This is a genomic window from Streptosporangium sp. 'caverna' (assembly GCF_003203775.1).
Taxonomy (GTDB): Bacteria; Actinomycetota; Actinomycetes; order Streptosporangiales; family Streptosporangiaceae; genus Streptosporangium; species Streptosporangium subroseum.
On sequence record NZ_CP029711.1, the window covers coordinates 3984982 to 4907727 of the forward strand.

793 protein-coding genes, 10 pseudogenes and 2 riboswitches (3 of these 805 running past the window's edge) are annotated in these 922746 nt (G+C 69.0%); of the genes and pseudogenes, 410 read left to right on the forward strand and 393 right to left on the reverse strand.

Annotated elements, in window-relative coordinates:
- The 5 genes in view from DKM19_RS17595 to DKM19_RS17615 are tightly spaced (at most 12 nt apart) and all read left to right on the forward strand, a layout consistent with a single transcriptional unit that may run on beyond the window.
- Positions 1–223 carry the 3' end of a DnaJ C-terminal domain-containing protein gene (locus tag DKM19_RS17595; RefSeq protein WP_110696629.1) on the forward strand. 713 nt of this gene lie to the left of the window's left edge, so the window shows 223 of its 936 coding nt (coding positions 714–936); the start codon falls outside the window, past its left edge; it ends in the stop codon at positions 221–223.
- Positions 223–534 carry a chaperone modulator CbpM gene (locus tag DKM19_RS17600; RefSeq protein ID WP_110696630.1) on the forward strand — a complete coding sequence of 104 codons (312 nt, stop codon included), beginning with the start codon at positions 223–225 and terminating at the stop codon, positions 532–534. The genes DKM19_RS17595 and DKM19_RS17600 overlap by 1 nt, the downstream gene beginning before the upstream one ends.
- Positions 525–3131 carry an ATP-dependent chaperone ClpB gene (clpB, locus tag DKM19_RS17605; protein ID WP_110696631.1) on the forward strand — a complete coding sequence of 869 codons (2607 nt, stop codon included), beginning with the start codon at positions 525–527 and terminating at the stop codon, positions 3129–3131. Before DKM19_RS17600 ends, clpB begins: the two co-directional genes overlap by 10 nt.
- Positions 3132–3143: 12 nt before the next feature.
- On the forward strand, positions 3144–3602 hold the full coding sequence (trxA, locus tag DKM19_RS17610; RefSeq protein ID WP_110696632.1) for a thioredoxin: 459 nt from the start codon (positions 3144–3146) through the stop codon (positions 3600–3602).
- Position 3603: 1 nt separating this feature from the next.
- Positions 3604–5226: an FAD-dependent oxidoreductase gene (locus DKM19_RS17615; protein WP_110696633.1), complete on the forward strand. Its 1623-nt coding sequence runs from the start codon at positions 3604–3606 to the stop codon at positions 5224–5226.
- Here the strand turns inward: DKM19_RS17615 and DKM19_RS17620 are convergent.
- The 3 genes from DKM19_RS17620 to DKM19_RS17630 all read right to left on the reverse strand — a co-directional run bounded on the left by DKM19_RS17620 (position 5211) and on the right by DKM19_RS17630 (position 10184).
- Positions 5211–7493 carry an AAA family ATPase gene (locus tag DKM19_RS17620; RefSeq protein ID WP_110696634.1) on the reverse strand — a complete coding sequence of 761 codons (2283 nt, stop codon included), beginning with the start codon at positions 7491–7493 and terminating at the stop codon, positions 5211–5213. The two genes, DKM19_RS17615 and DKM19_RS17620, sit on opposite strands and share 16 nt — an antisense overlap.
- A gap of 420 nt (positions 7494–7913) precedes the next feature.
- A complete protein-coding gene (locus tag DKM19_RS17625) occupies positions 7914–8915 on the reverse strand; it encodes an NAD(P)-dependent alcohol dehydrogenase (RefSeq protein WP_110696635.1) in 1002 nt (333 codons plus the stop codon).
- Positions 8916–9443: 528 nt separating this feature from the next.
- Positions 9444–10184, reverse strand: a complete 741-nt coding sequence (locus tag DKM19_RS17630; RefSeq protein ID WP_110696636.1) for a GntR family transcriptional regulator — start codon at positions 10182–10184, stop codon at positions 9444–9446.
- Between the two features lie 297 nt (positions 10185–10481).
- On the opposite strand from DKM19_RS17630, the gene DKM19_RS17635 reads away from it, so the two are divergent.
- A complete protein-coding gene (locus DKM19_RS17635) occupies positions 10482–11804 on the forward strand; it encodes a lanthionine synthetase LanC family protein (protein ID WP_110696637.1) in 1323 nt (440 codons plus the stop codon).
- A 365-nt stretch (positions 11805–12169) separates the two neighbouring features.
- Positions 12170–13060 carry a hypothetical protein gene (locus tag DKM19_RS17640; RefSeq protein ID WP_239514299.1) on the forward strand — a complete coding sequence of 297 codons (891 nt, stop codon included), beginning with the start codon at positions 12170–12172 and terminating at the stop codon, positions 13058–13060.
- Between the two features lie 162 nt (positions 13061–13222).
- On the opposite strand, the gene DKM19_RS17645 is transcribed toward DKM19_RS17640, so the two are convergent.
- Positions 13223–14203 (reverse strand): sulfotransferase, encoded by a 981-nt coding sequence (locus DKM19_RS17645; protein WP_239514300.1) that lies wholly within the window; start codon positions 14201–14203, stop codon positions 13223–13225.
- A gap of 476 nt (positions 14204–14679) precedes the next feature.
- Here DKM19_RS17645 and DKM19_RS17650 point away from each other — a divergent pair, with 476 nt between their 5' ends.
- The 7 genes from DKM19_RS17650 (at position 14680) to DKM19_RS50680 (ending at position 20184) form a co-directional block, all read left to right on the forward strand.
- Positions 14680–15672 carry a sugar ABC transporter substrate-binding protein gene (locus DKM19_RS17650; protein WP_110696639.1) on the forward strand — a complete coding sequence of 331 codons (993 nt, stop codon included), beginning with the start codon at positions 14680–14682 and terminating at the stop codon, positions 15670–15672.
- Positions 15669–16697 carry an ABC transporter permease gene (locus tag DKM19_RS17655; RefSeq protein ID WP_110696640.1) on the forward strand — a complete coding sequence of 343 codons (1029 nt, stop codon included), beginning with the start codon at positions 15669–15671 and terminating at the stop codon, positions 16695–16697. Before DKM19_RS17650 ends, DKM19_RS17655 begins: the two co-directional genes overlap by 4 nt.
- A complete protein-coding gene (locus tag DKM19_RS17660; protein WP_110696641.1) occupies positions 16694–17515 on the forward strand; it encodes an ATP-binding cassette domain-containing protein in 822 nt (273 codons plus the stop codon). The genes DKM19_RS17655 and DKM19_RS17660 overlap by 4 nt, the downstream gene beginning before the upstream one ends.
- 104 nt (positions 17516–17619) lie before the next feature.
- Positions 17620–18474 carry a helix-turn-helix transcriptional regulator gene (locus DKM19_RS17665; protein WP_110696642.1) on the forward strand — a complete coding sequence of 285 codons (855 nt, stop codon included), beginning with the start codon at positions 17620–17622 and terminating at the stop codon, positions 18472–18474.
- Between the two features lie 47 nt (positions 18475–18521).
- Entirely contained in the window at positions 18522–18896 is a 375-nt protein-coding gene (locus DKM19_RS17670; RefSeq protein WP_110696643.1) for a hypothetical protein, read from the forward strand.
- Positions 18880–19152, forward strand: coding sequence for a hypothetical protein (locus tag DKM19_RS17675; RefSeq protein WP_089209636.1), 273 nt, complete (start codon positions 18880–18882; stop codon positions 19150–19152). The genes DKM19_RS17670 and DKM19_RS17675 overlap by 17 nt, the downstream gene beginning before the upstream one ends.
- A gap of 666 nt (positions 19153–19818) precedes the next feature.
- Entirely contained in the window at positions 19819–20184 is a 366-nt protein-coding gene (locus DKM19_RS50680; RefSeq protein ID WP_204358836.1) for a hypothetical protein, read from the forward strand.
- A gap of 227 nt (positions 20185–20411) precedes the next feature.
- Here the strand turns inward: DKM19_RS50680 and DKM19_RS17690 are convergent, their stop codons facing one another.
- The gene (locus tag DKM19_RS17690; RefSeq protein ID WP_110696645.1) at positions 20412–20729 is read right to left on the reverse strand and encodes a hypothetical protein; all 318 of its coding nucleotides are present in this window, start codon (positions 20727–20729) and stop codon (positions 20412–20414) included.
- 99 nt (positions 20730–20828) lie between these two features.
- On the reverse strand, positions 20829–21305 hold the full coding sequence (locus DKM19_RS17695; protein WP_110696646.1) for a lamin tail domain-containing protein: 477 nt from the start codon (positions 21303–21305) through the stop codon (positions 20829–20831).
- Between the two features lie 365 nt (positions 21306–21670).
- Here DKM19_RS17695 and DKM19_RS17700 point away from each other — a divergent pair, with 365 nt between their 5' ends.
- Both DKM19_RS17700 and DKM19_RS17705 read left to right on the forward strand, forming a co-directional pair.
- Positions 21671–22240 (forward strand): TetR/AcrR family transcriptional regulator, encoded by a 570-nt coding sequence (locus DKM19_RS17700; RefSeq protein WP_110696647.1) that lies wholly within the window; start codon positions 21671–21673, stop codon positions 22238–22240.
- 92 nt (positions 22241–22332) lie between these two features.
- Entirely contained in the window at positions 22333–23517 is a 1185-nt protein-coding gene (locus DKM19_RS17705; protein WP_110696648.1) for a GDSL-type esterase/lipase family protein, read from the forward strand.
- Between the two features lie 176 nt (positions 23518–23693).
- On the opposite strand, the gene DKM19_RS51730 is transcribed toward DKM19_RS17705, so the two are convergent.
- The 3 genes and pseudogenes from DKM19_RS51730 to DKM19_RS17715 all read right to left on the reverse strand — a co-directional run bounded on the left by DKM19_RS51730 (position 23694) and on the right by DKM19_RS17715 (position 25336).
- Complete coding sequence (locus DKM19_RS51730; RefSeq protein ID WP_239514301.1) at positions 23694–23960, reverse strand: zinc-binding dehydrogenase; 267 nt, start codon at positions 23958–23960, stop codon at positions 23694–23696.
- Positions 23961–24093: 133 nt separating this feature from the next.
- A pseudogene (locus DKM19_RS51735) lies at positions 24094–24576 on the reverse strand (NADPH:quinone reductase); the annotation flags it as partial.
- 247 nt (positions 24577–24823) lie between these two features.
- Positions 24824–25336 (reverse strand): TetR/AcrR family transcriptional regulator, encoded by a 513-nt coding sequence (locus DKM19_RS17715; RefSeq protein WP_239514302.1) that lies wholly within the window; start codon positions 25334–25336, stop codon positions 24824–24826.
- Positions 25337–25744: 408 nt separating this feature from the next.
- On the opposite strand from DKM19_RS17715, the gene DKM19_RS17720 reads away from it, so the two are divergent.
- Entirely contained in the window at positions 25745–26623 is an 879-nt protein-coding gene (locus DKM19_RS17720) for a helix-turn-helix transcriptional regulator (RefSeq protein ID WP_110696650.1), read from the forward strand.
- Between the two features lie 244 nt (positions 26624–26867).
- Here DKM19_RS17720 and DKM19_RS17725 read toward each other — a convergent pair whose 3' ends face one another.
- A complete protein-coding gene (locus DKM19_RS17725; protein WP_110696651.1) occupies positions 26868–27167 on the reverse strand; it encodes a hypothetical protein in 300 nt (99 codons plus the stop codon).
- 365 nt (positions 27168–27532) lie between these two features.
- Complete coding sequence (locus DKM19_RS17730; RefSeq protein ID WP_110696652.1) at positions 27533–28126, reverse strand: hypothetical protein; 594 nt, start codon at positions 28124–28126, stop codon at positions 27533–27535.
- 989 nt (positions 28127–29115) lie between these two features.
- Between DKM19_RS17730 and DKM19_RS17735 the strand changes: the two genes are divergently transcribed.
- Complete coding sequence (locus DKM19_RS17735; RefSeq protein ID WP_204358837.1) at positions 29116–30432, forward strand: peptide ligase PGM1-related protein; 1317 nt, start codon at positions 29116–29118, stop codon at positions 30430–30432.
- 823 nt (positions 30433–31255) lie between these two features.
- Positions 31256–32965 (forward strand): cellulose binding domain-containing protein, encoded by a 1710-nt coding sequence (locus DKM19_RS17740; protein ID WP_162641554.1) that lies wholly within the window; start codon positions 31256–31258, stop codon positions 32963–32965.
- Positions 32966–33205: 240 nt separating this feature from the next.
- Here the strand turns inward: DKM19_RS17740 and DKM19_RS17745 are convergent, their stop codons facing one another.
- Genes DKM19_RS17745 through DKM19_RS17755 form a run of 4 tightly spaced genes read right to left on the reverse strand, consistent with a single transcriptional unit; the run spans position 33206 to position 35265 of the window.
- Positions 33206–33415: a hypothetical protein gene (locus DKM19_RS17745; RefSeq protein ID WP_239514303.1), complete on the reverse strand. Its 210-nt coding sequence runs from the start codon at positions 33413–33415 to the stop codon at positions 33206–33208.
- A complete protein-coding gene (locus DKM19_RS49510) occupies positions 33412–33708 on the reverse strand; it encodes a hypothetical protein (protein WP_162641144.1) in 297 nt (98 codons plus the stop codon). Before DKM19_RS49510 ends, DKM19_RS17745 begins: the two co-directional genes overlap by 4 nt.
- A 33-nt stretch (positions 33709–33741) precedes the next feature.
- Positions 33742–34668: a GlxA family transcriptional regulator gene (locus tag DKM19_RS17750; RefSeq protein WP_110696655.1), complete on the reverse strand. Its 927-nt coding sequence runs from the start codon at positions 34666–34668 to the stop codon at positions 33742–33744.
- 12 nt (positions 34669–34680) lie between these two features.
- Positions 34681–35265 carry a cysteine hydrolase family protein gene (locus DKM19_RS17755; protein ID WP_110696656.1) on the reverse strand — a complete coding sequence of 195 codons (585 nt, stop codon included), beginning with the start codon at positions 35263–35265 and terminating at the stop codon, positions 34681–34683.
- Between the two features lie 418 nt (positions 35266–35683).
- Here DKM19_RS17755 and DKM19_RS17760 point away from each other — a divergent pair, with 418 nt between their 5' ends.
- Positions 35684–36103 (forward strand): HIT family protein, encoded by a 420-nt coding sequence (locus tag DKM19_RS17760; protein WP_110696657.1) that lies wholly within the window; start codon positions 35684–35686, stop codon positions 36101–36103.
- A 96-nt stretch (positions 36104–36199) separates the two neighbouring features.
- Here DKM19_RS17760 and DKM19_RS17765 read toward each other — a convergent pair whose 3' ends face one another.
- Positions 36200–36949: a carbonic anhydrase gene (locus DKM19_RS17765; protein WP_204358838.1), complete on the reverse strand. Its 750-nt coding sequence runs from the start codon at positions 36947–36949 to the stop codon at positions 36200–36202.
- A 440-nt stretch (positions 36950–37389) separates the two neighbouring features.
- Between DKM19_RS17765 and DKM19_RS17770 the strand changes: the two genes are divergently transcribed.
- On the forward strand, positions 37390–38280 hold the full coding sequence (locus DKM19_RS17770; protein ID WP_162641555.1) for an RDD family protein: 891 nt from the start codon (positions 37390–37392) through the stop codon (positions 38278–38280).
- Between the two features lie 115 nt (positions 38281–38395).
- On the opposite strand, the gene DKM19_RS17775 is transcribed toward DKM19_RS17770, so the two are convergent.
- The gene (locus tag DKM19_RS17775) at positions 38396–38941 is read right to left on the reverse strand and encodes an SMI1/KNR4 family protein (RefSeq protein WP_110696660.1); all 546 of its coding nucleotides are present in this window, start codon (positions 38939–38941) and stop codon (positions 38396–38398) included.
- A 429-nt stretch (positions 38942–39370) separates the two neighbouring features.
- On the opposite strand from DKM19_RS17775, the gene DKM19_RS17780 reads away from it, so the two are divergent.
- The gene (locus tag DKM19_RS17780; RefSeq protein ID WP_204358839.1) at positions 39371–39757 is read left to right on the forward strand and encodes a hypothetical protein; all 387 of its coding nucleotides are present in this window, start codon (positions 39371–39373) and stop codon (positions 39755–39757) included.
- 221 nt (positions 39758–39978) lie between these two features.
- On the opposite strand, the gene DKM19_RS17785 is transcribed toward DKM19_RS17780, so the two are convergent.
- Positions 39979–40536: a GNAT family N-acetyltransferase gene (locus DKM19_RS17785; protein WP_110696662.1), complete on the reverse strand. Its 558-nt coding sequence runs from the start codon at positions 40534–40536 to the stop codon at positions 39979–39981.
- A 478-nt stretch (positions 40537–41014) separates the two neighbouring features.
- Positions 41015–41794, reverse strand: a complete 780-nt coding sequence (locus tag DKM19_RS17795) for a phosphotransferase (protein ID WP_239514304.1) — start codon at positions 41792–41794, stop codon at positions 41015–41017.
- A 514-nt stretch (positions 41795–42308) separates the two neighbouring features.
- On the opposite strand from DKM19_RS17795, the gene DKM19_RS17800 reads away from it, so the two are divergent.
- Positions 42309–42950 (forward strand): GNAT family N-acetyltransferase, encoded by a 642-nt coding sequence (locus tag DKM19_RS17800; protein WP_162641556.1) that lies wholly within the window; start codon positions 42309–42311, stop codon positions 42948–42950.
- Between the two features lie 68 nt (positions 42951–43018).
- On the opposite strand, the gene DKM19_RS17805 is transcribed toward DKM19_RS17800, so the two are convergent.
- The 4 genes from DKM19_RS17805 to DKM19_RS17820 all read right to left on the reverse strand — a co-directional run bounded on the left by DKM19_RS17805 (position 43019) and on the right by DKM19_RS17820 (position 45772).
- Positions 43019–44383 (reverse strand): tyrosine-type recombinase/integrase, encoded by a 1365-nt coding sequence (locus DKM19_RS17805; protein ID WP_110696665.1) that lies wholly within the window; start codon positions 44381–44383, stop codon positions 43019–43021.
- On the reverse strand, positions 44380–44577 hold the full coding sequence (locus DKM19_RS17810; RefSeq protein WP_110696666.1) for an AlpA family transcriptional regulator: 198 nt from the start codon (positions 44575–44577) through the stop codon (positions 44380–44382). Before DKM19_RS17810 ends, DKM19_RS17805 begins: the two co-directional genes overlap by 4 nt.
- Positions 44578–45026: 449 nt before the next feature.
- Positions 45027–45350 (reverse strand): hypothetical protein, encoded by a 324-nt coding sequence (locus tag DKM19_RS17815; RefSeq protein ID WP_110696667.1) that lies wholly within the window; start codon positions 45348–45350, stop codon positions 45027–45029.
- Complete coding sequence (locus DKM19_RS17820) at positions 45347–45772, reverse strand: plasmid replication, integration and excision activator (RefSeq protein ID WP_110696668.1); 426 nt, start codon at positions 45770–45772, stop codon at positions 45347–45349. The genes DKM19_RS17815 and DKM19_RS17820 overlap by 4 nt, the downstream gene beginning before the upstream one ends.
- A 148-nt stretch (positions 45773–45920) precedes the next feature.
- On the opposite strand from DKM19_RS17820, the gene DKM19_RS17825 reads away from it, so the two are divergent.
- The gene (locus DKM19_RS17825) at positions 45921–46433 is read left to right on the forward strand and encodes a DUF4265 domain-containing protein (protein ID WP_204358840.1); all 513 of its coding nucleotides are present in this window, start codon (positions 45921–45923) and stop codon (positions 46431–46433) included.
- Here the strand turns inward: DKM19_RS17825 and DKM19_RS17830 are convergent, their stop codons facing one another.
- Both DKM19_RS17830 and DKM19_RS17835 read right to left on the reverse strand, forming a co-directional pair.
- Positions 46434–47150, reverse strand: a complete 717-nt coding sequence (locus DKM19_RS17830; protein WP_110696669.1) for a GntR family transcriptional regulator — start codon at positions 47148–47150, stop codon at positions 46434–46436.
- A gap of 391 nt (positions 47151–47541) precedes the next feature.
- Positions 47542–47886 (reverse strand): hypothetical protein, encoded by a 345-nt coding sequence (locus DKM19_RS17835; RefSeq protein WP_239514305.1) that lies wholly within the window; start codon positions 47884–47886, stop codon positions 47542–47544.
- Between the two features lie 270 nt (positions 47887–48156).
- Between DKM19_RS17835 and DKM19_RS17840 the strand changes: the two genes are divergently transcribed.
- Positions 48157–49122, forward strand: coding sequence for an XRE family transcriptional regulator (locus DKM19_RS17840; RefSeq protein WP_239514306.1), 966 nt, complete (start codon positions 48157–48159; stop codon positions 49120–49122).
- 92 nt (positions 49123–49214) lie between these two features.
- On the opposite strand, the gene DKM19_RS17845 is transcribed toward DKM19_RS17840, so the two are convergent.
- The 3 genes from DKM19_RS17845 to DKM19_RS17855 all read right to left on the reverse strand — a co-directional run bounded on the left by DKM19_RS17845 (position 49215) and on the right by DKM19_RS17855 (position 51968).
- Entirely contained in the window at positions 49215–49700 is a 486-nt protein-coding gene (locus DKM19_RS17845; protein ID WP_239514307.1) for an NUDIX hydrolase, read from the reverse strand.
- A gap of 341 nt (positions 49701–50041) precedes the next feature.
- Entirely contained in the window at positions 50042–51079 is a 1038-nt protein-coding gene (locus tag DKM19_RS17850) for a helix-turn-helix domain-containing protein (RefSeq protein WP_162641557.1), read from the reverse strand.
- A 352-nt stretch (positions 51080–51431) separates the two neighbouring features.
- Entirely contained in the window at positions 51432–51968 is a 537-nt protein-coding gene (locus DKM19_RS17855) for a GNAT family N-acetyltransferase (RefSeq protein ID WP_110696672.1), read from the reverse strand.
- A 417-nt stretch (positions 51969–52385) separates the two neighbouring features.
- Here DKM19_RS17855 and DKM19_RS17860 point away from each other — a divergent pair, with 417 nt between their 5' ends.
- The 3 genes from DKM19_RS17860 to DKM19_RS17865 all read left to right on the forward strand — a co-directional run bounded on the left by DKM19_RS17860 (position 52386) and on the right by DKM19_RS17865 (position 54838).
- Positions 52386–53321, forward strand: a complete 936-nt coding sequence (locus DKM19_RS17860) for a ParA family protein (protein ID WP_110696673.1) — start codon at positions 52386–52388, stop codon at positions 53319–53321.
- Positions 53322–53323: 2 nt separating this feature from the next.
- Complete coding sequence (locus tag DKM19_RS49515) at positions 53324–53722, forward strand: hypothetical protein (protein WP_162641558.1); 399 nt, start codon at positions 53324–53326, stop codon at positions 53720–53722.
- Positions 53723–54202: 480 nt separating this feature from the next.
- A complete protein-coding gene (locus tag DKM19_RS17865) occupies positions 54203–54838 on the forward strand; it encodes a DUF6461 domain-containing protein (protein WP_369990545.1) in 636 nt (211 codons plus the stop codon).
- 861 nt (positions 54839–55699) lie between these two features.
- Here DKM19_RS17865 and DKM19_RS17875 read toward each other — a convergent pair.
- Positions 55700–56815 (reverse strand): HAMP domain-containing sensor histidine kinase, encoded by a 1116-nt coding sequence (locus DKM19_RS17875; protein ID WP_110696676.1) that lies wholly within the window; start codon positions 56813–56815, stop codon positions 55700–55702.
- Positions 56812–57474 carry a response regulator transcription factor gene (locus DKM19_RS17880; RefSeq protein ID WP_110696677.1) on the reverse strand — a complete coding sequence of 221 codons (663 nt, stop codon included), beginning with the start codon at positions 57472–57474 and terminating at the stop codon, positions 56812–56814. Before DKM19_RS17880 ends, DKM19_RS17875 begins: the two co-directional genes overlap by 4 nt.
- Positions 57475–57637: 163 nt before the next feature.
- Here DKM19_RS17880 and DKM19_RS17885 point away from each other — a divergent pair, with 163 nt between their 5' ends.
- The 3 genes from DKM19_RS17885 to DKM19_RS17905 all read left to right on the forward strand — a co-directional run bounded on the left by DKM19_RS17885 (position 57638) and on the right by DKM19_RS17905 (position 62206).
- Entirely contained in the window at positions 57638–59092 is a 1455-nt protein-coding gene (locus DKM19_RS17885) for a hypothetical protein (protein WP_110696678.1), read from the forward strand.
- 419 nt (positions 59093–59511) lie between these two features.
- The gene (locus tag DKM19_RS17890; RefSeq protein WP_110696679.1) at positions 59512–59934 is read left to right on the forward strand and encodes a hypothetical protein; all 423 of its coding nucleotides are present in this window, start codon (positions 59512–59514) and stop codon (positions 59932–59934) included.
- 1015 nt (positions 59935–60949) lie between these two features.
- Positions 60950–62206: a mannosyltransferase family protein gene (locus DKM19_RS17905; protein ID WP_110696680.1), complete on the forward strand. Its 1257-nt coding sequence runs from the start codon at positions 60950–60952 to the stop codon at positions 62204–62206.
- Positions 62207–62286: 80 nt separating this feature from the next.
- Here DKM19_RS17905 and DKM19_RS17910 read toward each other — a convergent pair whose 3' ends face one another.
- Together DKM19_RS17910 and DKM19_RS17915 are read right to left on the reverse strand one after the other, a co-directional pair.
- Positions 62287–62442, reverse strand: a complete 156-nt coding sequence (locus DKM19_RS17910) for a hypothetical protein (protein ID WP_239514308.1) — start codon at positions 62440–62442, stop codon at positions 62287–62289.
- 213 nt (positions 62443–62655) lie between these two features.
- A complete protein-coding gene (locus DKM19_RS17915; protein WP_162641560.1) occupies positions 62656–62847 on the reverse strand; it encodes a hypothetical protein in 192 nt (63 codons plus the stop codon).
- A gap of 375 nt (positions 62848–63222) precedes the next feature.
- Here DKM19_RS17915 and DKM19_RS17925 point away from each other — a divergent pair, with 375 nt between their 5' ends.
- Positions 63223–63591, forward strand: coding sequence for a hypothetical protein (locus DKM19_RS17925; protein ID WP_162641561.1), 369 nt, complete (start codon positions 63223–63225; stop codon positions 63589–63591).
- A gap of 44 nt (positions 63592–63635) precedes the next feature.
- On the opposite strand, the gene DKM19_RS17930 is transcribed toward DKM19_RS17925, so the two are convergent.
- On the reverse strand, positions 63636–64352 hold the full coding sequence (locus DKM19_RS17930; RefSeq protein WP_162641562.1) for a hypothetical protein: 717 nt from the start codon (positions 64350–64352) through the stop codon (positions 63636–63638).
- A gap of 249 nt (positions 64353–64601) precedes the next feature.
- Here DKM19_RS17930 and DKM19_RS17935 point away from each other — a divergent pair, with 249 nt between their 5' ends.
- Entirely contained in the window at positions 64602–65159 is a 558-nt protein-coding gene (locus DKM19_RS17935; protein WP_110696685.1) for a DUF6461 domain-containing protein, read from the forward strand.
- Between the two features lie 238 nt (positions 65160–65397).
- Here the strand turns inward: DKM19_RS17935 and DKM19_RS17940 are convergent, their stop codons facing one another.
- The 5 genes from DKM19_RS17940 to DKM19_RS49520 form a co-directional block, all read right to left on the reverse strand.
- On the reverse strand, positions 65398–65979 hold the full coding sequence (locus tag DKM19_RS17940; RefSeq protein WP_110696686.1) for a DUF6461 domain-containing protein: 582 nt from the start codon (positions 65977–65979) through the stop codon (positions 65398–65400).
- A gap of 195 nt (positions 65980–66174) precedes the next feature.
- Positions 66175–66813, reverse strand: coding sequence for an SMI1/KNR4 family protein (locus tag DKM19_RS17945; protein ID WP_110696687.1), 639 nt, complete (start codon positions 66811–66813; stop codon positions 66175–66177).
- Positions 66814–67061: 248 nt separating this feature from the next.
- Positions 67062–67706: a DUF6461 domain-containing protein gene (locus tag DKM19_RS17950; protein ID WP_162641563.1), complete on the reverse strand. Its 645-nt coding sequence runs from the start codon at positions 67704–67706 to the stop codon at positions 67062–67064.
- A 1186-nt stretch (positions 67707–68892) separates the two neighbouring features.
- Complete coding sequence (locus DKM19_RS17960) at positions 68893–69189, reverse strand: hypothetical protein (protein ID WP_110696690.1); 297 nt, start codon at positions 69187–69189, stop codon at positions 68893–68895.
- A gap of 213 nt (positions 69190–69402) precedes the next feature.
- Positions 69403–69954 (reverse strand): hypothetical protein, encoded by a 552-nt coding sequence (locus tag DKM19_RS49520; protein WP_162641564.1) that lies wholly within the window; start codon positions 69952–69954, stop codon positions 69403–69405.
- Between the two features lie 519 nt (positions 69955–70473).
- Here DKM19_RS49520 and DKM19_RS17965 point away from each other — a divergent pair.
- Positions 70474–70839, forward strand: a complete 366-nt coding sequence (locus DKM19_RS17965; RefSeq protein WP_110705784.1) for an Mth938-like domain-containing protein — start codon at positions 70474–70476, stop codon at positions 70837–70839.
- An 89-nt stretch (positions 70840–70928) separates the two neighbouring features.
- On the opposite strand, the gene DKM19_RS51745 is transcribed toward DKM19_RS17965, so the two are convergent.
- On the reverse strand, positions 70929–71270 hold the full coding sequence (locus DKM19_RS51745; RefSeq protein WP_369989202.1) for a DUF6461 domain-containing protein: 342 nt from the start codon (positions 71268–71270) through the stop codon (positions 70929–70931).
- A 419-nt stretch (positions 71271–71689) separates the two neighbouring features.
- Between DKM19_RS51745 and DKM19_RS17975 the strand changes: the two genes are divergently transcribed.
- The gene (locus DKM19_RS17975) at positions 71690–72211 is read left to right on the forward strand and encodes a GyrI-like domain-containing protein (RefSeq protein ID WP_162641565.1); all 522 of its coding nucleotides are present in this window, start codon (positions 71690–71692) and stop codon (positions 72209–72211) included.
- A 208-nt stretch (positions 72212–72419) separates the two neighbouring features.
- Entirely contained in the window at positions 72420–72917 is a 498-nt protein-coding gene (locus DKM19_RS17980) for a hypothetical protein (RefSeq protein WP_204358843.1), read from the forward strand.
- A gap of 65 nt (positions 72918–72982) precedes the next feature.
- On the opposite strand, the gene DKM19_RS17985 is transcribed toward DKM19_RS17980, so the two are convergent.
- On the reverse strand, positions 72983–73744 hold the full coding sequence (locus DKM19_RS17985) for a thioesterase II family protein (RefSeq protein WP_110705785.1): 762 nt from the start codon (positions 73742–73744) through the stop codon (positions 72983–72985).
- Between the two features lie 135 nt (positions 73745–73879).
- On the opposite strand from DKM19_RS17985, the gene DKM19_RS52955 reads away from it, so the two are divergent.
- Both DKM19_RS52955 and DKM19_RS17995 read left to right on the forward strand, forming a co-directional pair.
- Complete coding sequence (locus DKM19_RS52955; protein ID WP_369990549.1) at positions 73880–74131, forward strand: acyl carrier protein; 252 nt, start codon at positions 73880–73882, stop codon at positions 74129–74131.
- A complete protein-coding gene (locus DKM19_RS17995; RefSeq protein WP_162641145.1) occupies positions 74028–74696 on the forward strand; it encodes a hypothetical protein in 669 nt (222 codons plus the stop codon). The genes DKM19_RS52955 and DKM19_RS17995 overlap by 104 nt, the downstream gene beginning before the upstream one ends.
- Here the strand turns inward: DKM19_RS17995 and DKM19_RS18000 are convergent.
- Entirely contained in the window at positions 74693–75358 is a 666-nt protein-coding gene (locus DKM19_RS18000) for a DUF4097 family beta strand repeat-containing protein (protein ID WP_110696696.1), read from the reverse strand. The genes DKM19_RS17995 and DKM19_RS18000 overlap by 4 nt on opposite strands.
- A 221-nt stretch (positions 75359–75579) precedes the next feature.
- Here DKM19_RS18000 and DKM19_RS18005 point away from each other — a divergent pair.
- The 3 genes and pseudogenes from DKM19_RS18005 to DKM19_RS18020 form a co-directional block, all read left to right on the forward strand.
- Positions 75580–75750 (forward strand): annotated as a pseudogene (locus tag DKM19_RS18005) (helix-turn-helix domain-containing protein); the annotation flags it as partial.
- Positions 75751–76564: 814 nt separating this feature from the next.
- Positions 76565–76867 (forward strand): hypothetical protein, encoded by a 303-nt coding sequence (locus tag DKM19_RS18015; RefSeq protein WP_110696697.1) that lies wholly within the window; start codon positions 76565–76567, stop codon positions 76865–76867.
- 129 nt (positions 76868–76996) lie between these two features.
- Positions 76997–77536, forward strand: a complete 540-nt coding sequence (locus tag DKM19_RS18020) for a DUF1697 domain-containing protein (protein ID WP_110696698.1) — start codon at positions 76997–76999, stop codon at positions 77534–77536.
- A gap of 121 nt (positions 77537–77657) precedes the next feature.
- Here the strand turns inward: DKM19_RS18020 and lgt are convergent, their stop codons facing one another.
- Positions 77658–78488 carry a prolipoprotein diacylglyceryl transferase gene (gene lgt / locus DKM19_RS18025; RefSeq protein ID WP_110696699.1) on the reverse strand — a complete coding sequence of 277 codons (831 nt, stop codon included), beginning with the start codon at positions 78486–78488 and terminating at the stop codon, positions 77658–77660.
- 94 nt (positions 78489–78582) lie between these two features.
- Here lgt and DKM19_RS18030 point away from each other — a divergent pair, with 94 nt between their 5' ends.
- From DKM19_RS18030 to DKM19_RS18065, 8 genes are all read left to right on the forward strand, one after another.
- Positions 78583–79740, forward strand: a complete 1158-nt coding sequence (locus tag DKM19_RS18030; protein WP_162641567.1) for a sensor histidine kinase — start codon at positions 78583–78585, stop codon at positions 79738–79740.
- Entirely contained in the window at positions 79737–80369 is a 633-nt protein-coding gene (locus DKM19_RS18035; RefSeq protein WP_110696701.1) for a response regulator transcription factor, read from the forward strand. Before DKM19_RS18030 ends, DKM19_RS18035 begins: the two co-directional genes overlap by 4 nt.
- A gap of 134 nt (positions 80370–80503) precedes the next feature.
- Complete coding sequence (locus DKM19_RS18040) at positions 80504–81142, forward strand: cadmium resistance transporter (protein WP_204359100.1); 639 nt, start codon at positions 80504–80506, stop codon at positions 81140–81142.
- A gap of 278 nt (positions 81143–81420) precedes the next feature.
- Complete coding sequence (locus DKM19_RS18045) at positions 81421–82947, forward strand: polysaccharide lyase family 1 protein (protein ID WP_369990556.1); 1527 nt, start codon at positions 81421–81423, stop codon at positions 82945–82947.
- 250 nt (positions 82948–83197) lie between these two features.
- On the forward strand, positions 83198–84505 hold the full coding sequence (locus tag DKM19_RS18050; RefSeq protein WP_110705786.1) for an MFS transporter: 1308 nt from the start codon (positions 83198–83200) through the stop codon (positions 84503–84505).
- Positions 84502–85674, forward strand: coding sequence for a hypothetical protein (locus DKM19_RS18055; RefSeq protein ID WP_110696704.1), 1173 nt, complete (start codon positions 84502–84504; stop codon positions 85672–85674). The genes DKM19_RS18050 and DKM19_RS18055 overlap by 4 nt, the downstream gene beginning before the upstream one ends.
- On the forward strand, positions 85671–86726 hold the full coding sequence (locus DKM19_RS18060) for a DUF917 domain-containing protein (RefSeq protein ID WP_110696705.1): 1056 nt from the start codon (positions 85671–85673) through the stop codon (positions 86724–86726). The genes DKM19_RS18055 and DKM19_RS18060 overlap by 4 nt, the downstream gene beginning before the upstream one ends.
- A gap of 85 nt (positions 86727–86811) precedes the next feature.
- The gene (locus DKM19_RS18065; protein WP_110696706.1) at positions 86812–88356 is read left to right on the forward strand and encodes a CdaR family transcriptional regulator; all 1545 of its coding nucleotides are present in this window, start codon (positions 86812–86814) and stop codon (positions 88354–88356) included.
- A gap of 47 nt (positions 88357–88403) precedes the next feature.
- Here DKM19_RS18065 and DKM19_RS18070 read toward each other — a convergent pair whose 3' ends face one another.
- Positions 88404–90434 carry a hydantoinase/oxoprolinase family protein gene (locus DKM19_RS18070; RefSeq protein WP_110696707.1) on the reverse strand — a complete coding sequence of 677 codons (2031 nt, stop codon included), beginning with the start codon at positions 90432–90434 and terminating at the stop codon, positions 88404–88406.
- Between the two features lie 218 nt (positions 90435–90652).
- On the opposite strand from DKM19_RS18070, the gene DKM19_RS18075 reads away from it, so the two are divergent.
- The 4 genes from DKM19_RS18075 (at position 90653) to DKM19_RS18090 (ending at position 93987) form a co-directional block, all read left to right on the forward strand.
- Positions 90653–91282, forward strand: coding sequence for a YigZ family protein (locus DKM19_RS18075; protein ID WP_110696708.1), 630 nt, complete (start codon positions 90653–90655; stop codon positions 91280–91282).
- 307 nt (positions 91283–91589) lie between these two features.
- A complete protein-coding gene (locus DKM19_RS18080; protein ID WP_110696709.1) occupies positions 91590–92231 on the forward strand; it encodes a DedA family protein in 642 nt (213 codons plus the stop codon).
- Complete coding sequence (locus DKM19_RS18085; RefSeq protein WP_110696710.1) at positions 92228–93352, forward strand: sensor histidine kinase; 1125 nt, start codon at positions 92228–92230, stop codon at positions 93350–93352. The genes DKM19_RS18080 and DKM19_RS18085 overlap by 4 nt, the downstream gene beginning before the upstream one ends.
- Positions 93343–93987, forward strand: coding sequence for a response regulator transcription factor (locus DKM19_RS18090; protein WP_162641568.1), 645 nt, complete (start codon positions 93343–93345; stop codon positions 93985–93987). The genes DKM19_RS18085 and DKM19_RS18090 overlap by 10 nt, the downstream gene beginning before the upstream one ends.
- A 234-nt stretch (positions 93988–94221) precedes the next feature.
- Here DKM19_RS18090 and DKM19_RS18095 read toward each other — a convergent pair whose 3' ends face one another.
- The gene (locus DKM19_RS18095; protein ID WP_110696711.1) at positions 94222–94779 is read right to left on the reverse strand and encodes a GNAT family N-acetyltransferase; all 558 of its coding nucleotides are present in this window, start codon (positions 94777–94779) and stop codon (positions 94222–94224) included.
- Between the two features lie 567 nt (positions 94780–95346).
- On the reverse strand, positions 95347–96576 hold the full coding sequence (locus tag DKM19_RS18100; protein WP_239514309.1) for an isochorismate synthase MenF: 1230 nt from the start codon (positions 96574–96576) through the stop codon (positions 95347–95349).
- Between the two features lie 216 nt (positions 96577–96792).
- Between DKM19_RS18100 and DKM19_RS18105 the strand changes: the two genes are divergently transcribed.
- Complete coding sequence (locus DKM19_RS18105; protein ID WP_239514310.1) at positions 96793–97644, forward strand: GDSL-type esterase/lipase family protein; 852 nt, start codon at positions 96793–96795, stop codon at positions 97642–97644.
- Between the two features lie 248 nt (positions 97645–97892).
- Here DKM19_RS18105 and DKM19_RS18110 read toward each other — a convergent pair whose 3' ends face one another.
- The 5 genes from DKM19_RS18110 to DKM19_RS18130 all read right to left on the reverse strand — a co-directional run bounded on the left by DKM19_RS18110 (position 97893) and on the right by DKM19_RS18130 (position 102007).
- Positions 97893–98498, reverse strand: coding sequence for a DNA-binding response regulator (locus DKM19_RS18110; RefSeq protein ID WP_110696714.1), 606 nt, complete (start codon positions 98496–98498; stop codon positions 97893–97895).
- A complete protein-coding gene (locus DKM19_RS18115) occupies positions 98495–99685 on the reverse strand; it encodes a sensor histidine kinase (protein ID WP_110696715.1) in 1191 nt (396 codons plus the stop codon). Before DKM19_RS18115 ends, DKM19_RS18110 begins: the two co-directional genes overlap by 4 nt.
- Before the next feature lie 240 nt (positions 99686–99925).
- Positions 99926–100249: a hypothetical protein gene (locus DKM19_RS18120; protein ID WP_110696716.1), complete on the reverse strand. Its 324-nt coding sequence runs from the start codon at positions 100247–100249 to the stop codon at positions 99926–99928.
- 304 nt (positions 100250–100553) lie between these two features.
- Positions 100554–100955 (reverse strand): peptidase inhibitor family I36 protein, encoded by a 402-nt coding sequence (locus DKM19_RS18125; RefSeq protein WP_204358845.1) that lies wholly within the window; start codon positions 100953–100955, stop codon positions 100554–100556.
- Between the two features lie 305 nt (positions 100956–101260).
- Positions 101261–102007: an alpha/beta fold hydrolase gene (locus DKM19_RS18130; RefSeq protein ID WP_110696717.1), complete on the reverse strand. Its 747-nt coding sequence runs from the start codon at positions 102005–102007 to the stop codon at positions 101261–101263.
- 81 nt (positions 102008–102088) lie between these two features.
- On the opposite strand from DKM19_RS18130, the gene DKM19_RS18135 reads away from it, so the two are divergent.
- The 4 genes from DKM19_RS18135 (at position 102089) to DKM19_RS18150 (ending at position 105647) form a co-directional block, all read left to right on the forward strand.
- Entirely contained in the window at positions 102089–103045 is a 957-nt protein-coding gene (locus DKM19_RS18135; RefSeq protein ID WP_110696718.1) for a YafY family protein, read from the forward strand.
- A 182-nt stretch (positions 103046–103227) separates the two neighbouring features.
- Positions 103228–104046 (forward strand): SAM-dependent methyltransferase, encoded by an 819-nt coding sequence (locus DKM19_RS18140; RefSeq protein WP_110696719.1) that lies wholly within the window; start codon positions 103228–103230, stop codon positions 104044–104046.
- Between the two features lie 143 nt (positions 104047–104189).
- A complete protein-coding gene (locus tag DKM19_RS18145; RefSeq protein ID WP_110696720.1) occupies positions 104190–104828 on the forward strand; it encodes an HD domain-containing protein in 639 nt (212 codons plus the stop codon).
- A gap of 222 nt (positions 104829–105050) precedes the next feature.
- Positions 105051–105647 carry an HD domain-containing protein gene (locus DKM19_RS18150; protein WP_110696721.1) on the forward strand — a complete coding sequence of 199 codons (597 nt, stop codon included), beginning with the start codon at positions 105051–105053 and terminating at the stop codon, positions 105645–105647.
- 72 nt (positions 105648–105719) lie between these two features.
- On the opposite strand, the gene DKM19_RS51750 is transcribed toward DKM19_RS18150, so the two are convergent.
- From DKM19_RS51750 to DKM19_RS18170, 3 genes are all read right to left on the reverse strand, one after another.
- Entirely contained in the window at positions 105720–109214 is a 3495-nt protein-coding gene (locus DKM19_RS51750) for a S41 family peptidase (RefSeq protein WP_239514311.1), read from the reverse strand.
- Between the two features lie 121 nt (positions 109215–109335).
- A complete protein-coding gene (locus DKM19_RS18165; protein ID WP_110696722.1) occupies positions 109336–110190 on the reverse strand; it encodes a helix-turn-helix transcriptional regulator in 855 nt (284 codons plus the stop codon).
- 310 nt (positions 110191–110500) lie between these two features.
- The gene (locus DKM19_RS18170) at positions 110501–111214 is read right to left on the reverse strand and encodes an SDR family oxidoreductase (protein WP_110696723.1); all 714 of its coding nucleotides are present in this window, start codon (positions 111212–111214) and stop codon (positions 110501–110503) included.
- 172 nt (positions 111215–111386) lie between these two features.
- Between DKM19_RS18170 and DKM19_RS18175 the strand changes: the two genes are divergently transcribed.
- Positions 111387–112013: a TetR/AcrR family transcriptional regulator gene (locus DKM19_RS18175; RefSeq protein WP_110696724.1), complete on the forward strand. Its 627-nt coding sequence runs from the start codon at positions 111387–111389 to the stop codon at positions 112011–112013.
- Between the two features lie 37 nt (positions 112014–112050).
- Here the strand turns inward: DKM19_RS18175 and DKM19_RS18180 are convergent, their stop codons facing one another.
- From DKM19_RS18180 to DKM19_RS18195, 4 genes are all read right to left on the reverse strand, one after another.
- The gene (locus DKM19_RS18180; protein ID WP_110696725.1) at positions 112051–112797 is read right to left on the reverse strand and encodes a VOC family protein; all 747 of its coding nucleotides are present in this window, start codon (positions 112795–112797) and stop codon (positions 112051–112053) included.
- 57 nt (positions 112798–112854) lie between these two features.
- A complete protein-coding gene (locus DKM19_RS18185) occupies positions 112855–113529 on the reverse strand; it encodes a hypothetical protein (protein ID WP_110696726.1) in 675 nt (224 codons plus the stop codon).
- A 277-nt stretch (positions 113530–113806) separates the two neighbouring features.
- Positions 113807–114715: an SDR family oxidoreductase gene (locus DKM19_RS18190; RefSeq protein ID WP_110696727.1), complete on the reverse strand. Its 909-nt coding sequence runs from the start codon at positions 114713–114715 to the stop codon at positions 113807–113809.
- A gap of 39 nt (positions 114716–114754) precedes the next feature.
- Positions 114755–116008, reverse strand: coding sequence for an MFS transporter (locus tag DKM19_RS18195; RefSeq protein ID WP_204358846.1), 1254 nt, complete (start codon positions 116006–116008; stop codon positions 114755–114757).
- Positions 116009–116087: 79 nt separating this feature from the next.
- Here DKM19_RS18195 and DKM19_RS18200 point away from each other — a divergent pair, with 79 nt between their 5' ends.
- Positions 116088–116975: a LysR family transcriptional regulator gene (locus tag DKM19_RS18200; protein WP_110696728.1), complete on the forward strand. Its 888-nt coding sequence runs from the start codon at positions 116088–116090 to the stop codon at positions 116973–116975.
- Between the two features lie 75 nt (positions 116976–117050).
- Here the strand turns inward: DKM19_RS18200 and DKM19_RS18205 are convergent, their stop codons facing one another.
- Positions 117051–117176, reverse strand: coding sequence for a hypothetical protein (locus DKM19_RS18205; RefSeq protein WP_204358847.1), 126 nt, complete (start codon positions 117174–117176; stop codon positions 117051–117053).
- Between the two features lie 89 nt (positions 117177–117265).
- Entirely contained in the window at positions 117266–117418 is a 153-nt protein-coding gene (locus DKM19_RS49525) for a hypothetical protein (protein WP_162641569.1), read from the reverse strand.
- Positions 117419–117678: 260 nt separating this feature from the next.
- Here DKM19_RS49525 and DKM19_RS18210 point away from each other — a divergent pair, with 260 nt between their 5' ends.
- The gene (locus DKM19_RS18210) at positions 117679–118692 is read left to right on the forward strand and encodes an aldo/keto reductase (protein WP_110696730.1); all 1014 of its coding nucleotides are present in this window, start codon (positions 117679–117681) and stop codon (positions 118690–118692) included.
- A gap of 46 nt (positions 118693–118738) precedes the next feature.
- On the opposite strand, the gene DKM19_RS18215 is transcribed toward DKM19_RS18210, so the two are convergent.
- Positions 118739–119635 (reverse strand): alpha/beta hydrolase, encoded by an 897-nt coding sequence (locus DKM19_RS18215; protein WP_110696731.1) that lies wholly within the window; start codon positions 119633–119635, stop codon positions 118739–118741.
- A 97-nt stretch (positions 119636–119732) separates the two neighbouring features.
- On the opposite strand from DKM19_RS18215, the gene DKM19_RS18220 reads away from it, so the two are divergent.
- Complete coding sequence (locus tag DKM19_RS18220) at positions 119733–120578, forward strand: TetR/AcrR family transcriptional regulator C-terminal domain-containing protein (protein WP_110696732.1); 846 nt, start codon at positions 119733–119735, stop codon at positions 120576–120578.
- A gap of 307 nt (positions 120579–120885) precedes the next feature.
- Complete coding sequence (locus tag DKM19_RS52960; protein WP_204358848.1) at positions 120886–121167, forward strand: PASTA domain-containing protein; 282 nt, start codon at positions 120886–120888, stop codon at positions 121165–121167.
- 111 nt (positions 121168–121278) lie between these two features.
- On the opposite strand, the gene DKM19_RS18230 is transcribed toward DKM19_RS52960, so the two are convergent.
- Positions 121279–122166 (reverse strand): alpha/beta fold hydrolase, encoded by an 888-nt coding sequence (locus tag DKM19_RS18230; RefSeq protein ID WP_162641570.1) that lies wholly within the window; start codon positions 122164–122166, stop codon positions 121279–121281.
- Between the two features lie 51 nt (positions 122167–122217).
- On the opposite strand from DKM19_RS18230, the gene DKM19_RS18235 reads away from it, so the two are divergent.
- Entirely contained in the window at positions 122218–122829 is a 612-nt protein-coding gene (locus tag DKM19_RS18235) for a TetR/AcrR family transcriptional regulator (protein ID WP_110696734.1), read from the forward strand.
- Between the two features lie 180 nt (positions 122830–123009).
- Here the strand turns inward: DKM19_RS18235 and DKM19_RS18240 are convergent, their stop codons facing one another.
- From DKM19_RS18240 to DKM19_RS18260, 5 genes are all read right to left on the reverse strand, one after another.
- Positions 123010–123942: a ribokinase gene (locus DKM19_RS18240; RefSeq protein WP_110696735.1), complete on the reverse strand. Its 933-nt coding sequence runs from the start codon at positions 123940–123942 to the stop codon at positions 123010–123012.
- A gap of 88 nt (positions 123943–124030) precedes the next feature.
- Positions 124031–124897, reverse strand: a complete 867-nt coding sequence (locus tag DKM19_RS18245; protein ID WP_110696736.1) for an aldehyde dehydrogenase — start codon at positions 124895–124897, stop codon at positions 124031–124033.
- 48 nt (positions 124898–124945) lie between these two features.
- Positions 124946–126373, reverse strand: a complete 1428-nt coding sequence (locus DKM19_RS18250; protein WP_110696737.1) for an aldehyde dehydrogenase family protein — start codon at positions 126371–126373, stop codon at positions 124946–124948.
- Between the two features lie 11 nt (positions 126374–126384).
- Positions 126385–127326, reverse strand: a complete 942-nt coding sequence (deoC, locus tag DKM19_RS18255) for a deoxyribose-phosphate aldolase (RefSeq protein ID WP_110696738.1) — start codon at positions 127324–127326, stop codon at positions 126385–126387.
- Entirely contained in the window at positions 127323–128372 is a 1050-nt protein-coding gene (locus DKM19_RS18260) for a LacI family DNA-binding transcriptional regulator (protein WP_162641572.1), read from the reverse strand. The genes deoC and DKM19_RS18260 overlap by 4 nt, the downstream gene beginning before the upstream one ends.
- A 640-nt stretch (positions 128373–129012) precedes the next feature.
- On the opposite strand from DKM19_RS18260, the gene DKM19_RS18265 reads away from it, so the two are divergent.
- From DKM19_RS18265 to DKM19_RS18285, 5 genes are all read left to right on the forward strand, one after another.
- Positions 129013–130059, forward strand: a complete 1047-nt coding sequence (locus DKM19_RS18265) for an ABC transporter substrate-binding protein (RefSeq protein WP_110696740.1) — start codon at positions 129013–129015, stop codon at positions 130057–130059.
- A gap of 91 nt (positions 130060–130150) precedes the next feature.
- Positions 130151–130687, forward strand: coding sequence for a hypothetical protein (locus tag DKM19_RS18270; RefSeq protein WP_204358849.1), 537 nt, complete (start codon positions 130151–130153; stop codon positions 130685–130687).
- On the forward strand, positions 130684–131538 hold the full coding sequence (locus DKM19_RS18275) for an ABC transporter ATP-binding protein (RefSeq protein WP_239514312.1): 855 nt from the start codon (positions 130684–130686) through the stop codon (positions 131536–131538). Before DKM19_RS18270 ends, DKM19_RS18275 begins: the two co-directional genes overlap by 4 nt.
- Positions 131535–133151, forward strand: coding sequence for an ABC transporter permease (locus DKM19_RS18280; protein ID WP_162641574.1), 1617 nt, complete (start codon positions 131535–131537; stop codon positions 133149–133151). The genes DKM19_RS18275 and DKM19_RS18280 overlap by 4 nt, the downstream gene beginning before the upstream one ends.
- Before the next feature lie 180 nt (positions 133152–133331).
- Positions 133332–133934 (forward strand): nucleoside deaminase, encoded by a 603-nt coding sequence (locus DKM19_RS18285; protein ID WP_110696748.1) that lies wholly within the window; start codon positions 133332–133334, stop codon positions 133932–133934.
- A gap of 13 nt (positions 133935–133947) precedes the next feature.
- Here the strand turns inward: DKM19_RS18285 and DKM19_RS18290 are convergent, their stop codons facing one another.
- Positions 133948–134448, reverse strand: coding sequence for a hypothetical protein (locus DKM19_RS18290; RefSeq protein ID WP_162641575.1), 501 nt, complete (start codon positions 134446–134448; stop codon positions 133948–133950).
- Positions 134449–134724: 276 nt separating this feature from the next.
- Between DKM19_RS18290 and DKM19_RS49530 the strand changes: the two genes are divergently transcribed.
- The 3 genes from DKM19_RS49530 (at position 134725) to DKM19_RS18300 (ending at position 136977) form a co-directional block, all read left to right on the forward strand.
- The gene (locus DKM19_RS49530) at positions 134725–135015 is read left to right on the forward strand and encodes a hypothetical protein (RefSeq protein ID WP_162641577.1); all 291 of its coding nucleotides are present in this window, start codon (positions 134725–134727) and stop codon (positions 135013–135015) included.
- A gap of 757 nt (positions 135016–135772) precedes the next feature.
- A complete protein-coding gene (locus DKM19_RS18295) occupies positions 135773–136591 on the forward strand; it encodes an FHA domain-containing protein (RefSeq protein ID WP_162641578.1) in 819 nt (272 codons plus the stop codon).
- 14 nt (positions 136592–136605) lie between these two features.
- On the forward strand, positions 136606–136977 hold the full coding sequence (locus tag DKM19_RS18300) for a hypothetical protein (protein WP_110696754.1): 372 nt from the start codon (positions 136606–136608) through the stop codon (positions 136975–136977).
- Between the two features lie 294 nt (positions 136978–137271).
- On the opposite strand, the gene DKM19_RS18305 is transcribed toward DKM19_RS18300, so the two are convergent.
- A complete protein-coding gene (locus DKM19_RS18305) occupies positions 137272–137676 on the reverse strand; it encodes a DUF4265 domain-containing protein (protein WP_110696756.1) in 405 nt (134 codons plus the stop codon).
- A 316-nt stretch (positions 137677–137992) separates the two neighbouring features.
- Between DKM19_RS18305 and DKM19_RS52965 the strand changes: the two genes are divergently transcribed.
- The 6 genes from DKM19_RS52965 to DKM19_RS18330 all read left to right on the forward strand — a co-directional run bounded on the left by DKM19_RS52965 (position 137993) and on the right by DKM19_RS18330 (position 142954).
- Complete coding sequence (locus DKM19_RS52965) at positions 137993–138055, forward strand: putative leader peptide (protein WP_369990559.1); 63 nt, start codon at positions 137993–137995, stop codon at positions 138053–138055.
- 141 nt (positions 138056–138196) lie between these two features.
- Entirely contained in the window at positions 138197–139486 is a 1290-nt protein-coding gene (locus tag DKM19_RS18310; RefSeq protein WP_239514313.1) for a dicarboxylate/amino acid:cation symporter, read from the forward strand.
- Positions 139487–139818: 332 nt separating this feature from the next.
- Positions 139819–140646 carry an ABC transporter ATP-binding protein gene (locus DKM19_RS18315; protein WP_110696760.1) on the forward strand — a complete coding sequence of 276 codons (828 nt, stop codon included), beginning with the start codon at positions 139819–139821 and terminating at the stop codon, positions 140644–140646.
- On the forward strand, positions 140643–141635 hold the full coding sequence (locus tag DKM19_RS18320; protein WP_110696762.1) for an aliphatic sulfonate ABC transporter substrate-binding protein: 993 nt from the start codon (positions 140643–140645) through the stop codon (positions 141633–141635). The genes DKM19_RS18315 and DKM19_RS18320 overlap by 4 nt, the downstream gene beginning before the upstream one ends.
- Positions 141632–142450, forward strand: coding sequence for an ABC transporter permease (locus tag DKM19_RS18325; RefSeq protein ID WP_110696764.1), 819 nt, complete (start codon positions 141632–141634; stop codon positions 142448–142450). The genes DKM19_RS18320 and DKM19_RS18325 overlap by 4 nt, the downstream gene beginning before the upstream one ends.
- Positions 142451–142666: 216 nt before the next feature.
- Positions 142667–142954 carry a DUF3040 domain-containing protein gene (locus DKM19_RS18330; protein WP_089212620.1) on the forward strand — a complete coding sequence of 96 codons (288 nt, stop codon included), beginning with the start codon at positions 142667–142669 and terminating at the stop codon, positions 142952–142954.
- A gap of 120 nt (positions 142955–143074) precedes the next feature.
- On the opposite strand, the gene DKM19_RS18335 is transcribed toward DKM19_RS18330, so the two are convergent.
- From DKM19_RS18335 to DKM19_RS18350, 4 genes are all read right to left on the reverse strand, one after another.
- Entirely contained in the window at positions 143075–144706 is a 1632-nt protein-coding gene (locus tag DKM19_RS18335; RefSeq protein ID WP_110696766.1) for a penicillin-binding transpeptidase domain-containing protein, read from the reverse strand.
- A gap of 75 nt (positions 144707–144781) precedes the next feature.
- A complete protein-coding gene (locus tag DKM19_RS18340; RefSeq protein ID WP_110696768.1) occupies positions 144782–145432 on the reverse strand; it encodes a 1-acyl-sn-glycerol-3-phosphate acyltransferase in 651 nt (216 codons plus the stop codon).
- A 363-nt stretch (positions 145433–145795) separates the two neighbouring features.
- The gene (locus DKM19_RS18345; protein WP_204358850.1) at positions 145796–146434 is read right to left on the reverse strand and encodes a CoA pyrophosphatase; all 639 of its coding nucleotides are present in this window, start codon (positions 146432–146434) and stop codon (positions 145796–145798) included.
- Between the two features lie 64 nt (positions 146435–146498).
- Positions 146499–147365 carry an oxidoreductase gene (locus tag DKM19_RS18350; RefSeq protein ID WP_110696772.1) on the reverse strand — a complete coding sequence of 289 codons (867 nt, stop codon included), beginning with the start codon at positions 147363–147365 and terminating at the stop codon, positions 146499–146501.
- A 122-nt stretch (positions 147366–147487) separates the two neighbouring features.
- Between DKM19_RS18350 and DKM19_RS18355 the strand changes: the two genes are divergently transcribed.
- The 6 genes from DKM19_RS18355 to DKM19_RS18380 all read left to right on the forward strand — a co-directional run bounded on the left by DKM19_RS18355 (position 147488) and on the right by DKM19_RS18380 (position 151977).
- Positions 147488–148408: a LysR family transcriptional regulator gene (locus DKM19_RS18355; protein ID WP_110696774.1), complete on the forward strand. Its 921-nt coding sequence runs from the start codon at positions 147488–147490 to the stop codon at positions 148406–148408.
- A 258-nt stretch (positions 148409–148666) separates the two neighbouring features.
- On the forward strand, positions 148667–149515 hold the full coding sequence (locus tag DKM19_RS18360; RefSeq protein ID WP_110696776.1) for a hypothetical protein: 849 nt from the start codon (positions 148667–148669) through the stop codon (positions 149513–149515).
- Positions 149516–149599: 84 nt separating this feature from the next.
- Positions 149600–149941, forward strand: a complete 342-nt coding sequence (locus DKM19_RS18365; RefSeq protein WP_110696778.1) for a PP2C family protein-serine/threonine phosphatase — start codon at positions 149600–149602, stop codon at positions 149939–149941.
- Between the two features lie 200 nt (positions 149942–150141).
- Positions 150142–150414: a GlsB/YeaQ/YmgE family stress response membrane protein gene (locus DKM19_RS18370; protein ID WP_110696780.1), complete on the forward strand. Its 273-nt coding sequence runs from the start codon at positions 150142–150144 to the stop codon at positions 150412–150414.
- A 341-nt stretch (positions 150415–150755) separates the two neighbouring features.
- Positions 150756–151112 carry a PRC-barrel domain-containing protein gene (locus DKM19_RS18375; RefSeq protein WP_110696782.1) on the forward strand — a complete coding sequence of 119 codons (357 nt, stop codon included), beginning with the start codon at positions 150756–150758 and terminating at the stop codon, positions 151110–151112.
- 463 nt (positions 151113–151575) lie between these two features.
- Entirely contained in the window at positions 151576–151977 is a 402-nt protein-coding gene (locus DKM19_RS18380; RefSeq protein WP_110696784.1) for an ATP-binding protein, read from the forward strand.
- Positions 151978–152264: 287 nt separating this feature from the next.
- Here the strand turns inward: DKM19_RS18380 and DKM19_RS18385 are convergent, their stop codons facing one another.
- The gene (locus DKM19_RS18385; protein WP_110696786.1) at positions 152265–153206 is read right to left on the reverse strand and encodes an alpha/beta fold hydrolase; all 942 of its coding nucleotides are present in this window, start codon (positions 153204–153206) and stop codon (positions 152265–152267) included.
- A 103-nt stretch (positions 153207–153309) separates the two neighbouring features.
- Positions 153310–153792, reverse strand: coding sequence for a metallophosphoesterase family protein (locus DKM19_RS18390; protein WP_110696788.1), 483 nt, complete (start codon positions 153790–153792; stop codon positions 153310–153312).
- 344 nt (positions 153793–154136) lie between these two features.
- On the opposite strand from DKM19_RS18390, the gene DKM19_RS18395 reads away from it, so the two are divergent.
- Positions 154137–155612 carry a DUF1996 domain-containing protein gene (locus tag DKM19_RS18395; RefSeq protein WP_110696789.1) on the forward strand — a complete coding sequence of 492 codons (1476 nt, stop codon included), beginning with the start codon at positions 154137–154139 and terminating at the stop codon, positions 155610–155612.
- Positions 155613–155730: 118 nt separating this feature from the next.
- Here DKM19_RS18395 and DKM19_RS51755 read toward each other — a convergent pair whose 3' ends face one another.
- Positions 155731–156741, reverse strand: a complete 1011-nt coding sequence (locus DKM19_RS51755; protein WP_110696791.1) for a hypothetical protein — start codon at positions 156739–156741, stop codon at positions 155731–155733.
- Positions 156742–156971: 230 nt separating this feature from the next.
- Here DKM19_RS51755 and DKM19_RS18405 point away from each other — a divergent pair, with 230 nt between their 5' ends.
- From DKM19_RS18405 to DKM19_RS18425, 5 genes are read left to right on the forward strand one after another with little or no spacing between them, the layout of a single operon-like run.
- The gene (locus tag DKM19_RS18405) at positions 156972–158003 is read left to right on the forward strand and encodes a LacI family DNA-binding transcriptional regulator (protein WP_239514315.1); all 1032 of its coding nucleotides are present in this window, start codon (positions 156972–156974) and stop codon (positions 158001–158003) included.
- A gap of 26 nt (positions 158004–158029) precedes the next feature.
- Positions 158030–159637: an FAD-dependent oxidoreductase gene (locus DKM19_RS18410; RefSeq protein ID WP_239514316.1), complete on the forward strand. Its 1608-nt coding sequence runs from the start codon at positions 158030–158032 to the stop codon at positions 159635–159637.
- Between the two features lie 37 nt (positions 159638–159674).
- Entirely contained in the window at positions 159675–160958 is a 1284-nt protein-coding gene (locus DKM19_RS18415; RefSeq protein ID WP_110696795.1) for a sugar ABC transporter substrate-binding protein, read from the forward strand.
- Between the two features lies 1 nt (position 160959).
- Positions 160960–161934, forward strand: coding sequence for a carbohydrate ABC transporter permease (locus DKM19_RS18420; protein ID WP_204358852.1), 975 nt, complete (start codon positions 160960–160962; stop codon positions 161932–161934).
- Positions 161924–162766 (forward strand): carbohydrate ABC transporter permease, encoded by an 843-nt coding sequence (locus DKM19_RS18425; RefSeq protein WP_110696797.1) that lies wholly within the window; start codon positions 161924–161926, stop codon positions 162764–162766. The genes DKM19_RS18420 and DKM19_RS18425 overlap by 11 nt, the downstream gene beginning before the upstream one ends.
- A gap of 66 nt (positions 162767–162832) precedes the next feature.
- Here the strand turns inward: DKM19_RS18425 and DKM19_RS18430 are convergent, their stop codons facing one another.
- Together DKM19_RS18430 and DKM19_RS18435 are read right to left on the reverse strand one after the other, a co-directional pair.
- Positions 162833–163624, reverse strand: a complete 792-nt coding sequence (locus tag DKM19_RS18430; RefSeq protein WP_110696798.1) for an SDR family NAD(P)-dependent oxidoreductase — start codon at positions 163622–163624, stop codon at positions 162833–162835.
- Positions 163625–163762: 138 nt separating this feature from the next.
- Positions 163763–164776 carry a zinc-binding dehydrogenase gene (locus DKM19_RS18435; RefSeq protein ID WP_110696800.1) on the reverse strand — a complete coding sequence of 338 codons (1014 nt, stop codon included), beginning with the start codon at positions 164774–164776 and terminating at the stop codon, positions 163763–163765.
- 135 nt (positions 164777–164911) lie between these two features.
- On the opposite strand from DKM19_RS18435, the gene DKM19_RS18440 reads away from it, so the two are divergent.
- On the forward strand, positions 164912–166627 hold the full coding sequence (locus DKM19_RS18440) for an IlvD/Edd family dehydratase (protein ID WP_110696801.1): 1716 nt from the start codon (positions 164912–164914) through the stop codon (positions 166625–166627).
- A 26-nt stretch (positions 166628–166653) separates the two neighbouring features.
- Here DKM19_RS18440 and DKM19_RS18445 read toward each other — a convergent pair whose 3' ends face one another.
- The 4 genes from DKM19_RS18445 to DKM19_RS18460 all read right to left on the reverse strand — a co-directional run bounded on the left by DKM19_RS18445 (position 166654) and on the right by DKM19_RS18460 (position 173634).
- Positions 166654–168240 carry a rhamnulokinase family protein gene (locus tag DKM19_RS18445; RefSeq protein WP_110696803.1) on the reverse strand — a complete coding sequence of 529 codons (1587 nt, stop codon included), beginning with the start codon at positions 168238–168240 and terminating at the stop codon, positions 166654–166656.
- A gap of 256 nt (positions 168241–168496) precedes the next feature.
- Complete coding sequence (locus tag DKM19_RS18450) at positions 168497–170899, reverse strand: M4 family metallopeptidase (protein WP_110696805.1); 2403 nt, start codon at positions 170897–170899, stop codon at positions 168497–168499.
- A gap of 1171 nt (positions 170900–172070) precedes the next feature.
- Positions 172071–172754, reverse strand: a complete 684-nt coding sequence (locus DKM19_RS18455; RefSeq protein ID WP_110696807.1) for an HAD family hydrolase — start codon at positions 172752–172754, stop codon at positions 172071–172073.
- A 232-nt stretch (positions 172755–172986) separates the two neighbouring features.
- Positions 172987–173634 (reverse strand): helix-turn-helix domain-containing protein, encoded by a 648-nt coding sequence (locus DKM19_RS18460; protein ID WP_110696808.1) that lies wholly within the window; start codon positions 173632–173634, stop codon positions 172987–172989.
- A gap of 159 nt (positions 173635–173793) precedes the next feature.
- On the opposite strand from DKM19_RS18460, the gene DKM19_RS18465 reads away from it, so the two are divergent.
- Entirely contained in the window at positions 173794–175062 is a 1269-nt protein-coding gene (locus DKM19_RS18465; protein WP_162641581.1) for an MFS transporter, read from the forward strand.
- A 51-nt stretch (positions 175063–175113) separates the two neighbouring features.
- Positions 175114–175818 carry an SDR family oxidoreductase gene (locus DKM19_RS18470; protein WP_110696813.1) on the forward strand — a complete coding sequence of 235 codons (705 nt, stop codon included), beginning with the start codon at positions 175114–175116 and terminating at the stop codon, positions 175816–175818.
- 98 nt (positions 175819–175916) lie between these two features.
- On the opposite strand, the gene DKM19_RS18475 is transcribed toward DKM19_RS18470, so the two are convergent.
- The gene (locus DKM19_RS18475; protein ID WP_110696816.1) at positions 175917–176612 is read right to left on the reverse strand and encodes a TetR/AcrR family transcriptional regulator; all 696 of its coding nucleotides are present in this window, start codon (positions 176610–176612) and stop codon (positions 175917–175919) included.
- A gap of 200 nt (positions 176613–176812) precedes the next feature.
- Between DKM19_RS18475 and DKM19_RS18480 the strand changes: the two genes are divergently transcribed.
- Complete coding sequence (locus DKM19_RS18480; RefSeq protein ID WP_110696818.1) at positions 176813–177628, forward strand: isocitrate lyase/phosphoenolpyruvate mutase family protein; 816 nt, start codon at positions 176813–176815, stop codon at positions 177626–177628.
- Positions 177629–178950: 1322 nt separating this feature from the next.
- Here DKM19_RS18480 and DKM19_RS18495 read toward each other — a convergent pair.
- The gene (locus DKM19_RS18495) at positions 178951–179955 is read right to left on the reverse strand and encodes a peptidase (protein ID WP_204358854.1); all 1005 of its coding nucleotides are present in this window, start codon (positions 179953–179955) and stop codon (positions 178951–178953) included.
- Positions 179956–179973: 18 nt separating this feature from the next.
- Complete coding sequence (locus tag DKM19_RS18500; protein WP_110696824.1) at positions 179974–180501, reverse strand: hypothetical protein; 528 nt, start codon at positions 180499–180501, stop codon at positions 179974–179976.
- 379 nt (positions 180502–180880) lie between these two features.
- Between DKM19_RS18500 and DKM19_RS18505 the strand changes: the two genes are divergently transcribed.
- From DKM19_RS18505 to DKM19_RS18535, 7 genes are all read left to right on the forward strand, one after another.
- Positions 180881–182389 (forward strand): sugar ABC transporter ATP-binding protein, encoded by a 1509-nt coding sequence (locus DKM19_RS18505; RefSeq protein ID WP_110696826.1) that lies wholly within the window; start codon positions 180881–180883, stop codon positions 182387–182389.
- A complete protein-coding gene (locus DKM19_RS18510; RefSeq protein ID WP_110696828.1) occupies positions 182386–183426 on the forward strand; it encodes an ABC transporter permease in 1041 nt (346 codons plus the stop codon). The genes DKM19_RS18505 and DKM19_RS18510 overlap by 4 nt, the downstream gene beginning before the upstream one ends.
- Positions 183419–184465, forward strand: a complete 1047-nt coding sequence (locus DKM19_RS18515; RefSeq protein ID WP_110696830.1) for an ABC transporter permease — start codon at positions 183419–183421, stop codon at positions 184463–184465. The genes DKM19_RS18510 and DKM19_RS18515 overlap by 8 nt, the downstream gene beginning before the upstream one ends.
- Before the next feature lie 47 nt (positions 184466–184512).
- Positions 184513–185604, forward strand: coding sequence for a rhamnose ABC transporter substrate-binding protein (gene rhaS, locus DKM19_RS18520; RefSeq protein ID WP_110696832.1), 1092 nt, complete (start codon positions 184513–184515; stop codon positions 185602–185604).
- 80 nt (positions 185605–185684) lie between these two features.
- Positions 185685–186002, forward strand: a complete 318-nt coding sequence (locus tag DKM19_RS18525; RefSeq protein ID WP_110696834.1) for an L-rhamnose mutarotase — start codon at positions 185685–185687, stop codon at positions 186000–186002.
- Positions 186003–186010: 8 nt separating this feature from the next.
- Entirely contained in the window at positions 186011–187162 is a 1152-nt protein-coding gene (gene rhaI / locus DKM19_RS18530) for an L-rhamnose isomerase (protein ID WP_110696836.1), read from the forward strand.
- A gap of 124 nt (positions 187163–187286) precedes the next feature.
- On the forward strand, positions 187287–188732 hold the full coding sequence (locus DKM19_RS18535; protein ID WP_110696837.1) for an L-fucose/L-arabinose isomerase family protein: 1446 nt from the start codon (positions 187287–187289) through the stop codon (positions 188730–188732).
- A gap of 365 nt (positions 188733–189097) precedes the next feature.
- Here DKM19_RS18535 and DKM19_RS18545 read toward each other — a convergent pair whose 3' ends face one another.
- Complete coding sequence (locus DKM19_RS18545; RefSeq protein WP_110696839.1) at positions 189098–190081, reverse strand: aldo/keto reductase; 984 nt, start codon at positions 190079–190081, stop codon at positions 189098–189100.
- 4 nt (positions 190082–190085) lie between these two features.
- A complete protein-coding gene (locus DKM19_RS18550; protein ID WP_204358855.1) occupies positions 190086–190808 on the reverse strand; it encodes a TetR/AcrR family transcriptional regulator in 723 nt (240 codons plus the stop codon).
- A 428-nt stretch (positions 190809–191236) separates the two neighbouring features.
- On the opposite strand from DKM19_RS18550, the gene DKM19_RS18555 reads away from it, so the two are divergent.
- On the forward strand, positions 191237–192160 hold the full coding sequence (locus tag DKM19_RS18555) for an SDR family oxidoreductase (RefSeq protein ID WP_110696844.1): 924 nt from the start codon (positions 191237–191239) through the stop codon (positions 192158–192160).
- A 128-nt stretch (positions 192161–192288) separates the two neighbouring features.
- Here DKM19_RS18555 and DKM19_RS18560 read toward each other — a convergent pair whose 3' ends face one another.
- From DKM19_RS18560 to DKM19_RS49535, 3 genes are all read right to left on the reverse strand, one after another.
- Positions 192289–192891 carry a response regulator transcription factor gene (locus tag DKM19_RS18560; protein ID WP_110696846.1) on the reverse strand — a complete coding sequence of 201 codons (603 nt, stop codon included), beginning with the start codon at positions 192889–192891 and terminating at the stop codon, positions 192289–192291.
- Positions 192892–192909: 18 nt separating this feature from the next.
- A complete protein-coding gene (locus DKM19_RS18565) occupies positions 192910–193974 on the reverse strand; it encodes a sensor histidine kinase (RefSeq protein WP_110696847.1) in 1065 nt (354 codons plus the stop codon).
- A gap of 170 nt (positions 193975–194144) precedes the next feature.
- Complete coding sequence (locus tag DKM19_RS49535; protein ID WP_162641583.1) at positions 194145–194282, reverse strand: hypothetical protein; 138 nt, start codon at positions 194280–194282, stop codon at positions 194145–194147.
- Between the two features lie 161 nt (positions 194283–194443).
- On the opposite strand from DKM19_RS49535, the gene DKM19_RS18570 reads away from it, so the two are divergent.
- Positions 194444–195328, forward strand: a complete 885-nt coding sequence (locus DKM19_RS18570; RefSeq protein ID WP_110696849.1) for an ABC transporter ATP-binding protein — start codon at positions 194444–194446, stop codon at positions 195326–195328.
- Between the two features lie 52 nt (positions 195329–195380).
- Positions 195381–196100, forward strand: coding sequence for an ABC transporter permease (locus DKM19_RS18575; protein WP_110696851.1), 720 nt, complete (start codon positions 195381–195383; stop codon positions 196098–196100).
- Positions 196101–196264: 164 nt separating this feature from the next.
- Here the strand turns inward: DKM19_RS18575 and DKM19_RS18580 are convergent, their stop codons facing one another.
- Positions 196265–196912: a TetR/AcrR family transcriptional regulator gene (locus DKM19_RS18580; protein WP_110696853.1), complete on the reverse strand. Its 648-nt coding sequence runs from the start codon at positions 196910–196912 to the stop codon at positions 196265–196267.
- 125 nt (positions 196913–197037) lie between these two features.
- Positions 197038–197649 (reverse strand): SDR family NAD(P)-dependent oxidoreductase, encoded by a 612-nt coding sequence (locus tag DKM19_RS18585; protein WP_162641585.1) that lies wholly within the window; start codon positions 197647–197649, stop codon positions 197038–197040.
- 491 nt (positions 197650–198140) lie between these two features.
- On the opposite strand from DKM19_RS18585, the gene DKM19_RS18590 reads away from it, so the two are divergent.
- Positions 198141–199046, forward strand: coding sequence for a helix-turn-helix transcriptional regulator (locus tag DKM19_RS18590; RefSeq protein ID WP_110705793.1), 906 nt, complete (start codon positions 198141–198143; stop codon positions 199044–199046).
- A gap of 74 nt (positions 199047–199120) precedes the next feature.
- On the opposite strand, the gene DKM19_RS18595 is transcribed toward DKM19_RS18590, so the two are convergent.
- Positions 199121–199654 (reverse strand): VOC family protein, encoded by a 534-nt coding sequence (locus tag DKM19_RS18595; protein ID WP_110696857.1) that lies wholly within the window; start codon positions 199652–199654, stop codon positions 199121–199123.
- A 221-nt stretch (positions 199655–199875) separates the two neighbouring features.
- On the opposite strand from DKM19_RS18595, the gene DKM19_RS18600 reads away from it, so the two are divergent.
- The 4 genes from DKM19_RS18600 (at position 199876) to DKM19_RS18615 (ending at position 204131) form a co-directional block, all read left to right on the forward strand.
- Positions 199876–201096, forward strand: coding sequence for a Tm-1-like ATP-binding domain-containing protein (locus DKM19_RS18600; protein WP_110696858.1), 1221 nt, complete (start codon positions 199876–199878; stop codon positions 201094–201096).
- 91 nt (positions 201097–201187) lie between these two features.
- Positions 201188–202009: a phosphoenolpyruvate hydrolase family protein gene (locus DKM19_RS18605; RefSeq protein WP_110696860.1), complete on the forward strand. Its 822-nt coding sequence runs from the start codon at positions 201188–201190 to the stop codon at positions 202007–202009.
- Between the two features lie 54 nt (positions 202010–202063).
- The gene (locus DKM19_RS18610; RefSeq protein WP_204358856.1) at positions 202064–202471 is read left to right on the forward strand and encodes a cupin domain-containing protein; all 408 of its coding nucleotides are present in this window, start codon (positions 202064–202066) and stop codon (positions 202469–202471) included.
- A gap of 145 nt (positions 202472–202616) precedes the next feature.
- Positions 202617–204131, forward strand: coding sequence for a carotenoid oxygenase family protein (locus DKM19_RS18615; RefSeq protein WP_110696862.1), 1515 nt, complete (start codon positions 202617–202619; stop codon positions 204129–204131).
- A 308-nt stretch (positions 204132–204439) separates the two neighbouring features.
- Here DKM19_RS18615 and DKM19_RS18620 read toward each other — a convergent pair whose 3' ends face one another.
- Positions 204440–205324, reverse strand: coding sequence for an MBL fold metallo-hydrolase (locus DKM19_RS18620; protein WP_110696864.1), 885 nt, complete (start codon positions 205322–205324; stop codon positions 204440–204442).
- Between the two features lie 388 nt (positions 205325–205712).
- Positions 205713–206912, reverse strand: a complete 1200-nt coding sequence (locus DKM19_RS18625) for an MFS transporter (protein ID WP_110696866.1) — start codon at positions 206910–206912, stop codon at positions 205713–205715.
- Between the two features lie 164 nt (positions 206913–207076).
- Between DKM19_RS18625 and DKM19_RS18630 the strand changes: the two genes are divergently transcribed.
- Together DKM19_RS18630 and DKM19_RS18635 are read left to right on the forward strand one after the other, a co-directional pair.
- Positions 207077–207529 (forward strand): MarR family winged helix-turn-helix transcriptional regulator, encoded by a 453-nt coding sequence (locus tag DKM19_RS18630; RefSeq protein WP_110696868.1) that lies wholly within the window; start codon positions 207077–207079, stop codon positions 207527–207529.
- Positions 207530–208120: 591 nt separating this feature from the next.
- Positions 208121–211000, forward strand: coding sequence for a M20/M25/M40 family metallo-hydrolase (locus DKM19_RS18635; RefSeq protein ID WP_162641586.1), 2880 nt, complete (start codon positions 208121–208123; stop codon positions 210998–211000).
- A 186-nt stretch (positions 211001–211186) separates the two neighbouring features.
- On the opposite strand, the gene DKM19_RS18640 is transcribed toward DKM19_RS18635, so the two are convergent.
- Together DKM19_RS18640 and DKM19_RS18645 are read right to left on the reverse strand one after the other, a co-directional pair.
- A complete protein-coding gene (locus tag DKM19_RS18640) occupies positions 211187–213313 on the reverse strand; it encodes a prolyl oligopeptidase family serine peptidase (RefSeq protein WP_110696871.1) in 2127 nt (708 codons plus the stop codon).
- A gap of 606 nt (positions 213314–213919) precedes the next feature.
- The gene (locus DKM19_RS18645; RefSeq protein ID WP_110696874.1) at positions 213920–214903 is read right to left on the reverse strand and encodes a helix-turn-helix domain-containing protein; all 984 of its coding nucleotides are present in this window, start codon (positions 214901–214903) and stop codon (positions 213920–213922) included.
- Between the two features lie 173 nt (positions 214904–215076).
- On the opposite strand from DKM19_RS18645, the gene DKM19_RS18650 reads away from it, so the two are divergent.
- Positions 215077–218532, forward strand: a complete 3456-nt coding sequence (locus DKM19_RS18650) for a S8 family serine peptidase (protein ID WP_110696876.1) — start codon at positions 215077–215079, stop codon at positions 218530–218532.
- A 155-nt stretch (positions 218533–218687) separates the two neighbouring features.
- Here the strand turns inward: DKM19_RS18650 and DKM19_RS18655 are convergent, their stop codons facing one another.
- From DKM19_RS18655 to DKM19_RS18685, 7 genes are all read right to left on the reverse strand, one after another.
- Positions 218688–220196 (reverse strand): sulfatase, encoded by a 1509-nt coding sequence (locus DKM19_RS18655; RefSeq protein ID WP_110696879.1) that lies wholly within the window; start codon positions 220194–220196, stop codon positions 218688–218690.
- Positions 220197–220592: 396 nt separating this feature from the next.
- A complete protein-coding gene (locus DKM19_RS18660; protein ID WP_110696881.1) occupies positions 220593–221909 on the reverse strand; it encodes a hypothetical protein in 1317 nt (438 codons plus the stop codon).
- A gap of 9 nt (positions 221910–221918) precedes the next feature.
- A complete protein-coding gene (locus DKM19_RS18665; RefSeq protein WP_110696883.1) occupies positions 221919–222293 on the reverse strand; it encodes a hypothetical protein in 375 nt (124 codons plus the stop codon).
- 34 nt (positions 222294–222327) lie between these two features.
- Positions 222328–223212, reverse strand: coding sequence for a copper resistance protein CopC (locus DKM19_RS18670; protein WP_162641589.1), 885 nt, complete (start codon positions 223210–223212; stop codon positions 222328–222330).
- Positions 223213–223586: 374 nt separating this feature from the next.
- Positions 223587–225509 carry a Xaa-Pro dipeptidyl-peptidase gene (locus DKM19_RS18675; RefSeq protein ID WP_110696886.1) on the reverse strand — a complete coding sequence of 641 codons (1923 nt, stop codon included), beginning with the start codon at positions 225507–225509 and terminating at the stop codon, positions 223587–223589.
- Positions 225510–225871: 362 nt separating this feature from the next.
- The gene (locus DKM19_RS18680; protein WP_110696888.1) at positions 225872–227494 is read right to left on the reverse strand and encodes a cyclic nucleotide-binding domain-containing thioredoxin-disulfide reductase; all 1623 of its coding nucleotides are present in this window, start codon (positions 227492–227494) and stop codon (positions 225872–225874) included.
- A gap of 93 nt (positions 227495–227587) precedes the next feature.
- Positions 227588–228385, reverse strand: coding sequence for an alpha/beta fold hydrolase (locus tag DKM19_RS18685; RefSeq protein ID WP_204358857.1), 798 nt, complete (start codon positions 228383–228385; stop codon positions 227588–227590).
- Between the two features lie 126 nt (positions 228386–228511).
- Between DKM19_RS18685 and DKM19_RS18690 the strand changes: the two genes are divergently transcribed.
- Positions 228512–228727, forward strand: a complete 216-nt coding sequence (locus DKM19_RS18690; protein WP_110696892.1) for a 2TM domain-containing protein — start codon at positions 228512–228514, stop codon at positions 228725–228727.
- A gap of 113 nt (positions 228728–228840) precedes the next feature.
- Positions 228841–229347, forward strand: coding sequence for a monooxygenase family protein (locus DKM19_RS18695; protein ID WP_110696894.1), 507 nt, complete (start codon positions 228841–228843; stop codon positions 229345–229347).
- Positions 229348–229749: 402 nt separating this feature from the next.
- Here the strand turns inward: DKM19_RS18695 and DKM19_RS18700 are convergent, their stop codons facing one another.
- Positions 229750–231270 (reverse strand): N-acetylmuramoyl-L-alanine amidase, encoded by a 1521-nt coding sequence (locus DKM19_RS18700; protein WP_110696896.1) that lies wholly within the window; start codon positions 231268–231270, stop codon positions 229750–229752.
- Between the two features lie 313 nt (positions 231271–231583).
- On the opposite strand from DKM19_RS18700, the gene DKM19_RS18705 reads away from it, so the two are divergent.
- Complete coding sequence (locus tag DKM19_RS18705; RefSeq protein WP_110696898.1) at positions 231584–234448, forward strand: AfsR/SARP family transcriptional regulator; 2865 nt, start codon at positions 231584–231586, stop codon at positions 234446–234448.
- Between the two features lie 163 nt (positions 234449–234611).
- Here the strand turns inward: DKM19_RS18705 and DKM19_RS18710 are convergent, their stop codons facing one another.
- The 6 genes from DKM19_RS18710 to DKM19_RS18735 form a co-directional block, all read right to left on the reverse strand.
- Positions 234612–235256: a DUF1345 domain-containing protein gene (locus tag DKM19_RS18710; RefSeq protein WP_162641590.1), complete on the reverse strand. Its 645-nt coding sequence runs from the start codon at positions 235254–235256 to the stop codon at positions 234612–234614.
- Positions 235257–235380: 124 nt separating this feature from the next.
- Positions 235381–236436, reverse strand: coding sequence for a lytic polysaccharide monooxygenase (locus DKM19_RS52970; RefSeq protein ID WP_204358859.1), 1056 nt, complete (start codon positions 236434–236436; stop codon positions 235381–235383).
- Between the two features lie 126 nt (positions 236437–236562).
- Positions 236563–237126: a TetR/AcrR family transcriptional regulator gene (locus tag DKM19_RS18720; protein WP_110696902.1), complete on the reverse strand. Its 564-nt coding sequence runs from the start codon at positions 237124–237126 to the stop codon at positions 236563–236565.
- 34 nt (positions 237127–237160) lie between these two features.
- Positions 237161–238660, reverse strand: a complete 1500-nt coding sequence (locus DKM19_RS18725; RefSeq protein ID WP_110696904.1) for an MFS transporter — start codon at positions 238658–238660, stop codon at positions 237161–237163.
- A 182-nt stretch (positions 238661–238842) separates the two neighbouring features.
- Positions 238843–239673, reverse strand: coding sequence for an endonuclease/exonuclease/phosphatase family protein (locus tag DKM19_RS18730; RefSeq protein ID WP_110696906.1), 831 nt, complete (start codon positions 239671–239673; stop codon positions 238843–238845).
- Between the two features lie 205 nt (positions 239674–239878).
- Positions 239879–240361 carry a DUF2867 domain-containing protein gene (locus DKM19_RS18735; protein WP_110696908.1) on the reverse strand — a complete coding sequence of 161 codons (483 nt, stop codon included), beginning with the start codon at positions 240359–240361 and terminating at the stop codon, positions 239879–239881.
- Positions 240362–240472: 111 nt separating this feature from the next.
- Here DKM19_RS18735 and DKM19_RS18740 point away from each other — a divergent pair, with 111 nt between their 5' ends.
- The 7 genes from DKM19_RS18740 to DKM19_RS18770 all read left to right on the forward strand — a co-directional run bounded on the left by DKM19_RS18740 (position 240473) and on the right by DKM19_RS18770 (position 248036).
- Positions 240473–241045 (forward strand): TetR/AcrR family transcriptional regulator, encoded by a 573-nt coding sequence (locus DKM19_RS18740; protein WP_110696910.1) that lies wholly within the window; start codon positions 240473–240475, stop codon positions 241043–241045.
- Positions 241046–241156: 111 nt separating this feature from the next.
- Positions 241157–241612: a S26 family signal peptidase gene (locus DKM19_RS18745; protein WP_239514317.1), complete on the forward strand. Its 456-nt coding sequence runs from the start codon at positions 241157–241159 to the stop codon at positions 241610–241612.
- A gap of 35 nt (positions 241613–241647) precedes the next feature.
- Positions 241648–244653: a BTAD domain-containing putative transcriptional regulator gene (locus DKM19_RS18750; protein ID WP_162641591.1), complete on the forward strand. Its 3006-nt coding sequence runs from the start codon at positions 241648–241650 to the stop codon at positions 244651–244653.
- A gap of 79 nt (positions 244654–244732) precedes the next feature.
- A complete protein-coding gene (locus DKM19_RS18755; protein ID WP_110696914.1) occupies positions 244733–244927 on the forward strand; it encodes a hypothetical protein in 195 nt (64 codons plus the stop codon).
- A 70-nt stretch (positions 244928–244997) separates the two neighbouring features.
- Positions 244998–245582 carry a MauE/DoxX family redox-associated membrane protein gene (locus tag DKM19_RS18760; RefSeq protein WP_110696916.1) on the forward strand — a complete coding sequence of 195 codons (585 nt, stop codon included), beginning with the start codon at positions 244998–245000 and terminating at the stop codon, positions 245580–245582.
- Between the two features lie 43 nt (positions 245583–245625).
- Positions 245626–246141: a hypothetical protein gene (locus DKM19_RS18765; protein ID WP_110696917.1), complete on the forward strand. Its 516-nt coding sequence runs from the start codon at positions 245626–245628 to the stop codon at positions 246139–246141.
- 71 nt (positions 246142–246212) lie between these two features.
- Positions 246213–248036, forward strand: a complete 1824-nt coding sequence (locus tag DKM19_RS18770) for an ABC transporter ATP-binding protein (RefSeq protein WP_239514318.1) — start codon at positions 246213–246215, stop codon at positions 248034–248036.
- Between the two features lie 31 nt (positions 248037–248067).
- On the opposite strand, the gene DKM19_RS18775 is transcribed toward DKM19_RS18770, so the two are convergent.
- On the reverse strand, positions 248068–249081 hold the full coding sequence (locus DKM19_RS18775; protein ID WP_110705797.1) for a LacI family DNA-binding transcriptional regulator: 1014 nt from the start codon (positions 249079–249081) through the stop codon (positions 248068–248070).
- A gap of 540 nt (positions 249082–249621) precedes the next feature.
- Between DKM19_RS18775 and DKM19_RS18780 the strand changes: the two genes are divergently transcribed.
- The 5 genes from DKM19_RS18780 to DKM19_RS18800 all read left to right on the forward strand — a co-directional run bounded on the left by DKM19_RS18780 (position 249622) and on the right by DKM19_RS18800 (position 255543).
- The gene (locus DKM19_RS18780; protein ID WP_110696922.1) at positions 249622–251061 is read left to right on the forward strand and encodes a glycoside hydrolase family 5 protein; all 1440 of its coding nucleotides are present in this window, start codon (positions 249622–249624) and stop codon (positions 251059–251061) included.
- A 279-nt stretch (positions 251062–251340) separates the two neighbouring features.
- Entirely contained in the window at positions 251341–252630 is a 1290-nt protein-coding gene (locus DKM19_RS18785; protein WP_239514319.1) for an extracellular solute-binding protein, read from the forward strand.
- 42 nt (positions 252631–252672) lie between these two features.
- A complete protein-coding gene (locus DKM19_RS18790) occupies positions 252673–253701 on the forward strand; it encodes a carbohydrate ABC transporter permease (RefSeq protein WP_110696926.1) in 1029 nt (342 codons plus the stop codon).
- Positions 253698–254564, forward strand: coding sequence for a carbohydrate ABC transporter permease (locus tag DKM19_RS18795; RefSeq protein WP_110696928.1), 867 nt, complete (start codon positions 253698–253700; stop codon positions 254562–254564). Before DKM19_RS18790 ends, DKM19_RS18795 begins: the two co-directional genes overlap by 4 nt.
- 166 nt (positions 254565–254730) lie before the next feature.
- On the forward strand, positions 254731–255543 hold the full coding sequence (locus tag DKM19_RS18800; RefSeq protein ID WP_110696930.1) for a hypothetical protein: 813 nt from the start codon (positions 254731–254733) through the stop codon (positions 255541–255543).
- Positions 255544–255650: 107 nt separating this feature from the next.
- Here the strand turns inward: DKM19_RS18800 and DKM19_RS18805 are convergent, their stop codons facing one another.
- Positions 255651–257795, reverse strand: coding sequence for a tetratricopeptide repeat protein (locus DKM19_RS18805; protein ID WP_110696932.1), 2145 nt, complete (start codon positions 257793–257795; stop codon positions 255651–255653).
- Between the two features lie 147 nt (positions 257796–257942).
- Entirely contained in the window at positions 257943–259070 is a 1128-nt protein-coding gene (locus tag DKM19_RS18810) for a YihY/virulence factor BrkB family protein (RefSeq protein ID WP_110696934.1), read from the reverse strand.
- Positions 259071–259179: 109 nt separating this feature from the next.
- Here DKM19_RS18810 and DKM19_RS18815 point away from each other — a divergent pair, with 109 nt between their 5' ends.
- From DKM19_RS18815 to DKM19_RS18830, 4 genes are all read left to right on the forward strand, one after another.
- Positions 259180–259725, forward strand: coding sequence for a bacterioferritin (locus DKM19_RS18815; protein ID WP_110696936.1), 546 nt, complete (start codon positions 259180–259182; stop codon positions 259723–259725).
- 394 nt (positions 259726–260119) lie between these two features.
- Positions 260120–260845, forward strand: coding sequence for an alpha/beta hydrolase (locus DKM19_RS18820; RefSeq protein WP_162641592.1), 726 nt, complete (start codon positions 260120–260122; stop codon positions 260843–260845).
- Between the two features lie 97 nt (positions 260846–260942).
- The gene (locus DKM19_RS18825; RefSeq protein ID WP_110696940.1) at positions 260943–261572 is read left to right on the forward strand and encodes a TetR/AcrR family transcriptional regulator; all 630 of its coding nucleotides are present in this window, start codon (positions 260943–260945) and stop codon (positions 261570–261572) included.
- Positions 261573–261626: 54 nt separating this feature from the next.
- On the forward strand, positions 261627–262409 hold the full coding sequence (locus DKM19_RS18830) for an SDR family NAD(P)-dependent oxidoreductase (protein WP_110696942.1): 783 nt from the start codon (positions 261627–261629) through the stop codon (positions 262407–262409).
- Between the two features lie 271 nt (positions 262410–262680).
- On the opposite strand, the gene DKM19_RS18835 is transcribed toward DKM19_RS18830, so the two are convergent.
- The 3 genes from DKM19_RS18835 to DKM19_RS18845 all read right to left on the reverse strand — a co-directional run bounded on the left by DKM19_RS18835 (position 262681) and on the right by DKM19_RS18845 (position 267222).
- On the reverse strand, positions 262681–263778 hold the full coding sequence (locus DKM19_RS18835) for a cellulose binding domain-containing protein (protein WP_110696944.1): 1098 nt from the start codon (positions 263776–263778) through the stop codon (positions 262681–262683).
- 522 nt (positions 263779–264300) lie between these two features.
- Positions 264301–265944, reverse strand: coding sequence for a hypothetical protein (locus tag DKM19_RS18840; protein WP_110696946.1), 1644 nt, complete (start codon positions 265942–265944; stop codon positions 264301–264303).
- A 129-nt stretch (positions 265945–266073) separates the two neighbouring features.
- On the reverse strand, positions 266074–267222 hold the full coding sequence (locus tag DKM19_RS18845) for a serine hydrolase (protein ID WP_110696948.1): 1149 nt from the start codon (positions 267220–267222) through the stop codon (positions 266074–266076).
- Between the two features lie 177 nt (positions 267223–267399).
- Between DKM19_RS18845 and DKM19_RS18850 the strand changes: the two genes are divergently transcribed.
- Positions 267400–268014 (forward strand): TetR/AcrR family transcriptional regulator, encoded by a 615-nt coding sequence (locus DKM19_RS18850; RefSeq protein ID WP_110696950.1) that lies wholly within the window; start codon positions 267400–267402, stop codon positions 268012–268014.
- 41 nt (positions 268015–268055) lie between these two features.
- On the opposite strand, the gene DKM19_RS18855 is transcribed toward DKM19_RS18850, so the two are convergent.
- From DKM19_RS18855 to DKM19_RS18875, 4 genes are all read right to left on the reverse strand, one after another.
- On the reverse strand, positions 268056–269201 hold the full coding sequence (locus DKM19_RS18855) for an L-dopachrome tautomerase-related protein (protein ID WP_110696952.1): 1146 nt from the start codon (positions 269199–269201) through the stop codon (positions 268056–268058).
- Between the two features lie 657 nt (positions 269202–269858).
- A complete protein-coding gene (locus DKM19_RS18865) occupies positions 269859–271154 on the reverse strand; it encodes an FAD-dependent monooxygenase (RefSeq protein ID WP_110696954.1) in 1296 nt (431 codons plus the stop codon).
- A gap of 52 nt (positions 271155–271206) precedes the next feature.
- Positions 271207–274467 (reverse strand): BTAD domain-containing putative transcriptional regulator, encoded by a 3261-nt coding sequence (locus DKM19_RS18870; RefSeq protein ID WP_110696956.1) that lies wholly within the window; start codon positions 274465–274467, stop codon positions 271207–271209.
- Positions 274468–274506: 39 nt separating this feature from the next.
- Complete coding sequence (locus DKM19_RS18875; RefSeq protein WP_110705798.1) at positions 274507–274908, reverse strand: Lsr2 family protein; 402 nt, start codon at positions 274906–274908, stop codon at positions 274507–274509.
- 636 nt (positions 274909–275544) lie between these two features.
- Between DKM19_RS18875 and DKM19_RS18880 the strand changes: the two genes are divergently transcribed.
- Positions 275545–276213 carry an L-ribulose-5-phosphate 4-epimerase gene (locus DKM19_RS18880; protein ID WP_110696958.1) on the forward strand — a complete coding sequence of 223 codons (669 nt, stop codon included), beginning with the start codon at positions 275545–275547 and terminating at the stop codon, positions 276211–276213.
- Positions 276210–277715 (forward strand): L-arabinose isomerase, encoded by a 1506-nt coding sequence (gene araA / locus DKM19_RS18885; protein ID WP_110696960.1) that lies wholly within the window; start codon positions 276210–276212, stop codon positions 277713–277715. The genes DKM19_RS18880 and araA (DKM19_RS18885) overlap by 4 nt, the downstream gene beginning before the upstream one ends.
- A 390-nt stretch (positions 277716–278105) precedes the next feature.
- On the opposite strand, the gene DKM19_RS18890 is transcribed toward araA (DKM19_RS18885), so the two are convergent.
- Positions 278106–278747 carry a TetR/AcrR family transcriptional regulator gene (locus DKM19_RS18890; RefSeq protein WP_239514320.1) on the reverse strand — a complete coding sequence of 214 codons (642 nt, stop codon included), beginning with the start codon at positions 278745–278747 and terminating at the stop codon, positions 278106–278108.
- 93 nt (positions 278748–278840) lie between these two features.
- Here DKM19_RS18890 and DKM19_RS18895 point away from each other — a divergent pair, with 93 nt between their 5' ends.
- Together DKM19_RS18895 and DKM19_RS18900 are read left to right on the forward strand one after the other, a co-directional pair.
- The gene (locus DKM19_RS18895) at positions 278841–279962 is read left to right on the forward strand and encodes an FAD-dependent monooxygenase (RefSeq protein ID WP_110705799.1); all 1122 of its coding nucleotides are present in this window, start codon (positions 278841–278843) and stop codon (positions 279960–279962) included.
- A 262-nt stretch (positions 279963–280224) separates the two neighbouring features.
- Positions 280225–281094, forward strand: a complete 870-nt coding sequence (locus DKM19_RS18900) for an LLM class F420-dependent oxidoreductase (protein ID WP_110696964.1) — start codon at positions 280225–280227, stop codon at positions 281092–281094.
- Here the strand turns inward: DKM19_RS18900 and DKM19_RS18905 are convergent.
- Positions 281091–281828, reverse strand: coding sequence for an MBL fold metallo-hydrolase (locus tag DKM19_RS18905; protein ID WP_239514321.1), 738 nt, complete (start codon positions 281826–281828; stop codon positions 281091–281093). The two genes, DKM19_RS18900 and DKM19_RS18905, sit on opposite strands and share 4 nt — an antisense overlap.
- A 200-nt stretch (positions 281829–282028) precedes the next feature.
- Between DKM19_RS18905 and DKM19_RS18910 the strand changes: the two genes are divergently transcribed.
- The 10 genes from DKM19_RS18910 (at position 282029) to DKM19_RS18955 (ending at position 293889) form a co-directional block, all read left to right on the forward strand.
- Positions 282029–283243, forward strand: coding sequence for a phosphotransferase (locus tag DKM19_RS18910; protein ID WP_162641593.1), 1215 nt, complete (start codon positions 282029–282031; stop codon positions 283241–283243).
- A gap of 387 nt (positions 283244–283630) precedes the next feature.
- Positions 283631–285442, forward strand: coding sequence for an ABC transporter substrate-binding protein (locus DKM19_RS18915; RefSeq protein WP_110696970.1), 1812 nt, complete (start codon positions 283631–283633; stop codon positions 285440–285442).
- On the forward strand, positions 285439–286482 hold the full coding sequence (locus tag DKM19_RS18920; protein ID WP_110696972.1) for an ABC transporter permease: 1044 nt from the start codon (positions 285439–285441) through the stop codon (positions 286480–286482). The genes DKM19_RS18915 and DKM19_RS18920 overlap by 4 nt, the downstream gene beginning before the upstream one ends.
- Before the next feature lie 76 nt (positions 286483–286558).
- Positions 286559–287488 (forward strand): ABC transporter permease, encoded by a 930-nt coding sequence (locus tag DKM19_RS18925; RefSeq protein ID WP_110696976.1) that lies wholly within the window; start codon positions 286559–286561, stop codon positions 287486–287488.
- Between the two features lie 237 nt (positions 287489–287725).
- Complete coding sequence (locus DKM19_RS18930) at positions 287726–288766, forward strand: ABC transporter ATP-binding protein (RefSeq protein WP_239514322.1); 1041 nt, start codon at positions 287726–287728, stop codon at positions 288764–288766.
- Positions 288763–289773: an ABC transporter ATP-binding protein gene (locus DKM19_RS18935; RefSeq protein ID WP_110696978.1), complete on the forward strand. Its 1011-nt coding sequence runs from the start codon at positions 288763–288765 to the stop codon at positions 289771–289773. The genes DKM19_RS18930 and DKM19_RS18935 overlap by 4 nt, the downstream gene beginning before the upstream one ends.
- Positions 289770–290765 (forward strand): GNAT family N-acetyltransferase, encoded by a 996-nt coding sequence (locus DKM19_RS18940; RefSeq protein WP_239514323.1) that lies wholly within the window; start codon positions 289770–289772, stop codon positions 290763–290765. The genes DKM19_RS18935 and DKM19_RS18940 overlap by 4 nt, the downstream gene beginning before the upstream one ends.
- Positions 290766–290877: 112 nt before the next feature.
- Positions 290878–291795 carry an N-acetylmuramic acid 6-phosphate etherase gene (gene murQ / locus DKM19_RS18945; protein ID WP_110696981.1) on the forward strand — a complete coding sequence of 306 codons (918 nt, stop codon included), beginning with the start codon at positions 290878–290880 and terminating at the stop codon, positions 291793–291795.
- Positions 291788–292864: a serine hydrolase gene (locus DKM19_RS18950; protein WP_239514324.1), complete on the forward strand. Its 1077-nt coding sequence runs from the start codon at positions 291788–291790 to the stop codon at positions 292862–292864. The genes murQ and DKM19_RS18950 overlap by 8 nt, the downstream gene beginning before the upstream one ends.
- Positions 292865–293181: 317 nt before the next feature.
- On the forward strand, positions 293182–293889 hold the full coding sequence (locus DKM19_RS18955; protein WP_110696986.1) for a VOC family protein: 708 nt from the start codon (positions 293182–293184) through the stop codon (positions 293887–293889).
- A gap of 171 nt (positions 293890–294060) precedes the next feature.
- Here the strand turns inward: DKM19_RS18955 and DKM19_RS18960 are convergent, their stop codons facing one another.
- Positions 294061–295401, reverse strand: a complete 1341-nt coding sequence (locus DKM19_RS18960; RefSeq protein ID WP_110696988.1) for a lysine N(6)-hydroxylase/L-ornithine N(5)-oxygenase family protein — start codon at positions 295399–295401, stop codon at positions 294061–294063.
- Between the two features lie 85 nt (positions 295402–295486).
- Here DKM19_RS18960 and DKM19_RS18965 point away from each other — a divergent pair, with 85 nt between their 5' ends.
- The 3 genes from DKM19_RS18965 to DKM19_RS18975 all read left to right on the forward strand — a co-directional run bounded on the left by DKM19_RS18965 (position 295487) and on the right by DKM19_RS18975 (position 298582).
- Entirely contained in the window at positions 295487–296431 is a 945-nt protein-coding gene (locus DKM19_RS18965) for a methionyl-tRNA formyltransferase (RefSeq protein ID WP_110696990.1), read from the forward strand.
- Between the two features lie 317 nt (positions 296432–296748).
- A complete protein-coding gene (locus DKM19_RS18970; protein ID WP_110696992.1) occupies positions 296749–297264 on the forward strand; it encodes a MarR family winged helix-turn-helix transcriptional regulator in 516 nt (171 codons plus the stop codon).
- Positions 297265–297418: 154 nt separating this feature from the next.
- A complete protein-coding gene (locus tag DKM19_RS18975; protein WP_110696994.1) occupies positions 297419–298582 on the forward strand; it encodes an epoxide hydrolase family protein in 1164 nt (387 codons plus the stop codon).
- A gap of 275 nt (positions 298583–298857) precedes the next feature.
- On the opposite strand, the gene DKM19_RS18985 is transcribed toward DKM19_RS18975, so the two are convergent.
- The 3 genes from DKM19_RS18985 to DKM19_RS18995 are packed head-to-tail and all read right to left on the reverse strand — an operon-like array spanning position 298858 to position 301986.
- Positions 298858–299694, reverse strand: a complete 837-nt coding sequence (locus DKM19_RS18985) for an ABC transporter ATP-binding protein (RefSeq protein WP_110696998.1) — start codon at positions 299692–299694, stop codon at positions 298858–298860.
- 4 nt (positions 299695–299698) lie between these two features.
- Positions 299699–300958 carry an iron chelate uptake ABC transporter family permease subunit gene (locus tag DKM19_RS18990; protein ID WP_239514325.1) on the reverse strand — a complete coding sequence of 420 codons (1260 nt, stop codon included), beginning with the start codon at positions 300956–300958 and terminating at the stop codon, positions 299699–299701.
- 2 nt (positions 300959–300960) lie between these two features.
- Entirely contained in the window at positions 300961–301986 is a 1026-nt protein-coding gene (locus tag DKM19_RS18995) for an iron ABC transporter permease (protein ID WP_204358860.1), read from the reverse strand.
- Between the two features lie 174 nt (positions 301987–302160).
- On the opposite strand from DKM19_RS18995, the gene DKM19_RS52745 reads away from it, so the two are divergent.
- The 3 genes from DKM19_RS52745 (at position 302161) to DKM19_RS19010 (ending at position 327676) form a co-directional block, all read left to right on the forward strand.
- Complete coding sequence (locus tag DKM19_RS52745) at positions 302161–325995, forward strand: non-ribosomal peptide synthase/polyketide synthase (protein ID WP_305000314.1); 23835 nt, start codon at positions 302161–302163, stop codon at positions 325993–325995.
- A gap of 74 nt (positions 325996–326069) precedes the next feature.
- Positions 326070–326276 (forward strand): MbtH family protein, encoded by a 207-nt coding sequence (locus DKM19_RS19005; RefSeq protein ID WP_110697000.1) that lies wholly within the window; start codon positions 326070–326072, stop codon positions 326274–326276.
- Between the two features lie 359 nt (positions 326277–326635).
- Positions 326636–327676 carry a cupin domain-containing protein gene (locus DKM19_RS19010; RefSeq protein WP_110697002.1) on the forward strand — a complete coding sequence of 347 codons (1041 nt, stop codon included), beginning with the start codon at positions 326636–326638 and terminating at the stop codon, positions 327674–327676.
- Between the two features lie 127 nt (positions 327677–327803).
- On the opposite strand, the gene DKM19_RS19015 is transcribed toward DKM19_RS19010, so the two are convergent.
- Positions 327804–328436, reverse strand: a complete 633-nt coding sequence (locus DKM19_RS19015; RefSeq protein WP_110697003.1) for a TetR/AcrR family transcriptional regulator — start codon at positions 328434–328436, stop codon at positions 327804–327806.
- Positions 328437–328501: 65 nt separating this feature from the next.
- On the opposite strand from DKM19_RS19015, the gene DKM19_RS19020 reads away from it, so the two are divergent.
- The 4 genes from DKM19_RS19020 to DKM19_RS19035 all read left to right on the forward strand — a co-directional run bounded on the left by DKM19_RS19020 (position 328502) and on the right by DKM19_RS19035 (position 333684).
- Positions 328502–329137 carry a hypothetical protein gene (locus DKM19_RS19020; protein WP_204358861.1) on the forward strand — a complete coding sequence of 212 codons (636 nt, stop codon included), beginning with the start codon at positions 328502–328504 and terminating at the stop codon, positions 329135–329137.
- Positions 329138–329507: 370 nt separating this feature from the next.
- Complete coding sequence (locus DKM19_RS19025; RefSeq protein WP_110697005.1) at positions 329508–331238, forward strand: L-aspartate oxidase; 1731 nt, start codon at positions 329508–329510, stop codon at positions 331236–331238.
- A gap of 320 nt (positions 331239–331558) precedes the next feature.
- Positions 331559–331798 carry a hypothetical protein gene (locus DKM19_RS19030; RefSeq protein ID WP_110697007.1) on the forward strand — a complete coding sequence of 80 codons (240 nt, stop codon included), beginning with the start codon at positions 331559–331561 and terminating at the stop codon, positions 331796–331798.
- An 89-nt stretch (positions 331799–331887) separates the two neighbouring features.
- On the forward strand, positions 331888–333684 hold the full coding sequence (locus DKM19_RS19035; RefSeq protein ID WP_110697009.1) for a ferritin-like domain-containing protein: 1797 nt from the start codon (positions 331888–331890) through the stop codon (positions 333682–333684).
- A 119-nt stretch (positions 333685–333803) separates the two neighbouring features.
- Here the strand turns inward: DKM19_RS19035 and DKM19_RS19040 are convergent, their stop codons facing one another.
- From DKM19_RS19040 to DKM19_RS19065, 6 genes are all read right to left on the reverse strand, one after another.
- Positions 333804–334880 carry an iron-siderophore ABC transporter substrate-binding protein gene (locus DKM19_RS19040; protein ID WP_110697011.1) on the reverse strand — a complete coding sequence of 359 codons (1077 nt, stop codon included), beginning with the start codon at positions 334878–334880 and terminating at the stop codon, positions 333804–333806.
- Positions 334881–335125: 245 nt separating this feature from the next.
- Positions 335126–337114 carry an ABC transporter ATP-binding protein gene (locus DKM19_RS19045; protein WP_110705804.1) on the reverse strand — a complete coding sequence of 663 codons (1989 nt, stop codon included), beginning with the start codon at positions 337112–337114 and terminating at the stop codon, positions 335126–335128.
- A gap of 56 nt (positions 337115–337170) precedes the next feature.
- On the reverse strand, positions 337171–338865 hold the full coding sequence (locus DKM19_RS19050) for an ABC transporter ATP-binding protein (protein ID WP_110697013.1): 1695 nt from the start codon (positions 338863–338865) through the stop codon (positions 337171–337173).
- Positions 338866–339160: 295 nt separating this feature from the next.
- Positions 339161–340456, reverse strand: a complete 1296-nt coding sequence (locus tag DKM19_RS19055; protein WP_110697015.1) for a M23 family metallopeptidase — start codon at positions 340454–340456, stop codon at positions 339161–339163.
- A gap of 157 nt (positions 340457–340613) precedes the next feature.
- Positions 340614–341975 carry a hypothetical protein gene (locus DKM19_RS19060; RefSeq protein WP_204358862.1) on the reverse strand — a complete coding sequence of 454 codons (1362 nt, stop codon included), beginning with the start codon at positions 341973–341975 and terminating at the stop codon, positions 340614–340616.
- A gap of 56 nt (positions 341976–342031) precedes the next feature.
- The gene (locus tag DKM19_RS19065; RefSeq protein WP_110697017.1) at positions 342032–343396 is read right to left on the reverse strand and encodes a CHAP domain-containing protein; all 1365 of its coding nucleotides are present in this window, start codon (positions 343394–343396) and stop codon (positions 342032–342034) included.
- A gap of 377 nt (positions 343397–343773) precedes the next feature.
- Between DKM19_RS19065 and DKM19_RS19070 the strand changes: the two genes are divergently transcribed.
- Together DKM19_RS19070 and DKM19_RS19075 are read left to right on the forward strand one after the other, a co-directional pair.
- Entirely contained in the window at positions 343774–346782 is a 3009-nt protein-coding gene (locus tag DKM19_RS19070; protein WP_110697019.1) for a BTAD domain-containing putative transcriptional regulator, read from the forward strand.
- A 99-nt stretch (positions 346783–346881) separates the two neighbouring features.
- Positions 346882–347547, forward strand: coding sequence for a M15 family metallopeptidase (locus tag DKM19_RS19075; RefSeq protein ID WP_110697021.1), 666 nt, complete (start codon positions 346882–346884; stop codon positions 347545–347547).
- 66 nt (positions 347548–347613) lie between these two features.
- Here DKM19_RS19075 and DKM19_RS19080 read toward each other — a convergent pair whose 3' ends face one another.
- Positions 347614–351687, reverse strand: a complete 4074-nt coding sequence (locus tag DKM19_RS19080) for a discoidin domain-containing protein (protein ID WP_110697028.1) — start codon at positions 351685–351687, stop codon at positions 347614–347616.
- 303 nt (positions 351688–351990) lie between these two features.
- On the reverse strand, positions 351991–352875 hold the full coding sequence (locus DKM19_RS19085) for an SMP-30/gluconolactonase/LRE family protein (RefSeq protein ID WP_110697030.1): 885 nt from the start codon (positions 352873–352875) through the stop codon (positions 351991–351993).
- A 67-nt stretch (positions 352876–352942) separates the two neighbouring features.
- Here DKM19_RS19085 and DKM19_RS19090 point away from each other — a divergent pair, with 67 nt between their 5' ends.
- The 3 genes from DKM19_RS19090 (at position 352943) to DKM19_RS19100 (ending at position 354864) form a co-directional block, all read left to right on the forward strand.
- The gene (locus DKM19_RS19090) at positions 352943–353380 is read left to right on the forward strand and encodes an Lrp/AsnC family transcriptional regulator (protein WP_110697032.1); all 438 of its coding nucleotides are present in this window, start codon (positions 352943–352945) and stop codon (positions 353378–353380) included.
- A gap of 124 nt (positions 353381–353504) precedes the next feature.
- Complete coding sequence (locus DKM19_RS19095; protein WP_110697034.1) at positions 353505–354086, forward strand: TetR/AcrR family transcriptional regulator; 582 nt, start codon at positions 353505–353507, stop codon at positions 354084–354086.
- A 76-nt stretch (positions 354087–354162) separates the two neighbouring features.
- A complete protein-coding gene (locus tag DKM19_RS19100) occupies positions 354163–354864 on the forward strand; it encodes a M23 family metallopeptidase (protein WP_110697036.1) in 702 nt (233 codons plus the stop codon).
- A 171-nt stretch (positions 354865–355035) separates the two neighbouring features.
- Here the strand turns inward: DKM19_RS19100 and DKM19_RS19105 are convergent, their stop codons facing one another.
- Positions 355036–355998, reverse strand: a complete 963-nt coding sequence (locus DKM19_RS19105) for a TIGR03619 family F420-dependent LLM class oxidoreductase (protein ID WP_110697038.1) — start codon at positions 355996–355998, stop codon at positions 355036–355038.
- Between the two features lie 215 nt (positions 355999–356213).
- On the opposite strand from DKM19_RS19105, the gene DKM19_RS19110 reads away from it, so the two are divergent.
- The gene (locus DKM19_RS19110; protein WP_204358863.1) at positions 356214–356807 is read left to right on the forward strand and encodes an XRE family transcriptional regulator; all 594 of its coding nucleotides are present in this window, start codon (positions 356214–356216) and stop codon (positions 356805–356807) included.
- Positions 356808–356997: 190 nt separating this feature from the next.
- Here DKM19_RS19110 and DKM19_RS19115 read toward each other — a convergent pair whose 3' ends face one another.
- On the reverse strand, positions 356998–358479 hold the full coding sequence (locus DKM19_RS19115; RefSeq protein WP_110697042.1) for a UDP-N-acetylmuramoyl-L-alanyl-D-glutamate--2,6-diaminopimelate ligase: 1482 nt from the start codon (positions 358477–358479) through the stop codon (positions 356998–357000).
- Positions 358480–358877: 398 nt separating this feature from the next.
- On the opposite strand from DKM19_RS19115, the gene DKM19_RS49540 reads away from it, so the two are divergent.
- The 9 genes from DKM19_RS49540 (at position 358878) to DKM19_RS19160 (ending at position 368052) form a co-directional block, all read left to right on the forward strand.
- Positions 358878–359480: a hypothetical protein gene (locus tag DKM19_RS49540; RefSeq protein ID WP_162641594.1), complete on the forward strand. Its 603-nt coding sequence runs from the start codon at positions 358878–358880 to the stop codon at positions 359478–359480.
- Positions 359481–359785: 305 nt separating this feature from the next.
- Positions 359786–361048: an ArgE/DapE family deacylase gene (locus tag DKM19_RS19125; RefSeq protein WP_110697046.1), complete on the forward strand. Its 1263-nt coding sequence runs from the start codon at positions 359786–359788 to the stop codon at positions 361046–361048.
- On the forward strand, positions 361045–361836 hold the full coding sequence (locus DKM19_RS19130) for a FadR/GntR family transcriptional regulator (RefSeq protein WP_110697048.1): 792 nt from the start codon (positions 361045–361047) through the stop codon (positions 361834–361836). The genes DKM19_RS19125 and DKM19_RS19130 overlap by 4 nt, the downstream gene beginning before the upstream one ends.
- Entirely contained in the window at positions 361833–362792 is a 960-nt protein-coding gene (locus DKM19_RS19135) for an ABC transporter permease (RefSeq protein ID WP_110697051.1), read from the forward strand. Before DKM19_RS19130 ends, DKM19_RS19135 begins: the two co-directional genes overlap by 4 nt.
- A 2-nt stretch (positions 362793–362794) precedes the next feature.
- Positions 362795–363649, forward strand: a complete 855-nt coding sequence (locus DKM19_RS19140) for an ABC transporter permease (RefSeq protein ID WP_110697053.1) — start codon at positions 362795–362797, stop codon at positions 363647–363649.
- Entirely contained in the window at positions 363646–364629 is a 984-nt protein-coding gene (locus DKM19_RS19145) for an ABC transporter ATP-binding protein (protein WP_110697054.1), read from the forward strand. The genes DKM19_RS19140 and DKM19_RS19145 overlap by 4 nt, the downstream gene beginning before the upstream one ends.
- The gene (locus DKM19_RS19150; RefSeq protein ID WP_089208324.1) at positions 364626–365624 is read left to right on the forward strand and encodes an ABC transporter ATP-binding protein; all 999 of its coding nucleotides are present in this window, start codon (positions 364626–364628) and stop codon (positions 365622–365624) included. The genes DKM19_RS19145 and DKM19_RS19150 overlap by 4 nt, the downstream gene beginning before the upstream one ends.
- Before the next feature lie 12 nt (positions 365625–365636).
- On the forward strand, positions 365637–366437 hold the full coding sequence (locus DKM19_RS19155; protein ID WP_110697055.1) for an alpha/beta fold hydrolase: 801 nt from the start codon (positions 365637–365639) through the stop codon (positions 366435–366437).
- 13 nt (positions 366438–366450) lie between these two features.
- Positions 366451–368052 carry an ABC transporter substrate-binding protein gene (locus DKM19_RS19160; RefSeq protein WP_110697056.1) on the forward strand — a complete coding sequence of 534 codons (1602 nt, stop codon included), beginning with the start codon at positions 366451–366453 and terminating at the stop codon, positions 368050–368052.
- A gap of 105 nt (positions 368053–368157) precedes the next feature.
- Here DKM19_RS19160 and DKM19_RS19165 read toward each other — a convergent pair whose 3' ends face one another.
- The 3 genes from DKM19_RS19165 to DKM19_RS19175 all read right to left on the reverse strand — a co-directional run bounded on the left by DKM19_RS19165 (position 368158) and on the right by DKM19_RS19175 (position 370756).
- Positions 368158–369066: an SDR family oxidoreductase gene (locus DKM19_RS19165; RefSeq protein WP_110697057.1), complete on the reverse strand. Its 909-nt coding sequence runs from the start codon at positions 369064–369066 to the stop codon at positions 368158–368160.
- Complete coding sequence (locus tag DKM19_RS19170) at positions 369063–369671, reverse strand: TetR/AcrR family transcriptional regulator (RefSeq protein ID WP_110697058.1); 609 nt, start codon at positions 369669–369671, stop codon at positions 369063–369065. The genes DKM19_RS19165 and DKM19_RS19170 overlap by 4 nt, the downstream gene beginning before the upstream one ends.
- Positions 369672–369913: 242 nt before the next feature.
- Complete coding sequence (locus DKM19_RS19175; RefSeq protein ID WP_110697059.1) at positions 369914–370756, reverse strand: LysR family transcriptional regulator; 843 nt, start codon at positions 370754–370756, stop codon at positions 369914–369916.
- A gap of 72 nt (positions 370757–370828) precedes the next feature.
- Between DKM19_RS19175 and DKM19_RS19180 the strand changes: the two genes are divergently transcribed.
- Entirely contained in the window at positions 370829–372049 is a 1221-nt protein-coding gene (locus DKM19_RS19180; RefSeq protein ID WP_110697060.1) for an MFS transporter, read from the forward strand.
- A gap of 55 nt (positions 372050–372104) precedes the next feature.
- On the opposite strand, the gene DKM19_RS19185 is transcribed toward DKM19_RS19180, so the two are convergent.
- From DKM19_RS19185 to DKM19_RS19200, 4 genes are all read right to left on the reverse strand, one after another.
- On the reverse strand, positions 372105–372386 hold the full coding sequence (locus DKM19_RS19185; RefSeq protein ID WP_204358864.1) for a helix-hairpin-helix domain-containing protein: 282 nt from the start codon (positions 372384–372386) through the stop codon (positions 372105–372107).
- A gap of 288 nt (positions 372387–372674) precedes the next feature.
- Positions 372675–373817 carry an iron uptake system protein EfeO gene (efeO, locus tag DKM19_RS19190; protein WP_110697061.1) on the reverse strand — a complete coding sequence of 381 codons (1143 nt, stop codon included), beginning with the start codon at positions 373815–373817 and terminating at the stop codon, positions 372675–372677.
- Between the two features lie 7 nt (positions 373818–373824).
- Positions 373825–374658 carry an iron uptake transporter permease EfeU gene (efeU, locus tag DKM19_RS19195; RefSeq protein WP_110705807.1) on the reverse strand — a complete coding sequence of 278 codons (834 nt, stop codon included), beginning with the start codon at positions 374656–374658 and terminating at the stop codon, positions 373825–373827.
- 215 nt (positions 374659–374873) lie between these two features.
- Positions 374874–376160: an endonuclease Q family protein gene (locus tag DKM19_RS19200; RefSeq protein WP_110705808.1), complete on the reverse strand. Its 1287-nt coding sequence runs from the start codon at positions 376158–376160 to the stop codon at positions 374874–374876.
- Between the two features lie 1795 nt (positions 376161–377955).
- On the opposite strand from DKM19_RS19200, the gene DKM19_RS19205 reads away from it, so the two are divergent.
- Positions 377956–379767 carry a M14 family metallopeptidase gene (locus DKM19_RS19205; protein WP_204358866.1) on the forward strand — a complete coding sequence of 604 codons (1812 nt, stop codon included), beginning with the start codon at positions 377956–377958 and terminating at the stop codon, positions 379765–379767.
- Between the two features lie 218 nt (positions 379768–379985).
- On the opposite strand, the gene DKM19_RS19210 is transcribed toward DKM19_RS19205, so the two are convergent.
- The 6 genes from DKM19_RS19210 to DKM19_RS19235 all read right to left on the reverse strand — a co-directional run bounded on the left by DKM19_RS19210 (position 379986) and on the right by DKM19_RS19235 (position 387937).
- Positions 379986–380789 (reverse strand): HpcH/HpaI aldolase/citrate lyase family protein, encoded by an 804-nt coding sequence (locus tag DKM19_RS19210; protein WP_110697062.1) that lies wholly within the window; start codon positions 380787–380789, stop codon positions 379986–379988.
- Complete coding sequence (gene hpaH / locus DKM19_RS19215) at positions 380774–381559, reverse strand: 2-oxo-hept-4-ene-1,7-dioate hydratase (RefSeq protein ID WP_110697063.1); 786 nt, start codon at positions 381557–381559, stop codon at positions 380774–380776. Before hpaH ends, DKM19_RS19210 begins: the two co-directional genes overlap by 16 nt.
- A 161-nt stretch (positions 381560–381720) precedes the next feature.
- The gene (gene hpaD / locus DKM19_RS19220) at positions 381721–382881 is read right to left on the reverse strand and encodes a 3,4-dihydroxyphenylacetate 2,3-dioxygenase (RefSeq protein WP_110705810.1); all 1161 of its coding nucleotides are present in this window, start codon (positions 382879–382881) and stop codon (positions 381721–381723) included.
- A 94-nt stretch (positions 382882–382975) separates the two neighbouring features.
- A complete protein-coding gene (hpaE, locus tag DKM19_RS19225) occupies positions 382976–384484 on the reverse strand; it encodes a 5-carboxymethyl-2-hydroxymuconate semialdehyde dehydrogenase (protein ID WP_110697064.1) in 1509 nt (502 codons plus the stop codon).
- Between the two features lie 84 nt (positions 384485–384568).
- Positions 384569–386104, reverse strand: a complete 1536-nt coding sequence (locus DKM19_RS19230) for a fumarylacetoacetate hydrolase family protein (protein ID WP_110697065.1) — start codon at positions 386102–386104, stop codon at positions 384569–384571.
- A gap of 138 nt (positions 386105–386242) precedes the next feature.
- Positions 386243–387937 (reverse strand): FAD-dependent monooxygenase, encoded by a 1695-nt coding sequence (locus DKM19_RS19235; protein WP_110697066.1) that lies wholly within the window; start codon positions 387935–387937, stop codon positions 386243–386245.
- Positions 387938–388380: 443 nt separating this feature from the next.
- Here DKM19_RS19235 and DKM19_RS19240 point away from each other — a divergent pair, with 443 nt between their 5' ends.
- The 3 genes from DKM19_RS19240 (at position 388381) to DKM19_RS19250 (ending at position 391971) form a co-directional block, all read left to right on the forward strand.
- Entirely contained in the window at positions 388381–389337 is a 957-nt protein-coding gene (locus tag DKM19_RS19240; protein WP_110697067.1) for a LysR family transcriptional regulator, read from the forward strand.
- A gap of 206 nt (positions 389338–389543) precedes the next feature.
- Positions 389544–390614, forward strand: coding sequence for a histidinol-phosphate transaminase (gene hisC, locus DKM19_RS19245; protein ID WP_110697068.1), 1071 nt, complete (start codon positions 389544–389546; stop codon positions 390612–390614).
- 100 nt (positions 390615–390714) lie between these two features.
- Positions 390715–391971 carry an MFS transporter gene (locus DKM19_RS19250; RefSeq protein ID WP_204358867.1) on the forward strand — a complete coding sequence of 419 codons (1257 nt, stop codon included), beginning with the start codon at positions 390715–390717 and terminating at the stop codon, positions 391969–391971.
- 96 nt (positions 391972–392067) lie between these two features.
- On the opposite strand, the pseudogene DKM19_RS52975 reads toward DKM19_RS19250, so the two are convergent.
- Positions 392068–392511, reverse strand: a pseudogene (locus DKM19_RS52975) (hypothetical protein); the annotation flags it as partial.
- Positions 392512–392675: 164 nt separating this feature from the next.
- On the opposite strand from DKM19_RS52975, the gene DKM19_RS19260 reads away from it, so the two are divergent.
- The gene (locus tag DKM19_RS19260) at positions 392676–394286 is read left to right on the forward strand and encodes a thiamine pyrophosphate-binding protein (protein ID WP_110697071.1); all 1611 of its coding nucleotides are present in this window, start codon (positions 392676–392678) and stop codon (positions 394284–394286) included.
- 77 nt (positions 394287–394363) lie between these two features.
- Positions 394364–395812, forward strand: coding sequence for an aldehyde dehydrogenase family protein (locus DKM19_RS19265; protein ID WP_162641600.1), 1449 nt, complete (start codon positions 394364–394366; stop codon positions 395810–395812).
- Between the two features lie 607 nt (positions 395813–396419).
- On the opposite strand, the gene DKM19_RS19270 is transcribed toward DKM19_RS19265, so the two are convergent.
- Positions 396420–397172 (reverse strand): methyltransferase domain-containing protein, encoded by a 753-nt coding sequence (locus DKM19_RS19270; protein WP_369989333.1) that lies wholly within the window; start codon positions 397170–397172, stop codon positions 396420–396422.
- 401 nt (positions 397173–397573) lie between these two features.
- On the opposite strand from DKM19_RS19270, the gene DKM19_RS19275 reads away from it, so the two are divergent.
- The 4 genes from DKM19_RS19275 (at position 397574) to DKM19_RS19290 (ending at position 401595) form a co-directional block, all read left to right on the forward strand.
- Positions 397574–398131 carry a hypothetical protein gene (locus DKM19_RS19275; RefSeq protein ID WP_239514326.1) on the forward strand — a complete coding sequence of 186 codons (558 nt, stop codon included), beginning with the start codon at positions 397574–397576 and terminating at the stop codon, positions 398129–398131.
- Between the two features lie 859 nt (positions 398132–398990).
- Positions 398991–399743, forward strand: coding sequence for a multicopper oxidase domain-containing protein (locus DKM19_RS19280; protein WP_204358868.1), 753 nt, complete (start codon positions 398991–398993; stop codon positions 399741–399743).
- A 1-nt stretch (position 399744) separates the two neighbouring features.
- Positions 399745–400920 carry a ZIP family metal transporter gene (locus tag DKM19_RS19285; RefSeq protein WP_110697075.1) on the forward strand — a complete coding sequence of 392 codons (1176 nt, stop codon included), beginning with the start codon at positions 399745–399747 and terminating at the stop codon, positions 400918–400920.
- A gap of 426 nt (positions 400921–401346) precedes the next feature.
- The gene (locus DKM19_RS19290) at positions 401347–401595 is read left to right on the forward strand and encodes a hypothetical protein (RefSeq protein WP_110697076.1); all 249 of its coding nucleotides are present in this window, start codon (positions 401347–401349) and stop codon (positions 401593–401595) included.
- A 202-nt stretch (positions 401596–401797) separates the two neighbouring features.
- Here the strand turns inward: DKM19_RS19290 and DKM19_RS19300 are convergent, their stop codons facing one another.
- Entirely contained in the window at positions 401798–402547 is a 750-nt protein-coding gene (locus DKM19_RS19300; protein ID WP_369989337.1) for a glyoxalase, read from the reverse strand.
- 355 nt (positions 402548–402902) lie between these two features.
- Between DKM19_RS19300 and DKM19_RS19305 the strand changes: the two genes are divergently transcribed.
- The 4 genes from DKM19_RS19305 to DKM19_RS19320 all read left to right on the forward strand — a co-directional run bounded on the left by DKM19_RS19305 (position 402903) and on the right by DKM19_RS19320 (position 408094).
- Positions 402903–404396: an LVIVD repeat-containing protein gene (locus DKM19_RS19305; RefSeq protein WP_162641602.1), complete on the forward strand. Its 1494-nt coding sequence runs from the start codon at positions 402903–402905 to the stop codon at positions 404394–404396.
- A 180-nt stretch (positions 404397–404576) separates the two neighbouring features.
- The gene (locus tag DKM19_RS19310) at positions 404577–406460 is read left to right on the forward strand and encodes a copper resistance CopC/CopD family protein (RefSeq protein ID WP_162641603.1); all 1884 of its coding nucleotides are present in this window, start codon (positions 404577–404579) and stop codon (positions 406458–406460) included.
- Between the two features lie 16 nt (positions 406461–406476).
- Positions 406477–407238 (forward strand): hypothetical protein, encoded by a 762-nt coding sequence (locus tag DKM19_RS19315; protein WP_110697083.1) that lies wholly within the window; start codon positions 406477–406479, stop codon positions 407236–407238.
- Positions 407239–407302: 64 nt separating this feature from the next.
- Complete coding sequence (locus DKM19_RS19320; protein WP_162641605.1) at positions 407303–408094, forward strand: YcnI family protein; 792 nt, start codon at positions 407303–407305, stop codon at positions 408092–408094.
- A gap of 121 nt (positions 408095–408215) precedes the next feature.
- Here the strand turns inward: DKM19_RS19320 and DKM19_RS19325 are convergent, their stop codons facing one another.
- Positions 408216–408629 carry an Rrf2 family transcriptional regulator gene (locus DKM19_RS19325; protein WP_110697087.1) on the reverse strand — a complete coding sequence of 138 codons (414 nt, stop codon included), beginning with the start codon at positions 408627–408629 and terminating at the stop codon, positions 408216–408218.
- Here DKM19_RS19325 and DKM19_RS19330 point away from each other — a divergent pair.
- Positions 408628–408972, forward strand: coding sequence for a hypothetical protein (locus DKM19_RS19330; protein ID WP_110697089.1), 345 nt, complete (start codon positions 408628–408630; stop codon positions 408970–408972). The genes DKM19_RS19325 and DKM19_RS19330 overlap by 2 nt on opposite strands.
- A 24-nt stretch (positions 408973–408996) precedes the next feature.
- Here DKM19_RS19330 and DKM19_RS19335 read toward each other — a convergent pair whose 3' ends face one another.
- Positions 408997–409929, reverse strand: a complete 933-nt coding sequence (locus DKM19_RS19335) for an SDR family NAD(P)-dependent oxidoreductase (RefSeq protein WP_110697091.1) — start codon at positions 409927–409929, stop codon at positions 408997–408999.
- Positions 409930–410010: 81 nt separating this feature from the next.
- Between DKM19_RS19335 and DKM19_RS19340 the strand changes: the two genes are divergently transcribed.
- Entirely contained in the window at positions 410011–410595 is a 585-nt protein-coding gene (locus tag DKM19_RS19340) for a TetR/AcrR family transcriptional regulator (protein ID WP_239514327.1), read from the forward strand.
- A gap of 168 nt (positions 410596–410763) precedes the next feature.
- On the opposite strand, the gene DKM19_RS19345 is transcribed toward DKM19_RS19340, so the two are convergent.
- The 4 genes from DKM19_RS19345 to DKM19_RS19360 all read right to left on the reverse strand — a co-directional run bounded on the left by DKM19_RS19345 (position 410764) and on the right by DKM19_RS19360 (position 414421).
- The gene (locus tag DKM19_RS19345) at positions 410764–412038 is read right to left on the reverse strand and encodes a glycosyltransferase (protein ID WP_110697094.1); all 1275 of its coding nucleotides are present in this window, start codon (positions 412036–412038) and stop codon (positions 410764–410766) included.
- 94 nt (positions 412039–412132) lie between these two features.
- The gene (locus tag DKM19_RS19350) at positions 412133–412588 is read right to left on the reverse strand and encodes a GbsR/MarR family transcriptional regulator (RefSeq protein WP_110697096.1); all 456 of its coding nucleotides are present in this window, start codon (positions 412586–412588) and stop codon (positions 412133–412135) included.
- 343 nt (positions 412589–412931) lie between these two features.
- On the reverse strand, positions 412932–413525 hold the full coding sequence (locus tag DKM19_RS19355; RefSeq protein WP_110697098.1) for an RDD family protein: 594 nt from the start codon (positions 413523–413525) through the stop codon (positions 412932–412934).
- Positions 413526–413617: 92 nt separating this feature from the next.
- Positions 413618–414421, reverse strand: coding sequence for a thioesterase family protein (locus DKM19_RS19360; RefSeq protein ID WP_110697100.1), 804 nt, complete (start codon positions 414419–414421; stop codon positions 413618–413620).
- A 115-nt stretch (positions 414422–414536) separates the two neighbouring features.
- Here DKM19_RS19360 and DKM19_RS19365 point away from each other — a divergent pair, with 115 nt between their 5' ends.
- Positions 414537–415487 carry an RNA polymerase sigma-70 factor gene (locus tag DKM19_RS19365; RefSeq protein WP_239514328.1) on the forward strand — a complete coding sequence of 317 codons (951 nt, stop codon included), beginning with the start codon at positions 414537–414539 and terminating at the stop codon, positions 415485–415487.
- On the opposite strand, the gene DKM19_RS19370 is transcribed toward DKM19_RS19365, so the two are convergent.
- Both DKM19_RS19370 and DKM19_RS52525 read right to left on the reverse strand, forming a co-directional pair.
- Positions 415484–416731 carry a low temperature requirement protein A gene (locus DKM19_RS19370; RefSeq protein WP_239514329.1) on the reverse strand — a complete coding sequence of 416 codons (1248 nt, stop codon included), beginning with the start codon at positions 416729–416731 and terminating at the stop codon, positions 415484–415486. The two genes, DKM19_RS19365 and DKM19_RS19370, sit on opposite strands and share 4 nt — an antisense overlap.
- Entirely contained in the window at positions 416728–416856 is a 129-nt protein-coding gene (locus DKM19_RS52525) for a hypothetical protein (RefSeq protein WP_255415532.1), read from the reverse strand. Before DKM19_RS52525 ends, DKM19_RS19370 begins: the two co-directional genes overlap by 4 nt.
- A 352-nt stretch (positions 416857–417208) precedes the next feature.
- Here DKM19_RS52525 and DKM19_RS19375 point away from each other — a divergent pair, with 352 nt between their 5' ends.
- Positions 417209–417964, forward strand: a complete 756-nt coding sequence (locus tag DKM19_RS19375; protein WP_110697102.1) for an SDR family oxidoreductase — start codon at positions 417209–417211, stop codon at positions 417962–417964.
- A gap of 62 nt (positions 417965–418026) precedes the next feature.
- Positions 418027–418860 (forward strand): cell wall metabolism sensor histidine kinase WalK, encoded by an 834-nt coding sequence (locus DKM19_RS19380; RefSeq protein WP_162641606.1) that lies wholly within the window; start codon positions 418027–418029, stop codon positions 418858–418860.
- 209 nt (positions 418861–419069) lie between these two features.
- Here the strand turns inward: DKM19_RS19380 and DKM19_RS19385 are convergent, their stop codons facing one another.
- Positions 419070–421928 carry a BTAD domain-containing putative transcriptional regulator gene (locus DKM19_RS19385; RefSeq protein WP_162641608.1) on the reverse strand — a complete coding sequence of 953 codons (2859 nt, stop codon included), beginning with the start codon at positions 421926–421928 and terminating at the stop codon, positions 419070–419072.
- Positions 421929–422213: 285 nt separating this feature from the next.
- Between DKM19_RS19385 and DKM19_RS19390 the strand changes: the two genes are divergently transcribed.
- A complete protein-coding gene (locus tag DKM19_RS19390) occupies positions 422214–422528 on the forward strand; it encodes a hypothetical protein (RefSeq protein ID WP_162641614.1) in 315 nt (104 codons plus the stop codon).
- Between the two features lie 117 nt (positions 422529–422645).
- Here the strand turns inward: DKM19_RS19390 and DKM19_RS19395 are convergent, their stop codons facing one another.
- The 3 genes from DKM19_RS19395 to DKM19_RS52980 all read right to left on the reverse strand — a co-directional run bounded on the left by DKM19_RS19395 (position 422646) and on the right by DKM19_RS52980 (position 426046).
- The gene (locus DKM19_RS19395; protein WP_110697110.1) at positions 422646–423665 is read right to left on the reverse strand and encodes a phosphotransferase; all 1020 of its coding nucleotides are present in this window, start codon (positions 423663–423665) and stop codon (positions 422646–422648) included.
- A 215-nt stretch (positions 423666–423880) separates the two neighbouring features.
- Complete coding sequence (locus tag DKM19_RS49550; RefSeq protein WP_162641616.1) at positions 423881–425089, reverse strand: hypothetical protein; 1209 nt, start codon at positions 425087–425089, stop codon at positions 423881–423883.
- A 633-nt stretch (positions 425090–425722) separates the two neighbouring features.
- Complete coding sequence (locus DKM19_RS52980) at positions 425723–426046, reverse strand: glycohydrolase toxin TNT-related protein (RefSeq protein WP_110697112.1); 324 nt, start codon at positions 426044–426046, stop codon at positions 425723–425725.
- A 106-nt stretch (positions 426047–426152) separates the two neighbouring features.
- Here DKM19_RS52980 and DKM19_RS19405 point away from each other — a divergent pair, with 106 nt between their 5' ends.
- A complete protein-coding gene (locus DKM19_RS19405) occupies positions 426153–426926 on the forward strand; it encodes a hypothetical protein (RefSeq protein WP_162641617.1) in 774 nt (257 codons plus the stop codon).
- Here the strand turns inward: DKM19_RS19405 and DKM19_RS19410 are convergent.
- Positions 426836–427552 carry a class I SAM-dependent methyltransferase gene (locus DKM19_RS19410; RefSeq protein WP_239514331.1) on the reverse strand — a complete coding sequence of 239 codons (717 nt, stop codon included), beginning with the start codon at positions 427550–427552 and terminating at the stop codon, positions 426836–426838. The two genes, DKM19_RS19405 and DKM19_RS19410, sit on opposite strands and share 91 nt — an antisense overlap.
- 324 nt (positions 427553–427876) lie before the next feature.
- Between DKM19_RS19410 and DKM19_RS19415 the strand changes: the two genes are divergently transcribed.
- The 4 genes from DKM19_RS19415 (at position 427877) to DKM19_RS19430 (ending at position 431329) form a co-directional block, all read left to right on the forward strand.
- Complete coding sequence (locus DKM19_RS19415; RefSeq protein WP_239514332.1) at positions 427877–428674, forward strand: helix-turn-helix domain-containing protein; 798 nt, start codon at positions 427877–427879, stop codon at positions 428672–428674.
- Between the two features lie 38 nt (positions 428675–428712).
- Positions 428713–429750 carry a zinc-dependent alcohol dehydrogenase family protein gene (locus DKM19_RS19420; protein WP_110697118.1) on the forward strand — a complete coding sequence of 346 codons (1038 nt, stop codon included), beginning with the start codon at positions 428713–428715 and terminating at the stop codon, positions 429748–429750.
- A gap of 71 nt (positions 429751–429821) precedes the next feature.
- Positions 429822–430274, forward strand: coding sequence for a GNAT family N-acetyltransferase (locus DKM19_RS19425; protein WP_110697120.1), 453 nt, complete (start codon positions 429822–429824; stop codon positions 430272–430274).
- A gap of 257 nt (positions 430275–430531) precedes the next feature.
- Positions 430532–431329, forward strand: a complete 798-nt coding sequence (locus DKM19_RS19430) for an alpha/beta hydrolase (RefSeq protein WP_204358869.1) — start codon at positions 430532–430534, stop codon at positions 431327–431329.
- A gap of 16 nt (positions 431330–431345) precedes the next feature.
- Here DKM19_RS19430 and DKM19_RS19435 read toward each other — a convergent pair whose 3' ends face one another.
- The 3 genes from DKM19_RS19435 to DKM19_RS19445 all read right to left on the reverse strand — a co-directional run bounded on the left by DKM19_RS19435 (position 431346) and on the right by DKM19_RS19445 (position 434033).
- Positions 431346–432251 carry an NmrA family NAD(P)-binding protein gene (locus DKM19_RS19435; RefSeq protein WP_110697124.1) on the reverse strand — a complete coding sequence of 302 codons (906 nt, stop codon included), beginning with the start codon at positions 432249–432251 and terminating at the stop codon, positions 431346–431348.
- Positions 432252–432368: 117 nt separating this feature from the next.
- Positions 432369–433268, reverse strand: coding sequence for a haloalkane dehalogenase (locus DKM19_RS19440; protein WP_110697126.1), 900 nt, complete (start codon positions 433266–433268; stop codon positions 432369–432371).
- A gap of 27 nt (positions 433269–433295) precedes the next feature.
- Entirely contained in the window at positions 433296–434033 is a 738-nt protein-coding gene (locus DKM19_RS19445; RefSeq protein ID WP_110697128.1) for a hypothetical protein, read from the reverse strand.
- Between the two features lie 521 nt (positions 434034–434554).
- On the opposite strand from DKM19_RS19445, the gene DKM19_RS19450 reads away from it, so the two are divergent.
- On the forward strand, positions 434555–435679 hold the full coding sequence (locus DKM19_RS19450) for a zinc-binding dehydrogenase (protein WP_110697130.1): 1125 nt from the start codon (positions 434555–434557) through the stop codon (positions 435677–435679).
- Between the two features lie 139 nt (positions 435680–435818).
- Here the strand turns inward: DKM19_RS19450 and DKM19_RS19455 are convergent, their stop codons facing one another.
- Positions 435819–436367, reverse strand: coding sequence for a helix-turn-helix domain-containing protein (locus tag DKM19_RS19455; RefSeq protein ID WP_110697132.1), 549 nt, complete (start codon positions 436365–436367; stop codon positions 435819–435821).
- A 110-nt stretch (positions 436368–436477) separates the two neighbouring features.
- On the opposite strand from DKM19_RS19455, the gene DKM19_RS19460 reads away from it, so the two are divergent.
- The 5 genes and pseudogenes from DKM19_RS19460 to DKM19_RS51795 all read left to right on the forward strand — a co-directional run.
- Positions 436478–436780: a putative quinol monooxygenase gene (locus tag DKM19_RS19460; RefSeq protein ID WP_110697134.1), complete on the forward strand. Its 303-nt coding sequence runs from the start codon at positions 436478–436480 to the stop codon at positions 436778–436780.
- Positions 436781–436967: 187 nt separating this feature from the next.
- Positions 436968–437726 (forward strand): SDR family oxidoreductase, encoded by a 759-nt coding sequence (locus tag DKM19_RS19465; RefSeq protein WP_204358870.1) that lies wholly within the window; start codon positions 436968–436970, stop codon positions 437724–437726.
- 228 nt (positions 437727–437954) lie between these two features.
- Complete coding sequence (locus DKM19_RS19470; protein WP_110697138.1) at positions 437955–438653, forward strand: GNAT family N-acetyltransferase; 699 nt, start codon at positions 437955–437957, stop codon at positions 438651–438653.
- A gap of 102 nt (positions 438654–438755) precedes the next feature.
- Positions 438756–439757, forward strand: a complete 1002-nt coding sequence (locus DKM19_RS19475) for an NmrA family NAD(P)-binding protein (protein WP_110697140.1) — start codon at positions 438756–438758, stop codon at positions 439755–439757.
- 126 nt (positions 439758–439883) lie between these two features.
- Positions 439884–440141, forward strand: a pseudogene (locus DKM19_RS51795) (transposase); the annotation flags it as partial.
- Between the two features lie 210 nt (positions 440142–440351).
- Here the strand turns inward: DKM19_RS51795 and DKM19_RS19485 are convergent.
- Positions 440352–441305 carry a LysR family transcriptional regulator gene (locus DKM19_RS19485; RefSeq protein WP_204358872.1) on the reverse strand — a complete coding sequence of 318 codons (954 nt, stop codon included), beginning with the start codon at positions 441303–441305 and terminating at the stop codon, positions 440352–440354.
- Between the two features lie 328 nt (positions 441306–441633).
- Here DKM19_RS19485 and DKM19_RS19490 point away from each other — a divergent pair, with 328 nt between their 5' ends.
- Complete coding sequence (locus DKM19_RS19490) at positions 441634–443913, forward strand: M64 family metallopeptidase (RefSeq protein ID WP_239514333.1); 2280 nt, start codon at positions 441634–441636, stop codon at positions 443911–443913.
- 204 nt (positions 443914–444117) lie between these two features.
- Here the strand turns inward: DKM19_RS19490 and DKM19_RS19495 are convergent, their stop codons facing one another.
- Both DKM19_RS19495 and DKM19_RS19500 read right to left on the reverse strand, forming a co-directional pair.
- The gene (locus DKM19_RS19495; protein ID WP_110697145.1) at positions 444118–444564 is read right to left on the reverse strand and encodes a GNAT family N-acetyltransferase; all 447 of its coding nucleotides are present in this window, start codon (positions 444562–444564) and stop codon (positions 444118–444120) included.
- Positions 444565–444901: 337 nt separating this feature from the next.
- Positions 444902–445345 (reverse strand): helix-turn-helix domain-containing protein, encoded by a 444-nt coding sequence (locus DKM19_RS19500; protein ID WP_110697147.1) that lies wholly within the window; start codon positions 445343–445345, stop codon positions 444902–444904.
- Positions 445346–445478: 133 nt separating this feature from the next.
- Here DKM19_RS19500 and DKM19_RS19505 point away from each other — a divergent pair, with 133 nt between their 5' ends.
- Entirely contained in the window at positions 445479–446351 is an 873-nt protein-coding gene (locus tag DKM19_RS19505; RefSeq protein WP_110697149.1) for an aldo/keto reductase family oxidoreductase, read from the forward strand.
- 198 nt (positions 446352–446549) lie between these two features.
- Here the strand turns inward: DKM19_RS19505 and DKM19_RS19510 are convergent, their stop codons facing one another.
- Together DKM19_RS19510 and DKM19_RS19515 are read right to left on the reverse strand one after the other, a co-directional pair.
- Positions 446550–447482 carry a MurR/RpiR family transcriptional regulator gene (locus DKM19_RS19510; protein WP_089210359.1) on the reverse strand — a complete coding sequence of 311 codons (933 nt, stop codon included), beginning with the start codon at positions 447480–447482 and terminating at the stop codon, positions 446550–446552.
- 26 nt (positions 447483–447508) lie between these two features.
- A complete protein-coding gene (locus DKM19_RS19515; RefSeq protein WP_110697151.1) occupies positions 447509–448993 on the reverse strand; it encodes a glycoside hydrolase family 3 protein in 1485 nt (494 codons plus the stop codon).
- A 201-nt stretch (positions 448994–449194) separates the two neighbouring features.
- Between DKM19_RS19515 and DKM19_RS19520 the strand changes: the two genes are divergently transcribed.
- Positions 449195–450769 carry a glycoside hydrolase family 10 protein gene (locus DKM19_RS19520; RefSeq protein WP_110697153.1) on the forward strand — a complete coding sequence of 525 codons (1575 nt, stop codon included), beginning with the start codon at positions 449195–449197 and terminating at the stop codon, positions 450767–450769.
- Positions 450770–450891: 122 nt separating this feature from the next.
- Complete coding sequence (locus tag DKM19_RS19525; protein ID WP_110697155.1) at positions 450892–452028, forward strand: anhydro-N-acetylmuramic acid kinase; 1137 nt, start codon at positions 450892–450894, stop codon at positions 452026–452028.
- Between the two features lie 19 nt (positions 452029–452047).
- Here the strand turns inward: DKM19_RS19525 and DKM19_RS19530 are convergent, their stop codons facing one another.
- Entirely contained in the window at positions 452048–453097 is a 1050-nt protein-coding gene (locus DKM19_RS19530; protein WP_110697157.1) for a slipin family protein, read from the reverse strand.
- A gap of 506 nt (positions 453098–453603) precedes the next feature.
- The gene (locus DKM19_RS19535) at positions 453604–454656 is read right to left on the reverse strand and encodes a LacI family DNA-binding transcriptional regulator (RefSeq protein ID WP_089210354.1); all 1053 of its coding nucleotides are present in this window, start codon (positions 454654–454656) and stop codon (positions 453604–453606) included.
- Positions 454657–455384: 728 nt separating this feature from the next.
- On the opposite strand from DKM19_RS19535, the gene DKM19_RS19540 reads away from it, so the two are divergent.
- The 5 genes from DKM19_RS19540 (at position 455385) to DKM19_RS19560 (ending at position 459708) form a co-directional block, all read left to right on the forward strand.
- Positions 455385–456062 carry a hypothetical protein gene (locus tag DKM19_RS19540; protein WP_110697159.1) on the forward strand — a complete coding sequence of 226 codons (678 nt, stop codon included), beginning with the start codon at positions 455385–455387 and terminating at the stop codon, positions 456060–456062.
- 413 nt (positions 456063–456475) lie between these two features.
- Positions 456476–457033, forward strand: coding sequence for an NADPH-dependent FMN reductase (locus DKM19_RS19545; protein WP_162641619.1), 558 nt, complete (start codon positions 456476–456478; stop codon positions 457031–457033).
- Between the two features lie 41 nt (positions 457034–457074).
- Positions 457075–457968, forward strand: a complete 894-nt coding sequence (locus tag DKM19_RS19550) for an LLM class F420-dependent oxidoreductase (RefSeq protein ID WP_110697163.1) — start codon at positions 457075–457077, stop codon at positions 457966–457968.
- A 62-nt stretch (positions 457969–458030) separates the two neighbouring features.
- Complete coding sequence (locus tag DKM19_RS19555; RefSeq protein ID WP_110697165.1) at positions 458031–458537, forward strand: hypothetical protein; 507 nt, start codon at positions 458031–458033, stop codon at positions 458535–458537.
- A 298-nt stretch (positions 458538–458835) separates the two neighbouring features.
- The gene (locus DKM19_RS19560) at positions 458836–459708 is read left to right on the forward strand and encodes a diacylglycerol kinase family protein (RefSeq protein WP_110697167.1); all 873 of its coding nucleotides are present in this window, start codon (positions 458836–458838) and stop codon (positions 459706–459708) included.
- 91 nt (positions 459709–459799) lie between these two features.
- On the opposite strand, the gene DKM19_RS19565 is transcribed toward DKM19_RS19560, so the two are convergent.
- The 3 genes from DKM19_RS19565 to pgm form a co-directional block, all read right to left on the reverse strand.
- The gene (locus tag DKM19_RS19565) at positions 459800–460732 is read right to left on the reverse strand and encodes an NADP-dependent oxidoreductase (protein ID WP_239514334.1); all 933 of its coding nucleotides are present in this window, start codon (positions 460730–460732) and stop codon (positions 459800–459802) included.
- A gap of 186 nt (positions 460733–460918) precedes the next feature.
- Entirely contained in the window at positions 460919–462148 is a 1230-nt protein-coding gene (locus DKM19_RS19570; RefSeq protein WP_110697169.1) for an amidohydrolase family protein, read from the reverse strand.
- A gap of 322 nt (positions 462149–462470) precedes the next feature.
- Positions 462471–464108 carry a phosphoglucomutase (alpha-D-glucose-1,6-bisphosphate-dependent) gene (pgm, locus tag DKM19_RS19575; RefSeq protein ID WP_110697171.1) on the reverse strand — a complete coding sequence of 546 codons (1638 nt, stop codon included), beginning with the start codon at positions 464106–464108 and terminating at the stop codon, positions 462471–462473.
- Positions 464109–464547: 439 nt separating this feature from the next.
- Between pgm and DKM19_RS19580 the strand changes: the two genes are divergently transcribed.
- From DKM19_RS19580 to DKM19_RS19595, 4 genes are all read left to right on the forward strand, one after another.
- A complete protein-coding gene (locus DKM19_RS19580; protein ID WP_204358873.1) occupies positions 464548–465492 on the forward strand; it encodes an ROK family protein in 945 nt (314 codons plus the stop codon).
- A gap of 59 nt (positions 465493–465551) precedes the next feature.
- Entirely contained in the window at positions 465552–466301 is a 750-nt protein-coding gene (locus tag DKM19_RS19585) for a sugar phosphate isomerase/epimerase (protein ID WP_110697173.1), read from the forward strand.
- The gene (locus DKM19_RS19590; protein ID WP_110697175.1) at positions 466298–467398 is read left to right on the forward strand and encodes a Gfo/Idh/MocA family protein; all 1101 of its coding nucleotides are present in this window, start codon (positions 466298–466300) and stop codon (positions 467396–467398) included. Before DKM19_RS19585 ends, DKM19_RS19590 begins: the two co-directional genes overlap by 4 nt.
- 126 nt (positions 467399–467524) lie before the next feature.
- Positions 467525–468238 (forward strand): VC0807 family protein, encoded by a 714-nt coding sequence (locus tag DKM19_RS19595; protein WP_110697177.1) that lies wholly within the window; start codon positions 467525–467527, stop codon positions 468236–468238.
- Between the two features lie 56 nt (positions 468239–468294).
- Here DKM19_RS19595 and DKM19_RS19600 read toward each other — a convergent pair whose 3' ends face one another.
- On the reverse strand, positions 468295–468477 hold the full coding sequence (locus DKM19_RS19600; RefSeq protein ID WP_089210340.1) for a hypothetical protein: 183 nt from the start codon (positions 468475–468477) through the stop codon (positions 468295–468297).
- 17 nt (positions 468478–468494) lie between these two features.
- Between DKM19_RS19600 and DKM19_RS19605 the strand changes: the two genes are divergently transcribed.
- Entirely contained in the window at positions 468495–469130 is a 636-nt protein-coding gene (locus DKM19_RS19605; protein WP_110697179.1) for a hypothetical protein, read from the forward strand.
- Positions 469131–469279: 149 nt separating this feature from the next.
- Positions 469280–470518 carry an NAD(P)/FAD-dependent oxidoreductase gene (locus DKM19_RS19610; RefSeq protein ID WP_110705819.1) on the forward strand — a complete coding sequence of 413 codons (1239 nt, stop codon included), beginning with the start codon at positions 469280–469282 and terminating at the stop codon, positions 470516–470518.
- A 71-nt stretch (positions 470519–470589) separates the two neighbouring features.
- Here DKM19_RS19610 and DKM19_RS19615 read toward each other — a convergent pair whose 3' ends face one another.
- Positions 470590–471051 (reverse strand): PPOX class F420-dependent oxidoreductase, encoded by a 462-nt coding sequence (locus tag DKM19_RS19615; RefSeq protein WP_110697181.1) that lies wholly within the window; start codon positions 471049–471051, stop codon positions 470590–470592.
- Positions 471052–471237: 186 nt separating this feature from the next.
- Between DKM19_RS19615 and DKM19_RS19620 the strand changes: the two genes are divergently transcribed.
- A complete protein-coding gene (locus DKM19_RS19620) occupies positions 471238–471936 on the forward strand; it encodes a fasciclin domain-containing protein (RefSeq protein ID WP_110697183.1) in 699 nt (232 codons plus the stop codon).
- 126 nt (positions 471937–472062) lie between these two features.
- Positions 472063–473700: an ATP-dependent DNA helicase RecQ gene (locus DKM19_RS19625; RefSeq protein WP_110697185.1), complete on the forward strand. Its 1638-nt coding sequence runs from the start codon at positions 472063–472065 to the stop codon at positions 473698–473700.
- On the opposite strand, the gene DKM19_RS19630 is transcribed toward DKM19_RS19625, so the two are convergent.
- From DKM19_RS19630 to DKM19_RS19640, 3 genes are all read right to left on the reverse strand, one after another.
- Complete coding sequence (locus tag DKM19_RS19630) at positions 473697–474515, reverse strand: SAM-dependent methyltransferase (RefSeq protein WP_110697187.1); 819 nt, start codon at positions 474513–474515, stop codon at positions 473697–473699. The genes DKM19_RS19625 and DKM19_RS19630 overlap by 4 nt on opposite strands.
- A gap of 59 nt (positions 474516–474574) precedes the next feature.
- Entirely contained in the window at positions 474575–475441 is an 867-nt protein-coding gene (locus DKM19_RS19635; protein WP_162641620.1) for an SAM-dependent methyltransferase, read from the reverse strand.
- A gap of 108 nt (positions 475442–475549) precedes the next feature.
- A complete protein-coding gene (locus DKM19_RS19640; RefSeq protein ID WP_162641621.1) occupies positions 475550–476053 on the reverse strand; it encodes an ATP-binding protein in 504 nt (167 codons plus the stop codon).
- Positions 476054–476285: 232 nt separating this feature from the next.
- Here DKM19_RS19640 and DKM19_RS19645 point away from each other — a divergent pair, with 232 nt between their 5' ends.
- The 3 genes from DKM19_RS19645 (at position 476286) to DKM19_RS19655 (ending at position 479078) form a co-directional block, all read left to right on the forward strand.
- On the forward strand, positions 476286–476522 hold the full coding sequence (locus DKM19_RS19645) for a DUF397 domain-containing protein (RefSeq protein ID WP_110697193.1): 237 nt from the start codon (positions 476286–476288) through the stop codon (positions 476520–476522).
- Between the two features lie 117 nt (positions 476523–476639).
- Positions 476640–477545 carry a helix-turn-helix transcriptional regulator gene (locus DKM19_RS19650; protein ID WP_110697195.1) on the forward strand — a complete coding sequence of 302 codons (906 nt, stop codon included), beginning with the start codon at positions 476640–476642 and terminating at the stop codon, positions 477543–477545.
- A 60-nt stretch (positions 477546–477605) separates the two neighbouring features.
- Entirely contained in the window at positions 477606–479078 is a 1473-nt protein-coding gene (locus tag DKM19_RS19655; RefSeq protein WP_110697197.1) for an SDR family oxidoreductase, read from the forward strand.
- 13 nt (positions 479079–479091) lie between these two features.
- On the opposite strand, the gene DKM19_RS19660 is transcribed toward DKM19_RS19655, so the two are convergent.
- Together DKM19_RS19660 and DKM19_RS19670 are read right to left on the reverse strand one after the other, a co-directional pair.
- Complete coding sequence (locus DKM19_RS19660) at positions 479092–479637, reverse strand: DUF6886 family protein (RefSeq protein ID WP_110697199.1); 546 nt, start codon at positions 479635–479637, stop codon at positions 479092–479094.
- Between the two features lie 608 nt (positions 479638–480245).
- Positions 480246–480788, reverse strand: coding sequence for a TetR/AcrR family transcriptional regulator (locus tag DKM19_RS19670; RefSeq protein ID WP_162641623.1), 543 nt, complete (start codon positions 480786–480788; stop codon positions 480246–480248).
- A gap of 84 nt (positions 480789–480872) precedes the next feature.
- On the opposite strand from DKM19_RS19670, the gene DKM19_RS19675 reads away from it, so the two are divergent.
- Entirely contained in the window at positions 480873–483386 is a 2514-nt protein-coding gene (locus DKM19_RS19675) for a molybdopterin-dependent oxidoreductase (RefSeq protein WP_110697204.1), read from the forward strand.
- Positions 483387–483503: 117 nt separating this feature from the next.
- Complete coding sequence (locus DKM19_RS19680; protein WP_110697206.1) at positions 483504–484424, forward strand: xanthine dehydrogenase family protein subunit M; 921 nt, start codon at positions 483504–483506, stop codon at positions 484422–484424.
- A 31-nt stretch (positions 484425–484455) separates the two neighbouring features.
- Here DKM19_RS19680 and DKM19_RS19685 read toward each other — a convergent pair whose 3' ends face one another.
- On the reverse strand, positions 484456–485871 hold the full coding sequence (locus DKM19_RS19685) for an FAD-dependent oxidoreductase (RefSeq protein WP_110697208.1): 1416 nt from the start codon (positions 485869–485871) through the stop codon (positions 484456–484458).
- 73 nt (positions 485872–485944) lie between these two features.
- Between DKM19_RS19685 and DKM19_RS19690 the strand changes: the two genes are divergently transcribed.
- Positions 485945–486862, forward strand: a complete 918-nt coding sequence (locus DKM19_RS19690; protein WP_110697210.1) for an AraC family transcriptional regulator — start codon at positions 485945–485947, stop codon at positions 486860–486862.
- Positions 486863–486904: 42 nt separating this feature from the next.
- On the opposite strand, the pseudogene DKM19_RS19695 reads toward DKM19_RS19690, so the two are convergent.
- Positions 486905–487054, reverse strand: a pseudogene (locus tag DKM19_RS19695) (aldo/keto reductase); the annotation flags it as partial.
- A 59-nt stretch (positions 487055–487113) separates the two neighbouring features.
- Between DKM19_RS19695 and mug the strand changes: the two are divergent.
- Both mug and DKM19_RS19705 read left to right on the forward strand, forming a co-directional pair.
- A complete protein-coding gene (gene mug, locus DKM19_RS19700; RefSeq protein ID WP_369989362.1) occupies positions 487114–487704 on the forward strand; it encodes a G/U mismatch-specific DNA glycosylase in 591 nt (196 codons plus the stop codon).
- A 301-nt stretch (positions 487705–488005) separates the two neighbouring features.
- Positions 488006–488533 carry a YetF domain-containing protein gene (locus DKM19_RS19705; RefSeq protein ID WP_204358874.1) on the forward strand — a complete coding sequence of 176 codons (528 nt, stop codon included), beginning with the start codon at positions 488006–488008 and terminating at the stop codon, positions 488531–488533.
- Between the two features lie 86 nt (positions 488534–488619).
- Here DKM19_RS19705 and DKM19_RS19710 read toward each other — a convergent pair whose 3' ends face one another.
- The 4 genes from DKM19_RS19710 to DKM19_RS49560 form a co-directional block, all read right to left on the reverse strand.
- Positions 488620–489309 (reverse strand): response regulator transcription factor, encoded by a 690-nt coding sequence (locus DKM19_RS19710; RefSeq protein ID WP_204358875.1) that lies wholly within the window; start codon positions 489307–489309, stop codon positions 488620–488622.
- Positions 489306–490451, reverse strand: a complete 1146-nt coding sequence (locus DKM19_RS19715) for a sensor histidine kinase (protein ID WP_204358876.1) — start codon at positions 490449–490451, stop codon at positions 489306–489308. Before DKM19_RS19715 ends, DKM19_RS19710 begins: the two co-directional genes overlap by 4 nt.
- A 169-nt stretch (positions 490452–490620) precedes the next feature.
- Positions 490621–491559 (reverse strand): cyclase family protein, encoded by a 939-nt coding sequence (locus DKM19_RS19720; protein ID WP_110697214.1) that lies wholly within the window; start codon positions 491557–491559, stop codon positions 490621–490623.
- A gap of 179 nt (positions 491560–491738) precedes the next feature.
- Positions 491739–492116 (reverse strand): STAS domain-containing protein, encoded by a 378-nt coding sequence (locus tag DKM19_RS49560; protein ID WP_162641624.1) that lies wholly within the window; start codon positions 492114–492116, stop codon positions 491739–491741.
- 276 nt (positions 492117–492392) lie between these two features.
- On the opposite strand from DKM19_RS49560, the gene DKM19_RS19730 reads away from it, so the two are divergent.
- From DKM19_RS19730 to DKM19_RS19755, 6 genes are all read left to right on the forward strand, one after another.
- Complete coding sequence (locus tag DKM19_RS19730; protein WP_110697218.1) at positions 492393–493730, forward strand: PP2C family protein-serine/threonine phosphatase; 1338 nt, start codon at positions 492393–492395, stop codon at positions 493728–493730.
- Between the two features lie 249 nt (positions 493731–493979).
- On the forward strand, positions 493980–494885 hold the full coding sequence (locus DKM19_RS19735; RefSeq protein ID WP_110697220.1) for an ABC transporter ATP-binding protein: 906 nt from the start codon (positions 493980–493982) through the stop codon (positions 494883–494885).
- Complete coding sequence (locus DKM19_RS19740; protein ID WP_239514335.1) at positions 494882–495739, forward strand: ABC transporter permease; 858 nt, start codon at positions 494882–494884, stop codon at positions 495737–495739. The genes DKM19_RS19735 and DKM19_RS19740 overlap by 4 nt, the downstream gene beginning before the upstream one ends.
- Positions 495740–495831: 92 nt before the next feature.
- Positions 495832–496602 carry an ABC transporter permease subunit gene (locus tag DKM19_RS19745; RefSeq protein ID WP_110705824.1) on the forward strand — a complete coding sequence of 257 codons (771 nt, stop codon included), beginning with the start codon at positions 495832–495834 and terminating at the stop codon, positions 496600–496602.
- 134 nt (positions 496603–496736) lie between these two features.
- Entirely contained in the window at positions 496737–497474 is a 738-nt protein-coding gene (locus DKM19_RS19750; protein WP_110697222.1) for a hypothetical protein, read from the forward strand.
- A gap of 144 nt (positions 497475–497618) precedes the next feature.
- Positions 497619–498575: a carbohydrate kinase family protein gene (locus DKM19_RS19755; protein ID WP_110697224.1), complete on the forward strand. Its 957-nt coding sequence runs from the start codon at positions 497619–497621 to the stop codon at positions 498573–498575.
- A 53-nt stretch (positions 498576–498628) separates the two neighbouring features.
- On the opposite strand, the gene DKM19_RS19760 is transcribed toward DKM19_RS19755, so the two are convergent.
- Positions 498629–499087, reverse strand: coding sequence for a hypothetical protein (locus tag DKM19_RS19760; protein WP_110697226.1), 459 nt, complete (start codon positions 499085–499087; stop codon positions 498629–498631).
- 197 nt (positions 499088–499284) lie between these two features.
- Complete coding sequence (locus tag DKM19_RS19765) at positions 499285–500289, reverse strand: helix-turn-helix domain-containing protein (RefSeq protein WP_110697228.1); 1005 nt, start codon at positions 500287–500289, stop codon at positions 499285–499287.
- A gap of 71 nt (positions 500290–500360) precedes the next feature.
- Between DKM19_RS19765 and DKM19_RS19770 the strand changes: the two genes are divergently transcribed.
- The 5 genes from DKM19_RS19770 to DKM19_RS19790 all read left to right on the forward strand — a co-directional run bounded on the left by DKM19_RS19770 (position 500361) and on the right by DKM19_RS19790 (position 505039).
- On the forward strand, positions 500361–500819 hold the full coding sequence (locus DKM19_RS19770; protein ID WP_204358877.1) for a rhodanese-like domain-containing protein: 459 nt from the start codon (positions 500361–500363) through the stop codon (positions 500817–500819).
- A 397-nt stretch (positions 500820–501216) separates the two neighbouring features.
- On the forward strand, positions 501217–502200 hold the full coding sequence (locus DKM19_RS19775; protein ID WP_110697232.1) for an ABC transporter substrate-binding protein: 984 nt from the start codon (positions 501217–501219) through the stop codon (positions 502198–502200).
- On the forward strand, positions 502197–502985 hold the full coding sequence (locus DKM19_RS19780; RefSeq protein ID WP_110697234.1) for an ABC transporter permease: 789 nt from the start codon (positions 502197–502199) through the stop codon (positions 502983–502985). Before DKM19_RS19775 ends, DKM19_RS19780 begins: the two co-directional genes overlap by 4 nt.
- Positions 502982–503776 carry an ABC transporter permease gene (locus tag DKM19_RS19785; RefSeq protein WP_239514336.1) on the forward strand — a complete coding sequence of 265 codons (795 nt, stop codon included), beginning with the start codon at positions 502982–502984 and terminating at the stop codon, positions 503774–503776. The genes DKM19_RS19780 and DKM19_RS19785 overlap by 4 nt, the downstream gene beginning before the upstream one ends.
- A 258-nt stretch (positions 503777–504034) precedes the next feature.
- Positions 504035–505039, forward strand: coding sequence for a methyltransferase (locus DKM19_RS19790; RefSeq protein WP_110697235.1), 1005 nt, complete (start codon positions 504035–504037; stop codon positions 505037–505039).
- A 503-nt stretch (positions 505040–505542) separates the two neighbouring features.
- Here DKM19_RS19790 and DKM19_RS19795 read toward each other — a convergent pair.
- The 5 genes from DKM19_RS19795 to DKM19_RS19815 form a co-directional block, all read right to left on the reverse strand.
- On the reverse strand, positions 505543–506385 hold the full coding sequence (locus DKM19_RS19795) for a hypothetical protein (protein ID WP_110697237.1): 843 nt from the start codon (positions 506383–506385) through the stop codon (positions 505543–505545).
- A complete protein-coding gene (locus tag DKM19_RS19800; RefSeq protein ID WP_110697239.1) occupies positions 506385–507182 on the reverse strand; it encodes a MerR family transcriptional regulator in 798 nt (265 codons plus the stop codon). Before DKM19_RS19800 ends, DKM19_RS19795 begins: the two co-directional genes overlap by 1 nt.
- A 148-nt stretch (positions 507183–507330) precedes the next feature.
- Positions 507331–507954 carry a DUF1707 domain-containing protein gene (locus tag DKM19_RS19805; protein ID WP_110697241.1) on the reverse strand — a complete coding sequence of 208 codons (624 nt, stop codon included), beginning with the start codon at positions 507952–507954 and terminating at the stop codon, positions 507331–507333.
- Positions 507955–508149: 195 nt separating this feature from the next.
- Positions 508150–509442, reverse strand: a complete 1293-nt coding sequence (locus DKM19_RS19810; RefSeq protein WP_239514337.1) for a serine hydrolase — start codon at positions 509440–509442, stop codon at positions 508150–508152.
- Positions 509443–509647: 205 nt separating this feature from the next.
- Complete coding sequence (locus DKM19_RS19815) at positions 509648–510121, reverse strand: low molecular weight protein-tyrosine-phosphatase (protein ID WP_110697243.1); 474 nt, start codon at positions 510119–510121, stop codon at positions 509648–509650.
- A gap of 117 nt (positions 510122–510238) precedes the next feature.
- Between DKM19_RS19815 and DKM19_RS19820 the strand changes: the two genes are divergently transcribed.
- The 3 genes from DKM19_RS19820 to cobM all read left to right on the forward strand — a co-directional run bounded on the left by DKM19_RS19820 (position 510239) and on the right by cobM (position 513011).
- Positions 510239–510628 carry a pyridoxamine 5'-phosphate oxidase family protein gene (locus tag DKM19_RS19820; protein ID WP_239514338.1) on the forward strand — a complete coding sequence of 130 codons (390 nt, stop codon included), beginning with the start codon at positions 510239–510241 and terminating at the stop codon, positions 510626–510628.
- Positions 510621–511994 (forward strand): precorrin-6y C5,15-methyltransferase (decarboxylating) subunit CbiE, encoded by a 1374-nt coding sequence (cbiE, locus tag DKM19_RS19825; RefSeq protein ID WP_110697247.1) that lies wholly within the window; start codon positions 510621–510623, stop codon positions 511992–511994. Before DKM19_RS19820 ends, cbiE begins: the two co-directional genes overlap by 8 nt.
- A 273-nt stretch (positions 511995–512267) precedes the next feature.
- Complete coding sequence (cobM, locus tag DKM19_RS19830) at positions 512268–513011, forward strand: precorrin-4 C(11)-methyltransferase (RefSeq protein WP_110697249.1); 744 nt, start codon at positions 512268–512270, stop codon at positions 513009–513011.
- Between the two features lie 161 nt (positions 513012–513172).
- Here the strand turns inward: cobM and DKM19_RS19835 are convergent, their stop codons facing one another.
- Positions 513173–514246, reverse strand: coding sequence for a cobalt-precorrin-5B (C(1))-methyltransferase (locus DKM19_RS19835; RefSeq protein ID WP_110697251.1), 1074 nt, complete (start codon positions 514244–514246; stop codon positions 513173–513175).
- 263 nt (positions 514247–514509) lie between these two features.
- On the opposite strand from DKM19_RS19835, the gene DKM19_RS19840 reads away from it, so the two are divergent.
- Entirely contained in the window at positions 514510–515274 is a 765-nt protein-coding gene (locus DKM19_RS19840) for a cobalt-precorrin-6A reductase (RefSeq protein WP_110697253.1), read from the forward strand.
- Here the strand turns inward: DKM19_RS19840 and DKM19_RS19845 are convergent.
- From DKM19_RS19845 to DKM19_RS19855, 3 genes are all read right to left on the reverse strand, one after another.
- Positions 515262–516788, reverse strand: a complete 1527-nt coding sequence (locus tag DKM19_RS19845; protein WP_110697255.1) for a precorrin-2 C(20)-methyltransferase — start codon at positions 516786–516788, stop codon at positions 515262–515264. The genes DKM19_RS19840 and DKM19_RS19845 overlap by 13 nt on opposite strands.
- Positions 516785–517411 (reverse strand): precorrin-8X methylmutase, encoded by a 627-nt coding sequence (locus tag DKM19_RS19850; RefSeq protein ID WP_110697257.1) that lies wholly within the window; start codon positions 517409–517411, stop codon positions 516785–516787. The genes DKM19_RS19845 and DKM19_RS19850 overlap by 4 nt, the downstream gene beginning before the upstream one ends.
- Positions 517408–519120 carry a precorrin-3B synthase gene (locus tag DKM19_RS19855; RefSeq protein ID WP_369989377.1) on the reverse strand — a complete coding sequence of 571 codons (1713 nt, stop codon included), beginning with the start codon at positions 519118–519120 and terminating at the stop codon, positions 517408–517410. The genes DKM19_RS19850 and DKM19_RS19855 overlap by 4 nt, the downstream gene beginning before the upstream one ends.
- Positions 519083–519285, forward strand: a riboswitch (cobalamin riboswitch). Its footprint overlaps the gene before it by 38 nt.
- 195 nt (positions 519286–519480) lie before the next feature.
- Here DKM19_RS19855 and cobN point away from each other — a divergent pair.
- Both cobN and DKM19_RS19865 read left to right on the forward strand, forming a co-directional pair.
- Positions 519481–523110 (forward strand): cobaltochelatase subunit CobN, encoded by a 3630-nt coding sequence (gene cobN / locus DKM19_RS19860; protein WP_110697259.1) that lies wholly within the window; start codon positions 519481–519483, stop codon positions 523108–523110.
- A gap of 303 nt (positions 523111–523413) precedes the next feature.
- Positions 523414–524844 carry a serine hydrolase gene (locus DKM19_RS19865; RefSeq protein ID WP_204358880.1) on the forward strand — a complete coding sequence of 477 codons (1431 nt, stop codon included), beginning with the start codon at positions 523414–523416 and terminating at the stop codon, positions 524842–524844.
- 153 nt (positions 524845–524997) lie between these two features.
- Here the strand turns inward: DKM19_RS19865 and DKM19_RS19870 are convergent, their stop codons facing one another.
- Both DKM19_RS19870 and DKM19_RS19875 read right to left on the reverse strand, forming a co-directional pair.
- Positions 524998–526086 (reverse strand): CU044_5270 family protein, encoded by a 1089-nt coding sequence (locus DKM19_RS19870; RefSeq protein ID WP_239514340.1) that lies wholly within the window; start codon positions 526084–526086, stop codon positions 524998–525000.
- Positions 526079–526747, reverse strand: coding sequence for an RNA polymerase sigma factor (locus DKM19_RS19875; protein ID WP_110697265.1), 669 nt, complete (start codon positions 526745–526747; stop codon positions 526079–526081). Before DKM19_RS19875 ends, DKM19_RS19870 begins: the two co-directional genes overlap by 8 nt.
- A 150-nt stretch (positions 526748–526897) precedes the next feature.
- Between DKM19_RS19875 and DKM19_RS19880 the strand changes: the two genes are divergently transcribed.
- A complete protein-coding gene (locus tag DKM19_RS19880) occupies positions 526898–527272 on the forward strand; it encodes a hypothetical protein (protein ID WP_110697267.1) in 375 nt (124 codons plus the stop codon).
- 61 nt (positions 527273–527333) lie between these two features.
- On the opposite strand, the gene DKM19_RS49565 is transcribed toward DKM19_RS19880, so the two are convergent.
- A complete protein-coding gene (locus tag DKM19_RS49565; protein ID WP_162641146.1) occupies positions 527334–527744 on the reverse strand; it encodes a hypothetical protein in 411 nt (136 codons plus the stop codon).
- Between the two features lie 351 nt (positions 527745–528095).
- Here DKM19_RS49565 and DKM19_RS19890 point away from each other — a divergent pair, with 351 nt between their 5' ends.
- On the forward strand, positions 528096–528653 hold the full coding sequence (locus tag DKM19_RS19890; RefSeq protein WP_110697269.1) for a dihydrofolate reductase family protein: 558 nt from the start codon (positions 528096–528098) through the stop codon (positions 528651–528653).
- 259 nt (positions 528654–528912) lie between these two features.
- Here DKM19_RS19890 and DKM19_RS19895 read toward each other — a convergent pair whose 3' ends face one another.
- Positions 528913–529428: a DUF1772 domain-containing protein gene (locus DKM19_RS19895; RefSeq protein ID WP_204358881.1), complete on the reverse strand. Its 516-nt coding sequence runs from the start codon at positions 529426–529428 to the stop codon at positions 528913–528915.
- 124 nt (positions 529429–529552) lie between these two features.
- Positions 529553–530395 carry an NAD(P)H-binding protein gene (locus DKM19_RS19900; RefSeq protein ID WP_204358882.1) on the reverse strand — a complete coding sequence of 281 codons (843 nt, stop codon included), beginning with the start codon at positions 530393–530395 and terminating at the stop codon, positions 529553–529555.
- An 81-nt stretch (positions 530396–530476) separates the two neighbouring features.
- Between DKM19_RS19900 and DKM19_RS19905 the strand changes: the two genes are divergently transcribed.
- The gene (locus tag DKM19_RS19905) at positions 530477–531418 is read left to right on the forward strand and encodes an AraC family transcriptional regulator (RefSeq protein ID WP_110697273.1); all 942 of its coding nucleotides are present in this window, start codon (positions 530477–530479) and stop codon (positions 531416–531418) included.
- Between the two features lie 137 nt (positions 531419–531555).
- Here the strand turns inward: DKM19_RS19905 and DKM19_RS19910 are convergent, their stop codons facing one another.
- From DKM19_RS19910 to DKM19_RS19920, 3 genes are all read right to left on the reverse strand, one after another.
- The gene (locus DKM19_RS19910) at positions 531556–532494 is read right to left on the reverse strand and encodes a siderophore-interacting protein (RefSeq protein WP_110705829.1); all 939 of its coding nucleotides are present in this window, start codon (positions 532492–532494) and stop codon (positions 531556–531558) included.
- Positions 532495–532550: 56 nt separating this feature from the next.
- Positions 532551–533246, reverse strand: a complete 696-nt coding sequence (locus tag DKM19_RS19915) for a CHAP domain-containing protein (RefSeq protein ID WP_162641625.1) — start codon at positions 533244–533246, stop codon at positions 532551–532553.
- A gap of 299 nt (positions 533247–533545) precedes the next feature.
- A complete protein-coding gene (locus tag DKM19_RS19920) occupies positions 533546–533998 on the reverse strand; it encodes an SDR family NAD(P)-dependent oxidoreductase (RefSeq protein ID WP_239514341.1) in 453 nt (150 codons plus the stop codon).
- Between the two features lie 19 nt (positions 533999–534017).
- Here DKM19_RS19920 and DKM19_RS51800 point away from each other — a divergent pair, with 19 nt between their 5' ends.
- From DKM19_RS51800 to DKM19_RS19980, 11 genes are all read left to right on the forward strand, one after another.
- The gene (locus tag DKM19_RS51800; RefSeq protein WP_239514342.1) at positions 534018–534467 is read left to right on the forward strand and encodes a hypothetical protein; all 450 of its coding nucleotides are present in this window, start codon (positions 534018–534020) and stop codon (positions 534465–534467) included.
- A gap of 448 nt (positions 534468–534915) precedes the next feature.
- Positions 534916–535308: a hypothetical protein gene (locus tag DKM19_RS19935; RefSeq protein ID WP_110697282.1), complete on the forward strand. Its 393-nt coding sequence runs from the start codon at positions 534916–534918 to the stop codon at positions 535306–535308.
- The gene (locus tag DKM19_RS19940) at positions 535308–535757 is read left to right on the forward strand and encodes a nitroreductase/quinone reductase family protein (RefSeq protein ID WP_110697284.1); all 450 of its coding nucleotides are present in this window, start codon (positions 535308–535310) and stop codon (positions 535755–535757) included. Before DKM19_RS19935 ends, DKM19_RS19940 begins: the two co-directional genes overlap by 1 nt.
- Positions 535754–536392, forward strand: a complete 639-nt coding sequence (locus tag DKM19_RS19945; protein ID WP_110697286.1) for a TetR/AcrR family transcriptional regulator — start codon at positions 535754–535756, stop codon at positions 536390–536392. The genes DKM19_RS19940 and DKM19_RS19945 overlap by 4 nt, the downstream gene beginning before the upstream one ends.
- Positions 536389–536829, forward strand: coding sequence for a DUF1772 domain-containing protein (locus tag DKM19_RS19950; protein ID WP_204358883.1), 441 nt, complete (start codon positions 536389–536391; stop codon positions 536827–536829). The genes DKM19_RS19945 and DKM19_RS19950 overlap by 4 nt, the downstream gene beginning before the upstream one ends.
- Before the next feature lie 97 nt (positions 536830–536926).
- Complete coding sequence (locus tag DKM19_RS19955) at positions 536927–537604, forward strand: hypothetical protein (RefSeq protein ID WP_204358884.1); 678 nt, start codon at positions 536927–536929, stop codon at positions 537602–537604.
- A 387-nt stretch (positions 537605–537991) separates the two neighbouring features.
- Entirely contained in the window at positions 537992–539863 is a 1872-nt protein-coding gene (locus DKM19_RS19960; RefSeq protein WP_110697288.1) for a DUF305 domain-containing protein, read from the forward strand.
- A 115-nt stretch (positions 539864–539978) separates the two neighbouring features.
- Positions 539979–540608, forward strand: a complete 630-nt coding sequence (locus DKM19_RS19965; protein WP_110697290.1) for a transporter — start codon at positions 539979–539981, stop codon at positions 540606–540608.
- On the forward strand, positions 540605–540907 hold the full coding sequence (locus tag DKM19_RS19970; RefSeq protein ID WP_089209182.1) for a transcriptional regulator: 303 nt from the start codon (positions 540605–540607) through the stop codon (positions 540905–540907). The genes DKM19_RS19965 and DKM19_RS19970 overlap by 4 nt, the downstream gene beginning before the upstream one ends.
- 25 nt (positions 540908–540932) lie before the next feature.
- Entirely contained in the window at positions 540933–541835 is a 903-nt protein-coding gene (locus DKM19_RS19975) for an ABC transporter ATP-binding protein (RefSeq protein ID WP_110697292.1), read from the forward strand.
- A gap of 32 nt (positions 541836–541867) precedes the next feature.
- The gene (locus DKM19_RS19980) at positions 541868–542608 is read left to right on the forward strand and encodes an ABC transporter permease (protein ID WP_110697294.1); all 741 of its coding nucleotides are present in this window, start codon (positions 541868–541870) and stop codon (positions 542606–542608) included.
- Between the two features lie 220 nt (positions 542609–542828).
- Here the strand turns inward: DKM19_RS19980 and DKM19_RS19985 are convergent, their stop codons facing one another.
- The gene (locus tag DKM19_RS19985) at positions 542829–543299 is read right to left on the reverse strand and encodes a helix-turn-helix domain-containing protein (RefSeq protein WP_110697295.1); all 471 of its coding nucleotides are present in this window, start codon (positions 543297–543299) and stop codon (positions 542829–542831) included.
- Positions 543300–543473: 174 nt separating this feature from the next.
- On the opposite strand from DKM19_RS19985, the gene DKM19_RS19990 reads away from it, so the two are divergent.
- Positions 543474–544694, forward strand: coding sequence for an MFS transporter (locus tag DKM19_RS19990; RefSeq protein WP_204358885.1), 1221 nt, complete (start codon positions 543474–543476; stop codon positions 544692–544694).
- Between the two features lie 78 nt (positions 544695–544772).
- Here the strand turns inward: DKM19_RS19990 and DKM19_RS19995 are convergent, their stop codons facing one another.
- Positions 544773–545225, reverse strand: a complete 453-nt coding sequence (locus DKM19_RS19995; protein ID WP_110697297.1) for a hypothetical protein — start codon at positions 545223–545225, stop codon at positions 544773–544775.
- An 86-nt stretch (positions 545226–545311) separates the two neighbouring features.
- On the opposite strand from DKM19_RS19995, the gene DKM19_RS20000 reads away from it, so the two are divergent.
- The 7 genes from DKM19_RS20000 to DKM19_RS20030 all read left to right on the forward strand — a co-directional run bounded on the left by DKM19_RS20000 (position 545312) and on the right by DKM19_RS20030 (position 553064).
- Positions 545312–545998: a response regulator transcription factor gene (locus DKM19_RS20000; protein ID WP_110697299.1), complete on the forward strand. Its 687-nt coding sequence runs from the start codon at positions 545312–545314 to the stop codon at positions 545996–545998.
- A complete protein-coding gene (locus DKM19_RS20005) occupies positions 545995–547269 on the forward strand; it encodes a HAMP domain-containing sensor histidine kinase (RefSeq protein WP_110697301.1) in 1275 nt (424 codons plus the stop codon). Before DKM19_RS20000 ends, DKM19_RS20005 begins: the two co-directional genes overlap by 4 nt.
- Positions 547270–547326: 57 nt before the next feature.
- The gene (locus DKM19_RS20010) at positions 547327–547716 is read left to right on the forward strand and encodes a PepSY domain-containing protein (RefSeq protein WP_110697303.1); all 390 of its coding nucleotides are present in this window, start codon (positions 547327–547329) and stop codon (positions 547714–547716) included.
- A 340-nt stretch (positions 547717–548056) separates the two neighbouring features.
- Positions 548057–548902, forward strand: coding sequence for a GNAT family N-acetyltransferase (locus tag DKM19_RS20015; RefSeq protein WP_110697305.1), 846 nt, complete (start codon positions 548057–548059; stop codon positions 548900–548902).
- A 131-nt stretch (positions 548903–549033) separates the two neighbouring features.
- Positions 549034–551334, forward strand: coding sequence for a phosphoketolase (locus DKM19_RS20020; RefSeq protein ID WP_110697307.1), 2301 nt, complete (start codon positions 549034–549036; stop codon positions 551332–551334).
- Positions 551335–551556: 222 nt separating this feature from the next.
- Complete coding sequence (locus DKM19_RS20025; RefSeq protein ID WP_110697309.1) at positions 551557–552510, forward strand: LLM class F420-dependent oxidoreductase; 954 nt, start codon at positions 551557–551559, stop codon at positions 552508–552510.
- A gap of 80 nt (positions 552511–552590) precedes the next feature.
- Positions 552591–553064 carry a hemerythrin domain-containing protein gene (locus tag DKM19_RS20030; protein ID WP_110697311.1) on the forward strand — a complete coding sequence of 158 codons (474 nt, stop codon included), beginning with the start codon at positions 552591–552593 and terminating at the stop codon, positions 553062–553064.
- 167 nt (positions 553065–553231) lie between these two features.
- Here the strand turns inward: DKM19_RS20030 and DKM19_RS20035 are convergent, their stop codons facing one another.
- From DKM19_RS20035 to DKM19_RS20045, 3 genes are all read right to left on the reverse strand, one after another.
- Positions 553232–553519: a Fe-S cluster assembly protein HesB gene (locus DKM19_RS20035; protein WP_110697313.1), complete on the reverse strand. Its 288-nt coding sequence runs from the start codon at positions 553517–553519 to the stop codon at positions 553232–553234.
- 168 nt (positions 553520–553687) lie between these two features.
- On the reverse strand, positions 553688–555064 hold the full coding sequence (locus DKM19_RS20040; protein ID WP_110697315.1) for an FAD-dependent oxidoreductase: 1377 nt from the start codon (positions 555062–555064) through the stop codon (positions 553688–553690).
- Between the two features lie 256 nt (positions 555065–555320).
- A complete protein-coding gene (locus DKM19_RS20045; RefSeq protein ID WP_204358886.1) occupies positions 555321–555863 on the reverse strand; it encodes a TetR family transcriptional regulator in 543 nt (180 codons plus the stop codon).
- A gap of 370 nt (positions 555864–556233) precedes the next feature.
- Between DKM19_RS20045 and DKM19_RS20050 the strand changes: the two genes are divergently transcribed.
- The 8 genes from DKM19_RS20050 to DKM19_RS20090 all read left to right on the forward strand — a co-directional run bounded on the left by DKM19_RS20050 (position 556234) and on the right by DKM19_RS20090 (position 567558).
- Entirely contained in the window at positions 556234–557145 is a 912-nt protein-coding gene (locus tag DKM19_RS20050; RefSeq protein ID WP_110697318.1) for an SDR family oxidoreductase, read from the forward strand.
- 640 nt (positions 557146–557785) lie between these two features.
- Positions 557786–558808, forward strand: a complete 1023-nt coding sequence (locus DKM19_RS20060; protein WP_110697322.1) for a LacI family DNA-binding transcriptional regulator — start codon at positions 557786–557788, stop codon at positions 558806–558808.
- Between the two features lie 880 nt (positions 558809–559688).
- The gene (locus tag DKM19_RS20065) at positions 559689–561095 is read left to right on the forward strand and encodes an extracellular solute-binding protein (protein ID WP_110697324.1); all 1407 of its coding nucleotides are present in this window, start codon (positions 559689–559691) and stop codon (positions 561093–561095) included.
- Positions 561096–561173: 78 nt separating this feature from the next.
- Positions 561174–562097: a carbohydrate ABC transporter permease gene (locus DKM19_RS20070; RefSeq protein ID WP_110697326.1), complete on the forward strand. Its 924-nt coding sequence runs from the start codon at positions 561174–561176 to the stop codon at positions 562095–562097.
- 10 nt (positions 562098–562107) lie between these two features.
- Complete coding sequence (locus tag DKM19_RS20075; protein WP_239514343.1) at positions 562108–563091, forward strand: carbohydrate ABC transporter permease; 984 nt, start codon at positions 562108–562110, stop codon at positions 563089–563091.
- Positions 563092–563130: 39 nt separating this feature from the next.
- Positions 563131–564669 carry a glycoside hydrolase family 13 protein gene (locus DKM19_RS20080; RefSeq protein ID WP_110697328.1) on the forward strand — a complete coding sequence of 513 codons (1539 nt, stop codon included), beginning with the start codon at positions 563131–563133 and terminating at the stop codon, positions 564667–564669.
- A 198-nt stretch (positions 564670–564867) separates the two neighbouring features.
- Positions 564868–565629, forward strand: coding sequence for a TSUP family transporter (locus tag DKM19_RS20085; RefSeq protein ID WP_369990567.1), 762 nt, complete (start codon positions 564868–564870; stop codon positions 565627–565629).
- Between the two features lie 324 nt (positions 565630–565953).
- The gene (locus DKM19_RS20090) at positions 565954–567558 is read left to right on the forward strand and encodes an alpha/beta hydrolase domain-containing protein (RefSeq protein WP_162641626.1); all 1605 of its coding nucleotides are present in this window, start codon (positions 565954–565956) and stop codon (positions 567556–567558) included.
- Positions 567559–567816: 258 nt separating this feature from the next.
- On the opposite strand, the gene DKM19_RS20095 is transcribed toward DKM19_RS20090, so the two are convergent.
- The 3 genes from DKM19_RS20095 to DKM19_RS20105 form a co-directional block, all read right to left on the reverse strand.
- Positions 567817–569280 (reverse strand): MFS transporter, encoded by a 1464-nt coding sequence (locus tag DKM19_RS20095; RefSeq protein WP_204358887.1) that lies wholly within the window; start codon positions 569278–569280, stop codon positions 567817–567819.
- Between the two features lie 300 nt (positions 569281–569580).
- On the reverse strand, positions 569581–570750 hold the full coding sequence (locus tag DKM19_RS20100) for an MFS transporter (protein WP_110697334.1): 1170 nt from the start codon (positions 570748–570750) through the stop codon (positions 569581–569583).
- A gap of 60 nt (positions 570751–570810) precedes the next feature.
- Positions 570811–571569 (reverse strand): DeoR/GlpR family DNA-binding transcription regulator, encoded by a 759-nt coding sequence (locus DKM19_RS20105; RefSeq protein ID WP_089209205.1) that lies wholly within the window; start codon positions 571567–571569, stop codon positions 570811–570813.
- A gap of 57 nt (positions 571570–571626) precedes the next feature.
- Between DKM19_RS20105 and DKM19_RS20110 the strand changes: the two genes are divergently transcribed.
- Complete coding sequence (locus DKM19_RS20110) at positions 571627–572610, forward strand: YafY family protein (protein ID WP_110705835.1); 984 nt, start codon at positions 571627–571629, stop codon at positions 572608–572610.
- Positions 572611–572806: 196 nt separating this feature from the next.
- Here DKM19_RS20110 and DKM19_RS20115 read toward each other — a convergent pair whose 3' ends face one another.
- The gene (locus DKM19_RS20115) at positions 572807–573838 is read right to left on the reverse strand and encodes a medium chain dehydrogenase/reductase family protein (protein WP_110697336.1); all 1032 of its coding nucleotides are present in this window, start codon (positions 573836–573838) and stop codon (positions 572807–572809) included.
- 152 nt (positions 573839–573990) lie between these two features.
- Between DKM19_RS20115 and DKM19_RS20120 the strand changes: the two genes are divergently transcribed.
- Complete coding sequence (locus DKM19_RS20120) at positions 573991–574638, forward strand: TetR/AcrR family transcriptional regulator (protein ID WP_110697338.1); 648 nt, start codon at positions 573991–573993, stop codon at positions 574636–574638.
- 100 nt (positions 574639–574738) lie between these two features.
- Here the strand turns inward: DKM19_RS20120 and DKM19_RS20125 are convergent, their stop codons facing one another.
- On the reverse strand, positions 574739–575509 hold the full coding sequence (locus DKM19_RS20125) for an anti-sigma factor domain-containing protein (RefSeq protein ID WP_110697340.1): 771 nt from the start codon (positions 575507–575509) through the stop codon (positions 574739–574741).
- Positions 575506–576105, reverse strand: coding sequence for an ECF RNA polymerase sigma factor SigK (gene sigK, locus DKM19_RS20130; RefSeq protein ID WP_110697342.1), 600 nt, complete (start codon positions 576103–576105; stop codon positions 575506–575508). The genes DKM19_RS20125 and sigK overlap by 4 nt, the downstream gene beginning before the upstream one ends.
- Positions 576106–576409: 304 nt before the next feature.
- Here sigK and DKM19_RS20135 point away from each other — a divergent pair, with 304 nt between their 5' ends.
- From DKM19_RS20135 to DKM19_RS49570, 3 genes are read left to right on the forward strand one after another with little or no spacing between them, the layout of a single operon-like run.
- The gene (locus DKM19_RS20135; protein ID WP_110697344.1) at positions 576410–577792 is read left to right on the forward strand and encodes a DUF4331 domain-containing protein; all 1383 of its coding nucleotides are present in this window, start codon (positions 576410–576412) and stop codon (positions 577790–577792) included.
- Positions 577793–577851: 59 nt separating this feature from the next.
- Positions 577852–579147 carry a hypothetical protein gene (locus DKM19_RS20140; RefSeq protein WP_162641627.1) on the forward strand — a complete coding sequence of 432 codons (1296 nt, stop codon included), beginning with the start codon at positions 577852–577854 and terminating at the stop codon, positions 579145–579147.
- Positions 579144–581162: a high frequency lysogenization protein HflD gene (locus tag DKM19_RS49570; RefSeq protein WP_162641628.1), complete on the forward strand. Its 2019-nt coding sequence runs from the start codon at positions 579144–579146 to the stop codon at positions 581160–581162. Before DKM19_RS20140 ends, DKM19_RS49570 begins: the two co-directional genes overlap by 4 nt.
- A gap of 331 nt (positions 581163–581493) precedes the next feature.
- On the opposite strand, the gene DKM19_RS20150 is transcribed toward DKM19_RS49570, so the two are convergent.
- The gene (locus DKM19_RS20150) at positions 581494–582456 is read right to left on the reverse strand and encodes a YafY family protein (protein ID WP_110697348.1); all 963 of its coding nucleotides are present in this window, start codon (positions 582454–582456) and stop codon (positions 581494–581496) included.
- 95 nt (positions 582457–582551) lie between these two features.
- On the opposite strand from DKM19_RS20150, the gene DKM19_RS20155 reads away from it, so the two are divergent.
- Positions 582552–583178 (forward strand): TIGR03086 family metal-binding protein, encoded by a 627-nt coding sequence (locus DKM19_RS20155; protein WP_110697350.1) that lies wholly within the window; start codon positions 582552–582554, stop codon positions 583176–583178.
- A 411-nt stretch (positions 583179–583589) separates the two neighbouring features.
- Here the strand turns inward: DKM19_RS20155 and DKM19_RS20160 are convergent, their stop codons facing one another.
- The gene (locus DKM19_RS20160; protein ID WP_110697352.1) at positions 583590–584033 is read right to left on the reverse strand and encodes a MarR family winged helix-turn-helix transcriptional regulator; all 444 of its coding nucleotides are present in this window, start codon (positions 584031–584033) and stop codon (positions 583590–583592) included.
- Positions 584034–584142: 109 nt separating this feature from the next.
- On the opposite strand from DKM19_RS20160, the gene DKM19_RS20165 reads away from it, so the two are divergent.
- Positions 584143–585072, forward strand: coding sequence for a zinc-binding dehydrogenase (locus tag DKM19_RS20165; RefSeq protein ID WP_110697354.1), 930 nt, complete (start codon positions 584143–584145; stop codon positions 585070–585072).
- 157 nt (positions 585073–585229) lie between these two features.
- On the opposite strand, the gene hemE is transcribed toward DKM19_RS20165, so the two are convergent.
- The 4 genes from hemE to DKM19_RS20190 all read right to left on the reverse strand — a co-directional run bounded on the left by hemE (position 585230) and on the right by DKM19_RS20190 (position 589056).
- Positions 585230–586405 (reverse strand): uroporphyrinogen decarboxylase, encoded by a 1176-nt coding sequence (hemE, locus tag DKM19_RS20175; RefSeq protein WP_369989397.1) that lies wholly within the window; start codon positions 586403–586405, stop codon positions 585230–585232.
- A gap of 82 nt (positions 586406–586487) precedes the next feature.
- Positions 586488–587102 carry an NAD(P)-dependent oxidoreductase gene (locus DKM19_RS20180; protein WP_162641629.1) on the reverse strand — a complete coding sequence of 205 codons (615 nt, stop codon included), beginning with the start codon at positions 587100–587102 and terminating at the stop codon, positions 586488–586490.
- 98 nt (positions 587103–587200) lie between these two features.
- Positions 587201–588673 (reverse strand): multicopper oxidase family protein, encoded by a 1473-nt coding sequence (locus DKM19_RS20185; protein ID WP_110697358.1) that lies wholly within the window; start codon positions 588671–588673, stop codon positions 587201–587203.
- Positions 588670–589056, reverse strand: a complete 387-nt coding sequence (locus DKM19_RS20190) for a hypothetical protein (RefSeq protein ID WP_110697360.1) — start codon at positions 589054–589056, stop codon at positions 588670–588672. Before DKM19_RS20190 ends, DKM19_RS20185 begins: the two co-directional genes overlap by 4 nt.
- Before the next feature lie 429 nt (positions 589057–589485).
- Between DKM19_RS20190 and DKM19_RS20195 the strand changes: the two genes are divergently transcribed.
- The 3 genes from DKM19_RS20195 (at position 589486) to cynS (ending at position 593190) form a co-directional block, all read left to right on the forward strand.
- Positions 589486–590874, forward strand: coding sequence for a serine hydrolase (locus DKM19_RS20195; protein ID WP_110697362.1), 1389 nt, complete (start codon positions 589486–589488; stop codon positions 590872–590874).
- 349 nt (positions 590875–591223) lie between these two features.
- Positions 591224–592708 (forward strand): FAD/NAD(P)-binding protein, encoded by a 1485-nt coding sequence (locus tag DKM19_RS20200; protein ID WP_162641630.1) that lies wholly within the window; start codon positions 591224–591226, stop codon positions 592706–592708.
- 38 nt (positions 592709–592746) lie between these two features.
- The gene (gene cynS, locus DKM19_RS20205) at positions 592747–593190 is read left to right on the forward strand and encodes a cyanase (RefSeq protein ID WP_110705838.1); all 444 of its coding nucleotides are present in this window, start codon (positions 592747–592749) and stop codon (positions 593188–593190) included.
- A 60-nt stretch (positions 593191–593250) separates the two neighbouring features.
- Here cynS and DKM19_RS20210 read toward each other — a convergent pair whose 3' ends face one another.
- Both DKM19_RS20210 and DKM19_RS20215 read right to left on the reverse strand, forming a co-directional pair.
- Positions 593251–593565 carry a GNAT family N-acetyltransferase gene (locus tag DKM19_RS20210; protein WP_110705839.1) on the reverse strand — a complete coding sequence of 105 codons (315 nt, stop codon included), beginning with the start codon at positions 593563–593565 and terminating at the stop codon, positions 593251–593253.
- A 134-nt stretch (positions 593566–593699) separates the two neighbouring features.
- On the reverse strand, positions 593700–594158 hold the full coding sequence (locus DKM19_RS20215) for a nuclear transport factor 2 family protein (RefSeq protein WP_110697366.1): 459 nt from the start codon (positions 594156–594158) through the stop codon (positions 593700–593702).
- 125 nt (positions 594159–594283) lie between these two features.
- Here DKM19_RS20215 and DKM19_RS20220 point away from each other — a divergent pair, with 125 nt between their 5' ends.
- Positions 594284–594865 (forward strand): TetR/AcrR family transcriptional regulator, encoded by a 582-nt coding sequence (locus tag DKM19_RS20220; RefSeq protein ID WP_110697368.1) that lies wholly within the window; start codon positions 594284–594286, stop codon positions 594863–594865.
- Between the two features lie 42 nt (positions 594866–594907).
- On the opposite strand, the gene DKM19_RS20225 is transcribed toward DKM19_RS20220, so the two are convergent.
- Positions 594908–595918 carry an alcohol dehydrogenase catalytic domain-containing protein gene (locus tag DKM19_RS20225; RefSeq protein ID WP_110697370.1) on the reverse strand — a complete coding sequence of 337 codons (1011 nt, stop codon included), beginning with the start codon at positions 595916–595918 and terminating at the stop codon, positions 594908–594910.
- A gap of 345 nt (positions 595919–596263) precedes the next feature.
- Here DKM19_RS20225 and DKM19_RS20230 point away from each other — a divergent pair, with 345 nt between their 5' ends.
- Together DKM19_RS20230 and DKM19_RS20235 are read left to right on the forward strand one after the other, a co-directional pair.
- Positions 596264–597220 carry a helix-turn-helix domain-containing protein gene (locus DKM19_RS20230; RefSeq protein ID WP_110697372.1) on the forward strand — a complete coding sequence of 319 codons (957 nt, stop codon included), beginning with the start codon at positions 596264–596266 and terminating at the stop codon, positions 597218–597220.
- A 595-nt stretch (positions 597221–597815) separates the two neighbouring features.
- Positions 597816–598154, forward strand: coding sequence for a hypothetical protein (locus DKM19_RS20235; RefSeq protein WP_110697374.1), 339 nt, complete (start codon positions 597816–597818; stop codon positions 598152–598154).
- A 463-nt stretch (positions 598155–598617) separates the two neighbouring features.
- Here DKM19_RS20235 and DKM19_RS20240 read toward each other — a convergent pair whose 3' ends face one another.
- Positions 598618–599121 (reverse strand): XdhC family protein, encoded by a 504-nt coding sequence (locus DKM19_RS20240; RefSeq protein WP_110697376.1) that lies wholly within the window; start codon positions 599119–599121, stop codon positions 598618–598620.
- Positions 599122–599330: 209 nt separating this feature from the next.
- Here DKM19_RS20240 and DKM19_RS20245 point away from each other — a divergent pair, with 209 nt between their 5' ends.
- Positions 599331–599957, forward strand: a complete 627-nt coding sequence (locus tag DKM19_RS20245) for a DNA starvation/stationary phase protection protein (RefSeq protein ID WP_204358890.1) — start codon at positions 599331–599333, stop codon at positions 599955–599957.
- Positions 599958–600072: 115 nt separating this feature from the next.
- On the opposite strand, the gene DKM19_RS52530 is transcribed toward DKM19_RS20245, so the two are convergent.
- On the reverse strand, positions 600073–600207 hold the full coding sequence (locus DKM19_RS52530) for a hypothetical protein (protein WP_255415533.1): 135 nt from the start codon (positions 600205–600207) through the stop codon (positions 600073–600075).
- Between the two features lie 153 nt (positions 600208–600360).
- Here DKM19_RS52530 and DKM19_RS20250 point away from each other — a divergent pair, with 153 nt between their 5' ends.
- Both DKM19_RS20250 and DKM19_RS20255 read left to right on the forward strand, forming a co-directional pair.
- Positions 600361–601533 carry an NAD(P)/FAD-dependent oxidoreductase gene (locus DKM19_RS20250; RefSeq protein ID WP_110697380.1) on the forward strand — a complete coding sequence of 391 codons (1173 nt, stop codon included), beginning with the start codon at positions 600361–600363 and terminating at the stop codon, positions 601531–601533.
- A gap of 111 nt (positions 601534–601644) precedes the next feature.
- On the forward strand, positions 601645–602922 hold the full coding sequence (locus DKM19_RS20255) for a VCBS repeat-containing protein (RefSeq protein ID WP_110697382.1): 1278 nt from the start codon (positions 601645–601647) through the stop codon (positions 602920–602922).
- Between the two features lie 328 nt (positions 602923–603250).
- Here DKM19_RS20255 and DKM19_RS20260 read toward each other — a convergent pair whose 3' ends face one another.
- Positions 603251–604561 (reverse strand): FAD-binding oxidoreductase, encoded by a 1311-nt coding sequence (locus DKM19_RS20260; RefSeq protein ID WP_110697384.1) that lies wholly within the window; start codon positions 604559–604561, stop codon positions 603251–603253.
- Between the two features lie 165 nt (positions 604562–604726).
- Complete coding sequence (locus DKM19_RS20265) at positions 604727–605236, reverse strand: nuclear transport factor 2 family protein (RefSeq protein ID WP_110697386.1); 510 nt, start codon at positions 605234–605236, stop codon at positions 604727–604729.
- A gap of 125 nt (positions 605237–605361) precedes the next feature.
- Between DKM19_RS20265 and DKM19_RS20270 the strand changes: the two genes are divergently transcribed.
- Positions 605362–606258: a LysR family transcriptional regulator gene (locus tag DKM19_RS20270; protein WP_110697388.1), complete on the forward strand. Its 897-nt coding sequence runs from the start codon at positions 605362–605364 to the stop codon at positions 606256–606258.
- A 1006-nt stretch (positions 606259–607264) separates the two neighbouring features.
- Here the strand turns inward: DKM19_RS20270 and DKM19_RS20280 are convergent.
- The 3 genes from DKM19_RS20280 to DKM19_RS20290 all read right to left on the reverse strand — a co-directional run bounded on the left by DKM19_RS20280 (position 607265) and on the right by DKM19_RS20290 (position 611227).
- Positions 607265–608773 (reverse strand): S1 family peptidase, encoded by a 1509-nt coding sequence (locus DKM19_RS20280; RefSeq protein ID WP_110697392.1) that lies wholly within the window; start codon positions 608771–608773, stop codon positions 607265–607267.
- A gap of 261 nt (positions 608774–609034) precedes the next feature.
- Positions 609035–610327, reverse strand: coding sequence for an MFS transporter (locus DKM19_RS20285; protein ID WP_110697394.1), 1293 nt, complete (start codon positions 610325–610327; stop codon positions 609035–609037).
- A 393-nt stretch (positions 610328–610720) separates the two neighbouring features.
- Positions 610721–611227 (reverse strand): pyridoxamine 5'-phosphate oxidase family protein, encoded by a 507-nt coding sequence (locus tag DKM19_RS20290; RefSeq protein WP_239514345.1) that lies wholly within the window; start codon positions 611225–611227, stop codon positions 610721–610723.
- Positions 611228–611420: 193 nt separating this feature from the next.
- Between DKM19_RS20290 and DKM19_RS20295 the strand changes: the two genes are divergently transcribed.
- Positions 611421–611594: a hypothetical protein gene (locus DKM19_RS20295; protein WP_204358891.1), complete on the forward strand. Its 174-nt coding sequence runs from the start codon at positions 611421–611423 to the stop codon at positions 611592–611594.
- 254 nt (positions 611595–611848) lie between these two features.
- Here the strand turns inward: DKM19_RS20295 and DKM19_RS20300 are convergent, their stop codons facing one another.
- Entirely contained in the window at positions 611849–613252 is a 1404-nt protein-coding gene (locus tag DKM19_RS20300; RefSeq protein WP_110697396.1) for an FAD-binding oxidoreductase, read from the reverse strand.
- Positions 613253–613549: 297 nt separating this feature from the next.
- Between DKM19_RS20300 and DKM19_RS20305 the strand changes: the two genes are divergently transcribed.
- Positions 613550–613765 carry a hypothetical protein gene (locus DKM19_RS20305; RefSeq protein WP_204358892.1) on the forward strand — a complete coding sequence of 72 codons (216 nt, stop codon included), beginning with the start codon at positions 613550–613552 and terminating at the stop codon, positions 613763–613765.
- Positions 613766–613865: 100 nt separating this feature from the next.
- The gene (locus DKM19_RS20310; protein WP_110697398.1) at positions 613866–614741 is read left to right on the forward strand and encodes a polysaccharide deacetylase family protein; all 876 of its coding nucleotides are present in this window, start codon (positions 613866–613868) and stop codon (positions 614739–614741) included.
- A gap of 200 nt (positions 614742–614941) precedes the next feature.
- Here DKM19_RS20310 and DKM19_RS20315 read toward each other — a convergent pair whose 3' ends face one another.
- A complete protein-coding gene (locus DKM19_RS20315) occupies positions 614942–615769 on the reverse strand; it encodes a class I SAM-dependent methyltransferase (protein WP_110697400.1) in 828 nt (275 codons plus the stop codon).
- A gap of 72 nt (positions 615770–615841) precedes the next feature.
- On the opposite strand from DKM19_RS20315, the gene DKM19_RS20320 reads away from it, so the two are divergent.
- A complete protein-coding gene (locus DKM19_RS20320; RefSeq protein ID WP_110697402.1) occupies positions 615842–616444 on the forward strand; it encodes a TetR/AcrR family transcriptional regulator in 603 nt (200 codons plus the stop codon).
- Positions 616445–616870: 426 nt separating this feature from the next.
- Here the strand turns inward: DKM19_RS20320 and DKM19_RS20325 are convergent, their stop codons facing one another.
- Positions 616871–617413 (reverse strand): SDR family NAD(P)-dependent oxidoreductase, encoded by a 543-nt coding sequence (locus DKM19_RS20325; RefSeq protein WP_369989413.1) that lies wholly within the window; start codon positions 617411–617413, stop codon positions 616871–616873.
- Here DKM19_RS20325 and DKM19_RS20330 point away from each other — a divergent pair.
- The 3 genes from DKM19_RS20330 to DKM19_RS20340 all read left to right on the forward strand — a co-directional run bounded on the left by DKM19_RS20330 (position 617348) and on the right by DKM19_RS20340 (position 620084).
- Positions 617348–617968: a helix-turn-helix domain-containing protein gene (locus tag DKM19_RS20330; RefSeq protein ID WP_204358893.1), complete on the forward strand. Its 621-nt coding sequence runs from the start codon at positions 617348–617350 to the stop codon at positions 617966–617968. The genes DKM19_RS20325 and DKM19_RS20330 overlap by 66 nt on opposite strands.
- A 293-nt stretch (positions 617969–618261) precedes the next feature.
- The gene (locus DKM19_RS20335) at positions 618262–619329 is read left to right on the forward strand and encodes an amidohydrolase family protein (protein WP_239514346.1); all 1068 of its coding nucleotides are present in this window, start codon (positions 618262–618264) and stop codon (positions 619327–619329) included.
- 59 nt (positions 619330–619388) lie between these two features.
- Positions 619389–620084: a FadR/GntR family transcriptional regulator gene (locus DKM19_RS20340; RefSeq protein WP_110697408.1), complete on the forward strand. Its 696-nt coding sequence runs from the start codon at positions 619389–619391 to the stop codon at positions 620082–620084.
- Positions 620085–620261: 177 nt separating this feature from the next.
- Here the strand turns inward: DKM19_RS20340 and DKM19_RS20345 are convergent, their stop codons facing one another.
- The 13 genes from DKM19_RS20345 to DKM19_RS20405 all read right to left on the reverse strand — a co-directional run bounded on the left by DKM19_RS20345 (position 620262) and on the right by DKM19_RS20405 (position 632706).
- Entirely contained in the window at positions 620262–621149 is an 888-nt protein-coding gene (locus DKM19_RS20345) for an MBL fold metallo-hydrolase (RefSeq protein WP_110697410.1), read from the reverse strand.
- 111 nt (positions 621150–621260) lie between these two features.
- Positions 621261–622469, reverse strand: a complete 1209-nt coding sequence (locus DKM19_RS20350; RefSeq protein WP_110697412.1) for an ABC transporter substrate-binding protein — start codon at positions 622467–622469, stop codon at positions 621261–621263.
- A gap of 149 nt (positions 622470–622618) precedes the next feature.
- Complete coding sequence (locus tag DKM19_RS20355; RefSeq protein ID WP_110697414.1) at positions 622619–624514, reverse strand: ATP-binding cassette domain-containing protein; 1896 nt, start codon at positions 624512–624514, stop codon at positions 622619–622621.
- On the reverse strand, positions 624502–625374 hold the full coding sequence (locus DKM19_RS20360; RefSeq protein WP_110697416.1) for a branched-chain amino acid ABC transporter permease: 873 nt from the start codon (positions 625372–625374) through the stop codon (positions 624502–624504). The genes DKM19_RS20355 and DKM19_RS20360 overlap by 13 nt, the downstream gene beginning before the upstream one ends.
- Positions 625375–625376: 2 nt before the next feature.
- Positions 625377–626120, reverse strand: a complete 744-nt coding sequence (locus DKM19_RS20365; RefSeq protein WP_204358894.1) for an ABC transporter ATP-binding protein — start codon at positions 626118–626120, stop codon at positions 625377–625379.
- A 26-nt stretch (positions 626121–626146) separates the two neighbouring features.
- Entirely contained in the window at positions 626147–626668 is a 522-nt protein-coding gene (locus DKM19_RS20370; RefSeq protein ID WP_110697418.1) for a 3-hydroxybutyryl-CoA dehydratase, read from the reverse strand.
- Positions 626669–626727: 59 nt separating this feature from the next.
- On the reverse strand, positions 626728–627144 hold the full coding sequence (locus DKM19_RS20375; protein WP_110697420.1) for a RidA family protein: 417 nt from the start codon (positions 627142–627144) through the stop codon (positions 626728–626730).
- Positions 627145–627315: 171 nt separating this feature from the next.
- The gene (locus DKM19_RS20380; RefSeq protein WP_110697422.1) at positions 627316–628767 is read right to left on the reverse strand and encodes an aldehyde dehydrogenase; all 1452 of its coding nucleotides are present in this window, start codon (positions 628765–628767) and stop codon (positions 627316–627318) included.
- Positions 628760–628960 (reverse strand): 2-hydroxymuconate tautomerase, encoded by a 201-nt coding sequence (locus DKM19_RS20385; protein ID WP_110697424.1) that lies wholly within the window; start codon positions 628958–628960, stop codon positions 628760–628762. The genes DKM19_RS20380 and DKM19_RS20385 overlap by 8 nt, the downstream gene beginning before the upstream one ends.
- Complete coding sequence (locus DKM19_RS20390; RefSeq protein WP_110697426.1) at positions 628960–629745, reverse strand: 2-keto-4-pentenoate hydratase; 786 nt, start codon at positions 629743–629745, stop codon at positions 628960–628962. Before DKM19_RS20390 ends, DKM19_RS20385 begins: the two co-directional genes overlap by 1 nt.
- Positions 629742–630782: a 4-hydroxy-2-oxovalerate aldolase gene (dmpG, locus tag DKM19_RS20395; RefSeq protein WP_110697428.1), complete on the reverse strand. Its 1041-nt coding sequence runs from the start codon at positions 630780–630782 to the stop codon at positions 629742–629744. The genes DKM19_RS20390 and dmpG overlap by 4 nt, the downstream gene beginning before the upstream one ends.
- Entirely contained in the window at positions 630779–631714 is a 936-nt protein-coding gene (locus DKM19_RS20400; RefSeq protein ID WP_110697430.1) for an acetaldehyde dehydrogenase (acetylating), read from the reverse strand. Before DKM19_RS20400 ends, dmpG begins: the two co-directional genes overlap by 4 nt.
- Positions 631711–632706 (reverse strand): 2-keto-4-pentenoate hydratase, encoded by a 996-nt coding sequence (locus tag DKM19_RS20405; protein WP_239514347.1) that lies wholly within the window; start codon positions 632704–632706, stop codon positions 631711–631713. The genes DKM19_RS20400 and DKM19_RS20405 overlap by 4 nt, the downstream gene beginning before the upstream one ends.
- Positions 632707–633160: 454 nt before the next feature.
- Between DKM19_RS20405 and DKM19_RS20410 the strand changes: the two genes are divergently transcribed.
- Together DKM19_RS20410 and DKM19_RS20415 are read left to right on the forward strand one after the other, a co-directional pair.
- Positions 633161–634687 (forward strand): amidase, encoded by a 1527-nt coding sequence (locus DKM19_RS20410; protein WP_204358895.1) that lies wholly within the window; start codon positions 633161–633163, stop codon positions 634685–634687.
- A 149-nt stretch (positions 634688–634836) separates the two neighbouring features.
- On the forward strand, positions 634837–635334 hold the full coding sequence (locus tag DKM19_RS20415; RefSeq protein WP_162641631.1) for a VOC family protein: 498 nt from the start codon (positions 634837–634839) through the stop codon (positions 635332–635334).
- Positions 635335–635388: 54 nt separating this feature from the next.
- Here the strand turns inward: DKM19_RS20415 and DKM19_RS20420 are convergent, their stop codons facing one another.
- The 4 genes from DKM19_RS20420 to DKM19_RS49575 form a co-directional block, all read right to left on the reverse strand.
- Entirely contained in the window at positions 635389–636636 is a 1248-nt protein-coding gene (locus tag DKM19_RS20420) for a cytochrome P450 (protein WP_110697435.1), read from the reverse strand.
- Between the two features lie 10 nt (positions 636637–636646).
- On the reverse strand, positions 636647–638290 hold the full coding sequence (locus DKM19_RS20425) for an FAD-dependent oxidoreductase (protein ID WP_110697437.1): 1644 nt from the start codon (positions 638288–638290) through the stop codon (positions 636647–636649).
- A 272-nt stretch (positions 638291–638562) separates the two neighbouring features.
- Positions 638563–639129 (reverse strand): MarR family winged helix-turn-helix transcriptional regulator, encoded by a 567-nt coding sequence (locus DKM19_RS20430; protein WP_110697439.1) that lies wholly within the window; start codon positions 639127–639129, stop codon positions 638563–638565.
- Positions 639126–639755: an NAD(P)-dependent oxidoreductase gene (locus tag DKM19_RS49575; RefSeq protein WP_162641632.1), complete on the reverse strand. Its 630-nt coding sequence runs from the start codon at positions 639753–639755 to the stop codon at positions 639126–639128. The genes DKM19_RS20430 and DKM19_RS49575 overlap by 4 nt, the downstream gene beginning before the upstream one ends.
- Before the next feature lie 297 nt (positions 639756–640052).
- On the opposite strand from DKM19_RS49575, the gene DKM19_RS20440 reads away from it, so the two are divergent.
- The gene (locus tag DKM19_RS20440) at positions 640053–640874 is read left to right on the forward strand and encodes an SDR family oxidoreductase (protein ID WP_162641633.1); all 822 of its coding nucleotides are present in this window, start codon (positions 640053–640055) and stop codon (positions 640872–640874) included.
- Between the two features lie 179 nt (positions 640875–641053).
- On the opposite strand, the gene DKM19_RS52535 is transcribed toward DKM19_RS20440, so the two are convergent.
- The 4 genes from DKM19_RS52535 to DKM19_RS20455 form a co-directional block, all read right to left on the reverse strand.
- Positions 641054–641182, reverse strand: coding sequence for a hypothetical protein (locus tag DKM19_RS52535; protein ID WP_255415534.1), 129 nt, complete (start codon positions 641180–641182; stop codon positions 641054–641056).
- 70 nt (positions 641183–641252) lie between these two features.
- Positions 641253–644981, reverse strand: a complete 3729-nt coding sequence (locus DKM19_RS20445) for a S8 family serine peptidase (RefSeq protein ID WP_204358896.1) — start codon at positions 644979–644981, stop codon at positions 641253–641255.
- 295 nt (positions 644982–645276) lie between these two features.
- Positions 645277–646362, reverse strand: coding sequence for a hypothetical protein (locus DKM19_RS20450; protein ID WP_110697456.1), 1086 nt, complete (start codon positions 646360–646362; stop codon positions 645277–645279).
- The gene (locus DKM19_RS20455; RefSeq protein WP_162641634.1) at positions 646359–646745 is read right to left on the reverse strand and encodes a hypothetical protein; all 387 of its coding nucleotides are present in this window, start codon (positions 646743–646745) and stop codon (positions 646359–646361) included. Before DKM19_RS20455 ends, DKM19_RS20450 begins: the two co-directional genes overlap by 4 nt.
- A gap of 364 nt (positions 646746–647109) precedes the next feature.
- Here DKM19_RS20455 and DKM19_RS20460 point away from each other — a divergent pair, with 364 nt between their 5' ends.
- Positions 647110–647298, forward strand: a complete 189-nt coding sequence (locus DKM19_RS20460) for a hypothetical protein (RefSeq protein WP_110697460.1) — start codon at positions 647110–647112, stop codon at positions 647296–647298.
- 19 nt (positions 647299–647317) lie between these two features.
- Here DKM19_RS20460 and DKM19_RS20465 read toward each other — a convergent pair whose 3' ends face one another.
- The 3 genes from DKM19_RS20465 to DKM19_RS20475 form a co-directional block, all read right to left on the reverse strand.
- Entirely contained in the window at positions 647318–648478 is a 1161-nt protein-coding gene (locus tag DKM19_RS20465) for a glycosyltransferase 87 family protein (RefSeq protein ID WP_162641635.1), read from the reverse strand.
- A 439-nt stretch (positions 648479–648917) separates the two neighbouring features.
- On the reverse strand, positions 648918–649892 hold the full coding sequence (locus tag DKM19_RS20470) for a hypothetical protein (protein WP_110697464.1): 975 nt from the start codon (positions 649890–649892) through the stop codon (positions 648918–648920).
- Between the two features lies 1 nt (position 649893).
- Positions 649894–650033, reverse strand: a riboswitch (cyclic di-AMP (ydaO/yuaA leader).
- Between the two features lie 364 nt (positions 650034–650397).
- Positions 650398–651006, reverse strand: coding sequence for a helix-turn-helix domain-containing protein (locus DKM19_RS20475; RefSeq protein WP_110697466.1), 609 nt, complete (start codon positions 651004–651006; stop codon positions 650398–650400).
- A 182-nt stretch (positions 651007–651188) separates the two neighbouring features.
- Between DKM19_RS20475 and DKM19_RS20480 the strand changes: the two genes are divergently transcribed.
- The 4 genes from DKM19_RS20480 to DKM19_RS20490 all read left to right on the forward strand — a co-directional run bounded on the left by DKM19_RS20480 (position 651189) and on the right by DKM19_RS20490 (position 654596).
- Positions 651189–652574, forward strand: coding sequence for an MFS transporter (locus DKM19_RS20480; protein WP_162641636.1), 1386 nt, complete (start codon positions 651189–651191; stop codon positions 652572–652574).
- Positions 652575–652708: 134 nt separating this feature from the next.
- Positions 652709–653446, forward strand: a complete 738-nt coding sequence (locus DKM19_RS20485; RefSeq protein WP_110697470.1) for an SDR family NAD(P)-dependent oxidoreductase — start codon at positions 652709–652711, stop codon at positions 653444–653446.
- Positions 653447–653502: 56 nt separating this feature from the next.
- Complete coding sequence (locus DKM19_RS49580; protein WP_162641637.1) at positions 653503–653664, forward strand: hypothetical protein; 162 nt, start codon at positions 653503–653505, stop codon at positions 653662–653664.
- Between the two features lie 191 nt (positions 653665–653855).
- Positions 653856–654596, forward strand: a complete 741-nt coding sequence (locus DKM19_RS20490) for an SGNH/GDSL hydrolase family protein (RefSeq protein ID WP_110697472.1) — start codon at positions 653856–653858, stop codon at positions 654594–654596.
- 112 nt (positions 654597–654708) lie between these two features.
- Here the strand turns inward: DKM19_RS20490 and DKM19_RS20495 are convergent, their stop codons facing one another.
- The 3 genes from DKM19_RS20495 to DKM19_RS20505 are packed head-to-tail and all read right to left on the reverse strand — an operon-like array spanning position 654709 to position 657076.
- The gene (locus DKM19_RS20495; RefSeq protein ID WP_110705846.1) at positions 654709–655950 is read right to left on the reverse strand and encodes an RNA polymerase sigma factor; all 1242 of its coding nucleotides are present in this window, start codon (positions 655948–655950) and stop codon (positions 654709–654711) included.
- A gap of 53 nt (positions 655951–656003) precedes the next feature.
- Positions 656004–656375: a YciI family protein gene (locus tag DKM19_RS20500; RefSeq protein WP_110697474.1), complete on the reverse strand. Its 372-nt coding sequence runs from the start codon at positions 656373–656375 to the stop codon at positions 656004–656006.
- A gap of 41 nt (positions 656376–656416) precedes the next feature.
- On the reverse strand, positions 656417–657076 hold the full coding sequence (locus DKM19_RS20505) for a DUF998 domain-containing protein (RefSeq protein ID WP_110697476.1): 660 nt from the start codon (positions 657074–657076) through the stop codon (positions 656417–656419).
- 162 nt (positions 657077–657238) lie between these two features.
- Between DKM19_RS20505 and DKM19_RS20510 the strand changes: the two genes are divergently transcribed.
- Positions 657239–657673, forward strand: a complete 435-nt coding sequence (locus tag DKM19_RS20510; RefSeq protein ID WP_110697478.1) for a hypothetical protein — start codon at positions 657239–657241, stop codon at positions 657671–657673.
- Between the two features lie 294 nt (positions 657674–657967).
- Here DKM19_RS20510 and DKM19_RS20515 read toward each other — a convergent pair whose 3' ends face one another.
- From DKM19_RS20515 to DKM19_RS20525, 3 genes are all read right to left on the reverse strand, one after another.
- Entirely contained in the window at positions 657968–659545 is a 1578-nt protein-coding gene (locus DKM19_RS20515; RefSeq protein WP_110697479.1) for an MDR family MFS transporter, read from the reverse strand.
- Positions 659546–659656: 111 nt separating this feature from the next.
- Complete coding sequence (locus DKM19_RS20520) at positions 659657–660262, reverse strand: TetR family transcriptional regulator (RefSeq protein ID WP_110705847.1); 606 nt, start codon at positions 660260–660262, stop codon at positions 659657–659659.
- A 226-nt stretch (positions 660263–660488) separates the two neighbouring features.
- A complete protein-coding gene (locus DKM19_RS20525; protein WP_110697481.1) occupies positions 660489–661121 on the reverse strand; it encodes a TetR/AcrR family transcriptional regulator C-terminal domain-containing protein in 633 nt (210 codons plus the stop codon).
- Between the two features lie 136 nt (positions 661122–661257).
- On the opposite strand from DKM19_RS20525, the gene DKM19_RS20530 reads away from it, so the two are divergent.
- Positions 661258–661500 carry a hypothetical protein gene (locus DKM19_RS20530; RefSeq protein ID WP_110697483.1) on the forward strand — a complete coding sequence of 81 codons (243 nt, stop codon included), beginning with the start codon at positions 661258–661260 and terminating at the stop codon, positions 661498–661500.
- Complete coding sequence (locus tag DKM19_RS20535) at positions 661500–662459, forward strand: zinc-binding alcohol dehydrogenase family protein (protein WP_110697485.1); 960 nt, start codon at positions 661500–661502, stop codon at positions 662457–662459. The genes DKM19_RS20530 and DKM19_RS20535 overlap by 1 nt, the downstream gene beginning before the upstream one ends.
- A gap of 120 nt (positions 662460–662579) precedes the next feature.
- On the opposite strand, the gene DKM19_RS20540 is transcribed toward DKM19_RS20535, so the two are convergent.
- The 9 genes and pseudogenes from DKM19_RS20540 to DKM19_RS20580 all read right to left on the reverse strand — a co-directional run.
- Positions 662580–663302: a hypothetical protein gene (locus tag DKM19_RS20540; RefSeq protein ID WP_110697487.1), complete on the reverse strand. Its 723-nt coding sequence runs from the start codon at positions 663300–663302 to the stop codon at positions 662580–662582.
- Positions 663303–663526: 224 nt separating this feature from the next.
- The gene (locus DKM19_RS20545) at positions 663527–664042 is read right to left on the reverse strand and encodes a CGNR zinc finger domain-containing protein (RefSeq protein ID WP_110697489.1); all 516 of its coding nucleotides are present in this window, start codon (positions 664040–664042) and stop codon (positions 663527–663529) included.
- An 83-nt stretch (positions 664043–664125) separates the two neighbouring features.
- Entirely contained in the window at positions 664126–666162 is a 2037-nt protein-coding gene (locus DKM19_RS20550; RefSeq protein ID WP_239514348.1) for a beta-galactosidase, read from the reverse strand.
- A 277-nt stretch (positions 666163–666439) separates the two neighbouring features.
- Complete coding sequence (locus DKM19_RS20555) at positions 666440–668584, reverse strand: alpha-glucuronidase (protein WP_239514349.1); 2145 nt, start codon at positions 668582–668584, stop codon at positions 666440–666442.
- A gap of 61 nt (positions 668585–668645) precedes the next feature.
- The gene (locus DKM19_RS20560) at positions 668646–669332 is read right to left on the reverse strand and encodes a DUF624 domain-containing protein (protein WP_110697495.1); all 687 of its coding nucleotides are present in this window, start codon (positions 669330–669332) and stop codon (positions 668646–668648) included.
- Between the two features lie 91 nt (positions 669333–669423).
- A complete protein-coding gene (locus DKM19_RS20565) occupies positions 669424–671073 on the reverse strand; it encodes an extracellular solute-binding protein (protein WP_110697497.1) in 1650 nt (549 codons plus the stop codon).
- 52 nt (positions 671074–671125) lie between these two features.
- Complete coding sequence (locus tag DKM19_RS20570) at positions 671126–671998, reverse strand: carbohydrate ABC transporter permease (protein WP_239514350.1); 873 nt, start codon at positions 671996–671998, stop codon at positions 671126–671128.
- Positions 671995–672987, reverse strand: coding sequence for a sugar ABC transporter permease (locus tag DKM19_RS20575; RefSeq protein WP_110697501.1), 993 nt, complete (start codon positions 672985–672987; stop codon positions 671995–671997). Before DKM19_RS20575 ends, DKM19_RS20570 begins: the two co-directional genes overlap by 4 nt.
- 447 nt (positions 672988–673434) lie before the next feature.
- Positions 673435–673830 (reverse strand): annotated as a pseudogene (locus tag DKM19_RS20580) (non-reducing end alpha-L-arabinofuranosidase family hydrolase); the annotation flags it as partial.
- Positions 673831–674434: 604 nt separating this feature from the next.
- Between DKM19_RS20580 and DKM19_RS20585 the strand changes: the two are divergent.
- Positions 674435–675568, forward strand: coding sequence for a ricin-type beta-trefoil lectin domain protein (locus DKM19_RS20585; RefSeq protein WP_110697503.1), 1134 nt, complete (start codon positions 674435–674437; stop codon positions 675566–675568).
- A gap of 244 nt (positions 675569–675812) precedes the next feature.
- Positions 675813–677981 carry a ricin-type beta-trefoil lectin domain protein gene (locus tag DKM19_RS20590; RefSeq protein WP_162641638.1) on the forward strand — a complete coding sequence of 723 codons (2169 nt, stop codon included), beginning with the start codon at positions 675813–675815 and terminating at the stop codon, positions 677979–677981.
- Positions 677982–678243: 262 nt separating this feature from the next.
- Here the strand turns inward: DKM19_RS20590 and DKM19_RS20595 are convergent, their stop codons facing one another.
- From DKM19_RS20595 to DKM19_RS20620, 6 genes are all read right to left on the reverse strand, one after another.
- Complete coding sequence (locus tag DKM19_RS20595) at positions 678244–679290, reverse strand: LacI family DNA-binding transcriptional regulator (RefSeq protein ID WP_110697507.1); 1047 nt, start codon at positions 679288–679290, stop codon at positions 678244–678246.
- 273 nt (positions 679291–679563) lie between these two features.
- Entirely contained in the window at positions 679564–680316 is a 753-nt protein-coding gene (locus tag DKM19_RS20600; RefSeq protein WP_110697509.1) for a maleylpyruvate isomerase family mycothiol-dependent enzyme, read from the reverse strand.
- A gap of 122 nt (positions 680317–680438) precedes the next feature.
- Positions 680439–682103, reverse strand: a complete 1665-nt coding sequence (locus DKM19_RS20605) for an amylo-alpha-1,6-glucosidase (protein ID WP_110697511.1) — start codon at positions 682101–682103, stop codon at positions 680439–680441.
- A 25-nt stretch (positions 682104–682128) separates the two neighbouring features.
- The gene (locus tag DKM19_RS20610) at positions 682129–682935 is read right to left on the reverse strand and encodes a carbohydrate ABC transporter permease (RefSeq protein WP_239514352.1); all 807 of its coding nucleotides are present in this window, start codon (positions 682933–682935) and stop codon (positions 682129–682131) included.
- Positions 682932–683885, reverse strand: a complete 954-nt coding sequence (locus DKM19_RS20615; RefSeq protein WP_204358897.1) for a carbohydrate ABC transporter permease — start codon at positions 683883–683885, stop codon at positions 682932–682934. The genes DKM19_RS20610 and DKM19_RS20615 overlap by 4 nt, the downstream gene beginning before the upstream one ends.
- Before the next feature lie 10 nt (positions 683886–683895).
- On the reverse strand, positions 683896–685149 hold the full coding sequence (locus DKM19_RS20620; RefSeq protein ID WP_110697515.1) for an extracellular solute-binding protein: 1254 nt from the start codon (positions 685147–685149) through the stop codon (positions 683896–683898).
- Positions 685150–685290: 141 nt separating this feature from the next.
- Here DKM19_RS20620 and DKM19_RS20625 point away from each other — a divergent pair, with 141 nt between their 5' ends.
- A complete protein-coding gene (locus DKM19_RS20625; protein WP_110697517.1) occupies positions 685291–686301 on the forward strand; it encodes a LacI family DNA-binding transcriptional regulator in 1011 nt (336 codons plus the stop codon).
- A gap of 185 nt (positions 686302–686486) precedes the next feature.
- The gene (locus DKM19_RS20630; protein ID WP_110697519.1) at positions 686487–688310 is read left to right on the forward strand and encodes an RICIN domain-containing protein; all 1824 of its coding nucleotides are present in this window, start codon (positions 686487–686489) and stop codon (positions 688308–688310) included.
- A gap of 119 nt (positions 688311–688429) precedes the next feature.
- Here the strand turns inward: DKM19_RS20630 and DKM19_RS20635 are convergent, their stop codons facing one another.
- The 11 genes from DKM19_RS20635 to DKM19_RS20690 form a co-directional block, all read right to left on the reverse strand.
- Positions 688430–690076, reverse strand: a complete 1647-nt coding sequence (locus tag DKM19_RS20635) for a ricin-type beta-trefoil lectin domain protein (protein ID WP_110697521.1) — start codon at positions 690074–690076, stop codon at positions 688430–688432.
- Positions 690077–690097: 21 nt separating this feature from the next.
- Positions 690098–690283, reverse strand: coding sequence for a hypothetical protein (locus tag DKM19_RS20640; RefSeq protein ID WP_110697523.1), 186 nt, complete (start codon positions 690281–690283; stop codon positions 690098–690100).
- Positions 690284–690296: 13 nt separating this feature from the next.
- Positions 690297–692132 (reverse strand): family 43 glycosylhydrolase, encoded by a 1836-nt coding sequence (locus DKM19_RS20645; RefSeq protein ID WP_239514353.1) that lies wholly within the window; start codon positions 692130–692132, stop codon positions 690297–690299.
- Positions 692133–692477: 345 nt separating this feature from the next.
- Positions 692478–693902: a non-reducing end alpha-L-arabinofuranosidase family hydrolase gene (locus DKM19_RS20650; RefSeq protein WP_239514461.1), complete on the reverse strand. Its 1425-nt coding sequence runs from the start codon at positions 693900–693902 to the stop codon at positions 692478–692480.
- A gap of 59 nt (positions 693903–693961) precedes the next feature.
- Positions 693962–694213 (reverse strand): RICIN domain-containing protein, encoded by a 252-nt coding sequence (locus DKM19_RS20655; protein ID WP_162641639.1) that lies wholly within the window; start codon positions 694211–694213, stop codon positions 693962–693964.
- A gap of 561 nt (positions 694214–694774) precedes the next feature.
- The gene (locus DKM19_RS20665; RefSeq protein ID WP_110697531.1) at positions 694775–697630 is read right to left on the reverse strand and encodes a glycoside hydrolase N-terminal domain-containing protein; all 2856 of its coding nucleotides are present in this window, start codon (positions 697628–697630) and stop codon (positions 694775–694777) included.
- 76 nt (positions 697631–697706) lie between these two features.
- On the reverse strand, positions 697707–698729 hold the full coding sequence (locus DKM19_RS20670; protein WP_110697533.1) for an ABC transporter permease: 1023 nt from the start codon (positions 698727–698729) through the stop codon (positions 697707–697709).
- Positions 698722–700239, reverse strand: a complete 1518-nt coding sequence (locus DKM19_RS20675; protein WP_110697535.1) for a sugar ABC transporter ATP-binding protein — start codon at positions 700237–700239, stop codon at positions 698722–698724. The genes DKM19_RS20670 and DKM19_RS20675 overlap by 8 nt, the downstream gene beginning before the upstream one ends.
- A complete protein-coding gene (locus DKM19_RS20680) occupies positions 700229–701296 on the reverse strand; it encodes a sugar ABC transporter substrate-binding protein (protein WP_110697537.1) in 1068 nt (355 codons plus the stop codon). Before DKM19_RS20680 ends, DKM19_RS20675 begins: the two co-directional genes overlap by 11 nt.
- On the reverse strand, positions 701293–702057 hold the full coding sequence (locus DKM19_RS20685; protein WP_110705850.1) for an SDR family NAD(P)-dependent oxidoreductase: 765 nt from the start codon (positions 702055–702057) through the stop codon (positions 701293–701295). Before DKM19_RS20685 ends, DKM19_RS20680 begins: the two co-directional genes overlap by 4 nt.
- Positions 702057–703382 (reverse strand): enolase C-terminal domain-like protein, encoded by a 1326-nt coding sequence (locus tag DKM19_RS20690; protein ID WP_239514354.1) that lies wholly within the window; start codon positions 703380–703382, stop codon positions 702057–702059. The genes DKM19_RS20685 and DKM19_RS20690 overlap by 1 nt, the downstream gene beginning before the upstream one ends.
- Before the next feature lie 308 nt (positions 703383–703690).
- Here DKM19_RS20690 and DKM19_RS20695 point away from each other — a divergent pair, with 308 nt between their 5' ends.
- From DKM19_RS20695 to larE, 5 genes are read left to right on the forward strand one after another with little or no spacing between them, the layout of a single operon-like run.
- Positions 703691–704470 carry a FadR/GntR family transcriptional regulator gene (locus DKM19_RS20695; protein WP_110697539.1) on the forward strand — a complete coding sequence of 260 codons (780 nt, stop codon included), beginning with the start codon at positions 703691–703693 and terminating at the stop codon, positions 704468–704470.
- Positions 704467–705747 (forward strand): nickel-dependent lactate racemase, encoded by a 1281-nt coding sequence (larA, locus tag DKM19_RS20700; RefSeq protein WP_110697541.1) that lies wholly within the window; start codon positions 704467–704469, stop codon positions 705745–705747. Before DKM19_RS20695 ends, larA begins: the two co-directional genes overlap by 4 nt.
- A complete protein-coding gene (gene larB, locus DKM19_RS20705) occupies positions 705744–706514 on the forward strand; it encodes a nickel pincer cofactor biosynthesis protein LarB (RefSeq protein WP_110697543.1) in 771 nt (256 codons plus the stop codon). The genes larA and larB overlap by 4 nt, the downstream gene beginning before the upstream one ends.
- A complete protein-coding gene (larC, locus tag DKM19_RS20710) occupies positions 706511–707665 on the forward strand; it encodes a nickel pincer cofactor biosynthesis protein LarC (protein WP_110697545.1) in 1155 nt (384 codons plus the stop codon). Before larB ends, larC begins: the two co-directional genes overlap by 4 nt.
- An 11-nt stretch (positions 707666–707676) precedes the next feature.
- Positions 707677–708504 carry an ATP-dependent sacrificial sulfur transferase LarE gene (gene larE / locus DKM19_RS20715; protein ID WP_110697547.1) on the forward strand — a complete coding sequence of 276 codons (828 nt, stop codon included), beginning with the start codon at positions 707677–707679 and terminating at the stop codon, positions 708502–708504.
- A gap of 148 nt (positions 708505–708652) precedes the next feature.
- Here the strand turns inward: larE and DKM19_RS20720 are convergent, their stop codons facing one another.
- From DKM19_RS20720 to DKM19_RS20740, 5 genes are all read right to left on the reverse strand, one after another.
- A complete protein-coding gene (locus tag DKM19_RS20720; RefSeq protein WP_162641641.1) occupies positions 708653–711013 on the reverse strand; it encodes an NEW3 domain-containing protein in 2361 nt (786 codons plus the stop codon).
- 87 nt (positions 711014–711100) lie between these two features.
- Complete coding sequence (locus tag DKM19_RS20725; RefSeq protein WP_204358898.1) at positions 711101–712294, reverse strand: mandelate racemase/muconate lactonizing enzyme family protein; 1194 nt, start codon at positions 712292–712294, stop codon at positions 711101–711103.
- 25 nt (positions 712295–712319) lie between these two features.
- Positions 712320–713147, reverse strand: a complete 828-nt coding sequence (locus DKM19_RS20730; protein ID WP_110697550.1) for a carbohydrate ABC transporter permease — start codon at positions 713145–713147, stop codon at positions 712320–712322.
- The gene (locus DKM19_RS20735; protein WP_110697551.1) at positions 713147–714010 is read right to left on the reverse strand and encodes a carbohydrate ABC transporter permease; all 864 of its coding nucleotides are present in this window, start codon (positions 714008–714010) and stop codon (positions 713147–713149) included. Before DKM19_RS20735 ends, DKM19_RS20730 begins: the two co-directional genes overlap by 1 nt.
- A gap of 127 nt (positions 714011–714137) precedes the next feature.
- Entirely contained in the window at positions 714138–715295 is a 1158-nt protein-coding gene (locus tag DKM19_RS20740; RefSeq protein ID WP_204358899.1) for an ABC transporter substrate-binding protein, read from the reverse strand.
- 257 nt (positions 715296–715552) lie between these two features.
- Here DKM19_RS20740 and DKM19_RS20745 point away from each other — a divergent pair, with 257 nt between their 5' ends.
- Both DKM19_RS20745 and DKM19_RS20750 read left to right on the forward strand, forming a co-directional pair.
- A complete protein-coding gene (locus DKM19_RS20745) occupies positions 715553–716323 on the forward strand; it encodes a FadR/GntR family transcriptional regulator (RefSeq protein WP_110697555.1) in 771 nt (256 codons plus the stop codon).
- Between the two features lie 114 nt (positions 716324–716437).
- Entirely contained in the window at positions 716438–717286 is an 849-nt protein-coding gene (locus tag DKM19_RS20750) for a fumarylacetoacetate hydrolase family protein (RefSeq protein WP_110697557.1), read from the forward strand.
- A gap of 54 nt (positions 717287–717340) precedes the next feature.
- Here DKM19_RS20750 and DKM19_RS20755 read toward each other — a convergent pair whose 3' ends face one another.
- The 3 genes from DKM19_RS20755 to DKM19_RS20765 all read right to left on the reverse strand — a co-directional run bounded on the left by DKM19_RS20755 (position 717341) and on the right by DKM19_RS20765 (position 721963).
- A complete protein-coding gene (locus tag DKM19_RS20755; protein WP_110697559.1) occupies positions 717341–717724 on the reverse strand; it encodes a hypothetical protein in 384 nt (127 codons plus the stop codon).
- A 200-nt stretch (positions 717725–717924) separates the two neighbouring features.
- A complete protein-coding gene (locus DKM19_RS51805; RefSeq protein WP_110697561.1) occupies positions 717925–720309 on the reverse strand; it encodes a ricin-type beta-trefoil lectin domain protein in 2385 nt (794 codons plus the stop codon).
- Between the two features lie 298 nt (positions 720310–720607).
- On the reverse strand, positions 720608–721963 hold the full coding sequence (locus tag DKM19_RS20765; RefSeq protein WP_110697563.1) for a lectin: 1356 nt from the start codon (positions 721961–721963) through the stop codon (positions 720608–720610).
- 880 nt (positions 721964–722843) lie between these two features.
- Here DKM19_RS20765 and DKM19_RS20770 point away from each other — a divergent pair.
- Positions 722844–723587 carry a FadR/GntR family transcriptional regulator gene (locus tag DKM19_RS20770; protein WP_162641642.1) on the forward strand — a complete coding sequence of 248 codons (744 nt, stop codon included), beginning with the start codon at positions 722844–722846 and terminating at the stop codon, positions 723585–723587.
- A 417-nt stretch (positions 723588–724004) separates the two neighbouring features.
- Here the strand turns inward: DKM19_RS20770 and DKM19_RS20775 are convergent, their stop codons facing one another.
- Complete coding sequence (locus DKM19_RS20775; RefSeq protein WP_110697565.1) at positions 724005–725534, reverse strand: endo-1,4-beta-xylanase; 1530 nt, start codon at positions 725532–725534, stop codon at positions 724005–724007.
- An 836-nt stretch (positions 725535–726370) separates the two neighbouring features.
- On the opposite strand from DKM19_RS20775, the gene DKM19_RS20780 reads away from it, so the two are divergent.
- The 8 genes from DKM19_RS20780 (at position 726371) to araA (DKM19_RS20810) (ending at position 735367) form a co-directional block, all read left to right on the forward strand.
- Positions 726371–727507 (forward strand): ricin-type beta-trefoil lectin domain protein, encoded by a 1137-nt coding sequence (locus tag DKM19_RS20780; RefSeq protein WP_110697567.1) that lies wholly within the window; start codon positions 726371–726373, stop codon positions 727505–727507.
- 87 nt (positions 727508–727594) lie between these two features.
- Positions 727595–727717, forward strand: coding sequence for a hypothetical protein (locus DKM19_RS52540; RefSeq protein WP_255415536.1), 123 nt, complete (start codon positions 727595–727597; stop codon positions 727715–727717).
- A gap of 928 nt (positions 727718–728645) precedes the next feature.
- A complete protein-coding gene (locus DKM19_RS51810; protein ID WP_239514355.1) occupies positions 728646–728960 on the forward strand; it encodes a LacI family DNA-binding transcriptional regulator in 315 nt (104 codons plus the stop codon).
- A gap of 241 nt (positions 728961–729201) precedes the next feature.
- Positions 729202–730194, forward strand: a complete 993-nt coding sequence (locus tag DKM19_RS20790) for an ABC transporter substrate-binding protein (protein ID WP_110697569.1) — start codon at positions 729202–729204, stop codon at positions 730192–730194.
- A gap of 61 nt (positions 730195–730255) precedes the next feature.
- Positions 730256–731767 carry a sugar ABC transporter ATP-binding protein gene (locus DKM19_RS20795; protein WP_110697571.1) on the forward strand — a complete coding sequence of 504 codons (1512 nt, stop codon included), beginning with the start codon at positions 730256–730258 and terminating at the stop codon, positions 731765–731767.
- Positions 731764–732819, forward strand: coding sequence for an ABC transporter permease (locus tag DKM19_RS20800; RefSeq protein ID WP_110697573.1), 1056 nt, complete (start codon positions 731764–731766; stop codon positions 732817–732819). Before DKM19_RS20795 ends, DKM19_RS20800 begins: the two co-directional genes overlap by 4 nt.
- Entirely contained in the window at positions 732816–733796 is a 981-nt protein-coding gene (yjfF, locus tag DKM19_RS20805; RefSeq protein ID WP_110697575.1) for a galactofuranose ABC transporter, permease protein YjfF, read from the forward strand. Before DKM19_RS20800 ends, yjfF begins: the two co-directional genes overlap by 4 nt.
- An 89-nt stretch (positions 733797–733885) precedes the next feature.
- On the forward strand, positions 733886–735367 hold the full coding sequence (gene araA / locus DKM19_RS20810; RefSeq protein ID WP_110697577.1) for an L-arabinose isomerase: 1482 nt from the start codon (positions 733886–733888) through the stop codon (positions 735365–735367).
- Positions 735368–735618: 251 nt separating this feature from the next.
- Here the strand turns inward: araA (DKM19_RS20810) and DKM19_RS20815 are convergent, their stop codons facing one another.
- On the reverse strand, positions 735619–737064 hold the full coding sequence (locus DKM19_RS20815; protein ID WP_204358900.1) for a lectin: 1446 nt from the start codon (positions 737062–737064) through the stop codon (positions 735619–735621).
- 1194 nt (positions 737065–738258) lie between these two features.
- On the opposite strand from DKM19_RS20815, the gene DKM19_RS20820 reads away from it, so the two are divergent.
- Both DKM19_RS20820 and DKM19_RS20825 read left to right on the forward strand, forming a co-directional pair.
- Complete coding sequence (locus tag DKM19_RS20820; protein WP_110697581.1) at positions 738259–741117, forward strand: PQQ-dependent sugar dehydrogenase; 2859 nt, start codon at positions 738259–738261, stop codon at positions 741115–741117.
- A gap of 119 nt (positions 741118–741236) precedes the next feature.
- A complete protein-coding gene (locus DKM19_RS20825; RefSeq protein ID WP_110697583.1) occupies positions 741237–743039 on the forward strand; it encodes a lectin in 1803 nt (600 codons plus the stop codon).
- 254 nt (positions 743040–743293) lie between these two features.
- Here DKM19_RS20825 and DKM19_RS20830 read toward each other — a convergent pair whose 3' ends face one another.
- The 4 genes from DKM19_RS20830 to DKM19_RS20845 form a co-directional block, all read right to left on the reverse strand.
- Complete coding sequence (locus DKM19_RS20830; RefSeq protein ID WP_162641643.1) at positions 743294–743845, reverse strand: hypothetical protein; 552 nt, start codon at positions 743843–743845, stop codon at positions 743294–743296.
- 172 nt (positions 743846–744017) lie between these two features.
- Positions 744018–749753, reverse strand: a complete 5736-nt coding sequence (locus DKM19_RS52750; RefSeq protein WP_204358901.1) for a ThuA domain-containing protein — start codon at positions 749751–749753, stop codon at positions 744018–744020.
- A gap of 214 nt (positions 749754–749967) precedes the next feature.
- Positions 749968–751257 (reverse strand): ROK family transcriptional regulator, encoded by a 1290-nt coding sequence (locus tag DKM19_RS20840; RefSeq protein WP_239514356.1) that lies wholly within the window; start codon positions 751255–751257, stop codon positions 749968–749970.
- Positions 751258–751816: 559 nt separating this feature from the next.
- Positions 751817–754231, reverse strand: coding sequence for a hypothetical protein (locus DKM19_RS20845; protein WP_162641644.1), 2415 nt, complete (start codon positions 754229–754231; stop codon positions 751817–751819).
- Positions 754232–754785: 554 nt separating this feature from the next.
- On the opposite strand from DKM19_RS20845, the gene DKM19_RS20850 reads away from it, so the two are divergent.
- Positions 754786–755871 carry an ABC transporter substrate-binding protein gene (locus DKM19_RS20850; protein ID WP_239514357.1) on the forward strand — a complete coding sequence of 362 codons (1086 nt, stop codon included), beginning with the start codon at positions 754786–754788 and terminating at the stop codon, positions 755869–755871.
- Positions 755872–755938: 67 nt separating this feature from the next.
- Here the strand turns inward: DKM19_RS20850 and DKM19_RS20855 are convergent, their stop codons facing one another.
- Both DKM19_RS20855 and DKM19_RS20860 read right to left on the reverse strand, forming a co-directional pair.
- Positions 755939–756898, reverse strand: coding sequence for an alpha/beta hydrolase family protein (locus DKM19_RS20855; protein ID WP_110697591.1), 960 nt, complete (start codon positions 756896–756898; stop codon positions 755939–755941).
- Between the two features lie 250 nt (positions 756899–757148).
- The gene (locus tag DKM19_RS20860) at positions 757149–757448 is read right to left on the reverse strand and encodes a hypothetical protein (RefSeq protein WP_162641645.1); all 300 of its coding nucleotides are present in this window, start codon (positions 757446–757448) and stop codon (positions 757149–757151) included.
- Between the two features lie 158 nt (positions 757449–757606).
- Between DKM19_RS20860 and DKM19_RS20865 the strand changes: the two genes are divergently transcribed.
- Entirely contained in the window at positions 757607–758620 is a 1014-nt protein-coding gene (locus DKM19_RS20865; RefSeq protein ID WP_110697595.1) for an aldo/keto reductase, read from the forward strand.
- A 277-nt stretch (positions 758621–758897) separates the two neighbouring features.
- Positions 758898–760577 carry a metallophosphoesterase gene (locus DKM19_RS20870; RefSeq protein ID WP_110697597.1) on the forward strand — a complete coding sequence of 560 codons (1680 nt, stop codon included), beginning with the start codon at positions 758898–758900 and terminating at the stop codon, positions 760575–760577.
- Positions 760578–760828: 251 nt separating this feature from the next.
- Here the strand turns inward: DKM19_RS20870 and DKM19_RS20880 are convergent, their stop codons facing one another.
- Positions 760829–761212, reverse strand: a complete 384-nt coding sequence (locus DKM19_RS20880) for a helix-turn-helix domain-containing protein (protein ID WP_110697601.1) — start codon at positions 761210–761212, stop codon at positions 760829–760831.
- Between the two features lie 115 nt (positions 761213–761327).
- On the opposite strand from DKM19_RS20880, the gene DKM19_RS20885 reads away from it, so the two are divergent.
- Both DKM19_RS20885 and DKM19_RS20890 read left to right on the forward strand, forming a co-directional pair.
- Entirely contained in the window at positions 761328–761996 is a 669-nt protein-coding gene (locus DKM19_RS20885) for an NADPH-dependent F420 reductase (RefSeq protein WP_369990578.1), read from the forward strand.
- Positions 761997–762150: 154 nt separating this feature from the next.
- Positions 762151–763345 (forward strand): annotated as a pseudogene (locus DKM19_RS20890) (IS701 family transposase).
- A gap of 59 nt (positions 763346–763404) precedes the next feature.
- Here DKM19_RS20890 and DKM19_RS20895 read toward each other — a convergent pair.
- Positions 763405–764064, reverse strand: a complete 660-nt coding sequence (locus tag DKM19_RS20895; RefSeq protein WP_204358902.1) for a TetR/AcrR family transcriptional regulator — start codon at positions 764062–764064, stop codon at positions 763405–763407.
- A gap of 92 nt (positions 764065–764156) precedes the next feature.
- On the opposite strand from DKM19_RS20895, the gene DKM19_RS20900 reads away from it, so the two are divergent.
- On the forward strand, positions 764157–764957 hold the full coding sequence (locus DKM19_RS20900) for an SDR family NAD(P)-dependent oxidoreductase (protein WP_110697605.1): 801 nt from the start codon (positions 764157–764159) through the stop codon (positions 764955–764957).
- 138 nt (positions 764958–765095) lie between these two features.
- Here DKM19_RS20900 and DKM19_RS20905 read toward each other — a convergent pair whose 3' ends face one another.
- Positions 765096–767441 carry an ATP-binding domain-containing protein gene (locus DKM19_RS20905; RefSeq protein ID WP_110697606.1) on the reverse strand — a complete coding sequence of 782 codons (2346 nt, stop codon included), beginning with the start codon at positions 767439–767441 and terminating at the stop codon, positions 765096–765098.
- Between the two features lie 658 nt (positions 767442–768099).
- On the opposite strand from DKM19_RS20905, the gene DKM19_RS20910 reads away from it, so the two are divergent.
- Together DKM19_RS20910 and DKM19_RS20915 are read left to right on the forward strand one after the other, a co-directional pair.
- The gene (locus DKM19_RS20910; protein ID WP_110697608.1) at positions 768100–768948 is read left to right on the forward strand and encodes an oxidoreductase; all 849 of its coding nucleotides are present in this window, start codon (positions 768100–768102) and stop codon (positions 768946–768948) included.
- Complete coding sequence (locus tag DKM19_RS20915) at positions 768948–769562, forward strand: TetR/AcrR family transcriptional regulator (protein ID WP_110697610.1); 615 nt, start codon at positions 768948–768950, stop codon at positions 769560–769562. The genes DKM19_RS20910 and DKM19_RS20915 overlap by 1 nt, the downstream gene beginning before the upstream one ends.
- A gap of 77 nt (positions 769563–769639) precedes the next feature.
- Here the strand turns inward: DKM19_RS20915 and DKM19_RS20920 are convergent, their stop codons facing one another.
- Positions 769640–770659, reverse strand: coding sequence for a DUF4331 family protein (locus DKM19_RS20920; RefSeq protein ID WP_110697612.1), 1020 nt, complete (start codon positions 770657–770659; stop codon positions 769640–769642).
- Positions 770660–771330: 671 nt separating this feature from the next.
- On the opposite strand from DKM19_RS20920, the gene DKM19_RS20930 reads away from it, so the two are divergent.
- The 4 genes from DKM19_RS20930 to DKM19_RS20945 all read left to right on the forward strand — a co-directional run bounded on the left by DKM19_RS20930 (position 771331) and on the right by DKM19_RS20945 (position 776700).
- Positions 771331–771897 (forward strand): hypothetical protein, encoded by a 567-nt coding sequence (locus DKM19_RS20930; protein ID WP_204358903.1) that lies wholly within the window; start codon positions 771331–771333, stop codon positions 771895–771897.
- Entirely contained in the window at positions 771894–772754 is an 861-nt protein-coding gene (locus tag DKM19_RS20935) for a potassium-transporting ATPase subunit C (protein ID WP_110697616.1), read from the forward strand. Before DKM19_RS20930 ends, DKM19_RS20935 begins: the two co-directional genes overlap by 4 nt.
- Before the next feature lie 2 nt (positions 772755–772756).
- Positions 772757–774409: a potassium-transporting ATPase subunit KdpA gene (kdpA, locus tag DKM19_RS20940; RefSeq protein ID WP_110697618.1), complete on the forward strand. Its 1653-nt coding sequence runs from the start codon at positions 772757–772759 to the stop codon at positions 774407–774409.
- Positions 774410–774807: 398 nt separating this feature from the next.
- Entirely contained in the window at positions 774808–776700 is a 1893-nt protein-coding gene (locus DKM19_RS20945; RefSeq protein WP_204358904.1) for an amino acid transporter, read from the forward strand.
- A 178-nt stretch (positions 776701–776878) separates the two neighbouring features.
- On the opposite strand, the gene DKM19_RS20950 is transcribed toward DKM19_RS20945, so the two are convergent.
- Positions 776879–778054, reverse strand: coding sequence for a sugar phosphate isomerase/epimerase (locus tag DKM19_RS20950; RefSeq protein WP_204358905.1), 1176 nt, complete (start codon positions 778052–778054; stop codon positions 776879–776881).
- Positions 778055–778318: 264 nt separating this feature from the next.
- On the opposite strand from DKM19_RS20950, the pseudogene DKM19_RS51830 reads away from it, so the two are divergent.
- A pseudogene (locus DKM19_RS51830) lies at positions 778319–778562 on the forward strand (IS5/IS1182 family transposase); the annotation flags it as partial.
- Positions 778563–778617: 55 nt separating this feature from the next.
- Here the strand turns inward: DKM19_RS51830 and DKM19_RS20960 are convergent.
- The gene (locus DKM19_RS20960) at positions 778618–779079 is read right to left on the reverse strand and encodes an Rrf2 family transcriptional regulator (RefSeq protein ID WP_239514358.1); all 462 of its coding nucleotides are present in this window, start codon (positions 779077–779079) and stop codon (positions 778618–778620) included.
- 97 nt (positions 779080–779176) lie between these two features.
- Here DKM19_RS20960 and DKM19_RS20965 point away from each other — a divergent pair, with 97 nt between their 5' ends.
- Positions 779177–779929, forward strand: coding sequence for an SDR family oxidoreductase (locus tag DKM19_RS20965; RefSeq protein WP_369989469.1), 753 nt, complete (start codon positions 779177–779179; stop codon positions 779927–779929).
- A 75-nt stretch (positions 779930–780004) separates the two neighbouring features.
- On the opposite strand, the gene DKM19_RS20970 is transcribed toward DKM19_RS20965, so the two are convergent.
- The gene (locus tag DKM19_RS20970) at positions 780005–780670 is read right to left on the reverse strand and encodes a TetR/AcrR family transcriptional regulator (protein ID WP_110697626.1); all 666 of its coding nucleotides are present in this window, start codon (positions 780668–780670) and stop codon (positions 780005–780007) included.
- 109 nt (positions 780671–780779) lie between these two features.
- Between DKM19_RS20970 and DKM19_RS20975 the strand changes: the two genes are divergently transcribed.
- The 4 genes from DKM19_RS20975 (at position 780780) to DKM19_RS20985 (ending at position 783781) form a co-directional block, all read left to right on the forward strand.
- Positions 780780–781727 carry an SDR family NAD(P)-dependent oxidoreductase gene (locus DKM19_RS20975; protein WP_110697628.1) on the forward strand — a complete coding sequence of 316 codons (948 nt, stop codon included), beginning with the start codon at positions 780780–780782 and terminating at the stop codon, positions 781725–781727.
- 236 nt (positions 781728–781963) lie between these two features.
- The gene (locus DKM19_RS49585; protein ID WP_162641148.1) at positions 781964–782830 is read left to right on the forward strand and encodes a hypothetical protein; all 867 of its coding nucleotides are present in this window, start codon (positions 781964–781966) and stop codon (positions 782828–782830) included.
- Between the two features lie 65 nt (positions 782831–782895).
- Entirely contained in the window at positions 782896–783081 is a 186-nt protein-coding gene (locus tag DKM19_RS50745; protein ID WP_204358906.1) for a hypothetical protein, read from the forward strand.
- The gene (locus DKM19_RS20985) at positions 783068–783781 is read left to right on the forward strand and encodes a 2-phosphosulfolactate phosphatase (RefSeq protein ID WP_204358907.1); all 714 of its coding nucleotides are present in this window, start codon (positions 783068–783070) and stop codon (positions 783779–783781) included. The genes DKM19_RS50745 and DKM19_RS20985 overlap by 14 nt, the downstream gene beginning before the upstream one ends.
- A gap of 121 nt (positions 783782–783902) precedes the next feature.
- On the opposite strand, the gene DKM19_RS20990 is transcribed toward DKM19_RS20985, so the two are convergent.
- The 5 genes from DKM19_RS20990 to DKM19_RS21010 form a co-directional block, all read right to left on the reverse strand.
- Complete coding sequence (locus DKM19_RS20990) at positions 783903–784508, reverse strand: short chain dehydrogenase (RefSeq protein WP_110697630.1); 606 nt, start codon at positions 784506–784508, stop codon at positions 783903–783905.
- The gene (locus DKM19_RS20995) at positions 784505–785395 is read right to left on the reverse strand and encodes a helix-turn-helix transcriptional regulator (protein WP_110697631.1); all 891 of its coding nucleotides are present in this window, start codon (positions 785393–785395) and stop codon (positions 784505–784507) included. The genes DKM19_RS20990 and DKM19_RS20995 overlap by 4 nt, the downstream gene beginning before the upstream one ends.
- 82 nt (positions 785396–785477) lie before the next feature.
- Entirely contained in the window at positions 785478–786704 is a 1227-nt protein-coding gene (locus DKM19_RS21000) for an MFS transporter (RefSeq protein WP_110697633.1), read from the reverse strand.
- Between the two features lie 126 nt (positions 786705–786830).
- Positions 786831–787580, reverse strand: coding sequence for a DNA-3-methyladenine glycosylase (locus tag DKM19_RS21005; RefSeq protein WP_110697635.1), 750 nt, complete (start codon positions 787578–787580; stop codon positions 786831–786833).
- A complete protein-coding gene (locus tag DKM19_RS21010; RefSeq protein ID WP_162641646.1) occupies positions 787577–787870 on the reverse strand; it encodes a putative quinol monooxygenase in 294 nt (97 codons plus the stop codon). The genes DKM19_RS21005 and DKM19_RS21010 overlap by 4 nt, the downstream gene beginning before the upstream one ends.
- A gap of 353 nt (positions 787871–788223) precedes the next feature.
- Between DKM19_RS21010 and DKM19_RS52545 the strand changes: the two genes are divergently transcribed.
- The 5 genes from DKM19_RS52545 to DKM19_RS21030 all read left to right on the forward strand — a co-directional run bounded on the left by DKM19_RS52545 (position 788224) and on the right by DKM19_RS21030 (position 790794).
- Positions 788224–788352 (forward strand): hypothetical protein, encoded by a 129-nt coding sequence (locus DKM19_RS52545; RefSeq protein WP_255415537.1) that lies wholly within the window; start codon positions 788224–788226, stop codon positions 788350–788352.
- 140 nt (positions 788353–788492) lie between these two features.
- Positions 788493–788984, forward strand: a complete 492-nt coding sequence (locus DKM19_RS21015) for an SRPBCC family protein (RefSeq protein ID WP_110697639.1) — start codon at positions 788493–788495, stop codon at positions 788982–788984.
- A gap of 5 nt (positions 788985–788989) precedes the next feature.
- Positions 788990–789328 (forward strand): helix-turn-helix transcriptional regulator, encoded by a 339-nt coding sequence (locus DKM19_RS21020; protein ID WP_110705859.1) that lies wholly within the window; start codon positions 788990–788992, stop codon positions 789326–789328.
- 432 nt (positions 789329–789760) lie between these two features.
- Positions 789761–790237: a hypothetical protein gene (locus DKM19_RS21025; protein WP_162641647.1), complete on the forward strand. Its 477-nt coding sequence runs from the start codon at positions 789761–789763 to the stop codon at positions 790235–790237.
- Positions 790238–790257: 20 nt separating this feature from the next.
- Entirely contained in the window at positions 790258–790794 is a 537-nt protein-coding gene (locus DKM19_RS21030; protein WP_162641648.1) for a hypothetical protein, read from the forward strand.
- A gap of 158 nt (positions 790795–790952) precedes the next feature.
- Here DKM19_RS21030 and rox read toward each other — a convergent pair whose 3' ends face one another.
- Positions 790953–792377, reverse strand: coding sequence for a rifampin monooxygenase (rox, locus tag DKM19_RS21035; RefSeq protein WP_204359120.1), 1425 nt, complete (start codon positions 792375–792377; stop codon positions 790953–790955).
- A gap of 476 nt (positions 792378–792853) precedes the next feature.
- Between rox and DKM19_RS21040 the strand changes: the two genes are divergently transcribed.
- Complete coding sequence (locus tag DKM19_RS21040; RefSeq protein ID WP_162641649.1) at positions 792854–793411, forward strand: TetR/AcrR family transcriptional regulator; 558 nt, start codon at positions 792854–792856, stop codon at positions 793409–793411.
- Between the two features lie 101 nt (positions 793412–793512).
- Positions 793513–797169: a multifunctional oxoglutarate decarboxylase/oxoglutarate dehydrogenase thiamine pyrophosphate-binding subunit/dihydrolipoyllysine-residue succinyltransferase subunit gene (locus DKM19_RS21045; RefSeq protein WP_110697649.1), complete on the forward strand. Its 3657-nt coding sequence runs from the start codon at positions 793513–793515 to the stop codon at positions 797167–797169.
- 40 nt (positions 797170–797209) lie between these two features.
- On the opposite strand, the gene DKM19_RS21050 is transcribed toward DKM19_RS21045, so the two are convergent.
- A complete protein-coding gene (locus DKM19_RS21050; protein ID WP_110697651.1) occupies positions 797210–797806 on the reverse strand; it encodes a TetR/AcrR family transcriptional regulator in 597 nt (198 codons plus the stop codon).
- Between the two features lie 196 nt (positions 797807–798002).
- On the opposite strand from DKM19_RS21050, the gene DKM19_RS21055 reads away from it, so the two are divergent.
- On the forward strand, positions 798003–799211 hold the full coding sequence (locus DKM19_RS21055; protein WP_204358909.1) for an MFS transporter: 1209 nt from the start codon (positions 798003–798005) through the stop codon (positions 799209–799211).
- The gene (gene dxs / locus DKM19_RS21060; RefSeq protein ID WP_110697656.1) at positions 799208–801226 is read left to right on the forward strand and encodes a 1-deoxy-D-xylulose-5-phosphate synthase; all 2019 of its coding nucleotides are present in this window, start codon (positions 799208–799210) and stop codon (positions 801224–801226) included. Before DKM19_RS21055 ends, dxs begins: the two co-directional genes overlap by 4 nt.
- Here dxs and DKM19_RS21065 read toward each other — a convergent pair.
- The gene (locus DKM19_RS21065; RefSeq protein WP_110697658.1) at positions 801208–801624 is read right to left on the reverse strand and encodes an SRPBCC domain-containing protein; all 417 of its coding nucleotides are present in this window, start codon (positions 801622–801624) and stop codon (positions 801208–801210) included. The genes dxs and DKM19_RS21065 overlap by 19 nt on opposite strands.
- 108 nt (positions 801625–801732) lie before the next feature.
- Between DKM19_RS21065 and DKM19_RS21070 the strand changes: the two genes are divergently transcribed.
- The gene (locus tag DKM19_RS21070; protein ID WP_204358910.1) at positions 801733–802182 is read left to right on the forward strand and encodes a MarR family winged helix-turn-helix transcriptional regulator; all 450 of its coding nucleotides are present in this window, start codon (positions 801733–801735) and stop codon (positions 802180–802182) included.
- Between the two features lie 145 nt (positions 802183–802327).
- Here the strand turns inward: DKM19_RS21070 and DKM19_RS21075 are convergent, their stop codons facing one another.
- Positions 802328–803251, reverse strand: coding sequence for a LysR family transcriptional regulator (locus DKM19_RS21075; RefSeq protein WP_110697660.1), 924 nt, complete (start codon positions 803249–803251; stop codon positions 802328–802330).
- Positions 803252–803496: 245 nt separating this feature from the next.
- Between DKM19_RS21075 and DKM19_RS21080 the strand changes: the two genes are divergently transcribed.
- Both DKM19_RS21080 and DKM19_RS21085 read left to right on the forward strand, forming a co-directional pair.
- On the forward strand, positions 803497–804204 hold the full coding sequence (locus tag DKM19_RS21080) for an alpha/beta hydrolase (protein ID WP_110697662.1): 708 nt from the start codon (positions 803497–803499) through the stop codon (positions 804202–804204).
- A 143-nt stretch (positions 804205–804347) separates the two neighbouring features.
- Complete coding sequence (locus tag DKM19_RS21085; RefSeq protein WP_239514359.1) at positions 804348–805196, forward strand: class I SAM-dependent methyltransferase; 849 nt, start codon at positions 804348–804350, stop codon at positions 805194–805196.
- Between the two features lie 24 nt (positions 805197–805220).
- Here DKM19_RS21085 and DKM19_RS21090 read toward each other — a convergent pair whose 3' ends face one another.
- Entirely contained in the window at positions 805221–806459 is a 1239-nt protein-coding gene (locus tag DKM19_RS21090; protein WP_110697664.1) for an MFS transporter, read from the reverse strand.
- Positions 806460–806533: 74 nt separating this feature from the next.
- On the opposite strand from DKM19_RS21090, the gene DKM19_RS21095 reads away from it, so the two are divergent.
- Positions 806534–807496, forward strand: coding sequence for a LysR family transcriptional regulator (locus DKM19_RS21095; protein WP_110697666.1), 963 nt, complete (start codon positions 806534–806536; stop codon positions 807494–807496).
- Between the two features lie 183 nt (positions 807497–807679).
- On the forward strand, positions 807680–808681 hold the full coding sequence (locus DKM19_RS21100; protein WP_110697668.1) for a serine hydrolase: 1002 nt from the start codon (positions 807680–807682) through the stop codon (positions 808679–808681).
- Between the two features lie 212 nt (positions 808682–808893).
- On the opposite strand, the gene DKM19_RS52755 is transcribed toward DKM19_RS21100, so the two are convergent.
- The gene (locus DKM19_RS52755) at positions 808894–810240 is read right to left on the reverse strand and encodes a LuxR C-terminal-related transcriptional regulator (RefSeq protein WP_305000318.1); all 1347 of its coding nucleotides are present in this window, start codon (positions 810238–810240) and stop codon (positions 808894–808896) included.
- A 147-nt stretch (positions 810241–810387) separates the two neighbouring features.
- Here DKM19_RS52755 and DKM19_RS21110 point away from each other — a divergent pair, with 147 nt between their 5' ends.
- Complete coding sequence (locus DKM19_RS21110; protein ID WP_110697671.1) at positions 810388–811302, forward strand: NADP-dependent oxidoreductase; 915 nt, start codon at positions 810388–810390, stop codon at positions 811300–811302.
- A gap of 227 nt (positions 811303–811529) precedes the next feature.
- Positions 811530–812063 carry a YceI family protein gene (locus DKM19_RS21115; protein WP_110697673.1) on the forward strand — a complete coding sequence of 178 codons (534 nt, stop codon included), beginning with the start codon at positions 811530–811532 and terminating at the stop codon, positions 812061–812063.
- 403 nt (positions 812064–812466) lie between these two features.
- On the opposite strand, the gene DKM19_RS21120 is transcribed toward DKM19_RS21115, so the two are convergent.
- The 5 genes from DKM19_RS21120 to DKM19_RS21140 form a co-directional block, all read right to left on the reverse strand.
- On the reverse strand, positions 812467–813636 hold the full coding sequence (locus tag DKM19_RS21120; RefSeq protein WP_110697675.1) for an MFS transporter: 1170 nt from the start codon (positions 813634–813636) through the stop codon (positions 812467–812469).
- Positions 813637–813753: 117 nt separating this feature from the next.
- On the reverse strand, positions 813754–814251 hold the full coding sequence (locus tag DKM19_RS21125) for an aldo/keto reductase (RefSeq protein ID WP_369990586.1): 498 nt from the start codon (positions 814249–814251) through the stop codon (positions 813754–813756).
- 172 nt (positions 814252–814423) lie between these two features.
- Positions 814424–815461, reverse strand: a complete 1038-nt coding sequence (locus DKM19_RS21130) for an alcohol dehydrogenase catalytic domain-containing protein (protein ID WP_110697677.1) — start codon at positions 815459–815461, stop codon at positions 814424–814426.
- A 267-nt stretch (positions 815462–815728) separates the two neighbouring features.
- On the reverse strand, positions 815729–816502 hold the full coding sequence (locus DKM19_RS21135) for an SDR family NAD(P)-dependent oxidoreductase (RefSeq protein WP_110697679.1): 774 nt from the start codon (positions 816500–816502) through the stop codon (positions 815729–815731).
- A 39-nt stretch (positions 816503–816541) separates the two neighbouring features.
- Positions 816542–817030 (reverse strand): MarR family winged helix-turn-helix transcriptional regulator, encoded by a 489-nt coding sequence (locus DKM19_RS21140; RefSeq protein WP_110697681.1) that lies wholly within the window; start codon positions 817028–817030, stop codon positions 816542–816544.
- A gap of 115 nt (positions 817031–817145) precedes the next feature.
- On the opposite strand from DKM19_RS21140, the gene DKM19_RS21145 reads away from it, so the two are divergent.
- The 3 genes from DKM19_RS21145 (at position 817146) to DKM19_RS21155 (ending at position 822709) form a co-directional block, all read left to right on the forward strand.
- Entirely contained in the window at positions 817146–820370 is a 3225-nt protein-coding gene (locus tag DKM19_RS21145; RefSeq protein WP_110697683.1) for an efflux RND transporter permease subunit, read from the forward strand.
- 143 nt (positions 820371–820513) lie between these two features.
- On the forward strand, positions 820514–821944 hold the full coding sequence (gene purB, locus DKM19_RS21150; RefSeq protein ID WP_110697685.1) for an adenylosuccinate lyase: 1431 nt from the start codon (positions 820514–820516) through the stop codon (positions 821942–821944).
- Between the two features lie 30 nt (positions 821945–821974).
- Positions 821975–822709 (forward strand): GNAT family N-acetyltransferase, encoded by a 735-nt coding sequence (locus DKM19_RS21155; RefSeq protein WP_204358911.1) that lies wholly within the window; start codon positions 821975–821977, stop codon positions 822707–822709.
- 153 nt (positions 822710–822862) lie between these two features.
- On the opposite strand, the gene DKM19_RS21160 is transcribed toward DKM19_RS21155, so the two are convergent.
- The 3 genes from DKM19_RS21160 to DKM19_RS21170 all read right to left on the reverse strand — a co-directional run bounded on the left by DKM19_RS21160 (position 822863) and on the right by DKM19_RS21170 (position 825110).
- The gene (locus DKM19_RS21160) at positions 822863–823684 is read right to left on the reverse strand and encodes an alpha/beta fold hydrolase (RefSeq protein ID WP_110697689.1); all 822 of its coding nucleotides are present in this window, start codon (positions 823682–823684) and stop codon (positions 822863–822865) included.
- Positions 823685–823704: 20 nt separating this feature from the next.
- Positions 823705–824274 carry a DJ-1/PfpI family protein gene (locus tag DKM19_RS21165; RefSeq protein ID WP_110697691.1) on the reverse strand — a complete coding sequence of 190 codons (570 nt, stop codon included), beginning with the start codon at positions 824272–824274 and terminating at the stop codon, positions 823705–823707.
- A 92-nt stretch (positions 824275–824366) separates the two neighbouring features.
- A complete protein-coding gene (locus DKM19_RS21170) occupies positions 824367–825110 on the reverse strand; it encodes a GntR family transcriptional regulator (protein WP_110697693.1) in 744 nt (247 codons plus the stop codon).
- A gap of 391 nt (positions 825111–825501) precedes the next feature.
- Here DKM19_RS21170 and DKM19_RS21175 point away from each other — a divergent pair, with 391 nt between their 5' ends.
- From DKM19_RS21175 to DKM19_RS21210, 9 genes are all read left to right on the forward strand, one after another.
- On the forward strand, positions 825502–826926 hold the full coding sequence (locus DKM19_RS21175) for an extracellular solute-binding protein (protein WP_110697695.1): 1425 nt from the start codon (positions 825502–825504) through the stop codon (positions 826924–826926).
- Complete coding sequence (locus DKM19_RS21180; RefSeq protein WP_110697697.1) at positions 826923–827873, forward strand: carbohydrate ABC transporter permease; 951 nt, start codon at positions 826923–826925, stop codon at positions 827871–827873. Before DKM19_RS21175 ends, DKM19_RS21180 begins: the two co-directional genes overlap by 4 nt.
- Positions 827873–828784 (forward strand): carbohydrate ABC transporter permease, encoded by a 912-nt coding sequence (locus tag DKM19_RS21185; RefSeq protein WP_110697699.1) that lies wholly within the window; start codon positions 827873–827875, stop codon positions 828782–828784. Before DKM19_RS21180 ends, DKM19_RS21185 begins: the two co-directional genes overlap by 1 nt.
- The gene (locus DKM19_RS21190; protein WP_110697701.1) at positions 828784–829851 is read left to right on the forward strand and encodes an ABC transporter ATP-binding protein; all 1068 of its coding nucleotides are present in this window, start codon (positions 828784–828786) and stop codon (positions 829849–829851) included. Before DKM19_RS21185 ends, DKM19_RS21190 begins: the two co-directional genes overlap by 1 nt.
- Positions 829851–830927: an ABC transporter ATP-binding protein gene (locus tag DKM19_RS21195; RefSeq protein ID WP_110697703.1), complete on the forward strand. Its 1077-nt coding sequence runs from the start codon at positions 829851–829853 to the stop codon at positions 830925–830927. The genes DKM19_RS21190 and DKM19_RS21195 overlap by 1 nt, the downstream gene beginning before the upstream one ends.
- A 35-nt stretch (positions 830928–830962) precedes the next feature.
- Positions 830963–831127 (forward strand): FAD-linked oxidase C-terminal domain-containing protein, encoded by a 165-nt coding sequence (locus DKM19_RS49590; RefSeq protein ID WP_162641650.1) that lies wholly within the window; start codon positions 830963–830965, stop codon positions 831125–831127.
- A gap of 76 nt (positions 831128–831203) precedes the next feature.
- Positions 831204–832664 carry an NAD-dependent succinate-semialdehyde dehydrogenase gene (locus DKM19_RS21200; RefSeq protein ID WP_110697705.1) on the forward strand — a complete coding sequence of 487 codons (1461 nt, stop codon included), beginning with the start codon at positions 831204–831206 and terminating at the stop codon, positions 832662–832664.
- Positions 832661–832927 (forward strand): hypothetical protein, encoded by a 267-nt coding sequence (locus DKM19_RS21205; protein ID WP_110697707.1) that lies wholly within the window; start codon positions 832661–832663, stop codon positions 832925–832927. Before DKM19_RS21200 ends, DKM19_RS21205 begins: the two co-directional genes overlap by 4 nt.
- 1 nt (position 832928) lies before the next feature.
- A complete protein-coding gene (locus tag DKM19_RS21210) occupies positions 832929–834167 on the forward strand; it encodes an iron-containing alcohol dehydrogenase (protein WP_110697709.1) in 1239 nt (412 codons plus the stop codon).
- An 8-nt stretch (positions 834168–834175) separates the two neighbouring features.
- Here the strand turns inward: DKM19_RS21210 and DKM19_RS21215 are convergent, their stop codons facing one another.
- A complete protein-coding gene (locus DKM19_RS21215) occupies positions 834176–834388 on the reverse strand; it encodes a hypothetical protein (RefSeq protein ID WP_204358912.1) in 213 nt (70 codons plus the stop codon).
- A 304-nt stretch (positions 834389–834692) separates the two neighbouring features.
- On the opposite strand from DKM19_RS21215, the gene DKM19_RS21220 reads away from it, so the two are divergent.
- Positions 834693–835742 (forward strand): DUF4037 domain-containing protein, encoded by a 1050-nt coding sequence (locus DKM19_RS21220; RefSeq protein ID WP_110697711.1) that lies wholly within the window; start codon positions 834693–834695, stop codon positions 835740–835742.
- A gap of 43 nt (positions 835743–835785) precedes the next feature.
- Here the strand turns inward: DKM19_RS21220 and DKM19_RS21225 are convergent, their stop codons facing one another.
- The 3 genes from DKM19_RS21225 to DKM19_RS21235 form a co-directional block, all read right to left on the reverse strand.
- Positions 835786–836055 (reverse strand): hypothetical protein, encoded by a 270-nt coding sequence (locus DKM19_RS21225; RefSeq protein ID WP_110697713.1) that lies wholly within the window; start codon positions 836053–836055, stop codon positions 835786–835788.
- Positions 836056–836353: 298 nt separating this feature from the next.
- A complete protein-coding gene (locus tag DKM19_RS21230) occupies positions 836354–836659 on the reverse strand; it encodes a DUF3817 domain-containing protein (RefSeq protein ID WP_110697715.1) in 306 nt (101 codons plus the stop codon).
- 175 nt (positions 836660–836834) lie between these two features.
- Entirely contained in the window at positions 836835–837212 is a 378-nt protein-coding gene (locus DKM19_RS21235) for a MerR family transcriptional regulator (RefSeq protein ID WP_110697717.1), read from the reverse strand.
- A 104-nt stretch (positions 837213–837316) separates the two neighbouring features.
- Here DKM19_RS21235 and DKM19_RS21240 point away from each other — a divergent pair, with 104 nt between their 5' ends.
- Complete coding sequence (locus DKM19_RS21240) at positions 837317–838213, forward strand: NAD(P)-dependent oxidoreductase (RefSeq protein ID WP_110697719.1); 897 nt, start codon at positions 837317–837319, stop codon at positions 838211–838213.
- A 121-nt stretch (positions 838214–838334) separates the two neighbouring features.
- Here the strand turns inward: DKM19_RS21240 and DKM19_RS21245 are convergent, their stop codons facing one another.
- Positions 838335–838685 (reverse strand): helix-turn-helix transcriptional regulator, encoded by a 351-nt coding sequence (locus tag DKM19_RS21245; RefSeq protein WP_110697721.1) that lies wholly within the window; start codon positions 838683–838685, stop codon positions 838335–838337.
- A 91-nt stretch (positions 838686–838776) separates the two neighbouring features.
- Between DKM19_RS21245 and DKM19_RS21250 the strand changes: the two genes are divergently transcribed.
- Positions 838777–839775, forward strand: a complete 999-nt coding sequence (locus DKM19_RS21250) for a zinc-dependent alcohol dehydrogenase family protein (RefSeq protein WP_110697723.1) — start codon at positions 838777–838779, stop codon at positions 839773–839775.
- A 271-nt stretch (positions 839776–840046) separates the two neighbouring features.
- On the opposite strand, the gene DKM19_RS21255 is transcribed toward DKM19_RS21250, so the two are convergent.
- Together DKM19_RS21255 and DKM19_RS21260 are read right to left on the reverse strand one after the other, a co-directional pair.
- Positions 840047–840337, reverse strand: a complete 291-nt coding sequence (locus DKM19_RS21255; RefSeq protein ID WP_110697725.1) for a recombinase family protein — start codon at positions 840335–840337, stop codon at positions 840047–840049.
- Between the two features lie 72 nt (positions 840338–840409).
- Positions 840410–841381, reverse strand: a complete 972-nt coding sequence (locus DKM19_RS21260) for an SDR family NAD(P)-dependent oxidoreductase (protein WP_110697727.1) — start codon at positions 841379–841381, stop codon at positions 840410–840412.
- A 63-nt stretch (positions 841382–841444) separates the two neighbouring features.
- Between DKM19_RS21260 and DKM19_RS21265 the strand changes: the two genes are divergently transcribed.
- Complete coding sequence (locus DKM19_RS21265; protein ID WP_110697729.1) at positions 841445–842017, forward strand: TetR/AcrR family transcriptional regulator; 573 nt, start codon at positions 841445–841447, stop codon at positions 842015–842017.
- Between the two features lie 677 nt (positions 842018–842694).
- Complete coding sequence (locus DKM19_RS21270) at positions 842695–844587, forward strand: ABC transporter ATP-binding protein (protein ID WP_110697731.1); 1893 nt, start codon at positions 842695–842697, stop codon at positions 844585–844587.
- Between the two features lie 316 nt (positions 844588–844903).
- Here the strand turns inward: DKM19_RS21270 and DKM19_RS21275 are convergent, their stop codons facing one another.
- The 6 genes from DKM19_RS21275 to DKM19_RS21300 form a co-directional block, all read right to left on the reverse strand.
- A complete protein-coding gene (locus tag DKM19_RS21275) occupies positions 844904–845896 on the reverse strand; it encodes an alpha/beta hydrolase (protein ID WP_110705863.1) in 993 nt (330 codons plus the stop codon).
- A 72-nt stretch (positions 845897–845968) separates the two neighbouring features.
- Positions 845969–848650 (reverse strand): LuxR family transcriptional regulator, encoded by a 2682-nt coding sequence (locus DKM19_RS21280; protein WP_162641651.1) that lies wholly within the window; start codon positions 848648–848650, stop codon positions 845969–845971.
- 368 nt (positions 848651–849018) lie between these two features.
- Positions 849019–849735: an alpha/beta fold hydrolase gene (locus DKM19_RS21285; protein ID WP_110697735.1), complete on the reverse strand. Its 717-nt coding sequence runs from the start codon at positions 849733–849735 to the stop codon at positions 849019–849021.
- A gap of 25 nt (positions 849736–849760) precedes the next feature.
- Positions 849761–850717: an alpha/beta hydrolase gene (locus DKM19_RS21290; protein ID WP_110697737.1), complete on the reverse strand. Its 957-nt coding sequence runs from the start codon at positions 850715–850717 to the stop codon at positions 849761–849763.
- A gap of 282 nt (positions 850718–850999) precedes the next feature.
- Positions 851000–852088 (reverse strand): tyrosine-type recombinase/integrase, encoded by a 1089-nt coding sequence (locus DKM19_RS21295; RefSeq protein WP_110697739.1) that lies wholly within the window; start codon positions 852086–852088, stop codon positions 851000–851002.
- Positions 852089–852259: 171 nt separating this feature from the next.
- Complete coding sequence (locus DKM19_RS21300) at positions 852260–853195, reverse strand: AraC family transcriptional regulator (RefSeq protein ID WP_239514361.1); 936 nt, start codon at positions 853193–853195, stop codon at positions 852260–852262.
- 400 nt (positions 853196–853595) lie between these two features.
- Here DKM19_RS21300 and DKM19_RS21310 point away from each other — a divergent pair, with 400 nt between their 5' ends.
- Positions 853596–856055, forward strand: coding sequence for a CehA/McbA family metallohydrolase (locus DKM19_RS21310; RefSeq protein ID WP_162641652.1), 2460 nt, complete (start codon positions 853596–853598; stop codon positions 856053–856055).
- 211 nt (positions 856056–856266) lie between these two features.
- Here DKM19_RS21310 and DKM19_RS21315 read toward each other — a convergent pair whose 3' ends face one another.
- From DKM19_RS21315 to DKM19_RS21335, 5 genes are all read right to left on the reverse strand, one after another.
- Positions 856267–856734, reverse strand: a complete 468-nt coding sequence (locus tag DKM19_RS21315) for an SRPBCC family protein (RefSeq protein WP_110705865.1) — start codon at positions 856732–856734, stop codon at positions 856267–856269.
- A gap of 254 nt (positions 856735–856988) precedes the next feature.
- A complete protein-coding gene (locus DKM19_RS21320) occupies positions 856989–857450 on the reverse strand; it encodes a hypothetical protein (RefSeq protein ID WP_110697745.1) in 462 nt (153 codons plus the stop codon).
- A 1388-nt stretch (positions 857451–858838) separates the two neighbouring features.
- Positions 858839–859309 carry a nitroreductase family deazaflavin-dependent oxidoreductase gene (locus DKM19_RS21325; protein WP_110697747.1) on the reverse strand — a complete coding sequence of 157 codons (471 nt, stop codon included), beginning with the start codon at positions 859307–859309 and terminating at the stop codon, positions 858839–858841.
- An 86-nt stretch (positions 859310–859395) separates the two neighbouring features.
- On the reverse strand, positions 859396–859863 hold the full coding sequence (locus DKM19_RS21330; protein WP_110697749.1) for a hemerythrin domain-containing protein: 468 nt from the start codon (positions 859861–859863) through the stop codon (positions 859396–859398).
- A 500-nt stretch (positions 859864–860363) separates the two neighbouring features.
- Positions 860364–861347, reverse strand: a complete 984-nt coding sequence (locus tag DKM19_RS21335; RefSeq protein ID WP_110697751.1) for an aldo/keto reductase — start codon at positions 861345–861347, stop codon at positions 860364–860366.
- 147 nt (positions 861348–861494) lie between these two features.
- Here DKM19_RS21335 and DKM19_RS21340 point away from each other — a divergent pair, with 147 nt between their 5' ends.
- From DKM19_RS21340 to DKM19_RS21350, 3 genes are all read left to right on the forward strand, one after another.
- Positions 861495–861734 carry a hypothetical protein gene (locus DKM19_RS21340; protein WP_089211749.1) on the forward strand — a complete coding sequence of 80 codons (240 nt, stop codon included), beginning with the start codon at positions 861495–861497 and terminating at the stop codon, positions 861732–861734.
- Positions 861731–862171 carry a hypothetical protein gene (locus tag DKM19_RS21345; protein WP_110697753.1) on the forward strand — a complete coding sequence of 147 codons (441 nt, stop codon included), beginning with the start codon at positions 861731–861733 and terminating at the stop codon, positions 862169–862171. The genes DKM19_RS21340 and DKM19_RS21345 overlap by 4 nt, the downstream gene beginning before the upstream one ends.
- A 213-nt stretch (positions 862172–862384) precedes the next feature.
- Positions 862385–863395, forward strand: a complete 1011-nt coding sequence (locus DKM19_RS21350) for a tyrosine-type recombinase/integrase (protein ID WP_110697755.1) — start codon at positions 862385–862387, stop codon at positions 863393–863395.
- A 12-nt stretch (positions 863396–863407) separates the two neighbouring features.
- Here the strand turns inward: DKM19_RS21350 and DKM19_RS21355 are convergent, their stop codons facing one another.
- Positions 863408–864448 (reverse strand): LacI family DNA-binding transcriptional regulator, encoded by a 1041-nt coding sequence (locus DKM19_RS21355; RefSeq protein ID WP_239514362.1) that lies wholly within the window; start codon positions 864446–864448, stop codon positions 863408–863410.
- 355 nt (positions 864449–864803) lie between these two features.
- Positions 864804–865352: an NUDIX hydrolase gene (locus DKM19_RS21360; RefSeq protein ID WP_110697757.1), complete on the reverse strand. Its 549-nt coding sequence runs from the start codon at positions 865350–865352 to the stop codon at positions 864804–864806.
- A gap of 244 nt (positions 865353–865596) precedes the next feature.
- Here DKM19_RS21360 and DKM19_RS21365 point away from each other — a divergent pair, with 244 nt between their 5' ends.
- The 3 genes from DKM19_RS21365 to DKM19_RS21375 are packed head-to-tail and all read left to right on the forward strand — an operon-like array spanning position 865597 to position 868082.
- Entirely contained in the window at positions 865597–866517 is a 921-nt protein-coding gene (locus tag DKM19_RS21365; RefSeq protein WP_110697759.1) for an ABC transporter ATP-binding protein, read from the forward strand.
- Entirely contained in the window at positions 866517–867275 is a 759-nt protein-coding gene (locus tag DKM19_RS21370) for an ABC transporter permease (protein WP_110697761.1), read from the forward strand. The genes DKM19_RS21365 and DKM19_RS21370 overlap by 1 nt, the downstream gene beginning before the upstream one ends.
- Positions 867276–867278: 3 nt before the next feature.
- Positions 867279–868082 (forward strand): ABC transporter permease, encoded by an 804-nt coding sequence (locus DKM19_RS21375; protein ID WP_110697763.1) that lies wholly within the window; start codon positions 867279–867281, stop codon positions 868080–868082.
- A 140-nt stretch (positions 868083–868222) separates the two neighbouring features.
- Here DKM19_RS21375 and DKM19_RS49595 read toward each other — a convergent pair whose 3' ends face one another.
- The 5 genes from DKM19_RS49595 to DKM19_RS21395 all read right to left on the reverse strand — a co-directional run bounded on the left by DKM19_RS49595 (position 868223) and on the right by DKM19_RS21395 (position 871728).
- Positions 868223–868441: a hypothetical protein gene (locus DKM19_RS49595; protein ID WP_162641653.1), complete on the reverse strand. Its 219-nt coding sequence runs from the start codon at positions 868439–868441 to the stop codon at positions 868223–868225.
- 284 nt (positions 868442–868725) lie between these two features.
- Positions 868726–869766, reverse strand: a complete 1041-nt coding sequence (locus DKM19_RS21380; protein WP_110697765.1) for a helix-turn-helix domain-containing protein — start codon at positions 869764–869766, stop codon at positions 868726–868728.
- 350 nt (positions 869767–870116) lie between these two features.
- On the reverse strand, positions 870117–870434 hold the full coding sequence (locus DKM19_RS21385) for a DUF952 domain-containing protein (RefSeq protein ID WP_110697767.1): 318 nt from the start codon (positions 870432–870434) through the stop codon (positions 870117–870119).
- 177 nt (positions 870435–870611) lie between these two features.
- Entirely contained in the window at positions 870612–871211 is a 600-nt protein-coding gene (locus DKM19_RS21390) for a GNAT family N-acetyltransferase (RefSeq protein ID WP_369989522.1), read from the reverse strand.
- A gap of 190 nt (positions 871212–871401) precedes the next feature.
- Positions 871402–871728, reverse strand: a complete 327-nt coding sequence (locus DKM19_RS21395; RefSeq protein ID WP_110697769.1) for a multidrug efflux SMR transporter — start codon at positions 871726–871728, stop codon at positions 871402–871404.
- Positions 871729–871916: 188 nt separating this feature from the next.
- Between DKM19_RS21395 and DKM19_RS21400 the strand changes: the two genes are divergently transcribed.
- The gene (locus DKM19_RS21400) at positions 871917–872879 is read left to right on the forward strand and encodes a radical SAM protein (protein WP_110697771.1); all 963 of its coding nucleotides are present in this window, start codon (positions 871917–871919) and stop codon (positions 872877–872879) included.
- A gap of 75 nt (positions 872880–872954) precedes the next feature.
- On the opposite strand, the gene DKM19_RS21405 is transcribed toward DKM19_RS21400, so the two are convergent.
- The 4 genes from DKM19_RS21405 to DKM19_RS21425 all read right to left on the reverse strand — a co-directional run bounded on the left by DKM19_RS21405 (position 872955) and on the right by DKM19_RS21425 (position 878703).
- Entirely contained in the window at positions 872955–873956 is a 1002-nt protein-coding gene (locus DKM19_RS21405) for an Ig-like domain-containing protein (RefSeq protein ID WP_239514363.1), read from the reverse strand.
- A 602-nt stretch (positions 873957–874558) separates the two neighbouring features.
- On the reverse strand, positions 874559–875617 hold the full coding sequence (locus DKM19_RS21415; protein ID WP_162641654.1) for a hypothetical protein: 1059 nt from the start codon (positions 875615–875617) through the stop codon (positions 874559–874561).
- Positions 875618–875941: 324 nt separating this feature from the next.
- The gene (locus DKM19_RS21420) at positions 875942–878158 is read right to left on the reverse strand and encodes an ATP-dependent RecD-like DNA helicase (protein ID WP_110697779.1); all 2217 of its coding nucleotides are present in this window, start codon (positions 878156–878158) and stop codon (positions 875942–875944) included.
- Positions 878159–878229: 71 nt separating this feature from the next.
- Positions 878230–878703, reverse strand: coding sequence for a GNAT family N-acetyltransferase (locus tag DKM19_RS21425; protein ID WP_110697781.1), 474 nt, complete (start codon positions 878701–878703; stop codon positions 878230–878232).
- 376 nt (positions 878704–879079) lie between these two features.
- Between DKM19_RS21425 and DKM19_RS21430 the strand changes: the two genes are divergently transcribed.
- Both DKM19_RS21430 and DKM19_RS21435 read left to right on the forward strand, forming a co-directional pair.
- Positions 879080–879502, forward strand: coding sequence for a hypothetical protein (locus DKM19_RS21430; protein ID WP_162641655.1), 423 nt, complete (start codon positions 879080–879082; stop codon positions 879500–879502).
- 149 nt (positions 879503–879651) lie between these two features.
- Positions 879652–879993: a VOC family protein gene (locus tag DKM19_RS21435; RefSeq protein WP_110697785.1), complete on the forward strand. Its 342-nt coding sequence runs from the start codon at positions 879652–879654 to the stop codon at positions 879991–879993.
- 24 nt (positions 879994–880017) lie between these two features.
- On the opposite strand, the gene DKM19_RS21440 is transcribed toward DKM19_RS21435, so the two are convergent.
- Complete coding sequence (locus DKM19_RS21440; RefSeq protein ID WP_204358914.1) at positions 880018–880698, reverse strand: methyltransferase; 681 nt, start codon at positions 880696–880698, stop codon at positions 880018–880020.
- 224 nt (positions 880699–880922) lie between these two features.
- Between DKM19_RS21440 and DKM19_RS21445 the strand changes: the two genes are divergently transcribed.
- Complete coding sequence (locus tag DKM19_RS21445) at positions 880923–882473, forward strand: hypothetical protein (protein WP_162641656.1); 1551 nt, start codon at positions 880923–880925, stop codon at positions 882471–882473.
- A gap of 278 nt (positions 882474–882751) precedes the next feature.
- On the opposite strand, the gene DKM19_RS21450 is transcribed toward DKM19_RS21445, so the two are convergent.
- Positions 882752–885010, reverse strand: coding sequence for a cellulose binding domain-containing protein (locus DKM19_RS21450; RefSeq protein ID WP_110697789.1), 2259 nt, complete (start codon positions 885008–885010; stop codon positions 882752–882754).
- A 413-nt stretch (positions 885011–885423) separates the two neighbouring features.
- Between DKM19_RS21450 and DKM19_RS21455 the strand changes: the two genes are divergently transcribed.
- From DKM19_RS21455 to DKM19_RS21470, 4 genes are all read left to right on the forward strand, one after another.
- Complete coding sequence (locus DKM19_RS21455; RefSeq protein ID WP_239514364.1) at positions 885424–886821, forward strand: FAD-binding oxidoreductase; 1398 nt, start codon at positions 885424–885426, stop codon at positions 886819–886821.
- 125 nt (positions 886822–886946) lie between these two features.
- Positions 886947–887471, forward strand: a complete 525-nt coding sequence (locus tag DKM19_RS21460; RefSeq protein ID WP_239514365.1) for a GNAT family N-acetyltransferase — start codon at positions 886947–886949, stop codon at positions 887469–887471.
- Between the two features lie 103 nt (positions 887472–887574).
- Positions 887575–888312 (forward strand): sulfite exporter TauE/SafE family protein, encoded by a 738-nt coding sequence (locus DKM19_RS21465; protein ID WP_110697793.1) that lies wholly within the window; start codon positions 887575–887577, stop codon positions 888310–888312.
- A 145-nt stretch (positions 888313–888457) separates the two neighbouring features.
- Entirely contained in the window at positions 888458–889813 is a 1356-nt protein-coding gene (locus tag DKM19_RS21470; protein WP_110697795.1) for a serine hydrolase, read from the forward strand.
- 242 nt (positions 889814–890055) lie between these two features.
- On the opposite strand, the gene msrA is transcribed toward DKM19_RS21470, so the two are convergent.
- Positions 890056–890577, reverse strand: a complete 522-nt coding sequence (gene msrA, locus DKM19_RS21475) for a peptide-methionine (S)-S-oxide reductase MsrA (RefSeq protein WP_110697797.1) — start codon at positions 890575–890577, stop codon at positions 890056–890058.
- Positions 890578–891061: 484 nt separating this feature from the next.
- Between msrA and DKM19_RS21480 the strand changes: the two genes are divergently transcribed.
- Complete coding sequence (locus DKM19_RS21480) at positions 891062–892084, forward strand: Dyp-type peroxidase (RefSeq protein ID WP_110697799.1); 1023 nt, start codon at positions 891062–891064, stop codon at positions 892082–892084.
- Positions 892081–892890: a family 1 encapsulin nanocompartment shell protein gene (locus DKM19_RS21485; protein WP_110697801.1), complete on the forward strand. Its 810-nt coding sequence runs from the start codon at positions 892081–892083 to the stop codon at positions 892888–892890. Before DKM19_RS21480 ends, DKM19_RS21485 begins: the two co-directional genes overlap by 4 nt.
- Positions 892891–893022: 132 nt before the next feature.
- Here the strand turns inward: DKM19_RS21485 and DKM19_RS21490 are convergent, their stop codons facing one another.
- On the reverse strand, positions 893023–893919 hold the full coding sequence (locus DKM19_RS21490) for a helix-turn-helix transcriptional regulator (protein WP_110697803.1): 897 nt from the start codon (positions 893917–893919) through the stop codon (positions 893023–893025).
- An 81-nt stretch (positions 893920–894000) separates the two neighbouring features.
- Between DKM19_RS21490 and DKM19_RS21495 the strand changes: the two genes are divergently transcribed.
- Positions 894001–894993 (forward strand): aldo/keto reductase, encoded by a 993-nt coding sequence (locus DKM19_RS21495; protein WP_110697805.1) that lies wholly within the window; start codon positions 894001–894003, stop codon positions 894991–894993.
- 36 nt (positions 894994–895029) lie between these two features.
- Here the strand turns inward: DKM19_RS21495 and DKM19_RS21500 are convergent, their stop codons facing one another.
- The 5 genes from DKM19_RS21500 to DKM19_RS21520 form a co-directional block, all read right to left on the reverse strand.
- Positions 895030–895758, reverse strand: a complete 729-nt coding sequence (locus DKM19_RS21500; RefSeq protein ID WP_110697807.1) for an MOSC domain-containing protein — start codon at positions 895756–895758, stop codon at positions 895030–895032.
- An 87-nt stretch (positions 895759–895845) separates the two neighbouring features.
- Positions 895846–896757 carry a MerR family transcriptional regulator gene (locus tag DKM19_RS21505; protein ID WP_110705870.1) on the reverse strand — a complete coding sequence of 304 codons (912 nt, stop codon included), beginning with the start codon at positions 896755–896757 and terminating at the stop codon, positions 895846–895848.
- A gap of 146 nt (positions 896758–896903) precedes the next feature.
- Entirely contained in the window at positions 896904–897707 is an 804-nt protein-coding gene (locus tag DKM19_RS21510) for an ABC transporter permease (RefSeq protein WP_110697809.1), read from the reverse strand.
- Positions 897704–898675, reverse strand: coding sequence for an ATP-binding cassette domain-containing protein (locus tag DKM19_RS21515; protein ID WP_110697811.1), 972 nt, complete (start codon positions 898673–898675; stop codon positions 897704–897706). Before DKM19_RS21515 ends, DKM19_RS21510 begins: the two co-directional genes overlap by 4 nt.
- Positions 898676–898784: 109 nt before the next feature.
- The gene (locus tag DKM19_RS21520; protein WP_110697813.1) at positions 898785–899330 is read right to left on the reverse strand and encodes an EXLDI protein; all 546 of its coding nucleotides are present in this window, start codon (positions 899328–899330) and stop codon (positions 898785–898787) included.
- Between the two features lie 272 nt (positions 899331–899602).
- Here DKM19_RS21520 and DKM19_RS50755 point away from each other — a divergent pair, with 272 nt between their 5' ends.
- A complete protein-coding gene (locus DKM19_RS50755; RefSeq protein ID WP_239514466.1) occupies positions 899603–901072 on the forward strand; it encodes a GNAT family N-acetyltransferase in 1470 nt (489 codons plus the stop codon).
- A gap of 21 nt (positions 901073–901093) precedes the next feature.
- Here DKM19_RS50755 and DKM19_RS21535 read toward each other — a convergent pair whose 3' ends face one another.
- Both DKM19_RS21535 and DKM19_RS21540 read right to left on the reverse strand, forming a co-directional pair.
- Complete coding sequence (locus tag DKM19_RS21535) at positions 901094–902194, reverse strand: ABC transporter permease (RefSeq protein ID WP_239514367.1); 1101 nt, start codon at positions 902192–902194, stop codon at positions 901094–901096.
- A gap of 128 nt (positions 902195–902322) precedes the next feature.
- Entirely contained in the window at positions 902323–903243 is a 921-nt protein-coding gene (locus tag DKM19_RS21540; RefSeq protein WP_110705872.1) for an SDR family NAD(P)-dependent oxidoreductase, read from the reverse strand.
- A 102-nt stretch (positions 903244–903345) separates the two neighbouring features.
- Here DKM19_RS21540 and DKM19_RS21545 point away from each other — a divergent pair, with 102 nt between their 5' ends.
- Positions 903346–904206, forward strand: coding sequence for a helix-turn-helix domain-containing protein (locus DKM19_RS21545; protein ID WP_110697815.1), 861 nt, complete (start codon positions 903346–903348; stop codon positions 904204–904206).
- Here DKM19_RS21545 and DKM19_RS21550 read toward each other — a convergent pair.
- Positions 904203–905252 (reverse strand): trans-acting enoyl reductase family protein, encoded by a 1050-nt coding sequence (locus DKM19_RS21550; RefSeq protein WP_110697817.1) that lies wholly within the window; start codon positions 905250–905252, stop codon positions 904203–904205. The two genes, DKM19_RS21545 and DKM19_RS21550, sit on opposite strands and share 4 nt — an antisense overlap.
- 80 nt (positions 905253–905332) lie before the next feature.
- Here DKM19_RS21550 and DKM19_RS21555 point away from each other — a divergent pair, with 80 nt between their 5' ends.
- Positions 905333–906298, forward strand: a complete 966-nt coding sequence (locus DKM19_RS21555; RefSeq protein WP_239514368.1) for a helix-turn-helix domain-containing protein — start codon at positions 905333–905335, stop codon at positions 906296–906298.
- A gap of 39 nt (positions 906299–906337) precedes the next feature.
- Here the strand turns inward: DKM19_RS21555 and DKM19_RS21560 are convergent, their stop codons facing one another.
- Both DKM19_RS21560 and DKM19_RS21565 read right to left on the reverse strand, forming a co-directional pair.
- On the reverse strand, positions 906338–907537 hold the full coding sequence (locus DKM19_RS21560) for a hypothetical protein (protein WP_110697821.1): 1200 nt from the start codon (positions 907535–907537) through the stop codon (positions 906338–906340).
- A gap of 778 nt (positions 907538–908315) precedes the next feature.
- Positions 908316–909551 (reverse strand): hypothetical protein, encoded by a 1236-nt coding sequence (locus tag DKM19_RS21565; RefSeq protein ID WP_162641657.1) that lies wholly within the window; start codon positions 909549–909551, stop codon positions 908316–908318.
- 999 nt (positions 909552–910550) lie between these two features.
- Between DKM19_RS21565 and DKM19_RS51840 the strand changes: the two are divergent.
- A pseudogene (locus tag DKM19_RS51840) lies at positions 910551–911069 on the forward strand (IS5 family transposase); the annotation flags it as partial.
- Between the two features lie 130 nt (positions 911070–911199).
- Here DKM19_RS51840 and DKM19_RS50760 read toward each other — a convergent pair.
- From DKM19_RS50760 to DKM19_RS21585, 4 genes are all read right to left on the reverse strand, one after another.
- Positions 911200–911913 carry a group II intron maturase-specific domain-containing protein gene (locus DKM19_RS50760; protein ID WP_204358916.1) on the reverse strand — a complete coding sequence of 238 codons (714 nt, stop codon included), beginning with the start codon at positions 911911–911913 and terminating at the stop codon, positions 911200–911202.
- Entirely contained in the window at positions 911846–912601 is a 756-nt protein-coding gene (locus DKM19_RS52550) for a reverse transcriptase domain-containing protein (protein WP_204358917.1), read from the reverse strand. Before DKM19_RS52550 ends, DKM19_RS50760 begins: the two co-directional genes overlap by 68 nt.
- Positions 912602–913373: 772 nt before the next feature.
- Positions 913374–914474, reverse strand: a complete 1101-nt coding sequence (locus DKM19_RS21580; RefSeq protein ID WP_110697827.1) for a Gfo/Idh/MocA family protein — start codon at positions 914472–914474, stop codon at positions 913374–913376.
- Positions 914471–915907, reverse strand: a complete 1437-nt coding sequence (locus tag DKM19_RS21585; RefSeq protein ID WP_110697829.1) for an MFS transporter — start codon at positions 915905–915907, stop codon at positions 914471–914473. The genes DKM19_RS21580 and DKM19_RS21585 overlap by 4 nt, the downstream gene beginning before the upstream one ends.
- A gap of 120 nt (positions 915908–916027) precedes the next feature.
- Here DKM19_RS21585 and DKM19_RS21590 point away from each other — a divergent pair, with 120 nt between their 5' ends.
- A complete protein-coding gene (locus tag DKM19_RS21590) occupies positions 916028–916639 on the forward strand; it encodes a TetR/AcrR family transcriptional regulator (RefSeq protein WP_110697831.1) in 612 nt (203 codons plus the stop codon).
- Positions 916640–917175: 536 nt separating this feature from the next.
- Positions 917176–917391: a hypothetical protein gene (locus DKM19_RS21600; RefSeq protein WP_110697833.1), complete on the forward strand. Its 216-nt coding sequence runs from the start codon at positions 917176–917178 to the stop codon at positions 917389–917391.
- An 84-nt stretch (positions 917392–917475) separates the two neighbouring features.
- Here DKM19_RS21600 and DKM19_RS21605 read toward each other — a convergent pair whose 3' ends face one another.
- Together DKM19_RS21605 and DKM19_RS21610 are read right to left on the reverse strand one after the other, a co-directional pair.
- Complete coding sequence (locus DKM19_RS21605; RefSeq protein ID WP_110697835.1) at positions 917476–918786, reverse strand: FAD-binding oxidoreductase; 1311 nt, start codon at positions 918784–918786, stop codon at positions 917476–917478.
- The gene (locus DKM19_RS21610; protein ID WP_110697837.1) at positions 918783–919682 is read right to left on the reverse strand and encodes an LLM class flavin-dependent oxidoreductase; all 900 of its coding nucleotides are present in this window, start codon (positions 919680–919682) and stop codon (positions 918783–918785) included. Before DKM19_RS21610 ends, DKM19_RS21605 begins: the two co-directional genes overlap by 4 nt.
- 65 nt (positions 919683–919747) lie before the next feature.
- On the opposite strand from DKM19_RS21610, the gene DKM19_RS21615 reads away from it, so the two are divergent.
- Positions 919748–920101 carry a helix-turn-helix domain-containing protein gene (locus DKM19_RS21615; RefSeq protein ID WP_204358918.1) on the forward strand — a complete coding sequence of 118 codons (354 nt, stop codon included), beginning with the start codon at positions 919748–919750 and terminating at the stop codon, positions 920099–920101.
- Positions 920102–920140: 39 nt separating this feature from the next.
- Here DKM19_RS21615 and DKM19_RS49600 read toward each other — a convergent pair whose 3' ends face one another.
- The 4 genes and pseudogenes from DKM19_RS49600 to DKM19_RS21625 form a co-directional block, all read right to left on the reverse strand.
- Positions 920141–920290 (reverse strand): hypothetical protein, encoded by a 150-nt coding sequence (locus DKM19_RS49600; RefSeq protein ID WP_162641659.1) that lies wholly within the window; start codon positions 920288–920290, stop codon positions 920141–920143.
- Between the two features lie 247 nt (positions 920291–920537).
- Positions 920538–920807 carry a Zn-ribbon domain-containing OB-fold protein gene (locus DKM19_RS21620; protein ID WP_369990593.1) on the reverse strand — a complete coding sequence of 90 codons (270 nt, stop codon included), beginning with the start codon at positions 920805–920807 and terminating at the stop codon, positions 920538–920540.
- 9 nt (positions 920808–920816) lie between these two features.
- Positions 920817–920897: pseudogene (locus DKM19_RS52985) on the reverse strand (zinc ribbon domain-containing protein); the annotation flags it as partial.
- A gap of 75 nt (positions 920898–920972) precedes the next feature.
- Positions 920973–921377 carry a hypothetical protein gene (locus DKM19_RS21625; RefSeq protein WP_204358920.1) on the reverse strand — a complete coding sequence of 135 codons (405 nt, stop codon included), beginning with the start codon at positions 921375–921377 and terminating at the stop codon, positions 920973–920975.
- Between the two features lie 152 nt (positions 921378–921529).
- Here DKM19_RS21625 and DKM19_RS21630 point away from each other — a divergent pair, with 152 nt between their 5' ends.
- Positions 921530–922746, forward strand: partial view of a cytochrome P450 gene (locus DKM19_RS21630; RefSeq protein WP_110697839.1) — the 5' portion only. Its footprint extends 16 nt past the window's final position; the window shows 1217 of its 1233 coding nt (coding positions 1–1217); it begins with the start codon at positions 921530–921532; its stop codon lies off the right edge, out of view.
- Positions 922741–922746, forward strand: partial view of a MarR family winged helix-turn-helix transcriptional regulator gene (locus tag DKM19_RS21635; protein WP_110697841.1) — the start only. It continues 474 nt past the right edge of the window; the window shows 6 of its 480 coding nt (coding positions 1–6); it begins with the start codon at positions 922741–922743; the stop codon falls past the right edge of the window. Before DKM19_RS21630 ends, DKM19_RS21635 begins: the two co-directional genes overlap by 22 nt.

Consider the following 922746-nt stretch of genomic DNA (forward strand, 5'->3'; position numbering starts at 1 on the left):
GGTCGAGACCCCGGAGGGCGAGGCCAAGGTCAAGGTGCCCGCGGGCACGTCCGGCGGCCGGCGGCTGCGGCTGCGCGGCCGGGGGATGCCAGGCGCCCGGGGCAAGCCGGGCGACCTGTACGCCGAGGTGCGGATCATGGTTCCGCCACAGCTGTCGGAGGAGGAGCGGCGCCTGTTCGAGCAGCTCGCCGCGGTCTCGACATTCGATCCGAGGAGGCGGTGATGACCTACTCCCTCATCAGGCCCGACCGTCTGGACCTGGAGGCGTTCGCCAGGGCCACCGGCACGCATCCGGAGCTGGTGCGCCGCCTCGTCGTCCTCGGCGTGCTCGAAGCGCGGCGCGACGCCGCCGGACGTCTCTGGTTCCCGCTGCCCGAGCTGCAGGTCATGGCGCGGGTCCAGCGCCTGCGCGCGGGGTTCTCCCTCAACTACGCCTCCCTCGGTCTCGTGGTCCACCTGCTGGACCGCATCGCCGAACTGGAGGCGGCACTGCGCGACCGTTCCCGACCCACAGGAGGCTCGTCGTGGACCTGAACCAGCTGACGCAGAAGTCGCAGGAGGCGTTACACGACGCGCAGACCAAGGCACTTCGCTTCGGCCACACCGAGGTCGACGGTGAGCAGCTGCTGCTGGCGTTGATCGACCAGCCGGAGGGGCTGATCCCCCGGCTGATGCTCGCCGCCGACGCCGACCCCAACCGGCTCAGGGAGGAGCTGGAGGCCGAGCTGAACCGCAGGCCCCGGGTCAGCGGTCCCGGCGCCGAGCCCGGCCAGGTCTATGTGACGCAGCGGTTGTCGCGCCTGCTGGAGGCGGCCAAGCGTGAGGCCGACAGGCTCAAGGACGAGTATGTCTCGGTCGAGCATCTGCTCATCGCCCTGCTTGAGGAGGGGAACGAGACCGCCGCCGGACGGCTGCTGCACCAGCAGGGTCTGACCAGGGACAGCTTCCTCAAGGCGCTCACCGCGGTCCGGGGCAACCAGCGGGTGACGTCGGCGATGCCCGAGGTCGCCTACGAGGCGCTGGAGAAGTACGGGCGCGATCTGGTGGCCGACGCGGTGGCGGGCAAGCTCGACCCGGTCATCGGCCGCGACGCCGAGATCCGCCGCGTCATCCAGATCCTGTCCCGCAAGACCAAGAACAACCCCGTCCTGGTCGGCGATCCCGGAGTGGGCAAGACCGCCATCGTGGAGGGCCTCGCCCAGCGGATCGGCAACGGGGACGTGCCCGAGGGGCTCAAGGGCAAGACGGTCTTCAGCCTCGACATGGGCGCGCTCGTGGCCGGCGCCAAGTACCGCGGTGAGTTCGAGGAACGGCTGAAGGCAGTGCTGGGCGAGGTCAAGGCCGCCGAGGGGCGGATCCTGCTCTTCGTCGACGAGATGCACACGGTGGTGGGCGCCGGCGCGGCGGAGGGCGCCATGGACGCGGGCAACATGCTCAAGCCCATGCTCGCCCGCGGCGAGCTGCACATGATCGGGGCGACGACCCTCGGGGAGTATCGCAAGCACATCGAGAAGGACGCCGCCCTGGAGCGCCGCTTCCAGCCGGTGATGATCGACGAGCCCTCGGTCGAGGACGCCGTGTCGATCCTGCGAGGCCTGCGCGAGCGACTGGAGGTCTTCCACGGGGTGAAGATCCAGGACAGCGCCCTGGTGGCCGCCGTCGTGCTGAGCCACCGCTACATCTCCGACAGGTTCCTTCCCGACAAGGCCATCGACCTGGTGGACGAGGCCTGCGCGATGCTCCGTACGGAGATCGACTCCATGCCCGCCGAGCTCGACGAGCTCACCCGCCGGGTGATGCGGCTGGAGATCGAGGAGACCGCGCTCGCCAAGGAGGAGGACGCCGCGAGCGCGGCCCGCCTGGAGGAGCTGCGCAGGGAGCTCTCCGACCTGCGCGCCGAGGCCGATGCCATGCGCGCGCAGTGGGAGGCCGAACGGCACGCGCTGCGCACGGTCCAGGCTCTGCGCGTGGAGCTCGAGCAGGTGCGGGCCGAGGCCGAGCGGGCCGAGCGCGACTACGACCTCAACCGCGCGGCCGAGCTGCGGCACGGCAGGCTGCCCGAGCTCGAACGGCGGCTGCAGATCGAGGAGGAACGCCTGCTCAGCAAGCAGGGCGTCGCACGCCTGCTGCGCGAGGTCGTCACCGACGACGAGATCTCGATGATCGTCTCCAGATGGACGGGCATCCCGGTGAGCCGCCTGCAGGAGGGGGAGCGGGAGAAGCTGCTGCGCCTCGACGAGATCCTGCACGAGCGGGTGGTCGGCCAGGACGAGGCGGTGCAGCTGGTGGCCGACGCGGTCATCCGGGCCCGCTCCGGCATCAAGGACCCGCGCCGCCCGATCGGATCGTTCATCTTCCTGGGGCCGACGGGGGTCGGCAAGACCGAGCTGGCCAAGGCCCTCGCGGAGGCGTTGTTCGACACCGAGGACAACATGATCCGCATCGACATGAGCGAATATCAGGAGCGGCACACCGTCAGCCGCCTCGTCGGCGCGCCTCCGGGTTACGTCGGATACGAGGAGGGCGGCCAGCTGACCGAGGCCGTACGGCGCAAGCCGTACTCCGTCGTGCTGTTCGACGAGGTGGAGAAGGCGCACTCCGACGTCTTCAACACGCTGCTGCAGGTGCTGGACGACGGGCGGCTCACCGACGCGCAGGGCAGGACCGTCGACTTCCGCAACACCGTCCTGATCATGACCTCCAACATCGGCTCCGTGTACCTCCTCGAAGGCGTCACGCCGGGCGGCGAGATCAAGCAGGACGCCAAGCAGCAGGTCATGGCGGAGCTGCGCTCCCGCTTCCGTCCGGAGTTCCTCAACCGGGTGGACGACATCGTGATCTTCAAGCCGCTCACCCCCGACGAGATCGAGCGCATCGTCGGCCTCATGCTCGGCGAGCTGCGCGCCCGGCTCGACCAGCGGGGGATCCGGCTGGAGATCACCGAGGACGCGCTCAGATACATCGCCGAGCGGGGGTACGACCCCGTGTACGGCGCCCGTCCGCTGCGCCGGTTCATCGCCAGGGAGGTCGAGACCCGCATCGGACGTGCGCTGATCACCGGGGAGGCGCAGGAGGGCGCCGTGATCCGGGTCGGCCTCGCCGAGGGAGAGCTCGCCGTCACCTACGAATGAGGAGGACCGGCCATGTCATCGCGCATCGTGCAGTGCGGGAACTGCGGGAAGAAGAACCGCGTGCCCGCGATCGCGGCGGGCGTTCCGCACTGCGGCTCCTGTCATCGGTCGCTGCCGTGGATCGCCGAGGCCGGTGACGACGACTTCGCCGAGGTGGTCGAAGGCTCGACGACCCCGGTGATCGTCGACTTCTGGGCGACGTGGTGCGGGCCCTGCCGGATGGTCAGCCCCGCCCTCGACCAGGTGACCCAGGACTTCGCCGGCAGGGTGAAGCTCGTCAAGGTGGACATCGACCGGGCGCCGAAGCTCTCCGACCGCTTCACGATCCGCGCGGTGCCGTACCTCATGGTCGTGAGCGGCGGGCGCGTCGTGGCCGAGCGGGCGGGCGCCGCGCCGGTCACCGAACTGCGCGCCTGGGTGGAGGGCGCGCTCGCCTCGGCGGGTGCGGCGGCAGGCAGGAAGGACGGCTGAGATGGACGCGTTCGCGGAGACGCCCGACCATCACGGGGCCTTTCCCCGGTTGAGCGACGGGCAGATCGACAGGCTCGCACCCTACGGAACCCGCCGGCCCACCCGGGTGGGCGACGTCCTGGTCAGGCAGGGCGAGGTCTGCCCGGAATTTTTTGTCATCCTGACGGGGAAGGTGGCCGGCGTCGACGACGAGCAGGTCACCTGGGTGCACGGGCCCGGGCGCTTCCTCGGTGAGCTGGGGCTGCTCACGGGCCTGAAGTCGTTCTTGACGTCGGTCGTCTGCGAGGCGGGTGAGGTCCTGGCGGTTCCGACCTGGCGCCTGCGGGAGATCGTCGCCCATGACTGCGAGCTGGGAGACCTGATCCTGCGGGCCTACATGGTCCGCCGCTCGTTGCTGATCGTCCAGGGGAGGGGGCTGAGGATCATCGGCTCCCGCTACTCGCCCGGCACCCGGAGGTTGCGCGAGTTCGCCGCCAGAAACCGGTTGCCGCACCGGTGGATCGATCTGGAGGAGGACGGGGACGCGGAGGCGCTGATCCGCAACCTCGGCATCACGTCGGATCAGACCCCGATCGTGATCGTGGGCGGGACCCGGGTTCTGCGCAATCCCGGCAACGCCGAGCTGGCGCGCGCCGTCGGCCTGCCCGCACCGGCCATGCCGGAGAGCGTCGTCGATCTTGTCATCGTGGGAGCGGGCCCGGCGGGCCTGGCGGCCGCGGTGTACGGGGCGTCGGAGGGTCTGAGCACGGTGGTGCTCGACGCGGTCGCGCTCGGCGGCCAGGCGGGCACCTCCTCGTGCATCGAGAACTATCTCGGCTTCCCCACGGGCATCTCCGGCGCCGAACTCACCGAACGGGCCGTCATCCAGGCCAGGAAGTTCGGCGCGTCCCTCGGCGTCCCGGCCGAGGCCGCCTCGCTGGAGCAGCGGGACGGCCACTACACCATCGGTCTCGGCGAGGGGCGGCCGGTCCACGGCCGGACGGTGATCATCGCCACCGGGGCGCGCTACCGCAGGCTCGACGTGCCGGACCTGGAGGACTTCGAGGGCAACGGCGTGTACTACGCCGCGACCCTGGCCGAGGCCGGATTCTGCAAGGGTGACCCGGTCGTGGTGGTGGGCGGCGGGAACTCGGCCGGCCAGGCGACGATCTTCCTGTCCGAGCACGCCGCCTCGGTGCGCCTGCTCGTCCGCGAGGAGAGCCTCGGGCAGAACATGTCGCATTATCTCACCGACCGGATCGAGAACAACCCCCGGGTGGAGGTGATGCTCCACACCGAGGTGCGCAAGCTCGTCGGCACCGATGGCCTGGAGGCCGTCATCGCCGAGGACAACCAGACCGGGGCGCGGACGCGCCTGCACACCCGGGCCATGTTCGTGCTCATCGGCGCCGATCCGTGCACGGCCTGGCTCGCCCCCTCCCTCGCCCTCGACGACAAGGGATTCGTCCTCACCGGTTTCGACGACAGCCTGCCCCTGGAGACCAGCCTGCCGGGCGTCTTCGCGGTGGGCGACGTCAGAAGCCAGTCGGTCAAACGGGTCGCCTCGGCCGTGGGTGAGGGCGCGATGGCGGTCCGGCTGGTGCACGAGCACGTCACACGCGTGGTGCCTCAGCCGGTCGGATGAACGCTCTCCTCTCCGGAGCGCCTGGCCAGCTCGACCCGCGAGCGGATGTTCAGCTTGCGGAAGACCTGGCGCAGGTGGAAGGCGACGGTGTGCTCGCTGATGAACATCTGCTCGGCGGTCTGCCGGTTCGTCAGCCCCTGGGCGACCAGATCGCAGACCGCGTGCTCGGTACCGGTCAGGCTGTCCCATCCCGACACGGGGTGATCGGTCCTGACCCAGTGACGGCGGCGCTCGCCCAGCGCCCGCAGCCTGCCCCGCACCCGTGCCGCGTCACGGGTGGCCTCCGCGGTCCCGTAACAGGTGAGCGCGTCGTTGAGACTGTCGACGACCAGGTCGCGGGAGCCGCCGTCCGCGCTGAACAGCACGCCGAGATCCTCCGCCGCCGAGGCCCTGGCCCACGGGTCGGTATGCTCGGCCGCGGCCCGGCCCAGCGCGTCGGGGTCGTGGTCGCGCAGGCCCCGCGCGTGGCAGGCGGCCACCGAGGGTCCGGGCAGGGAGGGATTGCGCCAGGCGATGCCCTCCGCCGCGTCGACGACGGCGTCGGCCCGCCGCGGGTCGCCGGTCGCCATCGCCACCCGTACCAGCCACGCCGCGGCGGCGGGCTCACCGGTCAGCGCGCCGGTGTGCCTGGGCAGCGCGTCGTAGATGAGGCCGAGCGATCCCATCGCGGCCGCGGCTCCGTCGAGCGCCTCGCTGATCCGCCCGGCCGTCAGCTCCGAGTGGAGCCGCGTGCACGGCGGCACGCCCCGCGCCGACCTGGCCGGATCCCTCTCCAGGTATCTGGCGGCGCCGGGAAGATCGCCCGCTCGCAGTGACGCCGTGCCGAGCACCGAGACGGCCGAGGAGGCGAGGGCCGGGGCGTCCAGGACACTCGCGGCGACCAGGCCGGCCTCGGCCTGCTCGATCGCGCCGCCCGGCCGGCCCGCGGCGAGGGCCAGGCGGGCGCGGAGGACGGAGATCTCGGCGGCCCACAGAGGTTGTCCATCCGCCTCCGCCTCGGCGCTCTCCGTCATCGCCTCCGCCTCGTCGAGCAGCCAGAGGTCGGTCAGCATCCTCGCCAGGACGGTCCACGGCCGTGGATGGCATCCGCCGGCCGGTAGTTCCACGGCTTCGCGGGCCAGGTCGAGGCCGCGGGAGAGCCTGCCCTCGTCCCAGGCGAGCAGCGACAGGGCCACCAGCGCCTCGGCCGTGGCATCGTCGGTGTGCCGGTGTACGGGGGCCGGACGGATGGGCGGGTTGCGCTCGATCTGGTGGTGCAACGCCTGCCGTACCGGCACGGGCACCTTCTCGACGACCGACCGCCAGAGCAACTCGTGCCGGAACGCCAGCTCGTCGGAGGTGGCGACGAGCACGCCCGCCGCCAGCGCCTCCTCAAGCGCGGGAAGCAGCGCGGTCGGAGTCTCGCCGAGCAGTTCGGCCGCGTACGTCGGCGAGAACGAGCGCCCGAGCACCGCGGTGGCCTCCAGCAGGTGCCGGGTCTTGGTGCCGAGCTCGTCCAGGCGTCGCCGTACGGCGGTGTGGACGCGCCCCGGCAGCGCGGCCCCGGTCAGCCGGGCGACGCCGTCTTCGACGCGGACGCGCTCCTCCTCGCGTAGCCCCCTGAGGAGTTCGGCGAGAAGGAGCGGGTTGCCGCCGGCCTGGGTGGCCAGCACGGCCAGTTCCTCCCCGGCGGGCACGCCCAGGGCGTCGGTGGACATCTCGGCCACCGCGTCGTCGTCGAGCGGTTGCAGGAGGATCCGGACGGCTCCCTCCTCTTCCAGCAGGTCGAACAGCCGGTCGGCGTCGTCGTGGCCCGAGGCGGTACGGCGGGTCAGGAGCCAGGCCACGGGACGGGACGCCAGCTGCGAGGGCAGGGTCCGCAGGGCCATGAGCGTGGCCGGATCGGCCCACTGGAGATCGTCCAGGGTGACGAGCAGCGGCCCGGAGCCGGTTCTCTCCTCCAGCGAGGTCTGAACCTGTTCGGCCAGCCACAGCAGCAGACCGGACCCCTCGGGAAAGGGGAAGGCGTGCCTGGCGACGGTGATGGGCGCCGGTGACTCCTCCAGGGCGGACAGCAGCGGTCCCAGCGGCATCAGCCGTCCCAGCTGGTCGGCCCGTCCGGCGGCCACCGCGACTCCTCGCGCGGACGCGACGCTCGCGGCTTCGAGGAGAAGAAGGCTTTTCCCTATCCCCGGCTCGCCCTCGACGAGCATGACGTTCTGGCTCGCGCCCGCGACGGTTCTCAGCAGTTTGAGGACCGCCGACCACTCACGCCTCCGGCCGCGCATCGCCCTGTCCCGGATCTGAGGTCATGGCCAAGCTTCCTCCTCGGTGATCCTAGATGTCACGTTCCCGGAAGATGGAGCGGTGCACGGAATGACCCCGCACTTCAGAGCTATTTTCTCTGGGTTTGACCTGGGCGGCCCGATCGTGGTGCCGGGTTTGCCGTACCGGGACCGTCCCGCCGGCGAAGGGCTCGTACGGTCACCCGCAATCGGTTCCGGCAGCGCGCGCCGACGATCATGATGTGGAGCCGGGCCTGATCCACCGACGGCCACCGCAGCGGCACGGAGGCGCTCTCCGGCCGCACCGCCTGCGGTGTGCGGGTCGGCCCTGCGTGACCGGCAGCCGGACCTCTGCCTCGACCGACGCCCCGCGTCATCGGCGCCGCGATCCCGGGCTCTGGCCTGGAGCGTCGGCGATGGATCTCATGTTCCGATCACGACCTTGCCGACATGCTGCTTGGCGGCGAAGTGCGTGTAGGCGTCCTTCGCCTCGTCGAACGGGAACACGCTGCCGATGACCGGGCGCAACGTGTGGTGCGCGATCGCCCGGTTCATCGCCTCGAAGCTCGCGCGGCTGCCGACGTAGAGTCGCCGGATGGTGGCGGGCGCACCCAGCGCCGGCGCGTCGAGGGTGCCGGCCCCGAGGGCGGCGACCAATGCGAGGTGCGCGTCGGCTCCGCAACTGGCCAGCGATCTGGGCAGCGTGTCGAGCCCACCGGTCTCGACCACGTGGTCGACGCCGCGACCGTCCGTCGCGTCGCGCACCGCGCGCTCCCAGTCGGGAGACCGGGAGGAGTTCACGACCACGCTCGCGCCGTGTCGCTTGAGCAACTCGGCTTTCGACTCGCTCGAGGTGACCGCGATGACGCGCGCGCCGAACAGCGTGGCGAACTGCAGCGCGAACAGCGCCACACCCCCGGATCCGATCGTGAGCACGGTCTCCGACGGCAGCACCGGCCGGAGACCCGTGAGCGCGGACCAGGCCATTACCCCGGCACAGGGCAGCGTCGACGCCTCCTCGTACGAGAGGTGCGCCGGGATCGTGACCAGTGCTTCCTGGTCGGCGACCGCGAACTCGGCCAGCATGCCGTCGCGGGTGCAGCCGAACTGCTCGGCTGCCATCTCGACGGCGAAGCGGCCGTCCCGCCAGCGCGGGAAGTAGGTGGCGGCGACACGGTCGCCGACAGCGACGCGGGTCACCCCCTCGCCGACGGCCACTACCTCGCCGGCGCCGTCGCTCACCGGCACGACTCCGGCCGTGCCCGGGACCGGATACCGCCTGTGCATGATGAGCAGATCCCGGTAGTTCAGCGACCGGGCGTGAATCCGTACAACGGCCTCGCCGGGGCCGGGCTGCGGCATCTCACGGTCTCGAAGGACGAGACCGTCGAGGCTTTCGAACCGGTCGAGCTGATAGGCCCGCATCGTGTCCTCTTTCTGTTCGTCGGGAGTCCCTGTCACCGGTGCTTGATGACGCGAGACCGCATCGCCTGGCCGAGACATCCGCCTGCATCGCCCGAGCACGCGGAGGCGATCCCGCCGCCATCCGGTCCGACCCGGGTCATGGAGCCCCGTGCCGGTCCTGCGCCCCGCCGGGCGTTTCCTCCTGCGGTGGCACGCCGAAGCGGATGTCGTCGTCCATGCGTCACACCTTGCAGGCCGCCGGTGAACAGCGACAATTCCCCGCGGGGAATGGCCCGGCACGGACGGCGGGCGCCACGTCCAAGGGCATGGCTCCGCGAATCGTGAACGCCGGTCAGACCTGTCGCCTGGTCGAAGCGGGCTCACGACAGAGGCGAGAACGAGGCCGGGAGCAGTTCGGCGAGGCGCCGTACTGCTTTCTCGTCGCGCACGAGCGGCACCCCTGCCTGCCGCTCGTGGGTTCGAGCCGGTCGGGGCCCGGCGCTCCGAGGCGGAGCCGGTCGGCGCCCGGCAGTCGTGTGTTCGAGCCGGTCAGCGCTCGATGAGCGTGACCTCCAGGGAGTAGTGCGAGGCCCGGTAGACGTGTGAGCCGTACTCCACGGCCCTGCCCTGATCGTCGTAGGTGGTGCGGAGCAGGGTGAGCAGCGGCGCGCCGCGCCGCTCGTCGAGCAGTCTGGCCTCGGCCGCGGTGGCCGCGCGCGCTCCGATGCGCTGGTTCGCCACGCGCATTCGCACCCCGGCCGCGCGCAGCAGCTCGTAGAGCCCGCGTTCTGAGAGGTTCTCGGCGGTCAGCGTGGCGAGGCCGAGGGGCAGCCAGTTGTGCAGCAGCGCCAGCGGCTCGCCGGAGGCATAGCGGATCCGCTCCAGGCGCAGCATCTCCGTGCCGATCGTGACCCCGAGGATCGCGGCGACGTCCTCCTGGACCGGCGCGCGCTCCAGGGACAGCACCCGGGTGGCCGGCTCCTGGCCGGCCCTGCGCAGGTCGTCGTAGAGGCTGGTGAGCTCCACCGAGCGCTTGACCTGGCCGTGCACCACCTGGGTTCCGACGCCTCGCTTGCGCACCAGCAGGCCCTTGTCGACGAGATACTGGATCGCCTGGCGCACGGTCGGCCGGGACAGGCCGAGCCGGTCGGCGAGCAGGATCTCGTTGTCCAGCCGGGAGCCGGGGATCAGGTCGCCACGCCGGATGGCCTCGGAGATCTGCTCCGCCACCTGGAAGTACAGGGGGATCGGGCTGGACCGGTCGAGGTCGATGGCGAGCTCCGCTGTCATTCGCCCTCCCCGTACATACGCTCCGTGATCAGGCTAGCGGACATCAGAATGTCATGACAAATAGCCGCTTCTGCGTACGGCGACACGCCCAAGTGGGCGGAGGCCGCCCGCGGCAGTAGGGTCGTTTCATGCGATGTGGCCGGAGGCGGTCGAGCGTGGCCTGCCGGGGGCGGGCAGCGGGTATAACCGGGAGAGTGACGCCGTGCGACGCGGCGAGTATCCTGAGTATCAGAATTACCCATTGATCCTGTAGGAAATGCGGGTAAGGTAATGGTCTCGCCACACGAAGGAGCCGCCATGAGCCCGGAACCGGGGGCCGAGAACCCGCTGGCCACCGCGGTCAGGGCCGCGCGCTGGATCCGGTCGGCGGCCGTGGACGACGAGCGTGGCCGGCACTGGCGAGCCAACCCCGACCCGCGAGGCCGGGCCGCCATGCCCGACCATCCGCTGTCGCTGTACTCCGGGGCGGCGGGGATCGTCCTGTTCTTCCTCGAGCTCGCCGCCGCCACCGGAGACGAGAGCTATCTCGTCGATGCGAGGGCCGGAGCCCGATACCTGGCCGCCACCTGGCGCGAGCAGGCCGATCTCTCCCTCCACCACGGCCTGGCCGGAGTGATGTTCGTGCTCGCCGAGGCCGGATGGGCCACCGGCGACGACTCCTTCGAGATCGAGGCCGGGGCCGTCGCCGACCAGATCGTGCGCAGCGCGCGCCCGATCGACGGAGGCCTGGGCTGGACCGGCGATCCCGCCCAGCGCGGCGACGGCGGGATCATCCTCGGTCTCCTGCACGCCGGGGGCATCCTGGGGGTGCCCGCCTACCAGGAGATCGCCGTCGAGGCCGGCGCCCGTATCGCCACGCTCGTCGTGCCCGGCCACCGCTTCGGCGAGGGCGCCTGCGCGGACCTGCCGCTGGACGCCGTCACGCCGGGCTTCCTGTCCGGCACGGCCGGCACCGCCTTCCTGCTCGCCCGCCTGTACGGCGTGACCGGGGAGAGCCACTTCCTGAGCGCCGCCAGGAGAGGGGCCGACTTCGTCCGGGCGGTCAGCACCGTGACCGAACGGTGCGCGATGATCCCGCACCACATCCCGCAGGGCCGTGACCTGCACTATCTGGGCTTCTGCTCGGGCTCCGCCGGGGTCGCGAGGATGTTCTACGAGCTGCATCGGGTGGCGGGCGACGCCGCCGACTTCGACTGGGTCGAGCGGCTGGCCAGGGGGATCGCCGTCAGCGGTGTTCCCGCCCGCCAGACGAACGGCTACTGGAACGCGGCCTGCCAGTGCTGCGGCGCGGCCGGGCTGCTGGAGCTGTTCGTCGGCCTCTGGGCGGCGACCGGCAGCCAGACGCATCTGGAGCTCGCCCAGGCCCTGGGGGCGAATTTGATCGGACGCGCCGCGGGCCACGATGAGCAGGGCTCCCGCTGGTACCAGGCCTATCGGCGGCTGCGGCCCTGGGAGGTCACCGCCGACACCGGCTACATGGTCGGCGCGGCCGGGATCGGGGCCGCGCTCCTTCACCTGGACGCCACCACGCGCCCGGCGGAGGCACGGCGGCTCATCCTGCCGCCCGACAACCCCTTCCCTGCCATCCCCGTGCCCAGCGCGACGCTCCGCCGTTCCTGAGGATCGTGCGACCATGCCGCGGGAGAGCAGAGATCACCCTCACAGGGGACACGGGAGACGCAGGGGACGCGGGGGGCACAGTGTAACCGCCGCCGATTCCCGCTTCGAGGCACCCCTCACCAGGAGGTACCGTCAAACATCGGGTCCTTCCCCGGGCTCGTCCCCCCGCACCTGCCCCTCGACATCAAATTCGGCATGCCGGATCGTGCCACTCCTCCTCAAGGATGGGCGGCAGCCGCCGACGACTCTCGTGCGGAGGCTCTGAGGCGATCAGCCCTAATCGATCGTCAAAGGGTGACCAAACTCGTGACCATGATTGGTGATTCTCTGTGAGTGATGCGCAAGCTTTGCCTACCGTCGGTGCCGTGACTATCGAGGACTTCCTTCCCGACCCCGAGCGTTCGGTGGTCGCGATCGAGCCGGCCGAGTCGGCCGCAGGCCACTGGGCGGGTGCCCCGAGCGCGGTGGCGAGCGACGGGCTGATCTATCTCGCGTACCGGCTGCGCCGGCCCATCGGGGAGGGACGCGGTTACGCCGTCGTCGTCGCCCGGTCCTCCGACGGCGTGCGGTTCGAGACGCTGGTCACGATCGGCAGGCAGGAGATGGACACCGAGTCGCTGGAGCGACCCACCCTGATCCGTACTCCGGAGGGTCGCTGGCGGCTCTATCTGAGCTGCGCCACCTACGGCACCAAGCACTGGCGCGTGGAGGTGCTGGAGGCCGACGACCCGTCCGGTTTCGACCCCGGGCACCGCCAGACCGTGCTGCCCGGCGACCCGAAGACGGGCGTCAAGGACCCGGTGATCGTACGGCAGGGCGGAATGTGGCACCTGTGGGCCTCCTGCCATCCGCTGGCCGAGCCCGATGAGGCCGACCAGATGGTGAGCGACTACGCCACCAGCGCCGACGGGCTCGAATGGATCTGGCAGGGCACGGCGCTCAGCGGCCGTCCCGGCCTCTGGGACGCCCGGGGCGCGCGGATCGCCGCGGTCCGCTTTCTGGAGGGGCAGGTGCTGGCCTTCTACGACGGCCGAGCCACCGCGGCGGAGAACTACGAGGAGAAGACCGGCGTGGCCGTCGGGGTCGACCCGGCCGTGCTGACCCCGGTCGGCGTCGTGCCCGCCGCCGCCTCACCGCACGCGGGTGGCGGCCTGCGCTACCTGGACATCGTGGACCTGCCGGAGGGCGGGCGGCGGCTCTACTACGAGTACACCCGCGCCGACGGGGCGCACGACCTCCGTACCGAGCTGCGCTGACGCAGAGCGCGGGGCTTCCCCGCGCTCTGCGTCAGCCATGGGCGAGCGGCCTTTCCCGCGCTCCATACCGGGCCGCGCTGACTGGCGCGCGCGGGCTTTCCCGCACCGCGGCACGCCGTACGACCCCCGGCCCCGCCGGCGGGGCCGGGGGGAAACTCCGCGTCACGTCTGCGGGCGGCCGTTCCGGGCCTGGCGCTGGCCGGCGGGGCGGACGCCCACCAGGCCGCCGGACCGCTCACGGGGACGCAGCCAGTCGCTGAAGTCCTCGCCGGTCACCTTCTGCAGCAGTGCCACGTCCTTGGCGAAGTAGCCGATCAGCTGCTCCCGCTGATCCCAGGTCAGGGGCTGGCGGGAGCGCGCCCGCTGTTGCAGCCGCTGTTCCAGCGGATCGGTCAGCGCCCCGCTCACCCGCGCCGGCAGGAACCGGCCGACCGCCGATCCGACGCGCAGCGCCCTGGACAGCACGCGGTGCCCGCGTGTCGGCTCCGGGTGCGCGGTCACGTTCTCACGGGGAACCTCGGTGATGACGCCGGTCTCGACCCCGAGGAAGCGGCAGATCCGGTCCAGGGTCTCGGCGGGCCGGTCCACCAGGTCCCGATAGCGGTAGACCAGAACCTGCTCGCGGGGGAACAGGGTGAACAGGTGCGCCAGCTGCTCGCCGTACCTGCCGAGCCCGCGGTAGTGCCAGAACGGCGCCCAGCCCGCCTCGATCCGCCGCTGCTCCTCCTCGCAGGCCCTCAGGATGTCGCCGATCGGCTCCAGCCCGGCCGACCACAGGTGTGTCCAGTTGGAGTGGGCCCGCTCCACCGGGTCACGCAGCACCACGATGAGCCTGGCGTCGGGGATCGCGGCGCGGATGCGCCGCTGCGCGGCCAGGTCGTAGAGGTAGAGCGGGGTGGATTCGCCGGTCAGCGTGCCCGGCGGGGCGGCGTCGAAGAGGGCCTCGTAGTCCTCTCGCCGCCAGATGTGCTCGCGGTATGTCTGGACGTCGCCGGGACCGCCGCGGGTCGGGGGCGGGCCGTCGGTCAGGAAGAACTTCGGTTCCTTCACCGGTGACAGGAAGAGTCCCGGATGCCGGGCCAGCGCCGCGTGCAGCGCGGTGGTCCCAGACTTTGGGGCACCAATCGTAAGGAAATCCGGCATGGGCATCTTATTACCCCTAATTCCTACTGATATTATGGTAAATATAATCCTTTTTGGGGCGAAGGCAAGGGGCCGACGGCAGAGAGAATCGCCGCATGGCGGGGGACCCGCTGGTCGTGAGGAGAGTTTGAGTCGTCGGCGTCGACGCTCAGGTCAAGGAAGCCGGCTACCTCGTTTCAGTTGACGGACGTGACATTGGTGTCCTTCCGGGGAGCCGTAGCCGCAAGGGTGACGTCATCGTCAGAAACCAGGATACCTTCATCGCATTTCGCGTCCGGTTGCCCGTCGGGCGCCATTGCCCTACCCATCTCGGCGCCGTCAATGCGTACGCCCGGAGATGCCGTCAATGCGCCCGCCCAGAGATAACGCCGCATTTATAAGTCTTAATGTCACGACAAATTATTGACATGCAGGTAATGCGTTGGTTACAAACCAGGGGCGGGGGGATCCGGCGAGGCGACGCACGGAGGTTACCGATGAAGTGGACAACAGGGCTGGTCGTGGCGGCCATGCTGGGGTTCTCCGCCCTGACCGGCTGCTCGAGTGGCTCGGGCGGGCAGGACGGCGGGGCGTCGGCGGGTGCGGCGACGGCCCCGGCCCCGGCGGCCGGGGGCGGCACCTTCGCCGTCATCACTCACGCGGGCTCGGGAGACGCCTTCTGGGACGTGGTCAAGAACGGCGCCGAGGCCGCCGGCAGGCAGTACGGGGCCACGGTGAGTTACCAGGGTGACGGGGATCCCGCCCGGCAGTCCCAGCTCATCGACCAGGCCGTGAGCCAGAAGGTCGACGGCATCGTGGTCTCCATGGCCAATCCGGACGCGCTGAAGGAGGCGGTCGGAAAGGCCGTCGCCGCCAAGATCCCGGTGATCACCATCAACTCCGGCGGTGACAGGTCCCGCGAGTTCGGCGCGATCACCCACGTCGGGCAGTCCGAGGACGTGGCGGGGCGCGGCGCGGGGGAGAAGCTCAAGGCCGAGGGGGTCACCAAGCTGCTCTGCGTGATCCACGAGGCCGGGAACGTGGGCCTCGACCAGCGGTGCAACGGCGCGACCGAAGGACTGGGCGCGGCGGTCGAGCGGCTCCAGGTGGACGTGGGCAACCTCGCCGACGCCACCTCCAAGATCAAGGCCAGGCTCCAGTCGGACACCTCCGTCAACGGCGTGCTCACCCTCAACCCGGCCGTGGCGGTGGCCGCCCGTGACGCGATCGCCGACGGCGGCTCCAAGGCCAAGCTCGGTACCTTCGACCTGTCGGCCGACGTGGTCACCGCCATCAAGGACGACGAGATCCTGTTCGCGGTGGACCAGCAGCAGTACCTCCAGGGCTGGCTGCCGATCACCTTCCTGACCCTCTACAAGAACAACCTCAACACCGTCGGCGGCGGCCTGCCGGTCAACACCGGACCCGGGTTCGTCACCAAGGACAACGCCGAGCAGGTCGCCAAGCTGGCCGAGAGCGGCACGCGGTGACGGTGGCGGACGAGCGGCTCGCCCGGACCGGGGTGGCCCGGCGGCTGCTGATCCGGCCGGAGCTCGGCGCGGTGGTCGGTGCCGTCGTGGTCTTCGGGTTCTTCGCGAGCCAGTCGGCCACGTTCCGTTCGATCGAGGGCGTGGCCAACTGGCTGGACCCGGCCTCCACACTCGGGATCATGGCGGTGGCGATCGCGCTGCTGATGATCGGCGGGGAGTTCGACCTGTCGGCCGGGGTGCTCACGGGTACCACCGGCCTCATCATGGTCATCCTCGCCACCCGGTACGGCCTTCCGATCTGGGCGGCGATGCTCGTCGCCCTCGTCGTCGCCCTGCTGATCGGGTTCGTGAACGGGCTGATCGTGGTCCGCACCAAGCTGCCGAGCTTCATCGTCACGCTCGGCACGTTCCTGATGCTCCAGGGCGTCAACCTGGGCGTCACCAAGGCTCTCACCGGGACCGTGCAGGTCAGCGGTCTGCGCAAGGCCGAGGGGTACGAGGAGGCGCGGGCCCTGCTCGCCGGGACGATCCCGGTCGGCGGGACCGACTTCCGGGTGGCCATCCTGTGGTGGGTAGGCGTCGCCGCCCTGGCCACCTGGGTGCTCACCCGGACCAGAGCCGGAAACTGGATCTTCGCGGTGGGTGGCGACGACCAGGCCGCCCGCGCCGTCGGGGTCCCCGCCGAACGGACGAAGATCGCACTGTTCATGACCACCGCCGTGGCCGCCTGGCTGGTCGGCTCGATCATGGCGCTGCGCTTCACCTCGGTGCAGGCCAACTCCGGCATCGGCCAGGAGTTCATCTACATCATCGCGGCGGTGATCGGCGGCTGCCTGCTGACCGGCGGGTACGGCTCCGCGATCGGGGCGGCCCTCGGCGCCGTGATCTTCGGCATGGCGGACAAGGGCATCGTCTTCGCCGGCTGGGACGCCGACTGGTTCAAGTTCTTCCTGGGCGCGATGCTGCTGCTGGCCACCCTCGCCAACCGGTTCGTCCGCCGCTACGCGGAGGAGGTGAGACATTGACCGCGACCGATGAGAAGACCCCGGCGGGCGCCGCCTCCGCCCTGCTGGAGGTCCGTGCCGCGGGCAAGACGTTCGGCGGTGTGATCGCGCTGCGGGACGTCTCGATGCGGGTGTGCGCCGGGGAGGTGACCTGCGTTCTCGGTGACAACGGAGCGGGCAAGTCCACGCTGATCAAGATCCTCTCGGGCATGCACGCCCCCGACTCCGGTGAGTATCTCGTGGACGGCGCCCCCGCCGCCTTCACCAGCCCCCGGGACGCCCTCGACCGGGGCATCGCCACCCTCTACCAGGATCTGGCGATGATCCCGCTGATGTCGGTCTGGCGGAACTTCTTCCTCGGCTCCGAGCCGAGGCTCGGCTGGGGTCCGTTCCGCCGCTTCGACGTGGCCAGGGCCAAGCGCGTGGTCCGCGAGGAACTGCGCTCCATGGGGATCGACATCCGCGACGTCGACCAGCCCGTGGGAACCCTGTCCGGCGGTGAGCGCCAGTCGGTGGCCATCGCCCGCGCGGTCCATTTCGGTGCTCGCGTGCTCATCCTGGACGAGCCCACCTCCGCCCTGGGCGTCAAGCAGGCCGGGGTCGTCCTGCGTTACATCGCCCAGGCCCGTGACCGGGGCCTGGGCGTCGTCTTCATCACCCACAACCCGCACCACGCCTACCCGATCGGCGACCGGTTCCTGCTGCTCAACCGGGGCGCCAGCCTCGGTGAGTACGGCAAGGCCGACATCACCCGCGAGGAGCTGACCTCGCTGATGGCGGGCGGAGCCGAGCTGGAGCAGCTCGCCCACGAGCTGAGCCGGGGAGATCCCACCGGCTGAAAAGATAGATCCTCGCAATGATTCGCAACATTATGCAATTAGGGGCAAAAGCTGGCGTACCGTCATCAAAAGATATTGACCTGCCGATGACGAGGTGATGGCAGATGGCGACCTCCACAGCCCGAATCAACGAGGCCAAAGGCATCCTCGCCGCACGGCTCCGTGCGATCCGCGCCGACGCCGGCCTGACCGGCCGGGCGCTGGCCAGTAAGACCGGCATGGACCACACGAAGATTTCCAAGATTGAGAATGCCGTCCAGATGCCGAACCAGGCCGACATCAAGATGTGGTGCGGGGCGTGCGAGGCCGAGGAGCAGGTGGTCGATCTCATCGCGGCCGCGCAGAACATCGAGGCCATGTACACCGAGTGGCGCCGGCTGGAGGAGACCGGGCTCCGCCACGTGCAGTCGTCGTTCCTGCCGCTGTACGAGAAGACCCGTCAGTTCCGCGTCTGGCAGCACTCGGCCGTCCCCGGCCTGATCCAGACGCCGGACTACGTGCGCGCGCACCTGCGGGCCATCATCGACTTCCGGGGCATCCCCGACGACATCGACGCCGCGGTGACCGCCCGGCTGAAGCAGCAGGAGATCCTGCGGAGCGGCAGCAGGCGGTTCGCGTTCATCATCGGCGAGCAGGCCCTCCGGACCCCGGTGGTCGATCCGGGGCCGATGACCGTCCAGCTGGGCCGGCTCGCCGAGCTGACGTCCGGTGTCGCCAACGTCAGCTTCGGCATCGTCCCCTCGGCCTCGCGGCCGCTGATCATGCCGCCGGAGAACTTCTGGATCTACGACGACGACCGCGTCCGCGTCGACACCGTCCCCGGCCAGATCCAGCACAAGGCGCCCAGCGACATCGCGGTGTATGAAAAGGCGTTCGAGACGTTGAGCGGTGCCGCGGTATACGGAGAAGAGGCTCGTCATCTGCTGGAAACCGCTGCCAACAAATTCCACGCAACATGACGCAACACTGTTGAGGGGGGCATTATCTGGTATTTAGCGTAGTTTGTGTGCCCCCCCACTTTTTTCATAACGGCCCCTCCCGAGACGAGATCATTCGAGTCGCCGAAGCACTGCAGGGTGAGCTGGCCCTGCGGAACATCCCGGCGGACGTGCACGAGGTCATCCAAGGCCAGGCGCTGATCTCCGTGTACTACGGGCTCGTGGCCCACACGAACGGCCGGTTCATCTGGTGGATCAGCCCGGAACCCAGTCGCGGCGGCGGCATTCTGCGCACCTACGCCAGGAGCCCGGCGAGGGCCGCCGCCAGGCTCGCGATCCACTACGAAATCGTGCAGTCCCGCCCTTTGGCCGAACTGACCGAACCGGCGCACAGCCGGTCACCCGCGGACCTCGTCGTGGCCCGGCATGCGCTCCGAGTATGACGCCGCGAAGATCGAAGCCGCCGCCCAGGTGCAGGCCGGCGCGTACGGATGGCTGGTGATGTGGAGACAGTGGCGGCGCTGTTTCACCGCCTGGGAGTGCCGCGACCCTCAGCAGGTCCGGATCATCGAGGCCCCCACGGTCGCCGAGCTGTGCGACCGCATGCAAGAAGTCGAACTGGAGCTCTGGCAGGCTTCCCCTTCCCTGCCCGCGTCATGGTCGCTCCCGTGTGACCTGCCGCTGAGGTCTGCCAGGTAAAACGCCGTGGCCCCGGGACAGATCATCGATCTCCGGGGGACGCACTCAAGGGAGACGTAACGTCTCCCGGGGCCATGGCCACCAACCGGCGGTTCGCGAACTTCGCGGGCCCCGGTTTTTCCGCGTCCGCCTCCAGAACGGGCCCCTGGTACTTACGGACCTGCAGCCGGTGCGTTTCGATGCCCAAGCACCATCACCTTCGATCTTGACCGGGAACGTTCCATCTGGGGAGAACCGACCCGAGGCTGAGTTTCGAGCGTTTCGAGAGCCGCTTACGCGCACGTGCGTGAGGGGCGTGGAGATCGCCGAGCTCATCCGGTAGTCCTCGTTGCCGGCCCACTCGGTTCAGGTGGCCGTACGCCGCGGACCTCGACACCCCGAACCCCAGGCCGCACAGGCGCGCGCAGTGTAAGTCGGGGCACCGTCCGGCGCGCGATGCGGCACCTCGGCGAGCTGGGGTGGACGGTGACCGTGCGGGGCCGCGGGACGTTCGTCGCCGAGCGGGAGAACCGGCCGGTCAAGCAAGGGGCGCCCCAGATCGGAGAGACACGTCCGGGTACTGCCCAAGCTTGAAATTGCTCACTCTAAGTAGTCATATAGAGCGTGCAGTGACGGAAAGGGTGATCCCCGGTAGGCGGACGCCCCTGCTCAAAGGAGAGAACCACGATGAACCGCACTACGATCGCCGCCGGCCTCATCGCCTTCGGCGCCATCCTGGCCGTGCCCGCACTGGCCGCCGGCCCGGCCCAGGCAGCAGAGACCTCGTCCCATCCCATCGGCGGGTTCGGCGGGTTCGGCGGCGGCTACTACGGCGGCGGATTCCGCGGCGGCTACTACGGCGGCGGGTTCGGTGGCGTCTACGGCGGCCGGTTCGGCGGCCTCTATGGCGGCGGCCTTTACGGCGGCGGCATCTACGGCGCCGGTATCTACGGTGCCGGCTGTATGCCGGCCGTGTACGCGGCCTCTCCCTGTGGTGGCCTCTACGGCGGCGGCCTCTACGGCGGTGGCGTCTACGGCGGCTGCGGCTACTAGGACGGCGGGTTCGGCGGGGGTTTCCGGCAGATCACGGCCAAGGCCTGATGGAGAGACGGCGAGGCCCCCGCCGGGGAAGAGGCGGGGGCCTATCGCGCCATAACGGGGCCCAGTCCCTCTCGCCGAGATCGGGCACCGCAAACGTGAGACGCCACACAGTGCACAAAGGTTGACAAGTGCACTAAAACGGGCAAGTGGTGTGTTCTGGCGCCCCACCCTTTATCCGGTCAAGGCTGCGTACCGGACCGTTGGCGCTTGTTGAAACCGTGCAGCAGGGTGTCGACGAGGCGGGTGGCCAGGGCGTCGGCGTCCTGGTCTTCGTCCGGTCCCGTCGCCGCCTCGTGGATGAGCGCATAGTAGACGCGGCGCGCCCAGTCGAGGTCGGCGTTCGCGCAGAGCAGGCCCGCGTCGCGCGCCCTGCGGAACATCTCGTCGCACCCTTCTCGGACCTCGGCGTGCACACGCGCGACCTCGGGATCGACCGAAGCGGTCCGGCTCATCGCGTAGCCCCGGTCAATCTTGACGCGGAACACGTTCGCGATCACCTGGTGAAGCGTGACCAGGGCCGGAGCCGTGGTCGTGTAGGCGGACTCGACGGCCTCGGCGAACCGCCGCGTGGCCCACGGGGTTGGGTGACAGGTCGCCTACAAGCAGCTCTTGTAGGCGACCCGGGAGCTGTTGTACGAGCAGGAGTCGATGAGCTTGCCGGACACGTTCCTCACGTACGCCGTGTCCGCGCTCTGGTTCCAGATGTAAGCGAAGGTCCCCCCGCTCCTGCCCCAGTAGCGGACGGTGGAGGTGTTCGTACCCTTGCCGGTCCGCACCGTGACCGTCTTCCCCGCGCCGAGGGTGAACGCGCCGAACGTGTAGACGTGATCCGCCGCGGACGTCTTGTCGCGGAGGGTCCAGCCCTTGAGGCTGACCGCTTTCCGGGTCGTGTTCTTGATCTGCGCGTACTCGCCGTTCAGGCTGCTGTTCGCGCCGTTGTCCGGCGATCCGGGCGAGTTGTAGTAGACCTTCACGAGCTGGATCGCCGGAATCGCGGCGGCCTGCGCCGGTGCAACGGGGACGAACACCACGGCCAGAGCGGCAGCGGACAGGGCCAGGGGGAGAGCACGCACCTTTGAATCCTCAAGCTGGAAGAGATGGGGCGGTGGTGAGACGGCCGGCCTACGGCACAGGTTGGCCACGAGCGTCGTTCTGCCAGCACACCGTGACATAGCGACGTCCTTCACCCGATAGAGGGTGAGGGCCTTACCGCACCCGGGAGCGCCTGGGATCTCGCCGGCCGGGGTGGTCCAGAGGTCGTTCCAGGGCCGATCGGCCAGGTCACGCGGGACGGACAGGCGCTTCACCTTGCCCTTGGTGCGATTCGCGAACGCGGCACGGATCTCTTGCCCAGTCGACAACTTCCTAAAATGCGTGCTAGTTTACCTAAAGGTATTAGGCAAATGCATAATCGATGCTGCCAAATGAGGGGGAGGGCATGGCACGTGTAGGACTGACGACGGAACGCCTGACCCGGGCCGGGGCGGAGCTGGCCGACGAGGTCGGCTTCGACCAGGTGACCGTCTCGGTGCTCGCCAGGCGGTTCGATGTGAAGGTCGCGAGTCTGTACTCGCACCTGAAGAACTCCCAGGACCTCAAGACCAAGATCGCCCTGTTCGCCCTGGAGGAACTCGCCGACCGGGTCGCCGCCGCCCTGGCCGGGCGGGCCGGCAAGGACGCTCTGGCCGCCTTCGCCAACGTCTACCGCGACTACGCCCGGGAGCATCCCGGCCGCTACGCCGCAGCCCAGCTGAGGCTGACCCCGGAGGCGGCGGCCGCCAGCGCCGGCGGCAGACACGCACAGATGACGCGGGCGATCCTGCGCGGCTACGACCTGACGGAACCGGACCAGACGCACGCGGTCCGGCTGCTGGGCAGCGTCTTCCACGGCTACGTCAGCCTGGAGATGGGGGGAGGGTTCAGCCACAGCGCCCCTGACACGCAGGAAACCTGGTCACGGGTCCTGGACGCCCTCGACGCCCTGCTGCGTAACTGGCCCGCGCCCTGACCCAGGACCCCCACGCCGGCCGGACGCCGCCGACCGCGCGGCGCATCGGCGAATCCGAACAATCCGAAAACTTCGATCAACAGGATGAGACCATGCACACCAAGCCCGACTGGATCAGCGCACCCGCCATCGCGGACCTCCTGCACGGCGCCCTCGACCTGCAGCACACCGCGCACGGTGTGCTGCCGCACCGGCTGCCCGCCCGTGCCCGCGCCCAGTGCGCCGACGGGCAACTCGCCATGGCGGAGGCCCAGCCCTCCGGTGTACGACTGGTCTTCCGTACCCGGGCCACCGTCGTCGAACTGGACACGCTGCCCACCAAACGGGTCTACGTCGGTGCCCCGCCCCGCCCGGACGGCGTGTACGACCTGCTCGTCGACGGCCGCCTGGCCGGCCAGGCCGGCGTGACCGGGGGCAACACCCTGACCATCGACATGACCACGGGGACCACCGAGTACCAGCCCGGCGCGGCCGGCACCCTCCGCTTCACCGGCCTGCCCGACCGTGTGAAGGACGTCGAGATCTGGCTGCCGCACAACGAGACCGCCGAACTCATCGCCCTGCGCGCCGACGCACCCATCGAGCCCGCACCGGACCGGGGCCGCAGGGTGTGGCTGCACCACGGCAGTTCGATCAGCCAGGGCTCCGACGCCGCAAGCCCCACCACCACCTGGCCCGCACTCGCCGCCTCCCTCGGCGACGTGGAACTGATCAACCTGGGCCTGAGCGGCAGCGCCCTGCTCGACCCGTTCACCGCCCGCGCTCTGCGCGACACCCCCGCCGACCTGATCAGCCTCAAGATCGGCATCAACCTGGTCAACACCGACCTGATGCGCCTGCGCGCCTTCACCCCGGCCGTCCACGGTTTCCTTGACACCATCCGCGAAGGCCACCCCACCACACCGCTGCTGGTCGCCTCGCCCATCTACTGCCCCATCCACGAAGACACACCCGGCCCCAGCGCCCCGGACTTCACCAACCTCAACGCCGGGCGACTGCGGTTCCGGGCCACGGGCGACCCGGCGGAGCGCGCGAGCGGGAAACTGACCCTGGCCGTCATCCGGGACGAGCTGGCCCGGATCGTGGAGCAACGGGCGGCCGAGGATCCGAACCTGCACTACCTCGACGGCCTCGACCTCTACGGTGAGGCCGACTCCGCCGAACTGCCGCTGCCCGACGAACTCCACCCCGACGCCGCCACCCACCGCCGCATCGGCGAACGCTTCGCCAAGCTCGCCTTCACCGCCAACGGTCCCTTCGCAGATCACAGCTCCTGAAACCGGTTCCTGTCACGCCACCCGTGAACGGCGAGACAGAACCCGGTGGCCCATGGCTTCACCCCCGAGACCGCCTTGGGCCGGCGGATGCACGGCTGAGCTGAAGATCACGATGTGCGGAAACCGCGGCCGGCGGACCACCCCGTCGTCCCCGTCGTCCCCGTCGGGCCCGGCGTTCACGGCAACAGGATCACTTTGCCGTTGAGCGTGCGGGATTCGGCGAGGGTCGGCGCCGCGGCCACCTCGTCGAGGGGGAAGCGCGCGGCGATGTTGGCCTTCAGGGTCCCGTCGGCGAGCAGGGTGAACACCTGCCCCAGGTCTTCTTCGAGGTGCTTGCGGAAGCGGGCCGGTCGCACCTTGTGGCCTGCCCACAGATCGTAGAACGTCGCACGGTGCCCGTTCGGCAGTGCGTTCCACAGCAGCACCCGGCCGAGGGCTTTCATGAACGGCAGCACCAGGCCGCCGGTGTCGCTGACCCCCGCGATGATGGCGTAACAGACCAGGGCCCCGCGCGGCCGCCAGCAGCCCGTAGGAGACGCGCGTCATGGGCCCGCCGATGTTGTCGAACACCGCGTCCACACCCCGGGGGGACAGCTCCCGGACGCGGTCGGCGAGGTTCGGGTCGTTGTAGTCGACGGGCTCGACGCCGGCCGCCCTGAGCGCATCGTGGTGGCGGGGGGACGCTGCTCCGATGACCCGGATTCCAGCGTGCTGTGCCAGTTGGATGAGGATTCCGCCCACGCCGCCGTTGGCGCCGTGCACGAGGATGGTCTGACCGGATTTGACGCGCGCCGCCCGGTGCAGCATCTGCCACGCGGTCACTCCGTTGACCACGACGGTCTCCGCGTCGGCCGGATCGACGCCGACCGGTACGACGACGCTGTCACGTGCCTCGACCACCACGTGACTGGCCCAGCCGCCGGTCTTCGTCAGCGTCGCGACCCGTGCGCCGATGAGCGAGACGTCCCCCTGGGGGCCGACCTGGAGGACCGTGCCGACCAGGTCGTATCCCGGGACGAAGGGGAACTTCGGCTGTCCGAAGTAACGGCCGCGGCGCATCGCCTGCTCGGCGTAGGAGATGCCTGTCGCCTCGACGGCGAGGAGGAGCCGGCCCGGCCCGGGGGCGCTCAGCGGCCCGGTTTCGATGATCAGGCCATCGGGCTCCACGAGGCCGGGCAGAACGACTCTCTGGCCGAGGTGGGTGTAGGGGATGCGCTGGTGTTCATGAGTGGCTCCGCTTGGGAAGTTACTGACTGATCAGTCACATCTGCGGGCCGAAAAACGGCCGCCGCGAGCCGGCGGTGCGTCAGTGGCTGATTCCGGCACTCACGGTGCGCGCCCAGCTTTCGTCGACGGCCCCGAGGTCGGCCTGGACGATGAGGTGGCAGAGCTGGCCGTAGGCCATGAAACGTTGCACCGCGGCCGGGTCCGCGCCGGACACCCTCGAGACGGCCTGCACGACCCTCGCGACCCCGCGGCGGACGGCGTCCCGGATCTCCGGGACGTCGCAGGCGCTCTGCGCGTGCACCTGCAACATGATCAGGTTTCGATCGCGGATCAGCTCCACGTACGCGGCCGACATCGCGGCGAGCACGTCGTCGGGGGCGGCGGACCCCGCGGCCTCACCGCCCTTGACGAGCGTGGCGGTGACCTGGTCGTAGCAGTGGTCGACCGTGGCGACGAACAGGCCGAGCTTGCCGGGGAACAGGCGGAACACGTAGGCGGGCGACACCCTCGCCGCCTCGGCGACCTCGGAGACGGGGGTGGCGTGGTAGCCGGCGTGCGCGAACGCCGCCACGGCACGGGACACGATCTTCACGCGCTGGTCCTCGGCGGTGGATCGTGGCGAACCGGCCGTTGGGCGAGCCGAGCTTGGTGACATGTGACTGATTGAGCACTCACAATATTGGGCTGTCAAGCCGCGGGTTCGGTGCACGGGCTTGGGGGCGTCTGATGGTTCGGCGTGGCAGGGCCATCCGGCCACGTTGCCCGCGCGCAGATACACCGTCATGGACGGGCCACGAGACCCGGTGATCAGGTGGAGCTTGAGCGACTCGGAACCGGGCGAACGGCTCCTCAAGGCGTAACAGGTCGGGGCCCGAGCGTGTGATCACCCGCAGAGGTACGGAGCGGGAGAGCGGGCTCGGCCGGGTTCGGTGACTAGGACGGCCGATCCTGGTAGTGGCGCGTCCACCTCGATAATCAATCGGTGACATAACGTGACAATATGGACGGCCATAATCTCCTCGGTGAGTTCCTACGTGCTCGGCGCCAGGTCACCACCCCAGAACAGGTGGGGCTGCTGCGCTCCGGTTACTGCCGGACCCCGGGACTGCGCCGGGAAGAAGTGGCGAGGCTGGCCGGGGTCAGCACCGACTACTACATCCGCCTGGAACAGGGACGCGAACGCCACCCGTCCGATCGGGTGCTCGACGCCCTGGTGCGGGCGCTGGATCTCTGCCCCGAGGCCACGACGCACCTGTACGAACTCGCCCACCCCGGGTCGCGGCAGCGCGGAACGACCATCCGGTCGGAGCAGGTGAATCCGGACCTGATCCGGCTGATGCACGGCTGGTCGCACACCCCGGCGATGGTGATCAGCCGCTGGATGGACGTACTGGCCATGAACCCGCTGAGCGTCGCCCTCCACAGTGACCTTGGATCCATGGACAACCTGCTCCGGCTGGCCTTCCTGAATCCCGCCGCGCGCGAGTTCCATCGGGACTGGGAGAAGGTCGCCCGCTCCCGGGTCGCCCACCTGCGCGCTTTCGCGGGAGCAGACCTCGACGATCCGCGCCTGACCGAGCTGGTTGGTGAACTTTCGCGCGAAAGCACGGACTTCCGCCGGATGTGGGCCCGCCACGACGTATCCGAGGTGACCCGGCAGACCAAGCCCCTCCGCCACCGTGAGGTCGGCGACTTGACCCTTACCTGCGAGATGTTCAACGCCGTCGGCGCCTCCGGCCTGCAGCTGGTCATCTTGCATGCCGAGCCCGGCAGTCCCTCCGAGCATGCTCTGACCAAACTGGGCAGCCTCGCCGTCACGACGGCCCTCCGCCCGGGTCCGCGCCACCGGCCCCGAGAAGCCTCAGGCCCCGCGAAGTAGGGGAGGCGCCTGTCCGGCCTTCGACGAGTAGCGGGGCGTAGCAGGGTCCGGTCCGCTCCGAAGGCGGCCAGGGGCTGATCTCCGAGTCCGGCGAGCAGGCGTTGGACGCTGGGCGGGATGTGCGTGGAGAGACGTCCGGATACGGGCGGCTTCCTGCTCGCCTGACCGCGCCGGCCTCGCACAACCGGACGGGCGTCTCGACACTCATGGGTCACCCGTACAGGGTGCCCGGGGTCACCCGGGATTAGGGCGGCTCCGCCTCTTCGCCTGCGATCGCGGTCAGGTCGATCGCCGCGAGCGTGAAGACGTTCCCCATCGCGAGCGGGTCGTGGCCGGTGGAAGCGAGCTGCCTGACGGCGGCGGCGACGAAGAACAGGACTCGGCCGATCTCCACCTCGTTGATGTCCGGCAGGGCGGTGCGGGCGAGGTCGGCGATCTCGACGGCGGTCGCACGGTCCGCGTCGAGCGCCGGGCCGGCTGCGCGGATCGCGGCGAGGACGACGGCAAGCTCCTCGCGCTCTCTGGGGGTCAGGCGGCTTGCCATCGGCCGGTTCTCCTCTGCGTGGGGGATAGGTCCAGTGTGGTCCCCGCGTTGAGTCGCCCCAACCCCTTGATGGGTCAGAAGGAGCTGATGCCGGCGTGAGCGATCCGAGGGCCCGAGCACGTAGTGGAGGGCCGTCGCGCCGACCCGTGCGGGGGGATGGTTCTCGGGGTCGGCCCGGATGTGGGAGGACCAGATCGAACCCCCCATCCGCCTTCCGGATGGGGGGCCAGATCGAGCTGCCCGGCCGGCGCCGGCCGGGAGACGATCTCGGTGAACGTACCCCCGACATCCATCTGGAGGAACCGGATCCGCGGGCGAGCCTGATCTGTCATGCCATCGCCTGTCGAGGGAAGTCGAGCAGAAGGCTAACTGCCCCACCTGAGGAGCCAGACCTGCCCGTCCGCGCCATAGCGGTTCTCCTGCCACGGGTCCGTTCGGGTGGCGCACGCCCCCGTGGAGGGGTCATATGAAGTGCAGAAATTCCATCCCTCTATGACATCCCAGGCGTTCCAGCCCACTCCGTAATTGGTGCCGCTCGTGCAACCCTCATATACGTAGTTGGGCGCCGAGTTTCCGGCACAGCTTGTCGAGGTGTGGGTGATGCTGACACCGTCGCCGCACCATGTGTGGTGGGCGACTCCCGCATGGGCGGCCGAATCGTAGGTCTCCAGAGACCAGCAGCCCGACGCGAGGCTTCTGTTACTGCTCTTGGAGTTTTCCTGGGTGGGGTCGGGAGGGCTCGCGGCGGATTTGGCCTGGGTGCCGTCGACCAGGGTGGGAGCGGTCTCCTTCTGGCGGGACATGTCGATGTAGTTGTCCAGCCCCCTGTCCCGGATCTCGACGGCTGTCAGAGCCCTGACCTTGGGCTTCGGGGGCGGTTCCGCCGCTCGGGGCTGAGGCGCGGGAGCGGTGGCCGGGGTGTTCGGCGGGGCGGGAGAGAACCCCCCGAGGCTGAACACGGCGGCCGCTGCGAAAGCGAAGCCGATAGCGGTTCGAGCGAATCTTCGCTTCGATGACATATGGCGTGCTCCTATGCATATTTTCGCGCCACGGTGGGATTTGTTGGTGTTTCTTTCTGTGACGCGACCTTGATGGCACAGGAAATATATAGACCGCCCTTTCGTGAGGCGAAGGATTTGTTTTCCGGAAGGGTAAACGAAAATTTCCTCGTTTCGGCGGTCAAGAATGTTGTGCGTCTTCGAAGTCCGTGATTCGGAACTCTCCGGCGTTTTTACGGTTTCCGTGCCGATCCGGTGGGTTGAGGGGGCGGGGCGCGTCATGCGGCGGGCCCGCCCGTCAGTGCGCGCGACCTCGTCCGAGGAGCGGTCCCTCGACCGTCGGCCCGTCCGGCCGCACGACGGGTGGGACCGCGAACGAAGCCGCCGGGCGCGCCCTTCGCGACGACCGCGAGCAGAGCCCCGGCAGCCAGGAACGCGAGGCGATGACATCGCGAATGGCTGTCGAAGGCGAGCCGCGAGACATCCTGGCATCAGAGCCGATGAGGCCTGCCAGTTTCTCGTATATGAGATCCACAAAAAGCGGAGATAAACATTCAATTTAAGAAAATTTACCAATTTGGCAATCAGCTGAGGATTGATCTACTTTTCAACATTTGCTAGACTTTGCGTTTGTGTGTCAACCCTGCAAGGTAAGTCCAACTTGTCTGGAAATGTCGACTTGCCTCGGATAGGAACGGTTCGTATTTCGCGATGGCCCGCGGCGTCAAAGGGGTGGCGCCGCTGGAGAAGCCGAGGTCTTCATGACACAGGGTGACGCGCATGAGCTACAGGCCTTCGACCGGTTGCAGCGGCGGCTCTGGCCCCTGTATTCGGCCGTCGGGAGTCAAGGACCGCGGGTTGTCGTCGTGGTGCCCAGCGTGAGCCTGGACGGTGACGAACTGCGGAAGATTCCGGGCATGATCCACTATGAGGAGCGGCTCCTCTTCACCATGCAGTTGCTCCGCGATCCGGATACGCGGGTCATCTATGTGACCAACAGGCGGCTTCACCCGACGGTCATCGAGTACGCACTCGACACCGTCACCTCTCTGCCCAATTCCCATGCCCGTCGCCGTCTCACCTTTCTGGACTGTGCCGATGGTGATCCGGTGCCCCTTTCCCAGAAGGTTCTGGGCCGGCCGGACCTGGTCGAGCAGATCCGGCGGGAAGTCTCGGGCTCGTCCCAGGCCTGCCTGGTGACCTACAGCAGTGGGTCACCCGAGCGCACGCTGGCTGTGCGCCTGGGGATACCTCTTTACGCGTGCGATCCGGCCCTGTCGTACCTGGGTTCCAAGAGCGGAGCGCGACGGTTCTTCCGGGCGGCCGGCGTCCCGGTCCTGGAAGGGTACGAGGACCTGAGAGACGAAGGCGACCTGATACAGGCGCTGGCCGAGCTGAAGTCCGCCCACCCGGAAGTGCGCGGCGCCGTCATCAAGTTGAACGACAGCTTCGCCGGTGGCGGGAACGGGCTCTTCTCCTTCGACGGCGCCCCCGATGCCGGCCTGGGGGACTGGGTCAAGCGAGAGCTTCCGCAACGTGTCGTGTTCGGGACGGGCACGGACACCTGGGAAAGCTATATGGCCAAGTGGCAGGAGATGGGCGGGATCGTAGAACGTCATGTCGATGCCGCGGAGACTCGGTCTCCGGCCGCACAGCTCGACATCACCCCGACGGGCGAGGTGCGCGTTCTGACGACCCACGACCAGATACTCGGCGGGACCGTGAAGCAGGTCTTCGTCGCCTCGGCTTTTCCCGCTCACCCGTCGTATCGGATGGATATCCAGGCACTCGCCTTACGAGCGGGGAAAGCCCTTGCCGACAGGTCCGCTCTTGGACTGCTCAGCATCGACTTCGTGTCGGAGCGAACCCCTGCCGGTTGGAGTCACTACGCGCTCGAAACGAATCTGCGCGTCGGCGGCGGAACGACGCCCTATTTTCATCTGCACGGCCTGGTCGAGGGTCGCTACAGCCGTGATTCGGCCGAGTATCTCACTCCCGATGGCGAACCTCGGTGCTACTACGCGAGTGACAGGCTGCAACGCGACAAGTATCGGATGTTCGGCCCCGACGATGTCATCGACATCGCTCTCCGGCATGGGTTGGGCTACAGCAGCGCCACCAGGTGCGGCGCGATCTTCTACATGCTCGGAGGAATCGAGCACACGGGGAAGGTCGGGATCATAGCCATTCACGGGACCCCTGAACGTGCCCGCCGGACCTATGACGGCGTCGTCGCGGCCCTGGACGCCGAGGCCCTATCCCGATGATCCGAGGCGGCACGTCACCGGGCGCCGGCCGTGGCCGAGTCCCGCTTCTCCCGGCAGGCCGGACCCGCCGACACCCCGATCGCCGGCGCACAGGTGATGCGTAGTCTCATCAGAGCGGATCCCCGCCGGAAGAGTTCGATGTCTCACACCATGCTCGATATCGGTCCGGCGAATCCATTGGAATAATCGCCGAGGTTTCCCTGAAATTCAGGGTGATTCATATCGCATGGTCGGTGAGATAAGCCCGTATCAGATGATCTTGCCTGGTCTGAGGCGTCTCAGGCCGGGATTTTTCTTTGTGGAATTACATGTTTCCCGTTGGGAGAGATGGAAAAACCCGCACCTGACGTCGAACGGGGATGGGTGGGGGGCTGTTCGGCCGGATGTCGCTCAACGTTTGCTGTGCCATGATGCTCTTCGCCGGCCGTCGCGATAAATTCGTGCGCAGATCTACTCGAACCGGCCATTGTCTGTGGCGATCGGCGAAAAGTGCTCGTCATGAAACGGGCGCGTCGATCCCCGGCTGGATCGCGTGCGCGGGATACAACAAGGTCATGGCTCCGACCTGGTGTTCCAGCTAATCGACTCTCCGATTTCTGTCATGTGATCGGTGTCATATGGGTGAAATGCAGGCGTTTAATAACAGTCTATTCATGGAAGCTCGAAACGGTGGGATCGAAAGATGAACCTAATGAATAGATCGGTTATATGCGCGGCTATTGCCGCGGTGGCCATCGGAGGGGCTGTCACACCGGCGACCGCGGCGAACCCAGAACCGGCCGCCGCAACCCCGGAACCGGCCGCAGCGAACCCAGGATCGGCCGTGGCGAGCCCGGGACCGCTCGTGGCGAGCCCGGAGCCGGCCGTGTTTCCCGACCCGCTGAGCGCCGTCGCCACGATCAAGGACTGGGGCGCCACTTTCGACGGCGAGATCAAGCTCACCAACACGGGGGAGGAGGACATCAACGAATGGACCGTGATGTTCGCCCTGTCGGAAGGCGTCACGATCACGAACATGTGGGGTGACGGGAAGAGAGATGTGAACGGGGGCACGGTGACCGTCACCCCCGTAGGTGACTGGGCCAGAACGATTGCGAAGGGTGCTTCCCGTACCGCCTCCTTCACCGGCATCGGGAAGATCGAACGCCTGCTCAGCTGCACCGCGAACGGCATGCCCTGCACGGGCGACGTCGGCGCCGGTGAAGAGGTCCGGCCCCCCGCACCACCCCAGCCCGGAGAGACCTGGGTGTCCAACCCGAATTTGAAGATCACGCAGAACGCACAGGAACCGAGCGACTACTACCAGGTCGTCTACACCGCGAAGAACGAGGGGACGAACGCCCTCAGGGACTGGGGCTTCGCGGTCGGTCCGGAGGAGGGGACCGTCGCCGACGACGCCTGGGGCGACGGCGAGCTGGTCAACAAGGACGCCCAGGTCGACGACGGTTACGCGCTCATGACCAATCCGGCGTGGGACAAGGACTTCGCCCCGGGCGCCACGAAGACGGTCACGGTCGGATACAAGGTCACCTCGACCGGCAAGCCGATCCCGGCCAGGCCGGGTATCGATGCCCGGACCTTCGCCATGCCGTTCGTCGACGCCGCCGGAGGGCCCACCCCGAACCTGGCGGATATCTCCACCAAGACGGGCATCAAGCAGTTCAACCTCGGCTTCATCACGGCGGCCAAGGGGACCGACTGCCGTGGGGCCTGGACCGGTACGGAGGCGTTGGACGCGCGGGGAAACCATCTGGTCCCGCAGATCAACAAGCTTCGGGACGAGGGCGGGGACGTGGTCCTCTCGTTCGGCGGCGAGAACGGGAAGGAGCTCGCCCAAGTATGCGAGGAAGACGCCCTGGCCACGGAGTATCGGGAGATCCTCGACCGGTACAAGGCCACCAAGGTCGACTTCGACATCGAAGGCGGCGCGCAGCGGGACCGTCCGTCCCTGGGGCGCCGGGCCCGCGCGATCAAGGAGATCCAGGACGAGTACACCGCCGCGGGCAAGCACCTGTCGGTCTCCCTCACCCTCCCGGTTCTGCCGACCGGTCTGACCGCTGACGGCCTGGGCGTACTCCACGCGATGAAGAATGCCGCCGTCCGCCTCGACGTCGTCAACATCATGGCCATGATGTTCGGTGAGGCCGCCGCCGACAGCACCAGGTACGGCGATTACGTCATCCAGGGCGCCAACGGTCTCCACGCGCAGCTCGAAGCCGAATATCCGAGAAAATCGGCCGCCGCGCTCTGGCGGATGATAGGGGTGACGCCCAACCTCGGCAACAACGCCGATCAGAAGGACAGCATGGGCAGGAAGGCCTTCTTCACACCGGCCCACGCCAACCAGGTGGCGGAGTTCGCCAGGAGCAACGGCATCGGAATGCTCTCCATGTGGTCGACCGGCCGGGACGTCTCCTGCCCCGGCAGCGCCGACACCTTCGGCCCGAACTGCAGCGGTGTCACTCAGGAGCCCTGGGACTTTTCCAAGATCTTCGCCACCTACACCGGGCGGTGGGAGCCGGGCATGAAATAACGAGCGCCAACCGACCGCTGCGACGGTGAGGGCATCGTGAGGCGAGAAGGCTCCCCGATACCCTCACCCATGTTCGACGTCATTCGGCGACTTTGCCGGTGCGGGGACCGTTGGGAACGGGCTTTTCGAGAGTCGCGCCCGACGGTGAGCTGATCACCGCCACGAAGAACGGCCTCGGCTGAGCGTTCCTGCCGGGGCGGCACTCCCGCTCCGGCCGGGCACTCCGGTGTCACGGCGGGTTCAGCGGACCAGCTCGTCGTGTTCGGCGAGGCGCAGTCTCTCCTCGGCGGTCTGCTCGACGCGGTTCATCGTGAACCGCAGGATCGGCGGGGCCATGAGCGAGGTCACGATGGCGACGAGGATGATGATCGTGTAGGTCTCGTCGTTGAGCACGCCGAGCCGCAGCCCCACCATCGCGACGATGACCTCGACGACCCCGCGCGCGTTCATACCCGCCCCCAGGGCAAGGGCCTCCCAGCCATCGCGAAGACGGTGACGTCCACGTTGTTGGCGAGCAGCGAGGCGGGCAGCAGATATCCCGTGGCGATGCCGAACCCCAGCGGTATGACGAACCCCGCGATGCCGATCTTCGCCGCGGTGGCGCCGCGGCGCCGTACCAGTTTGAAGTCCAGCTGGATGCCGGTGAGGCCGACCAGCAACAGCACGCCGATGTAAACCGTCGACACCGCGACCTGGCATCGGCCGTAAACGCATATGGCGTGGACCCGAAGAAGGACGTTCACGCCTGTCCCGCCTGCTTGGCTGATGGTCCGCTGTCACCGTCGTACCGGTGACCGGGGTTTTCCAGCCTGTTCGCGGGCGCGCAGGCGACGGAGCATCCGGGCGTCTTCGAAGCCGATCTCCCGGGCGGCCGCCTCGGTCGTCGAGCCCTGCCCGATGAGGTGCTCGGCCCTTTCCAGACGGAGCGCGGTCTGGTAGCCCAACGGCGTCGTTCCGGTCGCGGTCCGAAACAGCCGGGTCACGGTCCGTTCGCTGCATCCCACCGTCTCGGCGAGCAGGCCGAGTGGCAGGCGCTCGGTGAAGCGTGCGTCGATCAGATCCTGGATGCGGTGCACGGTCTCGTCGACGTGTGAGCGGTGCCGGAACATCACGCTGACCTGATGGGCCTGTCCGTTGCGGTGAGCGTAGACGACCATGGTCCGGGCGACCTGCCCGGCGGCGCGCGGCCCGTGTCGAGTGCGCAGAAGATGCAGGGCCACGTCGATGCCGCTGGCCACCCCCGCGGAGGTGACGACCCGGTCGTCCGCGACGTAGAGCACGTCGCGGACGACCACCGCCTCCGGATACAGGCGGGACAGTTCGTCCTGGACCGTGTGATGAGTGGTGCAGCGTCGGCCGTTGAGCAACCCGGCCCGGCCGAGCGCGTCGACGCCCGCGCATACGCCGGCGACCGTGCCACCGGCCGCGTGGTGGCCGCGCAGCCGGTCGATGGTCGCAGTGCTCACCGCGCGTGTCGGTCCACGCCAGCCCGGCACGATGACAAAATCGTCGGTGCCGAGGTCCGGCCACGCGTCATCGGCCCGAAGCGGCAGGCCCTGCACGGTGGCGACGTCCTTCTCCTCCGAGACGTAGGAGATGGTGTGGCCGTAGCCGAGATCGGCCGCCGTGGAGAAGACCTGAGCGGGTCCGGCCACGTCGAGCAGGTGCACCTGGGGAATGAGCAGGAAGACGACGCGTGACATGGTCCGATGAGCCTACTCGCCGGTCAACTCGTCGACCGTGCGGATGGCGGCGAACCGCCCCGCCAGCGCGTACTCCGTCCGCGCGATGATTTCAGCCACTCCCAGGGTCCGAGGGTCGTCACGGAGCTGTGGAAGCGTCTGACCGGCCGGAGCGTCGCGGTGGGGGATAGGGGTGGTCGCGGTGGCGTCAACGGCGAAGGTGACGTCGAAGCCCAGATCGGAGGCGACCCGGGTCGTGGTCTCGCAGCACTGCTCGGTCCGGATGCCGCACACGGTGAGTTCCCGGATGCCGCGGCGTGTGAGCATCTGGTGGAGGTTGGTGGTGGTGAAGGCGTTGTGCGCCGTCTTGGTGATCAACGGTTCGTCCGGGTGAGGAAAGAGCCCTTCCATGAGACGAACGTGTCCGAGAGCCGGATCGAACACCGTGCCGGAGCCCGGACGCGAGCCGAGAACCCATACGACAAGCTCGTTGTGAGCTCGCGCCGAAGAGACCAGACGGTTGACCTGCCCGACGATGTCCGGCTCCGAGACGAGCTCCCACTCCGGAAGCCGGCGGAAGGACTCCTGAACGTCGATGACGACGAGTGCTCTGTTCACTCGTCCAGGATGTGGTGATTCGATGGTGGATTGAAGGCACAGGACGGTCGAGCCGCGGACCGATCCGGTCACACCGGTGCGTTGCTTTCGCGAGCCGGGAGCGTCTCACGAACACGAGCCGGTGCTCGGCACGAGGATTCGCTCAGTACCTCGCCGCGGTGCCGACGATCGCGGCCTGAGAGGTGAGGAAGCATGAGTTCGGTCGCCAGGCACATCACCGGTCAGACCATCCACGTCAATGGCGGCGCCTTCACGACGCGGTAGCGACACCGGCCTGCCCCGACCGGTGCTCGTCCCTGGCCGACCTGCCCGTCGAACGGCTCGGCCGCATGCGCTTGACCGGCCACATTGGCACCTACGAGACTGCCGGTGATCCACGAATTCCCGGACGGCGAAATCCTGCGGCCAAGGACCGAACGTGAACAACTCCGCCCACTGCGTGTTCTGCGGGATCGCTGACGGAAGCGAACCTTCGGAGACCATCTACGAAGACGACCACTCGATCGCCTTTCTCAACATCGCCCAGGCGACCAGGGGGCACACGCTCGTCGTGCCGCGAAAACACCGAAACGACCTCTCGGACATCGAAGTCGATGAGGCGTCAGCAGTCATGCGTGCCACCGTCCAGGTGTCCAGAAAACTCACCCGCGCACTTCAGGCACCGGGGATCAATCTCTGGCACGCCAGCGGCAAGAGCGCGTGGCAGAGCGTTTTCCACTTCCACATTCACGTTGTCCCGCGCTACACCGGCACCGACCTCACACCGCCCTGGAGCGAGGTCGAGCTTCCCCTCGAATCACTGCATGACCTGGCAGCTCAGATCCGCCGGTTCTCCTGACCCGTCGCGGTCCGAAGCCGCTCCAGGCGCGTACCCGGTCATCCTCCGTGCGAGGTGCCGGGAGGCCGAGACCACCGGGTCCGAAATGTTGCAGGCTCAGGCGGGGGCGCCGTTCAGGATTTCGACCCGACCCGTGTCCAGGGAGTAGTAGGCGCTGACCACCGCCAGGTCTCTTTTGTTCACCAACGGCGCGAGGTCCTGATTGCCACGCAGGGCATCCGCGGTCAGCTTCACCTGGGCTTTCGCCATCGTCTCGACGGGGTCGGCACCGCCGTCCTTCGCGGCCTGCTCGTATGCCGGGCGCAGAGCCTGCACGATCGCCTGCAGGTTGCCCGGCAGCGGCTTGCCTTTCCGCAGAGACTTGTACGCGGCGGCTACCGCGCCGCGCCGCTGGTGACCGAGTACGACGATCAGCGGAGTCTCGCTGGTCATCGGCCCGTACTCGACGGATCCGGTGACTATCGGTCCCACGGCCAGCCCGCCGGTACGCATCACGTACAGATCACCCAGCCCGGTGTCGAAGACGAGCTCGGGCGGGACCCGGGAGTCGATGCACGACAACACCACTCCGTAGGGTTGCTGCTTGCTGGCCAGCAGCTCCCGGCGTGTGGGATCGCGGTCAGGATGTTCAAGTGCGCCGGTCACCCAGCGACTGTTGCCCTTCATCAGCCGTTCGTAAGCGGCCTTTGGCGAGTCTGGAAACGGTCCCGTGGTAGGTGCGGTAGATGCGGGCACCGCCTTGCTCACCACGTCGGCCGCCGAGCAACCGGCAAGCTGCGCCCCCGCAAGGGACACGGCACCTGCCAGCAGCGTTCGCCGCCCCGGACCGTCAGCTGGAACGCTCATGACCTGAATCCTTCCCACCCCGGGCCAGGCCCCGGCAATGGAAACGTATGGCGAGGATTTAGGAATCGTCCGCCATGGCCTGCGGTCTCAAGGGCGCTCGACGGCGTGTGAACCGCCCAGGGGCTGATGAGGCCTCCGTCCGAGGTGCCTCGAACCTTCCAGACAGCAAGTGCGTATGTGCGAGGGCCACCGGCTGAACCGCCGGAACCTGGCGATGAATGAAACGCCTCTCCACCGACCCCGGTCGGTCATCGGCGCGTACTGACCCAAGATCGCTAAAGTGTGCCCCAGCCTGCGAAAGGACCGTTTTGCCGAACTTCCCCCCGTTGTCGAGACCGGCATTATTGACCTGGACGGTGGCCACGGCCGTCGCCGCCTTCCCGACCTGGGAGGAGTGGAGTTTTCGGCTTCACCCCGGTCCGGTCAGGATGTACGCATGCATGGGTTCCAGGTGGTCGGAGACATCACCGCTGGGCCCCCTGCGCGGCGATCTCGACGGGATCATGCAGAACGTGGAGGCATGGGCCGTCCCCGCGCTGCTGGTGCTGGGGGGATTTCTCGCCTGCCTAGGTCGCAGGAATCCACGGAGCGTGGGACGGCGAACGGCAGGTGTTCTCGTTCTGATCGCGGTCATCAAGCCGGCCACCCCCCTCTACTCCTCGGCGGAGGAGTGCGGCGGCCCGATCCCCATCCTCAGTACCGAGTGGTTCGCCACGGTGATGAGCAGCTGGGGAAGCACCCAGCTCTGCCTCCTGGGCGCCGCCGCGCTCGTCCTGCTCGTCACCCGGATGATGAGCGATGCCACCTCGAGCCGGCCGGAGGCCGCCTCGTCGACCGGTGTGACCTGGCGCCGGCCGGTGGCGCTACTGATCGACTACGCGGTCGTCATCGTGGTCCTTGACTTCGTCGTCTCACCCATCCTGCGGCTGACCGGCGTCGACGAGTTCTTGTCCTCCATCTATCTGGACTTCGGGCTCTTGAACGAGGCGACGCTCTCGCTGGACAACGTAGATCTCGGACGGCTGCTCGTCTTGTTCGTTGTGTTTCTGTACTTCTGGGCGCAGCACAGTCTGTGGGGCCAGACACCGGGCAAGCGCCTGCTGCGCATCCACCTCATCTCCACGCGGACGGCGGTACGGCCGACGGTGGGAAGGACGGCCCTCCGCACGATGGTCTTCCCGTTCCTGGCCTTCGTGCCGGTCGCCGGGCCCGTCTTTCTCATCGTGGATGGGGTGTGGGCGCTTCTCGACCCCGAAGGCCGGGCGCTTCACGATCGATGGGCGAACACCGACGTCACCCGGAAGGTCTCGCACGTCCAAGCCCAGACGTAGCGGAACCGATCCTGGACGAGACCGAGGCGGCACCCGAAGCTCTAGGCCGGAGCACCGTGAGGGTCGATGAGAGCCGTCTACTTTTGTCCGTGAGGCCAGGTCGAATCGGACCAGGTCACTCCCTCTCGGATAGCCGTTGCCGAGCCATCTTCCACGGCTGTATCTCGCTGTCTTCGCCGGCGTCCTCCTCATACCAGCCGGTCTCCGAGAGCCAGACCTCCAGCCAGCCGGCCAGACTCTCGGAGTCGAGGTACCAGGCACGGTGCCAGTCGCCATCGATCCCGTTCGGTTCGAAGACCAGCACGGTTCCCTCGGGGCTCCGGCAGTCCACGGCGGCGTACATGCCGCATCCCCAGTCCAGGATCGGAAGGACACCCGCCGGCCAATGCACTTCACCGCCGGACTCCGACATCGAACGTTCCTCACGGTAGACGTTCGCCGCGGTGCGCCCTTCTCCCCAGAGCGGGAAGAGCCGGTAGTCAGGGCCGAAGCCTCCGTTGGCCACCTCGCAGTAGAGCCGTGCGAGTGTGGAGGGAAGTCCGAAACCCAAGACGCTCTCCGTCTGCGCCACCTCTTCCGTCGTCGCAGGAGGAGGCAACGGCTCTCCGGGAGCACTCGCCTTCACGGACACTCGCCGGAGAAGATCATCAATGTCTGTCATGGCGATGATCCTGCCATCCGCCCACGACAGATCTGCCGGTGATCGAGGGGCCTCGGGGTTGCATTCCCGGTTGCGATACAGGGGCGTTCGGAGCCGTTCAGGATGGACCGCGCATGCCCTCTGACCTGCATTGAACTGTCCGGTCGGGACCGAGGACGTGGGCGGGAGATGGTAGAGCCCGTAGGCGCACTGTGCGATCAGGGCACGTGACTTCATGGTCACACGCGAAACGTCGAGAACCAACGAGACACCCAACGCCAGGTCGTCAGGGTGATCGACGATACAGTCCAGGTCGCGAGTACGGCCTCCCACTTCCTGCGCAACAAGCGCGCGAGTGGCAGGAGTACCACCGCCAGGTCTCCGTGATGACCTCCTGGGCCCAGCCCGTCGACGTGGACTCGATCATCCAGCGCAGGGCAAGATATCCGCGTGACCACGGTCGTTCATCTCGAAACCGCCGTCGACCTCGACGAGCGGGCTGACAGCGACCCGCGCCGGGTATCGGTGTCGGCGACGCTCTCGGCCGTCCTCGACAACGGTCGCCGGATCACGCTGCTCGACGACCGGGGCTGGGGCAGCACCGGACTATGGGAGACGACGGCGGTCGGCGAGATCGAGGACACCGCTCGGACCGTGGTCGGCCCGGACGAGCCGGCCGAAGGTCAGACCCACGAGGAGGTGGCGGCCGCACACTGGACGCACCTGGTCGCCGTTCTGGGAGAGCGTGGCGTGGCAGCGGATTCGGACGCGCTGCGGAGGCTCCCGCACGCCGTCGTACTCAGCGACCGCCTGCGTAGCCGGGTCGCGACAGCCTGACCGGCTGCGTGCTCTGCTTGAACGCGACCTCCAGGCGGGCTCCCCAGATTCGTTCCAGGCCATGAGACGCCGGAAGTCAACAGGAGACGCTGAGAGCCGTACTGCCTGCTCAGTGAGGTGATCTCAGCAGGAGTTCGCCAGTGTGGTGTCCACCCACGTTCGCCGGGTTCGACGGCGCGCCGCTTCAAAGACGAACCCGGATTGGGGCCGGCCCAACCCCTCTATCCGGAGATGTTCGTCCCCGCTGTGGCCGAGTTCGTTGATGGGGACAGCCGGTAGTGGACCTCTTCCACCGGCGGCAGAGGAGCCGAGTGGCGCTGGACGCGGCCGGACGAGACGAAACCGAAACGCTCATAGAAGTGCCGGGCCTGGGCGTTGCCGGCCGCGACCCACAGGCCGATCTCCTCGTGGCCGTCGGCACGGAGCCGCTCCACCGCGGCTGTCATGAGCGCGTAGCCCAGACCGTCCGCCTGCGCCTCGGGCAGTACGTAGAGGGCGAAGACCTCGCCGCCGCCGATCCGCTCGTCGCGGCAACGGCCGAAGTTGACGAACCCGGCGATCCTGCCGCCGATCTCCCCCACCAGAAGCGGCGTACGCCCCTCGGCCAGGGCGCCTGCGAGCCCCTCCTCCATGCCTGCCACCGCGTCCGGTTCGACCTTGAGCGCGTCGAGATAGTCATCGGGCATGATCCCGCGATAGGCGGTCTTCCACGTGGCCACGCGCACGTACTCTCTTGCTTCGACATCCTCGGGCACGCCCGGACGGATCTTGTGCGTCATGCCTGTATGGTGCCTGATCGCCCGGCTGCAATCATCCGAATTTGGTACCAGGATCCAGCAGTCGGAGGACGGAGAACCCGAGGCGGACACCGTCCACGGCGGACCTCGCCAGTAGTGCGCCGGCCGTGAACGTTGGCCGGGTTGGATCACGCTGCTCGCGGCGTGGGTCGGCCCCAGCGTTGCTGTCGTTCGCTGCGGATGCGGGCGCGTTCACGGCGTTGCGCGGTGAGCGACGGTGCTGGATCGCAACCAGAACGGGAACATGACCTGCACGGACACGGACACCTTGCTCGCCCGACCGTCCCGTCTGCCGTCGACGCGCCCACAGGGGAAGCGGACCATGAGCCGACATCGTCACTCAGAACGCGGTGCTCTTGGCCGACGCTTATGAGGTTGCGCCGATGAGTACAAGATCGCCGGTCTGAGGACCGAGGCTCATCGGCTCCCTTTCCCGGTCCTGCCCTGGAGAGGAGCCCGGTCAGTGAAGCTCTTCGCGATGCCGCTCCACCCACGCGTGGGCGGCCTTGATCTCCTCGACCGCGCCCGAGGCACGCAGCCCTGCCATCGCCGAATCCCCGGCCTCGGCCGCCTGGTCGATGCCCCGCCAGCAGCGCTCCTGCCACCACAACACCGTCTCGACCAGAGGAGAGCGGTCGGCCAGGCCGTACCCGTCGCAGATCACTGTGGAGCGCCGGCCCACCTCAGCCGGGTCACTGCCTTCCCACCATCCGGCGTACTGCCAGCACAACCGAGCCACATCGTGGATCCGTTCACCGGGCGAGGCAAGGTCCCAGTCGATGAACGCGACCGGCCGCAGCCCCTGCCCAAGGTCGCGATAGACGATGTTGCCCGGCCACAGGTCGTTGTGGCAGACCACCTCGCTATCCCCGGCAAGAGCCGTACCGGTGGTCAGGTCATGCAGCTCCCGGGTCAGCTCACCGGCTCGGGCAAGACTGGCATCGCCGCTGACCGCCTCGGGTTGACCGCCCGCCCAGTCCCAGGCGACATGCCCGTCCAGAAAGGTCAGAATCTGCCGCCCCTGCCGGTCCGATCCCAGGAACCGGGGTGCGCCCGCCCATCCAGTCCGCTCCAGGAAGAGCAGCAGGTCGCGGACGAACTCCGGGTCGCCGTAGAAACCCCGGCCGGCCGGACGGCGGACGGTGTCCCCGACTCGGACCGCGCCCGTGACCTGGCCGCCCCGCAACACCTGCTCCTGCATGCCCGCCATGTGCTGATCAGGTTGTGTCTGTTCGCCCATGGCTGTCAGTCTGCCGTTCTCGTCAACCCGAATCTCAGCTTGGTGTTCGTGGCCACCGTTGCGTCGACCAACCACCTGAGCACCACCATTGAAATGACCATGACAGTTGTGTGGCCAGCCGAGGCACGGACAATTTCTCTTCGTCATAGGAGGGGATCACAGCGTCGAAGGTGGCCGAGCCCCTTCGCCGATTCCGTAGATCCGGAACTTGATGAACACTTCAAGATGCGTTCGGGGAATCGGGCCACCTTGGCGGGTGCGGGGAGGCGTGCAACGATCAAGGTCGCCGTCGACGCGGAGGGAAACGTTATCGCAGGTCGACGACCGTGAGCCGCTGAGAACGGGAATGGCCTGTAAAACCGTCGGCTCAGCCTACGCAGGTTCAAGTCCCGCACCTGCCACACCAGCTTTTCCCAGCTCAGAGCCCCGCAAGGGGCTCTTTTGCTTTTCCGGGACATGCAGCCAAACGCAGCTCCAAGCAGGCGCATGTCACCACTCCACCAATATGCGTGCAATGATCTTGGCCGTGTTTTCCCAGGTGATCCGGGCTTTCTGGCGCCGTGTCAGCCAACGTCTGACCCCTCAGCTTGCAGGCGTTGCCTTGGTGGCGATGACCGCTCAAGACGGGCATGCTGATCAAGTGATGGACGCTGTCGTAACGTGCACTGTTCGAACCGCCCGTCCAGGGGACCTGCCGGCGGTCCTGCAGATATACGCCGCCGAACGGGACCCCAACGACGACTCTCCCCGCGCAGTCTCGGATCTTGAACAGCAGACCTGGACACGAATGATGCGATCCGACGATCTCACCGTCTACCTCGCTGAGATCAACGATCAGGTAGTCGGGACGGCAACGCTGATGACGATGCCGAACCTGACCTACAACTGTGCCTCCACCGCATTTGTCGAAGCAGTCGTGGTTGCCATCGATCATCGCCGCACAGGCATAGCCACCGCGATTATGCGCCGACTCCTCAGTGACGCTCGATCTGCAGGGTGCAACAAGGTCCAACTCCTGTCCCACAAGCGCCATGCCGCCGATGGAGCCCATCGCCTCTACACCTCGCTGGGCTTCGAGCCGGAAGCGGAAGGATTCCGGCTCTATCTCCGGCAGGTTCCCGCCGCCGTTCGAGCCGCCCAGGTGACACAGCACTGAGAACCGATTCCCTGGAACGCAGAAGGACCCCGGAGCGCTTCCGGGGTCCTGGTCGTACGGCAGGCAGGTCATACGGTCAGCGCGTCACCGATTCGCTGGTTGGCCACCTCCTTCTGCCCGTCGAGGCACTTGGCGTAGACCCGCAAGAGGACGTCCACGCTGTGTCCGGCCCGCTCTGCCACATCGGGAGCCGAGACGCCCGCGTTGAGCCACAGAGACACCGCCGCATGCCTCAGGTCGTACGGTCTGCGCGCGAGAGGCGATGCCACCTGAGCGGGTGTGAAAGCCAGCTTCCGAGCTTCTTGCCAGACCTCGGTGTAGGCCGTCGAGCCGATCACTCCGCCGCGCTCGCTACGGAACAGACGCCCGTCTTCCCCGGTCCCGTACTCGTCGATGTGTTGCCGAAGGATCTTGACGAGTTCGGGCGGGATCGGGACCGGGCGCACGTCGTCACGACCACGATGCTTGAGCCCGCGTTCTTCGTGTGTGCTCCCGCTGTCCGTCCAGTGGGTGTTGACCTCTGGCCGGGAGACATCGACGGTCAGCCGTCCCCAGCCCCTGAGCGGTAGGTGACAGTCCTGGAGCCGCAGACTGACCACCTCGGCCGGACGCAGCGCCGCGTAGTACATACAGGCGAACAACGGCATGAGCCGCCGGCCCCGGCCACGTACACCCACGTAGGTGACCATGGTCAGGAGTTCCTGAGCCTGCCGCGGATTGACAGCGACACGGGGATCCACGGTCTCGGTGACCTTGGGCGGCTTCCACTTGACCTTGTGCAGAGGATTGGCGTCCAACTCCTCCAGCTCCACCGCGTACTCCAGGACGGCATGGAAGACGGCCCGCTTGCGAGCGATCGTGTTCGGGGCCGCGGCCTTGCCGTCGAGGCGGAGGGCGAGCGCGTCGAGTGCCAGCCGTACCGTCTTAGCGTCGTTCAGGGCGGCCAGGTCGAGGGATGCGGATCGAAGCCAGCGGACCGCCTGCGTCATCTCCGGCGAAGCTTCGGGCCGCTTGCTCTGCGGGAGGAGGAGATGCTTCCGGAGAGCTGCCCGCAGGGTCGCGGCGTCGGGACGGCCGGGATGTTCCTTGGTCAGGGCCGGAAGGACAGTGGAGAGCGCGTCGGACATGCTGTCCCGGCTCTTGGCCGCCGCGTGTGGCCACTTCATCTCGATGAAGGCCGCAACGAATTCAAGGATGTTCTGGGCATCCTTGGCCTTGATCATCGACAGGGGGAACCCGCTCTCGATATCGAACGCCTCACCGCGCTTGGCCGCCTGCCGCAGGTCCGACAGGAAGCTCTCGGCCAGAGCCTTGGTGCGGTAGGTCTTCGAAGAGCGCTTCCGGGCGACCGACCAGCGCACAACGTGTGAAGGCGTCTTGCTGGACTTGTTCCGGCTGATCTCGAAGAACTTGACGTCGTAGGAGGTGTTCACGCCGCCTCCCGGAGGGTTTCCAGCCAGGCCTCGAACTCGCTGCGGTAGAGGCGGATCTCGTCGTTGGGGAATCGCAGGCCGCGGGGGAATTTGCCGATCTCGCGCCAGCGGTAGAGGGTCCGGACGGATACACCGCCGAGCCTGTCGAGGATCTCGGGGACGGTCATGAGCTTGTCGTCGTCTTTCTTCTTCATGCCGCCTCCCTGGTTGACGAAGAATCCGGGGTGGGCAGGCCAGCAGCCGCCAGCCGACCAGCCGGGCGAACGAGGCCCGATCGACTAGTGCCCAGGCGGTGAGGCCGAGCAGCACCAGGGCGACGAGGCCGAGGCCCCATTGCCAGCCGGACAGCCAGGCCAGCGCACAGGGAACGGCGACGATGGTCGAGGCGATCGGGTAGCGCCAGAGCAGCCGCACCACACCGGCCAGCAGCCGCCAGGCGAAGATGATGAGGGTGACGATCGCCGGGGTCCGGAGAACGGCCGGACGGAAGACCACGGCGGTATCGGGGGTAGTGGAGACGAGGTGTTGCGCCTCGTCGCCAGGCAGTTTCTTGAACATTAGGCTTGAGCCCTCTCTTGATTCGCGTCTGGGGAGAACCGAGGGGCCGCCGGAAGTTGCACCTTCTGGCGGCCCCGCTTACCTCTCAGGCCGCCGAGTCCTGGTTGAGGCCGGGAAGCATGGGAGCGATTGACCGTTCGGCGAGCAGGTGCTCGCAGTCGGTCAGGTAGCGTGCGGCGGCGCTTGCGATGTCCTGGGCGAGGGTCACGTCCTGCTGGGTGACCGGACCGCTGCCCATGGTGGAGATCGACACCCGAGCCTCCGGGGAGGACAGGCTCAGAAATGGTCGCTTTCGCTCCGCCCCGAGCACCATGACCGACAGGTGAGGGGTGTTGAAGGAGACGCTGAGCCGGGCGCCGTGTTCGTCGATCGAGGCCGAGGCCAGGGTGTAGGGCCGGTGCTCACTCATGCGGCCACCTCTTTGCCGGCCGCCGCCTGCCGGGCCGGAGCCGCGGTGCGGGGAGCGCGCATCGCCCGTGCCCGGATGGACCAGGCCAGTCGGCCGGTGTTCTGGCCGACGTAGGCGGTGACGGTCATGGCGTCGAACTCCACGGGCACGAACGGCAGGCCCGGCAGCGCCGCCGGGGGAACCGGCTGCACCGGGGACAGAATCTTGACCGAGACCGTTTTCTGCCCGGCCTTGACGGTCGGATCGGCGTCCATCACCGCGACCTGCCAGATGAGTTCCCCGGTGTTCTTGTCCTTGGCGTAGACGGTGCGTCCGTTGTTGGAGGCGTCGAAATCCTTGACCTGCTCGACTTCGCCGACGATGTAGCAGCCGTGCGGGAAGACCTGCTCGAAGCTGATCGGAATGGGGCCTTGGATGGCCATGACGATGGTCCTTTCACTCTGGAAAACCGATGTTCAGTCGTCCACTTGTCCGATCGAGTTGAGAATAGTTTTTCTAACTCGTCCGTACAAGTGATTGAGCTAGAGAAGGCTTGGCTGGGCGTTGGGCGCTCAAGGCGGATGCACGATCATGTCGGTCATGGCCTCTATGACTTCACCGGAGCACGACATCACCGAAAACAGCAAGATCAAGATCTGGTTCCGGTTCGTGCCGCGAGAGGGCTGGCTTCCCTACAGCACCGAGGGGCTCTGGGCCACACGGCTCAGTGAGGACACCGCCCGCCTAGAGAACGCCCCCTTCCTGCAAGACGGGGTGGCCGAGGGGGAGGTCACGCGATTCACTACCGATGCCGACGGTCTCCACTGGGCTAAGGAACTCGTTGAGGCATCGGGAAACTGCACCATTCGGATCCTGCCCGTTCCCAGTGGTCCGCTCGGGCCAAGTGCCCAGGCCGTGCACGAACGGTTGGCGCCGTTCGGCCTGGGTGGAGAGGTCTTCAGCGAGGACTTACCTCTGGTTGCCGTCACCGTGCCGGCCGACGCAGAGCTTGGCCAGATAAAGGCGCTCCTGATCCGCGGCCAGGAAGACGGCTGGTGGCACTTCGAGGCCTCCTGCGTCACCGATGCCTGGCGCAACGCCTAGTCAGCCCACCGGGTAGACATCCTGGAGTTCGTGAAGATCACCAGGCAGCGCCGAGCTGATCACCAGGAGCACCGCCCCGGCAGCGTCGTACACAGTGGCCAGCACCCCGAGAACGGGCTTGGGAGAGCCGAGGAGTTCGGCCTCGTCCTTCGTCGGATTGCGCGCGGTCAGCCGCTCGGTGATGTGATCGAAGCGCAGGTGCTTGACCGCCCGGAGGTGCTGGCGGATCCCGTGCCGCAGCGGTTCAGGCTTGTCTAGGTCAGTGCCAAGCGCGATCTCCAGCGGGAACCACAAGGTCTCCACCGCAGACAGCCGGCCGCCCTGCTTGGCCACCCGCCGACGGGCGATCACCGGTGTCCGCTCCTGCACCCCCAGAAGCCGGGCGATGTGCCGGGGAGCCGGAAGGCGGCGCACATCGATGACACTCTCGGCGTCCTCGGCCTGCTCGGCCACGGCCAGGCCCGGCCGGACACGGTCGGGTGAGCTTTCCGGGCGGCCCTTCACAAACGAGCCGCGCCCGTGTTCACGCTCGATCCAGCCCTGCATGGCCAAGGTCTGCAGCGCCCGAACCACGGTGGTGCGGCCCACCCCGAACTCCCGCACCAGCTGCGTCTCGGACGGCAACATGGTGCCCGGAGAGTACTCGCCAGCCTCGATGCGCTGCTGAATCGCCGTCATCACCTGGGCGTACTTCGGTGGCGCGAAGTCCATGCTCATCTCAACCGCCCGATCAGTCTTCCACTTGTCTGCATAAGCACAGTACCGGCTGAGCAGCCACCTGTCAGGACCTCCACCAGCGCGAGGAACGGCTATCTCACCGCGCCGGACAGCAAACCCGCCCACATGATCCGCGCCTGCGCACACGACCACGCCTCACTCCGCGAAATGATCGTCTTTCCCTCGCCGGTGTTTGTCCGCTGAATAAAGGACAGGCCCGCCGACTCACACAATTCGTAAGAGACAACCCGGTGCTCATGACAGGTCCAGGCCACCACACGAATCCGTTCGAAACGGCAGAACGTATACCAAGTTAACGGCGAGTACGTATTCATCAATGCGGGCAGATGCGGAGCCGAACACGACGCACCCCAGACGCCCGCCTGGCCATTCACGAGGTGACGCGCTTAAAGCGCACCGACCCCGCCGGGTCCATGGTCGCCCGGAAGATCACCCGCCGGGACCAGTCGTCCGGCACGGTGCCGAAGTCGTAGACCCGGTGCGTGATGCGCCCCCAGGCCACCCCGTTCGGCGCCATCCGAAGGAGGTTCGTGCGCAGCGTGTCCATCACCGTGGCCTGGCCCGAACTGATCCCGCACGGCCCGAGATCATCGATTCCAGCGGTGGCGAACACCTCCCACTCGAACATCTCGACGACCTGCTGCGTGCCCTCGCAGTACAGGCAGTCCTCTCGCGCCGAGCTCCATGTGCAGGCCCATGGCCGCCACACATCCACGACGGGTGACGATCTTCCAGCCGCGCCCGTCGCATTCGTCGCACTTAACTGGTGTTGTCATGCCGAAAAGAATGTCTACATGAACTTTCCGGCCCTATCCCACGCAGGTATACCGCCGAGAATATAGAGTCTCGCTCTACAGCGATGTGCCACCTCGGGGACCAATGACCGGAGGGCGGAATGCACGGAAACGCTTTCAACCCGATCGAGATTCCGGCATGGGTTTGGGATCGCGACGAAAGCAGGGAAATCCTCAAGAATCGTGACGTAGTGCGGCTCTTCAACCTGGCAGTCAAGTACAGCGGGGCCAGTCAGACCCGCCTGAGCACCGCCACCGGAATAGCCCAGGGCCACGTGAGCCTGATTATCCGAGGGCGCCGTCAGGTCACCGACCTGGAGGTCTACGAGTGGATCGCCACCGGTCTCGGCCTGCCCGACCACGCCCGCATGCTCTTCGGCCTGGCCCCCGTCGACCTCGCCTCCCCCACCGGCGACCACGACGACAACCACCAGGAGCAGGCTGACGAGCTGACGGCCCGGATCGAAGCCGCCGCCGCCATCGACCCCGTCATGGTCATGATCCTCAGCACCGACACCAACAACCTGCGGCTGCTGGATCGCCGACTCGGCGGAGTCGCCATCGCCGACAAGATGCGCGCCCAGATCACCCAGGTAGAACGCGCCCACCAGCATGCCGTACGGCCCGGCATCCGCACTCAGCTCGCGCACGTCCTGGCCGAGACCTCATCGCTGGCCGGATGGCAGGCCATCAACACCGGCGCGCTCAACGACGCATGGGATCACTACGAGCACGCCAAAGCCGCCGCCCGCGAAGCCGACGACCCCGCGATCCTCGGCGACGAGACCACCTGCCGCGCGGCTCTCGACCAGGCCGCCGCACTCCTGTCCGAAGGCGATGCCGACCCCGACATGCCGTATCTGTCCGTCAACACTCACCATCTCGGCCGCTGGCGGGGTGCCTGCCTGGTGCGGTTTGGCGATCCCGGCACCGTCGAGGACCTACGCTCCGCGCTGGCTGGGATGGACGGCACCTACAACCGCGCCGAATCCGGGGTCCGCTGCGACCTGGGCCACGCCCTCCTTGTCCGAGGAGAGCCCGAGGCCGCCCAACCCCACATCCAGCGCGCGCAGCACCTCGCCACCATGACCGGGTCCCGCCGACAGCGTCGGCGTATCGAGGAACTCGCCCGAGCGGTTAAGCGCTCGCTCCATTGAGCCGCTCACGGGCCGCGTAAAGACCGATCCAGGGTTCCCGAGGTCCAGATGTCACCGCGGGCGATCATCCCCGTTATCTCCGCCATCGGCACTCACTCGATGAGGTCTGCCTCGATCTCCCCGGTCGGCGCCCCCACGAACTCAGCACCCCGCACCAGGAACAGGCTGTGCTCGGAGTCGACCATGCCGGCCATCGGCTGGTAGGTGATCAGATGCTCGATCTCCTTGGGCCGATACCCCGTCTCCTCCTCTACCTCCCGAGCCGCCGTTGTGATCGCGTCCTCGCCTGCGTCGACCAGGCCGCCGGGCAGCTCCCAGCCCCACCGGTCGGACAGAAACCGGTGCCGCCACATCATCAGCACCCGGTTTTGCTCATCGACCACCACGGCGATCGCCGCCCAATCCAGATGCACCGCGTGATGCTCGAACCGCTCCCCATCGGAGATCTCGACGTCAACGAGCCCCAACCGGATCCACCGGTCGTCATAGATCAGCCATTCGCCGTGCACGATCCACCGCGACCGCTCTTCGTTGGTAGCCACACAGCGAAGTTGCAGCCCAACAACCCCGACGTACACGGGCATCGTGACAGACAGTGCCATCAAGCGAGACGGGACAGGTGCCACAGAGGGTCTAATCCCACCTGATGCTTGATGGCCGGCTTAGGGTCGTGCATCGATTCCTCGTCGTCCGTGACCGTAGGCCGAAGGGGGAGCCGCTACGTCCGCTCATGCCGATGAGAGTGCGTTCCACCACTCGGATCTCCGTACTGAGCTCGCCTTGGCCTCCGCTATCCGAGGTGCTCACCTTGCCTTAAGCGTCGGGTGCGGAGGGGTTCGCTGCGTCTCGCCTGGGGGGAGAACACGTGGAAGGTCGCTGCTGCGGCTCGCTGCCGGCGCTGCACTGGTCGGTGGCGCCGTTACTTGTCTTCGCCGGCTCCGTAGAGGCTGGAACCCTCTCGCAGACCGTGGATGAACCCGGCGACTGCCGCTCGTTCGCGGGCGGGCATCGACATCAGCGCATTGAAGATCCATCCGACGTCGGGGGAGGAACCTCCCTGAGGCTTCGCCCTCATCAGTTCGGCCGGGAAGGGCCGTGTCGCGGGCTCAGGGCACGCGAAGGTGGCCATCATCTCCAGAGACTCGTCCGAAACCTGTGCCTGCAGCTTGATGTTGACCACTGCGAGGTAGCCGTCGAAAGGCTCACGGAGGCCGATCTCGGCTTTATAGCTAACCTTCCATGAATTGCCCAGCATGCGCGTCAGGATCCCGCAGATCGCGTCGGCGAGGGCGAACAGGGCCGCCGAAGGCGCGTAATAGTCGTCGTTCGGAGTCCACTTCGTCTTGGCGGCGGTTTCGGCGCGGTGAAGGTCGAGTGAGGCGTCCAAACCCGGCCTCAGCTCGCGCCACCACTGCTTGACCACGCGCTCTTCGGCTTCGCTCTCCAGTGCGACCATCCCCTGCATCGCCCACCAGAGATCGAGCAGCGCATCCTCGTCGAGTTCCAGGGCGGCGGCGTAGCCCCGGACAATCGCCTCGGTTTTGGGTGGGCGGTTGCCGCTCTCGGCCATGGAGACGGCGGCCACGGAGAGCTTGGGGCCGAAGGAGCTGGCGACATCGGCCTGGTTCTTCGACAGGTGCTTGCGTACGGCCTGCAGCACGCGGCCGAACGCCACCGCCGAACCCGATCCGGATTTCACGGCAACACGCCTTCCTTGTGGACTGTGTTGCTGATATTTTTTCACAGGCAACACGGGGAAGCCCGAAAACTGTAACACGAGGCGTCGCTCGATCCGTGAATCCGACGCAGCCACCCCGCACAAGAGAGGAAAGTCCCGATGGGCCGCCAGGACTCGAACAAGCGCCGAACCGTTGACAGGATTGAGCAGGCGGGCCAGGACTACAGGCGATACGTGAACGTGGCTTTGGTGGTGATCGGCGGCGTCAAGGACGTTCATGCGGCGGTGTCTTCGCTCGTCGCGGAGTGGAAGCGGCATAACCGGCGTTAGGCTAAAGCCGGTTAGTTTGGTTGGGTCACCGTGATGCGCTGGCGGGCCTCTGTGGTGGCGATCGCCGATGCGCCCGGGCGGCTGGCTGCTGCGGCAGCATCAGCAGTGCGATGCACTGATCTGCCGCAAGTCGCACCCTCGGCCCCATTGCGGATTGATCATGTCAACCATCAACCGAGGCCGCAGTATCAAGCATCAGCCGAGATGGGACATTGGACGTGCAGGGACAGCTGGTGTCCACACTTCGGGGTGAACCCCCGTCGCTGCTCGGAGCTGCCCTCAGGGCCAAACATCGGGTGTGTCAGAGCCGTCTCGTGGTGAACAGGGTGGTCCCGTAGACCGCGTCCACTTCCTTCCGCTCGGTCTCGGTGAACCCGACCTTGGCCAGCACACGGCGAGAAGCCGTGTTCCACTCCCAGACCGTGGCCCACAGACGTTCGTACCCGGACGATCTCGCCCAGTCCAGAACCGCCAACGAGGCCTCGGTCGCGTATCCCTGACGCCAGACTCGGCGTAGCAGCTCGAACGCCAGTTCCGGTTCCCCTTCCGCTCCTCGTCCGCCGTCGACCAGCCCGCAGTAGCCGATGACGTCACGAGTGGCCTTCCGCTCGACCGTCAGCAACCCGATCGACGATGGCTGGTTGGTACGGATCGAATCCTCGAGCTCCGCGACCGTGGGGTGTCCATCCGCGTCGATTCGGCGGTGGGGCGGCACTCGTGGATCACGTTCGGTCCACAGTTCACGCTGGACGACAGCGTCGGCTACCCGCCAAGGTCTGAGCAGCAGGCGACCCGTCTCAAGTACAACCTCGCGGCCCGGCGTCACTCCAGCTGCCATGACAGCAACTCTCGCACGGGCGAACTCACTGTCATGCCGCGGAGCGTGAGGATCGCCTGGTTCGGAACAGTTTTAAGCCTGTCAAGCGTCTGGTGGGACTGCAGTGTCAAGCACGTCCCGGGACACGACAGACAGGTGTCACAGAACATTGCCGAATTATTCTTGTGTAGATCAAGGGCGGCGCTGCGCGCCGCCATGCGGCCCGAGCTTGCGGCCCGCACGCTGCGCGTGCGGCCTGGGGCCGTTCTCGCGCACGGTCCGCCACTCGGGCCGCTGCGATGGCTACGACATGAGGCTCGAAAGCCCGCAAAACACGCAAAACGACTTCAAAACATTGAATTCCTGGCACAGCCCACCGTAACGTGATAGGAATCATCCACGCGCCTGAAGCGATTCCATGGGGAAAGGAAGAAATGAATGCCTGTTGTTTCAGTCATTAACTATAAGGGTGGCGTAGGAAAAACCACCGTTACCGCCAACCTAGGCGCAGAGCTAGCATGCCGGGGCTACAAGGTCCTGATAATCGATCTAGACCCTCAGGCGAGCCTAACCTTTTCATTCGTTTCCGCCGACTATTGGTCCCGAGAGCTTAAAAGCGAGCGCACCATTAAGCGATGGTACGACTCTTTTAGCAGCGGAAACCCGCTCCAACTATCCGAACTGGTCATCAAGCCAGCCAGAGTTGCCAATAGGCTCAATGACTTTCCCAACAAAGGGGAACTTGATATTGTTCCATCTCATCTCGGCCTAATTAATGTCGACCTAGAGCTAGCGACAGAACTAGGAGGGGCAACGCTAACACAATCGAAGTTAAACTATCTCAAGGTCCATCGTCGACTAGCAGATGGCCTCGCAGCTAATGACCTTTCTAGCTACGATCTCATCTTAATTGACTGTCCTCCAAACTTTAACGTTGTCACAAAAACAGCAATCGCCGCGAGCAACTACATACTCATCCCGGCGAAGCCTGATTACTTGTCTACACTGGGAATCGACTACCTTCACAGATCGTTAAGGGAACTAGTTAAAGACTATAACGAATACGTCAAACTTGGAAAAAACGAGGAAGTCGACTCGACCATAGACCCGCAAATTCTTGGCGTGGTATTCACCATGACTCAACTCTATGCAGATCAGCCCATATCAGCCCAACGTCCCTTCATGGACCAAACCAAACGACTAGGTGTACCTGTTTTCGAAGCATTTTTAAGGGAGAACAAGAGCGTTCACGCTGACGCCCCAATCCAAGGCATTCCCGTCGTGCTTAAGAGTGGCACATCCTCGTCCAATGTCGTCAAAGAATTAGAAGAGTTCACCAGCGAATTTATCGAGCGCATCCAGGTTTTGAGGTAAAAATGGGAGACGAAGCTCGATACGTAGCGATAATACTCCAACAAGTGGCTCGGCTGATTAAGGGCTTGCCCTCCGAGGATTTAGAGGATCTCGCCAAGGGGCGCAAGAAGATAATTATCGAAGAGCGTACGAAGCGATCAAAATCAATAACATCAGGACAGATTGAAGCAAGCGACCTAGAGCAGATTCGAGAAGCTCTATCCGAGTTCGGCGAAAGAGATTCGGGAAAGGAGTATCTCAATAGACTGGATTTAAGCAAGGCCAATCTCCAAGAATTGGCCTATTTTATGGATTTGCCGATTCCCAAAAGTGATACTATTGACAGCATTAAGGACCGAATCATTGAATCCACTATTGGATACAAACTCCGGTCTCAGGCAATCCGAGGCGATGATGCTTAAATCATTTCCAATCAAGGAAATTCAAGCTCCGGTACGATCAGCGCCTGGGCGATCTTGCTCAATCGGTGTTCATACTGAACCGCCTCATAAAAGTAGCCCCAGCCAGTTGAAGGAACGGCCTGACGATCGCCTGATTGTGTTTCGCCGCCGTACGGGGCCGGGGGCGATCGAAGGGCCGGGGCTGAGGATCGAAGCCCTGGCCCACCGAGCAACCGGGCACAGGTAGAGATCGCCAAGGGTTGCAGTTTGGGTTGCAGTTCGCCCCCGTCCAACCCAGTCCCAAGAAGATGGCCCAAGCCCACGGGCCCACATGGAACGCCCTGGAACGATCACGCCCCTAGCTGCTGATGCGGTTTGGGTCTGCGGCCCATCCGTTGTGTGTGGCAACGGCTTCCAAGGCTCCTCGCTGTGCGTTGTTCTGTCGTACTCGTCTGGAAAGATCTCGAGCCCACAGACCCGATGGCGACGGAGCTTCAAGACATGAGTGATAGATGGTCCGAGGCCTCCGACGTGTATCGCTACTACCAGCGCCTCCTAGAGGGGAACTGGATGAGCGAGGCCCTCTGCTGGACGGTCGTCGTTCCCCACGACGGGAGACCGATGACACTTACCGAGATCGGAGACCGGGTAAGCGGCGGCACTGGCTACCAGGCTTACGAGACAGCCTCCTTCGAGGACGAGGAGGAGTACCTCGTTTCCTCCGAGGACTCCGATTGGGCGATGCTGGTGGAGCACTCAGGTCCGCTAACCGCGCTGCTCGAATACAACGGGTTCCGAGGGGTTCATGATCCGGTGCTTCCGCGGTTGAGTGTCGGCGGACGGGCGTACAGCGCCTTCTGGAACGTCAATGCCAACAACCGGATCAGCTGTGCCGTCGATGGAGAGATGGTTCTGTCGTTCGACACCATGTTCGTCGAAGACTGGATCCAGGAGCCGGGACTGACGCGATGGCCCGAGTTGCGGGCCATGGTGCCCTACTTTGATTGGCAGAACGGGCAGAGCTGGCGGGCGGCGATGCTGGCGGCGATTGAGCTGGCCACCGGGGCACGGTTGACCGAAGGATGGACCGAGGAAGAGCGGTCATATCTGACCTCGCAAGAGGCGACGACGGGCTGATCGAATTGGAACGCAGTCCTCTTGAAACCGCTGGCATCACGCGGACGTGATGGTGAGGGCATGGAGGGTACTGATGGCGCCGAGGACAGTGTGGATCGCATCAACGAGTGGCTGGGCGCGTAGCGGCTCAACCAGTCCTATGCGCAGGATCGCGATCGGGGTGAGGCCCGGCGAATCTGGGCGCGGGTTGCTTTCGCCGCCCTCGATGGTGCCGAGCAGGCCGGCTACCCCACGAGGACCGCGGATGCAGGCCGTTTTCACCTTCGGGCGTTGCTGATCGTTGATCTCACCCCCGATGATGACCCGCTATGGAGTCCGGACCAGCTCGCCTCAGACGTCTTGGAGGCTCTGCCTCTTGGTTTGGAGTAGGCGAGAGCTTGTGTGACCGATTGGCGCATGCGTCCTCGACACGAGATCTTGGCCCTGCGCACGTGCAAGAACCTTCTCGGCCCGATGGAGTTGATCGCGGGTCGACTGGCGACAGGGCCGGTAGGAACTCAGATTGATCGATGGCTGGACCTTCGAGCCCACCTGCCGTGACGTGCAATATGCGTGCAATGATCATGGGAATGAGAGCGGTGCAAAGGTGACGCGCCGCAGGTCACGAGCACTGTCACGCCAGGAAAGGTCACGTCCTGTAAAACCGTCGGCTCAGCCTACGCAGGTTCAAGTCCCGCACCTGCCACACCAGCTTTTCCCAGCTCAGAGCCCCGTAGGGGGCTCTTTTGCTTTTCCGGGGTATGCAGCCAAATGCCGCGCTTGGCGGCCTCATGTCGGTGGTCGCGTAATATGCGCGTAATGATCTTGAGGCCGTTTTCCCAGGTCGCGCCAGGCTTTCCCTCGCGCAGTCGTCCCCTGACGTCAGGGATGGTTCGGATGAGATCCATGCGCGAACTGCACGGTGATGGACAAGCCACCTTCGGGGCGTGCGCTGGTGGTGAGGGTGGCGTGGTGAGCGTGCGTGACGGCATTGACGATGGCGAGGCCGAGGCCGTAACCGTCGCGGCGGCCGTGACGTTCAGGCGCCAGTTTCTGGAAAGGTTGAAAGAGACGCTGGATCTGGTCATCGGGGATGACTGGCCCGCTGTTGGTGACCGTAAGGGCCACCTGCGCGCCGGAGGTCTGCGTGGTGACCTTTACGTGCCCGTCTTCGTGGTTGTGGCGGATGGCGTTGTCGATGAGGTTGGCGACGAGGCTTTCGATCAGTCTCGGGTCCCCGGTCGTCACTGCGGGCGTTAGGTGTTCGGTTAGGCCGATGCCTTTCTGCGTTGCTTGGTCGCGGCGGGAGGCGAGCACTCCTTCGACGACGTGGGCGAGGTCGAGGGTGTCCCAGCGGGTGACGCCGCGCTCGCTGGTGGCCAGAGCGAGCAGCGCTTGGACGAGCCGCTCCTGGTGTTCGCCAAGAGCGAGGGCCTCCTGGCAGGCCGAGCGCAGGGTGTCGGTGTTGGCATCGGGGTCGGCAAGGGCGACCTCCAGGAGGGTGCGCAGGCCGGCGAGAGGGGTGCGCAGCTCGTGGGAGGCGTTGGCGACGAAGTGGCGGCGGGCGTCGAAGGAGGCCTCAAGGCGGGCGAACAGGTCGTCGAGGGTGTGGCCGAGCTCGGTCAGCTCGTCCGTGGGTTCGCCGAGGTCAAGGCGCTGGTGGAGGTTTCCGGCGGAGATGATTTTGGCGGTGGCGGTGATGGCACGCAGCGGGTGCAGGAACCGGCCGGCGACGAACCAGCCGAGAGCCAGGGCAATGGGAATCAGAAGAACCAGGGCGACGGCGGATCCGGTGAGGAGTTGGGGCAGGCTGATCCCGGGCCCGGGTTCGGTGATCGCGCTCGATGAGGGGTGGCCTTTGGGGGTGGCCGCGTGGATGCTGGCGAGCGGGACGGCGACGAAGACGACCACGAAGACCCCGGCGGCGTAGATGCCCGCCGCGTAGGCGAGCGCGAGCCGCATCTGCAGGGACCTGCTGGTGAGCGTCTGGGGGGTCATGACGGTCCGATGCGGTAGCCGCCTTCGCGGATGGTCTCGATTACGGGCGGGTCGCCGAGCTTGGCTCGTAACCGGTGCATGGTGTGCTTGACGGCGCTGCTGAAGGGGTCGGCGGCCTCGTCCCAGACGCGTTCGAGCAGTTTCTCGGCGGAGATGACCAGGCCGGGTACGGCGAGCAGGCATTCGAGCAGGGCGAACTCCCTGGGGCTCAGCTCAAGGCGCCGGCCGGCACGGAACGCGATACGGCGGGCCGGATCGAGGGTGATGTCCCCGCATGCCAGGGTGGGCGGTAGCGGCGGGGTGGCACGGCGGGCCAGGGCACGGACGCGGGCGACCAGTTCGGCGAACGCGAACGGCTTGGGCAGGTAGTCGTCGGCGCCGAGGCTGAGCCCGTCGACGCGGTCCTCGATCGTGCCGGAGGCGGTGAGCATCAGTACACGGGTCTCACAGCGGCCGTGGGCGAGTCGCCGGCAGATCTCGTCCCCGTGGACGCCGGGCAGGTCGCGGTCGAGGATCACCACGTCGTAGCGGGTGGCGGCCAGGCGGTCGAGGGCGGCGGTTCCATCCAGGACGACGTCGACGGCCATGCCCTCGCGGCGCAGCCCGGTTCCGATGGAGCGGGCGAGGACCTCGAAGTCCTCGACGACGAGGACCCTCACCGCCACTCACCGCCGGTCGTCGTGCGGGCGGGGCGGTCGAACCGGCCGCCAGGTCGAGGTGCCATGGATCAACGATGTCAGATCCCAGGTTCCAGCTGGGTCGCAGCCGCTGCGACGCGGCTGGAACCTGGTGCCGCGTACAACCGTCGGCATGAATCCACTCATGCCTTACCGATTCCCCCAGTTGCTGCACGAGGAGTGGACCAGGTTCCGCACCGCGCGCGGCTGGGTGCTCACCATGGCGGCCTCCGTGCTGGTCACCGTGTCGCTCGGACTGCTGATCGCCGGGGGTGCCCGCAGCGTTTGCGACACCAGCGAGGGCGCGGGCCCCTGCCCCGCGCCCTTGCTGGGGCCCGATGGCACGGCGGTGAGCGACAAGTACTACTTCGTGCACCAGCCGCTCAAGGGGAACGGCAGCATCACCGCCCGCGTGTCGGACATGACCGGGCAGATGCGGCAGCCGGACGCCGTACCGGGGGTGCGTAACGTCAAGGAGGGGGTGGTGCCCTGGGCGAAGGCCGGGCTCCTCGTCAGGCAAAGCCTCACGCAAGGCACGCCGTACGCCGCCGTCATGATCACCGGAAGCCATGGCGTGAGGATGCAACGCAACTTCACCCACGACGTGGCCGGCGGCCCTGTGCAGGGGCCCCTGTGGCTGCGGCTGACCAGGTTGGGCGACACGCTCACCGGCTACGAGTCAAGCGACGGCAAGACGTGGATCGAGGTCAGCACGGTCGAGCTGACCGGACTGCCGGAGACGGTCGAGATCGGGCTGTTCACCACCTCGCCAGGCGCCTTGTGGGAGATGGCGGAAGCCTTCGCCCAGGCCACCGCCACCTTCGACCAGATCACGCTGCAGGGCGCGAACGGTTCGTGGCGGCGCGACGACGTCGGCGTCAAAATGGAAGAGGACGGCAAGACCCCGCATCACCCGGGCGGGGTCGTCGAGTCCGGCGACAAGCTCCTCATCACCGGGGGCGGGGACATCGGGCCCGCCACGGTGGACGGCGGTCTGCGCGCTGACCTCATGCTGATCGGCGGAGGAGCAGGGCTGATTCCGGTGCTCGTGGTGGCGGTCACGTTTTTCACGGCGGATCACCGGCGCGGGCTGACCAGGACCGACCTGGCGGCCAAGGCCGTGGTGATCGGCGCGGTCGCGTTCGTGACGGGGCTGGTGACCTCGGCGGTCGTGGTCCCCGTCGGCCTGGCGATGTTGCGCGCCAACCAAAACCCGATTCAGCCGATCACCCTGGGTACCGAGCTGCGGGTGATCGTCGGCTACGCGGCACTGACCGCGGCCGCCGCCGTACTGGCTCTGGGCCTGGCCGTGCTGGTCAGGCGGGGCATCGTCGCCATCGGGCTGGCCATCGCGCTGGTCGTCGTGCCCTACCTGCTGGCGACCGCGGGTCTGGTGCCATGGCTGCTGATGATCACCCCTGCCGCCGGGTTCGCGATCACGCAGAGCGTCCCTACGTTCGCACATGTGGACGTGGTCCTGTCACTGCTCGGGGGCTATTACCCGCTCCCGCCATGGGCAGGTTTGACCGTGACCTGCGGATATGCCGCCCTCGTCCTCGGGGTGGCGATAGCCGTACACCGCAGGAAAGTGCCACGTTAGGTTCCGCTCACTCAAAGGTGCAGAACCCGCTCGGCGCGTTCGGCGGCAGCCCCCCGGGGTACGGCTCAGACAATGCCGGAAATATGTCCGAACCTCGAGGTCCGCCGAACCGCCTTTGGGCCCTTACGCCGACAATGCAAGAACTTCGGGCATCCGCACAGGCTCGGGGTCGAGGAGCAAGAGGACAGCCATTAGCGGTACGGGCTGTTCGAGCAGGTTAGGGCGGTGCCCGTTGAGTCGGCTTTCAGCTCGACCACGGCGAGATACCGCGATCTTGCATGTTTCCGCAGGTCGCGGTGACCATCTGTACCATGATCTATCTCACCGCCAATGGCTGTCCCGTCGTTCCAAACGCCATTACGGACATATGGTCGTCGGTGAGCTTGCGGAGCCACTGACTTTGCCTCGAAGATCGTCAGATGGACATCTTGCCCAAAGTCGACGCCCTGCTCGTGGTGCGTACCGACTTCTCTGACCGGGAACGATGGCAGGCCGTACGCGACTCACTCGGCGACATCGACAAGGACGGCTGGGCAAAGGAGTTCTCGGACCATGTGAAGGTCGTCGAGGGCCCTGCCTATCAGGGCCTCACCTCGCAGCAACTCCTCACCCTGCTCCCGGACGGCTACGGGGACCCGCTCCTCGTCATCGCCGACAAGGTCACCATCGATTCGCAGGAGATGCCGTTCCTGGTCATCGAGCTGGCATCCGAATGGGAGATGCGCGTCATCTCCTCCGAGCTCCCCTCGATTCACGCCAACCTCTCCATCGGCAACATGGACTTCGGCGAGTTCGCCGAGAACGCCGATGCGGACGGCGTCTTCCGCGGGTTCCACAGCTGAACCGCTACGCCGCCGAGAAGCACGGAACGTCACCAGTAGGACCTAGGGAGCGACAACTCGCGACAGTTGAATACGCGACTCCACCAGTATCGACCCCGGTGCCCCGGGACCCTGGTTGTACGGAGTATGTCTCATACGGTCAGCGCGTTACTGATCCGCTGGTTGGCGATCTCTTTATGCCCGTCGAGGCACTTGGCGTAGACCCGCAGCAGGACATCCACGCCATCGCCTGCTCGTTCGGCCACGTCGGGGGCGGAGACGCCCACGTTGAGCCAGAGGGAGGCCGCCGCGTGCCTCAGGTCGTACGGCCTGCGCGCGAGGGGAGACGCGACCTGAGCGGAGTAAGGGCGAGCGCCCGAGCCCTCCTGTCAGATCTCGGACGGTGGGCGTGTGGGAGCGCTGGAGGCCGGCGAACCGGTCGGCCCGCTCCTGCATGACCGCCACAGCCGCCTCCAGTAGGTCGGCGCAGTCGGCTGGAGCGGCGGCGTAGCGGTCTTTGAACAGGTCCCGGCCGAAGGACAGCTCCATCCTTTGGGATCCAGTGCCCACACCTGGACCAGGCCCGCGCGGACAGCGGGTAGCAGGCCGCGGATCGCCGACCAGATGATCGAACCCTTGCCCGCCCCGGTGGCCCCGGCGAGGAGAACGTGGGTGCCGTGGACTTTGAGTAGCCACGGTTCGCCGTCCTCGCGCTGGCCGACCTCCACCGGCCCCACCGATGCCTCTTCGGGGATCGGCACCGCGGGTAACGGTGTGGCGAGGGGATCGTGGCGGGGGAAGGCGAGCAGCAGCCGACCAGGGGATGGCCCTGCATCTGCGGTACGAGGGCGTGACATCCCCCTTCCACGGCGGGCACGGCGGCTAGCACCGCGTGGAAGTTTCACGGCGGGGCGGGGCGTCCCGCCACCGGGCGGAAGTGGTCTTCGCAGGAGACGAGCGGGGACGGGCCGGCACGGAAGGATCATGCCGCGGGCAACCGGTTGCCCGGATTTTGCGGCTATATAAGGATTCTCGCATGACTGATCGCGCGCCCGCCGGGCCGGTGGAGATCACGGAGCCGGAACCGGCCGACGCGGAACCCGGCGCACGTCCCGGCGAGACGACCGGCGAAACTTCCAGCCAGACGACCGGCGAGTCAACCGGTGAGGCGGCCGGGCGGCGGTGGGTGCCCAGGTTCCTGACCGACCCCGGCGACCGGCTGGCCCTGCTCCTCTGGGCGCTGTCGCACGTCGGTGTGCTGATCTACGCCTACCTGGCCGGCCCTGGCCGGACCACCGACCCCTTCCTCAACCGGTTCACCCGCTGGGACGCCGAGAACTTCATCGCCATCGCCCAGTTCGGCTACGACGGCCCCCCGGGCATGCAGGACGCCGGGAAGCTGCCGGCGTTCTTCCCCGGCATGGCGATGCTGATCAAGGTGATGCGGCCGGTCGTCGAGGACGGCCGGCTGGCCACGATGATCATCTCGCTGGTGGCCAGCGCGGTGCTCGCGGTGGCGCTGTCGCGGCTCGCCGAGACGTACGCGGCAGGCAGCGGCCGGTACGCGGTGGCGGCGCTGTTCCTCAGCCCGTTCGCCGTGTTCCTGTACACCGGCTACTCGGAGGCGCTGTTCCTCGCCCTGGCCGTCTCGGCGTGGCTGCTCGCCAGGAACGGCCGCTGGGAGGACGCCGCGCTGTGCGCCACCGGAGCCGCCACGGTGCGCATCTCCGGCCTGTTCCTGGCCTTCGGGCTGCTCGTCATGTTCCTGGTGGCGGAGAACGGCCGCAAACGCCCGGGCGGGTGGCGCCTGCTGCCCTGGCTCGCGCTCCCCGGTGTGCCGTTCGTGCTGTACAGCGTCTACCAGTGGACCCGCACCGGCGACTGGCTGGCCTACAACTCGGTGCAGGACCGGTTCTGGGGCCGGCACGCCGTCTGGCCGTGGGAGGCGCTCGCCAACACCTGGAGCATGTCCGACGACGTCGCCTCGCTCACCACGTCCTACTACGAGGAGATCATCTCGGCCGCGGTGCTGCTGGTGCTGGCCGGCTGCCTCGCGGTACGGCGCAAGTGGCCGGAGCTCGCGTACATCACCCCCCAGGTGCTGTCCTTCCTCACCCTGTCGTCGTTCTACATGTCGATCGGCCGGGGGTCGCTGACCTGGTTCCCCCTGTGGATCGCCATCGGCGTCGCGGGGGTGCGAAGACCCTGGGTGTGGCTGGTGAGCATGGCCATCATGATCCCGGTCATGGCGATCAACACCGGGAACTTCACCACCGGGGCGTGGATCGGCTGACACCGCCCGCGCCCGGCACTCCGCCCGCGCCCGGCGGTCCACCGGCGGGCGTCAGGGCGGGCGCGGGGCGGCGGGTGCCGTCAGGGCCAGGAGGAGTCCTGCTCGGGGTCGCCACCGTCGGACAGCAGCCGGACGTCCGCCTCGACCATCATGGCGACGAGCTCCTCGAACCCCACCGTCGACTCCCAGCCGAGTTGCACCCTCGACTTCTTCGGGTCGGCGCACAGCAGGTCCACCTCCGCCGAGCTCGGCCAGACGGGTCAGGGTGTGGTTGGACGGTGGAATCGAGGCACGGTAAGACAGCAACGAGGCTCCCGGTTGGGGCATCGGATCTTGGTCGACTGCTGTCTTATCGGGAGCCTCCTCTCAGTCGCCACCGTTCTGCGTCAACCCACCGCGACCAGGGCCGTCAGGTTGGAAAGAGCTCACTGAGTTCCGTCTGGCGAGGCTTAACGGCAGATGACCTGCACTCCGGCCTCGATCAGCTCGGTGACCTCGTCGACATCGATCTGCGCGTGCTTATCGGAGAACAACCGCATGGTGTACTCCTGCAGGGTGTAGGGCGAGTCCCCCATCCCGTTGATGATTTTGTCGCAGACCGCACGGCCGCGCCGGACCGCCCTCTCCTCATCGACCACCAAGCCCGGATCCATTGCCTTCAGTGCGGCCAGATAGCCGACCTAAGAGACGGCGTACATCTTCGGCAGTGGCACCCGGGCGGCTCCTGTGCGGGTCGGCCACACGATCGCCGTATCCGACGGGACGACCACCGGGGGAGGCTCCGAACCTATTACCAGCTCGTTGTATTCCATAGTGACGCGGCCCGTAGTGAAACTACCGAGAGCGAGGACCACCGCACCGAATATGACAATCCCGGCCGCCATCGCCAGCACCGCAACCAGGACCAGACGCCTGGTAGGGGAGCGTCGTGGCGGGTTCGTGGGCGGCTGTGGAGGCAGGGAACGCATGATCGGTAATCGTATGGCGGCCGCAGGCGTTTCCGGGTCGGGGTAGCCGTGATCGGGTTGTCCCTGTGCAATGACGAGGCCGAGGTCATCGCTCCCCGAGTTCGCAGAGCCCTCACCTCCGGCAAGCGGGAGCTTCGCTGCCAGGGGTTGACCGCCGTGTCACACATGGTCCGCCGTACCGGTGAGATCGATGACGTGACGCTGGAAACCCTCCGGCCGCTTCTACGCGACCCCGACCCCACGGTTCGCGAACATGCGGGCAGCATCGTCGCCGATGTGTGGATCTTCGTCCCGCATCCCCGTCTACCGGGTTGGCTGAGCAGGCGACAGGGGCTACAGAGCGTCAAATGGTGGTTCGTGATGCGATGGACGGGCGTCAGCATGAGGTGGACGGACATCGGCCGGCGCTTCCGCTGAACCTGTAAAGGTAGGGGAAACGCGCGGGGCCATACATAGGCTGCTTACGTGGAGGAGGGTGTGGTTCGCACAGGGATCAGCCGGGCAGCTCGTTTCGCCGGGGAAGGCTGCAGCTTCATCACGAGTCGGTAGAGCCCTCGCAGCTGAGGGGGGTTTTCCTGCTGGTACTCCAGGGCGCGACGGACCATCTCCCTTCCACAGGCCTCGGTAACCCAGCGATCCAGCGTATATACCTGCGCTCTCATCGTGATCGGTATGACGATCACGATGAGAAGTGTCAGAGACACCGCCCCCGCTAGAACGGGTGAGCCAACCAGAAAGAACAGCAGAATCGCCATCAGGCCGGCCGCAGCGCCAATGCCGTACTTAATCCGAGCCGGTACACCCTCCTTGCGAAGGCGTCTGTGGTCAGACGCCGCGACGGCCCACGCGAGATCCGCGTCCTGCGCATGCTCCGGCAGGGTGTCGAAGGTGGCTCCGATGACGATCAGCGAGTCCTTGCCGCGTCTCTTCAGCGTGCAGTCCGTTCCTTGGGGCGGTTCACCGTAGGCCACGTCAGGTGGGCTAACACCAAGTCGCCGGGACAACTCCTCAACACGGGGGCGCACCTTATCGATATCCATTCGGCTATCTTCGTGGGCAAAGATCACGTTGTAGTCGCAATCGACGCGATGAGAACACCGAGGAGTAGGGCTCGGCCGTGTCGGCACCTCGGCTGTTTTCCAGAGCTTGCCGTGCTCCAGAAGGCCAACTGCGTTCATTTCGAATACCTCCGGCCGCACATATGCAAGAAGGCCCCTGAACAGGCATTACGCCATCAGGGGCCTTTTTCGTTGTGGTGCGGCCCGTCATTGGCTGGGATAGGGGCCTGCTCATCCCGTCCGCCATCGACCTGGAGTAAGCCGAGCAGGCCACGAGCCGGGGCGGATGTATGGAGTTGACCTTGCCTTCGTAGCTGTCGGACCCGCCTGCGATGATCCCTGCGGTTATCGAATTACGGGAGGTACGCGGTGAGCGATGCAACGGCGGCGGATTACGCCTGGCTCTGCGACGCATGGACCGATGGTGTCGGCACCACGGTTCTTTACATCACCTTCGTACGGGACCTGCCCCCCGAAGATGCCCTGAGACGGATCAAGGTCACTCCGGGCATCTCTGGAGAGTCCGGCGTCGCGGCCTACGCAGCCGAGGGCGGAACCGTCCTGGCCGAGAGCGGATGGGCGACCAGGTACAGCAGCAACATGGCCGAGCCACTGTCTTTGGGGACGGCCGTGGCCACCGTGTTCGCCGATCTCAACGGCGCGGACTTCACTTACAAGGTCAACGATCAGCTGATCACCACGTTCAGCCTGTACAGCTACCGCTTTAGGGAGGGTAAGGATCCCGATCGGCTCCTTGCCGATGTCCGTGACCTGGGCCTGTACCCCGACGACGACGGATTCAGCGAAGATCCCATCCCCAGCGCTCTGGCTCTCGCCTCCCGAGCCACTGGCGTACACCTCTCCCGCGCCCGCTACGCCAGGCCCACCTTGACCGGCTCAACCGATCATCTGCACACCACTTGGTGAGCCCAGCGAACCACCAGAAATCACCGATCGGACCTGCCAGTTGCAATCTCCGTTGCCGTTCCAAGCCGTTCAGGATGGACCATCTGAATTGCATTGAACTATTCGGAACGGCTCATGGCCGATCTTTTAATCCGCGGTTTTTAAGTTCGAGCCGTGTTGCAGCGCGGGCAGATTCCGGGCAGCGGAATGTGGTGCCAGCCTCTCCAGGCCGGCCGTCGGACGTGGCATCGTGGACGGATCAGCCAACGATGCCACTCATGAGCGGTCCTTTGACGATCTCCGGGGTCAGCACCACGCCGGTCAACCGGGCTGCGAGGAGAAGCGCTCCGGACGCGGACGACGGTGCCTCAGCACCGGTTCCGGGTACGTCGTCGGGATCAAGGCCCGCCTGCCTCATCAGGTCGTTGAGCCGATCGGGATCACTCCCGTACCGCCATTGGGGAATCTTGGGATTGAAGTGCGTGACCAACTCCCCGTTCACCGCGTAGACGAAGTCGTCGGAGGCGTAGTCGTGCCGCAGCACCACCACGGCCACGGTCCCGGCCGAGAGGGCCTGTGCCTTGTCGGCTTCCGTGCACGTCCACCCGCTCTCCTCGATGAGCACCGTCCAGTCGCCCACTCGCCCCGCGAGCACCGTCTCAGGAAAGAGGCCATCGTCTATCAACTCGTCATAGGTGAGTGGCCGGATGCTCTCCCGGTCGGCACCCAGCCGGCGAAGCGCCTGCACCTCGCCGACTTCACGCACGAAGGTCAGACACCACAGATCGCCCAGCTCGTCGTCTTCGGCCAGCCAGGCAACATCGGCGTGGGTGAACGCCATCCGCGACACCTCATCTGTTGATCGTCGTGCCATTAGCGTGCCATTAAGGGGGGTGACGAGGGGGCAACCACGGTCACTCACGACCGGCCCGAAGCTCAGTTCAGCCGTCCAGCAAGGCCGTGATCCATACGATTCCCAAGCTGACAGCGCGGGTTCGATTCCCGTCACCGCTCCATCTTCCTTAAGGACAAGCGGTCAGCCAAGACCTACTGGCGCCGGAACGAGTGGCTCACCGTTCAGCGAACGGCAGTCTTCACCCAGGTCCCACCACAGTTGCCCGTCGGAGGTCAGGTAAGGGTACATCCCGCGGATATCGCCTCCGAGGTACAGGGCCTCAGAGACGTCGCCCAGGTACGCGGTCAGGCTCGGCCACGAATCGGAGAAGTCTCCACCGCCACCATGGCCTGCCCAACCGAGCCGACCGTAATCGGGTCCCGGACGCAGATCGATGATGTGGGCGTTGCCGTCAGCACTCTCCGCCCAGGGGACCCACAGGGGATGCCACCAGGGCTCGTTCTCCCAGGGTGGCGTCACAAAACCATCATTTTCCAAGGCAGTCTCCATGCAGATCTGCCAGTGCTCCGTGATACCCGACGCGGAGAGCGGTGACGGCTCCGGCAACAAGCTGGTCCAACCGCTGAGCCCGTCATGGCACTTCAACGACTCACTCAGCTCGCCGGGGAGCCACATGCCCAGCACCTGCTCCGCAGACGCCAACGCTTCTGCGGTCACCGGAGGATTGAGCATCGCCAAAGTGGCCGGCGCATGCGCCGCCAGCCAGTCGTCAATTCGGCGCCACGACGACGACACCGAAGGCAAGGTGCCCTCACTCATGGGCTCATACTGGCCTACACCTCGGACACGGCAGAACACTCTCCGACGTACCGCTAGATCACGTGCCAGATGCGTGCCAGAACAGGCGGGGAATCACGGTCACTCACGGGGAATCACGGTCACTCGAACCACCCTGACCTGCACCCCCGTTTTCCCAGCTCAGGAAAGCAAGGTCAGTAGATGATTCCCAAGCTGACAGCACGGGTTCGATCCCGTCATCAGCGCTCAGCATGAAGTGCCGTACAAGCTCATCCTGTTCGGTCGCGCCATGGTGCGACTGGGTCACTGGGCATGCGCGTGGTAATCCGGGCTCCTAGCATCGGCCAGGTGAAATCGGCCTCGCTCACCAGAAAGCCACTGATCCGGCTGGCCAGGGCGAGAGAAGCCGCGATGTCATCCTTGATGAACTCGTCTTCGAACGTATGGTCGGGATCCAGCCCGAGATCGGCCATGTCGAGGGTGACACGGTCAGGGTCGGTTCCCCAGCGCTCCTGCGGGAACGTCGGGTCGAATCCGGTGATGACCTGACCGTCAACGGCATAGGAGAAACGGTCGTGCGCGTAATCGTGTCGGCAGACCGCGATGACCTCACCGCCGTCGCGGGACAACTCCCGCTGAACCTCCTGGCGGACGCCTTCCCAGCCGGAGTCCTCGTAAGCCACGGTCCAGCCGGCCAACTGCTTCACCCCGACGATGTCGCTCCAACCTTCGGTCTCTTGCCAGCGCGCCATGACCTCATCATGGGAGAACTCTCTAATGTCCAGAGAGTGACGGCTGAAGCGTTCGAGCGTCTGGTGGCCGCTGAGTCCCTTCACAAACGTGATCGTGTAGATCTCGCTGAGCGGGCCGAGCCCGTTCTGCCAGAAATAATCTGATGGCATGAACTTCCGCATCGCAGGCTCCTCGTAGGACGACTCAGAGATCATGCCAGCTGATGGCGACATTCTGGGGGCTCCAGCGTTGTGGGAGGGCCGGAGCGCCGCCGGGCCATTAGAGATCATCGATCAGGCCTGCCAGTTGCAATCTCCGTTGCAGTTCCAAGCCGTTCCAGGCGGTTCAGGATGGACCGCTTATGCGCTCCGAACTGCATTGAACTATCCGGAACAGCCCAAGGACGATCTTTTAATCCGTAGATTCAGGGTTCATTCCTCACCCTGGCTCACCAAGGAACGTGCCAGGATCGATCCACCGATGCCAACCGAACTGCCGCAGCCGACAGCAGCGTAAGCCGGCACCCTGCATACACGCTAAAGACAGGTTGACTCGGCGAGCGTCGCTGCTTTGCCTTCCTCGAAGTCAGCTACCGCTTGGGGAGCTCGGTCGAAGTAGTCGTTCCAGAAGCCGACACGGTGCCAACTTGAAGGCGCCGCGCGAAGCATGCCGTCTTCAAGTGTCATCGTCCAGCACGTGGGAATCCGCGGATCTACGGTCTCGAACATTGAGGGATCCCAGAGAGTGCCAGGACTCTCGTCGTCATCACCGATGATACGAACGTAGTAAACCTCCGCGTCCGAGTACACCTCCAGGACGACGTACTGGCCGCCCACATGCACACCCGGATAGGCATCTATGGGTTCGCCGTCTGGGCCGGTGATTTGGACGCAGCGTACGATCACCGGCCGATGGTATCGGCGCTCCTTCCACCGCCGCCATGCATTACTGACGGCGGGGGTGAAGCAGTACGCCTCCGCCAGGTCGGGAAACGGTCGCGGGTGAACCAGGTGTAGTCGGCAGCGGTCGCGGTCATGCGGTCATACCTCCGGGAGCGACCGGCACAATGATCACGTCTGTGCACTCATGGGAGCCAACCTGGGAGCCAACGGGTCGTATGGTCTCGGGCCGAACTGGACTGATATGAACAGGCGGATCGTGTGCGATCTGCGCGGCGAACTGGTCTGAACACTCTTGGACGTCATTTGGGGATCTACCGATCAGAAGGTCAGGCTGTGCCACTCGCATGCCAGTACGGACGGGCAACCAGGGGAAATCACGAGGACTCACGGAGAGCGCATCACCCGCTCTGACCTGGAGCGCCGCACGTCAGCGGATCGCGTACCGAAGTCTTCCAAACTGGGGTTTCTAATCCCCGATGAACCAGAGTTGGCGATGGTGTACACGCCCCAGCACGAGTTCACATAATGCCTTGAGATCTGATCGAGTGGACGAGTTCAATGGATGATCATTGGGCAGGTGGTCCAGTTCCTCGACGAGGGTGCGAACCTGCAAGCTGTTGAACATCGTGTCGTCATAAGGATCAATGTGTCCGAGCATGGGGAAAGCGCTACGGTCCAGGGCCTCGATGGTTGACGCGTAGATGCCTTGCTTACCGCGAGCGACGATGATGCCGGTGTATTCCTGTACTCGATAGCCGATCACCAGATCAGGATCTCATTGGGGTCTGAGAGCAGTGCTCGACGGCGTGATGTCCACCTTTGACGCCCTGGCCCCGGTCCGTTCCCCGTAGGGGGACGACGACAGACGGGAAGGCCTTGGGGGATGGCGCCAGCTAGAGCCAGAGAGTCACAGGCAAAGATAAAAGACTCCTAACCTGCGAAAGTCCAAGATCACAAAACTTCAAAACACTACACGTCAAGAATCTGCAGAGCCTGCGGCAGCTTCATCCCGAAGCCATAGCTTTGCTAATGTCGGCCACCATTCTGGATGCTTTGTGACTAGACGCCGCATCGCAGGAGAGTTCTCCCTTAGGTTCATCGAATGGTCTCGAAACGCCGCAGGCTTTAGAACCCCAGGAAGCATAATATTGATATCTAGTCCATAATCCAAGCAATCGGCAAATCCTCTAGACAAAGCTTCTACCTGAACACGAATTACCTCATCATCGACCACATCAACGGATTCATAGAAGTACTTTGCCAGATAGGGCTTCTCAATAAATTCTTTCTCGATATTTTGAAGGCGCTCAAGGTAGCTATAAACAGCCCCTAGCGCCCCTATTCCGTTGCTTATTTTTGTCTGCTTAACCAACTCGTGCGTTTGCCATGCACTAGTCAAAAGAGCCGAAATAACACCAATGGAACTTAGAAGCGCGGCTATCGCCGTTATGATTGACATGTTCGTTAAACGCAAGGCGACGAGAAAAAAGTTCCCCGACTCCAGGAAATCACTAACGAATATCACCACATGGCTATACCTTTGATGCTGATCAACAACCTTTGATTAAGATCAGAAAGCAGAACGGCCAATCGATTCCGGATCGCCATGGACCGTGATCATGTGTTGATCGACGCGCGAGGCGAAGACGAGTGGACGGAAGGCGACTGCTACCCGATCAGCGCCGATGTCTAGCCGAAGGTGAGTGCAATCCTGGATTGCGGCCCGCCAGCGGCTGGGCTCACCTACTTCATCGAACTGTTCGCAACGGGTTGAAGTTCAGAAATAGGTCTCACGCCGCCCGATGGTAAGGCCAGCGCTGTGATCGTCGTGCCATTAGCGTGCCATTAAGGGGGGTGACGAGGGGGCAACCACGGTCACTCACGACCGGCCCGAAGCTCAGTTCAGCCGTCCAGCAAGGCCGTGATCCATACGATTCCCAAGCTGACAGCGCGGATTCGGAGCCCCGTCGCCGTCGTTCAAGGCCTCCGTGCAGGCCAGAGCCAGGAAGGCTCGCGCAAGTGCACCTACGGGGCTAGTCTCCCGGCTATGAAGCGATCTCCACTGATCACTCACATTTCTTGGGGCCGCATGGTCGTCGAGGGGGTGGGTGAAGGAAAGGACTTCAAGCTGTACCCGGGCGGTGGCCGAGCCTGGGACTGGAACGAGACGGGTACGCGTCACACTCCAGGCATCCAGCCCGCCGACGTTACCGAGCTGCTCGACCACGGCAGCGAGGTGGTCGTCCTCTCCCGAGGGATGGACCTGGTCCTTCAGACGTGCCCGGAGACTCTGGACATGCTGAAGCAGAAGGGCATCGAGGTCTTCGTAGAAGAGACGAGGGTCGCGGTTCAGCGCTACAACGCATTGGCTGAGACGACCGCGGTGGGGGGCCTGTTCCATTCGACATGTTGACCCGCGCAAGCTACAGGCAATGATCAGGGCAGCACGAGTCGTGTGGATGTGCCCGTTCCGTGCCCGTCAGCGCGGTGAATTGAGGAGAGTCACGGTGACTCGCGGGTAGGCTTCACCCGCTCTGAGGTGCGGCGGAGCTCAACCGTCTCGCCTGCCGTACTCGAGGCACTTCCCAAACTGACAGCGCGGATGTGATGCTCGGAGCAAAGTGAGTTCGTCGCCGGGTTGCCTACCTCGATCAGCTCCTCAAGCGTCATACTGGGGAATCCCTCGGTTCGGGCACCGAGTCGCACCGCTGGTTCCTCGGATGTCAGGCCGCGGATGAGGGTGAAGCAGTATGCCTCCGCCAGGCCCGGCAAACGCTCATCGAACCAGGTGTAGTCGGCAGCAGTCGCAGTCATGCTTCCAGGGGCGGCCGACACAATGGTCATCCCCGTGCTTTCTCGGGAGCCAACGGGCCGTACGGCCCCGGATCGAGCTGAACTGATCTGAACAATCGGACCGTCGACGACCTGCACGGCGAACTGGCCTGAACGTTCCTGGACATCGTTCGGGGATTTTCGGATCAGAAGGTCAGGCCGTTGGTTCTGTACGGCTCTTCTGAGTTCTGGTCCACCAAGTGCGATTGATCTTGGAACGGGGCGTGAGCCGGCAACCAGGATTTGTCTTCGCCCATGGTCGTAGCCGGATAGGCAGGTTCCCGGCACGGGGCCTATACCCTGTTCGTTTCCAGTAACCCGATGGTGTTCCGAGCGGACATTGGGCCGGGTGTTGATCGGATAAAATCGCTGACCGCCTGCGGATCGGCCGTGCCGGCGACCGGGTAGCTGCGCGCCACATGGAGGCAGGGGTGGAAATCTTCGAGGGGCCCGCGATCGTATTCAGCCCCGAACGGCATTGTCTCGGCATCCGGACCATCACACCGTTTCGCGGCATGTTCGCAGTCCGGGACGTGCTGATGGACGAGCTCTACACGTGGCTCGGCGACCGGGACATCGACTTCGGCCACACCTTCTTCCGCCTGCATGTCATCGACATGGCCGGCCCGATGGACGTCGAGGTCGGCGTTGTCACGGAAAAGCCATTCGAAGGTGACACCCGGGTGCGCGCCGGTGTCCTGCCCGCGGGCAAATACGCCAGCCTCACATACGCCAACCACGGTCGCCGCGCGAACCGCACGCTGGTCGAATGGGTCAGAAGCAACAACCTGACGTTCGACAGCCGGGAGGAAACGGCGGGCGACTACTTTGCCTGCCGTTACGAGGCTTACCTCACCGATCCGCGGTCCGAGCGGATGAAGACCCGATGGCGCATCGAGCTCAGCATCCGCCTGGCCGACGAGGCCTCAGCTGACTCACCTGGTCGACCCTGATCCTGCCGTCCGTTGGTTGCCACTGAGCTGCATATCAGAGGGCTCGATGGTGCAGATCAGGGCCTATGGGCGGCTGTAAACGAGAGTCTCTTGTAAAACCGCCGACGGTTCATCCCTGTGTCCGTCGCGTTCCCGATGGGCGGAAAACGAGGGGAGCGGCGGGGGTCACGGGAAAGACGATCAAGTGTCTTCGCCGTACGGTGCTTGCGTGGGAAATACGTTTGGTGGCGGTGACGGTCGTCTTTACATGTCGAATGGGAGCACCGAAGTCTTTGTTGAGGTGCTGATGCTCGCGGTGTCCGCTTCCGCGAGCCGGGAGTGGGAATTTCGGTTCGCCGCATTGATCGCGGCGCAGGACCAGGACATCTTCGGCCGGGGAACCGTGGGTTTCGACCTGAAGGACCTTGACTGGGGAGACACCCCCGCCGAGCACGCCATGAACAAGGATTTCGTGCTGGGTACCGTCGACCTGGCGCTCAGTCGCCACCGCTGGGACGAACTCGGCTACGATCCGCCCTTCGCCCAGGACTACCTGCGGCGGTTTCGTCGGATGGTCGAGGCGTTCGATCTGTCTACAGCCGTTCCACGATCGCGTGGGTTCCCAGCCACCGAGGATGTAGTTGCCGTCTCTTGCGTGCGCCACCGTGTCCTTTCCCCGCTGTCTTACTACAAGGCATGTGTCTTCTGCGGGCGTGACCATGAGTAAAGCCGAACCCAGCCAGCCGGGTGTGTCTGGGCGCCTGGCCGGAAAGTCGGGGTGAGGCCGGTGGGTCAGCGTGCGGGGTGGGTGAGGATCACTCGGTCGAGGTCCTCCTGGACCGCCTGGAGAACCTCGGGACGCGGTCCCTTGAGGTAGAAGTGGTCACCGCCGAACACCCGCTGGGTGAAGCCGCCGGCCGTGGCGTTCCGCCAGGCGGCGATCTCGTCCGGGTCGACCTCGGGATCGGCGTCGCCGCACAGCGCCGACACCGGGCACGACAGCTCCGGGCCGGGCAGCGGCGTGTGCCGTTCGTTCAGCTCGAAGTCGGCCCGCAGGCCCGGCAGGAACAGCTTCAGGAGGTTGCGCCGGCCCATCACCTCCGTGGGGGTGCCGTTCAGCTTGCCCAGCTCGGCCATCAGCTGCTCGTCCGGCAGGTCGGAGAAAAGGCGGCGCCGGGTGGGCAGGTGCGGGGCCCTGCGGCCGGAGACGAAAAGAATGATCGGACCGCCGGAAGGGCCTGCGGAGAATTTCCGCGCCATTCCCCATGCGACCGCGGCGCCCATGCTGTGACCGAAGAACGCGAACGGCCGATCGACGTGTTCTCGCAATGCCTCGTACAGCGGGCCGACCAGCTGCTCCATCCGGTTGAACGGCATCTCGCGAATTCTCGACTCGCGTCCCGGCAGGAGCACCGGGCATACGTCCACCTCGGATGAGAGCAGTTTGTCCCACCCCCGGAACAACGCCGATCCACCGCCCGCGTGCGCGAAACAGAACAGCCTGACGACGGCGTCCGCCCTGTCCGCTCCCCCCACGATCCAATCGCCGGCCAAGGTCGTCCTCCTCCGCATCAGGGTGAGATCCAAGGTAACGCGATCTCCTACGTCCGCCTGCTCAGTCTTGAGCAGGCATCGGCTTTCCCCGTCATCAGCCTCGCAACGACGGACGAAAACGACGTGGGGATGGACATGGAGCTGAACGAGCGCGTGACCGAGACGGTCATCCGGCTGCCGGCCGACGTGTTGCCCGGCGGCATGGACCTGACTCCCCAGTCGTCCCTGCGGGAGCACGGGCTTGATTCGATCTCCGCGGTCCGGGTGTGGTTCGAGCTCCAGCGTGAGTTCTCCCTGGACCTTCCCGTCGAGAAGCTGGGTGTGCGCCAATCCGGCGCAGCTCGCCGCGTGTGTCATCGAGGAGCTGGACGGTGCGCCACACGGTGAGCCGCGTGAAGGCCACTCCCAGCCCGTTGTCTCCGCCGATCCCGCCGGCCGTCACGAGCCCTTTCCGCTCACGCCCATCCAGCAGGCCTACCTTCTGGGCAAGGAGAGGGACCTCGGCCCCGACGCGGTGGGCCGTCACCTGTACCGCGAGTTCGAGGTGGACGATCTCGATCCGGATCGGCTCCGGACGGCCTGGGGCCGCGTGGTGGAACACCATGACGTCCTGCGCCTGATCGTCACCGCGGACGGGCGCCAGCAGGTGCGTGAACGAGCGCCGTCATGGGACATGCCCGTCCACGACATGCCGGTATGCGACATGCCCGCCCAGGACCAGGCCGTCCACGGTCGGGCCGTTCACAATGGGCCCGCTCACGATGACCGGGCAGACGGGGTTCGAGAGCGCCTGTCGCGACGATGTTGCGAGGCGGGGGAGTGGCCGCTGTTCGCGATCGAGGTGTCACGTCCGGCCTCCGGACCGAGCACGGTCCACCTCAGCCTCGACGCGATCCTGACCCACGGCCACGGCCTGGACCTGCTACTGCGCGACTGGTGGCACGGGGATTAGAGGCTGCGGGCGGTGATGTCGCCGTGGGAGGTGGTGGCGCGGATGTCGAGCTCGACACCGCCGTTGTTCTTCAGGGCGTTGCTGATCCGGCCAAAGGAGGTACCGGCATCCAGCGCGGCCGAGACGCCCGCGGCGGCGGTGACCGAGATGTCACCGGACTGGGTGCGCAACACCACCGTGCCGCGCACCGCCTCGGTGATCCGGATGTCGCCGCGTGCGGTGCTGACCTCGGCGGAGCCGCCGAGCCGGCCGATCTCCACGTCGCCGTCGACCGCGGTCAGGCGGACGCTGGCGGCTTCGTCGATTTTGATCTGGTGGTAGGCGCCGTCGAAGGTGACCTCGCCCAGCCGGCCCACGCTGCGCAGTTCGCAGGCGGCGGTGGTGGCCTCCAGGTGGGAGCCGGTGGGCAGCTGGACGGTGATCTGGATGGATCCGGAGGGGCCGAAGAGCTGGTTTTTGGGCTGGGGGGTGTGGATCCGCAGCACGCCGTCGGTGTGGGTGACGGTGGTCTGCTCGGCGGCCTGGACGTCGCGGGTTTTGGCGGGGTTGGTGGGCAGGATCTCGACGGTGGTGTCGGGGCGGTCGGCGGCGATGAGCTGGAGGCGTCCGGCGGGGAGGTCGATGACGGTGGTGATCGGGGTGGGGGTGGCGAACTTCTGCATGATGCGCTCCTGTGCCTCGTTGTTTCTGACAATGGAAACGCTACGTTGCATTCCATTCCAAGGCAACATGTTCGTTGCGGATAATCGATATATTTGCAGGTGAAAGCGAGAAAATCGTTGCGATGCGTTGAAAGGAATGCAACAGTCGCTCTTGTGAACGTTGCAATGGATTGAAGGTGAACGCTACAGCGCGGGCGTCACCGAGCGCGAAGGAGGCCGCGATGCCGGGAGGCAGGCGCACCCGGCGGGACCGCCGGCAGATCGCCCTGGGGCCGGCCGACGGCCTTGCCTACGCGGAGATCGCCCGAGGTCTGGATCGCCCCACCTCCACGATCACGCGTGAGGTGATGCGCAACGGCGGCCCCACCGCCTACCGCGCCGACGGTTGTGATGTCCGACGTCGGCAGAGCGCGCCGGTCAAAGGAGGACGCCGTCGTCGTCGAGCGCGTCTTCGACCGGTCGACGTACTGCGCTACCTTGCGGCGGGGGCAATGTTCGGGAGAACACCCCAGCGGCACCCCATCCCTTCTAACATGAGCGCCATGGGGTGTCGGTAAGACTGAGCGTCACCATGTAGACGCGATCACGACTCCCTACGGAGCGGCTAGAGTCCTCACCATGACAAATACGCCGATCACCCGTGAAAACGACTGGGTCGCCATCGGTGAAGTGCCGGTCGCCGCTGAGAAGGCCCGTGAGACCCACCGCACCGGTAAGCCGACGTTCGCCACTCCTGCGTTGATGCCCCCCAAGAAGATGCGGTGCGATCAGTGCGGGGCTGCGTGGACTGGCCACGGCCCGGAATGCGCCTCCCCGGACACCGCCGTCGAGTAGGTCGTCATCACCCAAGAGTCGCCGCATGCAAACCCACAGCGATCCCGTCCATGCCGAGTGGGCCCGGCGGTTCGGGCTGTGGGTCTTCTCCCGAACATGTCCCCGGCCGCGAAGTAGCGCAGTGTGATTTCCATGACGCTGCGCATCTGAGGGTGCCGCTGGTCGGCCCCTCCAAGACACCGGGTCGCGTCCTTCCTGTCGGCCTCACCATCGGCGGACGCGGCCCGGTAGTGCTTGCGGCCACCGTCGCGGGCGATCTCCCGGGAGATCGTCGACGATGCCCGGCCCAACCGCCTGGACGGCGGCCGCGCATGCTCTGCCAGGCGCGTGGCATCGCGTTTTCCCTGTGCTCAGTGTTGAGCAGACCGGCCCGTGGCGCTCGTGGATGCCGACAGCAATCTCGAAGGCGAGCGTGACCGCCTGCACAAGAAGACGCTCCTGGTCGGGCCCAGTCTCACCAAGCTGTCCGAGCGACACGGCTTCGAGCTCGCCGGCCGTACGATCGCCGCGCAGGGCCGCACGATGCGCTTCGAGGACGGGAGCCAGACCGAGGCGGACGCCGTGGTGTGGGCGACGGGATTCCGGTCCGACTACAACTGGATCAAGACGCCGGTCTTCGACGACCAGGGCACACCGGTGCCGGAGCGCGGGGTGACCGGGGCATCCGGGCTTTAATTCCTCGGCCTGCAGTGTCAGTACTCCTACGGTTCCGCGTTGATCTGGTGGGTAAAGGAGGACGCGTCGTACATCGTGGACCACCTGCGCAGCGCATCCCGCCAGGACACATGGAAGGCGTGAGTGAGCATGTCGAAACAGGTCGCACTGCTTCGGGGCATCAACGTCGGCGGTCGCAACAAGGTCGGCATGGCCCCGTTGCGCGAGTTGCTGGAGGGCTTCGGATACGACGAGGTCCGTACGCACCTGCAGAGCGGCAACGTCGTGTTCAGCACCGCGGAGAAGCCGGAGCGGGCGGCGAAGAGGATCGCCGAAGGGGTGTCGGAGCAGTTCGGCGTCCAGGTGCCGGTCCTCACCCGCAGCCGAGCCGATCTGCAGAAGATCGTCAAGGCTCACCCGCTCAGCGGCATCGCGTCGGATCCGGCGCGACTGCTCGTCACCTTCCTGTCGGCGGCGCCCAAGGCGAAGCTGGTGAAGGAGGTGGACCCGGCCTCCTACACGCCGGATGTGTTCCGCTTCGAGGGCGGACGCGAGATCTACGTGTGGTGCCCGAACGGCGTGCACAAGACCAAGCTCGGCCACGCCTTCTGGGAGAAGCGTCTGGGCGTCACCGCGACGGCGCGTAACTGGCGGACCGTCGAGAGGCTCCTGGAGATGGCCGGCGAGTGAGACCCGGACCTGAAACAGTCGGAGTCGAGCCCGATCGGCGTGCCGATCCCCGACCTGCGGCTGCATCTGCCGCTTCGGGAAACGGCGCGTCGCCGTCATCGTGCCGATCGACCTCGTCCCGTCACGCAGGTCCATGGGGAAGCCCGCCGCCTGGTGGATCCGCCGGAGCGACCTTTCGCGTGGCGGTGAGGTATGTGACCGCGGCCGTGAAGACGAGCAGGGCTGTCCAGTCGTTGAGGCGCAGACCGAGGATGTGGTGGGCGGGGTCGACGCGGAGCCACTCGATCCAGGCGCGACCGGCGGCGTAGGCGGCGACGTAGAGCGCGAATACCCGGCCACGGTCGAGCCGGAACCGCCGTTCGGCCCAGATGACGAACCCGGCCACGCCCAGGTTCCACAGCGACTCGTAGAGGAAGGTCGGATGGTAGGTGGCAGTGGATTCCATGCCGGGTGGCCGATGGGCGGGGTCGATTTCCAGCGCCCAGGGCAGGGTCGTCGGCCTGCCGTACAGCTCCTGGTTGAACCAGTTGCCCCAGCGGGCGATCGCCTGCCCGAGCGCGAGCCCGGGCGCGACGGCGTCGGCGAAGTCGCGCAGCGCGATGCCGCTCCGGCGGCAGGCCGCCCACGCGCCCACCGCGCCGCCCGCGACGGCGCCCCAGATGCTGATCCCGCCCTCCCAGATCGCGAACGCGCGCAGCGGGTCGTCGCCGGGGCCGAAGTACTGCTGCCAGTCGGTGGCCACGTGGTAGAGCCGGGCCCCGACCAGGCCGAACGGCACGGCCCAGACGGCGATGTCCCCGACCGCGCCGGGATCGCCGCCGCGAGCGACCCAGCGGCGCCGGGTCACCCAGACGCCGACGAGGACGGCGAGCAGCATCAGCAGGGAGTAGGCGCGGATCGGGAGCGGGCCGAGGTGCCAGACGGCTTGGGTCGGACTGGGGATGACGGTCACGCCGTCGAGTCTGGTTCCGGTACGGCGGCGCCCGCATCGAGCGGAATGCTGATTACGCGATCAGTCGACTGGTTGATGCCGAACGGACGGGTGGTTGATTATCGTCGGCGGTGTGGAGTCCTGGGAGCGGTCGCAGCGCCGGTGGCAGCATGCCTTCTTCGCCTCATGGCTGGTGCTGACCTCGGCCGGCCCCCTGCAGGAGGCGGGCCAGGTGCTCCCGGTCGTGCTGGTGGCCGGGCTGGCCGCCTGGTACGCGGTGTGGTTCGTGCTGGGCACGCCGCCCGCGGACGGCGTGCCCGCGCCGTACATGCTCGGCGGTGGGTTGCTCTGGCTGGGGCTGTTCGCCATCGACTCCTCCTTCCTGGTGGTCGCGCTGAGCGTGCTCGTGCCGTACTGCATGGACGCCGTGCGGGTCGGGCTGGTCGCGGTGGTGTCGTGTGCCGGGGGCTGGCTGTGGCATCGTTTTCACCTGACCGGATCGATCACCTGGGCCGAGATCGCCATCGCCGCGTTGATCGCGATCAGCGCGGCCACCGCGGTCGGATACTTCGGCTCGGTGTCCCGGCAGAGCGCCGAGCGCAAGCGGCTCCTCGACCGGCTGCAGGTCGAGCAGGAGGCGCGGGCGGCGGCCGAACGGCAGGCGGGCGTGGCGGCCGAGCGGCAGCGGCTGGCCCGCGACATCCACGACAGCCTGACCCAGGGGTTCGCCAGCGTGGCGATGTTGCTGGAGGCGGCCCAGGCGACCCTGCCGGACAACAGGCACCTGACCCAGGCGCTGCGGGCGGCACGGGAGAATTTGGCCGAAAGCCGCCGGGTGGTGAGAGCGCTGCGCCCCGGCCGGCTCGACGAGTGCGGCCTACCGGAAGCCCTGCAGTGGCTGTCCGGCCGGCTGTCGGATGAGACCGGCATCCACGCGCACACCGTGATCACCGGCAAGCTCCGGCCGCTCGAAGCCCAGGTTCAGGCGGAGCTGCTGCGCGTGGCGCAGGAGGCGGTCGCCAACGTTCGCCGCCATGCCCGCGCCGGGCAGGTCACGCTGACCCTGTCGTATATGGAGGACCTGGTCGTGCTCGATGTCCACGACGACGGCGACGGTTTCGATCCCGGGCGGGCCGCCTTCGGACACGGCCTTTCGATCATGCGGGAGAGGATGGAGCAGCTCGGCGGCACGCTGCTCGTGGAAAGCGCCCCGGGCGCGGGCGCCACAGTGGCGGCCAGCCTTCCAGTGGTGGCGCTGAGCGGGGCGCGATGACCGTCCGGGTCCTGATCGCCGACGACCATCCGGTGGTCCGCGACGGCATCCGGGCGATGCTGGGCACCCAAGACGATCTGGAGGTGGTCGGCGAAGCGGTCTCCGGCGCGGACGCGGTGCGGCTGGTGCGCGACCTGCGGCCCGACGTCACCCTGATGGACCTGCAACTGCCCGAGATCGACGGCGCGACGGCGATCAGCCGGATCCGCGAACACGACCCGGGCGCCAGGGTGATCGTCTTGACCACCTACGACACCGATGGCGACATCTCACGCGCCATCGACGCGGGAGCCATCGGCTACCTGCTCAAGGACACCGGCCGTGAGCAGCTGTTCGACGCGATCCGGGCGGCGGCGCGAGGGGAGAGCGCCCTGTCGCCGGCGATCGCGACCCGAGTGTTGTCGTGGGCGCGCGCCGATGCCCCCGACGCCCTCAGCGGCCGGGAGGTCGAGGTCCTCGGCGCGGTCGCGCAGGGGATGAGCAACAAGGCGATCGCCGCCCACCTGTGCATCAGCGAGGCCACGGTCAAGACCCACCTGCTGCACATCTTCGCCAAGCTTGGCGTGGACGACCGCACCGCCGCGGTGACGGTCGCCGCTTCCCGCGGCATCATCCGGCTGGGCGGTTAGCCGCTTCGGCTGAGATCAGCGGTGAGCCGGCCGCGCAGCCGTGCAGATGCGGGCCGATGACTCCGGCCGAGATCGTTCTGAGTCACCGGATCATCGAGGGTGAGCCGGAGCCTCCTCTCATGTCGCCTGGCACTATGGATGGCCCCCCGATCGAGAGAAGACCACCACCCGTGAACCCCGGAGTCATCGGACAGGCGGCCGGCCTGTTCGCCGTCACCAACATCGACGACATCGTGATCCTGGCGCTGTTCTTCGCCCAGGGCGCAGGGCACCGCGGCTCGACCGTGCGGATCATGGGCGGTCAGTATCTCGGCTTCGCCGCCATCCTGGTCGTGGCCGTCGCCGCCGCGTTCGGTGCGACGTTCCTCCCCGAGGCCGCCATCCCCTACCTCGGGTTGCTCCCGCTCGCCCTCGGCCTCAAGGCAGCCTGGCAGGCGTGGAAGAACCACCGCGACGAGGACGACGACGAGGAGGCGGAGGTGAAGCCAGGCGGGCCGGGTCTGCTGGCGGTCGCCGCGGTCACCTTCGCCAACGGCGGCGACAACATCGGCGTCTACGTGCCGGTCTTCGCCACCGCGGGCATCGGCGGGATGAGCGTGTACGTCGTGGTCTTCCTGATCCTGGTCGCCCTGTGGTGCCTGGCCGGACGGTTCTTCGCCACCCGCCCGGTCATCGCCAAGGCCCTCAGCCGCTGGGGTCACATCCTGCTGCCCGTGGTTCTGATCGCCATCGGCGCGCTCATCCTCGTCGAAGGCGGCGCCTTCGGCTTGTGAGCGGGCGCGGGCGGGCCCCGGGCGATCACCTCGTCGCCCGGGGCCCGCCCGCTGTCAGAGATCGATCCCCTACCGGGTCGTCGGGCGGCAAATGAAAGTTTCACGGTGCGTTGACACTGGGAAAGCGCTTTCCTATGGTGAGGGCTGTCCGCTGACACGGACGCGTTCACTCATGTGAGCGGTGCGCACTCGCTGGGGGGAATCCGGAACGCAGGTCACCCAGGCCTGCCGGACCAGCAAGGAGCTCGGCTGTGAAGAGCAGACTCGACAGAAGGGCCGTGGCCGTCGCCATCGCCGGCGCGGTCGCCGTGTCCGGATGGGCACTCGGCACCTCCGCCGCGGCGGTCGGCAGCGCCACCGGTTACGCGACCGCCAACGGCGGGACCACCGGCGGCGCGGGCGGGCAGACGGTGCGGGCCACCACGGGGACCGCGATCCATGCGGCCCTGTGCGGCCGGGCGAGCAGCAGCACCCCGATCACCATCGAGGTCGAGGGGACCATCAACCACGGCAACACCACCAAGGTGTCGGGCTCAAGTTGCAACACCGCCGCCGGCGTGATCGAACTCAAGCAGATCAGCAACGTCACGATCATCGGGGTCGGCAACGGTGCCGTCTTCGACCAGCTGGGCATCCACATCCGCGACTCCAGCAACATCATCATCCAGAACGTGACCGTACGGAACGTCAAGAAGTCGGGCTCGCCCACCTCCAACGGCGGTGACGCCATCGGCATGGAGAGCACCGTCCGCAACGTCTGGGTCGACCATGCCACCCTGGAGGCCTCGGGCGGAGAGGCGGAGGGGTTCGACGGCCTCTTCGACATGAAGGACAACGTCCAGTACGTGACCCTGTCCTACAGCACCCTGCGCAACTCCGGCCGCGGCGGGCTCATCGGGTCCAGTGAGAGCGACCGCTCGAACGGCTTCATCACCTTCCACCACAACCTGTACGAGAACATCGACTCCCGCACGCCCCTGCTGCGTGGTGGCATAGCCCACATCTACAACAACTCCTACGTGAGCCTCCACGAGTCCGGCATCAACTCCCGGGCCGGGGCCCGCGCCAAGGTGGAGAACAACTACTTCAAGGATTCCAAGGACGTCCTGGGCACCTTCTACACCAGCGAGGCCGGTTACTGGCAGGTCGGCGGCAACATCTTCGACAACGTGACCTGGTCTGCCCCCGGCAGCGACAACGCCCCCGCCGGACCCAACCCGCAGTCCAACACCACCGTCGGCATCCCGTACTCCTACAGCCTCGACGGGGCGAGCTGCGTGCCGGACATCGTCCGCCAGACGGCGGGCGCCAACAAGGGACTGCGGGTGTCGAACGGCAGCTGCTCGCCGCAGACGCCGACGCCGACCCCGACGGTGACCCCCCCGACCCCGACGCCCACTCCCACCCCCACTCCCACTCCCACGGTCACCCCTTCGCCGGGCGGGACCAACCTCAGCATCGGGGCCGGCTCCGACGGCTCCAGCAAGGCCGACGGGACGAGCTACGGCAACGTGCGCGACGGCAACCTGAGCACCTACTGGTCGCCGGCCGGCTCGACCGGTGACATCTCGATCAAGTGGAGCTCCGCCAAGACGGTGGCCAGGGTCGTCATCCGTGAGGTGTCGGGCTCCGCGGGCATCGGGTCCTGGCAGGTCGTCAACGGCGGCACCGGCGCCGTCCTGAAATCCGGCAGCGGGGCGGGCACCGTCACCTTCGCGGCGACCTCGCTGAGCAAGATCACCTTCAAGATCACCGGATCGACCGGTGCGCCGAAGATTGCCGAGTTCGAGACCTACGCCGGATAGCGGACCGATCCCACCGCCTGCCACCGATCACCCGGAACGGAGGGCGGGGCCGTCAGATCGACGGCCCCGCCCTTCGGCGTCATGCGGGGCGCCTCGGCGCACGCCGGTTGATCGGGCGAGGAGAAGCCACTTGACCTGTGGTTATCCTGAATGGCGGGACATCTTGGGACGGGCCACCTAGCAGAGGCCCGAGGGAGGAGGCTGGGCCTGTGGCGCCGCAATGCCTCACGCCTGTTTCCCGGAGATCGCCGTGATCGCGACCGAAGTCCGGAGACTGCCGATCGGCGCCGCCTTCGACCGGATGCCGTTCACCCGCAGGCACGTCCTGATCGCGCTGGCGCTGTTCGTCGCGTTTGTCATTGAATCCTGGGAGCAGGTCGCTCTCATCTACGTCGCCGGAGACTTCAGGACGGCCTTCGGGATCGACGAGGGCGGGATCGGGATGGTGCTGTCGGCCGTCGCGCTCGGCATGATCCCCGGCACCCTGATCTGGGGCCCGCTCTCGGACCGGATAGGCCGCCGGCCCACCTGCTTCTGGTCCCTGATCGCCTACGGGGTGATCGCGCTCGCCTCGGCGTTCGCGCCGGACATGGCGACGCTGATGGCGCTGCGGGTGGCCTCCGGGTTCGCCCTGGCCGGCGTCTACACCGTCACCTTCCCCTATTTCCTGGAACTGCTGCCCACCAGGAGCCGGGGCAGGGCGGCGGTCTACCTGTCGATCGGCTGGCCGATCGGGGTGCTCGCCGCCATCGCGGCCTCGGTGACCCTGGGCAGCCTGGGCTGGCACGTGGTCACGATCGCCAGCGCGCTGGCCGGACTCTGGGCGTTCGTGATCCGGGCCTGGGTGCCCGAGTCGCCCTACTGGCTGGCCGCGCGAGACCGTCAGGACGAGGCAGGGGCGGTGCTGCGGGAGCTGGGCAGCCCCGACGCCGACGCGGTTTTCACCGTCGGCGTCAAGCGGATGGGCCACCCCCTGGACCTGCTCCGCGGGAGGCTGCGCCCGATCACCCTGCTGATGCTGCTGCTGAACTTCGCCTTCAACTGGGGCTACTGGGGCCTGCAGACCTGGCTGCCCACGCTCCTGCGGGAGAGGGGCCTGAGCCTGGACGCGAGCCTCGGCTTCGCCGCGCTCAGCGCGCTCGTGGCGATTCCCGGATATGTCAGCGCGTCGCTGCTGACCGGCCGGTTCGGCCGCAAGAAGATCTTCCTGGTCTACGTGGTGGCCGCGGCGCTCGGCGGGTTCTACTTCGCCACGGCGTCCACGACGGTCGGCCTGTACGCCGGCAACTTCATCCTGTCGTTCTTCAGCCTGGGCGCCTGGGGCGTGTGGAACACCTGGAACGGCGAGTTCTACCCGACCGCGCTACGCGGCACCGGCTACTCCTGGGCGACCGCCGCCCAGCTCGTCTCCACCACCGCCGCTCCCGCCGCCGTGGGCATGCTGCTCTCAAACGCCACCGGATTCACCACGACCATACTGGTGATCAACGCGTTCATGGTGCTCACCGCCCTGCTGGCCGTCCCGCTGCCGGAGACAGAGGGGCGCGTTCTGGAATGATCATCGGTGTTGATCTCGGACGACATGCGACGGTGACGGTGGCCGTCCATGGTGACGTCCTGACCGAGGTGCAGGTGACGGCCGGGACCGTACCGGTCGTGACGTATCCGGACGGGATGCGACGGGCGCCGTCGACGACGCCCAGGGGCGCGGCGGTGGCGGTGGACCTGGACGGCGTACGGCGGGCGCCGGTGGCGGTGATCCGGGTCGCGAGTCCCTGCCCTCCGGGGCTCGGCCCGCTGGTCGGCTGGCCCGAGGACTCGGGGGTGGGGACGGTGGTGCGGGGCGGGCACAGCCTCACCGGGCGGCCGATCACCGAGCTGGACACCGATGCGGTGGCCCGATTCGCGGCGGAGTGCGGCCTGACGGACTTCGCGGTGACCGCGACCGGGTCGCCCATCCTGCCCCACCACGAGCTGGCCGTCGCCGAGATCATCGCGGACGAGGTGCCCGGGGCGCGGATCACCCTGTCGTACGAGTTCGGCCGGGCCGGGCTGCGGGAGCGGGAGAACAGCGCGATCCTGAACGCGGCGCTCGGCCCGCATGCGGCCAGGATCGCCGATCGGGTGGCCCATGACCTGCCGGGAGCCTCCGTGTTTTTCGCCAGGAGCGGGGCGGGACTGGTCTCCGCGCACTACTTCCGCCGCTATCCGCTGATCTGTTATCTGGGCGCCTTCACCTGCGCGCTGCGCGGCGGTGCGGCGCTGGCCGGACGGGACGACACCGCGGTCCAGGAGCGGGGGGCCGTGGTGCGCACCGGCCTCGTGACCGGGGGAATGCCCAGGATCGGCGACCGGCGCGACACGCTCGTCCCGCTGAACGTGCGGCTGCCGCTGATCGTGTCGGCGTCGGAGGGGGTGGCGGTGGGGCACTACGCCCGGCAGGCGGGTCCGGGCTGGCAGGTGCCGGAGCAGGCCGAGCTGGCGGTGGCCTACGGTGCGGCGCTGGCCAGACCCACGGTCGACGTGGAGCGGATCGTGCAGGCCAGGGGCCGCGCCGAGCTCGACCGCGCGCTCGACGTCGCCCGGGACGAGGCGCTGACCCGCGCGGTGAGCGCCGGGGCCGCCCCGGGCTCCGCCCGCGTCACCGACACGATCGTCAACCCGCTGTCCTACCTGCCCGACGGCCTCTTCCGGGTCGTGGTCACGGCGGAGGGGTCGATCCTGTGAGCCCCACCGTCGAAGGGACGCACCCGAAGATCGACTCGATGTCGCTCGACGCCTTCGCCGCCGGGTCACAGCTCTTTGCCACCGGCGCGGCCGAGCTCTCCTTCCACCTCACGCTCGACTGGGCCAGGTCGGTGCTCGGGGACGGGGTGCGGGTGAGCCGCGCCGCCGATCTGCCGCCTCAGACGATCTGCGCCGCGATCTGTCTTGTCGGCTCCAGTACGGCGCTCGGCGAGCGCCTGCCCGGAGGGAACGAGCCCGTGCGGGTGATCCGCTGGCTGGAGCGCAGGCTCGGCCAGAAGATCGGCGCCATAGTGGCGCTCAACCTCGACGCGGAGAGCGCGCTGCTCCCAGTGATCACCGCGGCGCTGCTGGGGGTGCCGCTGGTGGACGGGGACGGCAGCGGGAGGGTCTTCCCGCTGATCAAGCAGAGCACCTACACCCTGGGCGGGGTCAGCGCCACGCCGCTCGTGATGGCCGGTCCCGCCGATGACGTGGTGGTGCTGGACACCGCGCCGGACCGGGTGGAGGAGCTGATCCGCCCGCTGGTCCTGGCCCTGGGTGGCTGGACGGTGACCGCCTGCTATCCGATGACCGCCGAGGTGCTGGCACGCGTCCTGGTCCCCGGAACGGTCAGCCGCCTGATGGAGGCGGGAGTGCCGGGAGCGCCGCGCTCCATCGCCGCGCCGTACGGCGTGCGGACCCTGTGCAGGGGCCGGATCGCCGCGGTGGAGAGCAGCACCGGGCACGGCATGGATCTGACGCTGCCGTCGCTGCCGTCGAGCATCGTGGTCGAGGAACGCGAGGGGCTCGGCAGGCTCATCCGCCTGGAGGCGCACAATGAGATCGTGTTCGCCCTGGCAGACGGGGCGATGGCGGCCATGGCTCCCGACCAGATCTGCATGATCTCGACGGTGGACGGCATGGCGGTCGACGTCGACAAGGTGGCCCCGGGACTGGAGGTGGAGGTCATGGTGGTGAGAGCGGCGCCGGTGTGGCACACCGAGGAGGGCATCGCGCTGGGCGGACCGCAGGCGTTCGGGGTGCCGCTGTGACGGCGGGCATCCCCGGAGTGAGAGGGCCGGGGGGTGCCGCTGTGACGGCGGGCGGGCCCGGGGTGAGAGGACCGGGGGAGGAGCCGTGATCGAGTCGCGGGGGCGGCGGGACTGGGAGGTCCCGGTCACGGTGGCCGAGCTGGTCAACGGGGGACCGCTGGCCGGGGCCCGGATGTGGGGCACGGGGGAGAACCCGGTGCGCCAGGTCCGGATCATCGACGATCTGGCGACGTTTGGTTCGGTGCCGCCCCACACGGCGGTGGTGCTGGTCGGCCAGGCCGCCAGCGGCGGCTGGGCGGTGGAGATGGCCATGCGCAGAGCCTGGGAGCAGGCCGCCGCCTGCGTCATCGCGTCGTCGGCCGGAATGAGCGCCGGATCCGGCGCGGGGCTGGCCGAGCGGCTCGGCGTGACGTTGATCTTCGTGGATGAGGATCCGCTGGTGACGGCCGTGCGGGTGGCATCGGCGGCGGCCCGCCCCGAGGCGGCCAGGACCCAGCTCGTGGCCCGCTGCGCGACCAGACTGGCCGAGGCGGGGCCCTCTGCCCGGCGGGTGCTCGGCGTGCTCAACTCCGAACTGCAGGGGAACGCGGTGGCCCTGCTGGACCCGTGGGGTTCGCACCTGGCGGGCCGCCGGGCTCAGGGGCCCTCGCTCGCGGAGGTGGACATCCCCGACGCGAGCGGCGGCACGCTGGCGATCCTCGTGGCCCACGGCTCCTTCCAGTCTCCCGGCTGGCCGTCGGTGGTGAACGCCGTTCTGGCGCTGGCGGTCACCCCGCTGATCGCGTGGGCGGCCATCGAGCGGCTCGCCGCCGAGCGGGATGTCGCCCTGCAGTCGGCCCTCGCCACCCGGCTGCTCACCCTCGCCTCGTCGCGGACGCCGCCCTACGGGCGGATCGGGGACGGCGGGGAAGGGACGGCGTCGCAGGGGGCTGTGCCCGGAACGCCGCCGGAAGCGGATCTGGAGGCGAGCGGGGACGGAACGCTCGCGCGGGCGGTCGCCCTCCGCTGGCCGGTCGGCGGCCCGCTCACCGCCTACGCCGTCCGGCCCCACGACGCCGACCTGGACGACCTGCAGATGATCGGATCGGTCATCGCCGCGACCGTGGGACCCGGACCCGTGCTGCGCCGGGAGGAGAGCTGGGCGGGATGGTCGGCGCTGCCCCCCGACCGGCTCGCCATCCGCCTGGCCGAGTGCCTCGCCGCCCTGCCGATGCCCTGCGCGGCGGGGGTCGGCGCTCAGGTGCCCGATCTCGGCACCATGGACGAGTCGCTGCTCGGAGCGGAGGCCGCCGCGTTCGTCTCCCCGGCCGGCGTGGTCGCGCGGGCCGACCGGATGGGCCCGGCCAAGCTGCTGGCCGCCCTGCCGGGTGGCGTCCTGCGCGCCCCGGCCCAGATGATCCTGGGCCCGCTGCTGAGCGTGGACCGCGACGGGACGCTGCTGGAGACCCTCACCGCCGTCCTGGACGAGGGCGGGGCCTCCCGCGCCGCCGAGCGTCTCGGCGTCCACCGCAACACCGTCACCACCCGCCTGGAGCGGATCCGCGCCGCGGGCTTCGACGTGGACGACCCGGGGACCCGGCTGGCTCTTCACCTGGCGGCCCACGTCCTCCGGTCCCGGCCCGTCCTGTAGATCCACATCGGGTGAACCAACGCGGATCAACGGAGCCGGCCCGGTCGTCATTTTCGGTCGCACACCTTGATGATCAGGAATCCGTTGTCGTCCACCGAGGCCAGGCAGCCGGGGGGGATCACCGTGGTCGCGGTCTCCTCGACCACGATCGCCGGACCGGCGAGCTCGCCGCGCAGGCCGCTGCGGCGCAGCACCGGGGTGGGGTGCACCTCACCGTCGAAGACCACATCCCGTACGACCCGCGCCTCGTCGCACGGCTCGGAGTCGAGGACGGCGGAGACGCCCCGGGGGAAGGTGCCGAAGCCGGTGCCGCGCAGCATCACGAACTCCACCGGCACCTCGGGGGCCGTGTAGCCGTACCGCCGGGTGTACTCCTCGGCGTGACGGGCCGTGATCCGCTCGAGGAAACCGGGGACGCAGGGCTCGTCCGCGCTGTCCAAGGGGATGGTCAGCGCGTGGTCCTGGCCCTCGTAGCGCATGTCCACCGCGACCTCGACGCACATCCGGGAGGCCTCCACGCCCTGGCCGGTCAGCGCGTCGAGGGTCCGGGCCTCCAGCTCCAGGAGCCGGGCCGACATGTCGGCGCAGCTCAGATCCTCGCCCGCGCGGAAGTAGGGGTGGGTGAGGTCGCGGCGGACATCGGCCTCCAGCATGCCCCAGGCGGAGAACGCGCCGGGGAACCGGGGGACGATCACCTCGGAGATGCCGAGCTCGCGGGCGATGAAGACCGCGTGCATCGCGCCCGCGCCGCCGAAGGCGACCAGCGCGAAGTCGCGCGGCTCGACGCCGCGTTCGACGGTGAGGGTCCGGATGGCCTGGGCCATCTTGGCGTTGGCCACGCTGCAGATGCCCTCGGCGATCTGGCGTGTCTCCAGGCGGAGCTCGCGCGCCAGGTTGCAGATCGCCGTACTGGCCGCCCGGGCGTTCAGGGACATCAGCCCGCCCGCGAACCAGGCGGGATCCATCCGGCCGAGCACGACGTTGGCGTCGGTGACGGTCGGCTGGATGCCGCCCTGGCCGTAGCAGGCGGGGCCGGGCACGGCGCCCGCCGACTCGGGGCCGACCCGCAGGGTCCCGGCCTCGGCGTAGGCGATGGAGCCGCCGCCCGCGCCGATCGTGTGGAGGTTCACGATCGGCATCAGCACGGGGAATCCCTCGACGCGGGCCTCGGCACTGATGTCGGGACGCCCGCCGACCACGAGGGAGACATCGAAGGAGGTGCCGCCCATGTCCATGCAGATGGCGTTCTCGCGGCCCAGGAGCCAGGTCGCCGCGACGCCGCCCATGGCGCCGCCCACCGGGCCCGACAGCAGGGTCTGCAGGGGCCGCCGCATCGCGTAGTCGGCGGTGACCAGGCCGCCGGAGGACTGCATGACGTGCACGGGGACGGTCAGGCCGCACTCGGCGGACCGTTCCTCGACCCTGCCCAGGTAGTTGCGGACCGTGGGACCCGTGTAGGCCTCCAGCACCGCGGAGGAGGTCCGCTCGGCCTCGCGCCATTCGCGGGCGACCTCGTGGGACAGGACGACGAGGGTGTCCTCGCCCAGCTCCTCGGTGAGGATCTCCCTCACGCGGGTCTCGTGGGCCGGGTTGACGTGGCTGAACAGCAGGCAGACAGCGATCGCGTCGAAGCGCTCGCTCCTGACCCTCCGGGCGGCCGCGCGGACGGCGTCCTCGTCCAGAGGTATGAGTTCCTCGCCACAGGTGCTCAGCTGCCCGGCGATCTCCATGACGTCCGACCTGGGCACCAGAGGCTCGGGTTTACGGCAGCGCTCGACCGCCTCGGCTCCGTTGCCCCGGGCGATCTGGTAGACGTCCCTGATCCCCTGGCTGCTCAGCAGCAACGTCCGCCCGCCCTTGCGCTCCAGCAGCGCGTTGAGACCCTGGGTGGTGCCGTGGACGAAGTGAGAGATCCCGGACAGGTCATCCACGACCTGCCCGAGCGCGGAGAACACACCCTCGACCAGGTCGCCGGGAGTGCTCGGGACCTTGGAGGCCACTACGGCCCCGGTCCTTTCGTCATAGCGGACCACGTCGGTGAAGGTACCGCCGATGTCCATGGCGACTCGGTAACTCATGCCCTGGACCGTACGCGCAGCGCCCCACCGAGCCCTTGTGCGAGGTGCATGGTGCGGCGTGGCCCACCCGGGCGTTCCGCCCGTGCCGCCCGGGACCGGTTGGGGGCCCAAGGAACGGCCGGCCGGGTGGAGATGGGCTAAGGCGCAGGTCAGGAGGGTTTTTTCTCCGCGCGACCTTTGAGTGGAAGGCCGTCAGGACAGGCCGATAACCTGTGCAAATGGCTGTGCCGTACCTAACACCGGAAGACATCACCGAGCATGAGACCGAGATCAAACGGTCGCGATTCGTCTGCACCCTGGCGCCGGTGTCCTCCGAGGAGGAGGCGCGCGCCTTCGTCGCCGAGTGCAAGGGGCTCTACGCCGATGCCAGCCACAACTGCTCCGCCTACGTGATCGGCGGGGACCGGCTGGTCCAGCGGGCCGACGACGACGGGGAGCCCGGCGGCACGGCGGGAACCCCGATGCTGGAGACGCTGCTGCGCCGGGGGCTCGGCGACGTGGTGGCGGTGGTGACGCGTTACTTCGGAGGGGTGAAACTCGGCGCCGGAGGCCTGATCCGGGCGTACGGCTCATCGGTCGGCAAGGCCCTGGACCTCGCACCCCTGGTCGAGATGGTGCCCGCGAAGGCCATGACGGTGACCGTGGACCACGTCCAGGCGGGGCGGCTGGAGAACGATCTGCACGCCTCGCGGTACGAGGTCAGGGAGGTCGTCTACGGCGCCGAGGTCGGCTTCCGCGTCGCGGTGCGTGAGTCGGATCTGCCTGTCTTCCCCAGCTGGATCGCCACGCTGACCGCCGGCCGCGCGGTGGTCGAGCCCGGCGAGACGCTCTATCTCCGGAGAGCTTGACCCTTCGGGAGGGACCGATCCGTGCCCGGCCGTGCCCGTCGATCGTTCGAGCCCCGGATCCGGTGCCGGTGAGCGGGGACGGACCGCGTGTCCTGCCCCGGCGACGGGTATACGGGATTCCGCGTACGGCCCGGCCGGGTGCCACCTGATGGTTTCCTCCTGCTCCGGTGGGTACTGGGGTTTTCCACACTCCGGCCACTGGGGTGCGTCCGCGGCAGACGTGATGAGATCCTCATTCGCGCTATAAGCGGATCTACGTAGCCTTGTGTCCATGAGTTCACTGACTGCCGATGGAATCGCTTTGCATATGAGTGCACCCCCCACCGACGGGATCGCCGGATGGGCGATCAACCTCATGGAGACCCTCGGGGCGCCCGGAGCGGGATTGGCCATCGCGCTGGAGAACCTGTTCCCGCCCCTGCCGAGCGAGGTGATCCTCCCGCTGGCCGGGTTCACCGCGAGCAAGGGGAGCATGAGCCTGTTCGACGCGGTGCTCTGGACCACCCTGGGGTCGGTGATCGGCGCACTGGTGCTCTACGGGCTGGGAGCGCTGCTGGGCCGGGACCGGGTGGTGGCCATCGCCGCGAAGCTACCGCTGGTCAAGGTCTCCGACATCGAGAAGACCGAGGCCTGGTTCGCCAAACACGGCAGGAAAACCGTCTTCTTCGGCCGCATGATCCCCATCTTCCGGAGCCTCATCTCGATCCCGGCCGGGGTCGAGCGCATGCCGATCATGACGTTCACCCTCCTCACCACGCTGGGCAGCCTCATCTGGAACACGGCCTTCGTGATGGCCGGATACCTGCTCGGGGAGAACTGGTCGCTGGTCGAGAACTACATGGGGATCGTGTCCAAGGTCGTACTGGGCATCGTCGTGCTCGCCGTGGTGGCCTTCGTGGCAATACGGTTGAGGGACCAGCGCAAGGGGAAGCACCACGCGCGGTCGTGAACGTCGCGATCAGGGCCTGCCGGGCGCTGGCCGGACACGCGCTCGGGGTTCCTGCGGCCCTGGTCGAGCTGGCCTTCCTGATCCTCGCGGGCCCCTTCCTGCTCGTTCCCCGGGCGCGGCCGCGCGTGCTGGCCGGGGCCGTACGGCTGGCGGACGCCGAGGTCGTACGGCTGAGGCTGTTCGGCGGGGTGGAGGTGTCCGGCTACGACGGGCGGCGGGCGCTGCGCTACCTGGCGAGGCGCTGGCCGATCGGCGTGCTGGGCGGCCTGGTGCTCGGGCTCCTGGTCGCCGGGGCTGGCGCCGGAGTTCTGCTCGTCTGGCAGTGGGGCCGGGGCAGGCCGTTCGACGACATGGAGCCGACCGTGCTCCTGGTGCTCTACGCCTTGGTCGGTGGACTGGTCCTGCTCTTTCTGGAGATCATGGGATTCATCGGGCTCGTGGCCCTGGAGCGGCAGGTCGCCCGGCAGACACTCGGGCCGAGCTCCACCGAGCTGCTCGAACACCGCATCACCGAGCTGGCCGAGACCCGCGCGGGCATCGTGGCGGCCGTCGACCAGGAGCGCAGGCGCATCGAACGCGATCTCCATGACGGCGTGCAGCAGCGACTGGTCGCGCTGGCCATGCTGATCGGCCGCGCGCGCAGGGGTCGCTCGCCGGAACTCCTCGGCGAGCTGCTCCGCCAGGCCCACGACGAGGCACAGGAGGCGCTGGGCGACCTGCGGGACGTGGCCTGGCGGGTCTACCCGACCGGCCTGGACTCCCTCGGCCTCAGGGACGCCCTCGCCACCGTCGCGGAACGGGCCGGGGTTCCGGTAACGGTCCGTTACGACCTGGGGGAGCGTCCCGCCACACAGGTGGAGACCGCGGTCTACTTCGTGGTCTGCGAGGCCGTCACGAACGCCGCCAAGCACGCGGGGGCCCGCGCGGTCACCGTTGAGATCCTCAAGGAAGGCGCAGTGATCATTGTGCGGACACGGGACGACGGGTGCGGGGGCGCCGACCCCGCGGGCGGCGGTCTGTCCGGCCTGGCCCGCAGGGTGGCCGCCCTGGACGGCCGGTTCCGGGTGGACAGCCCGACCGGCGGGCCCACCACGATCACCGCGGAGCTCCCGTGCGGGTGATTCTGGCGGAGGATTCCACGCTGCTGCGCGAGGGGCTGATCCGGCTGCTGGTCGAGGAGGGGCACGAGGTCCCGGCCGCGGTCGGCGACGGCGAGGCGCTGCTCGACGCGGTGGCCGAGCACCGGCCCGACATCGTGGTCGCCGACGTCCGGATGCCGCCGACCCACACCGACGAGGGACTGCGGGCGGCACTGGAGATCCGGCGCCGCTGGCCGGGAACGCGCGTGCTGGTCCTGTCGCAGTATGTCGAGAAGCACTACGCCACCGAGCTGATGAGCGGCGACGTGGACGGGGTGGGCTATCTGCTCAAGGACCGGGTGGCCCAGGTCGCCGACTTCCTCGACGCGCTCGACCGGGTCGGCGCCGGGGGAGCGGCCTTCGACCCCGAGGTGGTGCGGCAGCTCCTCGCCCGCACCACCCACGTCGACCCGCTGAGCCGCCTCACCCCCCGGGAGCGCGACGTGCTCGACCACATGGCGCAGGGCTGCACCAACGCCTCCGTGGCCGAGCGGCTCCACGTCTCCCAGAGCGCCGTCGAGAAGCACGTCAACGCCATCTTCGACAAACTCGAGCTCCTGCACGTCACCGGCTACAGCCGGCGGGTCCTGGCCGTGCTGCGCTACCTCGGCTCCTGAGGGCTCCCGGCGGGCGGTTCCCAACCGAAAGCCTCCGGCTGACGGTGTTCGACTGAGAGCTTCCGGTCGGCGGTTGGTGACGGTTCCGACTGAGAGCTTCCGGCTGACGGTTCGTGACGGCTTCCAGCAGACGAACCGCCGGCCGGAAGCTTCCGGCCGGCGGTTCTGACAGCTTCCGATCGGCGGCTTCCGACGATGGTTCCGACAGCTCCGAGGTCTTCGGGGTCTTCGAGGTCAGAGCTTGAGCGTGTCGGCCTCTTCGGCGGCGGTGAGGTCGCTGGGCCAGAGCCGGTAGACGTTGAGATGGGTCTCGTAATACTTGTCCGTCTCGCCCACCCACTGCATGCCGATGCGCTTGGCCGTGCCGGCGCCGCGCTCGTTGTTCACCCGGACGACCGCGACGAGCTCGTGGGCGCCGATGGAGAACGCCCACCCGGCCAGGGCCCGGGCGGCCTCGGTGGCGTAGCCGTTCCCCCAGGAGCCGGGAGCGAGCTGCCAGCCGATCTCGATGTCCTCCTCGTCCGGCGGCAGGTATCTCAGGGAGAGACCGCCGATGACCTGTTGGTCGGAGGTGCGGACGATCGCCCAGCGGCCCAGCGGGGGGATCAGGGCGTCGCGGAGACCCAGCCACGACTCCAGCGTGGTCCGCATCGCCTGTTCGTCATTGATCTGTGTCATCGCCGGGGACAGCCACCGGGTGACCTCTGGCGCGCCGTAGACGGTCAGGGCCTCGGTGGCGTCGTCGGGACTCCAGTCGCGCACCGTGAGGCGGGCGGTGGTCAGTAAGGCCATGATCTTCCTCTCCCTGGCAAGCGGGCCGGCTGCGCGGCGATGAAAGAAAGAACGTCGAGCAGAAGAAAGTTTTGATTTTCTTGCGGGAAATGTCCGATGTCTTGCCCTTGCGAGGGTACGCCCATGTGCCGGACGACCAACAGCCGCGGGTAGGGATTCGGGCATTTGCCCCGGTCGGCGCGGTCCTTGCGAAGGTCGGCCTTCCGGGGCATGCCGCGACTGCCACATCACGGGAAGGCCGGCCTTCAGGACGACCACGTCTACGCGAAGGCCGGCCCGGGGCGTGCCGTGTCACCGACCATTCAGGGCGGATGCCCCGTCTTTTAGGGCGGGGAGGAGGCACTTCTTGGGTTTTCTCGTGGTGTGCAGGTCGAGGTCGGTAGGGTCGGGGTGTTCCGCGATAGCCAAGTGGGGCATGTTTTTGTTTGAGCGCGGCGGGGCGTGCCGTGTCTGCGCGGGGAGGCTTCGGGGTTGCCCGGGCCGATGAACCGCGAACCGACAGACCTGGTTGTAAGGCCGGGCGCTGGAATCCCCGGTTTCCAAAGCCGGGGAGGACGTCAAGCGAGGTCAGCCTTCCAGGGCGTACTGCATCACGCGGAGTTTGGCCTGGGCCTCGGCGAGCTCGGAGGCCGGATCGGAGTCGCCCATGATGCCGCAGCCGGCGAACAGCCGGGCCCGGGGACCCTCGATCTGGGCGCAGCGCAGCGCGATGCCCCACTCACCGTCGCCCCGGGCGTCGATCCAGCCGACCGGACCGGCGTAACCGGCGCGGTCCATGCCCTCCAGCTCGCGGATGACGTCGAGCGCGGCCTCGGTGGGCGTGCCGCCGACGGCGGCGGTCGGGTGCATGGCCGCCACCACGTCCAGGACCGAGGCCCCGGCGGAGAGCCGCCCGGTCACGGGGCTGGCCAGATGCTGGACGTTCGGCAGCATCAGCAGCTCGGGCTCCTCGGGGATCTTCAGCTCGGAGCAGAGCGGGCTCAGCGCGTCGCGCACCGACTCCACCGCGCAGGTGTGCTCGTAGCGGTCCTTCGCCGAGGCGAACAGGGCCGCGCCGCGCGCCATGTCGTCGGCCCGGCTGGTGCCTCTGGGGGTCGTGCCGGCCAGGACCAGGGACTCGATCATCTCCCCGGTGCGCCGTACGAGCAGCTCGGGGGTGGCGCCGATCAGGCCGGCGCAGGAGAAGGTGTAGCAGTCGGGGTAGCGGCGGGCCAGGCGGGTCAGCAGCAGGCGGACGTCGATCGTCCGCTCCGCGGTGGCGGTCAGGTCGCGGGCGAGCACGGTCTTCTCCAGGCGGCCCGACCTGATCCGCCGGACGGCCCGGGCCACGGCGTGCTCCCACTCGGGGGCGGTCAGGCTGCCGTCGCCGTAACGGATCCTGCCGGGGTCGCGGAGCGGGGTGACCAGGTCGAGCCGTTCTTCGCCGATGGTGGTCAGCCAGGCGCGGCCGTCGCGGCGGGCGAGGATCGTCTGGGGCACCACGAGGACGGAGCCGCGGGACTCCGGGTCGAAGGTGAATGAGCCGAAGGCGACGGGTCCCGAGCCGGGGGTCCGTACGTCGTCGTCGACGCTGGCCTCACCGAAGATGGTCGACAGCCAGTCGCGAGCCCAGTCGAAGCGCCCGGGACCCGGCGGCACGGTCACACGTGCGGCCTCGCCCCAGGCGACCAGCCCCTCACCATGCCTGATCCAGGCATAAGGGGCGGTTTCGGGCAGTTGGGCGAACAGGTCGCCGGGGTCGCCGACGAGGGTGGTTCTCACCACGAGGGGACGGGTCAATCCGAGCGCAACACTCACCTCCGCCACCCTACGCGGGAAACTGAACGTGTTCGACGATGGCCCCTGAACCAGCACAGCCGCCACGTTCTGTCAAGAAAACCAAGGCACTCGGTCAATAGAGCGCACGGCGCTGTCCTGCGGTGATACATCCGAAGCAGACGTGATCTCTCAGCCGGAGGTGCCATGCTTCGCAGGACTGTGACCGCATTCACAGGCGCCACGTTCCGTAGGACTGTGACCGTTTTCACAGGGGTGACGGCGCTCACGGCCACCTTGGCGACCCCCGTCGGGAGCACCACGGCCCAGCCGTGGCGGCCGGTGATCATGGCGGCGCTCGGAGACTCGATCAGCGCCGGATTCAACGCCTGCGGCTGGTACGTCCCCTGCCCCTCGCGCTCCTGGTCGACGGGTGACCACTCGTTCGTCCAGAGCCACTACCTGAAGCTGCGGAGCCTGGACCAGACGATCTCCGGTCACAACCTGAACTTCGCCGTCCCCGGAGCGACCAGCGCCGATCTCGCCGGACAGGTCGCGAAGGCTGTCGCCCGCGGCGCGGACTACGTGACGATCCTGATCGGCGCCCAGGACGCCTGCATGTCCGAAGAGCGCCTGATGACCCCCGTGAACGTCTACGAGAGGCGGATGTACGAGGCCCTGTCGCTGTTCCGGACCGGGCGGCCCGGCGGCAAGGTGTTCGTGGCGAGCATCCCCGACGTCAAGCGGCTGTGGCGGGTCGGCAAGAACGACGTGGTAGCGCGCGGGTTCTGGGCCGTCGGGCGCATCTGCCCCACCATGCTGGCCAAACCCGCCTCGACGTCCGCCGCCGACCGGGCGCGCCGCGATCGCGTGCAGGGCAGGGTCGCCGCCTACAACGCCGCCCTCGCCAGGGTCTGCGCCGCGTACGGCCCGGCCTGCAGGTCCGACGGCAACGCCGTGTTCAACCAGTCGTTCACGCTGGGCCACCTCAGCAAATGGGACTACTTCCACCCCAACGAGGCGGGCCAGAAGCTGATCGCGCAGAAGACCTTCGAGGCGACCCGCGGATGGATCACGCAGGACAACCGGCAACCGCTCCTCATCCCCTGACCGCCCGATCACCTCTCTGACCACCCGCGCGACTTTCTGACCGCACACGATTTCCTGACCGCCCGAGCGCCTCGCCGACCACGGGCGATCCCCTGACCGCCCGTGCACTCTCTGAGTGCAGGCGATTCCCTGACCTTTTGGACGATTCCCGGACCGCCCAAAAGGTCAGGGAATCGCTCGGACCGCCCAGACCGCCCGGACGGTCAGGGAATCCGTCCGGACCGTCCGGGCGGTCTGGGCGGTCCGGCTCAGAGCCAGCCGTTGTGCCGGGCGGTGCGGGCGGCCTCGATGCGGTTGCGGGTGCCGGTCTTGCCGATCGCGGCGGACAGGTAGTTGCGCACGGTGCTCTCCGACAGGTGCAGCCGCGAGGAGACGTCGGCGATCGTGGCGCCGTCGGCCGCCGCGACCAGCACGTCCCGCTCGCGATCGGTCAGCGGGTTGGCGCCGGTGCTCAGCGCGGCGGCGGCCAGTGCGGGATCGATCACCTTCTCGCCCGCCAGGACCCGGCGGATCGCGGCGGCCAGCTCTTCCACCGGCCCGTCCTTGACCAGGAACCCGGCGGCACCCGCCTCCATCGCCCGGCGCAGGTAACCCGGCCGGCCGAACGTGGTGAGCATCAGCACCCGGCAGCCGGGCAGCCGGTCGCGCAGCTCGGCGGCGGCGTCCAGGCCACTGATCCCGGGCATCTCGATGTCCAGCAGCGCGACGTCGGGACGGGCCTCCAGCGCCGCGGGCACGACCTCGTCTCCCGCGCCGACCGTGGCGACGATCTCGAGGTCGTCCTCCAGGTCGAGAAGCAGGGCGAGCGCGCCGCGCATCATGCCCTGATCCTCGGCCAGCAGCACTCTGATCATGGGATCGTCATCCTCAGCAGGAAGCCGTCGCCCTCACGTGTCTCCAGCGTCCCGCCCAGGGCCACGGCCCGCTCGGCCAGGCCGCGCAGGCCGTTGCCGAAGGCGCTCCCACCGGACCCCCGGCCGTCGTCGCGAATCTCCAGCACGGTTCCCTTCAGACTGATCTCGCAGGTGCGGGCGCCGCTGTGGCGGACGACGTTGGTCACCCCTTCCCGTACGGCCCAGCCCAGCAGGGCGTCGACCTCCGGTGCGGGCCGTACGCCGGGAACGGTCACCGCGGCGGTGATGCCCGCGTCGGCCAGGGCGGTGCGCGCGGACGCCAGCTCGGCGGCCAGTCCATGGCCGCGATAGCCGGTGACCGCGCCCCTGACCCCGGTCAGCGCCTCCCTGCCGATGGCCTCGATGTCGGCCGCCTGCCGTGCCGTCGCCTCCGCGTCATGAGGGGCCAGACGCCGTACGGCCTCCGCCTTGACCACCATCACCGACAAGGTGTGCCCGAGAAGGTCGTGCAGGTCCCTGGAGAACCGCAGCCGTTCCTCGGCCACCGCGGCGTGGGCCAGCTGCTCGCGGGTCTCCTGGAGCTCGGCTATCACGGAGAACAGCTTCAGGACGATGCTGACCACCAGGCCGCCCGCGACCGTTCCCCAGACGGCCAGGGAGATGTTCTGCCAGCTCGATCCGTTCCGCCACATCGCCGCGGCCAGCACGACCGTCAGCACGGTGAGAACGGCGTAGACCGCTCTGCCCCGGAGCACGACCCCGCAGGCGATGGTCATCAGCGGTGCGAGATGGAACCAGTGCTCCGCGAACCCCGCCAGCATCAGGAAGGTCACCAGCACGAGCGCGGCCAGCGCTCCGGCCGCCGTGCGGGGCCGGCCGCGGAAGGACAGGGCGATGGAGAGCAGGTAGAGGACGACGAAGAGAGCCAGGCAGAGGAGGGCGGGGCCCGCCGGGCGGACCGCTCCCTCGACGAGGTCACTAGCGGGCGGATAGGCGAGCAGCAGCCAGGGGTAGAACGCGAACTCGCCGAGGTCCCCGGGCGCCCCTGCGGCGCCGAGACCCCTGGACGTCCTGGCCGCGCCGGGACCTCCGGAGGCCCTTCTCGCGTCGGGGTTCCCGGATCTTCCCGTCACGCCGGGGTCCCCGGGGCTCCTCACCACCTCGGGATCCTCGGGCTTCCTCGTCACCGGACCATCACTACCACGCGACGCGTCCCGCCCGGCGGTAATCGCCGGGCGGTCACCGTCCGCCCGGCGGATCGTTACCGTCCTCCAGCGAGCCGATCGACACCCACGGTATTTCGATCATGGTCATCCGTAAGGCGCCTGCGTGGAGAAGGCCCGGGACGGCCGCCGGAGGGGAAGATGTCCACGGGTGGTCCGGGCAGACGCTCGGCGTGCCGATCGCCGGGGCGGGAGCGGTGAGGTTCAGCGCAGCCTTCTGCAGGACTGACCCATGACCATGCCGAGCTTGCTGGGGAACTGGACCGAGGCGCACTTGTAGACGGGGGAGCGCTTGGAGCTGAAACCGATGACGTTCGCCGTGCCACGAGGATTGACCGTGCAGGCGCTCCCCTTGACCACGGGCTCGAGGCGGTCGACGGTGAATCCCGGTCCGGGGACCGGTCCGCTGGCACATTTGTAATGGGCCGGTGGGATGTCGGCGTGGGCGGCAGGCGTGAGGGCGAATGGGATGGCGATCGCGGCGGCTGCGGTGGCCGTGGCCAGAGCGGCGCGGTATATACGGGACATAAGGGGCTCCTCTGTCTTGGCGCTGGGCCCCGGCACGTGGTGTGACATGGGCCGGTGGCGTGTGTCCCCGGCATCGGCACGCCATCTGTCCCCGGCACGTGCTGGTGCGTGGGGAGTCGCGATGGCGTCCGACCAGGCCATATCACTTTAAGCACATGAATAACTACAATGTGCGACGACGCTCTTGTGTTCGTCCGCGACGATGGACAATCCTGACCGGCCGCGGCCCCCGTGGCGCGGCGAAGGTCACCGGTCGCCCTCCGATCGGGCGGGGGGTGCCCACCCGATCAGGCTGCCGGCTCGATCAGCAGGTGGGACCCACGGCGTCGATCCTCTTGCCGAAGTTGGTGTCGTAGGCCTTGGCGTAGTCGCCGGGATTCACGGGGCGCTTCTCCTGTGGGTCCCAGTCGATGAAGCAGCCGGAGGCGTTCGCTTTGAACGAGTAGACGTGGTCGTGCAGGTTGGACGGCATGTCGCGGTAGCCGCTCCCGGGTGTCCAGCGCCAGGGGGTGCCCGAGTAGTTTCTGTCGTGCCAGAAGCAGATCTCGCCGTTCCCGCAGTTCTCGTCCGCGCGCTGCAGCGCCGCGGACCGCTCGGCGGAGGAGCCTGGCTCCGCCGCCTGTGCCGGAGCGCTGAACCCCGCGCACAGGAGCCCGATGACGGCCGCCGCCGCTGCGACGCGTGTCCTCTGAATGTTTGCTCTCACTGTGACCCCTCGAATCCGTTCGCTGTCGTTCCTGACCGGTCCTCCGTCATCCTAGTAACTCTTCGTAGTCATGTCATTACAAAATGATGAACTGCTCGTGGGTGACGCTCGACGCAACCGGACGGCAGGTGCCGCGCAGACGGGGGATCCTTGCCCGTCTCCAGGGATGAAGTAGTGCAGGCCGGGCGGAGGGTTCCCGCACGTCTCCAGGGATGAGACGCACCCGGCGCAACGGAACCGCAGGCGCCGGACCGGGAGGGAGGGCGGACGAACCGCCCTCCCTCCCGGCATTCGACCGCCGGAGTTCAGCCCGATAGCGCGGCGAGAGCGGCCGCGGTCTCCGCGGGCTTGGAGAACATCGGCCAATGGCCGGTAGGTACCGCGTCGAAACTCCACTCCGGCTCGGCGAGCGCCGCGAAGAAAGGATGGCCGGAGGCGATCATGGCGTGGACCTGTTCCAGCGGGAACGAGCACGTTATGAGCGTTTTAGGCAGCTTGTCCGCGCCGCCGGTGAGGGCCAGCGGCTGGGTCATGGTGCCGTACGGCTGGGGCGTCGCGCGGGAGGCGAACCACTCGCGCTCGGCCTCGCCCAGACCCTCCAGGCTGGCCCCGGCCCGCTCCTGCTCCTCCCAGGAGATGAGCGGGTAGGCCTGCCCATCGCCCCGCTCGGCGACCCGCTTCTCGATGAAGGCCTGCCAATCGGGCTCGTTGAAGTCCATCTGGGTCATGCCGTCGGCCGGTGGGCCGCTGTCGACGTAGACCACCCGGGCGACGCGCTCGGGGATCCGGTCGGCCGCCCCCGTGACCGGGGCCCCCGCTCCGCTGTGGCCGACGAGGATCACCTCGTGCAGGTCCGCGAAGACGATGACGTTGACGATGTCCTGGATGTGGGTCTCCAGGTCGACGCCGGGCCCGGCCAGGTGTACCCGGTCGCCGAGTCCGGTGAGGGTCACCGCGTGGACGTCGTGGCCGGCCTCGCGCAGTGGCCGGGCGACCTTCTCCCAGGCCCACGCGCCGAGCCAGAAGCCGGGGACCAGGACATATGTGCTCATTTTTCGATCTCTCCTTCGTCGCTTGGCTTTACTTTAAAATCGAATCCGGACAGAACCCGCCCTGATTTTTAAGGAGTTTTGATGACCGTCACCCGGGTGCTCGCGCTGCTGGAGTTGCTGCAGGCCGCCCCCGGCCTGACCGGTCCGGAGCTCGCCACCCGGCTGGAGGTCGACGAGCGGACGGTGCGCCGCTACGCGGTGAGGTTGTCGGAGATCGGGGTGCCGGTGGAGGCCGAGCGGGGCCGCTACGGCGGCTACCGTCTCCTGCCCGGCTACAAGCTGCCGCCGCTCATGCTCACCGACGACGAGGCCACGGCCGTGGTGCTGGGGCTGATGGCCGGGCGGCGGACCGGGCTGGCGGTGGGGGAGGCGGCGACCGAGAGTGCGCTGGCCAAGATCCAGCGGGTGCTCCCGGGGCCGCTGCGCGAGCGCGTCGACGCGGTGTCGGCGACGCTGGGCCACACCGGGGCCGTGACGCGGGCGAGCGCGCCGCAGGCCGGGCCGCTGCTCGCGCTCGCCGACGCCGCCCGGAGCCGGGTCACCGTACGGCTGGCCTACCGGTCCTGGCGCGGAGACGCCTCCGAGCGTGACCTGGACCCCTACGGCCTCGTCTTCCACGCCGGGCGCTGGTATGTCGCCGGGCTCGACCATGACAGCGGGGAGGTACGGACCTTCCGGGTCGATCGGGTGGCGAGTGCCGCGCGCACCGATCGGGCGTTCGCCGCCCCCGAGGGCTTCGACCCGGTGGCGCACGTGGTCGGGTCGTTGTCGGCGGTGCCGTACCGGCATGAGGTGAAGGTGCTGCTGACCGTCACCCTGGAGGAGGCGGCGAGGCGGGTTCCGGCCTCGGCGGCGAGGCTGGCCGAGACCCCCGACGGGGTGCTGCTGACCACCAGGGCCGAGCGACTGGACGGGATGGCACAGATGCTGGCCGGCCTCGGCTGGCCGTTCACCGTGATCACCCCGGACGAACTACGCGAGGAGGTCAGGGCCCTGGCCGCCCGGCTCGTGGAATCCGCCGCCGGCACCCCGCCCTGACCCGGGAGGGATCGTGTCAGCGGCCGGCCGGCGGGTCGAGGAGCTTGGTTTCGATCGCGGGGACGCCGAGAGCTTCCTTCTCGGGGCCGTAGATGCGGCAGATGAGGAAATCCCAGCCTGGAATATGGGCAAAGTGTATGATCCTTTGCGTTCCCCATGATCGTTACATATGGAGTCTGAACATGACTGATGGGCCGTACAACCCGCGCGCAGGGTCAGCGTCCGAGATCCGGTTCGACGTACCGCACGCGGCGCGGATCTGGAATTACTGGATGGGCGGCAAGGACAACTACGCGGTGGACCGTGCGGCCGGGGATGCGGTCGCCGAGGTATATCCGGATATCATCACGATGGCCAAGGAGTCGCGTCAGTTCCTTATCCGTGCGGTGAGCTTCCTGGCCGGCGAGGTCGGGATGCATCAGTTCCTCGACATCGGCACGGGGCTGCCCACGATGCAGAACACCCATGAGATCGCTCAGCGGTTCGTGCCCGAGTCCCGCATCGTCTATGTCGACAACGACCCGCTGGTGCTGGCTCACGCCCGTGCGCTGCTGGTCAACACCACCCCCGAGGGGGTGACCACCTATGTGGACGCCGACCTGCACGACCCGGATGTGATCATCGCCGATGCCCGCAACGTGCTGGACTTCACCAAGCCGATCGTGGTCATGTTCATGGGCGTGCTCGGCTACGTCGCCGACTTCGACGAACTGCGTTCCATCATTGCGCGGGTGATGGCCGCGGTCCCCTCCGGTAGCTACCTGGTGGCATGGGACAGCTCCGACACCGGCGAGGCCATCAAGGAGGGGGGCGAGAAGCTCGCGGAAACCGGAGCCGTCCCCTACAACCTGCGCAGTCTGGAGCAGCTCGGCCAGTACTTCGAGGGACTGGAGATGGTGGACCCCGGGCTGGCGCCGATCACTCTTTGGCGGGCAGGCGCCACCGATGCCGGTGACGCCGAGCCGATTGACTCGTATGGCGCGGTGGCGCGCAAGCCGTGATCCGGGACCATCGGTCCGTAGTTTTCAGGTGCGGTGTTCGCCGCCGGAACCATCAGTGCCGTTTGTTTTTATATGCCATGTCTTGCGGGATTCCTGCCCGGGTTTCGTCTGGCCGAAGCCGTGGCTCCGGGAAGTATGACGCTATGACCGAAACCATCGCCGGGGTGACCATTCCCGACAGCCCGCTCGCGACCGAGGCGACCGCACTTCTGCGCGAGGCCGGAACGACGCTGCTGCTCAACCATTCGCTGCGCTCGTTTCTCTTCGGCTCGGTCCAGGGCCGCATTCGAGGTCAGAGCTGGGATCCCGAACTGCTGTACGTCGGAGCGATCTTCCACGACCTGGGCCTTACCGAGAAGTACCGGAGCGCCGGCGAGCGCTTCGAGGTCGACGGCGCCAACGCGGCCTCGGCGTTCCTGCACGAGCACGGCGCTCCCGAGGACAGCGTCGGCGCCGTGTGGGACGCCGTCGCCCTGCACACCACCTCCGGGATCCCTCCCTACAAGCGGCCGGAGATCTCCTTGCTGCAGTCGGGGGTCGTGCTGGACGTGCTCGGTTTCGGGGTCGACGAGATTCCCGGCGAGGCGGTCAGCGAAATCACCGCCGCCTATCCGCGGGACGGCTTCAAGGAGGGCATGCTCCATGCCTTCGTCGAAGGCATCAAGCACAAACCGCAGACGGCGTTCGGCAACTACAAGGCCGACGTGCTGGAGGACCAACTGCCCGGGTACGTACGGCCCAGCTTCGTCGACTACGTCCGCCACTCTCCCCTGGAGGGCTGAGACTCCCTGACAGGCAGGCCTCGGTATCTACGTTCATGAATCCTGCGTGAGCCGCCCGGCGAACTCCGGCGCGGATCCGGGCCGCGGGCGGATGCCGGCGAGGTAGGCCGGCACGAACGACGCCCGCACTCGAGATCGGAGATGCTCACGCCGGCTCGGCCGTCGGCATGATCTACCTTCTATGGGTCGAGGGCCGTTCTCCTACGGGGGCAAGCTGGGCCTATGAGGCTCGCCGACATCGTGGTTCCCGACACTGCCGCCACCCGCGGCGCGCTGGAGGTCGCCACCGCCTATTTCTCGGCCGCCGTGCTGAACCACTCCGTGCGGTCCTACCTGTTGGGAGCGGCCTACGGAGCGATGAACGACATCGCCTTCGACGCCGAGCTGTTGTATGTCACATCAATGCTGCACGACATCGGCATGGTCAAGGCGTTCGACAGCCACACCCTGCCGTTCGAGGAGGCCGGCGGCCATGTCGCGTGGGTCTTCGGCGCCGGCGCGGGGTGGCCGGTCGAGCGGCGCGTGCGCGCGTCGGAGGTGATCGTGCGGCACATGTGGAACAAAATGGATGTGGCGCAGGATCCCGAAGGGAACCTGCTGGATCTGGGCGCCGGGCTGGACATCGCCGGACGGAGGCTGGGCGACATCCCCGCCCGGTTACTGGCCGAGGCGACGGAGCGCTACCCGCGGCTGGGGCTCAGCGAGGAGTTCGCCGCGTGCTTCAGGGATCAGGCGGAGCGGAAGCCGGACAGCCTGGGAGCCGCGTTCGTCCACGCGGGTGTCGCCGAGCGCATCGAGGCCAACCCGCTGGACCGCTGACGGCCATATTCGGGTCCCTGCTGTGAGGGGAGAGCATCGACGTGCTGCTCGCCGGCCCGGTAGGTCGGGCCGTCAGAGGGGAAACGACCGGGGAGGCAGGGGCGGCACGGGGAGCCGGGGGCGGGCGGCGGGGTTGGGCGTGTGCGGCGGGTGCGTGAGCAGGCGTTCCAGGGCGACCTCGATCGCCTTGTCGAGCTGGGTGTCGACGCCCCTGGCGTAGTCCTCAGGGGTGATGTCGACTTCGATGTCCGGGTCGGTGCCGTAGTTCTCCACCCGCCAGCCCACGTCGTCGAAGGCGAAGGAGAACTCCGGCTGGGTGGTGACCGTGCCGTCGGCCAGCTGGTGCCGGGGCCAGATGCCGATCACACCGCCCCAGGTGCGCTTGCCGATGAGCGGGCCGAGGCCGAGCACCTTGAAGGTGTGGCTGAAGATGTCGCCGTCCGAGCCCGCCCACTCGTTGGTGATCGCGACCATCGGGCCGCGCGGCGACTCGTCGGGGTAGGGCTCGGGCACGCCCCAGCGAGGGAAGTCGTAGCCGAGGCGTCGCCGGGAGAGTTTCTCCAGCAGCAGGGCGGACACGTGGCCGCCGCCGTTGAAGCGGACGTCCACCACCAGGCCCTCACGGTCATACTCGGTGAGGAAGCCGCGGTGGAACTCGGCGTATCCCTCCGGCCCCATGTCGGGGATGTGCAGGTAGCCGATCCGGCCGCCGCTGAGCTCGTGGCAGCGGGCCCGGTTGGCGTCCACCCAGTCGCGGTAGCGGCCCGGCTGCTCGTCGCCGATGGCCCTCACGGTGACGGTCCGCCTGTCCTGCCCGCGCCTGATCGTGAGCTGGACCTCCTGGTCGGCCTGGTTGACCAGCCGCTCGTCCGGACCGGCGTCCGGGCCGACGGGCTGGCCGTTGACGGCCAGCACCACGTCGCCCGGCCGTACGTCCACCCCGAGCCGGTTGAGCGGTGAGGTCGCCTCGGGGTCCCAGCGGTCGCCGTTGACGATCCCGGCGATCCGGTAGAGGCCGTCCTCGAAGGACCAGTCGACGCCGAGCTTTCCCTGCCGGTAGTGCGGCCGGGATCGGTAGGCGCCGCCGCTCTCGTAGGCGTGGGAGGTGCCGAGCTCGCCGAGGAGCTCCCAGAGCAGGTCGGAGAACTCCCCGCGGGTGGTGACCCGGTCCACCAGCGGCAGGTAGCGCCGGTAGACGCCCTCCCAGTCGATCCCGGCCATGTCCTCGCTCCAGAAGTTCTCCCGCTGCAGCCGCCAGGCCTCACGGAACATCTGCCGCCACTCGGCCTCCGGGCGGATGGACACCTTGACCCGGTGCATGTCGACCCATCCGCTCGTACGGCCCGGCGAGTCGTCCTCCTCGGGCGTCTCACCCGCCTTGATCACCCGCAGACGCTTGCCCGCCTGGTAGAGCAGGGTGGCGCCGTCGCGGCCGAGCTGGAACTCCGACACGTCCCCTACCAGGGTCTCCTGCTTCTGCTTGGCGAATTCGTAGACGTGCAGCGTGCCGTCGGAGGAGTCGGCGTAGTCGTCGCCGAGGCTGCCCTCGACGGGGAAGGCGAGGTAGACGGCCTTGCCCTTGATCCCGGCGATGCGGTCGTAGCGGCCCTCGGGGACGGGGAAGGCGACGATCCGGTTCTCGATGCCCTCCAGGTCGATGACGATCTCGGTCTCCTCGTCGCCGTCGTCATCGCCGTCGTCGTCATCGTCGTCGTCCTTGAGCGGCCGGGGTTCGGGGACGAAGGGGGAGCCGACGTCGGCGCGGAGCGCGATGGCGTAGGGGCGGGAACCGAGGGGGAAGCCCAGGTCGAACTGGAGCTCGTCGTAGACCGGGTTGAAGACGCGCTGGCCGATGAAATAGAGGTAGTCGCCGCCTGGGTCGAAGGCGGGGCGGGCGTCCCACAGCACCGGGCGGGTGGCGAAGAACGTCTCGCCGGTCTCGACCCGGCACAGTTTGATGGCCGTGGTCTGCGCGGTGTCGCGGCAGGTGTAGGCGAGCCAGCGGCCGTCGGGGGACCAGGCGAGATCCTCGATGGCGCCGAACCTGCTGGAGTCGATCACGATGCTTCTGCTGCGATCGGCGTCCTGCGTGGGGCCGGCGTTCTCCGCGGAGTTGGTGTCCAGCGCGAGGCCGGCATCCTGGGCGGAACCGGCGTTTCGCGTGAGGCCGGTGTCCTGGGCGGGGCCGGCGTTTCGCGTGAGGCCGGTGTCGTGAGCGGGGCCGGCGTTCTGGGCGGGACCGGCGTTCTGCGTGGGGTAGGTGTGCTGTACGGGGCCGGCGTTCTGCGTGGGGTAGGTGCTCTGCGTGGGGCCGGCGCCGTTCGCGGGAGCGGTGTCCGGTGGGGGATCGGCGCTCTTTGCGGAGGCGTCCTCGGTCTGGCCGTCTTCCCCGGTGAGATCGACCATGATCAACTCATTGCGGTGGTTGGCGATCGCGACCCTGTCGGCCTTGGGGGAGACCTCCAGTGCGGTGACACGTCCGGTGTTGAGGTGGCCGAGCCGGATGGGCTCGGCGCTGCCGTCGGCGGTGAGCACGACCAGCACCTCGCGATCGCCGTCGTCGCTGGCCGCCGCGATGAGTCGTTCGCCGTCGTTCAGCCAGTTCAGCAGGCGGTAGCGGACGCCGTACAGCGCGCCGTGCTGGCGCACCGGACCCTCCCAGGCGGCGAAGGAGAACGCCTTGCCCCGGGTGGTGATGGCCAGGCCGCTGCCGTCGGGGTTGAGCGTGGCGCTGTCGAGGAAGTCCTCGGCCGGGGCGAAGCGGCGGTTGCGCTGGGTGCGCGAGCTGCGCAACCGCACCTCGATCGGGCGGGACTCGCCGTCCTCCACCAGGTGGAGCTCGGCTCCGGCGTGGTAGACCAGCCTGTTGCCGTCGCCGGACAGGTTGCGGGCGTAGTAGTCGGCGTGATCGGAGTGCCTGCGCAGGTCGCCGCCGTCAGCCGTGCAGGAGTAGATGTTGCCGACGCCCTCGTGGTCGGAGACGAAGTAGACGCGATCCCCGCACCAGCAGGGCGAGGCGAGGTTTCCGGGCAGGGTGATCAGCCGCTGGAACCGTTCGGTGCCGTCGAGCTGGATCCACAGATCGCCCACGGTGCCGCCCCGGTAGCGCTTCCAGCGTGCGGGATCGGCGGTGTTGCGGCCGAGCACGATCTGCGGGCCGTAGGAGATGGTGTTGGCCGGGCCGTACGGCAGGCGCTCGGGGAAGCCGTCCGGCTGAACCCGGTGCAGCCATTTCTGCCCGTCGATGGGCTGGCACTCGTCGCTGGCGTACACGATGGCGCCGCCGGGGTCCCAGCCCGTGACGGTGGAGCGCGCTCCGTGGTAGGTGACCCGCCGGGCCGATCCACCGTCGGCGGGCATCACGTAGACCTCTTCCGGTCCCTCCTCGCGGCCGACGAAGGCGAGTTGGTCACCGCGTGGGGAAAACCGGGGGTATCCCGCCTCGGCCACCCCGGCGGTCAGCCTGAAGGCCCTTCCACCGGTGGTGGGCACCATCCATAGATCGTCTTCGGCGGCGAAGACGACCGCATCGCCGAAAATCGTCGGAAATCGAAGGTAGGCGGGCATCGTGTCGCTCCATGATCGGGCGGCCGGGATTCACTCCGGTCACCCGATCATGATTTCACGCCCGTGATGACCGGAAGCACCCGTCCTCCGAGGTAGCCCTGTCCGGCCCCCGGCGGGGGGCCTACCGGGTGTCGGTCGGCACCTCGAAGTCCTGTATCCCGAGGACGGAGAGCAGCTGCAGCTGCTGCGCCCCCTCGCTGCCCACGGGAGCGGTGAAGATGAGCAGGCGCTGCGCCTCGTTCTCCGCCACGAGGATCTGGCAGTCGAGCTCGACGATGCCGAGCAGGGGGTGGGCGATCCTCTTGTGATCGCTCCTGCGGACGGCGACCTTGTGCGCGTCCCACAGCGTCGCGAACTCCTCGCTGGCCGAGCGGAGATCGGAGACCAGGGCGTCCGCCCTGAAGTCCCGGCCCCGGCGTCCGACCGCGGAGCGGAGGTCGGCGACCTGCACCCGGCTGTGGTGGTCATGGTCGGCGGGCGGGTAGATCTCCCTGGCCGAGGGGTCGGTGAACCACCGCCAGATGAAACTGCGCTCCGGGCCGGTGAAGTGAGTGTGGTCTCCCAGCAGGGCGATCGCGAGGCGGTTCTGGCTGAAGATCTCGCCGAGGTCGGAGATCACCTGGGCCGGGGTGTCGTCGAGCCGGTCCAGGATCCGGAGCAATCCCGGGCTGACGTGCTCGGACGGGGTGTGGCGGGGCGGGGCGGTGTGACCGGCGAGGCGGAATAGGTGGTCGCGCTCATCGGTCGTCAGCCGGAGCGCGTGGGCGAGCGCGGTCAGGATCTGCGGGGACGGCTGCGTGCTGCGCTGCTGTTCCAGCCGGTTGTAGTAGTCGGTCGACATCTGCGCGAGCGCCGAGACCTCCTCCCGGCGCAGGCCGGTCGCCCGCCTGCGCAGCCCCTTGGGCAACCCGACGTCACCGGGTTGCAGGGCCTCCCTGCGGCGGCGCAGGAAGTCCGCCAGCTGCTCCTTGTCCATAGGTGCAGTGTGGCCCACGATCGTGCCGACGATCCAGGGAGCGTGAATCCCTGGTTAGCGGGTGCGAGCCCCGCCCGCCCCACCTTCCATGACCACTGGAAAGCCTCTCCGACCTGGGTGTTCGTGGTCAGAGACGCTTTTGTCGTGTCCGGCTGCCTACGGCTGTCAGCGGTCCGTGGCGGTTGGTCGTGCCGAACACGTGCCGACGTTTCGATGAAGATCGTCGGTAACGGCTTCAGACGAGGTCATGTAGAACTCCGGAGCTGCAGTGCTTGCTGTCAGCGCCTGATTCCACGGGCGGAACCGCTCGTCAGGGGCGGGCGTGAACACCCATGCCCCCGGAGACGACGAGGTTGTCGCCGGTGATGTAGCCGGCGGCGTCCGAGGCGAGGAAGGCCACGGCTTTGGCGATATCGGCGGGAGCGCCGGCGCGGCCGAGCGGGACGTCCCGAGCCCAGGAGTCGATCATTTCCTGGGAGACCCCCATCTTGCCGTAGGCAGGGGTGTTGATCAGTCCTGGGCTGACGGCGTTGACGCGGATGCGGCGGGGGGCGAGTTCGAGCGCGAGGGACCGCATGAGGGGCACCAGAGCGCCCTTGGCGGCTGTCATGGCGGCTCCGAGCCCTTCGCCGGCGCCCACGGTGAAGACGACCGAGGCACCCTCGTTGAGGAGCGGGAGCGCCTTTTGCAGGGTGAAGAAGGCGCCCTTGACGTTGACGTCGAACAGGGCGTCGAAGGCGGCTTCGTCGGTTGACTCGATCGGGCCTGGCCGGGAGATGCCCGCGTTGAGGAAGAGCAGGTCGAGGGAGCCGAATCGCCGGCGTGCCTGCTCCATTGCATGGTCAATGTCCGGCAGGGATCGTGCGTCGGCCCGGACGACCGTGACGTCTTCGGGAAGTCCGGCGCCGGCGGGGTTGCTGACGCCGGTGACCATGACGCGGTAGCCGCGGGAGTGGAGCAGTTCGGCGGTCGCCTTGCCGATGCCGCTGGTTCCACCGGTGATCAAAGCTGCAGGTGCGGACATGATGCGTTCCTTTCCGTGCTTCTGGGAGGTAGGGGGATCGGTCGGCGGCCACGGTCCGCAGGACGGCGGGCCGTACCGCGACGGTCATCTTTTGACAGCGTATGCCTTCTTGGCAGTTACTGCCAAATTGCGTGTGAGTGCCACTCTGGCAGTGCTGGGTTAACCTGGGCACATGAAGCAGGAGGCCGAGACGGTGGGGGGTGCACCGGCCACGCTGTGGGACCGGACACGGCAACTGGCCTCCCGAGAGATCCTTGAGACGGCTCTGCGCCTGTTCACCGAGCAGGGCTACGACGAGACGACCATCGCCCAGATCGCCCGAGAGGCCGGTGTCTCCCAGCGCACCCTCTTCCGCTACTTCGGCACCAAGGAGGACCTGCTCGGCGGCAACCAGGACCGGTTCGGGCAGGTCCTGACAGACACGATCAGCGAACTGCCGGCCGAAGTCGGTGTCTGGGAGGCCCTGCGCACAGGGGCTGCCGCCGTACTGGCCTTGCATGACAGCCGCGAACAGGCCCTGGAGCGGTTCCGCCTCCTGCACAACACCGCCTCGCTGCGTGCCGGTTGGCTCGAAAAGCAACTGCGGTTCCAGGAGGACCTGCTGCCGCTCGTCGAGGCACGTATGGACGCCGCCACCGGCGGCGTGGGCGCGAAGGCCCGCGCGGTGATGAAGGCCCGCGCGGTGATCGCGACGGCGCTCGCATGCCTGGATGCCGCATCGATGGCGTGGGTCGACAACGACGGCAGGGGCGACATCATGGACCTGTACGACGAGTGCCTGGCTGCAGTGCGTGGCTAACCAGCCCGGAACTCGCGAAACTCCTTGAGGCTCCGCGTCAGGGCGAGGTGAGGACGCAGAACTCGTGGCCCTCCGGGTCGGCCAGAACCGTCCACGGAACGTCGCCCTGGCCGAGGTCGAGGTCGGTGGCGCCGAGGGCTCGCAGCCGGGCCACCTCCGCCGCTCTGTCGTCACCGGGGTAGGGCAGCAGGTCAAGATGGACGCGGTCTGGCACGGTCTTCACGCCGGGCGTGCGGAGGAACTCGAGATACGGACCGACACCCTTGGCGGAGCGCAACGCTGCATGATCGTCGGTCACCTCGTGCAGGGTCCAGTCGATCGCCTCGCCCCAGAACCGGGCCATGGCCCGCGGGTCGGCGCAGTCGACCACCACCGCGGCGATCGGCCCGGTGTCCCGGTATACCTCCCGAGGCTCCAGCACGCAGAACTCGTTGCCCTCCGGGTCGGCCAGGACCGTCCACGGCACGTCGCCCTGGCCCACATCGACGGGCGTCGCGCCGAGAGCCCGGAGGCGCGCGACCAACTCCGCCTGATGGGCCGCTGAGGTGGTGGCGAGATCGAGGTGCACACGGTTCTTGGTTGTCGTCTTGGGTTCCGGGACGGTGACGACGTCGACGCAGACGGCGACCGGATCCGGCCAGACGAAGCCGCCGACGGGTCCAACGTAGGTGGTCGCGCCGGGTACCCCGCCGGAAACACTCCAGCCGAGCGCCTCCGCCCAGAACCGGCCGACCGCCGAGTCATCAAGAGCCTTGATGTTCACCTGAACAGGTCGCAGTGCCATGCCGGCGATCCTATGCACCCGCTCCGCAACGACATCCGCATTGGAAGGCGCCGGCTATCACGAACCGGCGGGGCATCGGGTGTAGGGAACATCGCCCAGGTCGGGGAAACCGCGCAGGTCGGAGATGGTCGTGTGACCCTCCTGCGTGTAGGTGAGGGTAAAGAGGACCGGAATCGGCGCTGGGCAGGGGATAAGCACGTCGAACGTGATCGTCAGCCAGGTGACGGCGCCGGGCGGGAGTGAGTGCGGGGTCGCAGCGTCCACGGACGACAACTGGCCGCAACTGCCCCATGCGCTCGCCGTTGCTCGCAGCCCGTTCAACGGCAGGACCGTTTCGACCCGACGTAGCGTCGCGGTGGTGGCCGATTGGTTGACGATCTCGACGCCCAGCTGCAATCGGTCTCCGAGCTGGGCCGAACACTGGTTACCGGTCCGGGTCACCGACTGCTCGGCCGGCGGTGCCACCGAACCGGTTGTCGACGCGTGCGGGCCTGGGGCGGCGGTACGGGCTTGGGTTTCGGCGCGTCGGGTGCCGGCGAGATAGCCGGCGATGGCTCCGACGACGAGCGCCGCAACGACGAGGCCGGCGATGCCCCGTTTCTGCGACCATGGCAGAGGCGGCCTACGCGGCCCCGTCTCGATTATGTCCATCTCGTCCTCGCGAGATTGCGACCAGTTGGTGATGGCACTGACCTCCGGTCTGGTTGGCCCATCGGCATCGATGCCCTTCATGCACCGAACATAAGCCGGACGGCGCGGGCCCCGAGCGAGAGGCGTCTGGGAACGAGAACAGACACGACCTTCGAGATCATGAGGTTCTCGACGCCTATGATCACCAGAGAAGACCGTGCCCGTCCCCTCATCATCGCCGATCAGTGCTGTCCTTGGCCAACCGGCCGAGCACGGGCCGGTGACCGCCCCCACCGCCGAATGCCTCAGTCTGCCGGAATGTTTCCAGCGCCTTCCTGACCCCCGCGACCCGCGCGGCGTGCGACATGCGCCGGCGTCGTTACCGGCCGGTGCCGCGGCTGCCATGCTGGCCGGCGCGCGGGGTGAATGCTGCGGCATGGTCGCGGACGAAGTCAGCGATGTCGCGCGGGGGGTGGCCGAGAAGGCCGGCGACCGTGTCGGTGGCGAAGTCGCCCCAGCCGGAGGCATACGCCCGCGCGTACTCCTCGAGCATGTCGACGATCCATTCCGCGACGCCGTGGCCGAGCAGAATCTTGCGCTTGGCGTCGTCGCCGACCGGCAGGTACGTGACGGACCTGCCGAGAGCGAGCCCCAACCGGTCGGCGACCTCGTCGAACGTCAGTGAGCGCGGGCCGGTGAGAGTGTAGGTCCGGCCGTGATGACTGTCGGGGTCGTCGAGGAGCACGCGGGCGGCGCACTCTGCGACGTCGCGTACGTCGATCATATTGATCCGCGCTGAGGCCGTGTTCAGCGAGAACGTGCCGGTGGCGGAGACGTCGCCGGCCTCGTTGAGCAGATTCTGCATGAACCAGAGCGGGCGCAGGATCGTCCAGCGCATGCCGGACCGTTCGACCTCCCGGTCGGACAGCGCGTGCAGCCTGCCGCTGCGGGTCGGCGCGTCGTGTGCCGCGCCGACGGCGGACAGGCGCACGATCCGCTCCACACCGGCTTGGCGGGCGGCCCACACGGCGTTCATGTTGTTCTCCGGAGCGCGCGGGCCGTTCGGGGTGAGCAGCCACATATCCCGTACGCCCTCGAAGGCGGGGGGCAGCGACCGGGCGTCGTCGAGGTTGCCGACGAAGACCTCGGCGCCCAACTCCCGGAGCCCAGCGGCGCCGGACGGGTCGCGGACGAGAGCGCGAAGGTTCACTTCGGCTCCTCGCATCGCGTTCATCAGTGCGGTGGACACGGTTCCCGTGGCTCCGGTGATCAGGATGGTGTGCGACACGCTCGTACTCCCTTGACGTGATGGGTTCGGTTTCTTGGATCAGTTGGCCGAGGCGGCCACTGCCTGGTCATGGCCTTGACGAACCGGAGGCTCCCCGGCCGTCCGGTCGATGGTGATGCGCTCCAGGACCCAGAGCACGGCGGTCCCGGCCGAGAAGACGCCGCCCAGGACGCACACGCCGATCCAGCCGCCGTGCACCCAGATCATCGAGGTCAGCGCGGAGCCCACCGCGCCGCCGGCGAAGAAGGAGGTCGTGAAGGCGGAGTTGATCCGGTTGCGGGCCTCGGGCCGAAGCCCGTAGATGACGTGCTGGTTGCTGTTGAGCACCAGCTTGTGCGCCAGATCGAGCGCGATCACGCCGACGAGCAGCCAGACCAGCGAGCGTGCCCCGGCGGCGGTCGCCAGCCAGGACACCGCCAGCAGGACCGTCCCGACGCCGGTCACGATCTGTACGTGCCCGCGGTCGGCCAGCCGCCCTGCCACCGAGGCGCTCAGCACACCCGCGGCGCCGACCAGGCCGAACAGGCCGATGGTCGACTCCGACCAGCCGTACGGCGGCTGCAGCAGCAGGAAGGTCAGCGCCGTCCACAGCACGCTGAACGAAGCCATGCTCAAGGCGCCGATACCCGCCCGCCACCGCAGCAGCGGCTCGTACCGGAACATCGCCACCGTCGAACGCAGCAGGCCAGGATAGGACAGGCGTACGCCGTCGGCGCCGAGCCGGGGCAGGAAGGCACGCAGCAGCACGGCCATCAGCGCCATCAGGACCGCGTTCACCCAGTAGACCGTCTGCCAGCCGCCCAGCTCCGACAGCACTCCGGACGCGGTGCGCGCCAGCAACGCGCCGAACAGCAGCCCGGTCATCACCGTGCCGACCACCCGGCCACGCTCTGCCGGGGCCGTCAGCGTCACCGCGAACGGCACCACGACCTGCGCTCCCACCGAGGTCAGCGCGGTCAGGGCCGTACTTGCCAAGAGCACCGTGCCGTTCGCCGCAGTGGCCGACACCAGGAGGAACAGCGCGGTCAGCGCGTAGAGCGACACGGCGAGCCGCCGCCGCTCCACCAGGTCGCCGAGCGGCACCAGCAGGATCAGTCCCAGTGCGTATCCGCCCTGCGCGGCGGTCACCGTCAGCGCCGCCAGCGAGGGGCCGATCCCCAGTTCCCGGCTGATCAGGTCGAGCAGCGGCTGCGTGAAGTAGTTGCCCGCGACCGCCAGCCCGGTCGCCACGGACATGAGCAGGAGCAGCCCGCGCGACATGCCGCGATCCGGGGGAAAACTCATCGCTGTCATGCGCCAACCTTGGGCGATGGACGATTGATGAGTCCAACGCATGTTTGTCATCGGGTCAATCGTGGATCACGATTGATCTATGGAATTCCAGCAGATGCGCTACGTCGTCGCCGTCGCAGAGACGAGTAACTTCACCCGCGCCGCCGAGCAGTGCCTGGTCGTCCAGTCGGCGCTGAGCCATCAGATCGCCAGGCTGGAGCGCGAGCTGGGCGCCAAGCTGTTCGAGCGCACCAGCCGCCGCGTCCGGCTGACCCCGGCCGGCGAGGCGTTTCTCCCCGCGGCCCGCCAGGCTCTGGAGGCCGCCGAGCGAGCCCGCGCCGAGGTGGCGGCCGCCGCCGGCGAGATCCGCGGCCGGCTCGCCATCGGCGCCATCTCCACCGTCGCGGCGGTCGACCTCCCTGTTGTGCTGAAGCAGTTCCGCCTGCGGCACAGGGAGGTCCGGATCAGCCTCCGCACCAGCCCAAGCGAGGAGCTGATCGAACGGGTGCGGCAGGGCACGCTGGACGTCGCCTTCCTGGGGCTTCCCCTGGGCGTGCGCCCCCAGGGCGTCCGCGGCCGCGAGCTGGCACGCGATAACCTCGTCGCCGTGGTGGCGCCCGACCACCCGCTGGCGGGCCAGGAAGACGTGGACCTTCACCGGCTGGCGGACGAACCCTTCGTCGACTTCCCCGCGGGCACCGCCGGGCGAGCCCATTCGGACGCCGCCTTCGCGGCGGCCGGCGTGCGGCGCGAGGTCGCCTTCGAGGTGACGGCCGCCGACATGATGGCTCGCCTGATCCGGCAGGGTCTGGGGATCGGGATGCTACCCGCCGCCTTCGTGCCCGAGCTCCCCGACCTGCCCGTCGTCCGGCTTCGCGACGCCCCGGCCCGCGTAGAGCACCTCATCTGGAGTCGCTTCCGGCCCTCACCCGCTGCCGCGGCCTTCCTGTCCACGCCGGGCATCGCGGCACCTTCGGCCGATGAGTGAGGCGAACCCGGACACCCAACGGTCAGCACGGCAAACTCAACGATCTTTACCTGTCCCGACCTGCGGGAAACGGTGCTAACTGTCGACGATCACGCCTCCGATCGCTGTGCGGCCGGCCGGGGTGGCGACGAGCTCGACCGTGATGGTGTCGCGCAGGTGCGCTCCGAGGACGTCGGCGACGGCGTCGGTGACGGTTCGCACGAGCTTGGCAACGAGGTCGCCGCTGTCGGGACGGGCGAACGCCGCCTCGCGGATACCGAATACGATCGCGGGCGGGGCCTAAACCGGAGCTAGCCGGGGAGGAACTGCAGCCCTTCACCCCACAGCATCGCCGGCACCCGCCACGCGCCCGCGCCGAGCATGGCGCCCAGCAGGATCGTCACCACGACCAGCCTCGCCAAGGCGTGCCAGGAAAACCAGGCGGGGTGCTGGGGGGCCGTCATGAATTCATCCTTGGTCGCCGATGCCCGACTGGTCCAGGGACGTTACCGAGTCGTTTGGATGCCCCGGAACCCGTTAATTTGATCAAGGTGGTTGGGCTGGGCTGATTCCGTGAGCATGAGGGCAAAATCGCGGTGAGGGGGAGCGTGAATCCCTCGGTGGGGAGTCCCTGGATAGGGAGTCTCTTCTACCGGATCGGTAGGGGCGGCATGTTGGGGACGTGGCGCCGGCTGGTCGGCGCTCGGAACGACGAGGAAGAACAATGCAGACTCGCGCACTCGGCAGGACCGGCCCCACCGTCTCCGTGATCGGTCTCGGTGCCATGGGGATGTCCGACCTGTACGGCCCGGCGGACGAGGCCGAGGGCATCGCCACGATCCACGCCGCCATCGACGCCGGGGTGAACCTGATCGACACGGCCGACTTTTACGGTTCCGGCCACAACGAGCTCCTCATCCACCGGGCGCTCCAGGAGCGCTCCCGCGAGGACGTCGTGATCAGCGTCAAGTTCGGCTCACAGCGCGACCCGGCCGGAGGGTGGGCCCATGCCGGCGCCGACGTCAGCCCGGCGGCGGTCAAGGACCGCCTGGCGTACACCCTGCGACGGCTGGGAACCGACTACGTCGACATCTACCGTCCGAGCAGGGTCAACCCGGAGATCCCCGTCGAGGACACCGTCGGCGCGATCAAGGAGATGATCGAGGCCGGATACGTCCGTCACATCGGCCTGTCCGAGGTGGGAGCCGACACCATCCGCCGGGCGGCCTCCGTGCACCCGATCAGCGACCTGCAGATCGAGTATTCGCTGCTGTCACGCGATATGGAGGACACCATCCTGCCCACGACCCGCGAGCTGGGCATCGGCATCACCGCCTACGGCGTGCTCTCGCGCGGACTGCTGTCCGGCCACTGGAGCTCCGGACGCGAGCTTGCGGCCCACGACTTCCGTGCCACCCTCGCCCCCCGTTTCAAGGGGGAGAACCTGGAGGCCAACCTCAGGCTCGTGGACGCTCTCCGCGACGTCGCCGGCGACCTGGGCATCACGGTCGCCCAGGTCGCCATCGCGTGGGTCGCCTCCCGTGGCGACGACATCGTTCCGCTGGTCGGCGCCCGTCGGCGCGAGCGGCTGGCCGAGTCCCTCGGTGCGGCCGAGGTCATGCTGGACGCGGACGACCTCGCCCGGATCGAGAAGGCGATCCCGGCCGGAGCCGCCTCCGGCGGCCGCTACGCCGACTTCCTGCTCCAGGGCATGGACAGCGAGAGGTGGTCCCCGTAGCGGCCTCGCCCCGGTCCGGATGAATGCCCGCCGTGAGACCGGCTGGTCAGCGGCCGGTCTGGGAGAGGAGCCACGGCCGCAGGATCGGCAGCACGTGGGTGGGCTGCATGGCCTGCGTGTGGTCGAGCCCGTCGAGGACGTGTACGTCCCAGCCGAGGGATTCCAGTTCGGTGCGATGGTCGATGATCGGACCTGCCAGGCTGATGTGGACGTCGCCCCAGCGCTCGCCGTAGGAGATCTCGTCCGCCGAGCCGACGAAGCAGAGGCGAGGGCAGGTGATCCGTGGTTGGGCGGTTCGGTCGTCGAAGTCCTGCAGCGACCGGTAGAGGGTGGCGAACTGGCGGGTCTGCGGTTCGGTCAGCGTGACCTCGACGGTCGACCAGTCGAAGTCGCCGGCCTCCTGGTCGCCCCACGCCTGGTTGTCGGCCGCCTGGCCACCCCACGTCTGGTCGCCGGCCGCCTTCGGGGTGCTCGCGGCCGCGACCGCCATCTCGTGGGTGGCCATGGTGACCTTCAGCATCCCCGCGTACGGTCCGTCCATGGGCGGGAAACCACCCATGACCAGTGCCGACAGGCGGTCGGTGCGGATGGCGAGCTGGAGCCCGCTGAGGGCCAGCCAGGAGTAGCCGTAGTAGGCGAACCGGTCGGCGCCGACGGCGTCGGCGACCGACAGCAGGTCGGCGGTGATGGTGGCAGGCGTCAGGGTGTCGGCTCTGGGCGTGGACATGAGGTGGCCCTCGTAGTCGAACGCGACAACCTGGAACGCGTCGCTGAGACCCTCGATGAGGGAACGGCCCAGTGCGGGGTCCATGCCCCACTTGCGCATCCCGTCGGCCTGCGCTCCTTCGGCCGGTCGCGGGTTGACCGGGAGCAGCACGGTGGGGCCGGTGCCGTGCACCTCGACGTGGATCGAGCTTCCGTCGTGCAGTTTCGCTTCGAGCATCGGATCTCCGGTCTTGGTCGTCAGGAGTTCGGTAACTCCATATGCCATAAACTGATGTGAGAAAAAGATAACACCTTATGGCATAAGGAGTTCGATTTTGAGCGTCTTCGCAGGTCAGGGCGATGCGGCCCGGTCAATGGCCCTGTTGTGGGGCGGGCCGGCCGCGCCGGGGCATCAGGCTGAGGGCCTGCGGAAGCCTCCGGGGCCCAAGCGCGCCCTGAGCGTCGACGTGATCGTGGAGGCGGCGATCGCGGCAGCCGACGCGGACCCCATGGCCGGGGTCTCGCTGCGCGCGGTGGCCGAGCGGCTCGGCTGCACCTCCATGGCGCTGTACACCTACGTGCCCGGCAAGGGGGAGCTCCTGGACCTGATGTACGACCGGGCGCACGCCGAACTGTCCACCGGGCACGATCCGAGCCAGGGATGGCGGGCGGCGGCGACCTCGTGGGCCGGGGAGCTCAGGTCGTTCTACCTGCGGCATCCGTGGGTGCTACAGGTGTCCTACGCCCGTCCCGTGCTGGGTCCCCACGAACAGGCCGTCATGGAGACGCTGGCGGGCATCGTCTTCCGGACGGGGCTGCCCACGGCGACCCTGCGCGGCATCGTGTCCGCGCTGTTCCACTTCGTACGCGGCAACGCCCAGACGGCCGCCGAGTCACGGCTCGCCGCGACCGCGACCGGCATGTCCGACCAGGAGTGGTGGACCAGCCGGTCCGCCCTGCTGGAGCGCCTCGCCCCCGACTTCGCCGAGCGTTTCCCCATGTCGATCCGGCTCTCGACACCGGAGCCGGTCCCCGCCCGTCATGACGAGTCCGCGCCTCATGGAGAACAACAGGCCGACGAGGCCACGCCGTACATGGAACACCAGACCGACGAGGCCTTCGCCATCGGGCTGGCCGTCCTCCTCGAAGGAGTCGACGCCACGTCGCCTGTGATTGAGTGACGAATCGCGCGACAACGACCAAGGGCGCCCGTGAACAGTGGAGGATCCCATTGGGACGAGCACGGCTCTGAAACTGATCAGACTGGCTCTCGAAGTGCTTTGAGAGCAAGAAGTCGCAGGCGGGTCACGTTCGTCGGTTCGATGGGCGTGCTGCACGGCGCAGCTCGGAGAAGCACGGATGCCCGTGCCAGGGTGGCACGGAATTGGCCTTGCATCGGGGCCGGGAAGTCAGCGGCATCGCTTGCACCCGCTGGCGTATTCTGGTGGAGGGTGAGCTGATCTGGATCTTTCTGAGAGCAATATCGCCGTGCCGGACTTCTACGGCATGCAGGCGTTGAACGCCTGGCTTGCCGGTCATGATGTCGGTCTGTTCGTCCAAGGGCCCGACCCTGACAGCCCCGAGCCCTTGATGCATGGCATTGTCGTGGCGCAGGACCCGGTTCCGGGTACCCGGGTAGGTCGTTGGGCTACGGTCACCGTGTGGGTTCGTAACGAGCCCGGTGATCCAGGGGGCGTCCGCGAACCTCTCCGTCCGATTCCACCGACGAGAGCCTTGAGCGCTGAGCTCCCAGAAAACAGCACCGATTGAGGATTCGCGTACGGCAACGGCGTCTCACGCGACCGTGCGGGGACGGCTCGCGTCTTCCGTCAGGCGAGTCTCGCGCAGCGGAGTCGTGTCGACACCGGCTTTCTCGTCCGCTTAGCGGCGGGCAATGCGGGCGGCGTGTTCCAGGATTCGTGGGTTGACCAGGTCGGGTACGTCGAGCGCGATCGAGTGCCCGGTGCCGGGCACCAGTTCGACCTCGGCGGCGGGCATCACCCGGGCGAGGCGCTGGGAGACCGCGGCCGAGTCGTGCATGGTGCTGTGTGCGCCGAACAGCATGAGAGTCGGTGTGGTGATCGTGGCCAGTTCCTCGTCCGTGAGCGGCTCCATGGGCGGGAGCGCCTGCTCGAAGAGATAGGTGCCGGCGATCGCGGCCATGATGTCGTCGGGCCGGTTGATCGAGTCGCTGTGCAGCCGGCGGGCCAGGTGCCGCCGTATCGAGGGGCGGCAGTGCAGGCCGATCCCGCAGGCGAGTGCCCAGGCGTGGTGCCGCAGTGTGGCGCGGCGGAACGCGGCCGGGTCGAGCAGCGTCATGCCGGTCACCCGTTCCGGGATGCGGATCGCCGCCAGCAGCGCCTGCCAGCCGCCGTAGGAGAAGCCCACCAGGTAGACGGCGGGTGATCCGATCCCGTCGAGGATCTGCGCGAGCCAGGACGTCAGGTCGTCGGTGCCCTCCAGCGGCCGGGTCTGTACGCTGCGCCCGGCTCCGCCGATGGGGTCGACGAGGTACACCGGGTGCGCGGCGCCGATCGGTCCGCTGCTGTGGATCCAGCCCAGCGTGTTGCCGCCCATGCCCGGCAGGAACACCACCGGCACGCCCTCTGCGGCGCCGGTCCGGTAGAGGCGGGTGGTGCCGTAGGAGGTGGCGACGTCCAGTGGCTTCAGCGGCACCGGCCAGTCGCGGATCGCCGCGTCGTAGCCGGTGAGGAACTGCTTCTGGGCCTTGTCGTTGCGGAAGCGGCCGATCCGGGGGCGATCTGCCATGGTGCGCTCCTTTCGACGGATACCTAGATGATACACATGTATCATAAAAATATGCCGAAGCGAGTGGACCACGAAGAGCGCCGCAGTCAGATCGCCGAGGCGGTCGTCCGGATCGCCGCCTCGCGCGGACTGCACACGGCCAGCATGCGTGAGGTCGCCGCCGAGGCCGGCGTTTCCCTGCGGCTGGTGCAGTACTACTTCCACACCAAGGAAGAACTGCTGCGGGGGACGCTCAAGCACCTGGGCGGGCAGATCGTCCAGCTGGTGACGCGGGGCGTGGCGGCCCTCGGCGAGCCCGCGACGCCGCGCACGTTCCTGTACGGCACACTGACCGCCCTGATACCCGTCGACGACGAGAGCCGTCGCATCATGCTGGCCTACGCCGCGCACTACACGCTCACCCTCACCCAACCCGAGTTGGCCCCCGATGGGCTGGCCTACGCCAATGCGCTGCAGGATCATGTCGCCGGGCAGATCCGGCAGGCCCAGAAGGCCGGCCAGATATCGGCGGAAGAGGATCCGGGCACCGCGGCGGCCATCGTCCTGGCCCTGGTCACCGGTCTGCAGTCGAGCGTGCTGGCCGGGCAGCGCGACGGCCGCTCAGCCGTGACCCTGCTCACCGCCCACCTCGACCGCCTGTTCTCCAGGCGTGAGGCGTCATGACCCCCGGCGCACTTGTCTGTATCACCGCTCGATATCACCGCCGAGATTCCCGGGATCGAGGCGTACGGGGATAGGCAGACCGGATCGGTCGCAACGAGCCGGTCGGTGTGCCCGACTTCAGAGATCACGCGAGCCGACTGGCAATTGAGGTTCCGTCGTCGCTCCTCATCGGGCGGCTCCTTACACGATGGCGTGCAGGTTGATCAGTTCGTCCACCGCCTCCCGGCCGGGAAGCGATGGGCTGGCGCCGGGCCGGGTGGTCGCCAGGGCTCCGGCCGCCATCCCCCGGCGGATGGCCGTGGCGGTGTCAAGGCCGCCGGCGAGGGCCGCACCCAGGGAGCCGGTGAAGGCGTCACCCGCGGCGGTGGTGTCCACCGGATTGACGGGGTAGGCGGGGAAGTGCCGTGTCTGCTCCGGGGTGACCGAGAGAGCGCCGGCCGCGCCAAGCGTGATGATCGCATGCCGTACACCCCGATCGAGAAACCAGGCCGCGGCCCGCTCGGCGGATTCGAGGTCGACGACCTCCACGCCGGTCAGAGCGGTGGCCTCGCTCTCGTTGGGTGTGACAACGGCGACGTACGGCCAGACGCGGTCGGGCAGCGATTGCGCGGGCGCCGGGTCGAGCACGACTGTCAGGCCGGCGTGCGCGCCCGCCTCCGCGGCGTGACAGGCGACCTCGGTGCGGATCTCAAGTTGGAGGAGAAGCACGCTCGCCCTGTCACGGAGGGCACGGATGCTCTCGTCCACCATGTCGATGCTCAGGTCGGAGTTGGCGAGGGGCGTGATGACGATGTCGTTCTCGCCCGACGCGTCGACTCTGATGTGCGCGACGCCCGTACGGTTGTCGACGGCGCGAATCTCCGTCGAAGCCACCCCGTGGGAGTGCAGCCCCGCCAACACGATCTCGCTGAACGGGTCTCTGCCGACGCAGCCGACCAGCCAGGTGGGGGCTCCCCCACGGGCGGCGGCGACCGCCTGGTTCGCGCCCTTCCCGCCCAGGACCAAAGTGACGTCGTCGCCGAGAATCGTCTCTCCCCGGCGGGGCAGCCGGCGGCTGAACGCTGTGACATCCGCGGTGATGCTCCCGACGACGAGGACACCTTTCGGGTTCATCTCGGTCCTCCTAATTCAAGCTGTTTCAGGCATTGCCAACTGAGGTCGCGGCGTACAGCCGTGGACGGGGGGAGGGGACGCGCCGGGCTCAGATCCCGATCGGATGCCAGACCGTCTTGGTTTCCAGGAACGCCGTCATCCGGCCGGTGCCCGGGTCGGTGATCCAGTCGGTTTTCCCGGAGGCGGGGCGTAGGACGCGTTTGAGGTTCTCGGAGGCGTCCTGCTCGCAGGAAACGGCTAATTCGAGCTCCGCGCCGGTGAGGTCGATGGCGTTGACGTCCATGTGGCCCGCCAGCCATGGCGCGATCTCCGCGGCCGAGCCGGTGAGGATGTTGACCACACCACCGGGCAGGTCCGACGTGGCCAGCACCTCGGCCAGCGTGATCGACGGCAGCGGCGCCCGTTCCGACGCGACCACCACGCACGTGTTGCCCGTGACGATCACCGGAGCGATCACGCTGACCAGTCCGAGCAGCGGGTCGGCCTCGGGGGCCACCACGGCGACCACGCCGGTGGGTTCGGTGCTGGACAGGTTGAAGTACGGCCCGGCCACCGGGTTGGCCGATCCACGGATCGCGCCGATCTTGTCCGACCAGCCCGCGTACCACACGAGCCGGTCCACGGCCGCGTCCACCAGCTCGCCGGCCCTGCGCACGCCGACGCCGTCGGCGTCGACGAGCTCGGCCACGAACTGGCTGCGGCGCCCCTCCAGCACCTCCGCGACGCGATAGAGGATCTGACCGCGGTTGTACGCGGTCGCGGCCGACCAGCCGGGAAAGGCCTTCCGTGCGGCGGCCACCGCCTCTCGGGCGTCCTTCCGGGAGGCCTTGGACGCGTTCGCCAGGAACTCACCCTTCGAGGAGCTCACGACATATGACCTTCCGCTCTCGGATCGCGGAAACGCGCCACCGATGAACAGCTTGTACGTCTTGCGCACGACCACGCGCTCACTCATTGCCGCATCGCCTTCCCGCGTTCTTCTGGTACGTAAGCTTTCCGGGGATCACACATCCAGATACGCCTCCAGACCCTGGCGTCCACCCTCGCGACCGTAGCCGGACTCCTTGTAGCCGCCGAAGGGCGACGTGGGGTCGAACTTGTTGAACGTGTTGGACCAGACGACGCCGGCCCGGAGCCGGGACGCCGTCCACAGCATCAGCGAGCCCTTCTCGGTCCAGACGCCGGCCGACAGCCCGTACGGCGTGTTGTTGGCCTTCTCGACCGCCTCCGCAGGAGTACGGAACGTCAGCACGGACAGCACCGGGCCGAAGATCTCCTCCCTGGCGATGCGGTGCGACTGGGCGACCCCGGTGAAGATGGTGGGCGGGAACCAGAACCCCTTGTCGGGGATTGAGCACGCCGGCGACCACCGCTCGGCCCCCTCGGCCTCGCCCGCCTCCGACAGCTCCCGGATCCTGGCGAGCTGGGCGGCCGAGTTGATCGCACCGATGTCGGTGTTCTTGTCCAGCGGGTCACCGAGCCTCAGGGTGGACAGCCGCCGCTTGAGCGCCTCCAGCAGTTCGTCGGCGACGGACTCCTGGACCAGCAGACGCGAGCCCGCGCAGCACACGTGACCCTGGTTGAAGAAGATGCCGTTGACGATGCCCTCGACGGCCTGGTCCAGCGCCGCGTCCTCGAAGACGATGTTGGCGGCCTTGCCGCCGAGTTCCAGCGTGACCTTCTTGCGCGATCCGGCGACCGACCGGGCGATCTGGCGGCCGACCTCGGTGGAGCCGGTGAAGGCCACCTTGTCGACGTCGGGATGGCGGACGAGCGCGCCGCCCGTCTCCCCGGCCCCCGTCACGATGTTCACGACGCCGGGAGGCAGGTCGGCCTGCCGGCAGATCTCCGCGAAGGCCAGCGCTGTCAGCGGCGTGGTCTCGGCGGGCTTGAGGACGACCGTGTTTCCGCAGGCCAGCGCGGGCGCGATCTTCCACGCCAGCATGAGCAGCGGGAAGTTCCACGGGATGACCTGCCCCGCCACGCCCAGCGGCCGGGGGGAGGGGCCGAACCCTGCGTGGGAGAGCTTGTCCGCCCATCCGGCGTAGTAGAAGAAGTGGGCCGCGACCAGCGGCAGGTCCACGTCACGCGACTCGCGGATCGGCTTGCCGTTGTCGAGGGACTCCAGGACGGCGAGCTCACGGGCCCGCTCCTGGATGATCCGGGCGATCCGGAAGATGTACTTGGCCCGCTCGGATCCGGGCATGGCCGACCACACGGTGAACGCCTTGCGCGCGGCCTGGACCGCCCGGTCGACATCCGCCTCGCTCGCCACGGCGACCTCGGCGAGCACCTCCTCGCTGGCCGGGTTGACCGTCTTCTCGCGGCCCTCACCGAGGGGCTCGACCCACTCGCCGTTGATGAACAGGCCGTACGACGGCTTGATGTCGACGATTGCCCGCGACTCCGGCGCGGGTGCGTACTCGAACATGGATGGCCGCCTTAGTCCAGGGTGAAGTAGTCGGGTCCGGCGTACCGGCCGGTGGCCATCTTCTGGCGCTGCATGAGCAGGTCGTTGACGAGCGAGGAGGCCCCGAGCCTGAACCAGTCGGGATCGAGCCAGTCCGGGCCCGCGGTCTCGTTGACCAGCACCAGATACTTGATCGCGTCCTTGGTCGTCCTGATGCCGCCCGCGGGCTTGACACCGACCTTCCTGCCCGCCGTACGGAGGAAGTCGCGGACCGCCTCCAGCATGACGAGCGTGACCGGCAGGGTCGCGGCCGGCGACACCTTTCCCGTCGAGGTCTTGATGAAGTCGGCGCCCGCGATCATCGCGAGCCAGGACGCCCTGCGCACGTTGTCGTACGTCGAGAGTTCGCCGGTCTCCAGAATGACCTTCAGGTGTGCGCTGCCGCAGGCGGCCTTGACCGCCGCGATCTGCTCGAAGACCTTGAGGTAGTCCCCCGCGAGGAACGCGCCACGGTCGATCACCATGTCGATCTCGGACGCGCCGTCGGCGACCGCGAGCGCGGTGTCGGCGACCTTGACCTCCAGCGACGACCGGCCGCTCGGGAACGCCGTGGCGACCGAGGCGACCTTCACCCCCGAGGCGCCCAGAGCCTGTACGGCCGTCGCCACCAGGTCGGGGTAGACGCAGACCGCCGCCACCGAGGGGACGGAGGAGTCGGTCGGGTCGGGGCGAACCGCCTTGGCGCACATCGCCTTCACCTTGCCCGGGGTGTCCGCGCCCTCGAGCGTCGTGAGGTCCACCATCCGGATGGCGAGGTCGATGGCCTGCTTCTTGGACGTGGTCTTGATCGATCGCGTGCCCAACATCGCAGCCCGGGCGTCCGCGCCCACCCGGTCCACACCGGGTAGGCCATGCAGGAACGTCCGCAGCGTCGAGTTGGAAGCGGCGACCTCCGCGAGCGGAGCGGTGGTCATCGTTGTCGGCCCTTTCCGGTTCGACCCGCGCCTGCTGCGATACGCGGCTTGCGCGGTGGCGCTGTCGAGGCCCGCTCGATCAGCTTGGTGTCCAGGACGATGCGCCGGGCACCGTCGTTTGCGTACTGGTCCTCGAAGCGGCGCAACAGCAACCGCATGGCGAGCGCTCCCTGCTCGACCATCGGCCGGTCGATGACGGTCAGCGGCGGCCGCAGCAACGAGCCCGTGTCAAGGTCGTCGAACCCGATGAGACTTATCTCGCCGGGAATGTCCGTACGCAGGTCGTGCAAGGCCTTGAGCGCGCCCAGCGTCATGAGGTTGTTCGCGCTGAAGACGGCGGTAGGCGGTTCGGGCAGCGACAGCAGGGACAGGGCGAGCTGGTAGCCGCTCTCCTCCCGGAAGTCGCCGACCAAATCGTGTTCGGGAGGGATCTCGACGCCCGCGGCGGTGAGGGCCTGCACGAAACCCTCGCGGCGGCACCGTCCGGGAGTGGTGTCCTGGCTCCCGCTGATCGCGGCGATCCGGGTGTGGCCGAGACCGAGCAGGTGCTCGCCTGCCTGCCGGCCGCCCTTGACGTTGTTGACCAGGACGGCGTCGAAGTGCTCTCCGCCCAGCAGGTCGCGATCGACGAAGACCAGTGGGACGCCGGCGTCCCGGACATACATCGGGGTCTGGTCCTGCTCGGTGGCCGGGGCAAGGATGATGCCGTCCACCCGGCGAATCATCTCCGCGAGCACGGCATCCTCCCGCTCACTGCTCTCGTCCGTGTTGGCCAGCTGGATGCGGTAGTCGGTGTGGCGGGTAACGGATTCCATTCCCTTGACGACCGCGGCGAAGTAGGGGTTCGTGATGTCGGGGACGACCACGCCGATGGTGTGCGTCCGGCCTGACTGCAGGGACTGGGCCGTGGCACTCGGCCAGTAGTCCAGCTCATCCACAGCTGCCTGGATCGCCTCCGCCGAACGCACCCGTTGACCACGCAGGAACCGCGAGACCGTCGCGGGAGAGACCCCGGCGCGGGCGGCCACATCGTGGATGGTGGCCAACAGGACCTCCTCTGATCTACTGAAACCGTTCTCAGAGAATGGTGTCAGCATCCACGCAACCCGCGTCAACGGAGGTCCCCGACATGTGGCCGATTCGAAACCTTCCGGCTCGCCGCCCAGTTCAACGGCAACGCGATCACCCGATCATAGGATGATTTCTACCGAGAATGACGATTAGTGAAATCGATGCCAGTTACGGGCTCCGCGCCTCGTATGGAAGCCGTAGGGTCACGAATTTGTGTCGCTGTGTTCAGTTCTGTCGCCACCCCCTTGACAGCCGCTCGACATCGCAGCGATCGTCTTACCAGCAACTACGCGGACAATCGGCCATTTTTGGTGCGGCGTACCTGCCAGAGGAGTATCGGTGATCGGTCCTGAACAACGGCGCGGACGTTGGCGTCTGTCCAACGCCCGAGGGACACCGTTTTCAGGCTGACGCCATCGCGACGATAGGTCTCGTCGCCCATCGCCGTGCCCGCCTGGTGGCGGGCTCGCTCCCCGTTTAGTGGTACCGCTCTCAGGTGTCCAAGAACGGTTGCACGCCCCCGGCCGCCCTGGCCAAGCCGGCGCTTCCCTACCGGCCGGCGTGAGTCACCATTCTCCGTCAGGCCGTTTTGCTACCCCCAGAAAGGCTCCTTCCATGCCTGCGCCCCTTTCTCGTCGCGCCTTCCTGTCCGGCGTCGGAGGCATGTCGCTTCTCGCCGCCGGTGTGGCGCTGAGCGCCTGCTCGTCCTCCGCCTCCACCACCGCCTCCGCCTCCGGCCTGGCCACAGTGAACTTCCAGCTCGGATGGTTGGCCAATGTCGAGAACATGGGCCTGTTCATGGCGGACCACGCCGGCTACTTCCGCGACGAGCGGCTCGACGTCACGCTGACGCCGGGTGGTCCTTCCGTCGTCGTCGAACCGCTCCTGGTCAGTGGCAAGGCGCTGGTCGGGCTCGACTCCGTCGACACCATCGCCAAAGCACGTAACGAGGGTGCCGCCCTCAAGATCGTCGCCGCGACCATGCAGACCAATCCGACGGCGATCATGTCCCTCGCCTCGGCTCCCGTGCGAACGCTGAAGGATCTGGTCGGCAAGCGGCTCGGTGTCCAGCAGAGCGGTGTGGAAATCGTCAACACCGTGTTCAAGGCGAATGGCATCGATCCTGCCAGCGTGACCATCGTGCCGATGCAGTTCGACCCGGCGCCCCTGGTGGCCGGGGACTGCGACGCGTTCATGTCGCTGCTGGTGAACCAGCCGATCCAGCTGGACCTCCAGGGTGTGAAGACCACGACGTTCACGCTCGCCGAGTACGGCTACAACGTCTGGGCGGACGTGCTGCTCGTCAGCGAGCAGACGCTCGCGGACAAGGCCAAGCGCGAGTTGATCGTCAAGATCGTCCGGGCCTCGGTACGCGGCTGGCAGGACGCGCTCGGCGACACCGACGCCGCGGCCAAGATCGTCGTGGAGAAGTACGGCAAGAGCCTCAATCTCGACCTGAAGTCCCAGCAGAAGACCGCCGCGGCGTTCCGGTCCGTCATCGAAGCCGGGGACGCCAAGACGAACGGCCTGCTCACGATGAGCGACCAGGGGATCGCGGCCAACATCGCCACCCTGAACTCGCTCGGTATCAAGGCGACCGCCGACGAGCTGTTCGACACAAGCGTCCTCAGCGAGGTCTACGCGGGCAAGACCCGCCTCTGACGTCCCCTTTCCAGTTACCCCTCCATACCAACAGGAGCCCACCGCAGTGCCTGTCACGCACACCGAAGATCCTTGGACACGTGTCAACAGCGTGCGGGGATTTCCCGCCGACGAGCTGATCTCCACCCTCCAGAAGTCGGTACGCCGCGGCCTGCTGGAGAACGCCCTGCTCGTCGCTCGTGAGATGTACGAGAGCAGCGGCGATCTGGAGGAGGTGATGTGGTCACGCCTCCTCGTCATGTCATGCGAGGACACCGGAACCGGCACGTTCACCGAACCCGTGGTCCTCGATTGCCTCTATCGCATGCACCAGCACCTTCCCCGAGGCACCGGCGACAGATGGCTGTTCGCGGTGCACGCCATACGCTTCCTGGTCAGCCGTACGAAGGACCGTACGACCGACGAACTGGCGCTGTGGGCCACCCACATGCTGGGCAGCGGAGAGCGCCTCCCCGAGATCCCCGACTACGCCCTCGACATGCACACCCGCCGCGGGCAGGAGATGGGCCGCGACGTCTCGCACTTCCTGGGGGAGGGTTCGAAGGTGGAGAACGAGCTCCCAGGCCGCGACGCCTCCTACCGTGACCAGTTGCTCGCCATCCTGGCGGCGGGAAAGTGGGACGCGTGACAGCCCGCCCGCACGCGGCCCCTTCGCACGCCGCCGACCCACCGGGCACCGTAGGCCTGGCCGCGACCACGCTCAGCAGGACCTTCAGCGTGGGGACGGCCGAAGTCGCCGCGCTTCGCGACATCGACCTGCACACGAGACACGGCGAGTTCACCGCCTTGCTGGGTCCCTCCGGATGCGGCAAATCCACCCTGCTGCGGATCTTCGCCGGCTTGGAGCAGCCATCTTCCGGCGCCGCGCACGTCCACGGCCGTTCCCCCGACGACCTGCGGCGTGAGCATCGCATCGGGGTGGCCTTCCAGGACGCCGCCCTGCTGCCATGGCGCAGCGTCGAGGCCAACATCGCACTGCCCTTCGAGGTGGCGGGCCGGCCGGTGAGCCGGACGGCGGTGGCCGACCTGGTGCGCCTCACCGGACTCACCGGCTTCGAAAAGGCCCGGCCCGCCCAGTTGTCCGGCGGCATGCGCCAGCGAGTGGCGCTCGCGCGGACCCTCGCCGGCGAGCCGGAGGTCATGTTGCTGGACGAACCGTTCGGCGCATTGGATGAGATGACCCGCCAGCGGCTCAACCTGGAGCTGCAGCGGATCTGGCTGGAGCGTGCGACGACGACCCTCCTCGTCACTCACTCCATCAGCGAGGCGGTGTTCCTTGCCGACACCGTGGTGGTGATGGGCGCCCGTCCGGGACGAATCATCGACGCGGTACGGATCGACCTGCCACGACCGCGCGATGTCGGAGTCACACGCTCACCCGAGTTCCATGCGCTCTGCGACACTCTCAGCGAGCTGCTCTTCGGACAGAGCGACGACGGTGACTCCAGCCGGATCGGCCCATCCGAGGACCTGACGTGAGCTCATTCATGGCGACCCGGCGTGGCCTGATCGCGGCCCGCAGCGGTGCCCGATCGCCGGTGGCCGTGGCACTCGGCGTGGCGGGCCTGCTCCTGATCTGGGTGATACTCGCGCAGATCTTCGCCGACCTCCGGGTCGTTCCCCAGCCGTGGGCAGTACTGCAGGCGATGTGGGACGACCGGAACATCTACTCCGGCAACATTTCCACCACGCTGTCCGAGGCGGCCATCGGCTTCTTCTGGGGCAACGTTCTCGCCGTCGCGCTCGCCGGCGTCTTCGTCCAGGTCCCGGCGGTGGAGCGGTTGCTGCTGCGCATCGCCGTCGCGAGCTACTGCGTGCCGCTCGTCGCGATCGCGCCCATCCTCGTCGTCGTCCTGCCCGACAACGCCCCCAAGGAGGCACTGGCCGGGCTGTCGGTCTTCTTCACCACCTTGACGGCCGCCGTGCTCGGATTGCGCTCCGCCGATCGGAGCGCGCTGGACCTCATCCACTCCCTTGGCGGGGGCTCCTTCTTCATCCTGCGCAAGCTTCGCCTCCTTTCCGCGTTGCCCAGCCTGTTCGCAGGACTCAAGATCGCTGCGCCCGCGGCGCTGCTCGGCGCGATCATCGGGGAGTACCTGGGCTCCAGCAGCGGACTCGGCGTAATGCTGGTGCAGGCGCAATCGTCGTTCCAGGTGGCACGCACCTGGGCGGTGGCACTCGTCATCTCCGCCCTGGCGGGCCTGGGCTACGCACTGGTCGCGATCATCGCTCGGTGGCTCACCCCCTGGGCCGGCCGGGACGTGAGCGTGGGGGTGGGCGCGGCATCCGGAGTGGCAGGCGACGGACGGGCGCGGTCCCTGCTCGTCGGCACGGCTGGACTGGTCGGCTCCATCCTCCTGATCGTGGTCGGCTGGTATGCGGTCATCCGGGGTTTCGCCCTCGACCCATACTTCGCGAAGACGCCGGCGGACGTCGCGACCTATCTGTTCGCCGGCGAGGACGCGGCGGAGCATCGGCAACGTCTGCTGGCCGCGTTGGGCACGACGCTGCTTGACGCGGGCGTCGGCTATGTCGTGGGACTGATCGCCGCATCGCTCGCCGCCGCGGTCCTGGTGGCGTTCCGCCGCGTCGAACAGATCGTCCTGCCGCTCGCCATCGTGCTGAGGTCCATTCCCCTGCTCGCCCTGACCCCCCTGCTCGCCCTCGTCTTCGGACGCGGGCTACTGGGCGTCACGATCGTCGTCGCCGTGATCACCTTCTTCGCCACCCTCGTAACGGTCAGCCAGGGACTGCGGGCAGCCCCCGTCCTCGCCTGCGAGGTCATCACGTCGCTGGGCGGCGGGCAGTTGACGGTCACCAGGAAAGTACGGCTGCTCTACGCGCTCCCCTCGCTGTTCGCGTCCGCGCGGATCGCGATCCCCGGCGCGATCGCCGGCGCGACTCTCGCGGAGTGGCTTGCCAGCGGCAAGGGACTGGGCAGCCTGCTGGTCTCGGACTACACCGCCTCCCGCTTCGCGGGGCTCTGGTCCGGATCGGTGGTGATCGTTGTTGTGTCCGTGGCTCTCTACGGCCTCGTCACCGCCCTGGAACGTCCGGTTGTCGCGCGTTACGCGCCACAACAAGTGAAGTGAGGAGATCCTTCGCATCCATGCATCCTCCGCAGCAGAGCTGTCGACGTCGGCGGCCCCTGCCGACACCAGCGGCGCGAGGAGTCAGGACGCAGCGGCGGTGACGGGCGCCGTTGCCTACCGCCGGGGCCTGCGCGACCTCGGCCTCAGCCACTTTTTCACCGCCTGACCTCGGGAGCCACCATGGACACCGCAGCCCTTGCCACCGCCTTCGGAGCACGTCTCCCCGGCTGGGTCACCGCCGAGCTCGGCGGCGTCCCGGAGATCCTCCCGACCGACGACGACCGCATCCGCCTGACCAACCGGCTCGCCGAGCGTAACCACCGCGAGAACACCGGCGGCCCCTTCGCCGCCCTGGTCGTGGAGTCCGCCACCGGACGCCTGATCTCGGCCGGTGTCAACGTCGTCCTGGCCTCCGGATTGTCGTCGACCCACGCCGAGGTCACCGCTCTGTCCCTCGCCCAGACCCGGCTCGGCGCCTGGGATCTGGGCGGCCCGGACCTGCCCGACCTGGAGCTCGTCGTCAACTGGCGGCCCTGCGTCATGTGCTACGGCGCCACCATGTGGTCCGGCGTCCGCCGTCTGCTCATCGCGGGCGACGGCCCGGAGCTGGAGAAGCTGACGGGCTTCGACGAGGGCCCGATGGCCTCCGACTGGGCCCCCCAGTTCGCCGCCCGCGGCATCGAAGTCGTCCTCAGCCCGCTGCGCGAGGAGGCCGTCGAGGTGTTCCGCGCCTACGGGGAACGCGACGACGCCGTCGTCTACAACGCCCGCGGCACCTCTTAGCTGAGCCCGTTTCTCAGCGGGCGCCAGAGAGATGGGCGGCGATCTCCGCGATCGCCGCCGCCCGGGAATCGAGCGTGGCCAGGGTCGGCTGGTCGCGGTGGACGGTGAACAGGATGGAGTTGCGGCTCTCCCACGGCGGTAGGCGTCTGGCGAGCATCGCCTTGCGCAGCCTCGAACTGAGGACGCCACGCGGCACGCCATCGTCGCGCGACTTGAGGAGAAAGGCCCGGTCGAAGGCGGCGTCGCCGGTTCCGGGTCCACGCACCCGGCGGAGCAACCCGCCTATTCTGGTGCGGCGGACCACGGCGACGTCGGGCATTCTCCCAGGAAGGACGATGAAATAGCGAGTCTCGTCATAGCGGGTGGTGCTGCTGTCGCTCTCCCATTTGCCGTCGCGATAGGTGGAGCTCGACGTGGTCTCCTGCCACTGGTGCCAGGTCATCCACACCATGGACCGCCCGACCCGCTTCTCCAGCATGCAGCGCATGCGCGTGGACTGCGCCACCTCGTCCATCGGCGATCCGAAGATTCTCCGATCGAGGGTTTCCCGCCAGCCTCGCTGATGAGCGCTGTCAATAAACTTCGCGAACTTGCGGCGTTCGGCTGCAGAGAGAACCGCAGCGAGGAGCATCATGACGGCGAACACGCATACGATGACGATGACGACGGCGAATATTCCCACCGCACCCTCCCGCTCGCGAGAAGGAACAACGACACACGATCATTGCCGTACGCGAGCGATCCCGCTCGCGTACAGTGACTGTCATTAGCGTTGCAAAAAGATAGCGCAATGTCGACAGAGTTCATTGACATTTTCCCAATGATTTTTTGCATGCTCGAAATGAGTAAGAATGGGCGTATTTTTCATGATCTTGCCGATTCGGCTGAGGCGGAACGTGATGCGCTGAAGGACTCGCCGGTGCTGGGTGAGCATGGTGAGCCGCATTCGCACAGGCGGCGCAGCGGTCGCAGCGGGGCGTTACGTGTTCGGGGGTCGATGTCGAGTTCACGGCCGTCGGCAGGTTGCCCGGTCGAGGGTGAGCGGGCTATGGCCTGCGCCTTCGTAGCCGGAGTTCACTAGGGTCGACAGCCGTTTGGTGAAAGGTCGAATTGTCGCCGGGCCCTGTATTCGAGTGACGGTGATGTCGTGGATGGAGCAGGGCAGGCCGATCCGTCACCACGGGCTGGCGGCGGACGAGGTGCGGCACGCGCTTCCGGCAGCGTCCCCACGGCTCCTCAACCGGCTGGGGAAGGGTGAAGTGCTCACGAACCTCGGCTAACGAACCTCGCCGAAGAAGACCTCACGATGCGAATGGCGGCCTGATCGAGAGCGGAAGGTCGATTGACCGCCCCATATCCGAGGAGGCCGTGCTCGTCGGCGAACCCCGCAGCACATACCCGGAACGCCTCGTCCAAACTCGCAAGTATGTTATCCAGCTCGAAAGGCGAGGGTCACCGTACGGAATCCGCCCTATGGGGGAGGCTCCTGGACCTGGGGCGCCCGCGTTGGGAGACGGATTGCGCATTCGGGAACGGGGACGGTTGATCTGCGTCTGTGACCATTGCGATCTGACGGCCTGCTCGATCATTTTGAGAATGCGCCGCGCTTAATAAGACACTCCCTAGGCGTCCGCTCGAAAGATGATCAAATAACGAAGTCGTCACGGCCGGAAGTGCGGGAAGTGGCCCGGCAAACGCCTGGTATCCCAGCTTGAAGACATTTCTCGGGGAAATGATCAATCCTGGCGATTTTCATCAAGAAACCCTAGTTTAAATACTGGCGGAGCTCATCCGATCAGTGCACGATGTATATGCCACCGTTTCAAAGGAGGCGTGGCATGCCGACATCATCGGATGACCCACGGCTGGTTGTCATCCACCCGCCGGAGTTAGCGGGAACGGTGCTTCGGCTGAGCCGTGAACGCCAGTCGCTGGGCCGTGGGCGGACTGCCGATCTGCAACTGGATGACCCTCACCTCAGTTCTTTCCACGCGTCGCTGAGCCATACGGCCGGTCAAACCAGCGTTGAGGATTTAGGGTCGCGTAACGGCACAACGGTCAATGGCGACCCGGTGCGACGACCGCGGGTCCTGCGTGATGGCGATGTGCTCCAGTTCGGCGTCCTCCGAGCTCGTTACGAGGAGCCCGGAGGGACTGCCGCATCGCCGGCCGTTCGCCATGGCGAAGAGCGGCTGGTCCGTTTTGACGTCGAGCGGCAGGCGGGTGGCCACATAAACAATGTGGGCCGTGACCAGCACAACCACTACGTCCAGCAACGGGACAGCTTCCTACGGGAGGTCGCGGCGGCTCGCACCCGTTCCCTGCGGTTGATCTGGCTGAGCCTGGCGCTGATATTCGGCGGATGCTTGGTCTACCTCTGGGGGAGCTACAGCGCCTTCAGCAGCGTCGGCAGTGGTGTCAGCGACATTTTCAAATACATCGAGAGCTCAGGGGCCGGCAAGCCACCGTCCCTGAGCAATCTGGTCGGGGAGCAGAGCTTCGCGCTTTCGGTCGCGCTGATCGGTTACACCGTCGCGGCGGGCGGCATCATGCTCTTCTTGGTTGCGTTGATCATGCACGTCATCGCTGTGGCACGTGGCAGGAAAGTGGACAGTGACCCGCGACACACCTGGAATGCACCCGTTCGGCGCGGATGAGTCGGAGGACGGAATTGACTTTCAACATCGGCAATCAGCAAGCCGTCAACATCAACAACGTGGGCGGCGACCAGACCGTCCAAGGTGGTCAGCAAGGCACTTTTCTCGCAGGCGAACCCGGTGACTGGGCCGAGTCGCTCGTCACTCGGCTCCAGGCTCTTGGCCTGCGGGTTGAAGCGGCCGAAGCGGAAGCCGTACAGACCGAACTGGCTCGCTCGCAACCCGACCGTCAGGGCATCGCCACCCGTCTGATCCGGCTGACCGATGCTCTGAATTCGGCGGGAGCGATCGCCCAGGCGGGAGAGTCGCTGCGAGGGCCCCTGATGGCTCTGGCGAGCTGGCTGGGGGCGCTCGGAGCGCCTGTCATGCGCATGCTCACGGGTTGAGCGCTGTGTGGCATCCGCCATGCCGGACCCGGCTGTTCGTCGACGGCTGGACGCGTCGGCCGCTTTTGGCTACCAGGCGCAGAGGCCTGCGAACGAGCAATGCGCATGTCGATTAGGACAAGTACCATCAGCCCAACAACCAGCTCAGCCGTCCCACCTGCCGTACTCGATGCACTTTCCAAGCTGACGGTGCGGGTTCGATTCCCATGATCCGCTCCAATCTCCAAGAGCGGCGCCACCCACCTGTTGTCCGAGTGTGTGGTCGAAGAACTCCTAACAGAATGATTCGCGATCTCAGGAGTCGATCTCCCAGAAGAGCGCACCTATCTCTTCCGGCCCGGTAAGGATCTTTACCAGGGGATCTGGGGCAGTACCTGGAGGGAGATCGACAGCGAGGTAGGTGCTCTGTAACCACTCGTGAGCCAGACCGGAAGTCGCTACTTCGCCATGGAGGAGATCGTGGAGCTGGTCACGGTGAGGGTGCTGCCGGACCAAGGCGACCCGCAAAGTGTGGTGGCCTGACTTCTTAACCACGGCCGCCACCAGGTGTCGGTCGTCGATGGTCACGACGTCGTGATGGCAGATGCCGTGGGTGAAGAACGGCAGACATGTGATCTCGAACCTGTCCGAGGTCAGCTGGCGGATCCACAGCTGTTCGCGCCAGCCGTCCATGCGTTCGGAGAGATCCGCGTGGATCATGTAGTTGCTGAGGTCGCGGCCGATCGGGTTGTCGTGCGTGATGATGGTGATGACGCGCCTTTCGGGTGAGAGCTACCGGGTCAGCTTCGAGCTTCGGGCAGGCTCGGTAACGGTAGCCGTCGACAGATGAGCGAATCACGTCGCCCGCCGCATCACCCGCCCGCCATCCCTGGCCATCGACCCTGGGCGCCCAGCCTCTTGATACCTATATTTCAGGTGGGGAAAGTCTAAATTTGCGACATAGATCACTCTTGTGATCGGAATATTGTCCTATTCGCTGCGGTTTACTGGTCCCGTGAGGTTTTCCGTCCTGTATGTGTGGCTTGTTGAGCGGCTGCACATCGATCTCTGTCGCCTGACCGGCTCCCTCTGTAGCTGATCGCGCTCTGACGAGCGCTCGATCCCCTCGGCCCTCACCCACCCCCCTTTTGGCATGCCCTTTTCCGGCATGCCCTCTTTCGGACTCGCCCCCCTTTCGCATGCCCTCTCAGGCATGCCGTCTTTCGGAGCCTTCCCCATCGTGAAGAGATTCTCTTTCTCCCTGCAACTGCTGTTGGGCCTGGTCGTGGGCGTGGCCCTCGGCTTCGCCGCCCGCATCTGGGACCTCGCCTGGCTGGCCACCACCCTCACCGAAGTCGGAAAAATCTTCGTCCAGCTGCTCAAGCTGGCAGTGCCGCCGCTGGTGTTCACCGCCATGGTGATCAGCGTCGCCAACCTCCGCAACGTCAACGGCGCGGCCAGGCTGGCGGGCAAGACGCTGTTCTGGTTCCTGTCCACCGCGCTGATCGCCGTCATCGTCGGCATCGGCCTCGGTCTGATCATCAACCCCGGCCAGGGCGTCACCCTGAGCACGGCGGGCGCGAAGGCGCCCGAGAACGTCGGCACCTGGGTCGACTTCCTCACCGGCATCATCCCGACGAACATCGTCACGGCGTTCACCGAGCTCAACGTCCTCCAGATCGTCTTCCTGGGGATCGTCCTCGGCGCGGCGGCCATCGCGCTCGGCGAGAAGGCCGAGCCGTTCCTCGACTTCAGCCGCTCGATCCTCGAACTGGTCCAGAAGGCGCTCTGGTGGGTCATCCGCCTGGCCCCCATCGGGACCGCCGGCCTGATCGGCAAGTCGGTCGCCACGTACGGATGGGACCTGCTCGCGCCGCTGGCCAAGTTCACCCTCGGCGTCTACGTCGGCTGCTTCATCGTCCTGCTGGCCGTCTACCCGACGCTGCTTGCGCTGGTCGGCAAGGTCAACCCGATCACGTTCTTCCGCAACGCGTGGCCCGCGATCGAGCTGGCCTTCGTCTCCCGCTCCTCGGTCGGCACGCTGCCGCTGACGCAGAAGGTCACGATCGAGCGGCTGGGCGTCGACCGCGACTACGCCTCCTTCGCCGTGCCGTTCGGCGCGACCACCAAGATGGACGGCTGCGCCTCGATCTACCCGGCGCTGGCGGCGATCTTCGTGGCGCAGGTGTTCGACATCCCGCTGGGAGTCGGCGAGTACCTGCTGATCGCGTTCGTCTCCGTGGTCGGCTCGGCCGCGACGGCCGGTCTGACCGGCGCGACCGTCATGCTCACCCTGACGCTGAGCACGCTGGGTCTGCCGCTCGAGGGCGTCGGCCTGCTGCTGGCCATCGACCCGATCCTCGACATGATCCGCACCGCGACCAACGTCGCGGGACAGATCGTGGTGCCGGTCCTTGTCGCCCGCAGCGAGGGCCGTCTCGACGAGGCGGTGCTCAACGCTTCCCCGCAGCCGCTCGACGAGGCTCCGGTGAGCACGCCGCGTCCCGTGGGCGAACCGGCGCTCGCATAACGTTCGCACCCGAATGAGAGGACGGGGCGGCCCGCGCGGGCCGCCCCGTCCTCTCGTGTTCCAGGAGGCGTTTCACCAGGCCGGACCGTCTGAACTCCGGTCCATTCGCACAACCCCGATCTGTGAAATTCCGGAGTGCGCGCATGGCCTGCCTGCGCCGCCGGGTCCCACCGCCTCGGCGCGGCGGCCGCCGAGATCCACCGGCAGTTCGCTGCGGGGGCGGCCAGGAGACTCCAAAGGTGTCGGTCACAACATCCTCCGCCTCGCCGGCCCCGGTCAATATGACCATTTACCCTATTAATTAGGTAGGTTTTATGTGGTAGAAAGATCCAATGGGATCTTCCTTGAGCGCGGCCGCGGAGGCCGGGCCCGCGAGTGTGGTTCTGCGGGGGGTCGGCCGGACGTTCGACGCCCGGGCGGGCGCCGCCGGCCACGTCGTTCTCCGCGATCTCGAACTCGAGATCGCCCCCGGTGAGATCGTGGCGATCCTCGGGCCTTCCGGGTGCGGCAAGTCGACCTTGCTCCGGCTCGTCGCGGGTCTCGACGAGCCCACCCGCGGTGACGTGGTCGTCGACGGCAGGAAGGTGCGCGGCATCGAGGAACGGTGCGCCGTCGTCTTCCAGGAGCCGAGACTGCTTCCCTGGCTGGATCTGGTGGGCAACGTCGCCCTCGGGCTGCCGAGGGGCACGTCCCGCGCGAGTGGCCGCGAGGCCGTACGCCGCTGGCTGGAGGTCGTGGGCCTCGACCGTTTCCATCGGCACCGGCCACGGCAGATCTCCGGAGGAATGGCCCAGCGAACCGCGCTGGCCCGCGCCCTCGCCCGGCGTCCGGGCGTGCTGCTGCTCGACGAGCCGTTCGCCGCGCTCGACGCCCTCACCCGGCTGCGGATGCAGGACCTCCTGGTCGACGTCCAGCGGCGCTCGAACACCACGGTCCTGCTCGTCACCCACGACGTCGACGAGGCGCTGCACCTCGCCGATCGGGTGCTCCTCCTCGGCGGGGAGGAGCCTCGCGAGGGCGCGACGGTCCTGACCGTGCTCGACGTCCCCTATCCCCGTCCCCGAGACCGCGGTCACCCCGAACTCGCCGCCCTGCGCGCCGACCTTCTGGACCGCCTCGGCGTTCCTCGTCCCACCCCCTTCAAGGAGACCCCGCGATGATTCGCCGCCGAGCCCTTCTCGTCTCCGTCCTGCTCACGACCCTGGCGACGGGGTGTGCGTCCGGAGAGGCCGACACCGCCCCGGCCGCCGCAGGGGCGCTGCGGCTCGACTACGCCTACTACAACCCGCTCAGCCTTGTCGTCCGCAAGCAGGGCTGGCTGGAACAGGAGCTTGCCGCCAAGGGGACCAAGGTCACCTGGGTTCTGTCGGCGGGGAGCAACAAGGCCAACGAGAACCTGCGCGCCGAGACGATCGACGTCGGCTCCACGGCCGGAGCGGCCGCACTCCAGGCGCGGGCCAACGGCACCGCCATCAAGGCGATCGAGGTGTACAGCCGGCCCGAGTGGGCGGCGCTCGTGGTGGCCAAGACGTCCTCCATCACCGGCATCGCCGGGATCAAGGGCAAGAAGGTGGCGGCCACCAAGGGGACCGACCCGTACTTCTTCCTGCTCCAGTCACTGCACGAGGCCAAGCTGACCGGGGCCGACGTCGAGGTCGTCAACCTGCAGCACGCGGACGGGAAGACCGCGCTGGAACGGGGCGACGTGGATGCCTGGGCCGGGCTCGACCCGCTCATGGCGCAGAGCCAGATCGACGCCGGGTCGAAGCTGATCTATCGGAATCCGGCGTTCACGTCGTACGGCTTCCTCAACGCCCGCGAGGCCTTCATCAAGGACCACCCGGATCTCGTGCAGTCCGTCGTCAACGCCTACGAGAAGGCCCGCGCGTGGATCGGCGCGCATCCGGACGAGACCGTGACACTGCTGGCGGAGGAGGCCAAGCTGTCACCCGAGATCGCCAGGCTCGTGCTGACGGAGCGCACCAAGACGGAGATCAGCCCGGTGCCGGGGCCCGAGCAGCGCGCGGTGCTCGAACGCATCCTGCCGATCCTGGTGGAGGAGAACCAGGTGCGCTCGGCCGACGAGGCCCGGGCCGCGCTCGACTCGCTGTTCGACCCCGCCTTCGCGGAGAAGGCACACGCGTCATGACCGCCGGCACCGAGCGGAAGCCGGTGATCGCGACACCGGAGCGGGTGCGTGAGAAGCCGGGGTTCCCCCGTCTCGGCGGAGTCGCCCTCGGGGTGCTCGTGCCCCTGGCGGTGCTCGCCGGGTGGCAGCTCGCCACCGCCGCGGAGGTTTTCACGCCGAGCCAGCTGCCGCAGCCGCTGAGCGTGCTGTCGGCGCTGGGCGAGCTGGTACGGCGGGGAGAGCTGTGGCAGCACATCGCGATCAGCGTCCAGCGGGTGCTCATCGGATTCGGCGCCGGGGCGGTGGCCGGGCTGGCCGGTGGCGTGCTCGTCGGCCTGTACCGGCCGGTCCGAGGCCTGCTGGCGCCCAGCATCGCCGCGCTGCGCGCGGTCCCCTCCCTGGCCTGGGTCCCGCTGCTGGTGCTCTGGCTGGGAATCGGGGAGGGGCCGAAGATCGTCCTGGTGGCGATCGGCGCGTTCTTTCCCGTCTACACCACCGTGTCCTCCGCGCTCGCCCACGTCGACCCCCACCTGGTGGAGGCCGGGCGGGCCTACGGCCTGCGCGGCCTGGAGCTGCTCACCCGGATCCAGCTGCCCAGCGCCGCGCCCGCGGTCTTCGCCGGGCTCCGGCTCGGCCTCGCGCAGGGCTGGTTGTTCCTGGTCGCCGCCGAGCTCATCGCGTCGTCGAAGGGCCTCGGCTTCCTGCTGATCGACAGCCAGAACACGGGGCGTACCGACATCCTCCTGCTCGCCATCCTGCTGCTCGCGCTCTTCGGCAAGACCGCCGACGCCGTGCTGGGTCTGGTCGAGCGCCGAGCCGTACGAAACAGGTTCTGAGGAAGATTCGCGGTCTGGAATGTCTAGATCGTCGAGAACGCTGGGAACCGCCCAACACCTCCTTTGTCGCCTCTCCGGATCTACGGCTGGGACATGATCCCCTGCTCGTATTGCGTGGGAGAAAAGAAGAAGTAAATCAAGGCCCTCGGAACGGATAATGATCTTCATGATTGGGCAGAACGTCGGCACACGCCTTGCTTTCCCGGGAGGTGCGGCATGGCCTGGTCGCAAGACGAGGAGCGGATGCTGCTGCAGATCGAGCGTCACCTGATAGATGAGGACCCGCGGCTGGTCGCGCGGCTGGAGTCGTTCAACGAACGCGTCCAGCGCAAAGAGGGCGGCCGCCGTAAGCGCGATGCCAAAAACAAGGGGGAGCGGCGGTCCGTCAGACGCCCCCGCCGATCGACGATCATCATCATGTTCAGCTGGCTGCTGATCGCGACACTGATCGCCATGCTCCTCGTCATGGCCCTGCGCCACGAGGCGGCAGCCCTTCCGCTGTGACGGGGCGGCCCTCCGGGTAGGGCACGTCCGGGTAGTGGAGAGCGCCGCCATGGCGGTCCGCCGACCCTCACGGACGGACGCCGAGGGTCCACGGGCGGACGCCGGGGGCCGGCGAGAGGATCAGCCCAGGGCGCGCAGGAAGTCGGCGGCCACCGGAGCGGCGACCGTTCCGCCGCCCTCGCCCTCCTCGACGATCACCGCGAAGGCCAGGTCACCGCGGAAGCCGATGAACCAGGCGTGGGTCTTCAGATCGTCCTGCGGGCCGTACTCCGCGGTGCCGGTCTTGCCCCGGGTGCCGGACGGCAGGCCCGCGTCCTTGGCGGTGCCCATGGTGACCACCGCGGACATCATCTGGCCGATCTTGGACTTGACCCCCTCGGGGAGCTCCTGAGGCTCGGTCTTCTGCTTGATGGAGGGGACGAGGGTCGGCGGGCGCCAGGTGCCGTCGGCCAGCGCGGCGGCGGCCGAGGCCATCAGCAACGGGCTGACGGTGATGCGGCCCTGTCCGAAGGACGCCGCGGCCAGCTCGGCGTCGCTCTGCGGCTTGGGGAAGCTGCCCTTCGTCGCCGGCACGCCGATGTTGAGCGGTTTGTTGAAGCCGAACAGCTCCGCGGTGTCCGTCAGCTTGTCGGCGCTCAGCTTCTCCTGGGCCAGGGGGGCGAAGGTGGTGTTGCAGGAGTAGGCGAAGGCGTCGGAGAGGGACACCGAGCCGTACTCGCCGTGGTGGGAGTTGCGGATCGGCAGGCCGCCCACCTTGACGTCCTTGGGGCAGGTGACCCGCTCGCCCGGAGTCATCCCCCCGGCCAGCAGCCCGATGGCGGTGATCGCCTTGAAGGTCGAGCCGGGAGGGTAGTTGCCGTCCAGGGCCCGGTTGAAGCCGCCCTGGTTGTTCACCACCGCGAGGATCTCGCCGGAGGAGGGCCTGATCGCGACCATCGAGGCGGTCTGCTTCAGGTCGCGGACCGCACCGGCGGCCGCCTGCTGGACCCGCATGTCCAGCGTGGTCTCCAGGGCCTCGCCGGCCTCCCCCTCGATCTTGTCGAGGGTTTTCACGGTCTTCTTGTCCGCGCCGACGAGGTCGATTTCGGTGGCGGGCGTGCCGGCCAGGCGCTGCTGGAAGGTCTGCTGCAACCCGCCCCTGCCGATCGCGTCACCCGTCTTGTAGGAGGAGCCCAGGCTCTTGACGTCCTTGGCCGTGGCCTTGTCCAGGTAGCCGACGAGCTGCTGCACCGAGCCGCCCACGTCGCCGCCGTCGATGCGGTCGCCACCGGCATCGGTGATCTTCGCGCGCTCCGGCCACTTGGTCTTCAGTGCGAAGGCGGTGGCGTCGGTCAGGTCGGGGTGTACGGCCGAGGGGGACCACTTGACCCGCCAGTTACGGTCGACGACCGCCAGATCGATGGTGCCGGAGTAGCTCCACTCGCCGATGTCCTTCAGCTTCAGCGTGGTGGTGTAGCCGGCCTGCCCCGTGCCGTCACCGGTCTCACGGACCGCGTCGAGCTTCACGACGGTGCCCTCGACCCCCAGAGCCTTGCGCATGTTCTCGTACGTCTTGTCGAACGCGGGGGAGGCCGCGCCGAGCTCGGCGCGCATGGCGGCCAGATCACCCTTCTGCCACGCCTGGGTGAACCGCTGAGCGGTCTCCTGGGGGGTGCCCCTGGTGTGCAGATACCACCACGCGCCCCCGCCGGCGGCCCCCGCCACCAGCACAACGGTTATCGACGCGATCGCTATTGTCTTGCCACGCGGCATTTGAACTACCCCCAGTTCTCCAAGCCCGAAGTGCCGCAGCCTAGCGTGGTCAATGCGACATATGCTGACAAAGGGTTATTTGTCCTTGTTCCGGCTTGGCGTGTAGGAGGCCACGTACTCCTGCCCGGACAGCTCCGCGATCGCCGCCATGATCTCGTCGGTCACGCTGCGACGGTCGCGTGCGCTCTTCTCCGAGCCGGTGAACGTCATGGGTTTGCCGATCTGCACCTTCACCCTGCCGAACCTGGGCACCGAGGCGCCGATCGGCAGCACCTTGTCGGTGCCGCTCATCGCCACCGGGATCACCGGCGCGCCGGTGGCGAGGGCCAGCCAGGAGACCCCGACCTTGCCGCGGTAGAGGCGGCCGTCGGGGGAGCGGGTGCCCTCGGGATAGATGCCGAACAGCTCGCCGTCCCTGAGCACCTGCGCGGCCGTGTCCAGCATGTCCTGGGCGGCGGTCGGGCTCTGCCGGTCGATGCTGATCTGGCCGGTGGCCCGCATCCACATCGCGGTGGCGGGGTTGCCGGTGAAGTACTCGGATTTGGCGACGAAGCGCACCTGGCGCGAGAGCACCAGAGGCAGGAAGGTCGAGTCGACGATCGACAGGTGGTTGGAGGCCAGGATGGCCGGGCCCGACCTCGGCACATGCTCTTCCCCGGTGACCGTGGTCGGCCACAGCAGGTGCAGGACGGGGCCGCCGAAAGTCTTGGTCAGGCGATAGAGCACAGGCTCTCCTCATGAGACGGGTTCACAACACTGGGTGGTGCCCCGGTAGCCGGTTGGTGTACGCACCCGCGCAAGCGAGGACTCTACCTTTTTAGCCCTTCTCCCAAGCCGTGGGCCTCTTCCAGGGCGAACCTAGAGATTTTTCAAGGCGAACCCAGAAAAACGAGACGCCCCGTGAGCGAAGACGCTCACGGGGCGGGACGTTTTGGTGCCGATGTGGCGGTCGCCTCCTCGGCGAGAGGCACAACACGGCTCCAGCCGAACGGTATTCCGTGAAGGCGGTAATTTGCGGCCCGGGGGACACAAACCACATCGGCACGATCACTGTAACGGACATCCGCGGGTGGTTATTCCGTTTCACGGTCAGCGGCGTGTCCAGTGGGGCTGGGCGACGCCCGCCACCCGCAGGTCACGACCCTTGAGAGCCACCTCGGCAAATTGCCACAAGATGGCCCCGGTGGGCGCGTGGATCACGATCGAGGGGCCGAGCGGCATCTGCAGCAGACTCCGCCCCTCCTCGTCGATCCGCCAGCGCGGCACCCCCGGCGCCAGGAACCGCTCCAGCGGCACCCGGTGGATGGAGGCCACCTCGTACGGGTCCCTGCGAGGCCGCTGCCGCCCGCCGAACGCCACCACCGGAGTGATCACGAATCCGGAGTCGGTGACGAAGTCGTCCAGCAGCCCGGCCACCTCCACGCCCCGGACCGAGGCCTCCTCGTCCAGCTCCCGCAGCGCCGCCGTCAGGGCGTCCTCGCCCTCGTCCAGCCGCCCCCCGGGCAGTGCCCACTGCCCGGCGTTACGGCCGTGCGCGGCCCGCCTGATCACGATCGTGTACGGCCGGCCCTCCTCGTCCTCCAGCACGCACACGGTGACCGCGGCATGTCGCAGGCCGTCGGCCAGCGGAAGGGCGCCCCGCCGCCGGAAGGCGGCCAGGTTCGCGACGATGCGGGGACGGAGCTCGTCGAACGGGGGTAACGCGGGCAACGGGGATGACGGAGCCATGCCGGCCACGATCGCACACGCGTCCGCGGCCCCGGAAACGGGACCGCACGGTGGCCGAGGCGGGTCAGTCGTCGAAGTCGGTGCCGCGACCGACCCGCTCCCAGGCCAGCGTCTCCGTGCGGGAGGCGTCGAGGTGGGCGAGGACCGCGTCGACGGCGTCGTTGCCCAGGGGCAGCCGCAGAGGGGTCTTCTCGGCCTCCAGTGCGGCGAGGATGGCCTCGGCGGCCCTGGCGGGGTCGCCGGGCTGCTTGCCGTCGGTGCTCGGGAGCGCGGTGCGGACGGAGCCGACCGTCTCCTCATAGGCGGGAATGGCCGCGGACTGCCGCAGGGCGCCGTCACCGGCGAAGCCGGTCCGGAACGCGCCGGGTTCGACGATCAGCACCTTGATCCCGAACGGGGCGACCTCGGCCGCGAGCGCCTCGGACAGGCCTTCCAGGGCGAACTTGGTCGCCGAGTAGGCGCCGACACCCGCGAAGGAGAACCGTCCGCCCATGCTGCTCATCTGCACGACCGCCCCGGAGCCCTGGCGTCGCATGTGCGGCAGCACCGCGCGGGTGAGCGCGGCGGGACCGAAGAAGTGCAGCTCCATCAGGTCGCGCAGTTCGCGGTCCACGGTCTCCTCGACCGCGCCGACCAGACCGAGGCCGGCGTTGTTGACCAGGACGTCGATCCGCCCGTACCAGAGGATCACCTCGGCGACGACCGCGGCGATCCGCGCGCCGTCGGTCACGTCCAGCCGCGCCGTGACCGCTCGGTCCGGGTGCGCCGCGACCAGATCGTCAAGGGCCTCCGGCCTGCGCGCGGTGGCCACCACGGTGTCGCCGGCGGCCAGGGCCGCCTCGGCGATCGACCGGCCGAAGCCCGAGGACGCACCGGTGATCAGCCAGACCCTGCCGGTCGCCTCGCGGGTGGGGATGTGCTCGGTGCTCATTCTCAAATCTCCTCATCGGGGTGACGCCTCATCGGGTGACGCCTTCAGTTATGCCAGTGGCCGATCCGTACCGTCCAAGACAGAAGGTCACCGACTCCATAAAGAGGACTTATGATCCCTGGATGGAGCTGCGCCAGCTGCGCTATCTCGTCGCGATCGCCGACGAGGGGAACCTCGGACGGGCCGCGGAACTGCTGTACGTGAGCCAGCCCGCCCTCTCGTACGCCCTCAAGAACCTGGAGTCCGAGTTCGGCGTGCGACTGTTCGACCGGCATGCCGGGGGCGTCACCGAGACGGCGGCCGGGCGCGACGTCGTGGCCGAGGCCCGCCGCACGCTGAGCCAGGCCGGCCGGGTGACGGCCGCCGCCGAACGGCACCGGCGTGGCGAGACCGGGGTGCTGCGCGTGGGCTTCGAGGCCAGCGGTGCCGGCGAGCTCACCACCCGGGCGCGGGCCGAGTTCGCCCGCCGCCATCCCGGCGTACGGGTCGAGCCGAAGCGGTTCGACTGGGGGCAGGAGGTGAGCGCGCTGCGCGACGGCAGGGTGGACGTCGCCTTCGTCTGGCTGCCCGCCGACCTCACGGGCCTGCACGCTGAGATCGTGCACACCGAACCCCGGATCGTCGGCCTGCCGTCCGGCCACCCGCTCGCCGGTCGCGAGGGCGTCTCCGTGCTCGAGGTCAACGACGAGCCCCTGATGTGGACCGAGCGGGCGCCACGGATCTGGGTGGACTGGTGGGCGGTCAACCCCAGACCGGACGGATCGAGCCCCCGGTGGGGACCGACCAACGACAACGTCGAGGAGATGCTGGAGCAGGTGGCCGAAGGCACCGCCATCTGCTTCGCGCCCACCAGCATGGCCCAGTACTACGCCCGCCCCGACCTGTCCTGGGTCCCCCTCACGGATGTCGAACCACTCCGGGTCGCCCTCGCCTGGGTCGACGGCACGGACAACGGCCTCGTGCGAGGGTTCGCCCACGTCGTGCGCGAGCTCGCCTCCGGTGAACCAGCCCCCGCGGTCCCGTCCACCAAGATCCTTCGCTGAGGCTCCGACCAGTGTTTCCGTCGCTTTGCGGCGATTGCCACCGGGACCCCTCAGAACGAGCGAGAGGGCTTGATACACCCCGCCCGGGTCGTGGCATCGCCGAGGCGGCTATCGACGGCTGAGCACCACGGAGGAGCACGCCCTAGAGCAATCGCGGATGTATCCGATATGGAATAGGCCTCGACGCGTCCGAAGACTGCAATTGGGGTATGTGGGTGGGATTGACGGCAATAGGCGAAGATCGACATATTTGCCGTCATGTATGACGGGGAGCATGTTCATGGAGCCGATGAGCTGTCGTTCGGTTCAGGGCGGGAGCCCTGGTTGCGCGGGTGGGCGCTGACGCATCGGCGGCTGATCGCGATCTCGGCGGTGATGGCCGTCGTGCTGGCCGGGGGCGGTGCGGCCGGCTGGTATTTGTATCGGCAGTCGCTGCTGCCGTCACCTCCGCCGACCGACCTGGCGTTTTCGCCGTCGATCAACCTCACCGTAGCGCTCTGCCCACCGCAGATTGCGGACTGTCCCGAAACGGCGCGCGATGACGCGGTGCGGGCCGTCCAGGCAGTGTCCGAAATCAGCGAGTTCACGGTGGTGAGCGCGGAGGAGGTCAAGGCCGACTACCAGGCCGCCACCATCTTGCGAACGGGGGAACCGGGGCAGGCGGCGGGCGCGATCTGGGGGACGTATATCAACGCCACGCTGCGCAGCCCGGAAGCGTTCGCTGCGGTCAAGCGGCAACTCGAAGGCAAGCCCGGCATCGCCCGCGTGAATCAGGCATGGCCCAAGGTCTGGCAAGGCAGGGCCGACCTCGGCGTCGTCTTGTGCTCCCTCGGGTCTGTGGCGCCCTGCACCGGCGCCGCGACTGCGGCGCAGCGAGATGCCGTGGTGGCACGCCTGCGCGAGCAGGACGGCGTGGCGGAGGTCTTCCTGCAGGACCAGGCTTTCGGGCTGCGGCTGCTGCAGCGCTTCAGCCCGGATCAGTACGTCACCCTGCAGGACGTGGCCGAAGAAATCTATGTGCGTTTCGACGACCACGCCAAGGCCAGGCAGGTGGGACAGACGCTCCTGGGCCTGCCAGGCGTCATGAGGGCATATCTCGTTCTATGACAGAGCTCCGCACCTCACTCAGAACCAGCACATCGTGGACGTGGCCGCCGGTCCTCGGGGTCTGAGGAACGCCATCCCTCAGCCTTGCTGCGCCGCGCCGATGGGCAGGTGGAAGAGCTGCGCTCGAAGGGAGCGATTCTGGGGGTCTTCCCCGACGCGGGTCTGGGCTCGACGCGCTTCACCCTGCACCCGGGGGATGCGCTGCCGCTCCACACCGACGGCGTCACCGAAGCCCACCCATCACAAAGCGCCGCCGACCCGTTCGGTGAGGACCGCCCGGCCGACCTGCCGACCACCTGCCGCGACCTGGACGCCGCGCAGATCGTGCAGCGCATCAGCGGCGCCGTGCTGGACTTCTGCCACCACAACACGGCCGACGACATCGCCCTGCTCATACTGCGCGTCCCACCCGCGCCCCGGCACTGACGACCCTCCGCTCACCTGCCACCGTCATCTGAACGGGCCACGGCCACGAGCCATGAGCTCACCGCAGCCGTGTGCATGGTCAGGGCTCACGTGCCCGCACCATGCTCAATCCCGGCTACCACCCTTGATCGTATTGTGATGTGTGGTGCCTGCGGGTCCGGGCAGAGGGCGGCCAGCCAAGCAAACAGAGAGTGTGGGACATGACAGTCACCGGCATCATCACCGCCATCGTCATCGGAGCCATCATCGGCGCCCTGGGCCGGCTGGTCGTGCCAGGCCGCCAGGGCATCCCGATCTGGCTGACCATCGTGATCGGCATCGTCGCCGCCCTCATCGGCACCGCCATCGCCAGTACCTTCGGCGTCGCCAGCACCGGCGGAATCGACTGGATCGAACTCCTGCTGCAGGTCATCGTCGCCGCCGTCGGCGTGATCGCAACGGTGAACCTGTACGGCAGGCGCAGCGTCCGATAAACACCATCATCAGCGCCGGCGCTGATGAGCCTGCGGTGCCCGTGATGGCCTCGCCCTGACAGTCAGGGCGAGGCCATCGGCTTTTCACCGCCGAAAGCTCCTCACCTAATGTGTTCCAGGCCTGACGCACCGGTAATCCGGCTGACAAGCAGCCCGACTGCCTACCTCATCCCATGTCCGTGGACGACTGCCTGCGCCCGGCCTTCCCTCTCGGCGCTGATCTCACGGTGACCGTGCAGCGGTGGCCACCGTTCGCGTTCTGGCCCGCCGCATTTGTTTACCGCGAGCGCGGCGGGTAGGGCGATGAGTACCCCACCATCACTGAAGAAAAGAGTCTGGCCATGACGGAGAACATGTGGAACTACCGTCCCGAGACGCACAGCGGCGACCAGACCCTGGACCTGGTCGGGTTCGACGTCGAGGCCACCGACGGCAAGATCGGTTCGGTGGACGAGGAGAGCAACGCGGTGGGCGACAGCTACGTCGTCGTCGACACGGGTTTCTGGATTTTCGGCAAGAAGGTCGTGCTGCCCGCCGGTACGGTGACCCGGATCGACCCGCAGGAGCGCAAGGTCTACATCTCCCGCACCAAGGAAGAGATCAAGAACGCCCCGGAGTTCGACGAGGCGACCTACAAGGAGCCCGACTACCGTAACAAGCTCGGCGGCTACTACGGCCCCGGCGCCGGCACCTTGTAATCATTGGTCGGCGATGGGCTCTTCCTGCGAAGGAGGGGCCCATTTCACGTTGGGCGGCCTTCTCGCTGCTCATCGTCGTGAGCTTCTCCCGGGCCGCAGAACCGGGCCCCCGGATTTGCCGTCGTCGCGACGCACCCCGCCCGCACACGCCGCCAGAGGCGGTGAGCATCGACCTCTCGGCTCCGCTGGCCACCCTGACAGATCGGTCCACTTATTCGCCGTGCACACCACCCGCGCCGACGCCTTGGCCGTACTGCGTGACCAGCCGAGCGCCTCATAACTCCCCGCCCGGACCGCATCCGCAACATGGCAATAGGAGCGCTCCCGCCCTGGGCCGATGATTGAGCAGCTCAGGGCGGGTAGTGACCGGTTGCGTAGTTCATCGGCAACCATCCTGATTCTGGTAGGCGAGTCGGTAGCCCCCCGGTGAGATCCAGAAACGGCACTCACACGAGAGGCATATGTGAACAGCGAACAGCGAACGTATTGGCCGATCAACACCAACCTCGGTGTTCTGCGGCAGCGCATTCATCGTTATGCGACCCGGGTGGGATTGACCGGCATGCGGCGCGAGGATCTGCTGTTGGCCGTCCACGAGGCGGCGATCAACGTGCTGGAACACGGCGGCGGCAGCGGCACCGTGACCCTCTGGCACAACAAGCGGAACCTGACCGTCAACATCGTCGACATCGCCGGCCGGCTCACCCCTCACGATGTTCACCGCCGGCTCCCCTTCCCGCGCGTCCAGCGGGGCTTCGGACTGTGGCTGATCGGCCAGTTATGCGATGAGTTCACCATCCACCAAGAACGCGGGCGATCCCACGTCCGGCTCCGGATGCGCCTGCACCCCATCCCCGCTCTGTAAACGGGTGCCGCCCCGACGCCTTCCGTTCTCCATGCCACGCCGACCGTACCGGCGCTGGGATCACTGGCCGGGAGCCGGGCGCGCATTACCGTGATTGAGCCCCGTAGTACTGCATCACCTCGGCGGTCACCGCCAGCGTGCGCGCCCCGTCGAGCCGGTCCGTGAGCTCTCCTCAACGGCCGTGATGCTGAGCGTGCGTTCTGGCGCGCCGCGACGTCGATCAGGTCAAGCCGGGCCCCGTCGCATCGTCGGGTCACCGCCTAGCGACCTTTGAAACACCAAGAAGACTACCCGTCATGATCATTTTCATTGCCAGCGGCTGTCCACCGGTTCCTCAACCCGGTGGCCGCGCGATAGGGCGACCGGAGTGGCATCAGGAAAGACGCGAGCACATCCAGGAGCGCTTCGGGATTGTCCTCCTGCACACTGTGTCCCGCGTCTATTTCGCATCCCCGGACATCGGCGGCCCAGGTCTGCCAGGGCGCGACCGGGTCGCCGTCATACAGCTCCGGCAGGTCGTCGTGCCTGCCCCAGACCACGAGCACCGGACAGGTGATCTTCTTTCCGGCGGCCTTGTCGGCAGCGTCGTCGCGCCGATCTACGGTTAGTCCCGCGCGGTAGTCCTCGCACATGGCGTGAACGGTCTGCGGGTCACGTCGCGCGGCGCGGTAGTCCTCGAACGCCTCGTCCGCCACGCGGTCGGACTTGTCGCCGTACCACCCATCCGGGTCGCAATTGATCACGTGTTCCGCCGGTTTCTTCGTCTGCCCGAGGAAGAACCAGTGCCACCACAGCCGGGCGAAGATCTCCCCAGCGCGGTCGAGCACCTCGCCGATCGGGGGGCCGCCGATATTCACGAAAGCCCGCACCAACTCCGGATGGTCCATCGTCAGCCGGAAGGCGGCGTACGACCCGCGATCGTGTCCGACGACCGCGAACTCGCGATGGCCCAAAGCGCGCATGAGAGCCACGACGTCGCCCGCCATCGTGCGCTTCGACATCTGTGCGTGCTCCGGCTCATCAGCCGGAACGGTCGAGCGGCCGTAACCGCGCAGGTCGGGACAGATGACGGTGAAGTGCTCGGCGAGTGCGGGAGCCACCTTGTGCCAGGTCATGTGGGTATGCGGATGGCCGTGCAGGAGCACGACCGCCGGACCTGATCCGCCGTGGCGCACACGCAGCGTCACCGGCCCGATGTCGATGAAGTCGAGAGCGAAGCCGTTGAACATCCAGCGCAGCTTCCCCCTGTCACCGCGCCCCAAACGTGAGGGCGGCCCTGGCGCCGGCCGGCTGACGAGCTTGATCAGTCATGGGCGAACGCGGCCGGGACGGTCAGGTGACCGCGACGATCCTGGCGTCGAGGAGGCGGCCGTTCTCTATCCGCAGCAGGCCCAGGGTGCCGTGGGGCTGGCGGCGGCGGTCGGTGGGGGAGCCCGGGTTGAAGATGCGCAGGCCGTTCTCGCTGTGGTCGAGCGGGATGTGGGAGTGTCCGAAGACCACCAGATCGGCAGTGGGGAACCGGCGCCGCATCCGGGCGGGCCGCCCCTGCGCCGCACCGCTGTCGTGGATCATCGCCACGCGCAGCCCGCCGAGATCCAGCTCCAGGGTCTCGGGCGCGACCACGTCGGGCCCGTCGTTGTTGCCCTTGACCACGTGGACCGGCGCGTAGGCGGCGAGCTCGTCCAGCACTCCGGCGACGCAGACGTCACCCGCGTGCAGGATCACGTCGGCGTCCCGGAGATGCTCGGCCACACGCGGCGGACAGGACTTCCACCGCCGAGGGGCGTGGGTGTCGGCCAGCGCCACAACCTTCATGTTCACAGCGTCGCATGCCCGCCCGGGTCCGGGCGTTCGGGATCGCCTCGATCGGCCCGTTCGTTCCGGGCATCGCACTCCGCCCCTGCCGGCCGTCGGTTCCGCCGCCGCCGGCAGGCGACAGAATCTGGACGATTCTTCCCAAAATTCGCAAATAGGGAGAGCGGTGCCGGTCTTCTGGTCAGGGGATGGGCCGGGCGCAGGACGGATGACAAAACATTTCAAACTTCTCCGAAGTTTCTGTTATCCACTCGCGGCCTGCGGGTCTCCTATGTAACGGCGCGTGCGAGCGCCGCCAGACGTCCCCTGCACGACTTCCCAACAGGACAAGGACTTCATTCACTATGAGCACAACCGCTTCGCGCGGCATCCGAGCCGGACGGGCGTCCGTCGTACGTCAGGTCCGCCGCCTGTCGCTGGCCGGTGTTCTCGTCGGCCTCCTGGGCGCCTCCGTGGTGAGTGTCACCTCCCCGGCCGCCGCGGCCGAGGTGCCCCTTTCGCAGGGCCGTAACGCCATCGTCTCCTCGGCGGAGCGCGGCGACCTGTCGGCCGCGGCCGCGGTCGACGGCAAGACCGGCACCCGCTGGTCCAGCAAGTTCAGCGACCCGCAGTGGCTCGCGGTCGACCTCGGCAAGTCCACCGCCATCAAGAAGATCGTCATCAACTGGGAGAACGCCCACGCCACGGCGTTCCAGATCCAGACCGCCGCCGGTAGTGACGGCCCCTGGAAGACGGTGTACAGCACCACGGCGGGCAAGGGCGGCGTCCAGACCATCAACGTGTCGGCCACCGGCCGCTACGTGCGGCTGTACGCGACCAAGCGGTCCGGCCAGTACGGCGTCTCGCTGTGGGAGTTCCAGGTCTTCGGCACCGGCACCGGCTCGACCGATCCCGAGCCGAGTGCGACCCCCAAGCCCAGCGTGACCCCGACCAAGCCCGTCCCCAGCGCGACCCCGACCACTACCGCGCCTGCCGCCGGCTGGGTGCCGGTGAACCAGGCCGCATGGAAGAAGGCCCTGGACACATACAACAAGGTCGCGCCCGAAGCGGTGCCCGCGGGAATCGTGCGCGTCCCCGAGTTCCACACCAACTGCACGGTGGCCAACGAGGCCAAGGACGACCCGATCGTGCTGCCCGGCCTGCCTGGCGCCTCCCACATGCACACCTTCTTCGGCCCGAAGGTGACGGCGAACACCACGACGGAGGACCTGCTCAAGAGCACCACGACCTGTGACGCTCTTGGGGACAACAGCGCCTACTGGGCACCGACCCTGCTGAAGAACGGCAAGCCGGTCCCGATGAAGAACTTCCGCGTGTACTACGGCTCCCGGCTCAAGGACCCGGCGGAGGTCGTGCCGTTCCCGCCGGGCCTGCGCGTGGTGCAGGGCGACGCGAAGCGGCAGGTGGCGACGCCGAAGGGTGCCTCCGGCCAGTTCTGGTGCGCCGGCAGCGCGGAGACCGGCCGTAGCGCCGACGGCAACTGGCCCGTCTGCGCACCGGGCGGCAACCTGATCTACCAGCTGACGTTCCAGGACTGCTGGGACGGCAAGAACATCGACTCGCCCGACCACAAGTCGCACATGGGACCGGCCAAGAACGGCACGTGCTCCGGCGACTACCCGGTCGCGGTCCCCAACCTCTCGTTCATGCTCGGCTACGACTCCCTCGGCGGTGACGGCCTGGCGCTGGCGTCGGGCATGGCGTCCTCGATTCACGGGGACTTCATGAACGCGTGGAAGCCGGAGAACCTGGGCGCGCTCGTGAAGGTCTGCATCAACGCGAAGGCCAAGTGCGGCACCACGCCGGGCTGGAAGAAGTGACCGATCCCGGTCGCTAGTTTCACATGACACGCCGTGCCGGTGATCCCGCGTTTCGCGGGGCCACCGGCACGGCTCGTGTAAGGGCACCCCGGACCGACCTGGGCGGGAAGCGCCGGTCCTATACGGCGCGGGCGAGGGCGATACGGGTGGATCCGCGCTGGCCGGCCTCGTAGAACATGTACTCCACGCCACCGTCGGTGCCGAAGGAGGGCGCGGCGCTGCGGCCGCTGTCGGGCGCGCCGGCCATGGCCCGGTGGAAGACCCCGAGGTGGATCTCCCGGTCGAAGGCGTTGCCCACCTCGGTGATGAACATGTTTCCGCTGCTGCCGTGATAGACGACGTAGGCGGTGCCGTTGCGCTTGAGCAGGGCGGGCGCGGCGACGTCGGTCTGCTGGTCGGGGCCCGGCGACACCAGCGGGGTCGGATCGAACTGCCACTTCTTGCCGTCGGACGACCATCCCCAAAAGATCTTGCGGCTGCCCGAGGTGACTCCCATGAAGACCATGACGTATTTGTTGCCCAGCCCCGGGACCGCGTGCTCGAAGACCCGCGCGTAGGAGGTCTCCGTCGACCCCGGGATCACGCCGGTGTGCAGCACCGTGCCGTGGTAGGTGAAGTGGACGCCGTCGGTCGACCAGGCCATCCGGGTGGTGGTGTTCTCGCCGTGGAAGTAGAGGTAGAACTGCCGGTTCGCGGCGTTCCAGATCACGTGCGGCGATGAGACGTGTGTGACCGAGTAGTGCGGTGACCAGACCCTGGGGACGATCGGGTTGTTCGGGTATTCGGTGAACGGGCCGCCGAGCGAGTTGCCGTAGGCCAGGCAGATGCCGCCGGGCGCGTCGTGCGGGGCGTAGTAGAGGTGGTACCGCCCCAGCCCATTGGTGATCTTGTCGTACATCCCGCGTACGCACGGGAAGATCAGCTCCTTGGTCGGGTTGTAGCGCAGGTTCGCGGCGTCCAGGGGCATGCCGACGTACTGGTACGCGGGGAAGCCGGCGGGCCCCGCGGCCGCCCTGGCCGAAGCGCCCCGAGAGGTTGCCAGGCCCAGCCCTCCGGCGATGCCGGCTCCTGCCGCCACGCCCATCAGGCGGCGGCGGGTCAGGGCGTGGGGCGGGATGGAGTTCTCCATGGAAGCCTCCTGGCTCACTCTTACGGGGGGTGACGATGCGCACTTCTCGCCGGAAGACCGAGACTGAACCGGGGAATGCAGGGCGTCAAGATGCTAATGCGAATTATCACGGGAAGAACCTCGAAGCGACGGTCCTGGTTCTGGGGTCTTGACAGGGCTCGGCGGTTGCTTGCAGGATGACGTCCCAACGCCGCTAATGCGCATTATCAGCAGATGGGACGCTACACACCGTGACGGTTCCCGGTCGCCGCCTCACCCAGCAGGACATCGCCCGCATGGCGGGAGTCAGCCAGACGACGGTGTCGCTGGTCCTCAACAACCGGACCGACGCCGACGTGCGCATCGCTCCGGAGACACGCGAGCGCGTGCTGCGGGCGATCAGGGAGACCGGGTACGTCGCCGACCCGGTCGCCCGGAGGCTCGCCGACCGGCGCAATCGCATTCTCGGCGTCTTCACCTACGAGGCGGTCTTCCCGACCGCGAGCGCCGACTTCTACCACCCCTTCCTGCTCGGCATCGAGGAGTGCGCGGAGGAGGTGGGGTGTGACCTGCTGCTGTTCACCAGCGCCAGGGCCGCCGGCACGCGGCGGCGGATCTTCAACGAGGACAGCCGGGTACGGCTGGCCGACGGGTGCGTGCTTCTCGGGCGCGCCGTCGACCGTGACGACCTGGCCCGGCTGCTCGCGGAGGGCATCCCGTTCGTCTCCGTCGGCCGCCGCGACGACGCCGGAGCACCCGTGCCGTACGTGGGCGCCGACTACCCGCCGGCGGTGCGCGCCCTGGTCGACCGCGCCGCGGGGCTCGGGCACCGGAGGCTGGCCTACGTCGGCACCGGGGCAGGAGCCGAGTCCCCGGCCGACCGCATGCGCGGGTTCCGCGAGGCCGTGGCCGCCGTCGGCGCCGACGGCCTGCACGTGCCGGTTGCGGGCAGGACCCCCGACGACCTCCTCGACGAGCTGGCGGCCGAGAGGGTCACCGCCGCCTTCGTCGAGGAACCGGCCGACGCCGTGGCGATCGTCCACGCGGCCCGCGAGCGAGGGCTCATGATCCCCGAGGATCTGTCGATCCTCGGCCTGGGCGCTCCGACGCGTCCCGTTCACGTCGACATCGACTTCACCGGGTTCCGCATCCCCCGGCGCGAGATGGGCCGCAGGGCCGTCGAGCTGCTGATGGAGGTGCTGGAGGGCGGAGGCGAGACACCGCAGGAGCTGTTGCCCTGCGAGCTGGTTGACGGCTCCACGCTCGCACCGGTCAGAAGCTGATCGAAATGACAGGAGAGAACCTTCACGTGGTTGAGATATCGGCTGACGCAGTGGTCGTGGGCGGTGGGCTGGGCGGTGTCGCCGCGGCCCTGGCGCTGTTGCGGGCCGGGCGCACGGTGATCCTGACCGAGGAGTACGACTGGCTGGGCGGCCAGCTGACCAGCCAGGCCGTGCCCCCGGACGAGCACTCCTGGGTGGAGCGGTTCGGCGTCACGGCGAGTTACCGGGCTCTGCGCGACGGCATCCGCCGGTACTACCGGGCCAACTACCCGCTGACCGAGCGGTCCCGGGCCTGGCGGGAGCTGAACCCGGGCGCCGGGCACGTCAGCCGCCTCTGCCACGAGCCGCGCGTCGCGGTCGCGGTGATCGAGGAGATGCTCGCGCCCTACCGGGGCTCGGGGCGGCTGCGCGTGCTCCAGCCGTACCGGCCGACCGGCGCGGACGTCGACGGTGACCGGGTGCGGGCGGTCCACCTGGAGCACAGGGACGGGGGCGGCGAGGTCACGGTGTGCGCGCCGTACGTGCTGGACGCCACCGAGACCGGCGAGCTGCTGCCGATGACCGGGACCGAGTACGTCACGGGGTTCGAGTCGCAGGCCGACACCGGCGAGCCGAGCGCGCCGCCGGAGGCCCAGCCCCTGAACATGCAGGCCGTCTCGGTGTGCTTCGCGATCGACCACGTCGACGGGGACCACACGATCGACAAGCCGGACGCCTACGCGTTCTGGCGGGAGTACCAGCCGGACTTCTGGGGCGACCGGCTGCTGTCCTGGCGCTGCCCGCATCCCCGGACCCTGGAGATCGTGGAACGCTCCTTCACCCCCAACCCGGACGACGACCCGCTGCTCGTCGAGGCCGACCAGCGGCTCAACCCCGGCGACGCCAACCTGTGGACGTTCCGCCGGATCGCCGCCCGCCGCAACTTCGTCGACGGCGCCTACGCCAGCGACATCACGCTGGTGAACTGGCCGATGATCGACTATCTGGAGAGCCCGGTCATCGACGTGCCGGACGCCGACCGGCACCTGGCGGCGGCCCGCGAGCTGTCGCGATCCGTCCTGTACTGGATGCAGACCGAGGCGCCCCGGCAGGACGGCGGGACCGGCTTCCCCGGCCTGCGGCTGCGCGGGGACGTGACCGGAGGCGGCGCCGACGGCCTGGCCCAGGCCCCCTACATCCGCGAGTCACGCCGGATCCGCGCCCTGTACACCGTGGCCGAGCAGGACCTGTCGCTCGCGGTGCGCGGCGACAAGGGAGCGGTGAGCTACGCAGACTCGGTGGGCGTGGGGATGTACCGCATCGACCTGCACCCCTCCACCGGAGGCGACAACTACATCGACGTGGCCAGCTCGCCGTTCGAGATCCCCCTGGGCGCGCTCATCCCGCAGCGCGTCGGCAACCTGCTGCCGGCGTCCAAGAACATCGGCACCACGCACATCACGAACGGGGCCTACCGCCTGCACCCGGTCGAGTGGAACATCGGCGAGGCCGCCGGGGCCCTCGCCGCGTTCTGCCTGGACAACGCCACGACCCCGGCTGCCGTACGCGAGGACGAGAAGCTCCTCGAGGACTTCCAGCGGAGGCTCGTCCGCGACGGCGTCGAACTGCGCTGGCCGCAGGTGACGGGCTACTGACAACGACCGTCGGGGATTCTCAGCAAGGAGATCGACCATGAAACGAATCGGAAAGCTGGCGGCCGTCGCACTGGCGGGACTGCTGACCATGACGGCGTGCGGGGGTGCGACCGAGGCCGCGCCCGCCAAGCAGGGCCCGCAGCCGCTGCGGATGACGATCTGGACCTCGAACGAGGCCCACCTGAAGCTGTTCAACGAGATCGCCGCCGAATACAGAAAGTCGCATCCGGACGTCGGTGAGATCACGTTCGATCCCATCCCGTTCGAGAGCTACACCACCACCCTGACCACTCAGATCGCCGGTGGCAACGCCCCCGACCTGGCCTGGATCCTGGAGAGCTCCGCCCCCGACTTCGTCTCGTCCGGCGCCCTGGCCCCGCTGGACGACACGCTGCGCGCGGCCGGGGGCTACGGCTTCGACGACCTCACCCCCTCGGCCACCAAGCTGTGGCAGTCGGAGGGCAAGCTGTACGCCTACCCGTTCTCGACCTCGCCGTTCGGCGTGTTCGTCAACACCGATCTCCTCAAGAAGGCCGGCCAGAAGACCCCGGCCGAGCTGATCAAGGACGGGAAGTGGACCTGGGAGACGGTGGCCGCCCAGAACGCCGCGGTCGCCGCCAAGACCGGCAAGGCGGGAATGGTCGTCCGCGACTTCGACTACAAGAACTGGGACAACCTCGCCTCGGTGTGGGGCGGCTGGGGCGCCCAGGCCTGGAGCGAGGACGGGAAGACCTGCGGGTTCGACAGCCCTGAGATGGTCGAGGCGATGACGTTCCTGCATAAGTCGATCTTCACCGACAAGGCCTTTCCCGGCCCCGGCACCACGGCGGACTTCTTCGCGGGCGACTCGGCGATGACCATCACCCAGATCTCCCGGGCCTCCCTCCTGCAGGACGCGACGTTCGGCTGGGACCTCGTCCCGCTGCCCGCCGGTCCCAAGGGCGAGTATTCGGTGATCGGCCAGGCCGGTCTCGGCGTGTTCAAGAAGTCCGCGAACGCGAAGGCGGCGACCGACTTCCTGGCCTTCTTCACCAGCCCCGCCAACTCCGCCAAGCTCGCCGCCTACTTCCCGCCGCCCCGGGCCTCCCAGCTCACCGCCGACACCATGGCCAAGACCAACCCGCTGCTCAAGCCCGGCCAGCTGCAGGAGGTCGTGATCGGCGGCATCGAGAAGGGCGTGGTGAAGCCCAACCACATCGGCCAGGCGGAGCTCTCGCAGACCGTCCGGGCGGCGCTGGACCCGCTCTGGCAGCCCGGCGCCGACGTCAAGGCCGTGCTGGGCGGCGTGTGCGCGAAGATCCAGCCGATGCTGGGCGCGTGACGTGGCCTCGCCCCAGCTGAAGCTCAAGGTGGCCGGCCGATCGGAGGCCGGGCCGGCCACCGCCGGCAGCGGGCACGCGGGGGGCGGTCGCCCCTTCTGGACCATGCGCCGCCGTGACAACCTGGCCGGATATCTGCTCGTCGCCCCCCAACTCCTCGGCAGCGTGCTGTTCGTGCTCCTGCCGCTCGGACTCGTGCTCTGGTACAGCCTGCATGAGTGGAACGTGCTGGCCGGCACCTTCGAGTTCGTCGGCGGGGAGAACTACGACAAGCTGATCGCCGACCCGAACCTGCGCGGGGTGCTGGCGAGCACCGCGCTCTTCTCCGTCGGCCTGGTCGTGCTGAACCTCGCCCTGGCCCTCGTCCTGGCGGTCCTGCTCAACCAGCGGCTGCGCGGGACCACGTTCTTCCGGACGCTGTTCTTCTCACCCGTCGTGGTCTCGCTGGTCGCCTGGACGATCGTGTGGCAGTTCCTGCTCCAGGCCGACGGCGGTCTCAACGGCCTGCTCGGCGCCGCCGGGATCACCGGGCCGAACTGGCTGCGCGGCGAGGGCACGGCGATGCTGTCGGTGATCGTCGTTCAGGTGCTCAAGAACGTCGGGCTCAACATGGTGCTGTTCCTCGCCGCGCTCCAGGGCGTGCCGAAGCAGCTCTACGAGGCCGCCCAGCTGGACGGGGCCGGAGCGTGGACCCGGTTCCGCAGGATCACCGTACCGATGATCAGCCCGACCATCCTGCTCACCTCGATCATCACCGTCGTGGGGTCGTTGCAGGTGTTCGCGCAGATCGCGGTGCTCACCCAGGGCGGTCCCGGGACGTCGACGACGGTCCTCGTCTACTACCTGTACCAGCAGGCCTTCCAGTTCCATCACTTCGGTTACGGCGCGACGCTGTCGGTCCTGCTGTTCGCGATCGTGGCGTTGCTCACCCTCGTGCAGTGGCGGATGCGCAGGAAGTGGGTCTTCCATGAGGCATGAGATTCCGGTGCGGCGCAGGACGCTCCTGTACGGCCTGCTGTGCGTCCTGTGCGTGCCCTTCGTCTTCCCCACCTGGTGGATGGTCACCTCGTCGCTGAAGCCGGTACGCGAGATCTTCGCCTTCCCGCCGACGCTTCTCCCCTCCAGCTGGGACTTCTCGGCCTACGGGCAGGTGTTCAAGCTGCAGCCGTTCGGTGCCCAGTACCTCAACAGCCTCTACATCGCCCTGATCGTCACGGTCGGCACGATGGCGGTGGCGGCCATGGCCGGATACGCCTTCGCGCGCATCCGGTTCCTCGGGCAGAACGTGCTTTTTGTCGTCGTGCTGCTCGGGCTGCTCATCCCGAGCGAGGTCACGATCGTCCCGCTGTTCCAGATGTTCCACGCCGCCGGGCTCACCGACACCCACTGGCCGCTGATCCTGGTGCCGATCCTGGGTGCGCCGAGCGTGCTGGCGACCTTCATCATGAGGCAGTTCTTCGTCAGCCTGCCCGGCGAGCTGGAGGAGGCCGCCCGCGTCGACGGGCTCGGCGTGTTCGGCACGTTCTACCGGGTCGCCCTGCCCCTGGCCCGTCCCGCCCTCGGCGCGGTTGCGATCTTCACCTTCCTGCACAGCTGGAACCTCTACCTCGAGCCCATCGTCTACCTGTCCTCGCCGGAGAAGTTCACCCTGCCCCAGGCGCTGACCCAGTTCGTGGACGCCTACGGGGGGCCGATGTGGAACGTCCAGCTCGCCGCGGCCTCGATGACGGCTCTGCCGGTCCTGGTGGTGTTCGTCCTGGCGCAGCGGCAGTTCATCGAGGGTCTGGCCCACACCGGGTTGAAGGGCTGAGGTGACGCCGTCGTACGGCCCGGCGGGGCCGTACCGTGTCCCGAGACGTCCCGTGCCGGCGGCCGGTCAGGGGACGATGGTGGGCACCAGGCCGCCGTCGACCCGTAGCGCGGCGCCGGTGGTGGCCGAGGCGGCGTCCGAGCCGACGTAGTGGACCAGACTGGCGATCTCCTCGGGCCGGATCAACCGCTGCAGGAGCGAGCCGGGGCGCTCCTCGGCCATGAAACGCCGTTCGGCCTCCTCGAACGGGACGTCCGCCCCGACGCGATCGGCGATGAACGTCGCGACGCCCGGGGTGAGCGTGGGCCCCGCGAGGATGGCGTTGACGGTGACGCCGGTGCCGGCGACCTCCTGCGCCAGGCCGCGCGACACCGAGAGCTGCGCGGTCTTGGTGACCCCGTAGTGCACCATCTCGCTGGGGGTCATCAGCGAGGACTCGCTGCTGATGAAGATCACGCGGCCCCAGCCGCTCTTCACCATCAGCGGGGTGTAGCGGCGGGCGAGGCGCACTCCGCTGAGGACGTTCACCTCGAAGTAGCGTCGCCACTCCTCATCGGTGATCTCGAAGAGCGGGACGGCGCCGAAGATGCCGAGATTGTTCACCAGCACGTCCACGTGCGGCACGGCGTCGAACATGATCTGTGCGCCTTCCGCGGTTCCCAGATCGGCCGCCACGGGGATCAGCCCGTCGTGACCGGTGGCGGAGCGGATCCGCTCGACCGCGGCCTCGGTCCGCTCCCGGTCCCGGCCGTTGATCACGACCGTCGCGCCGTCCCGGGCGAAGGCGGTGGCGATGGCCTCGCCGATGCCGGAGGTCGAGCCGCTGACCAGCACGTTTCGCTTGTCTGTTTTTGTCATGAACCGTTGCCTTCCCCGCCTGCGGTGCTCGACACCACCTGCCTGGCCTCCGCCCTTCACCGTGGGCATCGGTCTCGGCACCGACCGTGCTCACCCGTGAAGGCCAGGTGACCGAGCGGCCGCCCGCGTATGAGGCGGTCAGATGCGGGGGTCGACGTGGATCTTGGGTCCAGGGCCGGAACCGGCGGGGCGCGACCCCGCGAGGACCTCGCCCACCTCGTCGAGCCCGACGGTGGCCGCCACGAGCGGTCGCGGGTCCACCGATCCGGAGGCGTAGTGCTCGATCGTGCCGGCGAGCCTGGGGGAGGCGCTCAGGACCCCGACGGCCGTGACGTCCTTGAGCACCATCGTGCGGGTGTCGACGGCGCTGGGGCCGCCCGCGAGGCCGATGTAGACCACCCGTTTTCCCGGTTCCACCAGATCGAGGGCCAGCGCCGGCAGACCGGGGGCGTTGGAGGCGTCGATGACGGCGTCGAACGGCAGCGGGGGAAGCCGGTCCGCGGTCCAGGCGCCGTGCACCCCGAGCGTGCGGGCGAAGTCCAGAGATCGCTGGGACAGGCCCATGATGTGGACCTCCGCGCCGTGGGCGAGGGCGAACCGGGCGGCGAGCAGGCCGATCGTGCCCGGTCCGAGCACCAGCACCCTGGCTCCCGCCTCCAGCGCCGCCCCCCGTACGGCCCGCAGGGCGTTGCCGCCCGGCTCGACCAGGGCCCCGGCCGTCGCGTCGACCGTGTCCGGCAGCGCGTGCAGCGCCGTGGCCGGGACCACCAGCCGCTCGGCCAGGGCGCCGGGCCACCCGCCGCGGATGCCGATCTCGAAGCGGTCCTCGCACACGTGCTGCAGCCCGTTCAGACAGCGGCGGCACCGGCCGCAGCCGAGCATGGTGTCGCCGGTGGCGCGCCGGCCGATCCAGGCCTCGTCGACGCCGTCGCCGACGGCGGAGACGGTCCCGCACCACTCGTGCCCGAGGCGCATCGGGTATTCGGCGTGTCCCTGGTGGAGGTAGGCCATCTCGCCGGTGAAGAATTCGACGTCGGTGCCGCACACTCCGGCTCGCTCGACGTCGACCACGACCTGTCCCGCCGCCGCGACCGGAGGTTCGATGTCCTCCACCGCGAACCGGCGGGGCCCGGTGACGACGAAAGCTCTCACGCGTGGGGCCTTCCCGTCTGAAATCCGGACGTTAGACTACCGTTCCGGAAGTGGTCTTATACGTCTAAAGGGGATCAAAGCTCTATATAGGGCAAAAATCTGGTGGTGGGGGCGAATGGTGGGGGCGAAGATCTGATGGCGGAGCAGCGCAGCTCTCAGTGGTACGGGGGAACCGACCGAAACGCCTACATCCACCGGGCCTGGATGAGGCGGGGGCTACCGGAGCACGCCTTCGACGGCCGCCCTCACATCGCGATCGCCAACACCGCCTCCGATCTGACCCCCTGCAACTCCCACCTCAACGAGGTCGCCGAGAGCGTCAAGCAGGGAATCTGGGAGGCCGGGGGCGTCCCGATGAACCTTCCGGTCGTCTCCCTGGGAGAGACCCTGGTCAGGCCGACCGCGATGCTGTGGCGCAACATGGCCGCGATGGCGACCGAGGAGATGCTGCGGGCCAACCCCGTCGACGGCGTGGTCCTGCTGGGCGGCTGCGACAAGACCATCCCGTCCCTGCTGATGGCCGCGGCCTCCGTCGACCTGCCCGCCGTGGTGATGCCCGGCGGCCCCATGCTGACCGGAACCTTCCGGGGCGTGGCACTGGGCTGCGGCACGGATGTGTGGAGGCTCAGCGAGGAGGTCCGCGCGGGCACGCTGTCGGAGAAGGCGTTCATGCGGTCGGAATCGTCGATGATCCGCAGCCGGGGGCACTGCAACACCATGGGCACCGCCTCGACCATGGCCTGCGTCGCCGAGGCGCTCGGCGTCATCGTCCCCGGCGTCGCCGGCATCCCCGCCCCCGACAGCCGCCTGCTCCAGAGCGCCCATGAGACCGGCCGGCTGGTCGTCGAGCTCGTCGAGCAGGGGCGCCGCCCGAGCAACCTGCTGAGCAGGGGCTCGTTCCTCAACGCGATCGTGGCGCTGGCGGCGATCGGCGGCTCGACCAACGCGGTGGTGCACCTGCTGGCCATCGCGGGACGGCTCGGCATCGAGCTCTCGCTCGACGACTTCGACCGCACCGGCGCCGCGGTGCCGCTCCTGGCCGACCTGCAGCCCGCGGGCCGGCACCTGATGGAGGACTTCCACCGTGCGGGCGGGCTGCAGGCCGTACTGCGCGAGGTCCGTGACCTGCTGGACCCCGACGCGCTGACCGTGACCGGCAGGCCGCTGGTCGAATACCTGGACGAGGCGCAGATCTGGGACAAGACCGTCATCCGCCCGCGCGACGAGCCGTTGCAGATCGCCGCGGGCATCGCCGTGCTGTACGGCAATCTCGCGCCGGGCGGCGCGGTCATCAAGCCCGCCGCGGCCTCGCCCGAGCTGATGAGCCACCGCGGCAGGGCCCTCGTCTTCGACAGCGTCGAGGACATGCACGCCCGGATCGACGACCCCGGCCTCGACGTGGACGCCTCCTCGGTGCTCGTGCTGCGCGGCTGCGGCCCCAGGGGCTACCCGGGGATGCCGGAGGTGGCGAACATGCCGTTGCCGGCCAAGCTCCTGGAGCTGGGGGTGCGGGACATGGTACGCATCTGCGACGGCCGCATGAGCGGCACCGCGTACGGGACGGTGGTCCTGCACGTGGCGCCCGAGGCGGCGGCGGGCGGCCCGCTGGGGCTGGTCGAGACCGGCGACCCCGTCATCCTGGACGTCGAGGCCAGGCGCCTGGAGCTCGACATCCCGCAGCGGGACCTGGAGCAGCGCAAGCCCTCGGCCGCGATGCGGGCGGGCTTCGCCGCGCCCGCCCGGGGATGGGAGCGCCTCTACGTCGATCACGTGATGCAGGCCAACCAGGGCGCCGACCTCGACTTCCTCGTCGGCTCCAGCGGGCACCGGGTCTCCCGCGAATCCCACTGACGGCTCCCGTCGACGGCGGTGCGTCCCTACGATTCCCCGAGATGAGAGCGCTCGCCGACGACGGCGCGTTCGTGCGATGAGGGCTCTCGCCGATGGTGGCGCGTTCCCGCGGCCACCCCGTCCGCGCGCGTGCCCACCGTGGGCGCGGCCTTGCTCCAGAACCTGCTGATACCGGTCAGCTGCCGGAACCGGGAGTAGGCGATCTCGTACGGCTCGCGACCGTCGTCGGGGACGAACAGGCGGGGCCGGAACGAGCGACGGGCGACCTCGCGCAACTCGGTGAGGGAGCCGATGCGGCCGTCGGCCATGACCTGGATCAGCAGGTTGCCGATCCCGACCGCCTCCACCGGCCCCGCGAGCACGGGACGCCCGCCGAAGTCGGCCGTGAGCCGGCAGAGCGTGTCGCTGGAGGCCCCGCCTCCCACGAGGTGTACGGCCTCCACCCGGCGGTCGCTGAGGAACTCCGCCTGCTCCAGGGCCCACCGGTGGGAGCACGCCAGGCTCTCCAGGACGCAGCGCACCGTCTGGGCGCGGTTCGCGGGCGGGGACTGGCCGGTCGAGAGGCAGAAGGCCGCGATCCTGGCCGGCATGTCCCCGGGCTGGAGGAACCCCGGATGGTCGGGGTCGATCAGGGGCCCGAAGGGGGGCGCGGCGGCGGCCTCGGAGACCAGATCCGCGTACGAGATCCGCGCGCCCCAGACCCTGCGGCACTCCTGGAGCAGCCAGAGGCCGTTGAGGTTGCGCATGAACCGCACGGTCCCCATGACGCCGCCCTCGTTGGTGAAGCCCGCGAGCCTGGCGTCCCTGGTCGTGATCGGCCTGTCGATCTCCAGCCCGGCCAGCGACCACGTACCGCACGAGATGTAGCCGACCGAGCCGGAGGAGACGGGAAGCGCCGCCACCGCCGAGGCGGTGTCATGACCCGCCACGGCGACGACGGTGATGCCATCGGGACCGCCGGCCCCGCCGGGGCCCTCACCGCGCAGCGGTCCGGCGACCGTGCCGGGCTCGACGATCGGATGGGCGAAGAGGCGGCGGGGGAGGCCGAGGCGGGCGATGAGGCCGCTGGACCACCGGCCGGTCCTGGCGTCCAGCAGCTGGCTCGTGCTCGCGATCGTCCGCTCGGTGAGCGTCTCGCCGCTCAGCCAGAGCGTGAACAGATCGGGCAGCATGGCCAGGTGGTCGGCCGCCTCCAGCAGCGGGGACCCGGCGTGTGCCAGCAGCTGGCAGGCCGTGTTGGTCGGCATGGGCTGGACGCCGGTCACCTCGTAGTGCTCCTGGGAGGAGACGAGGCCCATCAGGCCCGAGGCGTAGGGGTCACGGTGGTGGCGGGGGTTGGCCAGAAGCCGTCTGCCGCGGTCGAGGAGGGCGAAGTCGTTGCCCCAGGCGTTCACGCCGACGCTCGTGACCCGGCTCCGGGAGGCGGCCAGCGCGATTCCCCTGCGGGTCTCCGCCAGGAGGCTGAGGACGTCCCAGTGCAGATCGTCAAGAATGCGGACCGGACGGTTGGCGAAACGGTGCACTTCCCTGACCGAGAGGCGTTCACCATCGAATTCGCCGGTCAGCACCCGGCCGCTTTCAGCTCCGAGATCCACGGCCACATAGGCGGGCACCGTCCAAGCCTAGCCTGAAATCCCACTCCGAAATGGGTTATATATGGAAGATTCTGATGGTTCTTGCCGCGCTGTCGGTTCGAACGGCTCGGCTCGGTGAATACCATGCATCAGATAAAATGGCGAATATCAAGTTGTGATGGACCGAATTGATATATGGCGTGCGAGATGCCGCGTATGGTCTTCGCCTTACAGGCGGCGGACATGACGCGGCCCCGGCGCCTGTAAGGAGCCGGGGCCGCGAAGGGAATGGAAATCAGGACCTGGTGATCGTCACATTGTCGACCCCGGCCTCGATGAGGCTGGCAGGCAGGGTGTCGGCGGTCTCGATCAGGATCCGGACGGTCTGACCCGCGTAGCTCGACAGGTTGACCGTCGCGGTCTGCCAGGCTCCGACGCGGTTGGAGGCCGCGCCCAGCTGCTGGAAGACCTGGGTGTTGGTGGTGCCGGACAGCACGCGAACCCGGAAGTAGTCGGCGCTGGAGGCGTTGTTGAGGTGGGCGAGATACCAGGACAGGCTGAGCGTCAGCGTCCCGGTGGGCAGTGTGATCTCCGGTGACCTGATGCTGGTCAGCCCGCCGTCGACGTCGTAGTCACCCGCGGCGGTGCCGGCCAGGCGGCCGGTCACCAGGTCGTTGGTCCCGCTGACGGTGGTGCCGATCTGGAGGGCCGTTCCCGCGGAGGTGGTCGCCGCGGGGTCGCCGCGCTCCCACACGCCGGAGGTGGCGGTGTCGGTGCCGCTCGCGTTCGTGGTCCAGCCGAGGCTGGTCTCGAACGTGTCGCTGAAGACGACGTTGCCCGCCGCGCCGACGGTGAGCGTGAACGTGGCCGTTCTGTCGACGCTGGCCCCGTCACCGGTGACGGTCACGGTGTAGGAGCCGGAGGCGGTGCCCGCCGGGACCGAGATCGTCAGAGTGGAGGAGCCGCCCGAGGTCACCGACGAGGGGCTGAAGGAGGCGGTCGCGCCCGAGGGCAGGCCGGTCGCCGAGAACGACACGCTCTGCGCGCTTCCCCCGGTGGTCTGCGTGCCGACCGTCGCGGTGGCCTGCTGGCCGGGCTGCACGTTGGCCGAGGTCGGGTTGAGCGTCAGGGCGAAGTCGTTGACCGTCGTCCCACACGAGGCGGGCTCGCCCGAGGCGGCGGGAACGCTCACCGCGGTCCAGGCGGCCTTGGTCGCGTTGAACTCGGTGCAGGAGCCGGGGAACAGCTGGATCGCGGCTTCCAGTGAAGCCCTGCGGACGAGTTGGTGGGTCCAGGTCGTGGTCTTGCGCTGCAGCGCGCCCATGAAGATCTGGCCGGCCTTCTGGATGCCGATCCCGGTGAGGCTGGAGCCGTTGCAGGTGGGGCTGACCGGCTGACCGTTGGTCGGGTTGGTGCCCTGGGAGAGCAGATAGAACCAGTGGTTCTGCACGCCCGCGCCGCGGTGCACCTCAAGGCTGGGCACCGAGGAGGAGTAGCAGTCGGGGTGACCGGAGACCTGCGACGGCCGGTGCATGTAACGGATCGGCCCGTTGCCGGACAGGTTGACCTCCTCGCCCACGCTCAGGTCCGGCGGGTCGTACTGGGCCGGCTGGTTGGCGTAGAACTCGGTCAGCGCGCCGAAGATGTCACCGGTGGACTCGTTGAGCCCGCCCTTCTCGGTGCTGCCGCCCGAGCCGCCGGGCGTGGTCTGGAAGATGGCGTGGCCGAACTCGTGGGCCACCACGTCCATCGGGGTCGCCTGCCGCTGGTTGTCGGCTGAGTGACCGAAACTGGTGTAGCTGCCGTTCCAGAAGGCGTTGGCGTCGTTGAGCCCGACCCTGATGGGGAAGCCGCCGCCGGTGCCGTTGATGCCGTTACGGCCGAGCCACGCGCTCAGCATGTCCCATTCCTTGCCCACCGCGTAGAGCGCGTCCACGCAGGCGGTCTCAAGGTTGGTGCCCGTGGCGTTGCCCCAGCTGTCGTCGGGGCCGGTGTAGGTGGTGCCGGTCTGGCCGCCGCAGCGGACGCCCGAGCGGGCGGGGTCGGCCATGGAGTAGGTCGAGCCGGACAGGGTGGTGCCGATGGTGACCGGGCCGTTGTAGTAGCCGGCGCCTTGGCCGTCCTTGACCTCGTCCCACTTCTCGGCGACCTCACCGGTCTGGGCGTCGACGAAGACGTGGAGCTTGCTCTCGCGGCCCTGGGCCGTGCCGTTCACGACGACCTCGTAGGCGAGCCGTCCCGAGCCCTGGGCCATCACCGACAGCTTCGGAGCGGAGGCCGCGGTGACCTCGGCGCTCTCGGCCTTGGCGATCTCCGCGGCCTTGTCCGCCGACACCGTCGGGGTGACGCCGACGTTCAGCGTCTCGTTCTGGGCGATCGAGGTGCTCAGCACCCCGCCGCTGGGATTGGTGACGACGACGAAGTCGCCGCCGTAGACCGGCAGGCCGGAGTAGGTGCGGCTGTAGGAGACGTAGTTGAGCCCTCCCTTGCCCGGGATGGAGCCCTGGCGGAGGAACTGATCCCTGGCCGATGCCCTGAGGATGGCCGGGTGGGCTTCGACCAGGCGGTCGGCGGACTGGGCGGGGGTGTCGGGAGGAGCTAGGGCGGTCAGCCCGGCTGCTCCAGCCGATGCGGTGGACAGTGCCACGACCACACTGGTCGTCGCGGCCACTAGCGCAAACGCAACAGAGCGTTTCACGCGGTACTCCTTCTGCCGGGCGACGGGACCACGAACTCTTTTGGAGGACAGTCGTGGCCCGTCGAACCTTCTGGACGCGAGACCTCGCCGTGAAATCCGTGAACGCCGCGCGCTGGCGCTAGCGGAAATTGGGGCGGCGAGGCTCGCCGGTACTGGTGGGACTGATCCGCATTTGACTCCATCTATCCCTGCACGTCAATATTTTGGTAAACAATATTAAATTCACTGTTTGGTAATTAGTTGAGTGATTTACCTGATGTGCCTGATCAGTGCCCTTATGGCCGCTTTAGGACAAGAGGCGCATCATCGGCTCGGGGGACTGGGCAGACACCGGCCCGAGGCCTTCGCGCCGGCCGCCCCTGGGTGCCGGGCCCCGAGGTCGGCCGTTCCCGAGTGCCGGGACCCGAGGCCGGACGGCCCGGCGAATCATCCGGATGGCCCACCCCGGCGTATTCGATCGCAGCGACCCGTGCCGTCCATCCGTGGCGGCGAGAGGGGCCGGACGTCTTCGCTGCCTGAAATTTTCTTTTAATACATCTGCAGGTATTGAAACTTGCAACCATTGCGCGATTGGGTTCGTGGGTGCCCCCACGCCCCTCGCCCCGCATGGCGGCCATGGCCGTTGACGGTGCCTTGGGCGTAGGTGACGCCGACGCCGCGCTGCAGGATGGTGCCACAGCGCCGGCCGGTACTGGAGCGGACCGACGCACCTACGAGTGCCTCCCGAGGGCCGGTGATGCCTACGAGATTGCCGCTGCCGTCGTCTACTGACGGCGGCCTGGGCGTCGAGGTAACGTTCAGCGCGACCCAGGCGAAGTCACCGTTCGGAAGGGTCGACGCATGGAAGATGCCGAGGTCGTTCCGTTTGATGTCAGTGAGCAGCCACCGGTCATCGCGCGTTCCGTAACCGTATGTGGTCATCTGGTCAAGGAGAGTGTCCGGTGTGGGCTGGAACGGTTGTCGGGCCGGGGACAGCGATGCAGGCAAATGGCGGAAGGTTCTACGCGTATCGCTCTCCGTCACGTGCCCTGTCGCGCGGCGGGTGTGGACCAACCGCGACGGTCACCTGCTGGATGAGTGGATCCGCCGCCGCCACCGCAGGAGACTCGCCCCACCTGGCATCCTTCGTTTCAAAGACGGGGCGATGCTCAACGGGAGGCTCCCCTCGCCCTCAGAAGTGATCCTGCAGCTCGGAGAACTTCCGCAGCCGCAGCACTCCCTCGTCGTCGGGGTCGAGCTCGCTGTGCTCGAGCACCCAGGTGTTGTCGTTCGGGATGAAGACGGCGTTCATGCCCGCCTGCCGGGCGGGGAGGATGTCGGATTTCGGCGAGTTGCCGATCATCCAGGTCGTCTCGGGCGTCAGCTTGTGGTCCTGCGTGAGCCGCCGGTAGGTGTCGACGTCCTTCTCCGCCACGATGTGGATGCTGCGGAAATGGTGCGCGAGCCCGGAGATGTCCAGTTTGCGCTGCTGCTCGTCCGTGTCGCCCTTGGTGAGCAGGAGCAGGTCGTGCCGGCTGCCGAGGTCGGTGAGCGTTTCGGCGACGCCAGGGACCAGCTCCATGCGACTCTCCAGGAGAGCCGCCGCCAGCTCGTTGATGTGGCGGAGCTCCTCCGTGGTCGCCGGCCGCTCGCGCAACCGCTCGAGGCACTCGCCGAGACTGCGCAGGAACACCTTGCTGCCGTATCCGTGTGCGACTGCGTTCGCCGCCTCGATGTCGTTGAGGATGGCGCGGATCTCGGCCCTGTCGAGGGTCGGATGCTCCAGCCAGTACAGGAAGTCGTCGATGACGCGCTCGAAGAGGACGTTGTTTTCCCACAGCGTGTCGTCGGCGTCGAAGATAAGCACCTGTCCCATGAGCCTCACGCCGGCACCTCCGAGAGTGCGCTGTCGATGGCATTCGCGGCGGATCGCCACACGGCTCCGTGCCCCAGGCGGCCATGCGGCTCAACCTGGGCGAGGGCTGTCAGGTCCACGCCCCTCCTAATATTCTTGTCGGCTCGCGGAGATTACCAAGTACGGCCGCGAGCCTTACCCCCGGGGGAGGGTGGTCACGCGCCGCCGAACGGCGGGCGCCACACAGTCTGCTTCAGACTGGCTGAGGGATGGCGAACACGCGCAGGAAGGTGTCCAGCAGTTCGCGGCGGCCGGACAGTTCGACCAACCCGCACTTGGCCGCTTGCATGAGTTCCCGGTAGGAGGGCAACTCGTCCGGCTGGAAGGTGATCACGAGATCGGGTTCGGCTGGAGCCGGACCCACGCCGGCTTCGAGCTTGCCGTCGGTGACCACGAGGTGCAGCACCAGGTCAGGTGCGCGGATCTCCCAGCACGCGCTCAGAGCGGCCGCGGCTTCGGCGTCGAACACTCCCCGCAGATTCATGATCACTGACTCGGATGTGACGATCTCGCCCGGCCGCGGCTCGTCCATGTGGAGGGCTCCCCAGCGCCCGAGGGCGAAGATGGCCGGTTCGAGTTCGTGGCCGAGGGGGGTCAGCGCATAGAGGACGCCGCGCTGCGGCGCCGGCGCGATGCGGCGTTCGATGGTGCCTGAGTGCTCGAGTTCCTTGAGCCGGGTGGAGAGCACGTTCGTGGGAATGCCGGGCAGCCCGTCGAGCAGGTCGGTGTAGCGGTGCGGCCGCACGGCGAGGTTGCGCACGATCAACAACGCCCATCGTTCACCTATGAGCTCCAGTGCCCGAGCCAGGCCGCAGTACTGCCCGTAATCACGACGCTTCATGCGTCAACCATAGCAAACTTCTTCATTCGTAGTTTGATGCACTGAAACCTGTTTACTTGCAATAACGAAGTTTGTTCGTTTATGGTCGCTGCCATGACCGAACGGACCCGGGCGACCGTCGACCTCCTCAACGGCGTCAACCTCTGACCTGGTGGTTCTGTGAACAGTTCAAACGAGGGCGGGGTGCTTTCCGCCGCCGACCGGCGAGCGCGAACCTCGTCCGCGCGCCGGCCGTACCTGCCGCGCGCCGTCGGCTTCGTCGGTATCTCGGCGGCGATGGTGGCGATCCTCGTCGCGGCGGGCGCACCGACGCCGCTCCTGCCGATCTACCAGAAGAACTGGGGCCTCGCGCCGTGGGAACTGACCCTCGCGTTCGGCGTCTACGCCATCGCGCTCTTGATCGCGATCCTCGTGATCGGATCGCTGTCCGACCACATCGGCCGACGCCCGCTCATGATCGCAGCGCTCGCGGTCGAGCTGGCGGCGATGCTGGTGTTCCTGTTCGCGCCCTCGATCGGCTGGCTCATCGCCGCCCGCATCGTCCAAGGAGTCGCCACCGGGGCGGCCTCCAGTGCGCTCAGCGCCGCCGTCGTGGAGCTCGCTCCCGAGCGTCACAAAAAGCTCGGCGCCCTGATGACCAGTATGGCGCCCCTGGCGGGCCTGGGCATCGGATCGCTCTTCGCGGGCATCCTCGCCCAGTTCGTCTCCGACCCCGCGTTCACGGTCTGGCTCGTTCTCGTCGTGGTCATGGCCATCGGAACCGTCTTCACCGTGTTCACCCCGGAGACCTCATCTCGCAAGCCGGGCGCGTTGGCGTCGCTGGTCCCGCGCGTCTCGGTGCCGCCCCAGGTACGCGCTCTGTTCGCATCGACCCTGCCCGGGACGATCAGCGCGTTCATGACGATGGCGTTGTTCCTGGGGCTGGTCCCCATCGTGCTGGGCGCCGTATTCGCGGTGACAAGCCCAATCGTCGGCGCTTTGGCCGCGTTCGTCACCTTCGCTGCCGGAACCGTGGCATCGGCACTCACGACCGGCGTGCGACCTCACCACTTGAGGCTTCTCGGAGCCGGTGCGATGACGCTCGGCGCGATCTTGTTCATCGGGAGTGTCGCCGCCGGAGCGCTGCCTCTGCTGTGGGCTGCCGCTGTGTTCAGCGGGGCGGGGCTCGGCGCGTCATTCTCGGGCACCATGCGAGGGCTCGTGCCCGAGGTGAAAGCCCACGACCGCGGGGGGCTATTCGCCGCGATCTACCTCGTGGCCTATCTCGCCATGGGTATCTCCGCGATCGTCGCGGGCCAGTTCGTCGGGAGCGTCGGCGTGACGTCCATGGCAGTCGGCTTCGGGATCGTCATCGCGATCGTGGCCATGACCGGTGCGCTCGTCACCGGCACGCACTCCGCGCGGCGCCGAAAGGCCCACGCGGCATAGCCGATCTTCTCATCTCAACAGATCCATCCTGAAGGAAAGAGGAACAAGAAGATGACATCGCTCAACAACGCCACCGTCCTCATCACGGGCGCCAACGGCGGAATCGGTAGCGCACTCGTCAAGGCCGCCCTGGAACGAGGCGCCGGCCGCGTCTACGCCGCCGCGCGAAACCCCAAGGAATGGGACGACAAGCACGTCGTGCCGCTGCGGATGGACCTGACCGACCCCGCCTCGATCGAGCGGGCCGCGGGCGAGGCCGGCGACACCACCATCTTGGTGAACAACGCAGCCATCTTCCCCCGAGGCGACCTGCTGAGCGCCCCGTTGGAAGACATCACGGCGACCATCGAGACGAACCTGACCGGACCGATCCGCCTCACCCGCGCCCTCGCCCCTGCCCTCCGCTCGGCCAAGGGTGCGCTCGTCAACGTGGGTTCCGTCCTCAGCTGGTTCGCCGTCGGCAAGGCCCACAGCGTCTCCAAGGCCGGCCTGTGGATGGCGACGAACGCCCTCCGGCTCGAATTCGCTTCGGACGGAGTGCAGGTGCTCGGCGTCTACTTCGGCCCGACCGACACGCCGATGCAGGCGGGCAACGACGCGGCCGACATGCACCAGCCGTCCGTCGTCGTCGCGTCGGTGTTCGACGCGCTGGAGGCGGGCGAGCACGAGGTACTCGTCGACGAGATGACCAAGGGCGTGCACGCCGCGCTCTCCCAGCCCGTCACCGCCCTGTACCCGGCTCTCGCATCGCGATAGCCAAGCAGCAGCCCGGTGTGGTCGTGAACTCACGGTGATCACACCGGGCACCGGATGGAGCCCTTCTCGAGTCCGGTAAGTTCAGTCGCAGAGAGTGATCAGTGCCTGCCCCCGGTGATTCTCCGGGTGCGGGGGCCATTTGCCTGTTTCGAAGGGGTCATGCGGGAGGTCGGCGCCTGCGGCGCCTCGAAGGACTGCACATGATCGATGGCGGCGGTCAGAGCGTCACGCAGCGGGGTGATGTCGCGGGCGATCTGAGCGAGCAGCATGCCCCCCTGCATGGCGGCCAGCAGCAGGTTCGCCAGCCGCTCGGGGTCGGCGTCGCCGCGAAGCCGGCCGTGTTCGCGCATGCGATCGAGGCCGGCGCGCAGAACGTCTTTCCAGCGGTCGAAGTCGGCGGCGAGCTGGTCGCGGACATCGAGATCGGCCTTGACGATCTCGGCCGCGAGCGAACCCAGCGTGCAGCCCTCCTGGCACACCCGCTCATGGGAGAGGTAGAACGCGGCCCACTCCCGCAGGGCGTCGATGGTGTCGAACCCCGCGAAGCTGGATCCGGCGTGCAGGGTGAGGATTCTTTGCGTCTGCCACTCGATCACCGCGAGCACGAGACTTTCCTTGTCCGGGAAGTAGTGCGTGAGCTGTGATCCACTGACGCCCGATGCCTTGCGCAGCAGCTCGTTGCTCGTGCCGTGCACGCCATGGGTGTAGATCAACTCCGCCGCGTGCTCGACGATGCGCGCCCTGGCCGCGAGCCCCTTGGCCGTGAACTTCGCATCGGCCCCTTTAACGCCCATGACACAGAGCGTACTCCAGGATTGGGTTTGACAGCCCAATCTGCGTCCGGTTTACTGGGCTGCGTAGCCCAAAAACTAGAAGTTCATATTTCTGACCTGCGTAAATGCTGAGCGAGACCGACGGGCGGGCCGTCGGGTGGACCGTCGGACGGATACGGCGACGGTCAGCACGACACCATCCATCTCGAGAGGATAGAGCCATGTCTGGTACCACCTCGCGCGAGCGCTACGAAGCCTTCGCCGCCCTGCACGAGCAGAACAACGTCTTCGTCATGCCCAACGCCTTCGACGGACTGTCGGCCGCGGTGTTCGCCGAAGCGGGCTTCAAGGCCGTCGCCACCTCTTCGGCCGCCTTCGCCGCCACCCTCGGCCGCCTTGACGGTCGTCACGCGATCAGCCGCGACGAGCATCTCGCACACGCACAACTGCTCAGCCGGGCAAGCAGGCTTCCCGTCAACGGTGACTTCGAGGACGGTTACGGCGACACCCCTGACGACGTCGCCGCCACCGTTGAGGCCGCCATCGCCGCGGGCCTGTCCGGCATCGGCATCGAGGACACCTCCGCCGACCCCGACCACCCCATCCGTGACTTCGACGAGGCCGTGGAGCGCATCCGCCGCGCCGCCACCGCGGCCCGGGGACAGATCGTGCTGACCGGCCGCACCGACAACTTCATCCAGGGCCGGCCGGACCTCGACGACACCATCCGCCGCCTGACCGCCTTCGCCGAGGCCGGCGCGGATGTGCTGTTCGCCCCCTACCTGCCCGACCTGGACGCCGTCGCCACCGTCGTCAAGGCGGTCGCGCCCAAGCCCGTCAACGTACTCCTGGGATGGTCGTCGGGCGATTTCACCCTCGATGACATCCAGCGGGCCGGTGCCCGCCGCATCAGCTTGGGTGTCGATCCCTACCTGCACAGCCTGAGCGCCCTGCGCACGGCCGCCGGCAAGCTCGCCGGAGGCGACCTCGCCGCCCTCCCCACCACGATGGGCTTGGAGCTGCTCCACGCGCTGTAGTCCGACTCGACGGGCGAGTCGCCCACCCCGCTCCCGAGGGGGTCTCGGCTCGTCCGTCGAGAAGTCCGTACGACGCGGCAGGCGTTTCGAAGAGCAGGCCGCAGCGACGCCGCACCTGCCGCACATGGCGGTTTTCGTTCATCGAGAGAACGCGGCGGAGCGGGACGCGCGCCGTGGCCGGGCCGACGGAAATCGGAGATGAAAGGCATCATGACCTCCCCGAAGAACGACCCCACCTCCGGCGACGGGCCCGCGCCGATGCGATGGGACCACCGGCGCAGGGACGTCCTTTCGGTGCGGACCGTGTCGACCACGCGTGAGGCGCCCAACTGCCGGGCGATGCCGGGGAAGGCGGCGGCGAACGCGCCCAGCGCGCCGTGGGACGAGGACGCTCTCGCCCGCGGACATGGTGATGGCGCGGGTGAGAGCGACGTGGGCCATGATCGTGTTGGGGACGACGGCGACCGCGAAGGCGGGATCGATGTCGTACCCCTGGGTCGACACGACCCGCGCCTGGTCGCTGAGATGCACCGACTCCGACCCTCGCGGCGCTGTACGAGGAGGTGCCGGCCTGGGGCCACGTCGCGCTCGACTTCGCCCCACGGCTCGACCACCTGTTCAAGGCGTGCGCGATCGGACTCGCCGCGCCGATCATCCCGGCCGACGCGAGCTAAGGAATCACTTGTCTAGGCCCTCCTGGTGACGTTCCATGTTTTTCGGCGGCGTAGCGGTTCGGCTGTGGAACCCGTGGAAGACGCCGTCCGCATCGGCGCTCTCGGCGAACTCGCCGAAGTCCATGGTGGCGATGGAGAGGATGGCGTGAATCCCGGGGAGTTCAGAGGGGATGACGCGCGTCTCTCACGTGAATTCCAGCTCGATGACCAGGAACGGCATCTCCTGCGAATCGACGGTGACCCTGTCGGCGATGACGAAGAGCGGGTCTTTATAGCCGTCCGGGATCAGGGCGAGGAGCTGCTGCGAACGTTGCCCGAGGCGGCACCAGCGCGAGGCTGTCGCGGTCGGTGGTCAGGCTGCGACAAGGCACTGTACGCGGCGTATCCGCTCTCGCTACCGCAAGGTGCCCTGTCCGGCTCGCAGGATGGCGCGGCGCGCGGCCTTCCACCTGCTCCTGATGCTGGAGGCCACGGGCAAGAACCACCCGTCCACCAGGCTCCCTCAGAGCAAGCTCATCACGTACTTCCCGAGCACGAAGAAGGAGCGCGAGCACGTTCGGCGCGGGCGACGGCCTGAGCTGACGGCCCGCCGGGCGGATCACCGGCGGGGTCCTTTGCGGTACGGCGGGGCCGTACCGCAAAGGATCGTCACGGCCCCGCTTGGGCGACGCGACGACCGCGCCTGAGCAGGGCGACGGTCAGCCCGGTCGCGGTCAGGACCAGACCTGCCGTGATCGCCACCGGAAGGAGATCCGCCTCCGTCGGCACCGCCGCCGCCAGACCGGCGGAGGACGGGAAGCGGATGGTCGCCTGGGCGACGCGTTTCACCAGCCCGCTCTGCAGGCGGATCCGTGCCTTCCACGGTCCGTCGGGCACCTGGTCGCTGAGAGGCACGGTGGCGGTGCCGATGCCGCCGGGAGGGAGGGTCGTGCCGAGCTGGACGTCGAACGGCCCCGCGCTCATGCCCCCCGGGCCCTCGGAGAGCCGCAGGTCACCGGTCAGGTCGAGGGCACGGCCCCCCGTGTTGTGCACCTGGGCGAGGACCATCGGCTTGCCGTCGGCCGTCCGCTGGGTCGTCAGCGTGTCGATGGTGAAGTCCGTCGGCGGTGCGCCACCGGGGCCGACCGAGAGGTAGATCCGGACGCCGACACGGTTCACCTCGTTGACGCCGCCGGGCGGCGCGATCGTGGTCACCTCGGCCCACACCACGGCGTAGCGCTCCCCGGCGGAGGCCTTGTCCGGAACGGTGACGGCCACGGTGGCCATGGAGCTGCTGTGCGGCGCCAGGGTCAGCTCGCGAGGGGCTACCGAGGTCCAGGTGGACAGCTCATTGGAGATGTGGCCGTCGGCGAACGTGAACTTCCCGTTGCTGATCGACGCCGCGGCCGGATAGACGGCCACCCGCAGGCGGTCGTCGGTCGTGTTGGACACCTCGATCCGCCGGTCGATGACCATGCCCGGCTTGAGGTGGTCGACGATATAACGCCGGGCCCGTGGGTCGGCCCGGGTCACGATGGGCACGTCGACCAGCCGGATCCCGATGCCGTCGGGTGAGGGCCGTCCGGCTGCCTGAGCGGATGCCTGCGATGTACTGATGGCCGGGGCGAGCGCGACGGCCACCAGTAGCGCAAGAGAGGTGAGATGGCGGAACACGATTTTCGATGATCCCGGCTAGGCCACCGAGTGGGTGATCGTGCCGGTATAGACGCCGGTGACGACCGCGGCCGGCAGGTTCACGGTGATCGTCGGGTTCCAGGTGGCGGAGTTGTTTCCGATGCCCGCGGCGAGGGAGAAGGCGGTGCGCGGTGAGGCGAGGCTGCCGGGAAGACCGGGTGTGAAGACTCCGAGGCCGGTCGTGCTGGTCGGCAGTCCCGCGGAATAGTTGACGGCCGAGTTCGGGATGGTCTCGGCCGGTGTCGCGCCGCCGGTGGTGAAGGACGTGGAGCTGACGGTGACGGTCCACGAGGCGACCAGGGCACCGCGGGCGTCCGTCACCGTGACGGGTCCCAGCTGGCCCGAGATGCTGGCCGCGCCCGCCGCCGCGCTGCCCAGGTTCGCGGTCGGCGGCACGGTGATCGCGAGAGCCCCGGCCGTGATGGTGAATGTGACGATGGTGTCGCCGGTGGTGTCTGCGACGGCGGGCAGGGCGAGGGCCGTGGCAAGGGCGGCCGCGGCCATGACGAACAGTGGACTACGCATAGTGGATCCCAAAGCCGGAGTGACGAGAGCGTTCGAAAACGAGCTTCTCCACGCGAAGTGGATCAAGCCTTCAGAAGCTAACACGCTCTGTTTGCGATCATTTACGCTTCGTGATCGCATTGAGGTCAAAAGTCTCGCCAACTTCGCCTTTGGCGTTCCGTGCCTCGTCCCGGCCGGGGTGATTAAAACGTAATAAGCGGAAGTTCGCTCGCGCGGCTCGGCGTGCGCGGGCAAGCCGGCCTGGAGGGATGTCGCGGTGAGAGCGGCGGAGGTCGTGTAACGCTAAGGAAACGGCATGTTCATGCTCCATTGACACCCGTCGGAGCTTGGTTCTACTGTCCACCACAACCCGTTAAATCGTTTTTGGCAGGAGCTGCTGGTGGGAGAAACCGGGCCAGAGCAGCCCACTCTGGCGCTATCACATGTCAGCAAGGCCTTCGGCGCGGTGCGGGCCCTACGAGACGTCTCGCTGGAGCTCTTCGCCGGTGAGGCCCACGCTCTCGCCGGAGAGAACGGCGCCGGAAAGTCGACGCTGGTCAAGACGTTGGCCGGGGTGCACCGTCCCGACAGCGGCCAGGTGCTGCTGGACGGCGAGCCCGTGGTCTTCCACGGACCGGCCGACGCCCAGCAGGCCGGCGTCGCCGTCATCTACCAGGAACCGACGCTCTTCCCCGACCTGTCGGTCGCCGAGAACATCTTCATGGGCAGGCAGCCCCGGGGCGGTCTGGGCCGCATCGATCGCAGGACCATGAACGCCGAGGCCGACAAGCTGTTCGAGCGGCTCGGCGTCGGGCTCGACCCGCAGCGGCCCGCCCGCGGCCTGTCCATCGCCGACCAGCAACTCGTCGAGATCGCCAAGGCCCTGTCCCGGAGCGCGCGGGTGCTCATCATGGACGAGCCCACCGCGGCCCTGTCGGGCAACGAGGTGGCACGGCTGTTCAACGTGGTCAAGGCACTGCGGGAGCAGGGCTGCGCGGTCCTGTTCATCTCCCACCGGCTGGATGAGATCTTCGAGCTCTGCCAGCGGGTCACGACTCTCCGCGACGGCGCCTGGATCGCCGGCGAGCCCGTTGAGGGCCTGACGCACGAGGACCTGATCCGGCGCATGGTCGGCCGTGACCTGGACGCGCTCTACCCCAAGCAGGAGACCGTGGCGGGCGAGGTCGCCCTGAAGGTGGACCGGCTGACCAGGGAGGGCGTCTTCGCCGACGTCTCCTTCGAGGTACGGCGGGGCGAGATCGTGGCACTGGCCGGTCTGGTCGGCGCCGGTCGCAGCGAGGTCGCGCGGGCGATCTTCGGAATCGACCGGTTCGACGCCGGATCGGTGACGGTCGGCGGCACCCGGCTGCCCGCCGCCTCCCCGACGGCCGCCATGGCGGCGGGGCTGGCCCTGGTGCCGGAGGACCGGCGCCAGCAGGGGCTGGTCATGGAGCTGTCGATCGAGCGCAACATCGGGCTGGCGGGACTGCGGGATCTCAGGAAGGGCCCCCTGATCTCGCGTGCCGCCGAGCGCGACCGGGCCAGGGACTGGGCCGTACGGCTGCAGCTGAAGTTCGGCCGGCTCACCGACGGGGTGGGCGTGCTGTCGGGCGGCAACCAGCAGAAGGTCGTGCTGGCCAAGTGGCTGGCGACGGACCCCTCGGTGCTGATCGTCGACGAGCCCACCCGGGGCATCGACGTCGGCACGAAGGCCGAGGTGCACCGGTTGCTCTCCGAGCTCGCCGCCCAGGGGATCGCCGTACTGATGATCTCCTCCGACCTGCCCGAGGTGCTGGGCATGGCCGACCGGGTGCTCGTCATGCACGAGGGGCGGATCGCCGCCGAGATCCCCCGCGCCGATGCCACCGAGGAGAGCGTCATGTCCGCAGCGACCGGGAGGGCCGCATGAGCACGGTGACAACCACGCCACCGGCCCCGGCGGCGGGACGCAGCGCCCGCAACCTGGTCGACATGGTCTTCCGGGCACGGGAGCTGAGCCTGGTCGCGGCCCTGGTGGTTTTGGTCGGCGTGACCGCGGTGGCCAATCCCAACTTCCTGTCCGGCCAGGGCGTCAAGGACATCCTGCTCAACACCTCGATCCTCGCGCTGCTGGCCGTGGGCCAGTCGGCGGTGGTCATGACACGGAACATCGACCTGTCCGTCGGCTCGGTCGTCGGCCTGGTCGCCTTCACCACCGGCGACTTCCTGTCCGCCGACCACAGCAGGGGCATCGTCTCCGTGGTGATCCTGGGCATCGCGATCGGCGCCGCCTGCGGGCTGATCAACGGCCTGCTGGTCAGCTTCTGCCGGGTGCCCGCCCTCGTGGTGACCCTCGGCACGCTCTACGTCATCCAGGGCATCGACTACTACCTCGCGCACGGACGGCAGATCAACGCGGTCGACCTGCCGCCCGGCCTGCTCGACCTGGGCAACGGCAGCGTGCTCGGCGTGCCGTACCTGCCGCTGATCACCGTTCTCATCATGCTGGCCATGGGCTTCTACCTGCGGTCCTATCCGTCGGGCCGGGAGTTCTACGCCATCGGCTCCAGCCCCGAGGCCGCGCTGCTCGCGGGGATCCCGGTACGGCGGCGCGTCCTGGCCGCCTACCTGCTCAGCGGAGCGCTCGCCGGTCTCGGCGGCGTGCTCTGGCTGGCCAGGTTCGGCACGGTCGTCGCCGACTCGGCGAACGGCTGGGAGCTTCTGGTCGTGAGCGCCGTCGTCGTCGGAGGGGTGGCCATCACCGGCGGCGTGGGAAGCGTCTACGGGGCGACGCTCGGCGCCCTGCTCCTCACGACGATCGGCAGCGCCCTGGTGGTGCTGCGCGTCAACCCGTTCTGGCAGCAGGCCGTCACCGGCGCGCTACTGCTCCTGGCGATCAGCGTCGACCGGGTGCTGGCGCTGCGCGTCGCCCGGCTGCTGCGAAGGAGGAACGTCCGCCGTGTCTGAAACAACGTCCGAGGCCGCGCCGGCCCGGAAGGCGTCTCCGGGGCCGGCCGCCCCCGGCCCCGGAACCTCCAGGCGGGGCGTCGGCCACCTTCTCCGCTGGGACGTGCTCGTCACCGCCCTGCTGCTGGTGGTCTTCCTCGGGGGCTCGCTCACCTCCCCGAGCTTCGCGAGCGCGGGCAACCTGTCGTTCGCGCTCGGAGACCTCGGCGAGATCGCGCTGATCGCCCTGGCGATGACGATGCTCGTCGTCGCCGCCGAGGTGGACCTGTCGGTCGCCTCGGTGCTGGGCCTGTCCAGCGCGCTGGTGGGCTCGCTGTGGGACGCCGGCTGGGCGATCGAGACGATCATCCCGCTGGTGATCGTGGTCGGGGCGGTGTGCGGCCTGGTCAACGGACTCCTGGTGACCAGGCTGGGACTGCCCTCCCTCGCGGTCACCATCGGGACGATGGCGCTCTACCGGGGGCTCGCCTACGTCGTGCTCGGGGACAGGGCCATCGCCGAGTTCCCCCAGCAGTACGCCTCCCTCGCGGTGGACGACGTGCCCGGCACCCCGATCCCGTATCCGGTGGCACTGTTCGTCGTGCTGGCCGTGGTGACCGCGATCGTCCTGCACTCCACCGGTTTCGGCCGGTCCCTGTTCGCCATCGGCTCGCAGGAGGAGGCCGCCTTCTTCGCCGGGATCCGGGTCAAGCGGATCAAGCTCGTGCTGTTCGTGCTCTCCGGCACGATCGCCGCCTTCGCCGGTGTCATCTTCACCCTCCGGTACGGCAGCGCCCGCGCCGACAACGGCGTCGGCATCGAACTGGCGGTCATCGCCGCGGTGCTGATCGGCGGTGTCGACTTCGACGGAGGCAAGGGCACCCTCGGCGGCGTGATCGCCGGAGTGCTGCTCATCGGCCTCCTGCGCAACCTGCTCATGCTCAACGACGTGACGACCGAGATCCAGTCGGTCGTCACCGGTCTGCTTCTCATCGTCTCGGTGCTCACTCCGCGCCTCGCTGCCGTCATACGGCAGCGGCGCCGATTGCCGGCCTCGTGAAGCCCGTCAGCGAAAACTCATCAAGCAAGATCGGCAAGAGAGGAACAATGGTGACAAAAGCCCCCCGGCGGATGGCCTCCGCCGTCGTCGCCGCGAGCCTGCTCGTCCTGGGCCTGGCGGCCTGCGGCGGGACCACCAAGGACTCAGCGGCCTCCGCGCCTCCCGCGGCGGCACCCTCGTCCTCGGCTCCCGCCAAGGCCGACCCGAACGCGCCGATCAAGGAGGGCCTGAAGATCGCCTTCCTGCCCAAGCAGATCAACAACCCGTACGAGACGATCGTCGACAAGGCGGGCATCGAGGCGGCCGCGGAGTACAAGGGTGAGGCCAAGGAGGTCGGCCCGTCCGACGCTTCCGCCTCCTCGCAGGTCTCCTACATCAACACGCTGACCCAGCAGGGCCACGACGCCATCCTGATCGCGGCCAACGACGCCAACGCGGTGTGCGGCCCGCTCCAGCAGGCCAGGGCCAAGGGCATCAAGATCGTTGCCTACGACTCGGACGCCTCCAAGGACTGCCGGGACCTCTTCATCAACCAGGCCAACTCCGAGGAGATCGGCCGCAGCCAGGTCAAGCTGCTCGCCGACATGATCGATCACAAGGGCGAGATCGCGATCCTCTCCGCGACGGCCAACGCGACGAACCAGAACACCTGGATCGAGTTCATGAAGGACGAGCTCACCAAGCCCGAGTACAAGGACATGAAGCTGGTCAAGGTCGCCTACGGCGACGACGACGACCAGAAGTCCTTCCAGGAGACCCAGGGACTGCTCCAGGCCTACCCGGACCTGAAGGGCATCATCTCGCCGACCACCGTCGGCATCTCCGCCGGAGCCCGCTACATCTCCGGCTCCAAGTACAAGGGCAAGGTCGTCCTGACGGGCCTCGGCACGCCCAACCAGATGCGCCAGTTCGTCAAGGACAAGACCGTCCAGAAGTTCGCGCTGTGGAACCCGAAGGACCTCGGCTACCTCGCCTCCTACGCCGCCGCCGCGCTGGCCTCCGGCCAGATCACCGGCGCCGAGGGAGAGGTGCTCAAGGCGGGCAAGCTCGGCGAGCGGACCATCGGCAAGGACGGTGAGATCATCCTCGGCCCGCCGTTCACCTTCGACGCGGCCAACATCGACCAGTTCGACTTCTGAGAATTCTCAAGAAGCACCTCCTGCGGCTCGCGCCCACCGGCACGGGCAGGCGCGAGCCGCAGGGTGGGGGAAGGCGTTTCATGCAGCGTGTCTGCTTCCTGCTGAAGGTGCGGCCCGACCGCCTGGACGAATATCGCGAGCGTCACCGGGCGGTGTGGCCCGAGATGCAGGACGCCCTGCGGGCCACCGGCTGGCACAACTACTCGCTGTTTCTGCGCGAGGACGGGCTCCTCGTCGGCTACCTGGAGACCGAGGACTTCGACGCGGCCCGCGACGGCATGGCGGCGACCGAGGTCAACGCGCGGTGGCAGGCCGAGATGGCGCCGTTCTTCGAAGACCTCGACGGCAGGCCGGACGAGGGGTTCGTGACCCTCGTCGAGGCCTTCCATCTGGATTAGGGATTTTTATGATCAAGGACTTGCTGCGGCGGCAGCACATCGAGACCCCCTCCTGGGCGTTCGGTAACTCCGGCACCCGATTCAAGGTGTTCGCCCAGGCCGGAGTGCCCCGCGACCCGTTTGAAAAACTCGCCGACGCGGCGCAGGTGCACCGCTTCACCGGGGTGGCACCCACGGTGGCGCTGCACATCCCGTGGGACCGGGTGGCCGACTACGGCGCGCTGGCCGCCCGGGCGGCGGAGCTGGGAGTGGGCATCGGGGCGATCAACTCCAACGTGTTCCAAGATGACGCCTACATGCTGGGCAGCGTGACCAACCCGGACCCGAAGGTGCGGGCGCGGGCGATCGATCATCTGCTGGAGTGCGTGGACATCATGGATGCCACCGGCTCATCAACGTTGAAGCTGTGGTTTTCCGATGGCACCAACTATCCGGGCCAAGACGACATCCGCGCCCGCCAGGATCGTTTGGCGGTGGCGCTGGAGCGGGTGTATGCCCGGCTGGGCGAGGGCCAGCGGTTTTTGCTGGAGTACAAGTTGTTTGAGCCGGCGTTTTATGTCAGTGATGTGCCGGATTGGGGCACCGCGTATGCGCACTGCCTGCGGTTGGGCGAGCGGGCGCAGGTGGTGGTGGATACCGGTCATCATGCGCCGGGCACGAACATCGAGTTCATCGTGGCGTTTTTGCTGCGGGAGGGCAAGCTGGGCGGGTTTGACTTCAACTCGCGGTTTTATGCCGATGACGATCTGATGGTGGGGGCGGCGGATCCGTTTCAGTTGTTTCGGATCATGTTCGAGGTGATCGGCGGGGGTGGGTTGGAGGCGGAGGCGAATGTGGCGTTCATGTTGGATCAGTGTCACAACATCGAGCCGAAGATCGCGGGGCAGATTCGGTCGGTGATGAATGTGCAGGAGGCCACGGCGAAGGCGTTGCTGGTGGATCGGGGGGCGTTGTCGGTGGCGCAGGCGGCGGGGGATGTGCTGGGGGCCAATGCGGTGGTGATGGATGCCTATAACACCGATGTGCGGCCGTTGCTGGGGCAGGTGCGGGCGGAGATGGGGTTGGATCCCGATCCGATGGCGGCCTATGCCCGGTCGGGGTATTTCGAGAGGGTTCGGGATGAGCGGGTCGGCGGCGCCCCCGCCGGCTGGGGCGCCTGATGAGCGCGCCCGCAGAGGCGAGGCCCGCAGAGACGAAGTCTGCAGAGGCGAGGCCCGCAGAGATGGAACCCACGGAGACGGGACCCGCGGAGACGAGGCCCGCAGGGACGAGAGAGGACAGCAGATGACCACCGCCCTTAACCGGATCGACGCCCCCCGGACCAAGGTGGGGCTGGTCGCGGGAGGCCTCGGAGCCTACTGGCCGCAGTTCCCGGATCTGCTGCCGCAGCTCCGGCGCTCCTCCGAACGGGTGTCGGAGCGGATGCGCGAGCTCGGTTGCGACGTCGTCGACGTCGGGTTCATCTCCGACGCCCAGGAGGGCGCCGTGGCGGCGGAGAAGCTCCGCGCGGCCGGCTGTGACATCATCGTCGGCTTCCTGACGACCTACATGACCGCGACCATGCTGCTCCCCGTCGCGCAGCGCAGCGGCGCGCCGGTGCTGCTGATCAACCTGCAGCCGACCGAGTCGATGGACCACGAGACCTTCGACACCGGCCAGTGGCTGGCCTACTGCGGCGCCTGCCCGCTGCCGGAGATGGCCAACACCTTCATCAGAGCCGGCATCCCCTTCCGGTCGGTGTCGGGATACCTGGAGGACGAGCGGGCCTGGGCCAAGATCGGACGCTGGGTCAAGGCGGCCGGGGTGCGCGCCACCCTCCGGCGGGGACGGCACGGCCTGATGGGCCACCTCTACCCCGGCATGCTGGACGTGGCCACGGACCTGACCCTGATCCCGGTCAACCTCGGCGGCCACGTCGAGGTGCTGGAGTTCGACGACCTCCGCGTACGGGTGGAGAAGGTGACCGACGCCGAGGTCAAGGAGCGCACCGACCTCGCCAGGGAGGTCTTCGAGCTGGCCGACACGGTCAACGACGACGACTTCTCCTGGGCCGCCCGCGTCTCGGTCGGCCTGGACCGGCTCGTCGACGACTTCGCCCTCGACAGCCTGGCCTACTATCACCGGGGCCTGGACGGTGAGATCCACGAGCGCCTCGGCGCCGGCATGATCCTCGGCGCGTCCCTGCTGACCGCCAGGGGGATACCCGCTGCGGGAGAGTACGAGCTGCGCACCTCCCTGGCCATGCTCATCATGGACCGGCTCGGCGCCGGAGGCTCCTTCACCGAGTTCCAGGCCCTGGACTTCCTGCGGGGGCACGTCGAGATGGGCCACGACGGGCCCGCCCACCTCGCGATCAGCTCGCAGCGGCCGCTGCTCCGCGGGCTGGGCGTCTACCACGGCAAGCGCGGCTGGGGCGTGTCGGTCGAGTTCGACGTCACGCACGGCCCGGTGACCGCCCTCGGCCTGCTGCAGAAGCGGGACGGGAAGTTCGCCTTTGTCGTCTCCGAGGGGAAGACGGTGGACGGCCCGCACCTGCGGATCGGCAACACCACCTCGCGGGTGGACTTCGGGTGCGACCCCGGCGAGTGGACCGACGCCTGGAGCGCGACCGGCATCTCCCACCACTGGGCCCTGGGCACCGGCCACCGCGCCGCCGAACTGCGCGCCGTGGCCGACCTGCTCGGCATCGAGATGATCGAGGTGAATCCGGCGAATCAGCCGGCGATATAGCTGATCGAACGGACTTCGTATCCGGCGTATTTTGAGCCGCGAGGGAGGTGCATCAGCAGGGCACCTCCCTCGTATGGTGAGCGGGATCAGGGGGTGGTCAGCCGGCCAGCGGTACCCGCAGCTTCTCACGATGGGCTCGGTTCACGGCCATCAGCCCGTCGAGTGCGTCGCGGGTGCGGATGAGGTCGATGATGTGTGCGGAGAGCCGGTCGCGACGCCGGTGGCGACCACGACGGCCTGGGACACCACCCGGTGATCGACGCCGGCCCTGCAGTACGGTAGATCCACCAAAAAGCTCGGCGCTCGGTGCGGTGCGCTCGCCGAGCCGGCCGGTGGTTCGGTGACGTCTGCCCTGTACGAGGATTTCAGTCAGTCGAAGGCCGTACGCCGGCGCGCACCAAGGCGGCCGTCATGAGAGCCGGCATTTTGCTCAACGTCGCTGACTCTTCGTTCTCGACCGCGGTCAGTGCGGCGACCTCGTCGTCGGTCAGTTGGGTCGCGACCTCGGCGGCCCCGATGTTGTCGCGCAGGTGCGCGAGCGACTTGGTGCCCGGAATCGGGACCATGACCGGCGAGCGGCGCAGCAGCCATGCCAGGGCCACAGTCGAGGTGGAGGCTCCGAGCCGCCGAGCAGGCCTCGTGAGCGTCTCGAGTTCGCCGAGGTAACCGAACGCGAGCGGCCAGAACGGCACGAATGCGATGCCTTGCCGCTCGCAGGACTGCAGCACTTCGATTCCGCTGCGATCGACCAGGTTGAAGCGGTTCTGGACAGCCGCGATGGGCGTGACCTGCTGGGCGCGCTCAAGCATCTCGGGAGAGGCGCCGGACAGCCCGATATGGCGGATCTTGCCCTCGTCGCGGAGCTGGACCAGGGCACCGAGCGCCTCCTCAAGGGGGACGTCCTCGGGTGGCGCATCATCGCCCGGAGCCTGGCTGTCTCCCCGCAAACGCAGGTAGGTGAGCGTACTGACATCGGTGCGCATGTCGAGCAGCGCGTCCTCCACCTGGGCCCGCAACGTCTCCGGCCGCTGGTCCAGCGTCCAGCCACCGGCTGGGTCGCGCCATGCCCCGACCTTGTTCCCGATCACGACGTCGTCGGCGAAGGGGCTGAGCGCGCGCCCGATGATCTGGTTGACGGTACGCGGGCCGTAAGCGTTGGCGGTGTCGAAGAACCGGACCCCTTGGTCCACGGCGCCGCGCAGCACCTCGATCGCGCCGGTCACGTCGTCGGGCAGCCCGATCACTCCGGGGCCCGCCAACTGCATGGCGCCGTACCCCAGGCGGGGAACGCGGTCCTGGCCTCCTACCAGGTGATCGGCGATGAACTTCTCATTGGTGGTGTTGGACATCTCCTCAGTCCTTTCGTCGTGCGACTTGTCGGGATGTCGCCGGTGCGACGCCGCCGTCGTCGCCAGGCACCGGTTCAGAGTGCTCGGCGAGCGTGCGCAACCACTGGCGCAGTAGCGCCTCCTCGGCATCGGTGAACAGCCCCGTCGCGGAGTTGAGCCGGGCGAGCAGCGACTGGACAGCCTGGTTGGCGTCGTCGCTTTCGGGCTGGACCCCTACGAGCTGGGACAGCAGCGCGGACCGCATCGTTCGTGCCACCGGGCCGGTGGCGGACCCGCCGCAGTGGCTCAGCTGCATAACGCAGCCGACGGCCATCGCCGTCGTCACGGCCATCGCCTCGTCAACATCCATCAGGAGGAGCCCGGCATCCGCAAGATGCTCCAGACCGCGGCGCAACTCGGCTTCCGCGGTCTGCGCGGCGCGCGAGCGCCGCCCGTCGGCCCGGCCGTACATGACCGTGTAAAGGACGGGATTCTCTACGCCGAAGCCGATGTGCATGTCCCAACCGGCCCCGAAGTCGACGATCCAGTCGCCTGTACGGGGGAGGGCGTGCTTCTGCTCCAGATAGGTGGTGAAGGCTTCTTCGACAACTGCCTCGATCAGGCCGCCCTTGTCCCCGAAGTGGTGGTAGAGCGTCGGTGCGGCCACGCCCGCCGCCTCGTATAGCTCGCGTGTAGTGGGCTCACGCTCGGGGTGCTCGGCAAGCAGCGTGCGCGCAGCCTCGAGCAAGCTCTCTCGTCCTGATTTCATCTATACCTACGATACACGGCCTCCCTGAAAAGATATACCGACGATATAGAAGAGGCCTCCGGTGGACATGATGAGCGAGGTTGATCCCGCCCGGTGGACTGCTCGTCGCCTCCGTGCCTTCCAGCCGGACCAGTCGTGGCAGCATCGGGCGTGGGCGTGCTACGACTACTCCACGCCGGAGGTGTGGTTCGCCGCCACGTGGATCGGCAACGCCATGGGTAAGGGGCGGTTGTTCGCGCCGGCGCCCGCCGCAAGGACGGCACGGTCAGGCCGCCGCTTGATTCCCATCGGGCCTACGAGGTGGTCGTGTCCATCACCGGCCGGTGCCTCCGGAGGGGGGCGTTGACATCAGCCCCGATCTTCGACACGCTCCTATTTAGAACTTTATTCTAAAATTGGGAGGTCGTATGAGCGGCATCGTGTCGGGGCGGGTGGTCATCGTCACCGGGGCGGCCCGGGGCATCGGGCGCGGCCACGCCCTGGAGTTCGCCCGGCAGGGCGCCAGGGTCGTCGTCAACGACCTCGGCGCGAAGGTGGACGGCACGGGCTCGTCGGAGGGACCCGCGGGAGAGGTCGTCGACGAGATCCGGGCGATGGGCGGGGAGGCCATCGCCAACGGCGAGGACGTCTCCGACTTCGACGGCGCCGGGCGGCTCGTCCAGGCGGCGATCGACCACTACGGCGAGCTGGACGTCCTGGTCAACAACGCCGGCATCCTGCGCGACCGGATGCTGGTGAACATGACGATCGACGAGTGGGACGCGGTGATCCGGGTCCATCTGCGCGGCACCTTCGCCCCGATGCGGCACGCCGCCGCCTACTGGCGCGAACGGTTCAAGAGCGGGGTGGACGTCGACGCGCGCATCATCAACACCACCTCCTCCTCGGGCATCTACGGCAATCCGGGGCAGGGCAACTACGGCGCGGCCAAGGCGGGCATCGCCTCGCTCACCGTCATCGCCTCCCAGGAGCTGGCCAGGTACGGCGTGACCGTCAACGCGCTCGCCCCCACCGCCCTCACCCGGATGACCGAGAACCTGATGTCCGGCAGGCCCCGGCCCGTCTCCACCGACTTCAACGCCTTCCAGGCCGACAACGTGGCACCGCTGGCCGTCTGGCTGGCCAGCGAGGAGGCCAGGGAGATCACCGGCAGGGTCTTCAACGTCAGGGGCGGTGTGATCAGCGTGGCGGAGGGCTGGCAGGCGGGACCTGAGGTCGACAAGGGATCCCGCTGGGATCCCGCCGAGCTCGGCCAGGTGATCCCCGACCTGGTCGGGAAGGCGGCGCCCAACGCGCTGCAGAACGGCAGGCGGCCGTCGCAGGCCACGTGAGGGCCGCTGCGACGCTCTGATCGAAACGGTCCGGCCCACGTTCCAGAAGGAGGACGCGGCGGCCGCTGTCACCCATGGCTCTGGGCAATGCGGGCAGCCAATCGGCCTTCTGTGATCGCCTTCGGCGCTCACAGCCAGTCGTGTTCACGCGCGTACCGCGCCGCTTCGTGCCGGGTCCGGGTCTGGGTCTTCTGCATCGCGTTCGAGAGGTAGTTGCGCACCGTGCCTTCCGCCAGGTGGAGCCGGGCGGCGATGTCGGCGGCCGAGTAGCCTTCGCCGGTCGCTCGCAGCACGTCGAGCTCGCGGTCGGTGAGCGGGCAGTCGTCGACGACGGCGAGGGCGGAGACATCGGGGTCGATCCATCGCCTGCCCTCGTGCAGAGTCGCGATGACCGAGACGATGTGTGCCGGTTCCGCGGACTTGCTGACGAAGCCCTGGACACCGAGCTTCAGTGCCTTGCGCAGCACCCCGGGCCTGGCATGGCGGGTCAGCATGAGGATCACCTGCTCCGGCCGCACCCGGCGGATCTCCGCCACGGCACCGAGGCCGTCCATACCGGGCATCTCCAGGTCGATGACGAGCACGTCGGGCTGGTGTCGCAGCGTGGCCTGGACGGCGGCCTCCCCGTCTTCCGCTTCGGCGAGCACGGTGATCTCGCCCTCGAGGGGGAGCAGCGCCGCCAGTGCTTTGCGCAGGAGTGCCTCGTCGTCGGCGAGTACCACGGTGGTCATCAGTCGTCCTTCCCCGCTTCAGCGGGCCGCGTCCGAGCGACCGTGCGGGAATGCCGCGGCCGTGAGGAAACGCCCGTCCTTCTGCTCCACCGTCAGCTCGCCCCCGTTGCCCGCCACTCGTTCCCTGAGCGTGGCGAGCCCCCGCAGTTCGGGCAGCGGAGCCTCCCGCGCGCCGTCGTTGACGATGGCGATGCCCGACTCCGACAGGGTGATGCGCACCTGCCCGGCCTGCGCGTGCCGCAGGATGTTGGTCGTCGTCTCTCGCAGGACCTGGCCGAGCAGCTCGCCCACGTGCGCGTCGACCTCGGCCTCACGGTCGACGCGTACGCGGATGCCTGCGGCCTCGAAGAGGTTCTTCGCGTTCTCCAGCTCCGCGGACAGGTTGAGCCGCCGTTGCGCGTAGGCGAGCTCCTTGGTCTGGTTGATGGTGTCGCTGACCAGGGTGTGCACCTCGCGCAGTTCCTGCTCCACCCGTTCGGCGTCGCTGTGCAGCAGCCTCTGGGCCAGCGTGATCTTCAGCTTCACCACGTGCAGCGTGTGGCCCTGGATATCGTGCAGATCGCTGGCGAAACGCATGCGCTCTCGGATGACGGCCAGCTCGGCTTCGCGTTCTCGTGCCTCCTCCAGCTCCGCCACGAGGCCGTAGAACCTCTGGTTGGGGAACATGAGGCCGGTCAGCACCGCGGTGACGCCCGCGGGGACGATGACGTACGCGATCAGCACGCCGGACAGGTGTTCCTCTGTCACCAACAGCCGCGCCGCGCCTGTCGCGGCGACGTAGGCGGTCACCCCCAGCGCCGCCCATCCTCGATGGCGCGGTAACTGAGGGATGGTCAGGGGACCCACGATCGAGATGCCGTAGAACGCCGTGTCATTGCCCGTCACCAGCACGCCGAGGGCCCATACGGCCGCGGTGACGATCAGGCAGGGGAGTGCGACACGGGAGAGGTCGCGCGCCGCCCACCATACGAAGGCCACCAGGGCCGCGACCACGCCCAGAGCCAGGACCACGGCCTGCCACCAGGTCCGGGCGTCCGTCACCACCAGCAGCGCCCCCACGGTGGCGAGCAGCGGGAGGAACATGACGAGGTTGAGTCTGCGCAGCCGTCCCCGTGCCGTCTCGGTGTGCCCGGACCTCGCGTGCGACCCTGCCCGAGCAGGCCCCGTCGGTCCTCGCCCGGCCGGGGAGTCGTCAGGCCGGGCGGCGGGAGCACCGGAACGCTCGCCACGGTGAGGGCCGCCGTCCACATCGGTCACCGGCTGTGCTCCGGCCACGGCTCCACGCCACCGGGCAGGAGATCGGCACCGGGGTGGTGGAGGAACGCCGCGCAGACCATGAGGCGGACGGCCATGTTGACCGTCGGCGGAGTGCGCGGGGCTTCGGTGTCCATGGGTGGCTCTCCGGGATCGAATAGCAGAGTTTTTCAGTATTCTTCCGGCTTCATGGTGGCGCCAGTGACGCTGCGTCATGTCTTTCCGCGAGAAATGTCATGGCGAGGTCATGACATGGTCGCACTGCCCGGTGAGCACTGCGGCTGCTGAGATCGACGGCATGTCCTCGACACCGGTTATCGACGTTGAACGTCTGAACCTCACCTACGGCGACTTCCACGCCGTGAAAGACCTGTCCTTCCAGGTGGAGCGCGGGGAGCTCTACGCGCTGCTCGGCACGAACGGGGCGGGTAAGACCTCGACCCTGGAGACCGTCGAAGGCCACCGCACCGCCGCCTCGGGCACCGTGCGGGTCTTCGGGAAGAGCCCGCGCGACCGGCGCGCCGTGCGGCCCAGGATGGGCATCATGCTGCAGGAGAGCGGATTCTCGCCGGACCTGACGGTGAGGGAGTCAGTCCGGCTGATCGGAAAACTCACCCAGCGCACCGACCAGGTCGAACGCGTGCTCGGCATCGTCGACCTCACCCGCAAGGCCGCCACCAAGGTGTCCCAGCTCTCCGGCGGTGAGAAACGGCGCCTGGACTTCGCCACCGCCGTGTACGGAGCGCCCGAGCTGATCTTCCTGGACGAGCCCACCACCGGTCTGGACATCCAGTCCCGAGACGATCTGTGGGGCGCCGTGGACAGGCTGCGCGAAGACGGCTCCACCGTCGTGCTCACCACGCACTACCTGGAAGAGGCGCAGCAGCGCGCCGACCGCATCGGCCTCATGCACAAGGGCGCCTTCTACCGGGAGGGGACCGTCTCCGAGCTGACGCGGATGCTGCCGGCCGCCATCCGCTTCCTTCTCGCGGACCCCGTCCCCGCGCTACCGCTGCAGGCCACGCGCGAGGGCGGCGGGAAGGTCCTCATCGAGACCTTCGACCTGCAAAAGGACCTGTTCACCTTGCTTCGCTGGGCGCAGGACCACGCGGTGGAACTGCAGGAACTCCAAGCCGGACCGACCCGGCTCGACGACGTCTTCCGCGCCCTGGGCAGCGACTAGACCCGCTCCCGGAACTCTCCCCAGAACACTCCCAATAAAAAGGACCTTCGCCATGTTCCCGATCGCTCTCAGTGAGCTGGTCCAGCTCTTCCGGAACCGGCTGGTTCTGGTCACCAGCCTCATCATGCCCGCGGCGGTCAGCGCGGTCTTCGTCTACCAGCACGAAGGCTTCGCGGCCCTGGGCAGCCTCGGATACATCGCGGCGGTGGTCATGTTCACCGTCGGGGCGTTCGGGCTCTACACCACCACGGTCACCACCCTGGCCTCACGCCGGCAGAACCTCTTCCTCAAGCGGCTGCGCTCCACCGCGGTCGGCGACACCGCCATCCTGGCCGGGCTGCTTCTCCCGATCACCGTCATCTCGCTGGTCCAGGTGGCCGTGATCATGACCGTGTTCGCCGTGGTCACCGGCGAGCCGGACAACGTCCTCCTCCTGGCGGCGGCCGTCCTCTCAATGGTGATCATGATGCTCGGCCTGGGGCTGGCCACCGCGGGAGTGACGAACTCCCCCGAGCACGCCCAGGTGACCACGCTGCCCGTCAGCCTCGGCACCATCGCCGTGGTCAGCTGGGTGGGAATCTCCGGCACCGAGGAGCTCACCCTGCTCAAACGACTGCTTCCGGGCGGCTCGGCCACCGAACTGGTCCTCAACGCCTGGAACGGCGGCGCCTCTCTCGCGGACTCCCTGATCCTCCTGGCGCCCACCCTGAGCTGGGTCGTTGTCGCCCTCGCGCTGGCCTCCCGGATCTTCCGCTGGGAGCCGCGCCGATGACGACACCCGGCGCCGGGCATCCACGGGCGCCGATGCGGACGGCGTCTTCCGCCCCTGCGTAGGGCCTGTTCGAGCTCTACCGCGGCATCCGAGGCGATCCGTCGTCGGACATGTTCGGCTGCCGGTCCGATGGCTCTCCCGCGCGGCCATGGGGCTGGGGCGATCTAGAGTGAAGGGGCGTTGAGAAGCGGGTCACGGGGCGGGTGGGGGAGGTCGCGGAGCGGGTCCAGGCGGCGGATGAGCTCGATCGCCGCCTCGGTGATCTGCTCGGCGTCCTCCCTGCTGTCGGAGGTGGCGACCTCACGGCCCGCCTCGCCGATGACCGTCGTCAGGACGGCGACGGTCAGGCGGTCGAGGGGGGAGACTCCGGCCCCCAGCAGGATCGCGTTCTGCCCGACCCACGTGCGGCCCCGGGTGCGGCGCATCAGCTCGAACCCCGGTGGCGCGTCGCCGTCCATGAACAGCCGGGCCAGGTCCCGGCGCTCCCACGCACCCTCAAGGAAGGCGCGGGCGCCGGCGATGAACAGCTCGAGGGGGTCCTGGACGCCCGACTGGCGGGCCCTGGACACGGCCCCGGCCGCGTTCTCCTCGTACTCGCTCTGGTGGTTCTCCCACAGGGCGAGGAACAGCTCGGTCTTGCCCCCGAAGTGATGGTAGAGACTGCCGATGCTCAGGCCCGCGCGTTCGACGACGTCGGCTACCCCCGCGTCGGCGAAGCCATGCTCGGTGAAGACCTCTCGGGCGGCCTGGAGCATGCTCCTGCGGGTCTGCGCCGTACGGCTCCACTCCCAGGCGCCGGGCTTGCGTGTCATCGCATCCTCTCGGGGTGGGGCGTTGTCCCAGTCGCCCTAAGAGTAGACGCATGATTCTAGAATTCTGTTTTAGATGGGCTTTCGACGGATGGACCGCTCAACTTTTGGGAAAAACTTTCCGGTTTTTATGATCGGAGCTTTCTGCGGAGTTCGCCGACCCTGACGAGGGTGAACTCGTAGGCGTCACGGCCGAATGACAGCCGGGACGGCGGGTTGTCGGCGTCGGCGGCTCTGATGATCGTCATGGCCACGCGCTGGGGGTCGTCGCACTCCTCGCGGACGGCCGGCCGCCGTACGTCCATCGGGGGCGCGCAGTCGGCGATCTCGTCCGCCGGCGCGGCCGCCTGCGAACAGCAGATCTTGCCGATGTAGAACTCGCTGGGCTCGATGAGCAGGGCCTTGTCCGGCAACCCGAAGACATTCGGCTCCGCTCCGAGGAGGATCGGGTCGTCGGCGCTCTGTTCGACCGCGGCGAAACAGCCGATGCCGGAGTTGTTGACCAGCACATCGATGTCGCCGAAGGTCTCCACGATCCGGTCGATCGTGGAGATCACCTCCTCGTGGTCGGTGACGTCGAGCTTCAGTGCCAGCGCGCGCCGACCGCCTTCCTGCGCGATGTCGACGACTTGCTCGGGGTCACGGGCGGCGACGACGACTCTGTGGCCGTGAGCCAGCACGGCCTGGGCGAGTTGGCGGCCGAAACCGGTGGAGCAGCCGGTGATGAACCAGGTTTTCACTGCGTTCTCCCTGTTGGATGTTCTCCTGATCGATCGCGCTGGACGCCGCTGATCCGGGGTGTCCGGCGGTTGTCGTCGCCATGGGCATACGACGGCCTCGGACCACTGGCGACCGGTGGTCAGGGTGGCGGCGAGCCCGTCCATGAGCACGAGGCCGCCGGCGACGATCCCGATCAGGCGCGGTCAACGCCCGCTCAGCTCAGACAGGTTCGACCGCCATCGGTGATGCCGGCCAGAGATCCGGGCCCGGCTTCAGGCACGTCGGGAGGGTGAGTGCCGGGTGGTCCCATGAGATGGTCACGGCCCGCGTGGGGTTACGCATCGTTTTGTGGAGAACAACCGTTGTGACCAGCCCATATACCTAGTAACGCCGGTTCTGGCGTCCTGCGAAGTCCGGGTGGGAGCCCAGTTCGACCTAGGAGGTCAACGCCTAGGAGCGAAACACCCCCCCGGGCGAACCGGACGAGAGAGCGGCGGGGCACCATGGAATGATGACCCGAAACGCTGAACTCGGGGAGTTCCTGCGTAACCGGCGGGCTCAGATCAAGCCCGAGTCGGTCGGGCTGCCCGCGACCTCGCCGTATCGGCGGGTTCCCGGCCTGCGTCGGGAGGAGCTGGCGCAGCTGGCAGGGGTGAGCGCCGACTACTACACCCGTCTGGAACAGGGCCGGAGCATCACTCCGTCCGAATCCGTGCTGGACGCCGTGGCCACGGCGTTGCGGCTGAACTACGTCGAGCGGGATCATTTGTTCGATCTGGCTCGGCCGAGGACCGCGTGCGACCGTCGGCAGATGGCCGAGGGACAGCGCGTCCGCAGCGGCATCTACCAGCTCATGAATGCTCTGTCGGGGCAACCCGCATTCGTTCTGGACCGCCGGATGGACGTGCTGGCCTGCAACGGTATGGGGCGGGTGTTGCTGACCGACTTCGACGCCCTGCCGCCCGAGCACCGCAACCTGGTGCGCTGGATCATCCTGGACGTGTCCGCGCGTGTGCTGTATCGCGACTGGGACGACGTCGCTCGCCAGCTCGTTGGCATCCTGCGGTTGTGCGCGGGACGTCACCCCCGTGACAGCCGTATCGTCGAAGTGGTGGGTGAGCTGAGGGCGAAGAGCGAGGACTTCCGCCGCCTGTGGGCCGATCACCACGTCGTCGAGCGCGCCTTCGGCACCAAACGATTCCATCACCCCCTTGTCGGGGACATGGAGCTCGACTACGAAGTGCTGTTGACGGCCATCGACCCTGAGCAGGTGCTGCTCATCTACACCGCCAACCCCGGCTCTCCCTCGCAGGAGGCCATGAACCTGCTGGCGAGCTGGGCCGTACCGGCTCAAACGCCCCTGGACGCGGCCGGTACGGCGGCCGCCGACGAGGCCAGGCCCCACCAGAGCGGCTGAGCCGGCGCCTCGGGCCGGCTCGGAAACAGCGCGGGCGGGAAGTGCCGGGCCTGCGGTGCCGTTCAGGGCACGGATCAGGCGGGGCTGGGGATTCCGTTGCCCCGGCGGCCCCTGCCCGCCAGGACGGCGTCGAGGGAGGGGTCGGGTTCGGCGTCACGCGGGCCGGGCTGGGCGAGCTGGATCAGTACGCCGTGAGCCTCCTTGGGGTGCAGGAACACCTCGCGCCACCTCTGGTCGCCGAGGTTGAGGCCGTGCAGGCGGTAGCCGCGCTCGGTGAGGAGGGACACCGCCAGGTCGATGTCGTCCACGTGGAAGTTGAGGTGGTGCACGCCGCCCCGGCCGCGGGTGAGCTCGAAGAAGCTGTCGAAGAAGGTGGATCCGGCGAGCGGCTCCATCAGCTCGATCTTGCTGCCGCCCGGATAGGTGAGCTGCATGACACGGTAGCCGCCGAGCGGGACGTCGCCGCCGCCCCGGAAGGTGCCACCCAGCAGGTCATGGTAGATCGGCAGGAGATCCCTGATCCGCGGTGCCGCGACGGCGGTGTGGTCGAAGACGGCACCGAGCTCCCGAAGGTTCGGGAGTCCTGGGAGTTCCGGTGAGACGTGCACGTGGGCTCCTTGCGCTCCGGACCGGTGAACCGGCCAATCCTAGAATGACATTCTAGGAGCATTGGGGCCTCATCTGGATTGCGCGGCGACGAATCGTGGATTGCGCGGGAACGAATCGCGAGTTCAGCTTTTCGCCTGTGTCCGGTACACCGGGTTCCCGAAGCCGATCAACGCGGTTAACGTGACGAGACAGGACTTCGAGCAGAGGGGCGTGGCGTGAGATGCCGACGATCTGCCTGATAGGGACGCTGGACACGAAGGGACAGGAGTACGCCTGGCTCCGTGAGCGCCTGCGCGACCTCGGCTGCGAGGTCGTTCTGGTCGACGCGGGGGTGGGTGAGCCGCGGGTGGCGGCCGACATCGACAACGGCCGGGTCGCCAGGGCCGGGGGAGCCGACATCGAGGCGCTGCGCGCGGCCGGCGACCGGGGCGCGGCCGTCACGGCGATGGGGGAGGGCGCCGCGGCGATCCTGGCCGAGCTGTACGCCGAGGGCCGCCTTGACGCCGTACTCGCGGTGGGCGGCAGCGGCGGGTCCTCGATCGCGGGCCGAGCCGTCAGGGACCTGCCGATCGGGCTGCCCAAGGTCATCGTGTCGACCATGGCCTCCGGCGACGTCTCCCCCTACGTGGGTGCCAAGGACGTGACGCTGATGTACAGCGTCGTCGACATCGCGGGCATCAACCGGGTCTCCGGGCGCATCCTCGGCAACGCCGCGGCCGCAGTGGCGGGCATGGCGCACGTCGCGGTCCCGGTCGACGTCGACGACCGTCCGCTCGTCGCCGCGTCGATGTTCGGCGTGACCACGCCCGGGGTCGACGCCGCCAGGGAACGTCTGGAGGAGCTCGGATACGAGGTCCTCGTCTTCCACGCCACCGGATCCGGCGGACAGGCGCTGGAGGCGCTGGTCGGCAGCGGGCTGATCGCGGGGGTGCTCGACCTCACCACCACCGAGCTGGCCGACGACCTGGTCGGCGGCGTGCTGTCGGCGGGTCCCGGGCGGCTGACCGCGGCGGGCGCGAGCGGCGTGCCCCAGGTGGTCGCCCCCGGAGCGCTGGACATGGTCAACTTCGGTCCCAGGGACACGGTGCCCGAGCGTTTCGAGGGACGGCTGTTCCACATCCACAATCCGACCGTGACACTGATGCGCACCACGGAGGAGGAGATGGCCGAACTCGGTCACCGGGTGGCGGGGAAGCTGCGCGGCGCGATCGGTCCGACCACGCTCTTCCTCCCGCGCGGAGGAGTCTCCGCCCTGGACTCCCCGGGGCTCGCGTTCCACGACCCGAAGGCCGACCAGGCTTGCTTCGAGGCCGTGTGCGAGGGCCTGCGAGGCTCCGCCGTCCGGATAGAGGAGCTCGACCTGCACGTCAACGACCTCGACTTCGGCCGTGCGATGGCCGACCGGCTGCACCTGATGATCTCCTCCGGAGGCGCGGGATGAATCGTCCGGGCATGCCCGCCCAGCATGGCCGGGCGAACCGTGCATACGGCCCTATCCAGCCACGCCGGACGATTACCTCAGGAGGCGCCCGATGAATCGCGACGACGTTCTTGCCAGGCTCCGCCGTACCGTCGCCGAGGGCAGGCCGGTCATCGGGGCGGGCGCCGGCACCGGGCTGTCCGCCAAGTGCGCCGAGGCCGGCGGCGTGGATCTGATCATCATCTACAACTCGGGCCGCTACCGGATGGCGGGCCGCGGCTCGCTCGCCGGGATGCTGCCGTACGGCGACGCCAACCAGATCGTCGTCGAGATGGCGGGGGAGGTGCTTCCCGTCGTCCGCGACACCCCGGTCCTCGCCGGGGTGTGCGGCACCGACCCGTTCCGGCTGATGCCCAGGTTCCTCGACCAGCTGGCCGATATGGGCTTCGCCGGCGTGCAGAACTTCCCGACCGTCGGCCTGTACGACGGGGTCTTCCGCCAGAACCTGGAGGAGACCGGCATGGGCTACGACCTGGAGGTCGAGATGGTACGGCTCGCGCACGAGCGCGACCTGGTCACCGCGCCCTACGTCTTCGACCCCGGTCAGGCGCGGGCCATGGCGGAGGCGGGCGCCGACGTCCTGGTCCCGCACGTCGGGCTGACCACCGCGGGCAGCATCGGCGCTGGTACCGCCCTGACCCTGGACGAGGCCGTCGAACGGGTCCAGGCGATGCGCGACGCCGCGGTGGCCGTCCGGCCCGACATCCTCGTCCTCTGCCACGGCGGCCCGATCGCCGAGCCGCCGGACGCGAGTTACGTCCTGGAGCACACCGAGGGGGTCGTGGGATTCTTCGGGGCGTCGTCGGTCGAGCGGCTGCCGACGGAGCGCGCGATCACCGAGCAGGTCAGGGCCTTCAAGTCGCTGAAGTTCTAGATCACCGATCCTCCGCCCCCGGAGATCCGAACCGTGAAGCTCTGAGGAGATGTCGTGCATGTGAGCCCGGACGCCGTACCCACGATGGCCCTCGACTGGGGGTTCATCAAATGGTTCGTCACCCCGTCCACCGTCGAGGGAGCGGGCAGCACCTTCGGCGAGGTCATCGTCAACCCGGGCCGAGGGCACGCCCGGCACAACCACCCGGACGCGGAGGAGATCCTCTACGTGATCTCCGGTGAGGCCGTGCAGACGGTCGCCGACGGCGAGCCGTTCACGATCAGGGAAGGCGACACCGTGCACATCCCCGCGGGCGCCTACCACTCGACCTTCAACGCGACCTGGCGCCCGCTGCGCCTGATCGTCACCTACACCCCCGGCGGTGAGGAGAAGGCGCTGGAGGGCGCACCCGACCTGCGCGTGCACGAGGCCGGCACCGTGGCGGAGTGGCGCCAGGCCTGATCGCCCTTGTTGGCGGGCACGCGGGGGATCAGAATGGGGGAGACGATCGCCGGGTTCCTCGTCGGGGCCGAACGACCGGGTCCGGCTCAACCATCCGAGGGGACCGGACGACCGGGTTCGGCGCGGCCATCTGAGGAGAAGAACATTGGACGTCGAAGTCGTCGGACGCGTGCTGTCGACCCTGCCGCAGGACGACGACCACCCCTACCGCACCGGGCCGTGGCGGCCGCAGACCACCGAGTGGCGCGCCGAGGACCTGGAGGTGGTCGAGGGAGAGATACCGGCCGACCTCGACGGGGTCTACCTGCGCAACACCGAGAACCCGGTGCACCCCGCGCTCGAGCGCTACCACCCCTTCGACGGCGACGGCATGGTCCACGTCGTCGGCTTCCGGGACGGCAAGGCCTTCTACCGCAACCGTTTCATCCGCACCGACGGGCTGCTCGCCGAGCGGGAGGCGGGGAAACCGCTCTGGGCCGGGATCGCCGAGCGACCTGCCTCCTCGCCGCGCCAGGACGGCTGGGGCGCCCGGGGCCGGATGAAGGACGCCTCCAGCACCGACGTCGTGGTTCACGCGGGCGTCGCGCTCACCAGCTTCTACCAGTGCGGCGACCTCTACCGGCTGGATCCGCTGACCCTGGACACGCTGGGCAAGGCGGAGTGGGGCGGGGCCTTCCCCTACGACTGCGGGGTCTCGGCGCACACGAAGACCGACCCGCGCACCGGCGAGCTTCTCTTCTTCAACTACGGCACCGACGAGCCCTACATGCACTACGGGGTCGTCGGCGCCGACGACCGGCTCAGCCACTACGTGGAGGTCCCGCTCCCGGGGCCGCGGCTGCCGCACGACATGGCCTTCACCGAGAACTACGCCATCCTCAACGACTGCCCCATGTTCTGGGATCCGGAGCTGATGACAAAGGGCCTGTACGCGGCGCGGTTCCACCCCGAGCTGCCGACCAGGCTGGCCGTCGTCCCCCGTCGCGGCGGCCGGCCGATCCAGTGGTTCGAGGCCGATGCCACCTACGTCCTGCACTGGGTCAACGCCTACGAGGAGGGCGACGAGATCGTCCTGGACGGGTTCTTCCAGGATTGCCCCGAGCCCAAGGACACCGGTGAGGGCGGCCTGTACCGGCGGATGTTCCGCTTCCTGGCGCTCGACCGCATGCAGACCCGGCTGCACCGCTGGCGGCTGAACCTGGTGACGGGGCGGTGCACGGAGGAGCGGCTGACCGACTCGATCACCGAGTTCGGCGTGCTCAACAACGCCTACGGCGGCCGCCGCCACCGCTACACCTACGCCGCGACCGGGCTGGAGGGGTGGTTCCTGTTCGACGGGCTGGTCCGCCACGACCTGCTCACCGGGACCGAGGAGCGTTTCGGGCTGCCCGCGGGCGTGTACGGCAGCGAGCCCGCGATGGCGCCGCGAGTGGGATCCTCCGCCGAGGACGACGGTTACCTCGTCACGCTGACCACCGACATGAACGACGATCGTTCCGAGTGCCTGATCTTCGACGCGGCCAGGGTGGCCGACGGTCCGCTGGCGAGGCTCAGGCTTCCCGAGCGCATCTCCAGCGGCACCCACGCCACCTGGGCGGCGGGCGAGTCGATTCCCGGCTGGCGCGACGCCGAGTCACCCGCCCACGCTCTACGGCTTTGACATCCTTCTCTGCCTGAAGGGCAGGGGATTCCAACGGCGACCACCCCACAAGGAGTCCTGAGCGGGCGAGGGCTGCAGCCGGTAGCGCGACACACCGGGCAACCTATCGAGCCCCACCGACAAAAACCGGGAGACCACCAGGTTCGATCGTTCCACGCTTTTTCCTGAAGGACGGGTCCTCCACACTGTAAGTACTCGGTGACGCGGTGCCTGGCCGGGTGCGAGGAGGCACCCGGCGTTGTGCACGGCGTTCGGAGCCGCCCCGAGCCGGTACGCGGCTCGCCACCACGTCCAGCACCTCGTCTCGGTCATGCGCGATAGGGCTGCCAGGCGAGCCCATCGGCGCGGGGGTCGACCCGGCCGAAGATGACGTCGGCGAAGTGGACACCGAACCCGATGGTGCGGGGCTCCGCCATTTCGGCGATGAGGCGGCGCCGGGAGTCCTCCGACTGCTTCGGATCGTAGTCGGGCGCGGCGGACCATTCGGGGTGGTCGATCTGGATCGGTGAGTGCATGGCGTCACCGAACGCGATCAGCCGCAGGTCGCCCGAGCCGATGACGTAGGCGGTGTGACCGGGTGTGTGCCCGGGGGTGGGCATGACGTGCACGCCCGGGAAGATCTCCTCCCCCTCTCCGACCGTACGGACACGGGGTCCGAGGACGTCGAGGGCGTTCGGGGAGATGTGAGCCTTGATGAGGTGGCGTCCGGACCATTCCGGCTCGGCCACCAGGTAGTCGGCATCGGGGAAGGCGAGCCGGTCGGTGCCGGGTACGGGCTGCCAGGCCCAGCCGATGTGATCGGTGTGAAGGTGGGTGATGGCGACGGCCTCGACGTCCTCGGGCCGGCGGCCGAGCGCGGTCAGGTTGTCCAGAAGGTCGCCGCCGTGGATGGCGCCCAGCGGACGGCCCGCCTCGGCGGGAAGCGAGCAGGGCCCGAACCCGGCGTCTATCAGCAGGGACCGGCCGTCGTGCTCCACCAGGAGCCCGCCGATGCTCGCGACCATGTTTCCGGTGGCGTCGAGATACTCCGGATGGGCGGCCCAGACCTCGTCGGTGGTGTCCGGCAGCCACCGCGGCGTGAGCTGGGCGGCGCCGTCCGGCACGTACGTCACCGTCGTGTCGCCCATCTGGATCGACCGGACCGGCGAGGTGCGCCGCAGCCGCTCATCAAGACCCGATATCGACTTCGCCATTCTCCGTATCCGTTCTCTTCGTGCCCGGGACGGAACCAGGCCGCTCCGACCCTCTTCGTGCCCGGGACGGAACCAGGTCGCCCCGTCCCTCTTCATGTCCGGGACGGAAGCGGGCCGTCTCCGGCCATCGCGGGCTCGCTCACCGCGAGATCGGCACCCATCGCGGGCGGGACGCCCGCCGGTGCTTCGGCCGGAAAGGCGACGAAGGCGGCCGGCGACCGTGCCCCGGTGGCGGACGCCGGTTCGACGATCCGGCAACCGGGCCCGGGAGTCGCTCGATACGGCCTTGCATGCCCCGTATCGAAACCCTCACACCGATATGAAGGTCAAATGAATGAGGCGTGAGTCATCCGGCGTACCGGGAGGCGGCAGAACGCACCCGGGGACGTCAGGCCGTGCTCCCGGCGGGCTCGCGGGCGGGGGCCTGCTGGGTGGGACGGGTGGCGAGCCTGATCGCGACCACGAACACCGCCAGACCGGCGAGCGTCAGGGCGGCGCCGGCCCAGATCGTCGAGGCGTATCCGAGGCCGGCGGCGATGGTCAGGCCGCCGAGCCAGGCGCCCAGGGCGTTGCCGATGTTGAAGGCGGCGATGTTCGCGCCGGAGGCCAGGGTCTCGGCCCGCCCGGCGTAGTGCATGATCCGCATTTGCAGCCCCGGTACGGTGGCGAACCCGAAGCCTCCCATCAGCACCAGGGAGATGATGGTCATGACCTGGCTGTGCGCGGTGAGGGCGAACACGACCAGTACGGCGGTGAGCGCGAGCAGCACGATGATCAGGGTGCCGGACAGGGACCTGTCGGCGGTCTTGCCGCCGATGAGGTTTCCGGCGAACTGGCCGGCGCCGAAGAGGATCAGCAGCCACGGCACGGTGCTGGTGGCGAACCCGCTGACCTCGGTCAGGGTGTAGGCGATGTAGGTGAAGGCGCCGAACATGCCGCCGAAACCGAGGACCGTGACGGCCAGGGAGAACCAGACCTGCGGATGGGCGAAGGCCGCCACCTCGCCGCGCAGTCCCGCACCCGCCGTCCGGCCGCCGGTGGAGACGCGCTTCGGGATCAGGGTCACCATGCCGATCAGGGCGACGACACCGATGACGGTGATCGCCCAGAACGTGGATCGCCAGCCCAGCTGCTGGCCGAGGAGGGTGCCGAACGGCACTCCCAGGACGTTGGCGGTGGTCAGACCGGCGAACATCATCGCGATGGCGCCCGCACGTTTGGCCGGGGCGACCATGTCGGCGGCGACCACGGATCCGATGCCGAAGAACGCGCCGTGGGAGAGCGCGGCGACGATGCGGCCGGTCATCATGACCGCGTAGCCGGGGGCCAGCGCGGACAGCAGGTTGCCGATGATGAACAGCACCATCAGCCCGATCAGCACGTGCTTGCGGTTGAATCGCGTCACGGCGGCGGTGAGGCCGATGGCGCCGACCGCGACGCTGAGCGCGTAGCCGGAGATGAGCCATCCCGCGACCGACTCGGTGACGCCGAAGTCGGCGGCCACCTCGGGCAGCAGACCCATGATCACGAACTCGGTGAGTCCGATGCCGAAGCCCCCGATGGCGAGGGCGAGCAGTCCGAGCGGCATGCCTTTCTGTCCTTCCGATTTTTGCGACCGAAGTTATACGGCGTCTGCAACTAGCAGCGCCCGCAGGAAAGATACTTGCACGCGCGTTTTATTTCAAACGCCGCTAAACTGTGTACAGGTGATGACAGGCGGGGGTCGGGGACCGCGGGCGAAGGAGAGGGATCATGGGTATCGCGGACGACGCGGTACAGATCCGCGCGCAGGGCTGGCGAACGCTGGCCGCGCTGCACGGACTGATCGACACCGCACTGGAGAGGGCGCTGCAGGCCGGGCACGACCTCTCGGTGGTCGAATACACGGTTCTGGAGGCGTTGTCGCGCCAGGACGGCTGGCACATGCGCATGCAGCAGCTGGCCCGGGCCGCGGCACTGTCCGGCAGCGCCACCACGCGGCTGGTCAACCGGCTCGAAGACCGGGGGCTGCTGACCCGGGTCCTCTGCCAGGACGATCGGCGCGGCATCTACACCGAGCTCACCGACAAGGGCTGGGAGCTGCTGACCAGGGCCCGTCCGACCTACGACGACGTCCTCGCCGGAGCCCTGGCCGAGGCGGAGCGGACCCCGGAGCTCGCCCCCCTGGTCGACGCCCTGCACCGCCTGCCCGCGGTCACGGGGTAAGCGGCCGTCCGGGGTGCGAGGACCCCGTGAAGCGGCACCCGCGCCGTACCCGTGACGCCCGCGCGCACCACACCTGAAATGTCTCGTCCAGGTCGAGGAGACGGCAACCCACCCTGATCGGGTCGTCAGGCCGGACGTGCGTGGCGAGGGTGCGGCGCGGTCCCGTCACCGCCCGCGCAAAGCAGGACGGCGCCCGGAGATCCCGTGCGGGTGCCCGGTCGCCGGCAGCGTGGAGAGATGGTGAACCGGTTCCCGGGGAACGTCGAGCGTGGCTCGACAGGTGATCGCGCGGGGTTTTCTGGCTGAAGAAGACCCGTGGTGAGACCTCTTCCACCGAAAGCTCCACGTCTGTTCCACCGGCATCGCGATCCATCCCGGTCTCTGTCGCAGTACCACTCTGGCGACATCAAATCCCAACTGTCCGGATTGATCCTGCTGAGATCACCTCATTGACAAGCCGGGAAGCGCCTGAAAGGGTCTCGCGTACAACGAAGATCATCCGATGTTTTTTGGGTCTGACCATTCAGGGAGATCACGGTGAGGCGGAAGAAGCCTCTTGCACTGACACTCGGCATCTCATTGCTCCTGTCCATGGGTGCAGCGGCTAACGCGTCCGCGACCGGCTTCGGCGAGAAGCGCTTCCAGCCGGGCGTCACCTACGATCTGTCGGTGACCGACGCCGAGCGCGGCGCGATCCACGCGGAAGTCGAGGCGTTGGCTGGACGCGTCAACAGCGCGCGGGCGGGGGACGGCACCTACGACCCGCTCAGTCTGATCGGGGCGATGCTGGACGGGTCGAGCTACGACTCCATCTCCCGAGGCGGCACGGCCGCGACGGCGTACCCCTTCCCGGTCAGCAACACCGAAGCCAACCAGAACGAGTACGACCGCAAGGTCGCCAAGCTCGCCTGGGTGGTCAAGCTGGCCACCGACCTGGGTTTCCCGGTGGTCGTCCAACGCCAGCCCGACAAGTACGTCTACGCGGAGATCGGTGACCCGGACGCCCCGGAGATGGTCATGGCGTTGAGCCACCTCGACTCGCCGACGGCTTCCGTTTCGCCGGCCCAGCTGGCGCGCTGGCGGGACGCCGACGGCAACCTCGGCACTCCTGGTGCGTACCACTCGCCCTATGTCCAGGACGGCTGGGTCTACGGGGCGGGCATGCAGGACGACAGCGGCCCGACGCTGGCGACGCTGCTCGCGGCCAAGGCGCTGCTCGAGGCGGGGCTGCCCCTCGACCGACGCATCCGCATCGTCATGGGAATCTACGAAGACGGCGGTCCCGGCACGCCCTCGACGACGAACACCGCCACCTTCCAGCCCATCCCGTACAACTCGAACCCGAGCTTCTACGACAACTGGGCCTACAAGAACCTCAACCGGGAGGAGGTCCCGATCGCGGCCTACACCTCCGACTCGCGGTTCCCGGTCATCGTCGGCAACTCCGGATCGGTGACCCCCTCGGTGTCGATGAGCTTGTCCGCAGACAGCACCAAGGCCTTCCGGCTGACGGACGCCACAGCCGGCGTCACCCTGCGTAAAGGCGACCCGACGCTCAAGGACATCGCCTACGGCAGCACCACGCAGATCGCCTCCCGGGCAACCTTCACCCTCGACGTGGCGGGGACCCGCTCCACCGAGCGCCACCGACTCGTAGCGGCGATCACCGCCGCCGCGACCGCGAAGGGTTGGCTCCCGGCTGCTCACCGCACCACCCCCAAGGTGCAGACCACGATCACCGGCGACTCGCTCACGCTGGAGATCAACACCGATGTGGCGATGGAGATGCCGACCCCGCAGTATGGCAAGAACGCCGTCGTGTGGGGGATGTTCCTTCTCTCCAAGGGACTCGGCGCACTGAGAATCACGGCCGCCGACATGCAATTGAAGAAGGCCGCCGACGGCATCGCCGACCTGTTCTTCCGCGACGGTGTCGAAGGCGAAGCCTATATCGGCAAGTACATGGGCATCCCGGCGAGCCTGTTGCGCAACCCGAGCAACGGCACCCCGAACCTGACCTTCGCCCTCATGGGAGGCATCAATTCGGAGACCCCGACGAGCCTTTACACGGACGCCTCCGGCAGCCTCAGCATGCCGATGTACGTGCGCAGCATGCACGTCACCGCGGCCGACTCCAGCCAGGCGACGACGGCGGTCACGGCCGCCTTCCAGGCGAAGGGGTTCACCATCGACAACCTCGGCTCGCCCGTCGGCGCCGGGTTGTACGTCACTCACGACAACCCGCTGACGGCTCTTCAGTTCGGGAGCTACCAAGCCTCGGTCAACCGCAACCCGAAGGAGTTCGCGGATCCGTATTCCCTCAGGAACGTGGTCTATCCGCAGGGCACGACCGGCGGCACCCTGGCCAGCAGCTTCCGCAACAAGATGACCGCCTTCGGCGCGGTGATCCCGGGTAACGAGCGCTGGTGGCACACGGCCAACGAGCGGATGAAGGTCGACTCTGCGGTGCAGATGACCAAGATCATGGCCGATGGCATGCTGGAGATGGCCCGGTACTCCGGGCCCGCCGGTGCCAAGTTCATGTGGGCGGGCATCCCGGGGCTGAACTCCGACCGGGCGGACCTCGACCTGCTCGACGTCACGATCGGAACCTACAAGGACGCGTCGGCCGCTGTCGGCAGGAGTCGGTTGGGCACCCAGGCCCTGCTCGGCGCCACCTCGTTCAACATCCCGATGTGGAACGGGCGCGGCAACTCGGCTCCGACGGCCTCGGCTTTCGCACTGGGGCACGCCCCGGGAGGGGTCTACCTGCCCCTGACCGACACCGAGTACCTGAACACCACGTACGTGTCGCCGATGCGCTTGGAGTTCAAGGTGGAGCGCCCCGGCTACATGTCGGACGCGGCTTGGGCGAAGTTCGTGGCCGGCGGCTACGGCGACTTCCGGTTCAACATCCTCGTCGGCGACACGGTTGTGCCGCTGGCCGTTCCTGCGGGGCAGAGTGCGGACAAGTACTTCTCCTCGCGCATCTCGGCCAACAACCCCGACGCCATCTACCTGTCGGTCAACCTCGCGATCACCGATGCCCCGTACACCGGGGTGCAGGCCACCCTCGCGGATTCCAAGACGGACCTGTACACGGTCAATCCGACGTACTTGGCCTCAAACCCAGATCCGTTCCCCGGGCGCGGAGCCATCGAACAGCGGGGCTTCTTCCTGTTCGGTGATGGGCACAAGAACGCGGAGTTCTCTTCGCCCGACGCGGTCTACGTGACAGTCGACAACGCGGTCATCGATGCCAAGCCGTCGGCGGTGGTGAAGAAGTCGAAGGGCAACAAGAACGAGTTGACCATCACGGTGAAGCAGACCCACATCGACGGTGGCAAGTCTCCTGTGACGGCCACGTTCACCATCGACAACAACGCTGCCGGCACTTACACCGTCGGCGATTACAAGGTGTACGTCGCAACCAAGGGCAACACCCAGGTGCGGTCGATCTTCATCGTGTGACGCGTGTGAACCGGAGGTTCGGCGCGCGCACGAGAGGGCATGCGCGATGGCAGGATGCCTCGGCTCGGGGTTTGCGGCCGCCGGGGTGCGAGGCACACTGACAACGGAGTGGAGCCATTGAGGTGATCTCAGCAGGGTCGATCCGGACCCGCTGAGATCACCTCAATTTTTACGGTCAGGCCGTTCTCAGTGTGGTTCTACGACGGTCTCGTGAAGGCGCGTGGTCATCTTTCTCGGTGAAAGACCGGCGTATTTTCCGGCAAAGGCCAAGATATCCGCGGTCAGGTCGCGTTCTTTGCTCGCGGGGGAGGCGGCGTGGGCGGTGTCGGGTTCTCGACGCATGAGGATCGGTCGGTCACCGCTGGTGGCGTGCTGGAGGGCCGCACACATTTTGGTGACGTGCGCCTCTCCGGTCTGCAGATCGGTTACCGCGCCGGTGAGGAGGAACGCAGGATAAGGGACTCCGGGTGTGATGTTGTGGTAGGGGGAGTATGCGAGTAGCCATTGGAGCTGTTCGGGCTGGGAGGCGGTACCGAATTCGTCCGTCCAGGTGCATCCCAGGCCGAAGCGTTCGTAGCGCACCATGTCGCATAGCGGGCCTTCGGCGATAACCGCGGCGTACAGGTCCGGTCGCTGCGTGGCGGCGGCTGTGACCAGGAGTCCGCCGGCGGATTGGCCGAAGCTCACCAGTTGGTCGCGGGTGGTCAGACCGGTGTTGATGAGCCAGGTCGCGGCGTCGTTGAAGTCGCTGATCGCGCGGTGCTTGTGTGGTCCACGGCCGGCGTCGTGCCAGTGTTGGCCTTCTTCGCCGCCTCCTCGCACACAGGCGACCGCGTAGGTGCCGCCGGCGCTGACCCATGCGGCTGCCGTGGGGAAGAACCAGGGTCGCATCGGCATGCCGAAGCTGCCGTAGCCGTAAAGGAGGGTGGGGCGGGGACCCGGATGCTCTTCGGCCGGGGTGAACAGGAACAGCGTGATCTCGGTGCCGTCGCCGGCGAGATAGCGAACGCTGCGGCTGCGAATCTCTGGAGTATGCCCGGCTGTCGTGGCGCCGGTTTCCTGTTCCGCCTGCCCCGTGGTGGCGTCGTAACGATAGATGGTGGGGGGCGTGGTCGTGTCGCAGTAGCTGAACCATGCGTGATGTCCGTGCGGGGTGTTTGTGCGCAGGGATGACACGACCCCCGTGCCGGGAAGAGGCAGATCGGTGAGCGGCCGGCCACTGGCCAGGTCGTGCGGTGTCAGGGTGGAGATGCCGTGGCGGGCGCGTGCCACCAGCAGGAGGGGCCGCGGAAGTGCCGGGTCGTCCAGGACCACACACTCGTCCAAGGGAGCCTGGGGATCCTCGGCCACCAGCTCGCGCCATGCGGCCGGATCGGTATCGTGCCGGTCCGCCACGCAGATGCGGCCGCACGGGGCCTGGTAGTCGGTGACCAGCAGCAGATTGCCGTCCGCGAGGAAGCGTGGGAGAACACGGGCCCGTATGGTGTGTCCGTCCACGATCTTGATGAAATGCGGGGCTTCCGGATCGATGAGCTCGGCCACGTACACATCGTTGTGTGAGGCGGGCCCGACCATCGCAGTGATCGCCAGATAACGGCCGTCGACGCTGACCGTGAGGCCGTAGTAGTGGTCCGGGGCATCGTCGCCGCCGAGCACCACCGCGTCGGTCCGCCAGGGCGAGCCGATCCGATGCAGCCTCACTCGCCGCTGCAGACGCATGTCGCCGGGGGCCAGCTCCTCATCGGGAACACGGCTGACGTAGTAGAACGCGTCCCCTCCCGGCAGCCAGGCGAGCGAGGTGTTACGGGCGCGTGGCAACGGCCCGTCCACCACTTCGCCGGTACGGACGTCCAGCACCATGATGTCGCTGCCGGGCTGCTCGGCGACCTCCATCTGGACGGCCACACGTTCGCCTTCGCGCGATGGCCACCAGGCGTACAACCCGGTACGGCCGGACGGATCGATCTCCACCGGATCGACCAGCACCCGCCTGTCTCCCTCTGCGTCGACGACGAGCAGGCGCCGTTGCTCATCCCCGCGAAGCTGCTCGGCAAGGAACATGACCGAACCACGCACCGTCGGAGGCTCCGACACGCCGAAGGATGACACCTGATCCATCAGAGAAGCCCACGATTGCTTCTCACACCATCCGGCGCGATACGCGCGGAAGAGACGATCCTGGGCGGCGGCCCAGTCCTGCACGCGCGCGTCGTTGCCGTCTTCCAGCCAACGGTAGGGGTCGGAAACCGGGAATTCGAACAAGTCCTCCATTACATCGCTGCGCTGAGCGGCAGGGTAAAAAAATCGCGCCATAAATGCCCCCGATGCATTGCCCCACCTGACACAGGTCGAGGCACTGCGGCCTATTCGCACCGCAGTACCTCGGCTAAATCAGCTATGACTCGCCGCGAAGAATGTCCGCCTGCCAGCCGCGTACGGCTCCAACTCGGGCAGCTGGAGTGAGCTCACGATACGGTAGGTATCCGTTCATATCTGCCTCCAGGATCTGTCGATTCGCCCGAAATGGGCGATTACGACAACAAATGTCCCCGCGCCCGCGATCGATAAACACGGGCGTCGCTCTCGGCGGCGAGCGCCAACCCTCCCGGATCCTCGGCACATGCGGATCGGAAAGCCGACCGAGCATATCGGCCATCATCCTGCCAAATTTTTGTGCAAGAGAATAAGGCATCCCAGAATTCCATATGAAGATTGATCCCGCGTAAAAACCATTCGGATCCTTTCGAGATGGACTTCAGGGCCGACGGAGCTCTCACATGGTGAGGCCGAGAGCGATCAACGGGTTGCCGAAGTCGTCGCGGGCCCGCAGGTTCCCCCGGCGATGTCGGCGATGTCGGCGATGTCGGTCAGCCGCAGCGCGCCGATCGCGTAACCGCGCATGATCGCCGGGATCGCAGGTCAGATCCAGCCGCGCCGGGTGGCCTCCATGGCGATCTGGAACCGGGTCTGCGCCCCGACCCGGTCCATCAGCTTGGTGACGTGTCTCTGCACGGTCCGCTCGCTCCACCCCAGGGCGCGGCTGGCCGCCTTGTCGGTCGCTCCCGAGGCCAGCAGCGTCAGCAGCCTCGACTCCTCCTCCGACAGTTCCTCCGTGCCGGAGTCGTCCACGCCGGGTGCGGTCAGCCGGACCGGGACGCTGCGCGCCCACACCGCCTCGAAGAGGGCGACCAGCGCGTCCAGAAGCGGTGAGGGATGGATCAGGTACGACGCCGTGACCGCGTCGTCGCCGAGCCGGAGCAGGGGGATGATGGCCATCCGGTCATCGGAGATCGCCAGCTTCATCGGCAGCTGGGCGGCGATCCTGGCCTGCTCCCCATGCTGCATTCCGGCCGTGACGTCGTCCAGCCAGCCGGGGAGCTCGATGGCGCTCTTGTCGTAGATGACCCGGTACTTCACACCCCGCTTCAGCAGGGCGAGCTCGACGTGGTTCGGCTCCGTGTGCGCCTCCGGGGCGGCGTAGGGCGGGCAGTCGAACCCGCGGACCTGAGCCCGGGTGTTCTGCTGCATCTGCAGCCAGTGGTGGTTGACCTCGTCACGTCCCGAGACCACCTCGATCAGCTCACCCGGATGAGCGAACCGGGTGCCCGCGCGATACATCTTCATCAACGTCCGGACATGCGAGCGGACATCGTGCAGCGCGGCTTCGCGCTCGCGCAGGATGGCCTCCAGCCCGCTGTCCGGCGAGACGGCGACGTAGCGGATGGGACGCCCCGTCGAGCGGGTGGCCAGGCCGAGCTCGACGAGTGACCGCAACGTCCGTCTGGCGGTCGCCGCCGGAAGATGACAGTCTCGGACGAGCTCGGACATCGTCGCCTGCGTTCTGCGGACGAGAGCGTCATACACCGCCTCGTCCTGCTGGCTCAGTCCGATCACTTCAAGCACGCCTGCCTCCTTACGGCCACGGCGATCGTCCGGCAGCGGGAACGGTGGCCGAACCGGGCTGTCGCATTCCTGTCACCTGGCAGGAACTCGCCGTCCACTTAGCTTGTCAGTCGACAACGGCGGATGCCAGCGTTCATGCGCACTACGCGCGCATATGAACGAAGGAGCCCCCTATGTCGCTGTCCGCCCATAGATCTCGCGGGCAACGCCTGTTACTTGCCACGCTGTTCGTTCTCGGATCGCTCACCGCGATCCTGCCCGCGAATCCGGCCATGGCGAAGGCACCCCCGGAGGAACCCGCCCAGCGAGGGAAGATCGCCTCTGAGCTGATCAATCGGATGAAGACCGCCAGGGCGGGTGCCGACGACCGCGTCGAGGCGGTCGTCGTCCTGGACGCTCGCCCGGACCTGGCGTCGGCGACGTCCTCGCCGAGCGTGGCGCGGACCACCCTGGCCGAGACGGCCCGGTACGCGCAGACGCCTGTCGTCCAGTTGGTCGAGTCCCGCGGGGACCAGGTGGTCAATACCTTCTGGCTCAAGAACATGGTGCTCGTCCGAGTCAAGCCCGCCACCATGGACGCGCTGGCGGCACTCCCCATGGTCGACCGGGTCATTCCCAACTTCGAGCTCAAGGCCCCGCCCACGCCTCCCGCGTCGCCCGCCGCCTCGCTGCGGGCCGCGAAAGCCGGCGCGTCGACCTGGGGCGTCGAGAAGATCGGCGCCGACCGGGTGCAGAAGGAGCGCGGGCTCACCGGCGACGGCGTGCGCGTGGCGATCCTCGACACCGGTATCGACATCAGCCACCCCGACCTCACCGGGAAGCTCGTCACCGACGACGCGTCGGATCCGTCCCACCCCGGCGGCTGGATCGAGTTCTCGGCGGAGGGGAAGCCGGTCTTCTCCTCGCCGCACGACAGCGCCTTCCACGGCACGCACGTGGCGGGCACGGTCGCCGGTGGTAACGCGTCGGGCACGCAGATCGGCGTGGCGCCCGGCGCCAAGCTGATGGCCGGCCTGGTCATCCCAGGCGGCAGTGGATCCATCGCCCAGATCATCGCCGGCATGCAGTGGGCGGTGGCGCCGTACGCGGCCGACGGCAGCCCTGCGGGCAAGCCCGCCAACGTCGTCAGCATGTCGCTGGGCGGCGAGGGTTACACCGACGAGCTGATCGAGCCTGTCCGCAACCTCCGCCTGGCCGGCGTCTTTCCCGCCTTCGCCATCGGCAACGACTGCCTTCCCGGAGAGTCGAGCAGCCCCGGCAACGTGTACGAGGCCGTGGCCGTCGGCGCCACGAACCCCGATGACAGCGTGCCGGACTTCTCCTGCGGCGGTGTCGTCACCAGGAAGGACTGGTTCGACGCGCCCGCCGAGTGGCCCGACTCCTACGTCGTCCCGGACGTCTCGGCGCCGGGTACGGAGATCCTCTCGTCCATGCCCGGCGGCGAGTACGGGACGTTGGACGGCACCTCGATGGCGACCCCGCACGTCTCCGGCACGGTCGCGCTGATGCTGCAGGCCCGTCCCGATCTCAGCGTCGACGAGGCCCTGACCATCCTCGAAGGCACGTCGTTCTTCGACAAGCGCTACGGCGAGCGTCCCAACACCCGCTACGGCGCCGGCCGGATCGACGCGTACGCCGCCGTCGCCGAGGCGGCGCTGAAGAGCGGCATCCGGGGCACCGTCACCGACGACAAGACCCGTAAGCCGCTCGCCGGCGCGACCGTTACCCTGACGTCCACCGGCCGTACCTTCCAGACCGACGAGCAGGGCCGGTTCGAGATACGGATCGGCGCCGGCACGTACGACCTCAAGCTGTCCCGGTTCGGCTACCGGAGTGAGTCGGCCCGCGTCCGCGTCACGGCCGACCGCTTCTCCGACGTACGGCTCACGTCGGAGCGGACCCGCTGGGGCAGGCTCTCCGGAAAGGTGACGTACGGCCCGACCGGCTCGACGGTGCCGGGCGCGACGGTCACGGTGCTGGGCGTGCCCGACCGCCTCACGGCCACGACCGACATCAACGGCAGGTACGCGATCGACGACGTGCCCGAGGGCGCCTACCAGGTGGTCGCGTCGGCCGTCGGCGTGTCGACCTCGGACCCTCAGCAGGTCTCCGTACACGGGAAGAAGACGAACGGGAAGGCCGATTTCGCCCTCCCGCGGCCGTCGCCGACCAAGCGCGTCTCGCTGGCCGCCGACGGAGCGCAGGGCGACGACGACGCCTGGTGGCCGAGGCTCAGCGCGGACGGCAGCCTCGTGGCGTGGGCCAGCCCGGCGTCCAACCTCGTCCCGGACGACACCAACAACGACGTCGACGTCTTCGTGACCGACAGGCGCACCGGGGCGATCGAGCGGGTGTCGGTGGCCTCCGACGGCACCCAGGCCGATGCCTTCTCGCTGCTCCCGGACATCAGCGCCGACGGCCGCTATGTCGGATTCAGCAGCGGGGCCACCAACCTGGTGCCCGGGGACACCAACGAGCAGACCGACACGTTCGTCCGTGATCGGCAGACAGGGAAGACCGAGCGCATCTCGTTGGCCTCCGACGGCACCCAGGGGAACGGCCTGTCCACGCAGCCGCTGTTCAGCGTCGACAGCCGCTTCGCCGTCTTCCAGAGCGACGCCACCAACCTGGTGCCCGGGGACACCAACGGCAGGAGCGACGTCTTCGTCCGCGACCGGAGCACCGGGAAGACCGAGCGCGTCTCGGTCGCGTCGGGCGCCGTCCAGGCGGACGGGAGCTCGCGCGACCCTGCCATCAGCGCCGACGGCCGCTTCGTCGCGTTCGACAGCGATGGCACCAACCTTGTCCCGGGTGACACCAACGGGCATGTCGACGTCTTCGTCCGGGACCGTCAGACCGGGACCACGGAGATGGTTCCCGCGCCGGAGGGGACGGAGGGCGGCACGCCGTCGATCAGCGCCGACGGGCGGATGGTGGTGTACCTGACGAGCGGCGGGCCGATGGGCTTCCAGGTCTTCAGCTACGACCGGCAGACCCGTACGACCGCGCTGGTCTCCGCGGGGCTCGACGGAGGCATCGGCGACAACGCGTCCTACGGCCCGTCGATCGGCGCCGACGGGCGGACGGCGGTGTTCTACAGCTACGCGGGCAACCTCGCCGCCGGCGACACCAACGGGCAGCTGGACGTGTTCGTGCGCGATATGAAGGCCGGCACCACGGTGCGGGTCTCCACGGGCACGAAGGGCGCGGAGGGCAACGGCACGAGCGAATTGCCGACGATCAGCGACGACGGGCGGTACGTCGCCTTCCAGAGCACCTCCGGAAACCTCGTGGATGACGACACCAACCGGCGCTCCGACATCTTCGTTCACGACCGGACCCCCGGTCCCGAGCCTCGCTTCGTCCTGGCCGACCTCGCCATCAGCCCCTCGGACGCCCGCCCCGGCCGCCCGGTGCAGGTCACCGCGTGGGTCAAGAACGTAGGAGAGAAGGCCGGCTCGTACGACGCCGCCCTGCGGGTTAACGGCGGGGTCGAACGGCGGCAGACCGTCCAGATCCGCGCCGACAAGGCGGTACGGCTCTCGTTCGACGTGCGCCGGAGCGCCTCGGGCACGTACACCGTGGACCTGGGCCCGCTCACCGGGCGGTTCACGGTGAGCGGCCGCTGAGGGGCCACGGTGACATGCCACGGTTTCGGCGGGGTGGTTCGGTGAGTCCTCGGACGACCTTCGGGAAATCGCCGCCGACGCCGTGACCGAAGGCCGGTCGCCTGCCCGCCCCGCTGGGCGGGCAGGCGACCGGAGCGGCGCCGGTCAGGGGCCGGTCAGGGTTTCGGCCCGGGCACCGGTGTCCACTGCCGGCACACGTCGCCGGCACACGTCCGCAGGGTCGCGAGCCGGTCGGCCAGTGCCCGCCGCGTGGGAGCGTAGCGCGGGTCGTTGTGCACGCTCACGAGCTCGTACGGATCCTGCTGCAGGTCGTACAGCTCCCGTTCGCCGGTCGAGTGCTCGACGTACTTCCACCGTGGAGCCCGCAGACCGGCGTACCACCTGCCGCTCTGCTTGGGGCCGGTCTCGATCACGATGCCACGGGCCGTCGACGCGGTGTCGACGGCGATCGGCAGGAGAGAGCGGCCATCGACGGTCACTCCGGCGGTCGCGCCCGCGGCGTCGAGAATCGTCGGCGCGAGGTCGACGTTGGCCGCGATCGTGCTGACATGTTTGCCCGCGGGCAGGCCGGGCCCTCTGATGATCAGAGGCACCCGGATCGACTCCTCGTAGGGAACCGTCTTGCCGCTCTGAATCCGGTGCTCGCCCTGCATCCAGCCGTTGTCCGAGGTGAACACGATGAGCGTGCCGGCCAGCTCGCCGGACGCCCGTAGCGCTGCCACGATGTCGGCGACCGCGTCGTCCACGGCGAGGAGCGCCTCCAGACGACCCTTGAGCCGCACGTTCTCGATCCGGTCCTCGTTCGCGGGGGTGATCCGGGGTCTGTCGCGAATGGCCGCGGGCTTGTCGGAGACGTCCGCCTCGTCGTAGCTGGGAGGCTTGGGCAGCGTCACGCCTTCCAGGTCGCCACGGTGCCGGGGCGCGGGTCGGGGGTTGCGCTGGGACAGGTCCGATCCGGCGGCGGCCCCCTCGCCGTGAGGCGCCAGCGGTGCGAAGGACAGGAAGAACGGTTCGACGGCCGGCGCCTTCCGCTCGATGTAGGCGACGGCTTTGCGGGCGTAGACGTCGGTCTGGTACAGCGCGGGATCCTCCACGCCGGCCGCGCCGTAGGTGTGCAGGGTGCCGTTCTCGTTGAGCGTGTAGTTCCACATGCGGTAGGTGCTCGGGTCCACCGAGCCGTACCATTCGGCCCAGCCGGGCGGGATCTCCGTGGGACGCTGGCGGCCGTAGCCGTTGAGGAACTTGCCGATGTGGGCGGTGGCGTAACCTGCCCGGCGCAGCCAGACCGGCAGGGTCTCCGCGGCGGGAAGCTTCTCGTATCCGCCGTCCGGCAGCTTGTTGCCCAGCACGCCGTGGTTGTGCGCGTACTGCCCGGTGAGGAAGGTGGTACGCGACGGGCAGCACAGCGAGTAGGACACCACGCTGTTGTCGAAGGTGGTTCCCGGGGTGGCGAGCAGCGACCGCACGTTGGGCAGATACTGCAGGGCGGACGCGTTCATGTCGTCGACCATGATGACGACCACGTTGGGTTTGGCCGGGGCCGAAGCCGGAGCCGAAGCTGAAACCGGGGCCGCGGCGGGTGCGGCGCCGGTCACGGTCAGCGCGGCGACACCGGCCAGGGCGAGCAGGGTCGTGAGCGGGCGTCGGTGCGGGCGTGCGGGCATGCGGCTCCTTCGGGAGGGCGGAGGGCATCGGGCATCGTGAGCCTGCGAGAACGGGACCGTTCGATGTGGCTCGTGAGGAGGGCGGCGTCAGGCGCCGGAACGCCGGTGCGCTCAGCCGGTGGGACAGCGGGTGGCACCGGCGCGCATCAGATCAACGTGCAACCGTCTCGCCAGAACGATCTCGGTCGGCATACAAAAAGCTAAGCATCTCCGGCCGATGCTAACAATACCTATTTAACAGGTAGATTTACTCTGTTTTATGGTCTTCGGTAAGAAGGTGCGAGGGCGGCCTCGAAAAGGCTGCCGCCGGCGGGCGGTGCGCCGCAGGTCCGTGCGACCGTCCGTTCATGAGCCCGGGCGATGTCCCCGTCCTGTCGAGGACTTCCGCTCCGTGGTTCAGCCGGCGAAGAGGAGGAGCAGGCCCGTCACGGTGTAGGCCACCATCAGCACCAGAAGGGGGATCTGCCCGAGGACGGCGGTCCGGCGCGGGAACAGGACCAGCGCGCGGTCGTGGGCGAGCACGGTGCCGAGCACGTGACCGATGACGATGACCGTCACCTGGAGTACGGCGATTCCGGCGGGGGTGGTGCCGGCTGCGTGGACGGTCCACCCGGCGGTGCCCAGCCAGTTGGCGCCGGTGTCCAGCGGATCGGAGAGCAGGGCGAGGGTCCGCTGTCCCTCGAGAAGGAAGAGCGAGTAGTAGTGGGCGATCACGTACCCGACGGCGATCGGCACGATCGTGTGGGCGAGCTCGCCCGCCGTCGTGCCGGGCTCCGCCGCGCCCCATCGGCCGGCCAGCGCGGTCGCGCCGCGGTACGCCGCGAGTACCAGGCCGATGACGACGACCAGGCCCGCCGTCCCCACGACCGGTGCCGGCAGCAGACTCTCCTGCACGAAGCGCACCCAGACCGGGGCGTTGGAGAGGCTGTCGTACATGGTGGATCCGAGGAGCACCACCACCAGCACCGTCAGCCCGGGCGCCGGGCGGAGCCCGGACATCCCGTCGAGTGAGTTACGCCAGGCCACGACGCCGTCGTCGCGTCTCTCCACCGGGGAGAGCCTGCCGACGAGGGAGCTGTAGACCTCGAACGCGTCCGCGTGGCCGAACCACCGCGATCCGAAGACCACCGCTCCCGCGAGCATGAGCAGGGCGTACGCCGCGAGCCAGATCGTGATGACGGGCAGGGTGGCCCGCTCGGGAGCGACGAGTTCCAGCCACACGAAGGCGAGGAGGCCGACCGCGGCGGGCCAGTGGCCGAGACCCTGCGGCAGCGGCCGAAGCCCGAGGCGGGGGTCACGTCCGAGCCCCTTACAGGCCAGCAGGTGCAGTGTCCGCAACGGGTTGAGGCCGCGCCACACCGGGCCGAACAGCAGCGACAGCGGCACCAGGCCGACCCAGAACAGGACGTAGAACACGCCCGCCGTGGGATTCTCGGCCCGGTCGGGACCGAAGATCAGACCCACGCAGAAGTACGCCGCGGCGACGAGCCCGGCGAGCCGCCAGAACCACGGCCACACCGGTGAGGACACGGCCCGCTGGACCACGGCGGGCAACGAGCCGCCGCGACGGAGGTCACCGCCCAGCCGCGGCTCGGTCCACAGCGCGCCGAGCGCCACGAACGACACCAGCAGTGCGAGGATCGCGCCGACCAGCGCGGCCGCGAGCGGGATCGGCAGATCCTGGCGACCGCCGATACCGTGAGCCAGTAGCATCCCGCGGGCCTAGCTCACCACGAGCTGGCACAGTTGCAGGCCCGTCTCATGGGTCTCGACCTCGAACAGCCCGTCCTGGTCCGCGACGAACTCGATCGTCGCCGGCGTGCCGGGCTTCAGGTCCGCCGCCTTGTCGTAGCCGTGCACGTGCGCCACGTCGGTCACGTCACCGGTCACCGTGATCCGCACCGTCTGGCCCTTGGCCACCTCGACCCGTCCCGGTGGCGGCGTCACCGTCTTGCCGGCGATGGTCACCGCGATCTCCTTGACCGTCGAGGCGCCGGGAGCGGCGCTCGACGAGCCACAGGCCGAGGCCATCAGCAGCGTCATACCGAGCGCCAGGACGGCGAGCAACGGGCGGAATCGGGCATGGGGGAACGTCATGGTTGTTCTCCTGGGGGGCGGTGGGTACGGCGGATCAACGTCGCTTGGAAGCCTTGTTGCGCGGTGCCGGGCGCGATGCGGTCGTGCGCCGGGCTGGCGGCGTTTTCGACGCATTCGTCGTCTTCGCCGTTTTCGCCCGCGGCCCGGTGGGAGCTCGCCGGGCCGCACCCTGGGAAGACGGCCGCCGCGCCGCCCGGACAACCATGATGCCCACACCGGCGACGAGGACCGCGGGCAGCAGCCACACCATCACGCCGGTGCCCGAGTCGGCCGACGCCGGCGGGGGAGTGGCCGGCGGCGCGGGCTGGGGTCCGGCCTGGGGGACGGAGGCGGACGGCGACGCGCTCTGAGGTGTGGCGTTCCCGAACGCCCTGGTCGGGGTGGGACCACCCTGACCGAGCGCGGCGAGCAGGGCGGGGTCGGGCTGGTCGGTGGGGGCCTCCCAGCCCTTGGGCGGTCCCGAGGTCTTGCCCGTGTACGTGAACCGGACCTCGCCCTGGACCTCTTCCCCGTCCGAGGCGACCGACTGGTAGCGCACGACGTACAGGCCCTTCTCGGGCCAGTGGGCGACCGGGATCTTCGCGGGGAACCCGGTGTGGAAGAGGTTGGGTTCCCAGACGCCGTTGATGAGCGTGTATTCCTGCACCGGCTCGTCGAGGCGCTTGGGCTGACCGTGCGACCAGCGCCGATCGACCCGGACACCGCTGGGCGCGGTGATCGTGAAGTACGCGTTCGGGGCGGGCTTCTCGGTGAAGTAGAGCGAGAGCGACTCCATCGGCGCGGACACCGTGCTGTCCTTGGCCGGGGTCGACAGCACGAGCTGGCCGTGCGCGGACGCGGGCGCCGCGAGGCCGGCCAACGCGATACCGCCGACAATGACCAGCACGAGCAACCGGTCCAGCCACCGACCCAACGCCATCTCTGCTCTCCGTGCGGTACGGCCCACCGGCCAAAAAACTAACCACGGAAGAATCCGGTCGGTGGGGACCAAGTCCCGTTGAGAGTAGCGACTTTTGCTTGTTTTGAACAGAACTAAGCGCCTGTGTCCCGTTATGGGGAGCGCTTTCCGGCTTATCTCGCCGTAGATTTGCCGCCGTCGCGGGAAAGGCCCGTATTCGCGGAGTCCCGCGCGCATGGAGTCCAGCGTGTGCGCAGTCTCGCATACGGGGGTGAGGCCATCGTTGTGAGCCTCGCCGCGCCGATCCGGGGAAGGCGTGAGCCCAGCGCCTGGGCTGGGCTCACGCCTTCGCGAGGTCGTGCGGGTCAATCGTCGTGCGGGTCAGCCGTTCCGGATCAGAAGAACTCGTTCTCCTCCGGCACCGGCAGGTTCAGCTGCTGCGGACCCTGCCACCTGGCCGTGTCCTTCGGCACGTCACGGCTGGTGAGAAGGGTGAGCGCCAGCGGGATCTGGACCCTGCTCTGGGACAGGTCGATGGTGACGTTCGCACCGGTGGCGGGCTCACCGCTGTAGGTCGAGTCGGTACCGGCGACCACGAGGCCCAGCCTGTGGCCCTTCTTGAAGATGTACTCCTGCGGCAGGGTCTCCCACTTGACCTGGCCGTACGTCCCCGGCGTGAGCGGTGAGGACGTGCTGAGCGACTGGCGGTTCTGCACGTCGATCCAGCCGCGGGCGACGATCTCCAGCGGGCGGGTCGCCAGATTGGTGACGGTCTTCTTGTAGCAGGCGTCGTCGGCGGCCGTGCTCTCGCCGTGGCAGCTCTCCTCGTCGAGAGTGGTGACGCCCTGGTTGCGCCGCCAGTCGACCCGGGTGTCCTCGCCGAAGTCGACGAGGAGCGCGGTCAGGTTCGAGGTGGGCTTGTCGAGCGCGACGCGCAGGTCGACCACGGGCGTGCCGGACAGGCGCAGGTCCAGCGGCAGCGCGCCGGTGGTGAAGGACGCCCTCCCCGGCTTGACCGTACCGACGTCGGCCACCATCGCGTCCTCGGACTGACGGACGTCGGTGAACGTGGCGGTCTGTCCCTTCCTGGCGGGGACGAGGCCGAACGAGCCGTCGGCCGCGGGGCGGAAGGGGATCTTCAGGGCGAGCGGTGCCGGCCAGTCGCGCTGGGTGATCCAGCTGTTGAGGCTGGTCTGCACGTCGGCGCGGGGCTCGCGCATGATCTCGTTCTTCACGCCGAGCAGCCAGTAGTCGAACCAGCCGTGCAGCGTGTCGACCCAGAGGTCGCGGCGTCCCTCGAAGTCGAAGGGGTCCACGTGCTGGTACTGCCCGACCCAGATCTTGCGGGGCACGTTCCTGTCGGCCAGGGCCTGCCACCACTTGGAGAAGTTGTCGGGCTTGACGTTGAGGTCGTTGACCGTGTGTACGGCGAAGACGCTGGCGTGCACCTTGGAGACGTCGGCCAGCGAGCCGGAGATGTAGTCACGCTCGGCCCAGAAGGCGTTGTAGTTGCCGGTGTCGTCGCCGTCCTCGGTGTCCATGCGCGCCCGTACGGCGGCGCACTTGGCATCGGGGTCGGTGTCGACGGTGTTTCCCAGCCGCGACATGTAGTTGAAGTTGTAGACCACGCCGTTGGAGCGCTGGTACTTGTACCAGGAACTGATCGCCGAGATCGGGACGATCGTCTCCAGCCCCTTCACGCCGGTCGCCGCGACGGCGTTGGCCAGCGTGCCGTCGTAGGACTTGCCGATCATCGCGGACTTGCCGGTGGTCCAGTCCGCGACCGCGGGCGTGCCGTCCTCGTGGTAGGCGGTGGCGCGGCCGTTCAGCCAGTCGATGACGGCCTTGCCACCCAGCACGTCGGCCGGTCCGCCGACGTCGGGGCAGCCCTCGGACTTGGTGGTGCCGAGCATGTCGACGTTGAGGACCGCGTAACCACGCGGTACGAAGTAGTTGTCATAGAACAGAGGGAATTTCGTGATATTTCCGTCTGCGTCGTAGACCTTCCGCTCGGCCTCGTTGCCACGACCGGAGTTGTCGTAGTACGGGCTCTCGTCGATGATCACCGGCACCTTGAGCTTGGGGCTCGACTCCTTGGGCCTGATGATGTCGACGCGGACCCGGTCCAGCTTCCCGTCGGAGTCACTGTCGACGGTCGACTCGACGTAGACGTGCTCGCGGACGGCGTCGGCATAGGAGAAGACCGGCTGGGTCCGCCCTTGCTTGACGGTGATGGAGGGTGCGGTGCTCGCGTGAGCCGGGGTGGCGCCCGCCGCGACAACGGCGAAGGCGATGAGGACTGCTCGTAACTTTGGCAAGCGGAGCCTCCAGAGTAGCTAGGGAAACATCCGTAATATTCACGAGTGTCCGTATCGCCGACAAGATCCTTTATGCGTTCGACATCACCCTGGTCCTGGTATGTGACATAGCGCTGGATCCCCGGCCCCGCCGGGGATCCCCGGCGCGGCCGGGGATCCCCGGCGCGGCCGGGGTCGTGTTCGCGCCGCGCACATCGGCAGGGGGTACGGAGGCACAGGCCTACGGCGTCCGGCGCGCCATGATCGCGATTGGGTCGTCTGTCTCAGGTTCCGGTGTCGGCGCTCTGCCGGCCGTCCGGTGCCCCGGGTCGGCTCCTCGAGTATCGACGGAGGCGAAGCCGCGGTGGCGACCGATCTGCGCGTCAGCCGCCGGCGAGTACCGCGTGGACGGAGGAGACCGCGCTCGCGCCGTCGCCGACGGCGGTGGCCACGCGTTTCGTCGAGCCCGAGCGGAGGTCGCCGACCGCGAAGACCCGGGGTGCGCTCGTCTGGAACGGAAGGGGTGTGCCGGACGATCCGGCGGGCAGCCGGCTGTCCGTGAGGACGAAGCCGTCGTCGGCCTTGGCCACGTCGGCAAGCCAGCCCGACACCGGGTCGGCGCCGACGAAGCAGAACAGTGCGTGGCAGGCCAGCCGGTCGTGCCGCCCGTCCGACCTCTCGACGACGATCGAGGTGAGAGTGTCGTCGCCGGCCAGCTCGCGGACCGTGCTGCCGGTGTGGACCTGGATCCGGGAGTGCGCACGGATTCGGTCGGTCAGGTAGGACGACATCCGAGTTCCGAGGTAGTGGCCGCGGATGATCAAATCCACCGTCGCGCCGCGGGCGGCGAGGGACAGGGCCGCCTGCCCGGCCGAGTTGGCGCCCCCGACGACCGTCACCGGCTGATTCTCACAACCTCGGACGTCCAGCTCGGTCGCCGCGTACCGGATGCAGCCGGCCTGCTCGAACGTCGCCCAGCGGGGGATGTCGAGACGCCGGTAGCGCGCCCCGGTAGCGGCGATCACCGCGCGGCACGGAATGCGCACGCCGTCCTCCAGCAGGACGACCGGCCGTCGATCGTCGGAGAGATCGAGGCCTGCCACCGCACAGGGCGAGTGGATCCGCACGCCGAACTTGAGCGCCTGGACCATCGCCAGACGGGTCAGGTCCGCGCCGCTGACCCCCTGGGGGAAGCCCAGGTAGTTCTCGATGCGTGCGCTCTTGGCGGCCTGGCCGCCGAGCCCGCTCTGGTCCAGGAGCACGGTGAGGAGGCCCTCGGACGCCCCGTACACGGCGGCGGCCAGACCCGCCGGGCCGGCGCCCACCACGACGAGATCGACCGGACGCCCGTCGGCCCGGTAGGTGAGGCCGAGTGCCTGCGCGACCGTTCCGGGCGTCGCGCGCCGCAGCACCGAACCGTGGACGATCGCCGCCGGAAGGTCGTCCACGGTGAGCCCGGCCGATGTCATCAGCGAGAGCCCGGGGTGCGAGGTCGCACTGCGCCAGGAGTGCGGCACGAGCATCTGCGTCACGTAGGTGCGCAGCTCGAGGGTCTCCGCGGTGTCCGGCCGGCCGATGATCTCCAGGGCGCTGCCGGCGGCCGAGCGGATGACCTCGCGCCGTTCCCGGAACGCCGCGAGCAACAGGTCGGCGATGTCGTCCTGTTCGGCGAGGACCCGGCGCAAATTCACCGCCCCGATGCGGACGACCGTGCCGGCGGACACCACCCGGGCGGTCAGGTAGACGTGCTGGCCGGTCAGCAGGTTGAGCTCGCCGAGGAAGTCTCCGGGACCCCCCTGGTAGACCAGCCGCTCCGGCTCGATCGCCGTCGCGTCCCGGACGATGTCCACCGTCGCCGTCATGAGCAGGAAGAAGTCGTAGAAGTCGTCGCCGGAGGCGTACAGATCCCGGCCGGTCTCGGCGTGCTCCACCTCGCCGTACTCGGCGAGCCGGTGGAACTGCTCGTCGTCCAGGACCGGTCCGCGCTGCGCCGCACCGTCGTTCACGTGGTTCCTCCGTCACACCGGGCCAGAATGGATCTTCCGCTGCAACACCGGTCGAGCGGAGCTCGGATGGGAAGCGGGAGCGGCGATCGGAGATCAGGGGCGAGCGGCGCGCCTGATCAGGTCGGCGGTCACGGCGGGCTGCGAGATCATCGCGACGTGTGAGGCGCCGACCTCGCGGACCTGAGACCCGGCCCGCTGCGCCATGAACCGCTGCGCCGCGGCGGGGAGTACCTGGTCGTTCCGGGCGATGAGGTAGTGGGAGGGAATGGTCTTCCACGCCGGGGCGCCGGACGGCTCCCCGAGCGTGCGCGTGTCGGCGGGCCGCTGACTCGCCTGCATCAGGTCGGTGGTCGTCTTCGGCACGTCGCCGGCGAAAACGCCGCGGAAGAACTCCTTCTTGATGTATCCGTCGACGAGGCTCTCGCCGTAGGGACGGAAGTCCAGCGCCGCCTCGCTGAGCTTGCTTCCCGGAAACTTCGTCTGCAGGCCCAGCAGCGACTCACCCTCGTCGGGGGCGAACGCGGCCACGTAGACCAGCGCTCTCACATTCGGGTTGCCGACCGCGGCGTTCGTGACGACGATCCCGCCGTAGGAATGCGCGGCGAGCACGATCGGGCCTTTGAGTGTGGCGAGGACACTGGCCAGGTAGGCGGAGTCGGAGGCCACGCCGCGCAGCGGGTTGGCCGGGGCGATGACCGGATAGCCCTCGCGGATGAGCCGGGCGGCGACGTCGTTCCAGCCGGAGGCGTCGGCGAACGCGCCGTGCACAAGGACCACGGTGGGTTTGGGCTCGGCTTCCGGCCGGGGGCGTGCCTGCGCCTCGGTCGTTCCCAGCAGGGCACTGGTCGCGACCGCGGCGGATCCGGCCAGCACCGCTCTACGAGTCGTCATCAATGTCAACCTTTCAACTTATGGCGTTCGCACCTCGATTGCGGGTTCAATGTAGAACCCAGGCACTTGACGATCACTGAACGAGCGGTTCCCTCATCGTCAAGTACGCCGATTTAGCCTGCGGGAATGAGATCGCCGAAAAGCGAAGGCGCCACGGAATGGGGCCTGCGCGCCCACTTGATCTTTTACGTCCTGGCCAATCTGGCCCAGGTCGTGGTGTGGCGGGTCTACGACCCGGAACACTTCTTCTGGCCCCTGTGGTCCATCGTCTTCTGGGGCATCGGGCTGGCCTTCCACGCCTGGGCGGTCTACTCGCCGCCCACATCGAATGCCAGGCGATAAGGCGCTTCCACGCTCGCCATGGCCTCCATGAAAGCGACGACACGCCCCCGCCGGCACATGACCTGCCTCCCACACACCAGCCCATGCGTAACCCGAGCCGTAAGGAGCGTTGGATGCCAACTCGAGTGAACCGGCAGACCGTCGACCTGTCCGCCTACCCCGACCTCATCGTCATGTACCTCGGCATGCGGGTGAACCGGCTGTACGGGGTCCGGACCTTCTTCGGCTTCGGCCGGAAGATCGGTGAGTCGGTCGCGGGCAAGCCGGACGGGCTGCTGCTGCACGAGCCCATCTACTATTCGTTCTTCCCGATGAACATGGGGATGCGCCAGTACTGGCGGGATCTGCCCTCGCTGCTCGCCTTTGCCCGGTCCGAACCGCATCGGCAGTGGTGGCTGGACTTCCTGCGGGACTCGGGCGGCACCGGTTTCTGGCACGAGACGTACTCGGTCAGGGGTGGCATGGAGGCCGTCTACGACGACGTGCCCAAGCCGCTCGGGTTCGGACGGTTCGCCGGGATCCAGCGCGCCCGTGGACCCATGTTCGGTTCCGCGGCCCGCCTGCGACGCTCCGACGACGGCAGCCCGGTCCTGAGCGAGACGGACCTCTACGAGTCCTAGCCGCGCGCGGGCCATCGCCGACGACCACAGGCGGATGTCCGCCCGGTGGCACGACGCGGGATGGTCGCGGTTCGCGACCGTGCCGGAATGCGGGGCGACGCGGTATGGCAGATACTTCGGCGAGATCGACCGCCGGTTCCCCTCATCGAAGCTGTGCTCGGCGTGCGGCACCGTCGCCACCTCGATGCCGTCGAACGTCCGGTCGCGGATGCGGGGGCATCCACGACCGGACCGTCAACGCTGCGATCGGTATCCTCGCCGCCGGGCAGGCGGAGAGGCCGAACGGCCGTGGAGCGCGGGTAAGACCGGGGCTCATTCCGGCACCGCGCGAAGGAGCGGTGACCCGCCCGAAGCCGCCTGCGCGGCAGACGGGAACCTCCGTCCTTCAGGACGGAGCGGATGTCACTCGGACACGCAGTATTCGAAGGGGCTGTTGTAGGTGGAGGAGCCGATCTTGCCTCCCCACTTGACGCACTTGTCGAGTGCGTAGGCGCGGACGGGGCCCGCGTAGTGGGCGACGTTGCCCGACTGGGTGACCCTCTTCTTCCCCTGCACCTCGAGGTAGGCGGTGGCGGCGGTGGCCGTGCCGAGGGACGTGGCCTTCATGGTGGCCACGCAGTTGTTGTCGTTGGCGGTGTTGTAGAGCAGGTAGACGGTGCCGGCGGAGCCCAGGGCCGCGCTGTCGACCATCTTGTAGCCGCTGCCGCAGACCTTCTGCGCGGTGTACGGGTTGCCGCCGCCGGTGACGTACTGCATGTATCGGGTCCAGTCCCACTTGGGCCCCGGGTCGGTGTGGTCGGCCCCGGGGACCTGGTGGTGCCCCACGATGTGGGTGCGGTCCTTGGGGATGCCGTACCGGTCGGCGATGCTGCGGGTCAGCGCGGCCGACGCGCGATACATCGGGTCGGTGAACCAGGAGGCGTTGTTGACGAAGCCCTCGTGCTCGATGCCGACCGACCGGCTGTTGTAGTTTCCGGCGTGCCAGGCCCGGTCCTTCTCGCGGACCATCTGGGTGACGGCGCCGTCGGAGGAACGGACGACGTAGTGGGCCGAGACCTGGGCGGCGGGGTTCTGGAACCAGGAGATCGTGCCCGCGTAGGAGCCCTGGGCCACGTGGATGACGATCCGGTCGATCTTGGCGCTGGACGGGCGCTTGGCGACGGTGTAGTTGGAGGACTTGGCCGCCACCCAGCGGGCCGACGGGAAGTCCACGGCCGCGGCCGCCATGGTCCCGTCCAGATCACGTGCCGCGGAGTAGGCGCCACGGTCGAGTTGCAGCATCCGCGACATCACGATCACGGTCTCACCGCTCGGGGTGACGGCGTGCACGCCCCCGGCCATCAGGTCGTAGACGGTGTCGGCGTACAACCGGGCCACCTCGGAGGTCGAGGCGTTGCCGTACTTGGCCACCGCCGCGTACCACTTCCCGGGATCCTTGCGGGCGGTGGCGTCCAGCCCGAGCTCGTCGGCGTAGGCGCGCAGCACCGCCGCGCCGCCCGCGATGTTGGCGGCGTCGCCGGTCTTCAATGTCGCGACCGGCTGTTTTGTCAGCGTCGCCGCGCGTTCCAGGGTGCGAACGCTGGGATTGCTGACCAGGTGCATGACCCCGTAGCCGCCACTCGCGCTGGGCGAGCCGCCGTGGCCGTCGAGATGGGTCTCGGCGTATCCGAGCGCGACCAGCAGGTCGCGGGGCACCTCGTAGGTCGCGGCGGCGCGGGTGAAGGCCTCGGCCAGGGGGCCCGCCGGGGCGGCGGTCCCGACCGGAGGGGTCGCCGGGGCGGCGGTCCTGGCCGGGGGAGTCGCCGGGGCGGTGCTCGTGGGCGGAGGAGTCGCCGGGGCTGTGCTCGCGGGCGGTCCCGTCAGGTTCGCAAGGGGGATGAGCGAGCCTGCCAGCAGCACGGCTAGACGGCGGAGTCGGGGCATTGAGGGTTCTCCTAGGAGGTGGGGTTCATTGCAGGGGCCGCCTCCGTCGTCGGCCGACGACGGAGGCGGCCCTCGTTGGTGTCAGTCGCGGTGCTCGAAGGCCGCGGTTTCGGCGGGCAAGCCCTTGACCGGCACCGTGCACTGTCTGTTGGATCTCTCCGAAGAGCTCTTACGGGAGTTAAGGCTGGGGTGGTTAAGGCTGGAGATAAGTCGCACATGGGACATCCAAAGTCGATACAAAGATCTATAAGGGTCAAATGACATAACCCGCATGAATGGTTGCAACGCCTCCTCGGGAGGAGTAAGCGCGGTCATGGTGGTTGATCAGCCCACATTCAGCCTGCTCGGTCCGCTGGACGTCCGGGTCTCGGGACGCCCTCTCCACCTCGGGGGCACCAAGCCCCGCATCCTGCTGGCCACCCTGCTGCTCGACGCGAACCAGGTGGTCACCGCGGACTTCCTCCTCGAGGTGCTCTGGCCACGACACCGTCCCCGGTCCGCCCACGCGAACCTCCGCACCTACGTGAGCTCGCTGCGCGGCGGTCTCAGGGCCGCGGGCGTCGATATCCGGGCGCATCCGCACGGTTACGCGATCGAGGTGCCGGTCGAGCAGCTCGACGTGCTGCTCTTCGAGGACCTGATCGCCGGAGCGCGGGCGGCGGGACGTACGGAGGAGGCCTTCGATCGGTTGTGCCGGGCTCTCGCGCTGTGGCGTGGCACCCCGCTGGCGGACCTGCCGAACAGCGTGCTCTGGGAGCGCCGCCTGCGGTCGCTCACGGAAGTACGGCTCGGCGCCGCCGAAGAGCTGATCGACCTGAGAATGGCCCGGGGCCAGTACGCCGGTGCGATCGGCGAGCTACGCGGGCTGCTGGCCGAACACCCCTTCCGGGAGGATCTCGCGCAACGCCTGATGCTCGCCCTGCACCGCGGCGGACGGCAGGCCGAGGCGCTTCACACCTATACCGTGCTCAGGCAGCGGCTGGTCGCCGAGCTCGGCGTCGAACCCGGCGCGGAACTGCGCCGGACGCACGCGGTCGTCCTGGCGGAGGAGCCGCCGCCGTCCGCCGCCCTTCACACCCCCCATCAGCTTCCCGCGGACGTTCCGGACTTCACCGGCCGGGCCGACGCGGTCGCCGCGCTCAAACAGGCGCTCTCGCCCCGGGAACGGCCGCCGGACGGGCCGCCCTCGATCGTCGTGGTGGCGGGGCCGCCGGGAGTGGGCAAGTCGGCGCTGGCCGTGCACTGCGCGCATGCCGTACGGGCCGACTATCCCGGCGGGCAGCTCTACCTGAACCTCGGCGGCACCGCCCGCGAGCCGGCCGACCCCGGAGAGTTGCTGGCCCAGGCGTTGCGGGCACTGGGAGCCGGCGAGAACGGCCTGCCGCACACCGTGCACGAACGATCCGCGCTGTACAGGTCCCTGCTGGCCGAGCGCCCGATGCTCGTGCTCCTCGACGACGCCGCCGGTGCCGCGCAGGTGCGCCCGCTGCTGCCGGGCAGCGGTTGCGCGGTGCTCGTGACGAGCCGGCGGCGGCTCACGGAGCTCCCCGGTGCGGTGCGCCTGGAGCTGGACGTGCTGCCCCGGGAAGAGGCGGAGGAGTTTCTCGGCAGGATCGTGGGCGTCGAGCGGCTGGCCGGGGATAGAGAGGCCGCCGCGGCGATCGTGCGCCACTGCGACTACCTGCCGCTGGCCGTCAGGATCGCCGGAGCGCGGCTGGCCGGAAGGCCGGACTGGTCGCCGCGCGTGCTGCGGCAGCGGCTGGACGACGAGTCGGGCAGGCTGGGCGAGCTGTGCGCGGGAGATCTGGGGGTGCGGGTCAGCTTCGACCGGAGCTACCGGCTGCTGCCCGCCGACGCCGCCCTGACCTTCCGCGTGCTCGGTCTCCTCGGTCCGGACTCCCTCCCCGGCTGGGTGGTCGACGCGGTGCTGGACCGGCACAGGGCCGACGACGTGATGGACATCCTGGTCGACGCGAACCTGTTGCGGCTCGCCGGGACCGACCCGATCGGCCAGTCCCGCTTCCGGCTGCACGACCTGCTCCGCTGCGCGGCCAGGGAGAAGGCCGGCGGTGAACCCGAACGGCATGCGCTCACCAGGGTGCTCGGAGCGTGGATGGCCATCGCCGAGAACGCCACGGCGCGGCTGCCGACCACGGTCTTCGGCATGACGTCGGAGAAGGCCGTCCGCTGGAATCTGGCGGGCGACACCGTCGGGCGGCTGACCGCCGACCCGCTGTCGTGGTTCGACATCGAGCACGACACGCTGGTGGGCGCCGTACGCCTGGCCGCCGACGCGGGACTGGCCCAGGCGGCCTGGGGCCTCGCCGCGGCCTTCGTCCCCTACTTCGACCTGCGATGCCACTTCGACGCGTGGCAGCACACGCACCGGATCGCCCTGGCCGCCGCCCGTCTCGCCGAGGACCTCGACGGCGAGGCGGCCATGCTTCGCGGCCTGGCTCAGGTCTGCCTCTACCAGGACCGTTACGCCGAGTCGGCGAGGATGTTCCGGCGATCTCGCGCGATCTTCCGCGAGCTGGGCGACACGCGGGGCGAGGCGACCTCGATCTGCGGGCTGGGGGCGGTGAACCAGTTCTGCGGTGGGTATCCGGTGGCCCTCGAATATTTCCGCAAGGCCCTCGCGATGTTCCTCGCCATAGGCGATCAGGGCGGCGAGGCGTACGCGCGGCAGGCGATCGGGCGGGTCTGCCTGGAGTCGGGGGACCCGGCCCAGGCCTCGAAGTGGCTCGGCCAGGCGCTCCGCCTGGCCAGGGAGCTGGGCGACCCCCACCGGGAGGGGGCGGTGTCCATGCAGTTCGGGCGGCTGCACGATCTGGCCGCCGACGCGGACCAGGCGATGCGCTTCCAGGGGCACGCGCTGGACATCTTCGAGAGCCTCGGAGACCGTCACTGCGGGGCCTACGCCATGCGGGGCCTGGGCAGGCTCCAGATGGTCCGCGGTGACAGGTCGGACGCCTCCGCCCAGCTGGAGCGATCTCTGACGATCTTCCAGCAGCTCGGCGACCGGAGCGGGGAGGCCGCCGCGATCCAGACGCTCGGCGAGCTGCACCGATCCGCCGGCCGCGCCCACCTGGCCAGGGACTGCCTGCGCCACGCCCGCATGCTACGGCGCGAGCTGCGCGGAGGCGCCGACCTCGCGGTGAGACCCACGACCGGCTGAATGAGTAAGTCCTCAGTTGTCGGGAGGGTGGAACCGGCGAAGGGCGCTTCCGGCGGCGGCGCTACCGCTACACCGTATCGGTCCGGGCCGGTGGGGCGTCCATGTGGCGCAGAGCACCGTCAGCCACGCTGTCGCCCTGCCGGACGCGCGACTGACGGCTCCTTCACGAGCCCGCGATGTAGGAGGTCACGATCGTGATGGCGACGGCGAGAATGAGGGTGTTAAAGATGAACGCGAATATGCCGTGTGCGAGGACCTGGCCCCGCATCCGGCTCTGGGTTACCGTGACGTCGGTGGTGCCGAACGTCGTGCCGACCGAGACGGCGAAGTAGAGGAAGTCGACCAGTCCGGGCTCGTCGTCGCCTGGGAACGTTATCCCGCCTGTCTCGGCGTACGTACGCAGGTATGCGATGACGAAGCCGATCTGCAGGGTCAGCCAGGAGGTGACCACCGCCAGGGCGCAGACCGTGAGCACCAGGATCGGCGAGGTGCCGAAGTCCCGGGCCTGCGGCATCGCCCAGACGGTCGCGAGCAGAGCGAAGAAGGCGGCACTCTGGGCGAGCTGCTCCGGCTTCAGGACCAAGCCGCTGCCGCGGAACTCCCGTCTGCCCGGCGCGAGCGCTATCGCCCGCAGGGTCGACGGTTCGCGTCCACGGAGAGTGAACCAGGTGAGCAGCAGGTAGACCACCGCGAAGATGTCCCAAGCGGCAAGGGATTGCACCAGCCTGCCGCCCGGAACCAGCAGGCAGAGGAACACCGGCGGCACGGCCAGGAGCTGTCGAGACGACTCGCGATACCACCAGCGCATGATCAACACTCTAGTGGAGCCCTGACGGGTACGGCCCCGCCGTCCGGCGCATTCCGGGCGTTGCCCGCAGCATGCGCGCCGGCCCGCCGGAACGGCCGGCGGGCGGGCGCGGATCATCAGATGATCAGGTGGAGCGGCAGGTCACCGCGGGCGCGGTGCCGGGTGTGCCGGAAACGAGGAGGCCGAACGTCGTCGCGGCCCCGGCGCCGAGCGAGCCGTTGTACGCGACGTTGCGGGCCGTCACGGCGGATCCGCTGCTCGTCACCGTCGCATTCCACGACGAGTTGATCGTCTGCCCGCCGGCGAACGTCCAGGTGACCGTCCAGCCGGAGATCGCGGCCGAGCCGGCGGCGACGCTGACCTCGGCCTGGAAGCCGCCGCCCCACGAGGACGCGACCCGGTAGGTGGCCGAGCAGCCCTGGCCGGGGCTGGGCGTGGGAGTCGGGGTCGGGGTCGGCGTGGGAGTGGGAGTGGGCGTCGGTGTGGGGGTCGGAGTCGGCGTGGGGGTGGGTGAGGGGTTCGAGCCCGTGAAGTTCACGTCACTGCAGAAGTAGTACGACTGGTCCAGGTGACTGGCCTGCCAGACCGTGTACACGATGTGGTGGCCGGAGCGGCCCGGGGCGTTCACCTCGACGGGAGTCGTGGCGCCCGTGGGAACGCGGCCCGTCTGGCCGACCAGTTCCAGATCGCTCCAGCGCAGAGGCTGCGTCTTGGGGTTGAAGCCCTGTTTGGTCGCGTACACGCGAATGTAGTCCGCGCCGTGCAGGGCCTGGTCGAGGAGGTTCAGCGTGAAGCGGGCGGGTTTGTCGACCGTCTTCCACGCCCCGGGGACGTCCATCGCCGCGTAGCGGCCGTCCCAGGTGTTGCCGGCGCTGCAGAGTTGTCCGTCGGGGATGGCCGCCTGGTGGTTGCCGGCCACGCCTTCGCGGTACAGGCCGTTCCAGTTCCACATGGCCTGCGGATCGTCCTGCCAGGCCTGCCAGCACATGGGGTCCTGGGTGGCCATCTGCGGGTTCTGGAAGTCACTGCCCCAGCGCTGCCAGCAGCCGTAGTTGCGGGATGGGGGGTCGCTCACCGAACCGTGCGCCTGCGCGGGCACGACCAGCGCGGTGATGAGCAGCAACATGGCGCCTGCGGCCGCGAGCGAACTTCGGAGCAAGGTGCGGGGGAGCGTCTGCACGGGTCTCCTCCTGGGATTCAGGGTGCTTCGGGGCCCCCACCATCTCCGAACCACCGGTCGGTAACAACGGTGACGCACGGTCGAGGGCGGGTGAGCTGGGCGTTCGCCGTCAGGAGGATGAAAGGTTCACATTTCGTGGCCCTTGACCCCGAGGAGATCCTGGAGGAGGGACAGGAGTTCGGAGGTGGTCGCTCCGGCGAGGTGCTCGAAGGCTCCGGCGTGACGGCTGAGGATGACGCCGATGAAGGCGGCGACGAGCAGCTCGGCGCGGAGATCCGCCTGCTCGTCGCCTTCGCGGGCCAGGCGCTCGCGCAGCGGTGTGACCATGCGGCGCTGGAGTTCCGCGCGGGCGGCGGCCTGGGCCTCGGCGTCGCCGTAGGGCCGGATGCCGGCCTGGATGACCGGGCCGGGACCATGGCGGTCCATACGGTCGAGCAGCGTGGTCAGCCGATCGGGGTCGAGAAGGTCGGCGGGCCTGTCCGCCTCGGCGCGGAGGACCGCGATGAAGAGCTGAGCCTTCCCGCCGAAGTATCGGGCGATCATCGTGGGGTCGACGCCGGCGCGTTCGCCGATCTCACGGGCCGAGGTCCGGTCGAACCCGCGATCGGCGAACAGTTCGCCCGCCGCGCTCAACAGCCGGTCGCGGCTGGCCGCCGAGTCGCGGCGCCGAGGAGTCGTTTCCTTGGTCATGAGCCCATCCTCGTGCCTGGTGACGCGTCGTCGTTCACGTTGGGCACCGTGCGGACGATGCTCTTGATCTGTCGGGGCCGGCCCCCGTCTCCTCTTCCCGGACGGCGTGCACGGGCTCCTCCGGGACGGAGTGTGCGGACGTACGGGTTCGCAGGCGAGGCAGCACGAGGGTCACGGCGGCGGTGAGGACCCAGACACCGCAGGAGATGAGCCCGGCGACCGTGTAACCGTCCCCCTCGGGGAGGGCCCGGCCGGGCGCGGTGTGGGCTTGGAGCACCACGGCGCTCAGCGCGCTGCCGACGGCGAAACCGATGTAGCGGAGCACCTGGTTGAAGCTCAGGGCGCTTCCGGTCTCGTGGGCGGGCACCGAACCGACGATGAACCCGGGAAGAACGGCGAGGATGCAGCCGACCCCGAGCCCGGCGATCCCCATGATGACGATGATCTCCCACAGGTTGCCGCGCGCGTAGGTGAACATCAGCATGCTGAGCACCATCACTCCCGATCCGATGGGCGGTACGGCACCGGCCGAGACACGCCGGACCAGGGCGGGCGCGATTTTTGAGGCGGCGAGGCTGGCGGCGGAGAACGGCAGCAGGACCAGCCCGGCCACGGTGGTGGAGGCGCCGAGCCCGTAGCCGCTGCTGAGCGGTGTCTGGACGAACCTCGTCATCAGTGAGACCAGAAGGTAGAACCCGACCCCGGTCAGCAGCACGGTCACGTCCGCGGTGAACACCGTCCGCAGGCGCAACAACCGCACCTCGACGAGCGGATGCGTACGGCGCAGCTCCAGCAGGACCCAGCCGGCGAGCCCGGCGAGTGACAGGACGCCGACGACGACCAGTCGGGCAGAGGCCCACCCCCAGCTCCCGCCCTCGCTGATGGCGAGCAGCAGACCGGCCAGCGCCGCGCCCAGCAGGACCGCGCCGGAGGCGTCGAGGCGCCGGTGCGGGTGGTGAGCCGAGGACGGGATCACGAGCGTCGCGACGACAAAGGCCAGGGCGCTCACCGCCGCGCCGAACCAGAACGCCGCGTGCAGACCGCCGTACTGGGCGATCAGCCCGGTGATCGGATAGCCGAGGCCGATTCCGGCGGCGGTGGTGATCGACAGCGTCGCCACCGCCGGACGGGCCCGTTCCACCGGGAGCGCGTCGCGGGCCACGGCCATGCTCAGCGGGATGAGCCCGAGGCCGACCCCCTGAAGGCCGCGTCCCGTCAGGAGAGAGGCGAACCCCAGCGGAAGAGCCGCCAGCACTCCGCCGACGGTGACGATCCCGAGGCCGGTCAGGATCACCGCCCGGCGGTGCGGCCCGTCGCCGAGACGGCCCATCAGCGGTGTGGCCACCGCGCTGACCAGGAACGAGATGGTCAGAGACCACTGCGCGTCGCTCAGGGAGACGTTGTTGGCGGCGGCGACCGCCGGGATGAGCGGCGCCCCCAGACTGCTGATGACGGCGACCACCATCCCGACGAACACCAAGCTCGGGACGAGAATGCGCCCGGACGCCGCCCGGACCCGGTGGTGCCTGATCATGTCTGTCCCTCTAAGTCTACGGCTGATGTCTACGTACGATGACACACCTCACTTCGCAGGTCAAAACACATACAAATGCTGACATTTCGGACAGAATTGGATTCTCGGCCGCGCTCAACGGTCCGGGTAAGGGCATGATCGAGCGCCGGCCCGGTGGAGGGGGGGGACGGCACGAGTCGTGATCACTCGTGGTCGGCCCGCGTGGCCAGGTCGGCGAGCACGGCGGCATGGTCGGAGGGCCACACGCCGTCGACGGGCCGGTCACCTGCGCGGCGTACGGAGCGGATGTGGCCGAGGCCGCCGGGGCCGGGCGGGCCGACGTGAATGTAGTCGATGCGTCCGGGCGGCTCGTGGATCTGCGCGGCATGGGGATTGGCGGGATCCCAGGTGGCCGCAGGCGCAGCCGGGTCGGCGTACTCCCAGGCGTCCAGCAGGACCTGGCCGGGGACGGCGGGGGCGGTCCTGTACCCGCCCAGCAGCCGCATCTCGTCGGAGTCGGGCAGGGCGTTGTAGTCGCCGGTGACCACGACCGGGAAGGCGGTGCCGTCCTGGTGGGCGGCGATGAAACGGGCCAAGGCCGTGACCTGGGCGCAACGGACCGCGGATTCGTGCGGAGCGGAGTTGAGGTGTGTGGTGAAGAACGCGACCGGCCGCGTGGGGGCGTCCACGAGGGTGTGCAGGGCCTGGTGGCCGTCGTCGCGGCCGCCCGCGGCGGGCAGTCGCAGCGTGGCGCTGTCGATGATCGGCCACCGGCTGAGGACGGCGTCGCCGACGTCGGCCGTCGTGTCGCCGAGGCGGTCGTGCCAGCGGCCGGGCCGATCGGAGGCCGTCCAGGCCCAGTGCATGCCAAGCCGGTCGGCGAGCCATCCGGCCAGGTTCTCCTGGCCTTCGGCCCAGACCTCCTGCAGCCCGATGAGATCGCAGTCGAGCTCTCCCAAGGTTGCCGCGATCGCCTGCCGCCGTGCCTGCCAGGGGCCGAACCGCCACCACACGTTCCAGGTCAGTACTCGCATCACCCGGTCACCCGCTTGCCGTCCACCCGCCGGCGCCGGCGAGCCGAGGGCGAGTGGTACGCATGGTGAGAGAACGCCACACGGCAAGGGTGGCGGCCAGGGGCCGGCCCGTCCGCCACGGCGCGGAAAGTCCTTCTCGCTCCTGTCGCCACGCCTGCCTCGGCGGCCCGCTGAACGATTCGATCTTCGCGTCGGTGAAGGCGGCTCATTCCGTGAACTGTGCGATCTTCGCCGCGGCGTCGCGGAGCACCCCGGGTACCAGCCGGCGATGGATGGCGGACAAGGGAGGCCACACGCCATGGCCCAGACGCCGGTCATAGCGCAGGAAGGTCCCCAGCGACACTCGCCCATCGGTTGCCTGTACGAGAAGATTGCCGGTCAGAAACCAGGAGGCGGCCTCGAGCCGGATCCAGTCTTCGCCACGTTCGCCGATCCGCCATCCGGCCACGGTGTCCGGCGATCGTCCTCGGCTGAGTCGGAGGCCGAGGAGACCGCGCCAGATCAGCTGCTCCGCGGCGGTGGGGACGTGGCCGAACATCGCCCGAGCCCACTGCTCCGGTGTCGCGTCCGCGTTCGTGGAGAGGGTGAAGCGGTCGGCGTAGTCGATGTCAGGCAACGAGCTGAGCGCTCGGACGGATTCGGGGATGTTGCGCGTCCCCACGGCACTGTCAATGAAGCCGATGGTCATCTCGCTGTCTCCGTTCATGTGTACGCCCCCGTATAAACTGAGGCTAGCCCGTTTGTACGGAGGCGTATATACGGGGGCGTATAAACGGTGGAGAAGTGAGGTGGACATATCGTGGGCGCAACTCGCACACCGCGTGACAGGTGGATCGAGGAGGGGCTGCGGGCATTGGCTGCCGACGGCCCGGATGCCGTCCGCGTCGAGACGCTGGCGAAGAGGCTCGGTGTCACGAAAGGCGGGTTCTACGGGTTTTTCGCCGACCGAGACGCGCTGCTGAAGGCGATGCTGGACGCCTGGGAGCGGGAGAGCACCGACGAGGTGCTCGAACGCATCGAGCGCGAGGGCGGCGACCCGAGGGCCAAAATCCGACGCGCGGGCGTGCTCACCTTCTCCAGCGACCGCCTGCTGCCCATCGACCTCGCGATCCGGGACTGGGCCCGGCGCGACGAGGCGGTCGCCGAGCGTCTGCGACGGGTGGACAACCGGCGCATGGGACTGCTGCGTGAGATGATCGGCACCTTCTGCTCCGATGCCGACGAGGTCGAGGCCCGCAGCATGCTCGCCTTCTGCCTGGCGATCGGCGAGCACTTCCTCGCCGCTGACCACGGCGACCGCACCCGAGCCCAGGTCCTTTCCCGCGCCGCCGACCTGCTGCTCAACCGCCCCCGCAAAGACCGTAGCCACTGACCACCCCGGCCGGACGGCCCACCGGGACCGTTTGACAGATGTCACGTCAATGGAGATCGTTTCCCGGGAGTGGACCAACCCTCGGACCTGTGGCGGAAGGGTGCGGCGAAGTTGATCTTTCGTGGGCTGCTTGCCGGTGTTCTCGTGCTGGTCGTGGGAGCCCTCTGGGCCCGCAGGCGCTATGTGGTGATCACCGTTGAGGGGACGAGCATGGCGCCGACGCTGGCCGACGGTGACCGCGTCCTGGTGCGGCGGCGTCGGATCGACCGGCTGAGCCGGGGCGATGTCGTCGTGCTCGAACCCCCTCTCGATCCCGGCGGTCGATACGCGCCCGGACCCGCCGCCGCGGACGGCGGGCGCTGGAACATCAAAAGGGTCGCCGCGCTCCCCGGTGACCCGGTTCCGCTGGGGATCGCCGCCGGTGACGGCGTGTCACGTGTCCCCTCCGGGATGCTGGTGGTCCTCGGGGACAACAGGGACAGCGTCGACTCCCGGCAGCGGGGATTCTTTCCCGCCGACCGGCTGCTGGGCGTCGCGCTGCGGCAACTGGGCGGGCCGGCACTGTAGCCATGGGCGAAGGGGCAGGTGAGGAAGGCAAGACGGTGAGGTTTCGACTCCTCGGCCCGCTGCTGGTCCAGGCCGGTGACTCCCCCGTACGGATCGCGGCACCGAAGCAGCGCACGGTTCTCGCCCTGCTGCTCGCACGCGCCGGCCACATCGTGCCGGTCCGGTCGCTGGTGGCGGAGGTGTGGGACGAGCGACCCCCTCGCTCCGCGGTGGCGAACCTGCGCACCTATCTCATGCAGTTGCGCAAGCTGCTGCCCCCCGCCGACGACCCGGCCGCCGAGCGACTGGTCACCCTGGACGCCGGCTATCTGCTGCGGATCGAGCCGGCCGAGTCCGACCTGTTCGCCTTCGAGGCGCTGTCCGCACGCGGTCGCCAGGCGCTGGCCCGGGGGGACCTCGACACGGCGCGGGACGCCTACACCCGGGCGCTGGCGCTGTGGCGAGGGACGGCGGCCGAGGACGTGCCCACGGGGCCGGCCCTGCGCGAGGTGGTCGCCCGTCTCACCGACCAGTATCTGAGCGCGGTGGAGGAGCACACCGAGATCCAGCTCGCGCAGGGCAGGCCCATGGCGACGATCGGGCGGCTGCGCGAGCTGATCGGGCAGCATCCCCTTCGGGAGCGGTTGCACGGCCAGCTCATGGTGGCCCTGTACCGGTGCGGCGACGTGGTCGGCGCGCTGGACGTGTTCGGCGCGGCCCGCCGGGTCCTGGCCGAGGAGCTCGGACTCGACCCCGGCCCCGAGCTGTGCCGCCTGCACCAGGCGGTCCTGCGCCGGGACGAGGATCTGATGTCGCCGGTGAGGACACGGGCCGGTGAGGACGCCGCGAATGTGCGGGCCGGTGAGGACGCCACGGCTGTGCGGGCCGGTGAGGACACCGCGGCTGTGCGGGCCGGTGACGAACGTCTCCGCCCGCGCCAGCTTCCCCGGGAGCCCGTGGCGTTCGTGGGCCGGTCGGCCGAGCTCACCCGGATGCTCACCGTGCTGTGCGACGGCTCGGAGCCGGGCGCCGGGCCGCGCGTGCTGGCGCTGCACGGCCTGGGCGGGGTCGGCAAGTCGGCGCTGGCGCTGCGGGCGGCGTATGCGGTGATCGACCGCTACTCCGACGGTCAGCTCTACGTCGACCTGCAGGGGTCGAGCCCTGGCCTGTTGCCCCTGCGTCCCGCCGAGGTGCTCGGCCGTTTCCTGAGGGCGCTGGGAGTGCCTCACGGGGAGGTGCCCGCGGCACCGGCGGAGGCGGCCACCCACTACCAGTCGCTACTGGCCGGCCGGCGGGTCCTGGTCGTCCTCGACAACGCCGTCGACGCGGCCCAGGTGGCTCCGTTGCTGCCGGCGGCCGGCGGCTGCGCGGCGCTGGTCACCAGCCGGGCGGCGCTGACCACCATGGACGCCGCGCCGGTCGCCGTCGACGTGTTCGACGAGGCGGACTCGGTGCGGATGCTCACGCTGCTGGCGGGCCGGGCCAGAGTGGACGCCGAGGCCGAGACGGCGGCCGACATCGCGCGCTGGTGCGGCTACCATCCGCTGGCGCTGCGCATCGCCGGCGCCCGTCTCGCCGGTCGTCCCGACTGGTCGCTCACCCGGTTCGGCGAGCGCCTGCGCGACCAGCGGCGACGGCTGGACGAGCTGCGGGCGGCGGACCTGGGCGTCCGATCCTGTTTCGAGGTCGGCTACGCGGCGCTGACGACCGGCTCGGGCCGGGCCACCGACGCCGCCGCACGCGCCTTCCGGCTGTTCGGCGTGCTCGCCGTGCCCGAGGTCAGCGTCGGGCACGTCGCCGCGCTCCTCGACGCCGGCCTGGACGTGGCCGAGGAGGCACTCGATGAGCTGACGGAGGCCCGTCTGATCGAGCCGGTCGGCGACGGGCGGTTCCGCATGCACGACCTGCTGAGGCTGTTCGCGGCGGAGCTGGCCGTCATTCACGACCCGCCGGTCGAGCGCGCGCAGGCCGTCCGGCGCGCGCTCGACCGTTACCTCGATCTCTGCCACCAGGTGAACGATCTGCTCCAGCCACACCTGGGATCCGGCGACGGACACCGGCCGAGCCGGCGGGACACCGGGGTGGCTCTGCACAGCCCCGCCGAGGCGGCGCGGTGGTTCGAAACCGAGATACCGTGCCTGATCGCGGCCGCCGTCCAGGCCGCGGCGGGGGAGCCGGCGGTCGCGTCCTTCGTCACCGATCTGACGCCGCTGGTCAGGGCCCTGGCGACCAAGTTCGGCCACTGGCGGGAGTACGAGACCGTCGCACGGCTCGCCATCGAGGTGGCGCGGAGAGGGGGCGACCGTTCCACGGAGGCGGCGGCGCTCACGATGCTGGGGCTGGTGGAGTGGAGAACCGGCCGGCTCGACGCGGCCCGCGACCGCCTGCACCGCGCGCTGGAACTCCGGCGCGACCTGGGCGACCGGGCGGCCGAGGGGCTCGCGCTGCACAACCTCGGCTGGCTGAGCATGCGCAACGGCGACCTCGATGACGCCCTCGGCGAGATCACCGCGGGCCTGCGGCTGCTCGAAGCGCATGAGTCCAGCCGGGTCGGGATGGTCATGCACAACCTGGGCGAGGTCCTGCTGCGGCTCGGCCGGTTCACCGAGGCGGCGGACTGCCTCCAGCGGTGCCTGGGCATCCGGAGATCGAACGGCGACTCGTTCGGGGAGAGCATCACCCTGGCCGCGCTCGGCCGCGCCTACTGCCTGCTCGACCGCCGGGACGAGGCGCTGGCCACGCTCGGGGAAGCGGTGCGCCACTGCCGCGAGACCGGTAACCGGGAGGATGAGTGGGAGGCGCTGCTCAGCAGGTCGGAGATGTGGCTGAGACGGGGCGACCCGGCCGCCGCCGTCGCCGACCTGGCCCGCGTGCTGGAACTGACGGTCCAGGCCGGCGAGCTCTACGGCCAGGCCGCCGCCACCCGCCAGCTCGCCAGGGCCCGCGCCGCGCTGGGGGACCCCGCAGCGGCGGAGGATTCCCGCCGGGCCGGGGAGCTCTTCGCGTCGCCCGCCCTGCAGCCCGATCCGGTGCTGGAGAGGCTGCTCACCGCTCGGATGTAGCTCCGCTGTATCGGTGGCTGTATGCCCTCAAAATAGCGTTTTGGTCAGACCACATCGCTCTACGGAGGAGTGAAGTCACATGACCGGTGTTCTGGGAATGCTTGGCGACCGGGTGCTGGCGAGGCTGGTGCCGAAGGCGACCGCCAAGGCCGACACCAGCTACTACGCGCACTGCTACTGCAGGGAGCGGAGCAAGTTCAGGAAGCTCTGCTTCGTCGTCGGAGGCACGACCGGCTGCGGAGCCTGCACCGCGTACGCCCTATGCGGTAGCTAGGTGTGACACCGGGCCTGGTAGCGGCTTCGCAGCCAGGCCCGGGCACGGGTGAATGATTCGGCTCGGGCGTGTGCGCGTGCGGGTCTCGTGCGGCGGGACGGTCAAGATGGTCTATCTGATGCTCACGTGCCGGGTGTTGCTGGCCGGGGTCTTTGCGACCGCGCTGGTGGGCAAGGTCCGCGGGCGGGCGGCTCTGGACGAGTTCGTGGCCTCGATCGTGGCGCTCGGCGTGCTTCCGCGACCGGTGTCCGTGGTGGCCGCGTATGCCGTGCTGACCGCGGAGGCCGCGGTGATCCTGCTGCTGGCGCTGCCGTCCGCCCTGTTCCTGGGCTTCGCGGCGGCGACGGTGCTGCTCGCCGTCCTGACCGCCGGCATCTCGGCCGCCATGCGGCGAGGGCGGCGCGCGCCGTGCAGGTGCTTCGGCGCCTCCGCCACTCCGCTCGGCCGGACGCACGTGGTGCGCAATCTCATCCTGATGGCGGTGGGCTGCATCGGTCTCGCGGCCGAGGTCGCGGCCAGGACGACGCCGGCCGGATCTGCGGCGCATCCGGCCGGTGTCGCCCTGGCCGTGGCCACCGCCGCCGTGGGCGTCCTGCTCGTGGTGCGTCTCGACGACCTGACGAGCCTGTTCACCGCCTCCGTATCGCCGCGCTGACGCGAGGGAGCGCGGGCCCGAAGTCCTGAAGTGAGGTTGTCCGATGACTTTCCTGATCGTCGCCGTCGTGCTGGTCGGCGCGCTCTGCATGTTCAACCTTCTGCTCACGTTCGCGGTGCTCCGTCGCCTGCGCGAGCACACCACCGAGCTGGAACGCCTCGCCGGACAGGAGCAGTTCGCCCCGTACGATCCGAGTGTCCTGGTCGGACGCGCGCTGCCCGGGGCCGGGGCGGACGATGCCGACCGGCCACGGCTCGTGGCGTTCTTCGACGTCGACTGCAGTACGTGCCACGAGCGCGCGCCGCAGTTCGTCGCCGCGGCCCGCGACCACGCCGGCGCCGCCCTGGCGGTCATCACCGGTGACGGCCGGAAGGTCGACGACCTCGCCGGCCTGGTCGGAGGCGTGTCGAAGGTCGTCACGGCGGAAGGCGCGGACAGCATGGTGAGGGCGCTCGGCATCGAGGCCTTCCCGACGTTCCTGCGGGTCGGGCCGGACGGCACCGTCGTGGACGCGCAGACGGAACTGGAGATGCTCGCCGGAACGGCCCCGGTGGCGTGACGGCGTCTCCTATTTCTGACGCGGAGCCGAGTGGGGGCCGGCTCCGGCGTCTGTCGCGGCAGGCCGGGGCGGTGGTGTCGCTGTGCTGGCGCGCCGGTCCCGGCCTGGCGCTGTCCCAGCTGGCGGTCACCGTCGTCGGCGGCACGCTGCCCATGGGCGCCGTGTGGATGACGAAGCTTCTCATCGACGAGCTGGCATCCGGGGCTCCGGGCGGGGTGCTGCTGCCGGTCGGTGGCCTCACCGTCATAGGGCTGGCCTCCGGGGTGCTGCCGCATCTCACCGCGTACCAGCAGGCCGAGTCGGAGCGCAGGCTGGACCGCCTGATGCAGGACCGGCTGTACACGGCGGTGAACCGGTTCCAGGGGCTGTCACGTTTTGAGAATCCAGCGTTCCTGGACAGGCTGCGCATGGCGACCCACGCGACGGGGGGTGCGCTGGCGCCTCTCACCTCGGGGCTGTTCGACGTCGGGCGCAACGCCATCACCCTGGCGGGTCTCCTGGTCACCCTGGCCGTGCTGAGCCCGCTCATGGCGGGACTGGTGGCGCTGGCCGCGATCCCCGCCCTGGTCGCGCGGATGGCACTGGAGAAGCGGCGGATGAGGATGTTCGCCGACCAGTCGGCGACGGCCCGGCGGCAGCTCTTCTACTCCTCCCTCATCACCGACGTGCAGGCCGCGAAGGAGGTCCGGCTCTTCGGGCTGGGTGACTTCCTCAAGGCGCGGATGTTCGGGGAGCTGTCCGCGATCCAGGCCGGTGAGCGGCGGCTGGACCGGCGGGAGGCGCTCACGCAGTCGCTGCTCGCGACGCTCTCCGCGGTGGTCAGCGGAGCGGGCCTGGCATGGGCGGTCTACGCCGCCGTGAACGGCCGGCTGACCCTCGGCGACGTGACCGCCTTCGCCGCCGCCGTGGCGGGGACGCAGGGCGCGCTGATCGCGATGGTGGAGAACGCGGCCAACGCCCGCCAGGCGCTGTCGCTGTTCGACCAGCACGAGCAGGTGACCTCGCTACCCGACGACCTGCCGCCGCCGCGCCGCTCCGTGACGGAGACGGAGACGGAGACGGTGACGGCCGTCGCGCTGCCCGCGCTCCGGCGGGGCATCGAGGTGCGCGACGTGTGGTTCCGCTACGACGAGGATCACCCGTGGGTGCTGAGGGGCGTCGACCTGACGATTCCCCACGGTGCGTCGGTCGCGCTGGTGGGACTCAACGGAGCCGGCAAGAGCACCCTGATCAAACTGCTGTGCCGGTTCTACGACCCGTGTCGCGGGACGATCCTCTGGGACGGCGTGGACATCCGCGAGGTGCCGCCGGCCGAGCTGCGCGACCGGATGGGCGTGCTCTTCCAGGACTACATGAGCTATGACCTGACCGCGGCGGAGAACATCGGGGTGGGCGAGATCGGGGTCCTGGCCGACCGCGCCCGGATCCAGGCGGCCGCCGAGATGGCGGACGCCCACGAGATCGTCCAGGCGCTGCCCCGAGGTTATGACACGATGCTCAGCCGGATCTTCTTCGGGCCCGAGGAGGACGATCCGCAGGCGGGAGTGGTGCTCTCGGGAGGCCAGTGGCAGCGTCTGGCCCTGGCCCGTGCCATGCTGCGCGAGCACCGCGACCTGCTCATCCTCGACGAACCCAGCTCGGGCCTGGACGCGCGGGCCGAATACGAGGTGCACCGGCGGCTGCGCGAGCATCGCGCCGGCCGTACCAGCCTGCTCGTGTCGCATCGGCTCGGCGCGGTCCGTGACGCGGACCTGATCGTCGTGCTCGACGAAGGCCGGATCGTCGAGCGGGGGACGCACGACGATCTCACGGCGGCGGGCGGGGGATACGCCGGGTTGTTCGAGATCCAGGCCAGGGGTTACCGAGAGGACGCCGACGTCCGGCGGTCGCCCTGACAGGACGGCGAAGCCACCGGTCGGGGCGGCGTCAGCCTGGCGGAGGACCCGAGCTCTCGCGGACCACGAGGTCGGTCGACAGCTCGACCCTGCGGGGCTCGGGGGTCTCGCCGCGGGAGATGCCCAGCGCCATGCGGGTGGCGAGGAAGGCCATCTCCTCCAGGGGCTGGCGGACCGTGGTGAGCGGCGGCCAGGCGGATTTGGACAGGGGCAGATCGTCGAAGCCGACGACGCTCAGGTCGTCGGGCACGCGGAGCCCGCGCTGCCTCGCGGCCTCGAAGACGCCGAAGGCCTGCATGTCGCAGCCCGCGAAGATGGCGGTGGGACGGTCGGGGAGTGAGAGCAGGGCGTGGCCGTGGTCGTGGCCCGATCCGACGAGGAAGTCGCCGTTCAGGATCAGCGACGGATCGACCTCGACCCCCGCGGTCTCCAGCGCGGCCCGGTAACCGTCTATGCGGGCGCGGCTGCACAGCATGTCGGGCGGTCCGCCGATCATGCCGATCCGGCGGTGGCCGAGTTCCAGGAGATGGCGGGTGGCGGTCAGGCCGCCCTGCCAGTTGGTGGCGCCCACGGAGGCCACGTCGGGGGCGGGCTCGCCATCGGGGTCGATGACCACGAAGGGGATCGAGCGGGCGTTGAGCTGGCCGTACTGCTGGGTGGAGAGCCGGGAGCTGACGATGATCACGCCGTCGGTGCGGCGGGCGGCCAGGCGTTCGAGCCAGTCGCGGCCGGGGCCGGCGTGGGTGTGCAGTACGGAGATCACGATGCTGGCCTCCGCCTCCCTGGCCGCGCTCTCGGCACCGCGGATGAGCTCCATCGCCCACGGGCTCTCCAGCTCGGCGAAGATCAGGTCGATCATGCCCACGGGGCCGTCCGCGCTCGCGGTGCGGCGGATGTAGCCGTGTTCGTGGAGCAGTTGCTCGACCCGCTTGCGGGTCTGGGGCGAGACCTCGGATCTACCGTTGATCACTTTGGAGACCGTGGGAGAGGAGACGCCCGCCTCCTCGGCGATGTGGGCGATCGTCACCCGGCGCTTACCTGACATGCCACGCAGCATATCCGAAAACTTTCGGAGTGTCGCTCGGTGGCTCGCCGCGGAGCACATCCCCTCGTGAGGGCTTCCCTCTCCGGGGTGCAGAAAACTGGAGGGCAATCTATGCCCTCTTCGATCATTGAAACTTTTTGTGATCTTATGAAAGATTCGGGCTGTCATACATAAAGAGGTTGGCCGCGTATGACGGTCAGATCCCGTCCGCACCCCTCCGATGCTTCAGTCTGCCCGATGGGGATTCCCGGGTCCACCGGAGAAGGGGCGGCCGCCGTTTCCGGTCCGGGTACGTGGGGCGGCCTTCGGGCGAACATGAAACTTTCACAGGAACCCCGGGCGGCCCGCGCGGTCGATGTCGTCCCGTAAGGGCCGTTGTCATGGTCCGGCAGTCGCCACCTCACGCCTATTGACGTGGGGTGGAAGACCTATCTAATGTCACGGGCACGAAACATTCGGATTGAGTCCGAAACATTTTTAGCCGTTCGGCGAGCCGTGCTCTCCAGCAGGCGGTTCCCGGCAAGTGGCTGAGGAGATTTGATGCCTGACAACCAGACACCCCTGCGCGTGAACGGATCCCGGCTCGTCGATTCCTCGGGAGATCCGGTGCGGCTGCGCGGGGTGGGCCTCGGGGGCTGGATGAACATGGAGAACTTCATCACCGGCCACCCCGCCAACGAGTCGTCGATGCGCACCGCCGTGGGCGACGTGCTCGGGGAGGAGCGTGCCGCGTTCTTCTTCGACCGGCTGCTGACCTCGTTCTTCGGTCCACAGGACGCCGCTCTGCTCGGCGCGATGGGGGTCAACTGCGTCCGGATCCCGGTGAACTACCGGCACTTCGAGTCCGACGACCGGCCGATGGAGATGCGGGAGGAGGGGTTCCGCCACCTGGACCGGGTCATCGGGCTGCTGGGCGCGCACGGGATCTACAGCGTGATCGACCTGCACGCCCTGCCCGGTTCGCAGAACCAGCACTGGCACTCCGACAACCCCACCCATGTGGCGGCGTTCTGGCAGCACCGGCACTTCCAGGACCGGGTCGTGCACCTGTGGGAGTTCATGGCCGACCGCTACAGGGACAACCCGTGGGTGGCCGGGTACAACCCGGTGAACGAGCCGGGCGACGTGGCCGGCCGGGTCGTCGGGCCGTTCTACGACCGATTGGTCAAGGCGGTCCGCGCCGTCGACCCCGCGCACGTGCTCTTCCTCGACGGCAACACCTACTCCACCGACTTCACGATCTTCCGCGAGGTCTACGAGAACACCGTCTTCGTCTGCCACGACTACGCGCTCGCCGGATTCGCGCACGGCGGGCCGTACCCCGGTTACACCCGCGGGGAGTGGGTCGACCGCGAGCACCTGGAGCGGGCCTTCGACAAGAGGACCCTCTTCCAGCGGGAGACCGGCACGCCGCTGTGGGTGGGGGAGTTCGGGCCCGTCTACACCGGGGACCCGGAGATCGACGCCCAGCGCTACCAGATCCTCCGCGACCAGCTCGCCATCTACGACGCCCACGACGCCGGATGGTCGCTCTGGACCTACAAGGACGTCGGCCTGCAGGGGGTGGTGCACGCCGACCCGGCGGGGCCGTACCTGAGCCGCTTCGGCGCCTTCATCGACAAGAAGCACCGCCTCGGCGCCGACCGGTGGGGCTCGACGATGGAGGAGACGGCCGACGACCTCGCGCCCCTGCACCGGCTGATGGACACCGAGGCCCCCTCCTGGAATCCGTACCCGTGGGGGGCGCGCTACCAGGTCGACGACCTGATCCGGCACATCCTCATCGCGCAGGCGCTCGTCCCCGAGTACGCGGAGCTCTTCCGCGGCCTGTCCGAGGAGGAGCTGGCCGCGCTCGCCGACTCCTTCGCGCTGGCCGGTTGCGTACGGCGGGAGCCGCTGGTCGAACTGCTGACCGCCAGTCTCGCGGGGCAGGCGGGGCAGGTAGGACAGGCGGAACACAGCCCCGGGGCGGCCTCGTGAACGCTCCGCGCAACCGCCTCGTAACAGCTCGACAACGGCCGTTGATCCCGCTGTAAAGCCGCTGTAATCTCACGGCACCAGCAGAAACTATCGGACAATAGGCGAAAGTTTCCAAGCCGGATCTGAGCGGCGATGATCCGTTAGTCAGGCTCCGCGAAGTGAGAGAGCGAGCATCACACGCGTCCGCTCCCGCACCCGGCCGGACGGCCGGAGGCCGACCGGCGCCAATGAGGGTTACCGGAACACCGTGGACATCTCCATCGAAAGGAAGGGATCATCGTGATCTCGTTAGGTCGACGGAGCGTGGCGCTGCTGGCAGCCGCCTCGCTGCTCCTGGGGGGCTGCGCAAGCGAGGGCGGAGGCGGCGACACCGGAAAGGCCGCCTCCAAGACGATCGAGTGGTGGCACATCCAGAACATCGAACCGATGCTGCCCGTGTGGCAGGCGATGGCCACCGAGTACCAGAAGGCGCACCCCGGCATCACCATCAAGGTCACGCCTCTGGAGAACGAGGCGTACAAGGCCAAGCTGACCACGCTCACCCAGTCGGGGTCGATCCCTGACATCTTCAACACCTGGGGCGGTGGCGTGCTGCAGCAGCAGATCGAGGCGGGGCTGGCCAAGGACATCACCGCCGACATCGCCCCCTGGGCCGACACGCTCACGCCGGCCTCCGTGCAGCCCTACCAGTTCGACGGCAAGACCTACGCGGTGCCGTTCGACGTCGGCATGGTGGGCTTCTGGTACAACAAGGCGCTGTTCGCCAAGGCGGGTGTCTCCGAGCCGCCGACCACGTGGACCGGATTCCTCGACACCGTCAAGAAGCTCAAGGCGGCGGGGATCACCCCGATCGCCCTCGGCGGCAAGGACAAGTGGCCGGGCCACTACTACTGGGCCTATCTCGCCATGCGCGTGGCGGGCCTGCCGGCGCTCAAGCAGGCGGGCGCCGACGCCACCTTCACCGCACCCGAGTTCGTCCAGGCCGGCGAGCGTCTCAAGGAGCTCGTCGACCTCGACCCGTTCCAGAAGGGCTTCCTCGGCGCCGGGTACGGCACGCCCGACGGGCAGGCCGCGCTGATGGGCAGCGGGAAGGCCGCCATGGAACTGATGGGTCAGTGGGCGCCGACGGTCCAGCGCGACTCGTCGGGCACCCCCGACGGCATCGGCGACGACCTGGCATTCTTCCCCTTCCCCGCGGTCGAGGGCGGCAAGGGCGACGCGACGGACGCCTTCGGAGGCGGCGGCGGGTTCGCCGTCGGCAAGGACGCGCCGCCCGAGGCGATCGACTTCCTGAAGTTCATCTCCAACCTCGACAACCAGCGCAGGGCGGTGGCGACGGGGGCGTTCCTTCCGGTCGTCAAGGGAGCGGAGGACGCCATCAAGGACGCGAAGCTCGCCTCGGTGTCCGCGACCCTCGGGAAGGCGGCCGGATTCCAGCTCTATCTCGACCAGGCCTACGCGCCCGCCGTCGGACAGCAGGTGAACGACAGCGTGGCCGAGCTCATCGCCGGGACGCTGGGAGCCAAGGAGGTCACCGAGGCCATCACCGAGACGGCGAAGAACGAGTGACGAGAAACCCGGCGGAGAACGAGTAGAGGACGAGCGCGAACGATGAGTGCACCGAAAGGCGTGTCCGAGCTTTCCGTCCCGGCCGATGAGCGGCCGAAAGACGCGGCGGCGTCCCGCGCGGCCACGAAGGAGGCGGGCACGCCCGATCGGGGCCGGCGGCGCGAGCGGCGTCGCGGCTGGGTGACGATCACACTGTTCCTGCTCCCGGCGATGGTGCTGTTCTTCCTGCTGGTCCTCGTGCCGATCGTCATCGCGATCTACACCAGCCTGTTCAAGTGGAACGGCCTGGGCGGCCCGCCGACCAACTTCGTGGGGCTGGACAACTTCGTCCGGCTGTTCGAGGACAAGATCTTCCTCGGCGACCTGCAACGCGGCCTGATCCTGATCGTCCTCTCCCTGGTGATCCAGCTGCCGCTGGCCCTCGCCATCGCGATGCTGCTCAACCAGCGGATGCGCGGCCGGGCGCTGTACCGGGTCGTGTTCTTCGTGCCATACGTCCTCTCCGAGGTCATCACCGGCGTCCTGTTCACGATGGTCTTCTCGCCCACCCGGGGCCTGGCGAACCACGTCCTGGACCTGGTCGGGCTGGGCAATCTGGCGACGACCTGGCTCGCGGACCCGTCGATGGTCCTGTACTCGCTGTTCCTCGTCATGACCTGGAAGTACTTCGGCTTCCACATGATCCTTTATCTGGCGGGGCGGCAGGGCATCCCCAGGGAGCTGACCGAGGCGGCCGAGATCGACGGGGCCGGCGGCTGGAAGGCGTTCTGGTACATCACCCTGCCGCTGCTCGGGCCGACGATCCGCATCAGCGCCTTCCTGGCCGTCATCGGGGCGGTCCAGCTGTTCGACCTGGTGTGGGTGCTCACCGAGGGAGGGCCCATCCACGGCTCCGAGACCATGGCCGTGACGATGTTCCAGCAGGGCTTCAAGCGCTACCAGGTCGGCTACGCCAATGCGATCAGTGTGGCGATGTTCCTCATCAGCCTCGTCTTCGCGCTGGCTTACCAGCGATACGTCCTGCGCCGTGACACCGAAGGAGCGATCACCGTTATGCGAGACCAGCGATGACCGGGCGGAGCGCTCGCGCGACGGCGCCCGGCCGGCGGCCGGGCGCGCGGCTCCGGACCCTCCTCCTGCACGCGACCGTCATCGTGCTCGGGGCGTTCATCGTCGTGCCGATCGTCTACGGAGTGCTCGGCGGCTTCAAGGACAACGCCCAACTGGCGACCAGCCCCTTCGGGCTGCCCTCACCGTGGGTCTTCTCGAACTACGCCGACCTCTTGGCCTCCGCGTCCTTCTGGCGTCCGCTCGGCAACAGCGTGCTCATCGGGGTGGCCACGACGCTCCTCGTCGTCGTCGTCTCGGCGCTGGCGGCGTTCGTCTTCGCCCGGTTCGCCTTCAGGGGAAGGGAGCTGATCTTCACGCTCTTCTCCGTCGGGCTGATGTTCCCCTTCGCGGTGGCGATCCTGCCCCTGTTCATCCTGCTGCGGACCTTCGGCCTGCTGGACAACCCCCTCGGCGTGATCCTGCCCCAGGCCGCCTTCGGCCTGCCGGTGACGATCATCGTCCTGCGCACCTTCTTCAGGAACATCCCGAGGGAGATCGAGGAGGCGGCGACGCTCGACGGGTGCACCGCCTACGGGTTCTTCTGGCGGATCCTCCTGCCGATGGCCCGGCCGGCGCTCGCCACGGTGTCCGTGCTCGCGATCGTGGCCAGCTGGAACAACTTCATGCTGCCGCTGGTCGTCTTCAACGACCCCAACTGGTGGACCATCCCGGTCGGGCTCCAGCAGTTCCAGGGCCAGTACTCCACCGACACGGCGCGCGTCCTGGCCTACGTCGTCCTCGCGATGCTGCCCGCCCTCGGGTTCTACTCCATAGCCGAGAAGCACCTCATCGGCGGCCTCACGGCCGGGGCGACGAAGGGCTGACCTGCCCGCCCTACCCAGGGACCTGGCCTGCTTCCCTCCGGCCCCATCTCTGGAGACGGCGAAGGACCGACCTGCCGGCCTCCCTCAGGGGTAGTTCTTTATTTGCCACAAGTTAGAGGGGATTATTTATATATAGTTTTGTACAGTCCGCGAGGGGAGAGCCGGCATGGCAGGGGATGAGATCGCATGGCTGCGTGCCCGGCGGGCGGAGATGACCGGCACCGATCGTGAGCCCGAATGGCGCCGGGACCTCGTTGACGCGATCCTGCGGCGGTGCACGGGCGACGACGTCCCCGGTGGCGTGAGCCGGGCGGATCTCGACGAGGCGGCCGACCATGCGGGCTGGCTCCTCGCCCATGACTGCGGCCAGTGGTCCTTCTCCCTGGTGGGCCGGGCGCACGAGGTGCGCTGGGAGGCCTTCGGCGATCCCGCCGACCGGGACGTCGCCATCACCATGCTCTCCGAGGCCGACGACCTCCGTTCGGAGAACGCCTGGTTCAGCGCGGCCGATCACGCGGCCCTCGGCGAACTGCTGCTGAGCCGGCACGCGGACCGCGGAGTGCCCTACGACCTGGATCTCGCGATCGACCGGCTGCGGGCCGCCCTCGACGGGTGCGACGACGACGAGCGGGCCGCCCTGTATCTGCGCTACCGGCTCGGCACGGCGCTGGCCCTGCGCGCCGGCCGCCGGAGCACCGCTGGCACCGACCGTCGTGACGCCGCGAACCTGCTCGCGCGGGCACTTCCGCATCTCCCCGAGGGCGATCCGGCCACGCAGGAGACCGCGCTCACCCTGGGAAGGCTTCTCCAGGGGATGGAGGTCGACGACGGCGGTGCCGGCGACCGCGACGAGACCGTCGAATGGACCCGCCGGGTGCTCGGCGAGCACGGACTCGCCATCCTGCGGGCATACTCCGCCGAGCCGGTCGTTTGGACCGTTCCAGAGGATCCGCTCCATCCGTCGGGAGAATCCCAGTGACCGGTTTTCAGCCCCGCTGACCTGCTCCCGGATGCGGTGGCGACCAGGAGCTCCGGGTTGTGACGGGCATGCTCAGCCGTCTTCCCGAAGAGGGTCCTTCAGCATGCTCAGCCGTTCTCCCAGAGGCGGTCCTCCGGCGTGATCGGAGGTGACCCTCCCACGCGGATCGCCACGGATCTCGCCGCGGCCAGGAGGGGATATCCGTCGCCCAGGGGCGCGCGGCCGTGAGCCAGTGGGCGACGGTCGAGCAGCGGCGCGAGCAGCGAGGAGACCTCTTCCACCCGGCCCGCGCCCACCCGCAGGAGCGCGAGGTCCAGCCGTCCGGCCAGGACGAGGGGATGGCAGGCGTCCAAGGACTCACCGCCCATCGACAGGAGCGCGGCGCTCGCGGCCTCCGCCTCGCCGTCGCGCCCCAGCGCGTGCGCGGTCCTGGCGGTCAGGAGCAACCTCTCCGCCTGGCCGGGGAAGTCGTCACCGTGGTCGCGTTCGTCCTTCGCGAGGGCCGCGAGCGTCCGCGCGGCGGCGGGCGCGTCGCCGAGGGCCAGCTGGGCGGCGGCCTGGGCGCGTCGTACCGCCCGGTCGGGGGGCAGCGCCCGAAGGCCGGCGAGTGCCTGGGCCGGCTCTCCTGCCGCGGTGAGCGCCAGGCAGCGGACCAGCGACGCCTCGGCGTGGAGCCGCGGGGAGACCTGTCGCGCGAACCACTCGCCGGTGACGGCGACATCGGTGAGCAGCCGTACGGCCTGCGCGGGGAACCCCGCCGCCAGCTCGATCTCCGCCAGGCGCACGGTGTCGTACTGGGGCCAGTAGCCCTCTGGAGTCAGCTGCTGCGCGCGGAGCCGGAGCGCCTCGGTCAGGTGGTGCCGCGCCTGCGCCGGGTGGCCCGCGGCGAGCAGGGCCTCGGCGAACGTCACCCTGGCCGAGGCCGTGTTGACGCTGTCCCGGCCGAGACGTTCTTCCCGATCGGCCAGCACCGCCTCGGCGAGGGTCACGCCGGTGACCGTCCGCCCCGCCCTGGAGGCGGCCCTGGCCATCGCCTGCCGGGTGAGGGTGAGGCGCCGCCAGGCCGGGGCGGTTCCCGTCGCGGGGATGTCCCCGGCCTGCTCGGCGTACAGGTCTTCGAGCCTGCGCAACCCCTCACTCGGACGGCCGGTCTCCACCAGCACCTCGGCCAGGTTGTGCTCGGCCCGCGAACCGCAGGACTTCGCGTCGGCGGGCACGGGAAGCTCGCCCGCGACCCGCAGGGAGTGCTCGAAGCAGGCTCTCGCGGCCGGTAGGTCACCCAGGCGCAGCCACGCGAGGCCCTGCCTGCCGGTCACGTCGCACAGGGCCCGCAACTCGGAGGGATCGTCGGCCAGCAGACCCGCGAGCTCCCCGCCGACCTCCGCCGCCCGCGCGAGCAGGGGGCTGTCCAGCAGGACCTGGAGGACCACGTCGAGGGCGCGAGTCCGGGCACGGCCGTCGGCTCCGATCCGTCGGGCGAGCTCGGCGGCCTGCTCGGCCGTGCGCAGCCGTTCGGCCCATTCTCCGGCGAGCGGGACGAGGTCGCGGGCGAACCAGTGCGCTCCGAGCGCTGCCGCCTGATGGTCGGCCGGGCCCTCGGGATCGTCGACCATCGAGCGGAAGGCCAGCTCCGACAGGCGCTCGGCGCTCGCCCCGGCCCAGCCGTCTGGGGGAACGCCGACCGTGAGCGCGGCGCGTTCCAGCCGGGGAGCCAGGTAGCGCGCGTACGCGGTGACGCGGCCGTCCCACCCGGCGGCGGCCGTGGCGCCGTAGACCTCCGTCATCTCCCACACCGGCTGGCTCTGTCCCGCGGACAGGCGTTTCTCCGACGTCGAGATGTCCCCGATCCCCAGGCGCACCTGGTTGAGCATGAAGCGCTCCACCTGGTGGAAGCGGGCCACCCTGCGCAGCGCCCCGGTGACCAGGTTCTGGGCGTCGAGCAGGGAGCGCGGCGGCTCGCCACCGTCGGCGGTGCCGGTTCCGTCGGTGGCGTCGACGGTGGCAGCGGGTCCGGCGTCGTCGGCGGTGAACTCGTCGAAGGCGTGCTTGACCGCCAGGGCCACGAGCACGCGCCGGCTCCTGACCTCGTTGTACAGCCAGACGGCGCTGCGTCCCCTGTCGCGTTCGCCGCCCCGTGGCAGCCGTACGCGCTCCGCGACGTCCTCGGCTCTCACCTGGTGGTAGCCCCCGTGGCGGAAGGCGTCGGCCGAAGCCGCCGCGATGGCGGCGAGCCTGCGTTCCTGCGCCGACACCTTTTCACCCCTCTGATTCACGGCATATGAATATATTTCACTATGGTTTTGCGCAGCCTAGGGGGAGGAGTTGGCTATCGCAAGGGATGTTCGGCTCACGCTTTCGCGGAGGTGTCAGGCGGGGCGGCGTCACGAGCCGCCCCGCCGTCAGGCGGCCGGCGGCCTGTTCTTCGAGCCCGGCCGGCGGGACCGGAGTCCCGGCAGTTTCCGTACGGCCGAGACGACCGCGGTGCCCGAGGCGCTCGCCGTCAGCTTCCGCACGCCCGCGATGACCGCGCTGCCCGCGGCTCCCACCAGTGGTTCCCGCTCCTCCTCGGCGGTGGGGCCGGTGTCCGGCAGGACCGGTCCGGCGCCTCCGGCACGGCGCGCCTCCAGCTGCGCGGCGAAGGCCAGACCGAGGAAGAGCGCCATCGAGCTCAGAAACGACCACAGCAGAAGCGCCACGACCGCGGTGAGCGGGCCGTAGGTGGCGCCGAAGGTGCCGCTGCTCTCGATGTAGAAGGCCAGCAGCAGGGTGAAGACCGTCCACAGGGCGATGGAGACCAGGGCTCCGAACGCCAGCCAGGTATGGCCCGGCTGCCTTCGCCGGGGCGCGGCGCGGAACAGCACCGAGGCGGACATCAGCGCGAGGAGGAACCCGAGCGGCCAGCGCACCAGGGTGTACGCCCCCATGGCCCCGTCACCCCACCCGTAGACCTGGGCGAGGGCTCGCCCGATCGCTCCACCGCCGACCATCAAGACAAAGCCGACGGTCATGAAGGCGCCCGCGGACACCGCCATCAGCAGGGCCCTGCCGTATTTGCGATGGAACGGGCGATCGCGCTCGACACCGTAGATGCGGTTCGCCCCGCGTTCCACCTGGGCCATGGAGCTGGTCAGTGAGACCAGCGCGGTGATCAGGCCGAGCCACAGGGCGACGGCGCCCCCGGTGTGTCCCGCCTGCCGGTGGCTGTCGGCGAGCACGTCCCTGACCGCCTCGACCCCCGCCCCCGGTGCGATCCGGCTCAGGGTCAGCTCCAGCACCTGGCCGAGCTGCCGCTGGTTGAGCATCGAGCTCAGCCCGACCAGTGCGATGGCGCCGGGGATGATCGATAAGCAGATCTGGAAGGCCAGCGCTCGTGAGTTGGTCAGGCCGTCGCCGTACCTGAATCGTGCGAAGGAGTCACGGACGAGACGCCAGCGGCCGTACTCGCGCAGGGTGTCCCACGCATGGTCGGCCGAGAGCTCATCACCGTTCATGCCCCGTGTCTGCGGGACTTTCGTTGCGGTTCCCATGTCAGGGACCTGACTACCCGAAAAGCGACACCACGAACAAGGGAAATCCCTTCCTGCCCTGTGTCAAAGAACACTGGATGTATCCGAAATTCGGGGTAGGGGGAGGGGCATGGCTGAATTCCTGACAGATATCAAGGAGATCCGGGCACGAGCTCGGGAGGAGATCGAGAAGGGGCCGATCACGTCCGCCTACGGCGGAGATCTCCCCCGGGTGATCCAGGTGTGCAACGAGGCGCTGGCCACCGAGCTGGTCTGCGTGCTCCGGTACAAGCGTCACTACTACACCGCCTCCGGGATCCACGCCGGGGCGGTGGCCGCGGAGTTCCTGGAGCACGCGGCCGAGGAGCAGGAGCACGCCGATCGGATCGCCCAGCGCATCGTGCAGCTCGGCGGTGAGCCGGACTTCAACCCGGACACCCTGACCGCCCGCTCGCACGCGCAGTACGACGACAGCCTCGACCTGATCGAGATGGTCAAGGAGGATCTGATCGCCGAGAGGATCGCCATCGCCTCCTACACCGAGATCGTGAAATGGCTCGGCGACGACGACGTGACAACCAGGCGCATCTTCGAGGACCTGCTCGCCCAGGAGGAGGAGCACGCCGACGATCTCAAGTCCCTGCTGGAGAGACTCCCCGGCGCTCTCAAGAGCTGAGTCCGACGGCCGCCCGTACGGCGAGGTGAAGCCGTACGGGCGTTGACTTACACGGTGTCTCCATCCACCTCCACGACCCGCACCTTGTCGCACCGGCGAGGTCGGCAGGGGCACATCCGCGTCGCTTCCACCGCCAGGCCGTGCTGTCCGGCGCCGGGCAGCCGACCATACAAGGTGTATGGACATATTGTATGGTCGGTACTGCGCACCTGGTCGAGACCTGTCATGACCTCGGGGTGTGCGGCGAGGGGAGGAGTGTCCATGCTGACCGGTCGCGTCACGTGGGTTGAGCTCGAGGGGAGCCTGCTGCGGCACGGCTCCTTCCCCATGCCTTTCTTGTGATCGCGTAGAGCAATCACGTTTCCGCAAGCATGCATGCTGAAAGGGGATTTCCTTGCGAGGAATTGAGAGCCGGGCCACGTTCCTACTCGTGCACGGAGGCCATCACGGACCATGGAGTTGGGAGAGACTGCAGGGCGTACTGGAGAATGAAGGCTGGGCGAGTCACACGGTTGGCCTGCCCAGCGCTGTCAAGGAGAAGCCTGCTTCCGAACCGCTCCCCGGCTTGTACGACGATGCCCAGGTCATTCGAAAAGCACTTGACGACATTACCGGGCCGGTGATCGTCGTGGCTCATTCGTACGGTGGCGTCCCGGCCACTGAGGCCATCGCCGGGGCGTCCAACGTCGTGCACATTGTTTACGTCGCGGCTTACATGCTGGACGTCGGGGAGGGAATGTTCCAGACACACGGAGTTCCCGTTCCGGAGTCTTTGGCGGGATTGCGGCCCGCGGAGAACCCTGATCTCAATCTACCCGCCGCCTTCTATGACGGCGATGTGACGAACCCGGAGACCGCCGAGGCGATTTCCCGCCTGGTTCCACAGACTGTGCGGGCCGACTTCGAGACGGTGACGCGGGCCGGCTGGCGCACCGTGCCGAACAGTTACGTCATTCCGGATCGAGACATATCTATCACCGGAACCATCGCGGAAAAAATGGCCGAACGCGCGGACGCCGTTTACCGCTGTCCCGGACATCATGCGCCATTCTATTCGAACCCGAAGGAATTTTCAGATATACTTATCGATATCGCCGCGCAGGTAAGCGCGGTCAAGTAGACACCGACGCCGGCCGACGCGGACACCGCGTGTGCCTACGCACAACAGGCGCGGGTCTGCCGGGAGATGCTCCTTCGCCGACCTTTAGTATGTGGTCATGGCTTCCACGACCCGTAACCGTAGAGACGACAGCGAGCAACCGACCGCTACTGAGGTGCAATTACTGGCTGCGGTGGAGCGGCTCCTGAAGACGGGGCACGTTTTCACGGAAATCAGCGTGCGGCAGATCATCGAAGAAGCAGGCGTATCACGTGCCTCCTTTTATACCCACTTCCGGGACAAGGCCCAACTGCTGCTCCGGCTTTCGGACAGCTTGCGGAGCCGTTTGCTGGAAATGGCCAGGGAATGGAACCCCGGTGCGGGAGAGGACGGCGCGGACAGGTATGCGAAATTCTTCGTCGAGGTGATCGCGATACACCGGGAAAATTTCGCCATATTGTCCGCCCTCAGAGAGCTCGCCTCCTATGATCCAACCGTAAGAGGGTTCTACACCGCCGACCTCGAAGGATTCGACGAGGCTGTTCATAAGACGCTTGTCGCCGAACAGGAAGCAGGCAGAACTCCTTCCGACCTGGACGCGGTCGCGTCCAGCCGCGTGATCGTCTGGGGTGGTTCGCAGGCAATCGCTCGTCACATCAGCGTGGACGACGGAAGCGGCGACGCGGCCTTGGCGCGCGAGCTTGGAAAAATCTGGTGGTACGGCGCCTATCGCCGTCCTGGCGAATGAAAGCCGAAATTCCGCGCTCTGTGGAGTGCGAATACTTTCATAAGGAGATACACAATGAGTAGAGAAGACGTGGGCCTTCCGGCGCGTCCGCTGGACGACCGTACCGCGATCGTCACCGGTGGTGGACGCGGTGTCGGAGCCGGTATCGCGGCGCTCCTGGCCCGTGCCGGTGCGCGGGTGGCGCTGGTCGGCCGGTCGGAGGATTCGTTGCGAACAGTGGCCGGGCGACTGCCGAAGGACACGGAAGTGATCGTTGCCGACCTGTCGCAGCCCGATGCCCCCGCAGCGGTCATGGACACCGCGATCCGGCGACTCGGCCGTGTGAACGTGCTCGTGAACAACGCCGGCGGTGAGAACTTCACGGCCAGTCACGAACTGACCGCGCAGGAGGCTGATGAGCTCTGGGCACTGAACGGGCGCGCTCCGCTGCTTCTGGGCGGAAAGGCCGCCGCGCACATGGCGTCGATCGGCGGCGGCAGCATCGTCAACATCTCGTCGGTCATCGGCAGCGAGCGCAGCATCGCCAACCAGAGCCTGTACGCGGCGACAAAGGGCGGGGTCGACGCCATCACCCGCTCCTTGGCCGCCGAATGGGGACACAAGGGCGTGAGAGTCAACGCCGTCCGTCCGGCGGTCACCCGCTCGGACATGTCGGCCGCGATCTTCGCGGATCCCGCGATTGAGAGATCCCTGAGCGCCCAGTACGCGCTGGGACGTCTGGGCGAGCCCGAGGACATCGCTCAGGCTGTGCTCTTCTTCGCGACTGCGGCAAGCTCCTACGTCACAGGGCAGACATTGAGCGTCGACGGAGGGTGGATCTCCACCCTGGTGCACTGACACGCTGTGGCTTCGGGCGTGTGCCCAAGGCCAGTGCATCGGCACACAATCCACTGGACGTCCTGTCGGGTAGGGCCATGCGAATTCCTGGCCGGCTCGACGTCGCGCCGGCCAGGAACGGTTCATCCGCCTTCTCGATGAACAGTCACTCCTGGAGGCCTCATGACAGGCCTTGGGGACCAAGGGGATACAGGGACGACACCGGTCCCGCCGTCCCGGAGGGGGAGCAAGGTCCTCCCGGCCCCGGAGCACCGGTGCGCATACTGGATTCCTAGCCAGTCGTGCAGGACACCTGCGGGTCGGGGGAGCCGGTCCCGGAGGAGATGAAGCCGAAGGTGGCGCTCGCCCCCGAGGCCAGGGAGCCGTTCCACGCGGCGTTCCGCGCGGTCACGGCCGCTCCCGTCTGGGTGAGCGTCGCATTCCACGCCTGGCTGATCTGCCGGCCGGTGAAGGTCCAGCTCGTCGTCCAGCCGGTGATCGGGGCGGTGCTCGCGTTCTTGACGGTCACCTCGCCCTGGAAGCCGCCCGACCACTGGTTGGTGGTCTTGTAGACGGCCGTGCAGCCGCCCGCCGGGGGCGGGACGGTCGGAGTCGGGGTGGGCGTGACGGTCGGAGTGGGGGTAGGAGTGACGGGCGGTACGGTCGGGCCGCCGTCGAGCAGGGCGGTCAGCGCGGGGAACCAGCGGTCGGCCATCTTCTGGTCGCCCGACGCGTTGGGGTGCACGCCGTCGTAGGTGTCGGTCGCGGTGCTGAAGCCCGTCCACTGGTCGACCACCACGACGGGCGACCGCGCCGTGGTCTTGGTCGCCGCCCAGCCCGGGATCGCCGCGTTGAGCGCGGAGGTCCGCTGCCCGCACTCGGCGCAGGTGGAGGGATTCATGGGGATTATCTGGGCGACCAGGATCTTCGTGTCGGGGTTGCTCGCCCGCATCTGGTCCACCAGCTTGCCGTAGGCGGACAGGATGGTCGCGGTCGGACGGTTGCTCCAGACGTCGTTGGTGCCGAAATGCATCATCACGATGTCGGGCCGGGTCGCCGAGAGCCAGCCGGGAAGCTGGTTCTGGTCGGCGACGCCGGTGACCAGTGCCCCGCCATGACCCTCGTTCTCCCCGTCGTAGGCGATGCCGCAGCCCTGGGGTGGGAGCGTCCCGACGAAGTCGACGTTGGTGTGGCCGGTGTTCGCGAGCCTGCTCCAGAGGAGAGCCCGCCAGCATCCGGGCGAACCGGTGATGGAGTCTCCGAGCGCCATGATCCGGGTGGCCGCGGCCTGCGCCGGCACCGCCGTACCCGCTAGAAGGAATCCGAGGGTCGCGGCCATCGCCACCAGAACCGTCAGAACCGATGTGCTTCCGTGCGTCATGCGCCGCATCGTCCGCTCCTGCCGTAGTCGGCTCGATGCTAGGCAGCCCTTCCGCGGGGCGGGAAGCCACCGGCCCGTGGAGAGGAGGCTGACCTGCGGCGATGGTACGGCGGGAGTGTAACTTTCAGTTACCGGACGTTCGCGTGAGTTATTCCACATCGGCTAAAACGGGCAATATCGCTCTTGCTCAACTCTCCTTCGCCCCGATCGCTTCTTCGCGTCCAGCATCCGCTGTCCTGTCCGAAGTGGGTTGCCGACACTCAGGCAGGCAGGTGCGAGGCGCGGTCGCCCTGGTCCGTGAGCTGCTCACGCGACTGGTGGCCTACCGGGGCGGAGACTGGGTCGTGCCCGGTTGTCCGTGTCGTACGTCAGCGTTGGCGGGCGTGCTGACCAGGTGGAATGCGGCTTTCCTCGGGCTGACCAGATAACGATCGTGGCGGTCGACAGGTGCCTGGCGGGCTCGTTCAACGTCGGTGGTGCGATGAGGGGCTGAGGCCGTGCCCGGCCCGATGGCCGGGCACGACCGTCAGGTCACTCGACCACGATCTGATAGGTGGCCTTGGCCGGCCCGGCCAAGGCATCCCCTGACGACAACGCGAGGTAGCTGTACCTGCCGGCGATGGCGGGCGTGTCGGTGAACGTGTACGTGCCGTCGTCGTTCACGCTCACCGGCGGCAGCTTGACGCTTCCACCGCTGCCGTTTTCGACGTACACGCTGCGCTGCACGGTGAGCGTGCTCCCCGGCGAGGGCGGCCTGTCACCCGCCCTCAGCACGCCGGTCAGCTCCATGGCCGTGCCGACGACGCCTGACTGCGGCCCGTCCATGGTGAGGGTGGATCTGTACCTGACCGTCACGGTGACGGAGGCGTTGCTTCGGCGGTAGTGGTCGTCGCCGTCCCAGAACACCAGGTAGGTCATCTCACCGGTTTCCGGCGGCGTGTCCTCGAAGGTGAACGTGCCGTTCTTCTGCGTCGTCACGCCGGCGATCGGCTCTTTTATCCCGTAGATCGAGCGCCGGGTCACCGTGAGCGGCTTGAGCCCGAGCGGCTTGCCGTCGGCGCGGATGAGCTTCCCCTCGACGGTGAGCGGCGAGCCGGCATACGAGCGCGCCGGGGCCGTCACCGTCAGATTGGACGCCGGCAGCGCGACGCCCGTCACCCGCCACAGCAGCAGCCGGTTCGCGGAGTTCCGCAGCAGCGCGAAGACGTCCGAGCCGGAGAAGGCGACGCCATCCTGGAGCAGTTCGGCGTCCGGCTGGTCGGCCGAGAACATCGCCACGCCGGTCGCGGCGTCGTAGAGCGTGAGGTCGGTGCTGCCCCACTGGCGTCCCGCGGCGACGTAGGCACCGCCGGAGCCGATCGCCACGGCCGACGGATACCCGTCCCAGCCGTCGCCGTAGGTGCCGAGCCTCGTCAGGGTCGTGGTGTCGTACCTGGCGAAGTGGCCGGGGGCGTCGGCCGCCGCGACCAAGGTGGAGCCGTCGGAGGTCAGAGCGAGGTCACTCAGGTAGTCGATGCGCCACCTCCGGCCATCGATCGTGCCGCGCAGCTCCGGGGTGCCGTCGCCGACGTCGTAGACCAGCAGGTCGGCATGGTGCGTGCCGGTCTCGCCGACCACGAGCGTGTCGCCGGCGGCCGCGAGCACGGGAGCGCTCAGGTGCTCGCCCCCGACCGCCATCGGCGTCGGCGCCGGTGTGGCCGCGCTCAGATCCAGGCCGACGACGCCGCCGGGGCCGTTGTCGCACCCGTGCCCCACCCACAGCCGCTCGCCCAGCAATGCCAGGGTGGACGGGCAGGGGTGGGCTGACAGGTCGATCCGCCGGGTGACGGCGAGGCTCGCGGTGTCGATCTCGGCCACCTCGTTCGAGCCGGCCAGCGCCGCGTACAGGCGGGTGTTGTCCGCGTTCATGGCCAGCTCGCGGATGCCGGGCAGGCCGGTGACGACGCCGCCGGTGAGGTTTCCGCCGGTGTCGGCCATGATGATCCGGTCGTCGGCGGAGACGAACACCCGGCCGCCGCCGACGACCAGGTCGGCGGTGTAGGAGTCGAAGGTCACCCCGAGGTCGGTCGTGGTGTCGGCCGCCGAGGCGGCGGGGGCCGCGACGGTGAGCAGGCCGGTGATCAGGCCGGCGGTGGCGCAGTGAGCGGCTAATCGGCGAACCGATGGGTGGCGCAAGAAGTCCTCCTGCAGAGATGGGAACGTACGTTCTAATAACGTCTTATGGGTGCTCCCACGTCAAGATCGGCCGATCGTGCGACACCAAACCGTGATCAAGTACGTCCCCGCCCGAGCGTCCCGTGCGGCTCATCCGCCGGTCAGGCACTCCCGTACCGCCGCGATGAGCCGGCCGGCCCGCGCGTCGCCATGGCCGATCATCCGGTTGGCGACGTAACCGAAGCCCACCCCGAACTCGTCGTCCCCGAAGGCGAACTGGCCGCCCGCGCCGTCGTTGCCGAAGCTGCGCCGGCCGAGCATGGGCCGGAACCGGGGCGCGTCGAGCAGGAAACCCGACCCCCACCGGGCGCCCAGGTCCGGGAACCCCGACCACGAGACCCCGGACGACAGCTCCCGCACCGCGTCGGTGACGGTGTCCGGTGTGAGCAGCCGTGCCGAGCCGTTGACCCCGGTCACGGCCGCGGCGTACAACGCGGCCAGGCCGCTCGCCGATGAGACCGCGCCCGCCCCGGGAAGCTCGGCGCCGAGCAGCGCGGGATCGTTCCAGCCGTGAGGCTCCTCCAGACCGGGGAAGGCGAGCGCGCCGTTCATCGTCACCATGCGCATGATCAGCGATTCGGGGTCGGGCGTCGCGGGCCGCCCTCCGGCCTCGACGAGCCGGGCCAGGTGTCCGACCTCGTCCTGCGGCAGGCCGATCCAGGTCCTCAGTCCGAGTTCGTCACCGATGGCCTTGCGGAAGTAGGGGCCCGGAGTGAGCCCGGTGATCCGCCGGATCACCTCGCCGATGAGGAAGCCGAAGACATGCCCGTGGTACTCGTGATCGCGGCCCGGCTCCCACAGCGGCTCCTGCTCCTCAATCGCGCGGACCACCGGGGTCCACTCGACGATCTCCTCGAAGCTGAGGACGCGGTCCAGGACGGGGAGCCCGGCGCGGTGTCCGAGCACCATGCGCGGCGTGATCGTCTCCTTGCCGGCCCGCGCGAACTCCGGCCAGTACCGGCCTACCGGAGCGTCGAGATCCAGCCGTCCCTCCTGCGCGAGGAGGTGGGCGCAGATGCTGACGAGACCCTTGGCGCAGGAGAAGACCGGGACGACCGTGTCCTCGTCCCACGGCCGGCCACTGCGTTCGTCCGCGATCCCGCCCCACAGGTCCACGACCTTGCGTCCGCCGACGAACACGGTGACGGCCGCGCCGAGTTCACCGTACTCGGCGAAGTTACGGGAGAATGCGTCCGCGACCGCTCCGAACCGTTCGTCGGCCCATCCGATGTTTTCCACTGTGTCTCTTCTTTCTCATCGCGGGTTGCCGGCAGTTTCGGGCAGGGCTCTCCTACGCGCACACGTATGAGGGCCCGGAGAGCTCCTGCTCACTCACCGCTCTCCTGGCGCGGAACGCTACAGTTCCTAGGCATATTAAGCAAATGCCTAGGGGTCCTAGGAATATGGAGATGGCGGATGGCTCGTGCGGGACTGACGGCGGAGCGGGTGACGGAGGCGGCCGCGGAGCTGGCGGACGCCGTCGGGTTCGAGAACATCACGGTGTCCGCGCTGGCGCGGAGCTTCGGGGTCAAGGACGCGAGCCTGTACTCGCACGTCCGCAACCTTCAGGACCTGCGGGAACGCGTCGCGCTGCTGTCGGCGGGCGAGCTCGCCGACCACATCGCCGCGGCGGTCGCAGGCCGGGCCGGGAAGGACGCCATGGTCGCGTTCGCCAACGCGTACCGGGAGTACGCGCTGGCCCACCCCGGCCGCTACGCGGCGACCCAGATCCAGCTGGAACCCGCCGCCCTCGCCGCCCTCGCCAAGAAGTCCACCGCCTACGCCCGCAATGTCGAGCTCACCCATGCGATGCTGCGCGCGTACCGGCTGACCGAGCCGGACCTGACCGACGCGGGCCGCCTGCTGCGCAGCGCCTTCCACGGCTACATCACCCTCGAGGCCAACGGCGGATTCAGCCACTCCCGCGACGTGCAGACGTCCTGGGAACGGGCCCTCGACGCCCTCCACCTCCTGCTGGAGCAGTGGCCCTCGGAATCCGCGCGTCGCGCGGCGGAGGAAGAGGGGACATGACGTCCGAACGGACGTCGACCTCGACGGTCCGCGGGCGTGGACTACGGGCTCGGTGAGCCGCCCGGCCCTGTCCGCGCCGCTCCATGATCATTGGGTGCCGGTCGCACGCCGATCCGCATCTTGTAGATGTGGACCGGGAACCGCACGCGGGACGTGCCGCCCTGGAACGGGGCGATGCGGTTGAGCTGGGCGACGGGGATCCACAGGAACCCCTCCGTGTCGATCCACATCGCATCGGCCCATTCGAGCCGCGGATCCTGGATCAGCGTGGTGACCCGCCGGTCTGGTGTGATCTTGAGGATGCGGAGCCTGTTCACGTCGCTGAGATAGATGTTCCCCTCGGCGTCGATGGCGGTGCCGCCCGTGGACGGCGTGTCCACCCAGCTCTCGACATGGCGGGACAGCTCGGCCGCCGGCACGGACGGATCGTCCAGCAGGCGTGTCTCCACGCGGTAGAGCGGGCCGGAGGCCGGCTGGAAGTAGAGGTGTCTCCCATCCGGGGAGACCTCCAGCTGGTCGGCGTGGATCCGCACCTGCTTGCCCCCGGGACCCACCATGATCTTGCCCTCGGCGTACATCGGCCGTTCGTCGGTCGTGGAACGATCGTTGTCGAGGACGCGGCGCGCCCCGCCGCTGCGCAGGTCGAGCACGATGAGGCCGGGCATTCCCGCGTCCGTGACGTAGGCGGTCCGCCCGTTGAAGCGGATGTCGTCGATGGCGCTCCCGCCGGAGGTGACGCTCCCGAGCGGATAGACACGCGTGACCTTGCCGGTCCCCACGTCGATCACCACGATCTTCGCGCCGCCCGGGACCGGGGCGTCGCCGAAGCCGGGCGTACCGGTGTCGACCACCCAGAGGTTGCCGTCCGGGCCGATGCGCATGGCGTTGGAGCGTACGAACGCCTGGCCGGCGTCGTGCCCGGGCGCCCAGTCGTTCCACGCGGCGTCGGGGTAGGGCCGCATGGAGCCGTCCGGGAGGGCCTCCGCCACGCGCGGGCCGGGAGTGCCGTCCAGATGCGGGAAGCCGACGAAGATCCTCCCGTCGGGGGTGGTGGTGACCGCGTTCCAGACCTGGTCCGCCCGCAGTACCGAAACCAGCCGGTTGTCGGCGGTGTCAGTGGCGCCGGTGGTCCCGGCGAGCGCCCCCTGTATCAGCGCCACGAGAAGGAGACATCCCCAAAATCGCATGATCGCCTCCTTGGGAGGTGAGTGCGCAGGCCTTCGCTCCCGCACATGTGATCACTCGTGTTCGCCCTTCCAACGCTAGCAACGCCCCAGCTCACAGCCTTGCCGGGGGCTGCGGGCAGGCCTCGCGCCCCGGTCGGGCGTGACGTGATCGAGTGGGGAGGGTGGGCGTCACACACCCAGGAACGCGTTACCCACGGTGAAACCTGTCCTGGTTGAAAGGGCTCGCGTAGCCGACGATGGATCCACGGCCACCGCCGTCAAGCATCGCAAGCCCGTCGATCACCGACCGCCACCGTCCACCTCGAAGCTCGCCGATCACCGACCACTCCGCCCCACGGACACCACGAGAGGAATCACGCTGATGTATGTACACACCTACGACATCAACGATTTGAAGGCGCTGTTCGTGGCCTTCGACGTCCTGTTCACGGTGCTGATGTTCGGTGGCGTCGGCGCGTTGCTCCGTCATTCGTATCCGAACGGACCGCGTGGCATCCGCCGGTCGTCCGAGGAGAACCTGCTCTTCAAGAAGTTCGCCAACGGCAAGATCGACGATGACGAGTACCGGCGGCGCAGGGAAGCCCTCCGCAACTCCGCCGACGCCGCCCACTGCGCGGTGATCGACTCGTGGGGTGTGCCCGGGAACCACCTCGACGGTCAGTCGCCGTTGGGGACGGGAACGGTCTTCGGCTGCGGAGGACTCGCCGTTCGCGCCGTGGCTCGCTCGTCGGAGAGCCGGGCCGTGGCGCACGCTCCAGGCTCCCCGTCGCGGGTTTCGGCGTCGTCGAAGGACCTGACGAGCGACGTGTAGTCCTTGAGCTCGATGTCCGTGGCGAACCTGTCGGTCAGCCTCAGCATCGCCCTCAGCAGGAACCCGCGCTTGAACATCCAGTTGCGCATCCTGATCCGCCCCCGCGTCGACGGGGCGAGGAAGGGGCCGGCGCTGCCCTGCCCGGCCACCCTGGCATAGCCGCGGAACGCCTCGTCGTACTTCTGGAACGCCACCCGATGGTCGCCGTCGGCCGCCGCCAGTTCCCCGGCCAGCACGTACGCGCCCACGATGGCCAGCCCGGTGCCGAAGCCGCCCAGGGTGTTGCCGTAGGCGGCGTCGCCGAGCAGCACCACCCGGCCCCTGGCGTAGCGGTCGATCCTGACCCGGCTGAGCGAGTCGAGATAGAGCCCGCGCGCGTCCGGCACACCGGCCATGAGCTGGGGGATCAGCCAGCCCGCGCCCCGGTAGGCGTCGGCCAGGATCCGCTTCTGCTGATCGACGTCGTATCGGTCGTAGTCCAGCTGCTCGGAGGCGAAGACAAAAAACGCGGGCGCCTTGGGACCGCCGAACGACGCCAGCCTGCCCGGCTCGTTGTACATCACGCTGTCGAAGCCGAGGTCGAGGTCGAGGTCGAGGTCGGCCAGGGCGTAGTGGTAACCGAGGAAGTGCACGTACTCCGACTCGGGGCCGAAGGCCAGCCGCCGCACGTTGGAGTGGATGCCGTCCGCTCCCACCACGAGGTCGAAGGTGCGCGGTGCGCCGTGCTCGAAGGTGACGTGCACGCCGCCGGCCGTCTCGGTCAGCGAGGTGATGGAGTCGCCGAAGACGTACTCACACCTTTCCGCGGTCCTCTCGTACAGCAGGGCGGCGAGGTCGCCTCGGAGGATCTCGATCTCCCCGCCGGAGAACTCACCCGGTATGACCGTCAGCCGCCTGCCGTTCGCGTCGACGATGACCTGGTCGGTCCCGCCGGTCTGGCGCCGGCGTACCTCCTCCAGGATTCCCATGCGATCCAGCACGGTGCGGTGGGTGACGCCCTTGAAATCGACGGCCTGGCCGCCGGCGCGGAGCCCGGGGGCCTTCTCGACGACGGTGACGGTGTGGCCGTAACGGTTCAGCCAGTAGGCGAGCGCGGGACCGGCGATGCTCGCGCCGGAGATGAGGACCGTGATGTTCTTCATGGCCACGAGCTTCGCGAGGGTCGTTGACAGTTCACCGCCTACCGGCTGACACTCACGCGCCCTCGCCGCCGAGCACTGTCAGCGCCTCCTCGCGGCGCATCGCGGCTCCCCGGGCGAACGCCGACGCGAACGCCTCCGCGCCGATGAGATCCCGGGCGTCCGCGGCGATCCGGGCGACGTCGCGGTCACCGGCGACGGTCGTCCCGCGCAGTGCCACCGCCACACCGAGCAGCAGCGAAGCCCGCAGGCCCATGTCCGCCCGCGGATCCGCGTCCGGCGACAGGCTCGTGCCCGCCCGCAGGCCCGTGTCCGACGGCAGTCTCATACCTGCCTGCGGATCCGTGTCCGACGGCAGGCTCGTGCCCGCCCGCGGATCCGTGTCCGGCGACAGGCCCATTCCCGGCTGCGGGTCCGTGTCCGATGACAGGCCCGTGCCCGCCATCAGGGCGGCTCCGGCCTGGCCCTCGGCGGCGTCGGCGAGGTCTGCCGTCAGCGGTGATCTCCGCGCGGTGGCCAGCGCCTCGCGATGACGCAGCCGGGCCTCGGCCATCTCGCCCTCGGCCTCGGCCAGCCGGGCCAGCGCGGTGAGCACCCGCGCCCGCGTCCCCTCGGCGCCGAAGGCCCCGGTCTCCGAGGCCCGCAGGGCCGCCTCGAACCGGGGGCGGGCCCCGGCGGGGTCGCCTTCGAGCCGCGCGATCTCCCCCAGCCCCAGATCGACCGGGGCGGGCGTGCCCGGTTGGCCCGCCTTACGGGCGAGTTCTCCGGCGAGACGATAGCCGGCGGCAGCGGCGGCGAGATCGCCCTCACGCACCAGCCCCTCGGCCCGGCGTCCCAGCACGTCCGCGCTCTCCTCCAGGGCGCCGAGCTCCTCGAGCAGCTCCAGCGCCTCCGCCCACAGCTCCCGGGCGCGTGCCCACTCCCCGCGCCAGCTCGCGATCATGGCCAGCGAGTCGAGCCCCTGCGCCGTTCCCCAGCGCTCTCCCAGGGAACGGAAGCGAGCCAGCACCTCCCGGAGCTCTCGCTCGGCCATGGCCGGCTCACCGTTGAGCAACGCCAGCAGGGCCAGGCTCAACCTTCCCAGAGCCACGTTCCATGGATCGGCGCCGAGCAGCCGCTCCGTCTCGGGGCCCATCGGCCCCGACGGTCCGGCGACCATGCCCCACAGGGCGGCGGTGAAGGGGTGCCGAAGCGGCCGGTCCAATGACCGCATGATCGCCTTGGCCCGTGCCCAGTGTTCGGGCAGTGCTCGTGGTACGGCATGCGCCACACACACGACGTACTCCTCCTCCAGCCCCGGGACGGGCCGGACGATCGCCCCGAGAAGCTCGGCGGCCGCCTCCCCGGCCTGACTGCGCCGCCCGCTCAGCCACCAGTACGCCGCCAGCGCGGCGATCAGCCGCAGCGCCGTCTCCCGGTCGTTCGGTACGGCCCAGCGCAGCGCGGCCATCAGGTTGCCGTGCTCGGCGGAGAGCCGGGCCAGCCACCGGAGCTGTTCGGACCGGCGAAGGTGGGGATCGGCGCGCTGCGCCAGATCGAGGAAGTATCGGGCGTGGACGCCGGCCAGGCGCTCGCGCTCTCCGGTCTCGGCCGACCGTTCCGCACAGAACAGCATGATCGTATTGATCATCCGGTATCGGCCGCCGTCCATCTCGATCAGCGACTTGTCCACCAGGTCGGCCAGCAGCCCTGCGGCTCCCTCCACCTCGCAGACCGCCTCGACCGCTTCGGAGGAGGCGCTTCCCGCGAACACGGCGAACCGCCTGGCGAGCGTCTGCTCCTCCGGCGTGAGGAGGTCCCAGCTCCACTCCACCACCGCGTGCAGGGTCCTGTGCCGGGCCGCCGCCGTACGGTCACCGCGCGACAGCAGCCGGAACCGGTCGTCCTCGGCCAGGCGCGTGGCGATCTCCTCGACGGTGAACGACCGCAGCCGCGCCGCCGCCAGCTCGATGGCCAGGGGCAGCCCGTCCAGTGCCGAGCAGATCCGCGTGACCGCCTCGACGTTGGCCTGCCGTACCTCGAATCCCTGCCGTACGGCCGCCGCCCGGTCGGCGAACAGCCGCACGGCCGGATAGGCCAGCGCGTCGGACGCCGGCGAGCCCCGCGGCGGGATGGGGAGCGGGGCCAGCGACACCAGCGTCTCGCCGGTGATGCCGAGGGGCTCGCGACCGGTGGCCAGGATGCTCAGCTTCGGACACGCGCTCAGCAGGCCGCGGGCCAGCGTGGCCGCGGCGACGATCACGTGCTCGCAGTTGTCGAGGATGAGCAGCAGTTCCTGCTCGGCGAGCGCCGACACCAGGCGTTGCGCGAGGTCGGGTGGTGACTGCAACGACTGCAACGAGATCTCGCGCAGCCCGAGCGCGCCGAGCACCGCCTGGGGCACCTGGTCGCCGCCGTCGAGCGGGGAGAGATCGACGAAGCACACCTCACGTCGCGTACGCCCGGCCGCCTCGATCGCCAGCCGGGTCTTGCCGGTGCCGCCGGGCCCGGTGATCGTGATCAGCCGGGAGTCACGCAGCGCGTCGATCCGCTCGAGCTCCCGCTCGCGGCCCACGAAGCTGGTGAGCTGCGCCGCGAGCCGCTGTCGCGGTGCCGGCCGCTCGGCGCGCAGGACGGACAGGTGGACCGCGGCGAGCTCGGGCGAGGGGTCGGCGCCGAGTTCTTCGGCGAGCCGCCGCCGGACCTCCTCGAACACCGCCGACGCCTCGGCCTGCCGCCCCGTCGCCTGCAGGGCGCGCATCAACTGGCCGCTGAGCCGTTCCCGCAACGGATGCGCGGCCACCAGCCGCTGCAGCTCGGCCACCGAACAGCCCTCGGGAAGGGCGAGTTCCGCCTCGACGAGATCTTCCGTCGCCGTCAGCCGGAGCTCCTCCAGCCAGGCCACCTGGGCCTGCCGGAAAGGCAGATCGGCCAGGGCGGACCCCCGCCACAGATCGAGCGCCTCCCGCAGCAGCCCCGCGGCGGCGGCGGGACGGCCCGCGGAGACCAGCCGCCGCCCTTCGCGGGCGAGCCGCTCGAACCGGTGGACGTCGACGTCGTCGGGATCGATCGCGAGCCGGTATCCGGTCCCGTGAAACTCGATCAGCTCCGCACTCAGGGCGCGACGCAGGCGGGCCACCTGGGCCTGCACCGCGTTGACGGCACCGCCGGGGGGCGCGTCGCCGTACTGGCCGTCGATCAGCTGATCCACGCCGACCACGCGGCCCGCGTTCAGCAGCAGGATCACCAGAAGGGCGCGCGGCCGGGGCCCGCCCACGACGATCGTCTCACCGGCAGGGGAGCGGACCTCCAACGGCCCGAGGATGCCGAACTGCATGGCGTTGATTGTCCCGCATGCCGACGGCCGCCCTCGAACTCAGACCTCGTGCTGTGCGCCCGGCGTTCCCGGCGCGTCCTGCTCCTCCGGCGTCGCGTCGGGGTGGGCGGCGATGAACTTGTCGACGATCTCGTCCGTGATCTTTCCGCGAGGGGAGACCTCCAGCCCCTGTTCGCGCGCCCAGTCGCGAACGTCGGTGTTGGTGTAGCCGCGCAGCCGGGGCGCGGTGTCGACGGCCTTCCTGGAGCGGGTGGCCTGCTTGACCTCGCGAGACCTCTCCAGGATCCTCTCGACGAAGGCGAGTGCGTCGCAGAGTCTCTGCTGGTTGCCGTCTGACAGGTCGATGGCGAAGGTCCTGTCGAGCAACGGGAATTCCCGGCGTATCACGTCGGATCCCTCGGAATTATCGAGGTCGTCCACCAGGATCACCTTCTGTGCCATCTGCCGTCCTTCCCAATGAATCTTGGTCGCTGTCGCCCGTGGCATCCTGCCGCCCCCGGCCGGATCGATCATGCTCTTGGCTCATTGTTTGTCGATTTGTTTGTCGATCCACGAGGTTTTCCCGGCTCTGCCGGGCCGGACGGATCCGTGCCGCCGGCCGTCGGGACCACCGTGCGTGGGTGGGTCGACGCAGGCGACGGGCTGTGCTTCCCGGGGGGTTCCCCGGGAAAATCCCCCGCGGATCCCCCGGTGGTTTCCTCGGAGGAGGGTGTCCACATAACAGGAGCGGGGTTGACGCGGTGAGTGTTAGCGCTATCACTGGACGGGGTCAAGTAGCCCCTCCTTTTTAACAGGAAAAATGCGGTTCCCTGGGAGAGCGGGGTCTGGGCTTGACACCTAACCCTGTTATCGCAAACACTCAGAGGCCCCAGTGTGCGCGACCCCCGGACCGCCGGATCGGAGATCGTTGTCCGAGAGGACCCCGGAGTCCGCTCACGTAGTCGTTCCTCAGCAGAAAGGCGCTTGTCCCTGAAGGAAAGGGGCTTGCCTCCATGGGATCTTTCCGCGCCGGATCGACCCATGTCATGGCCGTTAACGCAATCACAAGCAAGCGATAGGTTAGTGAGCGAGGAGACGATGACCGTACCCCTTACCCGGCTCCGTGAGGAACTCGCGGAGCACCACCGGCAGCTGGTCGCCTCCGAGCTGGTCGTGTGGACCGCGGGCAACGTTTCCGCGCGAGTCCCCGGCGAGGAGCTGATGCTCATCAAGCCGAGCGGCCTGCCGTACGAGGAGCTGACGCCGGAGTCGATGGTCCTGTGCGACCTGTACGGCGAACCCGTGGACGGCGGGTTGAAGCCGTCGAGCGACGTTTTTGCACACGCCTATGTCTACCGGAACATGCCGCAGGTCAACGGCGTGGTGCACACACACTCGACCTATGCGACCGCGTGGGCGGCACGCGGCGAGGCCATTCCGTGCGTGCTGACGGCGATGGCCGACGAGTTCGGCGGGGAGATCCCGATCGGCCCGTTCGCGCTGATCGGCGGCGACGACATCGGCAGGGGCATCGTCGAGACCCTCTCGGGTCATCGCTCGCCCGCCGTGCTGATGCGCAGCCACGGCGTGTTCACCATCGGCGCTTCGGCCAAGGCCGCGGTCAAGGCAGCGGTGATGTGCGAGGACGTGGCACGGACCGTGCACATCACCCGGCAGATCGGCGAACCCGTCAAGATAGCGCCGGCCGACGTCGACAAGCTTTACGACCGTTACCAGAACGTCTATGGGCAAGGAGCCGACAGGTGAAGTCCCTCGAAGAGCGCGAGATCTGGTTCCTCACGGGAAGCCAGGCACTCTACGGCGATGACACTCTGCGCCAGGTCGCTGAGCAGTCGCGGCAGATCGCCGACGCCCTGAACGACGCCTCCGGCGTACCCATCCGCGTGGTGTGGCAGCCGGTGCTCACCGACGCCGAGTCGATCCGGCGGATCTGCCTCGACGCGAACACCTCGGACGCGTGCGCCGGCGTGATCGCGTGGATGCACACGTTCTCGCCGGCGAAGATGTGGATCGCCGGGCTCGACGCGCTGCGGACCCCTCTGCTGCACCTGCACACGCAGGCCAACGTGACGCTGCCGTGGAGCTCCATCGACATGGACTTCATGAACCTCAACCAGGCGGCGCACGGCGACCGGGAGTTCGGCTACATCCAGTCGCGGCTCGGGGTGGCTCGCAAGACCGTCGCCGGGCACGTGAGCGACCCCTCGGTGGCGGAGCGGATCGGCGCGTGGGCGCGGGCGGCGGCCGGGCGCGCGGAGCTGAGCTCGCTGCGGCTGGCCCGGTTCGGCGACAACATGCGCGACGTCGCGGTCACCGAGGGCGACAAGGTGGAGGCCCAGCGGCGGTTCGGCGTGTCGGTCAACACCTACGGCGTCAACGACCTGGTGGCGGCCGTCGACGACGTCGCCGAGGCCGAGGTGACCACGCTGGTCGGCGAATACGCGGACACCTATCGGGTCGTCCCGGAACTGCGCTCCGGCGGGGACCGGCACGACTCGCTGCGCTACGCCGCGCGGATCGAGCTCGGCCTGCGGCACTTCCTCGTCTCCGGCGGCTTCGGCGCGTTCACCACGAACTTCGAGGACCTCGGCGGGCTGCGGCAGCTTCCCGGTCTGGCCGTGCAGCGGCTGATGGCCGACGGCTACGGCTTCGGCGGCGAGGGTGACTGGAAGACCTCCGTACTGCTGCGCACGCTGAAGGTGATGGCCGGCGGATTGGGCGGCGGGACGTCCTTCATGGAGGACTACACCTACAACCTGGAGCCGGGGCAGGAGCGCATTCTCGGCGCCCACATGCTCGAGGTGTGCCCGTCCATCGCCGAGGGCGTGCCCTCGTGCGAGATTCACGCGCTGGGCATCGGCGGCCGAGAGGACCCGGTCAGGCTCGTCTTCGACGCCGAGCCCGGTCCCGCGGTGGTCGTGGGCATGGCCGACATGGGGGACCGCTTCCGGCTGGTCGCCAACGAGATCGAGGTGGTCGCCCCCACCGAGCCGCTGCCGAACCTCCCGGTGGCCCGTGCGGTGTGGAAGCCGCTGCCCAACCTGCGCACCTCCACGGAGGCGTGGCTGACGGCCGGAGGCCCGCATCACACGGTGCTCTCCTCCGCCGTCGGCGTGGAGGAGCTCGCCGACCTCGCCGACATGGTCGGCGTCGAACTCCTTGTCATCGACGCGGATACCAAGATCCGGGAGTTCACCAAGGAGATCCGCTGGAACCAGGCCTACTACCGCCTGGCCCAGGGCTTCTGAGAGCCTCGCCACAACCGGGGCGGGAGTTCTTCGGGGGAACGGTGACGGCCCGGCCGTCCTCCCGGGGCACGGGAACTCCGAACAGACGGCGGTCGCGGTTCGCGGCCGCCGTCGGTGCGTCCATGACCGGTCTCCACGGTCCGCTCGCCGGACCGGCGCCCGATGCGGCGGAACCCACCGGGAGCGCGCCGGTTCGATCTCTGGGCGACACACCGTACATTGACGTGCTCGGCGGTGACGACCTGTGTCGTTCACGGCTTGATTCACGGTGAGGTGTGGACCTTGCCCTTGGGTGAAGGCCCAGCATCGTGGTGCCCCGGTTCTGGCGCTACACCGCCCCAGCGGCAGACCACCGATGAGGCCCGGCGGACGCTGTCACTCGTGGACGGCTCAGGCCGTACCGTGCGGAGGGCGAGGCTCGGCCGCGTGAGCCGACGCCCGCAGCCATGGGGTGAGCGCGACGTCGGTCGCCCGGCGGACGGCCGCCTGCACCGCGGCGGGGTCTCCGAGCCGCTCGGGGTCGTCGAGCAGCACCTGTAGCGCGCCCGTGACCGCGCCGACGAACGCCCCGGTCAGCGCCGCCGCGCTCACCTCGTCGAGCCGCTCGGGGAACGCCGCGGCCAGATGTCCGGCGATCTCGCGCTGCGCGTCGAGCTGGATCTGCAGAGAACGCCCGCGTACCACCGGCACGGTCCGTATCAACCGCAGCCGCAGCGCGGCGAGCCGGCCCGCCAGGTCGTCGTTGTCGTCGCCGACCTTGTGCAGCGCGCGCAGCAGCACCTCGGCCGGTCCGTCGTCCGGGCCGCGTGACGTGATGGCCTCGATCGCCGCCTGCACCCGCGCGTCGCTCTCCGGGAACAGCAGCTCCTCCTTGCTGGCGAAGTAGCCGAAGAAGGTGCGCGTGCCGATGTCGGCCGCGGCGGCGATGTCGGCGATGGTCGTCTCGTCGTAGCCGTTGCGCTCGAACAGCTCTGTCGCGGCGTCGACGAGGGTCTGGCGGGTGCGGGCCCGCTTGCGATCGCGAAGAGACACGCGGCCCAGCATACGGCACTCGACGCAGACGGGAATCCGATGCTAATTGGCACTCATTGCAAAGTGGCATCGAGTGCGATTATGGTGTGGGGCATGTCCCCTCGAAGCGTGCTGATCTCCGGCGGCGGCATCGCCGGCCTGACCCTGTCCTACTGGTTGGCCCATCACGGGTTCCACCCCACCGTCGTGGAGCGATCGCGGGGCCTGCGCTCCAGCGGCAGCCCCGTCGACGTGCGCGGCCCTGCCCTGCCCGTGGCCGAGGAAATGGGCATCATGCCCGGCCTGCGCGACGTCGCCACCCAGGCGACCACGATGAGCGTCGTCAACGCCGCCGGACGGCAGGTCGCCCGCATGGCCATGCCCGCCACCAGCAGCGCCGCCGGCAACCGGGAGGTCGAGCTCCCGCGCGGTGACCTGGCCGCCGTCCTCTACCGGGCCGCCCGCGACGACGCCGAGTTCCTGTTCGACGACACGATCGTCACGATGCGGCAGGACGAGCACGGCGTCGACGTCACGTTCGACCGCTCAGCGCCTCGCCGCTTCGACCTGGTGGTCGGCGCCGACGGGCTCCACTCCACGGTGCGGCGGCTGGCGTTCGGCCCGGAGCCCGGCTTCGTGCGGCACATGGGCGTCTACGTCGCGACCATGCCCCTCGACGGCCCGGTCGACCACCCGCACGACGTGCTCATGTACAACACTCCCGGCAGACTGGTCTCCATCCACCCGTCACGGGGCCGGGCCCTGGCCGCCTTCATCTTCCGCGGCCCGGCGATCACCGACTTCGACCACCGCGACACCGAGCAGCACCGGCGGATCGTCACCAAGGCCTACGCGGGCGCCGGCTGGCGAGTGCCGCAACTGCTCGAGCGGCTCCAGAGAACCGAGGACCTGTACTTCGACTCGGTCAGCCAGGTGCGTCTGCCGACCTGGGCGCAGGGCCGCGTCGCGCTGCTCGGCGACGCGGCGTCGTGCGTGTCGCTGTTCGGCGACGGCTCCAGCCTCGCCATGGCCGGTGCCCACACCCTCGCCAAGGCCCTCGCCACGCAAACGGCCGACCCCGCGGGGGCGTTCCGCCGTTATGAGACCGAGCACCGCACCCTGGTCGGCCCGAAGCAGCGCAACATCGGCCGGGCCGTAGCGCTGCTCATCCCCAGGACACGGCTCGGAATCGCCGCCCGCAACATCGCCGCCCGGGTCTGGCTCAGCCGGCGCTGACACCCCGCGCCACCGGTCGACATCGCGGTGAACACGCTTCAGCGCCGCGGCCGGGTGGCGGTCCGAACGGATCCGGCCGTCGGCCGGCCACGCCGGCGCACCTCACTCCGAATCGCCTCACGTGAGACGGAAGCCACCCCGCGGCGTTCCAGATGTAGATCTTTCTCCCCAAACCGGCGGTCAGGGCGTCGGGTGCGGTTGAGCGGTGTCATGTACGGAATGATGATCGATGAGTTCGTCTGACCGTTGACGGGAGCCATGAATGCAGATCGGTGTTGTCTTTCCCCAGACCGAGATCGGCGGGGACGTGGGCGCGGTGCGTGCCTACGCGCAAGGGGTGGAGGAGCTCGGCTTCCGGCACCTGATGGCCTACGACCACATTCTCGGCGCCGATCCGGCGGTCCACCAGGACTGGCAGGGTGTCTACGACGTGCAGGACACGTTCCACGAACCGATGGTCCTCTTCGGATACCTTGCCGCGTTGACCTCGCTGGAGCTTGTCACCGCGATCATCATCCTGCCTCAGCGGCAGACGGTCCTGGTGGCCAAGCAGGCGGCGGAGGTCGACCTGCTCAGTGAAGGCCGGTTGCGGCTGGGCGTGGGGCTGGGATGGAACGCGGTCGAGTACGAAGCCCTCGGCCAGGACTTCACCACCCGGGGCAAGCGCGTCGAGGAACAGATCGAGTTGATGCGCCGGTTGTGGACCGAGCAGTCGATCACCTTCGACGGCACCTATGACCGGGTGACCGGAGCGGGGCTGGCGCCCCTGCCCGTGCAGCGGCCGATCCCCGTCTGGTTCGGTGCGCAGTCGCCCGTGGCGTACCGCCGTGCCGGACGGCTGGCCGACGGCTGGTTCCCGCAGATGCCTCCGGGCCCGAAGCTGGATGAGGCCAAGGCGATGGTCGAGGAGGCCGCCGTGCAGGCGGGACGCGACCCTTCCGTGCTCGGCATGGAAGGCCGGGCCAGCTGGACGGGCAGCGCGGAGGAGCTGGACGACCTGGCCCGCCGGTGGCGGGAGGCCGGTGCCACTCACCTCGCCGTCAACACCATGAAGGCGGGACTGCGCACGGTCGACGAGCACCTGGCCGCGCTGGCGACCGCGGCCGAGACCCTCGAACTGCGGAAAGGTTAGTTCCGTCCGAGCGTGACGGTAAGTCCTTCCTCGGCCGCCAGCACCTCACCGCCGAACTCCTTCCGTGCGGCGGCCACGGAGGCGGCCCGGTCGTTGCCCGGCCAGAAGTGGGTGAGCATCAGCCGATGGGCGCCTGCGCGGCGGGCCCAGTGGCCGGCCTCCGTGGAGGCCAGCAGATTACGGGTGGGGCGGTCGGTCTCGCCGTCGCGATCGGTGGCCTCGACGATGAACAGATCGGCATCGCGGCCGAGCTCGGCGAGCGCGGGGGACGGGCCGGTGTCGCCGGTGTAGGCCAGGGCGACCCCGTCGGCCTCTACCCGGATGCCGGCGTTGGGCACATGGTGCGGCAGCGACAGACCGGTGAGGGCGAACGGCCCCACCCGGTGGCTGCCGGGCAGCGGATGTACGTCGAAGACCGCGTGGAGGTCGGCATCGGGCTCCAGGCCGCTGAGCCGGTCGAGCACGCCCGGCGGGCAGTACAACGGCAGCCGCGGCCCACCGGGGTCGCCGTAAAACCGCATCCGAAACAGTCCGTGCAGGTCGATGCAGTGGTCGGGGTGCTCGTGGGTGACGACGACGGCGTCCACCGCGCCGTCCGGCCAGTGCGCGAGCAGCCGCGGCAACGTGGCATAGCCCAGATCGAGCAGCAGGCGATATCCGTCCCAGTCCACCGCGAATCCGCTGCAGGCACGGCCCGGCTCGGGAAACGCACCACAACTGCCGAGAACGGTCACCTGTCGCATCCATGCAGGATGTCAGTTTCCAGGCGGTCATGGATGGTTCGGGGAAAGGGCCCCTGTAGACGGTTGACCATCTCGGTCGGCCGCCACTGATTCCGAAACTCGGGGTGGTTGATAGCTCCCTAATCAGGCATACTCCGCATGAAGCAAGATCCATTGCTAGATCCGCGGCCTATGACCAAGGAGATCGGCCATTGGACACCGGTGCACGTACTGACAGTCCAGGGCTGGTGGTGGCCAAGGGAATCCTGCGGTACGGCGGCCACGCTCTCCGGGAACAGCTCACCCGCCGGCGGGCGACCCGCCTGACGGACGTGCCGGTGCGGACGCGGGAGGTCACCCGCGAATGGCTGACCGCTGTCCTGTGCGGTGAGCACGTCGGCGCGGCGGTGGAGTCCTACGGGCTGGAAGACGTGAGCAACGGCACGTCGAGCCGCTGGCGGGCCACGGTCACCTACAACGACGCCGGTCGCGACGCGGGCCTGCCCACGGCGCTCTTCGCCAAGACGAGCCGGAGCTGGACCCAGCGCCTCCTACTGGGGATGGCCGACGTGCTCACGGGTGAGCCGGGGTTCTACACGCACCTCCGGCCCCGCTTGGAGATCGAGGCGCCTCACGGATATCACGGGGCGGTCGATCCGGCGTCGGGGCGCTCGATCGCGCTGATGGAGGACATCGTCGCCACTAGGGGCGCGACCTTCTGCACCCCGCAGACCCCGATCTCCCTGGAGGAGATGAAGGGTCTGCTCGCCGACATGGCGGTCTGGCACGGACGCTACTGGAACGACGTCGAGTTGGATCACCATTCGTTCCTGCGGAAGACGCCGGAGACCTTCATCGGCAATCTTGCCAAGTTCGCCGGGCTGGAGAAGCGCGGCATGGTCGGCGTTCAGCGCGCCAAGGCCGTGATTCCCGACGCCGTCCTCCCCCTCTACGAGGACCTCTATCGAGCGCTCTGGCGATCGCTGGAGTTGGCGGGCCAGGGGCCCCTGACCCTCCTGCACGGCGACTCGCACATCGGCAACGTCTACAAGACCCGATCCGGCCGGCTGGGATTCGGCGACTGGCAGGTCGTCATGCGCGGCAGCTGGGCCTACGACGTGTCGTACATCATCGCGACCGGGCTGGCCGTGGAGGACCGGCGTGCCTGGGAGCGAGACCTGCTGGCCTTCTACCTGGAACGGCTCGGCGCGGCCGGAGGCGCGGCGCCGGACTTCGAGGCCGCCTGGCTCGCCTACCGCCGGCAGATGCTCTGGTCCTACTTCGGGTGGCTGCTCTCCATCGGACGCAGCGCGATCCAGCCGAAGTTCCAGCCCGACGCGATCAGTCTCGGCATCCTCGAACGCGCGTCGAACGCCATCCTGGACCTGGACACACTCGGTGCGGTCAACAGCTCGAAGCCCGCATAGATCCGTCGCCGAACCGCCCGCACGACCTCTCGTCCCGCGCCCGGTACGCCGCCGCGCCGCCCCGGTTCGAGCGAGCGCCGGGTCCGGGGGGCCTGGACGCTGCCCGTTCCGTGTCCACGTGCCGCGATCCGGGGGCCGGAACGTAAAAATTAGAGAATGCGGATATTGGCCGACGGACGGAATGGGGACGGGCACCGCCGTCCGCACCGTGGCCCCGATCCCCTTGCAGGGCGGGAGTTCCGTGAGGCCGCGCGTCGGCGGACGGCATATGAAGGAAAGTTTCATAAGAATCGCCGACTTTGGAATTTATTGACTCAGGCCGCCGAGTGAACGTAGTGTCCGGACAACCCCGACGTCCTGACCTCGTAAGACTCCCCGGAGTAGTTGATGAAGCGACTAGCAGTGGTAGCGGTGTTGCTCGCCCTCACCTCCGCCACCGCGTGTGGCGGCGGAGGAGGCGGCTCAACCGCGGATAGAAACGGTCTCTACACGACGATCGACGCTCTCAAGCCGGGCCTCGACGCGAACGCGCCGATCAACCCGTACAACCCCAAGGGCAACGCGTTCCTGGGCTACAACGCCCAGTGGCTCGGGTGGACCAAGAACAATCTGACCGACTCGAACCAGTTCTACCCGGGTGTCGCGGAGAGCTGGAAGATCGCTCCCCACCAGTCCTCGATCACCATCAAGCTCCGTCCGAACGGCAAGTGGTCCGACGGCCGGCCGATCACCGCCGAGGACGTGAAGTTCTCCATCGGCCTGGCCTACACCCAGGGCGGCACCGCCTACGCGCTCGACCCCTCGGCGGCCGGCACGGCCTCCGACATCAAGATCGTGGACGACCATACGATCAAGATCACCCAGTCGGCGAAGAACCCGAGCAACTCCTTCGTCCAGGGCGTGATGGAGACCTTCATCGTCCCGGAGCACGTCTGGGCCGGAGCGCTGCCCGCCGACTTCTGGGCCAAGCTGAAGCTCGCGCAGAGCGCCGCCCCCGGGGCCGACGCGGCGCGTGCCGAGATCACCAGCCTGGCCGACAAGGTCATCGCCTTCGCCCCGCCCAAGGACGTCTCCGCCGGGCCGTTCACGCTGGCGCGGATGAACCCCGGCGAGGCGCTGCTGGTCAAGAACCCGTACTTCTACAACGCCGCCAAGGTCGCCCCCGACAAGGTGAAGATCCTCAACTACACCGGCAACGAGCAGATCTGGAACTACCTGATCTCCGGGCAGCTGGACAACGCGCCGTTCACCGCGCTCCCCGCCGACGTCATGGAGCGCATCGTCCAGACCTCGGGCAACGGCGTCGTCCAGGGATACTCGCCGGTCGGCAACGCGCTGGCGTTCAACCAGTCCAAGAAGCCCTACGACAACGTGCACGTCCGCCGGGCGCTGGCCTACCTGATCGACCGCAAGCAGGTCACGAAGGTCGCCTCGCCGGAGGGCGGCGTCGCCGCGCTGACCACCTCCGGCATGCACCAGAAGGCCGCCGAAGCCTGGCTCGGCGACAAGTTCGCCGCGCTCAACCCCTACAAGGTCGACCCCGCCCAGGCCGCGAAGGAGCTCGAGGCCGCGGGCATGAGGAAGATCGACGGCAAGTGGACGATGCCGGACGGCACCCCCTGGAAGCTGACCATCAACGTGCCCGCGTCGTTCTCCGACTGGGTCGCCGGGGCGAAGGCCGTCACCAGCCAGCTCAACGACGCCGGGATCGACGCCCAGGTCGTCACCACCGCCGACTATCCGCTCTACCTGCAGGAGATCGCCGCGGGTAAGTACGACATCGGATTCTGGCTGGTCGCGCTCGGGCCCTCGCCGTACAACATCTTCCAGCGCCTGTACGGCGCGTCGAACGGCTGGCAGCTCTTCGGCGGCAGGCTCAAGCACGTGGCGCCGGGCAAGGAGGGCAACTGGATGGGCGGACCGGAGACCATCGAGGTCAAGGGCGTCGGCAAGGTCGACCCCGGCGAGCTGGCGGTCAAACTGAACTCGGCCCCCGAGCCGGAGCAGAAGAAGATCATCGGGATTCTCGCCGAGGCCGCGAACCAGGACCTGCCGGTGATCCAGATGTGGGACTACGTCAACACCCAGTTCGTCAACACCACCCGCTTCACCGGCTTCCCGCCGAACAACAGCGACGCGCTGCGGCTCACCTCCGGCGTCTGGCTCCAGCTCGGACTGATCAAGAGGAAGCAGGCATGACGGCCATCGGAGCCCGGCGTCTTCCCGGGGTGAACAACGTCGTACGGCGGCTGGCGGGCCACCTGGTCCGTGGATTCGTCATGATCCTGGTGGTCACCACGATCAGTTTCGTGATCATCAGGCACATCCCCGGCGACCCCCTGCTCGCCCGCTACGAGAGCCTGGTCGAGAAGGGCATGTCGCCGGAGCAGGCCCAGCGGGCCACGGCCGCGCTGTACGGCTTCATGCCGCGCGGAACCCTGTGGGAGCAGTACATCGACTACATGAGGGGACTGTTCCACCTCAACCTGGGGCAGTCGCTGAGCACACCCGGCGTGCAGGTCACGACGCTGCTCGCCTCGGCGGTCGCGTGGACGATCGTCCCGGTCCTGGTCGGCACCCTGCTGAGCTTCGTGGTCGGCATCACCGTCGGCGTCTACGCGGCGATGAAGCGGTCGGGCAAGCTCGGCGACGTCCTGGCCCTCTCTGGCTCGCTCCTGCACGGCCTGCCGCAGTACGTCCTCGCGCTGCTGATAGCCGCGATCTTCACGACCCTGCTGCCGATCTTCCCCTCCGGCGGCACGGCGGACATCCTGTTCGACCCCGGCTTCAACGCCGGCTACATCGGCTCGTTGATCCAGCACGCCGCGCTGCCGATCGTGACCTACGCGCTGGCCAGCTACGGAGGCTGGATCCTGGCGATGAAGTCGAGCGTGGTCACGGTGCTCGGCGACGACTTCATCCTCGCCGCCGAACTGCGCGGCCTCAAGCGTGGGATCATCTTCCGCTACGTGGCCCGCAACGCGATCCTGCCGCTGTTCACCATCCTCGCGCTCTCGCTGGGCATGCTCTTCGGCGGTGCGATCTTCATCGAGCGGATCTTCAACTATCCGGGACTGGGGCTGCTGCTGATCAACAGCATCACCAGCCGTGACTACGCGCTGATGGGCGGTGCCTTCCTGCTGATCACCGTGGCGATCGTCATCGCCAACATCGTGGCAGACATGCTGTACACCGCGATCGATCCGCGCGTGCGGAGCGGAGGGGGGACCACCTCATGACCTGGAGACGCGACGGAGGCCACGGCGTTGTGATCCCGGCGAGCCCGATGGCCACGCGACCGGCGGAGGGGATCGCATGACCGCGCCGACCATCATCCCGGGAGCCCCGGGCGGCACGCGCACGAGTGGCGGCGCCCGCGCGACCCTGCGGCGAAACTTCTGGCGCGGTGTCTGGCGGGTGCTGCGGCGCAAGCCCAGCCGGATGCTGGGCGTGATCATCCTGGCCGTGTTCGCGGTCATGGGCGCCTTCGGACCGCTGTTCTATCCCGCGCAGCTGCCGCGCGACAACAACGCGCTCTACGCGGCGCCAAGTCTGATCCACCCCTTCGGCACCGACTTCGAGGGCACCGACGTGCTCGCCCTGGTGATCACCGGAGCGCGGTACGTCCTGCTGACCGGCCTGATCACCGCGGTCATCGCGATCGTGCTCGGCACCGGCGTCGGGCTGTTCGCCGGGTTCAGGCGAGGGCGCTGGGACAGCCTGCTCATGCGGATCACCGACATGAACCTGGCGATCCCGGGTCTGCCGCTGCTGCTGGTCCTGTCGACCGTGTGGAAGTTCACCAGCGCGTTCGAGATGGGGCTGGTGCTCGGCCTCCTCGGCTGGGGCGGGGTGGCACGTTCCGTACGGGCCCAGACCCTGTCCCTGCGCGAGCGCGGGTTCATCGAGGCGGCCAGGGGGCTGGGCCTGTCCACGAAGCACATCATCGGCAGGGAACTGCTGCCCAGCATGGCCCCCTTCATCGCGATGAACATGCTCATCGCGGTGACCGGCGCGGTATACGCGCAGGTGGGACTGTTCTTCCTGGGTGTGCTGCCCTTCGAGGCCAACAACTGGGGCGTGATGCTCAACCTCGCGGTGTTCGGGGGCGGCGCGCTGACGACCACCGCCGCGCTGCCGTACCTGCTGGCGCCGTTGCTGGCGATCCTGCTGCTCACCCTGGGCATCGTGCTCGTCGTCGACGCGATGGACGAGATCTTCAATCCCCGGCTGAGGGAGGAGTGACGGATGTTCCTGTTCCCCGCCAAGAAGGCACCGGCTCCTGAAAGGGAGGCGTCCCCTCCCGAGAGGACGTCGTTCCCCGAGCAGTCCGAGCGGCCCGGAAGACCCGAGGAACTCGGAGGACCCGAGCGGTCCGGGAGACCTGCGGAGCCCGGAGGACCCGAGCGGTCCGGGAGACCCGCGGAGGTCTCATCCCCCGGAAGACCGGAGAAGGCGTTCCCCGGGAAGAAGGCGCCGGGAGTGCGCGTCAGCGGCCTCTCCGTCGTCTACCGGACCCCGGCGGGAGAGCTCCCCGCCGTACGCGGAATCGACCTGGAGCTCGTTCCCGGGACGATCACCGGAGTGGTCGGCGAGTCCGGCTCCGGGAAGTCCACCCTGGCGCTGTCGCTGCTCAACGCCGTCCAGCCGCCCGGCAGGATCAGCGCGGGCAGCGTGGAGATCGACGGTCTCGGCGACGTCGTGCGGCTGGGAGGAGACGCGCTGCGCAAGGCGAGGGGCCGGCACATCGGATACGTCTTCCAGGCCGCCCAGAACTCTCTCAACCCCCTCAAGACGGTCGGCAAGCAGCTCCTCGACCTCGGGCGCTCGCACGAGGTCGAGGACCTGCGCGAGCTGGTCAGGGACGCCAAGGAACTGCTCGGCCGGATGGGAATGGACGGCGCCCGCGTGCTCGACTCCCACCAGCACGAGCTGTCGGGCGGGATGCGCCAGCGCGTGGGCATCATGCTCGCGCTGGTCCTCAACGCGCACCTCGTCGTGCTGGACGAGCCCACCACCGCGCTCGACATGATCACCCAGGCCACGATCCTGCGGATCATCCGCGAGGTGCACGAGGAGCGCGGGCTCACCACGCTCGTCATCACCCACGACCTCGGCGTGGTGGCCGAGGTCGCCGACCGGCTGGCCGTCATGTACGGCGGGCGGGTGGTCGAGCAGGGGCCGACCATGGAGGTGCTCGGCGCGCCCCGCCACCCCTACACCCAGGGACTGATCCGGGCCATCCCGCGCCTCGTGGGCGACATCGGCGAGGCCCGGGCACTGCCCGGCCGCCCGCCGACGCTTGGGACGATCCCGGCGCGGGGATGCGTCTTCAGGGAGCGCTGCCATCTGCGGATGGCCGTCTGCGAGACGGAGGAACCGCCCGCGATCTCCCGGGGGGAGTGGATCGTGGCGTGCCACGCGGTCGCGGCGGAGGCCGAGGCGGAAGGCGGAAGGCGGCGGGTCGCGGCGGGGACACAGGGAAGCGCGAAGGCGCACGGAGCGAAGGGGGAGCAGGGGTGATCACTGGGCAGGGCATCACGAAGACCTTCAGGCAGCGGGGCAGCGTCCTCGCCGGGCGGGAGGTCAAGGCACTGCGCGGGGTCGACTTCGCCATCAAGAAGGGCGGCGCGGCGTCGTTCATCGGTGAGTCCGGCAGCGGCAAGACGACGCTGGGGCGGATCATCGCCGGGCTGGAGAGCCACGACGCCGGGGAGATCACCATCGACGGCACTCCCATGTCGTCACTGCGTCCGAAGCAGCGGCAGCCGTACTTCCGCCGGATCCAGCTCATCCACCAGGACCCGTACTCGGCGCTGAACCCGACCCGCACGGTCCACCAGACGCTGAACGCGCCTCTCGACCTGCGGGCCAAGGGGACCGGCCGTTCGCGGTCGTGGGTGGAGGGACGGGCGGAGGAGCTGCTGGAACTGGTCGGGCTCGACCCCGGCTACGTTCTGCCGCGCTACCCCCACCAGCTCTCCGGCGGCATGCGCCAGCGGGTGGTCATCGCCCGCGCGCTCACCGTCGACCCGGAGATGCTCGTCGCCGACGAGGCCGTCTCCATGATCGACGTATCGCTGCGGCTGGGCATCCTGGCGTTGCTCAAGGACCTGCGCGAGCGGCTCGGCGTGAGCGTGCTGTTCATCACCCACGACGTGGCCACCGCCCGCTACATCGGCGAGGACGGCGAGCTGTACGTCATCTACCGCGGGCAGGTCGTCGAACGGGGCCATGTGGAGACGATCATCTCCGACCCCGTCCACCCCTACACGCAGTCGCTGCTGTCGGCCATTCCCGTACTGCGCGGCCTGGAGCAGCCGGGCGAGGAGCCGGTGGTGCCGACCGAGGCACTCGACGAGGGCAACCACGACGCGGGCTGCCTGTTCGCGCGGCGCTGCCCGTTCCGCACCGGCCGCTGCGAATCGGAGCGCCCGGTGCTCGGCCACGCCGAGGGCACGTCCCAGGAACACGCCTGCTTCCACCCCCGGCGCCGAAGCGTCGTCGCCATGCCGGCGGGCCGGGCATGAACCCCGTGGGGGACGTCTACGATCCCGTCATGCGGGCCGCCGGAGCGGATGTCCACGACCTCGCCTCGCCGGTCGCCGGCGAGGGCGGCCGGGCCGTCGCGGGGAGGAAGGGCGCGTTCACGCCCGCCGAGGGGATTCGCGAGGCCGCGGCCGCCGACGCGGCGGCGCTCGGCGAGCTCGCCTCCTCGGCGCTCACCCTGGACGCCGAGGAGGCGCCGCACCTGGTGGCCCGGCTCTCGGCGCCACCGCCCGGACGCCGCTGGACGGCGCTGGTGACCGACGACCTCAAGGGCGTGGTGTTCGCCTCGCTGTCGGCAAAGGACCGGTCCATCGGGCACATCGACCTGCTCGCCACACATCCGGACGTCCGGGGCAGGGGCCTCGGGCGGGCGCTGGTCGTCGCGGCCGAGGGCTGGCTGCGCGGCGAGGGCGCGGTCGAGGCCCGGTTCGCCGGCAATCCGCCCTGCTACGCCTGGCCGGGCATCGACGTGCGCTACACCGTGGCGGCCTGCCTGACCGAGAGCCTCGGGTACGAGCGTTACCACGTCGCCTGGAACATGACCGCCGACCTGACCTCCCCTCTGACGACGTACGCCGATCTCGTACGGCTCGCACGGGAGGACGTCACCGTGCACGCGGCCGGTCCCGCGGACCGCGCCGCCGTGCTCGCCTTCGTCCGGGAGCACTGGAACGAGAACTGGGCGTGGGAGGTGGGGCAGGCGACAGGCTGCCACTACGCCGCCAGGGAGGGGGAGATCCTCGGCTTCGCCGCGTGGGGTGCCAGGCCCGCCTGGTTCGGCCCGATGGGCACCGCCCCCGCCGCGCGGGGCCTCGGCATCGGCCGGGTGCTGCTGCGACTCTGTCTCGCCGAGCAGCAGACCGCGGGTATGGCGAGCGCGCAGATCGGCTGGGTGGGACCGCTGGGTTTCTACTCCCGAGCCGTCGGGGCACGCGCCGAACGGGTCTTCTGGCTCTACCGCCGTGACCTGTGATGGCGGCCGGACCCGCCGAGGTGTTCGATTCGACACGGTGGGCGGGGCTTCACTACTAGAAGATAATCTACTTAATAGAAGTGTGATATGAAAATTAGCGACATGAGACGACATGATTGATTCACTCGCAGCTCTGTCCACGGAACAGAGCGATCCGCGCTACAGCCAGATCGACCGGCTCTCGACCGAGCAGGTCGCCCGGTTGATGAACGCCGCCGACATCACGGTGCCCGCGGCGGTGGCCCTGGTGATCCCGGAGATCTCGGCCACGGTCGACGCCGTCGTCACCCGGATGAAGGCGGGGGGACGCCTGTTCTACGTGGGCGCCGGGACGTCGGGCCGGCTGGCCGTACTGGACGCCTCCGAATGCCCGCCGACCTTCGGCACCGACCCGGAGCTGGTGCAGGGCATCATCGCGGGCGGCCAGCCCGCGCTGACCCGCTCGGTCGAGGGCGCGGAGGACGACGACGCCGGGGGAGCCGCCGCGATCGCGGAGCGGGGCGTGAGCGCGCTCGACTCGGTGGTGGGCGTCTCCGCCAGCGGCCGGGCGCCGTTCGTCCTCGGGGCGCTCGCCGAGGCGGGCCGCCGCGGAGCCCTGACCGCGGGACTGTCGTGCAACGCCGGAACCCCGCTCTCCGAGGCGGCGATGCACCCGATCGAGGTGATCGTCGGACCGGAGGTGGTGACCGGCTCGACCAGGCTCAAGGCCGGGACCGCACAGAAGCTGGTCCTCAACATGATCTCCACGATCGTGATGGTCAGGCTGGGCAGGACCTACGGGAACACCATGATCGAGGTGTCGGCGATGAACTCCAAGCTCGCCGACCGGGCCGCCCGGATGGTCGGCGACATCACCGGTGCCGGACTCTCCGTCACCCGCCCCGCGCTGGAGGCGGCCGGCTGGAACGTGAAGATCGCGGTGCTGATGATCGAGTACGGACTCGGCGCCGATGACGCCCGAGCCCTGCTGGAGAGCCACGGAGACCGTCTGGAGGCGGCGCTGGAGGCGGAGAAGGCGCAAGGTGCCTGAACCCTCCTCCGTGCTCGGCGGGATCCTGGCGGCGGCGGTGCCGCGCGTGTGCTCGGCCGCGGTCGCCGTGATCGCCGTGGACGGGACCACGGTGGCCGCCGCCGCGGTGGGGGAGACCGTACGGTACGCGGCGGTCTCGGAGGAGCTGGCGGACGACCGCCCTCCGGTCCGCCGTGACTCGATCTTCGACCTGGCGTCGATCACCAAGCTCTTCACGACGGCCGTCATCCTGTCGCTGACCGAGGAGGGCCGCCTCGACCTGGACGAACCCGTCGCCACCTGGCTGCCCGCCGGCTACGCCGGCGCCCCGGAGGTCACCCTGCGGCACCTGCTCACCCACACCGCGGGCCTGCCGCCCGGGCGCAGGGCCCACGAGGAGATCCCCGGAGACGGTCCCGAGGTCCATGCCTCACGGATGGACCGGATCCTGTCGACGCGGGCGCTCCACCCGGTGGGCGAGCGCTACCTCTACTCGGACGTCGGACTGATCACGGCGGGACGGGTGGCCGAGATCGCCGGGGGAGCGTCCCTGGACGCGCTGCTGCGCGCCCGGGTCACCGGCCCGCTGGGCCTGCCGGACACCGGATACCTGCCCGCCGCACCCCTGCGCTCCCGGGCCGTCGCCACCGAGGACAAGCCCGAACGCCCGGGCCCCGGATGCGTGCGGGGAGAGGTCCACGACGAGACCGCGTACGGCCTGGGCGGGGTCGCCGGGCACGCCGGCGTCTTCTCCACGGCCGACGACCTGGTGCGTTTCACCGAGGTGATACGCACCGGGGGAGCCCCGATCCTGAGCCCGGACACGACCGCCGAGATGACCCGCGACCAGGGCGTCAGGGGTGCGGACTTCCGCCACGGCCTGGGGGTGCGCATCGGCGACCCGGCCATCGTCGGCCCGCTGACCGACGCCTACGGCCACTCCGGCTTCACCGGAACCTCGCTCGTCGTCGACCCCGTACGGGCCCTCACGGTCGTCCTGCTGACCAACAACGTCCACCCGCTCCGCGGCCGCGCGGGCATCCGCGACCTCCGCCACGCCGTCGCCGCCGAGGCCCTGCGCCTGTCCTGAACGTCCTGCCGGACCATGGGCCCCGTCCCCCGTCTCCTGCGGGCCCTCCCGCAGGAGACGGGGCGGCCGTCAGATGAGGCCGCTGACAGTGCTCGCCCTCAAGGTTCCGCTACTTCGAGTCATCCTCAGGGAACCAGGTGAAAAGTCCGAAGAACATCGTTCCTCCTCTCGTGTCAGCCCCCGATCGGCCGGCGGCGTCGCGCCTGCCGATCGGGGGTGGCTTGTTTGTCGTGATCTAGAGGGTCGGCAGCTCGGCAGTGTGACATCGGCCCGCTGGAGAAATCGCGCGCCCGGCTTCGCGCTGAGATCATGTCGAGATGACACAGAATCCGGATACCGGCAGGAGACTGAGCCGACAGGAGATCTCCGACGCCGTCGGCGATCTGGGGTGGCGCTACATCCTGGGGGCCGTGTGCGCGTCGGTGCCCGTGGCGTCGCTGGCGCGGTCGGCGGACGTCGCCGCGCGCGTGGTGGCCACGGCCGGCGACGACGGCGAGGGAAGCGTGCGGTTGGACGTCCGTCGGGACCGGGTGGCCCTCACGCTGCAGTCGTTCGCCGTCGGCCGGGTGACACCGTTCGAGATCGAGCTCGCCGGTCGGATCTCCGCGATGGTGGGCGAGCTCGGGCTGCGTACCGACCCCGAGGTCGATGCTCAGGGGCCGCGGTCGGTTCAGATCCTTGAGATCGGGATCGACGCGCTCGACATCGCCGCCATTCGCCCCTTCTGGAAAGCGGTGCTGGGTTACGACGACGAGGCCGGCGCGTCGGGGGACGAGGACCCGCTCGTCGATCCCGTCGGCCAGGGGCCCGCGATCTGGTTTCAGCAGATGGACGCGCCGCGGCCGCAGCGCAACCGGATCCACTTCGACGTCTCGGTCCCGCACGACGAGGCGCCCCATCGCATCGAGGCCGCGCTGGCGGCGGGCGGGGTGTTGCTGTCCGACACCGCGGCGCCCGCCTTCTGGGTGCTGGCGGACGCCGAGGGCAACGAGGCGTGCGTGACGACGTGGCAGGGAAGGGACTGACCCCGCCAAAAGCCCGCCCCGCGGTCTGAAAGGCCGGGCCCCCGGTGACCGGGTCATGGCACGGGCCGTTCTCAGGGAGCAGGGGTGAGGACTCACGTGCCTCCCAGCGTGGGCTGGGAGGCCTCGGGTCTCCGCGTGCGAGGACGGCGTGCCGTCCCGTTATGCGAAGGTTCAGGCGGGAATGTCGGCCAGCGCGGACGCGCGGTTGGCGAGAAGGGAGTCGCGGATCTCGCCGGCGCGGATGGCGGTGGTGGACAGGAGGGTGGAGGTGATGCCGTGGGTGTGCTCGGTGCCGCCCTGAAGATAGACGCCGGCGGTGACCTCGGGGGTGAGCTCGACGCGGTGGTCGCGGCCGACGCGGACGGCGTCCTCCTCGTCGCGCAGGCAGAGCTTGGCCGCGTCGCCGAGGATGACGCCGATGTCGGAGGAGCGATAGCCGGTGGCGTGGACGAGGATGTCCACGGCGAGGACCTTCCGCTCACCGGTGGGCAGGAACTCCACGGTGACGTCCAGGCGGTCGTCCAGGGCGCGTACGTCCCGGATGCGGGAGACGTTGAGAATGCGCAGGCGCTGCCGGCCCTGGACCTTCTCGCGGTAGGTGGTCGAGTACAGGGACTGGATGAGGTCCATGTCGACCACCGAGTAGTTGGTGCTGCGGTGGTAGTCGAAGAAGGACTGCTTCACCCCGGGAGGGGCGTTGAAGTAGAGGTCGACCGCCTCGGGATCGAAGATCCGGTTGGCGAAGGGGCTGTCGTCGGCGGGGGTGTAGCCGTACTTGGCGTGGACCGCGCAGACCTCGGTCTCCGTGAGGGTGCGGTGCAGGTAGTCGACCGCCTCGGCGGCGCTCTGCCCGGCGCCGAGCACGACGGCGCGGCGCACCGGGATGCCTGCGGCGACCAGCTCGGCGACGCGCGGGACCAGCTGACTGGTGTGCCAGACCCGGTCGGAGAGAACGGTGTCCGGCGGCAGGTGGGGTTCCAGACCGGTGGCCACGGAGATGTTGCGCGCCCGGCGCAGGACCGTGCGGGCGGGGTCGCCGGGGTCGCGGCTGATCACGTCGAACCAGCGGATCTCGCCGTCCTCCGTCATCACCGGCTCCACGGCCAGAACCTCGGCGGAGTATGCGACCAGGTGCTTCACCCGGGCGGCGGCCCACTCGAAGTAGTCGTGGAACTCCACCCGTAGCGGGAAGAGGGTCTTCTGGTTGAGGAAATCCACCAGCCTGCCGCGCTCCTGCAGGTAACACAGGAAGCTGAAGTCACTCGACGGGTCGCGCATGGTGACCAGGTCCTTCAGGAAGGGCACCTGCATCGTCGCGTCGTCGATGAGCATTCCCCGGTGCCAGCCGAAGTGCGGCTGCCTCTCCAGGAACCCGGCCCGGAGCCGCTCCGCGGCCGGAACCCTTGCGTTGTGCTCCTCAACGGCTATGGCCAGCGCCAGATTCGAGGGTCCGAAACCGACCCCCAGGACGTCGTAGATGCTGTCCGGACCACTGTGCAGTGTGTCGTCCACCGCGGCATCGCCTCCCTATGCGCGCCACATCTTAGATAAGGTTAGCCTTGCCTTGCAAGAATGCATATCGAGGAGAGGATCCACCATGCGGGTCGTCATGTTCGGCTACCAGACCTGGGGTCATCGCACGCTGCAGGCTCTGCTGGACTCCGACCACGAGGTGGTCCTCGTTGTCACCCACCCCAAGAGCGACCACGTCTACGAGAAGATCTGGGACGACTCGGTCGCGGAGCTCGCCGAGAAGCACGGTGTCCCTGTGCTGCTGCGCTCCCGGCCCGACGACGCGCTGCTCCGCGCGCTCCACGACGCGGCGCCGGACATCATCGTCGCCAACAACTGGCGGACCTGGCTGCCGCCGGAGATCTTCGACATTCCTCCGCACGGCACGCTCAACATCCACGATTCGCTGCTGCCCGCGTACGCGGGCTTCTCGCCGCTGATCTGGGCTCTGATCAACGGGGAGAAGGAGGTCGGCGTCACCGCTCACCGTATGAACGCCGAGCTGGACGCGGGTGACATCGTGATACAGCGGGCCGTGCCGGTGGGGCCGGGCGACACCGTGACCGACCTGTTCCACAGGACGGTCGACCTGATCGAGCCGATCGTGCAGGAGTCGCTCGACCTGATCGCCTCCGGCAGGGCGCAGTGGATTCCGCAGGACCGCAGCAAGGCGAGTTTCTTCCACAAGCGGTCCATCGAGGACAGCCGCATCGACTGGAACTGGTCGGCGGAGGACCTGGAGCGGCTGGTGCGCGCCCAGTCGGACCCGTATCCCAACGCGTTCACCTACTACCGCGGGGAGCGGATCCGGATCGTGTCGGCTGAGGTGTCGCAGGCCCGCTACGGCGGCACCCCGGGGCGCGTCTTCATCCGGGAGGGGGACGGCGTGGTCGTCGTCACCGGACTGAACGCCCGGAGCGGGCAGTGGCCCGGACTGGTCGTCAAGCGGGTGCGCACCGAGGACGGCACGGAGCACGCGGCCGTCGACTACTTCCAGACCATGGGCGGTTATCTCACCCCCCGGCCGTGAGCGTGGTGTCCGATGTTGCGCTCCGCATCGGGGGAGGATCGGTCCGGATTTTGGCGGTGGAAACCTTGGCGAGTTGCCACCAGGAGGTCCGGCCCGTTTCCAGGGCGGCGACGAAGGAATACCCGTCACACGACCCGAGACGCTCATGAAGCGATCCCGGGCCGGACGTTAGGGAACAAGCTAAGCCCCTCACCGCTCCGTCTCGCGTCCCGCCCGCTCCCTGGTGATCTTGCGAGCGGTGGCGATGCGTTGCCGGGCGAGTTCGGTCCAGAAGGGTTCGCCGTGTTGGTATATACTTGTTGGTATATGCTGCAGGAATGACAACTGATCACAATCTGCCCAGCGGGGTCGATATCGCGATGCTGCTGCGGCGGGCGCAGTTGCGCAAGCAGCTGGCCTGCGAAGCCGCGCTCGCTCAGGTTGGACTGACGTTGCCGCAGTGGGGCATGCTGCACGCCATCGCGATCGAGCCTGATTCCTCGACCCACGCGCTGGCACTGTTCATCGGGCAGTCCGATCAGTCCGCGGGCGCGGTGGTCGCCCGCCTCGAACAGCGAGGGTTGCTCGAACGCAGGCCCGGCGCGGGTAAGGCAATTCTGCACAGGATCACGCCGGACGGCGACGAACTCGTGCGACGCTGCAACGCCATTGTCGAGGACGTGATGTCTCGTCTGCTCGCCGGCCTCACCGATCAGACTCTTCGGACACTGCGAGCCTCGTTGCTGTCGATTGCGGAGGCCGCCCTCCCGGCGTCAACCAGGTCGGACGCCGGGAGTGCGGCCTCCGATGATCTCAGCGGGCTGTCCGGGATCCGCTCCGCCACACGTCCCTGATCGACAGGGTGTCGGCGATCCTGCTGGTGGGATCGCCGTCGACCAGCAGCGGATCGACGCTGCTGACCCTGGTCACCCACGAGCGACAAGCCCGCGACCGGGGCCGGCGGTCCAGCCTCGCGCGGTGCCAAACGACAGAATTAGTGAGGTAGTTATGCCGGAATCCGCGTTCCTTCCTGAGCCGTTCACCGTCCAGGCCTCCCCCGAGGCGCTCGCGGACCTGCGCGCCCGGCTGCGGGCCACGCGCTGGCCAGACGCACCCGAGGACGTCGGCTGGTCACTCGGCACGGACCTCGCCTACCTCCGCGACCTGGTCGCCTACTGGGCCGACGGCTTCGACTGGGCGGCCCAGGAGAAGGCGCTGTCCGAGTTCCCGCGCTTCCGCGCCCGGCTCGACGGGCTTGGCATTCACTACGTGCACGCCCGGGCCGTCAACCCGGTCGGCCCGGTGCTGCCGCTGGTGCTCTGCCACGGCTGGCCGGACTCGTTCTGGCGCTACACAAAGGTCATTCCGCTGCTGACCGACCCCGGGGCGCACGGCGGCGACCCCGCCGACGCGTTCGACGTGGTCGTGCCCGACATGCCCGGCTACGGATACTCCGACCGCCCTACCGGCCCGCCGCTCGACTCGATCGCCGTCGCGGGTCTGTGGGCCCGACTGCTGGACGGCCTCGGCTACCAGCGGTTCGGCGCCGTCGGCGGGGACATCGGCAGCGGCGTGAGCAACTTCCTCGCGCTGAACTACCCCGAACGGGTCACCGCCGTCCACCGCATGGACGCGGGGGTGCCGGTCTACTCGGGGGACCCCGCCGACCTGACGCCCGAGGAGCGCGCCTGGATGACGGACATGGCGGCATGGGGCGCGGCCGAGGGCGCCTACACGGCGATGCACCGCACCAAGCCACAGACCGCGGCAGTCGGGCTCACCGACTCCCCGGCAGGGCTTGCCGCGTGGATCGTCGAGAAGATGCGGGGGTGGAGCGACTGCGGCGGTGACATCTCGCGGTCCTTCACGATGGACGAGGTCCTCACCAACGTCACGATCTACTGGCTCACCGAGACCATCGGCTCGTCGATGCGGATGTATCGCGCGAACGGCGAGATCCCGGCCGCGCAGCAAGCCCGCCGGGTCAAGGTCCCCTCCGGCTTCACCCTGTTCCCCGGCAACATCAGCCGGGCACCGCGGACGTGGCTGGAGCGCTCCACCAACCTCGTGCGGTTCACGGAGGCCCCGCGCGGCGGGCACTTCGCGCCGCTCGAAGAGCCCGAGTTCTACGCGGAGGAACTGCGCGCCTTCTTCCGCCCCTACCGGGCCTGATTCCGCTGGTTGGGGTTCCAGTAGTCTCGGCGAAATCTCCAACGGATATGTAGGTCAGGGTCCCTTCCAGGGTTCGCCATGGAAGACCCTTCGCCGAAGCTCTCACCAGCATTTCCGTTTTTTGCGGCGGTTACTACCGGGACCCCACGACCTGCCGAGGCGGACTCGATCAGCTTGAACGCCATCGCGACATCGGCGGCTCGTGAGCCGGATCCCTCGGTGACCCGCTGCCGGAACCCGACGGTGGCGAAAACGGCCGGTCGTGAGGACGGTGCTCAGCCGGCCGTCCCGGCGACCGCCTGTACGTCGGAGACGTCGTGGTGGCGGCCCATCGGGATGATCAACGGTGTGCCGCTGACCGGGTCCGTCGCGATCTGGCAACGCAGGTTGAAGATCTCCTCCACGGACCGGGCGGTGATGACATCGGCCGGGGCACCCTCGGCGACGATGCGGCCGGACTTCATGGCGATGACGTGGTCGGCGTACCGGCAGGCCTGGTTGAGGTCGTGGAGAACCATCACGATCGTACGGTTCTCACGCCGGTTGAGGTCCGTGACCAGGTCCAGGACGTCGATCTGGTGGGCCAGGTCGAGATACGTCGTCGGCTCGTCCAGCAGAAGCACCGGCGTTCCCTGGGCGACGGCCATGGCGATCCAGGCACGCTGGCGCTGCCCGCCGGACAGCTCGTCGACCGCGCGGTTCGCGAGGTCGGTCATGCCGGTGGCGGCCAGTGCGCCGTGGACGGCCTGCTCGTCGGCCTTCGACCACTGCCGCCACCAGGTCTGATGTGGCGAACGGCCGCGGTTGACCAGATCGATGACGGTCAGCCCCTCCGGGGCCACCGGCCCCTGCGGCAGGATGCCGAGACGCCGGGCCAGTTCCCTGGTCGGGATGGACTGCAGGGCGCGGCCGTCGAGCTGGACGCTTCCCTGACGTGGGGTGAGAAGCCGGGCCAGGGCCCGCAGCAGCGTGGACTTGCCGCAGGCGTTGGCGCCGACGATGGCGGTGATGCGACCCGGCGGGACGACCAGGTCGAGATTCTCCACGACCAGCCGGTTGTCGTACGCCAGAGAAAGGCCGCTCGCCCGCAGGTCCGGGTCGATGGTCGACATGCGTTCAGCCTCCTGAGCCCGCGCGGTTGGCGCGGATGAGCAGCCAGAGTAGGACCGGCGCCCCGAGGACGCCGGTGACGATCCCGACGGGCAGTTCCGTGCCGGAGATCAGCGTGCGCGCGATGAGATCGCTGGCGAGGACGACCAGGCCCCCGGCCAGTCCCGAGGCGATCGGGGGCGGCCAGGCGGTGCGGGCCAGCCGCTGGGCGATCTGCGGTGCGGCGAGTGCCACGAAGGCGATCGGGCCGGCCGCCGCGGTGCCGAAGGCGACGAGCCCGACGCCCGTGAGCAGCAGGGCGAGACGGACAGGCTGCACGGGGGTGCCGAGGCCGGCGGCGACGTCGTCGCCCAGCTGGAGCGTGCGCATCAGACGGCTCAGCATGAGCGCCGCCGGCACCAGCACCACCATGACGACGGTGAGCGGGACCACCTGGTCCCAGGTGCGGCCGTTGAGGTTGCCGACCAGCCAGCCGAGTGCGGCCTGCGCCTGGAACTGCCCGCCCCTGGCCACCAGGTAGTCGGTGGCGCTGGTGCAGATCCACGACACCCCGATGCCGACCAGGACGATCCGGTAGCCGGTGGTACCGCGCTTCCAGGCCAGCACGTAGACGAGCAGGGCGGTGGCCAGCGCGCCGATCAGCCCGAACGTCTGGGTGCCGAGGCCGCCGCTCCAGCCGAACACGATGCCGGCGACGACGGCGGTGCCGGCGCCCTCGGTGATGCCGATCATGTCCGGGCTGGCCAGCGGGTTGCGCGTCATGGTCTGGAACAGCGCACCGGAGATGCCGAAGGCGACGCCGACCAGCAGGCCGACCACGGCGCGCGGCAGCCGCAGCTCCCGGACGACCAGCAGGGTGCCGGGGTCGCCGGAGCCGATCAGCGCCTTCATGACTCCGATCAGGCTGATCGGGTAGTCGCCGGTCGAGACACCCCAGCAGAGGATCAGGAAGGTGGCGACGGCGAGCGCCGCGCACACCGCGATCAGCCGGGGTCGCAGGATCCCGGAGACGGGCGGCGCGGCCAGGCGGAAGGTCCGATGGGAAGGCGCGGGGGCCGTTCCGCCGGAGCGGCGCCGGGCCTTCCCGAGATTCCAGAAGCCGCGGGGACGGTCATCAGAACGGCCATCGGCAGGGGCATTGAGGTGGGCGTCGGGCGGGGTGTCGGGACGTGTGTCGGCCGGGCCATCGGGACGGATGTCGGCCGAGGCGCCGAGGTGGGCGTCGGACGGGGTGTCGGGACGGGCGTTGGGAGACTGGCGAACCATGCTCACACCTCCGCGAGTCGGCGCCGGCGGACCATGGCGATGAAGAACGGGCCGCCGATCAGGGCGACGAGGATCCCGGCCTGGATCTCGAGGGGCCGTTCGATGACCCGTCCGACGATGTCCGCGGCCAGCAGCATGCAGGGCGCGAGCACCGCCGACAGCGGTAGCAGCCAGCGGTGGTCGGGGCCCAGCCCCACGTGCTGGACGAGGATCCTGGCGAGGTGCGGGACCACCAGTCCGATGAAGACGACGGGGCCGATGACGGTCACCGCCGCGCCGGTGAGCAGCGTGATCGCGATTACCCCCTGAAGTCGTATGAGACCGAGTCGCTGTCCCAGCGAGGCGGCCACGTCGTCGCCGAGTGCCAGGCTGTTGAGCGCGGGCGCGCAGGCCAGTGCCAGCACCGCGCCGGCGGCGACGAACGGCAGGATCTGGAGCACCACATCGCCGCCCTGGTCGGCGAGCGAACCGGCCGCCCAGAAGCGGTAGCGGTTGAGCGCCTCGGGGTTGGTCAGGACGATGGCACTGGTGATCGAGGACAGCAGCGAGGTCACGGCGACCCCGGCGAGCGCGAGCTTGACCGGCGTCAGGCCGGAACGCCCCAGCCTGCCCAGCAGGAAGACCAGAACGCTCGCGATGAGCGCGCCCGCGAACGCGAACCAGATGTATTCGAACAGCGATCCCAGCCCGAGCACCGCGACCGACAGCACGATCGCGAAGGAGGCGCCGGCGCTGACGCCCAGCAGGCCCGGATCGGCGAGCGGGTTGCGGGTCAGCGCCTGCATGAGCGCGCCGGACAGCCCGAGGGCGGCGCCGGCCGTGAGGCCCAGTGCGGTGCGTGGCACCCGTACCGACCAGATGACGTTCTCGATGAGCTCGCTGCCCGGTTGGCCGAGCAGCGCTCTGACCACCTGGTCGAGGGGGATGCTCCGAGCGCCGAGCGCGATCGACAGCAGGCAGAGCGCGACGAGGACGGCGCTGAGCAGCGCCACGAGAAAGGCCGGGCGCAGCCTCTCGCTCCGGGTCACCGAGCTGTCTCCACTTTGCAACTTCCTTAGGTTAGGCAGTCCTTAACTTTAACGTCCAGGACTGTAGGGCTTCTCACGGTGGGGGTCTATCTACTTAGGTAATGCTTACCTTAGTATGTGCGGTCGTGGCTCGACATGAGCCGGTTCTGCGCAGCTTGGGAGGCTCGGTCACCTGTGTCCGCTATTGAAGATGTGACGGCGTACTGGGGTCGACGACTCGCTCCGCTTCCGCAGGAGACGGCCCTCCCGGTCGACTTCCCGTACCCGTTGCTGCCCGCCGAGGATCTGGAGACGCGCAGCCGCACACTCGCCGTCGCCGCGCCCGAGGCGTCCCTGCTCGCCGCATACGTCGCGCTGTTGCACCGCTACGGCGGGGTGAATGACGTCTGCGTCGGGTACGAGGGGCTACCGGTGCGGGTCGAGCTGAGCGGCGACACGAGCTTCGGTGAGCTGGTACGACGCGTGACCGACGCCTGCGAGGAGGCGCGGGCGCACCGGATGCCGCTGTCCGCGCTTGTGGACGGGCTGCGGCCGGAACCCACGCGCGGCGGCGGGCTGTTCTTCAACACGGGCTTCAGCACGAACACTGGCACAGGCACCGGTACCGACACGGACACGGACACCGGTACCGACACGGACACCGGCACCGGCACCGGCACCGGCACGGACACGGACACCGGCACCGGCACGGACACGGACACCGGCACCGGCACGGACACGAACACCGGCACCGGCACCGGCACGGACACCGGCTTTGGAACAGGCACCGGTTTCAGCGGGGGGACCGGCGCCGACGGCGGGGCGGGGGAGACCGCGGGACCGCTGGACATGGCGCTGGAGGTCTCGGCGGGAGAGGCGCGGATGCGTTACCGCCCCGACCTGTTCGAGGCCGCGACCGTCGATCGGCTGCTGGGCCACTACGCGACGCTGCTGGCCGACGGCCTGGCCAGACCGGACGCCCCCGTCGGTGAGCTGGAGCTGCTGAGCGGCGAGGAACGGCACCGGATTCTCGTCGGGTGGAACGACACCGACCACCTCGTCCCGCTGCGCACCTGGCCGGAGATGTTCGCCGAGCAGGTCCGCCTGCGGCCGGACGCCGTCGCCCTGGTCTTCGAGGACACCCGCCTCACCTACGCCGAGCTGGACGAGCGTGCCAACCGGCTGGCCCACGCGCTGATCGCGCGTGGCGCCGGGGCCGAGCGCGTGGTGGCCCTGGCCCTGCCCCGGTCGGCCGAGCTGATCGTCGCCGAGGTGGCCGTCCTGAAGTCCGGCGCCGCCTACCTGCCGGTCGACACCGACTACCCGGCCGACCGCATCGCCTACATGCTGGCCGACGCCACGCCCGCCTGCCTGGTCACCACCGCCGGCACGGTGGCGGACATCCCCCCGTGCGACGGCATGGAGCCGATGGTCCTCGACGCGCCGGAGACGGCGCTGGAGCTGGCGGCCCGCCCGAGCCACGACCCGGCGGAGACCGACCGGGGACCGCTGTCCATCCTCAACGCGGCATATGTGATCTACACCTCGGGTTCCACCGGCCGCCCCAAGGGCGTCGTGCTCTCCCACGCCGGGGTCGCCAAGCTCGTGGCCACCCAGAGCGAGCGCTTCGGCATCGGGCCGGACAGCCGCGTCCTGCAGTTCGCCTCGCCCAGTTTCGACGTGGCCTTCTGGGACCTGTGCCTCGGCCTGCTCTCCGGTGGACGCCTCGTTGTCGTACCGGCCGAACGCCGGGTGCCCGGCGCGCCGCTCACCGACTACGCGAACGCCAACGGCATCACCTTCATGATCCTGCCCCCGGCCCTGCTCGCCGCCATGCCGGACGACGTCCACCTGCCGCCCGCCGCCACCCTGCTGGCCGGTACGGAACGCGTCTCGCCCGAGCTGGTCGGCCGCTATGCGCGCGGCCGGATGATGTTCAACGCCTACGGGCCGACCGAGGCGACCACCAACTCCACCCTCGGCCTGTGCGACCCCGACATCCCGTCCGGTTCCATCGTGCCCATCGGCGTCCCCGACCCGGGCACGCGGGCCTACGTACTCGACGGCCGCCTGCGACCCGTCCCCGCGGGGGTCTCGGGCGAGCTGTACCTCGGCGGCGAGGGGCTGGCACGCGGCTACCTCGGACGGCCTGACCTGACCGCCGAGCGGTTCGTCGCCGACCCCTTCGGAGCGGCGGGGCAGCGGCTGTACCGCACAGGCGACCTGGTGCGCTGGAAGCCCGACGGGCGGCTGGAGTATCTCGGCCGCGTCGACTCGCAGGTGAAGATCCGCGGATTCCGGATCGAGCCCGGTGAGATCGAGTCCGTACTGCGGGGGCACCCGGCCGTGGACCAGGTCGCGGTCGTGGTCCGCGAGGACCGGCCCGGCGACCGGCGGCTGGCCGCCTACGTCGTCCCGTCGCTCGAAGCCGAGGCCGGCCACGACGAGACCGAGCAGGTGGAGGAGTGGAAGGACCTCCACGAGTTGCTCTACTCCGCCGCCGGCTCCGAGGGTTTCCAGGAGAACTTCGCGGGCTGGAACAGCATGTACGACGGTCTGCCCATCCCGGTCGCGGAGATGCGGGAGTGGAGGGACGCCACGATCGGCCGCATCGAGGAGCTGCGGCCGCGCCGGGTGATGGAGATCGGCGTCGGCAGCGGGCTCATCCTCTCCCGCGTCGCACCCGGCTGCGAGACCTACTGGGGCACGGACCTCTCCGAGGAGGCGGTACGGGCACTGCGCGTCCAGGTCGACGCGGTGCCGGAGCCGGCCGGCCGAGTGGAACTGCGCGCCCAGCCCGCGCACGACGTCACCGGACTTCCCACGGGCTTCTTCGACACCGTGATCGTCAACTCCGTCGCCCAGTACTTCCCGAGCGCCGAGTATCTGGCGGACGTGCTGCGCAAGGCCGGGACGCTCCTGGCCCCCGGTGGCAGCCTCTTCGTCGGCGACGTACGGAACCTGCGCCTGCTGCGCTGCCTGCGAGCCGCCGTCGAGACCCGGCGTGGCGCCGACCCCGAGGACAAGCAGGCCCTGCTGGCGGCCGTCGAGCGGACCGTGGCCTGGGAGGGCGAGCTGCTGCTCGACCCCGACTTCTTCGGAACGCTGGAGGATTTCGAGGCCGACATCCGCATCAAGCGGGGCGCCCACCACAACGAGCTGACCCGGTACCGCTACGACGTGGTGCTGCGGAAGCGGCCCGCCGTCACACCGGGCGTCCCCGCCACCTCCGATGCCGTCCCACCGGCTGATCTCGCCGCATCGGGCACCGCCGCGATGCCGGGCGCCCCCGCCGCACAGGATGTCGCCACGCCGGGTGCTGTCACGCCGGACGTCGCCGACGTGGCGGACGGAGACGGGGCGTCGGTTCTGGCCGGCGCGGAGGAGATCCGCTGGGACGACCTCGGCAGCCTCGACGCACTCGACGCCCGCCTGGCCGCCCGGCCCGTCCGGCTCCGGATCACCGGCCTCCCCAACGCCCGGCTCACCGAGGACCTCACCGCGCTGTACGCCCTTGAGGACAGCAGCCGCCCCGCCGCCCCGGCGGACGACACCGATCCCGAGACCCTGCACGCCCTCGCCGCCCGGCACGGCTACCGCGTGGCCACCACCTGGAACGGCCACGCCGACGACGGCGGCCTCGACGCGGTCTTCGCCTCCGGGGACACGCCCCTCGGCGTCCTCTACCGCCCGGCCGGCACCTTCCCGCACGCCAACCGGCCCGTGCCGTTCCGGGACGTCACCGCCCTGATGAAGACCCTGCGCTCCTACGGGGCCGAGTGGCTCCCCGACTACATGGTCCCCTCGGCGTTCGTCCCCCTCGACCGGCTTCCTGTCACCCCGAGCGGCAAGCTGGACGGCGCCGCGCTCCCGGTCCCCGACTACGCCGCCCTCAGCTCCGGCCGCGCTCCGCGCGACGTCCGTGAGGAGCTGCTCTGCGCGCTGTACGCGGAGGCGCTGGGCCTGCGGTCGGTCTCGATCGACGACGACTTCTTCGCCCTCGGCGGCGACAGCATCATCGCCATCCAGCTGCTCATCCGCGTCCGCGGGGCGGGACTGCAGCTCACCGCCCGGGACATCTTCCGGCACCGTACGGTCGCCGCACTGGCCCCGATCGCGGTGGACCGTACGGGCACCGGGCACGCCGGGCACGCCGTAAACACAGCAGACCCGGGGAACACCGGGCACGCCGGGAACACCGGGAACATCGGGCACGCCGGAAACACAGCAGACCCGGGGCAGACCGGGAACGCAGCGCGCGCGGGAAGAACGGCCAGCGACACCCCGCTCGTCGAGGTGACCGCGGCCGAGCTCGCGGAGATCCAGGGCGATCACCCGGTCACCGTCGAGGATCTGCTGCCGCTCAGCCCGCTCCAGGAGGGCTTCTTCTTCCACTCCCTCGTGGACGGCTCGGACGGCGACGCCTATGTCGTCCAGCAGGTCATCGAGCTGGCCGGCCCGGTCGACGGCGAGGCACTGCGCCGCGCCGCCCAGAACCTGCTGGACCGGCACGCCCCGCTGCGCGCCTGCTTCCGCCAGCTCCCGGACGGCAGGCCCGTCCAGATCGTCGCCGGGCGTCTGGAGGTGCCCTGGCACGAGGTGGACCTGTCCACGCGGGACGCCGAGGCGCAGCCCTCGCTCGTCGACGCCGTCACGGCCGGCGAGCGCGCCCGCCGGTTCGACCTGGCCAGGCCGCCGCTGGTGCGGTGCGCGCTGGTGCGGCTCGGGCACGACCGCAGCCTGCTGGTGCTGACGTTCCATCACATCGTGGCGGACGGCTGGTCGCTGCCGGTGCTGCACCGCGAGCTGATGGCCTCCTACGGGGCCGCCCCCGCGGCGCTGCCCGAGGTGGCCCCCTACCGCGAATACCTGCGCCGCCTGTCGGCGGCGGACCGCGACGCCGCCCGCGCGGCCTGGCGGGCCGCGCTCGCCGGGCTCGACGAGCCGACCCGTCTGGTCGACGTCCCGGCGGACGGCTCGCCGCTCAGGTCCGAGCAGGTCCGCGTCGAGCTGTCCGAACGGGTCACCGCCCGGCTCGCGGCCCGCGCGAGGGAGCACGGGGTCACCCTCGGCGCGGTCGTCCAGAGCGCCTGGGGCCTGCTCCTCGGACGGCTGACCGGCCGTCAGGACGTGGTCTTCGGCACCACCGTCTCCGGTCGTGACGCCGAGGTCGACGGCATCGAGTCCATGGTCGGCCTGTTCATCAACACCCTGCCGACCCGTTTCCGATGGGAGCCCGCCGACACCCTGGCCGGCCTGGTGGGCCGGCTCCAGGACGAGCAGGCCGGTCTCCTGGACCACCAGCACCTCGGTCTCGCCGAACTCCAGCGCATCGCCGGCCTCGCGGGCGGCGGCGAGCTCTTCGACACTCTCGTCGTCTTCGAGAACTACCCGTCCGGCACCGGCCTCAGCGACCCCTCCGGCACGGTCCGGATCACGGGTCACGAGTTCCACGACGCCGTCCACTACCCGCTCGCCCTGATCGTCAAGCCGGGCCGCCGGCTCGACCTGCGCCTGAAGCACCACGTCCGGCGGCTGGACGGCGAGGCCGTCCGGCGGATCGCGGACCGGCTGACCCGGATCCTCCGGGCACTGGCCGCCGACCCCGGGCAGATCGTCGCCGACGTCGAGCTGCTGTCGGACGAGGAACGGGCGCGAGCCCTGCCGGAGGGGGAGAGCCGGCACGTCCCCGAGACCACCCTGGCCGCCGCCTTCGAGGCCCAGGTGCTCCGTACCCCGCGGGCCACGGCGGTCGTCTACGACGGCGAGAGCCTCACCTACGAGGAGCTGGACGCGCGCGCCGAGGAGCTGGCCGTCCGCCTGCGCGCACGGGGCGCCGGTCCTGAACGGGTCGTCGCGGTCGCCGTGCCGCGCTCGGCGGAACTGATGGTGGCGCTGCTCGGCGTGCTGAAGTCCGGCGCCGCCTACCTGCCGGTCGACGTGGACTACCCGGCCGACCGCATCGCGTACATGCTCACCGACTCCGGCGCGAGGACGGTCGTGACGACCGCCGCCACGGCCCCACGGCTGCCCGAGGCCGACGGCCTCACCCCACTCATCCTCGACGCCCCGGCCACCGGCGACGGGAGCGGGGACCCCGTCCCGATGGCCGCGGGGCCGGATGATCCGGCGTACCTGATCTACACCTCCGGCTCGACCGGCCGTCCCAAGGGCGTCGTCGTCACCCACCGCGCCATCGTCAACCGGCTGGCGTGGATGCAGGGTGCGTACGGGCTGCGCGCCGACGACCGGGTGCTGCAGAAGACGCCGTCCAGCTTCGACGTGAGCGTCTGGGAGTTCTTCTGGGCACTGTGCGAGGGCGCCGCGGTGGTGCTGGCCAAGCCCGACGGGCACCGCGACCCGTCCTACCTGGCCGCGCTCATCCGCGAGCAGCGCATCACCACGATGCATTTTGTGCCGTCGATGCTCGAAGCCTTCCTGGGGGCCGACGAGATCACCGATGATCCGTCCTGGGCCGTCAGCCTGCGCCGCGTCTTCAGCAGCGGCGAGGCGCTGCCCGGCGCCGCCTCCGCGCGCTGGCGGGCGCTCACCGGGGTGCCGTTGCACAACCTGTACGGGCCCACCGAGGCCGCCGTCGACGTCACCTACCACGCCTACGACGGCTCGGCGGACACCACCGTGCCCATCGGCCGCCCGGTGTGGAACACCGGCCTGCGGGTGCTGGACTCCTGCCTGCGCCCGGTGCCGACCGGCGTGCCCGGCGAGCTGTACCTGACCGGCGTGCAGCTGGCCAGGGGCTACCACGCCCGGCCGGGCCTGACCGCCGAGAGGTTCACGGCCGATCCGTACGGCCCGGCCGGCGGTCGCATGTATCGGACCGGAGACCTGGTGCGCCGCCGCGAGGACGGCGCCGTCGAATACCTGGGCCGCACCGACCGGCAGGTCAAACTGCGCGGCAACCGCATCGAACTCGGCGAGATCGAGGCCGCCCTGACCGGCCGGCCCTCCGTCGCCCAGGCGGCGGTCGACATCCACGGGTCGATGCTCGTGGCATACATCGTCCCCACGCGAAACCGGCAGATCCCGCTCGACGTTCCGATCCACGACCGGCGGGACTCGCCCGACGTCCCCGTGCGGAACGGGCAGGGCTCGCTCGACTCTCCTGCCCATGACCGGCAGGATCCGATCGCGGTCTCCGGAGGGAACGGGCAGGGCTCCGGCCGCGACGCGCAGGACTCGTTCGATGTGGCCGCGCTGCGGGCCGCCCTCGCCGACGCGCTGCCCGCGCCCATGGTGCCCGAGGCGTACGTGGTGCTCGACGCCCTGCCGCTCACTCCCAGCGGCAAGCTCGACCGCAACGCGCTGCCCGCCCCGCAGGTGGTGCGTGCCGAGGCGCGCGCCCCGCGTGACGAGCGCGAACGCGCCCTCACCGAGATCTTCGCGGCCGTGCTGAGGCTTGACGAGGTCGGCGTCGACGACGACTTCTTCATGCTCGGCGGCGACAGCATCACCTCGATCGGCGTCTCCAGCCGCGCCCGCAGGGCGGGCCTGGAGCTGAACCCCCGCGACGTCTTCGAACACCGCACCCCCGCAGGCCTGGCGGTGGCCGCGACGGTGGCCTCCACGACGGCGACCGCGACCGAACCCCGCGACCCGGGCGTCGCCTTCGCGCTGACCGACGAGGAGACCGAGCGCGTGCGCCGCCTCGGCGGCTCCGTGGAGGACATCTGGCCGCTGGCGCCCCTCCAGGAAGGACTGTTCTTTCACTCGACGTACGACGACGGCGCCCTGGACGTCTACACGGTCCACGAGTCCTTCGACGTCGCCGTCCGCCTCGACGCCGGACGCCTGCGCACCGCCACCAGGGCACTGCTGGCCCGTAACCCCAGCCTGCGCGCCGGGTTCACCAGCGACGGCCTGCGCCAGCCGGTGCAGTTCATCGTCGGCGACCCCGAGATACCGCTCGAAGAGGTCGACCTGTCCGCTCTGCCCGCCGCCGCGCAGGACGTCCGGCTGCGCGAGCTGATGGACGAGGAGCGGACCCGCAGGTTCGACCTGTCCCGGCCGCTGCTCTTCCGGATGCTGCTGATCCGCCTCGGCGAGGCCCGCGGCGACCGGCTCGTCATCGGACGGCACCTGCTGCTCTGGGACGGCTGGTCCGCCTGGCTCTTCCTCGACCAGCTCTTCGCGCTGTACGAGAACGACGGCGACGGACGCGGACTGCCGGATCCCGGTTCCTACCGCGACTACCTGACCTGGCTGGAGGCCCAGGACACCGAGGTCGCCACCCGTGCCTGGCGTGCCGCCCTCGGCGGACTGGACGAGCCCACCCTGCTCGCCGCCGGCCAGGGGCTGGAGCCGGTCATCCCGGAGAGCCTGGACGCCGACCTCCCCGCAGACCTGGGCGACCGGCTGCGCGACGCCACCCGCCGGCACGGCCTGACCCTCAACACGGTGTTCAACACCGCCTGGGGCCTGGCACTGGCCAGCGCCACCGGCCGCACCGACGTCGTCTTCGGCACCACGGTCGCGGGCCGGCCGAGCGAGGTGCCGGACGTCGAGAACGTCATCGGCATGTTCCTCAACACCGTCCCCGCCCGCATCGCCTTCAGGGCGGAAGAGCCGGTGCTGGAGCTGCTGCGGCGCGTCCAGGGCGAGCGCCTGGCCCTGATGCCGTACGAGTATCTGGGCCTGGGCGTGCTACAGGCCGAGACCGGCCACCGGCAGCTGTTCGACACCCTCTTCGTGCTGCGCAACAGCGACACCGAGGAGCGGCTCGCGGAGCTCTCCGACAGGTACGGCGCCACCGCCGTCGCCAACGTCGACGCCACCCACTATCCCGTCAACCTCATCGTGACGCCGGGGGAGCGGATCCGGGTCACCCTCGCCCACCGGCCCGACGTCATCGCCCGCCCGCGAGCCCAGGCCCTGCTGGACCGCTTCACCCTGCTCCTGGAGCGGCTGGTCGACGACCTGGACGCGCCCGCCGGCCGTCTCGACCCGCTGCTGCCCGCCGAGCGCGTCGCGCTGGAGCGGGAGTGGGCCGCGGGTCGCGTGCCCGTCCCTCGGGAGACCGTCGCGGACCTGCTCGCCGCCCAGGCCGCCCGCACCCCCGAGGCGACCGCGCTCGTCTTCGGCGACGCAAGCGTCACCTACGCCGACCTGGACGCCCGGATCAACCGCATGGCCAGGCTGCTGCTCGCCCGGGGCGCGGCACCGGAGAAGATCGTCGCGCTCGGCCTGCCGCGCTCCATCGACATGGTCGTCGCGCTCTTCGCCGTGCTGCGCACCGGTGCCGCCTACCTGCCGCTGGAACTGGACTACCCGGACGACCGGCTCACGATGATGCTCGCCGACGCCCGGCCGGCGCTGCTGCTCTGCACCGCCGCGGTCTCGGCGCGGCTGCAGGGCGGCGCTTCCAGCGCTTCCAGTGCTTCAGGCGGTTCCGGTGCTCCCGAAGGTTCCGGTGCTCCCGGGGGGTCCGGTGCTTCCGTCGTGTCCGGCGTTCCCGGTGCGTTCGGAATCGCCGGTGACTCCGATGCCCTCCGTGCTCCCGGCGGCCCCGCCGGTCCTGACAACTCCGGCGCACCGGACGTCCCGCGCGTCTCGCTCGACGATCCGGCGACGGCGGAGGAGCTGGCCCGGCTCTCCGGCGACCCGGTCACCGAGGCCGACCGTCCCCTCTTCAGCCTGGAACACCCGGCGTACGTCATCTACACCTCCGGATCCACCGGGCGTCCCAAGGGCGTCGTCACGCCGTACCGCGGCCTGACCAACATGCAGCTCAACCACCAGAAGGAGATCTTCGCCCCGGCCATCGCCTCCGCCGGAGGCCGGCGGCTGCGCGTCGCGCACACGGTCTCCTTCGCCTTCGACATGTCGTGGGAGGAGCTGCTCTGGCTGGTCGAGGGGCACGAGGTGCACGTCTGCGACGAGGAGCTGCGGCGCGACGCCGAGGCCCTGGTCGCGTACTGCGAGACCCACCGCATCGACGTCGTCAACGTCACCCCCACCTACGCCCACCTGCTGATCGAGGAAGGGCTGCTCGAAGGCCACCGCCCGCCCCTGGTGCTGCTCGGCGGCGAGGCGGTGTCGGAGACGGTCTGGAGCCGGCTCCGTGACACCGAGGGCACCTACGGCTACAACCTCTACGGTCCCACCGAGTACACGATCAACACCCTCGGCGGCGGTACGGACGACAGCCCCACCTCCACCGTCGGCCGCCCCATCCGCGGCACCCGCGCCCACATCCTGGACGCCTGGCTGCGCCCGGTCCCCGACGGGGTCCCCGGCGAGCTGTACATCGCCGGCATCGGCCTCGCCCGCGGCTACCTCGACCGGCCGGGCCTGACCGCCGAACGGTTCGTCGCCGACCCCTACGGCGAGTCGGGCGAGCGCATGTACCGTACCGGCGACCTGGTGCGCCGCCGCGCCGACGGCAACCTGGACTTCCTCGGCCGCACCGACGACCAGGTCAAGATCCGGGGCTACCGGGTGGAACTGGGCGAGATCGAGACCGTGCTCGCCGGGCACCCCCAGGTCGCCCAGGCCGCCGTCATCGCGCGCGACGACCCGTCGGCCCCCGGCACCCAGCGCCTCGTCGGCTACGTCGTGCCCGCCGAACTCACCGGCGAGGAGCGGGAGTCCGCCGAACGGGAGCGGATCGACGAGTGGCAGGAGATCTACTCCGACGAGTACGAGCAGATCAGCACCGCCGTCTTCACCGAGGACTTCGCGGGCTGGGACAGCAGCTACGACGGGCGGCCCATCCCGCTCGAGCACATGCGCGAATGGCGCGAGCAGACCGTCGCCCGCATCCGGGAGCTGCGCCCGCGCCGGATCCTGGAGATCGGCGTCGGCTCCGGCCTGCTGCTGTCGCGCCTGGCGCCCGAGGCGGAGGCGTACTGGGCGACGGACTTCGCCGCACCCGTGATCCGCAAGATCGGCGAGGACCTACGTCGTGACCCCGAGCTGGCCGCCAAGGTCGAGCTGCGCTGCCGGCCCGCCCACGTGACCGAGGGGCTGCCCACCGGCTACTTCGACACGATCGTCATCAACTCCGTCATCCAGTACTTCCCGAGCGTCGACCACCTGACCGAGGTCATCCGGGGCGCCATGGGGCTGCTCGCGCCCGGCGGCGCCCTGTTCGTCGGCGACGTGCGGAACCTGCGGCAGGCCCGCGCCTTCCACACCGGCATCCAGCTCACCCGCGCGGGGGAGGACGCCGATCCCGAGCACGTCCGCCGGGCCGTCGAGCGGAACCTCGCGCTGGAGAAGGAACTCCTCGTCGACCCCGACTACTTCACCACCCTGGGCTTCGGCGTCGACCTGCGCACCAAGCGCGGACACCACCACAACGAGCTGACCCGCTACCGCTACGACGCCGTGCTCTACCACGGTGAGGCCGACGTCCGGCTCGGAGACGAGCCGGTGCTGGACTGGGCCGACGGGCGGATCCGGTCCGGCGAGCCGGTGCCGGGACGGATCGCCGGGGCGATGCCGCAGTCAGCCGGCGGGCCGGTGCCGGAGTCAGTCGATGAGCCGGTGCCGGGAGGGGCTGCCGGGCCGGTGCCGGAGCCGGCCGACGGGCCGATGCCGGAAGGGACCGACGAGCCGGTGTGGGCCGGCGGGCTCGCCCGCCACCTGCGCGAGAGGCGGCCGGAGCGGTTGCGGGTGACCGGTGTCCCCGACGCCCGTGCCGCCAGCGAGCGCGGAGCCGCGACGACCGGGGGAGTGGAGCCCGAGGCGCTGCACGAGCTCGGGGCGAGGGAGGGCTACCGGCTCCTCACCACCTGGTCGCGCGAGCCGGGCCGCTACGACGCCGTCTTCGTACGGGGAGAGTTCCGGGTCACCGCGGGCCTCTACCCGCCGGGCGGCGGCGCGGCCCCGTACGCCAACACCCCGACGGCGACGCGCGGCACGAGCGGTCTCATCCGGCGGCTCCGGGAGGACCTGCGGCAGCAGCTGCCCGACTACATGGTTCCGGCCTCCTTCGTCACCCTCGACCGGCTGCCCATGAACGACAACGGCAAGCTCGACGTGCGGGCGCTGCCCGACGCCGAACCGCCGGTGCCGCTCGCCGGAGGACGCGGGCCGCAGACCGCCCAGGAGGAGGTGCTCTGCCGTCTCTTCGCCGAGGTCCTGGTCCTGCCGAAGGTCGGCGCCGAGGACAACTTCTTCGACCTCGGCGGCCACTCGCTGCTCGCCACCCGGCTCATCAGCCGGGCCCGTACGGAACTGGGCGCCGAACTCGCCATCCGCGACCTGTTCGAGGCCCCGACGCCCGCCCTGCTGGCCGGCCGTGCCGACGCCGGCCGGCCTGCCCGGGCGGCCGTCACGCCAGCGGCGGAACGCCCCGAGCGCATCCCTGTCTCCCCGGCGCAGCGGCGGCTGTGGCTGGCCGAACGGCTCAGCGGTGGCGACGCCTACCACTTCCCGCTGGTCTTCCGGCTGCGAGGAGCGCTGGACACCGTCGCGCTCCACCGGGCGCTGTGCGACGTTGCGGACCGTCACGAGGCGCTGCGCACCGTCTTCGCCGAACACGAGGGCGAGCCGTACCAGCTGGTCGTGCCCATCGGCGGGGCCGAGCCGTACTTCACCGTCGAGGACTGCCCGCCGGAGGAGCTGGACGCCCGGATCGGCGCCGCAGTCGGCCGCCCGTTCGACCTGGGAACCGAACTCCCGCTGCGGGCCGAGGTGCTCCGGGTGGCCCCGGACGACCACACGGTGGCGATCGTGCTGCACCACATCACCACCGACGAGTGGTCCGACCGGCCCTTCCTCGCCGACCTGGACACCGCCTACCTGGCACGTCGCGAGGGCGGGGCGCCGCGGTGGGCGCCGCTGCCGGTGCAGTACGCCGACTACACCCTCTGGCAGCAGCGGCTCCTCGGCGATCCGGCCGACCCCGGTAGCGAGGGCGCGCGGCAGCTCGCCTTCTGGACCGGGGCGCTGACCGGCCTGCCGGAGGAGATCCCGCTGCCGCTCGACCGGACCCGTCCCGCCGAACCGACCGGTCGCGCCGGCACGGTGCGCACGGAGCTGCCCACCGAGACCGCCCAGGCCCTGCGCGCCCTGTGCGCCGAGACCGGTACCAGCATGTTCATGCTGCTTCACGCGGCGGTCGCCACCCTGCTGCACCGGATGGGGTCGGGCACCGACATCCCGCTGGGCGCCCCGATCGCCGGGCGCACCGACAGCGCCCTGGACGATCTGGTCGGTTTTTTCGTCAACACGCTGGTGCTGCGCACCGACCTGTCCGGCGACCCGACGTTCACCGAACTGCTGAACCGGGTCAGAGACGCCGACCTGGCCGTCTTCGAGCACCAGGACATGCCCTTCGAACGGATCGTGGAGGCGGTCAACCCGCCGCGCGAGCCGGGCCGCAACCCGCTGTTCCAGGTCATGATGGGCTACCACTACCACCCCGACGGCGACCCGCAGGTCCTGGACCTGCCCACCAAGTGGTGGCCGACCCGGATCGAGACCGCCAAGTTCGACCTGGACTTCACCTTCGTCGACCACGCCGGCGAGAACCGCGTCACCCTGCTGCTGGAGTACGCCGAGGACCTCGCCGACCGGGGAACGGCCCAGGCACTGGCCGACCGCACCGTGGCACTGCTGGGCCGGCTGGCCGCCGATCCGGGCCGGCCGATCAGCCGGATGCCCGTACTGACCGAGCAGGAGCGCGAGGCGTCCCTGGGTGCGTGGAACGACACCGCGCGACCGGTGGAACGGCGCACGGTCCCCGAGCTGTTCGCCGACGCCGCCCGGAGGAGGGGCGAGCAGGTCGCGCTGGTCGCCGACGGCCGCCGGACGACCTTCGACGAGCTGTCCGCCGAGGTCGACCGCATCGCCGGGTTGCTGCTGCGTCGCGGATTGGGCGCCGAGAGCGTGGTCGGGCTGGCCCTTCCCCGGGCCGAGATGGTGCCGGCGATCCTCGGGGTGCTCACCGCGGGCGCCGCCTACCTCCCGCTCGACCCCGGTTATCCGGCCGAACGACTGGAGTACATGCTCGACGACGCGGCACCGGTGTGCGTGCTCACCACCTCGGCCATCGCCCCGGGGCTTCCCGCCGGGCGGACCGACCTGCTGCTGCTCGACGATCCGCGGACCCTCTCGGAGCGGGCGAGTCACTCCCGGGGAGCGGCTGCCGCCGACGACGGCGTCGACGCGCGGTTCGTCGTGGAGCGGGCGGGCCACTCCGGTGACCGTCTACCTGTTCCCGGTATTCACGCGCTGCCGTCCTCGTCGACCCCCGGCACCGGTACGTCGCCGTCATTCCCCGACGCTCACGCCCTGCCGTCAGCGTCCGTTTCGAGCACTCGCGTGCTGCCGTCCTCCGTCGCGTACGTCATCTACACCTCCGGGTCCACCGGCAGGCCCAAGGGCGTGCTCGGCACCCACGGCGGCCTGAGCAACCTGTTCGGCTCGAACCGCGAGGACCTCATCGAACCGGCCCGCCGGGCCGCCGGCCGCGAGACGCTGCGCGCGGTGCACGCCGCGTCGTTCAGCTTCGACGGCTCCTGGGAGCCGATGCTCTGGCTGCTGGCCGGCCACGAGCTGCACGTCGTCGACGAGACCACCATGACCGACCCGGCCGCCCTGCTGGCCTACCTGGCGGACGAACACATCGACTACGTCGACGTCACCCCCACCTACCTGCAGGAAATGGTTCACCACGGCTTCCTCGACCCCGGCCGCTCCCGCCCCGGAGTCATCGTGGTGGGCGGCGAGGCCACCCCCGCCTCGCTCTGGAACCGGCTGTGCGCGCTGCCCGGCACGGTGGTCCACGACATGTACGGACCGACCGAGTCCGCCGTCGACGCCTACGGCTGGCACAGCGCCGGCCGGCACGACGGAGACCGGCATGAGGGCGGCGGGTACGACGGAGACCCGCAGGAGAGTGGGAGGCACGACGCAGGTCGGCATGAGAACGGTCGGCGTGACGGAGAGCGGCACGACGGCCCCGCCCAGGGCGCCGGCCGTACGGGGCCCTGGGCGGCGCCGGTGGCCAACACCCGCGCCCACGTGCTGGACGCCACGCTGCAGCCGGTCCCGGTCGGCGTGCCCGGCGAGCTCTACGTGGCCGGTGAGGGCATGGCCCGCGGATACCTCGGTCGTTCGGGGCTGACCGCCGAGCGGTTCGTCGCCGACCCGTTCGGGACGCCGGGCAGTCGCATGTACCGGACCGGCGACCTGGTGCGACGCCGCGCCGACGGCACCCTCGCCTTCCTCGGCCGGGCCGACGACCAGGTGAAACTGCGCGGCTTCCGGATCGAGCTCGGCGAGATCGAGGCGGTGCTGAGCACGCACCCCGACGTGGCGCAGGCCGCCGTGGCGATCCGTGAGGACGTCCCCGGCGCGCGGCGACTGGTGGCCTACGTGGTCCCGTCGTCCGGCTCCCACCCGGGAGCTCATTCCGGCTCCCGCTCTGGCGCTCATCCCGGCGTTCACTCAGGCGCTCATTCCAGCCCGGGCATCGACCCCGCGAAGCTGCGGGCGCACCTCGCCGCCGCGCTGCCCGAGCACATGGTCCCGGCGGCCTTCGTACAGCTCCAGACCCTGCCGAGGTCGATCAGCGGAAAGCTGGACCGCCGCGCGCTGCCCTCTCCGGATCCGGGGGCCGTCACCGCCGGGCGGCGCCCCCGCGACGCCCGCGAGGAGATCCTGTGCGAGCTGTTCGCCGCCGTGCTGGGGGTGGACCGGGTGGGCGTCGACGACGACTTCTTCGCCCTCGGCGGCCACTCCCTGCTGGCGATGCGGCTGATCAGCCGCATCCGTACGGCGCTGGGCGCCGAGATCACCCTTCGCGCGATCTTCGAGGCCCCCACCGTCGCCCGGCTCGCCGAGCGGCTGCGGGAAGAGCGGGAGGAGGAGACGGGCGGCATGCCCGTACTCGCCCCCGCCGTCCGGCCGGAGCTCCTGCCGCTGTCCTTCGCCCAGCAGCGGCTGTGGGTCCTGTACCGGCTGGAGGGCCCGAGTCCCGTCTACAACATCCCGATGGCCTGGCGGCTGTCGGGCCCGTTGAACCCGGAGGCGCTGGGGGCCGCCGTGCGGGATCTGGCGATCCGGCACGAGAGCCTGCGCACGGTCTTCCCCGAACGGGACGGACACCCCCACCAGCTCGTCCTCGACCCCGACGCGGTCCGCGTCGTCACCCGCACCGAACAGGTCACGGAGGACGAGCTCCCCGGACGGCTGGCGGAGGCGGCAGGGCAGGGCTTCGAGCTCGACCGCGAACCGCCGCTGCGGGCCCGGGTGTTCCGGGTGGCGCCGCAGGAGCACGTGCTGCTGCTGGTGGTCCACCACATCGCCGGTGACGAGTGGTCGGACCGGCCCCTGTGGGACGATCTCGCCACCGCCTACCGGGCCCGCATCGAAGGCGGAGCGCCGCGGTGGGCGCCGCTGCCGGTCCAGTACGCCGACTACACCCTCTGGCACAGTGACATGCTCGGCGACGCCGACGACCCCGGTAGCCCGCAGGCGCGCCAGCTCGCCTTCTGGCAGCGGGCCCTGGCGGGGCTGCCCGAGGAGCTGTCGCTCCCGGCGGACCGGCCGCGTCCCCAGGAGAGCAGCCACCGCGGCGGGGCGGTCGGGCTGACGCTCGACCCCGAGCTGGAGCGCGGCCTGCGCGGGCTCGCCCGCGACCAGGGCGTCAGCATGTTCATGGTGGCCCAGGCGGCCGTGGCCGCGCTGCTGCACCGGCTGGGAGCGGGGGAGGACATCCCCCTCGGCGCGCCGATCTCTGGACGCGTCGACGAGAGCCTGGAGGACCTGGTCGGGTTCTTCGTCAACTCCCTCGTGCTGCGCACCGACCTGTCCGGCGCGCCCACCTTCGGCGAGCTGCTGGCACGGGTGCGCGAGACCGACCTGGCCGCCTACGAGCACCAGGACCTGCCGTTCGAGCGGCTGGTGGAGGCGATCAACCCCACCCGCTCGCTGGCCAGGCACCCGCTGTTCCAGGTGATGGTCGTCTATCTGACCGGCCAGGGCACGGCCCCCGACCTCCCGGAGCTGTCCGCGCGGCCGGAACCGCTCGATCAGGAGACCGCGAAGTTCGACCTGAGCTTCGACTTCGTCGAGCGGGGAGACGGAAACGGCATCCAGGGCTGGATCGAGTACAGCGCCGACCTGTTCGACCACGACACGGTCGAGCAGATCGCGCGGCGGCTGGTGCGGCTGCTGCGCCAGGTCGTCGCCGACCCCGGCCGCCCGGTGCGTGAGCTGGAGGTGCTGGACGAGCGGGAGCGCGAGCTGGTCGTCGGCGAGTGGAACGACACCGCGCGAGCGGTGGAGCCGACCACCCTGCCGGAGCTGTTCCGCGCCCAGGTGGCACGGACGCCGGACGCGCTCGCCCTGGTCTTCACCGGCGAGCGCCTGACCTACGCGGAGCTGGACTCCCGCGTCGAACGCGCAGCACGGGCGCTGGCCGGGATGGGCGCCGGCCCCGAACGCACGGTGGCGGTGGCGCTGCCGCGCTCGGTGGAACTGGTGGTCGCCCTGCTGGCGGTGCACCGTACGGGCGCGGCGTACCTGCCGCTGGACGCGGACTACCCGAAGGAACGCGTCGCGTTCATGCTCGAGGAGGCCCGCCCAGTATGCGTGCTGCGGGACGAGCTGCCCGACGGCCCGCCCGGAGAGCTGCCCGCATCGTACGACCCCCGGCACCCGGCGTACGTGATCTACACCTCCGGATCCACCGGCCGCCCCAAGGGCGTGGTGGTGCCGCACGAGGGCATCGTCAACCGCCTGCTGTGGATGCAGGACGCCTACGGCCTGACCGCCGAGGACCGGGTGCTGCAGAAGACGCCGTCCAGCTTCGACGTGTCGGTGTGGGAGTTCTTCTGGCCGCTGGTCACCGGGGCGGCGCTGGTGGTGGCCAGGCCGGAGGGCCACAGGGACCCGGCGTACCTGGCCGGGCTGATCCAGGACGAGCGGATCACCACGGTGCACTTCGTGCCGTCGATGCTGCGGGCGTTCCTGCTGGAGCCGGGCGCCGCGCGGTGTGAGGGGCTGCGCCGGGTGATGTGCAGCGGCGAGGCGCTGCCCGCCGACCTCGCCTCCCGCTTCCACTCCGTGCTCGGCGCCGAGCTGCACAACCTGTACGGGCCGACCGAGGCGTCCGTCGACGTGACCGCGATCCAGGTCCTGCCGGGCGCACCGGTCGTCCCGATCGGACGGCCGGTGTGGAACACCAGGACGTACGTGCTGGACGACGCGCTGCGCCCGGTGCCGCCGGGCGTGGCCGGAGAGCTGTACCTCGCGGGGGTCCAGCTCGCCCGGGGTTACCTGGACCGCCCCGGCCTGACCGCCGAACGGTTCGTCGCCGACCCGTACGGCGCGTCCGGCACGCGCATGTACCGCACCGGTGACCTGGTGCGGTGGAGCCGTGACGGGTCGCTGGAGTTCCTCGGCCGGGCCGACGACCAGGTCAAGGTCAGGGGCTTCCGGATCGAGCTGGGCGAGATCGAGGCGGTGCTGTCCCGCCACGAGGCGGTGGCGCACGCCACGGTGGTCGTCCGCGAGGAACGGCTGCTCGCCTACGTCGTCCCGGCCCCCGGCCGAGAGGCCCCCGGGTCCGCGACCCTGCGCGACCACGCCCGCGCCGCGCTGCCCGAGCACATGGTCCCGGCGGCCTTCGTCACCCTGGACGCCGTCCCCCTCACCCCGAACGGCAAGCTCGACCGCAGGGCCCTGCCGGCGTTCGACTTCGCGGCCGAGGTGACCGATACCCTCCCGCGCACCCCGCGCGAGGAACTGCTGTGCGAGCTGTTCGCCGCCGTCCTCGGCCTCGAGCGCGTCGGCGTCGAGGACAACTTCTTCACCCTCGGCGGTGACAGCATCGTCGCCATGCAGCTGGTCAGCCGGGTACGGGCGGCCGGGCTGGTGATCAGTCCCCGGGACGTCTTCCGGCACCGGACGGTCGCCGCGCTGGCCGCCGTCGCCGGGGTGCAGGCCGCCGCCGACGGTACGGCCGTGCCCGCAGGCGGTGTTTCCTTCGTGGACGCCGTGGACGCCGCGCTCGTCACGCTCACCGACGACGAGCGCGCCGAGGTGCCGGCCGGGGACGCCGCCGAGATCCTGCCGCTGACGCCGCTCCAGGCGGGCCTGCTGTTCCACGCCTCGTTCGACTCCGGCTCCGACGGACCGGACGTCTACACGGTCCAGGTGTCGTACGACCTCGACGGCCCGCTCGACGCCGCCCGGCTGCGCGAGGCCGGGCAGGCCCTGCTCGACCGGCACGCCAACCTGCGCGCCGGCTTCCGATACCTGTCCTCCGGCCGCCCGGTGGCCGTCATACCGCATGCGGTCGCCCTGCCCTGGCGCCAGGTGGACCTCTCGGAGCTGGACGAGGAGGCCCGCGAAGCCCGGTGGACCCGCTGTCTCGCCCAGGAACGGCGCCGCTTCACGCCGTCCGAGCCGCCGCTGCTGCGACTGATGCTGGCCCGCCTCGGTTCCGGCCGGCACCGCCTGGTGCTGTCCCACCAGCATCTGCTGCTGGACGGCTGGTCGGTGTCACAGCTGATGCGCGAGCTGTCCGAGCTCTACGCCCGGGGGGCGAGTCCCTCCGGATCGCACGCCCGTGGGGAGGTCTCCTCTGATCTGCACGCCCGTGGAGCGGGCTCTTCCGGATCGCACACCCGTGGGGCGGACGTCTCCGAGCCGCGCGCCCTTGAGGCGGACTCTTCCGGGTTGCACGTCCACGGGGCGGACGCCTCCGGGTCGCACGCCCCGGCGACGGATCCCTCCGGTCCGCCGGCCCCGTACCGGGACTTCCTCGCCTGGCTCGCACGGCAGGACGCCGACGCCTCGGCCGCCGCCTGGGCCGAGGCCCTGGACGGCCTGGACGAGCCCACCCACCTGGTGCCCGCCGATCCGAACCGGACCCCGATCGTGCCCGAGGCGCTCACCACGCACCTGACCCGGGAGCTGACCGAGGCGCTGACGGCTCTCGCCCGATCCCGCGGCCTGACCGTCAACACCCTGGTCCAGGGCGCCTGGAGCATCCTGCTGTCGCGGCTCACCGGCCGCGACGACGTGGTCTTCGGCGCGACCGTCTCCGGGCGGCCCCCGGAGCTGGACGGCGTCGAGTCGATGATCGGCCTGTTCATCAACACGGTTCCGGTCCGGGTCCGCGTCGCCGACGACGAGCCCCTGTCGGTGTTCCTCGACCGTCTCCAGGACGAGCAGTCCCGGCTCATCGTCCACCAGCACCACGGCCTGGCCGACATCCAGCGCCGGGCCGGGCTGGGCGAGCTCTTCGACACGCTCATCGTGTTCGAGTCCTACCCCGACGCCGGGGGCCCCGCCCTCGGGGCCGGTGACGGCCTGCGCACCGCCGTACGCGACCACCAGGACTCGACCCACTACCCGTTCGCCTGGGCGGTCGAGCCCGCCGACCGCCTCGCCCTGACCGCCGAGTACCGGCCCGACCTGTTCGACCGTGCGACGGCCGAGCGGATGACCGCCTCGATGGTCCGGCTCTTCGAGGTGATGACGGCCGACGCCGAACAGCTCCTCGGCCGGGTCGACATCCTCGGCTCCGCCGACCGCCGCACCATCCTCGCGACCTGGAACGACACCGCGCTCCCCGTGGCGCCCGGCGCGCCCGCCACCGTCCCGGCGATCTTCGAGGCCCAGGCGGCCGCCACCCCGGACGCGGTCGCCGTCGTCTCGGGCACGGTCACCTGGACCTTCGCCGAGCTCAACGAGCGCGCCAACCGGCTCGCACGCCTGCTCGCCGAGCACGGCGCGGGACCGGAGCGGATCGTCGTCCTGTCACTGCCGCGCTCGGCGGACCACCTGCTCGCGATCCTCGCCGTGCTGAAGTCGGGCGCGGCCTACCTGCCCATCGACGCGGACCTGCCCGCCGAGCGGGTGCTCGACATGCTCGACGACGCCCGGCCCCGGCTGATCCTGACCAGTGCGGAGCTCGCGGACGCCCTGCCGGACAGCGGCGTGCCGAAGCTACGGCTCGACACGCCCGAGACCGCCGGACGGCTCGCCGTCCAACCCGGGAGCGACCTCGTCACCGCCCCGGATCCGCGGCACCCGGCGTACGTCATCTACACCTCCGGATCCACCGGCCGCCCCAAGGGTGTGGTGGTCTGCCACAGCAGCGTCGTCAACCTCTTCCACAGCCACCGCCGGACGCTCCACGACCCGGCCAAGCACGCCACCGGCCGCCGCCACCTGCGCGTCGGCCACGCCTGGTCGTTCTCCTTCGACGCGTCGTGGCAGCCGCAGCTGTGGCTGCTGGACGGGCACGCGCTGCACATCCTGGACGACGAGACGCGTCGCGACCCCGAGCTGACGGTCGCGGCCATCCGCGAGCAGCGGCTGGACTTCATCGAGGTCACGCCCTCGTTCTTCGCGCAGATGGCCGACGTCGGCCTGATCGAGGACGGCGAGTGCCCGCTCGCCGTGGTCGGCGTCGGCGGCGAGGCGGTGCCGGACTCGCTCTGGAGCGACCTGGCCGGACTGCGCTCCACCGAGGCGTTCAACCTCTACGGCCCCACGGAGGCCACCGTGGACGCCCTGGTCGCCCGGGTCCGCGACAGCGAGTCCCCGCTGGTCGGCCGCCCGGTCGGCAACACCCGCGCCTACGTGCTCGACGCCGCCCTGCGGCCCGTTCCGCCGGGTGTCACCGGTGAGCTGTACCTCGCCGGCGCGGGCCTGGCCCGTGGTTACCTCGGCCGCCCGGGCCTGTCCGCCGAGCGGTTCGTCGCCGACCCGTTCGGGCACCTGTCCGGTGAGGCGGGCGCTCGCATGTACCGCACCGGCGACCTGGCCCGCTGGAACGCCGACGGGCGGCTGGAGTACGGCGGGCGCGCCGACGACCAGGTGAAGATCCGCGGTTACCGCATCGAGCTGGCCGAGATCGAGGCCGTACTCGACCGGCACGAGTCCGTCTCCCAGGTCGTGGTCGTCGCCCGCGAGGACCGGCCCAGGGTCAGGCAGCTGGTCGCCTACGTGGTCCCGTCCGAGGAGACCGCTTCTCCTCTCCTGACCGGGAACGGGTCTCCGGACCCGGCCGACGGCACCGGCCTCCCGGACCCGGCCGAGAATGGATCTCCAGACTTGGCCGGGGGAACAGGCTCCCCGGATCCGGCCGCTCTGCGGGCGTCCGTGGCGGCGGCCCTGCCGGACTACATGGTCCCGGCGGCGGTGGTGGTCCTGGAGAGGCTGCCGCTGCTGTCCAACGGCAAGCTCAACCGCAGGGCGCTCCCGGTGCCGGACTTCACGTCCGCCGGCGGACGCAAGCCCGCGGGCGACGTCGAACGTGCCCTCTCCGCGGTCGTCGCCGAGGTGCTCGGCGTGTCCGAGGCCGGCGCCGACGACGATTTCTTCGCCCTCGGCGGTGACAGCATCGTCGCGATGCAGCTGGTCAGCCGGGCCCGCGCGGCGGGCCTGAGGATCACCCCGCGCGAGGTCTTCCAGCACCGCACGGTCGCTGCCCTGGCCGCCGTCGCCGTCACGCTGGGCTCGGACGCCGGAAGCAGGGCGCACGAGGGTACGGGCACGGTCCCGCTGACCCCGATCATGCACGCCCTGCGGGAGCGTGGCGGCCCGCTCCGGGGCTACCACCAGGCGGCACTCCTGCAGACCCCCGCGGCTCTGGACGAGGCCGGACTCAGGTCCGTGCTCCAGGCCGTGGCGGACCGGCACGACATGTTGCGGGCCCGCCTGGAGCGGACCCGTACCGAACCCTCCTCCGGCGGGGACGGCGCCGAGCGGTGGTCGCTGCGGGTGCCCGCCCCGGGCGCGGTGGACGTGGCGTCCTGGCTCGTCCGGGTCGACACGTCCGTACTTGGTACGACAACCGATGCGGTGGCCAACAAGACGGCCGATGCGACGACCGGCGGAGCAGACGACAAGGCGGCTGAGGATGAGGAGACGACCGGCGGGGCAGGCGACAAGGCGGCCGAGGAGACGGCGCTTCGCGCGGTCATCGCCGAGCATGCTCGCGCGGCCCGGTCCCGCCTCGATCCGGAGACGGGTGACATGGTGCGGGCGGTCTGGTTCGACGCGGGCCGCGACCGTCCGGGACGGCTGCTCCTGATGATCCACCACCTGGCGGTGGACGGCGTGTCCTGGCGCATCCTGCTGCCCGACCTCGCCGCCGCCTGGCAGGACGTCCTGGCCGGCGGGCCGGTGGAGCCGGCGCCGGTCGGGCTGTCGTTCCGCCGCTGGTCGGAACTGCTCGGCGAGTGGGCCACGGACCCTGTTCGCGAGGACGAGCTGCCGCTCTGGACCTCGATCCTCTCCGGCGGTGACCCGCTCCCCATGGCGCGGGGCCTCGACCCGGAGCGGGATGTGGTCGCCACCTCGCGGCAGCTGTCCCTCACCCTGCCCGCGGACCGTACGGCGCCGCTGCTCAGCCGGGTGCCCACCGCCTTCGGCGCGACCGTCAACGACGTGTTGCTGACCGCTCTGGCGCTGGCCGTCGCCGACTGGCGTCGCCGGGCGGATGTGGCGAGCCCCGGCAACTCGGTGCTGGTGGACCTGGAGGGCCACGGCCGCCAGGAGGAGCTGGCGGGCAACGCGGACCTGTCGCGCACGGTCGGCTGGTTCACCAGCGTCGTCCCGGTCCGCCTGGACCCGGGCGCCGTGGACCTGGCGGACGCGTTCGCCGGGGGGCCCGCGCTCGACGAGGCGCTGGCCCGGATCGGGGAGCATCTGGCCGCCCTGCCGGAGGCGGGCATCGGCCACGGCCTGCTGCGGCACCTGAACCCGGTGACCGGGCCGGAGCTGGCCCGCCACGGGGAGCCACAGATCCAGTTCAACTACCTCGGCCGCTTCGGCCTCCCCGAGGCGACCGACTGGTCGTGGGCGGCCGAATCCGAGGCGGCGGATCTCGGTGACGATCCGGAGACGCCCATGTCCCACGCCCTGACCGTCAACGCCCTGACCGAGGATCGGACAGGAGGCCCGGAGTTCGTCGCCTCCTGGTCCTACGCCTCCGGGGTGCTGACCGAGGGGGCCGTCCAGGATCTTGCCGAGACCTGGTTCCGCGTGCTGCGGGCCCTGGTGGACCGCGCCGAGGCGCTGGAGGCCGACCGCTAGACCACGCCGACCACCGGACCGACATATTTAGATATAGCTAGATCAACTTGAGTACAAGAGGAGAGGAATCCGATATGAGCAACCCGTTCGAGAACCCCGACGGTGTCTACTCCGTCCTGGTCAACGACGAGGGACAGCACAGCCTGTGGCCCGAATTCGTCGAGGTCCCGGCCGGTTGGACCGTCGTTCACGGCCCCGGCACCCGCCAGGAGTGCCTGGACCACATCGAGGCCAACTGGACCGACATGCGCCCGAAGAGCCTCGTGGAGCAGGAAGGCTGACCGCGGAGCGCGCGTACGCGAAAAAGGGGCGCCGCGTACCGACGCCGCTGCCACCGGCGCCCATGGCCCCACCGGCGACCCGCCGGTGGGGCTTCTTGACGGGGTGAGAGGCGGGCCCGGCGTCTTCCCTGCTCCTCATCTCCGCCCCGGGGAAGTACTCATAAAGATTGCGAAAGGTCGAGAACGGGCGACACGCCGCAACGCAACCCGCTACAGCGGACACTTACTGCTTAACCTGGGGAAACGGGAGCGCGCGTAGATCATCGGCGTGGGCGTGACCCTGCGGCTCGGGATGAATTTCGAGAGCGGCACGCATTCGACCATGACCGCGCGCGGGTTGCGGCAACGAAGGGGAAGTCATGCCCGGTATCTCGCCACACATCACCTCCCTGGCAACCGCGCCACCCGCGTTCGAAAACGAGCTCGGATCGGTCACCTTGGTCGACGCCACCGTGCTGCCGATCCTCAGCCGGCTCTCGATCAAGCGTCTCGTCCTCGAACCCGGCGCGATCCGCGAGCCGCAGTGGAACGTCAACGCCAATCAGCTCGGCTACTGCCTTTCCGGCACGGTCCTCGTGTCGATTCTCGGCGACGCCGACGTCTTCTCCTCGTTTGTCGTCAGCGCCGGTCAGATGTATCACGTCGAGTCCGGCGCCGTTTACCACATCGAGAACATCGGCGCCGAGCGCGCCGAGTTCGTTCTCGCGCTACGCAACGAACGCCCTCAGCATTTCTCGCTGCGCGACAGCTTCAACGCCATGACCGATGCGGTGCTCGGCAACACCTACGACCTGCCCGGCTCGGCGTTCGCCGCCTTCGACCGCTCTCCGGCGCAGCAGATCGTCCGCCGCACCGGTGCCGCCGATGTCCCGTCCACGGCCGGACTGCCCAACGCCCATCTGTTCGATGCCGAAGGCCAGCATCCGCCGCTGTCCTACGCCTACGGTGAAGCTCGCCTCGCCCGTAAGCAGTATTGGGCCGCCCTGGATGACATCTCCATGTACTCCCTGCGCATCAGGGAGAGCGGAATGCGCGAACCGCACTGGCATCCGATCACCGGCGAGATGGGATACGTCGAAAAAGGCCATGCCCGCATGCGAGTCCTGGACCCCGACAACACCCTCGACGAGTATCTGCTCAGCCCCGGTGACGTGTATTTCGTGCCACGAGCCTTTCCGCACCACATCGAGGTCCTCGGCGAAGAAGACATTCACTTCCTCATCTTCTTCGATCAGCCCATGCCCGGCGACATCGGCTACCGGGCCACCGCGTCGGCGTTCTCCCGCGAGGTTCTCGCCGCGAGTTTCGACATTTCCGAGCGCGACCTTCCCCGGTTCCCCTTCACACCGATCGACCCCCTCATGGTCGCCCGAGCCAACCCTCGCGACCCGGTTCGCTGAGAGGGTATTTGAGAAGGGCTTAACGGTCGGTGTGTCGGGCGCCGACACCGGTCTGCCGAACCGGGACAGCTCCAGGCCTACGCCGGTTCGATCGTGTTGACAAAGCGTAACCGCCCGACCGCCGGGCTCACGGTTTCCCGGCGGCCAAGGCGGTGAGGTGGCGGCGGAGCACGGCAAGCATCGTCTCGGCATTCAGGCGGCCGGGATGGAGCACGGCCTCCACGGACAACCCGTCGAGCAGGGCGCACAGGCGGCGGGACTCCAGTGCGACATCGGCGTCCGCCGGCAGGCGGCCGGCGCTGCGGGCGCCCTCCAGGACGCGGGCGACCAGCGCGAGTAGCCCGTCGTAGAGCTCGTCGGCGTGGGAGCGCAGCTGCGGGCGGGTGCGGGCGGCGGTGACGAAGGCCAGCCATACCACCGTCTCGCGGTGGCGCTCCTCATCTAAGGGCAGCACCTCTGCGAGCATGCGCACGACCGCCTCCAGCCGCTCTTGCGGCGTCCTCAGGGGCGTGTCCACGGCCAGCAGTCGCTCGGCGTGCACAGCCAGACGACTTGTCACCCGTTCACTCATCGCCCGCATCGCGAACACCATCAGCTCGGTGTGCCCGGCGAAGTAGTGCCGCACCGAGCCGATGGCCAGCCCCGCCTCGGCCGCGACGTTGCGCAGCGACGCCTGCTCCAGGCCGTCGCGCTCCACCACCTGAAACACCGCCTCGACGACGGTCCGGCGCCGCTCCTGCGGATCCACAATCTTTGGCACTAGGCCTTTATAGCACATGCGTGCTAAATTGTATTAGCATGGCCGTGCTACAAACGGAGGTATGCATGAGCGGAATGTGGCTGACGGTTGTCGTGGCCGTCCTAGTGGTCGGCGTGGTCGCCAGACGGTTTATCGGGGAGCCGCTCAACGCCCGTGACCTGTTCGTTCCACCTGTCGTTCTCATCTGTATCGGCGCCTTCGGCCTGGTCGAGGACGTGCGCCCAGGTGTCCGCGACATTGCCTGGATCGCGATGGCCGCCATCGTGGGCTTGATCTTCGGCGCGCTGCGGGGCCTCACCCCGCGGCTGTTCACCAAGCGCGGCCACCTCTGGCAGCGTTACACGCTGTGGACTCTGCTGGTCTGGGTGGTATCGGTGACGGCCAACGCCGGGATCGGAGTTCTCGCCGTGGCTGCGGGCATCCCGGAGCAGGCAAGGCCGATCGCGCTGTCCATAGGCGTCAGTCTTTTAGGCGAAGCGCTCACGCTCGGCCTGCGCGCACTGGCCACCGGCGCGCCCTTCGCCCCCGAGTCCTCCTCACCCCTGGACCGCGTTCTGCGCCCCGCAACTCGCCTTTCCGATACGGCTCACACCGCGGGCCTTACCCCGGGCCGCCCCAAGGGTCCGCGGGGTCCTGGCCGGACGGCTCTGGACGCCTCAGCACGGATCGCCGCGCGATGGGCTAGGGACAAGCGGGCTTAAGACGATCGGTGAGCTCGAACAACTCATCGCTGCGCGCCGCCAGGCAGGAGTGGAAGTGTTCCCGGAACCTCGACAACACCTGTACCGCCGCCAGTGGTCATTGATGGCCTGGTCGCGGCATACGTCCCCGGATTTTGGATAAAGAACACGCTAAGGAGTGGGTCGCCGCGGCGAGTGCAATCGCGATGCACGTGAGCATCGGCGTTGGGGCGAGTCACGCAGACGCGCCGGAAAATGCACAGCCGACGGTCAACTCCGCGCGCAGCCTGTGGCCGGCCACCCGCACCGGTGACGGGAATGTCACAAATCATGCCGCTGTCCGGTCGTGTTTCCCGGAACTGCTTTCACTCGATGCGGTCGAAGGAACACCATGCACTCATCAGAGAAACGGATCGCCACGTCGGTCCTGGTCATCGGCACGGGAGGATCCGGGCTACGGGCCGCCATCGAACTCGCCGAACGCGGGGTCGGCGTCCTGGCGGTGGGCAAGCGGCCGAAGGCGGACGCGCACACCTCGCTCGCGGCCGGCGGCATCAACGCGGCGCTCGCCACGATGGATCCCGAGGACAGCTGGCAACAGCACGCGGCGGACACCCTCACGGAGAGCTACCTCCTTGCCAACCCCCAGACGGTGCAGATCGTGACCGAGGGGGCCGCGCGGGGCATCGAAGACCTCCAGCGCTGGGGCATGCCGTTCGCCCGTGAGGAGGACGGACGGATCTCGCAGCGCTTCTTCGGCGCCCACACCTACCGGCGCACCGCCTACGCGGGGGACTACACCGGACTCGAGATCCAACGCACCCTGGTCAACCGGGCGGCGCAGCTCGATGTCCCCATCCTCGACACCGTGTACATCACGCGCATCCTCGTCCGCGACAACGCGGTCTTCGGTGCGTACGGTTTCGACCTGACCGATGGCAGCCGCTATGTCATCCATGCCGATGCGGTGATCCTGGCCGCCGGCGGCCACACCAGGATCTGGCGGCGCACCTCCTCCCGAAGGGACGAGAACACGGGCGACTCGTTCCGCCTTGCCGTCCTCGCCGGCTGCCGCATCCGCGACCCGGAGCTGGTGCAGTTTCACCCGTCCGGTCTCATCGCACCCGAGAACGCGGCGGGCACCCTCGTCTCCGAAGCGGCACGGGGCGAGGGCGGAATCCTGCGCAACCAGCTCGGCGAGCGGTTCATGGCGCGGTACGACCCGGAGCGGATGGAGCTGTCCACGCGTGACCGCATCGCCCTGGCCGCCTACACCGAGATCAAAGAAGGCAGGGGGAGCCAGAACGGCGGCGTATGGCTTGACGTGTCGCATCTGCCGCGACAGACGATCATGACGCGGTTGCCTCGCGTCTACCAGACGCTCCTGGAACTGCAGATGCTCGACATCACGCGGGAGCCGATCGAGATCGCACCGACCGCGCACTACTCGATGGGCGGGGTCTGGGTGCGGCCCGAGGACCACGGCACGGGCGTCGACGGCCTGTACGCGATCGGAGAGGCGGCGAGCGGCCTGCACGGGGCGAACCGCCTGGGCGGCAACTCGCTCATCGAACTCCTCGTCTTCGGCCGCATCGTCGGACAGGAGGCGGCCGAGTACTCCGCGGGCCTCGACGCCCAGCGCCGCTCGGCCGAGGCGCTCGACGCGGCACGGGCGGAGGTGGACGAGCTGCTCGCGGCCGACGGTCCCGAGAACGTGCGCTCACTGCAGCGAGCCCTCCGCGACATCATGACCGAGCATGCCGGTGTGGTGCGCGACGAGAGCGGCCTGCTGGAAGGCCTCGCCGAACTCACCGCGGTGGAAGCGCGCATCAACGATGTCGGCGTGCACCCGGACATCGCAGGCTTCCAGGACCTGGCCCACGCCTTCGACCTGAAGTCCGCGGCGCTCGCCGCGCGCGCGACGATCGAGACCGCGCTCGAGCGTCGCGAGACCCGCGGCTGCCACAACCGCTCCGACTACCCCGACCTCGACCCCGCACTGCAGGTCAACCTCGTGTGGTCCGGACCCGGCTCCGTGGAGAGGGAGCCCATCCCGCCGATTCCCGTCGAGATCGCGGCGCTCATGCGCGAGGTCTCCACCGGCGGCAAGCTGGTCGAGTAAGGACCACCGATGTGGCCGCGGGCGTGCACCGGGGTGGCGACGACATCGAAGCCGGAGCCCGGGGGCAGGGCGGGCCTGCGGCGGGCCGGAGGCCGGCCCGCCGCAGGTCGACGCCACGGGCGGAGCAGACATTCTGATCATTGGTAATGGCCTCGTCCGCAGCTTGAAAAAGAATTTCGCGGCGGTTGTCACAAGTCTGGAGGCTGCCCTGTCTTAGTTGGCGGCCGGTCGGCGCACGGATGCCTCGGCGGACGGGAATCCCCGCCCGAATGATCCACGCGGTCTGCCGGACATCCACGCAAGCCACGTATGGAGGAAAGATGAGCGCTCCGAGCGGAGAGAACGAGTTTCTGTACGAGCTCAAAATCGAGGTCGAGGAGGAAGTGATCCTGGTCGGGGAGAGCCATCTGGAGGAGGCGGCAGAGCTGCCGGTCACGGACTGGCTGTTCGATCCGACGGACGTCGAGCGCGAGGAAATCGGCCTTCGAGGCCTGCTCGACGCGGTCGAGGCGCTGGAGGGTGGCTCCCGGCCCGGCGATCACGGCACGGCGAATGCCTGAAACACCCGTTCAGGTCCCTCCGGCGCCGGTGGAATGCGACCCTTCCGGCAGCCGAGGCAAGACACGCATGAAATCGAGGCAGGACACGCATGAGACACCCGCGATCGCAGGAGCCTGCCGCTCCTGACCCTTCGGCCCGGATCGCCACGCTCGACAGCCTCCGTGAGCACCTGCAGTGGGCGATCGAGCTGGAACACGCGACCCTGCCGCCGTACCTGTACGCGCTGTACTCGCTGGAGCCCGACCGCAACCCCGAAGCCGTCGAGGTGGTGGGCGGCGTTTTCATCGAGGAGATGCTGCACCTGGCGCTGGCGGCGAACCTGCTCAACGCCGTCGGCGGCCGGCCGCTACTGGACACACCGCGGATGCTGGCGCCGCATCCCCGGCCATTGCCGCACGGGGATCGCTCTCTGCAGGTGGCGCTGGTGCCCTTCGGGCCCGAGGCGCTGGAGATGTTCCTGCGGCTGGAGCGGCCGGCGCCGCCCGGCGGGCCGGCCGAGGGCGAGGACTACGAGACGATCGGGCAGTTCTACGCCGCGATCGAACAGGGCCTGCGCCATCTGAGCGAGGCCCTCGGCGAGGGCGCGGTCTTCAGCGGTGATCCGGCCCGGCAGGTGAGCGCCGCTCACTTCCGGCACACCGCCGGGCAGCTGGTCGCGGTCGACGGCCTGGACTCCGCGCTGGCGGCGCTGCGGGAGATCGTCGAGCAGGGCGAGGGCAGCGCCGGCGGCGAGGTCTGGGACGGCGACCAGGATGTGTTTCATCCCGAGCGCGGGGAGGTGGCGCATTACTATCGGTTCCAGGAGCTCAAGGCCGGCCGGCGTTACCGGCGCGGTGACACCCCGCGGTCCGGGCCCACCGGTGAGGCGATCTCGGTGGACTGGGCCGGGGTGCGGCCGATGCGGCACAATCCGCGTCTGGCCGACCACGCCGTGGGCAGCGCGATCCGCACCGCGCAGGAGGAGTTCAACCACACCTACTGCGCCGTCCTGCATCTGCTCGAGCAGGCGTTCAACGGCAGTCCGAACCTGCTCGCGGTCGCCACCGGCACGATGTACGCGCTCAAGGCCCAGACCCAGGCCCTGGCGCGGATGCCCGACGAGGACGGCACGACCGCCGGCCCCACCTTCGACTACGTGGCACCCGAACTGCGCGGATGGAGCGTCGGCGACCGGCGGCGGATCGTCGTGCTCCATGACGGTCCGTACGTCGTGTACGGCGGCATCCCGCTCCGGCGCAAACGCAAGATCGTCTCTGCGGAGAACGACGCGCTGACCTGGAAGACCGACGAGCCCCTGGCGACCGAGGACACCTACGCGCTGTGCCGCTGCGGACACTCAGGCTCCAAGCCGTTCTGCGACGGGACCCATGCCGTGGTCGGGTTCGACGGTACGGAGACCGCGAGCGAGCGACCGTACAGGGAACTGCAGCACGTGCACGACGGGGTGGGCATCTCGGCTCAGCGGGTGGGGGAGCTGTGCATCCATGCCGCCTTCTGCGTCGGCCGCACCAGGCCGATCGCCGCGATGCTCGCCGACACCGGCGACAGTGACGTGCGCTCCGACGTCATGGGCCGTATCGATCACTGCCCCTCCGGTTCCTACAGCTACGCCCTTCAGCGCGACGGCGAGGTGATCGAGCCCGACCTCCCGCAGGCCATCTCGGTTCTGGGGGAAGAGGACGGGCTGGCCAGCGCGCTGTGGGTCACCGGTGGAGTGCCGGTCCTGCGGGCGGACGGCCGGCCGCTGGAGACCCGCAACAGGATGACGCTGTGCCGCTGCGGCCATTCCGGCAACAGACCGCTGTGCGACGGGACGCACCGGAAGATCGGTTTCCGAGAGGAAGCGCCGGAGGCCGCGGAGGCGGCCGGCCGTGCGCCGAAATAGCCCCCGTTCGCAAGCAGGCGGACGCCACTGTGATCATTTGAGATCCGCCGACGGCGCCCGGGAAAAAAGGGGGCCGGGCCGCGAGTCGAGTCGCGGCCCGGCCCCTTTCGTGTGGCGCGTCAGGACGTCGGCTCCTCCACCTTCGTGGCGACGTCGCCGTCAACCGCCGCCGCGAGCTGCGGCACGAGCCGCTCGATGACGTACGGCAGGCTCAGCACGGTGACGAAGGAGAAGGCCTTGCCGTAGTCGGTGGACTCGCCGATGAAGACATCGCGGCTCTGCTTCGCCACGTTCAGGTCCTTGTAGAGCTTGTCCTCGTGCAGCTTGGCCGGATCCTTGGCGGTGTCGGGGACGGTCCACACGATCGCCTTCTGGTCGAGCAGGTCGCTGCGCTCCTTGCTGATGCTGGCGCCGAACTTGTCGCCGATGACCGTGTCGAGATCGGCCGGCAGCGTGAAGCCGAGCGAGGTGAGGGTGCGCGAGCGCGAGTCCTGGCTGCCGTAGACGAAAAATCCCTCGTACGGCGTGGCCACCAGGGCGCCGGCCCCCGCGAACTCGGGGTGCTCCTTCTGCGCGGCCGTGAACGTGGCCGTGACGTCCTCGACGAGCTTCCTGCCCTCGGCCTCCTTGCCGAGGGCCTTGCCGATGATCTCGGTCTGCGCCTGCCAGGGGATGCCGTAGTCGTTGTACTCCTTCGGCTGGGCCACGACCGGGGCCAGCTTCGACAGGGTCTCGTACTGCTCCTTGGTGAGACCCGAGTACAGGGCGAGGATCAGATCCGGCGCGAGCGCGGCGATCTTCTCCACCTGCGGTCCGGTGCCGGTGTCCGTCAGCATGGTCGGCACGGCGGCGGTGCCCAGCTTGCCGGTGGCCCAGGGACCGATGGCGCCTTTATAGCCGCCGAGCCAGTCGGTGGTGCCGACAGGCACCTTGCCGAGGGCCAGTACGGCGTCCTGGTCGGTCAGGCCGACCGTGACGATCCTCTTGGGTTCGGCCGCGATGGTGGTGCTGCCGAACTTGTTCTCGATCGTCACCGGGAAGGCACCACTCTGCGGCGCGGCGGCATCGGAGCCGGCGGCACTGGGAGCGGCGGCGGGGGAGCCGGCGTCCGCGCCGCACGCGGCGACGGTGCCGGAGAGCAGCACGAGGGAGGCGAACGCCGTGGCGAGCCGGGTGCCTCTCAGGGAGCGGAGCATAAGGGGATCCTTCGGATTCTCGTCAGATGGTGGATGTGTTGTGAGTGGAGATCGGCGGTCGGTGGGGCCGTACCGGGGTTCGGTGAGGGCGGGGAAGTCGTCAAGGTCAGCGGGAGCGGTGGAGTCGTGCGGCGAGGTCGGCGAGGGGCCGGGAAGGCGGGCGAGGAGGGCGGAGTTGCGTGGGAGGTGAGTGAGGGGGACGGAGTTGTGCGGGAAGGTCGGTGACGAGCGGAAGTCGTACCCGGTCAGTGAGGGGCGGTGGAACGGGTGTCCGACCACGCCTCCCACAGGGCGGCGTAGGGGCCGCCCGCGGCGCACAGCTCGCCGTGCCCGCCGCTCTCCACGATCCGGCCGTCGTCCATGACGACGATGCGGTCGGCGGTCGCGGCCTGGGTGAGGCGGTGAGCGACGATCAGGGCGGTGCGGCCCTCGATCGCCCGATCGGTTGCCTTCTCCAGGAGACGGGCCCCGGTGCTGCCCGCCTCGGCCGTCGCCTCGTCGAGCACGGCGATCGGCGGGTCGGCCAGGATCAGCCGGGCGAGGGCGAGTTGCTGGGCCTGGGTGGGGGTGAGGCGGTGTCCGCCCTCGCCCACGACCGTTCCCAGGCCATCGGGCAGGGCTTCGGCCCAGGTCAGCGCGTCCACCTGGGTGAGAGCCTCGTACAGGTCGTCGTCGGTGGCGTCGGGGCGGGCCAGCCGCAGGTCGTCGGCGAGCGGTCCGGCGAAGACGTGCACCTCCTGGGTGACCAGGGCCACCGTACGGCCGCTCCCCTGCGGGTCGGTGACGGACAGCCGTACGGAACCGGTGGTCGGCCGGTGGATGCCGGCGATGAGTTTGGCGAGCGTGGTCTTGCCGGCGCCGCTGGCGCCGACCAGGGCCACGCGCTCCCCGGGCCGGAGGGCGAGGTCGATGTCGTGCAGCACGGGCCGGCCGGGCTCGTACGCGTGCCCGAGGCCGGTCACCGCCACCGCCCCCGCCGGGGGGACGGCGGATCCCCTCGGCTGCTGTGTCGCCACCGTCGCCACCGTCGCCACCGGCGTCGCTGTCTCCTCCGCCACCGGCTGGTCGGCGACCCCGACCAGCCGGGCGAGGCTCGCGCCGGCCGACTGCGCGTCGTCGATCAGCACGAGCGCGGAGTTGATCGGCGTGAACAGGCTGTGGAAGTACAGCGCCGCGGCCGTCGCGGTGCCGATGGACGTGGATCCGCTGCGGACCAGGAGGAACCCGACCACCAGGACCGCGGCCAGGCCGATGTACTCGCCCAGGTGCAGGCGGCTGTAGAACCGCAGCATCAGCCGGACCCCGCGCATCGTCAGCTCCACCGCCGACCAGGACCGCCGGGTGACCAGCTCGGTGTGTCCCTCCTCCAGCCGGAACGCCCGCACGGCGGAGGCGCCGCCGATGGTGTCCAGCAACTGCTGCTGCTGGACTCCGGTGGCGATGCGCTGCTCGGCGTAGATCGAGGCGGCTCTGCGTACGTACCAGCGCGCGGTGTGCGCCTGGATCGGCACCGCGAGCAGTGCCGCGAGCATGAACCGCCAGTCGAGCACCGCCAGTGCCCCCAGGGTCAGCACGATGGCCAGCACCGAACGGACCAGTTCGGGAAGGGCGCTCCGCACCGCCTCGGCCACCAGCGAGACATCGCCGGTGATGCGGGCGGTGAGGTCGCCCGAGCCGGCCTTCTCCAGCTGTTCCAGGGGAAGTCCCAGGGCTCGCTCGACGAACCGCTCGCGCAGATGGGCGAGCACGGTCTCGCCGAGCTGTGAGATCAGCGACAGCCCGAGCGCGGTGGTGATTCCCTGCGCGACCGCGACGAGCACCAGGAACACCGCCGGCAGGGTGAGCGCGTCGACCGGGCGATGCTCGGTGACCAGGTCGACCATGTATCCCAGCAGCGGCTGCGTGAGCAGTCCCACGGTGGTGGCTCCGACCATCACGACGAACCCGCCGAGGAGCAGTCCCCGGTGCGGGCGCAGCAGTTGGCGGACGACGGCGCGGGTCCGGGCCGGGGTCGCGACGGGCAGCAGCTCCCGAGCTCCCTCCGGCGCTCGCGCCGCGTCCGCTGCTCGATCCTGTGCCGCGTCCGTCTCCCGGTCCCGTGCCGCGTCCGCTTCTCGGCTCCGCGCCGTGCCCGTCTCCTGATCCCGTATCGCGTCCGCTTCCTGGTTCTGTGCCGCGTCCGCCTCCCGGTCTCGTGCGGCGTCCGGTGTGTCGGCTCCGGCTGGATCCGGCATCTGGTGGTCCTCCGTGGTGGTCGTCGTCTCGGCCTTCTCGGTATCGGAGCCGCGGGTCACGCGAGGACCGCCGTCCGGTAGGCGGCATGGCGTCGTACCAGGTCGGCGTGTGGGGCAGCGTCGGTGATCCGGCCTCCGTCGAGGAGCACCACCCGGTCGGCGACCGCGAGCAGCGCGGGGCTGGTGGTGACCAGGATCGTCGTGCGGCCCCGGCGGATCGCACGAATGCCGGGGGCGATGCGGGCCTCGGTGACCCCGTCGACCGCGGTGGTCGGATCATGGACCACCAGTACGGCCCGGTCGGCGGCCAGGGCCCGGGCGAGGGCCACGCGCTGGCGCTGCCCGCCGGACAGGGAGTGTCCGCGCCCGCTCACCGCGGTGTCACCGCCCCGGGGCATCGCCCGGACGATCTCGTCGGCTCCGGCCGCGACCATCGCCGGTCCCGGATCGGCCGATTCGGGCGCGGCGGCGTTGACGTTGCCCCACAGGGTGCCTTCGAACAGGTCCGCGTCATGCTCGGCCACCAGCACCGCCAGGCGGAGGTCGGCCGGGTCCAGCTCGCGCAGCGACACACCGTCCAGCTCGACCACCCCGGACTCGGGGTCGGCCTGCCGGCTCAGGCAGCGCAGCAGGGCCGCAGCGTCCGCCGGGTCGGTCGCGGCCACGCCGAGCAGCTCGCCGGCCGCGATGTCCAGATCGATCTCGTGCAGCCCGCCGTGGCTGACGCCGCGCAGCCGTACCTCGCCCCGTACCGGCTGCGGCAGCCGTTCGCTGCCGGTCGTGACGGCCGGCGGCGTGGCCAGGACCCCGGCGATGCGTGCCGCCGACGCCCGGCCCTGGGCGAGATCGGCGTTCACCCAGGCGAACACCTCCAGCGGGCCGAGCAGGAACAGCGCGAGCCCGACCGCCGAGACCAGCTGGCCCAGGCTGATGTCCCCCTGAACGGCGAGCCGCCCGCCGACCAGCGCGACGACGGCGATGAAGCATCCGGTCAGGGCGAGCACCATGCCGTTCTGCAGGGCCTCCGCCCGCGCCGCGCGCAGGGTGGCGACCAGCGAACCTCGGCTGGTACGCCGGTAGCGGTCGACCGCGGCGTCCTCGGCGCCGATGCCCTTGAGCACCCGCAGCCCGGCCACCAGGTCGGCGGCGACGCCCGACGCGTGCGCGGCCCGCTCCTGCTCGGCCTCGCTGCGACGCTCCAGCGGCTTGCTCAGCAGGTGCCCGAGCCAGAGCAGCACCGGTGTTCCCAGCAGCACGATCAGGCCGAGCGGGAGCGAGATCCACAGCAGCACCACGGCGCCCACGAGGAGTCCCACGATCGCCGATATCCCGAACATCACCGCCAGGTTCACGGCGCCGACCCGCTTGGCGTCCTCGGTCGCGATCGTGGTCAGGGCGCCCGGCAGCCGGCCGTTCTCGGCCCCGCCGCCGGGGTGCAGCACGCGCCGTACGAGCTCCACGCGCAGCACGTGAGCGGCCTGTTCGGCGGCCCGCTCCCCGGCGCGGGCGCCGAAGCGGAAGCTGAACGACAGTCCCACGTAGACCACGGCGAGGACCGCGAGCCAGAGCAGCAGCGCGCTCACCTCGCCCTTGGCGACGGCCTGGTCGATCACGACGCCGATCAGGACGGGGACCAGCGCCTCTCCGGCCTGGTGCCCGGCTCCCAGGAGCGAGCCGAGCGCGACGTCCTGTCGCTGTCCCCTGACCGCACGCCTCAGAACGTCTCGTCCCGACGAAGCCGCCACACCCACCCGCACTCCTCAGAACCAGCCTTATCAGGAATTTAGGTAAGGCTAGCCTACATTTATGCTGGCGAGCCAGTCCTGCAACCCGGCCCCACGTTGACGGGTCCTCGTTTCCATGGCGGGAGCACCGCGGTGATCGCTCGGCTCCAGCGCCGAGGGCGACCCGGCGGTCCGTGTCCCTGCGTCGGGGACACCGCGCCCTCCGGGATCCGGGCTGCCTGGGTGACGGTGCCCCTCGGCGTCGGCGCGCGCAGGCGAAGGACCCCGGGTGCTCCCGAGGTCCTTCGTGGGGGTGCTGTGTTCAGTTGACGGTGGAGGGTTGGGCGGAGAGGAGGGTCTGGGTCCAGCCGCTGGGGTCGACGGTGCCCAGGCCGGTCAGGTCGCTGGCGTCGCCGTCGTGGGGGTCGGTGTCGAGGTAGCGGTACATGCCGCTGTTGGTGTGGTGGCCGTAGTAGACGCCGCCGCCGGGGGAGAGTAGGTGGTCGAAGACCTGCCAGGTGGTGTCGCGGAGTTGGAGGCGGGTGTAGGGGGTGCCGTCGATGCGGTAGGAGATGAGCATGCCGTTGGCGGTGGTGCCGAGGATCCAGTTGGATGCGGTGGCGGTGAGGGTTTTGAGGGTGAAGCCGCTGCCGATCAGTTCTCCGCTGGAGATGTTGGTCAGGGTGGGTTTGGCGGTGTTGATGGTGTAGCGGCGTAGGACGCCGTCGGCGATGCCGAATAGGTGGGTGTTGCCGTCGTAGGCGAGGAGTTGGTGGGTGTAGCCGGTGCCGAGCAGGACGGGGGGGTTGAAGACCAGGCTGTTGTTGTTGGTGATGACGTCGATGCGGTAGAGCTTGCCTTCGGGGCTGTCTTCGGTGATCAGGATGGTGTTGAAGTTGAGGGTGGCCATGGCTTTGGGGGTGAAGCCCAGGGTGGTGGTGGAGATGACGGCGCCGTGGGTGCGTTGTCCGGTGGCGGCGTCGATGGCGGTGTAGGTGAGCCGTCCATCGGCCAGCACCCCATAAACCGAGGCCGTACCGGTGGGGGTGGAGCAGTTGCGGCTGGTCACGTTGCGCCAGGTCTGGTTGTTCGCCGCGCCATAACTGACACCGTTGAAGGTCGGCCTGACTCGTTCGGAGCCCGCGTATCCCCAGGTGGCCGACCCGTTGCCGTCGGAGTCGTATCCGAGCTCGAAGTGCAGGTGTGGGTGTCCGTTGGAGGTTGGGCCGGTCGCGCCGACCTTGCCGATCGTCGTTCCCATCTGCACTTTCGCTCCGACCGAGAGGGCACGGGACTCCAGGTGCAGATAGGTGGTGTAGTAGCCGCCGCCGTGGTTGATCTGGATCACGTTGCCGGCATTGCTGTGGTAGAAGGACTGGTTCACCGTCCCGGCGGCGGGGGCGACCAGGGTGGCACCGTCGGTGCCGTGCTGGTCGGGCTCTTTGACCATGTCGAGCGCGGGGGCGTGAGCCCAGGTGTCCAGTCGCCACTGCTGGCCGCAGGGGAAGGGCAGCTGCAGGCTGGGGGCGGCCATCGCAGGGCTCGCCGTGGCGAACAGGCCGGCGGCGGCGATCAGCGTGGTGATGATGCCGACTCGTACGGCAGTGAATTTGGACATGAGATTCCTCCAGGGGACCGGCGACCGGTCCTGATCGCAGAGAGATTCGGGTTCGCTCCCCGTCCGCCGGTTGTGTTCCGGCGACCGGGCTGAGCAGTCCGGGTGTGTGCGACCGGGCGGCGCACCTCAGGGCTGAGACCCTCTGATGCCGGGCCGGCTAGTTGACGGTGGAGGGTTGGGCGGAGAGGAGGGTCTGGGTCCAGCCGCTGGGGTCGACGGTGCCCAGGCCGGTCAGGTCGCTGGCGTCGCCGTCGTGGGGGTCGGTGTCGAGGTAGCGGTACATGCCGCTGTTGGTGTGGTGGCCGTAGTAGACGCCGCCGCCGGGGGAGAGTAGGTGGTCGAAGACCTGCCAGGTGGTGTCGCGGAGTTGGAGGCGGGTGTAGGGGGTGCCGTCGATGCGGTAGGAGATGAGCATGCCGTTGGCGGTGGTGCCGAGGATCCAGTTGGATGCGGTGGCGGTGAGGGTTTTGAGGGTGAAGCCGCTGCCGATCAGTTCTCCGCTGGAGATGTTGGCCAGGGTGGGTTTGGCGGTGTTGACGGTGTAGCGGCGTAGGACGCCGTCGGCGATGCCGAATAGGTGGGTGTTGCCGTCGTAGGCGAGGAGTTGGTGGGTGTAGCCGGTGCCGAGCAGGACGGGGGGGTTGAAGACCAGGCTGTTGTTGTTGGTGATGACGTCGATGCGGTAGAGCTTGCCTTCGGGGCCGTCTTCGGTGATCAGGATGGTGTTGAAGTTGAGGGTGGCCATGGCTTTGGGGGTGAAGCCCAGGGTGGTGGTGGAGATGACGGCGCCGTGGGTGCGTTGTCCGGTGGCGGCGTCGATCGCGGTGTAGGTGAGTCGCCCATCGGCCAGCACCCCATAAACCGAGGCAGTGCCTTTCGGCCCACTGATGTCGGTTAAGAGGGTGTTGACGATGATCTGTGCATCTCCGGCCTCGACCTGGTAGCGGTCCGGATAGGCCGACACCTGCACGGCCTGGCACACGGCGCCGATCGACGCGGTCTTCCAGCTGTTGTTCGGGTAAGCCCTGAGCATCTTGTCGAGGAAAGCGTTGGTGGCCCACGTCGGGTTGAGGCGCTGCGACGCGCTCCCCCAGGATGCACGTTGCTGGAACAGCCCCAGACTGTCGTGGTCGACCTCTTCGCTGATGTTCTGGATGCTGGTTTCCACGATGGTCGTGGCTATGGCGATCACAGCCGCCCGAGGATCCAGCCCGCGGTCGTGCACGGCCTTAATCACCATTCGCGCGCAGGACACCCGGTAGGCCGTCATGTAGCCGCGCATCTTGGCCTTGAGGGTGCTGTTGAGCTGGGTGGCCAGGGCTGCGTCGGTTGAGGTGGTGCCGCTGGGGTCGCAGGCGGCGAGTTGGTAAGCGGCGCTGACGTTCGACGCCGTGCTGGGCCCCGGGGTGGGCTGTGGCTGCGTTCCGGCCAGTACGGGATGCGCCGTGGCCGACACACCCAAAGCGGTGATGACGGCCGCGGCCGTAATGAGGACACGAGAGAGGAGGGGTCTGAACATGAGGGGAGTCCTTCAGGGGTCTGGCCGCTGCCGGCCGGTATGTGGGGGTGCTGTGTTCAGTTGACGGTGGAGGGTTGGGCGGAGAGGAGGGTCTGGGTCCAGCCGCTGGGGTCGACGGTGCCCAGGCCGGTCAGGTCGCTGGCGTCGCCGTCGTGGGGGTCGGTGTCGAGGTAGCGGTACATGCCGCTGTTGGTGTGGTGGCCGTAGTAGACGCCGCCGCCGGGGGAGAGTAGGTGGTCGAAGACCTGCCAGGTGGTGTCGCGGAGTTGGAGGCGGGTGTAGGGGGTGCCGTCGATGCGGTAGGAGATGAGCATGCCGTTGGCGGTGGTGCCGAGGATCCAGTTGGATGCGGTGGCGGTGAGGGTTTTGAGGGTGAAGCCGCTGCCGATCAGTTCTCCGCTGGAGATGTTGGCCAGGGTGGGTTTGGCGGTGTTGACGGTGTAGCGGCGTAGGACGCCGTCGGCGATGCCGAATAGGTGGGTGTTGCCGTCGTAGGCGAGGAGTTGGTGGGTGTAGCCGGTGCCGAGCAGGACGGGGGGGTTGAAGACCAGGCTGTTGTTGTTGGTGATGACGTCGATGCGGTAGAGCTTGCCTTCGGGGCTGTCTTCGGTGATCAGGATGGTGTTGAAGTTGAGGGTGGCCATGGCTTTGGGGGTGAAGCCCAGGGTGGTGGTGGAGATGACGGCGCCGTGGGTGCGTTGTCCGGTGGCGGCGTCGATCGCGGTGTAGGTGAGCCGTCCATCGGCCAGCACCCCATAAACCGAGGCCGTACCGCTGACCTGTGCCGCTCCGACCGGAGCGCTGTAACCGACGATGTCGACGTTGGAGCGGGAGTAGGAGTTGGCCTTGATCCGGTCGCCGCTGTTGCCCTCGATCGTGGAGACCGTGCTGGAGTTTGCCGAACTCACGATGCCGACGTGGTCGATGTCGCCGTTCTGTTCCCAGTCGAAGACGATGGCGTCACCGGGCTGGGGCAGGTAACCGCTGCCACGGGTGTGCCACGTGCCGTGCTGGACGCCGTAGTCCTTGAAGGACGAGGCCCAGCCGGTGAGGACGCCGCCGCTGGTCTCGGGCACGTCGGCATACGGGACGCCGGCGTTCTTCCAGACGTACTTGGAGAAGTCGGCGCACCAGTCGCTGTCACGCCACTGGACGCCGTCGCCGGACGGGCACCCCGAGGAGGGCTTCCAGCTGCGGAAGTGTCCGGTGTAGTAGTTGCAGTTGCTGCCGAGCGGGGACTCATGGTTGCGCGTCGCGTTGTTGAGCTGGCTCTGGGCCACGGAGACGATGGTCGAACGGGTGACCGCTGCCGCCGCGGGCGTCGAGGAGATCGTTACGGCGCTCAGAGCGACGATGGTCCCTGCGAGGATCGAGCGCAGGACGCTGGATAAGCGTGGGACGAAGCCCTTGAAAAGTTCCATGGTCGGAAGTGTCCGCAGGGCTTCTCCAAACCCGCTTCAAACCCTCTTTAATCCCCTGTCGAGCATCCTGACCGCGCCTTGTTTTCCTTACCTGGGACGGCAGGACAAGAGCCGCCGTCGGCGATGAGCGACTGGCCGATGACGAGTGCGGCGGCACCAGGCGATGTCGACGGCCGTCACGCCCAGCGTGGCGAACGCAAGCGTGCGGCCATCGGCCGGTCACCGGGCGAAGGAGCGGAAAGCTTTCTCACGCCGCGTTCCTCCAGGTTGGTGAGCGACGGCGGAAAAGTCCCGTACTTCCGTTCTGTACGGAGGCTGGCGGGCCGCGACGGCGCCCTTTAGTGTCTGGTCGAGATCACGCGAAACTGGGGGAACGCATGGAGTTACGGCTCCTCGGTCCGGTCGAAGTGTGGAGCGACGGGCAGCAGGTGCCCGTCGGGGGTGCGAAGCCGCGGGCGTTGCTGGCCGCCCTGCTGCTGGAGACGGGCCGGGTCGTCACCGTGGACAAGCTGATCAGGGTGATCTGGGAGGACGATCCGCCACCGTCCGCCCGGGGCGTGCTGCAAACCTATGTCGCCTCGCTGCGCAGGGCATTTGCCGACGCGGGACTGCCCGACATCATCATCTCCCACCGGCTCGGTTACCTCGCCCAGATCGTCCCGGACGCACTGGACAGGGACGTCGTCGAACGGCTCGTCGCCGAGGGCCGGCAGTCGGTGCGCGATGGGGAGCACAAGGAGGCAGGGGAGATCTTCCGTACGGCTCTTGGCCTCTGGCGCGGTGAGGCTCTGGATGGGATCGGCAGCGTGTACCTGCGCGCGGAGGCCGCAAGGCTGGAGGAATTGAGACTGGCGATCACCGAGGAGTGGGCCGCCGCCAACCTGGCGGCGGGGCAGGACAAGCAGCTCATCGACGAGCTCACCAAGCTGGTCGCGCTGCACCCGACACGTGAGCGACTGCGCCGCGATCTCATGATGGCGCTCTACCGGCTGGGCAGGCAGGCCGACGCGCTGGCTGTCTACCAGCAGGGCAGGCAGGTGCTGATCGAGGAGCTGGGGATCGAGCCGGGACCGGAGCTGCGTCAAGCGCAGAAATCCATCCTGCGTTCCGACCCCGCGCTGGCGAGCCCCGCGAAAGCCGCCGCGCGCATGCCCCGCCAGCTGCCCTCCCCTCTCCCGGATTTCACCGGGCGCGCGGAGGAACTGGCAGCGCTACTCCACTGTCTCACCCGCCCCGCCACCACGCCGATCTGCGTCATCTCCGGTCAGGGCGGGGCCGGCAAGTCCGCTCTGGCGCTGCGTACCGCACACGAGATCGCCCACTTCTACCCCGACGGTCAGTTGCACGTCGAACTGCGCGGCACCACGCATGTACCCGCCAGCGCGGAGGACGTCCTGGGCCGGCTGCTGCGCGAGCTCGAACCCCCCGGCGTGCCCCTCCCCCTCACGCTGGAAGAACGCGCCGGTCGCTACCGCACCTTGCTGGCCGACCGGCGCAAGCTGATCGTGCTGGACGACGCTGCCTCAGAGGCACAGGTACGCCCGCTGCTGCCGGGCGGCCAGGGCTGCGGGGTGATCGTCACCTCCAGGAACAGGCTCGCCGGGCTGGACGGCGCCATGTTCGTCGATCTGGGCATGCTCCTGCCCGAGGCGGCCATCGATCTGCTCATCCGGATCGCCGGTGCGGATCGGATCGCCGCCGACCTCGACGCGGCGCGACACATCGTCCAACAGTGCGGTGGCCTACCGCTCGCGCTGCGGGTCGCGGGCGCGCGGCTGGCCTCGCGGCGCCGGTGGTCGGTGCGGCGACTGGCCGACCGCCTCGCCGATGAACAACACAGGCTCGACGAGCTTGCCGCCGGAGACCTGGAGGTACGCACGAGCATCGCCCTCAGCTACGACATGCTGTCCGCCGCGGAGAAGCGGATGCTGCGCCGGCTCGGCCTGCTGGGCCTGCCGAGTTTCCCCATCTGGGTCGCCGCGATCGTGGTGGGCGCCGGCCTGCGCGAGGCCGAGCGACTCCTGGAGCAGCTCGTGGACGCCTCGCTCGTGGACGAGGTGGGCCCGGACGCGGCCGGTCAGGCTCGTTACCGGCTGCATGACCTGATCCGACTGTTCGCCGGGGAACGCGCCCGTGCCGAGGAAGCGGCACAGGAGTTGACGGCCATGGTCGAAAAGGTCCTGGGTGGCTGGTTGTGGCTGATCGAGCGGCTGAGTGAGACGGTTTCGACCGGGGCGATCCCCAGACGCGCCGCCTTGGGGCAGGCCCATCCGGTGGACGACGACGTGGCTCTGCTGGCGCTCGCCGATCCGCAGGCCTGGTTCCGCAGCGAGGAGGAGTCGCTGATCGTCGCCGTCGAGCTGGCAGCCGCGATGGACCTCGACCAGCTCGCCGTCGAGCTCGCCTCCACGCTGTCGTCGGTAGCGCTCGAGGGCAGCCAGTACGTCTTCGACGACCCGTTCACGGCCTGGCACCGGACGCACGAGGCCGCGCTGGCGGCCGCGCGGCGCACGGACTACGTGCTCGGCGAGGCGACCTTGCTGGCCGGCCTCGGCCATCTCTACTACGAGCGGGACTTCTACGCCGAGTCACGCCAGTACCTCAGCCAGGCGCTCTCCCTGTTTCGCGCCGCCGCGGACACCCGAGGGGAGGCCGCCACCCTCGCCGCGCTCGGCGCCGCCTGCCGGGAGCAGGGCTACCTGGCCGAGGCGCTGCACTTCCTCGGCCGGGCCGAGCAACTCTGGAGCGAGCAGGCCGAAACGGAGGCCACCGCGCACGTCAAACGGCTGGCGGCCACGGTACGCCTCGAACAGGGGGACTACGTGGCGGCGTGGACCGACTTCACCGCGGCGATGACCCTGTACCAGGAGACCGGCAGCCGCCGCGGCATCGGGCTGACCCTGCGCAGCATGTCGTTGCACCACCGCGCCAAGGGCGAGCACGGCAAGGCCGAGGAACTGTGTGAGCAGGCGCTGAAGATCTTCTACGAGCTCGGCGACCGGTTGATGGTGGCCTACTGCGCGCGTTCGCTGGCCAAGGCCCGGCTTCGGCTCGGCAGACACGACCAGGCGCGACGGCCGCTGGAAGAGGCCCTAGCCGTCACGCGCACGCTACACGACCGCTGGGGCGAAGCGTGCACCCTGCGCACCATAGGCGAGCTAGACCTGGCCGAAGGCCGCCTCTACCAGGCCAAGGACCGTCTGGAGGAGTCATTGCGGCTGTGGGAGGCGCTGCGGATCGACCTATTCCGCGCGCGTACCCTACGGGACCTGGCCCTGGTACACGAGGCGCTCGGCGACGACACCACCGCCCGCGCGACCCTTGCCGAGGCACTGGAGGTGTTCCGGCTGCACGGCTCCCGCGAGTACGACGAACTGTCGCTGTAAGAGCGCGCCAAAGGGGATTACAGCGTTTTTGGATCCGGCCGGTGAATCATGGCGTCGGCGTCTCAGGTGCAACGCCCACGGTTTACAACGGAGGCTTCTATGCCGGAGGTCGTGATCCTCTCCGACCCGCGTATCGCCGCAGTCCCCATCAAGGAATGTGGGGAACCCCTGGTGGACCTGCGCACATTGGAGGCCATCCGCGTCGATCAGCGGTTGGCCGACCACGAGGGCGCGTACGCGCACATACGACTGAGCGTGGCCGACCGCCTGGTCGCCGCGCAGACCCGGTTACCCCACGAACTGCGACTCCTGGTCGTCGAGGGCTACCGCCCGCCCAGCCTGCAGCACCAGTACTTCACCGCGTCCGTCGCCCACCACCGCGCCACGCATCCCGGCTGGGACGAGCGCCGCGCCAGCGTCGAGGCCAGCAGGTACGTCTCCCCGCCCGACGTGGCCCCGCACAGCACCGGCGGCGCCATCGACCTCACCCTGTGCACGCCCAGCGGCGCCGAACTGCCGATGGGAACACCGGTTAACGCCACCCCGCCAGACGCCGGCGAAGAGTGCTACACCGCCTCGACCGCCATCTCCCACGAGGCCAGAGAGAACCGAAGCATCCTGAGCTCTGCCATGGTCTCCACCGGATTCGTCAACTACCCCACCGAGTGGTGGCACTGGTCCTACGGAGAGCGCTATTGGGCTTTCATCACCGAAGCGCGATATGCCCGATACGGTCCCACGGACAGCTTCACGGGGTCCCGATAGCCGTCATTCCCGGACACGGCCCGGACCGGAGGCCGGAGCGCGTCGGCGCCCGGCCCCCGGCGGTGGTTAGGGCCGTGCCACGGTCCGCTCGACGTTGTATCCCTCCACCCGCACGGCGGGCCGGCCCGAGGGCAGGGACTCGGCGGGCCAGGAGAGCGTGAAGGTCCGCGACTCGCCGGGCAGCAGCCAGACGTAGTTGTCGCTGTACAACGTCGGCAGCACGCGCTCACCGCTCCGGTCGTCCAGCAGCGACAGCCGTACCATGGCCGCGACCGCCGAGCCGCGGTTGGAGACCTTCGCGGTGACCTCGCGCCGCGTTCCCGACTTGGTCACCTTCCCCGCGTCGACGGAGACCTTCACCCGCCGGACGTCGTTGAGCGCCCGCATGTCGGCGGGTTCGCGGTAGCGCCAGTAGTCGTTCCTGGACAGCACCTCGCCGCGGCCGTTCTCCAGGGTGAGCCGGAGGAGGTGGAAGTCGGGCAGGTCGTCCGTCCAGCCGGCGGTGAACGCCTGAGCCGTCGCGGACGAGGCGACGTCCACCGCCTGGCGGCGGAGGGGACCGAGCCGGCGTCCGAGGAGATCGAAGACGCCGGCCGTGACCGTCACGCCCTTGAGCGCCTGCGCGGTGTGGTTGACGGCGATGACCCGCCAGTCGTCGAGGCGGGCCTGCACGTGGACGGGCTCGCACGCCGCGCGGGCCCCGTAGTACATGCCGTTGACGTCGAAGTCGTAGTCGTACGTCTGCCAGACCGTGCTGTGCCACGCGGGATGGGACATCCACAGCATCAGGCCGGTGGCGTCCTCCCAGAGGTTGGCGTTCCACGCCTCGAACATGGCGCGGGCGTTCTCGTAGTTGACGAACTGCGCCATGCGCGCGAAGTCGTCGAGATCCTTGGCCGGGTGGAGACGGGTCTCGATGGCCGCCTGGTAGTTCTGCGGGGCCTGGTTCCCCCTGGTGCTCCAGTCGTGGTAGTACCACGCGCCGCCGATCGGCCACTCGGGCTCCTCGCCGACGAGATTGCGCATGCTCTCGGCCGTGGACACCACGGGCATGCCGATCTCGGTGTGGAAGCCGAAGCTCTGGGTGCCGTAGGTCGTGGGGGAGTAGTAGCGCTGCGGCTCGACCCAGCCGTAAGGGCCGCCGCCGTTGACGATGCCGCCGGCCGAGTTGTTCTGGTAGAGCAGGCCCGGGGCCTGCGACTGGACGGCGTCGCGCATGCCGTCGTCGATGGCGGCGGGCGGGTTGCCCTCGTTGGCGCCGCACCAGACGACCACGCAGGGGTGGATCCGGTAGCGCAGGACGGTGTCCTTCGCCAGGTCGTTGAACGCCTGGTGGTCCGGCGGGTCCATCGCCCACGCGTTGGGGAAGTCGTTCCACACCAGCAGGCCGTGCTCGTCACAACTGGCGTAGAACTCCTCGCGGGTGCTGCTGCCGACCCAGTTGCGGATCATGGTGAAGTTCATGTCCCGGTGCATCCGCACCGCCGTGTCCATGCGGGAGGCGGGCATGCGGCGCAGCAGTTCGTCCCATCCCCAGTTGCCGCCGCGGGCGAAGACGCGGACGCCGTTGACGCTGATCTTCAGCGGCTCGGGGGAGTTGTCGACGGACTTCACGTCGGCCCAGGTCGAGCCGTCATCGGACACCTGGATCGTGTACGTCTTGGGGTGGGCCACCTCCCAGACGATGACGACCCGGTCGAAGGAGACGGGCGATCCCAGATCGACCTGGATCCACTGGTTGTCCTCGTAAGCCGAGACCCAGCGGGTGTTGGAATCGCCGTCGGTCGCGTGGACGGCCGGGTTGGAGGATTCCTCCGTCGAGGCGGTGGTCGTCTTACGCAGCGCCAGGTCGGTCCCCGGCGTGGCGCTGTCGATCACGGACAGCGTCCACAGGGAGTTGCCCCAGCTGGTCGCCCGGGCGCCGCCGTTGATCCGGACGAACCGGGCGGTACGGGCGGGGAAGTCCACGGTCTGCAGGCTCGCGTCGCCCCGGTGGAAGGGCAGCGGCACGGCGGAGTTGTCCACCGCCTTGGCGTCCCTCCACGTCGAGTCGTCGTCGGACACCTGCACCACGTACGTCTTGGCGTGGGCCTGCTCCCAGGTCAGGTCGACCCGGTCGAAGGAGACCATCGCGCCCAGGTCCACCCGGATCCACTGGTCGTCCGCGAACTCGGAGGACCAGCGGGTGCCCGCGTCGCCGTCGGTGACGTTGCCCGGCTGGTTGGCCTGGTCGTCCACGGAGGACGCGGTGGCCGGCTTGTGCAGGGCCAGGTCGGTGCCCGCGGCGGCGCTGTCGATGACCGACAGGGTCCAGAGCGAGTTGCCCCAGCCGGTGGCGCGGGTCAGGCACCTGATCCGCACGTACTGGGCCCGCTGCTCGCCCAGGTCGACCGTCTGGAGGTAGGTGTCGGCGCCGCCGCCGAAGGGCAGCGGCACGTCGTACTCGTAGCCGAACTGGCGGATGCCGAAGCGGGTGGTGCGCCGGTCGCTCTCCTGGCCGTCGATCGAGGCGACCAGGGTGAGGTCGTGCAGGTTGGGCTCACCGTAGCCGTTGGGCCACCACAGCTTGGGGTCGCGCAGGCGGAGCCGGTCGTAGGCGTCGGGAGCGAAGGTGACGTCGACCGCTCCGCCCGCGGGCACGGTGACCGTCTGGGAGACCCGCACGTTGTCGAACGAGGCGACGACCGTGACGGGCCGGTCCTCGGTGCCGGCGTTGCGCACCGGGACCACGATGGTCACGTCGGCGCTGCGGGTGTCGGGCAGGCCGGGCAGTCTGGTGTCCACCCGGGGGTCGCCGATGACGGCGTCGCCGGTCGAGCGCAGCCGCACGTGGTTCCAGATGCCGGCGACGCGGTCGCGCACCGCCGGCATCCAGTCCCAGCCGGAGGCGGCGAGATACGTCGGAGAGTTGCGGTTCATCATGGTGGCGCCGGCGTCCACGAAGGCCAGCCCCGCGGGTCCCTTGTCGCCGGGACTGCCGGGGAGGGGCATCGGCGTGATCTGCACGGCCAGCACCTGCTCGCCCTTGGCGGTCAGCAGGTTCGTGATGTCGTGGGCGGAGCGGCCGAAGGGGTACGTCAGGTCGCCTACCCGCTGCCCGTTGAGCCAGATGTCCGCCTTGTGGTTGATGCCGTCGAACTCCAGCCAGATGTGGCGTCCGGGGCCGGTGCGCACACCGCGCGGCACGTCGAAGCTCCGCCGGTACCACCATGAGTGACGCGACAACGCCTCGGGGATATGGAGGTTGTTGAAGCCCGTCACCGGGTCCGGCAGGTGCCCCTGCTCCACCAGCGTGGCCAGGACGGTGCCGGGCACGACGGCGGGAAGCCAGGAACCGGTGTCCACCGCGGGCCTGGACAGGGCCGGGCCGTCGCCGCCCGCCCAGTCGTCCATGGTCAGCGTCCAGCCCGACTCCAGCGGCACCGTGCCGTCGGCGGCGACCTCGAGCTTGGGAGCCGTGTGCCGGTGGGTTCCCCAGTCGGTCCAGCCGGTGACCGCCGGCCGGTGGCCCCGGGCCGTGCCGTACACCTCGAAGCCGTTCAGGCCGAGCGGGTTGGCGTTGGAGCGCTTGTGCACGGTCAGTCGCACCCAGCGCGCGACGGCGGGCTTGGCCAGGGTGATGTCGACGACGCCGCCGGGGCCGGAGTCGGTGCGGTGGACACCGGTCCACGAGCGGTTGTCGCGAGAGGTCTCGACGACGAAGTCGACGGCGTAGCTCGACAGGATCTCCTGGCCGGTCGTGCTGTCGCGCGGGTTGCCGCTCGTGGAGGGGACGAAGACCGGGTCGTTCGCCGTGGCTTCGAAGGTCAGGCGGAGGGACGTGACCTCGCAGTCTCCCTGCAGGTCCACGGAGATCCATTGGGGGTCGCCGTCGGCGGCACGCCAGCCGGTGCCCCGCACTCCGACGGAGTTGATCCGGTCCACCACGAACTCGCCAGGGGTGGGCGCGTAGTCCGTGGACGACACCGTGATCGGGCGGTATACGGCTAGTCCTTCCCGTGCGGCGGTACCGCCGGGCACGGCGCGACCGGCCGCCCGGGCGGTGGCGGGAAACCCGACTCCCAGGCCGAACCCGGCGAGGAGGGTCGCGCCTGTGACGACGACCGACCGGCGTGAGAGGGGAGGGGGCTGGTTCGACATGTAGGGCAAGTCCAATCACAGGTGAGCCGGTTCCGGCTCAACGTCAACCCGATGACAACGTTGTCATGTTCGGCACTCGCCCGGTTTATGGCAAGGGTGGAGGCCCATTCTGTTTCCGAAGAGACACCTGTGAAGCCGTCGTCCTGGCATCCTGTGCCAGGAATTTCCGTGTGGTTTGGCGGTATTCGACGATTTTGTCGGGATGTCGCGGGGGAGCGCAGTGGTCGGCCGGGAGGCCCGGCTGCCGGCCGACCGTGGGCGCGGGCCGCGGAGGTCGGCTGGCCGGTGATCAAGCGGGAGGGTTCACTTCGCGCCTGCGAAGGTCACGCGAATGGAGTAGAGGTTTCCGGCCGAGTTGGTGATGAACAGGTTGTTTCGCCTGATTCCGCCGAAGGTCAGGTTGCTGGCCGCCTCGGGCAGCAGCAGCTTGCCGATCAACGTGCCGTCGGGGTCGTAGCAGTGCAGCCCGTCGAGGGCCGCGGCCCAGATCCGTCCGTAACAGTCGAGCCGTATGCCGTCGAACCAGGCCTCCGCGAACACCCGGCCACCCTTGAGACCGTCGCCGGCGACGTCGAACACCCGCAGGTGCCGCTTACGGGTGTCGACGACGTAGAGCCGCGACTCGTCGGGGGAGAAGGCGAGGCCGTTGGGGCGGACGAAGTCGTCGGCGACGACGGTCGGTTCCCCGGTGCCGGGGTCGAGGCGATAGACGTGGTCCGCGCCGATCTCGCTCTCGGCGGGTGCGCCCTCGTAGTAGCCGGTGATCCCGTACCGGGGATCGGTGAACCAGATGGAGCCGTCCGACTTGACCACGACGTCGTTGGGGCTGTTGAGCCTCTTGCCCCGGTAGTTGTCGGCCAGGACGGTGATGGCGCCGTCGTGCTCGGTCCGCGTGAGGCGGCGGGCGCCCTGCTCGCAGGTGATCAGCCGCCCCTCGCGATCGACGGTGTTGCCGTTGGCGTTGCCTGACGGGCAGCGGAAGACCCCGACCGCGCCGGTGGTCTCGTCCCAGCGCAGCAGGCGGTCGTTGGGGATGTCGCTCCACACCAGGTAGCGGCCGGCAGGGAAGTAGACGGGTCCTTCGGTCTTCCTGCTCCCGCTGTGCAGCACCTCAACGTGAGTGTCTCCGTCGTAACCCGTGAACCGCTCGTCGAGCGCCTGGAACTCTGCCTTGAATCGATCCGTCATCAAATTTCCTTCAGTCATATAATATTCATACCGAACGCCATCAGGCTACGACAAGACTGGACCGAACATGGATCAGATCGACCGTGCGCTGATCGCACAGTTGCAGCGAGACGCGACACAGTCCTACGCCGCGCTGGGGCAGAGCGTCGGCCTGTCCGCGGGCGCCGTTCACGAGCGGGTGCGGAAACTGCGCGAGCGGGGGGCGATCCGCACCACGACGGTGGACGTGGACCCGAAGGCCCTGGGCCTGGGGGTGCTGTCCTACGTCATGGTCGACTCGAACGCCTGGATGGGCGACACGGCAGCGGCCTTCGCCGCCCTGCCCGAAGTGCAGGAGGCGCACGTCATCGCCGGTGCCGCCTCGGTTCTGCTGAAGGTCCGTACCCCGACGACCGAGCAGTTGCAGGACGTGCTCCGCAGGATCTACGACATTTCCGGCGTCTCCGGCACGCAGGCGATCGTCGTGCTGGAGACCTTCTTCGAGCGTCCGATCACCGTCGGCTGACCGCCGGGCGCGGGGGCGCCCCGTGCCCACGCCGAACGGCTCAACCGCGGCGATCACCGACTCCAGGAAGCCCTCGACTGGATTCGAGGAAGTCAAACCATCTGGTTGTTTTAGGGTGGTGGTTATGAGCTACGACTCCTCCGCCACCCGCGCGCGGCTGCTGGCCGCGGCGTACGACGAGTTCGTCCGTGTCGGATTCGCCGGGGCCCGGGTCGACCGCATCGCAGTCGCCGCCTCGGCGAACAAGCAGGCGATCTACGCCTACTTCGGTTCCAAGGAGGCCCTGTTCGACGCGGTCCTGGCCGACCGGCTCCGCGTCCTGGCCGACGTCGTACCGTTCACGCCCGACGACCTGGCCGGCTACACCGGCGCGCTGTTCGACGAACTGACGGCCGATCCGGGACTGCAACGCCTCACCCAGTGGAAGATGCTGGAACGCCCCGACGCATCGGACCAGGAGCGGGAGGCACACCTGTCCAAAGCCGGTGCGATCGCCGAGCGCTACGGCGTCGAGGTGACGACCGCGATGGACGCGATGATGATCGCGCTGGCGGCGGCCCAGAGCTGGAACATGACGGCCGCGGTGATCCGCAACCCCCTGGACGAGGATCCGGGCAAGCGTCTCGCCGGCCACCGAGCCGCCATCGTCACCGCGGTCGCGGCCGTTACCACCGCACTGCTGGACGGGCCCGGCGAGCGGAAGTGACCACGGCCCGGCGCAGGAGTCGGGCACCAATGGTTTCCCGCGATCGTTTACCGGTGAAAGGGGCGGAGGCCATTCGATGATCCGGGAAGTCGTGCTCTCGCTGCCGTTCGCGGGGCTGTGGTTGGCGAGGAACAGTCCGGCCCGGCGGGTCCCGAGTCACGGGACCGATCTGTTGGGCGAGCGGTATGCCATCGACTTCATCGGTGTGGACCATCGTCACCGGACCGCGGACCGCCGTGACTGGCGGACCTTCCTCGCCACCGAACCGGCGGAGCGGTTCTTCGCCTATGGTCGGCCGATCCTGGCACCGGCCGACGGCGTCGTCGTCGCCGCGCACGATGGCGAGATCGATCACGTGGGGCGGCGGTCACAGCTGACCCTGGTGCCCTATGCGCTGGGTCAGGCGGCGCGGCTCCGGCAAGGGGTGGAGGCGATCGCCGGCAACCATCTGATCATCGCGCTGCGTGACAGCGGCGCGTTCGTCGCCCTGGTGCATCTGCGAGCCGGCTCCGTTCGCGTCGCCCTCGGCGAGGAGGTGACGACGGGGCAGCCGATCGCGGACTGCGGCAACTCCGGCAACTCGACCCAGCCGCACGTGCACGTGCAGGTCATGGACAGCCCGGACCTGTCCGTCGCCCGAGGCGTCCCCATGACGTTCCGGCGCTTCCGCGAATGGCCTCGCGGCGCGAGACATCCCCAGATCAGGGAGTCCGGCCTTCCCGGCGAGGGCGCGGTCGTCGAACCGTTGCCCGTACCGGCGGCGGACGTGAGTCCCTGACCGATCTTCCGTACTACCGGGGCTCTAACGGCAACGTGCCTCATCCGGGGACTGGATCAAAGCTCTCGGACTCTGATCTGAGTTCAATGGCTTTGGGCGGCGAGTCCCCGTAGCGACGCCTGACTCCGCAGGGCAACGGGCGCCAGGGAAGAAGGTCAGGGTGCCGTCGCCTCACGGCGCGAGGACGCCGAGGCGGCCGGCCGCCTCGATCACCTCACCGAGCAACCCGAGCCATTGGTCCACGTCGGCGGCCTGCAGGCCCACGTCGAGTCCGAGGCCCTGGCCGCCGGCGAGGTACACCTGGGTCACACCACTCTCGCGGGCGGCCATGAGGTCCTCGGCGATCTGCCGGGGCGATCCGCCGAGGAAGGGCCGGTCGTCCCCGATCGGCTCACGGGTGACCGGGGTCGGCCAGGGCACCTGGTTGACCACCTTGAGGTCCCCGGGGTCGCGGCCCGCCTCCCGGGCGGCGTCGTGGAACGCGGACATGATGCCGCGCAGTTCCTGCGCCGAGGAGGCGATCGGGATCAGGCCGTCCGCGATCCGGCCGGCGCGCTTGACGGCGGCCGGCCCGTTCGCGGCCAGTAGCACCGGAATACGGGCCTGGACCGGCTTGGGGTTCACCTGCGACGGCGTGATCCGGTAGAACTCGCCGTCGTGCCGGACCGGGTCCGGGCCCCACGCGGCCCGCATCGCCGTGATGAGTTCCTCCGTGCGGGCGCCCTTGTGGTTGCTCGGTACGTTCGCCGTCTCGAACTCGTAGTTCTGCCAGCCCTGTCCCAGGCCGGCGATGACCCGGCCGCTGCTGAACCGGTCCAGGGTGGCGAACCGGCGGGCGAGCGACACGGGTACGTGCAGCGGCGCCACCATGACCGCGGTGCCCAGCTTGATCCGCTCGGTCACGGCGGCGACATGGCTCAGCGTCTCCAGCGGCTCGTACGTCGAGCGGTAGAGCTCCGGCATCATCGCGGGTTCACCCCCCGACCACAACACGACCTTCTCGAGCGGGCGGAGCAGGCGTTCAAACGTCCACAAGGCGGCGTAGCCGAGCCGTTCGGCCTCCTTGGCGACCTTGACGATCGTCTCCGGCGAGGTCTGCGGTCCGGCGGTGGGCAGTGCGAGACCGAGTTCCATTGGTCCTCCAACGGATGGAATTCATGAACGGGTTGTCAGAGATCGGCAGTCCCGACGAGTCAGCGATGCCAGGACCTGGCCGGTATGCGCCGCGGCGGTACGCCGCGTGGTGCGGACGCCGCGGACGGCGTCCGCGGGTTCGCTGAGGCGTGCGGGCCTGCCGGGCGGGCCCTCTTGAGCCCTATCTCATATATTATATGTCTATGTCCAATATAGTGGATCCCCTGGTCGGGCAGATCGCAGCCCGCATCCGCAGCGAACGGGAACAGCGCCGATGGACTCTGGCGCAGCTCGCGGACGCCTCCGGTGTGTCCCGCGCGATGATCAACCGGATCGAGCGCGCCGAGAGCAACCCCACCGCTGTCGTCCTCGGCAAACTGGCCGCTGCCTTCCAGCTCAGGGTCTCCGCCTTGCTGACCCCCGCCGAAGGCGCCACCGGTGGCGCACCGGACAGCAGCGGGGAGCAGGTCACTGGGGTGCGCCGGATGGCCGACGCCACGGAATGGCGCGATCCTGCCACCGGATATCGTCGGCGCCAGATCACCGGGCCGCGTTTCCCCGCAGACATCGCCGAGGTCCGCCTGCCGCCTGGGGCCCGCGTGCCGTATCCGGCAGCGTCCCTGGCCTTCATCCGGCAGGTCGTCTGGGTGCTCGACGGCCGGCTGACCTTCCACGAAGGCGATGCGGTGCACGAACTCAACCCGGGCGACTCGATCGAAGTCGACGAACCCGTCCCGTGCGTCTTCGCCAACACCGGCGATGCCGAGTGCCGCTATGCGATCATCCTCACCCGCGTCGAAAGGCCGTGACCTTTCCCCGTATCCGGCCGACGCCACCGGTGCCGCGCCCGCCGCACCGGATCCCGCCCGATTGCCGCCGCCCTGAGGGGGCGTCGACCCGCATCTCTCCCCGCCCCACGCGAAGATCATCACGAAGGGTGGCGATCTTTCAAGACACGGCCTGAATCGAGGTCGCTTCCGCGTCGAGCGGGCGCGAGCGTTAGGAGGCTGACAGGTCCGCGGTCAGTTTCCGAACGGTCTCCATGTCGTTGAAGTGGACGGTCATCGCGCCGATGATCTGGTACGGCTCGGCGCCCTTGCCCGCGATCAGCACGGTGTCTTCGGGTTCGGCGACGGTCAGCGCCCGCCGGATCGCCGCCTCACGGTCAAGGATCCGCTCGACCTCGGCATCGGTCCGCGCCACACCGGAGATGATCTGGTCGGCGATGGCCTCGGGGTCCTCGCCACGCGGATTGTCGTTGGTGACCACCACAAGATCAGAGTGCTTGCCGGCGATCTGACCCATGGGGGCACGCTTGGTGGTGTCGCGGTCTCCGCCGGCGCCGAGGACGGTGATGATGCGGCGGCGGGCGAATCCACCGATCGTCGTCAGCACCTTCTCCAGCGAGTCGGGAGAGTGGGCATAGTCCACGATCACCGAGACGCCGTCGGGGGTCTGGAAGGTTTCGAACCGGCCCGGGATCGGGGGCAGCGATGCCAGCGCGTCGAGGACCGCGTGCACGTCATGGCCGAGCAGGTGGCAGGTCGCCACGGTGGCCAGGGCGTTGTGTACGGCGAACCGTCCCGGGACGGGCACCTTCGCGGGCCTCCGCCGACCGTCGTGGTGCAGGATGAACCGTGTACCGGCGGGCTCGATCACCAGGTCGGTCGCCCGGAAATCCGCCTCGTTGTCGATGCCGAACGTCGTGACCGTTCCCGGCATCAACGCGGCGATGTCCGCGCTGACCAGGTCATCGGCGTTCGCTACCGCTCTGTGGCACATCCGGTCGAACAACCGCAGTTTCGCGGCCTTGTACTGTTCCATGCTGCCGTGGTTGTCGAGGTGGTCGGGGGTGAGGTTGGTGAACACGCCGACGTCGATGTCCGCGCAGTCGACGCGGTGCAGCGTCAACGCCATGGACGACGCCTCCATGATCACCGTGCCTGCGCCGCGATCCCGCATAAGCCGCAGGATGTGGTGCAGGTCCACCGATTCCGGAGTGGTGGGGGTCGTCCTGTCGACCTTGATCGTCTCGTGGCCGACGCGGTACCCGTCGGTGCCGATGACCCCGGCGCACACCTTCAGGCCGGTGCGGAGAACCTCCTCGATCATGTAGGACACCGAGGTCTTGCCGTTCGTGCCGGTGACGGCGACGACGGAGAGTTCGCGCGCGGGTTCACCGAAGTATCTGGAGGCCACGACGGGGGCTGCGGCGCGAGTGTCCGCCACCCGTACCACACATACGTGCGGGGGCACGTTGTCGTCGATCGGGCGGTCGACGAGCACCGCCACGGCGCCGCGCGCCACGGCGTCGGGGATGAACCGGTGGCCGTCGGCGTTGGTGCCCCGCATGGCGACGTACATCGATCCGGGGGTCATCCGCCGTGAGTCGTAGGCGATACCGGCCCGGACGTCGGCCGCCGCGGGATCGCCCTGAATCACGTGGTGGTCGTGGTCGGCGAGGAGGTCGCTCAGTTTCATCGGTGTCGTTCCTCTTTCTGTGTCGGCCTGCCGGGCAGGAAAGGCGGTGCCCGGGTAACGCGCTGGTGGGCTCACGTTCGCTCACCAGGGGCTCGTCATGAAGGGAGCCGGCGTTGCCCTGCGCTGCTTCCTACACCGGTGCTGTTCCCAGAGCCCGGATGCGGCACCACATCTGGGGGCCACCCTTGACCGGAGGGGAGGCGCACTATGAACACGGTGGAGTGTCACCCGCTGACCACGCTGCTTACCCGCAAGCACTGGACCACGGAAGATTTTTTACGGCGAGTCGCCGAACGTCACCGCGCTCGGGGAGACGGCGCATCAGCCGCTCGCAGACGGCGACCGCGACCGCGCTGCGAACCTGGAACCTTTCGAGGCCCCGTGATGTAGGGGGATCCATGAGACATCGGTTCCCCATCCTGGTCGTCGCGCTGGTTCTCGTGACGGCCGGCTGCAGCGCGAGTCCCGCTCCAGCGGCCGAAGGCGGGCATGGAAACGCCGGATCGGATCCCGGAGCGCGGCTGCGTCGCCCATGGGCGGTTGAGCGTCATCAACCGGGAACGCGATGTCCGGTCACCACCGAAACCACGCGACCCGGCGAGGACACGGGGTCGGTTCGGGGCGGATGGCTGGCCGGGCCGATAGGGCTGGAGGGCGGCCGCCTCGACTACTCCGCCCCTGACCCCGCCGGCGCGTGGGCGGACCCCACCTGGGCTGCTCAGAAAGTGGCGTGGGCGGTGAATCCCGTACTGACCACACCGGTTCTGGTGCGCGGCCGGCAACTCGACGGGCCCGGCGAGCTCAGGTTCGGCGATCCTGCCGTCGAGGAACTCCTCCTGGATCCGGCCGAGGACGCGGTGCCCGGCGGCTGGCGGGAGTATCCATCCCTGACCCGATTGCGAGCTCCCGGCTGTTACGCCTACCAGATCGATGCGGCAGCGGGCTCTTTCACGGTCGTCTTCCGTGCCGTCGGCCCGGTGGTGGCCCCCACGCACAGCTGAAGCTCAGACCGGGGCCACGGGCCCGATCGGGGTCGCGGACGGCGACTTCCCCGAGGCCGCGACGACGGTTCCCCGAGGTCGCGATGGCGTCTCGCGTCGCGGGCAAGGAGCCCGGAGCGATACGAGGATTCTCTCGCCGTCCACCACGAGCTGATCGCTCTCTGCCGCGAGATCGATGACAGGAGGCCCCTCACGGCCGCTTGACGTAAACGACCAGAAGGTGTCTGACCTGTGGACATCCGATAGATGTCCCGTTACCATCCCTTTTATGGTCTATGGTCTGAACCATAAACCTTGGAGGTGGGATGTTCAGCGGAGAGGCCATCGATGGCGCAGTGGAGGCATTGGCGGAGGACGCCTTCGTCTTTCTCGAGCGGCTCGTCGCGGCGCGGAGCACGGTCGGTCATGAATCCGCGGCCTGTGACGTGCTCGGGGCGGAACTCGCGGCCTCCGGCTTCGACGTCGAGTCGCTGCCGATCCCGGAGGACATCGTCTCCGACCCCCTCGCCGGGGTGAGGCAGGTTTCGTACGCCGGACGGGCCAACGTGCTGGGGAGCCGGGGCGCGGAAGGCGGCCGTTCCCTGCTGCTGAACGGCCATCTCGACGTGGTGCCGGCCGGCACCCCCGAGCTGTGGACCAGCCCCCCGTTCCAGCCGGCCCGTCGTGACGGCCGGCTCTACGGGCGCGGCGCCGGCGACATGAAGTGCGGGTTCGCCATGGGGTTGCTCGCCGTACGGGCTCTCGACGAGGTGGCGCCCGGGTTCGACACCGGCCGCCTGATGCTCCTCGGCGCGATCGAGGAGGAGTGCACGGGCAACGGCACCCTGTCGGCCGCCCGGGCCGGGGTCCTCGCCGACGCCGCCGTCGTTCTCGAACCCACCGACCTGGGGATCCTCACGGGCGGGGTCGGCGTGCTCTGGCTCGACGTGCGCGTGGTGGGCCGTTCCGCGCACGCGGAGTCGGCGCACCTGGCCGTCAACCCGGTCGATCTCTGCTCGGTCCTGGCGCAGGGGCTCCGGGAGTGGTGCGACCGGCTGCCGGACGAGGTGCCCGACGAGGCCTTCGCCGAGCTCCCCAGCCCGTACAACGTGAACGTCGGTCAGATCTCAGCCGGTGACTGGCCGTCCAGCGTGCCGACGGAGGCGCTGCTGCGGCTGCGCGTGGGTTTCCCGCGGGGCTGGTCGGCCGACGAGGCCGAAAAGCGGGTCCGCGCCGCCATCGACGGCATCGTGGCGGGTGACGACCGCTTCCCCTCCGCGCCGCTGGTGACGCCCACCGGGTTCCGGGCGGCCGGGTACGCCCTCGCGGACGGCCACCCGCTGACCGCGGCGGTGGCCGAGGCCCACCGCGAGGTTCACGGCACAGACCCGCGCACCTACGTCATCGGGGCCACCACCGACGCCCGCTTCTACGTCAACGACTTCGACGTCCCCGCTCTCTGCTACGGCCCTCGGGTGTTCGACATGCACGGGATCGACGAGAGCGTCGACCTGGAGAGCATCGTCGACGGAGCCAAGGTCCTCGCCCGGTTCATCCATCGGTGGTTCCAGCCGGTGAGTCACGGATGAGCGAGTCCTTCGAGCCACCCCTGCTGACCGAGTTGCAGCGCGACAGCACCGATCCGCTGGCCGGTCCTATCGTGGTGCGCAACGCCCCGGAGCAGATCGTGGAGCGCCTGGTCACCGCGGTCGCGCTGGGAGTATACGTGCCCGGCCAGGCGCTTCCCCCCGAGCGCGAGCTCGCGTCGTTGCTCGGCGTCTCCCGCGCCACCGTGCGCGAGGCCCTGCGCCGGATGACGGAGAGCGGCTACATCGAGCAGCGGCGCGGCCGTACCGGCGGCTCGTTCGTGCTGGAGGGCTGGAGGCCGTCCTCGGCCGACCTGATCCGGCGCCACCTGCTGCCCAACTGGTCGCGGTTCGAGGCGCTGTTCGACGCCCGCCGGCTCCTGGAGCCCGTGATCGCGGCGACGGCCGCCCGCCGCCGCAACGACGACGACGTGGCGTCCCTGTCGCAGGCCCTCGTCGACTACCGCGAGGCCGGCGATCGCGAGGAGTCCCGCGTCGCCGACGAGCGGCTGCACCGGGCGGTGGCCGAATCGACGCACAATCCGGTGCTCGTCGGCATCAGCGCCCAGATCCGCACCAGCATCAGCCTGGACCTCGGCGCGGAGCCGTACACGCCCGAGATCCGCCGTATCGCCGCGATCCAGCACGGCGAGCTCGCCGACGCCGTGATCGAGCAGGACCCCGACCGTGCCTCGGCGATCGCGCTGGAGCACTTCGGCCTCACCGAGAAGCTCATCCGCGACCTGGTGGTGCGGGTGGGCGAGGCGGCGACGTTGGAGACCGGCGGATGAGCCCGCGACTGCGCTTCGTGCTCCGGCGGCTCGCCCTGACGATCCCCGTGCTGTTCGTGATGAGCGTCTTCATCTTCCTCATCATCCGGCTGGTGCCGGGAGACCCCGTGCGCACCATGCTCGGCTTCCGGGCCACCCCCGCCAACGTGGCCCAGGTACGGGCGCAGCTGCACCTCGACGACCCGCTGTGGACGCAGTACCGCGACTGGATCACGGGCGTCCTGCACGGGCAGTTCGGTCAGGACTTCATCAGCAAGGCGCCGCTGAGCGAGCTGCTCGCGCAGCGGATCCCCGTCACCCTGGAGCTGACGCTGCTGTCGATGGTCCTCGCCGTCGCCGTCGGGGTGCCGCTGGGAGTCCGTGCGGCGGTCGGGGGCCGGTGGGCCCGCCGCCTGACCGAGGGGTTCGTCGTCTTCGGGATCAGCGTTCCGGACTTCTGGCTCGGCATCATGCTCGTGCTGTTCTTCTCCGGCACGATGATGTGGCTGCCGCCGTCGGGCTTCATCGCCTTCGGCGAAGACCCGGGCGGCAACCTGCACTACATGATCCTCCCAGTTCTCACGCTGGCCGTCGCGGAGGCGGCGTACATCATACGGACGACGCGCGGGTCCATGCTCGGGGTGATGGGCCGTCCCTTCATCGTCTATCTCAGGGCGAAGGGCACACGGGAACGTTCCATTGTCTACCGCCATGCCCTGCGCAACGCGGCGGCTCCGATCGCCACGGTGATCGGGATCCAGTTCGGCGTCCTGCTGGGCGGCGCGATCGTCGTGGAGACGCTGTTCGCCCTGCCCGGCGTGGGCCGCCTGATCGTCACGGGCATCAACCAGCGCAACTATCCGGTGGTGCAGGCGGGGCTGCTCGTGGTCGCCACCCTTTTCATCCTGATCAGCCTGATCACCGATGTGGTGGTCGGTTTCATCGACCCGCGGGTCTCCGACAGGGGGCAGTCGTGACCATGACCATGGCGTCGGGCGCTCGCCGGAGCCGATCGGCCGTCGCGGCCCTGCCGCGTTCGGCGCGGATCGGCGCGCTCATCCTGGTGGTGCTGGTGGTCGTCGCGATCCTCGCGCCGCTGCTCGCCCCGTACGATCCCAACGCCATCGACTCCTCCCGGGTCCTCGGCGCGCCCGACCTGGGGCATCCCTTCGGGTCCGACGCCCTCGGCCGGGACGTGCTCAGCCGTACGATCTACGCCTTCCGTACCAGCCTGGCGATCGTCTTCGGGGCCGTGGCCGTCGCCTCCCTCATCGCCCTGCCGCTGGGGACGCTCGCCGGTTACTTCGGAGGGTGGGTGGACCAGGTCATCTCGCGCCCGCTGGACATGCTGCTCGTGCTTCCCGCGCTCCTGCTGGCGATCAGCCTCATCGCCATCGTCGGGCCCGGCAGCCTCGTGGCGGCGCTGGCGATCGCGCTGATCTACCTGCCGATCCTCGCGCGGGTGCAACGCGCGTCGTCCCTGGTGGTCTCGCAGTCGGGCTTCGTCGAGGGCGGCCGGGCCCGGGGCTGGTCGTCGGCCGCGGTGCTGCGGCGTCACGTGATCCCGAACGCGCTGGGGCCGCTGCTGGTGCAGGCGGCGATCCTGGCGGGCTTCGCGGTGCAGATCGAGGCCGCGCTGAGCTTTCTCGGCCTGGGCACGCAGCCGCCGACCCCTTCGCTCGGGCTCATGCTCTCCGAAGGCCGCGACGTGCTCACCCAGGCACCCTGGGTCGAGATCTTCCCCGGGCTGGCCATCGCGGTCATCGTCCTCGCCTTCAATCTGCTCGGCGACGGACTGCGCCGCCACCTCGACCCGCAAGGGGTGGTCTCGTGACCGGCGCCGTGCTCCAGATCGAAGACCTGCGGGTGCGCATCCCGGTGCCCGGAGGCCGCTGGGTGGGAGCCGTCGACGGGGTCACCCTGGCCGTCGGCTCGGGGGAGATCGTCGGGCTGGTCGGCGAGTCGGGATGCGGGAAGTCGACGCTCGGCGGCGCGGTCATGGGCCTGCTGCCCGGCGGGTCGGAGGTCTCCGGCCGGGTGCTGCTGGACGAGGAGGACCTGCGTGGCCTCACCGACGAGCAGTACCGGCGGATCCGGGGCGACGACATCGCCCTGGTCAGCCAGGACCCGGCGTCCAGCCTGGACCCGACGTTCTCGGTGGGGGCCCAGGTGGCCGAGGCGATTCGCAACCACCGCGACGTCAGCCGGCGGGCGGCGCGGGAGCGCGCCGTCGAACTGCTGGGCATCGTCGGGATCCCCGACCCGCGCGCCCGTTACGCCGACCCGCCGCACCGGTTCTCCGGCGGCATGAAGCAGCGCGTGGTGATAGCGGCGGCCCTGGCCAACGACCCGGCCGTGCTCATCGCCGACGAGCCGACCACCGCGCTGGACGTGACCATCCAGGCCCAGATCCTGCACCTGCTGCGCGACCTCACCGTCCGCAGCGGCACCGGGGTCCTGCTGATCACTCACGACCTCGGCGTCGTCGCCCAGGTCTGCGACCGCGTCGCCGTGATGTACGCGGGGCAGGTGGTCGAGCAGGGTACGGTCCGCGACCTCTTCGCCCGGCCGCTGCACCCGTACACCCGTGCGCTGCTCGACTCCCAGCCGGCCGCCCACCACCGGTCGGGCGACCTTCCCGTGATTCCCGGCCGGGTGCCCGATCTCACCGAACCACCGGCCGGCTGCCGCTTCGCGTCACGGTGCGCCCACGTGCACGACCGCTGTGCCACGGCCCCTCCCGTGATCGGCATGCCGGACGGCGGACAGGTGGCCTGCTGGCTGCACCAGGCCGTGACCGAGGAGGTCCGATGACGGCTCTGCTCGACGTGCGAGGGCTCGTCGTCACCTTCCCGGCTCCCGACGCGGGGCTGCGCCGCCGGCGCGTGCACGCGCTGTCGGGCGTCGACCTCAGCGTGGGGCGTGGCCGGACCCACGGGCTGGTCGGTGAGTCGGGCAGCGGGAAGAGCACGCTGGCGCGCTGCGTCCTCGGGTTGCAACGGCCCGACGAGGGGTCGGTCGTCTTCGACGGCACCGAGATCGTCGGGCTCCGGGGCAGGGCACTGCGCGAGGTCCGCCGGCGCATCCAGCCCGTGTTCCAGGACCCCCTGGGCAGCCTGGACCCCCGGTGGACCGTCGGCCGCAGCGTGCGGGAGTCCCTGGACGCCTTCGGCGTGGGCTCCGCCCTCGACCGGGACCGGCGGGTCCGCGAGCTGCTCGACCTGGTGGGCCTGTCACCCGACCACGCCGACCGCCATCCCGCGGCGCTGTCCGGCGGCCAGCGGCAGCGCGTGGGGATCGCCGCGGCGCTGGCCAGCGAGCCCGAACTCATCGTGGCCGACGAGCCGGTGAGCGCCCTCGACGTCAGCGTGCAGGCGCAGATCCTGAACCTGGTGGCGAAACTGCAGCGCGAGCTCGGTGTCGCCGTGCTCTTCGTCAGCCACGACCTCGGCGTCGTCGAACACGTCAGCCACGAGGTCAGCGTCATGTATCTGGGCGGCATCGTGGAGACCGCGGCCCGGGCGGAGCTGTTCGCCGACCCGGTTCACCCGTACACGCGGGCGCTGCTGGCCGCGATCCCGGTGCCCGAGCCGGACGCCCGCCTGGTTCACGTCCCGCTGTCCGGCGACATCCCCAGCCCGATCAACCCCCCGACCGGCTGCCGGTTCCACCCCCGCTGCCCGCTCCGGGTCGACTCGTGCTCACGGGAACGCCCCGTCCTGCAGCCCGTCACGGCTGCCCACCACGTCGCCTGCCCGGTCGCCCTCGGCGCCCGGCCGCAGTCGGACCCAGCGCCCGCGCAGAACTGATCCGGAGGTCCCGTGCCCACCGCTCACGTCAACGACATCACCATCAACTACCAGCTCGAAGGCGATGGTCCCGAGACCATCGTGCTCATCAACGGCCTGGCCGACGACCTGGCGTCGTGGGACTTCCAGGTGCCCGCGCTGCTCGAGGCCGGACTGCGGGTCCTGCGCTTCGACAACCGGGGGATCGGTGCGACGGACAAGCCCGCCGGGCCGTACACCTCCCGGCTGCTCGCCGACGACGCGAAGGCGCTGGTCGACCACCTGGGCCTTACCGACGTGCACCTGATGGGCGTGTCGATGGGCGGGATGATCGCCCAGGAGTACGCCCTGGCCCACCCGGACGGCCTGAAGTCCCTGACACTGGCGTGCACGTACGCCGCGCCGGGGGCGTTCTGCTCCCGGATGTTCTCGCTCTGGGCCGACATGGCCCGGGAGATGGGCGTCCCCGCCGTCATGCGGGACGTCACGCTCTGGGCCTTCACCGTGCCGTTCTTCGAGGAGCGCACCGAGGAGGCGGAGGAGTTCGAGGCGGCCATGGCCGCGCTGGACCAGCCCCTCGACGCCTACCTGGCCCAGCTCAGCGTGATCCAGACCCACGACACCGTCGAGCGGCTGGAGCGGATCACGACTCCGACGCTCGTGCTCGCGGGCGAGGAGGACATCCTCATCCCGGTCCGGCTGTCGCGGCGCCTGCACGCCGCCGTCCCGGACGCCACGTGGGCCACCGTGCCCGGCGGTCACGCCTGCCTGTGGGAGACCCCCGAGCCGTTCAACACGACCCTCATCGACTTCGTCCGCGCCCACGCCGGCTGACCAGGAGATCTCCATGACCAACAATCCGGGCCCGGGCCTGCCGCGGCGATCCTTCCTGCGGCGCGCCGGCCTCCTCGGGCTCGCCGTGGCCGGCGCCGGCAGCGCCGGCAGCCTGCTCGCGGCCTGCGCCCCGAGCGCCTCCTCGACCGCGGCGGGCGGATCGTCCGGCTCGGCGCCGAAGGCGGGCGGCATCCTGAAGGCCGCGCTCACCGGTGAGCCCGACAGCCTCGACCCCGCGGTGTCCTCGGTCTACACCGGCGCCCAGGTGTATGACGGCATCTTCAGCAAGCTGCTCGACATCGGCCCCAACGGGGACCTCGTCGCGCGGCTGGCCACCAGGTGGACGTCCCAGGACGCCAAGACGTGGACCTTCGACCTCGTCGACAACGCGTACTTCCACAACGGCGAGAAGTTCACCGGCAACGACGTCAAGTACACTTTCGAGCGGATCCTCGACCCCAAGACCGCGAGCGCCTACGCCCCGCTGTACGCGCCCATCGACGCCGTCGAGGTCGTCTCGCCCACGCAGGTGACGTTCCATCTGAAGGCGTCGTTTGGACCGTTCCTCACCAACCTCGCCAACAACGGCGAGATCGTCAACCAGAAGGCGATCGAGTCCAAGGACCCGGCCCGCAACCCGGTCGGCACCGGGCCCTTCCAGTTCGTCGAGTGGGTCCAGGGTGACCACATCACCCTGAAGAAGTGGGACAAGTACTTCCGCAGCGGGCGCCCCTACCTGGACGAGGTCGACTTCCGGTTCCTGCTGGTCGACCAGAGCCGCGTCGACGCCCTGTCGGCGGGGGAGATCAACTGGGCCGACGCCGTGCCCCTGCAGCAGCTGCCCACGCTGAGCAAGGACCCTCGCTTCAGCTACGAGACCAGCCCCGTGGCCGGCATCCCCGACTTCCTGGCGATGAACGTCGCCAAGGCGCCCTTCGACAAAAAAGAGGTGCGCCAGGCCATCGCCTGGGCCGTCGACCGCAAGGCGATCCGCCAGATCGCCTACTTCGGATCGGGCGAGGTCGGCGTGCAGGAGATCGCCAGCGGCTCGCCGTGGTTCGACGGCGTCGACCCCTACGCCGCCGGGCCCGACCTCGCCAAGGCCAAGCAGCTGCTCGCCGACGCCGGCTACCCGAACGGCCTGACGATCCGCTATCTCGGCCTGCCGCAGTATCCGGAGCTGCTGAAGACCGGCGAGATCGTCGCCGAGCAGCTCAAGCAGATCGGCATCACGATGCAGATCGAGCAGGTCGACGTCTCGGTCTGGTTCGACCGGTACTCCAAGGGCGACTACGAGATCAGCAGCGCCTACCAGGAGCGCACCATCGACCCGGACAACTTCTACTCCCTCGTGGTGAAGACCGGCGGCTCCATCAACGCGATGAAGTACTCCAACCCGAAGGTCGACCAGCTCATCGACAAGGCCGCCGAGTCCACCGACATGGAGACCCGCAAGGGGCTCTACAGCCAGATCCGGGCGATCGTCCAGGACGAATGTCCTCTGATCTTCATCCACTACGAGACGCTGAACTATCTGATGCAGAAGAACGTGACCGGCTCCACCGTGGGCTCCACGCTGGAACTAGGTCTGGAAGACGTCGCCTTCACCGGTTGAGGCGAACCCGTGGGCTGAGGCGTTCGGCGAAGCCCGTGGTGACCAGGGGGAGCGCGGCCGGGGACACCGGCGCCGCGACGGGCGGCGACCGGCTCGGGCCGTGCGTCATCGATAGTCCTCCGGGACGGCGTCGCTCTGGCGCTGGGTCGCGCCGAAGTAGCCGCCCCAGTCCGGGCGGGAGCCGTCGGCGTCGGTGAAGCCGTACTCCTTGGCCAGCTGCCAGGTCGCCAGCGACTGCCCGCTCCAGCGGTCCACCGTCGGGTCGGCGGCGAGTGCGGCCACCGCGCGGCCGAGGTAGACGGGTGTCTCCGACATCGCGAAGTAGGGATCGGTGGCGATGCCGTCCCGCCAGGTGTCCTCGGTGACGCCGAAGTGGTCGAGCATCGCCTCCGACCGGAGGAATCCGGGGGTGAGCGCGACGGCGGTGACGCCGTGCGGTCGCAGGTCGCCCGCCTGCGCCTGCGCCATCCGGATGACGCCGGCCTTGGCCAGGTCGTAGAAGAAGGTGCCCCGGTAACCCTGGTCGGCGGTGCCGTCGGTGACCTCCACGACCAGGCCGCGGCGGCGGGCCACCAGCAACGGCAGGGCGTGCCAGCTGGTGATGATGTGCGTGTGCACCGCCTGCCGCTGCAGCAGCAGGCCGTCCTCGAGCGGCTGCTCCCACAGCGGCTTGTCCCACACCGTCAGCGGATCTCCGCCCCAGACGTTGTTGACCAGGATGTCGAGCCTGCCGTGCTGCTCGGCGTCGATCCGCGCCACCAGCTCGCGGACCCGATCGACGTCCAGGTGGTCGGTGGGCACCGAGATGCCGTGGCCGCCGGCGGCGGTGACCAGTTCGGCGGTCTCCTCGATGGTCTCGGGGCGGTTCATCGGTGATCGCGAGGCCGTCGTGCTGCGGCCGGTGACGTACACGGTCGCCCCGGCCGCACCGAGCTGGACCGCTATCCCCCGGCCCCCGCCACGGGTGGCTCCGCTCACGAGGGCGACCTGTCCCGTCAGTGGTCTGTCTGTCACTGGTCCTCCTTGTTGCACCGGTACGGTTCGAGCAGGGTGCTCAGGTCACGGCGGAGCGCCTCGGCGAGTGGTTGCGATCGGGTCATCGCCCAGGTGATCTGGGTGCCGTTGCGGATGGAGTCGACGGCGGCGGCGAGCGCGTCGACGTCGGCGCTCGCCACCAGGTGCCCGAGCGTCACCGCCGCCCGCAGGTAATCGGCCAGCTCGGCGCGGACCGCCGCGTCGTGTTCGCCCAGGAGCGCGCGGAACTCGGGGTCGGCCAGCTCCAGGTGAAGGAACGCCAGGTTGTTGGCGAACTCCTCCGGCTCCGTGTCGGGCCCCGCGCTGCGCACCACCGCTCGGATCAGCCCCTCGACGGAGTCGGGAGCCGTCTCGAACGCGGCCCGCATCGGCCGGATGAACGCCTTCTCCGACAGACCCCATCGGACGAATCCGAGCAGCAGCTCACGCTTGCTGCCGTACCGCCCGACGAGCACACCCGTCGACACTCCGGCTTCCCGCGCGACGTCGGCCAGGGTCAACCGGCTCGGCCCCACCCGCCCGACCGCCGCGGCGAGCGCGGCCATGATGCGCTCCTCGCTGATCGTGCGCGGTCGTCCCGCCATGATCCCTCCCCATTAAATAATGAACAGTCATTATTTATAGCACGCGACAGCGACCCCATCTGCGGCCATCCGCCGGCCCGCGAACGCCGCCGGGCGGGTCACGCCTGGGCGGCGCGGCGGTAAGCAGGTCGGGGAGATCCACCGCCGGTGGCGGGAAGAGGACGCGGAGAGAGAAGGGCAGCACGCCGTGACGGCTGAGACCTCCGCCCCGGCAGCCGGCGGAGACCGGCTCAGGGGTGCGGCTAGATCATCCGCCGCAGGGCGGTCTCCACGGCGTCGATGAGCGCGTCACCTTCGGTACCGGGGTGGCGGGCAAGACCGAGCTCGACATCCGGCAGAGCGGGCAACGCGGTCTCGTCGTGGCAGGCCATGGCCGGCTCGAGGTTGGCGGGCAGGAGCGCCGCGACTCCGAGCCCGGCCCGTAGCGCGGCGAGCACTCCGGCGAGACTGTTGCTTTCGAACGCCACCCGCCAGCGGCGCCCCGTGCCTTCCATCGTTTCCAGCACCGACGTTCGCCAGGCGCACGTGTTCGAGAACAGCACCACCGGCAGCGGATCGGCGTCGGTGGCGACACCCTGCCCGACCGCCCAGACCAGCGGCAGACGCACCGTCCAGCGTGGCGGCCAGGGAAGATCCGAGACCTCGTCGAGCACGAGTTGGACACGGCCCGTGTCGTAGGCCTCCCGCATCGCCGCGCTGGAAAGACTGAGCACCTCCAGCGTCGCGCCGGGGTGCAGTCGCGCGAGGTCGGCGAGTGCCTGAGCAAGACGGGAAGCGGCGAGATCTTCGAGGAGTCCCACCCCGCAGTGCCCGGTGAGCGCACGTCCTGTTTCGGCGAGTGCCTGCGCCGACAGCGCGAGAATGCGCTCGGCGTAGGGCAGCAGTTCCTCGCCCGCCCTGGTCGGTGAGACGCCGGACGGCGCCCGGTGCAGCAGCGGACTGCCGACGGCCCTCTCAAGCTTGCGCAACTGCTGGCTGAGCGCGGGCTGGGTGCGGCCGAGCGCCGCCGCCGCACGGCTGATGCTGCCCGCTCGCACGGCGGTGACGAACGACCGCAGCAGTGCGGTCTCGAGGTCAGGGGCCATAAGTGTTCATTATGCCTGGTCCAACGAATTGACGGCTTCCTATGGCATTCATAATGATTTAGCGTCAAATCGGTGACCAGATTTCGAGAGGTGCTCGCGGTACCGGGGATGACGCCACTGCTGGGCATTTCGCTGCTCGCGCGTACCGCGATCACGGCGGACGCGATGGCGTTGACGATGTACGTCGTCATCGCCCTCGACATGAGTTACGCGGCGGCGGGAGCCGTGGTGGCGTCGCTCACCGCCGGTGTCGCGCTGGGCGGGCCGCTGCTGGGCCGGATGATCGACCGGCGGGGCCTGCGTACCGTACTGCTGGCCACGGTTGTGTCGCAGCTCGTGTTCTGGCTGACCGTGCCGGTGCTGCCGTACGTGATCCTGCTGTGCGCCTCCTTCACCGCCGGTCTGCTGATGGTGCCGATCCAATCGGTCACCAGGCAGGCGATCGCCGCGATGACGACGGCAGGGCAGCGGCGGGCGGCGTTCGCGCTGGAGTCGGTGGCGGGCGAGCTGTCGTACATGGTGGGGCCGGCGGTGGTGATCCTGTGCGCGGCGAAGGCGTCCCCCGGCGTGGTGGCATGGGGAGTGGGCGCCGCGATCGTCGTCGGCGGGGCAGGGATCGCCCTGCTCAACCCGCCGCTGCGGTCCGGGGACGAGACGGACGGCGAGGCGGCGGCCCGGCCCCGGCGCCGGGAGTGGCTGGGAGCGCGCATGGTCGCTGTTCTGACGATGGGGTTCGGTGTCGCGATGCTGCTCAGCGGCGTCGACCTGGCCATCGTCGCCACTCTTCGAGAAGCCGGCCAGGTCTCGTGGGCGGCCGTGGTCATCGCCGTGTTCGGGGTGACGTCCGTCGTGGGCGGCCTGGTGTACGGAGCGCTGACCCGGCCGATGCCCACCTGGCTGCTGCTCGGCCTGCTCGGGCTGGTGACGATTCCGGCCGGACTCGCCCATGACTGGCCCTGGCTGTGTGTGGCCGTCATCGGTGCCGGGCTGCTCACCGCACCGACCCTTTCCACGGTCTCCGACGCGGTGAGCCGGCTGACGCCGGCCGGCGTGCGAGGTGAGGCGACCGGCCTGCAGGCCTCGGCGGCGAGCGCGGGGTTCGCGCTCGGCGCCCCGGTCGTGGGGGTGGCGATCGACGCGTCCGTGCCGGCGGGCGGCTTCGCGGCGGCCGGCCTGGCCGGCCTGCTCGCCGCACTGACGGGATACCTGCTCTCGCGCCGGTCACCCGCGCCGTCCCCGTCGACCTCGTCGCAGGCACTTGAGCCCTGCGACGCCGTCGCGCCGGCCCCATGACGTCAGCCCGGTACGGCTTGGGCGTACGGCGCCGGTGACAAGCCGGGTACGGCCGTCAGTGGTTCCGCTCGGCCAGCAGCCGTTTACGCTCGGGGGTGTAGTGCCACCACGGGCGGGCGGGCCGCCCTTCGGCCTGGTCCACGGCGGACATGACGGTGTCGAGCAGGCACGGGTCGAGCCGCTCGCCGAAGGCGGCCGACATCCGCTCGTACAGCTCGATCGGATCCTGGTGCGCCAGCTGCGCGATCCTGGTGATGCCGATGCGTTCGAAGTAGCCGGCCACGGATCGGCCGACGTTGACCAGCTCCGTGAGGTCCGATCCTTCACCTGAGGTCACCGGGACCCCTCCTCGTCGTCTCTTTCCAGCCGGTCTGCTCGGGCACCCCCCGAGCACGAGAACAGCACCGGGTCGTCGGCTCCGGTCTCGGAGAGGCGGCCGATCTCCCTCTCGCATGTGGCCGCCGGCCACCACATTCTGGTCGTCAGACGCCCCGGCCACGTACGCCGTCACGGCTCGGCCGCCCAGCGCGGTCCCAGCCGCTCTTTGTCATATCCCGGCTGACCCGACTGCGGAACCGGGCCGCTGCCCGCGCGCCGCCCGTACGGCGGGCGCGGGCCTCACAGCTTATTTCACGACGACGGCGGCAATCTTGCTGATCGGCTCCGCCAGCGCGTTGATCGCGTCGGACAGCTTCTTCAGCTCATCCTTGGACAGCTCGTTGTGCAGCTGCCAGCCGTCGCCCTTCTGGTGCGCGCCCAGCGCGTCCTCGGCGGCGGTGAACTTCTCGTCGAGCGTCTTGACCAGGTCGGGGGCGCGCTCCTCCAGCACCGGGCGCAGCGACTGGACGGCGGCCTTGGACCCCTGCAGGTTGGCGTCGAAGTCCCACAGGTCGGTGTGCGACCAGGTGTCCTCCTCACCGGTGATCTTCCCGGTGGCCACCTCGTCGAGCAGCTCCTTGGCACCGTTGGCCAGCTGGACGGGGGAGAGCTCCGCGGTGTTGGACTTGTCCACGATGGTCTTGACGTCGGTCATGAGCTTGTCGGCGATCGGACCGTCCTTGGAGACGTCCTTCTCGATCCACAGATCCTTTTCGATCTTGTGGTAGCCGGTCCACTCCTGACCCTCCTCAAGGTCGGCCTCGCGCGCGTCGATGGCCGGGTCGAGGTCGCCGAAGATCTCCGCGACGGGCTCGATGCGCTCCCAGTAGGTGCGCGCGACCGGGAAGAGGGCCTTGGCCTTGTCGATGTCGCCGGCCTTGACGGCGTCGACGAACTCCTGGGTCTTGACCAGCAGCGTGTCGCTCTGCGACTTGATGTAGCGCTTGTAGCTCGCGGTGGCGTCCGCCAGCTTGGCGTCGTCGGTCAACGGCGTGTGCTGGCCGCTGACCGTCAGCGGGTTGCGGATGCCCTTGCCGATCATGCCCGGCTTGCAGGCGGCCTCGTAGGTGCCGGCCGGCAGCTCGACGATGACGTCGCGGGTCAGGCCGGGCACGATGTTCTCCACCTCGCCCATCACGCGGTCACCCGGCGCGTAGACGTAGAACTCGGTGACCTTGGAACCGGCGTTGGTGATGGCGAACGTGGAGGTGCCGGCGTTCACCTCGCTGACCGCGACCTTGCACTCGGTGTCGTTCGCCGCAACGGCGATCTTGCTGTCCTTGGCGGGGCCGGGGCTCGCCGCGGTACCCGCCTGCTGGGGTTCGCTCGAGCAGGCGGACAGCGCGGCCAGGGCCAGCCCGGCGGCGACGAGAGTGATGGACGTACGCATGGTTCTCCTATTGAGCAGGGGTGGTGACGGCGGGCGCCGGGCGCTTGGACTGCGGGCGGAGGAAGAGAATCAGCGTGGGCACCGCGTAGAGGACCCAGGCGATGGTCTCCAGCACGCTCGGCTGCGGGGTGATGTTGAACATTCCGGAGACCAGGGCGCCCCACCAGGAGTCGGGGGGAAGGATGCCGCTGATGTCGAACGCCTGGGTGGTGAGGCCCGGCAGGATGTTGGCCTCCTGCAGGTCGTGCACGCCGTACTTGAAGATGCCGGCGGCGACCAGGATCAGCAGCAGTCCCGTCCAGGTGAAGAACGTGGTGAGGTTGATCTTCATCGCGCTCTTGTAGATGCCCCAGCCGAGCACGATCGAGGTGAGGATGCCCAGGCTGATGCCGATCAACGGCGTGGCACTCGTGGTCGCGCCCTGTACGGAGGCGAAGAACAGCAGTGAGGTCTCCAGGCCCTCGCGGACCACGGCCAGGAAGGCCATGACGGCCACGGCGGTCGAGCCGAGCTGGAGCGCGTCGTTGAGCTTGGTGCGCAGCTCGCCGGAGAGCGACCGGGCGGCCCGGCGCATCCAGAAGATCATCCAGGTGACGAAGACGGTGGCGAGCAGCGAGGTGATCGCGTCGAACAGCTCCTGCTGCTGGTGCCCGAGGTGAGCCGCGGTGAAGGTGAGCAGTGCGCCGAACCCGACGGAGAGCGCCACCGCGGCGATCACTCCGGCCCACACGAGGGGAAGGCGATCCTTGCGGTCGCCCTTGACCAGGAACGCGACGAGAACGGAGACCACGAGGGTGGCCTCGAGTCCCTCGCGCAGGCCGATGAGGTAACTGGCGAACACCGTCACTCCAGGGTCAATGGAAGGCTTACCTAAACTAGGGCAGGCAAACCTTACTTGATAGGACCTCAAGTTTCTTTCACGGGGTGTGTGGAGTCAAAAACGACGCGGCGTCGCCTGAGCTGGGATCTTGGTGAGTGGCCGGGCCTGGCGTGATCGTCATCCGTGCCGGTGTGACAGCGGAGCCGGGAGAGCGGTGGGCCTAGAAAGCGGCGGACCTAGAAAAGCGGCGGGGTGACGGCCGTGTCCGCCGGGATCGCCTCACCGGGCTCGAAGAGCCGGATCGCCCCGTACTCACCGTCGTATCCGGGATCCCGGACCACCTCGCCGCGGCGCAGCCGGCGGATGGCCTCGGCCAGCGGCAGGGAACGGGCCGCGATGTCGTCGACCGGCACGTCCTCCAGGATCGCCAGCTCCGGTCCCAGGGTGGCGACGAGCTCGTCGATCTCCGCGAGCACCTTCTTGCTCGTCGGTCCCACGCCGAGGACCTCGCCCACGATCTCCGGGAGGGGGACGAGGCTGCGGAAACCGGCGGCGCCGTCCGGCCGTACGCCCTTTTTACGGTCGGCCAGCTCCTCGACCCGGCTCAGCACGCCCACGGTGAGCGGTTTGCCGCAGACCGGGCAGATCCCGTCGCGCCTGCGCGTCTCCTCCGGGGTCATCCGGACGCCGCACTTGCGGTGCCCGTCCAGGTGGTATCTGCCCTCCTCGGGGAAGAACTCGACCGTCCCCTCGTGCCCGGCGCCGGTCCGCAGCGCGCGCAGGATCGCGAAGTAGTCGAGGTCGACGTCGAAGACCGTGGTCTCGCGGCCGATCCTGGGCGGCGAGTGCGCGTCGGAGTAGCTCACCATCCGGTAGCCGTCCAGGCCGGAGACCCGCCAGTTCATCTCGGGATCGCTGGACAGTCCGGTCTCCAGCGCGAAGATCTGGTCGGCCAGCTCGCCGTAGCACTCCTCGATCGTGTCGAATCCGGACTTGGAGCCGAACACGCCGAACCACGGCGTCCAGACGTGTGCCGGCACCAGGTAGGCGCCGTCGCCGCAGTCCAGGGTGATCTCCAGGAGATCGCGGGAGTCCAGGCCGAGGACGGGCCGGCCGTCCGAGCTCAGGTCGCCGACCTGCGCGAGCCTGCGGTTGAACGCCTCCGCCGCGTCGAAGTCCGGCATGTACACCAGGTGGTGGATCTTGCGGGTGCGCCCGGCGCGCCGGTAGACCGTGGAGACCTCCACCGACAGCATGAACCGCACCGGATCGGAGGCCACGCCGGGCGGCAGCTCGCGGGCGATCTCCTCGTCCAGCTCCGCGCTCAGCCGGAACAACCCGGGCTCCGCCGGCACGAGGGCCTCGCGGAGCCGGTCGAACCAGGCCGGATGCGTGAAGTCGCCGGTGCCCATCACGGTGACGCCCTTGCGCCGCGCCCACAACGTCAGATGCTCCAGGTCGCTGTTCTTGCTGCAGGCCCTGGAGTATTTCGAGTGCATGTGCAGATCGGCATGAAAGCGCACCTGTGACATTTTGTCACAGGCCGAACACGAAAGCCCTGAAGAGCGCCCGAACTCAACCCGTGGCGCCGAGCTGGGCCGCCGGCCGCCCTCCAGCGCGCGGCCGTGCCGGACTTCCCCCGACGGCAACAGATGGTCCACGCCACCGGGGCTGCGCCCAACCCATCCGCCTCCACGGCGAACGGATCACCCTGAATGCCGGAACGGGTGAGATCGTCGATGTCCACCGGACCGCCGATGAACCGACCGGCTTTCTTCTCACCGCCTGCGGCACGGAGCGCTTCGTGGGAACCTTGCGGCGCGAGTGCCTCGACCACCTGCTGATCTACGGAGAACGACACCCGGGCACGGTCTCGGCGGAGCACGAACGTCGCTACAACGGTCATCGCCCACATCGGCCCGATCCCTTCGCCCGCCCTTGTATGACCCCCGCGAAGTGATCGACAAGACGCTCCGGATCCACCGCCGAAGAACCGTCAACAGTCTGATCGGCGAGTACCGCAGGGCGGCCTGACAGCCCTGCGAACGCCCAGCTCAACGAGCATGTTCACCGTTTTGTGCACCGCGCACGCTGCCGGATAAAACTGGCGATATCAGTCTGCTTGATCGTCGTGGTTTTCTCACGCTTCACTTTCTGCTTCCTTTCTCCCACTTGCCTACAGCCATTCGGTAAACAGCCGAAGTCGAGGGGGCAGAAATTCCCTGTCGGGAATTTTCCGACCAAGGCCGATCGGACAGGTAAACCATTGGACTCATCGGCTACGCGTCCCGTCAATTGTAAAATGGGGCGTGACCGAAAGGGTTTCCCGGCGAATCTCGGTGCCGATTCGACCGTCAAATGACATTGCCCGCACGTACACAGAAAAACCGTTCACACGGCCCCCTGTCCGAGCCGTGTGACGGCGACCCGATCCACCGTCGCGGCGGGCGACTCCGGAGGCGCCCGCCGGCATCGCGGGCCAGCCCGGTCCGCAGCGGACCGGGTGTGAGCACGTCGCCCGGCGAACGCCGAGGCCATGCGGGGTCCGGGTGCCCGCCATCGCGCGGCCGGATGCCCCACCGAGCAGCGGCCAGGCTCGCCATCGCGGCTTCGGTTCCGCGGAGACGCCGCCCCGGACGCTGTGGAAGTCGCCACGAGGGCCGTGACGTTCGTATCCGTCCGCGCGGAGCCGGAATCGGCGGCGCCTGACGATGAACGGCGGCCGGCGGGGTGGTCGCGCCGGGCAGTGTGATCACGCCCATTGCCGGCCTCTCGCGCGGATCGCCTCGGCCGTGGACCGTCTGCTCCCGCCGGCCCGTCCGCCTCGGTCGCGCCGACGTCACCGACCGACGGCGGGGCCTGCCGGATGTCGTCGGCCGGTTCGCCGGTCGCCGAGCCGGCCGACACACGGCGCGAACCAGCCGAAACGCCCGAAACATGGATTGATGGACCAGTTCGCCTGATTGTGATCTTTACATGCAGAAAATGGTGAGTTACGTTGATCACTGGAATTACCCGTTGGGTGGCGCCCCCGACATAGAACGTGATTGTTATGCCTCCCTCGGCGAGGCATTCAGTGAAGTGACGACAGGAGATTTTTGCGTGGGCTCCTTCGACAATTCTTATCTATCACCAGGCGAACGAGAAGCGTCCTCTCACGATCCGGAAATTCCACATTCACAGCGAGTGGCGCGCCGCTCGCGGCGGCGTATTAAGCGCCCGCTCTCGACGCTGGCGGCCCTGCTGGTGGGTACCGCTGTCGTCATCGCCAATACGTCTATATGGGGAACGGACAGCGCCGTCGCACTCGACGACACGGTGCTGTCCTCGGCCACGGAGTACACCATCGGCCTGCAGCCGGCCGCGGACCCGGGTCCCTTCCCGGAGAGCGTCACACCGACGACTCCCACCATCACGATCGCCGGCGCGCGCGAGGGGCAGAGCACCTTCGACGTCGTCAAGTACCCCCAGGTGCAGCCGAAGCAGCCCGGGCAGATGGACTTCGACCACTTCCACACCGGGATAGAGATCCAGTGGTGGCTGAAAAAGTGGGCCCACGATCATCCTGACCTGGTCGACCTGTACGTCGTCGGGGAGAGCTTCAGCGGTCAGCCGATCTACCAGCTGACGATTACGGACAAGTCCACCGGTGCCGACACCGACAAGCCGGCCTCCTTCTTCGAGGGCAACCGGCACTCCGGTGAGACGTCCTCGGCCGAGAGCTCGCTGTGGCTCGCACACCATCTGATCACGCAGGCCGGCAGGGACGAGAAGGTCCGCAAGCTGCTCGCCGAGAAGGCCTTCTACATCCGGCCGGTCAACAACCCGGACGGGCACAACCTGTACCTCTACACCGCCCAGACGAACCGGTCGTCGGTGCGGCCGCAGGACAACGACGGCGACGGCAAGCTCGACGAGGACTCCGGCGAGGACCTCAACAAAGACGGATACCTGAGCCAGATGCGCCAGTACGTCGGCGCGGGCAAGGGAACGCACGTGATCGACGAACGTGACCCGGCCAAGACCGTCATGCTCAACGTCGGCGCCGGTAAGGGCGACTACCTCATGTTCTCCGAGGGGGTCGACAGCGACGGCGACGGTAATTCCAACGAGGACGGTATCGGCGGCCTCGACCTGCACCGCAACTACCCCTACAACTGGCACGTGATGCCGGAGAACGACGCGACAGGGCGGAACCTGACCCAGGGCGGTGCCGGCGCGTACCCGTTGTCGGAGCCGGAGACCCGCCATGTGTACACCTGGCTGATGTCGCACACGAACATCGGCGTGGTGAACAGCATGGACACGCGGGTGCCCATGCACCTGCGGGGGCCCTCGACCTGTGACCCGAAGGAGTGCATGTACACGAGCGACCGCAAGCTGTACGAGCACTTCGACAAGGCGGGCTCCGGGTTCACCGGCTACCGGTACGCCGGCAGCGTCTACATCGACTATGCCACCCGCAACGGCGGTGAGCCCGAGCCGCTGTTCGGTCACGGGCCCGACTTCGGCTACTTCCAGTACGGCGCGATCTGGTACGGCGACGAGCTGTGGAACGGCGGCGACTTCAAGGACTACGACCGCGACGACAGGTTCGCCGACTGGGAGCGGTCACGCTGGTGCGCCGAGAACGGCCGTACCGACTGCTTCCTGCCGTGGACCACGATCCAGCACCCCAAGCTGGGCAAGGTCGAGGTCGGCGGGATCAACCCCAAGTTCTGGGCGCAGAACCCGTCCGCGGATCTGATCAGTCAGTGGGCCGCGAACCAGGCGCACTTCAACCTCTACCTGTCCGAGTCGCTTCCGCAGGTGAAGCTCTCGCAGGTGAGGGTGAAGACACTCAGGGGCGGTCAGAGCGACGGTGCGACCCACGAGATCGCGGCCACCGTCACGAACACGGGACGCATCCCCACCGCGCTGGAGCAGGCGAAGGAGGTCAAGATCGTCGCCCCTGACACCGTCGAGGTCGACGGTGCGAGGGTCGTCGGTGAAACTCCCGAGTTCTACCTGGACGGCGGGAAGACACAGAAGGTGACGCTCCGGGTGACCAAGGGCGACACCGACACGGTGAAGGTGAACGCCGTCAGCGTTCGCGGCGGCCTGTCCTCCGCGACGGTACGGCTGAGCTGATCTTCTGACATCGTCCCCGTCTCACGCTCGCGTGGGGCGGGGACGATGTCGTGTCGCCGGTGCATACTCGCTCTCCGGCCATCGCCGCGATCAGCCGGGCCGGGGTTTCGTCACCTGGTGAATGCGCATCCTCGCGTGTTCGCCGCCTTCACCGTCCCGTCTTCCGGTGCCGTCCACGCTTCTCGCGTTCGGTCATGTGTGGTCTCTGTCCTTTGTGGTCAGTACGAAGCCGGTGTCGCACCGCCCGTATCGTGGATGAAGGTTGTCGCGAGGGCCTCGGAAGCACGTGCGACGAGGGCGACGTCGGCGCCGACGAGCACGAAACGTGCCCCGGCGTCCGCGTAGGCGCGTGCCACTTGCGGGTCGAAGGCGTTGACGCCAACGGGCTTCCCCGCGGCGGCGACGCCGTCGAAGGCGCGGTGAACGGCGGCGATGACGTCGGGGTGCGTCTGCTGCCCCAGGACGCCCATGGAGGCGGCGAGGTCGCTCGGGCCGACGAAGACGCCGTCGATGCCGGGGGTCGCCGCGATCGCCTCCGCGCCTGCGGCGCCCTCGGCCGTCTCGATCTGCACGAACACGGAGACGTGGTCGGCGGCGTTCCGGAGGTAGCCGTCGACGCGATTCCAGCGGGCGGAGCGGGCGAGGGCGCTCCCGACGCCGCGACGGCCCGCGGGTGGGTACTGCGCGGCCTCCGCGACGGCTCGGGCCTCGTCGGTTGTCGAGACCATCGGCACGAGGATCGTCTGGGCGCCGAGGTCGAGGACCTGCTTGATCGTCACAGGGTCGGCGGCGGGGACGCGCACGACGGGCGTGACGGGGTATGCCGAGACGGCGTACAGCTGCGCGAGCGTGGACTCGAGGCCGTTGGGGGCATGCTCCATGTCGATGAGCACCCAGTCGAGGCCCGAGCCCGCCATGATCTCGGCCATGACGGGGGAGCCGGAGCACACCCATCCGCCGAACAGCGGACGCTCGGCCGCGGCGAGACGGTCGCGGAGGGTCGGGTTCAGACGAAGCGGCATGAGATGGTCCCCATCGGTCCGTAGTCGGCCAGCACGGTGTCGCCCTTCTCAATCCATATGGGACGGGTGAAGGATCCGGCGAGGATGATCTCGCCGGCTTCCAGGCGATCGCCGTGCCGGTGCGTCTTGTTCGCGAGCCACGCGACCCCCGCCGCGGGGTGGTTCAGGACCGCGGCGGCGACGCCCGTCTCCTCGATCGTCTCGTTGCGGTAGAGGAGAGCCGAGACCCACCGCAGATCGATCGCATCGGGGCTCGTCGGATTGCCTCCGAGCACGAGCCCGCCGTAGGCGGCGTTGTCGGAGATGGTGTCGACGATCGTGCGGCCCTCGAGCTCGATGTGGGAGTTGAGCACCTCCAGGGCGGGCGTGACGTATTCGGTCGCGCGCATGACGTCGAACAGCGTGCAGTGCGGGCCCTCCAGCGGCTCCTTCAGGACGAAGGCGAGCTCGACCTCGATGCGGACGTTGGAGAACCGGTCGTGCGGGATGCGCGCGCCGTTCTCCCACACGGTGTCGTCGAACATGACGCCGTAGTCGGGCTCCGTGATGCCGGTCGCGGCCTGCATGGTACGTGAGGTGAGCCCGATCTTGCGGCCGACAAGGCGACGCCCGGCTGCGAGGTTCTTCTCTCTCCACACCCCCTGGATGGCATAGGAGTCCTCGATCGTGGCCTCGGGGAACCGCGCGGTGATGCGGGGTATGACCCCGTGCGTCCGCTCCGCCTCCGCGAGTTCCTCCGCGAGTGACGTGATGATGTCTTTCGTGAGCATGATGACTCTTCCGTGAGAAGGCGGTGCGGGAACACGCTTCCGCCTGAGAGCTCCGGGTCCTCTGCGGCGGAAGCGCGGGCGCGGGGCGTACGACTCGTTTCAGAATGATCGGCGTGCTCATCTGTCACCGACAATTCGCAAGATCATTCTGAAACGAGTTCTTAGAGCTGGTAACCCAGCTTGTACTCGCCCTGCTTGTACTCGGGCATCTCTTCGGTGTCGTCCTTGCGGGTGTACGAGAAGCCGTCGGCGCCGATCGTGACCGCCATCTCGCTCGCGTCGGTGCGGGCGACGACGGGCTGCGGATTGCCGTCGAGGTCGAGCACGGGCGAGGCCTCGGTGTACCAGCTGGGCACGACGGGGTTGCCCCACCAGTCGCGGCGCTGGTTGTCGTGCACGTCCCACGTGATGACGGGGTTGTCGGGGTCGCCCGTGTAGTAGTCCTGGGTGTAGATCTCGACGCGGTGGCCGTCGGGGTCGCGCAGGTAGAGGTAGAAGGCGTTCGAGACGCCGTGCCGGCCGGGGCCGCGCTCGATGGCGTCGGAGCGGCGCAGCGCGCCGAGCTTGTCGCAGATGGCGAGGATGTTGTGCTTCTCGTGCGTGGCGAACGCGACGTGGTGCATGCGGGGACCGTCGCCGCCCGTGGTCGCGGTGTCGTGGACGGTGGGCTTGCGGCGCATCCATGCGGCGTAGACGACGCCGTCGGAGTCCTGGATGTCCTCCGTGACGCGGAACCCGAGGTCCTGGTAGTGACGGACTGCCTTGGGCACGTCGGGCGTGACCTGGTTGAAGTGGTCGAGGCGCATGATGGCGCCGGGCGAGTGGAGATCGTAACGCCAGGCGAGGCGCTCGACGTGCTCGACGGCGTGGAAGAACTCGTACGGGAAGCCGAGCGGGTCCTCCACGCGCACGGAGTCACCGATGCCCTTGACGAAGCCGTCCTCCCGGCGCTGGACGCGGCATCCCAGCTCCGTGTAGAAGGCGACGGCCTTGTCGAGGTCCTCGGGGGTGCGGACCCGGTACGAGAACGCCGCGACGGCGGCGACGGGCCCCTTGCGCAGTACGAGGTTGTGGTGGATGAACTCCTCGATCGTGCGGAGGTAGATCGCCTCGTCGTCCTCTTCCGTGACGGTCAGGCCCAGCACGTCGACGTAGAACTCGCGGGAGGCGGCGAGGTCGGTGACGACGAGCTCCATGTAGGCGCAGCGCAGGATGTCGGGCGCCGGTGAGGAGGGCGTGGGGACGGGATTCTCCGCGTGGATGGGCACCTCCTCAGAGACGTAGAAGCCGGAGGAGGTCGGGGTACGGCCGGCGATGGTCATGTCAGCGTCCTTGCTTTCGTGATGGGTGGGAAACGTGTCGGTCACCGGGTCGGCGCGGATCCGAGTCGTCGAGGTCGGTGGCCTCGTGGCGCTCCTACTTGCCGAAGGTGGGGTTGTGGACCTTGCCGAGCGTGATGTGCACGGCCTGCTGGTCGGTGTAGAAGTCGATCGAGCGGTAGCCGCCCTCGTGTCCGAGACCCGACGCCTTGACGCCGCCGAAGGGTGTGCGCAGGTCGCGGACATTGTTGGAGTTGAGCCACACCATGCCCGCCTCGATGGCCTGTGCGAAGTTGTGGGCGCGCGTGAGGTCTTTCGTCCAGACGTAGGCGGCGAGACCGTACTTCGTGTCGTTCGCGAGCGCGAGCGCCTCCTCGTCCGTGTCGAAGGGCGTGATCGCGACGACGGGGCCGAAGATCTCCTCCTGGAAGATGCGGGCGTCGGGGGCGACGTCGGCGAACACGGTCGGGGCGACGAAGTTGCCGAACTCGAAGCCCTCGGGGCGTCCGCCTCCCGCCACGAGGCGGCCCTCGCTCTTGCCGATCTCGACGTAGCTCATGACCTTCTCGAAGTGCTCGGGGTGCACGAGCGCGCCGACCTCGGTGTCGGGGTCGTGCGGGTAGCCGACCTTCACGCGCTTCGCCTGCGCGGCATACCGCTCGACGAACTCGTCGTACACGTCGCGCTGGACGAGGATGCGGCTGCCGGCCGTGCAGCGCTCGCCGTTGAGCGAAAAGACACCGAAGATGGTCGCGTCGATCGCGGCGTCGAGGTCGGCGTCGGCGAAGACGATGGCGGGCGACTTGCCGCCGAGCTCCATCGAGAGGCCCTTGAGGTAGGGGGCGGCGTTGCCGAAGATGATCTGCCCCGTGCGGCTCTCGCCCGTGAACGAGATGAGCGGCACGTCGGGGTGCCTCACGAGCGCGTCGCCGGCGTCCTCCCCGAGGCCGTTGACGAGGTTGAAGACGCCCTGGGGAAGCCCCGCCTCCTCGAAGATCCCCGCCCACAGCGACGCCGACAGCGGTGTGAACTCGGCCGGCTTGAGCACGACGGTGTTGCCCGTCGCGAGGGCGGGGCCGAGCTTCCAGCTCTCGAGCATGAAGGGCGTGTTCCACGGTGTGATAAGTCCCGCGACGCCGATCGGCTTGCGGTTGACGTAGTTGATCTGGCGGCCGGGGACCTTGAAGGTGTCGTCGGCCTGCGCAACGATCAGGTCGGCGAAGAACCGGAAGTTCTCAGCCGCGCGGCGCGCCTGGCCGAGCGCCTGCGTGATCGGCAGACCCGAGTCGAACGACTCGAGCTCGGCGAGGCGGGCATCGCGGGACTCGACGATGTCGGCGATGCGGTGCAGCACGCGCGAGCGCTCGCGCGGCAGCATGCGCGGCCACGGTCCCTGCGTGAACGCACGACGGGCCGCGGCGACGGCGCGGTCGATGTCGGCCTTCTTGCCGGCCGCGGCCTGCACGTACACCTCGTTCGAGACGGGTTCGAGCACATCGAACGTGTCGCCGTCGAGCGAGTCGACGAACTCGCCGTCGATGTAGTGCTGGATGCGCGTGGGCAGGTCGGCGGGGACGTGCCGGACAGATGTCGCGGTGTCGGTCATCTGATTTTCCCGTTCAGAGGTGATTGGAGATCGGACGGTGAAGTAGGCCTTCGAGATCGGGGAGCACCTTCGCGAGAAACGCCTTCATCGTGTTCCAGCGATGGTCGCGCGCGGCGAGCTCGATCTCGAGCGGGGCGGCTCCGCCGCGGATGAGTCGATGGCGGCTGCCTCGTACTTCGCGCGCCATTGCGCATTCATGGGGAACAGACCGTCGACGGGGTGACCCGCGGCGACCTGCTCGGCGATCCACGCGTCCTCGATCTCCTGGGCGAGTGCCGCGTCGGCCACCTCCTCGGCGATCGCCGGAGGGATCACGATGACACCGTCGTCGTCGCCCACGATGATGTCGCCGGGCTGGACCGTGGCGCCGCCGCACGCGATCGTGAGGTCGGTGTCCCACGGCACGTGCTTGCGGCCGAGCACGGCGGGGTGCGGCCCCTGGCTGAAGACGGGGAGGTCGATGCCGGCGACCGTCGCATAGTCGCGCACGCCGCCGTCCGTGACGACACCCGCCGCGCCGCGTGCGAGAGCACGGAGGGCGAGCACGTCGCCGAGGGTGCCGGAGCCGCGCTCACCGCGCGCCTCGATGACGATGACCTCGCCCTCCCGCACGGCATCGAACGCGCGCTTCTGCGCGTTGTAGCCGCCGCCGTGGCTTCGGAAGAGGTCCTCGCGGTTCGGGACGAAGCGCAACGTCTTCGCGACGCCGACGAGCTTCGTGCCCTGCCGAGTCGCGCGCACGCCATCGATCGAGACGTTGTCGAGGCCGCGCTTGCGCAGCTGCTGCGACAACCCGGCGACGGGCGTCTTGAGCAGCTTGTCACGCAGTTCGGGGGAGAAGGCCGGGACGGCGACGGGAAGCCTCGCCGCCTCGCGCGAACCCCACGCCTCCTCGCGCTGGAGGTCGTCGACCGAGGGGAGCGAACCGATGGCGGGATCGAAGTCGCCGGGACCGTCGATCACACGGCTCGTCAGCTTGCCCGAGCTCAGTCCACCGATCATGTTCGGCGCATCGACTTCGACCTCGACGATGTCTCCTGGAGCAGCCACCGACGCACCGGCCGGAGTACCGGTGAGGATGATGTCGCCGGTTTCGAGTGTGAGGTGCTGGGAGAGGTCGGCGATGATCTGGGAGAACGGGAAGATGAGGTCAACGGTTTCGCCCTCCTGTACGAGCTCGCCGTTGAGCCACGTCCGCACGCGCAGCGCGGTGGGGTCGACCGCACGTGCGTCGATGAGCTGCGGGCCAACGGGTGTGTAGCCGTCGCGGCCCTTGTTGCGCACGTTCGACCCCTTGTCGTTGGCGCGCAGGTCGTACAGCCCCCAGTCGTTCGACGCCGTCACCCATGCCACGTGACTCCAGGCCTCGGCGGGGGAGACGCTTCGCGCGGGCGAACCGATGACGAGGGCGATCTCGCCCTCGAAGGCGAGCAGCTCCGTGCCCTCGGGACGCTCGACCGCGTCGCCCGAGGCGCCCAGGGAGCTTGACGGCTTGAAGAAGTACGAAGGAGCGGCAGGGCGGCGGCCGCGCTGCGCTGCGCGCGACTCATGGCTGATGTGGACGGCAATGATCTTCCCCGGCGTGATGGGAAGGGAACCGTGTGCAGGTGCGGTGCTCATAGTGTGGCCTTCGCGCGTCTGCCTGCTGGATCGAAAGACACTCGATCTTTTGCGCAGGGCTCCCCTAAGGCGATGTAGGAGATGGACGGGGTGGGAGTGCGGCTGGGGGGGCATCCCCCGATCGCGGTACAGAGGATCTCAGTGAGTGGAGGTGGCGAGAACGTCGGCGCCCTGCTCGCTCCGCGAGCGGGTCACAGCACCGAGACGAGCGGCAAAGGCAGCGACATCCGAAGGCAGTGTCGTTCCTCGCCACGCCACGTGCTGATCACGACGAGCGATCACGAAGGGCGTCGTGTACGCGGAGTCCTCAACACTTTCGGGAAGCCTGACCACCGTGACGGGCAGGCCGGCAGCGCGTGCCTCCTCCGCCCAATTCTCCGCGGCGTCGAAGTGATCGAGCACCACGAGCGTGTACCACGGACCGAGGAGGTCATAAAGCGAAGAACCGTCCGCGAGCCAGTGGTGGGGGAGGCGGCAACCCGGCACCGTGGAGGGCGTGTACGTGCCCATCGTGTACTCCGGTGCCGGGCCGTCCGCAACGATGATGGGGCTGTTCGCGTAGGTGTATCCGAAGTTGAGGCCCGCGGCCGCGAACTGCTGGACGTTCAAGTCGTACGCGAGCTTCCCGAAGGCCGCGCGGGCCGCATCCCCTTCGGGCCCATCGGCCTCGAGGCCGGCGGGCACATCCGTACCAGAGATCTTCCGCAGGTGGGACATGGCGAAGCGAGACACCTGGTCCGTGATCGGCTGGCGTTCGGCCTCGTAAGCGTCCAGGATCGACTCGTCCGCCCAGCCGGCGATCACAGCGCTCAGGAGCCACGACAGATTGAGACCGTCGGCGATGCCCGCGTTCATGCCGTATCCGCCGTAGGGCACCCAGAGATGAGCGGCGTCACCGGCGATGAACATGCGGCCTTCGCGAAACCTGTCTGCGACGAGACGACGAGCGATCCAGTCTTCACGGGAGACGAACTCGTAGGACCGGTCGTCGGAGATTCCAAGGATGTCGCGGATCGCACGGTCGCGGTCGACCTCCTCCCGCTCGGCTTCCTCGGCGCTCAGGTACGTGTGGATCAGGAACGTCCCGACGCCGTCGATGGAGTAGACATGACCGTTCCGGCGGTCGTTGTAGACGTAGTGGCCCCACGCCTTCCCCGCCGACATGTGCTCGTACAGGTCCGGCATCTTGATGCACGTCGACTGGACATGCTGCAGGACAGGGTCACCGTGGAATGTGGACCCGATGGTCTTCCGCACGAGCGAACGGGCACCGTCGGCGCCGATGAGATAACGGCCGCGAAGAGTCGTCTTCTCCTCTGAGCCCACCGGGACGATTTCCACCGTCACGCCATTCTCGTCCTGAGAGACTGCGACGGCCTTGACCTCGTTGCGAAGACTCACGTTCTCGAGGGAAGCCACGTGCTCCTCGAGAACGGGTTCTAGGAACTGCTGGTTCACGCGATGCGCCGGCTCGGCGACCGCCCAGGTGGTGTCGGGGCCCTCCCCGGTTCCGTCGCGACGTGCGGAAGCGGAGGGGATCGGAATGCGACCGAACTCCATGCCCGTCATCGAGGTGAGGAAGGCGACGTCCTGAGGGTGGTCGGAGGGCAGGCCGGCCGAGCGAACCTTGTCGGCCAGCCCGAAGCGGCGAAATGCCTCCATCGTGCGAGCGGACACGTGGTTGCACTTGACGTTCGGGGGGTCGAGGTAGGGATTCTCTTCGATGACGATCGTCGAGACTCCGCGCGAGTCCAGATCCATTGCGGCCAGCAGGCCAACGGGCCCTCCGCCGACGATGATGACATCGGCGTCGAAGGTGGCGGAGTTGGTCACTTTATGAGATTCCTATCGGTCAGCGGATCGCACTTGTTGCTTTCGGGGATGATGAACAGCGCGACGGCGCAGAGGGCGAGGGCGGCGATCCACACGCCGCCGAGCAGGGGAAGCCCTCCGGTCAAGGCGGCGAGGGAACCGGCGATGATCGGGGCGAACCCGGTGACGCGCTTGCGTAGCGCATGAAGCCGTAGAACCTGATCGCACCGCCGAGGAAGCCCGACGCGAGAATCCGCCGCATCTGCGGTGTGCGTAGAGGCTCTTCTGAGACCGCCCCAGCGTGGGGCGCGGTCGTAGGGTTGGCGTTCATCGTCGAATTCCTGGTAGCGGGACTTGGACGCTCTCTGTGGCGAACCCTCGGTTGATGGAACACATCGAGTGTGCGTGAATTCGGCAAATCAAGCAATGACAACTATCGTGATTGATAGTTTAAGGAGGCAGAAGTGAACGGAGTGTCGGCGCTCTCGCTCAGGCAGCTGCAGTACTTCTGCGCCGTCGTCGAGAGCGGGTCGGTTACCGAGGCGGCGAAGAGACTGCACGTCTCCGCCGGCGGGGTCTCTCTCGCCATCACGCAACTCGAGGAACTCCTCGACGTCCAGCTCACGCTGCGCACGCGCGGGAAAGGCGTTGAGATCACCGATGCCGGGCGGAGCGTCTACGACACCGCGCAAGTGATAGCCCACTGCGTCGAAGACATCCAGGAGCTGGCCGGAACCATCCGCGGAGAACTGAGCGGCCCGCTGCGGGTCGGGATCTTCACGACTCTGTCCCCATGGCTGTTCCCGCAGATGGCGGAGTACTTTGCGAAGCACCACCCTGCGATCGACCTCCAGTTGGAGGAAGGAGCGTCAGCGGCGCTCCAGACCCTCCTGGTCGAGGGGAGGCTGGATGCGGCCCTCCTCTACGAGAACCACATCGTCTCCGAGGTCGATGTTCAGCGTCTCGCCCCGGTTCGATTGCAGCTCGCCGTCTCACCGAGTCATCCGCTGGCCAGCCAGGAGAGGGTCTCGCTCAGCTCCCTGCGCGACGAGTACGCCGTTCTTCTTGCCATGCGCCCAGCCACTGATCACGTCGAGGAGATCCTGCGCAACGCCGGCATCACACCTCGAGTGCGCTGGCGCAGTGCGAACGTCGAGACGATCCGCTCGCTCGTCGCGCGAGGCCTCGGCTACACGATCATCATGGGTCGCCCTCACGGCGACCTGACGTACGACGGGAAGCCGATCGTGTATCGCCCCATCGCGGATGAGATCCCCGCCAACCACGTCGTGCTCGCCACGGCGCCTGGGGCGCGGCGCACCGCCCGGGTGGAAGCGCTGCGGGCGTACTGCCGTGAGGCGGTTGCGAGGCATTTCACCTCGCGCGACGGCACACCCGTGAGCAAGACCGGCATGCTCTAGGTCGGCAGACACGGCCCTTCTCGACCTGATGGTGAAGGTTTCAACGTACCCTCTGCGGATTGCGGCGCGCGGTAGAAGTTTAGAATATTTAAACTGTCTAGCCCGATATTTGTGATTGCCGTAACTCCGCGGGTGGCCCACTGTGGTGAAACCAGCCGCGCGACTAGACATCACGTGGTCGGCGAACGTTCACCGAGGGAGGAAACGTGGGATCACTGAGGATCGCCCACCGGCTTGAAGGATTGCCTCCGTATGTGCCTGGTCGACGCCCCGAAGGCGGAGAAACGCGCAGGCAGGCGCGCCTTGCGTCGAACGAGGTCCCATGGCCTCCGCAGGCGGCGATCGTGGATGCGATGAAAGCCGCGCTCGAGGACGCGCACCGGTACCCGGACATGCAGTACACCGAGCTTCGCGACGCCGTCGCGGCGCACGTCGGTCAGTCGTCCGACCGCATCGCGGTCGCGAACGGATCCACCGCGCTGCTGCGTGACATCGTCGGGGTTCTCGTCGAAGCCGAGTCCGAAGTGATTTTCGCCGAGCCGAGCTTCCCGTACTACCGAACCGCCGCCATCGCCAACTCGGCGATGCCGATCACTGTCCCGCTGCTTTCGCATGCCCACGACCTCGACGCCATGCACGGTGCCATCACACCGCGTACCCGGGTCATCATCGTCTGCAACCCCAACAACCCGACGGGCACGGCATACACCAACGCGGAACTCAAGGAGTTCCTGGCGCGCGTACCCGAGAACATCGCCGTCATCCTCGACGAGGCGTACGTCGAGTTCGCGACGGAGGTCAACGGCCTGGAGCTCATGGATGAGCACCCGAACGTGATCGTCGTCCGCACGCTCAGCAAGGCTCATGGGCTCGCAGGCCTGCGCATCGGCTACGCGGTCGGTGACAGCGAAGTGATGAGCTACGTGTCGCGGCTGGGAGTACCGTTCCGCATCGACAGCGTCGCCGTCGCCGGTGCGCTGGCCGCGCTCCAGCCGGAGCAGGTGGCCGAGTCCGAGCGTCGCGTCGCGTCGATCGTGGAGGAGCGCGCACTCCTCACCGCGGCCCTTCGCTCCCGTGGCTGGAACGTCGTCGAATCCGCGGCGAACTTCGTCTTCCTTCCGCTGGGCGAATCGACCGTGAGCGTGGCCAAAGCATGCGAGGCCAACGGCGTGCTCGTGCGCCCCATCGGCGGCGGCATACGAGTGACCGTCGGCTCCCCAGAGGACACCGTGCAGCTCCTCGACGCCCTCCCCGTCTTCGCCAACGGCCCCCGCTGACCGCACCGTCGCGGTCATACCTGAAAGACCTGCCATGAAAACCACCGAGAACACCACAGTCACGCAGCAAGACCGATCCGACTCACTGTGGCATGGCCCCATGCGGCGCATTCTGCTGTCCAGCTTCAGCGGAAGCGTGATCGAGTTCTACGACTTCGTCCTGTACGTCATATCGGCCGCGGTCGTCTTCCCTCATGTCTTCTTCAACAACCTCTCGCCGACCATGGCGACCATCTCGTCCTTCGTCACGCTCGCCGTCGGGTACGCCGCACGACCGCTCGGAGGCGTGATCTTCGGCCACTTCGGCGACAAACTCGGCCGCAAGGGCGTGCTCGTCACCACCATGCTCATCATGGGCCTCTCGACAATGGCGATCGGGCTCCTTCCCGCCACCGAACTCATCGGTGTCACGGCGCCGATCCTCCTCATCGTCTGCCGAGTCCTGCAGGGTGTGGCCGTCGGCGGCGAGTGGGGCGGCGCGATGCTCATCGCCCTCGAGAACGCCCCCGGTGCGAAGCGCGGATTCGCAGCCTCGTTCGCGAGCCTCGGCGCACCCGCCGGTGCGATGCTCGCCACCGGATCCGTCTCCCTCGCCTCCACGCTCCCGCAGGACCAGTTCCTCTCGTGGGGATGGCGCATTCCCTTCCTGCTCAGCTTCGTGCTCGTCCTGGTCGGAACACTCATCCGCCTGAAGGTCACGGAGAGCCCGCTGTTCAAGTCGTTGGACCAGGAAGCGGAGAAGCGGAAGACGCCGATTCTGGAGGTCCTGCGCCTCTACCCGAAGCAGGTCGCGCTCGGCATCATCGTCGCGATCAGTCAGCTGACCATCGACGGTATCGCCACCTCGTGGGCGGTCAACCACGCCGTCGAGCTCGGTGCCGACCGCACGGTCATCCTGAACCTGAAGATCCTCGGCTCGATCGCCCTCCTCATCGCAGCCATCATCAGCGCCCGGTTGAGCGACCGTTGGGGGCGCCGCCTGCCCCTCGCCGCCGGAATCGTCGCAGCGCTGATCTTCGTCTTCCCGATGCTCAACCTGATCCAGACGGGAACCGCGGCGGGCTTCGCCGCCGCCGTCATCATCGGTCAGTTCATCCAGGGCTTCATCCTCGGTCCGCTCGCCGCGTTCCTGGCGGAGTTGTTCCCTACGCGCCTCCGTTTCACCGGTGCTTCGCTGTGCTTCCAGACCGCTTCAACGCTCGGCTCGGGCTTCACGCCCCTCATCGCGACCTCTCTGGTCGCCGCCAGCGGAGGAATCGCCGTGCTGGGCTGGGCGTGGCTGGGGGTGCTTGCCGTCTGCCTCGTGGCGATCCTGATCGCATCGGAGAGCCGAACGCGAGACCTCAGCGCCATCTAGTGGTTCGAGGCACTCCCGCACCGGAAGGCCGGCATGGGTGTGGTCGCCGTAAGGGAGCCCATGATGATGCTGTAGCCGAGGCCGCGCAACCATCGCGCAAATCGTCTCCACATCGCCGCTGTTCCAACGCACATCGAGCTTCAGGTCCAGTCGGCGAAGAACGCTCTCGACGTGGGTCGCCGCGGGCTGCATCGCCAGGAGGATCAGGTTGTCGTCCTCCAAGTCGCGCAACGACACCGTGCCCTTCTCGGCAAGCGGATGCCCCGGATGCCATCGGTGGTGTGAAGCATCGCCTGCGTCTGCTCGTACGCTCAGCGGCCGGTGGGCGTCGCCGCGACTCCATCTCCTCTCCGTCGCAGAAGAAGCTGGAGGCTCGAGGGACGCCTCGAGCCGGCTAAGCGCAAGGGAGACACATGCAGGTGACGTATGGCGTCCGTCACAGATCTGGCGTCGATGCCGGCGACAAGGTACTGAAGCCGCCGAAGGGTGAACTCCGTCGTCATCTTCGGTCTCTCGGTCGAAGGGCCTGGAGCGAGGCACCTCCCGAGCGCGATGGAGATGAGCTGCGAGGAGCAGAGGTCGGTGGGCGTTGAGTTTTGCCAAACAGCCTCACCGGCAAAATGTGTCTGTCGAGGATACGCGAGGTTGATCGTGAATAGAAGCCCTGTATCACACCCGCACAGGAGCGGAAGAAAGGTAAGCCGATGACGAAGACCGGTGGAGAACTCCTCATCGAACAGCTGATCGCGGAGGGTGTTCAGACGATTTTCGGCGTCCCCGGGATCCAGTTGGACTACGCGATGGACGGTCTTGCACAGAACCGCGAGTCGATCGATTTCATCTCGGCGCGGCACGAGCAGGGGGCCGCGTACATGGCGGACGGCTATGCACGTGTGGCTGACCGGCCCGGTGTCTGCATGGTGGTGCCCGGTCCCGGCCTCCTGAACGCCGGCGCGGCGTTGTCGACTGCGTTTGCGACGAACAGCCCTGTTGTCTGCATCACCGGTCAGATCCCTTCGCCGACCATCGGTCGGGGTCTCGGCATGCTCCATGAGATTCAGGGGCAGACGGACCTTCTCCGTTCGCTCACCAAGTGGAACGGGATCGCGAAGTCGCCCGAGGAGATCCCCGGCCTTGTTCGCGAAGCGTTCAAGCAGGTCTCGAGCGGACGTCCGCGGCCCGTCGGCCTCGAGATTCCCCCGGACGTGCTCCAGGCGAGGACGACTGCCGGGGTGGTGGATCCTCCCGGTGACCGCACCAGCGAGATCGACGAGGAGTCGGTCAACCGTGCTGTCGAGCTCCTCGCCGCCGCCGAACGGCCCGTGATCGTTGTAGGTGGAGGGGTGCGCGATGCCGCATCCAGCGCTGCACTCCAGGCACTCGCCGAGCGTCTCGGCGCGCCCGTCATCACCAGCCGGAACGGTAAGGGCGCCATCAGTGACCGGCATCCGCTTGCCCTGTCGCGCCTGGCCGGCGCGGAAGTCCTCGAGAATGCGGACGTCGTGCTCGCCGTCGGCACTCGTTTCATCACCATGACCGGGCAGCCGGTCATCCGGCCCGGACGCCACCGTCTCATCGCGATCAACGTGGACCCCGCTGATGTGCGCGCGCCGCGCGAGTTCGATGTCGCAGTCATCGCCGACGCCAAGGTCGCGCTGGAGACGATCGCGAACTCCCTCCCCGACGGCAAGCGTGAAGCGCCGGTGCTCGACGGTTACCGTGAGCGGGAACGTGATGCCCTGAGCGCGATCGCGCCTCAGGTGGAGTGGCTCCAGGCGATCCGCAGGGCCATGCCAGACGACGGCATCTTCATCGAAGAGCTCACGCAGGTCGGCTACGCGGCGCGTCTGGCGTTCCCCGTGTACCAGGCGGGAACCTACGTGACGCCCGGATACCAGGGCACGCTCGGCTACGGTTTCCCGACCGGCCTCGGCGCCGCCGTTGGAGCCAAGGGCCAGCAGGTCGTCTCAATCAACGGTGACGGTGGTTTCGGGTGGGCGCTGCAGGAGCTGTCCACCGCCGCCAAGTACAACATCGGACTCGTGACCGTGGTGTTCCGCAACGATGCGTTCGGCAACGTACAGCGCATCCAGACCGAAACGTTCGGCCGCAACATCGGCGTCGACCTCAAGAACCCTGACTTCGTGGCCCTGGCCAAGGAGTTCGGAGTCGCGGGCGAGCAGGTCACCACGCCGGAAGGGCTCGGGAACGCGATCCGCAACGCCCGCGGGACGGACGAACCCGTGCTCATCGAGGTCCCGTTTGGCGACGTTCCCTCCCCGTGGAAGCTCCTGGCAGAACCGTCCATCGGCTAAGCAGGGGCGTGAAGAGCCGTTCTGGGCCCGCGAGCTTCTCGGGCCCGCCAACTCACGATCTAGGATGGATGAGATTCATGGCATCACCCAGGGGTATCGTCGACGATTCGCTGTGGCTGGACAATGCCCGGGTCGTCCCGTCAGGGACGTCGTACACATCGGTGGACAACTCCGCGACCGGTGAGGAGATCGCCAAGGTGCGGTCCGCCACCTCCGAGGACGTCGACCGCGCATTCGACTCCGCCGCACGCGCGCAGAAGCAGTGGGCGGGCGTTTCGCCTGCTGATCGCGTCGCTGTGGTCGAGAAGGCCGCGGACATCCTGGAAGGCATGGCGGATGACCTCGCCGCCACGATGCAGGCGGAAGTCGGCACCGTGGCGAGCCAGGTCCGCGGAGCACAGGTCGGCCTGGGCCTCGCAGCCATCCGTCTCACGGTGGCCTCGGCTCTCGACGCGATCACGGAGCGCGAGAGGATCGGCGACTCGGAGGTCGTCCACGAGCCCGCGGGCGTCGTCGGAGCGATCACCCCCTGGAACTACCCGCTGTTTCAGGTGGCTTTGAAGGTGGCGCCGGCGATCGCCGCCGGTTGCGGCGTCGTCCTCAAGCCTGCGGAGGTCGCCCCGCTCACGACGTTCCTCGTGGCGGAGGCGTTCGCTGAAGCTGGGCTCCCCGCCGGCCCGCTGAACGTCGTCTGCGGAAGCGGCGCAAGCGTGGGTAGCGCGATCGCAGGCCATGCGCGCGCGGACTTCATCTCCTTCACCGGCTCCGTCGCAGCCGGGCGCAAGGTCGCCATGTCCGCTGCTCAATGGGGGACGCGCACATCGCTGGAACTGGGCGGAAAGAGCGCCGCGATCGTCCTCGACGATGACAAGGTGCGGGCCGCGGTGCGGCATACGATCGGAAGCTGCTTCGGCAACGCGGGGCAGACATGTGCGGCGCTGTCTCGGCTGATCGTTCCGCGCCACCTCCTCGAAGAGGCCGAGGACGAAGTCCGTGCTGTGCTGGAGCAGGTCGTCGTGGGTGACCCCTTCGATGCGGCCAGCACCGTCGGACCGCTGGCGAGCCAGGAACAACGGAACAGAGTGGTCGAGCACCTCCGTGTCGCCGGCGAGACCGCAGGTGTGCGCACCGTCGCGTCGAAGGACGTCTCCCACCTCACACGCGGTTGGTATGCCGCACCTACAGTGGTCGTGGCCGGCGACCCCAGCGCGCCGATCGTGCAGGAGGAAGTGTTCGGGCCCGTGCTCGCGATCCAGCCTGCCGACAACGAAGCGCATGCGATCGAGCTCGCGGAAGGGACGCGGTTCGGCCTCATCGCTCGCGTGTGGACCGATGACGATGCGCGTTTCGAGAGCGTCGCCCAACAGCTTCGTGTCGGCGGCGTGATCCAAAGCGATGCTCCGACGGTGTGGGACGCGCCGTTCGGAGGCGTCAAACACTCCGGGTACGGGCGCGAGCGCGGTGTCTACGGTGTCGAGGAGTATCTCGTTTCAAAGTCTCTGCAGCGTGGAGGTTCAAAAGGCTGACGCTGCGATTGTGATTCACTCGGGTGAAAAGAACACCAGCCCAACGAGCGTAATCTCCGAGACGCACAGGCAGAACGGGAGTTCGCGGATTAAAGGCCAGAACGGCGTAATCCGCGGGCTCACCTGATCCCTTGCCGGACAGCGCTCCGCTGAAGGCTGCCCCCGCCGTTCACTTCCTGAAGGATCATCCCTTGGTGTGGCGGTGTTTGGCACCGGGTGGGAAATAGTCGGGGTGGCCTGTCTCGCGGAGACGGATGACCGGGGGTTGTCTCGTCGGGGGGACGTAGTGGGCGAACTCGCTGTTGAGGCGGCGTAGCCGGGTGATGTCGTTCGACGTACCGCGCGCCCTTCGCCGCGGCCGCCTCAGCGAGGGCCTGGTTCACCGCGAGCGTGAGGGCGTTGCTGTTCGCGACGTAGCTCGACCCCTTGGCCTTTTACTACTTGCTACAGGCCCTGGAGTATTTCGAGTGCAGGTGCAGGTCGGCATGGAAGCGCATCTGTCTGATTGTGTCACGCACCGTGACGGAGCGTCGCGGCGAGCGCGGTCCGCCCTGGGTGCCGGGCGGGTCATGGCCGGCAAGGGCGCGCCGCCGACGGAGAGGCGCCGTTAGCCGGCATCGAGAACGAAGAACAGGAAGCACAGGAAGGCCGAGTCGGCTTCTTTGAGGACGTCGGGGAACAGTTCGTGGGCACCTGGCGCCGGGTGCGGTTCGCTGATGACGGCGATCCGGAAGCCGGCCGCGGTGAAGGCGTCGGTCATCGCGTGCAGCGGCCGGTGCCAATACGTCAGCACGGCGCTCTGGCCGTTGAAGGTGTAATCCTCGGAGTATTCGCGGGGCGCGAAGTAACCGGCATCGGGATAGAGCAACCTGTGGACGAAGGGATGATTGACCGCCACGATGAGTCGGCCGCCGGGCGCCAGCACGCGCCGCAGTTCGGCGAGCGGTGCCTTCCAGTCCTCCAGGTAGTGCAGGACCAGGCACACGATGACATCGTCGAACGCGCCGTCGGGGAACGGCAGGGGATCGCCGCCCAGACCGGCCTGATGCAGGGCCGCGCCCTCGCCGAGTCGCTGCCGGGCCAGGTCCAGCATCTTGGCGCTGGGGTCGACGCCGGTTATGGTGGCGCCCTGCTCGCGCAGCGCCGCGAGCAGGGGACCGGCACCGCAGCCGACATCGAGGATCCGCCGCCCGGCCACGTCCCCGGCCAGGTTCAGGATCGCGGGCCGCGTGTAGTAGCCGTTGATGAGGTTGGCCTCGGTTTCGACCGCGTATGCCTCGGCGAAGCCGTCGTAGTCGTTGGCCACGGCCTGTTCGGCGGGCCCGGCGGAGTTCTCGATCGCGGGAGGCATGCGGATCATCCTGGCATAGCCGTCACCACGGGCGTGTGCAGATCTGATCGGCGTAGGGGGCGAACGTTTCCTGGCTCGGCGCTGGACCCGATCACGGCCCTGGGCCCGATCCCATGATGGGCGCAGACACAGTCGATAAGGGAAACTCCTGCGCGGCATGGAACCAACGGGCGTGTAATGGCATCAAACAAGATCACAGCACCGGAGGAGACTCATGTGATCATCTGGCTGAACGGCACTATTGGGGCAGGTAACCACGTCACCGTGGCTGGGCCTTTCGACAGACGACCGAGGCCGCGCATGACGCAGGGTGCCCTCGCGGCTGTGAACGTGGTCCAGGCATGGTGATCCGCAAACGCGCCTCACGCTCCACGCAGCGAATCGACGTGACCCGTCTTCCCGAAGACGTCGTGGCGCTCATCGACGCCCTCCAGCCCGGCGAGAACCTGGTCGTCACGCGTGACGGCGCGTCGATCGCGACGATCTCCAGCAGCATCGACGTGGTTCAAGGCGCCATCGTCGATCGCGACCAGCCACCGATCGACTACGACGGTGTGACCGTCGTCGCCACCGCGATGAAGCTGTCAAAGGCGGCCCGGATGTCGCTGTCCACCCAACTGGGGGCGGACTACATCGTGCTCGACATGCACGCGGCTCCCGCAACGGCCGACGTGCTGCTGGCACCAGCGGCCAGCCCGCAGTTGATCGCCCGTCTCCGATCGATATTCCCGGAAGCTCGTGTCATCATCACCGAAATCGAGGACCCCGAGCTCGGAGTCAGTTATCAAGGCCCGGTCCAACGCCTGCTCAACGCCGGAGCCGATGCCTATCTGCCCGCGACGAGCGTCCCTCGTCTGGCCAGGCAGCTCGACCACACGCTCACTCACGGGCTTCAACTCACGGGCGGGGTCGCCACGCCGCGAGAGATCGCACCGGCCGCGGAACCACCGGATCCCGAAGATGACTGACCCCGCTGCCGCTCCTCACGCGAACCACGAACCGCGGACTGGAGATCCATCCATGACGCTCATCAGGTGATCAACAACTTCTGCGGTGCATCTGGCGTTCTCGTCGGCTGTTCATGCAGTTCAGCGGGTATGTGATGCCTTCGGCCCGCCTGTTGTTCTCTCGTGCTCGGCTTGCCGGAAAGCGTTGATCTGGCCGTCGGCTACCTGCTCCAGGCCCTGGAGTATTTCGAGTGCGGGTGCAGGTCGGTGTGGAAGCGCATCCGTCGAATTGTGTCACGTACCGTGACGGAGCGTCGCGGCGAGCGCGGGCTGTCTCGGGTGCTGGGCGGGTCAGAGTCGGTCATACGGTACGGCGGCGCGTCACATCGGGTGCGGCGCACAAGCGGTACGGCTACAGTCCGGATCGCCGCGGACCGGGATCGGCGCCCACGCCGCCGCTTGACGCTCACCATCATCGAAAACAAAGCAATGTTTATTCTGTCATATTAGGTCAAATAAGGATTTAATTTGCGCATTGAAACGCGGGCTTTGACCATTTACCGTGTTTCACATGTCAGGCATCTCTCGACGTAGCGCAATTGCCGCATTGGCTCCTACAGTGGGGGCCGCCGTCGCTGCACATCTGACCGGAAGGCCGACGATCTCGGCGCCCGATCCGAGCGACCACCAGCATGCTCCAGCACACACCGCAGGGTCCGCGCACGCCGGTTTCAGGTCGGGGACCCAGGTGGACAACGGAAAGAATGGGTTTCATCCAACAACGCTCCTCCGGGATTTCGACAGAGGAAAAACGTCTCCACTGCCCGGTGGAAGAACACTTCGAGAATGGACCCTGGTGGCCCGAGAGAAGCCAATCGAGGTGGCTCCGGGAGTCATATTCCCCGCCTGGACCTATAACGGAAGGATTCCCGGGCCCACCCTCCGTGCAACCGAGGGTGACCGCCTGCGAATCACCCTCATCAATCACTCGGCGCACGCGCACACGGTTCACTTTCACGGTCTGCACGCGGCGGAGGTCGACGGGGTCGCGGGAATAGGCCTGGGCCTGGTCCAGCCGGGCGAGCGGACGGTGTACGAGTTCGACGCGGAGCCGTACGGCTTGCATCTGTACCACTGCCACGTGACACCGCTCGCCGCTCACATCGCCAAGGGCCTGTACGGCGTCTTCGTCATCGACCCGAAGGACGCGCGCACCGAGGCCGACGAACTGGTGATGGTCATGAACGGGTTCGACACCAATTTCGATCGCTCGAACGAGCTGTACGCGGTCAACACCATCCCCTTCGCGTACATGGGAGAACCGGTAAAGGTGACCGCCGGCGAACTGGTGAGGATCTACCTCGTCAACGTCCTCGAGTACGACCTCGTGAACTCCTTCCACGTCCATGGAAACTTTTTCGACTGGTACCCGACCGGCACGTCACCGCGCCCGGCGGAGTACACCGACACCGTGATGCTGTGCCAGGGCCAGCGGGGAATCCTCGAAATGACCTTCCCCCGCCAAGGCCGCTTCATGTTCCACGCACACCAGTCGGAATTCGCCGAGCTCGGCTGGATGGGCTTTTTCGAGGTCGGCTGCGGCGCTTCCACCGCCTGCGAAAGGAGCCGGTGACATGGAAGACCGCCGAGCACGTCATCCGAGTGGCACCCGCCTGAACACCTGGCTGCTCGGCCTCCTGCCGCTGTGCGTCATCGCCGTGGCCGCAGTGGGTTTCGCCGTCCTGGACGGCCCCGGCCTGACCGCGCGCAACGGTCCGCCGGCCGAAGAGCTCACGGTGGAGCGGACGATACTCGGCGCGGGCTCCATCGAGTTGATCGTGCGCAACCAGGGCGCCGATCCGGTCGCTCTCGTCCAGGTCGCGGTCAACGACGCGTTCACCGACTTTCGAATGAGCGAACCGGAGATCGGCCGCCTCGGCTCCGCCAACGTCCGGGTCACCTACCCATGGGTTGACGGAGAGGCCTACGAGGTGACGCTCCTCACCTCCACCGGAGGCGTCGTCACCCACGCCATCCCCGTCGCCGTCGCGACCCCCGACCCGTCCGGACTCATCGGCCTGATGGCGCTGCTGGGGACATATGTCGGGGTGATTCCCGTGGCCATCGGGATGCTCTGGCTGCCGTGGCTACGGCGGGTGCCTCCGTCCTGGGTCCGCGCCCTGATGGCACTGACCATCGGCCTGCTCGCCTGGCTGGCGATCGACGCGGCACTCGAAGGCATGGAAGTCGCCAACGCCGGCGCGAGCGCGCTCGGCGGTGCCGGACTCGTGGCGATGGGCGCCGTCGCCGCGTACCTGCTGCTGTCCGGCGTGCACACCTGGATGGCCACACGACCAGGACAGGCGGGCGGTTACCGCCTGGCACTGCTCGTGTCCGTCGGCATCGGCCTGCACAACCTCGGGGAAGGGCTCGCGATCGGCTCGGCCTACGCCGTCGGCGCGCTCGCCCTCGGTGCGACGCTCGTCGTCGGCTTCACGATCCACAACACCACCGAGGGTCTCGCCATCGTCGCGCCGGTCAGCGAAGAAAGCACCTCACCGCCACGACTGGCGCTTTTGGGCCTCATCGCCGGCGGCCCGGCCATCCTCGGCGCCTGGCTCGGCGCCGCCACCGTGCAACCCGCGATCGCCGCGCTGCTGCTGGGTCTGGGCGTCGGCGCGATCGTGCAGGTGATACTCCAGATCGCGCCGTCGGTACGTGACGACACGGGACGGCTGCTGCATCCTCTCGGCATCGCCGGCATCCTCGCCGGAATGGCCCTCATGTACGCCACCGGGCTCCTGACCTGACCCCGCCACATGCAACGCTCGCCCGTTCGCCCTGCCCAGATCACCCCGAGTTACGGAAAACCGTAAATCGGGGTGATCTGAATTGATTAACAAGCATTTATTATTACAATGCTGTCGACCTGCTCCTTTCGTGGAGTAATGATGTTTCAGGGTCTTCTTCATGTGGGTATCCTAGATTCCGTATGCCTGTTCTGGCGACGCAATCGGAAAAACCCATCTATATGACGATCCAGGGAAGCTCGGTGACCTTTCGGAGCAAACCGTCGTATTCGAGCGGGTGGACGGTTGAGCGCGCATCGCCGTGGATCACTCCTCCGAACACTTCGGCAACGTGGCATCGCGCGACCGCCGCGGGGGCGTTCGCACCCCTCGGCTGTTCGCCGCCGATCCTCCTGCTGTTCTGACCTGTGAGCGAGGGCTGTTTCGATGCGTGACGACACCGGGCCCGATACGGACTGGCCCCCGTACGAGATGGTGATTCCGATTTCCCTGTCCAGGATACGGGTCAGGCTTTTCGCCTTCGCCGTTTTGACGGTCGTCTCCGTATTCTCCGGCGCCTCCGCATGGCTCACCCTGACGCTGATGCTCGCCTGCGTCGCGATTCCACTCGCCGTGGCGACCGCGGGGGGAAGGGAATCGATTCTCTCCCTTTTTCTTGTGCCGCCGAAGCGGTGATCACAATATGATTCGAAAGAATGACCTCGTATGACCGGATCCACGCATTCGAGAATTCCGCAGCCGTAACGCGGCGGTAAGGGCGGCATCGATACCGGCCCGTGGAATGTCGACCTGGACCTGCAGAATCCCGACATGCTCACCCCGCCGAGCGCGACGGATACCGAGCGGGAAACGATGACAGCGAGCAATCCGGTTACATCTAGGGGAGCCACTCCTGAAGTCCGGCGAGATGCCCGAGTTCCGACTCGATGCGCTGCCTGTCGTCGGCGGTGAGCTCCAGACCGCGCAGATCGGCGAGCCAGGGATCGGTGGGCTCGCCGAGAACCGTGGCCAGGTCGACGAGGTGGCACAGGGCGATGGCCCGCTCGACCACCGGGGCATCCGCGCCGTGCCTGCGCACCGCGGACTTGAGCGCGCGGAAGGTCTGCAGGTCGTCGTTCTTGAACTCGCGCAGGATCCGGGCGTTGTCGAGCGCCTTGGCCAGACCCGTCAGCTTCTTCGAGCCGCCGTACTCCAGCTCGGTGGGCTCGTCACGCTGGATGAATATGATCGAGTTCCCAGAGGGGTCGATCAGCGTGAACCGGGACGCGCCGGGCCGGTAACGGGTGATCCGCGGAAGGCCGGAACTCAGCACTTTCCCGTAGACCCGGCGCATCGCCGCGACGAACGCCGCGTGGTACGGCGCCACGGCGCCGACCATGACCAGGCAGCCTCCGGACTCCTCCCGGGCCGGATCCAGGCCCTTGGGCGCGGAGCCGAAGTGCAGCTGGAATCCGCTCCACTGCAGCGCCAGATATACATAGGGTTTGCTCTGTTTGTAGGTCGCCTCGAATCCCAGTGCCTCATAGAACGTCAGGGTCTCCTCCACCGACGCGCACGGCATCAACGGCACCGTAGTCTCGTTCGGCCGAACCGCGGGCTCGCTCAAGTCATCGCTCAAGTCATCCACCTTCCAGGTCGCCCGGCGATGCTCGCACTCTTCGGCGAGGCTCGCATATGGATCGTTCCAAGGGTCTGACTCACGCCATCGGACGTCATCCATGGCGGCGTCGCAGCAAAGGTGGGACGTTCCGGTGTCAGGAGTCCGCTTCCGCGGTGATGGCCGCCCTCGGGGTCTGAGCTGCGGAAACCCGCTGTATCAGCCTGAAGGGCCGGTTGGATATCGGGCTGACCGAAAACCTTTTGGCGGTTTTATCCGCTTTGCCCCATGACAAGAGCTTGTTGCTGATCTTACAATCGGGGCCAACTGTGATCTTTGGTCGCGCGGTTGTCCAACCACGCCGCGGGACCCCAAGGGAGCATCTGTGAAAGTGAAATCCCTCCTGGCGAGTGCGGTCGCACTGGCCACCGCGGCGGCAATCCAGCTGTCCGGAGCCGGCCCGGCGCTCGCCGACGACCCGCTCGACCTCACCCCCTCCTCCACCTCCGCCCAAGGTCGCCCGGGCCATGGTGGCCCGGTCCTCGACGACGTCCACAACGTCCCGACGACCGCCGTCGCGGGGAACGTCACGTTCCTCGACAACGTCAAGGGTGTCAGCGGCTACTCGGGTCTGAACTTCATCCACTACGACAAGTACGACTACGACTTCATGTTCGCCAACGGCACGGGTGGCCTTGCCATCTGGTCGCTGAAGGACCCGAAGCATCCCGCCTTCGTCTCAAAGATCACCGCCGCCCAGCTGCGCCAGCCCGGGGACACCCAGGACAGGTTCTGGGAAGGCGAGAACATGACCGTCGACCCGAAGCGCAAGCTGGTCTTCCTCGCCCGGGACCCGCGCGGCTTCGGCGGCACCGTCTCGACCGGGCAGTCCGGCGTCTACATCATTGACGTCAAGGACCCGTGGAAGCCGGAGACGGTCATCTTCCAGCCGATCGCGGCCGGACACACGTCCACCTGCATCAACGACTGCTCGTACCTGTGGACGGTCGGCCCGGCCAACACGGGCACGCCGGGCCAGGACCCGTCCTGGAAGGGCGTGCCGCTGCGGGTGACCGACATCCGCGACATCAGGCACCCGCGCAACATGGACGGGGCGCTCGACCTCAACCGGTTCGACGGCGTCACCGACTACGTGCACAGCGTCGACGTCGACAAGAACGGCGTCGCCTGGGTCTCCGGTGAGGGCGGCGTACGCGGCTACTGGACCGAGGGCAGGCACTACGACCCGGTGAAGAAGCGCAAGCGCACCGCGACGGCGTACGACCCGGTGCCGTACGCGGGCGGCACGGTCGTCCCCACCAATCCGGCGGGCACCGAGTTCTTCGACTACTTCGACCACAACGCCTACCACAACACCGAGAAGCTCGGCCGCTTCGACAAGGGTGAGCTTCTCTACATCACCAACGAGAACATCACGACCTGCTCCCAGGCGGGCGAGTTCAAGATCGCCTCGTTGGACAACAGCTACAACGGTGAGGCCTGGACGTCCACGCCGGAGAAGCCGTTCCGGCTGAACATGATCAGCCACTGGTCGCCGTGGGGCAAGGAGGGCTCTTCCACCACCGGTAGCTGCTCCGCGCACTGGTTCACGGTGAACGGCAACATCGTGGCTCAGGCGTGGTACGGGCAGGGCACCCGCTTCATCGACGTGTCGGACCCCAAGAACCCGACCCAGGTCGGCTACTTCCGCGTGCCGGCGGGCGAGGGTGTGACCGGCGGCTCGGCCTCGGCCACCTACTGGCACAACGGGCTCATCTACGTCGCCGACTACAACCGGGGCGTCGACGTGCTCAAGTTCGACGGCAAACTGGCCGGCAAGCCGGACAAGAAGATCTGCTGGAACTCCTGCGACAAGTAGGACAAGTAACTGGATTGAACCGAAGCCGACTCGAGCGTGGGACGACGCCGCGCTCGGGCCGGCTTCGGCCGGGCACGGAGGTAGACGGTGCGCTGGACGGGCTGTCGAACCGTGGCCGGCAAGCCGTGTGGACCAGATCGGATGATGAGCGGTATGCACCTCGCGGGTCGTCGAGCCCGATTGTTCACGCGGCTGGCGGTCATCGCGCTCCTCGTGACCGGTGGCCTGGCCTTGGACATCTCCTCCGTCGCGGTTACCCACCCGGCGTACGCGCACGCCTACCTGCTGGAGAGCTCGCCGGTCGACGGCCAGGTGCTGGCCCGGACCCCGGCCGAGGTCAGGCTCCGCTTCAACGAGTCGGTGAACCTCGGCCAGCGGTCGATTCAGCTGCTCGACGTGACCGGGAAGAAGCTGGCCCTCGGCGCTTCGGACTACTCGGACGGGAAGGCCAACACGGCGCGGACGAGTCTGCCGCCGGGGCTGGCCGAGGGAACCTACGTCGTGGCCTGGCGGGTCACGTCCGCGGACTCGCACGTGGTGTCGGGCGCGTTCAGTTTCAGCGTCGGCCATCCGAGCTCGATGGCCGTCCCCGTGGAGCAGGACGTCGACCCTGCCGTTCCCATCGTCGACGCGGTCGGCCGTGGCCTGGCCTTTCTCGGTGTGGCCCTCGTGCTCGGCGGCGCGCTGTTCGTCGCCGTACTCTGGCCCGCCGGCCGGGCGGACCGCCGAGGTCGGCGCATCGTGTGGTCCGGCTTCGCCGCGCTGACCGCCGGCACGGTGGTGGTCCTGCTCGTACAGGGGCCGTACGCCGAGGGCACCTCTCTCACCGGGGTGTTCGACCCCGGCCTGCTCGGCGCGACGTTGTCCACGCGGCTGGGCCAGGCGCTGCTGGCGCGGCTGGTGATCGTACTGGCCCTCGGCGTGGTCTTCGGGATCGCCGTACGCCCCGCCCCGCTCCCCGCGGACACCGTCGCCGTACGCTCCGCCCCACTTCCTGCGGATACCGGAGCGGCCGAGGCCGGAGCGGCCGAAGCCGGAGCGGCCGAGGAGGAAGCGGCCGGCGTCACCCGCATCGCCGTACGCCCCGCCCCGCTTCCCGCGGACGTCGGAGCGGCCGGCACCACCCGCCGGGTCGCCCTGCCCGCGTTCGCCGCGGTCGGCGCCGTCGCCCTGATGCTGACCTGGACGCTGGCGGACCACGCGCAGACCGGTGTACAGACCTGGCTGGCGGTGCCGGCGACCAGCCTGCACCTCCTCGCCATGGCCCTGTGGCTGGGCGGCCTGATCCTGCTCGCGGCCTGCGTGGTCATCCCGGCGGGGAGGCGGGAACCCACCCGCGCCGTCTCCCTGGAGCCCGCGCTCCGGAGGTTCTCCCTGCTCGCGCAGATCTGCTTCGCGGTGATCGCGGTGACCGGCCTGTACCTGGCCTGGCGGCAGGTGGGGACGTGGGGAGCGCTCGGCGGGACCGACTTCGGGCGGCTGCTTCTCGGCAAGCTCGCCCTCGTCCTCGCCGTGCTGGCCCTCGCCGCCGGAGCACGGCGGTTCGTACGGCGGCGCGGCCGCGAACCCCTCGGCCTCGACGCCGCCCCCTCCGCCGCGTTGCGCAGGCTGCGCCGCTCGGTCGCGGGTGAGGTCGTGCTCGGGATCGCCGTCCTGTCGATCACGGCCGTCCTGGTCAACACCGCCCCGGCCCGCGCCAGCTACGCGCCGCCGGTGGACAGCACGGTTCCCTTTCCCGCCGCCGCGGCGGACGCGCTCCCCGGGCTGCGAGGCGGCTCGGTCGAGGTGAAGATCGAGCCGGCGAGGTTGGGTGGCAACGTGGCCGACATCTACATCAACGGGCGGGACGGCTCGCTGGTCACCGTGCCCGAGGTCTCCGGTGCGCTCGAGTCGCGGGACCGTACGATACCGGCGCTGCCCGTCAAGGTGGTCGCGGCCGAACCCGGCCACTACGTGGCGAACTCGATGTCCATTCCGTACCCGGGGGACTGGGTGCTGCGACTGGACATCCGCATCTCCGATTTCGACGAGACACCCGTCCGTGTCCCGTTCACGGCACGCTGAAAGGCTGGTGGCACACATGCGAGGCGCTGACCGCAAGGCGTCCGGGTGGCGAGTGACGACGGTCGCCGGTGGCGCGTTCGCCATCTTCGCCGCCGGCGCCCTGACGGGCTGCTCCAGCGGGGCTCCGCAGCCGCTGACCAAGCCGCCCTACACCGTGAAATCCATCCGCTCCGGCCTCGTCACCCCCGGTGACCTGGGCAAGGGCGCGACCGAGGTCGAGGACACCGAACACGGCTCGCACGTCATCTACACGCCCCCGAACAGCATCCCGACCTGTCCGTACGTCCAGCGCTCCGAGGACGTCCAGGTCGTCGTGCAACCGGCGATCGAGCCGGTGGGCGGGAACCCGACCGGGCGGTTCATCGTCGGCCCGCAGCGCGTGGGGCCGACGTCGCTTCCGGTCGTCACGCAGGGCGCGGTGGTTTTCCAGAGCCCCGCGCTCGCCGAGGACACGATGAACACCGTCGTGGCCGAGTCGGCCAAGTGCCCGGACGCGTTCGGCATCCTCGGCGGACCGCCGTCCGTCGTGGGCGACTACAAGGTCGGCAGCCAGCCGATCGAGATGAACGGATGGAAGGGGTTCTCCCAGCATCTCGTGCACACCTCGCCTCCGGACGTGAACCCGGATACCTACGACGATCTGGTCACCGTTGTGGTGCACAAGGCGAACGCCATCCTCTACGTCGGATACACGCAGATCAAGACGGTGGGCCAGCGTGCCGACACCGACAAGAAGGTCGAGGCGTTGATGACGAAGACGTTGGCCCGCCTCGGCTAGCGCCCTTATGAAAATCATCACCGAAGGCCTGAGCACGTTGAGAGCCCTATCCGTTGGAGGAACCTTGAGAGGCACAGCCCTCCTCACCGGCACGCCCGCGCTCGTCACGGCGGGAAGGGCGCAGACGCTGCGTCGCGCCGCGCGCGGCCTCGTCATCGTGGCGGCGACGGTCTACCTGGTCGGCGTCATGTCGGCGGTGGCGTTCGCGCACGTGATAGTGACCCCGGACACGGCCGTGCAGGGCGGTTACGCCGCCTTGACGTTCCGCGTCCCCAACGAGCGCGACGATGCGAGCACGACCGAGATCGAGGTGCAGTTCCCCGTCGACGCCCCGCTGGCTTCGATCTCGGTGAAGCCACACCCCGGCTGGTCGTACAAGATCACAAAGACCAAGCCGGCCACGCCGGTCGAGGCGCACGGCACGAAGATCAGTGAGGTCGTCGGCACCATCACCTGGACCGCGACGGATTCGAAGTCGGCGATCAAGCCGGGTGAGTACGACGAGTTCTCGGTGAGCGCCGGGCCGCTGCCCGAGACCGACCAGCTGGTGTTCAAGACGCTCCAGCACTACAGCAACGACGAGGTGGTGCGCTGGATCCAGGAGCCGGGCTCCGGTGCCGACGAGCTGGAGCGGCCCGCGCCGGTGGTCCGGCTCGTGCCCAAGGGGGACGCCCAGGGGAACACCACATCGGCCCCGTCCACGAGCGTCGACCTGGCGGCCCCGGCCGCGATCACCACGCCCGCGGTCGAGTCGGGCACGGGGGCTCCGTGGGCGGTGTGGCTGTCCGTTGCCTCGCTGGTGATCTCCCTCGCGTGCGCCGCGACGCTGGCCGTACGGTGGCGCCGGGCGCGGTAGCCGCAACGATCACGCCGGCCGCACAAGGCCGCCAGGCCGGATCACCGGCCGAGACCTTTGGAGGGCGCCGTCCTGGGATGGACGGCGCCCTTGATCCGTTGACACGGTTGATTCCGCGCGCTCAGTTGAACGCGGACCGGATGACGCGCCCGGCCATGGGGGAGCGGTCCAGCTCCGCTCTGATGTCCGCGAGAGTCTGGGCGGCCAGGGCCTGATGGAACGCCTGTTCCGCGCGAAGCATGGCCGACTTGACGGGGCAGGGGCCGTCGGGCGGCGGTGAGAGCTCGCCGATCTTGCCGCAGTAACGGATCTCGGTGCAGTGAAAGAGGCCGATGTCGCCCTCGATGGCTTCGACCACATCGAGGAGTGTGATGCCACTGAGGGGCCTGGCCAGGCTGAAGCCTCCACGCGGTCCGGGAACGGAGGTCAGGAGTCCCGCTCTGGAAAGCTGCTGCAGCTGCTTGATCAGGTAGGGGGCCGGCAGCCCGTGCGCCTCGGCGAGCTGACCGCTGCCTACGGGGCCGCCACCGATCATGGTATACGCGGCCGGCGACACCGCGGTGGCCGCCGCGGAAGACGGGCACCACACGATACAGAGCTGCCAGCACGCCCAGCCGATGGGGAAGTGCGCCGGATACAACGTGGCGGCCGGACTCCTCGGAACCGCACCCCTGCCTTTCACCGCCGACCCCTACAGCAACGCCCTGGACCTGGGGTCCGCCGGCGCCGTTCTCACAGCGGGGTGGGAGCGCACGGTCACGGCGACCGGACCCGAGGCCAAGACCATGAAGCAGGACATCAACACGATGTGGATCTACCCCGCGGTCGACGACCCGGAGCAGATCCTCGCTCAGGCAAGCCGTCTCCTCAACAGCTGACAAGCGGATCGTCGCCGCCGCGGGTCACACCGGGAAGCCGACACCGGTCAGTTCCTCCGAGATCGCCCACAGCCGGCGCTGGCCGGCCGTGTCGTAGGACCGTGCGCTCGACTTCACCACCTTCGGATGACCTTTGCTTTCGCTGAACCCGTCCGGGCCGTAGTACTGGCCGCCCTGGACGGCCGGGTCCGTCGCGGCGCGCAGCGTGGGCAGCGCCCCCATCTCGGAGGACTGGATCAGCAGTGGCCGGACCAGGGCGAACGCCGCCCGAAAGAACACGGACTGCCGTGACACCGACGCTCTGGACCCTCCGGTGTCGGATCCTCCGGGATGCGCCGCGGTGGCGATGGACTCGCCCTTGCCGGACAGTCTGCGCTGGAGTTCGTAGGTGAACATCAGATTGGCCAGTTTGGAGTGCCCGTACGCGGCGACCCGGCTGTACTCGGTGGTGTTCCAGTTGAGGTCGTCGAAGTCGATCGGCCCACCCTGGCGGTGACCCGCGCTGCTGACGGTGACCACGCGAGAGCGGGGAACGCGCAGCATCTTGTCGAGCAACAGTCCGGTGAGGGCGAAATGGCCCAGATGGTTGGTGCCGAACTGCAGCTCGAAGCCGTCCTCGGTGACCGATCGGGGGGCGTACATCACGCCGGCGTTGTTGATCAGCAGGTCGATGCGGGCATGGGTGTCGCGTAGTTCGCCGGCGGCCGCCCGAACCGAGGCCAGCGAGGCCAGGTCGAGGCGTTGCACCCTGACGTCGGCGTCCGCGACGGAGGCGGTGATCTGGGCCGCGGCCTGCTTGCCCTTGTCGACGTCCCGTACGGCCAGCACCACGGAGGCCCCGCGTGCGGCGAGCACCTTTGCGGTCTCGAAGCCGACGCCGGTGTTGGCACCGGTGATCACAGCGACTCGGCCGTGCTGGCCGGGTACGTCGGCGGCGGTCCACCGCTGTCGGGGCATGGTTCCTCCAGGTAGAATCGGGGCGATCGTTCCGTTTAAGACAATACCGGAACGAGCGCCCCGTTTAATCCAGGAGGTCCGTTGACCGAGAAACCCCGGCCGCTGCGCGCCGACGCCGCCCGCAACCGGGCGCGCGTGCTGCAGGTCGCTTACGAGACGTTCGCCGAGGAGGGCGCCGCCGTCCCGATCGACGAGATCGCCCGCCGGGCGGGCGTGGGCGCGGGCACCGTGTACCGGCACTTCCCGACCAAGGAATCGCTGTTCCAGGCGATCGTGGCCGACCGCCTGAGCCAGGTCATCGAGCGGGCCCGCGCCCAGGCGGCGGCCGACCCGGGAGAAGGGCTGTACGCGTTCCTGGTCCACATGGCCGAGCAGGGCGCGACCGACCTGGGGCTGACGGAGGCCTTCGCGGGAATCGGCTTCGATCTGACGGAGGCGCTTCCGGAGGCCGAACGCGAATTCACGGGGATCATGGCCGACCTCCTCGCCCAGGCCCAGCGCGCCGGAACCGTGCGATCCGACGTGGACACGGACGACATCAAGACCCTGATCGTCGGCCTGCAGGCGATGCGACGCTTCCGCGGTGACAGCGAGCGGATGCGCCGCGTCTATCCGGTGATCCGGGCCGGTCTGTCCGTATCGGGCTCGGCCGAGGCGTCGCGGTGAGGGCCGACGGGCGCGGGAGCCGGCTGCCCGGCTTCCAGGCCGAGCCCACCGGGTACGGCAGCGCACCCGCGCTTTCGATCCCTGCCGACGGAACCGGACCGCTCAGAGCCGTCGTCGGTCCGGTTCGTGAACCGGCGTCAGCCCGGCCGGCGCCGTCGGCCACCACGGTCAGGTGAGCGATCCGCGCCTGGGCCGGTGCAGTGCCTGGATGACGCGGTCGGAGCCGTCTTCCGCGCGGACGTGTTCGGCGATCGCCGCGGCCCGCTGCCGGTAGGAGGGGTCGGTCACGGCCTGCTGGATCAGAGTGGCCAGCCGTTCGGCCGACAGCTTTTTCATCGGCGTCCACCCCGGGCTCACTCCCAGCGTGACCAGCCGCTCCGACCAGAACGGCTGATCGCCCAGGACCGGCACCGGAATCGCCGGCGTTCCGGCGCGTACCCCCGCCCCCGTCGTGCCCGCGCCGGCGTGGTGCACCACCGCGGCCATCCGCGGGAACAGCCACTCGTGCGGTGTGTCCCCGATGGTGATCACGTCGTCGCCGGTGGCGGCCAGGTCCGACCAGCCCGCCTGGACCACCGCCCGCACCTTGGCCCGGCGCAGCGCGGCCGAGACGGTCTCCGCCAGTTGCCGGCCCGCGCTACCGGTCATGCTGCCGAATCCGACGAACACCGGCGGCGGACCGGCTTCCAGGAAATCCGCCAGCTCTCGCGGTGGCTGCCAGCCCTGCGGGTACGGTGGCCACCAGTTGCCGACAACCTCCACCCCGGGCCGCCAGTCCGCCGGTCGCGGCACGACGGTCGGGCTGTAGCCGTGGTAGATCGGCCAGTCCTTGTCCTGGAGCATTTCCGCCCGGACCGCGCCGAGGCCGCTGACCGGCAGGCCGAGCTGCTGCTGGAAGTCCCTGATCGGGCGGTCCATCGGAGTCTTGATCCGGCTGAGGGCCGCCATGGCGAGGCGGGGGATGTTCCGGTTTCCCCATCGGCCCAGGAAGCGGACGTCGAATGACGGCAGCGCGAAATCCGCGGTCGGCACGCTGGGAAAGAGCTCCAGTGCCATGCCGGGGATGCCCATGGCCTTGGCCACGAGGTATCCGTGCCACAGGGCCGTGCGCTGCAGCAGCAGGACATCCGCGCCCTCGGCGGCGGCCAGAACCCCTTTGCCCATCTCCTCCAGGAGCCGCATGCCCATCTGGAGGTTGGTCCGCATGCTGCCGAGCCGCCCGGTCCCTCGCTGCTGCCACTCCTGGCCCTGCTCCGATCCCAGCAGCGTGCGTGTGTCACCTGGTATCCACCGGTACTCGCATCCGACGTCGCGCACCGTATCGGCGAACGCCTCCTGGGTGGCGATCGCGACGCTGTGGCCGGCCGCCTTCAACCGCGATCCCAGCCCGGCGTAGGGCGCGACGTCACCGCGCGAGCCGCTGGTGATGATGACGACTTTCATGTCTTCCTGCGTTCTTCCTGGACGGGACGGAGCCCGGCCTTGTTGGACGGTCCGAGCGGCCACCGCGCGTGGTCGCTCAGACGGGGGGCGGCCGTTACCGGCTCTGCCCGGGTGGTTCGGTCAGAAGGGCGATGGATCGCTGGGCGGAGCGAATGCGCCGCGTATGCGTCTCATCGTTCCCACCGAGTTTCACGCCCTCCTCGGCGATGTCACCGAACGCGGCGAACGCGGCCAGTCGCCTGCGGACGACCTTCTCGAAGGCGTCGTCCTCGATGTGGTAGTAGGCGGTCCGCTCCCCGAGACGGGTCTGCCTGCGCACCAGGCCGATGGAGGTCAGCAGCCGCATGTTGGAGGTCATCGACGCCCGGCTGGCCCCGATCGCGTCTGCGATGTCGCCGACCGACTGCTCCGGCGGATCACAGATCAGCAGCCAGCCGAGGATGCGCCCGGTGATCGGCGCCAACCCCCACGCCTCGCTGCAGAACGTCGCCACCTGCTCGACCCAGTTCAGGGTCTGCTCGTGGTCCGCGTCACCGTGTGGTTTCGACAAGGCGATCACTCCTGGCCGCTCGCGACGGTGGCGATCGGGGACGTCGCCCGCTGAGTCTGTACCGGCATGGACCGTCACACCTTCCGTTGTGGCTAGGAGTTTCAGCTTAAGCTAAAACTCCTAGCCACAACAAGTTCAAGAAAGGTTCCACCGCGGAAGCCGGCTCGGTCCCGTGCCCGTGGGGACACCCCTTGGCTGTCGCGATCGAAGGTCGCGACCCGAGGCCGGCCCCGCACCGGCGGGGATGGTCCGGCGGTGACGTGATGGAACCCGCGATGTCGGTCGTCGGCGCCGCGCCCGCGGTGTCGGTCCTGGATCGCTCTCGGGTTCGGCCGGTGCCGGGCTATTTCGGCATTACCAGGGAGACGAACAAAATGAGGGTGGTGAGGAGGGTGAGGGTGATACCTATGCTGAACAGGAAGCCGGGCCCTCTCCTGCCGGGGGCGCTGAGGTCGACCACGACGGTTCCGGCGATCACGTCATGCAGGCATTTACGCTTCGGGCCGACGAATATCCACAGCGCGTCGATCAGTTGGATCAGTGCTCCGGTATACGGCGTTGACAAAAGGACAGGGTGGACAAGGGCGCGAACTCCCGATTGGCGGAGGCTCGGTCGTTCTCCAGTCGTGCTGGACACCACCTTCAAGCGGTAAATTCGCTTGCCGAGCGTCTGGCCCCACAGTGCGTGCTGCAGCCAGAAATAGGCACCGAACAGAACGGTGACCGCGACTTCGATCGGCCAATTGGGATTCCCCGCATACGGGTTGAGATAACTGATGAGGGCCGATTCTCCAGATACCTCGGGGCCTTCGGAAAATATCGGATAGATCGGCGAGATGGCTATGTAAAAGATCAGGTTGTCGACAATGAGAGCTACAAAACGGTAACGCCTGGCAGCGAGAGTCCGTGTCACGAGGGATTGGGGGGCCGTCGTCATGCCAGTCAGTGTGCCGGATGACTTTGACGTTGAAACCAGAGGGGCGGGCGGTGACAGAGTGACCCTCTTCGTTCGCCATCGAGGATGTTCGTTCAGCGTGGCATGCGGATCGCCGCCAGCTGAGTGGCCTGTGCGACCAGGCGGTCCTTGCTGTCCCAGACGTACACGGTCTCGTCCATCCGCCCGTTCGTGATGTCCGCGGTGTGCATGCGGACGCGGAGCGGTCCGGGCGCGGGGATGCGGCGGATGTAGGCGCTCAGCTGGATGGTGGGCGTCCAGCCCGGCAGGTCCAGGTCGAAGTTGACCGACGGGACGGGGTCGAGGGCGACGAGCAGCGAGAGCGGGTCCCAGTCGGAGCCGTCGACGAGGCGCTGCCAGCCTGCGATGACGCCCCGGCGGGACGGCGAACCGGACCAGAAACCGAGGTGGCCGGGGTCCAGCCGCTGCTCGATGACCTCCATGAGCGGCACCGGGAAGGCTCCGCCCGGCGCCTCGGGCGGGGTGCGCGGGCATTCCTGCTCCGCGGGAAGGTCGACCGGCTCCAGCCCCGACCACCAGGGGCCGACCTCCTCCAGCCGCTCCAGCGTGATCAGCGCCTCAACGCGGACGGCGTCGCCTTGGGTCAGACGGGCCCGCACCTGGGTGGTGCTCCGCCCGGTCCGCAGGGGCTCGACGTGAATCTCGGCCGGACCCGGCGCGGGCGCGGCGACGAAGGACCCGCTCACCACGCTCGGATGCGGATGATCCTTGGCCGCACCGTCACAGGCCGCGCGGCCCATCACCGCGAGCAGGTAGCCGCCGTGCAACTTCCCGCCCACGCTCCACTGCGGGTCCAAGTCGGTCTCATAGACGTCTCCACGCCGGACGACCGCCGTGGCTTCCTGGAAAGTGCCCATCTGCGTTCCCCTCCGTCTCCGTACATAGAGGTTGACACCATCAACCGGCCGCGTGAGCACGAGGCGCGTGCGGGGCTCGGATGACCCTTGCAGGGGAGGGGGAAAGGTGCCCGATATGGTGGAATTCATGCCCACCGAACCTCAAGCTGCGACGAATGATCTCGATCACGCCGCTTCGGTTTTCGCCAGTGTGCGCCCTCGGCTCTTCGGCATCGCGTACCGCATGCTCGGAAGTTCGGCGGAGGCCGAGGACATCGTGCAAGACGTCTGGCTGCGGTGGCAGGCCTACGATCGCAGCACGGTGCTGGACCCTCCGGCTTTTCTCGCCACGACGACGACGCGACTCGCGATCAACGTGGCCCGGTCCGCCCGGGCGCGCCATGAAACGTACGTCGGCCCGTGGCTCCCCGAACCTGTGGACACCGCCGCCGACCCCGCGTTGGGGGCCGAACGGGGCGAAGCGCTGGAATTCGCGATCTTGTTGCTGCTGGAGAAACTCTCCCCAACGGAACGGGCCGCGTATGTGCTGCGGGAGGCGTTCGACTATCCGTACTCGCAGATCGCGGACATTCTCCAGTTGAAGGAGACGAACGCTCGTCAACTCGTCAGTCGCGCCCGCAAGCGTATCGTCGCCGAGCGGCGCGAGTCGGTCGGCTCGGCCGAGCAGCGGCGCCTCCTGAAAGCGTTCCTCGCGGCGGCCCAGACGGGTGACCTCGCCGCGCTGGAGGAGCTGTTCGCCGCGGATGTCGTCAGTTACTCGGACGGTGGCGGAGCCGTTCGCGCCACGCGGATCCCGGTGATCGGCAGGACGACCGTCGCGAAGTTCATCAGGGCGTTCGCGCCAAGGTTCTGGATCGGTGCGGAACTCACGTGGATCGAGGCGAACGGGCAGGCGTCCGTCCTGGTCTCGCGGGACGACGCCGTTTTTGCCCTCGTCACCGTCAGCGCCTCGGCCCAGGGCATCGATCAGGTCATGTGGGTGATGAATCCCGCCAAGCTTGCCGGGATCTCCCTGTCGCTGCCTGAATCGCGAGCTCCGCATCCGTCGGACCCCGAGCCCTCCTAACCGGTCGGCGCCTCCACCTCCGATCCACGAGGGTGGGTGTCCTGCCTCACGGGCGACGCGATCGTCACCACGATCACCAGGGCGCACACGGCCGCGATCATCGCAATGACAGAGGCCGGTCCGGTGCGTTCCGCCGTGAGAGGCAGGAGCAGGATGACGGCGGCGGCGCTCAGAATCACCGCGGGGCGGATGGTGGGCCGAGGCACGATCGGTGCGTGCACCGCCCAGAGCAGCACGAGGAATACGCCGACCGGGATCGCGACGGCGTAGCAGACCGTGACCGGAGACACCTGGATGTGATGCCCGGTCTGCTCGACGGCGACCTCGAGCCCGGCGCCGAGGGCCGCGAGGGCCGCGAAGATGCCGTAATGGCCGTACCCCCAGAGATAGGACAGTTCGCGACGGCGGGTGAGCCCCTCCCCGGCGGGCTCGAGGAAGTAGAGCCACCAGAGGGCGAAGAGGAGTATGAGCCCCGCGACCGCGATCGTGAGGAAGGAGCCGCTCACGCCCCCGGCATTGATCGCCCCCTCGACCCCGGTCGACGCGGCAAGCACGCTCTCTCCGAGGAGGATGATCGTGAACAGGCCGTATCGCTCGGCGATGTGGTGCGGGTGCCAGCTGGTGGGCCGTCTCCGTTCCGCCCACCGCGGCACCGCGAGCTCAAGGATGACAAGACCGACGAAGATCGGGAGCAGCGAGGACTCCGGCAGAATGCCGGCCTGGGCGAGGAGGAGGCGGAGCACCCAGCCCACCTGCGTGATCGAGATCCCGGCCGCGTAGCGCAGGGCGGTGCCCCGACTCTCCGGATCTTCGATCCCCGCCCTCAGCCACTGCGCGACGAGACCGATTCGCATGATGAAGTAGCCGAGTGTGACCACGCGGTAGTCGCCGTCGTTGACCGCGGCCTGCACTCCGGCCGCGAGCACGAGCACGCCGGCCATCTGCACCATCGTCAGGAGCCGGTAGGGAACGTCGTCGGTGTCGTACGACGAGGCGAACCAGGTGAAGTTCATCCAGGCCCACCAGATCGCGAAGAACACCTGGAAAAACGGGATGAGTCCATCGAGGGCGTGGCCCTCGGCAATACTGTGGGCGAGTTGCGCCGTGATGCTCGCGATCGCGACCACAAACGTGAGGTCGAACAACAACTCGAGCTGGCTTGAAGCGCGGTGCGGTTCGTCAGTCGGGCGCGCGGTCATCCGGATACGGATCTGGCTGCCGGCGGGAGCCACCTCGGGGGTCATGCGCTCAGCATCGCAAGGTCGGCGGGGGGAAGCGAGCCCGAGGCGGGATCCAGCGTCGTCGACGCCGCCGGAGACGCCGGCGTGACGAAGGGGCTCTCGCTGTCATGATCGGCGAACGCGGTCATGGGGCGGAACCGATCATTCTTGCCGGATGCCACCCGGCGGCGGAAACAGTCATGCAGTGAGGACAGGGCAGGGGCCTCAGATGTGACACATCTGACGGGATCGCGACCTCCTGCGACGGTGGTCGTCAACCGTTTCAGGGCATCGAGGGGTTGAGAGCGGTCCGGCACCCGTACGGAGCCGGAAGGCCCACGCGGGCGAACGCCACGTCACCGTGGTCGATAACGGTGACGGCGGCGAATCCGGCTGCGTTCTTCCATGTTTCGCGGAGTCTGTCACAGGGCGAGGTACTGCCCGGTCATAGCTGCTTGACGGTGGCTTTCGATGCCTCGGGTGAAAAAATGAGGATTAATCATGAAAATTGTAGTTATAGGCGGCAGTGGGCTCATCGGAGCGAAACTCGTGGCCAAGCTCGGTGAGCACGGCCACGAGGCGGTGGCGGCGTCACCCAGATCGGGCGTCAACACGATCACGGGGGAGGGGCTGGCCGAAGCTCTCGAGGGTGCCTCGGTGGTCGTCGACGTGTCGAACTCGCCCTCCTTCGAGGATGCGGCGGTGCTGGAGTTCTTCGAGACGTCGACCCGCAACCTCCTCGCCGCGGAAGCGGTCGCGGGCGTGGGACATCACGTCGCGTTGTCGGTCGTGGGAACCGAGCGCCTGTCAGAAAGCGGCTTCTTCCGCGCGAAGATCGCTCAGGAAAAGCTGATCAAGGAATCCTCCATCCCCTACTCGATCGTCCATGCGACGCAGTTCTTCGAGTTCGTCGGGAGCATCGCCGAGGCCGCCGCCGACGGCGACACGGTTCGCCTGGCACCCGTGCTCATCCAGCCCATGGCGGCCGAGGACGTCGCCGGAGCGGTGGGCCGGGTCTCCGTGGGCTCGCCGGTGAACGGCACCGTTGAGGTGGCGGGGCCCGAACGGTTCCGTCTCGACGAACTCGTCCGGCAAGGTCTGAGCGCGCGTGACGACCCGCGCGAAGTGATCGCCGACCCGCACGCGCGCTACTTCGGCGCCGAACTGAGCGAGCGCACCCTCGTGCCCGGCGATGACGCGATCCTCACCGAGACCCGTTTCGGCGACTGGCTGAGCCGGTCCACGATCGGGAAGTAGCCGGCGGCGTGGCGGCCTCGCCGTATGGCGCGGTGACCACACCGAAGGGAAAGGAGAAGATCATGACAGCTCGGAACCAGCCCTCATCCTCGTGCATCACCGAATCCGCCCGGCCCAGGGCGCATCCTCCCTGTGGCTGCGATCACGATCAGGACGCGCTGAACCGTCGGCTCGAGGCCATGACAGAGCGGCTGGAGCGCACCTTTCGCCGGGAGCGTCAGTTCGCCTGCGACGCCTCTCACGAACTGTGCACTCCCCTCGCCGCGCTCCGCCTGGAGCTGGAGGAGGCCCGGCTGCACCCAGAGGACACCGACCTGGCAAGCCTTCTGGATCGTACGCTGAGCAATGTCGGCCGGCTCCAGACGATCGTCGGTGATCTTCTCCTGCTGGCCCGTCCGGACGCCGGCGCACTGGCCGAACCGGAGGTGATAGATCTGGCGGAGCTGGTCCGAGGTGAGCTCTCCCGCCGGAAAGACCGGCACGAGGTGGAGCTGAGGCTCGACCCCGAGGTGATGGCCCGCGGTGTCCGGACCCAGCTCGGCAGGGTGCTCGGAAATCTGCTGGACAATGCCCAGCGGTACGCCAAGGGCTCGGTGCGGATCCGGGTGCGTCGCCGGCGGGATATCGCCGAGCTGACCGTCTGTGACGACGGCGAAGGCGTAGCCCGGGCAGAACGTGACCGGATCTTCCAACCGTTCACCCGTCTGGCCACCTGTCGCAGCCGCAGCCACGGGGGCACAGGTCTCGGCCTGGCGATCGCTCGCGACCTCGCCGAGGCCAACCACGGCACCCTGCGGGTCGGACCTTCACCGACTCGGGGCGCCTGCTTCATACTTCAGCTGCCCGCTGTCACCGACGGATCCAGCCCGCACCTCGATTCCGAGCCCCCTCGGTAGGCGACGCCGTACTCGGACGGCAGACCTTGAGCGCCGACGAGGGCCGCATGCGCTTCTCACCGCGGCCCGGCCATATCGACGGCCTTCTCCACGCGCACGCCGTGTCCGCAGGTGGCCGATCTCCTCCCGGGCAGAGCCATCGGGCTCGACGAGGGGTCTCCGATCGGGTCCGTCGGCTTCCCGGGCGCAGACGGGTAGGGCGTCGCCGGTCAGATGAGCCGGCGACAGAGGCGACGGCGGGCTTCGTCTGCGCCGGCGAGCTCGGCGGGGTCGCTCATGACATCGAGGGTTCGAAGCCACTCTTCGAGCACGGTGGCGAGGCGGTGGTCGAGATCCTGATAAATCTTGTGGGCCGCCCTCCAGTGAGTTCGGGCGGCAGCCAGGTCATCCTGGGCGAGCGCGGAGGCCAGGCTGTCCAGCGCACCGGCCGTCCGCAGGGGGTCACCGATCTCCTGTGAAAGCCGCAGCTGGCTTTCGGCATGTTGACGGGACGTGCCTCGGTCTCCTTGGCGTAGCGCGATCTCGGCCAGGTTGTGATGGGAGTAACAGGCCTGTTGCACATCATTGACGATGCCTGCGAACTCCAGCGCCCGATGAAGCACCTCGGCCGCATCCGTGTATTTTTCCATTTCGATGAGCGCGCAGCCGAGATTGACGTAGGCCGTGGCCGCATATTGGGGATTCTGGCCATATTCGGGAATGGCCAGGGCGGTCTGCAGGTGGCGCACGCCGGCTTCGAGTTCGCCTTCGTTGATATAGAGGCCGCCGATGTTCACATTGAACGAGGCCACCATACGGCTTCTGCCTGCCGCTGCCGCCAGTTCGATCGCCCTGCCGTAGTGCGCACGGGCGGCGTCGTACTTGCCGATCTGCTTGTGGACCACTCCCAGGGCGTTCTCCATATACGCCATGGCCTCCAGGTCACCGGACCGCTCGGCGGAGAACGCGCCGATCCGCAGAGCGGCCAACCAGTCCGGCCAACGTCTTCGAATGATGAAATAGGCGAACAGGTCGTTGGTCAGTTGCCACGCGCAGCGGTGCCAGGCGTGCTTGGCGGCGATGTCGATCACGCCGGCGAGGTTCTCCCGCTCCTGGTCATGCCACGCCAGCGCCGACGCCCTGTCGGTAAAACGCAGAGATTCGAGCGGGGGGTACATGACGTCGCGTGCGCCCTCCACCCGGCGGGGTTGCAACAGCGAGTACGCCTCGAAGACGGTCTCGGCGTAGAAATCGACCAGGCGTCGTGCCGCCGCGTTCCGGCCGGGCTCTGGTTCGTTGTTCACAAAGGTGGTGGTGGCATAGCTGCGCAGCAGGTCGTGCATGACGTACCGGCCGGGGCGATGTTCGCTGATCAGATGGACTGTGCACAGCTCTTCAAGCGGACGCCGGGCCTCGACCAGGGTGACGCCGAGCAGGGCGGCCGCCACGACGGGTGTGAAGTCCTGGCCGGGTGGCAGGCTCAGCAGCCGGAACAGCCGTTGCGCGGCAGGCGTCAATGCCCGGTAGGAGAGGCCGAACGTGGAACCGACCACGCCGTTCAGGTCGCTGCTTTCGTCAAGGACGGACAGCGCGTCGCCGACCGTCAGCTGCCGGGCGTAATCGGCGACGGTCAGATGCCGGTGATACGCCAGCTGAGCTGCGGCCAGCCGTAACGCCAGGGGAAGGTAGGCACACTGCCGGGCGAGCTGTCCGACAGCTGTGTCACCACTGTCACCACTGTCACCACTGTCACCACTGTCACCGCTGTCACCGCTGTCACCGCCGCCGTCCGCTCTGTCCGCAAGAGCGGCGTAGAGCAGATCGTTCGCCTCTGCCTCGGTGAGCGGGTCGAGCTGGAGCAGGCCTGCGCCTTCATGGATCACGAGCCCACGCAGCTGGTTCCGGCTGGTCACCAGCACCGCGCAGCTCGCCGAGCCGGGCAGCAGCGGCCGTAACTGGTCGGCGCTGCGAGCGTTGTCGAGCACGATCAGAACACGGCGTCGCGAAAGGTGCGATCGGAACAGGGCGGCGGCCTCATCCACGTCTTCGGGTACGGCCGCGGAGTCGACGCCCAACGATCGCAGGAAGCGCCGTAACGCGTCGGAGGGTTCCATCGGCGCCCGATCCGCATCGAATCCGCGCAGGTTCACATAGAGCTGACCGTCGGGAAACCGGTCACGGTTACGGTGGGCCCAGTGCACCGCCAAGGCGGTCTTGCCGACCCCGGCGGTGCCTATGACCAGCACCGCGGGTGGCCTGCCGCTCGCGTCGGCGATTTTGGTGAGCTCCCCGAGCTCTCGTTCACGGCCGCTGAACCCCTGCACGTCAAAGGGCAACTGGGCGGGTGCGCCCTTGGCGGACGACGCCGGGGCCGTGACGGCCGCGAGATCAAGGTTCAGCGCCGGGTCGGCGTTGAGGATGGCCTTCTCCAGCTCCGAGAACCGCGCACCGGGGTCGAGACCCAGCTCTTCGGCAAGAAGGTCGCGCATTCGCCTGGCCGTCCGCAGGGCGTCGGTGTGCAGGCCCGCGCGATGCTGAGCGAGCATCAGCTGGCAGGTCAGGCGCTCCCGCAACGGATGCTCCTCGACGAGCCTGCCCAGTTCCGGGATCAACGTGTCGTGATGTCCGAGCGTGAGCTCGGCGTCGAACAGAAGCTCCTGCGCGGCCAGGCGCCGCTCATGCAACTGCTGCCGCGCCGGCTGCGCGTATGCGGCGGTGATGTCCGCCAGCGCCTGACCACGCCACAGCCTGAGCGCCGCGCGCAGCCGATGGGCCGCCTCCTCGTGGTCGCCACCTCTCGCGGAAACGCGCGCCGCCTCGACGTGGCGGTCGAAGATGTCGGCGTCCAGTTCATCGCCGGCCAGAGTCAGCCGGTATCCGCCGGGTGTGGTGACGATGACACCGCTCAGTCCCTGCTCTCGCAACGCCCTGCGCAGCACGGACACCGCCACGTGTATCTGGGATCTCGCGGAGGTGGGCTCGGCTCCGCCCCACATCGCCTCCATCACCTGGTCGGGCGTCACCACCCGGTTGGCATTGAGGAGCAGGTATGCCAGGAACGCGCGATGCCTGGGCTGAGCGATCGACACGGGTCCGTTGTCCGCGACCACCTCGACCGGTCCGAGAACACCAAATCGCAACTGTCTACCCCCCGATAGTCCAAAAAGGATCTTAGTCCTCGACCGACGGCGGGGGGCGAGAACGCGGATAGCCGTTCGCAAGCCGCCGTATAAGTGCGCCTGCGTAGGCTGCGGCGCAGTTTGACGGAAGTGCCCGAGGCGGAGTGGCGACTCTCCGGCCAGTTGTGCTCATCGAGGAGCACCGGGGTTCAATGCGGCACCGGATAGGTGGGTGCCACCAGCGTGAGGAATCGAATGACAGCAAAGCTTGGACAGGCGTTTCGGATGGTCGCGATCGGCGGGCTGCTCGCCGGGGCGGTGCTCCTGCCGGCGACAGCCGCGCAGGCGGCTCCCTCCAACTGTACGAGCAGGTACGACCTCAACACCTTCTCCGTCTACTGCGGTAAGGGCAGCGGCGACTTCCGGGCAAAGGTCCGCTGCTACAGGGCCGGCTCCACGCAGTACGCGACCAGGTACGGTCCCTGGAAGGTCGCCGGTAGCACCAGGTCCGTCGCTTACTGCACGACCAGCGAAGACGCCGCCTCCGGCACCTGGGAGCTGAGGAACTAACCCGCTCTCCTGTAGATCACGCCTAGCCCGCAGCGAGGCGGAAAGTTGGACGGTGGCCGCCCGGCCACCGTCCTTCTTGGGTCGCGATACCCCTCTGCCCCGGGTGTGCCGATCGGGTCACCAGATCCCGAGCTCGTGTGCGAGGCGTTCCGCCTCGCGGGCCCATTGGGCGCAGAGTGAGAGCCCGGCGGCTCGGGCGGCGTAGCGGGCGTCCGCGTCGACGGTGGTGTCGCCGCCGTAGTCGGTGTGCTGGTCGGCCGAAGCCGTTTCGAGGCTTCTGGCGGTGAGCCAGTCATATTTCACCGCGGAGGCGCAGATCCCAAGCCTCACCAGGCGTTCGTCGCCGGTCCAGCCGGCATCGTCCAAGCCTTCGAGGTAGGCCCGGGTGACCTGGTCGTCGAGGTCGCCGAGCAGTTGGTGGGGGATGAGCAGGTCGAAGACGGAGTCGGGGATGAGGTTGCCGACGTCTTCGCCCAGAGCGCCGTCACCGACGAAGGCCCAGTCGAGCAGCACCACTTCGCCGGTCGGGCGCCTGATGAGGTTGTTGGGCCAGACGTCCAGGTGACAGATGGTGCGCGGCAACATCTGCATGAGCGACAACAGACGCTCCCGGTTGAGGTGCAGGCGGTGAAGCCCTTCGCGGAGCTCCTGCGGGAAGTGGTCCCTGATCAGTCTCTGGGACCACGCCCGATTCTCACCGAGGAGGCGCCCGTTCGCGGGCCGGGAAGTGCTGTAGTCCCGGAGGAAGCCCCGGCTGAGCCACGGATATGCGGGAAGGTCTCTACGTCCCTGGCTGCGACCGAGCGCCCGGGCGGTCTCGACGAGGTCCTGTACGGACAGCTGCGACGAGTGGCGGCCCTTCACGTCCTCCAGCAGCAGTTCGATCTCCTCGTCGCCGGTTTCCCGGACGTCGAGGACCGCCGGCGCGCCGAGGCCGAGCTGCCGGGGGAGGTCGGTGCCGTAGACGAGTGCCTCCCGGCGCCAGTAGTTCCAGTGCGCCGGGTCGGCCGAGGAGGCCCAGTGGTCAGGGGCGTCGTCACGGCGATGGGTGAGGACCTTGTGGACGCCGTCGCCGTCACGCCAGATACCGCCGGTCACCCCGTTGAGCCGGTTGTGGGTCAGATGCTGGAGGGACATCCGATCACTCTAGAGGCCCCGCGATTCCCAGCCGGTGACCGTTTTCGATCGACGCGCGATTGGAAAGGTCCCGCGCCCAGCCGGCCCTCCTGTCGCGCACGTCCCCGCTGCTGGGCTTCCTCGGCACCGCCGAAGAGATGGTGAACCGCGGGAGGCGATGAACGCAGACGGGAAAATTGAGCCGGAGAAAGCGTGCGGACAAACAGCCGCACTGTCTAATTCTTGATGCGCACGTTTCCCAGGGAAGCTTTTTCACCCAAGCTCAATGCGAGATCGCGAATGCGTAGAGACTTACCCGTTCGAATATTGACTCTGTAATATCCAAACGAGCCTCCGGGCTCTGGAGTCTCAGCCTGAAGGATATATTCATCGTTATTGAGCCAGCCGTATCCGACGGCGTCGCTTGACTCCGATAGAAGTCGAAGGGTGAGCGTACGTACGACCTTGCCAGTTTTGGCTTCCCGGACGACAAGGTGCTCCTTTCCGTCCTCCCCGACGCTGGCAAGCACCTCGACCAGCAGACGGCCATCCGGAGAAAGATCGTTCACGGAGTCCCTGCCCTTCCACTCGCCAGTGACCAGGCCTGAGCGGTTCAGGATGGTTACGGTGTCGTCCTTCGATCCGTCTTCCCCTATGTCTGTACAGGCTCGTTTGGCTGCGATCACGGCAGCGGCTTGGCTCAGGCCGAGCACACGGCAGAAGCCAGGGACCGTAGAGGTCTGGCCTGTGGCGAAATCGGTTATCAGCAGCCGTGGCTGAGTGCCGGAGAACGCGACCGTGAAGAACCGGCCATCGGGCGAGATGTTCACACTCCGTAAATCGTTGAGCGTCTCTGCATCCAGGCGCGGAGAGATGGATTTGCGTTGACCGGCTCGCAGATCCCATCCGACGTACCGCATCCATGATTTACTGAAGTATGAGATGAAATGACCGTCGGGAGTGATGCGAAGTGGCACGCCTTGGCGGTAAGAGTCATCTATCTGAACTTGGCTTGCCGCGTCAAATAGTTGTATATCACTCGAACAGTCGTCTTCGTCGGCTTTGACTCCGGCGCAGCTCATTCCGTAAGTGAGGTCTAGTTCCTGCCTTCCTTGACCATTTTTATAGTTCGTGTGCAGCGTCCATTCGCTACAGGTGACCAGCTTCGCTTCGGCATCCTCCGTCGCATCCGCAAGGTGATCGCGGCAATCCGATTTTTCTGGAATGAATGCATACTGCACCGGCGGGTCGAACGGGCCCGGCTTCCATTCCGGTAGCGCCTCTGGCTCGTCGTGCCGGTTGAGATAGAGAAAGCCCGCGCCTATTACGAAGACGAGGAGAACGAACAGGCCAGTCCGTCGCGACGGACCAGGCCGAGCGCTGCGCCGTTTGGATTCAGGCAATAATCCGCCCCCTTCCACCCTGCCAGGGCTGGTCTCGTTCATGCCGATGGACGTTTTCAAGCTCGTATGCCTCCCCGTTCGATACCAAGGGGAAACCTAATCCAGGTCGGTTGCGGGAGCATAACGATATCTGTGTTCCGGCGATCAGGATCTAACCCTTTTCCAACCGGCGGTGACGGCCATAACAGGTGTGGGATATCCGATTGAGATGCCAGCGGGCCTCTGTCTCAACCAGGGATCGTCATGCCCCCTACCAGCGTGATCGGATTACAAGGCGCACAATGGGCTCCGACGTGCGGCAATGCGGAAACTGGAAGTCGGCACACCTGCTCACCAGAGAGCAGATCGGGGGTCCGCTGGCCGGCCGCCACAGCGCCGGCACTCCACAGGTGGGTCACCTGGCTTGACGCTGGTGCCGCCCACCGGGACCTGCCCCGACGTGCTGCCCTTCGCAGACGGCGACCACCCATGCCTGGACCACGTCGGCCGCGCGCTCAACGCCGCCTTGCCCGATACCGCTGCCCCCGCCCGTCACCACCACATGCTTTCCGCCGATGTCCATGCGGTCGCCATCCCGTACGGCGATGGATGTCTCATAGACGCGCGGCCTCGTATGCGAGGACGTGAGCCGCGTCTATGAGACATCGACCGGCCTTCTGACGGTGAGTTTTCCCGTCACGATTCCCGGTGCTGGTGCAGTTGGCGCTTGCGGGGCTTGACGTATGTGCTGTTATTACTCGTGCCACGGTTGTTCGTGCTGCGGGCGTCCGTGTCGCGGTCGGTCTTGGGGGCGGGCAGGAAGACCGGCTCGATCTCCTCCAGATATCCGTTCTGCAGCAGCCGGCTCACCGGAACTTCTTCGCTTGTCTGCGGAGCCTCGGGAATGTACTCGCTGAGTACGTGATATTGCGTGCCGCCGCCTGGCTGCTGGAACGCGGGTGCCGCTGGGCCGACAATGGGTTGCCGAACGGTGCCATTGAATGACGATTGCCGCGATATTGCTGGGCGTCAGGTGTTATTGGTGCCGGGCCGTTCGGCGCGAACGCCCCCTCATGACCGGGGGGTCCTCGGGCGGTGCTTCGTCGGGACGGGTGGGGCGCGGGGCTTGAGCGTCGGTGCGGTGCCGGGCTGCGGCGGCGGTCTGAGCTGGCCGGATCTTTCCCGGTTGACCTGGCTGGAGACGGTCTCGGGCATCGGGATGCTGATCGGCTACCTCGGCGCGGTGGTGGCCCTCGGCGTGCGGTTCCGCCGCGGGTCCGAGCAGGTCCGCCGCCAGTTGCTGTGGCTACTGCCGGCAATGTTGATCGTCCTGACGCTGTTCACGCTGGACCCCCTGCTGCCGGACAGCGTGCTCACGATATTTCCCATCGCGCTGCTGCCTCTGTCGATCACTGTGGCGATGTTGCGCCACCAGCTGCTCGACATCAGGCTCGTGTTCTCCAGGTCGGTGCTCTACCTGTTGCTCACCGCCGGCGTGGTCGGTTCCTACCTCGCCATGGTGGCGCTCCTGGACCGGGTCCTGCGGGACCAGGTCGCCCTCGGCCCCTCGGTGCTGGCCACCGCCGTCGTCACTCTCGCCGTGGATCCGGATGCGCTGCACGTGGGGGTCCACGACGACGGCGTCGACGTCGGCGGCGACTGGCAGCCGGGCGTCGGACTGACCTCGATCCGCGAACGGGCCGCGGAACTCGGCGGGCGCTGCACGATCCAGCACGACCGCAGCGGCGGGCGCGTCGACGTCCACCTTCCCCTTGCGGCCGCCTCAGGCAGACCAGCGGCGCGATCGTGTTATCGAGGACGTCGGGCGAGATACACCAGGGCCGGTGGCAGGTTGCGCCATACCGTTCTGCTCAGCACGACCTCCTCGAACGTCGTGTGAAGGTCGCGGCGATACTGCCGCGCCGGTGGCGCCCACCGCGTCCAGGTGTAGGCGAACTGGGTGAACACCCCGTCCGGGGCCAGCGAGCCGGCCACCAGCGGCAACAACGGCACGCCCGTCGCCGGACGGAACGCGACCCAGGGCAATCCGCTGACCACGACGTCGGCGGACAGGCCACGTTCCGCCATCAGCTCGGGCAGGTCGGCCGCGCCGGCGTGTACGACCTCGACCCCGGGGAAGCGACGGTCGAGGAGTCCGGCGAGGCGCGGGTTGAGCTCGATGGCGATATGGCGGCCCCGGCCGCCCAGGCGCTCCTGGATGAGCCGGGTGAACGCCCCGGTCCCGGGCCCCAGCTCCACGACCGTCGGTTCTCCGCGTTCGGGAATCGGCACGACCATCTGGGCGGCGAGCCACTGCGAACTCGGAGCGACCGTGGCGGTCAGCAGCGGGGATCGCAGAAACTCGCGGAGCAGGGAAGTGCCGGACTCACTTCCGGCAACCTCAAGGTCAGGGCTGGTCTGTCTCACCGTGCATGCTCCAGAGTCGTGGTCTCCCGATCCGTACGCCCATATTTCCAACAGCACGATCACCGCCATCACGCTGCCGGGATGAACAACGAGAGACATCTCGCGGTGCCCCCTCGCAGCCGGTGACAGAAAGCGATAAATCGACCTCGGTGAGCGACGGTGGCATCTGGTCGGTCGAACCCGGGGAAGGCGGCCCACCCCGGCCGATCTCAAGGCGGTTCGGCTCGGCGGCGGGTAGATCGGCCGGTCGCGATCCAGGGCCGTGGCGTGCCCGTCATGGGGAAGCCCTGGTCGGCGGGGTGGCAGGATGTCCACGATGACCCACCGGCGAGAGGGCGATCATAGGAGTAACACAGCTACCTTGCCGGTCGATTCACAGCATATTGTGACAAAATGGACAGCGGCAAGCTTCTTGGTGAGTTCTTGCGCGCTCGACGCGAGCTCACCACCCCGGCACAGGTGGGGCTGCTGGACGTCGGTTTCCGCCGGACGCCCGGGCTGCGCCGGGAAGAGGTGGCGATGCTGGCGGGGGTCAGCACCGACTACTACGTCCGCCTGGAACAGGGACGCGAACGCCACCCGTCCGGGCAGGTGCTCGACGCCCTGACGCAGGCATTGGACCTTGGCATCGAGGCCGAGGCGCACCTGTACGAACTCGCCCAGCCGCGGCCGCGGAGGCGCGGAGCGGCCGGCGGGATGGAGCAGGTCAGCCCGGATCTGCTGCGGATGATGCACGGCTGGTCGTACACCCCCGCGATGGTGTGCAACCGCTGGCTGGACGTACTGGCCAGGAACCCGCCGGTCGCGATTCTCCACGACGGGCTGGAGTACACCGACAACCTGCTGCGGCTGATCTTCCTGGACCCCCGCGCGCGCGAGTACTACCGGGACTGGGAACAGATCGCCCGCGCCCAGGTGGCCTATCTGCGGTCCGTCGCGGGAGCGGACCTCAACGATCCCGACCTGATCGAACTGGTCGGCGAGCTCTCGTCCCAGAGCGCGGACTTCCGCCGGATATGGGCCCGCCATGACGTCGGCATACCCTCGAAGAACAGGCTTCTCCGCCACCACGTGATCGGTGAGCTGGATCTGACCTGCGAGGCGTTCAGCGTCGCCAGCGCCCCGGGCCAGCAACTGCTGGCCTTCCAGGCCGAGCCCGGCAGCCCCTCCGCGCACGCCCTGACCCGGCTGGACAGGCTCGCCGGCATGACGACGCCGTGACGGACGGAGAAGCCATAGCTCCGGGCTGAGGGGGTCCAATGAAAGCCATCGTCTACGACGAGTTCCGACGGCCGCCGACCCTGCGCGAGGTGCCCGACCCGGTCTGCCCGCCACATGCGGCGGTCATCCGGGTGGAGGCCACGGGAGTGTGCCGCAGCGACTGGCACGGCTGGATGGGGCACGACCCCGCGATCGGCGAGCTTCCCCACGTACCCGGTCACGAGTTCGCGGGCACGGTGGAGCGGGTCGGCGCGGACGTGCGCGGCTGGCGGGCCGGAGACCGGGTCACCGTGCCGTTCGTGTGTGCCTGCGGGGCCTGCGAGCGGTGCCTGGTCGGCGACCATCAGGTCTGCGACGACGAGTTCCAGCCCGGTTTCACCCACTGGGGATCGTTCGCCGAGCAGGTCGTGGTGGCGCACGCCGAGGTCAATCTGGTCCCCCTGCCGCAGGAGGTGAGCATGGTGGCCGCGGCGAGCCTCGGCTGCCGCTTCGCCACGGCCTTCCGCGCCGTGACGGCCCAGGGCCGGCTCGCGTCCGGCGAATGGGTCGCCGTCCACGGCTGCGGCGGCGTCGGCCTGTCCGCGATCATGGTCGCCGCCGCGTACGGGGCCCGGGTCGTGGCCGTGGACGTCTCTCCCGCCGCGCTGGAGGCGGCGAAGCGGTTCGGGGCCGAGGCGACGGTCGACGCGACGTCCGAGGAGGTCGCGCCCGCCGTGCGCGAGGCCGCCTCCGGCGGGGCGCACCTGTCCATCGATGCCATCGGCAGCGCTGTCACCTGCCTGAACTCCATAGGGAGCCTGCGCAAGCGCGGCCGGCACGTCCAGGTCGGCCTGATGATCGGCGACCAGGCGCACCCTCCGATCCCGATGGACCGCGTGATCGCCCAGGAGCTGCTCATCGTGGGCAGCCGCGGAATGGCCGCCCACGCCTATCCCGCGATGGTGGATCGGGTGGCCGACGGCACCCTGCGGCCCGATCTCCTGGTGGGCCGTACGGTCCCGCTCGACGAGGCCGCCCCGGAGCTGGCCTCGATGGACCGGCCCGTCACCGCGGGAATGACGGTGATCACCCTGTAACGCCTCGAGGCCGGGCCGGAGGGGAACGACGAGACTTGGCGAGGGGGCAGGAGAGCTGGGATCCTTCCGGGATGCGTATCGCCGACATCGCCCCCGACAGTGGAATCTTCGGGCAGAACCTGCTCGCCGTGCAGCACGCGGCCTATGCCGTCGAGGCGAAGATCATCGAAGATGACCGCATCCCCGCCCTGCACGAGACCCTTGAGGAGCTGTGCGCGGAGCGGCTGACGTGGCTGGGCGCCTTCGACGGTGATCGGCTGGTCGGGGCCGTGGCGTGGTCGGAGACGGCGCTGATGGTGGACATCGACCGGCTCATCGTGGATCCGGGCGCGCACCGGCGGGGGATCGGTGGCGCGCTGGTGCGCGAGGTCATGGCACGGGCGGGGGAGCGCCGGATCGTCGTGTCCACGGGCAGGGCCAACGTGCCCGCCCGCACGCTCTACGAGCGGTTCGGTTTCGGCGGGGCCGAGGACGTCGAGGTGATCCCCGGCCTGTGGATCACGAGGTACGCCTATCCCGCCTGAGGCCCGCGCGTTCGCATCGCAGGGGTTCGAAGCGTGGTGACAGCCGAGCCCTGTTCGCGATCACCGGTGCGGAGCGGATGACCGTGATTCTCGCCGCGGGCCGGTGACGTGCGAAGGGAAATGATCATGGAGTTCTCTGCGCTCAGTGATGATCGTGGTGCCGCGTATCATTTGTCGGCATGTTGCGAGATATCGCCGGCGAACTCCGTGAAAGCGCACGGAAGCGGAACGGCCTACGCCCGAAGGGGCCCGATCTGGTGCACGTCGAGGACCTGAGCAGCCCGGCAGGACTGCCGCTGCGTCACTACCGGCCCTCCTCCGAGCCGCGCCCCCTGATGGTGTTCCTGCACGGCGGCGGCTGGGTCTTCTGCGATCTGGAGACTCACGACAGAACCTGTCGCCGCCTCGCCAAGGAGTGCGACGTTGAAGTGCTGGCGGTGGAGTACCGGCTGGCACCGGAGAATCCGTACCCGGCTGCGATCGACGACGCCGTTGAAGTGCTCCGCTGGGCCAAGCCGGCGGCCGTCGCGGGGGACAGCGCGGGCGGATACCTCGCCACCATGGCCTGCCTGCGGTTGCGGGACGAGGGCGGTCCGCTACCTGCCCTGCAGATCCTGATATGTCCAAATACCGATCTCACGCTGTCCCAGCCCAGCATCACCGAGAAGGGGACGGGCTACGGGCTGGACGCCGACATGCTGAGCTGGTTCACCGCCCAGTGGGTGCCTGACCCGGCAGGGCGCCACGCGGCGAGCCCGTTGCACCGGCCCGACCTGTCCAGCCTGCCGACCGCCCTGGTGGTGACCGCCGAACACGACGCGTTGCGCGACGAGGGCGCCGCCTACGCCCGCCGCCTGGCCGACGCCGGAGTGGGCGTCACCTATCGCTGCGAACCCGGCCTTGAGCACGGATTCATCCAGGGAATGGACCTGACCAGCCCTGAGGCGGCAGCCGCACACGAGCGGATCTTCGCCGATGTCCGAGGGCTGATCCCGCGCAAGAACGAGGACGGACAGGGCGCCGATGGGTTGAGCGGGGTCAGGAGCGCCCGGTAGCGGGGCGCCGGAGGGGTCAGGCGGGGACGAAGTTGGGGCCGCTGGTGTCGAAGTCGGGCCTGTTCTCGTTGACGAACTGTCCGACGGACAGTGGGGCGCGATGACCGATCTTCTCGACGTTGTCGTTCGTGCCGGCGAACACGCCGTTCTGGTAGTCGACGGCGACGTTGCTCAGGTGCTGGATGAGGTGCGCGGGCAGACCGCGTTCCGCCATGGCCGAGGCGAACTCCTCGACACTGATCGGCTCGTAGTGCACCGGGATGCCGAGCGCTCCGGACATGGCCCGGGCGATGTCATGATGGTTCAGTTCGACCGGGCCGTGCAGGGTGTGGACCGCACGGTTGTGCGGCTCGGGGTCGAGCAGCAGCGCGGCGATCACGTGGGCCTGGTCGACCGCGGCGATCGGCGCGTGCCGGCCCTCGCCGAACGGAAGCCGCAGATACCCCTCGCCGTTCCGCAGTTCCCACCACGACTTCAGCCACTCGGCGAAGAACGTCGGCCGCAGGTGCGCGGTGAGCAGGTCGGTCCGGTCGAGCAGGCGCTCGCACAGCCAGTGCTGCCGGGCGGCGTTGCTGCCCGCCTCGCGGCGGGCGGAGATCTGCGACATGTTGACCACGGACCGGACGCCGGCCTCGGTCGCCGCCTGGGCGAAGTAGACGGTCGCCTCGATGAGGCCGGGGGAGATCGGATGGCACAGGTAGGCGCCGGTGACGCCCCGCAGAGCCGCGGTCACGCCGTCCAGGTCGTGAAGGTCCGAGACGACGACCTCGGCGCCGGCTTCGGCCAGTGAGCGGGAGCGCCCGTCCTCGCGATGCACCATGGCGCGGACGCGGTGACCGCGCCGCAGCAGCAGGTCGATCGTGCCGCTCCCGGTCTTACCGGTCGCACCGGTGATCAGGAACAGCCTGTCATCGTCGGTCATCTGAACACCTTTCGTGGCGCTGTGTGTCGCTGTCGCAGGGCGGGCGGAGTCTCCTCGGAGGCCGCCTCGCGGGCGCCCCGAGATGCCGTCCACGGGCGGGACGGCCCGTGGGTCCGGTCACTCATCCGGTCCGGTGCCACGGATGCCGCGCACGAAGTCCGCCACCGCGGCGCCGATCAGATCCGGACTGTCCTCCTGGACGAAGTGCGCGCCCGGCACCGTCACTTCGGTCTGGTTGGGCCAGGTCCGGCAGAATTCGCGCTGGCTGCGGATCAGGATGGCACCGGGTTCGGCGTTGACGAACAGTTTGGGCATCGTGGACGTGGCCAGCCATCGGCCGTACTCCTCGACGATCCGAACCACTTCGGCGGGTTCGCCGTCGATCGGGAGCTGGCGCGGCCAGCTCAGCGTGGGACGGCGGCTCTCGCCCGGGGTGAGATAGGGCGTTCGGTAGACCGCCATCTCCTCCTCGCTCAGATCCCGGAGGATCCCCGTCGGCATCACCCCCTCGACGAACAGGTTGTCGGTGAGCACCATGGATTCGCCGGCGGGGGAGCGGAGAGCCTGGAAGGTCCGCCGCGGGCTGTCCCGCCAGTCGTTCTCCCAGGTCATGGGGGCCACGATGGCTTCCATGTAGGCGATGCCGGCGACCCGGTGCCGGTTGTGGAACGCCCAGTCGAAGCCGAGTGCGGAACCCCAGTCGTGCAGGACGAACACGGCGTCGTCGCCGATGCCGAGATGTTCCCAGAGCGCGAACAGGTAGTCTCGCTGCTCCTGGTAGGAGTAGCGATCCGGGCCGGAGTGGGGCAGTTTGCCGGAGTCGCCCATCCCGACGAGGTCGCAGGCGATCAGCCGGCCCAGTCCTTCGAGGTGTGGCATGACGTTGCGCCACAGGTAGGCCGAGGTCGGATTGCCGTGCTGGAACACGATCGGATCGCCCCGTCCCTCGTCGAGGTACGCCATCCGGACCCCGTTGATCTCGGCGAACTTCTTCTCGGCGTAGGGACGGATGTTCATCCTCGAACTCCTTCGGGGCGGATGCGGTCAGTTGGCGAAATCAACGGTGATGTCGGAGAAGTCGACGATGATGATCGGCGTGGGCCCGGGCCGGCCGTCCTGGACGGGTAGCACGTAGCGGTGCGTCGGGAACAGCAGGCCGGACACGGCGCGGTGTGCTTCGGTGTGGTGTTCGGCGGGCCGGCCGCCCATCACGTAGGGCGCGTAGTCGAGCCTGCGCTGCACCCCGGATTCGTCGTAGTAGAAGGTCTGTTCGGTGCTGTGGGTGGCGAGGTGCGGGGGAAAGGTCACCCGGAGCCGCCGCCGGGGCTCGCCGTCCGTCTGCCACGCCTCCAGTTCCTCGGTGCGGACACCGGGCAGCGTCAGCAGGTACGGGGCGGTGAGGTAGTTCCACATGCCGTACCCGCCGAAGTACAGGGCGTGCAGCGGATCCCAGCGGGCGTCGCCGTCCCGGGCCGGGTAGGCCTCCCGTGGCGCGTGGCGTTCCTGCAGGACGGTGCCGTGCCGGTCCTCGATGGCGACACGGTCGGGCGTGTACACCCCGCGGAGCCCGGGGCCGGTGAAGCCGGTGAACACGGTGCGCTGCTCATGCACCTCGACCGCGACGTCCAGGCCGGCGAAGATCTTCTCCTGGCCGAGCGCCGTCCATGCCGGACCGCTCATGTCGAGCCGGGCGCGGATCGTCTTGGCCTTGTTCCAGCGCTCGATGCCACCGTGCGCCTCCAGGACCAGATCCAGCAGTCCGGGTCCTTGGATCCTGTACACGAAGCCTCGCCTCTTCTCCCGCTCCGGCCATGACCGCGTTCTCGGCCGCCAGAACCGCGTCGTCGCGGTGCTCCGGCCGGATGAACGGATCGGCCTCCCAGAGTCCGACATGTTCGGTTCGCTGACCGAACTGCTCCTGGTAGACACCGTAGCACGCGTCAGTTCGGTGAGTGAACTGACCGGGTGGGGCCGGGGCTTATCCGGCGGCGTTCACCGCGCCCAGCATGATGCGGTCGGCCGCGTGGCCTCCCCGAAACGGCGATCGACCCGGTACGCGCGCCGGCCCGCCTGCGCGCGTACGGCGTCGGCATCACCACCGTCCCCCTCCCGCCGACCCCCTCAGGGGGCCCAAGTGCAAAGGCGCGGACAGGCAAGCGTGCATAGATGATCAAGGTGTCGGTCATGGTGCCGGGTTCGCGATCATGAGACCTGGTCGGGGGGTTGATGCTGGTTCTCTCGGTGGACGCCGGTCCCGCCGGACGTAGTCGCGGCCGGGCACCTCATCCAGATGGAGGCAGAACATGGAGCAGGCCCACACGACTCCGGAGACGTTCCTCGGCGTCGGTTACACGAGAGACCGAGCCGGGCTGCCGCTCGAGGCGGTGCGTGTTCCCGTCCCGCGGCCGGCGGCCGATCAGGTTCTGATCCGCGTCGCCGCTTCGTCGCTCAACCCGCTGGAGTACAAGCTGGCCGACCTCAATTTCATGGGACGGACGCCACCCGTCGTTCTCGGTTTTGATCTCGCCGGCATAGTGGTCGACGTCGGCCATGACGTCAGTCGCGTAGCCGTCGGCGACGCGGTGGTCGCCATGGCCGACTTGAACGGCGACGGGGGCTGGGCCGCGAACGGCGGTAGCGGCGGCGCCTACGCCGTCGCACGCCAATTCCTCACCGTCCGCAAGCCGCCATCCCTGAGCTTCCGTGATGCGGCGGCGCTTCCCATGTGTTTTCTATCCGCTTTCGCGGGTCTCTACGGGGCTGTCCAGGCCGGTGACTCCATCTACATCCCGGGCGGTGGGGGCGGTGTCGGACATCTGGCTGTGCAGATGGCGGCACGTGCCCTGGAGGCCCGAATGGTCATCAGCAGTGGCAGCAGGCCGCAGTCGCTCACACTGGCTCGGCAGTCCGGCGCCCATTTCGTCTTCGACTACAGGCGTGACGACATCGCCGCCGAGATTGCGGAGCTGACGAATGGCCGGGGTGTTGACCTCGTCTTCGACGCCACTTACAGCGAGCGGGGCTTTGTCGAAACCGCGAAGACCGTCCGGCGGGGTGGCGGTTGGATCGTGCTCGGCGTCGGTCCTGGCAAGACGACACGCCTGGCCGAAACACACAGCCCAGTGGATGCCATCCTGGCCGAGCGCGGAGCCAGGCAGGTCAACGTCAATCTGCTGCGTTACTTCTCCGAACCCGCCACGTTGGACAGCGAGGCACGTGGCTTTCTCCAGCGCGGGATGGACCTGGCGATGGAGTGGGCGACACGGGGACTCGTGGTACCGCATGTCAGCCAGACCCTCGACAGCACCGCTGAGGCGATCAGCGCGGGGCTGCAGTCGCTGAAGGCGGGCAGCGGAGCGCTGGGCAAGGTGGCGGTGATCGTGGATCACAACCCGGCCGCGGGAAAGCCAGGGGACCCGGCCATTTAGGCGCCGATCCCAGCCCGCTACCGCCACCCCGCGCCCTCGGCGACAGCCGTCGGTCGGAGGTCGGCGGTCGGTCTGGGGCGAGGTGGCGGCGTCCGGCCGAAGGATCGCTCACCGTTCGGAGGGGACTCGCCGCGCTGAGTCAGCTTTCGCCGGTCGGGAGTGCGCGCGATGCCATGATCGGTTCGAGGAGTCGTCGTGGTGTGTTGATCGCGTCGGACACGGGATCCCGATCGGAGCCTGTCGGATCGAATCCGGGCCCGGGTTCGATCCGGATCTCCGGGACCGGGACGACCGAACCGCAGTCTTCGCAGCGTCCCTCGCGGTCGAGAAGGCCTCCGTCCTGATCGTGGCGCTCGGTGCGCTGCACTCCGGCGGGGGAGTAGAACGCGTCCCCCCAGCTCATCAGGGCGCGCACGATCGGCCACAGCCCGACGCCCTTGGCGGTCAGCTGATATTCGACGCCTTTGATCGCATCGTCGTCACGTGTGAGCACGCCTTCCTGTACGAGGAACTTCAGCCGGTTGGTCAGGACGGCGCGGGGGATCTTCAGCTGAGTGGCGAAGTCTCCGAATCGACGCACCCCGAAGAACGCGTCGCGGATGATGAGGAGCGTCCACCGCTCTCCGACGATCTCCAACGCTCGTGCCAGCGAGCAGTTGCGGTCCGCGTAGGTACTGGGGAGTGTCATGTCGCGATTCTACCCGCCCCGGTTCAATGAGTGAACTAGGGCGTGCTACGGTCTCCATCAGCACTAGTTCAGTCAGTGAACTGAATATGTCGAGCTTGAGAGGCCGGCCCATGTACCAATTCCTCGTCTCCTTCACCGTCCGGCCGGAGCACCGCGACGACTTCGTTCGGGTGGCCAAGAAGACCGCGCGTGACTCCCTCGCGAACGAGCCCGGCTCCCACCGGTTCGAGGTCATCGCGGACGAGAAGAACCCGGATCTCTTCTACCTGAACGAGGTCTATGCCGACCTCGACGCATTCAACACGCACGCCGGCGGCCCCTACTTCGGCGCCTTCTTCGCCGAAGCCGGCACCTACGCAGAAGGCCCGACGTGGCTCATGAGAGGAAACCTCATCGCCGACAGCGCCGCCTGAGCCATGATCGGCGGCAACACAAGATCACTGCGGCCCGCCGGCGACACCGTCGAGAGGGCGAGTAGACCCGCGGTTCAGCCGGCGATGGCGCCCGGACCTGTCGGGGAGACAGGAAAGAATCCAGTGCTCGCCGCGGGGTCGGCTCGAAAGTCACCAACTCACGATGAGGAGATCCATCATGTCGTCTGTGCTCATCACCGGAGCCTCCAAAGGCATCGGCCGAGCCATCGCCGTCGAACTGTCAGGCCGGGGCCACCGGGTGATCGCCACCGCACGCCGTCCGGAAACGCTGGCCGACCTGCCTGTCGACCAGCGCCTGCGCCTTGATGTCACCGATCAGGAAAGCGTCGACCAGGCCATTCAGGACGCCGGCGACATCGATGTGCTGGTCAGCAATGCCGGCGAGACGGTGCGCGCGCCATTGGAGAGCGTCCCGCTCTCGGAGGTCGAACGGCTCTTTCAGCTCAACACCCTGGGCGCGCTGCGGGTGGCGCAGGGCGTGCTTCCGGCGATGCGTGAAAGAGGAGCGGGCCGCCTCGTTTTCGTCTCCAGCATCCAGGGGCGGCTGGTGCTGCCGATGATCGGCCCGTACGGCGCCAGCAAATGGGCGCTGGAGGCGCTCGCGGAGACGCTCGCCATCGAGACGGGTCACTTCGGTGTCAAGGTGAGCGTGGTGCAGCCCGGTGCGGTCTCCTCGGGTGGCGCCGAGCGCGCCAAGGTTTTCCTGAAGGAGAACGACCCGTACCTCCCGCTGTACGAGGCGCTGGACGTCCTCCGTGGCGAGTCCGTCACTTCGGAGGAAGTGGCCGCCACGGTGGCCGACACGATCGAGCAGCCCGAACCTCCGCTGCGCGTGCCGGTCGGTGCACCCGCCGAGCGGGTCCTGCAGGCCCGCAAAGAGGCTCCGGAGAGCGAGCCCTTCCTGATAGCCGAAATCAATTGGTAGTCGAGTGGCCAGACGGGGTCCGGCCATGATCGGTGGATTCGTCGACACATCGAAACACTGCCGAAGGCCGAGCCGTACCCTCGCTCGTCGGCCGCGTCACGCTGCTCGCCGTGACGATCCCCGCAGCCGCCTTCGTGCGCCACCGCGACGACCCGACCGTCTGAAGAACCCGTATGAGAAGTGGTGTCAGCCATGGTAGGAAACAGACCCGACTCGGTTGGTTCTCCGATGGGAGAGTCACATCCGCTGGACAATTCCGTCTACTCGGCGCTGACCGGGCCGCACGCCCACTTCGCGCAGCGACGGGGCAACGCAGTGCGCTACCCGTTGGACATGTCACCGTTCATGGCGCTGCCGGAATCGCCTGACGACGCCGACTGGGCGGACATCGCGGCACTCGCCGGTCCCGGTGGGGACGTCACGCTGACCGCTCTCACGGTCGAGCCGCCGGATGGCTGGGAGGTCGTCACGCGAATCACCGTGCTACAGCTCATCGACGACGGCGTCGCCGCCGCGCCGGACCAGGAGGCCGTCCGCCTCACCCAGGCGGACGTTCCGGAGATGCTTGCTCTGGCCGAACGCACCAAGCCGGGACCGTTCCTGCCACGCACGATCGAGATGGGTACCTACCTGGGGATCCGCCACGGCGGACGCCTGGTGGCGATGGCCGGTGAACGACTGCGCCTGCCGGGTTGGACGGAAATCAGCGGGGTCTGCACCGACGCGGACCGGCGCGGACACGGGCTGGGGACCCGGCTGATGCTCGCTGTCGCGGCCGGCATTCGGGAGCGCGGCGAGACGCCGTTTCTCCATGTGGTCGCGTCCAACACGAACGCCCTCCGGCTGTACGAATCCCTGGGATTCCGGCTTCACCGCACCGTAACCCTTGTGCTCACCCGGCCGCCGGGGGAAGCACCGACCAGGTAGAACGTCAGCCGTAGATCGTTGAATGCCTTCGCACCGGTGGGCCGCGGCCGACGGCAACCCGGAACGCCGGCGGCAACACCGAACAGAGTCGAGGAGCGAGACATGAGCCATGGCCCACGCGAGGGCGCGCGGACATCCCAGACCACCCCGGACGGCCCGGCTGCGGGCACGCCGCAGGCCCCCGTCCTGGTCATGGGCGCCACCGGGCGGCACGGAGCGACGGGCCCGTACGTCGTGCGCCGGCTTCTGGAGGAGGGCAGGAACGTGCGGGCACTGGTGCGGCGCCTCAGCGGGCGCACGGACGAACTGGCCGCGCAGGGCGTCGAGGTCGTCGTCGGGGACCTGCACGACCGGCGCAGCGTCGTGCGGGCGCTGCGCGATGTCGAGACGGCCTACTTCACCTATCCGATCGACGCCGGGGTCGTGGCGGCGGCGGCCAACTACGCCGCGGCGGTCCGCGAGCACGGCGCCCCGGTGCGGACGGTGGTCATGTCCATGGGCCCCGCGCACCCCGGGCACCCCAGCGACCGCGGGCGCGCCCAGTGGCTGGCGGAGGAGGTGCTGGGCTGGGCCGGACTCGACATTCTGGTGCTCAGGATCGCCGCGGCCTTCCATGAGAACATCAGCGTCCTGCACGGCAGGTCGGCCCGCGAGCGGGGTGTGATCCGCAACTGTTTCGGGGACACCCCGGTGGCGTGGATCAACGCCGAAGACGCGGGTGAACTGGCGGTCGCGGCGCTCATGCACCCCGAGCGCTTCGACGGCCCCGTCTGCTACCCGCCGGGCGCCGAGGAGGCCGATCACGCGACCATCGCCGCCCTGCTCGGCGAGGCGCTCCACCGGCCGGTCAGATTCGAGCCGATCGACCCCGAGACCTGGCGCCAAGAGCTGGTCGAGCTTGCCGCCACCGACACCACCGGCGTGGTCAACCCCGACATGGCGGGCCACATCACCGCCGTTGCGGCTCACATCGCCGGACGCGGCTCCACCCGGCCGGCGAACCGGGACGAGCTGCGCCACCTGATCGGCCGCGAGCCCGTGACCCTGCGAAGCTTCCTGCTCGCCGGCCCGGCGACGGCCCCGGGGCGCCTGGGCTCGTCATGAACCGTCACCGCTCTGACGCCATCGGCACGGGAAACTCGCCCGCCCGCGATGGGTCACCAGCGCCCGCGAACCCTCGAGTGGATCTTCGCGCGTCAATGGTGTGATCATTGAGCCGTGGACGACCGACTGAAACGCGATGATCTGACCGACGACGAGTGGGCACTGGTGGAGCCGTTGCTGCCCACCCGGGCTCGGAGGGGAAACCGGTGGGCCGATCACCGTACGATCGTCGACGGGGTGTTCTTCCGATTCAGGACCGCCTGCCCCTGGCGCAAGCTGCCGGAGGACTACGGCAACTGGAAGACCGTCTACAGCCGGCATCGCCGCTGGTCGGCGGATGGCACCTGGGAGACGATCCTGGATGCGCTGGGGCCCGGCCGCGACGAGACCGAGAGCCGGGAGCCCGGCGCGGGATTTTTGGCATCCGGCGCCCGGCCGAGACCGCGCGAGGACATCCGGCCGTGGAAGACGTTCGAGGTCTCGCACTGGTGACCGCGGGTCGCGACCTCGCCCGCCGGGGCCGGAGGCCGTCGTGGCGGATCCCGCGATTCCGATGAGCTTCCGCGTCGAGTGCCGGCGACCCCGCCGGGAGCCTTAACGCGGGGTCGTGACGCCTCTGTTTCGGGCGAGCCACGCCGTGTAGTGCGGCCGTTCGCCGATGGCCTCGTGGTGTGCCTCCGCGGCGAACGCGGTCAGCTCCCGCGCACGCTCGGCGAGCGGGCCGTTGCGGCGCCAGGCCACCAGGTGCCGCAGCCACAGCGGGGTCCCGGCCAGCGGGCGCACCACGACTCCGGGGCCGTCCTGCACCGTGGCCTGGCAGGGGGCGACGGCGTGCCCGCCGGCGACCAGCTGCCGGATCATCGCCTGTTCGGTCATGCTGTGCGGGACCCGGGGAGAGAAGCCCGCGTCCCGGCAGGCGGAGTAGACGCACTCCGGCCAGCCGACGCCGTCCGGCGGCGAGATCACCCAGTCGTCGTCCGCGAGGTCGGCCAGCCGTACCTCCTCCTCTTCCGCGAGCGGGTGCGAGCTGCTCAGAAGAACGAAGACCGGCTCGGTGGCCACCAGATGCATGCCGACCGAGGGGACGACGGGCAGTTCGTTCCCCGGGTAGTCGACGAGGGTCGCCGCGTCCAGCCGGCGGGAGGCCAGCAGGTCGAGGAGAAGCCTCGGAGAATACTCGGTGTGCACGGTGATCGGCATGTCGAGGACCTTGAAGAGCCGGCTGAGCAGGCCGGACAGCATGGGCGTCACGTATCCGCCGATACGTGCGACGTCCGGCCGGCTCTCGTAGGCGCCGGTGCCCGTGATCAATTCGTCCACCGCGAGCAGGATCGACCTCGCCCGGGTCAGCATGAACTGGCCGAAGGGGGTCGGGGTGACGCCGAGGCGGCCACGCCGGAAGAGCTGCCCGCCGAGCGTCCCCTCGACCCGTTGCAGCTGGGCGGTGAGAGCCGGCTGCGACACGCCGATGGTGGTGGCCGCCCTGCTGAGGCTCCCGGCGTCGGCGATGGCACAGATCACCCGCAGATGGCGGAGCTCAAGCTGCACAGCAGCCCCTCCTTTCACCCCTATAACGCGGGAACTATACCTCTTCGGGATTGGCGGGATATTTCGCAGTTCACGCATGCTGGAGGTCCTGTCAGGGCGGCCGGGGGAACCCTCCGCGTCCGCGACCCGTCACCACTCCGGACCTACCCTCGCCGACCATGCGATCATCGCCCCGCTCGGCCATGCCGGCACCGTGGGCGGGACGGTCGCGGCACATCCTTCGAGCGATCCATAAACCCGGGGTTATGGCTATATGGGATGTGCGCTGAGCGAGCGGAGCCTCGATAGTGCAGGCACTCCCTCGACATTTTTTCCGGAGGTTCCCTTCATGCGCATGACCAGGCCCCTCGTGGCCTTGGCAGCCGCCTCCCTGGCAGCCGTCTTCCTGACAGTGCCCGCGGCCCATGCCAGTGCCGCCGCCGAACCCGGCAGCGCCACCGTGGTGCCGCTCCAGGTCACCGGCGACCCGGCCGGCCGGTTCAACCTGATCATCATGGGCGACGGCTACACCGAGAACGAGCAGTCCGCGTTCGCCGCCGACACCACCCTGCAGCTCAACGTGCTCTGGTCGATCGAGCCGTACAAGTCCTACCGGAACTACTTCAACGTCTACCGGGTGGACATCGTCTCCGGCGAGTCCGGGGTCGGCTGCGACGCGGACCTGGCCGACGGGAAGAAGAACACCCCGCTGAGCATGGGATTCTGGGGCAACTGCAACCCCACCAGCGTGCAGCGGCTGATCACCATGAGCAACTCGGCCGCCAACAAGTACGCCAACATGGTGCCGGGCACCTCCAGCGGGAATCGGCAGATCGTGGCGCTGGCCAACAGCGGCACGTACGGCGGGGCGGGCGGCGCCTACGCCACCGCCTCCGGCCACAACTCGATGTCGGCCCTGATCGCCCCGCACGAGATCGGCCACTCCCTCGGCAGCCTGCAGGACGAATACCCCTACTACAGCCGCGGCGTGGACGGCGGCGCCTACACCGGGGGCGAGCCCAGCTCCGCGCACCACACGCTGCTGACCGAACAGCAGATGCAGGACCAGAAGAAGAAGTGGTGGCGCTGGCTCGGCGAGCCGAGTGAGGCCGGCGGCACCATCGGCCGCTACGAGGGCGGCATGTACACGAGCAGCGGCATCTGGCGGCCCAGCCAGCACTCGATCATGAAGACGCTGGGCTACTACTACGACCAGGTCAGCCGCGAGATCATGACCCAGAAGATCTCCGCCAAGGTCAGCCTCGTCCAGGGCAGCACTCCCACCACGTCGCCGGTCGGCGCCGACCGGGTGCTCTGGGTCGAACCGCTGCACCCCAACAGTCATTCCCTGACGACCACGTGGCAGGTGGACGGCGCCGCGCTGTCCGGCCAGGGCACCGAGATCGACCTGCGCACGCTGAACCTGTCACCGGGCAGGCACACGGTGACCGCGACCGTGACCGACCCCACCGAGTTCGTACGGGCCCCGGACATCCGCGCCGCCAACCTCGTCGCGACCCGCACGTGGACGGTGGACACGAGCGTGACCACCGTTCCGGGAACGACCGGCTCCGGTTTCCTCTCCTCCACGCCGAACAACCGCGGGGTGGGACGCGAGGAGGTCGTCTACGTCGAGACCCCCCACTCCGACGACGCCATCCCCACCGTCACCTGGGCACTGGACGGCAAGCGGCTCGACGAGAGCGACGAGGACCTGGACCTGGGCGCCGTCGGCCTCACGCCGGGCAGCCACACCGTCACCGCCACCTCCGGCGGCCAGACACTCACCTGGACCGTGGACGGCCCGCCCACCACCGGCTACGAGCTCTCCGAGCCGCTGGTCAGCTCGGGCGAGGCCTACGTCTACAACAGCCCCTTCACCATGAAGCTCACCGGCCACGCCGAGGAGCCCGGATACGTCGTCAGCGAGTCGCGGGTGGACGGTGACGGCTGGTTCAACTACTTCGGCTGGCCGACCTCCGCCGACCTGCCGTGGCAGTTCAGCGAGAACGGCACCACCATCGACAGCCTCACGTACGGCGTGCTGCCTCGCGGCAGGCACACCGTCGAATACCGCTCCATCGACGCCAGCGGCAACTACGGCGCCGCGAAGAGCTTCACGGTGACGACCCTCGCGGCGCCGCCGGCCTGCACCACCACCATCACCGGTCCCAAGAAGGGAGCGATCTCCGTCCGCTCCGGCGTCACCTGCCTGAACAACGCGGAGGTCAGCGGCACGGTGACGGTGAGCCGCGGCGCGTCCCTGGTGGTCAACGGCGGCAGGATCTCCGGAGCGCTCACCGCGTCCGGCGCCGCCGAGGTGCACCTGCTCAAGGCGCGCGTCGAAGGGGCGGTCGCCATCTCCGGCACCACCGGCCGGCTGGTCATCGCCGGCGCGGACATCGGTGGTGCGATCATGCTGAGCGGTACCACCAGCACCGAGGCCCTCGTCGTGACGGGTACCCGCATCCGCGGCTCCCTGTTCTGCGCCGGCAACACGGCGCAGCCCTCCGACGCCGGTGTGTCCAACACCGTCACCGGCGCCGGCCAGTGCGCCGGTCTGGTCGACGACCCGCAGCCCAAGGCCCGGGCCAAGTCCTACGAGGCGGTGCTGCCCGCCGGCCGCTGAGAAGGACGTCGCACGACCGGCAGGAACGGGCGGGGTGCCCTCACAACGAGGTGAGGGCACCCCGCCCGGTTGTTCGCCTCGCGGGCGAGGGTTCGTACCGTTGGCCCCGAACGCCATGCGAACCTCCGCGGAATGTCTGAAATCCTCAGACGACCACAGGAAATCGAAGACGCTGAACGTCGCGCCGGTCCGGCCGGGCGGACACTAGCGCGACAGCTCGATCTGGTACCTGATGAAACCGCGGTTCTCGGCCACCTTGTCGTACAGGCGCCGTGCCGTGCTGTTCGATTCGTGGGTGTTCCAGTACACGCGGCCGCAGCCCCGCGCCCGGGCCCAGTCGGTCACGGCCTCGATCAACGCGCGGGCCACACCCCTGCCCCGTACGTCCGGAGCGGTGAACAGGTCCTGCAGGTAACAGACGTCGGTGTCGGGCGCCGAGGTGCTGGCGTGGACGAGGAAATGCGTGATGCCGACGAGCCTGCCGTCCAGGCTCGCCCCGAGGGCGTGCAGTCGCGTGTCCGCCCGGAACTCCTCCCACGCCCTGTCGTACATCTCCGCCGGCTCGACGCGCTGGTAGAAGTCGATGTACGCGCGGAACAGGTCTTCCCAGACCGCCCTGTCGGACGGGAGGAGCTCGCGGACAACGATCATGTGATCTCCTCCTGGGGCGCGCGGGCCGAAGGTCCGCGCGAGGTCGATCCCGGCCGCCTCCCCACGTGTCCCGCGGGGCGGCGACGGCAGACTCGGGCGCCCTCACCCTAGGGACAAGCAGCCTTCCGCAGTACGGCCACTGTCCCGCGAAAGCGGGGGACCACTCCGGGGGCCGTGTTCCGCGGCGTCGAGAACGGGGACCCTCCACCGGCCTGCGATGCGTTCCGGGCCGATGCGTTGAACGGCGGCGACCTCCTCCACCGATCCGCAGGCGCCCCCGGGAACGCCGTGACAGGTCTGGCGATGGAACCGTTTCCGGGAATCGCGGGGATGCGGTTCAGGCGTCGCGGGCGTCGTACGTCGCACGGTTGGCGAGCACGTCGTCCATGTTCGTCTCGGCCCAGGCCTTGAGGCCGCGCATCATCTGGTGCAGTGAGAGACCGAGGTCGGTCAGCTCGTAGGAGACCGTGACGGGCACGGTCGGCGTCGCGGTGCGGGTGATCAGGCCGTCGCGCTCCAAGGAGCGCAGTGTCTGAGTGAGCATCTTCTGGCTGACGCCGGCCAGCAGGCGGGACAACTCCGAGTAGCGCATCGACCGGGGCTCACCGGCGCAGTCGGCGCCGAACCGATGCGAGCCGTCGCTGCCCAGCGCGGCCAGGACCAACGCGACCCACTTGTCGGAGATCCGGTCGAGCAGCTTGCGGCTAGGACATCCCGCTAGGAAAGCGTCATATTCCGCCTTGGTCTGTGCTCTCTTCTGGGCCGCCGTCATCGTTGCCATCGACCGCTCCTCCACCCGTGGGTGCCTTACGAACTCGGAAGTGCCTACTTCCCGTCAGGAAGTTACCCATCCATAGTGAAGCATGCATCCGTTAGGCGCCAGCACCGCCTAGCTCGACACCGAAGTCAGAGGTATGAGCATGATCTCCACGTCCCTTCCCGGCGGCACCTGGACGATGGGCGACCTGAACGTCACCCGGTTCGGCTACGGCGCCATGCAGCTCGCCGGCCCCTGGGTCATGGGGCCGCCCGCCGACCACGACGGCGCACTCGCCGTCCTCAGCGAGGTCGTCGACCTCGGCATCACCCACATCGACACCAGCGACGCCTACGGGCCGTACGTCACCAACCAGCTGATCCGTGAAGCGCTGCACCCCTACCCCGAGTCGCTGCACATCGTGACCAAGGTCGGCGCGACCCGCGACCAGCAGGGCGGCTGGCCCCCGGCCCGAGAGCCGGAAAACCTGCGCCGGGCCGTCTACGACAACCTTGAGAACCTCGGCCTCGAGGTGCTCGACCTGGTCAACCTCCGGCTCGGCAACGCCGAGGGACCCCAGCCCGGCTCGCTCGCCGAACCGTTCGAGACGCTCGTCGAGCTCCAGCGGCAGGGCCTGATCCGGCACCTCGGAGTGAGCACCGCGACGGCGGAACAGGTCGCCGAGGCACAGGCGATCGCGCCGATCGTGTGCGTGCAGAACATGTACAACCTCGCGTACCGCCAGGACGACGAGCTGATCGACGAGCTCGCCGAACAGGGCATCGCCTACGCGCCCTACTTCCCGCTCGGCGGCTTCAGTCCACTGCAGTCCTCGGCGCTCTCGACCGTGGCCGCCCGGTTGGACGCGACGCCGATGTCCGTCGCCCTGGCCTGGCTACTGCGGCGGTCGCCGAACATCCTGCTCATCCCCGGCACCTCGTCCACGGCGCACCTGCGCGAGAACATCGCCGGCGCGGGACTCTCGCTCTCCGACGAGGACCTTGCCGAACTGGACAAGATCGGCCACTGACGAGGCATCCGCCGGTCCACTTTTTACAACACGGCGACGACCTGCGCGTTCACGGCAACGTGCTTGTCGGTTTCGCCGAAGCCGCGTAGATCCGGAACGATCACGTCCGCATGATCGGTAAGGAGCGGGACGAGGGCGTCGTAGCCGGTGCGGTCACGCGGACATCACGGTCGGGGAGAGGGGAGCCGCCGTCGGCGGTCAGCCCGTGCGGGGTTCCGCGCGGTCATGGTTCTGGGTGACCTTGTTGCGGCGGCGGGTGTCCGTCAGGAATTCGTCCAGGGCGTCCCTGGTGGCCCGTAAGGCCGCGTCGGAGGTGGCGAAGGTGCGCTGGGCGATGCCGACGAAGATGCAGTCGACGATCAGGAGCTGGCTGATGCGGCTGGCCAGCGCGCCCGGCCGGAAGGCCGTTTCCCGGCCGGCGGAGACGAGGACGTGGTCGGCGAGTTCGGCCAGGGAGGAGCGGGGGTTGTTGGTGATGGCCACGGTGGTGGCTCCGGCCTTGCCCGCGAGACGCATCGGTCCGAGCACGTCGGGGGTCTCGCCGGTGCAGCTCACCCCCACGGTGACGTCGCCGGGCCGTACCAGCGCGGCGCTGGTGAGCGCGAGGTGGGCGTCGGTGAAGGCGTGGCTGGACAGGCCGATCCGCATCAGCTTCTGTGCCATGTCGACCGCGACGAGGCCGGAGGCGCCGACGCCGTAGACGTCCACCTTGCGGGCGGCGGCCATGGCCTCCACCACGGCGCCCAGCCGGTCGGGGTTGAGCTGTGCCGCGGTGTCGGCCAGCGCCTCGGACTCGGCTCGGGTCACCTTCGCGATCACGTCGGTGAGCGGGTCGTCGGGCCCCAGATCGCCGGGGACCAGCCGTTCGGGCTCGTCCCTGGCCACCACGGCGGCCAGGGCGAAGCGCAGCTGGGAGTAACCGGCGAAGCCCAGTGCCCTGGCGGTGCGCACGATCGTGGCCTCGCTCGTCCCGGAGACCGCGCTGAACTCGGTGATGGTGCTGCGAGCGACCATGCCGGGGTCGTTCAGGATGAGACGGGCGATGCCCTGGGCGGCGGGGGTGAGCGAGGGCAGGACAGCCCTTACCGTCGCGACCAGGTTTCCGGGGGTGGGGCCGTCGTGGTCGTTCATGCGTGCCTTTCGTGTCGGGGGTTACCTTATTGGCCCTTGGTCAGCCATTGAGCAACGGCACGGGCCGATGCCCTGGAAATGCCATTGGTTGTGACATATACGGCTCCAGTGGGCTCGCCGGGAAGCCCGGTCTCGACCACGATGGCGTCGGGGCGCAGCCGTACGGCCTGGGCCAGAAGATCCCGGACCCACGTCCGGCGCTGAGCGTCGTGCGCCACCAGCACGAGCGGGCGCCCGTGATCGCCGAGGTCGGGAAACTCCGCCGTCTCGGGGGTGACGGTGCACGCGGTGGTGCCCGGCAACAGCTCGGCCAGGGCTCCGGCCACGCCGGTCAGGGTGTCGGGATCGACCGCCCGGCTCAGCCGCGGGGCGATGTCCACGACCAGCGGCGGCCGTGAGAGGCAGGGTCCGTGACCGTCGGCGACGACCACGCGCATGGCCGCGAGGGCCACCTCCAGGCCGATGTCGCCGTCCTCCCCGCCGGAGTCCGCGTTTCGCGTGGCGGCGTTCGCGGCGTACCAGCCGGCCAGGGCGAGCACCCGAGCCGCCGCCTCGGCCAGCCGGTCCTCGGCCAGCGTCCCGTCGTGTACGGCCTCCACGATCGCGTCGCGCAGCTCCCGGACGGTCTCCCCGTCGGGGGAGGTGATGCCGGCGCAGATCGCGTCCGCGCCCGCGGCGAGCGCGCGGACCGCGATCTCCCCGGGCGGGTGGAGGGCGGCGACGGCGCCCATCTCGATGGCGTCGGTGACCAGCATGCCCTCGAAGCCCAGCTCCTCGCGGAGCAGACCGGTCATGATCTTCCTGCTCAGCGTGGCGGGATTGTCGGGATCGAGTGCGGGCACCAGCAGGTGGCCGCACATCACGGCCTGGACCCCGGCGTTCACCGCGGCGCGGAAGGGCGGCAGGTCACGCTCCCGAAGGAGAGCGAGGGAGGCGTGCACGGTCGGCAGCGCGTGGTGGGAGTCGGTGACGGTGTCGCCGTGGCCGGGGAAGTGCTTGGCGCAGGCGGCCACCCCCGCGCCCTGCAGCCCCGTGACCCAGGCGGCTGTCTGCCGGGAGACGAGCTCGGGGTCGGGGCCGAAGGAGCGGATGCCGATCACCGGGTTGGCCGGATTGGCGTTGACGTCGGCCACGGGGGCGTAGTCCAGCGTGATGTCGGCCGTGGCGAGGAGCCGGCCGATCTCCCGGGCGATCCGTTTGGTGCGTTCCACGTCGTCGACCACGCCGAGCGCCCGGTTGCCCGGCCAGAAACTGCCCGTCGAGGCCTGCAGCCGGGTGACCGATCCGCCCTCCTCGTCCGCCGCGACCACCACGGCCGGGTTCTCCTCGCGCAGCCGGGCGACGAGTTCGGCCGTCTGCGCGGGGCCGGTGAGGTTGCGTGCGAACAGGACGGTCCCGCCGAGGCCTTCGGAGAGGGCCCGGAGCAGCCAGCCGGGGGGTACGGTGCCATCGAAGCCTGGCTGGAGCACGGTCATGGCCAGCCGGGCCAGGTCGGGGCTGCTATGGGGCATACGGCCACCTTCTCGCTGGAAGCGTCTCGGATCAGGTCACACATCAATGACAATTTATTTCATCATAATTGCTTTGAAAGTAGCTTTCTGTCATTGTCGCGATCGAGACCTCCGTGATCAGCTTCGTGTTCGTCCAACGGCGCCTGGCCCGCGGCCTCATGGCCGGAACCGCCAGGAGCTGAACACCTCCTTGGAGTCCGCATGAGCTCACCCGACCGGCGCACCGTCCTGCGCGGCCTCACCCTCGCCGCCGCGGCGACCACAGTGTCCCTGCCCGCCCTCGCCTCCGCTTCGACCGGCGGCGCCACCTCTCCCACCTTCGCTCCGGCCGAGTACGCGCAGCCGCTGCGGCAGATGCGCGGAATGTGGATCGCCTCGGTCGTCAACATCAACTGGCCGTCGAGGACGGGGCTGACCGCGGACCAGCAGAAGGCCGAGTATCTCGCCTGGCTGGACCTGGCGCGGGCCCGCGGGCTGAACGCGGTGTTCGTCCAGATCCGGCCGACCGCCGACGCCTTCTGGCCCTCGCCGTACGAACCCTGGTCGCAGTATCTGACCGGCGTCCAGGGCCAGGATCCCGGCTACGACCCGCTGGCGTTCATGATCGGGGAGACGCACAGGCGGGGCCTGGCCTTCCACGGGTGGTTCAACCCCTACCGCGTGTCCATGCAGGCCGATCCCGCGAAGCTGCACCCCGACCATCCCGGCCGCAGGCACCCCGACTGGATCGTCGCCTACGGCGGCAAGCTGTACTACAACCCGGGCATGCCCGAGGTCCGCGCGTTCGTGCAGGACGCGATGATGGACGCGGTCACCAGGTACGACATCGACGGCCTGCACTTCGACGACTACTTCTACCCGGTCAACACCCCGGACTTCGACGACAGCGCCGCCTACGCCGAGCACGGCGCGGGCTTCCCCGATCTCGCGGCCTGGCGGCGCGAGAACGTGGACCTGCTCGTGCGGGAGATGCAGCGGCGCGTACGGCGGGCCAAGCCGGAGATCGCCTGGGGCATCAGCCCGTCCGGCATCTGGCGCAACAAGGCCACCGACCCCCTCGGCTCGGAGACGAGCGGCGGCCAGTCCTACGACAACCTGCACGCCGACACCCGGGGCTGGGTCAAGAAGGGCTGGCTGGACTACATCGCGCCGCAGCTCTACTGGTACATCGGCCAGTCCAACGCCGACTACGCCAAACTGGTCCCCTGGTGGTCCGAGGTGGCGGCGGGCACCGGCACGCAGCTCTGGATCGGTCAGGCGGCCTACAAGGCGGGGGTCGCGGGGCAGCCCGTCGAGTGGTTCCAGCCCGACCAGCTCACCAGGCACCTGAGCCTCAACCGGGATCACCCGCAGGTCGGCGGCGACATCTGGTACAACTCCGGCGACGTGCGCGACGACCGGCTCGGGTCGATCAGCGCCGTCGTGGCCGATCACTACACCCGCCCCGCGCTGAGTCCGTTGCTGCCCAGACTCGCCAAGGGCCGGGCCCCGCTCCGCCCGGTGCTCCTGCGGGCGCGCCGGGTGGACGGAGGCACCGAGCTGCGCGTCCTCGCCACCGGCAAGGAGCTTCCGTTCCAGTACGCGATCTTCCGGCTCGACCGGCGCGCCAGGCCGGCGGACTTCACCGACGCCCGGCACCTGGTCGCGGTCGTTCCCGCCGACCGTCACGTACGGTGGGTGGATCCCGCGGGCGCCAAGGGGGCCTACTACTACGTGACCGCCGTGGACCGGCCAGGACGCCAGAGCCCGCCGAGCATCGGGCGCCACGTGCAGTGACGACCTCCGGCTGAACGTCTCGTACGGCTCCCGCCCGGTGGGAGCCGTACCCCCCTGGCGGCACTCGCGCGGTGATCTGTTAAGAATTCGGAGGCGTTGAGGAAATCGGGGAAGGACAGAGTGTGCGGGTGCTTGGGCTGATGTCGGGGACGTCCCATGACGGGATCGACAGCGCGACCGTGGACTGGTCGATGGCCGACGGTGTGCTCACGGGGGTCGTCGAGCACACCGGCACGCGGCCGTACGAGCGGGAGCTGCGCGAGCGGATCCTCGCCGCGCTGCCACCGAACCCGACCGACATGGCCGAGGTCTGCCGGCTCGACACCCTGATAGGCCAGGCGTTCGCCGACGCCGCCGAGGAGTGCGGCCCGGTCGATCTTGTGTGCTCGCACGGGCAGACGCTGTTCCACTGGGTGGAGAACGGCAGGGTACGGGGCACCCTGCAGCTCGGCCAGCCCGCCTGGATCGCCGAGAGGACCGGCGCACCCGTGGTCTCGGACCTGCGTGTACGGGACGTGAGCGCGGGAGGGCAGGGTGCGCCGCTGGTCTCCTATTTCGACCTCCTGCTCCTGGCCGGGCTGCCCGGCGCGAGCGGCGCGCTCAACCTCGGCGGGATCGCGAACCTGACCGTGCGGGATCTCGGGATCGCCTACGACACGGGTCCGGCGTCGGCGTTGATGGACGCGGCGGTGTCCGCCGCCACGGGAGGGTCCTTTGACGAGAACGGCCGGCTCGCCGCGGCGGGGGAGATCCACGAAGGGCTGCTGCGCGATCTGCTGGCGGAGCCGTACTATCGAGAGCTCCCGCCGAAGACCACCGGCAAGGAGCTGTTCCACCCGGGATACCTGGCCAGGATGGCCTCGCCGTACGGACTGGCCCTGCCCGATCTGCTGGCGACGCTGACCGCGCTCACCGCCGAGACCGTGGCCATGGAGATCCGCAGGCACCGGCTCGAGACCGTGGTGGTCTCGGGAGGCGGGGTGCGGAATCCGGTCTTGATCGACATGCTGTGCAAGCGGGCCCCGGAGGCGCGGATCCTGCCGAGCGACGAGCTCGGTGTTCCCGCCGACGCCAAGGAGGCGATAGCCTTCTCGCTCTTCGGCTGGCTGACGGCCCACGGGCTGCCCGCCACGGTTCCCGGCTGTACGGGCGCGTCAGGACCGCGCATACTCGGCACGATCACCCCTGGCCGGGGCCCGCTGACGCTGCCCCCGCCCCTCCAAGACGCGCCGGCCCGCCTCATCTTCGTGGGGAGATGAGGCGGGGCCGGCGTTTGACCTACCGTTCGGCCTGCGCGCCGCCGGCCGCGGTCCGGTCGAGGACGTGCGGGTCTGGGAGGTGCTGGTCGGGCGGCGATATCGACAGATCCGCGGACGGCGCGGGGATGGAGTGCGAGGCGGCCGGTTCGGCCTCGGGCAGCGCCGCCGTCTCGCCGGGCCGGTCGATCTCGGAGAGCGCCGCCGCCTCGTTGGGCCGGTCGATCTCGGAGGGTGCCGCGGTCTCGGTGGACCGGTCGGTCTCGGCGGGCCGGCCGGCTTCGGGGAGTGCCGCGTCCTCGGAGGAGGCCGCGATCTCGGGGGGCGTCGCTCGTTCCAGGAAGCGGAGCAGCTCGACGGGGAAGGGCAGCACGAGGGTGGAGTTCTTCTCGGCGGCGACCTCGACGACGGTCTGGAGCAGGCGCAGCTGCAGCGCGGCGGGGTGGGCGGTCATCGTCTCGGCGGCCTGGGCCAGCTTCTCGGAGGCCTGCAGCTCACCCTCGGCGGTGATGACGCGAGAACGCCGTTCACGTTCGGCTTCGGCCTGCCGTGACATGGAGCGTTTCATCGACTCGGGGAGTGACACGTCCTTGATCTCGACGCGGTCGATGTGCACGCCCCAGCCCACGGCGGGGCTGTCGATCATCAGCTCCAGGCCCTGGTTGAGCCGCTCCCGGTTGGACAGCAGGTCGTCCAGCTCGCTCTTGCCGATGATCGAACGCAGCGAGGCCAGCGCGACCTGGCGAATGGCGGACTCGTAGTCCTGGACGTTGACGATCACGCGTACCGGGTCGACGACCCGGAAGTAGATGACGGCATCGACGCGGACCGTCACGTTGTCGCGGGTGATGGCGTCCTGGACGGGCACCGGCATGGTGACGATCTGCAGGTTGACCTTCTGCAGACGGTCGATGACCGGCACGATCAGGGCGAGCCCGGGACCGCGGATCTCGTTGCGCACCTGCCCGAACCGGAAGACGACGCCCCGCTCGAACTGCTGGACGACCCGAACGCCCGACGCGAGCAACATCGCGCCCACTGTCAGGATCACGATCAGCGCATAGATGATCATTCCACCCTCCGATGTCCATCCTCGGTTCCGTGGGCCCGGCGCACTCGGCACCCCGAGGGCCTTCTCCATCGGGAACCGGGTTCCGCCGGCACCACGCGCGGGGGATGGGCCGGCCGGTCGCGGGGTGACGGAGCGGGTGTCGCGGTGCCCGGGCCTCCACGCGGGTCCTTGACCGGCAGGCGGCGTCGGATCTCGTGCGACGCCTCGCGTTCGTGGTCACTGGGCACGACACACCTCCCCGGGGGGTGTCTGTCCGTTGGGCATGATCTTGCCGGTTTCGCCCATCCGGACACTTCCATCGTAGCTCGGATCGACATATCCGCAGGTGAGGGAAGGTGTTTGCTATCTGCCTCCCTAATGTTCTCAAAATCGCGAAGCGAAGCGAGGCAGCGGTTACGGCGGCAGTGGGCAAGGAGAACGTCGCGTGACGCTGAGCGGTGTCTCGACGTGACCTCTTCCACGGGCTGAAAAGGTTCTTCGGCCAGGGAGGCCTTCGAAAGGCCTCGTCAGGCCGACTGCCGGATCACCAGGGTGGGTTCGAAGATGACCGAGGTCACCCGGCGCTCCGGCTCCTCGACGTGGGAGAGCAGCAGGCGGGTCATCTCCGCGGCCATGTCCTCCATGGGCTGGCGGACCGTGGTCAGCTGGGGGCGGCAGGCGAGGGCGGCGCTGCTGTCGTCGAACCCGACCACCGCGACGTCGTCGGGTATCCGCCGGCCGTGGTCGCGCAGCACGAGGAGGGCGCCCTGCGCCATCAGGTCGTTGGCGATGAACACGCCGTCCACGTCCGGGTGCTCGGCCATCAGCCGCTGCATCGCGGTCTCGCCGCTGTCGTGGCTGAAATCGCCCTCGACGATGGGGATGTAGGGGTGGCCGTGCCTGGCCATCGTCTCCTGGAACCCCGCCAGCCGGTCCTGGCTGGCCGGAACGTCGAGCGGGCCGGTGATGGTCGCGACGCGCCGGCAACCGCGGGCGACGAGGTGGTCGGCGGCCAGCGTCCCTCCTGCCCGGTGCGCGACGTCGACGTAGCTGATGGGGATCGGCCTGGGCGGTCTGGCGAAGAGGACGGCGGGCAGCCCGGCGTCGACGAGCAGTTTCGGCAGGGGGTCCGCGGCGTGGCTGGAGACGAGGAGCGCGCCGTCGGCGTTGCCCTGCCGGAGGTAGGAGATCACCTGTTCCCTGGCCGCGGCGGTCTCGGCGAGCATCAGGACCGGATGCATGCCCAGGGGGCGCAGGAAGCCGAGGACGCCGCTGGCCACCCGGCCGAAGAATGGGTCGCCGAAGACCCGGTTCGGAAAGGGGTCCTCCTCGCCTTCGTCGCCCGCCCCGGAGACGACCAGGGCGATCGAGCCGGTGCGACGGGTGACGAGGGAACGCGCCGCCCGGTTCGGGGCGTATCCGGTGACGGAGATGGCCTGGCGGACCTTCTCCTGAATATCGGGGTCGACGTTGCGAATTCCATTGATCACGCGAGAGACGGTCGCACGGGACACTCCCGCCACCCGGGCCACGTCCTCCAAGGTGGACGAGCTCGGTATCGACGGGAGGTCTTCGCTCATGAGAGCTTTTATAGCATAATGGGAGAGCGCTCTCCATCCAGGTTGACGGCCGTACTCAGGGGGAGCGTCACTCGCGGAGTCCCCGGCGAGAGCGGTGGAGGCTTCCCGCGTCGCTCGCCGGTCGTGATGCCAGGCCACCCGGGGCGTCGCGCCTCTCTCCGGAGAAAAGTCCGACCGTGGGAAGGGCCTCTTCGAGCCGCCCCGGCCGAGGGGCCGGCGAGAGCCTCTGGCGCCATCTCCGCCCAAGGATCCCGGAGGCCTCGACGCCCGGTTGAGGTGGTCGCGCGTCCGTGCCGGATCCGGTGGAGGGCGGTCCCCGCGCTTTTCCGGAGAGCGCTCTCCATTTTTTCTCCGGAGCCGTTTCCGATCGTGAGCGGTGCCAATGGAGCCCTGTAGAGAAATCCCTTTTGGTGGGTTTTATCTGTTTTATTTGGGTACGTAGCAGGCCTCGATTCGAGAGGTGAGGCCTTGGTGCGAATCGGTCCGCAGGGAGGCGTTCCGATCTCGGAGAGCGCTCTCCGACCCCTTCCCATCGAGGCGCACGGCGGCGGCGCCCCGCGGGCGATCTCCGACACGCCCGTCGGGATAGGCGTTCTGTGTCATCCGGTACTTGACCTCAAGCGTAGTTGAGGCCTCATTCTAAAGAGGTGATCTCCGCGAGGATCCGCGAAGGCCCGTTCCACGGGGATCCGCGGAGATCCGTATGGCTTCGTCGAGAAAGGACTCTCATGAGCGAGGATACGGTCGACTTCTGGTTCGATCCCGCCTGTCCCTGGGCCTGGATCACGTCCCGATGGATCCTGGAGGTGGGGAAGGTCCGTCCGGTGGAGATCCACTGGCGGGAGATGAGCCTGGCGATCCTCAACGAGTCGCAGGAGATGTCCGCCGAGTACCGGCGGGTCGTCGAGCTCGGCCGGGGCACGGTCCGGGTGTTCGCGGCGGCGCGCAAGGCGGTCGGCGACGACGCCGTGGGCGAGCTGTACACCACGCTCGGCACGCGGTTCCACGGCGGGGACGGCCTGTTCCAGCGGGCCCGCGCCGAAGGGCGCGGGAGCCTCGCGGACAGGGAGGCGCTGCTGGAAGGCCTGGAGTCGGTGATCGCGGGGGCGCTGGCAGACGCGGGCCTGCCCGCGGACCTGATCGCCGCGAGAGCCGAGGCGTCCTGGGACGACGCGATCCGGGCCTCGCACGACCTGGTGCCGGCGGGGAAGCAGAAGCAGACGCTGATCGGTGTCCCGACGATCTCGGTGAACGGGCACGCGGGCCAGTTCGGCCCGGTCATCAGCGAGATCGCGACCGGGGAGCGGGCGGGCCTGCTGTGGGACGCGTTCAAGGTGTTCGCCATGGAGGAGACGTTCTTCGAGATCAAGCGGGTCACCGACCGGGCGGTTCCTCAGACCTTCTGAGACGGTTCCTTGGATCTTCTGAGGATTGACCATGGGGGAAGTGGGCGTCTGACCTGCGGCCTCCGTGAGCTTTGACCGATAAATCACTGGTTTATGGGTGATCGGTACTCGGGGTTCATGTTCGTGACCCTTTTCTGGGGGCACGTCCTTAATGTGATGGAATGTGAGGCCCAACAACACCGGTGTGGCAGTGGTGACCGGCGAAGGAGTCCCCACTGTCTCGGACTTCGAGAGCAGAGCGACTCCAGCGGTACGGCGGGCGGGCCTCCCAGATGGATCACGACGGTGCCGTACAGCGGTTTCTGTCGGCGAGTTGGGGGACTCTCGTGCTGCCGACCGCGGTCGAGTGACCGAAGCATTGAGATCTCCCCCGCACGTAGCGTCGCGACGTCGCGACAGGGATGGGGTCGGGGATGAAGATCATCGGAATCGCGGGCAGCCTTCGTCGTGGGGCGTACGTCTGGAGACTGCTGGAGGCGTCGTCGTGGGAGCTGCCCGCGGCGGTGGACTTCGAGATCTGGGACGGGCTGGATCGGATACCGCCCGTCTCGGACGGTGAGCTGCCGCAGCCGGTGGACGAACTGTGCCGCGCCGTTTCGAAGGCGGACGGCATGCTGATCACGGCACCGGCGCACAGCACGCTGCCGGTCCAGCTGAGCCATGCGCTCGACTGGCTATCGTCCCCGCGTGCCGGCGCGGTCCTGCTGGGCAAGCCCGTGGGAGTCGTGACCGCCTGCCTGCGTATCCACGAGGCGATGTGGACGCAGACCCAGTTGCGCAGGTCGCTCGGCGCGGCGGGCGCGGTCGTGCACGGCGCGGACCTGGCGGTCTCCTCGGCCCGCAGCCGGTTCGACGCCACCGGCCAACTCGCCGACAAGGAGTTCCGCGGACGGCTCCGCAAGGTGCTGGACGAGGTGTGTTCGCCGTCGCTCGCCAGGGCCGGGGGCAGTGCCCTTTTTCACGATCACTAAACTGAATCGGGTAGTTCAGTCGAGTTGGATCGGAGGCGGCGATGGGCATCGGCCGCATCGGTGTGTGGCATCCCCTGTTCGGGCGGGCTCCCGTGCAGGCTGTACGACAGGCCGCGGTGGAGATCGAGGAGCTCGGGTACGGCGCGCTGTGGTTCGGTGAGGCGCCGGGAAGCCGGGAGGCGTTCAGCACCGCCGGAATCCTGCTCGCGGCCACCAGAACCATCTCCGTCGGCAGCGGCATCGCCAACATCTGGGTCCGGGACGCGACCGCCATGGCGACCGGGGCGGCGGCGTACGGCGAGGCCTACCCGGGGCGGTTCGCCCTGGGCGTCGGGGTCAGCCACGCCCCCATGGTCACCCAGCGCGGACACGACTACACGCGCCCTCTCGCCGCGATGAGCGCATATCTCGACACGATGGACGTCGCCGCACGCGATCTGCCGTTCTCTCCCGACCCGCCCACGCCCAGGCTGCTCGCCGCGTTGCGGCCGCGGATGCTGGAGCTCGCCCGGGACAAGACCGATGGCGCCCACCCCTACTTCGTGCCGCCGGAGCACACCGTGCTCGCCCGCGAGATCCTCGGCCCCGGCCGGATCCTCGCGCCCGAGCAGGCCGTGGTCCTGGAGAGCGACCCGGCCACGGCCAGGAAGATCGCCCGCGCGCACATGGCGATCTACCTGACCCTGGGAAACTACGTCAACAACCTGCGCCACCTCGGCTACGCGGACGAGGACTTCGCCGACGGCGGCAGCGACCGGCTGGTGGACGCGATCGTCGCGTGGGGGGACGCCGAGACCGTCGCCACCCGGGTCCGCGCGCATCTCGACGCCGGGGCGGATCACGTCGCCCTTCAGCCGCTCCCGCCGGATCTGCGCGGAGGCGTCGCCCAGCTGACGGAGCTCGCGGCCGCCCTGGACGTACGCCCGGGGAAGTAGGGGCGACACCGAGGACGACCCGTCATGCCGTACGAAGGTGAGAGGGGAAGGGGGAGGTCATCGTGGGTAACGCAGACCAGGAAAAGGCGCTGCGAATCCTGGAGGCGGCGCTCGACCTCCGCGCCCCGGTCGTCCGGCACCGGCTCAAGAAGTTTCCCGAGGGCGCGCCGTTCCTCTGGCTGAGCTTTCCCGGCGCGGGCGGCGCGGCGATTTTCCTTGACAGACGTCAGTGGATCTACCTGAGCGAGCCGAAGCGGGGCGAGGTGGCCGTCCAGCTCTCCGCGGGCCAGGTCGACGACGATCCCGCGCTTGTCATCGAGCGGCTCCTTCCGGTCATGACGCCGGTTCGCAGACGCAGGAGCACCGCGGTGCGCGTTCTGGCGGCCTCCGGGATCGGCCTCGCCTCGGGCGCGGGGGTGGGCCTGCTGAGCGCGGTGCTCATGGCCATCCTCGTCGCGGGCAACGGCTATCTCTCGGACACGAGCACCGTCGTGGTGTACGCACTGGCCGCGCTGCTGGGCGTCGCGTCGGGTCTCTGGATGGCCTGGCGCTGGTGGCGGCTGGGCTGAGCACACCCGATTCCGGGCCGAGCGCACGCGGTACGGACTGCGCGCACGGTTCTGGGCCGAGCGCGCGATTCCGGGTCGAACCTGCGTGGTCCGGGCCGAGCCCATGGGGTCCGGATTGAGCTCGCGTGGTCCGGGCTGAGCCCATGGGGTCCGGGTCGGACCTGCGCCGTCCGGGCCGAGCCCATGGGGTCCGGGCCGAACGCGCGGGCCGGGTTGGGGCCGCGTGATCGTCGTTGAGCCCGCGTGATCGTCACTCCCGTGGGCAGGGAGCGGGGAGACGACCACGTGGAGGAGCGACATGGCCGAGTTGCTGGCGATCTACAACGCGGAGGCGGGGAGCGCGGACGACGACGTCAGGGCCGCCGTCATCGAGACGTTGCGTGGCGGCGCCGATCTGGTCGAGGCGCCCGTCGGGGAGAAGGACCTGGACGAGACGCTCGACGCCCACCCCGGCCGGGACGTGGTCGTGCTGGGCGGCGACGGGTCGCTCCACGTGGTGGTCGCCACCCTGCATCGGCGCGGTGAGCTGGATGCCCGGACGGTGGGCCTCGTTCCGCTGGGCACCGGCAACGACTTCGCCCGGGGGCTAGGCATTCCGCTGGATCCCCAGGTCGCGGCCCGCATCGTGCTCGCCGGACGGCCCCACCCCCTCGACCTCCTCGTCGACGACGAGGGCGGGATCGTCGTCAACGTGGTGCACCTCGGCGTGGGCGCGGAGGCGTCCGAGCAGGCCAAGCCGCTCAAGCCAAAACTCGGCCGGCTCGCCTACATGGTGGGCGGGCTGCTCGCGGGCGTGCGGAGCCCCGGCTGGAGGCTGCGCGTGACGGTGGACGGCCGGCAGGTGGCCGGGGAGAGCCCGGTGCTCATGCTCGGCGTCGGCAACGGCGTCACCATCGGCGGCGGCACCCCGCTGACCCCCAGGGCCAGGCCCGACGACGGCATGGTGGACGTCGTCGTCGCGCTGACCACCGGGCCGCTGGACCGGCTCGCCTACGCGCTGCGACTGCGCCGGGGGAGCCACCCCGAGCTGCGGAGAGTGATCACCGACCGCGGGCGCGAGGTGGCCGTGGAGGGCGAGCCCGTCCCGGTGAACGCCGACGGCGAGCTGATCGGCCGTACGGCCCGGCGCCGCTGGACGGTCAAGCCCGCCGCCTGGCGGATGTTCACCTGACCTCCCCGGCGAGACGGGAGCGTCGACGGTCACGGCCGGAGGCGGCGGTCGCCCGGTCTCGAGTTCCGTCTCCGGGAAGGCGGGCCGGAGGTCAGGGGATCAGCACGACCCGGCCACGCAGGCCGCCCTGGACCATATGGGCGTGGGCCTTGGCCGCATCGGCCAGCGGGTATGTCTGGGCGACCCGGGGGGTCAGCAGGCCCGCGTCGGCGAGGTGGACCAGCTTCGTGAGGCCGGCGCCGTCGGGGGCGACGCTCGTCAGACTGATCTTGATGCCACGAGTGGGCCTGGGGATCCGGTCGCCCCGCACGCCCGTGTAGCTCCCTCCGTCACGCACGGCGCCGGTCACGGCGTCACCGAGCACCGCCGCGTCCAGGACGCCGTCGGCGCCGTCGGGCCAGATGCCGCGGATCGCCGCGGCGGGGTCGTCACCGGAGGTTGTGAACCACCGCGCGCCGAGCGTGCCGGTGACGTACTCCTCGTCGGACGGCCGGGCCAGTGCCAGCGTACGTATACCGCGAGTCCGGGCGATCTCCAGGGCATAACCGCCCACGGCACCGGCGGCTCCGGTGACCGCGAGGGTGTCGCCGGAGCGCAGCCCGAGGTTGTCGAGGGCCTGGACGGCGGTGAGCGCGTTGAGCGGCAGCGTCGAGGCGGCGGCGGAGTCGAAGCGGGCGGGGGCGGGGGCGGCGGCGTACTGCTCGACCACGACGTATTCCGCCTGGCCGCCCAGTGGCTTCCCGCCCCCGTGGATGATCGCGATGACACGGTCGCCGACGGTGAGGTCGGTGATGGGGCCGACGGCATCGACCGTTCCCGCGACGTCCCAGCCGAGTCCGAGATACTGCCCGTCGGGGATCGGGCCGAAAGCGCCGCTCCACAGGCCGGCGTCAGCGGGGTTGAGGGCCGCGGCCTCGACCTTGATCCTGATCTGTCCGGCTCCCGGCTCCGGGCGAGGGAACTCGGCGATCTTCACGACCTCGGGACTGCCGACCGATCGGATGACTACTGCGCGCATGGTCATGCCATTTTCCTTCATGTCCGGGGGGATTACGAGATCATCGGGCTCGGCCGCAGCCTCCACCAACTGCCGTACGCGGTCAAGGACCGGGCCGATGCCGACCTTCCCGAAGTCGACGCGGCCCGTGCCCACGACGGCCACACCCACGCCCCGGCCTCAACCCGGTGCACCTTCGCGGTTGCGGCGGCGCTAGCGCCGGTCCACCACGATGTCGCCGTTCTGGACCACCAGCGCCACCCTGGCCCGGTCGGCGAAGATCGACGGATCGTCCAGCGGGTTGCCGGCGAAGGCCACCAGGTCGGCCCGCTTGCCCTCATGCACCGTGCCGACCTGGTCGGCGATCCCGAGAATCCCGGCATTGACGCTGGTGGCCGACACCAGCGCGGCCATCGGCGTCTCGATCTTCGACCTGAGCACCAGCTCGTACCCGCGGCCGGACTGGTCGGGTCCGATCAGGTCCGACCCGAGCCCCACCCGCACACCCGCCTCGCGGGAGGCCAGCAACCCGTCGATCTGCCCCTGCATCACGACCCCCAGCCGGTCCGCGATCGCCGTCGGCAGACCGCTGGCCGTCGCATCCTCCGTCAGGGCGTGCACCACCGCCAGCGTCGGAACGTGCGCCACACCGTGGGCCGCCATCAGCGCCGCGGTCTCCTCGTCGATCTCGGAGCCGTGCTCCACGCACAGCGCCCCGGCCTTGACGGCGTTGCGGATGCCCCGGTTGTTGTGCGCGTGCACCGTGACGTACGTGCCGCGCGCGGCCGCCTCCTCCACGGCCACCGCGATCTCCTCCACGGTGAACTGCGTGTCGGTCAGCTTGTCGTGCTTGGACACGACGCCGCCGGTGACGCAGAGCTTGATGAACTCGGCCCCGCGCCTGAACGACTCCCGCACGTTCTTACGCATCTCGTCCGGCCCGTCCGACAGCAGCGCCATCGACCGCAACCCCGGGATGTGATGATCATTCCAGTCGGCGGTCGGCTCCCAGTCGGCGGCGAAATGCCCGTGCCCGCCCGTCTGGCACTGGATGGGCCCGCACTGCAGGATCCGCGGCCCCCGGACCTTGCCCCGTGCGACGACCGAGGCGAGTCCCCCGTCGACGCCTCCGACGTCCCGCACGGTGGTGAACCCGGCCTCCAGCGTCCGCGTGCAGTTCGCGAACATGTCCGCGGCCAGTTCGGCCACCGACAGCTCCCGCCGCAGGCTGGCGTCGATGTCGCTGCTCAGTCCCAGATGCACGTGCGCGTCGATGAGCCCGGGCGTGAGGGTCAGCCCGTCGCACTCGACCACCTCGGCCCCCGCCGGAGGCGTCCCGCCCACCCGGACGATCCGCCCCCCGTCGACCTCCACCGCCTGTCCTCGAACCGGGTCGCGCCCGCTACCGTCGATGACCACCGCGCCGCTGAACCACGTCGACATGCCGCTTCCATCCTTGTCCGCCGCATACCGGCGTCCGCGTCCGGCGCCTCCCCCCGCCATCTCCGGAGATCCCCGCCCACGCACGACGGACGGCAGACTCGCGCCTCACCGCATGTCCTGGGTTGCTGGGGACGGGGAACAACGAGGGGTTGACGATCTATATGTGACGGATGACCTTAACACCCCTTTTTGTTGGGTTCTAGGTAGAGATCGACGGACATTTGTTGGGTTCCAGGTGGCGGTCGACGGACGGTCCGGCACAGCGCCCCGGATCGGCCGTCCGTCAGAATCGCCGGCTCCGAGAGGTCGGCCAGGACGTTGTTCAGCCGAGAGACGCCGACACCAGGTTCCTGGCCTCCTCCTGCACCCGGGCCAGATGCTCCGGGCCCTTGAAGGACTCGGCGTAGATCTTGTACACGTCCTCCGTGCCGGAGGGCCGGGCGGCGAACCAGGCGCTGTCGGTGGCGACCTTGACCCCGCCGAGGGCGGCGCCGTTGCCGGGGGCGGAGGTCAGCACCTGCGTGATCGGCTCGCCGGCGAGGGTGTCGGCGGTGACCTGCTCGGCCGAGAGTTTGGCGAGCACCGCCTTCTCCTCCCGGCTCGCCGGGGCGTCGACCCGGGCATAGGCGGGATCGCCGAACCTGGAGGTCAGGTCGCGGTAGTGCTCGCTCGGCGAGCGGCCGGTGGTCGCGATGATCTCCGCGGCCAGCAGTGCCAGGATCAGGCCGTCCTTGTCGGTGGTCCACACCGAGCCGTCGCGGCGCAGGAACGACGCCCCGGCGCTCTCCTCACCGCCGAAACCGAGGGAGCCGTCGAGCAGGCCCGGCACGAACCACTTGAACCCGACGGGCACCTCCATGAGCCGCCTGCCCAGATCCGCCGCCACCCGGTCGATCATGCCGCTGCTCACCAGCGTCTTGCCGACCCCGGCGTCCGCCGGCCAGCCGGGCCGGTGGGAGTAGAGGTAGGAGATCGCCACGGCGAGGTAGTGGTTGGGGTTCAGCAGCCCCCCGTCGGGAGTGACGACGCCGTGCCGGTCGGCGTCGGCGTCGTTGCCCGTGGAGACGTCGAACGCGTCGCGGTTGGCGATGAGCGAGGCCATCGCGTACGGCGACGAGCAGTCCATCCGGATCTTGCCGTCCCAGTCCAGCGTCATGAACCGCCACGTCGGGTCGGTCAGCGGGTTCACCACCGTCAGATCCAGCCGGTGCCGCTCGGCGATCTCCCCCCAGTAGGCCACGCTCGCCCCGCCCAGCGGGTCAGCGCCGATGCGCACCCCCGCCGCCCGGATCGCGTCGAGGTCCAGCACGGACGGCAGGTCGTCGACGTAGTGGCCGAGGAAGTCGTGACGGACGGTGGTGTCGGCGGCCAGCGCCCTGACGTAGGGAATCCGCCTGACCTCCTTGAGGCCGTCGGCGATCAGCGCGTTGGCGCGGTCCTGGATCCACGAGGTGGCGTCGGTGTCTGCCGGGCCGCCGTGCGGCGGGTTGTACTTGAAGCCACCGTCACCGGGCGGGTTGTGCGAGGGGGTCACCACCACCCCGTCGGCCAGTCCGGTCGTACGCCCCCGGTTGTGGGTGAGGATCGCGTGCGAGACCGCCGGCGTCGGGGTGTAGCCGCCCCGGCTGTCGATGAGGACCGTCACCCCGTTGGCCGCGAAGACCTCCAGCGCCGAGACCTGCGCGGGCTCGGACAGGGCGTGGCTGTCGGCGCCGAGGAACAGCGGGCCGTCCACTCCCTGCGCCGCGCGGTACTCCACGATGGCCTGGCTGGTCGCGAGGATGTGGTCCTCGTTGAACGCGACGTTCAGTGAGGAACCGCGGTGCCCCGACGTCCCGAACGCCACCCGCTGGCCGACCTCTCCCGGATCGGGGTGCAGCGCGTAGTAGGAGGTCACCAGACGGGCCACGTCGACAAGATCGGACGGCTGGGCGAGCTGCCCCGCGCGTTCATGCGTCATAAAAATCTCCCAAGTCATCCCTGCCAACCGTATCTACCCTCAAATTCGAGAAGACCGCATACTTGATCTCGAATGTGCGGAAATCTAGCGGGTGATCCTCGGAGCCGGTCGGCCACGCCGCCGGCGCGTCGTCGCGTCACCTCGCCGGATCTCCCGGAGCGCCCGTCTCCGCCGTGCCGCCGGCGTCTCCCCGGCCACGGCGTCCGGTCTGCCCGTTCCCTGGAACCCGCCCGTCGCAGCACGTCGCCGCGTGCCGTTGACAACGTTGTCATCGACGTCGTACGTTCGCTGTGTTTGCTATCTTTGCCCGGTTTGCTTGCCCAGGCCTGCGAACCTCTCAACCACCGAATACATCGGAGGAATCCGTGAACAGCCGCGTGGTGGCCGTATCGGCCACCGCCAACCTCTCCCTGCTCGGAAGCCTCGGCGAGGTCAGGCTGTGACCGCCCTGGCAATCGACATCGGCGGCACCAAGTTCGCCGTCGCGGTCGTTCACCCCGACGGGACCATGGTCCGGCGGGCGGAACTGCCGGTGGGACCGGACCCCGTGGCGACGCTGGCCTCGCTGGTCCGCGACGCCGGAGCCGCCGGCCTGACCGGGGTGGGGATCGGCTCCGCCGGTCCCATCGACGCCCTCGCCGGCACGGTCAGCCCGGTCAACATCCCGTCCTGGCGGGACTTCCCGCTGGTCGACACCGTGCGGGAGCTCCTTGCCGACCTTCACGACCTTCCCGATCCCCAGGGCTTTCCCGTCGCGCTGGCCGGAGACGGCCAGTGCATGGCGCTGGGGGAGTGGTGGCGAGGCGGGCACGGCTCGGCCTCCCAGGTCATGCTCGGGATCGTGGTGTCCACGGGTGTGGGCGGCGGGCTGGTCCTGGACGGCGTGCCGTACCTGGGACCGACGGGAAACGCCGGTCACATCGGGCACATCGCCATAGACCCGCACGGGGATCTCTGCCCCTGCGGGGCGGTGGGATGCCTGGAGACCATCGCCAGCGGTCCCAACACGGTCCGCTGGGCGCTGGCGAACGGCTGGACCTGCCCGGCCGCGCACCCGGACGCCAAGGCGCTCGCGGCGGACGCCGCCCGCGGGGTTCCCGTCGCGCAGCTGGCCTTCCAGCGGACCGCGGACGCGCTGGCCGCGGCGATTCTCACCACGGCGGCCCTGTTCGACGTCGACGACGTCGTCATCGGAGGCGGCGTGGCCGCGGCGGGTGAGACGCTGCTCGCCCCGCTGCGGCAGGCGGTCGCCAAACAGGCCGGGCTCGGCTTCCTGAAGCGCCTCACCGTCAGCCGGACCTCGCTGGAACGCGACGCTGGTCTGTACGGCGCCGCCGCCCTGGTTCTTCCCTCCGAGGAGAGAACGCCCTACCGGGGCCCTTGATCGCCGTCGGGGGAACTCCTCCGGCGCGGAGCAGATTCAGAACGTCGAAGGGACCTGGGATGAGCCCACTCGCCGTCCAGTTGTACTCCGTTCGTGAGCAGGCGGCCGTCGACCGTCGCGCCGTGCTACGCCGCATCGCCGAAATAGGGTACGGCGCGGTCGAGCCGTACGACCCGCACGTGGATCCGGTCGGTCTCGCCGCCGACCTCGAGGAGGCCGGGCTGACGGTGTGCAGCGTGCACGGCCCGCTGCTCGACGAGCGGCGAGCGAGCGTGCTCGCCGCGGCCGCCGTCATCGGGGCGGACACCGTCATCGTGCCGATGGCTCCCGCCGAGTGGTTCGCCGACCTGGGCGGGCTGGAGCTGGCCGCCCGGAGCATCAACGAGGCGGCCGTCGAGGCGGCCGACCACGGTCTGCGGCTCGGCTACCACAACCACTGGTGGGAGCTGGAACAGCAGGTGGACGGCCGTCCCGCCCTGGAGGTGCTGGCCGAGCTGCTGGCCCCCGAGGTGCTCCTGGAGGTCGACGTCTACTGGGCGGCGACCGGCGGGGTCGACCCGTCGGCGCTGCTGACCCGGCTGGGCGAGCGGGTGCGCTACCTGCACGTCAAAGACGGGCCGGCGACGAAGGAGGGGCCGATGACGGCGGTGGGCGCGGGCAGCGTGCCGATCGTGAACGCGCTGACCACCGCGCCGGACGCGGTGCGGATCGTGGAGCTGGACCACTGCGCCACCGACATGGTCGAGGCGCTGGCCGACAGCCACGCCTACCTGACCGGCCTGATCGCCGCCGGGCGGGTGAGCCCGTGACGAGCCCTCTCGGGGTGGCGATCGTCGGCTGCGGCACCATCAGCCACCAGTATCTGAGCAACCTGATCACCTTCCCCGACGTGCGGGTGGTGGCCTGCGCCGACCTCGACCTGGCCCGTGCCCAGGAGGTCGCGAGCCGGTACGGCGTGCCGGTGGCGACCACCCCGGAGCAGGCGATGGCCCATCCCGACGTCGAGCTGGTCGTCAACCTCACGATCCCGTCCGCCCACGCCGCGGTGGCGATGGCGGCGGTCGAGGCCGGGTGCCACGTCTACAACGAGAAGCCGTTCACCATGGACAGGGAGTCCGGCTCGAAGCTGGTGGAGGCCGCCGCGACGGCGGGGGTGCGCCTGGGCAGCGCTCCCGACACCTTCCTCGGCGCCGGCCTGCAGACCGCGGCCCGGCTCGTCGCCGAAGGGGCGATCGGCGCCCCGCTGACCGCTCTGACGCTGCTGCAGAGCCCCGGTCCCGAATCGTGGCACCACAGCCCGGAGTTCCTGTTCCAGAGGGGCGCCGGGCCGCTGTTCGACATGGGCCCCTACTACCTGACCGCCCTCGTCACGCTGTTCGGGCCGACCCGGCGGGTGGCCGCGATGGCCCGCCGGGCACGGGAGGAGCGGATCATCGGCTCGGGGCCCAGGGCCGGGACCCGTTTCCCGGTCGAGGTTCCCACCCACACGGCGGCGCTCGTGGAGTTCGCCGCCGGGCAGGCCGCCACGATGGTGTTCACCTTCGACTCGCCGCTTCCCCGCTGGGGGTTCATCGAGATCACCGGCACCGAGGCGACCATGGAGGTGCCCGACCCCAACACCTTCGGCGGCGAGGTGCGGTTGCGCCGGGCCGGCGACGACGAGTGGACCCCGGTCCCGACGCCGGGTACCACCGCCGGTCGTGGTCTGGGCGTGCTCGACATGGCCCAGGCCATCCGTGAGGACCGGCCGCACCGCGCCACCGGAGAGCTGGGCCTGCACGTCCTGGACACGATGCTGGCCATCGCCGAGTCCGCCGAGCGGTCCGAGTTCCTCGAGGTCGCCAGCAGCTGCCCGATGCCCGAGCCGCTGTCCGAGGGGTGGGATCCGGTGAAGGGCCACGGGTAGGGCCTGAGCCGGGCGACGGCGTAGACGGCACGAACCGACAGGACGGCGGGACGGCGGCGAGCCGTCCCGCCGTCCTTTTCTCTCTCCGCGCTTGCCTATTTTACTCATATGAGTTATTTGTTACTCATGCAAGTAAAGAAGGCGGGGCCGAAGGCGAAGAGCCGCCATCGCGGGGCGGCCATCCTGATGCTGGTGGACTTCGGGCTGCCCATCGGGCTCTACTACGGCCTGCGCGCTATGGACGTCGGCTATCTCCCCTCCCTGCTCATCAGCTCCCTGGTGCCCAGCACCAGCATGGTCGTCACCCTTGTCAGGGAACGGAGGCTCGACTCCGCCGGGCTCTTCATGACGATCATGATGCTGGCGGGCGCGGGCCTGTCGGTCATCAGCGGAAGCACCCGGCTGCTGCTCGCCAAGGACGCCCTGCTGATGGTCGCCGTGGGCGGGTGGTTCCTTGTCACCGCCAGGGGCTCGCGACCGCTGGCCCTGCGGTTCTCCCGTCCCCTGCTGGAGGGGCGGATCGGCGCCAGGGAGGAGTCGTGGGACGACCTCTGGGCCCGCTCGCCGGACTTCCGCCGGCTGTGGCGGGTCTGCACGGTCGCCTGGGGCATCGGGTCGCTGGTCGACGCGGTCGTCCGCGTCGTCATCGTCTACACCTTCCCGATCGACCTCGCGGTGGGACTGGGCGGTGTGCAGTACGGGATCTTCACGGTCCTGATGCTGGTGATCGTCAACGTCTACCAGATGCGGGCGGGGCTGCATGACCCCCGGTCGGCGCTCTACCGGCAGGCGGTAGCCGACCTCCCCGGGAGTCCCCTGGAGGTCGGCGGCCCGAAGTGAGCCCGGCGGGCGCCCGCGACCCGTGGCCGGAGCGCCGGCGGCGCCGTGATCGATTCCTAGGGGGTTCGGCCGATGGCCTTGGGGTCACCCGCCGCGGACTCCTCCAGGCGAGCACGGAGCCGGGTCCGGATCTCGTCCGGGGTGTAGGCCTGTCGTTTCCTTTCGGCCCGCACCATGACCACGCCCGTGGCCGCGACGCCGGCGACACCTGCCAGACCGAGTACCTTCCACCATCGCATGTGCCTACGCTAGCGGAATGCCAGGCAAGAGCATCAGCCTCGACGAGGCCGTGAATCTGACCCGTACCGGTGACATGTGGCTGTTTCGCGGACGGACCGTGCCCGACCGAGCCATTCAGACCATGACGAACAGCCCGGTCAACCACGTCGGCATGTCCGTCGTCATCGACGACATGCCGCCGTTGATGTGGCACGCCGAGCTCGGCCGTTCCCTGCCCGACCTGTGGTCGGGGGTCCACCAACGGGGCGTCCAGCTGCACGACCTGCGCGACGCGGTCTCCGTCTGGGCCACCAGGTACGGCCAGCGTGCGTGGCTGCGCCAGCTGGAGCCCCAGACTCCTCCGGAGATGGAGGACGCCGTCCTGCGCACCATCGCCCGCCTGGACGGCACGCCCTTCCCCTCCACGGCCAGGCTGGCCGGACGCTGGATGAAGGGGCGGGTGCCGAAGATCCTGACGCGGGGATCGGAGGAGAGCGCCCTGGAGAGCGCCTACTGCGCCGAGGTCGTCGCCGTCACCTACGAGGCCATGGGACTGCTTCCGGGTGGTCGCAGGCCGAACTGGTACGACCCCGGCCGATTCTGGAGCGGGGACGACCTCGAGCTGTCCGGCGGGTTCCAGCTCGGAGGAGAGATCACGGTGAAGCTGGGGTAGGCCTACGGAAGAGGCCGGATCGTAGACGCAACCCCCGGCGGCTCGCCATCCGAAGTCAGAGGTGGCGGATCCTGTTGCTCCGTGTCGCGGTGGACGTCGCCGCAGCGAACGCCACCGTGAATGTCACCGTGATCCAAGGGGGATGCGTCATGCCGGACACAGTGGTCATCATCGGTGCGGGGCTCGCGGGCCTTTCGTGCGCGGACCGGTTGCACTCCGCCGGGGTGCCGGTCCGCGTCGTCGACGCCGCGGACGAGGTGGGCGGTCGCGTGCGCACCGACATCGTGGACGGCTTCCGGCTCGACCGTGGGTTCCAGGTGTTCAACACCGCCTATCCGGAGGCGGCCCGGGTTCTCGACATCGGCGCGCTGGACCTTCGCGCCATCCCCTCGGGCGTGATCACCTTCGAGAAGGGGCGGAAAGAACGCTTCATGCTGCCCTGGCGGCACCCCCGGCACGCGTTCAGCGGTCTGCTGGCCGATGTGGGATCGCTCCGGGACAAGGCCGCCCTGAGCGCGCTGACCGCGCGTGACATCACCTTCCCTCCCGAGCTGTTGCGCCGTGACCCGGACCGCACCACGGAGGAGGAGCTGCGGCACCGGGGCATCTCCTCCAAGATGATCGAGAAGCTGATCCGTCCCTTCCTGGCCGGTGTCTTCCTCGAACGAGAGCTGGAAACCTCCAGCCGCTTCTTCAACCTGATCTGGCGGTCCTTCGCCCTCGGCACGGTCGGGGTGCCCGCCCTCGGCATGGGCGAGATCCCCCGCCAGCTCGCCGCCCGTCTCCCGAGGGGAACGCTGAAACTCGGCACCCCGGTCATCGCCGTGACGGACGAGGGCGTGGAGACGGCGATGGGGGAGGCGATCGGTGCCCGCACGGTGGTCGTGGCGACCGACCCGGCCATGGCCGCCGCCCTCTATCCCGGGCTGGAGATCCCGCAGATGCGTGCGGTGACGACCTTCTACCACGCCGTCCCCTGGTCTCCCGCCGACGATCCCACCCAGATCGTGGACGCGGAGGGCCAGATCACCGACACCCTGGTCATCACCGACGCCGCACCCGAATACTCCTCGGACGGTCGTGCCCTGGTCTCCACCTCGGTCCTGGGGCTTCTCTCCGACGCCGACGAGCCTCGCGTCCGGGCACGGCTGGCTCAGATCTACAGGGCGAACACCTCCGCCTGGGAGCACCTCGCGACCTATCCGATCGAGGCGGCGCTGCCCGCGATGACCCCGCCGTTCCCGATGCGCCGCCCGGTCCGTTTCGCGCCCGGTCGCTACGTGTGCGGCGACCACCGCGACACCGGTTCCCACCAGGGCGCCTTGGTCTCGGGCCGCCGGGCCGCCGACGCCGTACTGGACGACCTGAGGTCGGCCGGCCGGAAATGAGCTCGGACGAGCCGATCCGGAGAAGGCCGAGCCTCAGGTCATCCGACCTTTGAGGGGTTGATCTCGGGTGTTCAGGCGAGCCGCGCGGGGAACCCGCCGGTGGCGATCGGACCCCAGCGCTGCGGGGTGAGGCGCAGCAGCGACTTGCCCTGACGGGTCATGGCCTCGCGGTATTCGTCCCAGTCGGGGTGCTCGCCGGAGATCGCCCGGTAGTAGTCGACCAGCGGCTCCAGGGCCTCGGGCAGGTCCAGGACCTCGACGGTGCCGTCCACCTGCACCCAGGGACCGTTGAAGTCATCCGACAGGACCACGACGCTCATCCGGGGATCGCGGCGGGCGTTGGCCGTCTTGGCGCGCTCCGGATAGGTGGACACCACGATGCGTCCCTCCGCGTCGACACCGCAGGTTACGGGGGAGGCCTGCGGCGTGCCGTCACGGCGTGTCGTGATGACGAGCGCGTGGTGGCGCTCGCGCAGGAATTCCAGCAACTGCTCACGTGAGACGACCTCGTTGGTCGCGATCTTCGGGCTCATGTTCCCACTGTACGACGGCGTGTCACGGCTGCTCACATTTGAGTATTTAGGGAGATATGTGGTCAAGAGTCGTCTAGTGGGGTATTTGTCACCAAAGTGGAGGGCATTGATCTACGAATAGACCGATGAGACCTCAGGGCCTGTCTGACGGATCCAGGGCTCATCCGCCCAACCAAGGAGATCAACGTGAAGAAGTCTCTTCTCGCCTCGGCTCTGGCAGCTCTGACCCTGGCCGCAGTCCCGGCCGCTCAGGCCGCCACCACGAGTTCCTTCCTCCTCTCTCCTGCCCCTGCCCCCACCGACATGCCCTCTCCCACGGACATGACCTCGCCCACCGACATGCCGACGTCCACCGACATGGCCTCGCCGGGGGCCTCGGCCTCGCCGGTCGGCCCGGGCTGCGCCTCCCTGCCCACCTCCGGACCCGGCAGCGCCGCCAGCATGGCCACGGAGCCGGTCGGCACCGCTCTCGCCGCCAACCCGGAACTGTCCACCCTGGCCAAGGCCGTCGACGCGGCCGGGCTGACCGAGACCCTGAACTCCGCCAAGGACGTCACGGTGTTCGCGCCCACCAACGCGGCGTTCGACAAGCTCCCGAAGGAGACGCTCGACAAGCTCATGGGGGACAAGGACCAGCTGACCAAGGTCCTCCAGAACCACGTCGTCGAGGGGAGGAAGGCGCCCGCCGACCTCACCACCGCGCCGCTCACGACGCTCGGTGGCGGCAGCCTGACCGTCACGGGTTCAGGTGAGGACCTCACCGTCGGCGAGGCCAAGGTTCTCTGCGGCAACCTGCAGACCTCCAACGCCACCGTCTACCTGATCGACTCGGTCCTCGTACCCGGTGCCGAGTCGTCGGCGACCCCGAGCGAGAGCGCGAGCTGAGGAGCCGGAGGGGTGCCTGCCACAGGCGCCCCTCGACAGGCCCTCTGACCGATGGCACCCGCCGCAGACGAGTACCACGCCCGTTCACGGGTAACGGGCGTGGGACACGGAAGAAGGCGGGCGTTCATGGGCATGGCGGACAGGTTCGGGTTGAAGGCGCGGCGGCTGAGAGCGGTGGCCCGCAAGGTCTTCGGGTGGCGTGAACTGCGCCCGGGACAGCTCGACGCCATGCGCCACCTGCTGACGGGTGGGGACGCGCTGGTCGTCATGCCCACCGGCGGCGGCAAGTCGGCCGTCTACCAGGTGCCCGCTCTGCTGCTCGACGGGCCGACCGTGGTCATCTCACCGCTGATCGCGCTCCAGCGCGACCAGGTCGCCGGGCTGATGAAGGCCGACGCCGGAGGGGCGGTGGCGGTCAACTCGGCCCAGGCCGGTGGCGAGGCCTCTCTCGAGGCGGTGCGTGCGGGCAGGACGGAGTTCGTGTTCCTCTCTCCCGAGCAACTCGCCAAGCCCGAGACGGTCGAACAACTGCGCGCCGCACGCCCCTCGCTGATCGTCGTCGACGAGGCGCACTGCGTGTCGGCGTGGGGTCACGACTTCCGGCCCGACTACCTGCGGCTGGGACAGGTCATCGAGCGACTGGGCCACCCGCCGGTGGTGGCGTTGACCGCCACGGCCGCCCCCTCGGTGCGCGAGGAGATCGTGAGGTCACTCGGCCTGTCGAACGTGCGCCAGATCGTGCGGGGCTTCGACCGGCCCAACCTCGACCTGGAGGTGCGCCGCTTCGTCACCCAGGAGGATCTGCGCCGGGCGCTCGTGGAGGACGCCGCGTCCCGGCCCGGACTCGGGCTGATCTACGTCGCCACCCGCCGGGCCGCCGAGGAGTACGCGGCCGAGCTGCGGGAGGCCGGACGCCGGGCCGAGCCGTACCACGCGGGGATGAAGGCGGCCGACCGGCACCGCGTTCACGAGATGTTCCGCGACGACGAGCTCGACGTCGTCGTTGCGACCTCCGCGTTCGGCATGGGCATCGACAAGCCGAACGTGCGATTCGTGCTGCACGCCTCCCCGCCGGAGTCCCCGGACTCCTACTACCAGGAGATCGGACGCGCCGGGCGGGATGGGGCCCCGGCCTCCGCGGTGCTGTTCTACCGGCAGGAGGATCTCGGGCTGCGCAGGTTCTTCGCCGGAGGACGGGCCGACGAGGAACTGCTGCTGCGGAGCGCGACGCTGATCCACGAGCACGGCGGCACCGTCGCGGCCGACGAGCTGCGAGCCGTGCTGGACATCGGCTCGACCCGGCTCACCCGGCTGGTGAACCTGCTGGAGCGGGCGGGCGCGCTCGAGGTCACCGCTCAGGGCGACCTGCGCCACGTCGCCGGCGGTCCCACCCCGGAGGAGGCCGCGGAGCGTGCCGTCGAACTCGATGACACCCGCCGCCGCATCGACGACTCGCGCATTGACATGATGCGCGGCTACGCGGAGACCACGGGCTGCCGGCGCCGGTTCCTGCTGGAGTATTTCGGCGAGCCGCACGAGCGCGTCTGCGGGGCGTGCGACACCTGCCGGGCGGGCGTCCCCACGCCGGACGAGGAGGTCGACGGCCCGTTCGCGATGCACGCCAGGGTGCGGCACGAGGCCTGGGGCCGGGGCATGGTGATGAGCAGGGAGAGCGACCGGATCACCGTCCTGTTCGACGAGGTCGGCTACAAGACGCTCTCTCTGGAGGCGGTTGAACGCGAGGACCTGCTGGGCGCAGGTTAGCCCTCGGTCTTCCTGGCGATCCCGACCATGGACCACGTCTTGTCGCGGCCCTGGACGGTGAGGGGGTTGTCGGGACGCCAGTCGCGCGTGTAGACGAACCCGGGGTCCACGAGCTTCATCCCGTCGAAGAAGCGCAGCACCTGCTTGCTCGTGCGGCCGGCGCCCTCGTCGCGGCCGAGGATCCTCCGGTAGATGCCGACGATCGAGTCCTCGACCTCGGGACGCCTGTCGAAGACGACGTGACCGAAGGCGAAGCCGCTGCCGACCGGCAGCGCGTCGCGCAGGACGGCCACGCACTTGAACGGGTCGTCCTCGTCCGGGATGAACTGGAGGGCGGACGCGATCAGGATGGCCACCGGCCGGTCCAGGTCGATGATCCGCCGCAGCTCGGGGTCGGCGAGCAGTTCGCGGGGGTGGAGGATGTCACCCTCGACGACGGCGGTGGCGGGGTTGGTGGCCAGCAGGGCGCGGGCGTGGGAGAGCACGACCGGGTCGGTGGAGACGTAGACCACGCGGGCGTCGGGCACGAGCGCCTGGGCGACATGGTGGATGCTGCTGCTCGTGGGGAGTCCCACACCGAGGGAGACGAACTGGGTGACGCCCTCGTCGAGGAGATATCGCACCGCCCGGGTCATGAAGGCCTGCCCCTCCCTGGCCATGGTCCTGACCTCGGGCGCGAGGGCGAGCACTTCCTCCGCGGCCTTGCGGTCGGCGGCGAAGTTGTCCTTGCCGCCGAGGTAGTAGTCGTTCATACGGGCGACGTTGGCCACGCTCGTGTCCAGACCCGCCGGTGGACGTCCGGTCGCGTCGCTCATACGTCATCTCCTCTGCCGCCCGTGACATCAAAAGGAACGGTGACGTTCGTGAACAGATGTCAGGACACAGGTGAACGGGGAAAGCTCCGATCATTTCCGGCGCAGTCTATCCATTCTTTGTGGCCGACTCCGCCGACGACCCATACGGAATCGGGCGAGCGGAGCACCGTCGCGTCGGGCCGCCACCGCGGGACGTACACCACTCCGGGTTCGACGAGTTTCATCTCGCCGAAGAGGAGCTCGACCTCGGCCCTGGTACGCAGGTTGGTGCGGCGTGGGCCCGTGATCGAACCGCGGTCCTGGTAGAGGGCCGCGAGCCGTGCCGTCTTCTCCGGGCACAGGTCGGAGACCGCGTGGGAGATGGCCATGTAGCTGCCCGGTGCGATCGCCTTCCGGAGGCCGGACGTGATCCGCATGGCCACGTCGTCGTCCGGGAAATCCGTCAGGACCGAGAAGAGGAGGATCGCCACGGGCCGGTCCAGGTCGATGACGCGGCCGGATCGCAGACGGGAGAGGATCTCCTCGGGATCGCGGGCGTCGGCTTCGATGACCGTGGCCAGATGATCGTCCGCGAGCAGGGCCTGGGCGTGGACGACGACCATCGGGTCGTTGTCGACGTACGCCACCCGCGCGTCGGGGGCGATCGTGTGGAGGATCTCGTGCACGCCGCCCCGGGTCGGCAGGCCGCAGCCGATGTCGACGAACTGCCGGATGCCCGCCTCGACGAGGAACCGGACCGCCCGGCGGAGGAACCCGCGTCCCTCCCGCGAGACGGCGGGGAGGTCGGGAGCGATCGCGAGCGCTTCCTCCGCGGTCTTGCGGTCGGCGGCGAAGTTGTCCTTGCCACCGACGAAGTAGTCGGCCATCCGTCCCGCGTTCGGGGTTTTGGGGTCGAACCGCAGGCGTTCAGGTCCTGACGACGCCATGACGGTCTCCATCCAGCGGGTCGGGCTTCCGCGGACAATATCCATCTTCCGGTGACTATGGGGCGTATTTCCATAAGTCGCCGATTTAGCGTCGGATGGGCCGGATCGTCAGTGGCAGGCCTCCAAGTGACGCGCTCCCCGGGGAGGAAGGGCGAAGGCCGCCCACACGGCCTTGCCCCGCGTCTCCAAAGGAGCCCAGCCCCACATCTCGCTGACCCCCTGGACGACCTGCAGACCGCGGCCGCCCTCCGCCTCGTAGTCGGGTTCGCGCAGGCAGGGTCCCTGGTCACTGGGGTCGGTGACCGCGCACAGCACCGAGAGCTCGGTCTGGCACAGGATCACCCTGATATCCGGAGCGGTCCGGGGGTGGACGGGGCTCCGCGTGCCGTGGCGCACGGCGTTGGTCACCAACTCGGACACCACGACGCCGGTGTCGTCGATCAGGTGCTCCAGCCCCCACGTCCGCAGGGCGGCGGAGGTGAACTCGCGGGCGGTGCGTGCCGCGTAGGGGTCGTGACGGAGGCTCCACACGGTCATCTGGAGCCGGCCGATGTGGCTTTCGCCATCCGCCCACGGCGGCATGCCGCCTGGTGGGAGCATGTGATCAAGCATCGACAACCACCGTTCCCATCCTCCGATCTCGGCTCGGACGGGTGCGGCTTCATGTCTTTGACAACCAGTCATCGGCGACCTTGGGGAGGAGTGGCGATCGCGTAACGAAGGCAATCCGTCCAGTCATCTTGCACGTGATGATGTGCATAAGCAAGTACGGATGCACGTGCATCTGCACAAAAAGCTATATGCTCGTACATATGTTCCCCTGCCTAACGGGTGAGAGGCGAGGATGAATCAGCTGTACAGCGGCATGTCGGCGGCTCGGCTGGACGGGGTCGTCTGGCGCAAGAGTCACTTCAGCAATCCCAGCGGCAACTGCGTGGAAGTCGCCGAACTGCCCGACGGCAGGATCGCGATGCGTAACTCCCGCGATCCGGAGGGGCCGGCGTTGATCTACACTCGCGGTGAGGTCGACGCCTTCGTCAGGGGTGCGAAAAGTGGCGATTTCGATGACCTGATTATCTGAATTGGTTGAAGAATAAAGTTCTATCTAGCCGGAAATGTGCAATTGGAGGTACCGTAAGGGATCTCGATGGCACGAAGAGTAGGTAAAGGCTCGCATTCCGCGCTCGAAGGACTGTAGATGATCACACCTCACGCAGACGGTGAGCGAGTCAGCCCAGCGCCGGTGGTCTCACTCCGCGGCAGTTCGACCGTGTTGAGGATCGTGCTGGGCGCGCAGCTCCGCAGGCTCCGCGAGCGGCGCAACATCACGCTGGAGGCGGCGGGGCACGCCATCCGCGCCTCGCACTCGAAGATCAGCCGCATGGAGCTCGGCCGGGTGAGTTTCCGGATCAGGGACGTGGCCGATCTGCTCACGCTGTACGGCGTGACGGAGGAGAGCGAGCGAGAGCCCCTGCTGGCCCTCGTCGGCCGGGCCAACGTCACCGGCTGGTGGCACAACTACAACGACGTCCTGCCCAGCTGGTTCGAGACGTACGTGGGCCTGGAGGAGTCGGCCACCGTCATCCGCAACTACGAGGTCCAGTTCGTGCCCGGCCTGCTCCAGAGCGAGGGCTACGCGCGAGCCGTGATCCGGCTGGGGTTCCCCTCCGCCTCCGAGGAGGAGCTGGAGCGGCGCGTACGGCTGCGCATGGCACGCCAGAGACTGCTGCACGGCGCGGATTCACCCCATGTATGGGCCGTGCTGGACGAGGCGGTGCTGCGCCGTTCGCTCGGCGGGGCCGAGGTGATGCGGGGCCAGATCGACCACCTCCTCGCGGCGCTCGACCTGCCCAACGTGACCGTCCAGATCGTGCCGTTCAGCGTCGGCGGCCACGCCGCGGCGGGCGGGCCCTTCAGCATTCTGCGGTTCTCCCAGTCCGATCTGCCCGACGTGGTCTACATGGAACAGCTGACCAGCGCGGTCTATCTGGAGAAACGCGAAGAGGTGGACAGCTACCTCGAGGTGATGGAGCGCCTGTGCATCGAGGCCGAGCCGGCCTCTCGCACTCGGGAGATCCTTCTCCAGATCCGCGAACAGTTATAAGAAAAGCCGTTAAATAGCCAAGTCGGCAACCAGTCGGCCGGGTCGTACGAAAATGATTAAATGAAATGTCTCGTGACCGGCGCGACCGGATACATCGGAGGACGGCTCGTTCCCGGACTCCTCGACGCGGGTCACGAGGTCCGCTGCATGGTGCGGTCGGCGGGCCGCCTGCGCGACCAGCCGTGGGCCTCCCGCGTGGAGATCGCGGAAGCCGACGCGACCGACGCGGAGCAGACGAGGAAGGCGCTCGACGGGGTCGAGGTGGCCTACTACCTCATCCACACGATGGGCGGGGGAAGCGACTTCGCCGACGCCGACCGCCGCGCGGCCACCACGTTCGCCGCCGCGGCCAAGGAGGCGGGGGTGGGCCGCATCGTCTATCTCGGCGGCCTCGCGCCCAACGAGGAGCTCTCGCCCCACCTGCGGTCCCGCGTCGAGGTCGGGGAGATCTTCCTGGACTCCGGGGTGCCCGCCGTCGTGCTGCGGGCGGCCGTCATCATCGGATCGGGTTCGGCCTCCTTCGAGATGCTGCGCTATCTCACCGAGCGGCTGCCCGTGATGACGACTCCGCGGTGGGTGAGGACCAGGACGCAGCCCATCGCGATCCGCGACGTCCTGCGCTACCTCGTGGCCTGGGCGTCCGTCGAGAAGGAGGTGAACCGCTCCTTCGACATCGGCGGCCCGGACGTGCTGACCTACGCGGACATGATGACCGTCTACGCCGAGATCGCGGGCCTGCCCCGCCGCGTGATCATCCCGGTTCCGATGCTCAGCCCCGGTCTGTCGAGCCACTGGGTGGGGCTGGTCACCCCCGTCCCCGCGGGGCTGGCCCGCCCGCTGGTGGAGTCGCTGCGCAACGAGGCGGTCTGCCGCGAACACGACGTCGCCGACTACGTCAAGGATCCGCCGGGCGGCCTGATCGGGCTGAGGGAGGCCGTCGAGCTGGCGCTGCAACGGATCAAGGAGGCCAAGGTCCTCACGCGCTGGTCCTCGGCCTCGACCCCGGGAACGCCGAGCGACCCGCTGCCGACCGACCCCGACTGGGCGGGCGGCAGCCTCTACGTCGACGCGCGGGCCCGTCGCGTCAAGGCATCCCCGCAGGCACTCTGGACGGTGATCGAGTCGATCGGCGGTGAGAAGGGCTGGTACTCCCTGCCCCTCGCCTGGCACCTCCGCGGACTCCTCGACCGGTTCGTCGGCGGCGTGGGACTGCGCCGCGGACGCCGCGATCCCCGGCGGCTGCGGGTGGGCGACTCCGTCGACTTCTGGCGGGTGGAGGAGGTCGAGCCCGGACGCCTGCTGCGCCTGCGCGCGGAGATGCGCCTGCCCGGCCTCGCGTGGCTGGAACTGCGGGTGCTCCGGCACGAGGGCGAGACCGTCTACGGCCAGCGTGCGATCTTCCACCCGCGCGGTCTGGCGGGCCATCTCTACTGGTGGTCGGTCACGCCCTTCCACACCCTGATCTTCGGCCGGATGCTGCGCAACGTGGCGGTCACCGCCGAGCACGACGCCCCGCCCCCGGAAACCTCCTGAGCGGTCCGCTCCTTCAGCCGGCGTCCGGCCGTGGACGGGCGTACCGCAGGCGGATTCCGCTGAAGCCGAGGGTGCTCGCGGTCACGGCGTCCCAGAATCCCCACAGATTGTCGAGTACGCGTAGTTGGATGCCCGCGCCGTCGTGTAGCCGCAGAAGGTCGCCGACCGGTTCGGGCGGGCCGAGGGGCTCGACCGGTTCGGTGGCCACGACCGCGTGCGACACCGGCTCGCCGATCGGCGTGAAACGGGACGCGGGGAGCCGATAGGCGAACAACCGAACGCTGAGAAGCCTGTCGACCCAGCCGTGCTCGATCGCATGGACACGGTCGCCACCGCCAGGACCCAGGACGTGTTCCCGGTCTGCTGCCGACGTCGTGGGGATAGTCCATGCCATCGCGCGCGGGCAGTCGCGAGGAAACCAGTAGTCCGGGGCGCGGGCACCGTCGACGGCCCAGACGTAGGCCTTCGACTGCATCGCGGTGGCGGCGACATGAGGGACGAAACGGGTGATCGTTGGGTCTTCCGAGAAGTGCAGCACTTCGCCTGATTCAGGACGCATGCCACAGGTCTATCTCACCGCCCTCTCCGGCCACCGGCTGCAAGGCCATGCCTCGGGCTCGCCGGCGACCGCTCGGGCGACGGCCACGTCGCTCTCGCTCATGCCGGATTGATCTCCTCTTCGGCTGAGGGCCGGAGATTCCCCGCGCCAGATCACACGGCCTCTTGCAGAGCGCGTGATCTGGCACGAGGTGGTTGACGCTTCACAGACCCGCCCGATGGCTGGAGGTCTCCACGTCCTGTGACCGCCGATCCGGCGGCTGTTCTGTTTGCCGATGCGTATCTCGGGCTCTTGGAGGGGAGCTGGCGGGCTGGGTGCGCCGAGGGCACCGGAGGGGAGACCTGTCCTCCCTCCTCCGCCGACGCCAGGGCGTCGCGGGTACGTAGCGCGTCGTAGCGCGTGGCGGCGGTCAGCAGGGTGAACCGATGCTCAAGCTCATCTGGAGGGGTCATGGACCACATATCTCGTCAAGCCACCCTGACGCCAAGATGCCTTGACGATAAATCGCGGCGCCCACGCTGCGATGCCCGGTCGATGTCGGGGGCCTGCGAGCGGCGGAATTGCGATTCTTGGGCCGCGGCCCAAGAATCGCCTGTGGCGCGGGAGTGTCAGGGCGTGACGAGGACGTCGATGACGTCCGTGTGGCTGATCCCCTTGTGGGAGAGGTGCCCGGCCGCGGCGAGCTGGGCGAGGCCGTGGGCGGTGGAGAGCAGGGCCATCATCCCGGCCTTGGAGGCGGCCTGATCGCAGGTGACCTCCATGCCGAGCGCCGCCATCACCTCGTCGATCGCCGCCTCGAGCTCCGGGTGGTCCCCGATGAGGAAGTCGGAGGCGAACACCAGCCGGTATTCCTCGGGGTGCTCCATGGCGTACTCGACGTAACCCGTGTAGAAGGCCCGCATCCGCTCCACGCGGCCGTCGCGCTCTAGGACCGCCCCGGCGACGTGCGCGCTGAGGTCGGTGACAACCCGGAGGGCGAGGGCGGCGAGCAGCGCGGTCTTGTCGGCGAAATGTCGATAGGGGGCCATCCGGGACAGACCGGTCTGGTCGCCGACGGCGCGCAGCGTCACGGCGTCGAGGCCCTCTTCTCGCAGCAACCTCAGCGCGCTGTCGACCAGTCGTGTTCTGGTGTCGTCCACCACGTCGTTCACCTTCTCACAGCTCCTGATGTTGACAACGTCAACGTCCGGGGCCGACACTGTCAGTGCGATGTTGACAACGTCAACTGGAGAGCTATGAAGATTATTCTGAACGGTGTCCCCACCGTGGTGGACGCCCACTCGGACGACGTGGTCGTGGACGTCCTACGCGAGGGCCAGGGTCTTACCGGGGCCAAGGCCGCCTGCCGTACCGGAGTCTGCGGCGCGTGCACGGTCATGGTGGACGGCGTCCCCCAGGCGAGCTGCCTGCTGCCGGCCGCCGCGGCGCGGGAGCGCGAGATCACCACCGTCGAGGGACTGGACCACCCCGTCCAGCGGGCCTTCGCGGTCCACGACGGTCTGCAGTGCGGCTACTGCACGCCGGGTTTTGTGGTGGAGGCCGCGGCCTTCGTCGACGCCTGGCGGGCGAGCCACGGCGACGTCGCGCCGCCGCGCGAGCGAATCGCCGCCGCCATGGCCGGGCACCTGTGCCGGTGCGGCGCCTACCAGGGGATCTACGCGGCGATCGCCGCCGCCTGCCGGGGAGAACACGACGGCGACACCGGGGCCCCCGCCAGGGTGGAGGCGATGGACAAGGTCACCGGCCGCGCCCGCTACACCACGGACGTCCGCCTGGACGGCCAGCTGGAGGGGGTGATCCTCCGCTCCACGAGGGCGCACGCCCACGTCACCGCGGTGAAGGTGGACGCCGCCCACGTGGTCGACCTGCTGCCGCCCGACCGGATCGTCCGCTACGCGGGGCAGCCCGTGGCCGCCGTCGCCGCTCCCACGCGCCGGGAGGCACTGGCGATCGCGGAAGAGGCGGAGATCGGCTACGACCCGATCCCGGCCGCGCTCGACGACGCGCCCGGCGCCCCGGTCGTCTACGACGAGCACACCAGGAAGCAGGCCCCCAGCGCCAGCGAGGGGCTGGAGCTGCCCGGCCCCTGGAACGGCAACGTGCACGGCCCCTTCACCAGGGCGAGCTGGCGAGGCCGTACCGCCGTGAAGCGGATCGAGGCCGCGCGCGGGGCCGCCGACCCCCGCCTGGTGACCGGTACGTTCACCACCGCCGTGCAGGTTCACACCCCGCTGGAGCCGCACGCGTGCGTGGCCCGCTGGGACACCGGCGGCGACCTCCACCTGCACCTGTCCACCCAGAGCGTCGGCCTGGTAGCCGAGCAGGCCGCCAAGCGGTGGAACCTGCCCGCGGAGCGGGTCCGGGTCGTCGCCGATCACGTCGGCGGCGCCTTCGGGGCCAAGAACGGGATCACCGCCGAGACGATCGCGGCCGTCGAGCTCGCGCGGGCCTGCGGCGCGCCGGTCCGCGTGGTGTTCAGCCGCGCCGACGAGCTCACCGACGCCGGCAACCGGCCCGGTACCCGGACCACGCTCGAACTGCTCACCGACGACGGGGGAGACCTCGCGGCCCTCACCGTGGACGTCCACGGCCGCGGCGGAGTGTCCGTCGGGTCGGCCGTCGCGGTGTTCGCCCGTCTCATGTACGGCACGGCGCCCCGGCGGCTCCGCGACTACGACGTGATCACCAATGAGCCGCCCGGCACGCCGTTCCGCGGGCCGGGGGCGCCGCCCATGCTGTGGGCGCTGGAGCAGGCGGTCGACGAGGTCGCCCACCGCCGCGGCGAGGACCCGATCGCGCTGCGCCGCCGCTGGGACGGCAACCGCAAGCGGCACGCCCTCTACGACTGGGCCATAGCCCTGCCCGCGTGGGCGGGCCGGACCGCGGCGGGCTCGCAGGAGGGTCGCTTCCGCCGGGGCATCGGGGTGGCCGCCGCCAACTGGGCCTACATGCTCGACCCCGGTACGGAGGTCGAACTCCAGGTCGAGGGTGACGTGGTCGTGGCCCGCACCACGACCCAGGACATCGGCACCGGCATCCGCAGCGTCATCGCCGAGATCCTTCGCGAGGAGCTCGGCCTGCCCGCCGAGCGCGTCCGCGTCGAGATCGGAAGGACGGGCACCGTGCACGGGCCGCCCTCCATCGGCAGCCGCACCACCACCTCGGTGGCCCCCGCCGTACGCGACGCCGCACGACGCCTGCGGGAGCGGGGACTGACCGACGGCGCCAGGGTCGTCGGCAGGCGCAGGCGCGACCGGCGCGGCTACGTCACCCCGATCGCGGTGGGCGGCATGGCGCTGGGCCGGGGCTTCAGCGGGGCCGTCCACGTCACCGAGGTCGAGGTCGACACCCGATTCGGCACCGTCAGGCCGCTCCGCGTGTGGGCCGGCATCGCGGTCGGTCACATCTACGCCGAGCGGCTGGCGCGCAGCCAGTGCGAGGGCGGCATCGTCCAGGGCATCGGCTACGCGCTGTACGAGGAGCGCCACGTCGATCCGGTGACGGGGACCGTGCTGACCGCCAACCTCGACGACTACCGCATCCCCGGCATCGGCGACACCCCCGAGATGACCGTCCACTTCCACCAGGACGGGTGGGAGCACGTCAACGGCCGCGGCGTCGGGGTCGGCGAGGTCTCCACGATCGGCGTGGCCGCCTCGGTGGGCAACGCCGTCCACAACGCCACCGGCTGGCGCCCCCACGACCTGCCCATCCGGCCCGACCGGCTCCTTGAGGGGATGCGGAAATGACAGTCCCCATCGACCTCGGCCGGCTCCCTTGGCCTGATCGGCTTCACGGAGGGATGCGGAAATGACCTCGTCCATCGGCATCGGCCGGCATCTCCGGCTTCTCGAAGGGATCGGACGATGAGCGTCCCGACAGACATCGGCGAGATCTCCCGGCGTGGAGGCGAGTTCCGCGCGGGCGGCACCGACCTGATGGCCCGCCTCCCGGCAGGGCCGTACGTCGACCTGCACGACCTTCCCGGCCTGTCCGGCATCACCTGGCAGCCGGACGGCTCAGCCCGGATCGGCACGCTGACCACGGTCGCGGAGCTCGCCGGCGACGAGCGGCTCCGCGCCGCCCACCCCTCCCTGGCACTGACGGCCGGGGCGCTGGCCACGCCCCAGATCCGGGCGGTGGCCACCGTCGGCGGAAACCTGCTCCAGCGCAACCGCTGTTCGTACTACCGCAACCCGTCCTTCTCCTGCCACCAGAGCGGAGGCGACTCCTGCCCGGCCCGCGCGGGGCTCACCCTCTACTCCGCGGTGATCGACACCGGCCCGTGCGTGGCCCCGCATCCGTCGTCACTGGCGATGGCGCTGCTCGGCTGCGACGCGTCCGTCGAGGTGCACGGCAGGGCCCCGTTCGGCGTCGGCGAGCTGTACGGAGACGGCTCCGACCCGACCCGCGACCACCTGCTCGGCCCGGGGGAGATCCTCGTGGCGATCGACCTGCCTCCGTCCGTGCCGGGGGAGCGGGCCGCCTACCACCGGGCGATCGCCAGGTCAGAGGCCGAATGGCCGCTGGTGGAGGCGGCGGCGCGGCTGGTCGTGAGCGGCGAAAGGATCACCTTCGCCGCGGTGGCCGTGGGCGGCGTCGCCCGCGTTCCGCTGCGACTGCCCGAGGTGGAGGAGGCCCTCCTCGCCGGTGAGACCCTCGACCACGCGGCGGCGCGGGCCGCCGTCCGATGTGCGCCGGCGGCCCAGAACGGCTACAAGGTCGCGCTGCTCACCGGGACGGTCCTGGAGGTCCTGGAACGCGCCTTCGGTGCGGCGCGGGGGTGAGGTTCCCCGGTCGGGAGCGAGGCTGAACGGGTTACACGTCGGCGGTTTGCGGCGCGTCGACACGCACGATGGTGGCCAGCACCTCGTTGAACGCCTCGGTCGAGGTGGGATGGTTGTACACCGCATCACGCAGCTCGCTCGCCGTGATGCGGTGCCGGATGGCCAGCGCGACCGTGTTGATCAGCTCCTGGGCATCGACGCTCAGCAGCACCGCACCCAAGATCTCGTCGGTGTCGGCGTCGATCACGAACTTCATGAAGCCGCGGGTCTCCTCCATGATGTAGGCCCGCGGCATCGCCACGATCTCGGCCACCGGCTCACTGGCGATCTTCACCCGGTATCCGGCCGCGCGGGCCTCGGTCTCGGTGAGCCCGACGGTGGCCAGCGGCGGGGTCATGAACAGGGTGCGCGGCACCGCGACCCGATCCGACACCGAGCGCCGGCCCTCGCCGAGGAGCTGATCCACAACGACCCGGCTGTCATCGAGGGACAGATAGGTGTGCTGCGGCCCGCCGCGCACATCGCCCAGCGCGTAGATATGCGGCCGGCTGGTCCGCAGATACTCATCGACCTCGATCGCCCCGTGCGCGGTGGTGCGGACCCCGGCGGCCTCCAGTCCCAGGCCGCGGGTCGCCGGCGCGCGACCGGTGGCGGCCAGGATGGCATCGACGTCCAGGGTGTGCCGGCGGCCGTCCTTTTCGTAGAGGACGCTCGCGCCGGTCTCGGTGTCGCGGACCTCGCTGACGTGCGCACCCTTGATGATCTCGATGCCGTCGCCGGTGAGGATGGCCTCGGCGACGGCGGCGGCCTCGTCGTCCTCGCGTCCCAGGATCCGCGGTGAGGCCTCCAGCAGGGTGACCTGGGCGCCGAACCGGCGGTAGATCGAGGCGAACTCGATGCCGATGTAGCCGCCGCCCACGATCGCGAGCCGCTCGGGCAAGACCGTGGTCTCGATCAGTGCGGTGCTGGTCAGGGTGTGCTTGCTCTCGGCCAGGCCGGGGGTGTCCGGGATGACCGTCTCGGCGCCGGTGTTGATCAGGATGGTTGTGGCGGAGACCAGCAGGCGTTCGCCCCCGGCGTCGACGGCGACGGTGTGCGGATCGAGGAAGGTGGCCCGGCCGGTGAGGACCGTTGTGGTCTCGGCACCGTTCAGCGCCTCGTAGTTGCCGCGGCGAAACAGCGCGGTGAGGGCTTGGACCTGCTCGACCGAGCGCGCGTACCACTCCTGCGGCGGGTCGCTCTTTCGGCGTTTTTCGGCGTGGTGGACCAGTGCCTTGGTCGGTACGCAGCCGACGTTGGGGCAGGTGCCTCCGTACATCCGTTCCGACTGCTCGACGAGCACGACGCGCTTGCCGAGGCGGCCCATGGTCTTGGCGACGGCCTTGCCGCCCTTGCCGAAACCGATGACAAGAAGATCGGCGTGAAGAGTGTCGTTGGTGGTGTCCATGCCTCCAGTCTCGATATGTAGAATTGAGCTCACAAGGCTTATTAATCTCAATTTTCCTCGCGAGCGTCTCATCATGGATTCAGTCAGTCACCTCGTCCGCCTGGCGAGACTGCAGGCGATCCTGGACAAGCGCTGCCTTCTCGCCGGCGCGACCGTCATGGACGTGCCCCCGCAGGGCGAGGGCAAGGCGCACTTCCACGTCCTGCTCGACGGCTCGTGCGTGCTCGAGCTCTCCGATCGGCGCATCGAGCTTCAGCCGGGCGACGTCGTGCTCCTTCCCCGTGGCACGCCGCACCGCATCCGCACCACCGGAGCCGGGCACGAGCAAGGAGTGATCGAAACTCCCGGTGGCGCGTTCTCCACCATCCGCAGCCGAGCGGGTGAGAGCGTGATCGACCTCTTCTGCGGGCACTACTCGTTCGGTCCCGGCGCGGGCGCCATGCTCTTTCGGAGCCTTCCCGACCCCTTGCGCGTCTCCTTCGCGGAATCCGGCGAGGCGAATGAGAACGTTCGGATGCTGAGCGCGATCATGCGACGGGAGGCGCAGAACGATGGGCCCGGCACCGCGGCCATCCTCTCTGCCCTCTGTAACGCGCTGCTCGCGATGGTGCTGCGGAAGTCGAACGGACGACTCGCCGAGACAGCGCTGTGGACCGCCTCCCACGACGAGCGGATCCGTGCCGTCATCGACGAGGTGTTTCAAGACCCCGGCGCCGACTGGCCGATCGCGCGCCTCGCACAGGTGGCGGCGATGTCGCGGGCCACATTCATCCGGCACTTCTCCCACAGCACCGGAATGACCGTCGGCGCGTTCCTCACCCACATCCGGTTGATGACCGCGGCCGAACTTCTCGCCGACACCGAGCTCACGGTCGCCTCGGTCGCCACCGAAGTCGGCTACCGTTCCGAGTCCGCGTTCAGCCGGGCATTCCGCCTGGCGACCGGGTCGACGCCGGCCCGGTTCCGCCGGAATCTCGAACACGCGGCATGAACGATGCCGCCGGCCTTGGCCGCTGTCGGCGGGCAGGCCCGTTCACTTGATGGCCGCGGTCGGCTCGGCGACGTCGTCAGTCAGCCGGACGCTCGCGGCGGCCACGTTCTGCTCCGGATGCTCAACCGATGATGTGCCCGGAACGGGCAGCATGACCGGAGAGCGGCGCAACAGCCACGCGAGCGGGAGCTGCCAGGATTCTCCCCTTCCCTCCGGGCAGGGGAGAATGAGCGAGCCGGCTCCCGAGAGCGTTGTCCGAAGAATGCGAGTACGCCATCGAGACGCGTCCCCACCTGAAAGATGTCGTCGCCGAGGGGCTGGATGTCGTTTTCGTCGGCATCAACCCCGGGCTTGCGTCGATGACCCGAGGGCACAGTTTCGCGACACCGGGAAACCGGATGTGGCCTGCTCTATACCGTTCCGGGTTCACGCCTCGCCTCTTTCGTGCCGAGGAAGAGCGAGATCTCCTGCTTCTCGGTGCCGGTATCACCAGCATCGTGCGCAGGCCGACGGCTCGGGCGGCCGACCTCACCCCGCAGGAGTACGTGGAGGGAGGCAGGGACCTGGTCAAGAGGATGGAGTCCTTGCGGCCCAGGTGGCTGGCTCTGCTGGGCGTCACCGGCTACCGCTCGGCGTTCGGCGTCTCCGGTGCGGTGGTCGGCCTGCAGTCTGAGATCATCGGCGGTGCGCGCGTATGGGTCCTTCCGAATCCCAGCGGCCTCAATGCTCACTATCCGCCTCAGGCCCTCGCGGTCGAGTTCGCCAGGCTCCGCGTGGCGATCGGACTGCCGGACCGTTCGGGAATCCTGGGCGACGGCCCGTTCGATACCCCGCAGCCGTAGTAGCCGGGCAGGTTCCTCGGCGCGGTCCGCGGCCGGCTTCCATGGTCGCAGGTCGCCCATGACGACTTCGTCCGGCGAGCCTCTGCTCATGCCACCTTCACGATCCGTCCTCGTGACGCCCGGCGTTGCCTGCAAGGCGCTTCACCATGGTCGAAGCGAGGCACGTTTAGCCTGGTCGTATGAGACAGCCATCGCAATCCGCACCACCCTGGGCCGTGACCGGCCAAGACTCCGGCATCGCCGGTCCGGGGGGCCGCCGGATCCTGCTCGCTCTCGACGGCGCCGGCTGAGGGTGGCCGTCGTGGACAGCTTCGGCGACGCCCTGATCGGCGACTGGCACCGTGCGGCCCATGCCGCGGTCAAGGCGATTGCGCTGTTCCTGACCGCCGCGGTGGCGTTCCGGCTCACCGAGCGCCGGACCATGGCGGAGTTCGCCCCGTTCGACTGGGTCGCCGCCGTCGCGGTCGGCGCCATCGTGGGGCGCACGGCCACCGCGACCGACGCCTCATGGCTGACCGGCACCGCGGCGCTGCTGGCCCTGCTCGCCGCCCACGCGGCCATCACCAGGCTGCGGCTCCTGCCGGCCATCAGCCGCCTGGTCGACCCACCACTGCGGATCCTGATCCACGACGGGCACGTCAACCTGCGCAACCTGCGCCGTTGCGGACTCACCAGAGCCGACCTCGACGCCGTGCTCCGCCAGCACGGCCACCACAGTCCGGACGGCATCCACCTCGCGATCTTCGAGGCCAAGGGCGCCGTCTCCGTTCTGCCGCACCCCCCGACCGCACCACCGGACCCGGCCGCTCCACCCGGGGGCGGACGGTAGCGCCGCGATGGCGCGGCTGAGCTGTTCACCCTCCAATGTGGTCGAGGTTTTACGGTCGCCGTACGGGATCCGGCGCCGGCAAGGACCTAGCGGGGCGGGCGCGGCGCCGCCGAGACCAGGCCGGTCTCGTAGGCGACGATGACAAGCTGGGCCCGGTCACGGGCGGCGAGCTTGCCCAGCAGATGGCCCACGTGCGTTTTCACGGTCGCGAGGCTGAGGCTCAGATGGCCGGCGATCTCGGTGTTGGACAGCCCCCGGGCGATGAGGGTGAGCACGTCGCGTTCACGGCCGGTGACGCCGCCGAGCTCGCGTGCGAGCGGCCGCGCGGGCTCGGGGTGCCTGGCGAACTCCGCGATGAGGCGCCGCGTCACCGTCGGGGCGAGCAGCGCCTCGCCGGAGGCGACCACGCGGATCGCCGTCAGCAGCTCGCCCGGCGGAGTGTCCTTGAGCAGGAACCCGCTGGCCCCCGCGCGCAGCGCCGCGTAGACGTACTCGTCCAGGTCGAAGGTGGTGAGCATGAGCACGCGCACGCCCGCGGTGCCGGCCGGGCCGCAGATGCGCCGGGTCGCCTCGATGCCGTCCATCTCCGGCATGCGCACGTCCATGAGCACCACGTCCGGGGACTCGCGGCGGGCCAGGTCGACGGCCTCGATACCGGTCCCTGCCTCGCCGACCGCGACCAGGTCGGGCGCGGTGTCCACCAGGATGCGGAAGCTGCCGCGCAGCAGCGCCTGGTCATCGGCGACCAGCACGCGGATCACACGGTCCTGGGTCATGCGGTCTCCCCGTACGGCAGGCACGCCGACACCCCGAAACCGCCCTCGGGCCGGCGCCCGGCCGTGAAGGTCCCGCCGTACACGGCGACCCTCTCCCGCATCCCGATCAGCCCGTGGCCGGGCCGTCCCGGCAGAACCCGCCCGCCCGGCCCGTCGTCGGTCACCTCGATCCTGACCGTGCCCCGGGCGTCCTCGACCGTGACACGGCACCGGGCGGGGGCGGCGTGCCTGACCACGTTGGTCAGCGCCTCCTGCACGATCCGGTAGACCGACAGCTCGACTCCCTCCGGCAGGTCTGCCGCCCGGACGTCCAGCGCGACGTGGACCCCGGCCATCGCCGCCTGGTCGGCCAGGACGGGCAGGCCGGCGAGGCCGGGGGAGGGGGAGAGATCGGGCGGCGCGCCGGAGTCCGAACGCAGCACGCCAAGCAGCTGGCGCATCTCGGTCAGCGCGTCCCGGCTCGTGATCTCGATGACGCGCAGCGCGTCCCTGGCCTCCTCCGGCCGGGCCGCCGCGACGTGGTTGGCGATCCCCGCCTTGACCGCGATCAGGCTCATGCTGTGCGCGACGACGTCGTGCAGCTCGCGGGCGATGCGCAGGCGCTCCTCGGTGACCGCCCGGCCAGTGAGCTGCCCGGCCCAGCGCGCCGAGTGCGCGCGCCGCTCGCGCACCACGCGGCCCGCCGTCCAGGCACCGCCCAGCACCGCCACACCTCCCAGCAGCACCCCGAAGACGTGCGGCGATGGCCGGGGAGCGCCCGCCAGCGACAGCATGAGCACGGCCGCCGCGCTGAGCGCCCCGACCACGACCGTGGGTTCCCGGCGGCGAGGGCGCCGGGTCAGCGCGACCATGTAGAGCGCGAAGGCGGCCGCGGCGAACCCGTCGTACACCACGCCGAGGGACACGGACAGCAGGGACATCGCGGAGACGACCCCCAGGACGGGGAGAGGCCACAGCCTTCGCACGGCGAGCGGAAGCCCGGTCCCGGCGACGATCAGGAGATGCCCCCACGAAGGCACGTCCGTGGCGGCACGCGTGCCGGCGAACGACAGGACGACGATGGTGTATCCCACCGCGGCCAGGGCGTCGAACATGATCAGCTGGTTGTCGCTCCACCGACGGAGGAAGAGGGAGTCGTCCACGTTGAGACGGTATCGGGCTGGATCTCGCCGGGCCTCCCCCTGAGGGATGTCGTCCCCGGGGATGACATCGCCGGGATGCCGCCGAGCACCATCGCATCGGCCCGATCTCGGTCAAGGGGCGTCGATGTCGCGAATGGCTGGATCCGGCTGCCCGGCCGGATCCGCGCACTCAGAATGTGGCGATCGGGTTGACCGGGCTGCCGGACGTACCGGCGAAGCGGACCGGCGCGACTGCGAGCTGGAAGTCCCACTGGCCGAGCTCGGCGGCCGTCGTCGCGCACGCCTCCAGGTCGCAGTTGTCGAGCAGCCACAGACCCATCGCGACGAGGCTCACGGCGTGAACCGGCATCAATACGTCTTCGTACCCCGACGGCTGAACGTCCTGGGGGGTGTCGGCGCCGATCAGCGCGACCCCCCGTTCGTGCAGCCACGGCAGGCAGGACGCGTGCCAGCCGGCCTGCGTGAAACCGCCGGCCTCACCGGCCTCGTGCCGGAAGCGGCCATAGCCGGTCCGCAGGAGCACCGCATCGCCGGGTCGCACCCGCACACCCTGGCGACGCTCGGCCTCCTCGAGATCTTCGGGAAACACACCCTGCCCCGGCTCCAACCACGGCACATCGCGGACCTTCGCGATGTCCAGCAGGACGCCACGCGTGATGATCCCGTTCGCCGCCGCCGTGACGGCCGCCCACGCCGATCCCGTTGCGGCGTCGACCAACGAGTGCGACCGCCCGTTGTACATCGTGCCGTCCCAGAAGATGTGGCACGGCGAGTCGACGTGGGTGAGGGTGTTGCCGTGGAACGTGATGCCGAGCCGCTCGGACGAAAAGCCCCAGCGCCGGTCGTTGTGGAATTCGGGCACCGGCATGTTCTCGGCACCCGGCATGTCGGCGGCGCACGGGCACGTCGTCGTCGACCGCTCCATGTCTTTCGGTACGGCGACCTCCCATGCGCACGACACGCTCCTGCCATGGCGCACGGCCCGCGCCGCCGCCAGCCGGACGTCGTCGGTGATGTGGTTCAGAGTGCCGAGCTCGTCGTCGTCGCCCCACCGTCCCCAGTTCGACAGCGTGCTGAAATATCCGAGCACGTCGTCCTGTGTGGGCATCGGCCGCCCTGCCGTCATCCCAGCATCGACTCCTCAGGTCACGTGGTTCGAGGCACCGCAGGCAGGATATCCCGCCCTCTCCCTTGACCTGACCTCGCCGGAGCGACGGTGTGAGCGACCTCGCGGCGGCGTTGCGGGCCGGCATCGGCCGACCCCGGTGAGGATCACGTCACGAGGGCTCAGGCGGTGGGCGAGGAATCCGGGTGCCGCAGTGCGTGTGCCAGGGTGGGCTGGATGTCGAACAGGTGCACCAGCCCGGTGATGGTCAGGCGGCGATGCAGGTTGGCGTCCACCCCGGTGAGGATGAGATGGATCTCGGCGGTGCGGGCCTGCTGGAAAGCCACGAGGAGTCCGGAGATGCCGGAGGAGTCCCAGAAGGACACCTGCGACACCTCGATGACCAGTGTGGAGAGGCGAGGCGTGGCCAGCGCGGCTTCGATCTCCCGCTGGAACCGAGGCGCCCGTTCGAAGTCCAGTTCGCCGTCCGCGTGCATGACCAGCGTGCCGACACGGGTGGCGGCGGTGAGAGGGAAGCTCGGCTCGGCGGGGTCGTCCATCGTGATGATCAAATCTTTCTGAGCGGGACTACCGGACGGATGGCTATCTGGAGGGCTGCTCCTTTCTACCTGATTGTTCCCTCTTGTAGCCTGCGACGTATTGGTGTCACGACCGCAGCCGGTGGCCAGAGCCGATGACCGTAACCACTTTCCCCGACCGGCCATCGAGGCGGAGATGACCATAAGCTTGCAGGAAATGACGAGCATCCAGCGCCCGGAGCCGTCTTCGCCGACGAGGTCGCCCCGGTCGCTGCCCAGAGCAAGGCAGGAACATCGGTGAGTGCGGCTGCTGTCCGGTTCAAAGGACCCGAGGACCTGCCCCCTGAGGTGTTCGACCGCGTGCGGTTGGCGGCGGTGCGCGCCAGTGGCCTGCTGGACACCGCTCCGGAGCCGGTGTTCGATGACCTGGCCGGCCTGGCCATCACCATCACCGGTGCGCCGATGGCCTTCGTCACCGTGGTCGATGAGCGGCGCTCGTTCTGGAAAAGCGTGATCGGTCTGGGTGAGTTGCCGATCGAGAAGCGGCAGAACGCGGCGGAGGCGAGTTTCTGCCATCTGGTGGTGGCCGCCGACGGGCCGCTGATCGTGACCGACGCGGCCACCGACGAGCGGGTGCGTACGATCTCCTCGGTCACCGAGATGGGGATCGGCGCCTGGGCCGGCTACCCCATCCACTCTCCGGACGGCCAGGTACTCGGCACGTTCTGCGTGGTGGACTCCACTCCCCGCGACTGGACCGAGACGCAGATCAAGACGCTGGCCACCCTGGCGCGCGCGGTCACCGGGGAGATCGCCCTGCGTGGTGCGCTGGAGCACATGCGAACTCAGGTGGCGGACCTGCGGGCGACATCTCAGGCGGCGGCCGCGCTGGCGCGCACCTTGCAGGACAGTTTGCTGCCGCCGAAGCTGGCCGAGCCGCCCGGTATCGAGGCCGCCGCCCGCTACCTGCCCGCCGGCCAGGGCGTCACCGTGCTGGGCGACTTCTACGATCTGTTCGCGGCCTCGCCCTCCCGCTGGTGTGTGGTCATGGGCGATGTGGCCGGTCACGGGGTGGAGGCGGCCAAGGTCACCGCGCTGGCCCGCTACACCGTGCGCGCCGACGCGCCCCATCACATCTCCTCCAGTCGTGTGCTGGAGCAGCTCAACACCGCGTTGCTGGCCCAGCGGGTGAGCGCCCAGCGGTTCCTCACCGCCGTCTGCGCGATCTTCCGCACCGACGGGGTGGGCATCACCGGGGTGCTGAGCACGGCCGGGCATCCTTCGGCGCTGGTGCGTCACGCCGATGAGAAGGTGGAGGAGTTGCGCTCCGCCGGAGCGATGCTGGGAGTCTTTCCCGACGCGGGCCTGGCCAACACCCGGTTCACCCTGCACCCGGGAGAGGTGCTGCTGTTCTACACCGACGGCGTCACCGAAGCCCGCCGACCGGCCGATGGGGAGATGTTCGGCGAGGAGCGCCTGCACGCGTTGCTGGCCGACTGCGCCGGCCTGGACGCCGCGGCCGTCGTGGAGCGCATCAGCGAGACCGTCCTGGCCTACTGCGCACACGACTCCGTCGACGACATCGCCCTGCTGGCACTGCGCGTCCCGCCCGCCGGTGGGGCTGAGGAGCGGTAGGGATCGTTGCTGGGGCGCCGCCCGCGCCCCGCTCCGGCAGATGGGTGTGGTCGGCGCGGGAGAAGCCCCGGAAAGCGGCTACCGGCATCATCCGGGGCGGATCCACCTGCCTGGCCTCACCCTGGGGGATGTCGTCCCCGGGGCCGATGTCGCCGGGATGGGGCGCCCGCCGTCGGGCCAGGGGTTGAGCGTGAAGTCCCGGCTCCGGCCCGACGCGCCGCGGACCCGCCGTACGCGACGCTCGACGACATGATCGAAATCAGGGACCTGACCAAACGGTACGGCACGACCGTCGCCGTGGACGGGCTGTCGTTCGAGGTGAGGCCGGGACTCGTGACCGGCTTCCTCGGGCCGAACGGCGCCGGAAAATCCACCACCATGCGCGTCCTGCTCGGCCTGGACGCCCCCACCTCCGGGCAGGCCCTCGTCAACGGCCGCCGCTACGCCACGATCCGGCGCCCGATGTACGAGGTCGGCGCGCTGCTCGACGCGAACGCCGCGCACGGCGGCCGCAGCGCCTTCAACCACCTGCGCTGGCTGGCGCGGAGCAACCGCATCGGGGTGTCTCGAGTCGTGGCCGTCCTGGAACAGGTGGGACTGGCCGGGGTCGCCCGCAAGCAGGTCGGCGGGTTCTCCCTCGGCATGCGGCAGCGGCTGGGCATCGCAGCGGCGCTGCTCGGCGACCCCGGGGTGCTGCTGTTCGACGAGCCGGTCAACGGGATGGACCCGGAGGGCGTGCGGTGGATCCGCCACCTGATGCGCTCGCTGGCCGCCGAGGGGCGCACCGTCCTGCTCTCCAGTCACCTGATGAGCGAGATGGAGCTCACCGCCGACCGGCTCGTGATCATCGGGCGCGGCAGGCTGATCGCCGAGACGTCGGTTCAGGACCTGGCCGCCCGCCACGACCGGGGCGTGCTGGTGCGCTCCCCGCGCGCCGCCGAGCTCACGGAGGTGCTGCGGGCCGCCGGCGCGACGGTCGGGGAGGAACCGGGGCGGGGACTGGTCGTCAGGGGACTGGACGTCGCGGAGATCGGCGACCTGGCCGCGGGCAACGGCCTCGCCGTACACGAGGTGACCCCGCGCGGCGCCTCCCTGGAGGAGGCGTACCTGGAACTCACCGATGACAGCGTCGACTACCGGGCGGGTGGACGGTGACGGCCATCCCACGGGACGGCGGGGACCGGGAGCGCGGGCTGCCGGGTGGCCCGGTGATCGTCGACGCGCTCGCCTCGGAGTGGTTGAAGCTCCGTTCCACCCGTTCCACCCGGTACATCCTCGCCACGGTCGCGGCCTTCGTGGTGCTGCTCGCCGGGTTCGCCTTCTACGTGGGCAGCCTCTGGGACGGCCTGCCGCCCGAGGGACGGGTCACCGTGCGCGCCGCGCAGCCGGAACAGATCGTCCTCCTGCCGGTGCAGATCTGCATGGCGGTGCTCGGCGTCCTCGCGTTCACCTCGGAGTACGCCACCGGCATGATCCGCAGCACTTTCACGGCGCTGCCGCACCGGATCGTGGTGACGGCGGCCAAGGCGGCGGTCGTGGCCGCCTTGGCGCTCGTCGTCGGGCAGGTGAGCGTTTTCGGGACGTTTCTCATCGGCAGGGCGATCGTCGGCGACCGTCCCATCCGGGGTTTCACGGCGCCCCTGCCGGAAGAACTCCCCAAGATGCTCGCCACCGGGATGTCTGTGGTGGTGCTCGCCCTGATCGGGCTCGGCCTCGGCGCCGTTCTGCGGTCCACCGCGGGGGCGGTCACGAGCGTCGTCGTCATCCTGTACGTCGTTCCCCGCTTTGTGATCTCACTGCCTGATCCGTGGAACGCCCGGATCGGCTCGGTGCTGCCGGAGGACCTGACCCGCCAGCTCGCGGGGGAGGTCCCCATAGCGGTCGGTCTCGGAAAGGCGGGGGCCGGGATCGGTCTGTCCCCACCGGCGGCGCTCGCCGTGATGGCCCTGTACGCGGTTGTCGCGGTCGGCCTGACCGCCCTCGCGCTCTCGCGAAGGGACGTCCGGTGAAAGGGGCCCGGCCTGGGACGGGGAGAGAGGCGGCCGTCGCGCCGGTCCGCGGGATGCCGGACGACCGCGGCGCCGGCGCGAAGGGACGTACGGTGACCGACGCGCTCGCCTCCGAGTGGCTGAAGCTCCGTTCGGTCCGCTCCACCTGGTACGTCCTCGGCGTGGTCGCCGTGACCGTCCCGCTGGCCGCCTTTCTCGCCAGGCAGGGAGTGGACGCCTGGGACGGCCTGCCGCCGGCGCGGCGGGCCGGATTCCAGGGCCAGGCCATGGAACAGGCCCTGCTGCCGCTCGTCCAGCTCTGCCTGGCGGTGCTCGCCGTACTGGCCATCACCCCGGAGTACGCCACCGGAATGATCCGCACCAGTGTCACCGCCGTACCACGCCGGAGCGCGCTGCTGGCGGCGAAGGCGGCCGTCGTCGCCGCGATCTCCCTCACCGCCGGACAGGTGGCCGTGGGGGCCGTGTTCCTCGCCTGCCGGGCGATCGTCGGTGATCGGCCCATCCCGCCCGGGTACACCACCGGGGTCTCCGAGGAGATTCCCCTGGTGCTCGCCTCGGGCCTGTCGGTGGCCGTGATCGCGCTTGTCGCCCTCGGCCTGGGAGCGGTCATGCGATCCACCGCCGGAGCGATCGTCGCCGTCTGCGTCCTGCTGTTCGTGCTGCCTCTGGCGGTGAACCTCCTCGCCGATCCGTGGAACGACCGGATCGCCTCGGTGCTGCCCTCCAACCTCGCTGCCCAGCTCGTGGATCATCCATCGGCGGTGGGAGGTCTGCCGCCGCCCGGCGCGCTCGCCGTACTGTCGGCATACGTGATCGTGGCCCTCGGTGCGGGAGCGGTCGTGCTCGCGAGAAGGGACGCGTGACCTGGGGGCCTGCCACCTGTGCCCGCAGTACGGCGATCTCCCCCTCCGGCCGATTGCGCTCCCCGCGCGGAGGGAGTTGGATCGATGGGATTTCGTCCGGCGAGGATTACGTCGCTCGCGGAAGAAGGACAACGATGGACATCGATCAGGCATCACCTCCGGTCCGCGGCCGGAGGGGGTTCGCGAGCCCGGCGCTGGTGCGGTTGCTGGCGGGACTGGCCCTGGTCTTCACCGTGACGGTCCCGATCGGCGGTATCGCCTTCGCCGTGAACGGCGCGACGCAGGCTCATGGTTACATCACCGTCCCGGTGCAGGTCCGTTCCATCGACAGCCTGCGGATCCCGCTCACCGAGGGCGCGGGGGCCGACGCCGAGCACCCCTTGCGCCAGTCGGCCGAGATCTCGGGCATCCTCCTTCGTCTTCCCGGATCGTCGGGAAGCAACCGGTTGGAGGCGGACACCGGCACGGTCATGCTGACCGCGTGGGACTCCACGGTGGTGGAGCAGCTCGCCGGGCGCGGTGACGTCGCATTGGTCGGCGTGTGCGCCGGGCTCGGGGCGCTGCTGCTCCGCACGCTGCTGCTCTCCATCGCCGCAAGGCGCCCTTTCCGGTCCGGCAACGCCGCCAGGCTCGGCGCGATCGCCGGCCTGATCATGGTCGCCGCCGTCTCGACGGAGGTGTTCCCTCACGTGGCCGGCGACCTCGTGCTGACCCGCCTCGGGCTCGGCGGGCCGGACAGCCCGGTGAGCGCGCCGCCCGCCCTTTCGCCCGGCCTGGTCGTCCCCCTTCTGATATCGCTGGTCGTGCTCGCATTCGCCGAAGGGTTCCGTCAGGGTGCCGAACCGGCCCGGGACACCGGAGAGCCGGTCTGACACCCCGCTCGAACGACGGTCCGGTTGTCACCGCACCCGTTCAGGGCGCCACCGGGAGATTTCGCGGCTCGCCTGATCTTTGGAAGTACTGAGCCGTATGGTCAAAAAGGCACTTAATGCCCAATTGAGAGATGAAGGCGGCTGATGGTCGACTATGACGTCCTGGTGGTCGGCGGCACCGGTGTGGACACGATCGTGCGTGTCGACGCGCTGGTCGTACCCGGGGGAGACTCCGTCGGCGTCCCTCCGATCCGCGACTACGTGGGCCACTCCGGGAACGGCGTGGCACTCGGTTTCCACGCCCTCGGCCTGCGCACGAAGTTCGTCGACTTCATCGGCGACGACCCGCAGGGGCGGCTGATCCTCGACAGGTACGCCGCGGTCGGGCTCGACTTCAGCCACCTGCCCGCACCCAACGGCACGCCGCGCAGCGTCAACCTGGTGGACGGCCGGGGACGGCGCTTCTCCTTCTACGACGGCAGGCACCCGGCGGACCTGAGGCTGCCGCCCGAGTTCTACCTGCCCTTCCTCGAAGGCTGCGGGCACGTGCACATATCGCGTGCCTACCACCCCGGCACCGTGTTCGACGACGCCGAGCGTCTCGGCAGGTCCGTCTCGACGGACCTGCACTCCTGGGACGGCCGCGATCCCTGGGCGCACCCCTACGCCTTCCGCTCCGACCTGGTCTTCATGAGCGCGGCGACGGTCGGTGACCGGTGCGAGGAGGTGATGCGCCACATCCTCGACGGGGGTCGCGCCGCCGTGGTCGTCGCGACCGGCGGCGCCGACGGTTGCCGGATGCTGGCACGCGCGGACGGTGTCGTACGGGCCTTCCCCGCGGTGACACCCGAGCGGCCCGTCGTGGACAGCAACGGCGCGGGCGACGCGTTCAGCACCGCCTTCACCCGGTCGTGGCTGGCCGGCGCGGAGCCGGAGGAGTGCGTGCTGGCGGGCTCGGTCTCCGGGGCGTACGCCTGCGGCAGCCCGGGCACCCACGAGGAGATGATCGATGCCGCCACTCTCGACGCCGCCTGTGCCCGTCTGCGCCACGCGCGGCCGGAAGCCCCTCGGGAACGGCCGGTGCCCGTCACCCCTGAATGACCGGCGTCCACGTGCCCGGCCGGCGGGGCGGGCTCGGAGGTCGTAACCGGGGTTCAGCCTACTTTGCCATGCCGATCCCGGACCTTGAGAGTGATGGCGTGGGAGCTCCCGGACGTGACGGGAAGCAGGAGGGCGACCGAGGCGACGGCGAGGAGTCCCAGCGTCACGACGTTCAGGGCCTTGTCGAGGGTGTTGTACATGTGGAGATGCTGCATGTGGTAGATCAGGTGCGGAATGTTGAAGGTCAGCCATACCAGCCCGGTGACGCGCACGATGGTGTCGTTCCGCACGGAGCGCAGGGCGATGAGGCTCAGCACGGCGAGTGCTGTGAACATGGCGCCGGCGTCCTTGGAGAGGTGCTCGTTGTACGGGCCCAGCTGCGGCAGCCAGCTGAGTCCGAAGCCGGGAAAGTGGCCGAACCAGTGGCGTGGGGCGAAGTAGGCCCAGAGACCTGTGTAGGCACCGGCCAGGGCGAGTACCGCCAGGATGACGCGGCGAAGGTTGACGCTCATACCTGAAAGACGAAACGGGAGCCGGATATGTGAAGTCGTTCTCCGCCGACAGGACGACGTGGCGCCGGAGAAGGTGACGGTCACCGGCGCGGGGTGGGCTCGCCGCCGGGCGCCGCCGCGCTCGACGCGCGGCCGTGGTCATCGGGGCGGGCCTCGCCGGGCCGGAGACGGCCGAGGTGATCCTGGGTGCCGTCCCGCTACAGGGCTCGCGGGGCCGGCCCCACCTCGCCGGTGTGGAACGCCCGGCGGTAGGCGGTGGGGGAGGTCCGCATGATCCGGCCGAAGTGGTGGCGGTAGGTCACGGCGGTGTCGAAGCCGGCCGCGGCCGCGATCTGCTCGACGGAGGCGTCGCCGGTCTCCAGCAGCGGAAGGCTGGCCTGCACCCGCTGGGCGATGAGCCAGCGGATGGGGCTGGTCCCCGTCGCTCTCGCGAAGTGGCGCAGGTAGGTGCGCGTCGACATGTGCGCCTGGCGGGCCAGGATCTCCACGGTGAGAGTCTCGGGGAGATGCTCCAGCGCCCAGGCCATGTTGCGGGCGATCCGGTCGTCGCCGGGGCCCGCGGTCACGGGCGTCTCGATGTACTGGGCCTGCCCGCCGTCGCGGTGGGGCTGGATGACCAGCCGGCGCGCGACGGCGTTGGCGATCGTCGCGCCGTGGTCCTTGCGGACGAGGTGTGTGCACACGTCGAGGCCGGCCGCACTGCCCGCGCCGGTGATCACGTCGTGCTCGTCGACGTAGAGGGCGTTCGCGTCGACGCGGACCTTGGGGTAACGGCGGCGCAGCAGGTCGGCGTGGCGCCAGTGGGTGGTGGCCCGGCGTCCGTCGAGCAGTCCCGCGGCCGCCAGCGCGAACGCGCCGGAGCAGATGGAGACGATGCGTGCCCCCCGCCGGTGCGCCAGCCGCAGGGCCGCTGTCAGCTCCGGTGCCGGATCGCCGGTCACGTCGGGGACGCCGGGGACGATGACCGTGTGAGCCGCCGAGAAGACCTCCAGGCCGTGCGGGGTGTCCAGGAACGCGCCGCCGACGACGCGCACCGGCCCCGGCCCCTGCGCGCACACCGTCAGGTCGTACCAGGGGACGTCGAGCTCCGGACGGGGCAGGCCGAACACCTCGGTGACGATGCCGAGCTCGAAGGCGGACATTCCGTCGTAGGCCAGTACGGAGACGGACCGGCCGGGGCGGGTGATCTGCGAGACGCGCATGGCGCTAACTTAGCGAACGGCGTCGTTCACGCCACTGTCCGAGGGGCTCCGTCCCCACCAGGATCGTGGGCATGTCCTCCGTGCTTTCCATCCCGCCGGCCACGCCGGCGCAGGCCGCCGCCCACTTCGCGGCCCGGCTGTCCTTCGAGACCGATGTCAGTGACGTTCACGCCGACCTGGAGGCCCGTGCCCCCGGACTCGTCGTGATCGACTCCCGCAACACGCAGGCCTGGGAGCAGGGCCACCTGCCGGGCGCCGTACACCTGCCGACCGCGGAGATCGCCGCGCGGGCGTCGAGCCTGATCGATCCGGCCGCGGTTGTCGTCACCTACTGCTGGGGACCCGGCTGCAACGGCGCGACCCGGGCCGCGCTGGCGTTCGCCACGCTCGGCTACCGGGTCAAGGAGATGATCGGGGGTTATGAGTACTGGGTGCGGGAGGGTCTCCCGGTGGAGACGGCCGACGGCCGCCACGCCCGCCGGGTCGACGACCTGACCGCCCTCTCGTCCGGCATCGCGTGCGACTGCTGACGCGAGCGGCGGCGAACCGAGGCGAACACGATCGACTACCTTCACATAACTCACTTTTATCTCAAAATAGCACATGGCAGCTGTAATCAGACAATGGCCTTTCGTTCGGTGACCGTGCCATTCCGCAGAGTTGCGAAATTGGTTTCTTGACATGTCCCGTGATTCCCGCTAAATAACTCCATCCACCGGCCGGGGTGGTTGGCGGGCGGTTCACATATGGCATATTTGATATTTAAATGAGTTGGATAATATATTTGCAATTAGGGTGATCTTTTCCCTATTCTGATCCGCGGTCGGCATAGTCCTTGATCCCGCGCCTTCGGGGTCCCCTCGTGCCGTCCGGTGAGTTGCACGGCGAGTTCCGTCCGACGCGATCGAACGCAGCTAAGGAGACCTCATGAGGTTCGGACTTGCGAGCCGGGTGGTCATCGCAGGCGTCGCCGCCACTCTGGCGCTGAGTGCCTGTACCGGTTCCGGCGAATCGGCAGACACCGCGGCGAACACGGGTGGCCTGGAGAAGACCCAGCTCAAGATCGGGGCGTTGCCCATCCCCGACTCGGCCGCGCTCTACATCGCGAACAGCAGGGGCTTCTTCAAGGAAGAGGGTCTCACCGTCACCATCGAGTCGGTCGCGGGCGGGGCGCAGGCCCAGCAGGCCCTCGTCGGAGGCTCCCTGGACGCCACCCAGACCAACTACGTCTCGGCTTTCCTCGCCGTCTCGGCCGGCATCAAGATGAAGGTCATCTCGGACCTCTACCAGGCCGCCCCGGACGCGTTCGACATCATGGTGCCCAAGGACTCCCCGATCAAGACGCCCGCCGACCTCAAGGGCAAGAAGATCGCGGTCAACAGCAGGAAGAACGTCGGGACCCTGGCGGTGACCGCGCTGCTCAAGACCCAGGGGCTCGCCGAGACCGACGTCGAGTTCCTGGAGTTCCCCTTCCCCGAGATGGCGGACAAGCTCAAGACCGGCATCGTCGACGCCGCGTGGATGACCGAGCCGCACCTGACCGCCGTCCAGAAGACCATCGGGGCCCAGAAACTCGCCGACACCATGGTCGGCCCCCTGGAGGGCTTCCCCGTCGCCGGCGTCGTCGTCATCGAGGAGTTCGCGAACAAGAACCCCAAGACGACGGCCGCCTTCCAGCGGGCGATCGCCAGGGCCCAGCAGATCTCCGCCGCCGACCGCAAGGCCGTCGAGGAGATCCTGCCGACCTATACCAAGATCGACGCGGCCACGGCCGCCGTCATCACGCTCGGCACCTTCCCCGCCGGCGTCGACGAGGCCCGGCTGCAGCGGGTGGCGGACGTGATGCTGGAGCAGGGCTACCTGAAGAGCAAGATCGAGGCCAAGACTCTTCTTCCCGGAAACGCCGGGTGATCGAGCGCAACCCCCTCGACAGCAGACTGTTCTGCGGCGCCGCCGGCGTCGCGGGACTGTTCTGCGTGCTGGAGGTCGCCGGCCGGACGGGGCTGATCGACCCGCTCGCGTTCCCGCTGGCCTCCACGGTGGTGGGCCGGGCGGCCTCGCTCGTGACCGACGCGGAATTCCTCTCCGACGTCGCCTCGACCCTCGGCGTGTGGGCCCTCGGCCTGCTGGTCACCGTCGCGGTCGCCGTACCCGCCGGGTTCCTGCTCGGAAGCCTGCCCCGCGTGGAGGGCGCGCTCCGGCCGATCACGGAGTTCCTCCGCCCCATCCCGTCGATCGCGCTGATCCCGCTGGCCCTCACCCTGTTCTCCGACAGGTTCGACATGAAGATCACCCTGATCGCCTACGCGGCGGCATGGCCCGTCCTGATCAACACGATGTACGGCCTCAAGGACGTCGACCCGCTGGCCAAGGAGACGCTGCGCAGCTTCGGGTTCGGCCGGCTGGCCGTGCTCTGGCGGGTATCGCTGCCGAGCACCGCCCCGTTCATCGCCACCGGCGTCCGGCTGGCCTCCGCGATCGCGCTCATCGTGGCGATCAGCGTGGAGCTGCTGGGCGGCGGCTCCGAGGGCATCGGCAGTTTTGTCCTGGAGACGGCCGGCGACCTGAACCCGATGGAGTACATCATCGCCGCAGCCCTCTGGGCCGGCGTCATCGGCGTGGTCACCAACGGCCTGTTCGTGCTGGCGGAGCGGCGCGTCTTCCGCTGGCACAGCGCCCGTACGGAGGCGGCGTGACGAAGGGCGTGCTGCGCGTCATCGGCCGCCTGTGGCCGGTGCCGGCGGTCCTGGTGCTCTGGGAGCTGATCACCCGCGGCGCGGAGCTGCCGGCCTTCCCGCCGCCGTCGCGGATCGCCGCCGCCATGTACACGATGTGGCTGACCGGCCCCGCCGAACGGCTCTGGCTCAGCGACGCGGCACTGACGAACATCCCGGCGAGCGTCGGCCGCCTGCTGGCCGGATGGGCGCTGGCCGGAGTCGCCGGAGTCACGCTCGGGGTCGCGCTGGGCCGCTCCCCGCTGCTCTTCCGCTTCGCGGACCCCCTCATCCAGTTCGCCCGGGCCATCCCCCCGCCCATGCTGCTGCCGTTTTTCATGGCGCTGTTCGCGATCGGGCCGCGGATGCAGATCAATGTGATCGCGTTCGGCATCGTCTGGCCGATTCTGATCAACGCCTGCGAGGGCGCCCGGCACGTCGACCGCCAGCACCTGGACGCCGCCACGGTCTTCGGGTTGCGCGGCAGGGAAAGACTGTTCCGGATCATCCTGCCCTCGGCCATGCCGAAGATCTTCGCCGGGCTGCGGGTCAGCCTGTCGCTGGCGCTGATCCTCATGGTGATCTCCGAGCTGGTGGGCAGCACCGACGGGATCGGCTTCCAGCTTCTGGACGCCCAGAGGTCGTACGACCTGGCGGGTGTGTGGGGGAGCATCGTGCTCCTGGGCGCCCTGGGCTACGCGTTCAACGCGGCGTTCCTCGCGGTCGAACGACGTGTGCTGTCCTGGCACCGCTCCGCCCGGCAGCCGGCCTGATGCCCTGCCACTCCCGAGATCACCGAACCGGTCTCCACCCGCACGAGCCCGCACCGGCCCTGCGCCCTGCACGAGCCCCGCGCGGAGACGTCGCTCAAGCGCCCGCGCAGGCCGCCCGCACGAGCCCGGCGGGCCTCTTCGGCCGATACGCCGAGGCGGTGCCCGCGTGCCACACTCACCGCTCGTCACATCGACGTGCCGGAAACCGAACAGGCCCGCCGGAAGACCACCTCGGCGTGCCGGATGAAAGGAACACGAATGAGCGACCCGCAAGCGCCGATCTGGGATGCGATCGGCGGGGTCTCCCGCTTCACCGCCCTGGCCGCGATGGCCGAACTGGGCTGCGCCGACCACCTGCGAGAAGGTCCCCTGAGCGTCGACGAGCTCGCGGCGCGCTGTGACGCGGACCCGTCCGCGCTCGGCAGGATGCTCCGCCAGCTCGTCTCCATGGGCATCGTCGCGACGACGGCCCCCGGGATCTACGAGCTGACCGAGGCCGGCTCCACCCTCCGCAGCGACGCGCCCAACTCGTTGCGCCCCGCCGTACGAATGATCATCGAGGAGGGCTTCTGGTACGGCATGGGCAAGCTCCCGCTGAGCGTGCGCACCGGCAGGTCGGGCTTCGCCGAGCACCACGGGCCCCTGTACGGCTACCTCAAGGCCAACCCCGAGGCCGGAGCGCTGTTCGACGACTACATGACGTCCAGGGCCTGGCCGTTCGCGGAGGCCGTGGCGTCCCGCTACGACTTCTCCGGTGTGCGCACCCTGGTGGACGTGGCCGGAGGCAAGGGGCACATCCTGGCCGCCATCCTGAACGCCTGTCCGGAGATGCGCGGAGTGCTGTTCGACCAGGAGCAGGTGGTCAAGGGCGCCTCGGAGTTCTTCGCCGAGGCAGGCCTTGAGAACCGGTGCGAATACGTCGGCGGCGACTTCTTCGTCGCGGTGCCCCCCGGTGGGGACGCCTACCTGCTGGGCAGCGTGATCCACAACTGGTCCGACGAGGACGCCCTGCGGATCCTGCGCAACATCAGGAGCGTCATGGCCGACGACGGCCGTGTGCTGCTGGTGGAGATGGTCGTCCCCGACGACGACCTTCCCCACATCAGCAAGGACCTGGACATGCGGATGCTCGCCCTGTTCGGGGAGGGCATGGAGCGCAGCACCTCCGAGTACGGCGAGCTGCTGAGCAGGGCCGGTTTCCGGCTCACCCGGCAGGTCGAGCTGCCGGGCGGGGCCGCCATCGTGGAGGCACTGCCGATCTGAGCCGTGGGATCCCCCGAGCGGATCCCGCGTCCGATGGCTGCGGGCGCCACGGGGCAGGTGAGGTGAACCTTCACGTCACCGGCCCCGGCACCTGGGCGCCCACAGAATCGGCGAGCCGGAGGAGAGCCGGCGGGCCTGCCTCATGCGGACCCGAATCTGCTCGCTGTCCGGGGATGAGCGTTCACCGGGCCGGACCCGGATTCCTGAAAAGGGATCGTGCCCCGGGAAGGTCAGGACTGTCTGCCGACCGGTAAATACATATGTGAGGATTCCGTTACATGAAGTGATTTCTTATAGTTGGACCTCTTGGCTGGGCCCAATGCCCGGACCTGCTGCATGGGAGTGAGTATTTCCCTCCGGGATCTAGAGCCTTCGCCTGGGTTTTTGCCACCTGGGGATTTCATGAATTCGCATGGAGATGGCTTTTTAAGCCTTCCGCAACCGGTGTCGTGGAGCAAAGACTCGCCGGAAAGGCCATCCCAGGAATTTCCCCTCAAGGCGGGTCAGGGGGCGTCGCGGGGCTGGAGGGGCCGCAGGGCGTTCAGGGCGGCGTTCGGAGTGTCGGCGAAGAAGCGGATCGTGGTGACCTCGACGCGGCCGCCGAGGGGGCGGACGGCGGTGATCGGTTCCGTCAACTCGACGATCACGTTGGTCTGGGAGGACACCGCCACGCCGAGCCGCCCGTCCACCGCGGTGACCATGCCGGACTCGTTGTAGTTGCGCGACAGCCGTACCGAGGAGATCAACTCGCGGGGGACGCGCAGGTCGAAGTACGCGCCGTAGCGGATGCGCAGTTCGTCGGGGGTGACGACGTGGGGCCGGGTGACGCAGGCCGCGCCGAGCGCCAGCCCGAACACGATCCCGTAGAGGTCGATGACCAGCACCAGGACGCGCAATCCGTCCGAGACGTCGAGCGCGATCAGCAGGAGATCCACCGCCACCGTCTCCACGATCATCGCAAACAGGATCACCAGCAGTAGCGGCGTCTGCTCCTTCGAGTACGGCACGGCGGTGGCTCCGGATGGCACGCCGTTGCGGCGCCGCCCCATCCACAGGACGAGGCTCGCCATGCCCTTCAGCTCGAACTCCGTGACCTTGCGCACCTGTACGGGTACCAGACGATGGAAAGTCGCCAGGAGCGCCGCCCGCCGGCCCGCGCCGCCCCGGCGTTCGGACCGGAACAGCCGGTACGCGGTCACCGCCTCCAGAACGAACACCGACACCACGGCCAGCTCGGCCACCACGATCACCGGGACGGGCAGGGACACCCCCGAGATGAGCAGGGTCATGAGCAGCAGCTCCGCGGGCAGTACGGCGAACAGCGCGGCGCGCGCGACCTTGAGCATCACATTCTCTCCTTCAGCAGGATCATGACGAGCCGGAACACCTCGACCTGGGCGGGGGACACCTCGGCGTGCATCGTCTCCATCCACCGTCTGCCCTCCGTGTCCTCCGCCGGGCCCGATCCGGGCGGGCGCAGATGCTCGGGAACCGCGTCCAGATTCGCGACTATCACCGTCGCCATCTCATCGGGGACGTGGGCGGCGAGGTCGGCGGCGAGCGGGGCGATGCGAGGATCGCCGGAGTCCGCGTCGGCGAGTTCGTCGAGCCGCCGGTAGAGGGCGTGCGATCGAGCGAGGGCGTCGGGTTCGGTGAGCGGGCGCATCAGGTCGAGCATCCGGGCCCGGTCGGCGGGACCGGCCACGGTGTCCATCAGCGCCAGCAGCTCACGGTCGATCTCGGCGAACTTCGAGCCCTCGGCGGGAAGGTCGCGCAGCACCGCCGCCATGTCGGGAGAGACCGTCGAGTCGGGATGCAGGTCTGTCTCCGTGAGCAGCACGGCCAGCCGGTTCCGGCTGGCGCCGATCGCCTCCTGCTGCCTCGCCAGGTCGGCGTCCAGCTCCAGGAGCACCTCACGCAGCTCCCGGCCCCGGTCGTCGGCCAGGACGTCACGGATCTCGTCCAGCGACAGGCCCAGCTCGGTCAGCCGCCGCACGCGGGCAAGGGCCACCGCATCACGCAGCCGGTACTCCCGGTAGCCGTTGGCCAGCCGTACGGGCTCGGGCAGGAGACCCAGGTGGTGGTAGTGGCGCACGGTCCGGGTGGACACCCCGACCAGCGCGGCAAGCTCGCCGATCCGCATGCCCTCATTAGAAACGTTGACGCTACGACAAGGTCAAATCGGCATCCGCGGTGCGTCGGCCCCGATGCCCGCAGGCGCCCCCGCGGGGCGGATCGGCGGCGCGTTCAGCTCCTCCGCGGCGAGACCCAGAGCCGCGAAGGTGCGACTCTCACGACTCGAGCTTCTTGTTGTTCTTACGCGACTTGCGCTTGACGTCGACCCCGCCCATGAGGGCCATCCCGGTGACCACGATCCTGGGCGCGTTCGGGCGGCCGACTCCGCTCGCCTGGTCGCCGAACCCGCCCATGATCCCGACCCCGGTGACGAACACCTCGGCGTCCTCGGGCACGATCACCTCGATGCCTCCCATGAGGGCGAACGCCCGGATCTTTATCTCACCTCCGGTGAACACCGCCTCACGCAGGTCGATCTTGCCGCCGCCCCAGAAGGCCAGGGCGGTGAAGTTTCTGGGGGCCCGCCAGCGGCCGGTGCGGTTGAACCCGCCCATGATTCCGACGGCGACCGTGCTGGTCGGCGCGCCCGCCTGCTGGCCGGCGTAGTTGTCGGTGTAGCTCCGGGCGGCCGCCGAGGAAGGAAGGTCCGGCAGGTCGCGAGTGAGAAGTTCCAGATCGGCGTAGGTCTTGGCGGTGTAGACCGCGCCGAGCCTTTCCTGGAACTCTTCCATGGTCAGTCGGCCGTCGCCGGCCGCGTTGCGGAGGATTGCAGCAGTTTGGTCGCGGTCGCCGTCAGCGGCTCGTATTTCCCGCGGGTCCCGGTCCGGAAGGGTCGACATACTTGGAGACTAGATGATCGGTTCAGGGGGTAGGAAACGCGGGCTACAGGCGATCGCAGAATGAATGGGCGGCTCCGTTCCGCCGCCCATTCCACGGCCTCTCCCACGGCGGGTTCTCGATCAGAGGCGAACGGCGTGACGAGGTCATTCGCCGGGTGGTTCGTGAAGACCGGGGTGAGGCGGACGGCTTCCCGGTCAGAAGTAGGTGGAAGTGAGGTCGGTCGTCGGCCACGAGGTCACCGCGCCCGCCGCCTTGCCGAGAATCGGGTCGATCCCGTCGAAGTCGGGCGAACCTGTCTCCTCGCGGCGGTTGAACACGGCGCAGTAGGAGACGCCGCTGCTCAGCCGGGCCAGGAAGGTGAACGTGCCGGGCATCGACCCGGTGTGCCAGGTGTTGAGGCCGCTGCCCGAGGTCCGGACATACCAGCCGCCGCCGTACCAGGACCCGCCGCTGGTGATCCCGGTCTCCGGCTTGGCGAACAGTTTGGCGATCGAGGCCGCGTTGAGCACCGGGCCGGCGGCGTCGAAGACGGTGGAGAACTTCACCATGTCCACGGCGGAGGCGAGCCAGCCGCCGTTGGCATCCTGGTTGGGCATGTTGAAGCCGCCGTAGGGGAACGGCACCGTGGCGCCCGACTCGTCCACCACGGACTTGGCGGTGTACTGCGACTCGTAGGGCACCTCGGTCGAGACGGCCTCCGACTTGAGGCTGCGGCCGAGTCGCATCCGGCTGATGCCGGCCGGAGTGAGGAGCTTCTGCTTGACGTACGACTCGTAGCTCAGGCCGGAGACCTTCTCGATGATCCGGCCGAGCAGCATGTAGCCGTAGTTGCTGTAGACCATCTTGGAGCCGGGGGCGAAGTCGAGGGGGCGGGCCGTGGCGTAACGGATGATGTCCGCGTGGTCGATCGGCAGCGGCACGTCCAGCGTGGCGGAGATCTGGTGGTCTATCCAGAGCTGGTCCACCGAGACGTCCCGGTCCCAGCCGCCGAGGTGCTGCATCAGGCGGAGCACGGTCACCTGCTGCAGCCGGGGGTCGGCCGTGGCCGAGAGCCCGAGCAGCGTGGTGACCGGGGCGGACAGGCTGAGCTTGCCGTCCTGGACCAGGCGCATGATCGCGGCCGACGTGATGTGCTTGCTCAGGCTCGCGATGCGGAACAGCGAGGTCGGGGTCACCGGCGGCGGAATCGGTGAGCCGTTCCTGAACCTGTAGCCCCGGGCCAGTAGGATCTTGCCCTTCTTGGCGACCGCGAGCTGCGCGCAGGAGATCTTGCGTTCGGTGATGAAGGTCTTCATGGCGGTGTCGAACACCGCCAGGGCGGCGGGGACGACACCGGAGACGGTCATGACCGGGATCAGGGTCGGATGGACCGTGGGGTGAGGGGGAGGGGGCAGGAAGGTGGGCCGGGGGGAGGGAGGCATCAGCCCGAGAGCGGGCACGAACCCCGCGCCGACCTTGAGCATGTTCCGGCGGCTGAGCAGCGCCACGTCTGGCCTCCTGAGTCACTTAAGCATCAGAAAAACCAATATTGTACGGATATTTTTGACACTTCCGGTCGTCCCGTATGCCCGCCGGGCGCGTTCACAGGCAGGGCCACCTGGACGACCGGCCTGTGAATTACTTTGTAAAGGGCGCGACGCCGCGATGACCAGGGCGGGAGCGGGAGACTCGGGGACCGGGAGGAACCGGGTCTCACCTGAGCTTGTCCGCCAGATATCCGGCCAGGCCCTCGGAGGCCGCTTCGACCATCTTCAGCACCTCGGAGAAACCCTCGCCGTCGCCGTAGTAGGGATCGGGAACCTCGGCGCCCTCGGGCGCGGCCGGGTCGAACGAGCGGAACAGCCGCACGTCGGCGCCGGCGGGAGCCAGGCGGCGCAGGGCGCGCAGGTTCTCACCGTCCATGGCCAGCACCAGATCGATCTGCCCGTACCAGTCGCCCAGGAACTGCCTGGCACGGTGCAGGGAACCGTCGTAGCCGTGGTCGGCGAGCGTGGCGGCGGCCCGCTCGTCCATCGGCCCGCCCTGGTGCCAGCTCCCGGTGCCCGCGCTGTCGACCGTGACGAGGTCGCCCAGACCGTGGTCGGCGAGGGTCTTCCTCAACACGACCTCGGCCATCGGGGAGCGGCAGATGTTTCCCAGGCAGACCAGACACACGCGGTAGCTCATGCCTACCAGGATGCCGCCTTCCGGCGGTGCGCCCGCCGACCCCCGGGTCGAGCGGTCTAGCATGTCGCCCGGTATCAGGACATGTAAGACACTAAGGACATAAGGAAAGGGTGGGAGTTGAAGGACCTCGGAGAGGGATTCCGCGACTTCTGGCGGGAGCGTCACCTGTGCACGCTGACCACCGTGCGCGCGGACGGCACGCCGCACGTCGTCCCGGTCGGGGTGACGCTGGACGTGGACTCCGCGACGGCGAGGGTGATCACCTCGGGCGGCTCGCACAAGGTCCGTCACGTGCTCGCCGCCGGAGACGAGGGCGCGGCGGTCGCGGTCTGCCAGGTGGACGGGCGCCGCTGGTCGACCCTGGAGGGGCGGGCGGTGATCCGCAGGGATCCCGCCTCGGTCGCCGACGCCGAACGCCGGTACGCCGAGCGCTACCGGCAACCCCGGGAGAACCCCGCCCGCGTCGTGATCGAGATCAAAATCACCCGGATACTGGGCAATGTCTGACACCGTTCCCGTTCCCGTCTCCGACGCCGTTCCCGTTCGCGGTTTCACCGCCGGTCCCGCCTCTGAGACCGTTCCTGACCCTGCCACCGTTTCCGGCCCCGGCTCCATCGCCGGTCCGGACACCGTCGCCGACGCGGTCGTCACCGTCGTCGGCATCGGCGCCGACGGCTGGGAAGGTCTTTCCCCGGCGGCGCGGCGCGAGCTGCACGCCGCCGAGGTCCTGATGGGCAGCGTCCGGCAGCTCGCGCTCGTCCCCGAATCGGCCGCCGAACGCGTCGCGTGGCCCTCGCCGCTGCTCCCGGCCCTGCCCGCGCTGATCGCCTCTCACCGGGGCCGCCGGATCTGCGTGCTGGCCAGCGGCGACCCCATGTTCCACGGAATCGGCACGACGCTGGTCCGGCTGCTCGGCGCGGACCGGGTCCGGGTGCTGCCGCATCCGTCGGCGGTCTCCCTGGCCTGCGCCCGGCTCGGCTGGGCCGTCGACCAGGTCGAGGTGGTCAGCCTCGTGACGCGGCCGGCCGAGTCGCTGCACACCGCGATCCACGCCGGCCGCCGCGTCCTGATCCTCAGCGCGGACGGCCGCACCCCGGCCCGGGTCGCCGAGTTGCTCACCACGCGCGGGTACGGCGGGAGCCCGATGACAGTCCTGGAGCGTCTCGGCGGCACGGAAGAACGCGTGATCTCCGGTACGGCGTCCGGCTGGTTCCTCTCCGCGGCCCATGACCTCAACGTCGTCGCCGTGGAGTGCCGCGCCGACGCCGGCACGGTGCCGCTGCCCTGCCTCCCGGGCCTGCCGGACGAGGCGTTCGAGCACGACGGCCAGCTCACCAAGAGCGAGGTGCGCGCGGTGACCCTGTCCCGGCTGGCGCCCGTCCCCGGCGAGCTGCTGTGGGACGTCGGCGCGGGGGCGGGCAGCATCGGGATCGAGTGGATGCGCGCCCACCCGGCCAACCGGGCGGTCGCGGTGGAGAACCACCCCGAACGAGCCGTCAGGATCGCCCGCAACGCCTCACAACTGGGCGTCCCCGGCCTGAAGGTGGTGACCGGCGCCGCTCCGGCCGCGCTCACCGGGCTGGAGCGGCCCGATGCCGTCTTCGTCGGGGGCGGGGTGACCGCCGCCGGAATGGTGGAGGCCTGCTGGGAGGCGTTGCGCCCGGGCGGGCGTCTGGTGGCCAACGCGGTGACGATCGAGTCCGAGACCGTTCTGGCCTCCCGGTACGGCGAGCTCGGTGGTGACCTGATCCGGCTGGCGGTCGGCAGGGCGGCCCCGGTGGGAGGGTTCACCGGCTGGCGGCCCATGATGCCGGTGACGATCTGGACGGCCGTCAAGCCCTTCCCCCGGACGCCGGGCAGTGATGACGCATAAAAAAGCGGCGGTGCGCGGCGGACCGGAGGGTCGTCAGGCCGTTTCCCGGACGCCGGGCGGTGATGACGCATAGAGGAGCGGCGGTGCGCGGCGATCTGGACGGTCGTCAGGCCGTTTCCCCGGACGCCGGGCGGTGATGGCGCGTAGAGGAGTGACGGTGCGCGGCGGAAGACGGCGCGCCGGGACGGGTCGTGTTCGCGTGGGTGCGGTTGGAGTGGGGTGTGTTCGGGTGAGAGGTGTTCACGTGGGACGTGTTCGGGCGGGGGACGAACGATGACGGTGCGGTTCATCGGAGCGGGTCCCGGGGCGGCGGACCTGATCACCGTGCGGGGGCAGCGGGCGATCGCGTCCTCGCCCGTGTGCCTGTACGCCGGATCCCTGGTCCCGGCCGAGCTGCTGGAGTCCTGCCCACCGGGAGCGCGGCTGGTCGACACCGCGAGGATGGCGCTGGAGGAGATCCTGGCGGAGTTGCTCGCCGCCCACGAGGCCGGGCACGACGTGGCCCGGCTGCACTCCGGCGACCCGTCGGTGTTCAGCGCGATGGCCGAGCAGATGCGGCGGCTGGACGCGGCCGGGGTTCCCTACGAGGTGATTCCCGGCGTGCCCGCCTTCGCCGCCGCCGCGGCGTCGCTGAAGCGTGAGCTCACCGTGCCCGGCGTGGGCCAGACGATCGTGCTGACCCGGACCTCGGTGCGTGCCACGCCCATGCCCGACGGCGAGGACCTGGACACCCTCGGCCGCAGCCGGGCCACGATGGTCCTCCACCTGGCGGTGCAGCGCATCGAGGCGGTCGCCGAGGAGCTCGTCGCCAACTACGGCGCCGACTGCCCGGTGGCCGTGGTGGCCAGGGCCAGCCGGGACGACGAGGTGATCCTGCGCGGCACCCTGGCGGACATCGCGGGCCAGGTCCGCGCCGCGGGGATCCTCCGCACCGCGGTGATCGTCGTCGGACGCGTGCTGACCGCCTCGGAGTTCCCCGACAGCCACCTGTACTCGGCGGCCCGCTGCCGTGACTGAGCCAGATGCCCCTCCTCGGGTGCCGATCGCCGTCCGCCGTGGCTGAGCCGGCTCATCCCGCAGGGCAGATGATCGTTCCCGTACGGCCGATTCATCGCGCGACCGACGATCACCTCACGACTGGTCCATTTCGTGCGACAGGCGATCAGCCCGCGACCGGTTCATTCCGCGCGGCCGACGATCACGCCTGCGCGGTCGATGACCACCACGTCCACCGCCACCGGCGCCTCGCGCAGCACGCCGACGGCGGTCAGACGGGCCCGTTCGGCGATCAGGTCGCCCAGCGGCAGGCCCGCCTCCTGGCAGAGCCGGAGGGCGTGCAGCGCGGTGTTGGCGGTCAGCACCTGCCCGGCCAGGGTCTCCGTACCACCCGCCGACCGGACGATCTCGGCGAGCATGCCCGGGTTGACCTGCGAGCGCCCGGAGTGAAGGTCGAGATGGCCGTCGGCGAGCTTGGAGAGCTTGCCGATGCCCCCGGCGATGGTCAGCCGGGGGACGGGGTGCCTGCGCAGATACTTCAGCACGGCTCCGGCGAAGTCGCCCATGTCCAGCAGGGCGTCGTCCGGCAGCCCGTACAGTTCGGCGGCGACCTTCTCCGACGTGCTTCCCGTGCATCCGGCGACGTGGGTGTAGCCCGCGGCCCTGGCCACGTCGATGCCGCGCCGGATGCTGTCGATCCAGGCCGAGCACGAGTACGGCACCACGATGCCGGTCGTGCCGAGGATCGACAGCCCGCCCAGGATTCCCAGGCGGGGGTTCCAGGTGCGCAGGGCCAGCTCCTCGCCGTGCTCCACCGAGATCTCCACGACCACGTCACCGCTGCCCCCGTGCCTGGCGGCGACCTCGGCGACGTGCTCGCGCATCATCCGCCGGGGCACCGGGTTGATCGCCGGTTCGCCCACGTCCAGCGGCAGACCGGGCTTGGTGACGGTGCCGACGCCCGGGCCCGCCACGAACACCACCCCGGTGCCTGGGGCGCCGTGCCGTACCGTCGAGGAGATCAGCGCGCCGTGCGTCACGTCGGGGTCGTCGCCGGCGTCCTTGACCACCGCGGCCATGGCCCGCTCACCCGTCAGCTCCTCCCTGGCCAGCGCGAACGCCGGGCGCTGGCCCTTGGGCAGCGTGATCTCCACCGGGTCGGGGAAGTCGCCGCCCAGCAGCGCGGTGTAGGCGGCGGTGGTGGCCGCGGTCGCGCAGGCGCCGGTGGTCCACCCGTGGCGCAGGGGCGCGCTCATGGCGTGAGAGTCGATCGGTACGGCAGGGCGACGTCCTGCGGGGAAGGGCACGGCGAGGCGATGACCCGCGGCGGGGGGGACGGCGGAGCGATGCCCTGTGACAAAGGGCGCGTCGGGGGGCGGTGCCGGGTCGAAGGATGTGGCGGGGCGATGGTTCGCGGCGGGGCGGTGCCCTGTGGCGGAGAGCACCGCAGGGCGAGGTCCCGCGCCGGGGGACACACAGAAGACACGGAATACGCAGTGGATACGGAGAAGGTGACGGTGTGCTGAACATCCTGGTGCTGGGTGGCACGGACGAGGCCAGGCGGCTGGCCGCGGCGCTCGCCGGGCGTGACGGGATTCACCTGGTGTCCTCGCTGGCAGGCCGGGTGCGCAACCCGAAGCTGCCGGTCGGGGAGGTGCACGAGGGTGGTTTCGGCGGCCCGGAGGGACTCGCGGCCTGGCTGGCCGAGCGCCGCATCGACGTCGTCGTGGACGCCACGCACCCGTTCGCCGCGCGGATGACCGCCTCGGCGGTCGAGGCGACGGCCGGGGCGGGCGTGCCGCTGCTGATCCTGCGGCGCCCCGGCTGGCAGGAGGGCCCCGGTGACGACTGGCGCTGGGTGCCCTCGCTCGCCGCCGCCGCCGAGCTGCTGCCCGAGCTGGGGGAGCGGGTGTTCCTGAGCACCGGCCGCCGCAGCCTGCCGGTCTTCGCGGACCTCGACGGCCTGTGGTTCCTGGCCCGTTCTGTGGACTCGCCGGAGCCTCCCCTCCCGCGCCGCCTGGAGGTGCTGCTCAGCCGAGGTCCGTTCACGGTGGAGGGGGAGCTGGCGCTCATGCGTGAGCACCGGGTGGACATGCTGGTCACCAAGGACAGCGGGGGCGAGATGACCACGGCCAAGTTGTTCGCCGCCCGCGAGCTCGGGCTTCCGGTCGTGATCGTGCGGCGCCCGCCCCCGCCTGACGGGGTCGCCGCGGTGGAGACGGTCGAGGCCGCGGTCGCCTGGCTGGAGACCGTGGCGGGCCCCGAAGGCGTTCACGCCGGGTAGCGACGGGGGGTGAACACCACCCGGCCGCCGTCGCCCCGCTCGGCCACGCGGGTGGTCGAGGATCCCACGATCAGCAGGCAGCGCATGTCGACCACGGCCGGGTCGAGCTCGCCGAGCGTGGTGAAGATCATGCTTTCGCCCGCCCCGCCGACGTCACGGCCGATCACGACGGGGGTCTCCGGCACGCGATGCTCCAGCAGCAGGTCCCGTGCGGCGGCCACCTGCCAGGTGCGGCTCTTGGAGGCCGGGTTGTAGATCGCCAGGACCAGGTCGGCCTTCGCCGCGGCGCTGATCCGCTCGGCGACGACCTCCCAGGGCTTGAGCAGGTCCGACAGCGACAGCACGCAGTAGTCGTGGCCTAGGGGCGCTCCCGCCCGGCTCGCCACCGCGTGCGCGGCGGTCAGGCCCGGCAGGACCCGCACCCGGACGTCGGCGAACCTCGGCTCGCACGCCACCTCCAGCACCGCGCTGGCCATGGCGAACACCCCCGGGTCGCCCGAGGAGACCACCGCCACCCGGGATCCGGCGAGGGCCAGCTCCAGCGCGTGCGCGGCGCGTTCGGCCTCCACGCGGTTGTCCGTGGGATGGCGGAGCTGGCGCGGGTTGTGCGGGACCCGGTCGAGATAGGGGCCGTACCCGATGAGCTCGTCGGCGGCGGCCAGCGCCTCCTGCGCCTCCGGCGTCAGCCACGGCCGCCCGGCCGGGCCGAGCCCGACCACGACCACCTCGCCCTGAGCCCGCGCGTCCGAGGTCTCGGCCTCGCGCGCGGGCACGGCCGGCCCGGCGTTGGCAGGGCTCGGGATCAGGGCCAGCGAGAAGTACGGCACGCTGTCCGGATCCACCTCGGCGAGCGGGGCCAGACGCTGCTCGCCGGTGGTGGCGCGCTCCACGTACCAGGCCTCGTCGAGACGCCCGGCCGTGGCCAGCGCGTCGCGGACCTTGGTGAACGTCCGGCCGAGCTTGAGCACCGCCGCCGAGTCGGTGGCGGCCAGGCGCTCGGCGAGGACCTCGGCGGGGAGCGTTCCCGGCAGCACGGTCAGGATCTCGTCCCGTTCGACCAGCGGGCGCCCGAGGACGGCGGAGGCGCCGCTCACCGACGTCACGCCGGGGACCACCTCGGTGGTGTAACGGTGCGACAGGCGTTTGTGCATGTGCATGTAGGAGCCGTAGAAGAGCGGGTCGCCCTCGCACAGCACCACCACGTCGCGCCCGGCGTCCAGGTGGACGGCCAGCCGCACCGCGCAGGCGGCGTAGAAGTCGTCGATGGCCCCCTGGTAGCCGCCGGGGTGGTCGGTGGTCTCCGTGGTGAGCGGGTAGATGAGGGCCTCCTCGATCTGACCCTCCCGCAGGTACGGCGCGGCCACCGATCGGGCGATGCTCCGGCCGTGCCGGGCGCTGTGGAACGCGATCACGTCCGCCTCGCCGATGAGGCGGGCGGCCTTGACGGTCACCAGCTCGGGATCCCCGGGCCCGAGCCCCACGCCCCAGAGCCGTCCAGTCGCCATGTCGCTCATTCGTCCTCGCTCGCTATCGCGTTGACCGCGGCGGCGGTCATCGCACTTCCACCACGGCGGCCGTGTACGACCAGATACTCCAGGCCCGCCCGATGTTCCGCGAGGGCCTGCTTGGACTCGGCGGCGCCGATGAAGCCGACCGGTATCCCGAGCACGGCGGCCGGTCGCCCGGCGCCCTCCTCGACCATCTCCAGCAGCCGGAACAGCGCGGTGGGCGCGTTGCCGATCGCGACCACGGAGCCCTCCAGCCGGTCGCGCCACAGCTCCAGCGCGGCCGCGCTGCGGGTGGTGCCCATGCGCTCGGCGAGCTCCGGCACGCGGGGGTCGCCCAGCGTGCAGATCACCTCGTTGCCGGCGGGAAGGCGGCGCCGGGTCACCCCGGAGGAGACCATCGTCGCGTCGCACAGCACCGGGGCACCCGCCCGCAGGGCCCTACGGGCCGACGCCACGACGCCGGGCGACCACCCGAGGTCGGTCACCAGGTCGACCATCCCGCAGGCGTGGATCATGCGGACCGCCACCTGGGCGACGTCCGCGGGCATGCCGCCCAGGTCGGCCTCGGCGCGGATGGTGGCGAAGGAACGGCGGTAGATCTCGGCGCCGTCACGGACGTAGTCGATCACATTTCCCCTCTGGCGGCCGTCATCGCGGCCGCGGTCTCTTCGATGTCGGCACAGGTCAGGCTCCGGCCGTCCAGGTCCAGGCGGTACCCGTCGCCGGTGGCGACCACGTCCGCGACTCGTCCCCTGGGGCGACCGCAGCGCCTCTCGCAGCCCGCCCAGTGCACGGGGAGCGTACCGGTGCGCGGGGAATCCACCACATACGGGGTGACTTCGCCTGACTCGGAGACCGCCGATTCGGCCCGCGCCCCGGAGTCGCTCCCGGCTACGGCTCCGGCTCCGGGGCCGATCCGGCTCCCGGTTCCCGTCTTGATCCCGTCCTCGACTCCCGGATCGGTTCCGCTCCCGGCCCGGGATCCGGAACCGACCTCGATCTCCGCCCCGGTGCCGGTCGGGGCGTTCCGTACCGCAGTGATGGCGAGGGCGGCGTCGGCCTGCACGTCCGCCAGCGACTTGGCACAGCCGGGACGGCCGGTGCAGGCGGTCACGCCGATCCACGGCGAGGCGGGGTCGGTGACCAGACCGGCCTCCGCCAGCCGGGCGGCCGTCCCGGCGACCTCGTCCGGGGACAGTCCGGGCAGGACCATGCCCCGCCACGGTGTGAGCCGTACCTCTCCGAGAGACGCCACGTCGGCGAGCAGCTCGGCCTGGGCCGAGGTCAGCCGCCCCAGGGGCACCGCGACTCCGAGGGCGACCCGCCGGCCGGTGTCCGCTCCGGCTCCGGGGCCGGTCGGGTCGTTCCGTACCGAGGTGCCGGTGGTCGAAGGCGACTGCTCGATGACGCCCACGGGTCCGAGCCCGGTGGGACGGAGCCGCAGGGGATCCACCGGCTCGGCGGAGGTGAGCGAGGTGCGCGTCCGGGCCGTGACCTGCGTTGGGCCGTGATCGAGGAGCGGCCGGTCCTCGCGGGGGTGGGTGCGTGTCCGGGCCGTGGCCCGTACGGGGTTGTGATCGAGGGGTGGCGAGCCCCCGGCGAGGCGGGCGCGCAGGCGGGCCGCGATCCGGGCGGGGCCGTCGTCGAGCTCGCCGATGCGCCAGGCGGTGATCTCCTGGGCGGCCAGTTCCGCGAGGAAGTCCTCGGCGGCGGCGAGCAGGGCCCACACCGCCGCGTCCAGGGGGACGCGCAGGCCGCTGTCGGCGCCCGCGAGGATCACCGCGGCCTCGTCCGGGCCGGTCGGCAGGATCGTGGCGTCGGCGCCGAGCCCGGCGACGTCGCCCCGGCCGTCGTCGAGCGCGAACATGAACCGTCCGGGAAGGGCGGCGAGGCCGGGCCGGGCACACAGGCGCCGGTCCAGCTCGGCGACCAGCGGGGTGACGTCGGTGAGCCCGCCGCCGTCGAGCCCGGTCAGGGGAGAGGCGAGGACGTTGCGGATCCGTTCGTGGGTGAGGGAGGGCAGCAGGCCCGCGGCCGCCATGCGGTCCGCGAACGCGGTTCCCTCACCCAGGCCGCGCACCTGGACGTTGGCCCGGGAGGTCAGCTCGATGACACCGCTGCCGTACGTGGAGGCGGCTCCGGCGAGTTCGCGCAGCTGGGAGGCCGTCAACCTGCCTCCGGGAACGCGGACGCGCGCCAGGCCGCCGTCGGCGGCGGCGTGTACCTGGAGCGCCCCGGGACAGGCGTCAAGTCGCGATCGTCCTGAAAAGTGCGCAATGACCACGCTCAGGATGTTAACGCCAGTTTCTTGCAAGGATGGGGACTGCCGTAGTGTCATCACTGCGATGGAAGAGGGAGGAAGCCGGTGTGAGTCCGGCGCGGTCCCGCCACTGTAACCGGGGAGCGAACCCCACCCGGGCCACTGTCCGACGACGGGCGGGAAGGCCGGGGTGAGCACCGATCCGGGAGCCAGGAGACTCCAGCCGTCGTAGCCGACGACGACCCGGGGCGAGGACCCCGAGGGAGGAAGCTCCGTGCGCTTTTCGCCGTTCCCCCGCCACCCTGTGGCTTCCCCGAGCCGTACCGCCCCGCTTTCGCTTTCCCGATTCCCGGGCCGTACCGCCCCGCTCTCGTTGTTCCATCGCCATTTCGTGGCGTCGCCGGGCCGTACCGTCCCGCTTTCCCTGGAGTGTGGCGCGTGATCCTCCTGCTTTCGACCTCCGACACCGACCTGCTCAGCGCCCGCGCGAGCGGCGCCGACTACCGGCTGGGCAACCCCGCCCGAATCTCCACCGGAGACCTCCCGGCCCTGCTGGAGGGCGTCGAGGCGGTGGTGGTCCGCCTGCTGGGCGGGCGCCGGGCCTGGGAGGAGGGACTGGACGCCCTGCTCGCCGGGCCACGGCCCGTCGTCGTGCTCGGCGGCGAGCAGGCGCCCGACGCCGAGCTGATGGAGCTGTCCACCGTGCCCGGCGGGGTCTGCGCCGAGGCGCACGCCTACCTGGCCCACGGCGGACCGGCCAACCTCGTCGAACTCCACCGGTTCCTGTCCGACACCCTGCTGCTCACCGGGCACGGGTTCGCCGCGCCCGCGCCCACTCCCAGCTGGGGCGTGCTGGAGCGCGAGAACCGCCGTGAGGACGGGCCGGTCGTCGGGGTGCTCTACTACCGGGCGCACCACGTCTCCGGCAACACCGCCTTCGTCGAGGCACTCTGCTCGGCGATCGAGGACGCGGGCGGCCGGGCGCTGCCCGTCTACTGCGCCTCCCTGCGCACCGCGGAGCCCGGCCTGCTGGAGGAGCTCCGTACGGTGGACGCCCTGGTGGTGACCGTGCTCGCCGCGGGCGGCACCCGGCCGGCGACCGCGTCGGCCGGCGGGGACGACGAGGCCTGGGACGTCGGCGCGCTCGCCGACCTGGACGTGCCCATCCTGCAGGGACTCTGCCTGACCAGCAGCCGGGCGTCGTGGGAGGACAGCGACGAGGGACTGTCGCCGCTGGACGCGGCCACCCAGGTCGCGATCCCCGAGTTCGACGGACGGATCATCACGGTGCCGTTCTCCTTCAAGGAGATCGACGAGGACGGGCTGACCGTCTACGTGGCCGACCCCGAGCGGGCCTCGCGCGTGGCGGGCATCGCGGTACGGCACGCCGTACTGCGGCACATCCCCGCCGGTGAGCGGCGGCTCGTGCTGATGCTGTCGGCCTACCCCACCAAGCACTCCCGGATCGGCAACGCCGTCGGCCTGGACACCCCCGCGAGCCTGGTGCGGCTGCTGGCCGTCATGCGCGAGCGGGGCTACGACATCGGCGCCGAGGGCGAACTGCCGGGCGTGAGCGAGCAGGACGGCGACGCGCTGATCCACGCGCTGATCGCGGCGGGCGGGCAGGACGCGGACTGGCTCACCGAGGAGCAGCTCGCCGGCAACCCGGTGCGCATCGCGGCGAGTCGCTACGCCGAGTGGTACGCCACCCTGCCCGAGGACCTGCGCACCCGGATGGAGGCGCACTGGGGCCCGGCGCCCGGCGAGCTGTTCGTGGACAGGTCGCAGAACCCGGAGGGCGAGATCGTGCTGGCCGCGCTGCGCGCCGGCAACGTCGTGGTCATGGTGCAGCCCCCGCGCGGCTTCGGGGAGAACCCCATCGCGATCTACCACGACCCCGACCTGCCGCCCAGCCACCACTACCTGGCCGCCTACCGCTGGCTGGCCGACGGTTTCGGCGCCCACGCCGTGGTCCACGTGGGCAAGCACGGCAACCTCGAGTGGCTGCCCGGCAAGTCCAACGGGATGTCCGCCTCCTGCGGTCCGGACGCCGCGCTCGGCGACCTGCCGCTGATCTATCCGTTCCTGGTCAACGACCCCGGCGAGGGCACCCAGGCCAAGCGGCGCGCCCACGCCACCCTCGTGGACCACCTCGTCCCGCCGATGGCCCGCGCCGACACCTACGGGGACATGGCCCGGCTGGAGCAGCTCCTCGACGAGCACGCCTCGATCGCGGCGATGGACCCGGCGAAGCTCCCGGCGATCCGCGCCCAGATCTGGACCCTCATCCAGGCCGCCAAACTCGACCACGACCTGGGCCTCGCCGACCGCCCGCACGACGCGGAGTTCGACGACTTCCTGTTGCACGTCGACGGCTGGCTGTGCGAGGTCAAGGACGTTCAGATCCGCGACGGCCTGCACGTGCTGGGCCTCGCCCCCGAGGGCGAGCCGCGGATCGACCTGGTGCTGGCGATGCTCCGCGCCCGCCAGATGTGGGCCGGCAGCGAGGCACTCCCCGGCCTGCGCGAGGCCCTCGGCCTCGCCGAGGACGGTACGGCGGGCCGCATCGGCACCGACGAGGCCGAGACGCTGGCCCGCGCCCTGGTCGAGGCCATGGAACACCGGGCCTGGGAGCCGTCCGCCGCCGCCGACGTCACCGCCGCCGTCCTGTCCCTCGACACCGTCGCGGGTGTCATGGGGGGCGCCGTGGTGGACATCGGACTGGTGGAGCGGATCCTGCGGTTCGCGGCGACGGAGATCGTGCCCAGGCTGGCGCGGACCACCGACGAGATCGACGCGATCCTGCACGCCCTCGACGGCGGCTACGTGCCGGCCGGGCCGAGCGGGTCGCCGCTGCGCGGGCTGATCAACGTGCTCCCCACCGGCCGTAACTTCTACTCCGTCGACCCCAAGGCGGTGCCGAGCCGCCTGGCCTGGGAGACCGGCCAGGCGATGGCCGACTCCCTCCTGGATCGCTACCGGACCGACACCGGCGACTGGCCTCGTTCGGTCGGCCTGTCGGTGTGGGGGACCAGCGCCATGCGCACCGCCGGCGACGACGTGGCCGAGGTGATGGCGCTGCTCGGCGTGCGGCCGGTGTGGGACGAGGCCTCACGGCGGGTGACCGGGCTGGAGCCCATCTCCGCCGAGGAGCTCGGGCGCCCGCGCGTGGACGTCACGGTCAGGATCAGCGGGTTCTTCCGCGACGCGTTCCCGCACGTCGTGGCCATGCTGGACGACGCCGTACGGCTGGCCGCCGCCCAGGAGGAGCCCGAGGAGCAGAACTACGTCCGGGCACACGTGCTCGCCGACCTGGAGGGCCACGGCGACGAGCGCCGGGCCACCATGCGGATCTTCGGCTCCCGGCCGGGGGCCTACGGCGCCGGGCTGCTGCCGCTGATCGACAGCCGCAACTGGCGTGACGACGCCGACCTCGCCGAGGTCTACGCGGTGTGGGGCGGTTTCGCCTACGGCCGGGGCGTCGACGGGATCCCGGCCAGGCAGGACATGGAGTCGGCCTACCGCCGGATCGCGGTGGCGGCCAAGAACGTCGACACCCGCGAGCACGACATCGCCGACTCCGACGACTACTTCCAGTATCACGGCGGCATGATCGCCACCGTCCGCGCGCTCACCGGCAAGGCCCCCGCGGCCTACATCGGCGACAGCACCCGGCCGGACGCCGTCCGTACCCGGACGCTCTCGGAGGAGACCTCCAGGATCTTCCGTGCCCGGGTGGTCAACCCCCGCTGGCTGACCGCGATGCGCAAGCACGGTTACAAGGGGGCCTTCGAGCTCGCCGCCACGGTCGACTACCTGTTCGGCTACGACGCGACCACCGGGGTGGTCGCCGACTGGATGTACGACAAGCTGGCCGAGACCTACGTGCTCGACCCGGAGAACCAGGCCTTCCTCGCCAAATCCAACCCCTGGGCGCTGCACGGCATCGCCGAACGGCTGCTGGAGGCGGCCGGCCGGGGCATGTGGGAGCACCCCGACCCCGACATCCTGCGCGATCTGCAGGAGGTCTACCTCAAGTCCGAGGGAGACCTCGAAGACGACGCCTGACCTCCAGGGGCGGCATGACGCGGAACGGGATCCGGCGCGTCCGGATCCCGAATCCGATCAGTGATCACGGCGATCGGCCGCCGACCGGATGCGACCAGATGATTCCCCGTCCATCGGCGTATGGTCGTCCGATACCTGCCGCGTCCCGTTAAGTCATGGGGTAACGGGTTCGCGACATCGTGGTGCGACATCGCCGTTGGCGTCAGGTGCGATCAGCGTGTTCGCCGGGATCGCGGGTCTGCCGGTCGCCGGCGCGGCGCTGCCGGCCGACCCGATGGGGCGGTTCTGTTTTAGGGTGCCTGGATGCCTTCTCAACGCGCCCTGCTGCCACGGTCGACACCGGCCGCCTCGGGGATGTCGTCCCGCGCGGTCACCGCGCTGCTGGACCGGCTCGAAGCGCAGTCCATCGAGTGTCACTCCCTCATGGTCGTGCGCCACGGTCGCGTCGTCGCCGAAGGCTGGTGGGCGCCGTACTCGGCTGAGCGCCCGCACCTCCTCTACTCGCTGACCAAGTCGTTCACCTCGATCGCCGTGGGGCTCGCGATCGCCGACGGGCTGCTCTCGCTGGACGATCGGGTGGTGGACGTGTTGCCCGACCACGTTCCGGCAGACATCTCGGAGCAGGGACGCCGCCTCACCGTTCACCACCTGCTGTCCATGACGACCGGACACCGTACGGACAGCCTCGCCGAGGCCTGGCGACTGGAACCGGACGACCTGGTGAAGGGCTTCCTGCGCGTACCGTTTCCCGAGACCGAGGGAACACGGCACACCTACGACAATCCGACCACCTTCATTCTGGCCCGGATGGTGGAACGGGTCACGGGCCACGGCCTCCCGGAACTGCTCGACGAGCGCCTCTTCACGCCGATGGGCGTCGACCACGCCGAATGGGACCGGGTGGCGAGCGGTGCCGCCTTCGGATTCCACGGACTGCACCTCACGACCGAGGCCGTCGCCGCCTTCGGTGAACTGCTGCTGCGCGGAGGCCTGTGGGGCGACCGGCGGCTCGTCCTGCGCGAATGGGTGGAGCTCGCGACCAGGCGGCACATCGATACCCTGCACCTCGAGGACGGGTCGGGGGACGCCGACTACCTGTGCGGTTACGGCTACCAGTTCTGGGTGTCGCGTCACGGTCACCACGGTGACGGCTCCTTCGGCCAGCTCTGCGTGGTCGTCCCGTCGCACGATCTCGTGGTCGCCGTGACCGGCGCCCACACGAGGGCACAGGCGGTGCTCGACGCAGTATGGGAGTGCCTGCTGCCCGGCCTGGACCACGCGGGAAGCGTCCGGGACGACGAGATCCTCGCCGATCGGCTGCGGCGGCTGTCGTTCGCGCCGGTGCCGGGTTCGGCCGCCCCGGAGCGTTCCGTCAGGGCGAGCCTCGACGCCTCCGCCGGGGATTCGGCTCTGCCCGACGGAACCACGGTGATCGTCGATCCCGTGGACGGCGGGTGGCTCCTGCGACTCGGGTCGTCCCTCGACGTCGAGGCCGGCCACGGCGAATGGCGGGAAAGCTCACCGCTCGGCCGCCCCGTCGTCGCGGCCGGCGCCTGGCAGGGCGACACGTTCGTCGCCGACCTCTACGTCATCACCACCCCGCACCGGGTCCGGCTGGTGGTCGACGCCGGTGCGGGCACAGCGGTCGCGACGTGGAGCACCGTGCCCCTGACCGGCCCCGGTCTGGTGTTGCATCTGCGGTCGCCGCTGATGACGCGGCCCGATGTCGCGTAGGTGATATCGGCTGGACCCGCAAGCGGCGGCTACGGGATGTCTTGGTCTGGTTCGGACCGTGACCGATCATCGATGGACGCCGGACAGCGGAACAGACAGCCGAGCGTCGGGGCTTGAACGACAACGGAACGGTCAGCGGCGTTGCCGGGACCCCTACCCGGTCCGCGCCTCGGGCGCGTGGTCGACCACCTCGACCTTCAGCTGCGCCGTCGAGGTCAGCAGGGTGCCCTCGGGCGCTCCCGCCGTAGCCGCGTCCACCACGACGACGCGCTCACCCAGATACAGGTAGGTGGTGGAGTCGAAGATGTACTCGTGCCGTACCCCGCCGAACTTGTTGACCATGGCCACCGCGACCCCCCTGCGCCCGGCGGCGTCCTCGGCCTCGTCGACGGTCTCGACGCCGGGGATCGTGCCGGCCGCCCGGAACAGCGCGGCCCGCTGGGCGGACGGCATGTACGCCTGCGTGATCATCGAGCCGACGTTCCCCCACGCCGTGTAGTCGGCCAGGGGGTCCTGTTCCAGGCCCCGGTAGAGGTGTTCGCGCATTCCCGCGGGATCGGTGGGCAACCGGCTCAGGTGGGCGTAGTCGGTGCGCCGGTAGTCGGGACGGATGTCGTAGCCCGTGGGCTTCGACGGCTCCGCGATGCCTCCCTCCCGCCGCCTGGCCTCGGCGGGCAGCGGCTCTCCCGGGAACGGCTTGGGCGCGAGATGCTCGCTCGACACGACCCCGTCCAGGGGCGAGCCCTCGACCGGCAGCCACACCTTCAACAGGCTGCGATCCAGGTAGCGGACGTCCTTGCCGCCCTCCTTCAGCTTGACCGGGAACATGATTTGCAACTCGTAGGCGAGGAACTGTCCGGGCTTCGGGGCCAGATCGTCCCGCTCGCTCGCGGTGTCGGCGGCCCGCTGGAGGATCGCCGACATCGCCACGGGCGCCACCTGGACGGCGGATCCCCTGTCCGGCGAGAGAGGGGCGAAGTACGCGATTCCCGTGATCGCGGTGGCCGTGACCCCGATGGCGAGGCTCGTCCTGAGGTTCACCCGGAGAATCCCCCGCAGGCCCACCGGGCGGTCCGGCAGGCGGTACGTCCGGCCGGGCGGGCGCGTGGCTCGACGAGCGGGGGGCGAGGCGCCGAAGGCGGCGATCTCCGACAACAGCCGTTGCTCCTCGGCGCGCAGCTCCGCCGGGTCCGGCCGGGGCACTTCCGAGCGCAGCCGGTTCAACTGGGTCATCTCATTCATGGAAGGTCTCCTCGCTGACGGATGTGGGGTCGACTCCGCCGAGTTCCCTGCGCACCTTGCTCCTGGCCCGGTTGGCGCGCGAGCGGACCGTGCCCACCGGGATGTCCATCGCCTGGGCGGCCTCCACGTAGGTCAGGCCGCCCCACGTCACCAGCAGCAGCACGTCCCTGTGGCCCGCGGGCAGCCTCGCCAGGGCGGCCGCCAGCCTCCGCCGCACGGCGTCGGCGCTCAGCCGCTCGTCGCTGCGTTCGGTGAACGGGACGGTCACCGGATCGACGCCGGTCTGTTCGAGAACGCGCAGCTGCCGCACCTCGACGCGCTTGTGCCGCCTGATCAGGTTGGTCGCGATGCCGTACAACCACGGGCGCGCGCTGGGCTGCGACGGGTCGTAGCCCTCCCGCCCGCGGAACGCCGCCAGGAAGGTGTCCGCCACGACGTCCTCGGCCGCGTCGGCTCCCAGCCGCCGGGTGACGTAGCGCTTGATCTCCGGTGCGTGCCGGTGGAAGACCCCGGCGAACGCCTCCGGCTCCCGCCGGGACCGCTCGATGAGGAGGGCGTCGTCGGCCTCCGCCTCGTCGGCGGGGAAGAAGCCGCGATACCCCGCCCCGTCGGCGGGGAAGACGTCACGGTCTCCCGTCCGGGTCCGGCTCGTTTCGCTCATATCCGGCCTCTCGGCTCTCGGTCAGGACACCCGTTGTTGCCTTCCCGCGTGCCCGCGGTTCCCGAAAGCGGTACGGCGATTTCGGGATCCGTCCGGGCTGCCGCCGGCTCAGGTCATGCGCTTCGGCCGGCGAGCAGCCCCCGTTCCATCATGTCGGCTCCGTGCGCCATCCCGCCGGTGGCGGCGAACGACCAGGCGGTCGCCGCCGTACGCAGTTGGCGCGGTCCGCTCTTCAGGACCACGACCAGACCGTCCGGGCCATACAGCGGCAACTGGGCGAATCGCCGCCCAGGGCGTTCGACTCCTCCGAGCGCGCCGCCGCCCTCCTCGAAACTGGGCGAACCGCCGCCTGGTGCGTTCGACTCCTCCGAGCGCGCCGCCCTCCTCGAAGTCGTCGACAGCGAGCAGCCTCCGCTGCGCCCGGCCATCGGCGCCAACGACATGCGCACCGCCCTCAAAGCTCGCCTCGCCGAACTCGACGCCTGGCGCGACACCGTCATCTCCGTCGACACACCCGCCGCCTGACCGCAGGCACTCGGGCCATGCGAGGCCGGCCTTCGGTCCTCAGCGCCTGTCGCGACAATTCTCAGTGCCGGTCGCCGCGGTTGTGGTCACGGCGGTCGTTATCGCGGCGGTCGTGGTCGCGGCGGTTGTGGTCGCGGCGGTTGTGGTCGCGGTCGTAGTCGCGGTCGCGGTGGTTGCGGTCGTAGTGGTGGGAGCGGGCGTAATCGAAGGACACGGCCCTCCAGCCACCGTTGAACCACCGGTAGAAGCGGTGCCCGTCGAAGCGGTAGCGCTCGCCGCGGTTGGATGTGCTCACCGCCACGGTCTGGCTCGCGCTGACCGTGGCGGCCGAGACGGCCGCGGTGCTCGCGGTGCTCGCGGTGCTCGCGGTGGTCGCGGTGGCGGCCGAGGCGGCTCCGCCGGTGGAGGCGATGATGCCACCGGCGATCGCCAGAGTCGCGGCCGCCGTCGCCAGGCTTCGTGTGATCTTCATGTCATTTCCCCCTTGAGTGGTGCGCGCTGTTCTCAACGCGCACCCTCAAGCTAGATGGGTGAAATGTACTTTTCTGCGTACAAAGTCACATATAAGCCCCAATGCGCACTATGGCACACAAACGCCCTTTCTTGAAGTGTGACTCCGGCGCGTCCAACGCGGCGGTTCGGAGACCTCCAGAGGCGCGGACGGCGGCCTTGTCATCCGCAACGTCGGGTTCGCCGATCCCGGTGTGTTCGAGGCTTTTGGCCTGCCCCGGCAGATTTTTTCGACGAATTCGGCCGGGCGCGATGAGCCGGGCCGATGCCGCCGGTACGTACAGGTGAGCATCGATCGAAAGGGCCACTCATCGTGAGCGTCATCGTCATTCAGTTCATCACCTTGGACGGGATCGTGTCCGACCCGGACGGTTCCGGAGGCACACCGGCCGGGGGCTGGGCGTTCCGGCACGGGCCCGAGACCGTCGCCGGGGACAAGTTCCGGCTGGGGAGCACGCTGGACGACGGCGTCATGCTGCTGGGGCGTACGACCTGGCAGCTGTTCTCGCGGCTGTGGCCGGGGCGCGATGACGCGTTCTCCGCGCGGATGAACGCCGTGCCGAAGCTGGTCGCCTCTCGTAGGCTGACCGACACCTCGGCATGGGCGAACTCGAAGGTCATCGACGGTGACCTCATCGACGCGGTCAAACGCGAGCAGCGCGATGTGATCATCACCGGCAGCTTGAGCGTCGTGCGTGCGCTGATGGCCGACGACCTGATCGATGAGTACCGGCTCCTGACCTTTCCCACGGTTCTCGGCAGCGGCCGGCGGTTCTTCTCCGTCGGCGAACCTCCCGCGTACCTGGAGTGCCTGTCGGCCGAGCCGGTCGGCGCAGCCGTCCTCGCCCGGTACGGGAGGGCGGCAAGATGACCCTTCCGCTGTGGGACGGAGTATTGCGGGATCGTTGCCCGCGTATGGCGGACGCGGGGAAGGTCCCAGCGCAAGGGGGGGTGTTCCAGGAGCGAACCGACTTCATCTGCGGGGAACTGGAGCGGTTCTGGGCCGGCCACGACTGAGCGGAACCGGCCGGCCCGCTGCGGTGGGCTTGGCCGGTTCCGCGGATGTGAACCGCTCCTCGTGCGCCGCCCGCCCCCGATCATGAAGACGGCGCACGAGGAACGGTCGGAGATTACGACCCGCCCGGCGTCGCGAGGCGTCCGTACAGCACGAGGGCCCAGGTGAGGCAGCCGAACGCGGCCGTGCACGTCACCGCGCGGATGAGGTTCCAGCGGACCCATGTCGCCTCGAACTGCTCGCGCACCGCCGCGAGGTCGGTGATGTGGCGAGGATCTCCGGCGGCGTCGAGCATGTTGTTGAGCGGTACGTTGACGGCGGCGGTGATGACGAGCTGCGCCCCGTACAGGACGACCGCGGCCAGGATCCAGGGCAGTACGGATCGCCGGTCCTCGGAGAGATGGAGCACCGCGGCCAGGATGGTCAGCACCAGCGCGCCGAGGAAGCACACGAAGAACCAGCCGTTGAGGATCGCCGTGTTGATCCGCTGCATCGCCTCGACGAAGGTCCGGTCGCTCGCCCGGCCCAGCCCGATCATGACGGAATTGGCGTAGGCGTAGAAGAGGCCCGCCATGAGTCCCACGGTCACCGTGGCCGCGACCAGCACCACACTTCGGAACAACCCCAACATTTAATCCTCCATGACATGAATTGAATTTCCAGCACAAAATCGGACGCGCTTCTCGCGGAGATCATGCCTCCCCGGGCGGTCGCGAGGAAGGGCGGCGTCCGGCTCGTGCGCGGCCGCGGTCGCCCTACCGGCCGTCCCAGACGCCGGTGGCGGCGGTGGCCCGCGCGTAGTCGGCGAAGTCCCGGGGCTCCCTGCCCAGGGCGCGCCGGACGCCGTCCGTCAGGTGGGCGTTGCGGCCGTCCAGAACCCCGGTGAACAGGTCGAGAAGCGATGCCGCGTACTCGGCCGGCACGCCGTGCTCCGCCAGCTCGGCCGCGTACTGCTCGGGGGAGACGGGCACGTAGCGGACCTCCCGGCCGGACGCCGCGGCGATCTCCGCGGCCGCGTCCGCGAAGGTCAGCAGCCGGGGGCCGGTCAGCTCGTAGAGCTGCCCGGAGTGTCCGTCCTCCGTCAACGCCGCGAACGCGACGTCCGCGATGTCCTCGACGTCGACGAACGGCTCCGCCACGTCCCCGGCCGGGAACGCGATCACGCCGGCCAGCACCGGCTCCAGCAGGTAGTCCTCGCTGAAGTTCTGGCAGAACCAGCTCGACCGCAGGATCGTCCAGTCGGCGCCGGAGTCGCGCACCGTCTGCTCGCTGATCCCGGCCTCCTCCTCGCCCCTGCCGGACAGGAGCACCAGTTGCCGCACGCCGCTCTCGACCGCCAGCGCGGTGAACGAACGGACCGCGGTGACGGCTCCGGGGAACGCCAGGTCCGGCTGGTAGGCCAGGTATACCGCGTCGACGTTCTTCAGCGCGAGTGCCCAGGTGGCCGGATCCTCCCAGTCGAACGGCGGCTCGCTCGAGCGGGAACCGATCCGCGGCCGCAGGCCGGCCGCAGTGAGCCGCTCCGCCACCCTGCGGCCGGTCTTGCCCGTGCCGCCGAGGACCAGGGTCGTCTTCTGCCTGTGCGCGTTGTTTTCCATGCCATCAGTAAAGTGCCGTGCAGTGAGACGGAACATGGTTGAGAGGCTCAGTTCCATGTTCCTGCGTCTAAACTGAGGCGCATGGACGCATTCACCGGCCTTCTGGACGGACCTCGGGCCAGAGGAGCGTTCCTCCTCCGCTCGATCATGGATCCGCCCTGGTCCCTGCGCATCCAGGACCAGGCGCCGCTCACCCTCGTGGCCATCGTGCGAGGCGAGGCATGGGTGATCCCCGACGGGGGCGAGTCCGTGCTGCTGCGCCCCGGCGACGTCGCGATCGTGCGCGGTCCCGAGCCGTACACCGTCGCCGACGACCCGGCGACGTCGCCCCAGATCGTGATCCACCCCGGGCAGCGCTGCGCCACCCCGCAGGGGGAGGACCTGGCGCAGGCGATGGATCTGGGCGTCCGCACCTGGGGCGAGAGCCCGGACGGCTCGACGATGATGCTCACCGGCACCTACCAGATGAGCGGGGAGATCAGCCAGCGGCTGCTCGAGGCGCTGCCCCCGCTGCTGGTCCTGGCGGAGGACGCCTGGGACTGCCCCCTCGTCCCGCTGCTCGCCGCCGAGATCGTCAAGGACGAGCCCGGCCAGGAGGCGGTTCTCGACCGGCTGCTGGACCTGCTGCTCATCGCCGTCCTGCGAGCCTGGTTCTCCCTCCAGGCGGCCGAGGCCCCTGCCTGGTATCGGGCCCACGGCGACCCCGTGGTGGGCAAGGCCCTGCGGATGCTGCTCAACAATCCGGCCCATCCCTGGACCGTGGCCACGCTGGCCGCGGGGGTCGGCGTGTCCCGCGCGGGGCTGGCCCGCCGCTTCGCCGAGCTGGTCGGTGAGCCGCCCATGGCGTTCCTCACGGGCTGGCGGCTGGCCATGGCCGCCGATCTGCTGCGCGAGGGGGACGCCACCGTCGGCGCGGTGGCCAGGCAGGTCGGCTACGGCAGCTCCTTCGCCCTCAGCACCGCCTTCAAGCGCGTGCGCGGCATCAGCCCGCAGGAGCACCGCGTGGGGGCATCCACGGGGTGATCCACGGCCGGGCGTGGTCACCGCGGAGGCGGCCGGACGCTCGCCGCCGAGGAGCTGCCGAGGAGGCGACCGGGCCGACGGCGCCCGATCTGACGGCGCCCGATCTGACGGCGCCCGCTCGCCTCCTCGGCAGGGGCTCAGCCGATCTCCGAACGTCCCAGCCGCCAGTAGCCCATGAAGGCGACCGACGACCGGTCGATCCCCGCCTCCTGGACGAGGTGGCGGCGGAGCAGCTTGACCATGCCGGCCTCACCCGCCAGCCAGGCGTAGAGGCCGTCGCCGCCGGGGACCTCCGGGACGTCCCAGAGGGTCTCCACCTCGATGTCGACGTCCTCCAATGTGACCGCGCCCGTTCTCGCCGCCGTGGCGGGCCCGGTGATCCCGGCGAGGACGCCCCGGACGGCGGGGATGAGCAGGTCGCCGTGGCCGGCTCCGTCGCGGGACAGCCAGATGACCTCCACTCCCGGCCGGACGTCGAGGGGGAGCACGTCGCCGGGGCCGGGAACCTCGAGCAGGACCGTGGCCCGCACCTCGCCGGAGAGCGCCTCGGCGATGGTGGTGACGGCGGGGACGGCCGTCTCGTCGCCGACCAGCAGCAGGTGCGCCGCCCCGGCGGGCGGAGCCCACTCCTGACCGCCGGTGGGGCCGGGGTAGGCGGCGTTGGGACCGATCACCACGGCCCGGTGGCCGGGGGCGGCGCGGATCGCCCATCGGGAGGCGGGACCGGTCTCGCCGTGGAGTACGAAGTCGACGTCGAGCTCGCGCAGCTCCGGCCGTACGGCGCGCACGGTGTAGGTGCGGATCGGGTTCTGCAGCTCCGCGGGGAGCGCACGCCAGCGCCGGTACCAGTCGTCGCCGCCGCCGACGGGGGTGAAGCCGCCGTCGGGCAGCGGGAAGACCACCTTGATCCTCTGGTCGAAGCCCTCGTCGGCGAAGTCGGACAGCTCCTCGCCACCGAAGGTGACCCGGACGAAGCTCGGGCTGAGCCGTCGCGTACGCAGGACCTCCACGGAGAAGGGGCGGTAGGCGGGAACCTCCGTCGCACGCTCTAGGGTCTGATCGCTGCCGGCTGTCATCGCGTCGCCTTCGCTCGGGAACATCGTCGCGAGCAACTTAGCTTTGCCTAACCTTATTAATCAAGCCCGTACGGCTCACGCCGCCCGCGCCTCCTGCGGTGACGCCCCGTCGAGGTGTGGGGACGCAGCCTGGACAGGATGAACGTCATGCCGAGGATGAAGGTCAGCAGCGCCGCGACGGGGGCCACCTCCAGGGAGATCGGGGACGTCCCGGAGTAGTCGGTCAGGATCATGGAACCGGGCACGAGCGCGGGGCGGACCTCGATCCGCCCCGCCGCCTGCAGGGTGGACACGTCCTTCCCTGTCGTGACGCCGGTCAGGTTCTCCTTGACCTTGCGCGGCAGCCCGTAGCCGACGACCTTGCTCTCGTCGCGTTCCTTGCGCTTGAGCCAGACACCGTCGACGTTTCCCTCGATGGTGTGGATCGTTCCACTCTCCAGTCGCTCCACGATGCCCACGTGGTCGATGCCCGTGATGTCCTTGCCGCCCGACCAGTCGAAGAAGATCAGGGCCCCGGCCTCGGGCGTCTGTGACCACGCGCCCTGCGTCTCGAACCAGCGGGCGTGGGAGGGCGTCCAGGCGAACTGGCCGACGAATTCCTTGACGCCCGCCTGCTCCGCCGCCCAGGCGATGAACATGTCGCACCAGGGGGCCGTCTTGTACTGGGCGTCCTGGTCGACCGTGAGCGAGTACCACTCGCCGAACTTGCTGTGCAGGCCGGGCCCCTCCCGGTATCCGAGTTCCGGCTCCATGATTCTGAGCAGATCGTTACCGATCGGATCCATGGCCGTCAGCCACCCCGTCCACTCTCCTACGCCCCTCCCCGAAGGGTGGCCACCGCCCGACAAGGCTGGACTGTATTAGGAGAAAAATGGAAAAGTAGGGCTATTCGCGCAAATGGTCCAGTAAAAAGGCCGTTGAATACCGGATTTGATGGAGGGAATGAAATTGGGCCTTTCATCATCTATCATCAGCCGCCTATCGAGATCATCCGCCGACGGAGATCGCACGGGCGACTCGGTTCGGTGACGGCACCGGCAGGGATCCGTCGTCAGGCGGCGGTCAGCCCGCCGTCGATCGCGAGCGCGGCCCCGGTGACGAACCTGGCCTCGTCGCTCAGCAGGAACGCCACGAACGCCGCGATCTCGTCCGGCCGGCCGACCCGCCCGACCAGGTGCATCGCCCCGGCCACGCGCAGGGACTCCTCAGGGCTCGGGCCCATGCCGGCGCGCAGCAGCGGGGTGTCGACGCCGCCGGTGATCAGGGCGTTGATCCGTATGCCGGCCGCGGCCGTGTCGAGTGCCGCCGAGCGGGTGAGCCCGACGACGCCGTGCTTGGCGGCGCTGTAGGAGGCCATGCCCGCTGCCCCGGTGACGCCGAGGTTGGAGGAGTTGTTGACGATCGCGCCGCCGCCGCAGGGCCGCCGGCTCCTGGAGCCGGGGAACGGGGACCGCCCGGTCGAATAACATGTGATCGCACCTGTGCGGCATGTGCGACAGGGCACGAAGGCGGATTGGGTTTCTATGTTCGACGACAAGACGCAGGAGACTCTCCGGCGTCTGCTGGACCTCGCCGAGCATCCCGCGACCCCGCAGACGGAGCGGACCCTGGCCATCGCGCGGATCCGGGCACTCATCATGGTTCCGGACGGCGACGCCCGCCGGGCGCCGGTCACCCCGGCCATGGAGACCGACCTCCTCAGGAAGATCAGGCCGCTGGCCCGGCGGGTCGACGAGGAGCTGGTGAACGAGGTGCACGGAGACCTCTACACCTTCAGCACCCGCTACCGGGTGATCGGCGAGATCGCCGACGAGATGGCCGTCCTGCTCGAACACTGGAGCGCGGTCGTCCCGCAGAAGCGGCACCGGTACGAGGAGACGGTCAAGGTCGCCGCCGCGAAGCTCGCCTACCTCCTGGAGCGGCGCGACCTGTTCCGCAAGCCGAAGTGGGGCAACCGCCCCCGGACGAAGTAGGCCGCGCCGACCTGACCACGGGACCGCTCTTCAACCCGCGCCGGTGCCGCACGGCCGCGACCGTCTTGCCGCGAACCGCGTAGCCCTTCAGGAGCTCCTCGTCGCGGGCGTCGTTGACACCTTCGACGTAGGGCTCGCCCGGCTCGGCGGGGCGACCCACCTCGAGGACGACCCGCTGCAAGAGGTCCGCGGGCATCCGGGCCTTGCCGCAGAACGCCGACGCGCAGGGCTCTACGGGTGCACCCCCATGGTTTCGGGCTCCTGGAAGCCCTCGGGGATGATCGGGCCGGTCGGCTCCTCCCAGCAGGTTCGCATTTCATGGCACAGGCCCGAGTGCCGGGCTTGGTCGGTGGCGTGCATTCGGTCGAAAGAAGTCGTCAACGGAACCTGCAGAAGTACGTTAACGTGCGTTACTATAACCATTGTTAACCTACTGGGAGGGGGAGCAGTGCTGGATCAGCTGGGACGGGCGCTCGCCGCGGAGGACGCCACTGCCGTGTCCGCGGTGCTGGCCGAGGACGTCACCCTGCGGGTGGCGGTGCACGACGAGCCGATCGAGGGGATCGGTGCCGCGTCTCACGTCATCGGGGCCGTGCTCGACGGGGCGCTGCACGACATCGAGGTGTCGGCGACCATCGTCGGCGACACCTCGGTTCTGATGTTCAGCGCCCAGGTCGCGGGCCACCCCGGCCGGGCCGACGGGCTGCTCGTCGCCCGCCAGGACCGGGACGAGCGGATCTCGGATCTCACGGTGTTCGTCCGGCCGCTCGCGGCGTTGCAGGCGCTGGCCGACGAGATGGGTCGGCGGCTGGGTGTGCCGCGCCCCGGCGGTGTCGTCTGATGGCCACCCCATCGCTGCGCAACTGGATCCCGGCCGCGATCCTGTCCTCGCCGCTGCACCCGGTGATGAGCCGGAGGAGTCTCCTGCTGAGCTTCACCGGGCGCCGCAGCGGCGCCCGCTACGTCACCCCCGTCAACTACCTCCAGCGTGACCGCGAGCTGCTGGTCACCACGAAGGGGGAGTGGTGGCGTAACTTCGACGGCGGGGCGCCGGTGGAGCTGCGGCTGCGGGGCCGCCGGGTCGCGGCGGTGGCCGAGGCGGTGCGCGAGCCTGCCGTTGTGGCCGAGGCGCTCACCGCACTCGTGCGTGACCACCGCGCGTACGGGCGCTGGGCGCGGGTCCGGGTCGGCGCGGACGGCACCCCGGACACCGCAGACGTACACGCGGCTGTCGCGAGCGGCCGGGTTCTGGTCCGCGTGATGCTGGACGGCGGGACCGGCACCCCATGACCGCACCGCACCGCAGGCGCCGTGGCACCGGGCACGAGCTGCGTGAAGTGGTGATCCGGGTGGCCGCCGACCTGCTGGCGCGGCTCGGCGACGCCGACGCGCTCACCATGCGGGCCGTCGCCGCCGCCGCAGGCGTCACCGCACCCTCGGTGTACCGGCACTTCCCGGACAAGGAGTCGTTGCTGCGTGTTGTCATCGCCGAGCGGTTCGCCGAGTTCACCGAGCGGCTCGAAAGCGCCGCCGTGTCCGCTGCCGGCGACCCCGTCGCGCGGCTCGAGGCGATCGCCAGGGCGTACGTCCGGAGCGGTCTGGAGCAGCCGGGGCACTACCGGGTGCTGTTCAGCGCCATGAACGCGGGCCCGGCCGGGCTGGGGCTCGAGCCCGGCGCCGCGCATCCCGGCGCGGCCTCCTACAAGGTGCTGGTCGACGCGGTCAGCGCGTGCCTGTCGCCCGCCCGCCGCGATGCGGCGTTCGTGCTGGCCACCGAGCTGTGGGCCTCCCTGCACGGCGCCATCGACCTGCGCATCACCAAACCCGACATGCCATGGCCCGAGCCCGACGCGCTGATCGAGACGGCGTTGACCGCCGTGAAAGCCGCGTCGCCGCCGGGGCCACTACCCGCGGAGTCGCCGTGAACCTGCTCGTCTTCGTCACGCTGGCCGTCACCGGTTTTGTCGCCTGTTCCGAGTTCGGCTCCTACGCCTTCGTCCATCCTGTGCTGCGCCACCTGCCCGGCACCGAACGCATCACCGTCGAGAAGGGCCTGCTCAAGACGTTCGGGCGGGTCATGCCGGTCGGGATGACGCTGTGCGTGGTGCTCGCGGTGGCCGTCGCGATCGAGGGCGGCGGGCCCGGGTGGCTCGCCTGGTCCGCGGCGGTCGCGTTCGCCGTCGCGGTGGGGTTCACCGTCGCCGTCAACGTCCCGATCAACATCGCCACCGGACGCTGGGACCCGGCGAACCCGCCCGCCGGATGGGAACGGACCCGCCGCCGCTGGGAGTTCTTCCAGGGCGTGCGCTCCTGGCTGCTGCTGATCGGTTTCGTCCTGGTCTGCGCGGCAGGCACCGTCTGACCAGCGCGCGCCGACACCACGGTCCGTTGTCCCGACATGTGGCAATTCAGGGCACGTGCTCGCCCCTATCACGTCAAAAATGAATACGGAGGCAGTCATGGGCTTCTCTCGAATCACCGGCATCGCCGCTCTTGGCTTCGCCATCACGATCGTCCTCGCCAACGCGATCATGGTGCCCGCCGGCCTGCCGCTCACCGGTGCCGAGATCGGCGAGGTCAACGCGTTCTTCGGCGCCGAGGGCGAGGTCGTGGCCATCGCGTCCGCGCTCACTCCCTCCGCCTGGCTCCTGGCCACCTTGTTCGGCGCGGGCGCGGTCTCCGCGCTGCGGCGCTTCGAACGCGGCCGGGGCGAAGCGTGGTCACTGATCGGATTCACCGGCCTGGCACTGCAGAACGCCACCTTCGCCGCGGTCATCGCGACCCGCCTCGCGCTCACGTCGACGGCCGCGCGCGACGGCGCCACGGCCGGGGGACTGTGGGCCCTGCACGACGCGCTGTTCACCCTCAACGGCACCTTCCTGGCACTCGCCCTCATCGGCCTGTCCGTCGCCGGCCTGCGCGCCGGTCTCATCCGGCCGTGGCACGGCACCCTGGGGCTGGCATCGGCCGCGCTGCTGTTCGGCTCGGCCACTCTCACCCCCCTGGTCATCGACCACACCGGCCCCCTCGGTCTCCTCGGCCTCGCCGGCTGGCTGATGTGGGTTGCCTGGATCATCGCGTACGGCATCACCCTGATCCGCCTGAACCCGGCCTCGTTGTCGCACGAGGTGAGCTGACCAGCCGACGAGGGCCCCTCCACGACAGAGCCTGAGGGGCCGGGAGGACGGAGCAATCGTCACCTCATCCCGTAACCGGCGGTAGCGGGCTACGTGCTCATCAGAGGGGAAATCCACGGGCATGAGCAGGCACGCCATGGCCCTCGATCAGGGCAAATGCCCGCCGTCATCAAATCGTCGTCAAGATCGCGTTCCCGGCGCCAAAATCCGGTCTGATCCTCCCCGGAGGCCTGCCGGACCATTACACGATTCGGGGATGTGAAAGCCCCGCGGCAGGTGTGGACTTGCTGGAACCGTCCGCCGGCCAGAGCCGATTCCGAGTCCGGTTTTCAGGGTCCGGGGGAGTGGGCCGCGGACGGCGCGTCTTCTGGGACGGGGGGATTTCGGATGACGAACACCTCGCGAAGGCTGTGCGCTCTCGGTACGGCGGCGCTCTGCGTCTTCGGCGCGATCGGATGCCAGGCCCAGCCCCAGGCGGGGCCGCGGGCCGCGTCGCAACACGAGCACGGGGCCCACCCGGACGCGAGGTCGGCGTTCGCGCGGGAGATGGCCCGGAGCATGGAGGCGATGAACAGGAGCATGACGGCCGCGCCCATGACGGGCGACCCCGATCATGACTTCTCCGCCATGATGATCCCGCACCACCGGGGCGCGGTTGACATGGCCAGAGCCTTCCTGGCGTACGGCGGCGACGATCCCGTCCTGCGAAGGCTGGCTCAGGAGATCATCGTTACGCAGCGGCAGGAGATGGACGTGATGCGCCGCCGGTCGGCCGCGTCGCGACCGGGCGCGGCGAGCGCACCACAGCCGGGTACGGCGAGCGCACCGCAGCCGAGCACGGCGCGGCAGGAACCGAGCGCACCGGCGCGTGAACAACGGCAGCCGCCGGCTCGGATACCGGTTTCCGCCCAGGACCGGGTCTACACCGCCGACCAGACCTCGAACACCGTGTCCGTGATCAACCCCGTCTCCAACAAGCTGCTGGGCGTCATCCGCCTCGGCGACACGGTGCCCGGCGCGCTCAGCCCGCTGTACAGGGGCCAGTTGCTGGTGCACGGCATGGGCTTCTCGCCGGACCACCGGACGCTGTCGGTCGTCTCCATCGGCTCAAACTCGGTCACCCTGATCGATACGGCGACCAACAAGGTCAAAGGCGTCGTCTACATCGGGCGCTCACCGCACGAGGCGTTCTTCACGCCCGACGGCAAGGAGATCTGGGCGACGGTGCGCGGCGAGAACTACGTCTCGGTGATCGATCCGGTGGCAATGAGGGAGATCCGTCGTGTGCCGACCGCCAACGGGCCGGGCATGGTGCTGTTCCGCCCCGACGGGCGCTACGCCTTCGTGCCCTCCAGCTTCACCCCCGAAGTGGACGTGGTGGACACTCGGAGCCACAGGGTCGTGGCCCGCGTCCCCCAGGCGAGCCCGTTCTCGCCGAACCTGGCGGTGAGCCGGGACGGAACGGAGGTCTGGTTCACCCTCAAGGACTCGGGGAAAACGCAGGTGATGACGGGCCGGCCGCCCTTCCGCATCCTTGCCACGCTCGACACCGGCCCCATTTCCAACCACGTCACGGTCGTGGACAACGCCAACGGCAGGTTCGCCTACGTGACGGTGGGCGGGGAGAACACGGTGAAGGTCTATCGCCGGGGTGAGCGGCCGGAGCAGGTCGCCGCCATCCCCACCGGAGACCTGCCGCACGGCATCTGGGGATCGGGGGACGGCACGCGGGTCTACGTCGGGCTGGAGAACCAGGACGCGGTCATGGCGATCGACACGCTCACCAACACGGTCCTCACGAAGGCTCCCATTCCCATCGGCCAGCAGCCGCAGGCCCTCGTCTACGTTCCCCGGGCCGTTCCGTCCGGCGACGGCACCTCCAACCTGGAGCCGCTCGGCGAGGCCGGCAGCGCCGGGCACCTTTTCCTGACCGCGCCGGGAGGCGGTGAGAACCCGGCGCACGCTACGGTCTCCGTGAACTCGATGGGCCCGACGGACACCGTGCAGATCGCGGCGTCCGGCCTGCAACCGGGAAAGCTGTACACGCTCTGGCTGGTGACCTCCCGGACCGCCCCGTTCGGGCGGAAGGAAGAGCTCGCCACCTTCAAGACGAACCTTGCCGGGGCGCAGGTCGCGCAGGCGATCGGCCCGTTGCGGGAGGTGCTGACCCCCGCGAGCGCGAACCGGGATCGGCAGCGGTTCCTGCTGCTCACCCCGGCCGGCAGTGAGACGCCGGTCCTCACCCAGAGAACCCCCTGACGGCTCACCCCGGACATTTCGCGGAAAACCGGCAATCTCCCTTGAGTTTGCACCACAGCGTGGTTTACGCTTCAAACCAAGAGTTTGAAGCGCAAACTAGTTTGAGGGTGGGCTCATGGACCGGCTTGAGGACGACGAGAGGCCTCTGAGTCCGGAGGAGACGCTCCGGCTGATCGAGGGGCAGCAGGCCAGGACGAGCGTGCGGCTCGGCGGCGACCCGCTGATGATCTACACCTCGTGGGGAGTCGCCTGGCTGGCCGGGTTCGGCGCCCTGTTCGTGCACTACGCCTACGGTTCCATCACCCAGAACATGGCGCTGGCGGTGCTGTTCCCCCTCATGATCCTGGCCATGGCGATCAGCTCCTTCGCGCAGCGGAAGGGGGCGGCCGGCCAGGTGCGGGGCGAGGCCTCGGTGCGGGGCACGATGTACGGCTTCGCCTGGGCGTTCGGCTTCGCCTGCATGGGCGCGCTCGGCAGCCGGCTCAGCCTTCTGCTGCCGCCGGACGAGAGCGGCCTGCTCTGGGGAGTGATGTCCATGACGATCGTGGCCGTCCTCTACATGGCCGGAGGCGCGATCTGGCGGAGGCCGATGATGTTCTTCCTCGGCGCGGGAGTCGCGGTGCTCAACGTGATCGGCGCGGTGGGAGGCCCCGGCCTCCACGCCCTGCTCATGTCCGTCGGCGCGGGCGGCGGGTTCGTCGTCGTCGGCGTGGTGCAGTGGTGGCGGCAGCGGGACAGGGCATGACCGCGCCGCGCGACCTCGACCCGGTCATCCACGCGCAGGCCCGCCTGCGGGTGATGACCACGCTCAACGCCCTGGGCGAGGAGAACCAGATCACCTTCCCCGGGCTGAAGGACCTGCTCGGAATGACCGCGGGAAACCTGTCGGTGCACCTCACCAAGCTTGAGGAGGCCGGCTACGTGGAAATCGTCAAGACCCACCGGGTGCGCACCCCGGTGACCTACGTCGCCCTGACCCGTCAGGGGCGCCGTGCCTTCGAGGACTACACCGCCGCCATCCGCGAACTACTCGACCTGACGTAGAAGAAAACGTAGAAGAGGACCCCCCATGGCAGAGATCCTGGCTCGCACCATCGAGGTCACCCGGAAATACAGCGCGGTGACGGCACTGGACCGGGTCTCCATCGACATCCACGCCGGAGAGCTGGTCGGACTGCTCGGGCCGAACGGCGCGGGCAAGTCCACCCTGGTCAACCTGTTCGCCGGGCTGCGGCGGCCGACGTCGGGCACCGTCGAGCTGCTCGGCGGCTCACCCCTGGACCCGGTCCGGCGCCGCGGCATCGGAGTCACCCCGCAGGAGACCGGCCTGCCGCCGACGCTCCGGGTCGGCGAGTGCGTCGACTTCGTGGCGGCGCACTTCCCCGCCGCCGTCGATCGGGGAGCGTTGCTGGGGCGGTTCGGCCTCGACGACCTCGTACGGCGGCAGATCGGCGGGCTGTCCGGCGGGCAGAAGCGACGCCTGGCGGTGGCGCTGGCCTTCGTCGGCGACCCCCGGCTGGTCTTCCTCGACGAGCCCACCACCGGTCTCGACGTCGGGGCCCGCCGCGCGCTCTGGGACGGGATCCGGCAGTTCCACGCCGAAGGCGGGACCGTGGTCATCACCAGCCACTATCTGGAGGAGATCGAGGCGCTGGCCGAGCGGGTCGTGGTGATCGGCGAAGGCCGGGTGCTCACCGACGGCACCATGGATGAGATCCGTGGTCTGGTCGGCATCCGCCGCGTCACCCTGACCAGCGCGGAGCTTCCCGATCTGCCCGGCGTCCTCGGCGTCGAGCGCGACGGCTCCCGTACGCACCTGCTCACCACCGACGCCGACGCCCTGGTCCGCGAGCTGGTCCTGGCCGATGTCCCCTTCTCCGACCTGGAGATCCGGCCCACCTCCCTCGAAGAGGCCTTCCTCACCATCACCACCCGCGAAACCGTCACCGCCCGCGAATCCCAGACGGCCTGACCCACCGGCCCGTCCATCGATAGGAGCCTGCGATGTCCCTTGTTCTCACCCATGCCCGGTACCAGTTCCTGGAGACGGTCCGCGTTCCGATCGCGGTGATCGGGAGCGCGATCTTCCCCGCGATGTCGATGCTGTTCTTCGTGGTGCCGTTCACCGGAAACGACCCGGTCGCGGCGACCTACGCCACCGGAGCGATGATGGTCTTCGCGGTCATGTCGGCCTGCCTGTTCACCTACGGCATCGGGGTGGCGGAGGACCGGGCCCAGCCGTGGGACCCCTACCTGCGCACGCTGCCGGCCGGCCCGCTGGCCAGGTTCGCCGGTCGGATCCTCAGCGTCATCGCGATCATGGCGATCGCGATCGTTCCCGTGCTGCTCATCGCGGCCTTCCTCACCGAGGCGACGGTGACCCCGGCACAGCTGCTGCTCGGCCTGGCCGCCGTGCTGCTGGGATCGATCCCGTTCACCCTGATCGGCCTGTTCATCGGGTACGCGCTGCCGTCCAAGGCCGCGGTTGTCGTCGCCCAGGTGGTGTTCTTCCCGATGGCCGTGGGCGCCGGGCTGCTCACCGGCCCTCCGGCGGGCGCCCCGGAGTTCATCCAGATCATCGCCCCCTACCTGCCGGCCCGGGGAGCGGTCGAGCTGGTCTGGGTGGCGAGTACGGACTTCGCCCCCAACGTGCTCTCCCTGGTGATGCTGGGCGTGTGGGTCGTGGTCTTCGCCGCTCTCGCCGTCTGGGCCTACCGCCGTGACGAGGGCCGCCGCTTCTCCTGAGGGAGGTCCGCGAAGAGGACCGGCGGAAGAGGTCGTCGTGGCGGGAGCCCCCGCCACACGATGTCAACGCCCGTATCTGATCTACATCGTAAAGGCGCCGGGCGGGTTCTCCTCGGGAAGGCCGCGTCGGACCGGAGCCACCGCCGGCGGGGTGACGGCGAAAATCAGTCACGCGAGGGCTGAAGCGGGAAAACGGGGACGGTCGAGGGCCGTGGCGCTGTCAGGTGGCCGCGGCCGTGGCCACGACCGAGGTCGAGGTGATCGCGATGTCGCGGGTGTCGAGGCGGCGTCCGTGGGCGTCGACGAAGGCGAGGCTGACACCCTCGTTCGTCTCGCGGTCGACGATCCGCATCGCCGGACCTGTCGGGGCGGGGTTGTAGGTGTCGCCCCACTGGATGAGCGCCGCCACCACCAGGCGCAGTCCCTCACCGCTCTCGGTGAGGTGGTAGCTGAAGCGCTCGCGACGCCCGGGCTCGCGATAGGGCCGCTTCTCCAGGATCCCGGCGTCGACAAGAGTGACCAGGCGCGCGGTGAGGATGTCGCTGGGCGCGCCGATGTGGTCCCGGAACTCCGAGAAACGGGTCTGGCCGCGCAACGCGTTCCGCACGATGAGAAGTGACCACTTTTCGCCGATGACGTCGAGGGTCCTCGCGACCTGACAGGTCGGAGCCGTGCCGTCCGTGATGCGCATCCCCACAGGGTACGACTTTCTCGAACTCTCAACGCGCCGCCCGGTCGGCGGGCGCCGTCTCCGGGGGGCTCCGGGGAAGAGGCCCACCGGCTGGTCGAACTCGCCTCATCGAGGATCCGCAACACAGATTTTTTAAGTTGGATAATCCAACCTAGGGCCGTATGGTTGGCTCCCATGACGAACACCTTCCGCCTCGGCCGGGGCGGCACCTTCTGGTCGGCGGCGGCCGTGCTCATGCTCTGCCTGTGGTCGAGCGGGGCGCCGAGCGTCCTCTATCCGCTGTACGCGGCGCAGTGGCATCTGCCCCAGGTCGTCATAACGTCCGTGTTCGGCGCCTACCCCCTCGCGCTGCTGGTCGTCCTGTTGTTCTTCGGCGGGCTGTCCGACGGCATCGGCCGTCGCCGCGCCATGCTGCTCGGCATCGTTTTCATCGGCCTGTCATCGGTCGTGTTCGCGCTCGCCCCGAACGTCGGATTCCTGTTCGCCGGCCGGGTGATGCAGGGCATCGGAACCGGCATCGCCCTCGGAGCGGCGAGTGCGGCCCTGGTGGAGAACAACACCTCGGGCAACGCCCGCCTCCCCAGCTCGCTCGCCACCATCTCGACCTCGGCCGGACTTGCCCTGGCGGTCTTTCTGTCCGGTCTTCTCGCACAACTGGCACCGCTGCCGCTTGTGCTCAGCTTCGCCGTCCTGTTCCTGCTCAGCGCCGCCGCCTACGCGCTCACCTGGATGACGCCGGATGACGCCGGCGCCGGCCGTCCGCGCTGGAAGCCGCAGGGGCTTCACCTGCCCGGTGGAATCCTGCGCGTGTTCATCGTGTCGACGCTGTCGGTCTCGGTCGCCTACTCCTGCGGGGCGATTTTCCTCTCGCTCGGTGCCCAGATGGCACGGCAGCTGACCGGCACGACGAACCTTCTTGTCATCGGCGCGGTCCTCTCGACGTCGGCGGTCAGTATCGGCGTCACGGCCCTGTTCCTCAGTCGCGTCCACGCGCACCTGGCGGTCGTGGTCGGCGGCATCGTGTCGATGGTCGCCCTGGCGCTGATGGCGGTGGCGGCGACGACCGGCTCCCTGGCGGTGCTGCTTCTCTGGTGTGTCGTCGGAGGCATCGGCTACTCGTTCGCCTTCACCGGAGGACTGTCGCTCATCAACCGTACGGCGCCGGCGCCCCACCGAGGCGCGACCCTTTCACTGCTGTACCTCTTCGCCTACCTGTTGCAGGCGGCGACCGCCATCGGCGCCGGTCAGCTGGCGACCAGCCTCGGCCTCGACCGTGCCATGGAACTGGCTGCCCCGCTGGTCGGGCTCCTGTGCGTCGCCGCGATCGTGCTCGCGGTGGTCGACCTCCTCGCACGACGTCGCATCGCGCGGGAAGCGGCACCGGTTCTCGCCTGACCTCGGAGCGAGGCCGGGCGGTAACGCGGGGGGAAGCGGGGACCGGCGGGTGGCGTCGACTTCTCGGGGCCCTGGTCGCTAGGACTCCACCAAGTGGACCGGAAGGCCGTCGGCCCCGCAGCGGACCTCGACCTTGAGCTCGGACCGGCCGGACTCGAACTCCACCTCGGCCTGACGTGCGGGACCCGGCTCGACGTCGTCGACGGAGTAACCCTGGGCGGGACTCCAGGAGCGTAGGCGGACCAGCCCGTCCCGGCAGACCGCGACCACGGTGCCGCCGCCGGTGCTGAGCACCTTCGTGTGAGCGGCCGGGCCCGGGGAGTCGGCCGAGGACGGCAGGGGTGGACGGGGAGAGGCGGCGGCCAACTCGGCGCGGACCTCCTCCGGCGTCAGGGCGTGGCCGCCCGCGCCGGTCAGCGACCCACCCAGCACGTTCAGCACGGTGACTCCCGCCGCGGTCGCGACGAGGGCCGTGGCCAGCCAGCCGGCCACGACCAGCAGCAGCCGCCGGCTCACCCGGCTCACCGCCATGCTTTCTCCCCTCCGGAGTTATGGCTGATTAAGACAGCGTCAATCCTGCCATCGATGTCTTCATTTACCGTTTACGGTGTCATCGCATGGCGGAAATTCTGCTCATCGAAGACGACGTGACGATCCGCACCGCTCTCACGCGAGGTCTGCGCGAGCTCGGCCACGTCGTCTCCTCCTCTCCCACCGCCTTCGACGGTCTGCGCCTGGCCGTGCGTGACCGGCCGGATCTGGTCGTGCTCGACCTGGGGCTGCCCGACCTCGACGGGGCCGAACTGCTGCCCATGCTCAGGGCCGTGAGCAGGGTGCCGGTGATCGTCGCGACCGCTCGCGACGGAGATGCCGAGATGGTCCCCATCCTCAACTCGGGGGCCGACGACTACGTGGTCAAGCCGTTCAGCGCGGCACAGCTCGACGCCCGTGTCCGGGCGGTCCTGCGCCGCATGGGCGACGACGACCGTTCTCCCGACACGTCGGTCACGGTCGCTGGGCTGCGGCTGGATCCCCGCTCCCGTGACGCGGTCCTGGACGGTGTTCCGCTCGAACTCACGCCTCGCGAGTTCGACCTCCTGTACTTTCTCGCGACCCGCACGGGAGAGGTGGTGACCAAGAGGGAGCTGATGACCGAGGTCTGGCAGGTGCCCTACGGCGGAGCCGACAAAACCGTGGACGTGCACCTGTCGTGGTTGCGGCGAAAGCTCGGCGAGACCGCCCAGAACCCCCGCTACCTGCTCACCGTACGCGGGGTCGGTGTCAAGCTGGTCGAGCCCACGTGAGGCGCTGGCTGGCGCTGGTGATGGCGGCCACCACCTCGCTGGTGCTGATCGCGCTTCTCGTGCCGATGGCGTTGCTGATCGGCACCGTCGCCGAGAACGGAGCCGTCGACCGCGCGACCGACGCGGCGGAGTCGGTCGCGGCGGCGGTGAGCACCCTGACGCCCGAGGAGCTGGCGCTCACGGTCGAGCAGGTCACGGTGTCGGGAGGTTATCCCCTGACGGTCTTCCTGCCCGGGGGCAGGATGCTCGGACGGGCGGTCCCCCGGTCGGACGCGGTCCGCCTGGCGGCACTGGGGCGCAGTGTCACGGCGCGGGTGCCCGGCGGCAACGAGGTCCTCGTCTCGGTGCAGAGCCCGTCGCTGGGCGCGGTGGTGGTCCGGGTGTTCGTGAGTGAGGCCGATCTCAACCGGGGAGTGCGGGAGGCGTGGATCGGGCTGCTGGTCCTCGGGCTGGCGCTGACCGTGCTCGGTATCGTCCTGGCGGACAGGCTGGCCAGGACCGTGACGACGTCGATCGCCGCGCTGGCCGAGGTCTCGCACCGCCTGGCGGGCGGAGAACTGGCCGCCCGGGCCTCGCCGGAGGGGCCGCCGGAGGTCCGGTCGGTGGCGCTGGCACTCAACCATCTCGCCGGGCGGATCGATGATCTGCTGGCCGCCGAACGCGAGTCGGTCGTCGACCTCTCGCATCGCCTGCGCACACCGCTCACCGGCCTGCGGCTGAACGCCGAGGCCCTGACCGACTCCGACGAGGCGAAGCAGATCGGAGCCCGGGTGGACGATCTGGAGCGGGCCGTGACCTCGATCATCAACACCGCCAGACAGCGTTCACCCGTGCGGGAGTCGTGTGACGCCACCTCGGTGGTGGCCGGACGCGTACGGTTCTGGTCGGTCCTGGCCGAGGACCAGGATCGGGTGATGAGCCTCGACCTCCCCACGGGCTCTCTGCCGGTCGCCGTGGCCTCGAACGAGCTGGCCGCGTGTGTCGACGCGCTGTTCGGCAACGTCTTCGCGCACACTCCCGAGGGGGTGCCGTTCGGTGTGCGGCTCACCTCCGGCGCCGGGGGCGGCGCGAGCCTGGTCGTGACCGACGCGGGACCCGGTTTCGGGGCCGAACGGCTGGGGCGGGGCAGCAGCGGCGGCGACTCCACCGGGCTGGGGCTGGACATCGCCCGCCGTACCGCGGAGTCGTCCGGCGGCTCGCTGAGCGTGGGCACGGCTCCGGGCGGCGGGGCCGCCGTCGAGGTGACCTTCGGCCCTCCCGCGTCGCCTTAACCATCGCTTAGGGTTCTCGCAGCGTGGCTCTATCGTGCCGGGCCACACGATCAAGGCATGAGAAACACAATGAGACTCACCGCGGCCACCGCCGGACTGCTCACCGTCGTCGCCGGCGGCGGCGCCGCCTTCGCCGCGAACGCGACGCCCTCTCCCGCAGGGGGGACGACCACCTCCGCTCCGCGGACTCCCGAGCCCGGCGAGGCCGCGGCGAAGGTCAACCGGGAGGCGGCCATCAAGATCGCTCAGGACAAGGTGCCCGGCGCCCAGCTGGCCGAGGCCGAGTTCGACGGCGACGAGACCCCCGCCACCTGGGAGATCGAGCTCCGCAAGGATGCCGTCGAGCACGAATTCGAGATCGACGCCACCACCGGCGCGATCCTGGAGCAGGAGAGCGAGACCGATACCGATACCGGCGACGACGCCGACGGTCAGGACGACGACTGAGCGGTTCCGATCGCCGAGAGCCGACGGCACTCCACCCGGGCGTGCCGTCGCCTCGCGGCTGATCCGTGACATGTCCGGGGCCGCCTGGCCGGGGAGAGCCGGGCGTCGATCGCGAAGTGGCGGCGTCAGGTGGCGCCGCCACTCGCATGCTCGCGACCCGCGCCCCCCTGCCGCCCAGGGAGCCCGCCGCGCTCCCTGGGCACGCCGTCGGTGGCAGGCTCAAGCTGGATGATTTTTTGATAGAAATACGGCCAAAAATACGGTCATATCATCACTTTGGCGTTGTTTGTGCACTATAGGTAGCACCAGACGCGTACCCCGCCTGGCTGAAGGATGGCCCGTGACCGCACGCATTTCGCCCGCCCTCGCCGAACAGTCGGAGGCCGAGGCCCTGTACGACTTCGAGACCGGCGCTCCGGAGCACATTCGAGCCGCCCTGGGCATGGAGGCGCTCCGAGCAGGGGGCGGGGTCGTGTTGTCGATGCGCAACGACCCCAGCCGGTTCTGGAGCAAGGTGCTGGGGCTCGGCTTCGAGGAGCCGATCACCGCGGAGCTGATCAGGGAGGTCTGCGACTTCTACCGGTCGCAGGAGACGCCGGTGGCCGTCCTCCAGCTAGCGCCCTCCGTGCTGCCCGAGGACTGGGCCGACATCTGCGCGGAGATGAACATCTCGGCGGGTTCGCCCTGGGTCAAACTCGCCTGTGACACGGAGGCGGCCGTCGCCCGGAGCGAGGAGCGGACGGAGCCGGAGACGGAGCTGCGGGTCGGTCCCGTGGAGGCGGAACAGGCTTTGGAATGGGCGTCGGTCATGATGCGTGGCTTCGGGATGCCGGAGGGGGACATGGCGGAGATGGTGGCCTCGTCCGTCGGCCGGCCGGGCTGGTACCCGCACGCCGTCTGGGACGGCGACGACCTGGTCGCGACCGCCACCATGCACGTCCGCGAGGGCGCCGCCCAGTTCTTCGGCGCGACCACCCTGCCGCACGCGCGCCGTCTCGGCGGCCAGTCGGCGCTCCTGGCCGCACGCGCCCGGGCGGCCCATGCCGCCGGTTGCCGCCGGCTGGTCGCGGAGACCGGCACGGAGGCCCCCGGCACCCGCAACTCCTCGCTCCACAACATGCTGCGGATCGGCTTCGAAGTCCTGTACGAACGCCAGAACTGGGTCTGGGAGCCCGTCGGCCGCTGAGGCCGTACGTCTTCAGGGGAAGCCCCTCTTCGAGAAACGGTTCCTCCCGCGAATGGGCTCGCGTCACATGACGTGACCGCGTTTCCGGCGGGGTGAGGTTTGAACTCCTCAGCGGAGGAACTGTCGGGGGTATGGACGCACTCGCGCACATCGACGCCTACTGGCGGGCGGCCAACTACCTGTCGGTCGGCCAGATCTACCTGCTGGACAATCCGCTGCTGACGGAGCCGCTGCAGCCCGAGCACATCAAGCCCCGGCTGCTGGGGCACTGGGGGACCACGCCGGGGCTGAACTTCTGCTTCGCGCACCTCAACCGGATCATCGCCGACCGGGACCAGGACATGATCTACGTTGCCGGTCCCGGGCACGGTGGTCCGGCGGCCGTCGCGCACGCCTGGCTGGAAGGGTCCTATACCGAGAAATATCCGGACATCTCCCGTGATGCCGAGGGGATGCGGCGGCTGTTCCGGCAGTTCTCCTTCCCCGGCGGCATCCCCAGCCACGTCGCGCCGGAGACGCCCGGTTCCATCCACGAGGGCGGTGAGCTCGGCTACTCCCTGGCCCACGCCTACGGCGCCGCCTTCGACAACCCGCACCTGGTCGTGGCCTGCGTGATCGGCGACGGCGAGGCCGAGACCGGGCCGCTCGCGGCGAGCTGGCATTCGGGCAAGTTCCGCGACCCCGCCCGTGACGGCGCCGTCCTGCCGATCCTGCACCTGAACGGCTACAAGATCGCCAACCCGACCGTCCTGGCCCGCATCCCGGAGGAAGAGCTGACCAAGCTCATGCAGGGGTACGGCTTCCGCCCCCACGTCGTGGCGGGGGACGATCCGGAGGCCGTGCACCAGATCATGGCCGAGACGCTGGACACGGTGTTCGACGAGATCGCCGAGGGCGGCCGCCCACCCATGATCATCCTGCGTACGCCGAAGGGCTGGACGGGACCGAAGGAGGTGGACGGCCTGCCGGTGGAGGGCACCTGGCGCTCCCATCAGGTGCCGCTCGCCGCGGTCCGCGACAACGCCGATCACCGGGCGATGCTGGAACGGTGGATGCGCTCCTACCGGCCCGCGGAGCTCTTCGACGCCGAGGGGCGGCCCATCGCCGAGATCCTCCGGACGGTGCCCGAAGGACCACGCCGGATGAGCGCCAGCCCGCACGCCAACGGCGGCGAGCTGCTGCGCCCGCTGGCCCTGCCCGACTTCCGTGACCACGCCGTCGAGGTCAAGGCTCCCGCTTCGGCCTCCAGCGAGCCGACCCGGGTGCTCGGCCGTTTCCTGCGCGACGTCATCGCCGCGAACCCGGACAACTTCCGGCTGATGGGACCCGACGAGACCGCCTCCAACCGGCTGCAGGCGGTCTTCGAGGTCACCGGCCGGGCGTGGAACGCCGAGACGCTGCCCACCGACGAGCACCTGGCTCCGGGCGGGCGGGTGATGGAGGTGCTGAGCGAGCACCTGTGCCAGGGCTGGCTGGAGGGCTACCTGCTCACCGGGCGCCACGGACTGTTCAACTGCTACGAGGCCTTCATCCACATCGTGGACGCCATGTTCAACCAGCACGCCAAATGGCTGGAGTCCTCGAAGAGGATTGCCTGGCGGCGGCCGGTGGCCTCGCTCAACTACCTGCTCTCCTCCCACGTGTGGCGCCAGGACCACAACGGCTTCAGCCACCAGGATCCCGGCTTCCTGGACGTGGTGATGAACAAGAAGGCGTCCGTGGTGCGGGTCTACCTGCCGCCGGACGCCAACACGCTGCTCTCGACGGCGGACCACTGCCTGCGCTCGCGCGACTACGTCAATGTGATCGTGGCCGGCAAGCAACCGGTGCTCGACCTGTTCACCATGGACGAGGCCGTCGCACACTGCACCCGGGGCCTCGGCATCCTGGAGTGGGCGTCCACCGACGCCGGCTCGGACCCGGACGTGGTGCTGGCCTGCGCGGGTGACGTGCCCACCCTGGAGACCCTGGCCGCGGCGGCCATCCTCCGCGAGCACCTGCCCGAGCTGAAGGTCCGGGTGGTCAACGTGGTCGACCTGATGCGGCTGCAGCAGCCCTCCGAACACCCGCACGGCCTGGCCGACGCCGAGTTCGACGCCCTGTTCACCGCCGACCGGCCGGTCATCTTCGACTTCCACGGCTACCCCTGGCTGATCCACAGGCTGGTCTACCGCCGCGCCGGCCATCACAACTTCCACGTGCGCGGCTACAAGGAGGAGGGCACCACGACGACGCCCTTCGACATGGCCATGCTCAACGACATCGACCGCTTCCACCTGGTGACGGACGTCATCGACAGGGTCCCCGAGCTGGGCACCGGGGCCGCGCACCTGCGCCAGCACATGGTCGACGAGCGCCTGCGCGCCCGCGCCCACACCCGCGAGTACGGGGAGGACCCGGCCGAGATCCGCGACTGGGCCTGGCCGTACTGAGATCCGTGACCCCGTACCGCTCCCGCACGGCGACCCTCGCACCCCGAATGACCTGACACCGGGTCGCGAAGGGGGCTCCGGCCGGTCTTGTCACGGAGCCGTTCGGCTTCCCCGGCGAGGTCATCGCCGGGCCGAAACGATCTCAGCCGGGGCCGCTCGTTTGACCTTCGTGGAAGGGGTAAGGGAGACGTCGATGCAGCTCACGTCGCTGAGGAGGCGAAAATGACCGCTTTCGGATATTTCCTGTCGAGCGAGGAGCACAACCCCAGGGAGCTCGTCCGGCAGGCCAAACTCGCCGAACAAGCGGGATTCGAAGCGCTGTGGATATCCGACCACTTCCATCCGTGGCTGGACGTCCAGGGTCAGAGCTCGTTCGTCTGGTCGGTGATCGGGGCGATCGCCGAGGCGACCTCGCTGCCCATCACCACCGCGGTCACCTGCCCGCTGGTCCGCACCCACCCGGCGATCATCGCGCAGGCCGCCGCCACCAGCGCGGTCCTGTCCCAGGGCCGGTTCCGGCTGGGCGTCGGCACCGGCGAGGCGCTCAACGAGCACATCATCGACTCGCACTGGCCCCCGGCCGCCGAGCGGCTGGAGATGCTCGAGGAGGCGGTCGAGCTCATGCGGGATCTGTGGAGCGGGAAGCTGGTGACCCACCGCGGCACCCACTACAGGCTCGACACCGCCCGGCTGTACACGCTTCCCGACGAGCCCCCACCCGTCTACATGTCCGCCTTCGGGGAGAAGTCGGTGCAGCTGGCCGGGCGGATCGCCGACGGCTACATCTCCACCCGGCCGAGCGCCGAGATGGTGGAGGGGTTCCGCAAGGCCGGAGGCGCGGGCAAGACCACCCAGGGCGGGATGAAGGTCTGCTACGCCGCCGACGAGGCCACGGCCCGCAAGACCGTGCACCGGCTCTGGCCGACCCAGGGTCTCAAGGGCGAGGCGTCGCAGCTGCTGCCGCTGCCCCGGCACTTCGAGGAGCTCGCCGAGACGGTGACCGAGGAGGAGGCAAGCCAGGGCTCGCCCTGCGGCCCCGACCCCGAGGTGCACGCCGCGAAGATCAGGGAATACGTGGACGCGGGCTTCGACGAGGTCTACATCAGCCAGATCGGCCAGGAGCAGGACGCCTTCTTCGACTTCTACGCCAGGGAGGTCCTGCCCCGGGTGCGCTGACCACCCGCCTCGACACCCCCGAACCGGAAAACCCAGAACCGAAAACCCCGGGCTTGAATCCCCGAGACGAAAGGAACATCGTGGACGCGATCGTGCTCCTGAAGGACGACCACAAGACCGTCGAGAAGCTGTTCAAGGAGTTCGAGAAGGCCGGAGAGCAGGCGTACAAGAAGAAGCAGGAACTCGTCGGTCAGATGATCAAGGAGCTCACCACCCACGCCTACATCGAGGAGGAGATCTTCTACCCGGCCGCCCGCGAGAGCGTGCCCGCGACCTCCTCGCATGTCCTGGAGAGCGTGGAGGAGCATCACGTGGTGGTCTGGATGCTCTCCGAGCTGAGGGGGATGGACCCCAAGGACGAGCGGTTCGACGCCAAGGTCACGGTGCTGATGGAGAACGTCCGCCACCACGTCAAGGAGGAGGAAGAGGAGTGGTTCCCGCAGGTGCGGGAGGCCATGGGGCGCAAGAGTCTCCAGGAGATCGGCGAGCGGATGGAGAAGGCGAAGTCCGAGGCGCCGCAGGACCCGCTCGCGCTGAGCAGCGCCGACAAGTAGCCGGATCGCTGAGCGGCTGTGCCTGAGGGGCTATCCGGCTGCATGGCTGTGCGGCCGGCTCGGAAGGCAAACGGCTGCCCACCGGAAGGCAACGGATAGGGCGGCAGCCCCGCGGCCCCGGTCCCCGAGAGGGGACCGGGGCCGCGTGCCGGGTCTCCCCGGAATGGTCAGTGGGACTGCTCGGTGACGAGAAACGCGACGCCGCCCCCCTCGTCGACGTCGGCGTCCAGCGACTTGTCGTCGAGCATCTCGACGACCTGGGGGTCGAGGAAGAGCCGTGCTCCCTCCGACTCCACCACCTTGTCGGTCGACTCGGGGTGTTCCACGATCGAGAGTACGAGCGACCCGGTACCGTCGCTTTCGGATGAGATGCGGACTCCGGTGTCGGGGGAATCCATCGCCTGGGCGCTGAGATCCCTGATTACCTGGGCTGCGGTGTCCGTCAATGTGAGCATTGTCACTCCTTGTCGGTATCGGGACTTGGATTCTTCGCCCTTGCCCGCTCTCATCCGACCCAACCATGCCGTCCCGGCTTTTTCCTCGACGACCATGATCGCCCGCCGCCGAGGCCGCCCTGGACACCGCCGCGGACGCCGCGTCGGGGGAACGGCATCGCAGGCGGGTCAGTCCTCCCGGTTGAGCTGGTCGACGCGCTTGGCCGCCTTGCGCGCGGCGATCAGGACGGGATCCCACACGGGTGCGAACGGGGGAGCGTACGACAGGTCGAGCCCCGTCATGTCCTCCACGGTCATCTCGTGCCAGATGGCGACGGCCAGGGCGTCGATGCGCTTGGCCGCGCCCTCCTGGCCGACGATCTGGGCGCCCAGCAGGCGACCGGTCCTGCGGTCGGCGATCATCTTGATCTTGATCTGGCGGGCGCCGGGGTAGTAGCCGGCGCGCGTGGTGGACTCCACGATCTCCTCGGCCGTCTCGAACCCGGCCTCGGCCGCCCCTGCCGTCGTCAGGCCGGTGCGCGCCACCTCGTACTCGCAGATCTTGGAGACGGCGGTCCCGATGACTCCGGGAAAGGTGGCGTACCCGCCGCCGATGTTGATGCCCGCGGCGCGCCCCTGCTTGTTGGCGTGGGTGCCGAGCGCGATCGCGACCGGCCGCTGGGAGACCAGGTGGAAGGTCTCGACGCAGTCACCGGCCGCCCAGACGCCCTCGACCGTGGTGCGCATCCTTCGGTCGGTCCGGATCCCGGAGGTCTCGCCGACCGGGATGCCGGACGCCTCGGCCAGCGCGCTGTTCGGACGGGTGCCGAGACCGAGGACGACAAGATCCGCCGGCAGGGTCCGGTTCTCGGTGAGGGCGGCGGTGACCCGCCCGCCGGACTCGGCGAAGCCCTCGAGGCGCTCGCCCAGAAACACCTCGACCCCCAGGCCGCGCAGGGCGTCGGCGACCAGGGCGCCCATGTCCGGGTCGAGCATGCTCATCGGCTGCTCGGCGGCGTCGATGAGCGACACCTTCAGGCCTCGCCGTATCAGCGCCTCCGCCATCTCCAGGCCGATGTAGCCGGCGCCGACCACCACCGCCCTGCTCGGCTTCTTCTCCAGGGCGCGCAGCAGCGCGATGCCGTCGTCCAGGGTCTGCACGCCGTACACGCCCTCGGCGTCCGCGCCGGGCAGGTCGGGGCGGCTGGGCACGGCGCCGGTGGCGACCACCAGCTGGTCGAACGGCTCCCAGTACGGGTCGCCGCCCTGATGGTCGCGCACGGACACCGCGCGGCGACCGAGGTCGATCTCGACGACCTCGCTGTCCAGCCGCAGGTCGATGGCCAGCTCGTCGCGGAAGACCTCGGGCCGGCGGGTGATCAGGTCCTTGACGTCGGTCACCTCCCCGCCCACCAGGTAGGGGATCCCGCAGGCGGAGTAGGAGGCGTGCCCGCCCTTCTCGAAGGCGACGATCCTCAGATCGTCGGGGCCGCGCCTGTCTCGCGCCTGGGAGGCCGCGCTCATCCCCGCGGCGTCGCCGCCGATCACCACCAGTCGTTCCGCCATCGTCCCCTCATCCCCGTAGATCGCCGATCGTACGGCCTTCCTCCCCGGAGCGCCCTCAAACGGGACCTAAGCGGTCGGCTCCGAAGGTCCTTCGGGGGTCGGCTCCGAAGCCGTTGTCGCGAGGAGCGATCGGTCGGATTTCAAGAATGGCGAGGTAGAGGGCGAAACCCCAGGCGCTGGTGGGTTCGGCTCCCACTTTCGCAGAGGTCTTGGAACCCGCTTGCTCGCGGCGCTAGTGGTCGCGGGCGGAGCGGCATCAGCTTTCGGGCCGCGCCTGCTCCGGTGGGACGGTCGCGGAGAGGACGTGCAGATCGTCAAAAGCTTGGAGGAGATGTGCGTCCAAGCTCTGTGAGGGGTCGTCGATCCAGGCGGTGGCGGCGTGGTGGAAGGTGGCCCAGCCGGTCTGTGCGGCCAGGCTGGCCAGTCGGTCGGGGACATCGCGCTGACGTAGCGCCTCCGCTATGGCTTCGGTGAGGGCTGCGGCCTTGGCCAGGTCACGTTCTCGGAGGGCTGGGGTCTTGGCGATGACCGCTAGCCGTGGCTCGGAGAACGGGCGGTTGTCCTCAAGGATTCGTCCGGCTTTCCGGAAGGCGCACAGCAGGATGCCGAGTGGCTGCAGGCCATCGGGGGCGTCGGCGACCTCCTGCATCAGCGCGGCACGCAGGTCGGCTTCGCCGCCGAAGAGCACCTCGCGCTTGTCCGGGAAGTGCCGGAAGAACGTGCGCTCGTTGACGCCTGCCCGTGCGGCGATCTCAGCCGTGGTGGTCTGATCGAACCCGCGCTCCCGGTACAGCTCCAAAGCCGCCTGTTGAAGGCGGCGGCGCGCTTCTACTCCACTTCGTGGCACCCCTCGAAGATACCGCACACGCCAGTGGCTGACACCACTTGACGCCAGCGACTGGCGCTACTTAAAGTCAGTGACTGGCGCTACTTAGCGCCAGTCACTGTCGTTACGTGGGAGGTTTTCGTCGCCGGCGGCAGTGACCCCGAAGCTTTCGGTCCCAACGCCGTCGAGGCGATCAAGGTCTCCGTTCCGCCTCGCAGGCCCTGGCAGGACGCGCATGCGACACGTCGCTGCGCTGCTGCCCTCGAATGCGGGCCATTCCCGCCTCACCCGCACCGGACCCGTTCAGCGGTCCCGGTGCACACACCCGCAGAGAGAGCGTGTCATGCATATTTTTGTCACCGGTGGTTCTGGCCAGACCGGCCCCGCCGTCGTCGCCGAGCTTGTCGCGGCCGGCCACGACGTCACCGGTCTGGCGCGCTCGGATGCCGCCGCCGCCCGGCTGGAGTCGCTGGGCGCCACACCACACCGCGGCTCCCTGGACGACCTCGACAGCCTGCGCCGTGGCGCGGAAGCCGCCGACGGAGTCCTGCACATGGCCTACGGCGGGGACTTCTCCGACCTCGACGACATGATGAGGCGCGACCGGACCGCGATCGAGGCGCTTGGCCGGCCGTTGGAACACTCGGGCAAGCCACTCGTCATCACCTCGGGCACGCTGGTGATGCCCGCCGGCCGGGAGACCACCGAGAAGGACGAGCCCGACGCGGCCGGGATCGCGGCCTTCCGCATCGCGGGCGAGCGAGCCTGTCTGGACTTCGTCGCCCAGGGAGTACGCGCGAGCGTGGTCCGCCTCGCTCCTACCGTCCACGGCCCTGAAGACCACGGCTTCATCCCCATGCTCATCGCCACCGCACGAAAGACCGGCGTCTCGGCCTACGTCGGCGACGGCACCAACCGGTGGCCCGCAGTACACCGGCTCGACGCCGCGGTCCTGTTCCGCCTGGCACTGGAGAAGGCGCCTGCGGGCAGCGTGCTGCACGGAGCAGCCGAAAGCGGCGTCACCATGAAGAACATCGCGCAGACGATCGCCCGGGGCCTGGATCTGCCGATGGTCTCGCTGACCCCCGACGAGGCCGCCGGGCACTACGTCAGCCCGTTCATGGCCAGGGTCTACGGCTTCGACGCGCCCGTCTCCAGTGCTCACACGCAGGATCTGCTCGGCTGGTCTCCCACCCATCCGACACTTCTCGATGACCTGGAGCACGGCGACTACTTGGCCACGCCTGCCTTCTGACCCCCTCCGACCCACCCGAACTCCCGTCGTCGGTGTCCTCGGGGACGTCCGGGTCGAGCCGTTCCAGTGGAGATTCACCACCTCCGAACCGGACGATCTGCCGGCCAGGCTCGACCGGCGCGCCACCGATCACCAGGAAGAATCCTCCGCCGCCCAGTCAGCCTGATCAACCCACGAAGGATTTCCGGAACTGACCACTGAGCCCCGGGGGGACCGAGACTCCAGGAGGCCCGCTCTATGCCTGTTCCAGGCCGCTTTTCATCGTTTGCCACCGGATCCAGAGGGGAGGTGATGCCACTGTCTTGACAAAGTCCCGGAACGAGGCGATGCCTGTGTCATAGAATTACGATCATATGTCCGCAATATTTCGTGCCTAAATGGCAAAGATTTGAGTGATATTCGTCACGTTGAAGTCGTGGGCCTGCGGAAGCCTGGACCGGTCCAGGCCGCTTGGAGGGGAATCCGAGGGGGATCGGCGCTCCGGAGGTGCGAGGAGGCCCTTCTGGGCAACGACAATTGGGCTCAATAGGGCATAGAGTTCTCATACGGAGTCATCCACGTTGAGCCCTACTTATTCGGTATGACGCTGGATCGCAAAATTTTTGTAACTGCTTGCGCATCCTGTCGTATGCTTGCGTCTATGACGCGCAGGCTTGCTGAGGTGGCCAAGAAGGTTGGAATGAGCGAGGCGACGGTGAGTCGCGTGCTCAACGGCAAGCGTGGCGTCTCGGAGGCGACTCGGGAGGCCGTGCTGACGGCCCTCGACGTCCTCGGCTACGAGCGCCCGACCCGCCTCCGCGGTGACCGGGCCCGTCTGGTGGGCCTGGTCCTCCCCGAGCTGCAGAACCCGATCTTCCCCGCGTTCGCGGAGGTCGTCGGCGGCGCGCTCGCCCAGCAGGGTTTCACCTCGGTGCTGTGCACCCGGACCGTGGGCGGGGTCTCGGAGTCCGACTACGTCGATCTGCTGCTCTCCCAGCACGTCTCGGGGATGGTCTTCGCCGGCGGGATGTACGCCCAGGGGGACGCCTCCCACGAGCACTACGAGCGGATCCTGGAGCGGCGCCTGCCCACCGTCCTGGTGAACGCCTCGGTCGGGCATCTCAGTTTCCCGCAGGTCTCCTGCGACGACGTCGCCGCCGCGGAGATGGCGGCCGGGCACCTGCGGGCCCTCGGGCACGAGCGCATCGGGATGGTGATGGGCCCCTCCGACCACATGCCCTCCCGCCGCAAGCTGGACACCTTCGCCGCCTACGCGCAGCTCCACGGCCTTGAGTTCGGCGAGGAGTCCGTCGAGCACGCCATGTTCTCGCTGGAGGGGGGACACGCCGCCGCGGCCCGGCTGGTACGGCGGGGCTTCACCGGCCTCATCTGCGCCAGCGACCTGCTCGCCCTGGGGGCGGTCCGTGCCGCCAGGCGCGCCGGCCTGGCGGTGCCGCGCGACATCTCCGTGATCGGGTACGACGACTCGGCCCTGATGAACTGCGTCGACCCGCCGCTGACCACGGTGCGCCAGCCGATCGACGCGATGGGCCGCGCGGCGGTGGATCTGCTCATCGCCCAGATCGACGCGGCCACCGTGCAGGGGGACGAACTGTTGTTCGAGCCCGAGCTGGTGGTGCGCGCCTCCACCGCCCCGGCGACCCGCAAGCCCGTCGCGGCCTGACCGTCCCGGTCCGCGGGACCACCTCGATCCGGCGCCTCGGCCCGGCCGCCGTCCTGACCCGCCGGTCCGTCGCGGATCGTTTCGGCCCGGCCCGGCCCGACCATCCCAGCCCATCCCGGCCTGCGGATCGTTTCTGCCCGGCCGCGGTCCTGACCTACTGGTCCGTCGTGGCCCGTCCTGCCCCGGCCCGGCCGTCGCGATCTGTGGGCCGTCGCGGATCGCGACGGCCCGGCTGCCCCCGTCTGTTCGGCCGTCCCGGCCCGCGGGCCCGTCGCAGACCGTTCCTGCCCGGCCGCCCCGCTCGGTGATCATCCCGGTGCCGGTCCCGGCCCGCGACCGTCCGGGGTCGTGTGATCGGCCGGCGATCGTCGCGGTGCGCCGGCCTCGGCCGGCCGGAGCCGTGTGATCGGCCGTGTGATCGGCCCGCCTCGGAGGTCTCGGTCCGTGACGATCCCGGGCCGCGGGCCCGTTCGGGTCTGACCGATCCGGTCCCGGACCGCCCGTCCGTCGTGGCCCGTTGCCGGTCGAGGGCTGCCCGGCCGTTGCAAGCATGCCGCAGCCTGATCGTCTCAGGCCCGCCCCGCCGCCCGCCCACGGTGCCCGGTTGCGGCCGTTGGCGGGCGTCTCCGGCGAAGTTCGCCGCTCAAGATCCTCACAAGAAATTGACATCAACGGACATCTTCGTGCAAACGATCAATTATCACCTGTGCTGTAGGACCGTTTCTGCAGGTCAGCCCGTATATCTCCCGACTATCCGGACATTACGGGCCGATAGCCAACCGCTCACTGTCACTTTTTTGCATCACTGATGACGAAGTCTTGCTACTCCCTGCACGCCTCTATATGTTTCTCGCAACCGACCCGCCAAGGAGTCTCCTCGATGAAATCCCGCAAGCTCTCGATGCTGCTAGCCGCAGCGATCGCACTCACCGCCGCAGGGTGCGGCTCCAGCGACTCCAGCGGCTCCAGCGGCGCCGGAAACGCTCCCACCGCCTCTTCGTCTTCGAGTGGCGCCGCGGCCGGCGGAGAGGCGCCGGTGTCGATCACGGTCAACTGCATGCCGCCGAAGACGAACGCAGCGCAGCGCACGACCTTCGAAGAGGACATCGCGGCTTTCCAGAAGCAGTACCCCTACATCACCATTTCCAAGGCCACCGACGCCTTCCCCTGCTACGAGCCGCGCACCTTCGAGGCCAAACTCGCCGGTGGCGAGCTTGAGACGGTCTTCTACGTCAACTTCCCGAACGTGGGCCGCCTCATGGCGGACGGCCAGGCCGCCGACATCACGCCCTACACCAGTGAGCTGAAGACGTTCGCCGACTACAACAGCTCCCTGGACCTCTTCAAGAAGGACGGCAAGGTCTACGGCCTGCCGACCGACGGCTACGGCATGGGCCTGGTCTACAACAAGGAGGTCTTCACCAAGGCCGGCCTCGACCCGAACACCCCGCCCAAGACATGGGCCGAGGTGCAGGCCGCAGCGAAGAAGATCGCCGGGCTCGGCGCCGGTTACGTCGGCTTCGGCGAGTACAGCGGTAACAACGTCGGCGGCTGGCACTTCAGCGCCTCCCTCTACGGCCGCGGTGGCTCGGTCATCACGGACGACGGCACGAAGGCCGCCTTCAACACCCCCGAGGGCAAGGCCGTGCTGGAGAACCTCAAGCAGATGCGGTGGGCCGACAACAGCATGGGCTCCCGCCTCTACATCGACTGGCCCGCCCTGATGAAGGCCATGGGCGCCGGCAAGATGGGCATGATGCTGGGCGCGCCCGACGTGCTCATCTCGCTGCGCAACGACTTCGGCGGCAAGTTCGAGAACTACGCGGTCACCGCGCAGCCCGAGGCCAAGGCCCTGTTCAACGGCGGCGCCGGCTACATGATCAACCCCAAGTCCACCCCGGAGCAGATCAAGGCCGGCCTCAAGTGGATCGAGTACGAGTTCCTCACCCCCGGCAAGGGTCAGCTCGACTACGTGCGGGCCAAGGGCGCTGACCTGACCGTCGGCCAGCCCTACCCCGACCTGTACGGCGCGGACACCCCGTCCGGCCAGGCCGTCGTCGAGCTGCGCAAGGCGAACGCCAACATCGACGCCGCTCAGTTCGCCGGCTGGGTGGAGGGCTCCAAGGGCATCCCGTCCAAGGCGGAGCCGGGTCCGTACGCCCAGGAGATCTACAAGATTCTCGACACCCCGATGTCGGCCGTGCTGACCCGCCAGGACGCCAACATCGATCAGCTCCTCGCTGACGCCGAGACGAAGGTCAACTCCCTGCTGGCCTCGAAGGGCTGACCGTTCGATAATCCGGGGCGCCGGCCGTCACCCGCACGGCCGGCGCCCCGGCAATCATGCCGAGATCGGAAACACACGATGACCACAGCGAGTACCCCGGTAGCGGGCCGCAAGCAGCGGCAGCCCACGAAACTGCGGCGCTCTGTCAAACGCAACCTGACCGCCTACGGCTTCCTGTGCGGCGCGCTGATCTGCTTCGCGTTCTTCTCCTGGTACCCGATGGTCTGGGAGGTTATCCTCAGCTTCCAGCAGACCAACTTCGTGGACCCGGCCGTATGGGTGGGGTTTGAGAACTTCCGCACGGTCTTCAACGACCCGGTCTTCGCGCCCGCCTGGATCAACACCGCGCTGTTCACCGTGCTGGCCCTGCTCTGCGGCTACGCGATCCCCTTCGTCATCGCGATCGTCCTCAACGAGTTGCGGCATGCGCGTGCCTACCTGCGCTTCATCGTCTACCTGCCGGTCATGCTGCCGCCCGCGGTGGGCGTCCTGCTGTTCCAGTGGTTCTACGACCCCGACTACGGACTGTTCAACCAGATCCTCGGGATCTTCAGCCTGCCGGGCCTGCAGTGGCTCAACTCCACCAGCACCGCACTGATCTCGCTGGTCATCGTCTCCACCTGGTCGAACCTGGGCAGCGGCACGCTGATCTACCTCGCCGCCCTGCAGACCATCCCGAGCGAGCTGTACGAGGCCGCCGAGCTCGACGGCGCCGGCCTCTTCAAGCGGATCAGGCACGTCACGATCCCGCAGACCAAGCTGATCCTGCTGGTGATGCTGATGCTGCAGATCGTGGCGACCATGCAGGTCTTCATCGAGCCCTATCTGCTCACCGGAGGCGGCCCGGAGGACGCCACGGTCAGCGTCGTCTACCTCATGTACCAGTACGCCTTCAACTTCGGCAACCTCAACGCCGGCAACGCGCTCGGCCTGATGCTCATGATCGTGCTCATGGTGTTCTCCGCCATCTACCTGCGCCTCTCGCGCGACAACACGGTGTGAGGGGATAAACGTGTCCAACATCACCATCACCCCGGGACGCTCCGCCGGCACGCCGCCCACGCCCGCTCCGAAGCACCAGCGTGGTCGCACGCCCCGGCGTCCCCGGAAGACGATGCACCCGCAGTTCCGCACCGCGGTCTCGCCGCACCAACTCAACACCACCCGCGGCCGGATCATCTACTGGATCGTGCTGGTGGTCGTGGTGGTGAGCTTCACCGCCGCGTTCGTCTTCCCGCTCTACTGGATGATCACCGGTGCGATGAAGTCCTCCGAGGAACTCAACGCGATCCCGCCGACCTTCCTGCCGGAGCACCTGTCCTTCGACGGCTACCTGGAGGCGTGGGACCTACTCGGCCTGGGCACGCTGCTCGGCAACACCGTCCTCTACGCGGGCGGCGCCTGGCTGCTGACGCTCGCCATCGACGTCACGGCGGCCTACGCCCTGTCCAAGCTCCGCCCGGTGCTCGGCAAGGTCGTCCTGGCCCTGATGCTGGCGACGCTGATGATCCCGCCCATGGTCATCATGCTCCCGGCGTACCTCACGGTGAAGGATCTGCCGATCTTCGGCTGGAACCTGCTCAACACCCCGTGGGCGATCTGGCTGCCGGCCGCGGCCAACGGCTTCAACATCTTCCTGCTCAAGCGCTTCTTCGACTCGATCCCCAAGGAACTGCTCGAAGCCGCCGAGATCGACGGCGCGTCGCCGGTGCGCATCCTGTGGTCGGTGGTGATGCCGATCTCCCGCCCCATCCTCGGCGTGGTCTCCATCCTCACCGTCGTGAACGTCTGGCGGGACTTCGTCTGGCCGCTGCTCGTCCTGCCGGACAGCGAAAAGATGTCCATCAGCATCGGCATCGCCTCGCTCTCCTCGCAGATGCCGCAGAACGTGCTCATCGCATCGCTGGTGATCGCGAGTATCCCGACCATTGTGGTCTTTTTCATATTCCAGCGCAGCATCATGGCCGGCCTCACGGCCGGCAGCCTCAAGGGCTGACTTCGTCACCCACACTCAACCGCGAGGAGTTGTTCCAGCATGTCGGAAACGTGGTGGCGGGGAGCCGCGATCTACCAGGTCTATCTGCGGAGTTTCGCCGATGGCAATGGTGATGGGATCGGGGACCTTGCCGGCCTGCGTAGTCGTCTGCCCTATCTGTCAGACCTGGGGATCGGCGCGATCTGGCTTAACCCGTGGTACCCGTCACCGATGGCCGACGGCGGCTATGACGTGGCCGACTACCGGGACATCGAGCCGTCGTTCGGGACACTGGCCGAGGCGGAGCAGTTCATCGAGGAGGCACACGCGCTGGGTATCCGCGTCATCATCGACGTGGTGCCCAACCACAGTTCCGACCAGAGCGCCTGGTTCCAGGAGGCCCTGGCCGCCGGACCGGGGTCGGCGGCCAGAGAGCGGTTCTGGTTCAAGGACGAGCCGAACGACTGGAAGTCCATCTTCGGCGGCCCGGCCTGGACGCAGGTCCCCGACGGGCAGTGGTACCTGCACCTGTTCGCTCCCGAGCAGCCCGACTTCAACTGGACCAACCCGGAGGTGCACCAGGAGTTCCACGACGTGCTGCGGTTCTGGTTCGACCGCGGTGTCGACGGCATCCGCATCGACTCGGCCGCCGTGCTGGTCAAGGACTTCGACGGTGGCGACCCCGAGGGCTACACCGACCTGGCCGAGGTGCACGACGTCTACCGGAGCTGGCGCCGTCTGTCCGACGAGTACGACGAGCGGCTCCTGATCGGCGAGGTCTGGTTCCCCGACCAGGAGCGTTTCGCCCGCTACCTGCGCCCCGACGAGCTGCACACCGCGTTCAACTTCGACTTCCTGGGAAGTCCGTGGGACCCGGCGGCGCTGCGCGCGTCGATCGAGCAGACCATCGCCACGCACGTGCCACTCGGCGCTCCGGCGACCTGGGTGCTGTCCAACCACGACGTCGTCCGTCCGGTCACCCGGTACGGCAGGGCCAACACCTCCTGGGACAACGGCAACCGCAGGGACGGCGTGCCGTCCGACCTCGAACTCGGCTACCGCCGCGCCAGGGCGGCGGCGCTGCTCGCCATGGCGTTGCCCGGAAGCGTCTACGTCTACCAGGGGGAGGAGCTCGGTCTGCCCGAGGTCGAGGACATCCCCGACGAGCTCCGCGAGGACCCGATGTGGCACCGTTCGGGCCACGCCGTCGTCGGCCGGGACGGCTGCCGCGTGCCGCTGCCCTGGTCGGGGGATGAGACGCCGTTCGGGTTCGGGACGGGAAATCCGTGGCTGCCGCAGCCGGAGGCGTGGAAGAAGGTCACCGTCGAGGCCCAGCAGGCGGATCTGGGCTCGATGCTCAACCTCTACCGCACCGCCCTGCACCTGCGCCGCGAGTGGCTTGAGGGCGGAGGCATCACCTGGCTGGACCTCGGTCCCGAGGTGCTCGCCTTCGCCCGCGAGTCGGGCCTGACCTGCGTCGTCAACCTGGCCGCCGACCCCGTGAGGCTGCCGCCCCACGAGTCCGTCCTGCTGGCCAGCGGCTCCATCGAGGGCGACGAGCTTCCCTCCGACACCGCCGTGTGGCTCCGTACGACCTGATCATCTCGCCACCTCGCAGAAGACGGGTCGCCTTCCCGTAGGAGGCCCGTCACGGTTGCCCCTGCCCCGCATCGGCGGCCGCCGCATCGACGGCCGCTCCCGGCCTGTGTGCCCCCCGGCACAGGCCGGGAGCGGCCGGTTTTCGTTTCTCCGCTACGCTCTGCCGGGCGATTTATGACTCGGGGGCTTTTGGTGGGTATAGCGGATATTGTCCTGCTGCTTGTTGCCGCGACCGGCGCGGGGTGGGTCGACGCCGTGGTCGGCGGGGGAGGGCTGCTGCAGCTTCCCGCGCTCCTGGTGGCCGGGGTTCCGCCGGTCCATGCGCTGGCCACCAACAAGTTCGCCTCCATCTTCGGCACGGCGTCGGCCGCCGTCACCTACGCCAGGACCACGAAGATCGACAGACGGGTCGCGGTGCCCGCAGGGCTGGCCGCGGTGGCGTTCGCCGGACTCGGTGCGGCGTCGGCGTCGGCCATCTCCCAGGACGCGCTGGCCCCGCTGGTCATGGTCGTCCTGATCGGCGTGGCACTGTTCGTCACCTTGCGTCCGGCGTTCGGCACCCACCTCCGTCTCCACCTGCGCACCCCTGCCCGCGCCCTGTCCGTGATCGCCGTCACCGGCGTGGGAATCGCCTTCTACGACGGCATCCTGGGCCCCGGCACGGGCACTTTCCTGATCATCGCCTTCACGACGATCCTCGGCATGGACTTCGTGAGCGGCTCTGCCCACTCCAAGATCGTCAACTCGTGCACGAACCTGGGCGCCCTGCTGGTCTTCGCCTACCAGGGACACGTGCTGTGGCTGCTCGGCCTGACCATGGCCGTGTGCAACATCGCCGGAGCTCAGCTCGGCGCCCGGATGGCCCTGCGCCGGGGCGCCAAGTTCGTGCGGATCGTCCTGCTCTGCGTGGTGACCGCGATGGTGGCCAAGCTCGGATACGGGCAGTTCTTCGGTTCTTGACATCCGCCCCGTCCCGAAGGACGGGGATTCCCACCTGCCGCGTGTGCGGCTCCGGGGGGTTACCGCATAGCCGATCGCGAGACGGAGCGCGGTCCAGGTGGCCGTGCCGCGCGGAATGCCGCCCACCCGAGGATCCGGCGGACTTCGACCGGTTTCAACCGGCGGGGCGCGCCCATGAGGATCGGGCGGAGATCGCGCTCACCGGTCCATTGACAGAAGGATCTACTAGAGGAAAGCTCTGTAACGTCTGCGCGTCATGGTTACGTCTGGGACATTTCCCCACTTGCATGCGGGCCTCGTCGAAGTTCTTCGGAGGTACTTCCTGTGACCGGTTTGATCGAACCTTCCCCTGCGACCGGTGGCCGTCGACGGCATCCCCGGCGACCCTCGTGGCGGACCGCCGGGGTGATCGTCGCGGTGGCGGCGCTCGTGGCCGCCGGCGCCGGCTCGGCGTCCGCGGCCGGCACGTCGGCGACCTCCTCGAAGGGCGCGGCGCTCGGCACGCCGACGGCCCTGCGGCTTGGCGCATCGGCGACCTCCTCGAAGGCGGCGCTTGGCGCATCGACGGGCTCCTCGAAGGCGGGGACGCCCGGGGCGGTGGCCTCACCCGTCGTCAGCGGCCCGGTGACCGGGGGCACACACGGCTTTCCCTTCACCTCCTCCGCGGTCGATCTGCGCTCGCACGGGTACGCCGAGCAGGAGTACTTCTTCTCCGGCACCGCCCGCACCTTCACCTCGGAGCAGCCGCTGACCAGCGACGGCAAGTGGAAGGTGCAGCAGGGTTCCCCGGCGCCCTACAAATCCCGGATGGTGGTGCGGGCGCCCATCGATCCGAAGAGGTTCAACGGCACGGTCGTCGTCGAGTGGCTCAACGTCACCGCGGGACGTGACATCGACGTCGACTGGGACTACGGATACAACCAGCTCCTTCGCGACGGCTTCGCCTACGTCGGCGTCACCGCCCAGACCGTCGGCTTCAACGCCCTCACCGCGTGGGACCCCGAGAGGTACGGCTCCCTGAGCAGCCCGTCCGACGACTACTCCTACGACATCTTCAGCCAGGCGGGTCAGGCGCTCCGCTCGACCGGCCCGGGCAGCCCCCTGCGCGGCCTGCGCGCCAGACATCTCATCGCCGATGGCGAGTCGCAGTCCGCGGGGCGGATGACCACCTATGTCAACGCCGTCGCACCCTCCGCGAAGGTCTATGACGGTTATCTCATCCACAGCAACGGCGCCACCGGAGCCGTCCTGTCCGGCACGTTGCGGCCGCCCACGCCGACGTTCCTCCGTACCGACCTCTCCCGGCCGGTGCTCAACTTCGAGACCGAGACCGACGTGCTGGGCCACCTCCCGGCGCGGCAGCCCGACGACAGGTTCCACCGTCTGTGGGAGGCGGCCGGCACGGCCCACGTGGACAACGACATCCTGGTCTTCATGGGGTACCAGAGCCATCGCCAGACCCCGCAGTCGATCGACCCGGTGTGCACCGCACAGCGCAACACCGCTCCTCAGAGCTATCTGTTCGACACCGCCTACGCCGCCCTGCGGTCCTGGGTGGTCTCGGGCAAACTGCCGCCGACGGCTCCGCGCATGCAGATCAACGCCGAGGGCACCGACGTGGCCAGGGACTCCTTCGGAAACGGTCTGGGCGGGATCCGGCTGCCGCAGCTGGAGGTGCCCACGGCGACGCTGACCGGAGTGGGCAACACGGCCGCCGACGCCAACCCGATCTCGGCGTTCTGCCGTCTCTTCGGGACGACCGTCCCGTTCGACGCGGCGACGCTGGCCAAGCTCTACCCGACCCACAACGCCTACGTGCGGGCCTTCACCGCGGCGACCAGGAAGCTCGCCGCGCAGGGCTTCCTATTGCCCGACAACGAGCGGGCCGCCCTGTTCGCCGCCGAGCAGGCCCCGGTCCCCGCCGGCTGACCCGGAGGGATACGGGCTCTGGGGAACATCGGTACCGCCGCCGGCGCAAGCATTCGATCTTGGCTGCCCAGCACGGCGATCCGGTACCGCACGGAGGTCGGGAAAGATCCACGTCCGCACGTGTCCCGCACGGGCGGGCGTGGCCGCACCTGTGCACCTGGGCGACGGCAGGACCCGCATGAAACCTCGTCGCCTCGGCGGTGGCCCCGCCCGCCGCGGGGTGATACCCGCCCCAAGGCAATCAGTGGAATTCTCCCGCTACTGCCTTGGGGCGGATCCGATGAGCCGGATATCTTCTTCTCCCTGCAGCTCCGCATCCACAGTCGTTTCCCCCGAAGCGCGTCGCGAGAGAGCCCGGCTTCCAACCGCGATGGCGAGCGCGACGAGGATCAGGATCGCCGCGACGGCGAACGTGACCCGCATGCCGGTGGCAACGGCCCCGGAGCGCGCCGTTGTGACGTCTGTCGTCGCCGATGCGAACGCGAACACGGCGCCCATGACGGAGGTGCCGGTGATGAGCCCGAGATTGCGCGACAGGTTGAGCATGCCGGAAGTGACGCCTCGCCGATCCGGGTGGACGCCTGCCATGACGGCGGTGTTGTTGGCCGTCTGGAACACCGCATAACCGGCGGTGATGACAACGATGGGGGCGATGTAGCCGGAGATGCCGGGCGTCCCCGACCTCATGGACAGAATGAGGGAACCGGTCGCTATTCCGATGAGCCCAACGACGGTCATGCGTTGTGCGCCAAAACGGTCCGCAACGCGACCGGCCGGCACACCGGTCAGCGCGGCGACAAGCGGACCGACCGACAGGACGAGTCCGACAAGAGCCTCATCGAGCCCGAGCGTACGAGAGAGATAGAACGGCCCGACCACCAGCGTCGCCATCATCACCGTCGAGACGAGCATGCTCATGGCGAGACTCGCACTCAGCGCTGGATCGCGGAACATCGCCAATCGGATCAAGGGTGACACCGCTCTCGCCTCGGCGCGCACGAAGAGGCCCACTCCGAAGGCGGCGGCCAGCAGCAGGGCCAGGTTGAACGGACCGAAACTGCCGTGCCCGGTTGTCATGGCGAGCGCATAGGCCGCGAGTGTCAGGGCGAGCAGCAGCGTGCCCACATTGTCGAAGCGAGCCCGATCCGCCTTGGGTTTCCGCTGGTCAACGGGCAGGTAGCGGTGCGCGAGAAGAAAAGTCAGGACGCCCAGCGGTGCGTTGACGAGGAAGATCGCCCGCCAGCCGAGTCCGGCGATCAGGACGCCGCCCAGCGACGGACCGAGAGCGGTGCCGATCGCGGACATCGTTCCGAGCAGCCCCATGGCCCTGCCGGTCTTCGCCTTCGGCACCGTCTCACCGACAAACGCCATGGTGAGAGCCATCATGACGGCCGCTCCGAGACCCTGCGCCGCCCGGGCGGCAACCAGCAGCCAGAGTGTGGGCGCGATGCCGCACAGGACCGAGGCCACCGTGAAGAGGGAGATCCCGGCCAGCAGCAGCCGTCGGCGGCCGATGATGTCACCGAGTCGTCCGACGCTGACGATCAGGGTGGTGATGGCGAGGAGATAGGCGAGGACGATCCACTGGACTTCCTGGAAAGAGGCGGTGAACGCCTGCGCCAACGTCGGCAGGGCGACATTGGCGATACTGGTGCCGAGCGAGGACAGCAACATGGACAGCGAAAGGCCGGCGAGCGCCCACCGAACCGATGGGGCGGCCATGGCCGCCCCATCGACGTCGGTGTGGTCGTGTCCGGGTCCGGAAGCGTTGTGTGGGCTCATGCCCGGGAGCGTGCACCCGCCGGGCTGAACCGGCAACTTCCGTTGCCGGTTCCGGGAAAGAGGGATGGAATGCCCGACTGGTTCGGCAGCGCGGGCGGGCAGCCCGTCGAGATCCTCAGCCATTTCGGGAGACGGGGGGAGCGGCGTGCACGTCGGCGCGAAGCTCCGCGCGTGACGGCCGGTCCTCCGTCCTGGTGGGCGGGCACGACGCGGGTGTCGACCGAGCGGCCCGCCGTCTGCTTACTTTGTAAAGGGCTTGGCCCTGAGCGCGAACGCGGCCAGCGCCACGAACAGGGCCAGCAGGGCGGGGATGGCCAGCGCGCGCGGGAGGCCGAAGAGCTCGGCGGCGCCGCCGATCAGCACGGGGCCGGTGAGAAAACCTATGTATCCCAGGCTCGCCACCCGGGCCAGCGCCTGTCCCGCGCGGGCCGGGTCGCGGCGTCCGGCCGCGGAGAAGACCTGCGGGACGATGCATGACAGCCCCGCGCCGAAGCAGCCGAAGCCGATCACCCCGGCGATCGGATGACCGACCAGCAAGGCCAGACCGAGACCCGAGGCGGCCAGCACGCCGCAGCCGCGCACCAGCGTCACCGGGCCCAGCCAGGCGGCCAGCCGATCTCCCGCGAGCCGGCCCGCGGTCATCATGATGGAGAAGGCGGCGTAGGCGGCCGCGGCGAATCCGGCGGAGCTGCCGAGGTCCTCGAGCAGGTAGACCGAACTCCAGTCGGCCGCCGCGCCCTCACCGATCATGCAGCAGAACGCGAGGACGCCCAGCAGCAGGAGCATGCCGTGGCTCCCGCCCGCCGGACCGCTGCCGGCCGGGGCGGGCTCGGCGGTCAGGGGAAGCGCCCAGCGTGCCGCCCAGAACGCGAGCGCGGTGATCACGACGGCGACCGCGACGAACGTGACCCCGGGACTGAACGCGGCGTGGGCCATCAACCCGCCGGCGGCCGCGCCGAGGAACCCGCCGATGCTGAACACCGCGTGGAACGACGACATGATCGGCCGGCCCATGGCCTGCTCGATCTCGACGGCGTTGGCGTTCATCGACACGTCCAGGGTGCCGTGCACGGCACCGAAGGCGAACAGCGCGAGGGCCAGGCCGACCAGGTTCGGCATGTAGGCGGGAAGGATCAGGACGACGCCCTGCGCGAACGCCATCGGCAGCATCACCCTGACGCTGCCGTAGCGGTCGACCAGGCGGCCGACCACCTGCATGCCGGCGATGGCCCCGGCGGCGATGCCGAGCAGCCCGATGCTGAGCTGGCCGTCGCTCAGTCCCAGCCCCTGCTTGATCGCCGGGATCCGTGCCGTCCAGGTGCCGATGGCCATGCCGGAGAGCAGGAAGAGCAGGAGGAGCGCGACCCGGCCGCGCACGAGCGCGGTCCGGTCGAGAGGGATGACGGACATCAGGGGAGGGCTCCAGTCGAACGGTGATGAGCAGGCGGCATCAAGGGGGAGAGGATCCGGTCAGACGGCGCGGACGGTGACGCCCGCGGCGGTGAGGGCCTCGCGCTCGGAGTGGGGGAGCGCGGTGTCGGTGACGACCATGTCGAGATGGGTCAGGGGGCAGACGGAGCCGAAGGCGGTGCGGGTGAACTTGCCGGAGTCGGTCGCGACGATGACACGCCTGGCCGAGGCGATCGCGGCCTGTTTGACGGCGACGTCGGACAGGTCGTGGGCGGTGAGGCCGTGCTCGGCGGACAGGCCGCAGCAGCCGATGATCGCGGTGTCGAAACGCAGGGAGCGGATGGAGTTCTCCGTCAGGGGCCCGGTGAAGTTCAGCTCGCCGGGACGGACCTCGCCCCCGGGGATCACCAGGCGGATCCGCGGAGCCGTGCTGAGCTCGCCGGCCGACTGCAGGGAGAGCGGCAGGACCGTCAGGCGGCGGTCGCGGATCGCGCGGGCGATCTCCAGGGAGGTGGTGCCGCCGTCCAGGAGCACGGCCTCGCCGTCGGCGAGCAGCGCCGCGACCTCGACGGCGATCCGCCGTTTGACCTCCACCGCCTCGCGCTCGCGCACCCCGAAGGGAGGCTCCTCCCCGCGCAGCAACAGGCTCACCGCACCGCCGCGGACCCGCCTGACCACGCCCTGCTGGGCGAGCTCGTCCAGGTCGCGGCGGATGGTCATCTCCGACACCGCGTGCTCGACCGCCAGCTCCGCCACCGAGACGGCGTCGCTGACGCGTAGCGCGGACATGATCGCCCGAATCCGATCTGAACTTTCCATGTGTTCATTTGAACATGGCTCGTGTGAGGTTGGCAAATGTGCGGAACAATGGCGGTCATGCGCGCCAGTCGTCTGCTGTCCCTCCTGCTGCTTCTCCAGACCCGGGGGCGGATGACGGCCGCCGAGCTGGCGGAGGAGCTGGAGGTCTCGATCCGGACGATCTACCGGGACGTGGAGGCGTTGTCGTCGTCCGGGGTCCCGGTATACGCCGATCGCGGACCCGCCGGCGGATACCAGCTGCTGGACGGCTACCGCACCCGCCTCAACGGCCTGACCACCGAGGAGGCCTCCTCGCTGTTCCTCGCCGGGCTGCCCGGCCCCGCCGCCGAGCTCGGGCTGGGGGAGGTGGCCGCCAACGCCGAGCTGAAAATGCTCGCCGCGTTGCCGCCCGAGCCGCGCTTCCACGCCGCCCGGATGCGGGAGCGCTTCCATCTGGATGTTCCCGGCTGGTATCGCGACGCCGACGCGGTGCCCTTCCTCGGCGATGTCTCCGAGGCGGTGTGGGACCAGCGGCCGCTGCGCATGACCTACCGCCGCTGGGGCCCGCGCGACGTCGAGCGCCTGGCTCACCCCTACGGCCTGGTTCTCAAGGGCGGGTCGTGGTACATGGTGGCCGCCGCGGACGGGGGAGAGCCGCGCACCTACAAGGTGGCGCGGATCATCACCGCCGAGCTCCTGGACGGGCGCTTCGAGCGCCCCGGCGACTTCGACCTGGCGGCATACTGGCAGCGTTACGCGGCGGAGTTCCGGCTGCGGATGCACACCGGCGAGGCCCTGGTGCGGATGGCGCCCGGCGCCGAGGGGATGCTGCGCCACACCGTCGGCGCGGAGACCGTCGACACCGCGCTGGCCACGGCCGGACCTCCGGACGAGCGCGGCTGGGTCGTCCTGCGCCTGCCGACCGAGTCCGTCAGGCACGCCTGCTGGCAGTTGCTGCGCCTGGGCGGTGACATCGAGGTCCTCGGGCCGCCCGAGCTGCGCGAGCAGATGATCGCCACCGTCGCCAGGCTCTCCGAGCTGTACGGCACGCGCCAGGAGTAACCGATCGAGGGAAGACCGCGGCGCTCACGACCTGCCTCGCTCCTCGGCTCTCTTATTTAATCTACTTTGTAAAGGGCACCGGTTGGTGCCGGCGAACTCGACACCAACCGAAACCCCGCACCCGGAGAAGGGCGCCGCCTCCACCGTTTCCCACGCATGGTCCGAGGTGCTGCGTCACGCCGCCGCCCTCGACGCACTACGGGGTGAGCACGATCTTTCCGGCGACGGTGCCGGATTCGGCCAGCCGTACGGCGTCGGCGACGCGGGTGAGCGGCAGCTGGGCGGCGATCTGGGCGGTGATGTCACCGCGCTGGAGGGCCGCGAAGACCTGGGTGAGGTCGGCGTGCAACCGGGCGCGGAACCCGCTCTTGTTCAGGGCCCGTCCGGACCAGACGTTGAAGAAGTAGGCGCGGCGGCGGTTGGGCAGCGCGTTCCACAGCCACACCCGGCCGAGCAGCTTGAGCACGGGTCCCTGCTTGGACCCCTCGGCGTCCCGGGTGGAGGCGCTGCCGTAGGAGACGAGCGTGCCGCCGGGCGCGAGCAGGCGCCAGGAGTCGACGACGCCGGGGCCGCCGACGTGGTCGAAGACGGCGTCCACCCCACCGGGGGCGAGCTCGCGGACGCGTGCGGCGACGTTCTCGGTGCGGTAGTCGATCGGGACGACGCCGCGCTCGCGCAGGGTGTCGTGGTGGCGTGCGGAGGCTGTGCCGATCACCTTCACGCCCGCGGCCTGCGCCAGCTGGACCAGGACCGAGCCCACGCCGCCGTTGGCGCCGTGCACCAGAACGGTCTGCCCCGAGCGGATCCGTGCCTTGCGGTGCAGCATCTGCCAGGCGGTGATGCCGTTGACCACCACGGTTTCCGCCTCCGCCGCGCCGACCCCCCGGGGAACCTCCACCACGTCCGCCGCGTCGACGATCACATGGCTGGCCCAGCCGCCGACCTTGATCAGCGCGGCCACCCGGGTGCCGGCCAGGCCGGGCTCGACACCCTCGCCGGTCGCCAGCACCGTGCCGACGAGGTCGTAGCCGGGCACGAACGGGAACGCCGGCTGGTCGTAGTACCGGCCGCGGCGCATCTGCTGCTCGGCGAAGGAGACTCCGGTCGCCTCCATCCGGATCACGACCTGGCCCGGGCCGGCGGTGGGGACGGCTCCGTGCCGGATCTCCAGCCCTTCCGGCTCCACCTTGCCCGGCAGGACGACCTCGACGAGTCCTTCGGTGTTCATAGCGTCCTCCGCTGTGTCGCACATCGCGTTACTGGCTTTTGCTTTCGTTATAAGTTGTAACTCAATGGCGAAGGAAGTGTCAATAGTTATCGTGATAGCCTCTAACTAAATTGTGAAGATGTAGCCGCACAGGTGCGGAGAGGTGGCAGGCCATGGTGGAAACGGGCACGAAGAGCCCACGCGAGCGCTACCGCACCCAGGTGCGCGCGGAGATCAAGGAACGCGCGTGGGAGCAGATCGCCACGGCCGGGGCGTCCGCGCTCTCCCTCAACGCGATCGCCAAGCAGATGGGCATGAGCGGACCCGCGCTCTACCGGTACTTCGCCGCCCGCGACGAGTTGATCACCGAGCTCATCAGGGACGCGTACCGAAGTCTGGCCGACACCTTCCGCGCGGCCGCAGGGCCCGGCCCGGACCACGTCGCGCTGGCCCACGCGCTACGCGGGTGGGCGCTTGACGATCCTCACCGGTACTTCCTCGTCTACGGCACACCCGTCCCCGGCTACCATGCGCCCGACGACATCACCGCGATCGCGTCCGAGATCATGATGACCCTGCTCGACGCCTGCACCGCGCTGCCCTCCGACAACCCCGCCACGCCGTTCGAAACGCATCTCGAAGGCCACCGGCAGTGGGCGGACGGCCACCCCGCGCCGCCCGCGGCCCTCCGCCGGGCCCTGAACTTCTGGACCCGGATGCACGGCGTCCTGTCCCTGGAGCTCGCCGGCCACTTCAACGGGATGGGATTCGACCCCGCCCTGCTCTTCGCCGCCGAACTGGACGACCTGCCGGCGCACTGACCACGCCGCACCCCATCAGGGCGGCCCTGTGCCCGGGGCCCGGCGGGATGGCTCAGGAAGGCCGGCCTCGCCTCGGTGATCTTTGTGTGACAGGCGAGGGTCAGGCGGCCGGCATGTTCAGAAGGAGCAGGGGTTGGGTGCTGGGCTGGGCCGAGCCGCCGGCGGGTTCGACGGTCAGCCCCATCTGTGTGGCGCCGGGGTCCGGCGCGGTCACCACCGGCGCCGTGTAACCGCCGGTGTCGGGGCGCAGCAGTCCCGCCGAGCGGATCTGTCCGGGTGCGATCTGCCAGAGCTGGTAGGTCTGGTTCTGCGGTAGGGGGGCGAGCCCCGCGGCCAGGAACACCAGCCTGTCCTGTGACCGCGAAACGATCACGGTGCCGGTTCCGGTGCCGCCCTGCGCGGCCGGAGCGGTGACGGTCCGTGCGTCCGGCGCCGCGATCACCGCGGTGAGGTCGTGGTTGGTCTGTCGCACCTGCTCCAGCTGGTCCTGAGCCTGGATCGCGAGGACGCCGACCGTCACCGCGGCCGCCGTGGCGACGGCCGCGACCGCCGCGGTCACCCAGGGCCACCACCTGGATCTCCCCGTCCGGCCGCGCCGGGAAGCGGAGGTCCGGTTGAGGGCCGGGGGCAGCTGGCGGACCTGGCCGATCTCGGCCATGACCCGGTCCTTCAGCCAGGCGGGAGGTTCCACGGCGGCGGCCTGTCCCATCCGGGCGGCCGTCTCGGTGAGCCCGCGGATCTCCTGCGCGCACTCGGCGCACCGGTCCAGGTGCTCTTCGAAACGGCGCCGCTCCAGCTCGTCGTCGATGGCGTCCAGCGCGTAGGCGCCCGCCAGCGTGTGCGGGTCGTGCCCGCCGGTCGTGGCGTTCATCGTTCTACCCCCAGGCAGTCGCGAAGGCGGATCAGCCCGTCACGCATCCGGGTCTTCACCGTCGGCAACGGCACCGTCAGCAACTCGGCGACCTCACGATAGGAGTATCCGCCGTAATACGCGAAAGTCACCGATTCGCGCTGCAGCGACGTCAACCCCTCCAGGCACCGGCGCAGCCGCTCACTCTCCAGCCGGCCCTGCACCGACTCGGCCACCTCGTCGAACGGGCGGCGGACGTCCAGCCGGGCCGCGCGGTTCTCCCGATCGGTGGAGGCCTGCGCCGATCGCACCCGGTCGATGGCCCGGCGGTGCGCGATCGTCATCACCCAGGCCAGCGCCGATCCCCGCTCCGGGTCATAGCGGGCGGCGCTGCGCCACACCTCCACCAGCACCTCCTGCGCGACCTCCTCGCTGTGGGCCCGATCGCGCACCACCCGCAGCACCAGGCCGTACACCCGCGCCGCCACCAGCGCGTACACCCGCTCGAAAGCCGCCCGATCACCACGGGCGACCGAGCTCAGCAGCTCCTCCAGCTCCGGTGAGCGGTGACCACCGTGGTGGTCACCATCCGGGCGCGACTCGCGTTCCGGTCTCATGAACCTTCCTCCGCCATCGAACCCCGACGCGTACGCATCTGCTTCGGAGCAGAGCCTTCCACGGATTGCCCCGGGGCGAATGTTCGTCGCGCATCGTGATCCGAGGCGGCAGGGACCCGGGGAGCAGAGAAGGACACTCGCCGCGGCGGTGATTCGGGGCTCCGAAAAACCAGACGATCCCGAGGCAATCCGAAAGCGGATCCGCCGCGAATAGAGGGCCGAGGAACCCGGCCGGATCCTTCTGACCCCCCGACAACCACAGGCCGGTCACACCTGTAGACCGGTAGCCGAAAGGACCACTGCCATGGAGCTCCGGATAAATCGGCGCGCCCTGATCGGCTTGGGCATCGCAGGGGCGTTGACCGCCTCCTCGTTCGTCCTGCTCAGAGCGGAGACCGGCACCGCGTCCTCGCACCGCGAGGCACCCATGATCGCGGGTGACCCGCGCAACGACAACACCGACGTGTACGCGTTCGTCAGTCCCGACAAGACCGGCACCGTAACCCTGATGGCCAACTTCATCCCGTTCGAGGAGCCGAACGGCGGGCCGAACTTCTACCAGTTCGACGTCAACTCCCGCTACAACATCAAGATCGACAGCAATGGCGACGCCGTGCCCGACGTCGTCTACCAGTGGACGTTCCGCAACGAGGACAGGCGCGGCAACGGCACCTTCCTCTACGACAACGGCCCGGTCACCTCGCTGAACGACAAGAACCTGCTGCTTCGGCAGCGCTACAAGCTCACGAGGAGCACCGCTCACGGGACGCGGACCCTGGTCGCGAACGGTGTGGTGGCCCCGAGCAACACCGGCCCGGCCTCGATGCCCGACTACGGCGCGCTGCGCGCCCAGTCGATCAAGACCCTGCCCGGCGGCGGAAAGGTCTTCGCCGGCCAGTCGGACGAGGCGTTCTTCGCCGACCTGCGGGTCTTCGACCTGCTGTACGGCGGCAACCTGTCGGAGGTCGGCCAGGACACTCTCAAGGGGTACAACGTCCACAGCCTGGCCCTTCAGGTGCCCAAGGACGAGATCGCGCTGAAGGGCGACGCCAGGCGCAACCCCGTCGTCGGCGTCTGGTCCACCGTGGACAAGTGGAGCCCGAAGGGCTACGTCCAGGTATCCCGCCTGGGGCAGCCGCTGGTCAACGAGGTCGTGGTCCCGGCCGGGCTGAAGGACGCGTTCAACGCGCTGAGCCCGCACCAGGACGCCGGCGTCCCGGCCGTCGTCAAGCGCGTCACCAACCCGGAGGTGCCCAAGCTCCTCGCGGCCATCTACGGCCTCAAGGCGCCGAAGACCCCCCGTGCGGACCTGGTCGAGATCTTCCTGACCGGCATCGCCAAGGCCAACGGCCCGATCAAGGCCGACCTCAACTCGCAGAGCCTCAACAAGGACGCGGGAAAGCTACGCCCGTCGGAGATGCTGCGGCTCAACATGGCCGTCGCCCCCGCCGCGACCCCGAACCGCCTCGGCGTGCTCGCCGGTGACCTGCAGGGCTTCCCGAACGGCCGCCGCCTCGGCGACGACGTGATCGACATCGCCCTCCAGGCGATGGCCGGCGCCGCCCAGACCGGCAAGCTCGTCGACGCGCTGGCCACCGGGGACAAGGTGGACGGCAACGACAGGCCGTTCGGCACGACGTTCCCCTACATCCCGCTTCCCGGCAACACGTCGGTCAACGCGAGCTGATCCGACAATCGCGGGGCCCGGCTCGTCCGGGCCCCGCACCCGGTCCTGAGGGGATCATCGTGAAGATTTCTGCAAGAGCCCGGATCGCGGCGGGCGTGCTGGGTCTGGCCGCGGCGCTGACGCTGGGAGCCGCCCTGATCCCCGGCGAGCGGCAGCGGCCGGAGGCGGTCGCGACCGTCTCCGGCCGGCTCACCGAGACGCCGGTCTCGGCCGCCTCGCTCACAACCGCGATCGAGGCGCTGACCAACCGGCTCCGGCGGCTGCCCAAGGACCACCAGGCCTGGTCCCAGCTCGGCTCGGCGTACGTCCAGCAGGCCCGCCTCACCGCCGACCCGTCCTTCTACCCCCGTGCCGAGCGGGCACTGGCCAGGTCCATCGCGCTGAGCCCCGGCGACTTCGCCGCGCTGACCGGCCAGGCCGCACTCGCCGCCGGCCGTCACGACTTCGCCGAGGCCGTACGGCTGGCCGGGCTGTCGGTGGCCGCGAACCCCTACGGCCAGGGCGCCCAGGCGGTGCTGGCCGACGCCTACACCCAGCTCGGCCGGTACGGCGAGGCCACGCGGGCGATCGACAGGATGATGGAGCTGCGCCCCGGGGTCGCGGCCTTCACCAGGGCCTCCTACGACGCCGAGCTGCGGGGCGACCGCACCACGGCCCGCCGCATGCTGGAGCACGCCCTCGCCGACGCCTTCTCTCCCGCCGACGTCGCCTACTGCCGTCACTATCTCGGCGAGCTCGCCCTGCACTCCGGTGACCTGCGCGAGGCCGGCGAGCAGTATCGCCTCGCGCTGAAGGCGGTCCCCGACTTCACTCCCGCCCTCGCGGGAGTCGCCAGGGCCGCCGCGCTCGGCGGCCGGACGGCCGAGGCGATCGAGCTCTACGCCACCGTGGTCGGGCGGCTGCCCCTGGCCCAGTACGTGATCGAATACGCCGAGGTGCTGTCGAAGGCGGGCAGGGACCCCTCCGAGCAGTGGACGTTGCTGCGCGCGCAGCGGGACCTGATGGCGGAGGCCGGGGTCAGGGATGACCTGACCTGGGCCGAGTTCGAAGCCGACCACGGCTCGCCGTCGCAAGCCGTCACCCACGCCAGGGCCGAGTACGCGCGCAACCCCAACGTGGTCGCCGCCGACGTCCTGGCCTGGGCCCTGCACCGCGACGGCCGTGACCGCGAGGCCCTGCCGTACGCGAAGAAGGCCACCGCCACCGGCTGGCACAACGCCCTCCTTCACCGTCATCGCGCGGAGATAGAACGTTCCCTGGGCCTGGCCGCGGACGCCAGACGTTCCCTGGCCCGCGCCCGCGTCGCCAATCCCGCCTTCTCCGCGGCCCTCCCCGCTCTCGCGAGGTTCTCATGACGCTCAGAAGCGCCCTTCGGACGGTGATCGTCTCGGTCCTCGGCGGCCTGACGGTCACGCTGTGCGCGGCCGGCCCCCAACCGGCCTCCGCCGCCGTCGCCCAGGTCATGCATCCACTGGGAAACTTCACCGTCAACCACTACAACGGTCTGCGGATCACTCCGGAGCGGGTGGAGAACCTGGCGATCGTGGACAGCGCCGAGCTGCCCACCCTCCAGGCCCGGTCCGCGGTGGACACCGACCGCTCGGGCACGGTCTCGGCCGCCGAACGGTCGTCGTACGGCACCGCCCGCTGCTCCGTCCTCGCCGCCGCGCAGCGGTTGAGGGTGAACGGGGCCGCGGTGGCGTGGCGGGTCACCGAGGCCGGGTTCGTCTACGAAGGCGGCCAGGGAGGACTGGAGACCAGCCGCCTGACCTGCCGCCTGTCCGCCGCCGCGAAGCCCCTGGAAGCACCCACCGCTCCGGGCGCCTCCGGTTCCGGGACTCCGACCTCGAACGTTTCCGGCCGTGGGACTTCCAGTTCAAGCGCCTCCGGTTCCACGGCCTCCAGTTCAAGCGTCTCCGGCTCCATGGCCTCCAGCTCAAGCGCCTCCAGTTCTACGGCCTCCAGCTCAAGCGCCTCCGGCTTCGGAACCTTCGATCTCGGAACCTCCACGGTGAGTGCCTCTGCGACGTCCGGAACCTCCGGAGACGGAACGGTCGAGTTCAGCGACGGCTTCCTCGCCGACCGGCTGGGCTGGCGGGAGATCACCGCGGTGTCCTCCGGCGGCGTACGGCTGGCGCGGTCGTCCGTGCCCGGCACGAGCGTGAGCCGGGAACTGCGGAGCTACCCGAGCGACCTGCCGGCCGGCCCGCTCGACCAGCGCGCGGCGGAGCTGAGCGTCGTCCCGGGAGCCGCCTCGGTGGCGATCGCCGCTCTGCCGCTGGTGGGAGACGGGCCCATCGGGGAGGCGCTGGCCGCGCTGGACCGCGTGTTCACCGGGCTGGTCGGCACGGAATCCCTGACCGTACCACTGGGCCTGCTCGCCGTACTGCTGGCCACCGTCCTCGGTGCGGGCCACGCCCTCATCCCCGGCCACGGAAAGACCGTCATGGCCGCCTACCTGGCCGGCCGGAGAGGCCGCCCCCGCGACGCGCTGATCGTCGGCGCCACGGTGACCGTCACCCACACGCTGGGCGTTCTCGTGGTCGGTCTCCTGCTGAGCGTGTTCTCGGTGCTCACCGGGGAGGGGGTGCTCGCCTGGCTCGGCCTGGCCAGCGGCCTCCTGATCGTTCTCGTCGGCACCCGCCTCCTGGGATCCGCCTGGCACACCTACCGCACCGGCGAATCGTCCGGCCACGGCCACGGGCACGGGCACTTCGGTCACGGCCACGGGCATGAGGACGGTCATGCTTACGAGGATGGGCACGACGACGGCAACGCACACGAACACGGGCAAGAGCACGTACACGGGCAAGAGCGTGGGGACGGAAACGGGCGCGGGCACTTCGGTCACGGTCGTGCCCACGAGGGCGGTCATGACGACGGCAACGCACACGAACACGAACACGGGCAAGAGCACGCACACGAGCGTGGAGACGGACACGGTGGCGGTGGCGGGCACGTCGGCCACGGACATCCCGCGGGGGAGAGCCACCAGGTGGCGCTGATGGAACGGAAGCACCCCGACCGCCGTGGGGGTGGTGCACGCTCGCGGCGCGGGTTGGTGGGGCTGGGGGTGGCCGGAGGGCTGGTTCCCAGTCCCTCCGCGCTCGTCGTCCTGCTCGGGGCGATCGCGCTCGGCCGCACGTGGTTCGGGATCGCGCTGGTCCTGGCCTACGGCATCGGGATGGCGGGCACGCTCACCGTCACCGGCCTGCTCCTGGTCAAACTCACCGGACGGCTCGACCGCCTGGCGACCGCGGGGGGCGGCGCGGTGGCCCGCCTCTCGGCCCTCATCCCGATCGGCACCGCCGCCGTCGTCGTCCTGCTCGGTCTGGGCCTGACCGTGCGAAGCCTCACCGGCGCCATCTGAGAAACATCCTCAGCGACCTCGCGGATGAACAACGAGAGGAGACGCGCACGCTGGTGCACCAGGTCGCCGCAGAAGAGCCCTCCGGCACCCGCTATCGGTTCATGGAGGAGTTCCCGAAGGCTTTCAGCCTTAGAACTCCCAACAAAAAGGATCTTGGAATAGGTTGCCGCATCGCGTTGTCGCTGTTGGCCTACTTCGCCGTGCCCCCGGCTGACCAGTTAGAAGCCGGTGACCAAGCCCGGAGCCGACTTGTCCATGGCTGTCAGGAACTGCTCCACGCTCCGAACGGCCTCGACCGGAAGATCGTCGACGGGCATGCCGGCCGGCCAACCTACCCGTCGAGGGCTTCGGTGTAGCGGCGGGCGAGGGTGCGGATGTGGGCGACCAGTTCGGGTGGGCCGTCGACGCGGAAGTCCATCATCAGCATGCTGAGGTAGATGGCGATGGTCTCCAGGGCGTCGGCACCGGTGACGAGGATGCTGGTGTGGGAGTCGACGGCTTCGACGACGCCGACGGCGGGGTTGATGCGGGCAATCACGGTTTCGGCGGGGGCGAGGACGGTGACGCGGGCGTGGACTTTCCAGCCGGTCTGCGCGACTTCGCGCAGGACGAAGGCGACGAGGTCGTCGTCGGGCAGGGATCGGGCGGCGAAGTGGCGGGACGCGGACCGGACGCGGGTCAGGTCGGCGACGGGAAGCGCCCGCCAGGCGTGCGCGCCGAGGTCGTAGGCGACCAGGAACCAGCGGCGGCGCCAGCTGATCAGGCGGTAGGGCTCCACCTCGGTTTCGGTGTCGGCGCGGGTCGCCAACAGGGTCGCGCCATCGCGGATCGCGCCCGCGACAACAGTGAGGGTGGCGGCGGGCACCGGGGCGTCCGGCTCGCGGGAGCCGACCGTGGCGGGCCCGACCGCGGTGGCCGACCGCAGGGCGGTTACTTTGCGCTGCAGGCGTTTCGGAAGGATCTGCTGGAGCTTGGCGAGTGCCCGGGTGAGGCTGGCGTCGATGTCCGCGATCCCGGTGGAGCCGTCCTCGGCCAGGCCGACGGCCAGCGCCACGGCCACCGCCTCGTCGTCGTCGAGCAGCAGCGGGGGCATCTTCGCGCCCTGTCCGAGCCGGTATCCGCCTACCGCGCCGCGCGCGGCGTGCACCGGATAGCCGAGTTCGCGGAGGCGCTGAATGTCTTGCCGCAGTGTGCGTTCGGTGACGCCGAGGCGCTCGGCGAGTTCGCGGCCGATGTAAGACCGGTCCTGCAGCAGGGACAGCAGGCGCAGCACTCGGGTTGTCGTCGGAGCCATCGAATTCTCACCCTCGGGAACTATTAGGAACGAAAATAGCCTAATAGGCCCTTAGGTTGGTGTCACAAGCAAGAAAGAGATCGAAAGGAAAGATCATGAACACGACCGACACCGCCACGGTCACCTCCCTGCAGCCGGTTTGGCGTGAGGTGCTGGCCGCCTCGTACCGGACGCTGGAGAACAGCGTCGCGGGCGTGCAGGACGGTCAGGGGGACAACGCCACCCCGTGCTCGGAATGGACGGTCACCCAGGTGATTCAGCACGCCGCAGGCGACCAGCTCGCCTACGCGAAGGTGCTCGGCATCGGAAACGGTCCGGCCTACGACCCCTTCTCGCCTTCCGGAGCTGTCGACGGCACTGCGGCAGAGCTGGTGAAAGACGCCATCGAGCAGACCGCCGCGGCGTGGGCGACGGTGTCCGACGACACCGAGACCGTTCCGACGCCGCTGCCGCACGGTGACCTGCCCACTCCGGTCGCCGCGGTGATGTGCGCGCTCGACGCCGCCGTGCACGCATGGGACATCGCGATCGCCACGGGCCAACCGTCCCCGCTTGACGACGAGCTCGCGGGCCACCTTCTCGCCGCCGCGCAGGGAATCGTCGAACCGCTGCGCCAGTGGGGCGCCTACGCTCCCGTGGTGGAGGCTGGGGCTGCCGACAGCCCGTCCTGCACCCCGGTCGTCGACGACCTGCTCCGCTACCTCGGCCGCACTCCGCGCTGACGATCGACATCCACGAAGCCCTCATGACCTTGGCGGTCGCGATCATCTGCTGGCGTCGCCTCGTACGCTGACCGCTTTTGTTAGGAGCCCTTAGCGATCACGAAGAGTGATCGGCATTCCTGTTCAACGGGAACACAGACCACTCAATCAACGACTCCTACCAGTCTCGACCCCGAAGACCGGACCTCGGTCCCGCACGCCACGAGCAGGCCGTGCACCCTACGGCCCGGCCTCCACGGGCGGGCGGCGCGCGGCCCGACTCCTCTTCCAAGTCCTCACAGAAAAAGCAGAGAAAGCGTCCATCGCGATCGGCTCGAATGGCTTCGAGCCCTCACAGGAGCGGATGGCCGTCTTCCCCCAGCGTCACGACGGAAGCGACTCCCGGCAGCCGAAAAGACGCGTAGGGCGGCGCTACGCCTCGTACACCCGGGTCAGCAGCTCCATCAGCTGTTGGCCTTCCGCCGCGTTGAGCGGTGCCAGCAGTTCGGAGTTGGCCCGCTCCGCCAGCTCCGCGCACCGTTCCAGGGTCCGCACGCCCGCCGGCGTCACCGTCACCGCGTTCTTGCGGCGGTCCTGCGGATCGGGTTCGCGCAGCGCCAGTCCGGCTTCCTCCAGGTGGTTGAGCAGGAGGACCACGTCCTTCGCGTCGAAGCCCAGCCGGCGCACCAAATCCGCCTGGGCGACCGGTCCGTACTCGGACACTGCCGCGAGCACGGCGTGATGCGGAAGCTTCAGTCCTTCCTGGGCGATCGCCTCGGCGACCAGGCTCCGGCCGCGCGCCGCTACCCGGCCGGCCAGCCAGCTCGGTAGGGACTGGATGTGCGCCAGGGCACGCGGACGTTCGGTACAGGTCATGGAACCAGGCTATCTCGAAGTCATTGGACTTCCCAATGACTTCCCTCTACGCTGGCCATCCATTGGAAATCCCAACGATTCCGAGCCCATGCCACACCCGGAGGTGCCCATGCGTCGTGTCCGCTATGAGGTCAACGGCGGCCCCGAGGTTCTCTTCACCGAGGAGGCCCCCGTTCCAGAGCCCGGCCCAGGTGAGCTGCTCGTCCGTACCGAAGCGGTCGGAGTCACGCTGCCCGCCGTACGAAAGGTGCGCGAGGGCGCCGAGCCCGGCCCTCTCGGCGGCGAGATAGCAGGCACCGTCGCCGCAGTCGGTGAAGGCGTCACCGGTTTCGCCGTGGGCGACCGCGTCACCGGTCTCTGCTTCTCCCACGCCTATGCCGAACTGGCCCTCATCCACCACGCGATGGCCTCCCGCATTCCCGACCGGGCGACCGCCGTCGACGCCGTGGCCTTGGTCCGCAGCGGCCTGGTGGCGCGCGGCGCCTACGAGGCCGGCCGCCCCCACCCCAGCGACGCCGTCCTGATCACCGCAGCGGCCAGTGCGGTCGGCACCCTCGCCCTGCAGTACGCGAAGGCAGGCGGGGCCTCCCGCGTCGTCGCGGCCATCGGTAGCGCGGACAAGGCGGAGTTCGTTCGTGCCCTCGGCGCCGACGAGGTCGTGCTCTACGGGGACGAGCCCTGGGGCGATCCGGCCGACATCGTCATCGACGGGGTCGGCGGAGAACTCCTCGGCCCCGCGGTGCGCGCATTGGCCCCCGGCGGCCGTTTGGTCGCCTTCAGCTCGGGCGGCGGCACGATCGACGCCTACGAGCTGCTGGTCCGGGGCGCCTCGGTCATCGGCTTCCAGATGGCGGCCATCGCCCGGAGCAAGCCCGAGGTGTACGCGCGCTGGCTCGACGACCTGTGGGAATTCCACCGCGACAACACGCTTCGTCCCCGCGTATCCGCTGAAATCCCGCTCGCCGAAGCAGCGCGCGCCCACGAGATCATCGAGTCCCGCCGCAACCTCGGCAAGGTCGTCCTGCTCCCCCGAGGCTAGGCGCCGACCTGTTCGGCGTGCCCCGGTCAACGGTGTACGGGCACGTCGACAAGACCAAGCCCGTCCCCCGCCAGTCCAAGAAGAACGCGGTCACAGAGCCCTGGCCGCTACTTTGCACCTGGGGTCAGAGGCAGGAGTCCGGGCCTGTTCGGGCCGTCTACTGCGTCGAGGGTGCGACCCAGGAGCGTACCTGCTGGGCAAGCGCGGCCACGTGCTCGGGGGGTGTGGTCTTGACGATGCCGTGGCCAAGGTTGAAGACGAACGGGCCGCCGCCGAGAGAGCGCAGGATGCGGTCTGTTTCGGCGTGGAGTGCCGGGCCGCCCGTGACGAGAAGTTGAGGGTCGAGGTTGCCCTGCACGCAGCGGCCCAACTCGCGTTGCACCTTCTGCGCCGCCCATCCCAGCGGCACCGTCGAGTCGAGGCCGACACAGTCCACGCCGGTGGCCTGCATGAAGCCGTCGTACGCCAGCCCGGCACCGCGCGGGAACGCGATGATCGGAACGCTCGGATGCTTCGCCTTGAGCGCCGTGACGATGGCGGCAACCGGCGTGACGCACCAACGCCGGAAGAGCGGGTCCGGGAGTATCCCGGCCCAGCTCTCGAACAGTTGGATCGCCTCGGCGCCTGCCTCGATCTGACGGTCCAAAAACTCGATGACGGCTGCCGTGAGCAGATCGATCAGGGGTTGGAAGCTGTCGGGGTCGCTCAGCGCCCATTGCTTGACGAGGGCGTGCTCGGAGTTGCCGCCGCCGCGCCCTTCGACCATGTACGTCGCGACCGTCCAGGGCGCACCGGCGTAGCCGATCAGCGCCACATCGTCAGGCAAGGCGTGCGTGAGCTGCCGGACCGTCTCGTAGATCGGGGCCAGTTCTTCGTGCAAGCGAGACGCGCTCAAGAACTCGGTGATGTCCGACGCCGAACGGATCGGCGGTGTCAGAACCGGGCCATCACCGACCTGGTACTCCAGGGTCTGGCCCAACGCCGCAGCGATCTGCGGAAGATCCGCAAACAAGATCGCCGCATCCAGCGGGAAACGTCGGATCGGCTGCAGGGTGACTTCGACCGCGTGCTCGGGCGAATTACACAACCCCACCATCCCGCCGGCCGCCTCACGAACGCCGTGATACTCAGGCAGATAGCGCCCGGCTTGTCTCATCAACCAGATCGGCGGCCGTTCCGTCCGCTCGCCCGCAAGCGCACGCAACAGCAACTTCTTCGGTCGCACCCCACCAGGTGCATGATCCAGACCAACGTCGCCCCGCGTAACGGTTTCCACGCTCTTCCGTCCTGTTCGGATGCACGAGCTCACCCGGCCCGATCGGCACAATCTCACCCGCGTTGAAAACGCCCTGGCAGCCTACCAAGGGCCGCCGACTGGGCCAGATCAGAGCGACAAGGTCTATCCAGGGAGGGGATCAGCGTCCGCAGATGTTGACGGCGGCTCCGGCCAGGTGCGTGTCCTGGACGATGTCGAGGAGAGTGGCCGCGACGTCCGCGCGGGTGAGGGCAAGCGGCCTTTCCAGCAGGACCCGGCTGGTGAGGACGGCACCCGTGGCGGGTTTGTCGGTGAGTCTGGTGAGGCGGGCGATGGTCCAGTCGAGATCTCCGGCGGAGACGACCCGCTCCATCTCCGCGGCGTCGGCGTAGGGCGTGGCCAGGAGACGGCGCAGGACCCACAGCGGTATGCGCGGCTTGTGGGCGACGAGCGGGTAGGCGCTCGTGATGACGAGCCGCCGCACGTTGAGGTCGGCCATGACCGTGGTGATGGTACGGGTGGCGTCGGCGGCCCGGTGCGGATCGTGGCGGCCGCCGCCGTTGATGATGGAGATCACCGCGTCGGAGCCCGCGACGGCCTCGCGCACCTTCTCCGGGTCGCGCCCGTCGCCTTCGACGACCGCCTGTAACCCGGTGGGATCGGACAGGGCGGCGGGCCGCCGGGTGAACGCGACGACCTGGTGGTCGCGGCGCAGCGCCTCGACGATGACGTGCCTGCCGGTGTGGCCGGTGGAGCCGATGACGGTGATTCTCACGGGAGGAGTCTCTCTTCGTCGGGGATGGGAGGCGTGGGCGCGCGCCGGGCGACTGCCCGGGGACGGCCGGGGTGCCCCACGTTCGCGGCGGCGTAGGGTCACACGACTTCGAAGGTGGCCATCATGGCCATGTCCTCGTGTTCAAGGTTGTGGCAGTGCATGACGTAGCGGCCGCGATAACCGGTGAACCGGGTGATGATCTCGATGGTCTGCGCGTCCCGCAGTTCGACCGTGTCCTTCCACTCCGGCTGCCCTGCAGGGCGTTCGCCGTTGACCGACAGCACCTGGAAGTGGGCCAGGTGCAGGTGAACGGGATGGGCGACGTCGCTGGTGAGGCGCCAGATCTCGGTGTCGCCCAGCCGCGGCCTGGCATCCATCCGTTTCGGGTCGAACGGCCTGCCGTTGATCAGCCATCCCGTGCCGCCGTGCATGCTCCCGCTGGTGAACTCGAAGTCCCGCGTCGTCTTCGCCTTCGCCGGGTCCAGCCGCTCGACCCGCGACAGCACCTTCGGGATCATCGAGTCGTCGCGCGCGTCGCGGTCGACGGCGAATCGCATCACCCTGCCCTGCGGCCCGTCCCCGGCGAGGTTGCGCAGCTCGACGTGGTCGCCGATCCGGTAGGCCGAGAAGTCGACGACCACGTCCGCTCGTTCGCCCGGCGCGAGCCGTACCTGCCGTAGCCCGCGCGGTGCGGCGAGCAGGCCGCCGTCGGTGCCGATCTGCACGATCACCCCGTCAGGGGAGAGCGAGAGCTCGTACGGCCGGGCGTTGGAGCCGTTGAGCAGCCGAAAGCGGTAGCGTGCCCGTTCGACGCGCAGCTGTGGCCAGGGCGCGCCGTTGACCAGGATGACATCGCCCAGGACCCCGCCCATGAAAGCCTCACGGGCGCCGGGCCGGTCGAGGTGTCCGGGGTAGGGCATGGAGCCGTCCTCGGCGAACGACCGGTCGCAGATCATCAGCGGGATGTCCCGCTCGCCCGAGGGCAGCGGGAGCGCCTCCTCTTCGGCGTCCCGCACCAGAAAGAAACCGGACAGGCCGCGCCAGACCTGCGGCCCGGTGTAGTCCATGCGGTGGTCGTGGTACCAGAGCGTGGCCGCCCGCTGGTCGAGCGGGAACGCGTAGTCGCGCCGGGTGTTCGGCCGTACCAGGTCGGTGGGATAACCATCGGACTCCGGCGGAGTGCGGCCGCCGTGCAGATGCGTCACCGTCGGCACGTCGAGGCCGTTGGAGACGCGCACGACGGTCCGGCGGCCGCTGCGCGCCTCGATCGTCGGACCGGGAAACCGTCCGTCGTACCCCCAGATCCGGGTGCGCAGGCCCGGCAGGATCTCCAGGTCGGCGGCGCGCTGGGCCAGGTCGTAGTAGTCGGTGTGGCCGTCGCTCCGCGACGGCCGCGCCACCGCCGGCATCGGCAGCGGCGCGGTGAACGGCGTAGGCAGCGGTGCGGTACTGGCCAGCAGCCGAGCCTGCGGGGTCCCGCCGAGCAGTGAGCAACCGGAGGCGCCGGACGCCGCGACCGCCGCGGCTCCCAGCCCGAGCAGGCGCAGCGCCCGCCGCCGGGTCAGCGTCATGCCGCGGCAGCCGTTACGGGGCGAGGGCTCGACCAGATCTGGCCGAGTTGCATGACGCTCGCGCCGAACATCAGCACACCGATCGGCACGTGGAGCGCCTTCATATGGGCCATGCCGAGCACCATCTGCACCAGCGTGAAGACCAGCAGCATCGCCGCGGGAGGGATGGCGCGCGCCGAACCGCCGCCGGGGCGCCACACCAGGATCGCGGCGACGAGGTGCAGCAGGCTCGTGACGGCCACGGCGAGCGCCGAGACGCCGTGCAGCATCCGGCCGTCAGGCGTGGACAGCAGCAGGCCGGCGGTGATCGCCTGGATGAGAAGCGCCGCCGTCTGCAGGGCGATCGTGACGCGTAACGCCTGGAAGAAACGCGGAGTCGTCATCTCGGTTGTCCTCTCGTGAACGGGCTCAGGCTGAGATCGTCGCCGGTTGGGTCGCCCACGGTCGTCGTACGAGAGGAGACTCCTTCGCTACGCCACAGGGCGCAGGCCCGGCGCGCCCACCACCACCCCGGGAGTAGTACGTCCTCCGCCGACCGGGATCGCGCTCCGGCTCGTCGTCGCCTTCGCCCCCCGATTCGTGAACTCCTGGGTTATCGGACCGTTGCGAGATCCGTCGTTGTTCCCGGCCTGGCCAGGGCGAATGATTGATCACGTCACCGGCGCCCGGCATATGCGGCACGAGCTCCGGGGCGAGCGGCCACCGCGACTCACCGACTCCGACGGAAGCGCGCGGTGCACAGAGCAGGCCGCCGCGTCGCTCGCCGGTCCCTGACCCCGCCATTGACCGATCAACACCTAAGAGGACACGACATGCCGAAGAACGAGAACCGGATCGACCTGGACCACTGGCAGACGCGGCTGGACCAGCTGCGCGCCACCCACCACGTCCCAGGCGCGTCCCTGGCCGTCCTGGTGGACGGCCGGATCCACGAGCTGGCCAGCGGGGTGTTGCACCAGGGGACCGGGGTGGCGGTGACGACCGACTCGATCTTCCAGTCCGGGTCGATCGCCAAGGTCTACACCGCCACGCTGATCATGCAGCTGGTCGACTCCGGCGAACTGGACCTGGACGCGCCGGTGACCGAGGTGCTGCCGGAGTTCGACACCGCCGACCCGGAGGCGACCAAGCAGATCACCATCCGCCGGTTGCTCTCCCACACCAGCGGGCTGACCTGCGACTTCAACCACGACACCGGGCGCGGCGACGACTGCCTGGCCAAGTACGTCGAGGCCGCCAAGGGCGTTGCGCTGGACTGCCGGCCCGGGACGGGCACCTCCTACTCCAGCGTCGGGTACAACGTGCTGGGCCGCATCGTCGAGGTGGTCACCGGCCAGGTCTGGGACCAGGCGCTGAAGGACCGGCTGCTGGCCCCGCTGGGGCTGGAGCACTCGATGACGCTGCCCGAGGAGGCGCTGCGGTTCCGGGTGGCGATGGGGCACCTGGGCGAGCCCGGAGCCGACCCGGCCCCGGCCCCGGCGTGGGACATGATGCCGCGCTCGGCCGGTCCCTACGGCCGGGTCCTGACCACCGCCGCCGACGTCGTCCGGCTGGCCCGGATGCACCTGGCCGGCGGACTCGCCCCGGACGGCACCCGCGTGCTGTCGGCCGAGTCGGTCGCGGTGATGCAGCGGCGCGAGGTCGACAGCCCCGACAAGTGGACCGTCAGCGCCGATGGCTGGGGGCTGGGCTGGAGCCTCTACGACTGGGACGGCGTCGCCGGTTACGGTCACGACGGGTCGTCGGTGAGCCAGCACGGTTACCTGCGCGTCGTGCCGCACGCGGACGTGGCCCTCGTGTTGCTCGCGAACGGCGGCGGGACCCGCGGCCTATACGACGCGCTGTTCCGGGAACTGCTCGCCGAACTGGCCGGTGTGACCATGCCCGAGGCCTTCGGCCCGCCCGCCGAGCCGCCGACCGTGGACGTCACCCCCTACCTGGGTACCTACCGGCGCGAGGGAGTCGAGATCACCATCACCCGGGACGAGGAGGGCACCGCGCACCTACGTTACGAGTTCGTCGACGGGATGAAGGACCTGTCCCCGCCGCTGGAGGCCGTCATGGTCCCGGTCACCGACACCGTCTTCGCCGCGACCGGTTCGGCTTTCGGCGTGGACGCCCTGCCCGTGGTGTTCGCAACGCTCGCCGACGGCACCCAGTGCTGCTACGCCGCCATGCGTGCCGCCCCCAAGATCGCGTAGGGCCGCCCCGCGCTGTTTCAAGCCGGTCTCCGCCGGGGTGGCGGGGACCGGGTTGAAACAGCCGCAGCGGCGGGCAACGCTCAGGGAGCGCCCAGGCCGGACGGGAACGGGCCGAAGACTCCGTGACGCTCCACGAGCGGCGCCGATCCCGACGGGCGAGAACCCGCAGAACCAACCCTGCCAGACGATCCACACCTCAGACTGCCGCCCACCACCAGCACGAGCACCCCGAACGACCCTCACGCCACCACCCTGATCAGCTACTTCAAAATGGCGCAGCTTCCATGTTCAACAGGTCGACACGTATTAGATGCATGCCCTACAGGTATAGTGGGTTATTGTGAATCGCGTGGCAGCTACTCCATCGGTCGCCGTCGTAGGCGGCGGCGCGAGCGGGACCTTGGCCGCGGTGCATCTCCTTCGCCGGGCGCGGGCGCTCGCCATGCCGCTGGAGGTCGTGCTGATCGACCAGTACGGACGGCACGCGCTGGGGCAGGCGTACTCGACCACCGATCCGCACCATCTCCTCAACGCCTGTGTCAGCAAGATGAGCGCGATCGAGGGCGATCCCGGCCATCTGCTGCGGTGGGCCCGTGACAACGGGCTGGACATCGACGGCCCCGACTACCTGCCGAGGCAGGTGTACGGGCGCTACCTGCGCGATGTGCTGGCCGCCGCCGAAGAGCCACCTTTGCGCGTGGTGCGCAGGGTGACCGGTACGGCGAGCGGCCTGACCTGTGATCGGGGAGTGCGGGTCCGGCTGTCGGACGGCGGGCAGATCGACGCCGATGCCGCCGTCCTGGCCCTGGGCAATCGCACCCCGGCCGCATGGCCGCACATCGTGGATGCCGTGGATTCCCGTTACGTCGCCGATCCATGGGCGCGAAACGCGCTGACCCGGATCTGCGACGGCGCGCCGGTGCTCGTGCTGGGCACCGGACTGACCATGGTGGACGTGGCGGTCACCGTGACCCGGGCGCATCCGGACGCGGTGGTGTACGCGGTGTCGCGGCACGCTCTGCTGCCCCGGCCGCACCCGTATCCCGTGCCGCCTCCTGTCCCGGTGCCGATCCCGGACGGGCCCCTGGGAGTCGCCGGTCTGCTGCGTGCCGTACGCCTGGCGGTGAAGGACAACGCGGGCGACTGGCACGGTGTGGTGGACGGCCTGCGCCCGCAGGTCCAGAGACTGTGGGCCCGGCTCACTCCCGATGACCAGAGGCGATTTCTGAGCGGGGCCGCCCGCTACTGGGAGGTCCACCGGCACCGGATTCCTCCCGCCACGGCCGCTCGCGTCGCCGACCTGCGGGCCACCGGCCGCCTTCGCGTGCTCCGCGGCCAGATGCTCCGGACCACGGCCGTCCCCGGCGGAATGCGCGCGCGGGTGGAGGTCGACGGCGCCGTTCGGGAGCTCGATGTCGGCTGGCTGGTCAACGCCACCGGGCCCGGGTCCGACATCGCCCGTGACCCCTTCCTCGCCTCCCTCATCTCGGGCGGCACGGCCCGGCCGGATCGGCTGCGGCTCGGCCTGGACGCCGGCCTGGGCGGCGCGGTCCTGGACGCGACGGGACACTCCGACGGCCGCGTCTTCACGCTGGGGCCCATGCTGCGCGGAAGCCTGTACGAGACGACGGCGATCCCGGAGATCCGCGCCCAGGCGGCGGCCCTCGCGTCACGCCTCATCGAGGCGGTCACCATCCGGCCCGGCCGGTCTCATCCCGAGCCCGGCTCCTCGGAGCCGCACATAGACGTTCCCTATCACCGGATAGAAGCAAACGCTTTGACCTTTGGATCTTCGTTGACGGAGAGTGAGATCACCCGGATAGCCGGCGGGTGAGCATGCGCTCGGCAACCGTCAACAACAACGGAGAAATCGTGGTCACCAAGCAAGAGGCAGCAGAAGCCGTCCGCCAGGCCAAGGTGGTGACCGGTGTGACATGGGACCAGCTCGCCAAGGCCGTCGGCCGGCCCCTGGCGTGGACCACGGCGGCACTGCTCGGCCAGCACCCGATGAGCAAGGATGAGGCGGCGACGGCAGCGGCCCTGCTCGAACTCGGTGAAGAAGTCGCCCTCGCGTTCCGGTTGCAGCCCACCCGCGGAGCCCTCGACTCCCTCGTCCCGGTCGACCCGACCATCTACCGGCTCTACGAGGTCATCCAGGTCTACGGGCCCACCATCAAAGAGCTGATTCACGAGCAGTGCGGCGACGGCATCATGAGCGCCATCAACTTCCGCCTGGACGTGACGCGAGTGCCCGATCCGGCGGGTGACCGGGTCGTCATCACCCTCGACGGGAAGTATCTGCCCTATCAATGGTGACGGTCGCGCTCGCACGGGGACGGCACCGTCCGGCATCACGCGGAGGGCACGCGAGGGTTCTCAGCGCCGGCGCGGGTGACCGGGATGAGCGGGGTCGATGAGATCCGCGTACTCGGGATGGGCGGTGATGAAGTCGGCCACGAAGCTGCAGTAGTTCGTCAGGGTCACACCCTTCGCCCGGAGGTCGTCAAGAGCGCCTCGGGCGAGCGTGGAGCCGACGCCCCGCCCGCGGAACTCCGGCTCGACGATCGTGTGGGTGAACACGATCCTCGGACCCCCATGCTCGTAGACGATCGTGCCGACCACCTTGTCCGCGATCAGCGCGTCATAGGTGCGCGCCTCGGCGTTCTCCCGCACCGTGATCTCGGTGGTCATGTCGTGGTCCTCTCGTGCGCCGGGGCTGCCGGCGTGGCAGCGCCGCATCCGGTCAGTGTCGCATCCCGGACACTCCTCGCTGACGGCGGTCCCAGGCCGTACCGTCGTGCCCGCGGTCGCCTCGAGAGAATCTTTCACCGGACCGGGAAAGGGAGTCCACGTTCGTCGTCCGGGCGCGGTCCGAAGATGCGCCTGTCCTGTTCGAGGATGCGGACGTCGTTGATGCTGGCCTCCCGGCGGGCCATGAGCCCGTCGTCGTCGAACTCCCACAGCTCGTTTCCGTAGCTCCGCCAGTACTGGCCGTCGGCGGTGCGGCACTCGTACTGAAAACGCACGGCGATGCGGTTGCCGCCGAAGGCCCACAGCTCCTTGCGCAGCGCGTAGTCGAGCTCGCGCTCCCACTTGCGGGTGAGGAACTCGACGATGGCCTCGCGTCCGGTGACGAAGGAGTCGCGGTTGCGCCAGACGGAGTCCGGGGTGTAGGCGAGCGAGACCTTCTGCGGGTCGCGGGTGTTCCACGCGTCCTCCGCCGCCTGGACCTTCCGCAGCGCGCTTTCGTGGTCGAAAGGCGGCAGTGGGGGACGCTTGCTCATGCCTTCTCCTTCTGTGGCGCGCTCGTGAAGAGCGACAGGACTTCGAGAGAACCATCGTTCTCCTCCGATGGTCTACCCTAGGGAACGCTGGTTCTCTCCGTCAAGACGCGAACGAGGGTGATGAGGTGGATCGGGAGGTGGCGCAGGACCGCGTGCTCGACGCGGCAGAGGAGCTGTTCTACAGCCGGGGTATCCAGACCGTCGGCATGGACGACATCCGCGGCCTCTCCGGTGTGTCCCTCAAGCGCCTCTACCAGCTCTTCGGCACGAAGGACCAGCTCGTCGACGCCTACCTCGAGCGCCGTGACCTCCGCTGGCGGCAACGTCTCGCCGACCACGTCGAGGCCTGCGGGGACCCGGAGGGCCGGATCATCGCGGTGTTCGACTGGCTTGAACGGTGGTTCAACGAGCCCGGTTTCCGAGGCTGTGCGTGGATCAACTCCTACGGCGAGCTGGGAACCACGTCGACGACCATCGCCACCCAGGCCCGCCGGCACAAGCAGGCGTTCAGGCGATACCTGGAGAAGCTCACGACCGACGCGCACCTTCCTCACGATCTGGCCGACCATCTGCTCCTGCTGGCCGAGGGCGCCATGGTCACGGCCGGCATCTTCGGCACCCCCGGTACGGCCGCGCAGGCCAGGGCGGCCGCCGGCCTGCTGCTCGAATCCGCCAAGCAGGCGCGGCCCCCGTTGCCGGCGCGGTAGGGCGGTAAGGCCGCGCCGGGTCCATGGTCCGCCGGTAAGCGGTCAGCCGAAGGTGATGACCGACCGCTTGCCGGAGCTGCCCTTGGCCATGGCGTCGAGCGCCGCGTTGGCGTCGCGCAGGCCGACCGGGGCGAACTCGGGCAGAATGCCGTGCGCTGCCGAGAACGCGAGGGTGTCGCGCATGTCATGCGGCGAGCCGGACGGGTTGATCATGGCGTGCAGCCGGTTGAGGGCCATCGGCTGGGTGGGCAGGGTCAGCGGCTCGGGGCCGTACCCGACCAGCACGAGCCTGCCGTCGGGCGCCAGGCCGGTGAACGTCGCCGCGGCCGCCGAGGTGGACGGGGCGGTGTTGAGAATCAGGTTCGCACCTCCCTCCCAGGCTCTGAGGGCCTCGGCCGGGTCGGAGTCCTGGGTGGCGATGAACCGCTCGGCACCCATCTCCCTCGCCACCGCCTCGCCCCGGTTCGACCGGCCGATGACGGCCACGCGGGCTCCCATGGCGACGGCGTAGCGGATCGCCAGTGCGCCGACACCGCCGGCGCCGACGACCGCGACGCGCGAGGTGGCGGTGATCCCGCCCTGCCGCAGGCCGTTGAAGGCGGTCAGGCCCGCGCACATCAGTGGGGCCGCGGCGACCGGGTCGAGCCCCTCCGGCAGCAGGGTCACGAAGTCGGCCTTGAGGACGGCGTATTCGGCGTAACCGCCGTCCATGACGATGCCCGTGAAGCGCTTCCGGGGGCAGAGAACCTGCTCGCCGCGCACGCAGTGGTCGCAGTGGCGGCAGGAGTCGCCGAGGAACTGGGCACCCACGGAAGCGCCGACCTCCGGCCACGACACGCCGGGACCGGCAGCGGCCACCACGCCGGTGATCTCGTGGCCGGGGACGACCGGGAAGCGGGCGACGGGCCATTGACCCCGCAGCAGGTCCAGGTCCGTGTAGCAGATTCCGCACGCGATGATCTTGACGAGGACCTCGCCCTGTCCGGGTTCGGGCACCTCGCGTTCGGCGAACGTGAGCGGCTCATTGACCGCGGTGGCGATGGCCGTAAGCATGAGTGACCTCGATCCTCTGTTACCGCGGTGCGTGACGGCCGTCACGCACGGTAGCAACAGAATTGTCAGGCGGGGCAGGGCGGGCGCGGCGAAGCGCCTCGCCCGCCGTCGTCATCCCTTGCTGCGGAACTTACGGACGGATGGCGACCTTGACCGCCTGACGGGTGCCCACGGCCTGGTAGGCGCGGGCAACGTCGTGCAGCGGAAGCGGCCGCCGCAGCATCCAGGCTGCTCCGGTCGTGCGGCGTTACCCAGACATCCCTTCTGCCTACGTCCCGCGTGACTACCACCGGCAGGGACAGGCTGGCGGGCCCCGGCCGGGACCACCCGGCGCATACTGGGGATATGGCTATACACCCCGACCCGGCAGCCGTGTCGGGCCCCGGCGCGGGACCCGGCCATGAGCGCTCGGGACCCGGCCATGAGCGGCGCCTCGACCCGCGCACGGAGCTGAGCGAGTTCCTGCGCACCCGCCGGGCCCGGCTGAAGCCGGCCGACGTGGGGCTCGCCGAGTACGGCCGGCGGCGCCGGGTGCCGGGCCTGAGGCGGGAGGAGCTGGCACAGCTCGCCGGGGTCTCCGCGGCGTACTACACGCGCCTGGAGCAGGGCAACGGCCGCAACGTCTCGGTCGAGGTGCTGGACGCGATCTCCGGTGCGCTCAAACTCTCCGACGCGGAGCACGTCCACCTGATGCACCTCGCCAAGCCCAGGCAGCAGAGGCGGCGGCCCGCGCCGCAGCGCCAGCAGGTGCGGTCCGCGCTGTTGGAGCTGCTGACGGCGATGGAGGGCGTACCCGCGTACGTGTGGGGCCGCCGCACCGATGTGCTGGCGTGGAACGGCACGGCCTGCGCGCTCTTCGGTGACTGGGCGGCGCGTGCCCCGCGGGAGCGAAACTGGGCCAGGATCACCTTCCTCGACCCGGCGGCCCGGCGGCTCTTCGTCGACTGGGAGTCCAAGGCCTTCGACGTGGTGGGGAACCTGAGGCTGGACGCCGGCCTGCACGCGGACGATCCGCTGCTCGCGGCGCTGGTCGGGGAGCTCTCCATGAAGAGCGAGGACTTCCGTACGCTGTGGGCGGCCCACGACGTCAAGAAGAAGTCGCACGGCAGCATGCGGATGATGCACCCGCTGGCGGGTGAGCTGACGCTCCGCTACGAGACCTTCACGCTCCCCGGCGATCAGGAGCAGTCGCTGGCGACCTACCACGCCGAGCCCGGTTCGGCGTCGGAGGAGGCACTGCGCCTGCTGGCGAGCTGGGGCGCGGACGCCTCCCGGGACCGGTCGGACGCCGCGCGGGACTGAGCCCGACCTCGGTCCTTTCGCCGAAGCCCACCAGGGATCACTTCGGTCTCACTGCCCTCGTCGCCGGACTCCTCGGCCGCGATTCCCTCAACGCCACCCGTTCCACTCGCCCGCTGTCGTCGTCGACCGCGCCGTGCAGCCACGCCCTGGGCGCCACCCCGTCGATCGGCGCCGTCTCAGCCGCGGCACGCAGCCGCTGGTCCGAATCGACGGCTCGCCGTAGCCACGGGAGTTCCGGGCTCTCCCGGGGGTGCCGATCAATTCGGCGGAGGCGGACAAGCGGGTTGATCCCGCCTGGGTTCTTCCTCTCCCGACCGCATCGCCTGCCTTTCCGGCCTTTCCGGCCGACGGCACCTCCACTCACGCGACAAATGCGACATTGAAGACATTTCATATCAAATTAAGCGATAATATCCTAACATTATCAATAGAAGGACATGAGGGCGGTAAAAGCGGTTAATCTCCGTTTGTCGGACCATGTCGGCGGAAATCATGACAACCAGGGAGACCCGTTAGCGGTCACCTCAGGCACTTTCCCAAGCGTTTCGGGAAACGCCGAAATCAGGGCACCAATCCTTTCGAGGGGGAAATACAAATGCCCAACGTCAAAAGCGTCGTCGCGGGACTCGCGATCAGCACGGCACTGGCCGGCGGAGTTGTAGGCCTGGGAGCAGCGACCACCACCACCAATGCCAGCGCCAGTACGGTCACAGCAGGAGCGGGCTTCACGACCTGGGGCGGCGGATGCGGCGGTGGTTGCGGTTGGCGCCGCGGCTGCGGCTGTGGCGGTGGTTGCGGCCACCGCTGCCATCACCGCAGCTTCCACCGCAGCGTCCGCAGGGTCAATGTCAACATCAATAACAACAACATCAACCACGGCGATCGTGATCGCGACCGCGGCCGCGATTTCGACTTTGACGACGACGACGATTAAAAACAACGCCTAAAGTCTCTGATCAGTCACCAACTCATGGTTGGCCTCCAGCTTGGGTGCCGCATGTAGCCGAAGCACGTTGACCACATGCGGCATAACCTGGGATCACAAAACTCCAGGACCATGATGGAGAGGAGATGGCCCGTGTTCGCCGGGATCCTGGTTCTTCACGAAAGAATCGGATCGCACGGTGAACACGGGCCGAATCGCTGTGAATTCGATGAGCGATTTGATATATCCCAGCTTTTGTGAGCCGCTCTGATTGATATGCGCGCCGCCGCCACCTTCGGAAGAGGCCGGCATGCCGAGGAGATGCTTCCCCGAGATCCGCCGCGGGTTCCGGGGCCCGCCGAAGGCCGGTCGCACCGTCCTCTTCTCATCCGATCCGTCGGGCGAGAGCATGGCGACCGGAGCCGTTCGGGATCGGGCACACCGCATGCCCGCTTCGGAAGCCCCGGAAGCTTCAGAAGTGGAAGCCGCCCGGGCGGCCGTTGCGGTCGGCGAGCAGGCCCGCGAGAGTCGAGAGGGCGATCTCGGCCGGAGTGCGGGAGCCGATGTTGAGACCCACCGGGCGGTGCACCTGGGCGATCTTCTCGGGCGGCACGCCCAGCTCGGTGAGCGCCTTGACGTGAGGGCCCTCATGGCGGGGGTTGCCCATGATGCCGACCCACCGGACCGGACGGGCGAGGATGTCTCGCAGCACCGGCCCCACCTCGCCGCGATGGTGATCGGTGACCACGACATCGGCCGTGTCGTCCAGCTCGGGGCCGGCGGAGGTCAGGGCTCCGGCGGGGGCGCGTGCCAGGTCCGGTTCCAGGAGCAGCGTGCGAAAGCCCAGTTCGGCGCCGAAGCTGAGCAGGAAGCCGGCAACGGGGGAGGCGAACACCGCGACCAGGGTGCGCGTCCCGCCCTCCGGCCGCACGTCGCCGTGCGCCACCTCGCATGCCGGGTCAGGTACGTACGTCATGCCGCCAGCTTAGATGTCAGGCTCCCGCGAGCCGCTCTCCGAAACCGCGGCGAATCCTCTCGGTGGAGCGGGTCGTCGGCGCGGGCGGTTCCAGGCGCCTGGCGAGGCCACCAGAGGCCATCTCGCGCCGGTATGGAATGCATTATCCCTTTTTGGCCTGATTGTGGCGCTCTGTTGGGGCATTTGCGGGAACGTCTGAGCGCAGTCTGATGTGTCACGCGACGAGGAGATGTGCATTGACTGCCAAGCGCACCACCAAAGCAAAACGGAATGGCAGCAGCCAGCCGTGGCTGCACCTCAACGGCGTTGAGATCCAGGAGTTCGGCACGGTCCGGCAGTTCCCGCTCGGTCTCTCCTTCAACGCGAGGATGTACTCCTGCCAGCGGCTCAACCAGATCCTGGCCGACACTCAAATCCTCTACGGCCTCTACAAGAAGCACCACTGGCTGATGCGCGGCCCGACGTTCTACCAGCTGCACCTGCTGCTGGACAAGCACGCCGGGGAGCAGCTCGAGCTGGTGGACCTGCTCGCCGAGCGGGTGCAGACCCTCGGCGGCGTCGCCATCGGCGACCCTCGGCATGTCGCCGAGGTCACCGTCATCCCGCGCCCGCCCAATGGCGCCGAGGAGGTTCCCTCGATGCTCTCGCGCCTGATCGAGGCGCACGAGACGATCCTCATCGCCACCCACGACGCGGCGGCCCGTGCCGCCGAGATGGGCGACGACGGCACCAACGACCTCCTGGTCTCGAGCGTCATCCGTACCGGCGAGCTGCAGACCTGGTTCCTGATCGAGCACCTGGTCGACACCCCGCTGGTCGAAGCTCCGCGGGAATGATCACCCTCGCCGGGAGACGATCAGGGGGCGTACGGCAGGGCCGGCCCGCACCGGAGAACGCTCAAGCACGGCGGCTCCCGAAGAAGAGGTCAGGCGTCGCAACGATCCCCACAACCTAAGAGGCGGGGACTTCTCTGCGTCGCCGTACCGTCTCGCCGGCGGGGAAGCGGTCGGCCACGGCTCGAAGCGTGGGGGCGATCGGCTGCCCGGCGAGCATTTCCTCGAGCGCGTCGCCTCCGACGGCCGTCACCACGCGGTTCCGTTCCTTGTGTTCGGGGTCTCGAGGATGTCCTTCAGAACCTGGAGGTTCTGTGCGACGGCTCTCAGGCGCCCCGCCCGTGGTTGAGCGCCTCGTCAGGCATGTGGGTCGCCGACCAGTGATGGCAAAATACAGTGTGTCGACATGAGACACCGTATCGCCGTCATTGGGGGCGGCCCCGCCGGCCTCACCTTCGCCCGGGTCATGCACCGCCACGGTCACCCCGTCACCGTCCTCGAACGCGATCCCGCCCCCGACGCCCGCCCCCCGGGCGGCACGCTGGATCTGCACGAGAATCTGGGCCAGCTCGCGCTGGGCAAGGCGGGGCTGCTGGCGGAGTTCCAGGCGCTGTCCCGTCCCGAGGGGCAGGCCATGCGCATCCTGGACGTGGACGGGACCGTCCTCCGCGACTGGCAATCCCGTCCGGATGACCAGGCCAATCCCGAGATCGACCGCGGGCAACTCCGTGACCTGCTGCTCGGCCCCCTGGATGTTCAGTGGGGGCGGGACGTGACGGAGGTAGTGCCGGGGACCCGGGACGGCGCGCTGGTCCGTTTCGCGGACGGGCGACAGGAGACGTTCGACCTCGTGATCGGCGCGGACGGCGCCTGGTCCCGGGTCCGCCCGGCGATCTCGTCCGCGACGCCGCACTACACCGGCGTCACCTTGGTCGAGACCTCCCTGGACGACGTCGACACCCGCCACCCCGACCTCGCCCGGCTGATCGGCGACGGTTCCATGGCTGTGTACGGCGTGAACCGCGCCCTCGTCGCCCAGCGCAACAGCGGCGGCCACGTCAAGGTGTACGCCCAGTTCCGCGCGCCGCTGGACTGGCACACGAACCTGGACCGGCATATGGGCCTGAACCGGCACGCGGGCCTGGACGCGGGCCTGGATCTGGCCGACGGCGAGGCCGTGCGATCAAGCCTGCTGGCTCTGTTCGACGGCTGGGCCGCTCCCGCCCTCGACCTCCTCCGCCACGGCACCGCTTTCGTCCACCGCCCCCTCTACGTCCTGCCCGTGTCCCACACCTGGGCCCACGTCCCCGGGGTGACGCTACTGGGCGACGCCGCCCACCTGATGCCCCCATTGGGGGCGGGCGCGAACCTCGCGATGCTGGAAGGCGCCGAACTCGCCGAGGCCGTCGCCGCCGCCCCCGGTCCCGGCGATCTGGACGAGGCCGTCCGCGCCTTCGAGGAACGGATGTGGGCACGGGCCGGCGGGTGGGCGAAGATCACGACGGCCGGTCTGGAACGCCTCGTGAGCCCGGACCCCACCGAAGCCCTCGCCCTCTTCGACGAAGTTCAGCCCTCCTGACTGCCAAGCGCGAGAGCACCGGCGACTCGCCACGGTTTTCCGGTGCGGGACCTGCGCCTGCTCCGTTGTGTGCGCCGTTGGTAGTGTGTGCGGGCTTGACGGAGTTTCCGTTTGATCGCCTGCCTCGACGAGGAGATGACCGTGCGCAGGGTCTCCTGGGACGTGTGGAAGGCCGGTCTCATGGCCGCCGTGATCGGGCTGGCGGGGCCGGTGAGCCCCGTTCAGGCCGCGGCTTCACGACCGGCTCTGGCGGGTGACGTCAACGGGGACGGGCGGGTCGACGTGATCGCCGGCCTGTATCTGCTGGCGGCCAAGGGGAAGAGCGAGGCCGGCGGGGTGGTCGTCTACTTCGGCGGCCCGGCGAAGGTGTCCGCCACGGGGCGGACCGTCACCCTCGCCAGGCCCGTCGCCAAAGAGAATCTGGGACGGACGCTCGCCACGGGCGACTTCGACCGGGACGGCTACGCCGACGTCCTGGCATCGGCCCGCGGCAAGCTCGTGGTTTTCCGCGGTTCGAAGGCGGGACTGCGCGGCGACGGTGCCACGGTGATCCCCTGGCCGGTCACCGCGCCCGCGATGGCCGCCGCCGACTTCGACGGTGACGGGTACGGGGACGTGGCCGTCACCGGGGACAAGCAGGTCGTCGTGTTGCGCGGTGGCGAGCATGGCCTGCGCGTGTCCGGACGGCTGGCCGACGGCGCCCCGCAGTTCGGCGCGGAACTGGCCGCCGGGGACGTGAACGGTGACCGGCTGCCTGACCTCGTGACCGTCGAACACCGGGTGGCCTATCCCGACCCCGTCGGGCCACAGCGGATCACCGTGGTGCCCGGCTCCCGTTCGGGACTTTCGACGGCGCGCGCCTGGTCGATCACTCCGACCGAGCGGGCCGCCCGCGACCTTGCCGTCGGCGACGTCAACGGCGACCGCATGGCCGACCTGGTCCGGATCACCTCGGACGCCGGGGCGGCGTTCGAGGTGGTCGTCCAGCTCAGCCGGGGCACCGGCTTCGGCCCGGCGCAGACATTGAGGTACGGCGAGGACTACCCGTCCAATGTCGGCCTCGGCGACGTCACCGGAGATGGCCGCGCCGATCTGGCGGTCCACCTCTCCAACGGGAACCACGACTGGGCGGTGCTCCACCCCGGCACCGGGACCGGCGTCACCGCCCAACCGGCCCGCCGCTACTCCCACGACACCTACGAGACCGGATACGGGACGAGCCTGCGCCTGGCGAACGTCCGTGGCGACCACCGCGCCGACATCATCGCCGGTCTCCCCGGCGTGTACGGCACCGGCGAACTGGAGATCCTGCCCGAGGGCCGCAGCGAGGCCCGCCAGCGCCTGAGCGCCAAGGCCGCCGCCGGCCTCGGCCGGAGCCAGCCGTCCTGACAGCGCTCCGCCTTCCGCGTGGGTCATCCCATCAGGCACGGCGCCCGAGAGCGCAGGTCCGCCAGAACGCCGTAGTGGTCAGACGCCACCACCCCACCGACGGGCTCGGCGCCGATCACCTCACAGTGCACCGGATGGCCTGCGCCGCCCCGGCGCGGCCAGGCGGACGGCACGTGGTCGATCCTGCGGTCCGGCCACAGCGCCGGCGCCGCCCACGAGTTGGCCCCGGCCCAGGTGTGCCCGCCGCCCTGGCCGTTTCCGGCGGCCGTTGAGCTGCGTCGTCGCTCCTTGGCGTACGTTTCCGGCCCATTGTTCTGCGCCCCCCGGATCAGGCAAGGACGGGGAAGTTGCTGCGCAGGACGTTCCGGGGATCGCGACGGCGCTTGATATCTTGCAGGCGGGCCAGGGCCGCGGGGGTGAAGGCGGTCGCCACGGTTTCGCCGGGGCTCAGGTAGGTGTACGGCTTGCGTCCGCTGATGTTGGGGGCGAGGGCTCTGGCGAGTTCCTGCTGTCTGGTTCGGAGGGCGGTTGTGATGTGGGGATTGGCCGGAACTCCGAACAGGTAGAGGGCGTAGGGTTCGGTCAGCGGGCCGTGCGGGCTGTCGGAAGGCCGGGCCAGGGCTCCGGCCAGGTGCCGGATCTGTACGCTGAGCAGGGGCTCGATGGGTGCCGCGAGCAGGGTCTTGGCCACGATGTCGTCCAGGCCGGTCAGCAGTTCACCGTGGGACAGCCCGGGGCCGGGAGCGGTCGGTTCGGCGGTGATGGAGCCGAGTTCGGCGATCGGCATGGTGTCGCGGCTATCGGAGATCAGTTGGTCGATGTGTTGCAGGGGACGCAGCAGCGACCGGCCCGCGGCAGCGTCGCCCAGGTAGGTGGTGTCCACGGCGACCAGTGGCTCGGCTCCGGGGAACTTCAGCAGATCGAACCAGACGGTCAGCTCGTCGGGGGCCGTGGTGGTGATCGCCCGGTATGCCTCCAGCACCTCTGCCGCGCGGTCCGCCGGCCAGAGCATGCGCCCCCCGTACAGGGCGGGCGCCGGGTGCAGGTCGAACTCGATCGCGGTGACCAGTGCGAAGTCGCCGCCGCCTCCGCGGAGCGCCCAGAAGAGCTCCGCGTCGGAGTCGGCGGTCACCCGGGCCCGCGCGCCGTCGGCGTCGACGACCTCGAAGGCGCGGACGCTGTCGGCGGCCCACCCGTACTTGCGTCCGAACCAGCTGAGCCCGCCGCCGAGGGTGTAGCCGGCCACGCTGACCACCGGCGAGCTGCCGGGCAGCCCCGTCAGGCCGTGCGCCCCCGCCACGGCCTGCACCTGCCCCCAGCGCACTCCGGCGCCGACGCGGGCAACGCGGGTGGAGGAGTCCACCCGCAGTTCGTTGAGCCCGGCGGTGCGCAGGAGGATCACTCCGGCCACGTCACCCGTTGCGCCGTGGCCGCTGGGCTGGGCCGACACCCTCAGTCCCGCGTTGCGGGCGTACCGCACCAGGGCCGCCACGTCGGCGGCGTCGGCGGCGTCGACCACCGCGCCCACCGGCTGCTCGACGGCCAGGTTCCACGGTCGGCGGGCCTGGTCGAAGCCGTCGTCTCCGGGCGCCAGTACGCGCCCGCGGAGGACGGACCGCAGATCGTCGATGTTGTTCATATTCTCTCTTCTTCCGGATGTCAGGCCGCGGCCTGAGAGGGTTCGGGGAAGGTGATCGCCCTGCGGGCGGGGATGAAGTCGGCGGCCTGGGCCCCGATCGCGGATCCTTGAACGTCGAACACGTGGAATACCTCCGCGGAATCACCCGACAAAGGGGCTGAGATGTCAGCCACCGAAGATGGCGATGGGGTCGCCGGTGAACCAGACGCTGTCGATGCGGATCCGGCCCATGACCCAGCGGTCGCCGTCGCGGACGAGGTCGACGTCGTAGAGGTTCTTCAGCAGGGCATACGTGCCTCGGTCGGCGGTGAGCAGATGCTGGGCCTCGACCAGCGCGGTGAGGCGGGCAGTGTCGCCTTCGATGGCGATGCGCGGGTTGGTGACCTGGTGGGTGGTGTCCACCCGGCCGGCGAACATGCCCAGGATGGTGGTGACGATCGTGTCCCGGCCGGACATCAGCGGCGGCTTCGAGCCCCACTTGGCGGCCGCCGGGCGGAAGTCCAGCTCGGCGTCTTCGGCGAAGGACGAGGCGAACAGGTCCTTGTCCTTCAGGTCCTGGCCGAGGCCGAAGCGGTACAGCGCGTCGGTGATCTCCGCGCGGTCCCGCAGTTCCCCGGCGACCGTTCCGGCGTCCGCGGCCGGGACGGACACCGCGTGGGGACGGGTGACATACATGGTGGGCTCCCGTTACAGCTCAAGTGGTGTTTGCGAGCTCCTCCACCTTCGTCAATGCCGAGTTCGTGATCAATGCGGGTCTGTGCAAGGATCGTGAACCCTCGCTTAACAATGAAGAGGCAGGCATGCTGGAACGGCACGAGCTGGAGGCGTTTGTGACCCTCGCCGAAGAGCTGCACTTCGGCCGCACCGCCGAGCGCCTGCACGTGTCCACGGCCCGGATCAGCCAGACGATCAGGAAACTGGAGCGACGCGTCGGCGTCCCCCTGTTCAACCGGACCAGCCGCCGGGTGGAGCTGTCCCCGGTGGGACGGCAGCTCTACGAGGAGATCCGGCCCGCGTGGACCCAGATCGGCACCGCGCTCAAGCGGGCGATCGACTCCGGCCGGGGCATCACCGGCACGCTGCGGGTCGCCTTCATCGGCGCGGCGGCGGGCCAGCTGCTGGTCGGCGCGACCGAGCTGTTCCGAGACCGGCAGCCCGGCTGCGACGTCCAGATCCGGGAGGCGCAGATCGGGGAGATCCTGCCGTGGCTCCGCGACGGCAAGGTGGAACTCGTCCTGGCCAACTTCCCCATGGATGAACCGGACATCGTCACCGGGCCCGTACTGGTGCGGGAGGCACGTATGCTCGCCGTGCCGTCCGGGCATCCCTTCGCGCGCCGGACGTCCGTCTCCGTCGAAGACCTGGCCCGCACCACGATGCTGCAGCTACCCGACACGCTGCCGGAATCCCTGCGCCACGACCGCACCCCTCGGCGGACACCCGCCGGCCGGCCGATCGAGCCCGGTCCGTCGGCTGAGACCTTCCAGGAGATGCTCACGCTCATCGGCACCGGACAGGGCGTCTTCCCCGTCGGCTCCCAGGTCAGGCGCTACTACGTCCGCCCCGATGTCTCCTACATCCCCTTCAGCGACGCCCCGCCCCTGGAATGGGGCCTCCTCTGGCGCGCCGACGGAGCCACCGCCCGTGTCCGCGCCTTCAACCAGGCCGCCTACGACCTGGTGAGCAGCCACCGCTGAGGCGTCACCCCGCAAAACCCGGCGATGGCTTCACCGCTCCGTCTTCAGGTCGGTCTGGCGCAGGCCGGTCAGGAGCGAGAGCTTTGATCGCCGGCCTCGATCCCATCCGGCTCTGCGGTGCCCGGCATGCGCGCCGACCGCTCAACTCTTTTACTGTCAGCGGTAGCGGGTGAGTTTTTCGCGCCCTTCTGCACAGAACGGCCGAGGAGGAAAAGCACCGTGAACGCATTCACATGGGTCCTTGTTGTGGTGTTCGGCGGGGCGGCCGTGATCTGGATTCGGGACATCCTGAAGTCCAGGCGCGAACCCGGTCGGATCCGGACGCACGTACCATCCAGCTTCTTGAGGGGCGCCCGTCTCGATCGCATGGGTGGCCGCCCTGAGGGCATCATGCTCCTGGATCAGGAAGCCCGGCACGCCCGCGAACACGAGGCGAGGAACCGGCCGACCGGGGCTTAAGCCCTCGCCCTGATTCCCGGGTGATGGCAGTGGCGCCGCTGACGAAACAACGGCAACGGGTTACCTGATCCCCTTCGTTTCCGCGCACTCGGATGCCTCCGGCGGAGCTGCCGGCTCATCTCCTCGTCACCGGGCTCCATCAGCCGTCATCGAGGCAGTGGAGGAACACGTGGCTTCGCCGGTCTACTGGACACGACGACGCGCGGGTGGCTCGCGAGTGCCGGCTCACAAGGGCACGAGCAAGGACAGATCTCTTCGGTGCGTCAGGGTGGGCTGAGCTCGATCGCGGTGAACGGGCGTCCGGCTCTGCGGTTACCCGCAGCCGGTGGCTGGCTGTTTCGGCATCATGCTTGTACGCGGCGGCGAGGTGGTCATGCAGTTCAGGCGCTGAGAGCTGCCACGCCGCCGGAGGTGGCCGGCAGCGGCAAGGATGCCCGGTTCCCCGCTTGGGCGGTTTGCCTCCGTCCCGGCCAGACCCGTATGTGGCGTCAAACCTCGGCGAGGTGCCGGTAGACGGTGGACGGGTGACACCGAACTCGTCGGCGAACTAGGGCGCCGTGCATCCCAGCAGGTAGGCGCCGGAGCCGCTTTCGGCGACTATGCGGTAGCGGTATTGGCCAGGTGCGCCGGTGTAGCGGATTGACTCGCTGGGATTGGGGCTGTCGGCGGTGGCGACGGTGACCCAGTCGGAATCGGTCCGCTTTTCGAGGTAGAGGTCGAAGTCGGTACCTTCTTCGGCTTGCAGGCAGCTCAAGTGCACCCCGGCGGTGTTCGCGCGAGTGGGGTGGTAGGCCGATCGGCCGTTGCGCAACGTGCCGGTGGCGGTGTCGGGGTAGCCGGTGCAGGTGCCCGTACTTATCAGCGGAGGGGTGCTGGCGGTGGTCACCAGGGATAGATCGTAGGTGGTGAGGATCTCGTTGACGGGCTGGAAGTAGGTGAAGCCTCCCACAGCGCAGTTTCCGGAGGCGCCAGAGGTGATCCCTTGGGCTTGGTCGATGGAGATGAAGGGGCCGCCGGAATCGCCGGATTCGGCGCAGACGTCGGTACGGGTCAGGCCGGACACGCTGCCCTGGGGGTAGGTGACGCTGGCGTTGAACTGCTGGATGGTGCCGCAGCGCCAGCCGGTGGTGGCGCCGGACCGGCAGACCGAGGCGCCCTTGATGGCCTGCCGGGAGCCGGCGATGCTCACCATGCTGCCGGCGCCGTTGTCGGTATTGGGAGTGGGCGTCCACAAGGAATTGGTGGTGATGTAGGAGAAGTCGCTGCCCGGGAACGTCGAGGCGTGCACGACACCCTGAGGGACCCGGTTGGCGCCGGTGGTGATGCTGCCCGCCTTGCCACAGTGACCGGCGCTGAGGAATCCCTTGGTGGTTTTTCCGATCACCGAAAAGCCGGTCGAGCAGCGGCCTATGGCGCCGATGGAGTAGCTCTGACCGCCCACCAGGTCGTGCATGGTTTGGGGCCGCTCGGTGGAGGACACGATTTTGACCGCGGCCCGGTCCACGGCGATGGCCTTGATGAGGGCCACGGCGGTTGCGGACTCCTCGGCGAGAACGACGACCTTGTTGGTTGTCGTGTCGATGTAGCGGACACTGCCCGCATACGGATGGCGAGCAAAGGCATCGTCGATTTTCTTCTTGATCGCCTGAAGGTCCATCAGTGACCGGCGGACGATTTCGGCCCGTGCGCCCAGATCGGTGATCTGGGTGGCGTCGGCCGCGGTGGTGGTGGCCACCACCAGGGTCTGCGCGGTGGGTCCCGAGAGCCAGGAGCCGGCGAAGCGGGTATCGAGCCTTCTCCGCAACTGCGCCTCGATCGGGGTCAGATGGATCTCGTTGAGCAGGCGAACCTGGGCCTGCTCGGCGCTGAGGTGCAGGTCGCGCTGCAGTGCCTTCAGCATGCCCGGCGGAGGCTTGCGGGCCGACAGGGCCGACAGGGCCGACAGGGCCGACGGGGTGGCCGCCCTCTGCGGTTGGGCGGCAACCGGGACGGCCGCCCCCGTGAACGTGATGATCGCCAGAGCGCAGCCCACGATGACGGCGTGTTTGCAGAACATGGGCCCTCTCCTCGATCTCGGCTTTCAAGCATCAGGGGAGAGCGCACCGATACATCGCTTGTCGATCATGCGATGTATGCCACGCCATTTTAAGCCCACTGCTGCCGCCCATGGCTGAAAGCGCCACGCCGCGCATATCTCCCCACATCAAGAGGGAAGGGCCTACCCCGAGTCGCCGCTCTCGCCTGTCAGCTCGTGCTCGTTCCGGTGACACCCCGTTTACTGCGGCTATGGGTTCGGGCTTATGCGGGCTGGACCTCATTACCGCTTCAAGATCGGATCATGGCCGGTTTTACCGGCGTCTCGGCTGGACGTTGATACCGTCACGGGCCGCGGCCGTCCCAGCGCCGTGGCCGCTGCCAGCAGAGGCGGGACCGCTACGACGGCGAAGCACAGAGCCAGAGGCAAGCTGCCCACCAGCAGCCCGATGGTCGCCGTCCCGCTGGAGGAGCCGGTGTTGAAGGCGGTGTTGACCCACGCGCCGGCCCGGGTCCGGTTGTGCGGCGCGGCGGACTCATCGGCGAGCAGGTAGGCGGTGGTCAGCACGGGGGCGACGAACAGGCCCGCGACACCCACCACCGCGACCAGGACGTACAGGTTGGGCGACAGTCCGGCCGCGGCGAGTGTGAGGCCCAGCGCGGCGGCCAGCACCGGCAGCCGCACCTGTCCGGAGACGCGCCAGGAGAAGGCGCCGTAGGCCAGGCCGCCGACCGCGCTGCCGACCGACAGCGCGGCCTCGACCCAGGCCACCGCGGCGGCCTGGTGATACCGCTCGGCGAAGACCACCATGAGCAGGCTCAGCGCTCCCAGGCACAGGCCCACCGCGGCCGACACCGCGACCGGACGGCCCAGCCCGGCCGCGCCGCGCATCCATCGCCATCGGGACGTGGACGGAGCCGGGTCGGTGCGGGGCCCATCGTGCGGCGTGCCGGCATGGAGGGCCTGCGCGGTACGCACCGCCGGGGACAACACGAACGCGAAGGTTCCGGTCAGCACCAGCACGGCACTGAGGCCCACACCGGCGGCGGGTGTGGCGAATGCGGCCAGCAGACCGGCCAGCAGGGGCCCGGTGACGAAGAGCGACTCCTCGGCGACGGTGTCCAGGCTGTAAGCGCGCTGCAGCAGTTGCCGATCGGGCAGCAGATCGCTCCACAAGGCGCGCATCACCGGGCCGAGCGGAGGTGTGCAGGCGCCGGCCGCAACGGCCAGAGCTGCCAGCAGCGCCCCGGAGGTTCCCGGCTGCCAGGTGGCGGCGGCCAGGCAGGTCAGCAGTAGCGCGTAGAGGACGGCCATTGGAGGCAGGGCTCGGCGCGACCCGTAGCGGTCGATCAGCCCGGCCCGCAGCGGCGACAGCAGGGAACTGGCGAGCCCGAACAGGGCCATGACCCCACCGGCCACGGCGTAGGAGCCGGTGGCGGCGGTCAGCGCCAGCACCAGGGACAGGAAGACCGTCCCGTAGGACAACCGGCCCAGTAGCGCGGCGCCGAAGGCGCGGCAGGTCTGGGGGGTGCGAAGGACAACGAGGTACGACGGAGGCCGCGAAGGCGAAGACATGGGGGTGTTCCTTGGGAAAGCAGCGCGCATCTGGGGCGCTGCGAACGTGCGGGGACGTCGAAGTGCCGCATCCGATGGATGCGGTCAGTGCGAGGTCCTAGGCACGGGGGAGGAACATGCCCGCCACTCTAACAGGGGTCGTCCCAGCATCCGCGTTCACCGCAAGGAGGCTCAGCACTGAGAACCGATCTCACCGAGCGGGGGCAGGTCACCGGGTGCCCCCGCTCGAGTGCGAAACCACCGCTATCCGCTACACCGCCGGCTCTCGCGGCGATCTCAGCCCCAAGGGATCCGATCGACACCCGGTGCGGCCGGCAGGATCAGGCCTTTCCGCGCACCGCGGTGGGGGTTGAGGCGTGGGCGATCCACCCCACGCGGGCGACCGGGCGGTGCTCAGGCGGACTGACGCTCCTCCCGCTGCTGGATCAGCTCCTCGACCGCGCTTGGCAGAGTCGTCTCGAAGTCGATCAGCTTCGCCCAGGTCGGGGTCACGACGATCCGGACCATGCCGTCGTGGTAGAGGGAGCGCACCTCCACCTCCCACCCGACCCGCTGCTCGGGCGTCATCTCGTAGGTGCTGGTCGTCTGGAGATACTCCTCCGGGATGCCGTCGACGAAGTCCAGCTCGGCCCGGCCGCGGATGAGCAAGATCTTCGGCGGGTGCACCTCGGTGTCGATCGTCAGGGCGACCATCGGGTTCTCGCTCAAGGCCCGGAGCTTCGGAGCGTTCTTCGGAGTGCACATGACGATCTCCGAGCCGTTCCAGGCAAAGACGATCGGGATGTTGCGGGGCGTGCCGTCCTTGGCGACGTAGGCCAAGCGGGTCATGTCGCGAGCCAGCAGTTCCCGGCTGAGCGGCCGGTTCAGAACCTCGGTGATCTCGTTCTTGAGCACGGTCATTTCTCCCGTAGTCGTTTTCTTGATCCGCGCGGCCGGTTCGTGGCCGCTGATGTCCCTGGGACGGAGCCGGCACCGCGTTCTCGACATCCTTCACGGCCCGTGCCCCAGGTTTCGTCAGCGATCGTGCCGCTGCTCGTAGGCGCGGCGCACCCTGGTGCCGCTGCTGAGGTCCGCGCCGTACACGTGCAGCGTGATGGCGATCGCGTCACCGGTGGATGTCGTCGCACTCCAGGCACACCGCACGCCGGGGATCCACGCCACCGAGATCGCAGGCAACGCCCGGCACATCTTCGCCGTCACCTACGGCGAGCCGCCGGACCCGCCCGCGACCACCGCCGTGCTCAATATCCTCGGGCCGACCACATAAAGCGTGATGACGACTTCCCCGGCCGCGCTCTTCGTCCGCGATCCGCGCCCACCTCAAGGCCGCAGCCCAACCACGGGTTGGGAGGTGTCCGCCGGGTCCTCGGGCATCCTGCCCTCGGGGTGGTGACCGGGCGCAGGCCGGCCGCGGCGGGGGTGCGGGCCGGGCCACCGGTCGGTACGGATATGCAGGTCAGGGGCCCTTCCAAGGTTCGCCCCGGAAGGCCCTTCGCCGAGGCTCCGACCATCATTTGCCGATCAGGCGGCCGGCACCACGTTGTGGTTGATCCGGAACATGTTGGCCGGGTCGTAGGTCCTCTTGACGGCCGTCAGGCGCTCGTAGCGTTCCGGGCCGTAGATCGCGGCGGCGTCGGCCGCTTCTTCCGGGGCGAGGTTGTTCACCAGGCGCCGGTCGCCCTGCCAGGGTTGCATGCCGTCGAGCAGCACGGCGACCGACTTCTTGAGCCGCTGATCCTGCTCCAGCGGACCGACCTCGACGCCCAACAGGCTGTACGGCAGGCCCCTGGTCGCCACGGCGTTGGGCACCGCGGGCTCCCGGTCCCACGCCCCGCCCAGGGCACGCAGTTCGGCGATCCACAGGGTGGTGCCGGAGCCCGGGCCGACGAGTTCGACCAGCTTGTCCTGCGCCTGCGCGGGGAACTCCCGCAGCATGATGCCCCGTTCGTAGTAGGGCAGCGGTTCGGTCGGCTCGTTGTGGATCGACGCGACCTCGGTGTACGGCATGTCCCTCACGGTGTCCAGGACTGCCGGAGCCACCGCCCGCAGCGGCGCGATCATCCGCTCGCCGTCCGCCGCCGTGCCGTTGTAAGCGAACCGCAGAGACACCACGAACGCCCCGCGCAGCGGTTCGGGCAGTTCGGGCAGCGGTGGCAGTCGCAGCACGGCGAACGAGGAGATCATGGTCTCCGGTGTGCCCGGGTGCCAGGCGGTCCAGGCGCGCAGCACGTCGGCCATCCGCTCACCGGGGAAGTAGATGCCGCCGCCGTAGAGGCGGGGCACCGGGAACAGGGCGAATTCCAGCGCGGTGACCACTCCGAAGTTGCCCTTGCCGCCGCGCAGCGCCCAGAACAGTTCGGGTTCGGACTCCGCGTGGACATGCCGCAGTTCGCCGTCCGCGGTCACCACGTCGAGGGAGCGCACATGGTCGGCGGCGTAGCCGTGGGAGCGGCCGAGGGTCGGGCTGAGACCGCCGCCCAGGGTGTAACCGGAGACTCCCACCGTGGGATTCGACCCGTTCAGCGGAGCCAGCCCCGCCTTGGCCGCCTCCGCGACGACCTCGGTCCATATCGCTCCGGCGCCGACCCGGGCCGTGCGGCCGATCGCGTCGATGGCCACGTGATTCATCCGACGGGTCGCGATCACGACGGAGCCGTGCGCCGGGCCGACCATCTGGTGGCCGGTGGTCTTCACCAGGACCGGCCGGTGCTGCCCCGCCGCGAAAGCGACGGTGGCCTGGACATCGGCCGCGCTCTCCGCCACCACGATCACCGCGGGCACCAGGTCGTGATTCAGGTTGAAAACGGCGCGTTCGTCGTCGTATCCCACATCGCCAGGCAGCAGAACCGAACCAGCCACCGCGGCCGCGAGGGCCGCGGCATCCTCCGGCAGGACCGGCGGCAAGGATGAATCGGTGAAAGTCATGGCATACGTCCTGTTGCTAGTGCGAATTTTCGACTTTGCGCTCCCTGTTCTCGGGGGTTCCGCGAGGCGCAGTCTGTTCGTGATCTATAGTGCCGCGACCCGGTCGTTGGCTGCCGCCTTCATCTAGCCACAAACCACTTAAATTCGGACAGACAAGGATGATGGGGATGAATCAAGGCCTAGGGACGCTCTCTTTCATCCATTTCGGGCACAGAGCGTGTCTTCCTGCTTGCACTCCGGGGTTCTGGAGTCATCCGGACGGCCCCGCGCCGGGACACGAGCCGGATGGAGATGGTCGTGGTGGGAAACGTCACCTTCACCGACCGTCCGGCAGGACCTGACCGATCGGCGTTCGCCGGCACCCTCGACCAGATCATGGACGACATCAACACGGCCGCGGAGGCGGGCGCGGACGAGCTGATCGTGGACCTGAATCTGCAGGACTGGTTCACCGGCACGGGGCAGATGCTTGAGACGGCGGTGGAGATCCGCGAACGGGCCGTGGCCTCATGACCGATGTCGGGGCGCTGGTAAAAAACGTGTCACCAGCTCACCGATGCGCGTGTCTTCCTCGCTTGAACCTGACACTGATGTCAGGTCCTACCGTTCTTGTATGGCACAGGACCTGAATCTCTTCGAGTACAACCCGATCACCGAGCGGCCGACGATCACCTGGCCCGGCGGCGCCCGGGTCGCCGTGTACGTCGGGCTCAACGTCGAGCATTTCCTCCTCGGCCGCCCGTCCACGAGCATCTGGCCCGGTACCGCCGATCTGGTGCCCGACGCGCTCAACCACGGCTGGCGTGACTACGGCGCCCGGGTCGGCATCTGGCGCATCACCGACATCCTGGACCGGCACGGCGTCCGGGCCAGTGTGCTGCTCAACTCCGACGTCGTCCACCACTACCCACAGATCGTCAGGGCCGGCGTCGAACGGGACTGGGCGTGGCTGGCGCATGGGCGGACCAACTCGATCCTGCACACCGGTATGGACCGCGACGACGAGCGCCGCGTTCTCACCGAGATCACCGACACCATCGCCGAGGGCACCGGCCGCCGGCCGCTCGGCTGGATGGGGCCCGGCCTGACCGAGACGTTCCACACCCCGGAACTGCTGGCCGATCTCGGCTTCCGCTACCTGCTGGACTGGACCAACGACGACCAGCCGTACCCATTGCGGGTACCCGGGATGATCAGTGTCCCCTATTCGGTCGAGCTCAATGATCTGATGCTGTTCGGCAAGGGCACGACCGGGCCGGAGTTCCTCCAGATCGTCACCGACCAGTACGAGCAGTTGAGCGCCGAGTCCGCGCACAGCGGCCGGGTGATGGCGCTGGCTCTGCACCCGTTCTCGATCGGCCAGGCGTTCCGTGCGAAGTATCTTGACCGGGCGCTGGCGTATCTGGCGGCGCAGCCGGATGTCTGGCTGACCACCAGCGACGAGATCGCCGAGCACTATCTGCGTACCGCCGACCCGCGCCGGGGCTGATCACCGGCCACCGGCCGACGTGACGCCCTCGGGGCCTTCCCGTCGACCCCGGCGAGGACGTGCGGGCCGCGCTACGCTCCTCCCGTCAGGCGGAGATCACGGACGCTCTGGCGGAACCGCTGGTTGCGCTCCGCCGACGCCCGGCAGAGCGTCGAACGGCCCCGCGGATTCCTGGATCGGCGGCGATGCGGCGGATGGAGTCAGGAGGCTCCGGTGCGTACGGCGGTCGTGGCCAGGGTGGTGTAGTTCATCGTGAAGCGCCCGCCCAGGGAGTCGATGGCGCCCCCGACCGCGTCCAGTATCTCGGCCAGCTGATCGGGACGGAGCTGGGTGAGGCCACCGGTGGTGGGTAGCAGGTCCAGCCACTGGTCGCGCGTGTAGGACCGCTCCCAGTCGAATCGCCACTGTTCGAAATCGTTGAACTGTTCGGTCTCGCGGATCTTGTCGGCGAACTTCGCGTATGCCACCTGGTAGAGGTCGAGCGGCCGTCGGGCCGGTTGGCCGTTGAGCGGGGAGTCGGGCGCCGCCCGCCGGTAGGCGGCGGCGAACGGCTCGGCCACCTCGACAGGCGGCTCGTACACGTGCCCGAAGATCGTCAGCCGTCCCCGTGGACGCAGCACATGTGCCGCCTTCACGGCGCCGGCGGCCGGATCCACCCAGTGCCACGACTGGGCGGCGATGACCGCGTCGAACGTCCGGCCGGCCGGCTGCCAGGATTCGAAGGCCGCCACCTCGACCCGCAGGCCACGGGATCGCGCGAAGTCGGCCATCCGCGCATCGGGCTCGACGCCGAGCACGGCGCAGCCGGCGGCCTGGAACTGGCGGGCGGCGATGCCGGTACCGCAGCCGACGTCGAGCACGTCGGGCCCGGGGCTCCCGGCGACGATCCGCGCCACCAACGCGTCGGGGTAGCCGGGCCGGGCTTGGTCGTAGCGTTGCGCGTCCACGCCGAACGACTCGGCCATCCGCCGGGCCTTGTGCGACTCCGTCGGGGACGGTTCTGGTTGCTCCCGAGGTATTATGGGCATGCGCCCACTTTAGTGGGCGCATGCCCACTAGGCAATGCGTGCCGACGGGTCGACGCACGAAAGGATCTTTGAGTGCCGACTGGGGTGCATCTTCGCGACGCGCGGCAACAGCTGTTCGACGCTGCCGAACGCGTGCTTCTGCGGGACGGGCCGAACGCGCTGACCAGCCGGGCCGTCACCGACGAGGCGGGCTGCGCCAAAGGCGTCCTGCACCGGCACTTCACCGACTTCGACGCCTTCCTCGCCGACCTGGTGCTCGACCGGGCCGCGCAGCTCGAGACACAGGCGAGTGTGCTGCGCGAATCCGTCGGCACCGACACGGTGGCCGACAACCTCACCAGCGGGCTGACCACCCTGTTCGGACCGATACCAATGGCGATCATCCCGCTGATCATCTTCCGGGACGAGCTGCGCGCACGGCTGCGGAAGGCCAGACCCGGGGGAGGCATCGCGATCCTCGCCCAGGCCACGACCGCGGTCTGCGCCTATCTGACCGACGAGCGCGAACTGGGCCGCATCGCGGCCGACGCCGACATCGACTCACTCACCCTCTCCCTGGTCGGTGGCGGACACCTCCTGTTCGCGGACCCCGACCCCGGCCCGCCGACCACGGCGGCCGTCAACAAGTTCGTGACGGCGGTCATCGCCGACGCCGTGCAACGCCGACCGGCCTAGGGACTCGGAGTGCCGGCAAACGATGGCGCCCTCAGAGGACCCACGCACCGCCCGCGGGTGAACGGTGACGGCTACGTTGTCCTTGCCGACCGCGATACGGCAGGTCACCCCGGCCGGGCGGCCGAACCGCTCGCCGTAGGGCCGCCGACGGGTTCCCGCTTGACCCGGGGCGGGGCCGCGGCCCCGCCCCGGGTCAAGCGGTGGCGAGATAGGCGGTCAGGCCATCGAGCAGACGAGAGCGCCGAACCGATCTGGCACGAAGGCCGCGTCGAGCGCACACCGCAGGCTCGGACTCCGTATCGAAGCTGACGGCCTGGGGGCGGCAGCCGGGACGCCCTGGTCGTTGCGGGCCCGGGCCGCCGGTGCCGTCTTCTCGACCTTCCTCTCACAGGGGACCGTTTGTGAGAGGAAGGGTGTGGTGCGGTATCAGCCGAGGGCGGGCATTCCGCCCATGGCGCTGAGGGTGGTGCCGTTGATGTAGCCGGCGGCCTGGGAGGCGAGGAAGGTGACGGCTCCGGCGATTTCCTCGGCGTCCGCGAGGCGTTGCAGTGCGACGGCCTTTCCGGCGGCTTCGAAGGCGTCGCCGAAGGCGGCGGTGCCTTCGGTGCGGGTGGGGCCGGCCGCGAGGGCGTTGACGCGGACGCCTGCCGGGCCGAATTCCGCGGCCCAGACACGGGTGAGGGATTCCAGGGCGGCCTTGGTGGCGCCGTAGATGCCGGTGCCCGGGCCCGGTGTGGTGGTGGCGCCGCTGCTGATGTTGATGATCGCGCCGTGCCCGCGCTGGACCATGGCGGGTGCCAGGGCTTGGACGAGAAGGTAGGGGCGCGCAGGTTGATGTTGATGTGTGCTCAGGGCAGCACGGCGATGCGGCAAACATCCTTGCTGTGGTGGCAAACTGGAGGCATGGACGAGGGCACAGCAGCGACGATGGCGGCCGTCGGTCCCCGATTGAGGGCCCTGCGCACCCACCGCAACATCACGCTGACCCGGCTCTCCGAGACGACCGGCATCTCCATCAGCACGCTCTCGCGCCTGGAATCAGGACAGCGCCGCCCCACCCTCGAACTGCTGCTGCCGCTCGCACGGGATCTGCGTGTGGCCATCGATGAGCTGATCGGCGCACCCCACACAGGAGACCCGCGGCTGCACCTCAAGGCGGTCACCCGCAACGGCATGACGCTCCTGCCGCTGACGAGGCGCGCCGGAAACCTGCAGGCCTACAAATTGATCATCTCCCCCCGGACGCGGCCGCCCCATCCCGAACAATCCAGCCACGAGGGCTACGAATGGCTCTACGTCCTCAACGGGCGCCTGCGCCTGGTCCTGGGCGACAGCGACCTGACCATGGGGCCGGGGGAGGCCGCCGAATTCGACACCCGCACACCACACTGGTTCGGCAACGCCGACGAACACCCCGTCGAAGTTCTGACCCTTTTCGGCCACCAGGGTGAGCGCGCCCACCTGCGCGCTCACCCCACACCGGTCCAGGGTCACCAGGAAGCCCCCGCGGACGACCACCCCTGAACAACTCTGAGGTCGGTACGCCCCCGGCCCGGCTGAACCGGTGACGAGCTGCAAGATCACCCCGGGGGCGGACCGCGCCTGTCATTGACAGCAACCATTATTATCAATATGTTGAGTGTGGACATGCGCTAGTTGTCCGATGCCGGCGATCCGGTACGGGAGCGGTTATCGCGCGTGTCCCCGGCCGTCCATGTGCCGACCGCAACTCGGTCCGGTCGAGCCGGCTTCCACTCCCACGGCGAAGGGTCTAATTGAATGGGTGCCGGTCCTGCGTGTCGGGCGATGTGTTCCGAGTGTTCGGACGCGGTTTGTCGGGCCGGGTGCGCATGTCGATGAGCACCCACCGACCTGTCGTCGACGTCCACGCCCACGCACTGCCCATGCGGCTGCTCGAGGACCTCGCAGCGCACGGGCTGGCGGACCTGTCCCACGTGGACGAGATGGTGCTGCACTTGCACCCGAGCATCTCGGGCATCGCCCAGGGCGCGCGTATCCCGTTGCCGCCGGACCAGTACAGCGTCTCCCACCGGTTGGCGTCCATGGACGCGGCGGGCATCGACATCCAAGCGGTCTCGGCGGCGCCGTTCGTCTTCGCTTCGATGTCCACGGATCCGGCGCTCGTGATGGACGTGACACGCCGTTCGAACGACGCGCTGGCCGAGTTCGTCGCGGCGGCCCCCGAGCGTCTGGTCGCCCTTGCGACGGTTCCGATCGGAATCGAAGGCGCCGCCGAAGAGGCCGCCCGATGCGTTGAGGAACTAGGAGTGGCCGGGGTCACGATCGGCACGTTCGGCGGTGGGCACGAACTCGATGACCCGGTCAACGAGCCGGTGTGGGCTTTCCTGAGCGAACGACAGACCTTCTGCTTCGTCCATCCGAGTCGGACGTCGTCACCGGAGCGACTGCGCGAGTATCACCTGGCGCAGTTGCTGGGTTACCCGGCCGAGACCGCTCTCGCCGTCGCGCGCCTCATTTTCGGCGGTGTTCTCGACCGTCACCGTCCGGTGCTCTGCCTGGCCCACGGCGGCGGGTGTCTTACCGGCCTCGCCCCCCGCCTGACGATCGGGTGGATGCGCAAAGCCGAGACACGGACAGTCGCCAATCCTCCGGCGTACTATCTGCGGCGGCTGCATTATGACACCGCGGTGTTCAGTGGCGAGATGCTTGAGCGGCTCATCGAAGAAGTGGGTTCCGAGCGAGTGCTGCTGGGCACCGACATGCCCTTCGATCTCGCCGACGTCGACGCCGCCTCGATGGTCGGCAAGTTGTCGATCGCCGAAGGGGCAAGGGATGCGATCCTCGGAGCGAACGCCGAGCGCTTGATCAGCGCTTTGGCGGAACGAGCACGGCCCGCCCCTTAAGATCAATGCCCATAGCAGGCTAGGCTTGTATAGACGCGGACGAATGGAAAGGCAAGGCTGTGAGCAGCGACGACCAGACGTCCGGCGTGCCGTGGACATCCCGATCCGACGCCGTGGCGAAGCGGATCGAGGATCGGATCAGCGAACAGAACTTGCCCGCCGGTCACCATCTCGGCACCAAGGAAAGCCTGCGTCAAGAGTTCAACGTCGCGGTCGCGACCGTCAACGAGGCAGTTCGGCTGCTGAGTTCGCGCGGCACGATCGAGGTCAGGCCGGGCATCGGCGGAGGCCTCTTCGTAGCCAGGCCGACCCTTGTCGTTCGCCTCGGGCGCAAAATGCTCGAACTCAGCGGGGAATCGGTATCCGTCGCCGACTCCCTGGACATTCGTGACGGCCTGGAGCCACTCGTCATTCGCGATGCCACCAAGCACCGCACCGAGTCCGATATCGCAGACCTCCGCAAGATCCTGGAGCAGATGAGCGCCGCCGGCGACGCCGCTCAATACTTGAAGGCGAATTGGCAACTACACCGCCGCATGGCTGAAATCTCGCCCAACCTGATTCTGCGGAATCTGTACCTGGGGCTCCTGGATTTCGTATCCAGCCGAGTTTCTGCAGTGACGACCGAAACGGCCCTCAACGGCGACGGTGTGGAGGTACACCGCGACCTGGTCGACGCGATCGAAAGCGGTTCGCGCAAGCGTGCGGAGACGATGGCGGCGCGGCATGCTCGCCTGACCGCCTCGCGTCGCTAGCGCGCCGGTCATGTCGTCGTCAGGCGGCCGGTCGATGGGACCACGAGCCTCTTCCTGACCCCGAGCGATACGTGATCAGGAAGAGGTGCCACAAACCGGGACGGGATTGCACCGGCGCTGCAGAGCTCCGGAGCGGCCGGATCCGGGGCCGTCCGGAGTGCGACAGCCGCCGCGGGTTCAGATCCACTCGGCGATCGCGAAGCGGCCGTCCCGCCGCTCGGCACGGAAGACGTGCTGTCCGTTGAAGTGGGCCGGGAAGATCAGCGCGCGGTTGTCGGCCGCCCAGCCCAGAACGTTCTTCCTGGTCTCGACGGATCCGGCCTCGTCCTCGCAGAAGCAACTGTTCAATGCGCAGTCCAGCACCTGCATCGGCGAGTGCAGGATGTCGTTGACGAAGATCGCCTGATCCGATCCGGCCTGCACCTTCACGACCGCCAGGCCAGGCGTGTGACCGGGGGCGAGCTCGAGGCGGAGGTTCTCGTCGATCGTCAGGCTCGGTCCGTCCCAGACGTCGGCCAGACCAGCGTCCAGGATCGGCCGCACGCTGTCGTCGAAGACGTTCTCGTTGACCTTCTCGCCGCGGCGACGGATCTCGTTGCCGGGATCCCAGAACTCGACCTCGGGCCGGGCGAAGACGTAACGCGCGTTCGGGAACGTCGGGACCCACTCACCGTCCACGTCGTGCGTGTTCCATCCGACGTGGTCGACGTGCAGGTGCGTGCAGATCACCAGGTCGATGTCGTCCGGCCGGAAGCCGGCGGACTCCAAGGTCTGCAGGTACGGCGTCTGCCGCATGCTGAAGTCCGGCATGGACGGGCGAAGCTTGCCGTTGCCGACCCCGGTGTCGACGAGGATGTTCTGCCCGCCGCTGCGGATCAGCCAGCTGTGGAACACGGTGTGGGCTCGCTTGGAGGTGGCGTCCCAGTGGTCCGGCTCAAGCCAGTCCCGGTTCGCCAGCCAGGCGGCCTCGTCGGTTCCGGGGAAGTACCGATCGATCGGCATCGCCCAATGGACGAACTCCTCGATGCGGTTGACCGAGACGTCGCCGATCTCAATGCTGTCCATTCGTCCTCCAGGCAGTGCGGGGCGGCGGCCCGAGCGACTGTTGTTGTCTGTAACGGTGAAACAGGCCGGGACCGATACCCGCGATGGTGGATACCGGTCCCGCGAGCCGGGTCAGGATGCGGGGTTGCTCAGGCCCTTCCACTCGTCGCCGTCGAACTTGGCGAGCAGGTAGCCGCCCTCGGCGCCGGCGTGGTCGTCGGCCGTGCGCGTCCACACCGACATCGCGCCGACGAAGTGCTGGCCGGCCAGAGCCGTGTTGATCTTCTCGGAGTCGGCGGAGCCGGCCGTCTTGATGGCGTCGGCGAGTGACATCACGGACTCCCAGCCCATGATCGCGTTGCTCGCGCCGCCGGCGGCGTCGAGGCCTGCCGCGGCCATACCGTCGAGGTAGGCTTTGACCTGCGTCTTGTTGGCGGTGTCCGCCGGCAGCGAGTCGTACAGCTGGGCCGAGTAGGTGCCGGCGATCACCCCGGTCAGGGCGTCCTTGCCGGCCGCGTCCACGAAGCTCGGTGTCGTCGTGCCGCCGTTCATGCCCAGCGGGACGTCCACGTTCAGCCGCTTGAACGTCTTGACCACGTTCACCGCGTCGGGACCCGACATCCAGGACATGACGAAGTCGGGCTTGGCGTTGACCGCCTGGAGGACCTGCGGCGAGACGTCGACGGCCCCCGAGGTGAACTTCGAGTTCACCACGACAGTGAACGGCAGGTCCGTCTTCGTGGCCAGGTACGCCGGCAGCGCGTCGGAGAACGACGTACCGTTGCCGAGGACGGCGACCTTCTTCACGCCGGTGGCCTTGAAGTAGTCGATGAACCGGTCGATCATCACCGTGGTCGGCGTGGTGGCGGCCCAGCCCCACTTCTGCTGGTCGGCCTTGAGCGGACCCGGCCAGCTGCCGCCGTTCGTCATGATCGGAACTTGGGCCCGGGCGGCGGCCGGCACGGCCGCCGTCACCGCGGTCTGCTCGTCCGGGCCGACGATCGCCGACACGTGGTTGCGGCTCGTGAGCTGGCCGACGAGCTGCACGGCCAGCGACGGCTGGGACTTGTCGTCCAGTACCGTCAGATTGACCTGCTTGCCCAGCAGCCCGCCGTTGTCGTTCAGGTACTTCACCGCCGCCTTGGCGCCCTCGCTGTCCTGCAGACCCAGCACCGAGGTCGGACCGGTCAGCGAGTAGACGGCGCCCAGCTGGATGTCGCCGCCCGAGCCGGAGCCGCCGGCGGAGTCGGTGTCGGAGGCCGACGAGGAACCGCAGGCCGTCAGGCTGGTCGCGAGTACGGCACCGAGCACACCCGCGACAACAGCAGATCGAACTTTCACTTCAGCTACCTCATTTCGTGAGTGCGCCCGCTATCGGCGCAGCTCGACCTACCGGTGTGGCGGCATGCCGCACCAGCTGCGGTACATCGACTTCCGGGCCGCCCGCACGTCGGGCGGCCCGCTGTACCAGGTGTTCTCCGTGTCAACCGTCACCCGTCGCCGGTCGGTGCCCCCGTCGCGGCTTCGAGACTTCGGTCGGCGTCCTCGGTACGGCTCTCGCCGTTGGCTTTGTGTCGGCCGGCCGACAGGAACGCGTCGGCGACTCCCCGGTCCGCCGCGAGCTCGTCGAACCGTCCGTCGAAGATCGTTTCGCCCAGCGCCACGACCACGACGTGGTCGGTGAGTGCCCCGACGAAATCCAGGTCGTGCTCGATGATCAGCACGGGCACGTTCTCGAGCGCGTTCAGCACCTGCGCCAAGTCCGACCGCTGACTGTCGCTGAGCCCGGACGCGGGTTCGTCGAGGAGCAGCAGCGCCGGGCTTCCGGCCAGGCAGCGGGCGAGTTCGACCATGCGCTGGTTCGCCAGGGTCAGCTCGCCCGGCCGGACGGCTGCCAGGTGAGACAGCTCCATCCGCTCAAGCGTCCGCCAGGCCGCACGCCGCGCCCTGGTCAGGTTCGGGACGAAGAGGGTACGGACGAGTCCGGCCTTGTTCGCGAGGCGGCTACCGGCCGCGACGTTGTCGAGCACGCTGAGCTCTCCGGCGAGCCGCACCCGCTGGAACGTGCGCGCGACGCCCATCCGGGCACGGCGCCAGTCGGGCTCGCCGGTGACGTCGGCACCGCGGAACTGGAGTGTGCCCGCATCGCTGCGCTGCGCTCCCGCGATGAGGTCGAAGAACGTGGACTTGCCGGCGCCGTTCGGACCGATCACGGCGGTGATGCCGGTCCCCGGCACCGCCAGGGACAACTCGTTGACGGCGGTGATGCCGCTGTAGCGCTTGGTCAGGTCGCGCGCATGAACGACGGTGTCCACCGTGGCGGCGTGGGCGGGCGTCGTCGCCTCCTCGCCGGTCACGGCCCCGGAGAGATGCGCCCGGCCGAACCGTACGCCCCACCGGGCGGCCAGCCGGCGGACACCGGTGCTCGCGAGGCCGACGATGCCGTCAGGCGCGACCAGGAGCACCAGGATGAACGCCGCACCCTCGACGAGCAGGAAGTAGTCGGCGATGCCGGCGAACACCACCGGCAGGAACGTCAGGATCACGGACCCGGCGATGCCGCCGATCACCGAGCGCTTGCCGCCGAGGTACAGCATGAGCAGCAGGTTCATCGCGAGCGTGATGTTGAACCCGTCAGGGGAGACGAACCCCTGCGACTGCGCGTACAGCGACCCCGCGATGTCCGCGCAGACCGCCGCGAACACGAACACCAGCAGACGACGGCGGGCGACGTGCACGCCGAACGCCCGGGCCGCTTCCTCGCTCTCCGCCGCCAGCGCCACCTCGACGCCGGTACCCGAATGCACGAAGCGGGAGGCCACGCCGACACACAGGACCAGGACGACCAGCGCGAGCCAGCCGAACTGCAGCGGGGTCGAGATCTCGTGCCCGCCGATCGCCGCCGCCGGGATGCCCGCCAGGCCGTCGGTACCACCGAGCGACTTGGTCACGCTCAGGATGTTGGTGAGGATCAGGACGAGGAAGACGGTGACGATCGTCAGCGCGATTCCGCGCGCGCGGCTGACCGCGAGGGCGACGACCACGGCCAGCACGAGCGAGATGCCCAGCCCGATGAGGAACGCCGGCACCGTGCCCATCTGCTGGACGGAGGTGAGGTACCCGGTCGAGTACGCCCCGACCGCCATGAACACCGGCTGCGAGAACACCAGCTGCCGGGCGTAGCCGAGCTGCACGTCGAGGCCGACGACCACGATCGAGAAGACGATGGCCAGGACGAGGGTCGGAAGCAGGTAGCTGTTCTGCATCGCCAGCAGGGCGATGACGCCGCATCCGGCCACGAGCGTGCTGTGGCCGAACGGGCGAGCCCATTCACCGAGGGCGCCGGAGCCGCCACGGGACGGACGGCGAGGAGTCAGGTTGCCCACTGCGTGGCCCTCGGCTTGACCAGAATGATCGCGATCATCACCGCGATGGTGATGCTGCTCTGGTAGTCACCACTCATGTAGCCTCCAACGATTGACTGCAGCAAGCCCACACCGATGCCGCCGAAGAAGCCGAGGATGGGGTTGCCGAGTGATACCAGACTTGCCGCCACCAGGCCGATGATCGCGATCGAGAACCCGCTGGTGTAGCTGAACGGAACCGACGAGCCCATGAGGACACCGGTCGTCGCCGCGATCGCGCAGGCGATGACGAAGGCCGCGGTCCGGAAAGACCGGAGGTTGATCCCGACGGCCAGCGAGCCGCGCTCGCTGATGCCGCAGGCCAGCATCGCCTTGCCGACCAGGGTGGTACGGAAGGCGACCCACAGCGCGGCCACGACGGCCAACCCGAAGAGCACGACCAGCACGCCGTTGGGGTCGATCGCGACCGAGCCGAGCCGCCATGCCTTGTCCTCCAGGATCGGAGCCAGGGTGTGCACGTCGCGACCGAAGATCCGCAGACCCACACCCTGGAGCGTGATCGACAGCGCCAGGGTCAGCAGGAACTTCTGGGTGAAGTCGGAGCCGCCGAGCTTGCCGGCCCTGCCGGAGCGCGTCACGAGCAGGTCGAAGACCAGACCGAGGACGCCGCCCACCGCGATCATCGCGATTCCCGCGACCGCCCACGGCAGTCCGTGGTCGTGCAGGAAAACGGCCCCGAGCACGCCGACCATCGCGATCTCGCCGAAGGCCAGGTTGATGACGTTGGTGACCCGGTAGACCAGCGAGAGGGCCAGCGCGAACAGGCCGAAGCCGGCGCCTGAGATGATCCCGGACACCATGAGCTGCAGGAACGTCGTCATGGTCAGGCGGCTTTCGTTCCGAGGTAATAAGACTCGAGGACACCCGGAACCAGCAGTTCCTCGGTAGGCCGCTCGGCGATGATCGATCCCGAGGACATGACGATGCCGACGTCGCACAGTTCGAGTGCGCGGTGCGGGCTCTCCTCGACGAGCAGCACGCTCAATCCGGTCGCCCGCAGGTCGCGCAACACCTCGTACGTCTTCTCGATCATCGCCTCGCTCAGACCAAGCGAGGGCTCGTCCAACATCAACAGCCGCGGGCGTCCCATCAGCGCCCGGCCGAGCGCCACCATCTGCTGCTCACCGCCGGACATCGTCCCGGCCAGCTGCCGCTTGCGCTGGGCCAGGCGGGGGAACAGGTCGTAGACCTGTTCCAGCTCGGGGGCCCGGCGCGCCTCCCGGGCGCTGCGGGTCCAGGCGTACGCTCCGAGGACGAGGTTGTCCTCGACCGTCAGGCTGGGATACAGGTGGCGTCCCTCCGGGATGACCAGCATTCCGTTGCGCGCCAACCACGTGGACTTGCTCGTGGCCACCTCGTGCCCGTCGAACCACATGCGGCCATCGCGTGGAAGGGCACCGGCCAGGGCGCTGACCAGACTCGTCTTTCCGGCGCCGTTGCGGCCCAGAAGGCACACGTAGCTTCCGCGCGCGATCTCGAGCGAACACGTGGCGACCGCGGTGGCGAGGCCGTAGCGGACCGAGATGCCGCTGGCCCGCAGAATCGGGCCCGGCTCAGTAGTCATCATGGGGGTGAGTGCCTTCGGTTGTCTGACTACTCGGCGGGCATGACTGAGCCGCACTTGTCACAGGTGCGCGCGTCGAGGTCGTCCCAGAAGCTCCGGTACGCCTTGCCGACCGGATCCGCGGAGTAGTCGCCAACGTGGAACGTGACCTCGTGGAGGAACTCGCCGCACGACGGGCAGAACCACTGGAAGCGATCCATCTCCTCTGGGCGGCGCTGCCGCTCCATCACGACGATGTAGGCCTCCGGCGGAAAACGCGGCGAATGCGGGACGCCGGCCGGGGTGTAGTTCATCGATCCCTGCGGGATCGTGGCGATCTTCTCCTCGCCCTCCGGCGTCAGGTAGTGCAGGTTCATCTCACCGCGGATCACGTACGACATCTCGTCGCTCGGATTGATGTGGAATTCGCTGCGGTACTCGCGGCCGCGCGCCACGAAGGCGAGGGTCTCCCCCTGCTGCCACAGGACCTCGACCCGAGCGGTGCTGCTTTCGATTCGGCGGGTGACCTCATCGAGGTCGATGACGGGAAGGGTGAGCGGTTCGCTGGACATCTGAAGCTCCTATCTGACGAGGCCACCGGTTACGGGCCGCGTTGACGACATCGGTCGGGTCACTCGTCGGAGACGACCGCGGCGATGCACTCGATCTCGACGAGCACACCGGCGCGGGGCGGCGAGGACTCGGTCGTCGTACGGGCCGGCATGAACTCGACGCCTTCGAAGAAGGCGCGGTAAACGCGGTTGTACTCGGCGAAGTTGGCCAGGTCGCGCAGGTGGGTGTTGACCTTGAGGATGGACGACTTCGTGCCGCCGCCGGCCTCGACGACCGCTAGCAGATTGGTCAGCGCCTTCTGGGTCTGCTCCGCGATGTCGTCCGAGACGATCTCGAGCGTCTCGGCGTCGAGCGGGCCGCTGCCCGAGCAGTAGATGACGCCGTTGTGCACGACCGCCTGTGAGAGCGGCGACGGGGTGCCGGCCGAGAAGCCGAGCATCGGAGCCGCAGGAGTGTAAACCGGGTGAGGAGACATGCCTTTCCTTACTGATCGAGACTGGTCGGGTGAGTGGATTTTTGACGTCGAAGGCGGGACGTCCGCACGCCCGGCTGAGGCGACCGTTTCCCGATCGCACGCCGTCCGTATCCGTTCCCGCCGGTTGCAGGCAACATATTCATAATAATGATTCGCGTCAATGCCTCCGGATCAGTTGTCAGCCCGGGCGATTTGCATGACGACGGCCTTCGGCTCGGTGAAGAACTCGCGGCTGAAGTTGCCGCCTTCGCGCCCCATGCCGGAGTCGCCGACGCCGCCGAACGGGGCCCGCAGGTCGCGGATGAAGAAGCAGTTCACCCAGACCGTCCCCGCCTTCAACCGCGACGAGACACGATGCGCACGACTGAGGTTCTCGCTGAAGACCATCGCGTTCAGTCCGTACGGGGTGTCGTTGGCGGCCCGGACGACCTCGTCCTCGGTGTCGAACGGCGCGACCCGGACAAGCGGCCCGAAGATCTCCTCGCACACGTGCCTGGAGTCGTCGGGAAGGTCGACCGCGACCGTGGGCCGAACGATCCAACCGTCGCCGAGACCGCCCGTGAGGATCTTGCCGCCCTCCGCTTCGACGCTCTCGACGTACGACCGCACCTTGTTGTAGTGCTCCTCGCTGGCCAGCGGACCGAACTGGGTCGTCGGCTCCTTCGGGTCGCCGATGACCATGGCCTCTGCCGCGGTCACTAACCGCGCGAGGAATTCGTCGTAGACCGAGCGCTCGACGTAGAGCCGGGACCCGGCCAGGCAGACCTGGCCGGCGTTGGTGAAGATCGCGCGGATCGACCAGTCCACGGCGTTGTCGAGGTCGGCGTCCGCGAAGACGATGTTGGCGCCCTTGCCGCCCAGTTCCAGGCTGGCCGGGACGAGGTTCGCCGCCCCCGCGCGGGCGACGATCCGCCCGGTCCCGGACTCACCCGTGAACGTGATCCGGTCGACGTCCGGGTTCTCCGTCAGCGCCTGACCGGCGGAGTCGGGGCCGTACCCATGCACGACGTTGAACACGCCGGCGGGCATGCCGGCCTCGATCGCCAGGCGGGCGAGGATCGTCGCCGACGTCGGGGTGTCCTCGGCCGGCTTCAGCACCACGGTGTTGCCCCACGCGAGTGCGGGCGCGACCTTCCAGGTCTCCAGCATGAGCGGGAAGTTCCACGGGGCGATCGCGGCTACGACGCCGGCGGGCTGGAACAGCGTGTACGTGTGGTGTCGGTCGCCCATCGGCAGCACCTCGCCGACCGACAGGCGCGCGTGGTCGGCGAAGAAGCGGAAGTTGTGCGCCGCGCGGGCTACGTCGTTGCCCTTGCTCTGGGCGATCGGCTTGCCCATGTCGCGAGTGTCGGCGAGCCCCAGCTCGTCCGCGTGCTCCTCGATCAGGTCGGCGAGACGGTGCAGGATCGCCCCGCGCTCATCGAAGCCCATCCGGGGCCACGGCCCCTCGTCGAACGCCTTCCGCGCCGCGGCGACGGCGCGGTCGGAGTCGGCCTGGCCGCCCAGCGCCACGTCCGCCCACGGCTCACGCGTCCAGGGATCGATAGAGGGGAACCGGGCGCCGTCAAGTGAATGAACCTCGGCCCCGTCGATGACATGTCCGAAGAAGGGCAGGTCAGCCATCTGCTTGTGTCCTTTCCGCGAGTGTGACGTCACCGGCGGCCCAGTGGGTCGGCGGCACCTCGGAGATGATCACGCGGACCGCCTCCTTCGGGGCTTCGACCGTTGAGGTGACGGCGGTCGTGAGCGCGCTGATGAGGGCGCGGAGCTGTTCGGGCGACCGGCCCTCGCGCAGAGTGACCTGGACGAGTGGCATCAAGCGCCTCCGGACAGGTGGATCGAACCGAGGCTGCTGAAGTGGAAGGCGATCCGCGCCCCGGCCGGGGCGGGAACGGCGTCGGTCATGCCGCCGGTGAGGACCAGCTGCCCCGGCTCGATCGCCAGGCCGCGCCGCGCGAGGTCGTTGGCCGCGAGTGCCAGCGCCTCGGCCGGGTTGCCCTGCACGGCGGCACCGGTCGCGGAGTCGACGACGCGGCCGTCGACCTCGACGAGTACCGCCTCCAGCGTCAGGTCCAGCTGCTCGGGCCTGAGCCCGACGGCCCCGACCAGGAACGCGCCCGACGACGCGTTGTCCGCGACGACGTCGGGCAGGGTGAAGCGGAAGTCGCGGTAGCGGGAGTCGATCACCTCGGCGCCGGCGTAGACGCGGTCGACGGCCGCGAGTGCCTGCGCCGCTGTGACGCCCGGACCGGCCAGACGCTCGCGCATCAGGAAGACGATCTCCGGCTCGACCCGCGGGTGGATCAGCCGCGCGCCCGGGACCGGGGCACCGGCCGGCAGCACCATCGCGTCGGTCAGCCAGGCGACCAGCGGCGAGGAGATGTTCATCCGCTCCTGCTTGGCCCGCGACGTGAGGCCGAGTTTGACCCCCACCAGGTGCTCGCCACGGGCGAGGCGGCGGCGCAGCGTCTCGTCCTGTATCTCGTATGCGGTACGCAGGTCGAGGTCGGGCCACTGGTCGGTGATCGGCTCGCGATCGGTGCGCTCGTCCTCGCACGCCAGCAGCGTGGTGGCCGCGCGGTCGACGGTCCATGTGCTCATCGTGCGCTCCCGGCAGTCTCGCGCTCTTCCAGGATGGACAGGGCCACGTCGATGATCATGTCCTCCTGGCCGCCGACGTACCCGAGCTCGCCGACCCGTTGCAAGAGCTCGTGCGCGGGCACTCCGTACCGCTCCTCCGCTCGCTCCGCGTGCAGCAGGAACGAGGAGTAGACGCCGGCGTACCCCTGAGTGATCGCGGCGCGGTCCATCCACGGCAACCGCGGCAGCATCGGCTTGACCACGTCCTCGGCCGCCTGCATGACCCGCTGCACGTCGACGTCGGTCGCTATGCCGAGCCGTTCGAACGTCGCGGCCACGACCTCGGTGGGCGCATTGCCCGCGCCCGCGCCGAGGGCGCACAGCGCGCCGTCGATCTGCAGCGCGCCGTTCTGCGCCGCGAGCACCGAGTTGGCCACGCCCAGCGACAGGTTCTGGTGGCCGTGGAATCCGACCTGGGCCTGGTGGCCGATCTCGGCGTACAAGGCCTTGATCCGGTCCTGCGCGTCACCGAGGATGAGGGCGCCGGCGGAGTCGACGACGTAGACGCACTGCGCACCGGCGTCGACCATGACGCGCGCCTGCCTGGCCAGTTCCTCAGACCCCAAGCGGTGCGAGAGCATGAGGAAACCGACCGTCTCCATGCCCAGGTCACGGGCTGCGGCGAAATGCTGGATCGACACGTCCGCCTCGGTGCAGTGAGTGGCGATACGGGCGACCTGCGCGCCGCAGTCGTGTGCGTGCTTCAGGTCGTGGATCGTTCCCACGCCGGGCAGCAGCAGCACCGCGATGCGGGCCTGCTCGGCTTCGTCGACGGCCGCCTTGATCAGCGTGAACTCGTCGGTGCCGGAGAAGCCGTAATTGAACGACGACCCACCCAGGCCGTCGCCGTGCGACACCTCGATCACCTGCACCCCGGCGGTGTCCAGCGCCGACACGATGCCGCGGACCTGCCCCTCGGTGAACTGGTGACGCATGGCGTGACTGCCGTCACGCAGCGTCGAGTCGGTGATCCGGACCTTCCGCTGGATTTCCGTCATGCCGATGCACCTCCTGCAATGGCGGTCGTGGTCTTGTACTCGACGAGGAGCTCGCCGATGCGGGCGGCCGCGGCAGTGATGATGTCGAGGTTGCCGGCGTAGTCCGGCAGGTAGTCGCCGCGGCCCTTCACCTCCAGGAAGACGGCTATGCGAGCCATGCCATTCCAGGTGTCGCGGGGCGCGTCGAATTGCGGATCCGCCTTGAGGCGGTAGCCCGGGACGTACTCGCGCACCTTGTCGGCCATGGCGTGGATCGACTCGAGGATCGCGGTCTGGACGTCGCCGGGTTCGGCCGCCTCGGCCGGGATCGAGCAGAACACCGTGTTACGCATGATCATCGGCGGCTCGACGGGGTTCAGGACGATGATCGCCTTGCCGCGCTTCGCCCCACCGACGGCCGACAGCGCCGCCGCGGTCGTCTCGGTGAACTCGTCGATGTTCGCGCGGGTTCCGGGCCCGGCCGACTTGGACGCGATCGAGGCGACGATCTCGGCGTACTCGACCGGGACCACCCGGCCGATCGCCGCGACCATCGGCGTGGTCGCCTGTCCGCCGCAGGTGATCAGGTTGATGTTGGGCGCGTCCAGGTTCAGGTCCAGGTTCACCGGTGGGCAGACGTACGGCCCGACGGCCGCCGGCGTGAGGTCCACGGCGGTGATACCGGCCTCGGCGTACCTCGGCGCGTTCGCGAGGTGTGCCCTGGCGCTCGTCGCCTCGAAGACGATGTCCGGCAGTTCGTCCTGTTCGAGCAGCCAGTCGACACCTTCGGCACTGGTCTCCAGCCCGAGCCGCTTGGCACGAGCGAGACCGTCCGACGCCGGGTCGACGCCGATCATCCAGCGCGGCGTGAGCACGTCGCTGCGCCGCAAGAGCTTGAACATGAGGTCGGTGCCGATGTTGCCCGACCCGACGATCGCCGCGGTGGCGGTCATGCGAGATCTCCCATCCGAGCGGTGACGCTGCCCAGTCCGGCGACGGTGGCCGTGACGACGTCACCTGGGTTGAAGGGAATGGCGGCGGTCATGGAACCGGGCAGCACGACCTCGCCGGCGCCGAGTTCGACCCCACGCTCGCCCAGGACGTTCGCCAGCCAGACCAGCGCGTTGATCGGCGATCCGAGGACCGCCCCACCGGCACCGGTTCCGGCGAGCTCGCCGTTGCGGTGCAGTACGCAGCCGGCGAGACGCAAGTCGACCTGGTCCAGCCGCACCGGCCGGCTACCCAGCACGACGCCGCCCGAGGACGCGTTGTCCGCGATCGTGTCGACGATGCCGATCTTCCAGTCGGCGATGCGCGAGTCGATCAGTTCGAGCGCGGGCACGACGTACTCGACCGCCCGGATCGCCTCGGCGACGGTCACTCCCGGGCCGCGCAGCGGCCGACTGAGGATGAAGGCGATTTCCGGCTCGATCCGGGGCTGCAGAAATCGCTGTGCCGGTATGACCGCGTTCTCCGGGAAGAACATGTCATCCATGAGGTTGCCGAAATCGGGCTGTTCGACGCCGAGCTGGCGTTGCATCGAGGCGCTGGTCAACCCGACCTTGTGCCCGAGTAAACGCGAGCCGGACGCTATCCACTGGTCAAGCTGATGTTGCTGGATCGCGTAGGCGTCATCAATGGTCAGCGGGACATCGGGGTCCTGCAGCGGCGGAATCGGCTCTCGCTTGGTACGCGCGGCGGACAGGCGTCCTGCGAGGTCGGCCAGGAGGGATGGCGATGCCGCCCTCCTGGGCATGGGTCGCGACGCGGTCACCGGGCTATCTTGCTCATTCATCGTTTTCACCATATTCATCATATTGATTGGCGTCAATGGCCTGTTGTTGACCCGGTCGGCGACCGGGCTCCGCGGCCCGACGATGATCGAGTCGGGCCTGGTCATAGACGTCGCCGGGTTCTCGACCGGTCGCTCGACGCGTACCCGCATGGGTCGTCATTACGTCCCCCTGTCTACCCTTGACCATTTTGAATATAATGAATATGGTCGCTGCGGTAGTCGGTCATCGCCCTCGTGCCGCCGCACGCTCAGACGGTGGTGGCCTCGGTACGGGTACGGAGGCATTGGCGCATGCGCGACTGTCCGGAGTGGCGATCCAGTCGGTTCAGAGCCGGTTCAACCTGCGTCCCGTCGACGGCATCCATGCCGCGCGAGCCGTGCGGATCGCTCAAGAGGGCAAGCCCGGCCGGCGACCGCTCGACCGTCGGCGCGACCTGACAGATCAGTTCGTCGCGGCGCTCGGCTCCCCACTCGACTCTCTCGGCTCTTTCGAGTCTCTCGAGTGGACGGCCGACGTTCTCGGGCCGATGGCACTCTGCGGCGCGGCAGCTTGTCCTGGTCGAACTGATCAGGACGTCCGTTCCCTTTCAGTGTGGGTGGCGCCTTGCGCGCAGACGAACGCGCTCAGCTGCCGAGATACAGCCCGATCTTCCCGTCCACGCTCAGCCTGCACACGAAAGGGCACGATATGCGACCCGATCCGCACCTACCGACGTCTGACGAGTTCTGGCGCTGGTCGGCCACCCATCTGGCGCGGGCGATCAGAGCCAAAGAGGTGTCGGCCCGCGAGGTCCTCGACAGTTGCGTCAAGCGCATCGGCGAGGTGAATCCACGGATCAACGCGCTCGTGGACCTGTCCTTCGATGAGGCGGTCGAGGCAGCCCGGGTAGCCGACGACATGGTGGCGGCCGGCATGTCCCTCGGGCCGCTACACGGAGTGCCGACCTCACTAAAGATCAACAGTGACCAGGAAGGCTTTGCGACCAGCAACGGCGTCGTGGCCTTCGCCGACGCGATCGCGACCGACGACAGCCCGCAAGCCCGGCTTCTGCGCAGCGCGGGAGGCATCTTCGTCGGACGCAGCAATGCGCCCACCTTCTCCTATCGCTGGTTCACGGAGAACGACCTGTTCGGCCGGACCTCCAACCCGTGGGACTCCACCAGGACGCCCGGCGGCTCCAGCGGAGGAGCGGGGGCGGCCGTCGCGAGCGGCATGATTCCCATCGCCCAGGGGAACGACATCGGGGGCTCGATCCGGTATCCCGCCTATGCGTGCGGGGTGGTCGGCCTGCGCCCGACGGTAGGCCGAGTTCCAGGACGCATGGTGCCGCCCGACGTCGACGACTCGCTGTCCATGCAGCTCATGGCGGTCCAAGGCCCGCTGGCCCGCACCGTCGAGGACGTACGGCTCGCCCTCACCGCGATGTCGTCCTTCGATCCTCGCGATCCCCTCTCGCTTCACACCGTCCCGTCCCCTTCGCCGGCACGTCGGCCACGCAGGGTCGGCGTGCTTCGCCGTAACGGCGTCAGCACGAACATCCAGGCGGTGGACGACGCCGTCGACTCGGCCGCCGGCTGGCTGGCGGCCGCGGGCTACGAGGTCGAAGAGATCGAACTGCCTCTGCTCGAGGAGGCCTACAGGCTCTGGTACCTGCTCTGCATGCAGGACTTCCGTCCGATGCTGCCGCTGGTCGGCCAGGTCGGCGACGTCGGCCTGCAGCGAATCGTCGAGCACTGCTATACGGTCGCCGAGCAGTGGTGGGGCGCCGAGCCGACACTCGACGAGTGCCTTGCCGGTTGGGCCCGGCGCGGCACGCTCATCAGCCAGTTGCAACGGTTCCTCGAGGACTATCCGATCGTGCTCATGCCGACCTCCGCCGAACAGGCATTCGAATGGGACCGGGACATCGTCACGCCCGAAAGCATGTGCGATCTCGCGGCGATTCAGTATTCGATGATGGCGGTTCCCGTACTCGGCTTTCCGGCGCTGTCCGTACCGACCGGAGTCGCCGACGGCCTGCCGGCCGGGGTGCAGTTGCTGGCCCGACGATTCGACGAGTCCGCGCTGCTCGACGCCGGCGCGCTGATCGAGGCCAACGCGGGTGTCCTGACCCCGGTCGATCCGCATTAGGGTCTGTCCCGTAGATCTCGATCTCGGAGTAGGGTTTTGACGTAGTGAGGCGGTAGCGGCAGGTGGCGTGATACGAAGGTTGATTCGTCCCGCCTTGATTCCTTAGAGGGAATTGCTGCCATGTCGGGGCAGGTCGCAGGATGTGCGGCATGAATGACACCTACTCGGTTTCCATCGTCCGTCTGTACGCAGACAAGGACGGCGAGTCACACTTCAGCGATGAGAGCCTCCCCCTTGCCCTAGCCGAGTTCGCCCCGCCTGCCCCCGCCATCTTGTTCTGGTGCGAGGTGCTGGGGTATGTCGCACCGCCTCCACCGGAGGGGTTCGCCGGTGGGGACGACTTCAATCGCACGCTGCCGCCTAAGCAGCGGGATTCATGGTTCGCATGCAGTGATCCCTCGGGCGCGGGTCCGCGGCTGTACTTCCAGCGCGTTCCCGAAGGGAAGGTCGTCAAGAATCGGCTGCACCTTGACGTGCGGGTCGGCCCCGGGCTGGTGGGTGAGGAGCGCCTAGCGGCCCTCGAGGCCGAGTGCGCGCGACTGATCCCGCTCGGCGCGGTACGCGTGCGGCTCCTGCCTGCCGATGAGGAGAACGAGTCGTGCCTGGTCATGCAGGCCGTTGAGGGCAACGAGTTCTGCCTCGACTGAGTGTCTGTCCTGCGATCAGGCGATCCTTGCAGTCACACAGACGAGGTCCTCCGGTCAGCGGGCTTCGTGGTGCGAGTCGCGACGGGATACGCCGTCGATGTCGACGAGGAGGTGCCGGGGTCCCCGCAGGTTCGGGGGACGGCGGTAAAGGGGCGGGTCGGTGACGAGCCGCGGGTTGACGAGCCGGCGGGTGAGCTCGCTCAGCGCGAGTCGTGTCTCCAGCCGGGCGAGGGGAGCGCCGAAGCAGTAGTGGATGCCGCCGCCGAAGCCGAGATGCTGGTTGTCCTTGCGCTCGGGGTCGAAGCGATCGGGGTCGGTGAAACGGGCGGGGTCGCGGCTGCCGGCGGCGAGTACCAGAATGATGACCGAGCCCTTGGGAATGGTGGTGCCCGCGATGTCGATGTCGGCCAGCGCGCTCCGCCGGGGCCCCGGCATCTGGATCGGGGGTTCGTAGCGCAGCAGCTCTTCGACCACACCCACGATCAGGCCGGGTTCACGGCGCAGCCTCTCCAGCACGTCGGGGTGGCGCAGGAGGGTGAGCATGCCGTTGGCTATGAGGTTGACGGTGGTCTCGTGGCCGGCGATGAGCAGCAACCCGGCGGTGCTCAGCAGGTCTGCCGGCGCCATTTCGCCGTCGGTGACGAGGGCGGACAGCAGGTCGTCCCCTGGCTGCCGGCGATGCTCGTCCACCAGCTCGTTCAAATACCGGCCCAGTTGGGCCATGGTCTGGAAGCGCCGCCGGTTTCGCTCGACAAGGGAGCCGGTCGTCGGGTCGTTGGTCTCGACCGCGATCTGGGACCACTTGTGGAAGCGCGGTTCGTCCTCCCGGGGGACTCCGAGCAGCTCGCAGATCACCGTGACCGGAAGCGGGTAGGCGAAGTCGTCGACGATGTCGATCCGGTTCTTACCGGCGAATCCGTCGATCAGGTCCGTGATGATCTCGACCATCCTTGGCGTCATACCGTGGACCCGGCCGGGGGCGCAGGGTGGCCCGAAGTGCTTCATGGCCAGGGACCGGAGCCGGTCATGGTCAGGTGGATCACGACGGATGAACTCGGGCGGCAACTGCGGGGCTGCGTCGTCCGGTGCGAGCTCTATATCGGCTATCTCGGGAAGGTTGCGCAGGTCCGAACTCACGCGTGGGTCGTGCAGCAGCGCGACGATCTCCTGGTAAGTACTGACCACGTAACTGCCGTCCGGCTGCCGCGCCACCGGGGTGCCACGGAGCTCGGGGAACAGCGGGTAAGGGTCGGCGCGGTTGGAGTAGTCGAGGAACTGCTCATAGGCGCTCGCCTGGGTCATGACGGCTCCTTCACATCTGGGCCGGCGTGTACGCCTGGCTCGCGGCATCGCCGGTGCCGCCCACCAATGTGGCACGCCGTTCGTCGGGATTGTGGCCGGTCACCACGACAGTGGCGTCATGGATGGCGGAGACCCGCTCCGGGATCTCCGCTGGGAGGACCCGTGTCTCGGCCGGTCGGCCGACCATGTCGAAGTCGGGGGGGAAGGGCGCGGCCTGCTCGATCAGCCTCTGGTAGAACTCCAGCGACATCGCCTGGTCGAAGGTGACCGCGGCGGTGATGCGCCCTCGGTAACCGTAGGCGGCCACGAACCGGCGGTCGGCGACCGAGCCCTGGGTGACGGCGACCTCGTCGGCGAAGGTCGGCACCCCGACCGACTTGATGTTGGTGCCGAACTGGGCGGACCAGAAGACCGGCAGGGACAGGTGCGGCCAGCGGGCGGTCGGAGCGCTGATCATGTTGTGCGCCGCGACCTGAGCCTGGGTCATCGCGTTACCCCAGTGCTCCAGCGTCAGGAACTGATATCCATAGACCGGGTGCGGGAAGCGTGCCACATCACCGGCGACGAAGATGTCGTCGGAGGTGATGCCGTTGACGTCGAAGACGCGGCAGCCCGCGTCACAGCCCACGCCCCACACGCCGGCGGCCAGGCCAGAGCCCTCCAGCCATTCGACATTGCGTTCCGCGCCGAGCGCGGCCACCGCCACCTCGACCTCGATCACGCTGCCGTCGGACAGGCGCGCGCGGCGCAGCCGCCCGTCCCCGTCCCCTTCCAGCGCCGTGACCGTGACACCGCAGCGCAGGTCCACGCCGTGCTCCCGCTGCATCTCCGCGGCGATCGAGCCGATCACTCCGCCCAGCGCTCCGACCAGCGGCGCTGGTCCACGCTCGGCGACGGTGACCTGCAGGCCGAGTTCCCGGCAGACGGAGGCGATCTCCGACCCGGTGAAACCGGCGCCGATCACCAGCACCCGGGGCCCGGCCGCCAGCCGCTGCCGCAACAGGGCCGCGTCCTCGCCGGTACGCAGCACGAACACCCCGTCCAGGGCGGCCTCCACCGCGTTCGGCCACGGCCTGGCACGGACCCCGGTGGCGATCAGAAGACGGTCGAAACCGACGTTCCGGCCATCGGCCAGGCGAACCTGTTTGCCGGCCAGGTCCAGTCCGGTCGCGGGCTGCCCGCGCAGCCATTCGGCGTCGAGTTCACCACGCCGGGGCAGCATGGTCTGTTCCGCGGAGACCTGCCCGCTCAGGACCTGCTTGGACAGCGGCGGCCGATCGTAGGGTTCGCTCGCCTCGTCCCCGATCAGGGTCAACGACCCCTGGTAGCCCTCCCTGCGCAGCGTCGCCGCGGCCCGCAACCCGGCCAGTGAGGCGCCGACGATGACGATACGGCCCACGAGGTCGGGTGCCTTCCCGTTTCCGGGCCCGGACGCGTCAGCCTTCTTCGGCTGTCGCAGAGCACCCATCTCATCGATCACCAGAGCCTGGACCGGACAGACCGCGACAGCCTGCAGGACCTGCTCACGCTCCGCATCGTCGGGATTCAGCTCATACATCAACGTCTCTGAGTGAGGCATCCTGAAAACGTTCGGCGCGGAGAAAACACACTGCCCGTACCCCTGACACCGTGTGAGATCGACGACGACTCTCATAGAGGTCTCCCGAACAATGGAGATCACGATGCGGCACGGTGACACAGGCAAACCGCCGGGCCTGAGCTCCTCAGGCCGAGCATCGTGATCGCTGGTGTCCGTCCCTGTCAACACTAGCAAGTTCCCAGCTCACGGACTCGCGCGGGGCCGGGGAGCGAAGAACGGGCACCGGAGACGTACGGCGGAGCCGGCGCTGCCGGCTGGGCGCCCTTCTCGGCGAGCGTGGCCAGGTCCGCTCGCCGAGAAGGGCGCCGTGGGCAGGTTCGAGGAGTTCACTCCGGTGGACTTTGAGGCTTTCGCCGGCCATCTCCAACGGTTCGTCGCGGCTTCAGGCCCCCGTGGGCCAGGGCGGGATTGAGATTGAGGAGGATGCGATCGAGCGTGCTACGAAGCGTCTCGATCTCATGGGGCGAGAGACCGTCGGCCAGTTCGTGGTTGGCTTGCTCGGCGGCACGCCGCAGGGCGGAGTGGAGTGCGACTCCGTCTTGGGTGGGGGCGATCTCGGTGATGCGACGGTCGCCGCCGACGCGGCGGCGGGTCACCAGATTCTGGGCGTCGAGTCGTTCGAGCTGGCGGGTCAGAGTGGGTCCTTCGATGCCGACGGCAGCGGCGAGGTCGCGTTGCTTGAGCGGGCCGTGTACGTCGAGCACCTCGAGAATCTTCCAGGTGGTGAAGCTCCCGCCCGCGCGCGCGAGCAATGCCTCGAACCGGGCGCGCGCGGTCTTGGCGACGGTGCCGAGCTGCCAGCCCAGCCCGCCGAGCCCTGCGCCGGCATCGGCCTCGTCGGTTGCCGTGATGGGGTCGACCGGAGTGGCGTCAGGCTCCGAGTGGCCGGTCATTGGGCGACTGTGGGGATGCGGTGCACCCACCGGTTGTTCTCAGCCTCATCGACGAGGAAGTCGGCGAGGTCGGCACGGGTGAGCCGCCACAGTCCGGGCGGCTGGCGGCCGTCCAGCACCTGAAGGTCGCCCTGTGGTGCCCGGTCGTTGAGGGAGGATGCACGGATCAGCGTCCACTCGAGGCCGCTGGCGCGCACGGTGGTCTCCATGATGGCCATGTCCTGGTACAGCTCGCGCAGGGCGAGCGGGATCAGCAGGCGGCGATACCACCAGGGCAGGCCTCGGTCGGTGGGATCGACCCCGCCCGAGGACACGCACAGCAGCCGGGAGACGTCGCTGAGCTGCATCGCGTTGACAATGTTGGCGGTGCCTTGGGAATAGAGCCGGCGGGGCTTACCGCGTCGAATGCCAATGGCGGAGATGACGGCGTCGTGGCCCGCGATGACGGCAGGCAGGCTCTCGGCATCGCGGATGTCGGCGTGGGCGACGGAGAGCGCCGGCCGGGTGGGGTCGGGGACCGCATCCGGCCGGCGCGTGATCGCTGTGACGTGGTGGCCGTGTCGTAGGGCGGTGTCAATGATGTGTTGCCCGGTGCCGCCGCTGGCACCAAACACGATGATCTTCACGGGTGTGACCTCCTTGGGGACAGGCGTGGCGTCAGGGGGGCGGAGCTGTTCAGGAGTGGCGGGGCTCGCGGGCTGGAACAAGTCGGTATCGACTCCCCAAGAGAAGACCCGGTCCGAGGTGATCTCGATCCAACGGGGCCGAGGCCAGGCCCGGGTGTTCCCCCAACTTGCTTTATTGTATAGGTAGCTTACTAACGAATCGAGCGTGGCGATCGGCTGTAGATGTGTGGTCAGAGGCTGGCGGCTTCCGCCTCGGATAGTGCCGCTGACCCGTCGGGGACAGAGAAAAGGGGAACAATGATCTTGATAACCGGAGCGACCGGTGCCGTCGGCGGGGGAGTGTTGGCCGAACTGAGCGACGCCGGCGTGTCGGTCCGCGCGTTGACCCGGCGCCCTGAGCATCCGTTTCCAGCCGGTGTGGAGGTCGTCGTCGGCGACCTCCACGATGCCGCGACCGTCGAGCGCGCTCTGGACGGTGTTCGCGGTCTATTCCTATTCCCGGAGGCTCCGACGGTGGTGGCCGAGGCGTTGCGGCGTTCGCCCGTCGGCCGCGTCGTGACGTTGTCGTCCTCGACGGTCCTCGACCGCCCGGTCGACGACGTCATCGCTCGCCGGCACCGCGAGGCCGAGGCGGTCGCTGAAGCGTCTGGGGCGACCTGGGTGCATCTGCGGCCGGGGGCGTTCGCGTCCAACGCGTTGCGGTGGGCCCCTGCGATCCGAGCCGGCGACGTGGTCAACGGTGTCTACGGCGACGCCGTGAACACTCCTATCGACCCGGCCGACATAGCCTCCGTCGCCGCGCGCGCTCTGATCGACGAGCGGCTCGAGAACATCGCGCTGACCCTGTCCGGACCGCAGGCACTGTCCGCCCACGAGCAGCTCGGGATCCTGAGCGAGGTGCTGGGCCGGTCGCTGCAGTGGCGGGAACTCGACCTGTCCCAGGCGCGGGCGGGGCTGGCGGCACACGCGGACGCGGCGATGGTGGAGAGCATGCTCGGTCTGCAGGCTCAGGCCGTGCGGACTGTGCCTACGCTGTCGCCGACTGTCCGTGAGATCATCGGCCACGATCCGCGGACGTTCGCCGACTGGGCTCGCGCTCACGCCGAAAAGTTCCGCTGAGGTGTCGGCGAAATCGCGCTGTGGAGGCGCTGTCCTACGGAGTCGAGAGCCGTACGTACTACGAGGATCGCGCCGGGCGGAACGCCCAGCCCGTGGCCGGCCCGGGCGCCGACTGTGTCACGCTCGACGTCTCAGGAACCGGGTCGGCATGGTGCCGAGCTTCCGTCCAGCGAACACCGTCACCGCACTACCCGCGCCGGCGCGGTGCGGGCCCTGCCGATCACCGCGGCGACGAACGGAGTGCCGAACCGCTCGCAGTGACCCGCCGAGGGCAGGAAGCCGGCTGACCGGCAGGCATCGACGATCATTGTGATCCGAGCGTGGCCAGGCTCGTCGGGAGGGCCGGGGCAACGGCCCTCCCGACGAGGTGAGGGTGGTTTACCTCAGACCGAAAGCGCGAGTGATGGTCTGGGTGACGGTGTTTCCCTGGAGGTCGCCGGCGGTGGTGCGGAGGGTGACCGAAGACGCCTTGCCAGGTGCGTCCAGATCGGCCCGCCAGCCGTGTCCGCCCCGATCGAGCCGAACCCTTCGCCACGTGGTGCCGTCATCGTAGGAGACGTCCAGCGTCACGGCGCGGATGGTGTCGGACTTCGGTCCGCTCTCCAGATGCGACGGGATGACGGTGAGGCCGGTGTGGCGGCGCGCCTTGCCGGACATGTCCGTGTCGACCGCGTAGTCGAGCTGGATCAGCGGGAGGCGCGCCATCTCTCCGGTCTTGCCCGCTCCGGAGGTGAAGCCCCATTCGGTCCGTGTGGTGGTCGAGTAGGGGTTCGTCCAGTCACCGCGGGAGTTCTCCGACACCAGCCGGTACGGCAGCCGTTCGGGCCGCAGGCCGGGGACGGCCAGCTGGTCGAAGGGCCTCTCGCCGAGAAGGCTGTCGCCCTGGTAGAGCTTCAGCGTGTTGGACACCATGCCGTTGAGAGAGGTGTCCCCGATGTGACCGGCTCCCGAGTCGCCCCAGCTCGGCAGCACGACGTGGATGGTGTCGTCCAGCCGCAGCGGTGATGTCTCGTCCTCCGAGCGCGGCCGGTGGATGGGGCCGAACCAGTGCACGTCCGTGGTGGTCCCCGCCCGGTAGGTCACGGGGGCGGCGGAGCGCTGCCCCACCTCACGGGCGATGCCGGCCTCCTCGTGCCACTGGATCCCTGCCGTGACCCAGTCGGTGCGGTTGCCGAGGGCGGGTGTCACCGAGCCGCCCTGGTTCATGGCGGTCGTCCATCCCCATCTCCAGTAGTCGTTGCGGGCCTCGACGGCCTTGGCCTGCTGGTAGTTGCGGAAGGAGACGTTGACGCGGGCCAGCTCTTTCTGACCGGGCCGGTAGGTCGGGTCGGCGGGCACGGCGCCCTTGAAGTAGTGGACCAGGTCGTAGACGTACTCGGTGGTCGGGTTGGACGTCACGTCGAGCCGCGTGCGCCGGCCGCTCTGGATCTGCGCGATCAGCTCCTCGCCCTCGTCCCGGCTCAGTGAGGCCACCGTCAGGGGCGCCAGATCGAGCGGTCCCCATACCAGGTCGTTCCAGGGTTCGATGCGGCCCGTGCCGTCGTTGACGACCAGCAGCAGTTTCGCACCGGCCGCCACGGCGGCGGCGACCTGCTGCTCGCGGGTGACCGTGGTGCTGTTTCGCACCACCACGGCCTTGGCCCGGGCCGTCTGGGACCGGTAGCCGGCCGCGTCGCCGTCTCCGGCGAACACCGTCTCAAGTGTGTGGCGGCCCTTGGGCAGCGGGGTCGCGCCGCGGTGGACCATCAGGTCGTCGAAGGCGCGGGTCGCCGTGGAGACGGTCAGGGGCGGCTGCTCGAGACGCCAGTGGGCGCCGACCTCGAACTCTCCCTCGCGCACCTTGCCGCCGGTGGGCAGCGTCCAGACGCTGTCGTAGGAGGAGTTCGGCCACCTGTTGGAGGCGGTGTAGTCGTCGTCGGCGAGGCCACGGTAGACGCTGACTCGCATGCCGCTCAGGGTGCTCGCCATGGGGGCGACGGCCGTCAGCCGGCGTGCCTTGCGCGCGTCGAAGGCAACGGTCCGATCCCGGTCGAGCTTGATGTCGGAGACGCTCAGCATGCCCAGGCCACGTGAGTGGGGTCCGTTCGCGCCCTCGAGGTCGCCGCTCATCCACGCGGTGTAGGTGCCGGCGGGGATGCGCAGGTCGAGGGTGCCGGACTCGTCGAGGTAGAGCGAGGCGAAGAACTTCTTGCCCGTCAGGATGAGGTCGCCGGACAGCGGCTTGCCGGCGCGGTCCATGGCGGCGAGGGTGAGGGTGTGGCGCTCGCCCTCCTTGCCGACGCCGATCATGGTGCGAGCTCTGACCGTGCCGGTGGCGTCGGCGGCGGTGACCGTGCCCGCGATCGTGGTGTCGGCCGGTACGCGATCGATGTCGGTGGTCACCGTCACCGTGCCGGTGCCGTGCGCGGGAACGGTGACCCGCGGGGCCGACAGGCTGAACAGGTTCTCGGGAGCGCCGGGGACGTCGGCCGAGAGGTCGAGGGTGACCGGGGTGTCGCCGGTGTTGGTGTAGGTCACCTCCTTCTCGCTCTTGTCTCCGGGCTTGGTGGGCCAGCTGTGGTATCCGGCATAGGCGCTGCCCGTGGCGAACACGGTGGTGCCGGTGGTCGCCGCGATGTCCAGGCGGCCGCTGCCGCCCAGGGCGGGACTGTAGGCGGGTGTGGGCTTGGTGGTGCTGACCAGGGCATCCTTGAGCTGCTGTCCGGTCCAGTCCGGATGTGCGGCGGCAAGCAGTGCCGCCGCACCCGCGACGTGCGGGGTGGCCATCGAGGTGCCGCTCAATGTCTGGTAGTAGCCGTCGCCCTCCTGCGCGTACTGTGAGCGCGCCGCCAGGATGTCGACGCCGGGAGCGGTGAGGTCCGGCTTGAGGCCGCGGTCACCCGCGCGCGGGCCCCGGCTGGAGAACTCGGCGAGCGTGTCGGAGGAGTCCACCGCGCCGACGGTCAGGGCGGCGTCGGCCGCGCCCGGTGCCGAGACCGTGAAGTCGGTGGGGCCGGAGTTGCCCGCCGCGATGACGAACAGCGAGCCCGTCTCGGCGCTGAGTTCGTTGACGGCCATGCTGAGCGGGTCGGTGCCGTCGGTGGGGTCGGCGCCGAGGCTCATACTGATGATCTTCGCGTGCTGCTCGCGAGCCGCCCACTCCATGCCGGCCAGCAACCAGGATTCCTGGCCGCTTCCGGTGTTGTCGAGGACCTTGCCGATGCGCAGGCCGGCGCCGGGGGCGACGCCCTTCTCCTTGCCACCCGAGGCGGCGCCGGTGCCGGCGATAGTGGAGGCGACGTGCGTGCCGTGGCCGTTGCCGTCCTCGACGGTTTGCTCCGGAACGAAGGTCTCGGTAGCGGTGATATGACCGATCAGGTCTGGGTGGCCGGTGTCGACGCCGGTGTCCAGCACCGCGACGTCCACGCCGACGCCGGTGTTCCCGCTTTCCCACACCTTCGGCGCGCCGATCTGGGCGGTGCTCTCGGCGAGGTCGGCCTTCACCTTGCCGTCGAGCCACACCTTGGCGATGCCGCCCGCGAGAGTGGGCTCGTCGCCGGTGCGGTGGGAGGTGCCGGGGACGGTGGCGCCCTGGGTGAGCGAGGTCCAGAAGCCTGCGGAGCGGTCGGCGTCCAGCGCCGCGCCCTGGATGCTGTTCAGAGGGCGCACCTGGCGGGCGCCCTGGGGGAGGACCTTGGTGCGTGAACGGGCGGCGGCGTCGGTGTAGCTGACGAGCAGCGGCAGGTGGTCCCGGTGCGCGTCGTCGTAGCCGTCGGCAAGCAGCCTGGTGACGTTGAACAGGTCCTTGTCCAGCAGTCCGGCGGTGAGATATCGCAGGGCGGACCGCGGGTAGACGTAGGTTTCCCCGGACTCCGCGTGGATGACGGCATCGACCGGCCGGCCGTCCGGGCTCAGCACCGAGCGCGTCATGGTGCCGTCCGGGGCGGTGCCGACGGTCACCTTGTCGCCCGTGATCAGGGTGACCGTGCGCGCGGCCCCGGCGGTTGCGAGGGGCGCGGTACCGGGCGCGGGCGCTGTGGCGCTATTGGCGGTTGCGGGTATGGCGGTGGAGGCGTTAGCCGGTGGAATCGCCGCGAGCGCCGCCAGAACGGCGCTGAGCGCTATCAATCCGCGTCCGCGAGAGGGTGACAATGACAAGAAGACCCCAAAGGTAGGAGTGCGCGAAGATCAATGGATTGTGCACAACTATTTGGGGTTTTCTCCATGATGATCGTTGGCGCGTTTGCGTCATGTCGCACATCCGACGGTTCCGGACCTCCCGGCGAAACGGCCGGTGCACGATCTCGCCGCCCGGCGGACGGAGACCACCGGTGCACGATCTCGCCGCAGTGCCGTTGGCTTTGTCGAGCGAAAAAACGAGCACCATGCATCCCCGGCCGCATGCCTTGCCTCGGGAGATCGCTCAGGTGACGGGGTGGTGGGTTTCGGGGTCTTTGCGCAGCGTGGTGGTAATGGCCAGGCCCATCTCGCGTGACAGCGGGCCGTCGGTGGGGATGCCGAGCTGGGTGGCCAGGTCGCGGCCGTACAGGTCGACGGTGGCCTCGATGAGCTCGGCCAGCGCGGCGGTGGCGGTGCGGGCGCGGACCCAGGCGGTAACGGCGATGGCCGCGGCGATGGGCAGGGCCGGCCACCACCACAGTGCCGGCAGCAAGTACAGCATCGCCCAGCCGGTCAGCCGTGCGGCGGCGGTGTAGGAGTCGCGGGCCGCGGTCAGCTCGGTGCGGGCGGCCTCGGGAATGACCAGCCACAGGCGTGGCCAGGCACTGCTGAGGTCGAGGTCGTAGGCGGTGTGGATGCGCTGGTCGCCGGCACGCAGCCGGTCACCGATCCAGGTGGGCCGCTGCGGTAGGACCAAGCTGATCGCCTCCCGTGCGGCGATCGCCGCCGCGACGCCGGGTACGGGTCCGGCAGGCACGACAGGCTTGCCGGGGGCGGCGGGCACGGCAGACATGGCAGGTATGGCGGGGGCGGCGGGCACGGCAGACATGGCAGGTATGGCGGGGGCGGCGGGCACGGCAGACATGGCAGGTATGGCGGGGGCGGCGGGCACGGCAGACATGGCAGGTACGGCGGCCGAGGAACCTGTGCGGGCACGGACCGCCGCGGCGATCCTGGCCTGGACCTCGGCGTCCGCGTCCTTCCAGCGTTGCTGCCGGCGCCGGGTCAGCAGGCGGGCGGGCCAGCGGTGGCCTTCGGCGTTCCAGGCACGTTCGGTCAGTCGTCCCAGTCCTCCCGCGGTGAACCCGGCCGCCGCGGCGGCGGCCAGGATGGCGGTGGCGGTGAGCAGGAGCACGCCGGGGCTGCCGGCGGCGGGCTGGACGGCCAGCCGGTTGACGGCATCGCGGAGCGGGCCCGGTTCCAGGGCGCGCGGGTGGCGCAGGGTGAGGGCGATCGCCAGGCAGGTGAGGTAGAACAACCCGGGCAACACCAGCAGGGTCAGCCAGCGCTCGGCGATTTTCTTGCCCAGTTCGCTCAGGAACCCGCTCATGTGGGCACGCGCACCAGGGTGAGCGTCTTCCCGGTCGTGGCGCACACCGGCGGCTGCGGGTATGCGGCGGTGGACTCCACCCGGCTGCAGGGCCTGTGGGCGGGGCAGGCCCAGGCTTGGACGACCGGGTGGCCGGCGCCGGTGCCGGGGAGCGGCTGGTAGATACGCTCGGGCTGGGTGATCGCACCCAGCCCGAACGCGGCCATCGCCTCGTCCAGCGTATCCAGGTGCCCCTGGAGCACGTCGTCGCGGCCACCGGCGTCAACGATGTCCACGATCTGCCGCAGGACCTGGCCCGCACCGGCCTGCTCGGCGTAGTCCCATAGATCGTCCTCGTCCAGGAGGGCGCACAACCGCTCGACCCGTCCGGTGATCTGCGACATCGGCCCGTCCATCCCTCACACCGCACCATCCTGGCTCCGCATTCGACGGCACAGGGGATTGCCGACGCGTACGGATGTGGTCACAGTGAGTGTAGATCGCCGGAACCGGCCCCACCAAGCTGCGGCGATCGTGTACGGCCTTCCGGTCAACCGGCCATGACACGACGTCGTCATCTATACGCGGGTCGTCGGGGAACTCGATGGCCGAGAGCAGCCGCCGGAAGTGTAGAGCACCGCGAGCGTAAGGGAGAGTCCCGTACATGAGCGAGCGAGAGCGTCTGATCGCCGCGATCGGCGCACGACTGAACCGGATGGACGCTGCCGCCTTCCAACTCGTCGGCTACCAGAACGTCATCGGCACTCTGTGCCCATCAACGACGCCACAGCGGTCCGCATCGCCGACGACATCTACACCCGCCTCACCGAGAACGGAACGGCCGCGCCTGCCGTCGGACAGACCGCCCACGCGCTGCACCACGCCATCCGCCGGCTCCGCACCGACTACACCGCCGGCCCCGCCCTGTGGGCCGCACACATCCACGCCGGAATCTAAGATGCGACCATTAAGGCCCCTAGTCGTCGCCTGACCCGCGCTTTCTTTGCCGCCAATCGCTCCGGCTAAAATAAACCGCAAGCGCCAGTAATGTCGACAATCCGCTGAGCACGTAACTACCTGTCAGCAACATCAGCCACATTCCGGCGTGGGATGGATATATGAGAACCGTCGCCAGGGCGATATATCCAGGCAGCAAAAAGATGAACCACAAGAACCCCACGCCCACCTTCTCAAGCCTGACGTCCACTCGCTGAGCGCGCTGTGCCCAGAGCACCAAGAGCGGTATGCACCAGACCCAATGGTGCGGCCAAGAAACGGGTGAAACAAGCAGCCCCACGATGGCGCAGGCGGTGATTCCAGCGATCTCGCCCGCCTTCTTCGCGGTCCATGCGGCGACCAAAAGTCCACCCGTTCCGACCACCGCGCACAGGGCGAACCAGAGAGGCGTGGTGGGCCAGGAGTCGGACATGATCATAAGCACGCCACGAAGCGATTGATTGAAAAAATTTACGCCCTGCTCGGTGACCACCCGTTGCGTGTCGAAAAATGCACCACCCCAGTAATCACGCGAATCGGCCGGCAGCAGAAGGAATCCGAGGACTACTGTGCCGAGAAAACCAAGGCCGGTCATCAGGGCGGCCCGGAAACGACGCGTGATGAGAAGGTAGGGGATGAATATCAGTGGGGTGAGTTTGATGCCGGCGGCAATACCCGTTCCTATGCCGCGCCACTTTTCTTTGCCGTGCGTCAGATCAACAATTATCACCAGTAGCAGAATGATACCTATTTGACCGTTCCACAGCGTTAGCGTTACCGGGTACAAGGGAAGTGTCGCGATGACAACCAACAGCGTGCGAGTTGCTCGGCGACTTCGGCACCTCACTGCGGTACGGCCGATGAGAATCCATATCACCGCCTCAAGGGCGAGTATGGAGATCAGCACCCAGAGGGCGACGGCGATCTCCATTCCAACCAAAGCGAGAGGCATGAACAGTATTGCCGCGAACGGTGAATAGGTGAACTTCAGCCAATTTTCACCTACGACCAAGTCGTAGACAGAGGTACGCCGCAGTACCGCCGCTCCGCCTTCCCGATAAACCTCCAGATCAATCCAGCCCTCCGCATAGATCGCGTTAAAGGCGAAGGCTGTCAGCGCGCCGCTCAACGCGATCAACACTCCGCATGCTATTTGGAAAGAGCCGCCATCTCTCTTGCCCGGACGAATTCGCGGACCGGCTGACACTGAAGGCGGACCGGCTGACACTGAAGAAGGCATGGCAACTCCCGGCTTAGCTGTGGTGCACGCTAGCCACGCCGGCTTGTCCAAAGCTTGTCGTGCCCTGCTTGTGCCGGCCGTTTGCTGGTCAGGGCTCTGGTGTGACCAGGTAGGGCCGCAGAAAATAGTGCACCGCCGGGGACATCGATATGGTGTGTGTCAGGCGCCTCCATGACGATGCTGCTGCTGTTTGCGCTGCGATTCTTGAGTCGGCACGCTGTCGACCGGGCTGGAGCGGCGGGAACCTTCGTGGTGACCGTGCGATTGCTACCGGATGTGCGGGCTTTCAACGCCACCGACCAGCGATCGATCGACAAGTCGACCACGTCAAGCCCCAAAATCAGTACATCGAGATATGGGTGTGGTCGAGGTGGTTGGCGGTGACGCCGCCGCGGTCGGACATGGCGCGCCAGCCGGAGCCGGTGTTGATGCGCTGGCGCCAGATCACGTATTTGACGCCCAGCTGGTCCTTGTTCTGGATGGCCCAGGCGGCGATCTCGTCACCGAGCTTGACGTGGGCCGCCGAGGGCATGGAGCCGCCGGTGCTCATCATGAAGTCGCAGGCGCGGCCGAGCGGGTGTTCGCCGCCGTCGTTCTCGGCCCGGTAACAGCCGACCGTGTAGGGCAGGTCGAAGCGTTTCCTGACGGCTTCGCGCATGATCCGGGTGCGGTCGGTGATGTTGTCGCTGCCGGTGGGGAGCTGGGGAGCCCAGCTTCCGTCGGGGAGGCGGCCGGAACCGGTGGGGACGAGCTGGTCGAGTTTGTGCTTGATGTCGCGGATCAGGCCCTCGGCTCCGTCGCGCTGAGACTGCACCTCCTTGACCTCCTCACCGATGTTCTCGGCGAGCCGGGCAGCCGTCTCCGCGGCCTTTTTCTTGCGCTCCAGACTGTCGGCGAAGCGCTGCAGGGAAGCACCTTGCTCGGCGGTGAGCTGCTCCATCACCGCGGCGCCGCCCAGGTCGGGGGTGGACAGCAACGTGGGCAGGTTTCCCGCGCTGCTCTGGTAGCGAAGCTGAGCGATGGAGCCGGCCTCTTTCTCGATCTCGGCGTAGACCGCCTCGATCTTGCTCAGGTCTTCCTTGGCGACCGCCTCAGCCTGCTGCGCTTTTTTAAGGGACTCGCGTTTGGCCGCGTAGGCCTCGATCAGCATGTCGACTTTTTTGTTGAGCTTGGCCAGGTCGGCCCGGAGCTCGGTCTCGGTTGGTTTGGGGGCCGCGAGACCCGCGTTCGCGGGGCCCAGCGCAATCGCGACCGCGGTGAGAACACCGACCGCGATGGTTGCATGACGACGGAACGTGAGGGACGTGACCGCCACGTACTCTCCTCTCTTCTGCCGACCGGGTTAGCTGACGGGTTCGGGCTAGAGGGAAAGCCCTTCCACCGAAGTGGATTCACCCCGGGTGCGATGGGTCCCCGGTTCCCAGGGCAGGCGCCCGGAATTAGGCATATCGACCGTTACGGCCGAGGCAAAATGGAGCTTAACGGCAAACCGAAGGTCATGTGAACCCAATACGCAACTAAAGAGTGATCAACTCGTGATCATTGTTGGATAGGCGTAGGGCCTTGCCGCGTCTGGGCCGCCGTTCCATACGGCCCCTGCGACTTCCACTGCCACCGGTGAGCCAGGCAGCGCACATCACCTTCCTGGGCCGCTACCGGTTCGACATCACCGCTAACGGCCCCGGCCAGGGCCTGCGCCCCCTTGTGACCCAGGCGCCGCCGGAGACGACGACCGACACGGCTGGACGAAGACGGCTGGTCTCACGGGCGATTCTGTACCGACTCGCACGTCCGTAGCGGCCTTGCCCGGTGTGCGTGTGTCACTCGGCACCTGCTGCGGTGCCCTCGGACCGTACGGTCCGGGCGCGCAGGTGTGCTCGCTCTCCCTGATGGCCCAGGAGACTGAGGATCTCGACGGGGTTCTCGTCGGCGTTGCCGAACCAGTGGGGGGTGCGGGTGTCGAATTCGGCGGCCTCTCCGGGGCCCATGATCAGGTCGTTGTCGCCCAGGACCAGGCGTAGGCGGCCGTCGAGGACGTAGATCCATTCGTATCCCTCGTGGCTGGACTGCTCGGGCTCGGGTGAGCGCATCCTGGGCGAGATGATCAGTTTGTAGGCTTGCAGGCTTCCTGCTCGTCGGGTGAGGGGCAGCATGGTCATGCCGTGGCGGGTGACGGGCTTGAGGTGCAGGCGGGGATCTCCGGTCTGCGGCGCCCCGATGAGTTCGCCGATGTCCACGCGCAGCTCGCGCGCCAGGGGGAGCAGAAGTTCCAGGGTGGGGCGGCGCTGACCGGTTTCCAGGCGGGAGAGCGTGCTCAGGGAGATCCCGGTGGACTGTGCCAGCGAGGTCAGCGACAGGTTGCGCTGAGTGCGCAGCCCTTTCAGTCGGGGTCCGACCGCCGCCATCGTCGATGCGATCTCTTCATCCATGCCCCTACCTTGCCACCGCAGCAAGAATCTTTGCGTGTCGGTTCAGGCGGCCTGACCATGTCACAGGCGCCCCGATGCGGGCGATGACGCAGGACAGGAGAGGTGTGATGACCCGAGGCAACTTGCCCACCGCCCCGGCGGGTGGGCCCGATACCGCGCCGGCGCCGCCGGCGGATGCGATGGTGAGCGTTCGGCGTGGCTCGGTGACGCCGGCCGTGGTGATCCTGGTGCTGACGCAGCTGATGTTCGTCGTGGACACCTCGATCGTGAACGTGGCCCTGCCCGATATCGGCCGCGATCTGGACTTCTCCAGCGCCGGTCTGTCCTGGGTTGTCACCGCCTACGCGCTGACCTTCGGCGGCCTGATTCTGCTCAGCGGCAAGGTCGGCTCCATGATCGGCCCCCGCCGGGCCCTTGTTCTCGGTGTGACGGTCTTTGTGATCGCCTCGATCGCCGGAGGTCTCGCCGGTTCGGCGGGACTGCTGGTGGCCGCGCGTGCCCTTCAGGGAGTGGGGGCTGCGGTGGCCGCGCCCAGTGTGATGGTCCTGCTCATGGGAATCACCGCGCCTGGCCCGCAGCGCTCGCGCGCGATGGCGATGTTCGTTCTCGCCGTCGGCGCCGGCGCAGCGGTCGGTCTGCTCGCGGGTGGAGTGCTGACGCAGACGCTGGGCTGGCAATGGGTGATGTTTGTCAACGCCCCCATCGGCGTCCTGGTCCTGCTCGGGACCTTGCGCAACCTGCCCGAACTGGAACGTCGGCGCACCTCACTGGACATCGGCGGAGCCACTGCCTCGATCCTGGCGATGGTGGCTCTGGTCTTCGCCTTCACCTCTGCCGCCGACCACGGCTGGGCCAGCCCCCTGGTGCTCGCCGCCTTCGCCGTCGCCCTCGCGGCGCTCGCGGCGCTCGTGGCGTGTGAGCGGCGGCATCCGCACCCGGTGATGCCGCTGGCGTTCTTCTCCTCCATGCGCAGCGCGGGCCCGCTGCTGTCCATGCTGGTCGTCCCGGCCGGTCAGGTCGGCTTCCTGTTCTTCACCACACTGCTGACCCAGAAGGTCCTCGGCTTTACCCCGATCCAGACCGGGCTGGCCCTGGTGCCCTTCACCGTCGGGCTGATCGCCACCAACCAGCTCACTCCGCGGCTGCTGCCGCGCCTGGGGGAGCGCGCCATCGGCATCACCGGTCTGTCGGGCCTGGTACTGGGCATCACCTGGATGGCACTGGTCGCAGCGGATGCCGGACCGGGCACCTCGATCGTCACGGTGCTGCTGCCATCGATCCTGCTCGGTGCGGGCGCGGGAGCGACCTTCGCACCGGTCACCGCCGTCATCATGCACCAGGCCCCCTCCGAGCACATCGGCGCCGCCGCCAGCCTCAACCAAGGACTGCAGCAGCTGGGCGGCGGCATGGGCCTGGCCGTTCTCACCAGTGTCCTGGCCGCCACCGGCGGCCTGGACCACGGGCTGGGCACGACCCTGCTGGCCACCGCGGCCTTCCCGCTGGCCGGCCTCATCCTCTTCGGCGTGTGGGCGCGCCGCATCCCCGCCGCCGACAACGCCCACGCATGATCACCCCTGCCACTCCCAAGGAGTTCGCCGATGACCGAGCACGACCCGCGTTTCAGTGCCGCCTCCTGGGATCAACTCCTCACCGCCCGGCACACCCGTTGAACCACCCGCACCACGAAGAAAGAAGCACGATCATGAGCAAGGACCTCGCCCAGCAGACAGCTCTGGTCACCGGAGCCACCGCGGGCATCGGCCGCGCTACCGCCCTGGCCCTGGCCGTACGCGGCGCCGACATCATCGTCCACGGCCGCAACAAGGAACGCGCCGCCGACACCCTCCGGCAGATCGAAGCCCTCGGCGCGAGGGCCCGCTTCGAGCCCGCCGATCTGTCCGACCCCGCACAGGTGACCGCGCTCGCCGAACGCGCCGGCCACGTCGACATCCTGATCAACAACGCGGGCATCTTCCACTTCGCCCGCACAGCCGACACCGACCCGGCCATCTTCGACGCTCACATCGCCATCAACCTGCGCGCCCCCTACCTCCTCGTCCAGGCCCTCGCCCCCGGCATGGCCGCACGCGGACACGGCGCGATCGTCAACATCAGCAGCGGCGCTGCCGACACTCCCGGCTTCGGCAGCGGCATCTACGGCGCCACCAAAGCCGCCCTGGAATCCCTCACCCGCGTGTGGGCAGCCGAATACAGCCCTGATGGCGTACGCGTCAACGCCGTTGCCGCGGGCCCCACCCGCACCGAAGGCACCGCCGCCTTCGGCGACGCCTTCGAATCCGCCGGACAGGCCGTCGCCCTCAAGCGCGTCGCCGACCCCGAAGAGATCGCCGCGGCTGTCGCCTTCATGGCATCCCCGGACGCCAGCTACGTCAACGGCGCCACCCTCAGCGCCATGGGCGGCCAACCCGCCCTCGGCTAGGTGCAGAACTCGTACAAACGACCGGTTGCGAGAGTTGGGGACGGCGATCTCCGCCCGTGGCTTCTCGCCTTCTCCAGGGCCGCGAGGATCTGCTGCTCCACCGCGGCTTCCGGCTCCTCCGGAATGGTCCGGCGGCCGGGCTCCAGCCGTTGGAGACCGGCCTTGACCACGTCGGTGAGGAGGTTCCCGCCGACCGCGGTGAGCGCGCCGATCGCTGATGTGGTCGGAAACTCGCCAGACCGTACCCGGTACCCGCTGCTGAACTACTCCCCATGACCATCTCCCATTCGGGGGCGGAGCCTCCGGCCCGCGCCTCACACCGCCGGCGGCTGTTATTCGCCTGCGGGGGGCTTTTCCTCGCACCCACGGCGGCATCCGCCGACATCAGCCTTGCCAAGGGAGCCTGATCATGGAGACCGACCCCGCCTGCGAGCGTGAGATATACGATCCGTACTGCCGGTGGCCCGCCGGGTCGGCGACACTGATGCGCTCCGCTCCATGGCGGCGCCTCGTCGTCCTCGGAGACAGCGTCGCCGCCGGCATACGGGGGCCGCTGGACGGTTACCGCGACCTGGACGCCGCGGCACGCGTCGCCGAGGCGCTCGGCGCGGCGCACCCGTCGTTCAGCTACCACAACCTCGCAGAGCGAGATCTGCGCACCGCCGAGATCCGCGACAGGCAGTTGCGCCCCGCACTGGAGCTCCATCCTGACCTGGCAGTCATCTCGGCCGAGGGCAACGACGCCCTGCGGCGGTCATTCGACGAGGAGCGTTTCCATGACGAGCTGACCTCCATCATCAGGCCGCTCGTTGCCCAGGGAACGCAGTTTGTCACCATCGGGCTCTTCGACCTCGCGCGGTCCGGACTCGTACCGGATCCCCACGCCGGCCCGATGGCGGAGCGTTTCGACCGGCTGGACGCGCTCACCAGCCGAATCACGGACGAGTACGGCGGAGTCCATGTCGGCAACCACGGACACCCTCTCGCCGCCGACCCCGGCATCTTCGCCGATGACCGTATCCACTGCAACGCGCGCGGTCATGCGATAGCGGCAGCGAATCTGGTCACGGCGCTCGCCGCCCTGCCGGCGAAGAGAACACCGGACGCCGAGCGGCCGGCGGGGGTGACGCCGAGCACGGTCACGGGCTGAAAACTGGGCCGGCACACCACCGGCACCGGCCATCGCGAGACGTCGTGTGAGATCCACGGGCGGACGCCGCGCGAGCCGGGGGTACCGGTAAGAGCGTGCCACGCCCGCGTTCTCAGCCCAGACGGTCGGCCTGGTCGAGCAGATATCGCTGCTCGACCAGGTTGCCGGTCAGGGAAGCCGCCTCGCGATACCGCCTCGCCGCGCCGGCCGTGTCGCCGGTCATCTGGAGCAGGTGGGCGCGCACCGCGCGTTCGCGTTGCCGGATCAGCGGGTCCTGGCCGAGCCGGAAGCGGCGGTTGAGGTCGTCGAGCAGGGCCAGTCCTCGAACCGGCCCGTACGCTTTGGCCACGGCCACCACCCGGCTCAGCCGTACCGGCGGGATGGGGTTGAGCCGTTCGAGCCACAGGTAGAGCGCCGCGATCTGCGGCCAGTCGGTCTGCTGCGGCGAGGTCGCCGCGGCGTGCACGGCCGCGATCGCCGCCTGCAGCTGGTAGGGGCCGACCTCGCGGCGGTCCCAGACGCTGTCGATCAGCTCGGTGCCCTCGCGGGTGAGGTCGCAGTCCCATCGCGTCCGGTCCTGCTCATCCAAGGGCACCAGCTCGTCGTGGCCACCGGTACGGGCGGGACGACGGGCCTCGGTGAGCAGCATCAGCGCGAGCAGGCCGGTGACCTCGGCGTCGGCGGGCACGGAGGCGTGGAGCATGCGGGTCAGCCGGATGGCCTCGCTGGTCAGGTCGACGCGGGCGAGCCGGTCGCCGGTGGAGGCGGTGTAGCCCTCGTTGAAGATCAGATAGAGCACCCGCATCGCGGCGGCCATCCGGCTGTCGCGGTCGGTGTCGGTCGGCGGGGTGAAGCGGGCTCCGGCGCGGGCCAGCCGCTGCTTGGCACGGCTGATCCGGGTGCCCATGGTGTTCTCCGGCGTTCCATGGGCATGCGCGATCTCGGCGGTCGTGAGGCCGCCCACGGCCCGCAGCGTGAGCGCCACCTGGGAGGCGGCGCTCAGTGCCGGGTGGCAGCAGAGCAGCAGCAGGGCGAGGCTGTCGTCGGTCTCCCGTGCGGCGCCCGGCCGGCGGTCCGGTTCCCGCATGGCCAGCTCGGCGACGCCGGCCTCCTGCTCACGTCGGCGCCGGGACTGGTCGGCGCGGAGCAGATCGACCATCCGCCGATAGCCGATGCGAATCAGCCAGCTGCGTGGGTTGTCCGGCACGCCGTCGGCCGGCCAGATGCGGCTCGCGGTGAGCACTGCCTCCTGCACCGCGTCCTCGGCGACGTCGAAGCGGCCGAAACGCCGCACCAGCGCGCCGAGCACCTGTGGCGCCTCGACGCGTAGCAGATGCTCGATGTCGGCGTTCATGCTCGCGTGCGCCTTTCCCGCCGCGTTGCCGGCCGCTGGTTCGGCGTGATCGGTCACGCGGTGAAGTCCTCGCCCATGATCGGCCGGATCTCGATCGGCTCACCCAGCACCTCGACGATCCGCGAGACGATCTCCACGGCTCGTTCCTGGCCGGCCACGTCGATGACAGCGAAGCTGGCCAAGACCTCCTTCAGTTCGGCGAACGGCCCGTCGGTCGCCACCACGCCGTCAGCGGTCTTGCGGACCGTGGTGCTGACCGCGGGATGGCCGAGGCCCTCGCTGCTGACGAACTCGCCGGTGGCGATCAGTTCCTGCTCGAACTTCTGGTAGGCGGCGAACGCCGCCAGCGCCTCCTCCGACGGGGTGTCAGCGGTCGCCGCGTCCCAGGCCGCGGCCGGGGTGTGGCTGAGCAGCAAGTACTTCATGGTGGATCCTCTTTCGAACGTTCGGGAAAGCGTACGCGAGGTCAGGCGGAGCGGCGCAGGGACAGGGCCAGGACGGTCGTCCAGGTGAAGGCGACCAGGCCGTTGACGGCGATCTGGATGCTCATGTGATCGGGCGACATGGGCAGCAGCAGGACAAGCGCGGCGGCGCCGTTGCCGATGGCCGCCGGCACGGCCCGGCGGCGGGCGCATCGGACGACCAGCACGATGGCGGCGATGGCCAGCGCGGTGAAGGAGACGGCGGCCGCGGCCGAGTGCGTGATGCCGTGCCAGGACATCTGAGCCACCGGCCCGTCGGGAGTCCCGGCGGGAAAGCCGTTTTCCGGGTCCATGGTGAACACGCCCGCGGCGATCATCCCGGCCCCGAAGATCCCAACGAGGATGGGCAGCGCCCGCCGGCCGATCCCCTCGGTGACGGTGCGCCTGACACCGCCGGCCAATGCCAGGCCGCCCAGGCCGGCGAGCACGAACGTGGCGATCTGGATCCAGCCGAGGTCGCCGGTGGAGAGCTGGCTGATCGGATGGCGCGTGATGTCGAAGCCCTCGCGGGTGAGCATCTGGATGGTCGCCGAGGTGAAGAACACCGGCCCGGCCAGGGCGCCGGCGAGCAGCAGGTGGCCGGTCGAGCGGCGGACGGCGGGGACGCCGGTGGTGGCCGGGGTGGTGGCTGCGGTGGTGGCCATGACTTCCTCCTTGAGGGGTGGGTTCCTGCCGCTACCTCGGAGCCGGATTCGGGCTCTCGACACGGCCGCGATGTGATCTGAAACACACCCGGATCGTGTCGAAGCTCGTGAGCGGGCTCCGAGGTACCGGCAAGCAGTCACCCAAGCCACAAGGAGAATGAGATGTCCGAGATGACGGAGACCTATCAGCCGAACGCCGATGTGAAGGCCCTGGATCGCCTGGTCGGCACCTGGGCGATCACCGGCGGCGCTGAGGGAACCGTGCGGTACGAGTGGATGCCCGGCGGCTTCTTCCTGCTCCAGCATGTCGACCTCACCCAGTTCGGCCAGCCTGTCACCGGTCTGGAAGTGATCGGAAACCTGCGCCCGTTCGGCGAGCCGGCCGGCACGGACGTGGTGTCGCGCTTCTACGACTCGACCGGAAACACCCTCGACTACGTGTACGAGCTGACCGGCGACAAGTTGACCATCTGGGGCGGCGCGAAGGGCGGCCCCGCCTACTACGAAGGAATGTTCAGCGCCGACGGCACCACCGTCACCGGCGCCTGGGTCTACCCCGGCGGAGGCGGATACGAATCCATCATGACCCGGATCTGACCTCGGCTCACGTCGCCGATCTGACCGGCCGGGACGGACCGGGAGCGCCTGGTCGGCGGTTCGGTGCCGGAGCACGGGCATCGAACCGCCGGCCAGGTGGAACGGAAAAGTCAATCCAGTACGCCGCCGTTTCGAAGAACGCCCACACCACGGGGTGCCGTTAAGGCCTCCGGGGAGGATCGGACCGGATTTGGGCGCCAGGAAAGCGATCTTGACGACGATTCGGTGACGGCAGGCATTTGCCCTGGTTGAGGGCCATAGCGTGCCTGCTCAAGCCCCGTGACCGGGAGCCGCTCAGTGATGGGCGGCCGTGTCGCGTTCCCGGGCCAGGCGTTCCTCCCCCGACAGGGTGTTGAGCGGCTTCTCCTTGATGAACAGCACCGCCACCAGCGCGAGCGCGGTGAGTGGAACGCCGATGAGAAACAGGTCCGCCGTAGCGGTCGCGTACACGTCCTGGATGACGCGGACGACGGGAGCGGGCAGCTTGGAGATGTCGGGTACGGCGTTGCTGTCGCCGCCCCCGCCACCGGCGGCCATCGGGCCAAGCTTCTCCGCCATGAGCGTCGTGATCCGGTTGGCCAACACCGCGCCCAGCGCACTGACGCCGACCGCGCCGCCCATGCTGCGGAAGAAGGTCAGCACCGAGGTGGTGACGCCGAGGTCGTGGGCGGGCACGTCGTTCTGGGCGGCAAGGACCAGGTTCTGCATCAGCATGCCCACGCCGATGCCGAGCACGGCCATGTAGACGCCGAGCATCACCGTGCCGGTCCGGCCGTCGATGGTGCTGAGCAGGCCCATTCCGGCGAGCATGACGACGCCGCCGGCCACCAGGAAGCCCTTCCAGCGGCCCCACTTGGTGATGAGCTGACCCGCCACGGTGGAAGAGATCAGCAGGCCGAACACCATCGGCAGGCTCATCAGGCCGGCGACCGTCGGGGATTTGCCGAGCGCCACCTGAAAGTACTGGGACAGGAAGACCGTGCCGCCGAACATTGCCACGCCGACCAGCACGCTGGCTATGGTGGCCAGGGCGACGGTGCGGTTCTTGAAGATGGCCAGGGGGATGATCGGCTCGGGCGCCCGCGACTCCACCCAGACGGCCAGCGCGAGGACGAGCACACCGCCGGCGACGAGCACGGCGGTCTGCCAGGAGCCCCACGCGAACTGGTTGCCCGCCAGCGACGACCAGATCAGCAGGGTGGACACGCCCACCGTGATGAGCAGTGCGCCGAGATAGTCGATCTTGACTTCCTTGCGCACCACCGGCAGGTTGAGGGTGCGCTGCAGCAGGATGATGGCCAGGATCGTGAACGGCACGCCGAGCAGGAAGCACCAGCGCCAGCCGAGCCAGGAGGTGTCCACGAGCACGCCGCCGATGAGCGGGCCCGCGACGGTGCCGACGCCGAACACGGCGCCGAAGATGCCGGCGTAGCGGCCGAGCTCACGCGGCGGGATCAGGGCGGCCATCACGATCATGGCCAGCGCGGTCATGCCGCCGGCGCCGACGCCCTGGACGACACGGCTGACGATGAGGATCTCCACGTTCGGGGTGAGGCCCGCGATCAGCGAGCCCACCACGAACAGTCCCAGCGAGAGCTGGATCAGCAGCTTCTTGTTGTACAGGTCGGCCATCTTGCCCCAGAGCGGCACCGTGGCCGTCATGGCCAGAAGTTCCGTGGTGACGATCCAGGTGTAGACGGTCTGCGAGCCCTGCAGGTCGGTGATGATGCGCGGCAGGGCATTGGCCACAATGGTCGAGGCGAGGATGGACACGAACATGCCCACCATCAGCCCCGACAAGGCCTGCAGAACTTTTCTCCTTGACGTGGGCGCCACGACCACAGGCTCGGGCTGCGCGCTGATAGATGCCATCTTTCCTCGTTCTCTCGGGCAGGGATCCGCGCTGCCGCAGGACTCCTGTGGCAGCGCCGGCTCAACGAAAAGCGTTTACGGGGACGATCGAAAAGAGGGTGACCGGTGCGGTCACGGATTGGGCAGGCCCGCCGCGAGCTGGGAAAAGGCCTCGTCGACCAGGTTGGGCAGCGACGGGCGGCCGCCTGCGGCGCTCCAGCGGATCATCGCCACCCGGAAGGCCGCCATGGCCGCCGCGGTGGCCAGTTCGGGATAGCCGCTCGTACCCAGCTCGACGCCGACCCAGCGGGCGACGGCGGACGTCACGACGCGTTCGGTCTCGGTTCCGCCGGCGACGAGACGCGGGAGCAGCGATGGGTTCTGCTCGAACACCTTCAACCGCAGCAGCCATTGCTCGCGCTGTTCCTGGACGCGCTCGGCTTCGACCCGGGACATCAGCCGCAGCGCCTCCAGGACCGGCACGTCCGAGGGCAGGGCCTCCAGCCGCTCGCGCAGTTCGGTGGCGGACGCCGGGCTCGGGCCGATGAGCGCGTCCTCCTTGGACGGGAAGTAGTTGAAGAACGTGCGTGAGGAGACGTCTACGGCCTCGGCGATGTCCTCCACCGTGACCCCTGCCAGGCCACGCTCGGCCACCAGCGTCAGGGCGGCATGCTCCAGCGCCGCACGGGTCTCGAGCTTCTTGCGGTGTCTCCGTCCGAGCTCGTCAGCGCTGTCCACGATGGTCACAACGTCGAGGGTAGAGATGAACTTTCGTAATCTGCAATATTTCAGTATCTGAAGTGCGGTAGATCACACACGGGGCTCTGGGCGCTGCACCCGTTCCCGGCCGGGGTCGCTGTTTCACAGGCGAGGGCCTGTGAAACGGCGACGATGTCGGCTTGCCGTGTTGGGCGACTCGGGGCGCTCGTGCCAGGGCTCACTCGCCTGCGGCGCGGCTGACCGGTCAGGACGTGGGGCCGGACTGCGCGGCAGGACCATGGATGATCTGTTCCAGACAATCGCGGAACAGGTCGTCGACGGTATGGCCGGGTCGGAAGTACTCGGCCACACCGGCCATCACGGTGGGGTACGCCGCGGCGTACGCGGCCATGTCGAAGCCGTCCAGGGCGTCCGCGTCGGGGGGGCCGAGCTGTTCCTCCAGGACGTAGCCGACGGTGAAGCGCAACACCGTCAACACGATCAGGCGAGCCTGCCGCAAGGGAATGCCCCGTCCGACCAGTGTGCTCATCGCCAGTTCGGAGATGGCGGCCATCTTGAGGGACAGCTGGGAGGCCGCGATGATCCGGGCTCCGTCCGGGTGAGCCAGCAACGCGCGCCGCAGCCGCCCGGCCAGGCCGATCAGCCAGTCCTGCCAGCACTCCTCCGGCGCGGGCGACGCCATCTCGGGGAACTGCTGCTCAAGAATCGCCTCGGCGATCGCGGTGACCAGCGCCGCCTTGTTCGGGATGTGCCAGTAAAGGGTCGGCGACTGCACTCCGAGGCGTGCGGCCAGTTTGCGCGTGGTCACGCCGTCGAGACCCTCGGCGTCCAGTAGCGCGACGGCCTCGGCGACGATCCGCTGTCTGTCCAATGCCAACGTTCGAAACCTCTCTTCTCGTTTTCACTCTATCAGTGCTAGGGTCTCTCTATCGGCGATAGAGAGACGTCGGGCCGACGCGTGGGGACACACGTCTTCCATGCCTTCGCACGCTCCACACCACAGGAGGATGACGATGACAGCCGAACCTTCGTTCCGCGACCTGCTGCACCAGGTGACCCATCGCATTCCAGGGGTTCCCGCGCACGCCGAGCGGCCGGCCGGACACCAAGGGGGGACCCGCCACGGCCGCGCGTGGCGGTCTTCCGTCGCGCACCGCTCACAGAACCACGGGTTGAACCACTCCCCGGCCCGCCCGCCTCGGGTCCTGGTGGCGTGGCAGAACCGCATCGCCCGCTTCTTCGGCCAGGAGCTGTGATGAAAGCGGCGGTGCTCCACGAGGTCGGCGGCATCCCGCGCTATGAAAACTTCCCCGACCCGGTCGCCGGTGACGACGAGGTGATCATCGACGTCAAGGCGGTCGCCGTCGAGAACGTCGACAAGGCGATCGCGGCCGGCACCCACTATGCCAGCGAGAAGTACATCGGCCGGTTCCCGGTGATCCCCGCTTTCGACGGCATCGGCGCCCTGCCGGACGGCACCCTCGTCGGGTTCGGCAACGTCCGCCTGCCCTACGGCGCGCTCGCCGAGAAGGCCGTGGTGCCCCGCGGCTCCTTCATCCCGATTTCCGAGGGCATCGACCCGGCCGTGATGACCGTGATGGCCTCGGCCATCACCGCAATGTCGATGAAAACGGCCGCCGGGTTCGTACCGGGAGAGACGGTGCTGGTGCAGGGCGCCACCGGGGTCGCGGGGCGGCTCGCGGTCAAGGTGGCCCGGTTGCTGGGCGCCGGCCGGATCATCGCCACCGGCCGCGACGACGGGCAACTGCGCGAGGTCCAGGCACTCGGCGCCGACACCGTCATCAACACCGCGGTCTCCGACGAGGCGCTGGCGCAGGCGTACCTCGACGCCAAGGGGGACGGCTACGACATCGTCGTGGACTACCTGTGGGGCAGGCCCACCGAGATCCTGCTGCGCACGCTGGTTCCGCAATCTTTCGCATTCGGCAAGCCGACCCGGGTCGTCCAGATCGGCGAGTCGGCCGGCACCGAGCTCGCCCTCGCCGGGGCAAGCCTGCGCACCTCCGGCGTGGAGATCTACGGCGCGGCCAAGGGCCTCGGCCCGGAGACCATGGACGAGGTGTACCAGCAGATCGTGACGTGGACGCGGTCCGGCGAGCTCACCTTCGAGGTGGAGAAGGTCCCGCTGAGCGACATCGAGACCGCCTGGCAGCGGACCGACCTCAAAGGCAGGCGACTCGTCGTGGTGCCATGACCGGCCCGTGCCCACGGCACACCAGCGATGACCATCGATAGGGTTCCGTCGCCGTCCTCGCCCACGACGTCGACGGAACCGTTTCGAGCGGCGGTGCCCAGCCCCAGCGGCCGCAGGCCTTCAGGCGGCCAGCTTCTCGAGGCCGGTCCGAACCCAGTTGAGGCCCAGTTCGTCGGCTAGGTTCCGAGCAGTCTCGACGAGTGTGGCACGCTCAGGATCGTCCTCGGGCAGCTCACCGGCGAGCAACAGCTGGGCCGCGGCGATCTGCGGACGCATGCCGGCTGCGGAGCGTAGATGAAGCGAGCGTCGCAGCATGCGCAGCCCCTCTTCGCGATCGCCGTCGCCGATCACATGCCAGGCCAGGTGGCGGAGCACGATGGACTCGAGAATCAAGTCGCCTTCCTGGTGGGAGGCTTGTAGAGCCTTGGTGTAATGCGCCTTCGCGGCAGCACTGTCTTCGCGGACGTTGTCGAGGAGCGCACCCCAGTGGAACTCGCCCCATCCGTGCGCCTTCGGGTCGGCGGCGGCGAAGCGGTACCCGGCCTCTGCGGTCTCGTAGTCATCTGGCAGCGGGTCCAGCTGGAACAGCAGACGGGTGTAGGCGAGCCGGGCGGTGAGCAGACGAGCTTGCGGCGATTCCGGATCGAGGGCCGCTATCGCGTCGGCCGCGGCTTCGATGCCGTCGACTCGGAACAAGAACCGCTCGTACAGGATCTCGGCCTTCAGTTCGAGCGCCTCGGTGCTCTGCTCGTTGGCCAGCAGCGCAGCGGCGTGATCCCAGTCACCGAGTACGTGGAGGCGGCGGGCCGCGCCAAGGCTTGTGTAGGTGTCATCAGCTATCATGCTGCCTACGTTAAGAGCCGGGAATGTAGGTGGTCAAATGAATTACAGCGACTACATGGAGGGTTGCGGCCCGCCCGGCAGTCGAATCAGCCCATCGAGCTGTCGCGCCAGATCTTCGCCGGGCACACGACGTCACATGGAGCGGCAGAGGAGCCATCGGCACACTGCCCGACCTGGTGAGCGAGGTGCTTGGGTGGATCGTTGACGGGATCGCGCCCGCGGCATCATCGGATGGTGGCTGCCTTGCGGCGGGCGCGGTGGTTGGCGACGGTCGTCCGGCTGGCGCAGGTGTTGGAGCAGAAGCGGCGGCTGCGGTTGCGCGAGTCGTCGACGTAGAAGCGAGTGCAACCGTCCGCCTGGCAGCGACCCACGGTCACCTCCGGGTCTCCACAGATCGCGTGTGCGAGGGCCGCGGCGCAGCTGCGGCCAAGCCAAGCGATGGGCTCCTCGCCGTCGGGGGCGAAGTGCAGGTGCTGCTGGCCCTCCCCGTCGTGCTCGCTGACATGGATCGCGGGCGGGAAGCGTTTCAGAAGCAGGTTGACGGGGGCGATCGGTCCGGTGTCCGCGACGGCCGCGACCGCTTCGCGCAGGGGCCGAAGGAGACCGCCCAGCTCGTCGGTGTCCGGTTCGGCTATGTGATGCTGGCGGAAGAACTCTCGCCGCAGCTCGCTGGGCTCGTCACCGTTGGCCAGTTCGACGGCCAGCCGGGTCAGATTGCCGATGTAGGCAACGTAGCGCACTTGATCACCTGCCTCCTCTGCTCTCATAGTAGGCGGCACGAACATGAACACGGGTCTGCGCCGGTCCAGGGTGGCGGGGCGCGTCACGTGGGCGCCTGCCGTGTTCTGTGGATCACCGCGGCTCCGAGGGGGGCCAGGGTGATCTCGTCGGCGGCGGATGTTCCGGTGAGGAGGTCGGTTCCCCGGCCGGTCAGGGGAACGGTGGCCGTCCGTTCGGCGTCGTGGTTGAGAAGGAAGAGGTACTCCTCCCGCTCGTCCGCGCGCACGGTGCATTCGACCTGGGCGGGCACGCCGGAAAAGCGGTTCTCCACGCCCGCGGCGCGCACCTCCTCCAGCAGCACCTCGGCGAGGGCCGCCTCCTCCAGCAGGGTGGCGACGTAGACGACCCTGCCGGAGCCGTAGGCGTTGGCGACGATCGCGGCGCGGCCCTCGAGCAGGCCGTCGGCGTAGGTCGCCAGGGCGGTTCCCGTCTCGAGGTGGAGGTCCTCGCGCCACCAGCTCGCGGTCGTGGTGTGACCGTCGGCGAACCGTACGGTGAACCGCTCGCCGGGGCGCGCCGGCCAGTATTCGTCGATCTTGGCACCGATGAGGCGGCGGAAGGCGCCGGGGTAGCCGTCCGGGCGGACCCGGTTGCACTCGTCCACCACCCCGGAGAAGAAGGACATCACGACGGTGCCGCCCGCGCGGGCGAACGCGGTGATCGCCTCCACTCCCGGGTCGTCGATGAGATAGGCGTTGGGCACGATCAGCACCCTGTAGGGAGCGAGGTCGCTGTGCGGGGAGACGACGTCGACGGCGTGGTGGTGCTCCCACAGCGGCGTGTAGTGATGCATGACGGTGTCGGCGTAGCCGAAGTCGTTGCGGGGGAGCCCGGCGACCTCCTCCAATCCCCACCAGCCGTTCCAGTCGAACAGGATGGCGACCTCCGCGCGCCCGGTCGTCCCCGCCACGGGTGAGAGAAGTCCGACCTCGCGGCCGAGGTCGGTGACCTCGCGGAAGGTCCGCGAGCCGGGCCCGGAGTGCGGCAGCATCGCGGAGTGGAAGCGTTCCTGGCCGCCGCGGGCGGCCCGCCACTGGAAGAACATGACCGAGTCGGCGCCGCGGGCCACCGCCTGGAGCGAGCCGAGCCGCATCCGTCCGGGTTCCTTGACCACGTTGAGCTTCCACTGGCTGACCGCACCGGCCGCCTGTTCCATGAGCATCCACGGCTGCCCGCCCCTGAGCGAGCGGAACAGGTCGAACTGGAAGGCCGCCGACACGTGCGAGTCGGGCTCGGCGGGGTTGGGGTAGATGTCCAGGGCCACGGCGTCCTGGAGCGGAGCCCACCTCCAGTAGTCGGCGTTGCGGTAGAAGCGCATGAAGTTCGTCAGAACCGGGATGTCGTCGCGGAAGGAGCGGACGATGTCCCGCTCGGCGAGGTAGCACTCCAGAAGGGCGTCGGAGATGAAGCGTTTGAAGTCCAGGATGCGGCTGGGGTTCATCCAGGTGCGCGGGATGTTCGGCACCTCGATCTGGTCCCAGTCGGTGTAGACCTGGCTCCAGACGCGTGTCGTCCATGCGTCGTTGAGGGTGTCGAGATCGCCGTACCTGCGCTTCAGCCACCGCCGGAAGTTGACCGAGCTCGCCTCGTTGTACGCCGTGGGGCCGTACTCGTTGCTGATGTGCCACATCGCCAGCGCCGGGTGGAAGGAGTACCGCTCGGCGAGCCTGGTGGTGATGCCGGCCGCGTACCGGCGGTAGATCGGCGAGGAGGGGTCGTAGTGCAGGCGGCTCCCGAACCCGAACGGCTCGCCGTCCGCCATGATCGGGAAGATCTCCGGATGCAGGTGCGTCAGCCAGACCGGAGGCGCCGCGGTCGGGGTGGCCAGGTCGACGGCGATGCCGTTGTCGTGGAGGAGGTCCATGACCTCGTCCATCCAGCCGAACTCGTACTTACCGGGCTCGGGTTCGAGCGAGGCCCATGCGAAGACGCCGAGTGTGACGACGTTGACGCCGGCCTGCCGCATGAGCCGCACGTCCTCGCGCCAGACGCCGGGATCCCACTGTTCGGGGTTGTAGTCACCGCCGAACGCCAGGCCGCCGACGCGGTTCCTGAAGCCGTTCATACGAGGGTTCGTCATGGTGGGACACTCCCAAACACCTAATTGGGCAACGGGGTCCTTCAGGGCGGGGAGGAAGCACTTCTTGTGTTTTCTCCGGCTGCGGGGGTCGGGCTCAATAGAGTTGGGGTGTTCCGCGATAGCCAAGCGGGGCAGGTGTCTGTTTGAGCACGGCAGGGCGTTGCCGTGTCCGCGCGGGGGAGGCTTCGGGGTTGCCCGGGCCGATGAACCGCGAACCGACAGACCCGGCCGGAAGGCCGGGTGCTGGAATCCCCGGTTTTCACAGCCGGGGAGGACGTCAAGGGATGTGGCGGCCGTGGACGTCGGGCACCCCCGATTTACGGAGGAAATAGGCGTTGATCTGATCGCGCCACTCCCGCGCGCAGCGAAACTGCTCGTCGAGGAGGTCCTTCACCCGGGCGTGCAGGGCCGCCGGCACCGATCCGGTGCCGGCGAGCGTCTCCCACAGCGACCGGGCCTCGGCCACCTGCTCCACCCCGGTGAAATGGGTGTCGTAGATGTGCTGGATGACGGTGGACCCGCCCCGCAGCACATGCTCGTACGGGACATGGTGGAAGAACAGCAGCAGCTCGTCGGGGCACCGCTCGAGCGACTCGTACACCTGTGACCAGGGCGGCGGGTACTGGCCGGTGAACCCGGTCCCGGTGGCGCGGGTGCGGTCCACCCCGACGCCGTCGCGGTCGGCGAAGTGGTAGGTGCCCCACGGCGTGTACTCGTACCCGTCGACGTCGGGACCGTAGTGATGTCCGGGACGCACCATGAACCCGGCGCCGAGTGGCGCGGTGTAGCGCTCGTAGGTGCGCCAGGAGCCGTCCATCATCGTGTGCAGGACGCGCCGCAGCCCCTCGTGGTCGCCCGTCGCCACCGGCACGAAGGTGAGGTCGATCCATTCGTCGAGGATCGCGGCCGGATCCGTCCACGGCGCCCAGGCGAGCCGGCCGAACGCGTACAGGTTGGCCTGCGCGAGCGGGTGGCCGGTCCAGTAGGCGTCGTCGCCCACGTTGGAGACCCCGACCAGGCCGCCGCCCTCACCCGGCGCCCGCCCGTCGGGTGCCTCCCCGTCGCCGTCCGCCGCCGCGCCGGCGAGGTGGGCCACGGCCGGACCTGCGGGTCCCCAGGGGCGGAACCCGAGCACCTCGCTCCACATGGGGGCGAGGTAGCACACGTGCCGCTGCTGACCGGTGTACTCCTGCGTCACCTGGAGCTCCACGGCCACGCGGGTGGCGGGCATGGCCGCGACGACGGGCGACACGGGCTCCCGTGTCTGGAAGTCGATCGGGCCGTGCTTCACCTGGAGGATCACGTTGTCCCGGAACAGTCCGTCGAGCCGGGCGAAGTGGTCGTGGGCCGCGCGGGCCCGGTCGGTCGATCGGTCGCGCCAGTCCTGCCGGTGGTTGTAGACGAAGGCGCGCCAGTGCACGACCCCGCCGAACGGCGCCAGCGCGTCGGCGAGCACGTTCGCGCCGTCGGCGTGGTCGCGCCCGTACGCGAACGGTCCCGGCTGGCCCTCCGAGTCGGCCTTCACCACGTAACCACCGAAGTCGGGGATCGTCTCGTACACCCGCTCGGTGGCCTCCGCCCACCACTTCCGCACGTCCTCGTCGAGCGGGTCGGCGGTCGGCAACCCGCCGAGGACGACGGGCGAGGCGAAACCGGCCGACAGGTGCACCCGGATCCCGTACGGCCTCAGCTCGGCGGCGATCGCGGCGACGTCACCGAGCCGGTCGGTCAGCAGGTGGGCCTCGGTGGTGTGCACGTTCACGTTGTTCACCGTGACCGCGTTCACCCCGCACGCGGCCAGCAGCCGCCCGTAGGCGCGCACCCGTCCCAGGTCGCCGCGCGGGGCGCCGTCCCGCCAGAAGATCGAGCCGCCCGCGTAGCCGCGCTCGACCTGGCCCATCACCGGATGGACGTCGACGTTGTCCCAGTGATCAAGCATGCGCCGGGGCATCGCGGGCCGGTGGTGCTCCGGCGGCCGGGCGGCCCCGAACGCCGGCTCGCCAAGCCGTACGACGTGGAACAGGCCGTGGAGCAGGCCGGCCGCCTCGTCGGCGAGCACCACCGTGACGCCGCCGGAGCGGGCGATCACGAACCCCTCGTCGCCGATCGCGTGGCCGGTGGGTCCGCGCCGTCGCCGGAACTCGGCCTGAACCATCTCGGCGACGGCCGGCAGCGGTCCCGCCGCGGAAAGCGCGAGCACGAGGTCGAACGGCTCACCGGCGGCGGTCTGGTCGCCGGTCTCGTCTGGCGTGTGATGCCGCACGCCGCCGCCGTACCGGGCGCAGGCCCGCTTCACCTCCTCCCGCACGGTGTCGACGAGGGGGCCGTCGCCGCGCACGAGCGTGCGACGCGAGCCGATCGCCCGGAAGGCCTCCGGCGGCAGCCACGCCGGGTGGATATCGGCAGGTTCGAAAAGGGTCACAAGTCTCCTTCGGCCGACGTGCGAGGCCATGGGGTGGCCGATCCGGACGGGGCCCGCGGCTTCAGATCGTGAACCTGTCGCGGACCTCGGCGATCATCGAGCGGCTGTTCAGCAGGAGCATCGAGGCGAGCACCGAGGCGAGCAGCGCCGACGCCACCTCGGTGGCGACCAGCGTGATGCCGGCCGCCACGACCAGGAGGCCGGCGTTGCCCAGCGAGCCCCTGGGGGAACGGGTGAGGAAGTACGCGGCCAGGCGGGCCGCATCCCTCGCTCGGAACGTGAACAAGGAGGTGATCACCAGCGCGTTGGCGACCCAGAGGGTCGCCGCCAGCGCGATGATGACCGACAGCACGCCCCACCATCCCGGGACTCCGGAGGCGACGAAGTTCGCGAGATTCGACCCGATGACGGCCAGCCACACCAGCCACGGGACCCAGAGCTTCAGGACCTCGCGGGCGTTGGCCCTGTAGCCGCGCCAGAACGCCGCCGCGGGATGAAGATCGGTGAGATCGAGGCGACGATGGTGCAACGCGTACAACGCGGCCGAGAGCGCGGGGCCGGCAGGAAGCAGGCAGAGCGCGGCCAGCGGGACGTTGGCCGCGTCGCGGTCGAGCAGGACCAGCCCGACCAGCCCGGGCAAGGTGGCGGTCAGGAGGAGGAGCTCGACCACGAGCAGGGTGTAGACGAGCGCGGAGGCGCGGGAGAGGGGTCCTTCGCCGAACCGGCGTCCGGCCGTCGTGTCGATCATCAGGGGGACTCCGGCTCGGTCCGCATCACTGTCCCTCGCCCATCACGCAGACCGTTTCTGCCGCACCCGGGGGTCAACGGCCCCGGGGTGGTCATCCGTGCTGCTTCTTGAAGCGCTCGTAGGCGGCGTTCACCATGTTGACGAAGGACGACATGTTCTTGCCCTCGAGTTCGCCGACGTAGGCGTCCCACTCGGCGAAGTCGCGCTTGCCGAGGATGAACATGGCCGTGTTCTGGGTGACGTGGTCCTCCAGCGGTGTCTGCCACAGCGTCGCCTGCTCGCGCTCTTCGTCGGTGAGCGGGTGCGGAGGCGGCACCTGCACGGGCTTCCTCGCGTTCATCACCTTCTGGAACGCCACCTCCTCCTCGGAGAAGGTCGACTGGAGAAGCTCGGTGGGCCCGCCGTAGACGAAGACGCCGTTGGAGAAGCCGAAGTCCTTCTGCAGGTGCTTCGGCGCCTTGGGATTGAGCCCGACGAAGTCGACGTCCGCCGCCAGCTTGTACTTCCCGGACGCCTCCTTGGTGTAGGTGACCCCCTCGACACCCCACTTGGCGAACGCCTGGCCCTCGTCGGAGTACCAGAGCCAGTCGATGAACTGCATCATGGCCACGAAGTTCTTGCTGTCGCGGGCCTTCTTGGAGATCATGACGCCGTTCTCCAGGCGGGTGTTCCCCGCGCCGTACTTGATGGGTCCGAGCGGGCCGACGGGTAAGGGGATCTTGACGAGCCTGGCCTCCGGGTTCGCCTTCTCCAGCGGCGGCCGATACTCGTTGACCAGCGTCTGCGCGTTCGTGCTGATCATGAAGGATTTGCCGGACACGAGTTTCTGGATCGCCAGGTCGTCGGTCTGTGTGAGGCTCTCCGGGTCGAGCAGTCCCTCCTTCACCAGCGTGTTGAGATACTGCAGCATCTGCTTGTACGGCTCCATGGCGCCGGTGAAGGCGAACTTCTGGGCAGCGGGGTCCCACCACACCCCTTCCCCGTAGCCCCAGCCGCCGGGGGCGCCGTAGGAGATGCCGATGATGTTCAGCAGGTTGGCGCCGGGTGTGAGGGTTCCCCAGCGGTCCGACAGGGGGTAGGAGTCGGGATACTCCGCCTTCAGCGCCTTCAGCACGGTGCGCAACTCCTCCCAGGTCTGCGGGATCTGGAGCCCGAGTTTGTCGAGGATGTCCGCACGGACCGCCAGGGAGTAGTCCACCCAGGGGTTCTCGTGGAGCCCGGGGAGCAGGTAGAAGCGGCCGTCCGCCTGCCGGAGCGTGTCCAGGTCAGGCTGGAGGTTCCACTTGGCGACCCTCTCCTTGAAGTTCGGCATCAGGTCGAGGTAGTCGCTGACCGGGAGGATGGAGCCGGAGGCGACAAAAGGGGTCTCCTGGGCGGGGTACGTCTTCGGGATGATGAACGGGGCGTCACCGGCGCCGATCACCAGGCTGCGCTTGTTCTCGTAGTCGCTGAGCGGCACCACGCTCGGCTGGAACGTCACGTTGGTCCGCTTGGTGAGCTCCGACCAGAACAGCCAGTCGTTCTTGAGCGGGTAGAACGGGTGGTTGTTGTAGAGGACGGTGAACGAGAGCGGCACGGCGGCCTTGAACTGGCTACCGGCGCCGTAGCCGGGCATCGAGCCGTCCCGGTTCGCCGCGAGGTTGTCGGCCTGCTTCTTCTTGGAATCGTCGGTGCCGCAGCCGACGAGTACGGCGAAGGCGCCTATCGAGACCATCGCCTGACGCCGGTTCATCTGGTACATGGGGAGTTCCTTTTTTTGGAAACGGGGGTGCGGGGGAGCGGCTGAGGCGGGGCTATCCCTTGACCGCGCCGAGCGTGATCCCGGTGACGAAGTACCGCTGGACGAAGGGGTAGATCCCCAGGATGGGGAGGATGGTGAGCACCATCGTCACCGCCTTGATGTTGGCGGCCACCGTCATGTTCATGGCGTCGGCGCCGACGGACGACGCGCCGGTGGCCCCGGCGATCAGGTTGCGCAGGAAGACGGTCACCGGGAAGAGATCGGACTGACTCATGTAGAGGAAGGCGGCGAACCACGAGTTCCAGAACGCGACGGCGTAGAAGAGCACCATCGTGGCGATCACCGCCTTCGACAGCGGCAGCACGATCCGGAGCAGGATGCCGTAGGTGCTCATGCCGTCGATCGCGGCGGCCTCCTCCAGCTCGACCGGCAGCCCCTCGAAGAACGCCTTCATGATCAGGAGGTTGAAGACGCTGATGGCGTTCGGCAGGACGATGGCCCAGAGGCTGTCCTTCAGTCCAAGACTGGTGATCAGGACGTAGTTGGGGATGATGCCGCCGGAGAAGAACATGGTGAAGACGGCGATCCCGACCAGGAACGTGCGGCCCTTGAGATGTCTCTTGGACAGGACGTAGGCGTAGCAGGTGGTCATGAACATCGCGATCAACGTGGCGACGACCGTGTACACCACCGTGTTGCGGTAGTTCGTCCAGAACGTCGGGTCGGAGATCACGTACTCGTACGTTGCGAGGGTGAACCCGCGGGGGATGAGGTTGACCTGACCCGACCGGATGAAGTTCTCGTCGCTCAACGAGCGGGCGACGACGTTGACGAAGGGGTACAGGGTCACGATCACGACGCCGGCGAGGACGACGGCGTTGACTCCCTGAAATACGCGGTAGCCCCGGGTCCTGTCTGCGCTCACCACAGGCTCGTCCCCACCGTGCGACGGGAGATCAGGTTCGCCGACAGGACCAGGGTCAGTCCGATCAGGGCCTCGAACAGGCCGATCGCCGCGGCGTAGCTGAAGTTGTTGGAGACCACGCCCATGCGGTACAGGTACGTGGAGATCACGTCCGCGGTCGGGTACGTCAGCGGGTTGTAGAGCAGGAGGACCTTCTCGAACCCGACCGCCATGAACGCCCCGATGTTCAGGATCAGCAGGACGACCGCGGTCGGCCGGATCCCGGGGAGGGTCACGTGCCAGGTCTGCCGCCATCGGCCCGCGCCGTCGATCCGAGCCGCCTCGTACAGCTGGTCATCGATGGTCGTGAGCGCGGCGAGATAGAGGATCGTCCCCCACCCGACGGTCTGCCACATCTCCGAGGAGACGTAGATCGTACGGAACCACTCCGGCTGCTGCAGGAACGTGATGGGGTAGTCGCCCACCACGCGCAGGATCTGGTTCACCGGCCCGTCGACCGACAGCAGCTCTATGACGAGGCCGGCCACGACCACCATCGACAGGAAGTGCGGCAGGTAGGACACCGACTGGACGAACCGCTTGAGGCTCCGGTGCCGCACTTCGTTGATCAGCAGGGCGAGCACGATCGGCATGGGGAAGCAGAACAGCAGGGTCAGCGCGCCGAGGACCAACGTGTTGGTGAACACCTGCCAGAACGTCGGGTCGCTCAGGAACATCCGCACATAGCGCAGGCCCACCCACTCCTCGCCCAGCACGCTGCCGCCGGGCTCGAACTTCCGGAAGGCGATCACATTGCCGATCATCGGCAGGTACCGGAATATCGCGAAGAACAACAGGGGGGCAATCGCCAGCGAATACAGCTGCCAGTCGCGGCGCAGCGCCTGACGCCAGGTACGTCGGGGAGCGCGCTCCCGGCGGGCGGAATCGGGCTTCGTCTCGCGCGGATCCCGGGTGGCCGGTGACGTGTCGACCGTTTTGGTCGTGCTCATCCCTGCGCCTCCGGTGAATGCGCCGGCGGCTGCGGCCACTCCCTCACAAGCTGGACGATCTTCTCAGCCAGTGCTCTGAGTGGATTGAGCGCCTCGTGTCGATCGATGGGATCGAACCGGATATCTCGCCATCGTGCGGACCCGCTCGATGGGGCACCTGTGTCGTTTGGCGGCTGATCGCTCATGCATCCCCTCGGCCGACAACGGCGTCACCCCACGCTGGCAGCGGAAAGCATCATTGTGGGGATAAAACTTTCAGGGTATTGAATTAATATTTCGGAAACATAAGCGCATATATATGGATACGTCAAGAGTGAGCTGACCAGCTGTTGAGTCGTCTGTTCGCAGCCCAGGCGCGAGCGCCCATCCTCGGCCCTTCTTCCGAAAATTTTCGGAAGAAGGGCCGAGGATGGGCCGGTTGCCCGGTCAAGGTCTCGTGACGGGCCGCTAGCGGTTGGTGCGGACCATCTCGCCGTGGCTGATGTCGTTGGTCCAGGTGGCGCCGCTGTTGGCCTTGCCGGCGAAGGGGTTGCTCTCGGTTGCGGCCTGCGCCGTCCAGGAGCCGTTCAGGCTGGTGGCGGTGAAGGAGCGGAAGTAGCGGCCCTGCGAGCTGATCGCCTCGACGAGCATGAGGTATCGGTTCTGGTCCTGGAGCTTGTGGACCTGGACCGCTTCGAACGGGTTGTTCGTCGTGTCGCTCATGACCGCTGTTGATGTCGTGCCAAAACTGCCTGGGAAATTTCCGATAGGCGTACTAGCCCGGTAGATCTTGCCATTGTCCCCGGCGAAGAACAGATACATGTTCGTGCCGTCACCGATGAGTGCCTGGTCGATGGGCCCCGTTGGGGAGCCGGAGGCAGGCCACTACCTGCGGTGGACTGGCGATTGGTCTTTCACCGACGAAACGGGTGCGTCGGGCCCGTCTGAGGGCTCAGTGTGAGAAGCCTTACGAAATATGTTAACCATATGACCGATATATTTCGGTGACAGCGTTTGGCCAAACGGTTGTGACCTGCGCATATTGATTTCTGCGACCCTGAAACTATCGGGATACTTACTGTTGGGGTCGCGATTGAGGCTACCTGGAGGCACTCGGTCGAAATATTTCGGAAATTATCCCGGCTCGTTGAGCTGAAAGTTTCATCGGCCGCGATATTTCATCGGTGGACATTTTGGCGACGTTGTCGCAGTTGGGGGTCGGCATCGGCGCGCAGGCGTCGGTAGGCGGGGATGCTCACCCCTTGACTTTGACATGTCATGTCAGATTTGCTCCGCCTCACGAACGGCCACCACTGACCGTGAAAAGGGAGCCGTACTCGGAGCTCCGGCGAAAATGTTAGCGAAATCACCGCTTTGACCTGTGCCTTACCCATTTTCGCGAAATTTGATCATCAGTAGCGCATCGATCGTCCGCGCTCCCTGCGTGGAGGAGGGAACGGGTAATTCCATGGCGAGATTGACGCGCCTGCTCGGTGGCCTGGCTGCGGGACTGTCGCTGATCCTGGCGACCGTGTTCGTTGCCAATGTGGCCAGCGCCGAGTCCAACGGCGGAGTTCGGGTGATGCCACTGGGTGACTCGATCACCGATGGCCTGACCGTGCAGGGTGGCTACCGGATCAATCTGTGGCAGAAGCTGGTCGCCGACGGCTACAAGATCGACTTTGTCGGATCCATGTTCAACGGGCCCTCCAGCCTTGGTGACCACGACCACGAGGGCCACTCCGGCTGGCGGATCGACCAGATCGACGCCAACATCGTCAACTGGCTGCGGACCTACACGCCGCGCACTGTGCTGCTGCACATCGGCACCAACGACATGTTCCAGAATGCCGCCGGCGCACCGGCGCGACTGGGCACCCTGCTTGACCGCATCACCAGCACCGCACCCGACACCGAGGTGTTCGTGTCCACGATCATCCCGCTGTCCGGCGCCGACTCGGCCGTCCGGACGTTCAACGCGGCCATCCCCGGCCTGGTGCAGAGCCGCGCCAACGCCGGCCGCCATGTGCACCTGGTCAACATGTACAGCGCACTGACCACCGCGGACCTGGCCGACGGGGTCCACCCCAACGCCGGCGGCTACGCCAAGATGGCGACCGTCTGGTACAACGCACTTCGCGCGGTGCCCGGGAGCCTGGAGGGCGGCACCACGACTCCCACGCCGACTCCCACCCCGACGGTGACTCCGACGCCTCCGCCTTCCGGCACGACCTTCCGGTTGCGTAACGAGGGGGCCGGCCGGTGCGTGGACTCGCCGAACAGTGCCAGCGCCAACGGCACCCTGTTCCAGATCTATGACTGCCACACCAACCCCAACCAGCGGTTCACCTACAGCACCGGCAAGCAGTTGCAGGTCCTGGGCAAGTGCCTGGACTCCCCGACGAATGCCGGATCGGGCACTCGCGTGCAGTTGTGGGACTGCCACACCAACCCCAACCAGCAGTGGAACCTCAACACCAACGGCACCATCACCAACGGAGCCAACAACCTCTGCCTGGCGGTGAGCGGCACCGCCAACAGCAGCACCGTGACCATCGCCACCTGTAACGGCACCGCCAACCAGCGATGGACCCAGGCATAACCCGCAATGAGCACCAGACTCCGGCCGACGCCCGCTCACCGGCGAGGAGCGAGTGCCGGCCGGAGGACCGAAAGCTTCCAGCACCCTACCCGGAAGGAGATTCCTAGTGATCATCAGCTTAGGCCGCTCTAAGATCCGTTCGACGGTCGTCGCGCTGGCGGTAACAACGGCGCTCTCTATCACTGGAGCGGCAACGATCGTGCCCGCCCAGGCCGCCACACTTCCCATCACCGGTGCGACAACCATGGCAGCCGCCCCGGCCGCCGCACTCGCCGCACCCGGGGTCGAAGACGAAGGCGCCGACTGCGTGATACCCGCCCTGCCCGACGCCGGATCCCTGCCCACCAACGCCAAACTCCCCGACCCCTTCAAAAAACTGGACGGCACCCGCATCACCACCACCGCCGAATGGCGATGCCGCCGCGAAGAAATCAAAAAACTGTCCGAGAAATTCGTCTACGGCGAAAAACCCGGAAAGCCGTCCAGCGTCACCGGAACGGTCTCCGCCACCACCATCACCGTGAACGCCTCCAACAACGGCAGAAGCTCCAGCTTCTCCGCCAGCGTGCAGCTGCCCAGCGGCACCGGCCCCTTCCCGGCCGTGGTGGTCCTGGGCGGCTTCGGCGCCGACACCGCCGCCATCCGAGCCGCCGGCGCCGCGGTCATCAACTACGACCCCTACTCCGTCGGCCGCGAAGGCACCCCCCGCAACAACAAACAGGGCGCCTTCTACAGCATCTACGGCAACACCTCCAGCACCGGACTGCTGATGGCCTGGGCCTGGGGCGTCAGCCGGATCATCGACGTGATCGAACAATCCAGCGGCACCATCCTGCGCGCCGACGCCACCGGCGTCACCGGCTGCTCCCGGTTCGGCAAGGGCGCCTTCGTCATCGGGGTGTTCGACCAGCGCATCGCGCTGACCATGCCGATCGAGTCCGGCAGCGCCGGCGTTCCGATCTTCCGCGGCATCCCCGGCGAGGGCGCGCAGAGCCTGAGCAGCGCCTACGGCGAACAGCCCTGGCTGGGCGATGCGTTCGGCTCCTTCACCTCCAGCCCCAACCGGCTGCCCATCGACACCCACGAGATGGTGGCGATGGTCGCCCCGCGAGGTCTGTTCATCATGGACAACCCGCACATCGCCAACCTCGGTCCCCGCTCGGCGAGCGTGGCGGCATTGGGCGGCGCGGAGGTCTACAAGGCGCTGGGTGCGGGGAGCAACATCACCTACTGGTCCGACATCCAGGACGGTAATCACTGCGCCAACCGGCCCGAGTGGCGGACTCCGCTGCAGCAGAACATCCAGAAGTTCCTGCTGAAGACCGGCAGTGCCGCGGGTGCGATCAGGATCTCGTCTCGGGCGCAGGGCAATCTGGCGGAGTGGCGAGACTGGCAGACCCCCACCCTGGGCAGTTCCAGTGACACCACCGCGCCGAGCACGCCGGGCACCCCGGCCGCCTCCAACGTGACCGCCACCGGCGCCACGCTGACCTGGGCCGCCTCCACCGACCAGGGCGGCTCCGGCCTGGCCGGCTACACCCTTTATCGCGAGCAGGGCAGCACCGACCCGCAACTCGGCCAGCCCACCACCAACTCGATCACCCTGACCGGGCTGACCGCGAACACCCAGTACCAGGTGTACGTGCAGGCACGGGACGGCGCGGGCAACCTGTCCGGCAACTCACCGCCGGTCACCTTCACCACGACCACCGCCGGCGGCGGTGGTGGTGACACCTCGGCGCCGACGGCCCCGGCCGGTCTGGCGGCCTCGGCCACCACCTCCACCGCCACCACCCTGAGCTGGACGGCCTCCACCGACGACACCGGGGTGGCCGGCTACGACGTCCTGCGTGCGCCCGGCGCCAGCGGCGGCACCTTCGTCCAGGTCGCCACCTCCACCGCCACCTCGTTCGGCGACACGGGCCTGACTCCGAGCACCACCTACCGCTACCAGGTCAGGGCGCGGGATGCCGCGGGCAACGTCTCGTCGGTCTCCAACACCGCGGAGGTCACCACCCAGCCCGGTACCCAGCCCGGCACGACCTTCCGGTTGCGTAACGAGGGGGCCGGCCGGTGCGTGGACTCACCCAACAGTGCCAGCGCCAACGGCACCCTGTTCCAGATCTATGACTGCCACACCAATCCCAACCAGCGGTTCTCCTACAGCACCGGCAAGCAGTTGCAGGTCCTGGGCAAGTGCCTGGACGCCCCGACCAACGCCGGATCGGGCACCCGCGTGCAGTTGTGGGACTGCCACACCAACACCAACCAGCAGTGGAACCTCAACACCAACGGCACCATCACCAACGGAGCCAACAACCTCTGTCTGGCCGTATCCGGCACAGCCAACAGCAGCACCGTGACCATCGCCACCTGTAACGGCACCGCCAACCAACGCTGGACCCAGGCATAACCCCGAATCGGCAACCGTTGTGCGCCGGTCCAGGCAAACCCCGCCCGGACCGGCGCCTGGCCGGCTGAGACTCCAGGTCTGCCAGGGCGGGGTGGACAGGGTGACCTCGGCGGTGCGCGAACTCGGTCGTCACCCGAACCCCGCCCGTGTCCCGGCCGGTGGCCGCCCGGGTGTGCTCGGTGTCGTCGGCATTCGATCCCACCCTGTACGGGCCGACCTCCACCCTGTGCGGGGTCGAGCGTGCAGCGCGGGTGGTCGGGGGCTACGGCAGTCGTAGCGGTGCGGTGCTGCCCCGGACGATGAGCTCGGTCCCCAGTTCCACGCGATTCTGGGTCGGCGGCTCGCCCTCGGCCAAGGCCAGCAGCATGGTCGCGGCCGCCTGGCCCATCTCGGTGAGCGGCTGGCGGATCGTGGTGAGCGGCGGGATGGCCCAGTGCATCGCGGGCATGTCGTCGAAGCCGATCACGCTCAGATCGTGCGGGATGCGCAGTTTCAGCTCCTCGGCGGCCCAGTAGGCGCCGAGAGCCTGGCCGTCGTTGCAGGCGAAGATCGCGGTCGGCGGATCGGGCAGGCGCATCAGCTCCTTGGTCTGCTTCAGCCCGGCGCGGATCTGGAAGTCGCCGGTACGGACGAGTTCGGGATCGACGGGGACGCCGGCCATCTCCAGCGCGGCGCGGTAGCCGTCCACGCGGGCCCGGCTGGAGAGAGCGTCGGGCGGCCCGGTGATCACGGCGATCCGGCGGTGGCCGAGGTCGAGCAGGTGCCGGGTGGCCACGAGGCCGCCACTCCAGTTGGCCGCGCCGACCGACGCGATACCGGGGCCGGGGATGTCGAGCGGGTCGAGCATGACGACGGGCACCTGGCGGGCCGCGAGCTGGTCGCGCTGCGACTCGGTCAGGCCGCAGAACACGGTGATCACCCCGGTCGGGCGACGGCTCAGCACGTCCTCGATCCAGGTGCGCCCCGGCGTGTGGTCGCCTTGGCAGTCGGAGATCACGACGGCGACGTGGTTTCGCCGCGCCACCTCCTGGACACCCTTGATGATCTCGATCGGGTAGTCGCCCGCGAGTTCGTGGAAGACCAGTTCCAGCAGCGGGGACGGGCGGATGCGCTGGCGCTGGCGGCGGTAGCCGTGCTCGCGGATGAGGCCCTCGATGAGCGCCCGGGTGTCCGGCGCGACCTCGGTGCGGCCGTTGATCACTTTGCTGATCGTGGCCGTGGAGACGCCCGCCAGCTCGGCCAGCTCGGCCAGGGTCAGAGCCTGAGGCGACGACACGGAGCCGGACAACCGCTCTTCAGGCCAGGTCATGGCCGGATTATAGCGATATTGGCCTAACTGGGGTTGATGGCCCTAGTTTGACCGCTCTCGAAGCTGAACACTTTTGTGCAGGCCGACGATCGCGATCGAGCTGACCAGCCGATCTACCTCGATGGCCGGACGGCGTTGCCGGGCGTCGGTGACCGGTGCGGGCCCGGCCTGAGCGCAACCACGGCGAGACGGCGGACAGGTGACGGAATCCGGGTCGGGAGGGATCCGCGGCGAACCGGCCGCGCACGGCAGCAGATCATCACGTTGCGGTGTTCAGAACGGAGTGCGGTTCAGCCAGTTCGTCCAGACCTCCTGAGCGCCGAGTATCCGCACGCCGACGTCGGCGGCTGAGCGTCGGCGGAACAGGACCAGCAGCAGATCCACCGCCCGTCCACGGACCGACGTCGTACTCTCACCGTGCCCGTGTTCCCACGAGATGCCACCGTCTCCGTCACCTCGAACCATCCATTCACCGGCCGAGCCGAGGTCGTCGGTGGCGTGCAGGTGCAGGGTGGTCCCGGTGTCGAGTGGGGTCGAGCGCCCGGTTCTCCGCTCTGCGACGAGCATGTCGAGCCATTCTGCGATGCCGTCCGCGGCCAGCGGCGCCGCCAGGTCATACCGTGCGCCCAGAGCCAGTGCGGCGTCGGCCCGGTGCACCGTCGCCTCATGCAGCCTTCGCCGCACCCACCAAGCCGCCGGTCGCGGACCGAGGAACGTCCACGCCGGGGTGTTTTCGCCGACATCCGCCATCGCGTCGACAAGTGCGCGGGGGCTACCGCGCAGCCACTCGATGGCGCCGTCGGGATCGCTCGGCGGCTTGCCGTCGCGCACCGTGCGTGGATCGAGGTAATCCTCTACCCGGTCACGGACGATTTGGGCCGCCCAGCGGTCACCCCGGCCGACGTGCCGAACCAGCTGCTGGATCGTCCACCCCGGACAGGTCGGCACCGGCGTCGACGGGTCGGCACCGCGGATGAGTTCGCCGAACAGCTCGTTCTGTTCGAGCAGGGCTGCGACGTAATCCATAACGAGATCATCCCCTTCGCGATCGATCTCCTCAAGGTAGGCGGCGGACGTGCCTCCGCCCGCCGCCGACCCGGGGACCCTCGCGGGAGCACCGTCGATGACAGCGCCTGCCACGAACCCGCTCAACCCCGCCGCTCCCGCGCCGCGGCGAGAATGAGATAGGCGCTGGCCGTCCACGTGTACGCGCGGTCGCGCAGCCCTTCCCCGGTCCGCGCGTCGAAGTTCTCCGCGAATCCCGACCTCTCGCACAGACGGCGGAACCGGGCGCTGATCTCGTCGGCCAGACCGACGTGCCCGGCGCGGCGCAGGCCGTCCTCGATGAGGATCGTCGAGGGCGCCCAGATCGGGCCGCGCCAGTAGCCATCGTCCTGGTAACAGGGCGAGGACGGCAGCTCGGTGGCCAGCCCGAAAGCGGTCAGGTGCTCCTCGATCCGGCGGGCCAGCACCGCGCTCACCTCGCCGGGTAGTTCGTCCCCGAGGACGATGGGCATCAGGTCGAGCAGGCTGGAGCTCTGCCAGGTCCGGCCGGTGAGCGCGCCGCGGGCGACGAAGCGTTCTCCCGTCCACAACTCGGCCAGGAGGGCGTCCCTCATGCGGTCGGCCGCGCCGGTCCAGCGGGCCGACTCGGCCGGGCCGGGGGAGCGGCGGGCCAGTGCGCGCATCTGCAGGACGAGGAAGGCGGCCAGGTCGGCGGTCTCGACGACACGCTCCGGGTCGAAGGTCGTGGCGTTGTCCCACCCGCTGTCGTTGCCGTGCTGGTAGTAGGCCAGTTCGTGGCCGGGTACGCGCCGGGCGGTGAGCCAGAAGGTCGTCCACCGCTCCAGGAGCCGGTACGTCTCCTCCGGCTCGGGGCACCACGTCAGGCGGTCGAGAGCCCAGCCGTGGATCGGGGGTTTGACGAAGTTGTACAGGATCTCGGAATGCGTGATCGAGTCGGGGAGCGCCCCCGCGCCGTCCTGATGGTCGAAGGGGAGCCGGAACTGGTTCCACGCCAGGTCCGGAAGCCCGTCGCCGAGGGCGATGGCGTTGAAGCAGTGATCCCAGCTCCACACCTTGTCCATCCAGTGCTTGGACATCAGCACTCCGGGACGGGTGACGAAGCCCGCCGGTCGCACGGTCGCCGACCACAGCACGTAGGCCGCCAGTCCGGCGGCCGGGGTGGCGTCGCCGTGCCAAGGAGCGACCGCTGCGACGAACGCGTCGAACTCCGCCCGCACGGCCTTGACCACCTGCTCGAACGTGTCCGCCTCCGGGTAGGGGGCCCGGGCGGTCTCGTACTCCTCTATGGCGATCTCCCATTCGCCGGTCATGGTGACGCCCCGTTCGGAGCTGCCGAGGGACTGGATGCCGAGCGGGTCGGCCCGGCCGCTCAGTACCGTGATCCGATAGCGGCGTCCCGTCTGGTAGAGGGTGAAGACGTACGAACCGTCCGCGGGTTCCCGGTAGAAGTAGGGCCCGCTGAACGGGGTGAGGACGGGATCGGCCGCCACGAGTTTCAGATCGAGGTCTCGGCCCCGCACCCGCACCGTGTCGGCGTTCTCGTAGGCGAGTTCGATCCGGCCGTCGCCGCTCTCCCAGACGAGCCGGTGCGGCGTGGCGGTCACGGTCGCCCCGGGGTCGATGACGAACCGCAGGACGGCGTGCATCCCGTTCTGGTGCGAGACCAGGTGCACATCCGGGGCGTACGTCCTCTCGGCGATCACCGGAGAGAAGCCGAACCAGGAGCCGCGATAGCTGAACGGGATTTCCCGCAGGGAGAACACCGGGCCGGAGGCGGCGACGGTCATGAAGTGGAAGCCCTTCTTCTCAAGGTCAGTCCTTCACGGCGCCGGCGGTGACACCGGCGGCGACATAACGCTGGGCGATGACGAGCAGTACGGCCGCCGGGATGGACGCGACCACGGCGGTGGCCATGATGGCGTTCCACTCCTGGTTGTTGTTGCCGATGTAGTGGTAGATGCCGAGGGTGATCGGCTGATGGTCGCCGCCCTGGTTCAGGGTCGAGGCGAAGACGAAGTCCGACCAGGCCCACAAGAACGCGAACAACGACACGGTGATGAGGGCGTTTCGGCTCAACGGCAGCACGATCGACCAGAACGTCCGTAACGCCCCGGCCCCGTCGGTCCAGGCCGCCTGGAGCAGCTCCCCGGGGATGCCGGACATGAACGCGGTGAGGATGAGCACCGCGAACGGCACGGCCAGGGTGGAATCGGCCACGATGAGGCCCGGCACGGTGTTGAGTACGCCGATGGACAGGAAGATGGAGTAGAAGCCCATCGCCATGATGATCCCCGGGATCATCTGCGCGATCAGGAGGAGGAAGTCGAGCACGCGTCCTCCCCGTGGCCGGAGCTTGGCCAGGGCGTACGCCGCCGGAGCCGCGACCGTGACGGTCAGCACGACCGTGCCGAGCCCGATGAGGAGACTGGTGGCCAGGTAGGGCAGCTGCCGGTCCAGCACCGCCCGGTAGCCCTCCAGCGTGCCGTCGACGGGGAACCAGTTCGGAGGGGTCTTGCGCATGTCGGCGTCCCGGGTGAACGAGACGTTGATCATCCAGTAGACCGGAAACAACATCACGGCCGTCAGGACCAGCCCGATCGCGGTCTTCGCCCGTTTCACGCCGGCACCTGCCGGTGCAGGGTGCGGATGTAGATCAGCCCGAACACGAGCGCCGTCACGATGAGGAGGTTGCCCACGGCCGCTCCCGGCCCGAAGGACGGGACGAGGTTGCCGAAGCCGAGCCGGTAGGACCAGGTGGCGAAGGTCGTGGACGCGCCGCTCGGACCTCCTCTGGTCATGATCCAGATGATGTCGAAGACCTTCAGCGTGTAGACGAGCCCGAGCAGCAGGGTGATCGCCGACACCGGTCTCAGCAGCGGAAAGGTGATCTTCCAGAACCGCTGCCGGCCGTTCGCCCCGTCGAGGGCCGCCGCCTCGTACACCGTCGCCGGAATCGCCTGAAGTCCGGAGTAGAGCACCACCAGGTTGAACGGGACGCCGATCCAGATGTTGGCGATGACGACCGACCAGAGCGACCAGCCGGGTGAGGTCAGCCAGTTCGCCGGCCCGATCCCCAGCAGGCCGAGCGCCGCGTTGACCACGCCGGAATCGGTGTTGAGCATCCACGACCAGGTCGAGGCCGAGACGATCAGCGGCAGCAGCCAGGGCACGAGGAACAGCGCCCAAAGCGTCGGCGACAGCGGGAAGTTCTTCGTGAAGAACAACGCCAGCGCGAGCCCGATCGTGAACTGGAAGGCCAGCGAGACCACCGTGAAGAACACGGTGTGCCAGAGCGCCGGTGCGAACGTGAGATCGGCGAACACCTTCAGGTAGTTGGAGAAGCCGGTGAAGGGCGCGTCGCCCCGCACGAAGGAGCGAACGGTGTAGTTCCGCAGGCTCAGATCGAGGTTTCGGTAGAGCGGGTAGGCGTAGAAGACCAGCAGGTAGACGGTGACCGGGGTGAGGAACGCCCAGGCCGTCCACTGCCGGGACCGGGGACGGGGCGCCCGGCGACGCGGTCCCGCCTCGCCGGCGGAGCCGCGGCTTCGGGCCGGGGTGGTAAGGGCCATGTCCGGGCCGTTATCGGACGGCATTCGCCGCGCTCTGGGCCTCCGTCATCGCCTGTTGCGGCGGCTTCGACGCACTCAGCGCCGCCTGTACGGCCCCCCACATCGGCTCGGAGATCTTCGGATACCTGGTTCCCAGATCGTCGCCGGTACGGCCTTTGGCCACTTTGACGGCCTCCGCCCAGACCCCCAGGCCGGCGTCGGCCGCGATCTGCTGTTCCTGTACGGCCTCGGTCGGCGCGATGTACGACAACGTGGTGGCCGTCTTGAGGGAGTTCTCGCCGTTCGTCAGGCAGCTCACCAGCTTCTGGGACGTGGCGTACCTGGCGGTGTCCGACTGGACGGGGATGCTCACGAACTCGCCGCCGGTTGGTGCGGGCGCGGTGCCGCCGTCCTTCGCGGGGATCGGGATGACACCGTTCGGGAAGCCGGCCTTCCTGGCGTTGGCCAGTTGCCAGGTGCCGTTCTCCGCGAACGCGTACTCGCCGGTGGCGAACTCCTGCCAGCTTGTGGTCTGCGTGTTGTTGATGACGGAGTCGGGGGCGTACCCCTTCTTCAGCCAGTCGGCCCACAACGTGATCGCCGCGACCCCTTCGGGTGAATCGAGGTCGGTGAGGTCGGCGCCCGAGCCCCAGAACCAGGGGAGGAACTGGAAGCTGCCCTCCTCGGTGCCGATCGCCGAGAACGTGATGCCCTTGCCTCCGGACTTCTTCACCTTCTCGAGCGCCGCGGTGAGCGTCACCCAGTCCTTGATGGAGGCGGGGTCGACCTCCGCCTTGTCCAGCACGTCCTTGTTGTAATAGAGCGCCAGGGTGTTGGCGCCGATCGGGACACCGTAGGTCTTGCCGCCGCTCTGGCCCGCGCCCAGCAGGTTGGGAGAGATCGCCGAGACGTCGAGCTTGTTCTCCTCGGTCGTCGTCAGCACCCCGCCCTCGGCGAGAGTGGAGACGACCGGGTTGTCGACGATCAGCACGTCCGGCGGGTCTCCCTGCTGGGCCGCCAGCAGCGCCTTGTTGGTCAGATCGCCGGTGTCGTAGCCGGTCCGTTCGACCGTGACCCCGGCCTGGGTGCCGCACGCCTCCAGGAGACGCACCCAATCGGACGTCTTGTCGTACTGCGGATACGGATCCCAGATCGTATACGTCGTATCGGCGGTGGCCGGGCCGTCGGTGCCCGGAGCGCCCTCCACGCCGGACGGTGAGGAGCAGGCGGCCAGCAGGGCCAAGCCCATGCCGGCGGCGAGCCGGCCGCTTGGGAAAGATCTCATCGGGGGTGACCTCCGTCGACGGGCGTACGGGGTGGTTTCAGGCGATGTCGAATCGGTTCGACCGAACATAGGCTCGTTCTTCCTACAGGTCAATGGAGGGCGGCCAAGAGATTTGTGGAACGATTCGACTACGATGCACGAATGAACATCGGGGAGATCGCCAAGAGGGCGGGCGTGTCCCGCAGCACCGTGTCCTACGCGCTCACCGGCCGGCGTCCCGTCTCGCCGGAGACCAAGCAGCGCATCCTGGCGGTGATCGACGAGCTGGGCTACCGGCCCAACGCGGCGGCGCGGGCCCTCAAGGAGGGCCGGACCCGCACGATCGGTCTGGTCATCCCGCCCGCCAGCAGGCGCCTCACCGACATGCAGCTCGGCTTCGTCGCCAGCGTCGTCGACGCCGCCGCCCGCGCCGACCTCGACGTGTTGCTGTCTCCGTCGGGCGGCGAGCACGACCGTTCCTTCGAGCGCGTCGTCACCGGTCAGCGGGTGGACGGCGTGATCGTCATGGAGATACGGCTGGAGGACGACCGGGTCGCCCGGTTGATGGAGAGCGGCCTGCCGTTTGTCGGAATCGGCCGCACCCGTGAGCCGGACGGCATGTCATGGGTGGACCTCGACTACGAGACGCTCATCGCCCGGTGCGTTCACCATCTGGCCGACCTGGGCCACCGTGACATCGCTTTGATCAACCGCAGCGCCGAGCTGGTGGCGGCCGGATACGGCCCCGGGCACCGCGCGCGGGCCGGATTCGACCGAGCGGCCGGCGAGCGTGGCCTCCGGGGCGTGGCGGTCTGCTGCGCCGACGACGCCCAGGCCGGCCAGGCGTGCACGGAGCAGTTGCTGGCCGGGCACCCCGAGCTGACGGCGATCGCCACCGTGAACGAGGCCGCCGCGGCCGGGGTCTACCACGCGCTCGCCCGGATGGGCCGGATCGTCCCTCGGGACTTCTCGATCGTGGGTGTCGCCGCCCAGCACTGGGCGGAGAACCTTCATCCGCCTCTCACCGCGGCCGACGTACCCGCCGTCGAACTGGGAGCGCACGCCGTCGAACTGCTCCTGCAGCGGATAGCCGACCCGGCCGCCCCCCACCGCAACCTCCTGGTCGCGCCCCCCATCTCGCTGCGCGCCACCACCGGCCCGGCCAGGGCATAGGTCGCGAATCGATTCATTTTTGACAGGTCGTTGCCCGGGGCGTCGGCTTCGCGCGACCGCGGAACTCCGGCGAAACCTCCTTTTCACACGTCTGTCACTCCGTTGACATGTCGTCTCCGGCGGACCTAACCTGCCGTCGAATCGATTCGCTCTCCGCCGCCTCCCTCCTCTTCAGGAGCAGCCCGATGCGCACCCGATTAAAATCCCGTTCCCTCCGCGCCCTGATCGCCGCCTGCGCGCTCGCCGTCACCGGCCTGATCGTGCCCGCCACACCCGCCCTCGCGGCGGACGAAGCCATCACCGTCGACTTCGCCACGACCGCCGGAAGCCCCACCTACCGGGCCTCCGGCTGGATCTACGGCATGACCGAGAACGGCAGCGGCCCGGCCGACCACTTCCTCCGCGACGTCAAGTTCCGTTACATGCGCGCCGGTGGCGCACAGCTCGCCTCTCCCGGCGGCTGGGTGTCGGGGGCCTACGAACGCCGCTGGAACTCGACCCTGGCACAGGCGCGCCGCACGATCGCCCTCGGCGGCCAGTTCATCCTGCTCCCGCACGACCTGTGGGGCGCCGACGGCTACCCGATCTCCCGTTTCCCCGGGGACAACGGCGACTGGACCGACTACGACAACTTCATGACGCGCCTGATCAACGACGTGCGCGCGGCCGGGATCACCGTGCAGTGGGACCTGTGGAACGAGCCGAACATCACCCTGTTCTGGAACCGTCCCCAGTCCCAGTACTTCGAGTTGTGGCGGCGCGGCTACCAGCGCATTCGCGCGGCCTTCCCCGACCAGCTGATCGTGGGGCCGAGCTGCGCCTGCGTCCCGTCCACGTCGCACGCCTTCTGGAACCAGTACCTGGACTTCGTCCGCGCCAACAACGTCGTGCCGGACATCGTCAGCTGGCACTCGCTGCCCGGCGATCCGGTGGCCAACGTTTCCGCGGCCAACACGACCCTGAACTCCCGGGGCATCCAGCACCCGAGGCCGTACCAGATCAACGAATACGGCGCGACGAACGAGCAGAATCCCGGCGACGGGTCGTGGTACATCGCCCGCCTGGAACGGGCGGGCGCCGACGGACTGCGCGCCAACTGGGCGGGCGGTGCGAGCCTCCACAACGACCTCGCCAACCTGCTGATCCGCAACAGCGCGGGGCAGCACCTGCCCCGAGGCGAATGGTGGGTCTACCGCTTCTACGCCTCCCAGACGGGACAGATCGTGTCGGTCACCCCGAGCGCCTCCTACGACGCCTTCGCCACCAAGGCGAACGGATCGGCCAAGGTGCTCGTGGGCGGCGGCCGTACCACCGGTAACCTCGCCGTCAACCTCCAGCGGCTGGACACCACCGGTGGCATCGTCCAGAACAACCAGGTGCGCGCGATCGTGCAGCGCGTCCCGAACAACGCCGGCGGCGCGGTGCAGGGCCCGGTGACGATCCAGAACTCCGTCGTGACCCTGTCCGGCAACGCCGTCACGCTCAACCTGCCCAACACCGCCGTCGACGACGCCCTGACCGTCACGCTCGTGCCGCCCTCGGACGGGGGCTTCACATCGGTCGCCGTGGCCCAGCACTCCCAGCAGTGCCTGGACAACGCGAACCTGAGCACGGGCGACGGCAACGTCCAGCAGCAGTTCTACTGCGAGGGCGGTGACCAGCAGCTGTGGAACTTCCGGCCGGTGAGCGGAGTCGCCGGCACCTACACGCTCGTCAACCAGCAGAGCGGCAAGTGCCTGGACGTCAGCGGGGTCTCGACCGCCGACGGCGCGCCCGTCCACCAGTGGACCTGTCTGAACGGCGCCCAGAACCAGCAGTTCACCCTCCGCAGGGTGACCTACGGAGGGAACGACGCGCACGACTACCAGCTCGTCGCGCGACACAGCGGGAAGTGCGTGGACGTGAGCGCGGTCTCCACCGCACCCCGGGCACCCGTTCTCCAGTGGACGTGCAACCCGGTCGGACAGGGCGGTCCCCTGAACCAGACCTGGCGGATCTGGGGCCGCTGACCAGGATGCGCATACCCTGCCGCCCTCCTTTCAGCCGGGCGGCAGGGTATGCGCATCCGTTCGGGGCCTCTGCCCGCCGGGCCGTCGAACGGCCTTTCAGGGTGCGGCGGGCAAGAGGATCACCCGCGGGTCCAGCGTTGGTTGGCGCCGCCGGTGCAGGTCCAGATCTGGAGTCTGGCGTTGTTGGCCGTGGCGTTGCCGGCGACGTCCAGGCACTTGTTCGCGCCGACGGCGGTGACGGTGCCGTCGGTGTTGAAGCGCCACTTCTGGTTGTTCTGGCCGTTGCAGTCCCAGATGAGGACGCCGGTTCCGTCGGCGGTGCCGTTGTTGTTGACGTCCAGGCACTTGTTGCCGTAGACCCGTAGCTCACCGGCGGAGGTGGAGGCCCACTGCTGGTTGCTCTGGCCGTTACAGTCCCAGATCACCACCTGGGTGCCGTTGGCCTGGGAGGCACCGGTCACGTCCAGGCACCGGCCCGATCCCACGCCCTGGATGCGAGACGTGGAAGGCGTGGGCGTAGGTGAGGGATCGGGATTGGGCGTGCCGCCGCTGACCCGGAACACGACGGTGCCGTGCGCCGGCACGCTCGCCGAGATGTTCCCGGTGGTCGAGGTGACGGCGTTGCTCCAGGCCTCGCGCAGGCCGAAGGAGCTGCCGGACAGGCCGATGGCGGACGTGGTGGTGCTGATCGTGGTCGTGCTGCCGCCCTGGTTGAACAGGGCGACCGCGACGTCGCCGTTGCTCAGGCGTTTGGCCAGGATGCGGCGCGTGCCGTCGTTGCTGACCTGGGTGGCCTGGAGGCCGAGCGAGTCCTGGTTGACGGCGATCAGGTTCTGGTTCTTCATGATCGTGCTGGTCGCGCTGTCCATGTTCCGGACGTCGTTCCCGGCGATCAGAGGCGAGGCCATCATGGCCCACAGCGCGAAGTGGCTGCGCATCTCGGTGTCGTTCATGCCGCCGCGGCCGACTTCCATCATGTCGGGGTCGTTGAACTGGCCGGGCTTGGCGTACGAGGCCAGCGGAACGGTGACGTTGACGATGTTCTGGATGCCCATCGGGTAGCCGTTGGTCTGACCCGTGTTCCAGGCGTTGGTGATGTCCTCGGTCGTGCGCCAGATGTTGGCGATGTCACCCCAGTTGCGTTGCGGGCCGGTCTTCTCGTGGATGCTGTTGGGGTTGATGCTGTAGAGGATCGGCCGCCCGGTCGCCGCCAGCGCGTCGCGCATCTTGGCGAAGACGCGTATCTGGTCGTTGATGGTGCCGGTGGGGGAGCACCAGTCGTGCTTCAGGTAGTCGACGCCCCAGGCGGCGAACTGCTGGGCGTCCTGGACCTCGTGGTTGAGGCTGCCGGTCGCGCCGGGATAGGAGCCGAAGTACTGGGCGCAGGTCTTGTCCAAGGGGGCCTGGTAGATGCCGAACTTCAGGCCTCTGGCGTGCAGGTAGTCGCCGAGCGCCTTCATGCCGCTCGGGAACCGCGACAGGTTGGCCTGGAGGTTCCCGGCGGAGTCGCGGTTGGAGTTCATCCAGCAGTCGTCGACGACGACGTACTGGTATCCCAGGTCGCGCATGCCGTTACCGACCATGGCGTCGGCCGTCTGCCGGATCAGCGTCTCGTTGATGTTGCAGCCGAAGGTGTTCCAGCTGTTCCACCCCATCGGGGGGGTACGGCCTACGCCGTTCTCCAGCGCCTGCGCCTGGGTGGCGGGGGTGAGCGCCATGGTCAGCGCCGTCAGGGCCAGCAGTACACGTGCTCGTTGTCTTCTCATTGATGTCGCTCCTGCGGATGGTCAGGCGCAGGCGATCGCGGGGGCGGTCGCGCTGCCACTGGTGATGAAGCCGAAGGTGGTGCTCGTGCCGGCTGCGAGCGAGCCATTCCACCGGGGCGAGACGAAGACGGCGCCCTCATCGGCCGGCCGCCGGACGACGGGGGCCGCGACCGTGACGGCCGTCAGCGGGGATCGGTGCCCTGGCACGGCGCGCCTCCCGTCATTGAAGGGAGGCGTCGTCGACGTAGAGGTTGTCGGTGCCCGCGTCCGTTTCGACGTAGAAGGAGGCGTTGGTCAGCGTTCCGGTCCAGGAGACGGTCGCGGTGCCGGTGAGCTGGGTCCAGCCGCCGGCGTTGACCGCCTGCGCCGGGGTGAGCTGGATGTAGCTCGTCGTGCCGTTCGCGGTGAGCGTCAGGGTCGCCTTCGCGCCGGGAGTGCCGCTCTGCGAGCGGACCCAGACGCTCGTGGTGTAGCTCCTGCCGTTGGTGAGCTGCGCGGTCACGTTCTGGTGCGGGCCCTGCCAGGCGGCCGTACGGCCGGAGTTGAGCAGCGACCGGCTGCCGCCGCGGACCACGTTCGTGGCGGAGGACAGGGTGCCGCCGGAGCTGGTCCAGCCCGTCGTGCCGTCCTCCATCGTGCCGTTGGTCAGCAGGTTCCCGCCGCCGCTGCCGCCGCCCTGGGTGAACTGCCACCAGTTGAGGTTGAACAGGTAGCCGCTGCCGCCCGTGAAACGCAGGTAGAGGTCGCGCGTGCCGGTGGCGCCCGACACCGGGCAGGTGACCGAGGCCCAGTTCTGCCAGCCGCCGGTACCGGGGACGGTGCAGGTGCCGACGAGGGTGCCGGTGGCACTGCCGAGGCGGACCTCGAGCTGGCCGCCACCGGTCCCCGAGGCCACGCGGGCGGTGAAGGAGGACGCCCCGTTGCCGAAGGCGACGCCCTTGACCTTGACGTAGTCGCCGTTCTCGATGAACCCGACGTTCATGCCGCCTTCGCCGGAGGCTTCGGTCTCCACCCCGGATGCCCAGGCGACGGTCTCGGCCTCCTGCCGGACGAACGGGTTGAGGGTGCCGACCTGCGGTGGTCCCGCGGTGGTCATGTTGATGATGGGGATGGTGCCGTCGGAGTTGAAGGTGAACTTCTCCACGGCCACCGAGCGGGTGTAACCGCCTCCGCCCGGCAGGGCGCCGTTGTGGTAGAAGAAGTAGGATCCGCCGGCGAAGTCGATGATCCCGGGGTGGTTGGTGAAGCTCGATCCCTGCCTCGGCATGACCGTTCCCCGGTAGGTCCACGGCCCGGTGGCGCTGGAGGCCGTCGAGTAGCCGATGAACTCCGAGCAGCATTCGGCGGCGAACACGTTGTAGTAGAGGTTGTTGCGTTTGAAGACCCACGGCCCCTCTTCGTAGAGGGTGGGACGGCTGGCGTTGCCACTGCGCGTGCCGAATCCCGCCGTGGTGAGCGGAATCTGGGTCGGGCTGCCGGAGTAGGAGATCATGTCGGTGTTCAGCCGGACGTACCACAGGCGGGGGTTCCCCCAGTAGAGGTAGGCCTGGCCGTTGTCGTCGATGAGGACGTTGGGGTCGATCTCGTTGTTCTCGACCAGCGGGCGGCCCAGCGCGTCACGGAAGGGCCCGGTGGGGCTGTCGCCGACCGCGACCCCGATGGCCATGCCGCCGGTCGCCCGGTTCCGCACCGGGACGTACCAGTAGAACTTGCCGTTGCGGTAGGCGACGTGGCCAGCCCAGGCGTTGGTGTCGGCCCAGGCGAAGGTGGCCAGGCTCATCGGTGAGCCGTGGTCGGTCCAGTTGACCATGTCCGTGGTGGAGTACACCCGCCAGTCACGCATGGTGAAGTACGTGGAGCCGTCCTCGTCGTGGCCGGTGTAGAGGTAGAGGCGGCCGTTGTGGACGAGCGGCGCCGGGTCGGCGGTGTAGACGGTCTGCACGATCGGGTTGTCGGCCCTGGCCAGGGACGGGAACAACGTGGTCAGCAGAAGCAGGCTCACGGTCCAGAGAACCAGGTGGCGAGATCTCCTGGCCGTGCGAAGTACGGGTCTCACCTGTCGTCTCCCTCAGGCGGTATCTGACGGGGGTGCTGATGGCACCGGACGTGGCGGATCGGAGGGTTCGCCACGTCCGGTGCGGTTCAGGGGGTGATAGCAGGCCCAGGCGTCAGGGCGGGGAGTTGTGATCGCCGCCCGCGTTGTGATCGCCGAGGCGAACTCCCTCGCTCGGGCAGCAGGATGATCCGGGCTCCCGCGTGACCCGGGCGGGCTCGGCCGTGTGCCGAGCCCGCCCGTTCCACCTCCGGCCCGGTCCTGATCGTGTGTCGTGATGATGCTGACCCGATGGGGTGGACGTCTTCGCGGTGGAGGTCGGGAATGGGCCGGAGGTGGGTTCTGCGGTCAGCGCTGCAGGGTCAGCAGGCCCGGCCGGTAGGGCAGGAGGCCGTAGTCGCCGCCGGAGCTGGGGCTGCGGCCCTGGTAGAGCAGCTGGAGGTTGCAGGGGTCGACGGTCATGGTCTGGTCGGCGCTGGTGCGGAGCAACTCGCCGTGGCTGATGTCGTTGGTCCAGGTGGCGCCGCTGTTGGCCTTGCCGGCGAAGGGATTGCTCTCGGTCGCGGCCTGCGCCGTCCAGGAGCCGTTCAGGCTGGTGGCGGTGAAGGAGCGGAAGTAGCGGCCCTGTGAGCCGATCGCCTCGACGATCATGAGGTATCGGCTCTGGCCCTGGAGCTTGTAGACCTGAACGGCCTCGAACAGGTTGTTCGTCGTGTCGCTCATGACCACGGTGGAGGTGGAACCGAAGCTGCCGGGGAAGTTTCCGATGGGCATGCCGGCCCGGTAGATCTTGCCGTTGTCGCCGGCGAAGAACAGGTACATGTTGGTGCCGTCACCGATGACGGTCTGGTCGATGGGCCCGGTTCCGGAGCCGGAGATGCTGCCGGAGAAGAGGGTCTGGGCCGAGGACCAGCCGTTGGGGTTGGTGGGGTCGCTGGAGGTTCTGTAGGAGAAGGCGGTGGGGCCCCATTGGTAGGTCAGGACCCAGATGTTCTTGGGGGCGAAGTAGAACAGGGAGGGGGCGACGGTGGCGGAGGACATGGTGTTCTGGCTGGCCGAGGCCATCTCCGACCAGTTGGTGAACAGGCCGAAGTTCATCGAACCCCATGACGTGCCGGTGTTGTGCGTGGTGGCGTAGACGAGCTGCCTGCCGTTGTAGGGGGCGACGGTGAAGTCCTTGAGCGAGACCCATCCGGACTTCGGGGTCGCCAACACACCGGTCGAGGTCCAGCGGTAGCTCGACGGAAGATTGCAGTTACCGGTCGGTGTCGGGGTGGGGGTGGGGGTCGATCCGCTGCCGACCTGGACGAACTGCCACTGCTGGTTGGCGCCGCCCCAGTCGTCGTACTGGACGATGTTGGCGCCGTCGGCGGTGGAGGCGCCCTGGACCTCCAGGGCCTTGTTGCTGTTGCGGTTGACGAGGCGCACGTAGCCGCTGTCGGAGTCGGCGAGGCGCCATTGCTGGTTGGTGCCGTTGAGGTCGGCCCACTGCACGATCGCGCCGCCGTTGGCGGTGGAGAAGTTGCTGACGTCCAGGACCTTGCCGGAGAGGCGGGACTTGACGCGGTAGTAGCCGCTGCCGGAGTCGACGAACTGCCACTGTTGCTGGTTGCCGTTGTTGCGGGTCCACTGGGTGATGCGGGCGCCGTCGTTGGTGGCCAGGTTGTAGACGTCCAGCGCCTTGCCGCTGGTGCGGTTGACCAGCACGTACCACGCGTTGGTGTCGACGGTCGCCGCGTTCGCGGACTGGGTGGCCACGAAGAGGCTCACCAGTAACGTGGCCGCCGTGACGATGACAGCCAAGGGTCTGATCTGCACAATGTGCTCCGATTTCATCCGATGCGGGAGAGTTGCCACTGCTGGTTGTTGCCGCCCCGGTCGTCGTACTGGACGATGTCTGCGGCGGAGGCGCCCCGTACCTTCACCGCCTTGTCGCCGCCCCGGTCGATGAGGCGGACGTGACCACCCGGCGAGCCCGCGAGGCGCCGCTGCCGGTCGGCGCCGTTGGGATCGGCCCACTGCACGACCGCCCCGCCGTTGGCGGTGATCAGCACATGCGGGCGATTTCGCCTGGTGGGACGCATGGTTTTCCCTTCACAAGCTTGTTAGCGTTAACATTTAAGACTTCAGATCTCCACGGCCTGCTCCTAAGGGGTGATGTCGCGGAGTACATCCGACTGGTCGATCGGCGTCAACAGGCTGCGGTCCTGGCTGAGCTGGGCCCCGGTGTCGGCATGCTCCCTGCCTGGACATTCGTCCGGAGGGAGATCACCTAACGGCGCCTGCGTAAGTGAAAGTTTCACAGAAGTTACGACTTGGCAACCGTAAGTTTCGGGCTGATTTCAGGTTAATTTTCGGGCCTGGCTGTACTGCGGCTCGCCGAGTCGGGGTGCCCCGGGCCGATCCAGCGGGTGGCATCCGTTTTCTGCCATGGCGAAGACGCGCGTGCCCGCGACTCCGGCCGGACGGCTGTCAGGTCGGCGGCGACATCGCCCGGAGGAGCCGGGAGCGCGGTGGATCGCTTCCGCGTCGTGCGCCGGAGTCATCCCGGCGCACGACGCGCACACCGGGATGTGCTGTGCCGCGACCGGTGGCCGGTCGCGGCACAGCACATATGGATCAGGTCCGAGGCAGGTCGCCGACCGTCACACGCCCGTGATGGTCCATTGGTTGTTGGTGTTGGTGTTGGGCGTCCACATGGCGACGGTGGAGCCGGCGGTGCTGTTGCCCATGCCGTCCAGGGACGTGCCGGTGCCGCGGTTGATGATCTGGTAGCGGCCGTTGCCCACGTCGTTGAGGCGCCACTGCTGGTTGTTGCCGCCGCCCCAGGCCGCCTGCCGGGCGATGGCGCCGTTGGCGGTGTTGCCCCAGCTGTCGATGACCATGCCGTTGGTGCGGTTGACGATGCGGTACCAGCCGCTGCCCAGATCGACGAGCTGCCACTGCAGGTTGGTGCTGCCGTCGTTGTTCCACTGCTTGAGGTTCGATCCGGAGGCGACGTTGCCGCCGCTGTCCAGGACCAGGCCGGTGGTCCCGTTGGCGATCCGCACATAGGTGGGCTGTGGTGCGCCGGTTCCGGTCAGGCGGTACGTGCGGCCGGCCTGGCCGGTCAGCGCGATGACGTCGGACTCGGGTTTGGCGACGGTGACGGCGGAGCCGCTCGTGGTGTCGACCACCTGGTAGGTGCCGGTGAAGATCCGGTTGCGGACGTTGACGGTCCCGTTGCGGTCGAACTTGACGAGGATCTCGGTGGCCGTGCCGGAGCTCCACGTCGTGTCCACGGTGTAGCCGCCGCGCCCCCGCAGACCCTGCACCTTTCCGGCCGGCCAGGCGGACGGCAGCGCCGGGAGCACGTGCAGCTCGCCGTTGTGGCTCTGCAGGAGCATCTCCGCGATACCGGACGTCGCGCCGAAGTTGCCGTCGATCTGGAACGGCGGGTGCAGGTCGAACATGTTCGGCGCGAGCCGGTCCGTCGTCACCAGGAGCCGGATCAGGGTGTGCGCGCGGGCGCCCTCCTCCATCCGCGCCCAGTAATTGATCTTCCAGGCGAGCGACCAGCCGGTCCCGTCGTCACCGCGCAGTTCGAGGGTCCGCCGCGCGGCGTTGTACAGAGCCGGGGTGCCGCGCTTGGTGATCTGGTTGCTGGGGTGCAGGCCGTACAGGTGGGAGATGTGCCGGTGGGCCGGCTCGGTCTCGACCCAGTCGTACAGCCACTCCTGGATGTTGCCGCGCGAGCCGGTCTTCATCGGAGGGAGCCGGTCCCGGGCGGCCAGGACCCGCGTCCGGAAGTCGGAGTCGACGCCGAGCGCCTGACCGGCCTTGGCGCAGCCGTTGAACAGGTCGCGCAGGATCTGGTTGTCCATCGTGGGGCCGGCGCAGACGCTGACACCGCTGTGGTGGGCCAGCTCCGGGGAGTTCGACGGGTTCGTGACCAGGAATCCGAGGCTCGGTTCCTGCACGAGGGTGTCGAGGAAGAACTGCGCGGCGCCCTTCATCGCCGGGTAGTACTGCTGGAGGAACCCGAGGTCGCCGGTGAAGGTGTAGTGCTCCCAGATCAGGGAGGCCAGCCACGCGCCGCCGGTCTGCCACATACCCCAGAACGCGCCGTCGACGACGGAGGTGGCCCGCCACGCGTCGGTGTTGTGGTGGGCCACCCAGCCGCCGGCGTTGTACTGGACCTGGGCCGTGCGGGCGCCGCTGACCGTCAGATCGTTGATCATCCCGAACACCGGCTCGAAGCACTCCGACAGGTTCGTCGTGTCGGCCGGCCAGTAGTTCATCGGCAGGTTGGCGTTGATGGTGTACTTCGAGTCCCAGGACGGCGCCAGCGAGTCGTTCCAGATGCCCTGCAGGTTGGCCGGCTGGGTGCCGGGCCGGGAGGAGGAGATCAGCAGGTACCGGCCGAACTGGAACAGCAGCACCGAGAACTGCGGGTCGTTGACGCTGTTGTGCTGCGCGATCCGCACGTCGGTCGGCTGGTCGGCCGCCGAGGTGCGGCCGAGGTCGAGCGTCGTGCGCCCGAACAGCCGCTGGTAGTCGGCCACGTGCCGGGCGCGCAGGTCGGTGTAGGTCCTGGCGACGGCGGCGCTGAGATACTGCCGCGCGATGCCCTGGTAGTCGCCGCTGACGTCGCGGAAGTTACGGTAGCTGGAGCCGATGGAGATCAGCACCGTCACGCTGTTCGCACCCGTCACCTGCAGCGTGCCGCCGGAGCTGCTGACGGTGCCGCCGTCGACGACGGCCTGGGCCAGGCCCAGGAACCGGACCGCGCCGGTCTTGCCCTCCATGCTGCCCGAGACGCCGCTGAGCGCCACCGTCGTGCCGTCCGGGCTGGATCGCGTCGTCTGCTGGGGGCTGTCGAACGTCGCGGAGAACGTGATCGAGCCGGTCCTGTCAGCGGTCAGGCGCATGACGATCACCTGGTCCGGCGCGCTCGCGAACGTCTCGCGCTGGTGGCGCACGCCGTTTTTCAGGTACGACACCGTCGTGGTGGCCGTGGTCAGGTCCAGGTAGCGGTTGTACTCCGAGACCCCGGAGGTGTTGCCGAACGCGAGCCGCAGGTTGCCGACGGTCTGGTAGGCCAGCTGGCCCGCGGGGCTGCCGAGCATGTTCTGGTCGATCAGGGTCTGGGCCTGGCTCCACTGGTTCTGGAAGACCAGCTGCCGGATCTGCCCGAGCGCCCCCGCGCCCCGGGTGTTGCTCTGGTCGTACGGCCCACCGGCCCAGACGGTGTCCTCGTTGAGCTGCAGACGCTCGGTGTCGACGTTGCCGAACACCATGGCGCCCAGGCGGCCGTTGCCGATCGGAAGCGCGCGCAGCCAGTCGGTGCCGGCGCTCTCGTCGTACCACAGCGCCAGGTCGCCTGCGGCGGTCACCGCCGCAGGGGGTGCCGAGGCGGCCCGCGCGGCCGCCGTCCATTGCAGCGGCAACAGCAGAGCGCCGGCTCCGGCTGTTCCGATCTGCATCAGTCGCCTGCGTGTCAGGTGATGTTCGTCGGACATGGTCGTTCCAATCGGTAGGGGGTGTGGCACTGGGGAGTGCCGCGGCGAGGAACGGAAGAGGGGTGCTTGGGGCGGGTTATTCCTGGACTTTTCCTCCGGTGAGGCGAGACAGGATGAGGGCGATGAGGATGATGGCGCCGTTGAGAGCCTGGATCCACTGGGCGGGCACGCCGGCCAGGGTGAGGACGTTCTGGATCATGTAGAGAAGAAGGATGCCGGTGAACGCGCCGAACATGGTGCCCTTGCCGCCGTTGAGGCTGACGCCACCGATCACGGCCGCGGCGAACACGGTGAAGATGGCGCCGTCGCCCTGCGCGGCGGCCACCGAGGCGAGGTGTCCCGACAGCAGCAGGCCCCCGAGCGCGGCGAGCAGGCCGGCGCCGACCAGGGCGGTCCACAGCACCCGGTCGGTGCGGATGCCGGCCGTCTTGGCCGCGTCCACGTTGCCGCCGATGGCGTACAGGGCGCGGCCGTAGCGGGTGAAGCCGAGCAGCACGATGCCGGCGGCGAACAGCAGCAGGCACAGCCAGATCGAGGCGGGCACGCCGAACCACAGGGCCGAGCCGAGGTAGAGCATCGACGGCGGCAGGTTGAAGAAGGTCTGGCCGCCGGAGATGCCGGTGAGCAGGCCGCGCAGCACGATCAGCATGCCGAGGGTGACGATGAAGCCGTTGAGCCCGAACCGCACGATCAACAGCGCGTTGATCACGCCGATCAGCGCGCCGACGGCCAGGGTGATCGGGATCGCCCAGGCTCCCGACAGCACGCCCAGCCCGGCGCCCGAGCCGACGGCGACGGTCAGCCAGGCGGCCACGCCCGGCGCGAGGCCGAAGGTCGACTCCAGCGAGAGGTCCATCTTGCCGGCGACCAGGACGAGGGTCTGCGCCAGGACCAGCAGCGACATCTCCGACATGGTCTGCAGGATGTTGATCAGGTTGTCGCCCTGCAGGAAGATCGGGTTGACGATCTGGCCGATGACGGCGATCACGATGATCGCGGGGATCAGCGCGAAGTCGCGCAGCCGGGCGAGCCGTACCCGCGGCCGTTCCCGCTCGGGGGCGGCGCTCTCCGTGGCGGGCGTGAGGGTTGTCTCAGGCATCGAGCCGGACTCCTTCCATGGCCGCCACCACGTCGTGGTCATGCCATCCGGCGGCCATCTCCGCGACGAGGCTGCCCTGGAACATCACCAGCAGCCGGTCGCACAGCCGCAGGTCGTCGAGTTCGTCGGAGGCGATCAACACACCGCTTCCCTTGGCGGCCGTCTCCTCGACCTTGCCGAGCAGGAACTCCTTGGACTTCACGTCCACCCCGGCGGTGGGGGTGATCAGCACGAGCAGCCGGGGATCGGAGGCCAGCGCCCTGGCCATGACGACCTTCTGCTGGTTGCCGCCGGACAGGCCCATCACGGGCAGACCGGGACCGGGGGTCTTGATCGCCAGGTTGGCGATCAAGGTCCTGGCCAGCCGGTCGCGCCGCCGGCCGCTGATCAGGCCGGCCTCGCCGAGCCGTTCGGGGACGGTCATGGTGGCGTTGTCGGCGATCGACATCATCGAGACGAACCCCTGGTGATGCCGGTCACGGGGGACGAAGCCGACACCCGCGGTGAGCGCGTCGGGCACGCTGCCGGGACGGGGACGACGGCCGGTGACCTCGATCGCGCCCGAATCGGCCGCGCGCAGCCCGACGACGGTCTCGGCCAGTTCGGTCCGGCCGCTGCCGGCTGCGCCCGCCAGGCCGACGATCTCGCCGGCCCGGACGTCGAAGTCGATCTCCCGGTAGGCGTCGCCGTATGACAGGCCGCGCACGCCGAGCGCCACGCCGGCGTCGGCGGGCACGGACGCCCGGGGGAGTGCGGTGGTCAGGCCGGTGGCCTCTCCCGCCATCGCCGCCACCAGTTCGGCGTGCGTCAGGTCGGCCACCGTGGTGGTCAGGATGTGCCGGGCGTCGCGGAAGACCGTGACCGTGTCACAGATCTCGTAGATCTCCTGCAGGTGGTGGCTGATGAACAGGAAGGTCACTCCCTGTTCCTGCAGGGTGCGGATGCGGGTGAACAGCCGGGCGATGGCGGCGGCGTCGAGTTGGGCGGTCGGTTCGTCGAGGATGATGAACCGGGCGCCGAAGGACAGCGCACGGGCGATCTCCACGAACTGCCGCTGCTCGACGTCCAGCTCGCCGGCGGGCAGGCGTACGTCGACGTCCACCGACCAGGCGGCGAGCAGCGTGGCCGCCTTGCGCCGCAGCGCACCCCAGCGGACCAGTCCGAACCGGTTCAGGTCGTGGCGGTGCAGGTATAGGTTCTCCGCCACGGTCAGCTCGGGGATGATCGTGGACTTCTGGTAGACGCAGGCCACCCGCTGCCGCCAGGCGTCGCGGTCGGCGAGGCGCGGCGCGGGTTCGCCGCCGAACCGCACCTCGCCCTCGTCGGGGGGCGCCAGGCCGGTGAGGATCGAGACCAGGGTGGACTTCCCGGCCCCGTTACGGCCGACCAGGGCGTGAGTCCGGCCGGGCATGATCTGGATTCCGGCGCGGTCCAGCGCGACGGTCTCGCCGTACTTCTTGGTGACGCCCACCGCCTCGACGAGAGGTGTGGGCGCCCGGTCAGCCGCCAAGGGTGTTACCCCAGAGCGAGGAGTCGTCCGGCTTGATGCTCGGGACGTCGCCGTAGGTGCCGCCGTCGGCGGTGACCAGGGGCGCGGAGAGCTGATCCTCCAGCAGGCCCGGGCGCACCTGGACGATGGTGCTGTCGTGGTCGGTCGCGCCGGGCTTGAACGTCTTTCCGTCGAGGGCGGCCTTGGTGTACTCCAGGGCGTACTTGGCGTACTGGTCGGCCGGCTGTGAGACGGTGGCGTCGATGTTGCCGGCGGCGATCTCCTTCAGCTCCTGGGGGATGCCGTCGTTGGAGATGACGAAGACGTGCTTGGGATCGCCCGGAGGGACCAGCAGGCCGCGCTGCTTGAGCACCTGGAGAGTGCCCGACAGGGCGAAGCTCGACTGCATGTAGACGCCCTTGATGTCGGGGTGGGCGGTGAGCTGCGTCTGGAATTTTTGCGAGGCGACGGCGCCGTCCCAGTTGGTGGCCTCGCCGAACACCGTGATGTCCGGGTAGTCGGCCTTCATGCAGGCGTTGAACGCCTCGGTGCGGTCACGGCCGTTGATGGAGGCCAGGTCGCCCTGGAGCATCACGACCTTGCCCTTGCCGGACAGCTTCTCGCCGAGGAACTTGCACGCCTTCTCGCCGTAGGCCCGGTTGTCGGCGCGCACCACCATGTAGGCGTCGCCCTGCTCGGGGCGGGTGTCGACCATGACGACGGGGATTTTCTTGGCGGTGAGCTGCTGGAGGGTGGGGACCACGGCGGCGGTGTCCTGCGGCGCCAGCACGACGCCCTTGACGCCCTGGCTGATGAGGCTTTGCACGTTGGCGGTGAGCTTGGAGATGTCGTTCTGCGAATTGGAGGTCTTCAGTTCGAGGCCGTTCTCGGCGCCGAACTGGGGGACGTACTTGATGAAGGAGTTCCAGAAGTCGGTGTCGGAGCGGGGGTAGTCCACCCCGACGACCGGCTTGCCGCCTCCCGAGGCGGTTGTGCCGCCGCCCGCGTCACTTCCGCAGGCGCCGGCCAGACCGGCCGCCAGGGCGACGGCCGTTCCCAGGGCGAGTCCTCGTCTCATGGCTGTTCCTTTCCTGTGCTTGGTCGCAGCCGGAGCCCGTGCATGCCGCCGTCCACGGACAGGTTGGTGCCGGTGGTCGAACCGGCGAGGGGACTCGCCAGGTACGCGATGGCCTCGGCCACCTCGTTCGCCGAGACCAGACGGCCCATCGGCTGGCGGGCGGCGAGCGCCCGGCGTTCCCCTTCGGGGTCGGCGGCGGCCTCCAGCAGCCGATTCACCCACGGGGTGTCGGCGGTGCCGGGGTTGACGCAGTTGACGCGGATGCCCTCCGTGACCAGGTCGGCCGCCATGGCCTGGGTCATGGACAGCACCGCGCCCTTGGTGGAGGCGTACAGGACCCGCTGGGGCAGCCCGGCGGTCGCCGCGATGGAGCAGGTGTTCACGATCGCCGCGGCCCGCGACGCCCGCAGGTGGGGCAGCGCCGACCTGGCCACCCGGACCATGCCGAACACGTTGACGTCGAAGACCCGGCGCCATTCGTCGTCGTCGTTGTCCTCGATCCCGCCCTGGGCTCCGATCCCCGCGTTGTTCACCAGGATGTCGATGCCGCCGAGCCGGTCCGCGGCCTCGGCCACCGCGGTCCGCACCGACGCGTCGTCGGTCACGTCGGCCCGCAACCCGAGCAGGGGCTCGGGCACGTCGGGGACCAGGTCGAGGCAGGCTACGCGGGCCCCCCGCTCGGCCAGCAGGGTGGCGGTGGCCAGGCCGATGCCGGAGGCGCCGCCGGTGACGACGGCCGTGAGCCCGTCGAAGGTCCCCATCACGCCGCCCCCGTCACGTCGGCGGCTGTGCCGGCGGCCCACCGGGGGCCGTGCGGGTAGGCGTACTCGGCGCGGGACGCCGGATGCATCTCGGCGCCTCCGCCCGGCTTGAGGGGGGCGGCGTACCGGCCGCCTCTGATCACCACCGGGTCGGTGAAGTGCTCGTGCAGGTGGTCGATGTACTCGATGACGCGGTCCTCGGTGGTGCCGCTGAGGGCCACGTAGTCGAACATCGACAGGTGCTGGACCATCTCACACAGACCGACACCGCCCGCGTGCGGACACACCGGCACTCCGAACTTGGCGGCCAGCAGCAGGATGGCGATGTTCTCGTTGACCCCGGCGACTCTGGTCGCGTCGAGCTGCAGGATGTCGATCGCGTCCGCCTGCAGGAACTGCTTGAACATCACCCGGTTGTGGGCGTGCTCGCCGGTGGCGACCTTGATGGGCGCGACCCGCTTCCGGATGGCGGCGTGGCCGAGCACGTCGTCGGGGGAGGTGGGCTCCTCGATCCAGTACAGGTCGAACTCGGCGAGCGTGGCCAGGCGTTCGATCGCCTGGCCGACGTTCCATGCCTGGTTGGCGTCCACGGCGATGCGCACGTCGGGGCCGACCGCCTCGCGGGCCAGCCGTACGCGCCGGACGTCCTCGGCCGGATCGGCGCCGACTTTCAGCTTGATGAGGTGGAACCCGTCGGCGACCGCCTCCTTGGCCAGCCGGACCAGCTTGTCGTCGGTGTAGCCGAGCCAGCCGGGGGTGGTGGTGTAGGCCGGATAGCCCTCGGCGAGCAGGCGCGCGCGGCGCTCGGCGCGGCCCGGCTCGGTGCCGCGCAGGATGGTCAGCGCCTCCTCGCGGGTGAGCGCCTCCTCCAGGTAGCGGAAGTCGACGACGTCGACGATCTCCTCCGGAGACAGCTCCGACAGCAGCCGCCACAGCGGCTTGCCCGCCCTGCGCGCACGGAGGTCCCACAGAGCGTTGAGCACGGCCCCCGCCGCCATGTGGATGACGCCCTTCTCCGGGCCGAGCCAGCGCAGCTGGCTGTCGCCGGTGAGCCGGCGTGACACCCCGCCGAGGTCGCCGAGCACCTCGGCCACCGGCCGGCCGGCGATCAGCGGTGCCAGCGACTCCACGGCGGCGACGGCGAGCTCGTTGCCGCGCCCGACGGTGAAGGCGAGTGCGTGCCCCTCCTGCCCGCCGTCGGTCCGCACGATCACGTAGGCGGCGGAGTAGTCGGGCTCGGGGTTCATGGCGTCGGAACCGTCGAGGTGGCGAGAGGTGGGGAACCGGATGTCGTGGGCCTCGATCGAGGTGATCAGCTCCGTCACGGTGACCCGCTCCGGTGATGCGTGCGCACGAAGGTCTGCCTCCAGCGGATGTTTCCGGAAGGTGAAGAGATCTTCACCACATGGACATGGGATGTCTTTGTAATCCTCTCGGCTCGATGTGTCTAGACCCTCCAGTGAAATACCGGCAATATGCCCCTATAGCCGGATGTCGCGTGGCTCTGTCGCGTGAATACAACCCACGTTTGTTTCACAATGGATCGAGCTCTCGCGCGAACATGGGATGTCTGTTATGTTCCCGGCGTGACCTGCGTACCGATCGAGCGACTTCACGACCGGAGGTCGCGCCCATGTCCCTGACCGACGAGGCGATCTCCCGCATCCGGGCGCTCGTCCAGTCGGGTGAGCTGCCCCCTGGGGCGCGGCTGCCCCCGGAGCACCAGCTCGCCGCCCACCTGGGCGTCTCCCGCAACGGGTTGCGCGAGGCGGTCAAGGCGCTGGTCGTGGCCCGGGTGCTCGATGTACGGCGGGGCGACGGCACCTACGTGACCAGCCTGGAGCCGCGGCTGCTGCTGGAAGGACTGGGGCTGGCCGTCGAGCTGCTGCGCGACGACACCCTGCTGGAGATCGTCCAGGTGCGGCGGATGCTGGAGCCCGCGGCGACCGCTCTGGCCGCGTCCCGGATCTCCGCCGAGCAGCTCGCCGAGGTCGGCGAGCACCTGACCGCGATGTGTGCGGCCAGAGATGACGTGGAGAAGCTGAACCGCCATGACGCGGCCTTCCACCGGGCCGTGGTGCGGGCGACCGGCAACGAGACGCTGTCCACCCTGCTCGAGGGGATCTCCGGCCGTACCCTGCGGATGCGAGTGTGGCGCGGCACGGTCGAGACCGGCAGCTCGCACAAGACCATCGCCGAGCACGAGGCGATCTACAACGCTCTGGCCGCCGGTGACGCGACGCTCGCGCAGGCGGCGGCGCTGATGCACATCGGCACGACCGAGACATGGCTCCGCTCGGTGCTCGAAGACGTCGAGGGCTCCCCGGGCGAGGTCGACGGCGATCCGGCCCTGGCCGATACTGAGATCGTCGGCGGGCTCTGGCCGGAGCCCGGCAGTGAGGAGACACGATGAAGGTCCGCCTGGCCTACGGGGAGACCGGCCTGACGGTCGAGCTGCCCGACGAGGCCACCACGGTGGTGACCCCTGTCCACCACGCGGCCGCGCCCGACCAGATGGGCGTGCTGCGGGCGGCTCTGCGTGACCCGGTGTCCGGGCCGCCGCTGCGCGAGAGGGTACGGCCCGGCCAGACCGTCGCCATCTCGGCCTGCGACGGCACCCGCCCCCAGCCGCGGCACCTGATGATTCCGGCGATCCTCGACGAGCTCGACGGCATCGTCGACCTCGACGATGTGACCATCCTCGTCGCGACCGGCACCCATCGCGGCAACACCGAGGCCGAACTGCGCGCGATGTTCGGCGACGCGGTCGTGGACTCCGTGCGGATCGTCAACCACGACGCCCGCGACCAGGGATCGCTCACCTACCTCGGCCGCTTCGGCAAGGACGTGCCGGTATGGCTGAACACCGCCTGGGTCGAGGCCGACGTGCGGATCACCACGGGTTTCGTGGAGCCGCACTTCTTCGCGGGCTTCTCCGGCGGCCCCAAACTGGTCGCCCCCGGCCTGGCCGCGCTGGAGACCGTGCTCACCCTGCACGACGCCGCGCGCATCGGCGACCCCCGGGCCACCTGGGGGGTGATCGAGGGCAACCCCGTGCACGACGACGTGCGGGCCATCGCCGAGGGCACCGGGGTGACCTTCGCCCTCGACGTGATCCTCAACCGGGACAAGGACATCGCGGCGGCGTTCGGCGGAGACATCCTGCCCATGCACGCCGCGGCCACCGCCGCCGCCCGCCGGGTCGCCATGCGACGGGTCGAGGCGCCTTTCGACGTGGTGGTCACCACCAACTCCGGCTATCCCCTCGACCAGAACCTCTACCAGTCGGTCAAGGGCATGTCGGCGGCGTTCCAGGTGGTCCGGCCGGGTGGCGTGATCGTCTGCGCCGCCGAGTGCCGCGACGGCTTCCCCGACCACGGCTCCTACCGCGAGGTACTGGCCTCGGCACCCTCCCCTCAGGCGCTGCTCGACGCGATCGCCGCCCGGCCGGTGACCGTCCCCGACCAGTGGCAGGTGCAGATCCAGGCGCGCATCCAGGCGGGCGCACGGGTGGTGGTGCACACCTCGTACCTCAGCGACGCCGACCTGGCGGAAGCCCACCTGGAACGGACCGACGACATCGCGGCCACGGTGACCGAGGCGCTGGCCGCCGCCGGGCCGGGCGCCCGCGTGTGCGTACTGCCGGAGGGCCCGCAGACCATCCCCTACCTGTCCGGCGGCCGGGCATGAGCGAACGCGCGGTGGACCTGGGGTTCGCCCGGGTCGACGTGGATCGGGAGGCGCGCCAGGGGACGCCCGAGGTCGTCTACGGGCCGGGCAAGACCGCCGAGGAGATCGCCGCCATCGCGTCCGCCCTGCTCGCCCGCAACACCGGCCCGGTGCTGGCCACGCGGGTCGAGGAGGCGACCGCCGGGCCCGTCCTGGCGGCCGTGCCGGGCGGGTCCTACGATCCGGTGGCGCGGCTGCTGGTGTGGCGACCGGCCGCGACCGGGCCCTTCGCGGTCGCGGTGGTCACGGCGGGCACGTCAGACGGGCCGGTGGCGGCCGAGGCGGCGGCCGTGGCCCGGGCGCTCGGGCTGGCCGTCACCGTGATCCGCGACGTGGGCGTGGCGGGAATCCACCGGCTGCTCGCCGAGACCGGGCGGCTACGCGCGGCCGACGCGGTGATCGTCGTGGCGGGCATGGAGGGCGCGCTGGCCAGCGCCGTCGGCGGTCTCGTGGCGGCGCCGGTGATCGCCGTGCCCACCTCCGTCGGGTACGGCGCGGCCCTGGAGGGCGTCACCGCCCTGCTGGCGATGCTGTCCTCGTGCGCGGCCGGCCTCACCGTGGTCAACATCGACTCCGGCTTCGGCGCCGCCATGGCCGCTCACCGTCTCGCCCACACCGCCACCCGCCGCACCTCCTCACCGTCCCCGCCCATCCCGTTCCCGGACGGCGCGGACTCTCCCGCACCCCGGACCTCCCCGGCGGAGGCGGAGCAGGGGGTGGGGCCGTGATCTGCTGGGTCAACCCGTTCACGGGGCTGGCGGGGGACATGCTGCTGGCTGCGCTCATCGACGCCGGGGCGCCGCTGGACGGCATCCGCGCGGCGGTGGGGTCGACCGGCCTCACCGGATGGGAGCTGACGGCCGGGCGGGTGGTCAGTCACGGGCTGGCGGCGACCCGCGTACGGGTCGTGGTCACCGACACGGCGACCGAGCGACGAGCGGCCGAGCTGATCTCCATGGCCGGGGCCGCCCGGCCGGAACCGGTCGCCGGCCTCGCCACCGCCGCGCTGCGGGCGATCGCCGAGGCGGAGGGCCGTATCCACGGTGCCGACCCCGGCCAGGTGCACCTGCACGAGCTGGGCGGTCACGACGCGCTCGTGGACATCGTCGGCGTGGCCGCCGCGCTGCACCTGCTCGGTGTCACGGCCGTGCACTGCGCCCCCGTCCCCCTCGGCACCGGCACGGTGACCACCCGCCACGGCGTACTGCCCGTACCGGCCCCCGCGACCGCCGTCCTGCTGCAAGGGGCCCTGGTGACCGGAAGCGACCTGCCCGGGGAGACTGTGACCCCCACGGGGGCGGCACTGCTGCGCGCCATGCGAGCGAGATACACCCCGCCGCCGGCGATGACCCCGGTGGCGACCGGCTACGGCGCGGGCACCCGGGAGCTCCCCGACCGCCCGAACATCGTCGCCGTCACCCTCGCCGAGCCCGCCCGTGACGCCGGCGCCGAGCCCTTGGTCGTCCTGGAGACCAACCTGGACGACGTCACCGGCGAGGTGCTCGGCCACACGATCGCACGGGCCCTGGAAGCGGGCGCCCTGGACGCCTGGGCCACCCCGGCCACCATGAAAAAGGGCCGGCCGGCGCACGTGCTGCACCTGCTGTGCCGCCCTCCCGCCGCACCGGCCCTGCGCGAACTGGTCTTCGCGGAGACCGGCGCGCTCGGCGTGCGCGAGGTCGCGGTCGGCCGTACGGCCCTGCCCCGGCACACCACCGAGGTGGACCTGGAGGGCCATCGCGTGCGGGTCAAGCACGGACCCTACTCGGCCAAACCCGAACACGACGACGTGGCCGCCGCCTCGGCCGCCCTCGGCCTGTCCCTGCGCGAGACGGCGGCCCGGGCGCTGCGGCTGATCCACGAGCGGCCCCCTACGTGAGAGAGACCAGGATGACCCCCGACGGGAAGATCACCACACTGCTCGACCGGCTGACCGCCCTGCCCTCGCTCGCCGTCGCCTTCTCCGGTGGGGCCGACTCCGCGCTGGTGCTGGCGGCGGCGGTCCGGACGCTTGGGGCCGACCGGGTGCTGGCGGTGACGGCGGTCTCCGACAGCCTGGCGGCCGAGGAACTCGATGTGGCCCGGCGGTTCGCGGCCTCCCTCGGCGTGCGGCACCTGATGCCGACCACCGCCGAGACGGCGAACCCCGGCTACCGGGCCAACGGCCGCGACCGCTGCTACTTCTGCAAATCGGAGGTGCTCGACGTGATCGGCCGGGTGGCGGCGGAGCACGGCTTCGCGAACGTCGCCACCGGCACCAACGCCGACGACGCCGTGGACCCGTTCCGGCCGGGGATCAGGGCCGCCGACGAGCGCGGGGTGCTCGCCCCGCTGCGGGACGCCGGTCTGACCAAGGCCGAGGTACGGCGGGCCAGCAAGGCGTGGGACCTGGTCACCTGGGACAAGCCGGCCGCGCCCTGTCTGGCCAGCCGGGTGGCCTACGGCGTGGAGGTGACGCCGGCCCGGCTGAACCGGATCGAGACGGCCGAGCGGGCGGTGCGCCACCTGCTGGCCCGGGTCGGCCTGCCGGTCACCGACCTGCGGGTACGCGATCTCGGCGACCGGGTGCGGGTGGAGCTGGACGCCGACCTGGTGCCCCGGGCCACCGGCCTGCCGGACCTGGTATCGGCCGTACGCGAGGCCGGCTTCCCCGGTGCTCAGGTGGAGATGGCGGCCTTCCGCTCCGGAGCCCTGAACATCGAGCCGCTCCGCCCGTGACCGGCCGGAGACGCCTCTCGCACCGGGACCGCCCACGCGTCACCCGGTGACCGGGAAGCCGTGCGGCCGGCCTCGTTCCGGCGAACCCGGTTCGGTGCGCGGTGAGGGCCGCACCGGTCCGTCCCGCCGGCGGCGTGGGACATGACGATCAGCCCGGCGTCCCGCCTCCTCGCGACGGGTCGAGCGCGGTCAGCGCCAGCGACCTGCTCAGGACGTACTCGGCTCCGCCGGCATAGAAGATCACAGACGCCCTGACCGGCGCGAGGTCGACCGGGGCCGTGAACGACTCAGGTGCCGTGATCTTCCACGTCTCGGTGGCCGGGACACCGGGGGACAGCGCACGTCTCACCGGCTTGCCGGCGCGTTCGGCCCGCCAGCCCTCGGGGACGGTGATCGAGACGGTCAGGCCGGCGACCGGACGGTCGCCCAGGTTCTTCACCGTGGCGGTGACGGTGGTCGAACCACCGGCACCCACGGTGACCGGATCGGCCGCGAGGAAGGCGCCGGCCGGGGGGCGCCTCGGGTCGGGGGCACCGCGGTAGGGGCCGGTGGGGCCCGCGTTGTAGATCACCCGGCTGGCCTCGATCGGGAGGTTGCCGTCGGTGACGGTGACGGTGCCGCGCACGACGTTGCCACGGTCGCCGTCGACGATGCCGGTGATGGCGGGGTTGGTCACGTAGTTCTCGATCAGCGTGAGGTCGCCGGTGTGGTTGTCGTTCTGGTTGTTGGCGTGCGCCCACTGCCCCACGGTGTCGACGAACACGTTGCGGCTCACGCTCAGGTATCGGGAACCCTCGTCGAAGTACAGGCCGAACTGTCCGCTGTTCTCGCAGTAGTTCTCGTCGATGTCGCTACGGGGTATCGCCGAGAGCGCGTAGATGCAGCCGGCGTCGGACATCGTCTGCACGACGTCGCGCACGTGGTTGCCCACGACGCGGACGTCGCTCAGAGTCGTCGGCGTGCCGTGGATCGGCTGGAAGTCGTAGAGCCCCCGGCCGAGGTAGTCGGGGCTGCCCCCCGAGTCGTTGGCGCCCCAGCCGTAACCGAGTCCGATGCCTGTGTAGGGCATGTCGGAGACGTAGTTGTGCTCGATGGTCAGCCGCGTGACATAGCTGGCGAAGATCGCGGCCTGATCCAGGTATTCGAGCGCGGTCGCGTGGACGCGGTTGTCGCTGAGCACGATGTCGCTGTTGACCATACGAGGATCGGACGGGTGGTGCGCGTCGGGACGTACGCCGCCGACCACGATGCCGCCGCCGGAGTTCGCGGTGAACGTGCTGCCCGTGACCGAGACCCTGTGCGCGCCCAGTCCCACGCCGGTGGCGTGGGCGACCGCGTCGTTGCCGATGCCGAGCGCGAGGGAACCGAGGTTGACGAAGGTACTGCCGGCGAACTCGATGTCGTCCGCCGCCGACACCTGCACCGCCGCGGCCGCCTGCGCCCAGCCGTCGCGAGACGCCTCGAAGCCCACGCAGCCGGAGGAGCACGAGGTGAACGCGTCGGCCGGTCGGTGGGGCTGGACGCCGCTGATGAACACGCCGGTCTGCTGGTTCGCGTACCCGTCGGGCGAGCCGGGGCGCAGCCACGTGGTGCCGGTGAAGGTCAGGCCCTCGAACCGCAGGTTGCGGGCGGGCTCGTCGTAGGTGCCGCCGACCTGGACCAGCGATTCCAGGCGCGGCAGCTCCACCCGCGCGCGTGAGATGTCCTGCCCCGGAAGCGGCTTGTAGTAGAGCGTTCCCGCCGCGGTGTCCAGATACCACTCGCCGGGCTCGTCCAGAAAACTCCTGGAGTTGAGCAGGAAGAACACCGGCGTGCGGAACGGAGCCTGGAGGGTGTCGTAGCCGTAGGTGTTGTTGTCCCAGGCCGGCTGCCGCATGACGACCGTCGAGCCGGAGATGCTCCGCACCGGCGCGAACCGGTTGGTGAACGACAGCATCGCCTGGAAATCGATGCGCCCCTGGTCGGGCAGGGTGGCCAGGTAGGCGAGGTCCGGGTTGTCGATGGTGAAGCCGGTGGGGGTCAGCGTGATGTCGCCGGGTGCCAGCTTGATCCGCGCACGCTGTGCCGGGATTCCGTCGACGTAGAGCTGCCGGCTGTCGAATCCGGTGCCGACGTGGGCCCTGTAGACGCCCGTGGCGTCGTCGTCGGGCTCCCAGCCGGTGACGGGCCGGGCGCCGCTCAGCACGGGCCTGGCTCCGTGCGCCGCCTTCCAGGTCACGGTGTGCCCGTTCCGGCCGGAGTCGGCGGCGTCGAACCGCAGCGGCGAGGCCAGCCGGTAGGTCCCGTCCAGGAGCAGGACGGTGACGTCGCGGTTCGCCTCGGCCGTCGCCTCACGCGCCCGTCGCTGCGCCTCCTTCAGGGTCGCCAGCGGCCGGTCCGCGCTGCCCGGCCCCTTGTCGTCGGCCTTATCGGCTCCGGTGGGAGCGACCACGATCGTGTGGCCCGCCCGGGCGGCTTTTGCCCGGGCCGCGACCGATGTGCGCCTGTGCGGCACGGGTGACGAACGCACGTGCGTTCCTTTCTTCCGGTACGGGATGCGGCAAGGACGGCCGGCGTCGCGGGATGCGGCAAGGACGACCGGCGTCGAACGGCGGATTCACCTCGGCGTCAGACGCTGACCGTCCACGACCAGGGGGATGAGCCGGCGCTGCTGTGCGGTGTGACCGTGATCGGCCACCGCCAGCAGCCGCCGGCCGGCCTGCTCCGGCCGGACGCCGGGACCGTCGGCCGACAGGGTGCCCGGCCGGCGGGTGAGCCCCCTGATGACGTCCTCGTCGATCGTGACGCCCAGACCGGGCGAGTCCCCGAGGAGGAACGCGCCGTCCTCGACGTGATGGTCGACGGACACTCCGAGCGGCGGCCGCAGGTCCTGCAGCTCGCTGGCCATGTGGTTCGGCACCGACGTCGCGGCGTGCAGCAGGCCGACCGGGATGTTGCCGATCGGGCTGACCGGCAGATCGTGGGCGTGAGCCAGGGCGGACACCCGCAGAAAGTGGGTGACGCCCCAGACCGCGGCCGCCTGGACGATGTCGACGGCCCCCGCGGCCAGCAGCGGACGATACTGCTCAAGCCCGGTGAGGTTCTCCCCGGTGGCGACCGACGCGCGGATCCCGCGGCCGACGACGGCCAGGCCCTCGGCGTCCCACCGCCGGACGGGCTCCTCGATCCAGGTGAGATCCAGGGTGCGCTCGAGCTCACAGACGTGCCGGATCGCCTGCTTGCGCGACCAGGCCTCGTTCACGTCGAGCATCAGGCCCGGCCGCGTTCCGTTCCCGGCCTCGGTCAGGACCTCCTGGACCAGCGTCAGGCGGTGCCGGTCCCGCTCGATGTCGAGGCCGCCCTTGAGCTTGGCCGCCCGCAGGCCGTGCTGGGCGTAGACCTCGTACGCCGCGACGAGTTCGTCGTCGGTCAGGCCGATGTCCAGGCCCGAGGCGTAGGCGGGGACCCGCCTGTCACGCCCGCCCAGCAGACGCCAGAGCGGTTCACCGGCAGCCTTCGCCTTGATGTCCCACAGGGCGGTGTCGAGCGCGCCGATGGTCCCGAACACCGCGCCCGCGTGACCCGCCTTGAAGGTCTGCCGCAGCATGCGGTCGTACAGCGCCGTCACCCCGCGCGGATCCTCGCCCTCGATGGCGGCGAAGACGTTGTCGAGCTCCACGTGCGGCCCGATGCCGACACCGGTGATCCCCTCGTCGGTGTCCACCATGATGATCGACACCGGAACGACCCCGTCGGCGTAGACGCCGTTGGCGTCACCGACCGAACGGTCCCATTCCTGGACCGTCGTCAAAGTGCGATACCCCGAAATACGCATGTCAGCCCTTCGTGGAACCGGCGGTGACACCGTCGGCGATCTGGCGCTGGAGAAAGAGATAGATCATCAATACGGGTACGGCGGCGATCAGAACCCCGGAGGCGAAGGTGGGGATGTTGTCGGAGTACTGTCCGCGCAGCGAGGTGACCCCGACCATGAGGGTGCGGTGGTCGGCCGACGGCATCATCAGCAGGGAGATGAGCACGTCGTTCCAGCAGAACAGGGCGTTGAGAATGCCGACCGACAGAAGTGCCGGAGTGCCCATCGGCAGCATGATCCGCCGGTAGACGCCGTACGTCGTGTTCCCGTCGATCCTCGCCGCATCGATGATCTCCGCCGGAATGGTCTTGTAGTAGCTCGTCATCAGGAAGATGGTGAACGGGAGGAACTGTGCGACGTAGGCCAGGACCAGTCCCGGGTAGGTGTCGATGAGGCCGCTGTCCGCCATGACCCGTGCGAGCGGCACCATGATCACCTGAAACGGGATGAACAGCGCCGCGAGACAGCCCAGAAAGAGTGCCTTGGAGCCGCGGAACCGCAGCTGGCTCAGCGCGAAGCCGGCCATCGATCCGAAGAGCAGCAGAAGAATCACCGTGACTGTCACCACGATGAGCGAGTTGGCGAAGTATCGTGCCATGCCGACGCTGGTCCACGCCGTGACGATGTTGTCCCACTGCAGGGAACTCGTCAGGGAGAACCGGTCGAGGATGTAGTCACGCCGGGTCTTCATCGCGACGTTGGCGGTGAATACGAGGGGGTAGATCGTCACCAGTGCGAGAATCGCCATCGGAACGGCGACCACCCACTTGCTCAGGCGCCTGCCGGCCATCAGTCTTCCCTCCCGGCGCGGCGGAGCACGCTGATCTGCAGGAGCCCCACCACGAGCATGATGAGGAAGAGAACCGTCGACGCGGCCGAGGCGAGTGCGGGGCGGTTCATCTGTCCCTGCTGGATCCAGATGTAGTACTCCGGCAGGTAGGTGGATCCCTCCGGACCGCCGCTGGTCATGACGTACAGCAGACCGAACATGGACGTCAGCATCCCGATCATCGTGGTCACGAAAACGAACTGGATGGTGCGGGACAGGCTCGGGATGATCACGTGCCAGATGGTCTGGGGAAGCGTCGCGCCGTCCATCCGCGCCGCGTCCAGGAGCGCGGAGTCCAGGGTGGCGAATCCGGCGAGGAACACCACCAGGGCCATCCCGAACGTCGCCCAGATCTGCACGCCGACGACCGTGAACATGGCGACGTCCGGGTCGCCGAGCCAGTCGATCGGGCCGATGCCGATCGTCCCGAGAACGGTGTTCAACGGGCCGTCGAAGGCGAGCATGAGGTTGAAGATCGCGCCGACGATCACCGGTGAGAGTACGGCCGGGAAGAAGTAGACGCTGCGGAAGACCCGGTGCCCGGGGACGCGCAGGTAGATGAACGTCGCGAGCAGGCCCGGGATGGCCACCGCCACGGGAAGCAACAGCACCAGCAGTCCGACGTTGCGCAGCGCGCCGAGGAACAACGGGTCCTCGAACAGTTCCAGGTAGTTGGCCCAGCCGACCGCTGCCCCGTTGTTCTTTCCGTCGCCCGTGAAGGAGAAGTTGACGCCCAGGAGCAGCGGCCACAGCCGCAGCGCCACGATGATCAGTACGGCCGGAGCCACCAGAACGTAGGGGGCGAGGCGCTCGGGCCGCAACATGCGGGGGACCGGCCGGGAATGGGTCCCGGTGTCGCCGCGGCGTGCCCGCTGCTTCGTCTCCGCTCCGTCGGTCCGCCCGGAACCTGCCGGGCGGACCAACGGTGACGAACTTCTGATCGGCACGAGATCAGCTCGCCCGGTCGGAAGCGGCCAGTTGCTCCACCACTTCGTCGACGGTCGCCGATCCGCTCAGGAGCTTCTGGGACAGCCTCCCCATCAGATCGATGGTCTTCGAGGACAGCGCGACGTGCAGCGCGGGCTTACCGCTCTTGATCTCGGGCACGATCGTGCCGACGGCCGCGGGGCCCTGCGACACGTCGATCGTGGTGTCGGACGCGATCGCGCCGGCATCGGAGTAGAAGGAGGTCAGTGCGTCGGTCGTGGTCAGCGACCGCACCATGTCGGCGGCCAGCTTCGGGTCCTTCGCCCACTTCGCGACCGCGTAGCCGATGCCACCGTCGTACGGAAGGTTCGGGCTGGCTCCGTCGGTGACGACCGGGGCGTTCATGACGCCGACCTTGTCGGCCCCCAGGAACTCGCTGAAGTCCTTCCAGTGCCCGATGTCCGACATCAGCCCGATGATGTGGGCGGCCTTACCGGAGTTGAAGACCGCGAAGGCGTCGTTGAACATCGCGGTCGAGTTGGCCCCGTCGTTGTTCAGCCCCAAGTCGTTGACCTCCTTCCACAGCGTGAAGACCCGCTTCACATCGGGAGAGGTCCAGTCGCGCTTCCCGGCGATCCAGTCGTCGTACTCCTGCGGCGTCAGGATGCCCGAGCCGAGACCCGAGAGGAAGAACTGGATGCCGATGCCCTCCTTGTTGCCGAGCGCGAAGCACTTGGCGCCGGTCGCCTTCTTGATGGCGGCGCAGTCGCCGATGAACTCGTCCCAGGTCTTGGGGGGGCTGGCCGGGTCGAGTCCCGCCTTCTCGTACAGCGTCTTGTTGTAGTAGATCGGGTGGCCCTGCAACGTCACCGGCGCGGCGTAGATCTTGCCGTCCTTGCCGAACGCCTCCCAGCCCGCCAGTCGCTGCCTGTCCTCGGCCACGTACTGGTCAATGGGGAGGAGCGAGTCGACGCGGTCGCGGATCTGGCCGCCTCCGTTGAAGAGCATGACGTCGGGTCCGGTGCTGGACTGGATGGCCGCGCCCAGCAGGGTGTAGTACTGGTCGAAGGGCTGGGCGACGAATTCGACGGTGACGCCGGGGTGCTTCTTGGCGAAGTCGGCTTTCGCCTTCTGGATGTAGGAGGCGGCGGTCGCGTCACTGGATTTCCAGTCCCAGACCACGAGCTTCGTGACCTTGCTGGAATCGCCCGGCGACGATACGGGTCGCGCGGCGCTGCCACAGCCCGCTAAGCCAAGACCCAGCACCATGACGGCCGACCACAGGGTTCGCTGCTTCATCGCTGTTCACTCTCCAGGGGGATAGCCGGATCACCCGGCCGCTGTTTGAGGCGAAACGTAATTCGTATGACGTCTGACGTCAATACGTGTGACATATACTGATGTTGAAATGTGGCGCGGGCCGCGGCACCGGAGGAGATATGACGACATCGCAGGAGTCGCCCTCGAGCGTCGCGTCCCCCCCTGCGTGGGTGCGACGGCCGACCAACCTCGCCAGGGCGGTGACGGCGGAGCTGGTGGAGCGCATCGTTCGCGGGGTGCACCCCTCGGGCACACCGTTGCCCGCCGAGCCCGCGCTCTGCGAGACCTTCTCGGTGAGCCGGACCGTCATCCGCGAAGCGGTGAAGATCCTTCAGGAGAAGGGGCTGGTGCAGGTCCGCCAGGGCAGCGGCACCGTGGTCACTCCGCCGACGATGTGGGACATGCTCGACGAGCTCGTCCTCGCGGCGACCATCGCCGAGGACGAGAGCCTGGCGATCCTTGACGACCTCGTCGTCACGCGGCGTGTGCTGGAGTCCGACATGGCGAACTTCGCCGCCCGCCTCGCGGATCAGGGCACCATCGATCGGCTGCGTGCGCTGGTGGATCGGATGGACGAGCTTGTGGACGACCACGTCACGTACGGCGATCACGACCGCGCCTTCCATGACACGATCATGCAGGCGTCCGGGAACCGCATCGCCCGTGGCGTGGTGCGGGCGCTGGAGAGCCAGGTCATCAACACCGCCCGCTACATGGGCCAGCCCCAGCGGGCCTTGTGTGTGGCGTCCAACCTCGGCCATCGCCGCATTTACGAGCGCATCGCCGCCCACGACCCCGCCAGCGCCGCCGAGGCGATGTTCAGGCACATCACCGACGCCTGGCTCGTCCGTCGCGGCGGGCCGGGCGACCCCGTGCGCCTGGAGCGTTGAGCGCCGGCTCCGCTCGACCGGGACGCGGCGTCCGGTGGCTTTACTCCGATTCGATGAATCTGCCAGGCTCGGCCCGATGGGCATGCCTGTGGACCAAGTGAAAGAAGGCGGTTCGTGAAACTGTTGCGAGTGGGCCCGCCGGGCCGGGAGAGGCCCTGCGTCATGGGACCCGACGGCAGGGTGCTGGACCTGTCGGCACTGACGACGGACATCGACGGCGCGTTCCTCGCCGGAGGAGGCATCGAGCGGGTGCGTTCCGCCCTCGCCGAGGGCGGCCTGCCCGAGGCCGGACCGTACGAGCGGGTCGGCGCGCCGGTGGCCAGGCCGGGGAAGATCGTCTGTATCGGGCTGAACTACTCCGACCACGCGGAGGAGACCGGCGCCGACATCCCCGCCGAGCCGGTGGTCTTCATGAAGGCGTCCAACACGGTCGTCGGCCCCGAGGACGAGGTCCTGGTGCCGCGCGGCAGCGTGAAGACCGACTACGAGGTCGAGCTGGCGGTGGTCCTCGGTGGCACGGCCCGCTACCTGTCCTCCCCGCGGGAGGCGGCGGGTGTGATCGCCGGATACGCGGTCGCGAACGACGTCTCCGAACGGGAGTTCCAGAACGAACGCGGCGGCCAGTGGGACAAGGGCAAGTCGTGTGAGACGTTCAACCCGCTGGGCCCGTGGCTGGTCACGCCGGACGAGGTGGGTGATCCGCAGGCGCTCGGCCTGCGCCTGTGGGTCAACGGGGAGCTTCGCCAGAACGGCAGCACCAAGAACCAGATCTTCGGTGTTCATCATGTGATCTGGTACCTCAGTCAGTTCATGGTCCTGGAGCCGGGCGACGTGGTGAACACCGGCACCCCCGCGGGGGTCGCCCTCGGCATGGGCCCGGAGGCGTACCTGCGCGCGGGCGACGTGGTCGAAGTCGAGATCGACGGCCTCGGCCGCCAGCGTCAGCGGATGGAGCAGGCGTAAGAGCGGACGAAACGATCCCCCGGCGCGTGGGAGCGCGTCCGGGGATCCCGGCTGCTATGGACGCGCGTTCCCCCGCGTAGAGCCGTCGGGGAAGTTCGAGGACTCGGCGGAGGAAGCCGGGTGGGGCAGGCCCAGGGTGGTGATGCGCTGCACCAGGGCCTCGCGCCGTACCCGGACCTGCTGGCCGCTGTCGTGGCCGGCCAGGGTGGCGGCGTGGACTTCGGCGATGACGTGGGAGTGCGGAACGTTGAGCACCGCGGCGGCCGCGGCGACGCTCACCATGGGCTCGTCGGGCAGCATCGCCAGCCGTTCGGCGATCATGTTCTCGCGGAATTCGGCGGCGAACCACACGGTGGCGTCACCGATGCCGAGGCGGAGGACGAGGCCTTCGCGTTCCAGGTGCTGCAGAAGGTCGTCGATGTCGCCTGGCGTGCTCATGCGGCGCTTTTCCCTCGTGTCGGTGGTGTCGGCGGGGGATGCCCGACACCGCGTTCCAGAGACGTCCCCCAGAGCGTCCCGGACCGGTGGGTTCGTCCAGGGCCTCGCACTCCCGACCCGGCCGTCCGCGTCCGGCGCGTCCGGGTGATGGCCTTCGCCGGGGCGGGGGGTCGCCCCGGCGAAGTCATGAGATGGCTGGATCAGCTGCGCAGGCTCCATTTCTGGCTGCTCGTGCCGGTGCAGGACCACAGCTGCACCTTGGTTCCGTTGGCGGTCCCGAAGTTGCTCGCCTCCATGCACTTGCCGGACTGCACACCGGTGATGGTGCCGTCGGCGTTGACGTTCCACTGCTGGTTGGTGCCGCCGTTGCAGTCCCAGATGATCACCTGGGTGCCGTTGGCGGTGCCTTGGCCGTTGGCGTCCAGGCACTTGTTCCCGTACACCTGCAGCTGCTTGCCCGAGGTGTAGGTCCACCGCTGGTTGGTGCCGCCGCCGCAGTCCCAGAGCTGCGCCTGGGTGCCGTTGACGGTGCTGGAGTTGTCGATGTCGACGCAGCGGCTCGACTGGCTCCCGACGATCTGCACGTTCTGCCGGCTGCCGCCCCCCTGGGGCCCGGCGGACGCCATCACGGCCTGGGCGCCCGACGGCCAGCTGCCGTTGGTGACGGTCACGTTGTTGTTGACGACGTTGCCGCGGTCACCGTTGGTCACGTTGGTGCTGTTGTTGCTCGCCCAGTTGCCGGTGACGGTGAAGTTGCCCATGTTCTCGCCGCCCCAGTAGTTGGCGGTGGCCCAGGTGCCGACGGAGGACAGGACGTTGTTCTTGACGGTGTAGTACTTGGAGCCCTCGTCGAAGTAGATCCCGAACCAGCCGTTGGTCCGCAGGCAGTAGTTGTCGCTGATCACCGCGCCCGGGTTCCAGGACAGCGTGTAGATGCATCCGCCGTCGGTCATCTGCTGCATGACATCGTGCACGTAGTTGCCGATGAGCTGGTTGTTGGACGCGGTGGTGGCCGTCGTGTACCGCGGCTGGTAGTTGTACAGGCCGCGGTTGGTGTACTGGGTGTTGCCGCCAGGCTCGTTGGCACCCCAGCCGTACCCGATCGACATGCCGGTGTAGGGCATGTTGTAGACCTCGTTGTGGGAGACGAGGGCGGTGGCGACGTAGGTGGTCACGACCGAGACGACGCCCCGGTACTCCACGCCGAGGTCGTGGACGCGGTTGTCGCTGATGGTGATGTTGCGGTTGACCATCCGCTGGTCGCTGGGGTGGTGAGCGTCGGCGCGCACGCCGCCGACCACGATGCCGCCGGCCGAGCTGCGGGCGATCTCGGACCGGGTGACCGTGATGTTGCTGGCGCCCAGGCCGACACCGCTGGCGTGGCCGTTGGCGTCGTTGCCGATGCCCACGGCCGTCTGGCCCAGGTTGACGAACTGCGAGTCGCTGAAGGTGATGTTGTTGGCTGCGGAGACCTGTACGGCGGCGGGCATCTGATACCAGTTCGGCCGGGTCGCCTCGAACTGCTGGCAGCCCTCGTGGCAGGAGGTGAAGTTGGGCCAGCTCGCGTTGCCGGCCATGTAGGCGCCGGTCTGCTGGTCCGCGTAGCCCTGGTTGCCGCTGGGCCCCATCCAGGTCGTGCCGGTGAACGTGACCCCGGTGAACGCGATGTGGTGCGCGGGCGCGTCGTAGGTGCCCCCGACGTTCACCAGGGACTGCAGCACCGGCAGCTCCACGCTGACGTTGCCCATGTTCTGCCCGGAGAGCGGGATGTAGGAGAGCGCGCCGGTCCCGGGGTCGATGTACCACTCGCCCGGCGAGTCGAGGAACTCGTACGCGTTGGTCAGGTAGAGCGAACCCGCCCGGTGCGGGCTGGTGAAGGTGTCGTACCCGAAGTTGTTGTTGCTCCAGCCGGGCTGCTGCATCGTGATGAAGTTCCCGGTGATGTTCTGCACCGACACGTACCGGTCCGTGAACGAGCCGACGCTCTCCATCTGGATCCGGCTCTTGTTGGCGAGGTTGTTCAGATAGCTCAGGGCGCCGTTGGTGAAGGCGAGGCCGCTGCTGTTCGCGGTGAAGTCCGACCGGTTCACGGTGGTACGCGCGCGTGTGGCGATGGCGCCGTTGACGTAGAGCTGCCGGGTGTCGATCCCGGCGCCGACGTTGGCCCGCCAGATGTTCTTCCCGGAGTCGGCGAGCGACCAGCCGGTGACCGCCCTGGCGCCGCTGACGACGGGACGGGCGCCCGCGGCGGCCTGCCATTTGACGGTGTAGCCGTTGTTTCCCGAGTCGGCGGCGGTCAGCCGTAGCGGCGCGGAGAGCCGGTACACCCCGTCGGCCAGCTCCACGACGACGTCCCCGGACATCGCGCCGGTGAGCGCCCGCACCGCGGTCTGCGCGGCGGGCAACGAGCACGGCTGGGCGGCGGAGCAACCGGTGCCGGTACCGGAAGGGGAGGCGTACAGGGTCGTGGTGGCCGCCGAGGCGGGGGAGACCGGAGCCACCAGAGCGGCCGCGGCGGTCAACCCCACTGCGGCGACTCCGGTCGACAGCAGCCTCCGCATCGCGGAGTACGAGAATTCAAACATGGGACTTCCTTATATGGGGGGTGGGGGAGTGGTCGGTGAAAGGTCCCATCGGAGCTGGTCCGGAGGGTGCGGCTCCGGTCCTCGCGCCGCCGTCGCACCGCCGTCGCGTCGAGCGCGCGGCGCGCTCACGCCCCGGGTGGCACACCCGGGGCGCAGCCGTCCGGGTGCGGATGGCGCGCTGATCTCCTGGGGTGGGCGGGCAGGTGAAAGCGGCCCTGCCGTGGAGAGGATCCCTCGCCGGGGCGGTCGCTTTCCCCGGCGAGGGATCCTGGAGGTGGCTCAGAGGTCTGGAAAGGGATCAGCTCCTGGTCCAGCGCTGGTTGCCTCCGCCGTTGCAGGACCAGATGGCGAGTTTGGTGCCGTTGGCCGTGACGCTGTTGGGCACGTCCAGGCACTTGTTCGCGCCGATGGCGGTGATGGTGCCGTCGCTGTTGAGGCGCCACTTCTGATTGTTCTGGCCGTTGCAGTCCCAGATCTGCACCTGCGCGCCGTCGGCGGTGCTCTGGTTGCTCACGTCCAGGCACTTGTTGCCGTAGACCCGCAGCTCACCCGCACCGGTCGACGTCCACTGCTGGTTGCTCTGGCCGTTGCAGTCCCAGATCTGCACCTGTGCGCCGTTGGCCTGCGAGACGCCGCTCACATCGAGGCACCTGCCCGAGCCCACACCCCTGACCGCACCCGCCGTCCCCGGCGTCGGAGTCGGAGTCGGCGTGGGATCGGGTGGCTGGGTGCCCCCGAACTGCGAGAAGAACCTCCACACCTCTCCCTTGGTCCAGGTCGTGATGCCGCTCTCGGCGTAGGTCCCGTCCACCGGGCCGGGCATGTGACCGTTGTCGAAGGCGGCCCACACGACCGGATACCCGGCTCGGCACCCCGAGTAGGTGGTGGTTATGTGCGTCCTGCTGCCCGACCCCGGCTCGGGCGGGTTCTGGGCGGTACAGCCGTTGTTCCTGACGAACCTGTCACGCAACGACCGTCCCTGGGAGATGTTGAGGACGCTGTCGGTGATGCCGTGAAGTCCCATGTACGCGATGGGCTGAGAGCCGTCGCCGCACCCGCTGAGCTGCGCGCCGGAGTAGACCGCGACCGCGCGGAAGACCGCCGCCCTGCTGCACGCGAGCGAGTAACTCATGCCGCCGCCGTAGCTGAAGCCCATGGCGAAGCGCTGCGAGGTGTCGACGCACAGGGCGCCCTCGATCTGCCTGATCAGGTCGTCGACGAGGACCACGTCCTCGCCGCCGGAGTTGGCCCAGCCGTTGCCGATGCCCTGGGGCGCGACGAAGATCGCGCCGTTGTTCGACAACTGCCGCATGCCGTAGAAGGACCAGGGGTACCCACTGGTGCCGCCCGAGTCGACGTCGGCGGCGGTGCCGCCCCGCCAGTGGAACCCGAAGAACAACCGGTAGGGCGTGTTGTTGTTGTAGTTGTCGGGGGTTCTCAGGATGAAGGAGCGGGTCTTGCCGCCGCTCTGGATCGAGTGCGTACCGCTTGCCAGTGCCGGGGACTTGCCGCACCCGGCGGTCGGTGCGAGGGCGCCGGCACCCGTGGATGAGGTGGTTCCGCCGAAGCTGTTGCTCAGCGCCGCGTGACCGGTGGACAGGACGAGAAGGGCCGCGACCGCGATCGCTCCGAAGAAGGATCTGTGCTTCGACATCACACGACTCCCCCTGCGGTTCGAATGCCGACAGGTCTGGATGGGGAAACCACTTGGTTCTCCTTCATTGGGGGGTGGAGCCTCAGCCGACCGGCGTGGCGGCTCAACGGCGTTTCATCGGTTCCCGCGCTGAACACCACGTCTGCCCGATGTCGCTGAACAACCCTCGCCCTGGTCCGATGTGGTCGGAACCGTTCGCGTCACCGTCGTGGACGACGATGTCGTCCTTACCTCCGGTGATTTCTGCCGGTACGGCTCAGCCGCGAGCTGCCCGGTGCAGTCCACCTGAGCCATCGGCGTGCCGCCGTTGATCCGCGTGGCCTGCTTGAAGTCGTCTTCATGGCGGTGGCACGCTCGGCGAGCACGGAGAGTGCCGTCCCACCCTCAGCGCCGGCATCCGGTCGCCCCGGCGCCGGTCGCGTCCGCGTAGCTGGTTCCGATCGCTCACATGATTCTCCAGACATGTCGCGGTGTCCGGCGAGTGGCGCCGCGAGGAGGGTGATCTGAGGGACTGCGTGGTCGGGCCACGACGCACGACCGCCGCGGAGTGCCCCACTCCAGATGCGGTCCAGCCGAGGAGGAGACCCCCAACAGGAGGCGTCCCGGAGACTTAGCTACTAATTACGTTCCTCACGCTGAGGCGCGTCAAGACCTTAAGCCCACTTATTTCTGACTCCTCACAGGGGTGCCTTTGCCGGAGTGTGGGCACTTTCGAGCATAAGTACAGCTAGGCGGCTTGCGCTTTCCCCTTGGCAGCTCAAGGATCTGGCGACACGTCGGATGTATAGCACTTAACCCCGGTGGGAGTAGGGGGGATTGATGCTGATCTGGGACTCGGGTGGTCGTACTCTTGAGGAGGTGGTGGCAGGGAGGGAGCAGCGTGATCGATACTCCGCGTGCGGAAGGCGCATACCGGCCGGGCTACGAGGTGGCCGCGGAGCAGGTGCTGGAGTTGATCAGCCGGTTGCGCCTGCGGCCCGGCGACCGCATGCCCACCGAGAACGACCTGGCCCGGGAACTGGGTACGAGCCGAACCGTTGTGCGCGAGGCGGTGAAGATACTCTCGGCACTCGGCCGGGTACGCGCCCAGAAGGGGCGCGGTCTCTACGTGGCCGACGACGAGGGGATGCTCGGCACCGGACGCTGGGCGTCCTTCTTCCTGCCCACCGACCTGGACCACATCTACATGCTCTTCGAGTTCCGCCGGGCCCAGGAGATGGAGACCAGCCGGCTGGCCGCCCGCCGCGCCACCCCGGCGGAGCTGGGAGACATCGAGAAGTCGGCCGGGGTGTGCCGCCACGGCTTCGACACCGGACGCGAAGATCTGTTCAACGAGGGCGATGAGGCCTTCCACACCGCCATCGCGGCAGCATCGCACAATATGTTCCTCCAGATAGCGGTACGGGAGGCCCGCCGGCTGCAGGCCCAGTCCAACCTCATAGGCCTGCGCGGCTCGGTGGGCGGGCACGCGGCCAAGGCCGTCGAGGAACACGACGCCATCTACCAGGCCATCCGCGCCGGTGACCCGGAAGCGGCGGCCCAGGCCGCGGCGACGCACATCGACAACACTCTGGACGACTACCGCAGGGAGATCCAGCAGCGCATCTTCTCGCCAATGGATTGATTCCTCGTGAGGAGATCACACCGGTAGTGCGTGCTCGGCGCCGCCGGGACGCGCCCGCCGCAGCCGGCATGAGCATTACGTGCGCCCATGGTCGCTCTGTTCGAGAGGGGAGAGCGAGTGGCCGCCCGACCGTCACAGAACGGTCAGGGGTGAAAATTTCACCGCTCCGCGTGACCCGGGTGGGCTCGGCCGTGTGCCGAGCCCACCCGGATCACCTCCGATCCGGTCCTGACCGTCGTGTCGTGATGGCGTTCACCCGATGGGGGCTGCGTCTTCGCGGTGCAGGTCAGGAGCGTTCGGGCCGGGGATGGGTCGTGCGGTCAGCGCTGCAGGGTCAGCAGGCCCGGCCGGTAGGGCAGGAGGCCGTAGCCGGGCTGCGGCCCTGGTAGAGCAGTCGCAGGTTGCGGGGGTCGACGGTCATGATCTGGAGGTGCCGCTCCAGGTCCATTTCTGGTTGTTGCCGCCGTGGCAGGAGTAGACCTGGATCAGGGTGCCGTTGGCGGTGCCCTGGTTGGCGGCGTCCAGGCACAGTCCGGACTGCACGCCGGTGATGCTGCCGTCGGTGTTGATGCGCCACTTCTGGTTGTTGCCGCCGTGGCAGGCGTAGATCTGGGCTTTGACGCCGTTGGCGGTGCCGGCGGCGTCCAGGCACTTGTTGCCGTAGACCCTGAACTCACCGGCGGTGGTGTAGGTCCACTGCTGGTTGGAGTTGGTGTGGCAGTCCCACAGGGCCACCTGGGTGCCGTCGGTGGTGCTGGAGCCGGGCACGTCCACACATCGGCCGGAGGCCACACCCTTGATCTGCCCGGTGCCGCCACCCGAGGTGGGGGTGGGAGTGGGCGTCGGGGTGGGGTTCGGGTTCGGGTCGGCGGCGTTGAGGGCGTTGAGGACCGAAGTGTAGGCGGACTTCTTGTTGCCGTTGCCGTCGAACAGCAGCGGGCTGGCGCTGGAGCCCAGCCAGGAGTCGCTGTCGCGGACACCCCACACGGTGATGCCGGTGCAGCGGGCGACGGCCAGGCAGTCGTTGGTCACCGCGGCGTAGGTCTGGGCCGAGCCGCCCTGGATGTCCAGCTCGGTGATCTGCACGTCGACGCCGAGGGCGGCGAAGCTGGAGATCGTGGTGCGATAGTTGCTGTTGTAGGCGCTGTTGCTGTTGAAGTGCGACTGCAGGCCCACGCAGTCGATCGGCACGCCGCGCGACTTGAAGTCACGGACCATGTTGTAGACGCCCTGGGTCTTGGCCCAGCTCCAGTTGTCGATGTTGTAGTCGTTGTAGCACAGCTTGGCGGCCGGGTCGGCGGCCCGCGCGGTGCGGAAGGCCACCTCGATCCAGTCGTTGCCGGTGGACTGCAGGTTGGAGCTGCGCCGGCCGCCGGAGTTGCCGTCGGCGAACGCCTCGTTGACCACGTCCCAGGCGTAGATCTTGCCCTTGTAGTGGCCCACCACGCCGTTGATGTGGTCGATCATCGCCTGGCGCAGCGTGCTGCCCGACAGCGACTGCATCCAGCCCGGCTGCTGGGAGTGCCAGGCCAGGGTGTGGCCGCGGACCCGCTTGCCGTTCTGCACCGCCCAGTTGTAGACGCGGTCGCCGTTGGTGAAGTTGAACTGCCCCCGGTTCGGCTCGGTGGCATCGATCTTCATCTCGTTCTCGGCCGTCACCATGTTGAACTCGCGGTTCGCGATCGTGGTGTACGCCGAGTCGCCGAGCCTGCCTCCGGCGATCGCGGCGCCGAAGTAGCGTCCGCTCTGCGCGGCCGCCGCGCCGAGCGTGCTCGCCGCGGCACTGGCGGAAACGGCACCGGCGGAAGCGGCACCGGCGGAAACCGGGCCGGTCACCACCGTGATCGTGCCGAGCACGAGGGTGCCGAGGGCGCCGGCGATCAGAGCCCGGCGGAGGCCGCCGAGGGGTCGCCGGGCTCCGGGCGGGGGTATGGCATTTGTGCCCATGACTGAGCCTCCATAACTGCATCACAGAAACGCGGAAGCGGATGGTCGTAAGGGGGACAATCCGCAGGACCGACGCCGCGTCCCGTCATCAGGGGACGCGCACCAACGGGGCGTCGTGGCCGACAGCCTCTGCCGTGCACCACCGACTGGCAGGAGGACCGTCTCGGTGACTCAGTGTGGAAACTATTACAAAATGTGTCAAGTTTATTAAGCAAGGTTCTGTCTCACTGTTTGATACACATGTTCTGTACCTGCGCCAACGTCTCCCGATCCTCTGAAAGCTGCGGCTCCGCTCTCCGAGGCGAGACGCCTTCTGTGAAATTTTCATCACACCGGCCTGTCCGGCCCGATGCGGCGACCACCGAAACACCAGGTGAACCGTGCTCGTCTCTCGCTTCTTCTGGCACGTCATGTTTCGTACTCTTGACAGTCCTTCCTTGCCTCGTGTTTGCTCCGCTCCACCACCACAACCGTTCGACGGAGAAGGAGCCACGACTGACGGGCGGAGTGTTAACGCTCACATCTTTCTGTCCATCAAAAGGCGAGCTCGGCGACCGTGAATCCCTGACAGACACCACATCCGCGGGTTCCCCCTTGCGGTCGTCGATCTCTTGACAGGAGGTTTTCCCGCGCGGCGGAAGCTCGGATCGACTTGATGCATCGGGTCCCGCAGTCCCCAGATGATCGGCGGACACCTGCGACGCGTCCGAGCCGCCACGCCCGACCGCCGGTTCGCCACCACATGACATCCGTTGGCGGGTGTTCCGAATGCAGACCGTCAGCGCCACACGAGCTGTCAGCGGCAACTGCTCTCAGCCGCCGGAAAGAGGTTAAGCATGCGTAGGTGGATACGGTGGTTCACCGCGGCGCTTCTGGCCGTGACCACGGTCGCGCTGGGCGCGGTGATACAGACGAGTGTCGCCGGCGCGGAGTCCAACGGCGGGGTGCGGGTCATGCCGCTGGGCGACTCGATCACCGAGGGCACGCAGGTGCCGGGCGGATACCGCACCGGCCTGTGGCAGCGGCTGGCCTCCGGCCGGTACACGGTGGATTTTGTCGGGTCGCAGTTCAACGGGCCGGGTGGCCTGGGCGACCACGACCACGAGGGGCACCCCGGCTGGCGCATCGACCAGATCGACGGGAACATCACCGGCTGGGCGCGGACCTACAATCCGCGCACGGTGCTGCTGCACATCGGCACCAACGACATACTGCAGAACTACAACGTGTCCGGCGCGCCCCAACGGCTGTCCACCCTGATCGACCGCATCACAGCGGCCGTGCCGAACGCGGACGTGTTCGTCGCCACCATCATCCCGCTGTCCAACTCCGGGCAGGAGTCCGCCGCCCGCACCTTCAATGCGACCATCCCCGGCATCGTGCAGAACAAGGTCAACGGTGGCAAGCGCGTCCACCTGGTCGACATGCACGGCAAGCTGAGCACGTCCGACCTGATCGACGGCATCCACCCCACCGCCGGCGGCTACGACAAGATGGCCGCCGCCTGGTACGCGGCACTCCAGTCGGTCTCCGGCAGCATCGGCCAGCCCGGCGGCTCCAGCCCGACGCCGACACCGACGCCCTCGCCCGCGAGCGGGATCCGCAGCGTGAGTTCGGGCAGATGCCTGGACGTCGCCAACGCCTCGCAGGCCAACGGCGCGCAGGTGCAGATCTGGGACTGCAACGGCCAGGCCAACCAGCAGTGGACGTCGACCGGTGCGGGTGAGCTCCGGGTGTACGGCAACAAGTGCCTGGACGTGAACAGCCAGGGCACCGCCGACGGCACCCAGGTGGGGATCTGGGACTGCAACGGCCAGGGCAACCAGAAGTGGCGCCTCAACAGCGACGGAAGCATCACCGCGCTCGGCGCCGGCAAGTGCCTGGACGCACCCAACTATTCCACCGCGAACGGCGTGAAGCTCCAGATCTGGTCCTGCAGCGGCGGCGTCAACCAGCGCTGGACACGCACCTGAGGGGGCAGGAAGTCGCGGGGCGGTCTCAGGGCGCCGGCATGGCAGGAGCCGGCACCAAGAGGCCGCCCCGACGAAGGATGAAGCCGGATGGGTGACCGGTTGACCCCGCCGCCGCAGGGCCGGATGACGAGTTCGGTGTCGTCGGCCGTGGCGCTGCCGGGTGCGTCCAGGCACCTGTTCGCACCGATGGCGATGATGACTCCGTGGTGATTCCGTCGGTGTCGGGGCGCCCCTTCCGGTGTCCTGCCCGTTGCGGTCCCAGACGATCACAGAGGCGCCGTCGGAGTCGGGGAGTATCCCGCCCGTGTTGGCGTGCGACGATGTCCGCGTTGGCACGCGGTATTCATCGGGTTCGTATTCAGCCTGCGATGGATCAAGAATCAGGCGTCGGCCCAATTGGCCGCCGTGAAAGGCCGGCCGGCTCTCGCCGTATGTCGGAGACGGCGGCACGCCGGTTGTCACACGTGACCGGAGAACGGTTTTCCGTAGACCGCATGAGATTGGTCGTTGTCGTTTTAATGATGCCGAGCGGGATTTCCGGGATATACGGTTTCGTTGGGCTCGATGGGCTTTGCGGTGGATCCGCGCATCGGTCACGCCAATTTTTTCGTCGAGCCGCGAAAATGCTCCGAGGCGAATCCCGTCACCGGTGGACTCACCGTCGACCCGATGCGGTGACCTCGTCATATGGCTACATCGTAGCGACCCGCACCCCTTGCGGACCGGGTGAGGTGACGGCCGAACTCGACGCGCTCACCGTGTTTCATGCGATCGAAGGAGTGAGTGGGGACCACGTCATCAAGGGCATGGTCGTCGTCGCCGTCGTTGACGGCTTGATAGGGCGGTGACGGGCAATGGAATGTCGTCGCCCGGCCGCGATGTCTGCCGACGAGGGGTGGCCGACGGTGAAAACCATCTCACCGTCGCATTTGATTTCTGCAACATATCAGCGTCCAAGCGCATATTGCCACCGTGCCGGTTTCACCCCTCCCGCAGTCCACCCACCGGGCTTGCCGATACGGGCCGACGGCCGGTTAACAAGAGGTTTCGGCGTGATGGGACCGTGACATGTGAAGCGCTTGACGCGACGCGGTGTTAGCGCTCACAGTCTTCCTAGATCGCATGAGAGGAGTGCCGGGTGGGACTCAGCCCGAGGCGTCGCCTGCCCGTCATGGCGGACGTGGCAGGCGTGTCGCACCAGGCGGTCTCGCGTGTGCTCAACGATCATCCCGACGTCAGCGCGGAGGCTCGGACCCAGGTCCTGCGCGCGATCGACCAGCTGGGCTGCCGGCGCAACCTCGTCGCACGCGCATCTGGTCACCAGGAACCCCCGGCCGACTGGCTGGAGGTGGAAGACCAGATGGCGCCGGGTGCGCCGGGGGCCTTCGTGGAACAAGCGGTGAGAGTCCCCGGCAAGATCAATATCGTGGGATTCGACGACATTCCGGAGTAGGAGTTCTTCTCCACTCCACTCCTCTCACGACCATCGGACAGGACTCCGGCCGTGGGCGGGCGCGGCATCGACGTGCTCGTGCGGCGGATCGAGACGGAGGGGCCGTGCGCGAGCGTCGCATCGTGTCTCCCCGCCTCGTTCTCGGAGCCGGCACGTCGACGGTGCGCCGGTCGCCCGCGGAAGCAGAGAGAGCGTTGACACCACGTGGATGTTAGCGCTCACATATGAAAGGAACCCCCCAATGTTGCAAAGGGTCTCGGCACTGATCGCGGTCGGTGCCGTCGTGTTGACGATGGCCGGCTGCGGAAGCGGCGGCACTTCGGCCACCACCGACGGCGGCAAGGCCGCCGACGACGGCAAGATCACTATGGGCTTCTCCCAGGTGGGCGCCGAGAGCGGGTGGCGTACCGCCAACACCAAGTCGGTGCAGGAGTCGGCGAAGACGGCGGGCGTGGAGTTGAAGTTCTCCGACGCCCAGCAGAAGCAGGAGAACCAGATCAAGGCGATCCGCTCGTTCGTCCAGCAGAAGGTCGACGTCATCGCCTTCTCGCCGGTGGTGGAGTCGGGCTGGGACACGGTGCTGAAGGAGGCGCAGAGCGCCAAGATCCCGGTGATCCTGACCGACCGGGCGGTGGACTCCGCGGACACCACCCTCTACAAGACCTTCCTGGGCTCCGACTTCGTGGAGGAGGGCAAGAAGGCCGGTCAGTGGCTGGTGGAGGAGTACAAGGACTCCAAGGACCCGGTGAACATCGTGGAGTTGCAGGGCACCACCGGCTCGGCTCCGGCCAACGACCGCAAGGCGGGCTTCGCGGAGGTGATCGCGGCCGATCCGAAGTTCAAGATCGCCGCCTCGCAGACCGGTGACTTCACCAGGGCCAAGGGCAAGGAGGTCATGGACGCGTTCTTGAAGTCCACCCCGGACATCGACGTGCTGTTCGCGCACAACGACGACATGGGGCTGGGCGCCATCGAGGCGATCGAGGGCGCGGGCAAGGTGCCCGGCAAGGACATCAAGATCATCACCATTGACGCGGTGAAGGACGGGATGCAGGCCCTGGCCGACGGGAAGATCAGCTACATCGTGGAGTGCAGCCCGCTGCTCGGCCCCCAGCTGATGGACCTGGCCAAGAAGGTCGTCGCCGGCGAGCAGGTTCCCGCCCGCGTGGTGACCGAGGAGACCGCCTTCACCCAGGAGCAGGCCAAGGCCGCCCTGCCCACCCGCCAGTACTGAGCCGAACCGGGCCGCCCCTGACGCAGGGGCGGCCCGTTGCCATGGAAGAGAGGAACGCCGCATGGCCCGCTCCGGGCCGATCCTGCGGATGAACGGGATCGGCAAACAGTTTCCCGGCGTGAAGGCGCTGGACGGCGTGGACTTCAGACTGCTGCCCGGCGAGGTGCACGCGCTCATGGGAGAGAACGGCGCCGGCAAGTCGACCCTGATCAAGGTGCTGACCGGCGTGTACGACATCGATGCCGGCGAGATCGAATTGGAAGGCCGCCGGGTGGCGTTCTCCGGTCCGCTGGCCGCCCAGCAGGCCGGCATCAGCACGGTCTACCAGGAGGTCAACCTCTGCTCCAACCTCTCCGTCGCGGAGAACATCTTCATCGGCCGCGAACCGCGCAGCCTCGGCCGTATCCGGTGGAAGGAGATGCGGCGACGGGCCGCCGAACTGCTGGGGCGCCTCGACCTCGATCTCGACGTCTCCTCCGCCCTGTCGACGCATTCCCTGGCCATCCAGCAGATGGTGGCCATCGCACGAGCCGTGGACATCGAGGCCAAAGTCCTGATCTTCGACGAGCCGACCTCCAGCCTCGACGCGAACGAGGTCGCCCAGCTGTTCCGGGTGATGCGGAGGCTGAAGGAGCAGGACATCGCGATCCTGTTCGTCTCGCACTTCCTCGACCAGATCTACGAGATCGCCGACCGGATGACGATTTTGCGCAACGGCAAGCTCGTGGGGGAGTACCTCACCCGCGAGCTGAGCCAGGTGGGCCTGATCGGCAAGATGATCGGCCGCGAGCTCGCCGACCTGGAGAGGCTGGAGGGCAAGCCGCTCGCCAGGGAGAGCGAGCCGTTCGTGCAAGCCGGTGAGCTGGGCCGCTCCGGCGCCATCGAGCCGTTCACCCTGACCATCCGCGAGGGTGAGGTCGTCGGCCTGGCCGGGCTGCTCGGCTCCGGCCGCACCGAGCTCGCCCGCCTGCTGTTCGGCGCCGACCAACCCGGCAGCGGTTCCCTGCGGATCGCCGGGCAGCCGGTCAACCTGCGCACACCCCGGGCGGCGATCCACCGCAAACTGGCCTTCTGCTCGGAGAACAGGCGGGAGGAGGGACTCGTCCCCGACCTCACCGTGCGAGAGAACATCGTCCTCGCACTGCAGGCCGCGCGCGGCTGGACCCGGCCCCTGCCCCGACGCAGACAGGACGAGCTGGTCGACAAGTACGTCACCGCGCTGAACATCCGCCCGGCCGACCCCGAGCAGCTCGCCGGAAACCTCAGCGGCGGCAACCAGCAGAAGGTGCTGCTGGCCCGCTGGCTCATCCTGGAGCCGCGCCTGCTCATCCTCGACGAGCCCACCCGCGGCATCGACGTCGGCGCCAAGGCGGAGATCCAGCGGCTGGTGGTCGAGCTGTCCGACGGCGGAATGGCCGTGCTGTTCATCTCCGCCGAGCTGGAGGAGGTCCTGCGGCTCAGCCACAAGGTCGCCGTGCTGCGCGACCGCAGGCTCATCGCCGAGGTGGACAACGACGAACGCCTGACCATCGACGTCCTGACAGAGACGATCGCGAGCGGAGCCGCATCATGACAGCGTTCCTCAGGCATCGCCTGTTCTGGCCCGTCGTGATCCTGGCGGCCCTGCTGCTGCTCAACGTGGCGTTCACCGACAACTTCTTCAACGTCGAGATCAAGCAGGGCCACCTCTACGGCAGCCTGATCGACATCATCAGGTTCGGAGCGCCGCTGATCCTCGTCGCGCTCGGCATGACGCTGGTGATCGCGACCAACGGGATCGATCTGTCGGTGGGCTCGGTCGTGGCGATCTCCGGCGCCCTGGCCTGTCTGCAGATCAGCGGCCTGAGCGACCAGAACTCGGTTGGCGGCGTGCTGGGCGCGGTCGGCGTCGCGCTCGCGCTCTCACTGGTGCTCGGCGTCTGGAACGGCCTGCTCGTCGCGGGCGTGGGCATCCAGCCCATCATCGCGACACTGATCTTGATGGTCGCCGGGCGGGGCCTGGCCCAACTCGTCACCGACGGACAGATCATCACGGTCAACAGCTCGCCGTACAAGCTGATCGGCGGGGGCTACTGGCTCACGATCCCGTTCGGGATCATCGTCGTGCTCGTCGTGCTCGCGTTCACCGCGTTCCTCACCCGGCGGCTCGCCCTCGGCCTGCTCATCGAGTCGGTCGGCGGGAACGCCAAGGCGAGCCGCCTGGCGGGCATCAACGCGCGCGGGGTGATCGTGATGGTCTACACGTTCTGCGCGCTGTGCGCGGGGATCGCCGGCCTCATGATCAGCTCGAACGTCTCCAGCGCCGACGGCAACAACGCCGGCCTGTGGATCGAACTGGACGCCATCCTGGCCGTCGTCATCGGCGGCACCTCGCTGGCCGGCGGCCGGTTCTCCCTCAGCGGCACCGTACTGGGCGCGCTGATCATCCAGACCCTGACCACCACCATCTACTCGATCGGCGTGCCGCCGCAGACGACGCTGCTGTTCAAGGCACTCGTGGTGACCATCGTGTGCCTGCTCCAATCCCCGGCCTTCCGCGCGAAGGTCGTCCGCCGTCGCCGTCGCCGTCGTCCGCCCACCGGCACATCCCCGATGGCGCAAGAGAAGGCGAGGGTCCCGGCATGACCACCCTGACCGTCCCGGCCCTGCGCGGGACGCCGCGCAAGTACGTCCCCACCCTGGTCACGACCGTCCTGCTCATCGCCATGTTCGTCGCCGGCGGGATCAGGTACGAGGGGTTCGCCAGCGGGCAGATCATTTTCAACGTCCTCATCGACAACGCGTTCCTGCTGGTCGTGGCCGTCGGCATGACCTTCGTGCTCCTCACGGGCGGCATCGACCTGTCGGTCGGCTCGGTGGTGGCGCTGTCCACCATGGTCGCCGCCACGCTGCTGAAGCAGGGCTGGCCCGCCCTGCCGGTGATGGCGCTCGTGCTGGTCATCGGCGTGACCTTGGGCCTCGGCATGGGCGCGATCATCCACTATTTCGAAATCCAGCCGTTCATCGTCACGCTGGCCGGCATGTTCCTCGCTCGCGGCCTGTGCTACGTGATCGACACCAAGTCGATCCCCATCGACGACCCGACGTTCACCGCCTTCGCCCAGACGCGGATCGACCTCGGCGGCGAGCTGTGGGTCTCACCCAGTGTGGTGATCGCGGCCGTCGTGGTCGTCGTGTCGATGTACGTGCTGCATTACACCCGGCTCGGCAGGAACGTCTACGCCATCGGCGGCGGCGAGCAGTCGGCCATGCTCATGGGCCTTCCGGTGGCCCGCACGAAGATCGTGGTCTACGCGATCAGCGGCTTCTGCTCGGCCTTCGGCGGCCTGCTGCTGTCCTTCTACATGCTGTCCGGGTACGGCCTGCACGCGGTCGGGATGGAACTGGACGCCATCGCCGCGGTCGTCATCGGCGGCACGCTGCTGACAGGCGGCTCCGGATACCTGTTCGGCACCGTGATGGGCGTGCTCGTGCTCGGCCTGATCCAGACGATCCTCAGCTTCGAGGGCACGCTGAGCTCCTGGTGGACGCGCATTTTCATCGGACTGCTGCTGTTCGCCTTCATCCTCATGCAGCGCTTGATCACGGCCAGAAGAGGGTAACCGCCCCGGCGGTCCGGCCGCCCCCACGCCTGGCCCAAGCCGCGCCTGTACGACCGCTACCAGAACGTCTATGGACAGAGGAGTCACCGGTGAAAATATGGTTCCTGACGGGCAGCCAAGGGCTGTACGGCGAGGACACGTTGCGCCAGGTCGCCGAGCAGTCCGGTGAGATCGCCCGCAGGCTGGGCGAGGCGCTGCCGTTCGAGCTGGTCTGGCAACCGGTGCTCACCAACGCGACGGCCATCCGGGACGTGTGCCTGGAGGCGAACGCCGACGACGAGTGCGTAGGGCTGATCGCGTGGATGCACACGTTCTCTCCTGCCAAGATGTGGATCGCCGGGCTCGACGCGCTGCGCAAGCCGCTGCTGCACCTGCACACCCAGGCCAATCGAGAACTGCCGTGGAGCTCCATCGACATGGACTTCATGAACCTCAACCAGGCCGCGCACGGCGACCGCGAGTTCGGCTACATCCAGTCCCGGCTCGGCATGCCCCGCAAAACCGTCGCCGGGCACGTGAGCGACCCGTCCGTGGCCGCCAGGATCGCGGCCTGGGCGCGGGCCGCGGCCGGGCGGGCCGAGGTGGGCTCGCTACGGCTGGCCCGCTTCGGCGACAACATGCGCGACGTGGCCGTCACCGAGGGAGACAAGGTCGAGGCCCAGCTCCGGTTCGGCGTGTCGGTCAACACCTACGGCGTGAACGACCTGGTCCATGCCGTGGACGCCGCCTCGGACGCCGACGTGAGCGCGTTGGTCAAGGAGTACGAGGACCTCTACCGGGTGACCCCCCGGCTGCGGGCGGGCGGTGACCGGCACGACTGCCTGCGTTACGCGGCTCGCGTCGAGCTGGGCCTGCGGAACTTCCTGGACAGCGGCGGCTTCAAGGCGTTCACCACGAACTTCGAAGACCTCGGCGGCCTGCGGCAGCTTCCCGGCCTCGCCGTCCAGCGGCTCATGGCCGACGGTTACGGCTTCGGCGGCGAAGGCGACTGGAAGACCTCGATGCTGCTGCGTACCTTGAAGGTCATGGGGGCCGGGCTGCAGGGCGGCACCTCGTTCATGGAGGACTACACCTATCACCTCACACCGGGAGAGGAGCTGATCCTCGGCGCCCACATGCTGGAGGTCTGTCCGAGTATCGTCGATGGCACACCGTCATGCGAGATCCACCCGCTCGGCATCGGCGGGCGCGAGGACCCGGTGCGGCTGGTGTTCGATGCCGTGCCCGGCCCCGCGACAGTGGTCGGCCTCGCCGACATGGGCGAGCGGTTCCGGCTGGTGGCGAACGTGATCGACGTGGTCGCCCCGCCCGAGCCGTTGCCGAACCTCCCGGTCGCCCGTGCCGTCTGGCGGCCCCGGCCGGACCTGCGCACCTCCGCCGAGCTGTGGCTCACGGCCGGCGCGCCACACCACACCGTGCTTTCCGCCGCCGTGGGACCGGAGGAGCTGAGCGACTTCGCCGACATGCTCGGCGTCGAACTGCTCGTCATCGACGAGGCGACCACCTCTCGCCAGTTCACCCGGGAACTGCGGTGGAACCAGGCATATCATCGGCTCGCACAAGGATTTTGACGGCACGAGAACGATTCCGATCCGCAACGGTGCCGGATGGCAGCGCTTTCCGGCCCTCGCAGCGGAAACCGGCGGCGTCCACGCCGGGCGGTCTCCGGGACGAGACGACGCGTTGCGCGGCTGACCTCTGCCGTCTGCCTCGCACCCCACGATGCGGGGGTACGGGGCAGACGGCCGGCCACCACCCCCCTCAACCGTCGGGGAGCGGTGGCCGGTGTGCGGGTTCGGCGCCGGTCCTGTCCTGGGACGGGTCAGCGGTAGTCGGCGGTGATCACATTGGCCTGGACGGCGTTCTCGGTGGCGTCGGTGGGGTAGCCGGCGACCATGGCTCCTTCGTAGAAGGTGCCCGCGCTGAGGTTGGCGCCGCCGTCGGGCTTGCAGCAGTCACCGCCGCTGCCCAAGATGATGGCACCCTGCTTCTTCATCGGGTTGTAGCCGTTGGGGAGCGAGCCGTCGTACAGGGTGTACAGGCTGCCGGACTGGGCGTTGCTGCCCTTGATCGCGAACCGGGTCGTGCCGTTGTTCTTCAGCGTGGCGGTGACGAACTTGTGGGGGAAGGCCCGCTGGTTGGGGTTCCACGCCTGGCCGCCGCCGGGGAACAGACCCCATTCCAGGTCGGCCTGGACCCAGGGGCCGCTCCCGGAGCAGCCGCCGAACCAGCACTGGGTGCCGAAGTTGATGGCGTCCATGGCGCCGGCGGCGTCGGCCTTCCTGGTGGTCTCGCTGTTGCCGTAGTCGAAGCAGCAGCCGCTGTTGACGTGGGTGCCACTGGTCACCATGTACATGCCCTCGGGTGCGCTGCCCGTGGGGACGCCGGTCAGGTGGCCGTCCCGCCAGTAGCTGTTGCCGGGGTTGATGTAGAGGGAGTAGGCCTTGTTGCCGCCGACGGTGAGCGACTCGGTGGTCGCGGTCGCGGGCCTGCTCTGGGGGGAGCCGGGGACCACGCTGGATCCCTGGTACCACAGGTCGTTGCCCCGTCCGGACTGGTCGTACAGGACCGTGATGACGCAGGCGGTGCCGGTGCAGAACGAGTCCTGTGCCGCGGCGTTGGCGACGCCGCCCGCGGTCAGGACGCCGATGTTCCGGGTCGTGCCGTCGGAGGAGCGCCTGACCTGGTACAGGTTGCCGCTGTAGGCGCCGTAGAGCGCCCGTGTCGTGCTGTGCGCGGCCACGCACGGCGTGCCGCCCGAGGCGTAGATGTCACACGGGCGCGCGCCGGGCGCGGGCGGCGTCGGGGTCGGCGTCGGGCTGGGCTGGGTTCCGGTGGACCATTTCTGGTTGGTGCCGCCGTGGCAGGTCCAGATGTGCACCTTGGTGCCGTTGGCGGTGCCGTAGCCGGACACGTCCAGGCACTTGCCGGATCCGACCGCGGTGATGGTGCCGTCGCTGTTCAGGCGCCACTTCTGGTTGGTCTGGCCGTTGCAGTCCCAGATGATCACCGCGCTTCCGTCGGCGGTCCCGGCCATGTTCACGTCCAGGCACTTGCCGCCGTACACCCGCAGTTCACCGGAGTCGGTCGAGGTCCACTGCTGGTTGTTCTGGCCGTTGCAGTCCCAGATGTTGACCGCGGCGCCGTTGGCCTGCGAGGCGCCGTTCACGTCCAGGCACCGGCCCGACGCCGCGCCCACCAGTGGCGTGGTCGCCGCCGAGGCCGGCGCCCACCAGGTCAGGGCGGTGGCCAGGAAGGTCGTCAGCACCGCTGCGACAGACGCGATGACGGCCCTCCGAGAGCGCCGCCCACGCGTCACGCGGTCCGATAAGGGAATGGGTGAAGGCTGCATTGTCGTGCTCCTTGGGAGTGGGTCGTGGCGGAGACAGACGAACTCGGAAGACCGCAAGGCTCCGTTCGGAAGCCGGTCGCCACGATGAACACGAATCGATTCGATGACGTACTGAATCCACGGGAAAGGGGGAGACGCCGGTGTACAGCGAAGCACATACGACGGTCGGACCGCTTGTCAAGACTCGCTCCTGCCCGGCTGCCTGCCGGATTGGCTTCCTGGCGGCTCTCATTGGTAATGAGAGCATTTCGCCGAGAGCCGGGTTCGAAGAAACATCCATCCGTCCGCTTTCCTGCTCGCGACCCCCTGGACGCCTTGAAATCGAATCGATTCGGATATCGTGGCGGCCGATGACCGGCTGGGGTAGGGGACCGGAAGAGGCGCTGCCGGATCTCCCCGCGGTAGTCGTCAGGTGTGTTGTCGATGTGCGTGGCGGCGGCTTGGGCGGGGGACGTCTCCATCGCCTCGCGTACGACGGGGCGGCCGGCACTCAGCTGCCGGACCGGCTCGTTCTCGGTCGTTATGCGGTTCCCGGACGCGGGCGCAGCCGGACGATCAACTCCAGCACCTGTTCCGCGGCCACCTTGTAGCTCGGCCGGTGTCCGCTCTCGCGCGGGTGCTGCCGGTCACCGTACTTCCTCCCCGCCGTTACCGGCAAGAGTATGACTCATCGAGATTGCCTTTACGGCGGACCGGTCGGTGCCTGATCCGTGCGGCACATCTGAAAAGTTCATTCGGGGTGGTCAGTGCAGGCAGTCGTGGTGCCGGACATCGTCGCAGCTGGAAGCGGGAGTGGCTAACCATGGGCTGAATCTCGATGTGCGTATTGTGAAATAAGTAGGCTTAAGGTCTTGACGGGCATAAGTGGTTGGAACGTAATGGGTAGCGAGGTTCCGGGCGCGCCCCTTCCGGAACCTCCGCGGCTGCATCACCTGAGCGGGATGTGGAGCCGCTTCGTGGCCGGTCACCCCGAGGACCGGCCGCGCAAGTCGGCGGCCGGACGAGGAGACCAGAGGCGGCACTCACCCGGGCACGAAGCAGGACCCTGGCAACAGTGCGGCGGCGCGCGCCTTGCCCTGACTGATTTCCCTGTGGCAGGAAGGAACATTCATGTCCCGACGTCCGTGGCTCACATTGCTGACCACGATGGCGCTGATCACTTCAGGAGCCTTCGCGCTCACCGCCTCCCCGGCGAACGCGCTGACCATCTCGGCGTCCGACTACCAGCAGGTGCCGCTCGCGACGGGCGGCAACGAGCTGGGCGAGGCGATGTCACTGGCCGTGATGCCGAACCGATCGGTCCTTCACACGGCCCGCGACGGCACGTTGCGCGTGACCGACGTCAACGGCAACACGAAGGTGGCCGCCAGGCTCAACGTCTACACCCACGACGAGGAGGGTCTCCAGGGGGTGGCGGTCGATCCGAACTTCGCCACGAACCGGTACGTCTGGCTGTACTACTCACCCCGGCTGAGCACGCCGACCGGCGACGCCCCCTCCACCGGCAGCCAGTCGCAGTTCGACCAGTGGAAGGGCGAGTTCTACCTGTCGCGGTTCACCCTCAAATCGGATGAGACGCTCGACACGTCCAGCGAGAAGGTGGTCCTGCGGGTCGGCAACGACCGCGGCCAGTGCTGTCACGCGGGTGGCGACCTCGATTTCGACGCGCAGGGCAACCTGTACCTCACCACCGGCGACGACACCAACCCCTTCGAGTCGAGCGGCTACTCCCCGCTGGACGAGCGGACCAACCGCAATCCGCAGTACGACGCCCAGCGCTCGGCCGGCAACACCAATGACCTGCGCGGCAAGCTCCTGCGGATCAAGCCGCAGTCGGACGGCAGCTACACGATCCCCAGCGGGAACCTGTTCGCGCCGGGGACGTCGGGGACGCGGCCGGAGATCTACGCGATGGGCCTGCGCAACCCGTTCCGGATGAGCGTCGACAAGGCGAACGGCGTCGTCTACCTGGGCGACTACGGGCCGGACGCGGGATCGACCAACTCCAGCCGGGGGCCGAGCGGGCAGGTGGAGTTCAACCGCATCACCAGTGCCGGCAACTACGGCTGGCCGTACTGCACGGGCAGCAACACCACCGGCGAGACCTACAACGAGTGGAACTTCTCCTCCAACAGCACCGGCTCGAAGTACAACTGCTCCGGAGGCCCGACCAACAACTCCTTCCGCAACACCGGCCTGACCACGCTGCCCCCGGCCAAGCCGGCGTGGATCAAGTACGCCGGTGACTCCGGCTCGCCGTCGGAGTTCGGCAGCGGCTCGGAGTCGCCGATGGGCGGCCCGGTCTACCGGTACGACGCGAACCTGAACTCCAGCGTCAAGTTCCCCTCCTCGCTCGACGGACGGTTCTTCGCCGGCGAGTACGGCCGCCGCTGGATCAAGGCCATCGAGGTGAAGAGCGACGGCGGCTACGGGGAGATCTCCTCGTTCCCCTGGTCGGGGACGCAGGTGATGGACATGGCCTTCGGCCCCGACGGGGCGCTGTACGTGCTGGACTACGGCACCGGAAGCAACAACCAGGCGCTCTACCGGATCGAGTACATCGGCCAGGCCGCCAACCGCAACCCGATCGCCAAGGCCTCGGCCGACAAGACCTCGGGACCGGCCCCGCTGACGGTGAGCTTCTCCTCGTCGGGCAGCTCCGACCCCGAGGGCGGCACGCTGTCGTACTCGTGGAACTTCGGCGACGGCACCACCTCCACCTCCGCCAACCCGAGCAAGACCTACAGCACCAACGGCTCGTACACCGCCACGCTCACCGTCCGCGACCCGCAGGGACTGACCGGAGGCGCGAGCGTCGCCGTGTCCGTCGGCAACACGGCCCCGGCCGTCACGCTCACGTCCCCCGGCGACGGCCAGCTGTTCTCCTTCGGTGACACGGTGCCGTTCCAGGTCGGCGTGAGCGACCCGGAGGACGGCACGATCGACTGCTCCAAGGTGACGGTGACCTACTCGCTCGGCCATGACAGCCACGCCCACCAGATCACCTCCAGGACCGGCTGCAGCGGCTCCATCGCGGTGCCGGTCGACGGCGAGCACGACTCCGCGGCGAATATCTTCGGCGTCTTCGTGGCCTCCTACACCGACGGGGGCGGCCTCACCTCCACCAGCAGCCGGACGCTGCAGCCACGGCACCGGCAGGCAGAGCACTTCGGCGCCCAGCAGGGCGTGCAGACGGCCGACCACACCGGCGCCGAGGGCGGCAAGACCGTGGGCTTCGTCGACGACGGCGACTGGATCTCCTTCCAGCCCTACAACCTGAGCAACGCCAACAGGGTCACCGCGCGGGTGTCCTCGGCGGGCGCGGGCGGCCGGATCAAGGTCCGGGCGGGCTCGGCCACGGGCACGCTGCTGGGAACGGTGACCGTCGCGAGCACCGGAAGCTGGGAGACCTTCGCCGACGTCTCGGCGAATCTCAGCGGTGCGCCGAGCGGTGCCACGACGCTGTACCTCGTCTTCCGCGGCTCGACCGGCCAGGGCTACCTGTTCGACCTGGACGCCTTCACCTTCGGCACCGGCACGACGTCCACCCCGACGCCGACTCCGACGCCGACGCCCTCCGGTGACACGAGCGCGTTGCGGGGGACGGCGTCAGGCCGGTGCCTGGACGTCTCCGGCGCCTCGCAGGCCAACGGCGCCGCGGTGAACATCTGGGACTGCAACGGCGGGTCCAACCAGCAGTGGACCTCCAACAGTTCAAGTGAGCTGCGGGTGTACGGCAACAAGTGCCTGGACGTGAGCGGGGCCGGGACGGCGGACGGCACCGCGGTGCTCATCTGGGACTGCAACGGCCAGAACAACCAGAAGTGGCGCTTCAACTCCGACGGCACCATCACCGGGATCGGCAGCGGCAAGTGCCTGGACGTGTCCGGCAACGGCACCGCCAACGGCACCAGGGTATCCATCTGGACCTGCCTGGGCGCCAACAACCAGAAGTGGACCCGCGTCTAGGCGATCCGCCACACCACGCGACCTCGACCACACCACGAGCACGTCATCGAGGTGGCGCCCGGCGCGGCCCGGCTCATCGCCGGAAGGGCCGTGCCGGGCGCCACGACGGAAGGACACCCATGCTTCGACATCTGACCCCCGCCGCGCTCGGGCGCATCGGGGGTGGCGGCCGGAGGACATCCGTGCTGCGACGCCTGTCGGTGGCCGCGGTGGCGCTCACCGCCGCCGTCGCCGCGACCGTGATCCCCGCCCTTCCCGCCCATGCCGCCGCCTTCAAGGTGCTGGTCTTCTCCAAGACAGCCGCGTTCCGGCACGACGCCATCTCCGTCGGGATCCAGGCCATCCGCGACCTGGGGAGCTCAAACGACTTCACCGTGGACGCGACCGAGGACTCCAGCGTCTTCAACACGTCCAACCTCGCCCAGTACAAGGCGGTGGTGTTCCTCAGCACCACCGGTGACGTGCTGAACGACACCCAGCAGAGCGCCTTCCAGACGTACGTGGACGGCGGGGGCGGTTACGTGGGGGTGCACGCGGCCTCCGACACCGAGTACAACTGGTCCTACTATGGGCAACTGATGGGTGCCTGGTTCAACAGCCACCCGGCGATCCAGCAGGCCACGGTGCGCAACGAGGACAGGGCGCACGCCGCGACCTCTCATCTGGGGGCCACCTGGTCACGGACCGACGAATGGTACAACTTCCGGACCAACCCCCGCTCGAACGTGCGGGTCCTGCAGAGCCTGGACGAGAGCAGCTACAGCGGCGGCGGCATGGGCGACCACCCGATCACCTGGTGTCACCCCCAGTCCTCCGGCCGCGCGTTCTACACCGGCCTCGGGCACACCCAGGAGTCGTACTCGGACTCGAACTTCCGCACGCTGCTGCTGGGCGGGATCCGCTACGCGGCCAAGGCGACCAACGCCGACTGCCGCCCGGAGACCGGCTACACGGCGTTGTACAACGGGTCGACGACGGGCTGGTCGCAGGCCGGGCCGGGGTCGTTCACGAACAGCGCCGCCACGCTGACCTCCCAGGGAGGCATGGGCATGCTGTGGTACAGCGCCAAGGAGTTCCGTTCCTACTCGCTCAAGCTCGACTGGAGGCTGACCGGCGACTCCAACTCGGGGGTGATCGTCGGGTTCCCGGCCACCGGTGACCCGAACACGGCGCTCAACACCGGGCACGAGGTGCAGATCGACGCGACCGACAGCTCGGACAAGACGACGGGGGCGGTCTACGGCTTCAAGGCGGCGGACACCACCGCACGCGACGCGGCGCTGAACCCGCCGGGCCAGTGGAACACCTACGAACTGCTGGTGGAGGGTGAGCGGCTGCAGGTGTTCCTGAACGGCACGAAGATCAACGACTTCACCAACACCGATTCGGCCCGCTCGCTCCAGCAGGGCTACATCGGCATCCAGAACCACGGGTCCGGCGACGTGGCGGCGTTCCGCAACGTCCGCATCAAGGAACTGACCACCGTGACCCCGACCCCCACACCGACCCCGACCCCCACCCCGACGCCCACCGCCAACACGAGCGCGTTGCGGGGGACGGCGTCGGGCCGGTGCCTGGACGTCTCCGGCGCCTCGCAGGCCAACGGCGCCGCGGTGAACATCTGGGACTGCAACGGCCGGTCCAACCAGCAGTGGACCTCGACCGCCTCGGGTGAGCTGCGGGTGTACGGCGGCAAGTGCCTGGACGTGAACGGCGGGGGCACCGCCAACGGCACCGCGGTGCTCATCTGGGACTGCAACGGCCAGAACAACCAGAAGTGGCGCCTGAACTCCGACAACAGCATCACCGCGGTCGGCAGCGGCAAGTGCCTGGACGTGTCCGGCAACGGCACCGCCAACGGCACCAAGGTGCAGATCTGGACCTGCCTGGGCGCCAACAACCAGAAGTGGACCCGAGGATGACCGTGATGTGACGCGGCCCTGATATGACACGACCCTGGAGCCGGTCCGCCTCTGGCGACCGGCTCCAGGGTCGTGTCATTGCAGGACGGGGGCGGCCGGCGCGGTGGAGATGGCAAAGACTCGCCACCCACAGGCAGGTGGCCGGTGGAATCGTTTGAGGTGAGGGTCTTGAGGATGGAAGGCCGTCGGCGGAGAGTACGCGGGGCGTAGCTTTTCGGGCCTTGGCGGGGCACGGTGATCCTCCGGCCCGCGGGTCAGCCGGACACGTTCCGGCGGCGCACGAGCACGAACATGATCGCGATGGCGGCCACCACGGCGACGGCGATGATGCCGATCTTGAGGGGCAGGTCCGAGGAGCCCTCCTGGGCGCGTTCGGCCAGTGCCGCGGTCCGTGCCACGTTGGACGCCGCCGCGGCCGCCGCGGGGAGCACGATGTCCTGTGCCTTCACGGTCGTCGACTTGCGGGCCTCGGCGGGCTTGGTGGCGGTCACGGTGACCTTCCACTCGCCCGCAGGGAGCGGCTCGGCCGCGTTGTAGAGGTTCTGGCCCTCGGGCGCCGACTTCAGCGGGATCGGGCCGAAGGTACGGCCGTCGGGCGCCTTCGCGAACAGGGTCGCGGCGACGATGTCGGTGACCGGGCGGCCGTCCTTCTTCCAGGTGAACAGCACGTTGACGTTGCGGCCGCCGTCCCCGGCGACCTCCAGTGCGATGGGTGCGCCGGGCGCGGCGGAGACGGCGGGGGCGCCGAGCAGCAGCCCGAACCCGGCCAGCAGGATGGCCGCGGCGTATCTCATGACCTTGTTCACGAGTCGTGACTCCCTTCCGGGTTCGGCGACGGCGGGTCCGGGCAGGTGCCCGCCGTCACCGAAGTGCGAAACGGGGTGCCCCGTGCAGTGGGGCACCCCGACTACGGATCCATCGGGGGTGCCGGGCTCATGGAAGGAGCCCGGCACCCCCTGGTCGGGGCCGTGGCCCCACTTACACGGGCGTGCCGTCGTTCGCGACGATCAGGGCGTTGGCGTCACGCAGGAACGTGGCCTTCACCGTCGCGTTGGAGACGATCTTCGGGTCGTTGACCGCTTCGATGAAGCGCTCGAGCTTCTTGACGATCTTCTTCTTGTCGCGCTCGCGCTCCTTGTCCTCGGACACCATGACCTTGGAGATCTTGTCCTGGAGCTTCGCGGCACCGGTGGCCGACAGCTGCCCGGCCGCCTCGAAGCGCTCGATCAGGGCGGAGATGTCATCGGTCGAGGTGACCGTCTTGAACGCGACCGACTGCTCGTACGTACCGCCGGAGTTGGTCTCGACGGTGACGGTGAGCGTGTGGTCGCCCAGGGCCAGCTTGTGGAGCTGCTGGACGGTCCCGGATGTGAACGGCTGGTCGTCCAGCTTGCCGGTCACGGTCTTGATCCCGGTTCCGGTGACCTCCCAGGCGATGGTCAGGTCCTGGCTGTCGCCGTACTGGGTGCCGTCCGCGACCCCGGAGATGAGGATGGTGGGCTCGGTGGCGACGTCCTCGATCTTGATGGTCGCGGCCTTGGTCTCCTCGACGTTGCCGGCCTTGTCGGTGGCGCGGTAGCGCAGCTCGTGGTCGCCCACACCGGTGACGTTGACCGTCGTGGTGTAGGGCGTCCAGTCGCCGTTGTCGAGGGCGTACTCGATCTTCTCCACGCCGGACGTGGCGTCCGCCGCGGCGAGGGTCACGGGCACGGTGGTCTGGCTGACCGGAAGGAAGTCCGCCGTCGTGGTGGGCGCGGTCGCGTCGACCTTGACGGCGAGCGTCTTGGTCGCCTCGACGTTGCCCGCCTTGTCGACGGAACGGTACGCCAGGGTGTGGTTGCCGTCACCGGTGATGACCACCGGCTCCAGGTACGTGGTCCAGGCGCCGTTGTCGAGCTGGAACTCGGTCTTGTCGATGCCGCTGCCCTGCGCCTCGTCGGCGCCGGCCAGCGTGACCAGGATCAGCTTGGTGAACCATCCGTTCGCCGGCTGGGCCGGGTCGGGAGTGGCCGTGGTCACCGGCGCGGTCGAGTCGGCCGTTCCGCCACCGGTGAGGCGGAAGTAGTCGAACTTGACCGTCTTGGACGCCTGCTGCGCGGTACCGATGGTGTAGACACCGATCTTGCCGTTGCCGACGGCGGTGTTGGTCACCGCCTGCGCGAACTCGGTCCACGTGGTGCCGTCTGCGGAGTAGGAACCCTTGAAGCTGGTTCCTTCCTTCTTCAGACGCAGGTGCCAGACGCCCTGGGTGAGCGAGCCGATCTGCGGCTGCGGGTCCAGGACGGTTCCGCCGACCTCGCTGCGCAGCTCGATCCGCCGCGACACCGCGGAACCCGCGGCGTTGTCGGCGACGTAGTCGAGCTTCACGTAGTCGTCGTCACCGGTGTAGACGATCAGGCCGCCCTGCTGGTACTGCTCGTTGAGCGCCGACCCGTCGACCTTCGTCTCCAGCGTCCAGTCGCCGCTCGGCGCGTTCTGCAGGATGAAGTTCTTCGGACCGGTGTTGCCGGTGCCGAAGATGTCGCCCGTCGTGGTGTCGAGCTCCAGGTTGCCGCCGGTCACCCGGGCGGCCGAGGAGTCGCCACGGACGATCGCGTTCCAGCGGCAGCCGTCCAGGGACGTGCCGTTGAACTCGTCGCTCGGCTCCGCCGTGGTGGCGGTGTCGTCGGGCGTGATGTGGAACCAGTCGAACGCGGCGTCGATGACCGGCTTGCTGGTACCGGTGCTCGCGAACGAGATGAGACCGATGCGCGGGTTGGTGATCCCGGCCAGCGCCTTGGTCTCCGGCATGGCGGTGAAGGTGGTGCCGTCGGCCGAGTAGTGAGCGGTGAGGTTGGTGCCGTCGCTCATGAACCGGACGTAGTAGGTGTCGGGGAAGGCGTTACCGAGGTTGGCGGTGTTGCTCGCCGTCACTTCGTTCGGCACGCCGTTCTCTTCCCGGATGAACTGGAAGATACGAGCGGCGTGGTCGGGGGTGGCACTCCGGCCCTGGAGCACCATCTTGGCGTAGTTGTTGTCGTCGCCGTACACGACCAGGCCGGCCTGGTGGTACTGCTGGTTGGCGACCATCGTCACCTTGGTGGTGGCGGTCCAGGCGCCCTGGGGCAGCGGCTGCAGCGTGATGTTGGTCACGGTGCCTTCGCCGGTGTTGTAGATCTCGGTCAGCGACGTCGGCAGGATGAGCTTGCCGTCCGCCACCCTCAGGTTCTGGTCCTCACGGACGACCGACCAGCGGTCGCGGTCCAGAGAGGTGCCCAGGAAGTCGTCGGAACGACCGGTGAAGCAGGTGGTGCTCGGCGGGTCCACCTTGATGGAGACCGTCTTGCTCGCCGAGGCGCCCTTGGCGTCGGTCACGGTCACCGTGGCGGTGTACGTGCCGGGCGCGGTGTAGGTGTGGCTCGCGTTGGCGGTGGTCGGCTCCGGCGAACCGTTCACGCCGAAGTTCCACTTGTAGGTGAGCGGGGTGTTGTTGTCGGGGTCGGTGGCGGTGGAGGTGAAGTCGACCTTCAGCGGGGCGATGCCCGTGACCGGGGTCGCCGACATGGTCACCGTCGGGCGCTGGTTGTCGGTGGCGCCCTGGCCGATGAAGTCGACCCAGTTGAAGTTGAGCAGGTAGGCGTCGTTGGCCGCGCTCGCCGGCTTGCGCACGATGAAGAACAGCGGGCCGGTCGTCGCCGGGACGTTGGTCAGGTCGACCGTGACGTCCTTGTACGTCTGCCAGCCGCCGGTCGGCGTGATGTCGACCGAGCCCACCAGGGTCCCGGTGTCGGCGTTGCCCGTCTTGATCTGCACGGTGCCGCCGGGGCCGGCCGAGGAGACCCGGAACCGTACCTGGGAGATGCCGCCCAGGTTGATCGGGGTGTAGGACCAGTAGTCGCCGTCGTTGGTGAAGCCGATGTTCTGGGCGCCTCCCTGGGGGTCGGTGGTCGTCTCGGCCTGGACGCCGGGGGCGTCGGTGCCCGTGCCGCCCGCGACCCGGCCGGTCGCCGAGAAGTGCTCGGCCTGCTTGCGCTTGGGCTGGAGAATGACCTGGGCCCGCCCGGTCAGCGACTGGGCGCCACCCTGGCCGCCCTTGTCGGCGTAGGTGGCCTCAAGGATGTAGAACAGGTTGTCGTCGACGCCGTGGCCGCTGTCGGACAGCGTCTGGAGGGTGCCCTCACAGCCCTCGTGCTGGTCGAGCGGGTGACCGTGACTGTCGTGGCCCAGGATCGCCTGGATCTTGACCTCGTCACAGTCGATCGTGCCGTCCTCGGGGTCGGTGACGACGATCTTGTACTTCACCTGGTCGCCGAACTCGAAGAACGCGCCGTTCGGCGGCAGTTCGAGGGTCACCGTCGGACGGGTGTTGCCCACCGTGATCGGCACGTTCGCCGTGCCGGTGAGGCCGTCCGGGTTGCTGACGGTCAGGACCGCGCTGTACTGCCCGGCCTGGGTGTAGGTGTGCGAGGGATTGGCGTCGGTCGAGTCGGTGGTGTCGTCACCGTCGAAGTCCCACGCGTAGGTGATCGGCTTGCCGTCCGGGTCGCTCGATCCCTGGCTGGAGAACTGCACGGTCAGCGGCGCCGGACCGTCGGTCTTGTCCGCGGAGATGCGGGCGATCGGCGGGCGGGTGCCCTTGACGTACTCGATGCGGTAGATGCCGGAGTCGGCGTTGTCGCCGCCGAAACCGGAGCCCCACTCGATCAGGTACAGCGCGCCGTCGGGACCGAACTTGATGTCCATGGGGCGCTTGAAGCTCATGGAGCCCAGGATCTGGTTGATCTTGATCTGGGCGTTGCCGGCCTCGTTGAGCTGGAACGAGAACATCTTGTTCGTGTTCCACTCACCGAAGATCGCCTTGCCGTCCCAGTAGGCCGGCCACTTGACGGGCGACTCCAGGTCGGCGTCGTAACGGTAGACCGGGCCCGCCATCGGCGCGCCGCCGTTGAGCTCCGGGAAGGAGTTCGGGTTGGTGGCGCTGGTGTACGGGATCGACGCCGGGATCACCGGGGGCAGGTTGGTCAGGCCGGTGTTGTTGGGCGAGTCGTTGACCGGCGCGGCGCAGTTGTACGCCGCCCCCGACGCCTTGGTGGCGAAGTTGTAGTCGATGTACGGCGTGTTGTCGCCCACGCAGTACGGCCAGCCGTAGTTGCCCGGCTTGCTGACCAGGTTCCACTCGACGGTGCCCCGCGGACCGCGGGTGGCGCTCGCGGCACCGGCGTCGGGTCCGTAGTCGGCCACCATCGGGAAGCCGGTCTTCGGGTCCAGGCCCATACGGAACGGGTTGCGGAAGCCCATGCCGTAGATCTCGGGCTTGGTCTTGGCCGTGCCCGCGGGGAACAGGTTCCCGGCCGGCACGGTGTAGGTGCCGTCGTCCTGCGGGGTGATGCGCAGCAGCTTGCCGCTCAGGTCGTTGGTGTTGCCCGCGGTACGCTGCGCGTCCCACGAGGCCCGGCCCGACTGCTCGTCGGTCGGCGTGTAACCGTCCGAGGCGAACGGGTTGGTGTTGTCACCGGTGGCCAGCCACAGGTCACCGGTCTTGTGGTCCATGAGCATGCCGCCACCGTGGTGGCAGCACTCGGCCCGCTGCACCGGCACGTCGAGGATGACCTTCTCGCTGGAGAAGTCGAGCGTGTCGCCGTTGACCGTGAACCGGCTCAGCCGGTCGACGTTCGGGCTCATCGGCGAGTAGAAGAGGTACAGCCAGTTGTTGGTGGCGAAGTCCGAGTCCAGCGCCAGGCCGAGCAGGCCGCTCTCGTTGGCGTTGAACACATTCAGGTGAGCGGCCGTCACGGTCGAGCCGGTGGTCTTGATGATCTTGACGTCACCCAGGCGGTCGATGTAGAAGACCCGCCCGTCCTTGGCGATGTCGGTCATCATCGGGTTCGCCGTGTTGTCGTCGAGGGTGACCTTCTCGAAGCTGCCGCTCTGCGAGGCCGAGCAGTCGGCCTTCTCGGCGCCCGCGGCGGTCTTGATTCCGCCGAGGAGCATCTTCAGGAAGTTCGGCTCGGAGTAGCTCTCCTTGGTGTGGCCGAGGCCGGTGTACCAGGAGCGTCCGCCGTCGTAGTCCTGACACCAGGAGATCGGGTGGTCGATGCCCTGCGTGGAGCCGGTGTAGGACTTCTGGTTCATCGACTGCAACACGTGCACGTTGTTGCGCGGGTTGGCCTGGAAGTCGTACCACTCGTCGGTACGGGTCCACGACGTCGGCAGGTGCGAGGTCGACGGGTGGGCGAGGTCCTCGGTGAGGACCGCCGCCTGCTGGGGGGCCGGGTGCGACTTGAAGTACGCGCCGACGAGCTTGCCGTACCACTCCCAGCTGTAGCCGCTGTCGGAGGCCGCGTGGACGCCGGCGAAGCCGCCGCCGCCCTCGATGTAGCGCTCGAAGGCGGCCTTCTGCTCCGGCGTGGTCACGGGGTCGCCGGTCGTGGACATGAAGACGACGGCCTGGTACTGCGCCAGGTTGGCGTCGGTGAACGCGGCGCTGTCCTCGGTCGTGTCGACCGCGAAGTTGTTCTCCAGGCCGAGCTTCTGGACGGCGGCGATTCCCTCGGGAATCGCGTCATGCCGGAAGCCGCTGGTCTTGGAGAAGACCAGCACCTTGAAGGCGGGATCGGCGGCGGCGTTCGCCGACGACGCCAGGACCTTGGAGGCGGAGGTGTAGTCGGTGGCGGCGTTCGCCGGCGACGCCAGGAACGTGAGGGGCATCAGGGGTGCGACGAGGGCCAGGGCCACCGTCGCCGCCGTCCGGCGTAGGGAACGGTTTTCGGTTTTCGGCAGGATCGTTGAGATCCTGGCCCACGTTCGAGAACGTGGTGACATAGGGTAATTCCTTCCCTGACTGGGGGGTGTCAGGCAAAGCGCGCGCCGCCGCACGGTGCCATTTGTTACATGGGGGGTGGGTACTGCGGTGACTGGAGGGTGCCGACTCCAGGCTTTTGGGGGCTTGTCAGATGGGTGACAGCCGGGGTAGTGGATCCATGATCATGGTCGGGTGGTCGATGAGCCGGTTGACCACCATGCTCGCGGCGCCCCGTGAGGCGGCGCCGAAGCCGAGGTTGGAGGCGATGAACCGGCACTGGTTGGCGGAGCGGGCCACGACCAGGCGTTCCAGTTCCGCCTGGGCGTGGGGCAGCAGCCATTCGGCGAGCGTGGCGAAGTAACCGCCGACGACGATCACCCGCGGGTTGAACAGGTTGGCCAGGATCGAGCCGCCGAGCCCGAGCCACCGCCCCACCTGCGCCACCGCGTCCATCATCTGGGGGTCACCCGCCGCCAGTCCTCTGGCGATCTCCGTCGCGCGCTCCTCGGGGTCGGACACCGGCAGATCGGCCGGCTGGTACGCCTGGTCGGGCATGGCCATCCGTACGAGCGCGGCCAGCCCCACCTTGGTCTCCCAGCAGCCGTACCGCCCGCAGCCGCAGAGGGCGCCGCCCGGGTCGACCGGCAGGTGCCCGACCTCGCCGGCGAAGCCGTCCGCGCCACGGAGCAGCCTGCCGTCGACGAAGATGCCGCCGCCCACGCCGACCTCGCCGGTCAGGTAGACGAGGTGGGGGGTGCCGGCGGCGACGCCGGAGGTGTGCTCGGCCACGGCCGCGAGGTTGGCGTCGTTGTCCACCGACACTGGAACGCTCCACGGGCTGAGCGCGGCCGACAGCCGCGCCGCCAGCGGCAGGTCGCGCCAGCCCAGGTTGGGCGCGAACGTGACAACGCCGCGCGCCACGTCGACCAGGCCGGGGAGCGCCACCCCGAGGCCGGCCGGGACGGCCTCGGCCCGCTTCATCGCCTCGACGGCCTCCAGGGCCATCTGGCTGAGCATGCGCAGTGCGTGATCCGGTCCGGCGGCTATCGTGTCGAAGCCGACCCGGCGCTCCACCAGGACCCGGCCGCTGAGGTCGGACCCGTGAACCGAGATGTAGTCAACGTTGATCTCCAAACCCAGCGCGCCGACATGCGCGCCGTGCAGGGCCAGGGGTCGCCGGGGACGGCCGATCGCGCCGACGTGCTCCGTGCCGATCTCCCGGACCAGTTGCCGATCGAGCAGTTCGGACACCAGGTTGGAGACCGTGGCCCGGTGCAGGCCGGTCGTCTCCGCGATGTCGGCCCGCGACTGGGACGCGTGGTCACGCAGGTGGCGTAGAACCAGCGAGAGGTTCGTCTGACGCACCATGGGGGAGCTGCTCGGTAAGGCGGTGCCGGCCGCGTGCGTGACGTTGTGTTCCTGGGTCACGCGAGTCACCGCCTTTCTTTTGTCTCTGCAATCAACTAATGAGGTTTGTAACATGCATGTGTACTGGTGTGCACGTTGTTGCGAGGTAACGAGTTGATATCTTCAAATATGTGCAGGTAGGCGGCATGTGTGCTCTATTGTTGGACCGGTATATTTGTGCCGTTTGTCTCTTTTGAGTTAGGGGACCCCCGAGGGCGCTCCACTTCGTCATCGAGTCGCATGCCGCCCGAGGGAAAACACCGGGTGTGGTGACCGACTTCGGGGGCCACTCCGTGAAAGTCGTCTGGCCTTTGAGGCCATACCGCTTCAAACCCATCGCACAGGGCTTGGGCCGGAAGTCATCCGGAGCGGGATTCAAGAATCTCGATCGTCGGCACGCGAGACGGCCGGGCATGGAAGACCACGTCAACGGCTCGGAACCGATTCCGACACCGGAAAACCCTCGCCGACGAGCCCTGGGGCTCGTCGGCGAGGGTTGTCCGGTCTTCGTGTTCACCGCCGGGCAGGGCTCGAAGCATCGGCCGGCCTCACGGCGACGGGTACGGCCGGCGAGCCGTACCCGTCGAGATCAGAGCGCGTCGTCGTCGGTGACGACGAGGCGGGTGAAGCCGCTCCCGATCGTCGCGTTCGTCGGCACGGACGCGACCACCTGATACGACTGCTCGGCCGTCGCCGGTACGGTGTCGCCCACGATCGGCACCTGGAAGGTGGCCGACCTGGCCCCGACGGGGATGACGACCTGCCGGGCCAGCGCCGTGATCACCGGCGCGGTGCCGCTGGTGATCGACTGGACGTTGACCGTCACCGGCTTCTTGCTCCGCCCCGACAGCGTCAGCGTCATGGTGGCGACGCCGGGACCGTCGCCCTCGGGGACGGTGAGACCCTGGAGCGAGACCTGGGGCAGCTCGTCCAGCTCGGCCTTGCCCACGCGGACGTCGGAGAACGCGAGGTCGCCCAGGTACACGCCGCCGGTCGGGCTCGCGCCGGTGATGCGGACCTCTCGCACGTCACGCAGGTCGACCTCGCCGAAAGACGACATCGGGACGCGCACCGTCCGCAGCCACGCCTTGGGCAGCGGCGAGGCCGTGCCGGGGAACGGCGTGAGGGCGTCACTCACACTGGAGACCGGTACGGTGCCGGTCGTGCCGCGACCGTCGACGACGGTGACCGCCAGGTCGACGTTCCCCGTCGCGTTCTCGTCGAGGGCGGTGCGGAAGGTCAGCGCGTCGTAGCCGTTGACGTTCCACGACCCCGCGGGCAGCGGGGCGCTCACCTCGCCGGTGGTGTCGGTCCAGGTGAACCGCAGGACCGGGGTGGCGGTGACGTTCCCCGCGTACGTCGCGGGTGTCCAGGACGGGGCCTGCGACGTGGTCAGCCTGGTGGCGCAGGTGGGCACGCCGCTCTGCGGCGAGCGGTCCAGCATGCCGGCACAGATCACGCCGGTCGCCGCGCCCGAGACCGTGAAGGACGACGACGGCGAGGTGAAGGGAGCCACGTCGACGCGCTTGTCGGCCTCGGCCTGCGCGACCGTGTGGACGACCGCACGCCCGGCGGACGTCGGAACGGCTCCGCTGCCGTCGAACAGCGGGAGCAGTTCGTGCTCCCCGCCCTGGACGAGACGGAAGAACCCGGCGATGTACGCCGTGCCCACCGCGTACTGCTCGGCCGGGGTGAGCCGGCCGGGGGCGGCGGTGCTGCCGCACACCGGGTCGTTCCGGTTGCTCCAGTCGTCGGACGCCGGCGCGACGGCCACGCCCGGTGTCCACTCGGTGTTGAAGAAGTTGTGGTTCGTTCCCATGATCATGAGCGAGGAGCGGAACGCCTCGTCCTTCTCGAAGGCGTACAGGGAGTCGTCGTAGAAGTGCTGGCCCTGCTGGTTGGAGACGTCCCCGTCGCAGTACGGCAGGAAGACGGACATCGGGATGTTGGGCAGGGTCGCACGGGCGAAGTCGGTGGGCGCGAGCGGGAGAACCGCCTTGATCCCGTACGGCTTGGGGCGCCCGGCGTTGAGCAGCGCAGCCTTGACGACGCCCTCACCCCCGCGTGAGTGACCCATCAGGCCGATGTCGTCCATGTCGAGACGGTCCTTGAAAAGCTCGACGAGTTTGGCGTCGCCCGTGCCCTTCGTCGCGTCGGCGAGCAGGTCGAGGTGGCGCATGACGATCTCGCCACGCGCGAGAGCGCCCCGGTCCTCGCTGAACGGATTGTCGGCGGCGTTGACGCCGTTGGCGCTGACCGACACGACCGCGTACCCGTGGCTTGCGAGCACGTCGGCGGGGCCGTCGTACCCGGTGAAGCTGAGGATCGGCTGCTGCCCGGCCGGGCACGGCCAGGTGCTGTTCGACGTCTGGCGCGTGACGGGGTTGTAGCACGAGGAGTGGCGGCCGTGCTGGAAGACGACCAGGGGGAGCCTGCCGGTGGCCTCCTTCGGCAGGTACACCTTCGCGCGGATCTCGGCCTGCCTGCCGCCGAGGCCCGCCAAGGTGATGGCGGTGTCGCCGAGGTTGTACTCGTCGTGGACGACCGTGTAGGGCCCGGGGGCCGCCGGGTCGATCGGCGGAGGGGAGGCGCCCGGCTTCTTCGGCAGCGGAGGCGCCGGTCTGGGGGCGATCTTCGCGGTGGGGGCGGCCTCCGAGGGGACCTCGCCGTTCCAGGCCACGTTGACGGACGCCGCCGCGGAGGCGTCGGGGTCGGACGTGGTGATCGTCAGGGTCGTACCGTCCGGCGACTCCACGGCGGGGCCGAGCGAGGCGCCGTCGACGGCGAGTTCCGGTATGGCGTCCCGCACCGGGAGCGGCTCGGCGAGCCGAAGCGTGACCTTGTAGCCGCCCTCCACGGTTTCGATCGACCAGGCGCCGTCCTCACCGGTTCCCGATACGGGTGGGTCGGCGTGGGCGGGTCCGGCGAAGAGCGTCGTGGAGACGACCACGGCAGTCACGGCTCCGATGAGTGCCCGTGTCCTGGCCCGCGCGTGCAAGCGCATGTTTTTCCCTTCGAGCACAATGCCCCAGCGGTATTTACATCCGCTATTGGTGGGGTTTTTGCATGTACGGCCCGAATCAGATCGTGCGTGATCGCCTGCGAGGGTTACGGGGTTTTTGCGAGTCTGTAAATGACATTCGGAGATGACCGCTGGAAAACCTGCGCCACATCTGCCTGGTTGTCGGGCACCGGCTCGCAGAGGGTTTCCCGGTTGGAGAGGGAGGGGGGCGATGCCGAAGAGTACGTTCGAAGGCCACACCGCCCCTGCCTGAAGCAGTGTGATGTCACGGGGGCTACTACGTCTCGATGTTCTTGACCATCGACGGAACGGGAGCCCGGGTGTCAGGAACGGTCGTCGTGACGGACACGGCGAACCGGCGGCCGCCACCGGCTCGCACCGGTCAACGGACGGTGACCGTTGAAACGGACGTTGCCGACACCCGTGACAGTCGAAAGGGTGCCGAGGCCGTTGCCGCTCTGCGATCCGGGCATACTGCTACCGAATCGTCGCACGGGAGATGCCACCGCATGAATACGCCACCATCGCCGCCTGGCGTGGAGCGGACCGACGGATCAGCCGTCCAGATCGGTGCTCTCGTTCCGCTGACCCGGCCTGGCTGGGTCGGGGCAGGCCGGCACCTGCTCGCTGGACTCGAGCTGGCCGTTCGCGAAGTCAACGACGCCGGCGGGATCGTCGGAAGACCACTCGAGCTGGTGGTCCGAGACACCGCGGCCGATCCACAGAGGGCCGCGGCGGCCGTGGACGAACTGGCTCGCCTGGGCGTGGCCGCCTTGGCGGGGGAGTATCACAGCGTCGTCGCTCGCGCCGCCGCCGCCAGGGCCGACGCCCTCGGCCTGCCGTTCCTCTGCTCGTCAGCGGTTCTCGACGCGCTCACCGAACAGCCAACGGAATGGGTCGCGCGCCTCGCCCCGGCGCAGTCCCACGGCTGGCAGATCTACGCGGACTTCCTCCTCGGCGCGGGGCACCGTCGAATCGCCGTAGCAGCCGAGCCGAGTGTCTACTGGGCGTCCGGGGCCCGCATTCTGCGGGACTACCTCGCTCCACGCGGCGGCACCGTCATCGAACTCGACATGCGCGCGCTCGCCCCCACGGCCGTGTGCGACGAGCTCGTCGACAATCGCGCGACAGCCCTCCTTCTTCTGGTCGGCCACCCGGAGCCGGCGGTGCCGATCGTCGGGTCTGTCCGCCGCGACCGGCGCCTCGCCGAGATCATGATCGGTGCTCCGGCCGGGCAACCGGAGTTCGCCGAATGGGCGACGTCACTGGGTGACGACGGCGCCGCGATCCCGTTTTTGCGCTACCTGCCCGAGCGCCTCAGCCCACTCGGCGCACGCGTCGAGACGGCCCTCCGCGAGCGGCTGGCCGAAGCGCCCTCCTTCGTCGCCTTCGAGGGCTACGACACGGTCGCCGTCCTCGCCGAGGTGCTGCGTTCTCACGGCACGGACCGGGCGCGCATCGCCGAATCCTGGCCGCGCGTCGCAGTCGAAGGCACCCGCGGGCAGATTCGGTTCTCCCGCACGCCAGGCATCGGCGTTTGGCAATGGGCGTGGGCGCCGATCCACGTCGTTGATCGAGATCCGGCGGAGCCCGATCGCTTTCGGATCCTTCACGCCGGCTGAGAGAGCACGGACGGTCACCGTCGGGCTCCATGCTTTTCGACGGCTGAACCACCTGCCCGCCTCCCGGTCACCGGTGCAGGGAACGCAGCAGCATGGGCAGGGAGCGGTGCAGTTCCCGCTCCCAGTAGCGAGGGGCGTGAGTGCCCCGGTAGAAGTAGGTGGTCAACGGCGTGCCCGCTGCGGTGAGGCGGGCGGCCAGCGAGCGGTTCATGTCGTGGAGCATGTTCTCCTGGTCGTCGTACGGCTCACCGGGCGGGTCCAGCGGGCCGGGGTGGCCGTCGCCGCAGGAGAGGTGGACGGGAATCCGCCGGAGCCTCCCCGCCAGCGCGTACGGGTCGTGGGCCCGCCAGATCTCCCGCTGGTGCACGGGATGTCCCCACAGTACGAGAACGGCGTCGCCGACCTCCGCGTACGCGTCCTCGAAGAGCTTCACGTAACGCGGGTGCGACAGGTGGACGGGGCCGCTGTACGCCGCGGCGGCGCGGAACATGCCGGGCCGCCTGGCCGCGTAGGACACCGCTCCGAAGCCGCCCATCGAGAGGCCCGCGACCACCCGATCGGTGCCCGCGCCGTAGCCGCGCTCCAGGAGCCGCCGCACCTCGTCGAGGTGGAAGGTCTCCCATGCGGGCGGCCCGCCCGCGCCGAGGTTCCACCAGTTGGTGTAGTAACCGCCGGCGCCGCCGTCGGGCATGACGACGAGCACGTCGCGCAGCTGGGGCAGCTCCGACACGTCGGAGTCCCGCGTCCAGCTCGTATGGTCGTCACCCATGCCGTGCAGCAGGTAGAGCACCGGCCACCGCCGCCCGATCCCGGGCCGCCAGCCGTCGGGCGTGAGCAGGCGCACCTTGGCGGTGCCGGCGAGCGCCGATGACCGTATCGTGAGGTCCACCAGCCGAGGGCCGGCGCGCTCCTCGGCGATGACGCGGGCGTCGCCGGATGCCCGGGCTGCCGGGATCGCCGAGCCGGTCCACGCGGCGAGGGCCAGCCCTGACACGGTCAGGAAACGGCGGCGGGTGACATCGGACATGGAGGGCTCTCTTCCTTGGATTGGATGGGACACTCACCCACCATCGAACCGAGCCCGCGCGCCCCCGTCAGTCACGCCGGCCGCCCAACCGTGGTGACGCCTGCATCACCGCGCGAGGTCATGCCCGCAGGAAAAGTCCTGCCCCTCGCCGAGCCCGGGCGTCGGTGACTTTCCGGGTGGTTCGCTGGTGATCACCGCTACGGATGTCCGGGGACGCCCTCGAAGAAGTGGTCGCCGTCGATCTCGGCCGTCAACCGGCCATGCCGAGGAGCACGGCTGCGGTGCCCACGCCCAGCGCGAGCGGATAAGCCCACCACCTGGGCGCGGGCCCGTCCTTCAGGATGCGAGCCCCCAGCGGCACCAGCGCGACGCACAAGCCGAGAGTGGCGACGATCGACATCGGACCCGTGCCCTTGAGCACGCCGATCGGCAGCGCGCTCATCGATGCCAGGGCGACGGACCTGACGATCCCCAGCACGCCTGCCCGCCATACGCCGACGGCCAGCACGACCCAGCCGAAGAAGATCGCGATCGACAACGGTTGAAGCACGTGGAACGCACCTGAGCCCCTGCCGATTGGCGCGAGCTCCAGGCCCCCTTGACCGTTGTCCTCACCTGAGGACTATGCTTGTCCTCAATTGAAGACATACCTGCGCGCAGGCAAGTCCTCAAATGAGGACATGTCGGCACGCCCGAAAGGACCTGGTCATGAGCATCACCACGCGATTCCTCGGGCCCGACCGTCTCGAGGTTGGAGCGATCGGCTACGGCGCGATGAGTTTCGCCAACCCCTACGGCCAGAACGGCGAGTACGACCCGGACACGGTGGCCCGGGAGATCATCGACCGTGCCGCCAAGCTCGGTGTCACCATGATCGACACCGCCGACGGGTACGGGGCCAGCGAGGAGATCATCGGCCGTGCGATCGCCGGACGCCGCGACGAGTTCGTCGTCGCGACGAAGTTCGGCATCGTCTCGGCCCCGTTCGGCGGAGGTGAAGCGCGCATCGACGGCAGCCCCGCCTACGCGCGCGAGCGACTGGAGCGTTCCCTGCGGCGCCTGGGTACCGACCACATCGACCTGTACTACCAGCACCGTGTCGACCCGACGATCCCGATCGAGGACACCGTCGGCGCCATGGCCGAGTTCGTCGCCGAGGGAAAGGTGCTCCACCTCGGCCTTTCCGAGGCCGCGCCCGACACCATCCGCCGGGCCGCGGCCGTGCATCCGATCACCGCGCTCCAGACCGAGTGGTCGCTGTGGGAGCGGGGCATCGAGGCCGAGATCCTCCCGCTCACCCGCGAACTCGGCATCGGGGTCGTGCCGTACAGCCCGCTTGGCCGTGGCGCCCTCACCGGTGCCATCACCTCCCGGGACGACCTGAAGGACGAGGACCACCGCAGCGGCATGCCCTGGTACTCCGAGGAGAACTTCGACCGCAACCTGTCGACCGTCGACGTCGTCCGCGGCATCGCCGCCGACCTCGACGCCACCCCCGGCCAGGTCGCCCTCGCCTGGCTGCTCACCAAGGCGCCCGACATCGTCCCGATCCCCGGCACCCGCCGGCTGGCGTTCTTCGAGGAGAACAGCCTCGCCGCCGGCCTCTCTCTCACCGGGGACCACATCGCCGCCCTCGAACGCATCACCGTGGCCGGCGAGCGCGAACACGACACCGCGGTCGCCGCGCAGAACTGGTTCAACGGGGTGACCCCGCCCCGCTGAAGCCTCTCGCCCAGCGGGTGACGGAGGCCTCCCCGTTGCTCCCCGGCCGGTGGCGACGGAGACGATGACGCCGCCCGGCCGTAGGAGGGAGACCGGGCGCATCGCGGCCTCGGGGGGATCGAAGATTCGAGGTATCCCGCCAAGCCGGCCGATGTCACGTTCCAATGACGTCAAACGAACCTCATCGCGCCGACGGCGAGCAGGAGCGCAGCGTTCACCGGAAGGTTGATCATAGTCGACAGGCTGTGGCCATCAGTTCCTTCTCCATGGAGATGACGTGTCGCTTCGCACTTCCCGTACCCGTTGCCTGCTCGCCGCCGCGGCGACGCTGGTGGCCCTGATCTCGGCCGGTGGGGCTGCCACCGCGCAGACCGTCTCCACCCAGGCCATGCCCGCGCAGTCCGGTGGCCGGCCGGCCACCGGCCAGCACACCATCTGGCGCGGTGACTTCGACACCAACAGTGCCGCTTGGACGGTCCAGACCGACGGCACGGCCGCCGACTGGCGCGGCTGGAGGTTCACCGAGCGCGACGCGTGGTTCGCCGCCGCCACGCCGGCCGGCGTCGGCTGCGACCCGGACCAGGACGCTCCGCTCGACCCGCGCTGCTTCCTCGACCAGCGCAACCAGTTCTCCCGGTCCCGAGGCGTGATCGCGGTCGCCGACAACGGCATCGCGGCCGCCAAGGGCGCGGCCGTCGACGCGGCCAACCCGGTCACCACCACGATGACCAGCCCCGGCGTGCCGGTTTCCGGACAGCGCGAGCTCGAGTTGGTCTTCTCTTCGCATTACCGGCAGGCGCACAAGGCCGTCGGCCGGGTGACGGTGTCCTTCGACGGCGGGGCGGAGACCGAGATCCTGCGCTACTCGGCCGCCCGGATCAGCGCCAACGGCGGCGGCGACGTGATCTCCGGCCAGGAGGTCCTCAAGGTCGAGGTGCCGAACCGGGCGAAGACCGCCGTCTTCCGCTTCGGCTACACCAGCAACCGGCCCCAGCTCTTCTGGGCCGTCGACGAGGTGGTGGTCCGCACCCCGCTGGCCCCGCTGCCGGGCAAGGCGAAGGCGACGACGCTCCAGGTGTTCAGCGACGTCCAGGGCGAGGGCCTGCCGTACCTGGACGGCGCCCTCGACCTGCTGCACCGCGAGGCCCCCAAGGCCGAGGCGATGCTGCTCGCCGGCGACGTGATCAGCGGCCCCAAGGAGAACAACCAGGAACAGCAGGTCCAGGAGTACGACGAGGTCAGCTCGATCTTCGCCGCTCAGAAGCACCTGCCGACCTTGCTGCCCGCGATCGGCAACCACGACGTGCGCAGCTCGGTGCTGCCCCGCAAGCAGCAGGTCGACAACTTCGTCTCGTTCGCCAACAAGTGGGGCGCGAAGATCTCGAAGCCGTACTACGAGAAGGTCGTGGGCGGGGTGCCGATCATCGTCGTCGGCGCGGAGGGCACGGGTACCGACCCGAAGCAGCAGGACATCAGCGACGCGCAGGTGGCGTTCCTGACCCAGCGGCTGGCGTACTGGTCGGCCCAGCACAAGCAGGTGGTGGTGATGGGGCACAACCCGTTCGCCTGGACGGTCTCCGGCACGTACGGCGAGTTCTACGGCAACGGGCCGCGGGTCGAGCAGCTTGAGCAGATCATCGGCCACTACCCCAACGTCATCTCCCTGAGCGGGCACAGCCACTGGTCGCCGTACCTCCGGGACTGGTCGGTGCGGGTGCGCACCGCCGGCGGTGACCCGGACGGCTTCACCGCGATCAACACCGGGGCGCTGGCGATGGAGTTCGGCCCGAACCCGGACAACCCGTGGGACGAGGACTCGATGACCGACCGGCCCGAGTCGCCGAGCGTGCTGACCATGGCCGTTTACCCGGACCGGACGGTGGTGCGCGCGTTCGACGTACTCACCGGTGAGCAGATCAACGAGGTCGAGGTGGCCAACCCGCTCTACCGCGGCTGACCGCACCGGCACGGAGGACGACGGAACCCGGCCCGGCGACGACCGGGCCGGGGTTCCGGCACAGCCGCGGCCGCCGTCGAAGCCGGGAACCGGTTGCGGCCAACTGGGGGCTGACGGGCGGCGTCAGCAGTACGTCGGCTGTCGTGGGAGCGGCGTGCATGTCGAGCACGACACCAGCCGGAACACTCAACCGTCCGCGTGACAACGCTCTGGGCAACGCCGACCTCTAGTACTCCAGTGACACTTTGGGATCATGGTTGGTCGACACGCGTTTCGATGACGTTCCGCGCGGACTTCTCCTGAGCGTCGAGAAGCTTGTCACCGTGCTCAGTCGCCCAACGTCCGAGGGCCTTCATCGGGCCGTCGACCAGGCTCTGTCCCAAGCCTGTCAGGGCGTACTCGACACGCGGCGGGGCTTCGGCATGTGCGCGGCGGTCGATCAGCCCGTTTGCAAGCAGGCGATGCAACGCATCCGTCAACACCTTGTCACTGATGCCGCCGATGGCGTCGCGCAGTTCGCGCCGTCGACGCGGCCCAGAGGCAAGAGCCGCCAGGACCACAGAATCCCACGTGTGGGCGAACAGATCGGTGGCCGCACGCACACGGCAATCCGCCACGAACTCGTCTCGATCCATGTCCTGATCGCTCCTCTCGCCGAAGCATAATCGCCTGTTCGTTACACACCGATCGGTGCGTAACGGCTTCTCTACCGTGACCACCAGACGATCGTCGCTTGACGCGAGTGCGCGAGTGCATGAGAGGGGTACGCGGATGCGCATCGGAATTTTGGGCACGGGAATGCTGGCGGCGGCACTCGGCGAGGGCTGGGCCCGCGCCGGACATGAGCTGACCGTCGCCGGGCGATCTCCGGCCAAGGCGCAGGAGCTCGCTGATCGGCTGGGTTGGAGGGCGCGCGCCGTCACGCCGCGCCAGGCCATCGCGGATCGCGATGCCGTGCTGCTCGCGGTGTCATGGCAGGGCGCCGAGGACATGCTGCGCAGCGCGGGCGCAGCTGACGGCTCGCTGGAGGGAACTGCGTTGATCGATCCGACGAACGCCGTCGAGCACGGCGTGGGCGTGGTGCTGACCGGACCCGGCGAGGCGATGGCGCAGCGGATCGCCAGGCTGTCTCCGGGCGCGCACGTCGTGAAAGCCTTCCACATGTTTCCCTCCAATCAGTGGACGGGGTCTCGCGCCACTGGCGAACCCCCTGTCACGGTGGCGATGTGCGGTGACGATCCGGAAGCGTTGCGCGTTGTCGGCGAACTGGTCCGTGATGTCGGCGGAGTCCCGGCCGTGCTGGGGTCGCTGGATCGCGTTCGCCAGCTTGAGGAGGTCGCGGGTTTCGTTATCGGGCTGGCCTTCGCCGGTACCGACCCCAACTCCGCCATCCCATGCGTCCCATCAGCGGCTGTGTGATACCCGCGCTGACACTCGCGATCTTGGCGTGGTGGTCGCATGATGAAGGCCATTGCGTGATCATTCGGAGTCTGTGAAGACATCTAAAGATCGCGTGATGGCCGTGGCCGGCAGCGTAGATCCTGACGGCTGGATGGTCACCTTCAATGACCTGATGAGCCGGATCGCCGGCCACTTCGGACGGGTCGAACCCCGTCGTCCGGCCACCGCCTACGTTCGTGGCCTACTGTCCGACATCGACCGGAAGAACTGCTGGAGCCTGGCCGAACAGGCCAGGCCCGCAGGCCATGCAGCGCCTGCTGCGCAGCGCACGATGGGATGCCGAGGCCGTCCGCGATGACGTGCGCGATTATGTGATCGAGCACCTGGGCGATACCGGTGTGCTGATCGTGGACGAGACGGGCTTCATCAAGAAAGGCACCGGCTCGGCAGGAGTTCAACGCCAGTACACCGGAACCGCAGGAAAGATCGAAAACAGTCAGGTGGGCGTTTTCCTTGCCTATGCCACCACTCGGGGACGAGCGCTGATCGACCGGCGCCTATACCTGCCGCAACAATCATGGCTGGCCGATCCCGGCCGGTGCCGGGCCGCTGCGGTTCCCGGCGATGTCACCTTCGCCACCAAACCCGCCCTGGCCGCGCAGATGATCGCCGCTGCGCTGGGGTCCGGGGTGGGCGCCCGCTGGGTGAGCGGTGATGAGGTCTACGGTCAAGACCCGAAGCTGCGTGCGTTCCTGGAGGAGCAGCGACTGGGGTACGTCCTGGCCATCGCCGGGAACCGACGGGTGATCCTGGATGGGTCCGACCAGACGGCCGAGCAGATCGCCGCCGCAGCGGATCGGCACTGGCACCGCTACAGCGCCGGCAATGGTGCCAAGGGGCCACGCATCTACGCCTGGGCCTGGGCCCGCATCGACACCCATGAGTCCGGCTACCGCTGGCTGCTGATTCGCCGCAATCTCACCACCGGCGAGCAGGCCTTCTACCGCTGTTACGCACCCACCCCTCAGCCGCTGCTCAGGCTGGTACGCATCGCAGGGATTCGGTGGGCGGTGGAGGAGTCCTTCCAACAAAGGTCAGGTCGGACTGGACCACTATGCTGCCAAGTTCGCACCTGGACCGGCTGGCACCGGCACATCACCCTGGCCATGCTCGCACTGGCATTCCTCGCTGCCCTCACCGCAGGCCAATCCGACAGCGACGAGGAACACGTCCCACTCACCATGCCTGAGATCCGGCGTCTGCTGGCCGTACTCGTGCTCGCCCTGCCCCGCCGGGTCGAGGAGGTCCTGCACTGGTCACGGTGGCGACGGCACCATCAAGCCACCGCCCGCCGATGCCACTACTAGCGCAGACACCAACCATGATCCCAAAGTGTCACTGGAGTACTAGCCGCCTCGGCCGCACTTCAGCGCTGAGCACTCCGAGGGGGTGCCGTTCCGGGGGACTCGGGGGCGCTGGACGTGAGTGTCTGGAAAAGCGATTCGATCCGCTGAGCGAGCTGCTCCGGCTCCGCCTCCGCGAGCGCCGTCGTGCGGAGAACGTTGCGCATGAGCCACACCCCGGCCTGAATGGCGAGCATCAATTCCGCGCGGACTTCGGCGCCGGGGCCGGACAGTTCCTCGCGAAGATGCCGTCCGGGATGTCGCTCGATCGCCTCGCATATGATCTGCGCCGCTCTGGGGTTGGGCGCCGATTTCAGCATGATCAGAAACGGCCCGAGTTCCTCCGCCTCCGGCGCCGTCCTGGCCACGAGCGCCCGTGCGCTCTCGCCGGCCAGTTCCGGGCCCGTACCGGCGATCACCGTACGCGGGGCGCTGGCCACGTCGACCGCCTCGGCGAACAGCTGTTCCTTGGAGCCGAAGTAGCGGTTGATGAGCATCGCGGTCACGCCCGCGCTGTGGGCGATGTCGCGTACTCCCACTCCGTCGTAGCCGTGCCGGGTGAAGGCGGTGATCGCCGCGTCCAGGATGGCCTGCCGGGTGGCGGTGGCGTCGCGTCGGCGCTTGGCCGGTGGGCGGTGCTCCGGCTGTGCTCGGTCAGCGCCGGACGCGGTGTTGTCAACCATGTCTACAAGTGTATAGTAAGACGTAAGTCTACGAGCGTAGATATGAGGTGACCGATGTTTCCGGCACCTGAACATTGTTTGCGAGGACATCCATGGATCTTCAGTTGACGGGTAAGCGCGCGCTGGTCACCGGCTCCAGCTCCGGCCTCGGCGAGGCGATCGCCAAGGCCCTGGCCACCGAAGGGGCCCAGGTGGTCGTGCACGGCCGCGACCGGGCTCGTACCGAGGCCGTCGCCGACGCCATCGGGGCGGCCGGCGGCAGCGCCGTCGTCTCCCTCGGAGACCTGACCACCGACGACGACGCCGATTCCGTGGCCGAAACCGCGCTGGCCGGTGGGCCGATCGACATCCTGGTCAACAACGTCGGCGCCGCCCCCCACCGCGACTGGGAAACGGCCACCGCGACGGACTGGAGCCAGATCTACGAGCTCAATGTCATCTCCGGCATTCGCATGATCCGGCGTGTGGTGCCCCGGATGCACGAGCGCGGCTGGGGCCGCGTCATCCAGATCGGTGGCGGGCTCGGTCTACAGCCGACCGCCGACCTGCCGCACTACAACGCCACCCTGGCCGCCCGCCACAACTACACGGTCTCGCTGGCCCGCCACCTGAAGGGCAGCGGGATCACCTCCAACGCCGTCGCCCCCGGCGCCATCCTGACCGACAACGCCCGGCAGTACATCACCAACCTCGCCCCGGACCGCGGCTGGGGCGAGACCTGGGAGGAGATAGAACGCAACGCGATCGAAGAACTGGTGCCCAACGACGTCGGCCGCCTGGGGAGGGCCGAAGAGATCGCCGCCGCCGTTCTGTACCTCAGCGGCCCCCTCGCCGCCTATGTGACCGGCACCACGCTGCGGGTCGACGGCGGAACCATCCGCGGCATCCATTGATCGCCCCGCACCGGCCGACGGTGCGGTTGTCTCACCGGCATCCCAGCGCGGGCCCCGCCCCGAGCGAACGATTTTCCACCGCAGCACCTATCGGTCGATGCGGGACCTTTCACCCAGCCCTATTCATTCCCAGAGCCGTCACCGGATGAGTTTGGCGAGCATGTCGGGGAGCTCCGCCTCGTGCACCACGGCAAGGCGTTTGGTGGCTCGGGTGATCGCCACGTAGAGATCGTGACCCCCCTTGGGTGACTGGGCGAGGATCTCGTCAGGAGCCACTACCACGACGGCGTCGAACTCCAACCCCTTGGACTGGGTCACGGTGAGCACCACCACCGGTGCCTCGAGGTCGACCTCGGCGAACCCGGTATGGCGCGCGTTGGGAACGATGACGGCCAGCCGCCCTTCTCCGATCGCGGCGAGCTCGGACTCCACCACGTCCGCGAAGTCGAGCGACGTCTGACGGATGGCGCGCGGCGGAGTCTCGCCGGTGCGGACCGACTGCGGGGGGACCTGGTCGGGAGCCACGGCGCGCAGGACGTCGGCGGCCACGTCCATGATCTCGGCCGGGGTCCGATAATTGATCATCAGGCGCTCCTCGCGCCAGCGGTCCTCGGCATAGGGAGCCAGCACCTCTTCCCAGGTACGGGCGCCCGCCGCCGATCCCGTCTGGGCGATGTCGCCGACCACGGTCAGTGAGCGGGTCGGGATGCGCCGCATGACCGAACGCCAGGCCATCGCCGACAGCTCCTGGGCCTCGTCGAGGATCACGTGACCGTAGACCCACGTCCGGTCGGCGGCCGCGCGCTGGGCGGTGGTCAGTGCCGGGCCGCGGTCGTGGTGGCGTTCGGCCAGGGTGCCGACGTCCAGCAGGTCGCCGAGCCTCGCCCCGGCCTCGTCCAGGATCTCGAAGTCGTCGTTGTAGGTCAGCACGTCCCGGGCGTAGGCCTGTTCGTCGCGCCGTTCGGCGGCGTTGGCCCGATCCCGTTCCTGATCGCCGGTCAGGTCGGAGCCGAGCAGCTCGGCGGCCTCGTCGAGCAGCGGCACGTCACCCACCGTCCAGGGCGCATCCGGCGGACGCAGCAGTTCCCCGGCCTCGCCGGCGTCCAGGCCCGCCGAGAGCATCGCCTCCCAGTCGGCCAGCAACTCGCCGACCAGCTGCTCCGGGGTGAGGATCGGCCACAGCTCGTCCATCGCCTGCCGTACCGTCGGCTGCTCCCACAGCACCCGGCACGCCTCCCGCAGCGCCTCCTCCTCGTCGACCCGCATCTCCTCCTCGTCCGGCGGCAGCTCCAGCCACGAGTCGCCGTCGTCGGGCAGCACCACCCCCAGCTCCTCCTCATCCGTCAGCCGCTCGTACTGCTCGGCCTCGGCGGTGGCCAGCGCCCGCAGCATGTCGAGCACGAACACGTGCCGGGCCTCGTTGTGCGGGCTGCGCAGCGTACGGGCTCGGTCGCGGGCGATGACGCAGGTGCCGTGGTCCACGCGGAGCGTCGTCCAGTCGACCACGACCTCCTTGCCGCCGCGCACCGACGTCCGAGCGGGGATCTTGACCTCGAGGTCCCCTTGGGGGACCCGCTGCCGATCTTGTACGGCTCTCGCCATCACCTCGGTCATCCGCAGGTCACCCTTGATCACAGCCTGGGACGGGTCATCCTCCGCCGTCGCCGCGATGCCCGGATAGAGCCGCCCGAGCGTGGTCATCACCACGTCGCTCTCGCCGAGGGAGGGCAGCACCTGCTCGATGTAGCGGGAGAACAGGTCGTTGGGCCCGATGATCAGGACACCCCTGCGCTCCAGGACGTCCCTGTGCGTGTAGAGCAGGTAAGCGGCGCGGTGCAGCGCGGCCACCGTCTTACCGGTGCCGGGACCGCCCTGGACCACGAGGGTCCCGTGCAGGCCCGAGCGAATCACGCGGTCCTGCTCGATCTGGATGGTGGCCACCACCTCGCTCATCTTGCCGGTCCTCGCCCGGCGCAGCGTCGCCAGGAGCGCCGCCTCCCCGACCAGCGACCGGCGGTCGGCGTCGCTCATCCGATCGAGGTCGAACACCTCGTCGTCGACGCCGACCACGGTCCGGTTACGGGTGTGCAGGTGGCGGCGCCGTACCAGCGAACCCGGGTTGCCGGGCGTGGCGGTGTAGAACGGGCGGGCGGCGGGGGCCCGCCAGTCGATCAGGACCGGCTCGCCGTCGCCGTCGCGCAACCCGATCCTGCCGATGTAGAGGGTCTCGCCTCCGGAGTCGTCGACCCGGCCGAAGCACAGGCCGTGCTCCACCCCGTTGAGCCTGGCGAGGCGTCTGGCGTACTCACCGGAGAACATCTCCCGCTCGACCATGCCCCGAGCGGTGCCGACACCGGGACTGCGGTGCGCCTCCTTCAGAGAGGTCTCGGCCCGCTCACGCGCCTCGTCGAGGTGGCAGTACAGCATGGTGATATGGGACTGCTCGGCTTCGATCTGAGGGCTTGACACTTGACGGCTCGACATTTCCTTGATACGCTCCTTTTAGCTGGGGGCGTTTGCGCTTTTCCGTGCGATAGCGCTAAGAAAACGAGTATAAACCGTCCCGTATGCCAATGCACCAGCCTGGCCTCGCCCGTCGTGCGGCCCGCTGGATTCCGGGCCCCGAATCACCGGCCAGGCGTGCCACCCACCCCGTCGGGCGATGACCGGTATGACGGTGAGGAAGCGTAGCCATCTTCGGCGTTTGTCATGGTCGTAGGCTCGGCCGGCGTGCCCGGATCTCGCCCCGGCGGCAGACGACAGGGGCGCGAACCATCTGATACGACACCTCAACGGCCTGACGCTCATCCACCGGACGCGCGAAGACCCTCTTCGCCGCGCGCCGCTGCTTACGCGGTGCGTAAGGGGGCCTGCCCGGATCTTGAGTGAGAACGCGTTCTGGGAACGGATCGGGGATTGACGGAGGTCCATTGTTGATCTTGATCGCCCGAAGGAGACCGTTCGCGAGGTTGGCCGCGTACGCCTCCGGCCGCCGCTCTCGCTCGGGGAAGATCGTCATGGGGCGGTCGGCGGAGCCGCAAGGCGTCGCCAGAACCTACACGATGATGATAAAAATCGACATGGTGTAGAGTTTTGGGCGAGGGAGCGATCCGGCTCCTTTCGAGTCCTCTCTGGAGGAGCGATGCAGAAGCAGAAGTGGCTCATCACCGGCGTCAGCTCGGGCCTTGGGCGTGCCTTCGCCCAAGCCGCCCTGGCCGCCGGGCACACCGTCGTCGGAACGGTCCGCTCCGAGGAGGACCTGCGGGCCTTCGAAGAGCTCAAGCGCGGGTACGCTCACGGCCGCATCCTGGATGTGACCGACGGCGACGCCGTCTCGAACGTGGTCGCGGAGGTGGAGCGGAGCGTCGGCCCTCTGGACGTCGTCGTCGCCAACGCCGGTTACGGCCTGGAGGGCACCCTCGAGGAAACCCCGCTGGCCGAGGTGCGGCGGCAGTTCGAGGTCAACGTGTTCGGGGCGGTGGCCACCCTGCAGGCAACACTGCCCCACATGCGCCGGCGCCGGCGCGGACATCTGATGGCCGTCACCTCCATGGGCGGACTCATGGCCGTGCCCGGCATGTCCGCCTACTGTGGCAGCAAGTTCGCCCTGGAAGGCATCCTCGAGGCACTGGGCAAGGAGGTCGCACAGTTCGGGATCCACGTGACGGCGATCGAGCCCGGCTCCTTCCGCACCGACTGGGCCGGACGATCCATGACGCGCGCCGCGCAGTCCATCGACGACTACGACGAGCTGTTCACCCCCATCCGTGAAGCGCGGCAGAAGGCGAGTGGGAACCAGCTGGGCAATCCGGCCAAGGCCGGGGACGCCGTCGTGCGCATCGCGTCGGTCGACCGGCCACCGGCCCATCTCGTCCTGGGTTCGGACGCGCTGCGACTGGTCACCGCCGCGCGCGTGGCCGTGGACGAGGACATCCGCGCATGGGAGGCGCTCTCCCGTACGACCGACTTCGCCGAGGGCGCTCAGCTCTGATGCCCGGCCACCACCCCACGCGGAGCCGACGCACCACCGAACGCAAGGGCGACGTCCGGGAGCGGGCCATTCTGGACACCTGCGAGGCTCTGCTGGCGCAAAAGGGCTACGACGCCATGACCGTCGGCGACATCGCCCAGGGCGCCGGCATCACACGCGGCGCCCTGTACTTCTACTTCGGCTCCAAGCAAGAAGTGGTCACGGCACTTGTGGCCCGGACCGTTGAGCACCTGTGGGAGCGGTCCCGGGCCACCGCGGAGACCGCCGAGCCGCGCCAGGCCATCGCAGCGGCCATGCAGCGCACGGTCGAGCTGTGGAACGAGCACGGCCTGGTCATGCGCACGGCGATCGACCTGTCGTTGACCGTGCCGGAGATCGGCGACCTGTGGAGCCATACGGCCGACTTGTTCATCACGGCCATCACCGCCGTCCTGGAACGAGCCGGCGTTCAGGCCGGCGCCGAACCAGATCAGGCGCCGGCGATGGCACGCGCCCTGTGCTGGATGATCGAGCGGACCTTCTACCACGCCTCGCAAGAGTCCCGCGAGAAGTTGCGGAAGGCATCTTCGACCTGCGAACACATCTGGCTGATCAGCGCCGGCCTGACCGCCTGACGCATCTGGCATGGACGGTGAAGTCCAAGAATCGAATCTCGCGATTGAAGATCGGCGAACCAGACGTCTGGGATCCGTCAGGAGGCGGCTGCCGGGTGCGGGTCGCCGAGGTACGGGAACCGGTCCAGGGTGTCGGTGTGCGGCGTCAGGCCGGTGGGCGGCGCCTCGTTCTTGGTGAGGAACGCGACGCGGATGTCGATGACGTCTTCCGCGAATGTCCGGCCATTGGGGTACGCGGCGGGCTTGGACGGGTCGAAGTGCAGCACGTCCGGCAGGAGGCCGTGCTCGTCGAGCGCGGTGATCGCCTCCTCACGCGAGTAGCCGCCGGTGTGGCCCAGCAGGTGGACGAACTGGTCCGTCCACCTGGCCCGATCGTTGACCGGCTCGCCGGCGTTGTATTCCTCCTTCGTGTCGTCGGTGTTGAAGAAGCTGCTCATCGACGGGTGTCCGGCCCGGTCCGCGTGGACGAGCTCGCCGTCGCGTAGGACGCTGCACCGGCCCCAGACGCGCAGCTCGGGTCTGGGCGCCAGCTCCGCGGTCGGCAGCTCGACGGCCATGGAGAAGACATTGGCCGTGCTGTTGGAGTCGACGCCGGTCCACGGAGACTTCCCGCCCAGATGCGGTGCGGTGAAATTCCGCTTGCCGCTGGTGTCGAACAGATCCTTGATTCCGTCGAAGTCGAAGAAAAAGGCGTCACTGCGGCTACCGGCGGCCACCTTGTAGTCGCCGCCGCTGACCACCTTGGCCTGGGGGCCGAAGGAGACGGCGGCGTCCGACACGATCTTGGTGCCGACCGCCTCGGGCCTGCGGGACTCCGCGCCGGTTGCCATGAAGACGCTGTAGGTCTGGGAGCCGTCGGATGCCGGCGGGCTGAAGACCCAGCTGAAGGCGACGTCGGTCAGGTAGTCGCCGTCGTTGTCGATGTTCAGGCGGTATACGGCGTCGGGGTGCAGGGCATCTGCGTTGGGATTGGCGTTGAGGATGAGAACGGTCCTGCTCGGATCGCCGGGTGCCCCGAAGGCGTATAGGTCGCATAGATCGAGGCGCTGGTCGCCGAGTGGTGGCCCAAGGCTGAGGCCGGTGAAATGGTTGGACATGTCAGGCCCTTCCATCGCTCGCTCGCCGGAAAACCGCTGGCACGCTTGAACGGCCGTTCTGCGGCGCCGTCACGTCCAGCGGAGTGGCGTATGAGTTGATCTCCGTGTGATTCTGTTTCTGCGGTTAAGCCCTCCCTGTCAAAATAGACAGAAGATAGCAAATAGGTACAAAACTCTGTATCGAGGGCGGGGAAGAAAACGTCCCTTCTTGGGGGTGCGGGCAAGCCGGATCCGCAGATCCCCGACCCGCAGGTGCGTGAGCGGGCCGCGGCCCGTCGCCACACCGCTGCGTAGCGCGATCGAGTACGTGTACCGGGTCACCCCCACGGCCCGGCTCCCGCCCCGGCATCCGGCCGGCCGCACGACCGGCGTTCCGGCCTCGCGCCTGCGCGGAAGTGGTTCCCGGTGGTCGTGGCGTCAACGTCGCGGCAGGATCTCCCCGTTCGCCGTAGGGAACACGTGAAGAGGGGTTGCGGGGAATTCCCGCGAGGGCTTCCATCGGGCTACACGGCGCAATGGGCCCGTTGTCGGATTTTTCCTGGGAAAAAGAGTGTCTGAGATAACATTTATGGTGGTTGTCCGATGAGTTTGGACAATATCGTCGGACTGATCATTTCGGTGGCTCTACTTGGATACCTGGTTCTGGCCATTCGCTTTCCGGGCAAGTTCTGATGAGCGTCGAGGCTCCGGTCAAGCCGAGCCCTCTTCCGCCGAAGTCCTCCGGCCGTCGCCGTGTCGCCGCGGGACTGCTCGATCCGAAGCAACTCTGGCGGGCACTGCCGGAGGCACCGCGCAAGCTCGACCCGAGGACGCTCTGGCGTAACCCGGTCATGTTCGTCACCGAGGTCGGTGCCCTGCTGACCACCGGGCTCGCCATCGCCGAACCCTCCGGCTTCGGCTGGCTGATCACCGTCTGGCTCTGGCTGACCGTGATCTTCGCCAACCTGGCCGGGGCCGTCGCGGAGAGCCGGGGCCGGGCTCAGGCCGACACGTCGCGCCGTACCAAGCAGCAGAGCGTCGCCCGCCGCGTGGTCGGCTGGACCGAGGGGACGCCCACGTCGGCAACCCGAGGAGGAGATCCCGCTCGCCCTGCGCGGCGTGCGATACCGGCCCTCAAGCGCGTCCAGGCCACTCACCCGCAACCTGTGGGTCCACGGACTGGGCGGCGTGCTCGTGCCGTTCGTGGCCATCAAGCTGATCGACCTTCTCGTCCAGTTCATTCCGGGGATCTGACATGAATCGCATTCCGCCGTGGGTCACCCGGCATCTCGCGGCTCTACGGGTGGTGCTGGTGCTCACCGTGACGGTGGGCCTGCTCTACCCGCTGGCGATGACCGGCATCGCCCAAGCCCTCTTCAACGACCAGGCCGACGGTTCTCGCATCGGAAACCATGGCAGCGCGCTCATCGGCCAGTCGTTCACCGACGCCGAGGGCAACCCGCTCAGGCAGTACTTCCAGAGCCGTCCCTCCGTCGCGGGCGACGGCTACGACCCGACCTCGACCGCGGCCGGCAACCTGGGCGCGGAGAGCGTCGTCGACACGCTTCCCGACCCGGCGGACCCGGAGTCGGGCAAACCGAGCCTGCTCACCCAGGTCTGCGCGCGCAGCAAGACCGTCGGCGAACTGGAGGGCGTCAGCGGCGCACGGCCGTACTGTACGGCCGGCGGCGTGGGCGCCACGCTCGGCGTGTTTCGCGCCGGCGGGCTCACCGGCAGGGCCACCCGCGTGGTCAGCCTGAACCAGGCCTGCCCGGCCACCCCCTTCGTCGCGACCTACGAGGGCGTCACCGTGGAGTGCGCCGAACACGACGCGGACTACAGCCACGCGCTGATCGTGCCCGTGCGCGGCGACGCGCCCGCCAGGTCCAGGGTGCCCGCTGACGCGGTCACCGCCGGAGGCAGCGGTCTCGACCCGCACATCTCAGCGGAATACGCCCGCCTCCAGGCCGCCCGCGTCGCCAGGGCCCGCCACCTCCCTGTCGGCGACGTGCTGCGCCTGGTCGGCGGGCACACCGCCGGACGTGCTCTGGGATTCTTCGGCGAGCCCGGCGTGAACGTGCTGACGCTCAACCTCGCGCTCGATGGGAAGGCCTGATCATGTACGGCTGGAGCCAGGCGCTCTTCGTTCTCGTCGTCCTGCTGGTGTTGCACGTGCCACTGGGCGACTACATGGCCCGTGCGCTCGACGGCGACCACCACTTCAAGGTCGAGCGTGTGCTCTACCGGATCTGCGGTGTCGCCCCCGACCGGGAGCAGGACTGGCGCCACTACCTGCTCGCGCTGATGGCCTTCTCGGTGATGAGCATCGTGGCCCTTTTCGGGCTCTTCACCTTCCAGAGCTTCCTGCCGTGGTCGCTCGGCCACGAGGGCATGCCGTGGGAGCTGGCGCTGCACACCGCGGTCAGCTTCACCACCAACACCAGCTGGCAGAACTACGCGGGTGAGTCCACAACCGGCCACCTGGCGGTCATGGCCGGTCTCGGCGTGCAGGCTTTCGCCTCCGCCGCGGTCGGCATGTGCGTGGGCCTCGCGCTCATCCGGGGTCTGGTGAGGCGGAGCGGCGCGGGCCTGGGCAACTTCTGGGTGGACCTGGTCCGCAGCGTCTTCCGCGTCCTGCTCCCGCTGGCCGTCGTCTTCGGCATCGCGCTGATCGGCCTGGGCGTGCAGCAGAACCTGGACGGCGCGCAGACCGTGCACACCATCGCGGGCGGCACGCAGACCCTCATCGGGGGCCCCGTCGGCTCCTGGGAGCCGATCAAGCTCATGTCGGGCGATGGCGGCGGCTTCTTCAACACCAGCAGCGCCCACCCGTTCGAGAACCCCTCCTCGATGAGCAACGCCCTCGAGATCCTGCTCATGCTGCTCATCCCCACCGCGTTCATCCGCACCTTCGGCCGGTTGGCCGGCAGCCTGAAACTGGGCTGGACCCTCCTCAGCGTGGTCGCCATCCTGTTCGGCCTGCTGCTGATCGCCGGCAACCTCGCGCAGAGCGCGCAGACCGGCACGGTCGCGGTCTCCGTCGGCGCGCAGATGGAGGGCACCGAGACCCGTTTCGGCATCCCGGGCAGCACGCTGTTCGGCGTCGCCGCGACGGGTTCGGCCGACGGCGCGCTCAACTCCTCCTACGACAGCTTCTCCAGCCTGGGCGGCGGGGTGTTGCTGGCGGCGATGATGCTGGGCGAGATCGCCCCCGGCGGCACGGGCAGCGGCCTGTACGGTCTGCTGATGGCGGTCCTGGTGGCGGTCTTCCTGGGCGGTCTCATGGTCGGGCGCACTCCGGAGTTCATGGGCAAGCGCATCGGCTATTTCGAGATGCGGTGCGTGGTGCTTTACGCCCTGGTCGCGCCCACGCTGATCCTGACCTTCACCGCGCTGGCCGTGGCCCTGCCCGAGGGCAGGTCGTCGATGGGCAACGTGGGAGCGCACGGTCTCACCGAGGTGCTTTACGCCTACACCAGTACCGTCAACAGCAACGGCAGCGCGATGGCGGGCCTGAACGGCAACACGATGTTCTACAACCTGACCATGACGGTCGCCATGTTCGTCGGACGCTACCTGCCGATCGCCTTCGTCCTGGCACTGGCCGGGCGGATGGTCCGGCAGCAGCCCATGGCGGTCACCGCGGGCACGCTGCGGACCCACGGGCCCAACTTCGTCGTCCTGGCCACCGGTGCGGCGCTGATCCTGGCGCTGCTCAACTTCCTGCCCGCGCTCTCTCTCGGCGTGCTGGCCGACGGCCTGCTGGGATAGCGGTTCCGGCGGGCCGGACAGCCGAGGGCATCCCCGATGCCCGGTGAGGATGACGATCCGGTCGTAGCCGTGCCGGCGACGTACGGCGTGTGCGGGGCTCGTGGAGCCCCGGACCGGGCCGAGCATCGGTGACAGCGGCGATGGCCCGGCTCTTCACGACAGGGTTCCTGGTGAACGCCATGGGGAGCCGACCTTCTCTCGAAGCGAAAGGTGACCGTGGCCATCGGGGGAGCAGCCCATGAGATCCGGCGTGTCGCCGAGACCGGTGGAGACCGGCGTGCCGTAGAGCCCCAGGCGTCCGATATTGACGTTTTCTTGACGCCCTGAGCCCATTTATACCCCTCTGACCTCAGTAAGGTGCTTTTCGTCTTTACGCATCTTTGACGGGGGTAGTTGGATTGGGCGGCGAGGACGGGTCACTGCGGACCTGGTTGCTGAAGGGGTTGCAGACCGACCGCAAGCAGATCGAGCACGGCCCGCACCAGAAGCACTCCTGGTGGCGCGTCATGTGCCTCACGGGCGTCGACTATTTCTCCACGCTTGGCTACCAGCCGGGCATCGCCGCTCTCGCCGCCGGTGTCCTCTCACCCGTGGCGACCCTTCTGCTGGTGCTCCTCACCCTGTTCGGCGCGTTGCCGGTCTACCGGCGGGTGGCGCAGGAAAGCCCCAACGGGCAGGGCTCGATCGCGATGCTGGAGAAGCTCGCCCCGCAATGGTGGGGAAAACTCTTCGTGCTCGCACTGCTGGGGTTCGCGGCCACCGACTTCGTCATCACGATGACGCTGTCGGCCGCCGACGCGACGGCGCACATCCTGGAGAACCCCTTCGTCCCCGACTTCCTCGACGGCCGGCGGGTGCTGGTCACGCTCTTCCTCCTGGCCCTGCTCGCCGGGGTGTTCCTCCTGGGATTCAGCGAAGCCATCGGCATCGCGGTGGTGCTCGTCTTCGTCTACCTGTCGCTCAACGCGGTCGTGGTGGCCACCGCGCTCGTGCACGTGGCACAGACGCCCAACCTGGTCGTGGACTGGACCCAGGCGCTCCGCGTCGACTACAGCAGCCCATTCGCCATGATCGGCCTGTCGCTGCTGGTGATGCCCAAGCTCGCGCTCGGCATGTCCGGATTCGAGACCGGCGTCGCGGTGATGCCCATAGTCAAGGGCGATCAGCCGCAGCGGATCAAGGGCACTCAGCGACTGCTTACCGTCGCCGCCCTGATCATGAGTGTCTTCCTGATCTTCAGCAGTTTCGCCACGACCGTCCTCATTCCTCACCGGGAGTTCGAGGAAGGCGGCAAGGCCAGCGGCCGGGCCCTGGCATATCTGGCCCACGACTTCCTCGGCGACTGGTTCGGCACGCTCTACGACGTCAGCACGATCGCGATCCTGTGGTTCGCCGGCGCCTCCGCCATGGCAGGCCTGATCAACCTGGTCCCGCGGTACCTGCCCCGCTATGGCATGGCGCCCGACTGGACGCGTGCCGTACGGCCGCTCGTACTGGTCTTCGCCGTCATCGCCTTCGCCATCACGATCATCTTTGACGCCGATGTCGAGGCCCAGGGCGGCGCGTACGCCACCGGAGTCCTGGTGCTCATGCTGTCGGCGGCGGTCGCGGTCACCCTGTCGGCCATCCGCAAGGGCCAACGGGCCGCGACGGCCGGTTTCGGTCTCATCTCCGCGGTGCTGGCCTACACGCTGGTCGACAACGTCATCGAAAGACCCGACGGTGTCAAGATCGCCTCGTTCTTCATCATCGCGATCATCGTCACCTCGCTCATCTCCCGGGCGACGCGCTCCACGGAGCTGCGCGTCAGCGAGGTCCACTTCGACCCGCTCGCCGAGCAGTTCATCAACGACGCCTGCGCCGAGATCCACCTGATCGCCAACGAGCCGCACCAGCGCGACCAGGCCGAGTACACCGACAAACGGCGCGAGCAGTGGCTCAACCACCGGCTGCGCAGCGAAGAGCCGATCATGTTCGTCGAGGTGACCGTCGTGGACGCCTCCGACTTCGAGACCGAGCTGTACGTGCGCGGCGAGGAACGCCACGGTCACCGCATCCTGCGCTTCGAGAGCCCCACCGTACCCAACTCCCTGGCCGCGCTCCTGCTGGAGCTGCGCCGGCGCAGCGGGCAGGCGCCACACATCTACTTCCACTGGACGGAGGGCAACCCCGTCACCGCCATGCTCCGCTATCTGCTGTTCGGCGGCGGTGACGTGCCGCCGCTCACCCGGGAGGTGCTGCGCCAGGCCGAGCCCGACGTCACCCGCCGCCCGCACGTCCACGTCGGCTGACGCTCGTTCGCCGGTGAGGCACAGGTCCTGCCGATCCGGACGGCGCTGAAAGCGCCTGCCGATCTCGCCCGCGGCGTACGTAGCCGTCGCTCGCCGGTGTCACGACGGTCCGCATGCAGGCCGGGCCGGATCCCGGGTTCGCCCGAGTTCCGGCCCGGCCGCTGGGCTCGGCGGCTGGTTACGCTGTGGTGAGGGCGGCCATGTTGTTGTAGCTGAGCTGGGCGAACTGCAATGACTGGTTCGGGTTCGCCGCACCGCCCGGAGCGGTGTCCTGCTCATACATCGGGTAGTGGTGCTGGCTGGTCAGAGCCCGGAAGAACGTCGTGTAGTCGATGTCGCCCGTACCGAAGGGCACCATGTCGTAGCCGTTGGCGGTCGCGGTGTTGATCCTGCCGTCCTTGGCGTGGAACAGCGGGTACCGGTCCTCGTGCGTTTGGACGAGGGCGAGGGGGTTGAAGATGTTGGTCTGGATGGAGCCGTCCGGGGCGGTGTAGGTCTTGTGCTTGTACTGGGCGACGTGTGCCCAGTAGATGTCCAGCTCCAGGTTCACGAACTTGGGGTCGGTGACGCCCAGGAAGTACTCCAGCTTCCGGATCCCCGACGATCGTGTCGGGCGGCCCTGGGCGTCCAGCGGTCCGCTGTCGAGCAGGAAGCTGTAGGCGGCGTCGTGGTTGTGGGTGTACAGCTTGACGTAGCCGGAGTTGCGGGCGATCTCGCCGAGGGTGTTCCACTTCGCGGCGGCGATGTCCCAGTCGGCCTTGTAGTTGCTGTTGGTCGGGTCGTTGCCGGTGCCCATGTGGTCCATGCCCAGGATGTTGGAGATCTCCAGGGTGGTCTTGAACCGGTCGAGGTCGGCCTGGGTCAGGGGCCAGGAGCCCGGGATGAACCCGTGGTTGCCCTCGGCCCTCAGCCCGTTGTCGTCCAGCCACTTGCGCAGCAACGTCGCCCCGGCGACGCTCTCCAGGTTCGGCCCGCCCTCGGCGTTGGCGTGCTGGGTGAAGCCGGCGAACTCGACGCGCTCGTAGCCGATGTCGCTGAGTGCCTTGAGCACCGCCTTGAACCCCGACGGCAGGGGAGTGGTGCTGGGGTCACGGGAGATGGCGTCGCGGACGGTGTAGAGGATGATGCCGCGCTTGCTGTCACGGATCAGAGGGGTGGCCGGAACGGCGGCGAGAGGGGCGGCGGGAGGGGCGATTGGAGAGGCGGCCCAGGCCTTGCCAGGTAAGGCGGTGACGGCCGCCGCCGCGACCATACCGGTGGTTGCCGCGAATAGTCCCCGACGGGTCAGACCCAGCTTGCGCCCGAGGGCACCGCCCTCGACCTGGTCGTCATCTTGTGCATGGAAAAAATTCACCCGCGTATCCCTTCGAGTAAAGGATGCGTGCGCTGACCGACTCCACAACAAAAATGAGATTCGGGATCTTCAGCGCACCACCGATGTCGACCCCCGGCGGTGAAGGACCTCTGGCATGTCACCGCCGTTCGTTCCGCATTGGTGATCATTGTTAACGCCGAATGTCATCTCGTCAATGAAAGTAGGGATCTTTCCCTTATGGATCTATTTGAGAAGTTTTCAGCCCTGGGGATGATCTAAAAATCAAGAGGTCACAGCTTGTTTGACAAGAGTGGCTTTCAGGGTCGGGTCACCCGCAAGGGGATCAAGGCGCGACTCCAGGCCACCTGACGATGGCACCTCGGGCGCACTCATGCCTGGCAGAACGCCTTTCGCCGGCTCGCTCGCTGCTACGACCGCCGGCATGGAAGTGTTCTTCGACCTCGCCGACACGATCACCACCGTGCGTAGCCTGATCCGCCACGCGTGGACCGCCTGTCGCCGGGACGCGTGCCCCCGATGCCGGCCCCGACCAGCCGCCTGTCCGCGCGACGTCCGGGGCGTTGCGCGCGGTGGCGGATGCGCTACGACGAGCCGGTCAGGCGCAGGCGGGTACGGGGTGGGGCCGATGGGGGCAGTGCGGCGATGATGTCAGCGAGCGAGGTCGTGGCGAGACTGTTCCGCCAGGCTTCGTGGGCTTCGGCCATCTTCTCGGCGAGGATGCAGGGGGTCCGGCACTCCTCGGCGGGCAGGGCTCCCCGTCCCCGCTGGCGGATCTCGCGGCACTCGTACGGCGAGGACGTCCCGTCGACTGCCTCGACGATCTGGAGGAGCGTGATCTCGGAAGCGGGCCGGGCCAGCCGGAACCCGCCGCGCGGGCCCGTTGTCGCAGCCAGCGCGCCGGCCTTGACCAGCGCCTGTAGCTGCTTGGCGAGATAGGCCGCCGGCAGGTCGAAGTACTGGGCGAGCTGTGCTGCCGACGCGGTGGCCCCTGCCTCGAGCTGCGCCAGCGACGCGGCGCAGTGCAACAGCCATTCCGTACTCACAGGCAGCTTCATGAACCCGATACTATCTCAGACATTGAGGATCTTTTAAGTCCGAGATAGCGTAAGCGGCAGCACACGAGACAGAGGAGAGATCACCATGAGGACCATGCGAATCGCCGTTGCCGGAGCCACAGGGAACATCGGGGCCCACACCGTCGCCGTCCTGGAGCAGGCCGGGCACGAGGTCGTGCGCATCAGCCGCTCACTCGGCGTGGACCTGAGCACCGGCGACGGCCTCGACGCCGCCCTGACCGGCGTCGAGGCCGTCATCGACGCCACGAGCCACGCGGCGGCAGACCGGGACGACACGGTGGCGTACTTCGCCGCCACCACCCGGAACCTGCTCGCCGCCGAGGAACGGGCCGGTGTCCGTCACCACGTACTGCTCTCGATCGTCGGCGTCGATCGCATCGAAGGGAACGCGCACTACGCCGGCAAGCGCGAGCAGGAGCGCCTCGTGACCGAGGGCCCGGTCCTGTGGACGATCGTTCCCGCCACGCAGTTCCACGACTTCGCCGCGACGGTGGCGGGCTGGACCGAGCAGGACGGCGTCGCCACGATCCCACCGATGCTCGTCCAGCCGATCGCGCCCGCGGACGTGGCCGACGTCCTCGCCGAGATCGCCACGGGCGCACCGCAGGGGCGTTACCGCGATGTCGCCGGCCCTGAGACGCAGGACCTGGTGGACATGGCCCGGCGCACCAACGACGCGCGCGGGCACGCGGTCAAGCTCGTGCCGACGTGGTCGTCGCTGTCCGGTCCGGATATGGCCGGCAACGTACTCCTGCCCGGCGAGGGCGCCCGCATCGCGCCGACCACCTTCGACGAGTGGCTCGCAAAGCAGCAATAGCGTCACCTCCTCCAGCCCCTTCGCCGTCCGGGCGCGAGAACCACAGAGGTTCTGGCCTGTCCGGTGCGACGCGGGTCAGCGGCGGGGTAGCACGCCCAGGAGGGTCGCGGTCAGGGCCGGCTTCAAGTGGTCCTTCAGCTGCAGGTGGAAGCGGGCCAGGTCGGGCTCGGCCTGGTAGGCCGCCTGCAGGCTGGGTGGGGGCGTGCTGTACGCCGACAGCGCGCCGGCCATGACCATGGTCTGCAGGCTGAACAGTGTTGCGTTCTCGCCCAGCTCCGGCAGGTACTTCTGGATCAGGGCGGTCATGGTTGTCAGGCGGTCCAGGGAGGCACGCTTGTAGCGTGCTACGACCTCGACGGAGACGTTGTGTTCCAGGACGCTGCCCTGTGCGCCGAAGAGGTCGCACAGCACCACTCGGCTGGAGAGTGAGCGGCTGAGGATCTCGGCCACCGCCGCCGCCCGCTCGGCCATGGGGAGATTTTCGTCGATGCCGGCGTCCAGCTCGCCTGCCAGTTCCGTCAGCCACTCCTGCAGGAAGCGGTCCAGCAGTTCTAGCAGCACCGCCTCGCGAGACTCGAAGTAGCGCAGCACGTTCGGCTTCGCCAGGCCTACCCGGCGGCTGAGCTCGTTCAGAGTGACCGCGGCCACGGGCATCTCGTCGAGCATCGCCGACGCCATGTCGAGGATCGCCCGTCGGCGGATCTCCCGCTGCTCTTCGGTTCGCGCCCGCTGGAAAGTCACGATCGCCAGCCTAACTTAAGTACCTGCGGTACGTTGACAACGTACCGAAAGTACTTTAACGTCGTCGACACAAGATACCTTCGGTACGTTAATCGGTTGGGAGCCTTACATGGGCGAGAAGTGGACGACGGCGAACATTCCGGACCAGCGCGGGCGGGTGGCCGTGGTGACCGGGGCCAACACCGGACTGGGGTACGAGACCGCCAAGGCGCTCGCCGAGCGCGGGGCGTCCGTGGTGCTCGCCGTGCGCGACGTCGAGAAGGGCGAGCGGGCCGCGGCCCGCATGACCGGCGACGTGACCGTGCAGGCGCTGGACCTGACCTCGCTCGACTCCGTCCGGACCGCGGCGGCGGCGCTGCGGTCCCGGCTCGACCGGATCGACCTGCTGATCAACAACGCCGGCGTGATGTACACCCCGAAGCAGACCACCCGGGACGGCTTCGAGATGCAGTTCGGCACCAACCACCTCGGCCACTTCGCGCTCACCGGGCTGCTGCTGGACCTGATGCTGCCGGTGCCCGGCTCGCGCGTGGTGACGGTCAGCAGCGTCGGCCACCGCATCCGGGCCGCGATCCACTTCGACGACCTGCAGTGGGAGCGGTCGTACGGCCGGGTCGCCGCCTACGGTCAGTCCAAGCTGGCCAACCTGATGTTCACGTACGAGCTGCAGCGCCGGCTCGCCACGCACGGAACCACCGTCGCGGTGGCCGCGCACCCCGGCATGTCCAGCACCGAGCTCGCCCGCAACGCCCCCGCGGCCCTCCGGCTTCCGCTCACCTGGCTCGCGCCGCTGATCACCCAGACGCCGGCGATGGGCGCGCTGCCGACCCTGCGCGCCGCCACCGACCCCGCCACGCTCGGCGGCCAGTACTACGGTCCCGGCGGACGCAACGAGGTCATGGGCCACCCCCGGCTGGTCACCTCCAGCCCGGAGTCGTACGAGGTAGCCGTCCAGCAGCGGCTGTGGGCCGTCTCCGAAGACCTCACCGGGGTGAAGTTCCCCGTCGTTCGGTCCGAGCAGGACTCGTTTCCCTCCGGATCGGCCATCACGATGTAGCCCGCGCCGGCAGGAGGCGCCGGCCCGTCACCTGATCAACGTCGCCGGAATGTTGATCACTGCGGACCGTCTCACACGCAGTGCAAACACTCCCGGCACCTGCACGGGCGGGACACGGACTTCGTCTTCTGCGTCAAGGACAGCAAACCATCGCGCAAGCCGTTCGTGGGCAACGGAAGATCGAAGCCCTGCACTCCTATGATCATCGGGTGCATTTATCGAGGATTGTGCCGACCATGCTCGTGATCACCCTGGCGGCCGGGTGTGGCGAAGAGATCACGATGACGGGGCGGACGCCCGCCGAGGCGGTGGCCCAGCAGGCGAAAGACTCGACCGGAGTGAAGGTCACCAAGCTCGTCCGTGTGGACTACAGCGGAGTGGTGACACCCACCCCTTCGTCGGAGGACGACACCATCGTGCCGCTCAACATCGGCGAATACAGCGAGAGCCGGACCACCGGAATCCTGCGGCTCGGTGCGGCTGCCTCCGATCTGACTACGACCTTCCACCGGACCAACATCCCCGAAGATTGGAAGGACTTCATTCCGGATGATCTGTCCTATATGACGACCAGGGCGATCTCGATCAGCGGCACCGACACCTACGAGCAGCGGGCCGACCGGAGATACGTTCCCGCCGGCAAGGCCTGGCTTCACCACAGCAGCCCCAAATGCGGGATGGCGGCGCGTCTCCTCGGGGGACTCGACGCACGTGCGGTTCTGTCGCCCGAGGTGCTGCAGAGGCTTGCGGCCCCCGCCCCCTCCTCGGGCGGGGTCATCGACGCGGTCGCCACCGTCGTACATTCCGGGCGTGCCGCGCAGGCCGAGTTCAGCATCCCGGACCAAGGCGACGACCCCGTTATGGCAGTACAACTGCCGATGCAGTCCCGCTCTCTAGAGGTCTCGTGGCAGTTGTGGGTCGGGCCGGACCGGCTTCCCCGCCGGGTCCGTCTCATCACGACCGATCTCCTGGCCGAGGAGAGTGGACCCAGGTCTGCCGTGACCGAGATCGACTTCACCGATTGGGGGAGCGACGTGTCCATCGGGCCCCCGCCGAAGGACCAGGTACACGAAACCGGAACCTGCCTGGACCCAGAACCGTAGTGAATACCCCACTGCGGTGCCACATCACCGGGCAGGGGGCATGACGGGCAACGCCCCAGATTCCCGTGACGGCGACCAAGCTCGCGGCCCGTTTCTGCCACATTCCGGTGGCACCCCACGTTGATCATCCCGACCGCATTCGCACCCACCCGGCGCGCCGCCTCGGCAATGGCCGGATGTTGCATTCCGAGACCGTCGATGTGATGCGCATCACTGTCTGGGTGCTTCGGATCGGACATGCGCGATCATGACCGGATGGACGCGCGTTTCCTTGGTATCGCTGATCTGGTCGAAGCCCCGTCCGTGGCGGTCGTCGTCGACGTCATGCGTGCTTTCACGGTGGCTGCCTGGGCCTTTGCCCAGGGGGCGGAAAAGATCGTTCTTGCTGAGTCACTGGACGAAGCCCTGGCGCTCAAGGCTCGCCACCCGGATTGGGTGGCGCTCAAAGACGGTCCGCCCGCACCTGGGTTCGACACCGTCAACTCACCGGGCCTGCTGCGGTCTGTTGATCTTGGCGGACGGACCGTTGTGCAGAAAACCACGGCGGGGACGGTCGGCGCTCTTGCGGTCAAGGAGGCGTCGCTGGTGCTGTGCGCCGGCTTCGTGGTGGCGGAGGCAACGGCTCGGCTCCTGCGGACACGCAAGAGTGACAGCGTCACGTTCGTGGTCACCGGCGACGACGGGCACGCCGACGAAGATCTGGCGTGCGCTCAATACATCGCTCGGAGGGCCACCGAGGCTGGGACGGATGCGGCCGAGTTCCTCCGCCGCGCCGGCGAGTCGCGCGCCGCCGCCGAGCTGGCGGAGGGTGTGCGTCAAGGAGCCCATCCTGATGACGTCGCACTCTGTCTTGAGCTCGACAGGTTCCCCTTTGCCATGGTGGCGACCTTGGAAGACTCACTCATGGTCCTCCGTCCATGCGCCGTGCCTTCGCTGACCGACGAGGCTTGAGCTGCCGGCCAAGGACATCACCTTGGCCCGCGCGCAGCACCAGGAGCGGCGCCAAAAGCATGGCTCCACGGGCGCGACCGGCCCGCACTATCGGCGTGCTCGACAGGGATGAGTAGCGCGGTCATCCATACGCGCGGACGACGCCGCCGGTGTCGTCGCCTTCAACGCAGTGCAGATAGTGGTCGACGAGTTCGTTCATCGGTACTGGACGCATACCGGGGAAGTGCTCGTCGAAGGTGGCGACGGAGTCGCCGATCATGGTGGGGCTGACCACGTTGATCCGCATACCCCGTGGTAGTTCGATCGCGGCCGACAGGACGAAGCTGTGCAGTGCGCCGCTGATGACGCCGCCGCCGGTGACGTGCGGCCATGCCTGGTCGGCGAAGATTCCCGATGTCAGGGTGAAGGACGCGCCGTCGGCGCAGTGGTGCTGGCCGGTAAGGACCAGATCGACCTGCCCGAAGAACTTGGCCCGCATGTTCTCCTGCAGGGCGTCTGATGTCAGCGTCCCGAACTCGTCGAGTGCACCGTGCGCTGCGATGCTCACGACACCGTCGACCGCCCCGACCTCGCGGTACATGGCCTCGATGGTTGGGTGTGAGGTCAGGTCGACGTGAACGTCACCCGAGGTGCGTCCGGCCACGACAACGTCGTGGCCGTTGGATCGCAGTGCGGGCACCAAACGTCGCCCGATGGTGCCTCCGCCGCCGACGACAATGATCCTCATCCTGCGTTCTCCTTCCGAAACGGGGTTCCCGGCGCGAGGCGCCGATCGAGGGTCTGTGCCAGCAATGTGAGCGCGTCGGCGTCGGATGTGCCGAGACGCGCGTAGAACAGCCCGATCTGCTGGTCGTCGTCGGGAAGGGTGACCGTCTCGTTCGCCAGGGTCACCCGCCCGACGACAGGATGGTCGAGCTCACGCAGGTAGTACGAGCAGGTTCGGACGGGGCGTCGCGCCCACATTCGCGCGAACTCCGGGCTGTCGACCGCGAGTCGGCCAACAAGCTGTTCGAGCTCCCGGTCCGCCGGGTGCCGTGCGACCGCCTGATGCAGGGCTGCGACGGTGACCTGCGCCTTGGCGTTCCAGTCGCAGTACAACGCACGGTGGTGCGGGTCGAGGAACAGCATTCGCGCGACGTTCGGCCGAACCCGCGCGTCTGGGGCGTCGAAGTCGACGTGGCCGGCCAGCAGGGCGTGACCGAGGAGGTTCCACGCGAGGACGTCAGCGCGATGATCGATGACGATCGCCGGTGTCCCGGGCATCGCGGCGAGCAGCTCACGCACCGACGGCCTCAGCTTGGTTCGCCAGGCACGAGGCCGAGCCGGTCGTCTCGGAGCGGCGAGGATCCGCAGGTGCTCGTGCTCGGCGGGATCGAGCCGCAACGCCGCGGCCAGCGCGTCGATGACCGCGGCGGAAGCGCTACCGCTGACGCCCTGCTCGAGTCGCGTGTAGTAGCCGACACTGACCCCGGCGAGTTCGGCCAGTTCCTCCCGGCGCAGCCCCGGGACGCGCCGATGAGTAGCGCCGGGCTCGATGCCCGCTGCGGCCGGCGTCAGGCGTTCGCGCCGGCTGCGCAGGAATCCGCCGAGATCGTTCGCTCCGGTGGTGACCATCGGCCCATCTTCGCGCCAATCGCCGGCCTCTGCCTGCCCCAAACACGGCTACCCTCGCAGGCCTCCCCGGAAAGGTGGCGGCTCAGTCGTCGTGGGCGATGTGCATGAGCTGCCGCCACAGCAGCACCACGAACACCGCGGAACCAGCGAAGGCGAACCAGAATGGCGCCGCGACCCCGAAGTGGGTGGCCAGAACACCGCCGATCAGCGAGCCGACCACCAGACCGGCGTAGACGCAGATGGCGTTGACGCTGCCCACCCGGCCCTGCAGCTCAGGTGGGACCGCGCGCTGGCGAACGGTGACCGAGGTCGTGCCCCAGATGAACGCGTGCGCGCCGAAGACCAGGAAGATGCCCCCGGCGACCCACGGCGAATGAGCAAGGGCCAGGCCCAAGTGGGTGAGCGTCTCGATGATGAGCCCGATCCGCATCAGGGCGCCGAGGCTCACCTTGCGGGTGATGGCCCCGTACAGGCCGGTACCGATCAGACCGCCGATCCCGCCGATGGTGGTCATCAGGCCGAAGCCGATGGCGCCGAGGCCGAGCTGTTCCTGGGTGTAGAGGACGAGAACCGACCAGGCCGCGCCGAACGTGAAGTTGAAGATCAGGATCGTGAGCGCCAGCGTGCGGACCGCCGCGTGCCGGATGGTCCAGCTGAACCCGGCGACGAGTTCCCGTACGGTGTTGGGCTTGGGATCGGCGTCCTGCCGGCCGTGCGGTGGCAACGTGAGCCGGGAGACCAGGACCATCCCCGCCACCACCAGGAGCAACTGGCCCGCGAACGGCCAGGTCAAGCCCAGGCCGAACAGTGCCGCGCCGATCGGCGGCCCGACCAGCTGATTGAGCGTGATGAACCCCGTGCCCAGGCGGGCGTTGGCGATGACAAGATCGTCCTTGCTGACCATCATGGGCGTCAGCGTGGCCGTCGCATTGTCGGCGAACACCTCGGCGACGGACCGGAGTGTGAGCGCCACCAGCGCCGTCGCCACGGTCACCGTGCCGGTCGCCATGAGCACGACGAGTGCCGCCAGCACCAGAGCCCGCATCGCGTTCGCGACGAGCACGATCCTGCGCCGGTCGTGCCGATCCGACAGCACTCCCGCATACAGGCTGAACAGCAGCGGCGGCGCCCAGCCCACCAGGGCCGACAGCGAGATCATCAATGGATCGCGGGTCAACGTCGCGATCAGCAGCGGGCCCGCGGCGGCCGCGATCCCGTCACCGAGATTCGTCAGCCAGCTCGACGCCAGCAACCATCGGAATCCTGTCCCCAGCCGGGCAGGCAGGACCTTCTCCACCACTGTGATCACGAGCGCAGAACCATACGTCGTGGGGGGAACCTGCGGCAACACGTTTTCGCGTCTACGCGCTGTGCCCTACGGTCGCGGCGATCAGCGGTATGCGCTGACGGCCTCCGTCTGTCGCGACTTCGGCCGTCACCTCACCGGGTCACGCGTCCGCTCCCGAGAAGCGGTCGTCTTCGCCTCGCGGCCCAAGGCGCGGGCTTTGGGGTCGGAGGGCTCGCCGGCGGGCCGCAGCGATCGCCACAGCAGCGCGGCCGCATAGGAGCGGTACGGCGCCCATCCGGTCGCCATGTCGCGCACCTGACCTATGGCGGGCAGTTCGTCGAGCCTCCAGGCCTCGCGGATGGCGCGGCGGACGCCGCCGTCGCCGGCGGGCAGCACGTCGGGCCGGTGGAGCTGGTGGATGAGGAACGTCTGCGCCGACCACAGGCCGATGCCGTGCACCGCGGTGAGTGCGGCGATCACCGCGTCGTCGTCGAGGGAGGCCATGTTCTCGATGTCGATGAGCCCGCTTTTCTGCCGCTGGGCCAGGTCCAGGACGTAGGCCGCCTTGGCCCGGGACAGGCCGCATGCCCGCAACCGCTCGGCGCCCAACCCGATGACGCCGTCGGGGGAGGGGACGTCGCCGGTGGCCGCGGCGATCCGGTCGAAGACGACGAACGCCACGGTGGCGGAGATCTGCTGTCCGATGATGTGCAGTGCCATCGCGGCGAAGTGACTCGACCCGGTGCGTCCGCCGTCGTGCCACTCAAAAGGATCGGGCGGGCCGTACTCGTCGAGCAGGCGCGCGAAGATCGGCTCGCGCTCGGCGAGGTAGCGGTATTGGTGCTTGAACGCGCTGATGACGGCTCCTCCTGTGTCGCCGGCCGGCGTCGTGGTCATTCGGCGACGTCGTAGGACTCCACGACGCGCTCGTCCAGCAGTGGGATGAGCTGTTCGACGACGATGTGCCTGAAGTGCGGTGCCGCCTGATGCGCGGCGAACGCCTCGCGCGAGGCATACCGTTCCAGGATGACGATCTGACGATCGTCGCCGAGTTGCCGGTGGGGCACGAAGGAGATGTTGCCCGGCTCGTTGCGGACGGCCTCGGTGATCTGCCTCAGGAGCGGGAGGACCTTGTCCTGGTTCCCGTCGGAGATCGTCAGGCGGGCGATCACTCGTAGTTCCGGCATGGCTCTTCCTTCCTTCATCCGGGGCCCGAAGAGAGGTGGCCGTCGACGGCCTGCGTCCTCTCGCGCCCGGTTCAACCCGGTGGTTGAGCGGGCCTGGGACTCCCCGGTCAGAGCGGTGCGCGCGTGCGAGGCGCTGCCGCTTTTGGCGGCTCATCTCTGTACGGCCACGCTAGCGCCGTAACGTTTCGAGCCCGCTCGAAGGGTCGTGTGCCGTATCGGCCCGGCCCGCGTGCCGACACAGGTGCGCACCGCAACCCCGTCACGCACGGCCGGTGCCGGGTTGTCCTGGCTCACCGCTGGACGGCGCAGGCCGGGGCAGGCAGGCTGATCACACGGCGACGAGGGAGAACTCCATGAACTTCAGTGCCTCTGGCGTGAGCCTGCTCTTCATGTTACTCGGAGCGTTCTTTCAGTTCCTGGTCATCTATTTCGCCGTGCGCCTTGCTCTGAAACACGACCGTGAACGTGCCACGCGTGATTGATTGACAGCGTATATGCCTGTTCGGCTATATTGCTGACACGGAAACTACGAGGATCACGCGTCCCGTCGGCACGGAACATCGGTGGCACCGCTCGACCGGACTGTGGTCTCTCTGCGCCCACCTGACGAAGGGATGACACCATGCTCGGCACGTTGAAGCCAACCGATGATGGCCGTTTCGCCCTGAGATTCGAGCGCAGGTTCCGCCACCCGCAGGCAAAGGTCTGGCGCGCGATCACCGAGACCGATCAGCTACGCGCGTGGTTCGTGCAGATCCTCGATTACGACAGGCTCCGATTCGACCTGGGGCCAGGCGCCCGGCTCGTCTTCGTCCCGAAGGCGGAACACGAGGCGATGGGCATCGGCTACGGCCAGGTCACCCGGTTCGATCCGCCGAATCTCCTGGAGTACACCTGGGACTCCGAGACGCTTCGATGGGAGCTGGAACCCGATGGCGACGCCGCCTGTCGCATGGTGTTCACGAACATCTTCGACGATCGCGATTCGGGGACCTCGCTGGGCGCCGGCTGGCATGCCGGACTGGATCTCCTGGAGGCGTCGCTGGACGGCCGCGAAGCGAACCAGCCGGCATGGGAGTCTCTGCAGGCCGACTACGAGCGCGCCCTCGGCTGATTTTGATGGAAACCGCGTTCGAGGTGCTGGCGGAGCCCAAGCGACGCGAGATCCTCAACCTGCTCCGAGACGGTGAGCGTCTGGCCGGCGACCTGGTCGGCAGGCTCGCCCTGACACAGCCGACGGTCTCCAAACATCTGAAGGTGCTCCGCGAAGCCGGCCTGGTCGAGGTACGCGTGGACGCACAGCGCCGGTGGTATCGGCTACGCCTCGAACCGTTGCTGGAAATCGACACCTGGCTCGCGCCGTACCGGCGCCTCTGGAGCGACCGGCTCGACGCCCTCGAACATCACCTCGACGCGATGCCGGACGATGAGCCAGAGACTCCGGAGGGTTCGCCCTAACGGATCCCGGCACCCTCGACGTGATGCCCGGCTCTACGCGCGGGCGCGTCCCACTGCGACGGCACCTGCCTTTCTTTCGCGTCGCGCGATAGTGATCGCTGTCGTATGTCCGTCACGCCGGGAAGGAGTGTTTCCGGCTGCGAGGCCGGCCGAGGCAGGCGCGGACGGTGAAGTGGCGGCGTACGCCCACCACGCCGAAGAAGGTGGAGCTCCGACGGCCACGAGACCGCCCGCGGCCCCGTCGATGCGTCTCCATCCAGTGCGGCGCCCAGGCGCTCGCTTGACACAAGAAACAGCAGGTCACAGACTTGACAGGAGGTGCAACGATGACCCGTCAAGCTCACGGTCCGCCATGGGAAGCCCTGTGAGCCGCATCCGACACGGGGGTCACTGATGAGTTTGCTCACGACTTCTGCGGCATCCATCCACCAGTTGGGCGCCGCCGCCGCTCTCGTCGGCGGTCCACAACCACCGCGAACCAGCGCAACGGATCGTGCTGGAGCCAGGCGGCTGTGGAGCAGGTACGACGTCGCGGCGAACACGATGCTTACCGGGGGCTGGCTGATCGAGCAGCACACCCTGAGGACGCAACGCCACCTCGATCAAGCGACCGACGACGCGGTCAGGCTGAAAGATCTCGCCGTCATCGGGTCCGCGTTCACGAACATCGCCACCGTCGCCACGGGTCAGCTTCTCAAGCGTGAGTTCCCTCAGGGGTTGCCGCTGGATGCGGAGGGCAACCTCACGTCCGACGCCTCCCCGCGCGGGAAACGTTACTACCGCTACTTCACGGTGATGAGGACGCTGAACCGCGCGTTCGCGGCCGGTGCGATCGGGTTCACCCCTCGCGTGAACTTCAACATCTTGCGCTCTTACCGGCCCGGAACGATCTTTCGGTTGTTCACCTGACAGAACCGGCGGTGACGATTATGACGATCGCGCAGACCACGGCCGCTTCGATCGGCCGCCTCGGCTTGGCTGCCGCCGCGTTCGGCAGACCTGCGTTCGCCCGTGCCGGCGAGCCGCCCGGAGCCACCCGTACGCCCGCGGAGACGGCTACCGGCGCTCGGCTCAGTATGAGCGCCTCCTTGTACGAACTGCTCGTCAACGCCGCCATCGCGACCGGATGGCTGAGTGAGCGGAGAACCCTGCTCGGCCAGTCCCTCGACAAGGACGCGAAGGCCATGGTGGCCACCAAGGACGTGCTTGTCGCCGGCACGGTTCTCACCGGCGCCGCGGCTCTGCTCGGCGAGGTGGTCACGCGACGCGAACCTCCAGCAGACGGGGCCGCCTCCGGCGAGGAGTCATCGCCTGACGCCGACGGCGGCCACCGCTACCTGCAGAAGATGACCAGGCTCAATCGCACCTTCGCCCTGCTCGGAGTCGCCTCTGCCCCCTTCATCAACTTCGCGCTGTTCGACTCCTACCATCCTCATCCGCTACGGAGCTTCTTCTCGCTCTGGTAAGAGGGACGACGCGTACGCACGGCCTTCGGAACTCCCGTGCCGGCGGGCGTCCCGATGGTGGTCGAGACGCCCTTCCATCGCGAGGACGTCGCCTTCCTCAGGTCGCACCGCGCGCGGGCAGGCCCGCCTCACGGACCTTTTCGGTTGCTCAGGCGAGATCAGTCGGCGGGCTTGCCGAACCAGCGGGAGAGGTGGTCGTCCAGGTCCTGCTGATCGTCGCCGATCCAGGCGACGTGGCCGTCGGGGCGTAGCAGGACGCACGGAACATCCAGTACCGCAGTGGGATCCGCGAGGTAATCGACCCGGTCCGACCAGCCGCCGACGGTCAGGCGTTCGGTGCGGTCCAGCAGCAGGCCGCGGCCGCGATGCAGCAGACCGTAGAGGTGGCCCTGTTTCACGTCGATGTCGAGCAGGCGGCGGCCGAGCAGGTCGGGGCCTTCGCCGAAGTCGTAGCGGATGCCGATCGCGGTGATCTTCTCGATCAGACGGCGGTTCACCTCGTCGAAGTCCATCAGTTCGGTGAGCAGCCTGCGTACGGCCTGCGGGCCCGGTTCGGCGGACAGCAGTTCCGCCTGGGCGCGGGTGTTGTCCAGCACGTCCTCGGCGACCGGACGACGTTCGGCCTGGTAGGTGTCCAGCAGGGTTTCCGGGGCCCAGCCGCGGATCTGTGCGGCCAGTTTCCAGCCGAGGTTGAACGCGTCCTGAACGCCCAGGTTGAGGCCCTGCCCGCCGATGGGTGGATGGATGTGCGCCGCGTCGCCGGCCAGCAGCACCCGCCCGACCCGATAACGTTCGGCCAGCCGGGTGGCATCCCCGAAGCGGGACAACCAGCGCGGGGAGTGCACGCCGAAATCGGTTCCGGCGATGGTGCGCAACTGCTGTTTGAAATCCTCGAGGGTGGGCGGTTCCGCGCGGTCCCTGACTCCCGCGGCGGGGACGACGACGCTGTAGATCCCTTCGCCGAAGGGCCGGAGCCAGAACGGCTGACGGGTCTCGCGGATCTCGGTCACCTTGGCGGCGATCTCCTCCTGCGGCGCGCCCACTTCCATCTCGCCCATCAGCGTCTCGGTCCGTGAGGGCTCGCCGGGGAAGCCGACGCCGAGCAGTTTGCGCACCGTACTGCGCCCGCCGTCACAGCCGACGAGGTAGCGCGAACGCAGCTGTTCCCCGTCGGCCAGCTCGACGGTCACGCCCTCGTCGTCCTGCTCGAAACCGGTGACCGCGCAACCGCGCCGGACCTGCGCACCCAGTTCGATCACATGTTCTTCGAGCAGACGTTCGATGACCGGCTGGGGGATGCCCAGCAGATAGGCGTACGCGGAATCCAGGCCCTTGGGCGCGGGTTTGGGGATGGCGGCGAAGAAACCGGCGGCCGGACGCCGTCTTCCATGCGGGAGAAGGCGATCCAGCAGTCCGCGCATCGCCATCAGCTCGAGACTGCGAATGTGCAGACCGACGATGCGGACGAACGACGCGGGTTTGGTCTCCTTCTCCAGAACGAGTACTCGCACATCGTGCAGCCGCAGTTCGGCGGCCAGCATCGCACCGGTCGGCCCGCACCCGGCAATGATCACATCGAAGATGAGGGGCGCGCGATCGGCGCCGGAGGCCGGCGGCCGGGGAACTCCGGGGACGTCGCCCACCGTGGAGTCGCGCTCGACCCTGTCGTTCGACGGCGGCTCGGCGGGGACCTGCTGAGAGTGCATGGGTGTTGCCTTTCGGGAGTGCCTGGTTGGCGAGGCGCTCCCGGCGACACCTACATCAATCGCCCGCCCGTGACGGGAAGGGGGAGCACCCACATCGATACAGCGTTCATGGGTCTCACCTCCTCGGGCGGTGTCACGGGCAACCGCAAGCTACAAGCCCGAGCGACATCCCGTCCAGTCCTTTTCCGGCCACGTGATCATGACTCCAGGCGGGCCCGTGCGGTTGCGGGGCGAACCCGGCGTGGCGGCCCGGCACTCGCGCATCATGATCCCCCTGGCCGCTCGACCGCCGATGAGGCGATATTTGACCCACGGGTACAGAACGACCTAGACTTGACGCTATGGCAAGACCCATGCAGTTCGATGCGGAAGTCGCGGTCAAGGCGGCGATGGGGGTCTTTTGGCGTAATGGGTATGCCGCCACAACGCCACAGGCGTTGATGACCGAGCTCGGAATCGGCAAAGGAAGCCTCTACAACACATTCAAGAGCAAGCACAACCTGTTCACCCTCTCGCTGGCGAGATACAGCGCATGGCGAATGGAGTTCCTCTCGGAGAACTTCTCGAGCAGCGCGCCGGTCCGCATCCAGTTGCGAGAGGCCGTGGAGGTTCTCACCGGGTACGGCGACCATGATCGAGGGTGTCTCCTGGTCAACGCCTCAGCCGAGCTGGGAAGCATGGATCGAGCGGTGGCCGACGTCGGCGAAGGCCTGTTCGCCGGCATCGAGGATGCCTTCCGTGAGGCGATTCAGCGTGGACAACGCGACGGAGAGCTGAACACGGTACGCGATGCCGCGACGGAAGCAGGCACGCTCCTGACCACGGTGATCGCCACAAGCCTGCTGCTGAAGTCCCGGACGGATCAGAGCCGGGTGCTCCGCACCATCGACGCGACGCTCAAAGGCCTTTAGCGGACCGCGAGCCGGCCAACCGATGCGCACACGGAGTCCTACGCCCGTGCGGAGATGCCGCGTGGGGAAAAACAATGAAAAGAGAGCGATTTATCGTGTCGATGAGCACGACCGAACCCGCGGGCGAGCCATCCATTGAATACGGCGTCAACGAGTGGCTCGTCGATGAGATGTACGAGAAGTTCCTGCTTGATCGCGACTCGGTGGAGCGGTCCTGGTGGCCGATCCTGGAGGCCTACAAGCCGGTGGCGGTGACGGACGAGGAGCACGACGAGGCTTCGCCGGGAACCGGAGACCGTCAAGCATCCCGGGCGACGCCCGCACCGGTCAGGTCGGAGCCCGTTTCCGCCGGCCCTCCCGAGACGCGAGGCACGTCCCACACCCGAACGACCGACGAGGTGCAGGATGCCTCGACTCCCCTGAGGGGCAGGGCGAGAAGCCTGGCGCTCAACATGGACGCCAGCCTTTTGGTGCCGACCGCGACAAGCGTCCGGACGGTCCCCGCCAAGCTGATGGCCGACAACCGCACGGTCATCAACGACCATCTACGCAGGACGCGCGGAGGCAGGGTCTCCTTCACCCATCTGATCGCGTGGGCGGTGGTGCAGTCGCTCAAGGAGTTCCCGAGCCAGAACGTCCACTACCAGGAGATCGACGGACGGCCGTCGATCGTCACGCCCCCTCACATCAACCTCGGCCTCGCCATCGACCTCCCCAAATCCGGCGGCGGGCGAGACCTCGTCGTCCCCGCCGTCAAGCAGGCCGAGGCCATGAGCTTCGGCGAGTTCGTCGCGGCCTATGAGGAACTGGTGTCCAGAGCTCGAGCAAACCAGCTCACGGCCGGCGACTTCGAGCACGTCACGATCTCGCTGACCAACCCGGGCGGGACGGGCACGGAGCACTCCGTGCCCCGGCTGATGCGCGGCCAGGGTTCGATCATCGGTGTCGGGGCGCTGGAGCTCCCGGCGGAGTTCCGAGGAGCGTCGCCGAAGACGCTCGCCGGGCTGGGCATCGGAAAGACCCTGACGCTCACGAGCACATACGATCACCGCGTCATCCAGGGGGCCGGATCCGGCGAGTTCCTCAAGCTGGTCGACGAGCGCGTGACCGGCGGCCACGGGTTCTACGACGAGATCTTCGCCGCGCTCCGCATTCCGTATGAGCCGGTTCGCTGGGCCGACCTCGGAGCCGAGGCCGAGGGCGGTGTGGACAAGACGGCTCGGGTGCAGGAGCTCATCAACTCGTTCCGGGTGCGTGGCCACCTCATGGCGGACGTCGATCCGCTGGAGTACCGCCAGCGGTCTCATCCGGACCTGGAGCTGGCGAGTCACGGCCTGAGCTTCTGGGATCTCGACCGTGAGTTCGCGACGGGCGGATTCGGCGGAACGACCTCGGCGTCGCTTCGCGAGATCCTCGGGGTGCTCCACGAGTCGTACTGCCGCACGATCGGCATCGAGTACATGCACATCGCGGATCCGGCACAGCGACGTTGGATCCAGGAGCAGGTGGAGCGGCCCTACGCCAAGCCCTCGAAGCCCGAACAGCTCCGGGTTCTCGGCAAGCTCAACGAAGCCGAGGCGTTCGAGACGTTCCTGCAGACGAAGTACGTCGGGCAGACGCGGTTCAGCCTGGAGGGCGCGGAATCACTCATCCCGCTCCTGGACACGATCATGAGGCAGTCGGTGCGCGCCGGCCTGGACGAGGTGGCGATCGGCATGGCGCACCGTGGCCGGCTCAACGTGCTCACCAACATCGCCGGGATGACCTACGGACAGCTCTTCCGGGAGTTCGAGGGAGCGGACGGCGGAGACGAAGGCTCCGGTGACGTCAAGTACCACCTCGGCAGTGAAGGCACCTACCGCAGCGTCGACGGCGGAGAGATCCCGGTGTCCCTCGCGGCGAACCCCTCACATCTCGAGGCCGTCGACGGCGTGCTGGAGGGAATCGTGCGGGGCAAGCAGGATCGTGGGGCCGAGGGCGCCTTCGGCGTGCTGCCCATTCTGATCCACGGCGATGCCGCTCTGGCGGGTCAGGGCGTCGTGGTGGAGACGCTGCAGATGTCGCAGCTACCGGCCTACCGCACGGGGGGCACGGTCCGGATCAACATCAACAACCAGGTCGGGTTCACGACGCTCCCCGAGGCGGGGCGCAGCTCGACGTACTCCACGGACGTGGCGAAAACGGTGCAGGCACCCGTTTTCCATGTGAACGGCGAGGACCCGGAGGCGGTCGTACGCGTCGCGGAACTGGCCTTCGCCTATCGCCGGAGATTCCACCGGGACGTCGTCATCGACCTGATCTGCTACCGCAGGCGCGGCCACAACGAGGCCGACGAGCCGTCGATGACCCAGCCCCAGATGTACGGCCTCATCGAGGCCAAGCATTCGGTGCGCGAACTCTACGCCGAAGCGTTGGTGGGGCGCGGCGACATCAGCGCGGAGGAGTGCGAGGCGTCGAACCGTGACTTCCAGGATCGGCTGGAGCACGCGTTCGCGGAGACCAGGGCCGCCGAGAACGGAGCGATCCCCGTGCTTCCGGAGGGCGCCGCGAGTGTCGCGGAGCTCGAGCGGATGATGGCGCGTGAGCATGAGGAAACGGGAGAACCGGAGACGACCGGGGTTTCGGCCGCGACGATCGAGCTGATCGGCGACGCGTCGGTGAACGGGCCCGACGGGTTCGCGGTCCATCCGAAGCTGCAGGCGCTGCTCGACAAGCGCCGCGAGATGAGCCGTTCGGGGTCGGTCGACTGGGCCTTCGCCGAGGTTCTCGCGCTCGGCTCGTTGCTGGCCGAGGGTACTCCGGTGCGAATGGCCGGGCAGGACACGCGTCGCGGCACCTTCGCTCAGCGTCACGCCGTGCTTCACGACCGCGCTACCGGCAACGAATGGTCGCCCCTTGCGGGGCTCACGCCGGACCAGGCGACGTTCTCGGTATACGACTCTCTCCTCAGCGAGTACGCGGCGCTCGCGTTCGAGTACGGATATTCGGCCGAGCGCGCTGACGCCCTCGTTCTGTGGGAGGCGCAGTTCGGAGACTTCGTGAACGGCGCGCAGATCGTGATCGACGAGTTCGTCTCGAGCGCCAGGCAGAAGTGGGGCCAGCGTTCGGGCGTGGTGCTCCTCCTTCCCCACGGATACGAAGGGCAGGGGCCGGATCACTCATCCGCGCGAATCGAGCGCTTCCTCCAGCTCTGCGCGGAGGAGAACATGACGGTCGCCCAGCCGTCGAGTCCCGCGTCGTACTTCCACCTCCTGCGCCGGCAGGCGCGCGCGCGACCTCGCCGGCCGCTCGTCGTGGTGACGCCGAAATCGATGCTGCGGATGCGTGCCGCCACGAGCGGCCTGGACGAGTTCACGAGCGGCAGGTTCGAGCCGATCCTCGGCGACGGGCGTTCGGGAGACGCCGGCACCGTACGACGGGTGGTCCTCGTCTCGGGCAAGCTCTACTACGACCTCCTGGCGCGGCTTGCGAGGCAGCCCGACCCCGGCGTCGCCCTCCTGCGCGTCGAGCAGCTGTACCCGCTTCCCGTCGACGAGCTCAACCGGCGCCTCGAGGCCTACCCGGACGCCGAGCTCGTCTGGGCACAGGAGGAGCCCAAGAACCAGGGGGCATGGACCTTCCTGCTCTCCGAGCTCGCGCCAAGCCTGGATCGGCCGCTCCGGCTGGTCTCCCGACCCGCCTCAGCCGCTCCCGCGACCGGCTCGAGCAAGCGGCACACCGGCGAGCAGAAGGACCTCGTCGAGCGCGTCCTGTCGTGAAATCCCGGTCGCGAGGACGGCAGCGGCAAGACCCGGAGGGCTATCGCGTGGCCGCCGGGCGGGCAGGAGACCGGTCGCCCGCCAGCAGCATCTCCGCCCCGCGACGAGCCTCACCGGCAGGGGCGGCGGTGTGCTGAACCTGCGCCGTCGCCACCGACCCCTCGACCAGGAGGTAGATGGCGTTCGCGACCTCAGGCGCATAGCCGGCCTCGGTGACGATGCCGGTGACGAGCGCGCGGAAGGCCCGCTGATGGTGATGGACCTCAGCCGCCACAGCAGGGTTGGTGGGACCGAGCTCGCCGTAGACGTTCATCCACGGGCACCCGCGGAAGTCGGGCTCACGAAACCACTCGTCAAGGTAATCGAAGATCGCCAGCACCCGTGCCTGTGATGGCCGGATGTCGGCAAGGTAGTCCTCGATGGCGTCCATCATGCGGTCGTGGCGCCGTCGGAGGAATGCGACGACCAGGTCGTCCTTGCTGGGGAACAGCTGATAGATCCGTCTCAACGGCAACTCGGCGGCGGTCCGGAGCTCGCTCATGTTCGTCGCCTGGATGCCGCGCGCATAGAAGACCTGCTCGGCGGCGTCGAGCAGCTGCCCGCGCATAGCCTCCTGGCCCGCTGTCCCCACTGACATCGTGCCCCCCTCGGTTGGTGGTGAGAATGACTATTCTCTAGACTATGCCCCGCGGTGAGAATGGTTATTCTCACCGCGGGATCCAGCTTGTGGGTCCCAGCGTACGAGTCATCGTCAATCGGCAGGAATCGTAAGCATGAGCTCCCAGAGCCAACCTGCCCCGACAAGTTCGGGGATCAGCGTGCGCCGCCTTCGCATGTTGACGTTCATCCTCGCCACCGCCTCCGGCCTGTCGGTGGCCAACATCTTCTACTCGCAGCCGCTCCTGGATCTGATCGCGCAGACTTTTCGCACCACGGAGAGCGCGGCCGCGGTCGTGGTGACGGTGACCCAGCTCGGCTACGCGGCCGGGATCATCGTGCTGGTGCCCCTCGGCGATCTGATCGAGAGCCGCGCCCTGGCGTCGCGGGTGCTGGTCGTGACGGCGATCGCAGCCGGGTTGGCCGCGGTCGCTCCGAACCTGACGACCTTTCTCATCGTCTCCGTGCTGCTCGGTTTCACGTCGGTCGTCGCGCAGGTCGTGATACCGGTCGCGGCACACCTGGCGCCGGCCTCCGAGCGTGGGCGGTTCGTCGGACGGGTCATGAGCGGCCTGCTGTTGGGGATCATGCTTGCTCGTAGCGTCTCCAGCCTGCTCGCCGACCTCTGGGGTTGGCGCGCCGTTTACGTCGTCTCGGCGGCGTTGATGCTGGTCATGGCGGTGGTGCTGGCTGCAACGCTGCCTCGGCGCCGGCCGGATCACACCGACGGCTACCGCAGCCTGATGGTGTCGATCGGGCATCTGGTGAGGACCGAGCCGGCGTTGCGCCGGCGCGCCGCGGGGCAGGCTCTGATGTTCGCGACGTTTTCCGCGTTCTGGACGTCGATCGCCTACGAGCTGATCAGGCAGTACCACATGTCTCAGACCGAAATCGCGATCTTCGCCCTGGTCGGCGCCGCCGGTGCCGCGGCCGCGCCGATTGCCGGGCGCCTCGGCGATCGCGGTCTCGGCCGGCCGTCGACGGGCGTGGTCTTCGTGCTGGCCGCGGTCGCGATGGCGGTCGCCGGGTTCGGTTCGCACAACCTCGTCGTCCTGGCGGTCGCCGGTATCCTGCTCGATCTCGCGGTCCAAGGCCATCTGGTCCTCAGTCAGCAGGAGATCTACCAGCTCAGACCGGACGCCCGCTCCCGGATCAACACGGTCTTCATCGGCAGCATCTTTTTCGGCGGCGCGATCGGATCGGCGGCGTCGGGATTGCTGTACGACCACGAGGGGTGGATCGGTGTCACCGCTTTCGGGGTCATCCTGTCGATCATCGGGTTCGGCCTGTGGTGCGGCTCGGAGGCACTGCTCCGCAGGAGGGAATCCGCGTTGCCGGAACTACGGAGCCTCCGGCGCTTCGGGAAAGCGGGCAAGAGATCGTGAAACCTCGACGCCTTTCGACGATCACGGGCCCGCGTGACCTTGACCGGCTGTCGCCCGAAGAACTCGCCGAGCTCGCCGGCGAGATCCGCGACTTCCTGGTGCTGCACGTCGCACGCACCGGCGGCCACCTGGGGCCGAATCTGGGCGTCGTCGAGACCACGATCGCGATCCACCGCGTCTTTGATTCGCCTCGCGATTCGATCGTGTTCGACGTCGGTCACCAGTCGTACGTGCACAAGCTCCTCACCGGGCGGCAGGATTTCGGCGGGCTGCGCCAGAAGGGTGGGATCGCGGGATATCCGCAACGTTCCGAGTCCGCGCATGACATCGTCGAGAGTTCGCACGCGTCCAGCTCACTGTCCTGGGCCGATGGGATCTCCCGGGCCTACGCCCTCACGCGGCAGCACGACCGCCACGTCGTCGTGGTGATCGGAGACGGGGCACTGACCGGTGGGATGACCTGGGAGGCTCTGAACAACATCACCGATGACAACAAGAGAAATCTGGTCGTCGTCGTCAACGACAACGGGCGTTCGTACGAGCCGACGGTCGGGGGACTCGCGCGTTTCCTGGGTTCGGTGAGAGCCGAACACTCATGCCGGAATCCGCACCACGGGAGCCGGCCGCTCTCCGACGCGTCGGAATCCCCGAGTCGCTCAGGCGGCTTCTCGGGCGACCGGCGGTTGTACACGAACCTCGACATCAAGTGCCTGGGTCCCGTCGACGGGCATGACCTGCGGGCGATGGAGGAGGCACTGCGTCAGGCGAAGGGCTATAGGGCGCCGGTGATCGTTCACGCGATCACGCAGAAGGGGCATGGCTATGAACCGGCGAGGAACGACGTCGTCGACCGGTTCCATGCCATCGGGCCGATCGACCCTGTCTCCGGCCTGGCGGTCAACGGCCCCGCATCGACGTGGACCTCGGTGTTCGGCGAGGCCGTGGCCGAGCTGGCGGCGACCGACGAGCGGATCGTCGCCGTCACTGCGGCGATGCTCCGGTCGACGGGCCTTCAGCGGTTCTCCGAACGCTTCCCCGATCGCGTGATCGATGTGGGGCTGGCCGAGCAGCACGCGGTCACGAGCGCGGCCGGGCTCGCCTTCGGGGGACTGCATCCGGTGGTCGCGATCTATGCGACCTTCATGAACCGTGCTTTCGATCAGGTGCTCATGGACGTCGCGCTTCACGGCGCCGGGGTGACGTTCGTCCTCGATCGCGCCGGCGTCACCGGACCGGACGGTCCCAGTCACCACGGTGTCTGGGACATCGGACTGCTGCTCGCCGTGCCGGGGATTCGGATCGCCGCCCCTCGGGACGCGGCGCGGCTCCGGGAGGAGCTGGCCGAAGCGGTCCGCGTCGAGGATGCCCCCACGGTCTTGCGGGTTCCCCGAGGTCGCCCTGCCGTGGAGATCGGCGCCCTCCGTCGACTGCCCGATGGGGTCGACGTGGTTCGAGAGAGCAGTCGCCACGACGTTCTCATCATCGCCGTCGGCCCGTTCGTCCGGACGGCGCTCGAAATCGCCGACCTGCTCGATTGCCGGGGAGTGGGTGCGACCGTGGTGGATCCCCGATGGATCATCCCGATCGCGCCGGGTCTCGCTGAGCTTGCCGCTCATCACCATCGGGTCGTAACGATGGAGGACGGGCTCCGCGTCGCCGGCTTCGGAACCCACCTGCGGCAGGCGCTGATCGACGCGGGAGTCTCGACGCCTGTCAGTGTGTTCGGGCTGCCGAGCGCGTTCCTCCCGCACGGATCGCGTGACGAGATCCTTGTCGATTCAGGCCTCACCGCTCCTCGGATCTCTCAGGAGATACTCAAGGCGCTCCGCGCTGACACGTCTCGACCTCATGCCCGGTCGGGGAGGAGGGGAGCCCTCGCGGAGGAATTCGAGCTGGAAGAGGTGCGGCCCGGCGTCGTCGGTGACGGTGACGTCGCGACCGCCGTCACCGACGCGTCCGTCGATGGCCCGAACCTCGCCCCGCGGCCCCGCCCCGGTCAAGCAGCGGCGAGATAGGCGGTCAGGCCGTCGAGCAGGAAGTTGCTGCCCTGCTCGGCCTGGTCGCGCTCTTCGGCGGTGTCGAAGGTCTGGGAGAGGCTGATCTGGGTGCGCTCGCCGTCGGCGGCCAGTTCGATGGCCATCAGGACGGGCTCGTCGCGGCCGGGAACGTTCATGCTCATCACCAGGAGCTTGTTCTCCACGACCTCGGTGTAGCCGCCCGACAGCGGGATGCGGGTGCCGCCGGGGATGACCATGACCGAGCTCCAGGTGCCGCCGGGCCGGGCGTCCATGACGACTTCTTCGGCACTGGCCCACGTGCCGTAGTTGTCGGCGATGGTCCAGGCGGCCCACACCTTGTCGACCGGGGCGTCCAGGGTGCGGGTGAGGGTGTAGTCGAAGCCGGTGGTGCTCATGGCGCGTCTCCTTGTTCGGTCCCTGTCGGGGGGTTCGGGATCAACTGATCTCAAGGTATAGTAACGATCAAATACAGTCAATGATCGTGAATAAATTTTGGAGTCGAGATGGATGCCAGCACCGGGGAGCCGGACCTGGGGATGTTGATCGGGCAACTGGGGCGGGCGCTGCAGGAGGAGCTGTTCTCTCGCCTCGCCGAGCAGGGGCATCCCCAGGTGCGGCCGCGGCACGGCACGGTGCTGGCGGTGCTGCCCGCCTCGGGCGCGCGAGCGACCGAGCTCGCGCAGCGGTCCGGGCAGCACAAGCAGATCGTCGGGGTCATCGTCGACGAACTGGAGCGACTCGGCTACGTACGCAGGGAAGCCGACCCGGCCGATCGGCGCGCGAAGCTCATCGTCCCCACCGAGACCGGCCTGGACGAGATCGACAAGGCCCGCGCCATCCTCGCCCAGATCGAACGGCGACACCACCAGAAGCTGGGAGACGATGCCTATCGGACCTTCAAGGCCACTTTCGAACACATCACACGTTCCCAGCGCGCTTGGCGGCACCCCTAATCCGGGCGTCATACGGCTGCTGAGCGAGCGCGGCCTGACCGGCGGTGAGGCGGGGCGGCGTCCGCAACTCGGCGCCGGATGCCTGCGACCTCGAGCGCGCCGGCCCGGATGCCGAGTGACCGGCGCAGGGTGCCGCGCCCCCTGCTTACGTGGTCGGACCGGAGTACTCCAGGGCCGGCCCGTCGGCCAGGCCGGACGCGACCTCGATGGCGATCTCGATCGCTCGGGCCGCCAGGGGAGAGTGGGTACGGCCGGCCCGCCAGTGCAGGCAGATCTCGCGTGGGGGAATGGCCGGTCGCAGCTCGTGGACGCGGAGCCGGTCGTCGGACTCGGCGCCGGCGGCGTGGATGGCGAGCCACGGCAGCACCGCCGATCCCATCCCGGCTCGCACCATCGACAGCAGCGTCTCGTTGCCCGCCGTACGGAAGACGACCTTCGGTTTCGCGCCGGCGCGGGTGAGTGCCTCCTCCATCCTGGGCTGGTCGCAGGTCGACGGCCAGGCCACCAGCGGTGCGCCGTCGAGCTGGTCCAGCGGGACGGAACGCCCGGAGAAGGTGCCGCGCCCGGCCACCAGCAGGTACGGATCGTCGAGCAGCTTGACATACTCGACGTCGCCGTTGAGGGGCCCGTCGTAGAACAGCAGGTCGAGATCGCCGATCTGAGGCGCCTCCGGCTCTTCCTCGGACAGCCGGATGTCGCAGCCCGGGTGCTCGTCGCGCAGACGGCGTACGACGACCGGCAAGATCACCGTGGATACGCTCTGGAGGGTGCCGATGTCGATCCGGCCGTCGCCGGCCCGGAACCGGTCCACCGCCTCGGCCAGGGCTGCCGCCTTCGCCAGCAGCTCGCGTCCGTGCTCGAGGACGACGGCGCCGAGCGGTGTGATCCGTACCGGTCTGGGCCCACCCGGCCGATCGAACACCGGGCCGCCGACGGACCTCTCCAACGCGGCGATCTGCTGGCTCACGGTCGACTGGGTGTAGCCGAGGCGGACCGCCGCCCGGCCGAACGAGCCCTCCTCGGCGACAGCGGCCATCGCGGCCAGGTGCCTCAGTTCGAGATCGGTCACGGGTCCCAAGCGTACTTCCAGCCATCGCTTCCAGCGATCAAATTGATCGGAAACAATCGCTTTTCACGATGGCTTCTGGCTCCTAGCGTGGCTGGCATGACAGTGGCCACCGTTGCACCGACAGAAGGTCGAAGCCGAACCGGTGACGGCCCTCGCCGGCGGCGTGATCGTGGTGCTCGCGGTCGTCGTCGTGCGCTCCGGGTTCCACCGACGACTCCGGGCTCCAACCATCAAGGGAGAGTCCAATGAGCACATTCGTGTTGATCCACGGCGGAGGAGACGTCGGATGGTCCTGGCACCTGGTGGAGGCCGAACTGCGAGCGCGCGGGCACGACGTGCTGGCTCCCGACCTTCCGGGTGACGACGAGTCGAAGACCCTGGCGGACTACGCCGACGCCGTGGTCGAGGCCGTCGGCGACAGGCAGGACCTGGTCGTCGTGGGCCACTCGTTCGGTGCGTTCACCGCCCCGTTGGTCGCCGATCGGCTGCCCGTCGATGTGCTGGTCCTCCTGGCCGGCATGATCCCGTCGCCGGGTGAGTCGCCGGACGAGTGGTGGGCCGACACCGGCTTCCAGAGCGCGGTGGAGGAGCAGGCCGAGCGCGATGGCGGTTTGACGGGCAGCGCGGATCCATTCGTGAGCTTCTACCACGATGTACCCCGGGAGCTGGCCGAGGAGGCGATGGGCAGGGAGCGCGACCATCCGTCCAGGACCGCATCGGCCGCTCCGTGGCCGTTGGACGCGTGGCCGAACGTGCCGACGAGGTTCGTGCTCTGCGGCGAGGACCGCTTCTTCCCGCCCGGCTTCTTTCGCCGGCTGGTGCCCGAGCGCCTGGGTATCGTCCCCGACGAGATCGCGGGCGGCCACTGTGTCGCACTCAGCCGCCCCAAAGAGGTGGCGGACATGTTGGCGGGCTACGCGGCCACCGCGTCCGCCACGAGGATCGAGCAGTGAACCGTTCCTCGGCGGCCGGCCCGCCGAGCGTCGAGGAACGGACGAGGCCCGCGCAGACCGCCGCCAATCGACGTCCACACGACTCGACGTCCACACGACCGACCAGCATGTCGAATCGGTATCGAGAGGATCCGGTGACGGTGATGTCCGACCAGCAGGATACCCAGATGCGGCCGAACTCCGAGCGGGCCGCGGGTGAGCACGGGGCCAGGCAGACCGACCTGTTCGACTACGACGCGGAGTTGCGTCTGCACAACGAACTCTTCCGTGCCGCTGCCCGCGTCGGCTCGCGCGACCGTGTCCTCGACATCGGCTGCGGTACGGGGCAGTCCACGCGCGAGGCCGCCCGCGCCGCCGTCACCGGAAGCGCGGTAGGCGTCGACCTCTCCGCCCCGATGCTCGAACGGGCCCGTCAGCTCAGTGACGACGAGGGACTGCCCAACATCGCCTACCGGCAGGCGGATGCTCAGGTCCACCGCTTCCCATCGACGCATTTCGACCTCTGTATCAGCAGGTTCGGAGCGATGTTCTTCGCCGACCCGGTCGCCGCGTTCACCAATATCGGGCGCGCTCTGCGCCCCGGAGCGCGTCTCGTGCTGCTGGTCTGGCAAGATCGCGACCTCAATGAATGGGCCTCCGCGATCCGCCGGAGCCTCACCGCCGCAACGGCCGCACCCGCCCCTCCCACCGGCGGTCCGGGCCCGTTCTCACTCGCCGACCCGACCGTCACGCAAGGCATCCTGGCGGCGGCGGGCTTCGCCCAGGTCGGCTTCACCGACGTGCACGAGCCCGTCTTCTACGGCCCGGACACCGCCACCGCCTTCGACAACGTGTTCCGCCTGCGGGAGTACAGAGACCTGCTCGCCAACCTCGACACCGCGACGGCCGAGCAAGCACGCACGCGGCTACGCGCCACCCTCGCCGCCCACAGCACCGACAGCGGCGTGTACTTCGACTCGCGGGCCTGGATCATCACGGCCCGCCGTCGCTGACCACCGCACCCGACGTTCCCGGCGTCACCCGGAGGGGCTCGGGGAGGGGGCGGGGCGCTTCTCTCCCGCGGAAACGCGCACCCCGAGCGCGGCGGCGAAGGCGACTGCGAGCAGGGCCAGACCGTACGCGACCGTCGACGGCCATCGTCCGTGCTCGTAGGCCAGGCCGCCCGCCGATCCGCCGACGCTGCTGCCGAGGTAGTAGAAGAACAGGTAGAGCCCGGACGCGTGGGCCCTCGCGGTGGCTGCGCGCCGCCCCACCCAGCCGCTGGCGACCGAGTGCGCGGCGAAGAAGCCGGTGGTCATCACCAGGAGTCCGGCGGCCACGGCCGGCAGCGAATCGGGCAGCGTCAGCAGCAGGCCGCCCGCGGTGACCAGGCAGGCGCCCAGGAGCACCGGCCGGCGGCCGATCCGGTCGGCGAGCGAGCCCGCCGCGGGCGAGCTGAACGTGCCGGCGAGGTACATGACGAACAGCAGCGCCACGACTGTCTGCGGCAGGCCGAACGGTGCCGCGATCAGGCGGTACCCGAGGTAGTTGTAGACGGTGACGAAGGTGGCCATCAGGACGAGGCCGATCACGTACAGGCGGCGCATGCCCGGGTCGCGCAGATGGCGTAGCAGCCCGCCGAGGCCCGGCCGCGAGGGCGTGAAGAACCGCGAGCGCGGCAGCAGGGCCCAGAACGCCACGGTGAGCAGCGCCGAGGCGAGCGCCGTCGCGGCGAGTCCCCAGCGCCAGCCTGCCAGGTCGGTGACGAAGCCGGGCAGCAGCCGCCCGGCCAGCCCGCCGATCGTGTTGCCGGCGATGTATCGGCCCATGGCGCCGCCGAACGCCTCCGGATGGACCTCCTCGGCGAGGTAGGCCATCGCGACCGCGGGAACGCCGGCGAGGGCGATCCCCTGCAGGGCGCGCACCGCCGCCAGCGCCGGGAACGACGGGCAGAGCGGGATCAGCAGGCCGAGCGGCACCGCGATCGCCGAGGAGACCAGCATGACCCGTGTACGGCCGAAACGCTCCGACAGCGCGCTGACCGGGATCACCGCGAGGGCGAGCGTTCCGGTGGCCAGGGAAACGAGCAGGCTGGAGCCGGCCGGCGAGACGTGGAAGGCCCGGGAGAGCGCGGGCAGCAACGCCTGGGCGCTGTAGAGCGAGATGAAGGTGGTCAGCCCGGCGATGAACAGGGCCAGGTTGACCCGGCGCAGCCCGGGGGAGTCGCGACGGTGCCGCTCTTCCGGTGAGAGCGTGGATACCAGTGAGGAAACCATGTCCTCCCCACAATGCGACATGGTGCACTGATACGTCCAATGAGAGTTATTGGTAGGAACTATGCTTGCCGCGCATGGATCTGGTTACAGTGCGCTGGTTCCTCCGCGTCGCGGAGACCGGCAACGTCACGCGGGCGGCCGAGGAGTTGCGGATCTCCCAGCCGGGGCTTTCCCGCGCCCTCGCCCGGCTCCAACATGACCTGCGCGCGCCCCTGTTCGACCGCGAGGGCCGTACGCTCCGGCTCAACGCCTACGGCGCGATCTTCCGTGAGCACGCCGAGCGCCTGGTCGCCACCGAAGACGCGGCCCGGCGAGCGCTCGCCCAGGCCGCCGACCCCGAGCACGGCGAGGTCGGTCTGGCCTTCCTGCACACGCAGGGCAGCGCGCTGGTGCCGGAACTGCTCCGCGCGTACCGGGCCGTGCACCCCCGGGTGGACTTCCGGCTGACGCAGGGCAGCGCCGAGCGCATCGAGGAGCAAGTCGTCCAGGGGCACGCGGACATGGCGATCACCAGCCCCCGCCCGGAGGGTCTGGCGTGGCATCCGCTGGCGACGGAACGACTGAGACTGGCCGTTCCGGCCGGTCACCGCCTGGCGGTCGGGGGCGCGGGGGAGCAGGGGGAAGTGAGCCTGACGGAGGTGGCGGACGAGCCGTTCATCGTCCTGAGGCACAGGTACGGCCTGCGCTCGATCATCGAGAACCTGTTCCGCGAGGCGGGCATCCGCCCGAAGATCGCCTTCGAGGGGGAAGAGACAAGGACGCTGCGCGGTCTGGTCGCGGCCGGGCTGGGCGTGGCGGTGGTCCCGCCGGGCGACGCGGTGGCGGGGGTCGTCGAACGCGAGATCGCGGGCGCACGACGAATGATCGGCCTGGTATGGGTCGCGGATCGCACCCGCCCACCGGCGGTGGAGAACTTCCGCCGCTTCGTCCTCGCCCACGCGGCGGAATACGAGGTCGAGGAACAACGGGACGGCCGGAAGGCCCCGGGAGCGGGGACGCGCGACGGGGGAGCCGACACCGGGGACCTGGCTCGGTAGGGCGGAGTCCGGGCGGACGGTATGGATCACGCGGAGTCTCCTCCGGTGAGAGGTCACAACCCGCTACGCCGTTCCGCGGCCCGTTTCCACCGTGTTCCGGTGGCGCCCGCTGAGCAACCTGCGTTGACTAATCTCAAATTAGTCAACTAGGGTTGCTTAACGCTTCCCGCCCCAGGAGGAAAAATGTCCGCGTCCCATCCCCACCAGGCCCTGCTCCAGCACGTGCTGGAGCAGGCCGTCGCCGGCGGCGGCGGCCCGGGCATCGTCGCCGAACTGCAGGCCGACAGCGCCCACGCGTGGTTCGGCACGGCAGGCGTGGCCGACCTGACGACCGGCCGGCCGCGCGGGCCGGGTGAGCACTTCCGCATCGGCAGCTTCACCAAGGCGTTCGTCGGCACGGTCGTCCTGCAAGCGGCGGCCGAGGGCAGGCTCGCCCTGACCGACACGGTGGCGAGGTGGCTGCCCGGCGTTGTGGAGGAGCACCTCGGCGGCGACGGCACCAGGATCATGATCAAACAGTTGCTCAACCACACCAGCGGGCTACCCGACGCCCTCCCCGGTCAGGAGCCCCCGTCTCCCGAGGAGCCCGGCAAGCGCTTCATCTACTCCAAGGTCAACTACACCCTCGCGGGGATGGTCGTCGAGGGGGCGACGGGCGCCACCCTCGCCGAGGAGATCGAGCGCCGCATCGCCCGCCCGCTGGGTCTGACGGGGACGTACCTGCCGGGCGCCGACAACACGATCCGCGAGCCGCACGCCCGGCACTACTCGAAATCCGACGAGGCCGGCGGGCCCGTGGAGGTCCACGACGTGACCGGCGCGGACCTGAGCTGGGCCGGAGCCGCGGGCGGCATGGTCTCGACGACCTCCGACCTGCATCGTTTCCTGCGTGCCCTGCTACGTGGCCTGCTCCTGGCGCCCGCCCAGCAGCGGGAGATGTTCACCACCGTGCCGACGGAGGGCGCGGACTGGGTGCCGGACACCGCGTACGGGCTCGGTGTCTACTCCCAGCGGCTGCCGTGCGGGGTCACGCTGTGGGGCGGCGGCGGCTACATTCAGGGCTCGGTGACGTACGCGATGGGCGACCGTGACGGCAACGACACCCTGGTGAGCAACCTGAACGGTGACTGGAACGACTTCCTGGCCACCTTCACCGACCTCTACCAGGCGCACTTCCGTCCGTGACCGGGGCCGAGGGACGCGGGGACGGCCGTCGGCGATGAGACGGATCATGGTGAGGGGCGGGCACCATGCGGCCGACCCCCGAGCAGGCCGCCCGCGACCGTCGCGTCAGCGGGGCCTGCGTGGTGTTTCACAGGGCCCGCCCCGCAGACAGGTCTCCGCCTCGGTGAGACGGCCTCCGGCCGACCTCGGTAGGCCGTTTTCGGTCTGGGGACTCAGACCGCCGCCGCGTGGAAGAACGCCGCCGCCTCGCCTCGCGAACCGACCGCGAGCTTGGACAGGATGTTCGCGACGTGGAACTTCACGGTGGACTCGCTGATGTGCAGCTCCTGCGCGATGGTTCGGTTGCGGTGGCCGAGCGCGAGGCGCTCGAGCACCTCGAGTTCCCGCGCCCCTAGACCGGCCAGCGGGTCGGCGCCCGGAGTCTCATACGGCAAGGAGGCGAGTACGGGCCGGGGGATCCTCGTGGCAGCGACCTCGGACAGCGCCAGGGGAAACGTCAGCTTGGTCGTCATCCCCCAGCCGGGCACGGCGTCCAGTTCGAAGGAACCGCCCTGGGCCTCCACCCGCTGGGCGATCTGGCAGGCGCGGAGATCATCATTCAGCACGCCGGGTCCGTCGTCCCGTACGGTCGCCACCAGCTCGGCGAGCCCGAGCTCCCAGCCGACCCTGATCCGCCTGACCTCGCTCTGCCGCAGTGCCGCCAGGACAGCGGCCCGCACGGACACCTTGGCGGCGTGCGCGGTGACCGACGTCAGCGACCTGTCGTTCGCGGGCGGATCCAGTTCCAGCTGGACCGCGCTGTGGCTGAGCAGCGTCTTCAGCGAGTCGGACAGATGACCGAAGGCCTGCCTGGCCGACTCCTCCCACACCGGCGAGGTGCCCCGCGGGGATTCGTTGCGCAGTTCCATGAGCGCGTTGACGGCGAGTTCGACGGCGGTCGACCGTGCGACGGTGTCGTCCAGCCGGTGGCTGCGCAGGACGCCCAGGATCCCGGAGAGCGCGGTCGCGTGCGCCTCGCCCAGTTCGGCGACGGCGTGGGCCCTGGCCTGTGCGACCGCTCGGGACTGGGCCAGCGTGCTCGGTGCGGCATCCGTGACCAGGCGCTCCACATGACTGGTGAGCAGGTCCACCAGCGCCTGCACGGTCAGGAGGACGTTCGCCGGGACGGGAGTGTCCTCGTCGAGGACCATGACAAGGCCGGCGCCCCGGGGAGTGAGATCACTCGCGACGGCGAGGACAGGCCACGGGCCCCCTGCGAGGTGCGCCGTTCCCTGCCACGGGTGGCCCGGGGTGACCTGGGCGACAAGCGCGCCGAGTGCCGCTCCGGTGAGCGTGTCGGTGAACTCCTGGTCGCCCACGGCCGCGACGGGGGAGGAGGCGCACTGGGTCGCCAGGAGGGCGACCGCCCGGTGCGGCACGTCGTCGGCCAGGGCCGCGGACAGGCGGGCGGCCATCTCCGATACCGGGGCATGCATGATCTGCGCGGCTGTGACCAGGGCCGATGACGGTTGTGCGAATCCGGCGTACTTCACGGTGTCAAGCGTACGACGGTGAGTCACCGCCCCTGCCCCGCCCTTCGGCCGGGGCAGAACCGTCCGAAAGGCCAGCGAGATCGCCCCGCGCTCTGTCGATGATGGATGTGCTGGGGCGACCGGCTGTGTGTCCGGCCGGTCGGACGTTGCTGTTCTCACGCTGGAGGTTGACCAATGCAGGCAATAGTTTTCGAGGAGTTCGGTGGGCCCGAGGTTCTCCGGCTCAAGGAGGTCGAGGAGCCCCACGCGGGTCCGGGCGAGGTGCGCATCGCCGTGCAGGCGATCGGCGTCAACCCGGTGGACTTCAAGGTGCGTCGCGGCTGGTTCGAGGATTTCATGCCCACGCCGCTGCCGTCCGTGCCGGGTTTGGAGGCGGCCGGGATCGTCGACGAGGTCGGTGAGGGCGTCACCGGCTTCGCCCTCGGCGACGAGGTCGTGGGCTGGACCAAGGGCGGTGCCTACGCCGAGCACGCCCTCATGGCCACCGTCGTGCACAAACCCGCGGAGGTCGGTTGGGAACAGGCCGTCGCGCTGCCCCAGGCGGGTGAGACCGCGGATCGAGTGCTGCGCGAGCTGGACTTCAAGAAGGGCGAAACCCTGTTGCTGCACGGCGCCGCCGGTGCCGTGGGCACGCTCGCCGTGCAGCTCGCCGTGGCGCGCGGCGGGAACGTGATCGGCACCGCTTCCCCCGCCAACCACGACTACCTTCGCGGACTCGGGGCCGTCCCGGTGGCCTACGGCGAGGGCCTGGTCGAGCGCGTACGGGCGGTCGCTCCTCAGGGCGTGGACGCGGTGTTCGACGCCGCGGGCTTCGGGGCGCTGCCCGACTCGATCGAATTGCGGGGCGGCACGGATCGTATCGTCACCATCGCCGACATGGGGGCCCAGAAGCTCGGCGTGGTCATGTCGCCGGCTGCCAATACGACCCCCGAGGAGGTGGCCGCGGTGATCGGTGCGCAGCTGCGCGGGGTCGCCGACGGCACGCTGCGGGTCCGGATCGACGAAGTGCTTTCGCTGGCCGAGGCGGCGAAGGCCCAGCGCAAGAGCGAGGGCGGCCACGCCGGCGGCAAGCTGGTGCTCGTGCCCTGATCCTGTGCGCCGATGACGTTCCTCGGCGCGATCAGCGCCTGCCGAGCCCGGTGATCGGATGGATCCGGGTGACGCTCCACCGGGCAATCGCCTGCGCACTCACATAACCGACCTCTGACAAGCCGGGGCATGCCAATCCAAGATCGACCGGAGAACGGATGATCTGAAGGGTCGCATGGTCCGCGTGTCCGTCTCACCGTTTTCATGCATCGCTTGAGGAGTTTTCGATGACCCCGGGCCTGACCCAACGCCTGCTCCAGTCCGACACCGCTGTCGGCTCTTGGACACTTGACCCCGCTCGCACGACGGTCCGCATCACCCACAGGACACTCTGGGGCATGGGGACCGTGAAGGCGGCGTTCGCCGACGTGCGTGGTGGCGGCGAACTCAGATCTGACCATTCCGTCGCAGGCGTCATCACCGTTGGTGCGGCATCGGTCGACACCAGGCACGTGAAACGCGACGCACACCTGCGCGGTGCCAAGTTCCTGGACGTCGAAAAGCATCCCGAGATCGTCATGACCGTGCAGTCTGCGCGGACCTCCGGCACGGCACTCGAACTGACCGGCGAAATGGCGATCAAAGGTGTGCGGGAGCCGGTCACGCTGACCGCCGAGATCACCGAGTTGACCGCGAGCACGCTCACCGCGCATGTCACCGGGAGCGTGGACCGACACCGTTTCGGCGTTTCCGGCAACCAGATGGGCATGATCACCGGCTCCGCCACCGTCGACGTCGACGCGGTGTTCACCCGAGTCTGAGCTGGGGCGTCGTCAAGAGTCGTGTCACAGGTGCATGCGATTGCATTGGCCCAGGCCGATGGACTGGGTTGGTGGGACGGCGTAAGCGTTATCGCGGGTGATTCCGGCCCGGTTGCGAGGACCGTCACCAAGGTCAACACGATCGTGCGTACCTGGTGACACGACTCTTCTTAACGGGGTGCGGCCGGAATGCGGTCGACCCCTACTCCCAAATTATTGATCTACATTGTAAAGGCGCCGGGTTTTTTCAAGATCATTTATATGTATCGACTAAAGACTCAGCCCCCGAAAGCAAGCGCCGCAAGCCGTTTGCGGGGGTGAGGTCGGTGTACGTCGCGGACGAACTCCCGGATGCCGGTCCTCGGTGTGGCGGGTTACTCCCGTCGTTCGCGACCCCTCGTCCTCAGGGACGCGTCGCCCGGGCACGGGGACGCAGGGCGCCGGCTGAGGCGGCCATGAACGCGGCGAGGAGGGCGGGGATGCCCAGGGCCACCGGCAGACTGAGGAACTCGGCGGCGCCGCCGATGATGGCGGGACCGGCGACGAGTCCGGCGTAGCCGATGGTGGCGACCTGGGCTATGGCCTCTCCGGCGCGGGCGGGGTCGTGGTTTCCGGCCGCGGAGAAGACCTGGGGAACGATGGTGGCCAGGCCGAGGCCGAACAGGGCGAAGCCGGTGATGGCGACGGGGACGGTGCCGATGAGCAGCGCGGCGCTCAGGCCGAGGGCGGCGATGATGCCGGAGTAGCGGACCAGGCGGACGGGGCCCAGGCGCAGGGCGAGGTGGTCGCCGGCGAAGCGGCCGATGGTCATGGCGGTGGAGAAGGTGGCGAAGCCGAGGGCGGCGAGGCCCTGGGAGGCGCCGAGGTCTTCGAAGAGATAGACGGCGGTCCAGTCGACGGCTGCGCCTTCTCCGACGAGTCCGGCGAAGGCGACGATGCCCATGAGGGCGATCCAGCCGGTCCAGCGGGCTCGGGCGGGTGCGGTGGTGCCGGTGGCGGGCGGAGTGTGGGGCAGGAGGTGGCGTCTGGCGTAGAGGGAGATGAGGGCGAGGGGGATGCCGACGGCGGCGAGGGTGGTGCCGGCGCCGAGATCGAGCCAGGCGAACGAGCCGCCGATGCCAGCGCCGAGGAGGCCGCCGATGCTGAACATGCCGTGGAAGGAGGACATGATCGGGCGGCCGTAGGCGCGTTCGACTTCGACGCCGTGGGCGTTCATGGAGACGTCGAGGGAGGCGTTGACGAGGCCGAACACGAAGAGTGTGGCGACGAGGGCGGGCAGGTTGGGGGCGTAGCCGGGGGGGATGACGGTCAGGGCGGTGATGATGGCGGCGGGGGTGATGAGGCGGGCGCTGCCGAGGCGGTCGGTGAGGCGTCCGGCGAAGCGCATGCCGATGACGAGTCCGGCGGCGACGGCGAAGAGGCCGTAGCTGAGTTGTCCGGCGCTGAGGTCGAGGTTCTGTTTGACCGCGGGGATGCGTGCGGCCCAGGTTCCGGAGACGGCGCCGAGCAGGAGGAAGAAGTAGGACACGGCTCGGCGGGCGTTGACGGCTTGCCGGGTCGTGGTGGGGCTCATGGGCGCCTCTGGGGGTTTGAGGTTCAGGGGCGATATTCAATCATGTCCGGCATCGGTGGGCGGGTCGACGGCAGGGCGTCAGCCGGGAGGGGGTCGGCTGAGCAAACGGGCTCAGCGTCACAGCCCGATCATCTTCATTTGGGCTTCGTTGTGGTGGTCGCCCGCGGCGTCGGCGAGGGCGTCGAGGCGGGTGGTCTGCTCGGGGGTGAGGGTGAGGGCGTCGGCGGCGGTGTTCTCCTCCAGGCGGGTGACGCGCTTGGTGCCGGGGATGGGGACGATGTCGTCGCCGCGGGACAGCAGCCAGGCGAGCGCGACCTGCGCCGGGGTGGCGCCGGCGTCGGCGGCGATGGCCTTGACCTGGTCGGCGAGGTGGAGGTTGTGGTCGAAGTTGGCGCCGGTGAAGCGCGGGTTGGAGGCCCGGAAGTCACCCGCTTCGAAGCGGGTGTCGGCGGTGATGGCGCCGGTGAGGAAGCCGCGGCCCAGTGGGGAGTAGGCGACCAGGCCGATGCCCAGCTCGCGCAGGAGCGGGAGGATCTCGGGTTCGGGGTCGCGGGTCCACAGTGAGTACTCGGTCTGGAGCGCGGTGATCGGGTGGATGGCGTGGGCGCGGCGGATGGTCGCGGCTCCGGCGTGATGCCGAGGTCGACGGCGCGGTGGAGGGTTCGGATGGACTCGGTGTCGTCGCTGCTCGCGCCGCCGTAGGCGAAGGACATGCCCATCATGCCCAGGCCGATTCGGCCGACGGTCAGGGTGCCGAGCGTCACTTGCTCCATGGTGTTTCTCCTCGTCAGGGCTGGCGGATGAGGACCTTGAGGGCCTCGCGGCGGTCCATGGCGGCGTAGCCGTCGGGGGTCTGGTCGAGGCCGATGGTGCGGTCGAAGACCCTGCCCGGCTGGACGGCGCCGGAAAGGACGTCGGGCATGAGCTTCTCGATGTAGGCGCGCGCGGGGGCGGGCCCGCCGGTCAGGGTGATGTTGGCGCCGAACAGGCTGGCGAAGCCGACCGGGGCGTCCTCGTACTGCGGTGCCCCGACCCGGGAGATCACCCCGCCGGCCCGGACCACGCCGACCGCCTGCTCGTAGGCGGGCATGTGGCCGACGGCCTCCAGCACCTTGGCCGCGCCGTGGCCGCCGGTCAGCTCCCGGGCCTTGGCGATGCCCTCCTGCCCGCGTTCGGTGACCACGTCGGTGGCGCCGAACGCGCGGCCGAGGTCGGTGCGGTCCTTGTGCCGTCCCATGAGGACGATCTGCTCGGCGCCCAGTTGCCGGGCCGAGAGCACCGCCAGCAGGCCGACGGCGCCGTCGCCGATCACCACGACCTTGTCGCCGGGGCCGACGTTCGCGCGCTTGGCGGCGTGATAGCCCGTGCCGTACACGTCGGAGAGGGTCAGCAGGTGCGGCAGGAGCTCGGAATCCTCGCCGACGGGCGCCTTGACCAGGGTTCCGTCCGCCAGCGGCACCCGGACGGCCTCGGCCTGGCCGCCGCCGATTCCGCCGGTCGCCCAGAAGCCGCCGTGCAGGCAGGAGGTCTGCAAGCCCTCGCGGCAGAACTCACACGTGCCGTCGGACCAGGCGAACGGCGCGATCACCAGGTCGCCTCGTTTCACCGTCGACACCTCGCCGCCGGTCTCCTCCACGACGCCGATGAACTCATGTCCCATCGGGGAGGCCTCGCCGGCGGGCATCGAGTGGTAGGGGTGCAGGTCCGATCCGCAGATACAGGTCGTCACGACTCGTACCAGGGCGTCGGTCGGCTGCTGGATCACCGGGTCCGGGACCGTGTCGATCCGCACGTCCCCCGCGCCGTACATGAATGCTGCTCGCATATGTCCGCCCTCCTTGACGTCACCGGTCAAAGCCCTACCCGGGCTCCGCAAAACGCGGCCTCCCCGGAGGGCCATCTCCAGCAAACGTCCTTTGACCCGGCAGCGGCGGTGCCTGTCGTTTCCGGTGACGCCAGTACCTGCTTCGGCGGCGAGGCGTGTCGCCTACTGGGTCGCCACCGGCGACCGGCGAACCGCCCCGATCCCGCGCGAGGACCGGCTGCCTGGGGCCTGACCCCCTACGGGAGATCGGGAACGAGGTGAACGGCGTCAGTGGACGGAGAAGCCGCCGTCGACGCAGATGGCCTGGCCGGTGAGGTAGTCGCTGGCCCGGCTCGCGAGGAAGACGGCGATGCCGGCGAAGTCGGCGGGGGTGCCGTTGCGGCCGGTCATGGAGCGGGCGGCGAGGGCTTCGACGCGGCCGGGGACGGCTTGGGCGGGTTCGGTGAGGGGGGTGAGGACGAAGCCGGGGATGACGGTGTTGGCGCAGACGCCGTGGGGTGACCAGGCTTCGGCCTGGGAGCGGGTGAGGCCGGTGATGGCGGCTTTGGAGACGCCGTAGGCGCCGCTGTCGCCGAAGGCGCCGATGGACTGCTGGGAGCCGATGTTGATGATGCGGCCCCAGCCGCGCCGGGCCATGCGGGGGCCGAAGTGCTGTCCGAGGAGGTAGGGGGCGGTGATGTTGACGGCCATGGTCTGGTCGTAGTCGTCGGGGGTGAGGTCGCTCATGGGGCGGCGGATGTTGTTGGCGGCGTCGTTGACGAGGATGTCGATGTCGCCGAAGAAGGTGGAGGCCTGCCGGCACAGGCGGGTGACGTCGTCGCGGTCGGCGAGGTCGGCGCTGACGGATGCGGCGTGGATGCCGAGGTCGTGGAGGTTCTGGGTGGCTTCGTGGAGTTCTTTGGTGCGGCGGGCGGCGATGACGACCGCGGCGCCGGCGCGGCCGAGGGCTTGGGCCATGGTGTGTCCGATGCCGGAGCTTCCGCCGGTGACGAGGGCGACGCGGCCGGTGAGGGAGAAGAGGTCGTCGAGGTATCCAGGCATACCAAAGGAACCTATCATCCTACCTTTGAATGGCATCCCTCACTGCGAGGTGGCGGCGTGATGCTGGATCTTGTCCATCTGAAGGGTGATGGCGGCGTCCTGGATCTTGTCCATGACGTTGGAGAGGTCGTGCAGGGTCGCGGTGTCGAGGCACTGCAGGAGACGGCGGAAGTCGGCGAGGCCGGTGTCGGCGATCTGCTCGGTGAGGGTGCGCCCGGCGGGGGTGAGCTTGACGCGGCGGACGCGGCGGTCGTGGACGTCTTCGCGGCGGGTGACGAGGCCGTGGCCGACGAGGCGGTCGACGATGCCGGTGACGGTGCCGAGGCCGACGCCGAGATGATGGGCGAGATCCTGGCCGGAGGCGGAGTCCTGGTAGGAGAGGATCATGACGACTTTGAGCTGGCGCATGGTCAGGTTGGAGTCGAAGAGCGGTGAGGAGGAACGGTCCTGGGCGAGGAGTCGTCCCAGGTCACGTTGCATTTCACCGATTCGGTCGATCAGCCGGTCGCGTTCGTCGTCCACACTCACCTCTCGCTTCCTGAGAAGGTTATCAGGATCACACGACAACGCTAAATATTCGTATGAAGCGAAGTGTTAGTCTGGGGCGAATCTTACGATGACGTCCCCCTAGGAGCCCGCCCCCATGACCGCCCTGGCCAGGTTGAGCCTTGCCAACCGCAGCCTCGTCATATTGATCGCGCTCGTGCTGAGCGCGTTCGGCGCCTTCGCGATCCCGTCGCTGAAACAACAGCTGCTGCCGTCGCTTTCGTTCCCGGGCGCGTTCGTGGTCGCCCCCTACCAGGGGGCTTCGCCCGAGATCGTCGAGGAGCAGGTCACCAAGCCGATCGAGAGCAGCTTCCAGGGCATCGGCGGGGTCACCGAGATGACCTCGACCTCCAGGGAGGGGATGGCGCAGGTCCAGGTGTCGTTCGAGTACGGCACCGACATCGACGCCGCGGTCACCGAGATGCAGCAGGCGGTGTCGCGTATCGGCGCCCAGCTGCCCGCCGGGGTGGATCCGCAGGTCCTGACCGGCGGCACGGACGACATCCCGGTGCTGGTGCTGGCGGTGGGCGACGGCGGCGACCAGCGGGACACGGCCGACACGCTTGAGCGGGTCATGGTGCCGGCGCTGCAGGGCATCGACGGTGTCAGCGAGGCCACGGTGACCGGCACCCGCGACGAGGTCGTGGTGATCACCCCGGACGTCAAGAAGCTCGCGGCGCACAGGCTGGCGCCGACCGCGGTGACCGACGCGCTGCGCGCCAACGGCCAGCCGGTGGCGGCGGGCAGCCTGACCGAGGACCAGACGTCGCTGACGGTCCAGGTCGGCAGCCGGATCACCACGCTGCAGGAACTGAAGGACCTCTATCTCACGCCTGCGGCCGCGCCGCAGGTCGCTCCCCAGTCGCCGCAGGGCCGTACGGTGCCGGGGCAGCCGGTCGGGCAGGTGCAGCAGCGCCCGCCGGCGGCGCCCAAGCCGGTGAAGCTGAGCGAGGTGGCGACGGTTGAGCGGGCGCTGGCCGAGAGCACCTCGCTGACGCGTACCAAGGGCGAGCCGAGCCTGGGCGTGTCGGTGACCATGTCCCCCGACGGCAACGCGGTGGCGATCTCTCACGCGGTGCGCGAGAAGCTGAAGGACCCGGCGATCACGCAGGCCATCGGCGGGCCCTCGCAGGTGACGGTGGTCTTCGACCAGGCGCCGTATGTGGAACGTTCGATCGAGGACCTGGCGACCGAGGGCCTGCTGGGCCTGGCCTTCGCGGTGCTGGTCATTCTGATCTTCCTGCTGTCGGTGCGCTCCACGCTGGTGACGGCGGCGTCGATCCCGCTGTCGGTGATCATCGCGTTGATCGCATTGTGGCTGGGCGACTACTCCCTCAACCTGCTCACCCTGGGCGCGCTGACCATCGCGGTCGGGCGGGTGGTCGACGACTCGATCGTGGTCTTGGAGAACATCAAGCGGCACCTGGGCTACGGCGAGGAGAAACGCAAGGCGGTGCTGGCGGGTGTGCGTGAGGTGAGCGGCGCGGTGACGGCCTCGACGCTGACCACGGTGGCGGTGTTCCTGCCGATCGCGGTGGTCGGGGGCATGGTCGGGCAGCTGTTCGCGCCGTTCGCGATCACGGTGACGGTGGCGCTATTGGCCTCGCTGCTGGTGTCGCTGACGGTGATCCCGGTGCTGGCCTACTGGTTCCTGAAGGCGCCGGTGCTGAACGCCGAGGAGGCGCGCGCGGTACGGGAGGAGGCCGAGGCCAAGGAGCTGCGCAGCCCGTTGCAGCGGGCCTACCTGCCGGTGCTGCGTTTCGCGACGAAGCGGCGGCTGGTCACCCTGCTGGTCGGTATTCTGATCTTCGCGGGGACGATGGGCCTGGCGGGACGGCTGGAGACCAACTTCCTCGACTCCACGGGGCAGGACACCGTCTCCCTCAGCCAGAAGATGCCGCCCGGCACGGATCTGGCCACGACGGACGCGGCGGCCAAGAAGGTCGAGCAGGTGCTGGGCTCCCTCAAGGACGTGAAGGCCTATCAGGTCAACGTGGGAGGCGGCGGCGGATTCCTGGGCGGGTCCGGCGGGGGCGGCGATCGTGCCTCCTACTCGGTGACGGTCGCCGAGGGCGCCGACTCCTCGGCGCTGGAGGAGACGCTGCGTGAGCGGCTCAAGGCCGTCACCGACGCCGGCGAGATCACCGTGGGCGGCGGTCAGGGCGGCCCGGGCGGTGCGACCAACCAGCTTCAGGTGATCGTGCAGGCGCCGGACACCGAGACGCTGAACAGCGCGGCCGAGACGGTGCGCGCGGCGATGGCCGGTGTGGGCGGGCTGCGGGACGTGGCGTCGAACCTGGCGGCCAGCGCGCAGCGCATCGAGGTGCAGGTCGACCGTGAGAAGGCCGCGGCCAAGGGGCTGAGCGAGACGCAGATCGGGCAGCTGGTGGCGCAGCAGTTCCGCGGGGCGCCGCTGGGCCAGGTCACGCTGGACGGGCGGACCGGTGACCTGATCATGCGCAGCGGGGACGCGCCGGAGAGCCTGAAGGCGGTCGGCGCGCTGGAACTGCCGACCGCGGCAGGCATGGTGAAGCTGTCGGACGTGGCGACGGTGGCGAAGGTCGACGGGCCGACGCAGGTGACCCGGATCGACGGTGAGCGCAGCGCGACGGTGTCGGGTACGGCCACCGGCAGTGACCTGGGCAGTGTGACCACGGCGCTGACCACGAAGCTGGACGCGCTGTCGCTCCCGGCCGGGGCGACGTTCACCATCGGCGGGGTGAGCGCGCAGCAGGACGAGGCGTTCGGGCAGCTGGGGCTGGCGATGCTGGCGGCCATCGCGATCGTCTTCATGATCATGGTGGCGGCGTTCCGGAGCTTCGCCCAGCCGCTGATCCTGCTGGTGTCGGTGCCGTTCGCGGCGACCGGTGCGATCGGCATGCTGCTGATCACCGGCACGCCGCTGGGGATCCCGGCGTTGATCGGCATGCTGATGCTGATCGGCATCGTGGTGACCAACGCGATCGTGCTGATCGACCTGATCAACCAGTACCGCGCGCAGGGACTGGGCATCGTGGAAGCGGTGATCGAGGGCGGCCGGCGCCGACTGCGGCCGATCCTGATGACCGCGGTCGCGACGATCTTCGCGTTGATCCCGATGGCGCTGGGCCTGACCGGGTCGGGCGGGTTCATCTCCCAGCCGCTGGCGATCGTGGTGATCGGCGGCCTGCTGTCGTCGACGCTGCTGACGCTGGTGCTGGTGCCGACCCTGTACGTGATGCTGGAGCGGACCAAGGAGCGTCTGCGCCGCAAGCCGAAGGCCGGCAGGCACGAGGCCGAGGTGAAGGTCTACGACGCCGAGGAGCTGACGCCGGCCCACTAGGGTCCTTCGCCTCTCGCCTCTCGCTGCCTCACCGATCGCCGTACGGCGCGCGCCACTCGCGCCGCCGTACGGCGATCGGCCGTTTCGGCGGTCGCCGCCCCTGCGTGGGCCGGACCGTGCGGGGCGCAATACAATGAGGGAACGTGACTGCCAAGCCGCGTATCCCCAATGTCCTGGCCGCCCGCTATGCCTCGGCGGAGCTGGCCCGTCTGTGGTCTCCCGAGTACAAGGTGGTGGCCGAGCGGCGCCTGTGGCTGGCCGTGCTGGCCGCGCAGGCGCGGCTGGGGGTGGAGGTTCCCGAGACGGCGGTGGCCGACTACGAGAAGGTCATCGACCAGGTGGACCTGGCCTCGATCGCCGAGCGCGAACGCCTGACCCGCCACGACGTCAAGGCCCGCATCGAGGAGTTCAACGACCTGGCCGGGCACGAGCACGTGCACAAGGGCATGACGTCGCGGGACCTGACCGAGAACGTCGAGCAGTTGCAGATCCGCGACAGCCTCGTCGTGGTGCGCGGGCGGTGCGTGGCGCTGCTGGCGCGGCTGGGAGCGCTGGCGGCCGAGCATTCGGGCACGGTGATGGCCGGCCGGTCGCACAACGTGGCGGCGCAGTCGACGACGCTGGGCAAGCGGTTCGCCTCGGCGGCCGATGAGCTGCTGGTGGCGTTCGCCCGGCTGGAGGAGCTGATCGCCCGCTATCCGCTGCGCGGTATCAAGGGGCCGGTCGGCACCGCCCAGGACATGCTGGACCTGCTGGGCGGGGACCGGGCGAAGCTGGCGGAGCTGGAAGACGGGGTGGCGGCGCACCTGGGGTTCGCGCACCGCTTCACCAGCGTCGGGCAGGTCTACCCGCGTTCGCTGGACTACGAGGTGGTGACGGCGCTGGTCCAGCTGGCCGCCGCCCCCTCCTCGCTGGCCAAGACGATCCGGCTGATGGCCGGGCACGAGCTGGTCACGGAGGGCTTCCAGAAGGGCCAGGTGGGCTCTTCGGCGATGCCGCACAAGATGAACACGCGCTCGTGTGAGCGGGTCAACGGGCTGACGGTGATCCTGCGGGGTTACGCCTCCATGGTCGGGGAGCTGGCCGGGGACCAGTGGAACGAGGGCGACGTGTCGTGCTCGGTGGTGCGGCGGGTGGCGCTGCCGGACGCGTTCTTCGCCTTCGACGGCCTGGTGGAGACCATGCTGACCGTGCTGGCGGAGTTCGGGGCGTTCCCGGCGGTCATCGCCGCCGAGCTGGACCGGTATCTGCCGTTCCTGGCGACGACGAAGATGCTGATGGCCGCGGTGCGGGCCGGGGTGGGCCGCGAAAGCGCACACGAGCTGATCAAGGAGCACGCGGTCGCCTCGGCGCTGGCGATGCGCGAGCGGGGCGCCGGCAACGAGCTGGTGGAGCGGCTGGCGGCCGACGAGCGCTTCCCGCTGGACCGGGCGGCACTGGAGCACCTGCTGGGAGAGCGCATCGCTTTCACCGGCGCGGCCGCCGAGCAGGTCGAGGCGGTCGTGGCGCGGATCGGTGAGATCACCGCCCGCTATCCGGCCGGCGCGGCCTATGTCCCCGGCGCGATTCTCTGAGAAGGGCGCTCGTCGGTGGAAGGCCGTGCTGTGGAGTTGACCGCGACCGGCGACGTGGTCGCCGCCTGCGACGACGACACGATGATCGTGTGGGCGGCGCGGGGGATGGGCGCCGGGGTGCGGGCGTGGGCGCTGGGGGAGGCGGTGGCGGTGGCCAGCCCGGATCTCAACCGCCGTGACCGGCTGACGGTGCGCGGCCCCGCGCCGCAGGTGGCCCGGCTGGTGGGGCTGGTGCGGCCGGAGCTGGACCCCTCCTACCGGCTGCTGGGCGACCGGGCGTTGCTGGGCGAGCTGGCCGAGCGGGTGCCGGGGGTGCGGACGCTGGCGTCGTTCGAGTGGATGGACGCCACCCGCCCGCCGCCGCCCGCGAAAGCCCCGGCGGCGGGCGGGTGGCTGGAGGGCGCGGAGCGGGAGGTGAGCGCCCTGCTGGCCGAGGCCTCTCCCTCCTCGTGGGCGACTCCCGGGGTGGCGGGAGTCCGCCGCTGGGCGGGACTGCGCGCCGAGGACGGGACACTGGTGGCCACGGCCGCCGACGCCTGGTCCTGCCCGCAGGTCGGGTTCGTCGCCGGAGTGGCCACCGCCCCCTCCCACCGGGGCCGGGGCTACGGGGAGAGGTTGTGCCGGTTCGTCTTTGAGGCACTCGTCGCCGGGCACGGCCGGGTCGCGCTGATGGTCGAGACCGGCAACCACCAGGCGATCAGCCTGTATGAGCGGCTGGGACTGCGGCTCCGCCCGGTCGCCGCCGCGACCCTGGACGGCGCCTGAGGGCTCCGCGCCGACCGGCGATCAGGGCGGGCCGCCCCGGTTCGGCCGCTGCCTCGTCATGGCTCGGTTCTCGGGGAGGGCGCTGGCTTCTGCGCGGATCACGCCTGCTCATGCTGATCTGCTTGAGTACGGGCTGCGGACCTGTCGCGGCGATCAGTGACCTCGTTCCCGGCCGAGGAAGCACGACAGGAGTCGCCTGAAGTCGTGCGGGTGCTCGAGCGCCGGCACGTGCCCGCATCGGCCGAGCACGTGCAGACGGACATCGGCCAGGTGTTCGAGCAGGGGCAGGGCCGCCGTCCCGAGCGGGGTGACCCGGTCCTCGGCGCCGTGGACGAGCAGCACGGGCGCGCGGACCCCTGCCAGCGTTTGCGCCGAGAGGGTGAGTTCGTCGGCCCAACGTGCCCTAGGCGGAGGGAACAACGACGCGAACGCGGCCGCCCCCGCTCGCATCGCAGCTGCACGGGCGGCGACGGCGGGCTCGGTCACGAGCGCTTGGTCGAGGACGAGGCGACTCAACATGTCTCGTGCCCCGAGCGGGCCGGCGGGGGCGGCCCAGACCGCGTCGAGCTCGGCGGACAGCGGCGCCCCGGGAGCGCCCATCGTCGAGACCGCCACGACACGGGTGACCTGCTGGGGACGCGCGGCCGCCAACGCCAGCGCCACGGCACCGCCCATGGAGTGGCCCACCACGGCGTAGTGCTCGACACCGAGAGCATCCATCAGGCCCGCGGCCTGCTCCGTCCACAGCCGGAGCAGGCCCCTGGAGCCCGCCGGGATCGGTGTACGGCCGAACCCCGCCTGGTCAGGAGCCACCAGGTGCCAGGACGTGCCCAGCGCCTGTGCCGTCGTCGCCCAGGCTCCGGATCCGGTCGTACCGGGTCCGGAGCCGTGCAGCATCAGCACCGCGGGCCCGGTGCCGCTCTCCATGACGTGGACGGGGGAGCCGTCGACTGTGACGGTCCGAAGTGCCGTCACAGTCGACAGATCCGGTGTGCTCATGCCGATGCGGAGTTGATGGACTTCGAAAAGACCTCCATCATGGCCCTGCCGAACTGCGGCATGTCCGGCCACCCTCGGCAGGAGACGAGGTTGCCGTCCACGACGTCGGGAGCGTCGACGACCGTCGCGCCCGCGTTCTCCATGTCACCGGTGATGGGGGGGAAGCACGCCGTCTTTCGACCCTTCAACAGCCCGTACACCGCCGGCACCTGCGCGCCGTGGCACACCAGCGCGATCGGGAGGTTGCGCGCGAAGAAGTGCTCGGTGATGCGCCTGACGTCGGCGTCGACCCGGATCCACTCGGGGGCGCGTCCCCCGGGGATGATGAGGGCGTCATAGCGCTCGACGTCGACCTCGGCCCAGGGCACGTCGACCGGCAACTTTCGGCCGTTCTTCTCCACGTAGGCGTCGGAGTTGGGGTCGAACTCGTGGATGACCAGCTGAACGTCACGCATCGTCCGTGACGAGACGTCAACGTCCCAGCCGCCCTCCTGCACGCGATAGTAGGGATACATGGTGTCGAGCTCCTCGGCGGCGTCGCCGGTCAGAAGCAGCGCTCTGGGCACCTACTTCTCCTCGCATCTGGGGCGGATGAGGTGAATCAGATCCGATCCGATCCGATCCGATTGGGTTAGCATTCCTCGGCCCAGCCCGCCCGTCAAGCCTTTACCGCCATTCCGTCCGCGCCCTCGGCCTCGTCGAACAATCGTCGGAACCGCTCGCCGGACAGCAGGATGTGCCGGCGCATGGCGTAGGCGGCGGCGTCGGGGTCACGCGCGGCGATCGCGGCCAGAACCGCTTCGTGCTCGGCCATGGCCAAGTGGGTGACCTGGGTGTCGTGGAGAAGCCGGAACAGGTGCACGTGCGTGTGCAGGCGGGCGAGCGCTTCGCGGATGACCTGGTTCTCCGCGCTCAGGGCGACGAGATCGTGAAAAGCGGCGTCGCGTAGCCCGAAGGCGCCATAGGCCATGGGCCCGTCGCCCCCCTCCAACTCCGCCATCTCCTCCAGCATCCGTCGCAGACCGGCCACCTGCTCCGAGGATGCGCGTTCGGCGGATCTGCGCGCCGCTGCCGGCTCGAGGAGCAGGCGGAGCTCAAGCATGTCCTCGAATCGATGACGGGTTATTTGGGGGGGAATGCGATAGCCGGCATGGGGCACACGCACGACCAGGCCTTCGGCCTCCATGCGGTTCAGAGCGTCTCGGATCGGCGTCTGCGAGACCCCCAGCTCTCGCGCCAGGACGTCGATCGTGACGCGGGAGCCGGGCTCGATCCGTAGCGACATCAGCTGTCCGAGCAGCGTGTCGTACACCTCGTCGGCAAGCCGGCCGCGAGATCTTCCCGGCGGCATTCCGCCCGTCACGGCCTCACGGCGCCGCGCGATCATCACTTCGTCGTCCATCGTGACGTGAGGTCCTTTCTTGCGTCTTCGGGAACCTGTTGACATCGGTCGCAACGCTGAGGGATGCTGACGCCCACCTCAGATCGTATAGGAAAGGTGATGGATGCCCCCCATCCTTCACTCAACGCGGAACCGCCCTCCATCGCTCTGCTTCGATCAGTCGGAGCTCCCATGAGCATGCTCGACGTTCCCCTCGGTTCGCCACCGGGCCACCCGAGGACCGAAGGACTTCTCGACCGCCTGAAGCCCCATCACGTCGCGGCGTACTCGTGACGCCGGTCTGCGGGTCAGCCCCTGCGACAGCCGGCAACACGCCTGAACAACCCAGCAACTGCTCGGCGAAGCACGCAGCAAGGCTCCAGAAGTCCCCACCCAGAAAGCAGGCAAGAAGATGCGGCATCCACAGCGAATAGGACGACTGTCCGTTCCCGGTCGAAAGGTGCAGCTGGCGACGGCGGCCATGCTGGTGGCCACGACCCTGGCGGCTTGCGGCCAGGACGACGGCGCTCAGGCGAGCGCCCCCAAGGCACCGGCGACCATCCCGGAGCTCACCAAGGACCCGCTGACCCTCAGTTTCATCTGGTTCGACTGGCCCCCCGCCCACGCGCTGGAAGACTTCGCGAACGCGGAGTACACCAAGCAGCGGTCGAACGTGACCATCAAGGTCAACACCGTGCCGAACGCGAACTGGCACGACGCGATGTTCACCCAGTTCGCAGCGCACAAAACCGACTTCGACATCCCGATCCTGGACTCGCAGCACATCGGCGAGGCCGTGACGAACGGCAACATCCTCGACCTCACCGACTTCGTCAAGCAGAACATCGACGTCAAGGCCTACAACCCGTACCTCCTGGCCGCCTACGGCCAGTACCCCCAGGCGGAGACCGGGAAGCGCGACGAAAACGCCAGCCTGTACGGACTGCCGCTGCTGGGCGACACCTGGACGATGATCTACCGCAAGGACCTGATCGGCGACAAGCCGCCGCAGACGTGGGACGAGATGATCTCAGTCGCCGCGAAGTGCCAGGCGGACAACCCCGGCGTCAGCGGGCTGGCTTTCCACCAGGCCAACGGCTCCGACGCCGCGGCCGTCACCTACAACACGGTCAACGGCGTCTACGGCGGCAACCTCTGGGACCCCAAGGCGCGCAAGATCGACGGCGTCATGAACGACGCTGCGGGCCAGGAGGCGATGGACGTCCTGGTCAACAAGATGAAGCCGCTGACCGCCGCGGGCTCCGGCAACTGGTTCATCGACGAGGTGAACGCGGCGGTCGCCCAGGGCAAGGCATGCATCGCGTTCAACTGGATCGCCGCGAGCGGCGGCCTGCTCGACCCGAAGCAGTCGACGCTCGGCACCACGCGGGAGGAGATTCTCGGCAAGCTGGGTTTTGCCACCCTGCCGACCCAGAAGACGAACCTGGTGCCTCTCGGCGGCATGGGGATGCACGTATCGGCCTACTCCCCCGCGGCGAACCAGGCGGAGGCCCTGAACTTCATGAAGTGGTTCGAGCAGGCCGACGTCCAGAAGAAGTGGGCCGCGGCCGGTGGCGTGCCGGCGCGTACGGACGCCCTGGAGTCGTCCGAGTTCCTCGATGCCGGGCCGTTCAACCAGGTGTACGCCGACTCGGTTACGCGAATGCGGGACATGTGGAACGTGCCCGAGTACGCGCGCCTCGTCGACATTGAGAACACCAACGTGAACGCGGCTCTCAACGGCGCGAAGAATCCGAAGGACGCGCTCAACGACATCGCCAAGGAGCAGCAGGGCGTCCTCGACTCCGGCAACCGCAAGGGCGGCGGCGGACTGTGAGTGGTTCCGTCCCTCTGACGACCGACCACCCCGGGCAGGTGGCGTCCGCGACGCCGCCCGCACCGGGCTGGTCCCGCCGGTTGAGCGACCGCTGGCTCGCCGTGGCCTTCATCTCCCCGGCGCTGCTGCTGTTGCTCGCAATGTCGGTGTTTCCGTTGCTGTGGGCGTTGTACCTGTCTTTCACCGACTACTCGGCCACCCGCGGAGGGTCGGCCCATTTCGTCTGGTTCGAGAACTACACCGCCATCCTGACTTCGGCGCAGGTCCACCTGAGGGCCTTGACGACGTTGCTCTACGTGGTCGGCGCGGTCGCCCTGCAGACCGTGCTCGGTTTCGCCATCGCCTACCTGATCTCACGGCGCACGCACGGGCGAGGACTGCTGACCACTCTGTTCCTGGTTCCGATGATGCTGTCGCAGGTCGTGGTCGGGCTGTTCTGGAAATTCATGCTCGACGCGCAGTTCGGCGTGATCAACAGCATGCTCGGCTCGCTCGGTCTGGGGCAGGTGGAGTGGCTCACCCGGCAGCGAACGGCATTGATTTCCCTGATCGTGGTCGACACCTGGCAATGGACGCCGTTCATCATGCTCATCGCACTTGCGGGCCTCACCGCGGTCCCCAAGTACTTGTACGAGGCCGCCTCGATCGACCGGGCGTCCGAGTGGTTCCGGTTCCGGTTCATCACTCTTCCGCTGGTGTGGCCGCTGCTCCTCATCGCCGTGTTGTTCAGGGCCATCGAGGCCTTCCGGCTGTTCGACCTCGTCTACATCCTCACCAGCGGGGGTCCGGGGGTCTCCACCGAGACGTTGTCGTTCCACGTCTACAAGGTGGCGTTCCTGGGCTTCAACACCGGAACCGCCTCGGCATACGGGATCCTCATGGTCCTCATCGTCATCGTCCTCACGCAGCTCTACCTGCGCTACTTGAACAAGCTCAAGGAGGACTGATGGCCGTCTCCGTCGACGAGGCCGTGTCCACAGGTCCTGTCCGGGATCGCACGCCCGCCGCGCGCCGCTTCGGCTTTCGGGGCCGCTCCGTGCTGGAGATCGCGCTACTGACCGTGCTGGCCGTCGTGATGCTCTTCCCGGTGCTGTGGATGATCGAGACGTCCATCAAGGAGAACCGGGACGTCTATGCCATCCCGGCCAAGTTCTTCGACTTCACGGTCACCTTGGAGCATTTCAAGGACGTGTTCGTCGCCTCCGGCGGCGGTCGTTCGACCTTGTCCGTCGCGTTCCTCAACTCCGTCGTGGTCGCCGGGGTCTCCACGGTGCTGGCCACCGTGCTGGGGGTCCCGGCGGCCTGGGCCTACTCGCGCTTCTCCGTGAAGGCCAAGAAGGACCAACTGTTCTTCATCCTGTCCACCCGCTTCATGCCGCCCGTGGTGGTGGTGATCCCGATCTTCCTCATGTACCGCCAGGTCGGACTCATCGACACCAAGCTCGGCCTGATCCTCATCTACGCCGCCTTCAACGTCCCGTTCACGATCTGGATGATGAAGGGGTTCGTCGACGAGGTGCCCGCGGAGTACGAGGATGCCGCCATGCTCGACGGCTACACCCGCTTGCAGGCGTTCTGGAAATTCACCCTTCCCCTGCTCGTGCCCGGTATCGCCGCGACGGCGGTCTTCGCCCTCATCTTCTCGTGGAACGAGTTCGTGTTCGCCATCTTCCTTACCTCCAGTGACACCGTGCGGACGGCCCCACCCGCCATCGCCGGCCTCATCGGTGGAACCACTGTGGACTGGGGTCTCGTGGCCGCCGCCTCCGTGGTGTTCGCCCTACCGGTGCTCGTCTTCGCCTACCTGGTGCGCAAGCACCTCATCGCCGGTGTGACGCTCGGGGCGGTGCGACGCTGATGGCGGGCATCGAGGTGACCGCCCTGCACAAGCGCTACCCGGACGGGACGGTCGCGGTTGAACACGTGGACCTGTCCATCGGCGACGGCGAGCTGTTCGTGATGCTCGGCCCTTCGGGTTGCGGCAAGACGACCACGCTGCGGGCCATCGCCGGCCTGGAGAGGCAGACGACGGGCGACATCCGCATCGGCGACACGCTGGTCAACGACCTGCCGCCCGCTGAGCGCGACATCGCCATGGTGTTCCAGTTCTACGCTCTCTACCCGCATCTGAGAACCCGCGACAACCTGGCGTTCCCACTGCGGGCCGAGGGCCTGCCCAAGCCGGAGGTGGAGGAGCGGGTCAACGAGGCCGCACGGCTGATGCGGCTCGGTCCGCTCCTGGACCGGCGACCGAGCCGGCTGTCCGGCGGGGAGCAGCAGCGCGTCGCGCTTGCTCGCGCCCTGGTGCGACGACCGCGTGCATTCCTCATGGACGAGCCCCTCACCAATCTGGACGCGGAGCTGAGGGCGGACATGCGCACGGAGATCAAGCACCTGCAGGGGGAGTTGGGGACGACGATGGTCTACGTCACCCACGACCAGGTCGAGGCGATGTCGCTCGGTCACAGAATCGCCATCCTCAACAAGGGCCGCGTCGAGCAGATCGGCACGCCGCTGGAGGTCTACGACCGTCCGGCGAGTCTCTTCTGCGCCGCATTCATCGGTTCCCCGCCGATGAACCTGATTGAGGTGGAGGCGGCCGACGGGCAGCTGCGCAGTAAGGGCGGACTGGTCCTCACGCCACCGCCAGGCCTGCCGCGCGACCGTGGCCTCGTCGCAGGCGTCCGGCCGGAGGCGCTGGAAGTCACAGAACCAGGAGCGGAAGGTTCGGTCCCGGCCCGCGTGGTCTCGGCGGAGTGGCTGGGCGACGAAATCATCTACGTGGTCGACTACGGCGGTCAGCGCGACGTACGGGTTCGGATGGCACCGACTGTCCGTTTCGCCGGTGACGCACCGGTCGGGCTGCGGCACACCGGCGGGCCCCCGGTGGTCTACGACGTGAGCACGGAAGAGCTGGTGGCCTGATGGGAACCGTGGCAGTGCACGGGCTGTGCAAGTCCTTCGGCAAAGTCCAGGCTCTGGACGACGTGACGCTCGACGTGCCGGACGGATCGTTCTTCGTCGTGCTCGGACCCTCCGGGGCAGGCAAGACGACGACCCTGCGAGCGATCGCCGGCCTTGACAGGCTTGACGCCGGGTCGGTGCATCTGGACGGGAGGGACGCGACCGGTGACGCCCCGGCCGAACGCGACCTGGCCATGGTCTTCCAGAGCTACGCCCTCTACCCGCGACACACGGTGTACGAGAACATCGCTTCGCCGCTGCGGGCACGCCGCCGTTCTTCGAGCGAGATCGCCGCTGCCGTCGAGCAGATGTCGAGCCTGCTGCACATCGAACGTCTGCTGCAGCGTCGTCCGGCGCAGTTGTCGGGCGGTGAGATGCAGCGTGTCGCCCTGGCCCGGGCGCTGGTCCGCAGCCCGCGCGCGTTTCTCATGGACGAGCCGCTGACGAACCTCGACCTCAAGCTCCGCGTCGAGATGCGCACCGAGCTCACCCGCATCCACCGGAGCCTCGGAGCGACCTTCGTCTACGTGACCAACGACCAGGTCGAGGCCCTGTCCATGGCCGACCAGGTCGCGGTCCTCAAGGAGGGGAAGGTGCAACAGGTCGGAACGCCGACCGAGGTGTACGAGCGTCCGGCCAACCGGTGGGTCGCGGGATTCGTCGGGAGCCCGCAGATCAGCCTGCTCGCCTGCCACGCCGAGGGAGATCGTCTGGTCGGTGCGGAAGGCTGGACGCTGCCGCGGCCCCGCTGGACCACGGCCGAGGACGGTCGTCCGCTGCTGCTGGGCCTGCGCGCGGAGGACCTGTCCGTCGAGAAGCGTGGGAACGCGTCGTTGTCGGGTGAGCTCTACGGCCTTGAGCCGCTCGGTGACCGAACGGTGGTCGACGTCCGAGTGGGGACGGAGATCCTCAAGGTCAAGGCACGACCCACCGTCACCGGTACGCCGGGCGAGCGGCTGCAGGTCACGGTCGACCTGGACCGTGCGCACCTGTTCGATGCGGGCACCGGGCTGGCGCTGTCCGAGGCCGGGAGGTAACCGCGCAGGGCGGCGACGTCACCATGCGCCCGCACGTGGCAATCGAGCCTCGGCCGACCGTCACCGGTGAGCACGGCCTGACGACGCTGAAGCAGCCATGGCCCGGGAAGGCGATCGGTGGCGCGGGGCGTCGCCCCACGGCCAGGGCCAAGGCCACGTTCGACCCGCTCGGCAACCTCGACCCCGACGGGGTCGTGTGAGCCGTTCGTCAACGCGTGTGGCGCGATCGCCGAGGTCACGCCGGACATCACCAAGAACATCACAGGAGGCGACGCGATGAGTGACCCGATGAACGTCCTGGCCCCCGAGCACCGGCGGCTCCGGATCGGCGACGCCTGGCGCGACGCCGCCGGCGGAGCCACCTTTGTCGTCGAGGACCCGGCCACCGGCAAGACCATCGCCGAGGTGGCGGACGCCGGCGTCGTTGACGGGCTCGCCGCTCTGGACGCGGCGAGCAAGGCGATGACGGAATGGGCGGCGACCCCGCCGCGAAAACGGTCAGAGTTGTTGACCGCGACGTACCGGGCACTGACCGAGCGATCCGAGGAGGTCGCCCGGCTGATAACGCTCGAGATGGGCAAGCCGCTCGCCGAGGCTCGGGGAGAGGTGGCCTACGGCGCCGAGTTCTTCCGTTGGTTCGCCGAGGAGGCGGTGCGCGTCGAGGGGCGCTACAACACCGCTCCCGCCGGTGGATATCGCATCCTCACCGTGCCGAAGCCGGTCGGACCGTGCGTCTTCGTGACGCCCTGGAACTTTCCGCTGGCCATGGGGGCCCGCAAGATCGCTCCTGCGCTGGCGGCGGGCTGCACGACGATCACCAAGCCGGCAGCCCAGACGCCACTCACCATGCTGTTCCTGGCCCGCATCATGGAGGAGGTCGGCGTTCCCCCGGGCGTCGTCAACGTCGTGACGACCAAGCGTGCCGGCGAGGTGGTCTCAGCACTGCTCGCCGACCGTCGGACCCGCAAGCTTTCGTTCACCGGGTCGACCGAGGTCGGACGCGTGCTGCTACGACAGGCGGCGGACAACGTGCTGCGCACCTCCATGGAACTGGGCGGCAACGCGGCCTTGATCGTGTGTGCCGACGCGGACCTGGACGTCGCGCTCGACGGCGCCATGGTGGCCAAGATGCGCAACATCGGGGAGTCCTGCATCGCGGCCAACCGAATCTACGTCGAGGAGCCGGTGCGCGAGGAGTTCACGGCGCGCTTCGCCGAGCGGATGGGCGCGCTCTCGGTGGGCCATGGTCTCGACGACGGCGTGGACGTCGGGGCGTTGATCGACGAGGCCTCGGTCACCAAGATCGACGAGCTTGTCGCCGACGCGGTCAATCGCGGCGCCCGTGTCCTGGTGGGCGGCGAGCGTCCGGATGGGCCGGGTTGCTTCTACCCGCCTACGGTCCTCGTCGACGTGCCCGAAGACGCGCGGATGCTGGAGGCGGAAATCTTCGGCCCGGTGGCGCCGATCATCTCGTTCACGTCCGACGACGAGGTAATGGCGAAGGCCAACGACACCGAGCACGGCCTGGTCGGATACGTCTTCACCCGTGACCTCCAGCGGGCGCTCCGGTTCGCCGAGGGGCTGGAGACGGGGATGGTCGGCATCAACCGTGGTCTGATCTCGGACCCGTCAGCCCCGTTCGGAGGCGTGAAGCAGTCCGGGATCGGCAAGGAGGGGTCGCACGAGGGCATCCTTGAGTACCTCGACGTCACCTACGCGGCGATCGACCTACCGTGACCGGCCCGCCGCTCCGGGTGCCCGCCGAGGATCACCGCGCCCCGTGCACACCTGACCTGAACGGCCTCCACACGCGGAGCGGGACCCGGGCCACGGCCGGCACGAATCCGCTGGACCCGAGGACGCCCGGGCACGACCGAGTCTGGGAGCCCGGCGCGCGCCTGCGCCACCCGGCAGCCAACCTCGCCGACGCCGTCCCGGTCTCGCAGGTGACCTGGACGTCCGCCCAGCACATCACCGCCGACGTTCCAGAGAGGCACTGACATGCTTGAGACCGTCCGCGGACCACGCCAGCTGATAGTGGGCGAAGGGGTCGCGCAGAACATCCCACGAGTGGTGGCCGAGTGTGGCTCGCGAGTCCTCATCGTGACCGACCGGGTTCTTCTGGGGCAGCCCGGCGTGGCCGAGATCGTGGCCGCCGTGCGCAAGAAGGTCGAAGTCGTCGGGGTGTTCGCCGACGCGACTCCGGACGTGCCACTCGCCGATGTCGCCCTGGCCGTCTCGGTCGCCGCAGAGGTGGACGCCGACGTGATCCTCGCCATCGGGGGTGGCACGGTGATCGACCTCGCCAAAATCGTCGGCGTCATCCGGCGCCACGGTGGGACGCCGCGCGACTTCTACGGCGAGTCGAAGGTGCCGGGGCCGACGATTCCTCTCATCGCGGTCCCGACGACGTCAGGCACCGGCTCCGAGCTCACGCCCGTCTCGGTGCTGACCGACCCGGACCGCGAGCTGAAGGTGGGGGTCTCCAGCGTCCACATCGTGCCCGACTTCGCCATCGTCGACCCCGAGCTCACCTATACCTGCCCTGCGACCGTCACGGCCCACTCCGGCATCGACGCGTTCTGTCACGCGGTGGAGAGCTACACCGCGCGACCCCGGGCCCACGGACCGCGCGACCCGGTGGAGCAGGTCTTCCTCGGCCGCAACCCGATCACCGATCACTACGCGCTCCTGGCCGCGGAGCGGATCGCCCGCAGCCTGCCCCGTGTCGTCAGGGACGGAGGCGACAAGGACGCGCGCGCGGACATGTCCTACGGGTCCATGCTGGCCGGGCTCGCATTTTCCCACGCAGGCAACGCGGCTCCGCACGCCCTCCAGTACCCCATCGGCGCATCCACCCACACACCGCACGGCCTGGGCGTCGGGCTGCTGCTGCCCTACGCGCTGGACGCGGCCAGGGATGCCATCTGCGACCGGTTGGCCATCCTCGCCGGGGTGTGCGGGCTCGACGTGACCGACGCCTCGGATGCCGAGGCCGCGGATACGTTCCTCACCTGGCTCGACGGGCTCCTTGCCGACATCGGCATCCCTGCCACCCTGGCGGACATCGGCGTGGCACGCGCCGACCTCCCGCGCTTCGCGGAGATGGCCGGTGGCGTCACCCGCTTGATCCAGAACCATCCGGGCCCGACCGACACCGCCAGCCTGACCGCGATCCTCGAAGCGGCCTGGACCGGGGACCGGACCCGGCACGTCCTGACTCCGGAGCAGAGACGGTGACGGGCCTTTCACCTGACGACGAGTTCCCTGCCCCACCCTGGGGAGGCCTCAACCGGGCCGGTGGACAACCACCGTAACCGGGTTGTACCGACCTCGGGGTCGGTCACCGGCAGCCCGTCGAGCTGGTCGCACCGCTGCGGGGTGAACTCGTGCGCCAGCCGGTCGAAGGTCTCCCGCTGCGCCTCGGCACGGGCGTGCGCGACCCTTTCCACCACGGTCACCGGACCGGGCCGGATCATCCGCGCCGAGATCAGAGACTCACACGCCAGTCGGAACGGCGGCGTCGGCGAATCGTGCTCCAGCGCCCGCTCGCCGGGAAACCCCGTAGACGCTCCAGCTCCTCATCCGCAAACCCCCGCGTCGCCACGAACGACCTCCAGCCAGGCCCCACAGACCACCAGCAAAGAAGCCATTCAGCCATATATGCCTGATTTACGGCGAGTACTACGGCGACCCCAGGACGGCCGCAAGCAGGTAGAAAACCGGATGCAAGGCGCGGTCGCGGCAGGCAGAGTGGATGAAATGATGTCCAGTTTCATACCTGGTCTGGAGCTTTCGCGCACCTTCTACGTTCAGGTCGTGCGGCCGATCCTGACCGATATTCCCCACAGTGCCGCGCTGATCGGCGCCGGGTCGGAGGTCCTGGCGTTCGACACCGAACGTTCCACCGACCACGACTGGGGGCCGCGCGTGGTGCTGTTCACCGCGCCCCATCTGACCGGGCAGGTCCGCCAGGCCGTCACCGCCGGCCTGCCGGAGGTCTTCTGCGGTTACCGTACCGCCATCGGCGCCGCCCACGGTGTGCAGGTGAGCGACGTGGCCACCTGGTTCGCCGACCGGCTCGGGTTCGACCCGCTACGCGGCGTGAGCACCCTGGACTGGCTGTCGACCCCCTGGCAGCGGCTGGCGGAGGTCACCAGCGGGGAGGTCTTCCACGACGGCCTGGAGGCCCTCGAGCCCGCCCGCGCGGCGCTGCGCTGGTATCCGCCGGACCTGGAGCGCTACGTACTGGCCGGGCAGTGGAGACGCCTGGCCCAGATGGAGGCCTTCCCCGGCAGGTGCGGGGAGGTGGGCGACGATCTGGGCTCGGCGGTGCTCACCGCCGGCCTGGCCCGGGACCTGATGCGGCTGGTGCTGCTGATGCGCCGGCGCTACCCGCCGTACGCGAAATGGCTCGGCAGCGGTTTCGCCCGCCTGTCGGGTACGGCCGAGCTGGGGGAGGACCTGTCGGCGGCGGTGGCCGCCGGCGACTGGCGGGCACGCCAGGAGCATCTGGGCCGCGCCTACCAGCGGGTGGCCGCCCTGCACAACCGGCTGGTTCCCCAGCCCGCGCTCGACACCTCGATGCGGGGCTTTCACGACCGGCCGTTCCAGGTCATCGGCGCCCAGCGTTTCGCCGACGCCCTGAGCGCCGCCATCGGTGATCCGGTGATCCGGGCGCTGCCGCCGATCGGCTCGATCGACCAGTTCGGCGACTCCACCGACCTGCTCACCCATCCCCGACGGTGCCGCGCGGCGACGCGGGCCGTACTGGATCTCCAGGCCACGGGGGAGGAGCGCAGGAACCAGCGGTGAGGCGAACGCCGGGCTTGGCTCGACGTCCGCCCCGCGCGTCGGCTCAGTGGTAGAGGTAGAGGCTGTAAGTCTGGGGCGGGCTCCAGGTGCCGTCGATCTCGCATTTCACATGGTCGGCGTTCCAGCCGCCGTACTGGGTGATGGTGCGTCCCTGACAGGCCACCCAGGTGTTGAAGCGTTCGGTCCAGTGCCAGGACGGGTCTGCGGCGGTGGAGGAGGATGCCGCGGAGGCGACGGGCAGGGGAGCCAGCAGGGCCCCGCTGACAGCCAGCGTGCACAGAGCGGCCTTGAGTGCTCCCTTGACGTCCTTCATGTCGTGCTCCTTATCCGGGCCGCCCTCGTACGGGGCGAGCCCACCCCCCTTCTGTCCACCAGAAGTGATGAATAATCACGGAGAGTGACCAAGGCTCTCGTTTGCTCGCACGGCCGCTCTCTGCGCGCAGTGCCGGATTGGGAGGCACCCCGTCGGCCGGCCATCCTCGCCGAGTTCGGCCGGTTGCTCACTGCCGGGATTCTGACGGTGCCTTGCGGGGCATCAGGGCGACGACCGGGAGGCCGAGGGCGGTGACGGCCAGAACGACGACGAGACCGACTTTCATCCCCGAAGGCCTCTAGGCCGCGACCGGTTCGCGGTGGCGGGCCAGCATGCGCCGCTCGAACCACAGCGAGGTGAACGGGGGCACCGAGCACGCCAGGCCCAGCACGACCACGCCCGGGCTCCAGCGCTCCACCCGGGCCGCGGCCAGCACCCCGGCCACGTACAGGACGAACATCACACCGTGCACCGGGCCGAAGATCTTCACCCCGAGGTCACCGGTGTCGGCGATGTACTTGAAGAACATGCCGATGAGCAGTCCCGCCCACGAACACGCCTCAGCGATCGCCACATAACGGAACAGACGGAGTGCGGTCGGCACAGCGGGCACCTTTTCTTCAAGGTCGGCGGGGAACGGTTCCCCAGCCTAGGGGGAGGTGGGGGCGGTCCCGGTTCTGGGCCTTCGGCGAGGAACGCCGGCCTGCCCGCGTCCGCCTTCGATCGCCCACGCGGGAACTCCCGCTCCTCTTGGCCCTGCCCCCAGGAGGTGCTTGGCGTCACCCGTCCTGATCGGTGCCGGGACAGAGCCGTACGTTGCCGTTGAGGTAGCCGTGGAGGGCCTGGCGGGAGCGGGTGAGCGTGTCGATGCGCTCGTCGAGCCCGCGAAGGCGTGCTTGGAGGATGTCCAGCAGCTCGGGACAGAGCTCGAGGTCGGGGGCGGTACCGGTGGCGCAGGGCAGCAGGAACCCGATGTCCTCGGTCGAGAGCCCGGCCTCGAGCAGCCCCCTGATCTGGGTCACGGTCAGGATGGCGTCGTCGGTGTACTCGCGGTAGCCGTTGGCGCCGCGGCCCGGCTCCAGCAGACCCTGGTCCTCGTAGTAGCGCAGCAGATGCGCGCCGACTCCGGTCCGGCGGCTCAGCTCACCGATCAACACTGGCGCTCCTCCTTGACCTTCATACCGGTATGAACGTCGATGATTCTGCCATGACCCGAGCCTTTCGGTCAGGAATCACAGAGCGAACTGAAGGGGAGCGACTGATGCTCAGCTCTAACGCCGGCCACGCTCCGGTGACGGTCATCGGCCTGGGACTGATGGGCCAGGCACTGGCCGGAGCGTTCTTGAAAGACGGGCACCCCACAACCGTGTGGAACCGCTCACCGGAGAAGGCCGGACACCTGACAACCCAGGGAGCGACCCTCGCCGGCTCGATCGGGGACGCGGTCGCGGCCGGCCCGCTGGTGCTCGTCTGCGTCTCGGATTACGAGGCGGTGCACGAGCTCCTCGACCCGCTGGGGGACGTCCTCGCGGACCGGGTCGTGGTGAACCTGACCTCGGGCACCTCGCAGCAGGCCCGCGACAGGGCCGAATGGGCGGCGCGGCGGGGCTTCACCTACCTCGACGGCGCGATCTTGGCGATTCCCCAGGCCATCGGCACGGCCGACGCCGTTCTGCTCTACAGCGGGCCGCGGTCGGCCTTCGACCTGCACGAGCCGACCCTGCGGAGCCTGGGTGCGGGCACCGCCTATCTCGGTGCCGATCATGGCCTGGCCTCACTGTACGACGTGGCGATGCTGGGCTTCATGTGGAGCGTTCTGAACGGCTTCCTGCACGGCGTAGCCCTGCTCGGGACGGCACAGGTGGACGCCGCGACGGTCGCCCCGTTCCTGAACCAGGGGATCGGGGTCATGACCGGATGGATGTCCGCCTACGCGGACCAAATCGACGCCGGTGAGTATCCGGCCGCCGATTCCACCATCGACACCCACCTGGCGGCGATGGAGCACCTCATCCAGGAGAGCGAGTCCCTCGGCGTCAGCACCGAACTGCCCAGGTTCGTCAAGACGCTGGCCGACCGGGCGGTGGCCGGGGGCCAGGGCGGCGACGGCTACGCGGCCATGATCGAGCAGTTCCGCAAGCCGGCCGTGACCGGCTGAACCCGCCTCATCCGCGACACCGTCCCGGGGTCTTCTGCACCAGGTCGAGCTTCGGACGGGAGGCCTTCGCGTCGCCCGCCTCATCGATGTGGACGGTGTCGCGGTCGACGCCGCCTTTCTCCTACGCCACCTCTCTTCCGGCGGAACCAGAAGCCGACACCCCTTGCGCCCGGGGCGTGACCAGGGCGTCGAGCAGGCCGGGGAGTGCCTCGTCCATCTCGGCGCGGCGGAGGGTGTTCATCCGCGAGGTCCCGACGTAGTGCTGCCGGATCAGGCCCGCCTCGCGCAGCACCTTGAAGTGGTGGGTGGCGGTGGACTTGCTGACAGAGATGTCGAAGGCGCCACAGGCGATGTCCTCGCAGGCCGCGTCGAGCTGCGTGACGATGCTCCGGCGTACCGGATCGACGAGAGCCTCCAGCACCTGCTGGAGGTTGAACTTCGACACCTCGGGATGTGACGGCGTACGTTCCATGGCCCCATAGTACGATGGTCGTCGAAGTTTGACGACCATCGTACTTCTGTGTCACCGTAAGCCCCGTTCCCAGCGAGCGAAGGACGGTGGCATGGCAAGGACTGTGCGGTTCCACGAGATCGGCGGCCCCGAGGTGATGCGGCTGGAGGACCTGGAGCCAGGTGAGCCGGGACCGGGCGAAGTGCGGATCCGGGTGGACGCGATCGGGGTCAACAGGGCCGAGGCCCTGTTCCGGAGCGGTCAGTACATCGAGCCGGTGAAGCGACTGCCCGCCAGGCTCGGCTCCGAGGCCGCCGGGGTGATCGAGGCGGTCGGCCCCGAGGTGACCGGTTTCGAGACGGGGCAGGCGATCAGCGTCGTGCCGAACTTCTCGCAGAATGACTACGGCGTGTACGCCGAGCGGGCGATCGTGCCGGCCACCGCACTGCTGCACCGCCCCGACCACGTGGACGCGGTGTCCGGCGCGGCGGTGTGGATGCCCTACCTCACGGCCTACGGCGCGATGGTGGAAGTGGGCCGCATGCGGGCGGGTGATGTGGCGGTGGTGAACGCGGCCTCCAGCAGCGTCGGCCTGGCCGCGATCCACACCGCCATCCGCGTGGGCGCCGCCCCGGTCGCGATCACCCGCACCCGTGCCAAGAAGCAGCAGCTGATCGACGAGGGCGCGGCAGAGGTCATCGTCTCGGACGAGGAGGACGTGGCGGAGCGCGTGCTGGAGCTGACCGGCGGCAAAGGCGCCGAGTATGTCTTCGACGCCGTCGCCGGTCCCGGAGTCGTGGACCTGGCCCGCGCTGTGGCGGCCGACGGGACCCTGTTCCTGTGGGGCGCGCTCAGCGGGCAGCCGACCCCGTATCCCGGGTTCGACCTGGGCATGCCCGCGCTGAACATGCGCACCTACACGATGCTCGAGATCGCGAGGAACCCGGGACGGCTGCGCCGCGCCGCCGCGTTCGTCGCCTCGGGCCTGCGCGGCGGAGCGTTCCGCCCGGTGGTGGACCGCGTGTTCCCACTGGAGAAGGTCGTGCAGGCACACCGGCACATGGAGTCCAACACCCAGTTCGGCAAGATCGTGGTCACCACGGCCCACTGACGGCAGCGCGGGGGACCCGATCACCCTTGTGATGCACGGAGCCTCGCTGTCGGGGGGCGGTCCTGATCGTGCATGGTGGGGCTCCGTCGCGGCTCGGCCGACGTACGGCAGTGGGCACGTCGAGCCGCTTGTGCATGTCGACGCGGAAGGGTGCGCCGTACGGGTTCTTCACGATCTGGAGACCGCCGTGAATCCTGTCAGGGGCGATGAGATATTGATCTACATTGTAAAGGCGCCCGGTAGGGGTCCAAGATCATTTACAAATTATGGACTAAAGACTTTCACCCACAAACAGGCAGGGCGGTGGAATCGTTCGGTACGGGGGATCCGGGGGATGGTCGGCAGGGTCGTAGATGCTGCCGACCAGAGACAGGCGGACGCCGCGGGCGAGGAGGGTGTCGCGTGCGTCGGGGACGGACCGGGCGAGCCGGTCGAGCTTGGGGACCACCAGGGCGTCACCGGCGCGTACGGCCGCGAGGGCCTGGTCGAGTCCGGGCCGGGCGCGGTTTGTGCCGGTGAGGCCCTTGTCGAGATAGATCCGGTCGCCCGCGACGCCGACCATCAACGGACACTTTCGCGGACCACCTATATGGGTGTCGGTAAGACTCGTGCAGGCTGCTGTGACGTCTGGAGGTCAGACGCGGAGCAGGTCGGCCGAGACCGTCCAGAGGCGCTTGGCGGCGGCGGGATCGAGTGCCCATTCCTTGACACCGTGCGGGTGCCGCGCGAGGTCGGCGTCGTCCGGCACGGTGTAAGCCTCTTGTGAATCGTCGAGGTAGTGGCCTCCGGAGTGGGCGAACTCCGGGGCGACGGCCGCGACGATGCTGGTGGCGGCTCCCTGCTCGACCGTTTTGTAGGTGAAGATTCCGGCGGCCTCGGCCGCATCGAGCGATGCCTTCTGCTGCGCTGTGAAGTTCCGCTGCAGCCCTGTCGCGACACCGCCGGGGTTCACTGTGTTGGTAACGATGCCGTCGGACGCCCAAAGGCGGGTCGCCTCGACGGCGAAGAGAGAGTTCGCCGTCTTCGATTGGGCGTAGGCGATCTGCGGGTCGTAGTTGCGACGCTCGAAGTGGAGGTCGTCGAAGTCGATGCCGGAACGCATGTGCGCCGTCGAACTGACCGAGACGATCCGTGCTCCGTCACGGTCGGTCGCTCCCAGGGCGAGGGCGTCGTGAAGGCCGGTGGCCAGGGCGAAGTGGCCGAGATGGTTCGTCGCGAATTGCAGTTCCCAGCCCTCACGCGTCCGTTCGAGGCCGGCGGTGACCACGCCCGCGTTGTTGATCAGCAGGTGAAGCGGGCCGTTCCAGGCGTCGACGAATCGCGTGACGGTGGGCCTGTCGGCGAGATCGAGCCGGACGACCTGGGGCCGGATCCCTCCGGTCGACTTCGAGATCGTCTCGGCGACGGCGTCACCCGCGGTCGTGTTCCGGACAGCGAGTGTCACTTCCGCTCCGGCAGAGGTCAATGCATGGGCCGTCTCGGTCCCGATCCCGGAGGAGCCTCCGGTCACGATCGCGCGGACGCCGGTAAGGTCGACGCCCCGCAGCACCTCGGCCGCGGTGCTGGAGGAGGTGAAGGGCGTGGAGATGAGTTTGCGGGTGGTCATGGCGGTGACTATACACATTAGACTTGATTTGTATAGTACGTCTATCGCTCGTATGCTCGTTTCATGAAGAGTCCCGAGGTCGGTCACCCGCCGTCGACAGTCGCCGATACCGACCGTCGGACCATGGTTCTGGACTCCGCCATGGTCACGTTCGCGCGATTCGGTTACCGGAAGACTTCGATGGAGGAGGTGGCGCGGGCGGCGCGCATCTCCCGGCCCGGGCTCTATTTCCTCTTCTCCTCGAAGGAGGCGGTGTTCCGTGCCGCGGTTGCCCAGGCATTGGATCGCGACATCACAGCGGTCGAACGCGTCCTGGCCGCCACCAGCCGACCCCTTCCGGAGCGTCTCGTTGAAGCGTTCGATCAGTGGGCGGGCCGCTACATCGGCCCGCTGACCAGCGATGTCGCGATGGTCATCGAGGACAATCCCGACCTCCTCGGAGAGATCATCGAGACCCCGCGGCGACGTTTCGAGGAACTGATCACAGACGCGATCGCCCTCAAGTCGGGACGAGAGGCGGCTTCCACTGTCGCGCAGACGATGATCAGCGCATCGATCGGCCTCAAGCATCAGGTCGCATCACGGGAGGTCTACCTCCAGCGACTCCATGTAGCCATCGGTCTCCTGCTGCGCTGAAGGCGCTTGCCCCGAGCCGCGCGAGAGGAGCCCGACTGTCCCGTGGGGCTGCGGTCTCGGACGCTGGCGCGCCGGTAGGGCAGGGGGACTCGCGGTTCAGGTGCTCGCGCCGGTGTCGGCTCAGGCAGACGTGAGATTGCAGACGTGAAGATTGAGTCGCCCTCGAAGCGCCGACAGCAGAAAGACGGGACCACGAATCATCCGTGGTCCCGTCGTCGGCGTCTCTCGTGCTGCCGCGGGCTCAACAGTGCTTCGATCTTCGCTTGACCAAATCGCCGCAAGCCGTCTGTAAGTCGTTCAAGTCGCCTCGCGCCGGGCCCTCGGGTTCGGCCGGTCGCCATGGGAGGGGATACCAACCGGCATGACGACCTGTCCGGGCACGGTCCGACCGGATGGGCCTGGGGTCTGGGAACACGTCACGAACTCACTCTCACAACGGAGTTCATTGCCGTGCCGGCCGCCGACGGGCTGCTCGGCCCAGCGGGTCCCGTACGCCATGAAGGCGGCTTGACCTCACCTTTGGTTGAGGTTTTAGGGTCGTCTCATGGCTCCGGTCGAGGCGGGTGGCCCGGCGAAAATGTCGGTCGGTCACCGTATAAAAGTCTGGGCCGGCGCTTTTTCTGAGGCCTTTCTGCCGCACCCCCGCAATGACGACCCCCAGGACCCGGTGATGTGTGATGGACATGGAAGTGACCGCGTGGAACTCGCTGTATCACGCGATGAACGCCCAGCAGGACCGGCGGCCCTTCTCCCGGGCCACGTTGCGGCGCATCATCGTCTTCGCCCGGCCACACCGCCGGCGTCTGGGGTGGTTCCTGCTGATGAGCGTGGTGGGGGCGGTGCTGGCGGTGGCTTCGCCGGTGCTGGCCGGCCAGGTGATCGACGCGATCGACAAGGGCGCCGCGCTGGATGTCGTCGTCGGGCTCGCGGCGCTGATCGCCGTCATCGCGGCCGTCGAGGCGGGGCTCGGGTTGTTGACGCGGTGGCTGTCGGCGAGCATCGGTGAGGGGCTGATCCTGCAGCTGCGCACCATGGTGTTCGACCATGTGCAGCGTATGCCGATCGCTTTTTTCACCCGTACTCGCACCGGTGCGCTGGTCAGCCGGTTGAACAACGATGTCATCGGTGCGCAGCGGGCCTTCAGCGACACCCTGTCCGGTGTGGCCGGCAATCTCGTGACGCTCATGCTGACGCTCGCGGTGATGATCGGGATCTCCTGGCAGATCACGTTGCTGGCTCTGGTGCTGCTGCCGGTGTTCGTGCTGCCCGCTCGGCGGATGGGCACCCGGCTGGCGCGGTTGGAGCGTGAGTCGGCCAATCACAACGCGACGATGAGCACGCAGATGACCGAACGGTTCTCCGCGCCCGGTGCGACGCTGGTGAAGCTCTTCGGCCGGCCCGCGCACGAGTCGGCGGAGTTCGGTGTGCGCGCCCGGCGGGTGCGTGACATCGGGGTGCGCACCGCGATGGTTCAGTCGATTTTCGTCACGGCGCTGACGCTGGTCTCGGCGCTGGCGCTGGCTCTCGTTTATGGCCTGGGCGGGTTCTACACCTTGCGCGGTCAGCTGCAGCCGGGCGCCGTGGTGACGCTGGCGTTGCTGCTCACCCGCCTGTATGCGCCGTTGACGGCGCTGGCCAGTGCCCGGGTGGAGGTGATGAGCGCGCTGGTGAGTTTTGAGCGGGTCTTCGAGGTGCTGGATCTCAAGCCTTTGATCGCCGACAAGCCCGTCACCGTGCCGATGCCCGAGGGGCCGGTGTCGGTGGAGTTCGACCGGGTGCGTTTCGCCTACCCTTCGGCTGACAAGGTGTCGCTGGCCTCGCTGGAGGAGGTCGCCACCTTGGACGCGCGGAGTGGTGTCGAGGTGCTGCACGAGGTGTCCTTCCGTGTCGAGGCGGGGCAGATGGTGGCCCTGGTGGGGTCTTCGGGTGCGGGTAAGTCGACGATCGCGCAACTGCTGCCGCGGCTGTATGACGTCGACGGCGGCGCGGTGCGGCTGTCGGGGGTGGATGTGCGGGAGCTGTCTGCCGAATCCATTCGCGAGACGCTCGGGATGGTGACTCAGGACGGGCACCTGTTTCACGAGTCGATCCGGGCCAACCTGCTGCTGGCCCGCCCGCAGGCGCAGGAGGAGGAGTTGTGGCAGGTGCTGGAGCGCGCCCGGCTGGCGGACCTGGTCTCCTCCCTGCCCGACGGGCTGGACACGGTTGTCGGTGAGCGTGGTTACCGGTTGTCGGGTGGTGAGCGTCAGAGGCTGACGATCGCCCGGCTGCTGCTGGCACATCCGCGGGTGGTGATCCTCGACGAGGCCACCGCGCATCTGGACTCCACCTCGGAGGCGGCGGTGCAGGCGGCGCTGAGTGAGGCGCTGGCCGGGCGGACCGCGGTGGTGATCGCCCACCGGTTGTCCACCGTCCGGGCCGCGGACGTCATCTTGGTGATCGAGGACGGGCGCATCGTGGAGCGTGGTACGCACGACGCTTTGCTGGAGGCCGGGGGCCGTTACGAGGAGCTGTATCGCACCCAGTTCGACCAGCAGGGGTCCTCCGCGGCCGAGGCGGTGCTGCGCTGACCGGTGGAGCCGCCGGTTGAGCGGTAGTGGTCGGCTCGCGGAGAGCCGGACGGTTTCACTTCATGATTCACCGCTGTCCTCACCCGTCTGACGGGTGGGGACAGCTCGTGCTGCCGCCCGGTGAGGTCGGCGACTCGGCGCGGCATCGGGCACCTCCCGCGAGCGACGGGCTGATCCCGGCGCCGGCCCGCCCGCGCCGCGGCGGCAGGTGCCGAGCGATCATCCGGCTCTGATCTTTCGGCGGCCCTGAGGATCCGGTCGGAGACGGCGATGGAGGCGTCGCGGGGCAACGCGGCGGGGGTGACGGGCTTTCGGGTCAGCGGCGGGAGAGCAGCGTCTCCTTCAGGAACGCTCCGCCCTGCTGGAGCGCGGCGCGGGTGGGCGGGCTGTCGCGCAGGGCGGTGAGGGTCACGAAGTCGTGAACGGTACCCAAGTAGCGGGTGGAGGTGACCGCTACCCCGGCCGCCCGAAGGTTGCGGGCGTACTGTTCGCCGTCGTCGCGGGCCACGTCCGCCTCGGCGGTGACGATCAGGGCCTCGGGCAGCCCGGCCAGATCCTCACGGGTCGCGTTCAGCAGTGCGACGGTCGGTTCGGCTCGCTCCAGGTCGTCGTCGGTGTACTGCTGCCAGTACCATCTCACCGCCTCGCCGCTCAGCAGGGGGATGTCGCCGAACCGGCGGTGGGACTCCCCGCTGCAGGTCGGGTCGGTCAGCGGGTAGTAGAGCAGCTGGGCGCGGATGCGCGGCCCGCCACGCTGCTTGGCGATCAGAGTCATGGCCGCGGCGATGCCGGCCCCGGCGCAGTCGCCCGCGACCGCGAGCCGGCGCCCGTCCAGAGTGAGTTCCGCCGAATGCTCGACCGTCCATGACAGCAGCGCGTAGCACTCTTCCAGGGCGACGGGGTAGCGCGCCTCCGGGGTGCGGGTGTATTCGGGGACGACAAACGCGGCGCCGGTCGACAGGACGAGCCTGCTGACGATCTGGCCGTGGGTCTGGGCGTCACCCAGCATCCAGCGGCCCCCGTGAATGTAGATCACGACCGGGTGGGGGCCGGTCGTGCCCGTGGGCCGGAAGATCCAGAAACCGGCGAGGCCGGAGGGGCCGACAGGGGCGACCTGAAATTCCGCGTGAACGCCCGAGGGCAGGGCGTGGTGTCCCTGCGCCTCCGCCAGTGCCTGCCGGCCGTCCGCCGGGCCGAGCTGGTGAAGGTAGGGCGGCGCGGCGGAGGCGTCGACGAGACGCCGCACGTGAGGATCCAGAACGACTCCGGCCGGCTCCTCGCTGCCATCACCCACGTGCTGTGCTCCCATGTCTCTCACCTCCAGCTCATGGTAGCGATCGCTCCCCGTCATGGTGACCTGGGCAACCGGCGGTGAACGCGTTCAGCTGCCGTCGACGATGTCGCGGAGCTGGTGTCGCTTGCTGACGCCCAGCTTGGGAAAGACCTTGTACAGGTGGGCGCCGACGGTGCGCGGTGACAGCCAGAGCTGTTCGCCGATCTCGCGGTTGCCCAGTCCCTGCGCCGCCAGGCGCACGATCCGCTGCTCCTGGGCGGTCAGGGACTCAAGGGCGTGCCGGGAGGTCTCACCGACCGGTGCGAAGGTCCTGCCGCTGGCACGCATCTCGGCCGCGGCGAAGCCGGCCAGGGGCCGGGCGCCGAGTTGGTCGAAGGTGTCCGCGGCCGCGGCGAGCAGAAGCCGAGCCTCGGAGGGGCGCCGGCGGCGGCGCAGCCACTGGGCGTAGTCCAGCCGTGCTCGCGCCCGCAGGTGCGGCCACTGCTCACCGGCGGGGTTGACGACGGCGAGCCGGAAATGGCTCTCGGCGGCCGAGGCGGAGTCCTCCAGCAGCGCGGCCGCGTGGTGCAGCAGCAGCGACATCATGGTCGTCGGCCGGGCCCCGGCGTGGGTGCGCACGGAAGCCAGGACGGCCGCGGCCTCCCCGGTGTGTCCGGTGCGCCGGGCGGCCATGGCCAGGTCCACCACCGATCGCGCGGACAGCCGGTAGTGCAGAGGGTCGCCGCCGGGGCTCTCCCAGAGGGCGTGGAACTGCCGGAAGGCCTCGTCGTGATCCCCCCTCGCGTCGGCGCGCAGCCCGGCGGCGCGCAGGAGGTGCGCGTGTGTCGCCCGGTTGTCCCGCAACCTGATGGACGGCCAGAGCAGATCGGGCGGGTCCTCGCCGCGCAGCGCCGCCAGAACAGCCCGCAGTGCCGCGGCGTCGGCCCGCACGCGGGTGAGCCGGTGCACGGTGGCCATGTCCGCGGCCTCACGCAGGACCGCTTCGGCCCGCACCCACCGGCCGGTGTCGATCAGTGCCGAGGCCAGGGGGATCAGGCAGGTCGCCCGCAGGCCCCGGCCGCCGCGGGTCTCAAGCAGTTCGAAGGCGCGGTCGTAGGTGTGGATGCAGAGGTCGGATTCGTCGGCGTACCAGGCTGCGGTGCCGGCCGCCAGGAGCCGGGTGGCCTCCGCGTCACCGGTGAGCGGTTTTCCGAGGCCGGGGTGCCGGTCCTGAGCCGGCAGGGGAGAGGCGACGGCGACCGGATCCGCCGTCGCCGCCACCAGGTCCGCGATGGCCCGCCACTCCTTCGACGGTCCCGGCCGGCCGGGACCGTCGTCTTCGCGGGACATCAATGACGTCAGCGTCCGTCTCGCCTCCGGGCACCCCCACTGGAACACCACCGACGCCAGAACGGACATCAGCGCCTGCCCGGTCGGGCTCCGCACGGTCGGCAGCCGCCGCAGCGCCGCCGTCACCAGGCGGAAGGACTCCTGCTGGTGAGAGGAGAGCGACAGAGCCGTGCCCTCACCGCATGCCGCCTCTCCCAGCAGGAGCGGATCGTCGGTCATTTTGGTGATCGCGGAGTGGAGTTCGCCCACCCACAGCCGGTCCCCGGCCCGATCAGCGGCGGTCAGCGCCCCGGTGTAGCGGCGCGCCCGGCTGCCAGGCGTGGCCGAGCGATCGCCGGCGGCCTGCAACGCGCGGGCGGCATCGGGCCAGGCCGCGTCCGTGGCCGCGTCCTCCAGCCGCGCGGCCAGACCCTCGTCGGTTCCGACGGACGCGCAGGCGAGGTGCCAGGCGCACCGGGCCGGGTCTTGCCCCAGCGCGCCGGCCAGGTCCTGGTGGGCCCGCTGCCTCACCTGCGCCGTCGCCTGCCGGTAGAGGACCACACCGATCAGCGGGTGGGTGAAGGCGATCCGCCCGTCGGTGATCGTGACCAGGCCGGCGTCCTCCGCGGGCCGCCACCCTCCGAGATCGGAACCGGCACCCGCCGCAGCCATGATCGTCGCCAGGTCGTCCAGCTCGGGGTCGGCCGCCGCAAGGAGCAGCAACCGCTGGGTGGCCGCCGGCATCGAACCCCACCACGGGGTGAGACGAGGGCGTTCTCCGTCCCCCGCCGCGGCCATCTCGATGATCGCCGATGGGTTTCCCCGGGCACGCCGTAGCAGCCGCAGACGCTCGCGGGCCGCGGGCTGCCGCGTCTGGGCGTCCAGAAGCCGTGCCGCGTCCGGCTCGCTGAGGGGACCCAGCGACAGTAGCGGCAACTGCACGTCCCTCCAGTCGTCGTCGGGTTCACGACCGGCCACGATGACCCGCACGTTCACGTCGCCGATGCGGCGCGCCACAAAAATGAGCACCTGACGGGATTCCGGGTCGACCTGCTGGAAGTCGTCGACGATCAATACGCACCAACGCCGCCGGCACACCTCGGTCAGCAACCGCAGCATCGCGACGCCGACAGGCGTCTGACGGGGCGGATCTCCCGCCGCCACGCCCAGTACGGTCTCCAGGGTGTGGCGCTCGCGATCAGGCAGCTCCTCCAGAGACGGCGTCAGCGGATAAAGCAGCTGATGCAACAGAGCGTAGGGATGCCGGGACTCGGCCGCCTCGCCCCGCGCTCCCAGAACACGTGCCCCCGACTGACGTGCGAGTTCGGCGGCTTCCGACAGCAACCCGCTCTTACCCGCGCCGGCCTCTCCGATGAGCATCAGCGAGCGCGGCTTCCCGCCCTGAGCCCCCAGCAGGTCCCGAACCCGACCGATCTCGGCCCGCCTACCGATCAACGACACATCAAACCTCCCCGGCCCCGCACATGCCTGGGAGCTTCGCCGCCCGACACGCCGCGGCGAGGACCGCCCTCCAGTCACGCCCCCCTGCGCGTCCTTGAGTCCAGACCTCAAGAGGCGCGTTCCGTCGTCATCAGTGAACCCTCATGAGCACTGATGCACCAGGAAGAACAGCAGGCAGAATATGCCCGCCACGCACAGGTTCCGTTCAGCCCGCGGGCGGCCGATCGGGTGCGGGGGAGCTGCGGGGGAAACCCGATCACGGGTGCGAGACGGTCGCGTCGGCCGGTGCCCCCGCGCCTGCCGACGCGACCGAAAGAAGCCACAGGCGCCTTCTGCCGGGCGCCTGTGGCCCTGGACCTGGTGGGTGGTCAGGCCGTGGTGGCGTTGATGGTGTCGCGGATGAGGGCGGCGACTTCCTTGGGGTGCGACAGCATCACCAGGTGCGAGGAGTCGATCTCGACGGTCGTCATGCCGGCGCGCTGGTACCCGAACCGCTCGACGTCGGGGTTGATGGTGCGGTCGGAGGTGGACACCACACCCCAGGACGGCTTGGTCTTCCACGCCGCCGCCGAGGCCGGCTCGCCGAACGCGGCGGCGGCGAGCGGGCGTTGCGACACCGCCAGCACCCTGGCCAGTTCCGGTGCGACGTCGGCGGCGAAGATCGCGGGGAACTGCGCGAGGTCGACGGACACCTCCGTACCCGGCTGGGTGCTCCCGTCGACGGGGTAGGTCCTCTGCAGGAGCGCCGCGGCCAGCGGCGAGTCGGGAAAGGCGCCCTGCAGCTCACCCAGGCTCTCGCCCTTCTCCAGCGCGTACCCCGCCAGGTAGACCAGGGCGGTGACGTTGTCCTCCATGCCCGCGACGGTGATGACCGCGCCGCCGTAGGAGTGCCCGACCAGCACCACGGGGCCGGGGATCTGACGGACGAGGGAGGCGATGTAGGCGGCGTCACCGCTGAGGCTGCGGTTGGGGACGGCCGGCGCCAGGACGGAGATCCCCTCGGCGAGCAGCTCGGGAATGAGGAGGGCGAAGCTGGAGGCGTCGGCGAAGGCGCCGTGCACCAGTACCACGGTGGGCTTGGTCATGATGAGTCCTCGATCTGCTGGAGGGTCAGGGGTGAAGGACGTCGCGGAGGAACTCGCCGCCCTGGCGGGTGGCGGCCTGAGCGGCGTGGGTGTCACGCATCGCGTTGACCATCACGAAGTCGTGGATGATGCCCTGGTAGCGCACCGCCGTGGTGGGGACGCCCGCGGCGCGGAGCTTGGCGGCGTAGGCCTCGCCCTCGTCGCGCAGGACGTCGGCCTCGCCCACGATGACCAGCGCCGGGGGCAGCCCGGCCAGTTCCTCCAGGCTCGCGCGCAGGGGAGAGGCGGTGATCTGCGCTCGCTCTTCGGGGTCGGTGGTGTACTGGTCCCAGAACCAGCGCATGCCCTCGCGGCTGAGGAAGTAGCCCTCGGCGAACTGCAGGTAGGAGCCGGTGTCGAAGGAGGCGTCGGTGACCGGGTAGAACAGGAGCTGCCCGGCCAGGGCCGGACCGCCGCGCTGCTTGGCGAGGATGGTGATGGCCGCGGTCATGTTGCCGCCGACCGAGTCGCCCGCGACCGCGATACGGCCGGCGTCCAGACCGTGCTCGGCTCCGTGCTCGGTGATCCACTGCAGCGCGGCGTAGATCTCCTCCAGCGCGGTGGGGTACCGGGCCTCCGGCGACAGGCTGTAGTTGACGAAGACCGTTGCCGCCTCGGCCCGGACGGTGAGCTCGCGCACCAGCCGGTTGTGGGTGTGGGCGTTGCCGAACACCCATCCCGCGCCGTGGGTGTAGAGGACGACGGGGAGGACCCCGCTGCTACCGGCGGGGGAGAAGATGCGGATGGAGACGGTGCCGGACGGCCCGCCGGAGATGACCAGGTCCTTGACGTCGGTGTCCGGCACCGCGAAGTCACCGTCCTGGACGCCGTCGACGGCCTTGCGGCCCTCGATGGGGCCCAGGTCGTAAAGGAACGGCGGTTTGCTTGTCGCGTCCGCGAAGGCCTGGGCGGCCGGTTCGAGCGTGGGCTGGATATCAGACATGGAGTGCTTCCCCCGATGAATCATGCGACGAGCCTCAAAAAAGGCATCATTCGGTCAATGACCACCATCGCCCTATCCGTGGGTGACGCGCACCTGTCAGTTGACTTACGACGGAGTACGGCCTCGGCCGTGTCTACTGAACGGACGGCCCTGGAGACGCGCACGGCTCAAGGAGAGCGCCCGCGAAAACCTGGCCCCGAGACGGTCGAAGGCGACGCCTCCACAGCGGCCGGCGGGTAGCCCCCGGCCGCAGCGGGTCTCATCGCCGTCGGCGGCCGGGCGTCACGCGCCCTTTGAGGGCTTGCGCAGCAACGGATGGGAGCGCATCGCCACCTCCAGCTCCCCGGGCAGCTCATCGCGGTAGCGGCCCAGCGTCGCCAGGTCACTGTGACCCAGCACCCGCCGTACCGCGTCCATGTCGACCGCATCGGCCAGCAGATGCGTGGCGGTGGTGTGCCGCAGACCGTGCGGGGTCACCGAACGCCGCCGGTCGGGATCCACCCGCCGCTGCACCCGGTCGATCACCGCCTGCACGTCGCCCCGCGCCAGACGCCTGCCCCGCCACGACAGCAGCAACGCCTTGTCCTGCGTCGCCGGCCTGCCCCGCTCCAGATACGCCTCCAGCACCCGGGCCACATCACCGGGCAGCGGCACATCACGCGTCTTGCCGCCCTTGCCGAAGATCCGCCAGTAACGCACCCCGTCGTTGGTGTAGAAATCCTCCACGTTCGCCCGCACCAGCTCCGACACCCGCGGCCCCATCGTCGACAGAAGCAACACGATCAGCCCGTCCCGCAGCTCCGTATGCTGATCACGACGCTGGGAGCGCTGAACGGCCGGCGCCGGACCGTCATCGTCGCCGCCCTCCGGGCCCCCCTCACGGCCACGGTCATCCGGGCCGCCGCCGCGGCCGCCGAGATCGACCGCCGCGCCGATCAGCCCCTGGGCCTGCTCACGGGTCAGCGCCCGCCGCTCCGGGCGCAGACCCCCGCGCTCCCTGGCCGTCACCGTCGTCAGCGCCATCGGATTGATCTGCACCCAGCCCGTCAGCGTCGCGTGCTTGAACAACGCCGAGATCGACCGCCGAAACCTCGACTGCGAGGAGGCCGACTGCAGGCCGCCGTCCGGTACGGCCCGCCGCCCGTCAGGCTTGCGCGCGAACGCCAGCAAGATGGCGTCCATATCCTCACCCGTCAGATCGTCCAGGACCGTCTCCTCACCCGCGAGGGCCACGAAGGTGGCCACATCACGCGCGTAGACCTCCGCCGTCGCCATGGACAGGGCGCCCGTCAGCGTCTTGGCCCGGACCAGCTCCACATAACGATCGGCCGACTCCTGCACGGTGAGACGATTCAGATCCGCTGGCCGCATGATCTCAGGAACACCCTTCCTCGAACGCGCCGGCCCCACCGGCCGGCACCACAACAATCCCGCCACCCACCACGGGCGGCGGCCACACTGTGAGCGCGCCGCCCGCCGCACCGCCACCTACCGCGTCACCGCGTCCGGACACATCTCCGCCGATGCCGCCGATGCCGCCGATCATCCGGGCAGCCGCAGCGTGCTCGGGCTCACCCCGCGCACCCGCTTGAACGCCGCACTGAAACCGAACGCGTCGGCGTAACCCACCTGGCGGGCCGCCGCCGCCACCGTCGTCTCCCGCCGTGCCAGCAGATCCGCCGCCAGCGCCATCCGCCACTCGGTCACATACGCCAGCGGGGGCTGCCTCACCAGCGCGGTGAACCTGCGGGCGAAGGCCGCCCGTGACATTCCCACCGCATCGGCCAGCGCCGCCACCGTCCACCCCGCCGCTGGAGCGTCGTGAATCATCCGCAGCGCCCGGCCGATCCGCGGATCGCTCAGCGCCGCATACCAGCTGGGCGCATCGGCCTCCTCCCGGGCGAACCACGCGCGCAGCGCCACCACCAGCAGCACGTCCAGCAGCCGGTCCAGCACCACCTGCCGTCCCGGCGCCGAACCGCTCACCTCCGCGCAGACCAGCTCCAGCGGCGGGCCCAGCCGCACGTCGCCGCCCGGCACCACCAGCACCTGCGGTAGCACGTCCAGCAGCCGCTGCGACAACTCGCCGCCCAGCTGGTAGGCGCCGGTCACCAGCAGGCACCCGCCGCCGGCTCGGACGCCCCGGTCCAGCTCACTCATCTCGCCCGCGCGGTCCTCGCCGTGGACGACCCGCTGCGGGGGAGTGCCGGGTGAGTCGGCGATCACGAACGCCCTGTCGCTGCGCACCAGTGCCACATCGCCCGGCCGCAGCAGCCGCGCCTCGCCTCCGGCGGGCACCACCCACGCCTCACCGTGAACCGTCGTCGCCAGCGACAGCGGAGCCCGGGCCGCGAACCGCAGCGACCACGGGGGAGAGGCCGGCGACCGGCCGAACACCTCGCCGCGCGCCCGTACCTCGTTCAGGAGATCGCCGATCACATCCACCCCCTCAAGGTAGACGATCACGCATGCCCGCACGCGTAACACCTATAGAAGAGTCTCGTCCGCGTCCGATCGCGCCCGCAGACCCGACGAAAACGGTGTGCACGCCGCATCACGCCGCGCGTCCGCTTCCGTCATCCCGGCCTCAGCGCCGCCACCCGGCAGCGGATCGACGTACCCGATGCCCTCCGGCTTCCCGGCGTGGCCGACCTCGTCGGCGAAGCGCAGCTCCACCCGTGAGTCGGATCGCGCCGGCGCCGGGCCGTACGGGGCGACCCACCACGGACAGAACGCCGCATTGATTCACAATCCGGACATTATGGCTTCCGGTGCCGTTCAGCCCCCGAAAGACCGACCCCGCTAACGTTCCACCGACCTTGCCGCCAACCGGCACCGTCGGCCCCGAACAGGCAACAGATAGGGAACGTCAGTGGGATTGAACCGCAGGCAATTCATGATCGTCGGTGGGACCGTGATCGCGGCCTCCGGACTGACCACGGAACCGGCGTCGGCCTCCGCAACGGAGCAGACACCCACACCCGCGACCACGTCCGCACAGCACACCACACCCCAGGGCCAATGGCTGGCAGGGGAGACCCACGCACACGACGACCACTCAGCCGACGGCAGCCTCCCACGCCAGACCTCCAAGCAGACCCTCCCCGGAAACCTCCCCCTCTCCGACCAGATCGGCGAAGCCGAACGCATCGGCCTGGACTTCCTGCCCCTGACCGACCACCGCACCTACGACCAGCACTGGGACCCCCAGTGGCAATCCTCGAAACTGCTGCTCATCCCCGGCGAGGAAGCCAACGGATCCCCCCACGCCATCGTGCTCGGCGCCATCGACACCATCGTCGACGGGGCCAACCCACCCGGCTCCCCGGCATTCCGGCACGTGCAACAGTCGATCTGGGACGCCCACGCCCAAGACGCCGCCTGGTCGACGGCCCACCCCGACGACGGTGAATACACCCCCGCCACCGGACCCACCGACAACGCCAGCGCCCAGGGAATGAACACCGTCGAGGTATGGAACGTCGCCTCCAACCCCGACGCGCAAATCGACTACACCGAGAACCGATGGAACAACGGCTTCCGATTCGGCGCCGTCGGAGCCAGCGACTGCCACTTCCGTGAACTCTGGGGCACCGCCAGCCCCGGCCAGCCGACCACCTGGGTATTCGCCTCCCAGCGCTCCGTACGCGGAATCCTCGACGCGATCCGCGCCGGACGCACCTCCGTCTCAGCCACCCCCCAGGGACCGTTCGTCACCATCGAGGCCGACGTCGACGGCGACGGCGCATTCGAAGCCATCGGCGGCGACGAAGTGATCGTCCGCGACCGCAAACTGCCAAAAAAGGCCCGGCTCCGCGTACGAATCCGCAGCGGCGCCGGCACCAGAGTCCTCATCTACGCCTCACCCGGACGCTCGGCCGGCCCCCTCGCGACCTTCACCCCCGACACCGCCGACCAGACCTACCTCATCCCCTTCACCCTCGGCGCCGTCCACAACTGGTACCGGGCCGAAGTCCGCGCACCCGGAGCACTGTCCGGACGCGACGCCGACCCGACCCTGCCCGACCAACTGCGCGCGGCCACCTCACCCGTCTTCATCTCCCTGCGCACACCCGCGGAACCCACCCCCGAGATCGCCCTCCCACCCGCCGAAACCCGCAACGACCACGCCACCCCGGCACTCGGCGAAAACGGGCAGTTCACCGGTTACGCCGACGTCGCAGGACAGGGCAACACCGCCCACGTCGTCGCCGAAACACACCGCGACCACAAGACCTCGATCCTCTACCGCCGCATCGAACCCCACGGCCACACCACCCACACGGTCGAACTGTCCGCAGGATCATCCACCGCCTGCTCCCCACGCATCGCGGTATCCGGCGACGACGTCTGGGTCGTATGGCAGGACTCCCAAGGCCGCGAACAACCCCACCAGCCAGAGATCTTCCTGCGCCACAGCCGCAACGCAGGACGCACCTTCGAACCCGCCACCCGCCTGACCAACGGCAGAGGCCGCGCGATCCACCCCGCCCTGTCAGTGCTCGCCGGAAAATACCCCGTCGTCGCATGGGCCGACAACAGCACCGGCGCCTTCGACGTCTACGCACAGGTGATAGGCCTCGACAAAACCCCCGTCAACCTGTCGGCCCCCGGCAAGACCACCGACCCCGGCACCCCCGCCACCGACGCCAGATCCCCGAAATACCCCGCCTCGCTGTTCCCCGCCATCACCGTCGCAGCCGACCGCAGCATCATGGTGACCTGGCAGGACAACCGATTCGACCCCGACCCACTCTGGACCGGACACACCCCGGCACCCGGCCAGACACCCACCGGCACCGACCCGGACAACTGGCAGATCCTGGCAAGCACCCGCGCCACAGGCAGCCGCAACTGGACCGAACCCGTACAGGTCAGCGCCGCCACCGACGCCGCCGACCGGCACCCGAGCGTCACCACCGACCACGACGGCACATTCGTCGTCATGTGGGAGACCAAGGCACTGAAGAGCTCCGGCGCCAACCTGTCACTGCGCGCCAGCCGATCGGCCGACGGCGGCAGAACCTGGTCGCCCTCCGAACCCGTCGGCCTCAACCCCGACGCCATGAGCCAGCGGCCACGCCTGAGCCAGGACCCCGACAACTCCGTACGCGCGGTCTGGTACGACACCCGCTCGGCCGACTGGCGATGGAAGGTGTTCACCTCCCGCCTCGACCGCCGCTCGGGATGGACCCCACCCGTGCAGCTCACCACCCTCGGCAACGGCACGTTCCCCTCCATCGGCCACGGCTTCGTGGTCTTCACCAGCGACCGGGCAGCCACCCGGACCCAGCGCGACGGAACCCAACAGATCTACCTGATCCCCACCCCCAGATAACCGCCCAGCAGCGGGGGCGGCACAACACCTCTTGGCCGCCCCCGCCACCTGCCACACCCGCTCACGCCGGCCTGCGTCGCCGAACCCAGGGGAGTGGCACCGCAGACCCGCGACACCTGAGCACGCCACGACCCGGAACGACCCACCCGGTGAACCGGGTCTCCTCCTCACCGGCAGAAGGGGCCGCCGGCGAAACCTGAAAGAGAGATCGTCACCCGGCGGCGGAAGCGGTTTCGGCGACCTGTTTGACATGCTGATTCCGGACCCGGATCAACACCAGCATGTAGCGGCGAAGCCCCAGGACCTCGGCGACGGTCCCAAGAGGGCCAAAAGGCGCGGCGAAGTCGACAACATCGCTCATCATCGTGCCGCCGCGACCGTCGGACCGGAAATGATGAGCGTGGTACCAGCGCTTGAAAGGGCCGGACACCTGCTCGTCGACGAAATACCGCGGCCGGTCGTAAGCGCTGATCATGGAAGTCATCCGCCAGCGCATACCGAAGTGCCGCGCCTGCCAGGTGACACTCTCACCGAGCTCCAAGCCACCTGCGGTCACTCCACCGACCGCCTCTTCGGACGACCCTGCCATCGAGGCGGTATGGACACCCACGTCCAGCGAGATATCGAAAACCAGACCCGGTGGCGCCATGACATGCGTAACGACCTCGAAGCGCGGCACGCACAAAGCCTAGGGGCGTGGCACGCCGGTGAAACGCTCGGGTCGCCTCACACGGTGCGGATCGGACCGGCCGTATGAGACTCACATGAGACGCGGACCGGGTTCGGCGGGGAGGGATACCTACAGATGTCCTGTCTCATCCGATCTGGTCCAAGCTCAGTGATTCTGCCCGCGCCGGAGCGGATTGGGCGAGACACCGCAGAGGATGCCGTCTCGCCGAATCCGCTCCGAGTGGCCCGTCGCCGGTGTTCTGCTCAGCAGGGGTCTCCAACGCCCTCCGCGACTCTGGCGGTCGCGGCGGCGTGCTCGTCGACGGTCATGCCGCGGTCGGGGTAGCGCTGGTTGAGGTCATACTGGTCGTCGGCCCACACCTGGTAGTCCCGCCGGACGGTGAGCTCATCGGAGTCGAGAACGCGGGCGATATCAGCCCAGGTGACCCCGGCCAGCAACGCGTGGTGGACGTTCGAGGGATGACGCACGGTACGCGCGATGCACTCCGCCAGCGCCAGCAGCTCGATGTGCTCGGCCACGGTGAGCGAAGGCCGGTCATCGGCCCCATGCCGGGCGGGGTCATACATCCCTCGGGTCACCAGCTCGATCCGGGCGCGAGCCGATGCGTTCTTGGCGGCCAGCTCGTTGTAGCGCTCCAGCTGCCGGCTGACGGGCATGTCGTAGCGAGCATCGTGCCAGGTCGTGACGTGCTCAGGCATGGTCATGGCGACTTCTCCAGGGCGGTCGGGTGTTGAACTTCAAGAGGGCCCGGTAGGTGGTCCGGCCGGGCCCCAGGAGCCTTGCGAAGATCGAGAGGGGAGCTTGGGGGATACCTTCTCAGTCTCGCTTGATCCGATGAGAGGACCTGCGCCATGGAGCAGATCCAGTGAGACAAGAACGCGTCCTGGACCAGATGGATGAGGCCTGGGGACCAGGTCCACCGAGACGGGACACCCGCAGGGTAAGCGACCCTTTGATGGCTTTCGTATAGATAAATCCTTAACCAGACAGAATTACCCTTCTGTACTGTTAAGGATCTCTTTGCCTGAACATGGCCGATGGGGGTCGGCGGCGCCATGGAGTCGCCGGAGCGCCGTCCGGCCGCCGCCTCGAGGTGATTCCTTCCCGGCGGACCGCCCCGGCAAGCTGAGCTTTTTGCCGGCGCGCGGGGGAACGCCCCTAGAGATCACTCAGATGGCCGATCTAGATCGTTTTTCGGACATCCCGGCAAGATTGCTCCGCAGTCGGCCGCCACGGCAATCGATCATGAATTTGGCCGTTTCGGCGCCTCGTGAGCCCGATGATCTGCGGCGTACGCAATCTGGAACGTGCGGCTGGAGGGATCGGGCGTGATGGGTGGGTGAAAAACCGTGGGCGCCGAGCCGGATGAGCTGCCGCTTTCCCGGCCTGGCCGTTTCGCGCATTTGATGCATAATCACACTTATGCATCACTTGGGACTGCCCTCTTGGTGTCGGATTCACCTGCTTCCCTGCCCTGTTAAGCCTGGTTCGCGTCTCACGTAACCGATCCGATCCGTGGGTTCGCCATCATCGGCCCCGGCTCCCGCGCCTTTCCACTTCGGCTGTGCCGGAAGGACGATGAGCGCGCTTCGTGCGAACCGGACTATATGGACTATTTCGCCGGATCGGCCGATGGGATTGTCGTGATGCGTGCGGCGACCGTACTTGGCGATCTCTGGTCGTGAGTTCCGGCTCACGAGTACGATCACCGATCTGAGTACGGTCGCGGGTCTGCGGTGCCACTCCCCTGGGCTCGGCGACGCAGACCGACATGAGCCGGTGCGGCAGGTGGCGGGGGCGGCCAGAGAGGTGAGGTGTCGTGCCGCCCCCGCTGTTGAACGGCCATCTGGAGCTTCGATCCCGCGTCGCTCACCCGCGGGCTCCCGCCGTCGGCGGTGGCGGGGAGGTCGTCGTGTCCGCCACTCCCCCCGTGTTGTTGGGTGGGCCACTCCCCTGGCGGTGGCCTCCGCCGATGGGCCTGCATTCCGATGGGGGTTTTCTGTCGGTTCTGTCGTTGATTTGGGGTCTTTCGAGCAGGCTCCGGTAGACGGCCGGCACGTCCTCCCTGAGCGACGTCCTTGACGTTCTGCGGTCAGGGTGTGGTGGCGGGGCCGGTCGGGGTCAGGGCGACAACGGGGATCGACCGCCCCGCTGTGGCCTGGTAGTCGAGGTAGCCGGGAGCCAGGACGGTGATCTTTTCGAAGAGGGCGTCGCGTTCGGCGCCTTCGGTGACAGCGGCGTGAACGGTGAGGGTGTGGTCGCCCAGCTCGATGACGGCCTCAGGATGGGAGCACAGGTTGTGGTACCAGGACGGGTGGCGAGGAGATCCGCCTGCCGATGCGACGACGAGCAGGCGCTCACCGTCGCGGAAGTAGGTCAGCGGGGAGGTCGCCGGGCGTCCCGAGCGGGCGCCGAGCGTGGTGAGCAGGAGAAGGTCGGCTCCGGTGAAAGGGCCGCCGACAGATCCGTGGTTGGCTCGGAACTCGGTGACGATCGGCTGGTTGACCGGGTGCACGTACGGGTCCGGTGAGAAGGCGGGAAAAGGTGAAAGCGTGTCGGGCATGAGTCGTCTTTCGGTACGGAGGAAATGAGGAGGGTCTCGTCGAGTCAGGGGCGGTACGACGGGATGGAAGGCCGCGATCAGAGTGATCAGAGCGGTCCGAGGAGGTCATGCGGATCGGCCTCGAGGTCCAGGGTCGACAGGACGCCCAGGAGTTCGCGCTCCTCGTACCGGAAATGGGACTCCATGATCGCGGAGAGGCCGTCCAGGTGCCCGGCCAGCTCGCTCGGCGTGGCGTCCGAGGTGATCGCGTGGTCCAGCCGCCCGAGCAGCATCGCGATCATCTCGTGGTCCTGCTGGAGCTTGGCGATCGTGGGCCGCAGCGACGGATGGCGCGTGGACAGTTCGGGAAAGAGCCCGATGTCCTCGCGCATGTGATGTCCGTCGAGGGCGGCGCAGAATCCCTTGCAGTACAGCAGGAGGTCTGCCCGTGCCGAGGCGGTGTCCCCGGCTTTCAGGGATTCGCGTACGAGGCGCAGTGCTCGATGCAGGCGTTGGTGTGCCGCCTGCAGTTCGAGGTTCCAGGCTATGAGCCTGTTCTTCTCGCTCTCACCCATGGGTGGGGAACGGGGGAAGGGTCATGATGACCACCTTCCGGATCCGACGCCTCCATGCCTGACGCAGTCCGTCATCGACACGCGACGCTGCCTGGAACTCTAAACCGGCGGTCCCCGGAAGAACAACTCGGGTTGGCAGTCCCGCACCATCGGTGTTCGCTTTCACCGTCGCCGCCCAGGTCGCGGTCGCCATCGCGTTGCCGGGCGGTTTCGGCTTCGCCACCGTGGCTCCGCTGCAGACTCCGGGAGTTCGACACCGCGGAGGCCTCCCCCACCCTGGCCCCACCGTCAACGTCGCCGCCTTCGATCTGGGCGATGCGATCGCCGTCTGCCTGGGCGGACTGGTCATCGATGCCGGACTTGGTTGCACCGCTGTTCCTCGGACTCGATTTCACTGCGGCGGCCGGATGGCGCCGGTCGGTGAGCAGCCCCATCGGATCGAGTGGGATGCGCCGGTCGTCGTCGCCGCCGGTGCTCGCCCGTCCGGTGTCCGGACGTGGTCAGCCGGGCCGGCCGTCGGCTATGCGGGTGATCGTGGCGCGTTCGGGTGGGGTGAGTGGGACGTCGAGGGCGGCGCACATGCTGGTGAGCTGTTCGGGTGAGCGTGCGCCGATGACCAGGGCGGTGACGGCCGGGTCGGTCAGGGCCCATGCCAGTGCCATCGTCGGCAGTGACAGGTCGCGTTCGGCGGCGGCGTTTTCGAGGTTCTTCAGGATGGTGAAGGTCGCGTCGTTGGACAGGTGGCCGTACCAGTCGGGGCGCAGTGTCATTCGTGAGCCTTCGGGAAACGGCTGGTCGGCGCGGTATTTTCCGGTCAGCCAGCCGCCGGCGAGGGGGCTGTAGGGGGTGAGGCCGATGTTGTGCCGGGAGCAGGTGTCGAAGGCGTCGGCGGCGGCCGTGCGGTCGAGCAGGTTGTAGCCGCACTGCAGGTTCGCCGGGCCTGCCGCGCCGAGCCGGTGGGCGGTGGTGGCCGTCTGTTCGATGGTGTCGCCGGTGTAGTTGCTGAGGCCGTAGTGGAGGATTTTTCCTGCCTGGATGAGTTCGTCGAAGGCGCCTATGGTCTCCTCGATGGGTGTTGAGGGGTCGGGGGCGTGGGCGAGGTAGAGGTCGATGCGGTCGGTGCGTAGCCGTCGCAGGCTTGCGTCGATCTGTTCGTGGATGTGCCGGCGTGACAGTCCGGAGTCCTGTGGTCGTGGTCCGACGGGGTTTCGGACCTTGGTGGTCAGGATGGTGTTGTCGCGGACGCCGCGGTCGGCCGCCCATTGTCCGAGCCATTCTTCGGAGCGGCCGCCGCCGTAGGAGTTCGCGGTGTCGAACATGGTGATGCCGAGGGTGAGGGCGTGGTCGAGGAGGGCGAAGGCGGTGTTTTTGTCGTCGCCGTGGCCGAACAGTTCGGGAGAGGATCCGATTCCGCCGAAGTTGCCGCAGCCGAGGATGAGGGCGGGGATGTCGAGGCTGCTGTCGCCGAGGCGTTCGTAGCGCATGGCGTCAATGTAACCGGGCGGCGCTGCCGTACGGTTTTTGGGCTTGTCGGCTTCGGGGTGATCATCGCCGCCGGGAGCGCGGTGGTGTACCGCGGCTGGTTCGTTGGGTTTGGGCGCGTGCCGGTATGCATAACGTAGGCTGATCGTATGACGAATCGCATCAGTGTCGCGATGCCCGAGGATCTTGAGGCTCAGGTCCGTGAGCTCGCCGGCGGCAACATGTCCGCCTACATTCTGGACGCCGTGCGGGCCCGGGTGGACAGGGATCGGAAGATCCGCGCCTATCACGCCAGTATCGGTGGTGCTCCGGAGCTTGGCGACACCGCCGAGGATCGGGCGGCGCTGGAGCGCATTCGCGGGTTCCTGCAGTTGCCCGAGTCGGCGTGAGCGTTCCGGATCCGGTGCTGGGCCGGGGTCTGGTGCTGGATGTCAGTACGGTGCGGTTGCATCTGTCGGGAGACGTCTACACGGCCGCGATGATCGGGGCGGCGCTGGAGTACGAGCGGCCGCTGGTCATTCCTGCCTTGGTGCTGGTCCAGGCCTACCGCGAGGCCGTGCCCGGTCCTGCCCGGACGCGTCTGGTCGGCCTGGTATCCGTCGTCACCGAGCCGGATCTGTCGGATGAGGTCAGTCGCGTCACCGCGCGGGACATCGGCACGGTGTGCCAGTTGGCCGGGGTGGAGGATCTGTCGATCGGCCATGCCCTGTGGGCTGCTCTCGAGCGGCGTAATCAGCCTGATCCGCTCTATGACTGGGCGATTGTGACGGAGTATCCGGAGGTGTATCGCAAGGTGGCTCCGACGGTGCCGACGGGTTGGCGTTGACGCCGCGGTGTGGGTGGCGGTTTCGCGGGGTCTGCGCGCGGACGGTGATCAGCAGGGGTCTGCAGGGGTACAGCTTGTTCTTTGGTGCCGGTGTCCGTACCTGGCGGATCGGCGGGCGTTGAGCAACTACGGTGAGGCGGGACGGTTTCGTTTGTCCTGCTGTGTTCGCCGGGGTTTCGCCGGGAGCAGGTTGACTCGGATGGGGCGGCCCTCATGGGTGGTCATGACCCGCTGGTGCTGATGTGCCTGCCGGAGGCGATTGAGGAGTTTCTCTCCTGTCTGCGGGCCAGGAAGCTCTCCCCGCACACCGTCTCGGGGTATGAGAGCGATCTGCGGATCGTCGGGGAGATCGCCGCGGGTCTGGCCGGGGTGGCGGTCGACGGCCTCGAGGTCCGCCATCTCAACGGGCGTCTCATCAGGGGCGCGTTCGCGGTCTTCTCCGATCCGAGGTCGGCCGCGAGCATCAACCGGGCGTGGTCCGCGTGGAACCGGTTGCTCACCTTCTGTGTGTCGGAGGGCATGCTGGAGGGCAATCCCATGGCGGCGGTGCCTCGTCCCAAGCAGCCGGCCAAGGCGCCCAAGCCTCTTCTGGGTGACGGGACGGCGTCGGCGGAGCTGCTGGAGCGGATCGCCGCGGGGGCTCGTAAGGCTCGCGATCCGTGGGTCGAGCGTGATCTGGTGGTGCTGGGGCTGGCGCTGGTGACGGGGATGCGTTCGGCGGAGCTGCTGGGGGTGACGCTGGGCTCGATCGGGGGTTCGGCGGGTGACCGGCGGATCCAGGTCGTCGGCAAGGGCGGCAAGACCCGTTCGCTGCCGATCGAGCCGCCGATCGAGTTTCTCATCGAGCGTTATCTGGACAGCCGTCTGCGCCGGTTCGGCCTCACCGCGCTCCCCCGTTCCGCCGCGCTGCTCGTCGACACCGCCAATGAGCCTCTGCGGCGGGGTGGCCTGCAGTATCTGGTGCGTCAGTGCTACCGGTATGCGGGTATTCACGACCGTGTGCAGAAAGGCACCCTGGTGCACGCGTTGCGCCATGAGTTCGCCACCCGGCTGGCCGAGCGGGGGGCCTCGGCGCACGAGTTGATGGAGTTGCTCGGCCACTCCTCCATCGTCACCGGGCAGGCCTATGTCGCCTCGACGGCGCGTGAGGTGCGTCGGGCGGCGCAGGGCAACCCGGCGTACGGGGTGCTGGATCGGCTGGGCGCGGGTGGCGGGGACGGGTGAGGTTTTCGGGGGTCAGCGGGGTGGGCGGGCGCTGGTGCTTTCGCGGACGACGAGTTCGGGTTCGATCAGGTGGTGGGCCGGGCTGGTGCGGCCGTCGATCCGGTCGAGCAGCAGTTGGAAGGACAGGCGGCCGACCTCGGTGAAGTTCTGTCTGACGGTGCTCAGCGGCGGCCACAGGTAGGGGGCTTCGGGGACGTCGTCGAAGCCGACGACGCTGACGTCCTGGGGCACCCGGCGGCCGGCTTCGCGCAGTGCTCGCAGTACTCCGGTGGCCATGTGGTCGTTGGCTGCGAAGATCGCGGTGACCTCGGGGTCGCGGGCCAGGAGTTTGCCGTGTTCGAATCCGGAGCGGGCGCTCCAGTCGCCGAGCAGGGGTTCGGGGATCTGGCGGTCCTCGGATTGCAGGACCGATCGCCAGCCTTCGATGCGGGCGCGGGCGTCGATCCAGTCCTGTGGTCCCGAGACGTGCCAGACGGTGTCGTGGCCGAGGCTGAGCAGGTGTCTGGTCGCTCGTACGGCTCCGGTGGCCTGGTCGACGGAGGCGACGGGGACGGGGAGGTTGTCGCGGGCGCCGACCACGACGACGGGCAGGTCGGGTGGTAGGTGGCGCAGGCCGTCGGCGGCCGATTCGTGGGGGGCGACGATGATGACGCCGTCGACGGACTGGAAGCGCAGGCGGTTCACGGCCTCGCCGATGGAGCGGCGGTTGAGGGCGCCGACGCTGACGATCGTGATGAGGTAGTCGTCGGCCCGGGCGGCCTGCTCGATGCCGTGGAGGGTCGAGGCGGGGCCGTACAGGGTGGTGTCGAAGCTGACGACGCCGAGTGCTCCGGAGCGGCCGGTCACCAGGGAGCGGGCGGCGAAGTTGGGGCGGTAGCCGAGGGCGCGTACGGCGTCCAGGACGCGGGCGCGGGTGTCGGGGCGTACTTTGTCGGGGGTGTTGAGGACGCGGGAGACGGTCATCGCCGAGACGCCTGCTCGCTCGGCGACGTCCTCCATGACGGCGGCTTTGGGTCGGTTGGTGGGGTCCGGTCCGGATGCGTGCTGGGTCAACCTGTCCGCCTCGTTGAAGTTATCCTTAGGATATCCGAGTGTTTGCGCTAACAGATTTCATGTCAAGTGACATCGGGGCGCGGCTCCCCTGGAACGCTGTTATCTGGGAAAACGGATACAGATTCGGCTGACCTCTTGACGCCGATCAGGTGATAGCGCTAACAACTACCGGATCGCCCTCTCCCGCCTCACCGGGCCGGAACCCCGGCCCCGGGGTGCCGTACCCCGGCTCCCCCGCCGGCGCTGAGCCGGGGTACGCGCCATCCCGCCGGGCGCCTCCCCCAACGCCACACCCCGCGCCGACGAGACCGGGACGCGGTGGTTGCGGGAGGAGGCGGCGGGAACGGCTGCCTTTTCAGCTCGGCTCGCGCAGCCGCAGCAGGGTGTAGGCGGCGATCGAGCTGCTGTCGGTGATGGTGCCCCGCAGGATCATCCGCTCGAACTCGGCCTGGGAGACCCAGCCCTGGCGCATGTCCTGCTCGGTGTGCTCACGGTCGGGGGCGCCGGGGGTCAGGTCGGTGGCCACGAAGACGTCGAAGCGCTGGTCGCTGGTGCCGTGGGAGTTGTCCAGGCGGCCGAGATGGATCATCGACGCCGCCCGGAGACCGGTCTCCTCGGCGAGCTCGGTGTGGGCGGTGGCCTGCGGGGAGGGGCTGTCGGTGACGCTGCCCTGGGGGAAGCTCCAGGTGCGGCGGCCGATCGGATAGCGATACTCCTCCACCAGGTGGAAGCCGCCGTTCTCCATGGGAATGACCACGGCGAAGCTGCCCTGCTCGACGACCCCGTAGATGCCGTGCGAGCCGTCGGGGCGCTGGATGCGGTCCTCTCGCACCGTCATCCAGGCGTTCGTGTAGACCACCGTCGAGTCGAGGGTACGGATCGTCGGTGGCTGTGCGTCGGTCATGGCATGGGAGCTTACTGGCGAGCTCACGGCCGGGCGGGCGGATCCGGGGAGCACGCGCCGCGGCCGCCCGGAGGGCGCGTTCACGGAGAGCGGCGCCGCAGGCGCTCTGCCGCCGGGAAGGGTTCCGGAGACGCGCGGCTCTCCCGGTCCGGTACGGAGCGGCCTCGCGTGGGCCCGTCCCGGGGAGGGATCGCGGAAATAACCCTTTGCGGAACTGTCGGCGGGCTCTGTTACCGTCCTGGGCGTGCCTGAACAACCTCTTATCCATGCCCGTGCTCTGGTCAAACGGTTCGGTGACTTCACCGCGGTCGACGGGATCGACCTGGACGTGGCGCCGGGTGAGGCGTTCGGATTCCTGGGGCCCAACGGAGCCGGGAAGTCCTCCACGATGCGCATGATCAGTTGCGTGTCGATGCCGACCTCCGGGGAGCTGCGCATCCTGGGCATGGACCCGGTGCGCGAGGGCCCGAAGATCCGCGCCCGGCTGGGGGTCTGCCCGCAGCTGGACAACCTGGACCCGGATCTGAGCGTGCGGGAGAACCTCACGACGTACGCCCGCTACTTCGGCCTGTCGAAGGCGGAGTCGCGGCGGCGGGCCGATGAGCTGCTGGAGTTCGCGCAGCTGCAGGACAAGGCCGGCAGCCAGGTGGAGCCGCTCTCGGGGGGCATGAAGCGGCGGCTGACGATCGCGCGCTCCCTGGTCAACGAGCCGGACCTCGTGCTGCTGGACGAGCCGACGACGGGGCTGGACCCGCAGGCGCGGCACCTGCTGTGGGAGCGGCTGTTCCGGCTCAAGCAGCGGGGCACGACGCTGGTGCTGACCACGCACTACATGGACGAGGCCGAGCAGTTGTGCGATCGGCTGGTGGTGATGGACGGCGGGCGGATCGTGGCGGAGGGCTCTCCCCGGTCGTTGATCCAGACCTACTCCACGCCCGAGGTGGTGGAGCTGCGTTTCACCGACGAGGTCGACTACGCCGGGAAGCTGGAGGGCATCGGGCGTGTCGATCCGCTGCCGGACCGGATCCTGCTGTACGCCGACGACGGGGACGCCGCGGTGTCGGAGGTGCACCGGCGGGGGCTGACGCCCTCCAGTGTGCTGGTGCGCCGTTCCTCGCTGGAGGATGTCTTCCTGCAGCTGACCGGCCGGACGTTGGTGGACTGATGGTTCATCCGACGGTGGCGGTGCTCGAGCGCAACCTCGCCCTGTATCGGCGGCTGTGGCGGGCCTCGGCGTTCTCCTCCTTCATCCTGCCGGTGTTGTTCCTGGTCAGCATCGGGGTCGGGGTGGGGGGATACGTCGGGACGATCGGCGGCGTCGACTATCTGGCGTGGATCGTGCCCGGGGTGATGGCCTCGACGGCGTTTCAGATGGCGATCGGCGAGTCGACCTATTCGGTGCTGGGCGACTTCAAGTGGGTGCGGGCCTATCACGCGATGCGCGCGACACCGGTCGAGGTCCGCGACATGGTGTCGGGCTGGTTGCTGTACATCCTGATCCGGGTGGAGATCGCGGCGGTCGTGTTCCTGGGGATCACGGCGCTGTTCGGCGCGCTGCACTCCCCCTGGGCGGTGCTGACCCCGGTGATCGCGGCGCTGGTGGCCATGTCGGCCGCGGCTCCGGTGATGGCGTTCGCGGCCAGCATCGAGCACGACAGTTACTTCGCGCTGCTGTTTCGGTTCGTGATGATCCCCTCCACGCTGTTCGCCGGGGTGTTCTTCCCGGTGGATCAGCTGCCGCAGCTGGTGCGCCCGCTGGCATACGTCTCCCCGCTGTGGCACGGGGTGGAGCTGAGCCGGGCCGCGACGCTGGGGGTGGCTGCTCCGTGGCCGATCTGGGCGCACGCGGGATACCTGCTGCTGTGCTGCGCGGCCGGACTCACCTGGGCGATCGCCGCCTTCCGCAAGCGACTTCAGGACTGATTCATGATTTCCACGATGGTGGCCGCCCGGGTCTCTCCCTCCCGGGTGGGCGCGGTGATGAACCGCAATGTGGGGGCGCTGCGTTCGGGCCCCTCCTACTGGCTGGTTCTGCTGTCGGGCTTCTTCGAGCCGGTGCTGTATCTGTTGTCGATCGGCATCGGGGTGGGAGCGCTGGTCGGTGACCTGACACTGCCGAGTGGCCGCGTGGTGGAGTACGCCGTGTTCGTCGCCCCGGCGATGCTCGCGGTCTCGGCGATGTCGGGGGCACTGTCGGAGACGACGTTCAACTTCTTCTTCAAGATGAAGTACTCCAAGACCTTCGACGCGATCCTGGCGACGCCGGTCAAGCCGTTCGAGATCGCGCTGGGTGAGCTGGCCTGGGCGATGGTGCGCAGCTCGGTGTACACCATCGCGTTCCTGATGGTGATGGTCGCTTTGGGGTTGACGAGCCCGGGCTGGGCGCTGGCGGCGTTGCCCGCGACGTTGCTGGTGGGGCTGGCGTTCGGCGGCGTCGGGATGGCGATCAGCACGCTCATGCGGGGCTGGCAGGACTTCGACATGCTGACCACGGGCCAGTTCGCGCTGTTTCTGTTCTCCGGGACGTTCTCCCCGGTGCAGGACTACCCGGTGGCGATGGAGATCGTGGTGTGGCTCACCCCGCTGTATCACGCCGTGGAGCTGGTGCGGGGATTGGCGATCGGGGAGCTGCGCTGGGGGTTGCTGGGGAACGCGGCGTATCTGCTGGTCATGATGGCTCTGGGGCTGACGTTCGCGGCCCGGCGGATCCAGAGGACGCTCTGCGTGTAGGCGGCCACGCACTGCCGGTGGTCCCCTACCGGCAGTGCGTGGCGACAGGTGGGCCCGTCATCCGTGAGATGGGCTGCCGCCAACCCGGCTCACGGCCATGGCCAGGGCCCTTCCTCGGGAAAGGTCTGCGTGAGGTCGCTCTATGTCGGACCGACCCAGGAGAGCTGCGCGCCGGTGGGGCCCATCCAGGAGGGATCGCTGATCGTCGCGCCGGGCCAGGCGAGGTGCGCGCTGGTCGGGCCCATCCAGGAGAGTTGCGCGCTTCCGGGGCCGGCCCAGGAGAGCGCGGTGGGGGTGAAGGCGGCCACCGCTCCGAGGAGGGCCGTGCCAAGGATCGTTGCCGTAAGACGTGAACGCATGATTCGCTCCATTGATGATGCGCGCGGCGCCTGCGGGCGGGCGCGTCTGATCAGGTTCGTCGAGATGCGATGAGGCGGGCGGTGATGGGGCGAACGCGGATCCTTCGCCGGTTCGCCCCCCGGGGGGGTCTGGGAAGTCCCCGGCCGGCGCACCTCACCTGTGGCGATGTGCGCCGGCCTGCGCCGTACTGGCCGGTACGGGCTCCCTGTTGCCGTGGCCTCTGGGTTGTGTGTGCTGGTCTGTGAACCATCCTGTCGTGCGTCGCCGGTGCCGTCATTGACGGTCAGCGCCCGGTCGTTGACCGTTCGCGCACACCCGAGGGCATATCCCGATCATGGCGTTCGCGCCGGTAGGCGGCGGGCGGCATTTCGTAGACGGTGCGAAAGAGCCGGTTGAAGTGCGAATCGTCGATGAAGCCCCACCGGGCGGCGATGGTGTTCACCGGGTGGCCGTCCATCGCGGGGTCGGCCAGGTCGCGGCGGCAGCGTTCGAGCCGGCGGTGCCTGATCCATCCCGCCACGGTGAGTCCCTGCCGCTGGAAGAGCCGGTGCAGGTAGCGGGTGGAGATGTGGTGTGCGGCGGCGACCGATGAGGGGGTGAGGTCGGCCTCCCCGAGTCGCTGCTCGATGAAGCTCTGAATCTGCACGAACAGCGCCGCCGCCCGATCGCCCGCGGGCAGCCACGACTCCCCCTCGGACTCATGGGCGATCCAGGCCGCGACGAGGTCGAGGACGATCGTCGACATCCGGGCGATGTCCTGGGGAGAGAGTTCTTCGGGCTGGGCCATCAGCTGGCGGAGCACCGCGGTGAGAACGCCGCCGATGCCGCCCTGCCCGGACATCCGCCGCAGGAGGAGCCGCTCGACCATGGCGGCCGGCAGCGGGAGCAGGTCGCGGGGGAACTGCAGGATCAGCCCGTCGGTGAAGCCGGGCGCGGCGTCCTCCGCCGGCCGGTCGCCGGCTTCCATCCGGACGTGGAAGGCGCGGGAGGTGTCGTACAGCACGAGATCGGTGGGTTCCAGGCAGGCCTCGCGGTCTGCCTGGCTGATGTGGGACCTGCCCCGCAGGATCATGGACAGGTGGTAGAGGCCGGGGTCGGAGCGGCGGATGAGCGCCGGGCTGCGGCGGGCCTGGAACGGCACGCACCGCCCTCTCGTCAGCTGTGAGGAGCCCAGGTCGAGTGAACGCATCTCCGCGCGGAAGTTCGTTCCCTGGTCGCTGGATCCGTGCACCGGCACGATGGATTCGGCGACCGCCCCCCACCAGAAGTCGGAACGATCAGGGGCGGCCACATGGTCGGTACTGATCAGATTGAGCAATTGCATCCCCTCGGTTGCTCACCTCACCGGTCAGGCAGCCGTCGGCATCTTTTCCCCGTCGTAGCTGACCCGGTGCTTCTTCTCCTCTGGGAGGCGGTGCGGTTCGCAGTGCCGTAGCCGCACCCCCGTTTCCGGACTTCCCCGTCGTTTTCTCGCGGCGCGTTTTTCCCTGTACGCGCCGGTGAGCCGGGCCGGCTGTTCTCCGGCGTCTTCCGGTGATTCACATAACGAGATTCAGGCGACCGTATCCCGGCGGGTGCTTTCGAATGATTGATGCTCACTTGGTATCGGCTTGCTGGAGGGCAGGCCGTTCGCCCTCGGTGCTGTTCGACGTGCCGCGGAGCCGGGGTGGAGGCTCAGGGGGTCGCGAAGGGGGTCGCGGAGATCACCGCGGTGAGGGGAAGCGGCCCGTAGATGTGCGGGAAGGCCTCGGGTGAGTCGTCCGGGGTCTCCAGGCGTACGTCCAGCCCGGCGGGGTCGATGGTGAGAAGGACGAGCGGGTCGGTGACGTCCGCGTAGAAGCGCCGGGCGACCCCGTGGAGCTGGGCCTGGTCGGCGCAGGCGTGGATGAAGCCTTCTTGTTCGAGGGTGCGGCCGAGGGTGGAGACGCGGTACTCTCCCGCTGGGCGGGCGGCGTCCCAGTCGGCGGCCAGGGCCAGGTGAAGGATGTTCATCGTGGGTGCGGGGCACGCTTCCGCGAGTTCGGTCGCGGGCGCCAGGCCCCTCCTCCTGTTCTGCCGGGATGGATCGAGGGGGCGGAGCGGGACGGGGTCATGGAGTTGCAGTCGTCGCGCATCAGGTTAGCGCCGCGGGCGCGGGTGCGGATCGGCGGGCGGCCGGTGTTCGGCGGTTCAGCGGCGGGCGTGCCACTCTCGCTGCAGGATCGCGTAGACCAACTCGTCGGTCCATTCGCCCTTGACCATCTCGTTCTCCACCAGGTGGGCTTCGCGGCGCATTCCCAGGCGTTCCAGCACCCGGGCCGAGGCCTCGTTGCGGCCGTCCAGGCGGCCGGTGATCCGGCGCAGGTTCAGGCCGTCGAAGCCCAGTTCCAGCAGGGCCTGGCCCACTTCGGTGGCGTATCCCCTGCCGTGGTGGGCGGGGTGGAAGACGTAACCGATCTCTCCGCTGCGGTGCAGGCGGCTGTGCCAGGACAGCACGCCGTCGCCGATCAGTTCGCCGGTGGAGGCCAGCTCCACCGCCAGGCTCAGGGCCTGGCCCTCCTCCAGCAGGGCCGACTGGCCCATCCTGGTTTCGAGGACCTCGCGGACCTGCTCGGCGTCGCGGGGCCCCCAGTACAGGTAACGGCTCACCTCCGGCAGCGACTGGATGGCGTGTAGGGCGTCCAGGTCCGCCGGGGTGAAGGGGCGCAGGATCAGGCGGTCGGTGCGGATCGGGTAGGAAGGCTTCAGCACCCGGCCAGCGTAGATCAGCTCGAAGGTGGCGGGCCACACATTATCGCCCCGGATGCGAGCGAGGCTCGGCTTTCCCGGCCGGCTTCGGGTGCGTCCGTTCGTCGGATCGCTCCCGTTCACGGGCAGGGCGGCGGCGCGCAGAGCATGAGGGCCGCCGGTGAAGCCGCCGCCGGTGGCGCCGTCGCGAGCGGCGGCGAGATCGCGGTGAGCAGGAGGGGTCCGGGGCCGGTCAGTGGGCGCCGCCGGCCAGGTTGAGGACCATGACCCCGCCGATGATCAGGGCGATGCCGACGACCTTGGCCAGGTTGATCGTCTCGCCGAGGAACAGCACGCCGATCGCGGCGATGACGGCGGTGCCGGCGCCCGCCCACACCGCGTAGGCCGTACCGACCTCCATCTGCAGTTTCAGGGCGCGGGCGAGCAGGACGAACGCGGCGATGTAGCCGGCCACGACGACGATCGTCCATCCCTTGTGCGCGAAGCCGTCACTCAGCTTGAGCGCGGTGGTCGCCAGAACTTCGGCGAGGATCGCCCCTGCCAGAATCAGCCACGCCATGGAACACTCTCCGCAAACCGGTAGGGGTGCAGCAGTTTATCGGGTGTGACTTTTCGGCCTTCGAGTGGCTCATGCCGAGGTGGGCGCCGGGACGGCGCATCCGCCTCGTTGATCGCGCCGCCGCTCGCGACGGCGGTGCCGGGGCTCCGAGTTGCGGGCGGTGTCGAAAGCGTGTTCCACTGATCGGTATGCGATGGGACGCGCCTCCCCTGCTCGCCGCGCCGCCCGACGCCAGGCCGCGGATCGAGCGCTCCGCGGTGACCCGGGTCCACGGCGGGCTGACCTGTTATGAGGTCCAGGCGCGCACCGCGCTGGACCGTACCGCCGAGGGCTGGGCCGTCAGCCCCTACCGGGGGTGTGCCCAGGCCTGCCGCTACTGCGCGGTCCGTCGCGGCCACCGTTACCTGGGGCTGGACGCCGGGAGCGACTTCGACTCGCGGATCGTGGTGCGCACCAACATCGTGCGGCGGCTGCGTGCGGAGCTGACGTCCAAATGGGACGGCGAGCCCATCATCGTGGGGGTGGGCGGTGACTGCTACCAGGGCGTCGAGGACGTCTACCGGCTGATGCCGGGCATCGTCGCCGCGCTGCGCGAGGTGGGTGCGCCGTTCACCGTGCACACCAAGAGCCGGTTGATCCTGCGTGACGCCGATCTGCTGGCGGCGGCCCCGGGGGCGGGGGCGGTCATCTCCATCGCGTTCGTGGACGACAGGATCCGGCGGACCGTGGAGCCCGGCGCGCCGAGCGCGCAGAAACGCCTGGAGCTGGTGGCGGAGCTGAACGAGCGCGGGGTGCCGTGCGGGGTGGCGATGGCGCCGATCCTGCCGCTGCTCACCGACTCCCCCGACCAGCTCGCCGCCACCGTGCGCCGGGTGGCCGACGCCGGAGCGGTCAGTCTCACCCCGCACGTGCTGCGGCTTCCGCCCGGTGCCCGGGAGTGGTATCTCGCCTGGATCGGCGAGCACCATCCCGCTCTGGCCGCCCGCTACCTGGAGCTGTACGGCAAGAGCGCCGACGCCGATGCCGCCTACGTGGGCGGCATCACCGGCCAGGTCCTGCGGCTCGCCGCCCGCTACGGCATGAGCCCGACGCGGCCCGAGCAGCCCCTGCCGCTGGCGTTGCCCCCGCAGGCGCAGCTCACCCTCCTGTGAGGTCCTCCCCGGTTTTGGAAACCGGGGATTTCGGAGATGTCCGGTGAGGTGGGCGGGGGCGGGCCGTCGTGCGTGCTACGCCAGGGCGCTGCCCTTCTTCCACTGGGTGAACGACATCTGCCAGTAGCCCCAGCCGTTGTTCCACTCCATCTCGCGGTTGGTACCCGTGATGTTGATCACGTCGCCGCGCTGGACCTGGTCGTAGAACCACTTGGCCTGGTCGGGCCGGGAGTTGATGCAGCCGTGGCTGACGTTCTGGCGGCCCTGGGCCCAGACGTTGTTCAGCGCGTGCACGTACTCGCCGCTGTTGGAGAACCGGACCGCGTGGTTGATCATCAGGTCGTAGTAGCCGGGGTCGCCCTTCTTGCGGCCCGGGGAGATCATGCGCTCGGGGTTGGCCTTGCCCATCGCCAGGTGGACGCCGCTGGTGGTGGTGTACTCCCGGGTGCTGGCGTTGCCCGCGCTGATCAGCATGGTCTGCACGACCTTGCCGTCACGCTTGACGATCATCTTGTGCTTGCGGGTGTCGACCGTGGCGATCTGGGCGGCGCCGATCTGGATGACCTTCGTGAAGTCCTTCAGCCCGTACATGTCCTTGCCGCCCTGTACGCCGTTGAGGCGGGCGGTGAAGGTCACCTTCTGGTGGGGCTGCCAGTACTTGGCGGTCCGGTAGATCACGGTCGTGTCGTTGATCCATCGCCACGCGCCCTGGGCGGGCTTTTCCGACTCGACCTCCAGTGCCCCCTCCACCGCGGCCTTCTCGGCGATCGGCTGGTTGAAGACAACGATGATCGGCGCCCCCACGCCGACCTTCTCCCCCTTGATCGCCGGGGTCACGTCCGCCACCTCGAGCTCAAGCTTCGGCTTCAACGTCTTGAACGAGCTGTTGACGGTCGTTCCGTCCACCGTGGTCGCCGAGACGGTGTAGTCACTGGCGGGTCTCAAAGGAGCCTTGGACACCCACTTGGTTCGCAGGGCGTCGAAATCGCCGTCCACCGCCTGGCCGTCGCTTTCGACGGTGACTTCCTCAAGGGCACCGCTGGCCGCGGTGACGACGACCTTCTTGTCCGGGCGCACGGTCTTGCTGCCCCCGGCGGGGCTGATCTTTATTACCGGCGCGGCCGGCGTGCTCTGGGCCTCCGCGCCCGGATCGGCGCTGGAACCGCCCGAGCCGGGGGGTGCCGTGGCGGCCGCGCCCCCTGAACAGGCTGTGGCCAATGCGGTGACGACCGCCATGGCCGCGGCGGCCAGCGGTGTCCTCAAGCCTCGACTTTCCACGTTTAGCACAACCCTCTCCCCCACTACAGCAAAGCGCATTTAAAACACTAATAGGAGATGCGTAGTGAGTGCACATGGTTGCGCCCAGTTTGGTAACGTTTCGGACACTTCGTAAGGTCAATAACATGCCAACCGAGAGTCAAGGGAAGGGATGGTGCCCAGGTCGGCGGCCTGGAACGGAAAAAAGCGCCTTCATTGGGTTGCGCTGCGCACGTTGCCGCAGGTGGAGCGGACTTCGGCGACGCTGGTCGAGGCGGTGCGAGTGTTGATCGAGGTGACCGGCGAGCAGGCCGACATCGCTGCCGGGGGGCTCTGGGAGCGGAGCCGGTGGATGAGGCGTGGGCGGCGATCAGAGCCGTGAATGCTCATCTGTCGGTCGTAGCCGGTCGTGACCGACCGGGTCAGCAGTAGTACTCGGTGCTCCATCGCCGGGGGTTCTTCACCGAAGCGATGTCGCCGCCGCCGAGGCTCCAGATGTGATCGTAGGAGGCGTGGCCGACGACGGGTTTCCCGTTCTTGTCGACGGGGATGCGGTCGATGCAGTTGATGGGGGTGATCACGAAAGGGCGGTCATGGTCGGCGATGACCATGTGGCGGGGCTTCCCGCCGATGCGGTAGTCGATGCGAATCTTGAAGGTCACCGCATGCCGGGTGCCGATCGTGGAGATGTTCAGCGTGTCCTCAATGCCGTCCTTGACGGTCAGCGTGTTCTTCCGGAAGTACGGCTGGCCAGGCTTTGGGGGAATGCCGTCATCGCCGCCCACGGTGGTGCGAGCGCGAGGGGTGTGCTCGTCGAAGTCGAACATCATCTGGAAGGTCGACCCCCCGTCCTGCGGCGGGATGTTGATCCAGGTGCCGTTGTAGGGGGCGGTGCGATGCACCTCGACCGGATAGATGGCATCCACGTTGATCTTCTGGTGACGTTCGCCTTTCAGCGTCACCACGATGTTCATCTGCTTGGCGGGGGTGGCGGCTCCGGCGCCGCGGAGTTCGCGCATCAGATCGCTGAGGCCATACGACTCCTTGTTGTTGTTGGCATAGGTCCAGTTCTGGAGAAAGCTTCTCTGCTTGGCGGTCAGCTCCACGCCGGAGGGCAGGATCAGCTCATATCCGGGATCTTCATAGCGAATGCTGTATTCGATGTCCTCGGGGTCCTTGAACACGGCGCGCATCGTGTCCCGGGCTGCGGGAACATCGATGACGTCGGGGCCGAGCCCGGTGACAACGAGGAGGATGGCGGCCACGAGAACAGGGAAGCCGATGCCGAGGGCCCACGCTCCCGGGGACTTGAGCCAGCGCCGCGAGCGTGACGAGGGCGCCTCACCGGTGTCACTTGGTTCGGGTTGCCGCTGTGGCGGCGCCGGCGCCTGCCGAACTGGTTTGGGAGCCGATTTGTTCGCGCTCGCCTCAGGCGCAGCTGTCTTGGCGTTGGCACTCTTGGTACGGCGCTTGTTCGGCATCGGTAATCGTCCTGGGATCTGATGGGAAAGACAGTCAGATGGGCAGACCGGTCGAAGACCGTGCGGGTCCGGTCGCACGGGTTCGGAGGGTCATCATGCGCAGGCGCCGAACTCCTCTTCGCCGGGGAGACGGGGCACGACATGCCGGCCGGGTGCGGCCACGGGGCCCGGGAAGCCTCCACCAGCCATAGCCCCGCACTGTAGGAAAAATCAGCCGGTAACCACTCCAAAACCATCAAACCGTTACCAACACTCCCTCCACTGAGGGTGGCTGGAATACGGCAGGCCCCGGCTCTCCCTGTGGCCCCTTGCGGAGCACGGCCCTCAGGGTGAGCGAAGCCGGTGGGTGAGGCTGGTGTGGCGGCGCCCGGTGCTGCGGGTCCGTACCGCCTGCGCCAGCGCCCGGCGTGAACCGACGATCACGACGAGCTTCTTGGCCCGGGTGATCGCGGTGTAGAGCAGGTTGCGCTGCAGCATCATCCACGCGCTGGTGGCCAGCGGGATGACCACCGCCGGATACTCGCTGCCCTGGGAGCGGTGGATGGACACCGCGTAGGCGTGCGTGAGCTCGTCCAGCTCGTCGAAGGCGTAGTCGACGTTCTCGTCCTCGTCGGTCAGCACGGTCAGCTTGTGGTCGTCGGGCTTGATGTCGACCACCGTTCCCACGGTGCCGTTGAAGACCCCGGCCGCGCCCTTTTCGTAGTTGTTGCGCAGCTGGGTGACCTTGTCGCCGACCCGGAAGACCCGCCCGCCGTAGCGGCGCTCGGGCATCCCCTCCCTGGAGGGGGTCAGCGCCTCCTGCAGGGCGTTGTTGAGGTTGCCGGCCCCCGCGGCGCCCCGGTGCATCGGGGACAGCACCTGAACGTCCCGGCGCGGGTTGAGGCCGAACTTGCGCGGGATGCGGTTGGCGACCACGTCCACGGTCAGCGCCGCGATCTCCTCGGGCTCCTCGCACGGGAACAGGAAGAAGTCGGTCATGCCCTCCAGCGCCGGGGGCAGGCCGGTGTTGACCCGGTGGGCGTTGACGACCACCCCCGATTTCTGCGCCTGGCGGAAGATGTGGGTCAGCCGCACCCGGGGGATCTCCTCCTCGGCGGCCAGCAGGTCCCGCAATACCTCGCCCGCGCCGACCGAGGGCAGCTGGTCGACGTCTCCCACGAACAACAGGTGCGTGCCCGGGGCGACGGCCTTGACCAGCTTGTTGGCCAGCAGCAGGTCCAGCATCGAGGACTCGTCGACCACGACCAGGTCGGCGTCCAGGGGGTTGTCACGGTCGAAGGTGGCGTCCCCGCCGGGGCGCAGCTGCAGCAGCCGGTGCACGGTGGTGGCGTCGTGGCCGGTCAGCTCCGACAGGCGCTTGGCCGCCCTGCCGGTGGGCGCGGCCAGGATGACCTTGGCCTTCTTCGCGCGGGCGAGGGTGACGATGGAGCGCACGGTGAAGCTCTTGCCGCAGCCGGGGCCGCCGGTCAGCACCGAGACCTTCTCGCTCAGCGCCAGCCGTACGGCGTGAGCCTGCTCCTCGGCGAGCTCGGTGTTGGTCTGCCCGTGCAGCCATTTCAGGGCCACCTCCCAGTCCACGGTCGCGAAGGCGCCCAGCCGGTCGTGTGAGGAGTTCAGCAGGGAGCGCAACGCGCCCGCCAGCGACAGCTCGGCGCGGTGGAAGGGGACCAGGTAGACCGCCGGGACGATGGTGTCGCCGGCCGGGATCTCCTCGCGGACCACGCCCTCCTCGGCGACGAGCTCCTCCAGGCACTGGGCGGTCAGCTCGGCGGGGACCTCCAGGATCTTCACCGCGTCGCCGACGAGGTTGGGCGCGGGCAGGTAGCAGTGGCCGTCGTCGGCGGCCTGCGACAGGGTGTAGCGCAGACCCGCCTTGACCCGCTCGGGGCTGTCGTGGGGGATGCCGACGGCCTGGGCGATGGTGTCGGCGGTCTTGAAGCCGATGCCCCACACGTCGTCGGCCAGCCGGTACGGCTCGCTCCTGACGACCGTGATGGAGGCGTCGCCGTACTGCTTGAAGATCCGCACCGCGATCGAGGTGGACACCCCGACCCCCTGCAGGAAGATCATCACTTCTTTGATGATCTTCTGTTCCTCCCAGGCGACGCCGATCATCTTGGTCCGCTTGGGACCGAGCCCGGGGACCTCGACCAGTCGCCCGGGGGCGGTCTCGATGACCTCCAGGGTGTCGACGCCGAAGTGGTCGACGATCCGCTCGGCCATCTTCGGCCCGATGCCCTTGATCAGCCCGGAGCCGAGATAACGCTGGATGCCCTGGATGGTGGCGGGCAGCACGGTGGCGTAGGACCACACCTCGAACTGCTTGCCGTAGCGGGGATGGGAGGTCCACCGGCCGGTCAGCCGCAGCGACTCCCCCGGCTGGGCGCCCAGCAGCGGCCCGACCACGGTCAGCAGATCGCCGCCGGAGCGCTCGACGGCCACCCTGGCGATGGTGTAGCCGGTCTCCTCGTTGGCGTAGGTGATGCGCTCCAGAACGGCGTCCAGATGCGTACCGGAACCGCCGTGTTCCCCCTGCTGCACGCCACCTCCCTCACCCCGAATTCACTTGCGCAAGTCTAAGCCAGCGGCAGGCGGTGCGCCCCGGGTGATCGTCACCGTGCGCTGTCCGGTGCCCAGCGAAGGACCATATCGGGAAGATTCTCCATGTTCCGGCGGCCATCGCTGGTGTCGAGAACGGTGAAACCGTGGCGCTCGTAGAACGCGCGGGCGTCGGTGTTCTGCTGAAAGACGTGCAGGGACACCCCGTCGGGGCTGTGTCGCCTGACCTCGTCGAGCAGTCGGGTGCCGAGGCCCTGGCGTCGGACGTCCGGTCGCAGATAGAGGTGTTCGAGCATGTCACCCTCAAGGGCGGCATAGCCCAGGATCTCCGCATCGCGCACCGCCACCCACACGCGGCATGTCGTGAGCAGGACGTCCTCGGCCCATCGGGTGACCTGGTCGTGATCGCGCTTCTGCGGAGGCAGGTACGGCATGGTCGCCACCCGGGAGGTCATGTGGATACCAGCGATCACCGCCGCGTCCGCCGGGGCCGCGAGCCGGATCTCTACGTTGCCATCATCACTCACGGCGGGAACCTACCGGGCCCACCGGAGCGCAATCCAGCAGATAACCCGGTCAACCATCCCGTTGGTGAGGTGGAGGCCCCACGTTCTCGGCCGATGCAATGACCCCGTCCACGACATGGTTGACGTTGCCGTCCCAGCGCACACCTGACAGAAGATCTAGGAAACGACACTCGACCGAGAGTCATGGCGCGCGGGCCAGGGCTTGGTCGTCTTCGATGAAGGCGACTTAAGGCGCGTAAAAACGGGTTTATTCCTACCGTCCGATTGTCAACAAGGGGAGGATTTCTCTCCCCTGGGGAGAAAGGAGTCCTCCCCTCACGCAAACGGAGGGGCTTTCTCACTCTCCGTCCTTGTCATGGGGGGGTTCACTTGTTTCATGACCCCCAGCGATCTCACCCCGGCACTGGCAGCTGTACTCACCCGGACACACGAACGGTCTCCCGTGATGTCCGCCGTGCGCCGCGCGAAGGAACTGGCCGCCGAGCTGTCCATCGTCTACGGCATCTCGGCCGACGTCCACGAGCTCCGCTCCGGTAAAGCGGCGGTGAGCGTGTACTGCGGGCTGCTGGTCTACACCGACGGCGAGTCCTTCCGGTGGACCAGCCCGGCGCGCAGCCGTTCCGGCAGTACCCTGCTCACCTCCGCCACGCAGGTTTCCACGGCTGCCGAGCAGCTCGCCGGGCATTACAAGGTGCTGCTCGGCCGGGACGGCATCGACGTGCTGCACAGTGGGCTGCCCCTGCTGGGTGATGTTCTTCCCGTACACCTCCGCGAGGTGCTGGACGCGGCCCCGGTATGACGCCGGCGGAGGCCGCCCGGCAGGCCCACGCGCCGACCCGGCCGCCGGGCGGGGCCCGTGGCGTCGGCTTCCGGGCGGATGATTCCGTGCCCGGGAACGGCTGGATCTGCGGGGTCACGGGGACCGGGAGAAGTTCATATGATCGCGGCATGGCCCTCGACTTGTTCGCAGGAATTCCGGTCACCGAGTACGCGGCGGCCCTGGAGTGGTACGAACGGCTGCTGGGCTCCCCGCCGGCGTTCCTCCCGAACGACACGGAGGCCGTGTGGGAGCTCGCGGAACACCGGTACGTGTTCATCGAGCAGCGGCCCGGGCGTGCCGGCCACGCCCTGCACACGATCTTCGTCGACGACCTCGATGCGATCGTCGCGCAGATCACCGAGCGGGGACTCGACCCCGCGGAGCGGGAGACCTACTCCAACGGCGTGCGCAAGATCACCTACCGTGATCCCGACGGCAACGAGATCGGGTTCGGCGGCGCCCCGCTGTGACCGGCCCGGCCCGGAACCGATCTTCTAGGGTCGCCGGCCGACGGTGAGCATGCGGTTGGCGCCGCGCTGGAACTCATAGGGGACCTCGCGCACCTCACACACCAGCCCCTCGGCACGCAGGTCCGCCCGTAGCGCGTCAAGGAAGGCGACCGGCTCGGCGTCTCCCATCCGGACCAGCGGGAAGATCCTGACCTCGCCACGGCATACCCGGCTCATCTCCGCGATCGCCGCCCGGTGCCACTCCTGGCCGAACCGCCCGGTCCAGGTGAACAGCAGGTGCGAGCAGAGCACCAGGTCGACGCTTCTGTCGGCGAGCGGCAGGTACGGCAGGCCGGCGGCAAGGTAGGAGCCGGGCCGCCGGCGCAGGTCGGCGACGAACGCGCTCCCGGCGTTGAGGCGCATCTCCCGATGCCGCCGCGCCGAGCCGTACCACTCCCAGACGAACCGGTCGGCGTTCGCAGTGATCATCGCGGCGGCCTGCTCCAGGTCGAGTGGCAGGCGCTCGGCCAGGACGGCGGCGCCGCGCGCGTAGAGCGGGTCCGCCGCCAGCGCCCGCGCTCCCGCGGCGGCGGCCTCGGCGACGAAGCCGGAGGCGCCACCGCCGCAGTCGAGGATGACACCGCCCAGGTCATGGTCGTCGAGTGCGAACATCGCGCGATACTCGGCGAAGGAACGCGAGGTCATCAGCACGTCGGCGGAACTCATGATCTCCTCCTGCGTTTCCCGCATTTTCCCCTGCCGCCCCGCGCATGGCCAGGGCGTCCTGCCGCATCCCGCCTCGGCCGCGCTCCCGCACGACTCCGGGCGGCTTCAGGCTTCGGAGACCGTAGGAAGATCAAGGGCCTTCCCAGCGCCAGAACAAGAGGATATGAACGGTGTGCGCCGGATATGTCGGGGGCGGCATCGGACATTGCGACGGGGAGACCATCATGACCGTACGAGTGATCATCGAGGCTGTGGGCCGAACGGGGCTCTCGGCGGAACGGGTGCGCGAGGTGGCGGGGGCACATCCCGCCGTGCTCGCACACCTGCAGAGCGCCGACACCGCGAGTTTGATCGTCGGCGCCGCGGCGGCCCTCGGGCACGACCCGGACGAGCGGGCGCAGTTCCGGGCCAACGTGTTCGACCCGCTCTCCAACCGGGGGGTCGAGCTCCGCGGCACCCTGGACCGGCCCGAGGAGGCGCAGGTGCTGCCCAGCGCCTACCGCCCCAACCCGCAGGCGGAGGAGCTCCAGGCCGCCGCGGCCGTCCTGCGGGCCGACGAGCGCTTCCCCGCCGGAGACGACGTGCTGATCTACCAGCCGATGCCGCCCCTGGCCGACCTGGAGAACCCCGACGGCACCACCACCCGCCGCCCCACTCTCGGCGTCTACTCCCCCTCGGGCGAGGCCAAGCACCGGATCGTCGCCGTGGACGTCGCCGCGGGCAGCGTCGACTGGTCTCCGGCCGGGGTCAGCGTCCTGATGCATCCCGGCGACTGCGAGTCGCACCTGCCGGCCCCGGTGGAGAGCCTGCGCGACCGGGGCGGCCCCGACCAGGTACAGCTGCGCGTGATCGACGACGACACCGAGCTGTGGAGCATGATCGTGGTGCGGCCCCGCGCCTCGGCGCCCCAGAACCCCGGGGACGGCTCGGGGGTGGAGCTGCGGAACGTGCGTTACCGGGGCAGGATCGTCCTGCGCCAGGCCCACGTGCCGATCCTCAACGTCCAGTACGAGGAGGACGGCGAGACCTACCGCGACTGGCAGTACGAGGAGACCCGTTTCTCGGCGACCGGCAGCGACCCGGTGGGCTGGGGCTGGCGGATCTGCACCCAGCCGCCCCGCACCATCCTGGAGCGCCCCGACAACGACGCGGGCAACTTCCAGGGAGTGGCCTTCCACTACGCCGACGGCGAGCTGCGGATCGTCAGCGAGATCGCCGCCGGCTGGTACCGGTACGCCTCGGAATGGCGCCTGACCGACGGCGGCACGATCAAGCCCCGCTTCGGCTTCGCCGGGGTGCGCAACCCGCGCACCTGCATGCGCCACCGCCACCACGTCTACTGGCGCCTCGACTTCGACGTGGAAGGCTCCGCCAACGACGTGATCGAGCAGTTCAACGACACCGGCTCGGCCGTTCCCGAAGGGGTGCCGATCGTGCAGGAGGTCGCCCGCAAGCGGCGCGCGCCCGCCCGGTTCTGGCAGGTCACCGACAAGACCAGCGGGCGCGGATACCAGATCCACCCCGGCGAGCACGACAACACCACCGACCCGTACGGCGTCGCCGACCTGTGGTTCCTGCGCCACCACCCGGCCGAGCTCTACGACGGCAACTCCGGCACCAAGAACCAGGCCATGCTGAACCGTTTCGTCAACGGCGAGAGCGTCAGCGCCACCAACGTCGTCGTCTGGTACGCCGGGCATTTCCGGCACGACCAGAACGAGCCCGACCAGCACCAGGGACACATCGTCGGCCCCGACCTGATCCCCGTCTCCTGACCACGCCCGCTTTCCCCTGAGGGCCGGCGAGGGACACGCCGTTCACCGGCTCGCCCGGAGACCTCCTCCAAGATCCCCGGGCGAGCCGGCACGGGCACGGCCGGCGAGACTCCTGCGAACCCCGACCGTGCCGGTTCGGCGCCCTCGCGGGAAACCCCGCCGGGGCGGCTGGTGCCGCATTCCGCACGTGACCCCGGTCGACCTGGGGCGATTACCCGCAGCGCTGAATCAGACATAGCTGCTGACCTTCAACGATGTGGCACGTGCGGAAAACGGGGCTAGCGGACGTAGACGTTGGGCCGGGCCGGGGCCGTCATGCCGGAGCCGATGAAGAAGCTCGGGTGCGGAGGCTGGTTGTAGGCCGTGTTCTGCCAGGCGATCGCGGTGCGGTACTGGACGTCGTGCATGAGAGTGAAGATCCGCCGGTCGGTGACCGCGGTGGTGGAGTAGACGCGGAGCGCGGTGTTGTCGGCGGTCGCCCAGACGACCTCCTCACGCCAGTCGCCCAGCAGGTCACCCGAGAGCGCCGGGGTGGACTTGGTGCCGTTGTTGGAGTGCACCCCGCTCGCGGTCAGCAGGCGGTTGTCGGCGCCGGTGCCGTACTTGTCGATGTGCGTGCCGTCGAGCAGTTCGCGCACCGGATCGGCGTCCCACCAGGTGAGGAAGTTCATCGAGGACGGCTTGCGGCCCACGTTCTGGCCCCTGGTGTTGAGGATCCCGTCCCCGCCCGAGGCCGACCACGACTCGGCTCCGGCGCTGCCGGACCAGATGTCGGCCGACACGCCTCTGCCGTTGTCGCCGCCGGCGGGGGTCTGCCACAGGATCTGCCCGGTGCGGGCGTCGGCCATCCACGAGCTGGGTTTGGAGGCGTCCTCGTCGACCTTGAACACCTCAAGGCCCGCCCTGGAGGGGTCCAGGTCACCGACGTGCATCGCGTCGCCGTGGCCGAGACCGGTGTTCCACAGGCCCCTGCCGTTGTCGTCGAGGGCCATGGCCCCGTAGACGATCTCGTCCCTGCCGTCGCGGTCGACGTCGGCGACCGAGAGCTGATGGTTGCCCTGCCCGGCGTAGGCGGAGTTCCCCGAGGCCGCGGAGTCGAACTTCCAGCGCTGGGTCAGGGCGCCGTCGCGGAAGTCCCAGGCCGCGACGACGGTCCGGGTGTAGTAGCCGCGGGCCATGATCAGGCTGGGGCGCCGGCCGTCCAGGTAGGCGGTCCCGGCCAGGAACCGGTCGACCCGGTTGCCGTAGGAGTCGCCCCAGGAGGAGACCGTGCCGCGGGGCGGGTCGTAGTTCACGGTGGACAGCGCCGCGCCGTTCTGGCCGCCGAACATGGTCAGATACTCCGGGCCCGCCAGGACGTAGCCGCTGGAGTTGCGATGGTCGGCCGTGGAGCTGCCGATCACCCTTCCGGCGCCGTCGACCGTGCCGTCGGCGGTCTTCATCGCGACCTCGGCGTGGCCGTCACCGTCGTAGTCGTAGACCTGGAACTGCGTGTAGTGCGCGCCGGCGCGGATGTTGCGCCCGAGGTTGATCCGCCACATCCGGCCGCCGCCCAGCCGGTAGGCGTCGACGTAGACGTTGCCGGTGTAGCCCGACTGGGAGTTGTCCTTGGCGTTGGAGGGGTCCCACTTGAGGACCATCTCGTAGCGGCCGTCACCGTCGAGGTCGCCCACGCTCACGTCGTTGGCGGCGTAGGTGTAGGCGACGCCGTCCGGTGTGGTCCCGCCCGCCGGGGGCTGGATCGGCACGTCGAGGTAGGTGCCGCCGGTGAAGCGCAGGGAGGGCTCGGAGGCGGCCTGCTCGACGCCGCCGATCACCGGGCGCACGGTGTAGGAGGCGTCCGCCGCGGCGCCCGCGTCGACGTGGTTGGTGGAGGCGGTGACGGGTGAGGAGTTCACCTTGGTCGTGCCCCGGTACAGGTTGAACGCCACGTCCGCCGGGTCGGTGCCCAGCAGCCGCCAGGCGACGAGGTTACCGCTGCCGGAGCGGGCGCTGATCAGCCCCCGGTCGAGGTCCTCCACCTGCCGGGCGTCACCGGCCGGAGGCGTGGGAGTCGGAGTGGGGGTCGGAGGCGCGACCGTGGGGGTGGGCGTCGGGGTCGGTCCTGTCGAGCCGGTGCAGGTCACGCCGTTGAGCGTGAACGCCGCCGGGACGGGATTGGCGGTGTTGTTCCACGAGGCGTTGAAGCCGAACGAGACGGTGGCGTCGGTGGCCAGCGCGGCGTTGTACCCGGCGTCCGCGGCCGTCACCTGGGCGCCGCTCTGGGTGATCGCAGAGTTCCAGGCCTGGGTCACCTGCTGGCCGGCGGTGAAGCCCCAGCCCAGCTTCCAGCCGTTGATCGGGTCACCGAGGTTGGTCACCGCCACGGTGCCGCTGAACCCTCCCGCCCACTGGGTGGAGACGGAGTAGGCGACGCGGCAGCCGGCCGCGGCGGCCTGCGCGACGACGACCGAGGTCGCGGTCGCGGCGATCGCGAGAACGGCCGCCGAGCAGATCACGCGTAAGCGGCGAAGGGACGGTCTTGATGATCCGGACATGCTCTTCCCTATGGTGGGCGAATCGGCGCGCTTCACCGGCCACGATGCTGGAAAGCGCTTTCACGACTCCCATCACATATCGGGAATCCGGCCACCACGCCATCGCCGGGAGTTCGCCGTCCTCCCGCCGGAACGCGCCGACGCCCGGCGCGCGCTCCCGCAGGCTGCGACTATCCGGCGCCCACGCGGCCGGAGACCCCCTCCCGTGGGCGTGAGCGCAGGTGAAACTTTCAGCCGGTCACCGCCCTGGGCGCCGGAAGGCCGGCCGGTGAGCATGCCCAGGTCTGGGCCTCCGCCGGTGATGGCCGGGGAAGCCCTCCCCGAACTTTTTAGTCACGATCATTGACGATCATTGATCGTGACTTTATCGTAGATCTCAGTTGACCCCACCCCCTGACCCGAAGAGGCAGACCGTGCGCAAGATCGTTGCATCCGCCTACGCCACATCGAGGAACGCCTCCACCCCCGCACGCCGTCTGCGCGCAGGCTTCGCCGGCGCCGTACACCTTCCCGGCGAAGCCGGATACGAAGAGCACCGGCGCCCGCTGTTCACCCCGATCGACCAGCGACCCGCGCTGGTGGCCGAGGCGACCAGCGCCGAGGACGTACGGGCGGCGGTCGTGGCGGCTCGGGACGCCGGCCTGACACTGGCCGTGCAGGCGACCGGGCACGGCACCCACGCACCCTGCGACGGCGGCCTGTTGTTGAGGACGTCCCCTATGGGCGGAGTACTCCTCGATCCGCGCCGGCGCATCGCCCGCGTCGGTCCCGGCACCCGATGGGGCCAGGTCATGGCCGCCGCCGAACCGTTCGGGCTGGCCCCTCTGTCGGGCTCGCACGCCGACGTCGGCGTGACCGGATACACCCTCGGCGGCGGCCTGGGATGGCTCTCCCGCGCGTACGGCTTCGCCGCCGACAGCGTGCTGCGCGCCCAGGTCGTCACGGCCGACGGGCGGCTCGTGACCGCCGCTCCCGACAGCCACCCCGATCTGTACTGGGCGCTGCGCGGCGGAGGCGGCAACTTCGGCGTGGTCACCTCACTGGAGTTCCGGCTGCACCCGGTGGCCCAGGTCTTCACGGGCGCCGCCTGTTTCCCGGTCGAACGCGCCGGCGAGATCATGACCTTCTACCGGGACTGGATCACCGGGCTGCCCGACGAGCTCAGCACCGCACTGTCACTGACCTCGATGCCCGACGACCCGGAGCTGCCCCCGCTCGTGCGCGGCCGCCGCGTCCTGCAGCTCAAAGCGCTGTACGCGGGGAGCGCCGACCAGGGCCGGCGGCTGCTGCGGCCGCTGTGGCGAGCCGCGGGCCCGGCGCTCATCGAGGACTTCCGCACCATGCCGTACGCCGAGGCCTCCATGGGCGGCACCGCCCCCGCCCAGGTCGAACTCCTGAAGGAGCTGCCGGACTCGGCGATCGCGGCGATCATGGGCGTCGCCGAGCCGTACGACGGGCCGGCCGTGGAGATCCGGCACTGGGGCGGCGCCATGGGCCGCCCCGGCCCCGACGCCGGCCCGGTCGGCCACCGCGCCACCCGCCTGTCGGTGATCGCCGACGCCGGCTCTCCGGTCCTGGCCGACGCCCTGCGCGCGCACACCAGCGGTGGGGCGTTCCTGAACTTCCTGCACGACCCGGCCCGGACCGCGGACGCCTACACCGCCGCCGACCACCGGCGGCTGAGCGCCGTCAAGCGCCTGTACGACCCCGACAACACCTTCGGCGTCACGCACAACATCCCGCCGGCACCGCTCGCCGCCGCCCGCCCGACGTCATCGAAGTGGGCTCCGTCTCCGACGGTTCCCGCCTGAGAGTCGGCAGGCGATGCCGGCCGTTCGCTTGATGGCGGCGAGCATGAGGTGAGCAGTGCCGGCGGTGTATTCCGGCCGTACCTCTACCCGTATCCAGCAAATCCCCCTTATCCCGTTAAAGTGATTTGCGATCGTCCATCCCGGCCAGCATGCTGGACGTCATGCTGATCAGGGACGCGACGTCCGACGACTGGCCCGCGATCTGGCCCTTCCTCCGCCGGATCGTCGCCGCCGGTGAGACCTTCACCTGGGACCGCGACGTCAGCGAGGAGAGGGCCCGGGCGATGTGGCTCCTGGAGCCCCCGAGCCGCACGGTCGTCGCCGTCGGCCCCGACCAGGTGATCCTGGGCACGGCCAAGATGAACCCCAACCACATGGGGCCCGCCTCCCACATCTCCAGCGCGAGCTTCATGGTCGATCCCGAGCACGCCGGGCGCGGCGTCGGCCGGGCCCTGGGCGAGCACGTCCTGGACTGGGCGCGCGCCGAGGGTTACCGGGCGATGCAGTTCAACGCCGTCGTGGAGACCAACACCCGGGCGGTGGCGCTGTGGCGCTCGCTCGGTTTCGAGGTGCTGGCGACCCTGCCGGAGGGCTTCGCGCACCCGGTCGAGGGCTACGTCGGCCTGCACATCATGTATCGGCCGCTCTGATCGCGCGCGACGGCCGGCGGTCGCCCACCGGGCATCGGGTGAGATCCACGGGCGCAAGACGCGAAGGGCTCTGCGCGCGGGCGGCCCGTGGGCGGCGCATCTGATGCCCCCTCTCGACGCCCTGCAGTGGGCGGTGGCGCTGCTGGCCCTGTTCCTCGTCGGCTTCTCCAAGACCGGCGTCTCCGGCGCGGGGACGGTGGCGGTCGCCCTGTTCGCGTTCGTCCTGCCGACCAGGCTGTCCACGGGCGTCCTGCTGCCGCTGCTGCTCGTCGGCGACGTGGTCGCCGTGGCCGTCTACCGCCGCCACGCGGACTGGCCGAGGCTGCTCAGGCTCTCCCCGTGGGTGGCCGCGGGCGTGGTCGCCGGCGCCCTCGTCGTCGGCTGGGCCGACGACGCCCAGATGAGACGGCTCATCGGCGGGATCCTGCTGGTCATCCTCGCCGTCCACCTGTGGAACCGGCGCCGCGGCCCCGACGCCTCGCTCGCCCACCACCGGCTGATCGCCGCCCTCGCGGGGATCTTCGCCGGCTTCGCCACCATGACCGCCAACGCGGCAGGGCCGATCATGGCCCTCTACCTGCTGGCGGCGGGCCTGCCGATGCTGGGGTTCCTGGGGACCAGCGCGTGGTTCTTCCTCACGCTCAACGCGTTCAAGGTTCCCTTCAGCGTCGCGCTCGGCCTCATCACCCCGGCCACGCTCGCGTTCGGCGCGCTGACGGCCCCCGCCGTCCTCGCCGGGGCGGTGGCCGGCCGAATGATCATCAGCCGTATCGACCGGAAGTTCTTCGAGTGGACCACGGTCGCCCTCACGCTGGTCGCGGCGGTGCGCCTGCTGGTGTGAGAACGGCGACCCGCCGGATCGGCAGGTCAGCGCCGGAACGCCCGACGGCCGCCCCGGCGACGGTGTGGCCCCGGCCGCCGATGCCGGCGGGACTCCAGCGGTACTACCCTGGGGACACTTTGTCGTGCCAAGGAGGAGCCAGCTGATGTCACCGGTTCTGGAGAGTACGGCTCGCGCGCTGCTGCGCAGGGTCGCGGTGGAGCAGGCCGAGTCGCGGATACCGTCCCTGGCGGTGGCCGTGGTGCGTGACGGGCGGCTCGCCTGGTTCGGCTCGCGCGGCCGGGTGGAGGGAGCCGCGCCCACCGAGACCACCCAGTACCGGATCGGATCGATCACCAAGAGCATGGTCGCCACCGTGGTCATGCGGCTGCGCGACGAGGGCCGCGTGGACCTGCTCGACCCGATCGCCAAGCACATCCCCGGCATCCCGGTCGGCGAGGTGACCGTCGCCCAGCTGCTGTCGCACACCTCCGGACTGAGCGCCGAGTCGCCCGGCCCGTGGTGGGAGCGGACCCCGGGCATGCCGGTGGAGGAGCTCATCGGCCTGCTCGGCCCCGAGACCGCCCGGCACCGGCCTGGGCGCCGCTACCACTACTCCAACCTGGGATTCGGCCTGCTGGGCGAGCTGGTCGCCCGGCACCGGGACATGAACTGGGCGCAGGCCGTACAGCAGGAGATCCTGCGGCCGCTGGGCATGGACGACACCACGCCCCGGCCGCGCGCCCCGCACGCCACCGGCTACGCCGTGCACCCGTGGGCCGACGTGCTGCTGCCCGAGCCCGAGCACGACGCGGTCGCCATGGCCCCGGCGGGGCAGCTCTGGTCCACCCCCGCCGACCTCGCCCGGTGGGCGGCGTTCGTGGCCGGAGACACCGGCGGCGTGCTCGATCCGGCCACGGTGGCCGAGATGCGCGAGCCCGCGACCGTCGACGACGGCGACGCCTGGACCGGCGGGTACGGCCTGGGCCTGCAGCTCACCCGCGCGGGCGGCCGCCGCCTGGCCGGGCACACCGGCTCCATGCCGGGCTTCCTGGCCACCGTGTGGGCCGACCCCTCCGACAGGGTCGGGGTGCTTTTCATGGCCAACTCCACCTCGGGGATGAGCCGGGGCCTGCTGACCGACCTGCTGGCCATCCTCGACGAGCACGAGCCGCGCCTGCCCGCCGAATGGGAGCCCGCCGGAGCCGACGCGGGCCTGCTGGAGCTGACCGGCCCGTGGTACTGGGGGCCCAGCGCGTACGCGCTGCGGCTGCTGCCGCAGGGAGACGTATCCCTCAACCCGGTCGCCGGCACCGGCCGTGCCTCCCGGTTCGCCGCCCAGGACGACGGGACCTGGCTCGGGCTGGACGGCTACTACGCCGGCGAGATCCTGCGCGTGGTCCGCCGGGCCGACGGCTCGCTCAGCCACCTGGACCTCAACACCTTCGTCTTCACCCGGACCCCCTACGACCCCGCGGCCGAGGTGCCCGGCGGGGTGGACCCCGGCGGCTGGCGCGGCTGAGCGGCGAGCGCCCCGGCCGGGCCCGCGGGCCCGCCGTAAGGATCGTGCCGGCGGCCGCGACGATCTTCCATCCGCCGTGGTCCGGCGCTCGGTGAGCCGGAACGCCACCGCGGCGGCCGGGAACGGCGCCGTCGCCTCGACCGCCGCATGGGCCGTACGGTGCCGGTCGCCGAGGTCGTTCCCGGCGGGCGCTCCGGCCACCGCCGCGCGGGTCGCGGTGGTGGCCGCGGTATCCGGCCTTTTTAGTGGCTGACCTTCTCGTCCCGGTGCGGGAGCTTCCAGTTGGGCCGCACGAAGTGGCACGTGTAGCCGTTGGGGTAGTGCTCGAGATAGTCCTGGTGCTCGGGTTCGGCCTCCCAGAAGGGCCCGGCCGGCTCAACCTCGGTGACGACCTTGGCCGGCCAGAGGCCGGAGGCGTCGACATCGGCGATCGTGTCCTCCGCGACCTTCTTCTGCTCGTCGTTCGTGTAGAAGATGGCCGACCGGTAGCTGAGCCCTATGTCGTTTCCCTGGCGGTTCTTCGTCGTGGGGTCGTGGACCTGGAAGAAGAACTCGAGAAGGTCCCGGTAGGAGATCTTCTCCGGGTCGAAGACGATCTCGATCGACTCGGCGTGGGACCCGTGGTTCCTGTAGGTCGCGTTGGGCACGTCCCCGCCCGTATAACCGACCCTGGTGGAGATCACGCCCGGGCGTTTGCGGATGAGGTCCTGCATTCCCCAGAAGCAGCCTCCGGCGAGGATCGCGACTTCAGTCGTTCCGGTCATCACTGTGCTCCTTCGTCTGAGTGCCCGAACAGTCTGCGGTACGCGCCGTGGCCTTCGCCCTCCGGCCCCCGCCCAGCCGGACGGGGCCGGGAGTGGCCGGGCCGATGCGGTCTCCCTCAGACCAGGCGAGATACCATTTCACTGCAAGCCGTACTGAACGCGGTGATCGCTCACGTCGCGTCGCCCACCACGCAGTATGAGACTAACCATGCTATAACGCACCCCTGCTCGGCGACGGTGCCGTGGCCACGGCACGTGTCAGACAAGGGGAAGCCGTCCCTTCCAGCGGGGTGGGAGGGCAGTGCGTCGTCGATCCCGGGGCGGTCGGCCCCCGTGAAGCGTCGTCGGCCTGCCGCCGGTGAGGGCGGTCCTCCGGACGGTGAGGACGCGCCGATGGGCGGCCTACCCTGCCCCACTACACTTTCCGGACATCACCATCGGAGTTTCCGGACACCAGCACCAGAAAGGCGGGGCGGGTAAGAGCATGACGCAACCGGTCGTCTCGCAGGCGGTCCTCAAACCGCTCACCAACGCCGCCCTCTTCCTGGTGGTGACCGTCGACGCCGGCGGCGAGCCCGTCGTGCGAGAACTGCTGCCCGACGTGGCCGGTCTGGTGCGATCGGTGGGTTTCCGGGTCCCCGAGGCCGGGCTCACCTGCGTCACCGGCATCGGCTCGGCACTCTGGGACCGGCTCTTCGACGGGCCGCGCCCGGCGGAGCTGCACCCCTTCCGCGCACTGGAGGGAGCCGTGCACCGCGCCGTCTCCACCCCGGGCGACCTGCTCTTCCACATCCGCGCCGCCCGGATGGACCTGTGTTTCGAGCTGGCGGCCCAGCTCACCCGCCGGCTGGCGGGCGCGGTGACCGTACAGGACGAGGTGCACGGATTCCGCTACTTCGACGACCGCGACCTCCTCGGCTTCGTGGACGGCAGTGAGAACCCCACCGGCCCGGCCGCCCAGGTCGCGGTCATGATCGGCGCGGAGGATCCCGGCTTCGCCGGGAGCAGCTACGTCGTCGTGCAGAAATACCTGCACGACCTCACCGCCTGGGAGACGCTGACCGTGGAGGCGCAGGAGCGGGCGGTCGGGCGCACCAAGCTGTCCAACATCGAACTGCCCGACGAGCTCAAACCCTCCGACTCACACGTGGCGCTGAACACCGTCCTCGACCCCGACGGCACCGAGCGGCAGATCCTGCGCGACAACATGGCCTTCGGCTCGGTGGGCAGGGGCGAGTTCGGCACCTACTTCATCGGCTACTCCGCCACCCCGAGCGTCACCGAGCGGATGCTGGAGAACATGTTCATCGGCGACCCGCCGGGCAACCACGACCGGCTCCTGGACTTCTCCACCGCGGTGACCGGGACGCTGTTCTTCGTGCCCACCGCCGACTTCCTCGACGACCTTCCCCAAGCCCCCGCGCCACGGGCACAACAGGTGCCCGAACCACCCGTGTACGAGGGGTCGCTGGGCATCGGCGACCTGAAGAGGAGTCCCGCACGATGAACAATCTGCACCGCGAACTGGCGCCCATCTCCGCGGCGGCCTGGGCCGACCTGGAGGACGAGGCCCGGCGCACCTTCAAGCGGCACCTCGCCGGCCGCAGGGTCGTCGACGTGCCGGACCCGGGGGGCATCACCCTGTCGTCGGTCCCCACCGGCCATCTCGCCCCGATCGAGCCGCCCTCCGAGGGGGTGGTCTCCCACTCCCGCACCTCGATGCCGATCGTCGAGCTGCGCGTGCCGTTCACCCTGGACCGGCGGGCGATCGACGACGTCGAGCGCGGCGCCCGCGACGCCGACTGGCAGCCGGTGAAGGACGCCGCCAAGCAGATGGCGTTCGCCGAGGACCGGGTGGTGTTCGAGGGATACGCCGCGGCCGGGATCGAGGGGATCAGGCAGGCCTCCACCAACCCGGTGCTCAGCCTGCCCGAGGACGTACGGGCCTACCCGAACACCGTCAGCCGGGCGGTGAGCGCCCTGCGGCTGGCCGGAGTGGACGGGCCGTACTCGCTGGTGCTCAGCGCCGACGCCTACACCGCCGTCAACGAGACCTCCGACCACGGTTACCCGATCCACGAGCACCTCACCAGGGTGATCGACGGAGAGATCATCTGGGCGCCCGCCATCGACGGCGCGTTCCTGCTGTCCGCCCGCGGCGGTGACTTCGCCCTGCACCTGGGCCAGGACCTCTCCATCGGCTACCTGTCGCACGACGCCGACGGGGTGCGGCTCTACCTCCAGGAGTCGCTGACCTTCCTGGACTACACCGGCGAGGCCGGCGTGGCGCTCACCTCGCCCGGCTCCGCCTGACCTCCGCCTGACCTGAGCGCCTCGGATGCCCGGACGGATGCCCGGACGGATGCCCGGACGGATGCCCGGCGCCGTCTCGGCATCCGGGTTCCGGCGCGGCGTGAGAGCGCCGTCTCACGGGGATGGGCGCGTTCAGGCTCGCAGCGCCTTCCGGAAAGCGACCGGATCTGCGGGGATCATCACGACAAGGGTCTGACCCGGGGCGCTGTGCAGCGTGATCAGTTCATTGAAGAATTCCATGTCGCCGAAACCCGGGTGGCGCAGGATCTTTCTTTCATGGAGCCAGGTAGAGACCCGGTGCTCTCGCCACAGGCGATTGAACAGCGCACTTTCGTCATTCAGCTCCGCGACGAGTTCGGCGAGGCGGGGATGGTCCGGGGTGCGGCCGGCGTCGATTCTCAGCATGCCGATCATTTCGGTGGCCGCATCCTCCCAGCTTCGGCCGTAGAGTTCGCGCGCCGCCGACGACAGGAGCATCCATCTGAGGCCGTTGCGTTCACGCGCGGGCATGACATTGAAGTCGGCGAACAGAAATGACGCCGCCCTGTTCGCGGTGATGACATCGATGAATGGGCCGAACAGTATGGCGGGAGTGTCGCCCAGCAGATCGAGCACACGCTGCACCTTGCGGTCGACGGTCCTGCGTGCGGGTGCGCCCGGCGAGGTCCCGTCGGCGTCGGCGATCCCGGCGAGGGTGTACAGATGTGACCGTTCGTCGGCCGTCAGGCGCAACGCCCCCGCCACGCCGTCGAGCACGGCTCGCGAAGCCGTCCGCTGACGCCCCTGCTCAAGCCGTGTGTAGTAGTCGGGGCTCACCCCGGCGAGCTGCGCGATCTCCTCTCTGCGCAGACCGGGCACGCGCCGGCGGTCGGCGGTGGGCAGGCCGACGTCGTGCGGTTCGACCTGAGCGCGTCGGGTGCGCAGGAACGCCCCCAGCGCGACGTTCCTGGTCCCGGTCACCGCCGCCGCCCCGACAAAATGATCATCAATCCATGGTAGCACTGGCATTCCTAGGCATCGCGAGGCCATTTAACGTATGGCCTCACGTCCGGAGAGCTGTTTTCCTGTTTCTGCACCGAGCGGACGACCGCCAATGAAACGGGTAATGACATGGAAGAGCGTAAGGTCGGAAATCTTGGTCTGACATCCTCGATTGTCGGGCTGGGATGCATGGGAATGACGGGGGCATACGGCGCCGCGGACGAAAGCGAATCGATCGCCACGATACGACGAGCCCTTGAGCTGGGCGTCGAGATGTTCGACACGGCCGATGTGTACGGCCCCTTTTCCGGTGAGAAATTGCTCGGCCGGGCACTGAAGGGACGTCGCGACGAGGCCGTGATAGCGACGAAGTTCGGCGGGGCGGAAATGGACGACACCGGAAACGTCCTCGGAGGCCCGAACGGTCGTCCGGATTATGTGCGGTCCAGTGTCGAGCGTTCGCTGCGTCATCTGAACACCGATCGGATCGATCTTTACTACCAGCACAGGGTCGATCCCCAGGTGCCCGTGGAAGAGACCTTCGGCGCCCTGGGTGAGCTGGTCGCAGCCGGAAAGATCCGTCATCTCGGTATCTGCGAGGCGGCGGCGGACACCATCCGCCGCGCCCATGCGAGCGCGCCGCTGTCGGCGGTCGAGACGGAATACTCGCTGTTCAGCCGGCAGGTGGAGACGAACGGCGTGCTCGCGACGGTCCGGGAGCTGGGCATCGGCTTCGTCGCCTACGCACCGCTCGGCCGCGGGTTCCTCACCGGGACCGTCCGGTCGGCCGGCGAGATCCCGAAGACGGACCTGCGGCACGCCTTCCCGCGGTTCCAGGACGGATCGCTCGACAGCAACCTCACGCTGCTGGAGAAGGTCGAGACCATCGCCACCGCGATGGGGGTGTCGCCGGGACAGCTCGCCCTCGCCTGGGTTCTGTCACGTGGCGACGACGTCATCGCCATCCCCGGCACTCGCGTGCGGACTCACCTGGAGGAGAACGTCACCGCGGCGGCACTGCGCCTGCGGCAGGAGACGCTCCACGACCTGGATCGGGCGGTGCCGGCGGACGCCGTCACGGGAGATCGCCGTGCTCCCGCCGACACCGGCATCGAGGAGTGACGGCGCGGCGACCGGGTACGGGGTCTCGGCGTGACCTCAGCCGATCGTGGCCGCGTCGCCGACGCGCACGACTCCCGGGCCGGTCACCCGCATGATCACACCGAACTTGTTGTCGTGCTCGACGATGAGGTGTTTCTGCAGCTGCGGCCAGCGCTCGCGGCCGTGGGGATCCCAGCTGGGCACCGCGCATCGGATGCACGGGCCCGAGTTCTCACCCGTCACCTCCAGGACGGCCTCGCCCACCGTGATCGTGGTCCCCTCGCCGAAGGACTCCTCCGCGAACACGGGCGCGTCGAGATCCAGATGCACGTTCGGGCGGAACCGCAGTAGATCGACCTCCGCTCCGAGCTCGGCCTCCAGAGCGCGCCGGGACGCTTCGAAGGTCACCAGGACGGTCGGGCCGCGATCCTGCTGGCCGTCGGCCGCGCGCATCGACAACGGGATGCCGTAGGACTCCGAAAGCGCGGCGGGCAGATCGGGATCGTCCCACGCCCACGCCGCGCCGCCGGCGGAGTACAGCACCGGCAGGCCCGGCGGTTCGGGAGAACCGTCGCAGGTGGCGGGGTAGGACGCCTCCCAGGCGAGCATGCCGGGCGACTGCCGTACGGTCAGCCGGCTGCCCACGTGGTTGGGCCGCTCGTCGATGAGCGCGTACGCCCGGTCGCCGGCCAGCCCGCGATGATCGAGAAGAGCCACGGGGACACGTTCGCCCCGCAGCGACTTCACGGGCCAGCGATAGAGACTGTCGACGATTCCCCGATACATGTCTCGATCCTACGGTCCAGATCAGAAGGTCGTCGCCGGGCCCGCCGGTGCGAGACGGCGGCCGCTCCGGCGGACCTGCGGCCGTGGTCAGCCGTGGGCGCGCAGGGCGGCGATCACCCAGTTGAAGGCGGGAACGACCGAGGGGAACGGCTCTCGGTCGTTGAGGACGCTCAGCAGCAGCCAGTAGCGCTCCACCTGGGCGTCGGCGAGGATCCGGAGCCGCTCACGCAGCTCGGCGCGTTCCCCGGCCGACAGCCGGGGCTCGATGATGCGGCCCAGGATGAGCCCGCCCTCGGCCGACTCCGGCGCGATCTTGTCGGCCAGGGCCCGGCCGGCCTTCTCCAGCACCCGCCGCCGCAGGTCGAAACCGGCCTCGACCTGCGGCTCGGACGAACCACTGAGCACGATCTTCCGCAATCGCAGCCGGAAGTCCTCGTCGGCGACCAGCTCTGCCAGCTCCACCCAGGCGTCGACCTGGTCCGGCGTCGGATCGTCGGGCAGCTCACCGGGCAGCTCCCGCATCCACCCGGCGACGATCACGGCGTCGTCGTCGAGGTCGATCCCGGCGAAGAGGCTCTCGACGAAGTCGTCGATGACCTGCTGCCGCTCCCGGGCGGACAGCTGGGCGAATTTGTGCATGATCAGTGTCTCCTCTGTCGTGCTGCCGCGTCTGGCGACCGTACGGAGCACGGCGCGGCGAAGTTTCAGGGTCCGGATCTCCGCGTCCAGCGCCCGGGCGTGCGTCTGTGCCACCTCGGCCACCGTGATCTGCCGCGCCAGGATCTCCTGGATGGTCTCCAGGCCGATGCCGAGCTCGCGCAGCGTCCGGACGAGGTCGAACCGGGCGACGGCCGTCGCGTCGTACAGGCGGTACCCGCCGGTGGAACGGACGGGAGGTGGCACCACACCGCTGTCGGACCAGAAGCGGATCGTGTGCACCGACAGGCCGGTACGGCGAGCGAGCCGGCCGATCGTGTAAAGCTCTGTGCTGTCACTCACGAGAAGAATCTGCACATTCGAGCCACTCGAGAGTCAAGCCGCAGAGCCCATGATCACACCAACCGCAGCTCAGCACGGGTGAGCCCCCGCACGCCCTCCGCGTCAGAAGGAAGAACGATCACGGAGGAGGGGGTGCGGGAGCCGGATCACTGGCTGACCGCCCTCTTGTAGAGCCGGATGGACAGGGGCACGAAGACGACCAGGAGCAGCGCCGACCAGAGCAGCGCCGCCGTCACCGCGTGCTGGAGCGGCCAGGCGCCGGGCACCGGCATGGCCGCGTTGGTGTTGCCGAAGAGCTCGCGAGCGGCCTGGATGACCGTGGAGACGGGGTTCCACTCGGCGACGGCCTGCAGCGGCCCGGGCAGGCGGGTGCTGTCGACGAAGGCGTTGGACAGGAAGACCAGCGGCAGCGACACGATGGTGGCGATGTTGTTGAAGACCTCGGGCTTGCGCAGGGCCAGCGCGACCGTCGCGGTCACCCACGAGAACGCGTACGCGAACAGCAGGAGCAGCAGGAAGCCCAGCACGGCCTGGTGCGGTGGCGTGTGGATGCGCCAGCCGACGGCCAGCCCGACGAGGGTCATCGCGATGACGGTGCTGGCGTTCATGAGGACGTCGCTGGAGGTCTGGCCGGTCAGCACCGCCGACGGGGCCATGGGCAGCGTGCGGAACCTGTCGAAGATGCCTTTCTGCAGGTCCAGGGTGAGCGTGTAGCCGGTGATCTGCGCGCTCGTCACGATCGTCTGGACGAAGATCCCCGGGATCATGTACTCCTGGTACGACATGCCCGGCAGGTCGATCATGCTGCCGAAGACGTACGCGAACAGCAGCACGAACACGATCGGGAGGATGATCACGCCGCCCAGCAGGTCGGGCGCTCGCTTGATCTTGAGGACGTTGCGCCTGGTGATCGTCATACCGTCGGCGACCGCCATCTGGAGGGCGTTCATCGGCTCTGCTCCTTCGTCATGACCGGTTCGCCGGTCTGGTGTCCGGTGAGGGTCAGGAACACCTCGTCCAGCGTCGGCCGCCGCAGTCCGGCGTCGCGTACGTCGACGCGTTCCGCGGCCAGGTGGCCCAGGGCCGCGGTGAGGGAGGCCGTGCCGTCGCTGACCGGGATCGTCAGCTGGAAGGTGGCGTCGTCGGCCCGTATTTCCCCCACCGCCATGGGTACCAGCGCGCTCCGTACGGCGTGCAGGTCGGCGGCGCTGGTCATGGTCAGCTCGATGCGGTCTCCGCCGACCTGGTCCTTGAGCTCGTCGGCGGTGCCGAGCGCGATCACGCGGCCGTGGTCGACCACCGCGATCGCCCTGGCCAGCCGGTCGGCCTCCTCCAGATACTGCGTGGTGAGCAGCACGGTGGTGCCGTCGGCGACGAGTTCGGAGATGACGTCCCACAGGCTCGTGCGGGCTCGGGGGTCGAGGCCGGTGGTGGGCTCGTCGAGGAACAGCACCGGCGGGGCGGCGACCAGTGCTCCGGCCAGGTCGAGGCGGCGTCGCATGCCGCCGGAGTAGCCCTGCACGGGGCGGTCGGCCGCCTCGGTCAGGTCGAAGCGTTCCAGCAGCTCGCGGGCCCGCTGCCTGCTGTGTTTGGCGCCGAGGTGGTAGAGGCGGCCGACCATCTCCAGGTTCTCGGCGCCGGTGAGGTGGTCGTCGACGGCGGCGTACTGGCCGGAGGCGCCGATGTGGGCGCGCAACCGGTGCGCGTCGGCGACGACGTCGAACCCGGCGACCGTGGCGCGGCCGGCGTCCGGTTTCAGCAGGGTGGTCAGGATCCGCACGGCCGTGGTCTTGCCTGCGCCGTTGGGGCCGAGCAGACCGAACACGGTGCCCTCGGGGACGGACAGGTCCATCCCGTCGAGGGCGACCACGTCGCCGTACTTCTTGACCAGCCCTTCGGCCATGATGGCGGGGGGCATGCGGTTTCTCCTTCGCTGGTGGTGAGTTCGCTTGTGCTGGGGACATGAGGGCATGACGGGATGGCGGGCGGTCGCCTGCCGACCGTCCGGTGGCGTTCGCCGGATGGGGCTAGATGTCGAGGTCCTCCACGATGGGACGCTCGGCCAGGTCGGCGATCAGGTCGTAGAACTCGTCGGGGACCTTGCCGCGCAGCATCTCGATGGTCTCCACGACCTCAAGCGTGGCCTCGCCTTGGACGAAGCCCCAGCTCGAGTCGTCCAGGCCGAGATAGCTCCGCCACGCGCCGCGGGACAGCAGGCCCTCCAGCCAGTTGTCGGATTCCGACGTCAGGCTGTCGGTCCAGTCGGGCGAGCGGTTCACGTGCAGGACGTACTTGTCCTTGCGGGATCGGTACACCCGGAACATCTCCATCCGGCTGCCCGTCGTGCGTCCCCACTCGCCGAGCAGCACCCCGGAGAAGCGCTGCTTGCGGCCCGTGCCCGGGCCGACCTGCACGATGATCTCGTCGTAGCCCTCTTTTCTGCCCTCCTCCATTTCGACGTAGCGCCGCAGCGCCACGCTGATCGCCGTTGACAGCTTGCCTCCGGCGAGCTCCTGCGCCCGCTGGAACAGCGGCAGGTCCTCGTCCGAGACGTAGATCGTTTTATTGGGCATCGTTCCATCCTCATCCCGTATACGTATAAGAATACGTATAGAACGCGGCGGTCGGCAAGACCCGCGAACCATCGGGTGCGGGCGGGACCGGCTGGAGGTGGCCGGCCTGGACGGCCTGGCCCGGCGCGCCTACGGGCCGCCCTTTTCCGTACTGACCGGCCAACGCCCCCATCACGTCCACATGGTGGCGCTGAGACATATTCGAGTGGACCTCGGCGAGGGGAGCACGCAAGACTGTGACCTCGCGACCAGAGGAGCACGCGTTGCCTGAGGTGACGGTCATCGAGGTGCCGCAGTGGCAGGGGTCGGGCTCGGCCACCGCGGCACGGCTGGCGGAGGGCGCCGCCCTGCTGGCCGCCCTGATCCCCGACGCCGAACGGACGCGGGTGCAGGTCGCCGGGACCCTGAAAGAGACCGCCGAGCGGACCCGTACGGCACTGGAACGGGCACGGGACGGATTCGTGATCACCGTCGGCGGAGACTGCGGCGTGGAACTCGAACCGATCGCGGCGGCACTGCGCCGGTACGGCGAGCGGCTGACGGTGGTGTGGTTCGACGCGCACGCCGATCTCAACACCCCCTCCTCGTCCCCCTCCGGCGCCTTCCACGGCATGGTGCTGCGCACGCTGCTCGGCGACGGCCCGCCGGACCTGGTGCCCGATCGGGTGCTCCGGCCGCAACAGGTCGTCCTGGCCGGGGTCCGGGCGCTCGATCCCGCCGAGTCCGATTTCATCCAGGCGGCGGGAATCGCCGACGTGTCCGCACTCGGTGAGAGCGCCACGGTGCTGTACATCCACATCGACCTCGACGTCCTGGACCCGGGCTCCTTCGGCTCCGTCGGCACACCGGAGCCCGCAGGCCTGCTCCCCGGAGAGCTCGTCGACCAGGTCGCCGCCCTCGCCGAGCGATTCGAGATCGTCGGGCTGGGCCTCACCGAGTACGAACCCGCCCGCCCGCAAGACCACGATCTGCTCACCACGCTGGTTCCCCGGCTGGCGGGACTCTGCCGGATCTCGGGCGCCCGGCAGGTCGAGCGCCGCGCCGCCCGGGTCTGGCCGGCGTCGAACGTCGAAGAACACGAGGGCTGGCTGCTCCGCCACACACCGGGGGTGAAACGGAAGCGCTGGAACTCCGCGCTGCCCCCGCTCCACCGCGCGACCGGCGTCGAACGCGTGGAGCAGTTCTACCGGGAGCGTGAAACCCCCCTGCGCGTCCACGTGAGCCCCGCCGAACACCACCGCGACCTGGACGCGTTCCTGGCCGCCCGCGGCTACCGGATCGAGGGCGAGACGGCGGTGCTCACCGCCTCCACCGGGGAAGTGATCGCCGCCACAGCCTCGGACGTCACGGTCGAGGCCGTGACCGACCGCGACGAATGGCCGAAGATCTTCACCGACCTGGACGATCACCTCGACAGCGCGGTCGTCGGCGGGACCGTCCTCCCCCACACCGCCGAACCCGCCGCTTTCCTGACCGTCTCCGACGGCGGGCGCGTCGCCGGGATGGGACTGTTCGTGGCCGACGAGGGCTGGGCGGGGATCTTCAGCATGGCGACCCGTCCCGAGCACCGGCGCCGGGGCATCGCCACCGCCCTCCTGGGGGCCGGCGCCCGCTGGGCGGCCGAGCAGGGAGCCGACCGGCTCTACCTCCAGGTGGAACAGGACAACGAAACGGCCCGCCGGCTGTACGACCGGGCCGGGTTCACGTGCTCACACACCTACCACTACCGCACCCGCCCCTGAGGCCCTCCCCCGCGATCTCGCTCATTGTCCCCTGCCCGGAGGGAGGGGACGGATCCTGGGACGGCGGGCGGGTTCGGGGCCGGGCCGGCCGGCGGGATGGCGGTGCCGCCAGAGGAGGAAGACCGTGCACGACAGCAGCGCCCATGCCCCCAGCACCAGATACGGCATGACGTGCTGATGGCCGGGGAAGTAGACGGCGGTGTGCTGGGCGCTGATCGAGGCCCCCGGAGGCAGCCACTGCCCGAGCAGGCCGAGCGCCGAGGGGAGCAGCGGCCACGACACGAAGCCCCCTGAGGACGGGCTGCCGAGCACCACCATCAATCCCCAGGTCGGCGCGATCGCCCACCGCCCCAGCAAGGTGTTGAACATCGTGAACACCATGCCGGAGACGAACATCGTCAGCGCCAGGATCAGCCACGACCGAGGAAACGGCAGCGTGATCGCGTGCAGCGTCCAGTCCACGACGGCGATGACGACAAACGCGCCGAGCAGCGCGTACGCCCCGGTGAAGGCGATCCGCTCACCCGCGTTGAGTCCCGTCGCGTTGACGCTCAGCTGGTTGGCCCCGGCGAAGCCGATGATCACAGCGGCGAGCGTGATGTAGAACAGCGCCAACCCGCGCGGATCTCCTCGCTGGAGCGGCTTGGCGTCCCGCACGCTCACCGCGATACCCGCGCCGGCCGCCTCTCTGGGCGCCGCCTGGGTGAGTGCCTGCGCCACCGAGGCCCCCGAGGCGCCCGACACGGTGAGCTCGAACCCGTCGGGCCGCGCATCGAGCACCGCGAAGACCTGCTGTTCCTCCACGGCGGTCAGCGCCTGGCGGTAGGTGTCGAAGCGGCGCACGACGAGCCGGGCGCCCAGGGCTTTCTCCATGCCGGCGACGAACGCCTCGCTGTGGGCGGTGTCGCGGGCTCCGACGAGGGCCACCGGCACGCTGCGCGGGGTGGGATCGGCGAACGCGTAGGTGTAGAAACCGGCGAAGCTCCCGGCGGCGATGGGGAGTATGAGAACCAGCGCGGTCGCCGCGAAAAAGGGCGAATGCCGAAAAGCCTTCCACAGCCCGGCTGCGGTGCGGCGGTCCTTTTGCGCGCCGTGCCGTCGCCTCCAGCGCCGATCGTCCATGGCAGCACGCTAAGCGTGTTTGCACGGCAGAGCCGCGCTGACACCCGGCCCATGCCCCGATTATGTGATCGTCGTCAGCCCGTCGATCCGGTCGAACGGCGACCCCCACCCGCTGGGGAGCCGAGCCTTCAGGACACGAGACTCGTCGCGACGGTCCACAGCCGCTCGGCGTTGCCGGGATCCAGGGCGAAGGGAGCGACCCCGCCACCGAACATCGCCGGTTTCTCACTCAGCAGCGGGGCTTCGTTGCAGTCCTCGAAGTAGCGGCCGCTCACACCGGCCAACAGAGGGGAGGCGGCCAGCAGCACCGACGTCGCCGCGCCCTGGGCGACGTTCTTGCGGCGCTCGGGCGGTGTCCGCAGGCCGCCGGTGTGCTTCTGCAGATTGGTGGCGATGGCCCCGGGATGGACCGCGTTGGCCACGATGCCTTCGCCCGACCATCGCCGGCCGGCCTCGACCGCCAGCAGCACCGTGGCCGTCTTCGACTCTCCGTACGCCGCGATGGGGTTGTAGAACCGGAAGCGGTAGTCGAGGTCGTCGAAGACCACCGGGCCGAACAGGTGGGCGTTGGAGCTGAGCGAGACGACGCGGGCGCCCTCGGCTCGGGCGAGGGCGTCGTGTAGCCCGACGGTCAGGGCGAAATGTCCGAGGAAGTTGACCGCGAACTGCATCTCCCGGCCCTGCGGGGTGCGGGTGAGCTCCGGCAGCGCCATGATCCCGGCGTTGTTGACGAGCATGTGCAGCGGTCCCTGCCAGGCGCCGGCGAACGCGCGGACCGAGCCGAGGTCGGCGAGGTCGAGACGGCCGACGCCGACGTCCTGGTTGCCCGTCGACTTCGAGATCCGGGCGGCGATCTCCTTGCCGGCGTCGACGTCGCGCACGCCCAGCACAACACCGGCTCCGGCGCCGGCCAGGGCGCGGGCGGTCTCGATACCGACACCGGAGGAGGCGCCGGTGACCAGGGCGCGGGTGCCGGACAGGTCCACGCCGGCCAGGACCTCGTCGGTGGTCGAGGCGAATCCGAACGGTGTCTGCAAGGTTTGGGTCATGGTGTCGATGATGCGGCGGATCGTCACCGACAGTAAGTCCCTGATGACACTGGTACTCGCAGGGGCAGGATGCACCGTTCACCGGCCTCTACCATGAGGAGCATGGCGACGGGAAGCAAACTCGGTGATTACCTGCGGGTTCGCCGTGAGCGGCTGCGCCCCGACGACGTCGGCCTGCCCACCGGAGCCCGCCGGCGGGTGCCCGGCCTGCGGCGGGAGGAGGTCGCGCTGCTCGCGGGCATCAGCATGGAGTACTACCTGCGCCTGGAACAGGGACGTGACCGGCACCCGTCGGACCAGGTCCTCGACAGCATCGCCCGCGCCCTGCGGCTCGACGCCGACGCCGAGACCTACCTGCGCGAGCTGGCCCGCCCCGCGCGAGCCGCCCGTCGCCGGCCCTCCCGGCCGGAGCGGGTCAGCGCGAGCGTGCAGAGCCTGATCGACAACTGGACGACCACACCCGCCCTCGTCCACGGCCGCCACATGACCACGCTGGCCGCCAACTCGATGGCCGTCGCGCTCAGTCCGTTCTTCGCGCCGGGTGTCAACACCCTGCGCGCGGCGTTCCTCGAACCGGAGATGCGTGAGCTCTACCGCGACTGGGACGAGATGACCGCCAAGACCGTCGCCTACCTGCGGTCGATCATCGGAGGCGCCGTCGACGACCCCCGGCTGGCCGAGCTGATCGGCGAGCTCAGCCTGCGCAGCGAACGCTTCCGGATGCTCTGGGCCCGCCAGGACGTGCGCCAGAAGACGAGCGGATCCGTCCGCATGCTCCACCCGCAGATCGGCTCCCTCGATCTCCATTACGAGAAACTGGCGCTTCCCGGCGCACCCGGTCAGATGCTGGTCACCTACCACGCCGAGCACGGCTCCCCGTCGCATGAACGGCTTCAGCTTCTCGCGCACCTGGCCCCGCGGCCCTCCCCCGACCGGAGCGCCGCGGCGCGCACGCCGCGCTAGCCGGCGCGAACCTCCGAGGGACGCATTTCCAGGGAGAGGTGCGAGGACAGCGCGCGGAGGAAGTCGGGCGCGTCGAAGATCTCGCCGGCGGAGGCGACGCCGACCGTCTTGGTCTGTCCGGTGAGGATGCGGTGAACCGCTTCCACCACGAGCGGCGCGGTGACGGCGTAGATGTCCTGACCGCTCGCCACTGCGCGCCGTTCCTCGCCGCCGGAGCGTACGACGACGTCGACGAGGAAGGTCTGCGCGGATCGGCCCCGCTCGTCGACCGGTGACGGCGCCGGGGTGTCCGGGGCCGACAGGTCCCTGGCCGCCTCGACCGTCATGTAGGTGCGCACCTCGGGGATGGGCAGGTGGCTGGGAATGGTGACGACGTCGGCCATCGTGAACTCCCCGATGACCGCCCGGGGGCCCATCGGCTCGGGGAAGGGCCACTGGAGGGTCGTCGCGTCGTCCTGGCGGTAGTCCAGCCGCCCGTTCCTGTACACGACGCGTGCGCCGCCCCGCCGTTGCCGGGAGACCGCGCCCGCGGTCCGCGTCCCGTCCGTGGGCTGCCAACTGTTCAACCCGTACGCGATGTGCGCCTCGTCGGCCGCCGTCCAGTCGCCCATCGCGGCGGTGGTCAGCAGGTCGCCGAGGCCGCCGTAGAAGGCCATCGCGGGGACGATCACCGCTCCCGCGGCGCGGGCGCGGTCCGTGAAGTGCGCGAACGTGTCGACGTTGGCCTCGATCTCGGCCGCCACATCCACATACGGGATCCCGGCGCGCAGTGCCGCCTCGATCACGGGAGCGGCCGTCGTGGCGAAGGGCCCAGCACAGTTGATCACGGCTGCCGCGCCGGCCAGCGCGCGGTCGAGCGCGACCGGATCGTCGACCGACGCCGGCCGGGCCTCAAGTCCGGGATGGGACGCCGCCAACACCTGCAGCTTGCCGGCGTCGCGGCCGGAGAGAACCGGGACGAACCCGCGCTCCCGCAGCTCCGCCACTACGAACCGCCCGGTGTGCCCGTACGCGCCGAACACTGTCACCATCTGTCCCGATCCCATGATCTCTCCCCTGTGCTTGAATGATCCACTATGGACATCCTGACGGGGGCGGGCACCCGACCGTGAGTGTCTGGAACGCCATGACCCGTACAATTCCGGACATGGATACCGTCGCGCTGGTCGTCACCGAGGGCATGCTGCACTTCGAGTTGTCCCTGGCGTACGAGGTCTTCGCCGCCGCCCCGGCCGGCGTAACGGTCCCCTGGTACGACATCACCGTCTGCGGGCCGGTCGCCGTACGGGTCGGCCGGTTCCTGCTGGAGCCCGACCACGGGCTCGACCGGCTCCGGCACGCCGACACCGTGATCGTCCCCGGATGGGCCGACGTCGACGAGGATCCACCCGCCGACTTGGTCGACGCGGTGCGCGCGGCTCACGAGGCGGGCGCGCGCGTGGTCTCCCTCTGCACGGGCGTGTTCGTGCTGGCCGCGGCCGGCCTGCTGGACGGGAAGCGCGCGACCACGCACTGGGCGCACACCGAGGTTCTGGCCGCCCGCTACCCCCGGGTGGAGGTCGACCCGGACGTGCTCTACGTGGACAACGGCAGCGTGCTCACCTCCGCCGGCAAGGCCGCCGCGCTGGACCTGTGCCTGCACCTCGTCCGCCTCGACCACGGTGCGTCGATCGCCAACGCCGTCGCCCGCCGCCTGGTCGTACCGCCGCACCGGGCCGGCGGCCAGGCCCAGTTCGTCACCACCCCGGTGCCCGCCCAGGACGACCACCCGCTCGCCGCCCTGTTCCCCTGGATCATCGAACGGCTCGACCGGCCGCTGACCGTGGAGGACCTGGCTCGCCAGGCACGGATGAGCTCACGCCACCTGGGCCGCCACTTCAGAGCGGCGACCGGCACCACCCCCCTGCAATGGCTGCTGACCCAGCGGATCCGCCACGCCCAGGAACTGCTGGAGAAAACCGACGACGGCGTCGACACCATCGCGACGGCCACCGGCATGGGCACCGCCACGACGCTGCGCCGGCACTTCAACCGCACGGTCGGCGTGCCCCCGGACACCTACCGCCGCACCTTCCGCTCACGGACCCGCTGAACTCTGGCTGCATTCGGTAAGGGCGACAGCCGTCTCCGCTCACCGTTGCGTTGCTCCTGGATCCCCGGAACCCTTCGCCTCCGCCCTTGCCCGCAATTCCGCGGTGATCGCGCGCTCCTGAAGCCGAGCGGCCTCAGCGCGCAGCACCTCCACCTGTTCACGCAGGTCAGACAGCCGCATCTGCTCCATTGCCAGCTGCATCCGCGCCTGGTCTCGCTCGGCGTGGGCCTCGGTCACCTTCCCCGCGGCGCGGTCCTGAGCCTCGGCGATCTTCTTCGCGGCCTGCTCCTCGGCTCTGGCCAGCTGGCGTGCCGTGCGCTTTTCGAGCTCGGCCGCCTGTTTCTCCACGCGCGCCGCCCGGGCCCGTGCCTCAGCCGTCTCGGCCAGGGCCTGACCTCGCGCATGAGCCTCGGCGTCGGCCCGCGCCAGCGCCCGATCACGCTCGGATTCGGCCGCCTGAGCCCGCGCCGCCGCCGCGGCGGCGGCGCGTTCGGCCTCGACCTTGGCGTTCTGGTCGGCGTCGGCCGCGCTTCGCGCCTGATCTCGCTCGGCCTGCGCCTGCTCGGCCTGCTGCCGATTCTGTACGGCCTGCGCCCGGGCCTGCCGCGCTTCGGTCTCGGCCGCCTCCACCTTCTCGGCCCTCTCCCGCATCGCCGCGTCCCTGGCCGCCTCCGCCCGCTCGGCTCGCCGGGTGGCCTCCTGCTCGGCGTGTCTGGCCAGGCGTTCGGTGCTGGCCGCCTCGTGCAGCGCGGCCAGGGCCTGCTCCCTGGCGTTTTCGGCGTCGGCCAGCGCGGTGTCCCGCTCGGCGTGGGCCTCTTCCACCTGCTGCGCCATCGCCTCCCGCTCGCGGCGGGCGTGTCCGGTGGCCTCGCGTGCCAGCCGTACCTGCTCGAAGGCCTGCTCCCGCTCGGTGCGCGCTATCGCCACCCGGGTGTGCGCCTCGGCCTGCACCGCGCTTAGCTTGGCCTCCACCCCGGCCGGGCTCAGCTCATCGGCCAGCACCTGGGCCAGCGGCGCTATCGCCGCGGTCATCCCCTTCTCCATGCGGTCGTAGAACTCCTCCGCCCGAGCCAGCGCCCCCTCCAGCCCCGGTGTCGCCCTCCGCATCTCCCGTTCGCGTTTCGCCACGGCCTGGCAGTCCCCCTGCAGGCAGTAGGCCCTGGGCCTTCCCCGCCCGGAGCGCTGCTCGATCGGCGTCCCACAGTGCTTACACGGCGTCACCGCGCCTGACTCTTCCACCGCCCCAGCCTAGCATTTTGATTTTCTGGAAAATCAAAATTAATAAACACGATCTGTTGCGTTCAGGCGACTTGGAGTCAACTACCGGGAATGTAAATTCCCGCAAGTTGTGAGAGCGGCATCCTCCGGAGGCCCAGTGCGGTTTGTGCAAATCTGGGATTCGTCATTTCGCCGACATGGGGTTTCGTCACTTGATGTCAGCGAAATCGTCACTGCGTGTCAGTAACGTAAAGATCCCTCACTTGCTTGCCGCTTTTGTTCCGGTTTCGCACTAATTTTTGAGTGCTCTTCGCCCTCTCCCCCAGTGGATGTTCCCCAGCCCGGGTGACCTGACTCGTTCGGTGTATGCGCTCCTGGACGGCGCAGCGATACTCCCCGGCTGAAATCTGGTGACGTTTCCTGCGAGGTCTTGATGATGCGGCGGCTTCTTGACCTGCTGTTTCGTCATTTTCTGTCAGCGAAAATCGTCACCGGGATGTCAGTAGCGGCCATGCGCTGATCAACCAGTTCGACGTCGGATCGACGATTCCGGTACGCGGCCGCTGTGGAACGCGACGTGATGAACTCGGCCTTAAGGGTGCAGAACGACGACGGGCAGCCCATTGGCGCATCTGACCCGATGCCAGCTGGATGCCGGTCGCCGCCACATGGTCGCCTAGGCCGTCACCAGGTCTATCCCGGCCTTCTAATCGGCGCTTCTGCCCCCCGACCGCCGACGCCGTGCCTGACGGGCGCATCGGTGCCCTCTGAGCTGCGGCAACACCGGCCGGGGCCAGCGTCATCGGTCCTGTTCGGGCTCTGGGGCGCCGGGCGCGGGCTGCACCCGCAATTGGTCGAGGTCGGCTCGTAGCTTCCCCACCTCGGCGTACAGGGCGTCGTGACGGGCCTTGAGGTCTTCGCGCTGGCCGCGCAGCTCGGCGATCAGGTCTTGGGCGGCCTCGCGCAGGGTCTGGATCCGGATCAGCTCGGTGGCGCGGGCCTCGGCCTGCTGCCGGGCGGCCTCCAGCTCGGCGCGCAGGTGCTGGGTCTGCTCGTCGTGGCGCTGGCGCACCCGCTCGAGGTCGGCGTGGGTGGCCAGGGTCTCCTCGCGCGCTGTGGTGGCATCAGCGGCGGCGGTGGCCAGTTGCAGCGCCAGGGCCGCAGCCCGGTCACTCTGCTCGCCCAGCCGTTTCCGCAGCTGGGCGCTGGTGTTTTGCGTGGCCTGCAGCTGGCGGCTGCGTTCGGTGAGCTCGTCGTCCAGTGCCGTGCGGGCGGCCTGCAGCTCGCGGTTTTCGGTGCGCAGGGCGCGCAGCTGGTTGGCCTGGTCAGCGGTCACGCTTTCGGCGAGCTCGGTGGCCTTCTTGGCGTCGCCGAGCTTTTCGCCGAGTTCGAGCACTTCGGCGCGGGTCTTTTCCCCGATTCGTTCCAGGTCGGCGCGGGCGTTGTCCTCGCGCTCCTCGGCCAGCCGCTGGGCTTGTTCGGCCTCGCGCATCCGCCGCTCGGCGCTGATCCGGGCGCGATCGGCGGATGCGGCCTGCTCGCGGGCGATCGCGGCGTCCGCGCGGTCCTCGGCGGCTTCGGCTTCGGCGGCACTGATCCGGGCCAGCGCGCCGGTTTCGGCCAGGTCGACCTTGTCGGCGAAGCGGTCAACGAGGGTGCGCAGTGCCTCCTGCAACGGCCGTGCTTCGGCCAGGACCGCGCCGGATTCGGCTACCGCGGTGGTCACCGCGGTGAGCTGTTCTTTGCGCCGGGCGCGGGAGGCGGCGGTTTTGCAGGCGTCGCTGCAGTACTGGCGGGGCCGGCGGCCGGTGGAGCGCGGCAGCGGCTGGCCGTCCCAGGCGCATCGGCCGTGCGGGGCCGCCGCATCAGCGGGGACGGTCGCCGCGCCCGGGTCGCCGTCGGAGCGGGTGGTGGCGCCCGGGTCGTCGTCGCGCACTGCCTCGGGTGGGCCGGCCGGGTGATCCGGTTCCGGGCGGAGGTCGAAATCGATGGTTTTCGGCTCGCCTGCGGGTCGGTCCGGCGCGTCATCAGTCACACAAGCACTCTACCAAAACATGCCTGGATGACACGATCAAAAGTCGCAACGTCACGTTATGATTAGGGAATCCTGCCAGGACATGACGACAATCGGCTTATCGATATGTAGAATGTCTATATATAAATCCGCATCGAACGGCAGCGCTCAGGCCGGAGGTCCTTGTTGCACCTTCAGTGATCGCTGAGGCACCCGGAATGAGGCCCGTTGCCCCGTCCGCCAGTCCCTTCCGCGACGGCCTGGGCAGCCCTCGCCGGAGCCTCTTAGCGATCATCGTCGACCCGACATGCGGACGCGCCGCGCCGGTTGGGACTCCAGTTTTTTATACCGACCAGCCGGTACTCCCTCCGCGAGGGCGGACTACCGACAACGGCTTACCGCCACTCAGAATCAGTCTTCGACGGCCCGTGTGAAGAGCGCCGCGGGCGAACTCGTGCTGAAAGCGGGATCCTCCGCCGCGGCCATGATTGCCGCAGGATCTGTTGAGCACACGCTGACCGCCACCGCGATGCGATCGGTCTTCGAGGGGCTGACGGAAATACCCGAACCGCACACGCACACGAATTCGCGAGCCAGAGGGCGGGCACCACTGACATCCCGATGACGATTTTCACTGACAGCAGGTGACGAACCTGCAGCTCAGGAAACTGCCTCGCCGCAGCGCCACCATAGAAAACGTCACGTTGATGTCAGTCAGGCAAGACGGCTGTGGCACCGAGACCAGTACCTTAAAACCAAGCACGGGGACGCATGACCGAAGTCCATTGGACGTTTTTGCGGCGTTCGGCATGCCCCTGGCAGCGAGAACACCGCTGACGAACACGACGGCATCAACTCTTGCCCGACGCTGCTGTTGCCGCAGTTCAAAGCCGGGCTAATGATCGGGAGATCCCTTTGATGATGCCCGAGATTCGCCGTTTACTCGCCATGATCACCCTAAGAACTGCTAGTAGTGCTTTGTTAGGTCAGCCTGTTGTGGCTGGTCGGGTTGGTCGCGTGATGGCCGGTGCTGCGGGTGATGCGCCGCAGGTCACACCCAGCGCGAACGACGCGGACGCGTCGTCGGGCCAGGATCATGCCGCCACACGGCGACACCGCAAGGCCCGAGCAAAGGCTGCCGGGCTTGGCCGATCCCGAGGCGGGCTGAGCAGTAAGGTCCATGCCGCGGTCGATGCGGCCGGGCTGCCGCTGGCCTTCGTGCTCACGCCCGGCCAAGCCGCCGACTGCCCGCAGTTCATCCCCGTCCTGAACAAGATCCGCATCCTCCCTCCAATCGGCCGGCCTCGTACCCGCTCTGCTGCGGTGGCCGCGGACAAGGCCTACTCCTCCAAGGCCAACCGTGCCTATCTGCGCCGCCGCCGGATCAGCGCAGTCATCCCGGAGAAGAGCGATCAGCGGGCCAACCGGAAGAAGAAAGGTTCAGCGGGCGGGCGGCCCGTGGTCTTCGATCCGGAGCGCTACCGGCAGCGCAACATCGTCGAACGCTGTCTCCAGAAGATCAAGACCTGGCGCGGTCTGGGTGAGGTCGACTCGGGGCGCCCTGCTGATTTTTCCACCAGTGGGTTTCCCCGAGCCGCCTCCCGAACCCGGCGTGCCCGTCTCCGAGTACCGGGCTCTCCACAAGTCCCGCTTTAGCCCGGTCAGACTCTCAAGCCGTAGTGGGCCACGGGCTGGGGATCACCGTCCCCCGGTATCGGTATCTTGTCGTGCTTACCTTGGCCGGGTTGAACAGTTCTCCTTCCTCCGTGGTGGGCCACCAGCCGCCTTCGCAGTAGCGTCGGCGGAGCTGCTTCCATGTGATTCCGGGATGCTTGCGCCGGATCCACCGCATGACCCGCATCCACGCGAAGTGGCTGAGGTAGCAGAAGGCGACGTTCGAAACCCCCGGACGGAAGTACGCGCACCAACCCCGCAGGACCGAGTTCAATCGGTGCAACAGGGAGGTCAGCGACAGTCCGATGTTCTGTCGTCCGGTCAGCTCCTTCACCTTGGCTGTCGCCGAGCGCACTGACTTGCGCGCCGGGTAGGTGTAGATGTACCGCCGGTCCGCTCCCCGCTTCCGGTGACGCTGGATGCGCCATCCAAGGAAGTCGAAGCCCTCGTCAATGTGGGTGATCCTCGTCTTCTCCACCGATAAGCGAAGACCCATCGGCTTCAATGCCTCCGCGACGTTCCTTCGCAGTTCTTCAGCGTGATCACGGCTGCCTGAGACGAGCACGAGGAAGTCATCCGCGTACCGGACCAGCCGGTAGTTGGGCAGTCCTTGCCGCCGTCTGCGGCGCCGTTCCTCGGAGCTACTGCCTGCTCCTCCGGGGGCATGGGCGATGTGCTCGTCCAGGGCTGAGAGTGCGATGTTGGCCAACAGGGGCGAGAGGATCCCACCCTGCGGGGTACCGGTGCGTGGTGTCGGTAAGGGTTCCGTTCTGGGACATGATCCCGGACTTGAGGAACGCCTTCACCAAGGACAGCACCCGCTTGTCCCCGATCCGATCCCGCACCCGGTCCATCAGGGCCGTATGCGAGATCTCATCGAAGCACGCCGTGATATCGCCTTCCACCACCCACTCATACGAATGGCTGGTGAGGTAGCGAGTTTCGGCGACAGCGTCCTGAGCCCGGCGGTTCGGACGGAATCCATACGAGTACGGCAGGGAATCCGCTTCAAACACCGGCTCCAGCACCGGCTTCAAGGACGCCTGAACCACCCGGTCCGCCACGGTCGGGATGCCCAGGCGACGGAGCTTGCCGTTCGTCTTCGGAATCATCCGCTCGCGTACCGGGACCGGTTGGAAGCTGCGGTCTTTCAACTGAGATCGCAGCCCGTCGAGGAAGATCTCGACTCCCTGCCAGGCCTCGATGGAGCGTGCGGTTCTCCCGCCCACTCCGGCCGTGCGGGCCCCCTTGTTCCCCCGGACTCGATCCCACGCCACCAGTAGGAAGGCGGGGTCGGCCACGAGGTTGAACAGATCGTTGAAACTGCGATGAGTGTCATCGTTTGCCCAACGGTGCAGCTTGGTCTGGATCTCCAGTACCCGGTGTTCGGCCTTCATCAAGGCCACTCCAGCTCGTCGGTGTTCACCGGCGACAACCTCCTGGCATTCCAGCATCCTTACTGCCGACTTACTGGCCCCCTTCCCCCTGCGGCCGGCTCTCCCGGCCTCCGAGTACTACGGAGCCTCCGCCCTGTCCATCAGCCATCAGCCATCAGCCATCAGCCATCAGCCAGCGATGAGCCTGCCCTCGACCAGACTGGAAATCCGGCACGGAGGGCGACCGCGGACAGTTCCCACGTTCACCACGGAATTGATCGACGGGTGAGGTGCCCAGCTCTACTCCGGCAGCATCGCCACACCTACGCCGCAGACATTCGGCGTGGCCTCCCCACCGATGAGTAGAGTCGGCTTCGGAGTCGACCGCCAGCTCGCCGACAGTCGTGCACTGCATCCGGCCCGTATCCGCCAGGTTGGAGCCGGTGCCGTTTCCCGTCTCGCTAGCCGGACCCGAACCGTCTGGCAGTGCCAGTCCATCCCGACGTTGTCAGGGCTGCTTACCGCCCGCCTCGGCATCCTCCGAGACGAACTGCCCCCAGCATCAGCCGGATTGCTACGACAACCCGGCGGTGAAGGTCTCTCACCTCACTCGACTCCATGGCGCCTCGTGGCGCACCTACCCGCTACGACAAAGCCCCGGAAAGCTACGAGGCCGGACTCTATCTGCGAGGCTCGATCATGTGGCTGAAACTTCTCACCTCAACCACATGATCCGAACTCTGAACAGCTCCTAGCGCCGAAACAGCCGTCGGCCGTCTCGGCGCTGAGCGTTTCACGTCAGGCGCTGCCGTTCACCGGTTGCTGCGGCGCGCTTGATGGCGTCGAGAATCCGATGCGTGCCGGCTGCGGTGGCGAAGTCGGGCTCGATCGGCTCGCCGCTGCGGATCCCGCGCGCCAGATCGGCGTAGACCTGGTGGACATTGCGTACGGCGGGCGGAGCGTCAGGCAGGACCCGGCGATAGCGATCCGGCACGGGCAGCTCGACCGGAGCGCCGGTGCCGTCGGCGAAGTGTAGGGTGAACTCCGGGCCGACCAGCGAGTCGTCCGCTGAGGACAGGACCAGCCGCCCGGCCCGCCCGTGCACCTCGACCCTGAAGCCGTCGCCGCTGGGGCCGCCGGTCATGAGGTGCACGGCCACCGCAGCGCCGGACTCCAGGAGCCCGCTGACCACGATCTGGTCGGGCGAGGTCACCTCGATCCGCTCGCCGGTCTCCTCCAGCGTGATGGGGGTGATGCGGGTCGCCAGCGTCGCCGACAGTTCGGTGATGTCACCCATGGCGGATCGGAACATGTCGATGGAGTGCCCGCCCACCACCGCGAGATGGTTCACCCCCTTGGCTTGGTCGAACAGCGCTGCATACCGTTGCGACCACACCTCCGGCGCCGCCAGCGAGTAGGTGAGCGAGGCCGACAGCACGTCGCCTGCCTTGCCTTTCGCTAGCAGGTCGCGCAGATAGCGGATCGCGGGATGGTTCCTGCTCTGCAGGCCGACCGCGTGCCGCACAGCTGCCTTTTCCGCAAGCGAGCGGAAGTCTTCGGCGATGGTGGCGGACAGGGCCAGTGGCCATTCGCTGTAGACGTGCTTGCCCGCCGCGATGGCGGCCTCCACAAGCCCGTCGCGCTCGGTCAGTTGCACCGCGATGGTTACCAAGTCGACCTCGGGGTGGACCATGAGTGCGTACGGGTCGTCGAAGGCGTGGGTGGCGCCCCAGACTTCGGCCGCCGCGTTGGCGGACTCCATGCTGGTGCCGGCGACCGCGGTGATCTCGTAGTCGGGCAGCGCCGCGAGCGCGGGCAGGTGAACGGCCCGTGCCCAGCCACGCGCCGCGTGCCCGCCGACCACTCCGACTCGGATGGGTGGAGGAGTGCTCATAGAGCTGCCGCCAAAGGTGCCTCGGTGGCGGCTTCGCCGTACAGCTTCCTGGGGGTGTCCTTAAGGACGAACCAGGTCACAACCCAGCCGAGGAACACCAGGACGGCGGCGACCAGGAAGGCCAGGCTATAGCCGTCGCGCAACGCCGTCACGGTGTGCACACCCTGTGCGGCCAGGGTGTTGCTGCGCCCGGTGGCCACCGTCGCCAGTACGGCGAGGCCGACCGCGGCCCCGGCCTGCTGGGCGGTGTTGTTCAGGCCGGAGGCGAGCCCGGCGTCGGCGGGAGAGACGCTCGACATGGCGCGCATGATCACTGCCGGGACGGCGAGGCCCATGCCAAGCCCCTGAATGAACAGCGTCGGGGCGATGTCGATCCAGTAGTCGCCGTCCACCGGCGCCCGGCTGAGGAGCAGCAGACCGAGGCCGAGGGCGAGCAGGCCCGTCAGCAGCACGCGGCGCGTGCCGAAATGTGCGGTGAGCCGAGCCGAGAAGAACAGCGACACGGTGCCGATCACCAGTGGGGCGGGCAGAAAGGCCAGACCGGTCTGCATCGAGTCGTACCCGAGCACCCGCTGCAGGTACAGGGCGTTGAGGAACTGGAAGCCGAATCCGGCGGCGAAGACCAGCACCACCACGATGTTGGCGCCGGTGGTCTCACGGTTGCGGAAGATCCGCAACGCCAGCAGGGGCCGGGCCGCCTTGGCCTGGCGCACGACGAACGCCGCCAGCAGAACGACGGCCACCACACCGTACGCGATCAGCTCACCGGCGCCCCGATGCCCCTCGGAGATCTGCGAGATGGTGAAGACGCCGAGCGACAGGCCCGTGGTGACCAGGACGGCGCCGACGGCGTCGGCCCCTGCGCGCAGGCCGAGTGGCTCCTCTGCGGAGAGCAGCCGGATGCCAGCGATCAGGGCCAGAGCGCCGATCGGCAGGTTGATGAGGAACACCCAGTGCCAGCCGAGTGCTTCGGCGATGAGACCGCCGGTGATCAGCCCGGCTGAGGCGCCTCCGGCCGAGACGAAGCTGTAGATCCCCATAGCCCTGGCCTGCTCGCCGGGATCCGGGTACAGCTTCATGATCATGCCGAGGATCACCGCCGAGGCCAGCGCGGCCCCGATCCCCTGCAGGGCCCGACCCGCGATCAGCATTTCCTGACTGGTGGCCAGGCCGCACAGCAGCGAGGCGAGGGTGAACACGGTCATGCCGCCGAGGAACACCCGCTTGCCGCCCAGCAGGTCGCCGAGGCGGCCCGACAGCAGGAGCAGGCCGGCGAACGCGATCAGGTAGGAGTTCACAACCCAGGACAGGGCGGCCTGGGAGAAGTACAGGTCGTTCTGGATGGTGGGCAGGGCGACGGTGACGATCGTCCCATCGAGGATGATCATGAGTTGCATCACGCAGAGCACTAGGAGTGCTGCCCATCGGTTCATCGATCACTCACTTTCTCGCATTGAAAGACACGATACGTGTCGTGTCTTGGTTCAGGATTGTGAGGCTGTCTTCGATCACCTGTCAACACGACACGTGCCGTTTCTTGGTAGCCTGGCGTTATGGCAACGTCACCGAACCCGCAACGACGCAGCGAGAAGAGCCATCGGGCGATCCTGGCTGCCGCCATGGAGCTGTGCGTCGAGGAGGGCTACGGCAAGGTGACGGTCGAGGCCATCGCCGCGCGCTCGGGGGTCAGTAAGAAGACGATCTACCGGTGGTGGCCGGCAAAGGGCGCCGTCGTCCTGGAGGCGATGGTGGAGATGGTGGGCGAGGTGACCCAGTTTCCCGATACCGGTGACATCGTCACCGACCTCAGGAACCAGATGACCGCCGTGGTCGACTACTTCATGACCGGCCCTCGCGCCACCGTCTACGCCGGGATCATCGCCGAGACCCAGCACGACGAGGCGCTCGCGCGCAAACTGCTCGAACAGCTGCTCGGACCCAGGATCGAGGCTGCGCGAGAGCGGTTGCGCCTCGCGCGGGAGCAGGGGCAGCTCGCTCCTGACGCGGATCTGGAGATGGCCGTCGACCTGCTGTACGGACCGATCTACTACCGGCTGCTCTTGCATCTGGGCCCGTACTCCCACAAGCAGATCGGCGCGCTGATCGAACTGGTCATTGGTTCATTGGGGCCGACGCGGCAAGCAGAGCCGCCACCGGCCCGGTGACGTGCCTGGTCAGGCCTGTCGGGCGAGGCCCTGCTCGACAGCCTTGATGATCTGCGGCCGCAGCTGGTGATCGCATCCACCGAGCCGACGTCGACCGCCCGCTGGATGTTGTGTGCACGCGGTCGAACTCGGTGGCCATCTCGGTGAGCTTCTCGGCCCGCACGGATGACCGCAGCTCGGCCAATGCGGCCCGCGTGGAAACCGGCGCCTGCCCGACGCGGGCGGTGAGCGCGAGCACACGGGGGTCGTTGCCGGTCCGCTTGTCGACGTCGCGCGTGAAGACCACCGCGGCGGCCGGAGCGCCGCCGAGCACCATCCCTGGCGAATGCCCCATTCCGGGATGAAAACGGGGTGGTTGCTCGCCGACGTTGTAGATGCTTGGTCTGCTTGAGGCCGTTTGTTAGTCGGACGCCGGGAGCCGCGCCATGGGCCCTTCACTGTGCTTTGAGCACGCGGATTAGATTCGCTTCGTCCTTGCGGCTCTCGCGGGCAACTCGTGCAGGGTGCTCGTAAGCGACGGCGGCGAGAGAAGCGGCATGCTGGAGGAAGCCAGGGACCATGAGGAGATCGTCGAGAGGGTCGCGGCACTGGATATCGGGAAATCCTTCCTGGTCTGCTGCGCGCGGGTGCCGGACGAGGACCGGCCGAGGCGGCGCCTGCAGGAGGTGCGGACGTATGCGACGATGACCGGCGCGCTGCTGGAGATGGCCGGGTTCGAGACCTGGCTGGTCAATGCCCATCAATGCCCATGATGTCAAGCATCCACCTGGACCGTGCCGCTCTCATCCGCGGCCACCTGGCCCGGGGTGCCTCACCGGGACCGCCCGGACAGCAGGTCATGCCCAGAAGGCTCCGAAGACGCCGTCGGGGTCGTAACGCCGCCATACCTCGGACACGCGCCTGCCGGTCGCGCCGGGATAGGCGCGCGCGAACGCCTGGCGGCCCGGACGGCTCTCGAATCCCACGTACGGGCCCTCGAAACGCAGGGCGAGACCGCGCCAGGCCGCGTCGAGTGCCTTGGCGCCCCCAGGCGGGAACATGTTGCCGATGAGGAGGGCCCCGTGGCGCCGGTGCGCGAAGGCGGTGGCGTCGGACGGCACGTCGCTCACCGCTCCGCCCATGGAACGCAGCTGGAACAGAGGGCGGTGCGGCCCCGCCGCGGCCCGCACGATCGCCGCCGCGTCCTCGTCGGTCATCGTGGGGAGGAACCCGCTGGTCGTGATGACGGGCTGCTGACCGACATTCGCGTGCAGGTGCGCCGTGGAGACCATGTCCGGATACGGGACGATCTGCACGCTCTGATCCAGCAAGTTGACACCGATGCCGAGCAGCGGTTCCACGGCCGCCCGTATGCGGCGGGAGCTTTCCGTAGCGACCACGGCGGCGATCGAGAAGGCGAGTGAGTTCCCGTACGGCATCAGCATGGTCGCGGTGGTGAGCTCCCGCGGAGCCGCAGCCATGAGGTCGGCCCACTGCCGCAGCGCGCGGCCGTCGCGGTCGACCTCCACGACGATCTGCGCGTACCCGACGTTGCGCAGCTCCATCGCCTCGATCTCGAACGCCACGAGGATGCCGACCCCGGCGCCGGCGCCCCGGACCGCCCAGAACAGGTCCGGCTCGTTGTGCTCGTCCGCCCGCACGACCCTCCCGTCCGCCAGCACCACCTCGACGGCGCGGATGTGGTCGATGGTCAGGCCGTACTGCCGCACCATCCAGCCGATGCCGCCGCCGGTGGCCAGGCCGCCGACACCGACGTTGCCGTGGTCGCCCGAGCTGATCGCCAGCCCGTACGGCGCGAGGGCCGCCGCGACCTGCGCCCAGCGGGCCCCGGCCTGGACGCGGACCATCTTGGTGCGCCGGTCGAGCACCTCGATGCCGTTCATGGCCGACAGGTCGATGACGAGACCGCCGTCGTTGGAGGCGCGTCCGGAAAGGCCGTGTCCCCCGCTCCGTACGGCAAGGGGCAGGCCCTGCTCACGGACGAAGCGGAGCGCGACGACCACCTCCTCGGTGGTCTCGGGCACCAGGACAGCCGCCGGCCGGGAGACCTTGGCGTACGTCGACTGGAGCATGCCGTACCGGCGATCCCCCGAAGTGACGATCTTGTCGCGCAGCTCGCGGGGAAGCGTGGAGAGGTCCGGTTTCAACGCCGTCCCCTGATCGCGCTCACGCGCTCGCGCACGGCGGGGACGACCTCGGCGGCGAACACGTCGAGCTGGGCCCGGGCCTGGGTCAGCGGCCAGAACACGAACGTGTCGAAGCCGAGCTCGACCGCCCACTCGGTGAGCGTGTCGCCCCACACCTTCGCCTCGCCGATCAGGCCCTGCCCGCCCCGGAAGGGGCCGATCGCACCGATGACGTTGTAGATCCGGCGGACCGACCGGGGATCGCGCCCGGCCTCCTGGGCCGCCTCGTCGATGATCTGCTGCCGGGCCGTCACCGTGTCCGGAGGCACGTAGATGTTGAGAGGGGAGATCCAGCCGTCGCTGTGCCGTCCGGTGACGGCGAGCATGCGGCGCCCCTGGCTGCCGAGCCAGATCGGGACCGGCGCCGAAGGGACCGGCCCGGCGAGGTATCCGTCGATCTTGTGCTGGTCGCTGCGGAAGCTCACCGTGCCGCCCGCCAGCGCCCGGTGCATGATCTGCAGGGCCTCCTCGGTGAAGGAGACCATCTCAGGGCCGTTCCTGCGCACACCGCCCATCGAGGCGATGCCGTCGGCGGTTGCGCCGCCGCCGACCCCGAGAACGAACCTGCCCTCGGTGAGCGTGCTGAGCGAGGCGGCGGCCTTGGCCAGGATGGTCGGCGGGCGCAGCTGCACGTCCGCGACGTCGGTGAAGAAGGAGATACGGTCGGTCACTGCGGACAGGTGGCTGACCAACGTCCAGGTATCGAGGTGACCCGGCTGGTAGGGGTGGTCCTGGACCGCCAGGTATTCCAGCCCGGCGTCGGCCGCGGCGCGGGCGAGCGATCTGGTCTCGGCGAGTTGATCGAGACCGGGATCGAGGCTCAACCCAAAGGTGATGGAGTGTCCGTAATCGGTCATGCGTCAATCTTCTGGCGGCCCTCCCCATCTTGGCAATTCGCCCATTAGCTACTAACTTTGGATAAGTGGCTAATCAAGTACTGCCGAGAGATCCGGACATCGACGAGGCCGGCTGTCGGACCTTCCCGGACGCGCTCGAACTGGTCGGCCGCCGGTGGACGGGGGCGATCCTGCTCGCCGCACTACGGGGCGCCCGCCGGTTCGGCGAATACCGGACGATGGTGGTCGGGATCTCCGACCGGCTGCTCTCCCAGCGGCTCAAAGAGCTCGAGGCGGACGGGTTCATCGACCGCGTGGTCATCCCGAGCACGCCGGTGCAGATCCTCTACACACTGTCGCCGGACGGCGAGGAACTGATGTCCGTCCTGCAGCCGCTGGTGGACTGGGGCGCCCGCCGCCAGGCGAAGAGCCGCAAGTAGCCCAGGTTCCGTCAGCGAGGCGTACGCAGGAAGGCCCCGTCAGCGACGCGGGGACGAGGCGACCTCCCGCGGCGTGCCCTCAGCCATGATCTCACCGTCGTCCCTGCCGCCCCCGGGACCGAGGCCGATCACCGCCCAGTCCGACGCGCGGATGACGTCCAGGTCATGCTCGATCGCGACGCATGCCATGGCAATTCCGGTCTGCAAACGACCGAATCAACAACGTAGTACGCGTCCCAGGGAGCAACGTGAACGCTCAGACGACTTGGGTTCGCCGCCATATGAGCGCGCTCAGAGACACGGCCCGATGGCGGCCTCATGGAAACGGGCATGGACAGCACCCAGAGGCGGACGCCGAAGCTGACCGACGCGAGTTACTGACGCGGACAGTGGCGCAGGTCCGGCTCGGCATCTCCTCCGAGGTCCGTGGGCTGCGCTATGTCCTGGCTACATGCCCGTTCTCGACGGGCCGGAAAATCGGCAGGAGCCAGCCGTCCCGCACCGGGGAGAAGACCACCTGAAGTTCCATGCCGATGCACACGTCGGCCGGGTCGACGTCGATGACGTTGCTGACCAGCCGCGCGCCGGGCGCGTCGGGCAGGTCGACCACGACCGGGACCAGGACGATGTCCGGCAGCCCGGGGAACCCACGGACGATCGAGTAGCTGAACACGGTGGCCCGGCCGGACAGCTCCACCCAGTTCACGTCGGTGGACTGGCAGTTCGGGCAGAACGGCGTGGGAGGCAACCGGAACACGCCGCAGGCGCCGCACTGCGGCGCGCTCAGCCGCTCCGCCTTGGCGGCCTGTCAGAAGGGCTCGGATCCCGAGCCGCACGTAGTCTCCGGGCAGGGCCTGTGCCTTCACCGCGTTCATGAGTCCCTCCCGAGAATGAGCCCGCTAACGGGCAGCGCCGCCGGCCCTCCGGTCACCAGCGCCAGTTCAGCGCCCTCGACCTGGTTGACTGCCGCGCCGCGCATCTGCTCGACGCCTTCACGCACGTGCGTCATGCCGATGATGTACGCCTCGGACAGCTGCCCGCCGTGCGTGTTGACCGGGATCGACCCGCCCTTGTATCGGATGGCGCCGCTCTCCACGAACGGGCCACCCTCGCCTTTGGCGCAGAACCCGTACTCCTCCAGTTGCATGATGACCATCGGCGAGAAGTGGTCGTAGATCAGGGCGACGTCGATGTCCGACGGGCCGACCCCGGCGCGGCGATACAGGTGCTTGGCCACTGAGGCGTGCCCCGCGGAGGCGAAGGTCTCGTCCGGCATCCCCAGTCACGACTACCACCGTGCGCACGGCACGGCGTCAAGACGAGCCCACACAGGCGATGCGAAGCCTCTACCTGACTCTTGGGTTTGCGGATTGTGGAATCGGAACATAGGTTGCAAGTATCAACTAATCTATTCGGAGGTAGGAGCCGATGGCAGAGCAATCCGCGGTGCCGTTGTACATGGCACGCCAGGGTCTGGACCCTGCCCCCGAGGCGGTGGCACTACGGGAGAGCGGCGGCCTGGCCAAGGTCCCGGTGACCCTCGGAAGCGGCGAGGCCTGGCTGGTGACCCAGTACGCCGACGTGCGACAGGTGCTGTCGGATCCTTCCCGGTTCAGCAACACCCTCATGGGCGGGGCGGCGGAGCGCGCCGCCGCGGCGGGCATCAGCCCGGAGACGCTCGCCCGGAGGCGTAAAGGGCAGTTGCTCGCGTTCGACCCGCCCGAGCACACCCACCTAAGGCGGATGCTGACGCCCGAGTTCACCATGCGGCGGATGCGGCGGCTCGACCCGCGCATCGCCGAGATCGTCGAGCAGCACCTGGACCTGCTGGAGCAGGCCGGGCCGGGCGCCGACCTGGTGGAGAACTTCGCGCTGCCCATCCCGTCCATGGTCATCTGCGAACTGCTGGGCGTGCCGTACGGCGACCGCTCCGAATTCCAAGACCGCACCTCGCGCATGACCGACACCTCCCTGCCCACCGAGGAACGCAGCAGGCTTAGCCAAGAAAGCCACGCGTACATGGCGAAGCTGGTCGCCCGCGCCCAAGCCGCACCCGGCGACGACATCCTCGGCATGCTGGTCACCCAGCACGGCGACGAACTCGACGCCGACGCCCTCACCAACATCGCCGGCCTGCTGCTCACCGCCGGTCACGAGACGACCGCGAACATGCTCGCCGTCGGCACACTCGCGCTGCTGACCCACCCCGAGGAAGAGGCCCGCCTGCGCGCGACCCTCTACAACCCCGCCCAGGTGGAACGCGCGATGGAGGAACTATTGCGCTTCCTCAGCGTCGCCCACTCCGGCATCCCGCGCACCGCGACCCAGGACGTCGAAATCGGCGGCCAGACCATCCGCGCGGGCGAACAGGTGCTGTTCGCACTGGCCCCGGCCAACCGCGACCCGCGCTTCATCGACGACCCCGACCGGCTCGACCTGGCCCGCGACCCCCGCCCGCACATCGCCTTCGGCCACGGCGCACACCACTGCCTCGGCGCCCCACTGGCCCGGGCGGAGATGCGGATCGCGTTCCCCGCCCTGCTGCGGCGCTTCCCCGATCTCGCCCTGGCCGTGCCCGCCGACGAGATCCGCTTCCGCCCCCACCACGTCGTCTACGGCGTTCAATCCCTGCCCGTCACATGGTC

Excerpts from the sequence above, each read along its gene's own strand:
- DKM19_RS18390 (WP_110696788.1), bottom strand. The coding sequence starts at position 153,792 with ATGAAGGTTGTGGCGCTGGCCGACACCCACGCCCCTCGGCGGTGGAAG.
- DKM19_RS18415 (WP_110696795.1), top strand. The coding sequence starts at position 159,675 with ATGAAACGAATCGGAAAGCTGGCGGCCGTCGCACTGGCGGGACTGCTG.
- DKM19_RS52550 (WP_204358917.1), bottom strand. The coding sequence starts at position 912,601 with ATGAAGGCCGAACACCGGGTACTGGAGATCCAGACCAAGCTGCACCGT.
- DKM19_RS20625 (WP_110697517.1), top strand. The coding sequence starts at position 685,291 with ATGAACATCGGGGAGATCGCCAAGAGGGCGGGCGTGTCCCGCAGCACC.
- DKM19_RS17815 (WP_110696667.1), bottom strand. The coding sequence starts at position 45,350 with ATGAGTGAGCACCGGCCCTACACCCTGGCCTCGGCCTCGATCGACGAA.
- DKM19_RS21360 (WP_110697757.1), bottom strand. The coding sequence starts at position 865,352 with ATGACCGACGCACAGCCACCGACGATCCGTACCCTCGACTCGACGGTG.
- DKM19_RS17665 (WP_110696642.1), top strand. The coding sequence starts at position 17,620 with ATGGCGACCTCCACAGCCCGAATCAACGAGGCCAAAGGCATCCTCGCC.
- DKM19_RS18140 (WP_110696719.1), top strand. The coding sequence starts at position 103,228 with ATGACTGATGGGCCGTACAACCCGCGCGCAGGGTCAGCGTCCGAGATC.
- DKM19_RS18705 (WP_110696898.1), top strand. The coding sequence starts at position 231,584 with ATGGTGGTTGATCAGCCCACATTCAGCCTGCTCGGTCCGCTGGACGTC.
- DKM19_RS19505 (WP_110697149.1), top strand. The coding sequence starts at position 445,479 with ATGAGCATGATCTCCACGTCCCTTCCCGGCGGCACCTGGACGATGGGC.
- DKM19_RS18330 (WP_089212620.1), top strand. The coding sequence starts at position 142,667 with ATGGCCTGGTCGCAAGACGAGGAGCGGATGCTGCTGCAGATCGAGCGT.
- DKM19_RS18235 (WP_110696734.1), top strand. The coding sequence starts at position 122,218 with ATGCCGAAGCGAGTGGACCACGAAGAGCGCCGCAGTCAGATCGCCGAG.
- DKM19_RS19990 (WP_204358885.1), top strand. The coding sequence starts at position 543,474 with ATGACGAACACCTTCCGCCTCGGCCGGGGCGGCACCTTCTGGTCGGCG.
- DKM19_RS20540 (WP_110697487.1), bottom strand. The coding sequence starts at position 663,302 with ATGATAGCTGATGACACCTACACAAGCCTTGGCGCGGCCCGCCGCCTC.
- DKM19_RS21545 (WP_110697815.1), top strand. The coding sequence starts at position 903,346 with ATGGCGACGGGAAGCAAACTCGGTGATTACCTGCGGGTTCGCCGTGAG.
- DKM19_RS18525 (WP_110696834.1), top strand. The coding sequence starts at position 185,685 with ATGCAGCGTGTCTGCTTCCTGCTGAAGGTGCGGCCCGACCGCCTGGAC.
- DKM19_RS18685 (WP_204358857.1), bottom strand. The coding sequence starts at position 228,385 with ATGACGACTCGTAGAGCGGTGCTGGCCGGATCCGCCGCGGTCGCGACC.
- DKM19_RS21135 (WP_110697679.1), bottom strand. The coding sequence starts at position 816,502 with ATGCCTGGATACCTCGACGACCTCTTCTCCCTCACCGGCCGCGTCGCC.
- DKM19_RS20990 (WP_110697630.1), bottom strand. The coding sequence starts at position 784,508 with ATGAGGATCATTGTCGTCGGCGGCGGAGGCACCATCGGGCGACGTTTG.
- DKM19_RS19595 (WP_110697177.1), top strand. The coding sequence starts at position 467,525 with ATGCAAGTAAAGAAGGCGGGGCCGAAGGCGAAGAGCCGCCATCGCGGG.
- DKM19_RS17800 (WP_162641556.1), top strand. The coding sequence starts at position 42,309 with ATGATCTTGGCCGTGTTTTCCCAGGTGATCCGGGCTTTCTGGCGCCGT.
- DKM19_RS19030 (WP_110697007.1), top strand. The coding sequence starts at position 331,559 with ATGAGCGCTCCGAGCGGAGAGAACGAGTTTCTGTACGAGCTCAAAATC.
- DKM19_RS19420 (WP_110697118.1), top strand. The coding sequence starts at position 428,713 with ATGAAAGCCATCGTCTACGACGAGTTCCGACGGCCGCCGACCCTGCGC.
- DKM19_RS19680 (WP_110697206.1), top strand. The coding sequence starts at position 483,504 with ATGAGCGTCCCGACAGACATCGGCGAGATCTCCCGGCGTGGAGGCGAG.
- DKM19_RS21290 (WP_110697737.1), bottom strand. The coding sequence starts at position 850,717 with ATGTCTGATATCCAGCCCACGCTCGAACCGGCCGCCCAGGCCTTCGCG.
- DKM19_RS17940 (WP_110696686.1), bottom strand. The coding sequence starts at position 65,979 with ATGGCGTTCACCCACGCCGATGTTGCCTGGCTGGCCGAAGACGACGAG.
- DKM19_RS19875 (WP_110697265.1), bottom strand. The coding sequence starts at position 526,747 with ATGAGCGAAACGAGCCGGACCCGGACGGGAGACCGTGACGTCTTCCCC.
- DKM19_RS21535 (WP_239514367.1), bottom strand. The coding sequence starts at position 902,194 with ATGGACGATCGGCGCTGGAGGCGACGGCACGGCGCGCAAAAGGACCGC.
- DKM19_RS19475 (WP_110697140.1), top strand. The coding sequence starts at position 438,756 with ATGAGCCATGGCCCACGCGAGGGCGCGCGGACATCCCAGACCACCCCG.
- DKM19_RS21055 (WP_204358909.1), top strand. The coding sequence starts at position 798,003 with ATGTTGACGTTCATCCTCGCCACCGCCTCCGGCCTGTCGGTGGCCAAC.
- DKM19_RS19075 (WP_110697021.1), top strand. The coding sequence starts at position 346,882 with ATGCCGGAGGTCGTGATCCTCTCCGACCCGCGTATCGCCGCAGTCCCC.
- DKM19_RS19855 (WP_369989377.1), bottom strand. The coding sequence starts at position 519,120 with ATGACACTACGGCAGTCCCCATCCTTGCAAGAAACTGGCGTTAACATC.
- DKM19_RS19955 (WP_204358884.1), top strand. The coding sequence starts at position 536,927 with ATGGGCTTCTCTCGAATCACCGGCATCGCCGCTCTTGGCTTCGCCATC.
- DKM19_RS18880 (WP_110696958.1), top strand. The coding sequence starts at position 275,545 with ATGACCGTACCCCTTACCCGGCTCCGTGAGGAACTCGCGGAGCACCAC.
- DKM19_RS20550 (WP_239514348.1), bottom strand. The coding sequence starts at position 666,162 with ATGACGAACCCTCGTATGAACGGCTTCAGGAACCGCGTCGGCGGCCTG.
- DKM19_RS20400 (WP_110697430.1), bottom strand. The coding sequence starts at position 631,714 with ATGACCGCCACCGCGGCGATCGTCGGGTCGGGCAACATCGGCACCGAC.
- DKM19_RS18605 (WP_110696860.1), top strand. The coding sequence starts at position 201,188 with ATGAATCGCGACGACGTTCTTGCCAGGCTCCGCCGTACCGTCGCCGAG.
- DKM19_RS19905 (WP_110697273.1), top strand. The coding sequence starts at position 530,477 with ATGGACGCATTCACCGGCCTTCTGGACGGACCTCGGGCCAGAGGAGCG.
- DKM19_RS18940 (WP_239514323.1), top strand. The coding sequence starts at position 289,770 with ATGAACCCCGTGGGGGACGTCTACGATCCCGTCATGCGGGCCGCCGGA.
- DKM19_RS18020 (WP_110696698.1), top strand. The coding sequence starts at position 76,997 with ATGTCGAAACAGGTCGCACTGCTTCGGGGCATCAACGTCGGCGGTCGC.
- DKM19_RS20060 (WP_110697322.1), top strand. The coding sequence starts at position 557,786 with ATGACGCGCAGGCTTGCTGAGGTGGCCAAGAAGGTTGGAATGAGCGAG.
- DKM19_RS19470 (WP_110697138.1), top strand. The coding sequence starts at position 437,955 with ATGGGAGAGTCACATCCGCTGGACAATTCCGTCTACTCGGCGCTGACC.
- DKM19_RS21145 (WP_110697683.1), top strand. The coding sequence starts at position 817,146 with ATGACCGCCCTGGCCAGGTTGAGCCTTGCCAACCGCAGCCTCGTCATA.
- DKM19_RS19710 (WP_204358875.1), bottom strand. The coding sequence starts at position 489,309 with ATGACCCAGGACCGTGTGATCCGCGTGCTGGTCGCCGATGACCAGGCG.
- DKM19_RS21130 (WP_110697677.1), bottom strand. The coding sequence starts at position 815,461 with ATGCGAGCAGCATTCATGTACGGCGCGGGGGACGTGCGGATCGACACG.
- DKM19_RS20495 (WP_110705846.1), bottom strand. The coding sequence starts at position 655,950 with ATGAACGCCGACATCGAGCATCTGCTACGCGTCGAGGCGCCACAGGTG.
- DKM19_RS18815 (WP_110696936.1), top strand. The coding sequence starts at position 259,180 with ATGGCTGAATTCCTGACAGATATCAAGGAGATCCGGGCACGAGCTCGG.
- DKM19_RS19440 (WP_110697126.1), bottom strand. The coding sequence starts at position 433,268 with ATGAACATCCGTCCCTACGCCGAGAAGAAGTTCGCCGAGATCAACGGG.
- DKM19_RS19260 (WP_110697071.1), top strand. The coding sequence starts at position 392,676 with ATGACGAAGACCGGTGGAGAACTCCTCATCGAACAGCTGATCGCGGAG.
- DKM19_RS19545 (WP_162641619.1), top strand. The coding sequence starts at position 456,476 with ATGAAGATCATCGGAATCGCGGGCAGCCTTCGTCGTGGGGCGTACGTC.
- DKM19_RS20880 (WP_110697601.1), bottom strand. The coding sequence starts at position 761,212 with ATGGATCGAGACGAGTTCGTGGCGGATTGCCGTGTGCGTGCGGCCACC.
- DKM19_RS20575 (WP_110697501.1), bottom strand. The coding sequence starts at position 672,987 with ATGAGCACGACCAAAACGGTCGACACGTCACCGGCCACCCGGGATCCG.
- DKM19_RS20510 (WP_110697478.1), top strand. The coding sequence starts at position 657,239 with ATGTCCGAGATGACGGAGACCTATCAGCCGAACGCCGATGTGAAGGCC.
- DKM19_RS19805 (WP_110697241.1), bottom strand. The coding sequence starts at position 507,954 with ATGTCGACCCTTCCGGACCGGGACCCGCGGGAAATACGAGCCGCTGAC.
- DKM19_RS52955 (WP_369990549.1), top strand. The coding sequence starts at position 73,880 with ATGGAGCTGAACGAGCGCGTGACCGAGACGGTCATCCGGCTGCCGGCC.
- DKM19_RS18955 (WP_110696986.1), top strand. The coding sequence starts at position 293,182 with ATGACACAGAATCCGGATACCGGCAGGAGACTGAGCCGACAGGAGATC.
- cbiE (WP_110697247.1), top strand. The coding sequence starts at position 510,621 with ATGTCTGACACCGTTCCCGTTCCCGTCTCCGACGCCGTTCCCGTTCGC.
- DKM19_RS20655 (WP_162641639.1), bottom strand. The coding sequence starts at position 694,213 with ATGCGTCCCACCAGGCGAAATCGCCCGCATGTGCTGATCACCGCCAAC.
- DKM19_RS50680 (WP_204358836.1), top strand. The coding sequence starts at position 19,819 with ATGAACCGCACTACGATCGCCGCCGGCCTCATCGCCTTCGGCGCCATC.
- DKM19_RS18360 (WP_110696776.1), top strand. The coding sequence starts at position 148,667 with ATGTATGACGGGGAGCATGTTCATGGAGCCGATGAGCTGTCGTTCGGT.
- DKM19_RS21200 (WP_110697705.1), top strand. The coding sequence starts at position 831,204 with ATGAGTGACCCGATGAACGTCCTGGCCCCCGAGCACCGGCGGCTCCGG.
- DKM19_RS21375 (WP_110697763.1), top strand. The coding sequence starts at position 867,279 with ATGATTTCCACGATGGTGGCCGCCCGGGTCTCTCCCTCCCGGGTGGGC.
- DKM19_RS21110 (WP_110697671.1), top strand. The coding sequence starts at position 810,388 with ATGCAGGCAATAGTTTTCGAGGAGTTCGGTGGGCCCGAGGTTCTCCGG.
- DKM19_RS17905 (WP_110696680.1), top strand. The coding sequence starts at position 60,950 with ATGACTGATCGCGCGCCCGCCGGGCCGGTGGAGATCACGGAGCCGGAA.
- DKM19_RS18285 (WP_110696748.1), top strand. The coding sequence starts at position 133,332 with ATGGACACCGCAGCCCTTGCCACCGCCTTCGGAGCACGTCTCCCCGGC.
- DKM19_RS19040 (WP_110697011.1), bottom strand. The coding sequence starts at position 334,880 with ATGCTCCGCTCCCTGAGAGGCACCCGGCTCGCCACGGCGTTCGCCTCC.
- DKM19_RS19655 (WP_110697197.1), top strand. The coding sequence starts at position 477,606 with ATGAAATGTCTCGTGACCGGCGCGACCGGATACATCGGAGGACGGCTC.
- DKM19_RS19915 (WP_162641625.1), bottom strand. The coding sequence starts at position 533,246 with ATGGAGCCGGAACTCGGATACCGGGAGGGGCCCGGCCTGCACAGCAAG.
- DKM19_RS18765 (WP_110696917.1), top strand. The coding sequence starts at position 245,626 with ATGACTTTCCTGATCGTCGCCGTCGTGCTGGTCGGCGCGCTCTGCATG.
- DKM19_RS19270 (WP_369989333.1), bottom strand. The coding sequence starts at position 397,172 with ATGATCCGCATGCCTCCCGCGATCGAGAACTCCGCCGGGCCCGCCGAA.
- DKM19_RS19355 (WP_110697098.1), bottom strand. The coding sequence starts at position 413,525 with ATGACGACGGCCCCCCAATCCCTCGTGACACGGACTCTCGCTGCCAGG.
- DKM19_RS20050 (WP_110697318.1), top strand. The coding sequence starts at position 556,234 with ATGCATATTTTTGTCACCGGTGGTTCTGGCCAGACCGGCCCCGCCGTC.
- DKM19_RS20160 (WP_110697352.1), bottom strand. The coding sequence starts at position 584,033 with ATGACCTGTACCGAACGTCCGCGTGCCCTGGCGCACATCCAGTCCCTA.
- DKM19_RS49525 (WP_162641569.1), bottom strand. The coding sequence starts at position 117,418 with ATGACGGCCCCCCAGCACCCCGCCTGGTTTTCCTGGCACGCCTTGGCG.
- kdpA (WP_110697618.1), top strand. The coding sequence starts at position 772,757 with ATGTACGGCTGGAGCCAGGCGCTCTTCGTTCTCGTCGTCCTGCTGGTG.
- DKM19_RS21245 (WP_110697721.1), bottom strand. The coding sequence starts at position 838,685 with ATGGAACGTACGCCGTCACATCCCGAGGTGTCGAAGTTCAACCTCCAG.
- DKM19_RS21085 (WP_239514359.1), top strand. The coding sequence starts at position 804,348 with ATGTCCGACCAGCAGGATACCCAGATGCGGCCGAACTCCGAGCGGGCC.
- DKM19_RS18130 (WP_110696717.1), bottom strand. The coding sequence starts at position 102,007 with ATGAGCACATATGTCCTGGTCCCCGGCTTCTGGCTCGGCGCGTGGGCC.
- DKM19_RS18170 (WP_110696723.1), bottom strand. The coding sequence starts at position 111,214 with ATGTCCGCACCTGCAGCTTTGATCACCGGTGGAACCAGCGGCATCGGC.
- DKM19_RS18870 (WP_110696956.1), bottom strand. The coding sequence starts at position 274,467 with ATGCAGTTCGGCATCCTCGGGCCGTTGGAGGTCCGCTCCCCTGCCGGT.
- DKM19_RS20935 (WP_110697616.1), top strand. The coding sequence starts at position 771,894 with ATGAATCGCATTCCGCCGTGGGTCACCCGGCATCTCGCGGCTCTACGG.
- DKM19_RS18455 (WP_110696807.1), bottom strand. The coding sequence starts at position 172,754 with ATGGGACAGGTGCTTATCTTCGACGCCGACGACACGCTGTGGGAAAAC.
- DKM19_RS17820 (WP_110696668.1), bottom strand. The coding sequence starts at position 45,772 with ATGGCCATCCAAGGCCCCATTCCGATCAGCTTCGAGCAGGTCTTCCCG.
- DKM19_RS20665 (WP_110697531.1), bottom strand. The coding sequence starts at position 697,630 with ATGTCCGACGAACATCACCTGACACGCAGGCGACTGATGCAGATCGGA.
- DKM19_RS18555 (WP_110696844.1), top strand. The coding sequence starts at position 191,237 with ATGAGCGGCATCGTGTCGGGGCGGGTGGTCATCGTCACCGGGGCGGCC.
- DKM19_RS18110 (WP_110696714.1), bottom strand. The coding sequence starts at position 98,498 with ATGATCAGAGTGCTGCTGGCCGAGGATCAGGGCATGATGCGCGGCGCG.
- DKM19_RS19265 (WP_162641600.1), top strand. The coding sequence starts at position 394,364 with ATGGCATCACCCAGGGGTATCGTCGACGATTCGCTGTGGCTGGACAAT.
- DKM19_RS49570 (WP_162641628.1), top strand. The coding sequence starts at position 579,144 with ATGACGCTCAGAAGCGCCCTTCGGACGGTGATCGTCTCGGTCCTCGGC.
- DKM19_RS49565 (WP_162641146.1), bottom strand. The coding sequence starts at position 527,744 with ATGAAGATCACACGAAGCCTGGCGACGGCGGCCGCGACTCTGGCGATC.
- DKM19_RS20490 (WP_110697472.1), top strand. The coding sequence starts at position 653,856 with ATGGAGACCGACCCCGCCTGCGAGCGTGAGATATACGATCCGTACTGC.
- DKM19_RS21275 (WP_110705863.1), bottom strand. The coding sequence starts at position 845,896 with ATGGGAGCACAGCACGTGGGTGATGGCAGCGAGGAGCCGGCCGGAGTC.
- DKM19_RS18695 (WP_110696894.1), top strand. The coding sequence starts at position 228,841 with ATGCCAACTCGAGTGAACCGGCAGACCGTCGACCTGTCCGCCTACCCC.
- DKM19_RS21295 (WP_110697739.1), bottom strand. The coding sequence starts at position 852,088 with ATGCGGCCAGCGGATCTGAATCGTCTCACCGTGCAGGAGTCGGCCGAT.
- DKM19_RS20455 (WP_162641634.1), bottom strand. The coding sequence starts at position 646,745 with ATGTCGCAGATCACCGGACGGGTCGAGCGGTTGTGCGCCCTCCTGGAC.
- DKM19_RS21500 (WP_110697807.1), bottom strand. The coding sequence starts at position 895,758 with ATGTATCGGGGAATCGTCGACAGTCTCTATCGCTGGCCCGTGAAGTCG.
- DKM19_RS20310 (WP_110697398.1), top strand. The coding sequence starts at position 613,866 with ATGGCACAGGACCTGAATCTCTTCGAGTACAACCCGATCACCGAGCGG.
- DKM19_RS18600 (WP_110696858.1), top strand. The coding sequence starts at position 199,876 with ATGCCGACGATCTGCCTGATAGGGACGCTGGACACGAAGGGACAGGAG.
- DKM19_RS21580 (WP_110697827.1), bottom strand. The coding sequence starts at position 914,474 with ATGAGCACTCCTCCACCCATCCGAGTCGGAGTGGTCGGCGGGCACGCG.
- DKM19_RS21485 (WP_110697801.1), top strand. The coding sequence starts at position 892,081 with ATGAACAATCTGCACCGCGAACTGGCGCCCATCTCCGCGGCGGCCTGG.
- DKM19_RS51750 (WP_239514311.1), bottom strand. The coding sequence starts at position 109,214 with ATGCCCGCCTACCTTCGATTTCCGACGATTTTCGGCGATGCGGTCGTC.
- larA (WP_110697541.1), top strand. The coding sequence starts at position 704,467 with ATGAAGGTCCGCCTGGCCTACGGGGAGACCGGCCTGACGGTCGAGCTG.
- DKM19_RS19410 (WP_239514331.1), bottom strand. The coding sequence starts at position 427,552 with ATGTCTCTCGTTGTTCATCCCGGCAGCGTGATGGCGGTGATCGTGCTG.
- DKM19_RS51745 (WP_369989202.1), bottom strand. The coding sequence starts at position 71,270 with ATGACCATTGTGTCGGCCGCCCCTGGAAGCATGACTGCGACTGCTGCC.
- DKM19_RS19960 (WP_110697288.1), top strand. The coding sequence starts at position 537,992 with ATGACGAACACCTCGCGAAGGCTGTGCGCTCTCGGTACGGCGGCGCTC.
- DKM19_RS20280 (WP_110697392.1), bottom strand. The coding sequence starts at position 608,773 with ATGTTCTGCAAACACGCCGTCATCGTGGGCTGCGCTCTGGCGATCATC.
- DKM19_RS49515 (WP_162641558.1), top strand. The coding sequence starts at position 53,324 with ATGGGAGACGAAGCTCGATACGTAGCGATAATACTCCAACAAGTGGCT.
- DKM19_RS21260 (WP_110697727.1), bottom strand. The coding sequence starts at position 841,381 with ATGACCACCCGCAAACTCATCTCCACGCCCTTCACCTCCTCCAGCACC.
- DKM19_RS20900 (WP_110697605.1), top strand. The coding sequence starts at position 764,157 with ATGGATCTTCAGTTGACGGGTAAGCGCGCGCTGGTCACCGGCTCCAGC.
- DKM19_RS19610 (WP_110705819.1), top strand. The coding sequence starts at position 469,280 with ATGCCGGACACAGTGGTCATCATCGGTGCGGGGCTCGCGGGCCTTTCG.
- DKM19_RS20865 (WP_110697595.1), top strand. The coding sequence starts at position 757,607 with ATGAGCATCACCACGCGATTCCTCGGGCCCGACCGTCTCGAGGTTGGA.
- DKM19_RS18230 (WP_162641570.1), bottom strand. The coding sequence starts at position 122,166 with ATGGCAGATCGCCCCCGGATCGGCCGCTTCCGCAACGACAAGGCCCAG.
- DKM19_RS18865 (WP_110696954.1), bottom strand. The coding sequence starts at position 271,154 with ATGAAGAACATCACGGTCCTCATCTCCGGCGCGAGCATCGCCGGTCCC.
- DKM19_RS20225 (WP_110697370.1), bottom strand. The coding sequence starts at position 595,918 with ATGCTTACGGCCATCGCCACCGCGGTCAATGAGCCGCTCACGTTCGCC.
- rhaI (WP_110696836.1), top strand. The coding sequence starts at position 186,011 with ATGATCAAGGACTTGCTGCGGCGGCAGCACATCGAGACCCCCTCCTGG.
- DKM19_RS21610 (WP_110697837.1), bottom strand. The coding sequence starts at position 919,682 with ATGACCGATTACGGACACTCCATCACCTTTGGGTTGAGCCTCGATCCC.
- DKM19_RS18635 (WP_162641586.1), top strand. The coding sequence starts at position 208,121 with ATGGGTGCAGCGGCTAACGCGTCCGCGACCGGCTTCGGCGAGAAGCGC.
- DKM19_RS21395 (WP_110697769.1), bottom strand. The coding sequence starts at position 871,728 with ATGGCGTGGCTGATTCTGGCAGGGGCGATCCTCGCCGAAGTTCTGGCG.
- DKM19_RS19345 (WP_110697094.1), bottom strand. The coding sequence starts at position 412,038 with ATGAAAGTCGTCATCATCACCAGCGGCTCGCGCGGTGACGTCGCGCCC.
- DKM19_RS19130 (WP_110697048.1), top strand. The coding sequence starts at position 361,045 with ATGAGCGAGTCCTTCGAGCCACCCCTGCTGACCGAGTTGCAGCGCGAC.
- DKM19_RS18070 (WP_110696707.1), bottom strand. The coding sequence starts at position 90,434 with ATGAGTTACCGAGTCGCCATGGACATCGGCGGTACCTTCACCGACGTG.
- DKM19_RS19910 (WP_110705829.1), bottom strand. The coding sequence starts at position 532,494 with ATGACAGCCGGCAGCGATCAGACCCTAGAGCGTGCGACGGAGGTTCCC.
- DKM19_RS18345 (WP_204358850.1), bottom strand. The coding sequence starts at position 146,434 with ATGGCTCCGTCATCCCCGTTGCCCGCGTTACCCCCGTTCGACGAGCTC.
- DKM19_RS18620 (WP_110696864.1), bottom strand. The coding sequence starts at position 205,324 with ATGGCGAAGTCGATATCGGGTCTTGATGAGCGGCTGCGGCGCACCTCG.
- DKM19_RS21285 (WP_110697735.1), bottom strand. The coding sequence starts at position 849,735 with ATGACCAAGCCCACCGTGGTACTGGTGCACGGCGCCTTCGCCGACGCC.
- DKM19_RS17810 (WP_110696666.1), bottom strand. The coding sequence starts at position 44,577 with ATGAAGAAGAAAGACGACGACAAGCTCATGACCGTCCCCGAGATCCTC.
- DKM19_RS19065 (WP_110697017.1), bottom strand. The coding sequence starts at position 343,396 with ATGGAACTTTTCAAGGGCTTCGTCCCACGCTTATCCAGCGTCCTGCGC.
- DKM19_RS21100 (WP_110697668.1), top strand. The coding sequence starts at position 807,680 with ATGTCCGCGTCCCATCCCCACCAGGCCCTGCTCCAGCACGTGCTGGAG.
- DKM19_RS20735 (WP_110697551.1), bottom strand. The coding sequence starts at position 714,010 with ATGTTGCGGCCCGAGCGCCTCGCCCCCTACGTTCTGGTGGCTCCGGCC.
- DKM19_RS21555 (WP_239514368.1), top strand. The coding sequence starts at position 905,333 with ATGACCCGTACAATTCCGGACATGGATACCGTCGCGCTGGTCGTCACC.
- DKM19_RS19690 (WP_110697210.1), top strand. The coding sequence starts at position 485,945 with ATGGATTCAGTCAGTCACCTCGTCCGCCTGGCGAGACTGCAGGCGATC.
- DKM19_RS19795 (WP_110697237.1), bottom strand. The coding sequence starts at position 506,385 with ATGCTCAAGGTCGCGCGCGCCGCGCTGTTCGCCGTACTGCCCGCGGAG.
- DKM19_RS19760 (WP_110697226.1), bottom strand. The coding sequence starts at position 499,087 with ATGAGCGTCAACCTTCGCCGCGTCATCCTGGCGGTACTCGCCCTGGCC.
- DKM19_RS21625 (WP_204358920.1), bottom strand. The coding sequence starts at position 921,377 with ATGCCGGACGAGACCTTCGCCTCCGCGGGGCACGCCTCAGTGGCCAAG.
- DKM19_RS19095 (WP_110697034.1), top strand. The coding sequence starts at position 353,505 with ATGAGCTACGACTCCTCCGCCACCCGCGCGCGGCTGCTGGCCGCGGCG.
- DKM19_RS21540 (WP_110705872.1), bottom strand. The coding sequence starts at position 903,243 with ATGACCCAAACCTTGCAGACACCGTTCGGATTCGCCTCGACCACCGAC.
- DKM19_RS18630 (WP_110696868.1), top strand. The coding sequence starts at position 207,077 with ATGGGTATCGCGGACGACGCGGTACAGATCCGCGCGCAGGGCTGGCGA.
- DKM19_RS18825 (WP_110696940.1), top strand. The coding sequence starts at position 260,943 with ATGGCTTCCACGACCCGTAACCGTAGAGACGACAGCGAGCAACCGACC.
- DKM19_RS21265 (WP_110697729.1), top strand. The coding sequence starts at position 841,445 with ATGAAGAGTCCCGAGGTCGGTCACCCGCCGTCGACAGTCGCCGATACC.
- DKM19_RS49550 (WP_162641616.1), bottom strand. The coding sequence starts at position 425,089 with ATGAACGAGACCAGCCCTGGCAGGGTGGAAGGGGGCGGATTATTGCCT.
- DKM19_RS20535 (WP_110697485.1), top strand. The coding sequence starts at position 661,500 with ATGAAAGCGGCGGTGCTCCACGAGGTCGGCGGCATCCCGCGCTATGAA.
- DKM19_RS21120 (WP_110697675.1), bottom strand. The coding sequence starts at position 813,636 with ATGAGCCCCACCACGACCCGGCAAGCCGTCAACGCCCGCCGAGCCGTG.
- DKM19_RS17705 (WP_110696648.1), top strand. The coding sequence starts at position 22,333 with ATGCACACCAAGCCCGACTGGATCAGCGCACCCGCCATCGCGGACCTC.
- larE (WP_110697547.1), top strand. The coding sequence starts at position 707,677 with ATGACCCCCGACGGGAAGATCACCACACTGCTCGACCGGCTGACCGCC.
- DKM19_RS18320 (WP_110696762.1), top strand. The coding sequence starts at position 140,643 with ATGATTCGCCGCCGAGCCCTTCTCGTCTCCGTCCTGCTCACGACCCTG.
- DKM19_RS20790 (WP_110697569.1), top strand. The coding sequence starts at position 729,202 with ATGTTGCAAAGGGTCTCGGCACTGATCGCGGTCGGTGCCGTCGTGTTG.
- DKM19_RS20370 (WP_110697418.1), bottom strand. The coding sequence starts at position 626,668 with ATGTCCAGCGAACCGCTCACCCTTCCCGTCATCGACCTCGATGAGGTC.
- DKM19_RS17850 (WP_162641557.1), bottom strand. The coding sequence starts at position 51,079 with ATGAACGTCCTTGACGCCGCCGATCACCACCAAAGCCACGTTCACGTA.
- DKM19_RS18195 (WP_204358846.1), bottom strand. The coding sequence starts at position 116,008 with ATGACAGCGATGAGTTTTCCCCCGGATCGCGGCATGTCGCGCGGGCTG.
- DKM19_RS20485 (WP_110697470.1), top strand. The coding sequence starts at position 652,709 with ATGAGCAAGGACCTCGCCCAGCAGACAGCTCTGGTCACCGGAGCCACC.
- DKM19_RS21520 (WP_110697813.1), bottom strand. The coding sequence starts at position 899,330 with ATGCCCAATAAAACGATCTACGTCTCGGACGAGGACCTGCCGCTGTTC.
- DKM19_RS19815 (WP_110697243.1), bottom strand. The coding sequence starts at position 510,121 with ATGAGCTACCGCGTGTGTCTGGTCTGCCTGGGAAACATCTGCCGCTCC.
- DKM19_RS18990 (WP_239514325.1), bottom strand. The coding sequence starts at position 300,958 with ATGGTTCGCCAGTCTCCCAACGCCCGTCCCGACACCCCGTCCGACGCC.
- DKM19_RS18755 (WP_110696914.1), top strand. The coding sequence starts at position 244,733 with ATGACCGGTGTTCTGGGAATGCTTGGCGACCGGGTGCTGGCGAGGCTG.
- DKM19_RS51755 (WP_110696791.1), bottom strand. The coding sequence starts at position 156,741 with ATGGAGAACTCCATCCCGCCCCACGCCCTGACCCGCCGCCGCCTGATG.
- DKM19_RS20190 (WP_110697360.1), bottom strand. The coding sequence starts at position 589,056 with ATGACGACTCCGCGTTTCTTCCAGGCGTTACGCGTCACGATCGCCCTG.
- DKM19_RS18305 (WP_110696756.1), bottom strand. The coding sequence starts at position 137,676 with ATGATCCACGCGGATCTCTCCGAACGCATGGACGGCTGGCGCGAACAG.
- DKM19_RS18055 (WP_110696704.1), top strand. The coding sequence starts at position 84,502 with ATGATCATCGGTGTTGATCTCGGACGACATGCGACGGTGACGGTGGCC.
- sigK (WP_110697342.1), bottom strand. The coding sequence starts at position 576,105 with ATGAGACCGGAACGCGAGTCGCGCCCGGATGGTGACCACCACGGTGGT.
- DKM19_RS20475 (WP_110697466.1), bottom strand. The coding sequence starts at position 651,006 with ATGGATGAAGAGATCGCATCGACGATGGCGGCGGTCGGACCCCGACTG.
- DKM19_RS19635 (WP_162641620.1), bottom strand. The coding sequence starts at position 475,441 with ATGGCGTCGTCAGGACCTGAACGCCTGCGGTTCGACCCCAAAACCCCG.
- DKM19_RS18545 (WP_110696839.1), bottom strand. The coding sequence starts at position 190,081 with ATGTCCAACACCACCAATGAGAAGTTCATCGCCGATCACCTGGTAGGA.
- DKM19_RS18690 (WP_110696892.1), top strand. The coding sequence starts at position 228,512 with ATGAGATCGCCGAAAAGCGAAGGCGCCACGGAATGGGGCCTGCGCGCC.
- DKM19_RS20380 (WP_110697422.1), bottom strand. The coding sequence starts at position 628,767 with ATGGCTGACCTGCCCTTCTTCGGACATGTCATCGACGGGGCCGAGGTT.
- DKM19_RS19530 (WP_110697157.1), bottom strand. The coding sequence starts at position 453,097 with ATGATCATCTATGCGCTGATCGTGATCCTGACAGTGGGCGCGATGTTG.
- DKM19_RS21045 (WP_110697649.1), top strand. The coding sequence starts at position 793,513 with ATGAGCACGACCGAACCCGCGGGCGAGCCATCCATTGAATACGGCGTC.
- DKM19_RS51800 (WP_239514342.1), top strand. The coding sequence starts at position 534,018 with ATGTTCGACGACAAGACGCAGGAGACTCTCCGGCGTCTGCTGGACCTC.
- DKM19_RS20100 (WP_110697334.1), bottom strand. The coding sequence starts at position 570,750 with ATGTCCGTCATCCCTCTCGACCGGACCGCGCTCGTGCGCGGCCGGGTC.
- DKM19_RS21190 (WP_110697701.1), top strand. The coding sequence starts at position 828,784 with ATGGCGGGCATCGAGGTGACCGCCCTGCACAAGCGCTACCCGGACGGG.
- DKM19_RS18385 (WP_110696786.1), bottom strand. The coding sequence starts at position 153,206 with ATGTTCAACGGCTTCGCTCTCGACTTCATCGACATCGGGCCGGTGACG.
- pgm (WP_110697171.1), bottom strand. The coding sequence starts at position 464,108 with ATGACGCATGAACGCGCGGGGCAGCTCGCCCAGCCGTCCGATCTTGTC.
- DKM19_RS19085 (WP_110697030.1), bottom strand. The coding sequence starts at position 352,875 with ATGACGGATCGATTCAAGGCAGAGTTCCAGGCGCTCGACGAGCGGTTC.
- DKM19_RS18710 (WP_162641590.1), bottom strand. The coding sequence starts at position 235,256 with ATGCGCTGGTGGTATCGCGAGTCGTCTCGACAGCTCCTGGCCGTGCCG.
- DKM19_RS19315 (WP_110697083.1), top strand. The coding sequence starts at position 406,477 with ATGCGAGGCGCTGACCGCAAGGCGTCCGGGTGGCGAGTGACGACGGTC.
- DKM19_RS20150 (WP_110697348.1), bottom strand. The coding sequence starts at position 582,456 with ATGGCTCCGACGACAACCCGAGTGCTGCGCCTGCTGTCCCTGCTGCAG.
- DKM19_RS21370 (WP_110697761.1), top strand. The coding sequence starts at position 866,517 with ATGGTTCATCCGACGGTGGCGGTGCTCGAGCGCAACCTCGCCCTGTAT.
- DKM19_RS19325 (WP_110697087.1), bottom strand. The coding sequence starts at position 408,629 with ATGATCGGTGGCGGCCCCGTAGGCAGCGGTCAGCTCGCCGAGGCGCAC.
- DKM19_RS19535 (WP_089210354.1), bottom strand. The coding sequence starts at position 454,656 with ATGAGCGAAGACCTCCCGTCGATACCGAGCTCGTCCACCTTGGAGGAC.
- DKM19_RS18850 (WP_110696950.1), top strand. The coding sequence starts at position 267,400 with ATGGCTCGTGCGGGACTGACGGCGGAGCGGGTGACGGAGGCGGCCGCG.
- DKM19_RS17865 (WP_369990545.1), top strand. The coding sequence starts at position 54,203 with ATGAGTGATAGATGGTCCGAGGCCTCCGACGTGTATCGCTACTACCAG.
- DKM19_RS20590 (WP_162641638.1), top strand. The coding sequence starts at position 675,813 with ATGGCAGCCGCCCCGGCCGCCGCACTCGCCGCACCCGGGGTCGAAGAC.
- DKM19_RS17830 (WP_110696669.1), bottom strand. The coding sequence starts at position 47,150 with ATGAGCATGGACTTCGCGCCACCGAAGTACGCCCAGGTGATGACGGCG.
- DKM19_RS20115 (WP_110697336.1), bottom strand. The coding sequence starts at position 573,838 with ATGAACACCGAAGGACTCGTCGAGGTCGTCCTGCCGGGCAAGGTGGAG.
- DKM19_RS21050 (WP_110697651.1), bottom strand. The coding sequence starts at position 797,806 with ATGTCAGTGGGGACAGCGGGCCAGGAGGCTATGCGCGGGCAGCTGCTC.
- DKM19_RS20820 (WP_110697581.1), top strand. The coding sequence starts at position 738,259 with ATGTCCCGACGTCCGTGGCTCACATTGCTGACCACGATGGCGCTGATC.
- msrA (WP_110697797.1), bottom strand. The coding sequence starts at position 890,577 with ATGACCGGAACGACTGAAGTCGCGATCCTCGCCGGAGGCTGCTTCTGG.
- DKM19_RS20895 (WP_204358902.1), bottom strand. The coding sequence starts at position 764,064 with ATGGTTGACAACACCGCGTCCGGCGCTGACCGAGCACAGCCGGAGCAC.
- DKM19_RS20670 (WP_110697533.1), bottom strand. The coding sequence starts at position 698,729 with ATGCCTGAGACAACCCTCACGCCCGCCACGGAGAGCGCCGCCCCCGAG.
- DKM19_RS17965 (WP_110705784.1), top strand. The coding sequence starts at position 70,474 with ATGAAGCGATCTCCACTGATCACTCACATTTCTTGGGGCCGCATGGTC.
- DKM19_RS17735 (WP_204358837.1), top strand. The coding sequence starts at position 29,116 with ATGCAGTTGCTCCGCGATCCGGATACGCGGGTCATCTATGTGACCAAC.
- DKM19_RS20775 (WP_110697565.1), bottom strand. The coding sequence starts at position 725,534 with ATGGGCACAAATGCCATACCCCCGCCCGGAGCCCGGCGACCCCTCGGC.
- DKM19_RS20120 (WP_110697338.1), top strand. The coding sequence starts at position 573,991 with ATGGTGGAAACGGGCACGAAGAGCCCACGCGAGCGCTACCGCACCCAG.
- DKM19_RS21585 (WP_110697829.1), bottom strand. The coding sequence starts at position 915,907 with ATGAACCGATGGGCAGCACTCCTAGTGCTCTGCGTGATGCAACTCATG.
- DKM19_RS18475 (WP_110696816.1), bottom strand. The coding sequence starts at position 176,612 with ATGGGCGTTAAAGGGGCCGATGCGAAGTTCACGGCCAAGGGGCTCGCG.
- DKM19_RS17630 (WP_110696636.1), bottom strand. The coding sequence starts at position 10,184 with ATGACAGCGGAGCTCGCCATCGACCTCGACCGGTCCAGCCCGATCCCC.
- DKM19_RS19650 (WP_110697195.1), top strand. The coding sequence starts at position 476,640 with ATGATCACACCTCACGCAGACGGTGAGCGAGTCAGCCCAGCGCCGGTG.
- DKM19_RS19045 (WP_110705804.1), bottom strand. The coding sequence starts at position 337,114 with ATGCCGGATCCAGCCGGAGCCGACACACCGGACGCCGCACGAGACCGG.
- DKM19_RS19105 (WP_110697038.1), bottom strand. The coding sequence starts at position 355,998 with ATGGAACTCGGTCTCGCACTGCCCACCGCCGGACCGCAGACCTCGCCG.
- DKM19_RS18240 (WP_110696735.1), bottom strand. The coding sequence starts at position 123,942 with ATGAACCCGAAAGGTGTCCTCGTCGTCGGGAGCATCACCGCGGATGTC.
- DKM19_RS18670 (WP_162641589.1), bottom strand. The coding sequence starts at position 223,212 with ATGGCGTTGGGTCGGTGGCTGGACCGGTTGCTCGTGCTGGTCATTGTC.
- DKM19_RS17635 (WP_110696637.1), top strand. The coding sequence starts at position 10,482 with ATGAGCCCGGAACCGGGGGCCGAGAACCCGCTGGCCACCGCGGTCAGG.
- DKM19_RS19520 (WP_110697153.1), top strand. The coding sequence starts at position 449,195 with ATGAGCTCACCCGACCGGCGCACCGTCCTGCGCGGCCTCACCCTCGCC.
- DKM19_RS17770 (WP_162641555.1), top strand. The coding sequence starts at position 37,390 with ATGGGTTCCAGGTGGTCGGAGACATCACCGCTGGGCCCCCTGCGCGGC.
- DKM19_RS20360 (WP_110697416.1), bottom strand. The coding sequence starts at position 625,374 with ATGACGACGTTCCTGCAGCTCATGGTGTCCGGGATCATCTCAGGCGCC.
- DKM19_RS19380 (WP_162641606.1), top strand. The coding sequence starts at position 418,027 with ATGACAGCTCGGAACCAGCCCTCATCCTCGTGCATCACCGAATCCGCC.
- DKM19_RS21020 (WP_110705859.1), top strand. The coding sequence starts at position 788,990 with ATGGAAACCGCGTTCGAGGTGCTGGCGGAGCCCAAGCGACGCGAGATC.
- DKM19_RS18000 (WP_110696696.1), bottom strand. The coding sequence starts at position 75,358 with ATGCAGAAGTTCGCCACCCCCACCCCGATCACCACCGTCATCGACCTC.
- DKM19_RS18290 (WP_162641575.1), bottom strand. The coding sequence starts at position 134,448 with ATGGACGAGGTGGCGCAGTCCACGCGCATGCGCTGCATGCTGGAGAAG.
- DKM19_RS17930 (WP_162641562.1), bottom strand. The coding sequence starts at position 64,352 with ATGAACGCAGTTGGCCTTCTGGAGCACGGCAAGCTCTGGAAAACAGCC.
- DKM19_RS21480 (WP_110697799.1), top strand. The coding sequence starts at position 891,062 with ATGACGCAACCGGTCGTCTCGCAGGCGGTCCTCAAACCGCTCACCAAC.
- DKM19_RS20995 (WP_110697631.1), bottom strand. The coding sequence starts at position 785,395 with ATGGTCACCACCGGAGCGAACGATCTCGGCGGATTCCTGCGCAGCCGG.
- DKM19_RS19175 (WP_110697059.1), bottom strand. The coding sequence starts at position 370,756 with ATGGCCCCTGACCTCGAGACCGCACTGCTGCGGTCGTTCGTCACCGCC.
- DKM19_RS20825 (WP_110697583.1), top strand. The coding sequence starts at position 741,237 with ATGCTTCGACATCTGACCCCCGCCGCGCTCGGGCGCATCGGGGGTGGC.
- DKM19_RS52525 (WP_255415532.1), bottom strand. The coding sequence starts at position 416,856 with ATGACCGCGTTCGCCGATCATGACAGCGAGAGCCCCTTCGTCACGCCG.
- DKM19_RS17950 (WP_162641563.1), bottom strand. The coding sequence starts at position 67,706 with ATGCGGAAGTTCATGCCATCAGATTATTTCTGGCAGAACGGGCTCGGC.
- DKM19_RS21090 (WP_110697664.1), bottom strand. The coding sequence starts at position 806,459 with ATGGTTTCCTCACTGGTATCCACGCTCTCACCGGAAGAGCGGCACCGT.
- DKM19_RS21340 (WP_089211749.1), top strand. The coding sequence starts at position 861,495 with ATGACGAATCGCATCAGTGTCGCGATGCCCGAGGATCTTGAGGCTCAG.
- DKM19_RS19160 (WP_110697056.1), top strand. The coding sequence starts at position 366,451 with ATGACCAACAATCCGGGCCCGGGCCTGCCGCGGCGATCCTTCCTGCGG.
- DKM19_RS20845 (WP_162641644.1), bottom strand. The coding sequence starts at position 754,231 with ATGCGCTTGCACGCGCGGGCCAGGACACGGGCACTCATCGGAGCCGTG.
- DKM19_RS18665 (WP_110696883.1), bottom strand. The coding sequence starts at position 222,293 with ATGACGTTCCCCCATGCCCGATTCCGCCCGTTGCTCGCCGTCCTGGCG.
- DKM19_RS20105 (WP_089209205.1), bottom strand. The coding sequence starts at position 571,569 with ATGGAAAGTTCAGATCGGATTCGGGCGATCATGTCCGCGCTACGCGTC.
- DKM19_RS20065 (WP_110697324.1), top strand. The coding sequence starts at position 559,689 with ATGAAATCCCGCAAGCTCTCGATGCTGCTAGCCGCAGCGATCGCACTC.
- DKM19_RS19035 (WP_110697009.1), top strand. The coding sequence starts at position 331,888 with ATGAGACACCCGCGATCGCAGGAGCCTGCCGCTCCTGACCCTTCGGCC.
- DKM19_RS19290 (WP_110697076.1), top strand. The coding sequence starts at position 401,347 with ATGCGTGACGACACCGGGCCCGATACGGACTGGCCCCCGTACGAGATG.
- DKM19_RS18355 (WP_110696774.1), top strand. The coding sequence starts at position 147,488 with ATGGAGCTGCGCCAGCTGCGCTATCTCGTCGCGATCGCCGACGAGGGG.
- DKM19_RS19100 (WP_110697036.1), top strand. The coding sequence starts at position 354,163 with ATGATCCGGGAAGTCGTGCTCTCGCTGCCGTTCGCGGGGCTGTGGTTG.
- DKM19_RS20430 (WP_110697439.1), bottom strand. The coding sequence starts at position 639,129 with ATGACCGGCCACTCGGAGCCTGACGCCACTCCGGTCGACCCCATCACG.
- DKM19_RS20195 (WP_110697362.1), top strand. The coding sequence starts at position 589,486 with ATGCCGAAGAACGAGAACCGGATCGACCTGGACCACTGGCAGACGCGG.
- DKM19_RS49530 (WP_162641577.1), top strand. The coding sequence starts at position 134,725 with ATGTCGACAGAGTTCATTGACATTTTCCCAATGATTTTTTGCATGCTC.
- DKM19_RS19135 (WP_110697051.1), top strand. The coding sequence starts at position 361,833 with ATGAGCCCGCGACTGCGCTTCGTGCTCCGGCGGCTCGCCCTGACGATC.
- DKM19_RS18925 (WP_110696976.1), top strand. The coding sequence starts at position 286,559 with ATGACCGCGCCGACCATCATCCCGGGAGCCCCGGGCGGCACGCGCACG.
- DKM19_RS18370 (WP_110696780.1), top strand. The coding sequence starts at position 150,142 with ATGACAGTCACCGGCATCATCACCGCCATCGTCATCGGAGCCATCATC.
- DKM19_RS19210 (WP_110697062.1), bottom strand. The coding sequence starts at position 380,789 with ATGCCGCTTCGTCTGAACCCGACCCTCCGCGACCGTCTCGCCGCGGCC.
- DKM19_RS19460 (WP_110697134.1), top strand. The coding sequence starts at position 436,478 with ATGTACCAATTCCTCGTCTCCTTCACCGTCCGGCCGGAGCACCGCGAC.
- DKM19_RS21435 (WP_110697785.1), top strand. The coding sequence starts at position 879,652 with ATGGCCCTCGACTTGTTCGCAGGAATTCCGGTCACCGAGTACGCGGCG.
- DKM19_RS21255 (WP_110697725.1), bottom strand. The coding sequence starts at position 840,337 with ATGGTCGGCGTCGCGGGCGACCGGATCTATCTCGACAAGGGCCTCACC.
- DKM19_RS19125 (WP_110697046.1), top strand. The coding sequence starts at position 359,786 with ATGTTCAGCGGAGAGGCCATCGATGGCGCAGTGGAGGCATTGGCGGAG.
- trxA (WP_110696632.1), top strand. The coding sequence starts at position 3,144 with ATGTCATCGCGCATCGTGCAGTGCGGGAACTGCGGGAAGAAGAACCGC.
- DKM19_RS20185 (WP_110697358.1), bottom strand. The coding sequence starts at position 588,673 with ATGACGCTGACCCGGCGGCGGGCGCTGCGCCTGCTCGGGCTGGGAGCC.
- DKM19_RS19285 (WP_110697075.1), top strand. The coding sequence starts at position 399,745 with ATGGAAGACCGCCGAGCACGTCATCCGAGTGGCACCCGCCTGAACACC.
- DKM19_RS20930 (WP_204358903.1), top strand. The coding sequence starts at position 771,331 with ATGAGCGTCGAGGCTCCGGTCAAGCCGAGCCCTCTTCCGCCGAAGTCC.
- DKM19_RS17785 (WP_110696662.1), bottom strand. The coding sequence starts at position 40,536 with ATGACGCACAAGATCCGTCCGGGCGTGCCCGAGGATGTCGAAGCAAGA.
- murQ (WP_110696981.1), top strand. The coding sequence starts at position 290,878 with ATGATTGATTCACTCGCAGCTCTGTCCACGGAACAGAGCGATCCGCGC.
- DKM19_RS20405 (WP_239514347.1), bottom strand. The coding sequence starts at position 632,706 with ATGCGGGTACGCGTCGAGCGACCGGTCGAGAACCCGGCGACGTCTATG.
- DKM19_RS17745 (WP_239514303.1), bottom strand. The coding sequence starts at position 33,415 with ATGAACGCGCGCGGGGTCGTCGAGGTCATCGTCGCGATGGTGGGGCTG.
- DKM19_RS20135 (WP_110697344.1), top strand. The coding sequence starts at position 576,410 with ATGGAGCTCCGGATAAATCGGCGCGCCCTGATCGGCTTGGGCATCGCA.
- DKM19_RS21270 (WP_110697731.1), top strand. The coding sequence starts at position 842,695 with ATGGACATGGAAGTGACCGCGTGGAACTCGCTGTATCACGCGATGAAC.
- DKM19_RS20440 (WP_162641633.1), top strand. The coding sequence starts at position 640,053 with ATGATCTTGATAACCGGAGCGACCGGTGCCGTCGGCGGGGGAGTGTTG.
- DKM19_RS19390 (WP_162641614.1), top strand. The coding sequence starts at position 422,214 with ATGACAGCAAAGCTTGGACAGGCGTTTCGGATGGTCGCGATCGGCGGG.
- DKM19_RS51805 (WP_110697561.1), bottom strand. The coding sequence starts at position 720,309 with ATGTTTGAATTCTCGTACTCCGCGATGCGGAGGCTGCTGTCGACCGGA.
- DKM19_RS19115 (WP_110697042.1), bottom strand. The coding sequence starts at position 358,479 with ATGAAACTGAGCGACCTCCTCGCCGACCACGACCACCACGTGATTCAG.
- DKM19_RS20025 (WP_110697309.1), top strand. The coding sequence starts at position 551,557 with ATGACCGCTTTCGGATATTTCCTGTCGAGCGAGGAGCACAACCCCAGG.
- DKM19_RS18210 (WP_110696730.1), top strand. The coding sequence starts at position 117,679 with ATGCAGACTCGCGCACTCGGCAGGACCGGCCCCACCGTCTCCGTGATC.
- DKM19_RS20390 (WP_110697426.1), bottom strand. The coding sequence starts at position 629,745 with ATGAGCACATGGACCGTCGACCGCGCGGCCACCACGCTGCTGGCGTGC.
- DKM19_RS20905 (WP_110697606.1), bottom strand. The coding sequence starts at position 767,441 with ATGTCGAGCCGTCAAGTGTCAAGCCCTCAGATCGAAGCCGAGCAGTCC.
- DKM19_RS21495 (WP_110697805.1), top strand. The coding sequence starts at position 894,001 with ATGGAAGAGCGTAAGGTCGGAAATCTTGGTCTGACATCCTCGATTGTC.
- yjfF (WP_110697575.1), top strand. The coding sequence starts at position 732,816 with ATGACCACCCTGACCGTCCCGGCCCTGCGCGGGACGCCGCGCAAGTAC.
- DKM19_RS18150 (WP_110696721.1), top strand. The coding sequence starts at position 105,051 with ATGAGGCTCGCCGACATCGTGGTTCCCGACACTGCCGCCACCCGCGGC.
- DKM19_RS17875 (WP_110696676.1), bottom strand. The coding sequence starts at position 56,815 with ATGACCCCCCAGACGCTCACCAGCAGGTCCCTGCAGATGCGGCTCGCG.
- DKM19_RS21330 (WP_110697749.1), bottom strand. The coding sequence starts at position 859,863 with ATGGGTGAGAGCGAGAAGAACAGGCTCATAGCCTGGAACCTCGAACTG.
- DKM19_RS19395 (WP_110697110.1), bottom strand. The coding sequence starts at position 423,665 with ATGTCCCTCCAGCATCTGACCCACAACCGGCTCAACGGGGTGACCGGC.
- DKM19_RS19560 (WP_110697167.1), top strand. The coding sequence starts at position 458,836 with ATGGCCGAGTTGCTGGCGATCTACAACGCGGAGGCGGGGAGCGCGGAC.
- DKM19_RS20795 (WP_110697571.1), top strand. The coding sequence starts at position 730,256 with ATGGCCCGCTCCGGGCCGATCCTGCGGATGAACGGGATCGGCAAACAG.
- DKM19_RS17675 (WP_089209636.1), top strand. The coding sequence starts at position 18,880 with ATGCGCTCCGAGTATGACGCCGCGAAGATCGAAGCCGCCGCCCAGGTG.
- DKM19_RS18835 (WP_110696944.1), bottom strand. The coding sequence starts at position 263,778 with ATGCGGCGCATGACGCACGGAAGCACATCGGTTCTGACGGTTCTGGTG.
- DKM19_RS20910 (WP_110697608.1), top strand. The coding sequence starts at position 768,100 with ATGCAGAAGCAGAAGTGGCTCATCACCGGCGTCAGCTCGGGCCTTGGG.
- DKM19_RS18875 (WP_110705798.1), bottom strand. The coding sequence starts at position 274,908 with ATGGCACAGAAGGTGATCCTGGTGGACGACCTCGATAATTCCGAGGGA.
- DKM19_RS18295 (WP_162641578.1), top strand. The coding sequence starts at position 135,773 with ATGCCGACATCATCGGATGACCCACGGCTGGTTGTCATCCACCCGCCG.
- DKM19_RS20965 (WP_369989469.1), top strand. The coding sequence starts at position 779,177 with ATGAGGACCATGCGAATCGCCGTTGCCGGAGCCACAGGGAACATCGGG.
- DKM19_RS52545 (WP_255415537.1), top strand. The coding sequence starts at position 788,224 with ATGAACTTCAGTGCCTCTGGCGTGAGCCTGCTCTTCATGTTACTCGGA.
- DKM19_RS19370 (WP_239514329.1), bottom strand. The coding sequence starts at position 416,731 with ATGACCCCCGAGGTGGCTCCCGCCGGCAGCCAGATCCGTATCCGGATG.
- DKM19_RS19330 (WP_110697089.1), top strand. The coding sequence starts at position 408,628 with ATGGTATACGCGGCCGGCGACACCGCGGTGGCCGCCGCGGAAGACGGG.
- DKM19_RS20745 (WP_110697555.1), top strand. The coding sequence starts at position 715,553 with ATGACGACATCGCAGGAGTCGCCCTCGAGCGTCGCGTCCCCCCCTGCG.
- DKM19_RS18535 (WP_110696837.1), top strand. The coding sequence starts at position 187,287 with ATGACCACCGCCCTTAACCGGATCGACGCCCCCCGGACCAAGGTGGGG.
- DKM19_RS18970 (WP_110696992.1), top strand. The coding sequence starts at position 296,749 with ATGACAACTGATCACAATCTGCCCAGCGGGGTCGATATCGCGATGCTG.
- DKM19_RS17885 (WP_110696678.1), top strand. The coding sequence starts at position 57,638 with ATGCCTTACCGATTCCCCCAGTTGCTGCACGAGGAGTGGACCAGGTTC.
- DKM19_RS20295 (WP_204358891.1), top strand. The coding sequence starts at position 611,421 with ATGGCGATCGCGTCACCGGTGGATGTCGTCGCACTCCAGGCACACCGC.
- DKM19_RS18175 (WP_110696724.1), top strand. The coding sequence starts at position 111,387 with ATGAAGCAGGAGGCCGAGACGGTGGGGGGTGCACCGGCCACGCTGTGG.
- DKM19_RS18510 (WP_110696828.1), top strand. The coding sequence starts at position 182,386 with ATGAGCACGGTGACAACCACGCCACCGGCCCCGGCGGCGGGACGCAGC.
- DKM19_RS20635 (WP_110697521.1), bottom strand. The coding sequence starts at position 690,076 with ATGAGAAGACAACGAGCACGTGTACTGCTGGCCCTGACGGCGCTGACC.
- DKM19_RS21250 (WP_110697723.1), top strand. The coding sequence starts at position 838,777 with ATGGCAAGGACTGTGCGGTTCCACGAGATCGGCGGCCCCGAGGTGATG.
- DKM19_RS19750 (WP_110697222.1), top strand. The coding sequence starts at position 496,737 with ATGGACATCGATCAGGCATCACCTCCGGTCCGCGGCCGGAGGGGGTTC.
- DKM19_RS19970 (WP_089209182.1), top strand. The coding sequence starts at position 540,605 with ATGACCGCGCCGCGCGACCTCGACCCGGTCATCCACGCGCAGGCCCGC.
- DKM19_RS20285 (WP_110697394.1), bottom strand. The coding sequence starts at position 610,327 with ATGTCTTCGCCTTCGCGGCCTCCGTCGTACCTCGTTGTCCTTCGCACC.
- DKM19_RS19765 (WP_110697228.1), bottom strand. The coding sequence starts at position 500,289 with ATGCGCGTCTCGCAGATCACCCGCCCCGGCCGGTCCGTCTCCGTACTG.
- DKM19_RS20250 (WP_110697380.1), top strand. The coding sequence starts at position 600,361 with ATGAGACACCGTATCGCCGTCATTGGGGGCGGCCCCGCCGGCCTCACC.
- DKM19_RS21385 (WP_110697767.1), bottom strand. The coding sequence starts at position 870,434 with ATGAACATCCTTCACCTGGCCCTGGCCGCCGACTGGGACGCCGCCCGC.
- DKM19_RS21445 (WP_162641656.1), top strand. The coding sequence starts at position 880,923 with ATGACCGTACGAGTGATCATCGAGGCTGTGGGCCGAACGGGGCTCTCG.
- DKM19_RS21015 (WP_110697639.1), top strand. The coding sequence starts at position 788,493 with ATGCTCGGCACGTTGAAGCCAACCGATGATGGCCGTTTCGCCCTGAGA.
- DKM19_RS19615 (WP_110697181.1), bottom strand. The coding sequence starts at position 471,051 with ATGAGCCCGAAGATCGCGACCAACGAGGTCGTCTCACGTGAGCAGTTG.
- DKM19_RS19510 (WP_089210359.1), bottom strand. The coding sequence starts at position 447,482 with ATGAACGACCACGACGGCCCCACCCCCGGAAACCTGGTCGCGACGGTA.
- DKM19_RS19490 (WP_239514333.1), top strand. The coding sequence starts at position 441,634 with ATGCGCATGACCAGGCCCCTCGTGGCCTTGGCAGCCGCCTCCCTGGCA.
- DKM19_RS21430 (WP_162641655.1), top strand. The coding sequence starts at position 879,080 with ATGACCCCCAGCGATCTCACCCCGGCACTGGCAGCTGTACTCACCCGG.
- DKM19_RS18700 (WP_110696896.1), bottom strand. The coding sequence starts at position 231,270 with ATGCCCCGACTCCGCCGTCTAGCCGTGCTGCTGGCAGGCTCGCTCATC.
- DKM19_RS18215 (WP_110696731.1), bottom strand. The coding sequence starts at position 119,635 with ATGCTCGAAGCGAAACTGCACGACGGAAGCTCGATCCACGTCGAGGTG.
- DKM19_RS20265 (WP_110697386.1), bottom strand. The coding sequence starts at position 605,236 with ATGTATGTCACCCGTCCCCACGCGGTGTCCGTCCCGGCCGCGGACGCC.
- DKM19_RS21320 (WP_110697745.1), bottom strand. The coding sequence starts at position 857,450 with ATGACCATGCCTGAGCACGTCACGACCTGGCACGATGCTCGCTACGAC.
- DKM19_RS18075 (WP_110696708.1), top strand. The coding sequence starts at position 90,653 with ATGGCTGTGCCGTACCTAACACCGGAAGACATCACCGAGCATGAGACC.
- DKM19_RS18655 (WP_110696879.1), bottom strand. The coding sequence starts at position 220,196 with ATGCCCGCACGCCCGCACCGACGCCCGCTCACGACCCTGCTCGCCCTG.
- DKM19_RS20855 (WP_110697591.1), bottom strand. The coding sequence starts at position 756,898 with ATGTCCGATGTCACCCGCCGCCGTTTCCTGACCGTGTCAGGGCTGGCC.
- DKM19_RS17945 (WP_110696687.1), bottom strand. The coding sequence starts at position 66,813 with ATGAGTGAGGGCACCTTGCCTTCGGTGTCGTCGTCGTGGCGCCGAATT.
- DKM19_RS17615 (WP_110696633.1), top strand. The coding sequence starts at position 3,604 with ATGGACGCGTTCGCGGAGACGCCCGACCATCACGGGGCCTTTCCCCGG.
- efeO (WP_110697061.1), bottom strand. The coding sequence starts at position 373,817 with ATGCGTACGTCCATCACTCTCGTCGCCGCCGGGCTGGCCCTGGCCGCG.
- DKM19_RS21175 (WP_110697695.1), top strand. The coding sequence starts at position 825,502 with ATGCGGCATCCACAGCGAATAGGACGACTGTCCGTTCCCGGTCGAAAG.
- DKM19_RS17700 (WP_110696647.1), top strand. The coding sequence starts at position 21,671 with ATGGCACGTGTAGGACTGACGACGGAACGCCTGACCCGGGCCGGGGCG.
- DKM19_RS19090 (WP_110697032.1), top strand. The coding sequence starts at position 352,943 with ATGGATCAGATCGACCGTGCGCTGATCGCACAGTTGCAGCGAGACGCG.
- DKM19_RS20235 (WP_110697374.1), top strand. The coding sequence starts at position 597,816 with ATGCCCAACGTCAAAAGCGTCGTCGCGGGACTCGCGATCAGCACGGCA.
- DKM19_RS17600 (WP_110696630.1), top strand. The coding sequence starts at position 223 with ATGACCTACTCCCTCATCAGGCCCGACCGTCTGGACCTGGAGGCGTTC.
- DKM19_RS20230 (WP_110697372.1), top strand. The coding sequence starts at position 596,264 with ATGGCTATACACCCCGACCCGGCAGCCGTGTCGGGCCCCGGCGCGGGA.
- DKM19_RS21095 (WP_110697666.1), top strand. The coding sequence starts at position 806,534 with ATGGATCTGGTTACAGTGCGCTGGTTCCTCCGCGTCGCGGAGACCGGC.
- DKM19_RS21065 (WP_110697658.1), bottom strand. The coding sequence starts at position 801,624 with ATGAGCACCACCGGCTTCGACTACACCCTCACCCGCACCCTGGACGCC.
- DKM19_RS20500 (WP_110697474.1), bottom strand. The coding sequence starts at position 656,375 with ATGAAGTACTTGCTGCTCAGCCACACCCCGGCCGCGGCCTGGGACGCG.
- DKM19_RS21350 (WP_110697755.1), top strand. The coding sequence starts at position 862,385 with ATGGGTGGTCATGACCCGCTGGTGCTGATGTGCCTGCCGGAGGCGATT.
- dmpG (WP_110697428.1), bottom strand. The coding sequence starts at position 630,782 with ATGACGGAAATCCAGCGGAAGGTCCGGATCACCGACTCGACGCTGCGT.
- DKM19_RS20125 (WP_110697340.1), bottom strand. The coding sequence starts at position 575,509 with ATGAACGCCACGACCGGCGGGCACGACCCGCACACGCTGGCGGGCGCC.
- DKM19_RS21590 (WP_110697831.1), top strand. The coding sequence starts at position 916,028 with ATGGCAACGTCACCGAACCCGCAACGACGCAGCGAGAAGAGCCATCGG.
- DKM19_RS18040 (WP_204359100.1), top strand. The coding sequence starts at position 80,504 with ATGGATGGCCCCCCGATCGAGAGAAGACCACCACCCGTGAACCCCGGA.
- DKM19_RS19775 (WP_110697232.1), top strand. The coding sequence starts at position 501,217 with ATGAGGTTCGGACTTGCGAGCCGGGTGGTCATCGCAGGCGTCGCCGCC.
- DKM19_RS19515 (WP_110697151.1), bottom strand. The coding sequence starts at position 448,993 with ATGCCCCATAGCAGCCCCGACCTGGCCCGGCTGGCCATGACCGTGCTC.
- DKM19_RS19895 (WP_204358881.1), bottom strand. The coding sequence starts at position 529,428 with ATGTTGGGGTTGTTCCGAAGTGTGGTGCTGGTCGCGGCCACGGTGACC.
- DKM19_RS20800 (WP_110697573.1), top strand. The coding sequence starts at position 731,764 with ATGACAGCGTTCCTCAGGCATCGCCTGTTCTGGCCCGTCGTGATCCTG.
- DKM19_RS20315 (WP_110697400.1), bottom strand. The coding sequence starts at position 615,769 with ATGCCCATAATACCTCGGGAGCAACCAGAACCGTCCCCGACGGAGTCG.
- DKM19_RS20095 (WP_204358887.1), bottom strand. The coding sequence starts at position 569,280 with ATGGCCGCCCCATCGGTTCGGTGGGCGCTCGCCGGCCTTTCGCTGTCC.
- DKM19_RS20300 (WP_110697396.1), bottom strand. The coding sequence starts at position 613,252 with ATGACTTTCACCGATTCATCCTTGCCGCCGGTCCTGCCGGAGGATGCC.
- DKM19_RS20425 (WP_110697437.1), bottom strand. The coding sequence starts at position 638,290 with ATGAGAGTCGTCGTCGATCTCACACGGTGTCAGGGGTACGGGCAGTGT.
- DKM19_RS18500 (WP_110696824.1), bottom strand. The coding sequence starts at position 180,501 with ATGCGTAGTCCACTGTTCGTCATGGCCGCGGCCGCCCTTGCCACGGCC.
- DKM19_RS18185 (WP_110696726.1), bottom strand. The coding sequence starts at position 113,529 with ATGAAGGGCATCGATGCCGATGGGCCAACCAGACCGGAGGTCAGTGCC.
- DKM19_RS20000 (WP_110697299.1), top strand. The coding sequence starts at position 545,312 with ATGGCGGAAATTCTGCTCATCGAAGACGACGTGACGATCCGCACCGCT.
- DKM19_RS21515 (WP_110697811.1), bottom strand. The coding sequence starts at position 898,675 with ATGCCCCCCGCCATCATGGCCGAAGGGCTGGTCAAGAAGTACGGCGAC.
- DKM19_RS18965 (WP_110696990.1), top strand. The coding sequence starts at position 295,487 with ATGCGGGTCGTCATGTTCGGCTACCAGACCTGGGGTCATCGCACGCTG.
- DKM19_RS19675 (WP_110697204.1), top strand. The coding sequence starts at position 480,873 with ATGAAGATTATTCTGAACGGTGTCCCCACCGTGGTGGACGCCCACTCG.
- DKM19_RS20765 (WP_110697563.1), bottom strand. The coding sequence starts at position 721,963 with ATGTCGAAGCACAGATCCTTCTTCGGAGCGATCGCGGTCGCGGCCCTT.
- DKM19_RS21450 (WP_110697789.1), bottom strand. The coding sequence starts at position 885,010 with ATGTCCGGATCATCAAGACCGTCCCTTCGCCGCTTACGCGTGATCTGC.
- DKM19_RS19170 (WP_110697058.1), bottom strand. The coding sequence starts at position 369,671 with ATGGCGGGACGACCGCGCACGATCAGCGAGGAGCGCATCATGGCCGCG.
- DKM19_RS19940 (WP_110697284.1), top strand. The coding sequence starts at position 535,308 with ATGGCCACCCCATCGCTGCGCAACTGGATCCCGGCCGCGATCCTGTCC.
- DKM19_RS21115 (WP_110697673.1), top strand. The coding sequence starts at position 811,530 with ATGACCCCGGGCCTGACCCAACGCCTGCTCCAGTCCGACACCGCTGTC.
- larB (WP_110697543.1), top strand. The coding sequence starts at position 705,744 with ATGAGCGAACGCGCGGTGGACCTGGGGTTCGCCCGGGTCGACGTGGAT.
- DKM19_RS21380 (WP_110697765.1), bottom strand. The coding sequence starts at position 869,766 with ATGCAATTGCTCAATCTGATCAGTACCGACCATGTGGCCGCCCCTGAT.
- DKM19_RS20260 (WP_110697384.1), bottom strand. The coding sequence starts at position 604,561 with ATGAACAACATCGACGATCTGCGGTCCGTCCTCCGCGGGCGCGTACTG.
- DKM19_RS18565 (WP_110696847.1), bottom strand. The coding sequence starts at position 193,974 with ATGTTCCTCCCGCTGCTCGCCACCGTGGGGGCGCTGCTGGTGGTGACG.
- DKM19_RS19605 (WP_110697179.1), top strand. The coding sequence starts at position 468,495 with ATGCCAGGCAAGAGCATCAGCCTCGACGAGGCCGTGAATCTGACCCGT.
- DKM19_RS21185 (WP_110697699.1), top strand. The coding sequence starts at position 827,873 with ATGGCCGTCTCCGTCGACGAGGCCGTGTCCACAGGTCCTGTCCGGGAT.
- DKM19_RS19845 (WP_110697255.1), bottom strand. The coding sequence starts at position 516,788 with ATGAGCGACATGGCGACTGGACGGCTCTGGGGCGTGGGGCTCGGGCCC.
- hpaD (WP_110705810.1), bottom strand. The coding sequence starts at position 382,881 with ATGACCATCGCCGGCCGTACCCCGACCTCCTCCGGCTTCTACGTCTCT.
- DKM19_RS49535 (WP_162641583.1), bottom strand. The coding sequence starts at position 194,282 with ATGGACACCGAAGCCCCGCGCACTCCGCCGACGGTCAACATGGCCGTC.
- DKM19_RS20685 (WP_110705850.1), bottom strand. The coding sequence starts at position 702,057 with ATGGGGACCTTCGACGGGCTCACGGCCGTCGTCACCGGCGGCGCCTCC.
- DKM19_RS19010 (WP_110697002.1), top strand. The coding sequence starts at position 326,636 with ATGCCCGGTATCTCGCCACACATCACCTCCCTGGCAACCGCGCCACCC.
- DKM19_RS21335 (WP_110697751.1), bottom strand. The coding sequence starts at position 861,347 with ATGCGCTACGAACGCCTCGGCGACAGCAGCCTCGACATCCCCGCCCTC.
- DKM19_RS21040 (WP_162641649.1), top strand. The coding sequence starts at position 792,854 with ATGCAGTTCGATGCGGAAGTCGCGGTCAAGGCGGCGATGGGGGTCTTT.
- DKM19_RS20385 (WP_110697424.1), bottom strand. The coding sequence starts at position 628,960 with ATGCCACTCGTCCAGGTCACTCTGCGCGAGGGCCGGTCGCCCGAACAG.
- DKM19_RS19755 (WP_110697224.1), top strand. The coding sequence starts at position 497,619 with ATGGTCGACTATGACGTCCTGGTGGTCGGCGGCACCGGTGTGGACACG.
- cobM (WP_110697249.1), top strand. The coding sequence starts at position 512,268 with ATGACGGTGCGGTTCATCGGAGCGGGTCCCGGGGCGGCGGACCTGATC.
- DKM19_RS19600 (WP_089210340.1), bottom strand. The coding sequence starts at position 468,477 with ATGCGATGGTGGAAGGTACTCGGTCTGGCAGGTGTCGCCGGCGTCGCG.
- DKM19_RS19900 (WP_204358882.1), bottom strand. The coding sequence starts at position 530,395 with ATGGAAAACAACGCGCACAGGCAGAAGACGACCCTGGTCCTCGGCGGC.
- DKM19_RS19645 (WP_110697193.1), top strand. The coding sequence starts at position 476,286 with ATGAATCAGCTGTACAGCGGCATGTCGGCGGCTCGGCTGGACGGGGTC.
- DKM19_RS19965 (WP_110697290.1), top strand. The coding sequence starts at position 539,979 with ATGGACCGGCTTGAGGACGACGAGAGGCCTCTGAGTCCGGAGGAGACG.
- DKM19_RS17625 (WP_110696635.1), bottom strand. The coding sequence starts at position 8,915 with ATGCGGGCCTATCAGCTCGACCGGTTCGAAAGCCTCGACGGTCTCGTC.
- DKM19_RS20560 (WP_110697495.1), bottom strand. The coding sequence starts at position 669,332 with ATGATCGACACGACGGCCGGACGCCGGTTCGGCGAAGGACCCCTCTCC.
- DKM19_RS18135 (WP_110696718.1), top strand. The coding sequence starts at position 102,089 with ATGACCGTCACCCGGGTGCTCGCGCTGCTGGAGTTGCTGCAGGCCGCC.
- DKM19_RS18975 (WP_110696994.1), top strand. The coding sequence starts at position 297,419 with ATGCCGGAATCCGCGTTCCTTCCTGAGCCGTTCACCGTCCAGGCCTCC.
- DKM19_RS20345 (WP_110697410.1), bottom strand. The coding sequence starts at position 621,149 with ATGGACAGCATTGAGATCGGCGACGTCTCGGTCAACCGCATCGAGGAG.
- DKM19_RS20680 (WP_110697537.1), bottom strand. The coding sequence starts at position 701,296 with ATGAGACGAGGACTCGCCCTGGGAACGGCCGTCGCCCTGGCGGCCGGT.
- DKM19_RS21600 (WP_110697833.1), top strand. The coding sequence starts at position 917,176 with ATGCTGGAGGAAGCCAGGGACCATGAGGAGATCGTCGAGAGGGTCGCG.
- DKM19_RS19055 (WP_110697015.1), bottom strand. The coding sequence starts at position 340,456 with ATGTCCAAATTCACTGCCGTACGAGTCGGCATCATCACCACGCTGATC.
- DKM19_RS21325 (WP_110697747.1), bottom strand. The coding sequence starts at position 859,309 with ATGCCCGACACGCTTTCACCTTTTCCCGCCTTCTCACCGGACCCGTAC.
- DKM19_RS18895 (WP_110705799.1), top strand. The coding sequence starts at position 278,841 with ATGTCCCCTCGAAGCGTGCTGATCTCCGGCGGCGGCATCGCCGGCCTG.
- DKM19_RS18200 (WP_110696728.1), top strand. The coding sequence starts at position 116,088 with ATGGAATTCCAGCAGATGCGCTACGTCGTCGCCGTCGCAGAGACGAGT.
- DKM19_RS17890 (WP_110696679.1), top strand. The coding sequence starts at position 59,512 with ATGGACATCTTGCCCAAAGTCGACGCCCTGCTCGTGGTGCGTACCGAC.
- DKM19_RS19250 (WP_204358867.1), top strand. The coding sequence starts at position 390,715 with ATGCGGCGCATTCTGCTGTCCAGCTTCAGCGGAAGCGTGATCGAGTTC.
- DKM19_RS20595 (WP_110697507.1), bottom strand. The coding sequence starts at position 679,290 with ATGACCTGGCCTGAAGAGCGGTTGTCCGGCTCCGTGTCGTCGCCTCAG.
- DKM19_RS19720 (WP_110697214.1), bottom strand. The coding sequence starts at position 491,559 with ATGCCCACACAGGACGACGTGCTCGGATATTTCAGCACGCTGTCGAAC.
- DKM19_RS21030 (WP_162641648.1), top strand. The coding sequence starts at position 790,258 with ATGACGATCGCGCAGACCACGGCCGCTTCGATCGGCCGCCTCGGCTTG.
- DKM19_RS20585 (WP_110697503.1), top strand. The coding sequence starts at position 674,435 with ATGGCGAGATTGACGCGCCTGCTCGGTGGCCTGGCTGCGGGACTGTCG.
- DKM19_RS18795 (WP_110696928.1), top strand. The coding sequence starts at position 253,698 with ATGACCGGGCGGAGCGCTCGCGCGACGGCGCCCGGCCGGCGGCCGGGC.
- DKM19_RS18245 (WP_110696736.1), bottom strand. The coding sequence starts at position 124,897 with ATGAGTGAGCGCGTGGTCGTGCGCAAGACGTACAAGCTGTTCATCGGT.
- DKM19_RS18640 (WP_110696871.1), bottom strand. The coding sequence starts at position 213,313 with ATGGCGCGATTTTTTTACCCTGCCGCTCAGCGCAGCGATGTAATGGAG.
- DKM19_RS21070 (WP_204358910.1), top strand. The coding sequence starts at position 801,733 with ATGGATGCCAGCACCGGGGAGCCGGACCTGGGGATGTTGATCGGGCAA.
- DKM19_RS19565 (WP_239514334.1), bottom strand. The coding sequence starts at position 460,732 with ATGACCATGCGCGCAGTAGTCATCCGATCGGTCGGCAGTCCCGAGGTC.
- DKM19_RS18095 (WP_110696711.1), bottom strand. The coding sequence starts at position 94,779 with ATGGCCTTACTGACCACCGCCCGCCTCACGGTGCGCGACTGGAGTCCC.
- DKM19_RS19835 (WP_110697251.1), bottom strand. The coding sequence starts at position 514,246 with ATGAGCGCGCCCCTGCGCCACGGGTGGACCACCGGCGCCTGCGCGACC.
- DKM19_RS20210 (WP_110705839.1), bottom strand. The coding sequence starts at position 593,565 with ATGACCACCGAGATCACGGTGCGGGAGAACGCCGAGGCGCGCACCTAT.
- DKM19_RS18830 (WP_110696942.1), top strand. The coding sequence starts at position 261,627 with ATGAGTAGAGAAGACGTGGGCCTTCCGGCGCGTCCGCTGGACGACCGT.
- DKM19_RS20915 (WP_110697610.1), top strand. The coding sequence starts at position 768,948 with ATGCCCGGCCACCACCCCACGCGGAGCCGACGCACCACCGAACGCAAG.
- DKM19_RS18915 (WP_110696970.1), top strand. The coding sequence starts at position 283,631 with ATGAAGCGACTAGCAGTGGTAGCGGTGTTGCTCGCCCTCACCTCCGCC.
- DKM19_RS21470 (WP_110697795.1), top strand. The coding sequence starts at position 888,458 with ATGTCACCGGTTCTGGAGAGTACGGCTCGCGCGCTGCTGCGCAGGGTC.
- DKM19_RS17775 (WP_110696660.1), bottom strand. The coding sequence starts at position 38,941 with ATGACAGACATTGATGATCTTCTCCGGCGAGTGTCCGTGAAGGCGAGT.
- DKM19_RS17855 (WP_110696672.1), bottom strand. The coding sequence starts at position 51,968 with ATGGCAGCTGGAGTGACGCCGGGCCGCGAGGTTGTACTTGAGACGGGT.
- DKM19_RS19060 (WP_204358862.1), bottom strand. The coding sequence starts at position 341,975 with ATGTTCAGACCCCTCCTCTCTCGTGTCCTCATTACGGCCGCGGCCGTC.
- DKM19_RS19425 (WP_110697120.1), top strand. The coding sequence starts at position 429,822 with ATGCGTATCGCCGACATCGCCCCCGACAGTGGAATCTTCGGGCAGAAC.
- DKM19_RS19985 (WP_110697295.1), bottom strand. The coding sequence starts at position 543,299 with ATGCGCATCACGGACGGCACGGCTCCGACCTGTCAGGTCGCGAGGACC.
- DKM19_RS19980 (WP_110697294.1), top strand. The coding sequence starts at position 541,868 with ATGTCCCTTGTTCTCACCCATGCCCGGTACCAGTTCCTGGAGACGGTC.
- DKM19_RS19585 (WP_110697173.1), top strand. The coding sequence starts at position 465,552 with ATGAGCCCACTCGCCGTCCAGTTGTACTCCGTTCGTGAGCAGGCGGCC.
- DKM19_RS18395 (WP_110696789.1), top strand. The coding sequence starts at position 154,137 with ATGAGCACAACCGCTTCGCGCGGCATCCGAGCCGGACGGGCGTCCGTC.
- DKM19_RS18470 (WP_110696813.1), top strand. The coding sequence starts at position 175,114 with ATGACATCGCTCAACAACGCCACCGTCCTCATCACGGGCGCCAACGGC.
- DKM19_RS18780 (WP_110696922.1), top strand. The coding sequence starts at position 249,622 with ATGCCTGACAACCAGACACCCCTGCGCGTGAACGGATCCCGGCTCGTC.
- DKM19_RS18425 (WP_110696797.1), top strand. The coding sequence starts at position 161,924 with ATGAGGCATGAGATTCCGGTGCGGCGCAGGACGCTCCTGTACGGCCTG.
- DKM19_RS18580 (WP_110696853.1), bottom strand. The coding sequence starts at position 196,912 with ATGACACGCAAGCCCGGCGCCTGGGAGTGGAGCCGTACGGCGCAGACC.
- DKM19_RS18335 (WP_110696766.1), bottom strand. The coding sequence starts at position 144,706 with ATGCCGCGTGGCAAGACAATAGCGATCGCGTCGATAACCGTTGTGCTG.
- DKM19_RS18625 (WP_110696866.1), bottom strand. The coding sequence starts at position 206,912 with ATGCCGCTCGGACTGCTCGCCCTCGCCATCGGGGGCTTCGGCATCGGA.
- DKM19_RS18035 (WP_110696701.1), top strand. The coding sequence starts at position 79,737 with ATGACCGTCCGGGTCCTGATCGCCGACGACCATCCGGTGGTCCGCGAC.
- DKM19_RS18165 (WP_110696722.1), bottom strand. The coding sequence starts at position 110,190 with ATGGACAAGGAGCAGCTGGCGGACTTCCTGCGCCGCCGCAGGGAGGCC.
- DKM19_RS19880 (WP_110697267.1), top strand. The coding sequence starts at position 526,898 with ATGTCGGCTCCGTGCGCCATCCCGCCGGTGGCGGCGAACGACCAGGCG.
- hpaH (WP_110697063.1), bottom strand. The coding sequence starts at position 381,559 with ATGCTCACGAAAGACATCATCACGTCACTCGCGGAGGAACTCGCGGAG.
- DKM19_RS20110 (WP_110705835.1), top strand. The coding sequence starts at position 571,627 with ATGCGCGCCAGTCGTCTGCTGTCCCTCCTGCTGCTTCTCCAGACCCGG.
- DKM19_RS20165 (WP_110697354.1), top strand. The coding sequence starts at position 584,143 with ATGCGTCGTGTCCGCTATGAGGTCAACGGCGGCCCCGAGGTTCTCTTC.
- DKM19_RS19150 (WP_089208324.1), top strand. The coding sequence starts at position 364,626 with ATGACGGCTCTGCTCGACGTGCGAGGGCTCGTCGTCACCTTCCCGGCT.
- DKM19_RS20605 (WP_110697511.1), bottom strand. The coding sequence starts at position 682,103 with ATGACCGTCGCCGCCTCCGGCCCGGTGTTCTCCCTGCGGGAAATCCCG.
- DKM19_RS19025 (WP_110697005.1), top strand. The coding sequence starts at position 329,508 with ATGCACTCATCAGAGAAACGGATCGCCACGTCGGTCCTGGTCATCGGC.
- DKM19_RS20035 (WP_110697313.1), bottom strand. The coding sequence starts at position 553,519 with ATGCTCACATTGACGGACACCGCAGCCCAGGTAATCAGGGATCTCAGC.
- DKM19_RS18775 (WP_110705797.1), bottom strand. The coding sequence starts at position 249,081 with ATGTCAGGTAAGCGCCGGGTGACGATCGCCCACATCGCCGAGGAGGCG.
- DKM19_RS49600 (WP_162641659.1), bottom strand. The coding sequence starts at position 920,290 with ATGGCATGCGTCGCGATCGAGCATGACCTGGACGTCATCCGCGCGTCG.
- DKM19_RS20155 (WP_110697350.1), top strand. The coding sequence starts at position 582,552 with ATGAACACGACCGACACCGCCACGGTCACCTCCCTGCAGCCGGTTTGG.
- DKM19_RS20975 (WP_110697628.1), top strand. The coding sequence starts at position 780,780 with ATGGGCGAGAAGTGGACGACGGCGAACATTCCGGACCAGCGCGGGCGG.
- DKM19_RS18650 (WP_110696876.1), top strand. The coding sequence starts at position 215,077 with ATGTCGCTGTCCGCCCATAGATCTCGCGGGCAACGCCTGTTACTTGCC.
- DKM19_RS52540 (WP_255415536.1), top strand. The coding sequence starts at position 727,595 with ATGGGTGACCGGTTGACCCCGCCGCCGCAGGGCCGGATGACGAGTTCG.
- DKM19_RS20600 (WP_110697509.1), bottom strand. The coding sequence starts at position 680,316 with ATGGATTACGTCGCAGCCCTGCTCGAACAGAACGAGCTGTTCGGCGAA.
- DKM19_RS19790 (WP_110697235.1), top strand. The coding sequence starts at position 504,035 with ATGAGCGACCCGCAAGCGCCGATCTGGGATGCGATCGGCGGGGTCTCC.
- DKM19_RS21240 (WP_110697719.1), top strand. The coding sequence starts at position 837,317 with ATGCTCAGCTCTAACGCCGGCCACGCTCCGGTGACGGTCATCGGCCTG.
- DKM19_RS19020 (WP_204358861.1), top strand. The coding sequence starts at position 328,502 with ATGAGCGGAATGTGGCTGACGGTTGTCGTGGCCGTCCTAGTGGTCGGC.
- DKM19_RS18375 (WP_110696782.1), top strand. The coding sequence starts at position 150,756 with ATGACGGAGAACATGTGGAACTACCGTCCCGAGACGCACAGCGGCGAC.
- DKM19_RS17750 (WP_110696655.1), bottom strand. The coding sequence starts at position 34,668 with ATGTCACGCGTCGTCTTCCTGCTCATTCCCCAGGTGCACCTGCTCGAC.
- DKM19_RS20515 (WP_110697479.1), bottom strand. The coding sequence starts at position 659,545 with ATGGCATCTATCAGCGCGCAGCCCGAGCCTGTGGTCGTGGCGCCCACG.
- DKM19_RS20620 (WP_110697515.1), bottom strand. The coding sequence starts at position 685,149 with ATGAGATCTTTCCCAAGCGGCCGGCTCGCCGCCGGCATGGGCTTGGCC.
- DKM19_RS18590 (WP_110705793.1), top strand. The coding sequence starts at position 198,141 with ATGACCCGAAACGCTGAACTCGGGGAGTTCCTGCGTAACCGGCGGGCT.
- DKM19_RS19995 (WP_110697297.1), bottom strand. The coding sequence starts at position 545,225 with ATGGCGGTGAGCCGGGTGAGCCGGCGGCTGCTGCTGGTCGTGGCCGGC.
- DKM19_RS21010 (WP_162641646.1), bottom strand. The coding sequence starts at position 787,870 with ATGCCGGAACTACGAGTGATCGCCCGCCTGACGATCTCCGACGGGAAC.
- DKM19_RS19770 (WP_204358877.1), top strand. The coding sequence starts at position 500,361 with ATGTCCTCCGTGCTTTCCATCCCGCCGGCCACGCCGGCGCAGGCCGCC.
- DKM19_RS17860 (WP_110696673.1), top strand. The coding sequence starts at position 52,386 with ATGCCTGTTGTTTCAGTCATTAACTATAAGGGTGGCGTAGGAAAAACC.
- hpaE (WP_110697064.1), bottom strand. The coding sequence starts at position 384,484 with ATGACCGACACCGCGACATCTGTCCGGCACGTCCCCGCCGACCTGCCC.
- DKM19_RS18720 (WP_110696902.1), bottom strand. The coding sequence starts at position 237,126 with ATGACCAAGGAAACGACTCCTCGGCGCCGCGACTCGGCGGCCAGCCGC.
- DKM19_RS52535 (WP_255415534.1), bottom strand. The coding sequence starts at position 641,182 with ATGATCGTCGATGCCTGCCGGTCAGCCGGCTTCCTGCCCTCGGCGGGT.
- DKM19_RS19230 (WP_110697065.1), bottom strand. The coding sequence starts at position 386,104 with ATGAGCACCGCACCTGCACACGGTTCCCTTCCCATCACGCCGGGGAAG.
- DKM19_RS19945 (WP_110697286.1), top strand. The coding sequence starts at position 535,754 with ATGACCGCACCGCACCGCAGGCGCCGTGGCACCGGGCACGAGCTGCGT.
- DKM19_RS20630 (WP_110697519.1), top strand. The coding sequence starts at position 686,487 with ATGCGCACCCGATTAAAATCCCGTTCCCTCCGCGCCCTGATCGCCGCC.
- DKM19_RS18575 (WP_110696851.1), top strand. The coding sequence starts at position 195,381 with ATGTTCCCGATCGCTCTCAGTGAGCTGGTCCAGCTCTTCCGGAACCGG.
- DKM19_RS21225 (WP_110697713.1), bottom strand. The coding sequence starts at position 836,055 with ATGAAGGACGTCAAGGGAGCACTCAAGGCCGCTCTGTGCACGCTGGCT.
- DKM19_RS19735 (WP_110697220.1), top strand. The coding sequence starts at position 493,980 with ATGATCGAAATCAGGGACCTGACCAAACGGTACGGCACGACCGTCGCC.
- DKM19_RS17795 (WP_239514304.1), bottom strand. The coding sequence starts at position 41,794 with ATGGGCGAACAGACACAACCTGATCAGCACATGGCGGGCATGCAGGAG.
- DKM19_RS49595 (WP_162641653.1), bottom strand. The coding sequence starts at position 868,441 with ATGCGTTCACGTCTTACGGCAACGATCCTTGGCACGGCCCTCCTCGGA.
- DKM19_RS18790 (WP_110696926.1), top strand. The coding sequence starts at position 252,673 with ATGAGTGCACCGAAAGGCGTGTCCGAGCTTTCCGTCCCGGCCGATGAG.
- DKM19_RS19495 (WP_110697145.1), bottom strand. The coding sequence starts at position 444,564 with ATGATCGTTGTCCGCGAGCTCCTCCCGTCCGACAGGGCGGTCTGGGAA.
- DKM19_RS21005 (WP_110697635.1), bottom strand. The coding sequence starts at position 787,580 with ATGACCACGACGCCGGCCGGCGACACAGGAGGAGCCGTCATCAGCGCG.
- DKM19_RS19365 (WP_239514328.1), top strand. The coding sequence starts at position 414,537 with ATGGTGGAATTCATGCCCACCGAACCTCAAGCTGCGACGAATGATCTC.
- DKM19_RS20270 (WP_110697388.1), top strand. The coding sequence starts at position 605,362 with ATGCTGGAACGGCACGAGCTGGAGGCGTTTGTGACCCTCGCCGAAGAG.
- DKM19_RS21170 (WP_110697693.1), bottom strand. The coding sequence starts at position 825,110 with ATGGACGACGAAGTGATGATCGCGCGGCGCCGTGAGGCCGTGACGGGC.
- DKM19_RS18920 (WP_110696972.1), top strand. The coding sequence starts at position 285,439 with ATGACGGCCATCGGAGCCCGGCGTCTTCCCGGGGTGAACAACGTCGTA.
- DKM19_RS19435 (WP_110697124.1), bottom strand. The coding sequence starts at position 432,251 with ATGACCGACGATGACAGGCTGTTCCTGATCACCGGTGCGACCGGTAAG.
- DKM19_RS21400 (WP_110697771.1), top strand. The coding sequence starts at position 871,917 with ATGCGATGGGACGCGCCTCCCCTGCTCGCCGCGCCGCCCGACGCCAGG.
- DKM19_RS51730 (WP_239514301.1), bottom strand. The coding sequence starts at position 23,960 with ATGAAAGCCCTCGGCCGGGTGCTGCTGTGGAACGCACTGCCGAACGGG.
- DKM19_RS19360 (WP_110697100.1), bottom strand. The coding sequence starts at position 414,421 with ATGGGCACTTTCCAGGAAGCCACGGCGGTCGTCCGGCGTGGAGACGTC.
- DKM19_RS20375 (WP_110697420.1), bottom strand. The coding sequence starts at position 627,144 with ATGTCTCCTCACCCGGTTTACACTCCTGCGGCTCCGATGCTCGGCTTC.
- DKM19_RS20920 (WP_110697612.1), bottom strand. The coding sequence starts at position 770,659 with ATGTCCAACCATTTCACCGGCCTCAGCCTTGGGCCACCACTCGGCGAC.
- DKM19_RS19080 (WP_110697028.1), bottom strand. The coding sequence starts at position 351,687 with ATGTCGAACCAGCCCCCTCCCCTCTCACGCCGGTCGGTCGTCGTCACA.
- DKM19_RS20420 (WP_110697435.1), bottom strand. The coding sequence starts at position 636,636 with ATGACCCAGGCGAGCGCCTATGAGCAGTTCCTCGACTACTCCAACCGC.
- DKM19_RS18810 (WP_110696934.1), bottom strand. The coding sequence starts at position 259,070 with ATGGGAACCGCAACGAAAGTCCCGCAGACACGGGGCATGAACGGTGAT.
- DKM19_RS19070 (WP_110697019.1), top strand. The coding sequence starts at position 343,774 with ATGGAGTTACGGCTCCTCGGTCCGGTCGAAGTGTGGAGCGACGGGCAG.
- DKM19_RS18250 (WP_110696737.1), bottom strand. The coding sequence starts at position 126,373 with ATGTTCGAGTACGCACCCGCGCCGGAGTCGCGGGCAATCGTCGACATC.
- DKM19_RS20020 (WP_110697307.1), top strand. The coding sequence starts at position 549,034 with ATGGACGCACTCGCGCACATCGACGCCTACTGGCGGGCGGCCAACTAC.
- DKM19_RS18440 (WP_110696801.1), top strand. The coding sequence starts at position 164,912 with ATGGCGGAGCAGCGCAGCTCTCAGTGGTACGGGGGAACCGACCGAAAC.
- DKM19_RS20290 (WP_239514345.1), bottom strand. The coding sequence starts at position 611,227 with ATGACCGTGCTCAAGAACGAGATCACCGAGGTTCTGAACCGGCCGCTC.
- DKM19_RS18735 (WP_110696908.1), bottom strand. The coding sequence starts at position 240,361 with ATGACCATCGGCTTCATTGACAGTGCCGTGGGGACGCGCAACATCCCC.
- DKM19_RS17725 (WP_110696651.1), bottom strand. The coding sequence starts at position 27,167 with ATGGCAAGCCGCCTGACCCCCAGAGAGCGCGAGGAGCTTGCCGTCGTC.
- DKM19_RS17720 (WP_110696650.1), top strand. The coding sequence starts at position 25,745 with ATGGACGGCCATAATCTCCTCGGTGAGTTCCTACGTGCTCGGCGCCAG.
- DKM19_RS19685 (WP_110697208.1), bottom strand. The coding sequence starts at position 485,871 with ATGGACACCACCAACGACACTCTTCACGCCGATCTTCTTGTCATCGGT.
- DKM19_RS17765 (WP_204358838.1), bottom strand. The coding sequence starts at position 36,949 with ATGAGCGTTCCAGCTGACGGTCCGGGGCGGCGAACGCTGCTGGCAGGT.
- DKM19_RS49540 (WP_162641594.1), top strand. The coding sequence starts at position 358,878 with ATGAGACATCGGTTCCCCATCCTGGTCGTCGCGCTGGTTCTCGTGACG.
- DKM19_RS20040 (WP_110697315.1), bottom strand. The coding sequence starts at position 555,064 with ATGGCGGAACGACTGGTGGTGATCGGCGGCGACGCCGCGGGGATGAGC.
- DKM19_RS20080 (WP_110697328.1), top strand. The coding sequence starts at position 563,131 with ATGTCGGAAACGTGGTGGCGGGGAGCCGCGATCTACCAGGTCTATCTG.
- DKM19_RS20530 (WP_110697483.1), top strand. The coding sequence starts at position 661,258 with ATGACAGCCGAACCTTCGTTCCGCGACCTGCTGCACCAGGTGACCCAT.
- DKM19_RS18350 (WP_110696772.1), bottom strand. The coding sequence starts at position 147,365 with ATGAGCACCGAGCACATCCCCACCCGCGAGGCGACCGGCAGGGTCTGG.
- rhaS (WP_110696832.1), top strand. The coding sequence starts at position 184,513 with ATGGTGACAAAAGCCCCCCGGCGGATGGCCTCCGCCGTCGTCGCCGCG.
- DKM19_RS18430 (WP_110696798.1), bottom strand. The coding sequence starts at position 163,624 with ATGACAAAAACAGACAAGCGAAACGTGCTGGTCAGCGGCTCGACCTCC.
- DKM19_RS18660 (WP_110696881.1), bottom strand. The coding sequence starts at position 221,909 with ATGCTACTGGCTCACGGTATCGGCGGTCGCCAGGATCTGCCGATCCCG.
- DKM19_RS17645 (WP_239514300.1), bottom strand. The coding sequence starts at position 14,203 with ATGCCGGATTTCCTTACGATTGGTGCCCCAAAGTCTGGGACCACCGCG.
- DKM19_RS21440 (WP_204358914.1), bottom strand. The coding sequence starts at position 880,698 with ATGAGTTCCGCCGACGTGCTGATGACCTCGCGTTCCTTCGCCGAGTAT.
- DKM19_RS21510 (WP_110697809.1), bottom strand. The coding sequence starts at position 897,707 with ATGAACGCCCTCCAGATGGCGGTCGCCGACGGTATGACGATCACCAGG.
- DKM19_RS19140 (WP_110697053.1), top strand. The coding sequence starts at position 362,795 with ATGACCATGGCGTCGGGCGCTCGCCGGAGCCGATCGGCCGTCGCGGCC.
- DKM19_RS19450 (WP_110697130.1), top strand. The coding sequence starts at position 434,555 with ATGGAGCAGGCCCACACGACTCCGGAGACGTTCCTCGGCGTCGGTTAC.
- DKM19_RS19640 (WP_162641621.1), bottom strand. The coding sequence starts at position 476,053 with ATGCTTGATCACATGCTCCCACCAGGCGGCATGCCGCCGTGGGCGGAT.
- DKM19_RS21490 (WP_110697803.1), bottom strand. The coding sequence starts at position 893,919 with ATGGCCTCGCGATGCCTAGGAATGCCAGTGCTACCATGGATTGATGAT.
- deoC (WP_110696738.1), bottom strand. The coding sequence starts at position 127,326 with ATGACCACCGCTCCGCTCGCGGAGGTCGCCGCTTCCAACTCGACGCTG.
- DKM19_RS18900 (WP_110696964.1), top strand. The coding sequence starts at position 280,225 with ATGCAGATCGGTGTTGTCTTTCCCCAGACCGAGATCGGCGGGGACGTG.
- DKM19_RS18460 (WP_110696808.1), bottom strand. The coding sequence starts at position 173,634 with ATGAAGCGTCGTGATTACGGGCAGTACTGCGGCCTGGCTCGGGCACTG.
- DKM19_RS20365 (WP_204358894.1), bottom strand. The coding sequence starts at position 626,120 with ATGATGACTACTGAGCCGGGCCCGATTCTGCGGGCCAGCGGCATCTCG.
- DKM19_RS20565 (WP_110697497.1), bottom strand. The coding sequence starts at position 671,073 with ATGTACCAGATGAACCGGCGTCAGGCGATGGTCTCGATAGGCGCCTTC.
- DKM19_RS18145 (WP_110696720.1), top strand. The coding sequence starts at position 104,190 with ATGACCGAAACCATCGCCGGGGTGACCATTCCCGACAGCCCGCTCGCG.
- DKM19_RS21210 (WP_110697709.1), top strand. The coding sequence starts at position 832,929 with ATGCTTGAGACCGTCCGCGGACCACGCCAGCTGATAGTGGGCGAAGGG.
- DKM19_RS20755 (WP_110697559.1), bottom strand. The coding sequence starts at position 717,724 with ATGAGCACGCCAGGCGACATCGACGACCTTCTGCAGCACCTGGAACGC.
- DKM19_RS18560 (WP_110696846.1), bottom strand. The coding sequence starts at position 192,891 with ATGACCACCGTGGTACTCGCCGACGACGAGGCACTCCTGCGCAAAGCA.
- DKM19_RS20780 (WP_110697567.1), top strand. The coding sequence starts at position 726,371 with ATGCGTAGGTGGATACGGTGGTTCACCGCGGCGCTTCTGGCCGTGACC.
- DKM19_RS20010 (WP_110697303.1), top strand. The coding sequence starts at position 547,327 with ATGAGAAACACAATGAGACTCACCGCGGCCACCGCCGGACTGCTCACC.
- DKM19_RS21465 (WP_110697793.1), top strand. The coding sequence starts at position 887,575 with ATGCCCCCTCTCGACGCCCTGCAGTGGGCGGTGGCGCTGCTGGCCCTG.
- DKM19_RS17620 (WP_110696634.1), bottom strand. The coding sequence starts at position 7,493 with ATGCGCGGCCGGAGGCGTGAGTGGTCGGCGGTCCTCAAACTGCTGAGA.
- DKM19_RS19540 (WP_110697159.1), top strand. The coding sequence starts at position 455,385 with ATGAGCGAGGATACGGTCGACTTCTGGTTCGATCCCGCCTGTCCCTGG.
- DKM19_RS49585 (WP_162641148.1), top strand. The coding sequence starts at position 781,964 with ATGCTCGTGATCACCCTGGCGGCCGGGTGTGGCGAAGAGATCACGATG.
- DKM19_RS19500 (WP_110697147.1), bottom strand. The coding sequence starts at position 445,345 with ATGGCAACGATGACGGCGGCCCAGAAGAGAGCACAGACCAAGGCGGAA.
- DKM19_RS18800 (WP_110696930.1), top strand. The coding sequence starts at position 254,731 with ATGGCAGGGGATGAGATCGCATGGCTGCGTGCCCGGCGGGCGGAGATG.
- DKM19_RS20695 (WP_110697539.1), top strand. The coding sequence starts at position 703,691 with ATGTCCCTGACCGACGAGGCGATCTCCCGCATCCGGGCGCTCGTCCAG.
- DKM19_RS18265 (WP_110696740.1), top strand. The coding sequence starts at position 129,013 with ATGCCTGCGCCCCTTTCTCGTCGCGCCTTCCTGTCCGGCGTCGGAGGC.
- DKM19_RS20330 (WP_204358893.1), top strand. The coding sequence starts at position 617,348 with ATGGACGAGGGCACAGCAGCGACGATGGCGGCCGTCGGTCCCCGATTG.
- DKM19_RS18120 (WP_110696716.1), bottom strand. The coding sequence starts at position 100,249 with ATGTCCCGTATATACCGCGCCGCTCTGGCCACGGCCACCGCAGCCGCC.
- DKM19_RS20240 (WP_110697376.1), bottom strand. The coding sequence starts at position 599,121 with ATGACGTACGTACCTGACCCGGCATGCGAGGTGGCGCACGGCGACGTG.
- DKM19_RS21415 (WP_162641654.1), bottom strand. The coding sequence starts at position 875,617 with ATGCCGAACAAGCGCCGTACCAAGAGTGCCAACGCCAAGACAGCTGCG.
- DKM19_RS20505 (WP_110697476.1), bottom strand. The coding sequence starts at position 657,076 with ATGGCCACCACCGCAGCCACCACCCCGGCCACCACCGGCGTCCCCGCC.
- DKM19_RS17825 (WP_204358840.1), top strand. The coding sequence starts at position 45,921 with ATGTCGGTCATGGCCTCTATGACTTCACCGGAGCACGACATCACCGAA.
- DKM19_RS20985 (WP_204358907.1), top strand. The coding sequence starts at position 783,068 with ATGCGCGATCATGACCGGATGGACGCGCGTTTCCTTGGTATCGCTGAT.
- DKM19_RS19335 (WP_110697091.1), bottom strand. The coding sequence starts at position 409,929 with ATGCCCCGACAGCGGTGGACCGCCGCCGACGTACCCGGCCAGCACGGC.
- DKM19_RS19005 (WP_110697000.1), top strand. The coding sequence starts at position 326,070 with ATGAGCAACCCGTTCGAGAACCCCGACGGTGTCTACTCCGTCCTGGTC.
- DKM19_RS19550 (WP_110697163.1), top strand. The coding sequence starts at position 457,075 with ATGGGCATCGGCCGCATCGGTGTGTGGCATCCCCTGTTCGGGCGGGCT.
- DKM19_RS21080 (WP_110697662.1), top strand. The coding sequence starts at position 803,497 with ATGAGCACATTCGTGTTGATCCACGGCGGAGGAGACGTCGGATGGTCC.
- DKM19_RS20215 (WP_110697366.1), bottom strand. The coding sequence starts at position 594,158 with ATGAGCAAGCGTCCCCCACTGCCGCCTTTCGACCACGAAAGCGCGCTG.
- DKM19_RS20450 (WP_110697456.1), bottom strand. The coding sequence starts at position 646,362 with ATGAGCGGGTTCCTGAGCGAACTGGGCAAGAAAATCGCCGAGCGCTGG.
- DKM19_RS49560 (WP_162641624.1), bottom strand. The coding sequence starts at position 492,116 with ATGGACGACCCCGCCGAGCCGAGCTTCCCTCTCACCGCCGCCACCCGT.
- DKM19_RS19570 (WP_110697169.1), bottom strand. The coding sequence starts at position 462,148 with ATGTCGACGTGGTTCAGCGGCGCGGTGGTCATCGACGGTAGCGGGCGC.
- DKM19_RS20245 (WP_204358890.1), top strand. The coding sequence starts at position 599,331 with ATGTGTCACGCGACGAGGAGATGTGCATTGACTGCCAAGCGCACCACC.
- DKM19_RS19455 (WP_110697132.1), bottom strand. The coding sequence starts at position 436,367 with ATGACACTCCCCAGTACCTACGCGGACCGCAACTGCTCGCTGGCACGA.
- DKM19_RS19375 (WP_110697102.1), top strand. The coding sequence starts at position 417,209 with ATGAAAATTGTAGTTATAGGCGGCAGTGGGCTCATCGGAGCGAAACTC.
- DKM19_RS19660 (WP_110697199.1), bottom strand. The coding sequence starts at position 479,637 with ATGCGTCCTGAATCAGGCGAAGTGCTGCACTTCTCGGAAGACCCAACG.
- DKM19_RS20415 (WP_162641631.1), top strand. The coding sequence starts at position 634,837 with ATGAATGACACCTACTCGGTTTCCATCGTCCGTCTGTACGCAGACAAG.
- DKM19_RS17650 (WP_110696639.1), top strand. The coding sequence starts at position 14,680 with ATGAAGTGGACAACAGGGCTGGTCGTGGCGGCCATGCTGGGGTTCTCC.
- DKM19_RS18570 (WP_110696849.1), top strand. The coding sequence starts at position 194,444 with ATGTCCTCGACACCGGTTATCGACGTTGAACGTCTGAACCTCACCTAC.
- DKM19_RS18180 (WP_110696725.1), bottom strand. The coding sequence starts at position 112,797 with ATGGCACTGCGACCTGTTCAGGTGAACATCAAGGCTCTTGATGACTCG.
- DKM19_RS21195 (WP_110697703.1), top strand. The coding sequence starts at position 829,851 with ATGGGAACCGTGGCAGTGCACGGGCTGTGCAAGTCCTTCGGCAAAGTC.
- DKM19_RS18730 (WP_110696906.1), bottom strand. The coding sequence starts at position 239,673 with ATGCGAGTACTGACCTGGAACGTGTGGTGGCGGTTCGGCCCCTGGCAG.
- DKM19_RS19625 (WP_110697185.1), top strand. The coding sequence starts at position 472,063 with ATGGGCATGGCGGACAGGTTCGGGTTGAAGGCGCGGCGGCTGAGAGCG.
- DKM19_RS19800 (WP_110697239.1), bottom strand. The coding sequence starts at position 507,182 with ATGCGGATCGGCGAGCTTGCCGCGCTGGTCGGGGTGTCCACCCGGACC.
- DKM19_RS21550 (WP_110697817.1), bottom strand. The coding sequence starts at position 905,252 with ATGGGATCGGGACAGATGGTGACAGTGTTCGGCGCGTACGGGCACACC.
- DKM19_RS19865 (WP_204358880.1), top strand. The coding sequence starts at position 523,414 with ATGCCTTCTCAACGCGCCCTGCTGCCACGGTCGACACCGGCCGCCTCG.
- DKM19_RS18080 (WP_110696709.1), top strand. The coding sequence starts at position 91,590 with ATGAGTGCACCCCCCACCGACGGGATCGCCGGATGGGCGATCAACCTC.
- DKM19_RS20730 (WP_110697550.1), bottom strand. The coding sequence starts at position 713,147 with ATGGCCGGCAGGCGCCTGAGCAAGTGGGTGGTCGCCGTTCCGATGGCG.
- DKM19_RS21220 (WP_110697711.1), top strand. The coding sequence starts at position 834,693 with ATGTCCAGTTTCATACCTGGTCTGGAGCTTTCGCGCACCTTCTACGTT.
- DKM19_RS18855 (WP_110696952.1), bottom strand. The coding sequence starts at position 269,201 with ATGCGATTTTGGGGATGTCTCCTTCTCGTGGCGCTGATACAGGGGGCG.
- DKM19_RS18480 (WP_110696818.1), top strand. The coding sequence starts at position 176,813 with ATGTCTGGTACCACCTCGCGCGAGCGCTACGAAGCCTTCGCCGCCCTG.
- DKM19_RS19870 (WP_239514340.1), bottom strand. The coding sequence starts at position 526,086 with ATGAATGAGATGACCCAGTTGAACCGGCTGCGCTCGGAAGTGCCCCGG.
- DKM19_RS18325 (WP_110696764.1), top strand. The coding sequence starts at position 141,632 with ATGACCGCCGGCACCGAGCGGAAGCCGGTGATCGCGACACCGGAGCGG.
- DKM19_RS20615 (WP_204358897.1), bottom strand. The coding sequence starts at position 683,885 with ATGGCCCTTACCACCCCGGCCCGAAGCCGCGGCTCCGCCGGCGAGGCG.
- DKM19_RS19630 (WP_110697187.1), bottom strand. The coding sequence starts at position 474,515 with ATGAGCGACGCGACCGGACGTCCACCGGCGGGTCTGGACACGAGCGTG.
- DKM19_RS18985 (WP_110696998.1), bottom strand. The coding sequence starts at position 299,694 with ATGTCGACCATCGACCCGGACCTGCGGGCGAGCGGCCTTTCTCTGGCG.
- DKM19_RS18315 (WP_110696760.1), top strand. The coding sequence starts at position 139,819 with ATGGGATCTTCCTTGAGCGCGGCCGCGGAGGCCGGGCCCGCGAGTGTG.
- DKM19_RS18725 (WP_110696904.1), bottom strand. The coding sequence starts at position 238,660 with ATGATCAGGCACCACCGGGTCCGGGCGGCGTCCGGGCGCATTCTCGTC.
- DKM19_RS19975 (WP_110697292.1), top strand. The coding sequence starts at position 540,933 with ATGGCAGAGATCCTGGCTCGCACCATCGAGGTCACCCGGAAATACAGC.
- DKM19_RS20070 (WP_110697326.1), top strand. The coding sequence starts at position 561,174 with ATGACCACAGCGAGTACCCCGGTAGCGGGCCGCAAGCAGCGGCAGCCC.